The sequence below is a fragment of the Urbifossiella limnaea genome (assembly GCF_007747215.1).
Taxonomy (GTDB): domain Bacteria; phylum Planctomycetota; class Planctomycetia; order Gemmatales; family Gemmataceae; genus Urbifossiella; species Urbifossiella limnaea.
This window is the reverse complement of record NZ_CP036273.1, coordinates 687,589-1,610,334: the sequence shown is the minus strand read 5'-3', so window position 1 is coordinate 1,610,334 and position 922,746 is coordinate 687,589. Positions and strand designations below refer to the sequence as shown.

Below are 922,746 nucleotides of genomic sequence, written 5' to 3'. Positions count from 1 at the left end.
GCGGATGTCGTCGGCGACGGCGTCGGAGTCGGCCAGCGGCAGAAAGCCGAGCAGCGCCGCGGCGGCGCCGGCGGGCTTGAGCTTGGCCACGCCGCGGACGGCGGCGGCGGACACCTTCGCGTGATCGACCGTTTGCAACTTCTTGAGGACGAGCCCGGCGCGGTAGGCGATCTCGGGGTCGCCGGCCTTGTCGTCGGCGGCCTTGCGGAGGGGGCTGATGGCGAGGGGGCCGAGCTTCTCGGCGGCGGCGGCGGCGGCGAGCCGGTCCTCGAATTTGTCGGCGGCGAACCGGCGGATGATCTCGTCGATCTTCCCCTGGTCGGCCTGCGAGACGGTGCGGAGCTTGAGGTAGCCGAGCAGGCCGGGGCCGTCGGCCGGGTCGAGGCCGACCGCCTTGAGCACGTCGGCGTCGGTGGCGGCGCCGTCGGCCGGGTCGTCCGGCGGCTGGGCGACGCCGGCGGCGGCCAGGACGAGGAGGACGGCGGCGACGGGGAACCGCGGCATGACGGCCTCCGGGACGTGCTCCGACCCGGGCGCTCACCCGGGACCACGGGCCGAACGGACGGTTACTTGCGGTGCCGAATCTTGGCCCGCATGCGCCGCTTCTTCCGCCCCACCTTGCGCCGTCCGCTGCCGCGCCGCGCCCCCATGTGCCGCTCCTACTGGGTGTCCCGAGTTCGGTCCGAAGGAAGGGGCATTCTAGCCCCCCGCCCCGGCCGGGCAAGCCCCGCGGCAGCGCGTCAACCTTCGCCCTTGGCCGCCCGCCTGCCGAACAGCGAGAACTTCGCCCGCCCCTGCTCGGCCTCGCGGAACAGCACCGCCTCGCGGCGGAACTGCACCACCGCCGCCCACAGCGCCAGCCCGATGCACGCGCTCATCGACACCACGACGGCCGGGACGTGCTGCCACGGGAACGGGTCCGGCCGCACCGACAGCAGCCGCTGCTGCACGAGCAAGGCGTTGGTCACCGGCACCCAGCTCATCTGGGCGTCGAGTTCGATCCCGGGGGCCATGCTCCAGTACGCCAGCGGCAGGACCAGGAAGAACATCGGCACCATGTAGTAGTTCCCCTCCTTGGTGCTGCGGGCGAACACGCCGAGGGTGATGCACCCGGCCGCGAGTAGCAGCGCCACCGGCAGCGCCGCCACAACGCACCCCGCGAGGCCGGCCATGGACAGCAGCGGGTACGGGAACAGCACCTGCGCCACGCCGACGGCGAGGACCATCAGCATCACGTTCCAGACGGCCGTGCCGAACGCCAGCGCCGACACCGCGAGGAACTTCCCGGCCACGATCTCGGTGCGCTCCGCCGGGCTGATGAGGAGCGTCTCCATGGTGCCGCGCTCCTTCTCGCCGGCGGTCATGTCGATGGCCGGGTAGATGGCGCCGGTGAGCACCCACATCGTCAGCAGCAGCGGGATCACCTTCACGAGCACGTCGCGGAGCTCGTCGGCGAGCTTCTTGTCGACCGGCTTGTCGGACTGCGGGTCGCGCAGGTCCACGGGGGTGTCGAAGTCGGCGGGCAGGCCGGCGCGGGCGAACCGCGCCGTCTTCACGCCGGCGGCCCACTTCCGCAGCACGCCCATGACGCGGCGGACGGCGAGCTTCGAGTTCTCCTCGCCCTCGCGGCCCATGACCCGCACCACCGGCCGCTCGCCGCGCTCGAGCCGCTCGGCGAGCCCGGGTTCGACCACGACCACGACGTCGACCTCACGCGACGACAGCAGTTCGTTGAGCGCCGCGTCCGGCGCCGGGTCGAGGCGGGTGACGGTGAGGCGGCCGGCGGCGGCCTCGGGGTCGTCGGGCAGGTCGGGGGTGGCGTAGGCGTCGACGAACCGGTCGCCGGCGAACAGCGGCGGGAACGGGTGCGGCCCGGGCCGGCCGGGCTGCGGCAGGTGCTCCGCGCCGACGACGCCGACGACGAGCTGCTTCCCCTTCAGCATCGACACGAACACGATGCCGACGCCGACGAACAGGGGGTACATGAGGACGGGGAGGCCGAGGATCAGGAACATGGTGCGGCGGTCGCGGAGCTGGTCGCGGGCTTCGCGGACGGCGATGAGGCGGACGATGGCCCGGCGCATGGACGGTCTCGGGGGGGGCGACCTTCCGGGGGAGTGTACGGCGGCCGGCGCAATCGCCCACGCGCGGCCGGTTCCCCTCCGGCCCGCGACCGGGTACAGTCGGGGCATGTCCGCCGTCACCCGCCTCCTTGATGCGGCCGCGGGCGGAGACCCGGCCGCCGCCGCCGACCTGTTGCCGCTCGTCTACGACGAGCTGCGCCGGCTCGCCGCCGCCCGGCTGGCGCACGAATCGCCCGGCCAGACGCTCCAGGCCACGGCGCTGGTCCACGAGGCGTACCTGCGGCTCGTCGGCGCCGCCGACCCGGGGTGGACCGGCCGCGGCCACTTCTTCGCCGCCGCCGCCGAGGCCATGCGCCGCATTCTCGTCGATGCCGCGCGGGCGAAGCGCGCCGCCAAGCGCGGCGGCGCCTGCGTTCGTGTCACCCTCGCCGACGCGGCCGTCGCCGCGGAACTGCCGCCGGACGACCTCCTCGACCTCGACGCCGCGCTGGACGCGCTCGCGGCGGAAGACGCCGAGAAGGCGGCGCTGGTGCGGCTGCGGTTCTTCGCGGGGCTGCCCGAGGCCGAGGCAGCGGCGTGCCTGGGGCTGTCGCGGGCGACGGCGAGCCGACACTGGGCCTACGCCCGCGCCTGGCTCCACGACCGGCTCGGCGCGAACCCGTGAGGCGCGCCGCGGCCGCTTTCCGCACTGGGGGTACACCCGCCCCCGGAGGCCCGCCATGCCCGCCGACCCGAAGCTCGTCGAGTCCCTGTTCCACGCCGCCCGCGCCGACCCGTCCGCCCTCGCCGCCGCCGACCCGGCCGTGCGGGCGCGCGTCGAACAGCTCCTCGCCGCCCACGCCGAGCTCGGCAGCATCCCCGGCGCCACCGCCGGGTACTCCGCCGCCCCCGCCGACGGCCCGGCCGTCGGCACCGTCGTCGGCGGGCGGTACAGGCTGCTCGAAGTCATCGGCGAGGGCGGCATGGGGACGGTGTACATGGCCGAGCAGACCGAGCCGGTCCGCCGCCTCGTCGCGCTGAAGCTCGTGAAGGCCGGCATGGACTCGAAAGCCGTGCTGGCGCGGTTCGAGGCCGAGCGGCAGGCGCTGGCGCTCATGGACCACCCCAACATCGCCCGCGTCCTCGACGCCGGCGCCAGCGACGACGGCCGGCCGTTCTTCGTCATGGAGCTGGTGAAGGGCACGCCGATCACCGCCTTCTGCGACGAGCGGAAGCTCACCACCCGCGAGCGGCTCGAGCTGTTCGTGCCCGTCTGCCTGGCGATTCAGCACGCGCACCAGAAGGGCGTTATCCACCGCGACATCAAGCCGAGTAACGTCCTCGTCGCACTGTACGACGACCGCCCGGTGCCGAAGGTGATCGACTTCGGGGTGGCGAAGGCGGCCGGGTCGCTGCTGACGGAGGCGACGCTGCACACCGGCTTCGGCTCGGTCGTGGGCACGCCCGAGTACATGAGCCCGGAGCAGGCGAGCTTCAACAACCTGGACGTGGACACGCGGTCGGACGTGTACGCGCTCGGCGTGCTGCTGTACGAGTTGCTGACCGGCACGACCCCGGTGGACGCGGCCCGGTTCAAACAGGCGGCGTTGCTGGAGGTGCTGCGCGTCGTGCGCGAGGAGGAGCCGCCGCGGCCGAGCATGAAGTTGAGCACGGCCGAGGCCCGCGCCGCCGTCGCCGCCGCCCGCGGGACCGAACCGGGGCGGCTGGCGAAGCTGCTGCGCGGCGAACTCGACTGGGTGGTGATGCGGGCGCTGGAGAAGGACCGCGACCGCCGCTACGACTCGGCCGCGGGGCTGGCGAAGGACGTGCAGCGGCACCTCGCCGGGGAGATGGTCGAGGCCCGCGCCCCGACGCTCGGCTACCGGCTGTGGAAGTTCGCCCGCCGCCGCTGGCGGGAGCGCGCCGCGGTGGCGCTGGCGGCGGCCGTGATCGGGCCGGGGATGTACCTGGCGTACCGGACGTGGTCCGACTCGGTGGCGCGGCGGGACGCGGCCGAGTTGCACGCCTTCGAGATGGTCCGCTACGGCAACGACCACCGGGCCGAGGAGGCGCTGAAGGAGGCCGAGGCGGCCGGGGTCACGGACGCCCAAGTGCGACATTTGCGCGAAGAGTTGCGCCAGCGGCGCGACCGGCACGGCCGGCCCGAGGAGCACCTCGAGCACTGGCTGTACCCCGGCGCCGGCGTCGTGTCCACCTCGTCCGGCGGGTTCCACCTCGGCGTCTACGTGACCCCGGACCCGGCGGAGAAGGTCGCGGCCTGGTACGAGGAGCGGATCGGCACCCGGATCGCGCTGGACGGAAACTTCCACGGCGGCGGCGGCGGCCCGGACGTGTTCACCGCGACGACCAGCGACTCGTTCCGCCGGGTGACGGGGCGGGCGGGCGAGCCGGTGCGGCGTCCCGTCCGGGTGGGGATCGCCACCCGCCGCAGCGACGCGAGCGTGCTGACGCTCGTCATCAACCGGGCCGACGGCGAGGACGCGACGCACATCGTCCTGAGCTTCAGCCGGTAGGCCGGTCCGCCGCCAGCGCGCCGCCTCGCGGTGCGCCGACCACGCCGCCGCGACCGCGTCCAGCGACTCGGCCCGGTCGTGCCGTGCTTGGCGGGGCCGAGGTAGAGAACCCCGGTGCCCGGCTCGTTCAACTCGACGCCCCCCGGGCGGGGCTGCTTGACCTGTACAGGATGAGGGAGATTTGCGGCCGTCAAATTCCACCCCGTACCTCGAACGGTACGGGGGGCAGCTTCGCGGGGTTGCTCGAACCGCCGGGGCGGAAACATCCCACCGCGGGCGAACAGCCACCAGCCGAGCTCACGGCTGCGGCGGCTGCGCGGGAACAGCCCGGAGCACCGGCCGCGCCAGCTGTGCGGGGGCGACCAGCGGCGCCACGCGGAGGATCGCCGGCTTCACTTCGACGGCCGGCGCCGGGGCGGGAGTGGCGGGCGCGGCGCCGGCGGCGCTCAGGTTCTCGGACGACACCAGCACGAGCAGGTCACCGCGGAACGGTTGGAGGTGGGCGGGGTCGGGGAACCGGCCGGGGGCGACCAGCACCAGGCCGCCGGCGCGGAGGCGGCGCACGGCCTCGTCGCGGGCCACGATCCGACCGGTCAGGTCGTACGCGTCGAAGCCGACCTCGTTGAGCGGCCGCACCTGCTGGGCACCGCCGCCGTTGGGCATCGCGTACCCGACGTCGTCGAGCATCAACGGCGCCCCGTTCATGATGACCATCCGGCCGCTGGTGTAGTAGCGGACGCCGCCCGGCTGAGTGCTCACCCGCACCGTGCCGTCGGGGCCGGTCGTCAGGAGCGTGAGCCGCGGCGCCGGCGTGTTGGCGACGCCGCGCGTGCTGTTGATCGGCTGCGGCGCGGCGGCCGCCCCGGCGAGTGCCTTCGCGGCCACGACGACCGTGTTCGACCCGACCGCCTTCAGCCAGGCCCGGTCGACAGCCTTGCCGTCGGCCGAGATCAGCACCGTGACGCCGTCCTTGGCCCGGCGGAGGAGTTCCGCGGACCCGACCGGCGAGCCGTCGGCGGCCGCGACCGTGCCGCTGAGGTCGGCCAGCGACACCTGCGTGTGCTGGACCGTCTGCACGTCCACGACCTGCTGCTCGACCACCTGCTTGCCGTTGACCTGCTTGACCATCTGCCGCGTCTGCTTGACGGTGGCCGGCGTCTGGACGAGGAGGCGGAGTTGGTTGGCGTCGTCGGACTTGAGGTGGACGACCCACGGGGCGGGGCCGGCCGGGGCGGCGTGGGCGTCGGCCGGGATCGGGGCGGCGGGGGCGGTCGCGGCGGCGACCAGGAGCGTGGCGAACATCGCGAGCCTCCGGCGGGCGGGAGCAGATGTGTATCCTAGCCGACGCTCGGGGCGGCGTCAAAGGGCGGTCAGAGTTTTCACCCCGGCACGACCGGCTCCGTCCAGTTGCCCGATTTCCACGAGTGATCTTTGACCGGCGCCAGTACAGCTGCCACGTCCGCGAGCAGGGCCGCGTCGATCGGCTCCGCGAGCGCCCGCAGGTTCGCCGCGAGCTCGGCGGCCTTCGCGGTGCCGGTGATCGTGCTGGGAATGCGGCCCTCCGCGTAGCAGAATTGCATCCCCAGCTCGGCCAGGTCGGCCCCGCGGCCGCGGCACAACTCCGCGGCCGCGGCGCACGCCGCCTTCACCTCCGGCGGCGCCGGGTTCCACGCCTGCGGCCCGCCGTGCGTCAGCAGCCCCAGCGCCAGCGGCGACGCGTTCAGCACCCCGACCCCGCGCGCCTCCGCGGCCGGCAGGAAGTCGGACACCAGACGGGTGTTTTGCAACGTGTAATGGGCGTAGCTGACGACCACGTCCAGCTCGCACCGCTCGACCGCCCGCCGCAGCAGGCCAAGCGGGTAGCACGACATGCCGACGAAGCGGCACTTCCCCTCGCGCTTCAGCGCGTGGAGCACGTTCGCGGTCTCGTCGAAGACGCGCTCGAAGTCGTCGGCGAACTCGATGTCGTGCGCCAGCAGCACCTCGACGCGGTCGGTCCGGAGGCGCTTCAGCGACGCCTCGAAGCAGCGGCGCATGCCGGCGGCGGTGAAGTCGAAGACGGCGCGGTCGAGGCGGCCGGCCTTCGTGCAGATCATCATGTGGTCGCGGAGGCCGTCCGCGAGGGCGGCGCCGATCAGCTCCTCGGACAGGCCTTTGCCGTAGTACGCGGCGGTGTCGATGAGGTTGACGCCGGCGTCGACCGCGGCGCGGATCACGTCGGTGACCTCGCCGGCGGACACGGGGCCGTACTGCTGGCCGATGGCGGCGCCGCCGAGCGAGAGGTGTGAGACGTGAAGGCCGGTGCGGCCGAGCGGTCGAAGTTCCACGGGGTAGGGTTCCTGGGCCGGGTCGGTACGGGTCGTCGCGGCAGCGTCACGGGCGGCCCGGCAGCACGCCGACCTGCTCCGCCGTGGCCAGGGCGCCGGCGGCGCGGCTGCGGACGCCGTCCGGGAGCGCCGGGTCGGCGGCCGACGGGGCGATCACCCGGACGGCCCCGGACAGGATCAGCCGTTCCATCCGCCCAGGGGCAGGCGGCCCGGAGAACCAGCCGACCGCGTCGCAGGCCAGGTGAAGGCGGGTGTGCTCGGGTACGCCCGGCCGGTACGCCTCGGCCGCCAGCTCCCAGTGGCGGGCAGCGGCGTCCCGGTCGCCGGCGGCCTCGGCCATCGCGGCCTCGACGAGGCACGCCTTCGCCCGGTCCTGCGGCCCCAGTGGGGCGGTCACTTCTAGTAGTAGGGTGTGCATCCGCTCCCGGTAATCGCCGTCGGCGCCGGGCGCGACCCGACCGGCGTCGATCCCCCGCGCCACCGCGTCGCACACGACCGTGAGCAGTTCCCGCGACCGCCGCTCGCGTGCGGCGGCGATCTCCGCCCGGTTCCCGCCGAGGTCGGCGCCGGAGACGAGGTACGCCCCCACCAACAGCACCGCCCCGAGGGCCACCCCACCGCCGCCGAACAGGGCCGCCCGCCGGGTGGCGCGGCGGGCGACGCGCTCGGCCCGGTCGGCGGCGTCCGCCGCGTCCGCGAGTTCGGCCTGCCGCCGCACCTGCTCGGCCTTGGCGAAGGCGTCGTGGACGGCGGCCGCGACCTCGCCGGCGTGGGCGAAGCGGTCCGCCGGGTCGGGGGCCAGGCACTTCTTCGCCAGCCAGGGGAACCGCCCGGCCCCGGCAACGTCGTCGAGGCGCGCGGCCGCGTCGTCCAGCTCGGCCGCCGCCGCCTTCCCGAGTACCTCGTGCCCGCTGCCCCCCTGGTACGGGGCGGCGCCGGTCAGGATCGCGCACAGGACGCCGCCGAGGGCGAACACGTCGGCCCGCTCGTCGACGCGGTCGTTCTCCCCGCGGGCCTGTTCCGGCGGCATGTACGCCGGGGTGCCCACCACGTCGCCGACGCGGGTCCGGTCCTCGGGGCCGTCGCCCGGCTCGGCCGCGCCGGCGTCGGGGCGCGAGCCGGCCGGGGCCGTCAGTTCCTTGGCGATCCCCCAGTCCATGACCTGCACCTCGCCGAACGCCCCGACCATGACGTTCTGCGGCTTCAGGTCGCGGTGGACGACCCGCCGGGAGTGGGCGAAGGCGACCGCCAGGCAGACCTGCTCGAACGCGCGGAGGAGGCGGTCGCGGTGATCCACGGCGTCGCGGTCGCGGTCGTCGTCGAGCCCGGCCGGGCCGACCTCCGCCCGGCCGGACGGCCGCCGGGCGGCGGCGATCTCGTCGGCCAGGGTGTGGCCGCGGATCAGCTTCATGACCAGGTACGGGTTGCCGTCTATCAGCACGCCGACCTCGTGAACCGGCGGTATGCTCGGGTGTTGGAGCCGGCCGGTGATGCGGGCCTCGTCGAGGAACCGGTCGGCGGCCGGGGTGCCCGCCAGCCGGGGGGCCAGCAACTTGATCGCCACCTCGCGGTCGAACGCCCGGTCCGCGGCCCGGTGGACGACCCCCATCCCGCCGCGGGCGAGTTCCGGCCCGAGTTCGTACCGGCCGGAGACGAGCACCGGGGCCGCCGCGACGGCGGCGTCGGGAGCCGGGACGTAGGCGCCGGTGGCGTTGGTGCCTGGGGTGGCGAACCGGGCCGCGTAGTCCGCCTTCTCGGTCGCGTCGACGGCGGCCCGCGGCGTGTCCACCTCGGCGAGCGGGATCGCCGGGGGGTCTTCTCGGTCCGGGGGCGCCGGCGGTCGGGCGAGGAGCCGGCGGGAGCCGCGGCCGCCGCGTTCCACCTCGACGCGGATGACGCCGGCGCAGTGGTAGCAGCGGGTGGCCCGGGCGGACATCGGCTCGCCGCAGTCGGGACACTCCCGCGCGGGTCCGTCCGCGACCGACCGCCGCCGCCGGGAGGGAACGCGGCGCGCGCCGAAGCCGATGGCGAGCATCAACCCGCCGACGACGACGCTGGCCGCGGCGGAGGCGTAGCCGACGGTAGGATCGTGGGTCGGCCGGCGGGCGCGGCCGTCGTAGACGACGGCCCACTGCTCTCGCTCCTGCTCCGTCTCGTGCACGATCCGGAAGATGTACCCCATGCCGAGGCCGCCCACGACCGCGGCCAGGCCGGCGACGATCAGGAGCCAGCCGACGACCGGGCGTGCCATCCCAATTCCCTCCCGGCCCGCGCCGGTTCTTGGATCGAGTCGCCGTCCCCGGCTCACCCCGAGACCAGCACGACGCGGAACCCGATCGACTCGGAGCGCGTGTCCGGCGTGTACGCCCGGCGCGCCGCCGAGCGGCAGTCCGGCGAGGGCATGTTCCACGCCCCGCCGCGCGCCACCTTTGTCATCCCCCGCGGCGGGCCGATCGGGTCGTCCGGCGGGCTCTCGGTGTAGAAGTACTCGTCGTACCAGTCCATCACCCACTCCTGCACGTTCCCGTGCATGTCGCACAGCCCCCAGGCGTTCGCCGGCTTGCCGCCGACCGCCGCCGGGTGCTTCGGGGCGTCGCGCGCGCCCGTGTTGAACACCGCGTCTGCCGCCGTCAGCGTCGCCCCGCAGGCGAACGGCGTGGTGCTCCCCGCGCGGCACGCGTACTCCCACTCGGCCTCCGTCGGCAGCCGGTACGACCGGTGGTGGCCCGCCTCCTCGGCGCGGCTCGACAGCTTCGCGCAGAACTGCTCGGCGTCGTGCCACGACACGCTCTCGACCGGCTGGAATTCTCCCCCCTTCGGGTGCTTCGACGGGTTCTTCCCCATCACCGCGTGGTACTCGTTCTGCGTCACAGGGAAGACGGACAGGTAAATCCGCCGGCTGACCTGCACCTCGTGCGGCGGCGCCTCGTGCTCGCGGTGCCCGTGCTCGTCCGGCTCGGAGCCCATCCGGAAGCTGCCGGGGGCGATGCGGACGAAGTTCATGCCGACGGAGTTCTTCACCATCCGCAGCCCGCCGGTGTTCGACTTCGGCCCGGCCGCGCCGACCACCGAGCCGCCCAGCGACGCCAGCAGGGCCGACGCCTGAACGGCGGTCGCGTCGGGGTCGAAGGGCCGGCCCCCGGCGGTCGTCACGACCGTCGTCGCGGGCTTGCTCGTCGGCGCCCGCGCCGCCGGCGTCGCCAGCAGCCGCGAGCCGTCGGTGCCGTGGTCGGCGGCGACGGTGCCCATCGTGACCCGGGAGAGCAACTCGGCCAACTCGACGGCGTTCTTCGGCCGCTTGTCCGGCCGGGTGGCGAGGCACGACTGCAACACCTTCGCCTGGCTGTCGGAGAAGCCGTGCGGCCGCAGCTCCTCGATCCACTCGTTGCCGACCGGCGCGGCCTCGGCCGGGTCGCGCTTCAGCAGTTGGTACCAGATGACGCCGACGGCGTGGATGTCGTCGGTGGGCGCCGGCGGCTCGCGCTTCATCTGCTGCGGCGAGGCGTAAATCTCGGTGGCGGCGCCGCGGCGGGCGAGGCGCACCTGTTCGCCGCGCGGCCCGGCCTTGGCCAGTTCCAGCGACCGCACCGCCTCGATCTCGCCCCACCCGAAGTCGGTCACCCACATGGTGAACTTGCCGCCCTCGGTCGGGTGCATGAGCACGTTCGAGGGCTTCAGGTCGCGGTGGGTAACGCCCTGCGCGTGGGCCGCGGCGAGGATGCCGGCGAGGCGGCGGACCAGCTTCAGCGCCGCCTCCGGCTTCGGGCCGGCGTAGCGGTGCCGCCACTCGAGCATGACGCCGGCCAGGTCGTAGCCGAACACGAACGGGGCGTCGAGGCACGGCGGGTCGGACTCGAGGTAGACCGATCGCAGCGGCAGGACGCCGGGGATGTCGTTGAGGGCGAACACCTTCTGAAACAGGGCGGTGCCGCCGGTGACGCGGGTGCGCGTCTCGGGGTCGATGGCGAACTTCAGCGCCGCCGGCGAGTCGTCCGGCCGGTCGGGGTCTTCGGCCCGCCACACCTCGGAGCACTCGCCGAGGCCGCGGAGCTCGGTGAGCGTCCAGTTGTCGAGGTGCGGCGGCCGCTCGCCGGGGCGGAACCGCGGCGGCCGCGGCGGCAGGAACCGCAGCAGGTCTTCGGCCTTGTGCAGGAGCATCCCGTCCGGGGCGGTGGTGCCGGCCGGGTCGGTGGGGCGCCGGAACGTCTGGCGGACGGTGGGCGGGAAGCCGCGGAGGTAGTCGGCCAGCGCCTCTTTGGGGACGTGGTGCGTCTCGGCGAGCTCGGTGATGATTTCGCCGACGCGGCGGTCGAACTCGTGGTCGGGGCAGGCGGCGCAGTCGGCGAGCGCGCCGACGAGGTCGGGGCCGGGGAGCTTGCGGTGGGCGAGGTCGAACGCGACCTTGGCGGTGTCGAGGATGATGTCGGCGTAGGGCCACTGGCCGCGGAGGGCCTTGCGGCCCTTCTCGCAGAGCGCTTGACCGACGCATTCGAGGAGGGCGTGCAGACGTGGCACGGGCGGGCCTCCGGGGAGGAGGGTGGGGAGAGTGAGTAAACAATCCGTGACGCGAGTCGTGGTGGAGTGTAAACCCGGCGGCGGTCCGACTCAAGGGCGCGGGTACGGTTGTTACCCGGAGCCGCGAACCCGCCCGGGGCTGGTGCCGTCGGTACAACACCCCCGGAGGCCGGCCGTGACCAAGACCCTCATCGCGGGCCGCGACGACGTGTTCACCGTCCGCGGCGTCCTGAGCCCCGCCGAGTGCGCCGAGTACGTCGGCCGCAGCGAGGCGGCCGGGTACGGCGACGCGCCGGTCAACATGTACGACGGCCCCGTCGTGAACAAGCGGATGCGCAGCAACGAGCGCGTCATGGTGGACGACCCCGCCACCGCCGCCGTGCTGTGGGAGAAGTTGCGGCCGCTGGTGCCGGAGCGGTTCGGCAGCTGGCACGCGGTCGGGCTGAACGAGCGGTTCCGCTACTACCGCTACGACCCCGGGCAGCTGTTCGACTGGCACTTCGACGGCCACTACGAGCGGACCCCCGACGAGCACAGCAACCTGACGGTGCTGCTGTACCTCAGCGGCGGCTTCACCGGCGGCGCGACGGAGTTCAACTTCCTCACCTTCGGCCGCTTGCAGGACGACGACCCGGTCGTGTCGGTGGTGCCGGAGCCGGGGATGGCGCTGGTGTTCGCGCACCGCATCCTCCACCGGGGGGCGCCGGTCGAGAGCGGCCGGAAGTACGTGCTGCGGACGGACGTGATGTACCGGTGGCAGGGGGCAAAATGACCAATTTCCAATGACCCACCAATGACCAAGGAAAACCCCGGCTGTCTTCCTTGGTCATTGGTGGGTCATTGGAAATTGGTCATTCCCGACCCGGTGGGGCTCTCGGTATCTCTATCCGCACTCACCCCTCGGACGCCACACCATGCGCCTCCCCCTCGCACTCCTGCCACTCTTCGCCATCGTCGTCGGCACCGGGGCCGTCGCTTCCGGCCTCACCCGCGCCGCGCCGCCGCCCGTCGCCCCCGCCCCGAAGGCGGTGCCGCCCCGCGTCAAGCTCGCCGTGCTGGTCATGTTCGACCAGCTCCGCGGCGACTACCTCGACAAGTGGCGGCCGCTGTTCGGCCCCGACGGGTTCGCCCGCCTGCAAACCGACGGCGCCTGGTTCGCCCGCTGCCACTACCCCTACGCCACCACCACCACCGGCCCCGGGCACGCCTCCGTGTCCACCGGCGCCACCCCGGCCCGGCACGGCATCGTCAACAACAACTGGCACGAGAAGGGGAGGGACACGTACTGCGCCGCCAGCGACCGCTACACGTTCGTGCCGCCGCCGCCGCGCGAGGTGGACGCCAAGACCGGCAAGGAGATCAAGCCGCCCGACGCCGGCAACCCGGAGCGCCTCCGCGCCTTCACCCTGGCCGACGCCATCCGCCGCGCCTTCGGCGAGCAGTCCAAAGTGTTCGGCCTGTCGCTCAAGGACCGCTCTGCCATCCTCCCCACCGGGATGCGCCCGAACGGGGCGTTCTGGTTCAACCGGCGGTTCGTCACGTCCACCTACTACACCGACCGGCTGGAGCGGCCGGTGCCGGCGTGGGTGACGGCGTTCAACGACGAGAAGGTCGCCGACCGCTGGTTCGGCCGCGACTGGACGCGGTTCGCCCCCGGGCTCGACTACCCCGCCCACAGCGGCGACGACGACGCGACCGGCGAGGGCGGCGGCAGCAAACAGGGGCGGACATTCCCGCACGCCACCACCGGCGGCCTCAAGACCCCCGGCAAGGCGTACTACGAGGCACTGGCCAACTCGCCGTTCGGCAACGAGATGCTCCTCGAACTCGCCAAGCGGTGCGTCGTCGCCGAGAAGCTCGGGGCCGACGACGTGCCCGACCTGTTGACGGTGAGCTTCAGTTCGAACGACCTGATCGGCCACACCTGGGGGCCGGACTCGCAGGAAGTGCTCGACGTGACGCTCCGCTCGGACGCGCTGATGGCCGAGTTCCTCCGCTTCCTCGACCGGCAGGTCGGCCGCGACAACTACGCCGTGGCGCTGACCGCGGACCACGGCGTCTGCCCGCTCCCCGAGTCGCCGACCGGCCGGGCGCGCGGGGCGAAGCGGGTCGACCTGTCGGAGTTGCAGAAGGGGATGGAAAAGCACCTGGCGGCGGCGTTCGGCGGCCCCGACCCGAAGGAGAAGAAGACCGCGTGGATCGAGGCCGTGAGCGCCCCGTGGGTGTACCTCAACGACCGGGTCATCGCCGCGAAGAAGACGACGAAGACGGAGGTAGCCCGCAGCCTGGCGGCGTACCTGGGCACGCACCCGGACGTGGCGCGGGCGTTCACCCGCGAGGAGTTGGGGCGAGCGGGGCCGGCGGACGCGCTGACGGAGCAGGTGCGGCGGTCGTACTACGCGGAGCGGTGCGGCGACGTGTACCTGCTCATGAAGCCGTTCGACCTGCCGGGGAAGGCCGGCAACACCGGCACGACGCACGGCACGCCGTACCCCTACGACACGTGGGTGCCGCTGCTGGCGTACGGGCCGGGGGTGAGCGGCGGGCGCCGCGAGGAACTGGTGACGCCCCAGGCGGCGGCGGCGATTCTGGCGCGGTTCGTGGGGCTACCGCCGCCCGACGACGCCGAGTACGGGGTGCCCGAGACGCTCGGGCGATAGTGTTTTCACCGCTCGCGGCGTAGCGCCCTCGGGCGCTACGCCGCGAGCGGCAACACTACTTCCCGCTGAACATCCCCACCATCCGCGCCCAGAAGCTCTTCTTCTTCGCCGCCGGCACCGCGGCCGCCCGCCGCGGCGGGGGCGTCTGCACAACCATCGACGGCAGCCCGAGCGCCGCCCACTCGCCCATCGGCAGCCACGCCTGGAACGCCGCCGCCACCTCGGCCGCCGTCTGGAACCGCGCGTGCGGGTCCTTCGCCCCCATCTTCTCGACCAGTGCGTCGAGCTCGCGCGGCACCCCCGCCCGCACCAGCGACGGCTTCGGCACCCCGTGCAGCTGCCGCTCCGTCATCATCTCGTTGGCCGACCCCGGGAACGGGAACTCGCCCGTCATCAGGTAGTACGCGGTGCTGCCGAGGCTGTAGATGTCGGAGCGGGCGTCCAGCTCGCTGCCCCACGCCTGCTCCGGGGCGATGAACGCGATCTCCTCCGCGTACTCCTTCAGGTTGATCCGCTTCGTCACCTTGGCCCACGGGTTGTCGAGCATGTGGGTGAGGCCGAGGTCGAGCAACTTCACGCGGCGGTCGGGGAACACGGCGATGTTCGCCGGCTTCAGGTCGCGGTGCAGCAGGCCCTTGCCGTGGGCGTGCATCAGCGCGACGGCCGCCTGCGCGATCACCTGCCCCGCGAGGTGCGGGCTCAGCGGCCCCTTCTCGGCGACCACCTTGTCGAGCGTCGGCGCCGGGACGTACTCGCAGGCCACGTAGTGCGTGCCGTTCCACATGCCGACGTCGAGCACCCGCGCCACCGTCGCGTGAACGACCTTCGACGCCGCCCGCGCCTCCGTGAGGAACGGGCGGTAGATCGTGTCGTCGTTCACCCGGTCGGTGGGGAGTACCTTCACGACGACGGTGGCCTTGGTGTCGGTGTCCTCGGCCAGGAACACCATCCCGACGCGGTCCTGGCGCAGCCCCTGAGTGATCTTGTACTGGCCGAGCACGAACCCGTGCGTCCGGCCGCTGAGGAGCTGCATCGCCTGGAACTTCGTCAGCAGCTTCTTCCGGACGAGGAAGGTAGCGAGCTGGAGCGGCTCGGCGGCGGCGATCTGGTCCGGGTCGTAGACGGAGAGAACGCCGACGAGGTCGTCGGCGGCGAGGAGGCCGCTCTTGAGCACGGCCTGGAGGAACGGCGACCGGAGCTGGAGCCGGGTGCTGGTACTCAAGGGGCGCCCCGAGGGTTGGGTGATACAGCGAGTGCGTAAACCTAGGACACATCGACTGACGAATCCGGTCGGCTTGATACCTCCGACGACATTTCCGACGGGTTGCGCCGGATAATCCGACGGTGCCGGTTATTGCACCGGGGGCCGAATTATTCGTCGGCGCCTCATCCCGATCCGGGTGAATGTTCCCGTGACGCGGCGGGGGGTCGGCGGGAGAATGATTGGGGGTCGAGGAGGCGGTGCATGGCTGCCGTGACCGAGGTGCTGGCGGCCGCCGCCCGGGGCGACGCGGGGGCGGCGGCCGAGTTGCTGCCGCTGGTGTACGCCGAGCTGCGCCGGCTGGCGGCGGCGCGCCTCGCCGCGGAACGGCCGGGCCACACCCTCGACCCGACGGGCCTGGTTCACGAGGCGTACCTGCGGCTGGTGGGGAACCAGACGTTCGACGGCCGCGGCCACTTCTTCGCCGCCGCGGCCGAGGCGATGCGCCGCATCCTGGTCGAGGCCGCCCGCCGCCGCGACGCCCTGAAGCGCGGCGGCGCGATGACCCGCGTGGACGTGACGGAGTTGGAGGTGGCGGCACCGTCGGGTCCGCCGGCGGAGGAGCTGCTGGCCCTGGACGCGGCGCTGGACCGATTTGCGGCCGAGCACCCGGAGAAGGCGGAGATGGTGAAGCTGCGCTACTTCGCCGGCCTGACGCTCGACGAGGCCGCGGCGGCGATGGGCGTGTCGGCGGCGACGGCGAAGCGCCACTGGGCCTACGCGCGGGCGTGGCTGTTCCGCGCGGTGGGGGGTAACGTTTGACCTGCAACCGAAAACACAACCCGTGACAGCGGAGGCACGAACCTGAACGCCCACCTCCGCGTCGCCCGGCCGACCAACGACCTGGACGCGCTCGTCGCCTTCTACCGCGACGGCCTCGGGTTCGACGTGCTGGCGTCGTTCCGCGACCACGACGGGTTCGACGGCGTCATGCTCGGCCGGGCGGGTGCGGGCTACCATCTGGAGTTCACGCGCCGCCCCGGCCACCGGGCCGGCGGCGCCCCGAGCGGCGAGCACCTGCTCGTCTTCTACCTGCCGGACGCGGAGGCGTGGCAGGCCGCGGTCGCGCGGCTGGAAGGGCTCGGGCACCGGCCGGTGCCGGCGGAGAACCCGTACTGGGACCGCCTCGGCCGCACCTTCACGGACCCCGACGGCTACCGCGTCGTGCTGCAGAATGCGGCCTGGCCGGCTTGAGGCGGCTACAGGTCGCCGCAGTCGTCGCACCCGAGGACCGGCCACGACCGCGGGCCGAGCGGCGAGAGCCAGCCCGGCAGCTTGAACCAGTGGTGCGGCGGACACGTCGTCCCGCACGGCGAGCCGCACCCCCCGTGGCCGTGCGCCGCCGGCAGCACCAGCGTGTCGCCCGGCTGAACCAGGATGTTCTCGCGCGGGTCGCGCAGCGCCTCTGCCAGGTCCACCCGGATCGGCAGCGTCCGGTCGCAGCCCAGCTTCCGCACCACCGTCACCCACCCGCACGCCGGCGCCGGGCAGCCCGCCCGCGACAGCGCCTCCACTACCCGCAGGTCCGCGTCCCGCGGCAACGGGTGCGAGCCGCAGCCCGTCCCGCCCACCACCGTGTAGCCATCGTCCGCGTCCCGCGCCAACACGTGCAGCGTGTCGCCCTCGCCGAGGGTGATGTCCGCCTCCGTCAGCGCGATCGGCAGCCCGTGCGGCACCCGCAGCGGTACGCGCACCGTCAACTGGTCCTGGTCGCTCACGTTCGGCCCGCGGCGGATCAGCACCTCCGGCTTGCCGTTCGGCCCCGGCAGACCGCCGGTCCGCGTCAGCGCTTCGAGTACGTCGGACCGGTCGGCGTCGAGCAGCAGCGAGGCACCGCCGGCGCCGGGGTTCAGGTCGTCGCGCACCACCAGCACCCGGACGCGGCGCTTCTGCAGCAGGTCGACCGAGACGCGTTCCTTGCCCGGGATGATGAGCTTCCTGTCGACCGTGATTGCCTTCGCGACGGCGTCGCGGACCTCGGGCAGCGTCTTCCCCTTCACCGGGATTGGCGGCACCTCGGGGATGCTCAGCGTGCCGTCGTCGGCGACCGTGACCGGGTAGCCTTGCGCGGCGGGGGTGGGGGCCGTCGGGTTGGGGTTCGGCTGAACGGGAATCTGGTTCCGCACGCCGAGTACGTCCTCGGCGAAGACCGTGAGCACGTCGCCCCTGTCGACGCGGTACGCCGGCTCCGCCTGCCTGCGGAGGAGCGGCAGCGGCACGGGTTCGAGGCCGCTCTTGGGCCGGCCGAGCACCTCGGCGGGGAGGCGGCGCACGGGGATGCCGTCGGCGACCGGCTGCGGCCCGCCGGCGCAGCCGCCCGCGAGCGCGACGGCCAGAACGGCGAGGGCGGCGGCGGGGCGGGTCATGGGTCGCATCCGTCGAGGACGAAGTCCGGTTAGCGCGTCGGGTCCGGGTGGACGACCGGCATCGGCATCGGCGCGTCGTGGTCCGGGCGGAACAGCGGCAGGTCGTCGGTCACCGGCGGCGTCGGCACGTGGGCGGGCAGCGTCGGCACCGCGGCCGGCGGCTCGGGCAGGCGCGGCACCGGCAGGCTCACCGGCAGCGCGGCCGGGGCCACCGACTCCGGGAACTTCGACAGCGACGGCCCCGGCGGGGCGGCTGGTTGGTCACTCTTGGGCACGGCGTTCGGCGGCGGCAACGGCTGAGGCAGCGGCGCCGCCCGGTCCGACGGCGGCGTCGGCGGCGCGGCCGGCGTCACGACGTCGGCAAGCGCCGCGGAGCCGCCGTCGGGCACGAGCACCGGCACCGTCAGGAACTGGCGCTGGCCGGTCGCAACCGCCACGTCGGCGCCGTACTTGAAGCCGAGGAAATAGTCCTTCAGCAGGACGTGCCCCTCGGGCGTGAAGTAGCGGGCGTGGCGGGTGTAGCGCAGGGGCGGCGTCGGCGGCGGGGTGCCGTCGCCGCCGCGGTCCAGGTGGTCGGCGTAGCCGTCGAGAAAGCCGTCGTGGAACTCGGCCGTGAAGCAGCGGCGCGGGTACTCGGCGCGCACCGCCTTCCACGCCTCGCGGGCGTCGGCGCGGATGCGGTGCTCGATCGCCGCCTGGGTGTGGGCGACGAGCCCGCCGGACGGCAACTCGGGCACGCCCGGCGCGCCGGGGGTGTGGCACCCGCCGAGCGCCGGGGCCAGCCAGCCCGCCCAGACCACCCGCTTCCACCTCATAACCGCCCTCCCGGTCGTCCTTTCTCATCGGCCGTCGGCCGCACCCGAGTTGACCGGTTGTGTCGGCCCCGCCGGGTTTGACGGTCACTCCGGCGGTAACCCGCGGGACGGCGGCAACCGGCGCAATTTCCGTTGGCCGACGCCCGGGCCGCGGACGATGGTCCGGTAACGACCGTTCCGGTTCCGGCGGTCGGGCCGATCGCACGTCCTTTCTCAGGAGATTTCTCGATGGCGACTGCGAAGAAGCCGGCGGCCAAGAAGCCCGCCGCCAAGAAGCCCGCCGCGAAGGCGGCCCCGGCGGCGAAGAAGGTGACCAAGAAGCCGGCCGCCAAGAAGGCCCCGGCCAAGAAGGTGCCGGCCAAGAAGGCCCCCGCGAAGGCGGCCCCGGCCGTGGCGCAGGTGAAGAAGAAGCCGGTCGCCAGGAAGCGCGTCGTGGCCAAGACGCCGGCCGCCAGCCCGGCCCCGGTGCCCGCCGCGGAGCCGATCGCGGCCCCGGCCCCGGCTCCCGCGCCGGAACCCACCCCGGAGCCGGCTCCGGTGGTCTGATCAGCAGATTACTGCCGCTCGTGGCGGTGCCGCGCCCCACAGCACTCCCGCGAGCGGCGGCGACCCCGACTGTATCATTTCGCAGCACCCTCGCCCGAGCCCGCAGCACCTCCGCGACTCTCGCCCTCCCATCACGCCGGCTTCACACGCGGCAACCCCTTCCGAAATCAGGCAGTTACGGCAACCTTGCGCCGAATCGGGAACGCGGCACCGCGGTTGCCTATCAGATAGTTGTCGCACGCGGTGTACCCGCGAGCTACGGTTGGAAGAGCGAACTCCCACCCCCTGCCCCGTGCGGCGGGTCGGCCTGGAACACCGACCCGATCCGTTCGGCGGCCCCTCCCGCGCGGCCCGTCCGCGCACCCGACCCACTCGGGCGGCCCCGGGAACCCTCCCGGAAGCTTCACCCGACGGCCATCGGCCCACAACAGCCGCCGGCTAAACTGCCCCGGCACCCGCCCGTCGGCCCGCACCGCCGGTTGGGGGGCGCTGTTCTCCTGGTATTTGGAGACTCTCCGCGTGATGATCCGCCTGCGTGTCCGCTACATGCTTCTGACTGCGGTCTTTGCCGCCGTCGTGGTCCTGCACCCCGGCCTGGCCCGCGCCGCCGGCGTGGACTTCTGGAACCTCACCGACGCCCGCGCCGAGTTGGCCACCGAGGTGCAGCACTCCGAGACCCTCACCGACCGCGACGACGCCATCCTGCGGCGAATCATCGTCAAGGAAGATCTCATCGGTCAGCTCCTGGCCGGACAGACGGACCTGGCCGCCGTCACCCACCAGTTCCTGGAACTGTCTGCCGACGAGCCGTCGTACCTGTCGGTGCTTCGCACGTCCGCTCCCGAAGACTCGGACCTGGAGTTGGCGGCCCGGAACGTGATCGACTACGCCACCGCGCGGGCGTCCGCCGCCGAGCGGGCCGCCGTACTCGACCGGCTGGAGGCCGAGCTGTCGCGGATGCAGGACGCGGACCTCCCCGCCGCGCGGTAACTTCTCCCGCGCCGCCCCCTCTCGGCGGCGCATCTCCCCCCTCTCCACTCCTTAACCGACCCGGCCGCGAGGCCGGGGCGTGACCCGTTTTGCTGCCGAGGAGCTCGTTATGACCGCCCTACACCGCCGCCCCGGGATCGCGTCCGCCGCCACGCTGGCCGGCATCGTGCTGACCCTGGGGGTGGCCCACGCGGTGGCCCCCGAGTGGTCGCGGGCCGCCGGCCTGGACGTGTGGAACGCCGGCGACGCGCGGGCCGACTTGGCCGTGACGCTGGCCCGCGGTGACGACCTGGCCGTGGAGCACGAGTCGATCATGAGCCAGATCCGCGGCTCGCTCGGCGTGGTGACGCGGCTGGCCGACGGCCGGCTGACGCTCGACAGGGCGGTCGACGAGCTGATCGTGCTGAACCAGGGTCGTACGGCCTGGCAGGACGGCCTGGAGTACGCCCACCCGACCGCCCCGACGCATCGCCGCCGGGTGGCGCGGTACGCGATCGACAAGCTGGCCAACGAGTACCTGGACAACCCGGCCGCGTGGGCGGAACTGTCGGCCCGGCTGGAGGCGGAGTACCGGGCGCTGCCGGACTGACGCGGGGCCGGAAATTGGATTTGACCCGGGCCGCGCGTCGGCGGACACTGAAGAACAGCCTTCCCCCGCCGCCCCTCCGCCGGGTCGTCCCATGTTCGAGGTCGGCAGCTTCCCCTCCGCCCTGCACGGCGGCGTCTCCCGCCGGGCGTTCCTCGCCGCGTCCGCGGCCGTCCCCTTCGCCGGCACCGCCGCCGCCACCCCGGGGCGAGCGCGGTCGGTCATCGTGCTGTGGCTGTGGGGCGCCCCCAGCCACATCGACACGTTCGACCCGAAGCCGAATGCCCCCGCCGAGGTCCGCGGGCCGTTCGGCACCATCCCCACCCGCACCGCCGGCGTCCGCGTCACCGAGCTGTTCCCGAAGACCGCCGCGCGGTCGGACCGGTTCGCCCTCGTCCGCTCGAACGTCAACTTCGACGGCGACCACCTCAAGGCCGGGTCGATCGGCCTGACCGGCGTGCTCGAAGGGAAGGACGGTGCGGCGCCGAACTTCGGCTCGGTCGTGGCGCGGCACCGCGGCGGCGGCGACCTGCCCGCGTTCGTGGCCCTCGGCCGCGGCAACCCGCGCGACGTGGTCGGCCCCATGAAGGGCTTCGGCGGCGGCACCTGGGGCCGCAACTACGACCCCTTCCTCGTCGGCTGCACCCCGGCCGGCGAGACCGACATCCCCGCACTGCGCCTGCTCGACGGCCTGTCCCCCGCCGCGCTCGACGACCGCCGTCGGCTGCTCGCCGAGCTCGACCGCGTCGCCCGCACCGGGGACGCCGCCGCGCCCGGCAGGTGGGACGCGGCCACCCGCCGCGCCTACGCCCTGCTCACCACGCCCGACGCCCGCGCGGCCCTCGACCTGAGCCGCGAACGTGGCTCGACCCGCGACGCCTACGGGCACACGTCGTTCGGCCAGAGCTGCCTCCTGGCGCGTCGCCTCGCCGAGGCCGGCGTGCCGTACATCCAGGTGAACTGGAGCCAGTACGTCGAGGCGATGACGCCCAACTGCGACTTCGGCTGGGACACCCACGTCTTCAACTTCGACCTGCTGCCGGACCGCCACGGCCCCGTGTTCGACCGCGCGTACGCGGCGCTGCTCGACGACCTGCGCGACCGGGGGATGCTGGACAGCACGCTGGTGCTGGCGATGGGGGAGTTCGGCCGCACGCCGCGGGTGAACGGCCAGGCGAGCCGCGACCACTGGCCGCAGTGCTACTTCTCGCTGTGGGCCGGGTGCGGCGTCCGCGGGGGCACCGTCGTCGGCGACAGCGACCGCACCGGCGCCGCGCCGCTCACGGAACCAATCACGCCGGGCATGGTCGGGGCGACGGTGCTGGAGTTGGCCGGCGTCGATTCGCAGGCGCGGGCCGAGCTGCGGGTGCTGCCGGGGGCGAGGGCCATCCATGAACTCTTCTGACCCCGTGCGCCTCACCACCGACGGCGCCGCGAAGTTCGACCCGGTCGTGCTGCCGACCGGCGACATTGTCTACACCGTGCTCGAAAGCGCCGTGCAACTGCGGCTCGTGCGGCTGCGCGGGTCCGCGGCGACGCCGCTCCACCCGGAGGCGACCACGAACGAGTTCGAGGCGACGTTCACGGCCGACGGTGCTGCGTACGCCTTCGTGCAGAGCCGCGGCAACCTGAACATGAAGCTGGTGATCCGCGACGCCGGCGGCCGCGAGTCGGTGTTCGACCCCGGCGGCGGCTTCGCGGCGGTGCGGCGGCCGAGCTTCCACCCGCGCGGCGACGGCGTCTGCTTCGCCATCCCGGCTACCACCGGGCAGGAGATCGCGCTCGTGGGGGCCGACGGCAAGAACCGCCGCACCTTGACTACGGGCGGCATCAACAACTGGCCCGCGTACTCGCCGGACGGCAGCCGCATCGCCTTCTGTTCGAGCCGCGACGGCACCTTCGACCTGTACGTGATGTCGGCCGACGGCACGGGCGTGCGGCGGGTGGCGGCCCTGGACGGGATGCAGGCGCGGCCGGCGTGGTCGCCGGACGGCCGGCGGCTGGCGTTCACGTGGAACCGCGGCGGCGTGTACGAGATTCACGCCGTGAACGCGGACGGCACGGGGCTGGTGAAGTTGGCCGGCGCCGCCGAGCGGAGCGACTACCCGACGTGGACGCTGGACGGCCGGGCGGTGGTGTTCGTCGGCGAGCGCGGCGGCCGGTTCGACCTGTACCGCGTCGGGGTCCGAGCCTCTTCCTGATCATCCCGCCGGCGCGGCGAGCCGGGGGTCATCCCCCGATTCTGCCGCGCGGCTCCACAGCCCCGGCCGGCCGAGCGAGCGCCACGTTCAAGCCTGACCGGTTGACGCGCCCCGAGCGGCCGCGTACTTTCCGGGCATCCCACCGGTCCGGAGCCCCTCCCATGCTGACCCGCCGCGACGCCCTCGCCCTCTGGTTCGCCGGTATCGGAACCGCCGCCCTCGGCCAGGACGCCGACCCCACCCGCCTCCCCGCCGACGCCCGCGGGCCAGTCGACCCGCGCCGCGGCGCCCCCAAGACGCTCAACGGCGACTTCCCGTTCGTCGTGCCGAAGACGCGCGAGGAGTGGGCCGCGCGCCGGCAGGCCGTCCGCGAGCAGGTGCTCGTCGCCAACGGGCTGTGGCCGCTGCCCGAGAAGACGCCGCTGAACCCCGTCGTTCACGGGAAGATCGAGCGCGACGGGTACACCATCGAGAAGGTGTTCTTCGCCAGCACGCCGGGTCACTACGTCAGCGGCAACCTGTACCGGCCCGCGGGTAAGGGCGGGACGAAGTCGCCGGCCGTGCTGTTCGCCCACGGCCACTGGGCCAACGGCCGGCTGCACGTCGCCACCGACTCGGCAGCGGCCGCCAGCGTGAAGGAGAAGGGCGAGCCCGACCTGGAGCGCGCCCGCTACTTCATGCAGGCCATCCCCGCGACCCTCGCCCGCCTCGGGTTCGTCGTCTTCCAGTACGACATGGTCGGCGTCGCCGACAGCACCGCGATCCCCCACGGCGGCGGCTTCACCGACGCGGCCGCCGAGTTGCGGCTCCAGTCGGCGATGGGGTTGCAGACGTGGAACAGCGTCCGCGCCCTCGACTTCGTGTGCGGCCTCCCGGACGTCGACGCGGCGAAGGTCGGCATGACCGGCGCGAGCGGCGGCGGCACGCAGACGTTCATCCTCGCCGCGATCGACGACCGCCTCGCGGCGGCGTTCCCGGCGGTGATGGTGAGCACCGCGATGCAGGGCGGCTGCCAGTGCGAGAACTGCTCGTACCTCCGCGTCGGCACCGGCAACGTCGAGGTGGCGGCCGTGTTCGCGCCGAAGCCGCTGGCGCTGAGCGCGGCCAACGACTGGACGAAGGACATCGACACGAAGGGCGCCCCGGAGTTGAAGGCGCTCTACACGCTGCTCGGCTCCCCCGACAACTTCGCCGCGCGGGCGTGGCTCGAGTACGGGCACCAGTACAACGTCCACGCCCGGCAGATGATGTACGCCTGGTTCCGCCGCCACCTCCAGGGCGTGCCCGAGGCGCAAGCCGCGCACGCCGAGCCGCCGTACACGCCGGTGCCGCCCGCCGAACTCCGCGTGTACGACGCCGCCCACCCGCGCCCGGCCGACGAGCTGGACGCGCCGCGCCTGCGGGCGGCGCTCTCGGCCGCGTCCGAGGCGCAGCTGGCGAAGTTGGCCCTCACCCGCGACGAGTGGCGCCGCGTGGTCGGCACGGCGTTCCGGGTGATGCTCGGCGGCGGGCTGCCGGGCCAGGCCGCCGTTCGGTTCGGACCGCAGGAGACGAAGATCGACGGGGCCGTGCTCCACCGCGCCGTGATCGGCCGCGTCGGCGGCGCGGACGCGGTGCCGACGGTGGGGATGCTGAGCCCGACGTTCCGCGGCGAGACGGTCGTCGTGTGGGTGCACCCGGACGGCAAGAGCAGCCTCGTCGCGGCGAACCGGCCGGCCGCGGCGGCGCTCCCGATCCTCGCTGCGGGCGCCGCCGTACTCGCCCCGGACGTGCTGGGCGTGGGTGAGGCGACGCCGGCGAAGCCGGTGCCGGTGGACGCGAAGTTCGCCGGCTACACGTTCGGCTACAACCTGCCGCGGCTCGCCGAGCAGGTGCGCGACGTCCTCACGACGGTCGCCTTCGCCCGCACCGTGCTGAAGGCCCGGCGCGTGCTGCTGGTGGGGTGGGGGGCGATGGGGCCGGCCGTGGCGCTGGCCCGCGGCGTGGCCGGCGACGCGGTGGCGCGCACGGCCGCCGACCTGAACCGCTTCCGCTTCGACGGCATCACCACCACGTCGGACCCGATGCTGCTGCCGGGGGCGGTGAAGTACGGCGGCCTCGGCGCGGCGCTGGCGCTGGCGGCGCCGGCGGACGTGTACGTTCACAACCACGCGGGCACGGGCATCGGCCGGCTCGCGGAGGGCGCCTACGACGCGGCCGGGGCGAAGGACAAGCTGGTGCGGCACGCCGAGAAGCAGGACGACGCCGCGGTCGTCCGCTGGCTGTTGTCCTGAGCGGGTCGGCCGGCCCGGCGGTTCGCCCTTCCGCCGCTGGGCCGGCTGTCATAGCATGTCCCAACCCGCGGCCGGTCGTGCCGCCCTCCCCGCCGGTCGGAGACACCCCCATGCCGATCACCCTGGGTTGCCCGTCGTGCGGGAAGCGGTTCCGCGCCCGCGACGAGTCGGCCGGGAAGCGGGTCAAGTGCCCGTTCTGCCAGGCCGCCGTCCCCGTCCCCACGGCCGAAGAGTCGGCCGCCGCCGGCGCCCCCACCGAGTCGCTGTCGGCGTCCGCCCCGCCCCCGCCGATCCGCAAGCCGGCGCCGTCGTCCCCCGACTTCGCGCTGCCACCGGTAGACCCGCCGACGCCGCCGCCCGTGCCGAAGCCGAAGCCCGTCCCCGTGGCCCCGGCCCAGGCCGCCGACTGGGGCGCCGACCGGACCGCCTCGCAGCCGCTGCTGTTGGAGGTGGAGGCGAGCCCGCCGGCGAAGGACCGCGAGCGCCCCTGGCCGCACCGCCCGGCGGTCACCGACGAGCCGACGTACACCCCGCCGGACCGCACCGAGAAGAAGGGCGGCAAGAAGCCGCGCCCGGCCGACGCCGAGAGCGTGCCCGGCTGGCGGGCCGCCTACCGCGGGCTGCGCTGGGTCACGTTCGGGCTGTGCTTCCTGGCCCTGATCGGCATGGTGCCGTTCGGCAAGCTGGTGTACGAGCGGGCCGTCGGCGAGTTGCCCAACGGCCCCGGCTGGTTGAAGATCGACGGCTACTTGAACACCGAGGGTGTGGACGTGATCCACACCACCCAGCGCGAAGACATCGACGTGCTGGCCTACGGCCTTCCGGTGCTACTGGGCGGCTTCCTGATGGTGTTCGGCCGGTTGATCGCCGGCGGCGCCCCGGGCGGCAGTGGGGCGAAGGGGCTGTTCTTCTTCTCGGGCCTGTTCACGTTGATGGCGCTCGTGGGGGCGCTGTCGATCCCGGTGTGCGAGAAGGTCCATTTCTACGACGCCGGCAGGTACGCCACCACGGCGCTGGTGGTCGGCGGCGCGCTCGCCGAGTTTTGGTTCCTGATGGCCCTCGGCAACGCCGCCGGCGCGGTCCGGAAGCCGGCCGCGGCGCGCGCCGTCGGCCGCTTCGCGCTACTCGTCGGGCTGGCGTACCTGGTAGCGACGGTGGGCTGGGAGCAGTACGTGAAGCACGGCTCCGACCTCGGCCGCCCCAAGCCGCTGGACGCCGACTGGAAGTTCATGGAAGAGGCGGCGAAAATGCTCGGCTGGCTGCTGGTGTTCGGCTGCTACGCGCGGGCGGTCGGCGCCGTCCGCGGCGGCATCCGCACTCACATCGAGGACGTGGAGGACAGCAAGCCGGTGCGGTGACGGTCAGCGCGTTCGCGTCTCGACGCGGCCGTCCTCGTGCTGCACGATCACCCGCTCCGCCATGCCGAGAAACAGGCCCGTGTCCACGACGCCGGGCACGGCGTGCAGCGCCCGGTCGAGCGCCCCGGGGTCGGCGAGCGGGCCGACCCTCGCGTGCAAGATCGGGTTGCCGTTGTCGCTCAGGAACACGTCACCGCCGGGCGTCCGCAGCGGGTCGGCCGGGTAGCCGAGCCTCGCCAGCCGGTCGGCCACCAGCGGCAGCGCGAATGCCACCACCTCCACCGGCAGCTTGCCGCGCGAGCCGAGCGCCGGCACCAGCTTCTCCGCCGACCGCTCCGGGCCGACCAGGATCACCAGCCGGCCGGACGCCGCGGCCACAACCTTCTCGCGGACGAGGGCGTTGCCGTACCCCTTCAGCAGATTCAACTGCGGGTCCACCTCGTCGGCGCCGTCGAAGGTGATGTCGAGGGGCAGACCGTCGGCCAGTTCGACGAGCGGCACGCCGACGCGCGCCGCCAGCTCGGCCGACCCGCGCGACGTGGGGACGCCGCGGACGCGGAGGCCGGCGCGGACCCGGTCGCCGAGCGCGGCGATGAACTTCTCGGACGCCTTCCCGGAGCCGAGGCCGAGGGTCATGCCGTCGGCTACCAGGGCGAGCGCGGCTTCGACGTTGGTCACGGGCGGACTCCCGGTGAACTGTGCGGTGGCCCCTCATACTACATCCGGGTCGCCGTCGCCGCCCGGGAGAAATCGTGCCCGCCCTCCCCCGCCCGTTCCTCGTCACGATCCTGGCGGTCGGGTTCGCCGCCGCCCACACCCAGGCGCCGCTGTTCTACTCGAACCAAAACCAGTACCTCCTCCACGGCCTCGCGACCGCCGGCTACGGCCAACTGTCCGCCGACTGGCTCTCGACCACCGCCGACCCGACGCCGCTGTTCTCGGCCGGCGTCGCCGCCGCGTACCGCGCCGCCGGACTGTGGCCGCTCCAGGCTGCGTACTTCGCGCTGCTGATGGGCTACTTCGCCGCCGCCGCCTGGCTCGCCGGGCGCGTCGCCGACCTGACCGCGACGCCGCGGCTGTTGGCGTGGGCGGCGCTGTTCACCGCGGCGCACGCGGCCGTGTTCCGCGTGCTGTCGGTGTGGCTGACCGGTGTCGATTACCCGTGGATCTTCCAGGCGGGCGTCGCGGGACAGTACCTCCTCGGCCCGGGGATCCAGCCGTCGGCGTTCGGCGGGCTGCTGCTGGTGTCGGTGGCCGCGTTCGCCGCCGGGCGGGCGGTGCTGGCCGGGGCGCTCGCCGGGGCCGCGGGGCTGATGCACGCCACCTACCTGCTGCCGGGCGGGCTCCTCGTGTGCGGCTATCTTGTAGCGATGCTGCGCGAAAGGCGCCCCGGCGCGGCTGCGAGTGTCGGTGCGGTGTCACTGCTGGTCGTACTGCCGACGCTGACCTACGCCGGCGTGACGTTCGCCCCGGACGACCGCGCCGCGTTCGCGGAGGCGCAGCGCATCCTGGCCGAGGTGCGCATCCCGCACCACGCCGTCGTGTCGCGCTGGTTCGACGCCGTCGCCGCGGCACAGCTCGTGTGGGTAGCGCTCGGCCTGCTCACGCTCCGCCGCACGCGGGTGTTCCTGCCGCTGACCGTCGCCGCCACCGGCGCGCTGGTGCTGACGCTGGTGGTGACGGCGGTTCCAAACCCCTCGCTGATGCTGCTGTTCCCGTGGCGGTTGTCGGCGGTGCTGGTGCCGGTGGCGACGCTCGCCGTCGCCGCCCGCGCCGCGGCGCACCTGCCGGCCGGCGTGTCGGCGGTCGCGCTGGCGGCGATGGCCGCGGCCGGGGTGTGGGTGATGGCGGCGCGCGTCGGCTACGCCACGAACACGGCCGAGGAGCCGCTACTGGAATTCGTCCGCACGCACGCGGGTGCCGGGGACGTGGTGTTGATCCCGACGAGGTTCCCGGCGGTGGGGACCGGCCGCGGTTCCGTCTCGACGAGCTTCACGCCCCCGCCGCGACCGCGGCCGGGCTCGAACCTCATTCCCGTGGACCTACAGCGGTTCCGGCTGGCAACCGGCGTACCGATCTACGTCGACTTCAAGTCGGTGCCGTATGCCGACGACGAGGTGTTGGAGTGGCACCGCCGGGTGGCGTGGGCCGAGGCGTGGTACGCGGCGGCTCCCGACGCGGCCGCGCTGCGGCGGGCGGGGATCACACTCGTGGTGTCGCCGCGGGACAAGCCGCTGCCGGCGCTCGGCGAGCCGGTGTTCGCGGACGAGGCGTACCACCTGTACCGGGTGAGATGAGCATGGCCGCATTCGACACGCTGCTCGGGCAACTGGTGGCGGTACTATTCGCGTGGGCGCTGCTGTGGCTCGCAGCGCTGACGGCAGCGACGGTCCGGCCGCCGGGCGAGTGGGGGCGGGCGTTCCTGGTCATGAACGGCCTGTGGGCCGTCATCGACGGCGGCATCGCGTGGTACGGCCTGGTGGCGCCGCCGCCGGCCGACCTTGCAACGCTGTTGAAGGTAAGCGCGGGTCTCGACGTGCTCTACGTGCTGGCCGGCGTCGCGCTCCTGACGCGCCGGCCGGCGCGGCTGAAGGGGTTCGGCGCGGCGGTGGTCGTGCAGGGGGCGTTCCTGCTGGTGGTGGACGTGACGTTCTGGCTCCGGACCGGTTGACCCTGCGGCCGGTTTCCAACCGGCCGTGCCTGACCCGGCCAGTTGGAAACCGGCCCCACGTCAAGCAGCCGGCCGCGTACTGCGCTCGTAGGTCGCAGTGACCTCGCGGAGGAAGTCCAGCCAGTCGGGCGCGGCCAGGGCCGCGGCAGGGGCGCGCCACGTCCAGTTGCCGATCGTCGTTCCGGGCGTGTTCATCCGTGCCTCGCTGCCGAGGCCGAGCAGGTCTTGCAGCGGGCACACCGCCAGTTCCGCCACCGACGCCCACGCCAGCCGGAGCAGCGCCCGCACCGGGTCCTCCGCCCCCGCCGCGTAGCGGGCGAAATCGGCTCGCTCGGCGGAGGTCAGCCTCGCGTACCAGCCCGCGGTCGTGTCGTTGTCGTGGGTGCCGGTGTAGGCCACCGCATCCGGCGTGAACCGGTGTGGCCGGAAGCGCGGCTCCACGGCGCCGCCGAACGCGAACTGCAGAATACGCATCCCCGGCAGGCCGAAGCCCGTCCGCAGCGCGTGCACCTCCGGCGTGATGAAGCCCAGGTCTTCCGCGATGATCGGCAACGTGCCAAGCTGCGCCTTCAGCGCCGCGAGCAACTCCTGGCCGGGCGCGAGTTGCCAGGTGCCGTGCTCGGCGGTCGGGTCGCCGAACGGCACGGCCCAGTATGCTTCGAGCCCGCGGAAGTGGTCGAGGCGGATCAGGTCGACGTGCTTCAGGATGCCGCGGACGCGCTTCGCCCACCACGCGAAGCCGTCGGCCCGGTGGCGGTCCCAGGCGTACAGCGGGTTGCCCCACAACTGGCCGGTCGCGGCGAAGTAGTCGGGCGGCACCCCGGCCACGTGCGTCGGCGTATGGGTGGCGTCGAGTCGGAACAGCTGCGGGTTCGCCCACACGTCGGCCGAGTCGTGGGCGACGTAGATGGGCAGGTCGCCGATGAGCTTGACGCCGAGCCCGGCCGCGTGCCGGCGCAGTGCCGACCACTGGCGCGCGAACAAGAACTGCCCAAACCGGTGCACGGCGACGCCATCCGCGGTGTAATCGTTGCTCCGCCACTCCCACCACGGGGCGCCGCCGTGGGCGTCCTTGATCGCCGCGAATACGGCGTAGTCGTCGAGCCAGTCGGCCTCGGCCGCTGTGAAGGCGTCGAACGCCGCGTGCAACGCGGGCCGCCCGTCGCCGGCCTCGAACCGCTCCCACGCGGCGCGCACCAGCTGTCGCTTCCGGGGGATCACGTCCGCGAACACCACCGGGCCGTCGGCCGGAAGTTCGCACGCGCACACATCGGCAGCGGACGCCAGCCCGTCGGCGGCGAGCGCCTCGGGGCTCAGGAGGTTGAGGTTCCCGGCGAACGTGGACGGCGACTGGTACGGCGAGTCGGCGTAGCCGGTGGGCCCGACCGGCAGCACCTGCCACCACGCCAGCCCGGCGCGGGCCAGCAGTTCGACCCACCGGTGCGCGGCCGGGCCTAGGTCGCCGACGCCGAACGGGCCGGGGAGGCTCGTCGGGTGGAGCAGGACGCCGGCGGATCGGGTGGTGACGGACATGGGTGAGAGCCGAGTGCAACCGGCGGGCCAACGGTGTGGTTCCGTTGCCGCTTGCGGCTTCGCGCGGGGGAACGCAAAGCCCTAAGCGGCAACTCGACTCGACCGTCGTCAGTGGTGGTGGTCGTGCCCCGCGCCGAACAGCCGGTGCCGGGCGTCGCCCGCGGCGCGCACGTACGCCAGCAGGTCCAGCACCTCGTCGCGGCTCAGGCGGTCGAGCAGGCCCCGCGGCATCATCGACGTGGCCGCCTTCGTCCGGCTGGCGACGTCGGCCAGCTTCAGCTCCTTCGCCGTCGCGGCGGCCAGCGGGTTCTCGATCACCTTCACCACGCCGTCCTTCTCGGTCAGAATCATCCCGGTGACGACCGTGTCGTCCGTCTTCACGAAGCGGAACGTGGCGAACTTGTCTTCGATCCGCAGCGACGGGTCGAGGACGTGGCGCAGCAGTTCGGTGCTGTTCGGGAACACCTTGGCGTCGAGTTTCGCCAGGTCGGGGCCGAACTCGTTTCCCTGCCCGCCGAGCTTGTGGCACGCGGCGCACGTCGCCACGGTGAACATCTGCCGGCCGTTGGCGAAGCTGCGACCGCCGGCCTTGTCCATCTCGCCGACGGCTCCCGCCAGGTCGTCGAACTTCCACTCGGTGCGCGGGCGGATGTGCTTCAGCAGGTCGTCCTGCGCCTCGGTCGGGTTCCTGGCGAGGTACGCCTCCGGGTTCTCCAGGTAGGCGTCGAGGTCGGCCACGACGTAGAGCGCGCCGTGCATCCGCCGCCAGTGGCCGGGGTACGTGCAGACGTAGGGGTACACGCCCGGCGCGGCCGGCGCCTGGAAGCGGAGCTGCTGCGCCTGTTGCGGCGCGAGGAGGTTGCTGGCGAGGAGAATACTGCCGGGCGGCGCCGGCGGTACGTAGTGGTTCTCGGCCGCGCCGGGCTGCGTGGCGAAGGCCTCGGCGAGGTTGCCGACCTCGGCCAGGGCCCCGGGCCGGGTGATCACGAAGTTGTGCGGCATGATGTCCGTGTTCTCGAACACGAACTCCACCGGCCGGCCCGCCTGCACCACGAGGCGATCCGTGCTGTAGAGCATCTGGTCGGTGAGCGTGCCGACGCGCACGACGCGGACGCCGATGTCACTCAACTCGCGGCGGGCGCGGCGGGCTTCTTCGGGCGGCAGCAGGCCGGCCAGTGCCTCGCCGAACTGCATCGCGTCGAGCGCCGCGGGCGTCGTCTTCTGATCCGCCGGGAGGGCGCGGATACTCGCCATCACCACGTCGAGTAGCGGCTTCGCGCGGTCCTTCGGCCACTCCTTCGCGGGGATGCGCAGCAGCGCCGACACGGCCGCGGGCCGCTCGTCGGCGTCGGCCACGAATTTGGAGACGGCGGTGAAGGCGTCCGCCTCCTTGCCGCGGACGCTCGCCAGCGCCAGCATCGCCGAGCGGCGCACGACGCGCTCCGGGTTGGCGGCGCCGACGGCGACGTCGGCCTTCCCCTTCGGCGCGGGGTTCTTCAGTTGCTGGAACGCGACGCCGCGGTCGGCGTCGAGCACCTTCAGCGTGAAGTTGTTGAGCCGGCTGCCGAGGTTGCCGTCGGTGCGGTTGAACACGCGGACCAGCTCGATCGGGTACTCCCGGCCCAGATCGACTTCCCACCACGCCTCGTCGGTGCCTTCCTGGGTGTGTGTCGAGGTGCCGGCACTGTACTCGCCGGTGGCGTTCCCATCGACCGCCCGCCCGGCCGCGCCGCCGTAGCCGGTGTTCACCTGCTTCGCGGCCTTCCGCAGCGCCACGTTCTTCCCGTCGGACAGCACCTCGACCTCGGCCAGCGTCAGCGTCCGCTGCTTGCCGGGTAGTTCGACCCGCACGAAGCGACCGCGGACGGTCTTGCCGGCGTCAGCCGTCTTGAGCTTTGCGGGCAGCCCCGTCAGGAGCGATTCCACCTTCGGGTACAGCTCCGCCCGCTGTCCGGGGTCGCGGACCAGCGGCATCGCCGCGACGAGGTCTTGCAGCGTCCTGACGGTCTGCATCCCGGCGTTCCACGCCGGCTCCACGCCGTCGCGGGTGACCATCGTGGCGAACGCCAGCTGCCGGGTGAGGGCGTGCTTGCCGGTCGCGGCGAGCCGACCGACGGCGGCATGGAGGTCCGGCGCCTCGGCCGGGGACGTGGGCAGGAGGCGGAACAGGTCGAAGGTCACGCCGTCGGCAGCGTTCTCGCGGGCGTCGTGGTCGCGGATGGCCTCGATCAGCACCGACGCGAGCGGCCGGCCGGTGCGGGCGGCCAGGTCGGTGGCCGCCGTACGGCGGGCCTCGTCGCGCACGCCGGGGCGGGCGAGGAGTTCGGCGCTCACGGCCGCGGTCTTCTCCATCCGCAGAAGCTGGTCGGTGTCCACGGCGCGGAGGAAGTAGCGAGCGCCGGCCGGCGTGGTGAACGCGATCGGCCGCTTCGCCGCGACCGCGGCCCGCACCAGTGGCTCGAGCGCCTTCATGGTCTCGCCCATGAGGAACGTCAGGTACTGGTCGGTCGGCTTCTCCTGGGCGATGAACACCACCTCGGCCGCCTCCGCGGTCGTGAAGTAACTGGCGCCCCACACGGCCATCAGCCGTACCCGCGGGTGCTCGTCCGCGGCGGCGGTCTTGAGGCGGTCCAGCGCGTCGGGGATGCGCTCGCGCTGGTACGTCAGGATGCGCACGGCCGCGGCGCGGGCGCGGAAGTCGGGCGAGCGCAGCACGCGCTCGAGTGCCGTCGGATCGACGACGTTGTGCGCCTGCCGCAGCCACGCCGCTTCGAGCAGCGCGTGTTCCAGTTCCTCGCCCTGAAGCGGCACGGCGCCGGACGTGATCATCCGCACCCAGTCCTTCAGTGCCAGCATGACGGCGTCGGTGTCGCGCGCCCCCAACTCGGCGCGCACGCGGCTCCGCACGCGGTCCTCCGGGTGCGTCAGCAGCGGCAGCAGGTCGGAAATCATCCGGCCGGCGACGGCAGGCGACTTCGACGGCTCGCGCCCCTCGGCGGTCACCTTGTAGACGCGGCCGTGGGTGCGGTTCCGGCTCGGGTCGCGGAGGTTGTGCTGCATGTGGCCGATGATCGGGTTGTGCCAGTCGGTGAAGTACACCGCCCCGTCCGGCCCGACCCGCAGGTCGCTCGGGCGGAAGTTCGGGTCGGTGCTGCTCACGAGCGGCGTCTGCTCCTCCGCCCCGAGGCTGCTGCCGCTGTCGGTCAGCTTGTACCGCAGGATGCCCTGGAAGCCGATCACGTTGGTGACCAGCAGGTTGCCGTCGTACTCCGGCGGGAAGTGCCGGCTCGACAGCACCTCCATACCGGCGCAGGGCCGCGTCTTCTGCTGGTAGACGTGCGGCGGGCTGCCGTGCTTGATCGGGAACGGCAGGTGACCGCTGAACAGCGGCGCGTGAAACGGCACCGCCCCGGTGCCGTCGATCACGATGTCCTGGCCCCAGCGGTCGAAAACGTGGCCGTGCGGGTTGGCGAAGCCGAACGTGACGTACACGTCGAACCGCTGTGTGCGCGGCTCGTAGCGGAACACGGCGCCGTTGGCGACGCGCTTCGGCGGGCCGTAGGGGTCTTCGACCTGCGAGTGGTGGAACGTCCCTTCCTGGAAGTAGATGGCTCCGCCCGGGTCGGTGACGAAGCTGTTGGCCGTGTGGTGGGTGTCGGCCGTGTCGAGACCGTGGACCACGCGCTGCCGCACGTCGGCCTTGCCGTCGCCGTCGGTGTCCTTCAGAAACCACAGGTCCGGGGCGCCGGCCAGCAGCACGCCGCCGTTGGCGAACTCGAACCCGGTCGGGTTGTGGAGGCCGTCGGCGAACACGGTCATCTTGTCGGCCTTGCCGTCGCCGTTCGTGTCCTCCAGGACGAGTAGCTTGTCGTTCATCGGCTGCCCCGGCGTCCAGTGCGGGTACGTCGGCCACACGGCGACGTACAGCTTGCCGTCGGGGCTGAACGCCATCTGCACCGGGTTGATCAACTCCGGGAACGTCTGCTCGTCGGCGAACAGCGTGACCTTCAGCCCCTTGGCCACGGTCATGCTCTTGATCGACTCCTCGCCGGTGAGGAACAGGTGGGTGCCGCCCGGCCCCTTCCCCGGCTTGTTGGTGACGACCGGAATCAGCGGCGGGAGGTTGGAGTCGTCGGCCTTCACGACACGCCCGCGGGCGGCGGCCCACACCACCTTGTCGCGGTTGCGGACCATCTGGTCGATGACTTCGAGCTCGCGCTGGGCGACCTCGTAGTTCGTCTGCCCGTTCACGAACTTCAGCCACGCCCGGCCGCCGAACACGCTGTACCCGTCGGTGGCGCGGTAGCGCTGGAAGAACAGTGCGTTCTTCTCCACCACCGCGGGGCGGATGCGGTTCAGCACGTCGTCGGGCGGCGGGAGGTACTTGCCGTCGGTGGGGAAGAGGTATCCGTCGATGAGGGCGGCGAGGACGCGGTTCCCGTCCTCAGTGAAGTGGACGCCGTTGATCGTCAGCCGCTCCATTGCCTCGGCGAACCGGGCGAGCGTGGGCGTGTACAGGTCCACGACCGGCACGCGGGCGTTCGCGGCAACCTCCTTCACGGCGGCGGCGTACAGGGCGAGCTGCTTGTTGCGGTCGTCGCCGCGCGGCAGGTTTGGGCTCTTGTGGTTCTCGACCGCGGTCGGGGTGAACAGCACCACCTGCGGGGCGGTCTTGCCGTTGTAGCGCTGGGCGCGGACGTGCTCGACGAACTCGCCGAGTTGCTGCTTGAACTTCGGCAGCCCCGCCTCCCCGGCCCAGCTCTCGTTGCCGCCGAAGAAGGCGAAAATCACGTCCGCGTTGGTGCCGACGTTCTCGAACCGGTTGAGCTTCACGGCGCTCTTGTCGCCAACGGCGCCGGGGTTCGGCACCGGCGCCGCGCCGGCGAGCCACTGGTCGGCACTGCCGAAGTCCTGCGACCGGAGCCGCTTGTTGAAGTCGGGTTGCGCCGTGTACCCGCCGACCTCGTCGCCGCTGAACCCGAGGTTGCGCACCGTCAGGTCGTGCTCGGGGTGGCGGGCGTGGAGGTACGTTTCGACCCAGCCGTCGTGCTGCATCCGCTCGGCGAGGGTGTTGCCGACGAAGCAGACGTGGTCGCCGCGCTCCAGGCGGAAGGCGGCAGGCTGCGCCGCGGCGGGCTCGGGGCGCTGCCACGCGGCGACGGCCACGGCAAGCGGGAGGGCGACAAGCAGGGCACGACCGCCGGGCATGGGAGGGCTCCGGGGAGGGGGCGGGGTGGGGGCCGTTGTACGCCGCCGCGGCCGGGGGTGCAACCGGGTGGGGGCGTGGTACGATAGCCGAAACGTTACCCCGCGAGTGCGCCATGCCGGACCCGTTCGCCGCCGCGCGCCAGGCGATGCGCGACGAGTTCTTCGCCAAGCTGTTCCTCCTCGGCGGCTGGATCGGCGGCACCGACACGTACAAGCGCACCATGTGGGCCGCCGTGCCCGACGTGGCCTTGCAACCGGCCGCGTACCACCTCACGTTCCGCAAGCCGCTCGCCGAGCCCGGCGCCGGCAACCGCCTCGTCATGGCCGGGCACGAGGCCATGCTCGCGCAGTGGTTCCACCGGCCGCTGCGGCGCGCCGACGTGGAGCTGGCCCGCCGCTGGTACGCCGAGCACTCCGCGGTGCAGGCGTTCCCGCACGAGGTGTGGGACGCCGTGCTCGCCGCGACTCCCGGCGACGACCTGACGCTGCCGCTCGACGTGTGGGGCTTCCCCGGCGGGCAGACGTTCCTGGCTGGCGTGCCGTGCCTGTCGTTCGAGGGGCCGGGCGGGCTCGTCTCGTACCTCGAGCCGGCGATGTGCCGCTACTTCGCCCCGGTCATTCAGGCGACCAAGGCGCGGCTCATGGCCGAGGCCACGCCGCGGGACGCCGAGTTCGGCCTCCGCAGCGCCCCGGCCGAGGTGAACAACCTCGTGCTGCTGCTGGCCCGGTACGTCGGCGGCGGCGGCCAGCTCACCAGCAACGACACGGCCGAGTTCCTGTGGCCCGAGCTGTTCCGCAGCGTCGGCACGATCGGCCACGAGATGATGTGCGCCGCCCAGAGTTTCGACCGCACCCTGGCCGACGCCGAGTACGAGATGATGGACCGCTACGTGAGTCGCATGGGCACCGCGTCGCTGCTGTGCGACCTGGTGGACGCCGAAACGGTGGGACTCGAAAACGCGCTGAGGGTGATCCGCGCCCACCCCGAGACGAACCGCGTCGGCATCCGCGTGGACAGCGGCGACATCGCGGCGCAGTGCGTCCTGTACTTCGAGCGCATCGCCGCGCTGGGCGTGCCGCCGCGGACGATCGTGTTCGAGGACGAGGTGACGCCCGAGCAGGTCCGCCGCGTCTACGACGTGTTCCGCCAGCGCACCGGCACCGAGCCGACGATGCTGTTCCCCGGCGCGGGCGGCTACTGGTGGCGGCTCGTCCACCGCGACAGCGTCAGTGCCGCGTTCAAGCGGGCGTCCACGGCGGGGGTGCCCAACATCAAGTTCTCGAACTCGCCGGGGAAGGAGAGCCTGCCGGGCACGGTGCGGGTGTACGCCCGCGGCGACGTGCTGGTCGCGGCCGACGCCGGCGAGGACGTGGACGGCGAGCCGCTGTTCGTGAAGTTGGTGGATCAGGGCCGCGTCGTGTACGGCGAGGACTTCGCGGCGCAGCGCGACCGGGCGGAGCGGACGTGGGGCCGATTCGCGCGCTGGGAGCCGTCGCAGCGCGTGGCGGGTTGGCTGGAGCGGTTCCGGGCGATGCGCGCGGCCGAGGTCGCCGCGGCGCGCGGCCGGTTGGCGGGGGGCGGCTAGAATGCCCCGGTTCCCCGGGGGCCGTGTATGCGTCGGTTCGCGCTCGTAGTTGGCGTCGGGCTGCTGGGCGTGCTGCCGGGCCGCGCCGTGCTGTACTCCCCCGACGACCCGATGGTCGCCCCCGTCCGCCCGGACGGCACAGCCGAGGCGCTGCCGTTCGACGTACTCCGCCTCCGCCTCGCGCAGCTCGGGAACGTCGCCAACCCGCAGCCGGGGCCGAACGGGCAGCCGAACGCGGACCGGGCCAAGGTGCTGAAGCGCGTCAAGGACCGCCCGCCGGCAAAGGCGCCCGACGACGCCGCGGCCGCTGCCGCCGACCTGATCCGCCTCGGCAACGGCGGTCAGGTGGCCTACGCCGACCAGGCGCTGAAGCTCCTCTACCCGTTCCGCGGCGGCCGGCAGCCGAACTACTTCGTGTTCACCACGCTCGCCGTCGTGTACGCGGCCCGCGGGGAGTGGCGCATGGCCGAGGAGGCCCACGCCGCCGCGCTGTTCGACGCCGAAATGCCCGCGGCCGTGAAGGGGTGGAGCGGCGCCCAGCGCGACTGGCTCCGCAAGTTTGACGACACCTACCTGCCGCACTACTACCGCATCCAGCGCACGGAGTCGGAGGCGAAACCGCGGCCTGCGCCCGAAGCCGAGCTGCCGACGCCGCTGTTCCCGCTGCCGGACAGGGACGGCAAGGCAACCCCGGTGCGGTTCGTGAACGACGCGGGCGTGTACGAGCCGGGGGCGCTGGCGGCCGCGGAGAAGGCGAAGCTGCCGCCGGACGCGCTGGCGGTGACGCAGCAGTTACTGATGCTCTTCCCCGGCGACACGCGGCTGTACTGGCTGCTGGCCGAGTTGTACGCCGCGGACAACAAGCTGGACGAGGCGGTCATCATCCTCGACGAGTGCGCCTGGTCGCGCCAGTACGGCAACCGCATGGCGTTCATGGAGCACCGCGCCGCGATCCACGCCGCGATCGAGGCCCGGCCGAAGCCCGTCGAGCCGACCCCGCCGATAAGCCTGCCGATGATCTTCGTCTACTTCGGGGTCGTGGTGGTGGTGGGCGTGGTGGCACTGGTGCGGGCGCTGCGGAAGGGCGGCCCGCGGGCCGGCTGTGGGCTGTTCGGCTGCGGCTGACCGGATCAGTTCAGCGTCACCAGCGGCCGGCCGGTGCTCCAGCGGCGCTCGGCCGGCTGCGTCCGCACCACCTCGTGGTACAGCGTGTCGCGTTCCACCGGCACCCGGCCCGCCTCCTCGATCAGCCGCCGCAGGTCGGCCACGCTCAGTTGCTGCGGCGAGTCGCTGCCGGCGGCGTGGTAGATCGTCTCGTGCACCACCGTGCCGTCGATGTCGTCGGCGCCGTAGCTCTGGGCCACCTGCGCCGTCTTGATGCCGAGCATCTGCCAGTAGGCCTTCACGTGCGGGAAGTTGTCCAGCATCAGCCGCGAAATCGCCATCGTCTTCAGGTCCATCAGACCGCTCGGCTTCGGGATGTCCTTCCCGAGCGGGTTGTTCGTCGGGTGGAAGGCCAGCGGGATGAACGTCTGGAAGCCGCCCGTCTCGTCCTGGAGGCCGCGCAGCCGCAGCAGGTGGTCGATGCGGTGCTCGGGCTTCTCGATGTGGCCGTACAGCATCGTGGCGTTGGACTTGCCGCCCAGCTCGTGCCACTCGCGGTGGACGCGGAGCCACTGGTCGGCGTCGGCCTTGTAGTCGCAGATGACCGTGCGCACGTCGGGGTGGAAGATTTCGGCCCCGCCGCCGGGCAGGCTGCCGAGGCCGACCGCCTTCATCTCGGCGAGGAGGTCTTTCGTCGGCCGCTTGGTGAGCCGCTCGAACCAGTCCCACTCGACGGCCGTCCACGCCTTGAGGTGGAGGGCGGGGAACTCGCGGTGGATCACCTTGATGATGCCGAGGTACCACTCGTAGGGGAGCTGGTGGTGGAGCCCGCCGACGACGTGGAGCTCGGTCGCGCCCTGCTCGGTGGCCTCCCGGGCGCGGGCGAGGATTTGCTCGCCGTTCATCACGAACGCGGTCGGCCCCTTCAGGTCGGAGCGGAACGAGCAGAAGGTGCAGCGGTAGACGCAGACGTTCGTCGGGTTCAGGTGCTGGTTCACGTTGTAGTACGTGACGTTGCCGTTCTTCTGCTCGCGGACGTGGTTGGCCAGTTCGCCGAGGGTGAACAGGTCGGTGCTGGCTTCGAGGGCGAGGCCGTCGTCGAACGTGAGGCGGGTGCCGGCGAGAACCTTGTCGCGGATCGCGGCGAGGGCGGGGTCGGTGGGGGTCATGGCGGTCCCGGAGTGCGGTGCGGGGTGTTTTAGCCCTGCACCCGCGTAACCGCAAATCCGCGGGCGGGGCAACCCCGGGCTCCCCGCGCCGCCCCAGTTTACCGCGCCGACGATTTCCCTCACGCCGCCGGCCGCGGGGGTCGATACCAGACGTGGTGCGTGGCCAGGAGGGCCGGCGGATGCCGCGTTGGGTGTGGGTTGCCGGGACGGTGCTGGCGGCGCTCGCGGCGTCGGCCCCGGCTGTCGCGCAGCCGCTTCCCCCCGCCGACCCCACACCCGTCCGCCGGACCGCCAGCGCCGAACCGTCGATCCTCGGGGCACCCGTTGCCGTCGCCGGCTTCCCCGTCCGCAGCACACCCGAACCGACTGCCGCTCCGCCCGCACCACCCGCCGAGCCCCCGCGCCCCGCGCGGGTGGCGCTCGGGGCGCCGTCGGTGGTGGGCGGCGAGCCGGTCGGAGCCGTCGTTCCGGCCGGGGCCGCGGAGACGGTCCGCACCGCCCGGCCTGACGCGGTGCCCGCCGACCCGGTGAACGACTTCCTGGCCCGCCGCGCCGGCCCCCCGGAAAAGGACAAGGCTGCCGACCCCGGCCGCCGCACGTCGGGGAAGTTCGGCGACCGCATCCACGACATCATCGGCGACCACGACGGCTGGTTTTGCAGCGACCACGCGTTCGACGGGTTCATCTCGCCGGTGACGAACCCGTTCCTGTTCGAGGACCCGCGCTCGGTCACCGAGGCCCGACTGATCTACTTCTACCAGCGCATCCCGGGCGGCCAGCCGGACACCGGCGGCGGCAGCGTCAGCTACCTGGGCTTGCAGGGGCGGGTGGCGATCACCAACCGTCTGTCGTTCACCATCAGCAAGTTCGGCGGCACGTGGTTCAGCCCGTCGAGCGACGTCGTGGTGCCCGACAGCGTGGGCTTCTCGGAAATCTGGCTCGGGCCGAAGTTCACGTTCATCCGCAACGAGGAGACCGGCAGCCTGCTGGCCGGCGGGTTGCAGTTCCAGATTCCGATCGGCAGCGGCAGCGTGTACCAGAACACCGGCTCGCTGTCGATCGTGCCGTACGCCACCTACGCGCAGAACTTCTTCTGCAACGCCCCGCTCGGCGGCATGAACGCGATGGCGAACGTGGCCTACGCCTTCAGCACGACCGACGCCCGCAGCGACTACCTGTCGCTGAGCGGCCACCTCGACTGGGACGTGATGAACTGGCACCGGTTCTACCCGCTGCTGGAACTGAACTACACGCTCGTGACGACCAACGGCACCGCCCGCCCGCTGGTCGGCAGCGAGGGCCGCGACGCCTTCAACCTCGGCGGCGCGGCGCAGGGGCACGGCCTGCTGTCCGGCGCGATCGGGGCGCGGTACAAGTTCACGGAGAGCGCCCAGATTGGTGCCGCGTACGAGATCCCGCTCGCCGGCCCGCGCGACTTCTTCAACTCGCGGTTCACCCTCGACTTCATCCTGCGGTACTAACGCGGCGTGGTCCGTAAACTGGACCTCATGCCGGCCCCCGAATCGCTCGCCAACATCCCCAACCTCCTGTCGTTCGCGCGCATCCCGCTCGCGGTCGTGCTGTTCGTCTGCGTCGTGCAGCGGTGGTGGCTCGCCGGCCTGCTGCTGTTCCTCGTCGCGGCGTTCACCGACTGGCTCGACGGCTGGTGGGCGCGGCGGTTCGGCCCGCTGACGCTGGTCGGCCGCAACCTCGACACGGTGACGGACAAGGTGCTGGTGTGCGGCACGTTCGTGTACCTGGCCCCGGTACCGGAGGCCGGCATCCCGACGTGGGCCGCGGTGCTGGTGCTGAGCCGCGAGTTGATCGTCACGGCCGTGCGCGGGGTGATCGAGGCGACGGGCCAGAAGTTCGGCGCCGACTGGTTCGGCAAGCTGAAGATGGGGTTTCAGTGCGCCGTGCTGATCGGCGTGTTCCTGATCCAGTGGTGGCGAACGGAAGGCTTCTCGGCGGACGTGCTGGCGCTGCTGGAACCGGTGCAGCTGGTGCTGTTCTGGTTGATGGTGGCGGCGACGGTCGGGAGCGGCGTGCAGTACCTGGTGAAGGGCCACCGGATGCTGCACACCGCCCCCGACCGAACGGGCTAACGTCGGCGCGAGCAGAGGGACAAGGATTCGAACCCTGTGGGGCGGCTTTGGAGGCCGCGTGCTCTCCCAGGAGCATCCCTCTGTGTCAGGCGGCAGTGAGGGGAGTCGAACCCCGCTCCTCGGCGTTCACAGCGCCGCGTGCAAGCCGTTACACCACACGCCGCATGTGCCCCGGTCGGGGCAGTGATCCCGGGTGGACTCGAACCACCGCTCTCCTCCGCGTCAGGGAGGCGTCGTCGCCGCTGGACCACGGGACCATCTGGGGAGGGATGAGGGATGAGGGAAGACACCGATTCTCATCCCTCATCCCTCCCGCAGTACCCCGGCCAGGAGTCGAACCTGGATCCCCACCTTCGGAGGGTGGTGTCGTGATCCGTTGGACCACCAGGGTATGCACCGTCAGCGGAAGGAGAGGGAGTCGAACCCTCACGCCCTTGCGGGCCCCGACTTAGCAGGCCGGCGCGTTACCAGTTCCGCGCACCCTTCCGTGTCAGGAGTCAGGGAGCAGGGGACGGGAGACAGGAAACGCAGTACTGGCGGTCGTTTCCTGTCTCCCGTCCCCTGGCTCCTGTCCCCCGCAGTGGAGCCGCGGGGAGTTGAACCCACGCGTCCGTGTTTGCAAGACACAGCCCCCGCCCGCGGGCGGCCCCGTTGTGCGGCTGTAGCCGCAGTGACCCCGGTGGGAGTCGAACCCACACGCCTCTCGGCACCGGCTCTCAACCGGACCTGTATACCAGTTCCAGCACGAGGTCAGTCAGTTGCGGACCCGGGAGTCGAACCCGGCCTTCAGGCTTATGAGACCCGACCGGGCGCCCGCCCGTCCGCAATTCACTTCCAGTGGTGACGGTGGGATTCGAACCCACACTGTCCACGTTCTGAGCGTGGCGACTCCTGCCGTTGGTCTACATCACCGGTTCGTATTGATGATTGGTGATCGAGGACCGAAGATTTCCGGAAGCCAGGCCGTGCTTCAATCATCAATCCTCGATCATCAGTCATCAACACCAGTGACCCGTGGGGGAATCGAACCCCCGTTTTCTGGTTGAGAACCAGGCGTCCTGTCCGCTGGACGAACGGGCCATACCCCATCAGCGGCTCGTCGGGGAATTGAACCCCGGTCTCCAGGTTGACACTCTGGAATCATTTCCACTAGACCAACGAGCCGTTACACTGACAGTGCCCCGGGTGGGAATCGAACCCACATTGCCCCACGGGGCGGCCGCTTTACAGGCGGCCCGGCGGACCACCGCACGTCCGAAGGCAGACCCACTGTGACACGGGTGGGAGTCGAACCCACAAGCCCCGGGGCTTAAGGCCGGTCGCTATACCAGTTCGCGTACCGTGTCGGAATTCGTCATTCGTCATTCGTCATTCGTCATTTTCTAAGAGCCCCCGGTGGGAATCGAACCCACGCTTCCGCCATACCAAGACGGCAGGCTCCCGTTACAACACGGGGGCGGTTCCCGACCAGAGCCTCCGGTGGGAATCGAACCCACGCTTCCGCGTTACGAGAGCGGCTGGCTCCCACTACAACACAGAGGCATTACCGACAGAGCGCCTGGCGGGGGTCGAACCCGCACCGCCGACTTGGCACGCCGACGTGCTCCCATTAACACCACAGGCGCGTTGCTCGTCATTCGTCATTCGTCATTCGTCATTCGTCATTCCCCAGAGCACCCGGCGGGGCTCGAACCCGCGTCACCGTCGTGGGAGGGCGGTATGTTTCCGCTACACCACGGATGCATACTCAACAGTGGGACCAGGAGGACTTGAACCTCCACCCGTGGGATTAAGAGTCCCCGATGCTGCCGCTAGCACCTTGGTCCCGTGTGTGACCTACAAACGCCGACCGGCCGGGGGACAACCCCCGGCCGGTACGCTGGTCGCGTTCCGACGTGGGGGATTATCCGCTCTCACCCGCCAGCCACAACCCGAGCGCCCGGCTGCCGGCGGCAGCCGCGTCGAGCGTCAGGGTATAACCGTCGTGGCGGGTCATGGTATTCGTGTGACGTTCGAGCCCGGTCGTTGGTTCACCACTTTTTCGCGTCGGTCGTCGCCGCGGTGGTGATGGTAGATGGACGTGCTACCCGGGGAATGGTTCGCGCTCCGGCGCGGAATCTTTCAGGATTCCTCGTCCGGCTCCGACTCCGGGGCGGGGGGCGCGTCCATGGCGTAGGCCGCAAGTGCGAACAGCACATGGAGGTTCGGCACCTCCGCGGCCGGCTTGATCGTGGCCCACGGCAGCCACTTCTTCTTCTGCGAGATGCCGACCTGGCCCTGGGCGACGGTCAGTTTGCCGACCTCGTGCCACGGCAGGAGTTGCCCCTTGTGGTGGATGCCCAACAGGTTCACGTCGAGTTTGCCGAACGCGAGCGTGCGGCCGTCGCGGAAGCGGCGGAAGGCGTCGCGCCACAGCGGCGGGAAGGTGCGGCGCTGCACCTCCTCGGCCAGTTGGGCGTACCCGGTGAGCGCGGGGCTGAACTCGGCCTTCGCCCCGTCGGCCCGCACGACCGTCAGCCCGGCCGTCCACACCTGTACGTCGGGCACCTCGGCCGGCAGCCAGCACTCCGCCGGCTCGCCGTCCGGGCCGCGGACCAGCACCGCCGTGTCCACCCGCTTCGTCTTCAGCCGGACCTCGGCGACCTCGTCCCAGGGGAACGACTCGACCTCGCCGCGCCGCAGCCGCAGCAGCCCGGTCGGGTAGATGAGGACGTGCAGCCCGCGCTGCCGGTACAGGTTCAGGACGAGGCCGCCGCCGGCCAGCAGCGGCCAGATGATGAAGTGGAAGAGGTGCTGCAACAGCTTGAACCCGAACACCACGGCCAGCCCGACCGCGGCGACGCCGACGCCGACGAGGGCGAGGCCGACGAGCAGCTTGGTACGGAACCAGGCCGGGTTCACCTGGTAGATCGCCTCCGGGTCGCCGAGCTCCTCCCGGGCGCGGGTCAGGTCGTCCGGCTCGGTCATGCGGCCCCCGCTGCGGGTCGAATCACCCTCGTATAGTACCAGCCCGGAGTTGGGTGACAGGAGACCGGTCCGATGCTCGTCGTCATGCAGTCGCACGCCACCGCCCCGCAGATCGACCGGGTGGTCGCGGTCATCACCGCGCAGGGGCTCACCCCGCACGTCCTGCCGGGGGCCACGCGCACCGCGATCGGCATGACCGGCAACACCGCCGCCGTCGACCCGGGTCTGTTCGAGGGGCTCGACGGCGTCGAGCAGGCCATCCGCGTCACCAAGCCGTTCAAGCTCGCCAGCCGGGAGATGAAGAAGGACGACACCCGCATGACGATCGCCGGGGTGAACGTCGGCCCGACCACGTTCACCGTCGTCGCCGGGCCGTGCTCGTGCGAGAGCGAAGCGCTCGTGATGCGCACAGCCGAGTTCCTCGTATCGAAGGGCGTGAAGCTGCTCCGCGCCGGGGCGTTCAAGCCGCGGACGAGCCCCTACGCCTTCCAGGGGATGGGCCTGGAAGGGCTGAAGCTGCTGGCAAAGGTGCGCGAGAAGACCGGCGTCGGCATCGTGACCGAATTGATGGACACGGAGTACGCGTCGGCCGTAGAGGAGGCGGCAGACGTGATCCAGATCGGCGCCCGCAACATGCAGAACTTCTCGCTGCTGAAGCGGGTCGGCAAGTGCCGCAAGCCGGTGCTGCTGAAGCGCGGCATGAGCGCGACGCTGGACGAGTGGCTGATGGCGGCCGAGTACATCCTCGCCGGCGGGAATTACGACGTGATCCTGTGCGAGCGCGGCGTGCGGACGTTCGCCGACCACAGCCGGAACACGCTCGACCTGTCGGTGGTGCCGCCGGCGAAGGCGCTGTCGCACCTGCCGGTGTTCGTGGACCCGAGCCACGGCACCGGCAAGTGGGCCTACGTGCCGGCGATGAGCCTGGCGGCGCTGGCGAGCGGGGCCGACGGCCTGCTGGTGGAGGCGCACCCGGAGCCGGACAAGGCGCTGTCCGACGGCCCGCAGACGATCGACTTCCCGACGCTGGAGAAGCTGCTCGCGCAGCTCCGCCAGGTCGCGCCGATCCTGGGGCGGACGGTGTGATAGGATGACGCTGGGCGAATGCCCCGAGGGTCGACGATGTTCAACGGGAACGCGATGCTTGCGTTGCTCGACGCCCGGCCGTTTACCCCGTTCCGGTTCCACCTGAGCGACGGCGGGACGGTCGATGTGCCGAGCCGGGAGATGGTGATGCCTGGGAAGACGTTCGCGGTAGTCGGATTGCCCGACAAGGGCCGTAACGAGCGGTTCCTGAGCTGGTGGACAACCGTCTGGTACATGCACGTAACGCGGGTCGAGATGCTCGCCCCCGGCGCCCCGCCGTTCACCGCCCCGCCGCCGGCCGGAACCGACGTGCCGAGCCCGGTGGCCGGGTAGCGCCGATGCTCTTCTCCTGGCTCCGCACCCGCCGCCGACGGAAGCTCCTCGCCGAGCCGTTCCCCCTCCGCTGGGAGCGGTTCCTCGCGGAGAACGTCGCCCACTTCCCGCGGCTCGCGCCCGCCGAACAAGCCCGGCTCCGCGACGCCGTCCGCGTCCTCGTCGCCGAGAAGCAGTGGGAAGGCGGCCCGGGGCTGTTCGTCACCGAGGAGATGAAGGTCACCATCGCCGCGCAGGCCGCGTTGCTCCTGCTCGGCGACGACCACGACTACTTCGCCCAGGTCGATTCCGTCGTCGTGTTCCCGACGGCGTTCCGCAACCCCGTCCGCGAGGACGACTGGGACGACGAACTACTGGCCGAGGGCGAGCGCGACGGCGAGACGGGCCACCGCGGGCCGGTCATCCTGTCGTGGGACAACGTGCTCGCCGAGGCCCGCGACCCCGGCTGCGGGTACAACCTCGTGCTACACGAGTTCGCCCACCAGCTCGACCTCCTCGACGGCGAGCTGAACGGCACCCCGGACCTGCCCGACCGCGAGACGCAGACCCGCTGGAAGTACGTGATGACGGTGGCGTTCCGCGACCACCGGCGGGCGGTGGACCGGTTCGAGAAGGGGGGCGAGGAGCCGTTCTTCTCCGACCAGGCGGCGGAGACGGAGGACGAGTTCTTCGCCGACGCCACCGAGGCGTTCTACTGCCAGCCGCACGGCTTCCGGGCGGAGTTCCCCGCGGTCTACGAGCTGTTCGCGGCGTATTACAAGGTGGACCCCGCCCGCTGGTTCCCGGAGCCGTCATGAAGTACGCCGCATCCATCGAGTACATCGCCGACGCCGACAAGGTGAACGCCCACCGGCCGGCACACCGGGCGTACCTGACGAGTCTGGTCGAGAAGGACCAGCTGTTCGCGTCCGGCCCGTTCGACGACGCGCCGGGGGCGCTGATCGTGTACGAGGCGGAGTCGGCGGCGGCGGCCGAGGCGCTGCTGCGGGCCGACCCGTTCCACGCGGCGGGGGTGTTCGTCCGCTGGACGATCCGGCCGTGGAAGGTGATCTTCGGCAACCCCCGGCTGCTGCCGTCGGTGTAGCCGCGATCCTTGTTTCCGGCCGGGGGGGGGTCGGGTCGCGGAAACATGTCACGCGGCCAGAATGACCGGCGACATCGGATCGGGTTTCGACGGTACCCATTCGCGGATCGCGCGCTCCGGCCGGATGGGTGTGTTCCGAGCGTTCGGCGTTGACGCCGCGAGCCGTCCAGCCGGGTCGCGTCATATTCCCGTCGCAAAACCCGCCCCGGCGGGTTAGAATACCTAACCACTCGGGGCCGCGCGTGCGGCGTACCGGGCCCATCGTTCCCCGTTCGGAGGCTCTATGTCGCAGAAGGTCAAGGAGGAGGCGATCGAGGTCGAGGGCCGCGTCAAGCAGGCGCTGCCGAACACCACCTTCCGGGTGGAGCTGGACATCGGCGGCGAGATCACCGCCCACATCGGCGGCAAGATGCGGAAACACTACATCCGCATCATCCCGGGCGACCGGGTAAAGGTCGAGATCTCGCCATACGACCTGACGAAGGGTCGCATCACGTTCCGCATCCGCGGGTAGCCTGCCCCAACGGGCGCCCGCCCGTCATTTTTTCGGAATCGTCTGGATTTCCGATTTGCACCGGGTATCGTGTGGGTACGGTGGGCCGACGTCCGGCCCGCCCCGACGACGAACCCGCAGCGTCACTCGTGCCCTTCTTGGTGTCGGTGCTCCGAGATCACCTCCCGAAGCCGCCCCCCAGGATCGACCGACCGATGTTGCCGCCCGGCGAGAGGGGCCGTTCCCCGCGCCCGGTTCGCTCGCCGCCCCCGGCCGACCGTCGGCGCGGGGGCCGTATCCGTAGCCGCGGCCGGGCAGCCGGTCGCAGAAGGTGACTCGTGAAGAAGTTGTACGTCGGAAACCTGTCGTTCGGGACCACCAACGAGGACCTCACCCAGCTGTTCAGCCAGTTCGGGGAGGTCGCCAGCGCGTCGGTGGTGACCGACCGCGAAACCGGCCGGAGCCGGGGGTTCGGGTTCGTCGAGATGTCGAGCGGCGCCGAAGAGGCGATCGCCGGGACCAACGGGGCGGACTTCCAGGGCCGCACCCTGACGGTCAACGAGGCCAAGCCGCGTGAGGACCGCGGCGGCGGCGGTGGCGGCCGTGGTGGCTACGGCGGCGGCGGCGGCGGCCGTGGCGGCTACGGCGGCGGCGGCGGTGGCGGCGGCTACGGTGGCGGCGGCGGCGGCGGCCGTGGCGGCTACGGCGGCGGCGGCGGCGGCTACGGCGGCGGCGGCGGCGGCCGGTACTGAGTCGCCCGCGGACACCGAACAAACACCGACGCCCGCCCGGGGATGTACCCCCGGCGGGCGTCGCCCGTTTCGGGCCACCGGCGCGGGGCTTCCGTAGGTCGGGTCGAGGCTTTGCGAGGTCCGACCTACGGAAGCGGCGGTCTCGGCCGCGGCGGCAGCAGCGCCAGATCCCGCTCCGTCGGCGCCGCCCCCGGCGTCGCCGGCCACACGCCCGTCCACTGCGACCACGTCAGCGGCCGCCGGCCGAACGCCACCCGGTCCGCATCCAGGAACTCGCCCGACGCCGCCCGCCGCCGGGCCGTCAGCGGCCGCAGTTTCGTCCCCGGGTCGCCCAGGTCGTAGATCACCGGCTCGCCCTCGCGCGCCCCGTACCACACCAGCAAGCCCGCCGGCCCCACGTCGAAGTGGGCCGCGTCCTTCGGCAGCGCCGCCCGCACCTCCTCGCGCACCACGTCCACGCCGGCCCGCTTGAACAGGTAGCCGAGCGCGTTCGCCAGCGCCCCCGCCTGGTCGTCGGGCAGCCCCGTCAGGAAGCCCGGGTTCGCCCACCCGGCCACGAGCCAGCCGCTGCGGTCCTCCCACTCCAGCCACGCCGGCGTGCCGTCCTGTGGCACCACCTCCAGCCGGATGCGGTTCGTGCCCAGGTTCACCTCGCCGACCGACAGCACGGGCCCGGTCCACCCCGACTGCGGGTTGTTCAGCACCGCCAGGAAGTCCCGCGCCACGAACCGCCGTACCGCCTCCTCCACGTCGCGCAGCGAGGCGCGGTGCTGGCGGACCTCCTGCCACACGTCGGTCCGCGCCGCCTCCCGCTCGGCGGCCCGCAGCCTCGCGAACAGCCGCGGCACCGTGCCCGAGTGGAAGCCGATGTGCAGCAACCCCTTCACCGTCTCGCCGCCCGGCCCCACCGACACCGGCCGCAACCCCGTCGGCCGGTTGGCGCGGTACAGCCGCCAGTTCTCGCGCATCTCCCAGAACAGGAACGTGAACGCGTCCGGCAACAGGTAGAAGGTGCCGACCACCAGCAGCCAGGCCACCGGGTACGGCACCGCCGGCGTCAGCTTCTCGACCAGCGGCGAGCCGAGCGGGGAGAGCGTGAACAGCCCGAGGATGGCCAGCAGCGGGTACACGAACTTGGCGAACAGGATCGAGAGCGGCAGCTTCAGCGGGTTGATCATCGGCTCGATCAGCACGACCGTGTAGAAGCGGATCAGGAACTCGACCGGCATCCACAGCACGCCGGCGACGGCGCGCACGGCCACCGCCACGCGGCCGCCGTCGCCGCGGAGGCGCAGCCAGTCCTCGACGCGGGCCAGCACCCATTCGAGGAAGTCGACGAAATCGCGGAAGAAGTCGTTGATCCAGTGGAGCAGGGCGGGGAGCGAGCGGGCGACGTCGATGAGGCGGCGCGCGGCCTCGAGCAGCAGTTCCCCCGCGACCCGGCCGGGGCGCGTGTTCACGACGAGGACCGACGCCAGGAACGTGAGCGCCTGCGGCGCCCCGCCGGCGTCCCACAGGTAGGGCTGGAACGCGGCGACGAGCACGCCCGTCAGCGCCGCCGGCTTCACCACGAAATTCCAGAGGAACTGCACCGGGACGCTGTCGATGAGGCGCTGCACCCACGGGCTCGCCCACAGGCGGTACGGCACCTCCCAGAACACGAACCGCGCCGCCCGGTACAGCTTCCGGCCGACGGCGTGCAGCACCCGCCGCACCGCCGCCGACCGCACCACCAGCAGGAAGAAGACCCCGAGCCCGAGCCAGCTCAGGTGGAACCACGTCTGCTGGTTCCAGCCGCCGAGGAAGGTGCCGGCCTGCTCGCCCTCCGGGCCGCTCGGGTGCGGGCCGTACTCGAACACCATCAGCCAGACGAACTGCGCCACCAGGAACGCGGCGCCGAACGGCAGGAACACGTTCCGCGTCAGCCGCCGGCCGGTCTCGGTGCCGAACCCGATGGCGGTGAGCTGCTCCAGCCCGCGGGTGTAGAGTTCGGCCCGGCGGTAGACGCCGTCCAGCTCGGCCGCGAGCCGGCTGTCGAGCCGCAGGAGGGGGTCGCCGCGGACGTACTCGTTGGCGCCGCCGAGGTCGGGCAGCTTCATCTGCCCGCGGGCGATGGCGTCGCGCACGTCGGCGAACCCGAGGAACCCGGTGGCGGAGACGCGGTCGAGCAGTTCCTCGACCGTCTTGGCGAGCGCCGCCTGTTCGGGGACCGTGCTCGGCTGGAGCCCCGCGTCCTTCAGCGCGGTGGCGAGGATGGGGCGGAACTGCTCGCGGAGGCGCGTCTCGGCCCGGGCGACGGCGCCCTGGATGAGCGACCCGAGCGCCTGCCGGTCGGCGTCGGTGAGGCGCGCCGCGGCGAGGCGGCGCGCGGCCAGCCGCAGGTGCGCCGGCACGCGCACGTACGGCTGGCCCTTCAGCTCGCGGCGGAGCTTCGTGCGGCCGGCGGAGAGCGCGTACTCGACCGCGTCCAGCGCGTAGGTCGGCAGCTCGTGCTCGCGGCAGGCGCGCTGCAGGTCGTGCAGGAGGGCCGCCTCGACGGTGCGGTTCCCCTGGTCGGCCTTGTCGAGGAGCCGCGGCAGCACGGCCTTCCACCCCACGGCCTCGTCGTCGGTCACGCCCAGCGCCAGCTCCATCCGGCGGACGAGTGCGTAGATGTCGTTGCGGGCGGAGTCCTGGGCCGAGGCGGTGAGGTTGCCGGGGGCGACGCGGGCCGCGCGGGTGTGTGAGATGGCCGCGGCCACGGTGTCGCCGAGGGCGGCGGCGCGGGTGGCCTGGCGGCGGAGGCGGTAGTAGAAGTCGTAGGACTCGTCGGCCTGGTCGTCGGACTTCGGGGCCGGGGTCGGGGCGCCGGCCGGGCGCGTGGCCGCGAACAGCCGCGGCGCGTCGACGTCGGCGGCGAGCACGCCCTCGACGGCGGCCGCCGGCGGCAGGCTCGGGAAGTTCACCGCCACCAGCGCCGGGTTGAACAGCCGCATCTCCAGGAACACCGCGGCGAACTCGGCGTAGGCGGCCTTGTCGTCGGCCTTCGGGGCGAGGAGGTTGTCCTGCACCAGCACGTTCCGCGCCTCCTCGAACGCGGCCGGGCCGACGCGCTCGACCCGCTCGCGGAGCGCGGCCGGGCCGACGCCGGCGAGGGTGCGGTTGAGTTCGCGGTGGGCGGCGGCGTGGAACAGGAGCCGCCAGTACCGGCTGAGCAGGTCGCCGGGCGGCCCTTCGAGCTCGGCGTTGCTCGGCCGGGCCAGCAGTAGCACGGCTTCGGGGAGGGCGTAGTCCGGCGGCAGGAGGAGTTCGTCGCGCGCGACGTGCCGGAAGAGGGCCTGCCGGTCTACCACCCAGCAGTGGTCGTGCGGGACGGCCCAAAAGGCCCAGCCGATGCCGGCCTCGGCCTGGGCGACGCGGGCGAGGACCGGCGGGTCCACGAGGACGGCGGCCGGGTCGGTGTCCCGGAGGATGCGACCGAGTTCGTCGAGCCTCATAGTCCGGGCGGTGAGGGGGTCCGGGGGCGGCCGGGGCCGGGGAGAATTGGGTTTATCATACCACCCCGCGCCGGGGAAGCGACAGACCCGGCGAGCGGCCGTCGTGAGCGGGCCGATCGCCCGGCTCGCGTCACAACATGCTGTACGGGTCGATGTCCACCTGGAACTCGACGCCGCTCGGCGGGCGGGCCGTCGCCAGCGCGGCGCGGAGCACGTCGTGCAGCGCGGCGCTGCTGTCGGCCTGCACCTGGAAGTGGAACCGGTAGAAGTTCTTCAGCCGGAACACCGGGCACTCCGCCGGGCCGAGCAGCCGCACCGGCGGCGGCTTGCCGGCGGAGTCCCGCGCGTGCGTTGCCAGCGCGCTCTGGAAGGCGCCCGCCAGCGTGTCGGCGAAGGCGCCGGCCGCCTCCTCCTTCTCGCTGCGGACGATGAGCCGGGCCATCCGCTCGTACGGCGGGTACTTGTGCTGCTTGCGGTGGACCAGCTCCTGGGCCGCGAACGTGGCGTAGTCGTGGCCCGCCGCCAGCGTGATGCACGGGTGCTCGGGCGTGTACGTCTGCACCAGCACCCGCCCGCCCTTCTCGCCGCGGCCGGCGCGGCCCGCCACCTGCGCCAGCAGCTGAAACGTCCGCTCGGCGCTGCGGAAGTCGGGGAGGTGCAGCCCCACGTCGGCGTTCACCACGCCCACCAGCGTGACGTTCGGGAAGTCCAGCCCCTTCGCAATCATCTGCGTGCCGACCAGGATGTGAACGAGCCCGTCGCGGAAGGCGTCGAGCACGCGCTGGTGGCTGCCGGGCTTGCTCATCGTGTCCGAGTCCATCCGCTGGCACACGCTGCCAGGGAACTTCTCCTCGATCTCGACATGCAGCTTCTCGGTGCCCAGCCCCTGGTAGCGGATCGCCGCCTGGCCACAGCCGGGGCACTTGGCGTAGGGGGCGGTCTCCCAGCCGCAGTAGTGGCACACCAGCGCCGCCTTCGTGCGGTGGAACGTCAGCGCCAGGTCGCAGTGGGCGCACTGCGCGACGTGGCCGCACCCCGGGCAGTGGACGTGCGTGCTGAACCCGCGGCGGTTCAGCATCAGGATGACTTGCCCCTTCGCCTTCAGTGTGGAGCGCATCGCGGCTTCGAGGGTCGGGCTGATCGCGCCCGGCCGCCCGTGTTGCGGCTTCGGCTCGTGTCGCAGGTCGATCACCTGCACCGGCGGCATCGGCCGGTCCTCCACGCGCTTCGGCAGTTCCAGCAGCGTGTACGCCCCGCGGGCGGCGTTGGCCCAGCTTTCGAGGCTCGGCGTGGCGGAGCCCATGACGATGGGGATGTCTTCGAGCCGGGCGCGCATCACGGCCACGTCGCGGGCGTGGTAGCGCGGCGTCGCCTCCTGCTTGAACGTCGTCTCGTGCTCCTCGTCGATGACGATGAGGCCGAGCTTGCGGGTGGGGGCGAACACGGCGCTGCGGGCGCCGACGACGACCTGCACGTGCCCGGTGGCGACGCGCCGCCAGTACGCCCCGCGCTCGGCGTCGGTGAGGTGGCTGTGGAGGACGGCGACGTTCCCGCAGCGGCCGCGGAACCGCTCCAGCGTCTGCGGCGTCAGCGAGATTTCGGGGACGAGGACGATCGCCTCCTTCCCCTGCTTCACGACCTCCTCGATGGCGCGGAGGTAAATCTCCGTCTTGCCGCTGCCGGTGACGCCGTGCAGCAGGAACGCATGAAACCCGCCCGCGTGCAGGATCGGGTTGAGCTTGTCCCAGACGGCGGTCTGGTCGGCGTTCAGCTGGATGTCGGGCGGCGGTGACACCGGGCTGTCATCGGCTTCCGCGGCGCGCTCGTGCTGGCCCCCCGCCTCGCTCTCGACGCGCTCGGTGAACTTCTTCAGCAGCCGCTTCTTGACGAGCGACGCGACGACGCCGGGGCCGCACTTCGCCAGCCGGGCGAGCTGGCCGAGCTCCAGCGGGCGGTTCTCCTTCTTGAGGCAGTCGAGCGCCGCCTTCTGCACTGCGGTGATCGTCGGCAGCGGGTTCGGCAGCTCGGCCTTCGCCACCGGCTCGACGAACGTCGCCTGCCGGGTGCCGGCGTTGTCGCGGACCCCGGCCGGGACGACGGCGTGGAGCACCTGGCCCCAGCCGCACAGGTAGTAGTCGGCCATCCAGCGGGTGAGTTTCATCAGGTGCTCGTCGACGAGGGCGTCGTCGTCGAGGACGCGGGCGATGTCCTTGACCTCGCCGCGGGCCGGCGGGTTGTGGCCGACGCGGACGCAGAACCCGGACGTGGTCCGCCCGCCGCGGCCGAACGGCGCTTCGACGCGCTTACCGGTGCCGACCTTGCCCGCGAGCGCGGCGGGGACGGCGTAGGTGTACGGGTGGTCGAGCGGGCGGTCGAAGACGATGTCGGCGTAGATGCCGACGGGGGTGTCGAGCGGGGTGATCGAGGTTGGGTTAAGCTCGAGGGTTTCCATGCCCCCACGCTACCCCGGAGCGGGGGTGCGGGGCAATGACGGTTGGCCCGTCACAACCCCACCCGGCGCCCGAGCCGCGACCGCAGTTCGGTCCCCACCGCCTCCGACGCGCCGCAGCCGTGGATGTCGAGTTCCAGCAGCGGCGACAGGTACGGGCTCTCGGCTAGCGGCCGGAGGGCGTCGCCGCGCAGGTCGCGGTTGCCGCTCAGGTCGAGGAACGACAGCCGCGCCAGTCGCGGCGACCGGGCCAGCACCCGCACCGCCTCCGCCGTCAGCTCGCAACGACCGAGGCCCAACCCGGCCAGCCGCCAGAACGGGCCATTCAGCAGCGCATCGACGCCCGCCGCGGACAGGCTGACACCGGTGAGCGTCAGCACGCGCAGCGCCGCCAGCCCGGGGCTCGACGCCAGCGCCACCGCGCCGCGGTCCGTCACGCGGCCGTCGAAGTCGTTGTCTTCCAGCCAGCGCGGGTGGTTGTAGCTGAGGTGGAGCGTCCGCAGGTGGCGGAAGCGGCCGGACGCGGCGATGCGCTCGGCGGCGGTGTCCGTCAGATAGTTCCGGCCGAGGCCGAGCCACGTCAGGGAGCCGGACCAGTTCGCGTTGCACAGGTCGGCGACGCCGGCGTCGTAAAGGAAGTTGTTCGACAGGTCGAGGGTTCGGAGCGCGGCCGGGCCGTCGGCGGCGAACAGCGGCTCGACGAGCCGCGTGGGGGCGGTGGCGTCGGCGAGGCGGAGGGTTTCGGCCTGCGACCAGAAGGGCGACCCGAGCAGCGCCCGCACCACGGCCGCGGCCGACCCGCAGCGGTTGGCGCTCAGCTCGCGCAGCCCGGCGAGCGCGGGGGCGTTCAGCAGCGGTTCGAGTGCGAACGCGGCGAGCGGGGTGCTGGACACGTCGAGGGCGGTAAGCGCGGGCGCGGGGCGGGCGAAGGCCCGGTGGGCGTCCGGTGCGAGGCTGCTGTCAGAAAGGTCGAGTCGGGTCAGCGGCCGGCAGGCCGCGGCGGCGAGGAGCCACTCCAGCCCGGGAGCGGTCGCGCGGCAGCCCTGGATGCCGAGGTCGGCGAGCCCCGCCGGCTCGATGAACCGGGCCACCGGACCGAGTCGGTACTCTCCCGTGGGTCCGCTCGCGTGGAACGCTCGGAGCTGGGCGCGGAATCGCATCCCTGAGGCCGGATCGGCCTGCCACCGGGTGTCGGCAAACCCGCCCAGTGTGACGTCCGCGAGCCGGGACCAGTCGTGGTCGGCCAGCCACTGCACCGTTGCGCCGGTCGATAGAGGGGCGACCCGGAGGTCGAGCGCCTCGATGCGGTCGCCCCAAGCGTGGGCAACCTGGGCGCAGCAATCGGACCGGTGCCCGACCACCCGCCAGCGGCGGGCCGGGTGGCCGGCGAACAGGGCCGACCCGTGCTCGGCCAGGGCGTCGGGGCCGCATGCCACCTCGTTCACAAAGCCGCGCTCCCACTCCCACTCGGTGAGCGCGTCGCCCGGCACGCCGAGCCACGCGGGCTCGTGCGCCGCCAGCAACTCGTGCTCGCGGTCCTCCAGTTCGGGGCGGGCGGGGTCGTGGTCGGGGAGGCGGGCCAGCTGCACCTGCACGCGCACGAACTCGGCGCGGGCGGCGTCGCCGGCGTCGTCGAGCCAGTCGGCGTAGGCCAGGCGCGGGGTGTCGTCGTCGGGGCGGTCGCGGATCGCGGCCAGAAGTGCCGGGGCGGCGGACATGCCCGAAGTGTATACACGCCGCTCGCGGCGTAGCGTCGCGACGCTACGCCGCAAGCGGCGAATGGGGACCTTACTTCTTCTTCCCGGTCGGGGCCGATTCCTTCTTGTTCGCCTTCGCCCGCGGCGAACCCGGGCCGACCTTGTTCGTCGGCCGCACCATCACCACCGCGTTCGGGTGGCCCGGCACGCCGCCGCGCACCAGGATCAGGTTGTTTTCCGCGTCCACCTTCACCACCGTCAGGTTGCGGATCGTCACCCGCTCGTTGCCGTACCGGCCGGCCCGCTTCATGCCCTTCTTCGGGCGGCCGCTACCGCGGTTGCTCGCCAGCGACGAGGTCGACCCGGCCTGCCGGTGGACCTTCTTCGCACCGTGCGCCGCCGGCAAGCCCGCGAAGTTGTGCCGCTTCATGACGCCCTGCGTGCCGCGGCCCTTCGTGGTGCCGATCACGTCCACCGCCACCACGTCCTTGAACACGTCCGCCACGGTCAGCTTCTGGCCCACCGTCAGCGTCACGTCCTCCTGGTAGCCCTCGTGCGGCTTCAGGATGTTGCCGGTGCTCTTGACGCGCTCCACGGTCACCGTGGCGGACTCGGCGTCGGCCGACTTCACGCCGAGGGTAAACGCCCCCACGCGGTCGAGGCGGAACTCGCGGATGTGGCGCTGCGGCTCCACGTCGGCCTTCGGCGGGAGCTTGACGCCGGCCTTCTGGCGGGCCTCCTTCCGCTTCGACTTCAGGTTCGCGGCCACGTGCCCCTGCTCGGGGCGGGTGGCGTTCTTGCGCGGCTTGTCGTCGAACCCGATCTGCACGGCGGTGTAGCCGTCCTTCACGACCTTGCGGTTGCCGTCCGTGGTGCCCTCGTACTTGATTTGCAGCACGGGGCACGGCCCGACGCGGAGAACCGTGACCGGCTCCACCGCCCCGCTGGCGGTGAAGAACTGCGTCATGCCGACCTTGTACCCGATTAGACCCAGCGACATGGGAACGCTCCCGCCGTGGAACGGCGGCTCTGGTGGTGGCCCCGGCCGACCTGCGATCCGGCGCGGGGAGCGCCGTGCATCAGTCGGTTGGTGAACCCGGGGGCGAAAGCGTATAGGATACGACCGCGGCGGTGAACGGCCAGACGCGCGTGACGCTTCCGGCGCTCCGCCGTAGGCCGCCCGGGGTTGCCACCCCGGGCTCAGCACGAACGCCCCTCCGGGGCTCAAGCCCCGAGCCGGATTAAGCCCCGGAGGGGCGGCCGTCGTTAGCCCGGGGTGGCAACCCCGGGCGGCGTTCGCGCTGTCTCATCCGCATTCTCGGAACATCCCCATGCGCCCCCTCTCCCTCGCGCTCGCGCTCCTCGCCGCCCTCCCCACCGCCGCACAACTCCCGCCCCCGGTCTCGCCCGTCGCCGACGGGGCGGTGCCCGAGAAGCTCGCCGGCGGGTTCGCGTTCACCGAGGGCCCGGCCCCCGACGCCGCCGGCAACGTCTACTTCACCGACCAGCCCAACGACCGCATCCACAAGTGGTCCGCCGACGGCAAGCTCACCACCTTCATGGAGCCCTGCGGCCGGTCGAACGGCCTCTGCTTCGACGCAGCCGGCACCCTCTGGGCCTGCGCCGACGCCCAGAACGAGCTGTGGAAGATCGACGTGGCCACGAAGAAGGTGACGGTGGTGGTGAAGGACCACGCCGGCAAGCTGCTGAACGGCCCGAACGACATCTGGGTGCGGCCCGACGGCGGGGCGTACTTCACCGACCCGCTGTACAAGCGGCCGTACTGGAAGCGCGGCCCCCAGGAGCAGCCGCAGGCGGTGTACTTCCTGTCGAAGGAGGGGACGCTGTCGAAGGCGGACGCGGACGTGAAGCAGCCGAACGGCATCATCGGCACGCCGGACGGGAAGACGCTGTACGTGGCCGACTTCGGGGTGAACAAGACGCACGCCTACGACATCGCGGCGGACGGCACGCTGAAGAACCGCCGCGTGTTCGCCAACCAGGCGTCCGACGGCATGACCGTGGACGACGCCGGCAACGTGTACTTCACGACGCGCGGCGTGCAGGTCTACGACAAGGCGGGCAAGAAGATCGCGCAGATCGACACGCCGGACGGCGGCTGCACCAACGTGTGCTTCGGCGGCGCCGACATGCGGACGCTGTTCATCACCACCGGCAAGAGCCTGTACGCGGTGAAGATGAAGACCAAGGGCGCCGCCCGGCAGTAGGGCAGCGCCGGCCCCCACACCCCGGAGACTTGCGATGTACCGTGCCTACGGCCTGCTCCCGCCGGACTGCCCGTTCACGCTGGACGACGCCGCCGCCCGCCTTCGCGCCCGCTTCCCGGACGCGGCGGTGTCGCAGGCCGGCGCCCAGGTCACCGTGCAGAAGGGCGACTGGGAGATTGAACTGATCCTGAACGCCGGACCCGCCGCGCTGGCCGAGTCGGTCGAGATGGCCGAGAGGATCGCCGGCCTGGAAGACGGCCAGGGGCTCGCCCGGTGCGACCGCCGGGTCGAGGTGTGGAGCGACACGCCGGACCCGTTCGTCGAGCACCTCGCCGACTTCCACACGGTCGTCGAGGTGCTGCGGTCGTTCCCCGGGGTGGTCGCCGTGGACCCCGACGGGCCGGCGCTGATGTGACGACGACTCCGCCGCTCCGTCTCACGGGCAAGGTGCTTTGAAGGAGTGTGCAGTGCCCATCGACAAACAAGAAGACTCAAATGGAGAGGGGAACTCCGGTAGCCACTTGCCGGACCTACCCAAAGACCTGTCGAACCTGACTGGATGGTGGAAGGTCAGCGAGATAGTCAGCTACGTACTTATGTTCCTGTCCCCTGTGGCAGTCGGTTTTGCGCAATGGCTTCCAGGTTGGCTTCCTGGTATCCTATCGGATCGGTATGTCTCGCTTTTGCTTGGGTTCCTTGCACTGCTCGCAGCGTTTTTCATCCGTTGGCTGGGGACGCCGTCGGCACGTACAGCAGAGGCGGCTAAAGAAATCCGTCGGGCCAGCAGACCTTTCAGCAAGGCGGAGCGAGATGGTCTTGCCAGCTACCTTGAATCGTTAGACCGCCGACATCGCTGCTGGGTGTTTGCCGCAGGTGCCACCTTTGTCGGCTTGGTCGCGTCGATAGGGCTGGCGCCCCTCTTGCACCATGTCCGCACGGACATTCCGGCGGAAATTACTTTTCATGAGGCCCGGTACTTTGATCCTACTCAGGACAAAGTAGTGATCGAAAAGGCCCCGTTTCTCAATGCGATCCGCACCTCTCTTGCCGCGGAAGGTAATGGAGAAGGGCAGCGCTACAAGATCGTCTTGTTCGAGACGCACCCGTTCCCGCATCCCACGAAGCCATTCCAGCTAACTTTACAGTCTGTCGAACCTGGGTGGTTCGAAGTCACCGGGTACGTGTTTAGGGTGCGCGATGGTCGGGAAGTGCGTGCCTACGAACCTGTCCCCGCTGACCAATCGGTCGATGACATTCTTACGCTGTCAATTCCAGCTTCAGAACCCGGCGACCGCGTTTTCGGCATCCTCCGGGTTACGCTGAAGGATCACCGACCATTTCCGACGAAGCTGAACCAGCAGATCAAGGCTACTACGCCCCGCACAACCAGTACAGGAGCGAAGTGATGGTCCAGAGCATCCGATTACTCCGCCCATGTTCCGTTCTCATCGCTCTCGTTGGCCTACCTGCCATAGCACACGGCCAGAAGGTCAAAGGTGTTGTGGTCGACTCCACGAAGCAACCCATCCAGGGGGTAAGCGTTGAGCTCCACCCTACTGGCAAGAACGACTCGGTTCACAGTGTGATAACCAACAAAGACGGCGTCTACGAATTCAACGGTCTTAAGTACGACGCTGCATATGACATTATTTACAGTCACTCGAATATGGATACGGTCGTTATTAGTCGCTTGGCTGAGAGCAAAGCACAAGAGATAAATAACGTGATGTACCGGAAGGGCCAGCCACGACCCGGACTCGCCCTTCTCGAAACCTTGCAGTCTGCAGAGCGTCTGCTGCTCCTCGCTGCGTCGAAAGAGAAGGCTGAGGAAAAGCAACGGCTGCTAGCACGATTCGATGATGAGACCCAGCGTTACTTGTTTGGGAACACCAACCTGTTCTTGCCCGGCGAGGACAATACGGTGGCCGTTTATGTCACGGATCGAAGAAGATCGGTCACGGCCCTGTTCAAGCCAGTAGTGAAATAGCACCCGCAGTCGTGCTCGAATTCGTGAAAGATCGCATGATCAGCCTGCTGTGTAGTGGGTTGACGAGACGTGTGGGAAGGTGTGGGTCACCAGCGATCGACGGTAGTCGCACAGCCGGAAGATTCAGTTGGAGAAAGGGTTCCGGCCGACGCACGGGCGGCCGATCGCGTCAACGAACTTTTTTATGAGTCGGTGACATGTTTCCGGGGATCGACCCCCCTCGGCCGGAAACAAGAATCGCGGCTAGACCGACGGCAGCAGCCGGGGGTTGCCGAAGATCACCTTCCACGGCCGGATCGTCCAGCGGACGAACACCCCCGCGGCGGGCACGGCCCGTCCGACGGAGCGTACCGCGGGGTGGCGAGTGGTCGCAAGAATATTCCCGGAACGGAAGCTTCTCGTCCCGCGTCCGCGGGCTGTTCCCGGGCGCACCAGACGCGCTCGGGAACAGCCCGCGGACTCGGGACGCTCGCCGCGCTTACTTCTTCCCGGTCAGCTCCGCGACCAGCGCGTCGGCGTCGTACACCTTCCGCAGCGCCTCCACGATCGCCCGGCTGTCCACGCTCACCGCGCGGGCCTCGGACTCGTCGTAGATGAAGTCCAGCACCAGGCTCTGGATGTTGCCGTCGAAGATCAGCCCGACCACCTCGCCGGCCTTGTTCACCACCGGGCTGCCGCTGTTCCCGCCGATGATGTCCGCCGTGCACACGAAGTTGAACGGCGTCTTCAGGTCGAGCTTGTCCTTGCGGTCGACCCACCGCTTCGGCAGCTCGAACGGCCCGGTGTTCCCCAGCTCCTTGCTCCGGGCGTACAGGCCGTCCATCGTCGAGAACGGGGGCACCGCCTTGCCGGCCTCGGTGTACCCCTTCACGGTGCCGAACGCCAGCCGCAGCGTGAACGTGGCGTCCGGGTACACCTGGTCGCCGTCCATCGCGTACCGGGCCTTCGCCAGCGCCGAGTGCGCCTGCCGCTTCGGCTCCTCGACCTCCGTCTCAAACCGCCGCCGGGCCGCCCGCGACGCCGGGTCCACCAGCCGCGCCAGCTCGATCATCGGGTCGGCGGCCGCGTCCACCGCGGCCTTACCGCCCTCGAACATCTTCTTGCGGAACTCGGGGTCGCGGACCTTCGTCTTGCTCACCACCTCGTAGGCCCGGTCGCGCGGCGACTTGCCGGCGAGCACCTTCTTCACCAGCTCGTGGTCCGGCCCCAGGCTCGTGGCCAGGAACGTCAGGCCGTCGGTGAGCTTCACCGTCTCGATGTCCTCGTGGATCGGCTCGTCCGAGAAGAGCTGGAACTTCAGCGACGGGATGCGGGCGTCGCCGAACTCGCGGAGCCGCTCGGCGGGCGCCTTCGGCAGCTCGTCGGCGGCGCGGGCCAGGGTGCGGGCGATGCCGAACGACGCGCTGTTGAACCCGGCCGCGTTCTCCAGCAGCGTCAGGTCGCGGATCAGCTCGGCCCGCACCTTCTCGGCCTTCTCGACGGCGGCGAACGCCCCCTCGGCGGCCTTCACGTCGGTGTTCATGCTCTTGCCGATGAACTCGCGGAGCCGCTGCTCGTCGGCCACCTTGCGGCCGAACAGCTTCGGGTCGAGCAGCCCGGCGAGGCCGCCGAGCCGGGCCTTGCGGCTGTTCTGGATGCTGAACAGGTCGTCCTCGGCGCGGCGCATGTTCTCGGCCGTGCGGCCGCCCCAGGCGCTCAGCAGCACTTCCAGCCGCACGAGCCGCTGGAGGAGGTAGGGGTAGCCGGTGTCGCGGAGGTACTGCAGCTCGGCGACGGTGTTCTGCCGGTTGGTGCGGCCGGGGTGACCCGAGACGAACACCAGCTCGTTCTCCTTGGCCCCGGCGGCGCTCCACTTCAGGTAGTGCTGCGTCTTCAGCGGGGCGCCGCCGTTGTAGACGCGGAAGAAGCACACGTCGAGGTCGTAGCGCGGGTACTCGAAGTTGTCCGGGTCGCCGCCGAAGAACGCGATGCCCTTCTCGGGGGCGAACACGAGGCGGATGTCGGTGTACTTGCGGAACGTGTACAGGTGGTACTGCCCGCCGGCGTACAGGCTCACCACGTCGGCGCGGACGCTGGCCTTCTCGTCGGCGTTGGCCTTCTCGATCTCGGCGATGCGGGCCTGCCGGGCCTTGAACGCGTCGGCCGGGGCCATGCCCGGGTTCACCGCGGCGTTCACGTCGTTGGTCACGTCCTTGATGGCGAGCAGGACGTTGAGTTCGAGCCCCTTGCACTTGATCTCGGCGTCGCGGGTCTTGGCGTGGAACCCGTCGCGGAGGTAGTTGTTCTTCTCGTCCGACAGCTTGGCCAGGTCGTCGGCGCCGACGTGGTGGTTGGTCATGACGAGGCCGTCGGCGCTGACGAAGCTGCCGGACCCGCCGGAGTTGAACCGGACGGACGAGAGCCGCAGGTGGTCGAGCCAGTCGGGGGTGGGCTCGAACTGGTATTTCGCCTTGAGCTGGGCGGCGGGCGGGTTGTTGAACAGCCACATCCCTTCGTCGGCGAAGGTGGGGGTGGCGGCCATGAGGAGCACTCCGAGTGCGGCGGTCAGTCTGCGAGTCATCGGTCGCTCTCCGTGAGGGACGCGGGGAGGGGGCGCCGGCGGGTGATGGTTTAGACGCGGCGGGCGCGAACGCCCACCGGGCAGGGTATACTGGCCGCCGGACGCGGGTGGCTCGATGTGATCAGTCGGAGACGCCCGCGGCTTTGGTCCGGAGCTCCGAAGGGGCGGCAGCCAATAGCCCGGGGCGCAAGCCCTGGGTGCGTCTCCGCCGTAGGCCTCCCAGTGCTTACGCCCCGGGCTATTGGCTGCCGCCCCTTCGGGGCTCTGACCGCCTCGCCGCTTGCGGCGCCCCCGCCCCGCGGGTACGCTCAACCCATGACCCCGCACACCCCCCGCAGCCGCCGCGACTTCCTCTACGCCGCCGGCGGCGGCCTCGGCGGCATTGCCCTCCACGCGCTACTGAACGAGGCCCACGCCCAGCCCCGCTCGCCGCTCGCCGCCAAGCGGCCGCACTTCGAGCCGAAGGCCAAGCGCGTCATCTTCATCTTCGCCGTCGGCGGGCCGAGCCAGATGGACCTGTTCGACCGCAAGCCCGAACTCGAACGGCAGGCCGGCAAGCCGCTGCCCGAGGCGGCCGGCCGCGCCCGCAGCCAGTTCACCACCGGCAACGAGGTCATCCTGCCGAGCACGCGCCGCTGGCAGCGCTACGGCAAGAGCGGCATCGAGCTGTCCGACCTGATGCCGCGCACCGCCGCGTGTGCGGACGACATCTGCTTCCTGCGGGCGTGCTGGTGTACGTCCACGGTCCACGCCCCGGCCATGTACGAGCTGCACAGCGGCCGCACGCTCATGGGCTTCCCGAGCCTCGGCAGCTGGGTGACGTACGGCCTCGGCACCGAGAACCAGAACCTCCCGGCGTACTGCGTGCTGCCGCAGCCCGAAGGCGTGCCCGAGGGCGGGGCGCCGTGCTGGGGGAGCGCCTTTCTCCCCGCCGTGTACCAGGGGACGCTGCTGCGCCGCGGGGCGAGCCCGATCCTCAACCTGCGGCCGCCGCCCGGCACCGGGCCGGAGCAGAACCGCCGCTCGTTCGACCTGGTGCGGCGGCTCAACGAGCTGCACGCCCCGCCCGGCGACCCCGACCTCGACGCCCGCACCGCCAGCTACGAACTCGCCTTCCGGATGCAGCAGCACGCGCCGGAGGCCGTGGACCTGAGCCGCGAGACGGCCGAGACGAAGGCGCTGTACGGCACCGACGACGCGAAGACGGCCGACTTCGGCACGCGGCTGCTGCTGGCCCGCCGGCTCGTCGAGCGCGGGGTGCGGTTCGTCACGGTGTACAGCGGCGGCGGGCCGCTGATCACGCAGTGGGACGCGCACGACGACATCAACGGCAACCACGAGACGATGTGCGGCCACGCCGACCGGCCGGTGGCGGCGCTGCTGACGGACCTGAAGCGGCGCGGGCTGCTGAAGGACACGCTGGTGGTGTGGTGCAGCGAGTTCGGGCGGACGCCCAACAGCCAGGGCGGGCGCGGCCGCGACCACAACCCGCTCGGCTACACCATGTGGCTGGCCGGCGGCGGATCGAAGGGCGGCACCGTCGTCGGCGCCACCGACGAGTTCGGCCTGCACGGCATCGAGGACCGCGTGAGCGTGAACGACTTCCACGCCACGATCCTGCACCTGCTCGGCTTCGACCACGAGCGGCTGACGTACCCGCACGACGGCCGCGACGAGCGGCTGACGGACGTGGCGGGGCGCGTGGTCGAAAAGGCGCTGGCTTAGCGGGGACGGGAGGCCGGAGGCCGATTAACCACAGAGTCACAGAGAGCACAGAGGGAAGACCGAAAGCAAGGAAGAATGAAGACCTTGTTTTCGAATAGGATTTCCGCTCGGCTTTCGGTCTTCCCTCTGTGCTCTCTGTGACTCTGTGGTTAATCTGCTTTCTGTATCCCGTCCACAGTCTCTCCCGGAGCCCCGCCCCATGTTGCGCGTGTTCGCCGCGCCGGCCGCCCTCGCCGCCGCCGCCCTCGTCGCCCTCGCCCCCGCGCCGTCCGCGGCGCAGCCCGGCGAGAAGAAGGCCACCATCGGTAGCATCGAGCGCAAGAACGCCAAGATCGACGAACTCCTCCCCAAGGGCGCCGTCATCGAGGTGCTCGCCGGCGGGTTCAAGTGGACCGAGGGGCCGGTCTGGGACAAGAAGGCCAAGCGGGTGCTGTTCACCGACATCCCCAACAACCGCGTCATGAGCTGGTCGCCGGCCGACGGGCTCAAGGAGTTCCTGAAGCCGAGCGGCTACACCGGCAAGGAGCCGTTCACCGGCTACGAGCCCGGGGCCAACGGCCTCGCGTTCGACAAGGACGGCGCCCTCGTGCTGTGCCAGCACGGCGACCGGCGGATTTCCCGCCTCACCGCCGACGGCAAGTTCCAGACGGTCGCGGACAAGTACAACGGGAAGCGGTTCAACAGCCCGAACGACCTGGTGTACCACCCGAACGGCGACCTGTACTTCACCGACCCGCCGTACGGCCTGCCGAAGCAGATGGACGACCCGGCGAAGGAGCTGCAGTTCCAGGGCGTCTACCGGCTGAAGCCGAACGGCGAGCTGACGCTGCTGACGAAGGAGATGAGCCGGCCGAACGGCATCGCGCTGTCGCCGGACAACAAGACGCTGTACGTGGCCAACTCCGACCCCGCGCGGGCGATCTGGATGGCCTTCCCGCTCGGCGCCGACGGCGCCATCAGCGGCGCCGGCCGGGTCATCTTCGACGCCACGCCCGAGGTGGTGGCGAAGAAGCCGGGCCTGCCGGACGGCATGAAGGTGGACGCGAAGGGGAACATCTTCGCCACCGGCCCCGACGGCGTGTACGTGTTCGCCCCGGACTTCACCTACCTGGGCAAGATCGTCATCGGCGACAAGAACGCCAACTGCGGGTTCGGCGACGACGGGGCGACGCTGTACATCTGCGCCAACGACAAGCTCGTCCGCGTCCGCACCACGACGCGCGGGCTGGGGTTCTGAGCAAGAGAGCGATTCAACCACGGAGTCACAGAGAGCACAGAGGAAAGACAGAAGACGGAGCGAAGCAGAGTTTGAGACCAGATTCTTGTCTTCCCTCTGCTTTCGGTCTTCCCTCTGTGCTCTCTGTGACTCTGTAGTTAATCCGGTTTTCGGAGCGACACCATGCCCGCCCCCACCCGCCGCGACGCGCTCCGGGCCGCCGCACTGCTGCCGCTCGCCGGCGCCGCGTCCGCCCGTCAGCCGGAGCCGTTCCGCGGCATGATCGTGCGCATGCACGAGCCGCGGAACCTGGAGATGCCGCCGTCCGGCTTCGCCCACGCGGTCACGCCCACCGAGCAGTTCTTCGTCCGCAGCCACTTCGCGGCGCCGGTCGTCGATCCCAACACATTCAAACTCGTCGTCGAGGGGCACGTCGAGAACCGCCTCGAACTGACGCTCGCCGAGGTGGCCCAGCTGGCCAAGGCCGAGCAGACGCTGACCGTGGAGTGCGCCGGCAACGGCCGCGTCTTCCTGGTCCCGCAGGCCCGCGGCCTTCAGTGGGCGACGGGGGGCGTCGGTACCGCGGCGTGGGCCGGCACGCCGCTCGGCGCCGTCCTCGACCGCGCCCGCCCGAAGGCCGGCGCCGCGGACGTGGTGCTGTTCGGCGCCGACCGCGGGGCCGTCACCGCCGACCCGGCCAGCCCCGGGCCGATCCATTACGGCCGTGGTCTGCCGCTGGCGAAGGCCCGCAAGGACGAGGTGCTGCTCGCCTCCACCATGAACGGCGAGCCGCTGACGCGCAGCCACGGGGCGCCGCTGCGGGCCGTCGTCGGCGGGTGGTTCGGCTGCGCCGCGGTGAAGTGGCTGACCCGCATCGTCGTCACCGACCGCCCCTACGGCGGGTTCTGGCAGACGATGGACTATTCGCTGTACGCCCGCGGGGCCGGCGGCGAGCCCGAGACGGTGCCGCTCACGACGATGCTCCCGAAGGCGGTGATCGCCAACCTCGGGCCGCAGGAGGTGATCCCCGCCGGCCGGCCGTTCACCGTCCGCGGCGCGGCGTGGGCCGGCGAGTCGCCGGTGGCCAAGATCGAACTCAGCACCGACGGCGGGGCGACGTGGACGGCGGCGAAGCTGGACGGCGACGCGAAACCGCACCGGTGGGTGTTCTGGTCGTTCGACTGGACGCCGGCCCGCGGCCCGGCGCGGGTGGTGGCCCGCTGCACCGACGCCGCCGGCGCCACCCAGCCGCCGACCCGCGACCCGGACCGGCGCTCGTACCTCATCAACCACCTCGTGCCGGTCGAAGTGACGGCGCGCTAGCCGCCCCCGACAGCCACTCGCGCACGGCTTCCACCCCGACCCGCGGCGCGCACCGCGTCGCGGCAGACGTACACCGTCGGCGCGCCGCCAATTGCCGGGCGGTCGGCGAGCAGCGGGAACACGTCCGCCGGCACCGGCGCCGCGGGGTCGTGGACTGCCACCACCGGTTGGGGCATGGGAATGCTCCGGGGCGAGCGCGCCGGCCGTTGTAGGTCGGGTCGAGTCCTCGAGACCTGACGGCGGCACGGACCACATTTGACGTGAACCCGGATCGCACCGAACCGGCGAGGTTTTACGGGTTCTTGGAGGGCGTAGCCGTCCGGTCTCGAGGACTCGACCCGACCTACATCAGCCCGCCTACTGTACGCGCCGCAGCTTCTCCTTCTTCCCCTTCGCGTCCTCGGTGTGGAGCTCGTCCGCGGTCAGCCGCGTCACCACCACCTCCTCGGTGATCGTCTTCTCGCCGACCTTCAGCGCGATCTTCAGCTTCTGCCCGGCCACCGCATACGTCCCCTCGTACGTCTCCGTCTTGCCGCCGGCGCCGAGCTGGAACGTCACCTTGTTCCCCGTCTTGAACTCCACCACCGACACCTCGTCCTTCTTCTTCTCAACCGGCGTCCAGCGGCCGATCAGCTTCGCCGGGTCGAACGGCGCGTCCTTCTCCTGCCCGGCCGCGGCGCCGGTCAGCGCCAGCAGCACCGCCAGGCCCATCCCGCACGCGATCCGCGTCATGGCTCGTCCTCCGGAACGTGGGCGCCCTCGGCCGGCGGTGGAACTGGCGGGCCGCCGAGCCCGAGCCGGCGCACCACCCACGGCAGCGTCAGCCCCTGCCCCACCAGCGTGGCGAAGATCACCCAGAACGTCAGGAACTGGATCAGGTCGCGGCCTTGGAACGGCTTGCCGTCGGCCGTGACGGTCGGCAGGGCCAGCGCCGCGGCCAGCGACACCACGCCGCGCATCCCCGTCCACCCGACCACGAAGACGGCCCGCGGTGGCGGGTACGGCGTCGTCGGCAGGCCGAGCCGGCGGTCCAGCCAGCGCGGCACGTAGGCGCCCGGGAACACCCACACGAACCGCGACAGGATCACGGCCGCGCTCACCGCCGCGGAGTACCCCAGCAGGTCGAGCGGGTCGTAGTTGTCGCTCAGTTGGTCGAGCACCGGGCGGAGGGCGAAGCCGATCAGGATGAAGATCAGCGCGTTCAGCACGAACTCGACCCACTCCCACACGGCCCGCGCCTCCTCGTACAGGGCCGGGCTGAACACCTGCTCGCACCGGCTGCCGACCCACAACCCCGCCGTCACCGCGGCCAGCACGCCGCTCACGTGCAGGTGCTCGGCCGGCAGGTACACCGCGAACGGCGTCAGCAGCGTGACCGTGATCAACAGCTTGGCGTCGGCCCGCTCCTCGCGGTCGAGCCAGGCGTGTAGCTTCACCGCGAGCCACCCGCCGGCCAGGCCGAGGGCGACGCCGCCGGCGGCGACGACGAGGAACTGCACGCCGGCGTCGGCTACCGAGAAAGACCCCGCGCTCACCGCCACGACCGCCACCCGGAGCACGACCAGGGCGGTGGCGTCGTTCACCAGGCTCTCGCCCTCGAGCAGCGTGATGATGACCGGCGGCACGCCGATGCGCCGCGTGACGGCCACGGCCGCGACGGCGTCCGGCGGCGACACGATCGCGCCGAGCACGAACGCGCACGGCCACGGCAGGCCGACGACGGCGTGGGCGACCACGGCGACGACGGCGGTGGTGAACAGCACGAGCCCGACGGCCAGGAGCACAATGGGGCGGAGGTTCAGCCGGAAGTCGGCCCACTCGGTCTGGAACGCGGCGGCGTACAGGAGCGGCGGCAGGAACAGGAGGAACACGACCTGCGGGTCGAGGGCGACGCTCGGCGCCCACGGCTGGAGGCCGAGCAACAGCCCGCCGACGACCAGCAGGATGGGGTACGGCACGCGCATCCGCCGGGCCACGACGCCGAGCCCGACGGCGACCGCGACGAGGGCCAGGACGAGCTCGACCGGGTGGAACACGCGCGCGCCTCGGGAGTCGGGACCGAACTATCGTTAGAGGGCGGCCGGGAGGAAGCCCACCCGTGACGACGGGCGCGTGTGGCGGCGGTGGCAACCCGGGCAAGCTGCGTCGCCCTTCCGGCCTCGCCGCGCGCCGAAAACCGTCGCCGGCCGCGGCGGGAAATTGATGCCCCGGGCGGCGCGGGGTACAGTAGTCCGTACACCCCGCCCCCCCGAGCCCGCGGATGCCAGCCCTGCCCGACGACAATCCCACGGTCGCCCGCCCGCCGGTCGCCGCGCCACCGGACGACGAGGACGGCCGCACCCGCACCTCCGGCGGCTGGCGCGACTTCGTCCACGCCACGCTCACCTGCCCGCCCGCCGGCCCGGGCCCGTCCGGGCCGCCGTCCGGCCTCGCCATCCGCGAACTCGACCGCTGGGTCGATCAGAACCGCAGCAGCATCGACGTCGGCGAGTACAAGCTCCTCCGCTCCATCGGCACCGGCGCGTTCGGGTCCGTGTGGGAGGGGCAGAACTTCGACACCGGCGAGCACGTCGCCATCAAGTTCCTGTCGGCCGGCGACGACCGCTGGGAGGCGATGCTCGGCGAGGTCAAGCTGCTGCAGGCGCTCGAGGGCACCGGCGGCATCGTCACCGTGAAGCAGGTCCGCAAGGGCACCGACGCGCAGCCGCCGTTCTACGTCATGCCGCTGGCCAACGGCGGCTCCCTCGCCGACGTGGTGAGCGCCGCGAAGAAGGCGGCCCGTGCCGGCGAGCCGGTCGTGCCGGTGGCGGAGGCCGTGCGGGTGTTCACGCGGGTGGCCGAGGCGCTGGCCGCCGTCCACCGCCGCGGCATCCACCACTGCGACCTGAAGCCGCGGAACGTGCTGCTCCACACCGCCGACCCCGGCCACCCGGCGCAGCCGCTCCTCGCCGACTTCGGGCAGGCGCACCTGGCCACCGACGACACGCCGGCCCTCGGCACGTTCTTCTACATGCCGCCGGACCAGGCCGACGCCGCGCTCAAGAAGGCCCGGTCCGACAGCTCGTGGGACGTGTACGCGCTCGGCGCCCTGATGTACGAGTTGCTCGTCGGCGAGCCGCCGCGCCGCGACGAGGCGCTGCGGAAGGCCATCAAGCAGACCGAGCACCTCGACACCAAGCTGCGAGCCTACCGCGACGGCGTCACCGCCGCGCCGAACCCGACCGCCCACCGCCGGCTCGTGGACCCGCTGCTGGCCGACGTCGTCGACCGCTGCCTGGCGACCGACCCGGCGGCCCGCCCGCGCGACGCCGGCGAGGTGGTCGACCTGCTGAAGAAGCGGGCGTGGTGGCGGCACGTCCGCACCCCGCTGGCGGTCGGCGCCGCGGCCACGTTCGTGTTCGTCGCGCTCGTGGCCGGGGGGAGCGCGTTCGCCGCCGACCGCGTGTACCAGCGCACCACGGCGGACGTGAGCCGCGAGATCGACGGCAGCCTCACGCGGACGGCGTGGTACGGCAAGGGGGCGGTCGAGCGGGCGCTGCAGGACCACGTCGCGTTCGCCGAGCAACACGCCCGGGTGACGCCCGAGCTGCGCGACCGCCTCACCGCCGCCGCGGCGACGGCCGCGCTGGCGGAAGGCGACGCCACCCGCGCCCACGACCTGCTCACCGACCGCGCCGCGTTCGACGCCTTCGTCGCCCACGTCCACGAGGACGCGCAGAAGCGGTGGCCGGCGGTCGAGGGCCGCACCGTGGCGCTGCTCGTGGTCGCCGGCGACACCCCGACCGGCGGCCCGGCGCGCGGGTTCACGCTGGCCCGCGAGAAGGCCGGCGTCCCCGCCGCGGCCGACCGGGCCGACCCGCAGCAGGCGTCGAACTACCGCACCGAGTGGTCGTTCCGCGACTACTTCACCGCCGACGGCAACCGGTTCGCCGAGCAGGGCCGGCCGCACCCCGTGGTCCGCCGCACGCACGTCTCGCAGACGTACCAGTCGCGCCGCGACGGCAGCTGGCGGCTCGACGTCATCACCCCGGTGTGGGCGGCCGACGGCCGGGTCGTCGGGCTGCTGTCCGTCGGGCTCGACGTGAGCCGCCACCTCCGCCACCTGATCGACATGCCGGACGCGATGCTGGCCGACCGGCAGGAGATCGCGCGGGCGCTGAGCGCGTTCGTGGTCAACGACCGCGGGGCGTGGGTGTGGCACGAGACCGGCATGGCCGGGCTCAGGGCCGACGCCGCCCGCGACGTCCACCGCGACCCCGAGAACCTGACGCGGCTCGCCCGGGAGCTGGCCCCGAAGCACGGCATCCGCCCGGACGACCTGGTGCCGTGGAAGTCGATCGACCGCGGCATCGAAGACGGCCCCGACCGGTACGTCGACCCGGTGGCACTGGACACCCCGGCCGGCGGGGAGCAACTGCTGGCGCACACGCTGACGTTCCGCCCGCTGGCGCACAGCCGGTACGAGGAGAACCGCGGCCGGGTGTGGGGCTTCGTGGCGCAGATGCCGGAGGCGGTCGCCCTGGCCCCGGTGGACCGGCTGAAGCGCCAGCTGACGTGGGCCGGGTCGGTCCTCGTGGCGGCCCTGGCGGCGCTGGCGGTCGTGCTGTGGGTGTGGCTGTTCCGCCTGCTCCGCGGGTGGGAGTTCGCGGGACACGGGTGACGCCCCCGGCCCGCCGGCCGTAGGATGACGGGGTAGCGGTTCCGCAGCCGCGGGTGGGAGTTCGCGGGTTATGGCTGAGCTGGAAGCGATCACCGACATCCGGCCGACGAAGGACAAGCCGCACGTCCCCGCGGCGCAGTTCAGCCGCCGGTTCGCCCTCGCCCCCGGCAAGCAGTTCCGCCTCGGCCGCGACGAGACCAAGATGGACTTCGCCGTCCCCGAGGACGACCAGGTCTCGCGGTACTACGCCAACGTGTCGTTCGAGGCCAACAAGGTCCGCGTCGACCGCCGGCCGCCCGTCCCGCCCGACTACCCGGACGCGCCGGTCAACAAGATCGTCGTCCGCGACCCGAAGGCCCGCGACCGGTTCCTCGACGTCACCGGCTGGGACGTGGGGCCGGGCGAGTCGTTCTGGATCGGCCAGACCCAGTTCACGCTCCGCGGCGACGGCGACACCGGCCCCGAGTCGCCGATCGACGCCACGGTCGCCGCCCGGCAGGAGGAGCGGACCCGGGCGCAGCTGGAGGAGATCGCCTTCACCAACCCGGCGACGGTGCTGAAGGCGATGGAGCAGCTGCCGAACACCATCCGCGCCGCGGTGAACGAGCAGGGCCTGTTCCGCCAGATGCTCCGGGTCATCATGGAGGCGCTGCCGCGGGCCGACGCCGCCGGCATCGTCCGCATCCCGCCCGACAACCCCGCCGGCGAGCGGCGGCTGGCGGTCGTGGAGTCGAACGTCCGGCCGACGGCTGCGCTCGGCGGCGGGTTCGCCCCGAGCCGCCGGCTGGCGCACAAGGCCATCCAGGAGCGCCGCCGCAGCTGCCTCCACTGCTGGTCCACCGACCCGACCGACTCCGGCAGCGCCCAGGAGATGACGCTCGCCGCCCCGCAGGGGATGCAGAACCAGACCCCGTGGGCCATCTGCACGCCGTTCCAGGACAACTCGAAGTTCGCCCTCTACGTCTCCGGCCGCGTCTCCGGCCAGTGGGGCGCCCTCGGCAAGCCCGGCCAGGACAAGGTCGTCAACGACCTGACGCAGTACCAGAAGACGGTCGAGCTGATCGTCGGGCTGATCGAGACGACGCTGCGGATGAACCGGCTGGCGAAGCAGAACAGCGTCATCAAGCAGGCGTGGCACCGCGAGCTGTGGCCGTTCATGGACCGCCCCGAGGAGCTGGAGCGCGTCCTCGAGCCGGGGGTGAAGGAGGTCACCATCCTGTTCTGCGACCTCCGCGGGTACTCCAGCGACGTGTGGAAGACGAAGGACGACCTGACCGGGGCGTGGCGGAACATCTCGCTGGCCCTCGACACCATGAGCAGCACCGTGACCGACCACGGCGGCGTGGTGAGCGGGTTCCGCGGCGACGCCGTGCTGGCCTTCTGGGGCTGGCCCGAGCCGAAGGACCGGCAGGTCGAATCGACGTGCCAGGCGGCGTTCCGCATCTGGGACAAGCTGACGCAGAAGGGGATGAAGTGCGGCCTCGGCGTGACGCACGGCGCGACACTGGCCGGCCGGCTGGGGGCGCACGACCTCGCGGTGGTGGACCTGTACGGCCCGGTGGTGAACCTGGCGTTCCGGCTCGAATCGATGACGAAGGCGTTCGGCGTGGGGGCGATTTGCAGCGGGCCGGTTGCCGAGAAACTGACCGCGTCGAGCGGCGGCCGGCAGCTGCGGACGCGGAAGCTCGGGAACGTCATCGCCAAGGGGTTCCCCGACCCCGTGCCGGCGTTCCAGCTGTACTCGCTGGACAACCCGCCGATCCACGAGTTCCAGGACTTCGACTGGGCGTCGGCGGTGGACCAGTTCACCGACGGCGACTGGGCCGGGGCGTACAAGCAGCTGGAGGAACTGTTCCCGGACGACCCGGCGAGCCAGTGCCTGCGGCGGGTGATGAACAAGCTCGGCACCGGCGACGACGAGCTAAAGCCACCCGCGGACTGGGACAAGCACCGGTCCTACGTGCCGGTCGAACCTTAGTCGGGTGTAGGGGTGTAGGGGTGAGGGGGTGAAGGGGTGACGGAAGGGGTGAACCTGTCACCCCTTCACCCCCTCACCCCCTCACCCCTTCACGGGGTGCCGAGAGCGTAAGGAGCGAGCGAGATGGCCGAGCCGCGCCGGAAGTGGTTCCAGACGACCGCGATCGACTACCCGAACAGCCGGCCGCACATCGGCACGGCGTTCGAGAAGGTCGGCGCGGACGTGCAGGCCCGCTACCGGCGGATGGAAGGGTACGACGTGTTCTTCCTGATGGGGAACGACGAGAACACGCTGAAGGTTGCCGACCGCGCCAAGGAACTGGGGTCGGAGCCGCAGGCGTACTGCGACGACATGGCCCGCCAGTTCCGCGAGGTGTGGGACGCGCTGGACATCTCCTACGACGTGTTCGTGCAGACGAGCAGCGAGCGGCACAAGGCCTGCGCCCGCAAGTTCGCGCAGCAGGTGTACGACAACGGCCACATCTACAAGGGCGACTTCGAGGGGTGGTACTGCGCCGGCTGCGAGGAGTTCAAGAGCGACAAGGTCCACGCCGCGAACGACGGCCTGTGCCCGAACCACAAGCGGCCACTCGTGCGGCGCACCGAGCCGTGCTGGTACTTCCGGCTGTCGTCGTTCAAGGACCGGCTGCTGGCGTACCTGAAGGACAACCCGGGGTTCGTGCAGCCGGACAGCCGGCGGAACGAGATGATCGGCTTCATCGAGGCCGAGGGGCTGGACGACCTGAACATCTCGCGGCACGGCGAGGAGTGGGGCGTGCGGCTGCCGTTCGACCCCGAGTTCACCATCTACGTGTGGTTCGACGCGCTGCTGACGTACATCACCGGCATCGGGTACGCCGACGACCCCGAGCTGTTCGCGCGGCTGTGGCCGTGCGACACGCACTTCATCGGCAAGGACATCACGCGGTTTCACGCCCACATCTGGCCGGCGATGCTGTGGGCGGCCGGGCTGGAGGCACCGCGGCTGGTGTTCAGCCACGGGTTCGTGAACAACAACGGCGAGAAGATGGGGAAGACGCTCGGCAACATCGTGGACCCGGTGGAGCTGATCGCGAAGTCGAGCTCCGATGCCTACCGCTACTTCTTCATGCGCGAGTGCCCGTACCCGAGCGACGGCGACTACAGCGGCCAGCGGTACGAGGAGGTGTACAACTCGGAGTTGGCGAACAACCTCGGCAACATGCTCAGCCGGGCGCTCACGCTCGTGACGAAGAATTACAGCAGCGTGTTCCCGAACACGGCCGGCAAGGCGCCCGAGCCGGTCGTGCCGGGGCTCGACCTGGCGGCGTTCGTCGAGACGGTGCGCGGGCACGTCGAGGGGTGCCGGTACAACCTGGCGTTGCAGGCGGTCGTGCAGGACTTCCTGACGCCGACGAACCAGTACCTCGAAACGAACGCCCCGTGGAAGCTGGTGAAGACGGACAAGGACGCGGCCGCGCGGGTGCTGTTCAACGCGGTGCAGTCGCTGCGGGTGGCGAGCATCCTGCTGAAGCCGTTCATCCCGCGGGCGGCGGAGGCCATCTACACGAGCTTCAACTTCCCGAAGTCGTGGGCCGAGGTGACGTACGCCGACGCGGCCGTGCTGTCGGCGCAGCCGGACGACCTGCGGGTGACGGCGGAGGTCGTGGACGGCAAGCCGAAGCCGCTGTTCCCGCGCATCGCGTGAGACGATCCTCCGTTCGAGCCGGCCCCGTCAGGGGTCGGAGCGTTCCGCACGCCGGGCGCTCCGACCCCTGACGGGGCCGGCTCGGATGATCCCGCTACAATCACGTCGCCCTCCCCGCCCCGCCCGAGCCGAGCCATGCCCACCCGCCTCGCCGTCCTCGCGGCGCTCGTCGTCGCGTCCGCGGTCGCCGCCCAGCCCGCCGCCCGGCCCGGCCTCCGCTTCACCGTCAGCATCGACCCGGCGCTGCCGGCGCAACCCGGCCGGCTGCTCGTCGGCGTCGGGCCGAAGAACGGCGCCCCCGACTTCACCGAGTACAAGCCGCCCGTGCTGCCCGTCCTCGGCGCCGACCTCGCCGCCGGCCGCACCGCTACGCTGGACGCGGCGTCCGACGTGTTTCCGATCGCGCCGGCGATGAACGACCTGCCGGCCGGCGAGTACACGGTGCAGGCCATCCTCGCCACCAACCGCGATGTGAACCTCCCGGACGCCCCCGGCAACCTGTACTCGGCCCCCGTCCGCGTGAAGCTCGACGCCGCGGCCGGCACCACGGTGAACCTCACGCTCGACAAGACGTTCACCGAGCGGAAGCCGAAGGACACCGCGACGCACAAGTACCTGGCGCTGCCGTCGAAGCGGCTGAGCGAATTCCACGGCCGGCCGATGACCTACCGCGTCGGCGTCGTCCTGCCGCCGGGCTTCGACACCGATACTGACAAGCACTACGGCCTGATCCTCGACGTGGGCGGCTTCGGCACCCGCTACACCGACGCGCGGCGGACGCAGCCGGACAAGCGGTTCGTGCAGGTGGTGCCGGACGGCGCCGGGCCGTTCGGCGACCCGTACCAGGTGAACTCGGCCAACAACGGCCCCTACGGCGACGCCCTGATTCAGGAGGTGATCCCGTTCCTGGAGAAGACGTACCGCTGCGGCGGCGCCGGCAAGCGGTTCACCTGCGGGGCCAGCACCGGCGGCTGGGTGTCGCTGGCGCTGCAGCTGTACTACCCGGACACGTTCAACGGCTGCTGGAGCCAGTGCCCCGACTCGCTGACGTTCGAGCGGTTCGAGCTGATCGACCTGTACGCCGAGAAGAACGCCTTCGTGAACCGCTTCGGCTTCGAACGGCCGAGCACCCGCACCCTCGACGGCGACGTGGTCTCGACCGTCCGCCACGAGGCGCAGCTGGACCGCGTGCTGGGCAAGGGTGGTCGGTGGGAGCTGGGCGGCCGCGACTGGGCGAGCTGGAACGCGGTGTACGGCCCGCGCGGGGCCGACGGCCTGCCGGTGCCGGTGTGGGACGGCAAGACGGGGGCGATCGACAAGACCGTGCTGGAGCACTGGAAGAAGTACGACTTGACCCGCTACATCGTCGCCAACTGGAAGGACCTCGGCCCGAAGCTCGCCGGCGGGAAGGTGAACATCTGGGTGGGCGACGCCGACGACTACTACCTGAACGCGGCGGTGCACCGGTTCAACGCCGCGGTGGGGCTGCTGCGCGAACCGGCGTTCGACGGGCGGGTGCTGATCGAGCTGCGCGGCACGCACCGGAGCGGCGGGTGGACGCGCCGCGAGCGGCTCGACGCGATGGCCGCCCGCGGCGGGCTGTGAGCGCGGCGCCGCTTGCGGCTTAGCGGCGTGTACGCCGCTAAGCCGCAAGCGGCATCGCATTTCACGTCTACAATTCCGTCATGGCTCGCACCCTCCGCCTGCTGCCGTTCGCCACCGCCGACGGGGCCACCAACATGGCCGCCGACGAGGCGCTGCTCGTGTCCGCTGCCGCCGGCATCGCCTCGCTCCGCTTCTACACCTGGACCGAGCCGACGCTGTCGCTCGGCTACTTCCAGCCGGCCGAGGCCCGCGCCGCCACGCCGGGCGTGCCGTGGGTCCGCCGCTCCACCGGCGGCGCGGCCATCCTGCACCACCACGAGCTGACCTACGCACTGGCCCTGCCGCCGGCCGCCGAGTGGCACACCGGCGAGCCGTGGGTCTGCCGGATGCACCACCTGCTGCGCGACGAGCTGGCCGACGCCGGGCTGACGGCGAAGGCCGTTCTGTGCGGCGAGGAGCAGAAGCTCGGCGAGGTGCTGTGCTTCCTCGACCAGACGGCCGGCGACCTGCTCGTGGAGGGGTCGAAGGTGGCCGGCAGCGCCCAGCGGAAGTGGAAGGGGGCGCTGCTGCAGCACGGCAGCATCCTGCTGTGGCGCAGCCCGCACGCCCCGCACTTGGCCGGCATCAACGACTTCGCCGGCCGCGAGCTCGTGGCGGCGCCGCAACTGGCCGCCCGGCTGGCCGGCCGGGTGGCGGTCGCCGCCGGGTGCGCCGTGGAGACCGACGACTGGACGCCGCTGGAGCGCGCCCGCACGGCGAAGATTCGGGCCGAGAAGTACGCCGACCCCACCTGGAACGGCAAGCGCTGACGCCGCCCGGCCCGGGCACGTCCGAGCCCGGCTTTCTCGTTCCCTGAGCTCGCCCCACGTCCCGCAACCCGGCGCGGCCGGCCGGTTTGCGTCCGGGCCGAAGGTGTTCTACCGTTGCGACAGGAATTCCGCCCCCGCCCGAATTCATCCGGGCGGCCTCGGGACGCGCCCCCTCAGCCCGCCACGGTGCCCGCATGTCCGTCCCCAACTCGGTCGAAGAACTCGTGCAGCTCATTCGCAAGAGCGGCATGGTGGACGAGGTGGTGCTGTCGAACTACCTCGAGCGCCGCGAGTTCGCCCGGGGACTCCCCACCGACCCCCGCGAGTTCGCCGAGGACATGGTCCGCGACGGCGTCCTCACCAACTTCCAGGCGGAGCAGTTCCTGCTCGGGAAGTGGCGCGGGTTCACCATCGGCAAGTACAAGCTGCTCGAGCGGGTCGGCGTCGGCGGGATGGGGCAGGTGTTCCTGTGCGAACACCTGTTCATGAAGAAGCGCGTCGCCGTGAAGGTGCTGCCGCCGGCCAAGGCCGACCAGCCGGCGGCCCTCGGCCGGTTCTACCGCGAGGCCCGCGCCGCCGGCAGCCTCCAGCACCCGAACATCGTCCGCACCCACGACATCGACCAGGACGGCAACCTCCACTTCCTCGTCATGGACTACGTGGACGGCACCAACCTCCTGGACGTGGTCAAGAAGTTCGGCCCGATGGACCTCGGCCGCGCCGCCAGCTACGTCCGCCAGGTGGCGCTCGCGCTCGACAGCTCGTTCCGCGCCGGCATCATCCACCGCGACATCAAGCCGGGCAACATCCTGATCGACCGCCGCGGCACGGCCAAGCTGCTGGACATGGGGCTGGCCCGGTTCTTCCGCGACCACACCGACCAACTGACGATCAAGTACGACGACAAGATCGTCCTCGGCACGGCCGACTACGTCGCGCCCGAGCAGGTGGCCAACAGCCACGCCGTGGACATCCGCGCGGACATTTACGGCCTCGGGGCGACGTACTACTTCCTCCTCGCCGGCCACCCGCCGTTCCCGACCGGCACGGTGTCGCAGAAGCTGCTGTGGCACCGCACGAAGGAGCCGACGCCGATCAAGGAGATCCGCCCGGACGTGCCCGACGACGTGGCGGCGCTCGTCGCCCGGATGATGGCGAAGGAACCGAAGGCCCGCTACCAGACGCCGGCCCAGGTGGCCGCGGAACTGGAGGGCATCGTGCCGAAGGTGGTGCCGCTGCCGGCGGCCGAGGAGATGCCGGTGCTGAGCCCCGCGGCGTCGGAAGGGGCGCAGCCGGAGGAGGATGCGCCGGAACCGGTCGGCGTGGCGACGGACCAGGAACCGGCGGCCCGGACCGCGGTCGCGGCGGCGCGCTCGCCGTTCGGCCCGGCGCCTGCACCGTTCGCCCCGGCGCCCGCGGCGGGGAACCCGTGGGGGGCTCCAGCGACGCCGGCAAGGCGTTCGGGGTCGGGCGTACGGCCCGGACTCCCGCCGCGGCTGCCGACGGCCCACCCGTCGGCCGAGACCGCGGCGGCGCGGGTGGAGCAGACGCCGGCGGGGATGCGGCCGGCGGGGGCGTCGCATCCGTTCCGGGCCGACGTGACCGAACCGGCGCGGGCGAAGGCGCCGTGGCGGATGATCCTGGCCGCGGTCGGCGGAGCCGCCCTGGCCGGCGCCGGGATGGCCCTGATGAAGCTGCTGGGCTAACGGACCCGCCCGCCGGGCCGGCGCCGGCCCGCGTCTTATCCCACCAACTCCGGGATCGGCCGGCCCTGGTCCAGCAGGTACGTCGGCCGGCCGCTGAGGTCGGGCAGCGACGCCGTCACCGGGTCGATGCCGAGGGCGTGATAAATCGTCCCCACCACGTTCTGGAACGTCATCGTCCCGCTCACCGACCGCTCCGCCCGCGCGTCCGTCCGGCCGATCACCTGCCCGACCTTCATCCCGCCGCCGAACACGATCGCGCTGCCGGCGTCCGCCCAGTGCTCGCGGCCGGGGCCGGGGTACGTCACCTTCGGCGTCCGCCCGAACTCGCCGAGCACCACCACCAGCGTGTCGTCGAGCAGGCCGCGGTCCTCCAGGTCGGTCACCAGCGCCCACACGCTCCGGTCGAGCGCCGGCAGGCACATGCGGTAGGACAGGAAGATGTCCGACTCCGCGCCGCTGTGGTGGTCCCAGCTGCCGACCTGCACCGTCACCACCCGCACCCCCGCCTCCACCAGCCGGCGCGCCAGGACGAACGGCTTCGCGTCCCAGTCGTAGACGAGCGACTTCACCGTCTGGTGGGTGAACTTGCCGCGGCCGTAGCGGTCGACGTTCTTCCGCGGCTCCTTGGACAGATCGAACGCCTCGCGGGCCTGCGGCGACGTGACCAGTTCCAGCGCCCGCGCCTGGAAACGGTCGAGCGCCGCGGCCTGGCCGGTGGCGTCGAGTTCGCGGCGCATCCGGTCGAGGCCGGCGAGCACGGCCCGGCGGTCGGCCAACGCGTCCAGTGAGCGGACCGGCCGGAGGTCGTCGAGGGCGTCGCCGAACGGGCGGAACGGCGCGTGTTGGGATCCCGCGTAGTACGGCCGCTCGTAGTCGAACCGGTCGTTCGCCTCGACGCGGTGGAGGCTGACGTAGGCCGGCAGCCGGGCCGTCGTGCCGAGCAGCCGGCTGGCGACCGACCCGAACGCCGGCCGATTCCCCGCACCCCGCGGCAGGCCGGTGTACACCTCGCTCAGGTAGTGGTCGTTCTCGACGGACCGCACGCCGTTCAGGACCGCGGCCTTGTCGAGGATGCTCGCCTGCAGCGGGAACAGCTCGCACAGCCGGACGCCGGGGAGTCGCGTCGGGATGGTGCCGAACGGGCCGCGGAACTCGGCGGGGGCGTCGGGCTTCGGGTCCCAGGTGTCGATGTGGCACGGGCCGCCCTACAGGACGACGTAGATCACCGACTTCGGGCGGCCCGTGGTGTCGGCGCGGAGCAGCGCGGGGAGCGTGACGCCGGCGACGCCGAGCCCGCCGGCGCGGAGGAACTGGCGGCGGGTGGGCGGGCCGCTGGAGATGGTGAGCACGGGCGGGTCTCGGACGGGCGGGGCCGGCGGGTACGATTAGGTATGCCCGACCGGCGGGTGGCGGTCAAGGCTCGACTCGGGAGGGCACGCCCCTTCCCCGCGCCCGCCGCGTGGGGTACGCTACCCCCACCCGCCCCCGAACTCCCTCCCACCCCCCGCAGCCCATGCGCCACCTGCTCGCCGCCGCCGCCCTCGCGCTGGCCGCGTCCCCCGCCGCCGCCGCCGACCGCTGGCCCGCCTTCCGCGGCCCCACCGGCGACGGCGTCGCCGACGCCAAGAACCCGCCGACCACCTGGTCCGAAAAGCAGAACGTGCTGTGGAAGGCGCCCGTCCACGGCAAGGGCTGGGCGTCGCCGGTCGTCGCCGACAGCCGGGTGTGGGTGACGACCGCCGACGAGGTGCGCGGCAACGAGAAGGTGAAGGTGCCGACCACCGGCGGGCCGAACAAGGGGGCGGTCAAGCACGTCACCTTCTTCGCCGTCTGCCACGACCTCGCCACCGGCAAGGTGCTCCACGACGTCAAGCTCGGCGAGGAAGCCGACCCGGCCTTCTGCCACGACTTCAACAGCTACGCCTCGCCGACGCCGGCGCTCGACGGCGGCAAGGTCTACGCCCACTTCGGCAGCCACGGCACGTGGTGCCTCGACGCGGCCAGCGGCAAGGTGATCTGGGAGCGCCGCGACCTGAAGTGCGACCACTTCCGCGGCCCGGGGTCGTCGCCGCTCGTTTACGAAGGCTGGGTGTTCCTCATCTTCGACGGGTTCGACCAGCAGTACGTCGTCGCCCTGGACAAGCACACCGGCTCGACCGTGTGGCGGCAGGACCGCCGCATCCGCTACTCCACCGACAACGGCGACCTCAAGAAGGCCTACGCCACGCCGCGCGTGTTGACCGTGAACGGCAAGGCGCAGCTGGTGTGCCCCAGCGCCGAGGCCACGATCGCCTACGACCCGAGGAGCGGTGCCGAACTGTGGCGGTTCCACCACCTCAAGAAGGGGACCATGAACGTGGCCGCGCCGCCGGTCGCGGGCTTCGGGCTGACGTTCCTCGTGACCGGCTACCCGGGGCAGTTGATGGCGCTGAAGTCGGACGTGACCGGCACGCCGGGCAAGGACGCGGTGGCGTGGGACACGGACAAGAACATCCCCACGCGGCCGAGCCTGCTGCTGGTGAACGACCTGCTGTTCCTGGTGAGCGACGGCGGCGTGGCGACGTGCCTCGACGCCAAGACCGGCAAGCAGCGGTGGACTGAGCGTCTGAACGGCCAGTACACGGCGTCGCCGGTGACCGCGGCCGGGCTCGTGTACCTGTTCAACGAGTCGGGCAAGGCGACGGTGATCCGCGCGGCCGGCGACTACGAGGTGGTGGCGACGAACGACCTCGACGCCGGCTGCATGGCGTCGCCGGCGCTGGTCGGCGACACGCTGATCGTGCGGACGAAGACGCACCTGTACGCCATCGGGAAGAAGTGACGCCGGCGGGCCGGGTTTCTGATTGCGTTCGCCCGTCCCGGCCGCTACGCTTCCAAGATTCGATGTTGCGCCCCCTGCTGCAATCGGTCCGCGGCTGGGCGGCGGCCGTGCTGGCCGCCGCCGCCGTCGCCTCCACCCCGGCCGCCGCGGCGGCCGGGTGCGGCGACTACGTCGTCGTCCGCGACGGCACCGAAGCCACCGACCACCCGGCCGCGCCGGAGCCGTGCCACGGGCCGGGGTGTCACGGCGCCCCCACCCGTGCCCCGATCGCCCCGGTCGCCCCGCCGACGATCGGCAGCCCGAAAGACGCCGTGACCCTCGGCGCCCTCGACCCGCCGGCTGCGGCCGGGTCGCCCTTCCCGCCCCCCACCTCCGACGCCTGCCCCGACGGCCCTTCCGTCGGCGTGTTCCACCCGCCGCGCGCCGGCTGACCGCGCTCCCGCGCCGTCGGCCCGCGCCCCTCCGCGGGGTGCCCCGAACTCATTCCATCGGTCCCACCCCGACGCGCGGGGTGCGGGCCGTCCACCGCCGTCCGTCGCTCCGTCGGAGGGGACCATGTCCCGCCGCGCCTTCACGCTCATCGAACTGCTGGTCGTCATCGCCATCATCGCCATCCTGATCGGCCTGCTCCTCCCGGCCGTGCAGAAGGTCCGCGAGGCCGCCGCCCGCGCCAAGTGCCAGAACAACCTGAAGCAGATCGGCCTCGCCGTCCACAGCTTCCACGACGCCAACAACCGCTTCCCGAACGGCGGGCTGCCCATCGCCCCGAACCCATCCGGGGTGTTCTCGGTGCTCACGCAAATCCTGCCGCAGATGGAGCAGGACAACGTCTACCGGCTCATCAACTTCAACCTGCCGATCAACGACCCGGCCAACGACGCCGCGCGGAACACCGTGCTCCCCGGGTTCCGCTGCCCGTCCGACCGCGAGAACCCGATGCCGGCGCTCGGCGGGGCCACGAACTACCTGGCCAACACCGGCTCGATGACGCCGTTCGTCATCCCCCAGCCGCAGCTGGCGAACGGGCCGTTCTACGTGAACTACTTCTCCCGCTTCGCCGACGTGATCGACGGCACCAGCAACACCGCCTTCTTCAGCGAGCGGCTGCTGGCCGACGGCAGCAACGCCATCATCAGCCCGGTGGAGGACGTGTTCTTCAACCCGTCCGACCCGGCCGACGCGGTCGCCGCTTACAACACGTGCCAGGGCGTGGACACGAGCAACCTGGCGAACCAGTTCCCGCTGTTCATGGGCGCCCCGTGGATGAGCCACCAGCACCGCTACCAGCACATCTCGCCGCCGAACGGCCGGTCGTGCGGGTTCTTCGTCGTCGGCAAGTCCACCATGCCGCCGAGCAGCCGGCACACCGGCGGGGTGAACGTGCTGTACGGCGACGGCACCGTGCGGTTCGCCAGGAACGCGATCGACCTGACGACGTGGCGGGCGCTCGGCAGCCGCAACGGCGGGGAGGTGGCGAGTGACAACTAACCGCCTCGCGGCCCTCGCCGCGCTGCTCCTCGCCGGCTGCTCCGTCGGGCCGCCGGTGGCCGCGCCGGTGGTGCCGGACACGGCCCGCGCCGCGCTCCGCACGGCGCTCGACGCCTGGAAGGCCGGCCGGCCGATCGGCTCGCTGGCCGAGGCCAGCCCGCCGATCGTGGCCCAGGACTTCGACTGGATGGCCGGCGCGAAGCTGGACGACTACGCCGTCCTCGACGACGGCAAGGCGGAGGACGCGAACCTGCGCGTGAAGGTGCAGTTGACCGTCCGCCCGCCGCAGGGCTCGCCGGTGAAGAAGACGGTGAGCTACGTCGTCGGCACCGACCCGAAGCTGACCGTCTTCCGCGCGATGGAGTAGCCGATGCCGCACGTCAGCCTGCCCGGCGGCCAGCCGGGGATCATCGGCCTCCTCGCCGCCTTCCGGGCGTCCGAGCGGCCGCTGAACGACCTGGCCAACGCCGTCATGCACGGCCCCTCGACGCTCACCGCCGCCGAGCGCGAACTCATCGCCGCGTTCGTGTCGCGCGGCAACGAGTGCGAGTTCTGCTGCAACTCGCACGCGGCCGCCGCCCGCCACCTGTACGGCCCCCGCGCCGCCCTCGTGGACGCCGTCCTCGCCGACCCCGCCGCGGCCGACCTGGACGACGAGATGCGGGCGCTGCTGGCCATCGCCGCGAAGGTGCGGCGCGACGGCCGGCTCGTCACCGCCGACGACGTGCGGCGCGCCCGCGACGCCGGCGCCGACGACCGGGCGATCCACGACACGGTGCTGATCGCCGCCATGTTCTCGATGTTCAACCGCTACGTCGACGGCCTCGCCACCGTCGCCCCCGCCGACCCCGCCGTGTACGACGAGATCGGCGCCCGCATCGCCACGAAGGGCTACGGCAGCCAGTTCCGCACCCCCGCCCCCGGAGGCACGCCATGAGAGCGACCCTGACCCTGCTCCTGTTGGCCGGCGTCGCCGGTGCCGCCGACCCGCCGGTGGTGCTGCCGAAGCTCGACCCCGCCAAGTACGCCGACGCGAAGGCCGCCGCCGCGACCGCCGCGGAGATCGAGAAGGAGTACGACGACAAGCGCAAGCCCGAGGCGGTGAAGATGCTCCTGGCGATCCTCAAGGGGTCGCAGATGGGGCCGGGCGAGGGCTGGTTCGGCCCCGCCAGGAGCCGCTACACCTGGAAGTGGCTCGCCGCGAAGCACGACCTGCCGCCGGACGCCCAGGCGCTGCCGCGTGCCAGGTTCGCCGGCCCGCCCGAGCTGTTCGCCCGCCTCGACCGCGACGGCGACGGCGCGGTCACGCCGTTCGACCTCGACTGGTCCGACCGCAACCCCTACGTCCAGCAGACGGGCATGGTCAACCGCCTGTTCCGCCGCATGGACGCGGACGGCGACTCCAAGCTGTCCCGCGAGGATTTTGACGCCTTCCTCAAGCGCGCGACCGGCGGCAAGGACGCCTTCACGCCCGACGACTTCCGCGCGGCGCTGCTGTCGGCCGGCCCCGGCGGCGCGTTCATGCCCGGCGACGGGCCGAGCATCCCGATGCTCGTGAAGGGGCTGTACGGCAGCGAAGTCGGCTCGCTCCAGGAAGGCCCGGCGGTCGGCGACGCGGCCCCCGACTTCACCCTGAAGACGGCCGACGGCGCCGACACGGTAACGCTGTCGAAGCTGGTGGGGCCGAAGCCGGTGGTGCTGGTGTTCGGCAACTTCACGTGCGGCCCGTTCCGCGCCATCTTCCCCGAGGCGGACGCGCTGCGCGAGCGCTACAAGGACAAGGCCACGTTCGTGATGGTGTACGTCCGCGAGGCGCACCCGCTCGACGGCTGGAAGATGGAGTCGAACACCCGCGTCGGCGTCGCCGTCAAGCAGCCGACCACGACCGCGGAGCGCGGCCGGGTGTGCGAGCAGTTCCAGGCGAAGCTGAAGCCGGGGATGAAGGTGCTGGTGGACGACATCGCCGACACCGCGGGGAACCTCTACAGCGGCATGCCGGCGCGGTTCTACGTCATCGACACCAAGGGGAAGGTGGGCTTCCAGAGCGGCCGCGGGCCGTTCGGGTTCAAGGCCGGCGAGATGGAGCAGGCGCTGTGCATGGCGCTGCTCGAGGCGGCGCCGCCGAAGGACGTGCGCGGCGCGCTGGACCACCTCCCGCTCCCGGGCTGGGCCGCGCAGCTGGCCGGGCCGATGCCGAAGACCACGGCGAAGATGCTGGAGCTGGACTACCTCCACCGGGCCGACAACCCGCTGGGGAACGTCCTCGCCGCGCGGGTGCGCCTGGCCTGCGCCGCCGCCCTCGGCAGCAAGTACGGCGTCGCCACCGCGACGGGCGACCTGGCGCGCATGGGCGTGACCGCCGAGCCCGGCGCGGACGCGCCGGCGGTGGCGTTCGCCCGCAAGCTGTCGCTCGAAGGGCACGCCATCACCGACGCCGAGTTCGCCGCGGTGCTGAAGCAGTACGGCCCGGAGCGGACGACGGCGCTGGTCCACACCGTCGCCTACTGCAACTTCCACAACCGCATCGTGTGCGGCCTCGGCACCGAGCCGCGGGCCGACCCGCCGCTGCCGGTGGCCGTCGACCCGGCACTGCTGGCCGCGCCGAGTTCGCCCGCGCGGCCGCCGTGGGACGACGTGAAGGCCGCGGCGCACGCCGGCCCGCGGATCAGCCCGGCGTGGTCGAAGGGCGGCGCCGACGCGCTCGGCTCGGCCCTGGCGGCGCAGAAGGCGCGCACCCTGCGCATCCCGCTGCCGGGGAAGGAGCGGTTCGAAGGGCTCACCGGCCGCGAGAAGATGCAGGCGGAAACGATCCTGTGGAACACGGTGAGCAGCGGCTACCAGCCGGGGATGACGCGGGCGTGGTTCGCCTGCCTGGGGGCGTTCTACGAGGAGTCGAAGGTGGACCGCGTCTTCACCAACACGATGTTCTGGGTGGTGACGCGGACCAACGACTGCTTCTACTGAATGGGCCACAGCGAAATGCTGCTCGCGGTCGCGGGCTTGAAGCAGGACGAGGTGGCCGCCCGGGTGCGGCGGCTGGCGACGGGCGACTGGTCGGACTTCCCGCCGGCCGAGCGCGCGGCGCTGGGGCTGGCCTACAAGCTGAGCCGCGAGCCGGCGGCGTTTAGCGCTGCCGACCGGGCGGAGCTGGTGCGGGTGTTCGGCGCCGCGCGGGCCGCCGACCTGACGTGGTACGTGTGCTGGTGCAACTACATGACGCGGGTGGCCGACGCCTTCCAGCTGCCGCTGGAGCGCGACAACGTGTTCACCCCGGCGCCGAAGAAGTAAACTCCCCGCGCCCCGCGGCGGGGCAGTCGCCGCGCCCCCGGAGCCCTGACGTATGACCACACCCCAGCCCGCCGCGGGGCGCACCGTCGCCGTCGTCGGCGACGTGTACCGGTTCCTGGCGACCGGGGCCGACACCGGCGGCCGCTACGCCCTGTGGGAGGCGTGGGTGTCGCCCGGCGGGGGGCCGCCGCCCCACGTCCACTCCCGCGAGGCAGAGGGGTTCTACATCCTGGAGGGCGAGGTCACGTTCACCGTGGCCGGGGAGCGGACGGTCGCCGGGCCGGGGGCGTTTATCAACGCCCTGCCCGGGACTCCGCACGCCTTCAAGAACGAGGGCGACCGGCCGGCGCGGATGCTCATCTCGGTGGCACCCGCGGGAGTGGAAGACATGTTCTTCGAGGTCGGCGTGCCACTGCCGGACGGGGCCACGACCGCACCGCCCCCGGCACCGGACGAGATCGCCCGGCTACTGGCGGCCGCCCCGCGCTACGGGCTGACGATCCTTGTGCCGGGCCACGGCTGACCGCGGTCCGGAAACGAAGAACGCCCGGGGGATCGCCCCGGGCGTTGTCGTTTCTCAGGCTCGCGGCGGGTCAGATCCCGTACTCGCCGCCGAAGCCGATCTTGCCGCCGCCGCCGCCGAAGCCACCGATCTGGCCGCCGAAACCGCCGATCTGGCCGCCGCCGCCGAAGCCACCGATCTGGCCGCCGAAACCGCCGATCTGGCCGCCGCCGCCGAAACCGCCGATCTGGCCGCCGAAACCGCCGATCTGGCCGCCGCCGCCGAAACCGCCGATCTGGCCGCCGAAACCGCCGATCTGGCCGCCGCCGAAACCGCCGATCTGGCCGCCGAAACCGCCGCCGCCGAAGCCACCGATCTGGCCGCCGCCGAAACCACCGCCCCCGAAGCCGCCGCCTCCACCACCGCCGAGGCCGCCGCCGTTGCCGAGGTAGCCGCCGGAGATGGTCGGGAACTGACGAATGCCGCCGCCGGCGAGGCCGAGCCCGCCGCCACCGGCGATCTGGCCGCCGCCGCCGAAACCGCCGCCGCCGAACCCGCCGATCTGCCCGCCACCGCCGAAGCCGCCGATCTGACCACCACCACCGAACCCGCCGATCTGGCCACCGCCGCCGCCGAACCCGCCGATCTGGCCACCGCCGCCGCCGAACCCGCCGATCTGGCCGCCGCCGCCGCCGAACCCGCCCTGGTTCTGGCCGCCGCCCTGGTTCTGGCCGCCGCCCTGGTTGCCGAGGAAGTTTTGTTGGCTGTTGCCGTTCGGCCGCAGCGCGCCGGGCGCCTGGTATCCCAGGAACGAACCGCGGAAGTTGCCGTTGTTCTGGGCGCGGGCCGCCGACGGGCTGACGAGCCCGGTCAGCGGCAGGACCGACGCCAACCCGAGCCCGAGGGCCAGGTAGCCGAACGGCCGGTGGAGAGAGCGAAACATGGGTGACCTCGTTACGGAGCGAGGGGGATGTTGTCCGAACGAGCGGACCGATCCGTAATTTCAAGGTTAACCAATTTTTGGGCGGGTGCAACAGAGTATTTGGCGGCAGTGATGTCGGCCGGGCGAGGTTTCGTCCCCGGGAGACGGTGAGAGGGGTTGCGCCGGCCAAGGGGTCACAACCGACGGCGGCATCTCACCCGGCGTCACCGGGGGTGCTGACCAACGAACTGACCGCAGTGGTCCGGCTCACCGGCCTGCGGTTGGAGGCGCGAGCCGACGTGGGAATGCAAACGCCCGGGGGTTCACCCCGGGCGTTCGCGTTCCCGCGTCACAGTTGGTCAGATCCCGTACTCGCCGCCGAAGCCGATCTTGCCGCCGCCGCCGCCGAAGCCGCCGATCTGGCCGCCGCCGCCGAAACCGCCGATCTGGCCGCCGCCGCCGAAACCGCCGATCTGACCGCCGCCGAAACCGCCGATCTGACCGCCGCCGCCGAAGCCGCCGATCTGACCGCCGCCGCCGAAACCGCCGATCTGGCCGCCGCCGCCGAAACCGCCGATCTGGCCGCCGCCGCCGAAACCGCCGATCTGGCCGCCGCCGCCGAAACCGCCGATCTGGCCGCCGCCGCCGAAACCGCCGCCGCCGAACCCGCCGCCGCCACCACCGCCGAGGCCGCCGCCGTTGCCGAGGTAGCCGCCGGAGATGGTCGGGAACTGACGAATGCCGCCGCCGGCGAGGCCGAGCCCGCCGCCGCCGGCGATCTGGCCGCCGCCGCCGAACCCGCCGCCGCCGCCGCCGCCGCCGCCGAACCCGCCGATCTGCCCGCCGCCGCCGCCGAACCCGCCGATCTGACCGCCACCGCCGCCGCCGAACCCGCCGATCTGACCGCCACCGCCGCCGCCGAACCCGCCGATCTGACCGCCGCCGCCGCCCTGGATCTGACCGCCGCCCTGGTTCTGACCGCCGCCCTGGTTGCCGAGGATGTTTTGTTGGCTGTTGCCGTTCGGCCGCAGCGCGCCGGGCGCCTGGTATCCCAGGAACGAACCGCGGAAGTTGCCGTTGTTCTGGGCGCGGGCCGCCGACGGGCTGACGAGCCCGGTCAGCGGCAGGACCGACGCCAACCCGAGCCCGAGGGCCAGGTAGCCGAACGGCCGGTGGAGCGAACGGAACATGGGAGTCCTTGGCGGTGCGCGGTGCGCGGTACGGAGCCGGCCCGGCGGGCGGGGCAGTCCGTATTATCCAGGGTACCCACTCCACGGGCGGATACAACCGCGGAGCCGCCGGCCGACCCGGTAATAGCGACGGGTTCCGGCCCCGGGGGCCGGGGGTAGTGATTGCACCGACCGGTGAAACGTCACCCCGGGCCGGGCGTCATCCGTACAACGCCCCGGGGCGGCCGGGGTTGGCGCCGCCGCCGAAATTCTCGTCCGCCCCCGGCGAATCCCCGTCCGTCGCCCGCCCCCGAGGGGTCCCCATGCCGCGCACCGCCGTCCGGCTCGCCCTCCCCGCCGCGGCCCTCGCCGCCGGGTTTCTGCTGCTCCCCGCCGCCGCGCAGCCGCTGCCGGCCGGCTCGCCGCTGCGGTACGTCCCCGCCGACGCCGCCGTCTTCGTCCACGCCGACGGGGCCGCCCTGTGGGCCGGCCCCGTCGGCGAGGCCGCCCGCAAGGCCGCCCCGAAGGAGGCCGGCGAGCTGACCGCGAAGGCCAAGGCACTCTTCGGCGTCGCCCCCGACCAGCTCAAGACGGTGACGGTGTTCTGGCCGAAGGTCACCGGCCCCGCCGACCTGATGTCCGCCGGCGTCGTCCTCACCTTCAAGGCGCCCTACGACAAGGCCGCGCTCCAGAACGGCCTCGCCAAGAACCTGCCGCCCGACGCGCCCGTCCGCCTCGTGCCGAAGGACGCCACCACGGCGATCTTTCTGACCGGCGGGCTGGACGAGAGCTATTCCGCCCCGCGCCCCGTCGCCGAGACCGGCCCGCTGACGCCCTACCTGCGCGAGGCCGCGACCGGCACCCACCTCGTGGCCGCCGGCCTGACGCAGGCCAACCTGCCGCCCGAGATCCGCGGCACCGACCTGCCGCCGGACGTGCAGGCGTTCCGCCCGCTGTTCCACGCCGACGCCGCGGCCGCGTTCCTCGGCATGGGCAAGGAGCTGTCGCTGGAGGTGCGGGTGAAGAGCAAGACGGCGGCGAAGGCGGCCGACGCCGAGAAGGCGCTCGGCGTGCTGCTCGGCCTGGCCCGCGAGGGGCTGAACCAGATGCCCGCCCGGGAGCTCGCCGACCCGGCGATGAAGAACACGACCGCCATCGTCAACGCCATCAAGGGCGGGCTGAAGGACGCGAAGGTCACCACCACCGCGACCGAGACCCGCGCCCGCGTGGCCGTCCCCGCTGACCTGCCGGTCGCGCAGGCGGCGGCCGAGGCGACGGTGAAGTTGCGCGAGGCCGCCGCCCGCGCCGAGTCGTTCAACAACCTCAAGCAGATCGGCCTGGCCATGCACAACTACCACGACACGCTGGGGAGCCTGCCCCCCGCGGCCGTGGTGGACCGCGCCGGCCGCCCGCTGCTCAGCTGGCGCGTGCTCATCCTCCCGTACATCGAGCACCAGCAGTTGTACAACCAGTTCAAGCTCGACGAGGCGTGGGACGGCCCGACCAACAAGAAGCTGCTGGACAAGATGCCGCGCGTCTTCGCCCTGCCGCAGCAGTTCGCCACCAAGGCCAAGGCCACGGAGACGCACTACCAGGCGTTCGTCGGCAAGGGCGCGGCGTTCGACGTGCTCAAGGGGCCGCGGCTGATCGACTTCACCGACGGCACCTCGAACACGCTCCTGGTCGCCACCGCGGCCACGCCCGTGCCGTGGACCAAGCCCGACGACATGGCCTTCGACCCGGCCGCCGACATGACCGCGAAGCTCGGCTACTTCCCCGACGTGGCGCACGCCGTGATCGGCGACGGGTCGGTGCGGGCGCTGCGGAAGACGATCGACCGACGCACGCTGGCGGCGCTCATCACCCGCTCCGGCGGCGAAGTCATCAACGACAACGACTTCTGACGGAGGCGCCCCACGAGTTGTCTTCGGCTCCCCTTCGACGGTTGTTCGGTTGTTAGGCCGGGGCGCGAGCTCCGGTGCTGCCTCGACCCTACGGGGGCTCGCGCCCCGGCCTAACGTTCTGGAGACTCCCCCATGACACTCCCCCGCCTGGCCCGGCGCACCGCGGCCGTGGCCGCCGTACTCGCCGCCGCGGCGTGCGCCCTCAGCCCCACGCCCGAGGCGGCGGCGCAGCCGGCCGGCGCCGCCCCGGAGCTGGCCCTCGTCCCGGCCGACGCCGCCGGGTTCGTCCACGTCCGCGCCGCGGACGTCTGGAAGAGCGACGTGTTCGCCGAGCTCCGCAAGACGTTCGAGCGGGCCGGGGCGAAGGCCATCGCCGACCTGGACAAGCAGTTCGTCCCCGCCCCGACCAGCCTCGCCCGCGCCACCGGGTTCGTGTTCATGAGCGCCGAGAAGGGGCCGCAGCCGGTCGGCATCGTCAGCTTCTCGGCGCCGTTCAACCCGGCCGACGTGGCCAAGACGTACCTGCCGAACGGCCGCGCCCGCAAGTCCGGCGGCAAGACGATCTACACGTCGCCCGGCGGCGACAACGTGGCCCTGTACATGCCCGACAACCAGACCGTCGTGATCGCCGAGAAGGAGGCGATGACCGAGTACCTGTCGCGGCCGGTGGCGAAGGCGGGGGCGCTGGCCCCGGCCCTGAAGCTCGCCGCGTCCGGCAAGGCGGTCGTGGCCGCGGCGAACGTGGCCGCGCTCCCCATCCCCCCGGGCGCGTTCGGCGACCTGCCGCCGGGCGTCGAGCCGATCCTCAAGGCCGAGACCGTCGTCGTCACCCTCGACCTGGGGAAGGACGCCGTGATCAGCGTGAAGGCCGGGTACAAGGACGCCGCCGCCGCCGACGCCGCCCAGACCGCGGTGAAGGACCTGGTGAAGCTCGGCCGCTCCGAGCTGGCGAAGGCCAAGGTCGAGATGGAGAAGAAGCTAAACGACCCCGACGCCGAGCTGCCCCGCAAGGCCGAGGAGCTGCCCGAGGTGATCGGCGCCACGTTCGCGCTCGGCGCCATCGGCCGGGCCGACGACTTCCTCGCCGACCCGAAGCTCGTCACCCGCACCGGCAACGACCTGGCCGTGACGGTGACGGTGCCGAAGGAGTTCACCGGAATTGGCGCCGCGAGCGCGATCGGCCTGGGGTTCGCGCTGCCGGCGGTGCAGAAGGTGCGCGAGGCGGCCGGCCGGGCGAGCAGCTCGAACAACCTGAAGCAGATCGGCCTGGCGATCCACAACTACCACGACGCGAACGGCAAGTTCCCGGCCGACATCAAGGACAAGACGGGCAAGGCGATCCTGAGCTGGCGCGTCGAGCTGTTGCCGTACCTGGAGCAGCAGGCGGTGTACAACCAGGTGAAGCGCGACGAGGCGTGGGACTCGCCGGCGAACAAGCAGCTGGCGATGACGCAGATGAAGGTGTTCATGAGCCCGAACGCCACGAACGTGCAGGTGGAGGGCGGCTACGGGGTGAGCCACTACCGCGGCGTGAAGGGTAAGGGGATGGCGTTCGACCCGGCGGTGAAGTCGCTGAACTTCGCGGGGTTCACGGACGGGCTGTCGAACACGATCATGGTGGTGGAGAGCGGCGACCCGGTGGCGTGGATGAAGCCGGACGACCTGCTGATCCCCGAGAAGGGCGCGATCCCGCGGTTCGACACGCCGGGCCGGCCGGGCCAGTTCAGCGCGCTGTTCGGCGACGGGTCGGTGCGGTGGATCAACCGGGCGGGGCTGAGCGACGCCGACCTGCGGGCGTACTTCACCCGCAACGGCGGTGAGGTGATCCGGCCGTAGGCTGAGGCGGGAAGCGCGAAGCCCGGGGGCGACCGCCCCCGGGCTTATTGCGTTTTCGGGGCGGCTGTATCGCGGATGTCGGCGGCCAGCTCGACGACGGTGCGGCCGGCGAACTGATCGACTCGTTCGGCCGTGTAGTCGCCGGAGCCGTCGGTGAACTGGCCCATGAACCGGGCCGCGGCGGCCGGCCCGAGTTCCCGGTAAAGGAGGGCGATCGCCCGGCGGGTGACCTCGGCCAGCGGCAGGTGTGGGGGTGTCATGGGTAAAATTCCGAAGTCATCCGCCTTCCGAGAGCATGCTTCCACCCGACGAGCCGGGAGCGTGAGCGATCGGAGACGTACCCCGAACTCGCGCCTTCGCGTCCCAGACGGATCACGCACTCCGGTCGCTCACGCTCCCGGCTCGCCGGGTGATAGGCGGTTTTCGGAAGGCGTGTCACATCCCACAACGCTCCGGGCCGACTTCACGCCAGGCTCAGCATGAGCGGGGCGATGTCCTCGACCCGCGGGCACAGCGCCCGGCGGCCGCGCAGCCGCAGTTCCGGTGAGTCGAGCCGCGGGCGCTTCCGCTTCCGGCGCCGGGTGACGCCGCCGATGGCGATAGTGTCTCCACCGGCGGGTTAACGCCGCGCCGCTCGCCAAGACGTGACTGGGTCAGGGTTTCGGTTCGGCCCGCGCCTTACGGCTCGTCCGAACCGACTTTTTTATGAGTCGGTGACATGGTTCCGGGAATCGACCCACCCCGGCCGGAAACAAGAATCGCGGTCCGAATCAGTACTGCAGCACCACCTCGGCGAAGGCGCTGAGCAGCGGGTCCACGCGGTCGTTCTGCTTGTTGTACAGCTGGCGGAAGCCGCCCCCCGGCAGGAACATCGACAGCCCGCCCAGCACGATCGCGTTGTTGTTCAGCCGCGGCCGCCACTCGAACCCACTCGACAGGTCGAACCCGATGTCGCGGTCGATCTCGCTCTGGAACGTGAACGTCTCCAGCGTCGCCGTCTTGTCGTACAGCATGTAGTTGGCGTTGTTCACCAGCCGGAACCGCGGCGTGATGTCGAAGTCCACGCCGGTGTTCAAGAGCCACAGGCCGGGGTTCACGAAGTTGCTCTGCCCCTGAAGCCGGCTCGACCGCAGGTTCGTGTACAGGCTCTGGTCGTTGGTCAGGCCGACGCCGAACAGCGGGATGCGGTTGCGGCGGAAGAAGCTGAACTCGCCGCCGAAGTTCGTCTGGTCGATGATGCCGTCGAAGCCGGTGGCCCGGCCGTTGTTCGGGTTGCCGTCGCCGCTGGCGTAGAAGCCGCTGACGCGGAACCGCGCCCAGTCGCGGTCGTAGCTCAGCTCGATCGCCCCCATCGCCGCCGAGATGCTCTGCGGGGCGCCGGCGAGCGGGTTCCTGCTGTCGCGGCCGACCACCCAGTACGCGGCGTGCGAGATGTTGTAGCGCCCGACGTGACCGTCGCCGGCGAGGCCCATGTAGTACGCCTCGACGCGGTGCGGCTGGAACACGCCGACGGGGTCGGGGCGCACCAGGAACCGGTTGCGGTCGAACTGCACGTCGGGGCCGTCGTTGTTGTAATGGAAGCTGGCCTGCGCCGTGTACCCGGGGAACAGGAAGTCCTGCCGGTAGACGTTGGCGATGGCGATGTTCTGGTTGCGGTCCTCGAACGTGTTGAGGCCGCTGTTCGTGTCCTTCTCCTGCTGCCGGAAGTACGCCAGGTTGTACTGCGTGCGGTTGCCGTCGTAGTTCCCGAACACGCGGACGCCGCGGTTCGTGTCGCTGAAGATGAAGCCGCGGAAGTCGGACACGAACGGCTGCGACCCGGCCCGGACGCTGACGAAGTCGTACTGCTCGCTCAGGTCGGCGATCTTGTACTCGGCGAACCACTCCTGCAAGGCGCCCCACGTGCGGTTGCGGATGGTGCCGTCGCGCACGTCCGGCGAGATCACCGCCAGCTCCTGCACGCTGACCACGTTCACGTTGAACGCCGGGGTCAGCTTGACGCGCCAGTCCACCGGCTTGAAGGCGGCGTCGCCGCGGAACAGGTCGAAGGAGAGGGTGTACAGCTCGTTGTGGATGAACTGCCCGGGGCGGCCGAAGAAGTCGCGCGTCCCCTCGCGGGCGGTGCTCTCGAACGGCGTGGTCGCGGTCGGCAGCGAGCGGCCTTCGAACAGGTGGACGGCGGTGCCGGTCATGTTCAGGAAGACGTGCTGCCCGAGGATCGGGTAGTCGCCCTTCAGCACGTTCTGGTTGTACGGGTCGAACCAGCGGCCGGGCCGGTACGGGTAGTCGAACACCTGGGGGTAGCCGAGGCCGTACCGGTCCCACTCGGGGAACCCGATGCGCCACCGGTCCTCCATCGTCTCGTACTCTTCGTTCCACCCCGACCGCGGGACGATGCCGCTCGGGCCGGCGAAGCCGATCGTCGGCAGCGCGGGCGCCTTCTCGGTCACCGGCGGCGGCGGCTCGGTGGCGGCCGCGGGCGTGGGGCGGCTCGGTTCGAGGAGGCGGTCGATCGGGTCGCGCGGCGGCGCCGGCGGCGGGTCGGTCTGCGCCAGCGCCGGGTCGGCGGCGAGTAGCAGCAGGCCGACCCCGGCGGCATGGCGGACGCGGCGGATCATCGCACCCCCGGCAATCGACTGGCCCGACCCCGTGGCGGGTCGTCTCTGATAAGATCGGCTGCCGGATGCGCCGGGGATGAGGAAAACGCCGGTCGTGCGGGCGGGATCGGTTGGCGAAGCGGGGCAAGCTGCGCCGCCACGACCTGAACGGGTGTGCGGCTTCTCCGGGCGGGCCCGCTTACAATGGGCTTGCCCACCCCGCCGGAACCGCCGCCATGGACGAGCCAGCCGCCGCGCCGACGCCCGCCGAAAAGGTCCGCACCTTCCCCGCCGCCCCCGGCGTGTACCTGATGAAGGACGCCGCCGGCACCGTCATCTACGTCGGCAAGGCGAAGAATCTGCGCAGCCGGGCCGGGTCGTACTTCCTCGCGCAGGCCAAGACCGACCCGCGGGTGAAGGACTGGGTCGGCCTCGTCGCCGACGTGGACTACATCACGACCGAGGACGAGATCGCCGCGCTGCTGACCGAGGCGCGGATGGTGAAGGACTTGAAGCCGCGGTTCAACAAGGACCTGCGGGACGACAAGACGTTTCCGTACCTGCAAATCCGCACCCGCGAGGAGTACCCGCGCGTCGAGATCACCCGCACCCCGCGGCGGAAGGGCGTGCGGCTGTACGGCCCGTTCACGAGCGCCGGCGCCCTGCGGCAGGCGGTGCAGGTGCTCCAGCGCGTGTTCCAGTTCCGAACCTGCACGCTGAACATCAAGAGCGGCGACGACCGCTGGCGCTGGTTCCGCCCGTGCCTGCTCCACAGCATCCGCCAGTGTACGGCCCCCTGCAACTTCCGCGTCAGCCGCGACGAGTACCGGCGGCAAGTGAAGAAGCTGATCCTCGTGCTGGAGGGGAAGAAGGGCCGGCTGGTCCGCCGCATGACGAAGGAGATGGAGGGCGCCGCCGCGGACTTCAACTTCGAGAAGGCGAAGCGGCTGCGCGACGAGATCGCGTCGCTTCAGAAGCTGGAGTTGCGCGGCGACGTGGACAAGGACGTGCAGCCCGAGGTGTTCCCGATCGACCCCAAGAAGGGGCTCGTCGGCCTGCGCAAGGTGCTGGGTCTGGCGAAGACGCCGCGGACGATCGAGGGGATGGACATCGCCCACATCAGCGGCACCGACACGGTCGCGTCACTCGTGAGCTTCCTGGACGGGCTGCCGTTCAAGGCCGGGTATCGCCGCTTCAAGATCAAGAGCGTCGAGGGCGTGGACGACTTCGCCTCCATGCGCGAGGTGGTGACGCGCCGCTTCCGCCGCCTCAGCGACGAGGACGAATCGTTCCCCGACATCCTCCTCATCGACGGCGGCAAGGGGCAGCTCAACGCCGCGGTCGCGTCGTTCCAGGCGCTGGGGGTGGAGCCGCCGTGCGTGATCTCGCTGGCGAAGCAGGAGGAGGAAATCTTCCGGCCGGGGGAGGCGGAGTCGATCAAGCTGAGCCGGCACTCGGCGGCGCTGCGGCTGCTACAGTACGTGCGGGACGAGGCGCACCGGTTCGCGCAGCACTACCACCACATGCTGCGCCGCAAGCGGCTGACGGGGGAGTGAGCCGGCTCACCACCCCTCGTCCACGAGTACGGCGGCCGCCGGCCGCTCGCGCCCCTCGCCCGATCGGAGTTCCCGGGCGTACCGATTCACCACGAACCAGTAGCGCCCCCACACCACCAGCGCCACCGGGTACGTGAGGAACGCCGGGTAGAACAGGCACCCCGTCGCCAGCAGCGTCAGCAGCGTGAGCCCGGAGGTCCGGCCGTAGTCCGCGTCGGGGGCGTCGAGGCCCCGGGCGCGGTACTCGTTCCGCAGCGACTCGGCGACCAGCACCACGGTCACCGGCGCCCACACGACGTTGAACACCGGGATGAAGTTGAGCCACACCTGCCCCGGCTCCATCCGCCGGAGGTCGGGGTGGACGCGGCGCAGCGCCCGCTGCAGCGCCGAGAGGAAGCGGAACAGCAGCACCAGGCCGACGGCGAAGCCGACGACGAACACGAAGAAGAACAGGAACAGCAGGTCGTCGCCGTCCACGGGAGCCCCCGCGTCACCAGCCCTCGTCGACCACGACCGGCTCGCGCGGCCCCTCGCGCATCCGCTTGGCGTAGCCGTTCAGCTGCACCCAGTACACGATCCCGTACAGGAACGCGAACGGGAAGGTGACGATCGCCGCCGGGGCGAGCACGAAGAACACGCCGAGCAGCACCAGCGCGATGATGCCGGACGTCTTGCCGAAGGCGTCCTTCTTCCGAACCAGCCCGCGGGACGCCAGCTCGGCGCGGATCGACTCGCCGACGCGCTCCACGGTCACGACCGGCCACACCAGGTTGACCACGGGGATGAGGTTCACCCACACCTCGCCCGGCTCCATCCGCCGGTTCTCGGGGCTGACCTTGCCGAGCACCCGGGTGATCGTCGCCAGCAGGCCGACCCACAGGATGAACCCGACCACCAGGAGTAGACAGGCGAACCCGTCCATGTCCATGCGGTCGAGGTCACGGGCGAACCGGTCGAAGTACATCAGCATGGCAGGCACCTGGGCGACGCCCGGGTTTGGTGGGACCGGCGTCCCGCCGGGCCGGGCGCGCCGACCGGCAGGACGCCGGTCCCACCAGACCGGGGGGGACTCTACCGCGTCGCCAGCAGCTGCCGCAGCACGTACGGCAGGATGCCGCCGTGCAGGTAGTACAGCACCTCCTGCGGCGTGTCGATCCGGCACACGGCGTAGAACTCGACCCGCGTCCCGTCCGCCCGCACGGCGTGGACCGCCAGCTCCTTCGCGGCGCCGGCGAAGTTCACCTTCAGGCCGTCCACCAGCCCCTTGATGTCGTAAATCTCCTCGCCCGTCAGCCCCAGCGACGCCGCGCTCTCGCCCGTCCGGAACTGCAGCGGCAGCACCCCCATGCCGACGAGGTTGCTGCGGTGGATGCGTTCGTAACTCTCGGCCAGCACCGCCTTCACGCCCAAGAGGTTCGTCCCCTTCGCCGCCCAGTCGCGGCTCGACCCCGAGCCGTACTCCTTGCCGCCGATCACCAGCAGCGGCACGCCCGCGGCCTGGTACGCCGTCGACGCCTCGAAGATCGTCGTATGCTCGCCGTCCGGCAGGTGCCGGGTGAAGCCGCCCTCGACGCCGGGCACGAGCTGGTTCTTGAGCCGCACGTTGGCGAACGTGCCGCGGACCATCACGTCGTGGTGGCCGCGGCGGGCGCCGTACTGGTTGAAGTCCTTCGGCGTCACCCCGCGCTCGATCAGGTACTTCCCCGCCGGCGAGTCCTTCTTGATGCTCCCGGCCGGCGAGATGTGGTCGGTCGTGATGCTATCGCCGAGCAGCGCCAGCACCCGCGCCCCGGTGATCTCGTTCACGGGCGGCGGCGTCGCCGTCATGCCGACGAAGTACGGCGGGTTGGCGATGTACGTGCTGGCCGCGTCCCACTGGAACATGTTGCCGCTCGGCACGCTCAGCGCCTTCCAGTTCGCGTCGCCTTCGAAGACGGAGCCGTAGATGCGGCTGAACGAGTCCTGGTGGATGGCCCCGGCGATGGCCGTCTGCACTTCCTCGTGCGTCGGCCAGATGTCGCGGAGGAACACCGGCAGGCCGTCGGACCCGGTGCCGACCGGCTCCGTGTCCCAGTCGATGTCGATGCGGCCGGCGAGGGCGTAGGCTACGACCAGCGGCGGCGAGGCGAGGTAGTTGGCCCGCACCTCGGGGTGGACGCGCCCCTCGAAGTTGCGGTTGCCGCTGAGCACCGCCGACACCACCAGTTGCTCGACGCGGATCTCCTCGCTCACCGTGTCGGGCAGCGGGCCGCTGTTGCCGATGCACGTGGTGCAGCCGTAGCCGACGACGTGGAACCGCAGCTTCTCCAGGTCCGGCAGCACGCCGGCGTTCGTGAGGTAGTCGGTGACGACCTTCGAGCCGGGGGCGAGGCTCGTCTTCACCCACGGCTGGCTGACGAGCCCGCGGGCGACCGCCTTCTTCGCCAGCACGCCGGCCGCCATCATCACCGACGGGTTCGACGTGTTCGTGCAACTGGTGATGGCGGCGATGACGACCGAGCCGTCCTTGAGTACGCCGCCGGGCACGTCCACTGGGTCAGACACGGCGGGCCCGGTCATCGGCAGCGCGGGGATCGGCTTCTTCACGGCCTTGAGCTTCGGCAGCGCCTCGGCGAACGACTTCTTCACGTCCTTGAGCGCCACCCGGTCCTGCGGCCGCGTCGGCCCCGCGAGGCTCGGCTCGACCGTGCCCAGGTCGAGTTCGAGCGTGTCGGTGTAGTCCGCCTCGGGGGTCGCGGCGTCGTGGAACATCCCCTGGTCGCGGTAGTACGCCTCGGCGAGCACCACCAGTTCCTCGGGCCGGCCGGTGGCGCGGAGAAACTTCAGCGTCTCGGCGTCCACGGGGAAGATGCCGCAGGTGGCGCCGTACTCGGGGGCCATGTTGGCGATGGTGGCGCGGTCGGCGAGCGGCAGCAGCGCCAGCCCGGGGCCGTAGAACTCGACGAACTTCCCCACGACGCCCTTCTTGCGAAGCATCTGCGTGACGGTGAGCACCAGGTCGGTGGCGGTCGCCCCTTCCTTCAGGTGGCCGTGCAGCTTGAAGCCGATCACCTGCGGGATCAACATGCTCACCGGCTGGCCGAGCATCGCCGCCTCGGCCTCGATGCCGCCGACGCCCCAGCCGAGGACGCCGAGGCCGTTGATCATCGTGGTGTGGCTGTCGGTGCCGACGAGGGTGTCGGGGTAGGCGGCTCCGTGCTCGTCCACGAACACACAGCGGGCCAGGTATTCGAGGTTGACCTGGTGCACGATGCCGGTCTCGGGCGGCACCACCTTGAAGTTCCGGAAGGCGTTCTGGCCCCAGCGGAGGAACTGGTAGCGTTCCTGGTTCCGCTCGTACTCCAGGTGCGTGTTGTTGGCGAACGCCTGCGGGTTGCCGCTGTCGTCCACCTGTACCGAGTGGTCGATGACGAGTTCGACCGGCACCAGCGGGTTGATGCGGGCCGGGTCGCCGCCGAGGGCCTTCATCGCGTCGCGCATAGCGGCAAGGTCGACGACGCAGGGCACGCCGGTGAAGTCCTGCATCAGCACGTGGGCGGGGGTGTACGCGATTTCCGTGGTCGGCTCCGCCTTCGGCTGCCACAGCGCGAGGGCTTCGATGTCGGCCTTGCGGACGGACAGGCCGTTCTCGTTGCGGAGGAGGTTTTCGAGGAGCACCTTGAGGGAGAACGGCAGCTTCTTGGCTTGCGGGTGAACCTGCTCCAGGACGGCGAGGCGGTGGACGGAGTACGCCTTCCCGCCCACCGGGAGGGTGGACAGGGTTCCGAAGCTGTTCGGCATGGGTCACCTGGGGGTCTGATGGGGGTATTGTTGAAGGGCGCGGCGGGTGCGGCAACCGGCCGCCGAATGACGAATGACGAATGACGAACCGCTGCTGTCGTCATTCGTCATTCGTCATTCGTCATTCGCGCAGCAAGTACACTTTCCCCATGCACCCGCGCTTCCTCGCGTTCGCCCAGCTCCTGCGCCTGCCGAACGTCTTCACCGCGTTCGCCGACACCGCCCTCGCCGGGTGCGTCGGCGCCGCCGTGTACGCCGGCTGGGAATCCAGCGCCTACCTCACCACGCTCGCGTTGCTGGCGCTGGCGTCGGGGTGCCTGTACCTCGCGGGGATGGTCTGGAACGACGTGTTCGACCTCGCCGAAGACCGCCGCGACCGGCCGTTCCGGCCGCTGCCGTCGGGCCGCATCACCGTTCGCACCGCAGGCGTGCTCGCCGGTGTGCTGACCCTGGTGGGGGTTGGCCTCACGTTCGTCGCGGGGTCGCCGCTGCTCGGCGTCGGGCTCGGCGCCGCGGTGCTGCTGTACGACGCCTGGCTGAAGCGCACCCCGCTCGGCCCGGTGGCGATGGCCGCGTGTCGCTTCCTGAACGTGCTCCTCGGCCTGTCCGCCATCCCGGCCGACGCCTTCCCCCTGCCGCTGCGGCTCCACACCGCCGGCGTCGTCGGCGTGTACATCGTCGGCGTGACGTGGTTCGCCCGCACGGAAGCCACCGAGAGCAGCCGCCGGCACCTGACCGCGGCCGCGTGTGTCATCGGGCTGTCACTGGTGCTAGCGTTGGTGCTGCGGGCGCGGGTGTCGGTCGAGCCGGGGCCGAGCGCGATCCTGTTCCCGTACCTGCTGGTGGCGTTCGGGTTCGTGGTCGGGGTGCCGATCCGCCGGGCGATCCGCAGCCCCGGGCCGAAGGAGGTGCAGGCGGCGATCAAGCGCTGCGTCCTCGGCCTGGTCGGGCTCGACGCCGTGCTGGCGGTCGCGTTCGTCGGGCTGCCGGGGCTGGGCATCCTTTTGTTGTTGCCCCCGGCGCTGCTGCTCGGAAAATGGGTCTACTCGACGTAGTGGACCGTGGGCAGTGGCCAGTAGACAGTGAATCCCGGGCGAGTGCCCGCCCTTATTGCGGAGAGCTGTTATGGGTCCCGACCGCCGTTCCTTCCTACTCGCTGGAGGCGCCGCCGTGGCCGGAGCCGTCACCCCCGATGCCGCCCTCGCCGCCCCCGACGACGACGCCAAGAAGTTCATCGCCGACCACGAGGCCCGCATCAAGCCGCTGGAGATCGCCGCGGGCCACGCGTGGTGGCGCGCCAACATCTCCGGCCGCGACGACGACTTCAAGAAGAAGGAAGAGGCGCAGAACGCCATCGACGCCGCCCTCGCCGACCGCGCCACCTTCGGCCGGCTGCGGGCGCTGAAGACGGCCAAGGACGCCAACCAGATTCAAGACCCCATCCTCGCCCGGCAGGTCGAGCTGCTGTACCTCGCGTACCTGGAGAAGCAGGTCGCCCCGGACCTGCTCCGCCGCATCACCGGCAAGGCGAACGCCGTCGAGCAGCAGTTCAACGTCTTCCGCGCGCGGGTGGACGGCCGCGAGTTGTCGGACAGCGACGTGCGGAACGTCCTGAAGAACTCCAACGACTCGGCCCAGCGGCAGGCCGTGTGGGAGGCCAGCAAGCGCGTCGGGGCCGTCGTCGAGAACGACCTCAAGGAGCTGGTCGGGCTGCGGAACGAGGCCGCGAAGGCGCTCGGGTTCGCCAACTACCACGCGCTGCAACTGAAGCTCAGCGAGCAGGACGGCGCCGAGCTGATCAAGCTGTTCGACGACCTGGACGCGCTCACGAAGGGGCCGTTCGAGGCGGCCAAGGCCGAGATCGACGAGCGGCTCGCCAAGCGGTACGGCGTCGCGGCCAACGCCCTCCAGGCGTGGCACTACCACGACCCGTTCTTCCAGGAAGCGCCGACCGTGTTCGAGGCCAACCTCGACGCGCCGTTCGTGCGGGCGGACATTCCCAAGCTCTGCTCCGACTTCTACCGCGGCATCGGGCTGCCGATCGACGACGTACTCGTCCGGAGCGACCTTCAGGAGAAGCCCGGCAAGAGCCCGCACGCCTTCTGCACGGACATCGACCGCGAGGGCGACGTGCGGGTGCTCGCCAACATCCAGCCGAACGAGTACTGGGCGGGCACGATGCTCCACGAGCTCGGGCACGCGGTGTACAGCAGCAAGAACATCCCGAACAAGCTGCCGTACGTGCTGCGGGCGGAGGCGCACATCCTCAGCACCGAGGGCGTGGCGATGCAGTTCGAGCGGTTCAGCAAGTCGCGGGCGTGGATCGAGAAGATGGGCCTGCCGCTGGCCACGCCGGTCGCGTTCGAGGAGGCCGCGAGCCGGACGCGGCGGAACCAGCTGCTGATCTTCAGCCGGTGGTGCCAGGTGATGCTGCGGTTCGAGAAGGGGATGTACGAGAACCCGGCGCAGGACCTGAACAAGCTGTGGTGGGACCTGGTGGAGCGGTACCAGGGGGTGAAGAAGCCGGCGAACCGTAACGCCCCCGACTTCGCGAGCAAGATTCACGTCTGCTCGGCGCCGGTGTACTACCACAACTACATGATGGGCCAGCTGTTCGCCTCGCAGGTCCACCACGCCATCGCGCGGGACGTGTACAAAGAGCCGGACCCGCGGAAGGTGATCTACGTGGGTGACGCGCGCGTCGGGCGGTTCATGAAGGACAAGGTGTTCGCCCCCGGCCGCACCCTCGACTGGAAGGGGCTGACGCGCCACGCCACCGGCGCGGAGTTGACCCCGGCGGCGTTCGCGCGGGACTTCGAGGGGCGGTAAGGCCTCCGGGCGGGACGGGTATTCTCTCTCGCTCGCCCACGCGGGGACGACCCCGCGCTCGTCAACAACTCGGTGGGGACGACCCCGCCCGCACGCGGAGGCGTGTCATGGCGTGGGTCGTTCTCCTGCTCGCCGGTCTGTTCGAGATCGGCTGGGCCGTCGGGCTGAAGTACACGAACGGGTTCACCCGCCTGTGGCCGACGGTCGCCACGGCGGCGTCGATGGCCGTGAGTCTCGGGCTGCTCGGGGTGGCGTTGCGGACGCTACCTCTGGGCACGGCCTACGCCGTGTGGACGGGCGTCGGGGCGGTCGGCACGGTGGTGCTGGGGATCGCGCTTTTCGATGAGCCCGCGACCGCCGGGCGGCTGGCGTGCGCGGGGCTGATCGTCGGGGGGATCGTCGGGCTGAAGGTGCTGGCGCCGGGGTGAGGGTTGTCGGCGGCGTGGCGCGAAACCGCTCGCGGCTTCGCGCCACGCCGCTACTGTGCTACCCCTCGCCCGCGCGACCGGTATAGACTCACTCCCCATGACCGACCACGCCGCCCTGCTCGCCGCCGTGTGCGACCGCCCCGACGACGACACCCCGCGCCTCGTCTTCGCCGACTTCCTCGACGACGCCGGCGACCCGCACCGCGCCGCCTTCGTCCGCACCCAGGTCGAACTCGCCCGCGTCCCCGACTACCACCCGCTCTGGGCCAAGTGCCGCCACCTCGACCCCGACGTGTTCCGCGGCTGGGGCATGGCCCACACCCTCCCCAAGCCCCTCCCCGACGGCCTCACCTGGCGCACCCACCAGTTCCGCCGCGGCTTCCCCTGGCTCGTGGGTGCCCTGTCCGCCGAGGCCGTCGCCGCCGGCGGTGACAGACTGCTGTCATTCGCCCCCGTGCAGGCCGTCGCGTTCGACGACCGTGCCCGGCCCGACCTGCTCGAACTCGCCGGCGCCCCGGTCCTCGCCCGCCTCCGCCGGCTCGAATTCACCACCTTCCCGCTCGACGCCGACGACCTGCGGCCGCTCGTCCGCTCGCCGCACGCCGTGGGCCTCGAAGAGCTGGCGTTCGAGCACCAGGGGATCGGCCCCGGCGGGCTGGCGCACCTGGCCGCGTCCGACCTGTTCCCCCGGCTGCGGGCGCTGACGCTGCACAACAACGCCCTGCCGCCGGCGCTGCTCGTCGACGCGCTCGCCGCGGCCGACCGGCCGGGGCAGCTGCGGCACCTCAACCTGTCGCTCGCCGACCTCCCCGCGGCCGACGCGGCACACCTGTTCGCGCTGCCACTGATGGCCACCGTCGAGCACCTCGACCTGAGCGAGAACAAGGGACTGAAGACCGACGGCGTGGCGGCACTGGTCGAGAGCGGCGCCGTGAAGCGGCTCGAGGTGCTGGAGCTGGCGGGGACGCTGCCGGGCGTGCCGGGGGTGAAGGCGCTGACCTCGACGGGCGGGTTCGCGGGCGTCCGGCGGCTCGACCTGTCGGACAACCGGCTGGGGCCGAGCGCGGTGCGGGTGCTGGCCGAGAGCCGGAACGCCCGCGGCCTGCGCGTGCTGGACCTGTCGGGGAACCCGGTGGAGGACCGCGGCGCCGAGGCGCTGGCGGGGAGTCGTCACCTCGCGGGGTTGGTGGAGCTGAACTTGAAGGACTGCGGCCTCACCGACGCGGGGGCGCTCGCGCTGGCGGAGTCGCCGCACCTCGGCGAGCTGGTGCGGCTGGAGCTGCGCGACCGGGGCGCGGCGGCGCGGCCGCTGGGTGCGGCGGCGCGGCGGGCGCTGGCGGAGCGGTTCGGTCGGGCGGTGTCGTACAACGAGTGAGACTGTGGGGGCGAAGGACTGTGGGAACCTGACGCCCCCTCCCCCGCCCGGTCCCACAGTCCCACAGTCCCACAGTCCCGAAAAATGCCCGAGCCCTACCGCAACATCTACTCCTGGGTGTGGCCGGCCGCGGTTCTGCGCCGGCTTCAGCGCATCCTCGTCGTCACCACCGCGTACACCGCCGCCGTCTACTTCCTGTACCCCTCCAACCCCGACATGCAGGGCGGGTGGCTGGCGGCCACCAGCCTCATCAACAGCCTCGTACTCGGCGCCCTCGTCGGGTTCCGCACGAAGGCCGCCTACGACCGCTGGTGGGAAGGGCGCTGCCTGTGGGGCGAGCTGACGAACCACAGCCGCAACCTGTGTCTGAAAGCCATCCGTCTCGCCGACCCGCCCGCCGCCGACCGGCGCGAGCTGTTCGACCTCGTCGCCGGCTTCCCGTTCGCGCTCATGCGGCACCTGCGGGAGGGGGTGAAGCTCCAGGAGGTGCCCGGGTTCGGGACGGACGCCGCGACGCCGGCGCACGTGCCCGCGGAACTGGCCGGGCGCGTCCTGGCATTGATCCGCCGGTGGAAGGCCGAGGGGCGGATCGACGGGTTCGGCCAGCTGGCGCTCGACCCGCACGCGACCGCCTACATGAACGTGTGCGGGGCGTGCGAGAAGGTGCGGAACACGCCGCTGCCGGGGACGTTCCTGGCGCTCCTGCGGCACGGGCTGCTGTTCAGCTTCTTGCTGCTGCCGTGGCACCTCGTGCACGTCCTCGGAGTGTGGGCGTTGCTGGTGCAGGCGGTGATCGTGTACTTCCTGCTAGGGATCGAGCTGACCGCGGAGGAGGTGGAGCAGCCGTTCGCGTACGACCCGGACGACCTGCCGCTGGAGCAGTTCTGCGCCACCGTGCGGACGAACGCCGCCGAGTTGCTGGGGGTGGGCGATCCGGGTGCCGGGTAGCGCCCGGGTGGGGGTGATACCGATCACCCTGACTTGCCCGCGGCGCGAGGCGCCCGCAGCGCCTCCAGCGGTGGGGGCAGTCGCACCCCGTTGGCCGCGTCGCGGGTCAGCGCTTCCGCCACCGCGTGAGCCAGGTCCGGGTGCCGGTACAAGAAGCCCTGCGCCCAAACCACTGCCGGCGGCGGGCTCCCCTTGTCCGCCTTCGCCTTCGCCACGCCGGCCGGGATCGGCAGCGCCAGCGCGGCCTGGAACGCGGCCGTCGATTCTTTCGCCGCGTCCGGGTGCTTCGGGTCGCCGTCGCGGTACGCCAGCACCACGCCGCGGCCGAGCTTACCCGCCAGCTTCGCCTCGGCCGTCGCCACCGGCAGCACGAACGGCGCCTTCTCCAGTTGCTCGAACCGCGCGTCGGCGTCGTCCAGCCGGCCTTCGCGGAGGTACAGGAGCGCCAGTTCGATCGCGGCCGCGTTCCACTCGTCCGGCGGCGTCTTGCGGCGGTCCAGCGCCGCGACCAGCTCGCGCTCCCGGGCCGTGGTGATCCGCTCTGGCGGCCGCACGTCGGGCAGCCCCACGAGCGGCGGGGGCGCGGGCCGGGTCGGCGGCGCCGGCGGCGGGTGAAGGGCCGCGTACCCTGCCGCCCCGCCGGCCGCCGCGACCACCGCCAGGAGCCCGGCCGCCACCCACCGGCCCCACCGCACCGGCGGCGCGACCGGCACCACCCCGGAGAAGCCGAGCGTCGCCGCCGACCCGCTCACCGTGCCCGACAGCGTCAACGCCGTCGGCTGCGGGCCGGACGGCGTCGGCGGCAGCGGCGCGCCCGGCGGCCGCGGCGGCAGGCCGAGCGTCAGCCCCTCCTTCACCTTCGCCAGGTCGCGCAGCACCTCGCGGGCCGACTGGTAGCGGTCGCCCGGTTCCTTCGCCATCAGCTTGTGGACGAGTCCGCACAGGTCCGCCGGCAGGTCCGGGCGCAGCCCGGCGAGCGGCGGCGGCCGGTCGGTGACGTGCTTCAGCGCCACCTCGACGGCCGTGCTGCCGCGGAACGGCGGCTCGCCGGCGAGCAGGTGGTACGCGGTGACGCCGAACGAGTACAGGTCGCTGCGGTGGTCGACGGCCTTCCCCTGGGCCTGTTCCGGCGACAGGTACAGCGGCGTGCCGAGGGTGACGCCCGACTGCGTGAGGTTGAGCGCCTCGCCGGGGGCGAAGAACCGCGACAGGCCGAAGTCGGTGACCTTCACCTCGACGCGCTTGGTGACGAGGATGTTCTCCGGCTTGATGTCGCGGTGGACGAGCCCCTGCTCGTGGGCGCGGGTCAGGGCCGTGGCGATCTGCCGCATCATGCTGAGGGCGACGGCCAGCTCGGGCGGCCCCTTGCGGGCGAGGTACTCGCGGAGGTTGCGCCCCTCGACGTATTCCAGCGCCATGTAGCGGAGGCCGTCGTGCTCGCCGAACTCGTAGACCTGGACGATGTTGGGGTGGTTCAGCTTGGCGACGGCGTGCGCCTCGGCCTCGAATCGCTTGAGCGCGGTGGGGTTCTTGGTGAGGTCGGCCTTCAGGAGCTTGAGCGCGACGGGCCGCTTGAGCGACAGCTGGCGGGCGAGGTAGACCTGCCCCATGCCGCCGGCGCCGATCTTGCGGACGAGCTGGAAGCCGCCGAGGGTGCGACCGGACAGGTCGGCGAGGTCGCCGGCGCCGGCGGACGGCAGGGTGTGGTCGGACGGGGCATCCGGCATCGGTTCCGGCTCCGGCGGCCGGGTCATCTTACGGCGCGCGGCGCGCCGTTGAAGTTGACCGCCCCGGCGGTTGCGGGTATACGCCCGCACAGACCGCGGAACCGGGAGGGCGTCAAAGATGCGCACGATCGCGTACTGGGTGACGACGGTGCTGCTCGGCCTGGGTTACCTGGCCGGCGGGTTCGGCGACCTGGTGCAACCGGCGGGCTTCGACGAGGAGACGGCAAAGCTCGGCTACCCGTCGTCTTTCTTCCGCATCCTGGGTTTCTGGAAGCTAGCAGGGGCGGTGGTGGTGCTGCTGCCGGGCCTGCCGCGGGCGAAGGAGTGGGCGTACGCGGGCTTCGTGATCAACCTGACGGGCGCGGTAGCGGCGCACCTGTCGATTAACGACCCGCCGACGGACCTGATCCCGCCGGCGGTGATGCTGGCGCTCGCGGTGGCGTCGTGGGCGCTGCGGCCGGCGTCGCGCCGGCTCGCGGGGCCGTGCGTGTAACGGAAAAGCTCCCGAGCGGGGTCAGAACGCCGCCCGGTACACGGCCTCGATCTCCGCCGCCGACTGCGGCGTCCGCGGGTTCACGCGCATCAGTCGCTTGATCGCGAACGCCTTCTCCGCGAAGCCCGGCAGCATCGCCTCCGTCACCCCGATGTCGCGCAGCCGCGTCGGGATGCCGATGTCCTCCCGCAGCTTCGCCACCATCGCCACCGCCCGCACGGCCGCGTCCTCGTCCGGTTCGTCCGCGTCCGGCGCGCCCAGCAGCGCCGGCAGCTTCGCCAGTGTCCGCACCGCCGCGGGGCGGTTGAACTCCATCACGAACGGCAGCAGCAGGCCGTTGCCGGCCCCGTGCGACACGTGGACGGCGCCGCCCACCGGGTACTCCATCGCGTGGACCAGCGCCACCCCCGCGTTCGAGAACGCCAGCCCGCCCAGCGTGCCGGCCAGCGCCATGCCGTCGCGGGCCTCCAGGTCGTCGCCGTTCGCCACCGCCCGCCGCAGGTACTTGCCGACCAGCGTGATCGCCTCCTTCGCCATCACGTCGGCCATGGGGTTCTTCCCCTGGTACACCGTCTTCTCGCCGCTCGGCAGCGGGAACAGGTCGTTGTCGATCGCGGTGAACGCCTCGATCGCGTGCGTCAGTGCGTCGATGCCGCTGTCGGCCGTCACCTTCGGCGGGCACGACGCGCTCAGCAGGGGGTCCACGACCGCCGCGTCGGGCCGCAGGAACGGGCTGAGGCAGCTCACCTTGATCTGCCGCGCCGAGTCGCCGAACACGGCCGCGGCCGACACCTCGGAGCCGGTGCCGGCGGTGGTCGGCACGCCGATCGTCGGCAGGATCGGGCCGGGGACGCGGCAGTCGCCGGTGTAGTCGAGCGGGTCGCCGCCGTGCGCCAGCACCAGCGACACCAGCTTCGCGACGTCCATGTTCGACCCGCCGCCGAGGCCGAGGATCACGGCCGGCGCGGCCGCCCGCGCCTTCGCCGCCGCGGCCCGCACGACCTCCACCGCCGGCTCCGGCTTCTCGACCAGGAACGTCTCGACCATCATCCCCGCGGCGAGGATCGGCTTGACCACCGCGTCGAGGGTGCCGACCTTCTGGAGGGTGGGGTCGGCGACGACGAAGACGCGGCCGGCGCCGAGGCCGCGGGCGACGTCGGGGAGGTGCCCGGCCGCGCCGCGGCCGAAGAGGAGGCTGCCGGCCGACTGGAAGGACCAGGTACGCATGGGTCTGGGAGGATTCAGGATTCGGGATTCGGGATTCGGGGCAGACGGACGTTCGCCACCCCTCCCGGGCGGTTAGTATACCCAGGGGTCGCGCCGGGTTCGGCTCGACCGCGAATCCCGAATCCCGACTCCCGAATGCCCATGCCCCCCAAGATCGGCATCCTCACCGTCTCCGACCGGGCCAGCCGCGGCGAGTACGAGGACCGCGGCGGCCCCGCCGTCTTCGACGCTCTCACCGAGATGCTGACCGGCGCGTGGGAGCCGGTCCGGCGCGTCGTGCCGGACGAGCTGCACACCATCGAGCTGAACCTGACGGAGCTGTGCGACCAGGAGGGCTGCGCGCTGGTGGTGACGACCGGCGGCACCGGCCCGGCCCCGCGCGACGTGACGCCCGAGGCTACCGAGGCGGTCTGCGAGAAGCTGCTGCCCGGCTTCGGCGAGTTAATGCGGGCGGTGTCGCTGCGGAGTGTGCCGACGGCGATCCTGTCGCGGCAGACGGCGGGGGTTCGCGGCAAGACGCTGATCGTGAACCTGCCGGGGAAGCCGGCGGCGATCCGCGAGTGCCTGCTGGCGGTGATGCCGGCGGTGCCGTACTGCGTGGACCTGATCGGCGGGCCGCGCCTGACGACGAACGAGGCGGTGGTGACGGCCTTCCGCCCGAAGGGGGCGTGAGGCGGCCGGCGATTCGACCCCGCCGCGTCGGGCCCGCCCGCCCCGGCCGCCCCAGGTGACACCCGATGACCGCCCCGAGCGCCGCGCCGACCGTGACCGCGGCGGCCCTGCCGGCCGCCACCGCCCCCTGGGCCGCCGGGCCGACCGCCGGCCCGGGGTTCGACGACGAAGTCCGCGTCCTCCTCCGGTCGCGGCTGATCCTCGTCCACCTCCTCGCGCTGCTGTGCGTCGGCCTCCTCCAGGTTCTCAGCTGGTCCACCCCGAACAACAACCCGCTGTTCCGCCCGGACCAGGGGAACCCGTGGCTCCTGGCCCCGCCGTTTGCCGAGTGCCTGGGCGGGGCGGTGGTGCTGTGGCTGCGGCCCGGGCTCACCCTCCGCGCCCTCCGCGGGTGGGAGTTCGTCCACTTCGCCACCCTCGTCGCCTTCTTCGGGTGGCTCCGGTACGTGATGCTGGCGCATACCGCCTGGCTCACCCCCGACCCGCAGATCACCGTCGGGTTCTACGGGCTGGCCACCCTGCCCTTGTTCACCACCACCATTGTCGCCTACGGGGTGCTCGTCCCGAACACCCGGCGGCGGAGCCTGAGCGCGGTGGCGGCCATCGCCGCGGTGCCGTTCCTGGCGGCGGCCGCGGCCGCGTGGACCACCCCCGGGCTCCGCGACGACCTCGTCCCGCTGCTCGTCCAGGCGGCGGCGCTCCTGGCGTTCCCGGCGGCCATCGCGGTGTTCGCGGCCGCGCGGGTGTCGGCCCTCCAGCGGCGGGCGTTCGAGGCCGAGCGGCGGGCCGAGCGGGTCGGCCAGTACGCCCTCAAGCGGAAGCTCGGCGAGGGCGGCATGGGCGAGGTGTGGCTGGCCGAGCACGCGCTGCTCAAGCGGCCGTGCGCCGTCAAGTTCGTCCGCCCCGAGGCCGCCGCCCACCCGGCCGCCGCCGCCCGGTTCGAGCGGGAGGTCCGGGCCGTCACCGGGCTGTCGCACGCCAACACGGTCCGCGTCTACGACTACGGCCGGGCCGACGACGGCAGCTTCTACCTCGTCATGGAGTACCTCGACGGCCCGACCCTGGAGGCGCTCGTCCGCGACGCCGGCCCCCTCCCCCCGGGGCGGGCCGTGTACCTCCTGCGGCAGCTGTGCGGGGCACTGGCCGAGGCGCACGCGGCCGGGCTCGTCCACCGCGACCTCAAGCCCGGGAACGTCATCGTCGCCGCCCTCGGCGGGGAGCGAGACGTGGCGAAGTTGCTCGACTTCGGGCTGGTGCAGGACCTCTCGGCCGACCCGGACGCCCGGCTCACGCGGGCGGGCACGGTCATGGGGACGCCGGCGTACATGAGTCCGGAACAGGCGGCCGGCGAGGCCGACGTGGACGCCCGCAGCGACGTGTACAGCCTGGGGGCGGTGGCGTTCTTCGCGCTCGCCGGGCGGCCGCCCTTCCAGGCGAAGGGGCTCGGCCAGCTCCTGGCCGCGCACCGCGCGGAGCCCGCGCCGCCCCTGGCGGACGTGCGCGCGGACGTGCCAGCCGACCTCGCCGCGGTGGTGGCCCGGTGCCTGGCGAAGCCCCCGGCCGAGCGGCACGGGTCGGCCGCCGAGTTGGGTCAGGCGCTGGCCGCGTGCGCGTGCGCCGGTTGGTCACCCGACCGCGCCGCCGGGGCCGGGTGACCGGGACGGTCACCCCAGCTTGTACGGCGCCCGGTACTCGTAGCCCAGCAGCCGGTTGCTGTCGGCGTCGTTCGTGATCCGCTCGGCCTTCGCGTCCCACTGCAGCGTCTTCCCCTGCATGAGCGCCACCCGGGCCAGGAGCGTCGCCGTCGTCGAGCGGTGGCCGACCTCCGCCGGGCACGTCGTCGCCGAGCCGGTCTTCACGCCGTCGAGGAAGCTGCGGGCGTGGAGCGGCGTCGGGTCGCCGGCAGCCCTGCGGACGTCCGGCATCCGCGCCTGACGCACGGCCCGGCCCTGCTTCGCGTTCGCCTCGCGCTCCAGCGGGCTCAGCGCCGGCAACTCCTCCACGCGGACGTTCTCGGGGAGGATCTCCAGCACCGTCGCCGCGTCGTTGAGGACGAGCGTGCCCTGGGTGCCGCGGAACTCGATCGTGCCCGACTTCACGTTCCCCGCCGCGGCGTTGCAGTTGAACTGGCTGAACGTCACCAGGCAGCCGTCGTACTGCCACACCGCCTCGAGCGTGTCGGGGATCTGGCGGTTGTCCTCCGTCCCGAACCGGCCGCCCAGGCACGCCACCGCCTTCGGCGCCTCCTGGTTGAGCGCCCACTGGATGACGTCGAGGTAGTGCGTTCCGAAGTTCGTGAGCTGGCCGCCGCTGTAGTCCCAGAACCAGCGGAACTTGTACAGCACCTTGTTCCGGTTGAACGGCACCTTCGGCGCCGGCCCGAGCCACAGCTCGTAGTCGAGGCCGGCGGGCGGCTCCCCGTCGGCGGGGGCGCCGATGCCCATCGGCGTCTCGTTCCGGTGGTGGTAGCACTTTGCCACCGTCACCTTGCCGATGGCGCCGTCGCGGATGAGCTTCACCGCCTCGGCGACGAGCGGCGAGCTACGTCGGTGCAGGCCGACCTGCGTGACGCGGCGCGTCTGCCGGGCCACGTCGGCCATGCGGCGGCCTTCCGAGATCGTGAGGCTCAGCGGCTTCTCGCAGTAGACGTGCTTGCCGGCGTGGCAGGCGTCCACGAACTGCAGCGCGTGCCAGTGGTCGGGCGTGGCGATCACAACCGCGTCCACGTCGCGGCGGTCGAGGACGCGGCGGTACTCCTTCACCGTGTCGGGGCTGGAGCCGCTCGCCTTCGCCACCTTCGCGGCCGCGGCGGGGAGGTACGGCGCGTTCACGTCGGCGACGGCGACGACCTGCTGGTCCGCGTGGGTGAGGAAGGCGTCGAGGAGCTGGTCGCCGCGGTTGCCGACGCCGATGCAGCCGAGCCGCACGCGGTCGTTGGCGCCGGGGATTTGCGCGTAGCTGGCGGCGGGGAGCGCGGCTGCGCTCGCGGCGAACGCGCGGCGGGAAACGCGGGGCATGGGGGTACTCCGGAAGAGGATTGGCCGCAAAAAGGCACAAAAGACACAAAACGGAAGACCGATCAAAACCAGAGTTCTGTCCCGGCTCGGTCTTCCCTTTTGTGTCTTTTGTGCCTTTTTGCGGCCATTCAGTCTTGGTTTATCTCGCGGCACGCACCTCGGTCCCGCTCAACAGCGTGAAGTATGCCCCGTGCGGATTGTCGCCGTTGGCCACCTTCAGCAGCACGGTGTTCTTCCCCTTCGTCAGCCGCACCGCTACCGTGTGCTGGCCCGGCGCCGCGGCACGCATGTCCGCGTGGCGGAACACCTCGCGGCCGTTCAGCCACAGGACCGCGCTGTCGTCGATGCCCAGCAGCACCTGCGCGTTCTGCTCGTCGGGCGAGTCGATCTCGGCGACCAGGTAGCTCGCCGACTGCTTCCCCGCGATGCCGTGCAGCCCCGCGAGATCGACGTAGCCCTTCGTGTCGGGCCGGATCGTGCGCCACGCCACGGCGCCGAACTTCGCCGCCGGGTCGAACGCCGCCTTCTCGGGGCCGTGTTCCTTCGCCAGCGCCTCGGTCATCGTCGCGGCCGGGAACGGCCCCGCGACGCGGAACGCCTCCGGCGTGTACGCCGCGGTCTGGAGCGTCTGCATGTAGGTGACGAGGTCCACCAGCTCGTCGGCGCTCAGCGCCGCCACCACGTCCTGCGGCATCAGCGACACCTTCGACTTCCGCACCTCGCCGTCGATGTCCGCCTTCGGGATCGACGTGTCCTTGCCGTTGGCGTCGCGGAGGGTGACCGCCTGCGGGGTGTCGTTCACCAGCAGCCCGGTCACGGTCAGCCCGGCCGCGGTGGTGAGGGTGTACGACGTGTGCTGGTCGGCGATGGCCTTCGACGGGTCGAGGATCGAGTCGAACAGGTTCTCGCGGCTCGCCTTCTTGCCGATCATCGACAGGTCCGGCCCGACCTGCCCGCCGACGCCGCGGACGGTGTGGCACTTGGCGCACTGCGCCGCGCCAGTGAGCGAGGCGTCCCACACCGCCTTGCCGCGGGCGGCGTCGCCGGTGCGGGCAACAAGCGTGGCCATCGGCGGCAGGTTCTTCAGGTCGAGCCGACCGGGGGCGGGGAACAGCACCATCGCGCGGTTCCGCTCGCCCTGGAACGGGCTGTTGCGGAGCAGCTGCCCGGCCTCAGCCACGAGAGGCGCCGGCAGCTTCTTCGCGGCGTGCTGGTCGAGCAGCCAGACGGTGCCGGCGCGAGTGCCGGCGAGCGCCCCGAGCGCCGCCCGCTGGGCGTCCTTGCTCTCGACCAGCCCTTGCAGCGCCGTCAGCGCCTTGGTGGCGGTGTCGTCGAGCTTGGGGCTCGTGCCGACGAGCCCGCCGAGGGCGTTCACGGCTTCGGTGCCGACCGGCGGGCCGGCCTTCGCCAGCGCCGCCAGCGCGTCCACGGACGCGGCCGACTTCAGCTTGCCGAGCGTGCGTACGGCCTCGGTGCGGACCTCCGCGGCGGCGGCCTTGTCGTCGGCAATCGCGGTCACGACCGGGGCGCGGCTGGTGTTGCCCGCGGCGGCGATCAGCTGGAGGCCGGTGAGCCGCGTGGCGGGGGTGTTCAGCAACCCGTCGATGGCGGCGGTGAGGTCGGGGCTGGTGCGGAGGCCGTTCCACTTCGTCGGCAGGAACAGCCGGAGTTGGTCGAGCGCCCGCGCCTTCACCTCGGGGGCGGCGTCGCCCCGGAGGACGGACAGCATGGCGGCGCCAGCCTTCGGGTCGTCGCTGACGGCGAGGATGTCCACGACGCGCGCCTTCTGGGCGGCGGTGAGCTTGGCGTCGGTGAGGAGCGCCGGCAGCCGCGGCAGGACCGACTTCGGCCGCAGCTCCCATACCAGGTCGGCGACCTTGTCGTCCCACGTCGGGAAGTGCTTGTCGAAGTCGGCGAGGATGGCGTCGCGCCGGGCCGGGTCGGTGCCGCAGGCGATGTTCAGCGCGGCCCGGTAGAAGTGATCCTGGCCGTCGTACCTCTTGGCAGCGAGCGGCACATACTTCTTCGCGTATTGGGTCGGAACCAACCGCAGTGTGACCAGGAATTCCCGGACCATAGCGGGGTCACGTGTTTCGACCCACTTCGTCCAATCTTGCTCCTCGCCGGACCCGAAGCCGAGGGGATACTTGTCCATGGCTTGGGTGCGGGCCATGGCCGTTCCGAATTGGCGGTCTTCTGCCTTAAATCGGAGAAAGTCTACCAGCTTGGCCTCTGCCCCGGCTGGCAGATTGGCTTGCTGGCCGTCTCGTCGGCGAGCGGTTAGTTGATCCAATGTAAAGAACGCCCGGGCCTGAGAGATCGTTGACGAGCGTGTTAGTCCATCCACTACCTGTCCAACCGCGGCAGCGGGTGGCATGGATTCTAGCTTCGTAAGCACCGCTGTGCGCGTTGCCTGGTTGGGCGAGCCGAGCGCCGCCAGCACGCCCTCCTTCGTGTCGAGCTTCACCTCCGGCACCTTGTAGCCGTCGTGGCCGGACGGGTAGATGCGGAAGACGCGGCCCATCTTCCAGTCGCCCATGCCGTGGCCGCCGACGCCGGGGTCGTACCAGTCGCACACGAACACGCTGCCGTCCGGCGCCACCCGCACGCCGCTCGGGCGGAACCAGGTGTCGGAACTGGTCAGGATCACCTCCTTGTCCAGCTCGTAGCCGGTGCCCTTCGGCTTGCGGAAGAACGCCCGCACCTCGCGCGGCCCGGCGTCGCAGTGGAGCAGGTGGCCGCGGTACTTCTCCGGCAGCAGCGAGCCCTCGTAGAACGTGATCCCGGTCGGGCTGCCGAACCCCGTCCGCATCGCCTTGTGGACGATCCCCGGCTGCTCCTCGTGCCAGTGCGTCTGGCCGGGGCCGCGCGGGTTGTAGCCGTAGTTGCCGCCGGGCATCACGTAGCAGATGCGCGTCTGCTGGTTGCCGTCGTCGTCGTTGTCGCTCAGCCACACCTCGCCGAACGAGTCGACGCAGGCCTCGTAGTTGTTGCGGAAGTTGTGGGCCACGAGTTCGAGGTTGGTGCCGTCCTGGTCGCACCGCCACACGGTACCGGCGCGGCAGTCGGTGGTGTTCGACTCCCACTTGCGCCCCTTGCCGTCCTTCGACTGCAACCCGCCCACGCCGCTGTCGCCGACGGTGAAGTACAGCTTGCCGTCCGGGCCGACGGTGAGGCCGTGGACGCCGTGGTCGTGGTCGAAGCCGCGGAAGCCGGTGAGGAACTTCGTCGGCGGGCCGTCGGCCTTCAGGTCGCCGTCCTTGTCCCAGAATTCGAGGATGTCCGGCGACTGGCAGACGAGCACCCGCAACACCTTGCCGTCGGCCTGCGGGATGACCGTGACGCTGAGCGGCCCGTACAGTTCCTGCCCCTGGTAGAACGTGACGGCTTTCGTGGCCTTGCCGGCGCCCGTCTCGTCGATGAGCACCTGGATGCGGTCGCCCTCGTTGCGGAGCATCGGGCGGCCGAACCCCTTGCGGCGGTAGTTCACGGCCTCGGCGACCCAGACGCGGCCCTTGTGGTCCACGTCGAGGTTGGTCGGGTTGATGACCATCGGTTCGTGGGCGAACAGCTCGACCTGGAGGCCGTCGGCAACCTTCATGGAGGCGAGGGTTTTGTCGGGCGGCAGCTGCGCGGCGGCGGGGCCGGCGGCGATCAGCAGGAGGGCGGCGGCGAGCCAACGGGTCATGGGGAGGTTTCCCGGGAGGCGCGGGGGGTGGGCGGGTAGTGTACCCGATCCGTGGGCGGGTGGAAATCGGGGCCGTTACCGCACCGGCCATAGCACGCGGCCCGGCGTCGTGGTGCGGGTCGAGTACAACACGCCGCCACCGGTCACGTACAGCGTCCGCCGGTCGGCGCCGCCGAAGGCGCAGTTCGTCACCTCGTCCGTCGGCACCGGAAGGAACGCCAGCTTCTTCCCGTCGGCGGGGTCGATGACGTAGATGCCGCCCTTCACGTCGGCGGCGGGCTCGGCGGGCGGGTTCGGCTTGTTCAGCCCGCCGGCGACGTACAGCCGACCCTTCGCGTCTTGCTTCACGCCGTCCGGGCCGCGGCCGGTGCCCCAGTCGTACAGCAGCTTCTTGTCGCCGACCGTGCCGTCCGGCTTCAGGTCGAACCGCCACAGCTTGCGGGCGCCGCCGACGCCGTTGTTGTTGTCCGCCACGAACAGGAACTTGTCGTCCGCCGACACGAGCACGCCGTTGGCGCGTTCGACTTCGCGGCCGATCACGCGGTGAACGCGGCCGTCCGGGTCGATGCGGTAGACGCCCTCGATGGTGTTGCCGGCGGCATCGCGCTGTTGCATGTCGTCGCGCGGGCCGTAGCGCGGGTCGGAGAAGTAGACGCGGCCCTTCGAGTCCACGGTCAGGTCGTTCGGCTGGTTGTACTTCTTGCCGCCGAACGAGTCGGTGAGCACGGTCACCTTGCCGTCGCGGTCGGTGCGGGTGACGCGGCGCGCCACCGGCTCGCAGGCGATGAGCCGGCCCTGGCGGTCGAACAGGAGGCCGTTGGTGCCGGCCTTCTCGCGCCAGACCGACGAGGTGCCGTCGGGCGAGAAGCGGTGTACGCCGGCGTGTCCGCTGGTGAGGACGCCGAGTTCGGGGTCCCACGCCGGGCCTTCGCCGGCCGAGTCCTTCGCGGCGAGGACGGTGAGCTTCGCGCCGGGTTCGAAGATCGGGTCGGCGTCTTGCGCGAACGCGGCGGGGAGGACGAGCAGCGAGAGGACGAGCGGGCGCATGCGGCGGGCCTCCGGGAGGTGAGCGAAGTGTATCCGCTCGGGCCGCGGTGTGGTATCGTGTCCCCTTCTCCCAGGAGTACGCGATGGGACAGCCGGGGCGGGTGCCGGGCCGGGCGTGGGTGGTCACCGGGGCCGGCGTGGCGGTGAACCTGTGCCTCGGCATCCTCTACGCGTGGAGCGTCTGGAAGGGCGCGCTCCTCGCCCCGAAGGGAAGCTCGCCCGGCGACCCGATGACCGGCGCGAACGCCGGCTGGCACTACCTGTCGGACGCCGAGGCGACGTGGGCCTACGCCATCTGCGGGTTCACGTTCGCCCTGTTCATGATCCCCGGCGGACGGCTCCAGGACCGCTACGGCCCGCGCGCCGGCGCCACCCTCGCCGGGCTCTGCCTCGGCCTCGGGTGCGTCGTCGCCGGCGTGATGAAGAGCTACCTCGGCCTGGTCGTCGGATTCGGGCTGTTGGGGGGCATCGGCATGGGGCTCGGGTACGCGGCGGCAACGCCGGCGGCCGTGCGCTGGTTCGGGCCGCACCGTCGCGGGCTGATCGTCGGGCTCGTCGTCGGCGGCTACGGCGGGGCCGCGGTGTACATCGCCCCGCTGGCAAAGCAGTTAATCGCCGAAGGCGGGCTGACCACCAGCTTCGTCGCCCTCGGCGTCCTGTTCGCCACCGTCATCGTTCTCGCCGCGCAGTTCCTGAAGATGCCGCCGAGTGACTACGTGCCGCCGGGCGCGGCCGTCGGCAGCGCGGCCGCTGCGAAGCCCGCGATCGCGGACGTGCCGGCGTCGCAGGTGGTGCGGACGTGGCAGTTCCCGGCGCTGGTCGCCCTGTTCGTCGGGTCGGCGCAGGCGGGGCTGTTGGTGATCGCCAACGCGGCCCCGATCCTGAACAAGACGGCGAGCGGCATCGCCTTCTTCGCCGCGAACGCCTGGCTGCTGGCGGCCTACGGCGGCATCGTGAACGCGAGCGGCCGGGTTGGCACCGGCACCTACTCGGACCGCGTCGGTCGGGTGAACGCCTTCGGCCTGAACGGCCTGGCTGCCGCGGGGTGCCTTTTCGCGCTGCCGGCCGTGATCGCCGCCGAGAACGTGTGGTTGCTGTTCCTCATGGTCGGCGTGGTGTACTGGCAGTACGGCGGGACGCTGGCCCTGATGCCGGCGTGGACGGCCGACTTCTTCGGCGCGAAGAACCTGGGCCTGAACTACGGGCTGGTGTTCCTCGGCTGGGGGATCGCGTTCTTCGTCCCGCAGATCGCCGGGTTCATCAAGGACGCCACCGGCACGCTCGACGGCGCGTTCTATCTGTCGGGCGGGCTGCTCGTCGCGGCGGTGGTGGGGAGTCGGTTTGTCGTGAAGCCGAGTTGAGCGGGGTCGCTTGAGCGCCCCCCCGTGCCGACGCGATTCGATCACGTCAAACGTGGTTCACAGCGCCGTCGCACGGGGCGCTGACGCGGCCCCGCTCGGCCAGCATGAGATACCCATACGCGCCCCGCGCCGGCGCGCCGTCCACGCCAACCGCCGCCACCTCGACCACCCGAAAGCCCGCCGCTTCCAGCAGTCGCACGGCGCCGCGGCGGGTGAAGTGGTGGAGCGTCAGCGGCGCCCCGCCGTAGGCCTGCGGCATCGTCACGTCGCCGGCGTCGGCGCGGCCCAGCAGCGTGCGCCAGCGCTGCCGCCACACGACACCGCTACCCAGCCCGCGGAAGTAGCGGTTGTGGACGTGCAGCACGAACTGCCCGCCCGGCTTCAGCAGCCGAAAGGCGTTGGCGACCACCTTTGCGCGGTTCTCCGCGCCGCGGACCATGCCGAGTGTGCTGAACAGACACGCCGCGTAGTCGAACGACCCACCGGACAGCTCGCCGAGCTCGACGAGATTCGCGGCCTTCCACTCGACGCTCACCCCGGCCGCCGCGGCATTCGCACGGGCCTGCGCCAGCATCGGCTCCGACAGGTCGACGCCGACGCAGGCGTACCCCTTCGCCGCGAAGTGGACGCACAGCCGGCCGGTGCCGCAGCCCAGGTCGATGAGCCGGCCGGGCGTCGGGAAGGCTCGTTCGCAGAACGCGACATCCGCGCGGGCAAGCGGCGACGCGGCCATTTGGGCGTCGTACCCGGCGACCATGTCGGCGGCGCGGAGGTAGTCCCACAAACCGCGATCGACGCCGGCGGGAAGCTGCCAGTCGGGAAGCATGTAGAGTGGGATACAGAACCAAAGCCAAGCAGTATCGCCACAAAGAGGCACGAAAAGACACAAAAAGGGATCAAGGCAAAGAACAGTCCGGTTCTTGGCTCGGTCTTCCTTTTTGTGTCTTTTCGTGCCTTTATGTGGCCAACCTCCGGTCCCGCCGTCACTCCACCGTCACGCTCTTGGCCAGGTTCCGCGGCTTGTCCACGTCGCAGCCGCACAGCAGCGCGATCTCGTAGGCCAGCAACTGCAGCGGGATCGCCGTCACGATCGGCTGCAAGTACTCGGGCACGTCCGGGACGGGAATCACGTCGTCGGCGACGGCGGCCACCTCGCGGTCGCCGTGGCTCGCCACCGCGATCACCGGGCCGCCGCGGGCCTTGATCTCCTGCATGTTCGACATCACCTTGTCGAACACCGCCCCCCGCGGCACCAGGAACACGCTCGGCGTCTGCTCGTCCACCAGCGCGATCGGCCCGTGCTTCATCTCCGCCGCCGGGTAACCCTCGGCGTGGATGTAGCTGATCTCCTTCAGCTTCAGCGCCCCTTCGAGGGCGCCCGGGTACAGGTACTGCCGGCCGAGGTACAGCACGTTCCGCGCGTCGGCGTACTTCGCGGCGATGGCCTTCACCCGGTCGTGGCACCGCAGCGTCTCGCGCAGCACGTCGGGAAGCGCTTGCAGGTCCGCGATGATCTTCTCGCCCTGCGCCGCCGACAGGTGCCGGCTGCGGCCGAGGTACAGGGCCAGCATCGCCAGCACGGCGCACTGCGTGGTGAACGCCTTCGTGCTCGCCACGCCCACCTCGGGGCCGGCGTGCAGGTACACGCCGCCGTCCGCCTCGCGGGCGATGCTGCTGCCGACCACGTTGCAGATGGCCAGCGTGGTGTGCCCCATCCGCTTGCTCTCGCGGAGCGCGGCCAGGGTGTCGGCCGTCTCGCCGCTCTGGGTGATGGCGAAGATCAGCGTGTTCCGGTCGATCGGCGGGTTGCGGTAGCGGAACTCGCTGGCGTACTCCACCTCGGCCGGCACCCGCGCGAGCTCCTCGAACAGGTACTCGCCGACCATTCCCGCGTGGTAGCTCGTGCCGCAGGCGGTGAAGATGACGCGGTCGATCTGCCGCAGCTGCTGCGCCGACAGGTTCAGGCCGCCGAAGTGGGCCGTCGCGTCGCCCACGTCGAGCCGGCCGCGCATGGCGTTCTCCAGCGCCTCCGGCTGCTCGTAAATCTCCTTCAGCATGTAGTGCGGGAAGTCGCCCAGCTCGGCGTCGCCGTCGCCGAGGAAGCCGGCGATGTCGAGCGCCGGCATGTCCACCGCGTCGAAGTCGCGGGTGCGGACGACGTACCCCGTCTCGTCGAGCTGCACGACCTGCCGGTCGCCGAGGTGAACCACTTTTTCTGCGAAGCCCGCCAGCGCCGACGCGTCCGAGGCGAGGTAGTGGCCGTCGGCGCCGATGCCGACGACGAGCGGGCTGCCGAGCCGGGCGCCGACGATGACGCCGGGTTCGGCGCGGCTCATCACCGCGAGGCCGTACGTGCCCTTCACCATCGCCGTCGCTTGCAGCACGGCCTGGAGCAGGTCGCCGTCGTAGCAGCGGGCGATGAGGTGGGCCAGCACTTCGGTGTCGGTGTCGCTGCGGAACGCGACGCCGTCGGCGACGAGCTGCTGCTTGAGGGCGGCGTAGTTCTCGATGACGCCGTTGTGGACGACGGCGATGTCGTGGTCGGTACTGAGGTGCGGGTGGGCGTTGCGGTCGGTCGCGCCGCCGTGCGTGGCCCAGCGGGTGTGGCTGATGCCGTAGCACCCGGGCGCCGGCCGGGCGATCACTTCGCGGGCCAACTCGGCGAGCCGGCCGGCCTTCTTCCGCAGGTGGAAGTCGGCCCCGGTGCCGGTGACGAGGCCGGCGCTGTCGTAGCCGCGGTACTCGAGGCGGCGCAACCCTTCCAGCAGCACCGGCGACGCCTCCCGCGTGCCGGTGAACCCGACGATCCCGCACATGACGTGGCTCCATCCGCGTGTGGGCGCGGCGGAGTCTAACCCGGTGCAGTTCCGCGGCGAAAGATCAACCCACCACGCGCGGCAGGAACGGCTCGAACCCCGGTACGGGCTCCGGCCGCGTGAACAGGCCGTACTTCTTCATCTTCTTGTAGAGCGTGACGCGGCTCACCCCGAGCAGCTGGGCGGCGCGCGTGCGGCTCTGCCCGGCCTTCTCCAGCGCCCGCAGGATGTTCACCCGCTCCGTCGACTCGCGGCTCTGCTTCAGCGTGCCGCCGTAGTTCGCCGTCGCGCCCGGCGGCGGCGTCGTGACGTCGCTGCGGGTGTGGACCAGCGGCGACAGGTGGTGCAGCTTCAACTCGTTGCCGCTGCTCGTCAGCACCGCCTGCTGGAGGACGTTTTCGAGCTGCCGAATGTTCCCCGGCCAGGGGTAGCTCTCCAGCGCCCGCATCGCCTCGGGGCACACGCCGAACAGCCGCTTGCCGAACTTCGTGCCGTACCGGGCCACCATGCCGCGGACCAGCGGCCCGACGTCCTCCGGCCGGTGCCGCAGCGGCGGCAGGTGAAAGCTCAGCACCTGGAGGCGGTAGTACAGGTCGCGGCGGAAGCTACCGCGCTCCACGGCGTCGGACAGGTTCCAGTTCGTCGCCGCGATCACGCGCGCCCGGCTGATCTGCGTCTCGTTGCTGCCGACCGGCTCGAACTCGCCGGTCTCGATGACCCGCAGGAGGTTCGCCTGGTGGTCGAGGCCGAGCGTGTCGATCTCGTCCAGCAGCAGCGAGCCGTCGCCGGCCGCGGCGAACTTGCCGACCTTCGCGCCGTCGGCGCCGGTGAACGAGCCGCGGGCGTGGCCGAAGAACTCGCTGGCGATCAGGTGGCCGCTCAGGGTGCCGCACGCCACCACGAGGAACCGGCTGCCGCGCCGCGGCGAGCCGTCGTGAATGAGCCGCGCCAGGAACGTCTTGCCGGTGCCGGTCTCGCCCTCGATCAGGACCGTCACGTCGTGCTCCGCGGCGATGCAGAGCTGGTCCACGAGCGCGGTCAGCGACGGCGTGTGGTTGACGAGCTTGCGGCGGATCGCCTCGGCGGTCGTTTCGGTAGCCGGGTCGGCGAACGGGACGCCGCCGGGCGCCTGCGCCTGCCGCGCCCACGTGGTCACCTCGCGGACGTGGTGCGGCCAGCCCCACCTGCCGGCGAGGTACGGGGCGAGGTGGTCGAACGCCCGCCGCCCCGCAACCGCCTCCGACTCGAGGATGCCGAGGCCGGCCGGCGACTGCTGCACCTTCGCCTCGCGGACGACGGTCTCGATCGGGCCGGCGTCGGCGGGGTCGGACGCGACGAGGAGCAGGTCGCCGTCGGTGTCCGGCGCGAGCAGGTGCGGCACGTCCACGAAGCGGACGACCGGTACCGCCAGGGCGAGGGTGCGGCCGAGGTGGGCCTGCACCGTCTGGGCGAGGCGCGGGTCGCTGGCGGCGAGGACGAGCCGGCGGGTGGGGGTCATGGGGCGTGGTCCGTTGCCGGCCGGTGTTGCCGTGCCCGAACGCCGTGCGTCCAGGCCGACCGGCCGTTAACCAAACGAAGTTTACAATCCGCGCCGGTGCAACCGGTCGGGCCGAAGATGCCGAGAATTCCGACGGCGCGAGTTGAACGTTCGCGCGGGGACGGAACCGGCGGGGGGAATTGTGCCACGGGCCGAAACGCGGCCGGCGGGTGCTGCCGCGACCTACAATCCGGGGGTCCGGCCCACCAGGGATTCGCACCATGCGCCGTGCTCTGCCGCCGCTCGCCGTGCTGCTTTTTGCTACCACCGGCTCCGCGCAACCCCCGGCCACGCCCGGCGAACAGGCGGCGCTGAAGTCCGCGATGCTGGCGAAGGCTTCGGCCGGACTCGACCCCACGCTCCCGGTCGGCTCGCGGGTGTCGGTCAAGTTCCTCGCCGCCGGCGACGGCGCGTTGATCACACTGGCGAAGCACAAGGAGGTCGGCGAGATTCAGATTCTCGACGCCACCGCGTGTACCTCGAAGGGCTTCGCCGCGCTGAAGGCGCTGCCGAACCTGCGGCGGCTGAAGCTGAACCGGTCCGGCGTGACCGACAAGGAGCTGGTCGAGATCGCCACGCTGTCGCAGCTGCGGGTGCTGATCATGCCGGAGGCGCAGATCACCGACAAGGGCGCCGCCGAGTTGGAGAAGTTGACGCGGTTGGAGACGCTCGACCTGTCGGACAACCCGCGGCTGACGGACAAGGCGATGGCCCACGTGCGGACGCTGGTGCGGCTGGAAAACCTGTACCTGACGAAGACCGGCCTGACGGACGCGGGGCTGATGGAGTTGAAGACGCTGGAGGGCCTCCGCGACATGACCGCGGCCGGCACGCGGGTGACGGCGAAGGCCGCGGAGGCGTTCGCCGACGAGATGCCGAACCTCCGCCAGGTGCGGCGGTAGAACTTGCGGAAAGCAGGATGGCCACAAAAAGGCACGAAAAGACACAAAAGTAAGACAGCAGACGTCTTGAATTCTGTCTTTGATCGGTGTTCCTTTTTGTGTCGTTTCGTGCCTTTTTGTGGCCATCCTGCTTCTGTTCTGAGGAGTGTTCCCGATGCCCGACGCGCTTCCCGACCGGCTCGACGTGCTGGCCGTCGCCCCGCACCCCGACGACCTCGAAATCCTCTGCGGCGGCACCATCGCCAAGCTGGTGAAGCAGGGCTACAAGGTCGGCATGGCCGACCTGACCAGCGGCGAACCCACCCCGCGCGGCAGCCTCGACACGCGCAAGAAGGAAGCGGAGGCGGCCCGCGTCGCGCTCGGGAGCCCGTTGCGGATCAACGTCGAACTGCCGAACCGCGTGCTGATGGACTCGCCGGAGAACCGCTTCAAGCTGGCGACGGTGTTCCGCACGTACCGGCCCGGCATCCTCATCGTCGGGGCCGGCCGCACCCCGGCCGCGTCGCCGGACCACCACCAGGGCCACCTCCTCGGCGAGGCGGCGCGGTTCTACTCGCAGCTCACGAAGTGGGACGAGCGGTTCGACGGCACGAAGCCGTACCGGGTGCCGCACCTGGTGTACTGCCCGTTCCCGTTCGACGCCGAGCAGCGGAGCTGGCACAGCACGTTCGTCGTGGACATCTCGGACACGTTCGACGCGAAGTTGGAGTCGATCCGCGCGTACGAGTCGCAGTTCGACGCGGAGCGGTTCGAGCGGGTGAAGCACATGATCGGCTCGGCCAACGGCTACCACGGGGCGCGGTGCGGATTCCGCTACGGCGAGTTGTTCGCGCTGCCGCACCCGGTCGGGGCGCCGGACCTGGTCACGCTCGTCCACGGCAGCAAGCCGACGGCGCCGCCGGACGTGCCGGTGGGGCAGGGCCACCTGCCGATGGGGTGATGGGTTTTGCCGCTTGCGGCTTAGCGCTGCCCCGCGCTAAGCCGCAAGCGGCTCGGCAGTTAGAAGCGCACTTCCCCCGGACTTCGCGCACAGGTTACAGTCCGCGGCCCCCGCAAGGACGCGCCCCATGCCCCTGTTCGCGCTCCGCCCCCCGACCGCCCCCGCCGCCCGGCTCCGGCTCGCGTTCGTCGCCGCGCTGGCGCTGCTGGTCGTCGGCATGAGCCTGAAGTACGCCGCGAAAGCCGCCAGGCCCGCCGACAACGGCCAGCAGACGCGCAGCGCCTTCCTCCGCTGGCGGGCGATGATCCACGAGGTGTTCGCCGGCGGCAACGTGTACGTCGGCGTCCACGAGTACCCGAACCCGCCGGTGATGGCGGTCGTGCTCAAGCCGTTCGCCGACCTGCCGCCGCTCGCCGGGGCGCTCGCGTGGTTCTACACCAAGGTGGCGATGGCGGTACTGGCCGCGGTGTGGGTCTTTCGGTTGGTTCAACCCCCGGGAACGACCGCCCCGGGCCTTTCCGCCGCACACGCGCTCGCGGTTGTCCTCGCGCTGCCGCCGCTGCTCGGCGACCTGTCGCACAACAACGTCAACATCTTCATCCTGTTCCTCGTCGCCGCGACGCTGGAACTGCACCGCCGCGGCCGCGACGTGGGCGCCGGCGTGGTGCTGGCGCTGGCCATCGCCTGCAAAGTGACGCCGCTCATCTTCGTGGCGTACTTCGGCTGGAAGCGTCGCTGGCGCGCCCTCGCCGCGACCGCCGCCGGGCTCGTGCTGTGGCTGGCGATCGTGCCCGGCGCCGTGTTCGGCTTCGAGCGCAACGCCGAACTGCTGGCCGACTGGTACAAGCTGATGGTGCGGCCGGCGCTGGTCGAGAACCGCGTCACGAGCGAGCACCCGAACCAGTCGATCCCCGGCGTCGTGTACCGGCTGCTGACGCACAGCCCGTCGTTCGTCGAGTACCCGGACAACATCCCGACCGGGGTCGCGTTCCACAACGTCGCCGACATCGGCACCCCCGTCGCGCGCCGCGTCGTGCAGGGCTGCGTGGTCGCGTTCGGCGTCGTGGTGGTGCTACTGTGCCGCGCCCCGCGGGCGGCCCGCGGCGGGCCGTGGGTCGCGGCCGAGTGCGCGCTGATGGTGATCGGCATGCTGTTGTTCAGCGAGCGCACCTGGAAGCACCACGCGGTCACGCTGCTGCTGCCGTTCGCGGTGCTGACGGCCTGGCTGTTCGCGCCGGACACGTCGGCCGGCGTGCGCCGGTGGCTGACCGGCGTGCTGGCGGCGGTGGCGCTGCTGACGACGGTGCCCGGGATGCTGACCGAGGACGCGGCCGACCTGGCGCTGGTGTACGGCACGCACACGGCCGCGTTCCTGCTGCTGACCGCCGCCGTTTGCGCCCGCCTGGTCGCTGCCCGCCGCGTCTGGGTAGCACGCCCGGAAGGCAACCCGTGACCGACGCCCTGACCATCGCGCTGGCGAAGGGGCTGAAGCTACCCGGGTGATTCGGGGAGTGGCGCGGCGTCAGCCCGCCGGTGCAACCCCAAGTGCTTTTGGGGCCGCACCGGCGGGCTGACGCCGCGCCACTCGTCGGCTGAAAACTACGCGAGCTTGAACCCCGACGTGCCGGCGGTGGCGAAGTCGTACACCTCGCGGGCCGTCGACTTCATCGGCCCCTTCTCGCCGGCCCAGCACAGCAGGTTCTTCATCACGTCGAGCTTGGCGTCGTCGGGGACGACCACCTGGATTTCCTTGAGCACCGCGTCGTAAATCTTGCCGTTGGCGGTGTACGTGTGCTTCTGCGACGCCGCGTACGGCACCAGCGACACCGCCACCGGGGCGTCCTTCACCGGGAACGTCCGGTGGTACATCGTAATCTTCATGGCTCTCCCGCCCACGGGCGGGCGACGGCAGTGTCGCCCGACGGGTCGCTCCGCCATTGTACGCACAACCCCCCCGCCGGACGACGCCGAACCGCCCCGCGGCCCGCCGCGACTGTCACCGCTTTGTCACAACTTCTATCAGCACCCGTTAACGAACCCCGCGTTACAGTGTCTTTCAGGTAGCCGCCGCGTGCTGCCCGGAGGAGTATCTCATGCGTTCCGTACTCGCCTTCGTTTGCCCCCCCGCCGCCGTCCTCGTCGCCGGCGCCCGCTCCGAGCTCGTCGCCAACCTCGCCCTCACCTGCCTGTTCTTCCTGCCCGGCGTCGTCCACGCCCTCGGCGTCGTGGACCGCACCACAACGGCCCGGCAGTACAGCTCGGTGATGCGTGCGATGGAGCAAGCTGGCGTCTGAGCCTTGCCGCAACCACCCGCCCCGCCGCACCTTCCGCATTGTTACCCGCCCCGCCATCGATCAATCACTAATTCGTGTCTTTGACTCAATGCGTGCCTCGACCCCCCCGGGGGGAGCCGTGCACACAATGCGCCCGATGCGAATGTCGTCCCGATTCTCCCTCCCGCGGCCGGCCGCGGCGTGCGACAATCGCGGCTCCCTTTCCCCGGAGCCGACCATGATCCGCCCGTTCGCCGCGGCCGCCGCCGCCGCCCTCGCAGTCGCCGTCGTCCCGCAGGTGCCTGCCGCCCAGCCCGCCGACGGCTGGGTGTCTCTGTTCAACTGCAAGGACCTGACCGGCTGGGGCTACAAGGCCGGCGACAAGTTCGAGTCGTTCGACGGCAAGACCGCGGCCTCCGACGGCCGGTATACGGCGAAGGACGGCGTTCTGACGGTGAACCCCGGCAAGGGCCTGAAGCAGCTGTGGACGAAGCAGGCGTTCGGCACCGACTTCGAGCTCAGGGTCGAGTTCCGCGCCGCGGTGAACGCGGACAGCGGGCTGTTCGTGCGCGGGCCGCAACTCCAGGTGCGCGACTACCCCGTGGCGGGGCCGTACAAGAGCCTGACGAAGTACAAGGCCCAGGACTGGAACGAAGTCGTCGTGGTGGTGAAGGGCCCGAGCGCGCACTGCACCTGCAACGGCGAGGTGCTGGAGGCGGCGCTGAAGCTGCCGCCGACCGGGCCGATCGGGCTGGAGGCCGACCGCGGGCAGATGGACTACCGCAACATCCGCATCAAGCCGGCCGCGGGGAAGTGACGCCCGCGGCTGCTAGCAGCGGGTGCCGACTCGTTGCAGCGAAATGACGAACGCCCGGGGTACTCCCGGGCGTTCGCGTTCACACCGTTCGCGTCCGGGTTACCCCACAAACACCCCGCCGGTGTAGCCCGGGAGCAGGTCGATGCTCTGGAGCAGGCCGAACCCGTCGCCGCTGTACGCCTCCGCCCGCGACCCGCCGCCCTCGCCGGCACCGATCAGGAGGTCGGTGAGCCGGTCGTTGTTCAGGTTCTTGGCCGCCACCCGGACGCCGCCGCGGTTGTTAATGTCACCCAGGAAGCCGTTGAACAGCGGCGCGGACAGCGCCGCCTCCGGGCCGCGCTGGAGCATCGTCACCGAGTCGAGGATGAGCACCCGCGGGCCGCCGCCGGGGCCGGCCCCGCCGATCAGGTCGGCGAACCCGTCCCCGTTCACGTCGCCGACGGCCACGTACGCCCCGTTCCGCAGCGCCTCTTCGAACAGGAAGAAGTCGCCGATCACGTTCAGCCGCGTGCCCTGGGCCAGAGCCGCCCCGTCGTAGATCGAGATGCGCGGCCCGCCGCCGAACCCGGCGCTCACCACCAGCTCGGCGAACCCGTCGCCGTTGACGTCGCCCATCGCCGCGCGGGCGCCGCCGCGGAAGTTCGCGTCGTCGATGCCGAAGAAGTTCGCCACCTGGGTGAACGTCTTGCCCGCGATGATCGTCACCCGCGGGCCGCCGCCCTGGTCCGGGGTGATGACAATGTCGGCGATGCCGTCGCCGGTCAGGTCACCGGTGCTGACGAACACGCCGCCCTTGAAGTCGGCGAACGGCCTCAGCGTCAGGATCGTGCGGTTCGTCGCCCCGTCGATCACCTGCACGGTCGCGGTGATCGTGGGGCCGGAGCCGACCACGTAGTCCGCGATCCCGTCGCCGGTCACGTCGGCGACCGACACGCGGATGCCGCCGGTGAACCCGGGGCTGCCGGCGTCCACCTCCGAGGCGTACCCGGGCGGGAACGGTAGCAGCGTGGTCAGCAGGGACCCGTTGGCCTGGTACACCTGGACGAACGGGGTGCCGTCCACCCCGGTGGCCGCGGCGAACACCCCGGTCAGTTGGTCGGTGGGGGTCGGCGGCAGTGGGGCGGGCCCCACCACCAGGTTGAACGGCTGCGACACCGCCCCGAACTGGGCCGCCAGCGAGTACGTCCCGGAGGTCGGGATCGTCAACTGGAACGACGCGACCCCGTTCACGAGGGCCGGCGGGTTCGGGGAGACGACCGACCCGGCCGGGATTCCGGTCAGGGTGACCGGCCCGTTCGCGTTGGTCGCCGCGTTCCCGTTGGCGTCGAACGCCTGGAGGGTCACCGTGGCCGGGAGGCCGGCGGTCGCCGGGGACGGACTGACGCTGACCATCAGTGAGGCCACTGCGCCGGGGACGACGTTGATGGTCGCCTGCCCCGGGGTGGTGGTCACGCCCGCGTCCGCGGTCACCACCAACTGGCCGGTCTGCGTGGGAAACACCGTGAACGTGGCGGACGACGGCACCTGTGGGTCGACGACCACCGCGCCCGGGCTGCCCGGCCCCACATTCCCCTGGTACAGGATCGAGACGGCCCCGGCGAAGGTGGTGGCGTTGCCGAACTGGTCTTCGAACCCGATCGTCAGTGCCACCCCGGTACCGGCCGCCGCGTTGGGCGTCACCGCGGGGGAGAGGGTGACCTGGCTGGCCGTGCCTGCGATAACGGCGACCGAGAACGAGGTCTGACCGGCCGTCACATTGGTCCCAGACGAGACGGTGAACGAGTACGGCCCGGCCGTTGTCGCGGACACGGTGAAGCTCGCCACCCCGTTGACTACGTTCACCGTGTTCCCAGACACGGGGCTTCCGTTCTGGGTCAGCGTGACCGGGCCTGGGCCGACCCAGGTAACGGTCAGGGTGCCGTTCAGCCCGGTGATCACGCCACCGGTGGACGGGTCGCGGACCTCGACGCTCACGCTCCCCGCGGTCCCGGCCACGACCTGCTGGGAGATCGGTGAGACGTACAGTGTTTGGTTCACCCCCGCCGGGGCGTTCAGGGTGAGGACGGTGACGAACTGGTCGACGAACGCCTCCCCGCTGGTCGCGTCCGCGTCCTGGTTCATCGGCACCCCGTCGAGCCCGGTGATGGTGGGTACCCCGCTGGACGGGGAGTTGTACCCGACCGTGAACCGGAACAGGGTGTTCGGGATACTGACGTTCTGGAACGTCACCGTGTACCGGTCAGGCACCCCCGGGACCGGGGCGACCGACTGGATCGGGATGGCGCTCCCGGTCGGGGCCCCCAGCGCGTCGACCGGCAGCAACTGGTAGTTGTTCACATCCAGGGCGGTGGTCTCGAGGACCGGCCCGTTGAACTGCACCACGAGCTGGTTGGAGGTCGGCCCGTTGGGGGTCGGGTTAATGATGAAGGACACGGCCGGGCCGCCGACGTCGGCGAGCCGGGTCGGGACGTCGTTGTTCAGCCGGATGGCCCAGCTGCCGCGGCCGTAGGTGGACGCCAGAAGCAGGTTCAGCCCGCCGCTCTCGTACCGCCCGTTGACCGGGTTCAGGTTTCCGATCGACAGGTCGAGGTCGGTCACCTCGACCATCGGCAGGTTCCCGCCCTCGGCAACCGCCCCGTCCTGGGAGATCTCCGGGTACAGACGCCAGGTCGTTCCGTTGTCCTCCGACTTGAACACCCCGCCGACCCCGCCGACGTACAGCTGCGGGGGGGCCTGCGGGTCGACCGTCGGGTCGGCATACCGCCAGTCGACCGCCAGGGTGTTGAGAACCCGGGTCAAGCCTAGCGGGCCGTTCGGGTCCGGCAGGATGAACGCCTGGTCGGTCGAGTTGCCGAAGACCGCCCGGGTGAGACCGAACAGGTTCCCGGTGATGTCCGTCCACGCCCCGGGCACGGTGACGTCCTGCTTGTAGTACACCCCCTCGTTGGTGACGACGTACACCTCCCGGCTGCCCGGGGCCGGGTTCGGGACGATCCGCCGGATCGGGCTGCCGTCCAGCGCCGCGGTGGTCGTCCAGTTCGAGCCGCCGTCGAGGCTGAAGTAGACCACCCCGCCGGCCTGCCCGGTCCCGGCCGACCCGATGTAGATGAAGGTGTTCGCCTGGGCCGGGTTGTTCGGGTCGTCGGCCCCGAACGCCAGCGCCCCCGGCCCGGTCGCGTCGAGGACCGACCCGCCGGTGTTGATGCCGTTGACGACGATGGTGCTGAAGTTCCAGCTGGCCCCGCCGTCGGTCGACCGGAACACCCGGCCGTCGGTCGACATGATCACCAGCCCCTGCGGGTTGACCGGGTTGATCGCGAACGGCACCCCATACCCGAACGGGACGTTCCCGGCGGCCGACCCCGGGAGCCACTGCCCGCCGTTGATGCCGACCGTCCCGGCCGGCGGGAAGTCGCCAGCCTGGATCAGGCCGAAGGTGGACGGGCTGCCGCCGCCGAACGCCGGCTCCCCGGTGGTGGCCACCAGCTGCGGGTTGAACAGTCGGAGGAACTCCTGAGGGAGCCCGCGGAGCGGGTTGCTCCGGGAGTACAGGTCGAGCCCGAAGTTGAGCGGGGACCGGTACTGGATCGACAGGCCCGACCCGGTCGGATCGACCTCCACCCACGCCCCGTCCCCGGCCGGACCCCGCCAGTTGGTGTTCCCGTTCTCCAGGATCCGCGGGTCGGACACCAGGAACCCGTTGTCCTGGGCCATGGCGTAGAACAGGGCCCCGGCCACGTCGGCGGCCAGCTGGCTCGGCTGGACTGCCCCGCTCACCACCTGGGTGAGCTGGAGGTTGCCGTTACGGGTGCCGGCCACCTGCCGGTCGAACCCGAGGCGGTACGTCAGCAGGCCGTCGCCCCGGTCCACCCCGGTGAACACGCCCTGGTCCCCGGCGTAGATGAGCCGGGTCTGCCCGCTCACCGGGTCCACGAACGGGAAGATGGCGTGGATGTTCGACAGGCCGTTCCGCTCGGTCAGGGTGGTTCCCGGGTCCCGGACGGTGCCGACGGCGAGGATCTCGGTGAACGGCCGCCACCTGGCGTCGGTCCCGTTGTTCACCAGGGCGTTGATCTGCGACACCAGCAGGGTCGAGCTGGTCGTGAACGGGTTGTTCGGGTCCCGGCGGACGTTCAAGTAGTCGCTATCGAGCGGGGTCCCGCTGGGGTCGTTGCCGGGCACGATCTTGCCGGAGTCCAGCCCGGTGGTGACGATCCCGCCGTTGGCGGCGCTCTGGAAATTGCTGTTCCCGAACGTCCCGCCGTTGGGGTCCGAGTTGTTGTTGTTGATGAGGGCCTGGGTGTCCTTGATCCCGGTCAGGTCGATCCGGATCGTCCCGCCCACGATCGACCCGTCGCCGACGAAGTTCGGCAGGGCCTTCGTCCCGTTCGGCAGGAGCCGCCCGCCCGTCCCGATCCCGACCCCGCCCAGGTACAGGACGTTCGGGTTCTGCGGGTCCACCGCCAGGCTCACGTCGTAGAAGCCATTGGAGGACTGGGTGAAGTTCGGCGCCGGCTCGCTGTTGTAGGGGCTGGCGAACAGGTCGTAGTCCAGCTGGTTCTCGTTGTTCGTCCCGAACACCCCGCGGATCGGCATCACCACCCGGGTCCAGTTCAGCCCGGCGTCCTTGGTCACGTACAGCCCGCCGAGGCTCCCGTTCGGGGTGACCACCAGGGCGTACGTCCAGTCCCGGTAGTTGAAGTTCTGGAACGTCGACCCGGTCAGGGCCGGGGTCGCGATGACGACCCGGCCGATGTTCGTCGGGGCGGGGTTGTTCTGGACGGTGACCGGAGTCCCGCCCGTCCCGCCGGTCACGTTCCGGAGGTCCGGCAGTTGGCCGGCGCCGTTACCGGCCATCAGGGTCAGCGACCCTGCCGTGGGGGCGGAGTTCGTGGTGTACACCCCAGCCGCCACGTCCCCAGGGTTACCCGGGCCGAACGCGGCGTACAGCCGCTGCAGGTTGCCGACCGCCGGGGCGGTCACCGAGCCGGTGACCACCCCGCTGCCGGAGGCGAGCGCCACGTCGGTCGCCTGGCCCTGCTGGATCCGGGTCCAGGTGAGGCCGCCGTCGAGGCTCCGCCACACCCCGGCCTGTTGCGCGTTCCCCTGTACGGCCATGTACACGATCACCCCGCCTGTCGGCGACAGGGTGGGATCGACCACCAGCTTGAACCCGCTGGCCCCAGCGAACAGGTGGTTCCGGTTCGAGTCGCTGAAATTGCCGACCGACCCGGGCGGGAGGGTCAGGTCGCTGGACCGGTTGTTGGTGCTGTCCAGCAGCACCCAGGTCCGGCCGCCGTCGGTGGACCGCAGGAGCCCGACCCCGGCCGCCGCCCGGCCCCGGTCGGTCGCCTCGGTGATGTCCGACAGGTTCCGGCTGTTACCGTCCCCGGTGAGGGCGAAGACGATCGTCTGGTTCGGGTCGCCGTTCCGGGGGAACAGGGCCATGGACTGGATGTTGACCCCCGAGGTCACACCGAAGTCGGTCAGCGGCACCCACTGGGGGCCGTCGATGTCGCTGGTCAGGAAGTTGGTGGTCTTCCACACCCCGCCGCTGGCCCCGCCCACGTACACCGTGTTTCCGCTCGGGTCGGACGGGTCGGCCACGACCGCGTTGGCCCGGCCGGCGTTCGCCCCCTCGTTGGCCGACGCCGGCCCGACCGGGGTCCAGGCGTCCCGGGTCAGGTCGTTGGTGGGGTCGGTCGTCAGCACCCGGAACCCGGCCTGGAACCGGTCCGCCGTCTGCTCCCCGAGCCCGCTCGCCGGGACCGCCCGTGGCAGGACCAGCGACCAGTTGGTGATCTGCCCGGCCTGGGCGGTGCTGAAGTTCGTCACCCGCAGCCGCCACGTCCCCAGGGCTCCGGTCGGGGTTGTCGGGTCGGCCAGCACGCCGAGTGGGTTCTGCGGGGTGAAGCCGCTCCCGGTGGTCGGGGTGAACGGGGCCGCCGCGAGCAACACCGACGGGAGGCCGATCCGGTCGGTCAGCAGGGTGTTGGTGAAGTTCGCCCCGGCCCCACCGCCCTGCGCGACCCGGTCCGCCCCGCTGAACAACAGGACCGACGGGACCGGGCTGCCGGTCGGCGGCATGAGCTCGACGCGCAGCTGAGTCACATCCGGGAAGGAGATGTTCATCCCCAGCCGGATCTGGTTCAGCAGGTTCTGCTGGATGGTGAAGTCGTCACTGATCACCAGCGGGAGCTCGGACACCGACGGGCCGGCCGCCGTCGCGGCGGAAATCGGCACCGCCGGAGCCTGCCCCTGGGTCTGGTAGGACACCGGCTGAAGCGACCCGCCGGCTACCGTCCGCCCGGTCAGCAGGTCGAGCCCGGCGTTCAGGTTGTTGTCCACCGCCCACACCCGGCCGGGGCTCGAGGCCACTCGGACGCCCGCGGTGAAGTCGACGACGTACTGCCCGGGCTGCAGGAGGCCGGCGAACGTCAGTTGATACGTGCTCCCGCCGATCGGGGTGACCCCGATGACCGCCGGGATCGTCGCGGTCGGCCCGTACACCCGGACGACGTTAGCGGGGCCGGTCAGCGCCCCGGCCGACAGGGTGACGGTCAGCGTGGTCGTGGCGGCCGCCAGCTCGGTGACCAGCTGCGGCCGGTCGGCGGCCCGGATTGGGGCGGTGTCCGGGTTCGCCGCGGTCGGGAGGTTCCCGAACTCGATCATGTACGGCCCGGACACGCGGACCCCGGTCCCGGCCACCGCCGCCCCGCGGAGGGCCGCCGGCGTGAGCTCGATGGTGTACGTGTCCTGGTCCAGCGGGTTGGGGAACGTCAGGGTGTAGCTGGTCAGCGAGTTCGCCTGGAGGGTGACGCCGCTCAGGCTCATCGCCCCGTCCGGCCGGGACACGCGGAAGATCGACCCGATGGTCAGCGGCTGGCCGCTCAGCGGTGGCTGGTCGAGGGTGAACGACAGCTGCTGGGTCTGGGTGGTGACGGTCCGGGTTACCCGGTTCGGGGTCGGGGTGATGTTGACCGTGTACTGGCCGGCCGGGTAAGCAGCGCTCGCGTACGCCCCGGCGGTGGCGGCCGGGACCGTCAGCGTGTACACGTGCTGCGGGCTGGTCGCGGTCCGGGTCAGGGTGGCCCCGGTCAGATCCACCTTCCCCTTCGGCCCGGTCACCAGCAGGTCGGCCAGGGCGAGCGGCCCGACCGACGGGGCGGACGACAGGGTGAGGGTGACGGTCAGGGCGGCCACCGGGGCCGCCTGGGCGAACACCAGCTGCGGCTGGTCGAACGTCACCCGGAACAGCCGGGCCGCCACCGTCCCGGCCGGGAGCGCGCTGCGGTCCTCGGCCACCGGGGTGACCGACACCACGGCCAGCGGGACCGCCCCGGTCGGGCCGGTCATCCGGAGCACGTTCCCGGGGCGGAACGAGGCCGGGTCGATGTCCCGGTCGAACCGCACGTACACGTCGTTCACCGTCCCGTTGAGGACGGTGTTGTCGGCCACGTACACCGAGTTGCCGAGGAGGACGCTGTACTGGCCGGCGGCGGCGAAGGCGTTCGTCAGGGTGATGGTGAACGTCCGGGTGCCGAAGTTCACGACGTTGGTCGGGGTGATGGTCGCCCCGGTCAGGGGCACCGACCCGGTCGGCCCGAGGACGGTCAGCCCGGCGACGGTGAGGGTGTCCGGGTCGATCTCCCGGTCCAGGGTCACCGTCAGCTGGCTGGCGCTGTCCCGGGTCACGGTGACGGCGGTCGCGAACTGCCCGCCCGGGTACACGTCGGTGACGTGCGCCCCGGGCTGGATGAGCGGCCGGGTGGTCGAGTCGTACGGCCCGGCGAACGGGACGTCGTTGACCGTCCCGGGGGCGGTGTACGTGTCGTTCTCGGCCCCGAGGTTGTTCCCGGCCCCGGCCGGCCCCCGCTCGCGCTGGGTGCCGTCGGCGTCCTGGTCCATCCAGTTCCCCAGCCGGACGACCTGGGCCACCTCCCCGGCGGCGTCCACGAAGTCGAGCTGGAAGTGCACCAGCATCGGAACGGTCGCGGACACCGGCCCGCTTTGGGTGTCGGTCAGACGCAGGGTCCACTGCCCGGTCAGCGGGGTGCCGGTGGCGACCGCGGTGAGCGGCAGGGTAAACACCCCGTTGCTCAGGATCCCGAAGAGTGGGTCCACGATTGGATTGAGAGCGATCACCTGCCCGGTCGGGGTGATTAGCTCGCCCAGCAGATCGGTCGGCCGGGGGTGGTCAAAACCAAGCGTCAGCCGGACCCGGTCGGTCGTGGGGCTTCCGGCCAGCTGGGGGACGACGATCTGCGAGACGGCCGGGCTGTTGATCGTGTCCGGGATGGTGAGCGGGGTGTCGGCGGCGGCGAACGACGCCCCGACCTGGGAGCGGACTCGCTCGGTCAGGGTCGGCTTGACCGCGTAGCTGTACGTGCCGACGGCCGACTGCGGGGTCTGGAACTGGACGAAGTAGGCGGTCGCGAAGAACGACCCGTCGGCCAGCGTGTACCCGCCGATCGGCACGATCCGGGCGATCGGGATGAGCGCGCCCTGGGTGGTCGGGATGCCGCCGAACGGGCTCCGGTACCGGACCTCGATGTCGGTCGGGTCGAACGCCTCGGGATCCGCGACACCCAAACCGGTGAAGTAGACCGGCCGGTCGAATACCACCCGGAACCCGTCGATCAGCCGGGTCCCGTCCGCGCCGAAGCGGTCGTTGTACTGGGTCCGGGGGGCGTTAGTGCCCAGCTCAGGGATGGTGTACGGCGCCGCGGAGAGCGGGGGGGTGGTGCTGTTATTCTCGTCGCGGACGCGGATGGCGCCGACCTGGAGTTGCCCGCCGGAGGCGGTGAGATCGACGCTGATCCCGCTGACCGCGCCCATGTCGCTGTCGACCACCCGCGGGCCGGCCGCACTCAGCACCTTGGCGGTGAAGATGCCCGACTCGCCCAACGCGTTGGTGTTCCGGTTCCCGGACCAGAACGGCTGGATGACCCCGCCGTAGGCGAGCAGCGACTGCCGGATGCCCACCCCGCCGTACTGGAACAGCCCGGTCCCGTAGACCGGTTGCCCGTTGACGTTGGTCGGCACCTGCTCCAGCACCACGGTCCGCCCGGTCACGGCGTCGATCGCCGTCTTCTCCTCGTTCACCGACTGGTTGAGGCTGAACGTCTCGCCGCCGTCGATGCTGGTGGCGATGTAGGTCTGCACCCGGCTGTTGCTGGCGTCGTTCCGGGCGTCGAACCACATCACCACGACCATCCCGTTGGTCGGGTCGACGGTCACCGTCGGCTGGTACTGGGTCCGCACCCCCTCGGTGAAGCTGTCGCTCGCCCGGTCGTCGTTCACCTGGACCGGGGCGGTCCAGCTGGCCCCGTTGTCGTCGGACGAGGTGAGGAAGATGTTGGTGTTCGTCCCGCCGCCGCCGGTGAACACGGCGTATAGCCGGCCGCCGAACCGGCTGTAACTCCCGAAGCTGCTGTCGTACGCGACCGACAGCCCCGACCCGACCCCGAACACGCCGGCCGCGGACCCGGCCGCGGTGCCCGCCGGCCCGGCGTTGGTCGGGTAAACCTGGTCGCCCGCCACGTCATTGATCCCGGCCTTCGGCGGAACGAGTGTGGCGATGTCCGCGATGCCGCCGATCCGGGCGAAGGTGTCTGCCCCGTACCGCCCGTCGTACCCCTTGCTGTCCGATGCGAGGTTGCGGTTGTCGGCGGCCGACACGAAGTCGAGCGACCAGTACCGGAGCATCTGGATCGGGGCGTCCGGGATGGTGACGTTGCCGAAGGTGGCGGTGAGCCCGTCGGACCGGGCGTCGGTGATCTCCAGCGTCCACGTGCCGGACAACGCGGCGGCGTTCAGGCCGTACAGGGTGCTCAGGGTGCCGCCCTGGGGACGGTAACTCCCGCCGTACCCGCTGCCGTTGTTGACCGGGTCGTGAATCTGACGGGCCGCCTCCTGGCTGAAGTCGGTGCCGGTCACGCCCCCAAGTCGCGCCGTCCCGTTCTGCTGGGAGGCCGAACCCTGCACGCCCCGGAATACGCCCATGTCGACGCCGGTCATCCCCCGCGGGACCCCGGTGCCGAAGATGTTGGTCCCGCCGGACGTGTTGATCCGATTGTCCACCAACGTGATGGCCGTGCCGTCGGGAGCCCGCAGCACGATTTGCAGGTGGGCCAGGTTCGGACTCGAGATGCCGAGCCCGACGTCCAGGTCGTCCAGACTGGTAAACGTCCCTGCGAACTGAGTCAGATCGACAGTCAACTGGTAGCTGGTTGTGACCGCGATGTCGGGACCGGACGCAGGCCGGATCGCGTCGCGGATGAGAGGGGTGCCGTCGTAGAAGTTGGGAGTAACGCCGACCGGGGGGGAGGAGAATGAAGTCGCGGTCGGGTTGTTCGTGCTCCGGAACTCGTAGGCGGCAGACGCCAGCGACCCGTCCAGGTCCACGGTGCTGGTGATGAACCGGTTTCCGACGGTGCTCCAGACGATCGACATCTGCCCGGGGGTCGTGACGATCTGCTGGGAACCCGGGGTGGTCGGGTCGGTGTCGTACCCGGAAACGACCCGGGGTGGGGTGAACACGATCTGCGGGGCGATGCCACCGGTGTTGTCCTGGGCCTGGGTGTTGCCAGCCCCCAGGAAGTGCCCGCCGGCGGGCACCGACGCGCCACCGTCGCCCAGGAAGATCGCGTCGTTCACCGGCAGCGGGGTCGTGAACTGGAACGGCTCCAACCCTGCGGCCGCCGCAAGTGGGTCGTCCCGGCCGATGGCCAGCATCACGGCGTTCGGGGTGTAACCGAGGTTCTGAGAACCCCCGTCCTGCACGGTCGGGGTGCTGGACACCATGTTCCACGCCACGAACACGGTCTCGGTGTTAATCGCGCCGTTGGTGGGGTCGTTCGTGAACGGGTTGGTCGACGTCAGGCCGGTGACCGGGTCGGTGACGGTGGGCAGGTTGGTGTCGACGGCCAGGTAGATGTTGGCCGGGCGGTTGACCGTGCCTCCGTTGTCCTGCCAGCGGTACAGGACCGCGGCTTGGTTGTCGCTCCCGTTCGACCGGAGGTTGTACGTCTGGGGGTTGGTCCCGGTGCTGACGGCGGTCTCGAGGTCGTCCTGGGTCGTGGCCTGGGCCGCCCGGTCCACGGTGAACCGTTCGACCACCAACGACCCACTGGTTTTGAGGGCGTTGTGCTCGAGGTACGAGACGTAGATCTTGCCCGACCGGGTGAACGCAATGGTCGGGGAGGAGACGTTGGTGTACCAGTTGTTGGACTGGTCCAGGGGGAGGTCCGGGTCGCGGAGCTTGCCGCCGGACGTGGTGTTGTTCCGGAACGGATCCGTGGTGTTCCGGAACTCGGTCCAGGTCGTCCCGCCGTCGAAACTAATCTGGGCCTGGATCCCGGTCGGCTCGGCGGCGATCAGCGCCAGGGTGTTCGGGTTGGTCGGGTCGGCGACCACCTGCGGGGCGTACGCCCCGTCCCCGTCGGTCACGGACACGACCGGGACGGTCGGGTAGGTGGTGAACGACACCGGCGGCGTGGTAGCCGGAACCACCCGCTCCTCGTACTGCTCCACCCGCAACTTGGCCGTCGGCCGGGGCGCCGACACGCGGCTGCCGCGGGCGACCCACTTGCGGAGGAGTTGGGCGAGCGACTTCTTGGACTTATTCGACATGGTGCGCGTCCTGTACCTGGGCCAGCTGTGGCGAACCGCGTCCGAGGCGGCCCGGGGTGTAAACGGCCGGCGGGCGGCCCGGGGGCCGCCGCTCATACTTCTCGACGGGGCGGAACCCCGCAAAGTTTTCCCGTGGTTGGGCCGGAACCGGCCAGACCCCCCACGCGCGGGTCGGGTTGCACCTCCGGCGCAACCCGACCCGCCCGACACGCCTGAGGCGCAACCCGTCCGTGGGGGTACGTGTCGGGAACACTACCCGCGCCGCCCCGCCGTGCAACGCCCGCCTGTACGGAACCGCCGCGTTCCCGCCCCTCCGCGTGGACGTGGCGCCGGTCCTTCGGGTCATTCCCGGTCCGGACCCTGTGGCTGTACGACGGGTTGTGACGCCAGCGATTTTCGTCCCGAGTGGTTTTCACCGACTTCTGCTCAACCGCCGGCCTGCACGGGTGGTCCGTCTGTCGTTGAACTGCCGCCCCGGGCCGCGGGATTCCGGTACGGCGGGCTTTTTGCTTCCAACCCGTCCCGCCGGCGCCTACGATCAGCCGTGCGAACCGTCGCCCTCCCCACGCCACCGAGAACCCACCGATGCTGACCCGTCGCGACCTGTTTAAGAGCGCCACCGCCGGCGCCGCCGGCCTGGCCTTCCCCGGCCTCGCCGCCGCCCAGCCGAAGGGCCCCTTCGTGCTCGCGCCGCTGCCGTACCCGGCGACCGACCTGGAGCCGGTCATCGACGCGGAGACGATGACCATTCACCACGACCGCCACCACCAGGCGTACGTGACGAACCTCAACGCCGCTCTGGCCGGCGCCCCCGACTGGGCCGCGCGACCGATCGAAGACATCGTCCGCAACATCGCCACCGTGCCGGAAGCGGTCCGCACCGCCGTCCGCAACAACGGCGGCGGCCACCTCAACCACACGTGGTTCTGGCGGATGATGGCCAAGCCCGGCACCGGCGGCGCGCCGTCGGCCGAGCTCAGCGCCGCCATCGACGCCAGCTTCGGCAGCATGGACGGCTTCAAGAAGGCGTTCACCGCCCGCGCCCTGGGTCAGTTCGGCAGCGGCTGGGCCTGGCTCGTCGTCGGCGGGGCCGACGGCAAGCCGCTCGGCGTGAGCAGCACGCCGAACCAGGACAGCCCGCTGATGGAGGGGAAGCACACGCTGCTCGGCGTCGACGTGTGGGAGCACGCGTACTACCTGAAGTACCGCAATGTTCGCGCGAAGTACGTCGAGGCGTGGTTCCAGGTGGTAAATTGGAACCACGTGAACGAGCAGTACACCCGGCGGCCGAAGGCGTGACGCCCACGAAGCCTCCACCCGCCGCGGCGGGTGAGGGTCGCCCCCGCGACCAGTCCCACGAACCGCCCGACACCAGACACAAAAACGCAAACAGTGAATTGACACCGGCAGTCCGCCCGGTGACAATGCCGGCGGGGAGGGATCGGCGCGACACCTCCGCCCCCCAATCGCCGGTTTGTGCTATACCCAAACTACCGGCCGGTTCGCCCCGGCCGGCGCCCCCGCCGCAAGGACCCGGCTCATGCGCAGCGTCACCTTTCTCGTACTCGAGGGCGTCGACAAGGGGCGTGTCTACAAGGACCTGCCGATCCCGGTCACGATCGGCCGCGAGGAGGGGAACGGCCTGCGTCTCAACGACGAGCGCGTCAGCCGCTACCACGCCAAGATTCAGATCGAGGACCAGGACATCATCCTGACCGACCTCGACAGCACCAACGGCACACGGGTCAACGGCGCCGCGGTGCAGATTCGCCGGCTGCGGCCGGGTGATCAGGTGTCGATCGGCCGCAGCATGTTGCTGTTCGGCACGATGGAGGAGATCGCCGCCCGCCGGGCCACGTCGGTGCCGGCCAACGGCGGCGCCCACGCCCAGACGATTCGCGCCGACGAGCTGGCCGCCGCCGCGGGCCGGGTGCCGGCCGCCGCCCCGCTCGACCCGGAGGCGACGCCGAAGCAGTGGTCGGCGTTCGACGACGACCTACCGCCGCTGCCGAACAAGCTGACCCCGGCCCAATCCGCCCGGCTGAGCGAGATCTTCGACTACCTCCACCGCGGGTTGACGAACGCCGTCGAGAACATCGACGCCAACGAGGACGGGACGGAGGTCAAGCTCGGGTTCAACGAGTGGCAGACGGTTCAGGCGGTGCAGATGCTGCTGGCCCGGTACGGCCGCACCATCAGCGAGCCGGAGCCGATGCGCTAGACCCGGCGAAGCCCACCCGCCGCGGCGGGTGGGCGTTCGACCATCCATCAGGCACGACCCGTCACCCTTGCCCAGCTTCCCACGCCACTTCCCCAGTCCGCCCCAACCGCCTGAACTAGTGCGACCCGCGCCGTCGATTCGTCCCTCCGGGGAGGACGACGGATGCGCCGGCTGCTGCTCGTCGGTTTGCTCGCGTCCGCCGGGTGTCAGACGCTCCTCGGCCCGCCGCCGCCGGAGCTGACCACACCCGCCGACGACGACTCGCTGACGCTCGCCGCCGAGTGCCTCCAGCGTGGCGAACAAGCCGCCGCGGCGACGCACCTCGAGGCGCACGTGAGCCGGTACCCGGACCAGCCGATGTTCCGGGCGCACCTCGCCGAGCTGTTGTGGAAGCTCGACCGCGCTGCGGAGGCGCGGGGCCACTTCGAGCGGTTCGTCGCCGCGGCGCAGGACGGGACCGGCCCGGTTCGCGGACACCTCGTCCACTGTCACACCCGGCTGATGGAGATCGCCCGCGACGACGGCGACCGCGCGGCCGAGGCGTTCCACCGCGGCGCGGGGTTGTTGCGCCTCGCGGATCAGCCGGGGGCCGACGAGGTGGAGTCGCGCGAGGAGGTGCTGTGTCAGGCGGTGAAGGCGCTGGCCGAGGCCCGAGACCTGCGCCCCGGCGACGCCCGGCCGCTGGCGTACCTGGCACTGGCGCACGAGCGGGCGGGGAACCCTCGTGCGGCGGCCGCGGCGCGGGCCGCGGCGCGGACCGCGTCGCCGGCGGGGCTGACTGCCGCGGAGCGGCGGCAGTTAGCCCTCACGCTTCGGGACTGACCGCCGTGCGACCGCGACCCCGCCGGCCGCGAGGACCATCGCACCCACGGCCGCGTAGAGCGTGACCTCCTCACCGCTCACCTCCCCCGGGCCGGGCCGGCGGCCGAATCGCTCGAACGGCAGCTTCGGCTCGTCCGGCGGGACGATGACGACCAAGGAGCCGCCCCAGTAGAGGAGCGCGACGACCAGGAAGGTGCCGAGCACGGCCGTCGCGGCCACGCGATTGGAGCCCCGGGACCGGACGAACCACGCGATCCCTGTCACGACCGCCCCGACCGCCGCGCCGCGGACCACCTGCGACGCCAACCTTGCTCGCGCGTAGCCGGGGTCGCCCGGGTAATAGAGCACCGCCACGTTTGCGGCCGCGACCGTCGGCCACGCCAGCAACACGACCCCCGCCCACGCAGCCGCACGCATGACACCTCCGGGGAACGACACCGGCCCCGGCGGGGTCGCCGCCGGGGCCGGTCAGGATGCGCGTCAGGTCGGACTTGGGATCAATGCCGGAACAGGAACTCGCGGGTGTTCACCAGCGCCCAGAGCACGTCCTCCCACGCCTTCCGCTTGTCGGCCCCGCGCTCGACGTGCGCCAGCGCCAGCCGCCGCTCCTCGCTCGACGGCCCCCGCGACAGCGCCGCGAAGTACAGCTCCGTCAGCACCTCGTCGTTCGACTTCTTCGCGTCCAGCAGCTTGCCGAGGCGGTTGCCGGGGTTGCGAATCTTGTCGTTCACCGTCGGGCCGTTGATCAGCTGCAGCGCCTGCGCCAGGTTGCCGTCGCTCTCCCGCTCGCACTCGCACGCCAGCTCCCGCGCCGGCTGGCCGAACGTCTTCAGGAAGGCGTTGTTCACCTCGCCGTCCGGCAGCTGGATCGCCCGCGTCCCCGCCGGCAGGCCCGGGAACTTCTCGGGCAGCCCCGTCACGTCGCACAGCGCGTCCAGCAGCTGCTCCGCGGTCAGCAGCTTCGTCACGGCGTGCGAGAAGTACTTCGTATCGTCGCGGTTGCTGTCGGTCGGCTGGGCCGACAGCTGGTACGTCCGCGACTTCATGATCGTCTTCACCAGCGCCTTGTGGTCGAACTTCGACTTCACGAAGTCCTTGGCCAGGGCGTCGAGCAGCTCGTCGTTCGCGGCCGGGTTCGACTCGCGGAAGTCGTCGACCGGGTCCACGATCCCCTTCCCCATCAGGTGGAACCACACGCGGTTGGCCACCGACTTGGCGAAGAACGGGTTCTCGGCGCCGGTCAGCCAGTCGGCCAGCTTCTCGCGGCGGTCCACGCCGGCCGGCACGTCCGCGTCGCCGACGCCGATGTACCGCGGCCGCATCGTCTTGCCGGTCCGCGGTTGCGTCACCTCGCCGTCGCGGCTCACGAACACGACCTCGGCGGCGCCGGCCGGCGCGGCGGGGCGGGTGCCGATGACGCCCGCGGGCCGCTGCTTCACCCGCGCGAACCACGCCGCCATGCCGTAGTAGTCGTCCTGCGTCCACCGCTCGAACGGGTGGTTGTGGCACTTCGCGCACTGCATCCGCACCCCGAGGAACAGCTGGGCCGTCGTCTCGGCCAGGCTCTGCGGGTCCTTGGCGATGCGGTAGTAGTTGGCCGGCGGGTTGGCGTAGGTGTCGCCGGTGGACGTGATGATCTCGCGCACCACGGTGTCGAACGGCGTGTTGCGGGCGAAGTGGCCGCGGAGCCACGCCTGCATCCCGTAGCTCCCCTTGATCTGGATCGTCTTGCGGCTGCTGCGGAGCACGTCCGCCCACTTCAGCGCCCAGAAGTCGGCGAACTCCGGCATCTCGACCAGCCGGTCGATCAGCTTCTCGCGCTTCTTCGCGTCCTGGTCCGTGAGGAACGCCCGGCTCTCGTCCGGCGTGGGGATGCGGCCGACGGCGTCGAGGTAGGCGCGGCGGACGAACTCGTCGTCGGCGCACAGCTCCGACGGGGCGATGCTCATCATCCGCAGCTTGTTGAACGTGTGCGTGTCGACGTAATTCGTGGCCGGCGGGTTGGGCCAGGTGAAGCCCTCGCGCGGCTCCAGGTACGTCACCCGCACCGCGACCATCTCTTCGAGGTAGCGGCACAGGATGGCGACCTCGCCGGGCCGCTTGAACTCCACCAGCCCGCTCGGCGTCACGTCGGCGACCGACGGGTCGGAGCTGCTGAAGTTGGTGAGCCGGGTCACGTCGCGGCTCTTGTTGTCGGCGAAGGTGGCGACCACGGCCAGCTGCTGCCAGCGGGCCGGCGTCTTCAGCACGCGACCGCCGCCGGCGACTTCCACCTTCTTCACGCCGGGCACCGTCGGGGCGTCGTCCTTCAGCCCTTCGGCGATCCACGCCAGCACCATCTCGCCGGGCACGCTCGCCATGCCGAAGCGCTGGCCGCCCTCGTGCGGCACGGCGCCGACGCCCTTGAGCAGCAGCAGGCTCTGGGCCGGGCTGTGCTTGTCGGTGCGGCGGCCGAACTGCTCGCGGGTCAGCATCAGGTAGTCGGCCGCAGGGTCGAACCCGCGCAGCGACAGTTTGAAGCCGTTCTTGCCGCTCGGGGTGCCGTGGCAGGCGCCCATGTTGCACCCGCCCACGTTCATCGCCGCGATGACGTGGTTGCGGAAGCTCACCGGCGACGGCTGATCCATCGCGGCGACCGCGACCGGCACTTGCACCGTCTTGCCGCCGACGGCCAGCGTCAGCGTCGCGGCGCCGTTGGCCTTCGGCCGCAGGTACAGGCCGTCCTGCACGTCCACGATCGCGGCGTTGTTCACCGTCGCGGTGGTGAGCGTCGTCAGGTCGCGGACCGTGCCGTCGGCGTACCGGCCGGTGACGACCAACTGCCGGGCGTCGCGGACGCCGTCGAGGGTGACGCTGGCCGGCGTCACTTCCACGGCGGTTGGGGTGCCGGCGACCTCGGCGCGGCTTGCGGGGTCGGACGGCGGGGCGGCGGCGGCGGGCGACGCAAGTGCGAGCAGGACGGCGACGGCCGGAACGAGGCGGGTCATGGAGCCCTCGCGGGAGGCGAGCCGGGGCGAACCCCGGTGGGTGGGAAAGCGAAGCTGGCGGGTGCGATTCAATCGTTAGCCTAACCGATCCTCGGCCGGGGGGCGAGAGAATTTCGTATCCTGCCGGGGGTCCAACTTCTTTTCGGGGTCACGCGATGGGCAGGCGGCTGATCAGCACGGGCTCGCCGTTCGAGGCGGAAATCGGCTACTCGCGGGCGGTCGTGGACGGCGAGTGGGTGTTCGTCTCCGGCACCACCGGGTTCGACTACGCCACCATGACCATTTCCGACGACGTGGCCGAGCAGGCCGACCAGTGCCTGAAGAACATCGCCGCCGCGCTCGCCCAGGCCGGGGCTTCCCTCGCCGACGTGGTACGCGTCACCTACATCCTGCCGACGGCCTCGGACTTCAAGCCGTGCTGGCCGGTGCTGAAGAAGTACTTCGGTGAGAGTCGCCCCGCCGCGACCATGTTCGCCGCCGGCCTTACCGACCCGCGGATGAAGATCGAAATCGAGGTGACCGCCCGCTTGCGGACGGCTTCGTAGCACGGCATCGATACTGGACAAGTGTTAGCTAGATTTCGGGATCGTCCAGTGATTTTTTCCGTTCGTCCGAACTCATTCACGGGGAAGCGGTTTCGCCCGACTCTGAGCTCGCCCGAATGCATCGATTACGCCGGACGTAATGGCGAAGATCGGATGAATCTGCGGGCTGCGCCCCCTCGTGCGGGTCGCGCCGGTCCGGAGAGTGCGGTAGAATGGGGGTATGACGACCTCCCCGCGGCTCGCCGGACCCGGCCGCCCGGTCCGGATCGCCGTTACCGCCGACCTCCACTTCGGCCCGCGCCACCCGGGCGGGGCCGCCGCAACCCACGCCCTCGCGGACGACCTGTTCCGCGACCCGCCCGACCTGTTCGTCATCGCCGGCGACGTCGGCGCGGGCGACGAGTTCGGCCGGTGCCTCGACCTGTTCGCCGAGTTGCCGTGCCACAAGGCGCTGGTGCCCGGCAACCACGACATCTGGGTCCGCTCCGACGACCCCCGCGGCGACTCCCTCGACGTGTACCGGCACCACCTGCCGGCCGAGGCCGCGGCCCGCGGTTTCCACTACCTCGACCACGGCCCGCTGGTGCTGCCCGAGGCCCGGTTCGCGGTGGTGGGCTCGATTAACTGGTACGACTACTCGTGGGGCGTGGACCGCCTCCGCGAGTTCACCCCGGAGTGGGCCGACCGCCTCCGCACGAAGCGGTTCACCCGCGGCCGGCACAACGACGCCAACTTCGTCCGCTGGCACTTCGACGACGCCGGGTTCGCGCAGGAGGCGGTGGAAACGCTGAACGACCACCTCGCTGAGGCGCTGAGCCAGGTGCCGGCGGCGCTGGTCGTGACGCACCACCCGCCGTTCCGCCGGTTGAACTACCCGAAGCCGGACCCGCCGGACCTGGACGCGCTCATGTGGGAGGCGTTCAGCGGCAACGCCGACCTGGAGGACGTGCTGGCGAAGTACGCCGGCCGGATTCCGCTGGCGTTCTGCGGGCACACCCACTTCGCCCGCGAGGCGAGCTTCGGCCCGACGCGCGGGTACAACGTCGGCGGCGACTACGGCTTCAAGCGGCTGTTGCGGGTGGACTGGCCGGCAGGCGAGGTGACCGCGGTCGAGTACAGCGGGGCCGGCGAGATGGCGGGGCGGTAGTTTGCCCGCCGCTCGCGGCGTAGCGCTACGCCGCGAGCAACTACAACGGGTTCCGCGCGAACACCCAATCTTCGACCGGCCGCCCGCCGACCAGGTGCTCCTCGACGAACCGCGGCACGCGGTCGGCAGTCATGCCGGCGTACCACGTCCCTTCCGGGTACACGACCATCACCGGGCCGCCCTTGCACACGCGCAGGCAGCCCACCTTCGTGCGGTAGCACGCGGCGGGGCCGGCCGCCAGCGACAGGTTGCGGTCCTTCAACTCGCGCTTCAGTGCGTCCCAGGCGGCCTCGCCGGCTTCGGACGCACAGCACGTCGGGCCGAGGCACAGGAAGACGTGCCGGTGGAAGTGGCCGATCAGCAACTTGTCGGCGATGGCGGCGAGCTCTCGGCGTTCTTCCGGGGTCATGGCCACACCAGGGACAAATAACGCGCTACAGCCCGGAATGACCAATTACCAATGACCCACCAATGACCACGGGAGAAAAGCGGTGGCTTCCGTGGTCATTGGTGGGTCATTGGTAATTGGTCAGTTCCCGCGGAGCCGTCGCGCGACCTCCGCGAACGCCAGCACGCTCGCCGTGCTCGCCGCGATCACGAGCCAGTCGATCACGCCCAGCGGCTCCACGTTGAACACCGCCCCGCCGACGGTCACGATGAGCACCTGCCCGACCACCGTCAGCGACGCGATCAGCAGGAACTGCGGGTTGGCGAACAGCTTGTAGAAGCCGCTCTCGCGCGGGTCGAGCGACCGGCAGTTGATCTGGTTCCACACCTGGAAGAACACGTACACGCAGAAGAAGATCGTCGCCTGCCGCAGCGTCAGCTCGGGGAACTCGCCCGACTTCTCGCCGGCCCCCGCGAACCAGCCCCAGTGCTGCATCCCCATCAGCAGCGCGATCATCACCACCACGAAGAACGCCGCGGTGATGAGGATGTTCCCCGCCATCGCCCGGGTGACGATGCTGTCGTCGCGCCGCTTCGGCTTCGCCCGCATGAGCCCCGGCCGCGGCGGCTCGCTGCACAGCGCGATGGCCGCGAACGTGTCCATGATGACGTTGATCCACAGCAGTTGCAGCACGGTGAACGGCGGCTTGAGCCCCAGGAACGGCCCCAGGAACGCGATCGTCAGCGCGCTCACGTTGATGGTCAGCTGGAACTGCACGAACCGCTGGATGTTCTCGTACAGCGACCGGCCCCAGCTCACGGCCTTCACGATGGTGCCGAACGAGTCGTCGAGCAGCACGATCTTGCTCGCCTCCTTCGCCACCTCGGTGCCGGCGATGCCCATCGCCAGGCCCACGTCGGCCTTCTTCAGGCTCGGCGCGTCGTTGGTGCCGTCGCCGGTCATGGCCACGACGTGCTGCTGCTCCTGGAGCAGCTTCACCATGCGGTACTTGTCCAGCGGCCGGGCGCGGGCCAGCACGCGCAGGTGCGGCAGCTTCGCCTTCAGCTCGTCGTCGGACAGCTGGTTGAACTCGTCGGAGGTCATCGCCAGCGCGTCGGGGCTGTCGAGCAGGCCGCACTCGCGGGCGATGGCGCGGGCCGTCTCGATGTTGTCGCCGGTGATCATCTTCACCTCGATCCCGGCGCCGCGGCACTGGGCCACGGCCGGCGGCACCTCGGGGCGGATCGGGTCGCGGATGGCGACGAACCCGGTGAAGACGAGCCCCTTCTCGATCTCGTCGCGCCGCTCGTGGATGGCGTCTTCGTCCTGCGGGAAGCCGGGCGGCAGCACGGCGTGCGCGAACGCCAGCGTCCGCATCGCGTCCCCGGCGGCGCCCCGGAGGCCCATCATGAACCGCTCGCGCACGTCGGCGAGGGGCCGCACGGAGCCGTCGGCCGCGAGGTAGCGGTCGCAGTGCTCCAGGATCATCTCCGGCGCGCCCTTCACCAGTGACACCAGCTTGTCGCCGTCGCGGGTGACGGTGGTCATCCGCTTGCGGTCGGACGAGAAGTGGAGCTGGTACAGCACCGGGTGGTCGGCCCGCAGGGTGGCGTAGTCGAGGGCCGGCCCGCCGGGCACCCACGCCCCGCCGCGGAGCCACGTCAGCAGCGCGCCCTCGGTCGTGTTGCCGACGGTGAGCGTCTTACCGTCCTTCTCCTCGAGGCTGGCCGTGGAGTTGACGGCGCTGTTGAGCACGAGCCACCCGAGCGGCGTGCCCGGGTCGGCGCTGCTGCCGGCGACGGTGTCGTGAACGTCGCCGCCGATGCCGACGCGGCTGACGGTCATCTTGTTCTGCGTCAGCGTGCCGGTCTTGTCGGAGCAGATGACGGTGGCGGAGCCGATCGTTTCGGTGGCGACGAGCTGGCGGACGAGGGCGTTGGCGCGGGTCATCTTCCGCATGGCCAGCGCCAGCGACACGGTCACGCTCATCGGCAGCCCCTCGGGGACCGCGACGACGACGATGATGACCATGTACACGAAGTACGACAGCAGCGCCCGCACGCTGCCGAGCAGCACCGGGCCGGCGGCCTCGTCGGCGCCGGGCCAGCGCACCTCACCGACGTACAGCCCGCGGGCCAGCAGCGCCACGAAGATGGCGACCGCGGCGATGTAGCCCACCTTGCTGATCAGGTCGGCCAGGACCGTCAACTTCTCCTGGAGCGGCGTCGCGGCCTTCGAGATGGTCAGCTTCTGCTGCACGCGGCCTTCGGCCGTCTCGGCGGCGGCCTCGTCGCCCTCGGGCTCGCCGGACAGGCGGCGGGCGATCTGGCCGATCATCGTGTCGTCGCCGACGTTGCCGACGACCATCAGGCCGACGCCGTCCACGACCTGGGTGCCGCGGTAGACGCAGCCGGGCTGCTCGGGGCCGTCGGCCGCGTCGTCGTCGCGCGCCGCCGTCTTCTTCACCGGCTCGCTCTCGCCGGTCATCAGCGACTGGTCGAGCATCAACTCGTTGGCCCGCAGGACGCGGCCGTCGGCGGGGATTTCGTCGCCCATCTCCAGCACGACCAGGTCGCCGACGACCACGTCTTCGAGCCCGACGGCGTGGACCGTGCCGCCGCGCGTGACCTTGACGTGAACGTCGTCCTTGGTGGCGTTCAGCTTATCGAACTCGTTGTCGGAGCGGTACTCGGCGTAGAACGCGACCCCGGTCGCCAGCGCGACCGCGATCATCACCGCGAGCCCTTCATACGACGGGTGGCCGACCAGCACGCTGACGCCGACGAGGACCGCGGCAAGGCCGAACAGAATGGAGGGCACCCAGTCGCCGAGCCCCTTCACGACCGCGGCGGCGACGACGACGGCCAGCACGGCGGCGAGGCCGAGGCCGCCCCACACCGGGGAAGCGTCAAACAGGTCGACGACGATCTTCAGCAGCGACGCGGCGAGGAGGATCTTGATGATCGGTTCGTCGAACTTCTCGAGGAACTTCTTCCAGACCGGCTCTTTGGGGAGCGGCGTGAGGCGGTTGGCGCCGAACCGGCCGCGGCTGGCGGTCACCTCGTCCGGGGTGAGGCCGGCGTCGCGGGCCTTGGGGAACAGGTCGGCAACGTCGCGGAGGGAGCGCATGGGGGGGTTCAACGTGGGGAAGGATTGGGGGCTTCGCCGCTCGCGGCTTCGCGCTGCCCAGCGCTAAGCCGCGAGCGGCGAAGCCCCGAGCCGGCGGGCACGGACCGCCCCGGGTTACTGTTCCATCACTTCCTTCTCCTTCTTCGACCCGAGGTCGTCGATCTTGCCCTCGTAGAGCTTGAGCAGGTCTTGAACCTTCGCCTTCCCCTTGTCGCGGTCGTCCTCGGTCATCGTCTTCGCCTTCTCGGCGTCGTCGAAGTGCTTGTTCCCGTCGCGGCGGATGTTCCGGCAGCTGACCTTCGCCGCCTCCGCCTGCTTCTTGATCTGCGCCACCAGCTTCTTCCGCTGGTCGCCGCTCATCGCCGGCAGCGACAGGCGGATCGTCTTCCCGTCGCTATTCGGGGCCAGGCCCAGGTCGGACGAGCGGATCGCCTTCTCGATGTCCTTCAGCACCTCGGCCTGGTACGGCTTGATGACGATCGTCGCCGCGTCCGGGCAGGACACCGACGCCATCTGTTCCAGCGGCGTGGGGCTGCCGTAGTAGTCCACCCGCAGCGGGTTGACGAGGGCCGGGGAGGCGCGGCCGGTCCGCAGGCCTTTCAGGTCGTTGCGGAAGACGTCGAGCGCCTTCTCCATCCGGTCCTCGGCGTCCTTGAGGATTTGCGCGCTGCTCATCGGGGCACCTGCGGTGCGGGATTCGGAACCGTTCAGAGGTGTCAGTCTATTTGGCGGGCCGGCGGCGTCAGCCGGCCACGATCGTCCCGATCGGCTCCCCGGCCACGGCCCGCTCGATGGCCCGGTCGCGCTTGTAATTGAACACCAGGATCGGCAGCTTGGCGGTGCGGCACATGTCGAACGCGCCCATGTCCATCACCCGCAGGCCGTCGCGCATCACCTTGTCGTACGTCAGCCGGTCGTACTTCTCGGCGAACTCGTTCACCTCCGGGTCGGCGTTGTACACGCCGTCCACGCGGGTCGCCTTCAGCACGACCTCGACGCCGAGCTCGGTGCCGCGCAGCGCGGCGGCGGTGTCGGTGGTGACGAACGGGTTGCCGGTGCCGCCGGCCAGGATGACGACGCGGCCCTTTTCGAGGTGCCGCAGCGCCCGGCGGCGGATGTACGGCTCGGCGACCGTCTCCATTCGCACGGCGCTCTGCAACCGCGTCTCGACCCCCATCGCCTCCAGCGTGTCCTGAAGGGCGAGGCCGTTCATGACGGTGGCGAGCATTCCCATGTAGTCGGCGGTGGCCGGCTTGATGGTCTCGCCGCCGGCGGAGAACTGCGCCCCCCGGAGGATGTTGCCCCCGCCGACGACCACGGCCAGTTGCACGCCGCGGGCGACGACGCGCTTCAACTGCTCGCCGATGGCGGCGGCCTCATCCAGGCTGATGCCGCTCTTGCCGCCGTGGCCGAGCGCCTCGCCGCTGAGCTTCAGCAGCACGCGCTTGTACTTCGGGGTCCAGTCGGTGTCGGGCATGGGGTATCCGTCTCACTTCGGTATCCGGATGGAATAGGAACTCTGCCGCACCGCTTGAAGGGGTGATGGGGTGAAGGGGTGAGAACGCCTCCCCAGGCCACCCCTCACCCCTTCACCCCCGGCACGCCGCCGCCGCCGCACCCGCCGCCGACGCCGAATACGAGGAAGATGATGAGCATCTGCGCCCCCAGCACCACAGTGCCGAGGATGCGGCGCACCGTCGTCTGCCCGGGCATCATGTAGCCGAGGCTGCCGGCCATCAGGAACAGGAACCCGAACATCATCCCGTACATCTCGAACCACCGGGCCCGCTTCGTGCTCACCCGCTCGTAGGCCGCGGCCTCCTCCACGCGCAGGCGGTCGTGGTCCTTGTCGAACTTCTCGCGGGCGGCGTCGATGTCGGGCTGGGATTTGCCGTCCTTCCGGAGCTTCCGCTCCTGGGCGCTCCACTCGAGGTCCATCCGCTCGCGCGTCCCCTCGGCCCGGCTCACGGCGGCGTTCCCGATGATCGGCTGAAAGAGGAACACGATCACCAGGAACGCCCCGAACCCGAACAGCAGCGACGCCACCCCGCCGAAGTCGTTGAACACCTTCAACGGGTCGAACGCCATCCCGCCGCGCGCCGGCGGGCGGCGCGGCCGGTCGTCGAGGTCGTCCATCTCCTCGACCGGGCGGGGCGGGGGCGGCGGCCGGGGGCCCGAGGCCGTCGGCGGGGGCGGCTCGTCGAGCGCCAGCCCGGCGTCGGTCACGGTCAGGCCGGTCTGGCACTTCTTGCAGCGGATGCGGCGGCCGATGTCCTTGGCGGCGACGTTGTAGACGGCCCCGCAGGTCGGGCAGGTGTTGTTCACGAGCGGGCGTCCGGGAAGATCAGGGTTCGGGCAGCGGGATTGTAAGACCCGCCGGACGGCGACGCAACAAACCACTCGTGGGCCGGGCCGCCGGCGGCTATACTCGTCGTGTCCCACCTGCCGGCCATCCCGGGCCGACACCTGTTCCCGACAAGGAACCCTCTCATGCTCCTCCGCCGCCTGTTCGTCGCCGTCCTCGCCGTCGGTTTCGTCGTGGCCGTCGGCCGCGCCCCGGCCGCCGGCCAGGACAAGAAGGAAGAGAAGAAGGAAGAGGCCCGCAAGGGCACGGTCACCGGCGAGGTGACCGGCAAGGGTGAGGCCTGGATCGAGGTGAAGGCCGACGGCGAGGAGAAGGCCCGGAAGTACGTGCCGCACTGGCGCGGCGGCGCCCCGGCCGCCGGCGGCGGCCCGGACAAGGCGATGGTCGCCCGGCTCAAGGAAATTCCGCTGAAGAGCCGGGTCCGGCTGGAGTGGACGTTCGAGGAGCGGCCGCGCGTCGAGAAGATCGAGGTGCTGAAGTCGGGCGCCCCGCCGAAGAAGTAACCCACCCAAGTCCGCCGGAGCCCAGCTATGCGATCCGCCCTCGCCGCCGTCGCGGCGGCCGTGCTCCTGCCGGCCGCCGCGGCCGCCCAGAACGTCGACCCGAAGCAGCACGGGTGGCACACCGACTACGCCGCCGCCAAGGCCGAGGCGCGGCGGACCGGCAAGCCGATGATGCTCGTGTTCCGCTGCAACCCCTGACTCGACTGCGCCGAAGTCGACGGGCAGGTTGTCCGTCTCCACAAGGACATTTCCGACATCGCCGACCGGTTCGTCCGGGTCCGGCTCGTGCAAATCGCCGGCATGGACCTCCGCGTCTTCGACTTCGACTACGACGTGACGTGGTACGTGTTCTTCCTGAACGCGGACGAGACGGTCTACGGCCGGTACGGCGGCCGCGACGCGCGCGGCGACCAGAGCCGCATCAGCCTGAAGGGGCTTCGGTACGCCATGGGCCGGGCGCTGGAGGCGCACCAGGCCGCGCCCCCGCCGGCGAAGCGGGCCGACCCGCCGCTGCGCCCCGAGGACATCCCCGCCGCCAAGCGGCACAAGGGGTGTATCCACTGCCACAACGTCAACGAGTTCCGCCGGGCGGACGCGAAGGCCATTGGGAACTGGGACCGCGCCAGCGTGTGGGCCTACCCGCCGCCGGACAACGTGGGCGTCGTCGTCGATCTCGACGCCGGCGACCGGGTGAAGGCCGTCGCCGCGTGCTCGCCGGCGGACAAGGTCGGCATCAAGCCGGGCGACGTGCTGCGGCGCCTGAACGGCGTGCCGGTGGCGTCGTTCGCGGACGCCTCCTACGCGCTGCACAAGGCGCCCGCGAAGGGGACGATCCCCGTCGTGTGGTCGCAGGCGGGGAAGGAACGGACCGGGGCGCTGGAACTCGCCGACGGGTGGCGGAAGACGAACATCACGTGGCGGCCGTCGCTGCTCGACATCCTGCCGTCGGCCCCGTTCGCCGGCGACGACCTCACGGCCGACGACCGCCGGAGGCTCGGGCTGACCGCCGCGCGGGCGGCGTTCCAGATCGGCGACAACCTCCACCCGTCGCTGGCGAAGGCCGGGTTCCGCACCGGCGACGTGGTGGTGGGGTTCAACGGCGTCCCCCTCGACGGCACGACCGGCGATTTGTTGGGGTACCTGCGCCGCAACTTCCTGGTCGGCGACACCGTGACCGTGGACGTGATCCGCGCCGGCCGCAGGGCCGAGGTGAAACTGATGCTGTCGAACTGACGGCCCGCCCCGCCGTACCGGGTCATAGGATGGACCCGGTACGGCGGGCCGACCCCGCCTTCCGCCCGCGGGGACCAGCATGACCACGCCGCTCACCGTCGTCATTTTCGGGGCGTCCGGCGACCTCGCCGCCCGCAAACTCATCCCGGCCCTGTACAACCTCGCCCGCAAAAACCGCCTCCCGGCCGAGGCCAAGATCGTCGGCGTGGCCCGCTCCGCGTTCACCGACGACGCCTTCCGCGCCAGGATGAAGGAGGCCGTGGCCGCGCACAAGGAGCAGTGGGACGAGGGGGTCTGGGACCGCTTCGCCAAACAACTCTACTACGTCGCCGCGGACATCACCGGCGACGGCGGCCCGGGGCCGCTCAAGGCCTGGTTCGACGCCAACGAGGGCCCGGCGGGCGGGCGCCGGTTGTACTACTTCTCGGTCAAGCCGGAGCTCTATCCCGACCTCAGCGCCGCGCTCGGCGACGCCGGGTTCAGCCAGGAGCACGGCGGCTTCCGCCGCGTCATCGTGGAGAAGCCGTTCGGGCACGACCTCGAAACCGGCAAGGCCCTGAACGCCGCCCTCCACAGGCACTGGAAGGAAGAGCAGCTCTACCGCATCGACCACTACCTCGGCAAGGAAACCGTCCAGAACATCCTGGTGTTCCGGTTCGCCAACACGCTGTTCGAGCCGCTGTGGAACTACCAGTACATCGACCACGTGCAGATCACCGTGGCCGAGACGGTGACCGTGGGCGAGCGGCTGGCGTACTACGACACGTCCGGCGTCATCCGCGACATGATCCAGAGCCACTTGTTGCAGGTGATGACGCTGGTGGCGATGGAGAGCCCGGTGCGGTACACCGCCGACACGCTCCGCAACGAGAAGATGAAGGTGCTCGACAGCATCCCGGTGCCGACCGTCGAGGAGGCGGAACACCTCGTGTCCGTGGGCCAGTACGCGGGCTACCGGCAAGAGCTGGCGAAGCTGAAGGCCAAGCTCACGGCCGCGGGGAAGCACGACGAGGCGGCCGCGATCAACCCGGAGTCGAAGACGCCGACGTACGCCGCGGTGCGGCTGACGGTGGAGAACGGGCGGTGGAAGAACGTGCCGTTCTACATCCGCTCCGGGAAGGGGATGACGAAGCGGTACAGCGAGATCATGATCCAGTTCCGCTGCCCGCCGCACCTGATGTTCCCGCTCCCGAAGGGCGAGGTGCTGCAGTGCAACCGGATGACGCTGGTGCTGCAGCCGAACGAGGGGATCACGCTGAACTTCCAGACGAAGGTGCCCGACACGGACGGCACGAAGCTGAGCCCGCGCGACCTGTCGTTCGACTACCGCGACGGGTACGGCGACAAGCCGCTGCCGGAGGCGTACGAGCGGATGCTGCTGGACGCGATCCAGGGGGACGCGAGCCTGTTCCTGCGGAGCGACGAGATCGAGCGGGCGTGGGAGATCATGGACCCGATCATCGCGGCGTGCGAGCGGGCGGCGGCGGCGGACCCGGAGGAGTACGCGATCGGCAGCCACGGCCCGGCGGGGGCGGACCAGTTCCTCCTGAGCGAAGGGCGGAAGTGGCAGCCGATCGGGTGACCGATCGCACATTGGCTCGGGTTTTGCCGCTTGCGGCATCGCGCGGACCCGCGCGATGCCGCAAGCGGCCCCTCTTCTCGCCGGAGCCCCCGATGCGCTCAGTGGTTGCCGCGCTCGCCCTTCTCGCCGCCCCGCCCCTCGCCACCGCGGCCGACGGCGACACGCCGTTCGCCAAGCACGGCAAGCTCCGCGTCGCCAAGGCCGGCACTCACCTGGAGCACGCCGACGGCACGCCGTTCTTCGTCCTGGCCGACACCTGCTGGACGGGCCCCGCCCTCAGCACCGCCGCCGACTGGGACTTCTACCTGAAGGACCGCAAGGCCAAGGGCTTCACCGCGATCCAGTTCAACTGCGTCTCCCCGTGGCGCACCGCCCCCACCGACGCCGCCGGCCGCACCGCCTACGACCTCAAGGACGGGAAGCTCGTCCCGAACGCCGCCTTCTTCGAGCAGCTCGACGCGCGCCTCAAGGCGGTCAACGACCACGGCCTGCTCGCCGTACCGGTGCTGGTGTGGGCGCACAAGAAGGGCGACGCCGGCGTCGAGCTGACCGAGCCGCAGGTGACCGACCTCGTGAAGTTCGAGGTGGACCGGCTCAAGGGGGCTCACTGCCTGTTCGTGCTGGCCGGCGACGCCCGCTACACCCCGGCCGAGACGGCGAAGTGGAAGGCCGTCGGCCGGGCCGTGTTCGGCAACATCGGCGGCCCGCTCGTCACCACGCACCCGACCGGCATGAACTGGCCGTGGAGGGACTGGGCCGACGAGAAGTGGCTGACCGTGCTCGGCTACCAGAGCGGCCACGGCGACGACGCCAACACCGCGAAGTGGATTCACTCCGGCCCCGTGGCCGCGTACGTGAAGAAGGAAGACCCCACGCGGCCGGTGGTGCGGCCGGACGTGCCGGTGCGGCCGATCATCAACCTTGAGCCGCCTTACGAGGACCACTTCGGCTACCAAAGCCGCCGGCCACACTCGGCGTACAGCGTCCGCCGGGCCGTCTACTGGAGCCTTCTCAGCACGCCGGTCGCCGGGTTCACCTACGGCGGGCACGGCGTGTGGAGCTGGCACACGAAGCCCGGCGAGGAGCCGACCGACCACAAGGGGACCGGCCCGGCCAAGACTTGGAGGGAGGCGCTGAGCCTGCCCGGGGCGGCGCAGATGGGCCACGTCCGGAAGCTGTTCGAGTCGCTACCGTGGACGCAGCTCAAGCCCGCCCCGGAGCTCGTGACGCAGGACGCGAAGGGCGACCCGTTCACGTTCGTCGGCTGCGCCGCGACGCCGGACCGGAAGGTGACGGTGCTGTACTTCCCGGCCGGCTCGAAGGGGCTCGTGGCGCCGCCGGTGGCCGCAGGCGCGGAGCTGACGTGGTTCGACCCGCGCACCGGCGAGAGCCGCCGGGCCGTGCTCACGCCGCCGCCGGACGCCGAGGACTGGGTGCTGGTGGTGCGGCGCCGGTGATTCGAGGCGCGGCCCGCCGTGCCCTCTGGACTTCTCCCCCCCTTCTGGGAACAATCGGGTGTTCCGCCGTCGTCCGCCCGGAGGACCCCCGATGCCGCCGCCCCCGAGCCGGTTCGCCCCCGGCGACCGCGTCCTGGCCCCGTGGGAGCCGCAGTGGCTCTACCCGGCCACCGTCACCGACACCGACGAGTACGAAGAACTCGCCGCCGTGGCGTTCGACGACGGGGACGCCGGCCGGGCGTCGTTCGTGCTGCTGCGGCCGATCGCGCTGGCCCCCGGCGAGTTCGTCGCCGCCCGCCGCGACCGCGACAAGAACAAGTACGACCCGGCCACCGTCGTGGACGTGGACGGCGAGACGGTCCGCGTCGAGTACGAGGACGGCCGCAAGGACCAGATGGCCGTGGTGTACCTGCGGGTGCCGGTGGCCGGGCCGCTGGCGCAGGGCGCGCGGGTGTTCGCCCCCCGGGAGCGCGGCTGGCTGTACCCGGCAACGGTCGGCGACATCGTCGGCATGGTGGCCGACGTGGAGTACGAGGACGGCACCGCGGCCGAGGTGATGGTGCCCGACCTGCGGCTGCTGCAACTGATCCCGGGGCAGCTGGTGTGGGCGCGGCGGGAGCGGCTGGGCGAGAAGTACGAGCGGGCGGCGGTGGTCCGCGCGGCCGGCGGCAAGGCGACGGTGGAGTACGACGACGGCCAGGAGGCCGAGTTGCCGCTCGCCCGCGTCCGCCTGCCGGTGGCCGAGGCGTGACCGGCGGAACGTCCGTTGCACGCGGCCCAGTGTGACAGTACGCTGTCATTACCCCACGAGGCCGCACCCATGACCCGCTTCCGCCCGTCGCTGTGCGCGCTGGAGGCGCGCGAGAACCCCGCGTCGTTCTTCGTCGCGTCCGGGGCCATCGCCGGCGGGCTGCCGCTGGTCGAAGTCGTGAACCCCGGCGGCATCGTCATCAGCACCTTCCAGGCGTTCGAGAGCACGTTCACCGGCGGCGTCCGCGCCGACACCGGCGAGCTCGACGGCAACCCCGCCACGGTCGAGGTGGCCGTCGCGCCGGGGCCGGGCGGCGGGCCGCGGGTGCAGGTCTACGCCGTCCGCATCGACACCGGCGCCACCACCAAGATCGGCGACTTCTTCGCCTACGAAGACAGCTTCCGCGACGGCGTCCGGATCGCCGTCGGCGACATCGACGGCGTCGCCGGCGGGCTGGACCAGATCGTGGTGGGCACCGATCAGAACGGCGGGCCGCGGGTGCGGGCGTTCCGCTTCGACGGGTTCACCCCGACGCCGCTGACGACGCCGCTCGGCAACTTCTTCGCGTTCGAGCCGGAGTTCCGCGGCGGGGTGCGCGTCGCGGCCGGCGAGCTGGACGGGAATCTTTCCAACGGCGACGAACTGGTCGTGGCGGCCGGCCCCGGCGGCGGCCCGCGGGTGCGCGTGCTCCGCGGCGACGGCACCGTGGTCAACGACTTCTACGCCTTCGCCCCGACCACGACCGCCGGCGTGAACCTTCAGTACGACGTGGTGACCGGGCTGGTCCGCTACGACCTGGCGGCGGACGACTTCTCGCAACGGAGCGCCCGGCTGAACGCCCCGATCCTCGCCGCACTGGCGGCCGCCGCGTCGGGCTTCAACCAAACCGGGACGACGGGCTTCAACACGGTTGCGACGGGATTCACAATCAGCCAGGACAGCGGGAGCACTACGACGACGAGCGGCTCGTTCGGGCCGGGCGGCCCGACGACGGGGGCCGCCACTGGCACCGGCAACGGCCTGACGTTCTGAGCCGCGGCCGCGTCACACGACGCCGCCGTAGCCCACGTCCGGGATGTAGTTCTCGTACCGCATGTACTCCTTGAGGTACGTGAGCGTCACCTCGCCGGTCGGGCCGTTGCGCTGCTTGGCGATGATGATCTCCAGCACCCGCTCCAGCTCCGGCTGGCTCTTGTCGTACAGCGCCGGCCGGTGCAGCATCAGCACCGTGTCGGCGTCCTGCTCGATGCTCCCGGACTCGCGCAGGTCCGACAGCCGCGGCTTGTGGTCCTGCCGGTCCTCGGAGCCGCGGTTCACCTGGGCCAGCGCCACCACCGGGATCAGCAGCTCGCGGGCGAGAATCTTGAGCCGCCGGCTGATCTGCGCCACCTGCTCCTGCCGCGGGTCGCGGCGGCTCTCGGGTTCGATCAGCTGCAAGTAATCCACCACGACCGCCCGCAGACCGCCGTTCTTCTCCTCCTTCTTCATCAGCCGCCGGGCCGTGGCGCCGATCTGGAGCATGGTGCGGTTCGGCGTGTCGTCGATGTACAGCCGGCCCTTGCGGAGCACGTCGCCGGCGTCCATCAGCTTCTGGATGTCGTCGGCCCCGAGGTGCCCCTTGCGAATCTTGTGGGCGTCCACCCGCGACTGACACGCCAGGAGGCGCTCCGCCAGCTCCACCCGCGCCATTTCGAGGCTGACGAACAGGACCGGCGCCTGCTCCTCCGTGATCATGTGCCGCACGACGTTCAGCGCGAACGCCGTCTTCCCGACGGCCGGCCGCGCCGCGATGATGGTGAGCTCCGACTTCTGGAACCCGGCCGTGAGGTTGTCCAGGTCCACATACCCTGACCCCAGGCCGCTGACCGCCAGGTTCTCCTTCCCCACCCGCGCGTCGATCCGGTCGAACGCCTCGCGGACCGTCTCGCTCAGCGTCTTCGTCTCGCCGATCATGCCGGCGCGGGCGATCTCCATCACCTTCCGCTCGGCCGTCGCCACCAGCTCGTCGGCGCTCTGGGTGCGGTCGTACGAGTCGCGGAGGATCTCGTTGCCGGCGTGGATCAGGCTGCGGATCATCGCGCTGTCGCGGACGATCTTGGCGTGGTAGTCGGCGTTGGCCCCGGTCGGCACGCGCTCCCACAGGTCGGCCAGGAACTTCGGCCCGCCCACGTCGTCCAGCTGCTTGTTCTTCCGGAGCCGGTCGTGGATCAGTACCAGGTCGACCGGTTGGTTGTCGTTGTAAAGGTCGACGACCGCCTGGAAGACCTTCTGGTGGGCGTCGAAGTAGAAGTTCTCGGCCTTGATGATCTGCAGGACCGTGGACAGCACGTCGGGGTCGCGCAGGACGCCGCCGATGACGCCCTCCTCGGCGTCACGGCTGTGCGGCGGCAGGCGGTCGGTCATGGGGTCGGGCATCGGCGGCTCGCGGGGCAGACCTGACAGGGCGTACACCGGTCACCCGTCGGGTATACCCCGCCGCGGCGCTCGCGGGAAGGCCGGTCCGGCCGGCATTGCCCGCCGCGGCAGCCGACGCTATCCCCGCGGCTATGTACGCACTCGTCGCGCTGCTCGCGGCGGCGCAGCCCGCGCCGGCCCTCCACACCCCGACGCCCGTCGCCGCCCGCGGCGACGTCAAGGCCGGCCCGCCGCTGGTGCAGGCGTTCGACCTGACGCACCGCGGCGCGGCCGGGAAACTCACGATTCTCAAGGTCGAAGCCGGCTGCGGCTGCGTCCGCCGCGGCCTGAGCGCCGAGGCACTCCAGCCCGGCGAGACGGCCCGGCTCGCGGTCGAGATCAACACCCTGACGCAGCCCGACGGCCCGAACCGCTGGCAGGTCGCCGTCGGCTATCAGGTGGACACGCCGGGCGGCCCGCAGCCCGGCGAGCTCGTGCTGACGCTGACCGCGAATCTTTCCCGCGAGGTGGTGGTGAGCCCCCCGCAGGTGGCGTTCTCGACCGCCGGCGGGGCCACGCAGGCGCTCACGATCACCGACAGCCGGCCGACCCCGCTCACGGTGCTGCGGGCCGCTTCGAGCAGCCCGCACCTGACAGCCACGGCGGCGCCACCCGCGGTGGGGGCGGACGGCGTGCGGCGGCAGACGGTGACGCTGACGCTGACCGCGGACGCCCCGGCCGGCGAGCGCGAGGAGACGGTGGTGCTCCAGACCGGCGACGCGGCGTATCCCGAGTTCCGCGTGCCGGTGCGGGTGCGGAAGCGGGCGGCCGCCGGCGTCGTGGCGTCGCCGGAGGCGGTGGCCGTGCGGCTGACCGCAGCGACGCCGGAGGTGTCGGCGCTGGTTCAGCTGCGGAGCCCCGACGGCACGCCGATTCGCGTGCTGGGGGTGGTGAGCGATTCGCCCGAGGTGACGGCCCGCTGGCCGGACGCAGCCGCGCCGGTGACGGCGGTTCGCGTCACGGTGGCGGCGACGCGCCCGGGGGCGGCCCGGCTGCGCATGCGGCTCGCCGACCGGCCGCCGGGTGAGGAGTTGGTCATCCCGGTGACGTGGACCGTCACCGGGCGCAGCCCCTGACGACGAGCGGTTCAGCCCCGCGACTCAAACGCCGCCTTCACCGCCGGGTTGACCACCCAGTCGGCCGGCCACACCCCCGTGATCAGCCGCGCGATCGCCTCGCCGGCGGCGCGCGCCATGTCGTCGCGGCTGAGAAGGTCCACGCCCGCGGTGTGCGCCGTCATCACCACGTTGTCCAGCGTCAGGAGCGGGTTCGCGCCCGGGGGCTCGTTCTCGAACACGTCCAGCCCGGCGCCGGCGATGCGGTTGTTCTTCAGCGCGTCGAACAGGTCCGGCTCGCACACCACGCCGCCGCGCGCGGTGTTGATCAGGAACGCCGTCGGCTTCATCAGCCCGAGCGTCCGCGCGTTCACGCACTGCCTCGACTCCGGCAGCATCGGCATGTGCAGGCTCACCCAGTCGGCCCGGCGGAACACGTCGTCCATCGGCAGCAGTTCGATGCCGTTGGCGGCGCAGTACGCGGAGTCGGCGTAGGGGTCGTGCCCGATGACCGTCATGCCGAAGTTGCGGCCGACGCGGGCCACCGCCTTGCCGATGCGACCCAGGCCGAGCACGCCGAGGACGGTGCCGCGGATCGGCCGGTTCGTCTGCCGCGGCCAGCCGCCGGCGGCGATGCCGTTGTGCTGGCGGATCAGGTGCCGGGCCAGCGCCAGGATCAGCGTGAACGTGTGCTCGGCCACCGACTCCTGGTTCGTGCCGGGGGCGAACGTCACGGCCACGCCGTGCTCCGTCGCGGCCGCCAGGTCGACCGCGTCGTACCCGACGCCGGCGCGGGCGATCACCTTCAACCCCTTCGCCGCCGCGGCCGCGATCACGGCGCGGGTGTACGGCTCGGACCCGGCCAGCGTCGCGACGCACCCGGGGAGCACCTCCAGCAGCTCGGCCTCGGACAGTTGGTGCGGCTTGCCCGGGAACACCAGCTCGGCGCCGGCGGCGGTGATCGCCGGGCCGTAGACGTGCTCAATGTCCTGGAGCGGGGCGGGGGCGATGAGGACGCGGGGCTTCATGGGCAGGTTTCTGGGAAAGGCGTGGGCGGCGGAGCGGGCCGGGTGTACACCAGTTGTTCACCCCTGTCCGGGCGCGACGCCGGTAGAATACGGACGTGGGGCGAGACGAACCCGGTCCTAGCGGCCGGTGTCCGATCGCCAACCCCACACCGGGCCGGGCGGGGCGAGAACCCGTGCCGGCCCGGTCCGGTTGTAGCGGACGGGCGGCGTATTCCGCCCCCAACCTGAAGCGCCCGACTTCCCGACGCAGGAAACGCGACGTGCTTCTTGATTATTGACTGAACCGGGGCGACGATTGAGTAGCGGGCGCGGACCTGGCCGTGCCCCCACCCGTCGGCCTGGTTTGTCCCCCCGGAGGCGACCCACGAGCAACAGGCACCTTACACCTGTTCCCCCGCGGCACCCGCTTCCGGAGGCACCCCTGCCATAAGGAGCCTCCTTGAACGCCGCCGCCGCCACGCTGACCGCGGACCCCGCGGTGTCTACCCCCGTCGCCCTCCCCCCCGCCCTGTCGCGGGCCTGTTTGGCCGCCCGCACCGCCGCCGACAACAAGGGCCAGGACGTACTCGTCCTGGACATGCGCGGCCTCACCCCGCTGTTCGACTTCTTCGTGATCGCCACCGGCACGAGCCGCCGGCAGATTCACACGGTGGCCGAGGAGATCGACGAGGTTCTCCGGGGCGTGGGCGACACGCGGCAGGGGATCGAGGGGTACGACGCGAGCAAGTGGGTGGTGCAGGACTACGGCGACGTGGTGGTTCACGTCTTCGACCCCGACACGCGCGACTACTACAAGCTGGAAGAGCTGTGGGCCGACGCGCCGAAGGTGGACTGGGCGGACGAGGAATAGGCCCGGCGAGCCGGGGGCCGGAGCCCCCGGCTTCCCTCGCGCCGCCGTGGGGTTCGGGTTCGTGAACCAGGGGTCTGACCGAGCACCATGAGCGACACCGAGAAGCCCACCAAGCCGACGCCGGCCGAGCGGCAGACGCTGACGTACCTCCGCCGCCTGTTCGACGCCTTCGGCCTGGAGGCGAAGAGCAAGCTCGGCCAGAACTTCCTCATCGACCTGAACCTCCTCGACCTCATCGTCCGGGCCGCCGAACTCGACCGCACCGACGCGGTGCTCGAGGTCGGCACCGGGACCGGCTCCCTCACCGCCCGCCTCGCCGACCACGCCGGCGTCGTCACCACCGTCGAGGTGGACCGGTCGCTGCAGCCGGTCGCCAAGCAGATCGTCGGCGCCCGCAAGAACGTCCACTTCGTGCTCGGCGACGCGCTGGCCGGCAAGAACGTGCTGAACCCCGACATGCTCGCCGCGTGGGACGCGTCCGCGGCGGCGTTCGGCTGCGCCCGCCGGAAGTTGGTGGCGAACCTGCCGTACGTCATCGCCACGCCGCTGGTCAGCAACCTGCTCATCGCGGGGCTGCCGATCGAGCGGATGGTGGTGATGGTGCAGTGGGAGATTGCCGAGCGGATGCGCGCGGTGGCCGGCACCAAGGACTACAACGCCCTGTCGGTGCTGGTGCAGGCGGTGGCCGACGTGGAGGTGGTGCGGAAGGTGCTGCCGGGCAACTTCCACCCGCGGCCGAAGGTGGACTCGGCGATCGTGAAGATCGTGCCGAGCGCCGAGAAGCGGGCGAAGGTCGGCGACGTGGCCCGGTTCCGGGTGTTCCTCCGCGACCTGTACGTCCACCGGCGGAAGAACCTGCGGCAGGCGCTGACCGGCTGGCCGAGCGGCCGCAAGGACAAGGACGAGGTGGACGCGAAGCTCAAGGAGCTTGGCATCGACGGCACCATCCGCTCGGAGGCGCTCGACGTGGAGCAGCACCTGCGGCTGTGCGCCGCGTTCATGCCCGCGCCGCCCGCAGCGTGAGGTGGACGATTTCCGCCGGCGCACGGACCCGCAGCGGGAACCAGTTCCCCACACCGTTCGACACCACCAGCGCGGTGTCGCCGGGCTTTCGGTACAGGCCCGACCAGTAGCGGAACATCAGCGGCCCGAACCCCACCGACTCGCCCGCCATCAGCTGCCCGCCGTGCGTGTGGCCGGACACGGTCAGGGGCAGTCCCGCCTCGGCGGCCGCGTCGAACGCGTGCGGGTGGTGCGCCAGCAGGATCGGGAACGCCCCCGCGGCCACCGTACCGGCCAACTCACGCACCACCTCCGCCGACCGCCGCTCGTCCCGGTTCCACGGCAGCCCGAGCAGTTGCACCGGCACGCCGCGGACCGTAACCGTCCGCGACTCGCCGACCAGCAGCGGCACCCGGGCGCGGGTGCGGCGGACGAATTCGACGCCGTCCTCAATCAAGTCGTGGTTGCCGACGCACAGGTACGCCCCGTGCCGCGACTGCATGTTGCTCACGGCGTCGAGCGCGGCCCCCAGGTCGGCGAGGGCGTTGTCGATCAGGTCGCCGGGGAGCAGGATCAGGTCGGCGTCGAGCCGGCTCGTTCCCTCGACGACGCGCCGCACCGTCTCGCCGGTGGTGAAGCTGCCGACGTGGAGGTCGGACACGACGGCGACGCGGACGCCGTCGAGTTCCGGCGGCAGCGTCGGCAGCGGCACGCTCATCTCGCGGACGCGGAAGCCCTGCACCTGACTCCGCGACACGACCGCCCCACTCCCGGCGAGCAGCGCCGGTGCGGCGGTGGCGACCAGGCCGTGGAACTGCCGGCGCGTCGGCGCCCCGGCGTCGGCGGGCGGCGCCGGGCGCGGCACGGCGCGGGCGATCAACCGAGCCGCGGCCGCGGCGGTAGCGACGACGGCGATGGTCGGCAGGATCAGGAGGTGCCAGAGGAAGGCGACGGCGGCGAGGAACTGCGGCGGCCGGCCGACCCCAACGGTCGGCTCGACGCGCCCGCCGATCACCCAGAACACGAGCGTCATCTGCCCGCCGACGAACAGGGCGACGAGCCCGCGCCACGCGGCGGCGCGGGGCCACAAGCGGGCGCGGCGGTCGGCGCGCCACCAGCAAACGGCGTCGGCCGTGAGGACGGCGAGGAGGACGAGCAGAACCAGCGGCGGCATCGGCGGCGGCCCTCGGGGCGGGACCGGGTTACGGTAGCGACCCCGCCCACCGGGCGGCAGGGCGCGGCCGACCCGGCGTGCCCGGCGACGCCGGTGCCGGGCACGCCGGCGCGGGCGGCGCCGCCGGGGCTAACCTTCCGGGGGGTCCGTGTCCGTCTTCGGCGCGCGGAGCCCCTGCACCAACTTGGCCAGCCCGTAGCCCGCGGCCAGCGCCGCCACCACGCCGACGCCGCCGGCCGTCAGCATCAGCATGTCGCGGCGGTTCAGGTCCAACAGTGAGCGGTCGTCCGGCAGCTTCACGTACACCGGCGGCGGCGGCAGCGCGGGCGGCGGCGGCGCGGCCGTCACCAGCTCCACGTCCACCAAATCGTCGTCGTCGCCGGGTGGGGGGGGCAGGGCCGGCGCCCGCGCCGCCGGCTGCCACGACGGCACGGCCGACGCCGTCCCGGTACCGGGCTTCAACGCCGGCGCCGGCCGCGTACCTGGTTTCGGCAGCGGCGGCGCGGGCAGGTCACCGTCAGCCCGCGATTCGGTGTCCAGCCACTTCTGGTACGCCGGGTTCACGCCCGACTTGGCCGGCGCCGCGCCGCCCGCCTGGAACGGCTTCAGCGCCTTCGACGCCTCCTCCGGCGTCTGGAAGCGGTCGTCGGGGTTCTTCGCCAGGAAGCGGTCGAGCACCGCCTGCAAGCCCGGCGGGGCGTCGGGCGGGAGCGGCGGCGGGGCGTCGGTCGCGTGCCGCAGCAGCTGCGCCGTGACCGACGACTCCGTGAACACCGGCCGGCCCGACACCAGGTGGAAGAGCACGCACCCGAGGCTGTACAGGTCGGAGCGGATGTCACTGGTGCGGGCGTCTTTCGCCTGCTCCGGGCTCATGTAGTCCGGCGTGCCGACCACCGCACCCTCCACCGTCAGTTGCGTCGCCGTCTGGTCGTCGGGGCCGAGCGCCTCCGCGAACAGCTCGCGGCCGAGGCCCACGTCGAGGATCTTGAGCGTGGCGTCGAGCGTGGTGTCCGGGCCGTGCTTCGGCGGCGGCGGCGTCACCATCAGGTTGCTCGGCTTGATGTCCCGATGAACCGTCCGCCGCTCGTGCAGGTGGCCGAGGCCGTCGAGCGCCTGCCGCACCAGCCGCACGGCTTCCGGCACCGGCAGCTTCTTGCGGCGGTCGAGCACCTCGTCGAGCGTCTCGCCGTCGAGGAACTCCATGGCGATGAAGTGCCGGCCGCCGCTGTCGCCGACCTGGTAGGCGCGGACCACGTTCGGGTGGTCGAGTTGCGTCAGCAGCCGGGCCTCGCGCTGGAACCGGGCCAGCAGCCGCGCGTCCCTCGCGCGGCTGGCCGGCAAAATCTTCAGCGCCACCACCTGCCCCAGCGCGTGGGCGGCCTTGTACACGCCGCCCATCTGCCCCTTGCCGAGTTGCTCCAGAATCTTGTACCCCTCGACGAAGAACCCGTCGGCCCGGCCGCGGCTCAGGAGCGCCGCCTGCCAGTGGGTGATGACGCCCTTGCGGCCGGAGATCGACTTCACGAACCCGTCCACGTCGCCGTCGGCGTCGGGGTGGTCGGCCTCCCAGCGGCGGCGGACGGCGTCCACCTCGTCGGGCGTCAGGAGCTTGCTCTTGGTCAGCAGTGCGCAGAAGTCGCGGACCGACAAGACCGGGGTCGCCATGAGGGGGTCCGCGCGAGTAGGTGTCGGGGGTACTCTACAGCATCCTGGGGGGGCATGAAGGGGTGAACGGGTGAAGGGGTGAAGGGGTGTGAAAACACGAAAGCCCACCCGTCGCAACGGGTGGGCCGTGCCGCTTCAACTCACCCCTTCACCCCTTCACCCGTTCACCCCTTCGTCCCCCCGAAAGTAGTGCTGCAGCTTCCGCACCGCCTTGTACTTCTCGTCGCTGACGCGCTCGGCCGTCGTCCCCAACTCGCCGGCGATCTCGGGGACCGCCCACCCGGCGGCGGTCAGCTCCAGGATGCGCCGCTGCCGCGGCCCCAGCACCTGCCGCGCCGCCTGCGCCACCGCCTCGCGGTCGTCGCGCACCGTGTTCGACCCGCGCCGGTCGGCCACCTCCGGGCTCAGCGGCGACACCTTCCGCGCCCGCTGCACCCGCTTCTTCACCGCGTCGATGGCCCGCAGGAACTCGCGCCGTTCCAGCGTCTCGTCGTCCTTCAGCACGGTCTGCCACTTCTCCGACTCCACGCGCTCCAGCAGCCGCGTGAACACCTCCTGGGTGCAGTCGCCCCAGCGGTCGGCGGGCAGCCGGGCGTTCCGCCAGCAGGCCTGGCAGTAGCGGCTGATGTCCTGCACGGCGCGGGCGTCCGGGGCGGCCGACGCCTCGCCGGCCGTCAGCGCCGTGCCCAGCACCACCGCCACCATCATCGCCCGCGACCGCCCCGCCGCCGTCGGCACGAACCGCTTCATGACTGCTCCGCCTCCAGGTGCAGGTTCCCATTCTACCGGACAACGACCCGCCCGCCCCTCGCCAACCCCGCCGAAATTACCCGGCCCCGGTGTCACGTTCCAGTCCGGTTCATTGTTTCTCTGCCACCGCCCCAGGGGCTCGCGCGAAGCAATGAGTCAATGATAAGAAAGACCATCCAAGTTACGCCTCGTCGCACACGCTGCTCCGGAAACGGGTTACGCCGATTCAGTCGCAGCGCGAATCGGCCCGGCGCGAACCGGTTCGCGCCACAACCGAAACACTGACCGACGGTTGCGGCACACAGCCGGTGTCCTACAGTTGTGCGTGGCTTTCCCTTCCCGGACGGGCCGCGGCGACCGATGACGACCCAGACCGACGACCCGCTCCCCGATCTCCTCCGCCGGCTCCGCGCCGCGGTACCGATCGACCGCGCCCGTGCCGCCCGCGACCTCGGCCGCCTCGGCTGGCTCGCCCGCGATGCCATCCCGGCGCTGGTCCGCGCCGCCGACGACGCCGACGGCAAGGTCCGCGAGGCGGCGACGCAGGCGCTCGGGCAGATGGGGCCGGAAGCGCTGCCGCCGCTGAAGCTGATGCTGCGGCACGACGACAAGTACGTCCGCCGGCAGGCCGTTTGGGCGCTGGGCCGGCTCGGCCCGCTGGCCCGGCCGGCACTGGCGGCAGTGTGCGAGGCCCTGCGCGACGCCGACCCGCGGACGGCCAGCGGGGCGGCCCAGGCGCTGGGGAACATGGGCGCCGACGGGGCCGACGCGGTGCCGGCGCTGGCGGAGGCGATGCGGGGGACCAACATCGTGCTGTGCCGGCTGGCGGCGAAGGCGCTCAGCCAGATCGGCTTCCCCGCGCTGGCGACGCTGATCACCCACCTGCAGCACACCGACCCGTTCGTGCGGGGGGAGTCGGCGCTGGCGCTGGGGTGGATGGGGGCGGCGGCGCGGCCGGCGGTGCCGTACCTGGCGAAGCTGGTGCGGGGCTCGTCCGGCCGGGGGCTGGCGGACACGCCGCCGCCGGGGAGTTCCCTGTCGGGGTTCGGAGCCGGGAGCGGCGCGGTGACGCCGACGGCCCCGGCGGCCGCGACGGAGGCGACGGCGGACGACACGTGTCGGGTGTACGCGGCGCAGGCGCTGGGGAAGATGGGCGCGGCGGCCGCGGCGGCGCTGCCGGAGCTGACCGCCGCGTCGCGGCACGGCCCCGACCCGCTCCGCGACGCCGCCCGCCAGGCGGCGCGGCTGGTGGAGGGGGCGTGAGGCCCGGCTGACTTCCAACAGGCCGGCTAACGCAACGACCGGTCGGAAGCCGGCTACGCTTTCACTCCTTCCGCGGCCGCAGTTCCGGGGGTACGTCGCCGGCCTCCCAGCCGGCCGGCACCTCCACCTCGAACAGCTTCGCGTCCAGCGGCGCGTCCCACTCGTACCGGTCGTCCGTCAGGGTGTACGGCGCCGGCGTGTCCTTCCCCGTGCCGTCCGGCATCTGCACTGTCCCCGTCGCCTCCAGCTTCACCGGCCAGCCGGTCCGCGGGTCCACCCACAGCCGCACGTCCTGCGGGTCGTCCTTGCGGTCCACCTTCAGCCGGTAGCGGTCGGCCTTCACGCCGCGGACGTCGTCGGTGCCGTCCTTCGCCCCGCGGCTCGCCACGAACCGCTCGTACTGCGCGAGCGGCGGCTCCATCTTCGCCACGTTCTTGAGCCGCCAGGCGTACTTCACGGCCGGGTACAGGAACACGCCGCAGTTCGCCGCGTAGTCCGCCACGCGGACGTGGTCGCCCTGCTCGAACCGCACCTTCGCGCCCTGCCAGTACACGGTCGTCGTCTGCGGCGTCATCTCCGGGTGCTTCACGTGCAGCACGCTGACGAACTTCACCGACCGGGCGTTCCTCGCCTTGTCGAGCGCGGCCTCGAGCGCGGACGCCGGCGAGCCGCTACCCAACACGACGACCAGGGTGACGGCGGCGGCCAGGGCGGCGGTGGCCCCGACGGTGCGAAGCAGCTTCATTCGGCGTCTCCGGGTGGCGAGTGTACCTTCGGCCGCCGCCAGCGCCGCGACGGTCGCGGCGGCAAGGTCCGACGGGACGGGGGGCACGGGCGTGTCGCGGACTTCGGCGGCGGCGCGGTCGAGCGGGTCGGTCATGGCGGTTCTCCCGCGGGGTCGAAGGCGCGGAGCCGGGTGCGGAGCGTGGCCCGGGTGCGGTGCAAGAGCACCCCGGCGTGGTTGGCGGTGATGCCGAGCGCGGCCGCGGCCTCGGCGTTGGTCAGGCCGTCGAGTGCGACGAGGCAGAACAGTTCGGCCGGCAGCGGGTCGAGGGCGGCGAGCGCGGCGCGGAGGTGCGCCGCGAGCTCGCCGGCGGCGAGGTCGCCGAGCGGGTCGGCGGGCCGCGGGTCGGGGGCGTCGGTGAACTCCGCGGCGCGCGCCCGGTGGCGCGCCCGCAGCAGGTCGAGGGCGCGGGCGGTGGCGAGCCGGCGGAGGGCGCCGCCCCAGTGGCGGACCGGGCCGGCGGCGGCGAGCCGGACGGCGGCGAGGAACGCCTGCTGGTAGCAGTCGGCGGCGTCGGCGGGGTTGCCGGTGAGGCGGTACGCGGTCCGCCACACGAGCGGGCCGTACTCGCCGACGACGGCGGGCCAGTCGGTCATGGTGCCCGTCAGTCGCCGGCGGCGGGGAAGGGATTACACGAATTCGGGAAGCGAGGCGAGCGGCCCGCGTCAGCGGGCTGTTTCCTGGGGCCTCTCGGCGCCACAGTTAACAGCCCGCTGACGCGGGCCGCTCGCCGGGTGAAACGACGCTCACTCACACGATGTCGCTAACCAACTCGCCGGGGAAGACCTCCGGGTCGTCGAGCGACACCAGGAAGCCCTCGCCGATCGTCAACTGCTGGCGGAAGCGCTTCAGCGACCCCGTCTCGTCCGACTCGGCCGTCACGAGGAAGTAGCCGAGCTGCGCGTCCTTCACGGCCCGCACGTCGGCGCCGCCACGGTCGTCCTCGGCGCCGGCCAGCACCCGCTGCAACTCCGCGCCGGTCGGCCCCGCGAAGACGGCGATCACCGGGCCGCCGCCGACGCCCGCGCCGGTCAGCACCTCGGCCGTGCCGTCGCCGTCCAGGTCGGCGGCCGCCACCGTCACCCCGCCGCGGGCCGACTCCTCGTACGCCATGAACTCGTACCGCATCGACCCGCCGACGCCGTCGAACACCCGCACCCGCGGGCCGCCGCCCTCGCCCGAGCCGACGATCAGCTCGTCCAGGCCGTCGCCGTCCAGGTCGCCGACGGCGACGTTGACGCCGCCCCGGAACTCCTCCTCGTAGGCGAACAGGTTGGACAGCTCGGCCCCGGTGGCGCCGTCGAGCACCCGCACCCGCGGGCCGCCGCCCTTCCCGGCCGCGAGCGCCGCGTCGAGCACGCCGTCGCCGTTCACGTCGCCGACCGCGACCGACACTTCGCCGTCGAACCCGGCGAAGGCGACGGTCGAGCGGAGCACCTTGCCGTAGGTGTCGCGCCACTCCAGCGTGGACTGGTTGACGCCCGGCGTGACGCTGTACCCGGCCGGCTTCGTGGCCGCCCCGCCCGGCATCGTGACCGGCGGCGGGGGCGGCGACGCCGGCGGGGGCGGCGACGCCGGCGGGCTCGTCGGGTCGGTGGTCGGCGGCGGCAGCGGCGTGTCCGACAGGCTCGCCAGGTCCACCGTCCAGGAGTTGTTCGTCTCGTCCGCCTCGGGCACGGTGCCGGCGGCGTCGAGGCGGACGCTCAGCTGCGTCGCCCACGTCGGGGCCGTCAGGCCGCGGGCGCTCACCACGAGCTGGCCGGTGTTCCAGTACAGCGGCACGTCCAGGTCGGCGGCCTGGGTGCGGCCGGCGCCGTCGCTCCACACCGCCGTCACCCGCGCGGCCGCGGCCGTGTGCGACGCCGCGCTCATCACCTTCCCGGTGACGCCGACGGTGAAGTCGGCGCCGACCGAGCCGTCGGCCGCCCGCGCCGCCGCGGACGACACGAACGCCAGGTCCGTGGCGGCGGGGTTGGCGTCGGTGAGGACGACGGACAGGTCGGCGGTGCTGCCCGCGGCGCCGGTGAACGTGGCGCCGAGCGACAGGTCGGACACGTCGAACGAGCCGGCGCCGTCGAGCGGGCCGATCGGGCGGTTGCCGCTGCCGCTGCTGGGGGTGAAGTACGCGGCCCCGCCGGTGAGCGGGCTGGTGACGTCGATCACGCCGCCGGCGTCCTCGAACCCGAGCTGGGCCTGAATGATCTGCGCGAAGCTGACGCTGGTGTCGTTCGGCGTGGAGCCGCCGGGGGCGGTGACGACCAGCCCGTCGCCGCTGCCGCTGCCGGCCACGACCACGGTGCCGATGGTGCCGGCGGTGTTGCTGGTGTAGTCGATGTGGCCCGTGAGGGTGACCTTGTTGTCGGTGGTGGTGGGCGTGCCGCCGTCGACGGGGTCGGTGGTGGTGAGCGTGCCGACGGCGGCGAAGTCGAGCGGGCGGGCGGTGGTGGTACTGGTGACCGTGCTGGGGACGACTCGTTCGTCGAGCCGGTCGAGGGCGAGCCGGGCGCGGGCGGCGGGTGTGGACATGGCGACCTCACGGGCGGTACGCCGCGCGCGGCGCGGCAATCGGTGCCGGTCGTATCGGTCGTGCGGGGCGGCGGAATAAACGGAAAAGTCGGCGGCGCTGCCGCCGCCGGGGCGGGCGAAGTTGCCCAGCCCCCGCGGACCGCCGCGCCGCCCGGACTGTGCCGCGGACGGGTGAAAACGGGCGAGGTGGGTGCGGCTACCCCACGAAGACGCCGCCGGCAAGCGCCCCGCCGCCGAACAGCGACAGGTCCTGGAACGCGGCCGGCTCAACCGACGACGTGACGTTCTTGCCGAGGTACGCCCGGACCTTTGCCGGACTCCCCTCGCCGCTACCGGCCACCACGTCCGCCTTGCTGTCGCCGTCCAGGTCGGCGACGGCCACTCGCACCCCGCCGCGGTCGGTGGCGTTGTTCGCCACGAAGAAGTTGGCGACCGGCGCCGCCTGCGCCCCGGCCACGTTCCCGCTGGCGATCAGTTGCCCGCTCAGGATGAACACGCGCGGGGCGCCGCCGGGGCCGCCGCCGAACACGAGGTCGGCGAACCCGTCGCCGGTCACGTCGCCCGCGGCCACGAACGCGCCGTTGCGCAGGTTCACGGCGTCGTCGCCGGGGAAGGCGAAGAAGTCGTTCACGAACCGCGTCGGCGTGGCGAGAATCGTTCGGCCGGCGAACACGGCCACGCGCGGGCCGCCGCCGAAGCCGGCCGCCACCGCCAGGTCCGGCCGGCCGTCGCCGTCCACGTCGGCGACCGCGGCGCGGGCGCCGCCGCGGAAGTTGGCGTCGTCGATGCCCAGGAAGCTGGCCTTCACCACCGTCGCGCCGGCGGTCGTGCGGCCGTACAGAACCACGCGCGGGCCGCCGCCCTGGTCCGGCGTCAGCACCAGTTCCGCCTTGCCGTCGAGGTCGAAGTCGCCGGCCGCGACGAACCCGCCGCCGCTGAATTCCTCCGTGTACGGGGCGAACGGCGCGGCCAACAGCGTCGTGTCGTCCTTGCCGCTCACCACCGCGACGCGGATCGGCACGCCCGGCCCGGTCACCAGCATCGTGTCGTCGGTGCCGTCGCCGTCGTAGTCGCCGACCGCGGTGCGGACGTTGGCCGTCGTGGTGCCGAACGCCGCCAGGGTTGCCGTCGCAGTGTTCGGCAAGGCGCCGGCCGCGTCCGGCGCGTACACCGCGGCGGCGCCGGTGGTCGGGCCGCCCACGCCGACGCGCTCGCCCTTCTCGACCGACCCGATGAGCCGGGCGACGGCGATGTTGCCGTCCACCGACGTGCTGCCGGCGACGACGACGCGGCCGTTCGCGTCCAGCACCACGCCGGTGGCGCCGTCGTCGCCGCCGACCTCGACCTCGACGTGACCGGCCGTGCCGAACGACGGGTCGAGTGCGGACCCGTCGGCGAGCACGCGGGCGACGCCGAAGTTCCCCGGGCCGGCGAGCGTTGCCGCGGTGCGGCCGACGACGACGACCCGCCCGCGGGAATCGAGGGCGACGCCGGTCGCCGGGTTGGCGCTGTTCGCGGTGCTGAAGACGAACTCCAACCGCCCGGAGGTGCCGAACGTGGCGTCGGCCGCACCGGCGGCCGTCAGTTGGGCCACACCGGCGTCCGTCGCCCCGCCGCCGACCACGGCCCCGGCCAGCACCACCCGGCCGTCGGCCCGCACCGCCACCGCGGCCGCAGAGTCGTCCCCTCCGAAGTCCACCGTTGCCCGGCCGTCGCCGTCGAACGCGGCGTCGAGCGCGCCCGCGGCCCTGGACAGTCGCGCGACGGCGAAGTCGTGGACGTTCGCGGCCACCTCCGCGTACCCGCCGACGACGATGCTCCCGTCGCCGGCCACGGCCACACCCGTGGCGCGGTCGTCGTTGTCGCCGCCGAGGTTGAACGCCACCGTGCGGCGGCCGTCGCCGTCGAACGCGGCGTCCGGCGTGCCGTCGGCGCCGAGCCGGACGACGCCGAAGTCGAAGTCGGTCGCGCTCACCTGCACGGAGCCGACGACCACGATCTTGCCGTCGGATTGAAGCGCGACGCCGGTGGCCCGGTCGGCGTTCGCCCCGCCGAGGTCGAACGGGATGCCGAGCTTCCCGTCGCCGCTGAACGTGGCGTCGAGGCCGGTGCCGTCGGCCAGGACGCGGATCACGGCGAAGTCGATCGACCCGCCCACGTCGGTGGAGCCGACGACGACGATCTTGCCGTCCGGCTGCACGGCGACGGCCGTCGCCGTGTCGACGCCGCCGGGGATGCCGGGGCCGCCGGACGAGAAGCGGGCTCTGCCGGTACCGGCGAACGTGGTGTCGGGCGTGCCGTCGGGGTTGAACCGGGCCACGGCAAAGTCGTTGTTCACCGACGTGGTGCCGACGACGACCACCTTGCCGTCCGGCTGCACGGCGACGGCGGCGGCGGTGTCGGTGCCGCCGAACGAGGCGGTGGCGACGCCGGCGGTGCCGAACGACGGGTCGAGGCCGCCGACGAGGGCGGGCACCTCCCGGGCTTCGAGCAGTTCGGGGCGGAGGACGGAAAAAGTCATGCGACGGTCCTGTCGGTCGAGGAGGCGCGACGGCCCCGCGGTTCGGCAGGCTATTTTACGGATTGAAGATGGTGGAACAGCAGGCTCCGGGGAAGGGGAGCCGGATGGGAACTCTGGGAAAACTGGGAAGAGCGATCCGGCCGCGCCGGCGGGTCTCAGCGAGGCCAGGTTTCCAGCCAGCGCGCCCACCAGCTCGGGTCCGCCTGCCGCGGCACGCGGACTTCCAGCGTCGAGTCGCCCGTCTCGTCCACAGCCGGCGCGGGAGTCGTCTCCGCCAGCGGCCGCGGCCGCACGATCCGCCGTGTCGGCGGCGGCGGCGTGATCGACGGCTCCGCCCCCGACTCGGTCGGCGGACCGGCGCCGTCCCCGGCGGTCGGCGGCGGGCGGAACAGCCGGGCCGGGAAGCGTGGCCCCGGGTCGGCCCACGGGGCCAGCGCCGCCGCCGCCGCCGCCGGCGTGGGGTAGCGGTCGACCGGCCGCCGCGCCATCAGCCTCGACACCACCACGGACAGCCCTTCGGGCACGTCCGGCCGCAGCGACGTCAGCCGCGGCGCGTCGGCGTCGGCCTTCAGCGCCAGCTTCCGCCCCAGGTCCGCCTCCGGGTACGGCGGGTGCCCGGCGAGCAGGAAGTATAGCGTCGCCCCGAGGCCGTACTGGTCCGCCGCCGGGCCGACCGCCGAACTGTCCTCGGCCTGCTCCGGGGCCAGGTAGTCGACGGTTCCCACCACCACGGCGGACTCGAGCCGGCGGGAGACCGGGTCGGTCTCGAACCGGGCCACGCCCAGGTCCAGTACCTTTACGCCACCCGTCCGCGTCACCAGCACGTTCGCCGGCTTGATGTCGCGGTGGACGAGCCCGACCGCCGCGGCCGGCGTCAGTGCCGCGGCGACGGCGACGCCGACGGCGGCCGCTTCCGGGGCCGCGAACGTGCCGTGGCGGGAGACGGCCGCCTGGAGGCTGACGCCGTCCACGAATTCCATCACCAGGTGCGGCGGGTCGTGGTCCGGTTCGGCGGCGAGGACGCGGACGACGTTGGGGTGGCGGATCGCGGCCCCGGCGCGGGCTTCCTGCCGCAGCCGGGCGCGGGCCACGGGGTCGTCGCGCAGCCCGGCGGCCAACACCTTCACGGCCACGAGCTCGCCGTCCGGGGCGGCGGCGAGGAAGACGCGGCCCATGCCGCCGCGGCCGAGCTCGTCCAGGACGCGGTACGGGCCGACCCACAGGTACGGCCGGCCGGCACCGATCTCGTGCGACTGGAACCGGGTGAGGAGCCCCTCCTCGACCATCAGGTCGAGGACGCCGGACGGCGACAAGCGGGCGTCGGCGGGGCCGCCGCCCAGGCCTGTTCGCGCGAACAGGTCGAGGAACCGCCGCAGGTCGTCGGGGTCCACCAGCCCGCTGCTGCGGACCAGGGCGACGGCGTCGTCGAGAGTGTCCGGCCGGCGCATCGCGGTGCGGCAGGTGAGCGGCCGCCGACGGCGGCCTGTGGGAAAAACCTAGTACAGGCTGGTACTCCGGCGGCCGCCGCGGGCGGATTCCCCGCGGTTCGCGCCGCGGCCGAATCCGGGAGCTCGTCGGCGGCCCGACCTGGGTTTTCGGCCGCCGGCGGTTGCACGGGGGGTGGGCTGTTCTACGGTTGTTCCGGGGACGGTTCGCCCGCCCCGCCCGCCGAGGGAGTTCCGATGCGCCTCCGTCCGATCAGCCTCCGCCGCCGCACCGCCAGCCCCGTCGTCCGGGCCGGGGTCGCCGCCGTCGAGATGGGCTGGACGTTCGCCGTCTTCATCGTCCCCCTGATGATCGGCATCTGGGAGGTCGGGCGGATGGTACAGGTCCAGCAGATCGTCAGCAACGCCGCCCGCGAGGGCGCCCGGCTGGCGGCCCAGGGCACCACCATCCGGTCGGACGGCACGATCATCCAGATCCGCACCAGCACCGGCAACCCGAACGTGCGCGACGTGGTGTACCAGTACCTGCTGGCGGCCGGGCTGAGCAACCTGCAGTTGTCGGACATCACGGTCACGTTCGCGTTCACCACCGGCGGCGGGACGGAGCCCTACGAGGGGATCAAGAACCAGCCGTTCGAGGTGACCGTGAGCGTGAACTGGGACAAGGTGCGGTGGGTGAACCTGGGGTTCATCCGGCCGCAACAGCTGACGTTCAAGGTGGCCTGGCGGATGCTCGTGGACGACCCGTTCAGCGTGAACGAGACCCTGCCGTCGTTCTGACAGGGGGCAGGGACCAGGAGACAGGAGTCAGTCCGAACTGGTGTGCCCTGCCTCCCGTCTCGTGCCTCCCGTCTCGTGTCTCCCGACTCCCGAGGCTCCCATGCGTCTCACGACCCGCCCGACCCGCCGCCGCGGCTCCACCCTGGTCGAGTCGGCGCTGGTGATCGGCGTGTTCCTCCTGGTGCTGTTCGGCATCTTCGAGTACTGCCGGTTCCTGATGGTGCTCCACGTCACCAACAACGCGGCCCGCGACGGCGCCCGGTACGCCGCGGTGAACGTGCACTGCCCGTCGGACCAGGTCGCGGCGAAGCAGGCGGCCATCGTGGCGTACACGAAGGCCCGCCTCGGCGGCATCGACAAGCACGTCCAGGGGTGCCAGATCGCCGTGTACTCGTGCGACTCGTCGGGGTTCGCCAGCAGCCCGCCGAAGGTGGTGCCCAAGTCCAACCCGTCCGGGTCGACGGTGGACCCGTTCAAGACGTACTCCGCCGGGAACCCGGTGGCCGACTGGAACGCGGCGACGTTCACCGACCGGATCGCGGTGACGGTGAAGGGGACGTACCGGCCGGTCATCCCGCTGAACATCGACATCGGCCGGCTGAAGCTCAGCATCATCCCCGACTACATCCCGGTCGAGGTCACCGCGGTGATGGGGAGCGAGGGGTAACCGTTTCGAGTTGAGCCGTTTCGAGTTTCGAGTTCTGACGATGCGGGAAGGCCCGGGGCAGTCCGATGGCCTTCTACCTGCTTCCGAACTCGAAACTCGACAGTTTAGACCATCAACGGGTCCCGCCCCACCCGCGCCCGCATGCGGTTCACCGCCGCCAGGACCGGGCGCCGCGCCACGAGCCACCAGGCGAAGCGGTCCTTGCCCGGCAGGTCGATCAGCATCACCCCCATCAGGACCGTCAGCACGCCCTGCCCCGGCACGCCGGGCAGCGACAACACCACGCCCAGCACGAGCAGTAAGTAGCCGAGCAGGTTGCGGCCGACGACCAGCAGCACGTGCGTGACCGGGTGGCGCTTCACGTACCCGGCGCGGGCCGCGGGGTTGACGAAGTAGTCGGCCGGCAGCCGGGCCAGCACCGCCCCCACGGCGAACACGCTGACCACCGCCGACGCCACGCTGACGACCGTGGCCGCGACCGCCACCTCCCACCCCGTCCAGCCGGCCGGCAGGAGCTCGTGCAACCACGCGGGCATTGGCAGTCCCTCTTCCTGGGCGGCATTCTACGCCGCATGAACGACGGGTGAGAAACCGCACCCCTGCGGCCCGCGGGGCGTAAGACAGAGGCGTCACTCCGACCGGAAGCCGACCGATGACGCAACTCGCGTTTCACTTCGACCACGTCCTCGGCACGTCGCTCGACCTGTGGCTCACGGCCGCCGACCCGGACCGCGCCGCGGCCGCGGTACTCGGCGAGGTCGATGCCGTCGGCCGCGTGTTCAGCCCCCGCAACGCCGACAGCGAGTTGGAGCAACTGAACCGGGGGCCGGTGCCGGGTTCCACCGCGCTTCGGGCCGTGCTCGACGGGTACGACCGCGTCGCCCCGCGGACCGGCGGCGCGCTCAACCCGCTCGTCGCGGCGCTGGGCCGGGTTTGGACGGACGCCGAAGCGACGGGCCGCGAACCGACCGCCGACGCGCTGGCCCGGCTGACCGCGGAGCTCCAGTGCCGGGGCTGGGTGGCGACGGCCGACGCCGTGACCCGCACCACGCCGCACCCGCTCGACCTGAACGCCGGCGCGAAGGGGTTCGCCCTCGACCGCGCGAAATGCGCCGCCCTCGCCGCCGGCGCCGCGGCCGGGCTCGTGAACCTCGGCGGCGACCTGATCGGCTGGGGCGGTGCGGCCCACGTCGTCGGCGTGCAGAACCCGTTCGCCCCGGCCGAGACCGCCCGCCCGCTCGGCGCCGTCCGGCTGCGGAACGCCTCCGTCGCCACCAGCGGCGGCTACCAGCGCGGCTACGCCGTCGGTGACGCCCGGCTGTCGCACCTCATCGACCCGCGCACCGGCCGTCCTGCCGACCGCGTCGCCTCCGCGACCGTGATCGCCGCCGACAGCCTGACGGCGAACCTACTGGCGACCGCACTGGCCGTGCTCGACCCGGCCGCCGGCCTGCGGCTCGTCGCCGAATTCCCCGGCGCCGCGGCCTTCATCGTGGACGCCGACGGCCGGCGGTTCCGCAGCCCCGGCTTCGCGCTCGAAGCCGTCGTGCGGGCGCGGCCGGGCTACCGCAAGGCCGTCGCCGCCGGCGCCCTCACGGCGGCGTTGTTCGGCGCCGGCGGCGCCCCGGACACGCCGCTCGGCCCGGCCGTCGCCGTCGCCCAGGACGCGAAGGGTGAGCCGTGGCCGGGCGGGTACGGCGTCACGGTCGCGCTGGAACTGCCGAAGATCGAGAACGCCCGCAAGTACCGCCGGCCCTACGTCGCCGTGTACGTCGAGGACGCCGGCGGGAAGGCGGTCAAGACCATCGGCGTGTGGGGCAACGAGGGCCGCTGGCTGAAGGACTTGAGCGACTGGTGGAAGATCGGCAAGCTCGACGGCGGGTTGGTGAAGACGGTGACCCGCGCCACCCGCGGCCCCGGCAAGTACGAGCTCGGCTGGGACGGCAAGGACGAGAAGGGCGTGCCGGTGCCGCGCGGCGAGTACACGGTCCGCGTCGAGGTCCACCGCGAGCACGGCAAGCACGTCCGGCAGGCCGGCAAGATCGCGCTGAGGGGCGAGCCGGCGACGCTGAAGCTGCCCGCCAACGAGGAGACCGGCGAGACGGTCGTGACGTACGGCCCGGGGAAGAAGTAACCGATGTCGCCCGCCTACCGCCGGCTGCTGAAGGTCGCCCGCGCCGCGCACCTGTACCTCACGCTGGCCGGGCTGGCGCTGATCCTGTTCTTCTCCGTCACCGGGTTCATGCTGAACCACGAGGCGTGGTTCCTCCCCGACGAGCCGACGACCCGCACGGCCGAGGGAACCGTTCCCGAGGCGACGAACCCGTCGGCCGACCGGCTGGACGTGAGCGAGGGCGTGCGCCGGGCGTTCGGCGCCCGCGGCGAGGTGAAGTCGTACCGGGCCGACGAGGAGACGGTGGAGGTGGAGTACCTCCGCCCCGGCGAGCGGACGCTGGCCGAGGTCCGCCGCAGCGACGGCCGCGCGACGGTGACGGTGGAGTCGCGCGGCTGGGCGGCGGTGGCGGTGGACCTGCACAAGGGGAAGTACAGCGGCCGGCCGTGGATGCTGCTGATCGACGTGGTGTGCGTGCTGATGCTGGTGATCTCGGCGACGGGCCTGGTGCTGTGGTGGTCGCTGAAGTCGCGCGGGAAGTGGGGCGCGCTGCTGCTGCTGCTCGGCGGCGCGGCGGGGGTCGCGGTGTACGCGTGGCTGGTGCCGTGAGCAGCGTCAGAGGGCGTCGGCCGTGAGCCGGTCCTGGGCGGCGTGGCGGATGTGGTGGATGTTCACGGTGTTGCCGTCGATGGTGAACAGGATGCGGAACACGTGCGGCCGGCGGCCGTGCAAGAGTTGCCGCAGGGCGAGCCCCAGGTCAGACGCCTCGTCGGCCTCCGGGCAGCGATCGGGGTTCGTCGCCAACCCGGCGAGCGCGGCCACAATCCCGTCGTTCCAGCGGTCCGCCGAACGAGACGAGTAGTTCCGGCGCAGCCAGTTCGCGTTGCGAAGAACGGCCGACTCGGCCGGCGGGTGAACCACGACGGTGTGGGTCACGACCCCTCCGGTCGCTCGGACGGCGTACCGAACTCGCGCTTCAACTCGGCGGCGAACTCGGCCAACGGCTTCCCCTTCGCTCCGGCCCGCACGTCGGCGACCGACTGGCGCAGACTCGCCAAGAACTCCTCGCGCGTCTCCGTCTCGGGCGGCGCCGGGACGCGGGCCAGCTCGTCCCACAAGTCGGCATCGTCCGCCGACTCGACTCGGACCCGCGTTCCCTCCGGAAACGGCGGCGGGTTGTCGAACACGATCGTTCCGTTCACCACGGTCCCTTCGCACGTCATCGCTCGCACTCCCAGCTAAATGAATCCTACGCGAACACCTCGGCGATCGGCTTGCCGCGGGCGATCGGCAGCGGGCGGTTCAGCTTGTCGCGCACCTCCGCCTCCGGGTCCAGACCCAGCGCCGCGAACATCGTCGCCGCCAGGTCTTCCGGCCGCGCCTGGCCGAGCGTCGGGTACGCCCCCAGTCGGTCGCTGGCGCCGTATACGAAGCCGCGCTTCGCCCCGCCGCCGGCGATCAGCGCCGAGTAGCACTGCGGCCAGTGGTCGCGGCCGCCGTTCGAGCTGATCCGCGGGGTCCGCCCGAACTCGCCCACCCACACCACCATCACGTCGTTCAGCATCCCGCGCTCCTCCAGGTCCGTCAGCAGCGCCGGCAGCGTCTGGTCGGCAATCGGGAGGAGTTCGTTCAGCCGGCCAACGGTGTCCTCGCCGCGGAAGCCGTGGTAGTCCCACCCCTGGCCGAACCCGCCGATCGAGCGGGCGTAGTACACGTTCACGAACTTCGCCCCCGCCTCGACCGCCCGCCGCGCCAGCAGGCAACTCTGGCCGTAGGTCGTGCGGCCGTACCGGTCGCGGACGGCCTGCGGCTCCTTCGAGAGGTCGAACGCCTGCTTGAAGCGGGGGGAGGTGAGCATCGCCACGGCCTTCTGGTACGTCTCGTCCAGGCCGCGGGCCACGAGCGACGTTTCGAGCAGATCCGACTGCTCGTCGATGAGGCGGAGAATGTCGCGGCGGTTCTCCAGCCGCTCGACGGGGAGCGTGTCCGGCAGCGTGAGTTCCGGCAGGCGGAAGTCGGCGCGGTTGGGGTCCTGGTTCACGAACAGCGGGTTGTGGGCCTTGCCGAGGAAGCTGGCGTGCTGGCCCGGCGTGACGGAGCCGTCGGCGATGACGTGCGGGAAGGACACGAACGTGGCCACGCCGCGCGGCGCCGGGGCGAGGCGGTCCACGATGCTGCCGTAGGCGGGGAACAGTTCCAGCGTGTCGCGGAGGCGCTGGTCGTCGGTCGGCGGGGCGACGCCGGTGAGCGAGTAGTAGCCGGCCGAGTTGTGGTTCTTCATGCCGTGCTGGAGGCAGCGCACGACGGTGAACTTGTCCGCGAGCGCGGCGATGCGCGGGATGCGCTCGCCGAAGATGACGCCGGGGAGGCGCGTCTGCGTGGCGCCGAACCAGCCGCGGACGTTGTCGGGGGCCGTCGGCTTGGGGTCGAACGTCTCGTGCTGCCCGGGGCCGCCCCACTGGTGAAGGAAGATGACCGCCTTCGCCGTGGCACGCCGGGCGGCCGACGGCGACGCGGCGGCCTCGTGCAACTGCGGGTAGCCGAGGCCGAGCAGGCCGGCGCCGCCGACGCGGAGGACGGCCCGGCGGCTGGGGTGCGTGGTCACGAGCGGCCTCCACGACGGGTGTGCAGTATTCTCCCCCATTTCCGCCGCCGGGGGTAGGGGCCGGGCCGCGATTCCGCCGGGAGCGGCGCGCGTTTCGCCTTTAAACTCCCCGGCGGCGGCGGTATCTCCCGGTGGGGGGATTCCCGCACCAATCCGGCCGGGGCTTCCTCGAATAACGTAGAGGGGCGGCCGGGGCGAACCCGCCGCCCGGAATCCGGGTCCGTGCGACACCCTGTCGGGCGGAACCCGACCTAGAATGACAATACGGGGGCCGTGACACGTCCCCATCGAACCGGGAGCCCACATGAGCAACACCCCGAACCGCGCCGGCAACTCGGCGGGGAAGCCCCGCCGGACCCGGGACGAGGCCACCCTCGACCTGCCGACCGCCCGCCTCATGCTGCCCCTGGTGCGGAGCATCGTGACGGACATCGTGAGCTCTCGCACCGCCCTCTCCCGCCTCGTCCCCGAGCAGGAGCGCCTCGACCGCCACCGCCGCGACCTCGTGTGGCAGGAGCGGCAGCGGCGGTACCAACTGTCGGAAGAGATCCGCACGGCCGAGACGGCCCTGACGAACGCCTCGGCCGAGTTGTCCGCCCTGGGCGTCGGGCTGGTGGACGCCGACGCCGGGGAGGTGGACTTCCCGACCCGCATCAACGGCCGGCCGGCCGCGTTCAGCTGGAAGCACGGCGAGGACGGCCTGGCCCACTGGCACTACGCCGGCGAGCAGCAGCGGCGGCCGGTGCAGGCCGACGGTGACGCGCCCGCGGCGACGCCCGTTCGGTTCCGCAGCAGCCCGTGACCGCGGCGCGAACCCGACACAATAACGGCCGGCACCCTCGACCGCGAGGGCGCCGGCCGTGAGTTTTTCCGGGAAGTTTTTGCCGCGGCCCGGCGGTGACGGGGATGCTGTGCGGGTGCGCGAGCGCGGGTGGGTTTTCCCGCTTTTTTCGCCCCGCCGGTTTGCGTGCGACCGCTTCGTGGGCTACGAATTGGGTGTCCGCGGGGGTACGAGCGAAACGCAGTCCTCCCGGCGGCACCGGCCCGCAGTTTTTGTGCGGTCCGGCCTCACCGGCGGTCCGGCAGCCCCGGCCCGCCGAGCGTCGGCTTTTTCCGTTCCGAGGGGGGAACGGTTAAGGCAGCCAGGCTTACCGAAGGGATGGACGGGACCCGTACGTTCGACTGGCACCCGGGGGGTGGGAACACCCCCCGGTTTTTTTTGCGCGCCGGTCACTTCTTCTTCAGAATCATTTCCAGGTGCGCGTTCCCGACGTCCCACATGTAGTGCCCGATCTTGTACCGCTCGACCGCGGCCTCCAGGTGCTCCTTCGTCTTGGCGGCGTTCCCCTCGCTCTCGAAGTACAGCGCGACGTACAGGTTCGCGTAGAACCGCGCCTCCTTCTGGTCCTCGGCGTCGAGCTTCGCCGCCTCGGCCGCGCCGAGCACCTCGGCGGGGCTCACCTTGCCGGCGAACAGCTGCAGCACCTCCTTCATCGGCACCCGGGTGTCCTTCGTGACCGGGATCAGGTCGGCCCGCGCCTGCTTCGGGCTGCTCGCCTTGGCGTTGCACAGGTAGTGCCACACCGAGTTCTCCACGTCCTCGGGGTTGACGGAGCGGTGGTGCTCGAACTGCTTGCGGCCGTCGTCGAACCGGCCGACGTAGTAGAGGGCGATGCCGCGCCGCCAGTGGTCGGCGGAGTCCTTCGGGCTCGCCGCGAGGTACACGTCGAAGTCGGCGACGGCCTCCTTGAACAGGCCGAGCTTGAGGTACGAGTCGCCCCGGCGGTCGTGGGCCTCGGCCAGCTTCGGGTTGCGCTCGAGGGCCGTGGTGTACGCCTTCACGGCGGCGAGGTTGTCGCGGAGCTGGCCGTAGGCGGTGCCGGCGACGAAGGGGGCGTGGAAGCTCTTGGGGTCGGCGGCGGCGGCCTTCTCGGCGAGCGCGGCGGCCTCCTTGAACTGCCCGGCCTTGTACACCGCGCGGGCCTGCTCGAGCAGCGCCGGCGCGTCCTGCCCGGCGGCGGTGAGGGTGACGCCGAGGCTGACGAGCGCGGCGAGAACGGGTCCGCGGGCGGGCATGTCCGAATCCTCCGGTGGGTGGGCCGAATCCTACCCGCCCGGCGGGGGAGCGGCAACGCCGGCCGCCGGGCGCATACAATCCCGAAGTCCCCACCCTCCCCGGCGCCCCGCCATGCGGACCTGGCTGTCGAACGTGTTCCGCGCCGCCGCCACGCTCGGCGCCGGGATGCACGTCACCCTGCGGACGTTCGTGCAGAGCTACCGCCGGCGGGCGTTCACGGAACACTTCGAGTACCCCGAGCGGCCGGTGCCGGTGCGGCCGCGGTACCGCGGGTTCCACCGGTACGACCTGACCACCTGCATCGGGTGCGACAAGTGCGCCCGCGCCTGCCCGGTGGACTGCATCTACATCGGCAAGGAGAAGGCCGCCCCGCCGCTGAAGGGGTTCGTCGTCACCGGGTTCGCCATCGACTACACGAAGTGCATGTTCTGCGCCCTGTGCGTGGACCCGTGCCCGGTGGACTGCATCTTCATGGGCTCGAACCACGACATCAGCACCTACACCCGCGACGGCTGCGTCGTGGACTACGCCAAGCTGCCGCTGGAGGTGGCGTGGGGCCAGGCGACGCTGAACCCGACCGCCGTGCACGAGTCGAAGCGCGTGGCGCTGCCGGTGTGGACGAAAGCCGGCGAACCGAGCAAGACCTGAGATTGGCCGCAAAAAGGCACAAAAGACACAAAAAAGAACGCCGGAATTTGAATTTTATTTTTGTGTCTTTTGTGCCTTTTTGCGGCCAATCGTCCTCGATTTGCTGAGCGCCTCATGACCGACCTCGTGCTGCTCGTCGTGATCTTCGTCACCGCCGGGGCGGCGCTGCTGCTCGGGCCGCTGGTGATGGGCCGGCTCGTGCGCCCCGACCGGCCGAGCCCGGAGAAGGCCGAGGTGTACGAGTGCGGCGAGCCGGCCGTCGGCTCGGCGTGGGTGCAGTTCGACTTGCGGTTCTACGTCGTGGCGCTGCTGTTCGTCATCTTCGACGTGGAACTGGCGTTCTTCTTCCCGTGGGCCGTCGTGTTCGGCACCGCCAGCCGCGCCGCCGACCCGACGCTCGCCGCGGATCAGCGCGTCGCCGCGGTGGCGCAGCTCGACCCGTCGGCGGTCGCGGCCCCGGACCCGGCGGTGATGCACAGCCTGGCGTGGCTGGCGTTCGCGGACATCCTGGTGTTCTTCGGCGTGCTGCTGGTCGGGTTCGCGTACCTGTGGCGCCGCGGCGACCTGGAGTGGGTCCGTAGCACCGCTGGACAGCAAGCGGTAGAATGACTTCGGCCCCGTGAGGTTCTCGCGATGTCAGTCACCATTCCCGACCCGACAAGCGCCGCGATTCTCGCCCGGACGACCGGAGTCGAAGTCGAGCTCCGCGACGCGGACGGGCAACTGCTCGGTCGGTTCACCCCGGCCCCAAGGCCCGGGATGATGTTTCCGGAACTCGGGGTGACCGACGAAGAGATGGACCGGCGGCTGAACGACCCGAATGCCAAGTGGGTCACGGGAGAAGAGGTGATGGCCCGCCTCCGCGCGCTGCGGGAGGCGTAATGTTCGAGTACGAGTGGCTCGAACCGATCCTCGACAAGCTCACACGTATCTACGTCTCGCTCGACGTGCCGTCGCGCGACCGGATGGCCGGCGCGGTCGAGGGGTTCAACGCCCGGCTAGCCTCCGAGCCGCTCGACGTCGGCGAGTCACGGGTCGGAGGGTATCGGGTCGCGTTCGTGTCGGTGCTGATGATTACGTTCCACGTCAACCTCACGACCCGTCGGGTCCGGGTCACCGACGTGATTCGGTTCGGCCGCTGACCTCCCGGGAGCCGTGATGGGCCTTTTCGAGAACCGGTTCGAGGACGGGTTCGTGGTCACCAGCCTGGAGCAGGCGGTGAACTGGGCGCGCGAGTCGTCGCTGTGGCCGATGACGTTCGGCCTCGCCTGCTGCGCCATCGAGATGATGGCCACCGGCGCCCCCCGCTACGACATCGACCGGTTCGGCGCCGGCGCCTTCCGCGCCAGCCCGCGCCAGGCCGACCTCATGATCGTCGCCGGCACCGTCAACCTGAAGATGGCCGACCGCGTGCGGCGGCTCTACAACCAGATGCCCGACCCGAAGTTCGTCATCGCCATGGGCGCCTGCACCTGCGGCGGCGGGCCGTACTACAAGTACGGCTACAACGTCGCCAAGGGCGTCGACCTGGTCGTTCCGGTGGACGTGTACGTCCCCGGCTGCCCGCCCCGGCCGGAGGCGCTGCTCGAAGGCCTGATGCGCATCCAGGACAAGGTGCGGCGGATGAAAGATTATCACAAGGGTCAACCGGTCGAGGTGCCGGTCCCGGCGCGGACCGGGGCGGTGATGCTGCCCGACGAGCTGGCGACGCCGGAGCTGGCGACGGCGTTCGCGGCGGAGAACAAGGAACGGGCGAAGCCGGCGAAATAGGCAGTCTCCGGGAGTCGGTGGGAGTCTCCGGGAGTGGAGGAGTTCAGACCCGTCGAGGCTTTACTCCTCCACTCCCGGAGACTCCCACCGACTCCCGGAGACTCCCACTCGGGGGCAGAGCGCACTCACGGCGCACTCCTCACACCGCGGCTTCCGCGCGTGACACACCGCCCGGCCGTGCAGGATCAGCTGGTGGCTCGCCAGCGTCCACCGCTCCCGCGGCCACAGCTTCATCAGCACCCGCTCCACCTTCACCGGGTCGGTGTGCCGCGTCCACCCGAGCCGCCGCGACAGCCGGCCGACGTGCGTGTCCACGGTGATGCCGGGCGTGTCGAAGGCGTTTCCGAGTACCACGTTCGCCGTCTTCCGGCCGACCCCCGGCAACTCCACCAGTTCCTCCAGCGTGCCCGGCACCTCGCCGCCGTGCCGGTCCACGATCAGCCGGCAGCACGCCCGGATGTTCTTCGCTTTGCTGCGGAAGAAGCCGGTCGTCTTGACGTACTCCTCCAACTCCGCCGGCTCGGCGTCGGCGTAGTCGGCGGCGGTGTGGTAGCGGGCGAACAGTGCCGGCGTGACGAGGTTCACCCGCTTGTCGGTACACTGCGCCGACAGGATGGTGGCGACCAGGAGTTGCAGCGGGTTCTGGTGGTCGAGAGCGGTTTCGGGCGCGGGGTAGAGCGCGTCGAGGAGCGCGAGCACGGCCGCGACGCGCTCGGCGCGGGGGGGCAGCTTGGGGTCGGTCATGCCGGTATGGTAGCGGGCCGGCGGGTACGGACGGCGACCGGCCGCGGCGCTGGAAGGACGGTCGGGCCGCGCCCGAACGCGGTCAGCCACTCGGCCAGTGTGGCGACGGCGTCGGGGTCAGTGTCGGCGTGCGGGAGGAGCGTCCGGGGCGCAAGGCAGACGCCGACCGTGCGACGGTTGCGGGCGAAGCCCACCCGTTGCGCCGGGTAGGCGTGTGGGCTCACGACGGCGACCACGCACCGCCGCCCGACCGCCGGCAGCTCCCCGTCGGTGAACACCAGGTCGGCCCGGCCGAAGCCGTCGGCCGTCACCCGCGCGCGGGCCTGCTCGGCCTCCAACGGCGTCACGAACCCGCGGGCCAGCGCCGCCGCGATCGCCGTGTCCACTGCGCTCCGGTCGGGCGCCACCACACGCCCGCCGCGCAGTGCCGCCTCCGCCGCGAACCGCGCCGCCTCGGCGACGCCGGTCAGCAACCCGACCACGGCCGGTAGCGGCGGCAGCGGGTTGAGCATCGGCCGCGGCACCGCCGGCACCACGACCACCGGTTCCGCCGCCGCGAAGACACGCCGCTCGTCCGCCAGCCCCGTCTGTTCCACGCGCCGCCGTGGGCGCCACCCGCGGCGCTCGAGCGTGTCCAGAAACGTCCGCAACTCGATCTTCCCGCGCCGCTCGCAGAAGGCGTGATCGACCAGCCCCAGCCGCACCGCCTCGCGGCCGGACAGCGTTCGGCCCGTCGTCAGCAACTCGTCCGCGGCGCGGCGGCCGACGAGCCGCCGCACCCGGGCCGCGCCGCCGAGGCACGTGGGGCCACGGAACCCGAGGTGCGTGGTGACGCGCGACAGCACGAGGCGGTGGTCGCACGCCAACGCCAGTTCGAGGCCGGCGCCGAGGACGGGGCCGTCGAGAAAGGCCACGGTGGTCTGCGGCAGGCTCGCCACGCGCTCGGCGACGCGCTGGCCGAAGGCGGCGAACGCGGCCCGGTCGGTCGGGTGCGCCAGGCCGAGGTTCGCGCCGAGCCCGGCGCAGAAGCCGGCGGCGCGGGCCGAGCGGAGGACCACGATGTCGGTGCGCGGGTTCGCGGCGACGCCGGCGAGGGCGGCGTCGAGGTCGGCGAGGCGGGCGCGGTCGAGGGCGTTGACCGGCTCGCCGGGGAAGTCCAGCCAGACGGTGGCGGTGCCGTACTCGGTCGTAACCCGGACGTGCCCCATGCCCCCTCCGTGGTGCGCGTCGGGCAATCGTCCCGCATCCGGCCCCGCGGGTCAACCCGGATCGGCCGACCCTACAATGCCCGCACCCCCGGCCCCGGTCTTGAAATGTTCTGGCGCCTGTTCGCCACCTACCTGCTGCTCGTCCTCACCGCCGTCGGGCTGGTCGGCGTCCTCATCTTCCGCCGGCACGGCACCCTCCTCTTCGAGATGGCCGACGACGTGGCCGTCACCGGCGCCCTCGTCGTGCTCCTCGCCGCGGTGCCGGCGTGGGTCATGGCCCGGCGGTTCGCCCGGCCGCTCGGCGAACTCACGGCCGGCGCCCGCCGGCTGGCCGAGGGCGACCTCGGCCACGTCATCCGCGTGTCCGGCGGCCGCGAGCACGCCGGCGTGGCCGCCGCCCTCAACACCATGAGCGGCCGCGTCGCCGACACGTTCGACCAGCTCGCCCACGACCGCGAGCAGCTCCGCGCCATCCTGTCCGGCATGGTCGAGGGCGTCGTCGCCATCGACCCCGACCAGCGCGTCGGGTTCGCGAACGAGCGGGCCGGCGTGTTACTCGAGTTCGACCCCGCCGCCGCGGTCGGCCGCCGGCTGTGGGAGGTGGTGCGGCAGCGCGGCTTTCAGGAGATCGTGGACCAGGGGTTGGCCGCGGCCGACGAGCACCGGGCCGAGCTCGACTGGAAGGGGCCGGTCGGCCGCAGCCTCACCGTGTACGTGTCGCGCCTCCCCGCCCCGGCCGCGGCCGGGGCCGTCGTCGTCGTCCACGACACCACCGAGCTGCGCCGCCTCGAGCGCCTCCGGCAGGAGTTCGTGGCCAACGTGTCGCACGAACTCAAGACGCCACTGGCCGTCATCGGCTCGACCGTCGAGGCGCTGCAGGACGGCGCCGCCGACGACGCCGAGACGCGCGACGTGTTCCTGGCCCGCGTCGCCGACGAGGCGGCCCGGCTGATGGCGCTCATCACCGACCTGCTGAGCCTGGCGCGGATCGAGTCGGCGGGGCAGGTGCTGGCGGCGGTGCCGGTGCGGCTCGACCGGGCCATCGCCGAGTGCCTGGAGCGACTGTCGGCGCGGGCGGAGGAGAAGTCGCTGACGCTGGTGGAGAAGCCGCCGGCCGACGGCCCGGCCGGGGTGGAGGCGCTGGCCGACGCCGGGGCGCTGCGGCAGGTGCTGGACAACCTGGTGGACAACGCCATCAAGTACACGCCGGACGGCGGGCGGATCACGGTGCGGTGGTCGGCGGCGGGCGGGCAGGCGTGGTTCGAGGTGGAGGACACGGGCATCGGCATCGGCCCGGCGGACCTGCCGCGGGTGTTCGAGCGGTTCTACCGGGCGGACAAGGCCCGCAGCCGCGACGCCGGCGGCACCGGGCTGGGGCTGGCGATCGTGAAGCACCTGGTGCAGGCGATGCGCGGCACGGTGCGGGCGGCGAGCCGGCCGGGGAAAGGGACCACGTTCCGCGTGGCGCTGCCGCGGCCGGGGTGAAACGCTTCTCCCGCCGCACCCCCCACAGGTAAACGGGGTGGCCACCCCTTGCGCTGTTCGTGCCCTCGTAGTCGTGGCCCTTCTTGCTCCCGACGATCAGGTAGGGGGTTTCGCCGCCGACTATGTCCAGCACCATTTCGCCGTCACGGACGACGACCGACCCGCGAAGGTCGCAGTCTGTGAAACCGAAGTGGATGTTGTCATGTCTCGGTGTTGGCTTCGGCTTCGCTGGCTTCTTGGGTCGTCCAGCCTAGTCCTACAGCCGTAGTTGCTACAACAGCCCTCGCCAGGACTTGTGGCGAGGGTGGGCGATGTCAGGACGACCGACGGCGGCCCAGGTGCGGGCCTGGGCGGACGAGGTGACGGCGGTCGGCGACCGGATCGGCCGGCACTTCGCCCGGTCCGAGCCCCGCGCCCGGGCCGTCGGGTACATCCGCGGGCTGCTGGGCGACGCCGACCGGAAGAACGGGTGGCAACTCGCCGAGGCGCTCGGCGACCCGACCCCGGACGGGGTCCAGCACCTGCTCGCCCGGGCCGACTGGGACGCCGACGCCGTCCGCGACGACCTCATGGGGTACGTCCACGAGCACCTCGGCGACCCGGCCGCGGTTCTGGTCGTGGACGAGACCGGGTTCCTGAAGAAGGGGACCAAGTCGTGCGGGGTGGCCCGCCAGTACACCGGCACCGCCGGGCGGATCGAGAACGCCCAGGTCGGGGTCTTCCTGGCGTACGCGGGGCCGAAGGGGCACGCCCTGATCGACCGGGCGTTGTACCTGCCGAAGGAGTGGACGGACGACCGGCCGCGGTGTGACGCGGCCGGGGTGCCGGCGGCCGTCGGGTTCGCCACCAAGCCGCGGCTGGCCGAGCGGATGCTGGCGCGGGCGTGGGCGCGGGGGGTGACGGCCGGGTGGGTGACGGGGGACACGGTGTACGGGCACGACGGGGCGTTCCGCCGGTTCCTGGAGGGGCACCGGCAGGCGTACCTGCTGGCGGTCCCGGCCAACCAGCCGCTGTTCGACGGGGAGCAGCGCTCGACCGTGAAGGCCGTCGCCGAGGGGTTCCCGGTTGCCGCGTGGGAGCGGGCCAGTGCGGGGGACGGGTCGAAGGGGCCGCGGGAGTACGACTGGGCGGTCCGGGCGTTCGGCCCGGTGGACGAGCGGGGGTGGCAGTTGTGGCTGGTGGTCCGGCGGCACCGGGACCGGCCGGACGAGCGGGCCTACTACTTCGCCCGCGGGCCGGCGGCGACGGCCCCGGCCGAGCTCGTCCGCGTGGCGGGGAGCCGGTGGCGGGTGGAGGAGTGCCTGGAACTGGCGAAGGGCGACTGCGGCCTCGACGAGTACGAGGTGCGGTCGTGGGTCGGGTGGCACCGACACGTCACCCTGAGCCTGCTCGCCCTGGCGGTGGTGGCGGCGATCCGGGTGGCGGCCGGGCCGTCGGGTCGGCCGAAAAAGGGGGCGCGGGGCTGGTCCGGGTGAGCGTCCCGGAGGTGCGGAGGCTGCTGCTCCGACTCGTGTGGGCGGTGGTGCCGGACGCCGAGAAGGTGTTGGCCTGGTCAGCGTGGCGGCGGGCGCACCAGCACCGCGCCCGCTGCTACCACTACCGGAAGCGGGGGGCCAAGCCGCCCGACTGACCAACTACGGCTGTAGGACTAGAGGAGACCCGCCCCCGCCGTAAGCCCGTCGGTGTCCCACCTCCGGAATCGCTCTCACCCTCTATTGTGGCATGGACTCAATGCGTGCCTCGACCCCCCGGGGGGGTCGGTGACACACAATGACCGCGCGGCGAACGTCGCGGCCGGTTGGTCGGCGGCGGCGGCCGGGCGTAGAATCGCCTTGCCCCGCGCCCCCGGCCGAACCGTATGACCCTGAACCAGTTGCAGCAGCGCATCCGCGACCTGTACGGCTCCAAGGACGGCGCCCGCGGCACCGACGGCACCTTCATGTGGTTCATGGAGGAAGTCGGCGAGCTGGCCGCGGCGCTGCGCGGCGGGTCGCACGCCGAGCGGGTGCTGGAATTCGCCGACGTTCTCGCCTGGCTGGCGACCCTCGCCAACATCGCCGGCGTAGACCTGGAAGAGGCGATGGCCAAGAAGTACGGCGGCGGCTGCCCCGGCTGCGGCCGCACCCCCTGCGCCTGCGGCACCGCCGAGAAGCCGTAGCCGACCCACCCCCGAGCCCCCGACATGCCGGCGGCCCCCCGCTTGCTCCTCGCCGCCGCCCTCCTCGCCGCCCTCGCCGGCCCGGCTCGCGCCGACCAGCCGACGGTCGCCGCCGTGCGCGTCGGCCTGCCGGCGGCAGCGGACGACGCCCCGCCCGTCGCCAAGTTCGCCACGTGGGCACCCGTATTCGTGGAACTGACCGGTGCGGCCGCCGGGGACGAACTTGTCGTCGAGTCGCCGGACGCCGACGGCGTGACGGCGGCGCTGTCGGTGCCAATCGACCCGGCGGCGCGGCGGCACCTCACCTACGTCCGCCCCGCCGCCGGCGCCGCGGACACGGTCGTGTTCGTGCGGCGGAGCGGCGTGGCGGTGTCGGCCCCGTTCCGCGTCACCGGCCTGCGGCCGCGCGACCCGCTGACGTACGTGGTGCTCGGCCTCGGCAGCCGCCTCCCTGGCTTCGACCTGCCGCGGCCGACCGCCGACGACGAGGCGCCGCCGACCGGCCCGCTCCGCGGCGGGCGAGTGGACGTGGCCGCGATCACCGAGCTGGCGCTGCTCCCCGACCACTGGGTCGGCTACGACGCCGCCGACCTCGTGGTGCTGACGACCGCGACCGGGGACCTGTTCGAGCAACTGCTGTCGCCGGCCGGCGAGCGAAAGCGGGCGGCGCTGCTGGAGTGGGTGCGCCGCGGCGGCCGGATCGTCGTCAGCGCCGGGGAGAAGGCCCGGCTGCTGGCCGGCCTCCGCGAACTGCTGCCGGCGGTGGCGAAGGCCGCGGAGCCGACGCGGAATACGAACCGACTGGCGCTGTACTGGTCGGCGCGCGAGTCGAGCCAGACGAGCACGATGGCCGGCAACCTGAACGCCCGCGGCGCCGGCTTCCCGGTGGCGAATCTGGAACTCACCCGCCCCGGCCGCGTCCTCATCCCGCCGCCGGCCCGGCAGGCCGACGACAAGGACATCATCGCGGCGCAGGGCGGCTTCGGCCTCGGCCGCGTCACGCTGATCGGCTTCGACCTGGACCGCGCGCCGTACACCGAGTTCGCGTCGCGGGCCGAGTTCTGGGACTGGGTGCTCCGCGAGGCCGGCGCCGCGCGGGCGTCGGTCGGCTCCGAGGGGAAGCCGCGGCCGCCGAGCACCGGCCCCACCGACGACGAGGACGAGCTCGGCGTCGCGCTGCGGACGCACGTGGACACGTTCGACGGCGTGCCGGTGGTGTCGTTCGGCTGGGTGGCGGTACTCATCGTCTTCTACCTGCTGCTCGTCGGGCCGGTCGAGTTCTACCTGCTCCGCCGCGTGATCGGCCGGGCCGAACTGACCTGGGTCACCTTCCCCGCCATCGTGCTGACGGTGTGCGTGCTGGCGTACCTGACGGCGGACGCCATCAAGGGCCGCGAGCTGCGGGTGAACGCCGTCGAGGTGATCGACGTGGTGCCCGAGTCGGGCCGGGTGTACGGCACCGGCTGGTACGGCGTGTTCAGCCCGCGGATCGACACGTACTCGGTCGCGGTGTCGCCGGCGGAGAAGTGGGCCGCCCCCGGCACGGACGGCGACCCCGTTCTAAGCTGGGTCGGCGGCCCGCGCGGCGGCCGGGCGAGTTTGCTACGCCGCCGCTACGAGGTGCGCACCGGACCGGGTGAAATCGCGGAGTCGCTGGCGGGCGTGCCGATCCCGGTGTGGTCGTCGCGGGCGTTCGCCGGGAACTGGTCGGCCCCGCTGGACGCGCCCGCACCCGTGGCCGAGTCGCGGCTCGAACACCCGCCGGGCGACCCGTCGAAGGCGGTGGGGACGTTCGTGACGCGGATGCCGCTGCCGGAGCTGATGGACGCGGTAGCGTTCTACGCCGGGCAGGCGTTCCCGCTCGGCACGCTCGTGCCCGACCAGGAAGTGCGGCTGGTGCTGGACCGCGGCCAGCCGGCGACGCAGTACCTCCAGGAGCGGGCGACGCTGCCGGAGATCCTGGCGCGGGTGCCCGGCGCCGACCGCGGCGCGAAGGCGCCGCCCCCGCCGGCGCCGGGGCAGGCGCTGCCGCTGTGGGGCGTGCTGTTCCACGAGGCGGCGCTGCGGAACGACGAGGGCGTGATCCCGCGGAACGCGTCGCTGCGGCGGCTGGACCAGTCGTGGCGGCTGAGCGCCGAGAACCGTCACGAGGTGATCGTGGTGGCGCGGGCGCCGCTGATCGCGGGGCCGGGCGCAGACCTGACCGGCGGCCCGTGGTCGGCCGCTCGACTGTGGCTGAAGGCGCCGCCCGGCGGGACGCGGCCGGCGGTGCCCGGCGTCGGGCGGACCGAGACCTACGTGCGGCTGTACCTGCCGGTGAAGTGACCCACCCCGGCTGGCCGGGCGATTGAGGTTCCCATGATCGAAACCAGCGACCTGACCAAGAAGTACGGCGACCTGTACGCCCTCGAGCGGCTCACGATCAAGCTCGGCCGGGGCGACGTGTACGGGTTCATCGGCCCGAACGGCGCCGGCAAGACGACCACCATGCGCATCCTCGCCACGCTCCTGAACCCCAGCTGGGGCGAGGCCAGCGTGTGCGGGTACAGCATCTACACCGGCTCGAAGGACATCCGCCGGGCCATCGGCTACATGCCCGACTTCTTCGGCGTGTACGACGACATGAAGGTGACCGAGTACCTGGAGTTCTTCGCCGCCGCGTACCGCATCCAGGGCCCGGCCCGCCGCAAGAAGGTGGAGCAGGTGCTCGACTACGTGGACCTCGGCTACAAGCGCGACGCGCTGGTGACGAGCCTGAGCCGCGGCATGACGCAGCGCCTCGGCCTGGCCCGGGTGCTGCTGCACGACCCGCAGGTGCTGCTGCTGGACGAGCCGGCGAGCGGCCTCGACCCGCGGGCGCGGATCGAGATGCGGGAGCTCATCAAGCGGCTGCGGCAGGAGGCGAAGACGATCATGGTGTCGTCGCACATCCTCCCGGAGCTGGCCGACATCTGCAACAAGATCGGCATCATCGAGCGCGGCAAGCTGATCTTCAACGGGTCGGTGGACGACGCCATCCGGCAGGTGCGCGGCAACGCGACGTTCACCGTGAGCGTGGGCGACCGCAACGCCGACGCCGCGGTGAAGCTCCAGACCTACCCCGAGGTGCTGCTGGTCAAGGCGGACGCGAAGACGGGGATGCTGGACGTGCGGCTGAAGGACGGCCACGAGGACGGCAGCTTCCTCCCCGAGCGGCTGATCCGCGACGGCTACCGGCTGAAGGCGTTCAAGGAGAAGGAAGTGAACCTGGAAAACGTGTTCATGGAGATCACGAAGGGGATCACGAACTGACGCCCCCGGCGGTACGGGTGGCGTGCAGGTACACGTCCGCACCGCTCGGCGCCGCCGTCATCTCCCCGAGCCGCAGCGCCGCCACCAACTTCTCGACCCCACGCCCGCCCGTCGCCCCCGGCGCCGCGGCGCCGCCGATCAGCAGCGGCGCCACGAACACGTGCAACTCGTCCGCCGCGCCGGCGTCGAGGAACGCGCCGTGGACCGCCGCCCCACCTTCGACCAGCACGTGCGTCATCCGCCGCCGCCCGAGCTCGGCCAGCACCGCGTCCACGGACAGCCCGCCCTCACCCGCCGGCAGCGCCACGACCTCGGCCCCCTCCTCGGCCCACCCGGCGATCCGACCCTCATTTCCCGCGGCGGTGAAGACCAGCACCGGCACCGCCCGCGCCGTGTCGCGCAGCCGACAGCGGTCCGGAAGCCGTCCGGCGGCCGTGAGTACCACCCGCGTCGGCGCCCGCGGTCCGGGCGGTCGCGCCGTCAGGGCCGGGTCGTCGGCCTCCACGGTGCCGCGGCCCACGACGATCGCGTCGACCACGCCGCGCAACTCGTGGACGCGCTGCCGCGACTCGGGGCCGCTGATCCACTGCGAGTCGCCGGCGCGGGTGGCGGTCTTGCCGTCGAGCGACATCGCCCACTTGAGATGCACCCACGGCCGGCCCGTGGCGAGGAGTTTGAGGTACGCCGCGTTCAGCCGCCGCGCCTCGGCCTCGGACACCCCGACCTCGACGACGACGCCCGCGTCCCGCAAGCGCGCCAGTCCGCCGCCGGCGACGCGCGGGAACGGGTCGGCCATCGCCGCGACGACGCGCGCCACGCCGGCCGCGAGCACGGCGTCGGTGCAGGGCGGCGTTTTCCCTTGGTGGCAGCACGGTTCGAGGGTGACGACGAGGGTGCCGCCGCGGGCGCGCTCCCCGGCCGCGGCGAGCGCATGCACCTCGGCGTGCGGCCCGCCGAAGCGCTGGTGCCACCCTTCCCCGACGACCGCGCCCGCGGCGTCGAGCACGACGGCGCCGACCATGGGATTCGGCTCGACGGCGCCGCGCCCCCGCGCCGCGAGGGCGAGGGCGTGGCGCATGTGGGGTTCGAGGGGGTGCGGCGTCACGGGCGCGAACCGGGTTCGGCGGGCGGTGTCACTGGCACTGTACGACCCGTTCGTCTACCGGACCGAGGACGCCGGTTTTTCACACCGGAGGACGGGGTTCGACTCCCCGACGGGTTATTCGCGGAAGGCGGTTGAAAGTGTCCGGCCGGCCGCTAGAATTCCGGTGGCAGACACGGCCGCACCCATAGCTCAACTGGATAGAGCATCGGTCTACGGAACCGAAGGTTGAAGGTTCGAATCCTTCTGGGTGTACTCAAGGAAAACCGCAGAAAAGCCAGGATTCACAAGCACTTCGGACTACCCCCGGGTTCGGGAACGAACGACACCAAAACACACCCAAACGGAACGGCTCCGATGCAAATCGGATGCCTCTCCGCCGCGGACGCCCGCCCGGAGTCCCTCCCGCGCGTGGCAACACCTCCCCGACCCCGTCAAGCTCGCGGTCCTCGTGTTGACTGAGCCCTACCGCCACCTCGGCGGCGGGGCCGGCTGAACCGGTAGGGGTTTCGATGTACGCCGGCCCCGTCCTATTCATCCGCAGCATCGGCGGCACCACTGTGGTCGAGGTCGGCGACCGCGCTACGGGCGACCCCTACTCAGACACCGCTGGCCCGGCCGGGCTGTTCGAGGGGGGCGGCCGGCGGGTCGTGCTGTTACTGGATGCGGACGACCGGGCGACGCTCTCCGTCCGCCGCTACCTGTTCGAGATTCTGCTGGCCGCCCGCCGCACCGGGGGCTCACTCAGGGTGTGCTGCCCGCCGGGGCCGTTCTGGGATGTCATGGCGGTGACCAAGCTCGACCGGATCATCCCGTTGCTCCCAACCCTGGCCGATGCACTTCGGGGCGGCTGAAACCTCCACCGGACGCACGCGAAGGTGAGGCCATCGTCCACGGCAAGACGGGTGCCGCGCGGGCGATGACTCTCCCGGGCCGCCGGGGGGTGCTCGCGAGACGCCACGCCCTGTCGGGGCCGTGAAGCGCCCCGACACCAGACGCTTGGACCTGCAACGGCAGGAATAAACGGTTTGTCACGGTTGTTGCTAGCCGGGCGCGGTATCCTATCGGGAGTCAAGTCGATGTGGTCGATCACGTTAACCTCAAATGAACCCGGTATTGTGCCAGGTTCACAACTCTGAGGGGGTCGGTACAGCTGGAGGAGCGACCATGAGAGTCCTGAGGATCATCCTGGGAGTGTCCGTGCTGGGCCTACTCGTGATGACGGACACCGCCCTGAGCCAGCGCGGCGGGGCTGTCCGGAGCGGCGCGCGAGGCGCCGTGGTCGGCAACATGGTGGGCGGGAGCGAAGGCGCGGCGACGGGGGCCAAGATCGGCGTGGTCACGGGTGCGACGCGCAGCGCCATCGACCGGGAAAACGCGGCGCGGACCCAGTATCAGACGACCGCGGAATACCAGAGTGCCCCGCGGTCGAATTTCGCCGAAACGCCGCCGGACGTCCTCGGCGTCACCCCGGCCGGGCAGGATGTCAAGGCCGGCGAGGAGGTGGTCATTCGCGTGCTCAAGAGCCCGGTGGTCGGGGTCACGTTCCCCACCTCATGGAAGCAGCGGAAGGGCGACAACTACGCCGCGGCCGTCAGTCAAGACGGGCAAGCCTTCGCGATGTTCGCCCTGATCGAGGCCGCCGACAAGCAGGCCGGGGCCAAGCTGGTCAAGGAACGGCTCGGGAAGTCCCTGAGCGATGTCAAATTCGACGAGCCGGCCGAGACGAAGGGTGGCGCCCTGGTGGTCACGGGCACGGGGAAGGGAAAGAAGGGCGTCGACGTGGTGTTCGCGGCGGGCGTCTTCGAAGGGGCGAAGGGGCGACTCGTCGGAGCGGCATTCGTCGTCGATTCGAAGGTCGATGAGCACTACAAGGAGACCGTGAGCGGCATCTGCCAGACCATTCGCCGCGCCGAGGATTTCCCGAAGGAATAGCAACCGCAACGACGCCTGGACCTCGAACCGGCGTCACTTACTCAGCGACTTCAGGCATCACCGGGGAGCAGAAGCGGAGACGGCCGTCTCCGCTTCTGCTCCCCGGTGGCATTCTCGGGCGAGTTCGGCCGAACCGCTCTCATGTTCTACCGACATGACTGTGAACGTGAACCCTGGGTCGGTCGCAACCGCCCCCGTCCCGACTCCCCTGGATCATCCTGTCGGGCTGCGGGTTACGTCTCGACAGCGGCCGCTGCGGATTCCCCGCGGGGGGGGTCTGCCGGGCAGACCCGGTCGTTCCTTGCTAGATCGAGTCGACTGACGACGAATCGGACGAGGGTCACGCGGCAAAACATCGATGGCGTCGTGCTGGCCCGTGGCCGGGCCGACGCCATCGTGATGTAGTGTGGCTAACCCGTCTTCACGGTTCGACGGCCCGGACCACCCGCGCGACGGTGCGCGTCACCCGGGCCTCCACGTCGCCCGCCCAGCGGAACGCGGGCCGGCCGTACTCGAACAGGTTCGGGCCGCCCTCGTAGCCGCCCTCGTCCCAGACGCGGCGGGACGGGATGTAGGCGAGCATGTCGTCGGCGTAGCCGCACACCCAGGTGTCGGACCCGTACGCGGCCTTGAACTGGAGCGCGTAGTCCACCACCGTCTCGGCCCCCGTCCCGATCATCAGCGTGTCGCGGCCGAGCCGCCAGGCGTGGACCGGGTACGGGTACGCGGCCGGGAACGTCGCCCCGGCGTCAAGTTGCTTCAGCAGCCGTTCAGCCCACCGCCTCTTGATCGGGTTCGCGTCGGCGGCCGCCGCCTTCAGGTCCTCGCGGGTCACGACCCGCTCGTACGGCAGGTCCACGTACTCGAACGCCGTCTTCAGGCCCGGGGCGACCGGCTTGAGCGGCGTCTTGAGTACGTCCTCGACGGCGGCGGCGAGCATGTGGCCGTACTTCTCGCAGAGCTCCACCGACCGGCGCGGGAGCGGGTTCTGGTCGCCGCCGCAGGTGTTGACGAACATCGCCGTGGCGCCGGGGTGGGCCTTCTCGACGGCCAGCTGCGCGAAGCCGGGGTAGTCGCCGCACCACTTGTTGAAGCTGAGCGTCGTCGGGTGGCAGGCGTAGCCGAAGAGGACGGCGGCGAGCTTCCCGTCCGCCCCGGTCACGGTCAGCACCGGGACGGCGTGGTCGACCGGCCCCTTCAGCGGCTCCCCCTTCGCCAGCAGTGCGGGCACGTCGGCCTCGCGGTTGTTGCGGCGGTTCACGGCGAAGGTCGCGGTCCCGCGGCCGGTCGCCAGCGCCGCCGGGGCGAGCCGCCCGAGTGCCTCGCCGACCATCGCCACGAGCCGGGCCTCCATCAATGTCGTGTACTCGGCGACGAGCTTCTCCTGCTCGGCCTCGACCGGGTAGTAGTCCACCAGGTCGCTGCCGAGCCGCGGCCCGCAGTGGTTGTGCGAGAAGGTGAACATCACCTGGCGGCGTTCGAGCTTGTACTTCACGCGGAGTTGCTCGAACACGCGGTCGCTCATCTCCTTCGGCACGCCCTGGAAGTCGCTGGTGATCAGGACGGCGCGGTCGCCCGTGTGGTCCTCCAGGGCGAGAGCCTTCATCCACAGGTCGTGGAGCTTCCCGTCGGGGGGCCGCTTGGTCCCGTAGCCCGCGAGCCAGACGTCCGTGTTTGGGGTGATGACGGCCCGCGCCACTCCGGCCTTCCAGGCCGCCTCCTGCCCGCGCACCGGCGCCGCCAGGCCGGCGAGGGCGAGGCACACCAACAATCGCGCGCGGGTCATGCTCGGCTCCTGGGGCGGTGGCGGCTGACTCTACCCGATTTCGTGGGCGGAAAACAGGGTCGGCCCGCGGGCGGAAACGGTTTGCGGGCGGGCCGTGGCCGCGATAGCCTGTCCGGCTGGACCCGACGTCCACCCCGGAACCCCGCCATGACGCACCCCACCCGGATGCTGCCGGCCGCTCTGGTCGCACTGACTGCGTCTCTTGTGGCCGCCCAGGTTCCTGGGGCGGGCGCCGACGCGGAGGCGCGGGCGAAGCTGGCGAAGGCGCTCACCCTGCACGCGTCCTTCGACAAGGGGCTCAACGCCGACTTCTCCCGCGCCGACAAGGCGTGTTACGTCCAGCGCGGCACGGAGCTGGTGAAGGCCGCGCCGAACGACGACGTGAAGCTCGCGGCCGGCGCGGGGCGGTTCGGCGGGGCGTTGCACTTCCCGAAGAAGGGGGCCACCCGCCCGGCGTTCAAGGACGGCGGCGTGCTCGGCTACAACGCGAAGAGCTGGAGCACGACCGTGTCGGCGTGGCTGCGGCTCGACCCGGACAAGGATTTGGAGCCGGGCTACTGCGACCCGGTCCAGATCACCGGGGACGACAACAAGAAGGGGTACATCTTCCTGGAGTGGTCGAAGGACGAGACGCCGCGGTACTTCCGGTACGCGATCCGCCCGCTGTACCCCATCTGGAACCCGACCGGCGCGGCGTGGCACGAGATCCCGTTCGAGAAGCGGCCGATGGTGCAGGTGGCCCGCGCCCCGTTCTCGCGGGAGCGGTGGACCCACGTCGCGTTCACCGTGGAGAACGTAAACGACAAGACCCGCCCGCAGGCCGGGCGGCTGTACATCGACGGCCGGCTGCAAGGGTCGATCGAGAGGTGGAACCTGACCTTCGACTGGGACCCGGCCCGCGTGCTGCTGGTGCTCGGCGCCGCCTACGTCGGCCACATCGACGACCTGGCGGTGTTCGACCGCCCGCTCACGCCGGCCGAAGTCGAGTTGTTGTTCGGCCTCCGGACCGGCGCGCGGGAGCTCTACCCGTAGGTGCGATCCGCGCGTCCCGCCCGTGCTACACCCACGCCTCACCCGGAACCGGATCACCATGCGACCTCTCCTGCGGCGTTCCGTTCACCCCGTCGCCTGTCTTCTGGCCCTGGCGGCCGCGGCCCCACTCGCGGCGGCCGACCCCGCGGCGCTGGTCGTGGTGTCGCCGAAGCCCCACCAGGTGGTCCAGCGCACCGGGTTCGACCCCGCCGCCGCCGCGACGGAACAGCCCGGCCACCCCGCGTTCGGCTTCGCCGACGTGCCCGTCCGCTGCGCCGGCGCCCCGGACCGCGGCCGGTGGGAGTACCGCGTGGTGCGGCTCGCCGGGGGCGCGGGCGGCGAGGTGGGGTGGACAAAGCTCGACGCGCGCACCGAGAAGTCCGGGCTGGTCGCCTCGGCCCGCGTGCCGGCCGGCGGGTGGTACCGGCTCGAACTCCGCTGCCGGCAGGGGGACGGCGTGACGCACGCGGGCGCCGTCGAGCCGGTCGGGGTCGGCGAGGTGTTCGTGGTCGCCGGCCAGTCCTACGCCACCAACTGCAACGACGCGAAACTCGCCGTCGCCGACCCGGCGAAGCGCGTCGTCGCCTTCGACGCCGCGAAGGGGACGTGGGGCGTGGCGAACGACCCGCAGCCGGTCCCGGACGGCAGCACGGACGGCTCGATCTGGCCGCCGGTCGGCGACGCGATCGTGAAGGAGTTCCGCGTCCCGGTCGGGTTCGCCAACGTCGCCGTCGGGGCGACTGCCACGTCGCAGTGGGCGCCGGGGGGCGCGTTCCACAAACGGCTGGTGGCGGCCGGCGCGGAGCTGGGCGGCTTCCGCTCGGTCCTCTGGCAGCAGGGCGAGTCCGACGTGATCGCAAAGACTTCGACGGAGAAGTACGTCGCCAACGTGCGAGCGATCCGGCACGCGGCGGCGACTGCGTGGGGCACCCAGCCGCCGTGGCTGCTCGCCAAATCGACCCACCACCCGACCGTCTACAACGACCCCGCCGGCGAGGGCCGCATCCGCGCGGCGATCGACGAACTCGCCGCCCGCCCCGGCTTCCAGGCCGGCCCGGACACGGACACCCTCAAGGGCGAGAACCGCGGCGGCGCCAACTCGCGGCGCCACTTCAGCGCGGCAGGCCAGGCGAAAGCGGCCGAGATGTGGGCCGCGGTGTTGGCGAAGCACCTCACCGCCCCGCCGCGCGTCGAGGAGTCGCTCGCGGACCTCCGCCTGCTGACGCCCGCGTGGGCCGCGCCGGTCGTCCACCGCGAGAGTAGCGTGCTGCTCACGGACAACGGACCGGCCACGGCCCGGCTCGCGTTCCCCGCGGCCGAGGTGCTGGAAGTCGCCACCGCCGACCGCCGTCACCGCTTCGACCGCGACACCTTCACCCTCTCGAAGGACGGGCTGACGCTCACCTTCCCGGCACCCGGCCCCGTCCCGCCGATCGCACTTGCGAGCGTGTTCGTCCCGAAGGGGTCGCCGCAGAGCTACGCGGCCCGCGTCGGCCACCCGGACCAGTCACTCCTCTACCGGCCCGGCCGCTGGTTCCACGACCGCAACGTGGAGGTCACCTACCGCCGCCGCGACGACAAGTTCGCCAATGTGGAGGTCGTCGGCACACTGCCGCGGACGCGGGCGCGGCTGAAGGCCGGCGAGGCGTTCACCCTCGGCGTCAGCGGGGACAGCATCTCGACCGGGCTCGACGCCTCGGCGCTGGTGAAGGCCGCCCCGAACCAGCCCGGCTACCCGGACCTCGTGGCGGCGCAGCTCCAGGCGACGTTCGACTGCCGCGTCGCGCTCAAGAACCGCGCGGTCGCCGGGTGGAGCGTCGCCAACGGGGTGAAGGACCTCGACAAGCTGTTGGCGGAGAAGCCGAACCTCGTGATCGTCGCCTACGGGATGAACGACGTGGGGCGCCGCGACCCGAAGTGGTTCGGCGACCAGACGCGCACCATCCTTGACCGCATCAAGGCCCACGACAAGGACACCGAGGTGATCCTGGTCGCGCCGATGCTGGGGAACGGCGCGTGGACCGCGACGCCGCGCGACATGTTCCCCCGCTACCGCGACGAGCTGCGGCGGCTGGCCGGCCCGGGCGTCGCGCTCGCGGACGTGACCGCCGTGTGGGAGCTACTGCTGCGGCACAAGCACGACCTGGACCTGACCGGCAACGGGCTGAACCACCCGAACGACTTCGGACACCGCCTGTACGCCCAGGCCGTCCTCGCGGCGCTGACCGCCGGGACGGAGTAGCCCGCCGACCCGGGTCCGTTCGGTACACCGCCCGCGGCGGCGCGGGGGCGGGCCGCCATCTCCCCTCGCGCTCCTCCGCGCCAAACCGAAGTCGCCTACCGTCGCGTGGATCGACTTCGACCGCCGACCCGGCGACCGCCACCGTCACGCCGCCACCGCTCCCGCGGACGGGACCTCCGCGGGCGTCCGCCGCGCCCGCCGCCGCAGGAACGCCTTCGCGGAGTCGGCCATGGTGACCAGGGCGGCCCCGGCCATGATCGCGTCCTTGACCACCAGCCGGCCCGCCCCGGACAGGAGCGGGAACCCGTGCTCCGGCCCGCCCCGGTCCGGCACCCAGCACTCCGGCGTCGTCACCAGGAACGACAGCGTCACCACCGACATCACCGCCACGAGGAAGCTGCCGACCGTCGCGGCCTGCGGGAGGACCGGGTGCAGCGCGATGAGGAGGCCGTACAGCACGATTACCGATCCCAGCCCGAGGGCGAACGGGTACGTCCGGTTCATCTCGTGCCACGCCCGGTTCGCCGGCACCACGGCCCCCTCCGGGTTCATGTGCGCCTTGTAGTTCGCGGGGTCGGCGTAGAAGAAGCTCATCACCGGGCTGTTGGCGACGAACGGGGCGATGCCGTCGGCCTCGTAGTGGTACACCTTCAGCCCGCCGATCCACACCAGCACCACGACCAGGCCGATCCGGGTGACCGCGAGCCCCAGCCGGTCCGCCCCCGCCGCCAGCTCGAACAGCCGTGTGACCGCGCCCATGACCGCCTCCGCAGGGTGTTCCCCGCGGTCACGCCCCCGGTTCCGGGGGGTCGCTCGCGGGTCTGTCGGCATTCTGCCCCGTGGGCGGGGGCGGTGGAATGGACGGGCGGGCCGAAGGCATGGACAGATTGCTCCCGCCCCGGACGTCGGTCTCGAACGCCCGGAACCCGGTCGGCGACATCCCGGTCGCCTTGCGGAACAGCCGGCTGAAGTACAGTTCGTCGTCGAACCCGACCTCCCGGGCCACCTCCTTCACCGGCTTGAGGGTGTGCAGCAGTTCCCACTTCGCGTGGTTCAGCACCCGCTCCCGAATCAGTTCGGTCAGCGTCTTGCCCAGGTGCTGCTTGACCAGCCGGCCGAGCGCCTTCGGCGTGGCGTGCAGCAGGTCGGCGTAGTCGGCCGGGGCGTGGAGCCGGCGGTAGTGCCGCTCCACCAGTTCGCGCAGCTCCGGCAGCGGCGGCGGCAGCCGCACGCCACCGCCAGCCGTGCCCTGCTGGCCGCGCTTCAGCCGGGTCGCCCGGACGAGCAGGATCTTGAGGTACGACAGGAGCAGTTCGGCCTGCGCCAGCCCGGCGGTGTCCAACTCGGCGCGCATCCGGGCGACGAGGTCGGCCACCTCCCGCTCGGTCGATTCGTCAAGGGTGACGGCGGGGGGGCCGTACGGGTCGTTGAACAGGACGCCGTTGCACCCGACCTCGTGGTGGTGGGTCTCGACGCACAGGAAGTTGGCGTGGAACCGGACGGCCGTGACGTGCAGGTGGTCGTCGGGGTCGAGGCGGGCGGCCTGGTAGGGGGTGAGGAACAACAGACACGGGGCGGCGAACGGGTGGCGGGTGCCGTCGGCGTGGAACGTCCCGCGCCCCGCGCGGACCCAGTAGGCGGTGAAGTAGTTCGTCCGGTGCGGGCGGGCCAGCTCGGCGGCGGGCGCGTCGACGACCTCCAGGGCGAGACGGCCGTCCCGCCGGTCGTACAGGGCCTGCGCGACGCCCGCCGGCGGCGGGTCGGGCTCGGTCATCGGCACCTCCGGCGCGCGGTCGCGGCAGTCACCCCGGCCTACGCTTTCTGCAGGATACCGAGCCGGGCGTACACCGGCCGGGCCGGCTACACTGGCGGCGGTCGCCCGACCTCCGAGCGCGAGCGCCCGATGCCCCTCCCCGTCCACCTCGAACCCGAGGCGAAGGCGTTCGCCGACGCCGCCCGGGCGACCGGGCGCCCTCGACGGGTGGTGCTACAAGACGCTCAGCCTCGACCCGACCGGCCGGGCGCACGGAAGGTGCCTGCTACTTTCACCCGCCCTCTTCTGGTATCATCCGCCCGTGGCGTTCCCTCCCTCCCCGCTCCCGGACGCACCCATGCGAAGTCTCGCACTGCTCCTCTCCGCCCTCCTCGTCGCCTCGCTCGGCGCGCAGGACAAAAAGGACGCCCCGGTCGTCAAGCCCCGCGAGGGCAAGACCGAGACCGTCAAGCTCTTCGACGGGAAGTCGCTCGACGGCTGGACCGGGTACGCCGACCTGTGGTCCGTCAAGGACGGCGTGATCGTGGCCAAGAACACGACCCCGCTGAAGTACAGCACGTACCTGAACACGAAGGCCAAGTACACCGACTTCCGCCTCACGTTCGCGGCGAAGCTCGTCGAGTCCGAGATGCACTCGGGCGTGGCGTTCTGGGGCGAGGTGTGGCCGAAGGCCGACGGCAAGGTCGCCGACCCGAAGGCGGACCGGTCCGAGCACACGTACAAGGGCCACCTCGTCATGTTCCCGTCCGGGTGGGGCATGTACGACCTGTTCGGCCGCAACGGGCTGCCGGTCAGCGGCGCGCCGGCGAAGAAGGTCGGGAAGCAGCACGACTGGAACGACATCGAGGTGCTGGCGCAGGGGAACCGCGTCCGCGTGGCGGTCAACGGCACGGCCGTCGTGGACTGGCGCGACCCCGAGCCGGCCCGCATCAAGGAAGGCCCGATCGGCCTGCAACTCCACTCGAACAACGTCCCGCAGGAAATCCACTTCAAGGGGCTGGTGCTGGAGACGTTCCCGCGGGAGGACCGGCTCGTCACCGTGAAGTGAGTCCGAACCCCCCGCCCCGCACCGGGGCGGGCCTTGCGCCCGCTTCCGGCAGCCGTATCAAACCCCTTGACCAACACGGTGCGTGATGCGAATCGCGATCCTGGCCGGTCTACTGGCGCTCCTGCCGGCGCCGACGGCCGCCGTCCGGGCCGACGAGACCGACTTCCGCCTGACGCTGCGGTCGCGGGTCGAGACGGCCGGCGAGTACGCGGTCACGACGCGGGCGGAAGCGTGGCCGGCCGGGAAGACGGCGGTCATCGTCTGCGACATGTGGGACGCCCACCACTGCCTCAACGCCGTCCGCCGGGAGAACGAACTCGTCCCGCGCATGGAGGCGTTCCTCAAGGCGGCCCGCGCGCGGGGCGCGCTCATCATCCACGCGCCGTCGAGTTGCATGGCGGCGTACCAGGACCACCCGGCCCGCAAGCGGGCGCAGGCCGCGCCGGCGGCGAAGACGCTTCCCAACGGCATCGACCAGTGGTGCACGAAGATTCCCGCGGAGGACAAGGGGAAGTACCCGATCGACCAGAGCGACGGCGGCGAGGACGACGACCCGAAGGAGCACGCCGAGTGGCACGCGAAACTCGCCGCGATGGGCCGCAACCCGAAGGCGCCCTGGAAGAGCCAACACGCCGGCCTCACGATCCGCGACGAGGACGCGGTCAGCGACTCCGGCGTCGAAATCTGGAACCTGCTGGAGGCCCGCGGCATCGACCGGGTGATGCTGGTCGGCGTCCACACCAACATGTGCGTGCTGGGCCGCCCGTTCGGCCTGCGGCAGCTCGCCAAGAACGGCAAGAACGTGGTGCTCGTCCGCGACCTCACGGACACGATGTACAACCCGAAGATGCCGCCGATGGTCAGCCACTTCGAGGGGACGCGGCTGATCGTGGCCCACGTCGAGAAGTTCGTCTGCCCGACGATCACGTCGGACCAGCTCCTCGGCGGCCGCGAGTTCCGCTTCAAAGGCGACGAGTGACCACTGCGGCGACCCACCACCACTGATGAGGCGGCCGATGAAACCGCTCGCCCTGGCCCTGGCCCTCGCGCTGACCACCGCGGCCGTCCTGCCGGCGCAACCGCCGGCCGCCGCCGTCCGCGTCGCCACCTTCGACGTGGACGCGACACCGCCCCTCGGCTCGGCGATGGCGTACGACCCCGTCCGCCGGCTCGACGAGCTGACGCTCCGCTGCCGGGGCGTCGTGATCACCGGGAGCGGGCGGCCGGTCGTCCTGTGCGCGGTGGACTGGATCGGCATCGCCAACGAGGGGCACGACCTGTTCCGCGAGCGGCTGGCCCGCGCCGCCGGTACGACCCCCGACCGGGTCGCCGTCCACGCCCTGCACCAGCACGACGCCCCGGGGTGCGACCTCACGGCCGAGCGGCTCATCCGCGACCTCGGGCTCAAGGACTTCGGCCGGTTCGAGAGCGGCTTCCACCGCGACGTGATGGGCCGCGCCGCCGCCGCGGTCGAGGCGGCGCTCAAGACGGCGCAACCGGTCACGCACGCCGGCTTCGGCACCGCCGAGGTGAAGGAGGTGGCGTCGAACCGCCGCATCCTCGGGCCGGACGGCAAGGTCCGCGCCGTCCGCTACACCGCCACCAAGGACCCTGCCCTCCGCGCCGAGCCGGAGGGGGTCATCGACCCCGAGGTGGCGGTGCTGTCGTTCTGGAACGGGGAGCGGCCGGTCGCGGTGCTCAGCTACTACGCCTGCCACCCGCAGAGCTACTACCGCACGGGCGTCCCCAGCCCCGACTTCCCCGGCATCGCCCGCTTCATCCGCGGCCAGGCCCTGCCCGAGGCGCTGCACGTCCACTTCAACGGCGCCGGCGGGAACGTCGGCGCGGGCAAGTACAACGACGGCGACAAGGAGAACCGCCTGCTGCTCGCGCAGCGGCTCGCCGACGGCATGAAGCGCGCCCTGACGGCGGCGAAGAAACAGCCGCTGGCCGCCGCGGACGTCGGCTGGGAGACGGTCCCGGTCGAACTCCCCGTCGCCCCGCACCTGAAGGAAGAGGAGCTGATTAAGGACCTGAAGACGGAGCCGGCGCGGGGGTACGTCTCGAAGGCGGATCAACTCGCGTGGGTCGTCCGCCGCAAGGCGGGGCACGCGATCGACGTCGCCTGCCTGCGGGTGGGGACGGCGCGGGTGCTGCACATGCCGGGCGAGCTGTTCGTCGAGTACCAGCTGGCGGCGAAGAAGATGCGCCCCGACCTGGGGGTGGCGATGGCGGCCTACGGCGACTACGGACCGGCCTACATCGGCACGACGGCCGCCTACGCCGAGGGGGGGTACGAGACGAGCGCGCGGGCCAGCAACGTGGCGCCGGAGGTCGAGCCCGTGCTGACGGACGCGATGCGGCGCCTCCTGGGAGCCGGGCGTTGATGCCGCCCGATTCCGCGCCGCCGTCCCGCGCCCGGTTCGTCCTGGCCGGGTGGCTGTGTACCCTCTCCGCCGTCCTGTTCCTCGACCGCGTCTGCATCGGGCAGGCGGCCCAGGACATCCAGGCCGATCTCGGGCTGTCGAACCGCGAGCTCGGCTTCGTGTTCATGGCGTTCACGATCGCCTACGGGCTCTTCGAGGTGCCGACCGGGCGGCTCGGGGACCGCATCGGGGCACGGGCCGTCCTCGCCCGGGTGGTCGTGTGGTGGTCGGCGTTCACCGCCCTCACCGGCGCGGCCACCGGGCTGGGGTCGCTACTCGTCGTCCGGTTCCTGTTCGGGGCCGGCGAGGCCGGGGCGTACCCGAACACCGCCCGCGTCCTGTCGCGGTGGTTCCCGGCGGCCGAGCGCGGCCGCGTGACCGGGCTGATGCTCACCTGCGCCCAGCTCGGCGGGGCCGCCGCCCCGGCCCTCACCGCCGCCCTCGTCTGGCTCGTCGGGTGGCGGCTGGCGTTCGTCGCGTTCGGGCTGGTCGGGGTCGCGTGGGCGGTCGGGTTCTGGCTGTGGTTCCGCGACGACCCGGCCGACCACCCCCGGGTGAACGCCGCCGAACTCGCCCTCATCCGGGCCGGCACGACCGCCGGCCGGCCGCACGGGTCGATCCCGTGGCGGGCCGCGTCCCGGGCGCCCGGGGTGTGGCTGCTCGCGGCGATCATCATGTGCAGCTCGTTCAACTCGTACCTGTACTTCTCGTGGTTCTCGAAGTACCTCCAGGACGGCCGCGGGGTGGCGAAGGGGGAGGCCGGGCTGCTCACGTCGCTGGTGCTGCTCGGCGGCGCGGCCGGGATGATGGCCGGCGGGGTGCTCGCCGACCGGGTGTCCCGGGCGACCGACCGGGTCCGCGCCCGCCGGCGGTTCGGGGCCGCCGCGTACCTCCTGTCAGCCGCCGCCCTCACGACCGCGACGACGGCCGACTCGCCCCTGCTGCTCGCAGCCCTTATCGCGGTCGGGTACCTGGCGCTGCAATCGACCCTGCCGACGTGGTGGGCGGCGGCGATCGAGCAGAGCGGGCGGAACGTGGGGGCGGTGTTCGGGATGCTGAACACCTGCGGCATCCTCGCCGGGGTGGCCTCGCAGGGGTTCGTCGGGTGGTTCACGCAGTACCAGGCCGACGCCGGGGTGACCGGCCGCGGGCAGTGGGACCCGATCCTGTGGGTGTACGTCGGGGTGCTGCTGGCCGGCGCCGCCGGCTGGGGGCTGTACCGGTACCGGCCGCTCGACGATGACGAAGACCCGCCACACTGATACGTCGGATGTCGTTAGCCAGTCCGATCGTGATCCAGGCCGGCGGTCAGTCGGTCCATCCACTGCTGAACCTGGAGTGCGTCGCCGTAAGTCGCGCCGACGGGAACGGCTTGCTCCCCGCGCACCACGCGGCAAAAGCAGCGGAGTTCCTCGGCCATCATCCCCGTCGCCCCGACGGCGTCGGCGCGGACCTCCAGGGCCATCGGCCACTGTGCCCGCTCGTCCCAGACTTCGATCGGCCGGGGGTTCGGGGTGATCCGCGCCGACCAGCCGGCGCCGAACACCTCCATCCGGTCGAACCCCCGCGGCGGCATCCCGGCGGGCGTCAGGTACGACGCGGCGAACGACGCCACGAGCCCGTCGGCCCACTGGAGTTGGGCCACCGCCAGGTCCACGGCCCCCGCGGGCGTGCGGTGGAACCGGGCGCCGAAGTCCACCGGGTCGGCGCGGTTCACGAGCGCCTGGGTGGCGTACAGGTCGTGGACCATCGTCGCGTGCAGCGGGTTCTCCCCGGGGAACGCGGCGACGGTGCTCGCCGGCCGGTGGCGGACGCAGTCGATGTACGCGAGCGGGCCGCGCCGCCGCGCCTCGGCGCAGAGCTGTTGGAACTCGCTGTTGAACAGGACGATGTGCCCGAGCATGAGGTTGCCGGAGTCGGGCCGCACCAGCGGCGCCAGGCTCCGGGCGTCCGCCAGGTTGTCGGCGACGGGCTTCTCCAGCAGCACCGTCTTGCCGGCCGCCAACAGCGCACGGGTGACGGGCACGTGCGCGGCCGTCGTGCAGGCGACGACCCAGGCTTCGGCCCTCGATTCCGTGATCGCCTGTTCGAGGCTCGTCCATCCCGGCACGCCGGGGAGTTCGGGGGCCACGGCGTCCAGGCTGGCCTGTCGGCGCGCCACCAGGCCCACCAACTCGGCCTCCGCGAGGCGGGCCAGGGTCAGTGCGTGAAGGCGCCCGAATCGGCCCAGCCCGACCACGCCGACCTTCACGGGTGACAGACTCCTCGCGGTCATCGACGCCCTCGTTTCACCCGGTACCCGTCAGGCGCCGCCGCGGCTCCGCCGGCGCGTCGTCACAGGACCGATTCGGGCGGCGCGGCGCGGCGGTCGAACCGTTCGTGGACCTCAGGCCGGTTGAGGAGGCGCAGCGTCCAGACCCCGACGGGTATCCCGAGGAGGCAGCACCCCGTCACGACCGGCAGCATCCCGACGACGGCGGCGGCCTTGACCCAGCCGATGCGCTCGAAGCGGGTCAGGTTGTGTGCGCCGACCACCATCACCGTGCCCGTGACGACCCCGCACAGCCCCTGAGCCAGTTGCATCCCGGCCACGAGGAGCACTTCCCCCCGCGTGGCCTTCTCCGCCTTGTGGAATTCCGGGTCGTCCGCGAAGAGCACGGCGAACAGGACGCCCACCGTGCCCAGAAGGATGCCGCAACCGAGGGTGAACCACCCGTGGACCTTCAGCGCCGTGGCCGGGGCTTCCACCTCGAACCGGACGGCATCGGACCGAGGCCGTTGTTCACGCGGCACCCGCCGGTCCGACTCACGACGTCGAAGCTCCTCGACCTGCGCGGGCGACAGCCCGGGCTCGTTGGCGATGAATCTCGCCCCGCAGTTCGGGCACCACGCCCGGTGGGTCTTCTCCTCGTCGTCGAGGTCGAGTACGCACTGGCATCGCGGGCAGGGCATCGCGAATGACATCGGTCCTGTTCCGCCGTGCGACGGGCGCAGCCGCCCGGGTAGCAGACCAGAATCGGACGACGCGAGCCAGTGAAAAGCGCGGGCGGAATCCGCCCGCGCCGGATTCCATGTTGCCCAACAGTCCGGAAGGGGTGATACTATGTCGTAGCTACACCCCGCCAGAGCCCCCTCGTCCGACAGTTTGCCCCCGGCGGACTCGGACTGCCCGATGCCGTGCCCTCCCCACGGGCCTGATATGCCATCCGACCCGAGCCAGCCCCGGCGCTTGTCCGTTCCTCTACCCTGGTGCGCCTGCGCGGCCGTGGTGATGACGTTCGCGTGCCCCGCGAGCGCAGCCGACGGTCGCGTCAGTTTCGTGAACGACGTGGTCCCCGTGCTGACCCGGGCCGGGTGCAACGCGGGGTCGTGCCACGCCAAGGCCGGCGGCGGGCAGAAGGGGTTCCAGCTGTCCCTGTTCGGGTTCGAGCCCGCGGAGGATTTCGAGCACCTCGTCCTCGAAGGCCGCGGCCGGCGGCTCCACTTCGGCAGCCCCGAGAACAGTCTGCTGCTCCTCAAGGCGTCCGGTCAGGTGCCGCACGCCGGCGGGCCGCGGCTGCCGAAGTCGTCGCCGGGGTACGGCGTCGTGCGCGACTGGATCGCCCAGGGTGCTCGGGCGGACGAGGCGACCACCCCCAAGCTCGTCGCGCTGGAGGTCGAGCCGAAGCACGGCGTGCTGCAGCGGCAGGCGAAGCTGCAACTGAAGGCGGTGGCCCGCTACTCCGACGGCAGCACCCGCGACGTGACCGGCACGGCCCTGTTCGAGTCGAACGACAAGGCGCTGGCCGAGGTGACCGAGGGCGGGCTCGTCGCGGCCTTCGACCTGCCCGGCAGGGCGTCCGTGATGGTGCGCCACCAGGGGCGCGTCGCCGTGTTCAACGCCGCCGTGCCGCTCGGCGCGCCGGTCGGCGAGCTGCCGCCGGTACGGAACTTCATCGACGCCGCCGTCTTCGCCAACCTGAAAGATCTCGGCATCCCGCCGTCGCCGGTGTGCGACGACGCCACGTTCCTCCGCCGCGTCACGCTCGACGTGGCCGGCCGGCTGCCGACCGACGCCGAGGCGAAGGCCTTCCTCGCCGACACCGGTGCCGACAAGCGCGACCGCTGGATCGACGATCTGCTGCGGAGCCCGGACTACGCCGACTACTTCGCCGCCAAGTGGACGGCGCTGCTGAAGAACCGCCGCGACGACGCCAGCGACACGGTGTCGAACTTCGCCTTCCACGCCTGGGTGCGCGACTCGCTGCTGTCGAACAAGCCGTACGACCAGTTCGTGCGCGAGCTGCTGGCCGCGACGGGCACGATCATCGGCAACCCGCCGGTGGCCTGGTACAAGCGGGTGAAGGAGCCAAAGGACCAGATCGAGGACGTGGCGCAGCTGTTCCTCGGCGTGCGCATCCAGTGCGCCCAGTGCCACCACCACCCGTTCGAGCGCTGGAGCCAGGACGACTACTACTCGCTCGCGGCGTTCTTCGGGCAGGTCGGGCGCCGGCCGTCCGACACCCGCGGCGAGGACCTGATCTTCCACAAGCGCGGCGTGGCGACGGCGACGAACATCCGCACCAAGGCGGCGCTGCGGCCGGCGGCGCTCGGCGACGCGGTGCCGCCGATCGCGCCCGACGAGGACCCGCGGCTGCGGCTCGCCGACTGGATGCGGTCGTCGGCGAACCCGTTCTTCGCCAAGGCGCTTGTGAACCGCTACTGGAAGCACTTCTTCCAGCGCGGGCTCATCGAGCCCGAGGACGACATCCGCGACACGAACCCGCCGTCGAACCCGGAGCTGCTCGCGGCGCTGGAGAAGCACTTCGTGAGCAGCGGGTACGACCTGAAGGCGCTGGTGCGCGTCATCGTGCGGTCGAGCGCGTATCAGCTGAGCGCGACGCCGAACGCCCACAACGCCGGCGACCGCCAGAACTACTCGCGCTACTACCCGCGCCGCCTGTCGGCCGAGGTGCTGCTCGACGCGATCGACCAACTGAGCGGCACGCAGACCGACTTCCCGAACCTGCCGCCGGGCACCCGCGCGGTGGCGCTGCCGGACAACAGCTACAACCGCTCGTCAGCGTTCCTGCGGGTGTTCGGCCGGCCGGAGGGCGAGAGTGTGTGCGAGTGCGAGCGGGTGCAGTCGTCGAACCTGGCGCAGAGCCTCCACCTGCTCAACTCGTCGGACGTGCGCGGCAAGCTGGCCCACCCCACCGGCCGCGCGGAGAAGCTGGCGAAGGACGCCCGGCCCGCCGAGGAGCGGGTGAAGGAGCTGTACCGGGTGGCGTTCGCGCGCGATCCGCGGCCCGACGAGCTGCGGGCGGCGCTCGGCTACCTGGCCGAGCCGCGGACGGCCGCGACGGGCCAACCGGTGGATGCACAGCGCGCTGCGCGGGAGGGGTATCAAGATTTGCTCTGGGCGCTGATGACGAGCAAGGAGTTTCTGTTCAACCACTGACGGGGAGAAGCCCCCGGCTCGGGTCCGGAGCCCCGAAGGGGCGGCCGTGCGGAGCCCCGGGCGGAGGCCCGGGGCGGCCCGGGGCGGAGTTCGAATCGCATTGCCCGACGTGACACCGCTGACGCCCGCCCGGGGTTCCCACCCCGGGCTCAGCACGGCCGCCCCTCCGGGGCTCAAGCAACGGAACGGTCCCATGCCGAACCTCGCACACCACCTCCGCCGCGCCGCCGCCTGGGTGATCCTCCTCGGCAGCGCCACCGCCGCGCCCGCGCAGTCGGTCGGCCTCCCGGCCCCGCGGCTGCTCACCACCATGCCGATGGGCGGCAAGGCGGGCACGACGGTCGAGGTCGCCGTCACCGGCGAGCACCTCGACGACGCCGGCGACCTGACCTTCTCCGACCCGCGCATCACCGCGAAGCGGAAGCCCGACGCCGGTGACCGCTACACCGTGACCATCGCCCCGGACTGCCCGGTCGGGCTGTACGAGGCCCGCGTCACGACGCGGCTCGGCGTCTCGTCGGCGCGCGTCTTCGCGGTGGGGTCGCTCGCCGAGGTGACGGTGACGACGCCGAACCGGACGCTCGCCACGGCGCTCGAGCTGCCGCTGAACTCCGTGTGCAACGGCGCCGTCGCGGACCGGGCCATCGACTACTTCACGTTCCAGGCCCGGAAGGGGCAGCGGGTGGTGATCGATTGCGCCGCCCGCGGCATCGACTCGAAGCTGAACGCGACGGTCATCGTCGGCGACGCCGCGGGCCGCGACCTGCTCGTCGAGCGGCGCGGCGGCGCGATCGACTTCGCGGTGCCGGCCGACGGCAAGTACACGATCAAGCTCCACGAGCTGACCTACAAGGGCGGCCCCGCGTTCTACTACCGCCTCGGCGTGTGGGAGCAGCCCGCCGGCACGTCGGTCGTGCGCCAGCCTTCGACACAGGCGGTGAACGCCTTCTCGTGGCCGCCCGTCGGCCTGCCGGTACAGGCGGCCACGGCGGAGGTCGAGCCCAACGACGGCGGCCGCCCGCAGCGCGTCACGCTGCCGTGCGACGTGGCCGGCGGCTTCTTCCCCGCCGCGGACGTGGACGTGTACGAGTTCGAGGCGAAGAAGGGCGAGACGTGGTGGGTCGAGGTCGCGTCCGAGCGGTTCGGCCTGCCGACCGACCCGGCGGTCCTCGTGCAGCGCGTCGTGAAGGGCGAGAAGGGCGCACCCGACACGCTGGCCGACGTACTGGAACTGAGCGACATCCCGAGCCCGGTGCGGGTGTCGAGCAACGGCTACGCCTACGACGGGCCGCCGTACAACGCCGGCACGGCCGACGTACTCGGCAAGCTGGTCGTACCGGCCGACGGCCTGTACCGGCTGCAACTCACCGACCTGTTCGGCGGCACGCGGAGTGTGCCCGGCCACACCTACCGGCTGGTGATCCGCCGCGCCGCGCCCGACTTCGCGCTGGTGGCGTGGCCGCTCCACATGGAGCTGCGCAACGGCGACCGCAACGCGCTGTCGAAGCCCCTCTCGCTGCGCGGCGGGGCGACGATGGCGCTCGAGGTCGTGGCGCTGCGGCGCGACGGGTTCGACGCGCCCATCGAGTTGGCGATGGACAACCTGCCGCCGGGCGTGACGGCGCACGGGCTGACGATTCCCGCCGGGAAGTCGCACGGCATGATGCTCGTCACGGCCCGCGCGGACGCGCCCCGCGGGTTCACGAACGCCACGTTCGTCGGGCGCGGCACCGTCGCGGGTCAGGCGGTCACGCGGCCGTGTCGGCTGGCGACGGTGGCGTGGCCGATCCCCGACTCATGGGGCGAGATTCCCAGCCCGCGGCTCCTGGCCGACGTGCCCGTATCCGTCAGCGGCATCGACCTGGCCCCGCTCACCATCACGGCGAAGGCGCCGGTGCTGGAGGCGACCGCGGGCACGAAGCTCACGGTGCCGCTGGTCCACCGGCGGACGAGCGAGTTCTCCGGCGACAAGATCCCGATGAAGGCGGTCGGCGCGGGCTTCGAGAAGGCGCCGGCCTTCGAGCTACCGATCCAGGCCGACAAGTCCGAGGTAGTCTTCGACCTGAAGGCGCTGAACGTGCCGCCGGGCGAGTACCGCGTCTCGTTCCTCGGCGGCGGCGTGGTCAAGTACCGCCACCAGCCGGAAGCGGTGGCCAGGGTCGAGGCCGCGTCCCAGAAGATGCTCCTGGAAGTGAAGGCGCTGGAGGCCGAGGTGAAGCGCGTGGCCGACGACGCCCAGCGCGCCCCGCCCGAGAAGAAGGAGCAGATGGCGCGCACCCTCACGGCGACGACCGCCCGCATGAAGGCCGCCACCGCCGCCCTCACCGCCACCCAGCAGCAGCTCACCCGGGCGAAGAGCGCGGCCCAGCCGCGCGACATCGCCGACATCATCGTGTGCGAACCGTTCACCATCCGGGTCCGGCCCGCGGAGAAGAAATGAGCACTCCCGATCGCGCGTGCCGCGGGCCGGTTCGATTCGGCGCCACGGGCCGGCGTGCCTTCCTACAAACCGGCCTGGCGGGGTTCGCCTCGCTGAGCCTCCCCGGCATTCTGAAACTGCGGGCGCAGACCGCGACGCTGCCGTCCGAGCGGAAGGCAGTCATCATGGTGTGGCAGCCGGGCGGGCTGTCGCACCTCGACTCCTACGACCCGAAGCCCGACTCCGGCAGCGAGTACCGCGGCCCGTTCAACCTCATCCCGACCAAGGTGCCCGGCCTCCAGTTCACCGAGCTGATGCCGCGGCAGGCGGCCATCGCCGACAAGCTCGTCGTGCTGCGCTCCATGCGGCAGACGGCGGGCGGCCACCCGGCCGGGTCGATGCAGCTCCTCTCCGGCGACCCGGACACGCGCGACAAGCCGAAGCCCAAATACCCCGACTGGATGACGGTCTCGAACTACCTCCTCGCACAGCGCGGCCCGCGGCGGAACCCGCTGCCGGCCTACGTCGGCATCAACCCGCCGCTGGAGTACAACGGGCCGGCGTACCTCGGCGACACGTACTCGCCGTTCGTCGTCTCCGGCGACCCGAACGCGCCGTCGTTCTCGGTGCCGAACATCGGCCTGACCGACGCCGACGAGGTGCATCGCCTCGGCCGCCGCACGACGCTGCGCCAGCGGCTCGACACGCTCGACCGCAGCTTCGACCAGGCCCGCGACCTGGCGGCGCTCGACGAATTCGAGGCCCAGGCGCTGACGCTGCTGACGAACCCGCAGACGAAGACGGCGTTCGACCTGACCCGCGAGGACGCCCGCACCCGCGACCGCTACGGCCGCAACGCCTGGGGCCAGCAGTTGCTCCTGGCGCGGCGGCTCGTGGAGGCCGGCGTGGACGTGCTGACGACGAGCCTGAGCGGCCCGCTGTGCGGCCGGGTGCAGAACTGGGACGACCACGCGGTGAACATGCACGTGTTCGACGCCATGCGGTTCCGGTCCGGGGCGTACGACCAGGCGGTGTCGGCGCTGATCGAGGACGTGTACCAGCGCGGGCTCGACAAGCGCGTGCTGGTGGTGGTGACCGGCGAGTTCGGGCGGACGCCGAAGATCAGCTACGCGGCGAGCACCGGGGCCGGCGACGCGAGCGCCCCCGCGGGCACCACGCAGCCCGGCCGCGACCACTGGCCGCGCGGCTTCTCGAACATCTGGGCCGGCGGCGGCATTCCGACCGGCCGGTTCGTCGGCGCCACCGACAAGCGCGGCGAGGACGCGATCGACCGCGTGTCCGGCCCCGGCGACTTCCTGGCGACGATCTACCACCACCTGGGGATCGACTACGCCCGGACGTTCATCAAGGACTTCAACGGCCGCCCGACGGCGATCGTGGACCACGGCCGGGCGATCCCCGAACTGATCTCGTAACCCCTTGGTGCCCTCAACGGCCTCGCTACCGAGTCAGGGCAGCAGCCATCGTTCGTCGAAGTAGCCGGCGCGGATCACCTCCTCCGCCGGCGCATCGCCAGGTCGGGCGGGGGTGCTCGCCCCCACCTTCACGACCGCCCAGTCGCCCAGTCGTGGGAACAGCAGATAGTTGAACGACGCCAACTCCTTCTCGCGGAACGTGTGGCCGCTGTTGAGTACCACGTACCGCCCGGGGGCGAGCGGGTTCGGATGGATCAGGACCGGGGCATGGTTGGCCGCCGCGAACGCCTCCCCGCCGAGCTTCATTTCCTTCTCCGTCCACGCCACCGGGAGGCCCGGCAGCACGCGGGAAATGAGCGAGTTGCTCCCGGGATCGCCGAAGAGGATCAAGTTGCACCGCCTGAGATCCTCTGCGGTGACGGCGGAATCGTCCTTCACGGGAAGGTCGCCCCGGAAGTAGCGGTGCCACTCGGCGGCGAACCGCGTCAGGCTCGCGTCGGCCCATGCCTGGACGGCCGGGTTCCACGCCTTGCCGGTGCCGCGGACGCACAGGAACGGCGTGGTGAACGCGTCGTCGATCGGCCCCTGAAGGCCGGGCCGCTTGCCGTCGAGCGCGACCGTGCCGAGCTCGCCCAGGTAGACCCACTTCCCGTCGCGCCGGCTGATCACCGGGCGGGCGGGGGCGGCGTTTGGGGCTCGTGCCGGAAGGGCGACCGGCGTCCCCCCGACGCGCAACGTCGGGTTCGCCTCCTGCAGCACGGGCGGAAGGAGCGCGAAGCGTGTCACGTTCGTCGGCTCTTTCAGGTCCACCGTCCCGTCGTCCGCGACGGCGGCGTCGAGTTCGGCGCGGGCGTAGTGCTCGCCGAGGCCGAGGACGCGCAGCCAGTGGCACTCGCCGTATTTGAGCGACCGCGTGACGAACCGAAGCCGCCGTGGCGCGCGGTCCACGCCGCGGTCGGCGAACGCCGCGATCCGCCGCATCTGCTCGGCGTGCGTCGCCGGGTCGATGACGTGCCCGGTGCCCGGCGAGATCAGGTTGACGAGCTTCAGCCCCTCCCGCTCCATGGCCCGGCCCATCAGGACGTGCGCCTGGAAGAACACGTCCTTCTCGCCCATGCACGCGACCGCCGGGACGACGCCCGCGTTCGCGGCGTAGCCGACGGAGTCGAGCAGGTGGAGGCCGCGCTCCTGGTGGGCCGGCAGCGGCCCGACCTTGACGAAGTTCGGGAGTGGGGTGTGCGAGAACTCGTGCGTGTCCACGTACCCACAGTACGGGCCGAGCGCGACGAACCGGTCCGGGTGCTTCAGGCCCAGGTGCCACGTCCCCGACGCGCCCATCGACATCCCGCGGAGGACGACGCGGTCGCGGTCGACGACGTACCGCCGGCACACGGCCTCGATCGCCTCGAACACGTCCGTCTCGCCGGCCCAGCGGTAACAGTTCTCGACCCGGCCGAGCGGGTGGAGTTCGAGGTAGTTCGCCGCCGTCCCTGCCGCGGCCGGGGCGTCGCCCTCGTCGAGCCGGGCCATGAACCGCAGTTCGCTGAGGCCGACCGGCTTCGTGCTCCCGTGCAGCACCACGTCCAGCCGAGCCGGCTTCGCGGGGTCGTACCCCGCGGGGACGACGAGCCCGAACGGCTGGACCGAGCCGTCCACGGCGGACACGTAGCCGCGGACGAGCTTCCCCTTCCGGGTCGCCCACGGCGCGCCACCGGCCGCCAACGCGGTGACCCGCTCGACGCCGCGGGCGAGCCCCTTCAGAACGAGCGCCACGTCGGCCGGTTCGAGCTTCGTCTCGTACCGGAGCGCCCAGACGACGGCCTTACGGTACACCTCGACGTCGGCGACGAGGTCATCCCGCCCCGTCGCGGGGCCACGCCTCTCAGCCTTGAGGGCGTCGAGCCGGCTCGTGAGGAGCGCGAGCGCGCGGTCGATTCTCTCCGCGTCGTCGGCCGGGAGGCCGGCGGGCGGGTCGAACGCGCGGGCGGTGAACTTCTGGACGCGCTTGTTGGTGACCTCGGCAACGTACAGGTCCCCGCGGGAATCGACGCAGAGCATGTGCGGCAGCTGGAACTGGCCGGCCGCGGTCCCCTTCTCCCCGAACCGGCCGAGCGGCCGGCCGTCCGGGCCGAGCACCCGCACGCAGTTCGCACGCCCGTCGGCCACGAACAGCCGGTCGCCGGCGCGGAACAGTCCGTACGGGGCGCCGCTCTCCCGCCATTGCGCGGCGAACCGGCCGGCGGCGTCGAACACCTGCACCCGGTTGTTCTCGCGGTCGCCGACGTACACCCGCCCCGTCGCGTCGAGGCAGACGGCGTGCGGCAGGTTGAACTCCCCCTCCCCCTTCCCCTTCGTCCCCCACTCCTTCAGCAGCTTCCCGGCCGCGTCGTACTTCTGCACCCGGGCGTTCCCGTACCCGTCGGTCACGTAGAACTCGCCGCCGGGCGCGACGGCCACGTCGGTCGGGCGGTCGAACTGCCCCGCCCCGGCGCCGGCCCGGCCCTTCTGTCCCAGCGTCAGAAGGAGCTTGCCGGCGGGGTCGAACTTCATCACCAGGTGGTGGCCGATGTCGGTCACCCACACGTTCCCCGCGGGGTCGACGCGCAGCCCGTGCGGGGTGTGGAGGTGGTCGTCGCCCCACGAGCGGAGGAACGTGCCGTCGCGGGCGAACACGAGGACCGGCCGCGGGCCGCGGTGGGCGACGTACACCCGGTCCGCGGCGTCGGTCGCCACCGCCGACACGGGTCCGAGCACGAGCCCGGGCGGAAGTTGCGGCCAGCCCGCAACCGGCCGGTAGTCGGGAAACGGGTCCGGGGGCCGACCGGCCGCGGCGGGTACCAGCAGTGGGAAGGCGAGGACGAGCAGGAGGGTGCGGGGCATGGGTCCGCCGTGCGCCAGGGCAAACCTGTGGGTGGGCAACGACTCGTTCGGCGATCTGGGCGACCACCAGTCTACGGGACCGACGGTCGAAGCGTCGCAACCTTCCGCGTGGACTTCTCGAAGCCTCGCACGCCCGGCAGCGACGCCTCGCGTCAGTACCACCAGGCCATTCACGGTGTGAGACTCACGGATTCCGGCTGACTTTCGCCTGACGGGTCTTCTTCCCCTCGTCGAGCAACCGGGCCGTGGAAACATGTGGGCTCTTGTCCTTGATCCGTCGGGTCGCCGTCCTCGTCGGCTTCCGGGGCGGCGCTTTCTTGATCCTCCCAAGGTCGACCTTGCCCGCCCACTCGCGGAGGTGGCCGGCCAACTCCGGGCTGGGCATCGGACCGAACGCCTCCCATTCCGACGCGGGCAGGGCGATCATCATCCCCGCGTACACCATCGCCCACTCCAGCGCCAGGTAATACCCCGACACCTCCTCCTGCACCTTCTTCTCACCATGCACCGCCCGCAGGGCCGCCTTCAGTACGGCCAGCACGTTGTACGCGGCCACCGCCACGCAGAACCCGAACAGCGCGGCCCTGGGGTACCCCAGGGTGTTCACCTCACAGTTCAAGGCGACTGTCAACTCGTGGAAGGCCCCCTCGATCTTCCACCGCTTGAGGTAGATCTCGGCCACCTTCTTGGCCGGCACCTTCGCCGGCAGGTTGGTCAGGATCTCCACCTCCGCGTCCCCGTCCGCGGTCGGCGCCCGCAGCCGCACCCGCACCTGCCGCAGGCGCACCAACCGCGCCCCACCCCAGCAGACCCAGACCCGCCGCTCGCCCACCCAGCCCCGGTCCGTCGCGACCTCGGCCCCGTACCCGGCTTCGGCCTCGACGCTCAGGTTCCCGTGGCGTCGGATGACGACGTAGGCCCGCCGGGCGGCCACCTCACACAGGAACTCCGCCGTGCAGAAGTTGCGGTCCGCGACCCACACGTCCCGCTCCCGCACCAGCGGCACAATCTGGTCGATCAGCGCCCGCTCCTGGGTGTGGGCGTCCTCGCACGGGACGATGTCGGTGACCAGCATCAGGGCCGGGTCGAGCACGACCAAACTCTGCCCGGGCAAGGGGCCGGCGGTGTGCCCCCGGGTGACGCCCAGCCGCCGCTGGGTGGCGGCCAGGTGGTTGCCGTCGAGGACCCGCACCCGGTAGCCCGGCAGCAGGCTCTTGCACCCCCCGCCCAGCGCGGTGATCAGCCCCTCGCACCGGCCCGACACGTGCGCGACCAGCCCCGCGGACACGCCCGTCTCGATGTTCCGGAGCTTGTCGTAGACGCACTTGAGGGTGACCGGGACGCGGTCCCGCAGGTGCCGGTAGGCGGCCTGGACGTGGAGGGCCTTGCCGCCGACCACCAGGGTCATCAGATCGACCGTCGTGGAGAACAGCAACTCCCGGGTGTACCCGCGCTCGGCGGTCCGGTCGAACAGCGCGTCGAGGGCCGAGGCCGAGAGGGCGTGCTCGATGGTCGCCCGGGACATCACGCTGAGCGGGCTCTCCTCTAGGAACCGCTCGAAGACCCCACCGAACAGCATGGGCGCGCCCTCTCCCTGGCTTGGCCAAGTCCCTGCCAGCGGACGGCTTACGACCGGGATGCGTCACCGTGAATGGCCTGGTCAGTACCACTCGTCCTTGTCCACCACGTTCCGCAGCGGCTCGCCGCGCACGAACCGGCCGACGTTGTCGAGCAGCACGTCGAGGTGGCGGCCGGCGACGAGCGGCGAGTAGCCGGCGACGTGCGGCGTGAGGATGGCGCGGCCCGGCATCCGCCACAGCGGGTGCTCGGGCGGCAGCGGCTCCGTCTCGAACACGTCCAGCGCCGCGCCGGCCAGCTCGCCCGCGTCCAGCGCCGCCACCAGGTCGTCGAGCACGACCAGCGCCCCGCGGCCGACGTTGATGAGGATTGCGTCGCGCCGCATCTGCCGGAACTGTTCGCGGCCGAACATGCCCGCCGAGCGCGGCGTGTGCGGCGCCGCCACCACGACGTACTCGCTCTCGGCGAGTAGTCGCGGCAGTTCGCCCACCGGCCACACGGCCGCGACCTCCGCCGGCACGTCGGCCGGCCGCGGGTCCACGGCGACGACGCGCATCCCGAACGCCGCCGCCCGCCGCGCCACCTCGCGGCCGATGGCGCCGAGCCCGACGACGCCCAGCGTCGCGCCGCCGAGGTGACGGTGGGCGCGGTCGATGGCGTTGACGACGCCCGGCCCCGACGCAAAAGCCACCCGCGCCGCCTCGCCGCCGACCGGCCCCCACTTCGCAGCCGCGGACTGTAGCACGTAGACGTGGAGGTTGCGGGCGAAGCACAGGACGTAGCCCATCACCTGGTCGGCGATCACGTCCGAGAAGAGGCCGCGCATGTTGGTGAGGGCGCACGGGTGGGCGGCGAGCGCGGGGAACAGGTAGTGTTCGAGGCTGGCCGTCGGCGCCTGCACCCAGCGGAGCCGCGGCGCGGCCGCGAGCAGCAGCGGCGTCAGCTTGCCGAAGAAGGCGTCGGCGTCGGGGACGTGTCGGAGCGCCTCGGCCCCGTCGGCGGCGTTCACCACCGCCATTGGGGCAGCGGCTGCGGCGAGGCGGGCGAGGCGATCTGGCTCGACGGGCGGGTGGATGACGAGCTTCACCGCACGACCTCGGTGACCACGCGGCCGGACACGTCCGTCAGGCGGAAGTCGCGGCCGGCATGGCGGTACGTCAGCTTCTCGTGGTCGAAGCCCATCAGGTGCAGGATCGTCGCGTGCAGGTCGTGGACGTGGACCTTGTCCTGCACCGCCTTGAAGCCGAAGTCGTCGGTCGCGCCGTACGCCGTGCCGCCCTTCGTGCCGCCGCCGGCCAGCCAGCACGTGAACCCGTGGTGGTTGTGGTCGCGGCCGTCGCCGCCCTCGGTGGTCGGGGTGCGGCCGAACTCGCCGCCCCACAGCACCAGCGTGTCGTCGAGCAGGCCGCGGTTCTTCAGGTCGGTCAGGAGCGCGCCCGAGGCGCGGTCCATGTCGGCGGCGAGCGTGCGCGTGGCGGCGTTGTGGTTGCCGTGCGTGTCCCACGGCTGGCCGTTGCCGTAGTAGACCTGCGTGACGCGGACGCCGCGCTCGGCCAGCCGGCGGGCCAGCAGGCAGGCGTTGCCGAAGTGCGTGCGGCCGTACTGGTCGCGCACCTTGTCCGGCTCGCGGCTCAGGTCGAAGGCGTCGGACGCCGTGGTCTGCATCCGGAACGCCGTCTCCATCGTGCGGATGCGCGCCTCCAGCACCGGGTCGCCGCCGCGGGCCGCGGCGTGGTCGTGGTTCAGTTCGGCGAGCAGGTCGAGCTGGCGGCGCTGGTCGGCGGTCGTGGTGGATGCGTTGTGCAGGTGCGGCACCATCTTCCGCGGGTCGAGGTTCGTGTGGTTGAGGTACGTGCCCTGGAACTCGGACGGCAGGAACGAGCTGGCCCACAACTCGGCGAAGCGAACCGGCCGGCCGGGGCACAGGACGACGTACCCGGGCAGGTCGGCGTTCTCGGTGCCGAGGCCGTAGGTGAGCCACGCCCCGAGGCTCGGCCGGTTCGGCGTGAGGGTGCCGCTGTTCATCAGGAACAGCGCCGGGCCGTGGTTCGGGTTGTCGCCGTGGACGGCGCGCAGCACGCACAGGTCGTCGGCGTGCGCCGACAGGCGCGGCAGGAGGTCGCTCATCTCCAGGCCGCTGCGACCGTGTTTGCGGTACGCGAACGGCACGCCGAGCAGGCCGGACGTGGGCCGCTCGGTGCGGAGATCGACCTCGGCGGGGCGCTGGCCGGCGAAGCGGTTGATGGCCGGCTTCGGGTCGAGGAAGTCGGGGCCGAACGGGCCGCCGTTCATGAACAGGTGGATGAGCCGCTTGGCCCGCGGCCGGTGGTGCGGCGCGCCCGCTGTGACCTGCGGCGCGAGGAGCGCGGCGAGTCCGACCGCGCCGACGCCGCGGAACAGGTCGCGGCGGGAAAGGGCAGGGATCATGATCGGCCCCACGAATCAGTCCACGAACAGGAACTCGTTGCTGCCGAGCAGCACGTGGGCGTAGCGCGCCCAGGCGTCGGCGTCGGGCGTACTTCCCAGGAAGCCGAGCGCCAGCGCCGCCTCTCGCTCGGTGGGGGCGCGGTGGAACAGCAGCGAGTACGCCCGCCGCACCCGGGCCGCGCCGCCGGCGGGTTCGTCGGCCGCGAGCCGGCGTGCCAGCGCCGCCGCCTCCTGCCGCAGCAGCGGGCCGTTCAGCGCGTACAACTGCTGCAGCGCGGTCGTCGTGGGGATGCGCGCCGCGGTGTGCGTCAGCGGGTCGGGGAAGTCGTGCAGTCGCAGCAGGTCCGTCAGGTCGCGGCGGCGGACGAGGCCGTACAGCGTGCGGCGGCGGTTGGAAGCGTCGGTCAGTTCCAGCGGCGCGCCGCCGAGGTCGCGGCGGAGCGTGCCGTTCACGGTGAGCATCGCGTCGCGCCACGCTTCCACGTCGAGCCGGCGCCGGCTCATGCGCCACAGCAGCCGGTTGTCCGGGTCGATGGTCATCTTCGCGGCGTCGGTGGCGCCACCCTGTCGGTACGCGGCCGACAGTACGATCTCGCGGTGGAGCCACTTCAGCGACCACCCGGCGGCGACGAAGCGGGCGGCCAGGTCGTCCAGCAACTCGGGGTGGCTCGGTCGCTCGCCCTGCCGGCCGAAGTCGCTCGGCGTCTCCACCAGCCCGCGGCCGAAGTGGAGCTTCCACACGCGGTTCACGACCACCCGCGCGGCCAGCGGCGCCCCGTCGGTGGTGATCGCCCGTGCCAGTTCGAGCCGACCGCTCCCCTGGCTGAAGCGCTTCGGCTCGCCGGCGGAAAGCACCGACAGAAACCGCCGCGGCTCGACCGCGCCGGGCCGCGACGGGTTGCCGCGGGTGTGCATGGCGATGTCGCGGCCGACGCCGTCCTCGAACTCCAGCCGCGTCGCGTTCGGCCCACGCGACACCACCGAGATGTGTCCGTCCGCCACGCCGCGCACGGGGACGACCTTGTAGCCCGGCGTCTCCTCCAGTCGCTTCGCCTCGGACGCGAGCACGTCCAGCTGCGCCTTCAGGTCGGCCGGCGCCGGCCGCTTCGCCTTGATCGCCTTCCCCATCTCGTCGAGCGCCTGCACGCCCGCTTCCGCCCGCCGCACGGCGGCGCCCTCGGCCGGCGGCAGCAGCGGCAGCGTCACCTGCCGCGTCCCCGCGATGACGCCGGCGAGGGCGTAGTACTCGCGCGTGCTAATCGGGTCGAACTTGTGGTCGTGGCAGCGGGCGCACGCCACCGTCAGGCCGAGGAACGTGCTGCTGACCGCGTCGATCCGCTCCTCCCACTCGTCGGCGACGATCGACTTGATGACCTCCACGTCGAGCTGGAGTTCCTTCCAGTAGTCGGGGCTCATGCCGAGGAAGCCGAGCGCCGCCAGGTCGGCGGGCGTGGCGCCCGGCGCCAGGTCGGCGGCGAGTTGCAGTTGCACGAAGCGGTCGTACGGCAGGTCGGCGTTGAGCGCGCGGACCACCCAGTCGCGGTACGGCCACGCCTGCCCGCGGCCGGTCACCCAGCTCTCGGGCACGTCGGCGTAGCGGGCCAGGTCGAGCCAGTAGCGCGCCCAGCGCTCGCCGTAGTGCGGCGACGCCAGCAGCCGCTCGATCAGCCGGTCGTAAGCGTCGGGCGCGGTGTCGGTCTCGAACGCGGCCACCTCCTCGGGCGTCGGCGGGAGGCCGGTCAGGTCGAAGGAGGCGCGGCGGATCAGGGTGCGGCGGTCGGCCGCGGCGGACGGCGCCAGCCCGCGCGCCTCCATTGCCGCGAGCAGGAACGAGTCGATCGGCCGCCGCGTCCACGCAACGTCCTTCACGGCCGGCGCGGGGTGGCGGCGGAGCGGCAGGAATGACCAGAACTGCCGGGCCTCGGCCGACTGCGGGCTCGGCGGCGCGGCCGCGACGGTGCCGCCGGGGTAGACGGCGCCGTCCTTCACCCACTTCTCGAATACGGCGACCTGCGCCGGCCGCAACCTCCCCTTCGGCGGCATCTGCAGTTCGGCGCGGGTGCCGTGGACGGCGGTCACCAACAGGCTCTTCTCCGGCTGACCGGGCACGACGGCGGGGCCGGATTCGCCGCCCTTCAGAAGCGCGTCGCGGCTGTCGAGTGTGAGGCCGCCGCGGGCCTTGTTCGCCTTCGCGGAGTGGCAACTGTGGCAGTGCTCGGCCAGGAGCGGCCGCACCTGCTTCTCGAAGAAGGTGACGGCGGTTGCGTCCTGGCCGTCGGCGCGAACGGCGGCGAAGAGCAGAACCGCGAGTGCGATCGGGCCACGCATTCGCACCACCGGGAGGAGTTGCGGGACGGCAGGATTGTGATTCTACCCGACGCGGGGCGGGCGAGTAAACACTTCACGCGGTGGCGTGCATCAGGCCGCGGATGTAGCCGAACGCGAACAGCCGGCCGAGCATCGTGTACCCCGGCTCGCCGTCGTCCTCGCCGACCAGTTGCGGCACGTGGTCCGGCCGCATCGGGCCGGCGAACCCCGCCTCGCGGTACGCCCGCATCGCCGCGGCCATGTCGGTGGGGCCGTTGTCGTGGAACGTCTCGGCGAAGGATTCGGCGGTGCCGCGCACGTCGCGGAAGTGGACGTACTTGATGTGCGGCCCCAGGCGGCGGATGGCTGCGGGGATGTCCACGCCCATCGCCGCGAACGAGCCCTGGCAGAAGCACACCGCGTTGGCCGGGGTCGGTGCCAGCCGCACCAGCCGCTCGAACGCCTCGACCGTGTGCATGATGCGCGGCTTGCCCAGCAGCGCCGGCAGCGGCGGGTCGTCGGGGTGCATCGCCAGTGTGACGCCGCACGACTCCGCGACGGGTAGGAGCTCATTGAGGAGCCGTTCGAGGTGGTCCCACAGCTTCGCGGGGGAGAGCTGGCGGGCGAGCTCGTCGGCGCGGACGTCGGCGGGCGTGTAGCCGAGGCGCACGGCCGCGTCAGCCGCGGTCAGGTCGAAGGCTGTGACCTTCGCCCCGCCGCGCTCGGGGGCGTCGAGCCGGGTGCGGACCCAGTCGGTGCCGGCCATGAAGTTGTAACACAGCAGCCGCACGTCGAGCTCGGCCATGTCGCGGACCAGCGTCTTCAGCAGCCGCAGTTCGCGCCCGTCGTCGGCGCCGAGCTTGATGGCCTCGATCGGCAGGTAGCCCTCGACGACGGACAGCGTCATGCCGAAGGACGCGATGCGTTGCCTGGACGCGCGCAAGGTTGCGGCGTCGGCGTAGCGGTGGACGATGTCCGTGACGCCGCACTGGGCGGCCAGCTGGAGGTTCTCGTCGGACATCGGCGTGAGCACCGTCGCCAGCCGCATGGGCGTCGCTCCTCGGGTTGGCGTCCATGATAGGGCGTAGAACAATGCCGCCCCGTCCCCGAACCCCGGAGCTCTCCGTGCTCACCCGCCTCGTCGCCGTGTTCCTGGTCGCCGCCGCCGGGACCGTTCTCGCGCAAGACGCCCCGATCGCCGGCGTCGGGCCGGCCGGCCCGATCAAGAAGCTCGACGGCAAATACGCCTTCACCGAAGGCCCCGCCCCCGACGCCGCCGGCAACGTGTACTTCAGCGACATCCCGAACAAGACCATTCACAAGATCGACGCCGCCGGCAAGGTGAGCGTGTTCCGCCCCGAGTCGAAGTCGGCGAACGGCCTGATGGTGAACGCGAAGGGCGAGGTCGTGGCGTGCGAGATGGAAGGGGCGGTCGTCGCCCTGTCGGCGGACGGCACGGCCCGCCGCGTCGTCGCTGGCGAGTACGACGGCAAGCGGTTCAACGCGCCGAACGACCTCGTCCTCGACAAGGCTGACGGCGTGTACTTCACCGACCCGATGTTCCGCTCCCCGACGCCGCTGCCGCAGGGCAAAACGTGCGTCTACTACGCCGACGCCGCCGGCAAGGTGACGCGCCTGATCGACGACCTGCCCAACCCGAACGGCGTACTCCTGTCGCCGGACGAGAAGACGCTGTACGTCCTGCCGAGCGGCCAGAAGCAGATGATGGCCTACGCGGTGGAGGCGCCCGGGAAGCTCGGCAAGGGCCGCGTGTTCTGCGAGTTGGAGCAGGCGAAGGCGGGCGGGAACGGCGGCGGCGACGGCGGCACGGTCGACACGAAGGGGAACGTCTACATCACGTCCGCGACCGGGTTGCAAGTGTTCGACCCGACCGGCAAGGCGCTCGGCACGATCAAGTTCCCGGAGCAGCCGTCGAACGCGACGTTCGGCGGGACGGACCTGAAGACGCTGTACGTGACGGCGCGGACGTCGGTGTATGCCTGCCCGATGGCGGTCGCCGGGCACCGCTACCCGGCGAAGTGACGGGCGTCACACCAGCGCCAGCGGCCGCAGCGGCGAGCCGGTGGCGCCGGTGAACTTCAGCGGCACGGCCACGAACGCGAACTCGTACCGGCGGTCGGCGGCCAGCGCCTCCAGCGTCAGGTTCTCGACGATGTACACGCCGCGCTGCGGCAGCAGGTACACGTGCGCGAAGAGCGTCGCGCCGGTCTCGGGGTCGCGCACGCCGGGCACGTCCCACGCCATGTTGTCGGCCCCGACCGCGACCACGCCGCGGTCGGCCGCCCACAGCGTGCCGCTCTTGGCCACGCCGGCCGCGTCCAAATACGCCGCCTCGTCGCCCCACAGCGTGGCGAACCCGGTCCGCACCAGCAGCGTGTCGCCGGGTCGCACCTCGACGCCCTGCGCCGCCGCGCACGCCCGCAGTTCGTCGGCGCTGATCTCGTACAGCGGCGGCAGCCGCGAGACGCCCTTCCACCCGGCCACGTCGAGCAGCACGCCGCGGGTCAGCAGCGGCGGTATGGTCTCCACGCCGAGCGCGGTGAACCCGGCGGGCGTCTCGGTGCCGGCGACCGGCACGCCGCCGTACATGGTGAGGTCGCACGCCTGGTGGCAGAGGGCGTCGATGTGGGTGCCGCTGTGCTCCATCATGGTGAGCGTGCCGGACGCCCCGGACCGCGACCCCTCCTCGGCCGGGCGGTGGGTGTCGGCGTGGCGGCGGTGCAGCGCGTAGAAGTACCCGGGCCGGTGGCTCGGGTGGATCGGCATGCCGGCGAACCGCGGCTGCTCCAGGTCGTACACCCGGGCGCCGGCGAGGCGGGCGATCAGGTCGGCGGTCATCGGGCCTCCGCGGGTCGGACGCGGCCAGTGTGACGGACCGCCGGTCGCGGGTCGAGAAAAACCCACGGCCGGCGGCGGATTTCCTGGCACGACCCGACCTCACCCGACGAACACGCCGCCGGTCAGGACGAGGCCGCCGAACAGGCTCACGTCCTGGAACGTCGCCGGCTCGGCACTGCCGCTCACGTTCGCCCCCAGGTACGCCCGCAGCACCGCGGGGCGGTTCTCGCCGCTGCCGGCGAGCACGTCGGCCCGGTGGTCGCCGTCCAGGTCGGACACCGCGACGCGCACCCCGCCGCGGTCGGCGTCGTTGCCGGCGACGAAGAAGTTCAGCAGCGGCGCCGCCTGCGCCCCACCCACGTTCCCGGCCGCGAGCAGCGCCCCGCCGAGCGCCAGCACCCGCGGGGCGCCACCGGGGCCGCCGCCGAACACCAGGTCGGCAAAGCCGTCGCCGTCCACGTCGCCGGCCGCCACGAACGCCCCGTTGCGGAGGTTCGCCGCGTCCGACCCGCCGAACGCGAAGAAGTCGTTCACGAGCCGCGTGGGCGTGCCACCCAGCACCGTCGCGCCGTCGAACAGCGCCGCCCGCGGGCCGCCGCCGAACCCGGCCGTCACCGTCAGGTCGGGGACGCCGTCGCCGTCCACGTCGCCGACCGCGGTGCGGGCGCCGCCGCGGAATGCCGCGTCGTCGATGCCGAAGAAGTTGGCGCGGACGGCCGGCGTGCCGTCGGCAGCACGGGCGAACACGGTCACCCGCGGGCCGCCGCTCACGTCCGGCGTCACGACGAACTCGGCCCGGCCGTCGAGGTCGAAGTCGCCGGCCGACACGAACCCGCCGCCGGCGAAGTCCTCGCTGCCGGCGAACGGGGCGAACGGCGCGACCAGCAGCGTGGTGTCGTCCGCACCGCTCACCACCGCCACCCGCAGCGGCACGCCGGGGCCGGTCGCCAGGATGGTGTCGTCGAACCCGTCGCCGTTCACGTCGGCGACGGCGGTGCGGGCGTTCGCCGTGCTCGCGCCGAACGCCGCGACCGCGGCCGACGCGGCCGGCAGCGCGCCGGCGGCGTCGGGCTCGAACAGCGCCGCCGTCGCGCCCGCGGCGCCGCCGGCCGCGACCGCCTCTCCCTTTTCGACGCTGCCGATCAGCCGGGCGACGGCGAAGTTGTTCAGGACGCTGGTGCGACCCGCGACGACGACGCGGCCGTTGCGGTCGACGGCCACGCCGGCCGCCTCGTCGTCGCCGCCCGCGTCCACGAAGACGCGGCCGTCGGCGCTGAAGCTCGTGTCGGGGTCGCCGGCCGCGGTCAGCCGCAGAACTGCGAAGTCGTCGGGCGCCGCGCCGGCGGTCGTGGTGCCGACGACGACGATGCGGCCGTCGGGCAGCACCGCGACGCCGCGGGCCGTGTCCACGCCGCCGAGGTTGAACACGGCCTCGCCGTCGCCGCTGAACGACGTGTCGGGTGAGCCGTCGGCGTTCCGCCGCGTGAGGACGAAGTTCGACCCCGCGCCGACCACCGTGCCGGCGACGACGATGCGGTCGTTGCTGTCGATCGCCACGCCGGCGGCCTCGTCGTTGCCGCCGCCGATGTCCACGACCAGCCGGCCGTCGCCGTCGAAGCCGGTATCGAGGGTGACGCCGTCCGCCTGCAGCCGGACGACGCCGAGGTTGCCGGGGATGATCCCGCCGCCCGCGTCGGTGTGGCCGACCACGACGATGCGGCCGGCGGCGTCGATAACCACGGCACGGCCCTCCTCGTCGCCGCCGAGCGTCACGTCCTGCGAGCTTGCGACGGCGCCCGCGTCGGTGAAGCGGACGACGCCGATGTTCGTGCCCAGCAGGGAGCCCGTCTGGTCGGTCGTCCCCACGACGACGATCGTGCGGCCGGGGCCGCTGCCCTGGATCGCCACGCCGTAGGCCAGGTCGTTGTCGGTGCCGCCGCCGGCGAAGTCGAAGCGGGCGCGGCCGTCGACGGAGAACGACGGGTCGAGCGTGCCGTCGGCCGTGAGCCGGGCGACGACGAAGTCCTGGTCGCCGGCGAACGTCGCGGTGCCGACGACGACGATCTTGCCGTCGTCCTGTACGGCCAGGGCGGTGGCCTGCTCGTCGTCGGCGGCGAAGCCGAAATCGACGGTCGCGGTGCCGTCACCGGCGAAGGTAGTGTCGAGACTACCGTCCGGGTTGTAGCGGGCGACGGCGAAGTCGTTGCCGACACTCGTCGAGCCGGCGACGACGATCTTGCCGTCCGCCTGGACGGCGACGGCGGCCGCGGCGTCCACGCCGCCGAAGGTGGTGGTGACGATGCCGGCGGTGCCGAACGACGGGTCGAGGGCGCCGACGGCGGCGGGGACTTCGCGGGCCTCCAGGCCTTCGAGGCGGAGCGTGCGACGGGTCATGTCAGGTGTCCTCGGGCGAGGGGTTCGCGGAACTACCCACGGCTCGCCGCCGGACGTGCGGGTGCGACAAGAATTCCGGAAACGCTCGAAGCCGGGGGGCACACGCCCCCCGGCTTCGGTTGTGAACGGTCGCAGTCACAGCACGGTGACGCGGTCGCCCGGGTCGAGCAGGTACACGCCGTCGGCCGGCCCCTGAAGGAGCCAGTCGTTCCCGGCCCCGCCGACGAGCGCGTTCGCCGCGGCCCCGTCGTCGTAGACGGCCAGGTCGCCGGGCGCCAGCCACACGCCGCGGAGCCCGCCGAGCGCCGCGTCGTCGTGGTCGAAGTTGGTCCGGCCGCCGACGAGCACGTCATCGCCGTCGCCACCGAGCAGGCGGTCGGTGCCGAGCCCGCCGATGAGCAGGTCGCGGCCGTCGAACCCGTCGAGGGTGTCGTTCCCGTCGCCGCCGACGAGCACGTCGTTCCCCTCGCGGCCGTACAGGTAGTCGTCGCCGGCGCCACCGCGGATCACGTCGTCGCCGGGGCCACCCCACACGCGGTCGCAGCCGTCGCCGCCGTCGAGCGTGTCGCCGGCCGCGCCGCCGACGAGCAGGTCGTGCCCGCCGCCGCCGTGGGCGACGAGGCCGGCGTACAGGTCGGTACCGAACACCTGGTCGTTACCGGCGCCGCCGAACGCCTTGACGTGCCCGCCGGCCGGCAGCACGAACGGGCCGTGGCTGGTGCCGTTCACCCAGGCGTACACCCGGTTCGCGGTGCCGCTGCTCCACAGATACACGGTGTCCGCCGCGGGCGTACCGGTAACGACGAGGTTGCCGCCGACCATCCGCGCCCCCGCCGGCAGCGACGCGAGCACCTCCTCGGCCAGCGTCGTGCCGAAGAGCGCCGCCGACTCCGGGTTCTCGGCGGTGATGATGCGGCCGTCCACGATCACGTCGTCGGCCGTGCCGGGGTTGCCGTGGGCGCCGCTGTAGGCGGTGGCGCGGCCGCCGTTGGCCACGACCTGATCGCGCTGGCCGCTGTGGTACCCCCCGCCGTGCCACTCGCTGGCGTAGAACTGCGCGGGCGCACCCTCCAGATGCGGCACCGCGACCTGCTTGCCGGCCAGCGGGCTGGCGCCGTCCACCCGCGCCCACGCCAGCACCGTGACGCCGTGGCAGATGCCCGCCACCGGCTTGTCGGACTCCAGGAAGTCGTTAATGAGGTCGTTGACCGCGACTTTCGCCGCGGCCGCGCCGTTGTACAGCGAGTTGGCGTAGAAGTTGTCGACGCGCCCGTCGCCGTTCGGGTCGGAGTAGGCGTACTGGTACATCGACGCGCCCCACCCGCCAACGAACGCGATTGCCGAGTAGTCGGCCGCGTCCACGGTGCCGAGCGCCACGTCGGGGACGACGGTGCCGGGCGCGCCCGCGGGCTGGCCGGTGTTCGCGTGCGGCGTGCTCGGGTTCGTGGTGGACGCGGCGACGACCACGTTCACGCCCTGGGCCTCGACGGCGGCGCGGGTGTCGGCGTACTCGCGGTAGTAGAAGTCCTGCTGGTCGGCGATGACGAGCAGCACGGGGAGCGGCGAAGCCGACAGCAAATCGCGGCCTTCGAGCGGTTCGAGCGACAGACTGTTCCGACGGGGCATGAGCGTGTCCTCGGGAGACGGCGCCGGGCACGCCGCCCGGCTCGGACACGGCTCGCCGGGCGGCCGGCGGGTGCGACAAAAATTCCGCGGCGGGCTAAAATCCCGCCATGTCCGCCGACGGCAGCATCACCCGCTGGATCGCCGACCTGCGCCGCGGCGACGACGCGGCGGCCGGCGAGCTGTGGGCCGCGTACTTCGCCCGCATGGTCGCCGTCGCCGGCCGCAAGCTCGCCGCCGCCGGCCGCACCGCCGACGACGAGGACGCCGCCCTCAGCGCGTTCAAGAGCTTTTGCCTCGGGGCGAAGGCCGGCCGCTTCCCGCAGCTCACCGACCGCGACAACCTGTGGCCGCTGCTGCTCGCCCTCACCGCCCACAAGTGCGTCGATCAGGTCCGCCACGCCACCCGCCTGAAGCGCGGCGGCCCCGCGGGCCACGTCGCCGCCGACCTCGAAGTCGTCACCTCGCGCGAGCCGACGCCCGAGTTGCTGGCCGAGGTGAACGAACAGCTCGTGGCGCTGCTCGACCGCCTCGACCGCACCGGCGACCCGGCCCTGCGGCGGATCGCGCTGTGGAAACTGGAGGGCGAATCGACCGACGACATCGCCGAGCGCCTCGGCTGCTCGCGGCGCACGGTCGAGCGCAAGCTGGCGGTCGTGGAGATGGTGTGGGACCGCGACGAGGGGGGCGACCCGTGAGCGCGGACTCCGGGTTCGCCGGCCTGCCGCTCGACGCAGTCCTGCGCGTGAACGCCCGCTGCGACGCCTTCGAGGCGGCCCTGCGGTCCGGCGGCCGGCCCCGGCCCGACGAGTTCCTCGGCGACGCGACCGGCGCCGAGCGCGACACGCTGCTCGTCCACCTCGCCGCGGTCGCCGTCGACTACTACGAGCCGACGCCCGACGAGTTCGTCCGCCGACTCGCCGCCGAGGGGCTGACCCCCGATCCCTTCGACGCCGCCGGCACGACCGCCGAACTCGCCGAACGGCTGACCGCGACCGGCGCGCTGACGGCGTACCAGGCTGGCGTACTGAGGTCGGCGCGGCCGCACCCGCTGGCGCTGAACGACTACGTCATCCTCGACCGCGTCGCGGCCGGCGGCATGGGCACCGTCTACCGCGCCGTCCACCGGCGGATGCGGCGCGAGGTGGCGCTGAAGGTGGTGGCCGACGGGGGGTGGTTCCGCCGCGAGGCCGAGGCCGCCGGCCGCCTCGCTCACCCCAACATCGTCACCGCCTACGACGCCGGCGAGGCGCGCGGCGTGTCCTACCTGGCGTCCGAATTCGTCGCCGGCACCGACCTGCGCCGCCGGGTGTTGGAGCACGGCCCGCTGTCCGTGCCCGACGCCGTGCGGGCGATCCGCGACGCCGCCGCGGGACTGGCCTACGCCCACGGCTGTGGCGTGATCCACCGCGACGTGAAGCCGGCGAACCTGATCTGCACGCCGGCCGGCGACGTGCGCGTGCTCGACGTGGGGCTGGCCCGCGTCGCCCACCGCGCCGGCTCGGCCGACGACCTGTCGCTGGTCGTCGGCACGCCCGGCTACATGGCCCCCGAGCAGACCGCTGATCCCGCCGCGGTCGACGCCCGCGCCGACGTGTACGCCCTCGGCCGCACCCTCGCATTCCTGCTGACCGGCCGCACCCCGACGGGCGATGACACCCCGCTGTCGCCGGACGCGCCGCCGGCGCTGGCCGCGCTGTGTCGCCGGATGACGGCGCCGGACCCGGCCGACCGCCCCGCGGCGATGGCGGACGTGCTCGGCGCGCTGGACGCCTTCGGCCGGCGACGCCGCGGGTGGCAAGTGACGGTCGGCCTCCTCGTCGTCGCCGGCGGGCTCGGGCTCGTGTTCCGGCCGAGCGACCCGCCGCCGCCGATCCCGCCGCGGCCGCTACCCACCTTGCGCGAAGTGCCGTTCGACGCCGCCGCGTATCAGGCCGAGTGGGCCGCCGCGCTCGGCGAGCCCGTCGAGATCGAGCCGCTCCCCGGCCTGAAGGCGCGGCTGATTCCGCCCGGCCGCTTCCTCATGGGGACGCCCGCCGACCCGCTCGACGCCTGGATCGCGGCCGAGCCGAACGTGACTGTCCGCGAGCGCCTCCGCGGCGAAGTCGCGCGGCCGGCCGGGGTCGCCGAGCCCTTCTACCTCGCCTCGACCGAGACGACGGTCGCCCTGTTCCGCCGCTTCGTGACGGCCCAGAACCCGCCGTACCGGACGACCGCCGAGCGCGACGGCGGCGTCGGCTACCGGCTGAAGCCGGACGGCAACTGGACGGTGGAGCCCGGCCCGACATGGAGGCAGGCCGGCGAACAACCGCTGACCGACGCGCACCCGGTCGGCAACCTCGGCCGCGACGACTGCGCCGACTTCTGCCGGTGGCTGACGCGCGAACTCGGCGGCCGCTACGAGTGCCGGCTGCCGACGGAGGTGGAGTGGGAGTACGGCTGCCGGGCGGGCGAGCCGGGCCTGTGGGCGTGCGGGTCGGACGCGGCCGGGCTCGGCCCGCTGGCGTGGTTCACCGGCACCGTTGACGCCGCCGACGGCCGCTTCCGCCCGGTCGGACGGAAGGCGCCGAACCGGTTCGGCCTGTTCGACGTTCACGGGAACCTGGAGGAGTGGTGCGGCGACGGCGGCGGCGTGCTGCGCGGCGGTCACGTTCGCAGCGGCGCCGGCGGGGTGCGCAGCGCCGCCCGCTCGCCGGCGAAGCCGACCGAGCCCCGCGGCGGGTTCCGCGTCGCGCTCGTGGTGTCGGGTCGGTAGCGGGTCGACGCCACGCGACGGCCGTTCCGCCGCCCGGCCGGGCGCGGTACACTCGGACATCAACCCGAGTCGGGGGCGACGATGACGGGTAAGGTCTGGGCGGCGGTCGGCGTTCTGACGGCGCTCGCCGCCGGGGCGTGGTGGTACACCCACCCGCGCCCCGCCCTTCCCGACCCGCCCGCGCCACCCGCCGACACGCCGCACGTCGCCGCCGTTTCGACCGACTGCGCGGACTGCCACCGCCGCGAGTACGACACCTGGTTCCGCACGTACCACCGCACCATGACCCGCGACGCCGCCCCCGACACGGTCAAGGGCGACTTCGCCGGCGCCGCCTACGAGTACGCTGGCGTCGTCACCCGCGCCACCCGCCGGGGCGACGAGTTCTACCTGGAGACGGCCGACCCGGGCCGCGCGGCCCGCACCACCGAGTACCGCGTCGACCGGGTGGTGGGGTCGCACTGGATTCAGGAGTACCTGCACCGGGCTCCGACCGGGCAGTACGTGCGGCTGCCGGTGCTGTACCACCTCGGCGAGCGGCGCTGGGTCCACAGCCACGGCGGGTTCCTCGCCCCGGAGTCGGCCGACTTCTGGGAGCACAGCCGCGGGGCCGTGTGGAACGCCAGCTGCCTGTACTGCCACAACACCGGCCCGCGGAAGAACCCGGTCCGCGACGCGCTCGGCCGCCCCGCCGGGTTCCGCACCGAGGTGGCCGAACTGGGGATCTCGTGCGAGGCGTGCCACGGCCCGGGCGACGCGCACCTGCGGAAGCAGCGCGGCGACACGATCCACCCGGCGGACGACGTGGTGCACCCGGGCCGGCTGCCGGTGGCGCGGCGCGACGAGGTGTGCGGGCGGTGCCACGGGGCGCTGGTGCCGAAGCCGGAGGCGTGGGACCGGGTGACGCACCGCGACCCGTTCGTGCCGGGCCGGCCGCTCGAGGTGTTCAACCACGTCTTCCGCTCCGAGGGCGAGCAGGCGGCGCTGGCCGCCGGCCGGCCGAAGGCGAAGGAGCGGCCGACGCCCGACCCGACCGACGGCCGCTTCTGGGGCGACGGCACGCCGCTGACCACGGCGCTGGAGTTCAACGGGCTGCAACTGTCGGCGTGCTACGAGAACGGCACCGGCCGGCTGAGCTGCATGACGTGCCACGCCATGCACGGCGACGAGCCGAACATGCTGGTCCGCCCCGCGGCCCGCGGCAACGACGCGTGCCTGTCTTGCCACCCGGCGTACCGCGAGAAGCTGACCGAGCACACCCGCCACGCGGCCGACGGGGCGGGGAGCCTGTGCTACTCGTGCCACATGCCGCACCAGGTGTACTCGCTGATGACGACGCACCGGTCGCACCGCATCCAGACGCCGGAGCTGGCCGACAGCGTCGGCACGGGGAAGCCGCACGCCTGCAACCTGTGCCATCTCGACAAGTCGCTCGGGTGGACGAAGGCGGAGCTGGCGAAGTGGCCCGGCCCGGCCGGCAAGCGAGCCGCGGCGGTGAAGCTGGACGTCGACGACGAGGCGAACTCGGCGGCGGTGCTGGCGCTGCTGCGCGGCGACGCGCGGACGCGGGCGGTGGTGGCGGGGGCGTTCTCGCACGAGGCGGCGAAGCGGGCCGGCGGCGCCGACTGGCACGGCGCGGTGCTGACGCGGCTACTCGAAGAGGAGCGCTACCCGGTGGTGCGCTACCTGATGGGGCGGGCGCTGCCGGACCCGTTCGACGCGCTGGCGGCGCCCGCGGTGAGGCGGGCGCGGCTGCTGGAGTTGCGGGGGCGGTACGGCCCGCCGGTGAAGCCGACGGCGGCCGACTGGGCTCGCCTGCGGGCGGGGAGGAACGACCCGGACGTGACCGTGAACGAGTAGTTCGGTTGCCGCGTGCGGCTTCGCGCTACCCAACGCAAAGCCGCGAGCGGCGAAACCGCTTATTCCTTCCACCGCACGAACGCTTCCATCGCGTAGTACTCGGGGAGGCCGAGCGCGTCGTAGGTCTTCGCGGTGGCGATGTTGCGGTCCTCGGCGCGCTGCCAGAACTCGCGGCGGTCGGTGCCGCCGGGGAACATCGCCCGGTCCTTCTGGCTCTGGTGGCGGAAGATCGCCTGCTTCTTCTGCTCCAGCACGTCCGGGCTCAGCGGCACCGCCATCTCGATCTCGTGCGGCTCCCACTCCTCCCACGCCCCGCGGTACAGCCACACCTCGCTCGTCAGCCCCTTCGGCCGGGCCTGCCGCACCGCCGCGAAGATCGCCTCGGCGCACAGCCGGTGCGTCCCGTGCGGGTCCGACATCTCGCCCGCCACGTACACCTGCGCCGGCTGCAGCCGCAGCATCAGCTTCTCCAGGTCGCTCACGTCGTCCTGGTGGACCGGGTCCTTCGTCACGCGGCCGGTCTGGTAGAAGCGGAGGTTCATAAACTCGAGCTGCTCCGGCGGTATGCCGCAGGCCAGCGCCGCGGCGCGGGCCTCGGTGGCGCGGATCAGCCCCTTCACCTTCAACAGCTCCGGCGCGTCCGGCTGGCCGGCCTTCTTCGTCGCCAGGAACGTCTCGACGCGCTGCTTCACCGTGCCGGCCGTGGAGTGCTCGCCGACCGACCCGAACGCCGCCAGGAACTCCTCGACGAAGTCGATGAACCGCCGGGCGTCGTGGTCGAAGACGGCGATGTTGCCGCTGGTCATGTACGCGACGTGGACGGTGTGCCCCTGCTGCACCAGCCGGATGATCGTGCCGCCCATCGAGATCACGTCGTCGTCCGGGTGCGGGGAGAACACCAGGATGGTCTTCGGATTCCCCTTCGCGGGGCCGGCGGGGAACGGCGTGATCGTCGTCATGCGGTCGTGGAACACGGCCTCGCCGATCCGCGTCGCCGGGCCTTGCTCGCGCAGCAGCTCGTACAGGTGGTGGTCGCGGAAGTCCTCGTCGCCGAGCATCTGCAAGCCCTTGCCCACCGACAGCGACAGGTGCACGACGGCGCGCCGCACCAGTTCCGGCGTCCACTCGGCCGGCCCGACCTCCCACGACCGCTTGATGGCGGTGAGTTCGGCCGCGGCCGCGTCGTCGAGCACGACCGTGGCGTCCGGGTGCTCTTGCAGGAAGCTCGCGGAGACGGCTTCCGTGGGCGGCTGCTCGAGCGCCTTGAACACAACGCCGGCCTTGTGCTCGCCGTACGCCATGAGGAACAGCCGGCGGGCGTCGAGGATGCTGGCGACGCCCATCGTGATGGCCTGCGCCGGTACGTTCTCCTCGCCGAAGAAGCCGGGGGCGGCGTCGCGGCGGGTGATGCCGTCGAGCGTCACCATGCGGGTGCGGCTGTTCCGCGGGCTGCCGGGCTCGTTGAACCCGATGTGCCCGGTGCGGCCGATGCCGAGGATCTGAATGTCGATGCCGCCGGCGGCGCGGATCCGCTTCTCGTAGTCGGCGCAGAAGCGGTCCACGTCCTCGGCGGCGAGGGTGCCGTCGGGGACGTGGATGTTCCCCCACGGGATGTTGACGTGGTTGAAGAACGTCTCGTGCATCCACCGGAAGTACGAGTGCGCGTCCTCCTTCGGCATCGGCAGGTATTCGTCGAGGTTGAACGTCACGACCCGCGACAGGTCGAGCCCTTCCTCCTTGTGGAGGCGGATGAGTTCGCGGTACAGGCCGACGGGCGTGGACCCGGTGGCGAGGCCCAGGACCGTGGGCTTGCCGGCCGCGTTGCGGGCGCGGACGAGCTTGTCGATCTCGCGGGCGACGTACTTCGACCCGTCGGCGGCGGTGGGGAACCGCAGGGCGGGGACGCGGGTGTGCGGGAGCGGGTGTGGGGTGGCCATGCGGGTGTTGTAGCGGCGCGCGGGAGCGCGGCGAGCGCCCGGCGCCTCTCGTACCCGTGTTGCCGCTTGCGGCTTCGCGTTCCGCAGCGCGAAGCCGCAAGCGGCAACACGGGTGCCGGTCGCGCCGGTTACGCCACCTCTTCCCCATCCCGCCCCGCTTCGCGCCGCGGGTTTCGCTCCAGCGGCACGCTCGCACGGCCGATACCGGGAGGGTGTCGCGGTCCGTTCCGGCCCGCGACCGCCGCCGGGGGACGAGGGTGCCACGCGAGCTCAACGTCCTGGCCCTGTTCAAGGGCGACGAGAAGTTCCTGTTCGTCTACGACGACGACAGCCGCGACGCCCTCGTCGACGACATTCGCCACCAGGCCGCCGACCCCGCCGTCGCCATCAGCTGGTTCGACGCCGCGGTCCTCACCGAGCGGGTGCGGAACCCCACGGTCGCCGCCGAGTTGTAGACGACCCCTCACGCCGCACGGACGCGACACCCTCGCCCGGGGCGGATCATTTGACGCTGGAAGTCGCCCTCGCCGAGTTCCTCACCCACCTCGGCCTGGAGCGGAACGCCTCCGACAAGACGGTCAAGTCCTACCGCGAGGACCTGACCCAGGCGCTCGGGTTCGCCCGCGAGCGGCTCAAGCAGGGCTCCGTCGCCCCCGCCGACTGGACCACGCGGCTGCTCCGCGCGTTCGTGGCGTGGCTGCACGAGCAGAGCTACGCCAAGTCCACCATCGCCCGCCGGCTGGCGGCGGTGCGGTCGTTCGGGAAGTACCTGTGCCGGCAGGGGGTACTGCAGCAGAACCCCGCGCTGGCGCTGCGCGGCCCGCGGCTGGAGAAGAAGCTGCCGCACTTCCTGACCGTGGCGGACGTGCAGAAGTTGCTCGCGGCGCCCGACGCGAGCGCGTGGGCCGGTTCCCGCGATCGCGCCCTTCTTGAGACGCTGTACTCCGCGGGCCTGCGCGTCAGCGAACTGGTTGGCCTCGACCTCGCCGACGCCGACCTCAATGATGGTGTGGTCGTCGTCCGCGGTAAGGGGAAGAAGGAACGGCTCGCCCTGCTCGGGCCGGCGGCGGTGTCGGCGATTCAGGCCTGGCTCCCGGAGCGGGCGGCGTTGTTACAACGGGCCGGGGCGGACTCCCCGGCGGTCTTCCTGAACAAGGACGGGGGGCGGCTCACGGCGCGGAGCGTCGGGCGGCTGCTCACCGGGTACCTGCGGCTGGCCGGGCTCGACCCCCGCACCAGCCCGCACACCCTCCGGCACAGCTTCGCCACGCATCTGCTCGATGCGGGGGCGGACATCCGGGGGGTGCAGGAGCTGCTGGGTCACAAGAGCCTGAACACCACGCAGGTGTACACGCACGTGACGACCCAGCGGCTCCAGGACAGCTACCGGAAGGCGCACCCGCGGTCGTAACGCACCACGTCTGACTTCGGGGATCGACCATGCGCTTCCGTCCCGTCGCGGCCGCGGCCGCCCTGCTGCTGCTCGTCACCGTGGCCCCGCGGGCCGCCCACGCGCAGCCCGCCGCCGGCGTGGCCTGGCGCACCGACTACAACACGGCCCGCAAGGAGGCCGCCGACCGCGGCCTGCCGCTGCTCATCGTCGTCGGCACCGACGACTGCTTCTACTGCCGTAAGCTCGACGCCACCACCTTCAAGAGCCCCGCCGTCACGCAGTTGACGGCGAACGGCTTCGTCCCGCTGAAGGTGAACGCCAGCCACGACGCGAACTTGTCCAAGGCGCTGCGGGTGAACGTGTACCCGACCACGGTGCTGGCCGGCGCCGACGGTAAAATCCACGCCTTCATCGAGGGCTACCTCGAACCCGACCGCTACGCCGAGCACATGCGCCGGGCCGTCACGCTGTCCGCGACCGCGGACTGGATGGCCCGCGACTTCCACGAGGCGGGCAAGGCCGCGGGCGCCGGCGATTACCCGCGGGCCGTGTCGCTGCTCCGCGCCGTGGTGAAGGACGCCGGCGAGCGGCCGGTCGGCGTGAAGGCCCGCGAGGTGCTCGCCGGCATCGAGCAGCAAGCCGCCGGCCGGCTGGCGAAGGCCCGCGAGCTGGAGACGCGCGGCGCCACCCCCGAGGCGATGGACGAACTCGCCGGCCTGATGCGGACGTTCTCCGGCACCCAGGCCGCGGCCGACGCCGCCGGGATGCTGGCGGGGCTGGCCGACCGTCCCGAGACGCGCGAGAACCAGCGCTCGCGCCTGAGCCGCGACCTGCTGGCGACGGCGCGCGACGACTTCCGCGCCGGCCGCTACCAGGACTGCCTCCAGCGCTGCGACCAGCTGACCGTGGCGTTCGCCGACCGGCCCGAAGCACGCGACGCGTCGGCGCTGGCGGCGGACGTGCGGGACAACCCGGAGCGGCTGGCGACGGCGTGCGAGCAAATGAACGAGAAGACGGCGGCGATGTACCTGACGCTGGCCGAAAGCTGGCAGCGCCGCGGCAACGCCCGCGAGGCGACGGCGTGCCTGGAGCGCGTCACCCGGCTGGTGCCGGGCACCCGCCAGGCCGAGCAGGCGCAGACGCGGCTGGCCGCGCTGCAGGGCCGCGAGCCGGCGAGCGCCGCGAGCTTCCAGCGGCCGTGATTCTCGCCGCTCGCGGCGTAGCGGCGTCTACCCCGCTACGCCGCGAGCGGCGGAACTACACTGCCCCCATGTCTCACCCCCTCGACGGCGTTACCGCGGCCATTCTCGCCGGCGGCCTCGGCACCCGCCTCCGCTCCGTCGTCGCCGACCGGCCGAAGGTGCTCGCCCCCGTCGCCGGCCGGCCGTACCTGGCGCACCTCCTCGACCCCCTCGCCGCGGCCGGCGTCCGCGAGACGGTGCTGCTCACCGGCTACGGCGCCGATCAGGTACGCGCCGCGTTCGGCGACGAACACCACGGCATGACGCTCCGCTACTCCGTGGAGCCGGAGCCGCTCGGCACCGGCGGCGCCGTCCGCCACGCGACCGAACTTCTGACCGGCCGCGCCGTCTTGCTGCTGAACGGTGATTCGTTTTGTGCTCTCGACCTGCCAGCGTTCGTCGACGCCGTCCCCGTCGGACTCGTCGGCATGGCGCTGGCCCGCGTCCCCGACGTGTCCCGCTACGGCGCCGTGACGCTCGACGCGACGCACCGCGTGACGGCGTTCGTCGAGAAGGGCGGCGCGACGGGAGAGGGGTGGATCAACGCCGGGGTCTACCTCATCCCGCGGGAGCGGCTAACGGACATTCCCGCGGGCCGGTCCGTGTCGCTGGAGCGCGAGGTGCTGCCGGCGTGGGTGGCGGCGCCGGGCGTGGTCGGCGTGCCGGGCGGGCGGTTCATCGACATCGGCACGCCGGAGTCGTTCGCGGCGGCGGCGGCGTTCTTCGCAGGCGAGCGGCCCGCGTGAGCGGGCTGTTCCTGAGCACATCTGGCGCGCTCAGGAACAGCCCGCTCACGCGGGCCGCTCGCCTACAGCTCGTGCACCCACCCCGTCGGCGCCAGCGGCCGCCGCCCGCCGCCCTCGTTCAGCCACAGCCCCGCGGCCACGCACTCGCCGATCTTCACCAGCCCCGCGACCGGCGGCTCGCGCAACAGCCGCTCGCCGTCGGCCGCGCTCACGGTGAACACCAGCTCGAAGTCCTCGCCGTCGCCCAGCGCGTGCGCCAGCGGCGGCTTCCCTGTCGCCTTCGCCAACTCGACCGCGTCCGCGTGAACCGGCACCGCCGCGGCGTCGATCACCGCCCCGCAGCAGCTCTCCTCCAGGATGTGATTCAGGTCGGCGGCCAGCCCGTCGCTGATGTCGATCATTGCGTGCAGATCTACGGCGTTGTGCAGCCGCAGTGCCTCGCGCACCCGCGGCGTCGGCGTCAGGTGACGGCCGCGGATGCTGCCGCCGACGGGGCCGGTCACGAACAGCCAGTCGCCCGGCTTCGCCCCGGAACGGAGAACCGGCCCGCGCGCCGTCGCCTCCCCGAGCAGCGTGACCGCTACGACCAGCGCCCCGGCCCAGCTGTTCGTGTCGCCGCCGACCACCGCCACGCCGAATTCGTCCGCCACGTCGCGGATTCCGTCGTAGATTTCCTCGCCGACGGAACGCCCACCCGCCGGCAGCGCCACCGCCACGACGGCCGCGGTCGGCACCCCGGCCATCGCCGCGATGTCCGAGAGGTTCACCGCCATCGCCTTCCGCCCCGCGGCACGAGCTCCGACCTCCGACAAGATGAAGTCGGTGCCGTCGGTGAGCAGGTCGGTGGTGACGAGCAGCGGCCGCCCGGACGGCGCCAGTACGGCGCAGTCGTCGCCCGGCCCGACCGGCACCCGCGGGTCGGCCGGCGTCCGGGAGCGGAGCCAGGCGATGTAGTCGAATTCGGGCATTTGTTGGCCAGAGGTTGGAATTGGCAGGGCGGGATCGACCGGTTGACGCGACCCGTCCAACCTCTACTCCCAACCCCCAAACTACAACCTCTCCAGTCCGACCGCCGTCGGTAACGATCGCGCCCATCTTTTCAGCTGTGCCAAGAATTCCTGTTAGGCAGAATTTCCCTCCCCGCCCGCCGGAATTTCTCGCGCCGCGCGAAAACCTGTTCTAGACTGCGGTACGCCCCCCGTCCCGCATCCGCACCGGCCTGAAAGGTTTGCGAGATGTCCACCCCCTCCCCAGCCGCCCCGACCGACGACGCCGCCAAGCCTTCGCCGCTCGTCGGCCGCGTATACGGCGAACCCCGCTTCCACGCCGACGGTGACGTGGCCGCGGTCGCGTTCGCCCCGGACGGGTCCGTGCGGTCGGTCGACGAATCGGGCGTCCTCCACCACTGGGCCGCCGACGGCCGGCAACTCGCCCGGCACTACCTCAGCGACCTCGAAACCCTCTGGGCGTTCTCGCCCGACGCGGGGCTGCTGGCCAGCGGCAACGACGACCTCATCCTGTGGGACGCCGCCGCCGGGCAACTCGTCCGCCGCTTCGCCCAGGACTCGTGGGTCACCGCCGTCGCCTTCAGCGCCGACGGCCGCACCGTCGCCAGCGGGCACGACGACGGGACGGTCCGCCTGTGGGACGTGGCGAGCCAGAAGCCGCTCGGCAAGTTTCTGGCGCACCCCAAGCCGATCAGCGCCGTCGCCTTCTCGCCGACGGGCGACCACCTGGCCACGGCCGGGGAAGACCGGTTGGTCCGGGTGTGGGACAACTTCTCGCACAAGCTCGTCGGCGACCTGCGGAGCCACACCGACCGCATCCCGGCGCTGGCCTGGAGCCCCGACGGAGCCCTGCTCGTGTCCGCCGGCTGGGACACGTCCGCCCGCGTGTGGAAAGTCGGCACCCCCGACCCCCTCATGCTGCTGAACAGCCACGCCGATCAGGTCACACAACTGGCGTGGAGCCCCGACGGCAAGCGACTGGCGTGCGCCGACTCGGACTTCGACATCTACCTCTGGTCGGACGCCGCAGCGGGTACGGTCGCCCACGTCCTCCGCGGCCACGCCGACGACGTGCGGACGCTGGCGTTCAGCCCGGACGGCACCCGACTGGCCAGCGCCGGCCTCGACCGCGTCGTTCACGTCTGGGACACGCAGACCGGCAAGCTCGTGGCGGGGCCGAACCCGACCGGCCGGCACGCCATCGCGGTCGTGCCCGGCCCGGCGCCGAAGCTCGCCAGCACGGCCGGTCCGAGCGTGCGGGTGTGGGACGCGACCACGGGCGCCGAGGTCGCATCCACCGGCGTGTGCGGCGCGGCCAGTGTCGCGGCCAGCCCGGACGGCAAGTGGCTCGCGGTCGGCGGCGTCGATCACCGGACGCGCCTGTGCGACGCCCCGACCGGCGCCGTGGCCCGTACCCTCGAAGCCACCAAGCCGCCGGTCGGGGCGGTGGCGTTCTCCCCGGACTCGAAGCGGCTGGCTCACACGAGCCCGGCCGACGGGCTCGTTTGGGTGTGGCAGACCGAGGGCACCGGCGACGCCGAGCTGATCCTGATCGAGGCGGCCGACGGCTGCACGCTCGAAGGGCTGGCCTTCCACCCGGACGGTAACCGCCTGGCGTGCGGCGGCATCGACTACCTCTCGACCGGCGAGCGCGACGGGGCCGTGTGCCTGTGGGATTTGACGACGAAGGAGCGGGCTTTCACCCTGGACGTGGGCGTGCGGGCCGTCGCCTTCGACCCGGCCGGGAAGTACCTGGCCGCGGCCGGCGTGACGGACACGGTGTTCGTGTGGGACGTGGACACGCAGGAGGCGGTGTTCGAGCTGGCCGGCCACCAGGAGACGGTCCACGCGGTGGCCTTCGACCCGAGCGGCAGCTACCTCGTCAGCGGCGGCGACGACATGACGGTGCGCGTGTGGGACGTGCTGAGCGGCCGGCTGCTGGTGTCGCGGGAGTTCGACTCGCCGGTGCAGGCGCTGGCGTTCAGCGCGGACGGCTCGCAGCTGTTCCTCGGCAACGGCAACACGACGTGCTACCAGGTCGAGTTCAAGAAGCTGCTGGACGACTGAGCGTGCCGGCCGCCCGCGGCTTCGCGGCTCGCGCCGCGCCGCCGCAAGCGGCCGGGTTGTGTCAGTCGAAGTCGAACAGCCGGCGGAGGAAGCCGTCCTTCTTGCGGGCCTGCGGCGGGCGGCGGTCCTCGTCGTCGTCCGGCCGCCACACCGGCTCGCGGGTCATCAACTTCTCCAGCTCGCCGCGGTCGAGCCACACCCCCCGGCACCCCGGGCAGTACTCGATTTCGGTGTCGTACCGGACCATCGTCACGAGCGGGGCGGCGCACTTCGGGCAGTCGAGGTTCACGACCCACCCCCATTTCGGCGGACCGCGGCCGTCAGCCGCTTCAGCGCGGCCAGGAGCCGCAGCCGCCGGCCGCGGTCGACCCGGTCCAGCGCCCGGGCCACCGCCTGCCCGACCCGCTCGGCCGCCCCGCCGACGGCCGCCCGCAGCCCGGCCGCGCGGTGCCGCACGAACACCGGCGGGCCGTTGTCCAGGTTCACCGCCACCCGGCACGTCGTGTCGTCGCCGCCCTTCGGGCCGTTCTCGTCGGCGACGTACACATTCACCGACCGGACGTGCCCGGCGGCCCGGCCGAGGGCCGAGCTCAGCCGCTGTTCCGCGAACTCCCGCCCCACCGCCGTCAGGGCCACCGCGTTGGCCCGGATCGTGACTCGCATGGCTCGCTCCGCTCCAGGTTGGTCGGACTTCTCACCTCGATAAAATCCTATGCCCGGCGCCGCGTCATAGACAAATAGAATGGGCGAGAAGTTGGTATCGGTCTGCTCAATACCCCCGCCGCCGAGGCCCGGCCGTGAACTACCACCACCTCCACTACTTTTGGACCGTGGCCCGCGAAGGCGGCGTCAGCCGCGCCGCCGAGGTGCTCGGGGTGGCCCAGCCGACGGTCAGCGCCCAGCTCGCGGCGCTCGAGCGCGCCGTGAAGCAGCCGCTGTTCGTCCGCGGCGGCCGCGGGCTCACCCTCACCGAGGCCGGCAAGTTGGCCTACGACTACGCCGACGAAATCTTCCGCCTCGGCGGCGAGTTGCAGGCCGCGTTCGCCGAGGGGCGGGCGACCACACCGCGGTTGGTGGTCGGCGTCGCCGACGTGCTGCCGAAGCTGGTCGTCCACCGGCTGCTGGAGCCGGTGCTGGCGGGCGAGGAGCGGCTGGTGGTGGTGGAGGACAAGCCGGAGCGGCTGGTGGCCGAGCTGGCGCTGCACAACCTCGACGTGGTGCTGACCGACGGCCCGGCCCCGCCCGGCGTGAAGGTGCGGGCGTTCAACCACCTGCTGGGCGAGACGGGCACCACCTTCTGCGCGGCGCCGTCCGTGAAACTGGCCGGCCGGTTCCCGCGCAGCCTGGACGGGGCGCCGGTGCTGCTGCCGCTCGACTCGACGACGCTGCGGCGGGCGCTGGACCAATGGTTCGCCGAGGAAGGCGTGCGGCCGGTGGTGCGGGGCGAGTTCGCCGACACGGCGCTGATGAAGGTGTTCGGCGCCGCCGGGGCCGGCGTGTACCCGGTGCCGACGGCCGTGGAGGGCGACGCGCTGGAGCAGTACGGGGCGGTGGTGGTGGGCCGGGCGGAGCGGGTGCGGAACCGGGTGTACGCGGTGACGGTGCAGCGGAAGCTGCGCCACCCGGCGGTGGCCAAGGTGTGCGAGACGGCGCGGACGGACCTGTTCGGGTGACGCCTTCCGGTCACAGGAGTTTAGACGGGATAACAGGATGAACGGGATACCGAACCAAGACTGATGCCTTGGTTCGGTATCCCGTTCATCCTGTTATCCCGTCTAACTTCTTCTTCCGATCCTACCCCGGCTGGTGGTCCGCGAATTCCTCCAGCCGGGCGCTCCGCACCGGCTGACGCAGCTTCAGCAGCCCCCGCGCCTCGATCTGGCGGATTCGCTCCCGCGTGATGCCGTACAGGCGGGCCACCTCGTCCAGCGTCTTCGGCGTGCCGTCCTTCAGGCCGAACCGCAGTTCGATCACCTCGCGCTCCCGCGGGGCCAGCGAGCGCAACACCTCGCCGATGCGGTCGCGCAGCAGCCGCTGGTCCACGTGCTCGCCGGGCGTCGGCGTCTGGTGGTCGCTGAGGAAGTCCTCCAGCGCCCGCTCGCCCTCGCCGCCGACCGGCTCGTGCAGGCTCACCGGGTGACGGCCGACCACCCGCAGGCTGCGCGTCTCCTCGGTCTTCACGCCGAGGGCGAGCGCCAGTTCCTCGTTGGTGGGGTCGCGGCCGGTCGCGGCCGACATCTCGCTCCGCTTCCGCTCGATCTTCGCCATCATGCTGATCTGGTGGCACGGCACCCGCACCGTGCGGGCGTGGTCGTGCAGCGCCCGCGTGATCCCCTGCCGGATCCACCACGTGGCGTAGGTGCCGAACTTGAACTTCAGCCGCCACTCGTACTTGTCCACCGCCCGCATCAGGCCGCGGTTCCCCTCCTGGATCAGGTCGGCGAACGGCAGCCCGCGGTTGCGGTAGTTCTTGGCGATGCTCACCACGAGCCGGAGGTTCGCCTCCGCGAGTTCGCGCCGCACCCGCTGGTAGGCCAGCCGCCGCTTCCGGAGCACCCGCACCAGCCCGTCGAGTTCGTCGGGCATCAGCCCGGCCCGCAGGATGGCGTCGCGGAGCACCTTCTCGGCCTTGATCCGCTCGTTGCCGACGCTCAGCTTCTGGGCGCGGATGAGGTGCTTCAGCTCGTCCGCCATGTCGGTGAGCTCGTCGGTCCAGCGCTCCAGCAGTTCGGTGCGCGGCGAGAGTTCGGTGGCCAGCTTCCGACACTTCAGCACCCGCAACAGCCGGGCGTTCTTCCACACGGTGCGGTCGCCGGGGAACTCGTCGCGGACGCCGGCGGCGAATTCCTCCGCCTCCTGAGCCAGGAGCGTGCGCAGGGTGCCGAGGTTCTTCTCGAGGCGGTTGAGAATCTGCGGCCGCGACAGCGCCAGGTCCGGCGACGAGTACACGTCCACGTGCGGGTCGATGGGGACGCCGCCGCCGGCGATCTGCTCGAACTTGTCGGCGACGCGGGCCAGCACCCGGCCGCACAGCAGGGCGGCGGCGCGGAACCGGTCGCGGTGGTGTTCGAGCTTCTGCGCCAGCGCCGTCTCGCGCTCCTTGTTCAGGAGCGGGATGGCGCCCATCTGGCGGAGGTAGAGGCCGAGCGCGTCGTCGGGGCCGCCGGCGTACTCTTCCTCGGCCGGGGCGTCGCCCTCGGCGGCCGGCGCCTCGGCGGCCTCGCCCTCGTCGGCGTCGTCGTCATCCTCGTCGACCAGTTCGGGGTCGTCGTCGTCGAGGAGGTCGGCGGCCCGGGTGTCGGGGTCGTCGGTGGCGGCGGTCGGCTCGTGGTGGAACATCCGGGTCATATCGCGTCCGTTCCCCGGCCGGCGTGGCCCCGGCCGGCAATGGCGAGTTCGCTGCAGACGGTCGGCCGGCGGCACTCCGGCCGCGCCGACGGGTGGTGGTGCGAGTGTGGGCACGCCTGTTCCCTCGGCGCGACCCGTACAACTGATTCAGACGGCCTGGCGAGCCGCAGGGTTCGCCGGCGGCGGGAAAAGCTTCAAACCCACTATCATTATACCCGACGCTTTTCGCGGGTGTCGGGAAACGGCCCGCAAACTTTCCCCCGACCCCCCGGTCGGGCCGACCGGACGGGTCGGTCCGGCTTCGCCAGTCGCGCCAGTGTTACGCCGCCCGACGGCGGCACGGAGACGTGTGTTACCGCTTGCGGCGTAGCGGCGTCGACGCCGCTACGCCGCGAGCGGCGAAATCCTACCCCTTCCCGAGGCGGCGCAGCGCGTCCTTGGCGTCCCAGAAGCGCGGGTGCCCCTCGAACGCCGTCACCGCGTCGTACTCGCGGATCGCGTTCGCCGTGTCCTGCGCCGCCTCGTAGGCGCGGCCCAGCTGGTAGTGCGTGTCGGCGCCGGCCTTCAGGTAGCCCTTGTAGTCCTTGAGTGCCGCGATCGCCAGATCGGGCCGGTCCAGCTCGTCCAGGTACAGCTCGCCGAGAATCTTCGTCGCCGCGTACCACGCGTCCTCGTCGTCGCGGCTCCCCTTCGGGCTCTCGCGGATGTCCTCCAACAGCGAGATGCCCGCGTCGCGGTTCCCCTGCCGCAGCAGGCACCGCGCCCGGATCAGCCGCACGCCGTTCGCCTGCGGTTGCATCACCGTCGCCAGCGCCGCCAGGTGCGACGCCCACTCCAGCAGCTCCGGGTCGTCCGACTTGCCGTTCAGGATGCCCGACGCCTTCTTGACACAGTACGCCACGTCGAAGAAGCCGCTGACGCGCTCCCGCTTCGCCCGCAGCTGCTCCTCCGTGACCGAGAAGTAGTAACTGTCCTTCTTCTTCAGCAGGTCCGCGTCCGAGCTGCTGTAGGTGAGGCCGGTTTCGACCTGCACCAGCGCGTTCATCGGGTCCGAGGCCTTGGCGTACAGCTCGGCGCGGCGGCGGAAGATGTCCAGCTCGTTGCGGCCGCCGGCTTCCAGGTACAGGCCCAAACTGCCGATCGCCGCCTCGGGGTCGCCGCGGGCGTCGTCCAGGTCGGCGAGCTGCTTCAGCGCGGCGAGGTAAATCTCGCGCTGCGCCGCCGCCAGCCGCTTCGCCTTGAACAGGTCGAGGCCGGTGCGCTTCACCTGGTCGAGGTAGCCGCGGGCGGCCTCGGCGTCGGCGGCGGTGTCGGCGAGCTTGCGGAAGATGCTCGGGCCGCGCTCGGGCAGGCCGCGGCCGGCGATGCGGAGGTACGCCGCCCCGCGCTCGCGGCGCTCCGGGTCGGCGTCGTCGATCAGCGCCAGCCCCAACTGCTCGACGTACTCGTAGTTGAACTCCGCCGGCGGCCCGCCGGCCGACGCCGCGACGAACTCGGCCTCGGTGAGCTGGCTGTACAGCACCGCCTTGAACTCCTGCCCGTCGGCGCCGGCGCGCTCGGCCGCGGCGATGGCCTCGATGCGCCGGCCGGGCTTGTCGAGCTCGGCCCAGCCGAGGCGCTCCTGTAGCGCCGCCGGGCCGTGCTTCAGCGCCAGCTCCCACGCGGGGAACAACACCGACCGCCGCACTCCGGCGTGGTAGCCGGGCGTCTCGGGGTCGAGCAGCGTCGCCAGCGCGGTCGCCGCCGCGGGATAATCCTTCGCGTGCGTCAGGCTCACGGCGCGGAGGTAATCGACGCGCGCCTGGTACGCCGGCTTCTTCCGCGCCACCAGGTCGAGGAAGCGGTCGGCTTCCTCGCGCTCGGCGGGCGTGGGCGTGCGGCCGGCGAGCAGGAAGCGCTCGGCGCGGTCGAGGCACAGGCCGAAGTCGAGAATCTCGAGGAGCTCGGGCTCGCGGTCGAGCTTGGCGAGCGTCAGGTTCTCGTGCAGCCCGCGCATCCCGGCGGCGGCGAACGTGCTCTTGGGGTCGAGCTCCGTTGCGCGGCGGAAGAAGTACAGCGCCTCGCGGAGGCGGCCCAGGTTCTGGTAGCTGTACCCACGCAGGACGTGCTTGAACACGCGCAGCCCCGGCAGCACGCGGGTGGCGTACACGAAGTAGATCGTCACCGGCAGGAGCAGCGGCACCGCGGCGAAGTTCACCGCCGCGCCGCCGATGTTCATCAGGTGCAGGGCCGTGCCCATCGCGGCGCACAGCGCCATGATCTCGACCTCGCTCTCCTCCGCCTCCGCGCAGAAGGTGAGGAGGTAGAAGAACGGCAGGCCAATGAGGATGTACACGCCGAGGTTGAACCGCGCGGCGGCGTCCAGGCCGGGGAGCTTGTTGGCGTACTCGCCGCCGAGGTAGACGAACCCCGCGCCGAGCGCCAGCCCCACGCCGAACCGCCACCACGGGTCGGCGATCTGCCGGAGCCGGTACAGCCCGAACCCGAGCAGCGCCCCGCCGACGGCGCAGTACCCGAGCCAGTCGCCGGGCTTCGAGTTGTCGTCGGAGCGGACGTGCTTGATGTCGTCGAACGTGAGGCCGAACAGGTGGGCGATCGGTGCCGCCCACGGCTCCGCGAACTCGCGGCCGCTGAGCACCCCGGCGGCGAGGCCGAACACGACGCCGCCGTACACGAACGTCGGGCTTTCGAGCAGCACCAGCAGCGGGAAGGCGGTCCAGTTCTGCCACGGGCGGACGCCGCGCTTCAGCTGGAGAGCGGTGCCGCCGATCAGGCCGAGCACCAGCCCGGCGGTCATCCAGCCGAGCACCCACCACAAATCCACACGCACGGCGGACGGGTCGACGGCGACCTGGAGGGCGGCGAAGGCCCACAGGCCGAGGAACACGCCCTTGAGGATGTACTCGTTGCGGTGCCAGGCGGTCATTGCGCTTCCGGGGAGGTGCGGGCGGGCCGCCGGGCCGCCGGAAGGTCGGGGCGGGGCCGGGGATGCGGTCGTTCCCCCCGCGCGGGCCGCCGGAAGGTCGGGGCCGGGAGCGGGGCCGGTTCACCGGTGAGAATACGAGGTCGGCGCCGGGGCAGGAAGGGCGGCATGTCCTTGACGGCACCCACGGGGCGGCTTAGGATTGGCCTCGCCTCGTTCGACCGGAAGGCGCGAATGCCGCTCGCCCGCGGGTTTTCCCGGACCGCCGTGCTCGTCGCCCTGGTCGGGCAACTGACCACGGCGGTGGGCGTGCCCGTGTTCGCGGCGGTCGCCCCGGCCCGCGGCGGGTGCCGCGCCGGCAACTGCTCCTGCTCGATCCTCCGCCAGCACGCCGGCGGGTGCTGCTGCACCACCCCGGCGCCAACCCCGGCCCCCGCACCTCCGCCCGCCGGCGGCTGCCCTCACTGCAAGGCCGAAGCCCCGCCTGCGCCCGCCCCGGAGCCCGCGGCCGCCACGCTCGACCCCGGCCGCTGTCGGTGCGACCCGCCGGCGCCGGTCGCGGTCGATCCGGCGGTGCCGCCCGCGCCGCCCGTGGCGGCGGCCGGCGACCCGGCCTCGACACCGGCCGACCCCGTCGACCGACCCGTCGCCGTGCCGCGCCCGCAGACCCCGGCCGATCCCCCACCCCGATCCTGACCCGACCCCGTTCCGGATGTCGCGCGCCCGTCGGATGAATACCCGACTCCCGGCCCGCGTCTCAACCGGCGAGAGGTCGGCGCTACAACGATTGTCGTCACGGCGGCCGCGCGCGACGGAGACTCTTCGGATGGGTTCCTTCGTCGGTGACCGGCAACGGTTCGTTCGTCCGCCGTTCCGAGAGTCCAGCCGGCCGCGGGTTCGATTCCCGCCCGGGTCATTCCCTCCGCCGGGTGCGGGGGGTGTTCTTCCATCGGCCACCGGCACCGCCGGGGTCGAAAGCCCCGGCCGGAGGTCGGCCGGTGGTGTCGGTTTCGTTCCGCTGCTTACCTTGAGAGGGATCGCGCGATGACCAACACGTTCGTTCGGGTGGGGTTCACGGCCGCGGTCGCGGCCGCGCTGTTCGTGGCCGTCGGCACGCCGACCGTCGCCCAGGAGAAGGGGCTGACGATCAAGGACATCATGAAGGCCGGGCACGGCGGCACCGACCCGCTGCTGAAGCAGGTCATCTTCGCCGCCAAGGACGGCAAGTGGGACGCGGCCGTGGCCGCCGCCAAGAGCCTCGACTCGAACGCCGCCCTGCTGCACAAGGCGACCCCGAGCAAGGGCGGGGCGGACTCGTGGGAGAAGCTCGGCGGGGCGTACCACAAGAACACGTCGGCCCTGCTCGCGGCCGCCGAGAAGAAGAACGCCGACGGCGTGAAGACGTCGGCCGGCGCGATTCAGGGCTCGTGCAAGGCGTGCCACACGGCGCACAAGGGGAAGTAGTCCGACAGGCGAGCGGCCCGCGTGAGCGGGCTGTTCCTGAGCGCACGTGATGTGCTCGGGAACAGCCCGCTCACGCGGGCCGCTCGCCGCGCTCGTCTTCACTTCGTCAGCAAGTCCTCGGTGTACGTGCTCTGGTACGCGTACCGCGTCCCCTCGCCGAGGTGGTTCGGCAGCTCCGCCTTCGCGCTCAGCCGGGAGGCGTGGTAGCGGCCGGCGGCCGGGTCGAAGTACACGTCGCCGGCCCACAGCATCGGCACCAGCGGCACCTGCTCGCCGGCCGTCTTCGGCGGCGCCTTCAGCGCCGTGCCCACGCCCACCACCAGCAGCCCGTCCTGCACGCCCTTCGACGTGTACGTCTGCGTGAACTCGTGCGTCTCGCCGGCGCCGAGCGGCGGGTCGAGCTTCAGGCTGAACGCGCGGTTCCACGTCTGCCCGGCGGCCGGCGCGGCGTCCGGCAGCACCACGCGGAACGGCAACTCGGCGTGCAGCCGGGCCGCGCTGCCGCCCTTCGCCTCCTTCACCTCCACGAGCCGGCCCTGCGCGTCCACCGCGACCGTCACCACCGGCCGGTTCAGGTACTCGGCCATCCCCTTGGCGTCGTCGGCGTTCGCCGAGTCGAGCGTGGTGGTCATGCCGTCCGGCTGGCGGATGTCGCGCTTCAGCGCGGTGATGGACATTTCGAGCGTGGCGACGCCGGCGGGGCTTACGCCTTTCACGACCCACCGGCGTGTGAGCGCCAGGCTGGTGCGGGTGTCGGACGTGACCGTCTTGTCGGCCTTGTCGTCGAGGGTGGTCTCCTGCACGGCCGTCTGCTGGGCCACCTTGTAGGTGAACGTCTGGCCGGGCTGCCACTTGAACCGCGGGGCGGCGTCCGGTTGCGCGACGGCGAGGCCGGCCGCGGTGGCGGCGCCGAGAACGAGTGCGAGTTTGAGCCGGGTCACGGACGCCCCTCCGGTGGAGGCGGGGGTATAGCGGGGCCGGGGGGACGGGGGAAGGCGAAGTGCGTGTCCGAAGCGGACACCGCGGGCGCCGCCCGGGGTTTCCACTGGCTCGGGGCTTCAGCCCCCGGATGGGGGCGTTCGTTCCTAGCGCGGGGCGGAAGCCCCGGGCGGCCTTCGGCGCCCGACCACCACGCCCACCAGAATCGCCGCCCAGCACGCCCCCGGCAGCCAGTCCCCGAGCCGCGCGTACAGCGACTCGCGCCCGTCGATCGGCACCGCCGCGCTCACCACGCCTTCCACCTGCTTCGGCAGCGCCGTCACCACCCGGCCGTCCGGGTCGATCACCGCGCTGATCCCCATGTTCACGGCGCGCACCACGCTGCGGCGGCACTCCACGGCGCGGAACCGGCAGACGGCCAGGTGCAGCTCGTGCTCCTCGGTGCCGTCGAACCAGCCGTCGTTGGACAGGTTCACCAGGAAGTTCACCGCCGGCTCGTCGCCCGCCGGCAAGGCGTAGCGGCGGGCCAGCGACGGGTCCGAGTCCTCGTAGCAGATGAGGCACCCGAACGTGAACCGCCGGCCGTCGGCGCCCGTCACCGGGAAGCGCGTCCACCGCTGGCCGGGCCGGCACGAGTAGTCGCCCTCGTACGGCGTGAACGCTTGCAGCCACGGGAACGTGCCGCGGAACGGCACGTACTCGCCGAACGGCACGAGGTGAATCTTGTCGTACCGGCCCACCTCCTGCCCGGCCGCGGTCAGCAGCAGCGCCGAGTTGTACTTCCACAGATCGCCGGCGTCGTACTCCGTACAGCCGAGGCCGAGCAGCACCGGCACCCGCCACTGTTCCCGCGCGAAGTACGCCCGGCAGGCGGCGATTTGCGCCGCGAAGTCGGCCGGCGGCGGGCCGGTGGCGGCGAGCCACTCGGCGGGGAAGCACGTCTCCGGCCACAGGATCAGGTCGGGGGTCGGGTTCGCCAGCGCGGCGCGGAGGTGGAGCGCCGCGTACACCTGGCCGAGCGAGCGGCCGTCGGTGTTCTTCTGGAACTGCGGCACGCTCCCCTGGACGGCCGCGACGACCGGGCCGTTCTCGAACGCCGGGTGGTTCAGCCGCACGAGCCCGTAGCCGACCGCGGCCGCGAACACGACCGCGGTGCCGAGCGTGGACGCGATCAGCTTCCGCAGGCCGGTCGGCTCGTTGGGCCGGGGCGCCAGCCCCGTCAGTGCTTCGGGCCCGACGGGGCTGGCGCCCCGGCCTAACGGGAGTCGGCCGCTCATCAGCCACTCGGCGGCCACGCCGTTCACCGCGGCGACGACCGCGGACACGGCGTAGACGCCGCCGAGGTCGGCGAGCTGGATCAGCGGCAGGAAGTCGTGCTGCGAGTAGCCGAGGAAGTACCAGCCGACGCCGACCTTCTGGTGGACCGCGGCCGGGAGGAAGTCGAAGCCCGTGGGGGCGTGCGCCCGCACATACTCCAGCGCCACCCACACGACCGGGAACGAAGCGGCCAGCGGCACCCCGGGCACGCGGTCGAGCCGGCGCAGCAGCGCGAAGCCGACGACCCAGTACATCGGGCACATGATCAGGGCGAGGCCGAGCCACGAGGCGTACATCGCCGGGTGCGCGACCCTCATCCACTGCACGGCCGGCAGGAAGAACGCGACGCTGCCGAGGTACGCGGCGAAGTACCGCCGGCGGCGCGACACGGGGGCGCGGACGAGCGTCAGCCACGGGGCGAGGGCGACGAACGCGACGGGGCCGAGGTTCAGCGGGAAGAACGCAACCCAGAGCAGTAGCCCGGACGCGACCGCGGGGAGGAATACACGGGGCGGCTTCACGCGGACACTCTCCTGGCGGTTGGCGGCGGCGGAAGAAGAGGATTAACCACAGAGTCACAGAGAGCACAGAGAGCTCAGAGAGCAGACAGGAGACCGAGACAGACCGATGTTTGAAGTTAAAATCTTCTCTTCTCTCGGCTTCCTGTCTTCCCTCTGTGCTCTCTGTGACTCTGTGGTTAGTCTTGCTTCCCGATCAACACGACTCGTACCGGCGTCCCCGCGTCGTAGCGGGCGTCGCCGGCCGGCAGCGCCAGCAGCGCGTCGGCGGGGGCCATGCCGCGCAGGTCGGGCGCGGTGCCGCCGTCCAGCGGCCGCACCGCCCAGCCGACGGCCGCGGGTTCGAGCTTTGCCGGCCGGTACGTCGGCCGGTCGTTCGACTCCACCACCGCCGCCGCGAGCGGAAGATTCACCACGCGCGGCCCGGGGTCGGCGTGGCCGGCCATCTTCCGCAGCGCCGGCCGGACGAACAGCTCGAAGCACACCAGCGCGCTGACGGGGTTGCCCGGCAGGCCGAACACGAGGGTGTCGCCGCGGGTGCCGAACAGGAGCGGCTTCCCCGGCTTCATCCGCACCTGGTGGAAGTGCGCCGTGACTCCCAGCTCGGCGAGCACGCCGGGCACGAGGTCGAACTTCCCCGCCGAGACGCCGCCGGCGATCAGGACGACGTTGTTGTTGTCGAGGGCCGGGCCGATCACGGCACGAAGGCTCTCGCGTGTGTCGCGGGCGATGCCGTTGTCGCAGCCGTGGGTTCCGGCCTGACACGCCAGGGCGGTGAGCATGGGGCCGTTCGTGTTGCGAATCTGCCCCGGACCGGGCGCCTCGGACGCACCCACGAGCTCGTCACCGGTGGCGACCACGCCGACGTCGAGGAAGCGGTGCGTCTCGATGCGCGCTCGCCCGACTCCGACTAGTACGCCGATCGCCGCCGGGGTGAGGATGGTTCCCGCCGCGACGACGACCTCGCCGGTTCGCATCTCGGCCCCGCGACGGAAGACCCACGCGCCGGGCCGCGGTGCCGCGTTGATCCTGACGCGGTCGCCGGCCGCGGTCGTGTCCTCCTGCATCACCACGGCGTCGGCGCCGGCCGGGATCGGGGCGCCGGTGTAGATGCGGGCGCACTCGCCGGGGCCGATCGCTTTCCGCGGCACGACGCCGGCCGGGATCTCCTCCACGACACACAGCTCGGCGTCGAACCGATCGGTCGAGCGGACGGCGTACCCGTCGCGCAGGGACTTGTCGAACGGCGGCGCGTCGCGGTCGGCGGTCACGTCCTCCGCCAGTACGCCACCGACGTTCCCCGGTTCGAGCGGCATCAGCTGCGGCGAACGCGGTCGGGCGCGGGCGAGGACTTCGGCGAGGGCGTCGGCCACCTCCAGCATCGCGGGCACCTCCGGGGGTAGCGATTCTACCGGCGGCACGGCCGCGGTCGCCACCCGAACCCCGCCCATCGATCTGACATTAATTCGTGTCTCCGACTCAATGCGTGCCTCGACCCCCGGGGGGGGTCGACGGCACACAATGCCATCGGCCCGAGCGTCGGAGGTGTCTGGCCGCACAGATTGCCGGGCTTTCCTTTTTACAAAGCAAGCGCCCGCCCCGCCCAAAGCCCCCAAATCGTGCGCAGACTGGCGAAGCAGAGCGGGATGCGCCGACCTTGCCGGCTGTGACGCGCCCGGTCCGGTTTTCCGGGTTGTGGCGGCGCCCGAATCCGGTTGGCGCAGCGTTGGCACGGATTAGGCTTAACCCGTAGTCGTGACGGACCCCGCACGGAGATCACCACATGAGACTTCACCTGCCCGCTCTCGCCGTCGCCGCGGCCGGTCTGCTGGGGTCTGCGACCCCGGCCCAGGCCGCCTGGAACAACGTCTTCCAGGTCTGCTGCAACGACTGCAACCGCCCCCGCGCGGCGTACTACGCCCCCGCCCCCGCGCCGGCCGCCTGCCCGGCCCCGTGCCCGCAGCCGGAGGTGCGCGTCAGCTACGTGCAACGCTGCTACTACCAGCCGGTGACGGAGTACGTCCGCCGCAGCTACTACGAGCCGGTGACGAAGAACGTGACCAGCTACTACTACGAGCCGGTCACGGAGTACAAGTACACGACCTACTACGACCCCTGCACCGGCTGCCCGCAGAAAGTCTGCCAGCCGTGTACGTCGTACCGGCTGCGGTCGAAGTGCAACGCGGTGACGAGCTACGTCGAGCGGTGCGCGATGGTGCCGGTCACCACGCTGCGGCCGGTGACGGTGCAGCAGCCGGTGGTGTCGTACTACTACCCGCCGACGCCGGCGTGCGACGCCTGCCCGCCGGGCGCCGGCATCGCCCCGCCGCAGGGGCCGTCGGTGAACGAACTGCGGAGCCCGCCGGCCGTGGTGCCGAACGCCGGTGAGAACCTGCCGGCCCAGCAGCTGCCGACCGGCCCGAACACGTCGTTCCCGAAGGCCGGCCCGGTGGTTAGCCCGACCACGCCGCGGCTCCGCCCCGACCGCACGACCTCGCTCAGCCGCGCGGTGACGGTCCGCGGGGAAGTCGTGGAGCGCGACCAGACGACGCCCCGCGGCGCCGCCCGGCTGGTGTTCGTCAACGCCGCCGACCCGACGAAGCGTGAGTACGCCACGGCCAACGGCTTCGGCGAGTTCGACCTGCGGCTGCCGGCCGGCAACTGGTACGTGTACCTCGGCGGCACCGACGGCCGGGCCACCTTCCACAAGCAGGTGACCGTTGGCGACCGCGAGACGGTGGACTACCGCGTCGTGAGCCGGTAACAGTAGCCGTACCGCTCGCCGCGAAGCCCGGGGACGGCGTCCCCGGGCTTCGCCCGTTTTGGAGCCCGCATGTCCCGCCTCGCCCTCGCCCCGCTGCTCCTCCTCGCCGGCGTCGCCGCGGCCGAAGACTGGCCCGCCTGGCGCGGCCCCCGCGGCGACGGCACCGTCTCCGACACCGGCTACCCTCTCACCTGGACCGCCGCGCAGAACATCAAGTGGAAGTTCCCGATCAACGGCTCGGGGCACTCGTCGCCAGTCGTCAGCAACGGGAAGGTGTACTTCGCGTCGTGCGTCGAGAGCGAGAAGCAGCGCATGCTCCACTGCGTGGACCGCACCACCGGCAAGGAACTGTGGCAGCGGGTCGCCGTGACCGCGGAGCTGGAGCGGAAGCACGGCGAGAACAGCTGGGCCAGTTCGACCCCCGCCGCGGACGGCGAGCGCGTGTACGTCACGTTCCTCGACCGGCCGAAGCTGCGCGTCTTCTGCTACGACACCGCCGGCACGCTACTGTGGGAGACGACGCCCGGCGAGTTCCACTCGCAGCACGGCTTCAGCAGCCCGCCGGTTCTCTACAAGGACATGGTGATCGTGAACGGCGACCAGGACGCGCCGAAGGGTCAGACCGCGTACATCGTGGCGCTCGACCGCCTCACCGGCGCCGAGCGCTGGCGGGCCGACCGGCCGAACAAGCTGCGCTCCTACTGCCCGCCGACGGTCGTGGACGCGGCCGGCCGCAAGCAGCTGGTGCTGACCGGCAGCAAGTGCGTCGCCGGCTACGACCCGGACACCGGCAAGCAGCTGTGGCTCGTGGACGGCCCGACGGAGCAGTTCGTCTCCAGCATGGTGCTGCACGACGGCGTGCTGCTGCTGACGGCCGGCTTCCCCAAGCACTGGGTCATGGCGATCGACCCGGCCGGCAGCGGCAACGTGACAAAGAGCCACGTCCTGTGGTCGAAGCCGAACGAGGGCGGCTACGTGCCGAGCCCGGTGGCCCACGGCGGCAACCTGTTCCTGGTGGACGACCGCGGCGTCGCCAGCTGCTGGGACGTGAAGACCGGTACGCAGCGGTGGAAGGAGCGGCTCGGCGGCGTCGGGCACCACGCCTCGGCGGTCGCGGCCGACGGGCGCGTCTACTTCACCGCCGACGACGGCGTGACGACGGTGGTGCGGGCGTCGGCCGAGTTCGAGGTGCTGGCGCGGAACCCGCTCGGCGAGAAGGTGTTCGCGTCGCCGGCGTTCAGCGACCGCGAAGTCTTCGTCCGCGGCGAGAAGCACCTGTTCTGCATCGCGGCGCGCTGACGCCGAATTTTCCATCACGACCGGAGGCACGGCGATGGTGCGTATCGGGATCGTCGGCGTCGGGTTCATGGGCCGCATCCATTACCTCGCGGCGCAGCGGCTCACCGGCGCGAAGGTCGCCGCGGTGTGCAGCCGCGACCCGGCCAAGCTCGCCGGCGACTGGACGAACACCCGCGGCAACTTCGGCCCCGAGCCCGGCCGCGTGGATCTGAGCGGCGTCAAGACGTACTCCGCCTTCGCCGACATGCTCGCCGACCCCGACATCGACCTCATCGACATCTGCACCGTCACCGACCAGCACGCCCCGCTCGCGCTGCAGGCGCTCGCCGCCGGCAAACACGTCCTCGTCGAGAAGGCCATCGCCCTTTCCCCCGCCGACGCCGACGCCATGGTCGCCGCGGCGAAGACGGCCGGCAAGCTGCTGATGGTGGCGCACGTGCTGCCGTTCTTCCCCGAGTTCAAGTTCGCGGCCGAGGCCGTGCGCGGCGGGCAGTACGGCAAGCTGCTCGGGGCGCACTTCAAGCGGGTGATCGCGGTGCCCGACTGGTCGGCCGACATCGCCGACGCGGCCAAGACCGGCGGCCCGGCCGTGGACCTGCACATCCACGACACGCACTTCATCGGCCTCGTCTGCGGTGTGCCGAAGGAGGTGTTCGCCGTCGGCACCGTGGCGAACGGCGCGGTGACGTACCTGACCACGTCGTACCTGTACGGCCCCGGCGGGCCGGCGGTGACGTGCTCCAGCGGCGCCGTGTGCATGGGCGGCCGGCCGTTCACGCACGGGTTCGAGATTTACCTGGAGAAGGCGAGCCTGCTGTACGACGCCGGCGGCCAGCCACTGACGCTGCTCACCGCCGACGGGAAGGCGACGCAGCCCGCGCTGGCCGGCGGCGGCGACCCGCTGGCGGCGTTCGCCGACGAGTTGCAGGCCGCGGCCGACGGCGTGCGGACGGGGGCGGAGCCGGACCTGCTGAGCGGGCAGCTGGCCCGCGACGCGCTGGTGCTGTGCCACCGCGAGATCGAGTCGGTGAAGACGGGCCGGGCCGTCGCGGTGTAGCGACGAAACACGTCTTGACACCCCGGCCGCGCCGCGGCATACGGACGCGATCCATCGCTGCGTTCGGGGGACATCGGATGCGACGCCTGCTGGCGGCCGCGGCGCTCGGCGTCGCGGCCGGGACGGCTTCGGCCCAGACCGGCACCGCCACCGGCACCACCACGACCTCGCGCCCCGGCGGCGGGTCGGCGATGCCGGGGCAGGTCGTCGGCTCGAGCTACAACCTGGCCGGGTCGGCGCCGCAGCCGGTCGGCTCACCGGTGGGCTCGCCGGTGGGCACGCCGCTGCCCCCGGCCGGCACGCCCATTACCCGCCCCTACGACCCGAGGCGGCCCAACGACGTGTTCCGCGGCACCGGCCTGAGCCCGAATCAGGTGATCGCCCCGATCTCGGCGTTTCCGCCGCTGCCGGGGCAGGAGAAGAACCTGATCGACCGGATGTACGACAAGCTCGATTCGTTCTGGAGCATCAACATCTTCGCCCGCCAGGCCGAGCCGCTGGAGCGGCCGCCGACGGTGACGCCCGGCATCTTCCGCCGCAACCGCGAGCGGCACGACGACCGCATGTGGCGGCGCGACTGACTTGCGAAATGACGAATGACGAATGACCCACCAATGACGAAGGAAGACAATCGTCGTCTTCCTTCGTCATTGGTGGGTCATTCGTCATTCGTCATTCACGAGCCCGCGGGGCGAAGTACCGAGACAGCCCCTCGAACGTGTCGAGCGGCACGTCGGCGCCGTCCGCGTGGCAACTGAGGCAGCGCGTCTCGACCAGCAATTTCACCTTCAGCCGCTTCCCGTCCTTGTCCAGGAACTCGGGCGTCGCCTTGCCCACGAGCGCCTCCGGCAGCGGGAAGGCGTCGTCGTCGTAGCCCTTCTTGCGCGCCTCCGGGGCGGCCTTCACCCAGGCCAGGAAGGCGTCGCGCTCGCCCTCGCGCTGCGGGGTCAGCTTCGCCAGCAGTTCGGGGTCGGACTTCAGCGCGTCCTTGAAATCCGATTCCTTGTCGAAGAACGCCCGCACCATGCCGCCGTCCGGCACCTTGCCGTCGGCCACCCACTTGGCGTCCTTCCACGGCCCGGTCAGCACGCGCTCGAGCCCCGACGGGCCGCCGTTCTGTACGGGCACGCCCTTGCCCTCGTCCTTCGGGGCGACCTTCTGCTTGTCCTTGTCGCGGGCCTCCTTCTCGGCGGCGGCCTTCTGCTCGACCTTGGCCTTCTCGGCCTTCAGGAACGGGTCGATGACGCCGGTCCACGCCGCCGCGCCGCCGCCGGCCGCGCCGGCGAACAGCAGCACCAGCAGCGTCTTCCCCTTCGGCCCGTACATGCCGAACAGGCCGCACACGATGTGCAGCATCAGCCCGACGCCGACCACGGCCCCCGTCCCCATGATGGCCTTGGCGAACCCGGGGCCGTACGGCTCCGGCAGCCGCGCCAGCCACCAGCAGGCGATGTCGGCCACCTGGGCGATCAGCACGATCGGGCCAACCGTGCCGCGGATGATGCCGGGCAGCCCGGTGAAGGCGAAGACGAGGCCGGTGCAGGTGAACAGCACGGCGAAGCTGAGCAGGTGGGCGTGAGTGCTCTGTGTCAGCTTTTCGAGGCCGATCTGCCGGCCGGAATCGACGTACCCGCCGCCCTCCGGGATGGCTGCCGCCGTCGGCATCAGTGCGGCCACTTCCTCGTAGGTCGTCAGTGGGATGTCGCCCTTCTCGCCGCCGGGCTTGTGGCAGCGGACACACCGGTCCTCGAGGAGTTGCCTCACCAGCACTGTGCCGGGGTTCGACTTGTCGGTGTAGGCCACGGTCAGGACCAGCTTTTCGAGCTCCTTCGGCAGCTTGAACCGGTTGTCCTTGTACGCCTGCGCCCGCGTCTCGGGGGCGGCCTTGGCCCACGCCACGAGCGCCTTCCGCTCGCCGTCGCGCTCCTGGTCGAGCTTCTCCTTGCGGCCCGGCTGCTTCGCCTGCTTGGCGTAGTCGGCCTCGTCGTGGGCGAAGAACGCCGGGGCCATGTTCGACCCGCTGATGCTGCCGGTCGGGTTGCCCATGACCACGGTTTCGAGCTTGCTCGGCGAGTCGACAACCTCGCCGGGGTTCTTCCACACCTTGCCGGCGAACACGGCGACGACGTTCTCCATCGTCGGCAGCGGCTTGCCGTCGCGGTCGCCGTGCTGCATGTGCAGCTGCACCATCGCCGACGTGTAGCCGACGCCCACGGCCAGGAGGAACGTCGAGAGGACGAGCTTGGCCGCGAACGGCAGGTGCCGCAGCGTGAACCGCGGGGCGGGCTCGTCCGGCGCGGCCGGGTGGCTCGGGACGTGGTGGGAGGGGTTGGCCATGGGGGACTCCTGTGCGGAGTGACGCTCGGGGACAAGAGCCGGGCCGCGAGGCCCGGCCGAACCGGCAGGCTCCGTCGTGTTCTCAGCCGGCGGCCAGTGCTTCGTCCACGGCCGCCAAAACTTCCTCGCGCACCTGCGGCAGCGGCTTTTCCACCCGGGCGCCGCTGGCGAGCTTGTGGCCGCCGCCGCCGAACCGCTCGGCCAGCTTCGACACGTCCAGCGCCCGCGCCCGGAAGCTGATCTTCGTGCCGCCGCCCGGCTGCTCGATGAACAGCAGCGCCACCTCGACGTTCTCCACGCTCCGCGGGTAGTTGATCAGGTCTTCGGTGTCGCCCGGCACGGCCCCGGTCGCGGGGTAGTCGGCCATCACGATTTCGGTCCACGCCACCCGCCCGCCGGCCCGCGTCTTCAGCCGGTCGATGGCGACGCCGGTCAGCTTCAGCCGCTCCAGCGGGGCGGCCTCGTACAGCTGCTCGTACAGCCCCGTCGGGTTCGCCCCGAGGGACACGAGCTCGGCGGCGAGGGCGAACGTCTCGGCGGTCGCGTTCGGGTGGCGGAACCAGCCCGTGTCGGTGGCCACGGCCATGAACAGGTGGTTCGCGGCTTCGGCGGTCGGCGTCAGGCCGAGGGCGCGGGTGATCTCGTAGGCTAGCCGGCCGGTGGACTCGGCGGTAATGTCCACGAAGCGGAGGCCGCCGAGGTCGTCCTGGGTGCGGTGGTGGTCCACCACGGCGCGGGGCACGTCGCGCTTCTTCAGGTAGTCGCCGAAGTCGCCGAGCTGGTTGTACGTGCCGGTGTCCAGCACCACGACGGCGTCGCAGTCGGCGAAGTTCTCCCCGGCCCCGCGGAAGTCCTCGACCACCTCGCGCTTCGGGTCGAGGAAGGCGTACCGCGGCGGCAGCTTGCTGGCGATGGCCACGCGCGGCCGCTTGCCGACCCGCAGCAGCGCGTCGCGGAGGGCGAGTTGCGCCCCGAGTCCGTCGGCGTCCGGCCGCACGTGCGTCATGAGGAGCGGGCGGTCGTAACGGGCCAGGAAGGCGGTTAGCGGGGACCAGTCCAGCGGCATCGGGGTGGGGTGTCCTTCAGGCGGGTGAATCCATTCTAACCCACGTCCGGCCGGAGGGAAGGGATTCGCCGCTTGCGGCGCCGCGCGGCCGCCCCGATACTGGCGGCTCTCCCGGAGCCCCGCCATGACCTTCCGGCTCGTCGTCCTCCTCGCCGGCGCCGGCACCGCGGCCGCGGCCGACTGGCCCGGCTGGCGCGGCCCCGCCGGCATGGGCCACACCGCCGAGCGTGCCCTCCCCCTCACCTGGGGCGGCAAGGACGGCGCGAACGTCGCCTGGAAGGTGGACCTCCCCGGCGTCGCGGCGAAGGCCGGGCAGGACCAGAACCAGTCGAGCCCGGTCGTGGTCGGCGGCAAGGTGTTCGTCACCGCCAGTTACTGGCCCGGCGGCAAGGCCGACCCCAAGGCATTCCCCGAACACCACGTCGCTTGCTACGCCGCGGCCGACGGCAAGCTCCTGTGGGACACGAAGGTTCCGCCCGGCCCGTGGCTCCTCTCCGACCTCCGCGGCGGCTACACCGCCCCCACCCCGGCCGCCGACGCCGAGCGCGTGTACGTCGTGTTCGGCTCCGCCGTCGTCGCGGCGCTCGACCACGCCGGCCGGCCCGTGTGGCGCCGCGAGCTCACGCCCCACAAGTTCGACGTGGCCCTCGCCGCGAGCCCCGTTCTGTTCGACGAAACGCTGATCCTCCAGCTCGATCAGCTCGGCAACGAGTCGCGGCTGCTGGCGCTCGACCGCAAGACCGGCGAGCCGCGCTGGGAGGAGAAGCGGCCCAAAATCGGCTTCGCGCACAGCACGCCGGTCGTGGCGACGGTCGGCGGCAAGCAACAACTCCTGGTGTCGGCGTCGAACGCGGTGCAGGGCGTGGACCCGGCCACGGGCAAAGTGCTGTGGACGTGCGACGCCCGCGGCGACACCGTGACGCCGGTACTCGCCGGCGGCCTCGTCTACGCCGACAGCGGACGCGGCGGCCCGGGCCTGGCCGTCGATCCGACCGGCACCGGCGACGTGACCAAGACGCACGTGAAATGGAAGCTCCCGCAGGTGCCCGAGGGCTACTCGTCGCCGGTGGCGGTGGGTGAGTTCCTGTACCGACTCCACAGCCCGGAGGTGCTGCGGTGCGTGCGTGCGGCGACGGGCGAAGTGGTGTTCACGGAGCGGCTGCCAGGCGTGCAGACGGCGTGCAGCCCGGTCGCCGACGCGGCCGGCCGGGTGTACTGCGCCAGCGCCGGCAAGAGTTACGTACTGAAGGCCGGGCCGACGCCCGAGGTGCTGGCCGTGAACGACCTCGGCGACGCCGGGCCGGCGTCGCCGGCGGTCGCCGACGGGGCGCTGTTCCTGAAGGGCCGCCGCTGGCTGGTCTGCGTGCGGGCGAAGGACTGACGCCGGACCGGGGTGAAGGGTCGGCGGGCGTCCGGGGCGGAATTGACACGGGTGGCGTGTAACGGCCCGGTCACGACCCGCGCGGGCGCGGTTGCCCGCGGCGGGGTGGGCGGGGTAGGCTGACCATCACTCTGTTCCGTCCGGGAGTTCGTGATGCGACCGACGCTGCACCTCGCCGCCCTGACCGCCGCGGTTGCCGCCGCGGTTCAAGCCGCCCCCATCCCGGAGCAGCGGCCGCCGGTCGGCTGCACCATCACCGCGCCGCCGACGGTCGAGCAGGGGCAGGTTCCGCGCATCACCGTCGCGCTGACGAACCAGACCGCGGCCGACATGTACCTGGTCGGCAGCCTCGACGCCTCCGACTGCAAGTGGCGGCTGCCGTACTGCACCTTCGACATCACCGGCCCGGACGGCAAGTCGCCCGTGAAGGGGGTTTCCCGGTGCGGGAACATGAACGTGCTGCGGGAGAAGGACTTCGTCAAGGTCGCCCCCGGCAAGTCGTTCGACCCGTACCAGCGGGTCGATGACGGCGGCTTCTTCAGCAGCCACCAGCTCCAGGCGGAGCACTTCGCCGCTCCCGGCGAGTACCGCGTCCGGTTCCACTACGCGACGACCGCCGAGAAGGAGCCGCGCGGGAACTGGTTCGGCGACGGCTTCCGCAAGGGCCAGGAGGCGGAGGAGGCCCGCGTGAAGGCGCTGCTCGCGCAGGTGCCGCGGGTGACGGTGGCGAGCAACACGATCACCGTCCGCGTGGTCCCGGCCGCGAAGTAGGGGTCAGCGCGCCGGGTCGCCGGCCAGCGCGCGGTACAGGTGGTGGACGAACGCGGCGTTGTCGCACTGGGCGTAGTGCATCGCCCCGCCCATCCGCGAGTAGCTCTTGCAGAACCGCAGATAATACGCCGGGTTCGTCTTCGGCGGCTCGCCCTTCGTCCAGTCCCAGCCGCCGCCGTCCTGCAAGTCCACGACGAAGATCGTGTGCCCGCTCACGACGCCGCGGCCGGCCTGGAGCCGAAGGTTGTTCACGCAACTGAGGCTCTTCTCGAACACCTGCGGCCCCATGATCGCCGAGCCGACCGACAGCACGACGCCGCCGTCGAGCGCGTCCACCGAGCCGCCGAACAGCTTGAAGTCCCACTCGCCGCCGCGGCCCAGCGCCGCGCCGCTGAACACCGGGTGGTTCGAGACGATGTCGTAGCCGATGCCGGGGTGGACCGTCACCGGCACGCCGTGCCGGTACGCCTCCGCGAGGATGGAAGCGTGCTTCCACCGGTGCTCGACGCGCACCCGGCCGGCGGGCCAGTTCTGCTCGTGCATCGCCCGCAGCAGGTCGGCGCGCGCGGCCGTCAGCGGGTGGAGCGGGTCGGCGCGGATGAGGCCGGCCAACTCGGCGGGGTCGGGTAGGGTGGCGCCGTCGTCGTGGATGAAGCGGCCGAGGGCGCGGCCGTAGCCGAGGCCGTCGAGGGCGCCGGCCATGACCGCGAGGTGGATGTTCGTCGCCGTCTCGTGCCAGGTGCCGAAATGGCCGCCGGCGACGCCCATCTCGACGCTCTCGGTGCTGGCCCCGAACCAGGCGTACTCCCAGTCGTGGATGGTGCCGGCGCCGTTCGTGGCCAGGTGCGTCAGCCACCCGTTCGCCATCATGCGTTCGAGGACGCGCGCGGCCCCGTTGCGGAGGAGGTGGGCACCGTAGACGAGCATCACGCTGGCGCCGCGCTCGCGGGCGGCGCGGATGTTCGCGGCGCACTCGGCGATGAGCGCGGTGTTCGGCGCGGAGCAGGGTTTGGGCGGGCCGTCGGGGTCGAGGAGGATGTCGGCGGCGCGGGTGAGGCTGTGCCGCTCGGCGAGCGGCAGCACCTTCAGGCGGGACAGGTCGATCGGCTGGACGGCCACGGGTGAGGCTCGGGGGTTGCGGGTGTTTGGCGCATGCCCGGTGGGTGCACGAGGTGCGTGCGGGGTTGCCGAACTAACCCCGTGCGTGGTTCGCCCCCTCACCCCGCGTGCTTCGCCGCGACCCTCTCCCCCGAGGGGAGAGGGTGGGAGCGGCACGCGCCACGCACGGGTGGGCAACCACGCGCCGACGCAGGACGAACCACCAGCCCGCGGCCGCGGATCCATGCCCGCCCGTGATGGGAACCGGCAAGGCCCACCCTCTCCCCTCGGGGGAGAGGGTCGCGGCGAAGCACGCGGGGTGAGGGGGCGGACCACGTTCGATGGAACCCGGCTACCCCGTGCGCGCGGCGGCAACCGACGGGTCAGCCCGCCGGCTTCCGCAGCAGGTGCTTCGGCAGGTCGGCGACGCGGTGGCAGCACAGCTGCTCCAGCACCTGCGTCAGCTGCAGCTTCAGCATCGCCATCGCGTGCTGGCCGCCCTCGCGGCCCAGCGCCGCGACGGAGTACATGAACGTGCGCCCGAGGAACGCGAACTCGGCCCCGCACGCGATCGCCCGCGCCACGTCCGGCCCCGAGCGCACCCCGCTGTCGAGCATGACCCGCAGCTTTCCCTTGAACTTCTCGGCGATCGGCAGCAGCGACCGCACCGCCGACTCGCCCGCGTCCACCTGCCGGCCGCCGTGGTTCGACACGATCACGCCGTCGAGCCCGAGCCGCACCGCCGTCTCCGTGTCCTCCTCGGTGGCCACGCCCTTGAGGACGAGGTTTCCCTTCCAGCGGTCGCGGATGGGGGCGATCTTCTCCTCGCTCAGCCGGCCCGAAAAGGTGGCGTTCATGTACGCGCCGAGCTGCTTCATGTTCAGCCCCTTCGGCATGTACTTCGTCATCGTGGCGAACTGCGGCGCGCCGTGGAGCAGCGTCCGCGCCGCCCACGTCGGCCGGCCGAAGATCTGCAGGATGTTGCGGACCGTCATCCGCGGCGGCATCGCCAGCCCGTTGCGGATGTCGCGCGGGCGGAACCCGAACGTCGGCACGTCGCACAGCAGCACCAGCGTCTTGCAGCCCGCGGCGTCGAGGCGGTCGAACAGGTCGTCGCGGATGGCGTTGTCGGCCGGGTGGTACAGTTGGAACCAGAACCGGCCGCCGGTGATCTCACCGATCCGCTCGATGCTCGCCGTGCTGACGGTGCTGAGGATGTACGGGACGTTGTGCTCGGCGGCGGCGGCGGCGAGGATTTCGGGGGCGCCGGGCCAGATGAGCCCCTGGAGGCCGATCGGGGCGACGCCGAACGGGGCGTCGTACTCGTGGCCGAACAGCTCGGTCTTGAGGCTCGACGGCTGGTAGTGGGTCAGGTACAGCGGCTTGAGCTCCACCTGCCGGAGGTCGTCGGTGTTCTTGCGGAGGTTCACGTCCTCGTTGCAGCCGCCGTCGAGGTACTCGAACGCGAACCGCGGGATGCGCCGCCGGGCGCCCTCGCGCAGGTCATCGATGGCGGGGTAGCTGGTGTGGTAGTGGAGCTTCATGAGTTCGATTCGAGGCCAGTCGGTTCCTGGGTTTTCAGGCCGAAGGCCTGACAGCCCTCAGCCCAGGGCAAGAGAGCGCAGCGACCGCCGCCCTGGGTAGGCGGTGCGATTCACCGTGCAGGCTGAAGGCCTGCGCGCCGTGTACCCAGGGCGTTGCCCTGGGCTGAGGGCTGCCAGGCCTTCGGCCTGAAAACCCGGGGTCACGCCGGCCGCCGCAGCCATTCCACGGTCGCCGCCACGCCGGCCTCCAGCGCCGTCGGCGGGGCGTCGTACCCGGCGGCACGGAGCTTCGACACGTCGGCGCGGGTGTAGCTCTGGTACTGCGCCGCCAGCGCCGCCGGCATGTCGACGAACCGGACGGCCGGCTCGCGGCCCAGTGCCGCGAACACGGCCCGGGTCAGGTCGAGGAACGTCCGCGCGTGTCCGGTCCCGCTGTTGTAGATACCCGACGCCGCGGGGTGAGCCCACAGCCACAGCATGTGGTCGATGCAGTCGCCGACGAACACGAAGTCGCGCCGCTGCTCGCCGTCGGCGACGCCGGCCACGGTGGAGCGGAACAGCCGCACCTCGCCGGTGTCCTTCACCTGGCGGTAGGCGTGCCACACGACGCTGGCCATGCCGCCCTTGTGGTCCTCGCGCGGGCCGTACACGTTGAAGAACTTCATCCCCGCCCACCCCGGCGGCGTCGGGCGGCCGGCGCGGAGCTCGTCCTGCACCCAGGCGTCGAAGTCGTTCTTGCTCTTGCCGTACAGGTTGAGCGGCAGCAACTCCGCGGCGGGCGTGCGGTCGTCGAACCCGCGGGTGCCGTCGCCATACGTGGCGGCGCTGGAGGCGTACACGAGCGGGCAGCGGTTCGCGGTACACCACTCCCACACGGTGCGGGTGTAGCGGACGTTGTTGCGGTCGAGGTAGGCCCAGTCCGTCTCGGTGGTGCGGCTGCACGCGCCGAGGTGGAATACGCCGGACAGCTGTGGGCGGTCGCGTTCCAGGAGGGTGAGGAATTGTTCGTGGTCGAGGACGCGGAACCGCGCGAGGTCCGCGAGGTTGGCGGCCTTCGCGGGGGTGAGCGGGTGATCGACCAGGATCAGGTCGTGCCCCGCGGCGGCGAGGCGGAGCGCGAGGTTCGAGCCGATGAACCCGGCAGCCCCCGTGACGGCGATCATCGCCCGCCTCCTGCGGCGTGTGGACCGGTGACGCGGTTATCCTATCGGCGCGGCGAGTGCCTGGTTCCGAGCCCCGGCGTCGCTCCAACATACTTTTGTGGCATGGACTCAATTCGTGCCTCGACCCCCCGGGGGGGTCGGGTACACACAATGGATTCGGCCCGACCTTTGATCGTCGGCTACGGCCGCACCGCCCCCGGCAGCACCGCCCCCGCCCGTGGCACCGCCGCCCGGTAGTCGAACCCCAGCGCCGCGGCAACCGTCGCCGCCACCTGGGCTTGCGTCGTCGGCGTGTCGCGGATTTCGCCGCCCGCGGGCGTGTCCGGGCCGAGGACCGCCGCCCACCAGAACTCGGCGCCGGCCTCCTTCGCCCCGTGGTTCTTCCATCCGACCGGCGCGTCGCCGCGGCCGTGGTCGGTGGTGACGACGAGGGTCGTCTTGCCGCGATACTCGGGCATGGCCTGCGCCGCGTCCCACAGCTCGCGGACGAACCGGTCGTTCTTCTGCGCCGCCGCCAGCAGCCGGTCGTAGCGGCCGCCGTGCCCGTGGGCGTCGGTCTCGTCGTAGCTGACAAACAGCACCCGCGGCTTCTTGGCGGCGAGCACCATCAGCGCCGCCCGGTGCGTGAGTGCGTCGAGGCGCGTCTCCTCGCCGTCGGGGCCGGTCTCGGTCATCAGCTTGTTGAGGAGGCGCAGGTCGGGCGTGTCGGGGAGGCCGGTCAGCGGCGTGAACCCGGAGTTGACCGCGATGCCGCTCCGCTTGTCGTTGATGATGTAGGGGAACACGTCCCACGACGTGACGGCGGCGATGCGGTCCTTGAAGCCGGGCTTGCCGTGGAGCCACTCCAGCACGGTGGCGTTCGGGTTGTACAACTTCGTGTTGCCGGTGATGAGCGGGTTCGGGAAGCCGCACAGGATTTCGTTGTAGCCGGGGTACGAGACGTTAAACATGTTCGTGACGCGGCCGGGGCTGCCGACGAGCTTGTTGCCGTAGACGCGGCCGCCCTTCGCCACGGTGCCCCACAGGAAGGGGAGCAGCACCTCGCGGCGGGCCTCCGGGGTGTCGCGCCAGAAGCGGGCCTTGCAGTTGGCCACGTCCTTGACGCCGCCGCGGTCCTTGTTCAGCAGTTCCTCGTCGGCGCCGGTGAACACCTCCTGCCAGCGGAGGCCGTCGAGCATGACCCAGAGGACGTTCTCGGTCTGCGGCGCGGCCGCGGCCGGCGCGGCGGACAGGGCGACGGCGAAAACACAGGCGAATAGTCGGAACATGCGTGGTCCCGTGGGTGGGTGGTCATCGTATCCGCTCACCGAACCTTGACCGGATCTTCGCGCCGCGCCGCCGAACGGCTTCGTACCACATCCCCATCACCCGAGGGTTCTACCGTGCTTCACCCCGCCGACCTGCGCGCCGCCGTCCGCTCCGAGGGCGGCGTGTCGCGCCGCCTGTTCCTGGCCGCCGGCGCCGCCCTGGCCGCGCTGCCCGTCGTCGGCGCCCGCGCCGTCGGCCGCGTGATCCAGCGGCCCGGTTTTGCCGCCGACCCGTTCAGCCTCGGCGTCGCGTCCGGCGACCCGGCGCCGACGGGCGTGGTGCTGTGGACGCGCCTCGCCCCCGAGCCGCTGGCCCCCGCCGGCGGGATGCGGCCGGAGAACGTCGTCGTCCGCTGGGAACTGGCCGACGACGAAGCGATGAAGTCGGTCGTGGCCAGCGGCGACGCGGTGGCGACGCCGCAGCTCGGGCACTCGGTCCACGTCGAGGTGGAGGGGCTGCGGCCGGACCGGTGGTACTTCTACCGCTTCCGCGCCGGCGACGCGACGAGCCCCGTCGGCCGCACCCGCACGGCGCCGGCCCCGACCGCGAGCCCGGAGCGGCTGCGGTTCGCGTTCGCCTCGTGCCAGCACTTCGAGCAGGGGCTGTTCACCGCGTACCAGCACATGGCGAAGGACGACCTCGACCTGGTGGTTCACCTCGGCGACTACATCTACGAGTACCCCGGGGCCGAGAAGCGCGTCCGCAAGCACGTCGGCCCCGAGAAGACGAAGATCGTCACGCTCGAGGACTACCGCAACCGCCACGCCCAGTACCGGGGCGACGAGCACCTGAAGGAGGTTCACCGCCGCTTCCCCTGGGTGGTGACCTGGGACGACCACGAGTTCGACAACAACTACGCCAACGACATCTCGGAGAAGAACGAGAAGGCCGAGACGGCGGTGGACCCGGCGGCCTTTCTCGTCCAGCGCGCGGCGGCGTACCAGGCGTACTACGAGAACATGCCGCTGCGGCGGACGTGCGTCCCGCGCGGCCCGCACCTCACGCTGTACCGCACCGTCGGGTTCGGCCGGCTGGCGGCGTTCCAGGTGCTCGACACCCGCCAGTACCGCACCGACCAGCCGAACGGCGACCGCGCCGCCGACCTCAACGACGCGGCCCTCGACCCGCACGGCTCGCTCCTCGGCGCCCGCCAGGCCGACTGGCTGAAGGCCGCGCTGCTCCGCTCCGACGCGACGTGGAACGTGCTCGCGCAGCAGGTGATGATGGGCCTCGTGGACTTGGCCGCCGGCGCCGACCGTAAGTACTCGATGGACCAGTGGCCGGGCGCGGCGCACGAGCGGATCGGGCTGATGCGCTGGGTCGCCGACCGCCGCGTGCCGAACCCCGTGGTACTGACCGGCGACATTCACTCGAACTGGGTGAACGACCTCCGCGTGGACGACCGCCGGCCCGAGACGCCGGTGGTGGCGACGGAGTTCGTGGGGACGAGCATTTCGAGCGGCGGCAACGGCGTGGCCGAGCCGAAGGGCGTGGACGTGCTGCTGCGCGAGAACCCGTTCGTGAAGTACCACAACCGGCAGCGCGGGTACGTCCGCTGCGCGGTGACGCCGAAGGAGTGGAAGGCCGACTACCAGATCGTGCCGGAGGTGCTGAAGCCGGGCGGCCCGGTGCAGACGGGGGCGTCGTTCGCGGTCGAGGCGGGTCGGCCGGGCGCGCAGCGGGCGTAGGCCGGCGAGCCGTCAGGCGGCTCGCCGCGCCCTACCCTGTACCCCATGCACGCCCGCCGCGCCGCCCTGCTACTCGCCCTCGTCGCCTCGTCGGCCCGCGCCGACGACGCCGACTCGGTCATGTACCACGACCCGGAACTACCGCTACCACGGGTCGTCCACCAACTCCCCGCCCGGCTCCCCGGCCTGTGGGTCGAGGCGCTCGGCCGCCCCGAGGCCGACCTGAAGGCGCAGGCCGCTCAGGCCGTCGCCCGGGCCCACGAGCGCGGCATCGCCGGGATGCACGTCGCCGTGCCGGCGCTGACCCGCGAACTCGACCGGCCCGACGCCCACCCCACGGTCCGACTCGCCGCGGCGCGGGCGCTGGTCGTGCTCGACGCGAAGGACGCCGCCGCGGTCCTGGCCCGCGCCGCCGCGGCCGACGCCGACCTGCACGAGTTCGCCGACCCCGCCCTCTCCCGTTGGGACTACAAGCCCGCCCGCGCCACGTGGCTCGACCGCATCGCCCAGCCGCCGTCGCGCCGCGGGTTCGTCCACGCCGTCCGCGCCCTCGGCGGCGTCCGCGAACCCGCCGCGGCGCCCCGGCTGCGCGACCTCGCGCTCGACCGCACCGCCCCCGCCGCCGTCCGCCTCGAAGCCGCCCGCGCCCTCGCGGAGATTCGCACGACCGGCTCCGAGGCCGACGCCCGCCCCCTCGCGGCTGGCACCATTACCGATCGGCTCGTCGCCGCAGCGCTGCTGCGACGGCACGGCTCCGACGCGGTGAAGGAACTTCAGGCGCTCGGCCGCGACGCCGAACCCGCCGTCGCCGCCGTCGCGCTGGCCCGGCTCGTCGAGCTCGACCCCGGCCACGTCCTTCCACTGCTCGACACCGTACTCGCCAGCCCCGACTCGGCCGTGCGCGGGATCGGCGTCGAGGTGTTGCACCGCCGGCCGAGTGTGCCGCACGTCCGCCTCCTGGCCGAGCGCCTGAACGACCCGCACCCGGCAGTCCGCCGCCGCGCCCGCCTGGGGCTCCACGACCTGTCCAAAGACTGGAAGGCGGCGGTGATCGGCGACGCCGAGCGCGTCCTGGCCGGCACGGACTGGCGCGGCCTGGAACAGGCGACGCTGCTCCTCGCCGACCTGGAGCACCGCCCGGCGGCCCCCCGCATCGTGGCACTGTTGCGGCACGACCGGCCCGAGGTACTCACGACCGCAGCCTGGGCGCTGCGCCGGCTCGCGGAGCCGGACACCCTCGCGCCGGCGCTCCGCTACTTCGAGCAGCGCTACCGCGCGCTCGCCACCCCGAGTCCGACTGACGCGGCGGCCGACGTGCAATTGTCGCACCTCGCGCAGTTCTTCGGCCGGGCGAAGTACCAGCCCGCGGACGCGGTGCTGCGGAAGCTGGCGCCGAAGGCATCGCCGACGGGGAACCCGGCCGGCGCCGAGGCGCGGGCGGCAGCGGCGTGGGCGCTCGGGCTGATCCACGAGGGGAAGGGGCCGCCCGCGGTCGTGGCCGTGCTCGAGGGCCGGCTGAGTGCCGTGAACCCGGGCGACCTGGAGGACGACCGGGTGCGGCGGATGGCGGCCGTATCGCTGGGCCGGCTGTCGGCGGGGGAGGCGGTGTTGCGGCGGTTCTACACCGACAAGCGGCCGGGCCTGAACTCCGTGAACAACGCCTGCGGGTGGGCGCTGGAGCGCGTCACCGGCGAGCGCTACCCCGCCCCGGGCACGGTCACGGTGACCGCCCGCGACTGGTTCCTCACGCCGCTCGACTGACGCTCACGGGTCGCCGGCGGCGTCGCCGCTCGCGGCCGCGGCGACGGCGGGGCACTCCGGGCCGGTCAGCGCCCGCCACGCCCGCGCCTGCGTCGCTGTCAGCACCGCGGTCATCCGCTCGCGGGCGGAGGTGCGGGCGTCGGCGATCGCCTTCTGGCGTAGTTCCATCCACCCGGCCGTGCCCGGGAGTCCGTTCACTTGAGCCACCCGGGCGCGGAAGTCGGCCGCGATCTCGGCCAGCGTCGCCTTCTGCTCGACGGTGAGCGCCAGCTTCGCGGCCACCTCCGGCCTGGCGAACGTCGTCGTCAGGCTGCCGTGCGCCGCGACCTGGAGCACGAGTTGCCCCAGCCGGTCGCGCTGGGCCGCGGTCAATACCGTGTTGACCGCCTTTTCGCACGCCTTCACCGTGTCCTCGACGGCCTCCGGCTGCGGCGGCTCGACGTACCCGCCGAGTTCGCCCGTGCGGCCGGTCGTGGGCGGCCGGAGCTCGGCGGCGTGCTCCTCGATCGTCTCGGCGATCAGGAACGCCTGCTCGGCGTTCAGCCCCAGGTCGGCGTGCGCCGCGCCGGCGTGCAGCAGCAGCAGCCGGGCGCTGGGCGGCGTCGGTCGGCTCCGCCCGCCGCCGCCGAAGTTGAACCCGCCGGCGATGGGCACGCCGGTCATTCGCTTCAGCTGCGACTGCTGTTCCGCGGTCAGCACAGCATCCTCGTCGCCGGTCTCGCGGATGCGCTTCCGCTGCTCGGCGGTCAGCTTCAGCTCGTCGGCCACGCCGGGGACGCCGGTGGCGGGGTACATGCCGCCGGTGCCGAGCTGCTGGGCGTTCAGCGCTTGCCGGGCTTGAATGCACAGCTCGCGGAACCGCTTCTTCTGGTCGGCGGTGAAGACGTCGTCGAACACCTTCTGCATGGCCTTGGACTGCTCGCCCATCTTCTTGGCGAGTTCGGCCTCGGGCGCTTCGTAGTCGACGCCGCCGTTCCGTTGTTGCTGGTAGTAGTCGCGCTCGGCCGCGGTGAACGCCGCCTTCTGCTCCTCGCTCAGCCGCAGGTCCTCGGCGGTGCCGCCGAACCGGTTCACGATCATCAGCTCGAACTGGTACATGCCGTAGCTGGCGCTGCGAATGCGGCGGAAGATATCGTTGTCGTTGCGGGCGGGGCCGCCGCGGTAGTCGGCGCCGAACAGCTCGCCGAGCTTCGAGCGTTGCGCGTCACTCAGGAGCTTATCCACCGCCACGTCGGTATCGGCGCGGGCCGCGGCGAGTTCCACCTTCAGGTCGGCCGCCGACTTGGCGGCCTTCAGCGCCGCCGCGGCCCTGGCGCGGTGCGCGGCGGACACGGCCTTCAGGTCGGTCTTCTGCCTGGAGTCGAGCCCCACCTCGGTGGTGACGCCGGGGAGGTCGAACTTGGCGGTGGCGTCGCCGCCGGGCGGGAGTTGCTGCCAGCGCTCGATCTGCTTGAGCCGCGTCATCTGCTCGGGGTTCAGCGCCTTGGCCAGTTCCTTCTCGGTGTCGGCCGGGCTGAGCGGCTGCGGCGGCGGGTTCGGGGCCGAGCCGTCGGCGTTGAACCGGACGACGCCGCGGGCGCGGTTCGACAGGTCGTTCAAGGTCGTGACCTGCTTCTCGTTCAGCTTCAGTTCGCCGCGGTTGTTCACCGCCGTCATCACCCGCTGCCACGGCGGGCCGTTGCCGGCGAACGTCGGCCGCATGGCGGTGACGGTGGCGTCAGTCGGGCCGGGGGCGACGCCGAACGGCGCGGTGCGGAGCGGGCCGACGAACCGGGTGAGGGCCGCCGTTTGCTCCGGGGTCAGCAGGATGTGGGCGCCGCCGGGGAGGCCGCCGTAGCTCATTTCCGCGGGCTGCGGGCCGCCGAAGTTCGGGTTCGGCTGCGCCGGGCCGCCGGCGGCCCGGCGCTTCTGCTCGCGGGTGAGGTTGGCGGCCTCGACGAGTTCGGGGTAGCGGCGGAGGGTGGCGGCGGGGACGGTGACGAGGGCCGAGGGCGTGACGACGGCACCACGGCCGGTGCGGAGCGCGTCCTGTGCCATCAGTTGCACGGCGCGGGCGTACTGCTCGGCCGACAACACTTCCTTCACTTTCGCCGCGATCGCGGACTCGCCGCCGGGCGACTTGGCCGCGGCATTGCGGAGCGCCTTCACCTGCTCGTCGGAGAGTTTCAACTCGTCGACGAGTGCCTTGTCGCCGAGGTGAGCCGCGAGCCGACTGACGACCGGGGCGCCGGCGGGCGGCGCGGGCCGGCGGGTCTGCGCGACGGCCGCGGCGGCGACGAGCGCGACCACGACGGCGGCTGTGGTGCGGGTCATGGCGGGGTCTCTGGGGCGCGTGTGCGGCACCGTCGAAGGTGCGGGCGCGGCGGCGGCACGTCAAGCGAAATCGACCGCGGCGCGGCCGCCGGTCCGTACCCGTTCCACGCCGGCGGGGCGGTCCGATTTCGCGCCACCGCCGTCACCGGTCGTCGTTGTCGAACCGCGGGGCCGGGCTGAACGCCACCTCCGCCGTCGCCACCCGCACGCCGGCCCGCGCCGTCAGGGCGCGGTTCACCGTCAGCACCACGGCCACACCCAGGCCGTTGCCGATCGGGAAATTCGCGCCCGGGGCCGCGGACGCCAGGAACCGCTCGACCCGGAACTCGCCCGCAGCCCCGAACGCCGGTCGGAACTCGGCCGCCGCCAACTCGTCCACCGCGCGCACGTCCTTCTTCGCGTCCCGGAAGCGGAACAGCACCAACCGACACGTGGTGTGCGCCAGAAAGCCGCGCTCGTATTCCTCCGCGGTCGCCGCGCCGCCGGCCGCACGAACGGTAAACGTGTAGCGCCCGCCGCGGGCGTTGCGGATTTCCTGCGCCAGCACCGCCCGCGTGCCCGCGGGCACTTCGCCGGCGCAGCCGAGAAACACGCCGCCGGCCTCCTTCCGCACCAGCAACGGCCCCGCGGTGGGGTCCGCGCGCCAGCCCTTGTCGCGTGTCGGCGGCGATGCCGCGATCAGCGGCCCACGCGCCGCGAACGTCGGGTCGAGGATCGGCGCCGGGTCGTAGGGCGGTACGAACGCCGGGTCGCCGCCTGCGGCCTGACGCGCGGGCGCGGACGACCCCAGGGCCGACGCGACGGGCTCGCCCTTGGTGATCGGGTGCGGGCGGGTCGTGCGGTCGTGGAACATCCCGCCGGGGTCCACGCCGAGGAGGTGGAAGATTGTCGCCGTCAGGTCGCCGCCGCGAACGGGGTCCGTCGTCGGGTACGCGCCGTTCTTGTCGCTGGCGCCGACCACGCTCCCGCCGCGGACGCCCGCCCCGGCCAGTGCCATGCTGAAGACGTGCCCCCAGTGGTCGCGGCCGCCCTGGGCGTTGATCCGCGGCGTGCGGCCGAACTCGCCCACCACCACCACCAGCGTCTCGCCCAACAAGCCGCGCTCGGCCAGGTCGTCGAGGAGCGCCGCGAACGACACGTCGAACATCGGGCAGAGCGAGTCCTGGAGCCGGTCCGCGTTCTGGGCGTGGGTGTCCCACAACGGGTTGTCCACGGCGGAGTCGCCGGGGTCGCGCGGCCAGTTGACGTGGACGAGCCGCACCCCCGCCTCGACCAGCCGCCGTGCCAGCAGGCAACTCTGGCCCCACGTGTGGCGGCCGTACCGGTCGCGGAGCGACGCCGGCTCCTTGCCCAGGTCGAACGCCGCCCGCGCCGCCCCGGACGTGACCAAATCGAGCGCGTGGTGCGAGAGCCGGTCCCACGCCTCGACGGGCTCGTTCCGCCCGCGCAGGTCGAAGCCGCGGTCGAATCCGGCGAGCAAGTCCCGCCGCCCGGCGGCCCGCGCGGCGAGGTCGGCTTGCAGGGTCAGGCCGTCGATGTGGTAGTCGGCCGCGGCCGGGTCGCCGACGAACCGCGCCGGCTCCCACACCTTGCCGAGGAACCCCGCCGTCTGGCCCGCCGGCGTGACGTTGTCGTTCAGCCGCATGAGGTCCGGCAACCAGACCGAAGTGAGCGCCGGCAACCGCTCGCTCGGCTTCAGCATCCGCAGCACGGAACCGAAGTACGGCCAGTCGCTCGGCTTGATCTGCCGGGCGCTGCCGGGGCCGTAGGGGTAGCCGGTGAGGAGCCAATAGCCGCTCACGTCGTGGTTGTCGTCGCGGGTGGACAGCGAGCGGATGACGGCGAGCCGGTGCGCCTGAGCGGCGGTGCGCGGCAGCAGTTCCGAGAAGCGGACGCCGGGCACGCTCGTGGCGACGGGGCGGAACGGGCCGCGGATGTCGACGGGGGCGTCGGGCTTGGGGTCGAACGTCTCGTGCTGCGGCGGGCCGCCCTGGAGCCACAGGAAGATGCAATTCTTGGCCCGGCCGAACGTGCTACCCAGTTCCGACGCCAGCGGCGGGGCCGGCGTGGGTGCGGGCTGCGCGGCGAGCAGGTGCGGGAGCGACAGCCCGACGGCGCCGAGGCCGCCGACGCGGAGCCACTCGCGACGTGCGACGCGGTCGGCGGAGCGGACGGCGGGGTTGGTGAGCGAGATCATGGCGCCTCGACTGTCGCACAGACCGGGGGGCGGGTCAAGCACCGCGGCGGCGCCGGTTTCCGGCGCACGCCGGCCGCCGGTGTACTAGGCTGGTACGACGGTCCCCACCCCAGGACACCGCGCATGTCGTCTCCGCGCCCGTCCGCCTCGCTCCTCCGCCCGCCGCCGCGCCCGACCGGCGTCGGCCAAACTCTCAGCGGGTACGAGGTCGTCAAGACCCGCCTCCTCATCAAGCTCGACGAGCGGCTCGCCGCGCTGAAGGCCCGGCGGATGCCGCCGTCGCTGTTCGCCGAGGCCGCCCGCCAACTGGCCGACACGCTGATCGAGAGCGAGGCCACGCGCCTCAACCCGGCCGACCGCGCCAAACTCGCCCGCGAGGTCGCCGAGGAGGCGTTCGGCTTCGGCCCGCTCGAAGAATTGTTCACCGACCCGACCGTCGCCGAGATCACGGTCCTCGGCTTCCAGGCGGTGTTGGCCCGCCGCGGCACGGTCTGGCTGCCGTCGAACGTCCGCTTCCGCGACGAGGAGCACCTGGACGAGGTGCTGGCTAAAGTCCGCGGACAGGGCGAGGCGCTGGCACCCGGCCTGCCCGAATCAGTGTTCGACGTGCGGCTCGGCAACGGCTTCCGGGCCGTCGCCGTCATCCCGCCGGCCGCGTCCGGGGCGTCGCCACTGGCCGCGTTCGTCCGCGCCGAGGTACCGGTGGCTGAAGCGCCGTCGACGCCGTCGCCACCGGTCAGTGGGTCTGGCGTGTTCTCGGCCATCGGTTCTGCCGGCGGCGGCACGCAGCCGCGAGCGGTTGCCGGCAGCGGCGCCTACGCTGCCGCCCGGCCGGCCGATGGTACGCCGCGGCCGGCGGGCTCCGTCACCGACCGGCACCGGCAGCGGATCACGGAGCGGTTCATCGCCAAGCTCGCGGCCCTCGGCGTGTTCGACCTGTCCGGCATCGAGAAGGGCGAACTGCGGAAGGTGATCGAGGCCTACGTCGAGGAGTACTGCAAGGGCGAGCGGATATACCTGTCCGACACCGAGAAGGGCCGCGTGACGCTGGAAATCCTCACCGGAATGGGCCGTTAGCGCGTATCCGCCCCGGCGATCGCGGCGACCGCACGGCGGCTGCGGGCCGCGTCGGCGGTCGGTGGCGGGCCGCGCCACCCGCCGCGGATCAGGAGCACGCGCTGCCGCGGGCCGCTGTCCGCCTCGGCGGTGAACGCCGCCTCGCCGAGCGTCCCCGCAGCCGCCGCCGGGGAGCCGATGATGAGATGATCGTCCGGCCCGAGGGTCACCTCGAAGCCGAGGCCCGGGTACCGCTCGGTCGGCACCTCGCCGGCCACCGTCAGACCAGTGCCGTCGCCGTTCGGGCGGAACACGTCGGCCCGCTCACCGTGTTGCAGTTGCGGCTCGCAGTACACTTTCAGCCGACCGTCGCCGGCCCACGCCGGGCGGACCAGGATGCCGCAGCGGGCGCCCTTCAGCGTCACGTCGCGACGCGTCCCCGCAAGGTCGGCCAGTACGCGGAACGAGCACGGGTCCGGCGGCGTCGCCGTCGGCACCACCACGTCCGGCCGCGCGCCGAACGTGAAGCCGTGCGGGTCGACGCCGTCGGTTTCGAGGAGGCGGCGGAAGGACGAGGGGAGGTTGCCGCTGACGACGCGGACGCGGAGGCCGTTCTCCGTCAGGATCACGTCCGTCTCGGCCGGCATCGGCGGCTTGGCGGTGGTCCAGAGTTCGCGGTCGAGCACGTCGTCGCCGACCGGCCGCTCGACGAGCACGGACTCGACGTAGGCGCCGTCCGGGGCGGCGTCGGGGAGGGCGGCGCGGGCGGGTCCGGGGCGGTCCGCGCGGGGCCACCACTGGCACCCGACCACGGCCGCACACGCGACGACGAGCAACGCCCCGGCAACCCGGCGCATCCGGTCCCGACCTTCCTGGGATGACTTGTGATGCGACGGGGCATACCGGCGGGCGGGGCGGCGGTCAAGGCGGCTTGCGGGCGGGTCGGCTGGCGCGGCCGCGTCACGCCGACGGGCGGGGCTCCGGCGGCGGGAACTCGACCCGGGCGTACACGTCGGCGAGCGGCACCGCGACGGGCACCGACTTCAGCTCCAGCGTCGCGTCGAGGCCGACGAACTGCACGAGCGACCACGCCCCGTCCGGCTGTCGGACGTACCGCTCGCACCACGCCCGGTCCGGGGCGACCAGCACGTACTCCTGCACCGACGGCAGCCGTTGGTAGTGCAGGAACTTCGTGGTGCGGTCGTACCGCTCGGTGGACGGCGACAGCACCTCGAACACGACCCGCGGGTTGGTCAGGGTGTCTTTATCTTCCTCGGCGAACTCGGGCTCGTCGCACACGATTACCAGGTCCGGGTAGCAGTACAGCCCAGTCCGCTGGATGCGTACCCGCAGGTCGCGAGAGAATGACTGGCACGGCCCACCCTTGAGCCGGGCGTGCAACTCGCCGCTCAGGTTCTCGCTCACCCGGTTGTGTTCCCTGCTGGCGCCGGCCATGGCGAACATCTCGCCGGCGTAGAACTCGCTCTTGAACTCCGCCTGTTTCTCAATGGCGAGGTACTCGGCGACGGTCAGTTTCGTCTTCGGCACGGCACCCATGACGGCGGCCTCCGCGGGGGGACGAGCCCATCCTATCACAGCAGCCGGCGGTCATAGCGTGTCGTAGTCGATGAGCAGTTCCTCGCCGGCGGCTATGTCCCGCCGCGCGAAGTAGACGTAGTCGGCGTCGTGGGCCAAGTTCGGGTCGCGGCTGTCGTTCAGGAACCAGCCGACGCTGATGCGGTTCAGGTCGCGCGGCAGGTATGCCCCGTCGTCGTAGCGGACGGCGAAGTTCTCGCGGACTTCGGCCGGGCCGGGCAGCACGGCGAAGTCGGCCCACGGCACGAACCGCACGTCGTCGTCGGCAAACAGTTCGGTCAGCACGGTGCCGGCCGGGATGTCGACGGTGGCGAACACGCCGACGCCGGCCCCGGGGATGGTGGAGGGCTTGAGCCGGAACAGGTGCATCAGTGGCCAGCCAGGATGTGCATGATGTCGGCGTCCTTCACCACGTAGGTCTTGCCTTCCGTGCGCATCAGGCCGCGGGCCTTCGCCTCCTTCTCGCTCAGGCCACACGCGATGAAGTCGGCGTAGCCGATCACGTTCGCCCGCACGAACTTGTCCGACAGGTCGCGGTGGATGCACCCCGCCGCCTCGACCGCGTCGCACCCCTTCGGGATCGACCACGTCCGACACTCGTCCTCGCCCACCGTGAAGAACACCTCGCGGCCGACGCCGTAGAACATCGCCCGGATCGTCTCGCCGCGTTTGAACGCCGTGATGCCGTAGTCGCCCATGAACGCCGTGCGGTCGGCCTCGTCCATCGCCAGGAGTTCGATTTCGAGCTTCGCCGGCGCCTGCACCGCGCCCGGGGCCAGCGCCAGCAGGTCGGCCGGGAGCGGGTCGTTGAAGCCGCTGTCGCCGCGGTTCACGAACACGATCTCGGGCTTGAGCGTCAACAGCTGGAAGCTCCGCAGCGCCTTGTCCTCGTCGGCCGTGAGCCCGAACTGCGACGCCGGCTTGCCCGACTCCAGCCCCGCTACGACGCGGCGGAGCAGGGCCAGCTCGGCCTCGTCGGCCTCACGCTCCTTCTGCGGCTTGGCCTTCTTCAGGCCGGCCTCCACCTTCGGGACGCGGTTCGACACGACCTCCAGGTCGGCGAACAGGAGTTCGTCGCGGAAGTGGGTCAGCTGCGCGGCAAAGTCGGTGCGGGTGAAGCCGTCGAGGACGACGACCAGGCCGTTCGCCTCGCGGAGGATGCCGAGGCGGCGGGCGTTGTCCTTCTTCTCGTCGAGCATGAGGCCGGGGGTGTCGAGGACGGCGACCTGGGTGTACGTCGTCTTCTTCGGCTTCATCTCGGCGGCGATGCCGGCGAGGCGGTCGTCGGGCACGTCGGCCATGGCGGTCTGGCCCTGTTGCACTTTCGACGGGTCCGGCTTGCCGCCGGTGAGCCACTCGAAGACGGTGCTCTTGCCCGACCCGGCGTAGCCGACGAGGCCCATTTTCATGGGAGAAACCCGCGCGAAGAGGAGGGACCGGCCGCCGCGGTTAGCATACGGAGGGGCGGGATTTTCGCCGCGGTGCGGTCATTTCCGAGGCCGGCGTGCGACTGACGAGGGGGAGGGTGTGTGGGGACGTGGGACGACATCCTGGCGGCGCACGGGCCGGCCGCGTACCGGTCACACTTCACCCCTCACCCGTGCTCACAGCTCCGGCATCTTCCCTGCGAGCACATCCTTCTCGTAGGCCTCTTGCAGCGGCCACGACTGGGCGCAGGTGCCGAAGTCGGCCATGTACTGGTAGCCGGTCAGCCGGTCGATCGCGGCCTTCAGAATCTTCGCGTCCTTGCGGAACACCGGGCCGTGGCTCGGCAGCAGGTACTCGGCGTCGTCGGCGAGGATGCGGTTGAGCGACTTCAGGTACTCGGGGATGCTCGACCCGTGGTGCGCGTCGATGACGCCGACGCAGGCGTCCTTGTAGATGTTGTCGCCGCTGAACAGCAGGTTCCCCATCTTGAAGCTGAGCTGGCCGGGCGTGTGGCCGGGCGTGCTCCACACCGTCAGCTTCACCTTGCCGACCTTGATCTCGTCGCCGTCGTTGAGCAGCACGTCGATCTTGCACGGCGGCATGGGGATGTCGAAGCCCTGCGCCGGGATGCTGGCGTAGGTCTGCACGGTGTCGCCGGACTCGAGCGCCGCCGCGGCCTTCGGGTGGGCGGCGGCCTTCGTCTTGAAGCGCACCCGGGCCGCGGCCAGTGCCTGGACGTGGTCGGCGTCGGCGTGGGTGGCGATGATGAGCTTGCACTTCGACAGCGGGAAGTCCATGCCGCGGACGAGGTCGATGACCTCGCCGAGCGTGTCGTCCTGGCCGATGTCGATGAGGGCGTACTCGGTGCCGCCGTCGATGAGATAAATGTTCACCCCGAGCGGCCGGGCCGCCTGGAGGTTCAGCTCGATCACCCCGGGGAACAGGTACTTCCGGGTTAGCATTCGCGTCTCCTGGTTGCGGGGCATTTTAGGCCCGGAATGACCAATTCCCAACGACCCCCCAATGACCAAGGAAACCCAGCGGTTCCGTCCTTGGTCATTGGGGGGTCGTTGGGAATTGGTCATTCCCCCAGTCCTCCCAGCTGCCGGGGTTGCGTGCCACACCTGCCCACGCTATGAGCGCGGCATGACCCGGCGCGCCACCCCCATCGCCGTGCTGTTCGCCGCCCTCGCAGGGGGCTGCTTCAACTCGCACAACCCCAGCTACTTCCCGTACTACTTCCCGGGCGGCCGCGTCCTGGAGAACCACGGGAAGCCGTCGTTCGGCTACTTCAGCGACTTCGACCCCAAGGCCGCCCGCATCGAAGTCACCCCCGCCGACGCCACCGCGCCGCTGGGGGCGCAGGTCGTGGTCGTCGCCTCCGTGCTCGACAAGGACGGGCAGCCGCGCCGCAGCCGCCGCGTCGAGTGGATGCTCGAAGGGCCGGGCAGCATCGTCGAGGTGGACGAGTCGGGCTTCTACGCCGGCCGCGGCTACAAGCACGACAACAAGTACGCGATCAGCCACACCTGCTACACCGCCCACACCATCACCCGCGGCAACGACGACCCCAAGGACGACGTCGAAATTTGCGCCGGGCAGACGTTCTGTGTGGTCAGCTGCCCCGTGCCGGGCGAGACCATCCTCACGGCCTACGCCCCCGGCGTGTTCAACTGGGAGAAGGGGCGCGTCGCCGCGAAGATCGTGTGGGGCGAAGGGCGGTTCGTGTTCCCGCCGCCGGCGACCGTCCGCATCGGCACCGAGCACGCCCTCACGACCACGGTCGCGCGCTTCGAGCAGGACGGGCCGAACCCGCCGACCTACCGCGTTCGCTACCGGCTCGTCGACTCCGAAGAATCGTCGGTCGTGTTGGCGAGCCGCAGCGGCGGCGCGGCCCGCGAGGCCGAGGCGACCACGGACGCCGACGGCAAGGCGACCGTGCGGCTCATTCAGACGAACCCGCAGGCCGGCAGCGACCGCCGCAAGACGCGCGTCGCCGTCGAGGTGCTGAAGGCGGCCGACAACGGCCAGGGGCCGGGCACCGTCGTGAGCCGCCGCGAGACGCTCATCGAGTGGGCGGCGCCCGAGCTGAAGCTCGACGTGACCGCGCCGCCGGTCGCCGGGCCGACGGCGGCGTTCCCCGCCACCGTGACGCTCGCCAACACCAGCCCCGTGGACGGCAAGGAGGCCCGCGTGCGGGTCACGCTGTCCGACGGCGCCACGCTCGAACGCTCGGAGCCGCCGCCGACCCGACAGGACGGCGGAGCCCTCGTGTTCGACCTGCCCGGCTCGCGGGCGGGGCAGGCCCAGACCATCGCCATGCAGGTGCGGCCGGCCCGCGTCGGCACCGTCGTCGTCGCCGCGCAGGCGGACACGGCCGACGCCCTCAGCGCCCGCCGGGATGCGACGGTGCGTGTGGACGCCGGCAAGCTCAGTGTCCTGGTCGAGCCGCCGGCCGCGGCCACCGTCGGCGACGCCAACCCGTTCCGCGTCGCGGTCACCAACAGCGGCCCGACGCCGGCCCGGAACGTCACCGTGTTCGCGTCCTTCGACGAGGCCGTGAAGCACGCCTCGGGTAAGAACCCCGTCGAGCTGCCGGCCGGCACGCTGGCCCCCGGCGAGACGCGGACGTTCGACCTCCCGCTGTCCGCGAAGCTGACCGGCCGATACTCGCTGCAAGCCACCGCCACCGGCGACGGCAACCTCAGCGCGTCGTCGGGCCGCGTCGCGTTCGACGTGCGGCGGGCCGAACTGCGGGCGGCGGTCACGGGGCCGAAGCTCGTCTACGTGAACCAGGAGTTCACCTGGAACGTGTCGGTGGCCAACGCCGGCGACGTGGCCGCGAAGAACGTCACCGTGCGGGCCGCGCTGCCGCCGGAGGTTCGCGCCAAGGACGCCGGCGACGGCGTCATCAGCGCGGGGACGGTGGAGTGGAAGGCGGGTACGCTCGCCCCCGGCGAGACGCGCACGTTCAAGCTCGGCGTTGATGCGGTGCGGCTCACGGGCGCGGCGACGCTCGCGGTGGCGACGCTGGCCGACGGCGACGCCGCATCGCTTCAAGCGAAGGCGGAGGGGACGATTGCTATCGTCGGCACGCCGGCGGTGGTGCTGGAGCTGGCGACGCCGCCGGGCACGGTCGAGGTCGGCCGGCGGGCGACGTTCCAGATTCGGTTGCGGAACCAGGGGACCGTGTCGGCCCGGCAGTTGGACGTGGCGGCGGTCGTGCCACCGGAACTGCGGCTCGTGAAGGGGAGCGGCCCCGACCGCGCCGAGGGGCGGCCTGGTGCCGACGGGCGGGTCACGTTCCCGGTGCTCGACGAGCTCCGGCCCGGGCAGGCTGTCACGTACACCGTCGAGGTGGACGCGGCCCAGCCCGGCGACGCCCGCTTCCGCGCCGAGGTGAAGGCGGCCCACCTGCGCAACCCGCTTCGGGAGGAGCAACCGCTCCGCGTCACGGCGGGGCGGTAGTCCTCGAAAATGATTCTTCCGCTACCCCCCCACCCGGGTCGCGGAAACATGTCACGCAGTCCTACAGACGAACATTTAAATGAGTCCAGTCGTGCCGGCCGGGGCAACTTTGCGGCCGCGGACCAATCCGGAAACATTAAGATCCGATGAGCCGGACGCCGCAGCGTCGCGGGTGTGTGACCAATCTGATAGTTTCAGAAGGGTTTCTGGCCGATTCCCGGCGCCGGCGGCCGCGGCGCTGCGCCCGCGGCCGCCGGGTCCGTCGTCGTTATAGGATAGCTCCGCGCGCCGGGTCCCCCTCGCCCCGACTCGCACCGCGGGAGTTCACCCGTGCCCACGCCCGTGACCAGTTGGTTGCGCCCGGCCCCGCGCCGCCCTCGCCGGCCTGGAACGGCTTGAGGCCCGCGAGAACCCCAACGCCACCCCGTGGAGCACCGACGTGGTCTACCTCTCGAGCATCTACACGAAGTCGGGCGACGCCGGCGACACCGGCCTCGGCGACGGCACGCGGGTGCCGAAGGACCACCCGCGCGTCGCGGCCTACGGCGACGTGGACGAGATGAACGCCGTCCTCGGGCTCGCCGTGCTCCACGCGCCGGGTGATGCCGAGCTGCTGCGGTCGGTTCAGAACGACCTGTTCGACGTGGGCGCCGACCTGTGCGTGCCCGGCACCGACCCGGCCGCGCTGCGCGTGACCGCGGGCCAGGCCGAGCGGCTGGAGCGCGCCATCGACGCCGTCAACGAGCGGCTGCAACCGCTGCGGAGCTTTGTGCTGCCGGGCGGCAGCGCCGCGGCGGCGTGGCTCCACCTGGCGCGGACGGTATGCCGCCGCGCCGAGCGGGCCGTGGTGGCGCTGGCCCACGCCGAGCCGGTGAACCCGCAGGCGGTGATCTACCTCAACCGGCTGTCGGACCTGCTGTTCGTACTCGCGCGGGCGGCGAACGCCGACGGCACCGCCGACGTGCTGTGGGTGCCGGGGGCGAACCGGGCCTGACCGCGCCGCCGGTCACTTCAGCGCCTTCAGCCACGCCTCGAACGCCGGGTACTGCTTGTCCACGACCGCCTTCGGGCCGCTCAGCCGGACGTGCGTCGCCTCGTCCGCCTCGGCGACCACCGCCCACACGACGCGGTAGTCCGGCCGCTCCTCGGTCTTCGAGGTCTTGTCGAACGGCCGCTCCTTGTAGCGCCACGTCCCGGTCACGTCCAGCAGCCGCACCGCCGCCCCCTTCACCTCCAGCTTCGACTCCTTCACCACCGGCTCGCCGTCGAACGACGCCTTCCACCCGGGGAACACCTTCTCGGCCTTCGGGTTGCTGTCCGGCATCACGATGACCTCGCCGGGCGGGCTCTCCTTCTCGCCGGGGAGCTGGAACTGGTAGGAGCGCAGTGTGTACTTCGGCTTCTCGCTCACCCACCCGGCCGGGGCCGGCGCCGACAGCTTGTTCAGCTTGATCGTCACCGCCTTCGGCTGGCCGACGGCGGCGGGGTCGGCGGCGAGCAGCGCGCCGACGGTGAGGGCGAACAGCACGAGCGCGGGGCGCATGGCGGGGCTCCGGGGTTGCTACAACGACGGCACCGTTCCGACGCATCTTGCCGACCCGGGGTTCCGATGGAAAGCCTCTGCCGCCGGGAATTCGCCGCGGCTGCGGCCCCGTCCACCACTTCCTCGGCTACCACGACAAGCCCCCGTGGGACGCCACCGGCTGCTACCTCCTCGTGAACCGCGTCGGGGCCGCCGACCGCCAGCCGACCGCCGCCGACGCGATCGTCGTCGGCATGGTGGATACGCAGGAGCGCGACGAGTACCTCCAGTTCGGGCCGACGCGGGTGTGGGGCTGGCAGCAGGGGACGATGCTCCAGTGGCCCGGCACGCCCGGCGGCCGGCAGGTCATCGACAACTCCGTGACCGACGGCCGGCCGACCGCCGACGTCATCGACACCCGGAATCGGACGCTCGTGACAAAGCCGACGGACAGCACGACTCTCACGGCGACGCCTCCGGGCGGGGTGGTGCCGCAACCGTGACAGGCCGCGGGGCGGGTGACAATCGTCGGCGGCACATTTTCGGCCAGACCCGCAGGCGCTTCATCCCGGGCACGAACCAGCCCGCCACGGTCGGTTGCCACCGCCGATGTCCGGTGTATCATGCTGCTCACGCGACTGGTTCCCGTCGCGCGCCACCCGGCGCCGGGGCGGGACGAAGAGGGAAGCCGGTGAGAATCCGGCGCGGGGCCGCCGCTGTGATCGGCGAGGCCTGACCCAGCAACCACTGGCGCCGCGAGGCGTCGGGAAGGTGGGTCCGGCCGTCGGAGCCGAGAGCCAGAAGACCTGCCCGTCGTGTCCATCGCCGTGATGCCCCGGCACCGGGCGTCCGCGCGGGCACGGCTTTCTTACGCACCCGTCGGGTGCGCCGCCCCGCACGCACGCCCACCCGAAGGCCACGGCCACTGCCCGACCCGGCAGGAGGTTCCCCGTGTCCGTCCGTCGTCCCGCGTTCACGCTCATCGAGTTGCTGGTGGTGATCGCCATCATCGCCATCCTCATCGGTCTGCTGCTCCCCGCGGTGCAGAAGGTCCGCGAGGCCGCCGCCCGCGCCAAGGGGCAGAACAACCTGAAGCAGCTCAGCCTCGCCGCCCACAGCTACGAGTCGGCGTTCCAGAGGCTGCCGGCGTACAGCGAGGCCGTCACCAGCTGGGCGCCGCCCGCCCCGTACGTCACGAAGTACTGGTTCGGCCTGGAGACGATGAACACCAGCACGTTCACCAGCACCTACGACCCCACCCAGGGCGTGCTCACGAACTACTACGAGAACGCCACCGCGGTGAACGTCTGCCCGAAGTTCGACGCCTACCCCGTCACGAAGGTCTACACCGGGCTGACCTCGGGCTACGCCTACAACCGCCACGTCTGCAACGAGCCGGCGTGGCCGAACCCGGTGACCGGGCGCCGGATCACCGACTTCCAGTCCACGTCGGCGACGTTCTTCTTCGCGGAGGTGGTGCAGTTGCAGAGCAGCGGCAAGTTGCAGGAGCCGTTCGGCGGCTACTTCGGCTCGCCGTTCGAGCCGGGCAAGGCGATCAGCTCGGCGGCGGTGACGGCGAGCCAGTTCCGCTTCTCGGGCGTGTGCAACGTGTCGTTCGTGGACGGGCACGTCGAGACGCGGCGGCCGGTGGACGTGGCGAGCGTGTCGCCGTTCCCGCAGGCGGCGTGGGACGCGAACAAGACGACGTTCGCGCTCGGGTTCCTGGCGGACACGACGACGCCGTACACGGGGCGGTAGCAATTCCTGGCCGGCCGGTCGCAGTTTCCCGGATTAGCAGATACGGGCGGGTCGCCGACCCGCCCGTATCTGCTAATCCGAGGAGCCTGAGATGACCCGCTTTCGCCCGTTCGTCGAATCCCTGGACTCCCGCACCCTCCCGTCGGCGGTGTTCGCCACGTCCGACGAGCCAGTTGGGGTCGTGGTGGTCGCCCGCGAGACCACCCCCGCCAAGCCGCCGGCGAAGCCGCCCACCACCCCGTACATTCCCGTCGTGTTGACCGACGTCCTGGTCTCGAGCTACCAGTAAACCCGGTCACCGGTGTCACCTCGTCCTGGAAACGCAAACGCGGGCGGCTTTCGCCGCCCGCGTCGCACGTCAGGTTCCTGTCACCCGACTACTCCAGCAGCAGGTTCGGCTCCCAGCCGACGCGCTCGGCGCTCGACCGCAGCTTCTCCAGCGCCCGGTTCTGGATCTGGCGGACACGCTCCTTGCTGATCCGGAGCAGGTGGCCGATCTGGCGGAGGCTGTGCGTGCCGTTGCCGGTCAGGCCGAACCGCAGGTCCAGCACCTTCCGCTCGCGGGGCCGCAGGTTCTCCATCAGGAAGCCCAGAGCCTCCTGCCGCTCGTTGTTCTCCTGCATCACCAGGGTGCCCGTGTCCGGCATCGCCTCCGTCAGCTTGAAATCGCTGTCGTCGTCGAGGACGGCGTTGAGGCTGACCGGGGTGCGGGTGGCGGTCTGGAGGTGCGTGAGGTGCTCGAGCGAGCTGCCGGTGCGGCTGGCCAGCTCCTGCGGGCTCGGGAGGTGCTTGCCGCCGTGGGCCAGCGCCTCGCTCTCCTGCTGCAGCAGGCCGAGCTCCTGGAGGTGGTGCGGGCTCAGGCTCACCAGGTGGCTCTGACGGGCCACGGCGATCTGGAGCGTCTGGCGGATCCACCACGTGGCGTAGGTGGCGAGCCGGGTGCCGTGGCTGACGTCGAACCGGTCGATGGCCTGCATCAGCCCGCAGACGGCCTCCTGGAGGAGGTCACTGTACGCGAGGCTGTGGTGGCGGAACCGCTTGGCGACGTGGGCGGCGAGGCGGATGTTGGCGCTGGCGAGGCGGTGCTTGAAGTGGACGTACCGGTCGCGGAGGCGCTTCACGGCGACCACGTCTTCGCAGCGGGCGTCGGTGCAGTGCTCGCGGATGAACTGGGCCATCGGCCACGGCTCCAGCGGCGGGCGGCTGGCCCGCAGCTCGGCCGGGAAGTGGCGGACCAGGACGCGGACCAGCTCGCTCTTGCAGTCCCAGAAGCTGGTCAGCAGCTCGCGCTCTTCTTCGGGCGTCAGCAGGTCGGAGGAGAAGGTCGTAACGCTGGTGTCGGGGGCCTTGGCCGATTGTCCGGAACGGGTACGCCTGGTGGCGGCAGTCTTCATGGCGGCCTCTGGCCTTCCTGCGGTATGAGGTTCGTGGGCTGTCTCGGGTGCCACCGAACACACCGTATCGGCACTCGGCCGGGTGCGGCTTCAGGGAGGCTCGGCTTGCCCCGGGTCCGCCCAGCATAAGGGGCCGTGACCACGCGGGCAAAAAAAATCGGCGGCTCGACCGAGAGTCGTCGACCGTTCGGCGGGCGCGGGCGAAAGTCGCGCGATCCGTCGGGCGGGACAGCTCCAGCCGAGCCGTCGGGCCGGCTCGTCCGCTGCGCTCGCAATTGGGGTGGCAACCCCACGTAGCACGGGATTCTAGCCGTCGAGTCTTGACGGTTCAAGAAAACTGTTCCCTAAATCGACACTTTTTCCGGAACTGACCTTTTTCCCGCCCCGGGCGCGAATCATTCCCGGCCGTAACTCGAAAATCCGGCAAGGTTTTTGTCCGGTTTGCCGGGGCTGCCCCGTTCCCGCAGGGTAGGCAAACTTCTCCGCCGACCGGCCCCCCGCCCCGCCCGGAGTGTTATACCTTGAGTTTTGACGGCGTTTTCCGACCGCTTCCGGCGGAGACCGACTGGGGCGGACACGCGGTTATGAACGTAACCCGGTACAAGTGTTCCGTCCTTGCCGTGGACGACGACCCCGGCGTCCTCGGCGTCCTGGCCGGTCAGCTCGCCCAGGACTTCGAGGTGCTGACCGCCTGCACCGTCGAGCAGGCCCGCGGCGTCATGGGGCAGCGCGCCGTCGACATCCTCCTGAGCGACCTTAACCTGCCGGACGAGAGCGGCCTCGCCCTCCTGGACTGGGCGCGGCGGAACAGCCCGCGCACGTCGCGGGTACTGCTCAGCGGCACGGCCCGGCTCGAGGACGCCGCCGACGCCATCAACCACTCGCAGGTCCACCGCCTCGTCCTCAAGCCGTGGCGGCCGGAAGACCTGCTGCAAACCCTCCGCTCGGCGGCGCGGGCGCTGCTGCTGGAACGGAGCCACGAGCAGCTCCTCGAAGACCTGCGGAAGCTGAACCTCGACCTGGAGCGCCGCGTCGCCGACCGCACCCGTGAGCTCGAGGCGGCGCTGGCGCAGCTCCAGCAGAAGAACCGCATCCTGGAGCAGATGGCGCTGACGGACACGCTCACCGGCGTGGCCAACCGGCGGGCCGTCGACCTGATCGCCCGCAAGGAGCTGATCCGCCGGACGCGCAGCCCGTCGCCGCTGACCCTGGCGCTGATCGACGCCGACCACTTCAAGGACGTCAACACCCACCACCTGCAGACGGGCGGCGACCACGTGCTGGCGTGGCTGGCGCGGGTGCTGTCGGACGCGCTCCGCGGCTCCGACTCGCTCGGCCGCGTGGGCGGCGAGGAGTTCATGGTGGTGGCCCCCGAGACGGACGAGGCCGGGGCGGCGGTGCTGGGGGAGCGGCTGCGCGGGCGGGTGGCGGCGGCGACGACCGAGTACGGCGGCCGGCCGATCCGCATGACGGTGAGCGTGGGGCTGGCGGTGGCCGGGGTGGGGGTGCCGGTCGGCTTCGACCAGTTGTACCGGGCGGCGGCGGCGGCGCTGCGCGAGGCGAAGGACGGCGGGCGGAACCGCTGCGTGATCCGGACGGTGGGGTAGCCGGTCACGTCAGCGACAGCACGTGCCCGCTCAGCTGCTCGCACCCCGTCGCCGTCACCAGATAGTCGTGCTCCAACCGGACGCCGCCGACGCCGTCCACGTACAGCCCCGGCTCCAGCGTCACAACGTCGCCGGCGACCAGCGTCTCGGTCGAGTGCCGCACGAGGAACGGCGCCTCGGGGTGCTGGATGCCCAGCCCGTGACCGGCGTGGTGAACCAGCTTCCCGCCGAGCACCGCGTCTACCGCGTCGAACACCGCCTGACACATCGCCCCGGCCCGCAGCACGGCCGCCCCTGCCTCGATGGCCATCGCGCACAGCCCGAAGATGTTCTGCTGCTCGGCCGTGGGCTGGCCGCCGACCACGAGCGTGTTCGTGAAGTCGCTGCGGTAGCCCTGCACGACCACGGAGAAGTCGAGGATCAGCGTCTCGCCGGCGGCCAACACGTGCGGCGTCGGCGGGCCGCCACGCTTCTTGCTGCCGGTCGAGACGGTGAAGTCGCCGTACACCACGGCCCAGTGCCCGAGGTTCGCGTACACCGCCCCGCAGATGCCGGCGTACACGTCGAGCTCGGTCATGCCGGGCTTCACGTTCGCCCGCGCCCAGGCGTGCCCGGCGTCGCCCGCCGCCATGCACACCTTCAGCAGCGACACCTCGTCGGCGTCCTTGGCGCGGCGCATCTCGGACGTGATGGCGTACACGTCGGCGCAGCCGGGGTCCGCGAGCGAGTCGTGGATTCGGCCGCCGTTCTGCTGCACGACCGGCTGAAGGATCATGCGGCGCGAGCCGACGCCGGGCGACTGGCCGTCGTACCACGGGACCGGCTTCCGCTCGTCGGCGTGGGCCAGCTCGGCGGTCTTCGGCACGCGGGCGTCGTGGAACAGCGTGGCGTGCCCGTCCGGCCGCAGCAGGAGGAAGCCGCCGAAGTCCGCCCCGAGGCTCTGGGCCTCGACGTGGAAGTTGGCGAAGTAGCGGAGGTGGAGCGGGTCGCCGAGCAGTACCGGGCCGGCGGGGCGGAGCCGGTCCAGGAACCGCTGGCGGCGGGCGCGGCAGCCGTCGGCCGTGAGCATGGGTGTCTCGGGTGTGGTGAGATACCGAATCGGGCTGATTCGTAGCCGTTGGTCACAACTGTCGGTGGGTCCGGGGTTTAACGTCGCGGCTGACCGGGCGGCGTCGGTCCAACACTATTTCTTCCAGACGACTCAGTGCTTCCACGGACGGGGTGTCTCCGTCCCTGGAACCAATGAGAACCGCCCGAGCCAGCCGGCGGACGGGTACCCGTCCGCCGGACGCGGTATTACTCGTCCCCGCCGCCGAGGCTCACGCCGCCGCGGTTCTCTTCCTTGTAGATCGTGTCGATCGCCAGCGCCGCGGCCAGGATCAGCATCTTCGCGATCGGCTCGTCCGACAGGTCGGGGCTGACCTGCACCGCGTAGGTGTCCGCCGACGTGAACAGGTCCTTCACCAGCGACCCGAGGCTCAGCTTCTTCGACACCCGGCCCATCTCGACCTTCCCGTCCGGCGACAGGAAGCGGTAGTCGAAGCCGGTCCACTTCCCCTTGATCTCGGCGAAGTGGTTGCCGTCCTTGTCGTAGATGTGGAACCCGCCGCCGATGGTGAAGAACTTGCTCTGGTAGTACCCGATCACGGCCCCGTTCGCGTCCAGCACCTCGACCTTGCTGCGGAACACGTACAGGCCGCGGCGGATGCTGAAGACCAGCTGGTCGTCCGGCTTCTCCCGCACCTCGACGACCGTGGCCATCAGCTGCTTCGGCATCACGAACCGGAGGAGCTGCTTGACGATGCCGATCTTCTCCTGCGCCGTGCCGAGTTGCTCGCCGCTCTCGGCGTCGAGGATGTCGTAGGTGTTGGAGTTGCTGATGAACTTGACGTGCTCCTTCACCACGAACGTGTTCTTTTCGAGCACGGCGCCGCTCCCGGTGGGTTGTGCCGGCGGCCGGCCGGCGGTTAGGGTTATAAACCGACCCCGCCGGGGCGTCCACCACCGAATACCGGGCCTGCCGTGTCGTCACCCGTTCTCGACAAGAGCGAGGCCCGCGTCCGCCGGATGTTCGGCCAGATCGCGGGTTCCTACGACTTTCTCAACCACGCCCTCAGCCTGAACATCGACAAGCGCTGGCGCACGATCACGGCGCGCCTGGTGCCACCGAACACCGCCGACCCCGCGCCGATTCTCGACCTCTGCACCGGCACCGGCGACCTGGCGCTGACCTATCACCGGGCCACGAGCGGCGCCGTGCCCGTGGTCGGGGCCGACTTCTGCCACGAGATGCTGGTGCGGGCCGCCGCGAAGGCGAAGGGCACCGGCGCCGCCATCCCGTTCGTGGAGGCCGACGCTCAGGCGCTGCCGTTCCCGGACGACACGTTCCAGCTAGTGACGGTGGCGTTCGGTCTGCGGAACGTGACGGACACCGACCAGGGGCTGCGGGAGATGGTGCGGGTGGCGAAGCCGGGCGGGCGGGTCGCGGTGCTGGAGTTCTCGCGGCCGCGGAACCGGCTAATCGGCTGGGGCTACGGGCTGTACTTCCGGCGGGTGCTGCCGCTGATCGGGCAGGTGGTGTCGCGGAGCCGGGAGAACGCGTACAACTACCTTCCCCGGAGCGTGCTCGCGTTCCCGGACTACGACGCGCTCGCCGACAAGATGCGCGCCGCCGGCCTGGCCGACGTGTGGTTCCGGCCGCTGACGTTCGGGGTGGCGACGCTGTACGTGGGGACGAAACCTGGGACGGAGGGACTGAGGGACTCAGGGACTGAGGGACTCAGAGAGACAAACCCTGCCGTGTCACTCCGTCCCTGAGTCCCTCAGTCCCTGAGTCTCCCAATGTCCGACCATTTGCTCGTCCGTGCCGCCCGGGGTGAAGCCGTGGAGCGGCCGCCGGTGTGGGCCATGCGGCAGGCCGGGCGGTGGGACCCCGAATTCCGCCGCATCCGCGCCGGGCAAGATTTCTACGCCTTCAACGAGGACGTGGAGCGAGCCGCACAGGCGACGCTCTGCCCGCGCCGGTTCGGCGTGGACGCCATCATCCTCTTCTACGACATCACCACGCTCCCCTTCGCGATGGGGCTGCCGTTCGCGCTCAAGACCGGCGCCGGCCCCACGCCCGACCGCCCGATCCGCACGTTGGACGATCTGAAGCGCCTCAACCCCGACCCGCACCCCGACAGCTACGGCTACATCCGGGCGCTGCTGAAGCGGGTGAAGGCCGAACTCGGCGGGGTATTGCCGGTGATCGCCTTCGCCGGGGCGCCGTTTACCGTTGCCACGTACTGCATCGGCACCGGCAAGGACGTGGCGGCGACGCGCCGCTTCGCCGCCGAGCAGCCCGCCGTGTGGGAGGGGCTGCTCGAACGGTTGTCGGTGGCGACGGTCGGCTTCTTGCGGACACTGATCGCCGACGGGGCGGACGTGTACCAGCTGTTCGACTCGTGGGCGGGGATGCTGACCCCGACCGAGTACAACTCCTGGGCGCAGGCGCACCACACCCGCATCTTGGCCGGGGCGACGGGGGTGCCGCGCATCCTGTTCGTGAAGGAAGGCCCCTACCTCGACAAGATGGCGACCGCCGGCGCGGAGGTGGTGAGCCTCGGCAGCCGTCACGACCTCGCGGCGGCGCGGCGGGAGTATCCCGACCTGGTGTTCCAGGGGAACGTCGCCGAGGAGGTGCTGCGGACCGGCTCGCCGGCGGACGTGGAGGCCGCGGTGAGGGCGTGCGTGGCCGCGGGCGGCGGTACTCGGCACATCGTCAACCTGAACCACGGCGTGGACAAGTCCACGCCGGTGGCGAACTTCGAGGCCTACGTGCGTGCGGCGAAGGGGGCGTAGGCGAGCCGCCCGCCGCTCGTGGGTCGCGCCCCCGACCGAACGGCACCCATGCGCCTGCTACTTCTGCTCCTCGCCGCACCCGCCGCGTGGCACCAACTCCCCGCCGTCCCGGACCGCGAGGGGGTCGCCGGGTCGTTCGCGGGCGTCAGCGGGGGCGCGCTCCTGGTCGCCGGCGGGGCCAACTTCCCCGGCAGGAAGCCCTGGGAGGGCGGCACCAAAGCCTGGACCGACGCCGCGTACATACTCGACACGCCGGACGGCTCCTGGAAACCTGCCGGCACGCTCCTCCGGCCGCTCGGTTACGGCGTGAGCGCCACCCACCGCGGCGCTGTCGTCTGCGCCGGCGGCAGCGACCACACGCGCCATCACGCCGACGCCTTCACCCTGGAGTGGAAAGCCGGAAAGCTGCGCACGACCGCCCTCCCCCCGCTGCCGCGGCCGGTGGCGAACGGCTGCGGGGCGCTTGTTGGCGACACGCTGTACGTCGTCGGCGGGCAGGAGGCGCCGGACGCTCTGGCGTCGAAGGCGGTGTTCGCGCTCGACCTGTCGGCCGCGGAGCCGCGCTGGGTCGTCGGGCCTGAGCTACCTTCGCCGCGTATCCTCGCCACGGCCGCGGTGTGTGACGGCAGCCTGTACGTCGTGGGCGGGTGCGAACTGGTCCGCGACGGCCAGCGCGTCTCGCGCCGCTACCTGCGTGACGGCTATCGCCTCGACCCGCGCGCCGGCTGGAAGCGAATCGCCGACTTGCCGCAGCCGTCCGCCGCGCCCCCCTCCCCTGCCCCGTCCGACACCGCCGGCTTCTTCCTCCTCGGCGGCGACGACGGGTCGCAAGTCCAGACCGCGCCCGAGCGGCACCCCGGCTTCCCGCGCGGCATCCTCCGCTACGACGCGGCCGCCGACCGCTGGACCGCCGCGGGCGAGCAGCCGGCGCCGCGCGTCACCACGCCGTGCGTCCGCTGGGCCGACCGGTGGGTGATCCCGTCCGGCGAGATGCGGCCGGGCGTGCGGTCGCCGCAGGTGTGGGCGTTCCGCTAGAGTAACTCGGTACACCCCCCCGGAGGAGAACGGATGCGCGCCGCCGTCGTCGCCCTCGGCCTGGCCGCCGCCGGGCTGGTCGCCAGCCCCCCGGCCGCCGGCCAGCCGAAAGTCGTCGAGCCCGAGGAGGTGCCGCCGCGGTACGGCCAGACGTTCCGGCCGAAGGCGTACCCGCAGGGCACCGCCCGCGAGGTCGTGGCGTCGGCCATCGCGGCCGCCGAGAAGGGCGACTACGCCTACCTCGCCGCCCACCTCCTCGACCCGGCGTTCGTCGACGGCCGCGTCGACGCCATGAGCGCCGGCCCGTCCAACCCGTACCGCAAGGCCGCCGAGGCCGAGTTGCTCCGGCTCCGCGACATCCAGCGGAAGACGCCCGACGCCATCTCGGCCGCCCGCCGCGTGCCTGACGACGCCAGGGGGTTCGACGACCGCCTCGCCGCCGACACCAAGGCGCTGGCGTTCGGCCAACTGACGCGGCTGATGCGGGACAAGTTCACCGACGACCCCGAGGTTCTGAAGGACCTGCGGAAGTTCGCCCGCGCCGGCACCTTCCCCGACCCCGGCGCCCCCGGCGACGCGGCGAAGGTGGAGCTGCCGGACGTGAAGGACCGGGCCGTGTTCCTGAAGCGGGCCGCCGGCCGGTGGTACGTCGAGAACCGCCAGGCCGACGAGAAGGCGGCGCCAGCCCCGGCGGCGGAACCGAAGAAGGAGCCGGAGCCGAAGACGAATTAGAACCACGACGGTTGGCCACAAAAAGGCACGAAAAGTCACAAAAAGAAGTCTGAGCAAAACCCGAATTCGGTCTCGGCTCGGGTCTTCCTATTTGTGTCGTTTCGTGCCTTTTTGTGGCCATTCATCCCGAGCCCACACGCATGATCGACCTGCGAAGCGACACCCTGACGAAGCCCACGGCCGGGATGCTCGCGGCAATGATGGCCGCGGCCGTCGGCGACGACGTGTACGGCGAAGACCCCACGGTCAACGAGCTGGAGGCGCGCGTCGCCGACCGCTTCGGCAAGGAGGCGGCGCTGTTCTGCCCCACCGGCACGATGGCGAACCAGATCGCGGTCCGCATCCACTGCCGGCCGCAGGACGAGGTGCTGCTCGAGGCGTCGAACCACATCTACCTGTGGGAGGCCGGCGGCCCCGCGGCGCTCAGCGGCGTGACGCTCCGCACCATCCCCGGCCGGTTCGGCGTCCTGTCCGTCGCCGACCTCGAGCCGCACCTGCACCCCGACGACATGCACTCGGTGCGGTCGCGACTCGTGTGTTTGGAGAACACCCACAACCGCGGCGGCGGCGGCGTCTACCCGCTGGCCACGATCGCCGACGTGAGCGCGTGGGCGAGGGCGAACGGGCTCGCCACGCACCTCGACGGCGCCCGCCTGTGGAACGCCGAGGTGGCGAGCGGCGTCGGCCCGCGCGAGTGGGCGCGGCACTTCGACACGCTGATGGTCAGCTTCAGCAAGGGGCTCGGCGCCCCGGCGGGCTCGGCGCTGGCGGGGCCGAAAGACCTGATCGCCCACGCCCGCCGGGTCCGCAAGCTGTTCGGCGGGGCGATGCGGCAGGTCGGCTTCCTCGCGGCGGCGTGCCTGTACGGCATGGACCGGCACGTCGCGCGCCTCGCCGACGACCACGCCAACGCGAAGCTCCTGGGCGACGCCGTGCGCGACGTGCCCGGCCTGACGCTGACGCCGGGCGAGGTCGAAACGAATCTCGTGTGGGCGGAGGTGGCGCCGGCGCTGGGGACGGCCCGCGACGTGGCCAACCGGCTGAAGGCGGCCGGCGTGCAGGCGTCGGCGCTGGGCTCGAACGTCGTCCGGTTCGTGACGCACCTCGACGTGTCGCGGGCCGACTGCGAGCGCGCCGCGGCAGCGATTCGCGCCCTGAGCGGGGCTCGCGCATGACCGACGACCGCACCCGCCCCTCGGCCGCGCCGACCGCCACGGACGCGACGGCCGTGGCCGCGCCGGGTTCCACGCCCGGGGCCGACGGCACCATCCCCGGCGGCGCGGTCGCGGTCCGCACGTTCGCCGACTACCCCGTCGTGCCGGGCTACACCGTCACCGGCGAACTCGGCCGCGGCGGGATGGGCTGGGTGCTGACCGCGACCGACCTCCGCTTCGGCCGCGACGTGGCGGTGAAGCTGCCGCTGCCGGGCCTGGCCACCGACCACGCCTGTAAACTGTTCGTTCACGAGGCCGTGATCACCGGCCGGCTCGCGCACCCCGGCATCCCGCCGGCCCACCACCTCGGCGAGCTCCCCGACGGCACCCCGTTCCTGGCGATGAAGCTGGTCCGCGGCCGCACCCTCGCGGCGCTGCTGGCCGAGCGGCCCGACCCGACGCACGACCTGGCGCGATTCGTCGGCGTGTTCGAGCAGGTGTGCCAGGCCGTCGGCTACGCCCACGACCAGGGCGTGCTCCACCGCGACCTGAAGCCCGGCAACGTGATGGTCGGGGCGTTCGGCGAGGTGCAGGTGATGGACTGGGGGCTCGCCGTCCAGCGGGCCGACGGCGAGGCGGAGCCGGGACAGGGCCGCCACCCGGCCGGCGGCGCGGATGCCACCGAGATCGTCGGCACCCCCGCGTACATGGCCCCGGAGCAGGCCCGCGGCGAGCGCGTCGACGCCCGCGCCGACGTGTTCGCCCTCGGCGGCGTGCTCGCCTCGGTACTCGTCGGCCGCGCCCCGTTCTGGGCTGACGCCCCCAGTTCGACGCTCGCGCAGGCCGCCGCCGGCGACACCACCGGCGTCCTCGCCGTGCTGACGAGTTCCGGGGCGGACTCGGAGTTGGTCGAGATCGCCGTGAAGTGCCTCGCCCCCGACCGCGCCGGCCGGCCGGCCGACGGCACGGCCGTCGCGCGGCTCGTGGCGGCGCACCGGGCCGGCGTCGAGGAGCGGCTGCGCACCGCCGAGCGCGACCGGGCCGCGGCCGAGACGCGGGCCGTCGAGCAGCGGAAGCGGCGCGGCGTGGAACTGGTGCTGGCGGCGGCGATGGTCGTCCTCGTCGCCGGGGCGGGGGCCGTCGGCATCTGGCGCGCCCGCGAGGTGGCCGCGGACGACCGCCGCACCGCCGCCGCGATCGCCGAACAGGCGCGGCTCGACGCCGAGGCCGAGCGCCGCCTCCTGGCCGAGCGCGAGCGGACGGCCCGCGCCGCGACGGCCGTCGCCGACCTGCTCGATCAGGCGGAAGCGGCGCTGAAGGCGGGGGCCGCCGACCGCGCCCGGTCGTATCACGCACAAGCCGCGCGCCGCGCCGCCGACGACGCCCTGACCGAACCGGCGCCGCGGCTCGCGGCCGTCGCCGGCGCCGTCGCCCTGCTCCGCGATCTGGACGCCGTCGACGACTACCGCTGGACGCCGCTCGGCTCGCGCTACCCGTCGTCGGACCTGGTCGCGAAGAGGTGGGCGGCCGCGCTCGCGGCCCACGGCGTCGTGCCGTCCTCGTCCCCGACGGCCGTGGACGCGGCCCGGGTCGCCGGGTCGCCCGTGCGGACGGCGATTCTGGCCGCTCTCGACGGGTGGATGGGACGGGTGCCGACCGAGCCGGTGCGGGCGTTGCTGGCCGCCGCCGACCCGGACCCGTTCCGCACCGAGGTGCGACGGCTGATGGCGGCCCAAGACGCGGCGGGGCTGGCGGCGGTGGCCGAGCGGCCCGAATGGACGGCTCAGCCGGCGGGACTGGTCGAGGCCTTCGCGGCGGAAGCCGGCGTGCCGGTCGAGGTGCGGCGGGCGCTGCTGGTGCGCGTCGCGGCGGCCCGGCCCGACGACTACAGCGTGCTGATGGAGCTGGGCGCGACGTACCCGCTGGACGCGGCCGCGGCGGAGCGGGCGCGGTGGTTCCAGGCGGCGGCCGCGGTCCGCCCCGGCAGCGCGCCGGCCCGGCTGAGCCTCGGGTCGGCGTTGCGCGTGGCCGGCGACGCCGACGGGGCCGTGGCCGCGTGCCGCGAGGCCGTGCGGCTCGACCCGAAGTCGGCGGCGGCGCGGAACAACCTCGGCACGGCGCTGGCCGCGCGGGGCGAGTTCGCCCCGGCGGTCGCCGAACTGCGGGAGGCGGTCCGGCTCGACCCGACGATCCCGCAGCCGCACCAGAACCTCGGCAACGCCCTGATGGCCGTGAGGAACCCGGCCGCCGCAGCCGCCGCGTACCGCGACTCGCTGCGGCTCGACCCGTCGAGCCTGACCGCCCGCCTCGGCCTCGGCGCCGCCCTGACCGAGAGCGGCGACGCCCCGGGCGCCCTGGCCGCGTTTGACGAGGTACTCCGCGCCGACCCGAACAACGCGGCGGCGCACAACGGCCGCGGCAACGTCTTCGGCCTGGCCCGCCAGTGGGACCGGGCCGAGGCGGCGTACCGCGAGGCGCTGCGGCTCGACCCCGGTGAAGCGCAGGTGTACGGCGGCCTCGGCCGGGTGCTGCGGGCGAAGGGCGAGTTGGCGGCGGCCGCGGCCGTGTTCCGCGAGGCGATCCGGCTGGCGCCGCGGGCCGCGGCACACCACAACGGGCTGGGGCTGGTGCTGGAGGCCGGGTACGACTTCGCGGGGGCCGAGCGGGCGTTCCGGGAGGCGGCGCGGCTCGACCCGCGCTCGCCGCTCGGGTCGGCGAACCTCGGCCAGGTGCTGCGGAAGCAGGGGCGCACGGCCGAGGCGGTCGAGGCGTTCCGGGCGGCCCTGGCGGTGCAGCCCGAGAACCGGTTCGCGCGGGCGGGGTTGGAGTTCTGCCTGCGGGTGCAGCGCGGCGAGGTGCCGACCGCGCCGCCGCCGCGCTGATCGACCACTGGTCGCGGCGGGGCAAGACCGGCTCAGCGCTTCGGGTTAGGGCGGGTCGCGTCGCCGGCCACGGTGTCGAGTTCGACCACCAGCGCCCGCACCCGCTCGATCACCCGGGCGTCGCCGCGGACGATCAGGCTGTTCGTCCGCTCGTCGGCGGTAAACTCGACCGCGTCCCGGCCGAACACCTCGCGCAGGACCGTGGCCAGTTCCGAGGCGCGGGCGTTTTTCGCCCGCAGCACCAGTGTGTCCTCACCCGCCGGGGCGCCCCGCCCGCCGGCGCCGCCGCCCTCGCCCAGCGGCGCCTGCCGACCCAAGGGGTTCGCCCCGCCGCCCGGCGCACCCTTGCCCGGCGCGGCTCCGCCCCGCGTACCGGACCGCCGTTGCTACCCTCGCCGCCGCCTGTCGGCGGGCCGGACGAACTCGCGGGACCGTTCCGCGGCACGACCGGCCCGCTGCCCATTCCGGGCATCGTCCCGCCCGGCCCTGTGCCGGTGACCCAGCCGGCCGCGGGGCGCTTGAACACGAGCAGGTCCGTCGAGGGGGCGCCCGGCACCGACACGACTTCGAGGTGGTCACAGTACTCCCACCCGGCCGCGCCCAGGTCGGACAGCGTCTTCTTGAACTGCGCCACTTCGCGGCGCTGCTCGACGTACTTGTACTCCCAGCCGCTGCGCGGCGGGCCCATCGACCCCATGCCGCTCGTCCCGCCGGGGGCGATCACCCCCTGGCCGCCCGGCGCGCCCGGCCCGAGCCCGCCGCCGGCCGGTGTGGCGCCCGGCTGCTGGGCGCGAGCCATCGGGAACAGCACCACGCCCAGGCCGCCGGCCACCACGACCGCCGCCGCCAGCCGCTTCGCCCACCAGTTCATCGCCATCGGCGTGACCTCCCGGACCAGTTCCGACATCGCCGACGGGACCACCCCGCCGGCGCGGACCAAGGTCTCGACCCGCCCCACCAGTTCCGCCGGGGCCGCGGCCGTCGCCGTCGCCACCCCGAGCCCGACCGCCCCAGCCACGGCCGGCGCCAGCCCGCGGCCGGTCAGTCGGTCGAGCAACTGCCGGCGCGCCCGCGCCAGCCGGCCGGTCAGCGTGCCGGGCTTCCAGCCGAGCCGCGCCGCCGCGTCCGGCTGGCGGACGCCCTCCAGGTCACACAGCACGAACGCCGTCCGCAGCGGCCCCGGCAGGCGGCCGACTTCTTCGTGAACCGCCGCCAGCAGCGCGTCCCAAGTGCCTTCCGGAACCGACCGGTCGGCCTCGCCGGCGGCCGTGCGGTGCTCGCGTGACCGGCGGCGGGCGGCGTCGCGCCGCAGCCGCAGCGCGGCCCGAACGGCGACGCCGTGGAGCCAGCCGCCGACCGCGCCGGCGTCGCGGACGAAGCGCGCCGAGCGGGCGAACGCCAGGAACGTGACCTGAAAGGCGTCTTCGGCGTCGGCCGGGTTCGGCAGCAGGTGCCGGCACGCGGCCCACACCACCGCGGCGTGCCGGCACACGAGCGCCGCGAACGCGGCCTCGTCGCCGCCGGCGAAGCGGCGGATGAGGTCGCCGTCGGGTTCGTCCGCGTCTGCGGCGAGCGCCCCGGCGTGGCGGAGGACGAGGTTCAGCGTCGGGTGCGCCATCACGGGTAGGTTCCCACGGCGGGGCGATTCCTACAATCCGGTGGGCTCATTCGGACGGGGACAATTGGTTCCAGGGAGCGGGAGACCCCGTCCCAGAAGCACTGACTCAACTGGAAGAATTAGCGTTGGAGCGACACCTCCGGGTCGCCGCGACGCCAGTGCAGGCAAGGACACGACTTGCGTCCGAACGGTCCTCGGCTCGGGTCCACCGCCCGCAGGCCGACGTTGAAGCTGACGCACACCCGGTCCGCGGCCGACCGGTTCGGCTCGACGCCGTGTTTCAGTAACGACGGGAACAGCATCACACGGCCCGGCCGCGCGGGTAGGGGACCTTCTCGAACGTCCACAGGTTGGGGGCCGTGAGCGGTGGGGGCATCACAACCGCCGCCGGCCGCGGGTCGAGAAAGAACGGCGCCCCCGCGTCCGGCTCCGCCGCGACGTGGTACACCCCACTGAGGAAGCAGTGTGGGTGGGTGTGGACCACGTTGGACGCCCCCGGCGGATTCTCCACCCCCCGGCGCGAGGACCGCCGGGACGAGGGCGGGTGGGATGTCGAGGGTGACCTGAGGGGGCGAGAAAACGATAGCCCCGGCCGGGGCTCGGGCGGGCAGGAGCCCGTCACTTCAGGTCGATGAGGATCTCACTCGAATCCCCGGGCTTGACCTCGACCAGGATGTCGGTGGTGCTCGGGTTGGCGTACTTGGCCGGGATCGGCGACTTGAACCCGCCCTCCGGCTCCGGAGCGAGCACCCCCGGCTCGATCTCCTTGGCCGCGCTGACGGCCACGACCACCTTGTACTTCCCGGCCGGGAGACCGTCGGCTTGACCGTAGGTCGACAGGGTGAAGCTGCCGACCCCGTCGGTCTTCCCGTTCGCGGCGACCTTACCGTCGAGCGACTGGAAGCTGACGGACGCATCCTTGACAGGGGCGCCCTTGTACTTGACGAACCCGCGCGCCGGCTGGGTCGGGAGTTTCTCCACCTCGCCGGGTTGCTTGCCGCACCCGGCCACCACCACCAGGGCGGCGACCGCGGCGATTCTCGAACCGAGCCTCACGATCGACCTCCGGGAGAGTGAACGGCGACCGGCCCGCCCGGGGGGGCGGGCCGGGGGTGGGGGTCAGTTGTCGTTGACGCTTTCGCCGCCGGCCCGGGTGCCCAGCGCCCCGATCACCCCGAACGGACTCGGGCCAGTCAGCGCGGTGCCGGCCGCAGCCGGGTTGCCGGCGGCGATGCTGTCGCGGATGAACCGGAGCGACCCGTCGCCCATCAGGGCGTTCGCCCCGCCGGTGTGGTTGCTCGTGGCCGGGTACATGCCCGGCTGGGCGTCGTGCGAGTTGTAGGCGCACGACGGGCGGTTCGGCCCGACGCTCGTGGTTAACCCGCTGAACCCCATCCCGCCGTCCGGCCACCGCCGCCCGGCCCAGTTGGTGGCCACCGTGCCCGACGTGTACCGGCGGGTGGTGGTGTCGAACGTGGCCAGGCACTGATTCGGGGTGGTGAACCAGGCACCGCCGTTGTGGGCGGTGGCGGTGATGTCGTTCTGCCCGGAGGCGATCCGCCGCTCGGACGCGGCCATGGTGTTACTCAGCCCGTCGGTCACGTCGGCGAACTTCAGCCCGCCCGTGTTGGGGAGTCCGGTGTTCCGGCCGAACATGCCGCGGGTCGAGCCGGGGCCGTTGGTGTTCGTGTGCAGGTCGATCGAGTCGCCGCTGCACAGCATGTAGTTGCTGAACTTGACCGTGGCCGTCGGGGGGGTGCCGTCGGACGGGCAGCCCAGGTACGGGATCACGGCCTGCCACGGGACGTAGCTGCCGTTCCACGGCTCGGGCGGGGCGGCCGCCTCGATCTGGGCCCGGAGCGCCGTCTGCTCCAGGAACGGCAGCAGGGTGATCATCCCGCTCATCCGCCCGCCGTACCCGACGGCGAACCGCCCCTCCCGCCAGGGGAGGGTGTTCGTCGTGTCGTGGTGGCCGTGGATGGCGAGGCCGACCTGCTTCAGGTTGTTCGAGCACTTCGACCGGGCGGCGGCCTCGCGGACCTTTTGCACGGCCGGCAGGAGGAGCCCGATCAGGATGGCGATGATGGCGATGACCACCAGCAGTTCGATCAGCGTGAACGCGCGACGGTGCCGCACCCCGGAGGTGGGTCCGAACATGGGAGAGTCTCCGAAATAAAGAAGGCGGGGATGGCGAGTTCATCCCCGCCTCATATTTGGAGCGGTCCCGCGGTGTGTGTCAAGGAGAAAGGCGGGCGGGTGGAAAAAGAAGTGGAACCGGTCCGGCTCGGCGGTGTTGGGCACCCACCTCAGCGGTCGAGTCGGTGGTTTGCCGGGCGGCGAGGTCGGCCCAGGTCAAAGACGACCCGACGGGCGGCGGCCGCCGCCAACCGGAACGGCATTCTGCCCCCGTCCCCGCCCCCTGTCATCCGCGTTGCACCCGCGGCGCCGCGCCCCTACAGTGAATCGATCTGCCGGCCGCCGCCGGCCGCCACCGAAAGGTCCGTTTGATGGGCAAGACCCTCGACCGCCGCTCCCCCGACACGTCCGACATCAATCCGAGCTGGAAGCTGCACGACGCCTTCGAGACGTACGGTGTCAAGAACTGGGGCAAGGGCTACTTCGGCATCAACCGCCTCGGCCACCTCACCGTCCACCCCGAGAAGGACCCCGACCGGTCCATCGACCTGAAGGACCTTATCGACCAGCTCCGCGGCCGCGGCATCCAGCCGCCCATCCTCCTGCGCTTCTCCGACCTGCTGAAGCACCGCATCGGCGAGATCGCCGGCGCGTTCGAGAAGGCCCGCAAGGACGCCGGGTACGACGGCGGCTACGCCTGCGTCTACCCCATCAAGGTGAACCAGCAGCGGCACGTCGTCGAGGAGGTGCTGGACTACGGCAAGGAGCACGGGTTCGGGCTGGAGGCTGGCAGCAAGCCCGAGCTGCTGGCCGTGCTCGCGCTCACCAACGGCACCGTCGAGACGCCGATCATCTGCAACGGGTTCAAGGACGACGAGTTCATCAAGATGGTGGTGATGGGCCGCAAGATCGGCAAGCACATCATCCCGGTCGTGGAGAAGTTCACCGAACTCGAGCTGCTGGTGAAGTACATGGAGGAGCTGGGCGTGCGGCAGCCGCTCGGCGTCCGCGTGAAGCTCGCCAGCCGCGGCTCCGGCCGGTGGAAGGGGAGCGCCGGCTACCGCTCGAAGTTCGGCCTGACGCTGACCGAGGTGCTGGAGGCCTACGAGTACCTGAAGGCCCGCGGGCTGGAAGACTGCCTCCAGCTGACGCACTTCCACATGGGCTCGCAGGTGTCCAACATCCGCAAGGTGAAGGACGCGCTCACGGAAGCCGCGCGGGTGTACACGGAGCTGTACCGCCTCGGCGCCGGGCTGAAGTACATCGACGTCGGCGGCGGCCTCGGCGTGGACTACGACGGCAGCCAGACGGACTTCGAGAGCAGCACGAACTACACGCTGCAGGAGTACGCCAACGACGTGGTGTTCCGCATCAAGGCCGTGTGCGACGAGGCCGGGGTGCCGCACCCGACGATCATCTCGGAGAGCGGCCGGGCGCTGGTGGCGTACCACTCGGTGCTCGTGTTCGACGTGCTCGGCACGTCCGACTTCGACAAGTGCGTCGCCCCCGACGCGCTGCCCGAGGACGCGCCGCAGCCGCTGGTGGACCTGTTCACGACGCACAAGGAGCTGAACAAGAAGAACTACCTGGAGGGCTACCACGACGCGGTGCAGTCGATGGAGGAGACGCTGAACCTGTTCAACCTCGGCTACCTGAGCGTGGAGCTGCGGGCGATGGCGGAGCGGCTGTACTGGGCGCTGTGCCGCAAGGTGATGCGCATCACCCGCGACCTGGACTACGTGCCGGACGAGTTGAACGGCCTGGAGAACATGCTGAGCGACACGTACTTCTGCAACTTCAGCGTGTTCCAGAGCATGCCGGACTCGTGGGCCATCGACCAGCTGTTCCCGATCATGCCGATCCACCGGCTGACCGAAGCCCCGACGCGCCGCGGCGTGCTCGGCGACATCACCTGCGACTCGGACGGCAAGGTAGACCAGTTCATCGACCTGCGCGACGTGCGGAGCACGCTGGAGCTGCACCCGTACACCGGCGACGAGCCGTACTACCTCGGCGGCTTCTTGCTCGGGGCGTACCAGGAGATTCTCGGCGACCTGCACAACCTGTTCGGCGACACGAACGCGGTGCACGTGAGCCTGGAGGCCGACGGCACGCCGAACGTGGAGACGGTGGTGAAGGGCGACACGGTGACGGAGGTATTGAACTACGTGCAGTACAGTGCGGAGAAGCTGACGGATCGGGTGCGGAAGGACGTGGAGCGGGCAGTGCGGCAGGGGAAGCTGACGGTGGCCGAGAGCCGGCAGTTCCTGCGGTTCTACGAGAGTGGGCTGGAGGGGTATACGTACCTGGAGGAGCCGAGCGCGTAGGGCGGGGTGACGCGGGGCTGGTCGGAATCCAGCCCCTGCGGATTGCCCCGAGGCCTCACCCCGGCGATACTCACGGCACCCCCCGGAGGGCCGGCCGTGACGCGCTCCCTGCTCCTGCTCCCGCTCGCGTTCCTCCCGTTCGGCCCCGCCGGCGGACAGCCGCCCACGGCCACTCCCGCCACACCCGCGGGGTTCCAGCAGGTTCAACTCAACGGCCACACGTTCACCCTGCCGGTCGGGTTCACCATCGAACTCGCCGCCGGCGCCGACGTGGTGCCGCGGCCCATCGCCGCTGCGTTCGACGAGCGCGGCCGCCTGTACGTCACCGACTCGTCAGGCTCCAACGAGAAGGTGCAGGACCAGCTCGCCAAGAAGCCGCACCGCGTGCTTCGCCTCACCGACTCGGACGGCGACGGCAAGTACGAGTCGAGCACCGTATTCGTGCCGAACGTGATGCTGCCGCAGGGTGCGATGTGGCTGACCGGCTCGCTGTACGTCGCAGCGCCGCCGCACATCCTGAAGTTCACCGACACGAACGACGACGGCCGCGCCGACAAGGAGGAGGTCTGGTTCGACGGCAAGACGCTCACCGGCTGCGCGAACGACCTGCACGGCCCGTGCCTGGGGCCGGACGGCTGGGTCTACTGGTGCAAGGGGGCGTTCGCCAAGCAGGAGTACACCCTCCGCGTGGGCGACGAGAAGCGGCCGTTCGTCACCCGCGCCAGCCACGTCTTCCGCGCCCGCCCGGACGGCACCGACATCCAGCCAGTCATGACCGGCGGCATGGACAATCCCGTCGATCTCGTCTTCACCCCGACCGGCGACCGCGTCTTCAGCTGTACGTTCCTCCAGCACCCGCGCGACGGCAAGCGCGACGGGCTGATCCACGCCGTGCCCGGGGCGCTGTACGGGAAGCCGCACGACGTGCTCGACGGCCACGTCCGCACGCACCCCGAGCTGATGCCGCCGATGACGCACCTCGGCCCGGCGGCGCCGTGCGGCCTCCACCGCTACGAGAGCGACCAGTTCGGCCCGGCGTACGCGAACAACCTGTTCTGCTGCCAGTTCAACCTCCGCAAGGTGAGCCGCCACATCCTCGTACCCGCCGGCTCGACGTACACCACCACCGACAGCGACTTCCTCGCCTCCGACAACCACGACTTCCACCCGACGGACGTGATCGAGGACGCCGACGGGTCGCTGCTGGTCATCGACACCGGCGGCTGGTACAAGCTCTGCTGCCCGACCTCGCAGCTGGTGAAGCCGGACGTGACCGGCGCGATCTACCGCGTCCGCAAGTCCGGCGCGCACCAGGTCGACGACCCTCGCGGCCTCAAGATCGACTGGGCGAAGCGGGACGCCGCGGCGCTCGGGCAACTGCTCCACGACCCGCGGCCGGCGGTGGCCGGGCGCGTGGTCGTGGAGGCGGAGCGGCGGGGGCGCGAGGTTGGCGTGGCCGCAGCCGCCCTCACCACCGACGGCACCCGGGCCGGGCGGCTGCGGGCGGCCTGGCTCGCCGCCCGCGAGGGGCGCTCCGGGGCGCAGCGGTTCATCGCCGGACTCGCCGACAGCCCCGACGAGGACGTGCGGCTCATCGCCCTCCACATGATCGGCACCGACCACGTCGAGGGCGGGTACGGCCAGGGCGTCGCGGCCGAGCGGCTGGCCGACCCGTCGCCGCGAGTCCGCCGTGTCGCGGCCGAGTGCCTGACGTTCCACGGCAGGCACTCGGCCGAGGCCGAACGGGTCTTCGCCGCGCTCGCCGTCGAGACAAACGACCGCCCGCTCGACCACGCCCTCACGCTCCTCCTGATCGAGGGCGTCGAGCGCGACCACGTGGCGAAGGGGCTCGTGCACCCGTCGCCACGCGTCCGCCGGGCTGTGCTCACGGCGCTCGACCAGCGGCCCGACGGCAAGCTCGACCCGGCCGCGGTGCTGCGCGAGCTCGACGGCACGGACGCGGCGCTGGTCGAAACCGCGTGGTGGATCGCCGGCCGGCACCCCGAGTGGGGTGACCGCCTCGCCGGCCACTTCCGCGAGCGCCTCGGCAGCATCGAGAAGCTGACGCCGCCCGAGCAGGACTCACTCGTGAACCGCGCCGTGCCGTTCCTCAAGGGCGAACCGGTCCGCCGGGTGCTCGGCGACGCGCTGGCGAAGGCGGCCGCGCCGGCCGTGCAGCGGCCGCTCCTGCGCGGCATGGCGCGGGCGGGGCTGAAAACGTTCCCGCCGGAGTGGCGCGAGGGCGTGCAGCTGGCCCTGTTCTCCGCCGACACCGAGGTCGTCCGCGACGCGGCCGCGGTGCTGCGGGCGGCGCCGCCCACGGCCGAAGTCGACGCGCTGCTGACCGAGGAGGTGTGGCGCTACCGCCTCCGCAACAAGGTGCCGACGCCGCCGGAGATCGACATGGTCATCCGCGCTGCCACGCCGCTCGGCGCGCGGCTCACCGCTGACCAGGCGCTCGCCGCCATCGACCAACTGCACCGCGACCGGTTCGGCCCCGCCCGCGCCGCCGCCGCGGACCTGCTCTCGCGCGCGCCGCTGCCAACCGAGTCGCTCGTCCTCCTCGCTGGCGCGCTCAAGACGATGCCGCCCGCCGAGGTCGGCCGCGTGCTCCCCGCGTTCGACCGCTCGACCGACGCGAAGGTCGGCCTGGCGTTCGTCGCCGCGCTGTCCGAGCCTGCGGTTCGCCCCGTGATTCGCGCCGAGCAGGTGAAGCCGACGCTCGACAAGTACCCGCCGCCGGTGCGGGCCGCGGCCGACCGCCTGTACGCGCTGCTCGCCGAGGCACGGGGCGACGAGGTGGCCCGCCTGGAGGCGCTGCTGAAGGAACTGCCGGAGGGCGACGTGCGGCGCGGGCAGGCGGTGTTCAACGGGGCGAAGGGGCAGTGCGCCGCGTGCCACAAGATCGGCTACGTCGGCGGGCTGGTCGGCCCCGACCTGACACGCGTCGGCGGCACCCGCACCCCGCGCGACCTGCTGGAGGCGATCGTCTTCCCGAGCGCCAGCTTCGTCCGCAGCTACGAGCCGGTGCGGGTGACGACGACGGACGGCCGCGTGCTCAACGGCCTGCTGGCGGCCGACACGGCCGACGAGGTGGCGGTGGCGGTGGCGGCCGATCGCACCGAGCGGGTGCCGCGGGCGGACGTCGAGGCGGTCGCCCCGGGGACGGTGTCGGTGATGCCGGCGGGCCTCGACCAGCAGTTGACACGCCAGGAGCTGGCCGACCTGGTGGCCTTCCTGCGGGCTTGCCGGTAAAGGAGTTCCGACCAACCCCCGAACGATCACCCCGGTGATTGCGGAAGCGGACGGCCAAAAAATGAGAATATTCTTGACGACAATAAGAGCCACGGGTACGGTCGTTGGGTAGGGGAACGACTCGCGTCATCCCCGCCGGCCCGCGCCGAGCCTGCCCACGTCTTTCTCCGTCCGGGGGTGGTTCGATGTCTCACTCTCCCTCCGCACTCCGTCGGCGTGCGTTCACGCTGATCGAGTTGCTGGTCGTCATCGCCATCATCGCCATCCTGATCGGGCTCCTGCTGCCGGCCGTTCAGAAGGTCCGTGAGGCCGCCGCCCGGAGCAGCTGCACGAACAACCTCAAGCAGCTGGCGCTGGGCACCGCCCACTGCGCGGACACGAACGGCGGCCGGCTGCCGCCGTCGATCGGGCTGTACTCCAGCAAAGGCGACCCGACCCCGCTGAACTCCAACGGCGGCATCTTCCTCCACATCCTGCCGTACCTGGAGCAGAAGGGCCTGTACGACTCCAGCCGGGTCCAGCCCGACCCGGACGGCCGCAACGGGAACAATCCGACGTACTCGCAGTGGACCGCGGGGGTGCAGAACGCCGCGCTGCGGGTGTTGGCGTGCCCGTCCGACCACACGCTGTCCGCGAACAACGACGGCCGGGGCCGCACCAGCTACGGGGTGAACGGGCAGGTCTTCCGCCACAACTACCAGTGGGGCGGCATCGGCACCACGCCGTTCCCGTCCGGCATCCAGGACGGCCTCTCGAACACCATCTTCTACACCGAGAAGCTGTCGCGGACGTTCAACTGCACCGGGTGCTGCAACAACTACAACGACAACTTCTGGCCGGACTGGGGGCCGATCATCTCCAGCGGCGACTGCGGCCAGCCGACCGGGAACGCGGCCATGTTCCAGGTGAACGCGGGGGGCCAGTACCCGTCGCCGGCCGACGGCAACCGGGCCAGTTCCGACCACGTCGGCTCGATCCTGGCCGCCCTCGGCGATGGCAGCGTCCGCACCGTGTCGGCGAGCGTCGCCCCGAGCGCGTGGTGGGCCGCCATGACGCCGTCCGCCGGCGACCAACTGAACTGGTAACCCGGTCCGCCCGCCAGGGACTCACAGAAGGCTCTCCCATGTCTCACCGCTCCGCCGCCCCCGTTCGGGGGGCGGCCCTCCTGTTCGCCGCGGCACTCGCCGTCGCCGGGTGCGGCCGGCCCGTCGGCAGCGTCTCCGGTACGGTCACGTACGACAGCAAGGCGCTGAAGGGCGGCGGCGTCGCCTTCGTCAGCACCGAGGGCGGCGAGAGCTTCGCCGCCACCATCACGCCCGAGGGCACGTACAAGGTGCCGAACATCCGCGGCGGCACCTACAAGGTGACCGTCGACAACTCCTCGCTTAGGTCCCCGGACCGCGGGGCCGGCGCCAAGGTGACGCCCACGGTAGTCGTGCCGCCGGGGGCCAAGTTCACCCCGCCGCCGGGGGCCAACATCCCCGAGGGCTACACGCCGAGCAACCCGAACGCGATGAAGGACCTGGCCAGCGGCAAGAACTACGTCGAACTGCCGAAGAAGTACCAGTCCGCCGACACCACCGACCTGACGTACACGTTCAAGGGCGGCGACGATACGTTCCCCATCAACCTGAAATGACCGCCGTTCCCGAGCCGGCGCGGCCGTCCGGCCGGGTTCTGTCCCGCCTCACCGCCCCGCTGCGGTTCGCCCGCCGGCGGCCGCTGCTGCTGGCCGGCGGCGTGTTCGCGGTCGTCGCTCTGACCGCCGGCGGTACCTGGGGCTGGTTCGAGTACCACCTCCGCGCCGCCCGCCGCGAGGTCGAGCGCGGCCACAACGGCACCGCCCGCCGCCACCTCGACGCCTGTCATTCGCTGGCCGTCCCGCACCGCGAGTTGCTGATCCTGTCGGCCCGCGTCGCCCGCCGCACCGGCGCCTGGGACGACGCCGAGGCCGCGCTGAACCGCCACACCGAGCGCTTCGGCGAGGACGACTCGCTGGTGCTGGAGCGCCTGCTGCTCCGCGCCACCCGCGGCGACATCGAGGCGGCCGCCGTACCGCTGCTGGCGCGGGTCGTGGCCGGCGGCGCCGAGGCGCGGCTGGCGCGGGAGGCGCTCGTCGCCGGGCTCGTCTACCGCTTCCGCTGGGCCGAGGCCGACGCCGTACTGGCCGGCTGGCTGGCCGCCGACGCCGACGACCCCATCGCCGTGCTGCTGCGCGGGAAGTTGGAGGAACAGCGGCAGAACCCCGAGGCCGCGGCGCGGGCGTACCGCCGCGTCGTCGAGCTCGACCCCGAGCACGACGAGGCCCGGCTGCGGCTGACGACGCTCCTGCTGACGAACCGCTTCGGGGCGGAGGCGCTGGCCCACCTGGAGGTGCTGCGCGGCCGGCTGCCGGACCACCCCGAGGTCGGCGTGCAGTGGGCGCGGGCGCTGGCGCTGGAGGGCCGCACCGCCGAGAGCCGGGCGGCGATCGCCGCGTGCCTGGCGGCCCACCCGGACTACCCGCCGGCGCTGGCCGAGCGCGGCGGCTTCGCCCTGCTCGACGGCGACGAGGCCGCGGCCGCCCGCGACCTGGAGCGGGCGGTGGAGCTGAGCCCCGGCGACCTGGCGGCGCGGGCGCAGCTGGCGCTGGTCCTGGCGCGGGCGGGCCGGCGGGAGGACGCGGCCCGGCGGCAGGCCGAGGTCGACCAGATGCGGGCCGACGGCGAGCGGGTGACGGCGCTGATCGAGGGGCCCTTGCAGGCGCGGCCCGACGACCCGGCGGTGCCGCACGAGATCGCGCAGATCGCCCTGCGGGCCGGTCAGGTCGGCGAGGCGCTGCGGTGGTTCGAGGCGGCACTGCGGGCCGACCCCGACCACGCCCCGACGCACCGCGTGCTGGCGGCGCTGCACCACGAGCTGGGCAACCCGGCCCTGTCGGCGCGGCACCGGGCACTGGCCCAGCGGGCGGCGCGGCCGAAGTCGTGAGTTGAGTCACCCGAGGCGCGTCATGCCCCGCCGGTTCGTCACCCGCCGCCGCGTGCTCGCCGCAGTCGCCGTGATCGCGCTCGCGGTCGGCGCCCCGCAGCTGTGGGCGTGGCACCAACTGCGCACCGCCCGGGCCGCACTCGGCGCGTACCACCCGGACGAGGCCCGCACCGCGCTCGCCGCCTGCGCCCGCGTCTGGTGGCGCAGCCCCGAGGTACATCTGCTCTCTGCACGCGCCGCCCGCCAGGCCGGCGACGCCGACGCCGCCGGGCGTTCGCTCCGCGACTGCCAGCGCCTCACCGGCGCGACCGACGACACCGCCTTCGAGTGGGCACTCGGCCAGGCCGCGGCCGGCAACGTCCGCGAGGTCGAGCCGTACTTGCAAAAGCGGGCCGACGCCGCCGCCTCGGCCGGGCCGCTGGTGTGGGAGGCGCTCACGCAGGGCTACCTCCGCGTGTACCGCACCCTCGACGCGATGGCGGTCGCGAACCACTGGCTGCAGCGCGACCCCGACAACGTCCGGGCGCTCGAGCTGCGCGGGCAGGTGTACGTCACCGGCAAGGGCGTCGTCCGCGGCACCGAGGACTACCGCCGCGCTCTGGAGCTCGACCCGACCCGCCGCGACACCCGCTGGCGGCTGGCCGGTTCGCTCATCGACCTGGGCGGCTACGACGAGGCCGCGGGGCACCTGGAGGCGTACGCGAAGGGTGCCCCGGGTGACCCCGATGTCGCGGCCCGGCTGGCGCGCTGCTACGTGATGACGAAGCGCGGCGCCGACGCCCGCCGACTGCTGGACGCCGCCCTGGCCGCGCACCCCGACCACGCCCTGTGCCTGCGGGCGCGCGGGCAGGTGGCGCTGACCGGCGAGCCGCCCGACCTGGCCGGCGCGGAGGAGTTTCTGCGCCGCGCCGCGGCCGCCGCCCCGGACGACTATCAGGCGGCGTGGTCGTACTCGGAGGCGCTGCGGCAGCGCGGCAAGACCGCCGAGGCGAAAGTCGAGTTGGCCCGCGCCGAGGGCGTGCGCGACCGGCTGGAGCGGCTCGGCGAGCTGCGCAGCCGGAAGCTCGCCGAACAGCCGCTCGACCCGGCGCTGCACTACGAGATGGGCGTGCTGCTGACCGCGAGCCACCCGGACGTGGCGGCGCAGTGGCTGGCGAGCGCCGTGCAGTTGGACCCCGGCCACCGCCCGGCGCACGCGGCGCTCGCGGAGCTGTACGCCCGCAAGGGCGACGCCGCCCGCGCCGCCGAGCACCGCCGCGCCGCGGGCGAGGGGCGTTAGAAGTCGCCGCCGAAATCACCGCCCCCGCCGAAGTCCCCACCGCCGCCGTCGAACCCGCCCGCGTCGGCCGAGCCGCCGCCCCAGTCGCCGGCGCCCGTGTCGCCGCCGGCGTCGGCCCCGCCGCCCGCGTCCCCGGCGTACGCGTCCGACCCGCCGCCGAACATGCCCCCGCCGCCGCCGAAGAAGTGGCTGTACATCCACATCCCCGCGGCCGCGCCGAACAGGCCGCCGAGCAAGCTCGGGAAGAAGCCCCCGCCGCCGCCACCCATCCCGCCGCCGCCACCGCCGCTGAACGCCCGCACCAGAGCGATCATCAGCCACACGCCCGCCAGCGCGCACACCCCCAGGCACACGTAGCCCATGACCGGCGACCGCGGCGGGGCGTTCGATTGCGCCGGGCCGCGCTCGTGCCGCTCCTCTCCGCCGGCGTCAGCAACACGGGTGTCCTTCAGGTCTGCGGCGACGTATTCGACAGCCTTCAGTAGCGCCGCCGAGCGGATCGCCTGCTTCTTCGTCTCGTCCGGCTCGCCGTTCGCCTCCTTGAACGCGGCCGCGAAAATCTCGCGCACCTTGCGGTCGTCGTCGGCGCTGAACCCGCGGCGGGTCGTCTGCGCGTCGGCGAGCACGGCGATGCCGCCGACCGGCTGGAGGGTTACAAGCACGTAAACGCCTTTCGCCCGGTCGGCCTTGGCGGTGTCGCGCGCCCACGCGGTCATGAAGGCCCTCCACTTCGCCGCGTCGCGGTGCGCCGCCTCGGCCTCGACCCGCTTGCCGGTCGGCGGCGCCGTCACGGTGTCCACCGTCACGGCGAGGCCGTGGTGATACTCGGTCTTGCGGAACGCCTCCTTGGCTTTGTCGATCCCCGCCGGCGAGAACAGCTTCGCCTCGTCGAACACGTCGAGCTGACCGGGCTGCGTGGCCGGCGGTTGTGCACCGGCGCGACCGGCGGTCGCCCCGACGACGAGGGCGGCGAGCAGGGCCAGGGTGCGCGGCATAACTGGTGTCTCCGTGGGCGTCCGTATTTTACGCAGCAACCGTGCCGCGGGGGTATCATACCCGTGTTCGCCGCCGCCCCAGGAACCTTGCCCGTGCCCCGCATCCGCGCCACCACGATTCTCGCAGTCCGCACCGCCGCCGGGGCCGCCATCGGCGGCGACGGGCAGGTCACGCTCGGCAACATCGTGATGAAGAACGACGCCAAGAAGATTCGCCGCCTTTACGACGGCAAGGTGCTGGCCGGGTTCGCCGGCGCCGCGGCGGATGCGTTCAGCCTGCTGGAGCGGTTCGAGGCGAAGCTCCGCGACCACCAGGGGTCGGTGCCGCGCGCCGCCGCCGAGCTGGCGAAGGAGTGGCGGACCGACCGCGTGCTGCGCCGCCTCGAAGCGATGTTGATCGTGCTGGACCGCGAGCACCTGCTGCTGCTGAGCGGCAACGGCGACGTCATCCAGCCGACGGACGACGTGCTGGCGATCGGCAGCGGCGGCCCCTACGCCCTGGCCGCGGCTCGGGCACTCTTGGCTCACACGACGATGAAGCCGGCCGAGATCGTCCGTCACGGGCTGGAGATCGCCGGCGACATCTGCATCTACACCAACCGCAGCATCGACGTGGTTGAGATTTAAAGACGAAGCCGACGGCCACAAAAAGGCACGAAAAGACACAAAAAGTAAGACCGAGCCAAGCTTCGATCCGTTCTCTGTCTTGCTTTCTTTTTGTGTCCTTTCGCGCCTTTTTGTGGCCATTCCTGCTTGAGAGACCCCTCGTGGCCGACATGACCCCGCGGCAGATCGTCGCCGAGCTCGACAAGTACATCGTCGGCCAGGCCGCCGCCAAGAAGGCCGTCGCCGTCGCCATCCGCAACCGGTGGCGCCGCCAACAACTGCCGGCCGACCTGCGGGCCAGCGTCACCCCGAAGAACATAATCCTCATCGGCCCCACCGGCGTCGGCAAGACCGAGATCGCCCGCCGGCTGGCCAAGCTCGTCGGCGCGCCGTTCGTAAAGGTCGAGGCGACGAAGTTCACCGAGGTCGGCTACGTCGGCCGCGACGTGGAGAGCATCGTCCGCGACCTGACGGAGGCGGGCATCGGGCTCGTCAAGCAGGAGATGCGCGCCGAGGTGGTCGAGAAGGCGCGGGAGCGCGTCGCGGAGCGACTGCTGGACCTGCTGGTGCCGCCGCCGAAGGCCGGCGGACCGTGGGAGCCGGACCAGGAGCGCGAGGACGAGGAGAAGCGCGGCCGCACCCGCGAGAAGTTCCGCGCCAAGCTCGCCGCCGGCGAGCTGGAGGACCGCACCGTCGAGCTGACCGTCGAGCAGAAGCACGTCCCGGTGCAAATCCTGTCCGGCCTCGGCATGGAGAACATGGACGTGGACTTCCAGGGGATGTTCGACCGCATCATCCCCAAGACCCCGACGCCGCGGACGCTGACGATCCGCGAGGCCCGCAAGGTGCTGACCGAGCTCGAGACCGAGGCGCTGATCGACCGCGCGGCCGTGACCGAGCGGGCCATCGACCGCGTCGAGAACCACGGCATCGTGTTCCTGGACGAGCTCGACAAGGTGTGCGGCCCGCAGAGCGGCCACGGGCCGGACGTGTCGCGGCAGGGCGTGCAGCGCGACCTGCTGCCGGTCGTCGAGGGCACCACGGTGAACACCAAGCACGGCCCGGTGCGGACGGACCACGTCCTGTTCATCGCTGCCGGCGCGTTCCACGTGTCGAAGCCGGCGGACCTGATGCCGGAGCTGCAGGGCCGCTTCCCGATCCGCGTCGAGCTGACCGACCTGACCCGCGCCGACTTCCTTCGCATCCTGACCGAGCCGAAGCACGCGCTGACGAAGCAATACGCCGAACTGCTCCGCACGGAGGGCGTGGAGCTGACGTTCACGCCGGACGGCGTGGAGGCGCTGGCGGACACGGCGTTCGAGGTGAACCGGTCGGCGCAGAACATCGGCGCCCGGCGGCTGCACACCATCCTGGAGAAGGTGGTCGAGGACGTGAGCTTCGCCGGCCCCGACCTGCCGGACAAGCGCGTAGTCGTGGACGCCAAGTACGTGAAGGAGCGGCTCGGCCCCATCGTGCAGAGCGAAGACCTGAGCAAGTTCATCCTGTGACACCCGACCTACGACGCGCCGTGTTGGACGTGTACGCCGCCGCGGACGCCGCCGTCCGCGCCGCGGGGCCGCGCTGCGACGCCTCCGGCCGCTGCTGCCGGTTCACGGAGTACGGCCACACCCTGTTCCTGTCACACTTCGAGGCCGAACTGCTGCTGGAAGGGGCGCCGCCCTACGACACGCCTGTGACGCGCGACGGCTGCCCGTTCCAGGTGAACAACCTGTGTACGGCCCGCGACGCGCGGCCGATCGGCTGCCGCGTCTACTTCTGCGACCCGGGGTATCAGGAAGAAGGGAACCGCATCACGGAGGAGGCCGTCGCGGCGTTGAAGGCACTGTCCGACACCCACGGCACCGGATGGAACTACGCCCCTCTGCACGTCTTTCTGAACCAGGCCGAGCGCCCCGCCGGGCCGCGGCGGGCGCTGCCCCTCTTGTGACACGAGCCGCCGGCGTCACACGCCCGGCGTCAGCGCCTTCTCGATCACCCCGCGCACGTCGGCCACCTTCACCCGCTCCTGCTTCAGCGTGTCGCGGTCGCGGATGGTCACCGTATCGTCCTCGGCGGTCTGCCCGTCGATGGTGATGCAGAACGGCGTGCCGGCCTCGTCCTGCCGGCGGTAGCGGCGGCCGACGGCGCCCTTGTCGTCGTAGAAGACGTTGAAGTGCGGCTTCAGCGCCCGGTACAGCGCCGTCGCCCGCTCCGGCATGCCGTCCTTGTTAACCAGCGGGAAGATCGCCGCCTTGATCGGCGCCAGCCGCGGGTGGAACTTCATCACCACGCGCGTCTCCTCGTTCCCCTTGGCGTCCGGCACCTTGTCCTCGGTGTACGCCTCGCACAGCACCGCCAGCGTGAACCGGTCGGCCCCGGCGCTCGGCTCGATGACGTGCGGCGTGAACTGGTACTTCTCCACGTCCGCGGCCGGCGGGTTGGTCTTCATCCACTCCTTGAACGAGTTGGTGGTGCGGCCGGCGCTATCGGCGTTCCACCGCTCCTCGTCGAAGTACATGAACTTCTCGGCCATCCCGCTGTGTTTGGCGTGCTGGCCCAGGTCGTAGGCGCCGCGGTGGGCGACGCCCTCCAGCTCCTGCGGGTCGTCGCTGAACGGGAACAGGTACTCGATGTCGGTGGTGCCGATCGAGTAGAACGCGACCTCGTCCGCCCCCTGCTCCCGCGGCTTGAGGTTGTCGCTCTGGATCCCGAGCGTGCTGTACCACTTCTTCCGCAGGTCGCGCCAGTACTCGTACCACTGCTGCGACTCGGCCGGGTGGCAGAAGAACTCGATTTCCATCTGCTCGAACTCGCGGCTGCGGAAGGTGAAGTTCCGCGGCGTGACCTCGTTGCGGAACGCCTTGCCGACCTGGGCGATCCCGAACGGCAACTTGAGCCGGGTGCTGTCAAGGACGTTGCGGTAGTTGGCGAAGATGCCCTGCGCCGTCTCGGGGCGGAGGTACACCTTCGACTCCTCGGTCTTGTCGAGCCCGGCGTGCGACTCGAACATCAGCGACACCTGCTTGGCCTCGCCGAGCGGCGCGCCGCACGCCGGGCACGGCTCCTGGAGGCCGGTCGCTTCGAGTTGCTCGGTGGCGACGTACCGGGTGAACTCTTGAAGGCTCGGCGGCGCTTCGGGCTGACCGTTCACGCGCGTCGCCAAGAACGAGAGAGTGACTTCGGGGTTCTTCACGAGCGCGAGGTTCGGGGCGAGCTTCTGGCCCTTCCCCTTCGCCCACTTCATCAGCCGCGGCGAGTCGTATTTCCCGGTAACCGGGTCGAACTCCTGAAGTAAGGAGTTCATCCAGTCAGACTCGGCGAGAATCGCCCACAGTTGGTCAGCGCGGGTGAACTTGCCGCACCCGGGGCACTTGCGAGTGGGGTCGGCGAAGGTGGCGACATGGCCGCTGGCGACCCAGACCTTGGGGTTCATGATGATCGAGCAGTCGAGCCCGACCATGCGGATCTCCTGACCCGACGGGCCGGGCGGCGGGTTGCGGACCATGTCCTGCCACCACGCCTCCTTGATGTTCCGCTTCAGCTCGACGCCGAGGGGGCCGTAGTCCCAGAAGCCGTTGATGCCGCCGTAGATCTCGGACGACTGGTAGACGAAGCCCATGTCCTTGCAGAACTTGGCGAACTTCGCCATGTCGATGCGGGTCGGCACGTCGGCGCCTCCGGCGGAACCCTTGGCCTGGGCACCGCGGGTGAAAGAGAGCAGCCGGGGCGAAACACCCCGGCCGGTACGCGGGTCATGATACGGGACGCGATACGGGATGGCGGGGTTCGGGACGGCCCGGCGAGCCGAGGGCCGTCAGGCCCCGGGTGGTACGCACATCAGGTCACATCCGACGTGATTCGACGTGCGTACCACCCGGGGCCTGACGGCCCTCGGCTCGCCGGGGTGTTCGACCCTACTTCCGCGCCTCCAGCTTCATGTGGCAGTTCTTGTACTTCTTGCCGCTGCCGCACGGGCAGGCGTCGTTGCGGCCCACCTTCGCGCCGATGTTCCGGATCGGCTCCGCCTTCTTCCCCTCGCCGCCGGTGCTCGTGCTCTGGCCCTGCGCGTCGGCCTCCGCCGCCCGCGACTGCGCCGCCGAGATGGCCGCCGACTGCGTCGCGCGGGCGCCGGCCCACAACGCCATCTGCGCCTCCTCGTCGCCCATCTCCTCCATGCGGAACACCGACTCCGTCACCCGGTCGCGCACGCCCGCCCACATCGTGTCGAACTCGCGCATGCCCTCGCGCTTGTACACGATCTTCGGGTCTTCCTGGGCGTACCCGCGCAGGCCCACGCCGCTCCGCAGGCTGTCCATCGTCAGCAGGTGGCTCTTCCACGCGCTGTCCAGCTGCTCCAGCACCAGGCCGCGCTCCACCGAGTGCATCTCGGGGCGGTACTTCGCGTCGTAGGCGTTCAGCAGCGTCTGCCGGGCCGCGTCACGGGTCTGGCCCGTCACCGCTGCCGGGTCCACCACCAGGCCCAACTCTGTCCGCGCCCAGTCGGCCAGCTCCTTCGCGTCGTCGGCCTCGGCCACCTTCGCGCCGCTGAAGGCGTCGTCGAGGCGGGCGTCGATCTCGGGCAGGTCGGCGGCCGGCATCGCCTTCGCGGCCATCGCCAGCAGCTTCTCGCGCAGCTTGCTGCGGGGCTCGGTGCGGGCGAACTCCTCGGTGAAGCCCTCGGCCTCGATCGCGGCGCGGGCCACGGCGAAGAAGCCGGCGTCGCCCTGGGAGATGTCGGTCTTGCCGTCCATCGACGCCAGCGCCACGCCGAGCCGGCCGTGCGCCCAGTTGAACAGCCCGTCGCGGTCGTACTTCTGGCCGCCGGCGTGCGGCTTGTCGGCCATGTGGTGCTGCATCGCCACCTGCACCGGGAACTCGCGGTCCTTCTTGCGGTACGCCTCGCGCACGGCCGCCGCCAGGAACGGCACCAGCTCGGGCTCGCTCTTCGCGGCGATGTCCTCGACGGACAGCTTGACGGCGAACTTCTGCCGCGCCCAGTCCGACAGCGACTCGGCGCCGTACGCCCGCGTCAGGAACCGGCCCCCCTCGGACAGGTCGATGGCGCGGACCATCGCCTGCCCCTGGCCGACGAACTTCTCGGTCATCTCGTCGGGCGGAATCTTCTTCAGGTCCTTCTCCGACGTCTTGATGCCGAACCGCGCCCCGAGCGCCCGCACCATCTCGTTCCACTTCCAGTCTTTCGCTTCCTCGTCGGGGTTGAAGTTTTCCTCCATCAGCTCCTGGACGATCGTCGGCACCGCGGCGAGCGCCTTGTCCAGCGCCACCGTCTTGGCGTCCTCGAAGCTGGCGCCGCGGAAGTCGCGGGCCTCGAACTCCACGGCCAGGCGGTTCGACGCGAACTCGGCGAAGCTGGCGGCCCCGTAGTCGTCGGCGAGGAACCGCGTCACCGCGGCCTTCACCTGCTCGTCGATCATTTCCAGGATCAGCGCGCGGGGGTTCTTGCCGTCGAGGATTTCCTGCCGGCCTCCGTACACGCGCTTCCGCTGGTAGTCCATCACCTCGTCGTACTCGAGGAGGTTCTTCCGCTGGTCGAAGTGGTACTCCTCGACTTTCTTCTGCGCCTTCTCGATGCGGCGGGTGACCATGCCGCTCTCGATCGCCTCGCCCTCCTGCATGCCGAGGCGCGTCAGCACGCTGCTCACCCACTCGCCGGCGAACATCCGCATCAGGTCGTCTTGCAGCGACAGGTAGAACCGGCTCGACCCCGGGTCGCCCTGCCGGCCGGCGCGGCCGCGGAGCTGGTTGTCGATGCGGCGGCTCTCGTGCCGCTCGGTGCCGACGATGTGCAGCCCGCCCATCTCGGCGACCTTGCGGCCCTCCTCCTTCATCTTCTCCTTCGCCTCGATCTCCGCGACGGTCGCCGTCCACACGTCGTTGGGGATTTCGAGCCGCGTGGGGTACTTGGGCCGGCCGTCCTCGTTCTTCAGCTGCTTCAGCCGCGCCCACGCCAGCGTCTCGGGGTTGCCGCCGAGGATGATGTCGGTGCCGCGGCCGGCCATGTTCGTGCTGATGGTGACGCCGCCGAGCCGGCCGGCCTGGGCCACGATCTCGGCCTCGCGGGCCACGTTCTCGGGCTTGGCGTTCAGCAGCTCGTGCTTGATGCCGCGCCGCTTCAGCATGGCGGACAGCTTCTCGCTCTTGGCCACGTCGGTGGTGCCGATGAGGATCGGCCGCTTGCTCTTGTGGACCTCCTCGATCTCGGCGACGACGGCGTTCCACTTCTCGCCGTCGGTGCGGTACACCATGTCCTTCGAGTTGATGCGCCGCAGCGGCTTGTTGGTCGGCACGGCGACCACGTCGAGCTTGTAGATCTTCCAGAACTCGTTGGCCTCGGTCATGGCCGTGCCGGTCATGCCGCCGAGCTTCTTGTACAGGCGGAAGTAGTTCTGCAGGGTGACGGTGGCGAGCGTCTGCGTCTCCTGCTTGATCTGCACGCCGTCCTTCTGGTGCTTCGCCTCCACCGCCTGGTGGAGCCCGTCGCTCCACTGCCGGCCGAACATGGCCCGGCCGGTGTTCTGGTCGATGATGATGATGCCGAGCTGGTTGTCCTCGCGGGGGTCGGGCGCGATCATGTAGTCGCGGTCGAGCTTGTACAGGTGGTGCGCCTTCAGCGCGTTGTCCATCATGTGCGGCCAGTCCATGTTGCCGGCCGTGTAGAAGCTCTCGACGCCCGCCAGCCGCTCCGCCTCGCGGACGCCGGCGTCGGTCAGGTGGCAGGTCTTCTCCTTCTCCTTGATCTCGAAGTACACGCCCTTCGGCGGCGGGTTCGCCGGGTCCACCTTCGCCGGGTCCACCGGCGACAGCAGCGGCAGGCCGTCGCCCTCGGTGCCGGTCACGGCGACGGTGCCGGCGTCCTTCAGCTCGGCGCGGGCCTTCCGCTCCAGCTCGGTGAGGGCGCGGGCGACCTTGTCGGCCTCGGCGAACCGCTTGGCGTCGGAGAAGGCCGGGCCGCTGATGATGAGCGGCGTGCGGGCCTCGTCGATGAGGATGTTGTCCACCTCGTCGATGACGGCGTAGTTGAGCGGCGTCCGCTGCACCTGGCGGTAGTGCGGGTGGAAGCCCGGGTCGTCGTGGCGGGCCAGCTTCATGTTGTCGCGGAGGTAGTCGAACCCGAACTCGGACGCGGTGCCGTAGGTGATGTCGCACTCGTAGGCGTGGCGGCGCGGCTCCGGGTCCATGTCCGACTGGATGTACGCGGCGCTCACGCCGAGGGCGTTGTAGATGGGCAGCATCCACTCGCAGTCGCGGCGGGCCAGGTAGTCGTTGACGGTGATGACGTGGACGCCCTTCGCCTCCAGCGCGTTCAGGTACACCGCCAGGGTGGCGACGAGGGTCTTGCCCTCGCCGGTGATCATCTCGGCGATGGCGCCGAGGCCGGTCTTGTACCCGTGGAGGACGGCCCCGCCGACGATCTGCACGTCGTAGTGGCGCATCCCCTTCGTACGGCGGGCGGACTCGCGGCAGGCGGCGAACGCCTCGGGCAGCAGGTCGTCGAGCGTGGCCCCGTCCTTGAGCCGCTGGCGGTACTTGTCGGACAGCCCGCGGAGCTCGTCGTCCGAGAGCGCCTTCATCTCGTCTTCGAGGGCGTTGGTGCGGGCGAGCACCGACCCGGCGGTGACGGTGTGCGACTCGGCGTGCTTGGGGCGGTAGTAGCCGAGCGACTTGGTGACGCGCTCGCTGGACGACCCGCCGATGAGGCGGGTGATGGCGCCGACGACGCCTTCCGTCAGGCTGGTGAACTTCTCCCCGATCTTTTCGAGGAAGCTCGTTTCCAGGGTCGCGGGCTGCGTCGCCATCGGGGCTTCCTTCGTGCCGGTGCCGCGCGGCGGCGCGGGAATCAAGTGTTCACTGTAAGTAGGGGCAAAATGGGGGTCAATCCCGACCGCTACGACCGGCACGACCGCCCCGCGTACCCCTGTCTACCAGAAGTGGGACGGCCGGGCCGCGGATTCTCGCCGCGGGGAAAGCGGATGCGCGAGTCCGATTTAATGTGGACATTTCGATCCAGTTGTTCATAATCGAGGCGTTCGGCTGCAATTCCCCGCGGAGGGTCTGCGATGGAAGCGGTTACGGCGGTGGGGTTCGCGCTGGTGATGGGCGCGGTGGTGTACCTGCTCGGCGGGATGCTGCTGCGGCGGCCGGGGTAAACGCCGGAAGCCCACCCGGCGCGCCGGGTGGGCTTCGGAGGTGCGACGCTCCGGGGTCGTCCCCGGAGTTCGGAGCGACATTTCTTACGCCTTCGCGGCGGCAGCCTGCGGCTTCGGCAGCTTCTCGCGGGCGATGTTCACCAGCTGGTCGAACGTGGCCGGGTCGTGGATGGCGATCTCGGACAGCGACTTGCGGTCGAGCGCCACCATCGCCAGCTGCAGGCCGTGGATGAACTCGCTGTAGCGGAGCCCGCGCATCCGGCAGGCGGCGTTGATGCGGATGATCCACAGCCGGCGGAAGTCGCGCTTCTTGACCTTGCGGTCGCGGTACGAGAACGCGCGGGCGCGGATCAGGGTGACGATCGCCTGCCGGTACAGGTTGTGGCGGGCGAGGCGGAAGCCCTTCGTGAGTTTCCGGGTGCGCTTCTTGCGGCGCGCGGTGGGGGCTTTACTGCGGGCGCGGACCATGGCGTCTCCTCGAAACGGGGGGCCTGGTTATCCCCCGGTGGTGTGTGGGGTGTGGGGGTTAGCTGATCCCGAGGGCCAGCTTGTACTTCTTCAGCACGCTCGGGCGGCCCTGGATGATCCCGGCCTTGCGGAGCCCGCGCTTCCGCTTGGTCGTCATGTGGGCGTTCAAGTGCCGCCGGCCGACCTTGGCGTACTTCAGCTTCCCGCCACCCGTCACCTTGATCCGTTTCTTGACGCTACGGTTCGTCTTGTTCTTCGTGGCCATTGTGGCGCTCCGGTCCGTGCGGGGGGGCGGGGCCGGAGTCGGTGGGAGTCTTCGGGAGTCGATGGGAGTGGAGGAGTTAGAACCCGGTTCTACTCCATACTCCCATCGACTCCCGAAGACTCCCACCGACTCCGGCCCCGACTTATGGGCCGCCCCGTCACCTTGTGTGTCCCCCGTCGCCGGGGGTGGAACGCGAAACGCCCGGAACCCGGGCGGGTGGCCCGGGTTCCGAGCGGCGTTCGGTCGTGAAGGCAGTTCTAGGGCGCCGGCCCGCGGGCGGCTACGCCTTCGGCTTCTCGGCGACTGCCGCCGTGGGGGTCGCGGCCGGCTTCGCAGGAGCGGCGGCCACGGCGGGCGCTGCCGGTGCACCGTCTGCGGGTGGGGCTGGCGCGGGGAGCGGCGCACCGTCCGCACCCGTTGCCGGGGCGGCGGCGGGCTTGGGCACGACGACCTTGGGCACCACGGGCTTGGGCTTCGCCGGGGTGGACCCCGGGGGCTTCGGCTTGCCGGACTTGCTCAGGATCGGCTTCGGCGCCAGCAGGGCCACCATCCGCTTCCCCTCCATCCGGGCCGGGGACTCGACCTTGCAGATGTCCACGAGGGCGGTGAGCACCTCGTTCATCACCCGCTGCCCCTCCTCGATGTGCTGCATCTCGCGGCCGCGGAACAGCACGTTCACCTGCACCTTGTCGTTCTCCTCCAGGAACTGCCGGGCCTGGACCACCTTGGTGTGGATGTCGTGCTCGCCGGTCTTCGGGCGGACGCGGATCTCCTTCAGCTTCTGCTGGTGCGTCTTCTGGTGGCTCTTCTTGGACTGGTCGTACTTGAACTTCCCGTAGTCCATGATCTTGCAGACCGGCGGGCGTTCCTTGTCCGCCACCTCGACGAGGTCCATGCCGAGCTCGCGGGCCATCTCCTGGGCCTGCTGGGTCGGGACGATGCCGTGCTGCTCGCCTTCGGCGCCGATGAGGCGGATGGGGCTGATGCGGATCTGGTCGTTCATCCGAGGGCCGGCCGGGCCCCGGGGGGGTGCGTTGCGGTCGAACGGTGGGATGGCCGTGTCTCCTTGCGGGTCGGGGTGCGGACGCCGGCAACGCCGGAATCCGGGAAGGAATCCTTAACTTCTTATGGTTACCTCTCCGTCGTCGGCTCGTCAACAGGTTTTCAGTGGGGTTGACACCGGAATCTCGCCCGGGGTACGGGGCCGGGTGCCTCAGACCCGGAGCGAACGTTGCCGCCGCAGCCCCCGTCCCGCCGAGCGACCGCCGTGCGGCTCGGGGTTTACGCGGCGCTCCTGTACGTCAGCTGGAACCACAACCTCCTCGGCCTCCCCGACCGCATCGGCTGGTCGCGCGACGGGGTCCGCGCCGGCGCCCTCGGGTCGGAGGCGAACCTCGTCGCCGCCCGCGTCGCGCGGCCGGACTTGCCGGCGCTTCACCCCCTCATTCTGGTCGGCCCCGGCGACCACTGGCAGCCGTACACGTCGCAGGTCGGCCTGACCGGAATCGTCGTTGCCGCGGTGCCGCTGCCGCCCGAGTGGGTCGTGCCCGCGGCGGCGGCGGCGATGGCGCTGGCCGCGGCGGCGGTCGTGGCGGCGGTCCTCGTCGGCGGGCAGCGGTGGCTCGGGCCGCCCGCCGGCGACATCGGGTGCGCCCTCGCGGCGGCGTCGCCGGCATTCCTCCCGGTCGCCCCGTCGCTGTACTGGGCACTGGGGCTGATGCTCCTGCCGTTCGCGCTCGTCTGGTGCCTCGCGCCGCGGGCCGCGGGCCGCGGCCGGTGCGCCCTCCTCGCCGCGGCCGTCGCGCTGGCCGTGCTGGCGAAGTGCCTGTGCGGGTACGAGTACGTCACGACCGTCGTCCTCGCCCCCGTCGCGGCCGCGTGGTTCCACCTCCACCGGGCGGCGGCGCCGCTCGGCCGGCGGGTCGCGACGGCGGTCGTCGTGACGGTCGCGGGGCTGGCCGGCTTCGCCGGGGCGCTCGGGCTCCACGTCGCCCAGCACCAGTTCGTAATGGGGACCGACGGCGTGGCGGCGATCCGCGACCGGGCGACGGCCCGCACCGTCGCCGACCCGACGGCGGAGGCGGGGGCGAGCGGCTCGCGGGTCCGCGTCGCGGCCCGCTGCTTCTGGGGCTTCTTCGAGCAGCCGGCGGTGAGCGTGGCCGGCGGGTTCGGCCGGGTGCGGGCCGACGTACCGCTGAAGTGGGTCGCGGGGGCGGCGCTGGCCCTGGCCGCGGCCGCGGGGCTGGCCCGCGCCCGGCTCCCGCGGGCCGCGGTGGGGCTGGCGGGGGCCGTGGTGCTCGGGCTCGCGGCGGGCGTGTCGTGGCAGGTGCTCGCGGTCAACCACATGTGCGTTCACGACCACCTGAACCGCGTCGTGTTCGTGGTCCCGTTCCTCCCGCTGGCGTTCCTGGCGGTCGGCACCGCGGTCGGGCTCTTGGCCCGGTGGGCGGGCCCGGCGGCGCTCGTGCTGGTCGGGGTGACGATGGCGGTGAACCTGGCGACGGCTCCCGGCCGGGCCGCCGACGACGACGCCGACCAGCGGGCCGCCGAGGCCGCGGTCGCCGACGTGCTGAAGGCGCCGCGGCCGGCCGACGCGCGGGTCAGCGGGGTCGTCGACTCCGCTCTCCCGGCGGGGGCGGTGCCGACGAGCAACCTCGCCGACTTCGGGTGGCTCGACCTGCGCACCGGCGCCGCCGCGGACCCGGGGGCGCTGGTCGTCCAGGGGTGGGTCGCCGGCGGGCCGCTGCGGGCGACGCGGCCGGCGACGCGGGTGGTGGCCGTCGTCGGCGACCGGGTGGTGCCGTGCGATCAGTTGCGATTCCGCCGCCGGGACGTGGAGGCGGCGCTCGGCCGGCCGGTCCCCGGGGCGGGTTACGTCGTGCGGGTGCCGGCGGCCGCGCTGGCGACCGGCGGCGCGCTCCGCCTGTTCGGCGTGGGGCCGGACGGGGCGGTGACCGAACTCACGGCGGCGGCCGGCGCCCCCGCAACTCCGCCAGCCGCGCCTTGAGCTGCGCCTCGAAGCCGCGGTCGGTCGGTCGGTAGTATTGCGCCGCAGTCGGCACGTACTCCTGCTCCACCCAGCCGCCGGCGTGGTCGTGCGGGTACTGGTAGCCTTCGCCGCGGTTCGCCTCGCCGCCGGACAACGACCGCTTGTCGCGCAGGTGCGTCGGCACCGGGAGCGTCCGCCCCTCGCGCACGTCCTTCAGCGCCTCCTCGACGGCGACGTAGCTGGCGTTCGACTTCGGGGCGCACGCCAGGTAGCACACCGCCTGCGACAGGTTGATGCGGCACTCGGGCAGGCCGACGCGCTCGACCGCGTCCCACGCGGCGGTGGCGACCAGCACCCCGCGCGGGTCGGCGTTGCCCACGTCCTCGGCGGCGAAGATGACGAGCCGGCGGGCGACGAACCGCGGGTCCTCGCCGCCCTCCAGCATCCGCGCCAGCCAGTAGACCGCGGCGTCGGGGTCGGACCCGCGCAGGCTCTTGATGAACGCGCTGGCCACGTCGTAGTGCGTGTCGCCGGTGGGGTCGAAGTCGATCACCTTCCGCTGGATCGAGTCCGTCGCCAGCGCCAGGTCGAAGACGATGGGTGCGCCGCGGCCGCCGCCGTTCTCGGGCGCCTGTGCCGAGCGCACGCCGATGTCGAGCGCCGTCAGCGCCCGCCGGGCGTCGCCGTCGGAGGCCTCGGCCAGGAACGCCAGCGCGTCGTCGGTCACGGTCACGTTCAGGCCGCCGAGGCCGCGCTCGGCGTCGGCCACCGCGCGGCGGACGACGGTCTTGATGTGCTCGCGGGTGAGCGGCTCGAAGCTGAAGACCTGGCTGCGGCTCAGCAGCGGCGTGTTGACCGCGAAGAACGGGTTCTGCGTCGTCGCGCCCACGAGAATGACCGTCCCGTCCTCCACGTCCGGCAGCAGCACGTCCTGTTGGGTGCGGTTGAAGCGGTGGATTTCGTCCAGGAACAGGATCGTGCGCTCGCCCGCGTCTTCGAGGTGGCTGCGGGCCTCGGTCAGCACCTCGCGCACCTCCTTCGTGCCGGCGGAGGCGGCGTTCAGCGGCCGGAAGCGGCTCTTCGTGTGGTTGGCGATGACGTGCGCGAGCGCCGTTTTGCCCGACCCCGGGGGGCCGTAGAAGAGGACGGACGACAGCCGGTCGGCGAGCAGCGCCCGGCGGAGGAGCTTGCCGGGGCCGAGGACGTGTTCCTGGCCGACGAACTCGTCGAGGGTGCGCGGCCGCATCCGGGCGGCGAGCGGCCGGGCCTTCGCCCGGTTGGCCTCGCGGAGGTCGGAGAACAGGTCCATGCAGCACCGGGGGTGGGGCTGCGAGAATTGTAGCGGCTCGGGGCTTCCGCCGCTTGCGGCGTAGCGGCGCGGGCTGGCGGCCCCCTACCGCGGCGCCGCCAGCTCCACCACCTCGACCGTGCGGAAGTACAGCGTGTTCCCCTCGCCGACGGCGGTGTTGTCGATCGTCAGCCGCAGCGGCAGGTCGCCGCGCTCGACCGCCACCGCCGCCGTCCGCCACCCGCCACCCGCCGCCAGGTGCGTCACGCCGACGGTCTTGTACTCCGTCGTCTGCACCACCACCGAGCCGGCCGCGTCGTTCTTCAGCTGGTAGCTCACCTTGACGCGGTACGCCTTGCCCGGCTGGAACGTCAGGCCCATGTCGCGCTCCAGCTCGAACGAGAACTGGCCGCTCTTCAGGTCGCTGAGGTTCGTCACCCCGAGCGCGGCCGAGCCGTCGATCTCGTCGCGGCGGAACTCGCCGGTCGCCTCCTTCTTCCAGCACGAGCCCGAGATGCCGCGCGGGAACGGCGGCGCCTCGCCGGCGGTGACGGCGCGACCCTCCAGCGAGGCCCGGTAGGCCGGGATGCTGGCGGCGTCGAACCGGTACAGGACGGCCCCCTCGGTCCAGCCGACGAACGCCGGTTGCGGCGCCGGCTGCGGCGCCGGGGCCGACAGGCGGAGCGGCGTCGGGGTCGTGCCCGGCGGCGGCTCCGTCACCACCACGGACCGCACCCGCAGGGTGCCGTTCGGGTCGGTGTCGTTGTTGTGGAACTCGAACAGGCCGGCCGTCGCGCCCTTGAGGTCGAGCACGAACTCGGCCGACTTCCAGACGCCCGCCGGCGTCGACGCCAGCTTGGTGGCGTCCCACGCGCCGCGCTCGTCGGCCGGCTTGAACCGCACGTGCGCCGCCCCGCTCTTGACCGGCGCCGAGTAGTCCACCCGGAGGCGGCACAGCCCGCTCGGGGTGTTGACCTTCGGACTGAACAGCATCGCCGAGCCCGGCCCGCGGAGGGTGCGGATGCCGATCGCCGGCGTGGCGTCGGCGAAGAACTCCATCTCCGAGTCCTTGTTCCACGCCCGGCCCGACCACCCGGCCGGCGGCGTGCCGGGACCGGTCCGCCCCAGCTCGCGGCTGTCCTTGCTGCCGTTCGCCTTCACCTCCACGACGGACCGGATCGTGAACGGCTTCACGGCGCTCATGTCGAACGCGGCCAGCAGCTTCTCCGGTAGCGGGGGCGTGACCTTCGCCGGCGCCTCAATCTTCGGCGTTGGCGGCGGGTCGGCTGGCGGCGACGGCGACGGCGGTACGACCGGCACCGGGGGCGGTGCCTTGGTCACCTCGCGGGCCGGCTCCCGGTCGAACACGCCGAGCGCGAACGCGATCCCCGCCAGCGACGCGGCCACGGCCACCGCCCCGGCGACGATCGGGAACATCTTCCGCCTCGAGCCGCCGACCTCGACGCGGCGCGGCGACGAGCGGGCCGTCTTGGCGGACGCCACGGCGCCCGTCTCGGCGGCCGGGTCGGACGGGTCCACGACGCCGGAGTCGCTCAGCGCGTCCTCGCTCCGCCGCAGCCGGGCGTGGAGGTCCACCCCGGCGCCGAGGTTCGTCCGCGACAGCCCGGCCAGCACGCGGGAGCTGTTCCCGAGCCACGGGGCCAGCGCGGCGATCACCTCGCCCGGCGTCTGGAACCGATCCGCCGGCTTCTTCGCCAACATCTTCGCGGCGACGCCCGCCAGCCCCTTCGGCAGCGTGGCGTCGATCGCGGACATGCTCGGCGGCGCCGCCATCTGGTGCTGGAGCAGCTTCTGCGTCGTGTTCCCCGCGAACGGCGGCTTCCCCGTGACCAGCGCGTAGAACGCCGCCCCGAGACTGTAGATGTCGGCCCGGATGTCCACGTTCGGGCTGTTGAGCGCCTGCTCGGGGGCGATGAAGTCGGCGGTGCCCACCACGGCCCCGGCGTCGAGGCGCTCGGTCAGCTTGTCGTCGGAGTTGCTCGCCGAGCGGGCCAGGCCCATGTCGAGAATCTTGACCACGCCGGTCTTGTCGCGCATCAGGTTGCCGGGCTTGATGTCGCGGTGGACGAAGCCCTTCTCGTGCGCGTGCTGGAGGCCGGCCGCGGCCTGGGCCACGGCGTCGGACGCGGACGCGTACGGCAGCGCCCCCTCGCGGTCGAGCACCTGCTGGAGCGACTCGCCCTCCACGTACTCCATCACGAGGTACGGCGTGTCGCCGTGGCGGCACACGTCGAAGATGCGGACGATGTTCGGGTGGTCGAGCGCCGCCGCGGCGCGGGCCTCGCGGTAGAACCGCTCGGCGGCGAGCTTGGCGTCGTCGTCCTTACCAACGACCAGCACCTTGACGGCGACCTTGCGGCGGAGCTCCAGGTGCTCGGCGAGGTAGACGACACCCATGCCGCCGCGGCCGAGCTGTTCCAGCACGACGTACGCGCCGAGGCGGAAGCCCTTGTGCCGGCCCAGGAGCAGCTGCTGGGCCTGGAACTTCGTGATGACGCCCTGCTTGACGAGGGCGGCGGCGGCCTTCTGCGGCTCGGCGGGGAGGTCGCCCGGGGCGGGGACGCTGGCGGCCACGCCGCTCTTGCGGAGGAGGTCGAGGAGGTCCGTGGTCGAGGCGGGCGCGGCGGGCATGGCCGTTCTCGTAACTGCGACGGGTCGGTGGCGAGACCGGGGCGATGTGAACCCACCTAAACGTAGTTCACAATCCGACAACGGGCGCGATCAGACCAGTCGGCCCGGGGCGGAATTCGGGCGCGGCCGTAATTGAGACGGCAGAAACGGCCCACCACCGGCCCGGCTTCAAGCCCCGAGCCGCCCGACGGCAGCCGGCACGCCTCAGCGTTCGCCCCACCGCTCCGTCAGTCGCTGGTCGACCCCGAGTTGGTCGCACACCCGCCCGACCACGAAGTCGACCAAGTCCTGCACCCGCTGCGGCTTCGCGTAGAACCCCGGCATCGCCGGCAACACGACCGCCCCCGCCTCCGCGACCGCCACCATGTTCCGCAGCTGCACCAGCCCCAGCGGCGTCTCGCGCGGCACCAGCACGAGCTTGCGGCGCTCCTTCAGGTGAACGTCGGCGGCGCGCTGGATCAGGTTCTCGGACGCCCCGCGGGCCACGGCCGACAGCGTCCCCATGCTGCACGGGCAGACGGCCATACCGCCGGTGAGGAACGACCCGCTGGCGACGCCGGCGCGGAAGTCGCGGAAGTGGTGGTAGCGGAGCCGGCCGAGCTCCAATCCCTTCGCCGCGGGGCCGAGCAGCGCCAGCGGGTCGAACTTCGCCGCGTCGAGCTCGACGGCTCGCCCGAGTTCCGTGGCGATCACCTCGGCGCCGGCCGGGCTGACGATCAGGTGTACGGTGCGGCCCGCCCGCAGTAGCACCTCGACGAGGCGGACGCCGTACCCGGCCCCGCTCGCCCCCGTGACCGCCACCACCAGGTCGTTCGCCGGCATGGTCGCCCCCTGCCATCATGGTAGTCGGGAAGGCGCTGGCGTTTCCCCCCGCGACCGGGTACGTTGTGTTGTGTCCGTCCTGCCTGCCTCCCCGGGGTTCCCACCATGCCCCGTCTCCTCGCCCTCGTCGCGCTGCTGCTCGCCGCGCCCGCGTTCGCCGCCGACCGCAGCACCATCGACGCCGAGCTCCGCGCCGCGTGGGCCACGCAGTCCGTCACGCCCGCCCCGCGCTCGGCCGACGGCGAGTTCCTCCGCCGCGTGTTCCTCGACCTCGTCGGCACCATCCCCACCCACGACGAGGCCGTCGCCTTCCTGGCCGACGCCGACCCGAAGAAGCGCGAGAAGCTGATCGACAAGCTCCTCGCCGACCCGCGCTACGGCCCCGCCCAGGCCACGGTGTGGGACCTGGTGCTCTTCGGCCGCAACCCCGGGAACATCGACGCCACCCGCAAGCGCGACGGCTTCAAAGCCTGGCTCGCGGCGCAGTTCCAGGAGAACGCCCCGTACACGCGGATCGTCGGCGACCTGCTCACCGGCGAGAAGGCCGGGTCGGAGCTGTACCACGTCCAGTTCCGAAACGCGCCCGAAGAAGCCGCGGTGCAGGTGTCGCGGGTGTTCCTCGGCACGCAGCTCCAGTGCGCCCGCTGCCACGACCACCCCTACGACCGCTGGACGCAGAAGGACTTCTACGGCATGGCCGGGTTCTTCGTGCGGCTCGTCGTGCAGGAGAGCGGCAGCGGCGCGAACCGCACCTTCACCATCGGCGAGAAGGCGAGCGGCGACGTGCTGTTCAGCGGCAACGCGAAAGACCAGGCACCCGGCCGGAAGGGCGAGCCGGTGCGGCCGCGCGTCCTCGGCGGCGTCGATCTGGACGAGCCGCCGGCGCCGAAGACAAAGGAGCCGACGCCCAAGGCGAACGAGAAGCTGCCGCGGCCCGCGTTCTCCCGCAAGGAGAAGTTCGTCGCGTGGCTGACGGCGAAGGACAACCCGTACCTGGCCCGCGCGGCGGTGAACCGCGTGTGGGCGCAGTACATGGGCCGCGGGCTGGTTCACCCGGTGGACGACTTCCACGCCGACAACGAGCCGTCGCACCCCGCGCTGTTGACGGCGCTCACCGACGGGTTCGTTGCCCACAACTTCGATCTGAAGTGGCTGACCCGCGAGATCGTGAACTCGGACGGCTACCAGCTCGCGCTCGCGGGGCCGACGAAGGCCGCGCTGCCGAAGTGGTTCGAGCGCGCCCGGGTGCGGCCGCTGACCGCCGAGGAGATGCTGACGGCGATGCGGCAAGCCACGCTGTTCGACGCCGGCCGCAAGGCGGGCGAGAAGGCACCGGACGTGGGGGCCGACTACTTCCTGCGGGCGTTCGGCGAGCCGACGAACGGCCTCGGCGACTTCCAGGGCGGCCTCGGCGAGCACCTGTTCCTGAACAACTCGGAGCACGTCCGCCGCCTCATCACGCGCCGGCCGGGGAGCCTCGCGGACGCGATTTTGAAGTCGGGCGAGCCGGCCGAGCGGAAGGCGGAGCGGCTGTACATGACGGTGCTGAGCCGCCGCCCGACGCCGACCGAGGCGGCGACCGTGGCGGCGTATTTGGGCCAGCCGGAAAAGGCCGAGGCGCTGGTCGAGGATGTCATTTGGGTGCTCCTGAACGGGAGCGAGTTCCGGTTCAATCACTGAAGACAGGTTGGCCACAAAAAGGCACGAAAAGACACAAAAAGGAACGAAGACAACGACCGCTTTCAATCTTGGCTCGGTCTTACTTTTTGTGTCTTTTCGTGCCTTTTTGTGGCCAACGTTCCGATTCCGAGGCGCGTGATGTTCTCTCACCTGAGCCGCCGGGCGTTCCTGAAGGGCGCCGCCGTCACCGGGTCTGGTCTGATCCTGCCGAACTGGGGCGCGCTGGCCTACGCCCGTAGCGCCGCCGACGCCGCGGTCCGCGCCAAGAAGCGCTGCATCCTCCTGTGGATGAACGGCGGCGCCAGCCAGATCGACACGTTCGACATGAAGCCCGGCCGCCCCACCGCGGGGCCGTTCCGCCCGGTGCAGTCGAAGGTAACCGGCCTCCAGGTGTGCGAGTACCTGCCGCGGATGGGGCAGGTCGCCGACAAGCTGGCGGTGGTGCGGAGCATGCGGACGCAGTCGCCGGACCACCCGGACGGCATTTATCACATGCACACCTGCTACAAGATGAACGAGCGGACGCCGCACCCCGAGATCGGTGCCGTCATCGCCCGGTTCAACGGCGACCCCGCGTCGGACCTGCCGACGTTCGTGCGCATGGGGTCGTGCGGCAACGGCGGCGCCGGCTACCTCGGGCCGGCGCACGAGCCGTTCTCCGTCAGCGGCAACGGTCGGCTCCCGTCCTTTACGAGCGCCTACCACCCCGAGCCGGCCGAGCGCCGCCGCGCCGAGTTGTTCCGGCAGCTGGACGGCGAGTTCACGTCGGGCCGGCCGGCGGAGCCGTTCGACAGCCACCGCACCGGCAAGGAACGCGCCTGGCGGCTGATGCGGGCGAAGGGCGTGTTCGACACCGCCGCCGAGTGGCCGCGGGCGAAGGAGCGGTACGGCGACACCGAGTTCGGCCGCGGCTGCCTGATGGCCCGCAAGCTGGTCGAGGCCGGCGTGCCGTTCGTGGAGGTCGGCCAGGAGAACTATGACAGCCACGCCGACAACTTCGTCTGCCACAAGGCAAACATGCAGGTGCTCGACCCGGCGTGGAGCGGCCTGCTGCTCGACCTAGAGGAACGCGGCCTGCTGCGTGACACGCTCGTGATCTGGATGGGCGAGGTGGGCCGCACGCCGCAGATCAACAACCGCGCCGGCCGCGACCACTTCATCCGGGCGTGGACGGTCGTACTCGCCGGTGGCGGCATCAAGGGCGGGCAGGTGTACGGCCGCACCGACGCCGACGGCAAGGAAGTGACCGACAACCCGGTGAGCGAGGGCGACCTGTTCGCGACGATCTATCACACGCTGGGGATCAACCCGCGGGCCAAACACTTCCACGGCGTGCGGCCGGTGTGGCTGACGCCCGAAGGCTCGGCGCCGATCGCTCCGCTGGTTTAGAACCAAAGACAGATTGGCCGCAAAAAGGCACAAAAAGCACGAAAAGGAAGACAGAACCAAGACGCTATTCAGAGTTTGATTTGTCTTCCTTTTCGTGCTTTTTGTGCCTTTTTGCGGCTATTCTCTGCCGGGATTTCCCTCATGCCCGACCTGACGAAGCCGGCGCTCGCCTGGACGCTGCCGTGGGACGCCGACTGGGTCACCTCGGTGGCCTGGGTCGGCCGCTCGCGCCGGCTCGCGGCTGCGAACAACCTCGGCGGCGTCCTCCTGTGGGACATCCCCGACCGCCCCGGCGGCGACGCGCCCAAACCGATTCGCCGCCTCGACGGCCACACCAACTGCGTTAGCAAGCTCCTCAGCACGCCCGACGGCTCGCTGCTGTTGTCGGCAAGCTACGACCACACCGTCCGCCTGTGGAACCCGACCGCCGAGCCGACCGGTGCTGCCGAGACGCTAATTCTGAATGCCCGCGCCATCGCCGACGCCGAGCGCCGCAAGAGCAACGGCGCCCGCGTGCCGCCGCCGATCCCGGCCGAGGTCCGCCTCGTGCGCGAGAGCCGCGCCTTCAGCGGCCACCGTGAATGGGTCGTGAACCTGTCGCTCACCCGCGACGGCCGCACGGCCGTGTCCGGCGACGACGGCGGCCACGTCCTCGTGTGGGACACGACCACCGCGACCGTCCGCACCCGCTGGCAGGTGAAGGGCTGGGCCTACGGCGTGGGCGTGTCGCCGGACGGCCGGCAGGCGTGCGTCGGCGAGCGGCTACCGCTCGTGTTCGACAGCGGTCGCCACGCCGCGCTGAAGCTGTGGGACGCCACCACCGGCGCCGTCGTCCGCGACCTGTCGGCCGACTTCCGCGGCCAGCATTTCGCCGCCGCCGCGTACTCGAACGACGGCAGCGTCTTGGCCGTCGGCCGCGGCGGCGAGTCGGACGGTAACGGGCCGAACGTGACGCTGCTGGACCCGACGGGGGCGAAGAAGCCGCGGCCGCTGACGCCGGGGCACCTGAACGGCGTCACGGACCTGGCGTTCCACCCGGACGGCAAGCACCTCGCGTCGTGCGGGCGGGACACGGTGGTCCGCGTGTGGGACGTGGAGGCGGGCCGGCTGGTGAGCGAGGTCGGCCGGCCGCGCGGCGGGCAGTTCAAGGACTGGATTCACGCCGTGTCGTGGTCGGCCGACGGCGCCTGGCTCGCGGCCGCCGACATGGCCGGGGCGGTGCAGGTGTGGCACTTCCCGGGTTGAGAGGTCAAACACAGTTAACCACAGAGTCACAGAGGGCACAGAGAGGAAACCGAACACCGAGGGAAGAGGAGGAATCTGGTTTCAACACGGTTCGGCCCCTGCCTTCTCTCTTCTCTCTGTGCCCTCTGTGACTCTGTGGTTATTCCTGGATTTCCAACATGCACCGCTGCTACGCCTTGGCGTTGTCGCTCCTCGTCGCCGGCACCGCCGCCGCGCAGGACGCGCCACTCCTCCCCGCCGGCCCCACGCCGCCGAAGCAACTCCTGCACGAACTCCTGCTCGCCGAGTGCCGCGCGAAGTTCGCCGCCCGCGCCACCGAGGTCGAGGCGCTGAGGACGCCCGCGGACATCGCAGCGCGCCAGGACCGGCTGCGGAAGCAGTTCGTCGCCGCACTCGGCGGCTTCCCCGACAAGACGCCGCTGAACGCCCGCACCGTCGGCACCCTGAAGCGCGACGGCTACCGCATCGAAAAGGTGATCTTCGAGAGCCGGCCGGAGCACCACGTCACCGCGAACCTGTACCTGCCGGACGGCCCCGGCCCGTTCCCGGCGGTGCTGATGCCGATCGGCCACAGCCAGACCGGCAAGGCCGCCGACTACGTGCAGCGCGGCTGCGTCCTGCTCGTGAAGAACGGCTTCGCGGCACTCGCCTACGACCCCATCGGTCAGGGCGAGCGCGTGCAGTTACTCGACAAGCTCGGCCAGCCCGCAATCAAGGGGAGCACCAGCGAGCACACCATGACGATGGTCGGCGCCCTGCCGACGGGGCACTGCACCGCCAGCTACCGCGTCTGGGACGGCATCCGCTCGCTGGACTATCTGTGTTCACGCCCCGAGGTGGACGAAAAGCGGCTCGGCTGCACCGGCTGCTCCGGCGGCGGCACGCTCACGTCGTACCTCATGGCGCTCGACGACCGCATCGCCGCGGCGGCGCCGTCGTGCTACCTCACGAGCCTCGACCGGCTGTTCAGTACGATCGGCCCGCAGGACGGCGAGCAGAACATCCCCGGCCAGGTGGCGGTCGGAATGGATCACGCCGACTACGTCACCATGCGGGCGCCGAAGCCGACGCTCGTGATCGCGGCGTCGAAGGACTTCTTCGACATCAAGGGGACGTGGGACACGTTTCGCGAGGCGAGCCGGGTGTACGCCAAGCTCGGCTTCCCGGAACGGCTGTCGCTCGTGGAGACGGACACGTCGCACGGCTACCCGAAAAGCCACCGCGAGGCGGCGGTGCGGTTCTTCAACCGCTGGCTCCGCGGCGTCGATACCCCGGTGACGGAGGGCGACTTCCCGATCGAGAAGGACGCCGACCTGCGCTGCACCCGCACCGGCAACGTGATCGAAGACCTGAAGGGCCGCTCCGTGTTCGACCTGAACGCCGTCGCGGCGGATGAGGCGCGGAAGCAGCGGAAGGCCCTGGACCCGGCGGCGCTGCGGGCCGCGGTGGCCAAGCAGCTGGGCCTGACCGCGTCCCCGCAGACGACGGTCGAGAAGGTCGGCGCCGAGGGCCGTGAGGGTTACACGCTGCTGAAGCTGATCTACCGCACCGACGGCGGGCTGCCGCTGCCGGCGGTGGCGTTCGTGCCCGCGAAGGAGCGGCGCGACGGGGCACGGGTGGTGCTCGTCCACGACGGCGGCAAGGCGGCCGCCACGGCCGACGCCGAGGCGCTGGCGAAGGCCGGGCGGTACGTCCTGGCGCTCGACCTGAGCGGCTTCGGCGAGACGGCCCCCGGCGTGGCTGCGCCCGGCCGGCCGAACTACTTCGGCGTCGAGTCGCGCGAGACGTTTCTGTCGCTGCACCTGAGCCGGCCCCTGCTCGGCCGGCGGGTGCAAGACTTGATGGCGGTCGTGAAGCATCTCCGCAGCCCCGCCGACAAGGAGATCGAGCTCATCGGCCACGGCGCCGCGGCGTCGGTGGTGCTGCACACCGCTGCGCTACTGCCGAACGACGTGGCGGCGGTGCAGTTGGTCGGCGGCGGCGTGTCGTGGGACGAGGTGGCGCGGACGACGGTGAGCGTGAACCAGTTCGCTGGAGTCGTGCCCGGGGCGCTGGCGGTGTACGACCTGCCCGACCTCGCCGCGAGTCTGTCGCCGCGCCCGCTGGTGATTCGCGCGCCGAAGGACGCCGCGGGGAACGCGGCGCCGGCGGCGCTGGTGGAGCGGACGTTCGCGCCGGTGCGGGCGGCCTACGCGAAGGACGGCGCCGACGGGCGGTTCACGACGACGCGGTAACACCCGTTTCGCCGCTTGCGGCTACGCGCTGCCCCGCGCAAAGCCGCAAGCGGACTCACCCCGAACGTTCCACACACGTCATGCGCACCCTTCTCGCCGTCGCCGCCCTGGCCCTCGTCGCGGCCGACCTGCCGGACGTGGACCCCGCCGTCTTCCCGCCCGACGACCCGCGCGCCAAGGCCCTGTCGAAGATGGTCTGGGCCGACGCCCGCAAGCGCCTCGCCGACGCCGGCGAGCGCGAGGCGAACGCCTTCGCCGCGGTGCGGTCCCGCGCCGACTGGGAAGCCTTCCGCAACCCGCGCCTGGTGGCGCTCAAGGCGTCGCTCGGCCACTGGCCCGAGCCGCCGGCGCGCGTCCGCGTCGAGGTGCTGAAGTCGATCCCCGGCGACGGCTTTGTGATCGACAACCTCGTCTACGAGTCGCGGCCCGGCCTGTGGGTCACGGCCAACCGCTACCGCCCCGCGACACCCGCGGCGAAGATGCCGGGCTTCCTCCTGTCGCACAGTCACCACACCGGCCGCACGCAGGGCGAGCTTCAGGACATGGGGATGACGTGGGCGCGCGCCGGCGGCGTCGTGCTCGTCCCCGACCACCTCGGCCACGGCGAGCGGCGCCAGCACCCGTTCCGCACCGAGAAGGACTTCCCGCAACAGTTCAAGGCCGGCCGACAGGACTACTACCACCGCTACGTCACGAACCTGCAGCTGTCGGCGGTCGGCGACTCGCTCATGGGCTGGATGGCGTGGGACCTGATGCGCGGTGTCGATGTGCTCCTGCAACACTCGGGCGCCGACCCGGAGCGCATCATCATCCTCGGCGCCGTCGCCGGTGGCGGCGACCCGGCGGGCGTGACCGCGGCGCTCGACCGGCGTATCTCGTGCGTCGTGCCGTTCAACTTCGGCGGCTGGCAGCCGGAGTCGAGCGTCACGGCGAACCCAGACCGCGAGTTCGCGTGGTTCGGCGACGGGTACTGGGAGAGCACCCGCGGCCTCCGCAACGGCGCCCGCGACGGCTTCGCCCACTGGGTGATCGTGGGGTGCGTTGCCCCGCGGCCGGTGGTGTACGCCCACGAGTTCGCGTGGAACCCGGCGACCGACCCGGCGTGGCCGCGGCTGCAGAAGGTGTTCGGCTTCTACGCCGCCGTCGACAAGCTTGGCTTCGCCCACGGCGGCGGCAGCGTGAAGGGCCAGCCGCCTGAGAGCACCCACTGCACGCACATCGGCGCGGTTCATCGGAAGATGGTGTACCCGTACCTGGCGAAGTGGTTCGGCATGCCGTCGCCCGCGGAGTACAGCAAGCGGCTCCCGTCCGACCAACTCGCGTGTTGGACCGACCCCGCGGAGGCGCTGTGGCTCCGCCCGCGGGAACTGGGGCTCGTCCTCCAGGAAATCGGCGTGGAACAACAGGCCGCGGTGCGCCTGCGGTTGGACGCGGTGCGGCCGGCGGAGCGGCCAGCGGTGTTGCGCAAGGAGTGGGCAGCCCGACTCGGCGACGTCGACCCGCGGCCGGCCCCGGCCGTGTTCGCGGGTCGTTCCGAACCCATCCCCGGGGGCACGCTGGCCCGCTTCGCCCTGGAGACGGAACCCGGGATCACCGTGCCGCTGCTGCTGCTGAAGCCCACCGTGCCGGGCCCGCGGCCGGTGGTGGTGATGGTGTCGCAGCCGGGGCGGGCGGGGTTCCTCAAGCAGCGCGGCGAGGCGATCGACGCCTTCCTGAAGGCGGGTGTCGCGGTCTGCCTCCCGGACGTGCGCGGCACTGGCGAAACGCAGCCCGGCACGTCCCCGGAGCGGAGCGGCAGCCGCACCTCGCTGTCGCAGACGGAGCAAATCCTGGGGCGAACCGTCCTCGGGAACCAGCTGCGCGACCTGCGAACGGTGCTGGGTTGGCTCCACAAGCAGCCCGGGGGCGACGCCGGCCGGGTGGTCGTCTGGGGCGAGTCGTTCGTGGAACCCTTCGTGAATGTCGGCCCGCCCCGCGTCCCGCTCGACCTCACGCAGCCGCGCCACGCCGAGCCCGGTGCCCCCACCCTGGCGCTGCTCGCGGGGCTGTTCGAGGAGTCGGTGGCCGGCGTCGTGGCCCGGCGCGGGTTGCAGGGGTACATGGAGCTGGACAAGCCGTACGTCCTGCTGCCGCACGACGCCGTCGTGCCCGGGGGTGTCGCGGCCGGCGACCTCGGGCTACTGGCCGGGCCGCGGGTGGTGGCGTCCGAGCCGGTGAACGGGACGAACGAGGTGAGCCGCTTCCGCCCACGGCGGCCGGTCGCGGACGACGTGGCCGCCGCGCTCGTCTGGGTCGAGGGGCGGTGACGGACCGCCGCTTGCGGCGTAGCGGCGTAGACGCCGCTACGCCGCGAGCGGCGGAAATCATACCTCCCACCCCGCGCGGTACGTCCGCCGCACCAGCGCCTGCGCTTCGGGGAGGTCGGCGGTCAATTTCTCCACGTCCCAGGTGATCTTCTTCCCCGCGCCGACGTTGCTCGCCAGCACGCCCGTCAGCACGAACTCGGTGAACGGCCCCGCGTAGTCGAAGCTGCTCGACGGCGCCGGGCCGCCCTTCAGGGCCGCGATCAGGTCGCCCTTCACCCCGCCGCGCGACCGCGGGATGGTTTGCGGCGGCGGGGCGAAGGTGTCGTGCGCCCGCTTGGGCACGATGCGCGGGTTGCCGCCATAAGTGTCGGTCGCCATGATGCCGCGGGTGCCGACGTAGACCGTGCCGCCGCCGAACTTCTCGCCGTGCTCCTTCTCCAGCTCGCGGATGCGCTGCGGCCAGGTGTTGTCGTAACTGTTCACGGTCACGGCCGGCATCGGGCCGCGGGCGCCGAACGTCCAGCGGAGGTGGTTCTCCCGCGCGAACCGCTCGGCGCTCCCCGGCTGCTGGCTGACGCACTCGATCGTGAACGTCTTCGCCTCGCCGAGCTTCAGCGCCCAGAACGTGCCGTCGAGGACGTGGCAGCCCATGTCGCCGAGGGTGCCGGTGCCGAACTCCTTCCACTCGCGCCAGCCGAACTGGTGCAGCCCGCCGTGGTAGTCGCGCGCCCGCGCCGGCCCGAGCCACTCGTCCCAGTGGAGCCCCGCCGGCACGGGCTCGCTCTTGGGCCGGCCGCCGGTGCCGCCGAAGTTGCGCGTCATCAGGCTGTGCGTCTCGGTCACGTCGCCGATCGCCCCCGCCCAGATGTACTCGCACAGCCGGCGGTAGCCGTCGCCGGCGTGGCCCTGGTTCCCCATCGACGTGTGAACCTTCATCCGCTTCGCCTCGGCGGCGAGGGTGCGGGCCTCGTGGAGCGTGTACGTCAGCGGCTTCTCGCAGAACACGCCCTTGCCGAGCCGGATGGCGCGGACCGCGGCGGGGGCGTGGTGGTGGTCCGGCGTGGCGATGAACACGGCGTCCAGGTCGCGGGCGTGGGCGTCGTACATGCGGCGGTAGTCGTGGAACACGGGCGGGTTGTTGGCCTTCGCGCCGAGGTTCTTGATGGCCTCGGCGATCTTGCGGTCGTCCACGTCCACGAGGGCGACGAGCCGCTCGTTGGCGGCGAGGCCGTTGTTGCCGCTCCCCTGCCCGCCGACGCCGATGACGGCGATGCCGAGTTTTGAGTTGGCGTTGCGGTCCTGGGCGAACATCGGGGCCGCGAACGTCGGGCTGGCGAGCGCGGCCTTGAGGAACTTACGGCGGGAGGGGCGGGGCATGGGGCACCATTGGGGAGAAGGATCGGCTAAGGATAACCGGTGAGGGGGTGAGGTGCTACACCCCACAATGGCCAAGGACCAATGACCCACCAATGACCATAGAAGACACTGGGTTCTGTCCTTGGTCATTGGTGGGTCATTGGTCCTTGGCCATTCCGCGCCGGTCGGGTAGCCTGTCCGTCATCCTGCGAACCAAAAGGGGTTCTCATGCGACTCGCGCTCCTCGCCGCGCTCGCGTTCCCGCAGTTGGCGCACGCCGGCCTTACCGCCGGCGCCGCCGTGTCGGACATCACACCGCCGCGCGGCTGCCCGATGGCCGGGTACTACTCCGCCCGGGGCGCCGAAGGCACCCGCGACCCGCTCCACGCCAAGGCGCTCGTCCTCGAACAGGACGGCACCCGCGTCGCGCTCGTCGCCCTTGACCTCATCGGCACGCCGCGCGAAATCGTGGAGGCGACGCGGGCCGCGGTCGAGAAGGCGACCGGCATCCCCGCCGCGAACGTCATGATCTCCGCGACGCACTCCCACACCGGCCCCGTGCTGTCCGCCCGCAGCGCGTTCGCGGAAGGCGTCCCCGGCGGGCAGCAAATCCTGCGCGACTACCTGGCGGAACTCCCCGCCCGCATCGCCGCCGCGGTGAAGGCCGCGGACGAGAAGCGCCGGCCGGCGCGCGTCACGACGGCGACCGGCCGCGAGGAGCGGCTGGCGTTCAACCGCCGCTTCTTCATGCTCGACGGCACCGTCGGCTGGAACCCCGGCAAGCTCAACCCCCGGATCGTCCGACCCGCCGGCCCGACCGACCCCGCAGTGCCGGTCGTGTGCGTGGACGGCCTCGACGGCAAGCCGATCGCCACGTACGTGAACTTCGCCATGCACCTCGACACGGTCGGCGGCATGTACTACTCCGCCGACTACCCGTACCAGCTCGCCCGCTGCCTCGCCGCCGTCCGCGGCGAGGACATGGTCACGATCTTCACCACGGGCTGTTGCGGCGACATCAACCACATCAACGTGTCGAGCGCCGCCCCGCAGAAGGGCGACGGCGAGGCCGCCCGCATCGGCACGCGCCTCGCCGCCGAGGTGCTGCGGACGTACGACCGCCTCGAACCGCTCGCCGTCGGCCCGCTGCGGGTCAGCACCGCGATGGTCGAACTGGAGCTGCCCGCGGTGACGGCCGAGGACGTGGCCAAGGGGAAGGCGGTGATCGCGGCGTTGCAGGCCGGGGCGAAGCCGGCGCCGGCGTTCCTGGAGCAGGTGAAGGCGTTCCAGGCGACCGACGTGGCGGGCCGGCTCGGCAAGGCGTTCGCGGTCGAGGTGCAGGTCATCTCGCTCGGCGACGACCTGGCGTGGGTCAGCCTGCCGGGCGAGATCTTCGTCGAGCTCGGGCTCACCATCAAGGCCGGGTCGCCGTTCAAGCAGACGATCTGCGCCGAGCTGGCGAACGGGAGCATCGGCTACATCCCGAACCGCGTCGCGTACCCGCAGGGGAATTACGAGGTGGTTTCTGCACGGGTCGCGGCGGGGAGCGGCGAGAAGTTGGTGGACGAGGCGCTGCGGCAGCTGCGGGCGCAGTGGCGGAAGTAGCCCGGCCCGCGCCGACCTGATACCGTGACCCCGCCTCTCCACCCGAGGCCCGCCGATGACCCGACTCGCTCTCATCCTGACCGTCCCGCTCCTGGCCGCGGCCGACTGGCCGCAGTGGCGCGGCCCCGCCCGCGACGGCCACGCCCCCGGCTACAAGCTCCCCGCGGCGTGGCCGAAGGAAGCCCCCGCCCCGCGCTGGAAGGTGCCCGCCGGCGACGGCTACGCCGGCCTGTGCGTCGCCGCGGGGAAGGTGTTCGTCCACGACCGCGTCGGCGACAAGGAGCGCGTCCGCGCCCTCGACGCCAAGACGGGCAAAGAGCTGTGGGCGATCGACTACGCGGAGGCGTTCGCGCCGCCCGACCCGACGGCCGGCAAGGGGCCGGGAGCCACCCCGGCGTTCGACCGCGACCGCGTCTACACGTTCGGCCTCGGCGGCGTCCTGCTGGCGCTCGACGCCGCCACCGGCAACCAACTCTGGCGGCACGACTGCCAGGCCGAGTTCTGGGGCCAGAAGAAGGGGCCGCTCGGCGACGACATGGCGTTCCCGCCGTGCGGCGTCTGCGCCTCGCCACTGGTTGACGGCGACACCGTGGTCGTGAACGTCGGCGGGCCGAAGGCCGGCACGTTCGTCGCCTTCGACCGCGCCACCGGCAAGGTCGTGTGGAAGGCGCTGGAGGACCGCAGCAGCTACGCCTCGCCGCAGATCGCCTCCCCCGCCGGCGTCAAGCAGCTGGTCTGCTTCACCGGCACGCGGATGGTCGGGGTGAAGTACGAGGACAAGTCGCTGCTGTGGGGCGTGCCGTTCAAGGCGCTCTACGACCAGACCATCATCACCCCGGTGGTGTGGAAGGACCGCGTCGTCATCGCCGGGGAGGGGCGGCCGACGTTCGCGGTGAGCGTCCCCACGCCGCCGGGCGCGGAGCCGAAGACCGAGTGGAAGACCGACGAGCTGAAGAGCTACATGACGACGCCGGTGGTGTTCGGCGACCACCTCGTCGGCTTCGACCACCGCACAGTACGGCTCGTGTGCCTGAGCCTGGACAAGGGCGAGACGGCGTGGACGTCGCCGCGCGTCCCGGGGAAGTATCACTCGCTCGCGGCGGCCGGCGGGGCGGGCTTCTGCCTCACGTCGGAGGGGGAGCTGGTGGTGTTCCGCCTCCACGCCGCCGAGTGGACCGAGCTCGGCCGGTGGATGGTGTGCGGCCGTGGGAGCTGGTCGCACCTGGCGATCGCCGACGGCCGGCTGTACGTCAAGGACGCGGGGTTCGTGTACTGTTTGGATCTGCCGACGTGAGGGCGGGTTGTTAGGCCGGGGCGCAAGCCCCGGTGGGTCCAGAAGGCACCCCGGGGCCTGCGCCCCGGCCTAACGGGTTACACGCCGCCCCCGCGTGAAACCCACCCGCGCCGGCGGCGTCTTCCCGTTACCCACCCCCCGAGGCGCGACGCGGATGCCCCGCTGGCTCAAGAAGACCCTCGTCGGCGGCGCCGTCACCGTCGTCGTCCTCGTTCTGGTCGTGGTCATCGCGCGGGCGTCGCTCCGCCGCATGGGCACGCGCGAACTCGAGCGCGTCACCGCCCGCATCGACGCCGACGACGCCGGGTGGCGGCTCGACGCCATACTCGCCGCCCGCGCCAGGGCCGCCCCGCCGCCCAAGCGCAACCCCGCCGAGGCGGCCCGCCGCGTCCGCGAGGGCTTCACGCCCGAGTGGCAGCACGTCCGCACCCTCCGCGACTTCGGCGGCGGGTACGTCACCAACGAGTGGCCCGGCCTGTGGGCCACGGCGTGGTTCCTGCAAGCGCGGCCCGTTACCGCGGAGGCCCGCACGGCGGCCCGCGCCGCGTTCCTCCGCCCCGACCTCGCGGACCACGGCTACGTCGCCCTCACGGTCCCCGACAACCCGTACATGACGCTGCTGCCACACGCCCAGAACACCCGCGAGGTGTTCGAGATTCTGGAAGTGGACGCGAAGCTCGCCGCGTTCGAAGGGAAGCCCGACCGCGGCGTCGGGTCCGCCCGCGCCGGGCTGGTCGCGTGCCGGGCGCTGGGCGACGAGCCGTTCCTCATCTCGCAGCTGGTCCGCATCGCCGGGGCCAGCATCGCCGCGACCGCCGGGATGCAGGTGCTGGCGTGGGGCGAGCCGAGGGACGACAAGGAGCTGGCCGCGTTCCAGGCCGCGCTGCGGGCCGAGGCCGACGTGCCGTACCTGTTGAACGGCCTGCGCGGCGAGCGGGCCACGCTCGACCGCGTCTTCGAGGGGCTGGAGAACGGCACCATCGCCCCCGGCGACTTCGTCGGCATGGCGGGCGGGAGCGACGGCAAGAACCCGCTCGTGGCCCCCGGCTTCGCCCTGTACAAGGGGCTGCTTCCCGGCGACCGGGCGATGGCGCTGAAGCTCTACACCGAGATGATCGACGCGGCCAAGAAGCCGCCGCACGAGCAGCGCAAGGCGCTGGCCGCGGTCAAGCTGCCGGACGGCGACCCGTACCGCATCCAGTACGTCGTCACCAAGCTGACGCTCCCCGCGGTGAGCAAGGTCGGCGACGCCTCGATCCGCGCGCGGGCCACGCTGCTGACGGCGAGCGCGGCCGTGGCGTGCGAGCGATTCCGCCTCAGCCGCGGCCGGTGGCCCGAGTCGCTGGCCGAGATCCCCGCCGACGTGCTGCCGCCGCTCCCGCCCGACCCGTACACCGGCGGCGCGATCCAGTACCAGAAGACGGACGACGGCGGCGTCCTGGTGTACGCCGCGGCCGACGACCAGAACCAAGGGATTCGGGTGAACGGGCCGGCGGACGACGACCCGTTACGGGGCGTCGGCCGCGGCTGGAAGCTGTGGCCGCCGGCGGCCCGCGGGGCGACCCGGCCGGCGCCGGAACTACCGTTCGACGACACGCCCGACGCGTCGGGCGGGGTCGATCCGTGACGCGCCGCACGGTCGTCCTCGTCGAGCGCCGCACCCGGGCCGTCCGCCTCCGCCCGGCCGACGCTGCGTTCCTGCGCGACCAGTTCGCCGGCGTCGTCGAGGTGAACCCCGGCGGCACCGCCGACCGCGTCCGCCTAACCGCCCGCGGCGTCGTCGGCACCATCGACGCGCCGCACGTCCGCCTCACGATCCGGCCCAAACTTCCCTGGCCGAACCTGCGGCTCCTCCTCGGCCTCGAACACTTCGCCGCTTGTGGCGCCGCGCCCCCCGACGCGGAGCTGTTCGCTGTACTGGCGACCGAGTTCGCGGAGCGGCTGCGCGCCGTCGCCGCGGCCGGGCTCGTCCGCGGCTACCACGACGCGGACCACGCCGCGCCGTACCTCCGCGGCCGGCTCCGCACCGCCGACCAGCTCCGCGACGCCGCCGCCCGCGCCTTCCCGACGACGTTCCACGTCACCGAGTCGGCGTTCGACCTGGACGCTCCGTGGAACCAGATTCCGAAGTCCGTCGCCGACGCAGTGGCGACCCACCCGGCGCTCCCGGCACCCGTCCGCGCCGAGGTGCGGGCCGCGGCCGCGCCGCTGGAGGGCGTGACCGCCGTGATGCCGACCGACAGCGTGTTCGACGCCGCCGCGCGGGAACCGCGGGCGGGTGCGTATACTTCTTTGCTCGCGCTGTGCCGCACCCTCGGCGACGGGCTCGCCGCGGCCGACGGAACGCCCGGCGGCGGGGCGTTCCTGATCGACCTCGGCCGGGCGTTCGAGCGCCACCTGGCGACCGGCCTCGCGGACCGACTCGCCGCGGGCTGGTCGGTCGAGGCGCACGCCGGGTTTGCCGTCGGCGACACGGTGCTGCGGCCGGACGTGCTGGTGCAGCGGCGCGGCGAGCCGCGCTGGGTGCTGGACGCGAAGTGGAAGCGGCCCGGCCCCGACGCCGCCGACCTGCACCAGGTGTTGGCCTACGCCGCGGTGACGGGCGCGCCGCGGGCGGCACTGGTGTACCCGGGGCGACGCTTCGCGCGGAAGGTTTTGCAAGCCGGAGCGCGGACGGTGGCGCTGGTGCGGCTGCCGGTGGTGGGCACCTCGGACGCGGTGGCCGCGGGGCTCGCACGGCTGGCACGGCTGTTGGCTCGTTAAGCCCTCGTGAAGGCACGGCGATTCCGCCCCGGCGGCCCCTTCCGCCACCGATCCCGACCGGTTATGATGGCGCCGAGGTCGAACCTCTCCGCCCGGCCGCGCCTCGTATCCCACACCCCCCGCCGGAGTGCCCGGCGGCGGGCCACCACATAGAAGGGGGCCGCCCGCCATGAATCCGCTCGCCGCCGCACCCGGGATACCCACCGCGCTGGACGCCAGCGTGCTCGTCCTGAACAAGACGTTCATGGCCGTCCACGTCATCAGCGTCCGGCGCGCGTTCTGCCTGCTCTGCAAGGACCTGGCCGAGGTGGTGAGCCTGGAGGAGGGCGCGTTCGCCACCTACACGTTCCAGAGCTGGGCCGAGCTGAGCGAGCTGCGGTCGAAGCTGAACGTGCAGAGCGACGACGACTGGGTGCGGACGCCCACCGCCGCCCTCCAGGCGCCGCGGGTGATCCGGCTGCTGGGCTACGACCGGATGCCGAAGCAGACGGTGAAGTTCAACCGCCGCAACATCTTCGCCCGCGACCACAACCAGTGCCAGTACTGCGGGAAGAAGTTCCCGACCAGCGAGCTGAGCCTGGACCACGTGTCGCCGCGGAGCCAGGGCGGCGGCACCACGTGGGACAACATCGTGTGCGCGTGCGTGGACTGCAACGTCCGCAAGGGCGGCCGCACCCCGCGGCAGGCGAACATGACGCTGATCCGCAAGCCGGAGAAGCCGAAGCGGAGCCCGCTGCTGAACCTGAAGCTGACCCAGAAGAAGTACCAGTCGTGGGCGTCGTTCGTGGACGCGGCGTACTGGTCGGTCGAGCTGAAGGGGTAAGGTGAAAGCGGCGAGCGGCCCGCGTGAGCGGGCTGTTCCTGAGCGCCAGTGTTGGGCTCAGGAACAGCCCGCTCACGCGGGCCGCTCGCGATTACACTTCGACACCATCGGCTTCCCGCGCCGGCACCAGCACCGGCCGCACGTCCGCCCGCACCGTCTGCTCGAACAGCGGCTCGCCCGGGTCGATGCGGTACACCCGCTCGTACAGCCCCTCGACCACGCCCCACAACCGCTCCGCGGTGAAGGTCGCCGCCGGCCGGTCCACGGGCTTCACGAACAGCTGGAGCGCCACCGGCCCCGCTTCGCCGGCGAAGTTCGGCGTCTGGAACTCGACGCCCTTCACCCACAGCCCGCCGACCTTGTCGAACAGCCGCACCCGCGCCGCCCACAGGTCGGGCTCCGCGGCCGGGCGGTGGCTCTCCCACACCACGAACGGCAGCGGCTCGCCCGTCGCCGCGGCGTCGGCCGCGACCCGCTCGAAGAACGCCGCGAACAATTTCGTGCCGACCCCCGCCCCGCGGCAGGCTTCGTCCACGCCGAGATAGCAGAGGTAGCCGCCGTAGCCGGGGATGAACGCGCCGTAGGCGTAGCCCGCGAGCGCGTCGCCGACCTCGGCGAGGATCAGGTGGCGCTTCCACCCGGCGGTGCGGCCGGTCGGGTTGCCGATGCCACGCTCGATCCACTCCCACGGGATGCGCTCGTCCGGGTCGAGCGTGCGCTCGTACAGCCGTCCCGCGGCCCGCACGCGCGGGTCGCTCACGTCCGTCACTTCCCAACAGGACTCGTCCTGAAAACGCACAAAGCACCTCTCCTCGTGTGGGTCGTCGCCCCATTCTAGCCGCCCCCCGCGCGGATTCCGTGGTTGGCACCGGCGCCGCGGGCGGGTAAGTTCCTCAAGGCACGGCCGAAGCGTCGGCCCCAAGTCGTTGGCCGGTCGGAGGGCTGCGGGTGGCCGCGAAACGCGCCAAGAAGTTCGCTTACGACTACCCCCGCCCGGCCTTGACCGTGGACCTGGTGGTGGCCACCCGGGAGGCGCGGCCGCGGGTGCTGCTGATCCGCCGCAAGAGCGACCCGCACGCCGGCCGGTGGGCGCTCCCGGGCGGGTTCGTGAACGAGAACGAGCCGCTGGCCGCCGCCGCACAGCGGGAGACGCTCGAAGAAACGGGCGTCGAAGTGAGCGACCTGGAGCAGCTATACACCGCCGGCGACCCCGGCCGCGACCCGCGCGGGTGGACCGTCACCGTCGCGTACCTGGTGCGCGTGAACGCCGACGAGTTGAAGCCGGTCGCCGCCGACGACGCCGAGGCCGTCGGCTGGTTCCGGCTGGACAAGCTGCCCGAGATGGCCTTCGACCACGCCATGATCCTGGCCCGCGCCCGCGCCCGCATCGCCGACCGGGCGGCGTAGCGACACCGGCCGGGGTTGCATCCGCGCCTCGTTCGGGATAGGTGCCGCCGGATGGGGAGAGCCGCTCCCCTGCACCGGAGGCCGCAGAGGTGGACGCCCGCCGCCGGCTCGACGCCCTCACCGGACTCCGCTTCCTCGCCGCGGCCGCGGTCGCGGTCGTCCACATCCCGGGGTTCGCTCACGACCCGTCGCTCCCGCCCACGGCCCGTCGGTTCATGGCCGAGGGGTTCGCCGGGGTGCCGTTCTTCTTCGTCCTGTCCGGGTTCGTGCTGGCGTACTCGTACCACCAGCGGCTCGCGCGCCCCGCCCGCGGCGACCTCGGCCGCTTCCTCCTCGCCCGGTTCGCCCGCATCTGGCCGGTGTACCTCCTCACGCTCGCCGTCCTCGCGGTCCTGCCGCTGGTGCCGCCGCCGACCACGGGGTGGGGGGTGGGCGCGAACCTGCTGCTCGTGCAGGTCTGGACGCCCGCCCCGAGCCCGTACCCGCCGGGGATGAACCCGACCGCCTGGTCGCTCTCGGACGAGGTGTTCTTCTACCTCTGCCTCCCCGCGTTCGTGTGGACCGCGGCGAAGCTGCCGGGCCTGCGGCGGCGCCGGCTGTGGGCGCTCGCCGGGGCGGCGTGGGCGGCGGAGTTCGGCCTGATGTACTGGCAGTGCTCGAACGTGAACCCGTGGACGCAGTACCTGATGGTCTGCCCGCTCGTGCGGCTGGCCGAATTCATCGTCGGCGTGGCGCTCGGTCTGGACTACGTCCGCAGCGGGGGCGACGCGCCGGCCGCGGGCCGGTGGCGGTGGACGGGGCTGGAACTGGCGGCGCTGGTGGCGGTCGGCGTGGCGGTGGGCTACTCGAACCGGCTGCCGCTACTGGTCCGGCTGGTCGGGTACTACACGCCGGCGTTCGCGCTGGTCGTAGCCGTGTTCGCCCGGCAGCGCGGCCACCTGTCGCGGCTCCTGGCCGGCCGGGTGCCGGTGTTCCTCGGCGAGTCGAGCTACAGCTTCTACCTCACGCACACGATCGTGTTCACGCAGCTCGACTCGTGGCTGCCGCTCGCCGAAGTCGGCGTGTTCGCGCAGGCCGGCGGCTTCCTGGCCGCGGCGCTCGTGGTGTCGATGGCCGTGTACCGACTGGTGGAAGTGCCGGCGCGGAACTGGCTCGTCGGCCTCGGCCGGCGGGCCGGGAAGCGGAATCTCCGCCCCCACCGTCCGGGCCGGGTGGTTCCGGCTGCGAAGCCAGTCGAAGTCTGACCGGCGGCTACTTCGCCGCCTTCCGCGGCCGGGCGACGTGCGTGGCGGCGCCGTAGGCCAGCTCGGCGCTCTCCATCACCGTCTCGCTCAGAGTCGGGTGCGGGTGGATGCTCTCCAGCACGTCCCGCGCGACGGCCCCCATCTCGACCGCCAGCACGCCCTCGGCGATCATCTCCCCCGCGCCCGCGCCGACGATGCCGACGCCGAGCACCCGCTTCCCCTCGGGATCCACCAGCATCTTGGTCAGCCCCTCGGTGCGGCCGATGCTCACGGCCCGACCGCTCGCCGCCCACGGGAACTTCAGCACCTCGTGCGGCACGCCCTGCGCCTCGGCGTCCTTCTGCGTCAGGCCAGCCCAGGCGATTTCCGGGTCGGTGAAGATCACCGCCGGGATGGCCCGCGGCCCCCACTCGGCCGGCTCCCCGAGCAGCACCTCGACCGCGACCCGCGCCTCGGCCGTGGCCTTGTGCGCCAGGCCGGGTTCGCCGGCGATGTCGCCGATGGCCTGGATGTTCGGCACGTTCGTCCGGCGCTGCTTATCGACCACGACGAACCCGCGCTCGTCCTGCTTCACGCCGGCCTTGTCGAGCCCGAGGTCGGCGAAGTTCGGCCGCCGGCCCACCGACACCAGCACGCGGTCGTAGGTGATCGAACCCGGCACGTCCTTCCCTTCGAGCGTGACGACGATGCCTTCGGGCTTCGCCTCCAGCTTCGCCACCTTCGTGTTGACGTAGATCGCCGCGAACTCGCCGCGCAGCTTCTTCTCCAGCGGCGCCACCAGGTCGCGGTCGGCGAGCGGCAGCAGCCCGTCGAGCGCCTCCACGACGGTGATCTTGGAGCCGAGCGCGGCGTAGACGCTGCCGATCTCCAGGCCGATGTAGCCGCCGCCGATGACGAGCATCGTCTTGGGCACGTCGGGCACGAGCAGCGCCGCGGTGCTGTCCATCACGCGCGGGTCGCCGAGCTGCCACGGCTTCGGCACCGTCGGCACCGACCCGGTGGCGATGATGCAGTTCTGGAACTTGATGGTCTGCGGCTGGTCGCCGGTCACCTGCACGGTGTTGGCGTCGATGAACGTGGCGTGCCCCCTCACGACCTCGACACCGCGGCCCTTGGTGAGCTGGCCGATGCCGCCGGTCAGCCTGCCGACGACCTTCTGCTGCACGAACTCCCGCAGCTTGTCGAGATCGACTTTCGGCTCGCCGAAGGTGAGGCCGCACTCGGCGACGTGCCGGGCCTCGCGGATGACCTTGGCGACGTGGAGCAGCGCCTTGGACGGGATGCAGCCGCGGTTCAGGCAGACGCCGCCGAGCCGCGGGTCTTCGTCCACGAGGACCACTTTCATCCCGTGGTCGGCGGCGTGGAGGGCGGCCGGGTAGCCGCCGGGGCCGCCGCCGATGACGAGGAGCTGGGCGTCGCGGGCGTCGGCCATCGGGTACTCTCCGGGTGGTGGGTCGCGCCCATTGTAGGCCCGGCCGGTTGACGCGGCCGGCGCGGGCGGGTATCGGTGATACGGCGGTGAACACGCCCCGTACCACGACCGAAATCACGACCCACCCGCCGGCCGGCGCCGAGTGGGTCGTGGAGGCGTTCGGCTGCGACCCCGACCGCCTCCGCACCACCGCCCTGCTCCGCCGCGTCTGCGAATCGCTGCTCGGCGAGCTGAAACTCACCCGCGTCGGCGAGCCGCTGTGGCACCAGTTCCCCGGGCCGGGCGGCGTCACCGGGCTGTACCTGCTGGCCGAGTCGCACCTGGCCTGCCACACGTTCCCCGAGCACGGGCTGGCCACGTTCAACCTGTACTGCTGCCGGCCGCGGCCGCGGTGGCCGTGGGAGGCACGCCTCGCCGACGCGCTGGGCGCCGCCCGGGTGCAGGTGCGCGAGGTACAGCGGGGCGTTCCCGACACGGAGGCCGGCCGATGAGCGTCCGGGTGCAGTGCCCGTCGTGCGGCGGGCCGGTCGTGTTCGCCGTCGGCGGCTCGATGGTCGCCGTGTGCCCGTACTGCCGCTCCGCCGTGGCCCGCGGCGACCGGGCCGTCGAAGACCTGGGTAAGGTCGCGGCGCTGGTGGACACCGGGGCCGTGCTCCGCGTCGGCATCGAGGGGAAGTACGACGGCCGCAAGTTCCAGCTCACCGGCCGGACGCAGCTGGCCCACCCCGCGGGCGGCGTCTGGGACGAGTGGTACGCCGCGTTCGCCGACGGCCGCTGGGGCTGGCTCTCCGAGGCGCAGGGCCGCTACTACCTGCTGTTCGAGCAACCCCCGTCCGCCGACCGACCGGTGCTTCAGGAGCTGGAAGCCGGCGCCGCCGTCGAGTTGCCCGAAGCGCAGGAACGGTTCGTCGTCGCGGAGACGGGCACGGCGACGGTGAACGGCGCGGAGGGCGAGCTGCCGTTCCGCCTGACGCCCGGCGAGTCGTACCGCTACGCCGACCTGTCGGCGGACGGCGGCGGGTTCGCCACGCTCGCCGGCCCGGCCGAGCCGCCGGCGCTGTTCCTCGGCCGGCAGGTGACGCTCGACGACCTCGGCGTGCGCGACTCCGCGCGGGCCACGCACGAGCTGCGCGAGGTGGCGGCCCGGCGGGCGAGCTGCCCGAACTGCGGCGGCGCGCTCGAACTCCGCGCCCCGGACAAGACCGAGCGCGTCGGCTGCCCGTACTGCGGCTCGCTGCTCGACGCCAGCGCCGGCGACCTGGCCGTCCTCAACGCTCTGAAGGAGCCGCCGTTCGCGCTGCGGATTCCGCTGGGGGCGACCGGCACACTGGGCGGGAAGGAGCGGACCGTGATCGGCGCATTCCGCCGCAGCGTCACGGTCGAGGGGAAGGACTACTTCTGGACCGAGTACCTGCTGTACCACCCGCGCGACGGCTTCGAGTGGCTCATCAACGGCGAAGGTCACTGGACGCACTCGGCGCCGCTGCCGCCGGGGGCGGTGACCGAGGGGAGTCACTCCGCGTCGGTAGACGGCCGGTGGTTCCGCAAGTTCCAGGCGGGGCAGGCGTCGGTCCGCGGCGTGATCGGCGAGTGCTACTGGAAGGTGACGGTCGGCGAAACCGCGACCACGGCCGACTTCATCCGCCCGCCGCAACTGCTGAGCCTGGAGCGCAACACCTACTGGAAGTCGGAGGAGATCAACTGGTCGCTGGGGACGTACCTCACGCCCGCGGAGGTGCAGGCGGCGTTCAAGCTGGAGAAGCCGCTGCCGGTACCCACGGGCGTGGCGCCGAACCAGCCGTTCGGGTACACGGCGGTGTACAAGTCCGCCGCGCTGCTGTTCGTCGCGCTGTGCGTGCTCGGGATCGTGGTCATCCTCAGCGTGCCGTCGCGGAAGGTCCTCGAGCAGACGTTCCAGCTCCGCGGCCCGGCCGCGCAGCCGCTGGCCCCGGACTCGCCGCCCGTGCCGGCGACGCCAAAGGTGCAGGAGTTCTTCACCGACCTGTTCGAGCTGAAGGCCCGCCGCAACGTCCGCGTGACGGTGGCGGCGCCGAGCATGACCGGCTGGCTGGTCGTCGAGGGCGACCTGGTCGAGCAGGCCACCGGGCAGGTGCAGCCGTTCCTGGTGCCGCTGGAGTTCTACACCGGCGTCGAGGACGGCGAGACGTGGACGGAGGGCGACAAGCGCGGCGCCGCGTACGTGACGGCGCAGCCGGGCGGCCAGTATTCATTGCGGCTTGAGGTGGACCGCGAGACGCTGCGCGACGAGCCGCTGACGGTGACGGTGGAGCAGGGCGCGTCGAACGGCGGGGTGTGGCTGCTGACGCTGCTGGGGATTCTGGTGGTGCCGCTGGTGACGGGGGTGTGTCACCTGGTGTTCGTGAACCGGCGGTGGCAGAACAGCGACTTCTCGATGATGAACGCCGCCGCCGTGGGCGAGCACGCCGCGACGACGCGGGTGACGAAGGAGCGGAAGCGGAAGAAAGGGAATCGGCGCGAGGTGTGAGAGTTTCGCCGCTTGCGGCGTTGCCCCGCGGTGCAACGCCGCGAGCGGCGAACACCTTATTGCTTCGGCGGCGCGACAGCCCCCGGCGGCCCCCGCAGCAGGTCGAACAGCGGGTGCCGCGTCGACAGCAGCAGCACGTCGCGGGTGTCGGCGACCATCACCTGAAACGCCTGGAGCTTGTCGAGGAACTGGCCGAACTCGCGGTCCTGGGCGTAGGCCGCGCCGCGGACCCGCGCCGCCTCGGCCTTCGCCTCGCCCTCGATCCGCGTCTTCTGCGCCGCCGCGTCGTCCTCGGTCGTCTTGGCCGTGGCGTAGGCGTCGGTCGTGATCTTCGCGGCCCGCTGCCGCCCCTCGCTCTCGTAGTCGGCCGCCTTCTTCGCCCGCTCGCTGCGGATGCGGTCGGCAATGCTGGCGCGAACTGCCTCCGGGTAGCTGAACCGCCGCACCCGCACGTCGATCACCTCGACGCCGTACTCGGCCAGCGCCCGCTCGCGGAAGCCGTCGCCGAGCAGCTGCGCCCGCACCTTCTCGGCGCGGGCGTCGATGGTCGCGGCGTCGGCGACGCTGATGAGGTCGTCGAGCGGCATGGTGCTGACGAGCGCCGCGAGCCGGCCGCTGACCTGCGGGCCGAGCGTCTTGCGCGCCTGCTCCGGCGTGCGGATCGCCTTCACGAACTGCTCCGCGGCCTCGGCGCTGGGGATGCGCCACGTCACGAAGGCGTCCACGGCGAGCGTCTTGTCCACGGTCTTGGTGACGGGGTCGCGGGTGAGCGATTCCACCGCCGGCAGGTCGAACGACTGCACGCGGCGGTCGATCCGCACGACCGAGTGAACGGGCCACGGCGCCTTCACCTTCAAGCCCGCGGCCGTCTCCCCGTCGTGTACGGCGACGCGCTCGCCGAACTGCGTGACGTAGGCGAACTCGGCGTAGTCCACGGCGTAGAACGCCGTCCGCAGCCAGAGGACGACGGCGACCGCGGCGGCGATTTGCAGGACTCGCTTCATCCTGGGGAGTATACCGAGACACCGCCCAGGCCGCCCAGGGCTGAAGCCCTGGGCGGGCGTCGGCGGTGGCCCTTTCACCACGGCGCTACCAGTACAGCTTGTCGAGCGACACGTTCCCGCCGCACAGCACCACGCCCACCTTGCGGACGCCGGCCAGCGCGCGGAACTCGTCCGACAGCACGGCCGCGACGCCGACCCCGGCGCTCGGCTCGATGACGAGCTTCATCCGCTCCCACACCAGCCGCATCGCCTGCCGGATCTGCTCCTCCGTCACCACGACGACGCGCTCGACCTGGTCGCGGACGAACGGCCACGTCAGCGTGCCGAGGCTCGTCAGCAGCCCGTCGGCGATGCTGTTCGGGGCCGTCTGCGGCTGCCACTCGCCCGCCGCCTTCGACCGCGCCGCGTCGTCGGCCCCGAGGGGCTCGGCGGCGAACACGCGGCACGCGGGGTTCAGCCCCTTCGCGGCGGCGCAGAAGCCCGACACCAGCCCGCCGCCGCCGACCGGGGCCACGACCGCGTCCAGGTCGGGCACGTCTTCGAGCAGCTCGAGCGCCGCGGTGCCCTGGCCGGCGATCACGTCCGGGTGGTCGAACGGCGGGATCAGCACCGCCCCGGTCCGCGCCGCGATCTCGTTCGCAGTCCGCTCGCGGTCGGCGAGGGTGGGTTCGCACACGGTGACGATGCCGCCGTAACCTTCGACCGCGGCCTTCTTCACGGCGGGGGCCGTCCGCGGCATCACGATGTACGCGGGAATGCCGCGGACGCGCGCGGCGAGCGCGAGCGCCTGGGCGTGGTTGCCGCTGGAGTGCGTGACGACGCCGCGGGCGGCTTCGGCGTCGGTGAGCTTGCGGACGGCGTTGGTGGCCCCGCGGTACTTGAACGCGCCGGTCTTCTGGAGGTTCTCGCACTTGAAGAACACGGCGCGGCCGGCGAGGCGGTCGATCGTCTCGGAGGTGAGGACCGGCGTGCGGTGGACGACGCCGCGGACGCGCTCCGCGGCGGCCCGGACGGCGGCGAGGTCGGCAGCGTAGGTGGGCATAAGATACCAGGACGGGGCTTAGACGCGCCCCTGCCAGATCGACGGGTCGCGGCTGGTATGGAACACCGACAGCACCTCGATCCGGTCCGGGTGCGGGCGGAAGTAGACACAGTACGGGTAACGGCGGACCACCGCCTTGCGGACGTCCGCAAGGGCGACGGCGTGCATCCGCGGTTGGGCGGTGATGCCGTCGAACACGGCCTGAATCGCGGCGGCGAACATCCGACTTAGGCCGGTGCCGCGGCCGTCGTAGAAGTCGAAGGCCTCGTCGAACTCGGCCTCCGCCTCGGCGCGCAGGACGACGGGGAGGCTCACCCGCGCGCCCTCGCCAGCGCCCGGGCCTTGACCTCCTCCCACGGCGTCACGGCGTCCGGCCGGGCGATGCTGTCCGCGAGCCGCCGCTCCAGTTCCGCCCGTTGGGCCGGCGACAACGGGGCTTCCGCCACGTCGCGCTGGACGCTGTCCCACAGCGCTTCGGCCAGCGCCAACCGCTCCTCGGGCGGCATACTGTCGAAATCAGCGGGCAATACGGTTGCTGGCATCGTCGACACCTCTGCGGTCCTGTGCCCCATCGTAACGGCGGCCGTCATCCGTCGCCACCCACCCGCTCGCGCTTCTTCCCCAGCAGCTTCGTCGGCTCGTAGTCGTTCACGCGATCGGCGCGGCCGCCGAGGTAGTCGGTCAGCAGCGGGCGGACGTGGTGGTCCCACACGGCCGCGAACGTGTCCGCCGTCAGGCCCGGCACCATGAAGAACGAATGGCCCACCTGCTTGTCCGCGCCGAGGTCGCGCGACAGGCGGCGGTTCAGCTCCTCGAACACCCGCACCACCCGCGGGCCGAGCGTGCCGTCGGCGTCGGCCGGGGGGTGGCGGTCCAGCCACGTCGCCAGCAGGGCGGCGTCCGGCGGCATGTCCACGAACGAGAAGCGGCGCCGTAGCGCCTGGTCCAGCGCCGCGGCGGAGCGGTCGGCGGCGTTCATCGTCGCCAGCACGAACAGGTTCTCCGGCAGCCGGAACTCACGCTTCGAGTACGGCAGCGTCACCGCCTGGTCGCGGTACTCCAGCAGGTACAGCAGCTCGCCGAACACCCGCGGCAGGTTGCCGCGGTTGATCTCGTCGATCAGCAGCACGTGCGGCTCCGCCGGCCGCGCCGCGGCCCGCGCCGCGAACGCCGCCAACACCCCGTCCTCCACCGGGTACGTCACCTCGGTGCGGCCGTCCGTCTCGACGCTGCGGACGCGCACGCCCTCCACGAACTCCTCGTAGCTGTACCCGGGGTGGAACTGCACCAGCCGCACGGCCTCGGCGTTGTCGCGGGCCAGCAGTCGCGCCAGACAGCGGGCCACGTGTGTCTTCCCGGTGCCGGGCACGCCCTGAAGAATCAGCTGCTTCTTGAGTTGCAGCAGGTGGAGCACGCGGTCGAGCCACGTTTCGGACAGCAGCGTCTGCTCGCCGAAACTCGCGGAATCGTAGCTCGGCAGCCGCGCCGGGTCGCCGCTGCGGCGGGCCAGAATCGGCCGCGGGTCGGCCTCGGCAGCGCACGCGAACGCCGGCACCAGCCGGTCGAACGTCAGCAGGATTTCGCCGACCAGGTCGTCGGACCGCAGCTCGGGCGCGTCCGCGGGGAGCCAGCGGCCGGCGGCGAGCGTCTTCTGCGCGGCCCACGTCCGCAGGTCGGCAGCGGTGCGGATCGGCACGTCGGCCGACAAGTCCTCGCCGGCGCGGAAGCGGCAGGTCTCGAAGACACCGCCGGCGGCCAGCGCCGCGTACAGCGCCTCGGCGTCGGTCTGCACCGCGGCGCGGAACTGCCGCCCGGCCTCGCGCGCCGAGCGGCCCAGATGGAAGCCGAAGGCCACGCCGTCCGGCGCCACGCGCACGAAGAACTGGGCGTCGGCCCGGCGGGTGCCGCGGTCGCGGCGGTAGAACGTCACCCACTGCACCGCCTGGTACGGCCCGCCGCGGCCGAAGTCGTTCTTGCAGATGCTTGTGATGGCCCGCCCCGGGCGGGCGTCGGCTTCGAGCTCCCAGCCGTACTCGCCGTGCAGCACCGGGCGGACGTAGCGCGCCGCGAGGGCGTCGCACAGTTCGACGAGCGGGTCGCGCAGCACGAACTGGTAGCGGTCGCGGCGGTCGTCCATCCACGGCTTCGAGCGGCCGTCGGCGAGTTCGCCGAGGAAGCGGAACGTGTCGGCGCAGAAGCCGCCGAACGCGGCCGGGGCACTCGGCTCGTCGCGCTCGGCGACGGCGGCCACGACATCAGCCAGTTCCAGCGGGTGAACGCGGAACAGCTCGCGGAGTGACAGCGCGGTGTCAGCCCACAAGCGGCCGCGGTCGGCGGCGGGGAGCGACGGGGCGAAGGCGTCGTCGAGGCGGGCGAGGGCGTGTTCCCAGCCCGGGTCGGGGGCGAGAGAGCGGAACGCGGCCCACGCCGCGGCGCCGTCGCCGTCGCGGCCGGCGGCGTGGAACTCGGCCAGCGCCGCGGTGTCGTCGGCGCTCGCCTCGCGCAGCCGCTTCCGCAGCGGCCTGCGGGTGCGCACGGCCCGGAGCGCGGCGCGGACCGCTTCGGGGTCCGGCCCCCACGTCAGTGCCGCGGCGGGTGTCGGACCGGTCGGCAGCTCGCGCCCCGTCATGCGCCCGACGCGGGCGAGGAAGTCGTCGAGCCGCGGCGCCGTCAGGTCGGGGTGCGCGGCCAGCAGCGAGCCGTAGGCGACGAGCACCTGCGCGAACCGCGCCGCGGCCTCGACCGGGTCGGCCTTGAACAGCCCGAGCCGCGTCAGCCCCGCCTCGACGGCCGGGCACCAGCGCGGGTGGCGCTCCGGGTCAAGCGCCTGGGCCAGCGCCGCCCACAGCGTCGGGCCGAGGCCGGGGACGTGGTACATGCCGCCGGGGCTGACGCAGCGGCCGAGCCGCACCGGCAGCGGGTCGTGGCCGCGGGCGAGGTGGTTCAGGGCGTAGCGCACGAGGCGCACGCGGAACGTCAGGGCGGCGCGGTGGAACGACAGCGGCAGTACGGCGTCGGCGAAGCGGGTGAGGTTCTCGGCGAGAAGTGCGTCGGGTGCGGAATCCAGGAAGCCGGCGTGAAGCCAGCCGGCCGCGGCGCGGACAGCTACTTCGGCGGGCGTCGGCTCGCCGGGCGCGGCGGCGCGAAACTGCTCCAGGAGCGGGCCGGACGGGACGCGGACGGCGGAACGACGAAGACGGGTCACACGACCGATCGTAGCAGATGCAGGGGATTTACGGCCAGCGGATTGGGTTGAGAAAGTGCCGGCCGTCAATAAAAAGATCCCGCCGGGGGCTGCTGCGGCGTCGCCCATTCACCGCAGTCGCATCCCCGGCGGGACACTCACATCTTAACGCTCACCCCCGGGCATGCAAGCGGGCCGTCCGTTTTTCTATGTCCGGATTTCCGACAGCGCCAGGTTTTCTGACAAGTCGCCGCCGACTGACCATCTCGGAACCTTCACGCGCCCGTCACACCAAACCCGTTCGCCGGGCGTAACCTTGTCCTCGCCAGGGGTACGCCAGCTCCCGACCGCCACGCACGGAGGTTGCTGATGCTCGACGCGGTCGTCATCTCGGACATCCACCTGGGCAGCGCCAACAGCCAGGCCAAGGCGCTGGGTCATTTCCTGGAGGACGTCCGCCACGGGCGGCTGCGGACGCGCCGGCTCGTCCTCAACGGCGACGTGTTCGACTCCATCGACTTCCGCCGCCTCAAGAAGCACCACTGGAACGTGCTGTCCGAGCTGCGCAAGCTGTCCGACGAGGTGGAGATCACCTGGATCGTCGGCAACCACGACGGCGCGGCGGACGACATCTCGCACCTGCTCGGCGTCGAGGTGCTGCAAGACCTGGTGGTGGAGAGCGGCGGCAAGCGGGTGCTGTTCCTGCACGGCCACCGGTTCGACGAGTTCATCAGCCGCTACCCGGTGTGCACGTGGCTCGCCGACCGGGTGTACAACGCGCTGCAGTGGGTCGACCCGTCGCACCGGTTCGCCAAGTTCGCCAAGCGGCGGAGCAAGACGTTCCTGCGCAACGCCGAGAAGATCTTCGCCGGGGCGGTCCGGCTGGCGGAGAAGTACGGGTGCGACGCCGTGTGCTGCGGCCACACGCACCACGCCGGCGTGCGCGAGGCCGGGGCCGTCACGTACTACAACAGCGGCTGCTGGACCGAGAAGCCGTGCCACTACCTGACGCTCCGCGACGGCGTCGTCGCGGTCCACGCCTACGCCCCCCACAAGGCGCCGGACGCCTTGGCGGACTCGACGGTCGTCGAGGAGCCGGCCGCGGCCCCGGCGATGGCCGTGGCGTGACGCTCAGGCCCGCTCCTCGGCCACGTCGATCGGCTTCGTGGGGTCGATGAACACCCACGACACCACCCCGAGCGCGTACACGGCGGCGAACAGCGTGAAGCACACCACGTAGCCCGTCGACTCGACGACCAGTTTCTCCTTCCCGTCGATCAACTTCGGGGCGGTGTACGCCGCCAGGATCAGCCCGCTGACGAAGTTCCCCAGCGCCGCCCCCAGGTTGCCGACCATGTTCATCGCCCCGGACACGGTCGCCGAGTAGCGGCGGCCGATGTCCTGGGCGCACGCCCACGACGGCGCCATGATCAGGTCGTTCGTGAACCCCACCAGGATCAGGCAGCCGGCGAACACCCACAGGTTTTCGGTGAAGAACGCGGCCGTCAGGTAGCACACCGCCGCCAGGCCGTAGCCGAGCATCCCGAACAGCCGGCGCCCCCACACCCGGTCGCCGGTCCGGCGGATGTAGCGGTCGGACAGCACGCCGCCGAGGAAGCACCCGCCCATGCCGACGAGCAGCGGCGCCCCGCCAAGCAGGGCCAGCAGCAGGATGCCGGTGTTCCCCGACACCTGGTCCCGGAACTGGTCCCTCAGCGCCCCGGGGAGGTAGTACATGAGGAAGTACCAGTTGAAGTTGGTCACCGTGTACATCAGACACAGCGCCCACACGTTGCGGCTGCGGAAGATGTTCCGCCACGGCACCCGCGGCTGGTCGGTGTGGGCCGCCTTCCCGGCGTTGATGAGGGCGGCCTCCTCGGCGTTGGCCGCGGGATGCTGCTCGGGGTGGTCGCGGAACCACCACACGAACGCCACGCACCACAGGGCCGCGACCCCGGCGAACACCCACAGCGCCTGCCGCCACGACAGGCCGCCGATCGTCACCATCAGCGCCCACACGAACGGCGTCAGCCCGCCCATCAGCCGGGCCGCCATCCAGATCACCCCCTTCGCCGACCCGCGCTTGTCCTCGGGGAACCAGTTGTAGATCGACTTGGCGATGTTCGGGAACGCCCCCGCCTCGCCCATCCCGAACAGGAACTGCATCCCCACCAGCACCACGAACCCGATCACCACCACCTCGCCGCCCGGCAGCGCCATCCCGGCGAACCCGGTGAGCCCGACGAACAGCGACCACCACACGACGATCCGCAACAGCGTCTTGCGCGGGCCGAAGGTGTCGCCCATCCACCCGGCGGGGATCTCGAACAGGGCGTAGGCCAGCTGGAAGAACGTGAGTACCCAGAAGAACTGGCTGACCGGCTGGCCGACGGCAGCCATCATGTCGCCTTTGGCGCTGCCGTACATGGCGCGGTCGAGGTACGTGATCATCGCCAGCAGGCAGAGCAGGCCGAGGATCGAGAACCGGACGCGGGTGGGGGCGCCGCTCGCCGGGGCGTGGCCGTTCAGGGACATGGTGAGGAGCCGGGGGGTGGGAGGGTGGAACCCCCACACTCTAGCCGCCCGCGGTGGCGACCGGCAACGACCGAATCGGCACCGGCTCGCCGCGGCGTCGCTCCAACGCTAATTTGTGGCATGGACTCAATGCGTGCCTCGACCCCCCGGGGGGGAGCCGTGCACACACTGAACGCGGCCCGAGCGTCGAACGCACCTCGTGGCCTAACGACCGGCCGGCGTGACAGTTACGCCGCGGCCCGCGGACGCGATCGAGAACGCCTGCGGGTCCGTTCGCAACGCCAGCTGCCCGCAATAAAGCGATCGGTCCTGCTCCCGCCCCTCGAACACCTCGACCTGCACCGCCGCGGCGGCGTGGTACTCGCGGACGTGTTCGCCGGGCAGCAACCGCACGGGGCGGCCGCGGCGCGGCTGGTTGTTCGACGTAACCGTCGTTTGCACAACGACTACGCGCCCGGTGTCGTTCTGGATGGTGACCCAGCCGGCGTCCGCGGCCGGGGCCGATCCGAGCACCGTCAGAACGACGGCGGCGGCAAGGAGGCAGGGGCGGCGCAGCGCGGCGAACATCGGGAGTCCAGCCGGGGGTCGGGCTGACACCCGAACGCCGGGGCGGACGTGACTTGCGCGCTACCGCCCGTCGCGGCTGTCGAGGAACGCGAACACGATGCGGATGGTGTCGTAGGGCACTTCCTCGTTCAGCGCCAGGAACGCCGGCTTGAGCCGGGCCGTGCCGCACTGCTCGGCCGCCGCCGCGACCCGCTCGCACACCTCCTCCGGCACCCACGGGAAGATGCTCGCCGGCTTCTCGGCGCGGATGAACTCCGTGAGATAATCCACCGCCGTCGCCCGGTTCACGTCGATCTTCGCGGCGACGGCGTCGACGTTCGCCTCGCCGCGGAACAGCTCGAACACCTTGTCCCGTCGCGCCGACGGCTTCCGCTCCGGCTTCGCCGGCACGAGCCCGCGCTGCACCGGCGCGTCCACGTCCAGCGCCAGGCCGGCCTGGCCGCAGTGGGCACGAATCGCATCCAGGAACGTCTCGCCGAAGTCGGCGAGCTTGCGGTCGCCGACGCCGCTGACCTGCCGCATCCGGGCCGCCGTGCTCGGCCGGCCGCGGGCGAACTCGGCCAGCACCGAGTCGGGGAAGACGAGGTACGGCTGCACCCCGAGCCCCGCCGCGACCTGCCGCCGCACCTGCCGCAGCCGCTCGAACAACTCCGGGTCGGCGCCGGCCGGCAGCGTGCCGGGCTGCTGCCGCTCCCGGGTCGTGACGGGGGCGTCGTCGCGGTCCCGCTTCGAGCGCCGCTTCTGCTGCGCCAGCCGGATTAGCCGCACCGACTGCTCGCCCTTCATGACCGACCACGACGCCGGCGTCAGCTTCAGCAGCGGGTACTCGCCCTCGCTCACGGCCAGCGCCCCCTGGCCGACGAGCTGGTAAATCCAGTCGCGCAGGTCGTTCTTCGGCACGTCTTCGAGCAGGCCGTACGTGGTCAGCTTGTCGTGCCCGCGGCTGCGGACGCCCTCGGTGTTCGCGCCCTTCAAGATGTCGAGGACGTGCGTGACGCCGAACGACTCCTTCACCCGGGCGACGCACGACAGAATCTTCTGCGCCACCACCTTCGCCTCGGGCACCTCGTCGGTGTCGCCGAGGCAGATGTCGCACGCGCCGCAGTTGTGGGTTTCGAGCTGCTGGCCGAAGTACTCGACGAGTGCCCGGTGGCGGCACACGGCGCCGCGGGCGTACTTCGCCATGTCGTCGAGGTGCTTGATGGTAGACGCGACGTACTCCTGGGTCGCCCCCGCCTCCTGCGCCGACTTCAGGGTGATGTTCTTGAGGGTGATGAAGTCGGCCCCGCTGAACAGCAGCACGCACTCGCTCGGCAGCCCGTCGCGGCCGGCGCGGCCGGTCTCCTGCTGGTAATGCTCGATCGACTTCGGCATCGCCGCGTGGACGACGAACCGCACGTTCGACCGGTCGATCCCCATGCCGAACGCGACTGTGGCGACGACGATGTCGGTTTCCTCGGAGGCGAACGACTCCTGGGCCTTGCGGCGCTGGTCGGGGCTCATCCCGGCGTGGTAGCCGACGGCCTTGTACTTCGCGGCCTTCAGCTGGGCCGTCATGTCGTCCACGTCGGCGCGGCGGAGGCAGTACACGATGCCGGCGTCGCCGGGGTGGCGGTCGAGCACCTCGCGCACCTGGGCGATGGGGCTGACGCGCGGCAGGACGCGGAACGTGAGGTTCGGCCGGTCGAAGTTGCCGACGAGGACGGAGGCGTCGTCGATGCCGAGCTGCTGGACGATGTCGGCGCGGACCCGCTCGGTGGCGGTGGCCGTGTACGCCTGGACGGCGGCTCCCGGGAACCACTCCTTGAGGCGGGCCATCTGCCGGTACTCGGGCCGGAAGTCGTGCCCCCAGTGGCTGATGCAGTGGGCCTCGTCGATGGCCACGGCGTTCGCCCCGCTGTCGCGGAGGAACTGCGCCACGCCGGTGTTGACGAGTCGTTCCGGCGACGTGAACACGAGTCGCGCTTCGCCGCTGCGGATGAGCTGGGTGGCGTCGGCCTTCTCGTCGGGCGTCATGGAGCTGTCGAGGCGGACGGCCGGGACGCCGACGCGGGTGAGGCCGTCCACCTGATCTTTCATCAGCGCGATGAGCGGCGACACGACCACGGTGAGCCCGCCGCGCACGACGGCCGGCGCCTGGTAGCACAGCGACTTGCCGCCGCCGGTGGGCATGACGACGAGGGCGTCGCGGCCGGCGAGGGCCAGCCGCATGGCGTCTTCCTGGAGCGGGCGGAGGGTGGTGAAGCCCCAGAACCGCCGGACGGCGGCGGGGAGCGCGGGCGGTAGTGGTGGAAGGTTCGCGGGCGGCATGGAAGGGCCATTCTACCCGACATCGCCCGCGGCGGAACGCCGGTTGCCCGCCCTAAGCAGCCGGCCGTAGTTGTTTCCCAGGTTCTGGGCGGAGCTTTTGGGCATAGGAGTTGAAGCCCTGCTCGACGGCCGCCCGCAGATCGGACCGGGTGGCGTAACTGCGGGTCGGGATCTCGTGGTGCTTGACCTGCTTGAACACGGCCTCGATCCGGTTCAACTCGGGGCTGTACGCCGGCAGGTAGTACAGGTAGACCCCCGACTTCGCCAGCTCGGGCCGGGCGGCCTTGACCACCTTGCTGGTGTGGATCGGGGCGTTGTCCAGAACCACCACCCGGGGTCGCCCGACCGCGGGCCTCCCCCGCAGGTAGGCCACGAGGTCGTCCGACGTGAGCGTCCGCTCGAACGGCACGGCATCCAAGCGGGGGGCCGGGCCGAGCGGCTCGTAGGTGGCCAGGACGTTGACCCGCCGACCCTGGGGGTACTCGTACCGGACCCGCTTCCGCTGGCCCGGCAGGCACCACGAGTACCCACCGGGCAGCGACGGGGCGAACCCGCACTGGTCGAGATAGTCCAGGACCAGCCGGCCCTCCCGGGCCTTCCGCTGCAGGCCGCCCAGGACGGCCGCCGCCCGGGCGACCTTGGGCCGGTTCTGCTTGTGCTCCAGGGTCGAGGCCGTCCGCCGGTACCCGGCCCGCAGTCGGGCGAGGTACCGACGGACCTGACGGGCACGGAGCCGGATCCCGTTGGGGCGGAGGGCGTCGGCCAGTTGGGCCGCCGTCCACGTCCGGTCCTGGCCGAGCCGGTCGGTCAGCCGGGCGGCCACCTGATCCCGGCGGGCGTAGTTGGGGGCCGGCCCGGGCTTGCCGGGGTAGAGGGCCGGCACCCCCCGGGCGTTGAACCCGTGGATCACGGCCCGGGCGGTCTGCGGGTCACACCCGAGGTGCCGGGCGATCCGGGGCGGGGACCACCCGGCGTCGGACAGCAGGACCATCTCCAGCCGATCCCGTACCCGGGGCGGGAGGGGGTCCCGCCGGAGAGCCTGCAACTCGGACTGCGTCGCAACGGTGAGGTGAACGCGGATCATGAAACATGGTACGCAATCGGGGCCAACTGCTTAGTGCCGGACGAACTGGTCGACCCGCCAGTGGTTCGGGCCGTCGCCGCGGACGAGCGCGAAGTCCACGAACACCATGGCCTCCGCGCCGACGCCGAACTGAATCTTGTACGCGGCGACCGACGCCGACGAGCGGAAGTACCACTCCGCCTTGCCGGCCGCGACCGCGTCCAGTTTCGCCGCCAGGGCGCCGCGCTGGTAGTCGTACCCGGCAGCGTCCTCCGGCTGGCTCACCTCCCAGCCGGCCATTACGGCCGGGGTGAACAGCGCGGCGCCGAGCGGCGCGCGGTCGTCGGCCGTCATCGGACCGGCGGCCAGCACGTCGCCCAGTGACAGAACGGCGAAGTCGACGAACGGGTCGATCGGGGTCGTCGGCACCCGCGCCTCGGCGGCCGAGACCTGGAACCAGTCCAGCTTCCACGCCCCGCCGTCCTCGACGAGCCGGATCAGGTAGCGGCCCTTGGGCACGGCGCCGCTCTCGAAGCTGCCGACGAACACCGCCGACCCCTCACGGGCGGCGCCGGCCGCCGGGCTGACGCGCGCGTCGCTCCCCATCGCCGCGGCCACGCGCTTGAGCCACTGACCCGCCGCGGCTCCGCTGAACTTCTTGGCTTGGTCCTCCGGCGACGTGCCGAGCGGCTTGCCGATGACCTTCAGGAACCGGGCCGACACGCGGTTGGGGTCAGTCGCGGCGGAACCCCGCAGGTCGGTGACGAACTGCTGGGCCGCGGCGTGGGCCGGCGAACCCGAGTCGGCCGGTGCCGTCGCCGCAAACGGCTGGCCGTCCGGGCCGACGGACGGCGCGGGCGGCTGAGCCGTCGGCTGATCCTTGCCGGCGTCCCGGCACCCGGCGACGACGAGGGAATACGCGACGCAGAGGACGGCGGCGGGCTTCGACCAGCGCATGGGTGCGGCGCCTTCGGGAGAGTCGGGCGGCTCGCGGAGTTGTTCGGCCGCGCGGTATGGTAGGCGGCCCGAAGGAGCGATTTCCACCCGGGCGGGTTCACCGGCCGCGGGCCGCGAACCGGCCGATCGGGTGCGGCGTGCGGCCCGTGAGCGCCAGGTCGGCCAGCACCTCGCCGACGACGGGGGCGAACTTGAACCCGTGCCCCGAGAACCCGCACGCCACCGACACCTGCGGGTAGTGCAGGTGCGTGTCGATGACGAAGTGCCGGTCCGGCGTCAGCGTGTACAGGCACGCCTCGGCGCGGCTCGGCTCGAACGGCGGCAGCGTGCTGTACGCCCGCAGGAAGCCGTCGACCGGCTCGAAGTCGGCGGGGGTCGTCTGCCAGTTCATCTCGGTCGGGTCGCGTAGCTCGGGGGCGCCGTAGTGGCGGGCGACCTTTACGCCGTCGGCGTCGATCGCCGGCAGGCCGTAGAACGCGCCGCCGGGCACGTCGGCGAGGAAGATGGGGAAGCGGTCGCGCCGCACTGCCGCCGAGTCGGTACGGAACCACGTCATCACTTGGCGCATCACCGTCAGCGGCACGCCGAGGTCGGCCAGCAACTGCGTCGCCCACGCGCCGGCGGTCACGACCAACCGGGCGGCGTGGTACGTGTCGCGGTCGGTTACCACCTCGACGCCGTCGCCGCGGGCCGCCCACGACCGCACGGCTTCTTCCGCCCGCAGGTCGGCACCGAAGTGCCGCGCCGCGTCGGCGTGCGCCCGCACGCAGTCCTCGACGGCCAGGAAGCCGGCCGCGTGTTCGAGCACGCCGGCGTAGTCGTCGGGGAAGCGGAAGGGGAAGCGGCGGTTCACCTCGGCCGCGGTCAGGCTCTCGACCGCAAGATCATGCTCGCGCGCCGCCGCGCGCACGCCGGTCACCACCTCGCCGGACTCGGGGCCGACCATCAAACACGGGCACCCGGTGAGCAGGTGCCGGCCGGTGAGTTGTTCGAGTTCGTACCACCGCTCCCAGGCGCGGCGGAGCAGCGGCACGTAGTCGGGGTGCTCGTAGTACGCGGTGCGGATGATGCGGGTGCGGCCGTGGGAGCTGCCGCGGCTGTGCGCGAGCGGGAACTGTTCGAGGCCGACAACACCCGCGCCGCGGCGGGACAGCTCGAAGCACGCCGCCGAGCCCATGCCGCCGACGCCGATCACGATCACGTCGCAGGTCGTCGCCATGTGGGCAGTTTAGGCGGCGCGGCGGAGCGGGGCGGGGCCGGCGTCCAGGTTGCGGCGCTCGCGGACGGTGTAGTGCCGCTTCCCCTGACTCTCGAAGTACACCCGCGTCAGCACCTCGCCGACCAGCCCCAGCGACAGGAATTGCACGCCCGTCAGCGCCGCCACCGCGCCGATGAGGAACAGCGGGTTCGCCGTCATGCCGGGGCCGGTCGTGTACTTCATCACCACCGACGTGACCGCCGACAGGAAGCCGAGCGCGATGCAGCCGAGGCCGAGGCTGCCGAACACGTGCATCGGCCGCGTCTGGTAACTGCCGAGGAACTTGACCGTCATCAGGTCGAGCACGACGCGCACGGTCCGCGTCAGGTTGTACTTCGACTGCCCGGCCGTGCGCGGGTGATGCGTCACCGGTACCTGCGTGACGCGGGCGCCCTGTTGGAGGATGAGCGCGGTGATGAATCGGTGCATCTCGCCGTACAGCTCCAGGCCATCAGCCACGTCGCGGCGCATGACGCGGAGGGCACAGCCGAAGTCCTTGAACGGGATGCCCAGCACCCGGCGGATGACGCGGTTGGCGACCAGGCTCGGCACCTTCCGCACGAGCAGTTTGTCCTGCCGCTTCTCGCGCAGGCCGAGGACGGCGTCGAAGCCCTCGTCGAGCTTTGCCATCATGCGCGGGATGTCGGCGGGGTCGTTCTGCAGGTCGCCGTCGAGGGTGGCGACCACGTCGCCGGTGGCGGCGTCGAGCCCGGCCTGGGTGGCGGCGCTCTGGCCGAAGTTCCGCCGCAGCCGCACCACCTTGATGCGGGAATCTACCGCCGCGACGGATTCCAGCGCCGCGAACGTGCCGTCGGTGCTGCCGTCGTCCACGAACACGAGTTCCCACGGGCCGGCGTCGCGCAGCGCCTCCCGCACCCGGTCGGCCACCGGGCGGACGTTGTCGCGCTCGTCCTTCACCGGGATCACGACGGACAGCATTCCTGGCCTCACTTCACGGTCACGTCGGCGACCAGCGGCTCAGAGCCGTACTGGACGAAGTCGGCGTCGTGCAGGTCGATCACCTGCGTGTCCACGAGGTCGGCGTGGAACACGTACCGGCCCGGCTCCCGCAGCGGCGGCAGGCCGGCAACCAGCGTGATGCTCTCGCCGGGGGCAACAGTCGCGGCCAGGCGGCCGGCGTGGCCGACGTACAGCTTCGTGCCCGTCGGCGTGTACACGGAGTAGCGCAGCTGCACGCCGCCGGCCGAGCCGGGGCGGAACACCCACGGCTCGATCGCCGTGTTCTCGCAGCGGACGTGCAATGGAACGCCGCGAGCGGCGGGGTAGGCGGGGGCAGGGTCGATCAGCGTCAGCCGGGCGCGGTACGGGCCGGGGCAGTACTCGGCCGTCGCCCACTGGCGAAATCGCTCGCGCGAATGCGGCTCGTTCCGCGCCGCGAGCCACGCCTCGTAGAAGTCGAAGAAGCGGTCGATGGCGGCGGTGCGGCCGGCGTTGACGTGCCCGTAGCGCGGCCACAGCTGCCGGCGGGCTTGGCCCAGAGTCGCGTCGGAATGGAGCAAGAGCACCGCGGCCGCCGCGAGGCCGGTGCGGTCGGCGCCCTGCTGGCAGTGGAGCAGAATCGGGTACTCGGTGCGGTCCAGGATTTCGACCAGCCGGCGAATCTCGGACGGCGACGGAAGCCGCTTCGCCGACAGCGACACGTCTTCGAGGTTCACGTCCGTAGCGACGGTAGCGCGGGCTTCGGCCAGGTACCACGGCACGTCCGGGCAGGTGCCGCGGAGGTTCACTACGGTGCGGATGCCGTGCTCGGCGATCTCGTCGGTCAGGCCCGCCGGCGATAGCTGCGCCGACCGGTAGACGCGGCCGGGCACGACGGCGTGGCGGTTGGTCCAGACGACGACGCGGCCGGCCTCGGCGGCGAGCGCGAGACCTGCGGCGGCCCCGGCGAGGCGGAGCAGGCGGCGGCGGGGGAACCGGGGCGCGTCCATGCGGCCGGGAGTGTGACAGATCGCGTCACGGAGGGGAAGTGCAACCGGCGTCGGTCACCACAGCTGCCGGTCCTCGCGGGTCTGGGCCATCAGCGCGGGGAAGTCCACGTTCTCGCGGCGCTCGGTGCCGTGGACCGAGTAGACCCGGTGCACGTCGTAGTTCCGCTCCCGCGGGAACTTCATCATCCGCTCGCACGACTCCACCCGCGTCTCCACCGGCACCCGCCACAACGGGTTCCAGTCGTGGACCGTGCGGCGCGTGCCCAGCTCCCAGTCGCCGGTGCAGACGGCGCCGCGGAAGATCACCAGCGTGTCGGTGCGGCTGTGCTTCGGGGCGTGCATCAGGAACAGCGGCTCGCCGCCCAGGTCGAGCACCTCGGCGCGGTCGAAGAAGCGCACCCCCAACGGGTCGTCCACGACGCCGCGGAAGCCCGCTTGCAGCACCGCCTCGGCGTCGGGGAACGTGGCGCGCATGCGGCGCAGCGTCGGCCGGCTGAAGTGGTCGAGGTGGGCGTGGGTGCAGAGCAGATATTTGACGTTCAACCCCTTCTCGGCCGCGGCCTGCGCCGCCAGCCGCACGGGGTCCGGGCCGCCCCACACCGACGGCGGCAACTCCAGCACCGCGGCCTCGTCGCCGTTGGCCAGCAGCCAGCAGCCGGTGCCGACCCAGGCCACCCGGCCGAGTAGTGCGATCCCTTCGAACCAGGTCTCCACGGCCTCCCCCTTCACTGCCCGTACCACGCCGTCAGCCGCGGGAGGTCGTCCCGGGCCGCCAGCAACCGCAGCGCGAACTTCTGCCGGCCCATCCCCAGCAGCCGGTTGAAGCCGAAGTTGTCGTCCGTCACCCGCACCGCCCGGAGCACCGCGGCCGGCTTCGCCTCCCCGCCGGCCGCGAACACCCGGGCCAGCCACATCGCCACCGGGAACGTCAGCGCCAGCGAGCGCAGCCCCTCCCAGAATGGTACGCCGAAGTTGGTCGGTCCGCAAAACTGAAGCGACTGGACCTTCAGGCGGAAATACCGGGTTAACAGTGCGGCGCTTTCGTCGGGAAGCGGGCCGAACGGTTCCTCGCCCGCCGCGAAGGGCACCGTTGGAAGTGCGGCGTGAAGTTTCGGCACCACGCCCGAACCGCGGGCGAAGCGGACCGCCGCCGCGACGCGGCCGAGGGCCGAGCGTTGGGCCGTACCGCGCTCGGCGCCGTGGTCCTTGCGGGCGTACACCGCCAGCACCTGCCGGAACACCAAACGCCCGGCCCGACCCGGCCGCGACACCTGATCCGCCGGCGGTGTCTCGTCCGCGGCCGTCTCCGACAGCACGTGAAACAGCTCGCTCAGGCGGCCGCCCGTCACCGGCTTCTTGCCGTCGAACTTGAGTCCGTCGGCGAGCGCCGCCAGCGTCAGGACGTTCCGCCAGCGGCGCTCCATCGGCACGTCGGCTTCGCCGAGCATTTTGGCCACCACGCCGGCGATGCGGAGCACGTCGTCCCACGGCACGACGGTGCCGGCGCGGAGCGGCGGCGGGGGCTGCGTCCTCGCGGCGGGCTCGTTCTCCTCCAGCTGCGCGGCGTACTCGCGGACTTCGGCGAGGTGCTGGTCGAGCGGCCGGCCGTCGTTCGCGGCGGCGCTCGGGCAGGCGTAGCGGAGGCCGACGCGCCAGTGGTCGCCGGCGGGGACGAGCAGGAACGGGTACACGCGGCACGCCAGCGGCTTCGCGGCGGCGCCGAACTTCGCGTGGATGCGGCAGCGGTCGTCGTCGCCGAGGAAAACGCAGGCGCCGTCGGGGCGGTGGTTCAGTGTGGTGCCGCGGGCATCGAACAGTGAGGTGCCGAGGTCCCAGTTCTGGGCCTCGATCCGCTTCCGCTCGTCGGCGCTCACGGGGATACTGTACGACCGGCAGCAGGCGGCGCAGCCGCGGCAGTCCCAGTTCTGAGCGACGGGGAGTGACCGGACGAGGAGCGCCATGCGGACATTCTACGCCGCCCGGCGCAGCGGCAGCGTCCCCGGCTCCTCCGCCACCCGCCCCGCGGCCGCCGCGTACGCCGCCCGCAGTTCCGCCGTCAGTTCCTTGCCGCGCCGCTTCATCGCCCGCTCGGCCGCGGCGAACAGGCCGTCCACGTCCATCGCCACGGTGCCGTCCGGGCCGGTGCGGGCGAACCCCGGAATGCACCGCGGGGCCAGCCGTCCCGACGGCAGCACCGCCGCGAACGGGCCGACCACGGTGCCGGCGTCGAGCAGCACACCCAGGCCGGTGCGGGCGTGGTCGCCGAAGATGCTCCCGACCTTCAGCCGGCCCGTGTCGATCACCTCGCCGTTCAGCTTCACCGTCACCGGCCGGTAGTCGCAGCGCAGGTCGGCGGTGCCGGTCGCGGCGGCGAGGTTCACCCACTCGCCGACGTAACTGTGGCCCAGGAAGCCGTCGTGGTACTTGTTCGCGTAGCCGAGCACGATGCTCGACTCGACCTCGCCGCCGACGCGGCAGTGCGGCCCGAGCGTCGTGCCGGCCTTCAGCTTCGCGCCGAACAGCTGCGAGTGCGCCCCCACCACGCACGGCCCTTCCAGCCGTGTGAACGCCGTCACCAGCGCCCCCGGGCCGATCCACACCGGGCCGCCGGTGGTGTCGGCCACGACCATCGGGTCGATGCGGGCGGTGGGGTGCAGGAACAGCCGGTCGGCGGGGCCGACCAGGGCGAAGCCGGCGGGGTGGAAGCCGGTCGCGGACGGCTCGCACGCGGCGAAGTCGGCGGCGATCTGGGCCGCGTTCAGGTCCACGAGTTCCCACGGCCGCCGAACGACGTGACCGCCGACTTCCACGCCGGGCAGTGCCTGGCTCCAGTCGGCGACGCAGTCGTCGATGGTGGCGGGGCTGGCGGCTTGCAGCGGCTGCGTGCCCACGGACGCGAACGCCACTTCGGCGCCGCAAATGCCGACGACGGTGCCGCCACTGAACAGGTCGCGGTAGACGGGGCCGGGGAACGGCGGCGGCGGCGCCACCCAGCGCGAGTTCACCAGTACCGTCGGCGCGGCGCGCAGCCAGCCCGGGTCGTTGACCGGCGTGTTCGGGTCGCGGGCCTTCAGCAGCGGGGCCAGTTCGGGGCGGACGAGGTAGCCGACGCTCTCGGCGCGGAAGTACCGGGTTTGCTTGTCGGCGAGCGTGGTCAGGCCGCACAAGAGGTCCGACGCCGGCCGGGTGGCGGTGAGCGGGCCGAGGTCGGCGGCGCGTCGGTCGTCGTAGATACAGATGCGCATCCGGGCTCCTCCCGCGGGCCGGCAGTGTAGCGCCGCCGGGGCGCCCGGGGGAAGCCGAGTTTCCGCCGCGCCCCCCGACGCTCGGACCGGACTCATTGTGTGCACGGCTCCCCCCCGGGGGGTCGAGGCACGCATTGAGTCAAATACACAAATAATATTCAGACCGACCGCCGGCGGGTCGTTCCGGGCCGCTGTCGGAGTTGGTCTTGTTTGCCCCGTGCGCGGCGGGGTAGAGTCCGCCGCACCTCGGCACGACGCCGGCCCGGCCGCGGAAGGAAGCCATGGCGACCGCCCCCAGCGCGAACGACCTCACCCGCCAACAACTCGACGAGCTCGACGACCTCCTCCAGCGGATGCTCAACCTGCCGCTGACCGGCACCGAGCCGCCGGCGGCGCAGAGCACCCCCGCCGGCCCCACCTGGCGCTACGACGCCCCGTCCGCCCCGCCGATTCCCTCGCCGCACCTCGTCGCCCCGCCGGAACCGCCGCGGGCGCCCGTCCTCGTCGCGCCGCCGGCCCCCGCGCCGCCGGTCGTGGTGCGGCCCGAACCGGTCACCGCGCCGGTGCCGCTGATCCCGCCGCCGGAGCCGACCACGCCGATCATCGAGCGGAAGCCGACGCCGCCGTCGGCGCGCCGGGCGCCGAAGCCGGCCCCGGTCGTGAGCGCGCCGCCGCCGGAGCCTGCGCCGCAGGTGGTGTACGAACCGCAGCCGCCGTTGCCGGTGCTGCTGTGGCCGCTGGCGGGGTTGAACTGGGTGTTCGACCGCGCCGCCGGCCTCCTCGGGCCGCCCGGGTGGCTCCTCCGCAGTGGGTTCGGCAAGAACGTGCTCGGCCTCGCGGGGATCGGCCTGCTGCTGTACACCGCGGCGCACCTCGCCACCGACGCGGGCTGGGTGACGCTGCCGTTCCCGGTGCCGTGGCCGCGGTAGAACAGTCTTCGGGAGTCGGTGGGAGCCTGCGGGAATCGAGGAGTCGAACCCCGGTTTACTCCCTCAGGCTCCCACCGACTCCCGAACACTCCCCCACTCTGTATAATCCCCCGATCGACAATCCGGCCCGGCCGGCGGCGAATACCGTCTGCCGGGCCGCCGGCGTTCCTCCCGGTCGAGTTCACCCGAATGGCTTCCGCCCCGACCGACCCCCCCGCCGCGCCCGCCGACACCGGCGCGGCCGCGCTCCCGGTCGTGGCCCCGCCGCCGCCCGTCGTCAGCCCCGCCCCCGAACCGGTCCGCCTCGACTTCCTCGCCGCCGGGCTGAGCTACCTCATTCCCGGCCTCGGGCAGGTGTATCAGGGCCGGCTCGGCAAGGGGCTGCTGTTCTTCGGCGGGCTGTACGTCCTGTTCTTCTACGGCATGGCGATGGGGCAGTGGAAGAACGTCTGGCTGCCGGACGTCACCAACGCCCCGCCGCTCGTGTTGGCCGGAATGCAGCTGAAGGGCACGGCCAGCGCGGTGTGGTACCGGCCGCAGTTCGCCGCCCAGTTCTGGATCGGCGCCGCGGCGTGGCCGGCCGTCGTGCAGTACGCCGCGTACGACCCGGAGAAGAAGGAAGGCCCGCTGTTCGGCACCTTCCAGCGGGCGCCGACCGAGGACGAACTGAACGACCTCCAGCGGAACGGCAACAAGCGGTGGGACCTGGGCTGGGTGTACACCGTGATCGCCGGCGTGCTGAACCTGCTGGTGATCTACGACGCGCTCGCCGGCCCGATGTTCCGCGACCCGCCTGGGAAGGATGAGGAGGTGAAGGGGTGAGGGGCTGAGGGGGTGACGAGCGGGTGACACACTCACCCCTTCACCCCCTCACCCCTTCACCCCCTCATCCGAAGTGGGGTAAGTCGTGAGCATTTACTGGGACCTGCCTGTCCTGCTGCTGATCGTCAGCCTGGTCTACGCCGCGACGCGGCACGACCGGTGGGACCGCATTTTGCGCGAGGCGCTCGGTTGGGGCACGCGCATCGCCGTGTTCCTCACCGCCATCGGGCTCGGGCTCTACCTGCTCAGCACCTATTTGTGACGGCTCGGGGTTTCGCCGGTCGCGACGAAACCCCGGCCCCTCATCTCTTCGGCTGAATAGAATCCGCTCATCGTCGCATGTTCCCCGGAGGCTGTGATGCCCGCCCCCCGGCTCTCTCCCCTCCTGGGTCTGGCCCTCGCCGCGGTCGTCGGCTGCGCGAAGCCGCCCGAACTCCAGCCGCCCGAGCCGCCGACGGTCACCGTCGTGCATCCCGCCGAGCGCGACGCCGCCCCGTACAAGGAGTTCACCGGCCGGATCGAGCCGAAGGACCCCGTCCGCGTCGTGCCGCAGGTCACCGGCGTGCTGCTGAGCCGCGACTTCACCGAGGGGAAGGCGGTCGAGAAGAACAAGACCGTGATGTACCGGATCGACCCGGTGCTGTTCCAGGCCGACCTCGACACGGCCGTCGCCAGCCTGGCCAAGGCCGAGGCCGACATCATCAAGGCCAAGGCCGACGCGGCCCTGGCGAAAGTGCAGTACGACCGCGAGCTCGACGTCTTCAGCAAGGGCGGCGGCAGCGCCTCCTCCAAGGACGAGAAGGAGGCCATGTACGCGGTCACCAGGGCCCAGTTGAAGGTCGCCGAGTCCAGCAAGCAGTCGGCCCTGGCGGCGCAGGCGAAGGCGCAGAAGAACCTCGACTACTGCACCATCCTCGCCCCCGCGTCCGGCGTCGCCCGGCTGTCCAAGGTGCAGAAGGGCGACGCCGTCGCGGCGTACCAGTCGCTCATGGTCGAGATCGTGCCGACCCACCCGGTGTACGCCACCTGGGAGGTCGACGAGAGCACGTCGCTGTGGTACCGGGAACAAATCCTCGACAAGAAGGCGATTCCCGACCCGAGGGAGACGCCGCTCGAGGTGACGATCGCGCAGAAGGACGAAACCGTGTTCAAGCGGTCGGGCGCGCTCACGTACGTGGACGCCGAGCTCGTCCGCGGCACCGGCACGCGGACGTTGCGGGCCGAGTTCGCCAACGCCGACAAGCGCCTCACCCCCGGCGACTCGGTGCGGGTGCGGATGATGGCCGGGGCCGCCGGCAAGGCGCTGATGATCCCGGAGAACACGGTGGTGGCGCAGGACCGGCAGCGGGTGGTGTACGTGCTGACCGACCAGGACGAGGTGGCGATTCGGCCGGTCGACCTGGGGCAGGCCGACGCCGGCTGGGTGGTGGTGCGCGGCGGGGTGACGGCGGCCGACCGCGTGGTCACGTCGAACATCCTGCGGCTGCGGCCGGGGGTGAAGGTGAAGGTGCAGCAGTAGGGCCGGCCCTGCGAACGCTTCCCAGGGCTGACGCCCTGGGCTATTGGCTGCCGCCCCGTCGGGGCTCCGATCGAAGACGAATCGGCGACGCCACACGAGAACACCCGACCATGTCCGCTCCGACCCACACGTCCGCCCCCACGCCGCACAGCGCCTTCCACTTCTTCATCGACCGCCCCGTCTTCGGCATCGTGCTTTCCGTGCTCACCACGCTCGTCGGCGTGCTCGCGCTCGCCGCCCTGCCGGTGGCGCAGTACCCGGACGTGGTGCCGCCCCAGATCGTCGTCACCACCCAGTACCCCGGGGCGAGCGCCCGGACCGTCGCCGAGACGGTCGCCGCCCCCATCGAGCAGCAGATCAACGGCGTCGAGGGGATGCTGTACCTCGAGTCGCAGTGCACCGACGACGGGAACATGCGCCTCACCGTCACCTTCCGCGTCGGCACCGACCCGGACATGGCGCAGGTGCTGGTGCAGAACCGCGTGGCCATCGCCACCGCCACCCTGCCGGCCGAGGTGAAGCAGATCGGCGTGACGACGAAGAAGCAGTCCACCAGCATCCTGATGGTCGTGAACGTCTACAGCCCGAAGGGGAAGGACGGGAAGCCGGCGAAGGACAGCATCGAGGTCAGCGCGTTCGTCAACACCCAGGTGCTCGACGACCTGGCGCGCGTGACCGGCGTCGGCGACGCCAGCGTCCGCGGCTCCCGCGACTACGCCATGCGGGTGTGGCTCGACCCCAACAAGATGGCCGACCTGCAGCTCACCGCGGGCGACGTGGTGAGCGCCGTCCAGTCGCAGAACGCGCAGGTGGCCGCCGGGCAGATCGGCCGGCCGCCGGTGCCGGCCGGGCAGACGACCCAGCTCGTCATCAGCACGCAGGGCCGGCTCAAGTCCGAGGAGGAGTTCCGCAACATCGTCGTGAAGGCCGGCCGCGTCACCGCCGGCGGCGAGCCCGAGGGGCTGGTCCGGCTCGGCGAGATCGCCCGCGTCGAACTCGGGGCGAAGGCGTACGACACGTCCTCGTTCCTCGACCGCGACCCGGCCGTGGCCGTCGTGCTGTACACCCTCCCCGGCGCCAACGCCCTCAACACCGCCGAGCGCGTCAAGACGCGGATGGAGGAGTTGAAGAAGGAACGCTTCCCGGAGGGGATCGAGTACACCATCGGGTTCGACACCACCGGGTTCGTCGAGGAGTCGATCGAGTCGGTGATCCACACGCTGACCGAGGCGTTCGTGCTGGTGTTCATCGTGGTCATCGTCTTCCTCCAGAACTGGCGGGCGGCGCTGATCCCGATGCTGGCCGTGCCCGTCGCCCTCGTCGGCACCCTGGCCGTCATGCTCGCCGTCGGCTTCTCGATCAACATGCTCACGCTGTTCGGCATGGTGCTGGCCATCGGCATCGTCGTGGACGACGCCATTGTCGTGGTCGAGGCGGTGGAGGCGAACCTGGCGAAGGGGATGGAGCCGCGGGAGGCGACGCGGGCGGCGATGTCCGAGGTCGGCACCGCGATCCTCGGCATCTCGATGGTGCTGGCGGCGGTGTTCATCCCGAGCGCGTTCATCCCCGGCATCACGGGTCAGTTCTTCCAGCAGTTCGCCATCACGATCGCGGCCAGCACGCTCCTGAGCGCGTTCAACTCGCTGACGCTCACGCCGGCCCTCTGCCCGCTGCTCCTCAAGAGCCACCACGCCCCGAAGGGGCTGTTGGACCGGGCCATCAACTTCGTCCTCGGCTGGTTCTTCAAGCTGTTCAACACCGGGTTCGACTACACCACCCGCGGCTACGCCTGGGTGGTGCGGCGGTCGCTGCGGCTGGCGGCGCTGGTGCTGCTGGCGTACGTCGGGCTGCTGGTCGCCACCGGGGCGGCGTTCACCGCCGTGCCGCCGGGGTTCATCCCCGACCAGGACCAGGGCTACCTGATGGTGAACATCCAGCTCCCCGACGGCGCCTCGCTCGAGCGCACGGAGGCCGTGGCGGCGCGGGTGACCGAGATCGCCCTGAAGACGGACGGCGTGGCGCGGGTGGTGAACCTGCCGGGGTACTCGCTGCTGGCGTCGGCGAACATCTCGAACACCGGGGGGATGTTCCTGCCGCTGAAGCCGTTCGCCGAGCGGCCCGGCCGGCGGGCGCCGGTCATCGCCGGCGAGCTGAACAAGCAGTTCGCGGCCATCGGCGAGGGGGTGGTGGTGTCGTTCGGCCCGCCGCCGATCCTCGGCCTCGGCACCGGCGGCGGCTTCAAGCTGCAGATCCTCGACCGCGGCGGCCTCGGCTACCCGGCGCTCCAGGGCATCGCGAACAACCTCGGCGTGGCGGCGACGAAGGAGCCCGGCATCGTCGGCGCGACGAGCACGTTCCGCTCGTCGGCCCCGCAACTGTGGGTGCGGGTGGACCGCGACCGCGCCGCGCGGATGGGCGTGCCGGTGTCGGACATCAACCAGGCGCTGCAGGTGTACATGGGGTCGCTGTACGTGAACGACATCACCCTGCGCGACCGCAACTGGCAGGTGCAGGTTCAGGCCGACGGCCCGTTCCGCGTGACCGAGGAGGACCTGCGGAAGATCAAGGTGCGCGGCCCGAACGGCGAGATGATCCCGCTCGCCGGGCTGATCGTGATCGACAACGCCGCGGGGCCGCCGAAGGTGGCGCGGTTCCAGATGGCCCCGGCCGCGGACCTGAGCGGGTTCACGAACCCGCGGGCGATCAGCTCCGGCCGGGCGATGGCGACGATGGAGGCGCTGGCCGCCCGCGAGCTGCCGCCGGGGATGGGGTTCGAGTGGACCGAAATGTCGTACCAGGAGAAGCTCGCCGCCAACACCCCGGTGCGCATCCCCGGCCTGTTCACGTACACCGGCGACACGACGCTGCTGGTGTTCGGGCTGAGCGTGCTCGTCGCCTTCCTGGTGATGGCGGCGCTGTACGAGAGCTGGCTCCTGCCGCTGGCGATCGTGATGGTGGTGCCGATGTGCCTGCTGTGCGCCGTCGCCGGGCTGCTGCTCACCGGGCTGGACCTGAACGTGTTCTGCCAGATCGGGCTGGTCGTGCTGGTCGGGCTGGCGACGAAGAACGCCATCCTGATCGTGGAATTCGCCAAGCAGAAGCGCGAGGCCGGCGCGACCCGGCACGAGGCGGCGGTGGAGGCGGCCCGGTCGCGGCTGCGGCCGATCCTGATGACGAGTTTCGCGTTCATCCTGGGGGTGGTGCCGCTGCTGCTGCGGAGCGGGGCCGGCGCCGAGATGCAGGTGGCGCTCGGCACCGCGGTGTTCAGCGGCATGCTCGGCGTGACGGTGTTCGGCGTGTTCCTGACGCCGGTCTTCTACAGCGTGATCGAGCGGCTGCGCGGCCCCGACGCGCCGCCCGCTACCGAGCAAAAAGCGTGACCCGGCCGTAGCCCGGGAGGATGCCGAAGCCGATGCCGTCGGCCCGGCAGCGGCGGATGAGCGGGTCCCACCCGTCGGCCGGGTCGAACTGCGGATCCAGCTGCTCGGTCAGCGGCTTCATGAAGTTGTCCCAGTGGATCGGCACGACGAGCTTCGGCCGCACCTTGCCGACAGTCTCGGTGTAGAACGCGGCCTGGAACGCCGCCGGCTGCGCCGACAGCACCGCCGTCGTGAGGAACACCACGTCCGCCTTGAGCCCGTCGCGCGCCCCTTCGATGTAGCTGCCGCCGGCGTTCACGAGCACGGCGTTCGGGCCGTGGCTGATGAGGAAGTCGAAGGCGCCGCCCTCCTTGTAGTCCTTGAAGCTCGCCGGCTGCTTCAGCGGCCGCTCGACGCGCTGGCCCAGGTCGTCGTTCAGGAAGCGGATGGTCGGCGAGTGCCTCGACTTCAGGACGGTGACGCTGAACTTGCCGAAGCGGTACGACTGGCCGTGGTCGAACTCGACCATCTGCTTCTCGGGCACGTCGCCGCCGCGGCCGACGTTGAGGGTCGAGGACGACCCGTGCAGCACGGCGCCGGTCTTGCGAGCGACGTAGGCACAGTCGAGGGCGTGGTCGTAGTGCGTGTGCGCGACGAACAGCGCGGCCAGCTTCGTGACGCCCGCCTTGGCGAGGGCGGCGTCCACGACCTTGGGTTCCGTCTCGATGGTGGCGAGCACCTTGCGGAGCGACGGGCGGGTGAGGAAGCCGTCGGTCATGAGCTGCGTCTCGCCGTCGTCGAACAGGAGGGTCGCGGTGCCGAGCCAGGTGACGCGGACGCTGCCGTTCTTGGGCTCCGGGGCCGGGGCGGTGAGGAGGTAGTTGCGGTAGCGCTCGATCTCGGGCGGCTGTTTTGCGGGCTGGGCGGCGGCCGTGGCGGCGAGTGCGAGCAGGACGAGGACGAGCGGTAACCTCACGGATCGACTCCGGGGTGCGGCGGCGGGTTGCTATAGTTGTAGGTCGGGTCGAGTCCTCGAGACCCGACGCGGGCGTCGAACGGCAATCGGAGGAATGTTAGCAGGGAGGACGCTGCGGATTCCGTCGTTCGTAACTCGTGCCCCACGTCGGGTCTCGAGGCCCCGACCCGACCTACGACGCCGAACCGTCCGCCGCGTAGAAGCTCACCACCGCCCGCACCGCCTTCTGCCACGCCGCCCGGCGTGCGGCACGCTCGCCCGCCGGAAGCGTCGGGTCGAACCGCGTGCCCGCGGCGGACCGCGCCCGCAGCGCGGCCTCGTCCGTCAGGCCGGCGCCGACCGCGGCCAGCATCGCGGCCCCCAGTGCCGTCGATTCCGCCTCCGCGGCCCGCACCACGGGCCGACCCAGGAAGTCGGCCTGCGTGCGGAGGAAGCGGTCGTTGCGGGCCATGCCGCCGTCCACCTTCAGCGGCGCGGCGCCCGCCGCCCCCAGGTCGTGGTCGGCGGCGTCGATCAGGTCGGCCACCTGGAACGCCACGCCCTCCAGCGCCGCCCGCGCCAGGTCGGCGGCCGTCGTGGCGCGGGTGAGGCCGAACATCACGCCGCGGGCCTCGGGCACCCAGTGCGGGGCGCCGAGGCCCACCAGTCCCGGCACGAACAGCACCGGCTCGGCCGGGTTCGACTTCTCCGCCAGCGCCTCCGACTCGGCCGCGGTGCGGAACAGGTGCAGCCCGTCGCGCAGCCACTGGACCGCGGCGCCGGCCACGAACACGGCCCCTTCGAGCGCGTACTTCGGTTTCCCGTCGGTGCTCGCGGCGGCGGTCGTGAGCAGGCGGTGCCGCGATGCCACCGGGGTGTCACCGGTGTGGAGGAGCAGGAAGGCGCCGGTGCCGTAGGTACACTTCGCCTCGCCGGGGCCGAAGCACGCCTGCCCGAACAGCGCCGCCTGCTGGTCGCCGGCCACGCCGCGGACCGGCACGCCGTCCGGCAAGAAGTCCAGACCCTTCGTCACCCCGAAGTCGCCGGCGCTCGGCTTCACGGTCGGCAGTAGCGCCCGCGGCACGCCGAAGTAGGTCAGCAGCTCATCGTCCCACGCCATGCGGTGGATGTCGAACAGGAGCGTGCGGCTGGCGTTCGTCGCGTCGGTGACGTGGTTGCCGGTCAGCCGCCACATCAAGAACGTGTCGATGGTGCCGGCGGCCAGCTCGCCACGCTCGGCGGCGGCACGCAGGTTCGGCTGCTGTTCCAGGAGCCAGCGAAGTTTCGTGCCGCTGAAGTACGGGTCGAGAACGAGGCCGGTCTTGGCGGTGAGCCACGGGCCGTCGGCGGCGCGGGCGCGGCAGAAGTCGGTGGTGCGGCGGTCCTGCCAGACGATGGCGCGGTGGACGGGGCGGCCGGTGGTGCGGTCCCAGACCACGACCGTCTCGCGCTGGTTGGTGATGCCGACGGCGGCCACGTCCTTCGGGGCGCGGCCCGCGGCGGCGAGCGCCTCGCGGCAGGTCCGGGCGACCGAGTACCAGATGTCTTCCGGCTCGTGCTCGACCCAGCCGTCGCGCGGGTAGTGCTGCTCGATTTCCTGCTGGGCGACGCCGAGCGGCGCGAACGTCGTCGGGTCGTAGACGACGGCACGGGAACTGGTGGTGCCCTGGTCGATGGCGAGGACGACGGGTGGCATGGGGGAGAGGGGGTTGGAGGGGGAACGATTCGCCGCTCGCGGCGTAGCGGCGTCGACGCCGCTACGCCGCGAGCGGCGAGGTCACCCTACTCCGCCGCCGGCGGGATGGCCGGCATCGGCGCCGCCGGGGCCGTCCGCGGCATCGGCGCCACCGCCGGCGGCACCGTCGCCGGCGCGGTGCCCGTCGGCGTGCCGCGCGCCCGCTTCCACGCCACCACGTCGTCCGTCAGCACGCTCACCGCCCGCGTCAGCTGCGTGTCCACGCCGCGGAAGAAGTCGCTCGGCTCGATCTCCACCGCCACGTCCGGGATCACGCCCTCCTTCTCCATGTTCACCCCCTTCACGGTGAACACCCCCGTCCGCGGCAGGCGCAGCGTCGAGCCGTCGATCAGGCGCGTGCTGGTGGTGCCGATCACGAACCCGCCCGTCGCCTGGCCCACCACCTTGCCCAGGCCCAGCGTGCGGAAGGCGTGCGGGAAGATTTCGGCGTCGGAGTAGGAGCGGTTGTTCGTCATCACCGCGACCGGCCGGGTGAACTTGCGGTCGTAGTTCCGGAGCACCAGCCCCTGGCCGCCGTCGCGCTGCTTGAAGAACGTGTGCTCCTTGCCGCTCAGGTAGTTCAGCACCTGGTCGTGGGTGAAGCCGCCGCCGTTGAACCGCACGTCCACGATGAGGCCGTCCTTGTCGAGGTTGTCGGAGTAGAGCGCCCGCATGAACCGCTCCAGGCCCGGCTCGTCCATCCCGGGGATGTGGATGTAGCCGAGCTTGCCGCCGCTCTGCTTCGCCACCGCCGCCGCGTTCGCGTCGACCCAGCGGTCGTACATCAGGTCGCTGGCCTTGTCGCGGGCGATCGGGAACAGCTCCACGCGGCGCCGCGTCTTCTTGTCGGCCGGGTCGGACGCCACGTCGATGAGCAGCCCCTCGCCGGCCTTGTTGTTCAGCAGCTGGCTTACGTTCACCTTCGGCGTCAGCTCGACGCGGTCGATGGCGACCACCACGTCGCCGGGCTTGACGCCGAGGCCGCGCTTGTCGGCGGGGCCGCGCTTCAGCACCTCGGTCACCTTCAGGCCGGGGCCGCGGTAGCTCGGGTCGAACAACAGCCCCAGGTCGGCCGTCGGCTCCTGCGCCGTCGGCAGCACGCCGCTGATGCCGAGGTGCGAGGCGTTCAGCTCGCCGAGCATGACGCTGACCAGCGCGTACAGGTCCTCCTTCATGGCGACGTGCGGCACGAGCGCCTGGTACTTCGCCCGCACGGCGAACCAGTCGGCCCCGTGGAAGCCGCTGTCGTAGAAGTGGTCCGACAGGCCGCGCCAGCTCTGGGCGAACATCTCGGCGAACTCCTCGTCGCGCTTCACGGTCAGGCGCGCCTGGAAGTTCACCCGCGGCGGGTCGGCGCTGTTCGTGGCCGCGCCGGGGAACGGCGAGCCGTGGCGGACGCTCCGCAGCTCGCCGGTGCCGGTCAGGAAGTAGATCAGGCCGCTACTCTTCTTCGCCCAGCGGATCTGCCGCGGGGCGAGGTTGCCGGTGGTCACGCGGGTCTGGCTGCTGCCGTTGGCCGCGGCCACCCACAGGTCGTCGCCGTTGCCGGCGCCGCTGTGCCGGAACGCCACCTGAAGCCCCGTCGGCGAGATGCTCACGCTGTCGGCCGCGATGCCGGCCGCCTTCTCGCCGCGGAGGTGGATGTCGTCCCAGTCGATCTCGCCGGGGGCGCTCTTGGGGGCGCCAGGGGCGGCGGGCCTTTGCAGGCTCAGGACGTGCGGCAAGTAGGTACCGCGGCGCTGGCCGACGAAGGCGATCTTACCCCCGGCCGGGCTCCAGCTCACGTCGCCGTTGTAGGTGGCGTAGCGGGTCACGTTCCGGGCTTCGCCGCCGTCCGTCGGGGCGACGAACACCTCGCTGGCGAACGACCCGTCCATGCGGGCGAACACGACGTGCTTGCCGTCCGGGCTGAACTCGAAGTCGAACACCTGCGGCGTGTCGATCATCACCTTCTGGTCGGTGCCGTCGGGCTTCATCGTCCACAGCTTGCCGCCGCGGATGAAGCCGACGCGGTCGCCCTTCGGGGTGAAGCGGGCGCCGCTCTCGGCCTCGGGCGTCTTCGTCAGCTGCGTCACCTTGAAAGTGTGCGCCTTGTGCAGCTCGGGGTGCTCCGCGTCGTCCGGCTCGAGCAGGAACAGGTCTTCGGCGCCGCTGCGGTCGGACGCGAACAGGATGCTTTTGCCGTCCGGGCTGAAGGTGGCGCCGTGGTCGTAGGCCGGGTGGTCGGTGAGCCGCGTGACCTTGTTGCCGTCGGGGATGCGCGTCAGGAACAATTCGCCGTGGACGACCACGACCGCGTGCTCCTCGTCCGGCGACAGCGCGAACTCGGTGGCGTCGCGGGTGTACGTGACGGCCCGCTCGGTGTTCGCCTTGTCGTCGGCGTTCACCTCAATCGCCAGCTTGCGGGGCGCGCCGCCGCGGGTGGGCACGACGCACAGGTCGGCACCGAGCTCGTAGACGATCCACTCGCCGTTGCCGGACACGCGGGCGCGGCGGACCGTGTCGTCGGCGTGGGTGGTGAGCCGCTGCGGGGTGCCGCTGGTAGCGTCGGCCGGGCGCGACACCACGTTCGCGCAGCCGCGGGTGCTGCCTTCCTCGCTGACGTAGTACAGCGTCTTGCCGTCCGGGCTCCACATCGGCGAGCCGTCCTGGCCGTCGAACGTGGTGAATCGCCGCGGGCCGCTCCCGTCGGCGCCGGCGACCCACAGCTCGTCGTTGCTGGAGCCGCGGTAGCCGCGGCGGTACCACAGCCCCGGGCCGCGGACGAACGCCACCCGGTCGCCGGCCGGCGACAGGTGCGCCTCCTTCCCCTCGAACAGCGTCAGCTTCCGCTCCGCGCCGCCGTCGAACGGCACGACGTAGCACTCGGCCTGGAACGGGTACGCCGTCCCGCGGGTGGACGTGAACACGACGCCCTTCCCGTCCGGCGTCCAGCCGGTGACGGTGTCGTGGCCGCTGTCGAAGGTGAGCCGCCGCGGCCGACCGCCGACCGCGGGCGACACGAACACGTCGTAGCTGCCGTGGCGGTTGGAGCTGAACGCGAGGTACTTGCCGTCGGGGCTGAAGACGGGGTTCAGGTCGTGGGCCTCGTGCATCGTCACCGGGCGGGCCACGCCGCCGACCGAGGGCACCGTCCAGATGTCGCCGAGGTAGCTGAAGGCGACGGTCTTGCCGTCGGGCGAGATGTCCGGGGTGCGGGCGAAGCGGATGGGTTCCTGGGCGGCCGCGGCGGGGGCGAGGAGCGCGGCGGCACACAGGGCGACGAGGTGACGCACGGGAGTTTCTCCGGAGGTGCGGTCGCGGCGGGCAGAATACTCCACTTTACCGGACCGGCGAATGTGAAGCAAAGCGGAAGGCCGACGCAGAGCTCGCAGCTCCCCGGCGCGGGTCGCACAACCGCTGCCGCCGCTTGCGGCGGTGCGAGCCGTCGCGGTTCTGAAACTCCTATGAGACTCGCGCCAATTCGTCGTGACGCGGCGGGGGATGGAGTTTAGGATCGTGAGTAGGGGCTGTGCGCCCCGGAGGGTCGGCCATGTGCGCGCGCGTCAGCGGGGCGTTTTTCGTCCTCGGAATGCTGTTGTTCACCATGGGTCCGATCGCCGGCCAGCCCGGCGGCGGTAAGGGCGGCAAGGGTGGCTTCGGTGGCTTCCCGCAGGGCGGAGGCGGCTTCCCCCAGGGCGGCGGTGGCTTCCCGCAAGGTGGGGGCGGCTTCCCCCAAGGCGGAGGCGGCTTCCGGATGCAGATTCAACCCGGCGGCGGCGTCCCCCAAGGCGGAGGCGGCTTCCCCCAAGGCGGCGGCTTCCAACAGCCCGGCGGCGGCTTTCCCCAGGGTGGGGGCGGCTTTCCCCAGGGCGGCGGCGGTGGTGGCCGGCGCGGCGGCTTCGACCCCGAGAGCCAGTGGACCACACTGCTCCAGCAAACCGGCGGCACCGATTATGTCGACTTCAGCCGCATCTCCCCCGACACCCGGGCGATGAGCAAGATGATCTCGGACCGGATGGGGACGCAGCCGTACCCCGAGTCCGGGGTGATGACCAAGGACCAGTTCCTCCAGTTCGCCACCCGCAACCAGGAGTTGGCCCGCGCCAAGATGAGCGGCGGGCAGCCCGGCGGGCAGCAGGGCTTCGGTCAGCCCGGCGGGCAGCCCGGCTTCGGCCAGCCCGGCTTCGGCCAGCAGGGTGGCTTCCCGATGCAGCAGGGCGGGTTCGGCGGGCAGGGCTTCGGCGGGAAGGGCGGCTCGTCCGAGGAGGAGATCGAGCGGCGGTTCAAGATGGGCGACCGCGACGGCGACGGGAAGCTATCCCCGGACGAGGCCTCCGAGCGGACCCGGGGCATGTGGAACGACTACGACACCAACCGCGACGGGTTCGTCAGCCTGGACGAGTACAAGTCGCTGCAACTCCGCCTCGCCGGCGGCGGCGGCACCGGCCAGCCGCAGTTCGGGAACGACTTCCGCGGCACCGGTGAGGGCGGCGGGTTCGGCGGCCCCGGCGGGTTCGGCGGCCGCCGCGAGGAGAAGAAGGACGACTTCTCGAACGTCGGCATCCGCTACGGCAAGCTCCCGCCCGGCCTGCCGGACTGGTTCGCCGAGTACGACCAGGACAAGGACGGGCAGATCAACATGTACGAGTGGCGGTCCGTCGGCGGGAAGACGGTCGCGGAGTTCCGCGAACTCGACGCCAACGAGGACGGCTTCATCGCCCCGCTGGAGCTGATCCGCGTGACCGCCACGAAGGCCGAAGTGGACCGGCTGATCGCCATCCAGAACGGCGAGACGCCGGAGGCCGGCAGCGGGCGCAGCAAGGGCGGGTCGATGGCCGGTGGCGGCGGCGGCAAGGGCGGCTTCCCCGGCTTCGGCGGCACCGGCGGCGGCCCGGGGATGACGGGCAAGGGCGGCGGGCCGGACGCCCGGCCGGCCCGCGAGGAGAGGACCGCCGAGAAGGCCGACCGCAGCAAGGCCGGCCCGTGGGGCAACGGCGGCGGCAAGAAGTAACCGCCCCGCACGCGAAGCCCACCCGCCCCGGGTGGGCTTTGTCGTCTTCCGGTGTATCCTGTCGGCACCCCTTTCCCGCGGTGCCGTATGGCCCCCTCCCGCCGCCGTTTCCTCGCCGCGCTCCCGGGCCTCGCCGCCGCCGTCACCGCGGCCGCGCAGGAGCGCCGAACCCCCCGCGTCCTCCTCCGCTCGGCGTGGCAGACGGTCAACATCGGCGACATCGGCCACACCCCCGGCATGGTCGCGCTCCTCACCGAACTCATTCCGGGTGTCGAACTCACGCTGTGGCCCGGGAACCTCGGCGACGGGGTGAAGCCGATGCTGCAGAAGCACTTCCCCGCGCTGCGGTTCGCGGACACGGCCGAGGCGCGCCGCGCGGCCTTCGACCGCTGCGACTTCCTGCTGCACGGGTCGGGCCCGTCGCTGGTCGGCGGGCGGCAGGTGGCCGAGTGGCGCGACGCGACGAAGAAGCCCTACGGCGTCCTCGGCATCACCCTCGGCGCGGCCGACGCCGCCACCCGCGCCACCCTCGACGGCGCCCGCTTCCTGTACCTCCGCGACTCGGGCTCGGTCGAGTGGGCGCGGCAGGCGAAGCTGGCCTGCCCGGTCATCGACTTCGCCCCGGACGCGGCCTTCAGCACGACGATCCGCGACGACGCCGGCGCGGAGGCGTACCTGCGTGCGGCCGGGCTGTGGGGCGAGTCGTTCGTGTGCTTCATCCCGCGGCTGCGGTTCACGCCGTACTGGCTGATCCGCAACACGCCGATGACCGACGCCGACCGCGAGAAGGACCGCACGAACCAGCGGCTGAAGGAGGCCGACCACGCGAAGGTTCGTGCCGCGCTGGTGGCGCTGGTCCGCGACGCGGGGTTAAAGGTGCTGGTGTGCCCGGAGGACAAGAGCCACATGGCGGTGGGCAAGGAGTTGCTGGTGGACCCGCTGCCGGCCGACGTGCGGGCGAAGGTGGTGTGGCGCGAGCACTACTGGCTGACGGACCTGGCGGTGGCCGTGTACGCGCGGTCGGCCGGGCTGGTGAGCATGGACATGCACTCGCCGATCATGGCGGTCGGCAACGGCGTCCCCGCGATCCACTGCCGGTTCGCCGAGCAGACGAGCAAGGGCCGGATGTGGCGCGACGTCGGCCTCGGCGACTGGCTGTTCGACCTGGACGAGGAGCGCGACGGCGCCCGCATCACCGCCGCGGCGCTGGCGATGGTCCGCGACCGCGACGCCACGCGCGCCCGGGTGGCGAAGGCGCGGGCGTTCGTGACCGCGAAGCAGCGCGCGGCGGTGACCACGCTCACTCAATCGCTCCCGGCGAGCCGCCCGCCGTCCGGCGGCGGGTGAGGAGGACCGACCGATGACCGCATCCGACCGCTACCGCGGCGCCCTGCTCGGCCTCGCCGCCGGCGACGCCCTCGGCACCACGCTGGAGTTCCGCGCCCGCGGCTCCTTCGCCCCGCTGACCGACATGGTCGGCGGCGGCCCGTTCCAGATGAAGCCCGGCGAGTGGACCGACGACACGAGCATGGCCCTGTGCCTGGCCGAGAGCCTCGTGCTGAAGCAGGGCTTCGACCCCATCGACCAGTTGACGCGCTACCTGAGTTGGTGGAAGGACGGCAAGTTCAGCGTGAAGGGCTACTGCTTCGACATCGGCATCACGACGGCCGGGGCGCTGCGGCGGTTCGAGGTACACGGCCGCGCCGACAGCGGCTCGACCGACCCCGGCGCGGCGGGCAACGGCAGCCTGATGCGGCTGGCGCCGGCGCCGCTGGCGTTCGCGGCCGACCCGGCGCTTGCGGTCAAACGCGCCGGCGACAGCTCCCGCACCACGCACGGCGCCGCCGAGTGCGTGGACGCCTGCCGCTACTACGGCGGCCTGCTGGTGGGGGCGATTCAGGGCCGGTCGAAGGATGAGCTTCTGGCGCCGAACTTCGAACCGGTCCCGGGGCTGTGGGCGGCGGAGCCGCTGGCTCCGAAGGTGGCGGCGGTGGCGGCCGGGTCGTTCCGCACGAAGGCCGAGTCGGCGGTGAGCGGCAGCGGCTACGTGGTTCACACGCTGGAGGCGGCGCTGTGGGCGTTCGCGGCGACGGACACGTTCCGCGACGGCGCCCTGAAGGTGGTGAACCTCGGCGACGACGCCGACACGACGGGCGCGGTGTACGGCCAGCTGGCGGGCGCGTACTACGGCGCGGACGCGATCCCGGCCGAGTGGCGCGAGAAGCTGGCGATGCGAGCCGAGATCGAGGCGCTGGCCGACGGTGTGCAGCGGCTGGCAGGAGTGGCGTAGGTCGCAAAGCTGGCAACTCGGCAGGAAGGGGATTCGATGGGTGACGCACTCGCGCTCCTGCCCGCGGCAGCGGCGGCGGTCGGCGGGCTGATCGGCGTGGCGGTGATCGCGGCCACGGCGCGCCGCACAGCCGAGGTCCGCGGCGGCACCAGCCTGTTGGAGTACGGCCGGCCTGTGAAAGTCTCGGCCGGTGCGTTCTGGGTGCTGTGGGTCGTGGTGGTGGTGCTCTCGGTCACCCAACCGACCGATGACCCGCTCGAAGGCGCCGGAATCGTTCTCCTGTTCTCCGCCCTCGTCCTGTCCTATTACCTGGAGGTGTTCGGGGTCCGGCTCGAGTTCGACGAGTCCGGCATTCGGACCCGGTCGCCGTGGCGGGCCGGGCGCCGCATCGGGTGGGTAGAGGTCACCCGAGTGTGGTACAACCCGATCCTCCAGTGGCACGTCGTCGAGACGACCAACCAGGGCCGCGTGCGGCTTCACGACTTTCTCAGTGGAGTCGGTTCCCTCCTCACCGAGTTGGACCGGCGGGGAGTCCCCGGGGCCAAACACACAGTTTCGTAGGTCGAGCCTCGGAGACTCGGCCCGACCTACGATTCGGAGTCGATCCCCGTCGAGTAGCGGGAAGAAGCGGGCGATGCGGGCCGAGATCGAGGCGCTGGCCGACGGCGAGTGTCGACTTTCGACTCTGGCGTAGTCCTGGCTGGTGGGAATTGAGGTCGAGCACCCGTGGAACCGCCCCCGACCGAGACCGCCCCCGGGCCGCGCCGCAGTCTCCGCGGCCGGGTCGGCCGCGCCCTTCTCCGCGGCGGCAAGCTGTTCGTGGCGGCGGTGGCCCTCTACCTCCTCGCCGCGCTTATCGGCCTGATCCCGGTCAACAACGACTTCGCGCCCACGGCCGACGGCGTGGAGGTCACGGTCACCTCGACCGAGATCCACGCCGACCTCGTGCTGCCGCTCCGCAACGCGACGATGGACTGGCGCCCGCTCCTGCCCGCGGCCGACTTCGCCGGCGACACCGGCCGCGCCACCCGCGTCGCGTTCGGCTGGGGCAACAAGGAGTTCTACGTCGACACCCGGACCTACGCCGACCTGAAGGCGGGGACCGTGTTCCGCGCGATGTTCTGGCCGTCCCCGACGTGCGTGCACGTCGAGATGTGGGACGACGACTCCCGCCCCGCTGGTGCAAGGACGGTCCGGCTGTCGCACGACCAGTACCGCCGCCTCGTGGATCACGTCCTGGGCACGTTCCGCCGTGACGCGGGCGGCCGCTTCGAGCGCATCCACCCGGGGGCGTACGGCCCGACCGACGCCTTCTACCACGCGCACGGCTCGTACCACGCCTTCAACACGTGCAACTGCTGGGTCGGCCGCGGGCTCCAGGCCGCCGGCGTCCGGGCCGGCTGGTTCACGCCGCTGCCGCGAACGGTATCGCTGTACATGCCCGCCCCCCGGGCGGACTGAATTCGTGTCGTATCTGGTGCGGTGCAGCGTCCTGTTAGGCCGGGGCGCAAGCCCCGTCGGGTGTCTGATCTCCGACGGGGCTTGCGCCCCGGCCTAACAGGACGATACCCCCCGGCGAACCAGCGTGATCGCGGGCAAAGAAGGGAGCGGCGCAGGACCATGAGCGTCGTGATCGTCCTGGCGGCACTGGCGTTCCTGACGGTGGTGGCCTACCGCGGCCACAGCGTCGTCCTGTTCGCCCCCGTCGCCGCGCTCGGGGCCGTGCTGCTCACCGACCCGCGCCTCGTGCCGCCGGCGTTCACGGGCGTGTACATGGAGCGGCTCGCCGGGTTCCTCCAGCTGTACCTGCCGGTGTTCGTGCTCGGCGCCGTCTTCGGGAAGGTCGTCGAGTTGGCGGGCTTCTCCGAGGCGATCGTCGCCGCGGTGCTCGCGCTGGTCGGCCCGCGGCGGGCGACGCTCGCCGTGGTCCTCGTCTGCGCCGTGCTGACGTACGGCGGCGTGTCGCTGTTCGTGGTGGTGTTCGCGGTGTACCCGTTCGCCGCCGAGCTGTACCGCCGGGCCGACATCCCGAAGCGGCAACTCCCGGCGGCGGTCGCGCTCGGGGCGTTCTCGTTCACGATGGACGCGCTGCCGGGCACGCCGCAGATCCAGAACCTCATCCCGACCGCGTTCTTCGGCACGACCGCCTACGCCGCCCCGTGGCTCGGCGTCGTCGGCGCGGCTTTCATCCTCGTCGCCGGCCTCGGCTACCTCGACTGGCGCCGCCGCCGGGCGCGGGCCGCGGGCGAGGGCTACGGCGCCGCCCCGCTCAACGAGCCCGCGCCGTTCGACCGCGGCCCGCTGCCGCACCCGATGCTAGCCGTGCTGCCGCTCGTGCTCGTCGGCGTGCTGAACCGCGTCCTCACCGCCGCCATCCCGGCGGGGTACGGCCCGGCGGCGGCGTTCGGTCCGGCGACGCAGGACGTGTCGAAACTTGCCGCCATCTGGGCCGTGGAGGGGGCGCTGCTGGTCGGCATCGGGAGCGTGTTCGTGCTGGCGTGGCGGCCGGTCACGGGCCGGATCGCGGAGGGCTCGCGGGCGGCCGTCGGCGGGGCACTATTGGCGGCGCTGAACACGGCGTCCGAGTACGGCTTCGGCGCGGTCGTGGCGGCGCTGCCGGGCTTCCGTGTGATTGCGGGCGCGCTGGCGTCGGTGCCGGGGCCGCTCGTCAACGAGGCGGTCACGGTTACGACGCTGGCGGGGATCACCGGCTCGGCGTCGGGCGGGCTGAGCATCGCGCTCGCGGCCCTGTCGGACACGTTCGTAGCGAACGCCCACGCGGCGGGGATTCCGCTGGAAGTCTGCCACCGGGTGGCGGCGATGGCCAGCGGCGGCATGGACACGCTGCCGCACAACGGGGCCGTCATCACCCTGCTGACCGTCACCGGGCTGACGCACCGGCAGGCCTACGCCGACATCTTCGCGATCACGCTCATCAAGACGGCGGCGGTGGGCGTGGTCATCGCCGTGTTCCACCTCACCGGCGTCGTTTAAGCATCGCAGCGGCGCCAAGCCGTTCGCGCCGCGGGAAAAACTTCGGAATATTCTGTACGCCGCAGCCGGGCGGCGGGCACATCCTGGCGGGCACCACGGGGAGGGGCGATGGCCACCGACCGCACGACCGCGGCACAGCTCCTGTGGGGCCGGCTCGCCCCCGGCGCCGCCGACGGCCCCACCGACGGCGAACTCCTCGCCGCGTTCGCCGCCACGCACGGCGAAGCCGACTTCGCCCAGCTGCTGGCCCGGCACGGGCGGATGGTCCTCGGCGTGTGCCGGCGGCTGCTCGGCAACGCGGCCGACGCCGACGACGCCTTCCAGGCCGTGTTCCTGGTCCTGTCGCGCCGGGCGGCCGCGCTGCGCGGGGTGCGGTCCGTCGCCGGGTGGCTCCACGGCACCGCCGTGCGGGTGGCGCTGAAGGCCCGGACCCGCGAGGCCCGCCGGCGCGCCCGCGAGAGAAAGGCCGCCCTGATGCGACCCACCGACACCCCTGCCGCCGACGACTGGGACGACATCGCCGCCGTGCTCGACGGCGAACTCGACCGCCTCGGGGCGCGCTACCGCGACCCCGTCGTGCTGTGCTGCGTCGAGGGCCGCTCCCGCGAGGAGGCCGCCCGGCTGCTCGGCTGGCCGGAAGGCACGGTGAACGGCCGGCTGGCGCGGGCGAAGGCGCTACTACGCGACCGCCTGGCCCGCCGCGGCGTCGGCTGCTCCGTCGCGGGGCTGACCACGCTCCTGAGCGCCCGCGCCGCGGTCGCGGTGCCGGCCGAGTTGGCGCGCGTCACGCTCGCGGCCGTCGGCGGGACGGTGACGCCGGCGGTAGCAACGCTCGCAGTGGAACCGCGGCTCGGCTGGGGCTGGCCGCTCGCCGCGGTCGTCGGGCTGGCCGTGGTCGGCGGCGTGCTCGCGCTCGACCGGCAACCACCGCCGCCGGACGCGCCTCGCGCGCCGGCCGTGGTCGCGGAGCCGGTGCGGCTGGCGCACGGCTCCGCGGTGCTGGCCGTCGCGGCGTCCGCCGGGTCGTTAGCCACGGTCGGCCCGGGGGCGGAGGTGCGCGTCTGGAAGGCGGACGGGACCGCAGTGGCGAAGTGCGCCTTCCCCGGCGGCGGCTCGGCGGTCGTGTTCGCCCCCGGCGGCAAGCTGCTCGCCGCGGCCGGCTACGACGGCGACGTGCGCGTCTGGGACGCCGCAACCGGCGCCCTGCGGCACACGCTCGCCGGGCACGGCGGCGCGGCGCGGGCGGCCGCCTTCTCGCCGGACGGTACGCTCGTGGCGACCGGCGGCGAGGACGGCCGCGTCCGCCTCTGGGACGCGAAGACGGGCCGCGCCGTCCGCACCCTCGACGGGCACAGCCGGTCCGTGTGGGGGCTGTCGTTCGCGCCCGACGGCCGCGAGCTGGCGTCGGCCGGCGGCGACCAGTCGGTGCGCGTCTGGAACGTGACGACGGGTGCCGCCCGCGTGTTCGGCGGCCTGCGCGGCGGGGCGTACGCCGTCGAGTACCACGCGACTGGCCGCACGCTCGCCGTCGCCGCCGACAACACCGTACTGCTGCTCGACGCCGGCTCCGGCCGCGAGGTGGCCCGCGTCGCCACGGCGCGGACCGCGGTGTCGTGGTTCGCGCTCGCCCCCGACGGCCGCACCCTCGCTTACCGCGACGGGAAGGCCGTCCGCCTGTGGGACGTGGCGGCGGCGGCCGACCGCTTCTCGCTCGACCTGCCCGCGGAGCCGGCGGCGGTGGCCTTCACCGCCGACAGCCGCTCGCTGGTGGTCGCGTCCGGCGACGGCGCCGCGGTCTGGGAGCTGCGCCGCCACGCCCGCCCGCTCTCGCCCGCCGACTCGAACGACCACTGGGCGCGGCTCGACGCGCGGCCCTGACTCACCACCCCGGAGGGTTCCCGATGAGCGTGTACCTGCTCGCCCGCGGCTGCCGGGCCGCCCTGCCCGGGGTCGCGTTCGCGGCCGCGGTCGCGGTCGAGGCGGCGTTCGTGCTCGCCGTCGTCGCCCTGTTGCGGCCGGCGAGCGTCGTCGGCCAGCCCCCGCCGAAGGCCGACGGTGCCGCGTGGACGTTCGACGAGGCCCGCGACCGCCTCGCGCTGTCGCCGCGCGACACGTACCTCCAGTACGTCGTCCTCCAGCTCGGCCGCCGCGACGGCCGGTTGCAGGAGGCGCAGAACGCCGTCGACCCGCCGAACCGCCTCCGCGACCTCTTCGGCGACGGCGGCCGGCGGGCGCGGGCCGACCTGTTCTCCACCTTCACCGGCGCCCTCGCCGTCCAGGAGACCCTGCAACTCGACACCATGCGCGGCGAGCCCGACCCCAACCGGCCGCGCCGACCGGGCACCCCGGAGCCGAAGGAGCCGGCGAAGGGCAAGGTGGCCGTCAGCACGCTGGCCGGGCCGACGCAGCCGAGCCACCCGTGGGAGAAGTTGCTCGGCGGCAAGACGCCCGACGTGGGGCCGCTCGCCGGGCTCGTGCCGGAAGAGTACTACCTCGCCGAGTGCCGCTCCGCCGTCCGCCTGCACGAGGTGCTCGGCGCCGGGGAGCTGTGGTCCGGCCACATCCTCACGCAGGCGCTCGGCGGCGCCCGCTCGCAGCAGACGGCCGACCGCATCCGCAAGCAGCTCGGCCTCGGCGCCTTCACCCCCGAGGCCATCGACAAGCTCGGCGTCGACGCCATCGCCGTCACCGGCAGCGACCCGTTCCTGCTCGAAGGGAGCGACGTGACGGTCCTCGTCCACGGCCGGAATCTCGGCACCCTCGCGGGGCTGCTCGGCGGCGGCGAGGCGAAGGGCGAGCACGTCGGCGTGGCGTTCAGCCACCGCACCACGCCCGACGGCGCGGTGAACGTGTACTCCGCCAGCCCGCGGCCCGACCTGCACGTCCGCGGCAACTCGCTGCCGGCGTTCAGGCGCGTCCTCGAAACGATCGCCGGCAAGACCGCCGACGGCCGCCCCGCCCGCCGGCTCGGCGACACGGCCGAGTTCAAGTACGTCCGCACCCGCATGGCCCGCGGCGCCGACGAGGACGGCTTCGTCTACCTGTCCGACGCCTTCATCCGCCGGCTGACCGGCCCGCAGCTGAAGCTGACCGAGCGGCGGCGGGTGATGGCGTACAACCACCTCCGCATGATCGGCCACGCGGCGCTGTTGTTCCGCACCGAGCACGGCCGGGCGCCGCGGTCGCTGGAGGAACTCGCGGAGACGAACTGCGCCCCCGGCGTGTTCGGCCGCGGCGAACTCGCCCACCCGGACGGCGGCACGTACTCGCTGTCGCCCGACGGCATGTCCGGCGTCTGCTCGCGGTTCGGCCGGGTGGAGGCGATGACCCCGTGCGTCGAGCGGCTGGTGACCGAGGTGACCGCCGCCGAGGCCGACGAGTACCGCGGGTTCGTGGCCGACTACAGCCAGTACTGGCGGACGTTCTTCGACCCGATCGCGGTGCGGCTGACGCTGACGCCGAAGCAGTACCGGCTCGAAACGCTGGTGCTGCCGCTGATCGACAACTCGATTTACACCGAGCTGGCGCGCGGCGCCGGCCCGCCGGCGCCGATGGACCTGCTGCCGACGCCGCGCCGCGAGCTCGGCGGCGTGTGGGTCCACCTGCCGAAGCGGCAGATGCTCGACATCCTGGGGCCGGACCAGCCGGCGAAAAACCCGGCGCCCGGCGCCCCGGCCGCGCGGCCGGTGGGCATCCGCGGGGCGGCCGAGCGGACGCAGGCGACGAACGATTTCAAGCAGATCGGCCTCGCGTTCCACGTCTACCTCGACGCCTTCCAGAAGCTGCCGGACGACATCCGCGACAAGGACGGCAAGGCGCTGCTGAGCTGGCGGGTGGCCATCCTGCCGTACGTCGAGCAGGAGGCGCTGTACCGCCAGTTCAAGCTCGACGAGTCGTGGGACTCGCCGAACAACAAGCCGCTGCTCGACAAGATGCCGCGGGTGTTCGCCGGCCGGCCGCCGGTCGCCGCCGGGAAGACGCCCTACGTCCGCCCCGCCGGCAAGGGGACGGCGTTCCCGCCGGGCGGCCGGGCGCTGAAGCTCACCGACTTCACCGACGGCACGTCGAACACGGTGCTGGCGGTGGAGGCGACCGGCGCCGCCGTGGAGTGGAGCCGGCCGGCCGACCTGACGGTCGATTCCAAGCAGCCGCTCCGCGGGCTGACGCGGCCGGACGGCAACGGGTTCATCGCCCTCCTCGCCGACGGCAGCGTCCGCGTGGTGCCGCCGAAAGTCGATCCGGGCGAGCTGCTCCGCGCGTTCGACCCGGGCGACGGCCGGCCGGGCACCCTGGACGACACGCCGCAGCAGCCGCAGCCCGCCGGGCCGAAGCCGCCGTTCGAGGTCCACAACGACCTGCGGCAGATTGGCCTCGCCGTGCTGAACTACGAGAGTGCCAACGCGAAGTTCCCCACGACGAACGTCCGCGGCCCCGGCGGCAAGGCACTGCTGAGCTGGCGCGTGGCCATCCTGCCGTACATCGAGCAGGACGCGCTGTACCGGCAGTTCAAGCTCGACGAGCCGTGGGACTCGCCGGACAACAAGAAGCTCATCGACAAGATGCCGCGCCTGTACCACCCGAACGACCCGGCGCTCGTCGCCGCCGGCAAGACCACGTTCGTCGTGCCGGCGGGGAAGAACACGCTGTCGCCGCCGGGCCGCGCCAAGGTCACGCTCGCCGACATTACCGACGGCACCGCGAACACCGTGCTGGCGGTGGCCGCCGACCCGGCGCGGGCAGTGGTGTGGACGAAGCCCGACGACCTGCCGTTCGACCCGGCCGACCCGCTCAAGGGCGTGGTCGTGCCCGGCGCCGAGGCGATCGACGTGGTCATGGCCGACGGGTCGACGAAGCGGCTGTCGCCGCGGCTCGACCCGAAGACGTTCGCGGCGCTGGTCTCGCCGGCCGGCGACGAGGAGGTGACCCTCGGGCCGGGCGACGAGCTGGCACAGCCGCAGGGGCCGTGGCTGCCGGGCCTGCTGCGCGAGTTCCGCCTCGCGCCGCACGACTTGCAGGAACTGGAGGCGGCGGGCGTCGACCTGAACAAGCTCCGCCGCTTCCTCCGCGACGGCATCGGCGACCACGTCGGCTTCCACATGCACGACGCCCCGCGGCTGCTCGACACGGACCTGTCGGGCCTGTTCGGCGGTGGCCAGGGGGCGGGCCTCACGTCGCTCGGCCTCGGCGTGCGGTTCGTGTTCGGGGCGTCGTCGATCTCCGTCCCGGTGCGCGACGCGAAGGTGGTGGACGAGTACCTCGGCGAGCTCGACAAGTTGTTCCTGACCGCGCGGTCGCAGCTGACCGGCACCGGGCTGGAGTGGCGGCGCGACGTCGACTTCTACCGCGTGCCCTTCCCCGCCCCGCACACGATCCGCTGCGCCGTGGTGTCGTTCGCGGGGCTGAAGCTGCGCGTCTACTGGGGCCGCATCGGCGACGGGCTGTACGTCACGACGCGGCCGTTCATCCTGGAGGACATCGCGGCGGCGCACGCGGCGGGCAACCGGCCGCCGCGGACGGAGCCGGCGCACGCGGTGCTGCGCCTCCGGCCGGAGAACTGGAACGCGGTGCTGCCGGGCTACAACCTCGGCTGGGCCGAGGGAAGCCGGGCCGCGTGCCACGCCAACCTCGACATGCTCGCCAACGTGAACCGCGGGTGGAACGACCGTCGGCCCGCAGTCGGGGCGCCGCCGGCCGAGCTACTGGGCCGTGTCGGCCGCGTGTACGGCGAGCGGCCGTTCTGCCCGGACGGCGGCGCCTACGAGCTGGCGGCCGACGGCCGGGCGTGCCGGTGTTCGGTCCACGGCGGGCACGACGACCCGCGCCAGCCGACCGGCCCGACCGCGGCGAGCAGCACCGGCCGGCTGCTGAAGTCGTTCGGCGGGCTGACCGGCGTCATCCGCTTCGAGGAGGACGGGCTGCGGGTGATCGTCACCGTGGACCGGAAAGAGTGACGAGGACGGGGCAGAGGCGAGGGGGCGCGCGAACGGGGAGAGCCATTCCCGATCGCCCGGCCCGCCTCGCCGCCGCCGGCCGCCGGGCGTACATTATCCCGTTAGCCCGCCGACCGGCGCCGCGAAGGATTCCCGATGTCCGCGACCCCCGCCGCCCCCGCCAACCTCGACGACCCGTCGTTGTACCTCAACCGCGAGCTGAGCTGGCTCCAGTTCAACCGCCGCGTCCTCGAAGAAGCCCAGGACCCGACCGTCCCGCTGCTCGAGCGCTTGAAGTTCCTCGCCATCTTCAGCGCCAACCTGGACGAGTTCTTCATGGTCCGCGTCGGCGGGCTCCAGCAGAAGGTCGCGGCCGGCGTCCCGCAGGGAAGTGGCGCCGACCGTACGCCGCCGGTCGTGCAGGCCGAGAAGATCGCCGCCGCCGTCCGCGACATGACCGCCGCCCTGTACCGCGTCCTCAAGGACGAGGTGCTGCCGGCGCTGGAGGCGAAGGGCGTCGTCATCCGCTGGGCCGAGCCGCTCACCGGCGACGACCTGAAGCACGCCCGCGAACTGTTCCGCCGCGAAATCTTCCCGGTGCTCACGCCGCTGGCCACCGACCCCGCTCACCCGTTCCCGCACCTGCTGAACAAGTCGCTGAACCTCGCCGTCACCGTCCGCCGGCCGGGCGACGCCGACCCGCTGTACGCCGTGGTGCAGGTGCCGGCCGTGCTGCCGCGGTTCGTGCCGCTGCCCAGCGGCAACCCCGCCCGCAACGGCACCAGCGGCCCGCTCCACGTCCTCGCGCCGCTCGAAGCCGTCATCAAGGCCCAGCTGTCGGACCTGTTCCCCGGCATGGAACTCGGCGAGGCCGTGTGCTTCCGCGTCACCCGCGACAGCGAGTACGAGATCGACGACGAAGGCGTGGACGACCTGCTGCAGGCGATCGAGGCCCAGGTGAAGGCCCGCCGCCGCGGGCACGCGGTGCGGCTCGAAATCGAAGCCGGCGCCCCCCCCGACCTGGAACAGTTCCTCACCAGCGCGCTCGACCTCGACCCCGAGGACGTGTACCCGGTCCGCGGCCTGCTCGACCTCACCGGCCTGTTCCAGGTGTACGGCCTGCCGGGCTTCCCCGACCTGCGCGACCCGCCGTTCGTGCCGGCCCAGGTGGCCGCGTTCGCGCAGGCGCTCAGCCCGTGGGCGGCGGTGCGCGGCCGCGACATCCTCGTCCACCACCCGTACGAGTCGTTCGCGCACGTCGTGGACTTCATCGAGGCCGCGGCCGCAGACGACCGCGTCCTCGCCATCAAGCAGACGCTCTACCGCACCAGTTCCGACTCGCCGGTCGTGCGGGCGCTGCAGCGGGCCGCCGACCGCGGCAAGCAGGTCACCGCGGTCATCGAGCTGAAGGCCCGGCTGGACGAGGAGCGGAACATCCTGTGGGCGAAGGAGCTGGAGAAGAGCGGCGTGCACGTGGTGTTCGGGTTCGTCGGGCTGAAGACGCACTGCAAGGTGGCGCTGGTGGTGCGGCGCGAGGAGGACAACACCATCCGCCGCTACGTCCACCTGGCCACCGGCAACTACAACCCGACGACCGCCCGCATCTACACCGACCTGGGCTTCTTCACCGCCAACCCCGACTTCGCGGACGACGTGTCGGCCTTGTTCAACTACCTGACCGGGTACGCCGAGCTGCCGCAGTGGCGGAAGCTGATCGTGGCCCCGAGCCGGTTGCAGGCGTCGATGATCGAGAAGATCGAGCGCGAGGCGGCGAACGCCGCGGCCGGGAAGCCGGCGCGCATCCTCGCCAAGCTCAACGGCCTGCTCGAACCGGCGGTCGTGAAGGCGCTGTACAAGGCGAGCCAGGCCGGGGTGCCGATTCACCTCGTGTGCCGCGGCATCTGTGCGCTGCGGCCGGGCCTGCCGGGCGTGAGCGAGACGATCCGCGTCACGTCGGTGGTGGACCGGTTCCTGGAGCACAGCCGCATCTTCTACTTCGAGAACGACGGCAGCCCGGAGGTGTTCACCGGCAGCGCCGACTGGATGGACCGCAACCTGAGCCGCCGCGTGGAGGTGGTGTTCCCGATCGAGCAGCCGGACCTGAAGGCGCGGGTGATCGACGAGATTCTGAAGACGACGCTGGCGGACAACGTGAAGGCCCGCGAGCTGCTGCCGGACGGCACCTACCGGCGGGTGAAGCCGGCCGAGGGCGAGGCGCCGCTGCGGAGCCAGGTGCGCTACCTGGAGCTGGCGGAGCAGGCGGGACGCCCGGCGCTGGGGCCCGCGGACCCGGCTGCGCCGGCCCCAGCGCCGGCGCCGCGGCCCGCGAAGCGGCCGAAGGGACGAACACGATGAGCGCCGCGAAGAACAGCCCGGCGTGCGGACCGGTCACGGCGTCGGGCCGCGACCGATGAATCGCTCCAGCCAGCCGAACACCTCGCGGTGCCACACCAGCGCGTTCTGCGGCTTCAGCACCCAGTGGTTCTCGTCCGGGAAGTACACCAGCCGCGTCGGCACCCCCTTCTGGCGCAGCGTGTTGTAGTACTCGAACCCCTGCGTCACCGGCACCCGGTAGTCCTTCTCCCCGTGCAGCACCAGCGTCGGCGTCTTGAAGTTGGCCGCGAACCGCTGCGCGCTTTGGCGGTCGATCTTCTCCATGTCCAGCCACGGGAACGCCCCCAGCGCCCGCTGCCGGCCCGACACCACGTCCGACGCCATCTGGCTGTGGTAGCTGTACACCCCCGCGTGACACACGTGCGCCTTGAACCGGTCCGTGTGGCCGTTCAGCCACGCCATCATGTAGCCGCCGTAGCTCCCGCCCGCCGCCGCCATCCGGTTCTTGTCGATCCACGGCTTGGCCTCGAACCAGTCGGTCGCCCTCATCACGTCGGCCAGCGGCTTCGTGCCGTAGTCGCCGGTGATCGAGTCGGTGAACGCCTGCCCGAACCCGCTGGAGCCGTGGAAGTTCACCACCCCCACGACGTACCCCCGCGCCGCCCACACCTGCGGGTTCCAGCGGAAACTGAACTCGCTCATGATGCCGTTGTGCGGCCCGCCGTGGACCATCTGCACCAGCGGCCACTTCTTCGCCGGGTCGAAGTCCGGCGGGTAGAAGACCCACATCTGCACCGCCGCGTCGTCGGCCCCCTTGATCGCCACGCTCTCCACCTTCCCGAGCTTCCACGACTTCACCAGCTCGTCGTTGAAGTGCGACAGCTGCCGCGGCTCCTTCATGCCGGGGCCGTGCGCGAACACCGTCGGCGGCTCGTCGAAGCTGTTGCGGAGGTACACGCCCATCCGTACGTCGCGGGCGAAGTCGATCGACCGCTCCGACACCTTCGTGGCGTCGGCGAAGCGCTTGCCGTCGAGCCCCACGAACGCGATGCGGACGTAGCCGGCGTCCTCCACTTCCACCGCGATCCGCTTGCCGTCGGGCAGCCAGCGCGGGCTCGAACAGCTGCGGTCGAGGTCGGCGGTCAGCTCGCGCGCCTTCTCGCCGTCGTGGAGCATGAGCCGGCGGCGGTCGGCGTAGAAGAACTTCGTCGTCTGCCGCAAGAACGCGATCGACTTGCCGTCGGGGCTGTACACCGGGCTCGTGTCGGACGCCGCGTTGTCCGCCGTCAGGTTCCGCGGCTCGCCCTTGCGGCCGATCGGCAGCGCGAACAGGTCGGCGTTCGGGTCGAGGCCGGGGTCTTTGGACGCGTCGCCGACGAAGCAGAGTTCCTTGCCGTCGGGCGACACGTCGTAGTCGTCGGCGCCCGGCTCGTAGGGCGGCAGGTGGAGCTTGCACCCCGCCATGAGGTTGGTGTGCTTCCCGCCCGCCACGTCGATGCCGAACACGACCGGCCGCTTGCCGTCGGTCAGCCACCGGTCCCAGTAGCGGTACACGGTGGCGTCGATGACCACGGCCTTGGCCTTCTTCTCCTTCTCGGCCCTGTCGCGGGCGCGGTAGCCGGCGTCGTCCGGGGTGTCGGGCCACGTCCAGGCGACGGCGTAGAGCGTCTTCGAGTCGGCGCCCCACTTCAGGCCGGACGGTGACATCGGCATGTCACTCACGCGGCGGGCCTCGCCGCCGGCCGGGGCGATGACGTACACCTGGGCGCCGTCGTCGCCGGCGCGCTTGCTGGTGAAGGCGATGAGTGAGCCGTCCGGCGACCACTTCGGGCCGGCGTTCTTGCCGGGGGTGTGCGTCAGCTGCACCTGCTTGCTGCCGTCGGTGGCGAGGAGCCACAGTTGCGAACTGCCCTCGTCCTTCGGCACGTCCCAGGTGGTCACCTCGACGGCGGCCCACTTCCCGTCGGGCGACACGCTCGGTGCCCCGACGCGCTTCACGGCCCACAAGTCTTCGGGGGTCATCGGCCGCGGCTGGGCGGCGGCGGGGGAACACGCCAGAAGCAAGACGACCACGGGCATCACGCGGCGCATACGCACGCTCCGGAATCGAGACGGGTTACTACTCTCTGGCCGCGAATCGTACCATGTGTGGCGACCGGCCGCACCATCTACCCCGGAGCGCACCGATGCCCGCCAGTCTCGCCCTCGCGCTCGCGCTGGCCGCGCCGGTGCCGCGGGCGCACGCCCACAACGACTACGAGCACCCGCGGCCGCTGCACGACGCCCTCGCCCACGGCTTCCGCAGCGTCGAGGCCGACGTGTGGCTGACGCGCGAGGGACTGCTCGTGGCACACACGCCGTTCGGGCTGAAGGCCGGCCGCACGCTCCAGGCGCTCTACCTCGACCCACTCCGCGCCCGCGCCCGCGCCAACGGCGGATCGGTTCATCGCAACGGCCCGCCGTTCTACCTCCTCGTGGACGTGAAGACCGACGCGGCTTCGACCGGCGCCGCGCTGGCGAAGGTGCTCGCCGACTACGCCGACGTCCTCACCACGACGCGCGACGGAAAGACCGAGCGGAAGGCGGTGACGGTGGTGGTCAGCGGCAACGCCGACCGCGCGGCGCTGACGAAGGCCGCGGTGCGGCACGCGGCGATCGACGGCCGCCCGGCCGATCTGGACGGCGACGCGCCGGCCGAGTTGGTTCCCTGGGTGAGCGCGAGTTGGGGGTCGCAGTTCCGCTGGGACGGGGCGGGGCCGATGCCGACGGCCGAGCGCGACCGGCTGCGCGAGTTCGTCCGAAAGGCGCACGCGAAGGGCCGCATGGTGCGATTCTGGGCGGCACCCGAGACGCCGGCCGTGTGGCGCGAACTGGTCGCCGCCAACGCGGACCTGATCAACACCGATCGGCTCGCCGACCTGCGGGCGTTCCTCCGCACGGAGGACCGACCGCGGACGAGTCCGTGAGTGGCCGACACCCCGTTTCTGGCGCTCGCCGGCTCAGCGCACGTCGAACGGCACCGCCGGCAGCGCCATCATGACGTCCTTCCCGGCGACGACCGCCACCAGCGTGCAGAACCGGCCGACCTTTCCGTCCTTGAAGCCCACCTTCTCGTGCCAAAAGACGAGGCGGTAATTGCCGGCCGGGGCGTCGCCGTCCAGGTCGGCCGGGCGTCCGCCGCCGCGACCGCGAAGAGCAGCACGAGCAGAGACCATCCGCGGCGCATGCGTTACTCCCGTCAGGGTGCCGGCGGTCCAGCGACTTCCTGGGGTGGCGGCTGCGGAACCGATCCCATCGGCGTGATCGTCAAGAGTTCCACCCGCCGCGCCCGGCCGTCGGCGCCGGACACGACGCGGGTCGCGGCCGCGCCTCCAGTTCGACCCGGTCGCGCGGCGCCACCGCGTTCCGCGGCAGCCGTGGGCGGCCGCACCCCGCGAGCAGCACCACGACGGCCCACACGGTCACGCGCGCCCGGGTCATGTCGGCTCCTCGGTCGGACGTCGAAGCTACTCGCGACCCGGTCGCGGTCGGAAGGAGATTCCCCCGGCCGACCGCGCCAGCCGATCCAACCCGCACCGCCGGCCGCCGCCGCCCGGGCGCGCCCCGCGGCACGACCGCCCCCACGCCACCGCCGGGCGCACAATCCGTTGGCGGCGCGGCGCGAAACGGCGAGCGCCGCGGGCCGCGGCCGCCGAACGGGGAGGTGAGCCGCCACGGAAGCGGCATCGCCCCGACAAGGAAAGGTGAACGTCATGCGTCTTCGGATTTGGGGCCGGCTCGCCGCCGCGGTCGTCGGCGCCGCCGCGCTCGCCGGCTCGGCTTCGGCCCAGACCCCGGCCCCGGTCGTCGTCCCGCAGCAGGTCGTGGCTCAGCCGGCCCCGGGGCCGACCGCCCCGACCGTGGCCGCCCCCGGCTCCCTGCCGCCGGCCGCCGCGGCGAGCACGCCCGTGGCCCCGGCCCCGGGCACGACCGTCGTGACCGGCACCGGCGGCTGCACGAACTGCGGCCCCGGCGGCACCGCCCACCGCGGCTTCGTGATGAACGCGACCGGCGGCTACCTCGGCACCAAGTGCGGGTACGGCCAGCCGTGCAACAACGGCTGCGGCTCGCTGCGGTCGGACCTGGGCGTGGTGTTCGGCTCGTGCCGGTCGTTCTTCGCCCCGTGCGGCCCGAAGGCTCTCGGCCACGGCAACTGCAACCACCCGGTGATCGGCTCCGGCGCCACCGCCCCGTTCAACCCCTGTAACTACGACAGCTACCTGAACCACTAAAACCCGCGTGCGGGTAGGTCGCCACCGGCGACCTACCCGCACCGCACCAACTCCCGCCCACCCCGTCCACCCCGTCCAGCCCGTCCAGCCCGCCCAAGTCCACCTTGCCCCCGGCGGAAATACGCGAGTATCTTCGCCCCCGGTCCGGGGGTTGCTGCGTTTCGTGCCACATCCTGAGCAACGAACCGCAACCCCCAACGGAGACCCCGACATGACCCGCCTCCTCCTCGCCGCAGTCGTTCTGTCCGGGGCCGCGTGCGTCACCGCGCAGCCGCCGCGCGAGCGGCTCCGCGACCGCCTCGCGCCGCCGCCGACCGAGACGCTCACAGCCGCCACGACCGTGCTCGCAGAACTCTCCCGGATCCCGGACAAGAGCATCCCGCCGACGCTGCTCGCCGACGCGAAGGGCGTCGTCGTGATCCCGCGCGTCGTGAAGGCCGGGTTCATCGTCGCCGGCAGCGGCGGGCACGGCGTCGCGCTCGCCCGCACCGCCGACGGTTGGGCCGACCCGGTGTTCGTGAACTTCGGCGGCGGCTCGGTCGGCTTCCAGGCCGGCGTCGAGGCCACCGACGTGGTGCTCGTCTTCCGCGACCAGAAGAGCCTCGACCGCGTCCTGGAAGGAAAGGCCAAGCTGACGCTCGGCGCCGACGCCGGCGTGGCCGCGGGGCCGGTCGGCCGGCAGGCGATGGCGGCGACGGACCTGCCGCTGCGGGCCGAGGTGCTGTCGTACTCGCGCAGCCGCGGGCTGTTCGCCGGCGTCGCCCTCGACGGATCGGTCATCCGCCCCGACCCGGCCACGAACACCGAATACCGCGCCGACCGCCGGCCGGAGACGGCCACGAACGTGACGGCGCTCAAGACGGCGCTCAACGCCATGAGCCGGCCCGCGGAGTGAGCCGCGGCCGCGCAACGGGCAGAATCCGCTCAAGTCGCACGACCGTGCCTGACGAAAAATTCGTCAAGCCGTTCGACTCAGACGCGGGGTAGCCATGCGCGGATTCCGCTTCCTCCTGGGGGCCATGGTCCTGGCTGCCGGGGCCGGGTGTACCGCCCGGCAGCTCGCCCGCGACACCGACCAGTTCCGCGTCGCCGTGTGCGACCTGTACACGGAGCAGGCGATCGACAACCTGATCCGCGCCCGCACGTACCAGGTGTACGTCCATCTCGGCTACCGCGACATCCTCGCCCAAACGACCGACGACGTGGCCGGCACCCTCGGCGCGTCCACCGGGCTGAGCCGCGACACCGGCCCGGTCGAGGGGATCATGCGGACCGTCACCAGCGGGTTCGTCGCCGGCGGGAGTTCGGGCCGGCAGCGGCAGCTGAGCTTCCACGCCGACCCGGTCGTGGACCGGCCGGACGTGTACGAGCTGTACGCGGCATTCGCCCACGACCCCGGCCTGTTCGTCGAGTCCTACGACCCGCCGCGGTGCCCCGTGCACGTCCACCGGAAGCGCGACCACAAGCACTACTGGGTGCCGTGCGAGGCCGGGCCGGCGTTCCAGGCGCTGGTCATGCGCACGGCCTTCCAGCCCGCCCCGGCCGCGGCCCAGTCGCCGGCCTACGACGTGAAGGTCGAACAGGTGGTCGAGGTCCGGGTGGTCGGGCCGGACGACAAGAGCGGCCGGGCCGGGCTGGCGACCGTCGTCCTGAAGGTGAGCCCGCCCGTGCCGAACGGGGACGGCACGCTCCTGCTCGACATTCCCGGCGGCACCACGCTCCGGGCCGAGGTCCTTCCCCTGACCCCCGGCCTCCCGGGCGCCGGGGAACTGGGCAAGGCCGTCGGCGTGTCCACCGAGTACGTACTCGTGCAGTACCGGCCGGCGGTGGCGGGCATCGAGCCGGGCCGGCTCGCCGGTTTGGGCGGACGGGTCTTCTCCTTCCAGTGGCCGAAGGTGACCGCCCCCGGCGGGCCGACGGCGTCCGAGAAGTTGCAGAGCGACGTGGAGCGGATCCGCGCCGGGTCGGGCGCCCGCCCGGGTCTCCGCCGCTGACCCCGACCGTAGGCGACGACGTGCGAGTCCGAAGACGGTGACGTTCCACGCCCTCGGGAAGGTGTGGCCGTCGTTCGCGTTCCGCTTCGAGGCGGCTGGCGAGAGGATCACCAAGTTCCTTCAACCCGGGGGGCGGCGCGGCCGTACAACAGCCGCAATGCACCGCGAGATCTCCGGCGCCGACGAGCCGTTCCGGCCGCAGTCCCCCGTCGGGCTGTACGCCCTCACCGCGCTCGTCGGCGCGCTCCTCGCCGCCGACCTCGGGCCGCCGCTCGTCGGCTGGCTCGCCGGGTTCGGCATCGAGGTGCCGACCTGGAGCCGCGAGCCGTTCGGCTACCGCTACGCACTTCTCGCCGCGGTCGTGGGCGGCGCCCGCGTCCTGTACAACTCGCTCGAATCGCTCTTCGACGGCCGCATTGGCTCCGACCTGGCGCTGGCCGTGGCGTGCCTCGCGGCCATCCTGCTGCGCGAGGAACTCGTCGCCGCCGAGGTCGTGTTCATCGGCCTGGCCGGCGAGTGCCTCGAAGCCGTCACCTTCGCCCGCACCCAGCGCGCGCTCGGGTCGCTGGCCGAGCTGTTCCCGCGCCGCTGCTGGGTGCTCCGCGACGGCGAGGAAGTCCGCACCTTCACCGCCGACCTGCTCCCGGGCGACCGCGTCGTCGTCAAGCCCGGCGGCCGCGTCCCCGCCGACGGCGTCGTGACCGACGGCCGCGCCGCCGTCGACGCCTCCGCGCTGACCGGCGAGAGCCTGCCCGCGGACAAGGCGCCCGGCGACGCGGTGATGGCCGGTAGCATCGTGATGGGCGGGAGCCTGACCGTCGAGGCGAAGAAGCTGGCGAAAGAAACGGTGGCCGGGCAGGTGATCGATCTGACGGCCGCGGCTCTGAAGGACAAGGCGCCGCTAGAGCGGCACGCCGACCGACTGGCCCGCTACTTCCTGCCGGCGGTGCTGGTGCTGGCGCTGGTCACGTTCGTCGCCAACATCGGCTTCCAGCTCGCCGCGACGCCGGCCGAAGGCGTGCCTCGGCCGACTGTGTCCGCAGCCGCACGGGTGGCGGCGTATCCGGCGCTCGGGGTGCTGGTGGTGGCGTGCCCGTGCGCCCTCATCCTGGCAACGCCCGCGGCCGTGATCGCCGCGCTGGGTCGGCTCGCGGGTACGGGTGTGTTCATCAAGGGCGGCTCCGCGCTGGAGCGGCTCGCCGGCGTGACCGCGTTCGCGTTCGACAAGACCGGCACGCTCACGGAAGGGAAACTCGAACTCGGCGACGTGCTGCCCCTGAACGGTGCCACGGCCGACGACGTGCTGGCGCTCGCGGCCGCCGCCGAGGCACGAAGTGAGCACCCACTGGCGCGGGTGGTGCTGGCCGCAGCCGCCGCGCGCGGCCTGACGCCGCCGGCGGTCGAGAACTTTGAGGCGTTCCCCGGCGGCGGCGTGAGCGCGACGGCCGGCGGGGCGTCGATCCTGGTCGGCACGCGGCGGTTGCTGGCGGAGAAGGGCGTCGCCATACCCGAAGAAGCGGACGCGGCCCTGAGCCAACTCGACGAGTCGGGTCAGAGTTCGCTTCTCGTGTCGAAGGACGGCGCAATTGTCGGCGCGGTCGGGGCTCGGGACCGGGTGCGCCCCGAGGCGGCGGGGGTGATCGCCGAGCTGCGGGCGCTCGGCATCGCGCCGGTGGCGCTACTGACGGGCGACCGCTCCGCCGCGGCGCGGGCCGTGGCCGCGCAGGTGGCTGTGACGGACGTTCACGCCGAGCTGCTGCCGGGACAAAAGGCCGAACTCGTCGCCGCCGCTTCCCCCACCCTGACCTGCTTCGTCGGCGACGGAGTGAACGACGCCCCCGCGCTGGCCCGCGCCGCGGTTGGTATTGCCGTCGGCGGCACGGACGTAGCCGCCGAGGCCGGCGACATCGTGCTGATGGGCGAGCCGCTCCGGCCGCTGCCGCTGCTCGTGCGGCTGTCCCGCGAAACGGTCAAGATCATCCGCCAGAACATTCTGGGCTTCGGGTTCGGCGTCAACCTCGTGGGCATCGTCCTCACCGGCTGGCTGTGGCCGCTGCTGGCGACCGGCCCGGGGTGGTACGAGAAGGCGCCGCTGGTCGGCGTCCTGTACCACCAGCTCGGCTCGCTCCTGGTGCTGCTGAACTCGATGCGCCTGCTCGCGTTCGACCGCACCGCCGACAGTCCCGGCTTGTCGCGCCTCCGCACCGCGGCCCGCGGCTTCGACCGCTGGGTGAACACGGTTCACGTCGACGACCTGCTGCACGAAATCGGTCACCGGTGGAAGTGGGTCGGCGGCGCGGCCGCGGCGGCGCTGCTGGTCGGCTGGGGGCTGACGTGCTTCACGCAGATCGAACCCGGCGAGGTCGGCGTGGTGCAGCGCTTCGGCGCCGTCGCCGCCGACCTGCCGCCCGGGCTCCACGTCCGCTGGCCGTGGCCGGTCGAGACGGTGACGCGCGTCCGCACCGCCGAGGTGCGCACGGTGGCTGTCGGCTTCCGCGAGGTGCTCGCCGAAGTGCGGGCGGCCGCGCCGCAACCGGACCGCCTGCGTCGCCCCGGCGGCGAGCTGACGTGGGCCAGCAGCCACGGCGACGGCGCCCGCCCCGTCACCGACGAGGAGGTGATGATCACCGGCGACGGCGACCTGGTGGTGGCTCAAGGCACGGTGCGCTACCACGTCGCCGACGCGCGGCAGTTCCTGTTCGGCCCCGCCGACCCCGACGGGCTGGTGCGCTCCGCGGCCGAGGCGGTCGTGCGCGAGCTGGTGGCCGGCGGCCGGTTCGGCGAGTTGCTCACCGTCGGCCGGGCCGGCCTTGAAGCGGAGGTGACGGCGCGGCTGCGACGGCGCCTCGACGCGGCCGCTCCCACCGGTCACGGCATCGCGCTGGACGGCTTCACCCTGCACGACCTGCACCCGCCGCGCGAGGTCGTGGAGTCGTACCACTCGGTGGCGAAGGCGATCCAGGAGCGCGACCGCGTGCTCAACGACGCCGAGGCCGACGCCCTGCGGACGGTGCGGCGGGCGACGGAGGAGGCGGAGCGGACGGTGAGCCGGGCGCGGACGGAGGCGAACCGGCAGGTGAAGGACGCGGAGGCGCAGGCGACGGCGTTCGGCGCGTGGGTGCGGGCGCGCTCGGCGGTGTCGGCCGAGGAGGGGGCCGCCCTCGCGGCGGAGCGGGCCAAACGGGTGGCGGCCGGCGAGGCCGCGGCTGCGGTGGACGCCGACCTGGCGACGCGGCGGCTTCGACTGCTGGCCGACCGGCGGGCGGCGATCGACTCGCGGCTGGCGGCGCGGGCGGTAGCGGAGGCATTCCGCGGCCGCGACAAGGTGTGGGTGGACGCGGCCGACGTGGCGGGCCGGCGGCAGCTGTTCCTGCTGGACCCGGAGCTTCTGCGGCCGCTGGCGGCGCCGCGGGCGGGTGAGCCGTGAGGCCGTCGGAGCGCAAGCCCACTTGACTTGAGCGTTTCTCGTGCGGGGATTCCCCCCGCAGGAGACTCACCATGAAGCTCAGCATTCTCGCCGCGGCCGTCGCGGCTGTTGGCATCGGGGCCGGGTCCGCAGCGGCCCAGCCGGCCGTGCTGGTCCCGCACCGCAACCACTACCACGTCGTACCGGCGTACCCCAGCTACCCGGCCTACGGCTACCGCAGCTACTCGCCGGGCCTGTCGTTCAACCTGAACTTCGGCTCGCCGCGCGTCTACTCGCCGGGCTTCGGCTACGGCGGCTACCAGTCCGGCTACCGCTACGGCGGCTTCACCCCCGGCTGGGGCGGCGGCCACTACCACAACGGCCACTACCACCGCTGAGCCGCGCTACCGCCCGAGTGGTTCACCCGCCGGCCACGCCTCCACCTCGGCGACGGCGCGGTGAACCAGCGGGTCGATCAGCCCCGACAGCACGCGGCCGTTCGAGCTGCGGTCGGTGTTGAACAGCACCGCCCAGCAGAACCCGTCGGCGCGCCGCACGAGCAGCGTCGAGGTGCCGCTGATGAGCCCGGAGTGCCAGGCGTTGACACCGCCGTTGACCGGCCGCACGTCCCAGCCCAGGCCGTAGAACGCCGGCTTCGGCTTCCCCTCCGCGTCGTTGCCGGCGCGCCCCGCCGGCCGCTCCCACATCGCCCGCGCGGTCGCCGCCGACAGCAGCGGCGACCGCGCCGGGTCGTCGAACGCCGACGCGAACCGCACCAGGTCTACGGCCGACGCCACCCAGCCGCCGTGGGCCTCGTAGCCTTCGAGGTTGCCGGCGCCGTCGGGGAACGGCACGCGCTCGCCGGCCCGCGGCGGGTACAGGCACACGCCGGTGTTCCGCTTCGAGTCGTAGTAGCGGACCTCGTCCGCCGGCCGGTTCTCCGGCAGGGCGCGACCCAGCCGCGCCGTCGTCACGCCGACCGGGGCCAGCACGCGCTCCTTGACGTAGCGCTCGTAGGGGAGCCCGCTCGCGGCTTCGACGACGCGGCCGAGCAGCAGGTAGCCGACGTTCGAGTACGCGTACCGCTCGCCGGGGGCGGAGTCGAGGCGGAGACCGAGCGTGTAGCGGGTCACGTCGGTCGCCGACACCGGCGGCGTACCGCCGAGTGCCGCGGCGACGCGGGCGGGGATGCCGATGGGGTCGCCGGAGCGGTCGCGGTCCCAGCCGCCGGTGTGGTTCAGGCAGTGGCGGACGGTCACGTCCTTCAGCCGGGCGTCGGGCTCGGCGCCGGCCGCGAGGTGCGGGCGGAGCGTGACGTGCCGCAGCACCGGGTCGTCGAGTCGCACCTTGCCGGCGTCGACGAGTTGCAGCACGGCTACGGCTGTGAGCGGCTTCGAGACGCTGGCGATGCGGAACAGGCTGCGGGGGCCGACGGGCGTCTTGCGGTCGAGGTCGGCGAGGCCGAAGCCGCGCGAGTAGACGAGCCGGCCGCGACGGGCGACGGCGAGGGCACCGCCGGGCACGGCGTGGTCGGCGAGGAAGGCGGTCATCAGCCGGTCGAGCGGCGCAAGGTCCGGCTGTGCGCGAGCGGGGCCGGCGAGGGACGCGGCGGCGGCGGCGAGGAAGGCGCGGCGTGTGGGCATGGCGGAAGTGTATTCATCCGGCGAGCCGACCGCCGTCGGCCGCCGGGGGTCCGTGTCACACACTCGGCCCGGAAACCGAATCGGCACGCGTGACAACTCCCGACCGGCGGGAACGGTTGACGGTCAGCCGGAACAAACCCGCCACCCCGACCAGCGCCAGCGCGGCCACGCTCACCCACCAACCGATCCGGTACGACCGCGGCTCGAAGGTGAAGACGGCTTCCTTCGCCCCCGGGGGCAACTGCACGGCGCGGAAGGCGTGGTCGGCTCGCTCGACCGGCACTTCCGAGCCGTCCACGCGGCACACCCAGCCGGGGTACCACACGTCGGCCAGCACGAGGAAGCCGCCGCCGTCGCCGGCCAGTTTCACGCGCACGCGGTTGGGTCGGTACTCGGCGATTCGCGCGGCCGGCGTCGATGCGGCGGGCGGCGGCAGGTGTCGCTCGGTGGCGAGCAGCGCGACGCGGCCGAGGTCGGTGTTCACGAGCGCCTCGTACGCGCCGGCGGGTGGCATCGGCCGGGCCTCGGGCACGACCCACGCCCGCGGGAACGCCGACGGCCGTTCGTACAGAACGTGCGGCGACAACTGCGGGGGCGGGTCCGGCGGGAGCGGGGGGATCAGCGGCGGGGCCGGGTCGGCGGTCACCGCCGACCAACCCGGTCCGGGCTGGTGCGCCTCCGGGGCCGACAGGTAGCGGGTGTTCAGCAGGTCGAACAGCCGCGGGTGACCGACCTCGAAGTTCGGCAGCACCGGCTGAGCGACCGGACTCATGCCGACCACCGGCGACGGGTCGCCGACCACGAACCCGATGAACTCCCGGTAGTGCTTCACGTCCAGCGGGTTGTACCCGCGCGGCGTCTCGACCCCGCGGGCCAGCGGCAGCGGCGACCCGCCGCCGAACACCGCCAGCCGGTCGCCGGGACCGCTGCCGCTGTCCCAGTCCATCACCCGCCCTGCCCCGGGTTCGAGCCGCGTCGCGGCGTACTCCAGCGTCGGCGTCGGCGGGTAGATCGTGGCCTGCGGCAGGACGACCACGTTGGGCAGGAGCAGGAACGACTCGCCGATGAGCACCGCGAGCCAGCGGAACGTACGCTGCGACGGCGTGTCGGCGAACCACCCGAGGGCCGGCAGCAGCAGCCCCGCGGCGACGAGCCAGTAACTCCCGTCGCGCCCCCACGACCGCGGGCCGGGTCGGAGGCCGGGGAAGTCCCACAGCAGGGCCGGCAGCGCGACCACCACCACCACCAGCCACACCCGTCGGCGGACGACGCCCAAAACGGCCTCCGACCACTGCGCGCGGACCAGGGCGTCGGTCGCGGTGCCGGCGAGGACGGCGACCGGGAAGCCGGCGATCAAGAGCATTCGTGTCGGCACGCGGAACCGGTTGAAGCCGGGGAGCCAGTCCACCAGCGCCGCGCCGCCGAGGCCGAACACGGCGAGCCCGGCCAGCACCCACGCGCGGTAGCGCGTCCGCGGCCCGCCGAGGGTCGGGGCCACGAGCGCCGCGGCGAGCAGGTACAGGCCGACGAGCCCGCGGGCCTCCCACGACGCCGGCGGGTCGTAGGCCGCGCCCGGCCCGGCCAGCGCGGTGAGCGTCTGAAGGCCGACGCGCAGCGCCTCCGTCGACGTGAGCCCGGCCTGTCGCGCCGACAACCCCGCGGCTTCAATCGTCGGCAGCAGTTGCACCGCGGTCAGCCCCAGCGCCACGACCACAGCACCCACCCCGGTCAGGAGCCAGCGGCGCAGCGCGGCGCGGTCGAGCGGGAGGGTCCAGAAGGCGGCGAACACGCCGGCGTAGAACGTCCACTGCGGGTGCGTGCCGAGGATCATCAGCGCCAGCGCCGCGCCCGTCCCCAGCACCGGGCCGACGCCACCCGTGCGAGTGCCTCGTTCGAGGCCGACCAGCACCAACGGCAACCACGCCAGTCCGATCGTGATGGTGTGCCCGGCCAGAAGCAGGTGCGTGATCCACTTCCCGGCGAACATCCACCCCACCGCCGCGACCAGGCTCCCCGCTTCACCCAGGCCGTTACTGCGGGCGTAGAAGAACGTGAACCCGCCGGCCGCGAGGACGTGCAGCGCGACCACCCAACTCATGACGGCGCCGGCGGCCGACTCGGGGAACAGCAGCGTGACGGCGTACGGCGGGTAGAACGCGCCGACCTGGATGTCGTGGACGAACGGCGAGCCGCAGAAGTGGTACGGGTTCCACAGCGGCAACTCCCCCGTCGCGCGCCACTCGCGGACGAGGAACACCCGCGCGGGCAGGTGCTCGGCGAGGAGGTCGGAGTACGGGGCGAACAGCGTCTGCGTGGGGTGGAGGAGCAGCGGGTGGAAGTAGAGCGCCCACAGGAGCGCGAGCAGCAGGTAGGGCTTCACGGGTCGGCGCTTCTCAACCCGCGTGGGGTCAGTGCATGGTTTTCAGGCCGAAGGCCTGACAGCCCTCAGCCCAGGGCAAGGTGCGAAGCACCGCCGCCCTGGGTACGGGGATCGAAATGCCGTGCAGGCTGAAGGCCTGCGAGCCGGCTCGCAGGCCTTCAGCCTGCGGGGTGGTTCGCGCCGCGTACCCAGGGCGTTGCCCTGGGCTGAGGGCTGTCAGGCCTTCGGCCTGAAAACCCGGGGATCATCCCCGTGGCTGCTCGTGCGGCTACTTCCGGCCCGCGGTCAGCGGCGTCGCCCGGCCGGCCCACGCGCCCGGTAGATGGCCCGCGGGGCCGCTCATCGCCGGCGGCTTCAGCACGCTCACCGCCAGCAGCACCACCACGGCCAGCGTCCCGAAGCTCAGCACGTACCGCGTCGCGGCCGTCAGCCCCGGCGGCGCCAGGAGCTGCCACAGGCACACGCCAATGAGCAGGGCGCACGCCATCGGCAGGAAGTACTGCAGGCACGTCGTCATGACCTGGTCGATCCGCAGCCGCGGCAGCGACCAGCGCAGCCACATCATCACCAGCACGCCGACCCAGCACTTCGCCGTGAACACGGACAGGTTCAGCAGGTTCCCCCACCAGAAGCCCCATTCCGCGGCCGGCTCGAACGGGAGGAGGCCGGTGTGCCAGCCGCCCAGGAACAGGAGCGCCGCCAGGCCGCTCACCGCGAACATGCTGCCGTACTCGGCCAGGAAGAAGATCGACCAGCGGAACCCGCTGTACTCCGTCAGGAAGCCGGCCACCAGCTCGCTCTCGGCCTCCGCCAGGTCGAACGGGGCCCGCTTGCAGCTGGCCGTCGCGGTGATGAAGAACACCACCAGCGCCAGGAACGTGAACGGGTCGTGGAACGCCGTCCAGTTCCAGAACCAGCCGACCTGCAGGTTGCCCATCGTGGTCAGGTTGAGGGTGCCGACCACGCACACCGGCACGACCACGCACAGCGCCCGCGGCACCTCGTAGCTCACCACCTGCGCCGCCTCGCGGACGCCGCCGAACAGCGACCACTTGTTCGCGGAGGCGTACCCGGCCAGCACCACGCCGAACACCTCGCTGCTGAGCACCGCCAGCACGAAGAACGCCCCCACGCTCAGCTCGTGGGCGACGAGCCCGGCCCCGAACGGCAGCGCGATGTACCCGCAGAACGCGGCGCAGAACGCCAGGTACGGGGCGAGCCGGAACAGGACGCGGTCGGCGCCCGCCGGGGCGTGGTCCTCCTTCGAGATGAGCTTGATGCCGTCGGCGAGGGACTGCAGCAGCCCGAACGGGCCGACGCGGGTGGGGCCGAGGCGGTCCTGCATCCGGGCGCTGACCTTGCGCTCGGCCCAGATGGCGAGGAACGCCGACCCGCTGATGAACGCGAACACCGCGGCCGCGGCCGTGACGCCGAAGGCGACGAGGTTCCAGGGCTCGCGCAGGTATTCGGACCAGAACGGGGGCACGGCGACCTGCCTTCCACGACGGCAGCGGGGCGGGTACTTTACCGCCCGGATGTCGGAAGTGTACCGAACGCCCCACAGCGCCGCCATGCGTCTGTCCGCACCGTCCTTCGCGTCCGCCGCCCGCCGGCCGTTCTCGGCCCGGCCCGGCAACGCCGTGCGCCCCGCCTCCCTCCGCTTCCGCGCCGCACCGACTGAGGCGCCGCCCGACGACCCGCTGGCCCGCGACGCCAAGCTGGCGCGCGTCGAGGCGGTGCTGCTGGTCGCCGACGAGCCGCTCAGCCCCCGCCGCCTCGCCGACGCCGCCGGCCTCGCCGACACGGCGGAGGGGCGCGCCCTCGCCGAGAAGCTGAAGGGCTTCCTCGACGCCGGCGGCAGCGCGTTCGAGGTCGCGGAGATCGCCGGCGGCTACCAGTTGCTGTCGCGGCCAACGATGGCCCCGTGGCTGGCGCGCCTGCGGCGCACCGGCCACGACCTGCGGCTGACGCCGGCGGCGCTGGAGACGCTCGCGGTGATCGCGTACCGGCAGCCGGTGATGCGGGCGGAGGTGGAGCAGGTGCGCGGCGTGTCGTGCGGCGAGGTGGTGCGGCAGCTGATGGAGAAGGGGCTGGTGCGCGTGTCCGGCCGGCACGACTCGCTCGGCCGGCCGCAGCTGTACGGCACCACCAAGAAGTTCCTCCAGGCGTTCGGGCTCAACACGCTGAAGGACTTGCCCGAGGTGTTCGAGCGGAAATGAGGCGAGCCGGGGGCGTCGGCCCCCGGCTCGCCCCCCGCGTGGCCGGCTCGCCACACGCCGCGTCACCGGCCCAGCGAGCTGAAGTCCACTTCCGTGTGTTCGCCGGCCCGGAACGCCACCTTCTGCGACAGCTGCTCCGGCTGGCCGTTCCGCGTCACCTCCACCCGCAACAGGTAGGCGAACTCCCGGCCCGCCGGCAGCGGCGGCGTCGTGAACCGCCGCGTCGACTCGGTCGAGGGGTTGCGGTTGTTGTCCACGAACAGCGCGGCGCCCGGCGGCAGCTTCACCGTGATCGTGGCCCGGGCGTCGCCGCCGGTCGGAGCAGTCGGGGCAACCGGGGCCGTCGGGGCAACCGGGGCCGTCGGACCGGGGTTCGACACCGGCACGGCCGGGGCCGCCACCGCCGGGTTGGCCGCCGGCGTGGCGGGGGCGCCGGTCGTCGGGCGGGCCGCGGTCAGGTCGGCGAACTCGACCGTTTCCGTCGCCCCGGCCCGCACCGGCACCCGCTTCGTGACCGACACCACCTCGCCGTTGCGGTCGTACTCCGCGGTCATGCGGTAGGTGAACTCCATGCCGCCGGGCAGTTCGGGGGTCGTGAAGCGGCGCTCGGCGCCGGTCAGCCGCAGCGGCACGCCGTCGGCGTACAGGCGGGCGTCGGCCGGGAGGCGGACCACGATGGCCGCCCGGCTGCCGTTGGACACCGTCGCCGTCGGCGGGCCGAACGCGACCGCCGGGCGGAAGCCGGTGCGGTCCGGGGCCGGGGCCGACTGCGGGTCGGCGTAGGGGATGGTCGCCGGCGGGGCCGCGTACGGCTGGGCCGGCCCGAACACCGGCGGCGGCGCGGACGGCACCGGGCCGCCGTAACACGACAGGCCGCCGTTGAGGACCGGCGTGTACGACACGGCCGGCCCGCCGAAGCAGCTGTACGCCGCGGTGCCGCCGCAGCACCCGGTGCAGCCGGCCAGGGCGGTCGTGCCGCCGCAGCACCCGGTGCAGCCGGCCAGGGCGGTCGTGCCGCCGCAACAGCCGTTGGCGTTCCACCAGCTGCGGACGCGGTCGCGGACGCCGAAGATGGCGTGCCCGCCGCCGCAGCACTCGGTGCCGCCGCAGCACCCGCCGCCGTAGCAGCTGTAGCGGGCGGCCCCGCCGCCGCACCCGTTGCAGCTGCCGCCGTTGAACAGGTCGCGGAAGTAGCCGTTGAACTGCGGGGCGTCGGCGCCCCCGGCCATGGCGGTCATCAGGACCAGGCTGTACATCGCGGCCACCCGGTGCGGGGGAATCTGGGGAATCTGCGGCCCCTGTACAACGAGGATAAACGGCTCCGGGTGGGCGGACAAATCGGGCTTGAGTGAAAACGTCCTCAAGTACCCAGGGCGGCGCGCCCGTTCCCTTCCGACCGGGCGCACGGCTATAATCGATACGTTCAGCTCACCGGCGTCGCATGACGGGGTGACGGGGTGAGGGGTGAAGGGTGACGACGGGGTATTCTTCTCACCCCGTCACCCCGTCACCCCGTCACCCCGTCACCAAGACCAGTACCCCTCGGGCGCAACAACATGTCGCTGCGGAATCTCGTCTGGCTCCTGGCCGTGCCCGCGTTCGTGGCCATCGGCCTGGCCATCGGGTACAGCGCCCCGGCGCCCGACAAGGACTACAAGCTCGTCCGCCAGGTCGTCGACGTGCTCGCCGAGGTGGACGCCAGTTACGTCCGCGAGCTGTCCGACGCCGACCGCCAGAAGCTCGTCGAGGACATGATCGACGGCGGCCTCCACCAGCTCGACCCGCACTCCGAGTACTTCAACGCCGCCCGGCTGGCCGAGTTCGAGTCCACCACCGAAGGGAGCTTCGGCGGCGTCGGCATCTCGCTCGGCATCGACGCCAAGTCGAAGCTGCTGAAGGTCGATCACCCGATGCCCGGCACGCCCGCGTACAACGCCGGCGTCGTGGCCGGGGACATCATCGTGAAGGTGGAGAACGACAGCACCGAGGGCTGGTCGATCGAACAGGCCAAGAAGCGGATCACCGGGCCGATCAACTCGAACGTGACGCTGACGATGCGGCGCGACGGCAAGGGCGAGTTCCCGGTCACGCTGACGCGCGGCCGGATCGAGATGCACCCGGTGATGGGCGTGGCCCGGAGCAAGACCGACCCGCTGAAGTGGGAGTGGTTCGTCGACCCGCAGGCGAAGATCGCCGTGATCCGCATCGCCACGTTCAGCGAGCTGACGACGAAGGAGTTGCGGGCGGCCGTGACCGAGATCGAGGCCGCCGGCGCCCGCGGCCTCATCCTCGACCTGCGCGACAACCCCGGCGGCCTGCTGAACCAGGCCATCGACGTGGCCGACGCCTTCCTGCCGGACGTGCGGATCGTGTCCACGAAGGACCGCCGCGGCAGCGAGCGGGTGTTCGGCGGCAAGAAGGAGGGCACGCTGTTCCAGCCCACGCCGGACAACCCGCGGCCGATCGCCGTGCTGGTGAACCGTAACAGCGCCAGCGCCAGCGAGATCGTGGCGGCGGCGCTGCAGGACCACGGCCGGGCGGTGGTGGTGGGCGAGCGGACCTACGGCAAGGGGAGCGTGCAGAAGCTGCTGCGGCTGCCGCACAACGACCCGCCGGCGGCGGTGAAGCTGACGACCGAGACGTACTGGCGGCCGAACGGCAAGAACATCCACCGCTACCCGGACGCGAAGGAGGCCGACGACTGGGGCGTGCGGCCGAGCCCGAGGATGGAGGTACCGACGGCGGAGGAGGAGCGGCTGCGGTACGCGGTCGAGATGCGGCGGCTCGACTACGTGGCAGGTCGGCCGGACGTGGTCGGGCCGAACCCGGCGGCGGCGCCGATGCCGAAGGGCGCCGACGGCCGGGCGCTGGTGGACGAGAGCAAGCCGTTCGAGGACCGGGTGCTGGCGAAGGCGATCGAGGTGCTGCGGGCGCCGCGGTAGGGTTATGGCTCGGGGTTTCGCCGCTTGCGGCTTAGCGCGGGGCAGCGCTAAGCCGCAAGCGGCGGAACCCGATCACCACGGCTTCCCGACCGCGCGCCCCGCCAGGTCGTAGCCGTCGGCCGCGGTCACCTTCACCTTCACGAAGTCGCCGGCCCGCAGCCCCTTCCCCTTCACCCGCACGGCGCAGTCGATGTCCGGCGAGTCGGCGTAGGTGCGGCCGCGGAAGTGGCTGGCGAACTCCGGGTCCGGGCCGTCGATCACTACCGGGTGGTCGCGCCCCACCTGCGCCTCGGCCCAGCGGAAGGCCACCGCCTGCTGCGCCTCCATCACGCCAGCCACGCGCGCCGCCTTCACGTCGTCGGGGAGGTGGCCGTCGAGCTTGGCCGCGGGCGTGTCCGGCTCCGGCGAGTACGGGAACACGCCGAGCCGCTCGAACCCGAAGTCGGCGACGAACCGCCGCAGCTCCTCGTACTCGGCGTCCGTCTCGCCCGGGAAGCCGACGATGAACGTCGTCCGCAGCGCCAGGTCCGGCAGGTTCTTGCGCAGCCGCCCCAGCAGCGCCTCGGTGGCGGCGCGGTCCACGCGGCGGACCATGCGCCGCAGCACGCGGTCGTTGATGTGTTGCAGCGGCATGTCGAGGTACGGGATCACCTTGTCCGTCGTCGCCAGCGCCTCCACGACCTCGTCGGTGAAGTGCTCGGGGTAGGCGTACAGCACGCGGACCCACTCGATGCCGTCCACCTTCCCCAACTCGCGGATCAGGTCGGCGAGGCGGGTGCGGCCGTACAGGTCCATGCCGTAGTACGTCGTGTCCTGGGCCACGACGATGAGCTCGCGGACGCCGTCGGCGGCGAGCTCGCGGGCCTCCTTCAGCACTTCTTCGATCGGCTTGGTGGCGTGCTTGCCGCGCATCTTCGGGATGGCGCAGTAGGTGCAGAGGCGGTCGCACCCCTCGCTGATCTTCAGGTACGCGAAGTGCCGCGGCGTGATCCGCAGGCGCGCCGTGTCCTCCAGCGCCCGCACCGGCGCGGGCGGGAACAGGTCGAGCGCCGACAGGTCGGCGTCGCCGCCGCGGCGGCGGGCCTGCACCGCGTCCACGACGGTGGCAATCTCCTCGCGGCCGAACACGCCGAGAATTTGATCTACGCCCGGCACCTGCTCCAGCAGCACCTCGCGCTGCCGCTCGGCCATGCACCCGGCGACGACGACGGCGCCGAGCTTGCCGGCGTCCTTCAGCGCCAACATCTCGCGGATGACGCCGAGCGACTCCTGCCGCGCCGACTCGATGAACCCGCACGTGTTCACGACGACGACATCGGCGCCGCTGGCGTCGGGGCGGAGGGCGTAGCCCTCGGTGGCGAGCTTGCCGAGCATCCGCTCGGAGTCGACGGTGTTCTTGGGGCAGCCCAACGAGACGAACGCGAAGGTGCCTTTCCCCGAGCCGGGGGCATCAGCCCCCGGAGTGCGAAGCGGCGCGGACAGCGGCAGGCTCTTGACGGACATGCGGTGGGGGGGTCGGGGGGTGCGGAGGACGAACCGCCATTCTACGCCGCGGGGCGCGATAAACTACGGGTTTGCTCCGCCGCGAGCGGCGAAGCCCGGAGCCGCCCCGTGACCCTGGTTCCGCTCGGCGACGCGGCCGTGCTCGCCACCCTGCCCGACGAGGCCGCCGCGGTGCGGTTCGCCGCCGCCGTCCGCGCCGCTGCCCCGGACTGGCTGCACGACGTGGTGCCGGCATACGCCACCGTCGGCGTCTTCTTCGACGCGGACGTGATCGGAACACCCGCGGTCACGGTGTGGCTCGCGGACCGGGAGCGGGCGGCTCCTGTCTCCTGTCTCCTGTCTCCTGTCTCCCGGTCGCACACCATCCCGGTCTGCTACGAGATGGCCCCGGACCTGCCGCGCGTCTGCGAGCACACCGGCCTCCGCGCCGACGACGTGATCCGCCTCCACGCCGGCGGCGCGTACACCGTCTACGCGGTCGGGTTCGTGCCGGGCTTCCCGTACCTCGGCTACCTGCCGCCGGAGCTGTGCGGGGTGCCGCGGCTGGCGTCGCCGCGGCTGCGCGTGGAAGCGGGCAGCGTCGGCCTGACGGGCCGGCAGACGGGGCTGTACCCGCTGCCGCGGCCGGGCGGGTGGAACCTGATCGGCCGGACGCCGCTGGTCGTGGTGGACGTGGCCGACGGGTTCTTCCCGCTCCGCGTCGGCGACGCGGTGCGGTTCGAGCGGATCGACGAAAAACGCTTCGGCGAGCTGGGGGGGGAACGGTTACCTGGCGAGCGGCCGGCGTGAGCCGGCTGTTCCCACGCGCATCAGATGCGCGTGGGAACAGCCGGCTCACGCCGGCCGCTCGCCCTAGTAGTCCCGCCCCGCGAACCGCCAGCAGCCGAGCCCGAGTACGACGGCGATGAACCCGACCGACACGCCGAGGATCTCGGCCCACGACGCCCGCGGCGGCTTGTCGAGCTTCTGCGCCTTCAGCTGGTTCGGCGTCAGCACGCCCTCGGCGATCACCCGGCCGAGCCGCTCGTCCAGCTGGTACGTCCGCGGCGTCACGTAGTGGACCGCCTTCACGAACGGCCACGACCCCGGCCCGAAGACGAACCACACCCGCCCGTCCGGGTCCGGCGGGCCGGCCCGCGGGTTCAGCGGCGCGGCCTCCGCCTCCTTCAGCGCCGCCTGCCGGTCCTCGACCGCGGTGTTCAGCTTGCCGACGCCCCACATCAGCCCCCACGCCACGGCCGTCACCAGGATGGCCACGATCGTACTCCGGGTCAGCACCGCGGCCAGCGTGCTGACGGCGTACAGGACGGCGAAGAAGAACGTCAGCAGCGGGATGACCATGAGGAAGTTCGGCGACCACAGCCCGGACCGCAGCCCGATCACCAGCCACACGCCGAGCACCGTGTACGCCGTCAGCAGGAAGATGAACATCAGCCCGCCGAGGTACTTGTACACCAGCAGCCGGGTCCGCCCGATCGGCTTCGACACGATCAGGTCGAGGCTCCCCTTGGCGAGCATGGTGGGGATGAACCCGGCCGTGATGACCACCGACACCAGCAGCAGGACCCAGGCGCCGATGCCGTTGACGAGGTAGTCCTCGGTCAGGTACACGCCGTCCCGCAGCGACGGGGTGATGCCCGGCGGGTCAAAGGCGAACAGGACCGTCACCTGGTGCGGCCACGCCAGCTCGTCGTCCACCTTGCTGCCGCGCACGACCACGTGGTACCGCGCCTCCGGCGGCGGCGGCGGGCCGTCGTCCTTCTTCTTGTCGGCCTTCCCCTCGGCCTCCTCGTCCGGCCCCTTCCCCTTCTCCTTCTCCTTCGGCTCCAGCTCCGGCGGCCCGCCGGTCACCTCGACCGTCTCGTACTGGCCGGCCAGGTCGTCGCGGAACTGCGAGCGGATCCGCTCCCGGCCGAGCGGGATGCCCTGCCGCTGGAGCTTGCGGAGGTCGGCCCCCTCCTTGTTCACCTTCACCACGTAGTCGAACGTGTAGTCGGCCCGCCACGGCTGAGGCGCGTTGGTGCTGGTGAAGTTCTCGACGCCGAACTCGGGCCGGCCGAGTTCCTCGAACGCCTGCGGGTTGTGGCTCATCGCCCAGCGCATGATCTTGAACTCGGCGTCGAGCCGGTCCTGCAGCGTGATCGGGCGGTAGCCGATGCTCGCCACCAGGACGATCAACAGCGTGGCCAGCACCAGCATGATCTGGAGCATCCAGCCGTTGCGGGCCTCGCGGTAGCTGTCCTTCAGGAACGCCAGGAATTGCACGGTCAGCTCCTCCGCCGGGGGCCGCCGACCGGGCGGACGCCCTTGCCGGGGCGGCCGTCCGTCCCGGGCTCGGCCGCGTCCACGATCGACACGAACAGGTCTTCCAGGCTCTGCTTCTTCTCCACCAGGTGCCGCAGCCGCAGCCCCTTCTCGGACAGCAGCGCCAGCACCGGGTCGATGCCCTTCCCCTCGGGGAGCTCGACCTCGTACCGCCCGGCCGCCGGCGTCACCTTGTAGCCGAGGCGGATCACGTCGTCGGCCGGGAACTGCTGCCCGTCGGCGACGCCGATCACGAACAGCCCGACCTGCTTGGTCAGGTCGGCGACCGTGCCCTCGCGGACGAGTTCGCCGCGCTGCAGGATGGCGACGCGGTCGCAGATGAGTTCCACCTCGCCGAGCAGGTGGGAGTTGAGGAAGATCGTCTTGCCGTCCTCCTTGAGCCGCTGCATCAGGTCGCGGATCTCGCGGCGGCCGACGGGGTCCACGCCGTCGGTCGGCTCGTCGAGGAAGATGACCTGCGGGTCGTGGAACATGGCCTGGGCGATGCCGAGCCGCTGCTTCATGCCCTTGGAATACGTGCGAATCTTCGAGTGCATGCGGCCGGCGATGCCGACCTGCTCGAGCATCTCGGGGATCTTCTTGCGGCGGTCGTCGGCGCTGACGCCGTACAGCTGGCCGTAGAAGTCCATGAGCGAGTAGCCGCTGTGGTACACCGGGAAGGCGTGGTCTTCGGGCAGGTAGCCGACGCGCCGGCGGGTGGCGGCGTCGCCGGCGGCGTGGTCGAGCAGGGTGGCGTCGCCGGCGGTCTTCTGGACGATGCCGAGGAGGATTTTGATGAGTGTGGTCTTGCCGGCGCCGTTCTGGCCGAGGAGACCGTACACCTGGCCGGGCTCGACTCGCAGCGACACGCCCTTGAGGGCTTCGATCTTGCCGTAGGTCTTGCGCAGCTCCCGCGTCTCGATCACCGCCACAGCGGCCTCCGGGGGTCGGGATGGGGAACGTAACGGAGAGGGATTCGCGGTCCCAGCGAACATATTGGCGCGCGACGGGGGCGGCGAGGCTCGGGGCTTCGCCGCTCGCGGCGTGGCGGGGGTACGCCGCGCTACGCCGCGAGCGGCGGAAGAATACAACACCCCCATGCCCGACCTCACCGTCGCCCTCAACCGCCTCCGCCTGCGCAACCCCGTGCTGGTCGCGTCCGGCACGTTCGGGTACGCCCGCGAGATGGCCCCCTACGTGGACTTCGCCAAGCTCGGCGGCGTCGTCCCCAAAACGGTCACCGCCGCGCCCCGCGCCGGCAATCCGCCGCCGCGCACCGTCGAGACCGCCAGCGGGATGCTCAACGCCATCGGCCTCGACAACGACGGCCTCGACCACTTCCTCGACCACCACCTGCCGTACCTCCGCACCCTCCCCACGGCCGTGATCGGCAACGTCGCCGGCAAGACGGAGGACGAGTTCGTCGAGATGGCGGCGAAGGTTCACGCCCGCGGCACCGGGCTGGCGGCGCTGGAGCTGAACCTCAGCTGCCCGAACGTGTCCGGCGGCACCGACTTCGCCGTGGACGCCGAACTGACACGTCGCATCGTCCGCCGCTGCCGCGACGCCTGCCCCGACCTGCCGCTGCTGGCCAAGTTGACGCCGAACGTCACCGACATCACCGTGATTGCGAAGGCGGCCGCGGACGGCGGCGCCGACGCCGTCACGGCGGTGAACACGTTCGTGGGGATGGCCGTGGACTGGCGGCGGCGCAAGCCGATCCTGGCGAACGTGACCGGCGGCCTGAGCGGCCCGGCGATCAAGCCGCTGGCGCTGCGGGCGGTGTGGCGGATCGCCAAGCTGGGGGCGATCCCCGTGGTCGCGGTCGGCGGCATCGCCACCGTGGACGACGTGATGGAATTCCTGGTGGCCGGGGCGAGTGCGGTGCAGGTGGGCACGGCGAACTTCTACGACCCGTCGGCCAGCGCCCGCGTCGCCGACGCGCTGCCGGCGGCGCTGGCGGAGGCGGGCGCCGGCCGCGTCGCGGACGTGGTCGGCACCCTGCGGGCGTGACCTACTTCCGCTTGAACTCCTCGGTCTTGTTGTCGTCGCCGAGGAGGTGGAGTTCCGTCGCCGTCAGCTTCTTGATTTCCGCCGACTGCTCGAACGACGCGTCGCCGAACTTCAGCTTCACCGTCAGCTTGGTCTTGGCCACCGCGTACGTCCCGGTGCCGACCTCGTCCTTCTCGCCCTTCACCTTCACGGTGAACTTGCCGTCCTTGGCGAACTCGATGGTGCTCCCCAGCGGCAGGTCGCCGGCCTTGGTCACCTCCCACACGCCGACGATCTTCGTCGGTTCGTCCTGGGCGCGGGTGCGGGCCGTCCCGCCGAGCACCAGCACCACCGCCAGCCCCACCCCGAACGCGGACAGCCGCATCATCTGAGTCCCTCCAGTTGGTCGGGCCGACCCGCCGGCCCCCAGGTCGGGTGATGTTACGCCAGGGTCCGCGAAGCCGCAAGCGAGGCGCTTTTCCCGCGCCCCCGGTTGACATCCGCGGCCGCGGCGGGTACAGTTTGCTGAGACGCAATCTCAACAAGGTTCGCGTTCCCGCCACGACCGGGTTTGGAACCCGCCGATGACGCTCCCGCAGCTGGACGACCGCCTCTGCCCCGACCCGTGCGCCGGCCCCTGCGGCGGGTGCGAGGACCGTATCGTCTGCCGCTGCCTCAAGGTTACCGAGGGGCGGATCGTCGAGGCCGTCACGACGCTGGGCTTGCGCACCGTCAAGGACGTGCGCAACGCCACCGGCGCGGGCGACGGCTGCACCTGCTGTCACAAGCAGATTCGTGCCCTCATCGAAGTCCACGTCACGATCGACGCCCCGCTCGCCGCTGCCGGGTAGTCCCCCCAACCTGCGCCCCTTCCGCGGTCGATCTTGCATTCCGACTGTGGTTTCGGAATAGTGCGGGTCGCCCGAATCGTTTCCCGCGATGATTCGCGCCCCGGAGACTCGCTACACCGGCAGGGACGCCGATGGGGCTGTCGCGCCAGCTCGTGGTCATCGCCGACGACTTCGGTATCGGCCCGGACACCGACCGGGGCATCCTCGAACTCGCCGCGGCCGGGCTCGTGACGGGCACGACGCTGCTGGTGAACTCGCCGCACGCCCCGGCCGCCGTAACGGCCTGGAACCGCGCCGGCCGCCCGCTCGACCTCGGCTGGCACCCGAACCTCACCCTCGATCAGCCGATCCTGCCCGCCGCGCGGGTGCCGTCGCTGGTGCGGTCGGACGGCACGTTCTGGCCGCTCGGGGCGTTCATGCGGCGGTCGCTGCTCGGGCGGATGAACCCGGCCGAGGTGGCCGCCGAGCTGGCGGCGCAGCACCGGCGGTTCGTGGAGTTGGCCGGCGCCCCGCCGCGGCTCGTGAACTCGCACCAGCACGCGTCGCTGTTCCGGCCGATGTTGCGGGTGCTGTTCGACTTCCTGGCGGCCCGGCCGGAGCGGCCGTTCGTGCGGCGGGTGCGCGAGCCGTGGCGGCTGCTCGCCCGGGTGCCGGGGGCGCGGGTGAAGCGCGTCGTGCTGAACGCCCTGGGCCGGCGGCAGGCGCGCGACCTGGACCGCGCCGGCTTCCCCGGCTGCGACTGGCTCGCCGGCGTCACCGACCCGCCGTTCGTGACCGACGCGCGGTTCCACGCCCGCTGGCTGGAGCACACCCCGGGGCGGGCGGTCGAGCTGATGTGCCACCCGGGCTACCACGACCTCACGCTCGTCGGCCGCGACGCGGTCGCCGACGACGAGTACGTGCACCGGCGGGTGAGCGAGCTGGTACTCTTCCGCCGGCCGGAGTTGCCGGACCTGATCCGTGCCGCGGGGTTCGCACTGACGCGGCCGAGCGAGCTGTGCGCGACCCGACCGGCGAGCCGGGCGGCCTGAGCCGCCGGCCGACACGACCGACCCCGAAGGCCGTCTCCATGCCCGCGCGCCCGCGCCTCAGCGTCGTCTGCCCGGCCTACGAGGAGGAGGACGTCCTCCCCAGGTTCCACGCCGCGCTCGTGCCGGCCGTCGAGCCGCTGGCCGCCGACTACGACCTCGAACTCCTCTACGTGGACGACGGCTCCCGCGACCGCACGCTGGACGTCATCCGCGACCTCGCCGCCGCCGACCCGCGCGTCCGCTACGTGTCGCTGAGCCGCAACTTCGGCCACCAGGCCGCCCTCACCGCCGGCCTCGACCACGCCACCGGCGACGCCGTCGTCTCGCTCGACTCCGACCTGCAACACCCGCCGGCGCTCATCCCGGTGCTGGTGGCGAAGTGGCGCGACGGGTTCGACGTGGTGCTCACCATCCGCGGCGACGACCGCCGGCTGGGGTGGTTCAAGCGGCTGTCGTCGCGGGCCTTCTACCAGGTTCTGGGCCGGATGAGCAGCGTGGAGGTGCGGCCGGCGGCGGCCGACTTCCGGCTGCTGTCGCGGCGGGCGGTGGACGAGCTCGGCCGGCTGCGCGAGGCCCACCGGTACGTGCGCGGCATGGTGCAGTGGCTGGGCTTTCGCGTGGCCGAGGTGCCGTTCGAGCCGGCGGCGCGGCAGGGCGGCGTGTCGAAGTACACGCTGCGGCGGATGCTGCGGTTCGCCACCGACGGCCTACTGTCGTTCTCGCCCGCCCCGGCTCGACTCGCGGCCGGCGCCGGCGTGGCGATTACGGCGGCGAGTTGGCTGCTGTGCGTGTGCGCGGTGGCGCTGCTGGTGCCGCTGTCGGAGCCGGTGGCGCGGGTGGGGCTGGTGCTGCTGACGGCGCTGCACCTGTTGGCGGCGTGCGGGCTGGGCGTGGCGGCGGTGCTCGGTGAGTACGCGGCGCGGGTGTACGACCAGGCGAAGGGCCGCCCCGTGTACGTGGTGAAGGAGGCGACCGCCGGCGCAGGCCACGGCGTGGCGCGGGTACGGCGGGCGGCGCAAACCAAATCGCTTCGCGCTGTGGGAACGTAACCGTTCACGCCCTGTCGAGTCGGGCGTGATCGGGCCGGGCGACTCCGGCCATCCTCCGGCATTGCCCGGCCGCCTCGACCCCCGCCGACCTGTGGGACGCCATCCCACCCGACCTCCGGCCGGCCATCGCCGACGCGTACACGGCCGTCGGCCGGGAACTGGGCGCGACGGTCGTGCCGGCCGGCCTGGCAGTCGTTCCTCCGCGAGCACGAGCGGCCCGTCCTGCACGACCGGGACCAGAGTCACCCCACGCCGGCCGGGTCGTACCTGGCCCCGTGTGCCTTCCTCGCGGTGCTCGTGGGGGAGAACCCCGTGGGGGTCGGCAGTGACGTCGCGGGCCTGGACGAGTCGGAGCGGACCGCGCGGCAAGAGGCCGCGTGGCAGGTGTGCCGCCCCGCGGCGTGACGGCACGCGGGCGGCGAGCGTGTTGCATCCCCTCCCGTTCCCGATTACCTACCACCCGTCACCCCCGCCCTGCCCCTCCCTCCCGCCGGGCCCGCCTGCAAATGCTCGACCCCACCCGCTCGTCCAGAACCCGTTTCCATCCCTTCCACGATCTCGGGTCCGTCGCCCGGCACCACGGCCTGGTCGGTCGGAGGGTCGCGGGTGTGGGCGGGAGGCCGGCGGACGTCAACCCTGGCGCCGGCGGTCGAACTCCTCGGCCCGCTTCCGGACGCCGTCGGCGTTCCGCTTCTGCCGGGCCGACACGTCACCGCCCGCGCTGGCCGGGACTCTCCGCCGGTCGTACGCCGCGGACCGCGGCGTGTGACAGGTACGTCGAGAAGTTGGAAACACGCCCGACCCGACCGCCCCGGTAGAGGTCCACACGCCCCTGGGCCGTGACCCGAACCCGTCCGCCTCCTATCTCCATCCAACTGGAGACCCGACACGCACCGGACGGGGCACGGGATGAGCGCATTGACGGCACCGACCGCGGGACGGGGCGGCGCGGGCTGGCGGTTCGAGAACACCTACGCGCGGCTCCCGGACGCCCTCTTTACTCCGGCCGAACCGGCCGTGGTACGGGAGCCGCGCGTCTCGGTCCTGAACCACCCACTGGCGACCGACCTCGGCCTCGACCTCCGGGCGCTGGACCCGGCGGCCGCCGCGGCCGTGTTCGCGGGGCAGTGCCTCCCGGAGGGGAGCCGGCCGATCGCGCAGGCCTACGCCGGGCACCAGTACGGCGGGTTCACCACCCTCGGGGACGGCCGGGCCGTCCTGCTGGGCGAGCACCGCACGCCCGACGGCCGGCTCGTCGACGTTCAGCTCAAGGGGTCGGGGCGAACGCCGTACTCCCGCGGCGGGGACGGCCGGGCGGTGCTCGGGCCGATGCTCCGCGAGTACGTCGTCAGCGAGGCGATGGCCGCCCTCGGCATCCCGACGACCCGGAGCCTGGCCGTCGTCACCACCGGGGAGTCCGTCTACCGCGGGGCGGCCAGGAAGGGGTCGATCCTCACCCGGGTGGCCGCCAGCCACATCCGGGTGGGCACGTTCGAGTACGCGGCCCGCCGGGGCGAGGGCGTGCTGCGGGCGCTGGCCGACTACGCAATCGCGCGGCACGATCCCGGGCTGGTCGAAGCCCCCGACAAGTACCTGGCGTTTCTCCGCGCGGTCGCGGACCGCCAGGCGTCGCTCGTCGCCCGGTGGCAACTCGTCGGGTTCGTCCACGGGGTGATGAACACGGACAACGTGGCCGTCTCGGGCGAGACGATCGACTACGGGCCGTGCGCCTTCATGAACGCCTACGACCCGGCCACGGTGTTCAGCTCGATCGACCACGGCGGCCGGTACGCCTACGGCAACCAGCCGCACGTCGCCCAGTGGAATCTCGCCCGGTTCGCCGAGACGCTCCTGCCGCTGATCGCCGCCGACCCGGCGGAGGCGGTCGCGGCCGCCACGGGCGTGCTCGACGAGTTCCCGGCCCGGTTCGGGGGGTACTGGCTCGCCGGGATGCGGCAGAAGCTCGGGCTGCGGGGGGAGGAGGACGGCGACGCGGACCTGATCGGCCGGTTGCTCGCGTGGATGCGGACCACCCGGGCGGACTTCACCAACACGTTCCGCGACCTGTCGTCGGGCGTGCCGCCGGCCGGCGACCGGTATCAGGCCGCCGAGTTCCGGGCGTGGGCCGCCGAGTGGCACGAGCGACTCACGCGGGACGGGCAGCCTGAGGCTGCGGCCTACGAGCGGATGCGGGCGGTCAACCCGGCGGTCGTCCCGCGGAACCACCGGGTCGAGGAAGCGCTGGCCGCCGCTGAGGAGCGCGACGACCTGTCCGCGCTCCGGCGGTTGCTGGACGCGCTGGCGGCGCCGTACGCGGACCGGCCCGAGCTGGCGGAGTACCGAGACCCGCCCGCCGACGAAAGCGGCTACCGGACGTTCTGCGGTACGTAATCCCTGCCCCCACCCACGTGGTGGGCCGGGGTCGGCCGTACCGGGCGGATTCGCCAACGCGATCCCGGCACGCCCGGCGGCGACATCGACCGGCTTACGCCGCCCGCCACCCGGCCGAAACCGGCACCGGGTCGTGGGCCGTCATCGGGATCGGCTCGCCGACCGGGGTGGGGGCGGGCTCCGGTCGCGGCGCCACGCGCCCGCCCGCCCGCCCGTCGCACCACGCCACGACCGCGTCCAGCCCGGCGATCACCCCGCCCATTCCTTCCGCACGATCGTCGCGGTCGGCCGGGGCGACACCGAGCCGGGCCGCGATGCGGTCGGCCAGTCGGTACGCCTTCTCGGCCACCTGCGCCGGGGCGTCGGCCTGGGGGCCGGCCTGCCGGCACACCGCCCGGACGACCCGGCACCACCCAGCCACCCGCTCCGGCGTGCTGAGGTTGAGTTCGGGCAGGTCGACCGCCCGGTGGCGGGCCGAGTACCCGGCGAGGGCGGCCCGGTACGCCTCGTACCGCCGCTGCCGCTCCCGCAGCCCGGGGCCGTGGGCGTCCCCCGCCGCGGCGTCGTGCCGGTGGTTCTCCCAGCCGGCCTGGAGGTCCAGCACCCGGGCGAGGGCGGCGGCTTGCTCCGGGGATAGTTCGGCGGCGGCGTGCGGGGTCAGCGGGGCCACGGCAGTCCTGCCTTGAGAGGAGTGGGGCGGGTGACGGTGTGGTATCGGCCGGGCCGGTCGGGAGGGTTGACGGCGGCAGGCGGGAACGGCGGGCCGCGACGCCCGGCAGGCGGCACATCCGGCCCCGCGGGTCGAACCGGGCGTGCCGGCCGGGCGGCTCGTGCGGCCGGTCACGCCGGCGGCTCGTCGGCGGCCGGCCCGAGGAGCGACAGGATTCCCGCCCGGCCCAGGGCCCGGAGGGTCGCGGTGTTCCGCCCGGGGATCGCGGCCAGCGCGTCCGCGTCGCCCGCCACCTCGGTGATGCTCTCCTCCCGGAGGAGGTGGAGCATCGGGTGCGGGGACCGGTTGGTGTAGTTCTCGGGGGCGTCGGGGGCCGCGCCGGCGAACTGAAAGCCCGGGTGGAACCCGACCACCTGAACGACCCCGGCCAGCCCGAGGCGGCGGACCAGCCGGTCGGCCTCGTGCAGGAAGTCGTTGAAGTCCGCGAAGGCCGGGAACGCGCGGGGGTGGATCAGCAGCGTCGTCTCGACCGCCTCCCGCGGGGCCGCCACCAGCCCCGCCAGCTCCGCGCCGAGGGCCGCGAGTAGCCCCTCCTCGTCCCCGGCGTCCGTGACCGCGTACCGGAGCCGCCCGGCGTCGGTCACGCGGCGGGCGAACGGGCACAGGTTCAGCCCGACCACCATCGTGGCCACCCACCGCCGGGTCGCGGCGATCACGGCCGGCCCGTCCGAATCGCTCACGGCACTCCCCCCGGTTCAGTGTCCTCGCAGTATAGGTGCCGGCGCCTGTGGGTCGGGCGTCGGGCCGTCCGGCTCAATAGACTCATAGACTCGTCTGAAGGGCCGAGACATCGGCACCCGCAGGCGGAAAGGACGTGACGTGCTGGTCCGCGAACTCGTCGGCGGCGACCCGCCGTACGCGTGCAAGGTGATCTTCCTCGACCAGCCCGCCGGCTTCGGCCACCGGGTCACGGACGCGGGCCGCGTGGTGGAGCACGTCCTCACGCGCCACGCCGAGTTCGAGGCGGCGGTGGCGGAGAAGCTGGCCGAGGGGTTCGCCGAGACGGACCGCTCGCTGACCCGGCGGGTGTTCGTGGCCGACGGGATGTTCTGGGTCGTCGCGCTCGACGGGGCCGCCGTCCGCACCCGGTTCGGCAAGGTCCGGGCGGACTGGCGGGAGGCGTCGGGGGAGGGCGGGGAGCGGGAGTACCGGGACCGCGACCGGGCCGTCGCCGCGTACCACCGGGCCGTCGCCGCGAAGGAGGCCGAGGGCTACCAGGAGTTGCACCCCCGGCCGGTCGTGATCCCCGACAGCCCGATGCCCCCGAAGCGGTCGGGGAAACGGAAGTCGCGTTAGGGATTCGCCCGGTTGGCTGGTCCCCGGCGAGCGGTGCCCCGACCGTTAACCCGGTCCGCCGACCGCCGTGAGTGTGTGGGCCGGGTCGCGCTTCACGTCGACCGCCCGCACGGCCACCGACCCGCCGCCCGGCAGCACGAGCACGACCGGGTCCGCGAGGCCGGGCCGGTTCCACGCCGCCAGCCTGGCCAGGTCGTCCGCCCAGTCGGTCGGCACGTCCCCCCGGCCGGCGGCGACGACGACCAGCACCGACGCCGACCGCTTCCACCCGAGTTGTAGCAGCCGGGCGGCGGCCGCTTCCGTCCGCGCCCGCCACTCCTCGACCCGGCCGTCGCCGTCGAGCAACAGCACGACCTCGGCGAACAGCCAGCAGTGGTCGCCCGGCTCGCCGGACCCGCCGACCCGCAGGCCGCCGCAGGCCGCCGACGGCCGGCCGTCGGCCCCCGCCACCCCCTCGCTGCCGTACGTCGGCCGGGCCGCCACCTCGCACCACCCGTGCTCGGCTTGCCGGCGGCGGCACGCCAGGAACGCCTCCCCCTCCAGCCACCCGCCGAACGGGGCGTCGGCCGCGACGAGGAGGTGCAGGTCGGCGGCCTTGTCGGCGAGTCCGGCGCAGACAGCGCGGAAGACGTCGGCCGCGAAGGTGTGCGGGTCGCCCACTGGTGTGCCCCGGGTCGGTGTGGTACAGGTAGCGGGTGATTGTAGCCCGGGGCGGTACGTGTCCCTGCGGCGATCCACGAGGCGGACGCAGGTAGAACCATGCAGGCCGACGAGATCGTGGCGACGCTGGAGCCGTGGCGGGCGAGGAACCGGCGGCCGGCCTGGACGCCGGTCGTCGAGGCCGGCGACGGCCCGGCGACGGCCTCCAAATTCTGCGGCACGCCCTGGACCGGACCGGACGCCCCGTGGCCCGACTGCGGGCTGTGCCGCCGCCCGCTCCAGCCGTTCCTCCAGCTCGACCTGGACGACCTGCCCGACGAACTCGGCCGGCCGTTCGGCACCGGGCTGCTGCAACTCTTCTACTGCACGCGCGAGGAGTGCCAGGGGGCCGGCGGGTGGGCGCCGTTCGCCGACGACCTGAGCCGGGTCCGGGTCGTGCATCCGGGCGGCGGCGGCCCGGCGACGCCGGCGCCCGAAGCCCCCGCGTTCCCGGCGAAGCGGATCGTCGGCTGGACCCGGCTCGACGACCTGCCCGGCCCGCAGGACCACGACGACAACGGCCTGACGTACACCTACGACTTCAAGGCGGGCACGCTCCGGTTCGAGTGCCCCGAGGTGGGGCTCGACCACACCGGCCCGATCAACGCGTGCCCGGCGGAGCAGATCGCCACCGCCGCCCCCGGGGACAAGCTCGGCGGGTGGCCGTACTGGGTGCAGGGGGCGGAGTACCCGGCCTGCCCCCGGTGCGCGCGGCGGATGGCGCTCGTCTTCCAGCTCGACTCGGAGGGCCACGTGCCGTTCATGTTCGGGGACGCGGGGTGTGGGCACGTCACCCAGTGCCCCGAACACAAGGACGTCGTCGCCTTCGGCTGGGCCTGCGGCTGAGCGGGACTTGCCGCCGCCGGCCTTCCCGTTGCCCCGTTCGACGGCAGCGTCCGAACCCTTGCGGCCGGGATCGCCGCGGACGTGTTCCGGGCACTCGTCGCCCCGCGGGGCGGCGGGGTCGTCGGTGATGGCCGAGCCCGCGTCACCCGTCGTGGCCGGCGGCCCGCCTCATCTCCCAGCTCCCCAGCCCGCCGGCGACGCGGCGGCGGCCCACGAGCGCGAACCCCAGCCGCTCGTAGGCCGGCACGTTCGCCGCGTCCTGCGTCTCCAGGTAGCACGGCAGGCCGGCGCGGTCGGCGGCGGCGAGGCCCGGCCCGACCGCGGCGCGGGCCAGGCCTTGCCGGCGGGCGTGCGGGGCGACGCCGAGCAACAGCAGGTACCAGTGCGGCCCCGGGACGTGACTTCGCCGCGCCCGGTCGAACTGCCGGTCGAGCCGCAGCAGCCGCACGCCGCCGGCCGGCCCGAGGTGCCATGCCAGCGGGAGCACGCCGGCGCGAAGGAGGCCGCGCGCGGTCAGCGTCGGGTGATCCGGCGGCAGCCAGCACGCCACCGCGGCGCCGTCGGCCGTGGCGAAGGCGGTGCCGAGCGCGGCCGTGTAGCGGACGAGCATCCCGCAGAAGGCTTCGACCGCGGGGGAGTTGTGCGGCGCGACCGCCCGCAGGAGGGGGTAACCGGCGAACGCCGCCGCCAGCGTGCGCGCGGCGGCGGGGGCGTCGGCCGGGGTCAGCTGCGCGGCCGTCACCGGGCGGGCCGGACGTACCCTGGAATCCCCCCGTCGCCGGGGATCGGGCTGCGCGTCCGCGGGATGTCGTCGGCCAGCAGCGGGTCCACGGCCGGGTCGACGGCGGGCGGGGGCGGGGGCGGGGCCGGGGCCGCGGTGAACCCTGGCAGCGCCGCCGCGGCCGAGGCCGTGCCCGCCGGCGCCTTCGACTTCGACGCCTTCACCAGCAGCCCGAGCAGGTCGCCCTTCGCCTCCGCCGCGTACCCGAAGCCGAGCGGCGTCGGCGTCGTCTGGCCGCCCTTCAGCAGCGCGTCGGTCAGCTCGGCCAGGGCAGCCCAGGCAGCGTCGGGGGTGTCGCCGGGGCCGGGGGCAAAGCGGTCGGCCAGCCGCTCCATCATGTCGCGCCGGCCCAGCTGCACGTGCTTCGCCTGGAACTGCGTCGGCGCCAGCGCCACGAAGCGCACCCGCGTGGTCGGGCCGACGTCGATGCCGGCGGCGAGGTGGTCGGCGGCGCGAAACAGCCGGCTCCCCGGCCCCGGCAGCTCCGGCCCCCACGCCGCCGGCTGGTGGCACACCCACTGCTTGTCGCGGTTGCTCACCGCCGCCGCGACCGCCGCCGTGTCCACGCGGTCCCAGCCCGGCGGGGGCGGCGTCGGCCGGCGCTCGGCCAGCCGCTCGATCAGCGCCTTGATGGTCGGCTCGTCGTCGGCGACGAGCGTGCGGCCGTCGGGCGCGGGGAACAGCACGGCCTCGGTGCCGTCGGTCGGCAGGCCCGGGACCATGCCGCCGAAGTTGAGGCGGATGACGCGGTAGCCGTACCCGCGGTGGACGCGCACTTCGGACGCCGGGAACCAGGTGCGCACGGCCGCGGCCCAGTCGATCGGCCGGGCGGCGCGGGCGACGAACGAGTTGAAGGCGAAGTAGAACATCGCCGTCTTGCCGTCGCCGGCGTCGGGCTTGGGGGCGATCGTGGCGTTGCCGACGACGAGGAGCTGGTCGAGGCCGTCGAGCCCGGGGCCGGCGGAGGCGCCGCCGCCCATGCGGACGAGGAGGGCGCCGACGTTGTCGAGCCACGCCCCGCCGCCGGCGAGGTCCGGGTGCGCCAGCAGAATGTTCGGCCGCAGCGCGAGCAGCGCCTGCACGTCGGCGGCGGGGCGCGGCAGGTACGTGAGGTCGAACGGCTCGTGCGGGCCGGCGAGGCGGTCGAGGGTGGCGCGGCGCGCCTTCATCTGCTTCAGCGTGTCGCGGAGCGCGTCCGGCGGGGCCGGGGCGACGGGGGCGAACGCGGGCTCGGCCGCCGGGGCGGCCGCGGCGGCGAGGAGGAGCACGAGGAGGGCGCGGGGCATGGGCTACTCCCGGGGACCGCCGGGAGATAGCGAAGCCCGGGGGGCGGGTCAAGCCGGGGTCAGCCGTGGATGCCCCTGCGGAAGTCAGCCAAGCTGTTAGGCCGGGGCGCAAGCCCCGTCGTGGGTTCAAACTCCCGACGGGGCTTGCGCCCCGGCCTAACGCGCGTCAGGCCTCAATCCGTAGGCACACCCCGCCGCAAGCGGCCTCAGCCGTCCTTCAGAATCTCGCGCGCCGCGTTGAGCCCGCACGCGCCCATGACGCCACCGCCGGGGTGCGTCGCCGCGCCGCACATGTACAGCCCGCGCACCGGCGTCCGGTAGTTGGCGTACCCCGCCACCGGCCGGAAGCTCGCCATGCTCGACAGGCTCATCGCCCCCTGCATGATGTTCCCGCCGGTGATGCCCCACGCCTTCTCCATGTCCGGCGGCGCGTACACCACCCGGTCGATCACGCTCGCCTTGAAGTTCGGCGCGTACTCGTTCAGCACGTCGAAGCAGCGGTCGGCGAACTTGTCCCGCTCCTGGTCCCACGTCGTGCCCTTGAGGTGGTACGGGGCGTACTGCACGAACATGCTCAGGATGTGCTTCCCCGGCGGGGCCAGCGTGTCGTCGAGCGCCGTCGCCATCGTGCACTCGAGCATCGGGTCGCGGGCCGGGCGGCCGTACTTGGCGTCGTCGTAGGCGCGCTCGATGTAGTCCTGGTCGGGGCACACGTGCATCGTGCCGTGGTGCTGCGGGCCGACGCCCTTCCCCGGCAGCGCCGTGAACTGCGGCGGCTCCGACAGCGCCACGTTGATCTTCACCGTCGCCGAGGAGTAGTCGATCGCCTTCACCCGCGCCAGGAACTCGGCCGGCAGGTCGGAGGCGTCCATCAGCTTCACGAACGTCACGTTGGCGTCGGCGCAGCTGATGACTCGCGGGGCGCGGAACTCGGTGCCGTCCTTGAGGGCGACGCCGACCGCCTTGCCGCCCTTCACCAGAATCTTGCCGACCTCGCTGTTCTTGCGGATCGTCGCGCCCTTCGCCTGGGCCGCCTGCGCGATGCTGTTGGAGATGGTGCCCATGCCGCCCTTGACGTAGCCCCACACGCCGCGGACGCCGTTGCACTCGCCCATGACGTGGTGGAACAGCACGTACGCCGTGCCCGGGTGGCTCGGCGGCGCGAAGGCGCCGATGACGGCGTCGGTGGCGATCGTGGCCTTCAGCTGCTCCGACTCGAACCAGCGGTCGAGGATCGGGCGGGCGGCGCCGGTGAGGATTTCGACGGCGTCGGTGGCCACGTCGCGGCCGAGGCCGCGGAAGCCGAAGCCGGTCTTGGCGACGCTCCACAGGTCGCCGAGGCGGTTGCTGAACGGGTCGGGCGCCGTCTGTTCGAGGAGCGGTTCGAGGAAGTCGGCCACCTTCTCCAGCATGGCCTCGTACTTGGGGTACGCCTCGGCGTCCTTGGTGCTGAACTTGGCGATCTCGCGGCGGGTCATGTCCTTGTCCGGCCCCATCATCAGGTAGCGGCCGTCGGGGAACGGGGTGAACGAGGACGGGCTGCGCGGCAGCATCTCGAACCCGTACTTCTTCAGCTCCAGGTCGCGGATGATCTGGGGCCGCAGCAGGCTGTTGACGTACGCCGCGGTGGACACCTTGTACCCGGGCCAGATTTCTTCCGTGATGCAGCAGCCGCCGAGGATGTCGCGGCGCTCGAGGACGAGCACCTTGTAGCCGGCGCGGGCGAGGTACGCGGCGGTGGTGAGGCCGTTGTGCCCGGCGCCGATGATGATCGCGTCGTACTCGGTCGGCATGTCGGTTCCGTTCCGTGGGAAGGCGTGGGTGGCTTATTCTAGGCGCCGTGAACGACGAAAGCCCGGGGTCGCCCCCGGGCTTTCGCGGTGACAGCCCGCTGTCACTTGATCGTCCACAGGTACACGGTGTGCTGCCGGTCGGCCTCCACCTGCATGGTCTTCTCGGGCATCCAGTCGTCGCCCATGTCGAAGTCGTGGCTGACCACCCGGGCGCCCTTCTTCAGCCCGGCCTTGAGCACCGGCTTCAGCTCCCGGTTGACCGACGGCAGCAGGTACAGCGTCACCACGTCCACGCCCTTGAAGTCGTCGGCCTTCATCTGCAGCACGTCGCCCTTCTTGAACGTCATCGCCTTCTTCTGGTCGTCCGTCAGCTTGGCGTCGGCCATGCTCTTCTCGCAGTCCTTCAGCCGCTCCGGGTTGAAGTCGATGCCGAGCCCCTTCTTCGCCTTGAAGTCCTTCACCGCGGCGATGACGATCCGGCCGTCGCCGCAGCCCAGGTCGTACACCGTCTCGCCCTCCTTCACCGCGGCCGTCTTCAGCATCGCCTCCACCACCTTCGGGTGCGTCGGCACGTACGGCACGATGATCTTCGGCTGGGCGTCGGCCTTGTCGCCCTGGGCGGCGACCGAGCTGGTGAGCGCGGCGGCGGCGGCGGCGAGGCCGAGGGCGGCGAACAGCTTCCTCATGGCGGGAACTCCGTGGGTGGGGGGCCGGGGGCAGAGGCGATTATGCGCCGCCCGCCGCGGGCCGGGGAGGGCGGAGCGGGAAAATCGTTACAACCGGCCCAGCTCGTCCAGCACCAGCTGCGACCACGTCTCGAAGCCGCCGCGGTCGGCCGCGAGGTCCGCCAGCGGCGCGAACCCGGCGTCGGCCAGCGCCGCCTCGCGCGGCCGGGCGGTGGGCGCGTCCAGCTCGAACACGTGGACCACGCCCAGGTGGACGGCCCCGACCGGCGTCGTGGGGTCGAAGATGAACCCGAGCGGCCGCTCGGCGTGGCCGCAGCCGATGGCCACTTCCTCGGTCAGTTCGCGGAGCATCCCGGTGCGGTAGGGGTCGTCGCCGCCGGCGGCGTCGGCCTCGGAAATGTGCCCGCCGACGCCGACCGAGCGGAGCGCCGCCAGGCGCGTCTCGGTGCCGGCGGCGCCGCGGCGGTAGTGGAACACGCGGTCGCCGCAGCGGAGGACGACGTACGGGATGAGTTGCAGGACCGACGGGTCGGTTTCGACCTGCGAGCGCGGGCGGAACGCGAACGCGGCGGGGCTCAGCAGCGCGGCGCCGAAGGCGGCGTCGGCGGGGCGGAAGCCGGTGAACGCGCCCGCGGCGCGGAGGTGCGCCGCGGGGATCACCAGGACGCGCTCGTCGGTGGGCATCGAGAATCGCCGGTAGTGGGTAGCTCGTAGCTGGTGGCGGACCCCGGCTTGGTTTTCACCCCGAAGGGGTGAGAGCCCTCAGCCCAGGGCAAGGCCCGAAGGGCCGCCGCCCTGGGTTCGCACGCACGGTGATCTGCCCCCCTACCCAGGGCGGCGGTCGCTGACGCTCCCTTGCCCTGGGCTGAGGGCTGTCAGGCCTTCGGCCTGAAACCCCGCGCCGGCCCGGCTCCAGGCTTCAAGCTACGACCTTTCCGCTATCCCAGGACCTTGAAAGCCACCGCCGCGAGCAGCGCCGCGGCGATGATCGTCAGCCCGATGCGGAGGGTGTCGTCGCCGGTGCGGCGGGCCAGCAGCGCCGCCAGCTCGCGGTCGTCGCCCGCTTCCACGGCGGCCTGCAACCGCGACTCGTAGTTCCCCTGCGGGTACCCCTTCAGCCCGTCTTCGGTGAGCCGCACGCCGGCCTCGCCCGGCCACAGCATCGGCCGCACGGCCGCGTCGAAGTGCAGCCCGGGGCCGAACACGAACGACGCCGGCCACAGCCCGGCGCGGGCCTTGTGCGGCAGCAACTTCCACAGCGCGCGCAGGAACCGCTCCGCCGGCTCGGGCCGCAGCAGCTGCACGCGGCCGCCGTCCACCAGCACCTGCGTGCTCCCCAGCAGCAGGGCCATTTCCTCGGTCGCGGGGTCGCACGCCTTCAGCACGTCTTGCAACTCAGTGGTGGTGCGCGGCGGCAGCGGCTCGGGCGGCCACTCCAGCACCGGCAGCGGGCCGCGGACCGACCAGTCCGGCGGGAAGCGGTCGGCGACGGCGAACGGGTCGCCGAGGTGCCGGTACAGGTCGGCGGACAGCACCAGAAAGCGGAACGTCCACTCCGGCGTGCCGGGCGGGTCGGTGACCTGCACGACGGCAACGTGCCGGCGGCCGAACGGCTGCGCGAAGTGCGCCAGCGGAAACGCGACGCCCGACGGCGGGATGCCGAACAGCACCGCGATCCGCTCGGCCTCGGCGGCGTCGAGGTCGTCCGACTGAGCCGCGACGCGCACCTCGCGGGGGCTGACCACGAGCAGCGCTTGCGCGATCCGTAAATCGGGGAGGGGCACCCTTACTCCTCCTCGGTCGGCTCGTCGTCGGCGTCGTCCACACGCGCCTTCATCACCTCACGGAGCAGCACCGTGGCGTAGCTCCCGGCCGGGAGCGTGAACGACAGCCGCAGCCCGTCCGGCTCCCACGCCGCGGTCAGGTCGTCGAGGTAGACGAGGTTGTGGCGGCGCGTGCCCATCAAGAGCTTACCGAACCCCGCGAACGCCGCCGGGCCGAGGTTGTGCGCCCGCAGCACGGCCGCCTCGCGCTCGGCGGCGAGGCCGGCCGCGGGGAACGTCTTCTTCCCGAACATCGGCCCCGCGGTCACGGTTTCGCGGGCGTCAAAACGCACCTGCTCGGCGGCCGCGTCGGTGGCGACGAATAGCCCGCCGGCCGGCCACTTCGCCAGGGCGTCGCCGTCGAGGACGGTGCGGTACAGGCCGTCCGTCATGCGGCGGGCGAGCACGTCGTTGAACAGCAGCGACTGCACCGCGGACAGGGCGAAGCGGTACAGGAACGGCCGCAGCCGCCGCGGGGCAGTGCCGTTGAGGCACTTCCACCCGAGCTCGACGGTGCTGCCGCCGCGGCCGAAGCGCTGCGGGCCGTAGTAGTTCGGCAGCCCCAGCGTGCGGACGCGGTCCAGCACCCCCTCGACGTTCGCGCCGCGGTCGGCGTCGCGGATCAGGATGCGGAAGCGGTTGCCGCGGAGGTGGCCGGGCTTGAGCTTGTTCGTGTGCCGGCCGGTCTTCAGGACGCGGATGCCGTCGCCGTCGAGCTGCGCGACGCGCGCCTCGCACGCCGCCGGAACGGACACCCACTGCCGGGTGACGGCGTGCCGGTCTTTCAGCCCCGCGGTGCCCACGTCGCCGGGCCGCGCCCCGAGCCGCTGCGCGATCGTGCGGGCGAAGTATTCCGGCGCCATGCCGCGCTTTTCGACCCACAGGTAGAGGTGGTCGCCGCTACCGGACGGCTCGTAGGAGGGGACTTCCTCGACCTCGAAGTCGTCGTCGGTGGCGCGGATGCGGCCGCCGCACCCGGGCAGGTCCGGGGTGAGGAGCGGCGGGTCCGTCGCGGGGTGCGGCATCACGGGCTCCGGGGGCGCGGAGCGGGTATTGTAGAAGTGACGACGGCTCGCCCCGCCGCGACACGGAGAACGGACTCATGCCGCGCGACACGACCTCGACGCGGGCGGTGTACGGCCGGCACGAGGACCGTTATCTGGACCTGGTCCGCCAGTTCCCGCTGCGCCCGCTCCGCACCGACGCCGACCTCGACGCGGCCGTCGCGGTGCTCGACGCGCTCACCGACCGCGACGAGCTGGCGCCGCCGGAGCAGGACTACCTCGACGTGCTCACCGACCTCGTGGAAGCCTACGAGGACGCGACCGTTCCCATGACGCCGGTCGGCGACGCGGAACTGCTCCGCGCCCTGATCGAGGGGAAGGGCGCGACCCAGGCCCAGGTCGCCGCCGGGGCGGGGCTGGCCGTCTCGACGGTGTCGGAGTTGTTGTCGGGCAAGCGGAAGTTGAATCGTGGACAGATCGGCAAACTTGCCCACTACTTCAAAGTGAACCCGGGCGTGTTCGCGTTCCCGCGGTAAGCCGCAACCCCTCTCGGAGCTGCGGCTTACTGCGGACGGTTGCACCGCTGCTGGTCCGAACCAACTTTTTTATGAGTCGGTGACATGGTTCCGCGGATCGACCCCCACCGGCCGGAAACAAGAATTCCGGTCCGAGGGTGGGGTCAGAACCGCAGCTCCAGCCCCGCGCTGACGCCTTGCAGCCAGAAGTCGGTGGTGCGGTCCGGGAAGGCGGACGCGGCCGGGTCGATCTGGTCGCCGGCGCGGGCGACGCTGCTCAGGTAGATGAAGTTGTACGCGCCGTACACCCGCGCCGCGCCCGTCACCTGGAAGCCGACCCGCGCGCCGAACTCGGGGACCACCGCGAACGCCGTCGTGCGGTACGTGCCGATGTTCGCCGGCCGCGCCAGCAGGCCGCCCGACTGCGCCACGCCGCCGATTACCGTGCTGCCGTCGATGGTCGTGGTCTGCACCACGCCGCCGAGCGCCACCGACGCCCGGCCGCCGTAGAAGAACGCCCCCTTCCGCCGCTCGCCGGTGAGGCCGATCACGCCGCCGTAGAAGTCGTTCGACGTGGCGAACCGGTCGTTGACCGAGTACGCCGTCCCCGCCGGCACCCGGGCGCCGTCGCCGGTGGCGGTCACGTTCTCGGTCGCGCTCACCGTGTCACCGACGTGCAGGTAGCGGACGCCGAGCAGCAGGTCCACCCGGCCGCACGGGTCGCAGCACAGGTTGTGCAGCCGGCTGATGCCGCCGCCGATGACGCGGCTGGTGGCCTCGGCCGCCACCGAGCCGGCGACCTCGCCGGGGTACGACACCAGCTCAGCGGCCGGGGCGGCGGCGGCGGCGTCGAAGTACGGGCGGGCCAACACGACGGAGCCGTCGGACGACGCGGCGGCGGCCTCGCGGCTGCGCGACAGGAAGAAGAAGTCGGCCTCGACGCCGCGGGTGCGGTCGCCGTTGCTCCACCAGCCGCCGGTGAAGCGGAAGCCGTCGCGGAAGTCGTTGTTGCGGCGGTTGCCGCCGAACTGCGTGATCGTGGTCGGCTGGCCGAGGACGCCGGCGGCGGCTCGGGGCGTGCCCGGCGGCGACACGGTGACGAGCGGCGGCGTCCCCTGCCCGGAGCCGGCCCAGTACAGCCACTCGAACCGGCCCCAGGCGCACTCGTCCGGCCCGCACGGCGCGGGACAGTCCTCGACGCGCACCGTGATCGTGGGGAGCGGCGGCGTCTCGACCACGACGGGCGCCGGCTTGGCCGGCACCTCCACCGGGGCCGCGGCGGGCACCACCTTCGGCGCCGCCTTCGGGGCCGGCAGCGGCTGCGGGGCCGGCGCCGGTTGTGCGTCGGGCGGCGGGAGCCCCGGCAGGATTCGCGGCGCCTGCGGCGGATCGGTGCGGACCACGGCCGACGCCGGGGTCACGCCGGGGGCGGGCGTCCGCTCGACGGTGAGGACAGGCGGCGGGGTCGGCGACCCGGCGCGGTTCCCCTGTACCTGGCTGTACTGGGCGGGCGGTTGCTGAGCGAGCGCCACCGCCGGCAGCGCCGCCCACAGGGCGGCCGCGGCCGCCGAACGGATGGTCATGGCAAGCCTCCTGGAGAGGGGCGGACCCCACGGCCGCGCATCCTGCGCACCCGTCTTATCGCCCCCCGTCGGCCCGCCCGTGACGCCCCGCACCACCCGCGCGGCAGGTTCCGCCCTGCTGGGCCGGAGCGACCCCTACAGGCGGACTGGCCGGCATTCTCGGTGTGACACCCACCCGGCCCCACCGTTTCGCCGTCTGACTTCGCCTCACCCCCACTCGACCGTGTCGAGTTGTTCCCAAAACCCCCACGTCTCGCAGCCTACCACGCGCCCACCCAGTTCGGCGACTCGGCGAGCATCCTCGACTCCAGCGCGGGCGAGTTGAGACGCGTCTTCGCGGGCGCGTTGACCTGCTTGCTCGCGTGTGGCCTCGTGGTCGAGTTGGTTTCGGTAGTTCTTGAACGTGGTTACAGCGATATTCCAGGCGAACTCACCCCCGGGAACCATCCCGATCAGACGGATGATAAGCCAGCGTCCGCCCGTCCGCCACCGCCCGCGTGTCAATCAGCGGGACCAACCTCGCCGGCCTTCCGCGTCGGTTCGCACACCCGCGCGCGGGGGCGTTAGGTCACGGGGAGCGCCGCCGGCACCGGCAGCGTGGCTGCGTCATCGGTGCGCGCGCCGGCGAAGCCCGCGGCCACCGGCACGCCCGTCGCCGACAACTTCTGGAATCGCAGCCCGACGATCGAACCAACCGCCGGGGGGTGATCAGCGAGCCCGGAGGAAACGCCGACCGCTTGCCCGTCGCCGAGGCGGCATAGCAGGCCGATCAGCCTGCCGCCGGCGAACTGGTAGGCAGTGACGATGGCGTCGGCTTCGACCGGTGCGGGAAGCGTGTGCGCCGCGGCGGGGTTCGGAAGCGTGACTGGTGGCGGGGCGGGGGAAGGCTTGCCGCCCTTGGCGCTCGGCTTCGGCGGCGCGGCACGGAGGCCGACGCGGGCGTCCTCGGCGGCGTCGCCGCGGAGGCGGCGGAGGTGCTTGCACGTGCGCCGGTCCACCGCCGCCGACTGCGTGCGCCACGCCATGCAGGTGCAGGCATAGACGCCGCCGACGTTCTTGATGGTGTAGACGGCGCCGTTGGAGCCGGGCACGTCGAGCGATTCGCCGTCGCGCAGGTCCGGCATGGCGGGCCCCCCGGGGGTGGGGTGAAGGGTACCCAGGCGGGGAGTGGGGAGCAAGCAGGGTAGGTGCCCGGGTTCCGCCGCCCTCGGTGCAACGCCGCGGGCGGCGGAGCCACGGGTCAGAAAACTCGGGTGGAAAATGGCCCCAACGCGGGTAGAATCCCGTTGACCCGCCGGGGAGACCGGCGTACACTCTGGGTAGGTTGGCAGCCCGCACTTTCTCGCGCCGCCCGCTGAAACGCAGCACCGCGGCGCCTCCTGACTCCCCCCCGAGTGACCCTGTCGAGCGCGAGACCGGACGGCCGGCGACCACGAGACAGATCGAACCCGGGCGGAGTCCTGCGGACCCAGACCGAGCCTGACCGCGGGCGGAAACGGTTTCCCCCGCGTACCTATCCGGGGCGGTAGTACCGCCCCGCAGTCCCCTAGACCGACCGGCGGCGCCGTCGCCCCGCGTCCCGTCCTGACCCCGTTCCGAGGATTCGTTATGCCCGACGCCAAGGGCGTCGATGGGGCGCCGCTCCCGCGGCCCTCCTCCCTGCGTGCGGCCGCCGCCCGGCGGCCCGTCGCCCGGAAGCCCGGCGAGGCGGCCCCCGCGGCCGCCCCCACATCCGCCGCCGCGGCCCCCCCGTCCTTCACGCCCCCGGCCCCGGTCGAGCGGCCGACCCCGGCCGAGCGGCCGGCGCTGCCGGACCGGCCGATCGCCCCGCCCCGCCCCGGCGTCGGCTCCCGCCTCGAAGACCTGTACCGGATGCCGATGCCGCAGCTGTTCAAGCTCGCGGAGAAGGAGGGCATCCACGAGCACAACGGCATGAGCCGCGGCCAGCTCATCCTCGGCGTCGTCCGCAAGCAGATCGAGCGCGGCGACAAGGTCATCGGCTCCGGCACCCTCGAAGTGCTCCCCGACGGCTACGGCTTCCTCCGCAGCCAGGCCCACAACTACCTGGCCAGCCCGGAAGACATCTACGTGTCGCCGTCGCAGATCCGCCGCATGAGCCTGCGGACCGGCCTGGTGGTCGAGGGGCCGATCCGGCTGCCGATCGAGAACCAGGACAACTTCGCGATCATGCAGATCGAGGTGGTGAACGGCCGGCCGTCGGACGAGGCCACGTCGGTCACCAACTTCGAGGACCTGACGCCGCTCCACCCGAACGCCCGACTGCACCTCGAAGGCGCCCCGGACGACCTGAGCATGCGGATCGTCGACATCGTCACGCCGATCGGCAAGGGCCAGCGCGGGCTCATCGTCGCCCCGCCGCGGACCGGCAAGACGGTGCTGCTGTCGAAGATGGCCAACGCCATCATGAAGAACCACCCCGAGGCCTACGTCTTCGTGCTGCTCGTGGACGAGCGGCCCGAGGAGGTGACGGAAATGCAGCGGCTGGTGCAGGGCACCAACGCGGAGGTGGTGGCGAGCACGTTCGACGAGCCGCCGGAGGAGCACATCCACGTCAGCGAGATCGTGCTCGAGAAGGCCAAGCGGATGGTCGAGCTGAAGCGCGACGTGGTGATCCTGCTGGACAGCATCACCCGGCTGGCGCGGGCGCACAACACCGAGGCGCCGGGCGGCGGCAAGCTGCTGTCGGGCGGGTTGGACTCGAACGCCATGCAGAAGCCGAAGCGGTTCTTCGGCGCCGCCCGCAACGTCGAGGAGGGCGGCAGCCTGACGATCCTCGCCACGGCGCTGGTGGACACCGGCAGCCGGATGGACGAGGTGATCTTCGAGGAGTTCAAGGGCACCGGCAACAGCGAGCTGCACCTGGACCGCCGCCTGGTGGAGAAGCGCGTCTACCCGGCGATCGACGTGAACCGCAGCGGTACCCGCAAGGAAGAGCTGCTGATGCACCCGGAGGAGCACGACCGCGTCCGCATCCTGCGGCGGGTGCTGGCCGACATGCACCCGGTGGAGGCGATGGAGCTGATCGTGAACCGGGCGAAGAAGAGCAAGAGCAACGCCGAGTTCCTGCTGTCGATGAACCTCGGCTGACCGCCCACCGAGCCCGACCCACACGCACCCCCGTTCGCGGCCCGCCGCGGGCGGGGGTTGTTCGTTCCCGGGGGGGCATCCGTGTCCGAGATGTACAAGAAGATGTGGCGGGAGGGCCAGCACACCGACCGGATGCTGTCGCTGGTTCGGAACCTGAAGAAGCGCGACCTCCGCAAGGTCAGGCTGTTCGCCGTCGCCTGCTGCCGGCGGGTGTGGGACCACTACCCGACCGACGCGCAGCGCGAACTCGTGGTCGCACTCGAAGACTCCATCGAGACGCGCGTCCCTTGGGAGGTCGTACGGGCGAAGCGGGAGCTGGCAGTGGCGTGGGCTGAAGAGGCCTTCCGGCGTGAACTTCTGTCGCGTGCGGCTCGTGATCCCCACGCGCCGGGTGAGGTCGAGCGGCCGCTAACGCCATTGACGTACGCCCGGTGCCCGATCCATGCGACCGAGGAGGACATCGGGGGCATCAAGCGTGTCGCGCGAGATAGTATGACGAACCGGCTCTGGGCCGCCGGCGACCACGACCCGGAGCAGTGCGACTGGCTCCGATGCATCTTCGGGAATCCCTACGAGCCCGTCGCGTTCGACCCGAGCTGGCGGACGGAGGCAGTCGTGGGCCTGGCGCGCGGCATGTACGAGTCGTGCGACTTCGGCCCGATGCCGGTCCTGGCCGACGCGCTCGAAGACGCCGGCTGCGCGTCCGCCGACATCCTCGCACACTGCCGCGGCGCGGGGCCGCACGTCCGCGGCTGCTGGGTCGTCGATCTGGTGCTCGGGAAGGCGTGAGCCGCCGGCCCGGCCTCACACCGGCATCGGGTCGGCGTGGTAGACGAAGTGCGGGCGGCCCTCCGCGTCCGGCCAGTGCGCCGCCTTCGGGATGCCCAGCGCGTCGTAGATCGTCGCCGCGAAGTTCTCCGGCGACTGCGGCGCGTCGATGGGGTAGCCCCCGTTCTTGTCGCTCGCCCCCACCACGCGCCCGCCCCGCACGCCGCCGCCGGCCAGGAACACGCTCTGCACCGCCCCCCAGTGGTCGCGGCCCGGCCCCTTGTAGTGCTGCGTCAGCGTGCTGACCCGCGGCGTCCGCCCGAACTCGCCCGCCATCACCACCAGCGTGCTGTCCAGCAGCCCGCGGCCGTCCAGGTCGTCGAGCAGCGCCGCGACCGCCCGGTCGGTCGGCGGCAGGAGCTTATCCTTCAGGTGCGGGAAGGCGTTGCCGTGGGTGTCCCACGTCTCGTTGTTGCCGAGGTTCACCTGCACCAGGCTCACCCCCGCCTCCACGAGCCGCGCCGCCGTCAGCAGCGACCAGCCGAAGGCATTGCGGCCGTACCGATCCAGGTCGCGCGGGTCGGCGTGGTCCAGGTCGAACGCCTTCCGCACGCGGGCGTCGGTCAGCAGCGACACCGCGTCCTGCCGCCGCTTGTCGAACCCGGCCGCGGCGATGTCCAGCGTCGTGCGCTGGCGGTCGATCTCGGCGAGCAGGCTGCGGCGGCCGCCGAAGCGGGCGGGGTCGATGCCGTCGGGGAGGCTCAGGTCGGGGATGGTGAAGCGCTGCCGCTTCGCCGTGAACGGCCGCTGCTGGTGGTCGAACTCGTGAGTGGGGTAGGCGCCGTACGCCTTCGGCTCGAACGCGGACGCTTCGAGGAACCACGGGTCGCGCGGGCGGCCCATGCGGCCGGCGAACTGGCCGGGGAGGGTGCGGCCGGTGTTGTGGACGATCTTGTCGGGCAGCACGACGGCCGGCGGCAGGTTGTTCCGCGGCGGCAGCACGGCCCCGGCCACGGCCGCGAGCGCCGGGTGGTCGGTCGGGGTGGGGGCGCTGGGGTTGAAACCCGGCGGCGCGTCGCTGCGGCCGGTGAGCATGATGTGGTGGCCGAGCGAGTGGTCGTTGGAGCGGTGCGTGAGCGAGCGGACGAGCGCCCACTTGCTCGACCGCGCCGCGAGGAGCGGCAGGTGTTCGGTGATGCGGACGCCGGGGGTGCGGGTGGCGGTGGTGCCGAACTCGCCGCGGATGGCGTCGGGAGCGTCGGGCTTGGGGTCGAAGCTCTCGTGCTGGGCGAGCCCGCCGGAGAGGAAAACGTAGATGACGGCGCGGGCGGGGTGCGCACTGCTGCCGGCGGCGCGGAGGAGTTGCAACTCGGCGGCGCCGAGCCCGAGGAGGCCGACGGCGCCGGCCTGGAGGGCGCCGCGGCGGCTAGGCGCGGGGTGGGAGAAGCGGGGCGTCATGCCCCGAGTATGCCGGGTCGCGGTGGCGGCCGCAAGCCGCGGCGGGAACTTTCGCCGCGGCGCGCCCGACAGACGACGGCTGAGCATGCGATGTTGATCGTGCATTTGCCAGTTTTCAAACGTGTGAGTTGCGTTATGCACGACTGATAAGGCGTTTTATACTAATTAATGCACCGGTTATGCGGAGAAAATTGTGGCGGGCGATTGATACCGTACGGAGTTGATTCCCTACGATGTCCTGGCAACTCGTTGTTGCGGGAGGGAATCCCATGCGACGCCTGCCGTTCGCCCGGCACCTGCCGGTCGGCAACCTCCGGCACCGGTACGTGTCCTGCCGGCACCCGGTCGAGAAGCGGCGGTGGCACGCCCTCTGGCTGCTCGCCCGGACGGACGTGCCCCGTACCCCGGCCGCGGTGGCCGACGTGGTCGGGCTGTCGGCCGTCACCGTCCGCCACGTCCTCCACCGGTGGGACGACCGCGGCCCGGACGGGGTGGCCGACCGGCGGAGGGGCAACGGGGCCGAGCCCAAGCTGACCGCCCGGCGGCGGGCCGCCCTGTACGCGGCGTTGCAGAAGCGGCCGCCGGACGGCGGGGTGTGGACCGGCCCGAAGGTCGCCCGGTACGTCCACGACCGGTGGCAGGTGGGGGTCTGCCCCGAGACCGGGTGGCGGTGGCTGGTGGCCCTCGGGTTCAGCCTCCAGGTGCCCCGCCCGGCCCACCCGAAGGCGGCCGACGCCCCGACCCGCCGGCGGTGGGAAAAAACGTGCGACGGCGGGTGAGGCGGTTGAGGGCCGCCCACCCCGGCCGGGCGGTCGAGGTGTGGGCCGAGGACGAGGCCCGGCTCGGGCTCAAGCCCATCACCCGGCGGGTGTGGTGGCTCCGGGGGCACCGGCCCCGGTCGGGCGGGCGAACGAAGTACGAGTGGCTGTACGTGTACGGGTTCGCCCGGCCGGCCACCGGGGAGTCGTTCACCGTCATCCTGCCCCGGGTCCAGGTGGAGCGGATGGCCGACGCCCTCGCCGCTTTCGCCGCCCACGCCGACCCGAAGGGGGAGAAGGTGCTGGTCGTGGTGGTGGACAACGCCGGGTGGCACCGGGCCAGGCGGCTCCCCATCCCGGCCAACGTCCGGCTCCACTTCCTCCCGCCGTGCACGCCGGAACTGCAACCGGTCGAGCCGTTCTGGGCGCTGGTCCGGGAGGCGGTGGCGAACGAGACGTACGACCGCCTGGCCGACCTCCGGCGCGTCGTCCGGCGTCGATGCCGGCGGTTGGCTGAGGACCGGGCGACCGTCCTGGGGGCGATCGGGTTCCACTGGGCGGTCCGGGTGGAACGGTAAAGGTTTAACGCAAGACGGTATCACTTCCTGTTCGCGTACCGGTTCTGCCGGGTGCGGCGGCCGAACGAGAAGGGGCACGTCGAGGCGATGGTCGGGTTCGCCCGCCGCAACTTCCTCGTCCCCGTCCCGGCGGCCGACTCGTGGGAGGCACTCAACGCCGAGCTGGTCCGGCGGTGTACGGACGACCTGGTCCGACAACTTCGTGGCAAGGACCGGCCGAAGGGGGAGTTGTTGGCCGCCGAGCGGTCGTCACTGCGGCCGCTGCCGGGGAACCGGTTCGAGTCGCGGCGGGTGGGGATGGCGGACGCGAACTCGCTGTCGCTGGTCCGGTTCGACGGGAACGACTACTCGGTCCCGACGGCGTATGCCCACCACCCGATCACCATCGTCGGCGGCCTGGACGAGGCGCGGCTGGTGTGTCGGGATCACCTGGTGGCCCGGCCCCGTCGGCACTGGCGAGGAGCACCTGGGAGCGGCGGACGGTGAACCCGTCGGCCGCCTTGAGCCCTCGGCGGAGGGCGTGACGCTCGGCGCCGGTCAACTCGCGGACCCGCATGGTCGGTGTCATGAGCTCAGCTTACGCCGACCGGCCGCTTGGCAAAGACGGCGACCTGATCCTGCACTAGGGGATAACTGCCGATGAGCCTTCATGTGTTCGCCAGCATCGTCACCCCCTTCGGCACCGCGGCCAACAACCGCGGTGACAACGAAGGGACCAACATCATGCCCCTTCAGAAATTCATCTGGATGGGCGAAACGCACAGCACCGTGTCGGCGGAGGCGATCAGGTTCGCCATCCGCCGCCGGTTGGCGGTCGCGGAGTCAAGGGGCAGGCGACGGAGGTGGTCGCCGGCCGCGTCGAACTGGTCGGCGACGCCCCTGCCGAGACCTACGCCCTGCAGAAGAAAGGGCACACGTTCGAGTTCCTCCGCGACATCGCCCACCTCCGCCCGCGGACCAACACGTTCGGCGCCGTCGCCCGGCTGCGCCACCGCGTCTCGAAGACCGTCCACGACTTCTTCGACGAACACGGCTTCCTGTACGTCCACACCCCGATCATCACGGCGAGCGACTGCGAAGGGGCCGGGGCGCTCTTTCGCGTCACGACCATCGACCCGGACGACGTGCCGAAGGCCGCGGGCAAGGCGGACTACACGAAGGACTTCTTCCACAAGCCGGCGTACCTGACCGTGAGCGGCCAGCTCCAGGTCGAGACGTTCGCCTGCGCGATGGGCAAGGTGTACACGTTCGGGCCGACCTTCCGCGCCGAGAACTCGAACACCCCGCGGCACCTCGCCGAGTTCTGGATGATCGAGCCGGAGATGGCCTTCTACGACCTGGGCGACAACATGACGCTGGCGGAGGCGTTCCTCAAGCGGATCGTCCGGGACGCGCTCGCGCACTGCGCCGAGGAAATGAAGTTCTTCCAGGAGAGGGTCGACAAGGACCTGCTGAACCGGCTCGAAAGCGTGCTCACCAACCCGTTCAAGAGTCTCCCGTACACCGAGGCGGTGGAGATCTTGGTAAAGTCGGGCAAGGCGTGGGAATTCCACGTGGCGTGGGGCACCGACCTGCAGGGCGAACACGAGCGGTATCTCGCCGAGGAGTACTTCAAGGGGCCGGTTATCCTCTACGACTACCCGCGGGGGCTGAAGCCCTTCTACATGCGGGTCAACGACGACGGGAAGACGGTGCGGGCAATGGACGTGCTGGTGCCCGGTGTGGGGGAGATCATCGGCGGCAGCCAGCGGGAGGAACGGCTCGACGTCCTCGAAGGGCGGATGCGTGAGCAGGGGCTCGACCCGCACGTGTACCAGTGGTACCTCGACCTCCGCCGGTACGGTACGGTGCCGCACGCCGGGCTCGGGCTCGGCCTCGAGCGGGTCATGTTGTTCCTCAGCGGCATGGCGAATATCCGCGACGTGATCCCCTTCCCGCGTACCCCGGGGAGTGCGGAGTACTAACCCCGTCGGGCGGGCCGACGATCGACCCCGTTCGCGCGACCCGCTATTTCGGCTTCAGCACCGTCAACGTCCGGCGGTAAATCGTCGTCCCGTGTGCGATGTAGAGCACGCTGTGATTCGGGCCAGCGAGAACGCATGAGGTCAACGGCTGGTCGTTGTCCACTTTCGGCAGCACGCCGCAGGGGCGGCCGGTCGGGTCGAAGATTTGCACCCCCACCGCACTCGTGACGTAGAACCGCCCGGCCTTGTCGACGGCCATGCCGTCCCCCAGCGAGGTCTGGCCGTAAGGCGGCGGCTCGTTGAACTTGAACTCGCCCTTGGGGTCGATCGACAGGCGCATCGGCATCGTCGGCATCCTGGCGTCGAGGGTGCCGCCCGTGTTCACCCGGAACGTCCAGGTGTGCGTCCCGCCGTAATCCGACACGGCCAGCGTGCCGCCGTCGTTCGACAGCGCGATGCCGTTCGGCCTGGTGATGCCCGTGTCCACGACCTTGACTACACCGGTTTTCGGGTCGATCCGCGTCACCTGCTTCGCCGCGGTCTCCGTGATCAGGATGAACCCGTCTTTCGTGACCGCGAGGTCGTTGGGCGTCACGCCCTCCGCGACGACTCTCACCTCGCCGCTGCCGGGGCTGATCGCGACGACGCGTTTCTTGGCTCCCTGGCAGCCGTACAGGACGGATTCGTCCGGGCTGAACTTCAGGCCGCTCACGGACTCCTTGCAGATCTCCCGGCGTGTGCCGTCCGTGCCGATGCGAACGACCGAGGGGGCCTTCATGTCACAGAAGTACACGTTGCCGGCCTTGTCGGCGCACAGCGCGTCCGCGAAGCCGAGGCCCTTCGCGGCGACCTCCCACGACTTGTCGCGGACCAACAGGTTGAGGAGCGTCAGGTCGCCGCCGAGGTCGCCCCGGGTGTCGAGCACCGGGGTGGGCTTGTCCTTGCGCCAGAGCCACCTCATGGCGTCGGGGAACTTCGAGCCGCCGAACTCGGCGTTGTGGGCGTAGCCCTCTGCCCAGTCGAAGCGGACGTCGTAGCCCATGTACTTCAACGCGGACGCCATCTGCTGGTTCGCCCACGGCCAGCTGCCGAAGGCGTTGTCGACGTCCCCGCTGGTGTCGGCCATGTAGACGCGGATCGGCTTCGGCTCCGTCTTGCGGACCAGTGACGGGTAGACGTTCCCGCCTCGCAGGTTCGTGAAACTGCCCACGCTCGAATAGACCTTGCGGAAGACGTCGGGGCGCTCCCAGGCGGCGGTGAACGCGCAGATCGCGCCGGAGCTGGAGCCGCCGATCGCGTGCATGTCGGGGTCGTCCGAGATCGCGTACCGCTTCCGGACCTCGGGGATGATCTCTTCGGTCAGGAACCGGGAATAGCGGTCGCCGAGGCTGTCGTACTCGAAGCCGCGGTTGGAGTGCTTCCCCTGCACCCGCGCCTTGTCCTTCTCGTGCCCGGGGTTGATGAACACGGCGATCGTCGGCGGCATCTCCCCCTTCGCGATCAGGTTGTCGAAGACGGTCGGCACCCGCCAGCGGCCCTTTTCGCTCCTCATACCCTCGCCGTCCTGGAACACCATCAGCGCGGCGGGCGTGTCGGCCTTGTACTGGGCCGGCACGTAGACCGACCAGTCGCGGGTCGTGTTCGGAAAGACCTTCGACTCGAACGCCGGCATCGGGACGACCGTCCCCTTCGGCACGCCGTCCTTCGCCACCGCGTCTGGGTGCGGCTTCCATTCCGGCTTCGTCTCGACGTGCGGGAGCTTGGTGCTCTCGGCCTGGTCGTCCCAGAGCCACCGGAGCGCGTCCGGCAGCAACTCGCCGCCCCACTTGCCGCTGTGGCCGCCGTCGGTCATCTCCAGCTTGTACTTGTACCCGGCGAACTGCAGGGCCGTCGCGAGGTCCTGGTTGGCGAGCGGCCAGTTGCCGTGCAGGTTGTTGAGGTCGTCCTTGCCGTCCTGCAGGTACACCTTGATGGCCTTCGGGTTGGTCTTGGTCTTTCGCACGAGGCCCGGGTACGCCCAGCCCCCGCGGATGTTGGTGAAGCTGCCGATGTGGCTCATCACCAGCCCGAACTGCTCCGGCTTCTCCCACGCGACCGTGAACGCGCAGATGGCGCCCGACGAGATGCCGCACACGGCCCGCCTCGCGGGGGCCTTGGTAACGTTCAGCCCTTTAAGCGCCACCGGCAGGAACTCGTCGGCGAGGAAGGTGGCGTAGCGGTCGCCGAGCGAGTCGTACTCGAACGACCGGTTGCTGCGGTCCGCCGCCCCCGGCATCGTGGCCGGCACAGTCCCGGGGTTGACGAACACGGCGATCGTGGGGGGCATCGCCTTCTTGTGGATGAGGTTGTCGAACACGACCGGCACGCGGAACCCGCCCTTGGGGTTCGCGTACCCGCTGCCGTCCATGAAGACCATGAGCGCGGCCGGCTCGTCGGGCTTGTACTGGGCCGGCACGTAGACGCTGAAGTCGCGCGTCGCCCCCGGGTAGACCTTGCTCTCGGCGAACTTCCCCGCGGTGACCTTCCCCTGCGGCACGCCAGGTTGAACGACCCGGTCGGGGTGCTCCTGGGCCTGGGCCCAGCCCGGTGAGACCGCCAGCGCGAGGGCGGAACAGACCCAGCCGTGCAGGAGAGGCTTCATCGACGGACCCCCGGATCGTCTTGGGAACCAGCCGGGGCTCGCGCCCCGGGCGAACAGGCCGACACACCGCGCCCGAACCGACACTACTTCGCTCCCCGGGTCGCCGCCAACAGGGCCGCCAGCTCGGCCACCCGCTCCGGGTGGCGGGCGGCCAGGTTCGTCGCCTCGGCGATGTCGTCCACCAGGTTGTACAGCTCCGGGCCGCCCTTCTTCTTGCCGTCGTTCGGGATCAGCTTCCACGGCCCCTTGCGGACGGCCAGCAGCCCGCCACCGGACTGGTGGACCAGCGACTCGCGGCACGCCCGGGCCGGTCGGTCGGAGCGCAACGCGGGGAGGACGCTCACGCTGTCCGGCCCGGCCCCCGCCGGCAGCGGGCGGCCGAGGAGCGCGGCCACGGTGGCGAGGGTGTCCACGTGGCAGACCAACTCGTCCGACGTCCGCCCGGCCGGGACCGTGCCGGGCCACCGGGCCAGGAACGGAACGCGGTGGCCGCCCTCGTACAGCCCGCCCTTGAACCCCCGAAGCCGGCCGTTGCAGCGGTGGCCGCTGGCGTCGTCCCCGGTGCCGTCCACGTACCCGTCGTCCATCACCCCGCCGTTGTCGCTGGTGAAGACCACGAGCGTGTTCCCGGCCAGCCCGTGCCGGTCGAGCGCGGCGAGCAGCTGGCCGACACACCAGTCGAGCTCGACGATGGCGTCCCCGCGGAGGCCGTGGCCGCTCTTGCCCCGGAACCGCGGGTGCGGGCAGCGCGGCACGTGGGCGTCGTGGGTCGGGAAGTAGAGGAAGAATGGCCGGTCCTTGCTCCGGTCGATGAAGGACACGGCCCGCTTGGTGATGTCGTCGGCCATGTCCTCGTCCTTCCACCGGGCCGCCTGCCCGCCGGTCATCCAGCCGATCCGGCTGATGCCGTTGACGATGGTCATGTCGTGCCCGTGGCTCGGCCGCTGGTTGGTCAGCAGGTCCGGGTTCTCGCGGCCGGTGGGCTCGGCGCCGACCTTCGCGGCGTAGCTGACGCGGATCGGGTCGGCCGGGTCGGAGTTCACGACGCGGCCGTCCTCGATGTACACGCACGGGGTGCGGTCGCCGGTGGCCGGGACGATGAACGAGTAGTCGAACCCGACCTCGCGGGGGCCGGGGGTGATGGGGCGGTTGTAGTCCGTCTCGCCGGCCCCGAGCCCGAGGTGCCACTTCCCCACGACCGCGGTGGCGTACCCGGCCGCGCGGAGGAACGACGCCACGGTCACGCGGTCGGTCGGGATCGACAGCGGTGCGACCCCGCTGAGGATGCGCGAGCCGGGGGCGTGCCGCCAGGCGTACTGGCCGGTGAGCAGGGCGTACCGGGTCGGGGTGCAGACGGCGGCCGGGGCGTGGGCGTCGGTGAACCGCAGGCCTTCCTTCGCCAGCCGGTCGAGGTTCGGGGTCGGGATGCGAGTCGAGCCGTAGCTGCCGAGGTCGCCGTACCCCACGTCGTCGGCGAGGATGTAGACGACGTTCGGCGGCCGGGTCGCTGCGGGCTGCGCGGCCGCTGGGCCGGCCGAGGCGGCGAGGAGAGCGGCGGCGACGAGTCGGCGCATCAGTGATCCTCCGGAGGTAGGGACGAGCCTACGCGCTAGCGGCCCCGGCCGCAACCGGCCGGCGGCGGTATACTGGCACCGACCCGCCGCCTCCGGGGACCGACCCATGCCCCGTCTGCTCCTGAGCCTCGCCGCAACCGCGCTCCTATCCGGCCCCGCCACCGCGGCCGACCCGCCCGCCCGCAAGCCGAACGTCGTCCTGATCTTCGCCGACGACCTCGGCTGGCGGGACGTCGCCTACCAGGGGAGCGACTTCTACGAGACCCCGCACATCGACGCCCTGGCCCGCCGCGGGATGGCCTTCCCGCACGCCTACGCCGGGGCCGGGAATTGCGCCCCGAGCCGGGCCTGCCTGCTGTCCGGCCAGTACACCCCGCGGCACGGCGTCTACGCCGTCGGCGGCACGAACCGCGGGCCGGCGAACCTGATGCGGCTGGTCCCGGTCCCCAACCGGAGCGGGCTCCCGGCGGCGCAAGTCACCCTCGCCGATGCCCTCCGGGCGGCCGGGTACGCGACCGCCATCTTCGGCAAGTGGCACCTCGGCGGGAAGGACGGGGCGCCGCCCGGACAGCAGGGGTTCGACGTGGTCCACGAGACGCCGGCCGGCGGGCAGAAGGGCGGCAACGACGACCCGAAGGGGGTGTTCGCGCTCACCGACCGGGCGGGCGCGTTCATCGAGCGAAACAAGGACCGGCCGTTCTTCTGCTACCTCGCCCACCACGGCATACACACCCCGCTCCAGGCCCGGCCGGCGACGCTGGCGAAGTTCCGGGCGAAGCGGCCGGGGGCGCAGCACGCGAACCCGCTGTACGCCGCCTGCCTGTTCGACCTCGACGAGTCCGTCGGCCGGCTGCTGGCCCGGCTGCGGGAGCTGGGGCTGGAGCGGGACACGCTCGTCGTGTTCACGTCGGACAACGGCGGCACCCAGCAGTCGTCACAGGAGCCGCTGCGGGGGAACAAGGGCTGCTACTACGAGGGCGGCATCCGGGTGCCGTTCGTCGCCGCGTGGCCCGGCACAATCGCCCCCGCAACCTGCGACGTGCCGGTCCACAACGTGGACCTGTTCCCGACGTTCCTGGCCGCAGTGGGCGCCACGACCACGGCGGCGCTCGACGGCGAGAGCCTGCTGCCGCTGTTCCGCGGGGCGCGGGGGGTGACGCGGCCGGCGATCTTCTGGCACTTCCCCGGGTACCTCGACGACCCGGTGACCCGCGGCCGCGACGCGGTGTTCCGCACCCGGCCGGTGAGTGCGGTCCGCAAGGGCGACCGGAAGCTGCTGCTGTACCACGAGGAGTGGGTCCTCGACGGCGGCCGCGCACGCCTCGCCACGAACAACGCCGTCGAGTTGTACGACCTGCGGGCCGACCCCGGCGAGCGGACGAACCTGGCGATCACCAACCCGGCCGCCCGGGACGAGTTGCTCGGCGACCTGCTCCGCTGGCTCGACGCCACCCGCGCGCCACTCCCCTCACGGCCTAACCCGGCCGTCCCGGCGCCCGCCGCGCGGTCCGCCCCGACCGCCCGATACGTCGTGGACGTCGGCGCTGGCGACTTCGGGTGACGTCAGGCCGCAGGGAGTTTGCGCGCTCCGGGCCGACACCCCAGCTTGGCTTGGCCGGGCGTGGTATCCGAAGGCACCACGGGGACCGTTTAGGCAGGCCAGCCTGAATGCTGTAGAATCACTTCAGCTTCCGCGAGTCCCTGATCCATACAGGGCCGCCCGACCTGATCGGCGGGTGCGAAGGGGTGATCCCGGCGGACCCGCCGAAGTAGGCGATCGAGTCCCGCCGGAAGCGTGCCAACCAAGCGGCCCGTGGCGTCCACGGCAACACCCCTGCCAGCCCGGCAGAGGGGGAGAAACCGGGCGAACGCGGAGTGGGGCCGGTGCGCTCGGCAGGTGCGCTCGGCCGGAGCGGAAGACGCAACGGCGGCGGCAGAGGGAAAAGCTGGTGATTCGGTCCTTGCGGACCGATCGGGGCATTCCAGGCCCGGCTCCTTTTAGACGGCGAGAGAGGTAGGCTTCGTATGGGACGAATCTTCGAGAAGCGCAAGTATTCCATCTTCAAGACCGCGGCGCAGAACTCAAAGCTCTACTCCAAATACAGCAAACAACTGTACATGGCGGCCAAGAACGGCGTGCCCGACCCGAGCGCCAATCCGGTCCTGCGCAACATCGTCGAACGAGCCAAGAAGGAAAATGTCCCGAGCCACGTGATTGACAAGGCGATTCAGAAAGCCGCGGGTGCGGGCGGCGAGAACTACCAACCGGCGAGGTACGAGGGAGTCGGCCCCGGCGGCTCGCTCGTCATCGTCGACTGCCTGACGGACAACAACACACGCACGATTTCCGATGTCCGCAACTGCTTCACCAAGACCGGGGCCAAGATGTCGGCCAACGGGTCGGTGGCGATGCTGTTCGATCACCTGGCGGTGATTTCGTTCAGCGGGGATAGCGAGGAGAAGGTGCTGGAGGCCGTGTTCGCGGCCGACGTCGCCGTGGATGAGGTCGAAAGCAAGGACGGCACGATCACCGTCTTCGCGCCCCCTGCTGAGTTCTACAAAGCTAAGACGGCGTTGCGCGAGGCATTCCCCGGCCTCGAATTCGATGTTCAGGAGATCACGTTCCTTCCGAAGGAGGCAAAAGTCCTCGGCGGGGAGGAACGGGCCATGTTCGAGAAACTGCTTGGGATGCTGAACGAGTGTGATGACGTGCAGGAAGTCTACCACAACGTCACCCTTCCGTGAGCGTCTTGTGAATTACGGGAGTGACGCGTTCCAGACTTGCCGGCCATGCTGCGCTTGGTCCTGAACGTCAGGCTCATGCGCTCCGGTCCGACATCCCACCTTCAATTTCGAGAGGGGCGACCTCGGCACCCCGACCCGCAGATCGTTCGGGCGGCCCGACCGCCGGAGCCGATCCCGAAGAGCGGCATCGGCAGCGGATTGCTGGCCCACGTCGTCTCGTCGAAGTTCATCGACCACCTGCCGCTGCACCGCCAGGAGGCGATCCTGGCCCGCCACGGGTGGGACGTCAGACGCTCCACCCTCTGCGACCACCTCCGGAGGTACGGGCGGCTCCTGCAGGCGCTCAACAACCTGACGCACTGGCGGCTGTTGCGGTCGTTCGCGATCCACGCCGACGACACCCCGCTGGTGCTGCTGCGGCCCCGCCGCACCGCCTACGCCTGGGCGTACCTGGGCGACGCCGCGAACCCGTACACCCTCTTCGACCTGACCGCCGGCCGCCGCCAGGAGTTACCGCAGGCGTTCCTCGCCGGGTACACGGGGTTCGCCTACCCAAACAGGTCGGGTTGGGACAGCCGGGTCCACCAGCACTCGTCATGGAACCCGACCACCCAGTCGGGGGTGGAAACGGCATGGGCGATCAGCCGGTCGCGGAGCTTGTTTCTTGGCGTAGTCGGGGTCCCGTCAGGCGAGAAGCTCACACTCGTGACAACTTTCTCTTCAGACACCGACAGGTCGAGCAGGTGCTTCCCGGTGCGAACGTCCCAGACCTTCGCTCTACGACCCCCGGCGGCGGGCCGCCAGGCCACCTAATCGGGGGGTGTTCGATGAGACGGACCGTCCGTCTGCTCGCGGCGTTGATCGCGGTGCCCGTCCGGGCCGTAGGCAGGTCGAACCTTCTGTTAGTTCGTGCTGTTATTCCCTCGGCCGCTGCACAACCTGCCGGGCGGTAGCGAACTCCGTACATCCTCTGGGCGGGAACAACTCTCCCTACGGTTCGACGAGGGGCGTGGTTGGCATTGTCATCGACCATGTCCCCCGCGCGGCGTTCGTCACGGGCTTGGTGGGGCTTGGTGGGGTGGGTGCGGCGGTCGAGAAGAGGGACGGACCATGAGGCGGTTCTCCACGGTGATGGCTTTCTGGCTTGCGGTCGCCGGCGCGGCCCCCGCGGCCGACGACCGAACCGGCCGCGGCAAGGTGTTGGCCGATGCCGAGGCGCGGCTGAAAACCATCTACGAGAACCGGGACTTCGCACCAGCCACGTTCCCGGGCAGGTGGCTCGCGGACAGTTCCGGCTACCTGATGCTGGAACCCGCCAAGCCGGGTGCGGAGCCGGAAGTCGTCAGGTACGACGTCAAGACCGGGAAGCGATCCGGACTTATCGGCGCGGATCAACTCGTCGTGCCCGGCTCGAAGCAGCGGCTGTTCGTTCAGCGGTGCTTCCAGACGCCCGTCGAACACAAGTTCTGTCTGGAAACGCGAGCCGGCATCTGGCTGTTCGACTCGAAATCGGCCAAGCTCCACAAGCTACCCGCCGAGGTGCCGGCCGGCCTGTCCTCGGACTCGTTTTCTCCTCGGGTCGATCGCGTTCTCGTCCGGCGTGGCCGGAATCTCGCCGTGGTCGACGCCGCGACGGGGCGCGTCACGCCGTTGACCACGGACGACGACCGGGGCCAGCTGGACAATTACACCCCGAGTTGGAGCCCCGACGGCCGTCGGGTCGCGTACGTCCAGTCGGACTCCACGAAGGTTCGCACCCGACCGGTGCTCCGGCCCACGGACCCGACGTATCCCGAAGTGGCACACGTCCCCTTCGCTCGCGTCGGTACCCCGATCCCGACCCTTCGCGTGGGTGTCGTCGAACGCGAGGGCGGGGCCACACGCTGGGTGAACCTCCCTGCCGAGCCGGGTACGTGTTACATCAACGACGTCAGTTGGGCCGGCAACTCGACGGAACTCCTGATCGAGCTACTCAGCCGATCCCGCGACAACCGCAAGTTCCTGCTCGCCAACGTCGAGACCGGAGAGGTCGCGACGGCGTACGAGGAAACCGATCCCGCGTGGGTCGACGCGAGCTATTCCGCCAACGCGGGGCTCGAGTGGGTTCGCGACGGCAAGGAGTTTGTCCTGCTCAGCGAGCGAGAGGGCTGGCGGCAGGCCTACGTGATTTCCCGAGACGGCAAACAACGGACGCGTCTGACGAAAGACACGTCCGACGTCATCGCCCGCGGGCCGGTCGATGAACCCGGCGGCTGGTTCTACTACCTCGCCTCGCCGAAGAACGCGACCCAGCGCTACCTGTACCGGATCCGCCTCGACGGGACGGGCGATCCCGAGCGGGTGACACCGGCGGACCAGCCCGGAACCCACAGCTACGACTTCTCGCCGGATCGGAAGTGGGCGGTCCACACCTATTCCACCTTCGACAAGCCACCGGTCATCGACCTGGTCCGACTCTCCGACCATCACTCGGAACGGGTCCTGGAGGCGAACGAAGGGGTTCGGACACGCGCCGGCCCGCTGATCACCCGGCCGACGGAGTTCTTGAAGCTCGACATCGGGAACGGCGTGGTGATGGACGCGTGGATGATCAAGCCGCGCGACTTCGACGAGAAAAAGAAGTACCCGGTCTTCGTCTTCGTGTACGGCGAGCCGCACGGCCAGACGGTCCTCGACGACTGGGCCGGCGGCCAGAATCACTCGATGTTCCACCGCATGATCGCGGACCTCGGCTACCTCGTCGTGTCGATGGACGGCCGCGGCACGCCGGCACCCAAGGGGGCCGCCTGGCGGCGAGCCGTGTTCGGAAGCCTCGGCCCGCTTTCGACCGAGGAACAGGCGGCGGGGGTGCGGGAGCTGGGCCGCACGCGGTCGTACGTCGACCTGTCGCGGGTGGGCATCTGGGGCTGGAGCGGCGGCGGCTCGAACACCTTGAACGCGATGTTCCGCAAGCCGGACGTGTACCACGTCGGCATCGCGGTGGCACCGAAGCCGCGCCCGGAATTGTACAACGCCTGGTTTCAGGAAATCTTCATGCGGACCCCCGACGTGAACCCGGACGGGTACCGCAGGGCCGCGGCCATCAACTTCGCGGACGGCCTGCGTGGGGACCTGTTGATCGTTCACGGGACCGGCGAAACCAACACCCACCTTCAAATCACCGAGAGCCTCGTGGATCGACTCGTCGAACTCGGCAAGCGATTCGACTACATGGCCTATCCCAACCGCGACCACGGCTTGCGCGAGGGTAAGGGCACCGCGGTCCACCTCCGGATGCTGATCACGCGATACCTGATCGACCATCTGCCCGCGGGCCCGCGGTGAGGGCCGAGCCACCGCCGCGCCCCCGCCGGCCGCCTTGCGGTAGGCGAGGGCTCATTTTTCGCCCGGTTCGTACACGAAGGCGCGGTCGTCCGCCGGGAGCACCCAGACGTTGCGGAACTTCACCGGGTTGCCGTGGTCCTGCAGAAACACCGGGCCGGTCGCCGTCTTCGTCTGTCGGTCCCGGATCTTGTCCAGGTACGGGGTGTTGCCGAACCGGAACGGGTGGAACGTCGATTTGGGCTCGCCGAACCCGGTGTCGTCCTGCACCTTCTTCCCGTTGAACCAGACCGTAACGGTCCCCTTCTCGGTAATCTTGCCGGCGTCGTCCCGTCGCGGGGCGCGGTACCGGATGTCCAACACCTGCCACTCGCCCGGCTTGCGGCACGCGTTTTCCGCGGGCGCCGCGAACCCGTAGAGGGAGCCGGCGTCCTCCTGGGTGACCTTCGCCTTGCCGAACGAGTTCAGGATCTGGACCTCGTAGTGCCCGTGGATGTACACGCCGCTGTTCCCCGGCCCCTTCTCCGGCAGCAGGAACTCGACGTGGATGTCGGCGTCCCGGAAGTGCAACTTGGAGACGAGGTGGTTCTGGTTCCTCTTGTTGGACGTCGAGGTGGCCACGCCGTCCTCCACCGGCCAATCGATCTTCCCGCCCGCCATGCTCAGGAACGAGTGCTTCCCCGTGCCGTCGAGGAGCACGGTCGCGCCCTTGGGCGCCGGAACCGGGAGCGTACGCTGGTCCGGTTTGAAGTCCGGCGCTGCGAGTGCCAGCGCGAGTAGAAGGGGAGTTTTCATACAGTCGGCTCCGTCGGTGCGGTCCATGGAGACGTTAGTTGCCGCGTTCGTCCCGGCTCACGTCCACGTCGTTCTTCTGCTTCGGCCTCGGGGTGCGGTCCAGGCATCGCGTGCGATCGGCGAAGGACCCGGGCGCCACCGGCATGACGCCGCCGGCGCCCCCGGCACCGAGTGCAGTCTACTTGTAAATGCTCGGCGGCCGTGGCACGACGTTGAGTTTCGCGTAGTTGAACCCACTCCCCGGCGGCTGGTACTCGCCGACCAGATCGACCTTCGAGGCCGGGTCGATTTTCTCTTCCAGCCCGAGGCACCAGTAGGCGGCGTTGACCGTCAACCGCCGCAGGCCGGGGTTGCGGTAGTCTTCCGCGCTCCCCATCGTGGTGTGGAACACCCGGGCCGTCTTCCTCGTGTTGCCGGTCCAGGTCTTGACCCAGGCCACGGGCAGCGCGATCAGGTCGGGGTTGGGCGCGTCGTCGGGGTTCCGGCCCTTGAGCGGCTGGCCGTCGAGCAGCGGCGTGCAGCCGGCCGGGAGTGCGCCGCCCACCTTGTACGTGCGGTACACGTCCGTCAGCCCCCAGACGTCGCGCACGCCCTTCAGGACCGGGTGGTTCTTATTCTGTTCGACGATCACGCCGCGCGTCGAGTCCGCCTGCCAGCGGCCGTGGTGGCTGCGGAACGACCCGCCGAGCACGTCCTCGCCGAAGTCGACCCGCTTGCCGTCCATCTTGTACTCGAAGCCCAGGAAGCCGTGGTTCGCGGTCCGGATGCCGATGACCGGCTTGCCCGAATCGAGGTACCTGTAGACGTGCGCGAGTTGCCGGTCGGGGAGCGACAGGAGTCGGGTGAAGAAGACGACCAGGTCCGCCTTGTCGAGGTGTTCCAGACCCGGGACGTTGTGCGTGACGGTCTTGTCTTCCCAGCGAATCTTCATCGTCGGGTCGACCTCGCCCTTGTCGTTCACGCCGAACAGCACGGTGCAGTGGAAGCCGTGGTGCTTGGCGAGTAGCCGGGCGAGCATCGGCAGGGCGTACTCGCTCCGGTACTCCTGGTCGGCGGCGACGAAGACGACGTGCTTCCCCTTCCCGGGGCCGTCGCCGCCCGGGTAGGTGAGCCACAACGGGCTCTCGGGCACCGGGTGGGCGGCCGCGGGCGAGGGGCGACCCGGGGCTGCCACGAGCGCGAGCGCCGCGACCGTCAGGCCGACGTAGCGGGGTGCGTGGGGAAGACGGCGGACGACGGCTGACAGCATGACGGGTGCCGCGTAGGAGGATGGCTACTTCGCCGCCGGGATCTCGTTGAGCGTGTAGTACGCGTGCCGGTGCAGGAGGGTTTCGTTGTCCCGCGCGCGGAGGGCCCCGAGGTCGAACTCGTGGACGTGCCCGCGGGCCAGGGTGCTCAGCACCAGACTCGCCGACAGCCCGTCGGGGGCGAGGGTCACCCGCTCGACCGTCGGGGTCGTCCGCTCGATCTCCGGCCCGCCGTACCCCCGGTGGTACGGGTGGGTGAAGGTGGACACCCGGTACGCCTTCGGGTCGCCGCCGGTTGCCGCGTCCACCGCCTTCGTGAACGCGACCTTGAAGCCCGTCGACTCGGCGGTGACGCGCTGGATCTCGAACGGCACCTTCCCGCTCCAGTCGAGCCGTTCGAGGGCGAACGGCTTGATCCCGCGGACCGGCCAGCCGCGGTTCGTGCCGCCGCAGATCAGGCTCCCGCCCTTGGTAAACTCGACGTTCAGGATGCCGGTCGAGAGCCCCTCGCGGAACGGGTAGCAGGCGCCCTGCCACACGCCGTTCACCTGCTCGGTGGTGGCCCGCATGATCACCGACAGGGTGTAGTCGCCGAGGAACATCTGGCCGTCGAACGGCCCGAACTTGCCGGCCGTGCCGTTCACCGAGAACCCGGTGATCGACCGGCCCATGCGGACGTACGGGAAGATGACTGCTGGCGGGGAGAGTTGCTTCACCCGGTCCCGCTCGACGACGACCCGCGAGCCGGACCTGGGCATTTCAGGGACCGGGCCGAGCTCCGGTGCGAACTTGTACCAGTTGAAGCTCGCCGGGTGCCCCTGGAAGCTGCCCGGGGCGACCGGCTTCAGGCTGCACGAGCAGTTCCACGGCCCCTGGCTCTCGGCGTAGAAGAGCGCCCCGTGCTCGTTGTACCCGATCCCGCCCGGGCTCCGCAGCCCGCTGGCCAGCGCCCGCGTCTTGCCGTCGGGGCTGATCTGCAGCACGAACCCGCGGAACAGCGCGTACGAGTCGTAGGAGTTCGACAGCCCGAGCGCCACGTGCAGGTTCCCGGCCTTGTCGAACTTCGAGCCGAAGGCGTACTCGTGGTAGTTCGCGTAGCCCCAGGCGTCGGACACCGTCTCGAACCGGTCGGCCTTGCCGTCGCCGTTCGTGTCGGTCACGCGCGTGAGTTCGCAGCTCTGCGTGACGTAGAACGCGCCGTCCTTGTAGGCGAGCCCGAAGACCTCGTCGAGCCCGGTGGCGAAGAGGTGGTACGCCGGGTCCGGCCGCTTCTCGTCGACCCCGCTCAGGATGTGGATCTCGCCGTGCCGCGTGCCGACCGCGATGCGGCCGTCCGGGAGCGGGCAGAACGCGCCGGCCTCGACCACCAGCCCCTTGGGGATGGGGACGTTCACGACCGGGTAGTACTCCCGCTCGCGCTCCTCGGTGCCCCACCGGCCGCCCACGTCCTCGGCCCCGGCCGGGACCGGGGCGAGGGCGCAGGCCGCGGCGAGAACCAGCACCCGGCCGAACCGGCTATGGGAGGATGTCATAGGTCAGTGTCCGGGTGGATCGGCCTGCGGGAATGTCGAGCCTGAGCAGCAGTTCCTTCGCCCGCGGGTCGGCGGCGGTCGGGCGGAGGACGAACGGCACCGGCGGGACACCGACCCGCAGGTCGGGGGTCTTGAACACGACCTTCGATTCGGCCTCGACCTTCCCCGTGAGCGCCCGGAACCACACGGTCCGGGCCGCGGGCGAGTCGAACGACAGCTGGCGGACCAGACGGGGTTTCTCGTCGGGGTTTTCTGCCGCCGACCGGTCCCCGACCTCGACGTCGCCGGTGCGGTACAGGAAGGTCGGGACCGCGGCGGCGTCGAGCTGATACCCCTTGAACTGGTAGCCGCCGTTCTTCGCGTACAGCGGGTCGGGGTTGGCCGGCACGTCCTTGTTCGTCACTGGCCGGAGCGGCCAGGCGGCCCGCTCGTCGGCGAGGGCGTAGAAGGAGAGGTCCTGGGCGAGTTGAACGGCCTTGGCGGCGGGGTTGAACCCGCCCGACCCCTGCCCCCCTCGGTTGACGCGCACGAAGTCGCCCCGCCAGAGCGCCGACAGCGTGCCCGTCTCGGCGTTGAAGGCGTAGTTCAACTTGTCCGGGAACCCGACCGCGATCCCGCGGTAGCCGGCCACACTGCTGCGACCGCGGTACGTGCGGGCGGCGTCGGTGACGGTCAGGAGCGTGTCGGCGGAGCGCATCCCGGACGGGTCGGCGGCCGACGTGCCGAGCGACAGATAGTACCAGATCGACTCGATCTGCCGGTCGGTGTCGCCGTCCAGAATCTTCGTGTGGACGGCCTTCCCGCCGGGCCACGAGGTTGGCATGACGGTCCGCGGCCGGAAGGCGCTCGGGTCGCGGAGGAACTGGTAGAACCAGGCCGGCTGGAGCCGCTGGGTGCTCGTCAGCAGTTCGATCCCCTCGCGGTTCGGCGCCTTGCCGTTGAAGCTGTGGCAGGCGATGCAGTTCAACCCCTGGTCGCCGACGAGGTCGCGGCCGGCGGCCCGCATCACGCGCTCCCGGTCCCGCTCCTGCTGGTCCCCGCCCTCGGCCCGGGGGAGGCGGAACTCGACCCCCTTGACGGTGTCGAGCGCGGCGAACAGGTCCGGCAGGTGGCGCAGGTTCGGCTCCCCGAACTGGGGCATGCGGGTCGTCATGTACGGCCGCACGCCGTCGCCGTCGAACAGGACCTTCTGCATCGCCACCCGCTGGAGCTTGGCCCCGACGAGCGTCAGCGGGGGCGGGATGCGGCCCTCGTCGCCCAGCTCCTTCTCGCTCGCCCGGAAGAACTCGTCGAGCCCCTCGGACACCCCGCCGTAGTTGTCCCGCTTGTGGCAGCCGACGCAGTTGAACGCGACGAGCGTCGTCGCCAGCCGGTCCTTGTCGGACGCCGGCGCGGCCGGGGCCGCGAGCGCCGCGCGGACCGCCTTCGCTTGCGCCGCACTCAGGCCGAAGCGCGGCGCCTTGCCCGGCTGATCGGACAGACACCCGCGGGCCGCGTCCGCCCCGTCGAGCGGGCGGACCGGGGGGGCCGGCGGAACACCGCCGAGCGTATGGCAGGCCGCGCAGTTCAGCCGCCGGAAGTGCTCTTTGCCGAGGGCGACGAGGTCGGCCCGCGGCTCCAGCGCCGCGACCTTCGTGGCCGTCGCTCCCACCAAGTAGGCGGCGACCGCGTCGGCCTCGGCGGGCGTCAGCTTCATGTCCGGCATCCGGCCCGACGGCCGGACGCGGGTGGGTTCGCGGAGGAAGCCTCTCAGCGACGGGTGGCTGTACTTCTCGGGCACGTGCCCCAGCCCGACGACCGCTTCGGCGGCGACCTCCTTACCGGCGTCGTCGCGGGGGGAATGACAGACGACGCAGCCGACCGAGTGGAACAGCGCCTTCCCGGCGGTCGGGTCGCGGTCGGCGAACGGCTGGCGGGTGAATTTCCCCGGCGACTGGGCGACGAGGAAGTGCGTGAGGGCCTCGGCAATTCTCTCCCGCTGCCCGGCCGGTTCGGCCGCGAGCAGGTCGGGCATGGGCGTGCCGGGGTGCGCCGCCGCCGGCGCGGCCAGGAACCGCCGCAGGTAGTCCGGCGCGACCCGGGCGCCGACGTCCGATAGGTCCGGGGCGGATCGATCGATCGCCGGAGCGGTGTCCTTCCCGCCGTGGCAGGCCGCGCACCGCAACTCGCTCATCAAGAGCCGACCGACCTGCGGTTCGGTCAGCGGGTGCGTGTTGGAAAGGCCCGGGACGACGGGCGCGGCGGCCGCCGGGGAAGCGGCGACAGCGACGGCCGCCACCGCGAGCAGGGCAGACCCGAACGGCTTCACGCGAGTTCCTCACACCGACCGGAATGCGGGGCGGGGCGGCGGGTCACACGATCCCGGGGATCGGGGCGCCGAGGTGGCCGAAGTACACCGGCCGGTTGCTCGCCGTGTACACCGGCTTCGCGCGGTCGATGCCGAGCTTCTCGTAGATCGTGCTGGCGTAGTCCTCGGGCGTGTACGCCGCGTCGACGACGTACCCCCCGTCGCGGTCGGTGCGGCCGATCACCTGCCCGCCGCGGACGCCCGCCCCGGCGAACACGATCGAGTACGCGTGCGTCCAGTGGTCGCGGCCCCGCGCCTTGTTGATCTTGGGGGTGCGGCCGAACTCCGACACGAAGCAGACCAGCGTCTCGGCCAGGAGCCCGCGCTGGTCGAGGTCGCGGACGAGCGCCGCGAACGCCCGGTCCACGCTCCCCATCATCACCCAGTGGCCGATCCCGTACCGCCCCGCCCCGGCCCCGGTCGCGCCCGGCAGCTCGCACGTGCCGGTGGCGTAGATGTGGTCGTGGTGGTCCCAGTTCAGGTTGCCGCCGCGCGGGGTGTCGGCGAGTTGCGGCCAGCGGGTGTCCACGGTGACGAACCGCACCCCGGCCTCGATCAGCTTCCGGCCCACGAGGTAGCACGCGCCGCGGTGGCCCGGGCCGTACGCGTCGCGCACCCGCGGCGGTTCCTTCTTGAGGTCGAAGGCGTCGGACACCTTCGGGCTGGTGAGCATGTCGAACGCCTGGTCGTAAAACCGGTCCATCCCCTGGACGTCCGTCAGCGATGCGCCTGAGCCGAGCGGCTGGCGGTCGAGCGCGTCCCGCAGCCCGTGCCGGCCGCCGAGCCGGTCGCTCTGGTTTTCGCGGACCGGGACGAGGCCGTCGAGTTTCCACGCCGGGTCGGCGAGGTTCCGGCCGCCGGTCTTGAACACCTTCGTCCCGGCCGGCAGGAACCCGGTCCGCGCCTCGGCCGCCTGCTCGTGGTTCCCCGGGACCATGACGTACGGCGGGAGGTACTTGCACTCCGACCCGATCACGTGGGACACGACCGAGCCGATGTCCGGCATCGTGAGCGGGGACGCGGCGGGGTGGGCGCCGGAGAGGGCGTACTGGGTGCCGTTCGGGTGGGCGTCGGCCCCGCCGCGGGAGTGGTGCATCCCCCGTACCACGGCGAGCTTGTCGGCGACGTCGGCGGTGTGCGGTAGGAGGTCCGTGAACCGGACGCCGGGCACCCGCGTGGCGATCGGCCGGAACGGGCTGCGGTGATCGACGAACGCCTCCGGCTTCGGGTCCCACGTGTCCATGTGGGACAGCCCGCCCTGCTCGTAGAGCACGAGCACGTTCTTCGCGGCCGGTTTCGCGCCCGCGCCGGCCGCCGCCAGGCACTCCGGGAGCGACAGCCCCAGAACGGACGCGGCGCCGAGTTTCAGCGCCGAGCGGCGTGAGACGCCGGCGCCGGCGCGGCGGGCGAACCAGTCGGGCAGCGGCATCGGGACTCCGGGCGGGACCGCGGCGGGGACCGGGTGCGGGCGGGTGGCTGCTACTCTAGGATGCCCGACAGGCGCGGCAAATGGAAGCGGATACCGGGGGAGTCGGTCCCGGTCCGCGGCGGACGGTCACGCCGGGAGGCGACCCGCCGCTCGGGCAGCCGGAGCCTCTGCGGGGCCGCGACCCGACCTGGCGGGCGGACGCCCGGGCCGGGTCGCCTCCGCGCCCAGGTCGGCAGTCATCCCGGCCGCGTACCCGCGGAGGCGCTGCACCACGTCGGGGTTCGCGGGCGCCACTCGGTGGATTCGCCCACGTCCGCCTCCGCGTCGTACACCGCGCCGGTGGCGAGGAACAGCTTCCACTTGCCCGCCCGGACGGCGTCGATCGCCGCGGCCGACTTTTTCCTGTAGAAGTCGCGCTCGACGAGCGGCGCGACGAGGCAGGCGAACTCGGCGTAGCCGGCGGCGGGGAAGTGGCAGCCGCCGGGCGGGTCGATCCCGAGCGTGGACATCACGCTAAGGTTCGAGAACGCCGTCGGCAGCGTCCGCTGCACCTCGCGGAGGCGGTTGTCCGAGCCGTTGATGCCGATCGAACACGACCTCAGCCAGATCCGGCGGCGGGAGGCACAGAGATTGGGTTGAGATGGGGTAGGGAGCAGGTCGTCATACAACTCTGGCACTGCCAGAGTTGCCGTAGAAAGCCGTGAAAAAGGCTCAACTATGTAGGAAGTCTGGAAGCGATTACAACCGCTCGGATTCGACGGTGGTGTCCTACTGTCCTTGCACAGCCGGGAATGCCAACCATTCGGCCAACGACCACACGTGGTCGGTCAATCCGGCCGCCATCGCCGGGGTTCTCGATCGCCACCGGCCGTCGGCATCGCGCTCCCGGAGCGTCTCCACCGGCCAGCAGAAGTTGTAGCTGAAGTAACTGAACGTCGTCGCCGCCCGGTGGACCTTCCAGTCCTTCGAGAAGGCGTAGCTCTTCCGAACCTTCCGGCTACACCGGTTCCGGTCGGTCCCGTTGTGCCGCTCCACGAAGCACGTGTTCACCGCCGTGCTGACAGCCCACGCCACCAACGCCAGGGCCACGGCCTCGACCGTCCCGAACACCACCCGTGACCCTCCCCAAGTTTCGTGGAGTCGAAGTTAACGGTGTATGCTCCGAGGAGGAGTACACCGATGGCCCGACTGCGTGCGACGTACACCGCCGAGTTCAAGCTCCGCGCGGTAAAGATGATCACCGACCAGAAGCTCTCCGTCGCCGAGGCCGCACGCCGCCTCGGGGTCAACGAGAACGTCCTCCACGAGTGGCGGAAGGCCCACCGGGGTCGCGGCGACGCCGCCTTCCCGGGGCACGGCAACCCGTCCCCGGCCGACGAGGAGCTCCGCCAACTCCGCGCCGAGAACGCACGACTTCGTGCCGAGCGGGACTTGTTAAAAAAAGCCGCCGCGTACTTCGCCAACCCGCCGACCTGACGTTCCGGTTCGTCGCCGACCACGCCGCCGAGTGGCCGGTCGGGTGGATGTGCGACGCCCTGGAGGTGTCGGCCAGCGGGTACTACGCCTGGGCGTCACGGGCCGACAGCGCGGCCGAGCAGCGGCGGCGGGAGCTGGTCGCGGCGATCCGGGAGGTCCACGCCGAGGTGAGGGAGCGGTACGGCAGCCCGCGCATGACCGCCGAGTTGAACGCCCGGGGTCAGGCGTGCTCGGAGAACGCCGTGGCCAAGCTCATGACGGCCCACGAAATCCGGGCGAGAACGCCGCGTCGGTTCGTGCGGACGACGGACTCGGGGCACGCCCACCCGGTCGCCGACAACCGACTCGACCGGGACTTCACGCCGGCCCGCCCGAACGCCGCCTGGTCGGCCGACATCACCTACGTCCCGACCCGCGAGGGGTGGGTGTACCTGGCCGTCGTCGAGGACCTGTTCAGCCGGATGATCGTGGGGTGGAGCATGGCGGCGACGATGGAGAGCCGGCTGGTCGTGGACGCCCTGGAGTTGGCGTTGGCCCGCCGCCGTCCCGGGGTCGGGCTGCTCGCGCACTCGGACCGCGGGAGCCAGTACGCGAGCGAGCACTACCAACGCGTCCTCACCGGGGCCGGGATCGTGTGCAGCATGAGCGGGGTGGGGCAGTGTTGGGATAACGCCCCGGTCGAGAGCTTCTTCGGCCGGCTGAAGTGCGAGGTCGGGATCGCGCCGGGCACGATGTTCGCCGCCCGGGAGGACGCCCAGGCCGTGATCTTCGAGTACCTGGAAGTGTTCTACAACCGCGTCCGCCGCCACTCCTCCCTGGGGTTCGTGTCCCCCGAGGAGTTCGAGCGGACGTACCACCAGACCCACCGTTCACTTCGACTCCATTTTTCTTCGGGAAGATCAGTGGTCGGGAACAGGTCGTCCCGGTACCGGTACGCCGCGAACGCCCCCGGCTTGCGTGCGGTCTTGGGATCCATCCCGGACCGGAGGGCGGCGACGGCGCGGGGCGTGCCCCGCGCGTCCAGTCGCCGCAACGTGCGAACCTGTTGATCCGTGACACGCATGCCGAACCCTCGAACCCCTGGGGTCGGTCCGCGTAGCCACACCGGCGATCGGGAGGTCACGCGGCGGGAAATGGAATTGTCGTTGAAGGGGAAACCCGGCTGTCGCCAATCACCCGGCTGACCTCACACAGCGAGGCGTCCGGCCGGCCGGGGCTGACCCGGTTGATGGAGCGGTGTACGGCGACCGGCAGGCGAGTCTTTCCCGGGAAGCTCGTGGCCTGCGAGGTCTCCGGCGGGCGAATCCTGCCCGGGGAGGCGGGCGTGTGTACGGTCACCGGCAGGCGGGTGCGGCGGTCCCGCCTGGTGGCGTGCGACAAGACCGGGAACCTCGCCCTGGACACCGAGGTCGCCGGGTCGGACCTGTCAGGGCGGGTCGTCCTGCGGTCGCTTCTGGTCCGCTCGGACCTACCCCACAACGGGCCGGGCTCGCGGAGGAGACGGTGCGGTGCGAGGTCACCAGCCGGCGGCTGCTGCGGGACGAGGTCGGACTGTCGGCCGTGTCAGGCCGGCGGGCCGGGCGGGATCTGCTGGCGGGGTCGGCCGCGTCGGGCGGCCTGGCCTTGGCCGACGAGCTCGTAACCTGCGAGGAGTCGGGGGCCAAACTGCTCCCGGCCGAGGCCGCCCGCTGCTCCGAAACCGGGGCTCAGGTCGCTCCCCCCAGTGAGGTGTGTGCCGATGAGACGCACGTTCAGGCCCGGGATGCTCCGGGGTGCCGCCATCGTCGCCGTGTTCCTGGCCGCGGCCGGCGCGCTCCGGTCGGCGGACGACGTGCCCTTTGTCGCCCGCCTGGACAAGACCGAGCAGCGGTACGTCGTGGTACGGCCGAAGGGGTTCGACGCGGCGCTGGCCAACACCGCCGTTGTCGCCCTCCACGGCCACGGCTCCGACCGCTGGCAGTTCGTGACGCAGGACCGCGGCGAGTGCAAGGGGACGCGGGATGTGGCCGCGGCGCACGGCTTTCTCCTCGTCTGCCTCGACTACCGGGCGAAGACCTCGTGGATGGGGCCGGCGGCCGAGGCCGACGTGCTGCAGATCCTGGACGAGCTGAGGGCGAAGTACGGGGTGCGGCGGGTGGTCGTGGCCGGCGGGTCGATGGGCGGGACGGCCGCCCTCGCGTTCGCCGCCCTCCTCCCCGACCAGGTGGCCGGGTGCGCGTCGCTGAACGGCTCCGCGAACGTGGTCGAGTACGAGGGCTCCTTCGCCCGGCGGATGTCGTCCACGTAGTACGAGTTCCCGCCGTCGATCACCACGTCGTCCGGGGCCAGGAGGGGGACGAGGTCGGCCGGGGTGGCGTCCACCACCCCGGCCGGGAACATCAGCCATATGGCCCGCGGCCGGGTCAGCTTCTGCACGAACTCGGCGAGGGTGGCGGCCCCGGTCGCCCCGCCGGCGGCGACCCGCGCGACCGCTTCGGCCGACCGGTCGTGGGCGACGCAGGTGTGCCCGCCGCGGAGCAGCCGCTCGACGATGAACCCGCCCATCCGGCCCAGCCCGATCATCCCGAGTTGGATCACGACCTCGCTTTTCAGAGACGCCCGGGAGCACGGGCCGGCGACCCGCGTGCGCGTCGATCGACTGCCGCTTCCCGGGTGAGTTACGAGCACGAGCGGCGGGGTACAACCCATTCGGCCCGTCGGCGGCCGCCCGGCGGGTGTGACGATGCCCCGGCGTACCCGCCCGGCGCGCCGGGGCCGATGTCGCTTCCGGCCGCTCACCCGGACAACAAGAACCAGCACCCGGACGCGTCTACGCTCTCCCCGGATCGGAAGACGGTGCCCGCGCTAGTCTGGCTTCGGCACTCCAATACTCAGCACCAGCCACTGGCCGATCGAGTGAACGGTCCTTTCCTCCGTCAAGGCGGCGAGTTCGGGCAGGGTCGCTTCGAGGTAGCGCTGGACGAGTTGCTTGGCGAGAGGTCGCCGGGTCAGCTGCTCCAGAGATTGTGCCTCCTTCGTCGTCGTTCGCAGCCAGAGCTCCAGCCGGGTCTCCGCGGGGCGTCCCGGGTTATCGGGCAACACGGGCGCCGCACTGCCGCGCGGGCCGTAGGCCGCCTGGATGTACTGGGGATGGGTGGACAGTTGAAATCCCCAGTCCTTGGTTTCCGGAAACAGCCGGGCGAGCGACCGCTCCACGGCGGTTCTTTGGTTTAGCCGGGCGGAGATCTTTCCACCGAGTTCGTTCGCGTAGTTGGCGAGCAAGTAGTTGGCGATCGGCGTGGCTTCCCGCTCCGCGCGCGGCACCAGTCGCCGACCCACGGGCATGGCCAACCGACCGGCGATGCGTCCGATCGGCCCCCCGCGTCGCCCTTCCACGCGGTCGAGGTGTCCGTGCACCTCGGACCACGGAGTGGTTTCCACCACGGAAAAGTTCCGGCCGTCGAACCGCACCAGCGTCCGCGAGGTAAACGGCCCCCACGCCGTACCCGTGGCGACGACTGGTCCGCGGACCCCCCGGACGAACGTCTGGGCCGAGCCCTGGGCGTTGACGATGAAGACCCCGTCACCCTCCACGGCCGACATGTCCACGGACAGCTTCCCCGTCCCGTCGATCACCCCTTGGGTCGAGAAGCCCAGAACCTTCGCGCGGTACGGAACGGCCGCTTCGACCTCCTTATGGGCCACCACGTCGTCGATCAGTTGCCTGGAGATCCGGATGACGGCCTTGATCTCGACTGGCGGCGCACGCGACTCGTCCTTGGTGCCGACAGTCGGGTCGGTATCCGGGCCGCGAACGGGATCGAGCGACCCGACCTGCACGAGCTGTGCGGGGTCATCGAGACCCGCTCCCTGAGGCGGCTTGTCCTTCTCTTGCTTGATCTCCGTCACGACGGGCGTGTCGATTGTTCCCGTGATTCGGAATCGGACGGGAGGCAGTGCCTTGGGGGCGGGCGCGTCCTTCTTCTTCAGGACGAGCCGCGGCACTTCCAGCTCGAGGTCGAGCGAGCTGTCGAAGCCGACGGACCCGCGCGAGAGCGCAATCAAGTCCGGAGAAATGTCGGGAAAGCCGAACCGCATTCCCTCGTGATGCACGCGGCCCTCGCGGACCTGGAAGCGGACTTCTGCGTTCTTCACAATTCGCACCACGTCGGACGGCTGCTTGCCGTACATGTCGGCCAGCAGCTTGACCGTGGTCTGAACGAGTGGAGTCTTCGTGGAGACGGTGATCTGATGCAAGTGAAGCTTCCCGGCCAGCTCGACGCGCTTGACGGCCTCGGCCTTCGGCACCCCCAGGGGCACGCGGAACGTGTCGAACGACAGCGAGAGCTCGCCCTGCACCCCGGACAGATCGGACAGGGTCGGTGCGATCAGCTTGAGCAGTTGATCGCCGACTTCGGGCGTCACCTTTCGCTTCTCGAGAACGGTGACCGGCGCCAGCGTCAGCACCCGCCCGGCCTTGGACGTCTCGACGCCGAACACCAGGTTGACGTTTTCGACCGTGAGAGCGGCCTTGCCGGTCTCGGTCAACTGGACGACCAGCGAGGCATCCGGCACGGCGATTTTCGGATCGCTGAGGGTTCCGGTCACGTGGCACTTGACCGGTCCCCCGTCTCGCTTGTCCTTGCGCAGCCGCGGCAACTCCACGTGCAGGTCCAGTGTTTCATCCGTGCCGATCGAGCCGCGTGAGGTGACGACGAGATCCGGGTCGATGCCCGGGAAGCCGATGCGGAGCCCCTCGTGGTGCAGCCGCCCGTCCTTCACCCGGAAGCGGATCTCGGCCCCGTCGGCGAGGCGGACCACGTTCGACGGCGGCTTGCCGCTCATGTCGGCCAGCAGCTTGGTCACCGCCTGCCACATCGGCTTCTTGACCTCGGTGGTCACGTCGTGCAGCGTCAGCGTGCCCTCCGCCTCCAGCCCCTTGCCCAGCTGGTCGGGGCCGCCGCCGAGCGGGATGCGGACGCGGCTCAGGGCCAGCGAGACCTCGCCGGTCACCTGCCGCTCGACCTCGACGTCCGGGACGATGAGCGACACCAGCCCGTTGGGCGCCACCACGTTCAGCTTGGCGCGCTTGAACACCTCGACCGGGTCGACGGCGAGCACGGCCCCGGCGGGGGTGGTCTCGACCTGCATGGTCAGGGTCATGCCGTCCGCCGCGATGATCGGCACCGCGCGGTCGTGCTGGCGGAGGACGAGCGACGCGTCCTCGACGGCGATCTTCGGGTTGTCGATGGTCCCGGTGATGTGGCACCGGGCCGGTCCCTTCGCCGCCCGCTGGGCCTTGTCCAGGCGCGGCAACTCCACGTGCAGGTCCAGTGTTTCATCCGTGCCGATCGAGCCGCGTGAGGTGACGACGAGATCCGGGTCGATGCCCGGGAAGCCGATGCGGAGCCCCTCATGGTGCAGCCGCCCGTCCTTCACCCGGAAGCGGATCTCGGCCCCGTCGGCGAGGCGGACCACGTTCGACGGCGGCTTGCCGCTCATGTCGGCCAGCAGCTTGGTCACCGCCTGCCACATCGGCTTCTTGACCTCGGTGGTCACGTCGTGCAGCGTCAGCGTGCCCTCCGCCTCCAGCCCCTTGCCCAGCTGGTCGGGGCCGCCGCCGAGCGGGATGCGGACGCGGCTCAGGGCCAGCGAGACCTCGCCGGTCACCTGCCGCTCGACCTCGACGTCCGGGACGATGAGCGACACCAGCCCGTTGGGCGCCACCACGTTCAGCTTGGCGCGCTTGAACACCTCGACCGGGTCGACGGCGAGCACGGCCCCGGCGGGGGTGGTCTCGACCTGCATGGTCAGGGTCATGCCGTCCGCCGCGATGATCGGCACCGTGCGGTCGTGCTGGCGAAGGACGAGCGAGGCGTCGGCGACGGCGATCTTCGGGCTGTCGACAGTCCCGGTGATGCGGCACCGGGCCGGCCCCTTCGCCGCCCGCTGCGCCTTGTCCAGGCGCGGCAACTCCACGTGCAGGTCGAGCGACTTGTCCAGCCCGACGGAGCCGTGTGAGGTGACGACGAGATCCGGGTCGATGTCCGGGAAGCCGAGGCGGAGCCCCTCGTGGTGCAGCCGCCCGTCCTTCACCCGGAAGCGGATCTCGGCGTCCTGTGCCAGCCGCACGACCTCGGTGGGCTGTTTGCCATTCAAGGCGGCAACCAGGTGGACCACCGCTTGACGCGTCGGGTTCCGAAAGTCTGATGCGACCCGGTGGAGAGTGACCTTGCCCTCCACCTCCATGCGCTTGATCGCGTCTTCCTTCGGGACGCCGAGTGGTACGCGCAGTTTGTCCAGGGAAAGAGAAACCTCCCCGGTGACGTCGGGAGTGTTGGCGAGCGTCGGGTCGAACAGGTAGACCAGAGTCTTCGCCAGCTTGGGCGTGAGCTTCCGCCGGTCGAAGACGACGAGTGGGTCCAGACTGAGGACGCGCCCGTCCTCCGTGTTCTCCACCCGAGCGGTCAGGTCGATCCCATCGACTTCGAGTACGGGTTCGTCTTGCCCGACGAGGTACACCGTCAGGGCCGCGTCGGTCGCGACCGCCGTGAAGGTCGGCTCGAGGCGGTGGCGGGCCCCCTGGATGTCGACGTCGAGCGGCAACACCAGCCGGACGTGAGGCTTACTGACCCGGATCGTGCCGAGGTCGGGCGCCGTGGACAGGAGCCGCAGTGGGGAGCGGTCCGAGCCCATGTCTTCGAGGCGGATGTCGACCCGCTTGTTCGAACTGGTCAGAGCGAGACCGCGAACCGAGAGGGGAGTAAACCAGCCGAGCGACGCCGCCTCGCTGGAAGCCGTGACACTCGGGCTCGCCAGGATCGTGTTGATCGCGCGGTCGCGAAGTCCGGTACTCGCCACGACTAACGGCGCCGCCAGGATCAGCCCGGCCAGCAGCGCGAGTATACCGAAGAGTCGGCGTCGTCGTTTTCCCTTCTTCGGAGCCGGAGGATCAGGAGGAGCCGGTGAACTTGTTGAGAGGTGTTCGAGCATGGCTGGGTGCGTCCACTACGAGTTGGAACCGGTTGTCACGCCGTGGGCATCGACCGCGTTTGGACCAGAAGGCACGCGCTCGGAGAATGCGACTCACCGCTGTCACCGAAGTTCGTCGCCAGCACGTCCCTCACGCCACAGACAGATTGGTTAGATAGATAATAGCTCTACTGAGTCCGTACGATCTATCAGTACGTGTGCTAAAACGCCTGAATCCGTTTTGGAACTGCTTGATGTGGGAGTTCGTCACCTCCGGTACTTGAGGTACCCGCCAAGTCCGAGCGAAAGGAAATCAACCGTACGGAATAATGTGTGATCTGAGCTTACCACTCCCTCGGTGCCGGCACAAGGTCCCGCGTCGTTCGGTAGTGGTACACTTTGCGTCGTTCGGGTCGGCAGTTAGCCGACCCCGTCGGGGGTGTTCCGGGTGAAGCTGAACTCGGTCGTGTCGTTGCTCTGTTGAAACCACCTACCGACGAGCCGCGAGGAGCATGAGGGTTGAAGTTCCCCACGATTTGCGGACACCAAGTTAAGGGGTACTCTTCCCTCACAGGGTAACGGTTCACGCCCCGCGCAGTTGATCTGGTCCGGGCGGGCGGTTTCGGCGACGTTGGCGGCATGACGCGACCCGTCGGCCGCGGGATCCCGCCCGAACTCGCCGCCCAGATGACGCCCGCCGTGCGGGCGTTCGTCCTCGCCCTGTTCGCCGAGATCGACCAACTCCGGGCCGAGGTCCGCGACCTCAACGGCCGACTCGCCGACCGGCACCCGACGCCCCAGAACTCGTCTCTCCCGCCCAGCACCCAGCACCCGCACGCCAGGCCGACCCCGACCCGCCCCCGATCCCGCAAGAAGCGGGGCGGACAACCCGGTCACCCCAAGCACGCCCGACCGCTCCTCCCGACCGACGACTGCGACCGGGTCGTGCCACTCGCGCCGACGACGTGCCGGCGGTGCCACCAGCCCCTCGCCGGGACCGACCCGTCCCCGCTCCGGCATCAGGTCTGGGAACTCCCCGAGATCAAGCCGATCGTCACCGAGTACCGGCGCGACCGGCTCACCTGCCGGTGCGGGGCGACGACCTGCGCCGACCTCCCGGCCGGCGTCCCCGTCGGCCAGTCCGGCCCGCGGCTGGTCGCCTTCACCGGCCTGCTCATGGCCTACTTCCGCCAGAGCAAGCGGCGGACCGCGCTGTTCCTCGGCTCGCTCCTCGGCCAGCCGTGCTGTGCGGCGCTGGCGGTGAAGATGCAGCACCAGGTGACCGCCGCCCTCCGCCCGACGTACGACGCGCTCGCGGCCCGGGTGCCGACCCAGCCGCACCTCGGCATCGACAAGTCGCCGACCCGGCAGGCGGCGGCGAAGGCCTGGCTGTGGACGTGCGTGGCGCGGTGGTTCACCGTGTTCGCCATCCGCCCGACCCGGGAGGCGACCCTCCTCGACGACCTGCTGACCGACCGGTTCGCCGGCGTGGTCGTGTGCGACCGGGCCAAGATGTACTGGCAGGTGGGCCGGCTCCAGTGGTGCTGGGCGCACCTGAAGCGGGACATCCAGGCGCTGATCGAAGGCGACGACCCGCAGGGGACGCGGGTCGGCCGCGACCTGATGCGGCCGACCCGGGAGGTGTTCCGGCAGTGGTCGCGGTGCCGGGACGGGACGATCACCCGGGCGGACCTGAAGCGGGTGTCTGAGCCGGCCCGCCGCGCGGTCGAGGGGTTGCTGCTGCGCGGGGTGTTCAGCGGGAACCCGCGGGTGGTCGGCATGTGTCGGGAACTGCACGAGCACCGGGACTGGTTGTGGGCGTTCCTGGACCACGACGGGGTGGAGCCGACGAACAACGCGAGCAAGCGGGCGCTGGGGCACGTGGTGATCTGGCGGAAGCTGTCGTTCGGGACGCAGAGCGAGCGGGGGAGCCGGTTCGTGGAGACGATGCTGAGCGTGATCGAGACCTGCCGGCAGCAGAAGCGGGACGTGTTCCGGTGCGTGACGGCGGCCGTCGAAGCTCACTTCGCCCGACGACCCGCGCCCCTGCTACTCGCCGGGGTGTGACCGATTACGCCGAACGGTGTACCGTTGCCTGCATCTCCTGTCACTTGGTGTCGGTTCGGTAGCGCTCTAGCGCGGGCTCCTCGCCCCGGTTACAGTGGCTCGACCACGACCCGGGCGAGCGGCATGCGGCCGTACTCGATGGACCTACGGGTCCGCGTCCTGGCCGCCATCGACGCCGGCGACCCGACCGCCGAGGTCGCCGAGGCGTTCACCGTCAGCCCGGCCTGGGTCCGGCGGCTCGTCCAGCGCCGCCGAAGGACCGGGGAGGTCGAGCCCCGGACGGCCAAGGACACCCGGGTGCCGAAGCTCGCCGCCCACCTCCCCCGCATCCGGGAACTCCTCACCGCCACCCCGGACATGACCCCGGCCGAACTCCGGGTCGAGTTGCGGGTGGCCGTCGCCCTTTCGACCCTGTGGGCCGCCGTCCGGTCCCTCGGGTACACGTTCAAAGAAAGTCACCCAGGCGGCCGAGCGGGACCGGCCGGACGTGCAGGCCGCCCGCGACGCCTGGCAGCGGGAGGTCGCCCCGGCCCTCGACCCGACCCGGGTGGTGTTCGTGGATGAGACGGCCGCCAACACCACGATGGACCGGCGGTACGGGTACGCCCCGCGCGGCGACCCGCCGGCGTGGGAGGGTTTCAGGGAATCGTTCCCGTTTTTCCGCCACTCGTTTTCGCCGGCGGTTACACTTGAGAAAGATTGGCGGCGCGGATCACGCCGATGGGTCGCAGTGCGGCGAGGGTGTCGGACGTGTCTCATCCGGTGCGGTCGAACGCCGCGGTCCTCGGTGTGATCGTGCTGTTCGCGACCCAGGGGTGGGCGCCCGCCCAGCCGCCGAAGGCGGTAGCCGTGCCGGCCGAGGTCCGGGGGGTCCTGGCGGACCGGTGCTTCGCCTGTCACGGCCCGACGAAGCGGAGCGGCGGGGTCCGGCTCGACACGCTCGACACGCTCGACACGCTCGACCCCGCGGCCGCGCGCGACCTCCTCGGCGACGTGCAGGAGCAGGTGTACTTCCGCGGGATGCCGCCCGCCGGGGCCAAGGAGCTGACGCCCGGCCAGCGGAAGGCGCTCGCGGACTGGAGTGGCGCCGAAACGCATCGCCTCGGCGGCGCCGACCTGAGCGACAAGTTGCGCTACCCGAACTTCGGGAACGCGATCGACCACGACCAGCTGTTCAGCGGGGAAATCCGGGAAAAGCCGTTCACCCCGGCCCGCCGCTGGCTCGTCAGCCCGCAGATCTTCCACGAGCGGGTGATGGCCGTCTTCAAGCTCGACGGCAAGGAGCGCGAGAACTTCTCGGTCCGCACCTTCGACGGCGTCACCAACCCGTTCCTGCTCCCGGAACACTCCGGCGTGCGGTACTACGACATCGGCGTGCTCGACGGCGGCCACCTCCTCGCGATGCAGACCAACGCCCAGTGGATCTCCGAGAAGCAGATCTACGCCGCCCGGGTCAAGAAGGGCGAGGCGAGCGCGAAGGAATTCCCGAACCCGCGCGACCGCTGGTTCCCGAAGACGACCCCCGCGGCGCTGGAGGCGGTCGTCCTCAAGGCCGGCCCGCCGACCGACGCCGAACTCGCCGCCGCCGTCCGGGCGCAGTTCGACTGCGTGCTACAGCGGCCGCCAACGGCCGACGAACTGGCGAAGCACCTCGCGCTGACCCGCTCGGCGATCGGCCTGGCGGGCAACACCGAGGGGCTGCGGCAGATGCTCGTGGCCGTGCTCCTCCACTCGGAGTTCCTATACCGCCTCGAGTTCGGCGCCGGCCCGGCCGACGAGCACGGCCGCCGGAAGCTCTCGCCGCGCGAGGCGAGCTACGCGCTGGCCTACGCGATCGGCGACCGCGGCCCGGACGCGGCGCTCGCGCGGGCCGCCGCCGACGGGCGACTCGCCACCAAGGACGACTTCCGCCGCGAGGCGCAGCGGCTGCTCGCCGACGACAAGCAGTTCCACGGGACGATCGACCCCGTCCTGTTCCGCCCGTACGTCAACCACACCGCCACGCACCCGAAGCTGGTCCGGTTCTTCCGCGAGTTCTTCGGCTACCCGGCCGCCCTGAAGATCTTCAAGGACATCAACCGCAGCGACGGCTTCTACCGGAACGCCGACCGCGGCAGCACCCAGACGCCGGGCGAACTGGTCGCCGAGGCCGACATGCTCGTGGACTGGCACCTCCGCCGGGACCGCGGCGTGTTCGAGGGGCTGCTCACCGGCGACAAGTTCTTCGTCGCCCCGGTGCCGAACGCCGCGGCTCAGATGGACAAGCTGAACGAGCTGTACGAGCGCTACAAGGGGACCAACTGGTTCATCCCCGAGAAGGACAGGCGGACGCCGCCGAAGCTGTCGGCCGACGACGCGGCGTTCGTGCGCGGCCGGCTCCACTACAACAGCGACGCCTGGCACCTCAGCCAGGCCATGACCCACGTCGAACACTTCAAGAAGCAGGGGCTCGACCCGCACCCGGTGTGGACGTACCCGTTCGGCGTACACATGCTGACGCCGCACGCGAACGCCTACAACATCGCGCCGCCGGCGTGGAACTACCCGCGCGAGCAGCCGTTCGCGCTCCCGCACCGCAAGGGGATGCTCACGCACCCCGCCTGGCTGATCGCCCACGCCGCCAACACCGCCACCGACCCGGTCCGCCGCGGCAAGTGGGTCCGCGAGAAGCTCCTCGCCGGCCGCGTGCCCGACGTGCCGATCACCGTCGACGCCCGGGTTCCGGAAGACCCGCACAAGAGCCTCCGCGACCGGCTCCACCTCGCCACCGGCAAGGCCGAGTGCTGGAAGTGCCACCAGCACATGAACCCGCTCGGCCTGCCGTTCGAGTGCTTCGACGACTTCGGCCGGTACCGCACGCGGGAGAGCCTTGAACACCCGGACAACGTGATCGCTCGGACCAAGACCAAGTACGGGGCGGACACGTACAAGACGGTCCCGGTCGTGACCACCGGCCGGCTCGACGGCACCGGCGACCCCCGCCTCGACGGCGAGGTGAAAGACCCGTTCGACCTGATCGACCGGCTCGCCCGCTCCGCCCGGGCGCGGCAGTCGATCGTACGGCACGCGTTCCGCTTCTTCCTGGGGCGGAACGAGACCCTCGCCGACTCGCAGACCCTCATCGACGCCGACCGCGCCTACGTCGAGAGCGGCGGCAGTTTCCGGGCGGTGGTGGTGTCGGTGCTGTCGTCCGACTCGTTCGTGTACCGGAAATAGGGAGAGCCCGTGACCTCGCGCCGCGCATTCCTGCAGACGAGCGCCGCCGCCGGCGCGTCCGCCCTGCTGAATTTTCGGCTCTCGGCCCTCGACGCGCCGCCGTCGGCCCGGCTGCCGATGCGGTTCGTGTTCATGCACCGCGGCAACGGGCTGTTCCCGCACGTCATGGTCCCGCGCGGGCTGAGCCGCCAGGAGCAGGAGCAGGAGCAGCGGAAGGAGGCGTTCGCGGCGGACCTCGGGCGGCTCGACCTGCCCGACTGGATGATCCCGCTCGCGGCCCACAAGAACGACCTCGCCGTCGTCCAGGGGCTGTCGGGCAAGATGTGTACGACGGGCCACCACTCGTGGTGCTCGGCGCTGGGCGTGATGCGGGCGAACGAGCGGCCGTCGTCGATCAAGTGGGCGACGGCCGATTTCGAACTGGCCCGGATGTTCCCGTCGCCGGTCGAGCACGTCGAACTCGCCGTCTTCCCGCTCGACGGCGGCAACCCGCGCGGCAACCTCGACGGGATCGCCCAGGGCTTCTCGGCCCGCGGCCGGGAACAGCCGAACTACGCCTTCGGCTCGCCGCGGGTGGCGGTCCGCGAGCTGTTCCGCTCCGTCGCCGAGTCGCGGGACGAGCAGGTGCGGTACCGGCTCGAACGCCAGTTGCTCGAATTCACCGGCGGCCGCGAGGGGGCCGCCGGCGCCGGCCTCACCCCACTCGAGGCGCGCAAGGTCCAGGGCTACGCCGAGTCAATCGACGCGGTCCGCGAGCGCAACCGCCGGGTCGAGGCGATGGCCGACCGCCTGCGCCGGCACGTCCCCCGGCTCGACGCCAAGTTCCTGGCCCAAGACATGACCACGCTCGACCGCCAGACCGGGCACACCGAGGTGCTGCTCGCCGCGCTCGTCTCGGGCCTGACCAACGTCGTCGCGTTCACCGTGGACGAGCTCGGCCACCACTACACCGGCATCCCCGGGATCGAGGGCGAGCGGGTCAACATGCACAGCGTCGGCCACAACCAGGCCTTCGGCGGCGTCGAGGCGACCGAGATCCGCGCGCGCACCGAGCGCCACCACATGTCGCTCATCAACACCATCGTCACCCGGCTCAAGGGCGTACCCGAGGGCGACGGCACGATGTTCGACAACACGACGATCTTCTACTTCCCGGACGGCGGGGAGACGCACCACGCGGTCGGCACCGAGTTCCCGTTCCTGGTGGTGTCGGGCCGCAACGCCCGGCTGAAGCTCGGCAACCGCTACGTCCGTCTGCCGTTCTGGGGTCGCCCCGGCCACAAGACGCTCGGCAACTGGTGGACCACGCTGCTCAACGCCTACGGCAACCCAGTCGCCCACTACGGCGAGCTCGACGCCGGCCTCGCCCGTTTCGTCCCCGACCAACGCGGCCCCATCCGCGAGTTCCTGGCGTAGTGCCGGCCGGGCTTACGGTCGTGCCGACGCGACCCGCCCGCCGCCCCGTCGCCCGCCGCCGCACCCCGTGGTCGTACCGGAATCGGCGACCCGGGCCGGCCGCCGGCCTCGCCCGGGTCACCAATTCCGGTGCCTCCGTGCTCGTCGCCGTGGGGCTCGACGGGCGGCACCGGAGTTGACCGTCGGCCGCCACCCGGGTGTTCCGGTGATCGATTGTACGGAGGCTCCACACGCAGCTACTCGCCCTACCTGGGGGGTGTCGGCCTGATGGGCGATGGCCCGTCGCCATTCGGCACCCCGGGGGGCCGAGGCTGGGCAGCGATTCGATGGGGGTGTCATTTCCCACCAGCCTGCCACCACAGCTTCGTGAACACCGGCTGCGGTCCCGCCCAGCCCTTGCTGCCGAGCAGCTTGTCGCCCCGCTCGTGGTACGCCCGGAACGAGAGCAGATCGACGTTTTGCCAGGATGACAACGCCTCGCCATCGTTGGCCCGGAAGTCCTTCGGCCCCAGCGGGACAGCCTGCGTATCCCTCCCGACGAGTTTCAGGAGGGCCGCGAACTCCTTCTGCTTGCCCCGATACGACCGGAAGACGTTCTCCGTCAGCACGACGACGAGTTCGTTCGGCTTCTCGGCCCGGACCTCGACCGTGAGCCGCTGGCCGGCTTGCCCCCGCCACTTCGGGTCGGCCAGCTTCCGGGTGGAGAACTCCCAATGGTGGGGGTTGTCGGCGGACAACGTGTACCAGTCCCCCCACCCGTGCGTGAAGTCGTCAATCACCGGGTCGGCCCTGTCGGTGCCCTCGCGCCGCTGGCGGCGATCTCCTTGGGGCTGGCGGTGTGCAGCCTCGAACTCAAGGCGATCGTGCTTGGATTCGTCGCGGCTCACACCGAGCGGCTGAGGGGGGAAAACCCGCGGGTGCCGCAGAAGCAGGTGAGCCGGGCGTTAAACGTGAGGTGCGCCGGTCTGTTCCGCCGGCGGCGCGGCGTCGGGGTGATCCGGCACACGAGCGAGGTGCTCTTGTACCATCAGCGGCGGAACGCCCAGGCCGCCAAGTCGCATAAGAAGCGGCGGAACGCCTGTGTGACCTGAACCAGCGCTGTAGTGTTAGATGCTCCCGGCAGAACTGGTCGGTCAGTCCGACGATGACTTTCGAAACGTCAGCCGCCTCCGTTTTCGGCGGTTGAGCCTTCGGGCGGGGCGTGGCCTTCGGGGTGATCGCCGCCGGCGCCACCGGCTCGCCCGACATCGGGAGCGACGTGACGATCCCGTGCCGCAGCTTGGCCCCCTTGAAATCCTCGGTCAGATTCCGCCGGATGCCGGGGCCGAACGAGATGCGGTAGCTGGTCATCAGACCGTCGTACACGATCCTGCCCTTGAAGGGCAGCAGGACCGTCTGCGTCAGGACCGGCAGGTAGGGGCCGATCAAGTCCTCGAACGGCTGCGACAGGGCCAGGACGCCGTAGGCGACGGGTTGCCGCTCGGTCGAGAGGAGCACCGTGTACTTCGCCAGTTCCCGGAAGACGTAGAACTTGCCCGCCACGAGATGCCGCCAGGAGCGGACGATGGCGAGGTCGTCCTCCGGCAACCGGGCCGGGTTCTCGGCGGCGAAGGACTCGATCAGGCCGACGTCGGCGAGGAAGGCGTCACGGACCTTGAGCCGGACTTCCGGGGACACGGCGGCGAATTGTTCCGGGGGTGTCGAGCGTGTCGGGGATCACCCGGAGGCGCTGGTTCACGAAGAACATCAGCGTCCGGTGCAGCCGGAAGAACAGTTCGACATCCTGGGGTTCGAGGAGCATGGCGTTCACCAATCCGCAAGCGATGTGATCTCGGTCACGTCACCTTCCTCATCTCCCTCGTCGCCTTCTTGGGGTCGAAGGCTTTGGGGTCGAACGGCCCCGCCATTCCAGCATCTCCTCGTGCTGCTCGTGCCTGGGGTCACCGAGGCGGGGGGGAACCCGCATGTTGGTCGGGATGAAGAACCCGTCCTCCTGCGCCGCCGGGTTCGGGATCACCTTCACCGCCCGCAGTTCGCCCGGCTGCGGGTCGTCGAGAATCATGCCTGGCGTTGCCATCCGCCGCTTCACGTCCTTCTTGTGGGCCAGCGTCGCCTCCAGGTACAGCACCGGCGTCGGCAGGCGGCGGGTGCAGGCGAACAGCGTGGCCTGGTAGCTGGCGGCGGGGAACCCCCGCTCGATGACCCCCTCGACCGTGCCGAAGGTCAGTAGCCGGTTGCCGCCGGTGGCCTGCACGAACGCCGGGGCCAGAAGGGCCGGATGAACTGGGAGCGGTTCCGCCCGCGGATTGCCTTCTTCGTTCCGCGGCCCAAGATCCAGCATCCCTATCCGAACGTGCGGTTCGACGCCGAGCACCCGAGGTAAGAGCCGGATGCGGTAATTCCGCTCGTCCGCATCTGTGCGGGGGGCAGCCCGAAAGGGCCGTCCCTACCGCGACCTGTTCAGCGCCATCACGGCCATCGTCGTGTTGTAGGCCCGGCCCGCGGCCGAGTCGGGGCCGACGGTGCCGGCCACGTTGACGAACGAGCCGTCGTCGCGCTGGCGGCTGAGGAGGAACTCGCGCGTCTTGGCCTCGTCGGGGAGCTTCCAGCCGAACGTCCTGTGGAGCACGACGGCGTAGGCGACCGGGGCGAGGTCGCTGAACGCGCTGTCGGACATGCCCTCGTAGGCGGGTTCGGTGCCGGGGCGGAACGAGCCGTCGGGGCGGGCGGTTTTGGCGAAGAAGCCGCGGAGGTCGGCGAGGGTGTCGGCGGGCTCGGCGGCCGGGGCCGGGATCGTGGCGACGAGTGTGGCGAGAAGGACGGCGGTGCGCATGGCCCCACGCCACACCGGGGGCCGCGCGGGGGCAACAGGCGAGTCGGGGGCTTGACGTGGGGCTGGTTTCCAACCGGCCTTGCCCAGGCAGGCCGGTTGGAAACCGGCCCCACGCCGAACGCTTGCCCCCGCCGCCCCGCTGTGCGATAATCCCACTGCCTACCCCCGGGGACACTCCCCTTGCCCCGCCTCCTGGTCGCGTCCGCCGTGCTCGCCCTCGTCGCCGCCCAGCCGGTCGACGACGCGCGCACGCTCAAGGGCCACACCGGCTGGGTCGCGGGCGTCGCCTTCTCGCCGGACGGCAAGCACCTCGCCACCGCCAGCGCCGACAAGACCGTCAAGCTGTGGGACGCCGACACCTGTCGCGAGATGGCGACGCTGAAGGGCCACACCGATAACGCCTCAGCCGTGGCGGGGACCCCCGACGGCAAGACGCTCGCCACCGCCAGCTTCGACCACACCGCGAGGCTGTGGGACGCCGCGACCGGCGAGATGCGCCACACCCTCACCGGCCACACGGGCGTCGTCATGACGGTAGCCGTGTCGCCCGACGGGAAGACCGTCGCCACCGGGGGCATCGACGCCACCATCCGCCTGTGGAACGCCGCGACCGCGAAGGAAACGGCGAAGCTGGACGGCCATAGGTCGTGGGTGAACGCCGTCTCCTTCGCCCCGGACGGGTCGCGGCTGCTCTCCGCCGGCTCGGACGACACCGTCCGCTTCTGGAACCTGACAGACCTGGCGCACGACACCCGGGCGACGAACCTCCGGGCCGCCGAGGTGCGGTCGCTGGCCGTGTCGCCGGACGGGAAATGACTCGCGGCCGGCACCCGGTACGGCGTCGTGCGGGTGCCCAACGCCCGCACGACCGAGGACGTCGCCTGCCTCAAGGGCCACGCCGGCGACGTGTGGGCGGTGGGCTTCTCGGCCGACGGCCGCACCCTCGCCAGCGGCGACGGCGACTGGCACCGCCCCGGCGACGTCCGCCTCTGGAACACCGCCGACTGGACCGAGCGTGCCGCCCTCCGCCACACCGGCGAGGTGCTGGCTCTGGCCTTCGACCCGACCCGCCCCCGCCTCGCCGCCGGCAGTTGGGACAAGCCCGTGAAAGTGTGGACCCTCCCCCGATGACACGCCTCGCCGCGCTCGCCCTGCTCGCCCTGCTCCTCGTCCCCGCCGCGGCGCGGGCTGACGACGCGCCGTCCTACGACCGGCACGTCGCGGCGCTGTTCAGCCGGCTGGGGTGCAACGGCGGCGCCTGCCACGGCGCCGTCCGCGGGCAGAACGGGTTCAAGCTGTCGCTGTTCGGCGCCGACCCCGCCGGCGACCGCGAGCGGCTGCTGCGCGAGTTCGGCGGCCGCCGGGTGAACTTCGCCGACCCCGCGGCCAGCCTCTTGCTTCGCAAGGCGACCGGCGAGGCCGAGCACGGGGGCGGTGTGCGGTTGCGGCCGGGCGGCGCCGAGTACGAGGTGCTGCGCCGCTGGATCGCCGCCGGCGCCCCCGCGGACGCGCCGTCGCGGGTGACCGCGCTGCGGGTCACGCCGGTGGAACACGTCGCGAAGCCCGGCGACGATTACGCCCTGAAGGTGCAGGCGACATTCGCCCACGGCCGCACCGAAGACGTGACGGCGTTCTGCTCCTTCGAGTCGCAGGACCGGGCCGCCGCGACCGTGGACGCCGCCGGCCGCGTGACCGCGAAGACGGCCGGCGAGGCGGCGCTGGTCGTGCGATACCGCGCCGAACCGACGCTGGCGCGGGTGCTGATCCCACGCCCAGCGGTGGGTGCGTTCCCCGACGTGACCGCGAACAACTTCGTGGACGCGCACGTCCTCGCCCGGCTGCGGCAGCTGAACCTGCCGCCCGCTGACCTCGCGGACGACGCCACGTTCCTCCGCCGCGCGCACCTCGACGTGACCGGCGAGCTGCCGACGCCCGACGAGGTGCGCGCCTTTCTCGCCGACACCGCCGCCGACAAGCGCGTCAAGAAGATCGACGAGCTGTTGCGCCGCCCCGGCCACGCCGCGCTGTGGACGCTCCGCTTCTGCGACCTGCTGAAGGCCGCCGACTTCGGCGTCTACGCCGACGCCCTGACGCTGGAAGCCGACGCCCCGCGCTTCCAGGCGTGGGTGCGGGCGCGGCTGGAGGAGAACACGCCCTACGACGTGTTCGTCGAACGCATCCTGACGGCGACGAGCCGCGACGGGCGCACGGCCGCGGAGTACGCCGCGGAGGTGGAGGCACTGTTCGAGGGGTATCGCCCCGGCCGGCCGGACCTGGACCTGTACCGCAACCGCCGCACGCTCGACCTGTACTGGCAGCGCCGCGGGGCCGACGGCGTCGGCGGGGCGATGCAGGTGGCGCACAGCTTCCTCGGCCTACGGCTGGAGTGCGCCCAGTGCCACCGCCACCCGCACGACGTGTGGCAGCAGGACGACCTGCTCCAGTTCGCCAACTTCTTCACCCGCGTCCGCAAGGTCGGCTTCCAGGGCGACAACGAGAAGCGCTTCCCCGACGCGGCCGAGCAGCAGAAGCGCTACGACGCCGAGGGGAAGCGCCTCGAAGCCGTCGTGAAGCAGCGGAAGGAGGGCGACGGTAAGCGGCTCGACGAGCTGGCGAAGGCCGCGAAGGCCGACCTCGACAAGCTCGGCAAGCGGCCGGCGGCCGAGCTGGCGAACCACAAGGCCGTGATGGCGATGGCCGACGACTTCCGCCGCGAGACGCAGCAGCTGGAGAAGAAGTCGAAGCTCATGCCCGAGGTCGCCCGCCGCGTGATGCACGCCGAGATTCGCCTCCTGCCGACGGCGAAGGCCGCGTCGGTGACGAGCCCGCTCGGCACCCGCGAGGCGGCCGGGTTGCGTCTGCCGGGGGCGGCGGAGGTGCTGGAACTGCCTCCCGACGTGGACCCGCGCGCGGCGGTGGTGGCGTGGATGCGGCGGCCGGACAACCCGTACTTCGCGCGGGCGATCGTGAACCGCGTCTGGGCGCACTACTTTGGCCGCGGCCTGATCGACCCGCCGGACAACCTGTCGGCGTTCAACCCCGCCACCCACCCGGCGCTGCTGAAGGAGTTGCGCGACGGGTTCATCGCCAACAAGTACGACCTGCGCTGGCTCCACCGCACGATCCTACTCAGCCGCACGTATCAGCAATCGAGTACGCCGCGGCCGGAAGCCTCGACCGACCGGGCGAACTACGCCGCGTTCCCGCTGCGGCGGCTGCCGGCCGAGGTGTTCCTCGACGCGCTGAGCACCGCGACCGGCGTGGCCGAGAAGATGGACATGCAGTACCACCACTGGCCGGCCGACGTGAAGGCGGTGGAGGTGCCGTTCGCGCCGCGGAACCCGTTCGTGGTGTTCGTGCTGGAGCAGTACGGCCGGCCGACGCGGAACGCGGCGGTGCAGTGCGACTGCGAGCGCGACGGCGGGGCGTCGGTGCTGCAGGTGTTGACGCTGGCGAACCACCCGCAGGTGTGGCTCAAGATCCGTGACCCGAACGGCCGCGTGGCGAAGCTGTCGAAGGCGGCCGGCGCCGACAAGGTGGAGGAGCTGTTCCTGGCGGCGCTGGGCCGGTTGCCGTCGGCCGCGGAGCGGGCGGCGTGCGCCGAGTACGTGCGGACGGCCCCGACGCCCGAGGCCGGGTTGCACGGCGTCCTATGGGGGCTACTGAACACGCGGGAGTTCGTGCTGCAGCACTGAGCGGGTATCATGAAGCGACGGCGGGTTCGATGAAATCGCCCCTCGACCCGACACCCTCCCCGGCCGACCCGCGTACCCGCCCCGTGGCGGCCGGCCTCGCAGACGGGGGAGACGTGTACGTCCGGGACGCGAACGGAACGGTTCACGTCCTACCGGACGGCCCGCACCTTCACCCGAAGGTGCTGGGCGGGGCGCAGCCGGCGATGTACGCCGGGGACATGACGGTCCGGCGCGGGCGGGTCGTGGACCTGACGAACCTGTCCGGTACGTTCAAGTTCGACGACGAGGACGGGCTCCGGGACGTGGCGGACGAGTTGCGGCGGGCGGGATTGACGGTCGAACGTGGTGCCGTCCGATTCTTCCCGGCGGACGGGTCGCGGCCAGTGGTTCTGGCGTGAGGGCTCCGCGGTGGCCATGAAGATCGTGATCGTCGAAGACAACGCCGACCGGCAGGCGGTCATGCGCCGCCTGTTGGCCGACCGGTTCTACACCTTCGACCTCCGATTCTTCGATAACGCCCCGGACGCGATTGCGTTCCTCGCGGTTCACCTCCCGGACACGATCCTCGTGGCCCTCGACAACGACCTGGACCTGAAGCCCGGCCCCGACGGCCGTGGGATCGATCAGGGCGAGGGGCGGCAGGTGGCCGAGTTCCTCGCCGCCCGGCCGCCGGCCTGCCCGGTTGTCATACACACGACGAATTCACCGGCCGCCGGGGCGATGGAAGAAGCTCTCCGCTGCGCCGGGTGGAAGACCCGCCGCGTTATCCCGTTCGATGACATGGCCTGGATCGAATCTGACTGGTTCCCCGCCGTGCGGCGGGCGATCGTCGGCCCCGTCCGCAAGGCCCGCCAGCCGAGGAGTCAGCCGTGACCTCGCCCCGTTCCTCCCGCCGCGACTTCCTGCGGGCCGGCGGGCTCGGCCTGTGCGGCGTCGGCGCCCTCGACGTGCTTCGCGCCCACGCCGCCCCCGGCGCCGCCCCCCGCGCCCGGCAGATGATCGTCTGCTGGCTCGGCGGCGGCCCCCCGCACACCGACATGTTCGACATGAAGCCCGACTCGCCCGAAGAATACCGCGGCCAGTGGCGGCCCATCCCGTCGAACGTCGTCGGCCTCCAGGTCGGCGAGCTGCTGCCGCGGCTCGCGCAGCGGGCCGACCGCTACACGGTAATCCGGTCCGTCAGCACGCTGAACAAGCCCGGCGACCACAGCCAGGCGCCGCTCTACTGGCTCACCGGGAACCCGCGCCTCACCACGGGCTCCGACGAGTACCCGATGTACGGCAGTGTCGTACAGCGCCTCCGCCCCGGCCCCGCCGACCTACCGACGCACGCCGTTCTGGGCGAAGTCGACGTCCACACCCACAACGCGCTGGCCCGCTCGTTCCTCGGCCCGGCGCACGCCCCGCTCGTGTTCGACCCGATGAAGGACAAGGACTCCGTCACCCGGATGCTCACCCCCGAACTCGAGGTGCCGGCGCTCGACCGCAACACCGACCTGCTGCGGACGCTCGACACCCGCCTCCGCCAGCACGACCGCGCCGACGAACTCATCGCCGGCCTCGACCAGTACCAGCAGACGGCGTTCAACCTGCTGCGGTCGCCGAAGCTGCGGCAGGCGCTCGACCTGTCGAGGGAACCGGCGCGGTCGATCGACCGCTACCGGGTGAAGCCGAAGCAGACGCGCTACCCGGCCGGCGACCCGCTCCACTTCCTGCTGGCGCGGCGGCTCATCGAGGCCGGCGTGCCGGTCGTCCACTTCAACCTCGGCTACTGGGACTGGCACGGCGACAACTTCACGGCCGGCCGGCAGCAGATGCCGATGTTCGACGCCGGCCTGTCGGCGCTGCTCGACGACCTGGAGGTGCGCGGGCTGCTGGACAGCACGATCGTGCTGGCGCTCGGCGAGATGGGGCGGAAGCCGAAGATCGACAACCCGAAGGCGGCAGGCGCCGGCCGCGACCACTGGGACTACGCGCAGTTCGTGCTGGCGGCCGGCGGCGGGTTCAAGGGCGGGTGCGTGGTCGGCGCCACCGACCGCCTCGGCGAGCGCGTGACCGACAAGTTCTACAAGGTGGAGAGCTTCGGCCGGACGCTGTACCACCTGCTCGGCATCGACCCCGAGACGATCGTGACGACGCCGGCCAACCGGCCGGTGAAGTTGGTTGTGGAGGATGCGCCGCTGATCCGCGAGGCGATCGTGTGAGGGGCTCGGGGCATCGCCGCTTGCGGCGCTGCAGCGCTGCAGCGCTGCAACGCCGCAAGCGGCGGAATCCTGCTCACTACTATAGTGGACCCCGAAAACTGGACCGCCGGTTAAGCTACACCGGCGAGCCAGGAAAGGGGAACCGATGGCGGGCAAGCGGAAGAGCCACTCGGCGGCGTTCAAGGCTCAGGTCGCCCTGGCGGCGGTCAAGGGTGACAAGACCATCAACGAACTGGCGTCCCACTACGGCGTCCACCCGACGTTGATCCACGGGTGGAAGAAGCAACTCCTGGCCGGGGTCGAGGCCGTGTTCGCCTCGGGAGCCAAGACCACCGGACCCCCGGAGGACAAGACGGCCGAGCTGTTCGAGCAGATCGGGCGACTCAAGGTCGAACTCGACTGGGTGAAAAAAAAATCTGCCCCCCTCGGCTGACGCCCGGCGGGCGTTGATCGACGAGGATCACCCCGAGCTGAGCATCCGCCGGCAGTGCGAGTTGGTCGGTCTGAACCGCTCGACCCGGTACTACGAGCCGACCCCGGAGACGCCCGAGAACCTGGAGTTGATGCGGCTCATCGACCAGGAGTACACGGCCCACCCGTTCTTCGGGAGCCGAAAGATCACGCAGTGGCTCATCGGCCGGGGCCACGAGGTGAACCGCAAGCGGGTGCGGCGGCTGATGCGGGTGATGGGGCTGGAGGCCATCTACCCAGGCCATTCACGGTGACGCATCCCGGTCGTAAGCCGTCCGCTGGCAGGGACTTGGCCAAGCCAGGGAGAGGGCGCGCCCATGCTGTTCGGTGGGGTCTTCGAGCGGTTCCTAGAGGAGAGCCCGCTCAGCGTGATGTCCCGGGCGACCATCGAGCACGCCCTCTCGGCCTCGGCCCTCGACGCGCTGTTCGACCGGACCGCCGAGCGCGGGTACACCCGGGAGTTGCTGTTCTCCACGACGGTCGATCTGATGACCCTGGTGGTCGGCGGCAAGGCCCTCCACGTCCAGGCCGCCTACCGGCACCTGCGGGACCGCGTCCCGGTCACCCTCAAGTGCGTCTACGACAAGCTCCGGAACATCGAGACGGGCGTGTCCGCGGGGCTGGTCGCGCACGTGTCGGGCCGGTGCGAGGGGCTGATCACCGCGCTGGGCGGGGGGTGCAAGAGCCTGCTGCCGGGCTACCGGGTGCGGGTCCTCGACGGCAACCACCTGGCCGCCACCCAGCGGCGGCTGGGCGTCACCCGGGGGCACACCGCCGGCCCCTTGCCCGGGCAGAGTTTGGTCGTGCTCGACCCGGCCCTGATGCTGGTCACCGACATCGTCCCGTGCGAGGACGCCCACACCCAGGAGCGGGCGCTGATCGACCAGATTGTGCCGCTGGTGCGGGAGCGGGACGTGTGGGTCGCGGACCGCAACTTCTGCACGGCGGAGTTCCTGTGTGAGGTGGCCGCCCGGCGGGCCTACGTCGTCATCCGACGCCACGGGAACCTGAGCGTCGAGGCCGAAGCCGGGTACGGGGCCGAGGTCGCGACGGACCGGGGCTGGGTGGGCGAGCGGCGGGTCTGGGTCTGCTGGGGTGGGGCGCGGTTGGTGCGCCTGCGGCAGGTGCGGGTGCGGCTGCGGGCGCCGACCGCGGACGGGGACGCGGAGGTGGAGATCCTGACCAACCTGCCGGCGAAGGTGCCGGCCAAGAAGGTGGCCGAGATCTACCTCAAGCGGTGGAAGATCGAGGGGGCCTTCCACGAGTTGACAGTCGCCTTGAACTGTGAGGTGAACACCCTGGGGTACCCCAGGGCCGCGCTGTTCGGGTTCTGCGTGGCGGTGGCCGCGTACAACGTGCTGGCCGTACTGAAGGCGGCCCTGCGGGCGGTGCATGGTGAGAAGAAGGTGCAGGAGGAGGTGTCGGGGTATTACCTGGCGCTGGAGTGGGCGATGGTGTACGCGGGGATGATGATCGCCCTGCCCGCGTCGGAATGGGAGGCGTTCGGTCCGATGCCCAGCCCGGAGTTGGCCGGCCACCTCCGCGAGTGGGCGGGCAAGGTCGACCTTGGGAGGATCAAGAAAGCGCCGCCCCGGAAGCCGACGAGGACGGCGACCCGACGGATCAAGGACAAGAGCCCACATGTTTCCACGGCCCGGTTGCTCGACGAGGGGAAGAAGACCCGTCAGGCGAAAGTCAGCCGGAATCCGTGAGTCTCACACCGTGAATGGCCTGGGCCATCTACCCCAAGCCGAAACTGTCGCTGGCAGGCCGTGGGCACAAGGTCTACCCGTACCTGCTGAGGGGCGTGGCGGTCGAGCGGGTCAACCAGGTGTGGAGTGCCGACATCACCTACGTGCCGCTGCCGGGTGGGTTCATGTACCTGGCGGCGACGATCGACTGGTTCAGCCGGTACGTGGTCGCCTGGCGGCTGTCCAACACGCTCGACGGGGCGTTCTGCCAGGAGATGCTGGAGGAGGCGTTGGGCCGGGGCAGACCGGAGGTGTTCAACACGGACCAGGGGGTGCAGTTCACGGCCGGTGCGTGGACCGGGCGGCTGGAGCGGGCCGGGGTGGCGGTGAGCATGGACGGTCGGGGGCGGTGCCTGGACAACGTGCTCGTCGAGCGGCTGTGGCGGAGCGTGAAGTACGAGGACGTGTACCTGAAGGGGTACGAGCGGGTGCCGGAGTTGGAGGGCGGGCTGCGGGCGTACTTCGGGTTCTACAACACCGAGCGGCGGCACCAGTCCCTGGACTACCGCACCCCGGCCGAGGTGTACGGCGTCGGGGCCAAGACGGCCTGACGAAACAGTAGCGAAGGATCGCCACTTTTTGGTCTAGACAATGGGGTCCACTGTAGAGGTCAATCTGCCATCGGCCCGATTCAGTACAGGGTAGGGTGGAAGAGCTGGCCATCAAGGCTCCAATAAGGCGGCGCCTTGATGGCGCCTACAGCTCGACCGACCCTCACCGCAGTTCGTCCGTTGACCTACTACCCGATCTCGGCCGCTACCCTCACCGCCAGGGTCAGGTTCCGCTCGGCGTACACCTGGGTCACGTCCGCCCGCTCGTGGCCGAGGGCGACCTGGGCCGCCTCCAACCCGAAGCGGTGGCGGACCGCGGTCCCGTGGGCGTGCCGGAGTTGGTTCGGGTGCCAGTGCGGCACCGCATCGAAGTTCCCCGCCCCGGCCAGCCGCTCCCGCCGCCGGTTCGCCCGCTCGACCGCGCGGGCGACCGCGTGCCCGTAGCTGCTGACCGTGTACCGGTCCGCCGGCTCTCGCTTCGGAGTCGCCACCCTCACGGCTGTGTTCCGCGCCATGTGCGAGGCGTACCGCGGGGTTTTGCGGCCGGCCGACCGCGCCGCGCGGAACTCCGCGACCGTCCGCCGCGGGTCGAAGTAGTGCGCCGTCGGCTCGGCCGGCGTCAGGGCCTCCAGGACCGCCCGCGCCCGCGGCCCGATGGCCACGGCGCGGGCCTTGCCCCGGTGCCGGGTCTTGAACTGCCGGGGGCGGAACACCCACACGTCCGTGGCCGTGTCGATGTCGCACGGCCGGAGCTGGCACACCTCGCCCGGCCGCATCCCGGTCAACAACTGCACCTCGACCATCCCCCGCACCACCTGCCCCAGGAACGGCAGCGTCGCCCGGACGGCCTCGTCGTCCACGGGGAGGACGGGGTCGGGCTCCCGCGCGTCCGTCCGTCCCGCCTGGAGCCCGGACACGGTCTTGAGCGCCTGGTGGACGGCGACCGGGACGAGTTCGTTCTCGACGGCCCACCGGAACGCCCGGCGGACGCGGCCGACCCGCTGGTTGACGAGCTTCCGGTTCCACCCCGTGTCGATCATCTTCTGCCGGACCGCCTTCAGCGCGAGCGGGCCGAACTCCCGGGCCGGGGTGTGGCCGTACAACTCGCGGACGAGGCGGAACGTCTGGCGGAACTGGGGGAGCTCGTTCGTCGGGGTGCCGTCCGCCCGGCGGTAGTGGCGGTCGGCGTAGGCCCAGAACCCGAGGAGCAACTCGTTGACGCTCACCTGGTGACGGCCCGGCGTGAGGGGCGTGGGGTCCGCGGGCGTCGGGTGGACGGCCAGTTCGGCGACGACGCGGGCGTACTCGGCCCGGCTCTCGGGCGAGTCGTAGACGCCGAGGTAAACGTCGCGGCCGTTGATGCGGACGCGGGCCTGACCGGTCGGTTTGTGGAGGAGGTACGAGGGGACGGTCTGCTTGCCACGGGCCATGTGTCGCGGCTCCGGAAGGGAATCGTGGTAGTACTACCACGAAACCAAGGGCTTCCGGCCGCGCCCGGGACCGTCCCGGGGTAAGCGTAAGTGCTTCAGCCGAGGTGCTTTACCGACAGTGGGCAGTCCCAGGGTTGAACTGGGGACCTAGCGATTTTCAGTCGGGAAGTCTCCCGGCTGCGTAACCCACAAACTCCTAGGAAATGCCGTATTTTCCAGCGGTGCGGACCTCGCCTCCGAGGCCGTGACGTGGTGTATTTTAGCGCGATTGTGTACCGAGTGTTAGGGATTCTGTACCGGAATGGCCGATTCCGTACCACCGGCGGGTGCCCCGGTTTCTGGTAGAATGCCCGTCACCTCGACGCCCCTGCGGGGATGAACGGCATGCCCATCCTGACAGAGATCTACGTCCACGAAGAGGTGACCTCCCGCACCCAACTCGGCTATCAGTCCACCCCGAAGCATCACGGAGCGGACCCCAGGGCTTCCCAGTGGCTCCCCGAGTTGGATCTTCACGAAGAGTTCGACGTGTTCGACTTGGCCGACGACAAGTCACTCGCGGACAGCGACGGCAACCTCTACGGGGTGCCTGGCGCGGTTGCCTGAGGCATTCCTCCGCCCGAGACCGCCGTGAGATGATGGGTCACGACTAGGCGGACGATCTCGCACGCGACGAGCGTGAGGTACACGAACTTACCGCGGAAGACCGCCCCCCCCGAACCAGCTCCCGGTGTGCCGGCCGGTCACGGTCACGCGGTCGCCGGGCCGGATGGCGAGTGCCTCGGCCTGGCGGTCCGGGTCGAAGTCGGCCAGTACCTGGTGCCCGCCGGGGAGCGTGGTGTAGACGGTTGCTTCCCGCGCCGCCCGTTCGAGGTCTGGCGATCGCTCGGCCTCGTCGTCGTTGAACAGCCGCGACATGATGTCGATGGTCCGGTGCGACCAGTTCACCGTTCCGGACGCGGTGAACCGAACGTCGCGGTACGCCTCCCGGGCCGCGTCCTCGTCGGCGAGGTAGGCGGCGACGAGGTGCCGCACGTTGCCGGGCCGCGGGGCGAGCGGGACGGCGTGCGCGACCAGCACGGCGACGACCGTCAGGATCGCGGCGAGGTGCGCGGCGGCGTGCCGCTTTCCGCGGTCGGCCGGCATGACGCGGCCCCCGGGGTCAACTCAGGATCGGCTTCACGACCTCGCCGTGGACGTCCGTCAACCGGTAGTAGCGGCCCTGGTGGCGGAACGTCAGCCGCTCGTGGTCGATGCCGAGCAGGTGGAACACCGTCGCCTGCAGGTCGTGGACGCTGACCGGGTGCTCGGCCACGTTGTACCCGAAGTCGTCGGTCGCCCCGAACGTCGTGCCGGCCTTCACCCCGGCGCCGGCGAGCCAGACGGTGAAGCAGCGCGGGTGGTGGTCGCGGCCGTAGTCGGTCGCCGTCAGCTTGCCCTGGCTGTAGTTCGTCCGCCCGAACTCGCCGCCCCACACCACCAGCGTGTCGTTCAACATGCCGCGCCGCTTCAGGTCGGTGAGCAGCCCGTAGCACGCCCGGTCCACGTCGGCGGACTGGCGGCGGATACCGGCGGGCAAGCCGCCGTGGTGGTCCCACCCGGGGTGGTACAGCTGCACGAACCGCACGTCGCGTTCGGCGAGACGGCGGGCGAGCAGGCAGTTCGCCGCGAACGTGCCCGGCGTCTTCACCTCGGGGCCGTACAGGTCCAGCGTCTCGGCGGTTTCGCGCGTTACGTCGGCGACCTCGGGCACGCTCGTCTGCATCCGGAACGCCATCTCGTACTGGGCGGTGCGGGCGTTGACCTCGGGGTCGCCCAGGTCGGCGGCCTGGAGGCGGTGCAGCTCGGCGAGGCCGTTCAACGCCTGCCGGCGGGCATCGGCGGTGAGGCCGGGCGGGTTGTCGAGGTACAGCACGGGCGCGCCGCCGGCGCGGAACTGCACCCCCTGGTGGGCGCTCGGCAGGAAGCCGTTGCCCCACAGGCGGGCGTACAGCGGCTGATCGATGCGGTCCTTCGACACGAGCACCAGGAACGCGGGCAGGTTGCGGTTCGCCCCGCCGAGGCCGTAGCTGAGCCAGCTGCCCATGCTCGGGCGGCCGGCGAGGTGGTGGCCGGTCTGGCAGAAGGTGATGGCCGGGTCGTGGTTGATGTGCTCGGTGTGGACCGACTTCACGAAGCACAGGTCGTCGGCGACGCGGGCGGTCCACGGCAGCAACTCGCTGACGGTAGCGCGGCTCTGGCCGTGGCGGTCGAACTTGAAGACGGAGCCGGCCATCGGCAGCGTCGCCTGGTTCGCCGTCATGCCGGTGACGCGCTGGCCCATCCGCACGGCGTCGGGCAGGTCTTCGCCGTTGCGCCGGTTGAGGAGCGGCTTGTGGTCGAACAGGTCGAGCTGGCTCGGCCCGCCGGCCATGAACAGCGAGATGATCCGCTTCGCTTTCGGGGCGTGGTGCGGGCGGTCGAGGACGCCGGCGAACGGGTTCCGCTCCTGCGCGTCGGCGCGGAGCAGATCCGTGAGCGCGGCGCCGGCGAGGCCCAGCCCGAACCGGGCGAACAGCGCCCGGCGGTTCACGGCGACATCGACGTTGCGGCAGAACACGGCAGCTCCAAGGAATCAAGGCATTTTTTGACAGGATGAACAGGACGGACAGGATTCAAAAATCAACCATACTCGAACTGGAATTCATCGCACGGCCAGCAAATCACTTCACCTGACTCGTCTCGAAAGCCGACCAATTCACGCCTCAGGAAGAGATCTGCTGGCAGTTTCTTCCGCATGTGTTTGCCCTTCGGAAGATACGGGCTGAAGCAGATCTTCTTGCAGTAGGTGCAGCGCGCGAACAGCTCGTCTACGCCCCACAGGGACAACACGGCCTCGGTCTTTGCGATGACCTCGGCCGAGAACTTCAGCTCTTCGAGTCGTTTACGATCCCGGGAGTCCACGTCTGCACCCGCCGGCACAGGCGTTTCAGTTTTGGGCTTGGCTGCATCCTGTCTGTCCTGTTCATCCTGTCAAAAAATCGGCTTCATCGGCGCGTCACGGCCTCGTCGTGACTCATCAGCGCGTTGGCGACCGAGGCGGCGGCGGCGAGGTCGGTCGGTGACAACGCACTGTCAGCGGGCTTCTCGCCGACCGCCAACAACCGGCGGGCGGCGGCCGGGTCGCGGTCGAACGCCGCCTTCTGCTCGGCGTACATCCGCGCCAGCACCGCCCGCTCGGCGTCGGTCGGGCGGCGGCCGGTCAGCAGGCGGAACCCCCACGCCGCCCGCTCGGCCGGCGTCGCCCCGCCCTCGCGCAACATTCGTTCCCCAACGTGTCGCGCCGCTTCGACGAACTGCACGTCGTTGAGCAGCACGAGCGCTTGCAGCGGGGTGCTAGTCGCCTGCCGCTTCACCGAGCAGTTGCTGCGGTCGGCGGCGTCGAGCGTCATCATCGCCGGCGGCGGGACGGTCCGCTTCCAGAACGTGTACAGGCTGCGGCGGTACAGGTCGTCGCCCTTCCCCTGGTCGTAGCGTGGGCGGCCCATCGCCAGCTGCTCCCACAGCCCGGCCGGCTGGTACGGCCGAACGCTCGGGCCGCCCAGCTTCTCGACCAGCAGGCCGCCGGACGCGAGCGCCTGGTCGCGGAGCATCTCGGCGCTCAGCCGCTGGGCCGGGCCGCGGGCGAGGAGTTCGTTGTGCGGGTCGCGGGCGAGCAGGTCGGGCGTTGCCCGCGAACTCTGTCGGTACGTCGCCGACATGGCGATGGTGCGGAGTAGCTGTTTGTGGTCCCACCCGGACGCGACGAAGTCGCGGGCGAGCCAGTCGAGCAGGTCGGCGTGCGTCGGGCGGGAACCTTGCGTGCCGAAGTTGTCGGCCGTCTCGACGAGCCCGCGGCCGAACATCATCTGCCACGCCCGGTTGACCGTGACGCGGGCGAGCAGCGGGTGGTCGGGGTCGGTGAGCCAGCGGGCGAGGCCGAGGCGGTTCCGCGGGGCGCCGGCCGGGAACGGTGGTAGCACCTTCGGCGTGTCGGCAGTCACGCGGTCGCCGCGGGCGTCGTAAGCGCCGCGGCTCAGGAGGAACGCCGGCTTCGGCTCGGGCAGCTCGTCCATCACCATGATCTCGGGGATCGGCGTGACGAACGCGGTCAGCGCCTTGCGGGCGGCGCGGAGGGCGTCCGTGGCGCCGCGCGTCGGCTCGTGTTGCGTCGCGGCGTAGTACTCGTACATCACCTCGTCCGAAACCGCGAGGCCGAACCCGGACGCGACTTCGGCGCGCGTCAGGGCGCGGTCGTAGACGCGGAACTCGTCCACTGCCCCGCCCTTGAAGCCGTTGTCGCGGAAGCGGTAGCCGATGGTCAGCGGCGGTTCGCCACCGCCGTACAGGATGTCCCGGGTGAGCTTGTCGCGGACGACTTCGGCTTCGACCGGTCGGCCGTCGAGGTAGACCCGCACGCCCCGGGCCTGGCCAGACCCGTCGTAGGTCACAGCCACCTGCGTCCACGCGCCGACGGGCACGGCGGTCTTCGTTCGCACCTTCAGCGAGTTGCCCGGCCACATGTGGTGCAGCCCGACGGCGACGCGGCCGTTCTCCAGCAGCAGTTCCCAGCCGCGGCTGCCGGCGTCGATCGGGGCGCGGCTCTGGTGGGCGACGACGGCACGCGGGGCGTGGTCGGCGGGCTTCACGAACAGGCTGAGCGAAAACGGGTCGTCGCGCGAGAACCCGCCGACGCCGGGGAACGTGAACCCGTTCTCGCCGTCGAGCAGCGCCGCTTGCCCCGACCTGCCGGCGACGAGCTTCGGTTTCTCGTGGGCACTCCCGGGCTTCGTCGCGTCGGCGGCGTTCGTCAACTTGTTGCCCGTGAGCTCGTCGAACGAGTACGCCGCAACGAGCCCCGGCACGTCGAGCTTTGCCGGCCGCTTCCACGCCGCGAAATCCGCTTTCGGGGCTTCGGCCAGCGCCGCGAGCGCCGTTTCCTTTTCGGCGACCGTGGCCCGCAGCGCGGCGTGCTGCTTGTCCTGCGCGTCGGTCGTGAGGAGCAGCGCCGGGACCGGCGTCGCGGCGGTGAAGTAGCTCGTCTGCCCGCTCTCGTCGATGTTCTGGAAGAACGCGAACAGCGAGTAGAAGTCGCGCATCGAGATCGGGTCGTACTTGTGGTCGTGGCACCGGCAGCACTCGAACGTCAGCCCGAGGAAGGCGGTGCCGAACGTGTTCACCCGGTCCACCACGTAGGCTACGCGGAACTCCTCCTCGACGACCCCGCCCTCCTCGTTCTGCATGTGGAGCCGGTTGAACGCGGTGGCGAGACGCTGTTCCCGCGTCGCGGTTGGGAGCAAGTCGCCGGCGAGTTGCCACGTCACGAACTGGTCGAACCGGAGGTTCCGGTTGAACGCGGCGATGACCCAATCGCGGTACGGCCAGACGGCCCGGTAGCGGTCCATCTGGTAGCCGTGGGTGTCGGCGAACCGGGCCACGTCGAGCCACTCCGCCGCCATCCGCTCGCCGTACCGCGGCGACGCGAGCAGCCGGTCGAGCACCTTCTCGTAGGCGTCGGGGGCGGCGTCCGCGAGGAACGAATCCATCTCGCCCGGCGTCGGCGGCAGGCCGGTGATGTCGAACGTAACGCGGCGGAGGAGCCGTTCCTTGTCGGCGGGCGGCGCCGGCTTCAGCCCGTCGCGGTCGAGTCGGGCGCGGATGAAGGCGTCGATCGGCTGCCCCCCACCGGGCGGGGCGGCGGCCTTCGGCCGCTCGAACGCCCAGTGCGTGCCCCACTTGGCGCCCTGGTTTACCCAGCGGGTGAGCGTGTCGATCTGCCGCGCGGTGAGCGGCCGCTTGACGCTCGGAGGCGGCATGACGTGTTCGGGATCGGGGTCGGTGAGGCGGGCAATCAGGTCGCTCTCGGCGGCCTTCCCGGGCACGATCACGCCGCGGGCGAACGGGCTGTCCTTGTCGTCGAGCCGGAGCCGGGACTTGCGGGCCGTCGGGTCCGGCCCGTGGCACGCGAAGCAAGCGTCCGACAGAATTGGCAGCACGTCGCGGCCGAAATCGACCGGGGTCGGCTGCGCCACACCCTGCGTCGGAATCGCCAGCAACAACAAGAGGGCGGCGGACCGACGCATGGAACGCCTCAAGGCGTGCGGAGTGTGTTCCGTCATTCTACCTCATCCCCCTCCGATGAGAGGCTGACGTCGCCAACCGCCCCGAGAACTGGGTACGGTCAGATCCGTCACCGTGTCCTCAGTGCGTCCCGACTCTCGCTTTTGGCGACACCCCTGTCCGCCCGCCGGCGACCGCCCGGCCGATGGAGTCGCCCCGTTCCGTCAGCCGCCGCTCGACCACCGTCGCCTGGTCGAGGACGTTCCGCAGCTCCTTCAGCCCGTCCCGCTCGTCGACCGTCATCCCGGCCCGCAGGGCGATCTCGTCGAGCAGCCCGCCCCAGCTCCGGAGCCCGGCGGCCATGCTCACCCCGGCCCCGAGAAACAGGGCCAGCTCGCCGCGCAGGGCGCCCCGTCGGCGTACCAGGACACCGGCCGGCCGTGACTGCCGATCCGCCCGAGCCACGGCCGGGGGCGGCCCGGGGCGGGGTCGAGGAGCGGCTTGACCCGCGGCCCGCCGTCGGCGAACGGCTCACCCTGCCGGGGGCCGTCGTACCCGGGCAGGAACCACTCGCTCCCGGGCCGGGCGCGGCCGCTGGTCGGGATGAGCCAGGCGTCGCAGGCGAGTTTGCGGAGGTCGCCGCGGACGATGAACACGTGACCGCGCATACCTACCTCCGGCTGGTCAGTTCTTCGACGGTGACAATCAGGGCGGTCAGGGCGGTCAGCCACCCTTCGCAGTAGAAGTCCGTCGGCTTGAGGGGCGAATCGGCTTCGCTCGACCGCCGAATCAGACCCGAGGCGAGGTCGAGGATCGCGTTGAGTTGGTGGGCGTTCATCGGCAGTTCAGCCCTCAGGAGACGGCCCGACTGATTCTCAGATGCGGGTGCCCGGTGGCCGGGTCGCACTCGACGGCGGCCTTGTCGGGGCTGCCGGCGGTCAGGGCGGTGATGAGGTGGGCAACTTCGGCCCAATTCTCGCTGCGGGTCACACCGAAGACGAAATTCTTCCCCGCGACGGTGATGTCGATCGTGTCCGGTAGAACTCGGCAGCGATACCAGGTCACGGGCCAGCTTTCACCCGCAGGCAACGTGTTGGGCCACGGTTCGGGCGGATTGGGAACCGGCAACCGCGACTCGAAGATGAACCGGATCGGCTCGCCGCCCACGCGGTAATACGTGACCTTATGGCTGCCGCTCGCACCGAGTGCGATCTCCAGGCAGAGGCCCAGGCCCAGGGCATCGACGTTCGGGCGAACGGGGGTGGCGTCGCCGGTCACGGTGAAGGCACGGAGCACCCGCCTCCCGTTGCTCTCTCGGAGTGCCGTGAACGTGCAGATTTCGTTGAAGTCGGTGGCCCCCGGCTCGAACGCGAGTGGACCAGACGAGGGGGAGAGGGGAATGGTGCTCACGGGTGCTCTCCATCACACAGGGCAGGTTTGATCACTCTTGGGTCGATTGTTTGCGGCGGGTGCGTTTGCCCGTGCCGTTCATGCTCGCCTCGGCCTGGCTGGTGCGGAGGCGTTCCAGCAGCAAAGTGGCCGGCTCGTCGTCCGGGTCTTGCGGCACCAACTCCCCGCGGAACGCCTTGGCCAGGATGGATTGATCGAGTTGGCCGAGTCCCGTACTGATTTCCCGTAATATGAGATCGGTAGCTTTGGTAACATTCAATTCGTGAGAAATGCGTTCGATTATCAGGGCTTGCTCAACTTGTGGTGCAACTGGAACTGCAACTAGCCTTAGATCACCCAGATTGAAAAGTGGTTGGTTACCTCCGGTAGTACATTCGCTGATTTGCTTTCTGCCATTCGGGGATCGCAAATAGTATTTGATCCAGTCACATGAAGCATGACTCAATACCGCGATCAGGCCCAAATTCCGGTGAATATTGAAGCCGCGGCAGGAGTTCGGAACACTGGCAACCACTCCAATAGTCCCTACGAGGGATACCAGTAACTCGCCGCCACACAGCAATGTTCGAGAGTACTGATCTGAGAGTTCCTGAGAAACTCGATGGACACGCTCGTCATTAATTTCTCCTGAGACCATATCGGTGATTCGCAACATGGCGATTCCGTTTGATTCGTAGTCTCCGGGTTTCAAGATGCCGTACGAGATCGGGCGGCAAGGATCGTTAAGTTCTTCGATTGTCGCCCAGCACCAGCCCTCCGGTAGCTCCGGCAGGTCGGCGTCATCAACCGGGTCGGGTTCGACGTACTTCTTCTTCGGGTATTTGGCTTCCCATTGTTTGCGGCGTTCGGTGCGGATGCGGGCCAGGAATTCGGAGGCGGGTTCGGTGTGTGGGTGCTTGGCCCGCCAGTCGGTGGTGAGGTCGCCGCGGAACGCGGACGCCAGCACACTCTGTCGGAACTGCTCCAACAGCGTCGGCACCTCGACCAGTGCCACCCGTGCCGCCCGACTCCGGGCCGTCAACTCCTCGACCTTCGCCACGATCCGCCGTTGCTCCGCGAGCGGAGGAATCATGGCCTCCAGTTCTCGGACGCCCTCTGGACGTGCCCGCATGAGTGAACCACCGACCCCCGATACGTTCTCAAGCAACCGCTCACGGAATGAGCATTCGCGGAGTTGGTGAACGAGGAACCTGCTATCGAGATGCTGGGTGCGAATCACCATCCATTCGGTTGATGCGATCTGAGGGTTCCCTCGGTAGGGGCCGACAATCCAGACACGGTTGATTCGCGGGTTGATTTTGCAAAGCAACACGTCTCCAGGCTGGACCCGTTGTTTGCCTGACTCGATTTCACGGCCGTACCGGGCTTCTGGCTCTCCAGAGGCGAACGAAGGCACGCTCCAGAGTTCAAACAGAACCTCTGGTTCCTTCGCGGGGTCGATTGGCTGTGACTTCCCGAAGCCGATCTCGCCGAGCGTCGCCACCGCCCAGCCGTCGGGCAAGTCTTCCGCGTCGGTCATGCCTCACCCCCGACCGCGGCGGTGAGCTTGTCCATCTCCTGCAACGCCGTCTTCAGCCTTGCGGTGATGCGGGCGGCGATCTCGTCCGGCGGGGGCAGGTCGGCGGCATTGGTGGCGTTCTCGTCCCGCAGCCAGGTGATGTCGAGGTTGTCGGAGCGGGCAGCGATCTGCTCGCGGGTGAACTTGCGGAACCGCCCCTCCTCGCCCTGGTCCTTCCGCCTGCTCTGGCCGTGCGGGTCGGTGCCGAATGCGTGCTCGAAGTCCTTGAATGTGGCCGGCGTCAGCGGCGTCCGCTTGCCGAACTGCGGCATGTTGGTCCGCAGGTCGAACACCCACACGGCCTTCGTGTTGCCCGTGTCCTTCGTCTCGCCCTTGCGGAAGAACAGGACGTTCGTTTTCACCCCCTGGGCGTAGAAGATGCCGGTCGGCAGCCGCAGGACGGTGTGCAGGTCGCACTTGTTCATGAGATCGCGGCGGACCTCGACGCCGGTGCCGTCCTCGAACAGCACGTTATCCGGCAGCACCACCGCGGCCCGCCCGCCGGGCTTCAGGTTGCGGTAGATGTGCTGGAGGAAGGCGAGCTGCTTGTTGCTGGTGGCGTAGGTGAGGTCGGGCCGCGTGGGCAGCCCGCCGCCCTTCTTGGTGCCAAACGGCGGGTTGGTCAGGATGACATCGGCCCGGGGGAGCTTGGCCCCGGCGTCGCCGAGGGCGTCGCCGAGCGTGATCGGGCTCTCGATGCCGTGCAGCATCGCGTTCATCAGCAGCAGGCGGTGCGTCTCCTGCACCAGTTCGAGGCCGACGTAGGCTTGCTTGCGCTGGAAGTTCGCCTGCTTCTCGCTCAGGTCGAAGAGGTCGCCGGTGTGCTTCTTGACGTACTCGTGGGCGGCGATGAGGAACCCGCCGGTGCCCGCGGCCGGGTCTTGGACCACCTCGCCCGCCTTCGGCTTCACCAACTCAACGATACACTGGATGAGCGGCCGGGGCGTGAAATACTGCCCGGCTCCGCTCTTCTTCTCGGCGGCGTTCTTCTCCAGCAGTCCCTCGTACAGCTTGCCGAGCCCGTCCGGGTCGGACTTCGCGTCGTACCAGTCGAGGCCGTCGAGGTCGGTGACGAGCTTGGCGAGATCCTTCGGCTGCCGCAGGTGCGTGGACGAGTTGGCGAACACCTCCTGCACCCGCCCGCGGCCCTCGTTGCCGAGGTGGACCAGGAGCGAGCGGTAGAAGTTGAACTGCTCGATGCCGTCCTTGCCCTTGAGGTCGTCCCAGCGGTAGCCGGCCGGCAGGAGCGACTCCTGCCCCGTCTCCTTGAGCATCTTCAGGAAGAGCAAGTACGTTAATTCGGTGACGTAGTGGGAGTAGTGGACCCCGTCATCCCGGAGGATGTTGCACAGGTTCCACAGCTTGGCGACGATGTCTTGAGTGGTCATGTCGCTTCGTCGATCTCGTCAAACAGAGACACATCCTTCTTGGCGGACGGTTTGGCTTCTCTCGGTGGCCAAAAAACACCCAGCACAAGCCAAGTGTTGTAGGGGAAGAAAGTGCCCATGAAGAATCGGGTGTCCTTCGCTGGGGAGCAAAGTTCGCCAAGGAACTTTTTCTTCACACTCTCGGCGGCGGCTTCCTCGGACCCGAGCCGGGCCACTTCATTGAGGAAGAGCACTCCGAGTTCCCAGTCTTCGCACATCGCGTAATGCGGCTTAGTATCGTCGTCACACTCGAACTTGTAGTGGAACGTGTACGGCAATTTGCGAAGCGGCTTCTGAGGGGGGCCGAACAGCGTTAGCTGTGAGAATAGCTGCTGCCATTCCGGCTTCCAATCGCGGTCGGCTGGACGGATTTCGAGATCGTGGATTTTCGTCGGTCGAAGAATACCGAGCGAAGTCTTGTCGGAGTCGAAACGCGCCGCGAGTTGTTTGTGCGTGTGATGGGGCATAGCGTCAATGATGGCGCGACGGGCCGCCCAACCGTTGGCGGTCGGTAACGGTTCGCTCACGACGGCAATGGAATCGAGTTCCGGGCGTCGGCTTTCTTTCCGGTTGTCGTTCCCTTCACCGTTAGGCCAGAGGTCGACGTCGATCCACTGGTACTTGCGAAAGCGCTGATTCACTGAACGGTAGCGATAATCGATCGGGTACAAACGAACCCATTCCCCTGCTTCCGTGATCCCGGCCGTGCAGACCAGTTCCTGGTACTTCAGGGAAGGGTGCGGGTAGGTCATCACGGTGACGAGCACGCGCGTTCTTACCGGGCCAGGAGGCACCTTGATGTTCATCGTGTGCCCCGCAGGTGCTTGATGGGCAGTTTCGTGCGGCGTGACACCTCGGCTCCTAGACGGCTTCGGTGACAACGGCATGCTTCTGCTTCCATGCAAACCAACACGCTTGCAGTTCCGGTCATCAGTTCGCCGACACGCTCCACTGCCAGGCGTTGAGTCGTCAAAATCGTTCGCTCGTAGACATCGAATAGCTGATCAAACTCGGACATCGTGTTAAGATTTCTCCGCTCCTCGGAGACGATTCCTAGCTCGGGGATGTGGACGTACTCGATGCCCAGATGGCCACAGAGTCGGTCCAGCGTCGACTTATGGAACCCAAAGCGCCGCGCCACCGGATTGTTGCGTACGTCGATGAGGCGGCGAATACCCGACTGAACGAGGAGATCCAAGAACCCGTCGATCTGCAATCCTTCATAGCCGGCGGTGTATACCGCGGGTACGGCGACTTTTCGCTCGGCGAGTCTTTCACGCTTGCTGTTCACGGTGTAGGCAGGGTACGTGCGGTAGACGTAGTCGATGACTTCGCCGGACGACCAGTTCTGAAACCGACCAACGATGTAGCGGATGTCGTTTTTGATGGCTTGTGGCAAGTCGGTGCGGTGTCGTTGATCTTCGCACGCCCAGGTCTTTTCGGTCGCAGCGATTACGCCTTCAGCAACGAGTGTGTCGAGCTCCCGCTGGAGCGAAAACGAGTAAGGGCCAAAGTGATAGGGCAGAAATTCGTAAAACGAGGCCCCCCCGCGGGCGGGAGTTTCCCGAGACAGTACGAACGCCCATTTCACGAGTTCCAGCTTCGTCACGGGGCGACCGGCTTGACGGAGCATCTCGACGATCATCTTCTGTCGATTCAGCATAAGAGTCCATTACTTGAGCTACGCCGCCACTGGCCAGATGGCTTCGACGATCTCCCCGAGGATCGACTCCAGTTCGCCGTTGAACACCTTGTTGAGCCGGTTGAACCCGCCCTCAGCCTGGAACTGGCCGTGGTCGAACGCCTGGCGGTCCACGACCGTTTCGGTTTCGAGCTGCTTGCCGATCCGCTCCAGCCACTTCCGCTGCGGCGGGGTCCACGGGCGGGCGGCGAGGACCGTCTTCATCGCGGCGGCAACCCGCTCTTTGTACGGGCGAAGTGCTTCCCCAGTCATCACGTGCCGAACGTAGCCGATGATGGTCGCGGCGATGTCCTCGTTCCGCGTCTCCCGCCAGGCGGTTTGGAGGTGGGTCTCGGTGAACCCGGCCTCCTGCAACGCGACCTTCAGTTCCTTAAGGGCCTGTCGCGTCAGGTCGCGGGGCCGCTGGGTCACCAGCTTCAGCGTGGCGATGGCGTCGCGGTTGGCGGCCACGAACGTGCGGAAGGATTCGAGGTAGTCGCCCGGCTTCTGGCCGCCGGCCCCGTACCCGTGCTCGACCCGCACCACCTCGTCGGCGTGGGACGAGATGAAGACGCGGTCGGCCTCGAGCCGGGCGAGGTCGAGGAACTCCGGCACCTTGGGGTGCGCCTGGAACCAGTCGCGGGTCTCCTCCGGTGTGAGCGTCGCCATGTGCGTGACGAAGTCGCACGGGGCCATCCCGGTGAGCTTCTGGCACCCCTCGAAGTTGACCTCGTTCGACTCCAGCACCCGCCGCTTCGCCCGCAGCTTGGCCAGGAACTGGTCGTGAACCTCGGCACGGGCGTCGGCGTCGGTCAACGCGTGCAACTCGGCGGCGAGCTGGACGAAGGGCAGCTTCGGCCGCGTGACGACGGGCCGCATCTCGGAGTGCGGGAGCAACGCGGCGTACAGGTTGACCGCGTCGTACACGCGGAACGACGACTTGTCTTCCTTGGGGCCGAACAGGTTCTCGCAGAGCCGCGTGCCGCGGCCGAGCATCTGCTCGTACAGGATGCGGCTCCGCACCCGGCGCAGGAACACGAGGTTCGTCACGGCCGGCACGTCGGTGCCGGTGGTGATCAGGTCCACGGTGACGGCCACGTTCGGCAGCCGCTCGTTCTGGAACCGCTTGATCAGCTTCATCGGCTTGTCGGCCTTGCCGGTGAGCTTCATTACCGCGTCGTCCTCAACCTCCCCGTACTGGGCCTCGAACGCCTTCTTCAGGAGCGTGACGACCAGGTCGGCGTGGGCGTCGTTGACGCAGAAGACGATCGTCTTGCCCGGCAGCGACGGGTCGATGTGGGCGGCGAGGACCGCACAGACGACCCGGTTGTAGTTCTCGGTGATGACCTTCCGGTGGAAGTCGTCGATCTCGATGTTGACTGCGTCGGGGGCGGCCTCCTTGAGAATCTCGGCCGGGTCGCGGCGGGGGACGATGTACTCGACGACCTCGCCGGTGGCCCAGTTGATCCCGTCGCGGCCGAGCTTCGTGACGATCTGGAGCGGCGGCTCGTGGTCCACCAACCAGCCGTCGATTACGGCCTGCCGGTAGCTGTACTGGGCGACCGGCGGGCCGAAGATCTCTTCCGTGTGCTGGGCCGGGGTGGCGGTCAGCCCGATCTTCACGGCGTCGAAGTGGTCGAGCACCCGGCGGTACTTCGAGACGTAGTCGGCCTCGTCGCGGAACGTGAGTTCCGAGTCCGACAGCTCGCGGTCGATCGTGTACCCGCGGTGGCACTCGTCCACGACGACGCAGTCGTACGCGTCGACCGGAGGCACCTCGGCCGGGTCGGCGGCGTACAGGATGCGCTTCACCATCCCCTGCACGGTGCCGAAGTGGAGCCGGGTGTTCGGGTCCGGCACGAGGTCGCCGAGCCGCTTCACGTCGTAGATCTCGGTGATCGGCCGCAGCCCTTCGAGCTTGATCGCCTCGAACTTCTCGAACGCCTGCGTTTCGAGCGAGGTGCGGTCCACCAGGAACAGCACCCGGCGGAACCGGCCCGCCTTCAGCAGGCGGTAGATCATGCCGAGGCAGGTGACCGTCTTGCCGGTCCCGGTCGCCATCGCCACCAGCATCGACCGCCGGCCCGCGGCGAGCGCGTCCTCCACCGACCGCACGGCGGCCAACTGGTAGTCGCGGAGCGGCAGGTAGTCGGTCGGCTCGGCCGCGAGCTTGCCCTGCGCCGCCCCGGCGTCCGACGCGAGGAGGGCGTCGAGCCCGGCGGGCGTGTACCACCCCTCCAACGCCCGCGACAGGTTGGTCGGCTTGCGCACGTCGCAGAACCAAATGCCCGACTTGGTTTCGAGCTGGCGCAAGTAGGGGCGGCCGTTGGTTGAGAAGCAGAACGGCAGGTTGTGCCCGTCCCACGGGCCGCCGGGGGCGGTCAGTGTTGTATCGACCTGGAGGCCGCGGCTGTACCGCTTGGCCTGGCCGACCTTGCCGGCGACATCCACGTTCACCTTCTTCGCCTCGACCGCCGCCACCGGCTTCAGCCCGACGAACAGGACGTAATCCGCCGGGCCTTCGGCCGTTGGCCACTCGGCGATGGCGAGGTTCTTGTTTTTCTGGGGGCGAACGCCGAGTGAGTGCCGGATCGTCTCGGTATCGGCCTCCCACCCGGCCTCGCGGAGTTGCTGGTCGATCTTCCGCCTGGTGGCCACCTCGTCCAGCTCGACCAACGCAGCAGCCTTGCGCGTGCGTTCGAGGACCGCTTCCACCTCGGCCGACGGCCTCACGGCGACGGCGGCCTGCACCGCGGCCAGCTGCTGGTCGAACGCCTTGCGCTCGGCCTCCAGGAGCGACGAGCTTTCTCCCGCGAGTTCCAGGGCCACCTGCAACTCGGAGTACGCGGTTGCGGCGGCGGCCTCGGCGTCCCGCCTGCGCTCCGCCTCCCCGGCCGCGGTGAGCTTGAGCTTCTCGACCGCCTCGGTTTGCGCGAGGGCTTCGGTGCGGAGCCGGTCGAGTTCGGCGACCAGGGCGGCGGTGGCGGCGGCCGGGTTCGGGGGCGGGACGAACGGGCCGTACGGCTGCTTCGAGTTCCCGAACGAGCGGTCGAACCAGATCGCCAGCTGCCGGGCCATCCGCAGGTGGTGGAGGGCGTCGGACTGCGTCCCCGCGCCCTCGTGTACCGCGGCGTTCCCGGTCTTCCGCAGGGCGTGGAACAGGTCGAGGGTGTCGGCCGCCGCGACCCGGCGGTCGCGCAGCAGGTTCAGCACCGCGACCTGGTCGTCGGCCGGCAAGGTGGCGATCCCGACGTGGGCGCAGGCTTGCCGGGCGAGGAGTTCGGCGAACTGCCGCAGCTTGAAGAGGGCGGTGCTGGGGTCGTCGAACAGGTATCGCTCGGCCAGGGCCGCGAAGTGCACCAACAGCGTGTGGTGATCCGTCAGGAATTGGAAGTTGGGGGACTTCAGATGATCTTTTCCGGCAGTGTTACTGGGTGTAGCGGGCGGCGTCGTACCCACGGCGAATCACCTGCGTGTCGATTTCCGTCATCCCGGAGTCCGGGCTCTGGATCTGTGACGTAGACCGGGAGGTTGAAGCGGAGGCGGTGTGTTACTGTAGCAAGCAGGCCGGATGCTGCATAGGTTGGCAGGATGTTCATTTGGGCGTGATCTGGCTGTATCGGTTCCGGCTCGATGACGAGTGAGGGCTGATGAGCGCGTCCGTTTCACTGCCCGTGCTCTCCAAATTGCAGCCCCTGCGCCTGACCCCGACGGACGTGACCCAGTTCGTCCGGCTGGAGCAATGCGAGCGGTATCTCCGCTTCCGCCTCGCGGACCGGGCCGGGCAGGAGTTCATGGAGCCGTACGGGGTTGCCCCCCAGCGGATCACCCCGCTCCTGTCCCTCTCCGGCAAGTCCTTCGAGGACGCGGTCGCGGCCGACCTCGCGGCCCGGTTCCGGGCGGTCGACTACGCGGCCCTGGCCGGCGGCTCCCACGCCCGCCCGCCGAACAACGCGCAGGTCGCCGCCGAGGCCCGCACGCTCGCACCCGGGCAGACGGTGCTCCTGTTCCAGGTCCGCCTGGACGTCGAGCTGCACGGGTGGCGGCTCCGCGGCGACGTCGACCTGCTCAAGCTGGAGCGGGCGGCCGACGGCACCCTCTACCCCCTTATTGCCGATATGAAGGCGACCGCCGCGGCCAAGGTCGAGCACCGCCTCCAGGTCACCTTCTACCGCCTCATGCTGGAAGCCCTCCTCGCCACCGAGGGGGTGGCCCACGCCGCGACCCGGACCGGCATCCTGTTCCGCACACCGGTCGACCCGACGCCGGAGGAAGAGGCCGCCGCGGCCCCGCTCCGGGACGCCGCGAAGACCGAGTTCGGGCTCGGCGACTACCTGCTGGAACTGGTCGCCGACTCCGAGGCGTACGCCCAGTCGGCCCGCGACCTCGTCCTCGGCCCCACCTCGGCCGCCCGCCGGGTCGCCGGCACCCCGTTCGACGACCTGCCGTACTCGCTGTCGTTCAAGTGCGACGGGTGCCTGTACACCGAGTTCTGCATGAAGTGGAGCGCGGAGCGGGAAGACCTGTCCCTCCTGCCGTACCTGAGCGGCACCGAGAAGGACGCCCTCCGGCGGGCCGGGGTGACGACGGTCCGCGAGCTGGCGGGGCTCAAGGAGTTCGCCCCGGTCGGGGCAGGTGAAACGACCACTGATCTGGTCCCCTCCCCGGGCCGCGAAGCACTGGTCAAGAAGCTGGCCGCCACCTGGCCGGTCGGCCCGCGGCTCGACGAGCTGGTCCACCGGGCCAAACAGTTCCGCCGCTCCACGAAGAAGGACGGCACAGTGGCCCTGCCGTTCATCCCGGACAAGGGGAACAGTTCGCTGCCGGTGGCCCGCCCGGACCTGAACCCGAACCTCGTGTGGGTGTACGTCGACGCCCAGTTCGACTACCTCGAAGGCCGGGTGTACCTGCTCGGTGCGCGGGTCGTGGCGTGCGAGAACGGCGCCCCGGTTCGCCGCCGCACGGTGGTCAGGATGACCGCCGGCCCGCCCGATTCGGCCGCCGCCGAGCGCGACCTGTTCGTCGGCTGGACCCGCGGGCTCCTCGACGCGGTGGTCGAGCTGGCCGCCCCGTCCGACCCGGCGGCCGAGAAGAAGGCCGCCCCGGTCCACGTCGTCTTCTTCGACCGGCACGAGCAGCGGCTGCTCCTGGACGGGCTGGCCCGCAACTTCCCCGCGATCCTCGGGACCACGCCGCCGCTGTACGACTTCCTGACCCAGCTCGCGGCCTTCGACTCCCCGATCGCCAGCTACCTGGCCGACGAGGTCCGGGCGTTCAAGAACTTCCCGATGACCTGCCAGTCCCTCCAGTCCCTGGCCGCCTACCTGAAGTTCGACTGGAACACGCCCCACCCCTTCCGGGACCGCTTCAAGGCCCGGCTGTTCGACTACCTGGGCAAGGTCGACGTGGACGGGCAGGCCGAGTGGTACACCCGCCGGTCCCGGTTCGCCAGCTCGGTCCCGCTGGAGTACGCCTACGCCGCCTGGGGGCAGCTCCCGCAGCCGGCCGCCGGCCGGGGGGACGAGTTCGCCGACTTCCGCGGGGCCACGGTGGATCTTGTGACCGCGTTCCAGGCACAGCGGCTGGAGGCGATCGCGCACGTCGCCGGGTCGGTCGCCGGGAACCCGAACACGGCCAAGACGCCGTTCGTCCTGCCGGACGTGGCGGCCTACGAGGACAAGGCCCGCGACCTGGCCCACGCCCTGGACGAGTTCGTCACCATCGAGCGGCTGGTCGCGCTCGCCGACTGGAAGGCGACCCGGCACGCCCAGCCGGAGCGGCGGGTGCTCATGGGCGAGTGCCTCCTGGTCCGGTACGTCGAGGCCGACCAGGAGCCCGGCGTCGCCGAGCGGAACCGGGAGAACGAGCGGCGGCGGCTCAAGCGGGAGGGGTATGCGGCGGCGTTCAAGGCCGCCAACCCCGGCAAACAATTCCGGCTCAACAAGGAGCAGTCGGCCGAGTGCAAGTGGTCGGCCGACGGGCTCCGGGTCCGGCTCCGGGTGGAGGCCGCCGGGGTCGACTGCGACCTCCCCGAGGCCCTCCTCCTGTCCACCCTGCGGGACGGTGAGCGGGTCGTCGTCTACCCGCGGTGGACGGTCGACGAGCGGCTCCCGGCGGACCAACAGACCGAGTTCACCCCGACCCCGAAGCAGATGCTCTACGGCACCCGGGCGGTGTTCCGGCGGGTGGTGGTGACCCGGGCCGACGCCGCCGGCCGGGCCGAGGAGGCCGTCGCCGAGGTCGAGCTGACCGACGGGTTCGGCAACGACAGCATGAAGCCGTTCGTCTTCTCGGCGATCAGCCGGCCCCTCGTCCCCGGGGCAGCGTACACCCTCGACCCGTGCCCGAACGACATCTCCGGGTACTGGCACGCGAAGGTGGTGGAGGGGCTGTGTGCGGGGCAGCCGAACGCCCTGTATGACCGGCTGGCGAGCCCGCCGGCGGCCGGGGACGGGGCCGGGTCGCCGGGCCAGGCGGCGTTCCTGGCCGGGCTCGACGCGTTCCGGGACGCGGGCCTGCTGCACGACTTCGAGCCGGGCAAGCGGGCGTTCATCGGCGGCCACGCCGCCACCCCGGTCCTGCTCGTCCAGGGGCCGCCGGGAACGGGCAAGTCGTACGCCACCGCGTTCGCGGTGCTGGCCCGCCTCCAGGGGGCGATGCGGGCCGGCCGGCCGTGCCGGGCGTTCCTCACCTGCCACACCCACGCCGCCATCGACGTGCTGGTGGCCAACGTCCTGGCCGTGCGGGAGAAGCTGCGGGAGCTGCGGGCGGCCGACCCGAAGTTGTTCGACCGGCACTTCGACGCCCGGCTGCTGGACGTGCCGCTGTACCGGGTGGCCCCGAACGACCCGCCCCCGGACGGGGTAATCCCGCTGGCCAAGGACGCCGAGAAGACGACGGAGGAGCAGTACAACGCGGACGTCATCCAGGGGCACGAGTGGGCGGTGATCGGGGTGACCGCCGGCGGCACCTACCAGCTGCTCAAGCAGAAGTGGTCGAAGGGGGTGTTCGGCCACGAGCTGTGCGACCTCCTGGTGCTCGACGAGGCGAGCCAGCTGAGCCTGCCCGCGGCCCTCATGGCCGCCCTCCCGCTGAAAGCCGACGCCCCGGTGGTGGTGGTCGGGGACCACCGGCAGATGCCGCCGATTGTCAAGCACGACTGGGACGCCGAGGCCCGGCGGACGTTCGCCCAGTACCAGGTGTACCAGAGCCTGTTCGACACGCTGCTGGCGCAGGCCCCGCCCCCGCCGGTGATCCGGTTCGCCGAGAGCTTCCGGCTGCACGCGGCGATGGCCGAGTTTCTGCGCCAGGAGGTCTACCGACACGACGGGATCGCCTACCACTCGAAGAAGACCGACCTGCTCCCGGCCTGGCCGCACGCGGACCCCTTCACGGCGGCGGTGCTGGACCCGGCGTACCCGCTGGTCGTAGTCGTCCACGACGAGTGCGGGAGCCAGGTCCGCAACCCGTTCGAGCAGGCCCTGGTCGGCCCGGTGCTGACGGCCCTGGTCGACCCGGCCGGGCACGGGCTGGACCCGGTCGACGGGCTGGGGGTGGTGGTCCCGCACCGGGCGCAGCGGGCGGCGTTGCAGCAGGCGTTCCCGGAGCTGAGCGTGGTCGACCCGGCGACCGGGCTGCCGGCCCGGTCGGCGGTGGACACGGTCGAGCGGTTCCAGGGCGGGGAGCGGACGGTCGTCGTGGTGAGCGCGACCGAGAGCGACCGCGGCTACCTGCTGGCGGCGGCCGGGTTCCTGCTCGACCCGCGGCGGCTGACGGTGGCGGTCAGCCGGGCGAAGCGGAAGATGGTGCTGGTGGCGGCGCGGAGCGTGTTCGAGCTGTTCAGCCCGGACGAGGAGACGTTTGCCAACGCCCTGCTGTGGAAGAACCTCCTCCTGCGGACCTGCACCACCCTCCTCTGGGAGGGCGACCGGGACAGTACGCCAGTCCGGGTCTGGGGCGGTGGTGCGCCGTCGCCGCCTCCCGTGCGGACCGTGGCGGATTCCGAGCCGTCCCGACCGACCGGGCGGCGGCAGTAACGCGTCCGGTCGGCGCAGCCCCCCACGCTTTCCGAGCCCGTCGAATGCCCAGTCCAGCCCGCCTCCCGCGGATCAGCCGGGTGAGCTTCTTCCTCAGTACCGGCGGCGATCTCGCCGCCGCGCTCGGTGACGCCTTCGCGGCCGCGGCCAGCCGACGTCCGTCAACGAGGCTCGGCCCGACCCAGCGGGCCGTGGCCGCGTGGGGGCGGATGCAGGCCGACGTGCCCAACGGCGGGTTCACCCAGTTCTTCTACAACCACCGCGGCGAGGACGGGCTGACCCCGCTGGCCGACCTGCTGGCCGACCTCGGCGACCCGAAGGCCGCGGCGGCGGTGCGGGACGCGGCCGCCGTCTACCGCCGGCACCGCAAGGCGTTCGACGTGGCGAACCCGTGGGACGGGCTGTTCGGCAGCATCACCGAGTTCGACGGTCTCGACCGGGCCTTCAAGGGAGTGGTCTCCCGGGTCAACCGGGCGGTCGAGGATTGGGTCCGCTCCCACATCGGCGAGCTGGCGGCGGACGAGACCGGGGAACCCATCGACCCCCACTTCACCGGAGCGGTCGAGATCCGCGGGACGGACGGGGGCGTGCGGGAGTACCTGGAGGTGAAGGCCGGCCGGCCGCACGGGGCGTACCGCGAGTTCTTCGAGGACGGGACCGTCCGCCAGGCCCGATTCTACAAGTCCGGCAAGGTCAGCGGCGACTTCTGGCCGTCCGGCCAGCCCATGCGGAAGCAGGCCAAGCGGGGCGGGCTGACCGTCGTCGAGTGGTTCTACCCGAGCGGCCGGCTCCACAAGCGGTACGTGAGGGACAAAGACGGTTACGTCGTCGAGCCGGTGCGGCTGTACCACGAGAACGGGCATCTGGCCGAGGAGTTGGCGGTCGCCGGGACCGAGCCGCGGGGGCCGTGGTTGAAGTTCTTCGACGACGGGGCACCGCGGCTGGAGGCCGACCACGACGCGGCCGGGCTGCCGGTCGTCCGCAACGCCTGGGACGACGGCCGCCGGCAGGTCGTGAAGAACGGGACGGGCACGTTCCGGGAGGACGGCCGGAGCATCAACTGGGGGTACGACGTCTACATCGAGCACAGCTTCACCACCGAGGCGGAGCTGAAGGGCGGGCGGAAGCACGGCCGGGTGACCACCTTCCACAACGGCCGGCTCTGGGGCGTGTCGGCCTACCGGAACGGGGTCCAGGACGGGGAGGCGACGACGTACTGGGACAACGGCCGGGTCCGGTCGGTGACGGTCCACGCCCGTGGAAAGCCGGGCGAGCCCCGGTCGTACCCGAAGTTCGACCGGCCGGTCCCGGCCGTAGTACTCGACACGCGGGCGGACGCGGAACTGTACGCCGCCTGGGGGCACATCCCCGTCGACGAGCACCCCCGACCGCCCAACCTGGACGCCGTCCGCGCGGACCTGCGCGTGCCCGGGTTCCTGCGGGAGGTGTACGAGCGGAACCTCGCGGGCGCGACGAGGAGTGACTACGAGGACTGGAACACGTTCAAGGACGGCATCGCGTACTTCCTGATGGTGGACGAGGCGGGGGCGGTGACCTCGGCCGTGGCCAACGGGAGCGGGGTCTACTCGGGCGGGGAGTGGGGCACCTACCCGCCGCTGCTCGCGCGGCTCCGGTTCGCTCCGGGACGCATCCGCGGCCGGGCCGTCCGGTGCCGGGTGTTGGCGACCGTGGACCACACCTTCGTCGAGGGCAGCGGGGCGGCGGAATGAGTCGAGTACCCCCCGAGCACGACGAACACGCGAACATGCTGGCCTGGATCGGGGGCCGGTTCGACCCGGACGAGTTCGATCCAAAGATGGCGACGAAGGCGATGAGGAAGGTGACGTGATGCCACACCACCCGCGCAAGATGTCCGAGATCATGAAGGAGATGGCGGAACGCCTGCTCCTGAATCCCGACGCCGATCACTCGACGGAGGCGATGCACGTCGCCCTGTTCTTCGCCAACGTCGCCTGGAACTAGTCCTTAAACAAGCGAGACCTGGGCCGTCTGTTGCGGAGTCGATCGCGCTTCGATGAAGCGACACCCTCACCGTGCGGAGCCCTCTTGGTTCCGCCTCGCCACGCGATTCTCACGTCATCCGCCCGCTTCTCCTTCCTGCGTGTCGCTCTCGGCGTGCGCACGGATCGGGACATCCGGATCCCGACTTCGATGACGAACCTTCACTGACGCAGCCGTGTCACCAGGCGGAAGAACGTCATCAGGTACGGGTTCCAGCCCAGCAGTCGCAACACCACGCGACGGCTGGTCTGGAGCACCTGACACGGGATCGTCACGAAGGCGTTCACGAACGTCCTGAACTCCATCCGCAGCACGCGCATCTTCTCCGCCCGGTGGTGCTCCTGCCACCGGCCCGGCGACTCCGGCAGCAGCAACGCCCACCACGCCTTCAACGTCCACGCCAGGGCCGTCATCACCATCCACGCCCCGTTGCTGACCAGGGCGTCCACCGGCGCGGCGAGGGCGTGCGTGCCGCCGTGCAACTGGGCCAGCAGGTTCTCCTGGTCGCACCGGGCGTTGGCCTCGAACACCACCTCCGCGGCGGTGAGGTCCCGGTCGTTGGTGAGGTAGAAGAAGTACCGCACCTCGGGGAACAGCACCTGCTCCCCCTTCTCACGCGAGATGTGCTTGCGGACCACGACCATGCGGAAGGTGTTGGCACACGCGGTCGGCTGGTAGTCGAACTCGGCGACCTCCTCGGACTTGAGCCGTAAGACCTCGAAGCCACGCTCGCGGACGATGCGATCCTTCACGGCCTCGGGCCGTGTGCGGGGCCGCGTCTTCACGTCGTAGCACGGCGGGCGACGCAACGGCTTCCACTGGGAAGCCGGCACGTCCTCGGCTTCCGCACGGAGGTTGGGCCGGGCGTCGTAGCCGAAGACGAAGCGGACCCACGGGAGGGCGTGCCAGCGGTCGAGGTGCTCGGTCTGCGAGAAGTCGGTGTCGCCGCGGAGGACGATGCGGCGGAAGCCGGCCCGCAGGCAGAGCAGAATGGCTCGATCGACCTGGCCGGCGGCCCCCTCGTGCGAGGGCCGGTTGCCGGGCCGGTTCACCAGCCGCAGCACCTCGCCGGTCTCGGCCAGGGTCACGACGAGGGGGTGGTAGCCCCACGTGCCGTCGTAGGCGATGTCCATGCCGGCCTTGCAGGCCCCGGTGGTCGCGACGAGCGTGCCGTCCATGTCGAGCGTGGCCCGGTCGAAGAACGACGCGGGCTGCTCGGCCCAGACGTTCCGTCGGGCTACGTCGATGGCGTCCTGGAGCGTGTCGAGGTCCGCGGCCGTGAAGCGTCGGCAGAAGTCGCCGGCGGTGGTCGGGTCCGGGATGCGTCGCGCCCCGAGGGCGTCGAGGAAGGCGTCGTCGTTGCGCCGCAGGTCGATGTCCTGGAGGCAGGTCCCGTGGCACAGCGCGTTGTAGGCGATGTTGAGGACGTGGTCGGACTCGTGGTAGGGGAGGTGCACCTTGAGCAGGTGCAGGCGGTCGTCGATGGCCCGGGGTAGCCCGACCTCCCGGGCGAGGGTGTGGATGAGCCCGATGCCGCCGTGGGCGATGGCCCGGTCGCGGCGCGACACGTCGTAGTCGAGGGGGCGAGCCGAGAGCACGGGGCGGTGGGTGGCGGTGTCGCGTGTCGTGTCGAGTCGGCGCTCGATCCGGGACTTGCGGGAGCGGAACCACGAGCGGAAGATGGGCTTCACTTGAACTCCTCGGTGGATTCCGGGCGAAGGGGAAGCAGCTACTCCCACAAACCCTGGAAACGGCCGAGGATTTCAAGCATTTTGAGAAGCAGACCAATCAACGCGGCTGAGATCACGCTTCGTTAAGGACTAGTGCGTGGGCCTCGAGGGTGCCCGGGAGGGCTACCGCAAGGCGTGGGAGGTGATCGAGGCCGAGAACCCCGACCTGTGGGCCGAGTTCGCGTCCGACGACGTTCACGGCATGATCGACGGCCTCGTCCGGTACAAGCAGACGCACTACCCCGACGACCGCCGACGGATTCTCACCTGCGGCATCCCGGACGGCAAGGTCCGGGTGGAGTGGTTGAACGCCGCCGCCCCCGGCGTCGAATCCAGGTGGGAGATGCGGCTGTACGGGCTGGTGCGGACGGGCAGGAAGGAGGAGGCGATCCGCTTCCTGGGAGAGACGCGGCGTATGACCCGCCCGGCTGCGGTGCGGAAGGTGGCCGCCGTCGCCGCCGAGTTGGGCGTCCGGTAGCGGCATCAGCGCTTTTCGGGTCGAGACTGGAGTCAGCGATGGCGAAACGACCCCCCGGCGGCGGGAGCGCCGACGACGTGCGACCCGCCGTCGAGGAGATCGCCGGTCTGGTCGACGCCTTTCGCCGGGGGCATCGGACCGACGAGTACGCGGAGCTCTGCCGCACGTTGACCGAGAAGCCGGCCCGCAAGCGGCCGTCCGCGAGTGCGGTGTGACCCCCGCACCTGCTTGTGGAGCCCACCGAGCCGGTCTGGAGACGCGTCGGAGGAGGCCACGGTCGTCGTTTCCGATGCGCGTCGGGCGCGAGCTTAATCCCGGTCACGTTCGTGTCATTCTTGGTTGAACCCCACGTAGCCGTCACGGCTCGGGGTTTCGCTCGGTGCTGCCGCGGGCGGGCCGCAGCCCCCCGTCGGCCGCCCGGGCGCGGCCCGGGTATCCCACGACACGTCAACGGAGGTCGTCGCATGAAGCTGGTCCGCCCGCCGTCCCGCACCCCGGTGCGAGACAAGTTCCTCGCCGCCCGCGCCGGGCTGGCCGCCGCGCTCATCGAGCGGGACGACGAGGTCGACCTCGTCCTCACCGCCCTCGTCGCCCGCGAGCACGTGCTCCTCGTCGGCCCCCCCGGGACCGCCAAGAGCCTGCTCCTCGACGCCGTCGCCCGGTGGCTGGACGGGCGCCGGTTCACCGCCCTGCTGACCAAGTTCACCCAGCCGGACGAGCTATTCGGCCCGGTGTCGCTCGCCGGCCTGAAGGAGGACCGGTTCGTCCGCGTGACCACCGGCCGCCTCCCCGAGGCCGACGTGTGCTTCCTCGACGAGATCTTCAGTGCGACTCGTTCGTCGGAAACGGCTGCGTGAGCAGTCGGGGTTCGACGGCGTGACCAAGCGGTCACGACAACTTCGTTCCGGTGCGGGTGAGACTCCCGCCCCTCAGATGCGAGAGGTGAAGCACAGGCCCCAGGGTAGCGACTGACCATCAATCCCTGAAGCGGGCCTGAACGGTGGTAACCCGGAATCCGACCGGGAATCCCATCAAGCTCGGCTGGACATGGGTAGGAACACGAACTTGCGTCCGAATCGCCGTCATCGTCAACAAGCCTACTCGGGTTATCGGCTTGGCCCAAAAGGGCATGGGGAACAGGTGGCCCGCTTGAATACGGAGCCACACCGCCGGACGGGTTCCTTACCGATCCGGTTCGCATCCTCAAGTACCCCGGCGAATAGCAAGGCCCGTCGTCCAGCGCAACACCGGAATGAGGAACGAGGTAACCCGACCGCAACTCTCCGGCGCGTGCCGGAGCAGGTGTCAACCGCATGTCGCGGCCGGGTGGGATTGCCCAAGAAGCGAACGCCCCGGGGAAAGCCCGGGGACATGCTGACGTGGGCACGGTTCCTTGGGAGGTAGGGCTGTGAGTACGAGTTCAGACACCATGACCACGGACGAGAGTCCGATGGATGGGTGGGAGACGCTCCCCTGGTCCCAGATCGAGCGGGACGTCTTCAAGCTCCAAAAGCGGATCTACCGAGCCTCGACCCGAGGCGACACGAGTTCTGTTCGCAAGCTCCAAAAGCTCTTGCTGGCCAACCGAGCGGCCAAGCTGTTGGCGGTCCGAAGGGTGACGCAGGACAACGGCGGGAAGAACACCGCCGGCGTCGATGGGGTCAAGTCACTTCACCCCCGCGCGCGTCTTGCGGTGGCGGCTTCGCTACGCCTGTCCGACGAAGCCGACCCGGTGCGACGGGTTCACATCCCCAAGCCGGGGACCGACGAACTCCGCCCGCTGGGCATCCCGACGATCCACGACCGGGCGTTGCAGACCCTGGTCCGGTTCGCGCTGGAACCCGAATGGGAAGCCAGGTTCGAGCCCAACAGCTACGGGTTCCGCCCCGGTCGGTCCTGCTGGGACGCGATCATGGCGATCTACATCGCGGTCGGCCGGAAGGACAAGTACGTCCTCGACGCCGACATCGCGAAGTGCTTCGACCGGATCGACCACGAGGCCCTGCTGCGGAAGGTGAACACCTTCCCGGCCCTCGCCCGCCAACTCCGAGCGTGGCTCAAGGCGGGCGTACTGGACGGCGACACCCTTTTCCCAACCGAAGAGGGGACGCCGCAGGGCGGCGCGATCTCGCCGCTGCTGGCGAACATCGCGCTCCACGGTCTGGAGACCCTGCTCCGGGAACGATTCCCCCGGCGACACATCCCCGGCACCCGGTCCAACACCGCGGTGCCGGACGTGATCCGCTACGCCGACGACTTCGTGGTCCTTCACAAGGACCGGGCGGTCGTCGAGCAGTGCCAACAGATCGTGACCGAGTGGTTGCGCGAGATGGGGCTGGAGTTGAAGCCGAGCAAGACCCGGATCGGCCACACCCTCCGCGAGGAGGGCGGCCGTGCCGGGTTCGACTTCCTGGGGTTCACCGTCCGACAGTTCCCCGCGGGGGCGTCGCGATCCGGGTGTAGCACCAACGGGAAGAAGCTCGGGTTCAAGACCCTCATCCGGCCCAGCAAGGAGTCGTTGAAGCGGCACTACGCCCGCCTGCGGGAGGTGATCGAACGGTATCAGGACGCGCATCAGGTCACCCTGATCGGGTCGCTGAACCCGCTGATCCGGGGGTGGAGCAACTACTTCTCCATCGCCAACAGCAAGCGGTCCTTCTCGAAGATCGGCACGGTGCTGTTCCGGCGGCTCCTGCGCTGGTGCTATCGCCGTCACCCCGGCAAGGGCAAGAAGTGGGCGGCGGAGCGGTACTGGCGGATCGTCCCCGGTCAGGGATGGCGGTTCGAGAACCAGACGTTCCGGTTGCGCCTGGTGCGGCACGAGCAGACCAAGATCGTGCGGCACGCGAAGGTGCAAGGTGCCCGCAGCCCGTTCGACGGGGACTGGCTGTATTGGAGCGGTCGGCTTGGACACTACCCCGGCGTGATGCCGTGGGTCGCCCGGCTGCTGAAGCGGCAGCGGGGCATGTGCCCCCGATGCGGACTGTACTTCGAGCACGGTGACGCGACGGAGGTGGACCATCTGCGGGCCCGCTCGCAGGGCGGGACGAACAGCGTGAGCAACCTCCAGCTACTTCACCGTCACTGTCACCACGGGAAAACGTCGGAAGACAAGCGAGGTGTACGTGACAAGTACCAAGGAACTGAGGAGCCGGATGCGGGGAAACTCGCACGTCCGGTTCTGGAGCCGAGTCTGGGTAGCGATACCCCGGCTTAGGCAACAGGCGTCGAGCGCCATCCTCAACACCCTCCTCCGCGTCCTCAACGAGCGGACGTTCGACGACGGCGGCGGGGTCGCCCGCCCGGTCCCGCTCCGGCTGTGCGTGGCCGCGTCGAACGAGTGGCCGAGCGCGTTCGAGGGCGGCAAGGAGCTGGCCGCCGTGTTCGACCGGTTCGCGCTGCGCAAGGCCGTCCGCCCGGTGATGAGCGGGGACGGGCGGAAGCGGCTCCTGTGGGCCGACGACCTGACCCCGGCCCTCGCCGCGACCGTCACCCCGGCCGAGGTCGACCAGGCCGGCCGGGAGGCGGCCGCCCTCCCGTGGGCGGACGACGCGAAGGACGCGATGGAGACGGTCCTCCGGGAGCTGGCCAAGGAGGGGGTGCGGCCGGGCGACCGGCGGCAGCGGAAGGCGGTCGGGGTCGCCCGGGCGTTCGCCTGGCTGGGCGGAGCCGACCGGGTCGAGCCCGAGCACCTGGAGGTGCTGGCCAGCGTCCTGTGGGACGACCCGGAGGAGCAGCCGGCGGCCTGCGCCCGGGTGATCGCGAAGGTCGCCAACCCGGCCGGGATGCGAGTGACGGCCCTCCTGGTCGAGGCCGAGCAGGTGCTCGCCGCGACCGACGCCCGCAACCTCACGAGCGCCGCCACGGCCGCGGCCAAGCTGGCCGAGATCGAGCGGCAGCTGGCGGCGGTGACCGGGAACGGCCGGGTCGAGCGGGCCCGGGCGTACGTCAAGGACCAGCTCAAGAAGCTCAAGCTCGCCTCCATCGAGGCGATCTGACCCCGACCCGTCTCCCCCGCCCGGTCCCGCCCGTCCCGACTCATCCCTCAACCCCACACCCACGACGAAGGAGGTCACCTGTGACCGCCCGCGAGTCCCCCCGCGCCCGGCCGGCCGGCCGGCAACCCCGGGGGGCGCCATGACCCCCGACGACCTGCTCCGGCTCCTCGACCTCGGGGGCGAGGACGCCCCGCCCGCCGGCCCGGACGCCCCGCTCCTCTCCCCGGCGGACAGCCCGCCCGGGGTACCCGCCGGCCCGACCGCCCTGGAGCTCGACGCCTGGGCCCTCCGCCGCGGGCGGGACCTCCTGGCCGACAGCGACCGGCTCCGGCGGCTCGACCCCGGGGAGCCGGCCGCGGCCGACTTCCTGGCCGCCGCCTTCGACCCCGACCCGCGGCTCGCCCCGGCCTGCGCCGACCCGCTCCGCCGCGAGTTCCTGGCCCAGCTGTTCGACACCCCGGACTACCGGGCGCTGCACGCCGCCACCGCCCTGTGCGACCCGGCCGCGGCCGTCGCCGCGGTCGCCTTCGCCGAGCAGTTCGCGGCGCTGGCGGGCGAGCAGGCCGCCCGCCCCGACCCCGACCCGGCCGGGCGGGAGATGGCTGCTCTTCGGGCCGCCGCCCGGGCCGCGGCCGAGGCCGGGAAGGAGGTCGGCGAGGTGTTCGACGCGGCCGCCGCGCTCGGGCTCGGCCTCGGGGCGGGCGGTCCCGGCTCGGTCGACCCGGGGGCCGTGGCCGCGCTGTTCCGGCGGGTGCGCTCGGACCCGGGCCTGCGGCGGGTGTGCGACCTGGCCGGGCGGTTCCGCCGGGTCGCCCAGTCCCGGCAGCGGATGAAGGCCGCCCACGGGGTCGACGACGTCGTCGGGGTCACCACCGGCGGCGACGTCGGCCGGCTGCTGACGAGCGAGCTGGCGCGGCTCGTGGTCCCGGAGCTGGAGCTGGAAACCCTGCGGCGGGTCGCCGAGCACCAGGCGTTGTGTCGCGAGCACCATGCCGTCGAGCCGGCGGGAAAGGGGCCGGTCATCGCCGTCGTGGACGAGAGCGGCAGCATGCAGGGGGCCAAGGCCGAGACGGCCAAGGCCCTGGCCCTGGCCCTGGCGTGGGTCGCCCGCCGGCAGCGGCGGTGGTGCGGCCTCGTCGCCTACGCCGGGGACACCGGCGAGCGGCTCCTCACCCTCCCGCCCGGCCGGTGGGACGAGGCGGCGCTGTGCGACTGGGTGGCCGCCTTCCTCGGCCGCGGGTCGTCGCTCGACCTGCCGATCCGGGAGTTGCCCGACTACTACCGCCGGCTCGGCGCCCCGCCGGGGGTGACCGACGTCCTGTTCGTCACCGACGCCCTCTGCCAGATCCCGGCCGACCTGGCCGCCCGGTTCAACGCCTGGCGGCGGGCGGTCAAGGCCCGGGTGGTGTCGCTCGTCGTCGGGAGCGAGCCGGGCGACCTGGCCCGCGTCAGCGACGAGTGCCACCGCGTCGCCGCCCTCTCGCCAGACGACCCGGCCGTCGGCCGCGCCCTGTCCGTCTGACCCCACGTCGTTTCCCGCCGCCTGCGACGCGCCGCCGGCCCGCCCGGGGCGGGTCCGCGGGCGGTGACGTTCCCGGTTCCCTCCCGAACACGAAAGGACTCCGCCATGACCTCGACCCGCCCGGCCCCGCCCGCGCTGCCCGCCGGCACCCGCCTCCTCGGGGAGGTGATCGCCTGGACGTGCGCCGGCGTCGCCGTCACCCACCCGGCGCTGCTCACCGCCCTCCGCGACGCCGGCCTCGACGAGGGCGTCGCCCGCGAGCTGGCCCCCCGCCACGCCTTCACCCGCGCCTGCAAGAAGCTGTGCGACCGCCGCATCATCCGCCAGGTCGGCGAGGACGACGCCACCGTCACCTTCCAGTTCACGGCCGAGTCCCGCGACGGCGACCGGTTCGAGTACGAGCTGGAGACGATGCTCACCCTCGACAAGAAGACCGGCACGGTGAGGTGCGACCTCCCGGGGCTGGCGACGCTGGCCCAGGAGGAGCTCGACCGGGCGATCGACGCCCGCAGCGGGGCGGATGTCACCAGAGTGATCCAGAAGCTGTTCGACCGCCACGCCGACCTGTTCCCGGTGCGGCCCCAGGGGGGCGTCTACTTCGTCCCGGCGCGGCACGCCGCCTTCGTGGACAAGGTCCAGGCGATGCTCGGCCGGCTCAACGGCCAGACCCTTCGCTTCCCGGTCCCGGCCGGCACCCCCGAGGGCGACCGGTCCGTGAAGGAGGCGGTGGCCGACGGGCTGTCCGGGCTGATCGCCGACTACCGCCGGGCGGTGGCCGGGTTCGACGCCGACACCCGCCCGGGGACGGTCGAGCGGGCGGCCGAGAAGATCCGCGCGGCGCGGTTCAAGGTGGAGGCGTACGCCGAGTACCTGGCCGACGAGCGGGGGCGGCTGGAGCGGGAGCTGGCCGCCGCCCAGCGGGAGCTCCGCGCCAAGGTCGAGGCCCTGGCCCCGGCTCCCGTCGGTGCCTGAACCGCACACGCACGAGGATCGCCATGTCCGTTCCGTCCGCACCCGGGCCGGTGTCCGTCGCCCGGCACCGGCTGCTCGTCGCTACGCCGGCCCTGTGGCCGGCGTGGCCGTTCCTCCCCCTCGTCCGGCGGGCCCGCGGGGCCGCCGAGCTGGGGGTGCTGTTCGACGCCCGGGGGGCTGTCGGCCTGACCGGGTACTCCGCCACCGTGTTCCTCACGAACCTCTACGCGCTGCCGCCGACGCTCCCGGCCCTCCTCGCCTCGCCGCGGGAGGCGTTCGACTCGGGGGACGAGCTGGTGGCTGCCGGCTGGGAGGTCGACTGATGATCGCTCGAACCCCGGCGGGAGTGAGCGCCGTGGTCGTGATCACCCGCGACCTGGCCCGGCGGTTCCGGGCGGTCGCCGCGACGTGTGCCGCCGGCCGCCGGCGCGGCCCGGCCCCGCCGGTCGTCGCCCGGGCGTCCGGCGACACGGTCACCCTGACCGCCCGGTTCGACGGCGTGACCCTGGGCGTGACCACCCCGGCCCCGCCGGGACCCGCGGGGGTCCTGGTCGCCCCGATGGCTGTGCTGGAGGCGGTCGAAGGGGCCGGGGCCGGGCCCGTCGAGTTGCGGGTTTCGGGCGGGCATTCGGGGGAGGCCCGGTGGGTCGACGCGGGCACGCCCCGGTCGCTCCCGTTCGAGGCGCCATCCCCCGGTCGCCCGGACGACCCGCCGCCGGACCCGGCCGAGTGGCACCCCGTGCCGCCCCGACTGCTGGCCGCCCTGCACGAGTGCGGGCGGACGGCGGCCCGCGACCCCGGCCGGTACGCCCTCCACCGCGTCCAGGTCCGGGGCGGGGCCGGCGCGGTGGTCGGCACCGACGGCCGGACCGCGCTGGTCGCCGGCGGGTTCGAGTTCCCGTTCGGGGAGGACCTCCTCGTCCCGGCCGTCCCGGCGTTCGGGTGCCGCGAGCTGGCCGGGACGGCCGCCGTCCACGTCGGCCGCGCCGGCGGACACCTGGCCGTCCGGGCCGGGCCGTGGACCGTGTGGCTCCCGGCCGACGCCGGCGGGCGGTACCCGGACCTCGACGGGGTCGTGCCGCGGGCGGGCGCCGGGGCCGTCGCCGGGCTCGACGCCGCCGACGCCGCGGCGGTCCTCGCCGCCCTCCCCGGGCTGCCGGGGGCGGACGGGGAGGGCCGGCCCGTCACCCTCGACCTCGACGGCGGCGTGGCCGTCCGGGCGCGGGGGCCGGACGGGGTGGCCGAACTCCGCCTGAGCCGGTCCCCGGCCGCCGGTCCGCCGGCCCGCGTGGCCGTCGACCGGGCGGCACTCCGCCGCGCGCTGCGGCTCGGGTGCCACACCGTCCGGACGGCCGGGGGCGGCCGCCCGGTGGCGTTCGAGGGGGCCGGGCTGACGCTCGTCACCGTCGCCCTCGACCCGGACGCGGCCGTCGCCCCCGACCCCGCCGCCCGCGTCACCCACACCGACCCGGCTGCCCACGGGCCGGTACACCCCCGACCCGAACGGAGGACCACGATGCCACCGCCCGACACGACCGGGGTGCCCGGCCCGGGCCGGGCCGACCCGCCGCCGGCCGAGGCCCCCGACCCGCTGGCCGAGGCCGAGGCCCTGCGCGCCGCGCTGGCCGAGGCGGCCGCCCGCGCCGGGCGGCTGGTGGCCGCCCTGAAGCACCGCCGGCGGGAGCAGAAGGCCCTGACCCAGGCGTGGTCGAGCCTCCGGGCCCTGAACCTGACACCCGACCGCCCGTGACCGAGGAGACGCGCATGCACGACGTACTGACCGACCCCCTCCGCCGGCTGGCGGGGGCGCTGACCGACCTCCGCGGGCGGGCCCGCGTCGCCCTGGCCGGAGAGGTCGCCCGGGCGGTCGGGGCGGCCGCCCGCGAGGCGGCCGCCCTCGCGCTCACCGTGCCGCCCCCGCTCGCCGCGCCCCGCCCGATACCCCGGGCGGCCGCGGGCCGCGCCGCGGCCCGGAGCGACGAGGGGTGGTGGGACGACGACCCGGCCGACGGGTTCGACGGGTCCGCCCCGCCGGGCGCCCCGGGCCGGGACCGGCCGCCCGACCCGGGCGCGGACGAGCCGTCCGCCGACGCCCCGGCCGCGGCGGCCGCCGCCGGGTGGGCCGCCGCCCGGTGGTGGGTCGGCCGGGGCGGGTCGGTCCCCGCGGCCGCCGCCGTCGGGGCGGCCGTCGCCCTGGGCGTGGCCGCCAGCGGCCCGGCCGGCCGGGCCGGGGCGGCGGTGCTGGCCGCGGCCGTCGACCTGGCGGCCGCCGCCGCGGCCCTGGGCCGCCCCGCCCGCGACTGATTCCCCCGCGGCGGCCCGACCGGGCCGCCGCCCGTCTCCCCGCCCGAACCCTCAACCGTTCGAGGAGGACGCGACATGACCGCGACGACGACGAACGGCCGGCCCCGCCGGCAGCTGGCCGACCAGCTCGACCGGCTCGACGGCCTGATCGACCTGCTGGCCGTGAACCTGAACGAGGCGGTGGCCGACGCCTGCCGGGACGGCGCCCGCGCGGCCGTCCGCGAGGCGGTCATCGAGGTGCTCACCAGCCCCGACCTGCGGGCGCGGCTGGCCGCCCCGAGAACTGTGGACGCGCCTCCACAATCGGCACCGCCCCCGCCGGCGGCGTGGGTGCGGCTGAAGGCCCGGCTGGCCGCCCTCCGCGACCGGGTCCGGCCGGCGGTGGCCGCCCGGTATCGGGACGTCGCCCCGGCCGTCGCGGCCGCGGGCCGGACCGCCCGGCTCGGGTGGCGGCTGCGGACGCCGCTGCTGGTCGCGGCCGCGGCCGGCGTACTCGTCGGGGCCGCGGTGTACCTGGCCCCGCCGGCGGTGGCCGCCTCGGTCGCCGGGGTCGGCGGGTCGGGGCTGGCCCTGGCCGTCCAGGGCGGGCTGTGGGCCCGGGCCGCCGCCCGCCGGTACGGCCTCCTCTGACCCGCCCGCCGGACCCGGCGACTTCGACGGCCGGTCCGCGCGCCCCCGCCGGGGCGTGCAAGCCCGCGCGCCGTGAGAACCGGTTCCTCCCGGTCGTGTCGTCCCCGCCCGCCGGCCGGCGGGCGGGGACGGCCTTCCTTTAGCCCTTGCACCACCCGGGCGGTGGACGCGCCCAAGAATGGCGGCGCCTCCACACTACGTCCGCAGACCGGGCTGGAGCCTGGGCGACCGACTACCGCACCGGCGCCAACTCGCGGCCGGTCCGTCGGTCGCCGGTGGCTCGCGGGTGAAGGCCCCTCGACGCCGGCCCCCGGGTGCCGGGTCGGCGACGGCGGGGATGACGGGTGCCCGCCCGCCGACGCCCCGTGCGCGGGCGCACCCGGCGGCGGGGGGCGGGCCCGCATCCACTTCGTGCGTGACACCACCTGGTCGCACCCCTTCGCCGGCCGGGTGAGCCGGGGACGACCGGATCACTCGTTCCGTCCTGCGGGGGAGCCGCCCTCCGGGGAACGGCGAGTGCGGCCCGGCGACCACCAGTACCGCGGGGATGGAGGCCGTAGACCCGGCGGCGGGCCGAATCCCGGGGCGGTCATTGTGCGGCGGGGCCGAGGTGATTCTAATGGGTCTGTTCGGGTGACCCGTACCCCCGCGAGGACGGGGGCGGGCCGGCCGCCCCCGGGTGTGACCGATGACACGCTGGTCCCTCGCCACCCTCGCCTGCCTGACCGTGTGTCGCGGCGGCGCCGCCGCGCCGGTGGATTACGCCCGCGAGGTCAAGCCGCTCCTCCGGGAGCGGTGCTACGCCTGCCACGGGGCGCTCAAGCAGAAGGGGAAGCTGCGGCTCGACACCGTCGCCCTGATGACGACCGGGGGACGGTCCGGGCCGGCGGTGAAGGCCGGCGACCCGACCGGCAGCCCGCTCGTCGCCCGTCTCTGCGACCCGGACGAGGCCGCGCGGATGCCGCCGGAAGGGAAGCGACTCACGACCGAGCAGATCACGACGCTGCGGACGTGGATCGCGGAAGGCGCGAAGGGGCCGGCGGACGAGCGGCCCGAGGAAGACCCGGCGAAGCACTGGGCGTTCCAGCCGGTGAAGCGGCCCGCGGCGCCCGGACCCGGCAACCCGATCGACTCCTTCCTCGCGGCCGAGCGCGGGAAGCGCGGGCTCGACCCGCTCCCCGAGGCCGACCGGGCCACACTCCTCCGCCGCGTCCACTTCGACCTCGTCGGGCTGCCGCCGAGCCCGGAGGAGGTCCGGGCCTTCCTCGCCGACCCGGCGCCGGACGCCTACGAGCGGGTGGTCGATCGGCTGCTCGCGTCGCCGCAGTACGGCGAGCGCTGGGGCCGGCGCTGGCTCGACGTGTGGCGGTACTCCGACTGGTACGGGCGGCGGTCCGTGCCGGACGTGCTCAACAGCTACGGCCAGGTGTGGCGGTGGCGCGACTGGACCGTGCGGTCGCTCAACGCCGACCGCGGGTACGACGAGATGGTCCGCCTGATGCTCGCGGCCGACGAGCTGGCCCCGGGCGACGACGCCGAGGCCGTGGCCACCGGGTTCCTGGTGCGGAACTTCTTCCGGTGGAATTACAACAACTGGATGCGGGACAACGTGGAGCACACGGCGAAGGCTTTCTTGGGCCTCACGCTCAACTGCTGCCACTGCCACGACCACAAGTACGACCCGGTCACGCAGGCGGAGTACTTCCGCTTCCGCGCCGTCTTCGAGCCGCTGGAAATCCGCCACGACCGCTGGCCGGGCGAGGCCGACCCGGGGGTGTACCCGAAGTACAGCTACGGGGCGGCGTACAAGCCGATCACGTCCGGGATGGTGCGGGTGGCCGAGGATCGGCCCGAGGCGAAGACGCACTTCTACACCGGCGGCGACGAGCGGAACGTGGTGAAGGACCGCGAGCCGGTGGCGCCGGGAGTGCCGGCGGCGCTCGGCGGCGTGTTCAAGGTCGAGCCGGTTTCGCTGCCCGCGGCGGCGTGGTACTCCGGGGCGAAGGCGTTCGTCCGCCGGGAGGAGCGCGAGAAGCGCGAACTCGCGCTCGTGGCCGCGGGCGCGGCGCTGGCGACCGGGGGCGACCTCCGCACCGGCGAGGCCGCGTGGACCGCCGCCGGCTCGGACCTCGCGGCGCTCACCGCCCGGATCGCCGCGGACGACGTGATTCACCTCGGGGCGGAGGGCGACCCGAAGGCCGCGACCGAAGCCGCCGGCCGGGCCGAGCGGCGGCACGCGGCGAACGCGGCCCGGCTGGCGCTCCTGCGTGCGGATGAGAAGGGCGCCCCAGCCGCGCGGGCGAAACTCGACGCTGCGGTGAAGGCGCTCGACGCGCCCGTGACCGGCTACACCCCGCTGACCCACGTCTACCCCGCGAGGACGAGCAGCGGCCGCCGCACGGCCCTCGCCCGGTGGATCACCGGCCGCGACAACCCGCTGACGGCCCGCGTGGCGGCGAACCACATCTGGGCCGGGCACTTCGGCCGGCCGCTGGTCGAAACGACCAACAACTTCGGCCGCAGCGGCTCGCCGCCGAGCCACCCCGAGCTCCTCGACTGGCTCGCCGCCGAGCTGGCGGACAACGGCTGGAAGATGAAGCCCCTGCACCGGCTGATCGTGACCAGCCGGGCCTACCGGATGTCGTCCGCGGGCGCCGGGGCGCCGGCCGCGGCGGCCGACCCGGACAACGTCTTCCTGTGGAAGTTCCCCACGCTCCGCCTTGAAGCCGAGGCCGTCCGCGACGGCCTCCTCGCGGCCGCCGGGGAACTCGACCTCACGGCCGGCGGCCCGGAGATCCCCCAGGACCAGGGGCTGACCTCGCGGCGGCGGAGCCTCTACCTCGCGCACCACGGCGAGGCGCGTACCGAGTTCCTCGACCTGTTCGACGCCGCCAACCCGTGCGACGCGTACCGCCGCACCACGTCGGTGCTGCCGCAGCAGGCGCTCGCGCTGACGAACAGCGAGCTGGCCCTGCGGACGAGCCGCGCGCTGGCCGTGAAACTCCCCGCGGCCGACGAGGGGTTCGTGCGGGCCGCGTTCGAGCGCGTGCTCGGCCGGCCGCCGCACGCCGACGAGTCCGCCGCCTCGGCGGCGTTCCTCGCGCGGCAGCGGGCGCTGCCGGCGGCCCGCGCCAACCTCGTGCTGGCGCTGTTCAACCACACCGACTTCGTCACCGTCCGCTGAGGACCGCCGATGCGCCGCCGCACGTTCCTCGCCGACGCCGGGCTCGGGTTCGGCAGCCTCGCCCTCGGGGCGATGCTCCGCCGCGACGCCCACGCCGCCCCGACCCACCACGCGCCGAAGGCGAAGTCGGTGATCTGGGTGTTCCTGTCCGGCGGGGTCAGCCACGTGGAGAGCTTCGACCCCAAGCCCGCGCTCACGCGCTACGCCGGGAAGACGTTCGCGGAGACGCCGTACCCCGACCCGCTCCGGTCGCCGCTGTTCGCGAAGCACTCGCGCGACGTGGTCGGCGGCACCCGGCCGTACCCCAAAATCTTCCCGCTCCAGGTCGGCTTCCAGCGGCACGGCAGCCTCGGCATCGACGTCGCCGACTGGTTCCCGAACGTCGCCGGGGTGGCCGACGAGCTGGCGTTCGTGCGGTCGATGTACACGACCGACAACGACCACGGGGCCGAGTTCCAGATGCACACCGGCCGGCACCAGCTCGACGAGCAGCAGCCGACCATCGGGGCGTGGGCCAGCCACGGCCTCGGCAGCCTGAACGACGACCTGCCGTCGTTCGTGTTCCTCGGGCAGTACAAGGACGTGCGGGTGAAGAAGGATTTTGCCGCCGACTACCTCGGCCCGCGCCACGCCGGGGTCGAACTGTCGCTGGACCCGGCCCGGCCGCTGCCGTTCGCCGCCCGCGGGCCGGGCGTGTCGGCCGAGGAGCAGGCGCAGGTGTTCGACCTGGCCGGCGAGTTCAACCGCCTCGCCGCCGCCCGCCACCCGGACGACGAGCAGACCCGCGCCCGCGTCCGCGCCTACGAGCTGGCGTTCCGCATGCAGCGGGCGGTGCCGGGCGTCCTCGACCTGAACCGCGAGCCGGCGAAGGTGCAGGCGCTGTACGGCATCGACAACCCGACCACCGCCGTGTACGGCCGTCGGCTCCTGGCCGCGCGCCGGCTGGCGGAGAGCGGCGTGCGGTTCACGCTGGTGTACCTCAGCGACTACGGCGAGTGGGACTCGCACAACGACCTGCGGAACCTGCACGCCCGCAGCGCCGCCCGCGTGGACAGGCCGCTCGCCGGGCTCGTGAAGGACCTGAAGCGGAAGGGGCTGGACGAGGACGTGCTGGTCGTGTGCTGCACCGAGTTCGGCCGGACGCCGGGTCTGGAGACGCGGGACGCGTACAAGATGCCGACCGGCCGCGACCACCACCCGCACGGGTTCACGGTGTGGTTCTACGGGGCCGGCATCAAGCGCGGCGTGATCCACGGGGCGACGGACGAACTCGGGTTCCACGCGGTCGAGCACCCGCACTACGTGACGGACATCCACGCCACCGTGCTCGACCGCCTCGGCCTCGACCCGGCCCGCCTCGACGTGCCCGGCCGCAAGCGCCTCGACGCCGACCACGGCGAGGTCATCCGCGCCATCTGCACCTGACTACCCCTTCCCCGCGCGGGCGGCGAAGCGGTCGAGGCCGACCAGCGCCGCCCGCGGCCCCGCGTCCCGCACCAGCCCGCAGATCAGCTTCACCGCCTCGAACGTCGGGTCCTCCACCACCAGGCACGACGGGTGCGCCAGGAAGTCGAAGCAGCCCCCGGTGCGGACCGCCTCCTCGACGGCCAGCCGGACGGCCTTCAGGAACCACTCCAGCTTCCAGTAGTGGGTGCGGAACGCGGTCACGTCGCTGACCGGGCTCATCGGCACCTCGACCAGCCCCGACGGGTACGCGAACGGCTGGGCCGCCGCCTGCGCGCGGACGATCGCGGCGTACACGTCCGCGCCGGGTTCGACCTTCGGCGTGCCGCACGGGTGCGGCGGGTAGAGCGAGCTGACCCAGGTGAAGCCCTGCCGCAGCAGCATCCGCTGCAGGTCGGCGCGGTCGCGCAGGCCGGTCGCGAACCCGCCCGGCGTGCGGAACCCGTTCGGCGTGATGCCGCACCGCTCCTTCAGCGCGGCCGTGGCCGCCTCGACGTTCTGCTCGATCACCTCGGCGACCGTCTTCCCGCGGACGAGCCACGGCGCGCGGCGGAAGCGGAACTGAACGTCGTCCAGTGTCCGCGCCAGCAGGTTGACGTGGTCGTAGGTGTGGTTGCCGACCGGGTGTCCGGCCGCGGCAAGGTCCTTCAGCCAGCCCGCATCCTCCTGTTCCAGCGTCTGCCCGAGCGCGAAGAAGTGGACGAGCCCGCCGAGCCCCTTCGCCTCCTCCGCGGCGCGGACCGCGTACCGCTTCGTGTCGGCGTCGAGGTCGCCCTTGCGGTAATTCCACTCGGTCATGCCGCGGCGCGGGTACTCGGCCGACATCTCCAGGTCGAGCGTGATCGCCACGAGCGCGGGCCGCGGCCGCGGCTGGGCGACCGACAGCCCGGCGGCGGACGCGACGCCGCCGGCGGTGACGGCCGAGAGGAACCGGCGGCGCGAGACGGGCACGGGTCACCTCCCCGGCTGCTGGAGGTAGCGGAACAGGTCGCGGCGCTCCTGCGGCGTGAGCGCGTCGAGGAGCTTCTCGGGCATCAGCGACGCCGACAGGTCGCGCACGGACTCGATCCGCTCGCGCGGGACGCGCGTCCGCTCGGCCTTCGCGTCCACGAGGGTCAGGCTCGCGCCGTCCTGCTCGGCGACGATTCCCGTGCGGACCACGCCGTCGTCGGTGCGCACGGCCACCGGCACGTACGGGGCGCGGACGACGGCGCCCGGATCGACGACGCTCGCCAGCAGCCAGGCGGTGTCGGCGCGGCTGGTGGTCGTGAGGTCCGGCCCGACCGTGCCGCCCTCGCCGAACAGCTTGTGGCACGCCCCGCAGTGCTGGGCGAACAGCGCCTTGCCGCGGGCGGCGTCGCCGGGGCCGGCGCGCAGGTCGTTGCGGAAGCGGCGCACCTCCGCCAGCTTCTCCTCCGGCGTCCCGGGCGACACGCGGCCCCAGTGCTTGCGCACGGCCGCGTCGATCGGCGCATCCCCGAGCAGCGCGAGCAGGCGCACCTGTTCGACCGGCACGTCGGCGGCCGCGACCGTGCGGGCGTCGATCAGCGCGAGGAACCCCTTCGCCCAGTCCGCGCGGCCGAACAGGACCGCCCGCGCCCGCGGCTTCAGCGCCGCCGGCAGCGCCGGGTACGCCCGCACGACGGCGGTCCCGGCCTCGGCGCCGCCGACACGGGCGACCACCGAGAGCGCCGCCGCCTGCACGTCCGCGTCGCGCGAGGCGAGGTGTGGAAGTACGGCGGGCAAGCACGCCGTGTCGCCGAGTTCTTCCAGGACGGCGAGCCGGGCGAGCCGCGCCGGCCGCGTCGTGTTCGGACCCGAAACGTCGGCGTGGACGCGCTCCCGCGCGTCGGCGACGCCGGCGCGGAGCGCCAGCCGGGTGCGGACCGCGTCGCCCGGTGCGGCCGCCCAGGCGGCGCGGATGACGTCGGCGAGGTCGCTCGCGAGCGGGTCGTACTTCCGCGGCGGGAGCTCGCGGCCCGGGGCGGCGAGCGCGTCGAACAGCCCGCCCTGGCCCACGGCCGGCCGGCCGACAGCTCGCTCGGCGAGCCCGCGGTCGAGGTCGGGGAGGAGCGTCACCTTCTCGGCCGCGAGCAGGGTGTGGGCGGCGCGGTAGCCGGCCGCGGTGCCGTCGGCGGCGTAGCGTCGCACCAGCCGGCCGAGGTTCGCGCGCACGGCAGGGCGGTCGCGATTCTCCGCCTCGGCGAAGAACGCGGTCACGCGGCCGGCGGCCGCCATCGCCTGCGACTCGACCGCCCACCACAGCAGCCAGGCCAACACCGGGTCGCCCACGTCCGCGCCGCGGCGCAGCGCCTGCTCGACGACCGGAAGCGCCTGACCGGAAGGGAGCCGCCGGGCTGTGCAGAGGAGCTGCGCCCGCACCACGATGCTCGGGTCCGACTTCGCCAACTCCGCGAACCGCTCCGCCAGGCGCGGCGAGACGGCCTTCCTGTCGCCGAGCAGGCGCACGGCCCACGCGCGGACGTGTTCCGACGGGTTCGCCAGTAGCTCCTCCGCGAACTTCTGGTCGAGCCCGCCGGTGGCGTGCAGCGCCCACAGCCCGCGCAGCGCCAGCCGCGGCTCCTTGTCCCGGGCGAGTTCGCGGAGTGCCGCCCACGACTCGCGCCCGGCCCTGCCCGCGAGCAGCACCCGCGCCCGGTCGGCGGTCCAGCCGTTCGGATGGCGCAGCAGCGCGACCAACTCCTCCGTCCGGAGTGCGCCGAGGTCGATCTTCGGCGCCGCCTTCGCGCCGAGGGCCTGCACGCGGTAAACGCGGCCGTTCGAGCGGTCCCAGTCGGCGTCCGGGTCGGGGTGGGCGGTGCGCCTGTCGTAGAAGTCGCCGACGTACACCGCGCCGTCCGGCCCGACGCACAGGTCGGTCGCACCGAACCACGGGTCGCGGCTGTCGAGGAGGAGTTCGCGGAACGACGCCGTCACCGTCGCGCCGCTCGGCTTCAGCTCCCAGCTCGACGCCGTGTGGCGGAGGAAGTCGCCGGCGAGGAAGCGGCCGCGGAACCGCGGCGGGAAGCTGTCGCCGCGGTAGACCGTGCCGCCGGTGGTGGGGCCGCCGGTCGGGGCGTCGTGGGCGACGTGCGACAGGTGGCCGTAGGCGTAGGGGTTGTGCAGCGGGCCGTGCTTGCCCACGTTCTTCAGGTAGTAGCCGCCCTGGAAGGCGTGCCAGAACAGGCCGAGGTTCGACGAGTAGAACAGGTTGCCGGCGTCGTCGAAGGTGAGGCCGAAGACGTTCCCGCCGCCCTCACAGAACAGCTCGAACTCCCGCGTGCCGGGGTGGTACCGCCACACGCCCTGCTGGAACTCGACGCCGCGGACGCGGCACGTCGTGGTGCTGCCGTTGAGGCCGTACAGCCAGCCGTCCGGCCCCCAGGTCAGGTGGTTCGCCAGCGACTGCGCGTCCTCCATGCCGAACCCGGACAGCAGCACCTCGGGGTCGGCGTCGGGCACGTCGTCGCGGTCGCGGTCGGGGTAGTGGAGGAGGTACGGCGCCTGGAGCACGTACACGCCGTGGTGGCCAAACTCGACCCCGGTGCAGAGGTTCAACCCGGCCACGAAGTCCTTGAACGTGTCGGCCGTGCCGTCGCCGTCGGTGTCCTCGCAGATGGTGATGCGGTCGGCGCCGCGCGGCCCCTGCGGCGGCGGCTCGGGGACGCGGTCGTAGACGGTGCGCGACCAGCGGTCCACCGCCACCCGCTTGAGGCCGGCCGGGTTCGGGTACTGCAGGTACTGGATCGTCCACACCCGGCCGCGGTCGTCGCACCGCACGAAGATCGGCTGCCGCACGTCCGGCTCGGCCGCGAACACGCGCACCGCCAGCCCGTCGGCGGGGGCCATCCGCCGCGCCGCCTCGGCCGGCGGGACGCCGCCGGGCCCGGCCGCGGGGGCCGACGGCACCGCCGCGGCGACGGCGGCGAGCAGGAGGGTGGCGGTGCGGTCGCGCATCGGGCATAGTATACCGCACCCCGCCGCCCGCCGCGACCACCCGCGGAGCCCATCCAGGACGATTGCAAAGTCCAGAATTCCGGTTAACGTGTTGACGGGTTGCGAGTTACTCACCTCGGGATGGAGCCCCGATGTCACCCACTTCCGACTCACTGGTCGCCGCGTTCCGCCAACTCACGGACCCTCGCCACCGCCGTGGTGTCCGCCACCCGTTCGCGGGGTTACTGTCCGTCGTCTTCCTGGGGCTGCTGAGCCGGCACCCCGACTTCGCCTCCCTCGCCCGGTGGGCCAAGCGGCACTGGCCGGCCCTCCGGGAGGCGTTCGGGCTGACCCGCCCGTACGCCCCGCACGCGACGACCTACAGCCGCGCGGCCGCCGCCTTCTCGATCGACGAGTTCCGCGGCGCCCTGGCCGGGTGGCTCGCCCGGGTGATGGCCGACGCCCCGACCGCGGCCGCGGTGGACGGGAAGACGAGCAAGCAGGCCCACGACGCCGACGGCGACCCGATCCACGTCCTCAACGTGTTCGCCCACGACGCCCGGGTGTGCCTGGCCGACTGGCCGATCGGGGACGGGAAGGAGACCGAGCCCGAGGTCCTCAAGGCCCACCTGGACGAGTTGTTCGCCGCCTGGCCGTCGCTCCGGGTGCTGACCGGGGACGCCCTGTTCTGCCAGCGCCCGCTGGCCCGGGCGATCGTCGAGGCCGGGCGGGACTACGTGCTGGCGGTCAAGGACAACCAGCCCGACCTGCACGAGACGATCCGGGCCGCGTTCGCCGACGCCACCCCGGCGTCGGCGAGCGCGACGGCGCGGGGAAAAAACGCGGGGCGGTCGAGACCCGGCGGGTCTGGTGCGACGCGGCGACGGCGGACTACGCCCGCGAGGCGCTGAACGTCCCCGGCCTGCGGGCGGTCGTGCGGGTGGACCGGGAGACCCGAGGGGCGGACGGCGCCCGGACGTGCGAGACGCGGTACTTCGCCACCAGTCTCGACCCGGCCGTGGTGACCGCCGCCGCGTTGCTCCGGCTCGTTCGCGGGCACTGGTCGGTGGAGAACAGCCTGCACTTCGAGAAGGACCGGTGGTGGGACGAGGACCGGCACGTGTGCCGCCGGCCGGGGTTGGCCGAGCGCTTCACGACCCTGCTGAGCGCGGCCGTGAGCGTGTTGCGGGTACTCAACCCCGGGGGTAAGGGCGAGCCGCTCAAGGCGCAAGCCGACGCCCTCAACTGGGACATCGAACGCGCCATCAACCTCATGACCCGCTGATACCTGCGACTTTGCAATCGTCCTGGGAGCCCATCGTGAACCGCTCACTCGTCCTCGGCTTCGCCCTCGGCTCGCTCGCCACCGCGGCCGTGTTCCCGCGCGGCCTCCCCGACACGCCGGCTCTCGGCGCGCAGGAGCCCCCGGCCACGCGCGTCTATGAGAACACGCTCACGCCGATCGCGAACCCGCGGCCGCTGCTCGCCGACTACCCTCAGTACGTCGAGCCGGTCGTCGCCGCGCGGCGGTTCGAGGCGCCGCGGCTCGTGGACGACCCCGACGGCGACCTCGACGTGCGGGCGTGGCGGTGGTCGTACAACGCCCGCGGGATCGTCGAGGTGCCCAACCGGCTGCGGGCGAAGGACACGGCCGTGATCATGGTCCACCCGTGGGCGGTGGACGACAGCTGGGGCTGGAAGACGCCCGAGCCGAACGGCGTGGTGGACTTCTGCACGCCCGAGAAGAACGCGCTCGCCGGCCGGCACACGAAGGAGGTAATCGACCCGTTCCTGACCCGCCTCCGCGACCGCGTCGCGTTCGTGATGTACAGCCTCCCCGGCCCGGCCGACCCCGTCCGCACGAAGGTCTACCGCTCGTTCGCGAAGACGCCAACGCCCGCCGAGCGCGCCGCCGGCGAGAAGGAACTGCGGGCGGCGCTCGCCGCGTACCGGTACACGGGCGACCCGCTGCCGGCGAAGCTGACGCTCCGCACCGACCGGCCAGCGATCGACTACTTCAATCAGTTCCCCGGCCTCGACGCCGGCCCGCGGTACAACGGCGACGGGTTCTGGAAGCTGCCGATCCCGGTGAGCACGGCGGTCACCGTCTACCCGTCCGACGTGGTGATTTACGACGCCGAGGGGTACGCCCCGCTGCGCGACTTCCTGCGGCGGAACGGCGTGCGGCACGTCCTCCTGACCGGGTACGCGACCGACATGTGCTTCTGCCGTACGACCGCCGGGTACGAGAACCTGTCGCGCGACTTCGACGTGTTCCTCGTCGGCGACGCGACGCTGGCCACGTTTCCGGCGAACGACACCCCGCGGTTCGCCACCAACGCGCACGTCTCGTTCGCGTCCCTCAACCAGTTCATCACCCAGGTGAGCTGGGTGGTGCCGGCGGGTGCCCGGCGCTGACCCGGGTCGCGGTCGCCGGGCCCGACCTGAAGCCCGGACGACGGACCCGGTGGCCGTCGAAGGGCGTGACCTTCCACCGGGCTGAGATCGGTGCGCTTGCGCGAGGCCCGCGTGGCGGCTCTCGGGCGTCCGGGTTGACCCGGCTCAAGGCCCGGCTGGCCGCCCGCCGTCGCCGGGTCCGGCCCGCGGCGACGGCGGCCGTCGCCGGGGCCGGCGGGTCGGGCCTGGCCCTGGCCGTACCGGCGGGCTGTGGGCCCGCGCCGCCGCCCGCCGGTACGGCCTGCTCTGACACGCCCCAGGGCGGGGCGAGGCTGCCGACGGCCGATATGCCTGCCCACCGGGGCGGGCCAGCCCGAGCGCCGGGTGAATCGACCCCATCCGATCGTGTCGCCCGTGCCCGCCGGCTGGCGGGCACCGGTGGCCTTTCTTTAGCCCTTGCCCGGCCCGAGCCGGAACGCGCCAAACAGTAGAGGCGCCGCCACAATCTGTCCGCAGACCCGGCCGCGTGCTGGGTGATCGCCCGCCACGCCGGCACGGGCTCACGCCCCTTCCGCCGGACTTCAGGGGGACATGTGTGAAGGCCCCTCGACGCGGTCAATCGGACGCCGCCGGCCTGTGGGTCGGGCGGTGGGCCGGTCCGCTTGACGTCGGCGTCGGGGTCGTAGTACCAAGCGACCGGCGGGATGGTCATGCCGTCACGCGAACAGGAAGTCGGACGCCGGCGGGTTCGTGCTCACGTTCTTCAGCCGCAGGGTAATGACGGCGCCGGACGCCAGCCGGATGCGGACCAGCCGGTCGGCCCCGGCCGCCACGAACATCAGGTCCGAGAACTGCACGCCGAGCGCCCGCAGGTCGAGCCGGTCGGTGCCGGTGCGGAAGTCGCCGAGGACGTGCTCCGTCCCGGCCGCGGCCGCGGCCACGGCGAACGTGTCGCCGCCGCTCCCGCCGACGTACCGCATCCCGGTCGTGAGGGCCGACGCGGTAATGGCGTCGGCCCCGCCGCGGCCGTCCACGTACAGGAGGTTCGTGAGCCGCGTCGCGGCGAAGTTCAGCACGTCGGCCCCGGACGTGCCCGCGACGTGCTGGTTCGACCCACACGCCGCGCCCACGACCTCCTCGACCGACTCGGCGGCGCCGAACGCGGTCAGCGCCAGCCCGCCGTCCTCGCCCGGGTTCACGATGCGGTCGGTGCCGGCGCCGCCGCGGAGGGTGTCGCCCACGAACACGCCACCCCAGCCGAGGAACACGTCGTCCCCGTCGCCGGCGTCGAGCACGTCCTCGCCGGCCCCGCCGACCAGGGTGTCGTTCCCGGCCCCGCCGGCGATGGAGTCGGCGCCGCCCTCGCCGTCCAGGTAGTCGTCGCCGGCCCCGCCGCGGACGGTGTCGGCGCCGCCGCCGGCGGACACGGTGTCGTTGCCGTCCTCGCCGTCGAGCGTGTCGGAGCCGCTGCCGCCGGACAGCACGTCGCCGCCCGGGCCGCCGTACAGCACGTCGCCGCCGCTGCCGGCGCGGAGCGTGTCGCTCCCGGCGCCGCCGACCAGCAGGTCGCGGCCGCTGCCGGCGACGAGGCGGTCGTCCCCGGCGCCGCCGTCGAGGGCGTCGTCCCCGCGGGTGGCCCGCACCTCGTCGTCGCCGCCCTGCCCGAGCAGGGTGTCGTCGCCCGCACCGCCCTGGAGGTAGTCGTCGCCGTCGCCGCCTTCGAGGCGGGCGTTTTGCGTGACGTGGTGGCCGACGACGATCCGGTCGTTGCCGGTCATGCCGCGGGCCAGAATGTCCGTGACGCTCGTGAAGGTGCCGACCGTCACCCCGTTGATCCGCACCACCAGGGTGGCCGCGGAACCGTGCCACCGGCGGACGGTGATTACGTCGTCGCCGTCGGACCCGGTGACGACCAGCGTCGTCCCGCTCATCACGGCCGTCCCGCTCCCGCCCGGGGTGCCGCCGACGGACAGGACCGCGACCGCCTCCTCGCTCGCCCCGCCGTCCTTGTCGGTCGCGGTGACGGTCACCTGCTGCGGGCCGGCCCCGGCGAACGTGTGGGCGACCAGCGTGCCCGACGGGCCGGTCACGGTCTGATCGACGAGCCCGTCGCCGTCCCAGTCGATCTCGAACGTGAAGCCCGCGGCCTGGTCGGCCGGGGACGGGTCGGCCGCGGTCAGGGTGAAGGTCACGGGCTGGCCGAGGGTGGCGGTCGCCGGGCCCGTGACGGCCGCGGTCGGGGCGACGTTGCCCACGGTGACCGTGAAGGTCCGGGTGGCGCTGAGTGCGGGGCTGCCGTCGTCGGTCACGCGAACCGCGATCGTGGTCGAACCCGGGCCGTCGGTCGGGGCCCAGGTGAAGACCCCGGTCACCGGGTCGATCGCGGCCCCGGCCGGTCCGCCGGCGAGACTGAACGTCAGCGTGTTGCCGGGCAGGTCGGCGTCGGCGGCGAGTGCCGTGACGGTGAGCAAACTCCCCTCGTCGATGCTCCGGTCGCCGACGGGGGCGAGGACCGGGGCCTGGTTGGCCTCGCGAGCGGTGATCGTGACGGTCTTCGTGTCGGCCAGGCTCGGACTGCCGTTGTCGGCCACGCGGAACGTGACGGCGTAGGTGCCGTCTTGGGCCTCGGTCGGGGTCCAGGAGAACGCGCCGGTGACCGGGTCCAGCGTCATCCCCGGTTGCGCGCCGCTGAGGACGGCGTAGGTGAACGTGTTGGGCGAGCCGGCGACCCGATCGACGTCGGACGCGCCGAGGGTGAAGTTTAGCGGTGTCAGTTCGTCGACCGTCTGGTCGCCGGGGCTGGTCAGCACCGGGGCCGCGTTGACTTCGCGAACCGTGACACGGACCGTCCGGGTGACGGTGGCGGTGCCGTCGCTCACATGCACGTCGAACGCGAAGGCGTCGTCCTGAAGCTCGGTCGGCGTCCAGGTGAACACGCCGGTCGCGGGAACGAACGTCGCGCCAGCGGGCAACCCGGTGGCGCTGAGCGTGAGCGTATTAGCCGGCAGATCGCCGTCGTGGGCCGTTACCGTGAAGGTGAGAGAATTCCCCTCGTCGACGGTCTGGTCCGGGATCGGGTCCAGCACGGGCGGGGTGTTGACCTCACCCACCGTGACGGTGATCGCCTCCTCGTCGAACAGGGCCGGGGTGCCGTTGTCGGTGACGCGGACGGTGAACGTGAACGTGGCCGGCCCCTGGGCCTCGGTCGGCGTCCAGGTGAAGACGCCCGTGGTCGGGTCGATGCTCGCGCCCGCGGGCGCGCCGGTCAGAGTGAACGTGAGGGCGTTCGCCGGCAGATCGGGGTCAGCGGCCGTCGCCGGGATGGTGACCAGTTCGCCCTCGTTGACGGTGCGGTCGCCGACCGCGGCGAGGACCGGGGCGAGGTTCACCTCGCCGACGGTGACGGTGATCGTCTCGAAGGCGGTCGCGGCCGGGTTGGCGTCGTCGGTCACGCGGACGGTGACCGCGTACACGCCCGGCCCGTCGGCCTCGGTCGTCGCCCAGGTGAACACGCCGGTGGTGGGGTCGATGCCGGCCCCGGCCGGGGCACCCGCGTCGAGGGTGAACCGCAGGGTCTGCCCCGCGTCCGGGTCGGTGGCCGTGGCGGTGAACGTGAAGGTGTTGCCCTCGTTGACGGTGCGGTTGCCGATCGGGGCGAGGACCGGCGGCGTGTTCACCACGGTGACGACGGCGTCGGCAGTGGCGGGGGCGGCTTCGGTGTGGCCGACGAGGTCGCGGGCGACGGAGTAGAAGCCGTAGGCGTGGCCGGGGACGACCGAGAACGTCGTACTCGTCGCGGTGGCGCCGAACACGACCCGGAACCACGCCCCGCCGTCCACGGACGCGAACACGTCGTATCCCGCGACCCCGGACCCGCCCGGGTCGTCCTCGCCCGCCCACGTCAGGGTGAGGGTGTCGCCGGTGATCGTCGCGGTCGGCGTGGTGACGCGGCTGGTGGGGCCGGCGGCGTCGAGGGTGTTGCGGACGGCCGGGGTGTCGATCGGGTCGTTCTGGTCGAAGGTGATGCGGGCGCGGTTCTCGATCACGGTGCCGGTCGGCAGGCCGGCGAGGGGGCGGATGCGGTAGCTGAACGACCCCTGGCCGCGGCCGGTGCCGTCCTCGGGGTAGAGGAGGCCGAGGAGTGGGTTTTCGGGTGTCCAGCCGGTGGCCAGGTCGGTGGCCCGCAGGGACAGGGTGAGGGTGCGGGTGGCCCGGTCGAGATCGACCGCCACCTCGACGCGGAGGGTGACGCCGTTGGCGACGAACGGCAGGGCGGCGGCGTAGTGGTCGCGGCCGGCGGGGACGGCGAGGCGGACGCCGGCGAAGGCGACCTCGGTCAGCTCGAACGTGTCGAGGTCGAGGGTCGGGTCGAGGATGTCAGTAACGAGGACATCGTGGGCCGGGGCGGTGGCGTCGGCCTGGTTCTCGAACCGGACGGTGTATGCGAGCGAGCTGTCCGGCAGGACGAACGCCGCACCGCCGAAGCCCGCCGGGGCAAGCTTATCATTCGGATCACGAGAGCGAGCGAGTGCCGAGCTGAATAGCTGCGCGAGAAAGACTGGCCAATCTAGTGGCAGGACAAGGACAGGTAGTTGTGATAAACGTCCAAGCAAGTCACGCAACGCGGTGCGATTACGGTAGATGTCTACCGCCGCGGGATAGATATTTGCAATGTCGGGTCCATTGAACCAGTAATCTGCAATGTGACCGGCTTCGATCACTGCCGGATCATCTGACACTGCATCGGCGAAGTCTTGCCAGACGCCACCACTGAAAACAGGGTCTAGGCCCCAGAGAAGACGACTTCCGAGGTTACCTAGCCCGGTCCCGAGTTGGTAGGCGGAGGCAATACCTCCCGCAGCTACGAACGGTGTGGCGACCCCAGCGGAGATGAACGATGCATATGCGGCGTACCCAACGCCGATAGCACCGCCTACGACAGAGGCTGCGTCGTCTACCCATGACAACCCAACAGGGTCCAGACGAGAAACCGGTCCATTATCTGTATAGGAGTAACCGTTGAGTCCACCCGCAATTCCAAGCGGATCGTACTGAATGAATTGTCCATCAGTTGGGTGGTAGTGCCTCGCTCGCATGAACTCCAGCCCGTTCCCCTCGTTCATCACGCCGTACTCGCCGACGTACTCGAACGGGTTGGCCACCGCCTCGGACTTGCCGAGCGACACGCCGAACGGGTCGTACCGGTAGCTGTTGAGCACCTGCCCGCCGGCCCCGGTCAGCTCGCTCGTGTGGCCGATGGCCTCGAACGTGTAGAACGCCGCCCCCGCCCCGTCCGCCCGCGACACCAGCCCGTACCCGTGGTCGTACCGGGCCACCAGCGCCCCGCCTGCCCCGTACTCAGCGGCCACGTTCCCCAGCCCGGTCGGGTCGATCACGTACGTCGTCGCCACCCCGTTCGCCGTCGCCCCGACGCGGTTGCCGAGGGCGTCGTACCGGTACGTCCACGCCCCGTCCGGGCCGGTCACCCCGGTCAGCCGGTTCTCGGCGTCGAAGGCATAGGTCGTCGTCACCCCGTTCTCGGTCTTGCTCTTCAGGTTCCCGTCGGCGTCGAACGTGTACGTCACGCCGCCGACCTGCGTGTACTGGTTCAGGTCGTTGGCCGTGTAGTCCGTCTCCACCCCGTCGTCGGTCACCCGCCGCCGGTTCCCGGCCGCGTCGTAGTCGTACACCACCACCCGCCCGTCCGGGTGCTCCACCCGCACGAGCTGGCCAAGCGCGTCGTACCCGTACGTGAACGTCCCCGCCAGCGTCGTCATCGACGTCCGCCGGCCGGACGCGTCGTACCCGTAGTCGAACCGGGACAGCACCGCCCCGCCCGGCAGGTAGTTGACCAGGTGTTCGACGTTCCCGGCCGCGTCGTAGGCGTACGTCGTGTACACCCCGTTCCCGAGCGTCTTCGTCGCCAGCCGCCCGGCGGCGTCGTAGTCGTAGTCGGCCAGCACCCCCTCGCCGTCGGCCGACAGGGTGTCGAGCCGGCCGAGGGCGTCGTACCCGTAGCGGAGCACTCGCCCGGTCTCGTCGGTGCGGGTCGCGCGGCGGCCGGCGGCGTCGTAGGTGAAGGCGAACCAATGCCCGCCCGGGTAGTCGATGCGGGTGAGGCGGTCGGTGACCGGGTCGTAGGTCAGGGTGGTGGTCCCGCCGGCGTCGGTCGCCGTCCGCAGGTTGTCCCGGCTGTCGTAGGTGTAGACGAAGTCCTTCACCGGCCCCGGGGTGGTGCTGTAGTCCTTGGTCAGCACCTGCCCGGCGGCGTTGTACGTGTACGTCGTCACCTGCGCCCGGCGGTTGGTGGCCGTCAGCACATTCCCGACCGCGTCGTAGGTGAACGTCTCCCGCGACCCGTCCTCGTACACGATCGCCTTCAGATTCCCCTTCGTGTCGTACTCGTAGCCGAGCCCGTTGCCGCGGGCGTCGGTGAACGACGCCAGGTTCTGGTGAGCCGCCTCGTAGGTGAAAGTGGTCTCCAGGTTGAGCGCATCGCGGACCCCGGTCAGGTTGCCGGCGGCGTCGTGGGCGTACCGGTAGCGCTCGCCCCCGGGGCCGGTGAGGTCGGAGAACTGTGCCTTCGTGTCGTACCCGAACGACACAACCCGGCCGTCGCCGTCGCGGACCTGGACGAGCTGCCCGCCGAGGCCGAAGTTGAGCGTCGTCACCCGCCCGGAGGCGTCGGTGACCCGGACGCGGCCGGGGTTCGTGCCGAAATCGACGGCGTCGTGGCCGAAGGTGACGGCCTCGGTGCCCCCGTCCTTCGACGTGTCGACGAGCCGGCCGGCGGCGTCGTAGTTGAAGTAGTCGTGCGTGCCGTCCGCGTACGTCACGGCCTGCAGCGCGTAGCTCTTCGGTCCCGAGAACAGCCGCGGCGGGTTCGTGTCACCGCGCGGGCCGGTCGGCTTCCAGGTCACGAGGTCGAGCGGGGCGTAGTCGTAGCTCGTGACCCGGTTGCCGGGGGCGGTGACGCGAACGAGTTGTTCGCGGTTCGCGTCGTACTCGTAGGTGGTGACGCGGTCGTCGGACGCGCCCGCGCCCGCCGTGTCGGTCACGGATGCCAGCAGTTTCCGCTGCCCGACGGCCCCCGAGTAGGCGAGCACGAGTTGCCGGCCGTTCGAGTGCGTGACGCTCGACAGCAGGCCGTCCGCGTAGGCGAGCGAGATGCGGTTGCCGTTCGTGTCCTGAACGAATTCGAGGCGGCGGTCGGTGTTGAACTGCCACAGCGTCTTGTCGGTCTCGACCAGGTTGAACACGCCGCCGGTCAGGGTGAGCGTCCCGTAGTCGCCGGGGCTGGCCGTGTAGGTGCCGTTGTTGCGCTTGGTAAAGAAACGGGCCACCCCGCCGGGGCCGTGAAGGGTCACGTCCCCGGTCAGTTCGTCCACCCGCGCCGAAACGTCCCAGCTGTGCGTCCAACCCCGGCCCATCACGCCGAGCGTGAACCGCGACGGGATGTCCTGGCCGTAGACGCGGCTGAACGTGAGCGGCAGTCCGGGCGCGGGCACGGACGCGTCGACCGCCCCGGCGAGGTAGCGGATCGGGCTGAGCGCGGCGGAAGCCTGGGCCACCTCGAACGCCCACAGGGCTCCGACGTCGCTCGTCGTCTGACCGACCGACGCGAGGTAATTTGCGTTCTGGGCCATCTCGTTGACGTAGTCGGCCCACAGGTCGCCGTAGTTCGCCCGCAGGTTGACGAGAACGGCTTGCCAGGCATCGGCCGGGACGGACGCCGGGCGTTGTGCCTCAACGGCGGGCCAGTCGATGGCCAGGTATTCCTCGCGGGTGTTCGCGGCCCCGCCGGCCCGGGGGCTGACGTAGTTCGAGGGCGACAGCACGCCGAGGAGTGTGCCGTTCCCCAGCTTGTCCACCAGTGGCGGATTCGAGGGCAGGTTTACGTTGATGTTGCGGGCACCCGTTCCCGGCCGCTCGTACACGATCAGTTCGTCCGGGTTGAGGAGGTACGCCACTTTCTCGGTCGTGTCCAGCGCCGTGAGGCTGCCGAGCGTGAAGCTGACGTTGTTCCCGCCGGGATCTTTCGGGAAGCCGACGAAGTAGACGGGGATACGGGCGGATTCGCCGGGCTGGAGGGTGCCGGGGGTGGCCGTGGAGCCGATGCCGAGGACCTGGACGGTGCCCCCCAGGCCGACCGGCCGGGTGCGCGTCTCCATGATCTGGTTGGCGACCGACTCGCTGGTGGTGAGGAACCCGTCCCCCCCGACCGACACCGACAGAAGCGGGGCGGGCATCGCGACGGTGCCGGAGTTGCGGTACTCGACCCAGACCGTTTGCTTGGCCGGGAACCCGGGGCTGACGTTGCCCGGCACGACCAGATTCGTTTCGAGCGTCGCGGTCCCGCCGGCGACGACTTCGAACGCGTTCGGGAGCGTGATCGCCTCGTCGGCCTTCAGGACCCGGACGCCGTACCGCTCGGGCCGGAAGTGGGTCAGGTCGAGAGTGACGAGCAGCGTGGTCGGGGACACGAACTGTGTCGGGTACGGCACGACCGGCCCGGCCGGGTCGAGGAGCGACACGCGGGTAGATTCGTCGAACCCGACGCCGGTCACCACCATCACCGCGTCGGCGGCGGTGCCGTGGCGAGTCGGGGTGACGCCGGTGACGAAGAATTCGGCCTTCTCGGCTTTGAGCGTGTACGCGGCCCCGCCGCCGACCTGGTCGCCGTACACCATGACGTAGTAGGTGCCGCCGCCGGCGATGCCGGTGAGCGTGACCTCCTGGTGCGGGCCCGGACTCGCGGACCGGGCGTCGAACGCGACCCGCGTCGGGATGGCGGCGTAGCTGACGGCGAGTTCGACCCGCGTGCCGGCCGCGGAGTCGAGTTTCAGGGTGAGACTCTCTCGCTTGCCGAGGGTGATTGCGTAAAAGTCCAGCCGGTCCGCGGGGCTGAGGGTTCCGGTGACCGGTGCCCCGGTCGTCGCGAGCGGGCGGACACCGAGCGACAGCACCACGCTCGCGATCTGGTTATCCGCCTCGTTCGTTTCGCGTTCCTGGTTGGCGACGTCGGAGCGCACGACGATGCGGTAGTTGCCCGGCAACTTGCCCGGAACGTTGACCGTCGCCGCACCCGTGTAGGTCGCACCAGCGGCCAACCCGCCGGTGTGCGGGACGGTGGCAAGCACGGTGTCGTTGATGTCCCAGACGCCGTCCTTGGACAGGTAGACGCCGTCGATCCAGTTCCCGACGAGCGGGGCACCGGTGCGGTTGACCCCGGACCACGACACGGTCACCGGCTCTCCGGCCACGAGCGCCGCCGACCCGACGACCACATTGGTAAGTCCCAGATCGACCTGCACAATGTTGAACGCGGCGACGTACACGTCCTCGACGGGTTCGCCGAAGTTCCCGTCGCGGTCCTGGTCGAGTCTGTTGCCCGCGCGGTCGCGGACGTCCGGCCCGACCTTCACCTGGTAGCTGCCGACCAGCGTCTGGGCGGGGAAGGAGACGCGGAATCGGTTCAGGCCGATTTCGGTAATGGCCGTGGCCGAAACGGTCTGCCCGTCCGGCCGCGTGACGACGACATCACCGGTCGTGAGCGAGGTCTTGTTCATCGCCTCGCTGAACAACACATCCACCGAACTGACGGTCCCGGCGACGTCGCCCGCGGGAGTGTGCGCCACGATGCGCGGCGGGGTCGAATCGACGGTCAGGTCGAAGACGTAGTCGTCCTGGAGTGTCTCGCCGGGAATGCCGTCCGCATCCTGATCGAGCCGGAAGCCCTCGACATCCTTGACGGTCGATACCAGACGGAAGTGGTACGTCCCGTTCTCGGTCAACGGGAACGGCAGGTCGATGCGGTACGTCCGGTCGCCGACGAGGGTGATCGACGTGGGGGTGATCCGTCCCATCTGGCCGGTGATCTCGAACGCGGAAGGTGGGAACGTGGAGAGGTCGAGGGGCTTGTTTGTGGTCAACATCAGATAAGTGACTTCCGGGACATAACCGTCGCCTTTGCCAACGAAGCCCACTTCGTTGCCCGCAGGTGAATGGGTGCGGACGTGGGTACGCGGGAATCCATTCACGAGGTAGACGGTCCCGGCGCTGAAGCCGCCGGCGGTGACGCGGGCCGGGTCGAACCCGGCGAGGGCGCGGTAGTAGACGGCGACCCGGCCGCCGCCCCCGCCCCCGTTGGTGAACCCGTACAGGCCGCCGCCGCCCCAGGCCCCGATGGCCCCGGCCCCGGCCAGGGTGTCGGCCGACACGTAGACGCTGCCGCCGGCCCCCGCCCCGTAGCTGCCGCCGCTGCCGCCGGCCGCCAGCACCCCGTCGAGCTGCAAGGTGCCGGCGGTGATCCGCACCACCCCGCCGCCGCTGAAGTTGGCCCCACCCGCGCCCCAGTCGGCCGGGTCGGCGTAGTCCCCGTACGCGGCGTTCGTCGGCCCGGGGGTGACCGCCCCCAGCCCGCCGTGGCTGCCCCCGGCGTTCACGGCCCCGCCGGCCGCCGTGTTCCCCGTCGTCCGCCCCGCCACGTACCCCTTCCCCGTCACGTCGATCCGACTCGACGAATCGACGGCGATGGTGCCGGCGACATTCACCTCCAGCTTGTGCATCTGGGCGGCGGTCGAGGACAGGCTGGTCAGCAACCCCGCGTTGACCACCGACAGGGCGGGCGCGGACACCTGTCCCGCCGCCACCGTCGCCCCGCTGACCGTGACGGCGGCCTGGGCCGTGAGCGCCCCGGACACCTCCAGGAACCCGCCGCCGGTGACCAGGAGCGATCCGGCCGGGGCGACCGCCAACTGCTCGACCCCCTCCAACCGCCCGCCGGTGACGGTGAGGGCGTTCCGGAACTCGAGGGTCATGCCGGTGTGATCGGGCTGCGCCTTGGTCCGGCCGCCGCGGATGACGACGGCGTCGCCGAACGCGGCGGTGGCCTGGCCGGGTAATCCGAGCGGCGTGACCCCGGTGCCGCTGATACCGGCCGCGTCGTTGTCGATCACCAGGGTGCCGGTGGCCTCGTCGGCGTCCCGCAGGTAGACGGTGCCGGCGCTGAAGCCGCCGGCGGTGACGCGGGCCGGGTCGAACCCGGCGAGGGCGCGGTAGTAGACGGCGACCCGGCCGCCGCCCCCGCCCCCGTTGATGTAGTTCCCGTTTCCGCCGCCGCCGCCCCAGGCCCCGATGGCCCCGGCCCCGGCCAGGGTGTCGGCCGACACGTAGACGCTGCCGCCGGCCCCCGCCCCGTAGCTGCCGCCGCTGCCGCCGGCCGCCAGCACCCCGTCGAGCTGCAAGGTGCCGGCGGTGATCCGCACCAGCCCACCGCCTGGGCTGTTAACTCCGCCGGCCCCCCAGTCGGCCGGGTCGGCGTAGTCCCCGTACACCGCGTTCGTCACTACCCCTGTGCCGGCCAAGGCCCCCTTCCCGCCGTGGCTACCGCCGCTGCCCCCGGTCGCCGCTTCCGCCGTCGTGTTCCCCGTCGTCCGCCCCGCCACGTACCCCTTCCCCGTCACGTCGATCCGACTCGACGAATCGACGGCGATGGTGCCGGCGACATTCACCTCCAGCTTGTGCATCTGGGCGGCGGTCGAGGACAGACTGGTGAGCACGCTCGCGTTGAGTACCGACAACGACGGCGCGGACACGGACTCGGTGGCCAGGGTTCCCCCGTCGATGGTGACTGCGGTCTGGGACACCAGCGACCCGGCTACTTGCAGTGTTCCGCCTCCGCTCACCAAGAGTGACCCGGTGAGTGTGACCTGCAACAGATTCACCCCCTGGAGGGTTGCGCCGGTGACGGTGAGGGCGTTCCGGAACTCGAGGGTCATGCCGGTGTGATCGGGCTGCGCCTTGGTCCGGCCGCCGCGGATGACGACGGCGTCGCCGAACGCGGCGGTGGCCTGGCCGGGTAATCCGAGCGGCGTGACCCCGGTGCCGCTGATACCGGCCGCGTCGTTGTCGATCACCAGGGTGCCGGTGGCCTCGTCGGCGTCCCGCAGGTAGACGGTGCCGGCGCTGAAGCCGCCGGCGGTGACGCGGGCCGGGTCGAACCCGGCGAGGGCGCGGTAGCAGACGGCGACCCGGCCGCCGCCCCCGCCCCCGTTGGTGAACCCGTACAGGCCGCCGCCGCCCCAGGCCCCGATGGCCCCGGCCCCGGCCAGGGTGTCGGCCGACACGTAGACGCTGCCGCCGGCCCCCGCCCCGTAGCTGCCGCCGCTGCCGCCGGCCGCCAGCACCCCGTCGAGCTGCAAGGTGCCGGCGGTGATCCGCACCACCCCGCCGCCGCAGAAGTTGGCCCCACCCGCGCCCCAGTCGGCCGGGTCGGCGTAGTCCCCGTACGCGGCGTTCGTCGGCCCGGGGGTGACCGCCCCCAGCCCGCCGTGGCTGCCCCCGGCGTTCACGGCCCCGCCGGCCGCCGTGTTCCCCGTCGTCCGCCCCGCCACGTACCCCTTCCCCGTCACGTCGATCCGCGAGGTCGCATAGACAATCACCTGCTCCGCCACGGTCAGGTCGAGTTTGTGGGTTGTCGTTGTGGTGTTCGCGGTGTGCGTCAGTACCCCGCCGTTGATGATGTGGACCGAGTTGAAACTATGCGGACCGTCGACCGCCACGGTTCCGCCGTCGATCAACAGATCCTGCCCGTCGTAGGTCAGGTTGGTCTCGCCGATCGTGGTGTTGGTGGCGAAGATCACGTTCGCGCTGACGTACACCAGAGACGTGACCGATCTGTCCGTCGCTTCCCCCGCGGTGTTGTTGCCGTTCTGGTCCATCTGGTTCCCGAGCGTGTCGCGCACGTCCGGGCCGATGGTGAGGGTGTAGCCCCCGCGGACCGTGATCGGGATAAAGTCGATCCGCGCCGACGCCCCCCCGGTCATCGCCACGCGACTGACCGCCACGGCGCCGCCGATACCGCCCAGGGTCACGTCGGACGCGGTGAAACTGCCCGGGTCGATGTCGCGACTGAACGTCACATCGACGTGGTCGAAGTTCGCGTTCCGCACCTCCAACGGGGTGACCGCCGTCACCCGCGGCCCCGCATCCGGGACGACACGGTCTTCGAGTGGTTCACACCAGAGCCGATACCGGTTCCCCCACCGCAGTGGGCTGGACCGGGACGCTTTCCCACCGCGGTTCTGGCACCACGACAGGAAGCGGCGAACGGCGGGCATGGGCGCGGGTCCGGGAGGGGTACATAACGCGAGGCGTGAAGGACCTCGAGATACAGGAAGGTTCTCAGGGCCACTGTGGGGGAATTCTTTTCACTTTCTCCGCATTTTCCGACCAGACCCGCGTCAGGTTGCCGGATAACCGCGACCGGAAGGGCTTGTTCCGCAACAGCTTCCGGTTGGTTGCTGGTGCGCAGGAGCCGGGCGGCTTTTCATGCCGGCCGCCCCCTGTTCACTTCAGGTCAGGTCAGCGGAACGTCTCTCGGTCGAACGCGTTGACCAGTCGGAACAGGGGCTCCCGTTCCGCAACGAGGATCAACCCGCTCGCGTCCGACCAGACCAGCCACCTGCGGTCAGGCGATCGAAAGTACCAGGCGGTCCGGTCTTCGGGCACGAACGTTCCACCGGTCAGGCCCATCAGCGGTTCCCAGTCGCGCGGGAGGTCGCCGCTCCGGGCGCGGGCAGCCCAGTTCTGGAGGAGTCCCGGTTCCGCGTCGTCACCGACCGCGGGTTCTTCCCGTACCCGTCCGTCCGCACCGACCGAGTAGCTGACCTGAAAGTCCGTCGAGATCAGCCTGGCGATGCCCTGTCCCGACGGATCGACACGGAGTGCGGGATCGGACGGGATCGGTTGGGGCAGCGCGCGCGAGTGGATCGTCCGCCGCCCCTCGAGGTCCACGATCTCCACCCGCGTCCGCTCACGAGGCAGGCGCGGACCGACCCAGGCGTAGTACCGACCGCCGGGGGTGAGCAACCCTTCGAAGTGGCGGCGCACGTCCGACGCGTGCGCCGGACGCACCACGGCGAGCCGCTCGGGACCGTGGGTCGGGTTCAGGTCGTACAGGACGCTCTGCAACACCTCCGACTGGCCGACGAACTCCTCGCGGACCAGTCGGAACCGGTCCCCGCCGAGGGCCGCCAGGTGGTCGAACCCGCCCGGCAGTTCCCAGCGGCCCGCTTCGCGGCCGCGGGTCAGGTCCCGGACCACGACCGCGGACCTCTCCCGACCCCCGCTGGCGAATGCAAGCCACCGGCCGTCCGAACTCAGCGCCAACCCGCAGTTCGCGGTGTAGAACCCACCGATTGGCAGCGGGTACGAGGCGACGGCTCCGCCCGATTCGAGGTCCCACACCCACCCCTCGAAACTCGCGTCCACCGACGCCAGCCGCTTCCCGTCAGCCGAGTAGGCCAGTTTCCCCACGGCCGTCTGGTGACCGCGCAGCGTCCGGATGGCGGCCGGCTCCACCCACCGGGCGACCCCCGCCCCCTGCGAGTCGCTGATCGTGACGGTACGCCCGGCTCGACCGAACTCCACCACGGAGAACGGTGCCGCCAGAATCACCCGCCCCGCCGGGTCCCAGAACAGGCTCTCCGACGTGGCGCGCGACGCGCAGAGGACGCTCCCGTCCGGCGCGTACTCCAGGGAACCGACCCCGTTCGGGAACCGGCCCGACATGGCCCGCTCCGGCTTGCCCTCTTCCCAAACGACGACCCGCCCTTCCTTGAACCCGGCCGCGAGCGTGCGCCCGTCCGCGGTCCAGGCCAACGACTCGACCTGCGTGCGCGCCGCGCTGGCGAATCGGTCCGGTTCCGGCTGCCCGGCGGACGTGAAGACGCGGACCCGGCCGGCGACGGACCCGACGGCGACCCGGTCCCCCGCGGGCGCGAATCGTGCCGCCGCCGGCACCCCGAACTCACGCGGCAACGTCCAACTCCCGCGGGGCGCCCATCCGTCCGCCCGCCAGGCACGCACCCTCCCGTCGGCGAAGCACGCCCGCAGGTCGCAGCCGTCGCTCGCAAAACTCAGGGCGATTGGCGGGCCACCCGGGGCCGGCTCCGGTTCGGCGAGCGGCCGCGACTGGCGCAACTCCCCGTCCCAGATTTGCAGCCCGCCGGTGGCCGGAGCGAAGGCCAGGAAGCGGCCATCCGGGCTGAACGCCAGCCGCGGGCTTGGTTCACCGAGTTCGGGAGGGGTGATATCCGGGGGCGGCTTCGATCCCGGATTCAGCCGGATCGGCTTGGTTCGTGAACCCGCCGCCAGCCATGCTCCGCCCGGGTGCGCCGCCACGCTCCACAACGACAACGGTAACATCGGCAACGGAATTGTCGCGTCCGGTTCACGGTCGATGTCGTGTGCCGCCAGCGACATTGCGAACAGTGTTCGGGCTTCGAACCGCGCCGCCCCGCGATGGCCTTCGGGAAGTACCTCCCACGCTCGCCCGACGGCCGCCAGCGATTCCCGCACTTCGCGCAGGCGCCCGACCCGGCCCTCCTGAAGAGATCGCCACCCGCGCGCGAGTGCCATCTGAACCTCGGCGCGAGCGCGGGCTTGCCCTTCCTGCGCTTCCTTCTCGCGGGCCAACTCGGCGGCCCGGCGCTCGAGTTCGGCACCGCGCCGGTCGGCCCGGGCCTGTTGGTTGAGGGTCCAGGCCGTCCATCCCAATCCGGCGCACGCGACCGCCAGGGTGCCCGCCACCTGGATCGCGCGTCGCGCCCACAACTTCTGCCGCCGCCACCACCGCCGCACCCGCCCGGCGCGAGACGGGTGCCAGACGCGCTGCGACCGACCCTCGCTCCAGTGCCGGAGTTCCGTGGCCAGTCCCTCCGCGGATTGGAAGCGGTCGCCCGGTTCCTTTTCCAGGCACCGCAGACAGACGGCTTCGAGCGTGCGGGGGACCCCCGGTCGGACGTGACGGGGCCGGGGCGGCGCGTCCTCGGCGATCTGCCGCGCGAGTCCCACGGGCCCGGTCGGTGAGAACGGCGGACGGCCCGTGAGCAGTTCGTAAAACACGGCGCCCAGTGCGTAGACGTCCGTTCGGGCGTCGGCGTCCCGGGCGTTTCCCCCGACCTGCTCGGGGGCCATGTACAGCGGGGTTCCGAGAACCTCGCCCGCCCGGGTGACACCCGGGTTCGTCAGGTCGCGGGCCAGGCCGAAGTCGATCAACTGGGGCTCGCCCGCCGCATCGATCAGGATGTTTCCCGGCTTGATGTCTCGGTGGATGACACCCTGTTCGTGGGCGTACTGAACGGCATGTGCCAGTTTCCGGATCAGCCCCACGACTTCCGCGGGGTGGTACCGGACCCCGGACGCGACGCGCGTCGCGAGCGACCCCCCGTCGACGAGTTCCATCGCCAGGTAGGGCTGGTCGTCGGTTACCCCCGAATCGAGGAACCGGACGATGTTGGGATGCTTGAGCCGGAGTAAGAGCCGAGCGTCCCGCTCGAGCCGGTCCGGCAGGCAGGCGGGACGAAACACTTTCAGCGCGACGGTCTGGTGTGTCGAGGTGTCGATGGCGCGGTAGACGACCGCGGACCCGCCCGCCCCGAGTTGAGCCGCCAACCGATACCGCCCCAGTCGCGGGAAGGTTTGGATCTCCTGGTAGAACCGCAGCGCGGTCTGGAGTTGTTGTTCCAGTTCGGCAGCGTGCTGCGGGTGTTCCAGAATAATCGCGTCGGGGTCGAGAGTGTCCCCCGCCCACAGCCGACGAATGAAGTCGTCGACGACCGAAGGGATATCCGGTTCCGTCGCGGGCGGGGGCATCACTCGTCCCCCAGTGCCCGACGCAGAGTTGCCAAAATCTCCTTCCGCCATCCGCCCACGACCGTGTGGTCGGCGAGCCCGAGTTCGGTGGCGATCTGACGGCAACTGACTCCTTCGTAGAGGCTCCGGCGGATGATCAGTTGCTCGTCGGGTCCGAGGGCGGCAATGGCGCCCTCCAGTCGCGTGCGCCACTCGGCCCGGGCCGCCTGTGTACTGGGCGTGGGGTCACTCGCGGCCGGAGCGGCGGTCCCGAACGCGTGCGGTTCCAGTGGGTGAGTCGGTGGAGCGGACGGCCGGCGCGTGCGATCACGGGCCACATTTCGGACCACTGTCCGGAGCCACGCGCGCAGGCACGCGGCGGTGTCGGCGGGGGTATCGGCCCCCCGGAACGTACTGAATCCCGCACGAAGTTTCATCCAGCTCTCCTGGACGATGTCCGAACTGCTCGTGTCGGCCCAGCCGCTCCCCACTGCCTGTGCGGCGCAAGCGGTCAGGAAGGGGTACACCAGAGCGGAGAGGTCGTCCCAGCACTCGGGGTCGCGGTCCCGCAAGCGGGTGAGCAGGGCGTGGACGTCGTCCCAGGTCATGCCCGCAAGATAATGACGCGAACACCGTTACGCTGGAGGAAAAATGGAAAGAACCTTGCCCGGCCCGGCGCCCTGCGCTGGCCCGGCGCGTCAGCAAGACCCGAAGTGGCACCGATTGTGACACCAGTTTCGCGGTCGCGCCCCACGGTTCGAGACGGATTCGTGTTGGGTATCATCCCGGAGCCGAGGTCGGTGCGGGCGCGTAACGCGGTGCGTCCCCCGGCGTCGGGGATCGGCAGGCTCGATGTGAGCTGATGCGTGGTGGCCTACCCGGCCACCGCCGCCGGGATGGGTGATCGCGAGTACGATTCAGCAGCCAGCGGTCGGGGAGCCAGTTCGACGGGTCCTCGGCGGTCGGCTTGTCGCCCAGGGCGAACAGCCCGGGCAGCGCCTCCGGCAGGTACGCGAACGGGTCGATCCCCAGGTGCTTGCACGTCCCGACGATCGAGTACAGCACCGCCGCCGTCTGGCCGGCCACCTCGCTCCCGATCACGCCGCAGTTGTTCCGACCCGACGCGATCGCCCGCAGCGTGCGTTCGCTCAGGTTGTTGCCGATCGCCAGGTACCCCTGCTCCAGGTAGCGCTTCAACGCCGCCCAGTTGTTGACCGTGTACCCGATGGCGCCGCCGAGCGGCGACTTCGGCAACGCCAGCGGGCGCGTCTGCTCCAGCCACTTTTCCAGGTCGTCCCACACCGGCCCGGCGTCGCGGTGCCGTACCGCCCGACGCTCCTCCTCCCGCTGCCGACGCTGCTCCTGGTGCACCGGATCGTCCGACGGCGGCAGCAGCGGTGGCAACGCCCGCTCGACGGCGTACAGCCGGCCGATCATCTCGACCGCCCGCGCCGCTCGCGTGTCGCCGGCCTCACCGGCGGCCGCGAACTTGCGGCGGGGGTGAGCCACGCAGCAGACGTGCGTCACCCGGTCGTCGCCGTAGAGACCCTCGTACTGGGCCAGGGCGTCCGCCTGCAAGTAGCCCTTGCAACCCGCGAGGAAGCGGGTCGGCCCGTCGGCCGTGTGGTCGGTCGTGAAGTCAAACACCACGTACGGGTAGTCGGCGTCGCCGGCGCACGCCCACAGGTAGGCCTTCTTCGTCCGGGGGCACCCCGGCACCCGCAACTTCACCCCGGTGTCGTCGCCGTGGGTCACCCGCGACCGCAGCACCCGCGCGTGCATCAGGTCGTACAGCGGGGTCAGCAATTCCGACGCGCCGAAGAGCCAGTCGCCCAGGGTCGCGGACGCGATCGTCACACCCGACCGGGCCAGCTGGCCGGCCAGTCGATGCACGGGCGTGTGGTCGGCGAACTTGGCGATGACGACGTGGGCCAGCAGGCCAGGACCGCACAACCCCCTGGCGATCGGACCGACGTGCGTCGGGCCGGCGGTCGCCAGCCGCTGCTCCGCCGGCACGGCCGCGGGGTCGCAGTGCGGCAGGCGTAGCTCTTCTCGAAGGTGCGGCGGACGAAGAACGTGGCCGGGTCCAGGTCGAGTTGCTCGGCCGTCTGCTCCCCGATGCACGCCCGCGGCCGGCCGCAACACGGGCACATCCGCTCGGCCGCGGTCAGGTCGTGGTCGACCTCGCGGCGTTCGAGGTGTGCGGGCAGCGGCGAGCGGCCGTGCTCGTCACGCCGACGCTTCGGCTTGTCGGCGGCGGGCGGCGGCCGAACCGGTGTTTCAGGGCCGCGTCGAGCCTGGCCGACAGTTCGGCCACCCTCGAGCCACTCGACGTGGGCGAACTTTGTCGCGGTCAGAACGTCCGCTGGCGGCAACGCGTCCTCGATCCGGTCACCACCATCTACGTCTTCCTGTTGCAGATCCTACACGGCAACACCGCCTGCGCCCACCTGCCACGCGTGACCGGCCGCCCGTTCACGGCTTCGGCATACTGCCAGGCCCGTGGCCGTCTGCCGTTGGCCGTCCTGCGGTCGGTCACGGCGGCCCTCCGGCCGGCCGTCGATGCCGAGGGCCTCTGGCGGGGGCACCGGACGTGCTTCGTCGACGGCACCGGCGTGAGCCTACCCGACACGCCAAGGTTGCAACGCGCCTTCGGCCAGCCGACCAATCAAGCGGCCGGCTGCGGGTTCCCGGTCGCCCGCGTCCTCGCCCTCTTCCACGCCGGCACGGGCTTCCTTCAGTCGTTCCTCACAGCCCCGCTGCGGTCGCAGAGATGGCGAACGTGACCCGGTTGCACCCGGAACTACGCGCCGGTGACGTCCTCGTCGGGGACCGGGCCTTCGGGACGTACGCGTACCGGTATTTCCTCGTCGATCACGGCTTGCACGGGGTGTTCCGCATGAGCCAGCGACGGGTCGTAGACTTCACCCCCGGTCGCTCCCCGCCGCCCCGGTGGAACACGGGCAAGCTCACCGGCAAGACCCGCTCCCGGTGGGTCCGCAACTTGGGGCCGACGGACCAGGTCGTGGAATGGTACAAGCCGTACCAACGGCAGTCATGGATGACCGCCGAGGCGTACGCGGCACTGCCGGTCACGCTGGCCGTCCGGGAAACCCAATATGCCGTGAACCGACCCGGCTTTCGGGTGGGGACCGTCACTCTGGTCAGCACGTTGCCGGACGAGACGGCGTACGCGTACCCGGCGGGCGCGCTGGCCGAACTCTACCGCCAGCGGTGGCAGGTGGAAACCGATCTGGCCACCTGAAGACGACCCTCGGCATGGACGCGCTCAAGTGCGAGACGGAGACAGGCGTGATGAGGGAGTTGGTCGCGTTCGCCATGGTCCACAACTTGGTCCGGGTGGTCATGCTTGAAGCCGGTCGGCGGCAGAAGGTCCCGGCGGCGCGGATCAGCTTCGTGGATGCGTTGCGGTGGCTGGCATCGTCCCCGCCGGGGACGCCGTTGCCGGACTCGGTCGTGAATCCGGACCGGAAGGACCGCGTCGAGCCGCAATGTCAGAAGCGGCGGGCCAAGAAGTACCCGTACATGATTCGGCCCCGCGCGGAGCTCCGACAAAAGCCTGTGGCGCAAAGGGTTCCGGCTCAAGTTAATGGCATTCCGGGAGAGCCAGGATTCCGTGCCAATCACCACCCGCACCACCGGGTCCGGGGACGTCTGGGCCGGGGACGCGTTCCGGACCACGAGGACCATCCCCTTGCCGACCGGCGACGCCCAGAACGACGCCGCGACCGAGAGCTTCGGCCGCGAGGGACGGTGCGAATGAATTGTGGTGGCGCCGCCACACAACAACCGTCCACCCGCCGTGCGGGGGCTGCCAGGTCGGCCGCGGCCGGCGCGGCGGGGGCCGAGCCCGCCGCCCGGGCGGTCAGGGGACGGCCACTTCCAGCGTCTCGTAGTCGGCGTGGGCGACGGCGATCGTGTCCCCCGACCGGTACGGCCACCCCTCCGCCCACCCGTGCTCGGTCACCCCGCGCGGGGCGAGGACCACGGCCGTCGAGCGGGACGCGCCGGTCGTCGGGTTCCGCACGGTCACTGCGACGGACAGGGTCCGGGCGCTCTCGTTCCGGTACTGCGCGACCAGGCTCCCCCCGCCGGCCGACCGGCGGAGGGTGACGCGGACCGGGAGGTCGGGGCGCACCGGCTCGAACGGGATCACACGCAGGGTGGCCATCTGCTCGTCGCACAGGTGGACGTCCACCGGCGACCCGCGGAAGCAGTCCCGGGACACCGCCTCCCCAATGGCCCGCCAGGCCCGGGGGTGGATGGACGACTCGGCCCCGGCCCGGACGACCACTCGGACCTCGTACCGGCGGTTCAGGTACCGCACCTGGGCAGTCACCGGCCGATCCCCGAACAGCTTCTCCTTCTTCAATACGGCCGCAACCGCCCCAGCGTCCGCTGGTTCGACGTCCGCGGTGAAGTACAGTTCCGAGACCCCTACCGGCAGGCGGTTGCCGAGGGGGTGCGCTTGCGGCGACCGGTTGCACCCCGGGGCCAGCAGCAGCAGGGCGAGGAGAAGGGCAGCGGGGCGACGGGCGCGTGTCATCGGGCGTCCCGGACTGCGGGCCGGCCGTTGGTCGGCCGGGTGTTGACCGCATTGTGATTTGACACGCAAATCGTGTCAAGGGCCGGCGGTCGTACCCTCGCCGCGATGGCGACGAAGGCCCAGCACGGGGACGACTACGCCCGGCTCCCGCCCTTCCTGCGGGGGCTCCGGGAGGCGGCCGGGCTGACCCAGCGGGACCTCGGCGCGGCGCTCGGCCGGCCGCAGAGCTGGGTGTACAACTGCGAGACGGCCAACCGGCGGGTGGACGTGACCGAGTTCGCCGCGTGGGCGGAGGCGTGCGGGTTCGATCCGGTGGCGGCCCTGACCACTTTTCTGGCCGGCTCCGACCCCGCGCCGGGGGCGAGATGACCCCCGGCACGGGGTCGGAGCCGGCCCCCCGGCCGCGCCCGGGGCCGGTATGACCATTCATCGGTTCCGGCGACGCCGTGACCCGGAGCCCGTCATCCGACGGCCCGGATGTTCCACACCCGCGACGCCGGTCACGCCGACCGGTCGTTCGGCCGGGGTGTCGACGACCGGCCGGGGGGACGGTTGGCGCGGCCGCCGGCCGGGGGTAGGCTACCGGCGACGTCCCCACCCGCCCTCCCGGTCGCCCTATGTCTACCACAGCGGACGAGTACCGCACCGCCCTGCGCCCGGAGCTCCTGGCGAAGTTCAGGCAGCTGGCGAAGCTCCTCCGCCGGCCGGGCAGGGGGCTCGGAGACTACCACGCCGCCGGCCTGCTGGTCCGCGCCCTCGTACCGCTGGAGACGACTTACGGGACGGGGTCGGTGGACAACCTCGCCGCCGCACTGGCCGACCCCGACAAGGAAGCCGCCGGCCTCCGGTCCCTGCTGTACCGGCTGCTCAAGCTCGCGAAGTACTACCCCGACGGGCTCCCGGCCGGGGCCGCCGGGAGGCTCTCCTGGGAGGCGATGAAGCCGGTGCTCGCCGTCCCGGACGAGGCCCAGCGGGAGGCCCTCCTGGCGGGGATACTCGCCAGTGAGAGTGTCCCGTCGCTCCGGGAGGTGCAGGCCCTGGCCCGCCGGCGGAAACCCGCCCGCCCGCCCGCCGAACCGACGGAGAAGAAGCCGACGCCGGCGCCCCACCCGAACGACGCCCTCCGGGATCTGCAACTGCTCCTCCGGCGGTGGTCGAAGGTGTACGCCGACTGGGGGCGGGGAAGCAGGGCGACCGCCGCCCGGGTCGGCAGACTGCGGGCGGAGCAGCGCCAGGCCTTCCGGGCCGGGCTGGAGGAGGCCGTAGACGGCCTGGCCGGCCTGTCACGGCAGGCCCGGAGCCTGGCCCGGGAACTCAGGCCACTGACGAAACCGGACGAGGAGTAGGCCCCGGCCGGGGGACCGGCGGCCGGGCGGAATCGGGCCGGCCGGCCGCCGCCGGGCTGCGCCGCCGGCCAGTCCGCCGGCGACTGAAAGTTATCGCTGGATTCCTCGCCGGCCTGCCCGGAGGACCGCATGGCGAAACGCGCACGCGGGAGAGCCCCGCTGAAGGTCCTCTTCATCGGCAACAGCTTCACCGCCCGCAACGACCTCCCCGGCCTGGTCGCCCGGCTCGCGGCGGCACGGGGGAGGACGCTCCAGCACCGCCTGATCAGCGCCGGCGGCGCGTCGTTGCGCGCCCACTGGAACGCCGGGGAGGCGCCGGCGGCGGTCCGGGAGGGCGGGTACGACGCCGTCGTCCTCCAGGAGCAGAGCACGCTGCCGGTCAAGAACGCCGGGCGGATGCACGAGAACGTCCGGCTGTTCGACGGCGCGATCACGGCCGCGGGCGCGCGGACCGTCCTCTACATGACGTGGGCGCGGCGGGACGCGCCGGAGGCCCAGCCGGCCATCGCCGACGCGTACACGGCCGTCGGCCGGGAGCTGGGCGCGACCGTCGTGCCGGTCGGCCTGGCCTGGCAGACCTTCCTCCGCGGGCACGAGCGGCCCGTCCTGCACGACCGGGACGGGAGTCACCCCACGCCGGCCGGGTCGTACCTGGCCGCGTGCGCCTTCCTCGCTGTCCTCTTCGGTGAGAACCCCGTGGGGATCGGCGGCGAGGTAGCGGGCCTGGACGAGTCGGAGCGGACCGCGCTGCAAGAGGCCGCGTGGCGGGTGTGCCGACCCGCGGCGGGACGGCACGCGGGCGGCGGGCGTGTTGCGTCCCCTCCCGTTCCCGATTACAGTCCACCCGTCACCCCCGCCTTGCCCCTCCCTCCCGCCGGGGCCGCCTCATGATCACCCTCCTCGGCTCGCCCCGCCGCTGCTGCGACGGGCTCACCCGCCGCGAGACGCTGACCGCCGGCGCCCTCACGCTCCTCGGCGGCGGGTTCACCCTCCCGGACCTCCTCGCCGCCGAGTCGCGTCGGCCCGCGGCCGCCCGCCCGGGCCGCGCCAAGAGCGTGATCCTCCTCTACCTCCTCGGCGGGGCCGCGACCCAGGACATGTGGGACCTCAAGCCGGCGGCCCCGGCCGAGATCCGCGGCGAGTTCCGCCCGATCGACACGAGCGTGCCCGGCGTCCGGATCGGCGAGCACCTGCCGCGGACGGCGACCTGGATGCACCGGGCCGCGGTCGTCCGCAGCGTCAACCACAAGGCCGGCTGCCACAACTGCCTCCCGAGCTACACCGGGCTCGAAACCCCGATGCCCGACCAGCACCCCCGCGACACCGACCCGCCGAGCGTGGGGTCGGTGTGCGAGTTCCTGCGGCAGGATCGGGGCGACCTGCCGGACTACGTGTACATGCCGTGCTGGCTCGGCTGGGGGCAGGCGTTCCGCCGGGCCGGCCCGTACGCCGGCTTCCTCGGCCGCCGGTACGACGCGCTGACCACCGAGTGCCGGCCGTTCGCCGACCCCGGGGTGACGCCGACCCCCGGCAAGCCGGCGACCGTCCGCGGGACGCCGCTGCTGCCGAGCACCGCGTTCGAGCCCGACCTCAGCCGCGACCGGTTCCGCACCCGCCGGGACCTCCTCGGCCGGCTCGACGGCCGCCTGCGCGAGGCGGAGGTGGGGTACGACCGCGTCCGGCAGCGGGCGTTCGACCTCCTCACGTCGTCCCGGCTGCGGACGGCGTTCGACCTGACCCGCGAGGACCCGCGGCGGCTCGACCGCTACGGCCGGACGCTGTTAGGCCACAGCACGCTGATCGCCCGGAAGCTGGTCGAGGAGGGCGTGCGGTTCGTAAACGTGACGTGGGACCTGTTCTGGGACCGGGCGAAGGTGGACTATGACGCCTGGGACACGCACACCCGGAACTTCGAGATCCTGAGGACGAACGAGCTGCCGCACTTCGACCAGACGTTCACGGCCCTGATGGAGGACCTGAGTGCGAGCGGGCTGCTGGACGAGACGCTGGTGGTGGTGATGAGCGAGATGGGCCGGACCCCGCGGGTGAACGCGAACGCCGGCCGCGACCACTGGACGTTCTGCTACTCGGTGGTGTTCGCCGGCGGCGGGGTCCGCGGCGGGACGGTGTACGGGGCGAGCGACGCCCACGCGGCCTACGTGAAGGACCGGCCGGTGACCCCGGCCGACGTCTGCGCGACCATCTACCAGGCGCTCGGGATCGACCCCGACTCGACGGTCCCGGACCGCGGCGGCCGCCCGGTGTCCGTCGGCCAGAACGGCAGGCCGATCGCCGACATCCTGGCGTAGGCGGGAAGCACGTGCCGCGACTCAGAGGTAGTCGGCCGCGACCCGGTCGGGGTCGAACGGGGTGAGCCCGCGGTCGGCGGCGAACACCGCGTCGGCCCGGTCGGGGCTCTCCACCCACGCCCCGCGGGCGCGCACGTGCAACCCGAACAGCGCGTGCAGGTCGGGCTTCCGCAGCCGGGTGACCGCACGGAGCATGAGCGACACCCCGCTCAGGTTGTCGCGGACGTTGTTGGCGAATCGCGGGTGCTTGCTGAGGGCGACGTCGGCCCAGACCACCGATACCCCGCCGGCGGCGGGCGAGCTGACCGCCCGCTCCGCCCCGACCCCGCCGCCCAGCGCGTGTGGTACTTGTCGGAGGCCGACCGTGACGCCTGACGACATCCCGATCCCGTGCGAGGAGCGGCCCCTCCGCGACCCGGCCGCGCCGGACAACGCGGCCTCCCTCGTCCACAAGGCGCTCGGCAAGGCCGGTCACGGCTACCACGCCCAGCTCGACTGGATCCTCGGGGCCGTGGCGCAGGCCCGGTTCCACGTCGCGCGAGCCGGGACGGAGCTGGACGCCGGCACTCCCGTCGCGGCCGCCGAGATGGTGCGGCGGATCGGCGTCGACCTTGATGAGCTGCTCGCCGGCTTCGGCGTCAGCGCCGACGACCCGGCCGGCCGTGAGTGGACCGCCGAGACGCGCGCCGCCGCGGACGTCCGCGGGTTCCAGGTCCGCGACGACCTGCCGCCGCCGCGCGTCGCGTACACCGAGTGCCCCGCGATCTACCGGAAGGAGCGGCTGCTGGCCGAGACGGCCGTCAGCATCGGAGGCTCCCGCCGGCGTTGACCGAACCCCCTCTCCCGAGTGCACGCCCGTGGAACGCGTCGTCGTCGGCATCGACCTGGGAACTACCCACAGCGTCGTCGCGGTCCCCGGCAGCTTCCCCGACAAGGGAAAAGTGTTCGGCCCCGTCACCGTCCTCGGCGACGACCTCGGTCGCTTGACCCACGCCTCGGCGGTCTGCCGGGTGGACGGCGAGCTAAAGGTCGGCGACGAAGCCGAGTCGCTGGCGGCGGAAGGGGTCACTCCGGTCCGGTTCGTCAAGAAGTACATGGGAACGCAGCACCTGTCCCGCGTCGGGGACGAGGAGTGGCTGCCCGAGCGGGTGTCGGCCGAGGTGCTCCGCCACATGGTCAAGATCGCCGAGGACGCCCTCGGGGTGAAGGTGACCGACGCGGTGGTGACGCACCCGGCGTACTTCGACGGGCTGGCCGTCGAGCGGACGCAGGCGGCCGGCCGACTCGCCGGGCTGAACGTCGAGGGGCGGTTGCTGATGGAGCCGGTCGCCGCCGCCATGGCCTTCACCCACGGTAAGCCGAACCCGCGCCTCCGGGTGCTCGTGTACGACCTCGGCGGCGGCACGTTCGACATCACCCTGGTCGAGCGCGCGGCCGGCGCGTTCCGGCCGGTCGGGTTCGGCGGGGACCGGGAACTCGGCGGGTACAACCTCGACAAAAAGGTCGCCACCCGCATGCTCAAGGAGCTGCGCGACATGGGGTACGTCCTGCGCATCGACCCCGAGCAGCCCGAGCGGGACGCCCGCTGGGCGACTCTCATGCGGCACGCCGAGGACGTGAAGATGCGGCTGTCGAAGGCCCTCAGGGCCGACGTCCGCGCCCCCGGCGTGTTCAAGGACGACTCCACCCCGCCGAAGTCGGTCCAGCTCGCGTTCACGCTGACGCGGAAGGACTTCCTCGAAATGATCGAGCCGGACCTGGCCCGCACGATGCGGCAGACGCTCGACGTGCTGGTGGCCGCCGAGCTCGTCCCCGCGGGGAGCACCCTCCCGCTCCCCGAGCCGCTGCGGGCCAAACTGCGCGAGGCGATCGACAGCCTGGTGCTCGTCGGCGGGTCGTGTCGGGTGCCGGCGGTGCGCGAGCGGCTGGCGTCCGACTTCGGCCTTGAACCGGAGGAGATCGACGAGGACGTGCTCGACCTGAGTGTGGCCGTCGGGGCGGCGATGGTGGCGGTGATCGCCGGTACGACCGAGGGCGGGGTGTCGCTGACGTACATCCCCGAGACGACCGACGACCCGCTGTTGCAGGTGACCGGGCAGGTGCAGCCTGGTGAGGGCCGCACCGCCGTCGCCGGCTACCGCGTATCCGTCACCGGCGGGGCGGCCGGCGGCGGGCGCGGGCTGACCGGGCCGGACGGCAAGTTCCTCGTCGAGGTGGAGTTGATCGAGGGCGAGGACAACGAGCTGACCCTGGTGGTGGCGGCGCCGGACGGGTCGGAGGTGCTCCGCAAGACGGTCCGGGTGCGTCACCCCGCCGCCGCCGCCGCCCCGCCGCCGCCGCCGCCGAAGGCCATCCTCCCCAAGCCGATCGCCGTGGGCACGGCGTCGGGCCTGGTCGTCATCGCCGCCGAGGGGGTGCCGCTGCCGTTCAAGGGGAAGGCGCCGCCGTTCAAGACCCTGGTGGAGATGCGCGAGATCACGATCGACCTGTACCAGGAGGACGTGCTGCTGAGCACCTTCAAGCTGGACGGGTTCAGCGCCCCGCTACCGGCCAACAGCAAGGTCGAACTGGAGCTGGAGATCGGGGCCGACTACGCGATGCGGGTGACCGCCGCGGTGCTGAACACGCCGATCCGCAAGTCCCAGCAGGTTCGGTTTACCGCGCCGTCGGTGCGGACGCCGGAGGAGCTGAAGGCGGAGTTCGCCCGGGAGCGATTGCGGTTCGAGAGCCGGATGGCGTACGTGCCGGACGGGCCGCAGAAGGCGCGCATCGCCGCCGAGTGCGAGCGGGTCATAGCGGAGATCGAGGACCTGTTCCGGCCCGAGTTCCCGGAGAAGGTCCAGATCGAGATGCTCTTCAAGAAGCTGATCGTGCTGACGAAGTCGCTGCCGGCGAGCGGCAGTCTCGTGCCGCCGAAGGCCGAGGTGGACGCGCTGTTCGACGAGGCCCGCAGCCTGCTGCCGAAGGCCGAGGCAAAGAAGCCGGCGCTGAAGGACCAGAAGGTCGGGGCGACGCTCGACGCGACGAAGGCGGAGGCCGACCGGGCGTACAAGCAGACGGACCAGCCGGCGTGGGGCCGGGTGGCCGAGAAGGTCGCCGACCTCGTCCGCCAGCTGGAAGACGTGATCAGCGGCGGGAAGACGGGGGGCCGGGAGCGGCCGCCGGCGCCGATGCTGAAGCTGGCGCTCGACCAGATGATCCAGGAGTGCCGCGGCCAACTCGGCGGCCTCCCAGCAGACCGCCAGGTCCGGTTCCGCGGCGAGCTGGACGAGGCGAGCCGCAGGCTGTCGCGCGTGGATCTGTCCAACGACGACGACGCGTTCCAGGAGATGGCGGCGGTGAGCCAGCAGCACATCCAGCCGGTGCAGGAGGCGATCACGAAGGGCGGGCGCGGCGGCAGCTCGCGGGACTGTTCGGAGGCCGTCCCGGGCCACCAGGTGGATCACGTCCACTTCTCCGTCACCGCGCCGCCGGCCGTCCCGCCGGGGGCGGTTTTCGTGGTAGACGTGTGGGCGCACCTGGAGGAGCAGCGGGAGCGGGTCGTCGCCCGCGCCCGGGAGCAGGCCGGCGGGGAACCGATCCAGGTCCGCACGCAGGGGCCGGTCGCGGTCGCACGCGGGGTCAGCCTGACCGTCACCCTTCGGATCAGCGGCCTGACGGTCGCGGACCCGGAAGGCACGGTCCTCTGGACCGGCAGCGTCGGGAGCGTGAGTTTCGTGGTCGAGGTGCCCGCCGACGCCGCCCCGGGCGGGCGGGCGGGCGTCGCGTCGGTTCGAGTCGACGGGCTGGAGGTCGCGCGGGTCTCGTTCGTGCTGCGGGTCGGGCCGGCCGCCGGCGCGGCGGCTCTGGTGGCGACCGAGGAGCGGCGGTACCGGCGTGCGTTCGTGTCGTACGCCAGCCCGGACCGGGACACGGTCCTCGCCGCCGTGCAGGGCATCCAGAAGGCGGCCCCCGGGCTCGACGTGTTCCTGGACGTGCTGTCCCTCCGGTCGGGCCGGGACTGGGCGGCGGACCTTCGACGGGAGATCCCCCGGAGCGACGTGTTCTACCTGTTCTGGTCGACGCACGCCCGGGCGTCGTACTGGGTCGAGCAGGAGTGGCGGTGCGCCCTGGACACCCGCGGGCGGGACTTCATCGACCCGGTCCCGCTCGCCCCGCCGGACCAGGTCGCGCCGCCCCCCGAACTGGCGGGCATGCACTTCAACGACTGGACGCTGGCGTTTCGCCGTCGGCCCGCTCAGTGACCTGAACGCCCGGCGTACCGGCGACCGGTGTCACCCGGGCGGCGTCGGGCGGCCGCGCGTGTACGCCAGGACCCAGTCGTTGAAGTGGAGGTGGGCGGCCAACTCCGGCGGCGGCGCGACCTGGTCCGGCGGGGCGAGCGGGACCGGGTCGATGTACTCGACGCCGCGTGCCGCGAGGGCCGTCTGCCACTCCCGGCGGACCCAGTCCGATGCCCGGGCGTGCGCCGACCAGAACAGGTAGAACACGTCCCGCCCGACGACCTCCTTCTCAAGCCGCTCCGCCCACCGGTCGCCGGACCGCAGCGCGGCCACGTCCACGAACACGTCGAGATCCGGGAGCACTTTCTGGATGCCTTGCACCCGGGCGAGCACGGCGTCCCGGTCCGGGCTGGCGTACGACGCGAACGCCGTCCGGTGCCGCCGCTCCCGCGCCGCGACCGGCGCCGGCGGCGCCTCCGCCGCGCCGACCTCCAGCTCGAAGTGGAGCTTGGCGACTTCCAGCCCGCTGGCGAACACCCGCAGCGTGCCCGGTTGTGCCCCCGCCGGCGTGTTCGCCGGAACCCGGACGGGGAACGTCGCGTTGCCGATCTCCCCGGTCCAAAGGATCGTGTCCTCGGGGTCGTCGATCACGAGTGTCGGCACCCGCAGGTGTACGGCGACAGTGGTGCCGCGGGCGACCTCCATACCACCCTTGGTGCGCGACGCGATCGGCCCGCCACGCTGCGCCTCGCGGGCCCGCTCGAGTACCTCCTGCCGCTGCGCCGCGAGGTGGGCCCAGGCGTCGATCACGTAGGCCCGGCCGGGCTGCATGACCGCCGGGGCGGTGACCGAGAAGTGAACCTGGTCGGTGGCCGGCTTCGGGACCTCGGCGCGTCCGCCGCGGCCGGTCAGCCGCGCCCACCACCCGCCGGTCGGCTTCGCCGCGCCGGCGGCCGGCGTCCTCCACCCGCCGGTCGGCTTCGCCGGGCGGGCATCGGCCTCGTCGTCGCGGGCCGACCGTCGCGGTCGGCTCATGGACGCGCGGGGCGAGTCTTCGTCCTCGTCGTCGGCCAGGAGTGCCTCCCCGCTCGCGGACGAGTCGTCCTCGCCCGCCCCGTCCTCGTCGTCGAACACGATGTCCTCGGACGACTCCTCCGAGTCCGCGTCCGACTCCCGCGCCACGGCCTCGCAGCCGGACTCGTCCGACACGTTGGGAATCTCGAAATCGGTCTCGAAGTTGTCCCATTTCCCCTCGTCGTCGAGCGCCGCCGACTCCAGGTTGCCCAGGCTCCCCGCGTCGGCCGAGTCGTCGAGGGTGAGCTCGAACTCGCTGTCCGAGTCGGACGAGACCGGCAGCTTCGGGGTCGGTCTCGGCTTCGCCGATACCGGCCCGGCCTCGCTCGAATCGGCCTCCAGCGACAGCTCAAGGTCGCCGCCGTCGTCCGCCCCCGGGGACCGGCCGAGGGCAACTCCGCTGTCCGCCGGCCGGGCGAGTTCGACCCCGTTCTCGCCAGCCCGCGGCGAGCCCGACAGGTCGATCTCGTCGTCGCTCGCGGGGGCGGGGAGCAGGGCGCACAGCCGGTCCATGCGGGTCTGGTACGCGTCCTTGCCGCGGCCCCAGCGGAGCGACTCGCGGGCGGCGGCGGCCGCGCCGTGCAGGTCGCCCGCCCGCTCCAGGGCTTCCGCGAGCGTGTCCCAGAACGCCGCGGTCGCGGGGGCCAGCTCCACCGCCCGGCGGGCCGCGCGGACGGCCTCGCCCACGCCCGCCGACGTCGGGGTTCCGGTGGTGCAGAGCGTCCAGGCGAGGCGGTTGAACGTGAACGGGTCGGTGCTGCCGAGGCGGACGGCCTCGCGGGAGTGCGCCACCGCCCCGGCCGGGTCGCCGGTCGCGGCGGCGCACCGGGCGAGTCCGTCGGCCGCGGCGGCCGACGGCTCGGCCTTGCGGGCGGCCGCGTAGCACGCCCGCGCTCGGCCGTAGTTCTTCTGCGCGAACTCGGCGTCGCCGGCCGCGACCTCCCGGAGCGCGCGGGCGGCCTCGAACGCATCCGCGTCGAGCGCCGCGGCGACGGTCGGCCACTGGTGCGGGGCGGCGTAGACGCACGCCCGCAGCCCCTTCGGGTCGAACCCGCTCTTGTCGGCGAGCGCGTCGAACCAGGCCCGCGCCTTCCGGGCCGACGGCGGGCCGCCCTGTTTCCACCCGGCCTCGGCGCGGACGAAGGCGTCCCGCACCTTCTGGTGGTCGGCCACATGGGTACGGAGTTCGGGGTAGAGGGTCGGGGGGAGGAGCCCGGCGACCAGCTCGGCGGCCGGGAGGGTGCGGGACAGGCCCGCGTCCTCGTCGAGCAGCCGGAAGGCCTCCCGGCCGGTCCACACGAGCGCGTCCGCACAGCGGGCCGCGAGCCCCGGCTCGCGGCCGAGCAATTCGGCCGCGGCCCGGACCGCCGGGCCGAGTACCCCCAGCGCGCGGGCGCGAATCGTCGTCCGGACCGCCTGGAGTTGCAGGAGGAGGAGCGTTTCCCCGGCGTGCTCGGGAACCTCGCCGCCGCACCGCGGGCAGAACCCACCCCCGTCGGGAACGGCGGACTCGCAGAACGAGCAGGTCGGGCGCGTCATGGTAGCCTCGGTCGCGACTTCGACTTCTCCGCCGCCCGTGACGGCCCCCGGGAATACCGCTCGACCCTCGTCCGCTCGGTGGGGCAGACACGGAACCAATCCACCCGGGCCACGCCCGCCAGGCTATGTGGGATGATGTACCGGTGACGGCCGAAGTTCAATGACGTTTCAAGGCGCCCTCGCCGGCCCGGGTGTGGGTCACCGACCCCGTTGAGACCGAGGTCCCTCCCGGGATGCGATACTTCGTTCCCAAGGCGAAGCACGACATCGGGCGCGACACCCCGAATTGGCTTGAGCCCGCCCGCGGTAAGTTGTCCGACGGGCAGGAACACTCGGCCCGCCAGGCCACGCACGGTTTCGCGTGCGGCCCGGCCGGGTTCCAGTAGTATGGACACGATCGCCACCGCCGCCGGGGAGCGATGCCTACCGCGGGGCGAGGCGCGGGAGAGGTACTCGTGCCCCAGATCTTCATTTCTTACCGGCGGAACGACACCCCCTACGTCCCCCACCTGCTCCGCGACCGGCTGGTGGAGCACTTCGGCCCCGGGACGGTGTTCATGGACATCGACACCATCCCCCCCGGCGCCGACTTCGTCGAGCACCTCGACTTCCACATCCGGTCCTGCGGCGTCCTCCTGGCCGTCATCGGGGACGGCTGGCTGGGGGCGACGTTCGAGGACGGACCCCGCGCCGGGGCCCGGCGGCTCGACGACCCGACCGACTTCGTCCGCCTCGAGGTCGGCGTCGCCCTGAGGCGGGGCATCCCGGTCGTCCCGGTCCTGACCGGCCGCGCCACGATGCCGGCCGCGGCCGACCTGCCGGCCGACCTTCAGCCACTCGCCCGGCGGAATGCGATCGAGGTGCGGGCCGGCCGCGACTTCCCCGCCCACGTGGACCGGGTCGTGCAGGGGGTCGAGGCGGCGCTCGCGCTCGTCCCCGGCGCCCCCGCCGGCCGCGGGCCCGAGGCGCCCCTGCCGGGCGCCGGCTCCGCCCCGGCGGAGGCGCGGGAGCGCCAGCTCCGGTGGGCGAGCTTCCACCAGCTCCCGGCCGAGGTGGTCACCGCGACCGGGATGCGCTTCGTGTGGATTCCGCCCGGCCACTACCGGATGGGGAGCCCGCCGGACGAGCCCGGGCGGCGGGACACCGAGGGCCCACACCCGGTCACGATCGCGGCCGGCTTCTACATGGCGACGACGCCCGTGACGCAGGCCCAGTGGCGTGCGGTCATGGGCGCCGACGGGAGTCGTTTCCGCGGCGACCTGCACCCGGCGGAGTCGCTCTCCTGGGACGCCGCGGCCGAGTTCTGCGCCCGGCTGCGGCGGTCCGACGGCCGGCCGTACCGGCTCCCGACCGAGGCCGAATGGGAGTACGCGTGTCGGGCCGGGGCGGCGACCGCGTACCACACCGGGGAGGGGGAACCGGCGCTGGCGGCCGCGGGCTGGTACGCGGGGAACAGCCAGGGCCACACCCACCCCGTGGGCCGGCTCGCGCCGAACGCCTGGGGGCTGTTCGACACGCACGGCAACGTGTGGGAGTGGTGCCAGGACTGGTACGCCGGGCCGCTCAAGGGCGGGGTGAACCCCACCGGGCCGGCCCACGGGTCGTCCCGGACCCTGCGCGGCGGGAGCTGGAAGGACGCGGCGCGGCACTGCCGCGCGGCCCGCCGGCTGAGTTACGCCCCGGGCTACCAGGACGAGACGATCGGCTGCCGGGTGTGCTTCGGCGCGGCCGAGGCGACGGGCGACACCGGCGGCGGCCCCGCGGCGGGTTAGCGGTCGCGGGCCGCCCGGTACGCGACCCAGAGCGCGCCCGCCCCCCACGCGGCCAGGGCGACGGCCCCGGGGCGGACCCCGTCGGCCGGCTCCCAGAGTCGCACGACGGCGTCCGCGCGGACGTGCCAGGCGATCAGGAGCGCCGCCGGCGGGAGACACGACACGAGCAGGGCGTCGAACAACATCGCGGACTTGACCGCCGCGGCGTACCCGAGGGTCGCCCGCCGGGCCCGGATGAGCGACGCGAGCCGGTCGAGGATCTGGTCAAGTTGACCCCCGGAGTTCCGCTGCAACTGGATGGCGACGGTGAACAGGCGCAGCTCGGGCGAGCCGACCCGTCTCAGCATCGCGGTCAGGGCCTCGTCCAGCGGGACGCCCAGCAGCTGCTCCTCGTAGACCCGGCCGAACTCGGCCGCGCTGGGGGGCGCCATCTCCTCCGCGACGACGGTCAATCCCGCGGCGAGGCTGTGTCCGGCTTGCAGCGCGCTCGCGACGAGCGCCAGCGCGTCGGGGAGTTGGGCCTCGAACCGCCGCCGCCACGCCCGGTACCGGAGTTCGAGCCAGACCCAGGGAAGGGGGAACGCGATCGCGGCGTCGAGGAGGGCCAACCCGACCCGGTCGGTCAGGAGCCAGATCGCCGCGCCACACAGCGACCCCGCGAGCAGGCCCACGACGCACATCCCGGCCGGCGACAGGGGGCTATTCCGCCGCTCGCACCAGTCCGCCAGGGCACGAAGCCACGCCCAGCGGGGCGGCGGTCGGGTGATTGGGTCGTCGGTCACGGACGTCCCCCCGCGGCAGCGTGCCGGCCGAATGTGGGGCCGGCTTCCAGCCGGCCAGGCTCTGGCCGGCAGCGTGCCGGCCCCACACCGACCCGCGCAGCGTGCCGGCCAACAGAACGTTCGCCTCCGCACCCGCCGACGCCGTCACCGCGGCTGGGGCGGGAACGGGAACGGCTGCGGCGCCCGTTCCATCGGGCGCGGGTTCGGCGGCGGCGGATTCGCCCCCGGCCCCGGCTGGCCGAACGGCCCGAACCCGGGCCCCATCTCGAGGAACCCCGGCCCGCCGAGGGGGCCGCCGAACCCGCCCTTCGCGGGCGGCGGCGGCGCGGCCCGCTTCACGACGGCGGCCACCGGGTGCGGCCCGGCCGGGTCGAGCCGCCACACCTCGACTGCGGCCGGCGAGCCCGTCGCCAGCCGGGCCTCGTCTGGGCTGAACGCGAGGAAGTCGTCCCCCTCGACCGCCCACCGGCCGACCAGCTTGCCCGAGTCGGTCTCCCAGAGGCTGACGTACTGCCCGCCGGCGGCGGCGAGGAGCCGACCGCCCGGGCCGAACGCGAACGCCCTCACGGCCCCCGCCTCGTGGACGAACGTCCGCTCCGCCAGGCCGGTGCGGCGCCACAGGACCAGGTTGGCCCCGTCGCGGGTGAGCAGAAGGCGGTCGTCGGGGGTGAACCCGGCCACCGGCGGGGACGCGAACCCGGCCGTCCCCTTCCCGGTCGCGACCTCGTAGACCGCGGTCGAATCGGGGTGGACGGCGAGCTCGCCGCTGCGGTGCGAGAACGCGGCCGGCGTGGGCCGCCCGTACAGGCCGCCGACCGCCGCCCCCGGCACGCGCGCCCCGGTCGTCAGGTCCCACACCACCTGCCGGTCGAGGAACGGGACCACGGCGTACTTCAGGTCCGGGCTCGGCGTCAGGCCCGGCCCGGTCGCGGCCGGCTTCACGGCGGGGAGGGCGAGGCGGGCGGCGCGGGTCGTGGTGTCCACCACGGTCGGCCCGGCCTTGTGCATCGTCGAGAGGAACGCGGACCCGTCGGCGGCGAAGAAGCCGACCGGGTTCTCGGCCAGCACCCGGGCGGGCGCCTCGTTGAACCCGCGCGACCGGATCGCCGGCCGGTACGGGAGCACGTCGGCCCAGGTGGCGAGCGCGGCGCCGCGGTCGGCGTCCCAGAGGGCGACGGCGGCGCCCGCCTGGTCGGCCGTCGCCGCCAGGAGCAGCCCGTCGGGCCGGAACGCGACCGCCTCGACCGCCTTGCCGGCGGGCGCGGCGAACCGGTGGGCGCGGGTGCCGGGGGGGGCGGCCGCGTAGCGGCGGGCGGCCTCGGGGTGCGCCGCCGCGAAGGCGGCGGCCTTCGCGGCGAGCGTCTCGCGCACGCCGGTGCGGCCGGCCGCGAGCGCGTCCTCCCGCGCCTGGTCCTTCACCGCCCGGGCCTGTTCCAGCTCGGCGAGCCGGCGCTCGAACACCTCGCCGGCGGCCGCCTCCTGTCGGGCCGCGGCCTCGCGGAGGCGGCGCGCCGAGTCCGCGTCCACGGCCCCCGCGGTGAGGAGCGGGAACCCGGTGCCGGTCCCGCCGAGTACCACCTGCTGCGGGGTCGGGGCCAGCTCGCCGGGCTTGGGGAACGCGGCCCACACTCCCGGGGCGTGGTCGCGGGCGAAGCGGAGCCAGGCGGCGGCGTCCACCGGGCCGCTCCGCGCCACCCGCGCGTCGCCGAGGTAGTCGTTCTTCTGCGGGTCGAGCGACTTGAGGAGCGTGTAGGTGAGGACGCCGTGTTCGAGCTCCTTCGCACCGTTCGCGGCCCCGGCCGCCGACGCCGCGGCGAGCGTGAGCACCCCCTGCGACCGCGCCGACCGTTCGACCGCCCCGCGGAACGCGAACGCGCTCGCCGGCCCGCCGCCGAGCCCGACCGCCGAGCCGGACTGGCAGGTGTCGAAGATCAGCACCCGGTTCAGCGCCGGCACGCGGGCCGCGGCCTCGGCGAGGTCGTCCACCGACAGGCCGTCGCGGCGGATGTCGGCGTCCCGGTCGGCGGACGCGGTGTAGTCGTGCGGGAGGAGGTAGTAGCGCTGGCCGAGTGTGGCGCCGTGGCCGGCGGCGAAGAAGACGAACACGTCTTGCGGCCGTGCGATCTTTGCCACCTCGTACAGCGCGCCGACGATCCCGCTCCGGGTGGCCTTCGCGTCGGTCAGCTCGCGGACCTCGCCGGGGTCGTAGGCCGCGGCGGGGCGGAGGCGGAGGAGCTCGGCCATCGCCCGGGCGTCGGGGGCGCAGAACTCGAGCGACCGCAGCTCCCCGCCCCGTGGGTACTGGTTGATCCCCACGACCACCGCGTGCAGCCGCGGCCGGGCGGCCGGGCCGGCGGCCTGGACGGTCAGCCCCGCCGGCTCGCCCTCAACCGCCCCGTCGGCCGTCGCCGCCCGCACCTCGAAGTGGTTCAGCCCGGGGGCCGGCGCCAGCTCGAACCGGCAGCGCAACACGCCGCCCTCGCGCAGGACGTTCGCCGGGGTGCCGGCGGCGACCCGGTTATGCAGCAGCGTCGGCTCGCGAGCGCCGCCGCTGCGGTCGGTGACGGTCACGTCCAGGGCCACGAGCCCGGCGGGCGGGTCGGCGGCGAGCGCGACCGCGACCGTCGGCGCCGCCTGAGCCGGCGCGGGCGCCGCCCCCGGGAGGTCGCCGCGGGCGAGTTCGGCGAGCAAGCCAGGGCGGTACAGGTCGCGGAAGCGGTCGAGCGGGACGGTCCCGCTCGGCCCGCCGAGGAGTCGCCGGCGGCCGCCGGCCGAGCCGTCGAACAAGTCGTTGGCGGCGACCACGGCCCAGTCGAGGCCCCCGCCGTCGGCCACCAGCCGGGCCAGCTCCCGGCCGGCGTCGGCGTCCCACAGCCGGACCGTTCCGTCGAGCGCGGCGGTGACGACCAGCCGGCCGTTCGGGTGGACGGCCGCGGCGTGGACAGGCTTGGTGTGGCCGGCGAGCGCGGCCGTCTTCTTCCCGCCCGCCACGTCCCACACGGCGACGGCGTTGTCCTCCGCGGCGGTGACGAGCCGACGGCCGTCCGGCGAGAAGGCGACCGCGGTGACGAGCTTCGTGTGGCCGGCGAAGTCCGGCCGCGCCTGTCGGCGGACCACGTCCCACACCTTGACCTTGCCGCCCAGCCCCGCGGCGACGGCCCAGCGCCCGTCCGCACTGAGGGCGGCGACGTTCACCCACGGCCGACCACCCGGGTCGCCCGGGTCGAGCACCGCGACCGTCGCCCCAGCCGGTGTGCGGAGCAGGACCTGCCCCTCGGCGTAGGCGGTGAACAGCGTCTTTCCCTCCGGGGTGACGCCCACGGCCCCCAGGGTGTCGGCCAGCCCACCTGCCGGCGGGACGCGGGAGAACGCGCCCGTCGCCACGTCCCAGCCGTACAGCTCCTCGTAGAATTGCGAGCCGGTGTACACCCGCTTCCCGTCGGGGGAGAACGCGCCGGTCGTGACCCCGGCGAGCGGGCCGGCGTACGACGTCTTGGCCCGCGTCTTGAGGCGCGGGTTCTCGGGTAGGTGCGTGGTCTTCCCCGTGAGGCGTCGCACCGGCTGCCCGGTGCGCACGTCCCAGAGCACGGCGGTGTGGTCGAGGGAGCCGGTCAGCACGGTCTTCCCGTCCGGGGCGAAGGCCACGACCGGGACGGCGGCGGTGTGCCCGCGGAAGACGTGCGCCAGCCGGCCGTCGGCGAGCGACCACAGGTTCGCGGCGAACCGGTCGCCCGACCCGGTGACGAGGTGGGTGCCGTCCGGGCTGAACGCCACCGCCTGCACCACGTCCCCCATCCCGGCGTCGGCGTCGGGGGCCGGGCGGTCGGGGAGCGCGTGGGCGAACACCTTCCCGCCGCGGGTGCCGAACGCGAGCCGGGAGCCGTCGGCGGCGACGGCCACGCAGTCCACCGGCGACCCGTCCCCGCGGAAGACCGCCAGACGCCGCCCGGTGTGGACCTCCCACGCCGCCGCGGTGCCGTCCCACGACCCGGTCACCAGCACGCGCCCGTCGGGGCCGAAGGCGAGCGCGGCGACCAGGTGGTCGTGGCCGACGAACCCGCGCACCCGCTCGCCGGTCGTCAGGTCCCACAGGGTCGCCGTACCGTGCTGCTTTCCGTACCGCGACTCCTTTCGGCCGGCCGGCGTCTCGGCCGTCGGCTGCTCGACCGACCCGGTCGCGGCGAGGAGGCCGTCGGGGCTGACGGCGACGCCGGCGACCCGGTTCGCGTGCCCGCCCAGGGTGACCGCCGGCTTCCCCTCGGCCACGTCCCACAGGACGGCGGTGCGGTCGATCCCGCCGGTCAGGAGCCGGCGCCCGTCGGGGGTGAAGGTGGTCGCGAGGACCGGGCCGCGGTGCCCGACGAGGTCGCGGACCGGCCGTCCGGTGTGGGCGTTCCACAACACCACCTTGCCGTCCCCGGCGGCGGTGGCGAACCGCTTGCCGTCGGCCGCGTACGCGGCGGCCAGCACGCCGGCGTCGTGCCCTACGACGCGCCGCAACTGCTTGCCGGTGGCGTGCTCGGACAGGATGGCGGAGAAGTCCCCCCTGCCGTCGCCGCGGAGCATGTCGGACAGCCCGACCGACGGTCCGGGGTTGCGGATCATCACGCCGCGCTCGGTCTCGACGTGCTCCAGCGCGTCGTCCTCGCCCACGTCCTTGAGAATCTCCTCGGGCGTCAGGTCGGCCTTCACCCGGTCCCCGGCGGCCGTCAGGACGGTTTCCCCCTTCGGACTGTAGGCCACGGCCGTCGCCTGCCCCGCGTGTTTCGACAGCACCCGCCCGCGGCCGCCGGTCGCGAGGTTCCAGGCGACCGCTTCCCCGGTCGTGGTGGACACGGCGAGTTCGGTCGGCTGCGTCGGGTGGAAGGCGACGGCGGTGACCCGCGCGCCGACCGTCAGCATGCGGGGCGGGGCCGCAGGGCGCGGAGCCGCCCCGGGCACGTTTGCCGGTGTCGAGGCCTGGCCGACGAGCTCGATGGTCATCGGCCGGCGGGCCGGCGCGGGGTCGGGTCGCGCGGCGGGTGCGACCACCGCGACCGGCGCGGGTTCGGGCGCGGGCGCGTCGCCGGGCCCACCGATGGGGCGGAGGGCGAGGTACAGCCCTCCGGCAGCGGCGACGAGGACCACCGCCGCGGTCACCAGAACGGCCCTGGGCATGACGAGCCTCCCGTTGTTCCGCCGAGCCGCCTACTCGTCCACCGCGTAGCGGACGTGCAGCGACGCCCGCCGCCGGCCGACCTGCATCTCACGCACCTGCGCGACTACGGCCGTCGCCTCCCCGCGGCCGATCCCGTAGGTGGGCACGCTCCGGGCCTCGGTGCCGCGCTCGTCGGCCGGCGGGGCGCCCTCCCAGGCCGCGTGGAAGTAGGCCGAGACGACCCCAACCCCTTCCGTCTGCTTGCGCTCGCCCGCGACCGACCGCTCGAACTCGGTGACGACGAACGCCTTGTTCGTCCCGGCCCCACCGTCGCCGTGGGTGTACCACCCCTCCACGTCCCGCTCCCCGCCGGCCGGCACCCGCACGCACCGGAGTTTGGGGTCACTGCCGTCGACCACGTTCTCGCCGTCCACGGTGACCTCGACCGCAGCGTCGTATGCGGCGCGGTTCGTGAGGCGGATGGCGAACTCGTCCCCCTTAGCCATCGTGGCCCACGCCCGGCCGTCCGTCAGCCGGAGCGGGAACGGGGTGGCGCTGCCGCGGCGGACGAGGGCGAGGGCGAACGGGCTCGCGCCCCCGGCGCGGGCGCCGCCGAGGTCGAGCACCGGGGTGGCGGCCTTCTCGACCTGGGCCTGCCGGGCGTAGAGCGACGACCCGGCCCCGACGTCGCCCACTACCGTCCCGCGGAACCGGGCGGCGGCCAGCGGCTCGGGCACCCCGACGGCCACCCGGAACGACGGCGCGTCCGCGCCGGCGGGGTACACCGACGCCTGGATGATGGGCCCCAAGAACTTCTTCCCCTTCAGCGTCGGGCTGTCGATCGCGGCGACGGTGTAGGCGCCGGCGAGGACCGGACCGCGGTCAGCGTCGCGGACGCGGACCCCGCGTGCCAGGAGGCGGGGTGTGAGTTGGAACTCGATGCCGGGCCCCTGGTGCGACCGCTCACCGGTGAAGTCGGCGAATCCATCGCAGCGGAGTCCGTCGGCCCCGGTCGCGGCGAGGTGCCCGGCGACGAGTTCGGCGAGCCGGTCGTACGCGGCCGACTCCGACGCCACCGCCTCAGGCGCCAGCCCGGGGTCGTACCGGTCGCGCACCGGCGGCCGCGCGGCAGCGACGGCGCCGGCCGGCGCCCGCCAGGGTGCCCACGCCACCAGCCCGACGACGACGGCGACGGCGAGCACGCCGGCCGCCGCGACCGCCCTGCGACCGCGCGACCGCGGCGGCGGGAATTCGAGCAGGGCGACGTGCTGCGCCAGTTCGGCGCGGTCGGAGAACGTCGCGGTGTCCTGGTTCAGCCGCTCCAGCTCGGCCCGGTGGCGGCGCTGAAGGTCGCGGGCGCCCTGCGACTCCTTCGGCCTCTCGTCGAACTCCGTGTTCGCGGCGGCGAGGAGGATGTACACCGGCTTCCGGTGCGCCCGGGCGAAGTGGTACTCCCACTGGGTGAACGACCGGCGCGGCTGCCCCGACGGGGGCGGCGACGGCTCCGCGCCGTAGGCGATCCCGACCAGGCAGACGACCGCGTCGCACGCCGCGACCTTCGCCTCCAGCTTCTCCAGGATCGTCTGGCTGGTGAGGGCGAAGTGGTCCTGCTCGACCGGATGGCAGCCGCGCTGCAGCAGCACGCGGACGACCTCGGCCCGGTACGACCCGAGGTCGGCGGACGTGCCGCTCACGAAGACCGCCCTGGCGCCCATCACTCGTCTCCCGATCTGCGTCCCACCCTACCCGCCAGCCGGCCCGCCCGCAACGCGCCCGGCCGCGGGGGCCACCCGGAACAGCGGCAGCGGGCCGCCGCCCTTCGGCAGCTGCTCGACGCCGACGAAGTCGCAGTCGAACCGGCCCGGGGCGTGGACCGCCAGCTGGGCCGCGCACTGCTCGCTCGCGTACGCACACCCCGGCGTGGTCACCGGCTCGATCCGGGCGGCGCGGTTGACGTGCCGGCCGAACACGTTCCGGCCCTTCAACACCGGGTCGTCCGCCCGCTCGAACACCGGCCCGACGTGCAGCCCGACCCGCAGCGGGTTCGGGTCCGGGAAGCCGACCGCCTGCCAGTCGGCCGCCGCCGCCTCGAACCGGGCGAGGAGGCCGGTCGCGAACTCCGCCGCCTCCACCGCCCCCGGGAACACGGCGAAGAACCCGTCGCCCCACGTGTTGGCCATCAGCGCCGCCGGGCCGGCGGTCGCCAGCGCGCCGGCCAGCAGGTCCGAGAACCGGGTGAAGAACGCCGGCGCGAACTCCTCGCGCATCCGGCTGAAGGCGGCCACGTCGGCGAACAGCATCGCCCGGATCGGTCGGGGCAGCGTGGCCGCCGGCGGCTCCCACCCGCCGGCCGACCAGCCCGGGTGCGCCGCCGCCGCCGCGTACCCGCGGACCGCCGCCAGGTCGATCGTCCGGCACGGCCGCCCGGCCGCCGTCCACTGCTCGCGGAAGTGCCGCGCCCCGCCGGGCGCCGCCGGCGCGGCCGGGTCGAGGAGCACGACCGCCTCGGGCGGGAACCCGAACTGCGCCGCCCGGACGACGGCCATCCCCTGAATCACCTCGTTCGTGTACGCGAACAGCTGGTCGGACCCGAGGTACGGCTCCTCCGTCGCGTGGTGGACCTGGTCCGGCCGCAGCCGGCCGAGGACCGCGGCCGCGCGGTCGGCCCAGTGCCGCAGCTCGGGCCGCCCGTAGTCCACGCTCGTGCGGCGGAAGTCGTCGGCGGCGCACGGCAGCACGACCTGCAGGTCGGCCCCGCGGGCGAGGAGTTCTTCCGCGAACAGCACGTCGGCCCCGCCGGCGAGCGACCCGAACGCGAACCGCGCGTTCGCCGCGTCGAGCGCCGCGCGGACCGCCGCACGGACGCGCTCGACGAGCGCGGGGTCGTCCGGGAAGCGGGCCGGGGCGCCGGGCGGGTCAATGCGGTGGCCGGAGTAGACGACGACGTTGCCGAGCCGGGCGTGAACCCAGGCGAGGTCGCCGCCGACGCCGGCCGCCGCGAGCAGCCGCAGGTTGCCGATCAGCGCCGCCAGCGAGCCGTAGTCCTCGGCGGCGAGCATCCGGCCGACGGCGGTCTCGAAGTGCGACGCAGCCGGCTCCGGGCGGCCGGCAACCAGTTCCGCCTCGCCGGCCGTCGCGTGCGCCCAGTAGTCGTCGGCGGCGGGGCGGACGGCGGCCAGCACGGCGTCGGCGTGGCGGCGCGCCCCGGCGGCGTCGCCGGCGAGGAGGCGCATGGTCGCGGCGTTCACCAGCGGGTAGGTCGCGTCGGGGGCGTGGGCGGCGGCGGTCTCATACCAGTCGGCGCTACCGGCCGCCAGCGCCGCGCGCGCCGCCGCGTCGGGTTCGCGGCGGAAGCGGTCCTTCAGGAGCCGGCCGCGAAGGGCGATCACGTCGGCGGTCAGGCGGTCGAGGCCGGTCGGGCCGGCGAGGCGCTCGCGCAGCAGCGGCCCGAGGGCGTGCTCGGCCGACCCGGCATTCCCGCCGCGAGCGAACCCGAGGGCGACGAGGTAGCGGAGCTCGGCGTCACCGGGGTAGGCCGCGACCCCGCGGCGGGCCAGGCTGAGCCCCTGGGCGGGGTGGCCACGGGCGATGAGCCGCGCCGCGAACGCCCGGTACAGCCGCGGCCCGTGCGGGTCGGCGTCCCACGCGGCCGGGTGGCGGTCCGGGTGGGCGGCGGCGAACTGATCGAGGACCGGCCCTGGGCCGGGCGCCAGGTCGTCGGGGGTGGGCACGGGTCGCCTCCGGTGCGGCTCACGGCTCGCGGTACGCCTTCCCGTCTTCGTACAAGGCGAGGCGATCGGCGCCCGCTTTGCCGGCAGCGGCGGCGTACTCCCGGTCGGCGAGCGCCTGCCGCTGGGCGCGGACGGCGGCGGGGAAGTCGGCGGCCTCGGCGTGCGCCGCGGCGAGGACGGCGAGGTCGCCCGGCCGCTTGCCGGCGCCGACGAGTTTGAGGGCGGCGGCGACGGCGGCCTTGCCGTCGCGGACGGCGGGGTCGGGGCAGGTGGCGAGGAGCCAGGCCTTGTCGCGGAGGGCGGGGGCGAGGTCCGGGGCGATGCGGAGGGCGGCGGACAGGTCGGCGGCGGCGAGGCCGAAGTCGCGGCGGCCGCGGTGGAGGGCGGACCGGCGGTAGAAGGTGTCGGCATGACCGGCGTCGAGGCGGATGGCTTCGGAGTAGTTGGCGACCGCGTCGGCGGCCAACCCGCGGGCGGCGTTGACCCGCCCGAGGGACCGCCAGGCGTTGACGAACCCGGGGTCGAGGCGGACGGCTTCGGCGAGGTCCGCGGCCGCGGCCGGCAGGTCGCCGAGTTGCTCCCGGGCGAGGCCGCGGTTGTTGACGACGTGCGGCAACCGCCGGCCGAGCCGGATGGCTTCGGTGTAGTCGGCGGCGGCCTTCGGGTAGTCGCGCAGCTCGAGGTAGCAGAGGCCTCGGAAGTCGTGGTTGGCGGCGTCGGTCGGGGCGAGGCGGATGGCGGCGGTGTAGTCCTCGGCCGCGGGGGCGAACCGCCTGAGCCGCCGCCGCAGGTCGCCGCGGTTGCCGTAGGCGCCGGCGTTGTTCGGGTCGAGCTCGATCACCCCGCCGTAGTCGTCGATGGCGGCCTCGGGTTCGCCGCGGAGGTCGCGGGCGACGGCCCGGCCGAACCGGGCGGGCGCGGACTTCGGGTCGGCGGCGAGGCGGTCGGTGAAGTACCCGACGGCGTGTTCGAGGGGCACGGCGTCGTCCTTGTCGAACCACACGTCGCGGCCGCCGTCGCGGACCTTCAGCCGGCCGCCGTCGTCGGCGAGAACGGTGTACGAGCCGTCTCGAAGCGGCTCGGCGGCCTTCCCGGGAATCGGGGGCCGCGGCCGGGCGAGGACGTCGAAGCGGGTCGGGATGACGGTCTTCCCCGCCCACGGCAGGTCGGCCCCGGGCGGCGGGGTGCGGGTGATCGTGACCGCGTCCAGCGCCTCGACGACGAGCCGGCGGACCCGCGGGTCGAAGTGCTGCACGCGGCCGGTCACGATCAGAGTCTTCCCGCGGTACGTCGTGATCCGGTTGAGCAGGGTGAATCCTTCGTTCCGCCCGGGTGCGGTCACGCGGAATTCGTACTCGCTCCAATCGCGGCTGCCGGCGGTGAAGGTGCGACTGCCGACGACCCGGAGTTCCAGCGCGGGACCCGTGACCCCGACCGCGGCTCGGAGGAGTTCGCGCTGGATTCGCTCCTGTTCTGCGACCACGCCCGGCAGGTCGGCGTGATCGAACTCGCCTTCGATGACCTCCGTACCGAGCGCGCCGAATGAACTGTCTCGCAGGAGGAAATGATGGTCGAGGGCATGGACCTGCACCTTGGCGTCGCCGGCCGCCCGGCGGACGTTCTGCTCCACCGCCGCGGGAATGGGCTCGGCCCGCCACACGCCGGGTAGGGTGAGGGTGTACCCCATCGCCTTGCCGTCGTACTTGGCCGGCCGGCCGGCGTTGGCGGCGGCGAGCACCTCGGCCACCGGGTCGGACGCGACGGGCGTGGGCGGCGGCGGGTTTACGACAAGCTTCGGCTCCCACGCCGGCGGATTCCCGATCGGGGTTGGCGGCAGGGTGGGTGGCGGGATGACGACCGGGGTTGGAGCCGGGCCGGTCACCCGTAGGGTCGAGAAGAACCGGTCGGCGAACGTCTTGTACGTCCCGCCGGACGGTACGGCGACTTCAGCGAACAGGGTGGCGTGCGGGGTCCGCCAAGCCCGCACGTGGTTGTACCCCGTCCCCCCACCGCCCGTGATGGTGAACTCGACTGCGAGCCATACCGCCCCATTCTCCCGTACCGTGATCGGGTCCGTGTGCGTCACGACTGCGTTCATTCCAGGGCGCTGCCGCCGCGCGGTCTCCTCGACCACCGTCCGGTAGTAGCTCACCACCGCCGCGTCGTTGGGGAACGGTGTCTCGACTACGTTGATGGCGATTTCGGCCAGACCGTCCCAGTAGCTGAACAGGTACTCGACGGCGTTCGTACCGGCGGAGGTCGTCTTCGGAACCCAGGCGGGGCCGAGGCGGAACTCGTACGGCATTCGCGTCCCTGTGTACGCACGGGCCGCCGGCCCGGTCGGGTCGTCTTCGGGCACCACCCGCGCGAGCGGTGTCCCGCTGACGCCGGCGCTTGCGTACCGCCAGGCCATGTCGGCGTAGACCGTGTTGGCGTTCAGGACGGCGAGCGGGAAAAGGGCCATCACGGTCGTGACGACGAGGGAAGCGGCCGTGTGCCCGGGGTACGCGCGCGGCCGGGCCGGGGGGGGCCGGTCGCCCCCGGCCAAGCCCTGGATGTAGCTGCCGAACGTCCGCCGCGTATCGACCGCGTTCCCGGTCAGCGGCCACAGCACCGGCGACTTCAGGCATAACGCCTGTACCCGGGGCGTGCCGTCCGGCTCGAAGTAGACGAACCCGTGCCGATCCCAGACTGGGATGATTTCCGGCAGGCGGACGCCGCGGCCGGCGACCCGGGCGCGGAACTGCTCGTAGCCGTTCGGGTCGCCCCGGAATTCGCGCATGTCCAGCAGCACCCGGTGCCGCGGCACCCGGGCGAACACCTGGTCGATCTCCCACTGCACGCCGGGGCTATTCGACGGCATCAGGATGACCGCCTGGCTGCGGCCGAGGTAGTCGAGAACCACCTGCTGCCACTTCTCGTCCGGGACGTACATCTGGTCCGGCCCGGGGGTGGCCAGGGCGTCGCCGGGGCGCCCGATCGCCACAAGCGGGCCGAGCCGCCGGAACCCGATGGCGAACACTTCCGCCACGGTGTCGGCCCCGGCGTTCAGCAGCATCCGCAGAAGCCGGAGGGGATGGAGGTAGCCCGACTGGGTGAGGTCCTTCACCAGTTCGGTCATGTCTCGATTCCACCACCCCTTGCGGTTCTCCTTGTGCCGCCACACCGGCTTCACCCCGTGGACCCGGGCGAGAAAGGTTTCCGGCTGGAGCGTCCGCCGGCCGTCGGTGTCGAACCCGCGCAGGTAGAGGATCGGGGGCCGGTCGTCGGGGTGCTTGCCCGGGTCGAACGTGCGGGCGCCGAGTTGATACCCTCGGTAGATGAGGACTGCCCCGACCCCGTATGCGAAGGGGGGGAGGAAGAAGCACAGGAACTTGCTGCTCGCCCAGAGCCGGTCCCACGCATCACTCATCACGAAGGCGAACATCCCGCCGAGGACGCACAGCCCTATGAGTTTCAGCACCGCCCCGAGCACCCGGGACCGGTAGGGCTTCCGCCCGGCCCGCCCCCGTCGGGGCGGCTTCGGCGGGGCCGGCTGTTCGTCGGGCGGGACCACCGTCGAGCGGGACCGGTCGGGCAGCTTCCCGGCCAGGGCGAGGAGGACGTTACGGCACTGGGCGACCGGGACGGTCGAGTCGTGTTCCTGCGCCCCTCGGCGGAACCGGACGCGGGCCTGGCCCGAGGCCTCGGGCGTGACCTCGGCGGCGGCGATCTCGTCCCACCCCGCGCGGAAGGTGACGGTCGGCCGCCGACCGGCCGGGTCGTCGTCCGGCTCGGCCGGCGGGGCCTCGGCCGCGGTGAGGGTCACCCCGTCGGCGTCGAGCCGCAGCGCGCGATACCGGCCGCCGATCTCCCGGACCCGGATGATGGGGAACATCGCCTCGGCTGGCACCCCGGTGTCGGCCTCCGGCTCCGGTTCCGCCTCCGGGGCGGGGCGCGGGGGACTCGGCACCTCGCCTTCCAGCAGCAGGGCGGCGGCGCGGTCCTCGTCCGACAGCGCCGGCTCGGGCGGGAGATCGTCGGCCGGCAGGAGGGCGTCGTCGGGCGCGGGTGAGTCGGGCACGGGTTCACTCCCGGGAGTGCGGGGAGAGACGCACGCCACTGATCGTACACGACCCGCCGGCCGGCTGACGCGAGTTTCCGCCTCGTTGCCTGACACGCTGCGATACGTCAACCAACGGGCACCGTCAGTCCGGCCCCGCCGCGCCCCCCAGTGCCGCCCGGAAGGCGTCGATGAGTTCCGCCCGCTCGCCGGCGTCCGCCAGCCGCACGACGTACACCCGGTTCGACGGCCGCAGGTCGGCCGCCAACGCCCTCACCCTCACCCTCACCCCGAGCCCGGCTGCGACCGACCGGGGGAGGAGCCCGACGCCGAAGCCCGCGGCGACGTACCCGGCCAGGACGCGCCACCCGCCGGCCTCCACCGCCACACGAGGCGCCGCCGTCGGGACGCGGCGGCGGACGAGTTCGTCCCAACGGCGGCGCACGGCCGAGTCGCCCTCAGGAAGCACGAGCGTCCAGCCGACCGCTTCGACGGCGGTGACGGGTCGCGCGGCGTCGGCGAAAGCGGCGGCCCAGTCGGAGCGGATCGCGCACGCGGCGACGAGTTCGTCTTCCGCCAGCGCCTCGACCAATACCGGCCGGCGGGCGACCTCGCGCACGGCGGCGGGGGTGTCGGTCACGAGCGCCAGGTCGAACCGGCCCACGGCCACGCCCTCGACCCGGGCGCGGCCGCGCGCGACGACCACGCGCACTGCAGCCGCCGGGTGTTCGCGGCGGAACCGGGCGGCGGCGGCGAGCACGATCCCGCCCGCCGCCTCGTGGCCGCACGCGACGGTCACCGCCGGCTCGCGGTCGGCGGCGGCGAGGGCCGCAAACCGGTCCCACCCGGCGGCGGCCTCGGTCGCGGCGGTGAGCATCCGCCGCCCCTCGTCGGTCGTCACGAACCGCTTGCCGCGTTTCGCCAGCCACGGCCGCGGCACCGCGGGTGGGCAGCCGCGGGCCAGCGGGCGCAGACGCTTCGACACGCTCGCCTCGTTCAACCCGAGCTCCCGCGCCGCGGCCGTGACCGACCCTTCGTGACGGACTAGGGCCACGAACGTGCGGCACAGCTCGGGGCTGAGCACATTCTTCGTCGCCGCCACGGGCCGACTCCGGTTCTTGCCCGACAGTTGGGATTACGCTGCCGGCGGGGCAATCATCGTGTTTTCAGCTTCGATCGGCCAGCGGCGCGGGTATCATCGACCGAGACCGACACCAACCCGTTGGAGGTGCCCCGTGGCCGAGCCGTTCCCGGTCGTAGACGTCGCCGTCGTCCTCATCGCTGACCCCCGCGGGGAGCGGCTGCTAGCCGACTTCAATCCAGACTGGGGGAGCTTTACCCTGCCGATGAGCAAGGTCGCCGTCCTCCCGCCGGCGTCGCCAGGGGCGGCCCCGACCGCCGAGAGCCCGGCGCGGGCCGCGGCGCGGGCGGCCGCCGAGGTGTTCGGCCGGCCGGTCGACGCGGCGGCGCTGGTGAAGCTCCACGCGGAGGTGCCGCCGTACCAGCAGAGCGGCCGCGACGGTGAGTGGAAACGCTACCGCTATCACCTGTTCGCCAGCCGCGTCGGGGCCGAGCCGCGGCCGCTCCCGGGGCACGTCGCGGTGTGGCTCACGCCCGCCGAGTTCACCGACCACGAGCCCGTCTCGGAGACGGCCCGCCACGTCCTCGCGGTGATGTCGCTGGCTGACGTCCGCCGCGCCGTCGGCATGTGAACGAGGGCGCACGTGCGAACTTCTGTTGCCGGCCTCGCCCTCATCCGCCGCGGCCGACCTGCCGAGTACCTGGCGCAGTGGAGCGACACCTGGCAGCGACTGGCGCTCGTCGGCGGGCACGTCGAGGGCGGCGAATCGATCCGCGAATGTTGCGTCCGCGAGGTCGAGGAGGAACTCGGCCTCGCCGCCGGAACCGACTTCCGCGTCGCCGCCGCGCCGGTGGCCCCGACCTGCGAGTACCGGGCGCAGTCCGGCTCGGCCGGGGTCGAGACACTCTACCGCGTCGAGCTGTACGACACCGAGTTGCTAACCACGCGGGCCGCGGCGGCGGTCGCCGCCGACCCGGCGAACCGGTGGCTGACGCTGCCGGAAATCCTCCGCGGGGCGGCGGCCGATGGCCGGCCCGTCTCGGCCCAGGTGGAAACCGTCTTCCGGCTCGCCGGGGTCATCCCCGACCGGCCCCGCGACTTCCGAGGTTCGACCGTGCCGACTGTCGTGTGGACCCACCGCGCCGAGCGCCGGCTTCAGGACCACCTGATCCGCGCCGAGGGCTCAGCCGCCGGCCTCGCCCACACCCTCGCCGACTACGACGGCCGCATCGCCGCCGCCTTCCCGAATGCGACGGCCGTGCTGGCGCTCGACGTGTACGCCGGGTTCCGCCCGCGGCCCGGCGAGGTCATCCTCCGGGTGGACGTGCGCGACGACCGCGAGCCGGGCACCTACATCGTGAAGCTCGCCGCGCACGATCGGCTGGCCCAGGAACTCGGGGCGTGGGCGGCGTGCCGGCCGGTCGGGTTCCGTGCCGACGCCGTGTTCATGGCGCTCGAACCCCGCTTCCACGCGAACACGCCGACGCAGCTCGCCGCGCTCGCGTACCAGGACGCGGGGCCGCACATCGGCGTGGACGAAGTCATCACGCTGGAGGTCGCCGTGCTGCGGGCGGTGCGGCTCGGCTCGCCCGACCTGCGCTCAGTCCTCCAGTCGCTCGACCAGTTATTCGCGCAGCTCGGCCGGGTGCTCTATACGGCGACGCGACCGGCCGACCCGGACGCCGCCGGCGTGGCGCTGAACCCGCTCCGAGGCGGCCCGCGGCGGCGGCTCAGCGACGCACTCGCCCGGTGGGAGTCGGCGGCCGACGCGGTTGAGGTTCGACAGCAGGTCGGGGCCGCGTTCCCGCCCGAATGCGATCGGTACCTCGACCCGGTTGATTACGCCAAGTTCCTGGAGGCCGAGGTCGCCGACGGAGAGTCGCCGGACCAGATTCTGCCGCGCACCCTCCGAGGCCGCGCCCACGGCGACCTGCACGGGCGGAACGTGCTCGTCGGCGTGGAAGACAACCAGGCCGGCTCGCCCGCGCTGTTCGACTACGAACACGCGTCGTGCGACAACCTCGTCGGGTGGGACTTCGTCAAGCTGGAGACCGAGCTGAAGGTCCGTGCCGCCGCCGCGCTCCACCCGACCGGCACCCTCGCCGAGTTCGCCGCCGTCGTCGAGGCCTTCGAGACCCGGCTGGCCGCCGCCACCCGCGACGCGCACGAGTCCGGCGTGTGGATCGACGCGGTCTCGTCGGACGCGACGCGGATCGGGTGGGACCGGCTGGCGGCCGTCGTCCTGGCCATCCGCCGCCACGCCGCGACGCACCTCGGCCTGCGCCCGAACCGCGTCCACGAGTGGCTGAAGGAGTATGACTACCTCCTGACGTGCTACGGGCTGACGACCGTCGGGTTCGAAAACCAGACACCGCGGGAGCGGGCCGCGGCGTTGGTGTCGGCCGGGGTGGCGGCCGTCCAGTACGAGCGGACGCGGCCGGGAGGCGTCGCATGACCGACCGCGTCGTCGAGCTGCTGGGGCGGCGGTACCCGAGCCACCATCACCTCCTCAGGGTGGCCCGGCAGTGGAACCGGGGCTCCGACCCCGCCGACCTCGACGCGGCCGGGGATCTGCTGGCCGCGATCACCGCCCCCGACCGCTACCCGACGGCGCTGCACCTGTGGTTCGAGCGGGCTTTCAACCTCATCCGCCGCGGCCGACCCGCCGACGCCGAGGACCTACTGGCGGACGTGGACCGGCGGTTCGGCGGCCGGCTCGACGAAGACACGTACTGCCTGTGGGCCCGGCTGCCGAAGGACCGCGGGCACATTCACCTGGACGACGGGCTGTCGCGGCCGGCCGGCGACCCGGGCCGCAACCTCGCGTTCGAGCTGGCCGACGAGCAGTACGCGACGGCCGCCGGCCGGTACCGCCGGGCGTGCGAGCCACCCGGGTCGGGGTACCCGGCGGTGAACGTCGCGTTCCTGGTGTTCGTCCGCGCCGCCCTGGCGCTGGCGCGGGGGCGGCTCCCCGCGTCGGAGGCGCTCGCGGCCGAGGCCCGGCAGCGCGCCGAGGCGCTCCTCGCCCCGGACCTGGCGCGGGCGCGGCGGCAGGCCGACGACCACATCTGGCACCTGGCGACGCGCGGCGAGGCGGCGGCGATCCTCGGCCGGTGGGACGACGCTGTCGCCCACTACCACGTCGCCGCCAGCCACCCGGACGCCCAGCCGCACCACCCGCAGAGCATGGGCGGCCAGCTCCGCCGCGTTACCCAGGCGCACGGGCTCCTCGGCCAGCCGGTCCCCGCCGACTTGCACGGCCGGTTGCCCCCGCTCAGTCCGTTCCTCCGACCCACGGCCGGCGATTGACGTACACCCCGCGGCCACTCGACACCTCGGCCGTCGAGTTGACGCCGGACGTGCTGGCGCTGTCGGAGCGGCCAGCCGAGCACGCGCACGACATGTGGGCGCTTAGCTCGACTGGTGCCGATTCTGCGCGGCCGCCCGCGGCGAGTTACCATGAGGGTTGCTGAAGCTCTCCTGGCCCTCGCCCGCGGACGGCCGCCATGATTCTACCACCCGAAGCGCACTCCCTCGTCCAGGCTCTCGCCCTCCAGTTCACCAGCCCGACGTACCAGCGGTTCTCGACCTTCCTGGTCGGGGCGGTGCTCACGACCGGCCGCCGCACCGTCGCCAACCCTCTCCGCACGCTCTGGCAACTGGGACCCGGGCACCCCACCGACTACCGCAGCGTCCTGTCCCGCGCCCCGTGGTTCGGGCTCCGTCTCGAATGCGCCCTTGCCCGGTTGTCGCGGACGTGGTTGGCGAACCGCGGGTGCTTGCTCAGGGCGATGTCGGCCCAGATGACCTCCCGCCCGACCAGGTCGAACACCGCCGCCAGGCAAATGCGGGTGTCCGCCGCCACGTCCACCCTGTCCACCACCGTCTTCGGCTCGAACACCTCGCCGGAGGCCGGCTCCGCCCGGCCCATCCACCCGGCAAAGCACTCGGGCAGGTCGCGGTACGGCTGCTCCGTAAAGCTGTTGAGCACCTGGACTCCCGTGGGCGGGACTTCACCGACCCGGTCCCGCTCGCCCCGCCGGACCCGGTCCCGCCGCCCCCCGAACTGGCGGGCATGCACCTCAACGACTGGACGCTGGCGTTTCGCCGGCGGCCCGCTCAGTGACCCGGATCGGTCGCCCCCTCCCGCGCCGGGTCATCCCGCCACCCGCCCGGCTTCCTGCCGGCCGGCCGCGACGCCCCGCGGCAGCGGGTCGGCCGCGATGATCTCCCCGGTCGACTCCTTCGCCCCCTAGTCGGCTGACGCTTTCGAGTTGCGGACAGCCCCCCGATCAGCTCCACTGGGGCGATCGGGAGGACTCCGGCGTGAAGAAGTATGTCGTGACGCTGACCGCCGACGAGCGGGTCGAGCTGACCGGGTTGCTGGCGGCCGGGCGGACGGCGGCCCAGAAGGTGGCCCACGCCCGCATCCTGCTCAAGGCCGACACCGCCGACGGCCGGCCGGGGTGGACGGACGACCGGATCGCCGAGGCCGTGGAGGTCAGCACCGACACCGTCGGGCGGGTCCGCCAGCGGTTCGTCGAGTCGGGGGTGGCCGCCGCCCTGACCCGGAAGGCCCAGGCCAAGCCGAGTCGGGAGCGGGTGCTGGACGGGGCGGCCGAGGCCCGACTCATCACCCTCGCCTGCTCCCCGCCCCCGGACGAGCGCACCCGGTGGACCCTGCGGATGCTGGCCGACAAGTTGGTCGAGCTGGAGGTCGTTCCCGCCGTCTCGGCCGAGACGGTCCGGCGGGTGATGAAAAAACGTGGTGAAGCCGCACCTGAAGGAGCAGTGGTGCCTGCCGGACGGCCCGAGCGGGGAGTTCGTGGCCCGGATGGAGGACGTGATCGAGGTGTACCACCGGCCGGCGGACCCGAAGCGGCCGCTGGTCTGCATCGACGAGTCGTCCAAGCAGTTGGTGAGTGAGGTCCGTGAGCCCCTGCCGACCGCCCCGGGCGCCCCGGCCCGGTACGACTACGAGTACAAGCGGGAGGGGACGGCGAACCTGTTCATGATCTCCGAGCCGCTGGCGGGTTGGCGGCAGGTGACGGTGACGGACCGGCGGACGGCGAAGGACTTCGCCGAGGTGCTGCGGTGGCTGGTCGAGGAGCGGCACCCCGGGGCCGACAAGCTGGTCCTGGTGACGGACAACCTGAACACCCACGACCCGGGGTGCCTGTACGAGGCGTTCGAGCCGGACCGGGCGCGGCGGATCGCCGCGAAGCTGGAGTGGCATTACACCCCGAAGCACGGGTCGTGGCTGAACGTGGCCGAGTGCGAGTTGGCCGCCCTGTCGGGTCAGTGCCTGGACCGCCGGATCGGGTCGGCGGCGCGGCTGAGGCAGGTGGTGACGGCGTGGGTGAAGGAGCGGAACGAGCGGAAGGTCGGAGTGAACTGGCGCTTCACGACGGCCGACGCCCGGGTCAAACTCCGCCGGCTCTACCCCGCACCTCAAAAGTGCTGACCGACTAGCAGCAGAAGGGCGCGGCCCCCTTCACCCGAGCGTGGGCCGCGGCGGGCAGCAGGCCGAGGGCTTCGATCCCCCGAAGGGAGCGGACCAGAGGCAGGGCGTCAGGCGCGCGCTCGGCCGGTGCGGCGGCGTCGGGATCACGGCCGGCATCGCCAGGACGACGGGGAGGGCGGGGGCGCGGCCACCCCCCTCCGGCCCCTCCGCGTCCGACTCCACTCACCCCATCTTTCCTAGCTTCACGCGCGGCGCCCAATCGGCCATGACCACGTACGCCCTCGACGCCCGCCAGGAACGCCCCGGCGACAGTTGCCCCCTTAAGGGGGTGTGGCAGCCCCTCCCAGGGGGGCTTACCCCTCCTCTGTGCGGCCAGACGGGCGGCGGAGCCGCCCCCCGCCCCCCATCGTGTCTCGACCGCCCGGCCCGCCCTGGAGCAGTTGCTGCGACCCTCCCCGAGCCGCCGGGCGGGCGGTGGTCCTGGTGCGGGGGGCTGCGGCTGTGCCCCGGCCCCGGAAAGGGCGGTGACTCGTGCTGCCGAGCCGGGACGACCGCGCGGGGTGCGGCCGACGCCCGGCAGTCGGGAGTGGTGGATCAGGGACGAGGCGGACGGCGGCAGCGGCCCTCCTCAGCGCGGCGGCGGTGGGGGGCCACAGCCGTCCGCCCCGTCCGGTCCCGCCGGGCGGCGGTCGCGGCGGTCGCGGCGCCGCGACCGGCGACGCACGGGCCGGACCCCGGGCTAGCAAGGCGGCCGAAGGGCCGGGCCGCGGCCGCCGCTTCGGGGATCAACGACCGCGACACCGGTCGGGCGGGCGGGGGTGCGGAGCACAAGCCGCCGGTCGTCCGGCCCCTCGCGGAGGGAGGAGTTGCGACCGTAGAGCCAGAGACACCGCACATGAAAGTGGAGGCGCCATCACGATTATGGAATCCGCCCGCCGCCGCCGGCTGCCCGGAGAAATTCGCACGAGTGTCAACGGTAGCAGAGGGCCGGCCCGGGTACCGTACCAGCTGGGTCAGGATGCTGTCCACCGCCCTCGGCCGGGCTGTGGCCCTGGCCTCCTGCGGGCTCGCGTACCGGCTGCTCGACTCTACACGCTGTTCCCGGCTCGGGTGGGCAACCCGGGGCCTGCGGCTCGACGGCAAGGTGTCGCGAGAGGTGATGACGCGCGCCCTCTCCATCGAGAAGGAGGACGAGCCGGAGGCAGTCACCCGGCGGGCCGCGAGTGAGGGCCTGTGGAGCCGGGCGTTAACGGCCTTCATCCGGGAGCCGACCGGGCACAGGGAGCCGACAGCGCGGGCGTCGAGGTGGCCAGCCGTGTCCGTGGCCTGGGCCGGCACCGGACGCAACACCCTCACGCGTGCCGCCCGCCCCAGTCCGCGAAGATCGCCCACGGCTTCCTGACCGACCTGGGGTCGGTAGTCCCACCGGCCGAGGCGACGGCGCAGACCGCAGGGCACCTGACGGCGGCCATCGCGTTCTCCTTCGCGTCGGGGTGAGAACGGATCGCCGCCGTGCCGCACGGTCGCCTTGCGGCGGGCGGCGTCCACCAGGATGCGGCGCATGGCCTCGGCGGCGGCGGCGAAGAAGTGCCCCCGGCCGTCGAACTGCTGGTCCCCGACCAGCCGCAGGTACGCCTCGTGGACGAGGGCGGTGGCGCCGAGGGTGTGGCCGGGGGCTTCGGATGACATGCGGGCGGCGGCGAGGTTCCGCAACTCGTCGTACACGAGCGGGAGCAGGGCGGCGGCGGCCTGGCGGTCGCCGGCCGCAGCGGCATCCAGAAGGCTGGTCACGTCGGACATGAAGACCGAGCATATCGCCGGTTGGGGGCGGGATCACCCGAAAACAGGCCCGGGTGAGCGGTCCGGCACCCGCACCGCCGGCCGGTGAGCGGCATGAAACGGGCTCCGAGAGCGTCATTTCACCGGACGGCTAGTGCGCCGGTTAAACCGGCGAGGAGTCGCGAATGGAAGAGTCGCACGGGGAAGGCCCAGCCAGCCACCCCGACCCCGAGTCATGCGTGGACGGCCGCAAGGCCGTCGGCGAAGCGTTGACAGGGGCACACGCGGGTCAGCCATCGAGCTGCGAAATCAGGTCCTCCGGGGTGCCGACGCCGTTAGCTGAGGCGGAAGGCCACACCGACGGCGACGTCACAGGCGAGCCGCTGTCGGACCCCGCGCAGTCGGAGACCCTGTACACGCGTGGAAACTCCTCGCACGGGAACCGGGAGATCCCAGCCCCACCCGCATCGGGCATCGCGGGTCGGCCAGAAAAGGCCACAAGCCGCACCTCTGGCGCGCACGGGGTTGGGAAGTCGGAGGGCGGCGTAGTACCGAAGAACTCGTCGAACAAGGGTGGGCTGGTGCCACCCGCGGAGACGGGGGAGGGAAGGCCACCCGCCGAGGGGAACACGACCAGTGAAACTGCGAGCCGGACGCAGAGCCGGGGTCTCGCATCGACGGATCTGGGACGTGTGCGTGAAGTCGCGCGCAAGGATAAGAAGGCGAGGTTCACTGCCTTACTGCACCACATCACCATCCCGCTGCTGTTCGAGAGTTTCTTCGCGCTCAAGCGCGGGGCGGCTCCGGGTATCGACGGGGTGACGTGGGAGCGGTACGAAGCCGACCTCGAAGATCGTGTCGTGGACCTGCACCGGCGGGTCCACGCGGGAACCTATCGGGCGTTGCCGTCCCGGCGTGTCTTCATCCCGAAGGCCGACGGGCGGATGCGACCGCTGGGCGTCGCGGCGTTGGAGGACAAGGTGGTCCAACAGGCCGTGGCGAAAGTTCTCGGGGCGATCTGGGAGGTTGACTTCCTGGGCCTGTCGTATGGGTTCCGCCCCGGGCGCGGCCCGCATGACGCGCTGGACGCGCTCTGGGTGGGGCTGATGCGGAAGAAGGTGAACTGGGTGATCGACGCAGACATTCAAGGGTTCTTCGATGCCGTGAGCCATGAATGGCTGTGGAAGTTCGTCGAGCACCGGGTCGCCGATCGTCGGATGCTCCGCCTGATCCGGAAATGGCTGAGGGTGGGTGTGTCCGAGGACGGTCAGTGGTCCAAGACGGAGGTCGGAACGCCGCAGGGTTCGGTGATTTCACCATTCCTCGCGAACGTGTACCTGCACTACGTTCTGGACCTGTGGGTCAACCAGTGGCGGAAGAGGAACGCGAAGGGCGATGTCCTCATCGTCCGATACGCGGACGATTTCGTCCTGGGCTTTCAGCATCGTCACGAGGCCGAACAGTTCCTGGGCGAACTCCGGGAACGGTTGGAGACGTTCGGCCTTCGCCTGCACCCCGAGAAGACGCGGCTCATCGAGTTCAGCCGGCTCGCGGCTTGGCGGCGATGGGAGCGGGGGGAAGGGCGGCGGGAATCGTTCGACTTCCTGGGTTTCACGCACCGCTGGGTGCGGAAGCACGGGAAGGAGGGGTTCATCGTGCGACGGACGACGGCGAAGAAGCGACTCCGAGCCAAGCTGACGGAGGTCGGCGAGACGTTGCGGAAGCACCGCCACGCTCCCCTCGGTCGGCAAGGCCAGTGGTTGGGCCGGGTGGTGCGGGGGTACTTCGCCTACCATGCCGTCCCGGGCAACATGGCGAGTCTGGCCGCGTTCCGGGAGCAGGCGGTCCGACACTGGCTTCAGGCGTTACGACGCCGGGGCCAGAAGGGCCGGATGAACTGGGAGCGGTTCCGCCCGCTGATTGCCTTCTTCGTTCCGCGACCCAAGATCCAGCATCCCTATCCGAACGTGCGGTTCGACGCCAAGCACCCGAGGTAAGAGCCGGATGCGGTAATTCCGCTCGTCCGGATCTGTGCGGGGGGCGGCCCGAAAGGGCCGTCCCTACCGCGACCAGAGCAGGCGGCTTTCCGTTGCCGTGCCCCCGTTTCCCGCCGCCATGCCCATCGCTGGGTTCGGGACCCAGAAGATGCGGCGCGGTGAGACGGGAGGGCCGACAGGAGTCGGGTGGGCGGACATGGAGCCTTGCGGAGTGCGGGACGGCGTCGCCGGCGGGGCCCACCGAAGTTGCTTTCGGTCAGCTCTCGGCCGGTCCGTCGTCCTCGGCGCGTCCGTCACCGCCGCGACCGATGGCGGAGTTGCGGCTGAACGCGCCGAACGCCCGGTACATCCGGAACGGCCCGCGAGCGTCGAGCACCTCGGCAGTCCGCCCCGGGTCGGCGGTCATCATGCCGAGCGGGTACCGGGCGAACTTCGCCACCGCCGCGGCCACCGTCCGGCGGGTCGGGCGGGCGACCTCGACCGACCCCGGGGTGCTCTCGTACCCAGCCGGGGCGAGAACAAGGGACCGGATCGACCACGACCACCCTCCAGAGGGCCGTGGCTGGACGGTGACCAAGAGGTACCCGCCGACCAGCAGGCCGCGCCGGGTGCGGACCGTCTTGTCAATCCGGTAGCTAGCCGCCGCCATCGCCTCGCCCGGAAGCCGGGCCGACGAGACCCCGGTGACCACCCGCACGAGCAGCCGGTTCGGCCGCTCGGCCGGAACCTCGCCCGCGCGCGCGTCGCCAGTCGCCAACAGCACCTCCCAGACCCGGTCGAACGTGGCCAGGACTCGGTCCCGCGACCAGCACCAGGGGCAGACGCCGGTGAGTCCGCAGGGCCGGACCGAACTGCGTTCGCCGTCGGCCGGGCGCGCGACTACGCCCGCCGGGGGGCAATTCCGGGCGTACTGGAACTTCAACCCCTGGATCGGCCCCCACCCCGCCTCGCGCAGTTGAGCGAGGCGGGTCCTCCACCTTCTGAGTACGGCCTTGGCAGCCGCCTCGACCGCGGCGTCGATTTGGAACTCGCGCTTGCCTGACACCCGGCAGAGAACGGCCTGGCGCTCCGCCATCGCGGCCGCGGACCGCGGCACGGACGCTACCACGAACCTCACGTCTGCCATCGGATCACCCTCGCGTCACTGGTGCATCCAGGGGGACTTTTCGGGCTCGGAGAGAGGCACCTCAGCGGCCAAGGCAGGTCAGTCATCAGTTGAACCGTCGAAGCCGCCGATGATTGGCAGCCAGCAACTTCCGAAACCGAACCCTCATCCTAGAGGATAGATGTCTCCCTGTTATCACAGGAACACACATCAAGGGCCGTCACTGGCGGTCGGCCCTTTCTGTGCTCTGTATTAACTTTCTCGGCCGACGCTCCCACGGCGGCCCGGCGGGTGAGTACGGCGCCGGCCCGCCGACCGTGCACACGCCGCCACCCTCGACGCTGAGCGACCCAGTGGAGTCACCATGGCAATCAGAGCCTGACGTCCTCCCGGTCAGGCGTCGCGCCCGGCGCGGTCGAGGGGCTTCACCCTATTAGGCTGGAAATCCGTCGGTTGGTCGACGCTCCGCTCAGCGCGCACCAGCAGGAGGGCCGGCCCGGCACCCGTACACCAGGTGCATCTAACAGGTGCGCCCGGCGGGAACGAAGTACCGGACGTTGGTCAGTCGACACATCGCGCGCTGCACGAGGCCCGAGAACGGTTCGATCGGAATGATGGGGTAGAGCGCCGCGCTCCCGCCCGCGGTCGAGGCCCAGGACACCTGCGACTGATACCCGTTAGCCGCCGGCGATGTCCGTCGTCATCGCCACTCGCGCGGCCGGATCAGTCGGTACCCGATTCACAGTCATCAGCCGCGGTCGACTCACGCGACCTGGCCCCGCGCTGCCGTCAGGCCGGCGGCGCTCTCGAGCGCCCCGTCGCCTTCGACGTAGTCTTACTTGACAACGACATCGGTGAACCGTCCGACGAACCCGGCACGGCCCGGGGCGCGGTGACGCGGTCTACACCAAAGATGCCGATAAAGTGGAGGCGCCTCCAACGATCGAGCAGCCCGGATTACTCGGGCTGACGCAGGCGCAAGCAAGGCGGCTAGCCCGGATATTTCACCGGCATGGAGTCCATTCGAGTAGCGCGGTGGCTGAAGGTTTGGTAGGGGAAGGAGTTACCACACCACTTTCCCTCCCTCGCCCCCAGCCACCGCCGTGACACACCGTACCACAGCACCCGTCTCCTTTACCAGCGTCCACGGCCGCAAACTCGTCGCCGAGTTCTCCGCCGGGCACCTCACCTCCGACGCCGGGCTCGTGCTCCTCCGCGAAGCCGACCGCCAGCTCGGGCTGGTGGCCGCGCTCGACGCCGCCATCGACGACCCCCGCGCACCCGAACGCATCGAACACCCCCAGGCCACCCTCCTCGCCCAGCGGCTGTTCGGACTCGCCGCCGGCTACGAAGACCTCAACGACCACCAGCACCTCCGACACGACCCCCTCTGGCAGGCCGCCGCCGATCACCCCGACGTCGAGGGCTCCGCCGACCTCGCCTCGCCACCCACCCTGTGCCGGCTCGAGAACCGCATCACCCGCCGCGACCTCGTCCGCCTCGCCGCCGTCCTCGTCGACCAGTTCGTCGCCTCGTTCGACGCCCCGCCCGCCGAACTCACCCTCGACATCGACGCCACCGACGACCCCATCCACGGCCGGCAGGAGCAGCACTTCTTCCACGGCTACTACGACGCCTACTGCTTCCTGCCCCTGTACGTCACCTGCGGCTCGCGGCTGCTGGTGGCCTACCTGAGGCCGGCCAACATCGGGGCCGACCACCACGCCCGCGCCATCCTCAAGCTGCTGGTGACGCGGCTGCGGCAGGCGTGGCCGGGCGTGAAGGTCCTCATCCGCGGCGACAGCGGGTTCGGCCGCTGGCGGCTGATGCGGTGGTGCGATTCGCACGACGTCCGCTACCTGTTCGGCCTGGCCCGCAACGCCGTGCTGGAACGGGAATCGCAGGAATGGCTGGGCTGGGTGGCCGAGGCCCATCGCCTGGACGGCCGGAGCCACCGCTTCTTCGGCACCCTCAGCTATGCCGCCGGAACCTGGGACCGACCCCGCCGCGTCATCGTCAAGGCCGAGCATTTACGCGGCAGCGACGCGGGCAAGTCGAACCCACGGTACGTGGTCACCAACCTGGCCGGCGACGCCCGGACGCTGTACGAGGAGGTCTACTGCGCCCGCGGTGACATGGAGAACCGCATCAAGGAACAGCAACTCGGGCTGTTCGCCGACCGCACGAGTTGCCACGCGTTCCTGGCGAACACGTTCCGGGTGCTGATGGCGGCCGCGGCCTACGTGCTGGTCGAGCACATCCGCCGCACCGCGCTGGTCGGCACCGAACTGGAGAAGGCCGAGGTCGGGACCATTCGGCTGCGGCTGTTCCGCGTCGCCGCGCTGGTGGTGACGAGCGTGCGACGGCTCGTGGTCCGGTTCGCCCGGAGTTACGTGTGGCAAGCGCTCTTCGTCCGGGTGGCGAGGCAACTGCAATCCCGTCGGCGGGCCGACGACAGCACGTAGCCGGGTGACAACTCGAGAGGCGTCGCCCCTCCACCGCGGTGGGGGTCAGGGGGAACGTCGTCTTCGAGCGCCTCCGCGCGGCCGACGCCGGACAAACGCCGCACGCCGGCTCACAACAGACCGAGCAACCACGACTGGTGAAATATCCGGGCTAGGCTTCGTCAGGGTCGCCGCATCCACGCCGGCCGGGGGAGAGTCACCCGGACGGACTCTGGGGACAGGCGGAGGATGTACGGGCCCTGGTGGGGGCTTGGCCCCCGCTCGCCGCGGATGATCTCCCGGATCTCCTTCGGGCCCACGCCCGCAACCGGCGGCTCCCGGCCCACGAGTAAGGCGAGTTGCCGCCGGAGGCGCGACATGATCTCCTCCAGCCGGTTCTCAGGCGTCTGAATCCGGCCCTCCGACCGTATCACCGCCCGAGGCACCGGCCGACCCGCGCTCTCCGCGAGCACCCAGAGGGCGGCGGCCTGGGTGCGGGGGATGTCGGACAGGCGAAACTCCCGGCCGTGGAAAACGAGCCGTTCGGCGTCCAGGGCCAGCACGGGGAGAGGCGCCGTCACGCCCCGTAGGGCCGACAAAACTGCCACGTCGGCACTGGCAATAGCGAGGTGGAGGTGATGCACGTAGCGAGCTTCTTCGAGCGGGTGCGGCCCCCGGTCGTGCTCCGGTGGCGCGAGCGCAAGCAGCGGCTGAAGTACCGCTCTGGTCGAGGCGTTTGCCAAACGCCCGACCGCCCCTCTCACCTCGTCGAGTACCTCCCCGCCCGACCCGTCGGGCAGCACGCCACCCGCCGCGGCGTTACGGCAGGCTCTTCGGCAGCGGCCGACCGCGGCCCCGAGCACGATCCAGCCGAGCGACCCCGCGTGCGGGGCGAGCAGTCCCGCACCCAATTCGCCGAGAACCTCGGCCCACCTGAAGCCGCGGGCGTAGGCCCGCCGGACGGTGTAGAGGTCGGCCGCCCGCCACGCCCGGAGCAGTCGGCGCGCGTACCGGCGGACTGCGTCGATCGCCCGGTGGACCTCGACGAGGACGGCGGCCTCGACGACCTTGGCGACAGCCAACCGCCGGAGGGCCAAGTCCATCTCCGCGAAGCCGGGGCAACCAGCCGGGCGACCGCGGGCCGGTGGAAGGCCCAGCGTGGCCTCCTCCCAGGCGGAATCCATCCAGGCCCCGAACACCGAGCCGTGGTGGCCTGCGACGTACGCTTCCCAGGCCAACGGGAAATGCTGGACCATGTTCGGTCTCCGCGACCACGGTCGGACGACCGCAGGTGCCGCGCGCCCTCGTCGCAACGGGATCATCGCACCTGCAATCTTTCCTGCAACCTTATTTCGAGGACTCAACGTTACTCTGGAACTCGCGTCGGCTCCTCCCTTCGGGTGTCCGGATGTGCCGGAACAGGAGGCGGAGTCCGGCGCACGTTCCTCACACTCCAGGGGGAAGCCGCGAATGCCCCTCCCGTCGACCCACGGGGTGGGTTCCGACTCGGTTCCGTGGCCGCACACTCACCAGCAAGCAACCTGGGAACCATTGAAGTGTGGAAGCGCGACGAGGCGGACCTCACTTGTCTCCTGCGACCATCGCCGACTCCCCGTCGTACTGGATCGTGATCCGGCCTTCTGTGTCCACGGCTACTATCCGCCTGCACCCCCTGAACCCACGCCCGGCACGTTCGGGCAAGCCACTCGCGAGCATCGGAGACCGGGTGCCGCGGTACTGGTTGCCATCCGCCTGCCCTCGGCAGGGGGACGCACGTGCTGAGCGTCAAGGATTGTGCGAAGCGTGCGGGTGTGTGCGAGTCGGTCGTCCGTGGCTGGATCAAGACGGGCCAACTCGCCCACTACCGCCTCGGGCTGAGGCGTGGAAAGATCGTAGTCGATCTCGCCGACTTGGACGCGCTACTGGCGACGTTCCGGGTCGAGCGAAAGGGGCTTGAGCCCAGACAGACTCCAGCTCCGCCAAAATCGGTGTATCGGCACCTCCGCCTCAGCTGACCGCCTGCCGCAGGTGGTCCCCATCCCGCGACAGCTCCTCGTAATGCTTACACAGCATCGACCCGTCCTTGTGGCCGAGCAGCGCAGCCACGGTGATCGGGTCGTGCCCCTCCTTCAGCTTCCGCGTGGCGAAGCAGTGGCGGATGTCGTACATGGCGAACCGGGTGTCCCCCTCCCGCGCCAGCTTCGCCCGCTTCCTCCGCAGCGCCACGACCTTCGCCTGGTGGTCCTTCCGCGCCTGGGCGAGTTCCAGCGGGTCCTTGTACCGCCGCCGGTCGAATCTGGGCAGCGGGGGCAGTGCTTCCACCGCCCCGGCGAGCTTGACGAGCAGCCGCTGGAACCGGCAGACGACGGCCTGGGCCTTCCACGGGTTGCCGTCCACGTTGAGGAACAGGGGCCCCTCCGGGCGTTCGGCCGCGAGCCGGGCGACGATCTCGGCCGCCTTGGCGGACAAGTAGATGACCCGCCACCGGCGCTTCCCCTTCGCCTCCGGCGGGGGGATTTCGACCCGATACCGGTCGAGTTGCAGGTGTCGGGCCTCGATCTTCCGGGCTTCCTGGGGACGGCAGCCCGCCTCATAGGCGAAGGTGAGCAGGTCGCGGAACGGCTGGTCCTTCACGAACCCGACGAGCCGCTCGAAGTCGCCGGGCGTCATCCGGCTGTCCCGCTTCTCGGCTTGGGGCTTCTCGATCCCCCGCACGGGGCTGGTCTCGATGTAGCCGAGCTTGGACGCCCAGTTGAACGGCCGGGTCAGGGCGACGATGGCCCCGCGCTTCTGGTTCGGCCCCCAGGTCTTCTTGGAATCGACGAACTCGACGACTTGGAACGGCCGGAGGTCGCGGGCGGGCAGGGTCGAGGCGGTGCGGAGGTGGTCGCAGAACCCCTGGATGTGGCCTCGCGCCCACTCGTAGGTGCGGGGGGCGCGGTGCTGCTGGCACCAGTCGAGGTACTTTTCGAAGACCTGGCCGACAGTGAGCCGCGCGGCCGACTCGGGCGGAGGGGGAACGGGAGCCTCGTCGGCCGCCATCAACTCGTGGAAGCGGCGGAGGGCGTCCTTCTTGTCGGGGCCGAGGTTGTGCCGGGTGCCGCGGATCGTGACGAAGTAAGCCTGCCGGTCCTCGCGATACCAGGGCTTCGGGGTGCGGGCCATGAAAAAGCCTCCGGGTTGGTGACGGTTGTAACCCGTCACGGCCTCGGAGGCATCATTCCGTACCGCGATTCTGTACCGGCGGGTGTTCTCGGGAAACCGGAGTCTCTCGAAACCCTTGCTTTCCCAGAGTGGGCAGTCCCAGGGTTGAACTGGGGACCTAGCGATTTTCAGTCGCTCGCTCTACCAACTGAGCTAACTGCCCCGCACTCCTGTTATACCGCCCCGCAGGCCGTCGTCAACCCGCCGGCGGGGCACGCACCACCCTACTGTGGCGACCGCGGCAGCGGTGGCGGGGCGGGCGGCGTCGGCGGCGTCGGCGGGCCCGCCAAAGCGCGGGCCACCGCCGTCCAACCGGCCGCCCGGTCGGCCGCCGTCGGCAGCACCGCCAGCGACAGCCGACGCTCGACCTCCGTCGGCAGGCGGCCCGCCGCCGCCAGCGACAGCGACTCCAGCATCTGCTCGTCCGTCTTCCCCGCTGCGATCAGCTCGCCCACCAGCCGACCCCACTTGTCCGACACAACCCGGGTTGATGTCGCCCGGACCGCCGGGGCGGCCGGCGCCGGCGGCGCCACCTTCGGCAGCGCCGCCTTTGGCGGGGCCGGCACCCCGACCTTCGGCGGGGCGGGCGGGGCGGGCGGGGCGGGCGGCGTTACCACCTTCGGCTTCACCACGTCCGCCTTCGGCGTCACCAACAGGTCGCGCACCTCGATCCTGGGTTGGGGCACGTTCCCCTTCTCGTCCAGCAGCAGGTCGCGCACGACCGCCTTCGGCTGCGTGTACAGGAACGGCTGCACGTCCCCCTTCGGCAGCGGCACCACCTCAAACTTCGGCGGCGCCACCGGGCTCGGGGCGACGTAGGGCACCACCAGCTTTCCCTGCGGCGTGTACGGCACCACCTCGATCTTCGGCTGCACCGTCAGGTCGGAGCCGCGGTAGATCTCGAGCACCTTCTCCTTCGGGGTGGCCGGCGCCGTCAGCGGCTGCGGCGTGAGCATCCGTCGCTTCCACCCGTCGCCGACGCGGCGGAGCGCGGCCGGGTCGGCCAGCAGCGCGTCCAGCAACTTCTCGCGCTTCCGCGGGTCGGGGTCGGCCGCGAAGTATCGCTCCTCCAGCGCCGTCGGCGGGGTGCCGCGGGCCTCGGTCACCGCCCGCCGCAGGAACGCCGCGTCCGGCTCGGCCCCGTCCTTCGACGTGGCCCATGTCATCGTGAACCGCTTCTCCTCGCCCTTGCCCGGCGGCTGGGCCGCCCACAGCCGGACCGTCTGGTCCGGCGACTGTAGCCCGGCGGGCTTGGAGCCGTCGCCGACCCACCGGAGGAGCGCCTGCGGGGGGCCGGCCTTGCCCGGCGGCGTGACCACCTCCACCTTGTAGCCCTGCACCGTCGTCGCCTTCGGCTCGGCCGCCTTCGACGGCACCGCCAGCCGCTCCTCCACCGTGTACTTCACCCCGCCCTTCCCGTCGTCGGTCGCCACCACCACCTTCACCCGCACCGGCTCGCCCGGGGCCGCGGGCTTGGCGTCCTTGTCACCCGGCACGACGACCTCGACGCGGCGCTCCTCGCGGGCGCCCTTCTGCACGTCGATGAACCGGGCCAGGTCGGCCCACTGCACCACGGGGTGGGCCTGCACCCCGGCCGGCTTCGCCGTGTCCGCGTCCCACACCACCACCCGGTCGAACGCGTCGGTGAAGAACGGCTGTGCCCCGTCGGCGCCGAGCGTGACCGTCCGCGCGGCGGTCGCTGGGGCGGTCGGGCCGTCGATCAGCCAGCGGGCCACCTTCTTCCGCTTGTCGGCGTCCTTGTCCGCGGCGAAGTAGCCGTGCTCCACGGCCGTCGCCTTCGAGTTGCGGAACATCAGGCACACCTGGTCCAGGTACGCCGCGTCGTCGTCCGCCAGCAGCGCGGTCGCGGTCGCGGTCGCGGTCGCGGCCGGCGCCTCGCCGGCGGTCGCGGGCTTCAAGCCCGGCCCGACCGCGCCGGCGACCGCCAGCAGCACCGCCGCGGTCGCGGCCGCGGCCTTGAGTTTCGTGAGGAAGATCATCCGCATCACCCCGTCGCAGAGTTGGAGGGCGTTCGCGGACACGAGCCCGGCGGCGGCCCCGCCGGCGGCGACGGCCTCGGCCGCACGCACCACCCCGGCGGCCAGCTGCGGGTTCACCACCCCGGCACTCGCCTTCTCGGCCAGGAGCGCACCCAGCGCCGTCGCCGACAGCGTGACGCCGCGGCGGGTGAGCCGCGCGGCCAGCGCCTTCCGCGCGTCGGCGAGGCGGCCGGCGAGGGTGGCGGGGGCGATGCCGAGCTGCCCGGCGACGGCCCGCTGCGGGCGGCCCTCCAGGTCGCACAGCACGACCGGGACGCGGAGCCGGTCCGGCAGCCGGGCCAGCTCCTCGTCCAGGACCGGCTTCAACTCGTCCCACCCGTCGGCGGCCGGCGGCGCGGCCGGCTCGGGCATGGCGTCCACCTGACTCTCCCGGGTGCGGCGGCGGGCGCGGGCGGCCCGCGCCTTCAGGGCGGTCCGGTAGGCCACGCCGTACAGCCACGCCCCCACCCGGTTCCGCGGCCGCACGTCGGCGGCGCGGCGGGCCAGCACCAGGAAGACGGCCTGGAAGGCGTCGTCCGCGGCGTCGTAGTCGCGCACCACGCGGCGGCAGACGCCCAGGACCATCGGCCCGTGCCGGCGGACGAGGGCGGCGAACGCCTCGGGGTCGCGGTCGGCGACGAACGCGGTGAGGAGGTCGTCGTCGCCGCGCTCGGCGGCGCGGCCGGCGATCACCCGCCGCAGCGCGGGCATCAGGCTAACGGGAGCGGTCGGCATGGGCCGGCCTCCGGGCTCGGTGTCCGCCAGTGTATTGCCCGCCGCCGGGCGGGCGCTCGGGGGGAATTCCGGCCGCCCGTTAGGCCGGGACGCGAGCCCCGGCGGGCGTCAGAACCCCGACGGGGCTCGCGCCCCGGCCTAACGGCTTGCACACCGGTTGCGGCCCCCGCGCCCATCGGCTACGCTTTTCCCATGAACCCGCACGCCCGGCTGCACACCGACGCCACCAGCGCCCCGTCCGCGCCCAGCGCCGTCGACGAGACCATCGCCGTCGGCGCATCCACGACCGGCGCCGCCGCGGGCTTCGGCCCGCCCGCGGCCGCCGGCGAGGTCGGCACCCTCGGGCCGTACCGCGTCGTGAAGGAGCTCGGCAAGGGCGGCATGGGCGCCGTCTACGCCGCGATCGACACCCGCCTCGACCGCCGGCTGGCGCTCAAGGTGATGCTCCCGCAGTTCGCCGCCGACCCCGCCGCGCGGGAGCGCTTCCTCCGCGAGGCCCGCGCCGCCGCGCGGGTGAAGCACGACAACGTCGTCACCGTGTACGAGGCCGACGAGCGCGACGGCGTGCCGTACATCGCCATGGAGTACCTCGAAGGGTACCCGCTCGACGAGTACCTGAAGAAGAAGGGGAACCCCACCCCCGCCCAGGTACTGAAGATGGCCGCGGAGGCGGCCGCCGGGCTGGCCGCGGCGCACCGGCAGGGGCTCGTTCACCGCGACGTGAAGCCCGGCAACCTGTGGCTGGAGGCGCCGGCCGGGCGGGTCAAAGTGCTCGACTTCGGCCTCGCCCGCCCGGTGGACGCGGAGGTCGAGCTGACCAAGAGCGGCGCGATCGTGGGCACGCCGGCGTACATGAGCCCGGAGCAGGCCCGCGGCGAGAAGGTGGACCACCGCACCGACCTGTTCAGCCTCGGCGCCGTGCTGTACCGACTCGTGACCGGCCGGCTGCCGTTCCAGGGGCCGAACACGATGGCGGTGCTGATCGCCCTGGGGACGCAGGAGCCGACGCCGGTGCGCGACCTGAACCCGGCCGTGCCCGAACCGCTCGCCGAGTTGATCCACCAGTTGCTCGCCAAGTCGGTCGGAGCCCGGCCGGCGTCGGCCGACGAGGTGGTCAAGCGGATTCGGGCGATGGGCGCGGCGCGGACTTCTTCTGCGGCGGCTGCGCCCGCGGTGTCGCAGGTGGTGTACGTGCCGATCCAGGTGACGGCGGTGCCCGACGCCAACCCGTTCGCCGACCTGGACGCGTCCGCGACGGAGCTGGAACCCGCCGCGGTGCCCGTGGCGGCGCCGGTGGGGCGGAAGCCCGCCGGGCGGTGGCTGTGGGCCGCGGCCGGGTTCGCCGGCATGGTGCTGCTGGCGCTCGGCGGCGTCGTCATCGTCATCCGCAACAAGGACGGGACCGAGACCTGGATCGAGGTGCCCGACGGCGCCACCGTGACGGTGAAGGACAAGGCCGGCAAGACGCTCGCGCAGGTCGGCCCCACCGTCAAAGCGCCGGCCGCCGCCGGCGACCCGGATCGCGCGGCCGCCGAGTACGTCGTGTCGGTCGGCGGCGTCGTGTGGATCGACGGTCACAACCGCGACTTCCTGGCCGCGGCCGACCTGCCGAAAGAGCGATTCACCCTGACCCTGATCAACCTGGGCGGCCCGAAGGTGACGGACGCGGGGCTGGCGAACTTCAAGGGCTGCAAGGGGCTGACGTGGATCGACCTGGGGAACTCGCCGGTGACGGCCGCGGGGCTGGCCTACTTCAAGGACTGCAAGGGGCTCACACACCTCGGCCTGGGGGGCAACGCGCAACTCACGGACGCGGGTTTGGCTCACTTCAAGGACTGCAAGGGGCTCACGAAACTCAGCCTCCTGAACACGCCAGTGACGGACGCGGGGCTGGCGCACTTCAAGGACTGCAAAGGGCTCACGGCCCTCGACCTATTCGGCACCCGGGCGACGGACGCGGGGGTGGCGCACTTCAAGGACTGCAAGGGGCTCACGGTCTTGAGCCTGGGCGAGACGGGGGTGACGGAGCAGGGCCTGGCCGTCTTCAAGGAGTGCAAGGGGCTGACGGCCCTCAACCTGATTAGCACGAAGGTGACGGACAACGGGCTGGCGCAATTCAGCGACTGCAAAGGCCTGACCGTCCTCCGCCTGGACGCCACGAAGGTGACGGACGCGGGGCTGGCTCACTTCAAGGACTGCAAAGGCCTGACGGACCTGTGGCTGAACGGCACGGGGGTGACGGACGCGGGGCTGGCCCACGTCAAGGACTGCAAGGGGCTGCAGAGCCTCTGCCTGAACGGCACCGGGGTGACGGACGCGGGGCTGGCCCACTTCAAGGACTGCAAAGGCCTGACAACCCTCTGGCTGGACGCCACGAAGGTGACGGACGCGGGGCTGGCCCCGTTCACGGACTGCAAGGCCCTGCAGCACCTCGTCGTGAAAGGAGCAAAGGTGACGGCGGCGGGCCTTGCCGCATTCCACGCCGCCGTGCCCGGGTGCCGCATCGAGCACGACGGCGGCGTCATCGAGCCGCGGAAGTAGATCGGCCCGGCGAGCCGGGTGGCGACAGCCGCCGGGTACGGACCCGGTTCGACTCACGTCCGAAGTGGTTCGATGCGCGGACGCACCCGAAGCCTGACGCCCTCGGCTCGCCTCAGTCCTGCTCCACCGCCTGCTCGTACAGGTGTCGGGCGGCGCGGCCGCTGATGACGCCGTGAACCAGAAGCTCCGCGGCGATCCGCTCGACGGCGCGCCAGTGGCCGTCGTCCGCCAGCAGGTTCTCGACCTTCGCCAGCAACCGCTTCTCCAGCCGGGCCGCTGTTCGCTCGGTCGTCTGCGCCAGCAGTTTGCGGACGTGGCGCAGGTCGCGCTCGGCCTCGGCCCAGCCGTAGGTGCCGGTGTGCCGCGCCTCCGCGGCCAGGCCGCCGAGCGAGATCATCACCTCGCGCTCCACCCAGTCCTCCGACGGCCGGAACACGCCCTTCCCGAACTCGCACTGGCCCAGGCGGTCGCGGTTCGGCAGCACGCTGACGCGGTGAACGGGCCGGCCCAGCGCCAGGGCCACGACGGCGTGCCCGGCCTCGTGGTACGCCGTCTCCGGGTCGTATTCCGCCTTCTCGTCCATGCCGCGATTATACCCTGACGGGGTGGCACCGGACTTCGAGTTCGTCGTCGTCGGCCAGGGGCTCGCCGGCACCGCCGTGGCGTGGCAGCTGCGGCGGCGCGGGCGGCGCGTCCTCGTGCTCGACCGCGGCGACCCGCACGCCGCGTCGCGCGTCGCCGCCGGCCTCATCACCCCGTACACCGGCCGCCGCGTCGCCCGCACCTGGAACCTCGACCACTGCTTCAACATCGCGGTGGGCTACTACCGCAGTTCGCAGGCCGAGACGGGCGCGACGGTCTTCCACCACGCCCCGGCGCTGCGGCTGTTCGCGGGCGCCGCCGAGCGCGACGTGGCCCGCGGCAAGATCGACGCCACGCGGTTCGACCGCGGCATCGACCCGGCGTGGTTCGCGGCCCCGCACGGCGGCTTCGACCTCACCCCCGCCGCGCGGCTGGACGTGCCGCGCTTCCTCGACGCCTACCGCGCGCTGTTCCAGGAACACCACGCGTACCGCGCGTTCGACCTCGACCCCGCGGCCGACGTGGAGCCGACCGACGCCGGCGTGCGGCTGCCGCGGCTGGGCGTCACCGCGGGGTGGGTGGTCTTCTGTGAAGGGGCCGCCGGCGCGGGGAACCCGTGGTTCCCGGCGGTGCCGTACAACCTGGCGAAGGGCGAGATCCTGACGCTGCGCGTGCCCGGCCTCGGCGAGCCGCGGCCGGTGCACCGGGGCGTGTGGCTCGCCCCGCAGGGCGGCGACGTGTTCCTCGCCGGCAGTACCTACGACCGCGATGACCACACCCCGACGCCGACCGCGGCCGGCCGCGCCGCGATCGAGGCGGGGCTGCGCGAGTTCTCGAAGCTGCCGTTCGAGGTGATCGGCCATCGCGCCGGCGTGCGGCCGGTGCTGACGACGACGCGGCCGATGCTCGGCGTCCACCCGCGGCACCGGCTGGCGGTGCTGACCGGCCTCGGGTCGAAGGGGGCGCTGTACGCGCCGACCTACGGCGCCATGCTGGTGGACCACCTGACCGACGGCCGGCCGATCGACGCGGCGGTGAGGCTCGTACAGTCTCAGTAGGCGTGTTAGGCCGGGGCGCAAGCCCCGTCGGTGGGTTCGCGGCCGATCGCCCGACGGGGCTTGCGCCCCGGCCTAACGAGTGGAAGGACGCGGTCATGGCGATCGCCTACTTTTCGACGTGGACGACCTACGGCACCTGGCTGCACGGCGACCCCCGTGGCTCGTTCCTCCGAGGCGGCGGGAGCCACGCGCCGGATCCCGTGGCGCACCGCGAATCTCTCGCGGAACTGGCCGAAGCACCACTGGTTCTCGACGCGGACCAGCGCCGGCTCGTCGAGCAGACGATCGCCGACCACTGCGCCGTCCGGAAGTGGCAACTGCACGCGGTGAACTGCCGGAGCAACCACGTTCACGTCGTGGTCACCGCGCGGGGCCGGCCGATCGAGCAGCCGCGCGAGCAGTTCAAGTCCTGGTGTACGCGCCGGTTGAAGGCCGCCTCCGAGGTCGTCCGCGAGAGGTGGTGGACCGAGCGCGGCTGGGACGAGTACATCGACGACGACCGGGCACTGGCTGAGGTGATCGCGTACGTGCTCGACGGACAGGACACCCGTTAGGCCGGGGCGCAAGCCCCGTCGGCGGGTTCGCGCCCGATCACCCGCCGGGGCTTGCGCCCCGGCCTAACAACGAACCGGACCTCGGAGCCTCCGATGCTGACGCCCGAATCCCGCCGCCGCGACTTCCCCTCGCTGGAGGGGCGCGCCTACCTCAACACCGCCGCCGAGGGCATCCCGCCGCCCGCCGTCGCCGCCGCGCTCGCGCAATACGCCGCCGACAAGGAACTCGGCATGGACGGCCGCGTCCGGCACGCCGCGGAGTGGGACGCCGTCCGCCGCCTCACCGCCGAGTTCTACGGCCTCACCGCCGACGAGATCGGCGTCTGCTCGTGCTCGTCGGAGGCGTACAACCTCGCGGCGCTGGCCCTGCGGGCGAAGCCCGGCGACGAGGTGGTCGTGAACGACCTCGACTTCCCCGCCGGGGCGACGCCGTGGCTGCAGCCCGACTCGCCGGCCGCCGCGAAGGTGTGGCGCAACCGCGGCGGCGCGCTGCGGGTCGAAGACCTGGTGCCGCTGCTCGGCCCGCGGACGCGGCTCGTCACCGTGTCGCTGGTGAGCTTCTTCAACGGGTTCGCGGTGCGGCTCCCCGAGGTGGTCGCGGCCGTGCGGAAGCACTCGCCGGCGCTCCTGGCCGTGGACGTGACGCAGGCGCTCGGCCGCGTCCCGCTCGACCTGACGGGCGCGGACCTGATCGTCAGCAGCACGCACAAGTGGATTCTGGCGTCGCACGGCGGCGGGCTCGTCGGCGTGCCGGCGGCGCGGGCCGCGGACTGGACGGTGCCGGCCGGCGGGTGGTTCCACCTGGAGGACGCGTTCGGCCCGAACCGCTTCGAGGCCGCAGTGAGCAAGCCGGGGGCGGCGTCGTTCGCGGTCGGGATGCCGAACTACCCCGCGGTGTACGCGGTGCGGGCGGCACTGGAGTACCTCCGCGGCGTCGGCGTGGAGGCGATCGACCGCCACGCCCGGCCGCTGACGCTGCACTGCCTGGAGGAGGTGCGGAAGCTGCCGGTCGAGCTGCTGACGCCGGCGGAGCCGGAGCACGTGGCGGGCATCCTGGCGTTCAAGCACCCCCGCGCCGCGGAGCTGCACGCGACGCTGCACGCGGCGGGGGTCCACGTCATGAGCCACGCCGGCCGGCTGCGGGTTGCGGTCCACGGGTACAACACGGCCGACGACTTGGAGCGGTTCCTGCGCGAGCTGCGGGCGGCGCTGTAACCCACGCAAGTCGAAGGGGAATCGGATCTTCCGCCGGCCACGCGTCGACCCAACGATCTTTTGTGTACTCGACTCAATTCGTGCCTCGACCCCCCGGGGGGGTCGGCGACACACAATGCCCCCGGCTTGAGTGTCCGCGTGCGGTTCGCCTTCCCCCCACCCCAAGGTCGCGGTATAGCCCCCGGTTGCGTCCGCCTCGCGGACCGGAGGAGCCCCGCATGACCGTCCGCGTGACGGCCTTCGCCGCCGCCCCGCTCGCCGCCCTGCTGCTGGGGCTGGCGCTGCTCACGGCCCAGACCGACGGCATCCACCGTCACTCGTTCGCCGGCCGCGACCCCGTCCTCGTCCGCGGCGACGCCAACGTCAAAGCGGAAGTGAAGACCCACGCCGTCTCGGACCAGCACTTCAAGAGCCGCCCCACCAGCGAGCACCTGCAACTGACGCTCGACGCCGCCACCGGCGACGCCGCGTTCGTCCACTACAGCTACGACACGCCCCCGGCCCCGGTGTCGCCGGCGCTCTCCGCGAGCGTGTGGGTGAAGGCCACGCGGCCCGGCGTGCAGCTGCGGGCGCGGGTGGTGCTGCCGAAGGAACGCGACCCGGCCCGGCCCGAAGCGCTGCTCACGTTCCTTGTCGTCGGCAAGAGCTACGAGAAGGCCCGCAGCTGGGACAAGCTGACGATCGAGAACGTGCCCGAGCTGCTCGGCAAGCACCTCCCCGCGGTGCGGGCGAAGGTCGGCCGCGAGGTGAACACCGAAGGCGCGTACGTCGACCGCCTCGTGCTGAACGTTTACACCGGCCCCGGCCCCGTGGACGTGTGGATCGACGACCTGGAGATCGGCCCCGTCCGCGCCGCGCCGGCCCCGGCGGCGACCGCGCCCGGCGTCACCACGGCGAACCCGAAGGCGCAGGCGCTGCCGGCGCCGACGCCCGCGGGTCGGTTGCGGCAGGTCGAGCAGCGCGGCGGGCAGCTGCTGGTGGACGGCAAGGAACACTTCTTCCGCGCCATCCGCCACAGCGGCACGCCGCTGCACGTGCTCCGCGCCGCCGGGTTCGACGCCGTGTGGCTCCCCGCCGACGCCCCGCAGGCGCTCGTCGATGAAGCCGGCCGCGAGGGCTGGCTCGTCATCCCGTCGGCCCCGCCGGTGGAACTCGCGCAGGTGAAGGCCGGCGCCGCCGACGGCCTGTTCGACGCCTTCCGCCGCAAGTTCGTCACGTCCGACGTGCTGTTCTGGGACCTGGGCGGCGGCCTGACCGACGACCAGGACTGGAAGGTGGCCTTGGGGGCGAAGGAGGTGCGCGGGGTGGACCGCCGGCGGCCGCTCGGCGGCGACCTGTGGGACGGGTTCCAGAACTACTCGCAGACGCTCGACGTGGTCGGCGCCCACCGCTGGCCGCTGTTCACGAGCCTCGAACTGACCCGCTACGGCGACTGGCTGGCCCAGCGCCGGCAGCTGGCCGGGCCGCGGCCGGTGTTCTGGACGTGGGTGCAGAACCACATCCCGGACGGGAACCCCGCCGCCGACGCCGGCGCCGGCCCGCACGCCGAGCAGGTGCGGCTGCTGGCCTACCTCGCCATCGCCAGCGGGGCCCGCGGCCTCGGCTTCTGGTCCGACCGCGCCCTCGCCGACGCCAAGGAGGGGAGCGAGCGCCTGCACGGCGTCGCGCTGCTGAACACCGAGCTCGACCTGCTCGACCGCGTCCTCACGTCGTCGGGCACGACCGGCGGCAAGGCGGCGTGGCTGAACACGAGCCACCCGCACGTCAAGGCCGCCGTGATCCCCGGGCAGAAGGGGCTGCTCGTCATCCCGATGTGGCTCGGGCCGGGCGACCAGTACGTGCCGGGGCAGGGCGCCGTCGCCGGGCTGACGCTGACCGTGCCGGGCGTGTCGGACGGGCACGACCCGTGGCTCGTCACCCCGGCCGGCGTGCAGAACCTCGCCAACCGCACGAAGCGCACCACGTCCGGCACCGAGGTGAAGATCGACGAGTTCGACATGGTCGCGCCGATCGTGTTCACCGACGACCTGGGGCCGCGCGGCCTCGTGGTCGAGTGGCAGGACCACGCCCGCCGGTACGGCCGGCACAGCGCCCGGTGGGCGATCGACCAGGCGCGGGTGGCCTACGAGCGCACCCGCGCCGTCCACCTCCAGCTGGCCGGCATGGGCGTGACGGTGACGGACGGCGACAAGCTCCTGGCGAAGACGCACGAGTACTACGGCGAGGCGCAGAAGCACTATGCCAACGAGCTGTACGACCGCGCCTACCAGGACGCGACCCGCGCCCTGCGGCCGCTGCGGGTGCTGATGCGGGCGCACTGGCAGCTGGCCGTCGGCACCCTCGACGTGCCGACGGCCAGCCCGCACGCGGTGAGCTTCTACACGCTGCCGAAGCACTGGGAGCTGGCGAAGCAGGTGCAGGCCGGCCGGCCCGCCGCGAACCGCCTGCCGAACGGCGACTTCGAGCTCGGCGCCGCGGTGCCGCCGGCCGGCGTCCCCGTGGCGAGCCTCCCCGGCTGGGCGGCGCGCACCGGCAGCCTGGAAGCGGACCGCGTCCAGGTGGCCGCCGGCATCGTGCCGGCGGACAAGCTCGAAGACCGCGTCCTCGACCGGGTGTTGCCGAAGGAGCAGAAGGGGATCTTCGCCCCGAGCCGGGCGATCCCGCTGCCCGACGAGGCGCACCGGCCGACGCCCGAGCTCGGCAAGGCGGTGCTGAAGCTGGAGGTTCGCCAGCCGGCGCGGACGGACGCGAGCGGGAAGCCGTTCCAGTACCAGATGCCGCTGGAGCGGACGTTCCTGGCAGTGGACAGCCCGCCGGTGCAGCTGCCGCCGGGGACGCTGGTCCGCGTCAGCGGGTGGATCAAGGTGGCGGGCGGCATCGGCGGCACCGCCGACGGGGCGCTCCTGTACGACGACGCCGGCGGCGAGCCGCTGGGCGTGCGGGTGCTGACGACGCAGGGGAAGTGGCAGCGCTTCCAGCTGTACCGGACGGTGCCGGCGTCGGGCCAGATCGGGCTGACCGCGGCGCTAACGGGCGCGGGCGTGGCGTACTTCGACGACCTGCGGGTGGAGCCGATCCTGGCCGGCGGCAACGCCGCCGTGCAGCCCGCCGGCTACCGCGGGCGGTGATTCGGAATCCGTAGACTGGACGGGTAAACCGGTAGCCGAACAGGAAGCTTTGCAGCCGCCCGGGATCGTACCACGACCAAACGGCGCGAGCACGCTACGAATCGCCAATGAGCTGGCGGTCTGCTGCAGCGACGGGTTCCACCCCGGGCAGGGGACCTGCCCCCGCACGCCAGGAACTTGGGGCTGGCTCCGCTGACCTCGCCGACTATGTTACCCGCGGCGCCCGGCGCAAAGCCCGTCCGGTTTCTGGTGCGGCGAGTGACCTCTGCTCGGCCCGTGGGTTCGATTGGGACGGGGAGCGCTTTCGGCCAAACACTTGGTGACGACCGCCTACCCACACCACCGGCGGTCGATCCCGTTGGGACGGCTGACTACACCGTGCCGACTCCCCCGCCGGTCGCCACTCGCCCTGGCCATAGTTCGCCAGGTGCATAACCCCTTCGCGGCCCGCCCCGGCGGCCCCGTCCGCGGTACGCGCCGATCCCGTGTTCATGCACTCTCCTCGCCCGACCGGCAACCTCACCGGCGGCGCCGTGATCCGACTCGCACGACATAACCGGCGGGGGGCGTTCGACTTGGCGGCCGCGGCCCGCCCTACGAGCGCCCCTCGTCAAGAGAAGTTCCTGGGGCGGCCGGAGCAGGGTGTCTCGCACCTCTCACGGCCGTCGTGTGATGTCGAACCCGACCGGCGGCAGCGCCTGCGTTCCGTCCAGGCCGGCTGCGACCACCACCGGCACGCCTGACCTGCCGTCCTTCCCGTCGCGGTATCCGACGATCGGGTGCCAGTAAACGAGCCGGTACTTCCCGGCCGGGGCGTCGCGAATCGTGTACCGCCCGGCCGCGTCCGTGACCGCATGGTACGGGTGGTCGAACACCCGCAGGTGCCCTTCCATCCACGGGTGGATGGAACATTTGAAGGGGAACACGGTCGCGTCCGCGGGCACGGGTCGCCGCCACTCGCCCTTCTCTGGTATGGGTAGTTGTGTGCGGCCGAAGTTATCGGCGGGGAAGATCAGGCTGTGGGCGCAGGGGTCGGTGAACCGGAATACCAGGGTGTCGCCGGTTCGTGCGGTGGCGACGTGTGGCACAAACTGGCAGCCCTTCAGTTCGATCACAACGTCCGCCGGCTTCCGCTTCGCGTCGGCCGGGGGCAGGTCGGCGGGGCCGAGATTGCTCTTCGGGTCGGGGTCGTCGGGCCGCAGCCACACAACCACGTCCCGCACCCCGCGGGTCTTCGCGTCCACCACCACCGACTCGTCCGGCACGGCGTTGCCACAGTGCTCGCGGTCGTAGGTGGTCTTGATGCTCTTGGCCTCGGGGACGGGTACGCTGGCCGGCAGGACCACACGGCCGGTAACTGTCGCCCGAGGGACTGGGGGCTGAGCGCCGAGGGTGGCGACCGTGGCAACGAGGAGCAAGAGGGCGACTCGCATGCGGACCCCTGCGGAGCAATCCTTCGAGGCCGAACCAGTAATTAGATTGCGGCTTTGCAATCTATCACGGCGCGGGGTCGACACCGCCGCGCCGGGTGTAACTGACAACAGTACCGGGCGTTGCGGCCGGCGGTCCAGCAAAAACGCCTGCAACCTACCCCACTAACGCACCCCGCGAAGCCGCCGCCGAACCGAGCGGAGGTTCGGCATCCTGTTCGTCCGGTCCATTTTCCGGAGACCACGACAACGCGTACTCGCACGAGCGGGTGGCGTCGGGTAGCATCGCGGCACCCCCGAGGGCTCCGCCATGACCCGCCTCCTTCCCGCCGGCCTCGCCGCGCTGCTCCTCGCCACCCCCGCCACGGCGCAGCAACCGAACCCGGACCACGCCCGCAACCGCAAGCAGCTCGACGCCTACTTCCGCGCCCACGTCAAACAGATCAACGACGCCTGCCTCGCCGACCTCAGTACGAAAGACGCCTGGGAGAAGAAGCGCCCCGAGCTGCGCCGCCAGTTCCTCGACATGATGGGCCTCGACCCGCTGCCGCCGCGGACGCCGCTCAACGCCGTCGTCACGGGCACCACCGACGGCGGCACGTTCACCGTCGAGCGGCTCCACTTCCAGTCGATGCCCGGCCTGTACGTCACCGCCAACCTGTACCTGCCGAAGCGCCGCGAGGGCCGCCTGCCCACGATCCTGTACGTGTGCGGTCACGGCAACGTCGTCATCGACGGCGTGTCGTACGGCAGCAAGGTGCATTACCAGTACCACCCGAGCTGGTTCGCCGCGAACGGCTACGCCTGCCTGATCCTCGACACCGTCGAGCTGGCCGAGATCCGCGGCGACCACCACGGCACCCACGGCGCCAAGATGTGGTGGTGGCAGAGCCGCGGCTACACCCCGGCGGGCGTCGAGCTGTGGAACGCGATGCGCGCCCTCGACTACCTCGAAACCCGCCCCGAGGTGGACGCCACGCGGTTCGGCCTCACCGGCCGCTCGGGCGGCGGCGCGACGAGCTGGTGGGTCGCCGCCGCGGACGAGCGGGTGAAGGCGGTCGTGCCCGTGGCCGGCATCGCCGACCTGCACGCGCACCTGGTCGAGGCGCCGGCGCCGCGCCTGGCCGACGGCGTGATCGCGGGGCACTGCGACTGCATGTACCAGGTGAACACGTACCGATGGGACTACGCGCAGGTGGCGGCGCTGATCGCCCCGCGGCCGCTGCTGCTGGGCAACTCCGACAAGGACGACATCTTCCCCGTCGAGGGTTACCGCCGCCTCGCGGACAAGGCCCGCAAGGTGTACGACCTGTACGGCGCGGGCGAGAAGTTCCAGCTTCTCGAAACGACGGGGCCGCACAGCGACACGCCGGAGTTGCACCGCGGCATCAACGCCTGGATGGCCCGCTGGCTCAAGAACGACACCGCGGAGCAGCCGGCGCCGGACCTGACGAAGCGCTTCGAGCCGAAGCAGCTCAAAGTGTTCGACAAGCTCCCCGAGCCGCGGCGGAACGAGACGATCCACGAGACGTTCGTGCCCGCCGCGAAGTTCAACCCGCCGGCGGACGTGGACGAGCTGAAGGCGTGGTGGCCGGGGCGCCGCGCGGACGTCTGGCGGGCGTTGCACACGAAAGTTCTCGGGGCCGAGTACCGGGTGCCACACCTGCAGACCGCGAAGGTCGCCGAGGTCGTGACCCACGAGGGCGTGCGGCTGAGGGCAATCGACTTCGACCCCCAGCCGAACGTGTCGCTGCGGATGTGGGTGGCGACGGCGGCCGGCGTCGAGGAGCCGTCGGAAGTGATCCTCAGCGTTCTCGACGAGGCCGGGTACAAGGACTGGTGCGAGTCGTTCGGCCCGAACTTCGCCGGGGCACTCCAGTACCCCGGACCGCTCGCCCGCAACGACGCGATGTTCGCGCAGAACCGGGCGGTGATGAGACGCGACAAGGTGTGCTTCGCGGCAGTCGCGCCGCGCGGCATCGGGCCGACGCGGTGGGCCGCGCCCGGCAGCAAGGAGGACACGCACGTCCGCCGCCGCTTCCCGCTGATCGGCCAGACGCTCGACGGCCAGCGGGCGTTCGACGTGTGGCAGGCCACGCAGGCGTGGAAGGAGGTTTTCCCGCCGGGCGACGGGGAGCCGATGAAGCTGACGCTCCACGGGCGGGGGGATTCCGCCGCGCTGGCGCTCCACGCGGTGGCGGGCCTGCCGCCGGACAGCCGGGAGTACGCGCGGCTCGACCTGTGGAACCTGCCGACGATTTACCGATCAGGCCCGCCGTTGCTGAACGCCCATCGGTACTCGGACGTGCCGGAAGTGCTGGCGTCCGTCGCCACGATACACCCGGTGACGCTCCACGTCGCGGCCGAGGCCGACCGGGCGGCGTGGGCCGAGGCCGTGCGGGTGGCCGGCGCCACCGGCGGGCGGCTGACGGTGAAGGTGGGCGGGGAGTGACCCGGCGAACGTCACTGTAACGATCGGCACTATGGCCGATGCACTTGTTTCCGGACATGGACCCTCACCCGGCGGAAACAAGAATTCCGGTCCGAGCGACGAAGCGGCTCCGCCCGAGCTTGCTTTTTCGCCGGGCGTATGGGCGGGCGCTCGCCCCGTCGTTACACTGACTCCGGCCGACTTCCCGGCCAACCCGCTGTTACCCCACCACTCCCGAACACGAGGACGCTCCGATGGCCGAAGAAACCCCCGCCCCCGCCCCCGCCCCCGCCGCGCCGGGCCAGGCTCAGCAGATCCAGGTCTCGATCAACGACGCCGAGATGGCGTCGGTGTACGTCAACTTCTTCCGGGTGACCGGCAACCCCGACGAGGTGTTGCTGGACCTCGGCATGTACTCCCAGGTGATGGGGGCCGCCGGCCCGGAGCCGATCGAGCTGAGCCACCGGCTCGTCATGAACTTCGTCACGGCCAAGAAGCTGGCCGAGGTGCTGCGGGTGGTCGTGGCCCGGCACGAGCAGGCGTTCGGCGTGGTCGAGCTCGACCCGAACCGCCGCCTCCGCGTCCAGCCGCCGGCCAACCGCTAAGCCAGCGGGTTTCGGAGCAACGACAGGCGAGCCCCCCGCCGAAGGGGTAACGGCGGGCGGGCGGGCCGAACCGGCACGGGGCCGGGGTTCTTTAACGAACCCCGGCCCCGGCCATTTCCGGAGGGGGAATCATGGGAGCGTTCGCCGACCGTCTCGCCGCCGCCGTCCGCCGCCACGGGCCGCTGTGCGTCGGCATCGACCCGCGCTGGGAGTCGTTGCCGGCGGCGGTCCGCGCGTCGGTGGCGCACCTGCCGCCGCCCGAGCAGCCCGGCGCGGCCTTCGAGGCGTTCGGCCGCCGCGTGCTGGAACTGGTGCGGCCGCACGCCGGCGTGGTGAAGCCGCAGGCCGCGTTCTTCGAGCAGGCCGGACCCGCGGGCCTCGCCGCGCTGCAACGCCTGATGACCGCCGCAAAGGAACTCGGGTTCGTCACCATCCTCGACGCCAAGCGCGGCGACATCGCCAGCACCGCGGCCGCTTACGCCGACGCCGCGTTCGGCCCGGTGTGGGACGCCGACTCGCTGACGATCAACCCGTACCTCGGCCGTGACGCCGTGGAGCCGTTCCTGACCGCGGCGCAGGCGGCCGGCCGCGGCGTGTTTGTGCTGGTGCGCACGAGCAACCCCGGGGCGGGGCTGTTCCAGGATTTGGTCTGTGACGGCCAGCCGGTCTACCGACACGTTGCGGCGGCGGTGGCGGAGTGGAACGCAGCGACGCTCGGCGGCTGTGGTCTGGGCGACGTGGGGGCGGTGGTCGGCGCGACGCACCCGGCCGAGCTGCGCGAGCTGCGGGCGGCGCTGCCGGACGTGTGGCTGCTGATCCCCGGCTACGGCGCGCAGGGCGGCACCGCCGCGGACGTGAAGGCCGGCTACCGCGCCGACGGCCTCGGCGCGGTGGTGAACAGCTCCCGCGGGGTGACGTTCCCGTTCAAGCCGGACGACGCTTCGTGGGAAAGTGCTGTGGTTGCGGCAGCTGCACGGGCAGCTTCTGAGCTGCGCGAATGACGAAGGACGAAGGACGAATGACGAACCGGCCTGGTTCTGTCATTCGTCCTTCGTCCTTCGTCATTCCGCGACCCGTTCCCACGACCCCGTCCGGCTACTCCGCAATACGGCCTCACACACCACCACCTCGCGGTGGCCGTCGGCGAACGTCGGGTACGGCCCCGCGTCGCCGTCGATGGCCGCGTAGGCGGCGCGAAACAGCTGCTTGTGCGAGTCGGGGAAGCCCTCCGCGTGGCCCCCGGGGTAGTCGCTGAACCGCCGCGCCGCGGCCGCCAGCTGCCCCGGGTCGCGGCCCACGCACTCGTTCGACTTGCCGCGGTGCCCGACGTGCAGCACGTTCGGCTCCTCGCTGTCCCACGCCAGTGACACCTTGGTCCTGGCCAGGTCGAAGCGCAGACAGTTCTTCCGCCCCGCCGTCACCTGCGACACCGTCACGCAGCCGCGGGCGCCGCCCTTGAAGCGGAGCAGTATAGACCCGTAGTCCTCGGTCGTCACAGCCACCGACTCGCCCCCCTGCCCCGCGGAGCCGGTGAACGTCTCGCTGCCGCCGAGCGGCTTCTGCCGCACGGGGTACACGGTCCGCAGGTCGGCGCACACGGCCTCGATTTCGAGCCCGGTGATGAAGCAAACCAAATCCAGCCAGTGGGTGCCGATGTCGGCGACGGCCCGCAGGTCGCCGCCGTCCGCGGCCAGGACGCGCCAGTTGAAGTCGGTCGGGTACAGCAGCCAGTCCTGGAGGTACGAGCCGGTGACGTGCAGCACGTCGCCGATCTCGCCGGCGCGGACCCGTTCGCGGGCGTCGAGGCACAGCGGGTAGAAGCGGACGTTGTAGTTCACCGCCGCCACCTGCCCGGGCCGCGCCGCCGCCAGCCGCACGAGCTCCGCCGTCTCGGCGCCGGTCATCGCCAGCGGCTTCTCGACGACGACGTGCTTGCCCGCTTCGAGAACCGCCTGCGCCTGCGCGAAGTGGGCGCGGTTCGGCGTCGCCAGATGAACCACCTCGACGGCCGGGTCGGCGAGCAGCGCGGCCAGCGAATCGTAGGCGACCGGCACGCCGAGGGCGTCGGCCGCGGCGCGGCCCTTCGCCGGCGTGGAGCCGAGCACACCGACGACACGGTGCCCGAGCCGCCGCACCGCCTCGACGTGGACCGGGCCGATGAACCCGGTGCCCGCCACCGCCACGCCGCGAGGTCTCATCGATTTCTCCCGCCGGGCGGACTGGATTCCCGGACCGGCAGCGTCGATACTGTCGGAAGAAGCGCGCCGGTGTGGGTGAGGATACGAACGGGGGGGCTCCGATGCGGAACCTGCGACGGCTGGCGTGGGCGGTGGTACTGGCGGCGACCGCGAGCCCGGCGGCGGCCCAGATGGGCGGCAACACCGGCAACACCGGCGGGAATCTCGGCACCTTCCAGACCCCCACCACCACCGGCACCCAAGCCACGACCGGCACCACCGGCGGCAGCACCGGGGGCGCCTCGACCGCGCAGACCGAGCTGGCGACGGTCGAGAAGGCGCCCACGATCTCGGCCCCGTCGAAGTACGGGACCAACTCCGGCGGCGTGATCCAGTCGTCGAACTTCCTCGGGCCAACGTTCGCCAACCCGTTGTACTCGGGCGCCCTCGACAAGGTTCGAGCCGGGACGAACCCCGGCGGGTTCGGCGCCGTGTCGTACGGTACGACCACCGGCGCTCGTGCTGGCGCGACGACGACGACGGGCGGCCGCGCCGGCTCCGGCGGCACGTTCTCCACCGACCCGGGCGGCCAGCTCGTGCAGCTGCCGCGGCAGATCGCGTACACCGCACAGCTGAAGTTCGCCGTGCCACAAGTCCCCGCCCCGCGCCTCCAGGCCGACCTGCGCGGCATGATCGACCGCGCCGGCCTCGCCCTGCCCGCCGGCAGCGTGCAGGTGCAGGTGGACGGCAACGCCGTCGTCCTCCGCGGCACGGTCCGCGACGGCGACGAGGCCCGGGTGGTGGAAGGGATGGTCCGCCTGACGCCCGGCGTCGGCCGCGTCACGAACGAGTTGAGTTTCCCGCGCTAGTTCGGACCCGGGCACCGCGACGCCGGCCGGGCACGTCTAAATTTCCGCCCGGCCAGCCGCTCCTCGACCTTCCGCACCGCGTGGGCGAACCGCGGGTCGGCGCGGAGCGGGTCGAAGTCGGGGTCCGTTCTCAGCCCCACGATGTCGAGCCAGTCCCAGTCGGTGACCGCGCGATCGAGGCCGACGAACGCCTCGTCGAGGTACTGGTCGTACACGGCCCGCTCATACCGCGGCAGGTCCGCGAGCGGACGGCCGGCGCGGAGGCGTCGGCGGCCAGGCCGTACACCACCGCCTGCTGGCTGGCCACGGCCAGCGTCCCGGCGTGGCGGTGGCGGACCGGCTCGAACGCGGCGACGAACCGCCCACGGTCGTCGGCCGCGTCGCGGCGGGCCTTCAGCAGCACGTCGAGCGTGTCGCCCTTTACGTGGCGGGCGGGGGAGGTCGGCCATCGGGCACCTGCGGAACGGCGGACAGCCTGAGGCACTCACGCCGCCGCGGCCCCGCCTACGACCCGGCGTAGCGGCGGAACGACTCGATCGTCTGCTTCGCCGCGGCGTGCGAGTCGGGAAGCGGCAACACCTCCGCCGACAGGTAGCCGGCATAGCCCACGTCCTTCAGCGCCGCGACGATCGGCCCGAAGTCGGTGTGCCCCGCGCCCGCGGCCCGGCGGTTGGAGTCGGCGAAGTGGACGTGCCCGACGTGCGGCCCGGCCGCGCGCAGCGCCGCCGGCAGGTCTGCCTCCTCGATGTTCATGTGGTACAAGTCGGCCAGCAGCTTCACGTTCGCCGACGCCAGCCCGCCCACCAGCCGTACGCCGTCGTCGAGGCGGTTCACGAGGTTCGTCTCGTACCGGTTCAGCGGCTCGTATAGCACCGGCAGCCCGTACTGGTTGGCGTGCAGGCCGAGGTTCAGCAGCGCCTCCGCGAGGTAGCCCATCGTCGTGGCGTGGCCCGCCGGGTCGGCGGCGCGGCCCTGCATCGACCCGATGATGACCGGGGCGTCGAACACGGCGGCGAAGTCGATCATCCGCTCGACGAACTTCATCGCCCTGGCGTGGGCCTCCTGGTCGGCGGTGGTGAGCGTCAGCTTGTGCTTCACCCACCCCGCCCCGGTGCCGACGGCGGCCAGTGACAGCCCGGTGTCGTCGAGCAGCGCCTTCAGGTCGGCGGTGTCCACGGCGTCGGAGCCGGGCGGGAACAATTCGATGGCGTCGAACCCCAGCGCTCGCGCCGACCGGCAGGCGGCGGGCAGGTCGTCCCAGAACACGAACGGCCCGCCGCGGGCCTCGGGCACCAGGCTAACCGTGATGGCCGACTTCATGAGCGTACCCCGGATTAGGCGCGAACGAGGGCCGCGTAGTCCGCCTGCAACTGCGTGCTGATCGGGCCGACCGGGTACTCCCGCTCGTCGATCGACCCCACCGGCTGCACCTCGACGGCGGTGCCGGTCAGGAACACCTCGGACGCCCGCGCCAGCTCCTCGGGGTAGATCTCGCGCTCGACCACAGTGATGCCGCGCTTGCGGGCCAGCTCCATCACCGTCTGGCGGGTGATGCCGTTGAGGATCGTCTCGGTCGTCGGCGTGTGCAGCTCGCCGTCGAAGACGAGGAACAGGTTGGCGCCGGTCGCCTCGCTGAGGCGGCCCTTGTAGTCGTGCATCAGGGCGTCCTGGTAGCCGGCGGCGGCGGCCTCGTCGCGGGCCAGGGTGCAGATGACGTACAGGCCGGCGGCCTTGCTCCCGGCCGGGCTGCTCTCCGGGCTCGGCCGCTTCCACCGGCTGGTGCAGATGCGGATGGCGGCCTGCGAGAAGTACTTGCCCCACGGAAACGCCGCGATCATGACGTGGATCTTCGTTCCCGCCGCGCTGACGCCGATGACCTCCGGCCCGCGCCACGCCAGCGGCCGGACGTAGCCGGACTCCAGCTTGTTCTCGGCGACGACGAGCTTCGTGGCGGCGTCGAGCTCCGCGACGGAGTACGGCAGGTCGTAGGCGAGCATCTTGGCCGAGCGGATGAGCCGGGCCGAGTGCTCGGACAGCTTGAAGACTTTGCCGTTGTAGACGCGGTCGCCCTCGAACACGGCATTGCCGTAGTGGAGGGAGTGGGTGAGGACGTGGACCTTGGCGTCCCGCCACGGGACGAGCTTGCCGTTGAGCCAGATGACGCCGTCGCGGTCGTCGAGTGGGGGCGCGTTCACGGTCGGGTTCCTGCGGGGAGGGCGTCCGGTACGGGTATGTTACCGGGCACGAGGAACACGGCGAGCCGTGGGTCGACTCACCCCGCGGGCACCGCCAACTCGTCCACCACCTCGGCCACGCCGACCGTGTTCTCGGCCAGGCTCACCGCCCGCCGCCGCGCCGCCGCGTCCGGCACCACCCCGCGCAGGGTCACCTTCTCGCCCTCGGCCGACACCGTGAACGGCACCCCTGCCAGCCGGCGGTCCGTCTCGAGCCGCGCCTTCACCCGGCCGGCGGGGTCGTCCGGCAACCCCCGGCGGAACGCCCCCACCGGACCGGCCAGGGCCGCGTCCGTCGGCAGGGCGTCGCGCAGCTTCGCCGCCGTCAGCCGCGACACCGCCGCCAGTTTGTCGCCGTCCGCCGGGCTGAACCGGCTCCCGACCAGCACCACGAACAGGGCCAGCAGGATCAGCGCCGCCGCCATCTGCCGCATGACCGGACTCCGCGCCGCGTGTTTGGGCGCGTTCACTCTGCCACACGGATTCAGCCGTCGGCGAAAAATCGAGCAGCGGTCGCCGACCGGAAGGACGCATCAGGCAGGCCAGGGTGCCGCCGGGCCAGGGACGACCGAGCCCGGGCACCGCGGCGGCGATACAACTGATACCGAGTCCGGCGGGTCGCTACCCGCCCGTCGGGCCTCACCTCGGGGTGGTCCGTTGCGGTCTGGCCGCCGGCTCGTTCGGGCGCTTCTCATTGGTTCCAGAGACGGAGACACCCCGTCCGTGGAAGCACTGAGTCGTCTGGAAGCATTTGTGTTGGAACGACGCCGCCGAGGCGGCGCGGCGCCTGAACCACCGGCAGGGTCACGAGATGCGACTGGCGCTCATCGCCGCGCTCGGCAGGAACCACGTCATCGGCACCGAAACCGGCCTGCCGTGGCACCTGCCGCGCGACCTGAAGCACTTCCGCGCCCTCACGCTCGGCAAACCGATCATCCTCGGCCGCACCACATTCGAGCAGATCGGCCGACCGCTCCCCGACCGCCCGAACCTCGTCCTCACGCGCCGACCGGACTTCGCCCCGGCCGGCGTGCACGTCGTGCGCTCGGCGGCCGACGCGCTGGAACTGGCGGCCTCGTTCGGCGCCGAGGAGGCGGTGGTGATCGGCGGCGGCGAGGTGTACCGCGAGTTCCTGCCGCTGGCCGACCGGCTCTACCTCACTGTGGTGGACGGCGAGTTCGCAGGAACGACGCGCTTCCCGGTGGACCTGCTCGACCGGCTGGCGTTCGCGGTGACGAACGTGCAGCGGCACCCGGCCGACGAGCGGAACGCCCACGCGGTGACGTTCTGGCAGCTCGACCGCGCCGCGGGCGGTGCGGCGCCGTCGGCAGTGCTGGGGTTAGCGTAGTTGCCGCCAGGGCGTGGCTCGGGGTTCCGGCGACCCGGCTCGGTCCCCCACCGCGGCCGGTGTGGGCGGCGCCCCCGGCTACTTGTTCGCGGCGGGCTGGGCCACGGCCGTCAGCAGCACCGCCCCGTCTTTACCGGCGTCGGCATAAATGACTGCGACGGCCTGCCCGGGGGCGAGGTCCGCGGCCGCCGCCTCGCGCTGGGTGAGGACCACCTTCCCGTCGCGCACCTGCGGGGCGAGCACGGTCACCCGGCTGGTCCCGGTCACCTTCAGGGCCACGGCCTTCTGGAACTTGCCGTCGGCGGCCCGGGGCTTCACCGTCAGGGTGTCCTTGTCGGCCTTCTCGACCGACCCGTGGGCGGTCAGGAGCGGCGGGGCGTCCTGGGCGGCGGCGAGGGCGGCGGTCAGCCCGAAGGCGGCTGCGAGGACGAGCGAGCGCATGGGGGTCTCCGTGAGGGGGGCGGGCGAGACCGAGGACGCCGTCGTCCTACTCGCCGTCGGCCGCGGCGGCGAACGCGGCGTAGGCGTCTGTCGGGGCGGGCGGGGCGGGCGGGGCGGGCGGAGCCGCCGCGGGGGCCGCCGCGGTGGCCGGCTCGGTTGCGGTCCAGAACGAGTCGTACCCGGAACGGTCGTCGTGCTTCGGGCTCATGTCGGTCGTCCGGAAAGGTGGCGGGCGGGGAGAGGGGTCGGGCCGGCCCCACGGGTAAATCCTGCCACGGCGGGGGGCGGCGTGCAAACGCCACCACCGACAGAACCGCTCCGGCCGCGCCGCGCGGCGGGCCGGCGGTGGCGGTCGCGGGGCGGGGGCAGGACGAGGCGCGGCGGCAGGCTGGGCCGGCCGTGCCGCCGGGCGCCCCGCTCCATACCATCACCCTTAATCCCTCTCCTACCACCGACCGACGCCGATGCGTGCCGTCCTCCAGCGCGTCCGCCGGGCGGCCGTCGTCGTGACCGGCGAGACCGTCGGCGCCGTCGAGGCCGGCTGGCTCGTGCTGCTCGGCGTCGCGCCGGCCGACACGCCCGCCGAGGCCGTGTGGCTCGCGGACAAGGTGGCGCACCTGCGGGCCTTCGAGGACGACGCCGGAAAGATGAACCGCTCGGTGCTGGACGTGGGCGGCGGCGTGCTGGTGGTGAGCCAGTTCACGCTGTACGGCGACACCCGCAAGGGCCGCCGGCCGAGCTTCACCGGGGCGGCGCCGCCGGCGGTGGCGGAGCCGCTGTACGAGCGGTTCGCGGCCGAACTGCGGGCCGTCGGGCTGCCGGTGGCGACCGGCCGGTTCGGCGCCGACATGCAGGTGGAGTTGGTGAACGACGGCCCGGTGACGTTCGTACTTGAAAGTGGGCAGTGAGCAGTGGGCAGTGGGCAGTTAGCACCCGGCTCTGGTCTTAACTGCCCACTGCCCACTGCCCACTGCCCACTACCTCTCAATATCGTTGACGGGGCCGCGGCGCCGGCCTACCATCGGGCCGCCCGCACGCCACCAGGGGGACACGCCGTGGATCGTCGTCGCTTTCTCGCCGCCGCCACCGGGTTGGCGGCCGGGTCGATGGCCGGGTGCGGCGGGTGCGGCGGGTCGAAGGACACCCGGCCCGTCCTCAAGATCCTCTCCAGCTTCCCGCGCACCGGCTCCGCACAGGGGCAGACGGACACGATCGTTAACGGCATCAAGATGGCGATCGAGGACTTCGGCGGCGAAGTCGCCGGGCACCGGATCGACTACGTGGACGCCGACGACGCCACCGCGTCGTCCGGCAAGTGGGAGGCGGCCGCCGAGGCGAAGAACGCCCGCGACGCCGTCGCCGACGACGACGTGATGGTCTTCATCGGGCCGTACAACTCCGGCGCCGCGAAGGTGTCGATGCCGATCCTCAACGAGGGCGGCGTGCTGCAAATCTCCCCCGCCGCGACGTGGCCGGGGCTCACCAAGAAGCAGCCCGGCGACACCACCGGCGAGCCCGAGGTGTACCGCCCCGCGAAGCGCGTCACGTTCTGCCGCGTCTGCCCGACCGACGACGTGCAGGGGCCGCTGTCGGCCGACTTCGTCAAGGAGACGCTGACCGCCAAGAAGGTGTACATCCTCCACGACAACGAACTGTACGGCGACGGCATCGCCGGCCTGTTCGAGGCCCGCTGCCGGGCCATCGGGCTCGAGATCCTCGGCGGCGGCCGCCGGCCGATCGTCCACACTCAGACGTCGTTCCGCGAGATCACCGAGCAGGTGCGGGCGCTGAACCCCGACATGGTGTACTTCGGCGGCACCACCCAGACGGCCGCCGGCAAGCTCGTCAAGGACTTGCGGGCCTCCCGGGTGACGTGCCCGGTGATGGTGCCGGACGGGTGCTACGAGCAGGCCTTCCTCGACTCGGCGTCGGCCCAGGACCTGGCCAACGTGTACGCCACCATCGGCGGCACCGACCCGTCGATGCTCAAGGGGAAGGGGAAGGAGTTCGTCGAGAAGTACAAGGCGAAGTACACGAAGGAGCCCGAGGCGTACGCCGTGTACGGGTACGAGGCCGCCGCGGTGTTCCTCGCGGCGGCGAAGAAGGTCGGCCGGAAGGACCGCGAGGCGATCCTGAAGGCGTGCCTGGAGACGAAGGACTTCGAGGGCGGCGTGGTCGGCAAGTGGAGCTTCGACGCCGACGGCGACACCACCCTCCAGCAGCTGACCATCAGCAAGGTCGAGGGCGGGAAGTTCGTCCCGCAGAAGACCGTAGACAAGAAGTGACGGCCGAAAGCCCGGGGGCGGCCGTCCCCGGGCTTTCTTGTTTCCCCCGCCCGGGAGCCCGATGACGCCGCTTTTCGCCGCCGACCCCGCCGCCGCGTTCGGCCAGTTCGTCCTCATCGGGCTCGTGTCCGGGCTCCTCTACGCCCTGATCGCGCTCGGGTACACGATGGTGTACGGCATCGTCGAGCTGATCAACTTCGCCCACGGCGACCTGTTCATGCTCGGCTGCTTCCTGTCGCTGGAGGTGTGCCTGCTGGTCGGCGCCCGCACCCAGTCGGAGGCCGGCACCCCCGCCGGGCTCGCCGCCGTCGCCCTCATGCTCGTCGCCGCGCCGCTGTTCTGCGCGGCGCTGAACGTCGCCGTGGACCGGGCCGTCTACAAGCCGCTCCGCACCGCCCCGAAGCTGGCGCCGCTGGTGTCCGCCATCGGCGTCAGCTTCGTGTTCATGGGCGTCGGCCTGTTCTGGAAGGGCGCCACCGACGTGACCTTCCCCGACCTACTCGGCCCGCGCGTGACCGACCCCGCCGCCGCGCCGCCGGAGCCCGCCAACCTCCTCGACGGCACCGGCCTGCGGTTCACGTTCAAGGACCTCATGGTGGTGCTGGTGACGCTGCCGACGATGGCGGCGCTGACGCTGTTCGTGCGGTACACCACGCTCGGCAAGGCGATGCGGGCCACCGCCCAGAACCCGACCGCGGCGCAGCTGATGGGGATCAACGTGGACCGCGTCATCGCGGCGACGTTCGCCCTCGGCGGGGCGCTGGCGGGCGTCGGGTCGGTGGTGTACAGCCTGTACTTCAACACCGTCAACTACCAGATGGGCTTCCAGAACGGCGTGTACGCCTTCACCGCGGCCGTGCTCGGCGGCATCGGCAACATCCCCGGGGCGGTGCTCGGCGGCATCATGATCGGCCTGGTGAAGACGCTCGGCGGGGCGTACATCGGGTCCGAGTGGAGCGAGGCGCTGATCTTCGCCATCCTCGTCGTCGTGCTGATCTTCCGCCCGAACGGCCTGCTCGGCGCCCGCACCCGGGAGAAGGTATGAGCCCGCGCGCGGTCCTGTCCGCGGCGTGGCTGCCGGTGCTGTTCCTGGCCCTGGCCGCCCTGCCGTTCGTCCCCGACAAGCAGGTCGGGCTGTACGCCCAGCAGCTCACGCCGATCTTCATCCTGGCGCTCCTGGCGCTCGGGCTGAACGTCGTCGTCGGGTACACTGGGCTGCTGCACCTCGGCATCGCGGCGTTCTTCGGCATCGGCGCCTACACCGTCGGCATCCTGACGGTGCAGACGTTCCCGTTCCAGCTGGCGTTCCCCGTGGCCGTGCTCGTGGGCGTGCTGGCGTCGGCGGCGCTCGGCGTGGCCACGACCGCGCCGACGCTGCGCCTCCGCGGCGACTACCTGGCGCTCGTCACGATGGGGTTCGGGCTCATCATCGTGTTCGTGATCCGCAACCTCGACGCCATCACGGAAGGCACGCGCGGGCTGAACCCGGTGACGCCGAAGCTGCTGCCGGGCGTGGACGACCCGGACCTGCGGCCGATCCGCCCCGCGAACCTGGGCTGGGGCCGCTACTGGTACGACTACCCGTACTTCTACCTGCTGTGCCTCGGGCTGCTGGCGCTGACGAACGTGCTGCTGCGGAACCTGGAGCGGAGCCGACTCGGGCGGGCGTGGGTGGCGCTGCGCGAGGACGAGCTCGCCGCGTCGTGCATGGGCCTGAACCCGGCCCGGCTGAAGTTGACGGCGATCGCGCTGGGCGCGGCCATCGCCGGGCTCGCCGGCGGGCTGTATGCGGTGGCGCAGCAGACGACCGGCGGGCCGGAGGCGTACGACTTCAACCGCTCGATGATTACCCTGTGCTGCGTCATCCTCGGCGGCCTGGGCAACCGCCCGGGGGTGCTGTTGGGGGTGTTCCTGCTGGTCGGGTACGACATGGTGTTGACGCCGGTGCTGGACACGTACGTGCAGAAGCGCGAGTTCCAGGAGCTGTTCCCGGCGTGGATGCAGGGGAAGCAGTACCTGAAGGTGAGCGGGTGGCGGCTGTTCATCTTCGGGGCGGCGCTGATCGTGATGATGCGGTTCCGCCCCTCGGGCCTGTTGCCCGCGGCGCGGACGAAGCACGAGCTGGGTTGACCGCCGCGAGGTGCCGATGGCGCTGCTGCAGATCGAAAAGCTCACCATGCGGTTCGGCGGCATCACCGCCGTGAACGGCGTTGACCTGACGGTCGAGCCCGGCCGCATCTTCTCCGTCATCGGCCCGAACGGCGCCGGCAAGACGACCGTGTTCAACGCCGTCACCGGCATCTACGAGCCGACCGAGGGGCGCGTCCTGTTCCGCGGCCGGCCGATCGAGCGCGCCTTCACCTGGAAGCCGGTCGCCGGGGCCGTCGCCGTCGGGCTGCTGACCGGGCTGGTGTGCCTGCTCCTGGCGGTGAACGTCAACGCGCTGTGGAAGGCGGCCATCCGCCAGAACTACACCGACGCCCGCGCCACCTTCCCGTGGGGCAAGGCGCTGTCGGACGCCACCGCGCACGTCTCGGCGCGCGGCACCGCGGCCGGCGGCGGGTTCGCGTTCGGGTTCGTCGTCGGCGCCGCCGGCATGCTGCTGACGTGGTGGCGCAGCCGCCGCACGCCGGACGTGATCTCGCAGGGCGGCATCGCCCGCACGTTTCAGAACATCCGCCTGTTCCACGCGATGACGGTGCTGGAGAACGTGCAGGTCGGCATGAGCCGGGCCATCAAGGGGCACCCTCTGGCGGCGCTGCTCCACCTGCCGGCGCACCGCCGCGAAGAAGCCGAGTTCCGCGCCAGGGCCGGCGAGTGGCTGGCGTTCGTCGGGCTGGCCGGCAAGCACAACGAGTTGGCGTGCAACCTCGCGTACGGCGACCAGCGGCGGCTCGAAATCGCGCGGGCCCTGGCGACGAGCCCCGAACTGCTGCTGCTCGACGAGCCGGCCGCGGGGATGAACCCGAGCGAGACGGCGAACCTGATGGGCCTGATCCGCCAGATCCGCGACCGCGGCGTGACGGTGCTGCTGATCGAGCACCACATGAGCCTGGTGATGGGGATTTCGGACCGCGTCGCGGTGCTGGACTACGGCGTGAAGATCGCCGAGGGGCCGCCCGCCGAGGTGAGCCGCGACCCGAAGGTGATCGAGGCGTACCTGGGCAAGGAGGAGGTGAGCTGATGCCTCCTCTGCTTTCGGTCGACAAACTCGAAGCCGGCTACGGCCCCATCAACGTCCTCCACGGCATCTCGCTCACGGTGGAGCCGGGCGAGATCGTCGCCATGATCGGCGCCAACGGCGCCGGCAAGACGACCACGCTGATGAGCCTGTCCGGCGTCGTGAAGGCCCGCGGCGGCCGCGTCGTGTTCGACGGCCGCGACCTCACCGCCGCGAAGGTGCCGGCGCACCAGGTGGTGCGGTTCGGGCTGGCGCAGTCGCCGGAGGGGCGCAAAATCTTCCCGCGGCTGACGGTGCTCGAAAACCTCCAGATGGGCGCCTTCACCCGCACCGACGCCGACGGGGTGAAGGCAGACATCGAGAAGGCGTTCGGGATGTTCCCGATCCTGCGGGAGCGACAGCACCAGGCCGGCGGGCTGCTCTCCGGCGGGCAGCAGCAGATGCTCGCCATCGCCCGGGCGCTGATGAGCCGGCCGAAGCTGCTGCTGCTGGACGAGCCGTCGCTGGGGCTGGCGCCGCAGATCGTGGTGCAGATCTTCGAGGTGATCCGCGAGCTGAACCGGCAGGGGATGTCGGTGCTGCTGGTGGAGCAGAACGCCCGGATGGCGCTGAAGGTGGCCCACCGCGGCTACGTGCTGGAGACCGGCCGGGTGACCATGAGCGACCGGGCCGACGTGCTGCTGAACGACCCGCGCATCCGGGCGGCGTATCTGGGCGAGTAGGTCGCGCCGTCTTCAGGCCGAAGGCCTGACAGCTCTCAGCCCAGGGCACGGGAGCGCAGCGACCGCCGCCCTGGGTGCGGGGCAACAAACCACCCCCCAGCCTGAAGGGCTGGGAGCCGGCTCGCAGGCCTTCAGCCTGCACGGCCATTCGCACCCCTGACCCAGGGCGTTGCCCTGGGCTGAGGGCTGTCAGGCCGTCGGCCTGAAAACCGGTCGGGGCGGTCGCAACGCGGACTCGTCGGACAGGAGTGGTGCCGTATGGATCCGACCGTACCACCGCGAGACTTCCCGGACTGGCGGACCGGACAATTCGACCGCCCGGAGGATGCCGCCCACACCTTCGGTTACTTCCTCATCAAGCACTGCCGCGACGAGGCGCTCGCGACGGTTGCGGCAGACGCTTCGCCCGAAGCTCGCTCCGCGGTCGAGAAGGCGGTAGACACCGCCCTCCACAACGTCTGCGACTTGTTGGAGGGGTACTGGCCGCTGGAATCGGGCGCCGCCCACCGCGTGTCCTTAGTTCTGGGTGTTCAAGTGCGTGACAGCCAGAACCAAATCATCGAGACGCAGGACATCTCACCCGCCCAACTCGACCTGCCGATCGGCTACTGGATTTGGGCGCGGGAACGTACCTTCCGTTCCGGGCGGCCGGCATAGAACACGCTCACTGTCTCATTCCTTGCCAACGACGCCCCACCACCGCATGCACCTCGTCTCTCTCTCCGCCGACCACCTCCGCGTCCCGCTCGCACGGCCGGGGCGTGTGTCGCTCACCGACCCCGCCCCCGCCGGCCCCACCGCCGTCGACGTGATCCTCGTCCGTGCCGAAACCGACGCCGGCCTCACGGGGCTCGGCTACGCCGTCGTCGTCGGCCCCGGCGCCGCCACCGTTCGCGCCCTGATCGACGCCGACGTTTCGCCCCTGGTGGTGGGCGCCGACCCGCGCCAGCCCGAGAAGCGGTTCGCGGCCGCGGAGGCGTACTTCCGCGGCGTCGGCTTCGCCGGCCTCGCCGCGCGCGCGTACTCGGCCGTGGACGTTGCACTGTGGGACATCAAGGCCAAGGCAGCCGGCGTGCCGCTGTGGGAGCTGCTCGGCGCGGCGCGGCCGGCGGCACCCTTCTTCGTCTCGGACGTGGCGGCCGGCCGGTCCGCGGCGGACGTGGTGAAGGCCGCGAAGCCGCTGCTGAAGCAAGGGGCAACCGCCGTGCGCATCGAGGTCGGAGGCGGCGACGTGCGGGCCGACGCCGACCGCGTCCGCGAGATCAACGACGGCCTCGGGGACGACTGGGCCGTGTGCGTCGCGGCCGACGGCCGGTTCGACCTGGGCACCGCCGAGGCACTGACGCACTTCTTCGAGGACGTCGGCGTCGAGTGGTTCGAGGACCCACTGCCGGCGACCGACACCATCGGCTACGCCAAGCTCGCGGGGATGGCGGAAATCCCCATCGCCGTCGGCTCGTCGTTCGCCACCCGCGACCGCTTCTTCCAGACGATCCGCGACGGCGTCATCCGCGTGGTTCGGCCGGACGTGGGCCGGCTCGGCGGCATCACCCCGGTGCTGAAGGTGGCGGCGGTGGCGGAGGCGTTCGGCGTGTCGGTGTCGCCGGTGCGGTTGCCCGAAGTGGGGGTGCAGTTGGCGTGCGGCCTACCGGCGGTGACGCGCGTGGACCGCGTGGACTGGCTGGCGGACGTGTTTCCTGGCACGGTCCGTGCATCGGAGGGGAAGTTAATACCGCCCGCGGGGCCGGGGTTGGGCCTGGAGCTCGCACCGGACGCCGAACGGTTCCGTGTTTAAATCGGGCAGCTTGGGGAAATTCTGCGAAGTTCTCGGAATCTTGTCGCGGCCTGGGTCTGTCCAATACTATAGTGTGGGTGGTGATGTTCCGGCTGCGCCGCTGGCGAGCCACAAGTCTTGGACGGAATTGGTCGATCGGGATTGACTGCCCGTTGACCTTGACGAATCTTACGGGTATGACGCTGAATTACGCCGGCCCCTGATATGGGGCCACCGCCCGGAGGCGGCATGTCGGACCCCCGCTTACAGAGCTTGCACCTGGAGGGCCACGCCCGGCGGGACCAGTTCCGCGCCGCGCGCCAGGCCATCCACGCGGCCTGCGGGAACCACACCCTCGTCTCCGACCCCGCCCGCGCCCCCGTCCCCGACGACCGCCTCGACGCCCCCACCGTGGCCCCGCCGGCCGAGGCCGCGGTCCTCGCCGGTCGGTTCACCTTCTACCTGAAGGACGGCCCCGACGTCTACCCGCTGCACATGGGGATGAACAGCGTCGGCCGGCTGCCGGACAACGACGTGGTGATCCGCGACGAGTGTGTGTCACGCCGGCACTGCGCGGTGGTGGTTCACACGAACCTGTGCTGCGAGGTCTACGACGTGGCCTCGAAGAACGGCACGCTGGTGAACGGCAAGCGGATCGGCGGGCCGACCAAGTTGCAGTCGGGCGACCAACTGTTGCTGTGCAACCACAAGCTCACGTTCCACATGACCGACGTGCTCCCCGAGCCGGCGGCCGTCGCGGGCTGACCCCGCCCTCACGTCCTACCCTCCCGGCACAACCGTTGCACCCGGCCCGGCGGCGTCGCCGGCACGGTCCGTCGTATCTGGATGACCGGCACGCGATTCGGTAGTTGTGGATTATCCCCTCTCCGCAGCCGGGACCGCACCCATGACCCGCCCCGCCTCGCCGAAGCCCAAGTACCTCCCGTTCGGCAGCGAGGCGGGGAACGGCCAGCCGCGCCAGCCCGCGGCCCCGCCCGAACCCCCCGGCGGACCCGGCCCCGCGCTCACGCCGCAAGACCTGTACCTGTTCAACGAGGGGAGCCACGTCCGGCTGTACGAGAAGCTCGGCAGCCACCCCGCCACCCGCGACGGCCAGGCCGGCTACCAGTTCGCCGTGTGGGCGCCGAACGCCGACTACGTCGCGGTCGTCGGCGACTTCAACGGCTGGGACAAGGGCGCCAACCGCCTCGCCCCCGTCGGCAGCAGCGGCGTCTGGGCCGGGTTCGTGCCGGGGGTGACCAACGGCACGATGTACAAGTACCACGTCGCGGCGCCGGGCGGGTTCACCGCCGAGAAGACCGACCCGTTCGCGTTCCACTGCGAAATCCCGCCCAAGCACGCCGCCGTGACCTGGGACATGGGCTACGAGTGGCACGACGACGAGTGGATGGCCGGCCGCGGCAAGAAGATCGCCCAGGACGCGCCCGTCAGCATCTACGAGGTCCACCTCGGGTCGTGGATGCGCGAGGCCGACCCGCCGTACCACTCGCTCAGCTACCGCGACGTGGCCCCGAAGCTGGCCGCGTACTGCCGGGACATGGGGTTCACCCACGTCGAGTTCCTGCCGATCACCGAGTACCCGTTCTTCGGGTCGTGGGGCTACCAGACCACCGGCTACTTCGCCGCCACCAGCCGGTTCGGCACCCCGCAAGACCTGATGTACCTCATCGACACGCTCCACCAGGCCGGCGTCGGCGTCATCCTCGACTGGGTGCCGAGCCACTTCGCGACGGACGCCTGGGCGCTGGCGAAGTTCGACGGCACCGCCTGCTACGAGCACGCCGACCCGCAGCAGGGCTTCCACCCGGACTGGGGCAGCTTCATCTTCAACTACGGCCGACACGAGGTCCGCAGCTTCCTGCTCTCCAGCGCCCTGTTCTGGCTCGACAAGTACCACATCGACGGCATCCGCGTGGATGCGGTGGCGTCGATGCTGTACCTGAACTACTCCCGCAAGGAGGGCGAGTGGACGCCCAACCGCTACGGCGGGCAGGAGAACATCGAGGCCATCGAGTTCCTGCGGCGGTTCAACCAGGAAGTGTACCAGCACTACCCGGACGTGCAGACGATCGCGGAGGAGAGCACGAGCTGGGGCATGGTGAGCCGCCCCACCTACGCCGGCGGGCTGGGCTTCGGCTACAAGTGGGACATGGGCTGGATGCACGACACGCTGCGGTACATCGCCGAGGACCCGATCCACCGCAAGTACCACCAGAACGACCTGACGTTCCGGATGCTCTACGCCTACCACGAGAACTTCGTGCTCCCCCTGAGCCACGACGAGGTGGTGCACGGCAAGGGGCCGCTGTGGGACAAGTGCGCCGGCGACGAGTGGCAGAAGTACGCCGGCCTGCGGCTCTTGTTCGGGTACATGTGGGGCATGACGGGGAAGAAGTTGCTGTTCCAGGGCGGCGAGATCGCCCAGCGGCGGGAGTGGCGGTCGGAGGAGAGCGTGGACTGGCACCTGCTGCAGCACGCGCCGCACGAGGGCGTGCAGAGGTGGGTGCGCGACCTGAACCACGCCTACGCCGCCGAGCCGGCGCTGCACGAGCTCGACAACCAGCCGGGCGGGTTCGACTGGATCGACTGCGCCGACGCCAACGCCAGCGTGCTGAGCTTCGTCCGCCGCGGCAAGACGGGCGAGGAACTGATCGTGTGCGTGCTGAACTTCACGCCGGTGCCGCGGCCGGGCTACCGGGTAGGGGTGCCGAGCGCCGGGTTCTGGAAAGAGATTTTGAACAGCGACGCGGGACTGTACTGGGGCAGCAACCTGGGGAACAGCGGCGGCGTGTTCGCGGAACCCACGGCAATGCACGGGCAGCCGTTCTCGGTGACGATCACGCTGCCGCCGCTGGCCGCGGTGTTCTTCAAGGGCCGCGGCTGATTTCGCCGCCTGCGGCGTACCGCCGTGGGGCTACGCCGTGGGCGGCGTCACTTCTTTTTCGGCTTCGCCGTCACCGCCGGCGGCGTCGCCCCCTTGCGGACGCGCACCTTGAACCCGTCCAGGTCGAGCACCGCGAGGGCGTCGCCGTCGCCGGGGCGGGCCACGTCCGGGTGGAGGCGGTAGACGACTCGCCGGCCTTCCTTCTCGTCTTCGAGCAGCCCGGCCTGGCGCATCACGCCGAGGTGGTGGGACAGGTTCACCATCGGCACGTCCAGCAGCTCGGCGAGCGCGCCCACGTGCAGCGGCCCGTGGGCCAGGCGGTCGATGACCCGGACGCGGGTCGGCTCGGCCAGCGCGGCCAGACGTGCCGCCACCTTGCGGGCGGCCTGGTAGTCGATCACGGGCACTCTCCGGGCGTACGGCGAACGTTCACGGACGAAGGTTATACCCCGGAGCGGCCCGACGTGCGACGGAATTCCCGATCGCCGCTCTGATTTAACATTCAGCGAGTCGCGCGGGCGAACAGGTCGTCCAGGGCGGCGACCAACACGCCCTCAACGGCGCTCAGCTCCGACTTCCCGGGGTCGCGGCCGAGGTGCGGGGCCAGGTGGAGGGTGCCGTCGGGGTCGAACCCGACCTCGACGTTCTCCAGCACCACGCCCTCGGGCCGGTGCGCCGCGTACGACCAGACCGCCCGCCGCACCGCCGCCGCCCGCGCCGGCGAGGTCGCCGCCCCCACCGCCGCCTCGTGCCGCACCACGCCGGCCAGCGCGTCGGCGGCCGCGGCGTGGCCGTCCCCGAAGCGGCGGCACGCGTACTTCACCAGGTCGTCGAGCACCGGCCGGCGGCGCGGGTGCGGGTCGGCCTTGGCGCGCTCCAGCCCCGCGGCCACGGCAGCGGCGGCCGTCTCGGGGGCGGCGCGCTCCAGGTCGGCGAACGGGTCGTCGGTGCGGTTCAGCAGCCGGTGCGCCTCGGCCTTCAGCGCCGCGGCCAGCGGCCCGAGCGGGTCGCGGTGGGCGATCAGCGACGGCGCGGCGGCGTCGAGCAGGCGCGCGGCGTCGGCGGGGAAGTCGGTGCGGAGGAAGTGCTCGGCCAGCGGCACGGTCGCGGCCGCGGCGCCGGCCGTGCCCGCCCCGTACACCTCGCGGGCCTTCAGGACGCACTGGCGGAGCACTTTCTCGGCGTCGGCGGTGCGGCCGAGGTCGGCCAGGCAGCCGGCGTAGCCGAACAGGAAGGCCAGGCGGTCCTTCTTCGCGGCCGGGTCGGCGGGGGCCGGGTACTTCACCGCGTGCTGGAACTCGGTGGCGGCGCGCTTCACCTCGCCGGCGGCGTGGTGGAAGCGGGCCATGTCGGCGTAGGCCAGCGCCAGCGGGTGCGACCCGGAGCCGTGGTCGCGCTTGGCGTCGCGGGCGGCCTTCACCACGACGGTCTCGGCCGGCTCCGCCATGCCGGTGCGGAGCAGGTGCAGCGCGGCGGCGAGGGCCGGCGACGGCGGCGGCTGGGCGGGCAGCGGCATGGCGGGAACCGGAGGCGGGAACGGGTACGTTCGATTATCCCGGACGGCGGCGCGGGAATCCAGGGGGGACGCCCGCCCGCCGTTCCGGTACGCTGAACCCGAGCATGATCGTCACCATCGACGGCCCCGCCGGGTCCGGCAAGAGCACCGCCGCCCGCGGCCTCGCCGCCCGCCTCGGGTTCGACTACCTCGACACCGGCGCCATGTTCCGCGCCGTCGGCCTCGCCCTCCGCGACGCCGCCGACGCGGACGCCGTACTCGCCGCCGTTCGCCTCGAAATGCCGCCCGGTCGCGTGCTGCTCGACGGCCGCGACGTGACCGCCGACATCCGCACGCCGGCGGCGGCGCAGGCGGCCAGCCGCGTCGCCACGGTGCCGGCGGTAAGGCAGTTTCTCGCCGCCGAGCAGCGCCGCATCGCCGCCGGCCGCGACATGGTGTGCGAGGGGCGCGACCAGGGCACGGCCGTGTTCCCCGACGCGGCGTGCAAGTTCTACCTCGTCGCCGACCCGCTCGCCCGCGCCGAGCGCCGGCACCGCGAACTCGTGGCAAAGGGCGAGGCCGTGGTGCTGGCCGACGTGCTCGCCCAGCAGCAGGAGCGCGACGCCCGCGACGCCGGCCGCGCCGCCGCCCCCATGCGGCCGGCCGCCGACGCCGTCGTGATCGACACCACCGGCCTTTCCCCCGACGACGTGCTGGCCCGGCTGGAGGAGGTGGTGCGCCGATGCTCGCCCGCCCGCACCTGACCGGCCGGGTCTGGTACGACACCGTCTACTGGTCCGCGTTCTCGTTCTTCACGTTCGGGTTCAGCCTCCGCCACACCGGCTGGGCGAACATGCCGCGGCGCGGCCCCGTGCTGGTCGTCGCCAACCACCAGTCGATGTTCGACCCGGTGCTCGTCGGCCTCGCCAGCCGCCGCTACCTGTCGTTCCTGGCGCGGAAGTCGCTGTTCCACCGGCCGGGGTTCGGCCGGCTCATCCACAGCCTCGGGGCCGTGCCCATCGACCGCAACATGGGCAAGGACGGCATCCAGAACGTCCTCGACTCCCTCACCGCCGGGCGGGCCGTGCTGATGTTCCCGGAGGGCGAGCGCACCTACACCGGGGTCGTGCAGCCGCTCAAGGCCGGCGTGTCGCTGCTCATCAGGCGGGTGACGTGCCCGATCGTGCCGGTCGGCATCGCCGGCGCGTTCGAGGCGTGGAACCGGTTCCACCGCTGGCCGCGGTTCGCGCCGCTACTGAGTGAGCCGCAGCCGGGCGCGATCGCGCTCAGCGTCGGCGAGCCGATCGACCCCACCCGCTACGCCGGCAAGCCGCGGGAGTGGGTGGTGGACGACCTGCACCGGGTGTTGGTGGCGCAGCACGCCGCGGCCGAGCGCCTGCGCCGGAAGTGACCCCCGCACGCCCGTCGCATCGACCGCGCACAGTGTGTGCACGGAACCCCCCGGGGGGTCAGGGCACGCATTGAGTCAATGACACAAAAGTACATCAGACCAATTCCCGCCTCCGCTCCGCGTCATCCGCTTCCGCCGCAACGACTTCCGCCGTTCTCGACGCCCGCGGTCGGGCTTGTGTGATTCAAGCCGAGTCGCTACCGTCGGCCGGACACGGGGGCCGAGCTCGGTCATGCGGTTTAACAACATTCAGGTTCTTCGCCTGGTCGCGGCCGTCGCCGTCGTCGTGTACCACCTCGGTCACTACGCGCAGCACACGTTCGGCACCACCGCCTTCCCCGCGGAGCTTCTCTGCGCCGGGAACTGGATGAGCTTTCCGGTGCCGCTGTTCTTCGCCGTGAGCGGCTTCGTCCTGACGCAGGCCGCGGCCGGCGGGTCGGCGGGGCGGTTCCTGTGGGGCCGGGCGCTGCGGCTGTACCCGGGCTACTGGGTCGCGGTGCTGCTCGTCATGGGGCTCATGTGGTTCACCGTGTGGCCGCCCGAATACCGCCGCTACGTCCGGCCCGAGAACCTGTCCTGGTTCCTCCTGCCGAGCGAGCCGGGCACCGAAATCTACCCCCTCGGCGTCGAGTGGACGCTGGTCTACGAGACGGCCCTGTACCTGTGGGTAGCCGCGACGGTGGCCCTGTTCGGGGCGCGGCGCGGTTTGCCCGTCTGCGCCGCGGTGTGGGCCGTGCTGCTGCTGGCGAAGGCGGCGGTGTGGCCGGACTACGCGGCGGTGCAGCTGCCGCGCTGGAGCGAGGTGCCGTTCTCGGTCGTGAACCTGTCGTTCGTGCTGGGCGTGCTCGTGTACCAGGTGCGCGACCGCGGCCGCCGATGGCGGTGGCCGGTGCTCCTGGCGACGGCGGCGTGGCTGGCCACGGTGCCACCGCGGACGAACTCGCTCGAGGGCCAGTGGCTGGCGTTCGCCCCCGCGGCGGCGGCGCTGGTGTGGCTCGCGGTGCAGTTGCCGCAGTTGGCCTCGACCAACCGGCTGGTGCGGTGGGGCGAGTACAGCTACGGCGTGTACCTGCTGCACGCCCCGGCGATGATGGGGACGTTCTTCTTGCTCATGTGGGGGGGCTGGCTGGCGGACAGCAGCGCGGCGGTACTGCTGGCGGGAGTCGTGGCGCTGGCGGCGGGCTTCGGCTACGGCCGGCTGGAGTGCGCGCTGTACGCCCGGGTGCGGCCGCTGGCGAAGGTGAACCCGGCGGCGGTGCTCCGGCGGGCGCGGTTGGCGCTGAAGCCGAAGGGTGCGAGCCGCGTCCCGTAGTCGCAGCACCCCCGCCGTCACAACCGGCGCCCGCGGACGCGCGGGATCACTTTAACGAATCCCGACCAAATCCGCGAACCGCCCCCCGGTCGGACCCTTGAGGCCGGTTGTTCCGGCTGGTAGGCTACAGTCCGATCCTGTGGGGTGGCCGGCCCGGCTGCCTCCGCGGGAACCCGGAGTGCAGGCCATGCGCGCCGCCGCGGCCGTTGCCGCCATCCTCGGACTCGTCGCCGTCGTCGTCGCCCAGCCGCAGCCCGCGCCCCCGGCCGCGCCGCCCGCCGGCCCGCCCGCGGTGAAGAAGGCCGTCGAACCCGCTCCCGCGGCCAAGGCGCCGGAACTGCCGGCCAACCCCGCCGTGGCCGCGCACATCCGCAACCTCGGGGCCGACGACTACAAGCTCCGCGAGAAGGCCGGCCGCGACCTGGAGGCGCTCGGCGACAAGGCACTGCCGCAGCTCAAGAAGGCGCTCGCCGAGACGACCAGCCCCGAGGTCTCGCGCCGGCTGTCGGTGCTGGTCCGCAAGATCGACCACGAGCGGCTCGTCAGCCCGCGGCGCGTCACGATGCCGACGAAGGACCGCACCGTGAAGGAGGCGCTCGACGAGATCGCCCGGCAGACCGGCTACAACGTCCAGTTCCAGGGCGACCCCGGGGCCGGCGGCGCCCGCCACAAGATCGGCTTCACCAACGCCCCGTTCTGGCAGGCCGTCGACGCCGTCGTCGACCTCGTCGGCGGGAGCGTGAACAGCAACGGCTACGACGACGACACCGTGTACGTGAACACCTTCAGCGGCGGGCAGCGGATGCCGTTCGTGGCCTACGCCGGGCCGTTCAAGGTCGGCGCCACCAACATCCAGCTCAACCGCAGCATGCAACTCACGGCCACCGACCCGCGCGGGGCCATGTTCATCCGCCCCTCGGAGTCGGTGAGCCTCACCTTCAGCCTGTTCTCGGAGCCGAAGAACCCGATGCTCGGGATGGGGCTCGCGCCGGTCGTGGTGACGGCGGAGGACGACCAGGGCCAGTCGATGGTCCCGCCGCCGGCCGGGCCGAACCAGCCGTTCGGCATCCGCCAGGCGTACTACGGCGGCGGCGGCTACCGCTCCTACCAGCAGTCCGGCAGCCTGAGCCTGGTCCGCGGCGGCCGCGAGGCGCGGACCATCCGCACGCTGAAGGGGAAGGTGGGCGTCAACCTGCTGTCGGCGGTGGTGCCGGAGGTGACGGTGCCGGAGCCGCTGAAGGCGAAGAACCTGAAGGTGTCGGGCCGCACGGTGGAGGTGGACGTGGACTCGGTGGTGGCGGCGAACAACGGGTACTCGGTGGCGCTGACGATCCGCCGGCTCGGCAGCTTCGACCCGAACCACCCGGACACGTACAGCTGGTCGAACAACATCAACCAGAAGGTGGAGCTGCTGGACGCCCAGGGGAACAAGTACCGCAACTACGGCGCGTCGAGCATGAACCAGAACCAGGGGTCGGTGACGATGACGCTGCCGTTCCAGCCGAACGACCGGCGCGGCGTGGTGCAGAAGCTCGGCCCGCCGGCCCGGCTGGTGGTGAACGAGTGGGTCCAGGCGACGCACGAGGTGACGTTCGAGTTCCGCGACGTGCCGCTGCCGTAGCGGTCCGTCGATCGATCGGGGCCGGTGCTTGTTAGGCCGGGGCGCAAGCCCCGTCGGGGTTCGGACGCCCGACGGGGCTTGCGCCCCAGCCTAACAGTTCGCCGGCCCGACCGCGGCCGAAGCCCGACATCGAGCGACACACGGACCAGTAGCCAGAGCCTATCCCGCGCCGCCGTACAGCCACCGGGCGAACGCCCGGGTGGCGAGCGGCATCACCAGATACGTCATCGCCGGGACCATCAGCGCCGCGACCGCGAGCGGGCGGGCCAGCACCGGCCAGTCGGTCAGCGCCGGGGTGACGACGAGTTGCGTGAGCAGCAGCAGCGGGTACACCGCCACCGCCGTCACCACGACCTGCTTGTGCCGCGGCGGCTGGGCCCGGCCCGGCGGCGGCGTGAACCACACCTCCAGCCCCGTGTGCCGCTCGCGCACCCAGGGGTGCGACAGCAGCGGCGACGCCCGCTCCAGCCACTCCCGGCGGGCGTCCGACCGCTCCCACGCCTCCAGGTCCGGTAGCGTGTCGAACCGGATCAACACCAGGTATTCGGGCTGCTTCGGGTCGGTCGGCCGGCGGACCTGGAAGCCCGGGTGCCCGCCGAACCCCTGCATCGCACGGGTGATGCCCCGGAGCCAGTCCTCGAACGCCGCCTCGTGCCCCGGCCGCACCCGCTGGTGGACGACGAGCGTGACCGGTCCGTCCCCGTGCATACACCCCCCTCGGCGGCCGCGCGACGGGAGAGGTGTGGATGTATTACGACGGCGCTCACCCCTTCGCCGCGGGGTAGCGGTGCGTCGGCACCGGGCGGCCCGGCCGCAGGCTCTGGCTCGTGCGGAACTCCGCCGCCACCCCGCCCTGCCCCGCCACCTCGGCCACGACGCGGCGCACCTCGGCCTCCAGCACCGCCGGGTCGATCGCCACCCGGGCGTTCACGATCAGGTCGGCCGCCACCGGCCGCACCCCGCTCGGCAGGCTCAGCGCCGCGGCGGTGTCGCTGCTCACCACGTTGCCGACGGCGAACGCCCCGGCGTCGTCGGTGCCGATGAGCTTCAGGTGCGCCACCTCGCCGCCGAGCCGGCCGCACGCCTCCGCCAGCCGGCGCAGGATCGCCGTCAGCAGCGCGTCCAGGTCGAACGGCGCGGCCGCCGTCAGCCGCGCCGAGGCGTTCAGCCAGCCGAGCTCGGCCTCGCCCTCGGCGTACGTGTCGTAGTCGATGTCGAGAATCTTGCGGCCGAACCCGCCGGTCTGGTCGAGGAACGCCAGCAGGGCGTCGAACCCGGCGCCGGTCTTCGCCGAGACGCGGAGCACCGGGGTGTCCGGGAACTGCTCGCCGACGAGGCGGGCCAGCTCGTCCAGTTCCGCGGGCGGGAGCTCGTCGGCGCGGTTGAGGACGATCGCGTCCGCTTCTTCGAGCTGCTTCTTGAAGATGTACGCGGCCTTGGGGCTGAACCCGCCGGCGGGCTGGTCGCGGAGAATCTTCGCCCCGTGGCTCGGCTTGAAGAGCACGGCGTACGGCGCCACCTCGAACCGGCCGCGGTACAAATCCCGCAGCGGCTGGATCACGGTCGCCACGAGGTCCGTACAACTCCCGACCGGCTCGGCTAGAATGACGTCCGGCCGCTCCCCGGCCGACAGCGCCCCGACCTTGGCGACGAGGTCGTCGAACCGGCAGCAGAAGCAGGCCCCGGGCACCTCCTCGGTGGCGAGCCCCTGGGCGCGGAACGTGTTGGTGTCCACGAGGTCGTGGGCCTGGTCGTTGGTGACGACGCCGACGCGGCTGCCGCGGGCCTGGTACAGGCGGGCGAGGCGGGCGAGCGTGGTGGTCTTCCCGGCCCCGAGGAAGCCCCCGACCATGACAAAGCGGACGGACATGCGCGGCCCCCGTGCGGTGCGGACGCCACTGTTATAGGGCGAACAGGAACCGACCCCCGGCATGGACACGTCCCGCCCCATCCGCCTGGTCACCGTCGCCCCCGGGCACTTCCACGCGGCGCTCGTCCAGAAGCACGCCGCCCCCGGCGTCCACCGCCGAGTCCACGTCTACGCCCCGCTCGACGCCGACCTCGTCGCCCACGTCGCCCGGGTCGCGGCGTTCAACGGCCGCGCCGAGAACCCGACCGCGTGGGAACTCGACGTCCGCGCCGGGGCCGACTGGCGGGAGCGGTTCCTCCGCGAGCAGCCGGGGAACACGGTCGTGCTGTCCGGCCGCAACCGCCCCAAGGTCGGGCTCATCCGCGCGGCCGTGGCGCTGAACCTCCACGTCATCGCCGACAAGCCGTGGGTGATCGACGCCGCCGACCTGCCGGAACTCGACGCGGCGCTGGCCGAGGCCGACGACCGCGAGGTGCTCGTCTGGGACGTGATGACCGAGCGGCACGAGGTGGCCAACCGGCTGCTGCGGGCCCTGACGCGCGAACCGGCGGTGTTCGGCGACTGGCTCGGCGGCTCGGCCATGCACCCGGCGCTGACGCTGACCAGCACCCACTACCTGAACAAGACCGTGGACGGCCGCCCGCTCCGCCGGCCGTGGTGGTGGTTCGACCCGACCATCGCCGGCGAGGGGCTCGCCGACGTGGGGACGCACCTGGCCGACCTGGCGCTGTGGCTCGTCGCCCCGGACGAGCCCGTCGCGCCCGGCGCGGACGCCGAGGTGTACGCCGCCGACCGCTGGCCGCTGGTGCTGACGCGCGAGCAGTTCGCCGAAGTCACCGGCCTGCCCGAGGTGCCGCCGGAATTCGCCCCGCGGCTGGCCGGCGACCTGCTCTACTACGCCGGCAACCACACGGCCTGGCTCGGCGTGCGCGGCATTCACGTGCGGCTGACGACGAAGTGGGAGTACGACTCGCCCGGCGGCGACACGCACGTGGCCGTGGCGCGCGGGACCGACGCCGTGGCGGAGGTGCGGCAGCAGCCGGGGTCGCCGCCGGACGTGTTCGTGCGGGCGTCCGAGGCGTCGCACGCGGACCTACTGGCGCACCTGACCGCCGCGGTGGGCCGGTGGCAGGCGGAGTTTCCCGGGCTGGCGGTCGTGGACGGCGGGTCGGAGGTGAAGTTGGCGATCCCGGCGGCGCTGCGGACGGGGCACGAGGAGCACTTCGCGGCGGTGATGGCGGAGTACGGGCGGGCGTTCGCGGCCCCGCGGTCGGTGCCGGCGTGGGAGCGGGTGAACGCCCGCACGAAGTACCACCTCACCACCCGGGCCGTCGAGCTGGCTCGGGCGCGGCGGCCGTTCTGACGCCGCTTGCGGCGATGCATCGCCGCAAGCGGGGAAAAGTCAATCCACCTTGCCCGGCGCGATGAGGTCGCCGATGACGGTGCCGGCCATCTTCGCGGTGATGACCACGTTGCGGTCCTTCACCTCGCTCTTGAGCGACTTCGCCGGCTCCACCAGCGGCTTCAGCTTCGGCTCGTTGGCGGCCAGGAAGGGTAGCGCCCCGCGCACCGTCTGGAGCAGCTCGCCGACCGTCTTGCCGGTCTCCGCGGCCGCGTCGTCGTCCTTCATCCCCAGGGTGATGTTGAGGTTCACGTCCTTCTCGACGCGGATCACCGTGCTGAGGCTCTGGAGGTTGGCGAGCTGAGACTGGATGCCGGGGTTGGCGCCCGGCCCCTTCAGCTTCACCTTGTCCAGCCGGCCGTTCGTCAGCGCCACCGCCCACACCGTGGCCTTGTCGTCCATCCCCTTCACCAGGGTGTTCATCTCGCGGCCCAGGTCGGCCTTCCCCTTGTTCGGCGTCGCCAGCGCGGTGCTGATCCCCTTCTTGTCGCCGGCCAGGACGATGGTCTTGTCGTCGACGACGGTGCCGTAGGTGGGGTTGCCGTTGTCCGGAGTGTACTTGAACATCACGTCCTTGCCGTCCTTCACCAGCGCGAAGTGGTCGGCGTCCTGGCGGCTCTGCGCCTCGGCGGCCTTGTACAGCTTCTCGGGGTCGAACGTGCCGGTGACGATGACCAGGTACTTGAGGTCGGTCTCGTCCTTGCCCGACGCGCCGACGACGACGCGGTCGAGGTCCTTGAGCGGGTCGAGGCCGAGGTCGCGGAGGAGCTTCTGGGCGTCGTTCTCCTTGAGCTGCGCCTTGAGGGCGTCGAGCGCGTACTTCTTGACGATGTCCGACTCCAGCGTCTGCCGGAGGTTCACGGACATGACGACGTCGGCGTCGGTCGGCAGGAGCGGGTGCGGGTCGGCGGCCCGGGTGGGGCCGGCGGAGAGGACGGCGGCAACGGCGAGCCCCAGGGCGGGGCGGACCAGGCGGGTCATGGCGGCGGGTATCCTTTCGCGGCGGGAACGGGCCGCCGGGCGGCGGCGGTCGGGACATTGTACCCGGCGCGGGAGGGGCGAGTTTCGAGTCGTCGGGAGTCGTATCTTTGCACACCGAACCCATCCTGCCGATTATCCCGCTCGTCCTGCCCATAATATCCCGGCCGATCCGCGCGTAGGCGCCGCCGGACGAACTCCCACTCGCGGTTCCCGAACGGGGTGGCGACTCTGCCAGCACCGTCGCACTTCCGGCATCGGTGTCCCGGGGTGTTTCCGCCCAGTACTCCAGCCCCGTCCCGTCGCACTGGTGACGCGGGGCCTCGAGGGACGGCAGGCCGTCAGACGAGTTCATGGTCAATCCGCGTGGTTAGCGATCCAGTCATCCACGGCTGATATCAGACGCACAGAACTGCGGATTACCGGATCGATCAAGGCGATGGCCTTGCTCTCGTCGCGAGGGAAGGGCTTGTCGATTTCCAAGCCGGCGAATTCGGGCACGCTCCGCGTGCGTCGTGCGAACATTTCGTCCACGATCCCAGCCTTGTGGACGATGAGGTTGCGAACCAAGAAGAGTTTGTCGATGGCGTCGTCGTTGATTGCCGCGTCTACGTCCCGGTAGTCGTCGTAAAACGCCCTCCGGTACGCATCTCGGACGCGGACCAATGAATCGAAACTTAGCTTCGCGCGGAGGATGGTCCCCATGTGTGCCGCGAGGTTGAATTTGTACTTCTGAATCAACTTCAGAGGCACCGTTTTCCCCTCGTCATCGTCCGCTCCCACGCCCAGCCCGTCTAAGGAATTCGAGTCGTCGTTTCCCTTTACCGTGCCCCTCTTCTTACCCTTCAGTTCCGAGAGGCCATTCGGATGGCAGTTGATGGCGTCCGCCCAGAGGTCTCCGGCCAAGACCTCGAAAGCCGTCCAAGTGCCGGTGAGCCTCGCGTCCAAAATGGCGTCGGCGGCCGTCTGCGCGGCGGGGTTCAACTTGGTTGTAGTATCCGCAGACACCCAAGCCATAAGCTGAGCAAACTTTAGTTCGTCGGGGTTGTCAGCTCTGCGCTTATCCAACTCCGCTTGGATTTCCAGCGCCGCCGCAGATTGCTTGTCGAAAAAGTCGGCCGGCAATTCACTGTTAAGGTCGGGACGCGGATGACCGGCGACCCGTATATTCGCCTGTTGGAATACGTGGTTAGCGTCTGACCAGTGCCGTACTAATTCGATGCCGTACATATCCATGCACCACACCCGATGCATGTTGCTGGCAAAAGCCGTTGCAGCTGCAACAAGTCCCGGTGTTTTCAAGGTCGCGGCGCAGCCCTGATAGGACTGGTCGATCTCGACAAACTTATTCCTGTCCGTGACCTTCATTGCGAACCAGCGCCCCCGATCCCGCGTCCGTTGGCTAAAGAAATTGCGGCCAGAATTGGCCTGCAAAATCGGGAGTCGGTGGGAGTCTGCGGGAGTCGAGGAGTAAGACCCCGTCCGCACTCCTCCACTCCCGCAGACTCCCAACGACTCCCGCAGACTGTTCACACCCGCGCCGCCAGCGCCCGCACGAACTCGCGGCAGAACCGTGGCAGGTCGTCGGCCCCGCGCGCCGTGATCAGGTTGCCGTCGCGCACCACGGCCTCGTCGCGGTACACGGCCCCGGCGGCGCGCACGTCGTCCCGGATGCCGGGGTCGCACGTCACCACCCGGCCGTCGAGGACGCCGCCGCTGATGAGCAACTGCGGCCCGTGACCGATCGCCGCCACCCGGCTCGACCCGTCGGACACGAACGTGCGGATCACGTCCACGGCGGCCTCGCGCTGCCGCAGCTTCTCGACGCACGGCCCGTCGGGGATGACGACCGCGTCGTACTCGGCGGGGTTGACCTCGTGGATGCGCTCGTCCGGCTCGACGCGGTAGCCGTGGAGGCCGGTGAGGCCGTGCATGAAGGGGGACGCCAGGCGGACCGTGAACCCCTCCTCGCGGAGGCGGTACCACGGCAGGAACAGCGTCAAATCCTCGAACCCGTCGGTAACCAGAATCAGCGCTTTCATGGCGGCGGTGGGGGCGTGGGGGCGTTGGGTGGGGAGGGGATTCTAGCACGCGAATGCGGAACGCGGAAAGACGGAACCAGACACCGGCTCCCGTTCTGTGACGTTCACCCACCTCCCCGTTCTGTGCTGCCAGGAATCCCCGTCAGACCCGGAGGCCCGAGCCGCGCTCCGCACTCCGCACTTCACCTAGACTCGCGCCGCGGCCGCCGGTATACCCGCACCCCCTCCGCCCCGACGGGCGGGGACGGGCCACCGGGGCGGGTATGCGGGCTGCCGTGCGGAGCGGGCTGATTCGCGGGCTCATCCTGGCCGCCGTCGCGGCCATGGGCGGCGCCGCCTGGTTCGCCAGCACCTGGGTCAGCCCCGAGCGCGTCCGCGAACAAGTCCTCGCCGCCCTCCACGAGCAACTCGACGGCGTCGACGCGTCCGTCGGCTCCGCCCGGATGCGCATCCTCGGCGGCATCGCCGTCCGCGACCTCGCCCTGGTCCGCCGCGGCGACCCGCCCGACCAGCCGCTCCTCGTCGTCCCCAGTGCCGTGCTGTTCCACGACAAGGAGCAGTTGAACCGCGGCCGGCTCGTCATCCGCAAGATCGAGCTGGAGAACCCCACCCTCCGCCTCGAGCGCGGCCCCGACGGCAAGTGGAACGTCGCCGACCTGGTGCGCCCCGGCCCCGCCGACCGGCCGGTGCCGTCGTTCGTGGCCAAGGGCGCGACCGTGACGGTGACGGACCGGTCGCCCGAGGCGCTGCCGGCGGTGCGGCTGAGCGGGGCGCAGCTGTTCCTCCAGAACGAGCACGTGTCGATCCTGACGCTGCACGCCCAGGGCGACGCCGACCTGTTCGGCCCGGTCGAGGTGAAGGCCCGGCTCAACCGCATCAACCGCGAGGTGAAGGTCGACCTCGACCTGAAGGCGCTGCCGCTCGGCGACCTGGCCGCGGCCGTGGCCGAGCGCGTCGCCCCGGTCGTGGCGCCGCACCTCCAGAAGCTCACCGCCACCGCCGCCGTCAAGGGCGAGCTGCGGTACACCCCCGGCGCCACGCCGGCGTGGCACCACGACGTGGAAGTGTCCATCAAGGACGGCCGGCTCGAGCACCCCGACGTGCCGTGGCCGGTCGAGAAAATCGGCGTGAAGGTGCGGAGCGTCGACGGCCGGGTGAAGGTCGAGGACGCGACCGCGAAGGTCGGCCCGGCCCACGTCCGCGTCGCGCTGGAGACCCGCGAGGGGGGCGCGACCCCGGTGGCGGCGGACGACCCACTCGCGGCGTTCGAGGAGCACGTGCAGCGGGCCGACGTGACCGTCGCCGGCGTGCCGCTGACCGACGACCTGTTCGCCCGGCTCGGCGAGGCCGGGGCGAAGACGAAGAAGATGTTCGCCCCCGCCGGCACCGTGGACATCGGCTACAAGTTCGTCCGCGAGGCCGGCCCCGGCTGGAAGCGCGAGTACGAGGTGCGGCCGCGCGGCGTCACCGCCCGGTACGAGAAGTTCCCCTACCCGATCGCCGGCGTCGAGGGGAGCATCAAGAAGAGCATCACCCCCGGCGGCGAGCCGACCCTGGCGGTGGACGTGCGCGGCAAGGCGGCCAACGACGCGGCGGTCACCGTGAAAGGCCAGGTGTACGGCCGCGGCCCCGACCCGGCGGTCACCCTCCGCGTCGCCGGCACGAACGTCCCCATCGACGACCGCATCATCGGCGCGTTCCCCGACGAGTACCCCGACCTGCTCCGTCAGTTCCGCCCCGCCGGCCGGGCCACCTTCACCGCCGACATCACCCAGAAGCCGGGCGTGAACCTCGCCGAGACGGAGATCCGCGTCGAGGTGGCCGACGGCACCATCCACTACACCCGCTTCCCGTACCGGTTCGAGAAGGTGAAGGGGAAGGTGGTGGCGCGGGTGGCCGCGGTCGAGCCGCGGCCCGGGGCCGCGCCGCCGCCGGACCGCGGCGAGCTGGTGTTCGACGGGTTCACGGCCACGCACGGCGGCGGCAACGTGTGGATGCACGGCTCGCGCCGCACCGTGCCCGGCACCGCCGACCGCCGGCTCGAACTCCACCTCGGCGGCAACGGGTGCCCGCTCGACGACGACCTGCGGGGCGCCCTCGACGCCCTGAAGCTGGGCGACATCTGGAAGAGCCTCAGCCCGCGCGGCGCGCTGGCGTTCTCGGCCGACGTGGAGGTGCTGGACCGCGCCCGGCCGCCCGGCGCGCCGCGGCCGAAGGCCGACGAGCCGACGTTCAACCCGGCCAGCGACCTGAACCTGACGTTCAACTTCTACGGCCCCACCGTCACGCCGGCGTTCTTCCCCTACGAGCTGACCGACCTGTCGGGGTGGCTCCAGTACCGCGGCGGCCGGGTGGACCTGGCCCACCTCGCGGCCCGGCACAGCGAGACGCGCTTGAAGCTCGAAGCCGGCGAGGTCCGCTTCTACCCGCAGGGCGTGGTGTGGGCGAACCTCGGCAAGCTGGAGGCCAAGAACGTCGTCGCCGACGAGGCGCTGCTGAAGGCGCTGCCGGGGTCGCTGCGCGACGGCGTGGAGGGCCTGAAGCTGCGCGGCCGGGCCGACCTGGAGGTCAAGCACCTCGTCGTGCTGACGCCGCCCGACGAGCCGACGCCGGTGTCCGCCGCGCGCGGCCAGGCGCCGCCGGTCGCGGCGTCGCCGCTGACCCCGCCGCCGGCGCCCGACCCGGTCGTGTACTGGGACGCCGAGCTCCGCCTCACCGGGGCCGCGTTCGACACGGGCGTCGGCTGGGACGAGGTGTACGGCGCGGTGGCCTGCCGCGGCCGCTACGAGGGCACGCACGTCGGCCTCGTCCGCGGCAACATTTACCTCGACCGCGCCGTGGTGGCGCGGCAGCCGCTGACCGCGGTGCAGGGGCGCGTCAGCGTGCCGCCGCAGCAGCCGGACCCGGCCCGGCCCGGGCACTTCCTGCCGCCGACGGCCGAGTTCCAGAACCTGACCGGCGGCCTGTTCCACGGCACCGTCGGCGGCGAGGCCCGCGTGGTGATGACCGACCCGGTCCGCTACGACCTGTGGCTGACGGCCACCGACGTGCAGCTCGAAGAGGTCGCCCGCCACTACCGTCTCGGCTCCGACGCCGACCTGAAGGGGCTGGCGCAGGCGCAGGTGCGCGTGTTCAACCGCTACGACCCGCGGACCGGCCGGTGGAGCCAGGAGGGGAGCGGCCGGCTCGACGTGCCGACGGGCCGGATGTACAACCTGCCGGTCCTGCTGGACCTGATGAAGGTGTTGAAGCTGCAGACGCCGGACCGCACCGCGTTCGAGGAGGGGCACGCCGCGTTCCGCCTCAAGGACGACAAGGTGTACGTGGACCAGCTCGACCTGATCGGCAAGGCGCTGTGCGTCGGCGGGTCCGGCGAGCTGGACCTGACCGGCGACAACGTGAAGTTCGAGTTCTACACGCTGGGCTCGCAGATCCTCGCCCGGCTGGTGAACACGCCGGTCGGCGACCTGTCGGCGTTCCTGAGCCGGAATCTGTTCGTGATCCGGATGACGAAGGAGAACGGCGGCGAGTTCCGCTACCGCCCCGAGCCGGTGCCGGTGGTGACGGAGCCGGCGCGGCTGATCGTGGAGCGGCTGCGGCGGCTGCGCGAGGCGCGGCCGGGTAGCCCGTAGCCCGGCGAACGGCCGGCGTCAGCCGGCGGGTCGTTGCGCCGACCGGTTAGGGGATGACCCCACAGGCGACCGTGTCGCCACCAGCCGGCTGACGCCGGCCGTTCGCCAATACCCGAGGCGCCATGTTCGGCTCGACCCTGAACCGTACGATCTTCGCCGAGCTGGTGCGGGTGTTCCTGCTCGCGCTCGGCGGCCTCACCGGCCTGTTCCTCCTCGCCGGCCTCGTCCAGCAGGCCGCCCAGCTCGGCCTCGGGCCGGCGCAGATCGTCGCCATCATCCCGCTGTTCGTCCCCAGCACGCTGCCGTACACGATCCCCGCCACCACCCTGTTCGCCGCCTGCGTGGTGTACGGCCGGCTCGCCCACGACAACGAGGTCGTCGCCCTCAAGGCCGCCGGCGTCCACCTGTCCACCATCCTTAAACCGGCGCTGACCCTGGGGGTCATCACGGCGGCGACGACGGGGGCGCTGTACTACGCGGTCATCCCGCAGACGCAGCAGCGGCTCCAGGAGGAGGCGCTGCGCGACCCCGAGGAGGTGGTGTACAACACCCTCCGCCGCGACCGCTGCCTGCGGCACCCGACGTTCCCGTACGTGCTGTTCGTGCGCGACGTGCAGGGCCGCCGGCTCATCGACGTGGTGCTGAAGCGGCGCGTCAAGGTGACCGACGGCAAGGGCGTCGAGACCTACGGCGGGTACGACCTGGTGGTGCGGGCGCGCGAGGCCCAGCTCCGCGTCGACGTGGAGAACAACCTCCTGTACATCGACCCGGACCGCTTCGTTTACAACAACCCGAGCATCCAGGGGACCAACACCTCGACGACGCCGTACGCCCTGCAGTTGCCGGACTTCCTCAACCCGGCCGACGCCCGCACCCGGCCCGGGGCGCTGACGTGGGAGGAGCTCGGCCCGCGCGTCGCCGAGCTGGAGCGGCTGCGCGAGGAGAAGCTGGCGGCCGTCGCCGCGGCCGGGCGGGCGCCGGTGCCGGCCGACGGGGCCGCCGCCCAGCTGGCCGTGCAGCACCGGCTGAACCTGATGTCGCAGGCCGACGGGATCAAGCGGCAGGCGCGGAACGTGGAGGCCGAGTACTACATGCGGCCGGCGCTGGCCGTGGGCTGCCTGGTGTTCGCGCTGATCGGCTGCCCGGTGGGGTTGTGGGCGAACCGGGCCGACTACCTGAGCACGTTCGTGATCTGCTTCCTGCCGACGATCCTGGTGTACTACCCGCTGCTGCTGGCCGGCTCGAACATGGGCAAGGACGGCAAGCTGCCGCTGTGGCTCGGCTGCTGGCTGGCGAACATCACGGTCGGAACCTGCGGCGCGTTCCTGGCGTGGAGGCTGCTCAGGCGGTGACACCCCCAACGACCAATTCCCAATGCCCTCCAATGACCAAGGAAGAAGCCGCTGTACTTCCTTGGTCATTGGTGGGGCATTGGGAATTGGTCATTTCGGGGGAGAGTACCCCGGCGGCGCGACGACCACCTCGAAGTCCGACCCCTTCACCCGCCGCAGCTCGTCGTGCATCACCGGCACGCGGTCGTCGGCGGTGCTGCTCATGCCCCACTCGATGCCGTTGTCGGCCATGAACATCCCGTAGCGCTTCAGCGCCTCCAACACCGTCCGCACGTTCCGCGAGAACCCCGACGTGTCGAAGTCCTGCCGCAGCCGGAACCGCTCGCCCATCCGCGGCAGGTCGGCGTCCGTGAGCCGGCTGGCGAAGTGCGTCGCCGGGTAGACGTACGCCCGCTTCGAGCGCCGCACCGTGACCCGCAGCGCGTGGTCGATCACGCCGCGCTCGAGTTCGTCGTGCCGGATGATGGCGGGGAAGATCGGCAGCCCCGCGGCGTCGGCGCTGGTCCACGTGTCGGGGCGGAGCTTGTTCGAGCGCAGGTCGAAGACCGACGCCTGCGCCGCCTTCCACCCCGCGGCGGAGCGCTCCGCGATGTAGAACTCGTACAGCTTGCGGTTGACCGGGTCCACGACGATCGCGTGCCGGTCGCCCTCCTCCTTCAGCTTGTTCTCCTGCACGTCGCGGAGCGTAACGTTCAGGTTGCGGTCGCGGGTGTAGCCCGCCGGCCAGCCCTCGAGCGGCATGTTGTCCGGGATCGGGTACGGGCCGGGGTCGCTCTCGTCCTTGTACTCCAGCGACAGGAGCGGCACCTTCTTCTGGTTCGGCGGCACGATCACGAACGCCATGTCCGGGTTCGCCCGCAGCGGCTTCTCGGCGCCGACGGTGGCGATGATCTGCTTCGATCGCGGGTGGACCGGCCAGTCGGTGACGAGGGTGTTCCACGGATTGTCCGGCGGGAACACCTCGAGAGCCGCGCAGACGGCGTCGGCCTCGGGCGTGTTGTAAAGGATCGGCTGGGTGACCTTCGGCATGGGCGACTTCTTGATGCGCTCGAGCCGGGCGGGGTCGGACTTGGGCGTGTAGCGCGGCTGCGCCGGGGCGAGCGCGGCGAGCAGCGCGACGGGGACGAGGGCGAGGAGGCGCACGGGGAGGCTCCGGTAGGGGTTTCGGAACAACACAGACACCGCGCGGGCGACCCGGCCGTTACAACTGCGTCTCGGCGACTTCCAGCGCCCGCAGCAGGCTCATCGCCTTGTTCACCGTCTCCTGGTACTCCGCGGCCGGCACGCTGTCCGCGACCACGCCGGCGCCCGCCTGCACGTCGCACGTGGTGCCGCGGATCACCATCGTCCGCAGCGCGATGCACGTGTCCATGTTGCCGCTGAAATCGACGTAGCCGACGGCGCCGCCGTAGGGGCCGCGGCGGTGCGGCTCCAGCTCGTCGATCACCTCCATCGCCCGCACCTTCGGCGCCCCGCTCAGCGTCCCCGCGGGGAGGCTCGCCCGTAGCGCGTCGAACGCCGTCAGCCCGTCGCGCAGCTTCCCCGTCACGGTGCTGGAGAGGTGCATGACGTGGCTGTACCGCTCGACCGTCAGCAGGTCGGAAATCTTGACGCTGCCGATCGTCGCTACGCGCCCCACATCATTTCGCGCAAGGTCCACGAGCATGATGTGCTCGGCGCGCTCCTTCGGGTCGGCGAGGAGCTCGTCGGCCAGCTGCTTGTCCTCGTCGGGGGTGGCGCCGCGGGCGCGGGTGCCGGCGAGCGGGCGGTTGGTGATCTCGCCGCCGTCCACCCGGCACATGATTTCGGGCGACGCCCCGACCAGCGTGCAGCCGCCGGCGCGGACGAAGAACATGAACGGCGACGGGTTCACCACCCGCAGCGCCCGGTAGATGTCGAACGGGTCGGCCGTCGTCTCGGCCCGGAACCGCTGGCTGAGCACCACCTGGAAGATGTCGCCGGCGTTGATGTACTCCCGCGCCTTCGAGACGACCCCCTCGAAGGCGGCGCGGGTGAAGTTGCTTTCGACACGGTCCGCCACCGCGCGCGGGCGGTCGGCCTTCTTCGTGGGGTTGATGTCCGTCAGCGACGGTTCCTTGCCCGGCCGCGACAGCTGCTCCACGAGCTTGTCCACGGCCGCGCACGCCGCGTCGTAGGCGGCGCGGCTGTCGCCGCGGGCGTGGGCCACGACCAGAATCGTCTTGGCGACGTGGTCGAAGATGACCATGCGGTCGAAGAACGCGAACGACAGGTCGGGCAGGCCGCGGTCGTCGGGCGGGGCGTTCGGCAGCCGCTCGACGTAGCGGACGGTGTCGTACCCGGCGTACCCGACGGCGCCGCCGCAGAACCGCGGCAGGCCCAGCAGGTGCGGGGCGCGGAACGCCGCGATCTGCTCCTCCAGCACCGCCAGCGGGTCGGCGGCGTCGGCCTCGGTCCACGCCCCCGCTTCGTCGCGGGTGCGGGTCTTCGTCCCCGCCGCCTCGAACACTCGGAACGGGCCGGCGCCGAGGAAGCTGTACCGGCCGATCCGCTCGCCGCCGACGACGCTCTCGAACAGGAACGCCCGGTCGCCGTCGTCGATGCGGCGGAACGCCGACACCGGGGTGAGGGCGTCGGCCGTGAGGCGGCGGTAGACGGGCACGACGGTGTGCCCGCGGGCGAAGTCGGCGAAGGCGTCGAACGGCGGCAGGTGGGGCATCTTGGACTCAAGGATGAAGGATGAAGGATGAAGGATGAATCAAGACGCCGGCGGCCGCCGACTCGGATTCATCCTTCATCCTTCATCCTTCATCCTTTCTTATTGCTCCCAGTGGCTCTCGGTCCAGCTCAGCTGCTGGAGGAGCTGGTAGCTCTGGTGCGCCAGCACGCCGAACAGCACGAGCGTCCACAGGCCGCCGACCGGTACCCACCACGGGGCGTCGGCCAACACCGCCATCAGCGGCGCAAACGCGGTCAGACACAGCAGGCTGTACACGGCCACCGCGCCGGCCGTTCCGACCGACAGTTGTAGCGCCACCCGAATGCCGCGGCGGCCGAGCAGGCCCACGCACACCTCCTGCGACACCCGGCCGCCGTCGAGCGGGAACACCGGCAGCAGGTTCACCACGCCCCACACGATGTTGATCCACAGCAGCTGCGTGTACAGGAACGCCGTGAACAGGCTGGCCCCGGCCCACGGCGTCGCCTGGTTCGACGCCCACACCAGCCCCGCCAGCACGAAGCCCGCCCCCGGGCCGGCCAGCGACACGGCGACGCGCTTGCCCCGGCCATTCACGTGGTCCCACGGCACGGCCAGCCCGCCGAGGGCGTACAGCACCACGTGCGATCCGACGCCGCACGCGCGGAAGGCGACGGCGTGGCCGAGCTCGTGGACGAGGAAGGACACGAACGCGACCGCCATCCAGCCGAGGAGGAACTCGGGCCGGTCGGGGTTCCACGCGCTCTCGCCGAAGATGAGGGTGCACAGCCAGAAGAACGGGTGGACGCGGACCGGGAACCCGAACAGGCGGAAGTTCAGGTCGTAGCCGGTGCGGTCGGGCTCGCAGAACACGATGACACCTCGGCCGCGGCGGGGTACGCTGCGATTGTACGTCACGGGAGGGGATGATGGACCGGGCCGCGTTCCGCTCGCACTTCCCGGTCACCGGGCACTGGGCGTTCCTCGACCACGCCGCCGTCGCGCCGCTGCCGGACGTGGCGGTCGCGGCGCTGCACGAGTATGGCGCCAGCCTCGCCGCGAACGGCATCGCTGCCGTCCGCGACTGGACGCACCGCGTCCGCGAGGTGCGCGAGCTCGCCCGCCGGCTTGTCAACGCCCCGAGCGCCGACGACGTGTTCTTCGTCCCCAGCACCACGCACGGCATCGGCGTGATCGCGGAAGGCTTCCCGTGGCGGAGCGGCGACAACGTCGTCTTCCCGGCCGACGAGTACCCGGCGAACCAGTACCCGTGGCTGAACCTCGCCGGCCGCGGCGTCGAGGCCCGCCGCGTGCCCACGCGCGCCGGTCGGGTGCTGCCCGACGACCTGCGCGCGGCGGTGGACGGCCGGACGCGCCTGTTGGCGGTGTCGGCGGTGCAGTTCGCCACCGGCTTCCGCGCCGACCTGGACGCGCTCGGCGAGCTGTGCCGCGAGCGCGGCGTGTTCTTTTTCGTGGACGCCATCCAGGCGCTCGGCGCGTTCCCCATCGACGTGCAGCGCTCGCCCATTGACGCGCTCGCGGCCGACGGCCACAAGTGGATGCTCGGCCCCGAGGGCGCCGGCTTCGGCTACGTGCGGCGCGAGTGGGTGGACCGGCTCCACCCGATCGGCGTGGGGGCGTTCAGCGTGGCGCGGCCGCTGGAGTTCAGCACGATCGACTTCACGCTGAAGCCGCACGCCGGCCGGTGGGAGGGCGGGGCGCTGAACGTCCCCGGCATCACCGCCTTCGGCGCCAGCCTGGAGCTGTTGCTGAACGCGGGCGTCCCGGCCCTTCAGGCGCGAGTGCTGGAGCTGACCGACTACCTAAGCGAGAAGGCGACTGCGGCGGGATGGGACGTGTATTCGAGCCGGCGGCCGGGGGAGGCGTCGGGGATCGTGTCGCTGACGGTGCCGGGCGTGCCGGCGGAAGCGGTTGTAGCGGCGTGCCGGGCGGCCGGCGTGATCGTGAACGCCCGAGCCGGCCGCGTGCGGGTCAGCCCGCACGGTTACAACAATGAAGGCGAGATCGATCGGTTCGTCGCCGCGGTCCGCGGAATGACCAAGGACCAATGACCCACCAATGACCAAAGAAGACAGTGAGTTCTGTCCTTGGTCATTGGTGGGTCCTTGGAAATTGGTCATTCCGCCACGGGGGAAGCGATGTCAAACCCGTTAAGCTCAAGGGTCGCGGTCTACACGGGCACGTTCGACCCCGTTCACCTCGGCCACCTCGACATCATCGCGCGCGGCAGCCGGCTGTACGACCGGCTCGTCGTCGGCGTCGGCATCAACCCTGAGAAGACGACGCTGTTCTCGATCGAGGAGCGGGTGCGGCTGCTGGAGGAGGTGGCGGCGCCGTTCGGGAACGTGGAGGTGAAGGCGTTCACCGGGCTGGCCGTGCAGTTCGTCCGCGGGCTCGGGGCCGGGGTGATGATCCGCGGCCTGCGCACCCTGTCCGACATGGAGTACGAGTTCACGATGTCGCTGATGAACCTGAACCTCGACCCCGGCGTGGAGACGGTGTTCCTGATGGCCAAGGAGGAGTTCAGCCACGTCAGCAGCTCGCTGCTGCGGCAGATCGCGGCGCTCGGCGGCGACCTGTCCAAATTCCTCCCGGACCCGGTCAAGGGGCCGCTCGTGCGGCGGGCGAGAGGCAGTTGAGGAGTCGTTGGGAGTCTGCGGGAGTGGAGGAGTGAAATCGGGGTTCGAACTCCTCCACTCCCGCAGACTCCCAACGACTCCCCTACTTCTTCAGGTTCCCCCACAGAATCCCCAGCGCCTTCTTTCCGCCTTCGAGCACCTGGGCGCCGACGCGCTTCCACTGGTCGGCTTCCGCCTCGGCGTGGAACGCCCGCAGCACGGCGGCGCCGCGGGCGTCGTCCAGCTGTGCCGCCACCGCCGGCACCAGCCCCTCCTTGATGCCGAAGGCGTCGCCGCCGCGGGCGCAGACCGGCACCACGGCGATCACCCGGCTCCCCAACTGCTCCCGCACCGCGGCCACGCAGTCGCGGATCGTCACTTCCTTCGGCCGGGTGCCGGTCGGCCAGTTGTACGGCGGCGCCCACTCGGCCTTCGGGCTCAGCAGGTCGATCTGGTTCACCACCGCGATCACCGGCGGCAGCTTCAACTGCGGCCGCTCCGCAAACCACGCCTTCAGCCGGTCCAGTAGGTCCACGTCGGCGCGGCGGCCGGGGTTCGTCGCCGGCGTCACGAACAGGATCAGGTCGGCCTCGGTGCTCGCCTTCGTGGCCGCGGCGAACTCGGCCTCGTTCGCGCCGTCCTGGCCGTAGCCGGCCGTGTCGAGAATGGTGACGGGCGAGGTGCCGTTCAGCGACAGGTTGTAGCGCACGCCGACGTGCGGCACGGGGAGCGTGTCCACCGTCGCGGCCTGCTGGCCGAGCAGCGCGTTCACGAGGCTCGACTTCCCCGCCTTCACCGGTCCCAACACGGCGATGCCGGTGCGCGTGGCGGCCGGGGGCGTCGTCGTCGGTGCGGGTTGTTCCGGGGCGTCGGGCGGGGCGAGGTCGGCCTGCATCGGCGGCGCCAGGTGCGCGGCGATGAGTTCGCGGTAGCGCTTCACGCCGACCTTGAGGCGGCCGCTGTTCATCTCGACGAGGTAGTGCCCGAGCTGGTGGACGAACGCGGTGTGGACCCACAGCAGCACGTTCCCCTGGAGGCGGTCCACGAGGTTGCCGAGGCCGTAGCGGGTGGCGAGCCAGCGGAGGCCGCCCTCGACCGGGTTGAGGAGCGTCGAGCCGGCCCAGTAGACGTTCTGCCCGGTGCGGTACCAGTCGGCGGCCTGGCGGGCGCGCTGGTAGTCGCGGACGCGGAGCATGTGGCTGCCGGGCAGGTACTTCCGCACCAGTTCGTCGAGGTCGGCCGCGGCCAGCTCGACGCACGCGAGGATTTCGGGAATCGTGAGGTGGTCGATCGGCGTGGCGCTGCCGGGGGCGTAGATCGCGGACACCTTCTCCGACAGGTCGAGCGCGATCTCGGTGTAGTGCCGCGGGTCGCCGAGCTGGTCGGCGCTGACGGCGGCGTACGCCCTGGCCTTGGCCTGGACCAGCTCCCAGGCGGCCTTGTCGCGGTCGGTCCAGTAGTTCGGCGGCGGCTGGTCGGTGTCGGGCAGCAGACCGCGGCCGCGGGTCCAGCGGTAGGCGAGGAAGTACGCCAGCCCGAAGCTGAGGCACATGGGCCACCACGCCCAGAACCACCAGCCGCGGTCCCACAGGTGGTAGCCGCCGACGCCGACAAGGAACAGCCAGGGGGCGAAGAACAACGCGGCGAGTGTGGCCAGGCGCACTTTCGTCACGGGCACCCTCCGATTGCACCGGGAGCGCCGCGAAGGGGTGAAGGGGTGAAGGGGTGAAGGGGTGACGACCGAGCGGCTTTCGTCACCCCTTCACCCCTTCACCCCTTCACCCCTTCACGGGGTTCGTTTCACCTGGTCCGAGCGCCACGTCCCTTCCGCGGCGCTGTACTGCTCGTGGTACACCCGCCGCAGCGTCTGCGTGTCGGGGACGTGCCCCTCGCACACCGCCTGGTAGTAGTAGCAGAAGGCCCGCCCCAGGGCGTACGTGCTGGCCCACGCCACCGCCGCGCCGGCCACCGACCCCACGTACGGGATCAGCTTCGTGATCTCGCGCACCGCCTGCCGGGCCACCAGCCCCGCCCCCAGTGACGCGGCCACCTCCTTGTACCGCTCCGGCGTCATTGGCTGGCCGTACATGGCCGCCAGGTGCGTCACCATCCGGCTCTGGATGCCCGGGATGATGAGCAGGTCGAGGAACGGCACCGGCACCGCCCCGGCGCTGGCCGCCATCGAGGCGTAGCCCAGGATAACCGGCACCGCGTGGCGGAGGTGAACGTCCTTCAGCGCGTCCGTCGCTTCCTTCAACTGTACCAGCGTCTGCCGGTACGCCCCCGGCAGCGACGCGAGCAGCGCCGCCTTCAGTGCCTCGCCGCCGTAGTTCGGCTCGGGGAAGCCGTCGTCGGGCCGGGTCAGGTCGATCGGCACGCACACGTCGAACAGCCCGGCGAACGCCCGCGTGTGCTCCTCGATGGCCCGCCGCAGCGGCTCGTACTCCTCCCACTTCCCGTACGGCGGGTGCGGCTGCCGCGGGATCGCCTCGTTCAGGCACGTCACGCACAGGATCACGGGCCGCGACGGGTTCGCCCGGCGGATCGGCTCCAGCCCCGCGCGGACGTTCCCCTGCGCGAAGTCGGTGGCCTTCGCGGTGACGACGACGACGTGGGCCACGGGGTCGAACGCGGCGACGTCCTCGGCCGGGTCGTAGCCGGGTTCGTCGACGCCGCGGGTGTCGAGGAACTCCATCAGCGGGGCGTCGGGCGTGGGGAACTGGAACTTGCGCGAGGTCTTGGTGCACGGGCGGTAGCCGCTGCCGATGACGGCGTCGTCGGCGCCGGTGAGGAAGCGGGTGATGCTGGTCTTGCCGGACTGGGTTTTGCCCAGGAGCCAGAAGACGGGGGCGGGGGTGCGGGCGCGGAGTTGCGTGAGGGTGGCGTCGAGGTCCGGCGGCGGGGAGTTGTCGCCGGTGGCGATGCGGCGGACCACGTCCCAGATGCGGCCCATTCGCTCCTCCCCACGCACCGGTGCGTGGCGCGATTGTAGCGAACGGTGTGCCGGCGGGCGCCGCCGCGGGCGGCGGAACGGTCAGTCGTCCACCCCCGTCCACGCCGTCACGTCGAGCCGGCTGTGGAGGCTGCACTGGTTCGACTCGGGCAGGTTCTGGTACGCCGTCGAACCCGCCGGCCCCAGGTGCGGCACCGCCGACAGCGGCACCGCGGGGTACTCGCGGTAGATGGTCACGTCGTCGCGGCTGTCGGCCGTCGGCAGCCCCGCGACGGGGATCGCCCGCGCCGCCAGCTCCCGCACCGGGGCGCCGGCCACGCCGTCCGGCACCGCCAGCACCGTGACTTCCGTGCCGGTCCACGGGCCGCCGCCGACCCACTCCGGTTCCGCCTCCGCGAAGGCGTGGCCGACCGCGGCCTCGGCGCTCTGCCGGCTGCGGAACCGCTCCGCGAACATCGCCCCCATGTCGACGTCGCCGAGCCGCGCGTCGAGGTACGACCGCGCCTCCTCGCGCACCGCCGCGACCACGCCCTCGGGGCCGGCCGACGACGAGAAGCACGCCTGGAACAGGCCGCCGTGCTCCGGCTCCAGCAGCGCCTGCACCCGGGCGTCGATGGCCGCCTGGTCGGCGTCGGTCAGCACGCCCTCGAACCGGGCCACCGCGTCGTCGACGCCGAGGCACCCGGGCGGCATCAGCCGGCGCGGGCCGGGGATGAAGTCCGCCGCCGCCGGCCCGACCGGCCCCGCCACTTCGGCCAGCCGTTCGCGGCAGCCGGAGACGTCGGCCAGCTGCGCCTCCAGCGGGTCGCGCACCGTCTGGTACAGCCGGGCCAGCGTGCGGTGCAGCACGCCCTGGTAGCGGGCGCGGGGGAACAGCCGCAGCGCGTCCGCGATCTCGGCCGCGGCCGGCTTGCGCATCCCCTTCTGAAAGTGCGTGTACTGCACGAGGCACTCGTAGGCGGCGGTCGCCTTCAGGTCGGCGGCGGCGGCCTCGGCGTAATACTTCTCGGCGAGGCGGTCCGTCGTCGCCAGGAACTGTCGGGTCGCCTCCTCGGCCCCGGCCAGGCGGAACTGGGGGTCTTCGACCAGGCCCGCGACGACCGTCCGCAGGTGGAGCGCCGCCTCGTTGGCGACCGCCAGCGCGGCCTCGGCCACGGCCCCCTCGGCGGCCGTCGGCACGCGGTGCGCCGGCCCCGACGGCGGGCCGAACAACTTCACCAGCCCGTCCACCGCGACGGCGACGCGCTCGGGCTCCGGCAGCCGGGCCAGCCAGCCCTTCGGGACCAGCGGCTCGGTCGCGGCGGCGATCAGGTCTTCGGTGCGCGCCCCCGTCGCGGATTCAGCCGCGGCCTGGAGCCGCGCCAGCACCGCGTCCGGGTCGAGTTCCATCCGCGTCCACTGGGCGGCGGCCCACGTCGGGATCACCTCGCGGGCACGCTTCACGTTCGGCAGGAGCCACGCCGTCAGGACCTTCCGCGACACCGTCTCCGCCGTCCGGACCACGACCTCGGCACGCGGCCAATCGAACGCCGCGACGCCGAACGCGCCCACGGTGACGCCTGGCGGCAGGCCGGCCAGCTTCGCCTCGCGCTGGGCGTCGGCGGTCCGACCGACCGGGGTAAACAGGTCGAGGCGGATCAGCTCGGCGACCTGGGTGACGGCCTTGAATGCGGTCCCGGCCGGTTCCGGCGTCTGCCCGAACCCCGGCACCGGGACGACGCGCGACCCGGGTGTGCCGGTGGCCCCGGAGCCGGGCTTGCGCGCCCCGGGGACGGCGATGCCCGGCGGCGTCATTCGCGTGCCGACGCCCGCCGGCGCCGGGCGGGTGAGGGCCCCGCGGCCGACGACGCCGGTGGCCGGCGGCGTGGAACGGGTGCCGTTGAACACCGCCCCCGCCGGGCCGGGCACGAGCAGCACCCGGGTGAACGGCGCGTCCTTCTCCTTGACCGCCCCGCTGCGGTCGTCGTAGTGGGCGGTGAACGTCGTGTCCGGCCGGGTGTAGTGGTTCAGCTCGGTGAGCGTGGCGTAGGCGTTGCCGAGCGCCTGCGGCGGGGCCAGCGAGGCGTCGGCCGGCGGCAGGAATAGCACGCCGACGAGCTCCGGGCTCTCGTACCCCATCCGCTTCAGCCGCGCGCGGACGGCGTAGGCCACGTCGAGCAGCATCCCGCCGCCGGTGCCGCCGCCGGCCCCGGCCACGACGTACACCCGCGGCCGGTTCGTCCGCCGGCGGAGCCCCGTGCGCTGCTCCGTCAGGTGCAGGCTGTCCGGGGCCAGCGCGGCTTCCAGCTCGGCGCCGAGCTTCGCCATGACGGTGCGGTAGTGGTCCATGAATGCGAGCCGGCCGAACAGGCGGAGGCCCATCGTCTGGGGCGTCCGCGGAATGCGGTACAGCAGCTGCGGGTCGAACCAGCCGTCGGTGAGGTTGCGGCCGTTGAGCCGCGGCTTGAGGTAGTGGCTGGCCCGGTTCAGCTTCGCCGGAATGATGCAGTCCGCCGGCAGCGCCGCCAGCCGGTCCTGTGGCCGCGGCCGCTCGGCGTCGTCGAGCGTGTCCGGGTCGGTGTCGATGGCGAGGGTGCGGACCAGTGGCGTGAACTCGGCCGGGCCGTACCGCTCGGCCAGCTCGAATCGCAGCCGCTGCGCCACCCGCAGGCCGGCCTGCCCGATGCCGATGACGACGGCGGGCCGCAGCGGGCCGTCGCCGGTGACCTCGGGCGGGGCGGGCGTGATGAGGGCGGCGTGGTTGTCGGTGTCGAGCAGGCCGCGCGGGGAAGGCGTCTCCAACTCCAGGCCGTGGATGCCGGAGCCGGGCTTCGGGCCGAGGTCGTTGGCCGAGTCGGCCGTCGGCGCGGCGCGGCCGACGGCACCGCTGCCGCCGCCGCCGTCCTGGATGGCGCGTACGAACGCGGACACGGTCGGCCAGCGGTCATCGGGCCGCTTCGCCAGCGCCCGCAGGAGCGCCGGCCGGTCGGCGGGTGGGCTCGGGGCCAGGTCCGGCGGCAGCTGCAGGTGCTGCATCAGCAGCTGGCTCATGCTGGTGCCGTCGAACGGCCGCTGCCCCGTCAGCAGTTCCTGGTACACGCACGCCAGGCTGTACTGGTCGCAGTACCGCGACACGAGGCCGTCGAACGTCTCGGGGGCCGCGTACACCGGGGTGATGCCGCCGGTGACGCTGGCCATGACCCCTTGCAAGTCCTTGACCTGCCCGAAGTCGGCGACCTTCACGTGGTTGTACAGCAGGAACAGGTTCTGCGGCTTGATGTCGAGGTGCTGTAACCCGAACTGGTCGTTCATCAGGTCGAGCACTTCGGCGGCCTCGCGCATGTAGCCGAGGAGCTCGTCGCGCGGGATGCCCGGGTGGCCCTTCTCGCGGCACTCGCGAAACCGGTCCCACAGGTTGCAGTCGGCCAACTCCATCACGATCATCAGCTTGCCGTCGACGATGTCGTACCGGTCGAGGGCGAGCAGGTACGGGTGGCGGACTTGCTTGACGCGCTTGAGCGCCTTGAGCTCCTGCTCGGCGTAGCGGACGAGGTCGTTGTCCTGGCTGCGGAGGTCGCCGAAGATGACCTTGACGGCCTTGTTGATGCCGCCGGGCGCCTCGCACCGCCACACCTCGCCGAACCCGCCCGACCCGAGGCGGTCGAGCAGCTTGTAGCCCGGGATGGGCTCGGCGTGGCTCTCGATACGGACGGACATCGGCGGCCCCGGTGGCGGCGCGGAGGGGGTGGACCGTTCGAACCCTAGCACAGGAATTTCCGGCCGGGGCGGAAGAACCGGCCCGGAGTGTTAACCAGGGTTAACATCCGGGCGGGAGCTCAGGACGGCGAACGGCCGGCGTGAGCCGGCTGGTCGCCCGGTTATCGCGCCCGCTTCTCGGCCACGCGGTACACCCCCACCACGCCCGCCGAGGTGCCGCGCGCCAAATACCGCCCGTCGGCCGTCAGCGCCGCCGCGGTGCCGGACCCGCCGGGCACTTCCCACACCGCCCGCACCGCCCCGGTCCGCGCGTCCCACGTCGTCACCGCCGCACCCTCGGCCGTGCCCACGATCGCGTCCCCCGTCACCGCCAGCACCCGCACGGACGCCGCGAACTCGGCCCGGACCGCCGGCTTCAGCGCCGTCAAATCCCACACCCGGACGCGGCCGTCGGCGCACGCCGTCACCAGGCTCTTGCCGTCGGGCAGGTAGGCCACGGCCTGCACCGCGGCGGGGTGCGGCAGTGTCGCCCGCGGCCCCGGCCGGATGCGGCCGAGCGTCCACGTGCGGGCGGTGCCGTCGAGCGAGCCGGTCGCCGCCGTCTGACCGTCCGGGGCGACCGCGGCCGCGGCGATCGGCTTCGTGTGACCGGTCAGCATGGCGCGGGCGTCGCCGCGGAACCCGGGGCCGGGTTCCCACAGGCGGAGGGTGCCGTCCTCGCCGCCGCCGGCGATCAGCTTGCCGTCGGCCGAGTAGGCCACCGCCAGCACCGCCCCGCGGGCGCCGCGGAGGGTGACGTTCGGGGCCGGCGATTTGTCCGTGATGTCGAACAACCGCACCAGCCCGCCGGTGGCGTCGGCGGCGAGTGCGACCAGCCGGCTGCTCGGCGCGCAGGACAGGGTGCGGACGGGGTCGCCGGTGCGCGGCACGTCGCCGCGGGGGCCGGGCTTGGCGCCGCCCAAATCCCAGACGCGGGTGGTGCCGTCGCGGTCGGCGGAGACGAGGAGCGACCGGTCCGGCGTGAACGCGACGGCGGCGACGGACGAGGAATGGCCCGCGAACTCGGCGACGGCCTTGGCGCTGGCGGGGGCGGGCGGTGGGGTGAGCAGATTCATGCAGCGACCCGGGTGCGAGCAGGGGACGTGTTCCACAGCCTAGCTCACGCCCGGCGGGAAAGTTTTGCCCAATGGCAGGATGCGGCGACGGGTCAGCCCACTTCCGCCCGCGCCGTCACCCGCTCCCGACCGAGCTGCGCCAGCAGTTCGTCCGCCTCGCCGCGCGTCAGCCCGTCGGCGGCCACGAACGGCGGCGCCGCCAGCACCGCGTCCGCCTCGTCCTGCGAGCACCGCCGCGCCGCCCGCACCAGCGGCAGGAGCGCCTCCCGAGCCGTCTTCGGAAAGCCGTCCACCACCACCCGCCGGTCCTTCGCCACGGGCGCCCGCCGCAGCAGCCGCTCCAGGTCCGGCAACTCCGCCACCGCGGTCACGCGGTCGCCCGGCTTCAGCCGCCGGTCCGGCATCGTCGCCGGGTTCTGGCCGTTCAGCGACAGCGGCAGGAAGCGGTAGTCGACCGCCGCCGCCCGCAGCGACTTCCCGGCCAGGCCGCACCCGTCGGGCTGCGGCGAGAACTCGACGACGACCAGCGTGCGGCCGATCGCCCGCACCAGCGTCTGGACGCGGTCGCCGAACAGCGCCGCGGCGAACGCCGGGGCCGCCAGCGCCGGCTCGGACACCGCGTGCCGCACCCCCGCCGACTCGCGCAGCGCCCCGGCAAAGAGCGGGTCCGACAGCCGCACCACGAGCCGGGCCTTCGGCGCGAACTCCTTCACCAGCAGTGCGATCTCCAGGTTCGCCAGCTCGGAGTCGGTCGCGGCGATGACGGCCTTCGCGGTGTCGGCGCGGGCCTGCCTCAACACCTCGGCCACGGTCGCGTCGCCGACGAACGCCGGCACCCCCTTCCGCCGGCAGGTGGCGATGAACGGGTTGTCGTTGGTCCGGTCGATGGCCACCACCCGCTCGCCGATCGCGGTCAGCGCCTCGACGCACCGGTAGCCCAGGTTGCCGAGGCCGCACACCACGACGTGCCCGCCGTCGGGCACGCGCCGCACCTCCAGCGCGCCGCCGAGGCGGGCGCGGATCAGGTAGTTCGTCAGGATGGCGGTGAACCCGGCGAGCAGCGCCGCGCCGACCAGCTTGAGCACGCTCAGGAACACCTTCGCCCACTCGGGCCGGGCGTCGCCGCGGAGCTCGGCCCCGGTCGCCATCACGCTCACCGACTGGTACACGCCGTCGGCCCAGCTCGACTCGAGGCCGTACCGGAACGTCAGCGTGCTGGCGAGGAGCGCGACGAACAGCACCGGCGTGATGACCTTCACCGCCAGGTCCACCTCGCCGAGCGTGGTGACGGCGGTGCGCAGCCAGCGGCGCACGGCCCCGGCCCAGCGGACGCCCGGCAGCAGGTCGCCGCGGACCGTCTCCAGCAGCGGCCGCACCGCCGCCGGCGCGCCGGCGACGACGAGCCGGTCGCCGACCGACAACCGGGTGTCGCCGCGCACGTCGAGCAAGAAGCGCGGCTCGGCGCCGTCCGCGCCGACGGCCAGCGGCACGACGCCGTACTGCCCCGCCACGTCGGCGAGCGGCCGGCCGGCGAGGTCGGTCCCGTCGGCGACGACGAGCTCGGCGATCTGCTGGGGGCCGCTGTCGAGCTTGAACGCGCCGAGCGCCTCGCCGGTGGCGGCGGTCAGCGCCAGCAGCGGCGCGACGAGGCCGGAGACGCTCAGGGCGGTGGTGTTCTTGACGGCCGCGCCGAGCCGGTCGAGGAGGTTCTGGTTGAACATCCGCAGGACGACGCGGACGTCGGCGTTGAGCTGCCGCACGATCAGCGCCGCGGACACGTTCACCAGGTCGTCGCCGGTGACAATGAGGACCGCGGCCGCGCCGCCGACGCCCGCCCTTTCCAACACTTCGGGCTTGCGGCAGTCGCCGACGACGACCGTGAGGCCGGCGAGACGCGGGTCGTCGAGCGGCGGGTGCGTGTCGACGACGGCGACGGGCTGGCCGGCGGCGCGGAGCGACTCCAGCACCCGCCACCCGACCCGCCCGAGCCCGCACAGCACGACCGATCGGTCCACTTGGGCTCCTCCACGGTTCGAGGTGTTAGACGGAGGCCGTTCTACCCTGGCGCCGCGGAATGACCAAATCCCAATGACCCACCAATGACCAAGGCCGGACGTGGTGTGAGTCGGTCGCCGCCCGCACCGCCTACCGTGGGGTTCGGTTCCTTCCCTTGGTCATTGGCGGGTCATTGGGAATTGGTCATTCCGGGGGCCGGCCTACAACACGGGAATGGAATCGAACACGTATGACGAGGTCCCCTACGACAGCCACCCGTACGCCCAGACGCACCCGTCGCGGCTCGCGGTCGTGGCCCGGCTGTTCGGTCTGAACCCGCCGCCGGTCCAGACGGCGCGCGTCCTCGAACTCGGCGCCGCGGCCGGCGGCAACCTCGTCCCCGTCGCCGAACGCTTCCCGCAGTCCCACTGCGTCGGCGTGGACCTGTCCGCGCGCCAGGTCGCCGACGGCGTCGCGTTCGTGACGCGGCTCGGGTTGAAGAACATCGAGCTGCGCCACGCGAGCATCACCGACGTGGACGAGTCCTACGGCACGTTCGACTACGTGGTCTGCCACGGCGTCTTCTCGTGGGTGCCGACCACCGTCCGCGACGCGATCCTCGACGTGTGCGCCCGCCGGCTGGCGCCGAACGGCGTCGCCTACGTCAGCTACAACACGTACCCCGGGTGGCACATGCGCGGCATGATCCGCGACATGATGCGCTACCACGCCATGCGCTTCCCGGACGCGAAGCAGCGCGTCGGCCAGGCGCGGGCGCTGCTCGACTTCCTCGCCGCGTCCAACCGCCAGGAGGGCGCCTACACCGCGCTGCTGAAGGCCGAGTTGGAGAGCGTCCGCAAGCAGGCCGACCACTACCTCTTCCACGAACACCTGGAGGAGAACAACGACCCGCTGTACTTCCACCAGTTCGTGGCGATGGCGGAGGCGCACGGCCTCCGCTACATGGGCGAGGCACGTGTCGGCACGATGGTCACCGGCAACTTCGGGCCGGACGTGCAGAAGACGCTCCGCACCCTCGCCGCGGACCAGGTGCAGACCGAGCAGTACATGGACTTCCTGCGCAACCGCACGTTCCGCGAAACGCTCCTCGTCCCCGCCGCGGCCACGCCGAACTGGACGATCGACCCCGCCGCCGTGCGCACGATGCACGTCGCGTCCGCCGGCAAGCCGGCGACCAAGAACCCGCCCGACATCAACACCGAGGCGCCGGCCCAGTACCAGACGCGCAGCGGCATGACGCTCTCGACCAACCGCCCGCTGCTGAAGGCGGCCATGCAGGTGCTCGGCGAGCGCTGGCCGGGTACGACGCCGTTCGACGAGTTGCTGACCGAGTCGCGCCTCCTCCTCGGCCGCCCCGCGGACACGCTCGACGACGACGGCAAGACGCTGGCGCTGGGGCTGGTGAACACGTACATCTCGTCCGACCTGCTGGAGTTGCACGCGGCGCCGATCGCGGTGTCGCGGGTACCGGGGGAGAAGCCGGAAGTGGTGAAGTCGGCGCGGCTGCAGGCCGGGGCGGGCGCGGCGATGGTCACGAACCGCCGGCACGAGCTGGTGAAGCTGACCGACCTGGACAAGCGGCTGGTGCCGCTGCTCGACGGCACCCGCACGCGGCCGGAGCTGGTGGAAGCGCTGACCGCGGACGCGGTGGCGGGGCAGCTACAGGTGGCGCGGAACGGCAAGCCGGTGACGGGGGACGCGGCCGTGCGCGAGGCGCTGACGGCAGTCCTCGACCCGGCGCTGACGGTGCTCACCGGGCACGCGCTGCTGGTGAGCTGAAGTGGGGTCAGACCGCTCGGCCGCGCCGGCGAGGCCGGCGGCGACGCAGGCCGGGGCCGACGCCCGTGTTCACAGCCCCACCAGCCGCGTGTCGGCGTCGCCGAAGCGGTCGAGGCGCACGTCCATGCGGTCGAGGATCGACAGGTACAGGCTGCACAGCTTGCGGTTGGCGTCGCCGCGGGTCAGGTAGTCGAGCGCCCGGCCGCCCTGGAGCGTGCCGCCGAGCCCGCCCACCAGCACCACCGGCAGCTTGTTCGAGTTGTGGCTGCTGCCGGCCCACATGTTCGACACGAACATCAGGCACGAGTTGTCCAGCACCGACCGCTCGCCCTCCTTCATCGCGTCCAGGCGCGTGGCGAGGTACGCCAGCTGGCTGACGTAGAAGGTAGTGATCTTCTCGTACTCGTCGGACAGGTCGCTGTGCGACGCCGGGTGGTGGGCGCCGCGGACGCCGAGGAACGGGTACGTCAGGCCGGACAGGTCGCGGGCCATCAGCAGCGTCGCCACGCGGGTGCGGTCGGTCTGGAAGCCGAGGGCGATCACGTCGCACATCAGGCGGAGGTGGTCGCGGAGGTCTTCGGGGAGGCCGTTCGCGGGCCGCGGCATCGTGGGGGTCGCGCCGCGGTCGATCGCGGCATCCCGCTCCGCCCGTGCCGGGGCGACGCGCTTCTCGACCTCGCGCACGCTTGTCAGGTACTCGTCGAGCCGGGCGCGGTCGGCGCCGCTCACGCGGTTGCTCAGGGACGCCGCGTCGCCGTGCACGGCGTCCAGTACGCTGCGGGTGCGGCGGTCGCCGCGGCCGCCGAACAGGGCGTCGAACGCCAGCGACGGGTACACCTCCATCGGCACCGGCGACGTGGCGTTCTGCCACGAGATGTGCGAGCTGTACGCCAGCGAGAAGTTCGTCTCGTGGTAGCCCGTGGTCGGCTGCTCGCACCCGAGCACCAGGCTCGGCTGCGGCGTGTGCTGGCCGACGTGTTGGGCGAGCACCTGGTCGATGCTGACGCCGCCACGCAACTCGGCGCCCTTCTGGAGGGCGGCCCCCGACAGCACGTTGCCGGTCTGGCCGGGGTGGATGCCGACGCCGGTGGCCGACTTGTTGAACAGGCCGTTCAGCACGTTCACCCGCGACTTCACGGGGTTCAGCGGCTGGAGGCTCTTGCCGAGTTCGAGGGTGGCGCCCTCGCCCTTGCCCCACCAGTGGTTGCCGTTGATGCCGTTGCCCATGAACAGGGCGGCGAACCGCTTCGGCGGCGCGGCCGGGTCGGCGCCCCACACCGGGACAGATTCGAGCCACGGCAGGGCGACCGCGACGCCGGCCCCGCGGAGGAACGTCCGCCGGGCGATCGGGGGCTTCGGGCTCATCGGGGGCTCCTCAGGTATTGCACCGCCGCGAGCGGCGGTCATTGCGCTCGCTTGTTCAAAAACTGCGGGCTCGTCGCCACCACCTCGGCCAGCCCGGCGAAGCGGCCGCCGTCGCGCGCCAGCCGGGCCTTCATCGCCGCAACCGTCGGCTCGTCCGTCAGCAGCAACGTCCGGCCCAGGCCGTAGCTCAGCAGCTTGCGGCACAGCGTGTCCACGAACGCCGCCTGCCGCCGGTCCTTCAGGTAGTCGCGCAGCCCGCCGACGCCGTCTGCCTCGACACTCCCCGGGAACGACACCCGGGTGTCAACGGCGTTGCCGGCCAGGTCCTTCGACCGCTTCTCGCCGACGGGGCCGAAGCCCTCGAAGGCCAGGCCGAAGGAGTCGAAGCGGGCGTGGCAGCCGGCGCAGCTCGGGTGCTCGCGGTGCTTCGCCAGCGCCTCGCGGACGGTCAGCGTGCCGAGCTTCCCCTCGTCGGCCGGCAGTTCGGGCACGTCCGGCGGTGGCGGCGGGATGCGCTCGCCGAGCAGCTTCGTCACCACCCAGTAGCCGCGCTTCACGGGGCTGGTGCGGAGGCCCGGGGCGTTCTTCGTCAGGAACACGCCCATCGGCAGCACGCCGCCGCGGCCGTACTTGTCGGCGTCGTCGACCCGCGCCCAGCCCTGCGCCGGCATCGGCATCCCGTAGTGCTTCGCCAGCGCGGCGTTCACGAACGTGTGCTTCCCGCTCAGCACGTCGGTCACGGGGCGGTCGGTCTGCATCACGTCGAGCAGGAACCGCACGGGCTCCTCGGCCATCGCGGCGCGGAGGTCATTGGTGAACTGCGGGAAGCGGCCGCGGTCCACGGCGTTGTGCTCGTCGAACCGGCGGAAATCGAGCCAGCTGCCGCCGAAGTTCGCCGCCAGCCCGCGGGCGCGGTCGTCCTTCAGCATGCGGCGGACCTGTGCGGTCAGCACGTCGGGCGTGTGCAACGACCCCTTCGCGGCGTGGTCCAGCAGCTCGGCGTCGGGCATGCTCGACCACAGGAAGTAACTCAGTCGGCTGGCCAGCGCTTCGTCGGTGAGCGCGGTCTTGCCCTGCGCCGGCAAATCGACGCGGAAGCAGAAGTGCGGCGACGCCAGCACGCGCACCACGGTGTCGCGCACGGCTTCCTCGTGCGTCGCGTCCGCGCCGCGGAGAGCGCGGTAGAACGCCGCCACGCCGTCCTTCTCGGCCGCGGTCAGCTTGCGGCGGTAGGCCTTCTCCGCGAACGCCTGCAGCGCGGCGACGTGCTTCGGCTCGGCCGCAGCGCGGGCCGCTTCCACGCGGCGGATGTTCGCCTCGCTGATCTTGAAGTGGTCCTTCACCGCCTGCGTCGCGGTGGCGTCGCGGCTCTGCTTCAGCGTGTGCTTCACGTACTCGTCGCGGAACCGGCCGAACTTCGCCGGCGACACAACGTCCTTGTCCTCGGCGCGGGCGAAGTCGAACTGCTTACCCTCGAGGTACGGCGACTCCGACCGCTCGAACCACACCAGCCCCGAGTGCATCCGCGCCGGTATGTCACACGCGAAGTCGAACTCGTCCCACAACCGGTCCAGGTCGCGCTTACCCTTCGCGTCGAGGACCAGCTCGCACAGCGGCTGGTCGTCGCGGAAGTAGCCCATCTGGTTGTGGAAGCCGGCGCTCAGCAGCCGGCCGGCGTTCCCCTGCTCGCCGTTCGGGCCGAGGAACACCCGCGCCCGCTCCTTCACGTAGAAGGCGTCGGGGAACACGTCGCAGAAGCGATTGAAGCCGTCCTCGTAGGCCTTCTTCGCGTCGTCGTCCGGCGGCGTCAGCTTCGCCTTCGCGGCGGCGGGGAGGTCGTCGGTCCGTAGCGTCAGCGCCCCGCCGCCGTAGGTGCGGCGGTTGCTCGCCATCTCGCGGTCCTTCCACAGCACGAGCGCCTGCGCCCCGGCGTTCATCCCCGGCACGCTCAGGTTCCGCACCTTCACCTGCGTGCGGCTCCGTACCTTCTGCACCACGTCGCGCAACTGCTCGCAGCCGCGGCGGGCGGCGGGCTCGTCCTTCGGCAGCGCCTGGAACAGCGCCTGCACCGCGGCCACGGGGCCGCGCTCGGCCGTCTTTTCCGTCAGCAGCGCCGTCACCGTCGCCTGGTACTTCGGGCTCAGCTTCGGGTCGGCCTTCCCCTGCCACGCGGCGAAGAAGTACGGCGCCAGGTCGGTCGGCTGGGCGAGGTAGAAGTCCACGATGCGGCGGACGTGGTACTTGTCGCGGTCCGTCTCGGCGATCACCGGGTACGGCGCGAACGTGAACCCGTCCGGGTTCAGCACCAGGTGCTCGGCCACGAACTTCGCCGCTTGCAGGTACTTGGCCAGCAGCGCCGGCGACATCGTCAGCGACTCGCCGGTGTTGTCGAACCCGGCGGCGTTGGCGGGGTCCACGGGGAAGTCGCGGGCCGGGCGGATGTCCACGCCGGTCAGGTCGCGGATGGTGGCGTCGTACTCGGCGACGCTGAGCCGCCGCGGCAGCACGACGCCGGGGTCGCCGGCGTTGCGTTCCGCCTCGCGGGCGCGGAACGCCTCCAGCCACGCCACCACCGCCTGCCGCTGTGCCGCGGTCGGCTGCGCCTTCGCCGTCCGCGGCGGCATCTCGCCGCTCTTGAGCTGCGACAGCACCTCTTCCCACTGCGCGAACTCGGCGGCGATGCTGGCGGGCGTCGTGAAGCGCTGCAGGTTCAGGTCGGCTTTCGGCCGCTCGGCGCCGTGGCAGCCGCCGCAGTGCGTGTCCAGAAATGGCCGGACGGTCGTGCGGAAGTCGGCGTCCAGGTCCTTCGCCGGCTGCGCCTCGGCGCCGGGGCGCGGCGTCAGCAGCGCGACGGCCAGCGCCAGGGCGGCGAACACTCCCCGAACGGGCATGAAAACGGTCCTGCGGGCGCGAAAAGCGGTGGGGCGGGTTCCTCTTTTATACCCCGCCCGGCGGCCGAAAGGGAGGACAATCCCGGACCCTCGGCCCGGCGCCATTGTGTGTACGACTCCCCCCCGGGGGGTCGAGGCACGAATTGAGTCGATGCCACAAATTAGTGTTGGAGCGTGTCCCGCGGCCACAGCCATCCCGCCGCCGCGGCCAGGAGCGGCACGCAGCCGATCACCACGAACAGCGTCGCGTACTTCCCCGGGCCGGCGAGGCCGAACTCGCCGATCGTCTTCGTCACGCCGCTGATGACCAGCCACGACATGCAGCCGCACACACCCAGGATCGTGGCGGTGTGACGCGGGATTACGTCCTGCGCGAGCGAGAAGAAGATGGCGAACCCGCCCATCGCCGCCGCCGCGACCACGAAGAACATCCCCACCTTCAGCCCGAACAAGGCGCCGGCCGGCAGCAGCGCCGCCGGCACCGTCGCGGCCAGCAGCACGACCGCCACGCCGGTCATCACCAGCTGCCGCGAGCGTTCGACAGTGTGGCCGGCGCGGACGAGCCGGCGCGTGGTCCAGCCGCTGACCAGGCTGCCGAGGTCGGCGGCGACGTAGAACCCGGCGAGGATGTACAGCTCCGTGTCCGCCGCGACGCGGAGGTCTTCGGTGAGGTAGCGCGGGAACCACTGGTTGTAGAAGTGCCAGCACAGGTTCACGCACACGCCCGTCGCCAGGCACACCCAGAACGCCCGCATCCCGAACGCGGCGGTGAACGGGGTCGAGCTCCCGGGGACCGCGGGGTCGGCCGGCTCGACGTGGTCGATGACGGCGGCGCGGTCGCCGCGGGTCGTCGCCATCCACAGCGCCGCCCACACGGCCCCGACGGCGCCGACCACCACGAACAGGCCGCGCCAGCCTTCACCCGTCTCCCGGTTCACGGCCAGCAGCACGAGGAACGGCGTGGCCACGGCGCCGATGCTGGCGCCGCTGTGGAAGATGCCGTTGGCCAGGCCGCGGCTCTCGCGCGGGATCACCCGGCGGACGCACGCCACGGCGCACGGCCAGTTGAACGCCTCGCCGACGCCGAGCATCACCCGGCAGGCGATCAGCGCCCCCACCGCGCCGGCGGGGACCATCCCGGTGAGCACCCCGGCGCCGCTCCACACGACGATGGCGCCGAGGTACAGCCAGCGGAGGCTGAACCGGTCGATGAGGAGGCCGGCGACGATCTGGAACAGGGCGAACGAGACGCCGAACGCGAACTGGATGTCGGCGTAGACGGCGTTGCGGCGGGCGGGGTCGGGCTCGAACTCGGCGAGGAGGTGGCGCTGGGTGTTGTTCAGCGCCTGCCGGTCCATGTAGTTCAGCATGGTGGCGAGGAACAGCAGCCAGACGACGGACCACCGCCAGGTGGCGACGGGGGAGGGGGCGGGCATGGGGAGGGGCTCCGGGGCGGGAACCCTCCCGGTGTACGCGCCGGCGGCGGCGGCGGCGAGCCGTCACCGCACGGCACGCGGACGGCTACGGCACCAGCGCCGTGGCGTTCCCCGCCCGCACCTTCGCCGCGTCCTCGTCGCGCAGCGCCGCCTCGCGCAGCTTCAGCGCCGCCGACTCCCACACGAACACCGGCGCGTGCGACCCGAACAGCACCCGCCCCGCCCCCACCCGCTCCACCAGCCGCGCCGTCCGGCCCAGCCCCTCGATCATGGCGATGTCGAAGAACAGGTTCGGCACCCGCGCGTACACCCCGAAGCCGTCCGACGACGGGTCCAGCCGCCAGTTCGCCATCACCACCTTCAGGTCCGGCAGGGCGGCCAGCACCCCCGGCAGCGGCGCGAACGCCGCCGGCGTGACGTGGAACACCGGGTGTTGCACCCGCTCCTCCTCCATCCGGCCGACGATCACCACCACCAGCTTCTTCGCGCTCGCCGCCTCCAGCAGCGGCGGCAGCGCCGGGTCGGCGAGGGTGTAGTTGTGGTAGTCCGGGTGCAGCCGCAGGCCGGGCATCTTGTGCACGTCGGCGCAGCGCTTCAGGTCGTCCTCCCAGCCCGGCTGCTTCGGGTTCACCGTGCCGAACGGCACGAGGATGCCGCCGCCGTGGGCCTGGCACGTCGCCGCGAGGCGGTCGTTCACGCCGCGCACGTCGCGGTGCAACAGCGCGTCGGTGCTGCCGGCCCAGGCGCGGGTCACGCCCTTTTCCTTGAGGAACTTCGCCATCGCGGCGGGTTCGGCGAGCGGCAGGTGGCGGAACGGGTACGGGCCGACCGCGAGGTTCGTGTCCACGATCACGGCTTCATCCCCTTGTCGGCGAGGATCGGGCGGAGCAGGGCGCGCAGGTTCTCGCCGAGAATCTTCCGCTTGGCGTCGGCCGGGATGTCGGCGGCCTGCACCTTCGCCAGCTGCGAGCCGAAGCTGCGCCCGCCCACGTCGCTGCCGTACAGCATCCGGTCGGCGCCCAGGTCGCGCACGCCCATCTCGACGCACCCGGCCGACGGGTCGAACCCGCCGACCTCGGCGGCGATCGACGGCGTGCCGCGGATGGCCGCGAAGCCGCGCTCCCAGTCGCCGCCGGAGTGGCCGCAGATCAGCTTCGCGGTCGGGTGCCGGCGGGCGAGTTCGACCAGGTCGCTCGGCGTGGACTCGCCGGGGTGGTTGCCGGTGGCCTTGAACCACGTGTGTTGCAGGATGGGCGCCTTCAGCGCGGTGGCGGCGGTGATGATGGCGTCGAGCCGGCGGTCGCGGGCCAGCTGCGCGACCCACAGCTTGACGCCGACCATGGGGCCGTTCTTGACGCACCGCTCGATCTCACGGACGCTCTCGGTCGGGTGCTTGCCGCTGCAGTAGACGAACCCGAACGCCCGGTCGTGGTGGTGGGCGATGGCCCGCATGGCGTAGTCGTTCTGGGCCTTGAGTTGTTCGGGCGACGGGTCCATGACGTGCGGGAAGCCCATGGAGATGCAGACGCGGTCGACGCCCATGCGGTCCATGAAGCGGACGATGTTGGCCATCCGCTCCTCGGGCGTGCGGCCCTCCACGCCGTGCAGGTGGGCGTGAACGTCCCAGATCATGGGAACCCTCACCAAAGGAGGAAGAAGAGTTTTGACAGGATAACAGGATGAAGCAGGATGGAAAACAAAGGCAAAAATCGAATTGAATTCTGTCTTTGTTTTCCGTCCTGCTTCATCCTGTTATCCTGTCGATAATTCCTGGCCTGCTACCTCTTCTCCAGCCGCTTCACCCGGATGTCGCGGAACGCCACCGGGTCGTTGTGCCCGCAGAAGCCGAAGTGCCCCGTCAGCCGGTCCTTCCCGGGGTGCGGCTGGTTGTCCTTGAACGTCGTCACCGTGCTCAGGTCGGCGTCGAGGATGCGGGTGCCGTTCAGCTCCACGCGCAGCCGGTGGCCCACGGCCGTCACCTCGACGAAGTTCCACTCGCCGGCCGGGCGGCCGTAGCCGCGGTGCGCCGCGACCATGCCGTAGGCCGAGCCGTTGAACTGGCGCGGGTCGAGCTTCGCGTAGCTCGGGTGGTCGTCGTCCAGGATTTGCAGCTCGCACATCGCCTCGGTCGCGGCGTGCTTGCCGGCGCCGGGGTAGCGGATGGCCAGGCCGTTGTTGCCGCGCGGCGGCACCTTGTACTCCAGCCGGGCGGCGAAGTCGCCGTACTCGGCCGCGGTGTAGATGTTGCCGCCCTTCTTCGGCCGGCACACGATCGCCCGGTCGATCACCTCGTAGTTCTCGGTCGGCCCCTGCCAGCCGGCGAAGTCGGTGCCGTTGAACACCGCCTCGAACCCGGCCGCGCCGTGCTTCGCCAGGACGGCGTTGGCCTCGGCCGCGGGAATCTCGCGGACGGCGAGGTTCTTCCAGCGGATCTCGCCGCCGTGGGTTTGCAGCAGAATCTTGCCGCGCTTGCGGAGCGGGTCGGCGCGCTTCCAGTAGTTCTCCATGCGGGCGTGATCGACGACGAGCTTGTCGTTCAGCCACACGGACGTGCGCTCGCCGACCTGCACGACGCGGAAGCGGTTCCACTCGCCGAACGGCCGGTCGGCGCGGACGAGCGGGTCGCGGCCGGGGGCGTCCGGCGTGTTGTTGAACAGGCCGCCGGAGCCGAGGTGCGGCCGCCGCGTCGGGTTCTTCGGGTCGAACACCTGGTTCCAGTCCCAGATTTGCACCTGCGGGGTCGAGCGGAGGTAGACGCCGCTGTCGGCCTTCGGCACGGTCTTGTAGTCGAGCACGAGCTCGACGTCGCCGTACTCCTTGTCGGTGGCGAGGTACGCGCCGTGCCCGTCGTTCACGAGCTCGCCGTTGTCGACGGACCAGTGCTTCTTCGCGTCCGCGGTCCAGCCGGCGATCGCCTGTTCCTTCTCGGCGGCGCTCAGCTTGTCGAACGCGGCGGGGTCCGCGCCTTTGGCGTGGATGTTCCAGCCGTGCCAGCCGCCGAGATCGCGGCCGTTGAACAGCGGGGTGAAGCCGGGCTCTGCGGCCGGTGCGCGGCCGACGGCAACGGCGGCGAGGACGGCGAGGGGGAGGAGGTGTTTCATGGTGGGGAAATGATACCCCGCCGCGGGGCCGGTCCGCCAGCAGTAAGCGGGTGCGGATGACGGGGTGATGGGGTGAGGGGGTAAAGGGGCGACCAGAGGTATCTGCGTCTCACCCGTCCGCCACTTCACCCCCTCACCCCTTCACCCCTTAACCCCTTCACGGGGTTCAAAGCCCTTCAGGAGTACCACGAGCAGCGCACACGCCACCAAAATGCACCCGAGCGCCATGCCCTCGAATACCGCCGCCACCCCCACCGCGTCGGCCAGCTGACCGGCGAGCAGGTGGCCGGCCGGGGCGCTGGCGCTGAGCGTCATCGCCCACACGGCCATCACCCGGCCGCGCACGTCGTCCGGCACCGCCAGCTGCACCGCCGACTGGCCCGTCGAAAGGAACAGGATCAGTCCGCCGCCGACGCACCCGGCCCAGCCGACGGCGACGGTCAAACTCGTCGCCGCCGCCAGCCCGATCAGCCCGGCCGCGGCCGCGGCGGCGCCGCACACCAGGAACGCGCCGCGCCGCGCCGGCGTGCCGTAGGTGGCGCACGCCAGCGCCCCCAGCAGCGCCCCGCCGCCGAGCGCGCTCACGAGGAAGCTGTACGACTCCTCGGCGAGCCCGAGTTGCGTGCGGGTGTAGCCGGGGAACAGCGTGAGCACCGGCCACGCGAACGCGCACAGCACGAACGTCAGCACCACCAGCCCGCCGAGCCGCCGCCGCCCGGCCAGGTAGCGGACGCCGTCCCACATCGACCCCGGCGGCGGCCGCACGTGGTCCGCCGGCAGGCCGGGAATCTCGATCCGCCGCAGCGCCAGCAGCACCGCGAGGAAGCTGACCGCGTTCAGCGCGAAGCAGCCGACGGCGCCGAGTTCGACGGCACTCAGCCGGCCGACGTGCGGCGCCACTTCCGCGGCGAGGAGGAACAGCAGCCCCGTGGCCGCGGGGCCGACCGCCCGGCCGGAGTTGAACAGCATCGCGTTCAGGCCGACGGCGTTGATCAGGTCTTCCCGCGGGACCAGGTCCGGCACGAACGCCAGCCGGGTCGGCAGGTCCACGGCCTGGATGACGCCGTTGAGGAGTTGCAGCGCCAGCACCAGCAGCGGCGCCGCCCACCCGCCGGCGACCAGCACCGCGAGCACGACGGCGTTCACGAGGAACGCGGCCTGCGTGCGGACGATGAGGTCGCGCTTCGGCCAGCGGTCGGCGAGGTGGCCGGCCCAGGTGCCGAGGAGCAGCGTCGGGCCGACCTGCGCCACGAGGAGGTAGGAGGGCCAGCGCACGTCGCCGGTGCGGTCGTAGAGGAGCCACATGAGCGCGGCGCTCTGCATCCACGACCCGGTGAACGAGACGATCTGCCCGAGGAAGTAGCGGCGGTAGTTGGGGTGCCGGAGGGAGCGGAAGGGGGACGGCATGTCGGGTCATCATACGCCACCGGCTCCGTCGTCATTCGTCATTCGTCATTCGTCACTCGGCAGAGCCCGTCGCCGATCACGAACCGCCCCGTGAGCCGCTCGCCGCGCAACTCCACCACGGCGCACGCCGCCTCCACAATCCAGTCGAACGTCCCCGCGTCCCAGCGCGTCACGCTGCCGCGGCCGCCGGACACCGGGCCTTCGTAGTCGAGGTAGAGCGTGCGGTGGTCGGCGTTCGGCTCGGCCGGCACCGCCGCCGCGCCCGGCTCGCCGCGCAGCCGCCACGCCCGCAGCACCGGCCCCGCTTCGAGCAGCAGGTCGAAGTGCGGCTCCGGCCAGTCGTGCGAAAGGACCACGAAGCGGGGCACGGCGGTTGCTCTATCGGCCCGGGAACCCAGTCCGTAAGATACGGCACATGGCGAAGTCGAAGGACCCCGAAGGCCAGACGACCGTCTGCCGCAACCGCCGCGCCACGCACGACTACGCCGTCACCGACACGATCGAGTGCGGCCTCGTGCTCGTGGGCACCGAGGTGAAGAGCCTCCGCGACGGGCACGCCACCATCGACGAGGCCTACGCCCGCATCGACGGCCGCGAGGTGTGGCTGATCGGCGCCGAGATTCCGGAGTACCTGTACGGCAACCGCCAGAACCACAAGCCGAAGCGGCCGCGGAAGTTGCTGCTGCACCGCCGCGAGATCGCCAAGTTCGCCGAGAAGGCGGACATCAAGGGGTTCACGCTGGTGCCGCTGCGGCTGTACTTCCGGGACGGCCGCGCCAAGCTGGAGCTGGGCGTCGGCAAGGGGAAGCAGAGCCACGACAAGCGCGAGTCGCTGAAGACGGCCGACGCCCGGCGCGAGATCGACCGGGCGATGTCCGCGTCGCGGCGACGCAAATGACGAATGACGAATGACGAATGACGAATGACGAATGACGAATGACGAACCGGACCAGGGAGGGTCGCGGTGCAACTGGTCGCGCTGGTCGAGGACGAGCACCACGTCTGCTGCCGGTACCGGCTCGCGGCCCTGCGCCCGCCGCTCGCCGCCGCCGGGCACGCCCTCCACTTCCGCACCCTTCCCCGCGGCTGGGCCGGCCGCCTCGCCCTCGGCCGCGACCTCGGCGACGCCGACGCCGTGATCCTTCAGCGGAAGCTGCTGCCGCGGGTGGCGCTGGCGCTGCTCCGGCGCCGCGTGAAGCGCCTCATCTTCGACTTCGACGACGCCGTGTGGCTGCGCGACTCGTACTCCGCGAAGGGGTTCGACGACCCGCGCCGGCTCCGCGGCTTTCGCGCCGTCTGCGCCGCGGCCGATTTGGTGGTCGCGGGGAACCCGTACCTCGCCGCCGAGGCGCGGCGGTGGGCGCCGGCCGGGCGCGTGGTCGTGGTGCCGACCGTCGTGGACGTGGCGAAGTACCCGCCGCCGGCGCCGCCGGGCGCGGGCCTGCGGCTGGTGTGGGTGGGCTCGTCGAGCACTCTCCGAGGGCTGGAGCGGTTCACCCCCACGCTGTCGGCAATCGGCCGCGCCGTTCCTGGCGTGCGGCTGAAGCTCGTGTGCGACCGGTTCATCTCGATTCCCGACCTGCCGGTCGAGGAGTGCGTCTGGAACGAGGCGACGGAGCCGGCCGAGCTGGCGGCCGCGGACGTGGGCATCGGCTGGGTGCCGGACGACCCGTGGAGCCGCGGCAAGTGCGGGCTGAAGGTGCTCCAGTACCAGGCCGCGGGGCTGCCCGTCGTCGCCAACCCGGTGGGCGTGCAGGCCGATTTCGTCACCCCCGACACCGGGTTCACCGCGACGACGACCGACGAGTGGGTGACCGCCGTGCGCCGGCTCGCGGACGATGCCGCGCTGCGGGCGCGGCTCGGCGCCACGGGCCGGCGGCAGGTCGAAGCCCGCTACAGCGTGCCGGCGGCGGGTGCCCTCTGGAACGCGGCGCTGGACCGACTCGCACCGGCGCGGGCGGCGTGACCATGTTCAGCCACTTCCTCCGCCGGGTCGGCGCCGTCCGGTGGGACATCCCCGCCGCGGCGGTGGTCCGCGCCGCGGGAATGAAGTGGCGCCTCGCGCCCGGCGCCGACCTCGGCGGCGCCCCGGACCTGTCCGCGTGGGTCGCCGACGGGTCGGCCGTCGTCGTGAAGTCGAACCCGTACCGCACCATTTACCGCGTCGCGCTCCCGGGCGGCGCCGTGTACGTGAAGCACCTCCGGCCGCGCGGCCTGCGGGCGTGGCTGCGCGAAGTCGTGCGGCCGCCGAAGGCCCGCCTGGAGTTCGAGAACGCGCTGCTGCTCGCGGCCCGGGGCGTGCCCACCGTCGAGCCGCTGGCGTGGGGCGGGCCCGACTCGGCGTGGCCCGGCGAGAGCCTCCTCGTCACCCGCGCCCGCGACTCGGCCGTGCCCTTCACCGACCTGCTGGAAGCGCTGCCGGCGAGGCCGCCCGCCGAGCGCCGCCGGGTGGCCGTGGCGCTCGGCCGCTTCCTCGCGCAACTCCACGACGCCGGCGTGACGCACCCCGACCCGCACCCCGGCAACCTGCTCGTCGAGGGCGACCGGTTCGACCTGCTGGACCTGCACGCCGTCCGCGTCTCGGCCCCGCTGACGTGGGCGGAGGCGCGGGCGAACCTGGTGCTGTTCAACCGCTGGTTCCAGCTCCGCGCCGGCCGCGCCGACCGGTGCCGCTTCTGGGCCGCGTACCGGGCCGCGCGCCGCGTCCCGATCGAACGCACGGCGTGCCGGCAGATCGAACGGGCGACCGCGGCGTCGAACCTCCGCTTCTGGGCGGCGCGGGTGCGCGACTGCCTCGGCCGCACGCGGCACTACCCGCGGGTCCGCGGCGGGTACGCCGTGCGCGACCTCCCCGCGGACGTACTCACGACGCTCGACGAACTGGCCGCCGCCGGCCGCGTGCTGAAGGACTCGCGGACCTCGACGGTCACCGCGTTCGCGCTGCCCGGCGGCCGACGCGTCGTGCTCAAGCGCGTGAACGTCCGCCGCTGGTTCGAGCCGCTGAAGAACCTGTTCCGCCCGTCGGCCGTGCTGCGGTCGTGGGTCGCCGGCCACGCCCTGCGCGACCGCTGGCTGCCGACGCCTCGGCCCCTCGCCGTGCTCCACCGCCGCCGCTTCGGACTACCCGCGGAAGGCTTCCTGCTCGTGGAAGAGGTTCCCGGGGCGGTCGGCCTCGCGGAAGCGGTTGCCGCGGGCGCCCCGCTCGGCGATCTTGTCCCACGACTGGCGCGAACCCTCCGACTGATGCACGACCGGCACGTCTCGCACCGCGACCTGAAGGCGGCGAACCTGCTGCTGGGGAACGGCACCGACCCGGTGTTCGTCGATCTGGTCGGCGTCCGCGTCGGTCGGCCGGTGTCGGCGGCGCAGCGGGCGAAGGAACTGGCCCGGCTGAACGCCAGTTTTCTGGCGTCGCCGCGAGTCCGCCGCGCCGACCGGCTCCGTTTCCTGCGCGCGTACCTCGCCGCCGGCCCGGCGCTCGGCGGGGGTTGGAGAAGCTGGTGGGCTGCGGTCAGTCGGGCGACCGACGCGAAGGTGGCGAAGAACCGCAAGTCGGGGCGCGAGTTGAAGTGAACACCCGCCCGCGGCGGCGGGTGGGCCTCGCTTCCTCGAACACAATTGATTCAACCCGGCTTCCTTTCCCCTTCCCCTGAAGCCGCCCCGGCCGCACGACCGAACTTATCCGCGTCAACTGGTCTGGCGGCGACCGCCGGGGGTCGGGTATTGTCCCCACCCCTCCGGGCGCCCGCGCTTCCACGGAAGCCGCGGGGCCGGGGTCGGTCCGCCGCCGCGGGGCAAGCCGACATGCCGTGTTCCCCGGTCCGCCGCCGAGCCGCCGCCCGCCTCCTCGGCTGGGCCGGCGCCCTCCTCACGGCCGCCGGCTGCGAGACGCTCCTGCCGCGCCCCCAGCCCCCCGAACCGGTCGCCGAGACCAAGTCCGACGTGGTGCCCGCCCGCGGCACCGAGCCCGGCCCGCCGCCGGCCACGCCGCCCGGCAAGGAGAGCACCCGCCGCGGCCCCTACGTCTTCTACCACGACTTCACGGTCGACCGCGCCGACCCGCTGTTCGCCGAACTCGAAGCGCTGCCGGACCAGGTGTGCGGCGAGCTCGGCCTGCCGCCGTACACCGGCATCGTGCAGGTGTTCCTGTTCGACACCCAGGACCGGTACGAGCGGTACATGCGCTCCCGCTACCGGCACCTGCCGACGCGGCGGGCGTACTTCATCGCCGAGCCGCGCGTCGGCGGCGGGGCCGACGACCTGAAGGTCTTCACCTGGACCGGCGACCACCTCCGCACCGACTTGCGGCACGAACTCACGCACGCCCTGCTGCACGGCGTGCTGAAGGACGTGCCGCTGTGGCTGGACGAAGGCCTGGCCGGCTACTTCGAGCTGCCGCCGGAGCAGCGCGGGGTGAACCCGCAGCACCTGGAGATGCTCCGCCGCGGGCCGTTCCAGCCGGACCTCGGCCGCCTCGAACGGCTCGACCAGGTGCGGCAGATGGAGAAGCCGGAGTACCGCGAGGCGTGGGCGTGGGTCCACCTGATGCTGCGCGGCCCGGCCCCGGGGAAGGCGGCGCTGGCGGAGTACCTTCAGCAGCTGCGCGGCACCGACCGCCCCGGCCCGCTGATGCCGCGGCTACGCGAGGCGATCGGCGACCCGGACGCGGCCCTGGCCGACCACCTCGCCCGGCTGGCCGTCCCCCGGACCCGCGCCGCCGCCCCGCGCTGACCGGCGCGCGCCCGGCGTCACTTCGCCTCCCACACGACGCGGCCGCCGACCACCGTCAGCAGGACGCGCGTGTCCTTCACCGCGTCCACCGGGCACGTCAAGTAGTCGCGGTCGATCACGATCAGGTCGGCGAGTTTGCCCGCCTCCAGCGAGCCCTTCAGGCGCTCCTCGTGGTGCAGGTACGCGTTGTTGATCGTGTACAGCCGCAGCGCCTGCTCGCGGGTCAGCGCCTCCGTCGGTTCGAGCACGCCGCCCCGCTCCAGGTTGCGCGTCAGCGCCACCCAGATGCCGAGCCACGGGTGCCACGGGTTCGTCGCGTCCAGCGGGTCGAAGCGGAGCATGTGGTCGCTGCCGCCGCCGACCGTCGTGTAGTCGAGCCAGCTCTTGTACGGCTGGAACCACCGCATCCGCGCCGGGCCGAGCACGTTCAGCAGCGTGTGGCCGTCCTTCCACAGCCACGCCGGCTGCACGTCGGCGCAGACGCCGAGCCGCTTGCAGCGCTCGAGGTTGTTCCGGCTCGGGAAGTTGGCGTGCGTGATGCAGAAGCGCAGGTCCTTGATCGGCGTCATGCGGTCGGCGAACTCGTAGGCGTCGAGCAGCACGTCCATCGCGCCCTCGCCGGCGGTGTGGGCCGTCAGCTGCCACTTGCGGCGGGCGGCCTCCTCGGCCAGCACCTTCAGCTGCTCCGGCGGGATGAACAGCAGGCCGCGGTAGGCGTCGTCCGTCACCTGGTACGTCGGCCCCTTCGGCCACGGCTCGCGCATGTAGGCCGAGCCGTTCAACATGCCGCCGTCGAGGAACACCTTGATGGGGCCGATCTTCACCCACTCGTCGCCGGCGCCGGTGGGGCCGCCGCGGCCGTCGGCGCCGGGGAGGTCGTCGAACCGGCGGGCCAGCTCGTCGCGGGTGCCGATCGGGTTGAAGCCGCGCGCCACGTTGACGCGGAGTGTCAACGCGTTGTCACGCTGGAGGGCGAGGTAGGCGTCGAGGTCGCCGCGGCCGGCGTTGCGGTCGGCGATGCTGGTGAGGCCGAGCTGGTTGTACCGGGCGAACAGCTTCAGGAGCGCCGCCCGCTTCTGCCCCGCGGTCAGGTTCTCGCCGCCGCCGGGCACGCCCTTCAGCACGCCGTAGGCGTTGCGGAGCATCCCCGTCGGCTCGCCGGTGACGGGGTCTTTCACGACCTGCCCGGCGCGCGGGTTCGGCGTGTCCTTCGTGACGCCGGACGCCTTCAGCCCCGCGGTGTTGACGACGCCCGCGGGGCCGGCGTGGTACAGGACGGGGTGGTCCGGCGCGGCGGCGTCGAGCTCGGCCCGCGTGGGGAAGCGCGCCTCCGCGAGCCGCGTCGGGAAGGCGTAGCGGATGACGATCCACTTCCCGGCCGGCGTGGTCTTCGCCCTGTCGCGGACGAACGCCTGCACCTCCGGGATGGATTTCAGCAGCGGCAGCGGCTCGCCGGCCTCGCTGGCGGCGGCCCCGGTGGGGTGGGTGTGGCTGTCGTACAGGCCGGGCATCACCGTCTTGCCCGCGGCGTCGATGACGCGCGTGGCCGGCCCCTTCCGCTTCAGCACGTCGGCGTTCGAGCCGACGGCGACGATCTTCCCGCCGCTCACGGCCACGGCCTCGGCGACGGTGAACCTGGCGTCCACGGTCAGCACCTTCGCCCGGTGCACGATCAGGTCGGCGGGCGAGCCGGGGGGGTCGGCCCCTGGTTCCTGTGCGGCGACGGGGACCGCGAGAAGGGCGGCGAGCGCGGCGAGGGGGAGTTTCACGGGCGGGGCTCCGGGGTGAGCCTCCGGAATACCACACTGCGGCGGCGGGCTCAAGTCGCGCCCGCCGCACAGCCGATACACCCGTTACAGGCCGCCCCGCAGACGGCCGCCGCACCAACCGCAGGACGCCGCATGGACCCGCGCCTGTTCCGCCCCGCCGTCGACGGGCTGGAATCCCGCCTCGTCCCGGCCTCGCTCGAGGCCGACGTCGTCGCCGCGTACACCCGCACCGTCACGAACACCGAAGACCTGTTCCACCTCGGCACCACCCTGCACCGCGGCCGCACCGCGAACACGATCAGCATCCTCGCCACACAGCTGCCGCAGACCGGCCTCCAGAGCCGCACCGACGCCGGCACGCTGACCACGTACCGCACCAGCCTCCAGCAGTCGCTGGCGCTCAACCCCGCCGCGAGCACTCCGGCCGTACAAGAATTCCTGATGCAGGTCGCCGGCGCGGAAGCTCAGGCCATCCTGAACGGGGTGTACGCGGACCTTTACGCCCGCGGGTTCGGGGGTACGCCGATCCCGCCGCCGGTGCCGCCGTCGCCCCCGCCGGGCGGCGGGACCGTGTTCGGCCCGGACCTGTCCCCGCCGACCAGCACGCTGCCGTTCTCGCTGACGGACCCGAACTTCCGCACGCTGCCCGACGGCGTGAGGGTGTGGGACGTGACGACCGGCAGCGGCGCCACCCTGACGGCGAACGGCTCGAACTTCACGGCCTCGTACACCGGCTACCTGACGAACGGCACCGTCTTCGACAGCGGCACCCTGACCGGGCGGAACCTGAGCACGTCGAACTACATCGCCGGGTTCGTCAGCGGCCTGGCCGGGATGCAGGTCGGCGGCACGCGGCGGATCGTCATCCCGGCGGCGCTGGGGTACGGCAGCACGGCCCGGCCCGGCATCCCGGCCAACTCGGACCTGGTGTTCGAGGTGACCCTCACGTCGATCCCGTAGCGAATCCGGGGGTCAAGCATGACGCGCGTCGCCACGGTCCCGCCGGTCGCGGAGGAGTCCGCGACCGGGCTCGTCGCCGAGGTCTACGCCGACATCCGCCGCACCAAGGGGATCGACCGCGTCCCCAACCTGTGGCGCGTGCTGGCCACGAACCCGGCGCACCTCGAACTCGTGTGGTCGCGCCTCAAGGCGGTCATGCACCCCGAGGGCGGCCGGCTGACGCCGCGCGAGCGCGAACTGATCGCGCTCGCGGTGTCGGCCACGAACGGCTGCGCGTACTGCGTGAACTCGCACACCGCCGCCCTGCGAAAGCTCGGCGTTGACGTCGAAACGCTGGGCGAGGCGCTGGCCGTGGTCGGGATGTTCAACACGACCAACGCCCTGGCCGACGGCTACCAGATCGAGCCCGACATCCTCCCGCCGCTGGAGTAGCACATGTTCGCCGCCGTCGTCGCCGCCGGGGTCGTGAGTGTGGCGCAGCCGTGCTGCCCCGTCTACACGCTCGACCAGCTCGTGCGCATGAACCGCGAGCAGCTCGAAACGCTATACCGCTCGGCCGAGATGGGGCAGACGCCTTACGGCGTCACGAACGGCCGCGCGATCCGCAACCCCGGCAGCCGGCTGACGGTACCCTCGTCGCGGGTGATCCACGTGCTGTGGCAGGGGAAGGTGTTCAAGGACGACGGGATGATGGTGAACCGCGTGCTGGGGCTGCGCGCGGTCCACGCCCGGGTGTACGTCGGCGAGAGCTGGCTGGACGGGCGGCCGTCGGTGATCATGGACTACGCCGGCGCGTCGCGGCTGTTCCCGGACGTGCGCGACGAGGTGCGCGAGGTGAGCCCCGGCGTGTGGCTCGGGGTGATGTACACCCGTAAGCCCGGCGGCCCGGAGCAGACCATGTTCTTCGCGCTCGCCGCCCGGCGCTGACGAAAACCAGGAGTTTAGACAGGATAACAGGATGAACAGGATACCGAACCAAGGCCGTGCCTTCGGTTCGGTATCCTGTTCATCCTGTTATCCTGTCTAAACTCTTCTTCGACACTCAGCCCACGTACACGCCGTCGATCGTGGCCGGGTTACCGAACGGGTTCGTCAGCTTCGTCGTCGGCGTGTTCATCTCGCTGAACGGGATCACCCGCACCATCGCACTGTTCGTGTTGCCGCTGCCGACGATCAGCTCGGCCCGGCCGTCGCCGTCCACGTCCTTCGCGGCCACGCGGATGCCGGCCCGGTCGTTCTGGTCCCAGGTGAAGAAGTCGGCCAGCGCCGGCAGCGCCGCCATGTCCGCCCCCGGGTTGGCCACCAGCACCGCCCCGCTGACGATGCGGACCCGCGGGCCGCCGGTGTTGCCGGTGCTGTAGATCACGTCGGCACTGCCGTCGCCGTCCACGTCCGCGGCCGCCACGTACACGCCGCTGCGGAGTGACGAGTCCAGCGCGAAGAAGTCGGGCACCAGCCGGTCGGCCTTGCCCGCGGCCAGCGCCGCGCCGTCGTACACCGCCACCCGCGGGCCGCCGCCGAGGCCGGCCCCGACCACCAGGTCGGCGGCGCCGTCGCGGTTGACGTCGGCCATCGCCACCCGGCTGCCGCCGCGGAAGCTGGCGTCGCCGAACGCCAGGAAGTCGGCGGCCACCGTCAGCCGGCCGCCGTAGACGCGGAACAGCACGACGCGGGTGCCGCCGCCGGCGTCGGCCGACAAGGCCAGCTCGTCGCGGCCGTCGCGGTCCACGTCGCCGGCCGCCAGGAACAGCCCGCCGGCGAAGCCGTCGAGGACCGTCGTGCGGCCCACCAGGTCGGCCCCGGTCTTGCCGTCGTAGACGCGGACGGTGCCGGCCGTGCCCGCGCCGGTGGCGAAGGCGTAGTCCTTCGTGCCGTCGCCGTTGAAGTCGCCGACCACCGAGCGGATGACGCCCGTCCACCCGCCGAACGGCGTGGACGGGGCCCCGGCCGCGACCAGCGTGTCGTCCGAGTTTAGGGTGTAAATCTGCGCCGTGCCGTCGGTCGCCCCCGTCAGCACGACCGGGGTGCCGCCGCCGCCCACGGACACCGGCGGGGTGAACGACGACGCCGCGCCCGGCACCCCGGCCACGTCGGAGACCGTCCAGCCGAGGTCTTTGAGGCCGGCGAAGTCGAGCGCGGACAGTTCCACCCGCCGGCCGAGGCTGGCGTAGGGGTCCATCGAGACGACGTCGCCGCGGACGGTGATCCCCTCGGCCCAGTGGTCGCCGTCGGCGCTCAGCGGCACCGGGCCGCCGAGGACGGCCGTGGCCGTGGGGCCGACGAACGCGCCGCCCGCGGTGAGGCTGTTCCACTGCGGGCTGGTGCCGATGCCGAGGACGTGCGTCAGCTCGTGGACGGCCGTGCTGTAGAAGTCCAGCTGGTTGGCGCCGATGCCGCTGATGCCGCCGCCGAAGTACCAGTTGGTGCCGACCGTGTCGAAGGACAGCGCGCCGCCCCAGAGGCCGAAGCCGGCGCGGCCGCGGATGCTGTCGAACCACGCCTGCGAGCCGCCGGCCGAGTACCCGCCGTAGCCGCCCTCGCCGGCCTCGGCACCTTCGAGGTTGCGGCCGCCGGCGTAGATGACGATCGTGTTCGCGCCGACGGCCAGGTTCGGGATTTGAACTTCGCCGCCGGTCGCGGGGTTGAAGAAGCGGGCGGCCCAGGTGTTGCCGCCGCCGGGGACGAGGGCGGGGAGGTTGGCGTCGAGGTGGGCGCCGATGGCGTCGGCGGCCGACTGGAGAACGGCCCGGCGGCCCGGGTCGTTGAAGAACCCGTTGGTGTCGAACGAGTAGTCGATCTGGAAGACGACGGCCGGGCACTCGCGGGCTTCGAGGCCTTCCAGCTTCAGCGTCGTGGCGTTGCTCATGGGGGAGCCCGGCCCTCGGCGCGCACCCCGGACGGGGCCGGCGCGGGGCCGGCCGTCGGGTGCGGCGGGTCGTGTGTCGAGGAAGCAGGCCGACGACGGGGTTGGTCGGCGCCGGTGTGCCGGGCTCGCGGCCCGGGGCGGTCGGCCGCCCGCTCGGGAGCAGGTGGGGGCGACCGCGACACCAGAGATGTAGGACAGGGAGCGGGGCGGTCGGCCGGCCGAGGGGGCGGAAAAAGGATTGGAAATGCCGGGGGTTTACGCGCTGTAAACACCTGGAACGGCGCCTCAGCGGGCGGCGGAAAATGGCCCCCGAATTCGGCCAGCGGCGGAAGTGTGGCGTGGGGTGAAAGTATGCGCCGGGCGTAACCCGGCGCCCGCGCGCACGGCGCAACCGGCACCACCGCACCCGCCCCAGGGGCGACCACACCGGCCCGCGGACTCGGTTGTTGCGACCGGTGCGGCTACAGGTTTAGAGTGGGTCCGTCGGCCGGGCCTTCTCCCCGGTGCGCCCGGCCGACCAGCTCGCAGCGGCTCCCACCCCGAGGGCAGCCATGTCGTTCCCCCGCTACAAGGTCTTCCTCCACCGCCCCGCCGACCGCGGCCTCATGGCCGTCGTGCGGGCCGTCGTGGACCTCACGCGGTTCGCCGCCGCCGAGGCCGAGTTCCGCATGTGGGAGGCGTTCCACCGCGGCCGGGCCGTCGTGCTCGTCACGCACCTGGAGCGGGCCGAGCTGTACGTCGAGCAGTTCGCCGCCCGCGGCCTGCCGGCGAGCATCGAGCCGGCGTGACGGGATACAATCACGGGCGGGCCAACACCGGCCCGCCCCGAGGTTCCCCGTCATGCCCGCCCCGGAGACGCCGGCCGCCGAGCCGGAACCCCCAAGTACCGACGCGGCCCCGGCGCCACTCCGCCGCAGCCGCTTCCGCACCGCCTGGCCCTGGGTTCTCTGCGTCGTCGCCCTCGACTACCTCTCCAGCCTCGCGTACCAGCCGTCGGTCGCGTTCGCCTCGGCCGGCCGCCTCGCCCCCGTCGCCACGCTCGGCGTCGTTCTCGTCACGCTGTTCGGCGCCCTGCCGCTGTACTGCTACCTCGCCGGCCGCTCGCCGCACGGGTCCGGCTCCGTCGGCCTGCTCGAACGCCTCGTCCCCGGCTGGCACGGCAAGTTGCTGGTGCTGGTCGTGCTCGGGTTCGCGGCGACGGACCTGATCTTCACCCGCACGTTCTCCGCGGCCGACGCCGCCGAGCACCTGCTGCACAACCCCATCCCGCAGTGGCAGGCCGGCGTGCGTGTCGTGGGCGAGGCCTGCGGGGCGCTCGCCGGGGCGCTGCCGGACCAGGTGAGCGAACACGCCCGCGGGCTGAAGAACCCGCGCGTCGTCATCACGCTGCTGATCCTCGTCCTCGGCTTCGGCGCGGCCCGCGTTTTCCGCCGCGGCGTCACCCGCGGGCTCGTCCGCATGGCGGTCGCCGGCGTCGTCGCGTACCTGACGGTGACCGGCATCGTGGTCGGCTACGGCGTCGCGTATCTGGTGAATCACCCGGAGCTGGTCGAAGCGTGGTGGGCCGCCGTGGAAGGCGGCGCGTGGAAGCCCGGCGACGCGGCCGGCCCCGCGGTCGGGTGGCTGCCGCTGGTGCTGGCGTCGGCGGCGCTGTTCCCGCGGCTGGCGCTCGGCCTCAGCGGGTACGAGCTGGCGCTCACGTCGATGCCGCTCGTCCGCGGCGGCGGCACCGACACCACCGAGAACCCGCGCGGCCGCGTCCGCAACACGCGCGTCCTGCTGGCCGTCGCCGCGATCGTGATGTCCGCCCTGCTGTTGGCCTCGACGCTCGTCACGACGGTACTCGTCCCCGCCGACGCGCTCTTCACCGACGGCCGCGCCGCGAACCGGGCGCTGGCGTACCTGGCGCACGGCCAGCCGCTCGCCGCCGGCCTCTCGCCGACGGCCGTGATCCCGTTCGCCGGCCCGTGGCTCGGCGCCGCCTACGACCTGGCCGCGGTCGCGGTGCTGACGCTCGCCGGCATCGTGGTGATGGTCGGCATGCGGCACCTCATCCCGCCGTACCTGTACCGCCTCGGCATGGACTGGAAGTGGTCGCAGCGGTGGGGCGTGCTCGCGGTCCTGTTCGGGCTGGTGAAGGTCGGCGTCACCTTCGCCTACGACGCCGACCCGGAGGCGCAGCGCGGCGCGTACCTCACCGGCGTGCTGAGCGTGTTCACGGCCGCGAGCGTCGCCGCCGTCCTCGACGTGTGGAAGAAGCGGGCCGGGCGGTTCGTGCTGTTCCGCGTTTCGCCGGTGTTCCTGACCGGGCTCGCGGCGTTCGCCGGCAGCCTCGCGGTGGTGGTGTGGCAGCAGCCGGGCGGGCTGAAGATGTCGCTGTGGTTCGTCGGGCTGACGCTGCTGGTGTCGGTCGTCACGCGGTTCTTCCGCACGACCGAGCTGCGGTTTCGCGGGTTCGAGTTCGCCGACGCCGAGTCGCAGCGGCTGTGGCAGGACGTGGTGGCGCACGACTTCCCGGTGATCGTGCCGGTGCGGTCGATGGACATGGGCGGCGACGTGGCCGGGAAGGAGGCCGAGATCCGCCGCTTCCACCGGCTGCCGCCCGGGATGCCGATCCTGTTCCTGCAGGCCGAACTGGCCGACCCGAGCGACTTCTACCACGAGCCGCGGATGCGGGTGACGCGCGAGAACGGCCGGGTGGTGGCGCAGGTGAGCCGGTGCGCGTCGATCCCGCACGTGATCGCCGCGGCGGCGCTGGACGCGGCGAAGTGCGGGGTGGTGCCGGAGCTGCACTTCGGGTGGTCGGCGGAGAACCCGCTGACGGCGAACCTGCACTTCGTGCTGTTCGGGCACGGGAACGTGCCGTGGATGGTGTACGAGCTGATCCGCGCCGCCGACTTCCCCGCCGACCGCAAGCCGCGCGTGCTCGTGGGGTAGGACAGCCCGTCAGGCCGGGGCGCAACCCCCGTCGGGTATGAAGAGCCCGACGGGGCTCGCGCCCCGGCCTAACGATCCGGTCACTTCTTCCGCAGCACGCCGCCGTCTTCCAGCACCGACCACAGCTGCTCCCACACCGCCTCCGGCGGCACCGTCGCGCCGTCGGCCCACGCCCGCGCCGCCGAGCGGAGCACCTCCAGCGCGTCGGCCCGCACGCGGTCGTCGGCCACCGCCTTCGCCGGCGCCTTCGGGCTCGCCGGGGCCGCGCCCGCCTTCTTCTTGCCGTCGAGCGCCTCGTTGTAGAGTGCGTCGGCGCGCTTGTTCTGCTCGCGCCGCACGTGCGTGATCCGCACTTCCGCGAACCCCTTCCGCAGCTCGCTCGCCTTCTTGTGCAGCGGCTGCAGGTCCGGGTGCTTCACGCGGTACTCGCTGGCCATCTGCTTCACCAGCAGCTCGCTGTCGCTGAAGATGTCGAGCGTCTTCAAGCCGAGTTCGGTGGCGAGGTGGAGGGCGCTCACGAGCGCCGTGTACTCGGCGACGTTGTTCGTGGCGGTGCCGAGGGTGCCGCTCTCCTCGACGGCCGGCTGGCCCGGCCGTTCCAGCACGACGGCGTACGCCGCCGGGCCGGGGTTGCCGCGGGCGCCGCCGTCGATGTGAATGGTCGCGTCCATGCCGGCTCGCCGCGGGGGTGGGGTCGTGCGAGAATGAACCCGAATTGTAACCCGCGGGGCGGAAATGGGCGAGCACTGGCTGGTGATCGACACCGCCTCCCGGACCGGCCGGCTCGGGCTGGTGCGCGACGGCACCGTGGTCGGCGCCGCGGCGCTGGACGCCGCCCGCCGCCACGCCCGCGACCTGACGCCGGCGGCTGCGGCGCTGCTCGACGCGGCCGGGGTGAAACCCGCGGGCCTGACCGGGGTAGTGGTGAGTGTCGGCCCCGGCAGCTTCACCGGGCTGCGCGTCGGCATCATGGCCGCGAAGGCGTTGAGCTACGCCACCGGCTGCGCCCTCGTCGCGGTGCCCACGTTTGCCGCGATCGCCAACCGCGCCCCGGCTGAAGCCGCGAACCTGTGGGTGATCGCCGACGCGCTCCAGGGGCAGGCGTACTTGCAGCGCTACCGCGGGGGCGAAGCCGTGGAGCCGCTGCGGATCGTAACCGCGGCCGAGGTGCTGCCGGCGGCGCCGGCGGACGTGTGGTTCAGCGGACCCGGCGTCGCCACGTTCGAGCCCCTGCTCGCCGACCGGTCTGCGGCGGCCGAGCGCGAGCCGAGCGTGGAGTCGCTGTATGCCGCGAGTCGCGGGATCGCCCCGCTGACCCGAGCCGAGATGTTCGAGCTGGAGCCGCTGTACCTCCGCGGCAGCTCGGCCGAGGAGGCGGCGAAGAAGCAGGCCCACGAAGGAGGCTCGCCGTGACCCGCCCCCTGTTCGCGCTCGCGCTGCTGGCCGTCGGCTTCGCCAACGCCCCCGCGCAGGTGCCCGTGGCCGGCACCACCCGCGTCGAGTGGACCGTCGGCGGGGTGAAGCGGGAGGCGCTCGTCGCCGCGCCGGCGGCCGCGAAGGCGAGCCCGAGCCCGCTGGTGTTCGCGTTCCACGGCCACGGCGGCAGCATGACGAACGTCGCCCGCGCCCACGCCTTCCACAAGCACTGGCCCGAGGCGGTGTGCGTCTACCCGCAGGGGCTGCCGACGCCGAGCAAGCTGGTGGACCCCGACGGCAAGAAGGCCGGCTGGCAGCACACCGCCGGCGAGCAGGCCGGCCGCGACCTCGCCTTCTTCGACGCCATGCTCAAGACCATCAAGGCCGACTACAAGATCGACGAGAAGCGCGTCTTCGTGACGGGCCACTCGAACGGCGGCCGGTTCACGCACCTGCTGATGGCCGAGCGCGGCGACGGGTTCGCGGCGTTCGCGCCGTCGGCCAGCATCGCCGCGGGGCTGGTGAAGGGGTACAAGGCGAAGCCGTACTTGCACGTCGCCGGCGAGACGGACCAGCTGGTGCCGTTCGCGGCGCAGCAGCGGACGATCGCCGCGGTGAAGGCGCTGAACGGATGTGCGGCCGAGGGGAAGGACTGGGCGAAGGCCGGGGTGGTGACGGGGGTGCGCTACGAGTCGAAGGGCGGCACCCCGGTGGTGACGCTGACGTACCCCGGCGACCACGCCTTCCCGGCCGCCGACGCGGTGCCGCTGGTCGTGCGGTTCTTCCAGGAGAACCCGGGGAAGTGACCCCGGTGGGTCACCCCGCGGCCTTCAGCCGCTTCATGACGCTGCGGCCGTAGGTGTGCCGCGCCACCACGTCGGTGACGAACTTGTTCAGCAGGCTCGGCAGCAGCGGCATCGGGCGGCGCACGTCCACGATCAGTACCACCCGTGTGCCGGGGCTGTGGTTCACCACCTCGTGCGTGTGCGAGTCGTCGAACAGCACCGCCTCGCCCTCGCGCCACACGTGGTCCTGCCCGGCCACCACCAGCTTCGGCGGGCTCTCGGCCGGCACCTTGAGGGCCAGGTGGTAGCGGAGGTAGCCGTAGTACGGCCCCTCGTGCGCCGGCACCGACTTGCCCGGGTCGAGCACCGAGAAGAACGCCTGGATCAGCCCCGGCACCTGGTCCAGCAGCGCGCACGTCTGCGGGCACAGCGAGCGGTTCCCCTCGGGCTTGTGGCCGAGGAGGTACAGCATGAACACCTTCCACGTCTTGGCGGTGTCGGTGCCGGTGATCTTCGCCTCGCCGGGGTCCACGTCCTGGTAGCGGCGGAACCGCGGCGTCTCGCGCAGCGCCGCGTCCAGCTCCGCCTTGATGACCGGGAAGCCCTTCGTGAGCGTGTCGAGCTGCGGGACGGTCTTGGCGATGTCGAAGTAGGCGGGGCGCTCCTTGCCGCCGGTGTACAGGGACAGGTAGCCGTTCACCGCTCCCTTGAAGATGTGGTAGTCGAGCTTCAGCTTCTTCACGGGCGGTCCCCGGCGGAGGGAGGGCGGCACGGTCGTTAACCGTCTATCGGCCGGGGCGGAAGTTGGGCTTGACACGATCTCACCGGGCCGCAGCTCGCCGGTTCGCGCTTCCCGGCGTGCGCGGCGTGGGGTAGGATCAGGGTGCCTACCCCCCGCGCTGCCGCGCCCGCCCGGACGCCCCTCATGCCCCCGCCCGACTGGTTCCGCACCCGCGCCGCCGGGCGGCCGGCGACCCGCCGCGACGCCCTCCGCCTTGCCGCCGCCGGCGCCCTCGGCCTGTCGCTGCCGGCGTGCCTGGCCCGCGCCCACGCCGCCGGCCGCGCCGCGGCGAAGAACGTGCTCGTCATTCTGGAGCAGGGCGGGCTGTCCCACATGGACACCTGGGACCCGAAGCCCGACGCCGTGGCCGAGCACCGCAGCCCGCACCGGCCGATCGCCACAGCCGTACCCGGGGTGCAGTTCACCGACCTGCTGCCGCGCACCGCCGCCGTCGCCGACAAGCTCGCGGTGGTGCGGTCGTTCCACCACGCGAAGGGCGGCGCCGACGCGCACCCGAACGGCACGCAGTACGTCCTCTCGGGCTCGCACCCGAGCGGGGCCGCGCTCGAGATGCCCGACCTCGGGGCCGTCGCGGCGCACGCCCTCGGCGGCGTCGACCGGGCGCTGCCGCCGTACGTGATGGTGCCGGGGAACCACGAGCAGGCGAACGAGACGCGGACCGGGTTCCTCCCCGCGGCCACCCGGGTGTTCAAGACCGGCGGCCGCGACCTGTCCGACCCGGCGTGGACGATCCAGGGGATCGCCGCCCGCGCCGACGCCGCCGGCCCGCGGCTGGCCGACCGCCACGCCCTCCGCGGCGCCCTCGACGGCGCCCCGCGCACGTCAATCGACCCGCGCGGCATGGACCGGTTCTACGACCAGGCGTTCGACATGCTCACCAGCCCGCGGGTGGCGGCGGCGTTCGACCTGAAGACCGAGCCCGCGGCCGTCCGCGAGGCGTACGGGGCCGGGCACCGCGGGGCGTGCTACCTGATGGGCCGCAAGCTGGTCGAGGCCGGCGTCCGGTTCGCCACCGTCGACGTGCGCTGGCCGCTGACCCCGGCCGTGCCGGGCGGGTTCAACCTGAACTGGGACCACCACGACGCCATCTACGCGCCCGGCAGCTGCGGCACCGTGCGCGACAAGGCCGGCGGCGAGGGCCGCTACGGCATCGGCCACTGGGTGATGATGGGGAGCGTGGACCGGGCGTTCGCGGCGCTCGTGCGGGACATGGACCAGCGCGGGCTGCTGGCCGAGACGCTCGTGTGCTTCGTGACGGAGTTCGGGCGGACGCCGCGGCTGAACAAGTTCCAGGGCCGCGACCACTGGGTGAAGGCGTACTCGATGGTGTTCGCCGGGGCTGGCGTCCGCGGCGGGCAGGTGGTGGGCCGGACCGACCGCGACGGCGGGTACGTGACCGACGCCGCGGTCACGCCCGAGGACTACGCCGCGACGGTGTACGAGAAGCTCGGCATCGACCGGTCGGCGCCGCTGTACACGAGCAGCAACCGGCCGGTGTACATCGGCCACGCCGGCAGCCCGATCGCGGCCCTGATGTGAGGCTTCCCAGGGCTTGCGCCCTGGGCTGTTGGCTGCCGCCCCTCCGGGGTTCCGGACCTACGGCAATCTGGGTTCTCGCTTTCCCGCCGCCGGCCCGCGGGGTAGGATTCCTGTCCCACCCCGCGCCCCTCCCCGGAGCCGCATCCGTGACCCGATTCGTTGGCACCGCTCTCGTCCTCGCCGCGGCGCTGCTCGCCGCCGGCGTCGGGCCGACCGACACCGCCGAGGCGCAACAGCCCAAGAAGAAAGCCCCCCCCAAGAAGCGCGACGTGCCGCAGCCCGACGAGCTGTACGTCGCCCCCGGCTTCAAGGTCGAGCTGCTGTACGTCGCCGAGCCCGACACCGAGGGCTCGTGGATCAACATGTGCGCCGAGAAGCCCGGCCGGCTGATCGTCGGCGGGCAGGGCGGGCAGCCCGTCCTCCGGTTCACGATCAAGGACGGCAAGGTGGCCGGCGTCGAGAAGCTGCCGCTGCCGATCGGCGAGACGATGGGCCTGCTGTACGCCTTCGACCACCTGTACGTCACCGGCGCCGGCCCGAAGGGGTACGGCCTCTACAAGTGCAAGGAAGGCGCGGACGGCAAGTTCGACGTGCAGGTGATGAAGATCTTCGGCGCCGGCGGCGAGCACGGGGCGCACGCCGTCGTGCTCGGCAAGGACGGCAAGCTGTACGTCATGAACGGCAACCACACCAACGTCCCCGAGGGGCTGGCGCCGACGAGCGCCCTGCGGAACTACGCGGAAGACCACCTCCTCGGCCGCGCCCCGGACGGCAACGGCCACGCCACCGGCCGCATGGCCCCCGGCGGCTACGTCCTCCGCACCGACCCCGACGGCAAGACGTGGGAGATGGTGCTCGGCGGCTTCCGCAACGCCTACGACATGGCCTTCAACCCCGACGGCGAACTGTTCACGTTCGACAGCGACATGGAGTGGGACTGGGGCATGCCGTGGTACCGGCCGACGCGCATCAACCACTGCGTCAGCGGCGCCGACTTCGGCTGGCGGTACGGCTCCGGCGTGTGGCCCGACTACTACCCGGACAGCCTCCCCACCACGCTCGACATCGGCCTCGGCTCGCCGACCGGCGTCACCAACGGCGTCGGCGCCGCGTTCCCGGCGCGCTACCAGCGCGCGATCTTCATCTGCGACTGGACGTACGGCCGGCTCATGGCCGTGCATCCGACGCCGAAGGGGTCGACGTACTCGGCCACGTTCGAGAACTTCGTCGCCCCGCTCGGGCTGGTGAAGGCGGGCGCCCCGAAGAAGGCGCTGAACCTGACCGACGCCGTGATCGGCTCCGACGGCGCGATGTACTTCACCATCGGCGGCCGCAACACGCAGGGGGCGCTGTACCGCGTGACGTACGACGCCAACCTGAAGATCGACAGCGGCGGCGACACGGTCGTGAACACCGCCGGCGCGAAGGAGCGCGAGCTACGCCACGGCCTCGAAGCGTTCCACGGCAAGGTGGATCCGAAAGCGCTCGACGCCGCGTGGCCGCACCTCGGCAGCCCGGACCGGTTCGTCCGCAACGCCGCGCGGGTGGCCGTCGAGTTCCAGCCCGTGGACACCTGGAAGGCGAAGGCGCTCGCGGAGAGCGACCCGCAGGCCGCGCTGAACGCCCTCGTGGCCCTGGCCCGCTACGGCACCGCGAAGGACCAGCCGGCCATCCTCGCGGCGTTGGAGAAGCTGCCGTTCGCCAAGCTCACCCGCGAGCAGAAGCTGGAGAAATTCCGCGCCCTGCAGCTGACGTTCATCCGCCAGGGGCCGCCGGCCGGCGGCGTGAAGAAGCTCATCGCCGAGGTCGAGGCCGGCTTCCCCGGCCCCGACGAGGAACTGAACCGCGAGCAGTTCCAGATGCTCGTGTACCTCAACGCCCCCGGCGTGGTCACGAAGGGGCTCGCCCGCATGGCCGCGGCGAAGGACCAGCAGACGCTGTTCCACGACCTGTTCCACCTGCGGAACGTCGGCGTCGGCAACTGGACCCCGGAGCAGCGCAAGACGTACCTCGGCTACTGGACGAAGCGGCCCGACTTCAAGCAGCCGGCGGACCTCACGAAGTGGTTCGACGAGGCCGGCCGGCCGTACGCGAACGGCAACAGCTTCGCCAACTTCCTCAAGAACTTCCTGCGGGAGAACGTCGCGGCCATGTCGCCGGCCGAGCAGAAGGCGCTGGCCCCGACGATCACCGCGATCAACAAGGACATCACCCCGCAGTACGACGTGAAGCCGCGGCCGGTGGTGAAGCAGTGGACGATGGCCGAGATCACGCCGCTGCTGGCCGACGGGTTCGAGAAGGGTCGCAGCTACGAGAAGGGGAAGGACGCGTACCTGGCGGCGCAGTGCGCGAAGTGCCACCGCGTCGGCGACACCGGCGGCGCGGTCGGCCCGGACCTGACCGCGATCAGCAGCCGGTTCGGCCGGGCTCAGGTGCTGGAGTCGATCCTGGAGCCGTCGAAGACGCTGAGCGACCAGTACCAGAACGAGACGTTCACCACCGGCTCCGGCAAGAGCGTGACCGGCCGGGTGGTGGACGAGACGAAGGACACGATCTCGGTGCAGCCGGACCCGCTGGACCCGGCGCGGGTGCTGATCCGCAAGGACGACCTGGAGAGCCGGGTGGCGTCGCGGCTGTCGCCGATGCCGGCGAACCTGGCCGACGTGCTCACCCGCGACGAGGTGCTGGACCTGCTGGCGTACCTGGAGGCGGGTGGGCGGCGCAACCACCCGGTGTTCGGGAAGAAGTAGCGCGCCCCGGCGAGCGGCCCGCGTGAGCGGGCTGTTGAACCTCGAAAGCCAGTTGGACAGGATACACAGGATGAACAGGATGCCGAACCGAGCGAGGGTTCGGTGATCCTGTTCATCCTGTTATCCTGTCCATGATTCTTGACGTGTGAACAGCCCGCTCACGCGGGCTGCTCGCTCGTCTCTTTGGCCCCGCGCATGACCGCCCTCGTTCTCGCCGCCGCGCTGCAGCCGGTGCCGCTGCCGGCGTGCGCCTGGGTCCGCGCCGAGGGCGAGACCGCCGGCGCCGGCTTCGTCGTCGATTCACAGAAGCGCTGGCTCGTCACCGCCCGCCACGTCGTCGCCGACCACACGGCCGTGGACGTGTTCTTCCCGTGGGTCGAGAACGGAACGCTCGTCACCGACCGCGCCGCGTACCTCCGCGCCCGCGGCCGGCTCCGCGAGCGCGGCCTGCTCGTCACCGGCACCGTCGTCCGCACCCACGACGCCGCCGACCTGGCTCTCGTCGAGCTGCCGTCGTTCCCGGCGGGAACGCCGGCCGTGACGCTGGCGGCGGCGCGGGTCGGCGAGCCGCTGCGCGTCGTCGGCCACCGGCTCGACCTGGACACGCTGTGGAACCGCACCAGCGGCCCGGCCCGGCAGGTCGGCGTGCTCGCTGCGGGCTACACCTGGCGCGGCCGCACCCTCGCCGCCGGCGCGGGCGTCGTGCTGGGGCAGCTGCCTATCGAGGAAGGCGACAGCGGCGGCCCGGCGTTCGATTCCCGTGGGAACTGCGTCGGCATGGCGGCGGCGCTGCGGCGGCAGGCGCCCGACGCCGCGGTCGTGATCTCGGCCGACGAAATCCGCCGGTTCCTGTCTGCCGCAGCGGACGCGCCACCGGCCGAACGGTCGAACGCAGCCGAGTCGTTGCAACGGGCGGCGGTGTGGGTACGGCCGACGGCCACCGAGCGGTTCGCGGGCGGCGTGCTGATCGACCGCGACCGCGGACTCGTCCTCTCCTCGGCGAAGGGGCTGGCCGTCGGCGACCGGGTGGGGTTGGCCTTCGCCCTGCCGCGCGGCGCGGGTGTGGTCGGCGAACGGGCGCCGTACCGCGACCCGGTCGGGCTCCAGCTGAAGGGCGCGTGGCGCGCCGCCGCGGTGCTGGCGCGCGACACCGACCGCGACCTGGCGCTGTTGCGGGTCGATTCGGTCCCCGCTTCGGCACAGGGCGTGAACCTCGCCGCGAATCCACCCGCGGCCGGCGACGCGGTCCACGCCGTCAGTCATCCCGGCGGCGTCGAGTTCGCGTTCGTGTACGCCGCGGGCGTGGTCCGGCAGCGCGGCCGGGTCGCGCTCGGCGACGGGGAGAAGGCCCCGCGCGTCGGCGCGCTCGTACTGCAACTGCCGACGCAGGCCGGGTCGCCCGGCGGGCCGGTGGCCAACGCCCGCGGCGAACTCGTCGGCGTCCTCGCGGCGCGGGACGGCGCGCAGAGCGTCGGCTACGCCGCCGATCCCGCCGAGGTCGGCGCGTTCCTCGACGCCAACGATGTCACACGGCTGCCGCGAACGCTGCCGGGGCTGGCGGCGCGGCTGAATGCGGTGCCGGGGCGCGTCGCGGCGCAGGTCGCCGTCGCGTTGGCGAGGCACGGAAAGCTGACCGACGCCCTGGCGTTCGACCCGGCGTGCCCCGAGGCGCATCTGGCGCAGGCTACGCAGCTGTTCGAGCGCGGCTTCGCGCCGCGGGAGGCGCGCGACTTCCTCGACCCCGCGCTGAGTGGCGGCCGCTTCCACGCCCCGGCGTTGCGCCTGCGGGCCGACCTGAGCGTGCGGGCCACCGACTGGCGCGCCGCCCGCGGCGACCTGGAGCGCCTCCTCGACGCCGACCCGGCCGACACCGCGAGCCGCCGCAAACTCGTGCGCGTCCTCCTGGAACTGGGCAAGGACGCCGACGCGGCCTCGGCCGTGGGCGACGCCGTCCGGGCGGACGCCGGCTCGCTCACGAACCTGGTCACTGACCTGAACGAACAGGCGGACGCGCTGGAGAAGAAATTCCCCGGCGCGCCGGGGGTGCCGGCCGGGTGGCTGGAGCGCGGGCTGACCGCGGCCCGCGACGCCCTCCCGGCCGGCCCGGGGCGCGAGGGCCTGACCGCGGCGCTCCGCCGCGCGGCGGGGGCGACCGACGCCGAGCGGCTGCGGTTGCTCCGCGGTGCGGGGCGGTAGTGGTTGCGACGGCCGGCGTTCGCCCGCACGTCCGGTTGGTTGTTGACGAGCCGCCGGGCCGGGGTTAGGCTCGCGGGGTACGACTCCAATGACCCCCGCTACACGCATCCGTACCGCGGCGGTCTCGCCCCGTGTAGGAGGTTCGCGGATGAAACTGGCTTCCGGAAAGCGGCTCGTCCTGCTCGGCGTCGCCGCGACGGCACTGGTCGGGTTCGGCGACCGGGCCGTGTCGCAGGACGTGTCCCTCGCCCCGACGTTCGGCTCGGCCCGCCTCAAGGGCGGCTTCGAGCCCGACCCGTTCGTGGTGCCCGACATCGTCACCGGCGGCAACGTCCAGACCGACAAGGGCGGCGTCACCGCCTGGATCTCGAAGGCTCCGGACTACCGCCTGAACTACACCACCGGCGAGTTCAAGCTGACCATCAAGTTCGCCAGCAAGGGCGACACCACGCTGCTCATCAACACGCCCGACGGCAAGTGGGTGGCCGACGACGACAGCGACGGCGACGACAACCCGCGGATCACGTTCAACAACCCGAAGACCGGCCAGTACGACATCTGGGTCGGCAGCTTCGAGAAGAAGAACGAGAAGGGCACGCTCATCATCACCGAGAAGAAGCAGAAGTAAATGACGACTGACGAATGACGAACCGCGTCATTCGTCAGTCGTCATTCGTCATTCGTCATTCAGCCGGCCGCCGGCGCCTGACCGCCGCAGAACGCCGCGAACGCCGCCTCCGCCGCGGCCTTCTGCTCCGCGGTCAGCGGGTGGCTGAACGACCAGTCGTGGCCGAACGGGTCCGTCACCTTCCCGTACCGGTCGCCCCAGAACATGTCGTCGGCCGGCATCGTCACCGTCGCGCCGGCGGCGGCCGCCTGGGCGATGGCGGCGTCGGCGTTCGCCACGCACAGGTGGATCGTCACCGGGCTCGGCCCCTGCGGCGCGCGGCTGACGCCGCCGCAGTACTCGGGGAAGTCGTCGGCCAGGAACAGGTCGGCGCCGGCCACCTTGAGGTGGGCGTGCATCAGCCGGCCGCTCCCGCCCGGGTCGGGCATCACCATCACCTCCTCCGCCCCCAGCGCCGCCTTGTAGAAGTCCACCGCCTTGGCCGCGCCCTTCACCACCAGGTGCGGCACCAGCACGCTCGTCGTCACGTCGGCCTCCGTCGTTGAAAGTATCCGGGTGTTCACCACCACCCCACGCATCGGCCGGCGGTGATGTTGGACGTGAACGAATCCGGCCGGCGGGTCGTAGAATGCCCGGGCTTCCCTTCCGCACGGGCGCGTGTAATGGCCGCCGCCGGCCGCCGGTATTCCCTGTAGGACCGCCCGCATGGCCGAACCCCCCGCCACCCGGGTGACCCTGCTCGCCCGCATCCGCGACGGCCGCGACGCCGCCGCGTGGGGGGAGTTCGTCCGGTTGTACGGGCCGGTCGTGTACGGGTTCGCCCGGAACCGCGGGTTGCAGGACGCCGACGCCGCCGACCTGATGCAGGACGTGATGCGGAGCGTGGCCCGGAACGCCGCGAAGCTGGAGTACGACCCGAAGCGCGGCACCTTCCGCGGGTGGCTGTACACCATCACGCGGAACAAGATTTACAACTTCCTGTCGGCGCAGCGGCACCGCCCGCGGGCCAGCGGCGACCCGGACGCGAAGGAGCAGCTGGACGCCGCCCCGGCCCGCGAGGAGGCCGGCCCCGACGCCGACTGGGAGAAGGAGTACCAGCGGAAGCTGACCGACCGGGCGATGGAGGTCGTGAAGGCCGAATTCCAGCCGGCGACGTGGCAGGCGTTCTGGGGCACGGCCGTGGACGGCAAGCCGGCCGCGGAGGTCGGGGCCGGGCTGGGGATGTCGCCGGGGGCGGTGTACGTGGCCAAGAGCCGCGTGATCGCCCGCCTGCGGGACGAAGTGCGAACGATGATGGACGACGAGGACGGCGAGTAGCGGGGCGAGCCACCCGCCGCCTGACGGACCGCCGGCGACACTCGACACCGAACACGAAACGATCATGCCTCCCGACACCCCCCACCCGCACGACTGCCCCGCGACCGGCGAGTTGGACCGGCTCATCGTCGGCCGGCTCGGCGAGGCGCGCGCCAAGGCCGTCACCGCGCACCTCGACCGCTGCCCCGAGTGCCAGCTCCGCATGGAGTCGCTGGCGGCCGGCGGCGACCCGCTCCTCACCACCACCGTCCGCCAGTGCGTCGCCGACCGGCCGCCGCCCGACTCGGCGTTCTGGCCGGCCCTCTCCGCCGCCGCCGCCGAGGTGTCGGCCACGGCCCTGATGCCGCCGCCGTCGGCCGCCACGCCGCGGTCCGGCAACCGCACCGGCGAGTACAAGCTGTCGTTCCTCCGGCCCACCACCACACGCGGCCGGATCGGCATGCTCGGCACGTTCGACGTGATCGCCGAGATCGGCCGCGGCGGCATGGGCGTGGTGCTCCGCGCCCACGACCCGTGCCTGGAGCGCGAGGTCGCGGTGAAGGTGCTCGACCCGCAGCTGGCCGACAACGAGGTGGCCCGGCAGCGGTTCTGCCGCGAGGCCCGCGCCGCCGCCAAGCTCACGCACGAGAACCTCGTCGCCGTCCACACCGTGGACGAGGACGCCGAGAGCGGCCTGCCGTACTTCGTGATGCAGCTCGTCACCGGCGAGTCGCTGGAGCAGCGCATCCGCCGCGCCGGGAAGATGAGCGCCGCCGAGGTGGCGCGGCTCGGCCAGCAGGCCGCGGCGGGGCTGGCGGCGGCGCACAAGGAAGGGCTCATCCACCGCGACATCAAGCCCGGCAACATCCTCCTGGAGGCCGGCACCGACCGGGTGAAGCTGACCGACTTCGGGCTGGCCCGCGCCGCCGAGGACGTGAAGCTGACGCGGACCGGGTTCGTCGCCGGCACCCCGCTGTACATGGCCCCCGAGCAGGCCCGCGGCGACACCGTGGACGCCCGCTCCGACCTGTTCAGCCTCGGCAGCGTGCTGTACGAGGCGGCCACCGGCGTCGCCCCGTTCGACGGCAAGACGCCACTGGTGGTGCTCAACCGCGTCACCGACGACACCCAGCCGCCGCTGCGGGCGGTGACGCCGGACGTGCCGCACTGGCTGTCCGACGTGGTGGACCGGCTGCTGGAGAAGCGGCCCGCCGACCGCTTCCAGACGGCCCAGGAGGTGGCCGACATCTTCACCACCGAACTGTCGCGCCTCCAGGCCGGGCAGCCGTCGGAGCAGTCCGGGGTGTGCGGCGGCTCGGTGTACGCCCGCCGCCGGCACATCTGCATGAAGTCCGTCGGCCGGGTCGTGCTGCCGTGGGTCGGCGGCGCGGTCGCCGGCGTGCTCGCCGCCGCGCTGCTGGTCCCGCCGCGGACCGTCGAGGTGGCCGTGCCCACCCCGACGCCCCCCGCCACCGCGGCCGAGCCCGACCCGGGGCCGGAGCCGAAGCACACCATCGCCGGGAAGGCCGGGCCGGTGTGGAGCGTGTCGTACACGCCGGACGGTAGCGCCATCGTGGTCGGCTCCGAGAACGGCATGGTGCGGTTCATCGACACGGCGAAGTGGACGTTCAACCGCAACTTCTCCCGCGGCAGCGGCACCGTCTGGGCCGTGGACGCCGCCGGGGACGGCAAGTCGGTGGCGGTCGTCACCGACGACGCCATGGTGCGCGTGTACGACCTGGCGACGGGCGAGTTCCGCGTCTTCCCGCACCCCACGTCGGCGCGGACGGCGGCGTTCAACGCCGACGGGTCGAAGCTGGCCACCGGCGACCGCAACTCGACGCTGCGGGTGTGGGACACGCAGACGCAGGTGCCGATCGAGTTGGTCGGGCACACGGGCACGATCCACGGCGTGGCGTTCAGCCCCGACGGCGGCAAACTGGTGAGTAGCGGCAGCGACGGCGCCGTGAAGCTGTGGACGCTGGCCAAGTACCGCGTCGGCGGCCCGAACGCGGAGCTGCCGGTGAAGCTGGACCTGCACGAGGGGCCGGTGTACGCGGTGGCGTACAGCCCCGACGCTTCCGTGCCGCGGGTGGCGAGCGGCGGCTGGGACCAGACGGTCCGCGTCTGGAACGCGACGAGCGGCGGGCAGGAGCAGGTGCTGCGGCACGCCGGCGACGTGTGGTCGCTGAACTTCAGCCGCGACGGCAAGCTGCTGGCGTCGGCGAGCCAGGACGGCACGGTGAAGGTGTGGGACGTGGCGACGGGCGCCGAGCGGCAGTCGTTCCGCGCCGGCGGCCGGCCGCTGCACTCGGTGCGGTTCGCCCCGGACGGCCGCACCCTGGCCGCCGCCGGCCGCGACGGCACCGTGCGGGTGTGGGAAGTGAAGTGACGGGATTTTATGATTGATGATCGGTGATGGATGAAGGGGAGATACGAGCAGATTTGCAGCTCTGCACTCCTCCATTCATCCATCACCGATCATCAATCATCAAGCCCGAAGCCGCTCGCTCCTCCAAAATGTCGATCAACCCCGCGTGCCCGCCGAGCGGCGCCGCGAGCACGAACCGCACGCCGTGGAACGCCGCCGTCAGCCGGTCGCGCGCCGCCGTCAGGTCTTCGACGACGTGCTTCCCCGGCGACAGGAAGTACGGCAGCATCACCACCACCGTCGCGCCGCGGCCGGCGCACAGCGCCCCGCCGCCGTCGATCGACGGCTCGGCCAGCTCCAGGAACGACGGCTGCACGTCCGGGTGGCCGCGGGCGCGGAGTTGCGCCGCGACAAACTCCAGGTCGGCGTTCGCCTCGGCCCGGCGGCTCCCGTGCGCGATCAGCAGCAGCGATGTCATGAGGTGAGTGTACGCCGCCCGCCGCCCGCCGTATCCTTTCCCGATGAGCAACCAACTGAAGCTGGGTCTCCCCGCCGGCTCCCTCCAGGACGCCACCGCCGAGCTGTTCCGCAAGGCCGGCTACAAGGTCACGTTCGCCAGCCGTAGCTACTACCCCACGATCGACGACCCGGACATCCACTGCACCCTCATCCGCGCCCAGGAGATGGCCCGGTACGTCCGCGACGGGTCGCTCGACTGCGGCCTCACCGGGCACGACTGGGTCGTCGAGAACGACGCCGAGAAGGACGTGGTCGAGCTGGCAGAGCTGGTGTTCAGCAAGGTCAGCCGGCGGCCGGTGCGCTGGGTGCTGGCCGTGCCGAACGACTCGCCGATCCAGACGCCGAAGGACCTGCAGGGGAAGCGGATCGCCACCGAGGTGGTGAACATCACCCGCAAGTGGCTCGCCTCGCACGGCGTGACGGCGAGCGTGGAGTTCAGCTGGGGCGCCACCGAGGTGAAGCCGCCGAAGCTGGCCGACGCCATCGTCGAGGTGACGGAGACGGGCAGCAGCCTGAAGGCGAACAACCTCCGCATCGTGGCCGACCTGCTGACGAGCACGACGCGGTTCATCGCCAACCCGGCCGCCGCCGCCGACCCGTGGAAGCGGCAGAAGATGGACGACCTGGTGCTGATGCTGAAGGGGGCGATGGCGGCGGAGGGGAAGGTCGGGCTGATGATGAACGTGCCGCGCGAGAAGCAGGCCGCCGTGGTGGCGCTGCTGCCGGGGCACAAGCCGACGCTCTCGGCGCTGTCCGACCCCGAGTGGGTGGACGTGCTCGTCATTCTGACCGAGAACGAGGTGCGCCAACTGATCCCCTCCTTGAAGCGCGCCGGGGCGTGCGGCATCGTCGAGTTCCCGCTCAACAAGGTCATCGACTGAGCGAGTCGTTACAGCTTGTGACACACGCGCGGCCCGCAATGTGGTTCAATGGCAGCGTCCCCCGGAGCCGTGCCATGCGCCTTGCCGTCGCCGTCGTGTTGTTCGCGTCCGCCGCCCGCGCCGACGAGCCGTCCCGCCTGTCCGTCGTGACGGCGAAGTCGCAGCCGGCGATCGAGTCGGTCAGCGTCTATCGGGCCGTCGCGCAGGCGCGCGAGGCGCGGGCGAAGGCAATCGTCACGGCCACGAAGCTCGACCAGCCCATCACCCTGCCCGACCGCGGGCCGTTCACGTTCTTCGTGACGCCGAAGGGCGGCAAGCAGGTGGTCGTCGGGCAGGTCGTGACCGTCGAGCCCGGCAAGACGCACACGATCAAGCTCGTCGAGAAGCTCGGCGTCGTCGACGTGTTCCGGCGCGACGACTCGCCGCGCGTGGGGAGGATCGTGGTCACCGACCCGTTCGACGCCGGCCCCGACGAGAAGGGGCACGTCGCGGTGCAGTCGGCCAACGACTTCCGCGTCGAGATGCTGGTGCCAGAGGGCGACTACGCCGTGTGGGTGGTGCCGGAGAACGGCGCCCGGGCGGTCCGCGTCGCGGACCGGATTCGCGTGCTGGCGGGGCGAATCGTGCGCGTGGACTAGCGGGCGCTGGACACGCGGCGGGCGGGCGGATACCTTCGCCCCATCGCTCTCCCCCGAGGTTCCCGCATGACCCGCCGCGTCAGCCGCCGCCGCGCCCTCGCCGCCGCCGGCTACCTCCTCACCGGCCCCGCCTTCTCCGTCACCCGCGCCGCCGGGGCCAACGACCGCCTCCGCGTCGCCGGCATCGGCATCGGCGGCAAGGGTTCGTCCGACATCGACCAGGCCGGCCGCGAGATGGAGGTCGTCGCCCTCTGCGACATCGACGACCAGCGGCTCGACCAGAAGGCCGCCACCTTCCCGCGGGCCGCGAAGTTCTTCGACTACCGCACCCTGTTCGAGCGCGCCGCCGGCACCTTCGACGCCGTCGTCGTGTCCACCGCCGACCACCACCACGCCCCGGCCGCGATGCTGGCCATGCGGCAGCGCAAGCACGTCTACTGCCAGAAGCCGCTGACCCACACCGTCGAGGAGGCGCGCCTCCTGCGCGAGGCCGCGGCGCGCTACAAGGTGTGCACCCAGATGGGGAACCAGGGCTCGGCGCTGAACGGCCTCCGCCGCGCCGTCGAGCTGGTCCGCGGCGGCATCATCGGTACCGTGGCCGAGGCGCACGTCTGGACGAACCGCCCGGCGCAGTACTGGAAGCAGTCGCCGGACATCACGGCGCGGCCGACGGAGGCGCCGGTGCCGAAGCACGTCCACTGGGAGGAGTGGATCGGGCCGGCGCCGATGCGGCCGTACGCGGTGGCGTTCGCCCCGCGGCCGGCGTACCACCCGCACGACTGGCGCGGGTTCTGGGACTTCGGCACCGGCGCCCTCGGCGACATGGCCTGCCACACGGCGAACATGCCGTTCCGCGCCCTGAACCTGGACGCCCCCGAGTCGGTGGTCGCGCAGGCCGGCGAGATCAACGCCGAGACGTTCCCCGCGTGGGGCCACATCCAGTACAAGTTCCCAGCCCGCAACTCGCAGCCGGCGGTGACGCTCCACTGGTACGAGGGGAAGCGCGGCACGAACAAGGTGCTGCCGCCGGCCGAGCTGGTGTCGAAGGTGCTGCGGCCCGGCGAGCAGCTGACCGACAGCGGCTCGCTCCTGGTCGGCGACAAGGGCATCCTGTTCAGCCCGAGCGACTACGGCAACCGCTGGCGGATCGTGCCCGACGCGCTGGCGATGGGCCGACAGCTGGAGCGCCCCGAGACGATTCCCGCGGGCGCGACGACCGACCAGGGCGGCGCCCACGACGCCTACCAGAAGAAGGAGTGGGCCGACGCCATCCGGGCGGGCCGTCCCGAGATGGCGTTCAGCAACTTCGACTACGCCGGCCGGCTGACGGAGGCGATGCTGCTGGGGAACATCGCGGTGCGGTTCGCCGGCACCGAGATCCGCTGGGACGCGGCGAAGGCGGCGATCAGCAACAACGAGGCGGCGAACCGGCTGGTACGGAAGGAGTACCGCCGCGGCTGGGACGTGGTACGGGGCCAATGACTCGGGAATGACGAAGGACGAATGACGAAGGACGAGAACCGGTGTCGTCATTCGTCATTCGTCCTTCGTCATGTGCCGCGTCACCAGTGGCTGATGGGGCCGGCCGGCACCGCGACGTGCGCCTGCTGCGCGTCGTACTCGCTCCACCCCGGCGGCGGCTCTGCCGCGAACGGCGCCACCAGCTCCTCGAACTGCGCCAGGTTCTCCAGCATCACCAGCGCCGCCTGCGTGCGCTTCGGCATCCGCAGCGCCTTCGTGTACCACGTCGCCACCTTGCGGAACTGCACGCACCCGTACTTCTCGCCGCCGCGCCAGTCGATCAGCCGGCGCAGGTGGAGCCGCATGAAGTCGAGCCGCTCGTGGTACGTCGCCCGGGGGCCGGGGTCGCCGGTCCGCACCCAGCGGTCGAACTGGCGGAACACCCACGGGTTCGCCAGCGCCCCGCGGCCCAGCGCGATGCCGTGACACCCCGTCTCGTCGATCATCCGCGCCGCGTCGGCCACGCTCCGCACGTCGCCGTTGCCGTACACCGGGATGCGCTGCACCGCCTCCACCACGCGCCGGATGCCGTCGTGGTTGACGCCGCCGCTAAACCCCTGCTCGCGCGTCCGGCCGTGGATGGTGAGCGCTGCCACGCCGGCCTGCTCGAACTCGCGGGCAAAGAACGGCGCCGTGAGTTGGTCGTCGTCCCAGCCGAGCCGCATCTTCACCGTCACCGGCACCGTCACCGCCTCCACGACGCGGCGCACCAGCGCGACGGTGGCGCCGGAGGTGTCGCACAACATGCTGGATCCGCCGCCGGTCTTCACGACCTTGCGGACCGGGCAGCCCATGTTGATGTCGACGCCGTCGGCCTTTTCGTGGGCCACGAGCCACGCCGCGGCGCGGCCCATCTCGTCGGCGTTGCTGCCGAAGATTTGCACGAACAGCGGCCGCTCCGCGGGCGCGGTGGCGAGCAGTTCCTGAGTCTTCTTCAGGCCTTCGAGGATGGCGCGGGCGTTGACGAGGTCGCTGGTGCAGAGGCCGACGCCGCCGATCTCGCGGACGGACAGGCGGAACGGCAGGTTGGTGTACCCGGCGAGCGGGGCGAGGTTGAACCGCGACGCCATCGGGATGCCGCCGATGGCGACGGGCTCGCGGTACCAGGCCGGCGGCGGCGGGAGGTCGGGCTGCGTCATGGGTGTAGTTTACGGCCCTGCGAGCCGACCGCCCTCAGGCGGCTGGTGGGTCGGACGCACCGGAGTTTAGACAGGATAACAGGATGAACGGGATGCCGCACCGAGATCATCAGCCCGGTTCGGCATCCCGTTCATCCTGTTATCCTGACTAAACTGCTTTTTCCTTCGCGTCACGCGAACTCCGACGCCCCCGTCGGCCAGCTCTCGCGCGGCTGCCACCCGAGCAGGCGCCCGGCGTCGCTCAGGTCGTACCGCGGGGCGTGGAGGTGCCGGCTGGTCGCATGGACGACCGCGTAGTCCGGCAGGTTCGCGGCCTCGACTGCCGCGGCGAAGAAGCGGCCGGCGTCGCCGGGGCTGAAGAACACGTCCTGGAACAGCTCCGACGCGGCGATCTCGGCGACCTGCCCCGGGTCGCGCGGGCACCACCCCAGCCGCACGGCCAGCACCTGCATGCCGTGCTCCTTCGCGTACACCTGGCCGAGCGCTTCGAGGAACACCTTCGTCGCCGCGTACAGGTAGCGCGGCTTGTACGGGTGCGCCGCCGTGACCGGCGTGGTCCCCTCGATCAGGTGCCCGCCGATGACCTGCCCCGTGCTGGCGAGCACGACGCGCGGGATGTTCAGAACGCGGCACGTCTCCATGATCTGATAGGGGGCGATCACGTTGTTCGGCACGAGCTCCGACAGGAAGTTATCGCCGTCGTCTGGGGCTGCGCCGCGGGGGTAGCGGGCGTCGTCGGGCGTGGCGGCGAGGTGGATGATGCAATCGACGCCGGCCGCGGCCTTCCGCAGCGCCTCGACCTCGCCGAGCGGCCCGACGACGGACTGCGCCGCAGGAATGCCGGGGGTCGGGCGGAGGTCGAAGCCGACGACGTGGTGCCCGCGGGCGGCCAGCTCGCGGACGGCGGCCCGGCCGACGCGCCCGGCGGAGCCGGTGACGAGAACGCGCTTGGTGATCATCGCGTCAGTTTATGGCGGGTCCGCGGCGGCGGTGCTACAATCGCCCGCACCTCACCCCGGGGACTCGTATGAACCGCCGCGACTTCCTGGCCGCCTCCGCGGCCGCCACCGCCTCCCCCGTCCTCGCCCAGCCGGAGCGCCAACCCGTGACCCCCGCACCCGCCTTCCCGATCGTCGACACCCACCAGCACCTGTGGGACTTGCAGCGGTTCAAGCTCGCGTGGTTCAACCCCGCCACGCCCGAGGGGAAGATTCTCGGCCACAACTTCCTGTCGCCGCAGTACGCCGAGGCCACCCGCGGCGTCGGCGTCGTGAAGGCGGTGTACATGGAGGTGGACGTGGTGCCCGAGCAGCAGCAGCAGGAGGCCGACTTCATCGTCGCGCTGTGCGAGGCCCGCAACACGCCGACGTGCGCCGCGGTCGTCAGCGGCCGGCCGAACGCCGACGGGTTCGCCGCCTACGCCCGCCAGTTCCGCGGCCACCGCTACGTGAAGGGGATCCGCCAGGTGCTGCACGTCGCCGGCGTGAACGCGGCGTACTTCCTCGACGAGAAGTTCGTGGCCGGCATCAAGCTGCTGGGCGAGCTGGGGCTGAGCTTCGACCTGTGCGTGCGGCCGGAGGAGTTGCCCGACCACATCAAGCTGGTGGACCAGTGCCCGAACACGCGGTTCATCCTGGACCACTGCGGCAACGGCAAGCTGACGCACACGATGGCCGAGCGCGACCGGTGGCGGCGCGACATGGCCGAGATGGGGAAGCGGAAGAACGTGGTGGGGAAGGTGAGCGGGTTCATCGCGTCGGCCCCGGCCCGCGGGAAGTGGACGCTGGACGACCTGGCGCCGATCGTGAACCACACGCTCGAAGTGTTCGGCCCCGACCGGGTGATGTTCGGCGGCGACTGGCCGGTGTGCCTGCTCGGCGTCGAGAAGTATTCCGACTGGGCGGGGGCGCTGAAGGCGATCGTCGCGGACCGGCTGGCGGACCAGCAGCGGAAGCTGTTCCACGACAACGCCGTGCGGGTCTACGGCATCTGACCGGGGGCGCCGACCGTGACCGAAGCCGAGTGGCTGGCGAGTGACGACCTCGGCCGGATGCTTTACTTCCTGCGCGGACAGCTCAGCAGTCGGAAAGGCCGGCTGTTGGCCTGTGCGTGCTACCGGCGGAAATGGAAGTACGTCACCGACGAGAGGTGTCGCACGGCGGGCGACGTCGCTGAAGCGTTCGCCGATGACGAGGACCGGATTGGCGATCTTGACCTTGTTTGCGAGACTGCTTGGTCAGCCAGGAATGAGTGGCTGTCTAAGCAGGGTAGTCAGGGCAGAATGGTTCGGATCGCTACTGCCGCGCATTGGTTGACCCGGTCAGAGCCTGCGTGTCTGACTGTCGCGTCCGAACTGGCCAGGATTCCTGTCGATAGCGCCCGAGCACGAAGCACCGAAACCGCTGAGCAGGTTCGCCTTCTCCGCGACATCTTCGGCAACCCATTTCACCCCGTCGCGCTCGACCCCGCGTGGCGGACCGAGGCCGTCGTCGGCCTCGCCCGCGGCGCCTACGAGGACCGCGCCTTCGACCGCCTGCCGGTGCTGGCCGACGCGCTGGAGGACGCCGGCTGCGCCGACGGCGCCGTGCTCGCCCACTGCCGCGGGCCGGGGCCGCACGTCCGCGGGTGCTGGGTCGTCGATCTCGTTCTGGGGAAAACGTGAGCGCGGGCTGTCGGCTCGGGGGCGGGAGCGCGCGCTGACATCCGCGTGAGCGATTCGGGTCACGGGCCGAGCGCCCGCACCGCCCGGGTGCGGACCGCCTCGTCCGGGTGCCGCCGCAACGCTTCCTTCTGCGCCACCGTGAGCCACGCCGCCGGCACCGACCCCGCCTCCACGCCCGACAGCAGCGCGGCCGCGCGGTCGGTCGTCCGCAGCAGCGCGGCCACCGCGAGGGCGCGGTTCCCGGCGGTCAGGTCCGGGAGCGCCTTCACCAGCAGCGGACCAACGTCGGCGTGGTTCACGTCCGCGAGGCCGCTCACCGCGCCCATCTGCAACTCGGCGTGCGCCGCCTTCGCCAAATACTTCGTGAGGCGCGGGCGGGCGGCGTCCCAGCCGTCGAGGGCGACGAGGCGGAGGGCGTCGTAGCGGGTGCCGGGCGGCAACTTCTCGTCGTCGGCCATCGCGTGCGCCCGCGGCAGCACCGCCTTCCAGCGGGCCGCGAGCGCGGCGTCGTCCTTCGTCAGCTCGGCGACGCGCGCCGCGGGCCACACGCCCACCTGACTCAGGCCGTTCACCACACCACCGCCGAGCGCGACCGCCTGCCAGTCGCGGAGCGGGTCGCCCACCTTCGGCAGCGCCGCGTCGAGGAGGGCGCGCAGGGTTGCGGCGTCGTTCGCCTTGCCGGCGGCGAGCGTCACGGTGAAGACGCGCGGGATGCGGCGGTACTCCTCGGCCGCGTCGCCGGCCTTCAGGTCGGCGGTGAGCGCCCGCAGCTCGTCCGCGGGGGAAGCGGCCTTCCCCGCGACCGGGGTTTGCCCCGGCGGCACGAGGTAGACCGTCCGCAGGTCGAGCAGCGCGCCGCGGACGGGGCCGTCGGGGCGGACGGTGACGCGGGCGGCGCCGGCCGGAAGGTTCAGCGTGCCGAGCTTCACCGTGCGGTAGCGGGCCCACCCGCCGGTGGACGCGACCTTGCCGCGGAGCACCGCGTCGCCGGCGTCGAGCACAAGGGCGTTGCCGGCGGAGTCGGGCGCGCAGGCGTAGTCGAGGTACACGTCGAACGCGGACGCGGCGGGGTTGCGGACGTGCCACACGGCGTGGTCGGCCTCGCCGTGCCAGTAGCCGAGGTTGCCGAACTCCGCCTCGAACGTGATCGCCCCGCCGTACACGAACGCCGCACTCGTCCGCAGCGCCGCCGACCCGTCGCGGACCGTCACCTCCGCCGGAGTGTTGCCGGCAAGCCGCTTCGGCGGCGCGTCGGTGGTCGTGAGGTAGGCGAGCAGGTCGGCGAGGTCGCGCGGCGGCAGGTCCTTTTCGAGCCCCTCGGGCATCAGCGACTTGGCCGTGCCGCGGAGCGCGACGAGGTCGGCACGCAGGATCGTGTCGTCCTTCCCCTGCTGGCCGCGGAGCGTGACCGCCGCCGCCGTCTCGGCCGCGAGGAGCCCCGCGACGGTTCGACCGTCGGCCGTCTCGGCGCGGTACTCCACGAACCGCGAATCGACGTTCCGGTTGGGGTCGAGAATTTCGGTCAGGAGGTAGAGCGGGCTCTTGTTCGCCAGCGCGGCGAGGTCCGGGCCGACGGCGCTGCCGACGCCGCCGAGCGCGTGACAGGCGGCGCAGGCGCGGGCGAACACGGCCTTGCCGCGGTCGCGGTCGCCGGCCAGCGCGAGCGCCGGGCGCGCGGCCTCGACCACCTTCGCCCGGTCCGGGTCGGACGCGCCCGCGAACCGCTTCGCCGCGCGCTCCCGCACCGCCGCGTCGGGGTGGCCGGCGAGCCGCTGGCGGCGGCCGGCGTCGATCAGGCCGGCGGGAATCGTTCCCTTCTCGACGGCGTCGAGGAGCGCCGGCGCCCACGCCGGGCGGCCGAGGAGCGTGTCGAGAAGGCGGCCGCGGAGGGTGGGCGTCGCCCCGGGCCAGGCGGCGACGAGGGCGGCGGGAACGGCGTCGTCCGTCTGGCGGGCGAGGGCGGCGAGCGCGGCCTGCTGTACGGCGGCGGGGCGTGTCGCGGCCAGCTGCGCCGCGAGGCGGGCGAGGTCGTCGCGGCGCGCCGCCGGGTCGCGGCCGAGGAGCGGGGCGGCGGCGAGAAGCTCGGCCTCCGTTGAAGCGGGCGCGTCGATCGTGACACGGGCCGACGCGACCAGCGGGGCGAGCGCCGCCCGCGTCGGCTCCGGCAGCTTCTCCCACGACCGACCGCGGCGGGCGAGGGCGTCGAGCGCGCCGGTCGCTGCGGTGAGCTGCCACGTCCGGTACGTCCCGTCGGCGGACTTCGTCGCGGCGTCGAGCAGGCCCGGCAGCGCGGCCCCGTCGCCGGCAGCGGCGGCGGTGGCGAACAGGTCGCGGACGAGCGGCGGGGGCGGCCCGTCTGGCCCGGCGGCAGCGAACAGCGCGGCGGCAAACGACGGCAAGTTATCGGCCGTCAGACTGCTCACCGCCGCGGCCGTCAGGTACGGGTCGCCCTTCGCGTCGAGCGCGAGCCGCGCCAGCACCGCGCCGGCCTTCGCGTCGCGCCATACGCCGAGGGAATACGCCGCCTGCACCCGCACCGGCACGTCGGGGTCGGCAGCCAGATTCGCCACGGCCGCGGCGATCGCGGGGTCGGCCAGGCGCGACTCGGCCGCGCGGGCCGCGTGGCGGCGGACTGTCGGGTCGGCGTCGGCGAGTGCCCCCGCGAGCGCGGCGGGTGAGAGCTTCCCGAGCGCGTCGAGGGTGCAGAGCGCGTGCAATCGAGCGAGCGGGCGCGATCCCGTCGCCAGCAGCGCTTCGAGCGGCGCGACCGCCGCCGGGTCGGCGTTCCAGATCAGCTCCATCATTGCGCCGTCGCGCTGGACGCCGTTCGGGCTGTCGAGCGCCGCCACGAGAGCCGGCGTGGCCAGCTCGCGGACGCGCACCCACGGGCCGAGCGGGCCGGCTTCGGGCCGCACGCGGTAGAGGCGGCCGAGCCCGGCCCCGGCGCGCGGGTCGACCTTCGCGCGCTCCGCGTCGGGCAGGAACTTCGGGTGCTCGATCAGGAACCGGTACATGTCGGCGACCCACAGCGCGCCGTCGGGGCCGGTCGTGGCGTGGACCGGGCGGAACCACGGGTCGGACGACGCCAGGAACTCGCCGGCCGCGTCCTCGGGGGCCCGCGCCGCCGTGAAGTTGGCGCCGGCCGGCGTCAGCACGCGGCGGTGGACGAGGAGGTTCACCGGCTCGCAGGTGAAGGCGTTGCCGGTGAAATTGCCGCCGAGCAGGTCGTCGCGGTAGACGCCGAGCCCGCACGCGGCGGTGACCGAGTTCGGCGGGCCGGACAGGGCGTAGCGCGTGCCGGCGGCGAGCGGGAACAGCCGGTCGCCGCCGACCAGCACCGCGGTGCCGCTCGGGTACGCCACAGCCGGGTTCCGCGCCAACTCGTGGTCGGCGAGGGTGTAGTGCTTCAGGAGCGTGCTGTTGTCGCAGCCGAACCAGTTGCCGGCGTCGTCGCGGACGCGGCCCTGCTGCGTCCGGCCGGTCGCCGGCTCCAGCTCGCCGGTGTCGGGCTTGATGCGGAAGTCGCGGTCGCCGAGGGCGTGGGTCTTCCCCGTCTTGTGGCTCACGATCGCGCCGCCGAACAGGCCGCACGAGCCGTGGACCCAGCCGTCGAGGCCGTACTGCAAGCTGTTCACCCGGGCCTGGTAGTTCTGCGTGCCGAAGCCCGAGTACAGCTTCGTCACCACGTCCGCCTTGCCGTCGCCGGTCGTGTCCGCGGCGAAGAGGATGTCCGGGGCGGCGCACACCAGCACGCCGCCGCGCCACGGCAGCAGCCCGGTCGGGAAGGGGAGGTTGTCGAGGAACACGGTCGAGGTGTCGAGCACGCCGTCGCGGTCGCGGTCTTCCAGAACGACGACGCGGCCGCCGGGGTCGAACTTGCCGTCGGTGCGGCCGGTCGGGTAGTCGGCCATCTCGGCCACCCACACCTTCCCGTCCGGCCCGAAGGCCACGGCCACCGGGTCGGCGACGAGCGGCTCGGCGGCGGCGAGTTCGACCTTCAGCCCGGCCGCGGCGTGGATGCGGGCGAGCGACTGGTGCGGCGACAGCGGCCGCGACCCGCCGTTCTTCGCGGGATCGACCTTCGCCGCGAACGCCTTCAGCTGCTCCGTCACGGCGCCGACGATGCGGTCTTCGAGGCCCGGCCGGAACGGCACCGGCTGGTCGTAGTAGATCATCGCCCCGCCGCCCTCGTAGCCGCCCTCCTTCAGCACGCGCTCGCTCGGGATGTAGCACGGGGCGTGGTTCGCGTAGGCGGTCACCCACAGGCGGCGGCCGTCGAGTTCGCCCTTGAGCCTGCGCGAATAGTCGACCACCACCTCGCCCGGGAGGTGAACCATCGCCAGCCCATCGGCGAAGGCCCACGTCTGGACCGGGTACGGGACGGAAGTCGGCAGTTTCTCCCCGCGGTCGAGGCGGGCCAGGTTCACGCGAGCGTGGTGGCCGACGGCGTCGGCGCGCTTCGCCTTCTCCTCCCACTCCGCGCGGGTAGGGAGCGCGGCGAGCGGCAGGTCGAGCGTCGCCACGCGCGCGGTGATCGGGCCGCTCACGCGCGTCAGCGGCGCGGTGAGGAGGCGGCGGACCTCGGCGGCGATCTCGCGGCCCTGCACGCGCGCCGCTTCGAGGTTCTCGCCGGTCACGCCGGAGGTCGGGTTCTGGTCGGCCCCGCAGCCGACGGCGACGAGCGCGACGGCGCCGGGGTGGTCGTCCTCGACCGCCGCCGCGGCGTACCCCGGCCAGTCGCCGCCGAGGCGGTTGTGCGACAGGGTGACGGCGTGGCAGGCGTAGCCGAGGTAAACGGCGCGCACGGCCCCGGCCGCGTCGCGGACAACGAGCACCGGAAGGTCGTGGTCGGTCGGCCCGCCGCGGGTGCGACGGTTCATCGCGAACGTCGCCGAGCCGACGCCCCACTCCAGGCGGCCGGGCTTCAGGTCGGCCAGCGCCGCGAGCGCGGCTTCTTCGAGCTTGTCGAGGAACACAGGCGTGTACTTGTCGATGTTCGCCTGGTGCGCGTTCGGGATGGGGACGCCGAACAGCGTGGGGTTCGCGCCGGTGAGCATCGGCCCGGTGTGCGTGTGGGTGGCGGTGACGGACAGCCGCTCCTTCGGCAGCCCGGCCTTCTTCGCCAGCCGGCGGGCGAGTTCGTCGTGGACGTCGGCGGGGATGCCGAGCACGTCCACGGTAAGGAGGACGACCGGCGCCGTGCCGTCGTGGACGGCGAGCCCCCGCGCCCACAGCTTCTGGTACACGCCGTCCGACTCGGCGCGCCGGCTGCCGAACCCGTTCAGGCGGATCGGGTGCGCCGGGGTGATGTCCGCCTTGGCGACGCCGACCTTGAGCGCGGGCGGCTGCGCGGCGGCCGCGGCGGGGACGAGGGCGGCGGCGAGGGCGAGGAGAACGGGCCGACGCATGGGGGCTCCTCCGAGTCGGTCGTGGTGTTCCCGGTCGTGTCCGGCCCCGCCGCGTCAGGGTGAGGCGGGGCGGGGTCGGCGGGGCGTCACGTCGTCCAGCGTGGTCGCCTCGGTCACGTGGTCGATCACGATCGTCTCGGGCACGGCGCTCGTCTCGCGGAGTAAGCCGAGTTGGAGGAAGGCCGCGTTTTCGTCGCGGAGCGTCGCCGTCTTCGTGCGTGGCACGACCTGCTCCCCGTCGAACCACACCTCGACGAACCCCTTCCCGGGGTCGCGCGACCACAGGACGTGGACGGCGAAGTCGTGCCACCGGCCCGCCGTCATTTTTCCCCTGCCGGACCAGTGGCGGGCGTACGGCACGCGGGTCGTGAACAGGACGTCCTCGCCCTTCACCTCGAACGCCATCAGCTGGCTCCAGGTGTTCCGCGTCTCGAAGTACGCGAGCGAGTGGGTGGCGTCGGTGAGCCGTTTCGGCAGGTACACGCTCCAGCCGAAGTACCGCTCCGCCCCCTCGGCCGTGCCGGGCGGCGCGGGCTGGTGCTGGAACTCGATGCGGTCGAGCTTCCCCTTCCGCGCCGCGTCGGTCCCGTCGATCCGCACCGCGTACTTCCCCTCGCGCACGGGGTCGCGGACGACCGTGACGCCGGCCTTGGGGGCGGCCTTCCACTGCGACGTGTCGCCCGTCTCGAAGTCGCCGCGCCAGATCACCTCCGCGGAGGAGGAGGCCGCCGACAGCGCGAGCAGCGGGAGCAGGGCGGCGAACCGACGGCTCATGGCGTCCCCCGTTTCAGCCGACCGGGTCGAGGCCGGTGAGCGTGCTCGTGCCGGAGCTGAACCGGTCCGTTTCGACCCCCAGCCGCTGCAACATGCTGACGAACAGGTTGCACAGCGGCGGCGGGTTCTCGGGGTTGAACCGCAGGTGCTTGCCGTGCCGGAACCCGCCGCCGGCGAGGAGGACCGGCAGGTTCCGCACCGAGTGGCTGCTGCCGTCGCCCAGGTTGCTGCCGAGGAAGACCGTCGTGCGGTCGAGGAGCGTCGCCCCGTCCTCCCGCGTCTGCTTGAGCTTGGCGAGCAGGTCGCGGACGACCTTCATCGTCTCGCTCTCCACTGTCTTGAGCTGCTCTAACTTCCCCGGGTCGCGGCCGTGGTGGGACAGGTCGTGGTGGCCGAGCGTCACCCCCGGGATCGGCGGGACGTAGGTCGAGCCGCCCAGCATGATCGTGACCAGCCGCGTCGAGTCGGTCTGGAGCGCCAGGTGGGTGAGGTCGAACAGCAGCCGCGTGCGGCCGAGCAGGTCCGCGGCGTTGGGGATGTCCCGCGGCGGCTCGGCGCTCACCTTCGGCTTGGGCGTCCGGGCCCACGTCTCGTCGCGCGCCAGCCGCCGCTCCAGGTCGCGGACGCTGGTCATGTACTCGTCGAGCCGGTCGCGGTCGCCGGCGCCGAGGCCCGACCGCAGCGCCGCGGCCTGCCCGCCCACGTCGTCGAGGATGCTGCGGCCGTCCGCGAGGCGGGCGACCTGCGCGCGAACCTCCTCGGGCCGGCCGTCGAGGAACAGCCGGGCGAACACCCGCGCCGGCGACGTGGCCGCGGGCACCAGCGCGCCGGTGCGCGTCCACGACAGGCCGGCGCCTTCGCCCGACAGGGCCAGGCTCGGGAACCGCGTCCGCCCGCCGATGTGCTCGGCGGCGTACTGGTCGAGCGAGATCGAGTTCCGGAACCCGGGGCGCCCGGCGTTCTGCGCGCCGGTCAGGAAGCTGGCGGAAGCCTGGTGGGCGAACCCCGGGCTCTGCCCCGCGTGCGCCAGCCCGGACACCACGGTGATGTCGCGGCGGAAATCCTTGAGCACGTCGAGGTAGGGGGTCAGCTCGTAGTCCGCGCCGTCCTTCTCCGGGAAGAAGTACGGCGGGTGGAGCCCGAGCGGCGTGCAGACGCAGACCATGCGGCGCCGCGGCTGCGCGGCCCGGTCGTCGCCGCGCGCGAGGGCGTCGAGGCACGGGAGCGCCAGCGACACGCCGGCGGCGCGGAGGAGCGTGCGACGGTGGAGGGTCACGGGAGTACCTCGGTCGTCAGGACTCACTTACTCTGGAACAGCCGGCTCTGCACCACCTCGTGGACGAGCGCCCGGAAGCTGTAGTTCTTCTCGCGGACCCGGGCGACGATCCCCTCGACCTCCGGCCGGTCGGCCGACGTGGGCGCGCCGCCGGTGGCGTAGGTCAGCAGCCGTTGGGTCATCGCGCGGGCGAGCTGGTCACGGTCGCGCAGCAGGAGTTGCCGGAACTCGTCCACGTCCTTGAACCGCGCCCCGTCCGGCAGCGCGTCGGCCGGGTTCACGTCTGGACCCTTCTTGTACCGCATGGTGCGGCCGTCCACGACCGCCGGGCCGCCGGCTCCGACGCTCCGGTAGTAGTCGCGCCAGCCGCCGATCACGTCGAAGCTCTCCAGCGCGAACCCCGGCGGGTCGATCTTCGCGTGACAGCCGGCGCACTCGGCCCGCGCCCGGTGCTTCGCCAGCTGCTCGCGGATCGTCGTCGCGCCGCGAATGTCCGGCTCGACGGCCTCCACGTCCACCGTCGGCTTCGGCGGCGGCGTGCCGAGGATGCGATCGAGTACCCACGACCCGCGCTGGACCGGCGACGTGGTGGTGCCGTTGGCCGTCACCTTCATCACGGCCGCCATCGTGAGGACGCCGCCGCGGTGGCTCCCCGGCGGCAGCGCCACGCGCCGGAACTCCTGGCCGGTCACGCCGGGGATGCGGTAGTGCCGCGCCAGCCGGCCGTTGAGCAGCGTGAAGTCGGAGGCCACGAACGTCGTCAGGGGCAGGTCGTTCTTGAGCACCTCGTCGAAGAACAGCTGCGCCTCCTTCACCATCGCCGTCTTGAGGATGTCGTCGTACTCCGGGTAGAGCGCCGGGTCGGGGGCGGTGTCGTCGATCTTGCGGAGGTCGAGCCACTGGCCGGCGAAGTTCTCGGTGAACGCGGCCGCCTTCCGGTCCCTCAGCATCCGCTCGACCTGAGTGCGCAGCGTGCCGGCGTCGGTCAGCTTCCCGGCCGCGGCGAGGGTGAGGAGTTCCTCGTCGGGCATGGAACTCCACAGGAAGTACGACAGCCGGCTGGCAAGGGCGAAGTCGTCCAGCCGGCCGGGCTTCTCGCGCAGGAACAGGAAGTGCGGCGAGACGAGCGCGGCCTTGTACCCGACGCGCATCGCCTGCTCGAACGAGAAGCCCGCGTCCAGCTTGGCCTTCACGCGGGCCAGGAACGGCTTCACCTCGTCGTCGGTCACCGGCCGGCGGAAGGCCCGCGGGAGGAAGCCGCGGAGGAGGCGCTCGGCGTCGGCCAGCGGTTGCGTCGACGCGACCTCCAGGCGGTTCTTGTCCTCCGGCGTCGGGGCCGGCGCCTGCTTCAGGTCGCCGAACAGCCGGCGGTGACTCGCGGGCGGCCAGGTGTCGTGCAGCGGCCCCTCGACTTCCACCCACTGCACGGCCAGGCCCGGCCCGGTGTACTTGTCCGCCCCCACCTTCTCGATCACCGGCGGCGTCACGCCGAGCCCGTCCACGACGAGCCGCATGCAGTTCTTCGCCTCCAGCTTCTCGACGAACTCGATCACCGTCGGCCGGCCGGGCGGCACGTCGTGGTAGCCGACGATCCGCTCCTCGGTCACGGCCGTGAGTGTGCCGGCGGTCACGTGGAAGGTGACGGGCTTGTCCGTCTGGAAGGCGTAGGCCGAGATGCGGACGCGGTAGTTGCCGCGGAAGTGCGTGCGGAAGTTCCACAGGGTGACCTGGATGTTCGCTGACACCCACGAGCCGAAGATGGCGACCGAGTCCTCCAGGTGTCGGTAGACGCTGCCGGTGGGCCGCACCGACTTCTCGTCCTTGATGTCGTAGCGCTTCTTCAGCAGCCACGGCCGCGGCCCGTTGGCCACCGCGGCGTCGAGCACCTTGTCGGCGGCTTCGAGGTACTGCTCCATCAGGAACGACGAGACGTGCAGCGCCTCGGCGGCGTTGTCGAACCCGTTCGCGGCCGCGTCCGGGGGGAGCAGGTCGGTCAGGTCGAGGTCCACGCCGAGCAGGTCGCGGACGGTGTTCTGGTACTCGGCGCGATTGAGCCGGCGCAGCGGGACGCGCCCCTGCACCGCCTGCGCCGCCGAGGCCCGCCCGTTGACCCACCCGACCAGCGCGGCGACATCCTTCTCCGCCGGGCGGGCCTTCCCTTTCGGCGGCATGGCCCCGGACTCGACCTGCTCCAGTACCGCGGCCCAGCGCTCGCGGTTGGCCTTGTCGCTGAAGTCCGACGTGAGGCTGTCGAGGCGGAACTGGCCCTTCGCCTTGTCGCCGGTGTGGCACGCCTGGCAGTGTTGTGCGAAGAGGGGCGCGGCCGGGCCGACCTTGGAGGCGGGGTCGGCCGGCCCGCTCGCCCCCTGGCCTTGCAACCCGAGCCCCGCGACCAGCGCGAGCATCAACGGGTATCGTCCGCCGCGGCCGCGGCGGTTGGTCCGACACGGTGGCGACAGTGTCGCGGGCATGGGCCGATCCCCCGACTCGGGCTTTCGACAGCCGGACGACCGAAGTGCGGTGCGGCGGGCCGGTGGTGGGTCGTTCCGGGTGGCTCCCGAGACGGTGTAGTGGGGAAGAACACCCGGGGACAGGCGCCGGCGGGGTTTCCGCCCGCTGACCGCGTCCCGCGCGACGGTCGCCGGCCGTACAGTGACTCCGACCGCCGGCGGCGGTCACCAGCGAGGCGGGGGCGTCGGATGCGGCTGCTGTTCTGCGTCCCGCACTACTTTGCGCCCGAGCCCGGCGGGCGGTACGGGTCCACGCGCCCGGACGCCGCCGCCCGCGCCCGGGCGCTCGCCGACCTGCTCGCCGGCGTCCGCACCTTCGCCCGCCCGCAGTGCGTGCTCGACATCGCCCGGCGCACCACCACGCCCGCCAACCACCTCACCGCCGGCACCGCCGACGTGCTCGTCTGCACCACCGGCGGCCGGCACGTCCTCGACCGGCTCCCGGCCGGCCTCGGGTTCGCGCACCTGCCCACCGCCGCCGAGCCCCGGCTGCTCGGGTACGAGTGCCACGCCGCGCTCCGCGACCGGCTCGCCGCCGGGTACGACTACTACTGCTACCTCGAAGACGACCTCGTGCTCCGCGACCCGCTGTTCTTCGTGAAGCTCCGCTGGTTCGCGGCGGCGTTCGGCGAGGGGGCGCTGCTGCAACCGAACCGCTACGAGGCGGCCGCCGGGAAGGCCGCGAACAAGGCGTACCTCGACGGCCCGCTCCGGCCCGACGTGACCGCCCGCTTCCAGGACGTGACCGACACGCCGGAGTTGCGCGCCGACGCGCTCGGCCTGCCGCTCGTGTTCCGCCGGCCGCTGAACCCGCACGCCGGCTGCTTCTTCCTCACCGCCGGGCAGATGGCGGCGTGGGCGGTGCGGCCGGACTTCCTCGACCGCTCGGCCGCGTTCGTCGGCCCGCTGGAGAGCGCGGCCACGCTCGGCGTCATGCGCGCGTTCCGGGTGTACAAGCCGGCCGACGGGTGTGCCGCGTTCCTCGAAGTGGAGCACGCCGGCGACGCCTTCCTGTCGCTCATCCGGCCGGCGCCAGCAGCCCGTACTTGAGCAGCCACGCCACCGTGGCCCGCGCCGCCTCCGCGGGAACGCCACGACTTTCCAGCGAGCGCGCGAGGTCGCCGAGGGTCGCCGGTGCGGCGGCGAGCAGCGCCGCGAGCGCGGCCGGGTCGGCGCAGCGGCTCGCGGCGGCGAGGTTGGTGAGCGGCATCGTGAGCAGCGCCGCCAGCCGCGGGGCCGCGTCCGGCGCCGCGGCGAGCGCGTCGGCGTCGGTCAGCCACGCCGTCGGGTAGCCGGCGAACGACACCTCGGGCGGCGGGTAGCGTACCGGGCCGTGTGCCCGCGGCGGGCGCGCGGCGAACTCCCGCGCCTGGTCGGCCCACAACGCCTCGTAGGCGGCGATGACGTGCCCCCACGCGAACCGCTCGACGGCCCGCGCCCGCCCGGCCGCGCCGAGCCGCGCCCGCAGCGCCGCGTCGGCCACGAACCGGGTCAGCGCGTCCGCCGCCGCCGCGGCATCGACCGCCGCCGCCTGGCTGCACTCGGCGAGGAAGTGGTCGTAGTTCGTGAGGCCGCCGAGGAGCCGGCCCGTCGCCCCCGTGGTCGCCCCGGCCACGAGCCGCGTCGGCACCAGGAGGCCGGTTTCGCCGTCGGCGACGAGGTCGCGGTAGCCGTCCCAGTCGGCGGCGACGACCGGCAGCCCGCTGGCCATCGCTTCGGCCACGACCAGGCCGAACGTCTCCTGCACGTTGTCCGGCAGGGACGCGAACACGTCCGCGGCCGGCCACGCGGCGGCGCGCACGGCCGGGTGCTGGCCGTCGGCGAACGTCACCCGCGCGGCCGGCGCGAACACGCGCGCCCCGCCCTCGAACGCCGCCGCGACCGCCGGGTTCGCCGCCCACCCGGCCATCAGCAGCCGCACCCGCGCGCCGGTCCGCCGGGCCGCCTCGCTCGCCGCGTGGAACAGCGGGTACGGGTGCGCCTTGGCGTGGTGCGACAGGCGGCCGACGCACAGCACCACCACCTCGTCGTCGGTGATGCCGAACCGCGCCCGGGCGGCCGCGCGGGCGGCCGCGTCGGGCGGGCGGAACGCGGCCGGGTCCACCCCGAGCGGGATGATTTCGAGCCGCGGCCGCAGCGGCGGTGCGGCGCCGCAGCGGTCGGCGAGGTACGCCCGGTAGCTGTCGGTGACGGCGCGGACCATCGCGGCGACGGCGCGGGACGTACACACGAGCGCGTCGCACGGCTCGAACGGGGCGGCGACGAGGTCGCACAGCGCGGCGGCGGCGGCGGGCGTGGCCAGGGTGTGGGTGACGCCGCACAGTGCGGCGCCGGAGCCGCCGGCGTGGCGGGCCCACGCGAACCGCGGGTCGGGCGGGTTCGGGAAGTGGAGGACGGCGGGCGGGTCGGCGGCCGGCGGGAACTCGCGCTCGGTGAGCACCCGCAGCCGCCGGCCGCGGGCCGCGGGGTGCGCCCGGCCGGCGGCGGCGAGCGGCGCCGCCCGCCGCCGGTCGCGGACCACGGCCGTGAGCGTGTCCCAGGTGCCGTGGGCGAGGTAGGCGTCGAGGAAGGTTCGCCCGGCGACCTGCCGCCCCATGAGCCCGCGCGCCGCCCCCGCCGGGCCGGGGGCGGTCCGCTCGACGTACCCGTCGGGGTCGTAGTACAGGGCGACGGCGGGCGCGGTCATGTGAACAAGAAGTCGGACGCCGGCGGGTCGCCGCTGAAGTTCTTCAGCCGCAGCGTGATGACTCCGCCGTTCGCCAGCTGGATGCGGACGAGCCGGTCGGCCCCGGCGGCGATGAACGTCAGGTTCGCCGCGGTCACGCCGAGCGCCCGCAGGTCGAGCTTGTCGGTACCGCTCTTGAAGTTGTCGATCACGGCCTCCGTCCCGGCGGCGGCGGCGGTCACGGCGAACAGGTCGCCCCCGCCGCCGCCGACGTAGCGCATCCCGGAGGTGAGCGCCGACGCGGTGACGGCGTCGTTCCCGCCGCGGCCGTCCACGTACAGCAGGTTCGTCAGCAGGGTCTGGCTGAAGTTCAAGACGTTCGCCCCGGACGTGCCGGCGACGTGCTGGTCGCCCGCCCCGGCGGCGCCGGCGATCTCCTCGACGCCGAGGTCGGGGCCGAAGTAGGCGAGCGACAGGCCGCCGCTCTCGCCGGGGTTCACGACCCGGTCGTACCCGCCGCCGCCGGCGAGCACGTCGTCCACGAACACCCCGCCCCAGCCGAGGAACACGTCGCCGCCGGCGCCGCCGTCGAGCACGTCGGCACCGGCGCCGCCGAGGATGGTGTCGTTCCCGGTGCCGCCGACCAGCGAGTCGTCGCCGCCGCCGCCGTCGAGCCGGTCGTTCCCGGCGCCGCCGAGGATCGTGTCCGCGCCGCCGCCGCCGGCCAGCGAGTCGTCGCCGGCCCCGCCGTCGAGCGAGTCGGCGCCGCTGCCGCCGACCAGCGAGTCGTTGCCGGCCCCGCCGACGAGCACGTCGCCGCCGGCCGCGGCCCGGAGGGTGTCGTCGCCGTCGCGGCCGAGGAGGAGGTCGCCGCCGCTGCCGCCGACCAGCGAGTCGTTGCCGGCCCCGCCGTCGAGCGTGTCGTCGCCACTCGCCCCGATCAGCACGTCGTTCCCGGCGTCGCCGAAGACGCGGTCGTTGCCGGCGCCGGCCCGGAGGGTGTCGTTCCCGTCGCCGCCCCACAGCACGTCGTCGCCGGTTACGGCGCGGAGCGAGTCGTCGCCGGTGCCGCCGCGGACGGTGTCGGCCCCGCCGCCGCCGGCGAGGGTGTCGTTCCCGCTGCCGCCGTCGAGGTCGGCGGGGAGCGGGAGGGTGCCGGCGACGGTGACCACGTCGTTCCCGGCCTGGGCGAAGACGGCGACAAGGGTGAACCCACCGGCCGGTGCCGCGTACGTGGTGACGACGCCGTTGACCGTGACCGCCAGCGACCCGACGTCCGCCCCGGCGGCGACGGAGATCAGGTCGTCGTCCGGGGTGCCGCCGACCACAAGGACGCCGCCCTGCACCTCCGCGGCCGCGACGGCCGTCGCCGCCGTGCGGTACACCGTGCCGGCGCCGTCCGACAACTCGACGGCGAAGGTGCCCGCCGCGGCGTAGGACCGCGTCGCGGTGAACGTGCCCGCGGCGTGGTCGATCGTGGCGGCGGTGGCGGTGCCGTCGCCCCAGTTGATGACGAGCGCGGTGCCGGCCGTGCCGCCCGTGAACGTGCCGGACAGCGTGACCGGCTGCCCGCGGACGGCGGTGAACCCGCCGAACCCGGCCGCGGCGGTGTCCGTGACGACGCCGGCGACCGGCCCGCGGAACGCGGTGACGGCGACGCCGCCGGTCGTAGCCGGCGTCAGCGTGATGGTGAACGACTGCGTCGTGCTGGTGTCGATGCCGCCGTCCGCGGTGCCGCCGCTGTCGGTGAGTCGCACCGTGACGGTGGCCGTGCCGCTGGCGTTCGCCACGGGCGTGAAGCTCAGCACGCCCGTCGGGCTGATCGCGGGGGCGACCGCGAACAGCCCGGCGTTCGTCGTCGTCACCACGAACGCGACCGCCTGTCCCGACTCGTTCGCCGGACCGGCCGACACCGCCGCCGCCCACCCGGCCGAGTACGCACCGGCCCCCGGCGGCGGGGCGACGTTCCCGCCGGCCGTGTAGCTCGGTGCGTCGTTCACCGCCGCGACGGTGAGCGTGAACGTTTGGCTGGCGCTTGTATCGATGCCGCCGTTCGCGGTGCCGGCGCCGTCGCGGAGCACGACGTTCATGGTGGCAGTGCCGAAGGCGTCGGCCGCCGGGGTGAACGTGAGCACGCCCGTCGGGCTGATCGCCGGCGCGACGGCGAACAGCGCCGGGTTCGTGCTGCTGACGACGAACGTGAATGTCTGCCCGGTCTCGTCGGCCGGCCCGGCGGAGAGGTTCGTCGCCCACGCCGCCGAGTACGCGGCCGCGTCTTCGAGGACGGACACGTCCCCGCTGCCGGCGAAGCTCGGGGCGTCGTTGACGGCGGTGACCACCACCGACACGGTGACCGGGCCGGTGGTCAGGGCCGGGGAGGCGCCGTCGCCGGTGTCGGCGACGGAGTAAGTGAACGAGCCGCTGCCGGTGGCGTTCGCCGCCGGCGTGAACCGGGCCGTGTGCCCGTCCGCGAGTAGCGCGACCGTGCCGTTCACCGCCCCGCCGACGGTGAACGTCAGCTGTGCCGTCGGCGTCTCCACGTCGCCGACGAGCGCGGCGAGGTCCACGTCGACGGCCGTGTCTTCGAGCGTGGTGCGGCTCGCGGCCGCGGCCGTGGGGGCGTCGTTGACAGCGGTCAGGGTGATGGTGAACGTCAGCGCCGCGCTGGTGTCGCTGCCGCCGTCCGCGGTCCCGCCGTCGTCGGTGACCCGCACCGTGACCGTGGCCGTGCCGCTGGCGTTCGCCGCCGGCGTGAAGCTCAGCACGCCCGTCGGGCTGATCGCGGGGGCGACCGCGAACAGCGCCGCGTTCGTCGTCGTCACCACGAACGCGACCGCCTGCCCCGACTCGTTCGCCGGACCGGCCGACACCGCCGCCGCCCACCCGGCCGAGTACGCCGCGGCGTCTTCCGGCACGTTCACGGCGCCGCCGGCGGCGAAGCTCGGGGCGTCGTTCACCGGCGACACCGTCACACCCACGGTCGCCGTGCTCGTGCCGCCGTGCCCGTCGGACACCGTGTACGTGAACGAGTCGGCCCCGAAGTAGTCGGCCGCCGGCGTGTACGTCACCACACCCGCCGACAGCGTCACCGCACCGTACACCGGCTGCGTCACCGCCGTCACGGTCAGGGTGTCGCCGTCCGGGTCGGTGTCGTTCCCGCGCACGGCCACCACCACCGCCGCGTCCTCGCGTGTCGTCACCGCGTCGTCGGCGGCCGTCGGCGCGTCGTTCACCGCGGCGACGGTGACCGTCACGGTGGCGACGGTGCTCCACAGCGCGCCGTCGCTGGCGCGGAAGGTGAAGGAGTCGGCGCCGGTGGCGTTCGTGTTCGGCGTGTACGTGTACGCCCCCGTCGCGGCGTTCACCGTCACCGCGCCGCGGGTCGGCGCCGTCACGATCTCGTAGGTCAACGTCCCGCTGTCGATGTCGGCGGCGGTCAACTGGCCCGTCGCGGCCGTGTCCTCGGTGACGGCCAGCGTGCCGGCGGCCGCCGTGGGGGCGTCGTTGACAGCGGTCACGGTGACGGTGAACGACTGCGGCGTGCTGGTGTCGATGCCGCCGTCCGCCGTCCCGCCGGTGTCCGTCAGGCGTACCGTGACGGTGGCCGTGCCGCTGGCGTTCGCCGCGGGCGTGAACGTCAGCTCGCCACCCGAGCTAATCGCGGGGGCGACGGCGAACAGCGCTGCGTTGCTACTCGTCACCACGAACGCGAGAGCCTGCCCCGACTCGTTCGCTGGACCGGCCGACACCGCCGCCGCCCACCCGGCCGAGTACGCCGCGGCGTCCTCCAGCACGGTCACGTTCCCCCCGGCGGTGAACGTCGGGGCGTCGTTCACCGCGGTGACGGTGACGGCCACCGTGCCGGTGCTGCTGAACACACCGTCGGACACGGTGTACGTGAACGCCGTGGTGCCGAAGAAGTCGGCCGGCGGCGTGTACGTCACCACGCCGCCTGACAGCGTCACCACGCCCGCGCCCGGCTGCGTGACGGCGGTGACGATGAGCAAACTGCCGTCGGCGTCGGTGTCGTTGGCGAGCACGGGCACGGCGGTCGCGGCGGCGTCCTCCGACACCGTCACGGCGTCGGCCGCGGCGACCGGGGCGGTGTCGTTCGTGTTCGTAACGGCCACGGCCAGCGCCTGGTCGGCGGTGTGGGCGCCGTCCGACACGCGGACCGTGACGAGGTACACGTTCGACCCGGCGGCGCTCGCGGGCGCCTCGAAGTCCGGGGCAGCCGCGAACGACAGCGCGCCGGACGGGGCGTCGATGGTGAACTTCGCCGCGTCGGCGCCGCCGGCGATCGAGAACGTCAGCGGGGTCAGCGGGCCGTCGGGGTCGGCGGCGGTCACGGTCGTCACGGCGGTCGTGTTCTCGGCCACGCTCGCGGCCGCGGCCGCCCCGCCGCCGTTGCTCGTCACCGCCGGGGCGGTGTCGTTCGCGTTCGTCACCGTCACCAGCACCGGCCGCGAGGTCGTGGCGGTGCCGTCGGCGGCGGTCACGGTCACGGCGTACACGTTGTCGCCGTCGGCGTCGGCGGGCGCCTCGTAGTCGGGGGCCGCCTTGAACCGCAGCTCGTACGTGCTCGCCCCGGCCGCCACCAGCTCGAACCGCGCCGCGTCGGCGCCGGCGAGGCCGAACGTCAGGGTCGAGCCGGCGTCCGCGTCGGCGGCGGCGTAGGTGGCGACGGCGACGGTGTTCTCGGCCGCGCTCACCGCGGCCGGGCCGGCGAGCGTCGGGGCGTCGTTCGTGCCGGTCACGGTGACGGTCACGGTGCTGGTCGTCGTCGCGTTGTGCCGGTCCGTCGCGGTATAGGTGAAGGTGACGACGCGGGTGGCGCCGGCGGCGAGGCTCTGGAACGCGGCCCCCGGGTCGAACCGGAACACCCCGCCGCCCACGCTCGTGGCCGTGCCCTCGGCCGGCTGCGTGACCGCGTACGTCAGGCTCGCCGCGTCGTCGTCGGTGTCCGCGTCGTCCGTCAGAGCGGCCGTCGTCACCGCGGCGCCGTCCTCGGTCGCGCTCAGGCTCGCGGCGGCGGCGGCCGGGGCGTCGTTCGCCGACGTGGCGACTACGGACGCGGCCGCGGTCGCGCCGGCGGCGCCGTCGGTGACGGTAAGGGTGAACGCGGTCGTTTCGGTGAGGCCGGGGGCGACGCGGTTCGCGGCTGGGGTGAACACCAGATCGCGGAGCGCCGCCGTGACCGCCGCCGGCGATCCGGTGAGGGTGTACGGACCGGTGCCGCTCAGGCCCGTGCCGGTCAGCGCGCCGCGGGCGTAGTCGTCGAGCGCGACCGTCAGCGTGAGCACATCGCCGTCGACGTCGCCGACGGTGACCGCGGCGAACGGGCGGAGCGTCGTCTGGTCCGTCACCGGCTGGTCGGCGGCGGTGCCGGCGATCGTCGGGGCGTCGTTCACCGCGGCCACGGTGATGGTGAACGTCTGCGCCGCGCTCGTGTCGCTGCCGCCGTCCGCGGTCCCGCCGTCGTCGGTGACCCGCACCGTGACCGTGGCCGTGCCGCTGGCGTTCGCCGCCGGCGTGAAGCTCAGCACGCCCGTCGGGCTGATCGCCGGCGCGACCGCGAACAGCGCCGCGTTCGTCGTCGTCACCACGAACGCGACCGCCTGCCCCGACTCGTTCGCCGGACCGGCCGACACCGCCGCCGCCCACCCGGCCGAGTACGCGCCCGAGTCCTCGGCGACGGTCACGTCCCCGCCGGCGGCGAAGCCCGGGGCGTCGTTCACCGGCGACACGGTCACCCCCACGGTCGCCGTGCTCGTGCCGCCGCTCCCGTCGGACACCGTGTACGTTAACGCGTCCGACCCGAAGTAGTCCGCCGCCGGCGTGTACGTCACCACCCCCGCCGACAGCGTCACCGACCCGTGCGCCGGCTGCGTCACCGCCGTCACGGTCAGGGCGTCGCCGTCCGGGTCGGTGTCGTTCCCGTGCACGGCCACCACCACCGCCGTGTCCTCGCGCGTCGTCACCGCATCGTCGGCGGCCGTCGGCGCGTCGTTCACCGGCGTCACGGTGACGGTGACGGTGGCGACGTTGCCGTCGAGCTGGCCGTCGTTCAGCCGGTAGGTGAACGTGTCGGTGCCGAAGTAGTTCGCGGCCGGGGCGTAGGTGAAGCTCCCGTCGGCGGCGAAGGTGAGCAGGCCGTGCGCCGGGCCGGTCACGACCGCGGCGGTGAAGCTCGGGCTGTCCACGTCGAAGTCGTTCCCGGTCACCGAGCCGGTCAGCGTTGCGTCCTCGGCCACGGTGAAGGCGTCGTCCCGCGCCGTCGGGGCGTCGTTCACCGCGGCCACGGTGATGGTGAACGTCTGCGGCGGGGTGCTGTCGACGCCGCCGTTCGCCGTCCCGCCGGTGTCCGTCAGGCGCACCGTGACAGTGGCCGTGCCGCTGGCGTTCGCCGCGGGCGTGAACGTCAGCACGCCGGCCGGGTTCACCACGGGCTGAACTGCGAACAGCGCGCCGTTGTTGTTCGAGATCACGAACGCGAGCGTCTGCCCCGACTCGTCCGCCGGGCCGGCCGAGAGTGCGGTCGCCCACGCGGCCGAGTACGGCCCCGCGTTCTCCGACACCGTCACGTTCCCGCCGGCGGTGAAGATCGGGGCGTCGTTCACGGGCGTGATCAGCACCGTGACGGTGACCGGGCCAGTCGTCAGGGCCGGGGAGGCGCCGTCGCCGGTGTCGGTGACGGAGTACGTGAACGATCCGCTGCCGGTGGCGTTCGCCGCCGGCGTGAACCGGGCGGTGCGGCCGTCGGCGAGTAGCGCGACCGTGCCGTTCACCGCCCCGCCGACGGTGAACGCCAGCTGTGCCGTCGGCGTCTCCACGTCTCCGACGAGCGCGGCGAGGTCCACGTCCGCGGCCGTGTCTTCGAGCGTGCTCTGGTTCGCGGTCACCGCCGTGGGGGCGTCGTTCACCGCCGTCACGGCGATGGTGAAGGCCTGCGGCGCGCTCGTGTCGGTGCCGCCGTTCGCCGTCCCGCCTGTGTCCGTCAGGCGCACCGTGACGGCGGCCGTGCCGCTGGCGTTCGCCGCCGGCGTGAAGGTGAGCACGCCCGTCGGGCTGACCGCCGGCTGCACCGCGAACAGCGCCGCGTTGTCACTCGTCACCACGAACGCGAGCGTCTGCGCCGACTCGTTCGCCGGCCCGGCCGACGGCGCGGTCGCCCACGGGGCCGAGTACGGCGCGGCGTCTTCCGGCACCGTCACGCTCCCGCCGGCCGTGAAGCTCGGGGCGTCGTTGACCGGCGACACGGTCAGGGTGAAGGTGCGCACGGTGCTGTTGACGCCGCCGGTCGCGGTGCCGCCGCCGTCCGTCAGCGTCACGGTCACGGTGGCGGTGCCGAAGGCGTTCGCGGCCGGGGTGAACGTGAGGACGCCGCCCGCGCTCACCTGAGGCGCCGCGGCGAACAGCGCGGCGTTCGTGTTGCTGGTCGTGAACGTCAACGACTGGCCGGACTCGTCGGCGGGGCCGGCGCCGACGCCGGTCGCCCACGCGGCCGAGTACGCGCCCGTGTCCTCGTTCACCGTCACGTCGCCGCCGCCGCCGAACGTCGGGGCGTCGTTTACCGCCGTCACCGTGACCGTCACGGTCGCCGGCGCGCTCGCCAGCAGCCCGTCGGACGCGGCGAACTGGAAGGAGGCGGTACCGTTAAAGTTCGCCGCCGGCGTGAACGTGAACGTGCCGTTCGGGTTCACCACCGCCGTGCCGTTCGCCGCCGACCCGGCGACCAGCGCGAACGTCAGCGGCTGTGCCGGCAGGTCGGGGTCGGTGGCGGCGAGCTGGCCGGCGAGCGTGCCGTCCTCCGGCACCGTCCCCGAGTGGGCGGCGGCCGTCGGCGCGTCGTTCACCGCGGCTACGCTGATGGTGCCGGTCGCGGTCGTGCTGTCGAGGGTGCCGTCGTTCACCCGGTAGCTGAACGTCACCGGCCCGGTGTAGTTCGCGGCCGGGGTGTAGGTGTACGTGCCGGTGGCGACGTTCAGCACGAGCGTGCCGGCGGTCGTGGTCAGTGTGGACGTGCCGTTCGCCGGCGCCGAGCCGCCGACGAGCGTGTAGGTGAACGCGCCGCTGTCGGCGTCGGCCACGGCGACCTGCCCGACGAGGGGCGTGTCCTCCGTCGCGGTCAGGGTCGCCGGCTGGGCGACGGGGGCGTCGTTGACCGCGGCCAGCGTGACGGCGATCGTCGTCGCGGCCGTCAGGGGCTTCGTCGCGTCGGCGTCGGCCACGGTCAGGGTGACGGTATCGCTGCCGGTCGCGTTCGCGGCGCCGGTGTACGTCAGCCCGCCGGCCGCGGCGAGGGCGGCGTTGATGGCCGCGGGCGAGCCGGTCACGGTCACGGTGCCGGTCCCGTTCCCGGTCACGGTGCCGCCGCTCACGGCGCCGATGCTGACGGTGCCGCGGGCCGCGGTCAGCGTGACGGTGACGACCGCCGAGTCGAGGTCGCCGACGGTCACGCCGGCGAGTGCCACCGGGGCGTCCTCGACCGCCGCGACGGCGGCCGGGGCGGTGGTCGTGGGGGCGTCGTTCGTGGCGGCCACGGTCACGCTCACCGTCGCGGGGGCGCTCGTGCCGGCGGCGGTGGTGGCGGTGTAGCTGAACGTGTCGGTGCCGGTGTAGTTGGCGTCCGGCGTGTACACCACGAGCAGCAGCACCGGGTCGAACACCAGCGTGCCGTACTGCGGCGCCTGCGTCAGCGTGATGCCGGTGACCGGCGCCCCGCCCGGGGAGGTGATGGCCAGGATGCGGGCGGTCGCGGTGTCCTCGGTCACGGTGACGGTCTGGTTGTTCGTGGCCGTCGGCGCGGCGGCGCCGACCAGCACGGCGGCCACCGCCGGCTCGCCGGTGCCGGTCGCGTTCTGCGGCGTCACCATCACCACCACCACCTGCCCGGCGGTCAGCGCCTGGCCGGGGGCGGCGGGGTCGTACTGGTCCGCGAGCGCGGCGCCGGTGATCGTGCGGCGGACGACGCCGTCCACGCTCCACACGAACGTGAGGCTGGCGTTCACGCTGTCCGGCAGCGGCGCGGCCGTCGCCGTAAGCACCGCCTCCGGGGCCGGCAGTGCCGGCGTGAGGGCGACCGTCACGGCCGCGGCCGGGTCGAGCGTCGCCGCCAGCACGTCGGCCGGCGTGGCGCCGATGATGGTGTCCTCGTTCACGAACCCGACGAGCCGGTCCACGCCCGTGCTGCCGACCAGCACGTCGGCCCCGGCGCCGCCGACGACGCTGTCGCCGGGGCCGACGCCGAGCAGCTGGTTCGGCCCGGGCGCGCCCGGGGCCGGGTACGAGTACAGCAGCAGCTCGTACCCGCCGGTGTCGGTGTCCGGCACGCCGGGGCCGGCGTACGTGTCCACCACCACGTAGTAGGTGCCGTCGGCCGGCAGCCGCACGTCCTGGAGCAGCGGGTCGGAGTTGTCGAACCCGTCGTCGCTCTCGGCGGGGCGGCCGTAGTAGTTCAGCAGGTTCCCCGCCGCGTCGTACACCCGCACGACGCCGTCGATGGTGTTGCCGATGCGCGCCCGCAGCGTGACCGACAGCACCTCCACCGTCAGCAGGTCGCCGGCCGCCCCCTGCACGGCGTACACGTCGTTCTCGCTGACCCGGCTGACCGTGTTCAGCCCGATCGACCCGACCACGCCGGCGGCGCGGACGTTCATCAGCCGGCCGGCGTTCGTCGTGCCGGCGGGGAGGAGGTTCGGCACCGCCAGCAGCGGCACCGGGCCGAGGTCGCGGACGAGCCCGCCGGCGCCGAGCTGCGCCGCGACCCCCGCCGGCAGCGGCGTGCCGCCGGCGCGCACGGGGAGCGTCGCCTCGGCGCGCGTGGTGCTGGCGTCGGCGAAGGCCAGCTTGAGGAGTTCGCGCTCGCCCAGGTACGTCGCCCCCAGCGCGTCGGCGACCGTGCTGCCGACCGACGCCGGCGACGCGGTGATGTGCCGGGCCGTCTCGCCGGCGTCGGCCGGGCCGTCGTACACCGGGCGGAACGGGCTGTACTGGTACGACGCGATCAGCTTCGAGCTGGTCGGCGGCGTCGCCCAGTTCACGGTGACGATGCCGTTGGCGGCGTCGAGCGTTGCGCCGGTGACGCGGGGCGTTGCGACGAGGTGCGTCAGCTGCACGACACCGGCGGTGGTCACGGTGAACCGCGCGACGGGCGTCGTGCCCTCGTAAATCACGCCGAGCGGCGAGTAGAACGGCACGACCGTCGCGCCGGCCTGCGGCCGCGGGGCGATGCTGACGAGGCCGTGCTTGAGCGGGTACGCGACCTGGCCGGCGCCGACCGGCACGCCGCCGGCCGTCTCGTTCGGCGACACGGCGGCCAGGAACAGCCCCGCGGACACGCCGTACGGCAGCCCGGTGGCCGGGTTCGTGCCGATCGGGCCGAACGAGTCGGAGTGCCGCAGCCCGAACAGGTGGGCCAGCTCGTGCGCGGCCACGGCGGCTGTGAACGCCACGTAGTTCTCGGACGTGGCCGCCGCCTGCCCGGCGCGGCCGAGGAACCCGGTCGCGTTCACCCGCCCGCCGGCCGCCAGGTCGGTGTTGCGGAAGTCGAGCGCGTCCACGTCGCCGCCGAGCACCAGTTCGTTCTCGGCGTAGTCGCCGCCGTTCACCACCAGCGTCGAGTACCGGCCGGTGCCGGGCACGCCCTGCGTGAACGTGACGCTGAACGGGGCCGGGTACACGGCCTCCAGCCGGGCCTGGATCAGGTTCCGCTCCTCGACCGTGTAGGCGTGCTCGCCCGGGCCGGTGGCGGTGTCGAAGTCCAGGTACACGATCTGCGGGAAGCTCCCCTGCAGGGTGTCTTCGCCGGCGCCCCCGTCGATCACGTCGAGCCCGCCGCCGCCGGCCAGGATGTTCCGGTCGGCCGTACCCTTGAGCGTGTCGGCGAACGTGGTGCCGGTCGCGTTCTCGACGAACGTGCCCGCGGCGAACACGACCGCGGCGCCCGCCGCGTCGGTGATCAGCCCGGCGGGGAGGTCGGCCCGCACGGCCCGCGGGGCGGTACTGAGGTCGATGCTGTCGATGCCGGACACGTCGGTCAGCGTCACGGCCCCGCCCATGGGGACGAGGTACAGGTCGTTGTCGGCGCCGCCGTCGGCGCTCTTCGTGCCGCCGCCGAGGTCGAGGGTGTCGGCCCCGGCCCCGCCGACGAGCGAGTCGCTGCCGGCGCCGGCGACGAGCGTGTCGCCGTAGGCGGTGCCGACGAGCGTGTCGTTGCCCGCGCCGCCGGTGAGGGACACCGGGCCGCCGAACCCGCCGGCGTCGATCAGGTTGTCCCCGGCGCCGCCGGCCAGCGCCGCCCGCTCCACGTCGTAGAAGCGCTCGACCACGCCGGCGATCGTCACCGTGGTCGCGGCCAGCGTCACGGTCGCGTCGGCGGCGTCGGCGAGGGTGTCGAGCCCGCTGCCGCCCTCGAACAGGTCGGCGCCGGCGCCGCCGGTGAGTACGTCGTCGCCGTCGCCGCCGAAGATGCCGTCGTTCCCCGCACCCCCGTCTACCGTGTCGTTCCCGGCGGCGCCGACCAGCGAGTCGTTGTCGGAGTAGGTGAGGCCGAGCGGGTCGAGGGTGAAGGCGAGGCGGTCGCCGCCGAAGATGCCGTCGTTCCCCGCCCCCCCGTCCACCGTGTCGTTGCCGACGCCGCCCACGAGGCTGTCGTCGTCGGACACACTCGGGGGCGCGTCGAAGCCGACGGTGAAGGCGAGGCGGTCGCCGCCGAAGATGCCGTCGTTCCCCGCACCCCCGTCCACCGTGTCGTTGCCGAGCCCGCCCACCAGGCTGTCGTCGTCGGTCAGCCCCAGGCCGGCGAGGTCGAAGGTGAAGGCGAGGCGGTCGCCGCCGAAGATGCCGTCGTTCCCCGCACCCCCGTCCACCGTGTCGTTGCCGACGCCGCCGGTCAGGCTGTCGTCGTCCGGGAGGCCGAGGGCGGCGGGGTCGGAGGAGAGCGCCAGCCGGTCGCCGCCGAAGATGCCGTCGTTCCCCGCCCCCCCGTCCACCGTGTCGTTCCCGTACCCGCCGACGAGTGAGTCGTTGTCCGGGAGGCTGATCCCGAACGGGTCGAACGTGAACGCGAGGCGGTCGCCGCCGAAGATGCCGTCGTTCCCCGCCCCCCCGTCCACCGTGTCGTTGCCCCACCCGCCGGCCAGCGAGTCGTTGTCGGCGAGGCCGGCGGCCGCGACCGGGTCCAGCGTGAAGGCGAGGCGGTCGCCGCCGAAGATGCCGTCGTTCCCCGCCCCCCCGTCCACCGTGTCGTTCCCCAGCCCGCCCACGAGGCTGTCGTCGTCGCCGACGAAGTAGTAAGGGGCGTAGAGCGCGAGGCGGTCGCCGCCGAAGATGCCGTCGTTCCCCGCCCCGCCGTCCACCGTGTCGTTGCCCCACCCGCCGACGAGACTGTCGTTGTCGGGGACGCCGGCGAGGGTGGTGTCGAGCCCGAAGGCGAGGCGGTCGCCGCCGAAGATGCCGTCGTTCCCCGCCCCCCCGTCCACCGTGTCGTTGCCGGCGCCGCCGGCCAGGCTGTCGTCGTCGCTGCCGGCGTAGGGGAAGAGCAGGTTGAGGCGGTCGCCGCCGAAGATGCCGTCGTTCCCCGCCCCCCCGTCCACCGTGTCGTTCCCCAGCCCGCCCACGAGGCTGTCGTCGTCGGTCTGCCCGGCGTCGAAGGTGAAGGCGAGGCGGTCGCCGCCGAAGATGCCGTCGTTCCCCGCCCCCCCGTCCACCGTGTCGTTGCCGACGCCGCCCTCGAGCGTGTCGGTGCCGTCGGCCACGAACAGGGCGAAGAGGTTCAGCCGGTCGCCGCCGAAAATCTGGTCGTTCCCCGCCCCGCCGGCGACGGCGTTGTCGAGGCTGTTGCCGGAGAGCACGTCGCCGTAGCCGCTGCCGGTGAGGTTCTCGAACGCCCCGAGGATCTGCACCGTGTGCTGCTCGGCGAACGGGGCGTCCGGGTTCACCACCTGCTTGAGCCACAGCGGGTCGAGGCTGAAGGTGATTCCGAAGTACGCCGGCGAGTAGTCCACGCGGTCGACGCCGGTCGTGCCGCTCTCGGTCAGCAGGTCGTCGCTGCCGGGCACCTCGAGGTACCAGTCGTCGTCGTTGCCGCCGGCGAGGGTGTCGTCGCCGAGCCCGCCGTCGAGGGTGTCGTTCCCGGCGGCGCCGCTGAGGCTGTCGGCGGCGTGGTCGTCGGTGGCGGTGGCGGGCGAGGTGCCGTAGCCGCCGGGGCTGTCGGCCGTGAGTACGTCCGCGCGGCTGCCGCCGAGGAGCGTGTCCGCCCCCGCCCCGCCGACCAGCTCGACCGGGAAGGTGGTGACCCCCGAGGCGGTGATCGTGTCGTCCCCGTCGAGCCCGAAAACGATCACGCGGCCGACACTGCCGAGGCTCACGGCTGAAGCGCCGCCGACCGTCGAAGTGGTGTTCGTGATCGTGATCGTCTCGCTGTCGGCGGTCCCGAACACCACCCGGGTCGCCGTCGTCAGCGCGCCGCCGTCGTCGTCCGTCACCGTGAGGCTGACCGTGACCGCGCCGGTCGGGGTGAAGCCGAACGAGCTGCCGGTGGTGCCGCCGACGATCGTCGCGGTGCCGGCGGTGACCGACCACGAGTACGTGAACGTGTCGCGGGCACCCACGTCGGCCACGACCGCGGACAGCGTGTACGTCCCGCCGGCGACCGCGGCCGCGCGGACGGCCACGGCCGGCGCGGTGTTCGTCACCGTCAGGTTCGTCGCGGCCACGTCCTGGGTGGCGAGCGGGATGACGTAGCCGCCGGCGGTCAGGCCGAGGCCGGCGAACGGCGCCAGTTCCTGGCCGGTGGTCAGGTCGAACCGGCGGACGGCCGGCGCGGCCGGGTTGCCGGACGAGTAGTACAGCACGTTCCCGGCGCCGATCGCGATGTGGTCGGGGAACGACCCGGCACCGGCGGACAGCGGGAAGGTGCGGAGCAGCGTGCCGGTGGCCGGGTCGATCTGGGCGACGAGCCGGTCGGCGGCGCCGGGGGCGGACGCGCTCAGGACGTACACCGTGCCGTCGGCGGCGAAGCGGATGCTGTTCACCTCGCTGGGCTGGAACCCGGTCGCGCTGCCCGCCACGACGCCGAGCGACAGGCCGGTGACGGCGGAGTACTTCTCGATGACGCCGGCGGTGGCGGTGGAGCGGGCGACGTACAGGTTGCCGTCCGGCCCGACGGCGAACGCCCGCTGCCCGGCCGGCGCGGCGAACGTGCTGCTGAAGATGCTGTCGGTGCCGGTGGCCGGGGTGACGGTGCCGCCGGCCGGGCCGGCGACGCGCGTCAGGTACAGCCCGCCGCTGCCGGGCGCGAACTGGTACAGGGTGCCGTCGCGGCCGAACGCCAGGTTGCCGGTCCGCTGGTCGAAGTACGACGACCCCGCGGCGACGAACGTGTCGACCAGCTGCCCGGTGGCGGGGTCGAACCGCACGATCGGGTTCGTGCCGCCGGCGTAGGCCACGTACAGCAGCCCGTCCGGCCCGACCTGGAAGCCGGCCACCTCGGGCGCGCCGGCCACCGCCCCCGCGGCGATCAGCGTGGACGCGCCCGCGCCCGTCGCCGCGTCGGCCCGCACGAACCGGTCGGCGGCGGCCGGCGCCAGGTCGGCCACGAGGACGTCGCCGGTCTGGTCGAGCACGCGCACCCGGACCGGGTACACGTCGCTGGGCGTGCCCGTCGGGTTGTCGTCGGGGTAGGCGTGCGACGCGGTGAACGTGTACACGCCGGCCGCTAGCGACAGCCGCGTCGTGGCCTCGCCGGCGCCCCAGTCGACGAGGACGGTGTGGCCGTCCGCCAGGCCGGGGTCGGTGAACGAGCCGGTCACGGTGACCGTGCCGCCCTCGCCGAGCGTGGTCGTGGCGAACGCGGCGACCGTGCCGGCGAACCGGTACAGCCCGCCGGCGTCGGTCGCCGCGGCGTCGTCCCCGCTCGCGCCGACGAGCACGTCGTCGCCGGCGAACCCGACGGCGGCGCCGAACCGGTCGCCGCCGGCGCCGCCGGTCTTGGTCAGCGACGCGATCACGGTCTGGAGCCCGGCGGCGGTCGGCTCGGTGTCGAGCAGCACGGCCGCGCCGGCGCCCGGGCTGGTCGCGTTCTCGGCGGTGGCGCCGACGAGGAGGCGGTTCCCGGTCAGCGCCACCGACCGGCCGAACCAGCCGGCCCCGGCCGTCGGGTTGTTGAAGGCGCGGACGCTGCCGCCGAACTTGGCCGACGCCGGGTCGAGGTCGAACAGGTACACGCGGCCGGCGTTCGCGGTGCCGCCGTACGTCTCGGTCGGCGCGCCGACCACGGCCCGCAGCCCGGACGCGGCGAGGCTGGCGCCGAACCGGCTGGCGAACACGCCCGTCGTCGGCGTGGCGACCGGGTTCGGGTTGAGGAGCGCGGCGACGACGCGGGCGGTGCCGGGGTCGAACAGGTAGGCGGCGCCGGCGTTCGGCCCGGCCGTGTCGTCGCCCGGGGCGCCGACCAGCAGGTTCGCCCCGACCGCGGCCACGGCGGTGCCGAACTCGTCGTCCTGCGCCGGCGTCGGGTTGCGGAGTACGCGCAGCCGCAGCCCGGTGAGCGGGTCGAACACGTACGCCTCGCCGACGGCGCTGCCGGCGACCGTGCCACGCCCCGGGGCGCCGACGGCGACCAGCCCGCCGAGCGCGCCGACGGCTGCGCCGAACCGGTCGCCGGCGACGGGGCTCGGGCCGGTGAGCGTCTGCACCAGGACGCCGGTAGCGAGGTCGAACACGTAGGCCGCGCCGGCGCCGGCCCCGGGCGCGCCGACGACCGCGAAGGTGCCGACGACGGCGACGGCGGCGCCGAACCCGGCGTTCGGCGCGGGCGCCGGGTTGTCCAGCGTCCACACGAGGGCGCCGGCGGCGTCGAACACGCGGACGGCGCCGGCGCCGGCGAACCCGCCGACGGCCCGCCCCGGCGCCCCGACGAGCCGGTACCCGCCGCCCACGGCGAGGCTCGACCCGAGGGCGTCGCCGGCGGCGACGGGCGGCGTGGCCGTCGCCAGCGAGGTGAGGGCGCCGGCCGCGAACGCCGTCGGGTTCAGCGCCGCGGCGGCGTCGACGACGGTGACGGTGGTGGTGCGGGTGTCGGCGTTCCCCGATTCGTCGGTGACGGTGAGGCTGACGACGTAGACGCCCTGGTCGGCGAGCCGGGCGGTGAACGCCGGGCCGGTGCCGGTGACTTCCGGGTCGGCCCCGCGGCGGACGCTCCAGGCGTAGGTGAAGTACGCCGAGTCGGCGTCGGCGACGCTCACCCCGAGGCCGAGCGTGGTGCCCTCGGCGACCGGCCCGGCCGGGACGCCGAGGATGACGGCGGCGGGCGCGCCCTTCTGGCGGATCAGCGAGACGTACCCGGCCTCCGCACTCGTTCCGCCGGCGGTGAACGTCCGGGAGGCGGTGCCGGCGGTCGGGTCGAGGTCGACCGTCCCGGCGAACGCCCCGACCGAGGCGACCCGGCCCTCCGGGCCGACGGCGACGGCGTACCCGATGGACGTGGCCGCCGCGCCGCCGCCGAGCGCGAACGCCCACCCGAACTCGCCGCCGGAGGTGAAGCGGGCGACGAACGCCTGGCCGGCGCTGCCGCCGGCGGACAGCAGGTAGCCGGCGGTCGACGGGTCGAAGTCCACCGTGTCGGCGAACACCCCGGTCAGGTAGATCGCGCCTTGGGCGTCGGTCGACACCCCGGTCACGGAGTCGTCCCGGTACCCGCCGACCCGCCGCGCCCACTGGAACGCGCCGTCGGCGGCCAGCTTGAGGACGAACCCGTCCGCGTCGCCGTCGCTCACCAGGGTGAACGCCCGGTCCGGGGCGGGGTCGAAGTCCACGGCGTACTCGAACAGCGACCCGAGCACGACGTTCCCCGCCGGGTCCACCGCCACGGAGGGCGGCGTGAACCCGTTCCCGCCGTCGCCGCCGACCCCGCCGTAGGCCCGCGCGACGGTCGGGGCGAAGGTGGCGGCGGCGAACTTGATCAGGAACACGTCCGTGGTGCCGGCCGGGCCGGTGTTGGCGAGCACGGCGGCGCCGGTGGTGGCGGCGGCGGTGAACGTGCCGGTGAACCACACGTCGCCGGCGGCCGACACGGCCACGTCCGACCCGAAGTTGGTGAACGCCCCGGCCGACGAGATGCGGTCGGCCCGGACGAACCCGAACGCCGGGGTGTACTCGGCGACAAGGGCGTTACTGGTGCCGAACGGGCCGAACGTGGCGGTGCCCGCCCCGGGGTCGAGGTCCGCCGTCGTGCCGGTAGTGCCGGCGACGACGACGTTCCCGCCGGGCCCGACCGCGACGCCGTCCAGGAACGCCCCGCCCCCGGCGACCGCGTTCACCGCCCCGAACCCGACCGCGGCGCCGGCCGAGTCGGTCCGCAGGAGCAGGCCGGACTGCACGGCGGTACCCGCCACCGGCCCGGCGCCGGGGTACGTCGCCGAGCCGGTGAACGCCCCGACCACGTACACCCGGTCGTCGGCCGGGTCGGCGTTGCCGCGGGTGTCCACCGCCACGCCCTGGGCCGTCGCCTCGGTCGTGCCGTCGATCGCGCGCACCCACAGCAGCGTCCCGTCGGCCGCGTACTTCGCCAGGAACCCGTCCCGGTTCGCGCCCGTCGAGGTCAGGGTGTCCCCGGCCGCGGCCGTCTCGCGGTCGAAGTCGACCGTGCCCTGGAACCACCCGACGACGTAGCTGTTCCCGGCGGCGTCGAGGGCCACGTCCCGGGCCACGAACGTGTTGCCGGTCGCGGCCGCGGTCGGGGCGGCCGTGGTGCCGTATCCGAACTCGACCGGGGGCAGCTGCTGCGTCTGGATCAGGAGGCCCGGCTGGCTCGACGGGAGGAGCGGCGGGGCGGGGTCGTACACCGACTTCAGCGCCCGCCCGGCGCCGCCGGGGGCCGGGTACTCGTGCGCCGCGAACTGGCCGACCCGCGCCGCCGCGGTCAGCACCTGGTAGTTGTCGCCGAGCGCCGGCTGGAACCCGTCCAGCAGGTTCACCCGCACGATGCCGTCGAGGTACGCGACGCCGGTGACGCGGAGGCGGTCGTACTCCGGCACGTTCGGGTTCCGCCCGGCGATCTCCAGTTCGAGCGTGCCGGCGGCGGTCTGGGTGTAGTCCCCGGTGACGTTCAGGAACCCGGGCGAGTTCCCCGGCGCGACGGTGCCGGCGTTCGTCAGGCTCCCCTGCACCGTGCCGACGCCCTTGAAGGTGGCGCCGGCGGCGACGCCCGCCCCGCCGGGGACGAGGAGGGTGCCGTTTATCGTCGTGGTGCCGCCGGTCTGCGTGAACGACAGCGGGGCGACGGTCTCGTAGGTGTGGATCGTCGCGAGTTCGGCCGCGGAGAGGGCGCGGTTGAAGATGCGCACCTCGTCCAGCTTCACGTTCGACGGGTAGCTGAGCGCCCCGGCCGTCTGGTCGGCCCCGAGCATCAGGGGCTGGGCGTCGTACGCGATCGACCGGGTGGTGGTGGCGGACGTGACGAGCGCCCCGTTCACGTACAGGGCCATGGCGTTGGCGGCGTCGTCGAACGCGAATGCCACGTGGTACCACTGGCCCACCGCCGGCGCCCAGGTGTAGGCCAGCGCCGGGGACCCGGCGGCGTTGTTGCTCACGTAGGCCCGCAGCGCCCCCGTCTGGTACCAGACGGCGAACGAGTCCTCGTCCCCGGAGCCGACCGGCTTGGCGGCCAGCGAGTACACCGCCGTGCCGGTCGGGACGGCGTTGAAGTTCACCCAGAAGTCGAGCGTCAGGTTCGTCGGGCGGAGGGCGGCGGAGTCCGGGACGCGGACGTGCTGGTTGATGCCGTCCAGGTTGAACGCCTGCCCGCGGATGCCGGCGGCGTACGACACTCCGTTCGGGGTGGTGCCGGGGTTCGCGGCGGTCTCGTCCGCGGTGGTCCCCTCGGCCGCGTAGTGGCTCACGAGACCGCTCGTGGTCGGCGTCGCCGGCGGCGGGGCGCCGAACGTGCCGCCGGCGCCGACCGTCAGGTTCCCGGCGCTCGTGAAGGTGCCCGACGGGGAGAACGACCGCCCGGCGCCGAGCGTCAGCTTCCCGCCGGCGTCGATCGCGGCCAGGGGGGCGAAGGCGTCGGTGGCTGCGTTCTGCGCCCCGCCGAACAACCCCGACCCGTCCAGCGTCACGTCCGCGTTCAGGCGGGTGTACTGGTACACCCCGTTGGTGTTGAAGTACGTCCGGATCGCGCTGCCGTTCCCGACCACCCACCGCCCGCCGGTCAGCGGGCCGGTGTACGTGTTGCCGGACTGCGTGTAGGTGGTGAAGTTTCCGAACGTCGTCTGCGGGTTGATCCGCACGATCCCGCCGTTCGTCGCCGACACGGTGCCCAGGTTCGTGAACGTCCCCAGCCCGATCTCAAACCCGGTCGTCGGGCCGGCCGCGTCCGCCGCGAGCGTCCCGAGGTTGGTGAGCGGCATGTTCGCCCCGGCCACCAGCAGCGCGTTCCCGCGAAGGGTCAACGCCCGGTCGATGGTGAGCGGGTTGAACACGTTGAGACGGCTCACCCCGCCGCCGCCGGCCGCCGCGCGGAACACGAACTCGCCCGTACCCGTCCACGTCTGGGCGTCGGCGACGTTGAACGTCGTGGAGACGTTGACCCCGTCCCCGACGACAACGGACGTGTTCAGCGTCAGCCCGCCGGTGACGGTGATCGTGCCGCCGGTCCGCGACAGGTCGAGGGCACCGTTGATCGCGTACCGGGTGAGGCCGAAGTTGAAGCCACTCCCGCCGGCCAGGGCGGCGGCCCCGGACGTGGACAACACCCCGTCCCGGAGCGTGCCGGTGGTGATCTTCCAAGGGCCGGACACGTCGTCCAGCGCCAGGTCGCCGCTCAGCGTGCCAGTCAGGTTGACGACGCCGCGGGTGCGGGTGAAGTTCCCGAGTGCGGCCTGGGTGAACGCGCCGCCGAGGTTCACCACCGAGTCCGTGGCGGCGAGCGTGCCGAGGTTGGTGAACGCGTTCGACCCACTGTTCGTCGTGAGCGTCGCGCTCGTCGCCGTGATGGTGCCGCCGGGGGCGTTCGTCCACCCCGGGCCGTCGAGGGTCAGGTTCGACCCCGGGTTCGCCCGGACGGTCCCGAAGTTCGCCCCGCCGGTGCCGAGGTACACGGTCGCCGGCACGCCCAGCCCGGACTCGATCGTCCCCTGGTTGACGACGGTGATCGTGAGCGACGACCGCCCGACCCGCCCGCCCTTCGCCTCCACGGTGACGTTCGGGGCGATCGTGAGGGCGGAGTTGTTCGTGCTCAGGTCGAGGAAGTTGGACGCCGACGGCCCGAGCACGAACCGGCCGTACCCGGTGCCGGGGCCCACGCCGGGGACGTACGTGGTCGAGACGGTGAGCGAGGTGTCGGCCCACACCCCGGCGGTGACGGCCCCGCTGGCCGACCCGATCGGCATGGTGGTGTTCAGCACCAGCGACCCGCTCAGCCGGACCACCGCCCCGGTGTTCTGCGTCAGATCGACGGGGGTGTTGAGCGTGACGCCGACGAGGTTCGACGAGGTGCTGGTGGCGATCAGCCGCGCGGTGCTCCCCGCGGCGCGGTCGACGGTGCCGCCCGAAATCGTGGCCCCACTCAGCGTCATGTCGCCGACCGTGTCGCGGAGCGTGAGCCCGCCGGTCACGGTGCCGGTGATCGTGACCGCCCCGCCGATGCGGGCAAACCGCCCGGGGTCGCCCAGCGAGCTGCCGGGGAACGTGCCGCCGAGGTTGAGCGTGCCGCCGTTCACGTCGAGCAGGCCGGTGTTCGACCAGTTCGGGGCGCTGATGGTCAGCGTCGAGCCGGCGATGGTGCCGATCGTGCCCGAGTTCTGGACCGTCGTCGCGTTCGCGCCGAAGGCGAACCCGCCGCCGCTCACGTCCGGGCGGATGGTGGCGGCGGTGACCCAGTTGGTCACCCCGCCGCCGGTCGAGGAGCCGCCGAACGTCCCGGTCTTCCCGGCGAAGCGGAGTGGGGCGAGGAGGGTGATGGTGGAGTTCGTGGCCACCCCGGCGACGTGGGCGGTGAGGGCGTTCGACCCGTGCCCCCCGAACACGACGGTCCCGGTCCCGCCGATCGTCTGGGACTCCGGGAAGTTCAGTGTGCCCGCGTTGGTCCCGGCGGCGTTCCCGACGAGGACGGTGCCGTTGATCGTCAACCCGCCCACGACATCCACGATCGCACCGTTCACCGATCCGATGTCGAGGACGCTCCCGGCGGCCAGGATCACGCCGTTGAGTACCGGCCGATTATTCGTCCCCGTGACCGTAAGCGCCAGCCCGGGGTTGGTCTGGACGGTGCCCCCGACGATGCTCCCCCCCGCCGGGAAGTTCCACCCTCCGCGGACGGCGTCGAGCGCCAGCGTCGCCCCGGTGTTGGTCAGCGTCCCGGTCAGGTTGACGGTCCCACCGGCCCGGGCGAACCGGCCCCCGGCGACCGAGGCGGTGGCGAACCCGCCGCCGAGGTTGAGCGTGCCGCCGCCCACGTCGAGCAGGCCGGTGTTCGACCAGTTCGGGGCGCTGATGGTCAGCGTCGAGCCGGCGATGGTGCCGATCGTGCCCGAGTTCTGGACCGTCGTCGCGTTCGCGCCGAAGGCGAACCCGCCGCCGCTCACGTCCGGGCGGATGGTGGCGGCGGTGACCCAGTTGGTCACCCCGCCGCCGGTCGAGGAGCCGCCGAACGTCCCGGTCTTCCCGGCGAACCGGAGTGGGGCGGCAAGCGTGAGGGTGAAGTTCGTGGCCACCCCGGCGACGTGGGCGGTGAGGGCGTTCGAGCCGTGCCCGCCGAAGACGACGCTGCCGGACCCGCCGATCGTCTGCGTCTGCGGGAAGTTGAGGACGCCGGACCCGGCCCCGGCGGCGTCGCCGACCTGGAGGGTGCCGTCGACCGTCAGCCCGCCGAGCACCTGAACGGTGGTGCCGCTGGCCGTGGCAGCCGTCGCTCCGGCCCCGATCGTCGCGCCGCTGAGGGTGCCGCCGGCGAGGACGAGGGACGCCCCGCCACTCGTCAGGAGCGTCCCCCCGGAGACGGTGCCGGTACTCGTCAGGGTGAACGGGCCGGTGTTCGCACTGAGGGTCAGCCCGCCGGTCACGGTGCCGGTCAGGTTCACCGTGCCGCCGGTGCGGGAGAAGCGGCCGGGGTCGCTCACCGAACTGCCGGCGAAGCTGCCACCGAGGTTCAAGGTGCCGCCGGTGACGTTGAAGGAGCCAGTACTCGACCAGGTCGTGGTGGGTGTGTTGAACGTCGCACCGGCCGGCACAGTGATGGTCGCGGAGTTGGTCCAGTTGCTGGCAGCGATCGTCACCGACGCACCGCTGATGCCGCCGATCGTGCCTGTCGTCACCAGGTCGCCGTACTGGCCGAGGGTTGCGACGCGGTTGGCCATCGCCACGGTCGGGATCACGGCCGAGTGGATGACCACCGTGTTCCCTGTGGGGCCCGTGCCGGTCGCCGCGCGGACGGTCGGCGACCGCCCGGTGAGCGTCAGTCCCGGCCCCAGGGTGAGGGTGTTCCCGCTCCCGCCGGCGCTGATCCGGTTGTCGAAGTTGCCGCTGCCGAACTGAATCGTGCCGGTCCCGCCGATGGTCATCGTCCCGACAGTGTGAACGGCGCCGCCCGCCGAACCGCTGGCCGGCCCGACCTGGAAGGTGCCGTTGACCGTCAGCCCGTTCTGGACCGTGATGAACGCGCTCCCGGTGGTGGACGCCACGACCGTCGAGCCGGCGGCGATGGTGACGTTGTCGAAGATGAAGTTGCCGTTCTCGACGAAGGACGCGGCCGGATCGACCGTGATCGTCGAGTTGGTCAGCGATGCCCCGGTGCCGCCGAACCTCCAAGTTCCGGCCGCGGCACCGAGGGTGAGGTCGCCCGTCACGTCACCGGTCAGGTTGACCGTGCCGCCCGTGTTGGTGAGGTTCGCCACGTCGGCCCCGGTGAACGAGCCACCGAGGTTGAGCGTGCCGCCGGTGACGCTGATCGCGCCCGTGTTCGTCCAGGACCCGCCGACGGCGCCGATGGTCAGGGTTCCACCGCTAACGACGGACAAGTCGCCCGCGTTCGTCCACGTCCCGGCTGGCCGAGAGCCCCCGGTGTTCCCGATGCCCCCCCCGCCGGACAGGGCGGTCACCGAGATCCCGGCACCGATGGAAACCGTGTGAGCGGTCCCCAACTGGCTGAGGTCCCCGCCGAGTACCAGTTCGATCGTCCCGCCGCCGCTCGTGGTGACATGCTGAACGGTCGCCGACGAACTCGCGTCGAAGTCGAGGTAGGAGTTCGAGACACGAAACGTCGCACCGCCGTTGATGGCCAGGTCGCCGGCCAACCGCACAGAAACACCGGCTCCGGTCGTCACGTTCTCCCAGATCGTGAGGCTCTGTAGCCACTGCGTGCTTGTGGCCGCGTTGGTGATCGAGACGTTCGCGCCGGGCGCCCCAAGGTCGGGGACGACAACATCATCACCGGCGAGTGGCTGCCGGCCGAGGTCCCAGTTCGCGGCCGTGTTCCACGCCCCACCCGCGGCGTTGATCCAGGTGATCGTCGCCGGGGTGATGCGGTCCTCGACCTCCTCCAGGCCGAGCCCGACGCGCGGCCGCGGGCGGCGGATGGGGGCCGTCGGCGACGGGCGGCGGAGCCAACGGCGGAACAGCTGACGGAGCCAGGAACGAGACACGGGCGATCTCCGGCACGGGGCGAGCGACGGCCGGGAGCGGCACGGCGCCTACCGGTATCAGCGAGCACGAGTCGAAAATCGGACACGGCCGGAAAATTCGCGCGACCGGCGCATCCGGACCAACGGAATACGTGCGATTCTCCCAAAAATCGGCGTACGATCAAGCCCGTGTCGGCGACAATTCTGAGAATTCTGTGACCGTGAACAAATCGAAACGTGCGCGACGGATGGGTCGCGGGAATGGGCCTGGCCCAGCCGTAACCACAATTTGGCTATCGACTTTGATCGCGCACGGTGTCGGGGCAGGCGTCGGTTTGAGCGACGCACTTGTTTCCGCGACCCGGGTGGGGTGCGGCGGAAACAAGAATTTGCACCATTCCGACGCCGGTCAGCGTTTCGGGGCGGGCACCTTGGCGCGGACGGCTGCGAACCGCGGGTCGGCACGCACGGCGGCGAGGTCGGGGTCGGTGTCGAGGGCGTGGCCGTCCCTCCAGCCGGCGGCGGCGAGCCTGTCCAGGGCGTCGAGCGTCTTGTCGCGGAGCCGGGCGGCGTCGGCGCCGGTAGTGCCGCCGGCCGCGACCGACAGCCCGCAAGCGACCTGGAACAGCACCCGCGGGTCGCGCGGGGCCAGCGCCTTCAGACGGTCGGCCAGCTTCTCCGCGTCCGCCGCCCGGCCCACCCGGCCGAGCGCCGTCAGCAGCTCGAACTGCGCCTGGGTGTCCTTCGGGTCGATCTTGCCGAGCACCTCCCGCACCTTGAGCGCGTCGGCGAAGTGCGCCTTGGCCTCCGTCGGGTCGGTCGCGGTGCCCCCGAGGCGGTAGTGCGTGTGCCCGAGGCCGCGGCGGACCGGCAGGCTGTCCGGGTCGAGCTTGTTCAGTGCGGCGAACTCGCGGTGCGCCGCGGCGTACTCCGCGGCCGCGGCGCCGCGCTGGTTGCGGACGGTGAGGAAGAAGTCGCCGAGCGTCATCCGCGACAGCGCGGCGTCGGCGCGGGCCACGGGCCCGGCCACGGGGTGGTTCGTGACGCGGGCCAGCTCCTCGCGCTCGGCGAGGGCGGCGCGGTAGCACGCCTCCGCGGCGGCCGGGTCGCCGGTCTTCACGCGCGCGTCGCCGAGCCAGTCCTGTACGGCGGCGCGCTCGCGGCGGACGCGCAGCAGCCGGCGGCGCTCCTCCGGCAGCGCGGCGAACGCGGCCTCGGCGGCGAGGTACCCCTCGACCGCGGCCGCGGGGTCGCCGAGGAGCACGTCCACGTCGGCGATGAGGCGGAACGAGGTGGCCACGTCCTCGGCGGCGAGGAGGCGCACGTTCTCGGCCGTGTCCTGTTGCTTCTTGTCCGCCGCGATCGACCGCGCGGTGAGGATCTTGAGCCGCTCCTGCCGCAGCTTCAGCGACTCGGCGCGCAGCGCCCGGGCCGCGGCGGCGTCGCCGAGGCGGAGCTTGACGTCCGAGTTCATGTTGGCCAGCGCCGCGACGTTCCGCAGCGTGTGCGGCTCGTCCGGCACGGCGGCCAGCTCGACGCGGTAGACCTTCAGCGCCTCGGCCAGCCACGGCCCGGCCTCGTCCACCTTGCCGGCCTTGAGGTACGTCTCGCCGATGCGGCTCTTGCCGACGGCCTCGTTCTGGTTGGCCATCCGCCCCGGCGGCAGCACGCGGCCGTCCTCCGTCTGGAACGGGTCGCGGGCCGCGATCACCTTCACCTCGTTCAGCTCCTTGAGCATCGCGTCGAGGACCTTCAGCCGCACCGGGGCCAGGCTCGCCTTGTCGCGCATCATGTCGTCGACCGACAGGAGCACGGTGCGGATCGTCTTGAGGGCGTGGTTCTGCTGGTTGTACGCGGCGGTCGCGTTCCGCACCGCCTCCACCTTCGCCACCTCCTCGGCGGCGCGGGCCTTCTCCTTGGCGTCGCGGTCCTGCTCGGCCTGGGTACGGGCGGTGCGCTCGCTGCCGGCGAGCTGGTACATCTGCCACGCCACGACCGGCCCGCCGAAGAACACGACCGCCGCCAGCGCCGCGGCCAGCGCCCCGACCGGGTTCCGCCGCGCCCACCGCCACGCCTTCTCCGCCGCCGACACCGGCCGGGCCACGATCGGCTCGCCGGCGCGGAACCGCCTCAGGTCGTCGGCCACGGCCGCGGCCGAGGCGTAGCGGCGCGCGGGGTCCTTCTGGAGGCACTTGAGGCAGACCGTCTCCAGGTCGCGCGGCACGCCGGCGGCCAGCTGCCGCGGCGGCACCGGCTCGCGGGTGCGGACCTGGCTGATGGTGTCGATGGCGCTGGCCCCGACGAACGGCGGCCGGCCGGTGAGCAGGTCGTACAGGATCGCGCCGAGCGCGTACACGTCGGCCGGCGGCCCCACGTCGTCGCGGCCCTCGGCCTGCTCGGGGGCCATGTAGCTCGGGGTGCCGAGGATCTGGCCGGTCTGCGTCTGCCCGCTGTCGTCGTCGTACTTGGCGAGGCCGAAGTCGGTGACCTTCGCGGTGCCGTCCGGGGCGAGGAGCACGTTCGCCGGCTTCAGGTCGCGGTGGACCACCCCCTGCGCGTGGGCGTAGGCGACGGCGCGGGCCAGCTCCTCGGCCACGGCGGCGGCGTAGGCCGGCGGCGTGGGGGCGCGGCCGATCTGCTTCGCGAGCGTCGGCCCGTCCACGAACTCGAGCGCGAAGTACGGCAGCCCCGCGGCCTCGCCGACGTCGAAGATCTGCACCACGTTCGGGTGCTGGAACCGCGCGACGGCGCGGGCCTCGGACAGGAACCGGGCCACCGCCGCGGGCGCGGCGTGCGGGCCGGCCAGGATCATCTTCAGCGCGACGACGCGGTTCAGCCCCGTCTGCCGGGCCTTGTACACCACGCCCATGCCGCCCTTGCCGAGCTCGCCGAGGATGACGTACCCCGGCACCGCCGGCGCGCCGGGCACGCCGGGCGAGGCCGGGTCGGTGTCGCGGTACGCGCCGGTGGCGAGCGGGTCGGTGTCGCCGGACGGGACGTGGGCGCCGGTGCCGAGCGGGTCGTCGGCCGGCGCCGGGTCGCGCGGGGTGTCGGCGGCGCGCGGCGTGTCCGGCGCCGCGGGGAGGTCGGTGGTACGGTCGGGGTCGTCGGCGGGGTTGGGCTGCGGGTCGAGGGGCGGGTTCATCGCGGCGTCCCCGGGGCGGCGGAGCGGTGGCGGTCAGAATGACACGCCGGACGGCTCGCGTCCACCCCCCTGTTCAGCCGGGGCCGGGAATCCCCCGCACCTCCGCGCACAGCCGCAGGAACTCGGGCACGCACACGTCCACGGCGTACTTCTCGCGGACCAGCGCGGCGCCGGCGGCGCCCAGGTGCCGGTACTTCGCCGGGTCGTCGAGCACGGCGCAGATGGAATCCGCGAACGCGCCGGGGTCGAAGAACGGCGCCACGAGGCCGGTCCGGCCCGGCTCGATCACCTCGCGGACCGGGGCGGTGTCGGAGGCGAGCACGACCGCGCCGCACGCCAGGGCGTTGAACACCGACCACGACAGCACGAACGGCACCGTGAGGTACACGTGCAGGTCCGTCGCCGCGAAGAGCGCCGCCAGCTCCGGCTCGGGGAGCAGGCCGGGGAAGACGAAGCGGTCGGGGTCGTAGCGGTCCTGGGCCAGCACCCACTCCTTGAACGTCTTCCCGCCGGTGAACCGCTCGTCGCCGCCGTAGCACACGCGGTCCTGCCCCACGACCGCGAACAGCACGTCGGCGCGGCGGTCGCACACGATCTTGGCGGCACGCATGAACACGTCGAACCCGCGCATCGACTCGAACCCGCGCGACACGTAGCTCACGAGCTTCACCCCCGGCGGCACGGCCCGCCCGCCGACGCGCCGCGGCGCCGCCGGGTCGGGCCTCCACACGGTCGTGTCGACGCCGTCGAACAGGGTGCGGAGCTTGGGGCGGTAGGCGGCGGGGAAGCGGCCGAGCTGCCACGCCGTGGGGCAGTACCCGCGGTTGCAGTTCTCCAGGTCGAGGAGGATCATGGCGTTGCGGGCGCGGGCGCGGAGGCGGTCGGCGGGGCGTGGCGGGAAGTCGGGGCGGAAGTCGAGGTCGGAGTCGGAAGCGTGGTAGAAGTACTCGAACAGGTTGACGACCGGCACGCCGGGGTACAGGTCGCGGAGGAACAGCGTGGACCCGAACCCGCTGTGCCCGACGACGAGGTCCGGCCGCACGTCCGGGGCGGCGGCCAGCGCCTCGTAGACGGCGGTGGCGTGCCAGGTGGCGTTCTCGAAGGTGCGGCTGCAGTAGTGCGTCTTCTCGGTGGCGCCGCCGCGGGGGGCGTACTTGAGGCAGCGCACGCCGCGGAACACGCCCTCCCGCTTCTGCGACACGAACGTACAGCGCACTCCCGGCGTGGCGGCGAGGCGGAACGCGACCGGGCCGAACTGAGCGGGGAAATTCGGGTGGACGAACAGGACGTGCATCACCCGCCCCCGCCGGCCGCGGCGCCCGCCGCCCCGCATCGCCGCCGGGTCATGGTATTCGGCGGGCGGCCCGGGCGGCGGGGCGATGGCGCATGGGAAGTGCTCCGGGGGCGGGTGGCCTGGGCGAAGGACACACGGCGCGTCGGCGGCGGAGAAGGGGGGTGTCAGGCGCGGCCTTGCCACGCGGCCGGGTCGCGACTGCCGTGGAGCACGGCCAGCACCTCGACCCGGTCGGCGAACGGCCGGTAGTAGACGACGTACGGGAAGCGGGCGACCGTCGCGGCCCGCACCCCGGGGCCGACCTCGCCGTACAGTTCGGGCACGTCGCTGAGCCGGTCGATCACCGCGGCCAGCCGGGCCGCGAACCTCGCACCCAGCCCGGCCCCCTGCTCGTCGTACCAGGCGCGGGCCGCGACGATGTCGTCGTCGGCCTCGGGGCGGACGACGACCGGCAGGCTCACGGCCCACCCAACAGACGGACGCGGACCTCCGCCCACGGCCGAGCCGCGCCGGGGTCCGCGTCCGCGGCCGCAATCCGCCGGTCAAGTTCGCGACGGTGCCAGTCGGGGATCGGCGTCGGCACCCCGCCCGCCGTCACGCTGTCCCAGATCAACCCGAGCAGTTCGAGCCGCTGATCGACGGTCAGCCGGTCGATCCCGAATTCCTCCATCGTCACCGCCATGCCGCCCTCCCGGGTGCGACCAGTTGTCGCACCCATCTTACTCCATCTCCCCGACTACGGGGGCAGGATCAGACTCACATTCCCACCTTGCTTCGTAGTTCGGGCCGAGTCAGCGAGGCCCGACGCGGGGCGCGGATCACGGCGGCCAACCGCTGTCAAATGCCGCGACAATCAGCGGGTCATCGACGCGCGTCGGGAGCCACCCGGCCGGCGGCGAGAGAGCCGTCAGCGCCGCCCACACGGCGTCGGCCTTCGCTCTCAGGGCCACCTGCACATCTTCCACTCGAATCGCCCAGCAGACGTACACGCCGCCGAGGCCGAAATGCCCTACCGGATCATCGGGCCAGCCGCCGGGAATGTGCTGGGTTGCTTCCCGAACCAACGAATCCATTGCCGCCGCGCGAACTGTGCCCGAGCGCCGGGCTTCTGCGAACTGCGCGAGTTCTAACTGGATCGGAGCCACGTCGTCGCCGAGTCGGTCTGACGCTGCTTTATAGGTCTCGGCCGGGATGCTCTCCAGGAATGCCGCCACTGACGGATAGCCGAGCGCCCGGACGCGGACAATAACCCGGTTACGCCAGTCGCCTGACCACGTCCGAGTTGCGCGGTCGGATGCGTCGTTCACACCATCCCCCAGTACCGGCGCAGACCCCACTCGACGCCCAGGAGCGTCACGAACAGCACCAGCCACGCCGGAAGAAAACCCTTCGAGTGGTTCCGCCGCCAGTCCGGCAGGTAGCGCGGCTTCGGCTTCAGCACCTCGAGCGGCTGACCCTTCAGCTCCCGCAGGAACGCCGACAGGTCCTCCAACCGCAGCGCCTTGCCGCCGCTCGCGGTCGCCAGGCGCTCCAGGAAGCGGTGGTCGGCGGCCACGTTCAGCATCTCGTCGCTCACCTCCGGGTACGCCAGGAACCGAGCCGTGCCGCGCAGCCGCTGACCCGGCACCACGTTGCCGTCCTTGTCCTTCAGCGGCGCGGTGACGACCACCGTGTACTCGCCCGGCGACGGCGGGCGGAACAGCACCTTCGACCCCTTCGCGTCGCGCAGCAGCGTCTGCCGCGCCGCCTTCGCCTCGTCCGTCGAGCCCGGCGGCAGCACCTTCACTTCGATGTCCGGGTTCGCCTCCTCGCCGCCGAGCGCCGACTTCACGCCGACGCGGATGGTCTGGTCGCCGGCCACGGCCAGCCGGCGGAACTCGGGCCGCGCGAATACCTGGCCCTCTTCCTCCTCCTGGTGCGCGAGCCACAGCACGCACTGCCGCCAGAACCGGTGGTGCAGCTCGGTCCCCTGTCGGGCTTTCGGCTGGCCGAGCCGCTCCCACAGGTACGAGTCGTACCCGCCGAACGCCAGCACCCGGCCCTTCGCCCCCTCGCCGATCTGGTGGCCCACCAGCAACGCGTCGCCCTTCTCCTTCCCCTTCTCGACGTGGATGCTCCCCGCGGGAACGGTGACGTCGTCGTTCGTGGCCCAGGCGTAGAGCGTCGCCCCGGGCTTGCGCGACATGCGAACCAGGCCGCTGATCCGCGGCCGCGGCGGGCGGCCGCCGGCGTTCAGCTGGTCCCACAGCTCGCGCGACTTCGCCGGGTCGCGGTCGAGTGTCAGCACGCTGTCGTCGAGCCCCTTTGCGGTCGGCACCGTCTGGTAGGTCTTCAGCGGCCGGCCGTCCTTCGTCGCCGTCTCGATGATGTCGCCGGGCGACGGCACCACCGGGAGCAGGTCGCCGACCGTCCACGGCCGCGCCCCGGGCGGCGCCGCCGGCGCGGCCGGGAAGCCGGTGAACGCCGCCTCGCCGCCGAGGAACAGCAGGCCCATCCCCTTCTTGGTCACGCGCTCGACCAGCTGCTCGGGCAGCTTCGAGTCGGCGCTCGCCAGCAGCTCGTAGGACACGTTGCCGACCACCACCACGTCGTAGTTCTGCGCCTCCAGGTCGAGCAGCGCGCGGTCCTCGGGCGACGCGGGGAACGCCGCCTGGCGCCACACCGCCACCACGTCGAACCGCTTCTCGGAGCGCAGCGCGTCGAGCAGCCGGGCGTTCTCGGGCCGGTACTGGTCGATCACGAGAACGCGGACGCCCTCCTTCGTCACGGTCAGGTACGTCTCCGACTGGTTGTTCAGCCCCGACACCTCGCCGGGCAGCGGCTCGATCTTGCCGTCCACGTCGCGGCCCACTTCCACCCGCACCTTCACCTCGCCGGGCTTCTCCGGCGCCTTCACGACGAGCTTCACCTCGTTGTCGCGGTCCTTCGGCAGCGGCACGTCCTCGGCGGCGACTTCCTTGTCGTCGAACAGCACGCGGGCGCGGACGCGGGTGCCGGCGTAGCCGTAGGCGTGGACGCGGGCGTTGACCGTCACTTCTGTCTTCACCGGCGCCGGCGACGGGTCGAGGCTGAGCGCGGCGACGGACAGGTCGCGGGCGGTGCCCGTGGTGCTCTCGGAGCCGACGGTGAAGGTGGTGACGGGGACGTTGCGGCGGCCCCACCGCGCGGCCTCGGCGGCGGCGGCGAAGGCGGTGCCGTTGTCGGCCCCGTCGCCGATCAGCAGGTGGCCGCGGACGAAGCGCTCGGCCTGCGTGTGGTCGTAGGTCTTGTTGAGGTAGCTGCCGTAGTCGGAGCGCTTGCCGAGGCTTGGCGTGTCGGCCTCGTAGCGGCTCGTGCCCGGCGAGAAGTCGGGCGTGCTGAAGGCGAACAGTTCCACCTTCACGTTCTGCTCGGCGGCCAGCTCGTCGAGCAGCGGTTTGGCGCGGTCGAGCGCCCGCCGCACGGCCTCGGCCCGCGGCTGGTTGTTCACCTCGTCCTTCACCGTCATGCTCTCCGACGTGTCCACGCCGATCAGCAGCAGCGAGGGAACCTTGGGTTCTTCCTGGAAGCCGACGCTGGGGCGGAGCGCCGTGAGCAGCGTGACGGCGAGCGCGGCGAGGCGCAGCCCCATGACGACGAGCACGCGCCGGCGGGTGGCGTTGGCGTGGCCGAGGTACGTCCACAGGGTGAGGAGCACGAGCAGCAGCGCGACGGCGCCGAGGGCGGGGAGCCCGAGCGGGTCGGCGGACCACGGGTACGCCGGCCGCGTGGACAGGAACAGACTCGTGTCGGACATGCGGGTATTATCCGCGACCCGGCGGCGAAGTGCCACGGGGGACGGCGAGCCGGGGGCGTCAGCGCCCGAATTCCGTGCCCCGGGGCGCGGCACCGTGGATGCCGTCGACCAAATACTAATTTGTGACTTTGACTCAATGCGTGCCACGACCCCCCGGGGGGGTACGTGTCACACATTCAGCGGCGGACGCCGCCCGCCCGCGCCGCCGCGGCCGAACTCGCACTAAGCTAAGGCTTTCGGACCGCACCCGCTCCCGAAGCCCCGGACGCCATGCGCCTGCTGTTCGTGAAGGATTCGCTCGCCTGGCCGCGGTCGAGCGGGCACGACGTTCACACGTACCACATGATGCGCGCCCTGGCGGCCCTCGGGCACCGCCTCGGCCTCCTCACCGCCAGCCCGCCGCCGCCCGAAGCCGTCGCCGGCCTGCCGCTCGACTGGACGGGCACGTTCCCGCCGCCGGGCGAGCCGCCGCGCGGCCCAGCGTCGCAGTTGGGTCACCTCCAGGAGAAGTTCCGCGACTACTGGGGCGTCGACCCCAACCGGGTGGCCGCGGTCGGCGCCGCGGCCGACGAGTGGGACGCCGACGCGGTGGTGGTGGTAGGCCTGAACGTGCTGCCGTACCTGGGGGCGGTCCGCGGCCGGGCGCGGGTGTGGTACGCGGCCGACGAGTGGTTCTGGCACCACGCCAGCCAAGTGAAGTTGCTCGACCGCCGCACCTGGGGCGAGGCCAAGCAGGCGCTTGTGAAGGGGCTGTACGAGCGGGCGTACCGGTCGCTGCTGGACCGCGTGTGGGTGGTGACCGAGCCCGACCGCCGGGCCATGCGCTGGGTCGCCGGCGTGACGGGGATTGATGTCGTTCCCAACGGCGTGGACGGCGACTACTACACGCCGCTGGCCGCGGAGCAGGACGAGCGGACGTGTACGTTCTGGGGCCGGCTGGACTTCGGGCCGAACGTGCAGGCGCTCGAATGGTTCTGCGGCGCGGTGTGGCCGCGGGTGCGGGCGGCGCACCCGGACGCGCGGCTCCGCGTGTTCGGCTTCAACCCGACGGCGCCGGTGTTGGCGCTGGTCGGCCACGACGGCGTGGAGCTGGCCGCGGACCTGCCGGACCTGCGGGCGGAGGTCGCGCGCCAGCAGGTGGTGGTGCTGCCGTTCGTGAGCGGCGGCGGCATCAAGAACAAGCTGCTGGAGGCGGCGGCGATGGGCAAACCCGTGGTGTGTTCGCCGACCGCGCTGAACGGCCTGCGGCGGCCGGAGGAGGCGGGGTTCGTGCTGCCGCGGACGCCGGCGGAGTGGGCGGAGGGCTTGGCCGGGTTGTGGGCCGACGCGGCAAAGCGGGCGTCGGCCGGCGCCGCGGCGCGGGCGTGGGTGGTGGCGCACCACAGCTGGGAGACGGCGGCGCGGACGGCGGAGGCGGGGCTGAAGGAGGCGGTGCGGCGTTAGACATCGAGCGTTCGACGGATCACTAACTCGACCAGCGGAGGCGGCATGGGCGTTCTCGACCGGTTCCGGCTCACCGGCAAGCGGCTGCTCGTCACCGGCGGCAGCCGCGGGCTCGGCCGTGCCATGGCCCTCGCCTGCGCCGACGCCGGCGCCGACATCGCCCTCGTCGGCCGCGACCCGGACGCCCTCGACCGCGCCGCCGCGGAGGTCCGCGCCCTCGGCCGCGAAGCCTTCGCCATCGCCGCCGACGTGGGCGACCCCGCCGCGTGCGAGGCCGCGTGCCGGCGGGCGCTCGACGAGTTCGGCCCGATCGACGTCCTCATCAACAACGCCGGCGGTCGCCGTGTGCCCACCCCGACCGCGGAGATGCCGCTGGAGACGTGGCGCCAGCTGATCGACCTGAACCTGACGAGCGTGTTTGTCTGCACCAAGCTGGTCGGCGGGGCGATGGTCGAGCGCGGCCGCGGCGGGCGGGTCATCAACGTCGCGTCGGTGAACGCGCTGGTCGCCGGCCGCGGCATCGGCGGCCGGCACTACGAGGCGGCGAAGGCGGCGGTCGTCGGCTTCACCCGCGCGACCGCGGCCGACTGGGCGGCGGCCGGGGTGACGGTCAACGCGATTCTGCCCGGCGGCTTCTTGACCGACCCGAACCGGAAGTGGCAGCAGACGCACCCGGCGGTGATCGCCGAGTTCGAGCGGAACATCCCGATGGGCCGGCTCGGCGAGCCGGACGAGATCGGCCCGCTGGCGGTGTACCTGGCCAGCGACGCCAGCCGGTACATGACCGGCGCCGCGCTGGTGATCGACGGCGGGTACACGCTGTGGTGAGGCTACAGCACTGAGAGCGTGCCGCGGGTGACGCCGAGCTGGTTCAGCGCCCGCAGCTGCCGCCACACCTGCCGGCCGTCGTCGGCACCGCTCACCACGGCGGCGTAGCGGTCCAGCAGCGGCGCCACGTCGGCCGCGGACTCGCGCAGCAGATCGATGCGGAAGCGAGTCAGGCCGAGGCCGCGCATCCGGCCGACGTACTCGGCGGCGCTCTGCGGCACGCTGTTGAACACCGTGTTGCGGCAGCCCGTGTCCGGCAGCACGGGGAAGGCCGCGCCGACGCGGTCGCGCAGCTCCACCTTGTGGTCCTCGCACGGCCGGCCGCAGTCGCGGTGGTCCTTGCCGGTGCTCAGGAACGCGGCGAACAGGCAGAACTCGTTGTGGAACATCGGCATGTGCTGGTGCACGACCGGCTCGAACCGTGCGGGGTCGAACGCCCGCACCATCGCCGCCAGCTGATCCCAGTTCAGGTCGTAGCTCGGCACCAGCCGCTCCAGCCCGGCGCCGACCAGCACGTCGGCCGTCAACTCGTTCGCCACGTTCAGGCTGAAGTCGCCGACGAGCCGGGCCTGCGGCAGCGCGGCGCGGAAGAACTCGATCGACCCAAGGTTCCGCACCAGCACGAGGTCCGGGTCGGCGCGGACGACAAGCGACTGGAATCCGTCCTCGCCGGGTTTCAGGACGCGGAGCGGCGCGACGCCGACGGGGATGCCCGCGGCGCGGGCGCGGGGCACGGCGTCGGCGTAGCGGCGGAGGTCTTCGAAGTCGCAGTACACGGCCGCGGGCCGCGGGAAGCCGGCGGGCGGCTGCCACGCCAGCACGGCGTCGAGCTGGTCGAGCGTGCGGACGAGTACGGTGAGCGCCGCCGTTCCGCCGGTTGCACCGCCGCGAGCGGCGGAGCGGAGCGCGTCCAGCGCCCCCGGCTCCGCGATCGGGTGCGCCCGCAGGCGCCGCTCGGCGAGCGCCGCGGCGGCGCGGCGGCGGAGGTCGTTCAGCACGCTGCGCGGAACCATGACCGCGTCAGGCAACTCGGCCGCCAGCGCCCCCAGCTCGAACGGCGTGTCGCCGAGGCGGCCGAGCTGGTCGCGCAGCTCGTCGGCCGTGGCCGGCCGCTTCGCCGCCGCTTCGAGCGGGCCGGGCCACACGGCTTCGCCCGCGGCGCCATCGGGGTCGGTGAGCGTCAGCACGAGCGGACCGCCGAGCACACCCGCGAGGCGCGCGGCGAGCGCGACACGGCGGGCCGGCTTGTCCTGCCCGTAGCTCTGTTCGAGCCGCTTCCGCAGGGCCGGGTCGTCCGTCTTGTACACGTCGCAGCCGACCGGCACCGCCGCAAGGTCGACGGCGTTCGGCTCGAACTGCAACTCCAGCAGCCGACCCGCCGGCGCCACGGCCCACACGCGGCCGCCCGGCTCCTTCTCCTCCGGCCGGCCGAGGTCGAAGACGACGCCGTCGCCGGCCTTCACCAGCTCCGGCACCGCCTCCGCCGGCTCGATCCGCACGCCGCGGCGCGTCACGCCGGCAACGCGGCCGATGCGCACGCCGCGGCTCTTGGGGAAGCGGCCGCGCACGAGCACCTGGTGGTTCACGCCGTCGAGGAAGCCGGTGGTGAGGCCGCGGCTGAACGTCTGCGCCAGGTCGAGCTCGGCGCGGCGGCTCATGCGGAAGCTCGTGCCGCCGGTCGCCGCGTCGATCGCCTGGCGGTACGTCTGCGTGGTCGCGGCGACGTACGGGCCGCCCTTCAGCCGCCCCTCGATCTTGAACGACACCACGCCGGCCTGCACCAGCGGCGCGATGCGGTCGTAGGCGGCGAGGTCTTGCGGGCTGAGGAGGTAGGCGCGGTCGCCGAGGTCGCGGGCGGCGCCGTCCACGACCAGCTCGTACGGCAGCCGGCACGCCTGGGCGCACTGGCCGCGGTTGGCGCTGCGGCCGCCGAGGGCTTCGCTCGTGAGGCACTGGCCGCTGTACGCCACGCACAGCGCCCCGTGAACGAACACTTCGACCGGCACGTCCGTCGCCGCGGTCACCTTCTCGATGTCGGCGAGCGACAGCTCGCGGGCCAGCACCACACGACCGACGCCGAGCTGCTTGGCGAAGGCGATGCCGCGCGGCTCGGTGAGCGTCATCTGCGTGCTGGCATGGACCGGCAGCGACGGCGCCAGCCGGCGGGCGAGCCGCACGAGGCCGAGGTCTTGCACGATGACCGCATCAACCCCCGCCGCGGCGCAGGCGGAAAGCAACTCGGCGGCGGCGGGGAGTTCGTCGGAGAAGACGAGGGTGTTGAGGGCGACGAACCCGCGGACGTTGCGGCCGTGGAGGAACCGCATCAGCTCGGGGAGTTCCGCCGGGGTGAAGTTGGCGGCGCGGGCGCGGGCGTTGAACCCAGTGAGGCCGAAGTAGACGGCGTCGGCCCCGTTGGCGACGGCGGCGCGGAGCGCCTCGCGGTCGCCGGCGGGAGCCAGGAGTTCGGGGGTGGCAGGTGCGGAAGCCATCGGGGCATTGTAGCGGGTCGCGCGGCCACGGGTCGCCCGCGCGGCCGTCACGGCGCCGCCACCTCGGTCCAGCCGGTGTGCGCCGTCACGTCCACGTCGCCCCAGACGCGCACCCGGCCCGACTGCTCGGCCGTCGCCAGCACCTTGCCGTCCGGCGAGAAGCTCACCCCCACCACCGGGCTGCCGAAGTTCTTCAGCTTCACCGACGGGCCGCGGCCCATGAACAGGTGCCAGATCAGCACCGTGCCGTCGGCGTTCGCCGCCGCCACCAGGTTCGCGTCCTTCGGGCTCATCGCCAGGTCGGTCGCGATCGGGTTCCCGCCCGCCGCGTCGCGCTGGCCGAACGGCTCGCGCGGGTTGCCGCTCCAGATGCCGACCCGGCCGGTCGCGGTCAGGCCGACCAGCCGGTACCCGAACGGCGGGTCGGACCCGAACACCACCCGCTTGAACCCGCCCGCGCTCGACAGCTTGCCGTCGAGCGGGTCGGCCGGGCCGACGAGCGCCGGGAAGTCCCACAGCCGCATCCCGCGCTCCCGCAGGCCGGCCACCAGCTTCTTGCCGTCGGCCGTCACGCCGAGGTCGAACACGGTGCCGGCCACGGTCGTCGCGTCGTGGTCGCTCGTCCACTTCGGCGACACCGCCCACGACCGCACCGCCCCGCCGCCGGCCGACACCAACTTCTGGCCGTCGGGGCTGAACGCCAGCGCCGTCACGCCGCCGGGGTGCGGCTTCTCCCCGCCGGCGACCCGCAGCGGGTAGCCGACGGTCGGGATCACCGGATTCCACACCGTCACCGACCCGCCGTCGCCGCCGGCGGCCACCCACGTCCCGGTCGGGCTCACCGCCACCGCCGTCGGCTGCTCGCCGAGGCCGACCAGTTCCACCGCCGCGGCGCCCGCGGCCAGCGGCACCACGCACGGCGACGCCCGGGGGCCGAACCGCGCGGCCGCGGCCAGCATCCCGACCCCGCCGGGGAACATCACCGGGCGGAAGTCGCGGATCGTGGTGTCGAGCCGCAGCTGTTCCTTCCCGTCGAGGCCGACGACCGTGACCGTACCGGCGGCGTCGGCGATCATGAACGCGGTGCCGTCGGGCGTGTGGCGGAAGACCTTCGCGGCGCCGGCCGGGGCGTAGGTGAAGTCGCGGAAGTAGCGGAGCGGCCCGGCCTCGCCCCGCGGCCGGCCCGGGACGCCGGGCGTCGGGATGGTGCCGGGCACGGTTGCTTCGACCGGCGGGGGTGGGGGCAGGGTCTGGCCGCGGCCGCGGATCAGCACCACCATCACGACGACGACCAGCGCCGCCCCCACCGCCGCGCCGGCGATCCACAGCGGCGTCGTGCTGCTCCGCGGTTGCCGCTCCGGCTCCTCCTCGCGCTCGCGGCGGCGCGGGCGGTCCGGTTCGCGGCGGCGGAGCGTCGCCACCGGCAGCAGCGGTGGCGGCGGCGGCGGCGCGACTTCCGCCTGCACCACTGACAGCTTCGGCGGCGCGGCCGTGGCCGACGGGTCGAACACGGTGCCGCAGCGGGCGCAGCGGAGCGTCGTCGCCCCGGCCCGGAACCGCAGCGACACCGCGCACGTCGGGCACGCCACGATCGTCGGCCCCGCCGGCGGCGCCGGTGCGGCGCGGTCCAGCGCCGCCAGTCGGTCGGCCAGCGCGGCGGCGTCCTTGGGCCGGTGGTCGGGGTCGTGGGCGGCGCAGTCGCCGAGCAGCTCGATCACCGGCTCCGGCACGTTCAGCCGCTTCAAGGTGCGGGCGAAGTCGGCCCCCGGCGCCGCGTCCAGCTTCCCCGTCAGCATCTGGTAACCGATCACGCCCAGCGCGTGAACGTCGTCGCGCGGGTCGGGCTTCTCGCCGCGCTGCTGCTGCGGGCTGGCGTACAGCGGCGTGTGCGAGCCCCACAACTGCGACGCCAAATAGCCGCTCGACCGCCGCGTGGCTTCCGCCGCGAGGGCCGCGTCCGCGGCGACGCCGCCGATGCCGAAGTCGGCGACGAGCAGCTGCGGGTTCGCCGCGGTGCCGCGGACGAGGATGTTCGCCGGCTTCAGGTCGCGGTGGACCAGCGGCGGCCGGAGCTGGTGGAAGTGCCCGACGGCGGCGGCGAGCGTGCGCAGCGCGGCGACCGCTTTCGCGGCGCGCTCGGCGACCGGCCACGCGCCGATGAGCGTGCCCAGCTCGCCGCCGCCGACGTACTCGTACATCAGCCACGGCGTCGCGCCTTCGAGGTAGGCGTCGAGCAGCGGCACGATGTTGGGGTGGCGGCCCTCCTCCATCACCCGGCTGACCAGACCGCCCTCGTGGCGCAGCAGCCGCTCGCGGGCCTGCGGGTCGGTGCCGAACTTGACGGCCCCCTTGAGCGCCGCCAGCGACGGGTTGCGCGCCAGCCACACCTCGCCGAAGCCGCCGCTACCGAGCAGCTCGCCGAGCTCCCACCCGGGGCGGCCGGGCAGCGGATCGCCGGGGCGGAAGTGCGGCAGCCGCGACGGCAGGCGGCGGGCCAGGTCGGCGCCGTCGTTTAGCGCGAACTGGTCGGGCACGGACCGGCCGGACGGGTCGTCGGCGCGGCGGAACGAGGCGCGGACGGCGCCGGGGACTTGCGTCAGGTACAACTCCAGCGCCGCCCGGTCGGCGGGGGCGGCGTCCTTCGCCACCTCGCGCACCACCTCGGCGGCCACGCGGCGCACCTCGTCCACGCCCGCGGCGGCGACGGCGACCACCTCCTCGCGGATTTGGTCGGTCCGCCTGCGGTCGCGGAGGCGGCGGTGGGCCTCGTTGGCCACGTCGTAGAGGAAGCCGCCGCCGGGCACCATCTCGGCCAGGCCGCGGACGCCCTTCGCCACCACCGCCTCGGCGACGCACTGCATCAGGACGTACATCGGGCCGGCTCCGCGGGGGAGAGGCGTCCGGGGTGATTCGCCGCCCGCCGGGCGAGATTGTACCCCTTCCGCGCACGGGGGGCACGTTCGGGCCGGGGTCATTGTGTGTACGGCTCCCCCCCGGGGGGTCGAGGCACGCATTGAGTCCGTGACACAAAAGTTCGTGAGAGCCGAGCGTTGATGAGAGTGACGGCCGGCCGGATGCCGGCCCCACGAAACGACGCGACCCCGCGCCGGAAGGCCGGCGCGGGGTCGCGTGATGCGCACCTCAGAGCGTCACGAGCTGCTGCGGACCGGCCGCGGGGCCGGGGCCGTCGGCAGCGACACCGGCGCGGCCGGCGGCGGGAACTTGCCCGCCCGCAGGTCGGCGAGCAGCGGCCGCACCACCTCGCCCGGCAGCACGTACGTCTCGACGCGGCCCGCGCGGGAGATGCACACGCCGATCACCCGGCCGTCCAGGTCCACCACGGCGCCGCCGCAGTTCTTCGGGTCCACCACCATGTCCGTCTGCAAAATCTGCTCGAACCCGCCGCGGCGGTTCGACAGGGCCCCGCCCATCGTGTTCTGGATGTCGCTCCGCTGGTTCTTCATGTCCGCCGGCGGGCCGGCCAGCGTCGCCGACAGCTCCAGGGCCTCGCCCTTGCGGTTCACGCTCAGGTTCACCTTCTGGCCGGGGCGGAAGTCGTTCAGCATCTCGCGCAGGCTGTCCGAGTCGGCGATCTTCTTGTCGTTCACCCGGCGGATGATGTCGCCCCTTTTCAGCCCGGCCTTCTCCGCCGAGCCGCCCTTGCTCACCGCCTCGACCTCGGCCCCGCCGTCGGCCGGCTGGGTCTGCGACATGGTGATGCCGAGGAACCCGCGGTTGGCGTTCAACTTGTCGAACTCGTTCTGCTCCCGCAGCGACAGCTTCCGCGTCACCACGCTGACGATGCCGACGCCGGCCGGGTCGCTGCCGACGCCGGCGGCCGCCAGCCAGTTGCCGAGCGCGGCCACCTTGCTGTCGGCGAACGCCAGCGCGGTCAGCCCCTTCTTCTCGATCCGGAGGAGCGCCAGGTCGGTCTTCTTCTCGACGCCCACCAGCTTGGCCGGGACGTTCGAGCCGTCGTGGAACTTGACGGCCAGCTCGCCGCGCAGGTCGCTGGCCTTCGTGAGGACGTAGCCGTCGGCGAACACGACGGTGCCGAGGGCCGCTTCCTTGCCGTCGGCCAGGACGCGGACGGTGGACTCGTTCACCTTCGCCACGACCGGCTGGAACGGGGCGACGAGGCGGGCCGAGATCACGTCGGGGCTGGAGCCGCGGTCCTTGCGCTTGCCGCCGTCGGGCGGCTGGGCCGCGGCCGGCCCCGCCAGGGTGAGCGACAGGGCCGCGGCTACGAGCAGGCGGGTGCGCATCTCGGAAGGCTCCGGCGGGGGGTTGGATGAGTCGTGGTCGGAGATTCGGGCTCGGGTTACGGCCGGCGGCGGCCCAGGGTCACGGTCAGCGTCACGGTGCGGGTGCCGCGGGCCACCACCACCTCCACCTCGTCGCCGGGCTGGCGGCGGGTGATCAGCTTGCGGACGTCGTCGGCGGTCTTCACCTCCGTGCCGTCGAACGAGGTGATCTCGTCGTCCACGCGGACGCCGCCCTCGGCGGCCGGGCCCTCCTCGGCCACGAACGTCACCTTCACGCCCCTGGCGCCCTTCACCTCTTTGCCGTCGACGTCCTCGAACGACGCGCCGAAGTACACCGCCGGCGGCGCCTTCGCCTTGCCGACCTGCACGCTCGCCAGGAGCTGGTCCCAGTCGGTCTTGAACCCGTCCACCGGGACGTGGATGTTGTGCGCCAGCGTGAAGCCGATGCGGCTGTGGATGCCGATGAGCTTGCCGTCCAGGTCGAACAGCGGGCCGCCGCTGTCGCCGCCGACCAGCGTGCAGTTGGTCTGGATCAGGTCCTTCTGGTTGGTGAGCACCTGGCCGAGCCGCGCCACCGGCGGCCGGCCGGTGCGCCACCCGCCGTGGTGCCCGAGCGACACCACCCACTGCCCCTTCTTCAGGTCGGTGGACTTGCCCGTCTCCACCACCGGCCACTTGCCGTTCGGCGCCTTGGCCTTGTCCGTGATCTGGATCATGCCGCTGTCGAGCTTGGCGTTCGTGCCGAGCGACTTGCCGGCCACCTTGGTGCCGTCCGGCAGCACGACCGTGCACTTGGTGCCGGGCTCGCCGGACACGTGGGCGGCGGTCAGCACCAGGCCGTCCTCGGTGACGATGACGCCGCTGCCGGCACCCATCCCGACGAACAGCCCGACGGTGGCCGGCGTGCACTTGTCCACGACGCGCTTGGTGGCGAGCTCCAGCGCCTTCAGGTCTTCGATGCTGCCCGGGGTGGTGGTGCGGGCCACGTCCCAGGTGGGAATCTTCGCGGCGACCTTCGTGGGCGGCGGGTCGTCGGCCGCGGAGGGGGCGGCGAAACCGGCCAGGAGGGCGGCGGCGAGCGGGAGGGTGAACAGGAGCCGACGGCGCGTCATTGGCAGGAACTCCGGCTGCATCGTCCGCGGTCCGGGGGCGGCCTGCGGGATTCGATGTCGGTCGCGGTCAATGGGTTCGACCCGCCCTACCCCGTTTCTACACTTTGTCTCAACCGCCCGGCCGACGCAAGCGCCGAGTTTGTGGGTTCGTGCCGGGGCGGACGGGCGTGCCGGGTGCGGGGGGGAACGGGTTTGGGGCGCGTGTCAGACCCGGTCGGGAGGGGCGTCGCCGTCGGCGCGGGGGCCGGGTCTGGTAGATGGATTATAGCAGCGCCGTCGCCGCAGGAATGGGGAATCTGCGACGACCCGGAAAGGGTCTCACGCGGCTCTCAGGATGCCGGCTCGGGGTTCGTGGTAATCCGTCGGCCGATCCCCGTCGGACTTCGCCCTCAGGAGCCTCGGCCGAGCCGTTAGGCCGGGGCGCAAGCCCCGTCGCGGTCCGGACACGCCCGACGGGGCTTGCGCCCCGGCCTAACGGCTCGCTGCCCCGCCAACGGGCGAAGCCCGACGGGAATCGGTCGACGGTTGAATCACCCCGGCGGCACGGGCAGCTCCGGCACCGCCGGCGGCCTGATCGGCGGCACCGTCGGGATCGTCCCGCCCGCCGGCGGGATCGTCGACGGCGCCTCCGGCAGCGCCGGCGTCATCGGCGGGTCCGCCTTCGGCTGGGGCCGCGGTTGCGGCTCAGGCTGCGGCTGCGGCATCGGCCGCGGCGTCACCGGCGCCGCCTCGCCCGTGCCGCGCACCCCGGTGATCGACGCCGCCGGCGTCTCCAGGTCCACCACCACCGCGTCCTTGTACACGTGCGTGGTGCTGTTCCCCGCCTTATCGACGCACTGCGCCCGGACGTAGAACTTCCACAGCTTCTCGTCCGGCACCTCCCACGTGAACTGGCCGACGTGCCGCTGCGTCCCCTGGGCGTCCTGCCGCGGCGAGCCCGGCGGCAGCCGGTAGCGGATCTCGGTCCACTGCGTGGCGTCCTTCGCCAGCGCGTACGACAGGCTGACCGGGTCCGGCAGCAGGTTCTGGTCGAACGTCTCCCACATGACCTCGACCAGCGGCCCCTTCGCCCCGCCGGCCCCGACGCGGACGCCGGTGATCTGCAGGTACGGCGCCGTCTTGTCGTAGGTGACGTAGACCATCGGCGGGGCGCTCGCGCCGGGCGGCGGGGCCGTCTTGCCGGCGCCGCTCTCCGGGGCCACGTAGAACCCGTACATCCCCTCGTCGTTCTCCGGCGCCGTGTACTTCAGCTTCAGGTTGTCGCCGGTGTACGCGGTCTTCGGCAGCGGGTAGCGCTCGGTCTTCTGCCACTGGGTGCTGCGCGGCTTCTGCACGTACAGCTCGGCCGCCTCGATGCCCGACCGGCCGGCCTTGTCGATGCGGTAGTCGATGTCGAAGTTCGGCGACTTCACGTAGTCGATGCGCGGCTGCGGCAGGCCCGAGCCGGCGCCGGGGATCGGCGCGTCGCTGCCGCCGGTCGTGGGCCGCGGGAAGGCGGTGTTGAAGGCGCCGCTGCCCGGCACCTGCACCGGCGCGGAGTAGCTCTCGTTGCCGGCGCGGTCGCGGGCCAGGACGCGCACGTCGAGCACCTGCCCCGGCTGGAGTTTCCAGGCGTACTGGTCCTGGGCGCGGAACTGGCGGCCGTCGATCGTCTTCCACTCCGGCCAGTTCGGGAACTTGGCCTGGAGGCGGGTGCCGTCGGGGTCCAGGTTGTCGTCGGCGGCGGACCACTCGACGCCGTTGCCGATCACGTTCACGCGGACGGCCGGGAGCGTGCTGTCGATGACGACGCGGAGCTGCGTGGCGAGCTCGTCCGCCTTCGCGGGCGCGCTGCTGCCGTCGGCGTAGTGGTTCTGGACGCTGAACTCGAACTCGCCGTCGCGGTCGGCGGTGAAGTCGAAGCCCTTCTTGCCGTCCACCGAGTTGGTGTCGAGGCCGTTGAGCGGCCGCTTGGGGCCGGCCTGCCACGGGCCCTTGGCGAGCGAGTAGTAGAGCTGGACGGCGGCGGGCACGGGCGTGCCCTTGTCCTTGGCGGCCCGCTCGACGTTGGCCGGGTCGATGGGGATGAAGAACTTGCGGTGCGGCCAGTGGTAGGCGCGGGCGGTGCGGTCGTCCTGGGCGCGGGTGGCCGCGGCCGCCAGGACGGCGAGCGCGACGGCCAACGCGATTCCGGCCCACCGCAATCGCACGCTGCGCCTCCCTTCGCGGCCGGAGTATCTCCTGGGGAAAGAATCGGTTGAACCGGATGCGGGGCTTGAGCCGAACCGCCGGCCGACTGGCGTCGCCGGGGCGGAGGTGGTAGGCTATCATCCTGCCCGCCTTCCCCCGCCAGGCTCCCTTTCCCATGCCCCGTGGCCCACTCGCCGGCCTGCTGCTGCTCCTCGCGTCCGCCCCCGCCGCGGCCGACGAACCGCTGACGTTCGAGCAGCACGTCCGCCCCATCCTCCGCGCCTACTGCCTGGACTGCCACGGCGGCGCCGAGAAGCACGCGGGCGGCCTCGACCTGCGCCTGAAGCGCTTCGCCGTCGCCGGCGGCAAGGGCGGCAGCGCGGTCGTGCCCGGCGAGCCCGGTAAGAGCGCGATTGTGGAGCGGCTGCGGTCCGGCGAGATGCCGCCGGGCGAGAAGAAGGTGCCGGCCGACCAGATCGCCGTGATCGAGAAGTGGATCGCCGACGGCGCCCGCACGAAGCGCGACGAGCCCGCCACGCTCCCGCCCGGCCTCGGCATCACCGCCGACGAGCGCGCCTACTGGTTCTACCAGCCGCTCACCCGCCCCACACCGCCGGCCGTCGCCTCCGAGCGCGTGCGCACCCCGATCGACGCGTTCGTGCTGGCGAAGCTGAACGAGAAGGGGCTGACCTTCAACCCGGACGCCGACCGCGCCACCCTGCTCCGCCGCGCCACCTTCGACCTCACCGGCCTGCCGCCGACGCAGGCCGAACTCGACGCCTTGGTCGCCGACCCGGCCGCGGACGCGTACGAGAAGGCGCTCGACCGGCTGCTCGCGTCGCCGGCCTACGGCGAGCGGTGGGGCCGCCACTGGCTCGACGCCGCCGGCTACGCCGACAGCGACGGCGACATCCCGGCCGACACGGTGCGGCCGCACGCCTGGCGGTATCGCGACTACGTCATCCGGGCGCTCAACGCCGACGTGCCGCTCGACCGCTTCATCGTGGAGCAACTGGCCGGCGACGAGCTGGTGCCGAAGCCGTGGGCGAACCTGACGCCGCCGCAGGTCGATCTGCTCGCCGCGACCGGCTTCCTCCGCACCGCCCCGGACGCGACCGCCGCCGGCGCCGGCGACGCCGAACAGGTGATGACCGACGTGCTGAAGGTGGTGTCGAGCACGCTCCTCGGCACGTCCGTCGGGTGTGCCCAGTGCCACGACCACCGCTACGACCCGGTACCGCAGGCCGACTACTTCCGCCTCCGCGCCGTGTTCGAGCCGGCGCTCGACCCCGGGCAGTGGCGGCGGCCGGCGGCGCGGCTCGTGTCGCTGTACACCGACGCCGACCGGGCGAAGGCGGCGGCGGTCGAGGCCGAGGCGGCGAAGCTGCAAGCGGAGCTGACTTCGAAGCAGACCGCCGCCGTGGCCGCGGCGTTCGAGAAGGAACTGACGAAGTTCCCCGAAGAGAAGCGCGCCGCGCTGAAGGCCGCGTTCGAGGCGCCCGAGGCGAAGCGCACGCCCGAGCAAAAGGCGCTGACGGACGCGAACCCGAAGCTGAAGATCACTCCCGGAGTGCTGTACCAGTACAACCAGAAGGCTGCGGACGAGTTGAAGGCACTTCAGGCGAAGGTGACGGCCAAGCGCGGGGAGCGGCCGGCGGAGGGGTTCGTCGCGGTGACGACCGAGGCGCCCGGCCGCGTGCCGACGACGAAGCTCCACTACCGCGGCGACGCCCGCCAGCCGAAGGGCCCGGACCTGGCGCCCGCCGACCTGACGGTCGCGGCACCGGAGGGGCAGCGGTTCGAGTTGCCGGCTTCCGCGACCGGCCGCCGGCTGGCGTGGGCGAAGCACCTCACGAACGGGACGCACCCGCTGTTCGGCCGGGCGACGGCGAACCGGCTGTGGCTCGGCCACTTCGGCCGCGGCATCGTGGACACGCCCGGCGAGTTCGGCAAGCTCGGGCAGGCGCCGTCGCACCCCGAGTTGCTGGACTGGCTCGCCACCGAGCTGCCGCGGCTCGGCTGGAGTCAGAAGCGGTTCCACAAGCTGCTGATGCTCTCGACCGTGTACCGCCAGTCGTCGGCGCGCAGCGCCGCGCCCGACGCGCTGTACGGCCGCTTCCCCGTGCGGCGGCTCGAAGCCGAAGCGGTGCGCGACCGGATGCTCGTCGTCGCGGGCCGGCTCGACCGCACGCCGTTCGGCCCGGCGGTGGCTGTGGTCGAGGACGCGGCCGGGCAGGTCGGCGCGCCGGACGAGAAGCCGCGGCGGAGCGTGTACCTCCAGGTGCGGCGGTCGAAACCGGTGGCGTTCCTGGCCGCGTTCGACGCACCGGGGAGCGGGCTGAACTGCGACCGCCGGCTGGTGACGACGACGGCGCCGCAGTCGCTGATGCTGCTGAACAGCGACTTCGTCCGCAAGCAAGCCGGTCACCTGGCGGCGCGGGTGAAGGCCGAGGCCGGCACCGGCGCGACGCCGGAGAAGCTGACGGAGACGGCGTGGCGGCTGGCGTACCTGCGGGCGCCCGCGGCCGACGAGTTGCGGCTCGGTGTGGCGTTCCTGGCGTCGCAGCCGGCCGCCGCGGGGCTGACGAACCTGTGCCAGCAGCTGCTGGCGTCGAACGAGTTCCTCTATGTCGATTGACCTCACCCCCACCCGCCGCGCGCTCCTTTCCCGCACCGCCGCGGGCGTCGGCCTGTTCGCGCTCGCCGACCTGCTGGCGCGCGACGGCCTCCTCGCCGCCGACGGGCCGCCGAAGCCGGGCGAGAACCCGCACCCGTCGCTCGCCCCGAAGGCGCCACACTTCGCCCCCAAGGCGAAGGCCATGATCTCGCTGTTCATGCACGGCGGGCCGAGCCACGTCGACCTGTTCGACCCGAAGCCCGAACTCACGCGGATGAGCGGCAAGGACTACGGCGGGAACGTCCACTACAGCTTCGTCAACCGCGCCAGCAAGACGCTGTTCGGCAGCCCGTGGCGGTTCGCCCCGCGCGGCAAGTGCGGCACCCAGGTGTCCGAGCTGCTGCCGCACACGGCCGGCATCGTGGACGACATCTGCGTCGTCCGCTCGATGCACACCGGGTTCAACGGGCACGAGGTGTCGATCCGCTACTTCCACGGCGGCATCGCCGGCGTCACCGGCCGGCCGACGCTCGGCAGCTGGATGGTGTACGGCCTCGGCTCCGAGGCCCGCAACCTGCCCGCGTACATGGTGCTGTCCGACCCGGGCGGCGCCCCCGTGGACGCGGCCAATAACTGGGACTGCGGCTTCCTTCCGCCGCTGTACCAGGGGACGGTGCTGCGGCCGCAGGAGCCGCGCATCCTGAACCTGAACCCGCCGCCGGACGCCGCCGGGGCGGTGCAGCGGCAGAACCTCGACCTGCTCGCATCGCTCAACCGCCGGCACCTCGCCGCGCGCCCGGGGGAGGCTGACCTGGAGGCACGCATCGCCAGCTACGAGCTCGCCGCGGCGATGCAGACGGCCGCGTCCGAGGCGCTGGACGTGAGCCGCGAGCCGGAGCGGGTGAAGGCGCTGTACGGCATCGACCGCCCCGAGACGCGCGAGTACGGCACCCGCTGCCTGATCGCGCGCCGCCTCGTGGAGCGCGGCGTGCGCTTCGTGCAGCTGTTCCTCGGCGGCCAGCCGTGGGACAACCACAACACCATCCGCACCGGCCTGCCGGCGATCTGCAAGCGGACCGACCAGCCGGCCGCGGCGCTGGTGACGGACCTGAAGCAGCGCGGCCTACTGGACACGACGCTGGTCCACTGGGGCGGCGAGATCGGCCGCCTGCCGGTGTGCGAGGGTGAGCTGAACGCCGCGGCGGGCCGCGACCACAACGGCCAGGGCTTCACCAACTGGCTGGCCGGCGGCGGCGTGAAGGCCGGCATGACCTACGGCGCGACGGACGAGGTCGGCCACAAGGCGGCCGAGAACGTGGTGACGCCGAACGACTTCCAGGCGACGGTGTTGCACCTGCTGGGGATCGACCACGAGCGGCTGGTGTACCACCACGGCGGCCGCGCCCAGCGGCTGACCGACGGCCGGCCGGCGCGGGTCGTCCGCGACATCCTGGCGTAATCAAGCCCCGGGCCGAATCCCAGCCCGGCCCCAGCCCCCGCCGCATTCCCAAATTGACACCCGCCCGCGGCGTGGGCTATACTTTTCTCACCCGATCCTCGCGCCACCCGGCGCGTTCCCACCCGCGGGCCGGATACCCGCCGCCGATCCTCGGCACGACGCCGTCGCGGCCGCCACCCCTTCGGCGGCAACTGGGAAACAACCCGCAGGCTGCCCGGCGTCGCCCGGCCCCTGCCCCCGTGGGACACCGGATGCCGCCCCCGACGCCCGACTCGACCGGCCGACACCCCCCGCCCCCCGCGGCCGGGTCGTCGGCCCGCCCGCCGGAGCCGTCGCTGTCCGACCTGCTCCGCGGCTCGTCGTCGGCCCGCCGTCATTCCCCCGCCCAGGACGTGGCGGCCCACCTCACCGCCGCGCCGCACGAAGCCAACGACGACGACGCCCCCACCGTCATCACCAACGCCCACGGCCACCCGCCGCCGCCGCCGCCGCCCTACGTCGTCGGCGACACGCCGAACCTGGCCGGCCGCAAGCTCGGCCACTTCGAGCTGATCGAGGCCGTCGGCGCCGGCGGCATGGCCGCCGTGCTGAAGGCCCGCGACCTGGAACTCGGCCGCGTCGTCGCCCTGAAGATCCTCCCGCCCGAGTCGGCGAAGGACGCCGAGACGGTGACGCGGTTCAAGCAGGAGGCCCGCGCCGCGGCGCGGCTCGACCACGAGAACGTGGCCCGCGTCTACTTCTGCGGCGAAGACCAGGGCCTGCACTTCATCGCCTTCGAGTTCGTCGAGGGGATCACGCTGCGGCAGATGATCGACCGCCGCGGCCGGCTCCCGGCCGGCGAGTGCGTCCGCTACATGATCCAGGTCGCGGCCGGGCTGCACCACGCCGCCGAGCGCGGCGTCGTGCACCGCGACATCAAGCCGAGCAACCTCATCATCACGCCGGACGGCCGCGCCAAGATCGTGGACATGGGGCTGGCCCGCAGCCTCGACGGGCAGTCGGTGAACGGCGGCGTCACGCAGTCGGGTGTGACGCTCGGCACGTTCGACTACATCTCGCCGGAGCAGGCGCTCGACCCCCGCCGGGCCGACGTGCGGAGCGACATTTATTCGCTCGGCTGCGCCTTCTACCACGCGCTGACGGGCCGGCCGCCGGTCCCCGAGGGCACGGCGGCGAAGAAGCTGTACGCGCACCAGCACGTGGACCCGCTCGACCCGCGCGAGCTGAACCCGGCGGTGCCGGACGACCTGGCCGCGGTGCTGTCCGGGATGATGGCGAAGGACCCGGAGCGCCGCTACCAGACGCCGGTGGAACTGATCGCGCACCTGAAGACGATCGCGGAGCGGCTGAACGTCGGCCTCGAGTCGGCGGTGAAGGACTCGACGATCCGCGCGGTCGCGGCCGAGCGGCTGCCGACGGGGCCGCGGGTGCGCACGAGTTGGGTCGCCGCCGCGGCCGCGGTGGTCGTGGCCGTCGTGCTGCTGGCGACGACGGGCAACGGCAACCGCCCGACGGCGGTGGCACCGCCGTGGGCCAAGACGACCGTGGCGCCGCCGGTGGAGCCGGTGCCGGGGGCCGGCCCCGCGGTTCCGCTCCCGCCGCCGGCCGCCGACGGCTGGGTGCGGGTGAAGACCGCCGCCGAGCTGGTCGAGGCACTGACGAAGCCGGCCGGCGGCGACCTCAAGGTGAAGCTCGCGCCCGGCGACTACGACCTGACCGGAGTCGATCAGCGCGTCGAGTTCCGCGGCACGAGCCTGGTGCTGGCGGGCGACGGGCCGGTCGGCAGCGCTCGGGTCAAGCTCGCGCAGGGCGGGCCGGGGAGCCTCACGGCCAACGCCCGCACGGTCGCCGTCTACAAGCTCCGCGTCGCGTTCGACGCCGAGGACGGCGGGGCGACCGACGACGGGTTGGTGCTCACCGACACGAGCGACGTGAAACTCGAAGACGTGGTGTTCACCCACGACCCGGGCGCCCGCGCCGCCGGCCGTACCGCGGTCACGGTCAACGCCCCGGGCGGCCCGTCGCGGGTGCGGCTCGACCGCTGCCTGGTCGGCCCCGGCGGGTACGGCGTGCGGGTGGCGCACGGCGCCACGGTCGAGGTGAACGACTCGGCCTTCGCCCCCCTCACCGCCGTGGTGTTGGTCGGCGACCCGGATGCCCCCCCCGCCGTCGACGAAGCCCCGGCGACCACGGTGGCGCTGCTCCGCTCGTCGTTCATGCCGGACGGCGGCGGGGCGGTGGTGGCGACCGACGGCGGCGGGAACGTTCGCGTGACCGCCGGCTATTGCGTCGTCGCGCCGCCCGCCGGGCCGGGTGCCGAAGCGCGCCGCGGGGCGGTCGTGCGGACCCCGGGCGAGGGCGAGGGCGGCGTCCGCTTCGCCGGCATTCCGGGCAAGGCCAACGCCTACTACCAGACCGACCCGCTGGCGACCGCCGCCCGCACGGTCACGTTCGACGACGCGAAGAAGGACGGCCTCCCCGCCGACGACGCCGGCAAGGTGCTCCTCAAGCAGCTGCCGTGGGCCGCGGCCGAGGGCGGCGTTCTCGCGCCGCTCGCCGGCCCCGACCCGCACCGCACCTTCCGCCTCCGCGTCGCCGGGCCGGACGCCGACCGCGACCTGTTCGCCGCCCGCGGCAACCCCGACGTGAAGGTGCTCGGGGCGCAGTTCACCCGCGACCCGCTCGCCCTCCCCGGCCTCGTCTACGGCGGCGAGCCGAGTGTGGCGTGGCCGCCGGCGAACCCCGCGCTCAGCCCCGCCGGCCCGCGCGAACTCGTGTGGTGGCCCGAGGCGCCCGCCGACCAGCCGCTACCGGCGAACACGTCCACCGACCTCGTGAAGCTGCTCCGCGACGCCCGCTCCGGCGACACCGTCCGCGTCCGCCACACCGGGCCGCTCGCCGTCGAGCAACTCACCATCGACCCGCCGCGCCCCGCCGGCGCCGCCGAGCGCGCCGACTTCCACCTGACGATCGCGCCGTTCGCGGGGAGTGCCCCCGTCCTCACCCCGGCCGCGGACGAAAAGCTCAGCTTCTCGCTGTTCAAGCTGTGGGAGGGCCGGCTGACGCTGACCGGGCTCGAATTCCAGCTGCGGCCCGGGGCCAAGAACGACGCCGTCGCCGCGGTGACGGTGGTGGCCGGCCGCGGCGTCGAGTTCAAGGACTGCGTGTTCACCCTCGACGAGCCGGACGGCAAGACGGCGGCGGTGGTGGCGGTGAGCGACCCGGGCCGCGAGATGATGATGGCCGCGGCGAACCGGCCGACGCCAAAGGTCGAGTTCGACGGGTGCCTCGTCCGCGGCCGCGGGCGGCTGCTGTCGGTGCCGGTGAGCCGGCCGTTCGACCTCGACCTCGACCAGTGCGTGACGGCCGTGGCCGGGCCGCTGGTGTGGGCGAAGGCCGGCGGCCGGGCGGCCGACGCCGGCCAGGTGTCGCGGGTGCGGTTCCACCGGGTGACGGCGTTCCTCGGCGGCCCGGTCGTGGAACTGCACGGCGGCAAGGTCGGCGAGATGCGCGCCAGCGGGCTGGTGCCGACGGAGGTGACGGCGGAGGCGTCCTTGTTCGTGGGGGTGCCGGGGGCGGGCCGGGCGCTGGCCGAGGTGGACGGCGCCGAGCTGGCCCGCGACGACCCGAACCGGGTGCTGAAGTGGGAGCCGGGCCGCGGCGGCGCCAACCGCTACGCCAACTTCGACGCCGGGGCGATCACGGTGCTGGTGCGGCCGGGCGACGCACCGGTGCAGGAGTGGGACTGGGACAAGTGGCTGGCGTTCGCGCGGGAGCTGGGCCGGCCGCTGGGCACCGCGACGTTCGCCGACGCCCCCGACGGCCTGGGCGCGCTTTCCGGCATGACCCCGGCCGACGCGGCGGTGCAGTCCGTGGCGTTCCCCGACCTGACGGACCCGCGCCCCGCCGACGCCGGCGCCGACCCCGCGAAGGTGGCCCGCCCCGCGGGGCGGTAACCCACGCCGCGAGCGGCAACGTCACTTCAGCGCCCGCCCGGCGGGGCGTAGCGCGCCAGCCAGCCGAACACCTCGCGGTGCCAGTACGCGCCGTTCTTCGGCTTCAGCACCCAGTGCCCCTCGTCGGGGAAGTTCACGAACCGCGACGGCACGCCCTGCCGCTGCAACGCGCTGAACAGCTCGTGCCCCTGCCCGATCGGGCAGCGGAAGTCGAGGTCGTTGTGGACCACCAGCATCGGCGTCTTGTTCTTCGCCAGCTCGCCGGCCCTGATGTGCGGGCTGAACTCGCGGTACTTCCCCGGCACCTGCCACGGCAGCCCGCCGTGCTCGTGCTCGTCGAACCACAGCTCGTCCGTCGTCCCCCACATGCTCTCGAAGTTCCACACGGAGCAGTGCGTGACGAGGCACTTGAACCGCTTGCTGATGTCGTTCACCGCGAACCAGTTCATCATGTACCCGCCGAAGCTCGCGCCGGCCGACGCCATCCGCTCCTTGTCGGCCCACGGCTGCTTCTCGACGTAGTCGAGCCCGGCGACGAGGTCGCGGTAGCACTTGCCGCCCCAGTCGCCGCTGATCTCGTCCACGAACTTCTGGCCGAACCCGGTGCTGCCGCGCGGGTTCGGCAGGACCACGACGTACCCCTGCGCCGCCCACAGCGACGGGTTCCAGCGGAAGCTCCAGCTGTCCTCCCACGCCCCCTGCGGCCCGCCGTGGACGAGGTACGCCACCGGCCACTTCTTCGCGGCGTCGAAGCCCGGCGGCTTGAGCACCCACATCTGCATCTTGCCGCCCTCGATCGGCACCTCCACCGATTCCGGGCGCGGCCGGTCGAGCTTGGCGAGCAGGTCGTCGTTCGCCTTGCTGACGTTGACCATCGGCCCACGCGCCGGCCAGGCCATCACCTCCGGCGGGGCGTCCATCGACGCCCGGGTCCCGGTCACCACACCGCCGCCGGCGCTGAGTGAGGCAAACCCGCCCGGCGCCCCGAGCCGCTCGACTTGGTCGCCCTCCAGTAAGAACAGCCCGGTGGACCCGCGGACGTCGGCGGTGAACATCGCACGCGACTCGCCCACGAAGGCGAACTCGTTGACCGACACGTCGCCCGCATCGCCGAGTCGCACGACCGGGCTCGCTAGCGTGCCGTCCGGGTTGGCAGAGGCAACGGCGATCTCCCACCGGTCGGCCTCCGACCCCGGCTTCTTCTGCGCCCGCCACGCCAGTTTCTTGCCGTCCGGGCTGAACTTCGGGCCGCCGTCCGCGGCCGGGTTGGGCGTCAGCGTCTCCCACTCGGTCTTCGTGTTCGTGATCCCGACGCGGCACAGGTCGTAGTTCGTGCTCCACGCCTCGTCCTTCGCCGGCACCGCGGTGAAGACCAGGTGCTTCCCGTCGGGCGTGAACGTGAAGTCGTCGCCGCTGCTGAACGTGCTGCTGGTCGGGTTGGCGTCGCGGTCGCCGGGCGTCACGTCGCGCGGGGCGGCGACGGTTCCCGGGCGGGCGCCGGGGGCGTCGATCACGAACAGGTGCTGCCGCTTGTCGCCGACGTACTCGTCCCAGTGGCGGTAGAAGAGTTTGGTGAACACCTTGGCCTTCACCGGGTTCTTCTCCGCCGCCTCGTCCTTCGCCTTGTTCTTCGCGTCGCTCTCGCCGAACGGCAGCGTGCTGAACTCCGGGAACACGCTCGACACGAACGCCACGTGCGTGCCGTCCGGCGACCAGATGCCCGTCGCGGCGCCGGTGCTGATGCTCGTGACCTGCTTCGGCTCGCCGCCGGCCGCGGGGACGGTCCACAGCTGCGAGCTGCCGGAGCGCGTGGACTCGAACAGGATGGTCTTGCCGTCCGGGCTCCAGCGCGGGGCGGCGTCGCGCTTCCCCTTCGGGTCGGTCAGCTGCTTCGGCGGCGTCTTGCCGTCCGTCGTGGCGACCCAGAGCGCCGTCGTGCTCTTGTTCGCCTCCAGGCTGACGGTGCCGACCTGGTACGCGACGTGTTTGCCGTCGGGGCTGATCTGCGGGGCGGCGACGCGCTTGAACGCGTACAGGTCTTCGACCGTCATCGGCCGCTTGTTCTGGGCGGCCGCGGGGCCGGCGGCGAGCAGCAGCACGGCCGCGACGTGGAAGGCACGCATGAGGCGCTCCGGGTGGCGGAGAGGGGTTCGGACAGGATACGCGGCCGTCACTCCGCCGTCGCCCGCCCGTTGTCCAGGCGTAGCGTGCGCGTCACGGTGCGCGGCAGCTCCGGCGGGTGGTGGCTCACGAACAGCAGTGTCTGGTCCGGGCTCAGGTTCGCGTCCAGCCAGTCGCGGCAGCGCGCCACCGTGTCCGCGTCGAAGCTCTGGAACGGCTCGTCGAGGATGACGAGCCGCGGCCGCTTGACGAGCGCCCGGGCCAGCAGCACCAGCTTCTGCTCGCCGGTGGACAGCTGCCGGAACGGCCGCGCCGCCAGCGCGCCGAGCCCGAAGTCGGCGAACAGGCCGGCCACCATCGCGTCCTGTTCGGGCGTGGTGGCGTGGTCGGTGACGCCGTCGAAGAAGCCGGTGGCGGCGGCGCGCGCGGCGGTGAGCGGGCCGGTGAAGTACAGGTGGAACTCGGGCGACGTGAGGCCGACGGGGCGCTTCACGTCCCAGATCCGCTCGCCGGTGCCACGGCGGCGGCCGAACAGCCGCACGTCGTTGGAGAACGCCTGCGGGTGGTCCCCGCACAGGAGGCTGAGGAGGGTCGTCTTGCCGCTGCCGTTCGGCCCCATCACCGCCCACCGCTCGCCGGCGCGGACGGTCCACGTCACGTCGTCGAGGAGGACGCGGCCGCCGTGGCGGACGGTCACGTCGCGGAGCTCGATGATGGGACTGAGGGACTGAGGGACTGAGGGACTGAGGGACTGAGGGACTGACGCGGGCGCGATGTCTTTCTGTCCCTGTGTCCCTGCGTCCCTGCGTCCCAAAGTCAGCTTGTTGGAAACCCACCCCGGCACCGCGTCCGCGGCGCAGACCAGCACCAGCCGCAGCCCCTCGCCCACCAGCCGGCCGAGGAACGCCGCCACGTCCGCGCGCCCGGCGGCGTCGAGGCCGAGGAACGGGTCGTCGAGCACCAGTAGTTCCGGGTGCCCCAGCAGCGCGCGGGCGATGCGCGCCCGCCGCGTCTGGCCGTTCGACAGCGTGATGAACGGCTGCCCCAGCCGGTCCGCGAGGCCGAGCCGGGCGGCGACGGCGGCGACCTCGTCGGCCGGCGCGGGGCTGCCGCTGCGGAGGAATGTGCCGAGCGACAGCGGCTCGTCGGCGTCGGCGAACTCGAACCGCTGCTGGTAGTAGTGACCCGCGTAGCTGAACAGCCGGCTGTTCTCCTGGAACGGCACGTGCCGGGCCACGTCCGAGACGTACTTCACGTCGCGGCCGGCGGCGCGGAGGCGGTCGAGGAGCGGCCACGTCAGGTCGCCGGCGCGGAGGTGGATGCGGCCGAGGAGGGCGTCGGCGAGGGTGGACTTGCCGCAGCCGACGGGGCCGGTGACGGCCCACGTCTCGCCCTCGCGGACGGTCCACGAGAAGTCGGTGAGGACGGCGGCGCCGCCGGGCCGGGCGACGGTCGCGCGGTCGAGCGCGAAGACGGGTTCGGTCACGCCAGCAGCTCCGCGGCGCCCTCGGCGAGCAGCATCGCGGCCAGCTCTTGGCCCGTCGCCAGCGGCGCGTCGGCCGGGCCGACGTGCGTCGCTGACACCTTCCGCCGCCCGTCCGGCGACAGCACCATGCCGCGGATCGTGAGCGTCCCGCCGTCGATCTTCGACGTGGTGCCGATCGGCACGAGGCAGCCGCCGCCTAGCGCCGCGAGCATCGCGCGCTCGGCCGTCACCCGCGCGAACGTGTCTGCGTCGGTCAGCGCCAGCACGGCGTCGATGGTGTCGGCGTCGTCGCTGCGGCACTCCAGGCCGATGGCGCCCTGCCCCACGGCCGGCAGCATCCACGTCGCGTCCAGCACCTCGGTGATGCGGTCGGCCAGGCCGAGCCGCACCAGCCCGGCCTCGGCCAGGATGATGGCGTCGAGGTCGTTCTCCTCCAGCTTCCGCAGCCGCGTCTCGACGTTGCCGCGCAGGTCGATCAGCGTCAGGTCGGGCCGCCGGTTCGCCAGCATCGCCCGGCGCCGCAGGCTGCTCGTGCCAACGACGCCGCCCTGTGGAAGCGCGTCGAAGCGGCGGTGCTTCAGCGACACGAAGGCGTCGCCGGTCGGCCCGCGCGGCGGCACCGCGACGAGTTCCAGGCCGGGCTCGGGGATCGTGGGTAGGTCCTTCAGGCTGTGGACGGCGGCGTCGGCGCGGTTGTCGCGGAGGGCCGTCTGGATGGCCTTCGTGAACACGCCGAACCCGCCCATCGCGGCCAGCGGCGTGGCGCGGTCGCGGTCGCCGTGCGTCTCGATGAGCACCAGCTCGACCGGCCGCGGCGCGGCGACGGGGCGGAGGCGGTCGGCGATGAAGTGCGCCTGCCACAGGGCGAGCGGGCTGCCGCGGGTGCCGAGTCGAAGCGGGGTGTCGTTCATGCCGACGCTGTGTTCCGGGCGCGGAGGTGGTTCTGTAGCCGGGCGACGGCCTCGGAACGGGGGACGGGGCCGACTTCGAGCCGGGCCTTCGCCGCGGGGTCGCGGTCGGCGGCGTCCAGCGCGAACCACACGGCCCGCAGCCGGTCGGGGTCGTCGGCGGTGCGCGGGAACAGGTGCCAGTGCAGGTGCGGCACCTGGTTGCCGAGCAGCTCGTAGTTCAGCTTGTGCGGGCGGAAGCACGACTCGATCGCCTCCGCGAGCGTCGCCATCTCGTCGAGGAAGGCGGCGCGGCGCGGGCCGAGCTGGCTGAGTTCCGAAGCGTGGTCGCGGCTCACGAGGACGCAGTAGCCGGGGTAGCTCTGCCACGGGCCGAGCACGGCGACGGAGTTCGGGAAGCGCCACACCACGTCCGCGGCCGGCCACCCGTCGGGGGCGGCGAGCTTGGCGCAGAACGGGCAGTCGGACGCGGCGGCCATGGGGAAAGGATAAGGAGCCGAAGCAGGATTAACCACAGAGTCACAGAGAGAAGACAGAGAGCGGAGGAAAGACAGAATTTGAATTCAAATCCTGCTCGGCCTCGGCCTTCTGTCTTCCCTCTGTGCTCTCTGTGACTCTGTGGCTAATCTCCGTTCTTCACTTCACGGCCTCGGCGCGGAGCTGCTGAACGGTCCGCATCACGCCGTCGAGGGTGGCCTGGTCGGGGGCGCCGTTCACCTTGCCGCGCGGGCGGCCGGCGGCGTCGATGACGACGAGGTTCGGCTCGCCGGCGGTCAGGCCGAAGTGCGTCTTCATGGCGTCGGTGAAGTCGAGCCACACCGGCACATCGGGGGCGCCGCGGGCGATCTGCGTGCGGATGACGCCGCGGATCGGGCCGGGCACCTTGCCGCAACACGCCACGGGGATCACCTTCACGTCGGGCGCCGCCTTCCCGGGTGCGAGGCCGTCCAGGCCGACCACCGGCGCCGCCTTCGCCTTCGCCGCCGGCTGCCCCTTCGCGGTCGGGTGCCAGCACACATGCAGTTGCTCGCCGAGCGCCTTGCAGGCGTCGGTGCCGCGGCGGTCGCCGTAGACGAGGATCACGACCGACCCGCGGTACGCGGCGGGGTCGGCCTTGCGGTCGAACTGGTCCTCGAGCGCCAGGTCGGGCAGCGCTGCCGGCGGCTGCGCGACGCCGACGCCGGCGAGAACGACTAGTGCGGCGGCGGTGAGACCGGTCGTGCGCGTCATGGATGGTTCCTTGATGTGAGTGGGTTCTGCGTATTTGCCGCTTGCGGCGTAGCGGCGCGTGCGCCGCTACGCCGCAAGCGGCAATGGATCAAGCCCCGAGCCCGGCGGCGCGGCGGCGCTCGTCGGCGGTCAGGCGCCACGCCGCCAGCGCCAGGAACGCCGACGCGAACGCGGTCACGGCGGCCACGTACGGCAGCGCCTCGGCCAGCCCGCGGCCCTGCCACGTCACGCGGTCGAGGCCGCGCATCGCCCACGTCGTCGGCAGCGCCAGGGCGGCGTCGCGCACCCACTCCGGCAGCAGGAACGCCGGCACCCACAGGCCGCCCAGCATGCTCACGCCGAGGATCACCAGGATGCTCACGCTCCGCGCCCGCGCTTCCGTGCCGCCGACGGCCGCGACCAACAGGCCCGTCGCCGCGGCGAGCCCGCACCCGGCCAGCGCCAACAGCGCGAACCCGAGCCACGACCCCGCCGCCGTCACGCCGAACGCCACCCGGCCGACGCCGAACGTGACGCCGATCATCAGCAGCGCGATCCCCGCGGTGGCGAGCGCCTTGCCGGCGAGCACCGCGGCCAGCGACACCGGCGCGGCGCGGACGCGGACCCACGCCCCGCGGCGCCGCTCGCGCAGGAACAGCAGGCCGCTCTCCATGCCCCAGAACAGCAGGTATTGCAGCGTCATCCCGCAGAAGCTGTGGGTGTACGAGTCGAACCCGCCGGCCGCCCCGGCCACGCTCGTGGCTTCGGCGCGGAACGGCGGCGCCAGCGCGGCCGTGTCGCCGAAGCGGTCGCGGGCCAGCTTCCGCATCACGGTTTCCGTCAGCACGCCCTCGGCCCACTGGCGCTCGGCCGCGGTCGTGGGGTGGTGCAGCAGTTCGACCACCGGCCGCTCCCCGGCCCACGCCGCGGCACGCTCGAAGCCGGACGGCAGCACGATCGCCACGCCGGGCCGGCGGTCGGCGACCGCGGCCTCGGCGGCGGCGCGGGTCATCTCCACGGCGGCGAATCGTGGCGACGCCAGCAGCTCGTCGGCGACCGCACGCGCGAACGCGCTGTGGTCCTCGACCACGACGGCGACGGGGAGTTGGGGGGCGCCGCGGTCGGCGGTGGGGCGCGCGAAGACGAGGCCGAACGCGGACGCGAGGACGACGGGAACGACGAACGCGAGCGCGGCGGCCCGCCGGTCGGCCCAGAACAGGCGCCAGTCTTTCCCGGCCACGGCGAGGATGTGCTTCGCGCTCACCGCACCACCTTCTCGCTGCTCGCGGCCCGGGCCCCCGCCCCCCCCGGGCTGCGGTAGCCGTCCAGGTCCAGGCCTTCGGCCAGCACGCGGGCCAGCGCCCGGCCGAGGTTCTCGGGGGTGTCGGCCGACAGCCGCAGGCGGTTGCCGGTCACCTCCAGTTCGGCGAGGGGGGCCAGCTCGCGGCGGAGGCCCTTCTCCAGGAAGCGCGGCACCGGCATCCGTAGGCGGGCGTACAGCACCTCGCGGCCGCGCGGCCGCAGCACGTCGCCGGGCCGGCCGCACGCCACCAGCCGGCCGGCGCCCAGCACCGCGACGCGGTCGGCGGCCAGTTCGGTCTCGTCGGTGTGGTGCGTGGTGAACAGGATGGCGTGGCCGTCGTCGCGGAGGCGCGTCAGGCCGGCGAGGAAGGCGTCGCGGCTGGCGGGGTCGAGGGCCGCGGTCGGCTCGTCGAGCAACAGGATCGGCGGGTCGTGGAGCAGCGCGGCGGCGAGGTTGACGCGCTGCCGCAGGCCGCCGGACAGCGTGCCGACGCGGTCGTGGGCACGCTCCGACAGGCCGACGCGCGACAGGCCGCGGGCGACGCGGCGGCGCAGCTCGCGGCCGCCGAGGCCGTACAGGCGGCCGAAGAAGGCGAGGTTCTGCGCCGCGGTCAGTTCGTCGTAGGTGGCGCCGTCCTGCGGCACCAGCCCGACCTTCGCGGCGTAGCCGTGCGGGTCGGCGGCGCGGTCGATGCCGCACGCGGTGACGGTGCCGCTCGCGGGGGTCATCACGCCGGCGGCGAGGGCGAGTGTCGTGCTCTTGCCGGAGCCGTTGGGGCCGATGAGGGCCACGACTTCACCCGCCGCCACGTCCAGCGTCAGGCCGGCGACGGCAACGCGGTCGCCGTAGCGGGCGCGGACGGCCTGGAGGCGCAGGGCCGCGGTCATGCGGGCTCCGGGGAAGGATCGGGGGCGGGGGTATACCCGCGGCGCGGGGGGCGGGCAAGACCGTCCCCCGCGGCGGGCTTCACCCGCGCGCTCCGGGCGTTGCGCGCGATCTGGCCACATGACGGGGACGTTCGCGGGCTCGATCGCCGGTACGGGCGAGGTGGCGAGCGGGGTGACGGCGTGGGCGAAAGGCGGGGGCGAAACGTCGCCGTAAAGTGTCACCGGAACAGGAATTGACGCGACGCATCAGCGACAGACGATTCTGCCGCGACCCGGCGGGGGCCCTGCGGCAGAATCATTTCGTCAGTCCAGGTCGACGTCCCAGACGACGAGTTCGCCGCGCTCGTTGCCGGCGGCGGCGAGCGTGCCGTCGGGCGACACGGCCACCGTCCGCAGCGGGCCGACGCCCCAGTCGAAGCGGACGCGACAGCCCCACCCGGCGGCGTCAAACACGTGGACGGTGCCGTCGGAGCGGGCAGCGAACAGGTGGCGGCTGAGCGGGTCGAAGGCGCCGGCATAAAACGGATTGCGGGAGGCGTCGCGGACCAGCGCGGGGTCGCCGCGGTCGCCGGCCGCCCACACCACGACCGTCATGCCGTGGAGGCCGACGACGTGCCGCCCGTCCGGTGCCACGACCAGCGGGCCGGTCACCTTCCACGGGTACGGGGCGCTGGAGAGCACCCGCCCGCTCGCGGCCGACCGTAGCTCCAGAACGAAGTGCTTGTCCACCCACTTGGGGCCGGTCGTGGGGCGGGTGAGGACGGCGAGCTGGTCGCCGGCCGGCGAGACGGTGAGCTGCTCGACGTTCAGGTGGCGGGTGGTGACCTCCCAGTCGCGCTCCCAGCCGGCGGGGGTGGCGCGCCAGCCGACGAGGGCGTGCTGCGGGAAGGTGTGTTGCGTGTAGACGCGGTCGCCGGCGGGGCCGGGTAGGAGGCGGAAGATCTGGCCGGGGCCGGACAGTCGCACCCGGGACAGGCGGCGGGCGTCGCGGTCGTAGACGTTCCAGCCGTCGTAGTCGAGCCAGCCGACGCCGCGGCCGTCCGGGGTGAAGTAGACGCCCTCGGCCCGGTCGGACGCGCGCGGGCTGATGCACACGGGCGGGCCGGCGGCGTCGAGGTTCCAGAGGAACACGCCCTGCCCGCGGACGTAGGCGGCGAGTGCGCGGGCGTCGGGGCTGAACTGCAGCCCGAGCACCCAGCCGGCTCCCGTCCGCAGCACCCGCATGGACTTGTCTCCGGCCCGGAACGTTCACGCCATACTAGTGTCGGGCCGGCCAAGATTCAGGAAATCTTCCCGCGAAGCCCCGCCCGCCGCCCGGCGGGGGCGTCGAGCGGGGCGGATGTGCCGTGCGCACGGGCGCCGTCACACCCCGCGGGCGGTGGTGGAGGTCGGCGGGGGTCGGAGGCATGGCCGCTCATACCGGGAGGCTTTGAATGGGTTTCCCCTGCCGGGACCACGAACGCCGCCGAAACCGTCGAATGGCGTGCCTCCGTCACGGCACCAGCCGGGCGGCGTACTGCTGCCACAGGAAGGCCACCAGCGGCGGGGCCACCGTCGCCAGCGCCTTCAGGAAGAACCCCACGCCCAGCGGCCACACCGGCAGCGACGCCCACTGCGCCCGCAGCCGGTCCGCCGTGTCGAGCGCCCGGCCGAGCTCCGCGTCCGCCAGCTCCGCCACTCCGCCCCGCTCCACCAGCGGCGCCGCCCGGCCGTTGATCCGGTCGAACGCCACCGCCAGCAGGCCGAGCATCTGCACCTTCTTCCGGGCCAGGGCGCGGTGCAGCAGGTACACCGGCCCGACCGCGCTCGCCGCGGCGCACAGCGCGTACAGGCCCAGGCCGACGTAGTTCCCCAGGTGCAGCGGCCGGTGCCAGATCACCAGCCGCAGCATCGGCGCCAGGAAGAACAGGCCCGCCACCAGCACCAGCGAGCTGACCCACGCCGACGCCGACTTCAGCCGGGCCAGGCCGCCGAAGCCGTCCGCCGCGTACGGCGCAATGCGGAGCCAGCCGCGCCCGCTCATCGTCCGCGTGATCCGCACCAGCGCCGACAACTGCGCCCACACCTCCGTCGCCCACACGGGCACCGCGTAGCCCCACACGAACAGCACCCACAGCCGGGCCGCGGCGTAGCTCACCGGGAACCGCACCGAGTCCCACTTCGGGGACCGGTGGTAGAAGGTGTCGGGGAAGAAGTTGGTGACGGCGTTGTACGCGAACAGCGCCAGGCCGATCGCCGTGAAGACGAGGCGCGGCCGCGTGAGTTGCTCGCGGCTGAAGGCGCCGCGGGCGACCGCCAGCAGTTCGGCGTGAGCTCCGGGCGGGGCCGTCGGCTCCAGCAGATCCGGGAGGCGGTTGAGGAAGCCGCGGAGCGGCACGCGGCTGTAGTGGAGGAGGAGGAAGCAGCCGGGGAGGAGGGCGTACCAGCCGAGGGCGGTGGTGTCCTCGACGAGGCTCGTCCCGCCGGGCACCTGGTCGGGGGTGAGGGCCTTCTCCCACGCGGCGAGGGCAACGAAGAAGCCGAGCTGCACCCCGGCCCAGAGGAGGCAGACGACGGGGACGGTCAGCGTCCGCCCCGCCGGCCCGTACAGGAAGCGTAGTAGGTAGGAGCGGCCGTGGAGGTCGGACGCGGTGATGTCCGCGTGGGGCGTCACGTCGGGCACGGGTGCGCTCGGGAAGATGTGACGCCGGTTGCGGCGTAGCGAGCGCTCGCTACGCCGCAACCGGCGAAGACACTACACCCCCGCGGCCTTGCGGAGGGCGTCGGCCTTGTCGGTCTTCTCCCACGTGAACTGCGGCAACTCGCGGCCGAAGTGCCCGTGCCGCGCCGTCTCGCGGTAGATCGGCCGGCGCAGGTCCAGCGTGCCGATGATCCCCTTCGGCGTCAGCTCGAAGTGCTGGCGGATCAGGTCCACCAGCTTCGCCTCCGCCACCTTCCCCGTGCCCCGCGTGTTCACCCAGATGTTCAGCGGGTCGGGGTAGCCGATGGCGTAGCTCAGCTGCACCTCGCACTCCCGCGCCAGCTTCGCCGCCACGATGTTCTTGGCGATGTACCGGCAGATGTACGCGGCGCTGCGGTCCACCTTCGTCGGGTCCTTGCCGCTGAACGCCCCGCCGCCGTGCCGGCCGCGGCCGCCGTACGTGTCCACGATGATCTTGCGGCCGGTCAGCCCGCTGTCGCCGTGCGGGCCCCCGCACAGGAAGCAGCCCGTCGGGTTCACGTGGACGGCGATGTCGTCGGCGCCGAGCTTCAGCCCCTTGGCGCCGGGCACCACCATCACCAGCTTCCCCTTCACCAGGTCGGCGCGGTCGGCCATCAGCACCGGCTTGACGATCTGGTCGATGACCTGCTGGCGGGCGTCGTCGGTGAAGTAGTCGCCGCCGTCCTTGGTGGTCATCACCTCGCGGGTGTGCTGGGTGCTGAGCACGACGGTGTGGATGCGGGCCGGGGTGCCGTCGGCATTGTACTCGACCGTGACCTGGCTCTTGGCGTCGGGCCGCAGCCACTTCAGCTTGCCGCTCTTGCGCAGCTCGGCGTGGTGCGCCACCAGCTTGTGCGACAGGTCGATCGGCAGCGGCATCAGGGTGGCGGTTTCGTCGCAGGCGAAGCCGAACATCATCCCCTGGTCGCCGGCACCGCCGGTGTCCACGCCCTGGCTGATGTGCGGGCTCTGGGCGTGGACGCGGCAGTCCACCTGGCAGTTGTCGGCGGTGAAGCCGATCTCGTCGCGCTCGGCCTGGTCCTTGGCGACGTAGCCGATCTCGGTGATGACCTCGCGGACGAGGGCGTCCACGGCCTGGCGGGTGAGGTTCGCCTTCGTCGTGATCTCGCCGGCGACGACGGCCAGGTCGGTGGTGACAAGCGTCTCGCAGGCGACGCGGCTCATCGGGTCGGACTTCAGGCAGAAGTCGAGAACCGCGTCGGAAATCTGGTCGGACACCTTATCCGGGTGCCCCATCGAGACGGATTCGCTGGTGAACAGGTAGCGGTCGGCGGACACGAGGAATCCTCTCCGGGGGTGGGCCTTCCTGCGCGGGGAAGGGAGTGACGGGTGTTATACCCACGGGGGCGGGGGCGGGGAAGAGAGGGATGAGGGAGGAGGGATGAGGGATGAAACGAAGACAAGGATGCCGCCCGCCGTCTTCATCCCTCATCCCTCCTCCCTCATCCCTCATCCCTTCTCGAAGCGTAACGCCCCGGTAACGACGCCCGCGTGGGGGCTTACGCCGCCGCGCAATCGGGGTATGATCGTCTCTGTTGCCCCGTTCCTCCCCCGAGGGTCTGCCATGTTGCGACGGAAGCTGCTGTGGAGCGTGCCGCTGGCCGGGGCCATCGGCTCCGGCGTCGTCGCCGACCGCTGGCTCGCCGCCGAGGCGCTCGCGGACGGGAAGCAAGACCTGAAGCCCGCCGTCACGCTGCCGATCAGCCGCGTCGTCATGTTCAACAGCGGCGTCAGCTACCTGAGCCGCAGCGGCGAGGTGGACGGCGACGCCCGCGTCGACCTGACGTTCCAGGAAGCGGACATCAACGACCTGATCAAGTCGATGGTCCTGGAAGACTTCGGCGGCGGCCGCGTCGCCGCGGTGAGCTACGACAGCCGCGAGCCGATCGCCCGCACGCTGGCCAGCTTCTCGATCAACCTGAACGGCGAGACCACGTTCGCCGGCATCCTGCACCAGGCCCGCGGCGAGCGGATCGAAGTCACGACCACGCCGACGGCCCAGAATCAGCCCGGCAAGTTGACCGGTTCCATCGTCGGCATCGAGCCGCAGGTGGTGGCCGGCGGGCCGAACCAGCCGGCGGTGCCGGTCGCGGTACTGAACATGTGGTGCGCCGAGGGGATGCGGGCGGTGAAGCTCACCGAGGTGCAGCAGCTGCGGTTCCTGAACCCGGTTATCGAGTCGGAGTTCCGCCGAGCGCTGGAGGTGCTGGCGCTGAACCACGACGCCGCGAAGAAGGCCGTGAGCCTGCACTTCGCCGGCGACGGCAAGCGGCGCGTGCAGGTCGGGTACGTGGTGGAAGCGCCGGTGTGGAAGACCAGCTACCGGCTCATGCTGGACGCGGAAGGGAAGGGGGCGAAGCCGTACCTGCAGGGCTGGGCGGTGGTGGAGAACCCGACGGACGAGGATTGGAGCGGCGTGCGGATGGCGCTCATCAGCGGCCGCCCGATCTCGTTCAAGATGGACCTGTACAACCCGCTGTACGTGCCGCGGCCGACGGTCGAGCCGGAGCTGTTCGCGTCGCTGCGGCCGCCGACCTACGACGGCGGGTTCGGCAAGGCGCGGGACGTGAACGGCGTCGCCCTCAACCTCGCGGACGCGGACCGGGCCGAGGCCGGTGCGGCGGCCCCCGGGCGGGCCGGGGCGGCGAAGGGCGCCGGGCGGCCCGGCGGCGGGCCGGCCGGGTTCGGCGCCGCGCCCCAACCGAAGATGGACGCCGCCTTCCGCCAGTCGGTGCGGGCCAACGACGGCCAGGCCGGAGAAGCCCGCCAGCTCGAGCGCGATCTCGTGAGCCAGCTCGGCCGCACCGCCGTCGGCAGCGCCGCCACCGCGGGCAAGCTCGGCGACTTCTTCCAGTACGCCATCGACCACCCCGTCTCGCTCGCGCGGCAGAAGAGCGCCCTGCTGCCAATCGTCGGCAAGGAAGTGGAAGGCACCCGCGTCAGCATCTACAACCCGGCTGTGCAGCCGAAGCACCCGCTCCTCGGGTTGCGGTTCAAGAACACCTCCGGCGTCCACCTGTCGCAAGGCCCGATCACCGTTTTCGAGGGGAGCACCTACGCTGGCGACACGCGCATCCTGGACGTGCAGCCGGGCGAGGAGCGGCTCGTGTCCTACGCCATCGACCTGGGCACCGAAGTCGACCCGCAGAACGGCCCCGGCACGAGCCGCATCACGAACGTGCGGGCGGTCAAGGGGATCGTCACCACCACGACGAAGATTCGGGAGGAGAAGAAGTACCGGATCGCCAACCGCAGCCAGACCGACCGCACGCTCGTCATCGAGCACCCGAACCGGACGAACCAGCAGGTGAAGCTGGTGGAGACGGCCGCGCCGGTGGAGGACACCAAGGAGGTGTACCGGTTCCAGGTGGCGGTGAAGGCCGGCGAGGAGAAGACGTTCCCGGTGACCGAGGAGCGCGACGTGTCCACGCAGGTGGCGCTGTCGAACAACCCGGACCAGCAGATACGCTTCTTCCTGAGCCTGAACGAGGCGACGCCGGCGCTGAAGCAGAAGCTGGCCGAGGCAATGAAGCTGAAGGCCGCGTGGGACGGCCAGCTGCGCGACCTGACGCAGGTGAAGGCCGACCTGGCGCGGGTGGGGACCGACCAGGACCGCATCCGCAAGAACCTGGCGGCGACGCCGCGGGAGGCGGAGGTGTACCAGACGTACCTGACGCGGCTGGCGACGCAGGAGCGCGAGATCGACGGCCTGACGGCCCGCGAGAAGACGCTGATGGCGAGCGAGTTCCAGTCGCGCAAGACGTTCGAGGACTTCCTGGCGAACCTGACGGATTGATCGGTTCTGCCGCCGCTTGCGGATTAGCGAGGCATACCCCGCTACGCCGCCAGCGGCGGTCTTTCAGTTCACCGCCCATAGTGTCACCGGCACGTCGCTCGTCGCCACCGCGAGCGTCCGGCCGTCCGGGGCGAAGGCCAGCCCCGTTACCGGTCCGGCGTGCCGCAGCACCGCCCGAGCCGCCCCGTCCGCCGACCACACCCGCACCTCAGCGCCCGACACCGCGGCCAGCCGCGACCCGTCCGGGCTCAGCGCCACCGGCCCGAACCCCGTCACCCGGGCCAGTTCCTTTCGGCCGGCCGCGTCCCACAGTACCACCCGGCCGCCGCCCGCCACCGCCACCCGCGACCCGTCCGCCGACGCCGCCGCATGGGTCGCCGGCGCGTCGAGCGCGAACTGTGCCGTCTTCTTGCCCGTGGTCAGGCTCCACACCCGCACGCCGTCGGCCGCGGCCGTCACCAACACCTGTGCGTCGCGTGAGACGGCCTGGGCCGTCGGCGGCGCCGCGTGCCCGGCCAGCATCAGCCGCTCGTCGCCGGTGGCCGCGTCCCACACCCGCAGCGAGCCGTCGGGGGCCGCGCCGAGCAGGTGGCCGTCGGGCGTGTAGTCGAGCCACGCCACCCGGTACTTCACGCCCGCCAGGAAAACTGTCGGGCGGTTCATCATCGCGTCGCTCAGCACGAGGCGGACGCCGCCGTGCGGGTCGTTCCGGTCGCGGAGCCAGCTCGATTCCGTCTGCTCGGCAATGACCCGGCCGTCCGGCGACAGCGGGACGCGCTTCCACCCCATGCTCGTCAGCCGCGACTGCTTGCCGCTCGCCACGTCCCACGCGAACCAGTCGCCGGCCCAGCCGCGGAGCGTCTTGCCGTCCGGCGTGAACGACAGCAGTTCCGGCGCCCCCGCGGGCTCCGGCGACGCCGTCGTCGGCTTCCCCGCGTTCTCCGTCACGCCGTAGATCACGACCGCGCCGCCGGCGGTGCCGAACGCCACGCGGTCGTCGCCGTGGTAGTGCGGGGCGGTGTGGAGCGCGACGCACGTCCCCTGCACCATGCCGTCGAAGAACGTGCCGAGCACGCCGCACGTGTTCGGCAGCCGGCCGTCGTCGGGGTCGATGGTGGACGCGTGGACGCCGACGGCGGCGCGGAACAGGAGCTTGCCGTCGCGGGAGAAGCGGAGGCCGCCGTCGCCGCGGGCGCCGGTGCCCCACTTCCAGTCGCCGGTGGCGCGGTCCCAGGCCGTGACGCCCGTCTTGCCGAACGCCGCGACCACGGTGCGGGCGGACGGCGACATCGCGACCGCGGTCACCGGGGTGATCGGGCCGTAGATGGTCTTCGGGCTCCCGCCGGTGGCGGCGTCCAGCGTCGTCACCGCGCCGCCGCGTGTGCCGACGAGCAGGAGCTGGTTGTCGCGCGAGAAGGCAACGGCCGTGGGGGTGTCGCCGCGCGGCAGCTCGAAGGCCCACCGCGACTCGCCGGTGGCGGCGTCGGCGACCGCGACGGTGCGGTCGCCCGGCGTGTGGACGGCGAGCAGCTTACCGTCGTCGCTGAACTGCGCGTCGAACGGGCCGCCGCCGGCGGCCGGGAGCGGCACCTTCTTCGTGACCGCGCCGGTGGCCGGGTGGATGTGCCACACCTCGCCGCCCTTGCCGGGGGCGTTGAGGGCGACGGCCCGTAGTTCCTTCCCGTCGGCGGTGTAGCGGACGCGCTGGATGGTGCCGCCGGGGTGCGTCACGGCGAACACGGCCGCGCCGCTGTCGGCGGTCCACACGCGGACGGCGTCGGGGCCGACGGACGCGAGGCGGGCGCCGTCCGGGGCGAAGGCCACGTCGGCGACGGGGCCGGCGTGCCGCATCCCGGGTGCGCCGAACCGCGCCACCACCTTCGCCGCCGCCGGCGGATCGACAGTCGGCGCCGGAGCGGCGGGCGGCGGGGGCGCTGGCGGCGGCTCGGACGCGGACAGGCCGAAGCCGACAGCACTGGCCGCGAGCACGAGCCCGGCCGCGACCACAAGCCGGAGGTTCCCCGGCCCGCCGGCCGCCCGCGCCGCCAGCGCCCGCACGGTCGCCGAGGGCGGCCGTAGCAGCGCGGCGCGGACGGTTGCCGGCAGCACGGCGACCGCCGGCGCCACGCCGCCGGCCGCGAGGCGGGCGCGGAGCCGCTGGCGGGCGCGCGTCAGCCGCGACTCGACGGTGCCGACCGGGCAGCCGAGCGCGGCCGCGGCGTCGGCGTTCGACCGGCCTTCGAGCTCGCAGAGCACGAACGCCGTGCGCAGCTTCTCCGGCAGGGCGTTGACCGCGGCGTCGATGGCGGCGGCGTCCTCCCGGCCGGCCGCGACGCGCTCCGGGCCGGGGTGCGGGTCGGGGAGGGCGGCCGGGAGTTCACGTCGGCCGCGACCGGCGGCGCGGAGGTCGATCGCGGCACGGACGGCGACGCGGTGCAGCCACGGGCCGACGGCGCGGACGCGGCCGGCGTGCCGCGCCAGCGCCGCGAAGGCGGCCTGCGAGGCGTCCTCGGCCGCGGCCGTGTCGGCGCCGAGGACGCGGCGGCACGCGGCCCACACCATCGCGCCGTGCCGCCACACCAGCAGCTCGAACGCGGCCGGGTCGGCGGCGCGGGCGTAGCGGAGCAGCAACTCGGCGTCGGGGACGGCGGCGTCGGCGGCGAACTGCCGGGCCAGCGCGGGGAGCATCGGTCGGCCTCCGGAGGTCCGACAGTAAGACGGCCGGCGGGCGGAAACCCTCCGCGGATTCCGCAGGGCGTATCGTACCGCAGCCGCCGCGCTTTTTCCTTGCCCCGCCGCCCCGCGCGCGGCACAGTCAGGGCTCCCCCCGCCGGAGGCTCTCCCGTGCCCCGCACGTTTCGCGTCGGCGTCATCGGCCACACCGGCCGCGGCGACTACGGCCACGCCGTCGACGTCGCCTGCCGCCGCGCCCCGAACGTCGAGATCGTCGCCGTCGCCGACCCCGTCGAGGCCGGCCGCCGGCAGGCGCAGCAGCGCACCGGCGCCCGCAACGCCTACGCCGCGTACCGCGACATGCTGGCGAAGGAGAAGCTCGACATCGTGGCGATCTGCCCGCGCCACATCGACCAGCACCACGACATGCTCCTCGCCGCGGCCGAGGCCGGGTGCCACGTCTACATGGAGAAGCCGTTCTGCCGCACGCCCGCCGAGGCCGACGCCGTCGTCCGGGCGTTCGAGATGCGCCACCTCAAGCTCGGCATCGCCCACATCAGCCAGTACTCGCCCGTGCTCGCCGCCGTGAAGGCCGCCGTCGCCGACGGCGCCATCGGCGACCTGCTGGAGATCCGCGGCCGCGGCAAGGAGGACGCCCGCGGCGGCGGCGAAGACCTGTGGGTGCTCGGGTCGCACGTCTTCGGCCTGATGCGCAGTATCGCCGGCGGGAACGCCGCCAGCTGCTACGCCACCGTGACGCAGGGCGGCGAGCCGGTGGCGAAGCGGCACGTCCGCGACGGCGCCGAGGGGATCGGCCCGCTGGCCGGCGATCACGTGCAGGCGCAGTACAGCTTCCCGCGCGGCGTCACCGGCTACTTCGCCAGCCGCAAGGGCATGGCCGGTCAGCCGACGCGGTTCGCGGTGCAGGTGTTCGGCTCGAAGGGCGTCATCGAGTTGGAGAGCGGCTACGGCGTGAAGGCGGACCTGCTGCGCGACAGCAGCTGGTCGCCGGGCCGCAGCAAGAAGACGTGGGAGGTCATCACCTCGGCGGGGATCGGCCGGCCGGAACCGCGTACCGACGGTAACTACGAGGGCGGCCACGTCGCGGCGATAACCGACCTGCTCGACGCGATCGAGAAGGACCGCGACACGAAGTGCGGCTGCCGCGACGCGGCGGCGATCATCGAGATGATTGCGGCGGCGTTCGAGTCGCACCGGCTCGGCCGCCCCGCCGAACTGCCACTGCGGAGCCGGGCCAACCCGCTGACGCTGCTGACGTGATTCTTCCGCCGCTTGCGGCGTAGCGACGTGGACGCCGCTACGCCGCAAGCGGCGGAAACACAGGAGCCCCCGATGAGCGGCAAGGCGCTGAAGGACAAACTCACCCGCGGCGAGCGGGTGTTCGGCACCTTCTTCCAGCACGCCGTCTGCCCGGCCGTCGTGGACTTCCTCCCGCCGGGGGCGCTCGACTTCGTCGTCGTTACCGCTGAGCACAACGCCCTCGACGTTGCCGACTTCCTGCCGGTGAAGTACGCCCTGAACTCGAAGGGCATCGCCTGCCTCGCCCGCACCCACAGCCGCGACCCGGACGACGTGTCGAAGGTGTGCGACTCGTTCGACGGCGTCGTGGTGCCTTATGTTGAGGAAGTGGCGCACGCGAAGGCGCTCGCGGCCGCGGCCGTGTACCGGCCGCTGAAGGGCCGCGCGCTGAAGCGCGTCCTCGACCGCGACGAGTGGCCGAGCGAGGCGACGAAGCAGTACGTCACGACCGTGCGCTGCGCCGACACGGTGTTCATCCCGATGATCGAGTCGCCGGCCGGAATCGAGAACCTGGACGCGATCTGCTCCATCCCCGGCGTGCACGCCGTGTTCGTGGGGCCGAACGACCTGACCACGGCGATGGGCATCCCCAACCAGTACGACCACCCGGAGCTGGTGGCGCTGCTGAAGAAGGTGATCGACACCGCCGACCGCCGGCACGTCGCGGCCGGGTGCTGGTTCGGGCGGACGGACCAGATGCTGCGGACGATCCGCCAGGGGGCGCGGCTGGTGGTGTACTCGAACGATAGCAGCATGATGCGCGACGCGATGGCGGCCGCGTTCGCGGACCTGCGGCGGGGCTGACTCACTCCACCGCCGCCACCTCGCCCCCCGCCCGCGTCGCCAGGTCCGCCGGCACGCGCGGCTCGACCGTGTCGCGGACGAAGCGGGCCGAGCCGTCGCCGAGCAGCACGCCGACGCCGCCGGGGTGCGGGCTACACGCCGCCCACTTGTCCGGCCCGTTCAGCCGGAACGGCCCCTCGTCCACGGCCCAGAACGCGCCGCTGATCCACAGGCCGTAGCCGTCCTTCCGCGTCGCCCCGGCCCACACGCCGCCCCAGCGCGGCTCGGTCAAACACACCTCGGTGACGAACAGCGTGCCGGAAAGGCCGTCGGCCACGTCGGCGACGCGCACCTTGCTGTTGCGGAACAGCACGCCGGTGGGGTCGGCCAGGTCGGTGATCATGAGCCCCTTCGGGCCCGGCGCCGTCTTCGGCCGGCCCCAGCCGACGCCGCGGTAGTTCGCGGTGGCGTGGCCGTCGTAGTTCGCGTTCGTCGCCGGCCCCGGGTCCGACGGGCAGCGGTAGACCGGTAGCGCCGTTAGCGTGTCCGGCGTCGGCGCGGGCGTGTCGGAGCCGCCGCCGGGGAGCGTGTTGTGCGGGTCGAGGCGGGCGTGCAGCGCGGGCTGCTCGACGAACGGCAGGAGGAACACGGCCCAGCCCCAGCCCGGCCCCGGTGCGCTGTCGGGCCGGGTGTCGCGGTAGCCGGGCGGGAAGCGGCCGTGCGCCGACTCGTAGCCGTGCAGGCCGAGGCCGATCTGCTTCAGGTTGTTCTGACACTTCAGCCGCGCCGCCGCCTCGCGCACCTTCTGCACGGCGGGGAGCAACAGGCCGATCAACACCGCGACGATGGCGATGACGACGAGCAGCTCGATGAGCGTGAACGCGCGCCGGGACATGGCCGACCTCGGGGCGGGCGCCGGTGTGCACACAACACGGGCCCGGGGAGTGCGTTGGCGCGGCCCGCGGCTTGAGCCCCCGGAGGGACGAAGGCCGCGGGCCGAAATCGGTCCTCAGTCCCCCCGCGTCACCGCCACCGGCCGCGTCTCGAGCGGGCTCGGCACCCAGCCCAGCCGCTCGTGTTCGACCTTCCCCTGGAGTTCGTTGTACACGTGCTTCACGCTGTCCTTGTTCATCTGCGGGCCGGCCACGTCCACGCCGGTCCACTCCTTGTACCACGGGAAGTGCAGCCCCGCGGTGATGTCCTCCAGGCTCTTCTTCGCGTCGATGCCGGCCTGCACGCCCGCCCGCAGCTCCGTGAAGTAGCGCACCTCCGTCTTCAACAGGTCCTTCCGCGCCAGCTTGCCGTGGCCGGGGCAGATCACGTCCACGTCGAGCTTGTGCATCTCGTTCAGGCAGCGGATCCAGCTCGCCGAGTTGCTGTGGCCCATGAAGTTGTACGCCCCGTTCACGCACGCATCGCCGGTGCACAGGATCTTGTGCTTCGGCAGGTACGCCACCGCGTCGCCGATCGTGTGGCAGTGGCCGAAGTGGAGGAACTCCACCCGCTGGGTGCCGTCGTCGAGCACGTACCGGTCGTCGAACGGGATGTCCACCTGCTTCAGCGTCGTCGTCTTGAGGTCGTCGCGGGCGTCCTTCCCGGTGGCCTTGCTCGCCTCCTCCCACTGCTTCGGGCCGTTCACCGCCAGCAGCCGGGCCGCGTTCTTGTGCGCCACGATCTTCGCCCCCTCCTTCGCCCACACGCTGTTCCCGTAGGCGTGGTCGCCGTGGTGGTGCGTGTCCAGCACGTAGCGGATCGGCTTGTCCGTCGTCTTCTTGATCGCCGCCACCACGTCGGCCGCCTCCTTCGGGAAGTTGGCGTCGATCACCACCACGTAGTCCTTGAACACGACCCACGTGTGGTTCGACCCGCCGAACGGGATTTTCGGGTCGGCGGCGCTGATGGACGACAGCCGGAAGAAGACGCCGGGGGCGATCTCCTTCACGTCGTTGAACTGCATCTCGGGGATGGGGAGCGGCCCCTGCGCGGCGGGGGCGGGGCGGTCGCCGTGTAAGTACAGCACGGCGGCGAGGATCGCCGGGACGAGGGCCAGCGGCAGGACGCGCTTCATGTCGGCTTCCGGGAGGGAACGAAGTGTTAAAGCGTACCCCGCCGCGGGGCCGGCGGGCAAGCGCGAACCCCGTCACTCGACGGGGGCGTCCCAGTCGCCGCCGCCGCCCACGGGGTCGTCCAGGTCGGTGCCGCAGTACGGGCAGAAGCGCACCCTCGGGTCCGTCCGCCACACGCCCTTCTGCGTCAGCAGCGCCCCCAGGTTGCCGCGGCACCACGGGCAGCGGAACAGGAACTTCTGGCCGGCAACGACCGTGGCCACGAACACCACCACGCCAGGCACCACCACGGCCGAGACCGCCGGCGTGTCCAGCCCCGCCCCGACCAGCAGCGGCAGCCCCACCAGGCCGCCCACGAGCAGCACGATCCCGACGGCGACGCCGCCGAAGACCCAGCGCTTCCGCCGGTTCAGGTACTCGCGTCCGGTCATGGCCTCAACCTACCGGCCGTCCGCCGGCCCCGCAACGACCAGATCGGGGGGCAGGGTCACGGCCGCGCCGTCGCCGACGACGGTGGCCCAGGCGCGGACGCGCCACGCGGTGACGAGGCCGTTGCGGACGTAGGGGTCGGCGCGGGCGAAGGCCTCGGCGGCGGCCGGCGAGTCGCCGCGAAAGAGGAGCACGGCCCCATCGGCGGGGTCGGCGAGGGCGCCACCGAGGACGAGTTCGCCGCGGGCGTGCGCCGCCCGCGCCAGGGCCAGGTGCTCGGCCCGCAGCGGGGCGCGGCGCTCCACGTAGTCCGCGACCACGTCGTAGAAGAGGAGGTAGTGCACAGCCGCCTCCCGTGCGGGTCAGCCGGTCAGTTCGGCCCGGCCGAGGACGGCGTACTCGGGGCCGCCGCGGCGCAGCTCGCTGCTGTACACGCACACCTCATCCACCGTGGTGCGGCCGCCGTCCCACGCCAGCAGCTTCGGCAGCTCCGACGCGAGCGTGAACCCGTCGGCCTCGCCCTTCACGCGGCCCAGCGTCAGGTGCGGGGTGTAGTCGCGCTCCTCCTTGACGTACAGGCCCAAATCCAGGAGCTTCGCCTCGATCGCGGTGTAGAGGCGGCGGAGCGGCTCGGCCCCGTCGGTGACGCCGCCCCACAGCACCTTCGGCCGGCGGGTCGTCGGGAAGGCGCCGACGCCCGACACGCGCAGGGGGAACGGCGGCTCGGTCGCGGCCGCGGCCTTGACGGCGCGGCACACCGGCAGGATGTCGCGGTCGTCGAGTTCCCCGAGGAACAGCAGCGTGACGTGCATGCCGTCCTCGGCGGCCCACTTCACGCCGGCGCCGGTGCGGGCGAGTTGCTGTTGCAGCGCGACCGCCTTGCGGCGCACCTCGGCCCCGACCCCGACGCCGATGAAGGAGCGGACGCGACCCATGAGCGGGGTTCCAGAAGAAAGACGATGGCCACAAAAAGGCACGAAAAGACACAAAAAGAAGAACTAAGACCAGGACCAAGACCTTATTCTTGATTTGTGTCTTACTTTTTGTGTCTTTTCGTGCCTTTTTGTGGCCAATCTCGGAGTCCTACTTTAGCCCCTCGGCCCAGCCGTCCTTCGCCCCGTGGTGGAGGCGGGCGCCGATCTGCGTGATCACCTTCATCGCCAGCAGGTTCGCCGCCCGCGCCGCCTTCTCGGGCGCGACGCCGTGCGTGACGCCGTACAGGAACGCCCCCGCGAACATGTCGCCGGCGCCGGTCAGGTCCTTCGGCTCGCACGGGAACGCCGGCACGTGGTGCTCCGCGCCGCCGAACCGCACGAACGCGCCGTTCGGGCCGTCCGTCACGACGCAGTTCGGCACCAGTCCCTTTAGTGCCGCGAAGGCGTCGGCCGCGGTCGCGGCGCCGGTCACGGCCGTCGCCTCGACCGCGTTGCAGAACAGCAGGTCGGACTGGGCCAGCGCCTCGCGGAAGGCGTCGCCGAAGGCGTGCGGCACGAACGCCTCCGAGCACGTCAGCGCGACCTTCACGCGGTTCGCCTTGGCGGCCTTCAGCGCCTCGCGGATGGCGTGCTGGCCGGTGCTCGGGTTGGCGAACACGTAGCCTTCCACGAACAGCCACTCGCTCGCCGCGATCCGCTCGGCGGGGACGTGCCGCGCCGCCAGGTGGCTGGACACGGCCAGGCTCGTCCGCATCGTCCGCTCGGCGTCCGGGGTGATGATGCTGACGCACGTCCCGGTCGTCTCGCCGACCAGCGGGTCGTTCACGAAGTCGATGCCGAGCTGCTCGAACTCCTCGACGTAGTGGAGCCCGTACCGGTCGTCGCCGACGCAGCCGATGAAGGCGCCGCGGCCGCCGAGCTGGCTGCACGCGATGACGGAGTTGGCGACGCTGCCGCCGCTGACGAGCCGCGGCTCGTGGTCGCGGAACGCGCTCAGGAGCTGCTTCTGCTCGCCGGGCTCGACGAGGCGCATCGTCCCCTTCTCGAACGCGAGCGGGCCGAACTCCTCGGCGGTGAGTTCCAGCAGGATGTCGACCAGGGAGTTCCCCAGGCCGCACACGTCGAATTCCTTGGGCATCGCGTTAGCTCACTTGCTTCAGACCCAGATCGACCCGCCGCAGCGCCTCGGCCTTGCCGAGGATCGCCAGCGTCTCGTACAGCCCGAACCCGACCGTCACGCCGGTGACGGCCACCCGCGTCGCGGCGACGAGCGCCTTGTGCTTGTCCTTCTCCGGCGCCACCGCCTGCAACGCCGCGGCCGTGGTGACGGCGTCGAACGGCTCCGCGGCGGCGAGCGCGTCGCGGTACGCCCGCAGCAACTCGGCGTTCGGCTTCATCGCCTTCTCGACCGCGGCGGGGTCGTACACCGGGTCCGTCCGCAGCAGCGGGCCGGCGAACTGCACCATGTCGGAGAACAGCTTTACCCGGTCGCCCGCGGCCTCGGCCACTTGCGTCAGCCGCGCCCGCACGGCGTCCGGGACCGTCTCGCCGACCAGCCCGGCGCGGCGGAGGTACGGCAGGCAGCGCTCCACCTTGTCGGCGACCGGCACGAGCTTCATGTACTCGCCCTGCAGCCAGTACAGCTTCTTCGTGTCGAAGTTCGCCGCCGCCTTCGTGATCCGGTCCAGGTCGAAGTTCTTGAGGATGGTGTCGAGCGGGATGAACTCGCTCGTCGCGTCCAGCGACCAGCCGAGCCGGACGAGGTAGTTGATGACTGCTTCGGGCAGGTAGCCCAGCTCGCGGTAGTAGGCGACGGTGGCGATGTTCAGGTCGTCGCGGCCCTTCAGCGCTTCGTCGGTCCACCCGCACGCCTTGAGCGCGGCCGTCTCCTGCGCCGACAGCGGCGGCAGGTCGCGCTTGCTCATCTTCTTGTTGTTGTAATTCACGAGCGGGATGTGCGCGAACTCCGGCGGCGTCGCACCCAGCGCCTCGAAGATGAGCAGCTGCGTCGGCGTGTTGGTGAGGTGCTCCTCGGCCCGCACGACGTGCGTGATGCCGAACGCCACCTCGTCCACGACGGTGGCGAACGAGTACAGCGCCCGGCACACGCCGGCGGCGTCCGGGGCGCGGAGCAGCGCCGGGTCGCGGATCGTGCTCGTCTCGACCTTCACCTCGCCGCGGACGTGGTCCTTGAACACGACCGCCCGCCCCTCCGGCACCTTCAGCAGCACCGCCGCCGGCTTCTCGCGGTACAACCGCAGGTTCTCGGCCGGGTCCACGTCGCGGTTGCTGCCGCGGTGGACGTAGGCGCGCTTGGCCTTCTCCGCGGCCTTGCGGCGGGCGTCCTGCTCGTCGGGCGTGGTGTAGTCGGGGTAGGCGTGGCCGGTCTCGATCAGTTGTAGCGCCGCGGCGACGTACCGGTCGTTCCGCTGGCTCTGGAAGTACGGCGCGTGCGGGCCGACGCTGTTACCGCTGGCGTCCTTGGTCGGGCCTTCGTCCCAGTCGAGGCCGAGCCAGTCGAACCCGTCGAGGATCGGCTTCACGGCCTCGGCGCGGTTGCGGGCGGCGTCGGTGTCGTCGATGCGGAGGACGAACTGGCCGCCGTGCCGGCGGGCGTACAGCCAGTTGAACAGCGCCGTGCGGACGCCGCCGATGTGGAGGTAGCCGGTCGGGCTCGGGGCGAAGCGGGTACGAATGGTCATGGTTGGCGGAGTCAGGAAGAGAGTTCACCACAGAGTCACAGAGGGCACAGGGAGAAGACAAAAGACCGAGTGCAAACCAATCGTGGCTTCGAACTCGGTTTCGTCTCGGCTTTGCGTCTTCGCTCTGTGGCCTCTGTGACTCTGTGGTTAATCCGGTTTTCGCCTTAGCTCAGTCGGTGCCGTTGGCGCTCGGCTCGCCCACGGCCACGGGGTCGCCCACGCGCACCAGCGGCCGGCACTCCAGCAGCGTCACCACCTCGCCCTCCTGCACGGTCTTGCCGTCCTGGTTGACGATGCCGCGGTACCACACCACCTCGCCGCGCTTGCCGCGGCCCTTCACCGTCTTCTCCACCACCCGGGTGTGGCAGCGGATCGTGTCGCCGGCGAACACCGGCAGCAGGAAGTTCCAGAACCGCACCCGCAGCAGCGCGATCGTCCGCACCGGCGGCGTCATCACGCCCAGGCCGCTGGCGATGCTGAACACGCCGAACCCGTGCGCGATCGGCCGGCGGAACGGGGTGCCGCGGGCGAACTCGTGGTCGATGTGGATCGGGTTGAAGTCGCCGCTGAACCCCGCGAAGTTGACGATGTCCGTCTCCGTCACCGTCCGCCCGATCGAGTCCCACTCCTGGCCGACCTCCAGGTCGTCGAAGTACAGGTGGTGGGACGAAAAGCTCATGTCGGACTCGCGGAGGCGCGGCGGGCGAAGCAATCGTTTTACGGCGCCGCGGGGGCGAATACCATACCCCCACCGCGCCCCGGAGCCGCCATGTCCGCCCTGCTCGACCGCTTCCTCCGCTACGCTCGGATCGACACCCAGGCCGACGACCGCACCACCGCCTACCCCAGCTCGCCGGGGCAGCTGGTGCTCGGCGCGATGCTCCGCGACGAACTCCGCGCCCTCGGCCTCGACGCCCGCCAGGACGAGCACGGCCTCGTCTTCGCCACCGTGCCGGGGAACGTACCCGGCGCCCCCACCATCGCGTTCAACGCCCACGTGGACACCAACCCCGAGAACTCGGGTAAGGACGTGAACCCGCAGGTAATCCGCGCCTACGCCGGCGGCGACATCACGCTCCCGAAGGACCCGTCGAAGGTGATCCGCGTCGCCGACAACCCCGAGCTGACGGCGCTCGTCGGCAAGACGATCATCACCACCGACGGCACCACGTTGCTGGGCGCCGACGACAAGGCGGGGCTGGCCGTCATCATGGAGGCGGTGCGGACGCTCGTCGAGAACCCGGGCCTGCCGCACGGCCCGGTGGCGGTCGTCTTCACCTGCGACGAGGAAATCGGCCGCGGCGTGCTCCACCTGGAGCCCGCCATGCTCGGCGGCGCCGTCGCCGCGTACACGCTCGACGGCGCCGGCACCGCCGAGATCGAGGACGAGACGTTCAGCGCGGACGCGGCGACGGTCACCATCACCGGCGTGAACATCCACCCGTCGATCGCGAAGGGCCGGATGACGAACGCCATCCGCCTCGCGGGGATGTTCCTGGACCGCCTGCCGAAGCGCCGCCTCAGCCCCGAGACGACCGCCGGCCGCGACGGCTTCCTCCACCCGCTCACCATCGACGGCGGCGTCGGCGAGGTGAAGATCGGCTTCCTCCTGCGCGACTTCGACACGCCACAGCTCGCCGTGCAGGCGGAGCTGCTGCGCGAGATCGGCCGGCAGGTGGAGCGCGAGTACCCCGAGGCGAAGGTGACGGTCGAGGTGCGGAAGCAGTACCGCAACATGCGCGACGGCATCGCCAAGGAGCCGCGGGCGATCGCCTACGCGGCGGAGGCCGTGAAGCGCGCCGGCATGGAGCCGAAGTTCAAGATCATCCGCGGCGGCACCGACGGCGCGATGCTGACGGAGAAGGGGCTGCCGACGCCGAACCTCTCGACCGGCGAGCACAACCCGCACTCGCCGCTGGAGTGGACGTGTCTCGAAGAGATGGAGGCGGCCGTGCGCGTGGTCGTCGAGCTGTGCGGCGTGTGGGCGGGGCGGTAGCCGGAAATGATTCTGCCGCGTGGGAGGGGTCGGGTCGCGGCAACATGTCACGCCGTCAGATCGACCATGGGGCGGGCGATTCTTCCGGCGTGAACTCCAGTGCCAGGAAGGCGTTACGCGATCACCTCGCGCACGACGCGGCCGTGAACGTCAGTCAATCGGAAGTTCCGGCCGCTGTAGCGGAACGTCAGCTTCTCGTGGTCGAGGCCCAGCTGGTGCAGGATGGTCGCGTGCAGGTCGTGCATGTGGACCTTGTTCTCGACGGCCTGACTGCCGTACTCGTCCGTCGCGCCGAACGCCACGCCCTTCTTGAGGCCGCCGCCCGCCATCCACACTGTGAACCCCGCCGGGTTGTGGTCGCGGCCGGTGCCGTTGTCCTGGGCGAACGGCGTCCGCCCGAACTCGCCGCCCCACCACACGATCGTGTCTTCCAGCAGCCCGCGCCGCTTCAGGTCGGCCAGCAGCCCGGCGATCGGCTTGTCGCACGCCTTCGCGTGGTCGGCGTGCTTCGGCATGTTCGAGTGCTGGTCCCACGCCGGGTTGGCGCTGTTGTCGCCGTAGGTCACTTGCACGTAGCGGACGCCCGCCTCGCACAGCCGGCGCGCCATCAGGCACTGCCGGCCGAACGTGTCGGTGGCGCGGTCGTTGACGCCGTACAGCGCCAGCGTCTCGGCCGTCTCCTTCGACAGGTCCAGCACGTCGGGGGCGTTCTGCTGCATCCGGTGGGCCAGCTCGTACGACGCGGCGACGGCTTCGAGCTCGGCGTCGCCGGGGCTGCGGCGCAGTTGCTCGGCGTGGAGGTCGCGCAACAGCTCAAACGGCGGCCGCTGCCCGGCGGGGCTCGTGAGGTTGCGGATGGTCGCCTCCGCGGCGGTGCCGCCGGCGCGGCCGAGCGCCGTTCCCTGGAAGATGGCCGGGAGGAAGGCGGTGCCGTAGTTGCGCGGCCCGCCGTTGCCGGCCGACGGCGCGATGCTCATGAACCCGGGCAGGTTGGCGTTCTCACTGCCGAGGCCGTACAGCACCCAGCTCCCCATGCTGGGGCGGACGAAGTTGGTGCTGCCGCAGTGGAGGAAGAGCGTGGCCGGGCCGTGGGCGACGCCCTCGGTGTGGAGCGAGCGCACGACGCACAGCTCGTCCATGTGCTGGGCGACGTGCGGGAACAGCTCGGACGCCCACAGGCCGCTCTGGCCGCGCTGCTTGAACTCCCACAGCGGCTTCATGACGCGGCGGTTGGTGCCGCGGGCGCCGGTGTTGGCGATGGCGCGGGCGTCGTCGAAGGGCATCTGCCGGCCGTCGTCGGCGACGAGGCGCGGCTTGTAGTCGTAGGAATCGACGTGGCTGACGCCGCCCTGCATGAACAGGAAGATGACGCGCTTGGCCTTCGCCGGGTGGTGCGGCGGGCGCGGCGCGAGGGGGTTCGGCGCCTGGGCGTGCGCCAGGTCGGCGAGGGCGAGGGCGCCGAACCCGCAGGCGGTGCGGGACAGCCACTCGCGGCGGGTGACGGGGGTGAGCATACCGGCGCCTCGGGTTGGGTCATCGGTTAACGAACTTCGCCGTAGGCCGCCCGGGGTTTCCACCCCGGGCGGCGGCGGCGGTATCACGGTCAGCCGCCCGCGTCACGAACATCGGAGTTCGCCCGGTCGCGGTACGCCTGGAAGCCGTCCCACTGCGGTGCGGCGGCGGCGGTCAGGTCCACGAACGAGCCGTCGGCGTCGGACGCCACCGACCAGTTCCGGCCGGCACATACACGGGCGAGCAAGGGAACCGGGTTCCCGGTCCCGCGTACCTCGGCGTGCAGGTATCCGATCGGTTCCTGCTCGAACCCGTACAGCAGGAGGTACAGGTCGTCGGTGTCGTAGCGCGCGTTCAGTTTCTGTTTCGACAGTATCGCCGCGACTTCCGGCGAGAACTTCGCCAGGATCTCGGGCGGGAAGCCGCCGACCATGCCCCATTGAAACTCCGGCACCGCCTGCCGGATCGCCGCGATCACGTCGTCGCGGGCGCCGAGTGGCTGCGGGTCGGGACGGCCCGGGGCGTGGTACGACGCGGGCGGGCTGCCGGCGTAGTTCACGATCGCGACCTCCCACGGCATCGCGGCGTCACTCCACGTACCGGAAGTCGGCCGACGCGAACAGCGCCTGGAACACCGCCGCCCACGCGGCCGGCGGGCTCCCCGACTGGTTCGCCAGGTAGCGCCGCATCGCCGCCCGCTCGCCGTCGGTCGGCAGCCGGCCCAGCGCCAGCCGGTACGCGCGGTCGAGCCGCGCACCATCCGTGGGCAGGTTCTCGGCCAGCACCCGCGCCGCGGCGGCCTTCGCCTGCTCGGCCGGGAACGAGTTGTTCATCATGAACAGCGCCTGCGGCGCCACCGTGCTCGTGCTCCGCTTCCCGACCACCATGCTGGGGTCGGCGAAGTCGAACGCCTCGAACACCTCGGGCAGCGCGTTGCGGAACACCGGCAGGTACACGCTCCGCGCCGCCGACGTGTGCCGGTAGCCGTAGTCGGCTGCGACGTTGTCCTTGAAGTTCGGCCCGCCGGCGAACGCCTCCAGCTTGCCGCTGACGGTCAGCATCGTGTCGCGGATCGCCTCCGCTTCGAGCCGCCGGCGGTTGGCGTGGCCGAACAGGCGGTTCTCGGGGTCGGCCGCGATCGTGCGCGCGTCCGCCCGGCTGCTCTGCCGGTAGGTGCGGCTCAGCACGATCGCCCGCACCAGCTTCTTCACGCTCCAGCCGTCCTGCACGAGGCGCGTCGCCAGGTGGTCGAGCAACTCGGGGTTCGAGGGCGCCTCCCCCGTGGTGCCGAAGTTGTCGGCGGTGCGAACGAGGCCGCTGCCGAACAGCCAGTGCCACGCCCGGTTGGCGTACACCCGGGCCGTCAGCGGGTTGTCCTTCGACGCCACCCAGTCGGCCAGCTGCACCCGGCCGCTCTGGTTCGCGGGCATCGGCGGGACCGGGCCGGCGGTCGCCACCTTGAGGAAGCCGCGCGGCGCCACCGCCCCTTGATTGTGGACGATGCCGCGGACGTTGATCTTGGCGTCCTCGATCTTCGCCTCCTCGACCACGCTCATGGCCATCGGCCGCTTCGGCGCCGCGGCTTGCAGCTTCTTCAGCTCGGCCTCCAGCGCCGCCGCCTGGTCGGCCGCGGCGACCTTTCCGGCGGGCGCCGCCTTGTCCTTCGGCACCTGATCCACGGGGATGAACGCCACCGCGTCGGCGGTGACGTGCCCCTTCGCGCCCTCGTTCGAGATGAGGACGAAGCTCTGGCCGTCCTTCTCGAAGCGGTACTGCCCGAGCGACACGAACCGACCGCGGATCGGCGGGTTCGGCGTCAGGTCGAGGTGGAGCGTCTTCTCGCCGTCGGCGCTGAACACCGTCACCGGCACGTCCTTCGCCCGGCTGCCGCCCGGCGAGTACGCGAACCACACCTCGTACCGGCCGGTGGCCGGCAGGTCGGGGTCGAACGTGATCGTCTTCTCGCCGGCCCCCTTGGCGTCGTCGTGGGTGTAGCCGGCGCCGATGTACGTGCCGGAGAACGTCGAGTCCTTCCAGGTGCCCACCTTCTTCGCGGCCGCGTCGTCCACCACGACGCCGGGCACGTCCTTGACGGCGAGCACGCCCTTGACCGTGCGCTCGGCCGCCGCGTCCTTCGGCGCCTTGGCCTTCGCCACCTTGATGCGGCTTTGCAGGTCGGCGACGGCGGCCTCGTGCTGCTTCACCGCGGCTTCCACCTCGGGTGCTGCGGGCAGCGGCACCTCGACCCAGTTGGACACGTTCGCGTCCTTCAGCGCCTTCACGTTCCGCAAGATGCCGGCGAGGGCGTAGTAGTCGGCGGTCGGGATCGGGTCGAACTTGTGGTCGTGGCAGCGGGCGCAGCTGATGGTCTGCCCCAGCAGCCCCTTGCCGATCACGTCGAGCTGCTCGTCCACCACGTCCATGCGGAGCTGGCGCTTGTCCTGTTCTTCGAGGTTGGTGTTGCCGAGCTGCAGGTACGTGGTGGCGATGATGAGGCGGGCGCGCTCCTCGGGCGTGGCCGCGGCCAGCAGGTCGCCGGCGAGTTGTTCGCGGATGAACTGGTCGAGCGGCACGTCCCGGTTGAAGGCGTCGATGACGTAGTCGCGGTACCGCCACGCCTCCTTGAACACGAGCCCGCGCAGCGTCACCGACTCGGCGAAGCGGGCGGTGTCGAGCCAGTGCCGGCCCCACCGCTCGCCGAACCGCGGCGACGCGAGCAGCGTGTCCACCAGCTTCTCGAACGCCTTCGGGTCGGCGTCGCGGACGAAGGCGTCGATCTCCTCCGGCGTCGGCGGCAGGCCGTGCAGGTCGAAGTAGACGCGGCGCGCCAGCGTGGCGCGGTCGGCGTCCGCGGCGGGGTTCAGCCCCTTCGCTTCGAGCGCGGCGAGGACGTAGCGGTCGATGTCGGTCGCGGGCCAGGCGGCGTTCTTCACGGCCGGCGCGGCCGGCGCCGCCACCGGCCGGTACGACCAGAATTTCCGCCCTTCGTCGATCGACAGCCCGACCTGCTGCTTGACGCCGGTCGCGGCGGTGCGCGGGTCCGGGGCGCCCATCTTCACCCACTTCTCGAAGTCGGCGACGACGGCCGGCGGCAGCTTCCCCTTCGGCGGCATCCGCAGGTCGCCGGTGTAGCGGAGCGATTCGACGATCAGGCTCTTGGCCGGGTCACCGGCGACGAGCGCGGGGCCGCTGTCGCCGCCGGCGCGGACGGCGTCGCGGGTGTCGAGGGCGAGGCCGCCCTTGAGCTTGTTCTTCGCGGCGGCGTCGGCCGAGTGGCAGCTGTAGCAGTGCTCGGCGAGCGCGGGGCGGATCTTCTTCTCGAAGAAGTCGACGCCCGAGCCGGCGGCGTCAGCCGTCGGAGTCTGGGCCGCGGCGGGGGCGGCGGCGAGCACGGCGGCGAGGGCGAGGAGGGCACGCGGCATCGGCAGGAACCCGCGGGAGGGCGACGGGCCGAACGTGGTAGTATTATGCCACACCGGCCGGGGATACAACACCGCGCGGGGGCGTGGGTTCCGCCGCCCGCGGCGTAGCGCCGCGGCGCTACGCCGCGGGCGGCGGAATCCGAATATCCTGACACCACCCCCCAACCCCCCGGGCGCCTCATGCACCCCGCCTACGCCCTCGCCGATGCGGCCGACGTGTTCACCCCGGCGCTCGTGCTGTACCCGGAACTCATCCGCGCCAACATCGCCCGCGTCGTCGAGCTGGCCGGCGGCCCCGGCCGGCTGCGGCCGCACGTCAAGACGCACAAGACGCGCGAGATCGCCCGGATGCTGCTGGACGCCGGCGTGACGAAGCACAAGTGCGCCACCATCGCCGAGGCCGAGATGCTGGCGTCGGCCGGCGCCCCGGACGTGCTCATCGCCTACCCGCTGGTCGGCCCGAACATCAAGCGCCTTGCGGCGCTCATGACCGCATTCCCCGGCACCACCTTCTCCGTGCTCATCGACCACCCGGATAGCGCCAAGGCGCTGTCGGCCGGGATGGCGGCCGCGGGCCACACCGTCGGCGTCGTACTCGATTTGGACGTGGGCCAACACCGCACCGGCATCGCGGTCGGTGACGGGGCGTTGTCACTCTACCTCGCCGCCGCGAAGCTGCCGGGCCTGCGGCCGGACGGGTTCCAGGCCTACGACGGCCACAACCACCAGCCCGACCGGGCCGACCGCGAGGCGGCCGTGCGGGGGTTCCTGGCGCCGGTGCTGGAACTGCGCGCCGCCGCGGAGAAGGCCGGCGTTCCGGTGCCGCGGCTGGTGTGCGGCGGCACGCCGACGTTCCCCATCTTCGCCGGCATGACGGACGTGCCCGGCGTGGAGTGTTCGCCCGGCACGTTCGTGCTGCACGACGCCGGCTACGGCGGGAAGTTCGCCGACCTGGCCGGCATCACCCCGGCCGCGGTGCTGGTGACGCGCGTGATCAGCCGGCCGACGGCGGACCGGGTGACGTTCGACCTCGGCAACAAGGCGGTGGCCGCGGACCCGCCGATGGAGCGGCGGGTTCACCTGCTGGACTTCCCCGAGTACCGCACGGTGGGGCACAACGAGGAGCACCTGATCGTGGAGACGGCGGGGGCGGCGAAGTACGCCCCGGGCGACGTGGTGTACGCGCTGCCGGGGCACGTCTGCCCGACGGTGGCGCTGCACCGCGAGGTGCTGGTGGCCGAGGGGAACCGCGTCGTGGGCCGGTGGGCGGTGGCGGCGCGCGACCGGGTGCTGACGGTGTGACCCGCTACCGCGCTGCCGGCGTCGCCGTCGCGAGCGCCTCCTGGAACGTCACGCAGGCGGCGTGCGGGTACTTGGCGAAGCGCACGACGCGTTCGCCGTCGCGGACCAGAACCGCTCCGCCCGGCTCGCGCGTCAGCGGCAGCAGCACCAGCGCCTCCGCCAGCGTGACCTCCCGCACGCCGATCCCCTTCACGGCCTGGTGCGGCGTCGGGAAGCGGACGTGGACGTGGGGCAGCCGACGCCCCGCGTCCCACGCCGCCGGGGTGCTGGTATCGCTGAACGTGGCCGCCTCGATCAGCCCGCGGGCGGCGGCGGCGACCTTCGGCCGGTCGGCGTCGGGGAACGTCACCTCGACGGCGAGGAGGCCGGTCACGTCGGCGCCGTTGCGGCGGGCGGCGAACGCGAACGCTTCCTGCGCGGTGCGGTTCTCCGCCGCGGACTTGTCGGACAGCCGGCGGGACTGGGTCACGCCGATGCGGGCGAGGTCTTCGTTGGCGCGCGTGGCGTCGCGGTCGGCGGCCGAGAGCGCCCCCTGCGCGAACAGCGCGTCGGCCCGCTCCCGATCCGTGGCGGCGCGCCTCAGCACCGCCTCGGCCTGTTGGAGTTGGGCGAGGTCTTGAGCCGCGCGGGCGGCCGAAATCCGGGCCTGCTGATCGAAGTCGCGCCCGGCCCCCTTCTTCGCCGGCGGCTCGTCCGCGGACCCGAACCTGCCGCCGAACGCGAGGGCGGCAGCCACAGCGAACAGCGACATCATCCGGGGCATGGCGGACTCCGTGGGATCCCGTCCGGGACGCGGCGTGGTTCCCCCATCATGTCGCGGCGCGGGGCGGCGCGTGCAACGAAAAAGCCCGGGGCTGTCGTCCCCGGGCTTTCACGCACACCCACACCAACACTCACACCCCGGCGCGGAGCATCAGCCCGCGGCCGGCGGTTACGCCGCCCATCACCCACCGGTTCACGTCGCGCAGCATGTGGGCGTGGAGCTTCTGCGTCGTCGGGTAGCCGGTCAGCCGCACGTCCGCGCCGGCCGCGTACAGCAGCCGGAAGTCGCGCTCGGCGGTCGAGTACGGCACCACCGGGTTGGCGACGCCGTGGCCGATGAACACCGGCAGGCCGCGCACCGTCCGGAGGTCGAACAGCGGCTTCCCCGCCGGCTTCGGCATCAGCCCGTTCAGCGCGACGACGCCCGCCACCCGGTCGGCCAGTTGCAGCCCGGCCCGGTACGCGGCCGTGGCCCCGTCGCCGACGCCGAGCAGGAACACACGCTCCGAGTGGACGTGGTACGTGCGGCGCGTCTGCTCCACGGCGGCGAGCAGGTAGTCGGTGACGTCGTCGGTGCTGGCGTCGGCCCAGCCGAAGCCGCGGCCGTCGGGGTGGAGACCGCGGAGGGTCAGGCCGATGTAGTTGCGGCGGCTGACCCGCGGCAGCAGCTTCGACCCGCTCTCTTCCGTCCCGCCGGCGGCGTGGAAGGTGACGACGAGCGGGTACGGGTAGCGCGGCTGGTAGTCGGTCGGCAGGAACGTGCGGACGGGGCGGTCCGGGCGGGCCGGCAGCTCGGAGGCGTACATGCCTTCGGCCGGCCGGTCGAGCCGCCAGTGGGTTTGCGAGGTGGCGTCCGTCATGAGCAACCCGTGTGGTCCGGTTGGTGCGGCGGCCCGGGGTCGGGCGGGGGGTCGGGGATCGACGGCGAGCGGGTCGAATCCGCGACAACTCTACGTTCGTGGGCGGGGCCTTTCAAGCCGGCCGCGCCCGCGACTTGAGCCGAACCAGCGAGATTCCGGGCTCCGGTGTCCGGTTGCTCCGCCTGGGTACTGTCACTGGACTGGATAACTTGGGGAGGGTCAACAAGGCGGGCGGAATGCGGAGCGAATTCCGCGCCGCCGCGGCCGGACGCTCGGAGCAGCGGGCAGAACCGGGACAGCCCCTACAACCGGACGAGCGGGTCGACGGGCCGGAATCCGGCAGCGCCTCCGGCTCCACTTTCCGCCGCGCCCGGCCGGGTTGCCGCGGGTTCGGCGGCGCCGCCCACGCCTCGACACGGCGTGGGCATCGCCCCCACGCACGTTCACCAGCATCCCCCCCGGCTGCCCGATGTGAAATTCCGGTTGCCGAGATTGTCGCCTCCCGGTGCCCGTGGTTATACTCGCCGCAGTTCGAGGTTCACGGTCCGGGGGTCGCCCCGAACGTGCCCCCCGCCTCGACAATGTCGGCCCCCGCTACCGACGAGAACCGCCCATGCGTCGCCAGCCGCCTCCCCCGGCTCGTCGTCCGCTCCCCCGGTTGCGCCGCCCGCACCTCGGTCTCGAATTCCTCGAAGGCCGCGACGTCCCCGCCACCCTGACGCTGGCGCTGGACACCGCGGCGCTCGTCGAGAACGGCCCCGCCGCCACCGGCACCGTCACCCGCACCGGCGACCTGTCGCAGGCGCTGGCCGTCGCCGTCGCCAACAGCGACGCCACCGAGGCCAGCGCCCCCGCCGCCGTGACCATCGCCGCGGGGCAGGCCAGTGCCACGTTCGCCGTCAGCCCGGTGGACGACACGATCGTGGACGGCACGCAGGGCGTCACGCTGACCGCCACGGCCCAGACCGGCTCGCTGGTGGTGCGGCCGGACCCGACGTTCGGCGCAGGCGGGTTCGCCGACACGCCGGCCCTCCGCGGCGGCAGTTCGCTCAACCCCGGGGGCGTGCTCGTGCGGCCCGACGGCAGCATCGTCGCTGCCGCGTCCGTGGCCGACGGCGGCCAGGGCTGGGCCGTCCAGTTCCAGAACGCCGACGGCAGCGGCGCCCTCACCAGCTACGTGTTCTTCCCCGGCTACGCCGATCCGGGCACGGCCTACGCCGTCGTGCCCCAGGGGAACAAAATCCTCGTCGCCGGCGACGCCCGCAACAACGGCGTCACCGACTGGGCCGTGGCCCGGCTGAACGCCAACGGCACCCTCGACTTCACGTTCGGCAACAACGGCACGCTCGTCATCCCGCACCTCGGCTACGACAGCATCTACGACCTGGAGGTCGCCGCCGACGGCACCCTCCTCGTCGGCGGCTACTGGGCCGACTCGCCCGACTTCCGCGTCACCCGGCTCACCGCCGACGGCGCCGTGATCGGCTCGGCGAGCGTGCCCGTGCGCGCCGCCCAGGTCGACGAGCGCGCCTACGGCTCCGTGGCCGACATGGCCCTGGACGCGAGCGGCCGGCTGATCCTCGCCGGCACCGCGACGGTGTACACCGCCAGCACCGGGGCCGAGAAGGAGCGGCTCAGCGCCGTCGTGCGGCTGGACGCGAACCTGACGCCGGACGCGACGTTCGGCCCCGGCGGCGTCCGCACCCTCACCGGCAGCAGCTTCGGCACCTTCGACCGCGCCGACGTGGTGGCCGTGGAGGCGGTCGGCACCAACGTCGTGGTCGGCGGCACGGCGTGGGGAGCGAACCAGACCAACGGCCGGTTCGCCGTCGCCCGCTTCACCGCCGACGGCACGCTGGACACGTCGTTCGCCGGCGACGGCACCACGACGCTGAGCCTGGGTGCCGCCGGCGACCTCGACAACGCCGAGGCGTTCGACCTGGCGGTGCAGGCCGACGGCAAGCTCGTGGTGGCCGGCTACTCGTGGCGGACGGGCAACGGCACGAACCAGGCGCTGGCCCGCTTCGCCGCCGACGGCACGCCGGACGCGAACTTCAACGGCACCGGCTTCTACGTCGCCGCCGACTACCCGCAGCAGGCCTCGTTCGAGCAGCTGAACGCCGTCGCGCTCCAGGCCGACGGCCGGCTCGTGGCCCAGGCCGGCGGGTCGGTCTCGGTCACGAACGGGAACGTCACCACGTCCGTGTACAAGCAGTGGCTCGGCCGCTTCGACATGGCCACCGGCGAGGCGCTGACCGCCACCGCGAGTCTCACCGTGGCCGACGACGACCCGTCGCTGACGCTGACGATTTCGCCGGCGACGTTCGGCGAGAACGGCGGCTCGGCGACGGCGACGGTGACGCGGTCGAACCTGGACATGGACTCGGAGCTGGTGGTGACGCTGACGAGCAGCGACGCCACGGAAGCGGACGTGCCGGTGACGATTTCGCTCGCGGCGGGGCAGGCGTCGGCGACGTTCCTGGTGACCGGCGTGGACGACGCCGAGCCGGACGGCACGCGGGCGGTGACGATTACCGCCGCGGCCGGCGGGCTGACCGCGACGGCCGGCGTGACCGTGACCGACGACGAGCCCGCCGGCCCGTCGCTGGTGGTGACGATCTCGCCGGCCGGTGTGCTGGAGCAGACCGGCGCCGCCGCCGCGACCGGCACCGTGACGCGCTACGGCTTCCCGCTGGACCAGCCGCTAGTCGTCACGCTCACGAGCAGCGACACGACGGAGGCCACGGTGCCCGGCACGGTGACGATTCCGGCCGGCGCGACCTCGGCGACGTTCGCCGTCGTCACAGTCGACGACGCGCTCACGGACGGCACGCAGGCGGTGACGATCACGGCCACGGCGACGGCCGCGGGGCTGTCGGGGGCGATCAGCTACGACACGTCGTGGGGGAGTGGCGGCTGGGTGTCGGGGTACGTGCGCGGCCGCGTGGCGGTGGGGGCGGACGGCAAGCTGGTCGTGGCCGGCACCGCGGGTACGGTCGGGTCGAACGCAGACTTCAGCGTCCGCCGGTTCAACCCCAACGGCACGACGGACACGACGTTCGGCTCGTCCGGGTACGTGCAACTGAACCCGGTCGGCGCGTCCGACCAGGTGGAGGCGGTGCTGGTTCAGCCGGACGGCATGGTGGTCGTCGCCGGCTCGGGCGTCACGACCGGGACCACGACCGGCGAGATGGTGGTGGTGCGGCTGCGCGCGAACGGCACGCTCGACGCCACCGGCTTCGGCACCGGCGGCGTGGTGCGGCTGACGTTCGGCTCCGGCGTCGCCGCGGGCGTCCTCGACGCCGCGCTGCAGGCCGACGGGAAGGTCGTCTTGTCCGGGTTCATCGGCACCGACTTCGCCGTCGTCCGGCTCAACGCGGACGGCAGCCCCGACGCCACGTTCGGCACCGGCGGCGTGGTGCGGACGGCCGCGCTGAGCGCGGCCGGCGCCAAGGCCCACGGCGTGGCGGTCGCGCCGGACGGGAAGATCGTCGCCGTCGGGGTGGACGGCGAGGGAACCGCCTCGTCGGTGCTCGTCGTCGCCCGGTACAGCGCGGCCGGCGTGCCCGACGGCTCGTTCGGCAACAGCGGCGTCTCGACCGTGGCGTCCAGCGGCTACGACCAGCGCGGCACCGACGTGGCCGTGCGCGCGGACGGGAAGGTCCTCGTCGGCGTGCGGCTGCGGAACACCTCGAACGGCACCTACGACTACGCCGTTATGCGTTTCAACGCCGACGGCTCGCCGGACAACGGCTTCGGCACCGGCGGCGCGTACGTCGAGCCGACCGCGAGCGCCGTCGGCGGCCCGGCGCGGCTCGTACACCAGGCGGACGGCCGCGTCCTCCTCGCGGGCACGGCCGGCTCCTTCTACGTCCGCTTCGTGCGGCTCACCGCGGACGGCGGCGTCGAGAACACCGCCAACGGCGCCTGGAGCGCGTCCAGCACCGAGGGGCTGGCCCAGGACGCCGCGGGGAACATTTACCTGGCCTACAACTACGGCTCGGGCGGCACCAGCGGGTACGTAGATCGGTACAAGTCGGCCGGCGTGGCGGTGTCCGGCGCGGCCGGGCTGAGCGTGTTGGACAACGAGCCGTTCGCCGCCGCCCCCGACAGCTTCACAACCGCCGAGGAGACGCCGCTGACCGTGGGCGGCTCGGGCGTCCGGGGCAACGACACCGTCGCGGCGCCGCTGAGCGCCACGAGCGTGACGGCGGAGGTGGTGACCGGCCCCACCCGCGGCACACTGGCGTTCAACGCCGACGGCAGCTTCACCTACACGCCGCAGGCCGACTTCGCCGGCACCGACACGTTCACTTACCGCCTCCGCGACGGCGCCGGCGTCAGCAACGTCGCCACCGTCACGCTCACCGTCACGAACGTGAACGACGCCCCGGTCGCGGCCACCGACGCCTACACGGTCGCCGAGGACACCGTCCTCACGGTGGCGGGCACGACCGGCACCACGTCGCTGACCATGGTCAGCGACGCCGGCGACTGGATCGGCCAGGGGCGGACGTACAACCTGTCGCCGAGCACGGGGAACTTCAGCGTCAGCGGCAGCGCCAGCTACCTGACGGTGAACTACCAGAACCCGAACAACGGCTCCGACTACTGGACGCTACAGTTCCGCTCGCGGTTCGACACCGAGCCGCTGGCCGTGGGGCAGTACCTCGGCGCCACCCGCGCCGCGTTCCGCACGCCGGGCACCCCCGGCATGGACATCACCGGCCAGCACCGCGGCTCGAACACGCTCACCGGCTTCTTCACCGTCCTGCAGATCGAGGTGAGCCCGACCGGGCAGGTGACGCGGTTCTCGGCCGACTTCGAGCAGCACTCCGAGGGTGGCACCCCGGCCTTGCGCGGTTCGGTCCGGTTCAACTACTCGCCGGCCGCGATCGGGGTGCTGTTCAACGACACCGACCCCGACGCCGACGTGCTCACGGCCGCGGTCGTGACCGGCCCCGCGCACGGGCAGCTGGCCCTGAACCCGAACGGCACCTTCACCTACACCCCGGACGCGAACTACAGCGGCGCCGACAGCTTCACCTACGTCGCCTCCGACGGCCAGCTGACGAGCAACGTCGCCACCGTGAACCTGACGGTGACGGCGGTGAACGACGCACCCGTCGGCGCGGCCGACTCCGCCACCACGGCCGAAGACACGGCCGTCGTCATCGACGTGCTGGCCAACGACACCGACATCGAGAACAACGCACTGACCATCGGCGCCCTGACGCAGCCGCAGTTCGGCTCGGTGGCGGTGCAGAACGGCCGGGTGCTGTACACGCCGCCGGCGAACTGGAACGGCACCACGTCGTTCACGTACCGCCCGAGCGACGTGGTCGGCGCCGGGCCGAACGGCAACGTCACCACCGTGACCGTGACCGTGACGCCGGCGCCCGACGCGCCCGTCGCCGGCGCCAACAGCTACACCACCGACCAGGGCGTTACGCTGTCCGTGAGTGCCCCCGGCGTCCTCGGCAACGACGCCGACGCGGACGGCGACGCGCTCGCGGCGGCCGTCGTGACCGGCCCGGCGAACGGCGTGCTGACGCTGAACGCCGACGGCAGCTTCACCTACGCCCCGGACCCGGCGTTCTACGGCACCGACTCGTTCACCTACGCCGCGGCCGACGGCACCGGCCTGAGCGCGACCGCGACGGTCACCCTGACCGTGCTGCGGACCAACGACCCCCCGGTGGCGCAGGACGACGGCGCGACGACGACCGAGGACGTGCAGGTCGGCATCGCCGTCATCGCCAACGACTCCGACCCGAACGGCGACGCCATCGTGGCCGTGATGTACACGCAGCCGGCGAACGGCACCGCGGCGTACAGCCCGAACGACGGCCGCATCTACTACCTGCCGCGGGCCAACTGGTCGGGCACCGACACGTTCACGTACCGCGCCTACGACGGCCGGGCGTACAGCGACCCGGCCACGGTCACGGTCACGGTGCTGCCGGTGAACGACGCCCCCGTGGCGTTCAACGACTTCTTCCAGGTGACCGAGGACACGCCGCGCACGGTCACGCTCGTAGAGCCGAACCGGCCGCTCGGGGTACTGTGGAACGACACCGACGTGGAGGGGACCGCGCTCACCGCGACGGTCGTGGCCGGGCCGACGAGCGGGACGTTGACGCTGAACGCCGACGGCAGCTTCACCTACACGCCGGCCCCGAACTTCAGCGGGACCGACCAGTTCTACTACCGCGCCTCCGACGGCCAGGCGCAGGGCAACGTGGCGCTGGTGACCCTGTCCGTGACGCCGGTGAACGACGTGCCGGTCGGCAACCCCGACTTCCTGACGACGACCGAGGACACGCCGCTCGCCATCCCGTACGGCGCGGCGGCCGGCGCGGTGACCGCCAACGACACCGACGCCGATGACGCCAGCAGCCTACTCACCATCGGCGCGTACACGCAGCCGGCGAACGGCACCCTGGAGCCGGGCGTGACGTTCGGCGGGCTGATCTACCGGCCGCGGGCCAACTGGTCGGGCACCGACACGTTCCAGTACCGGCCGATGGACCGCGGCCAGCTGCTGGGGAACTGGACAACGGTGACCATCACGGTGAACCCGGTCAACGACGCGCCGACCGGCCGGCCCGACAGCTACACCGTCGCCGAGGACGGCGTCCTGTCCGTCCCCGCGGCCGGCGTGCTGGCCAACGACACCGACGTGGAGGGAAGCCCGTTCACGGCGCAGCTCGTGACAGGGCCGGCAAACGGCTCGCTGAGCCTCGCCGCCGACGGCAGCTTCACCTACACGCCGAACGCCAACTTCGTCGGCACCGACGCGTTCACCTACCGCCCCGTCGAGGGCACGCTGCAGGGCGCGATCACCACCGTGACGCTGACCGTGACGGCGGTGAACGACCCCCCGACGGCCAACCCCGACGCCTACACCGTGGCCGAGGACGGCGTGCTGACGGTGTCCGGCACGGCGGTGGCGCTGGACCAGCAGAGCCTCCTGACCGGCCAGTTCTACAACGCCGGCCTCAGCGGCACGAACTGGCAGCAGTCGGTGGTCGCCGGCCGCGCCGGCACGCTGGCGTCGTTCGACCTGTTCATCTACTCGGCCAGCACCGTCGGCGCGGCGTTCGACGCGGTCGTCTACCGCGGCGCCCCGTGGCAGACGAGTACGCCGCTGTACACCTTCCGCCTCACGGTCACCGCCGCGATGCTGAACCAGTGGGTGACGTTCGACACGACCGCCGCCGGCATCGCGCTGGCGGCCGGCGAGACGTTCACCATCGGCACCCGCAACGGCTCCGGCCCGACGGTCGGCATCCTCGGCTCGTTCTCGGCCAACGGCGAGTCCTACGCCCCGGGGCGGCTGTGGTACAACGGCTCGGCCCTCGGCACCGGCAGCGCGTACAACCAAGACCTGGCGTTCCGCACCCGCCTCGCCGGCGTCGGCGGCGTCCTCGGGAACGACACCGACCCCGAGAACAACCCGCTGGCCGCGGTGCTCGTGACCGGCCCGGCGCACGGCACCCTGAGCCTCGGCGCCGACGGCGGCTTCACCTACACCCCGGCCGCCAACTACTTCGGCCCGGACAGCTTCACCTACAAGGCGAGCGACGGCGCCCTCGACAGCAACACCACCACGGTGAGCCTCACCGTGACGCCGGTGAACGACGCGCCGACGATCGCGGACGTCCCCACGCTGACGATCCCCGAGGACGCCGGCCCGGTGACGGTGACGCTGACCGGCATCGGCGCCGGCCCCGGCGAGTCGCAGCCGCTGACGGTGCAGGTCGCGTCGAGCAACCCGGCACTGATCCCGACGCCGACGCTCGGCTACACGAGCCCGGGCGGCACGGGCACGGTCACGTTCGCGCCCGCGGCCAACGCCGGCGGCACCGCGAACATCACGGTCATCGTGAACGACGGGGCGCTGAGCCGGTCGGTGTCGTTCGAGGTGATCGTGTCGCCGGTGAACGACGCCCCGGCCGGCCTCCCCGACTCGGTCACGACGAACGAGGACACCGCCGCGACCGGCAACGTCCTCGGCAACGACGGCGACATCGACGGCGACCCGGTGACGGCCCAGCTGGCGAGCAACCCGACGAACGGCACGCTGGCGCTGAACCCGAACGGCACCTTCACCTACACGCCGAACGCCGACTGGAACGGCACCGACACCTTCACCTACCGCCCGTTCGACGGCCAGCTCGCCGGCGACCCGGTGACGGTGACGATCGACGTGCGGCCGGTGAACGACGCGCCCGCGGCCGCCGCCGACAACGGCACCGTGACCGAGGACGGCGTCATCACCGTGGCCGTGCTGGCGAACGACACCGACGCGGACGGCGACGCCCTGACCGTGACCGGGGCCACGAACGGGGCGAACGGCACGGTGACGGTCACCCCGACCGGCGTGACGTACACCCCCGCCGCGGACTTCTTCGGCACCGACTCGTTCACCTACACCGCGTCCGACGGCAACGGCGGCACCGCGACCGGCACGGTGAGCGTGACCGTGAGCCCGGTGGACGACGCGCCGACGCTCGACACGATCGCCGCCGTCACCGTCGCCGAGGACGCCGGCCCGCAGACGGTGAGCCTGGGCGGCATCGGCGCCGGCGGCGGCGAGTCGCAGCCGCTGACCGTCACGGCCACGTCCAGCAACCCGGCGCTGCTCCCGACGCCGACGATCAGCTACGCGAGTCCGAACGCCACCGGCACGCTGACGTTCACGCCCGCCGCCGACGCCTTCGGCTCGGCGACGATCACCGTCGTCGTCGGCGACGGGTCGCTGACGACGACGCGGACGTTCACCGTCACCGTCACCCCGGTCAACGACGCGCCGACGCTCAACGCCCTGGGCAACGTGTCGATCCTGGAGGACGCGGCGCAGCAGGCGGTGAGCCTGAGCGGCATCGGCGCCGGGCCGAACGAGTCGCAGGCGCTGACGGTCACGGCCACGTCCAGCAACCCGGCGCTGATCCCGACGCCGGCGGTGACGTACACGAGCCCGGGCGCGACGGGCACCCTGCGGTTCACCCCCGCGGCCAACGCCAGCGGCACAGCCACCATCACGGTGACGGTCGGCGACGGGGCGCTGACGGTGTCGCGGCAGTTCACCGTGACCGTGACGCCGGTGAACGACGCCCCGAACTTCACCGCGGGGGCGAGCCAGTCCGTCGCCGCCGGGAGCGGCCCGCGGACGGTCAGCGGCTGGGCGACCGGCATCTCGCGCGGCCCGGCCGACGAGGCGGGTCAGGGGCTGGCGTTCACCGTCACTACCACGAACGCGGCGCTGTTCGTGGCGGCGCCGACCATCGACGCGGCCGGGGCGCTGAGCTTCGTCCCCGAGGCGAACGCGACCGGCACCGCGACCGTGACGGTGGTGCTGAAGGACACCGGCGGCACCGCCGACGGCGGCGCCGACACGTCGGCGACGCGGACGTTCACGATCACGCTCACGTCGAACGGCCTGCCGACGACGCCCGGCGTGCGGCTGGTCGGCACCGGGCTGGTCATCACCGGCGCGAACACGAACGACAGCATCACCGTGTCGCCGCAGTCGAATAACCGGGTGCGGGTGCAGGGGTCGCTGAACGGGTCGAGCGTGAACCAGACGTTCACCGGCGTGACCGCGGTCCGGGTGGACGCCGAGGGCGGCAACGACAGCATCAACCTGTCGGCGCTCGCGCTGCCGACGTGGGTCGACGCCGGCGCCGGCAACGACACCGTGACCGGCGGCAGCGGGGCCGACCAGATTTACCTGGGCGACGGCAACGACACGGCCGACGGCGGCGGCGGCAACGACCTGGTCGCCGGCGGCACGGGCGAAGACCTGATCCAGGGCGGGGCCGGCGACGACGACCTCTACGGCGGCGACGGCGACGACTTCGTCATCGGCGGCCCCGGCGTCGACGACCTGTACGGCGGCCTCGGCAACGACATCCTCGTCGGCGGCACCGCGGCCGTGCGGTCGGGGTCCGATTCGCTCCGCAAGGTCCTCACCGACTGGAACCCCGCAGCCACCGGCACCGGCGGGTACGCCAACATCCGCAGCCGGCTGCGGATCACCGACGACGGCGCGGCCGACCGGCTGCGGGGCGACGCCGGCACCGACTGGTTCTGGGTCGGCGGCGCCGACCTGGAACTGGACACGCCGGAGCAGCGGAACTGACGCCAACCTGAATGAGGACTCACCCCGTGACCCGCCCCGCGCTCGCGCTCCTGGCTGCCGCCCTGCTGGCGCCCGCCGCCCCCGCCCAGCAGCCGCCCTACGACGCCTTCCCGCCCGCCGACCCGCCGTACTACCGCGTCCGCTACGCCGCCCCCGCCGAGCCCGGGGGCCTGGCCTTCGCCGTCAACTACACCGTGTGGCTCCCGCCCGGCGTAAAGACGCTGCGCGGCGTCGTCGTCCACCAGCACGGGTGCGGCGAGGGCTCGTGCCGGTCGGGCCTCACCGGCGCCTACGACCTGCACTGGCAGGCGCTCGCCAAGAAGCACGGCTGCGCGCTGCTGAGCCCCGCCTACGAGCAGCCCGAGAAGGCCGACTGCCAGCTGTGGTGCGACCCGCGCAACGGCTCCGACGCCGCCTTCCGCAAGGCGCTGGCCGACCTCGGCGTCAAGGCCGGGCACCCGGAGCTGGCGGCGGTGCCGTGGGCGCTGTGGGGCCACAGCGGCGGCGGCCACTGGGCCGGCGGCATGGTGATGCTCCACCCGGAGCGCGTCGCCGCGGCGTGGCTCCGCTCCGGCGTGCCGGTGCTGGCCGCCGACCCGGCGCGCGCCGGCATCAAGGCGCACACCCTTCCCGCCGCGGCGCTGGCCGTGCCGCTGATGTGCAACCTCGGCACGAAGGAGGGCGTGACCGTGAAGGGCGACCGGTTCGCGGGCGTGTGGGTGGCGAACGAGGCGTTCTTCACCACGGTCCGCGGCCGCGGCGGGCTCGTCGGCGTGTCGGTGGACCCGCTCACGAGTCACGAGTGCGGCAACCAGCGGTACCTGGCGATTCCGTGGCTCGACGCCTGCCTGACGGCGCGCCTCCCCGCGAAGGCCGGCGACCCGCTGCGGCCGATGCCCGCGGACAAGGCCTGGCTCGCGCCGCCGACCGGCACCACGGCTTCAGCGGCCGCCGGCTTCAGCGGCGACGCGCTCAAGGCGGGCTGGCTGCCGGACGAGGCGACGGCGAAGCTCTGGGAGCGCTACGTTGGCGACACGAAGGTGCCCGACACGACCGCCCCGCCGGCGCCGACGAACGTGCGGCTGACGGGCAACCGACTGACGTGGGACGCCGAGGCGGACGTGGAGAGCGGGCTGGCGAAGTTCGTGATCGAGCGCGACGGCAAGGCGCTGGCCGAGGTGGCGGGGAAGAACCCGTTCGGCCGGCCGCTGTTCCAGGGGTTGCAGTACAGCGACACGCCGCCGCAGCCGCTGGGCGTGATGCAGTTCACCGACGCGACCGCAGAGCCCGGCCGGCGGCACGTGTACCGGGTGATTGCGGTGAACACGGCGAGCCTGTCGTCGCCGCCGAGCGCGGAGGCGGCGCGCTGACCGGTTCGGCTTGACCGCGCGGCCGCCGGTCCGCCACAATCCGCGGCCATGAACCTCCGACCCGCCGTCTTCCTCGACCGCGACGGCGTCCTCATCGAGGACGCCCACTACGTCGGCTGCACGTCCCGCGTGCGGCTGATCCCCGGCGCCGCCGAGGCCGTCGCGGCGCTGAACCGCGCCGGCCGGGCGGTCGTGGTCGTCACCAACCAGGCCGGCGTGGCGAAGGGGATGTTCACCGAGGCCGCGGTCGAGGCCGTCCACGCCTTCCTCGCCGAGCAGATCGCCGGCTACGGCGCCCGCATCGACGCCTTCTACTACTGCCCGCACCACCCCGACGGCGAAGTGGCCGCGTACCGCACCCGGTGCGAGTGTCGCAAGCCGGGGGCGGGGATGCTCCGCGCCGCGGCCGCCGACCTGGGCCTCGACCCCACGCAATCCTGGATGGTCGGCGACCGCGAGACGGACCTGGCGGCCGGCGCCGCGGTCGGCTGTCGCACGGTGCTGGTGCGCACCGGCTATGGGGCCGGCGTGGACGCCACCGCCCTCGACCGCGACGGGCTGAACCTGGAGCTCGTGGCGACCGACCTGGCCGACGCGGTGGCCAAGCTCGGCCTCGGCGCTGCGGCCCGCCGCGCGGCGTAGGAAGCAGACCAAGACCGGATTGCCACAAAAAGGGCACGAAAAGACACAAAAGGAAGACAGAGCCGAGATCAAACTCTGTCTTGGATTTGGTTTCTTTTTGTGTCTTTTCGTGCCTTTTTGTGGCAATCCGGTCTTCATTCTTCGGAGCGATTCGCGTGGAACGGACGGACGTACTCGTGGTCGGCGGCGGCATCGTCGGGCTCGCCACCGGGATGGCGCTGGCCGAGGAGGCCGGGCTCGCCGTCACCGTGGTCGAGACCGAGGCCGAGGTCGCGCGCCACCAGACAGGGCACAACAGCGGCGTCATCCACAGCGGCCTGTACTACAAGCCCGGCTCGGCGAAGGCCCGCAACTGCGCCGACGGCCGCGAGCGGATGTACCGCTTCTGCGCCGACAACGGCGTCCCCCACGACCGCTGCGGCAAGCTCGTCGTCGCCACCAGCGAATCGGAGCTGCCGGCGCTCGCGGAGTTGGAGCGGCGCGGCACCGCGAACGGGCTCGTCGGGCTGAAGCGGCTGAGCGTCGCCGAGATGCGCGAGGTCGAGCCGCACGTCGCCGGGGTCGCCGGGCTGCGCGTCAGCGAGACGGGCATCGTCAACTACACCGCGGTGTCGAAGGTGTACGCCGCGAAGATCGCCGCCGCAGGCGGCACGGTCCGCACCGGCACGAAGTTCCTGGGCTGCAAGCGCGAATCGGACGGCCTCGTGGTCGAGACGACGGCCGGCACGATCGGCGCGAAGCTGCTGGTGAACTGCGGCGGGCTCCACTCGGACCGCGTGGCGAAGGCGTGCGGCGTGGACCCCGGCGTGCGGATCATCCCGTTCCGCGGCGAGTACTACGAGCTGACGCCGCAAGCCGCCGGGCTGTGCAAGCACCTCATCTACCCGGTGCCGGACGCGCGGCTGCCGTTCCTCGGCGTCCACTACACGCGGATGATCGGCGGCGGCGTCGAGTGCGGGCCGAACGCCGTGCTGGCGTTCAAGCGCGAGGGGTACCGGCTGCGCGACGTGAGCGTGCGCGACCTGCTGGAGTACGCCCGCGACCCGGCGTTCTGGAAGATGGCGAAGGCGTTCTGGTGGACGGGCCTCGGCGAGATGTACCGCTCGGCGAGCAGGCGGGCGTTCTGGCACGCGCTGCGGAAGCTGATCCCCGCGGTGAAGTTCGGCGACCTGGTGCCGGCGGGCGCCGGCGTGCGGGCGCAGGCGGTGCGGCCGGACGGGAAGCTGGAGGACGACTTCTTCATCCGCCGGGCGGAGCGGATGGTTCATGTGCTGAACGCGCCTTCACCCGCGGCGACGGCGTCGATCAGCATCGGCCGGTCGGTGGCGAACCTGGCGCTGGCGGAGTTGGGCCGCGCGCCGCTGCGGGAGGCGCCGCCGCCGTCTTTTTTCGGCGCGACCCGGGCGGCGTGACCGACCCGGGCCGTCGCGGATAATGCGTGCCGATCACAGCCGCGGCGCGGACAACGAACGGCGCGAAACCCGAAGCGTCACCAGATCGTAGTGACACCGCGAACGCCGCCCGGGGTTCCCACCCCGGGCTAAGCACGGCCGCCCCTCCGGGGCTCAAGCCCCGAGCCAACAGCCCACTGACGTGGGCCGCTCGGCGCCCCCGAGTCCGATTCTGCGGCCCGCCCGACCCGCAAATCCGCCCCCACCCGCGCCAGCGCCCTTGTCGCGCACCGCCTCCCGCGGCACGCTGGACTCCGCACCCCCGGAGCCCGCCGATGTGCCGCGCGCTGCTCGTCGTCCTCCTCGCCGCCGCGCCCGCCGCGGCCCAGCCCGACAAGCTCACCCTCGACCGCGTCTTCGCGTCCGACGACTTCCGCGGCGACGCCCCGCCGTCGATCCACTGGCTCGACGGCGGCGCCTACACCACCACCCGCCCCGCCAAGACCCACAAGGGCGCCCGCGACATCGTGCGCGTGGACGCCGCCGGCGCCGAAGAAGTCCTCGTCCCCGCCGCGAAGCTCATCCCGCCCGGGAAGACGGAGCCGCTGGCGATCCACGGCTACGAGTTCGCCCCCGGCCTCGACCTCGTCGTCGTCTACACGAACTCCGCCCGCGTGTGGCGGCGCAACACCCGCGGCGACTACTGGACGTACCGCCGCTCCACGGGCCAACTCGCCAAGCTCGGCGGCGACGCCGCGCCGGCCACGCTGATGTTCGCCAAGCCGTCGCCCGACGGCACGCGCGTCGGCTACGTCCGCGGCAACGACCTGTACGTCGAACCCGCCGCCGGCGGCGCCGCGGTGCGGCTCACCGCCGGCGGCTCCGAGCACGTCATCAACGGCACCTTCGACTGGGTGTACGAGGAGGAGTTCGCCTGCCGCGACGGCTGGCGCTGGAGCCCGGACGGCAAGGCGGTCGCGTTCTGGCAGCTCGACACCCGCGGCATGAAGACCTTCACCATCCCCGACGGCACCGACGGCACGTACCCGAAGCTCAAGACGTTCGCCTACCCGCGGACCGGCGAGCGGAACGCGCTCTGCCGCGTCGGCGTGGTCCCCGCGGTCGGCGGCCCGCCGCGCTGGCTCGACATCCCCGGCGACACCCGCACCGACTACTACGTGCCGCGGGTGGAGTGGGCCGGCAACTCCACGGAACTCGTGGTGCAGCGCGTCAACCGCCTTCAGAACGCCGTCGACGTGATGCTCGCCGACGCCGCCACGGGGAAGGTGCGGACGGTGCTGACGGAGCGCGACGGGGCGTGGCTCGACGTGCAAGACGAGCCGATCGAGTGGATCGGCAAGGGGGCCGCGTTCACGTGGATTAGCGAGCGCGACGGCTGGCGGCACCTGTACGTTGCGGCGCGCGACGGCTCGTTCTTCCGCCGCGTCACCGGCGGGAACTTCGACGTGATCCGCGTCGTTCACGTGGACGAGGCCGCCGGCACCGTGGACTTCCTGGCGTCGCCCGAGAACGCGACGCAGCAGTACCTCTACCGCACGGCGATCGACGGCAGCGGCACCCCGAAGCGGCTCACGCCGGACCGCCCCGGCTGGCACGACTACGACATCGCCCCCGGCGGCAAGGTCGCGGTTCACACGCACTCGGCGTTCGGCCTGCCGCCGCGCACGGAGCTGGTGTCGCTCCCCGACCACAAGACCGTCCGCGTGCTCGCCGCGAACGACAAGCTGCGCGAGACCGTGGCGAAGCTGGCGCGGGCGCCGGCCGAGTTCGTCCGCGCCGACGTCGGCGGCGGGGTGCGGCTCGACGGCTGGCTGATGCCGCCGGCGGGGTTCGACCCGGCGAAGAAGTACCCGGTCGTGTTCCACGTCTACGGCGAGCCGGCGGGCCAGTCGGCGACCGACCGGTGGGGTGGCCGCAACTACCTGTGGCACCTCATGCTCACCCAGCAGGGCTACGCGGTGGCGTGCTTCGACAACCGCGGCACGCCGTGCCCGCGCGGCCGCGACTGGCGGAAGGCGGCGTACCGCAAGGTCGGCACGCTGGCGTCCGCCGACCAGGCCGCGGCCGCGCGCGACCTGCTGAAGCAGCGGCCGTACCTGGACGCGAGTCGCGTGGGCGTGTGGGGCTGGAGTGGCGGCGGGTCGATGACGCTGAACCAGCTGTTCCGCCACCCGGACGTGTACCACACCGGCATGGCCGTGGCCCCGGTGCCGGACATGCGGCTGTACGACACCATCTACCAGGAGCGGTACATGGGCCTGCCGGCGGACAACGCCGCCGACTACAAGCACGGCTCGCCGATCACGCACGCCGCGGGGCTGAAGGGGAACCTGCTGCTCGTCCACGGCACGGGGGACGACAACTGCCACTACCAGGGGGTGGAACTGCTGGCGGACCGACTGATCGAGCTGAACAAGCCGTTCACGCTGATGCCGTACCCGGGGCGGAGTCACTCGATCAACGAGGGGGCGAACACGTCGCGCCACCTGTACGCGCTGCTGACGCGCTACCTGACGGCGCACCTGCCGGCGGGGCCGCGGTAAACACGGTAGGCCGGGGCTCGCGCCCCGGCCTACCGTGTTTACCGCACCGCCTTACGCGGTCGGCGGGGCCGGCTCCAGCTCGCGCGACAGCGTCGTCAGCCTCTGGCAGCCGTCGCGGGTGATCAGGAAGTCGTCCTCGATCCGCACGCCGCCCCAGCCGGGGATGTACACGCCCGGCTCCAGCGTCACCACCATGCCGGCTTCCAGCACGTCGTCCGAGTTGGACCGGATGCGCGGCGCCTCGTGAATCTCCAGGCCGATGCCGTGGCCGAGGCCGTGCGTGAAGTAGTCGCCGTACCCGGCGGCGGCCAGCACCTTGCGGGCGGCCGCGTCCACGGCCTTCGCCGCGGCGCCGTGCCGCAGCTGCGCGATCGCCGCGTCCTGCGCGGCCAGCACCGTCATATACACCTTGTCCAGGTTGTGCGCCGTCCGCTCGGCCTTGTTGCGGCGCGTCAGGAGCGTGCCGTAGGGGTTGCGAATCACCCGCGTGATGTCGGCCTTGTACGTCAGGTCGGCGCCCCAGTCCACGAGCAGCTTGCTCCCCTCCGACAGCGGGCGGGCCGTCGGCACGGCGTGCGGCAGCGCCCCGCGCTCGCCCACGGCCACGATCGGCGGGAACGACGAGCACCTGGCCCCGCACCGGCGGACGTAGTGCTCGAGCGCGTCCACCATCTCCTTCTCGGTGTCCGTCTCGGCGATCGTGGCCACGAACATCTTGAACGCCCGCTCGGCGACCCGGATGGCGTCCTTGATCTTCTCCACCTCGCCGGGGTCCTTCGACGCGCGGAGCGCCTCGATGGCGCCGTTGACCGGCACGAACTCGGCCTTCGGGGCCAGGGCGCGGAAGGCGTCCAGTTCGGCGATCGTCATCCGGGCGGCCTCGACGGCCACGGCCTTCGCCCCCGCCTTCGTCAGAACCGCGGCGGCGGCCTGCGGGGTGCTGGCGTCGTGCCCGCGGACGTGGAGGTCGAGCCCGCCGTCCTTGCCGAGTTCGGGGCACTCGTCCTTGACCTGCTCCTCGGTGCGGGTGTCGGTGACGACGACGGCGTGCTTGGCGCCGAGCACGAGGTAGGCGCCGTCGCCGGTGTACCCGGTGAGGTACGTCACGTTCGCCGGGTGGGTGACGAGGACCGAGTCGGCCGGCTGGCCGCCGGTCTTTAACGCGCGGAGCAAGGCCTGACGGCGGAGGGCAAGGTAGTTCATGACGTGCCCCTTTGGGGGTGGGTGATAGAACGAGACAGTCGGGTTCGTGCGGCCGTTAAACGCTTTGTAGGTTACGCGCCGGTCGGTGGCCGGCCGACCCGGGCGAATTTTGGTCCGCCGCGATTCGGGTTCGCGCCCGGTGAAGAGTATCGGACCGGCGAGGAATCACCGGGAGGCGTCATGCGGCCGGGGCGGAATCTCGAGGACCGGGCGTGGCGCGGCTACCACCCCCGAGCCGCCGTGCCCGCGCTGGCCGCGGCCGTCGTCGCCAGTGCCGCGCTGGTGATCGGCCGCGTCCTGCTCGCCGGCCACCATCCCGACCAGCCGACGCCGCTGGCCTTCTACGGGTCCGTCCTGGCCGTGTGGCCGCTCGCCCTCGGCCGGGCGGCTTATCGGGTAGTAGTACGGACGTACCGGCTCACGGACAGGGCGATTCTCGTTGATTGGGGTCCGTTCGTCTGTCCGGAGTCGCCGGTGTGGCTGTCGAACCTCCGCGCCGTCCGCTCCGGCGCGGGCTGGCTGGGGCGTCGGCTCGGCGTCGGCTGGGTGGAACTGAGCGAGACCTCGGGCCGCGTGCTGCGGCTGACCGGCGTCCGCGACCCGGCCGGGTTCGCCGCTGCAATTCAGGCGCTGGTCACGGCCGGACCTGCGCCTCCGCCGCCGTGACCCAGCTGCGGGCCGGCCCGATCAGGTCGGCGGCCGGCGCCTCGGCGGCGAACTTGGCCCGGTCGCACGCCGCGAGAATGTCGGCGAGGGCGGCCACGACGTCGGCCGGGAAGTGCTCGGGCCACGGGGCGGCGGCGAGTTCGGCGGTGGTCAGGTGCAACGCCGGCACGCCGAACCGCCGGGCCGCGTACTCGCGCAGCGCCGCCGCGACGCGCTCGGCGGCCGGGCCGGGCGGCGCGGCGGCGGCGCGGTCGAGTTCGGCCCACGCCCGCACGACCGGCGGCGGGGCCGGCGGCTTCGCCCGCCACTTCCGCACCAGCCCCGCGACGATTCCCGCCGCGAACACCGCCCCGAGCACGCCCGCCAGCACCCACCCGACCGGCCCGGGCGGCGGCGGCGTGACCGGCGGCAAGTCCTCGATGCCGCGCACCTCGACGCCCTCGAGCGTCGGCGGCGTGCCGCTGGCCTTCACCACGACGGCAACGGTCGGGAAGGTGGTGTCGAAGGCGGCGCCGCCGGCGCGGACCTTCACCGGGTCGAAGCCGACCGGCACGGAGTCGCCGGGGACGAACGGCGACAGGCGGTACGTGCGCGACCAGCGCTCGCGGCCGCCGTCGAGGGGGGTGACGGCGGGCGGGCCGGGCTGGTCGATCTTCCAGACGCGGCGGCTGGCGTCGTCGAGCAACTCGTCGGCCTTCTCGGGCAGCTCGACGCGGAGCGGGGCCGGCCCCTCGACGGTGACGGTGAGGCGGGCGGTGTCGGCGAGCCAGAGGGCGTCGGGGGCGACGGCCGCCTGCGGCACGACGCCGGCCGGCTGCGCCGCGAGGAGGAGCGGGAGGAGCAGGAGGGGCAGGCCGGCGGGCCGCGGCATCACGTCAGTGCCCCCCGCGGCGGCGGCGGTCGCGGGCGCGGAAGAAGCCCAGGAGCGCGTCGAAGTGCCGGCCGTCGGTGCCGGCCTCGATCACGTCGGCCCCGGCCCCGCGGGCGAGCTTCAGGAACGCCGCGTCCCGCGCCGCCGCCCGCGCCGCGAACCCCTCCCGGAACCGCCGGCTGCCCGTGTCGATCACCAGTTGCTCGCGCGTCTCGGCGTCTTCGAGCCGCACCAGCCCCGCCGCCGGCCAGGTGCGTTCGCGCGGGTCGGACGTGCGCACCGCCACGAGGTCGTGCTTGCGGGCGGTGCGGCGGAAGGCGCGCTCGTACCCGCCGCCGAGGAAGTCGCTCAGCAGGAACACCACCGCCCGCCGCCGCTGCACCTTGTTGAGGAAGTCGAGCGCCGCGGCCAGGTCGGTCCCCTTGTGCTCGGGCTCGAACGCCAGGATGTCGCGGAGCAGCCGGAGGACGTGCCGCGGCCCCTTGTCCGGCCGCACGAACCGCTCGACCTGCGTGCTGAAGGCGACGAGCCCGACGCGGTCGTTGTTCCCGGCCGCGGCCAGCGACAGCAGCGCCGCCAGCTCGGCGGCGGCGGCGCGCTTGGTGGTCGGCCCGGTGCCGAACCGCTGGCTCCCCGACACGTCCACGACCAGCAGCAGCGTCAGCTCGCGCTCCTCGACGAACCGCTTGATGAACGGCTGGCCGGTGCGGGCGGTGACGTTCCAGTCGATGGCACGGACGTCGTCGCCGGGCTGATACGCCCGCACCTCCTCGAACGACAGGCCGGCGCCCTTGAACGCGGAGCGGTACTCGCCGCCGAGGACGGTCTGGACGGCGCGCCGCGCCCGCAGGTGGAGTCGTCGGACCTGTCGGAGCACGTCGGCCGGGAGCATGTCGCACCGGGTTCGGACCGCGGGGCCGGTGCGACTATGGTAGCGGGCCGGGCGGCGGGGGCCGCGTCAGCCGGCCGGCGGGAACAGCTGGGGGTCGAGGCGGGTCAGCAGCTGGCGGATCCGCGGCACCTGTTCGAGCGCGGCGGCCTCGCCGATCGCGGCCATCTCCGTCGCCCGGGTGAACGCCGTCAGCTCGAACCCGGTCACGTCCGGCTCAATCACCACGTCGGCCGGCTGCACCCCGATAGCGTTCAGGCTGTGGTTCTGGACCAGCAGGCTGCGGAGGATCGTCTTCACGGCCGACGGCTTCCGCGCCGCAGCGGCCGGGCGGTCCGGGGTGATGTCGCCGAACGCCTTTTCCATCTTGGCCGTCACGCTCACCGCGATCACGAGGTTGCACCCGGCCGCGACCAGCACGTCGGCGGGGATGTTGTTCACCAGCCCGCCGTCGATGAGGGCCTGGCCGTTCCGCAGGATCGGGACCGACAGGACGGGCAGGTTGATACTCTCCAGGATCGCGTGGACGGCGTCCCCGTGGTCGCGGACGACCGAGTTCCCGCCCACCAGGTCCACCGTCACCGACAGGCACGGCACGGCCAGCTGCTCCAGCGTCCAGTCGTGGAGGTAGGGGCGGAGCATCGGGTCGAAGTGCCCGCGGCGGTACTTGTAGAGGAGGTACCACTGGTCGCCGGCGGGGAGCCGGCGGAACAGCCACGACGGCCGCAGGTCGGCGGCGAAGCTGGCGGCGTTGTGGTCCGGGTCGATGCCGGAGGCGTACATGATGCCGGTCATCGCCCCGGCGCTGGTGCCGGCGATCATGTCCACCACGATGCCGCTCTGTTCCAGCGCCTTGAGCACCCCGAGGTGGGTCATGCCGCGGGCCGCCCCGCCGCCGAGGGCCACCCCGATGCGGACCCCGCGGAGGTCGTGGACGAGCCGCTCCAGCCCGCCCGCCGCGGCCCGCCCCCAGGGGAGTTGAAGGGCCGGGCCGACGAGGGTGAAGGTGCGCCGCACCACCTCGGCGAGCCCGGGCACGGCCGGGGCCACCGGCGGGGCGGCGTCCAGCAGCCACGCGATGCACACCTTGTCCCGCCACCCGCGGGCCGGCACCCCCAGCGCTCGGAGCCGGGCGACCGCCGCCGCGCCGGCGGCCGCCGGGACGAAGTACACCAGCCGGTCCGCCATCTCGAACAGCCGCGTCACACGCTCCGACGGCTGGTCCAGCCGGAGGTCGAACACGATCCGGTTGACGTCCTTCCACTCGACCGTCTGCCGGCGGATCTCCTCCGGCTCCAGCATCCGGCCGTCTTCGACCATCGACCGGAACCGAATCCCCGCCACCCCCCGCCACTCGTCCGAGTCGCTGAACACCCCGAGCGTCTCGCCGATCCCCCGGAGGCGGTCCACCAGCCGGCGGGCGGCCGCCGCGGTCGCCGGGGAGTCGTGGACGAGCCCGAGCATCATCGGGGCCTTCGAGCGGGTGCTCCCGAAGAGTTGGTTGCGTAGGGTCCCGGCGTACGTCTTCAGCCACAACTGGCGCAGGTCCGGGTGGCGAAGGGTGAGTTCCATCGCCGTTTCGTAGTCCACCTCCAGTACCGTGGCCGGCTCGAGCGCGAACACCCGGACCGGGACCGGCTCGGCCAGCACCCCGAGCATCATCCCGTACTGCTCGCCGCGGTTGAACACCCGCAACAGCGACTCCCGCCCCGCCGCGTCCACCTTCACCGACTTGAGCCGGCCCCGCAGGATGAACCCGACCGTCACCAACGGGTCGTCCGGCTGGTGGACCACGTCGCCGGCCGCGAACGTCCGCACCCGGGCGGCGGCGAGCACGTCGGCCATCGCCTCCTCGGAGATCCCGCGGAAGTACTCGTGGATCCTCACCAGGGCGAGGATGTCAGTGTCCATGACGGCGCCTTTCGAGCTCGCGGCGGAGGTGGTCCCCGAACCCGGCCTCGGGGGTGACGTTGGTGACGTCGGTGAGGTACGCGGCCCGGCGGAGGTCGGCGAACGGCACGCCGCGGTCGAGCCGCCCGTCCGCGTACAGGGCCTCGTCCAGCCGGCCGTTGGCGATCACCCGCCAGTCGAGCCGCCACCGGCTGTTCGGGAGCCGGTAGTACGTGGTGGTGCAGTTCGCGCACACCCCATGATACCACCGCGGCCGGGCGTGGATGCGGTTGACCATCCCGACGTAGTCCAGGAACGCCGTCCGCACCTCGTCGGGGGTGGTGGTGAGCCGGTACAGGTGGGCCGCCTGCCGCGGCTCGAACTTCGTCCGGCGCAGGATCACGTCCCGCTCGTCCGCGGCGACGACGATCATCTCCTGTTGCCGAAACAGGCTGCGGACGACCGAGTAGTCCTGCCCCCGCCGGTACCGCACCTCGATCGAGAAGCACAGCCGGCCGTCCGGGCCGCAGTCGAACACCATGACCGGGTGGCTCATCCACGGCGAGCCCCAGTTGAAGAACACGATGTCCACGCCTCGCAGGTTGGCGAGGCGGTACGTGCGCGTCTCGTACCGGGCGTCGAAGTCGGTCGGCGAGCGGTACTCGAAGTTGCGGACGTGCTCGACCGTGACCGTGTCGCCGTCGCGCACCGCCCGCGGCAGCACGGCCACGGCCGGGTCCCAGTCGCGGTCGTGCCGCGGCCGCTGCCCGAACCACCACACCAGGAACACCGCGACCACCCCGAGCAGGGCGGCGACCGGCTGCCAGAGCGGCTGCCACACGAGGACCGCGACGACGACCGCGACGACCCATGCGGCCGCGACCGCGCGGCCCCACCGCGCCCCGCCGCACACGTCGTAGTAGACCGCCCCGGCCGTCCAGAGGGTGACCCCGGCGGCGGCCGCGAGCATGAGGGCGGAACCGACCCACTCCGGGAAGAGGCCCATCGCACGACTCCCAGGCGGCGATCTGGTCGGCCGGTCGTGCCGGTCATCCTCATTATCATCAACCTCGAACCCCCGGTAGCGGGAGGCCACCCGGCCGGTGCCGGGCGAAAGCCCGGCCGGGGCGGCAGCGCCCCCGGCACATTTCCGCTCATCCGAACAACTCGCCCAATCCGATTACTGACGACAACCGACCCCTCCCGCCCCGAACGCGGCGCGGGGTTGCCGGTCCCACGGGGTCCGCATGCCGCCGCGAGCGCCCGTCCCGGTCCTCCTCGCGGCCGCGCTCCTCGCCGGGGGCGGCGGGTGCAAGCACATCGGCCCGCGGACGGTCGTCGCCGACCGGGCGGCGTACAACGAGGCGGTCGCCGTGTCGTGGAAGGAGCAGACGCTCCTGAACGTGGTCAAGCTGCGGTACGCCGACACCCCGTTCTTCCTGGACGTCCCGCAGATCACCAGCGGGTACACCCTCCAGGGCCAGGCCGTGGCCACCGGGGCGATCAGCCCGCCGACCAACCCGGCGGCCACGTTCGCCCAGCAGCTCGGGGCGGGGCTGAACTTCCAGGGCGCCTACCAGGACCGCCCGACGATCTCCTACCAGCCCCAGACCGGCTCGCAGTTCATCCGGAACATCACGTCCCCAATCAACCCGGGGTCGGTCCTGTTCCTGCTCCAGTCGGGGTACCCGGCCGACCTGGTGTTCGACCTGACGGTGGAGTCGATCAACGGGGTCCGCAACCGGTCCGTGTCCGGCGGCCAGCTCCGGCCGGCCGACCCCGCGTTCACCCAGATGACGCGGGCGATGCGCAAGGCCCAGATCTCGGGGCACGCCGGCATCCGGGTCGAGCAAGACAAGGACAAGAAGGACGCCGTCAGCTTCTTCTTCCGGGACGAGAACATCGACCCCGAACTCGCCGCCGAGCTGACCGACGTGCGCCGGTCGCTCCGGTTGGACCCCGGGCGGAAGGACTTCCGGGTGACGTTCGGGGCGACGGCGGAGCGGCCGAACGAGATCGCCATCCTGTCCCGGTCCGTCCTCCGCATCCTGTCGGAGCTGGGCACGTGCGTGGACGTGCCGGTCGAGCACCAGGCGGCCGGGATCGCCCCCGCGGTCGGCGACCCGGGCGGCGACCGCGGCACCCCGCGGTTCCACGTCCGCAGCAGCCGGACGCGGCCGTGCGACCCGTTCGTCGCCGTGTGCTACGAGGGGTACTGGTTCTGGGTCGAGAAGACCGACTTCGAGTCGAAGCGGACCCTGGCCTACCTGCTGGTCCTGCTGGCGCTGTCGGACACCGGGGCGCGGGAGAGCCTGCCGGTCATCACCATTCAGGCGAACTGACCGGCCCGGGCCGCGCCGGCCGGTCAGCGGAGCTTCCACTCGATCCGCCGCTCGCCGGTCTGGTTGTTGACGTAGATCACCTCGCCGGCGGCGACCGACACCACCCGGTAGGACATGACCTGCCCGACCTGCGCCCGCTCCGGGGCGGCCGTGGTCGTCATCACCACGACCCCGTCGCGCACCTGCCACGTCCCGCTCGTGCGCTCCTCGCTGTCGAAGAGTTTTTTGAAGCCCTTCTTCCAGGTCAGGAGGGTGGCGAACGACCCGTCCGAGTTGAGCGTCAGGCGGACGATCCGGTCGTCGGACTGGTGGCCCCAGGTGCCGACGAGGGCGGCCCGGATGTCCGCGTCGGTCGTCTTCGCGGGGGCCGGCGGCGCGGGCTGCGGCGGGCCGAGGACGGCCGGGGCGGCGGCCTTGCGAAACGTCATCAGCACGTCACCGCGGCCGGTGGGGGACGCGAACGTGGTCGGCCGGGGGTCGGTGTCCGCGCCGGGCACGCAGATCAGCAGATTGTCGCCGTCACGCTGGTAAATGCCCTTCCCGCCGACCGCCGTCGCCCCGGCCAGGTCGATCGTCCGCGGGCTGGCCTTCGGGTCGGTCACGAACGCCACCACCCGGGCCGCCCCGTTGGGGCGCGTGAACTGCATCACGTTGCCGCTGAACGTCACCCGGCCGTCCTTGATGGTCGTCTGCTTCACCGTGTCAACCGACATCAGCTTGCCGCCCTCGATCACGCTCACCAGTTCCCAGGTGCCGTCGAGGTTGTCGGGGGCGGCCGGCTGGCGGCTGTGACCGGGGACGGCGCCGGCGAGCAGGAGCGAACCGACGGCGAGCGCGGAGCGGAGCATGCGTGTGTCACCCGTGAGATTGGGAAGGTGGGCGGATTTTGGTCTGAATCCGCCCACCGACGCAACCCCGACTGGTGGCCCCGGCCGGGGCCGCGTCACTTCATCAGCACGCCGGGCGGGGCGGGGATCGCAAGCGGGCCGGGGGCGAGCACGCCGGGCGGCCCCGGCACCGTCGGCACCGACCCGCCAAGCGGCGGCAGGGCGGTCAGGGCGGTGCCGGACCGGGTGAGCGGCGACTCCCGCGGGCCGAGCCCCGGCGGGGCGAGCCGCCACGCCTCGCCGGTCCGCGCCAGCCGGTAGCCCTCGTCGAACATCCGCGTCATCGGCCCGCGCTCGAACTCGGCCGACGACTTCGGGGCGTCGAAGTCCTCCGGGATGGCGGTCAGCCGGTAGTTCATCCCGGTGAGGGTGCAGAGGGTGAAGATGCGCTGGAGGTCGCCGCGGGTCTGGGCGTAGATGACGGCCCCGACGCTGCCCCCGGCGATCGCCAGCGCCCGCGGCTTGATCGGCTCCGGGTCGGCGTACAGCTTCCCGGCCACCACGCACCACACGGTCGTGCCGGCCAGCGGCGCGGCCGCGGCCGGGCCGGCGTCCGGGAGCGGCGGGCGGAAGAAGATGGCCTGCGACACCCCGCCGTCGCCGTGCTTCTCGACGAACGGCCGGCCGTCCACCGTCACCGCGATCTTGCTCGGCGGAAAGAATCCGGGGATGGCCGACGACCCGAGGAGGATGCGCTTGATCAGGTCCGTGGCCCCGTGGTCGGCGCGGCAGGCGATCGCCCCGATGTCCCACACCACGAACCGCTTCCCCTCGAGCTCGGTGGTGCCGACGTACAGCCGCCGCCCCTTGCGGTGCTCCTCCGCGATCTCGGCGACGAGGCCCGGCGTGATCACCTCGTCCAGCTTCTTGGCGAGCGGGCGGGTGTCCGCCAGCGACTCGCTCAGCAGCCCGCGGACGACCCGGGTGACGTAGATGTCGCGGGTGCGGATGTCGGTGTAGAACCGCCGCACGTCGGCGTCGTACTTCGGGCCGAGGAAGGCGAGCGGGGCGATCAGCGACCCGGTGCTGATCCCGGTCACCACGTCGAACTCGGGCCGCGTACCGGCGTCGGTCCACCCGCACAGGACGCCGGCGGAGTACGCCCCGAACGACCCGCCGCCGGACAGGCAGAGGACGTGCCGCGGCGGCCGGCCGGGGTCGGCCGTCGCGGCGAGCCGCGTCCGAACGTCCGCGGCCACGCGGGTCAGGTCGCCCGACTGGAGGGCCGCGTCGGCCTCGGCCTGGGCCGGCGGGTCGATCACGTCGCGGGCGTTGAGCCCGGCCCGGGTCGGGGTGGGCGGGCCGAGCCGGTCGCGCACGGTCCCGCACCCGACCGCCGACAGGACAAGGAGCAGGAGGGCGAGACGTGGCATGTCCGGTTCCGGCACTCTGGGCGCCCCGCGGCGATTCGGTACGTCCGGTATCATCGGCACAACCGGGGGGGCGGGGTGAACGGCATTCGGGCGGGCGGGGCCCGTACAATCCCACGAACCGCCACCCCGCATCGGGAAGCCCCATGCCCCGCCCCGCCGGTCTCGTCCGGTCGCCGGCCGACCAGCGGCCCGCGGCGCTGCTCGCCGTCGCCCAGGCGGTCGCCGCCCACGCCGACCTGCTCCACCTCCTCCGCGACCTCGCCGCCGCCCTCGGCGGGCACCTCCCCCGCGGGTACGTCAGCTTCGCCCTCGCCGACCCCGACACCCGCGCCGGCCGCCTCCAGTTCCTCGAACCGGTCGGCGGCGCCCCGCCCCCCGCCGCCGCCGACACGCCCACCGAACTCCCCGCCGGCGAGTCGCCCACCGCCGTCGTGTGGGACTCGCAGGAACCCCTCTGGCTCGACGCGTCGACGCTCGACGGCCGGTTCCCCGTGCTCCGCGCCGCGTTCGCCCGGCAGGGGGTGAAGGCGGCGTGCTTCGTCCCGCTCACCACGCCGCGGCGGCGCCTCGGGGCGATGGGCTTCGCCAGCTTCGAGCCCGTCGCCGCCGCCCCCGGCGACGCGGACTTCCCGGTCCAGGTCGGCCGGCTCGTCGCGCTCGCCGTCGAGGGGGCGCTGACGCGGCAAGAGTTGCAGCGCGCCAACGCCCGCCTCGCGGCCGAGAAGCGCTACCTCGAAGAGGAAATCCGCACCGAGCGCCGCACCGACGAGATCGTCGGCGGCGGCGCGGCGATGAAGCACGTCATGGAGCAGGTGGGGGTCGTGGCGCCGACCGATTCCACGGTGCTCGTCACCGGCGAGACGGGGACCGGCAAGGAACTCATCGCCCGCGCCGTGCACCGGCTCAGCGGCCGCCGCGACCGCACGTTCGTGAAGGTGAACTGCGCCGCCATCCCCACCGGGCTGCTGGAGAGCGAGCTGTTCGGCCACGAGAAGGGCGCCTTCACCGGGGCCGTCGAGCGGCGCGTCGGGCGGTTCGAGCTGGCCGACGGCGGCACGCTCTTCCTCGACGAGGTGGGCGACATCCCGCCGGAGTTGCAGCCGAAGCTGCTGCGGGTGCTGCAGGAGCGCGAGTTCGAGCGGCTCGGGAGCGGCAAGACGATCCGCGTGAACGTGCGGCTCGTGGCGGCGACGCACCGCAACCTGTCGAAGCTGGTCGGCGAGGGGAAGTTCCGCGCCGACCTGTTCTACCGGCTCCACGTGTTCCCGGTTCACCTGCCGCCGCTGCGCGACCGGCCCGGCGACATCGCGGAGCTGGTGCGGCACTTCGTGGGGGTGTTCGCCCGCCGCCTCGGCCGCAGCTACGACCCGCTCCCCGACGCCGCGCTGGCGGCGCTGCAGGCGTACCCGTGGCCGGGGAACGTGCGCGAGTTGCAGCACCTCATCGAGCGGGCCGTCATTCTGTCGGCCGGGCCGGAGCTGCGGGTGCCGCTCGGGGAGCTGGCGGTGGAACCAACCGCCGCGCCGGCCGCGGCGCCGGCGCCGCCACGGTCGCCGACGCTGCGCGAGGCCGAGCGGGCGCTGATCGAGCGAACGTTGGCCGAATGCGGCGGTGTCGTCGGCGGGCCGAAGGGCGCGGCGGCGCGGCTCGGCATGAAGCGGACGACGCTCATCTCGCGGATGCGGAAACTCGGGGTCGGTGTCGATCCGCCGACGCCGCCGTGACACCCGTGTCGAATCAGTGACACCCCGTTGACACTGCCCGGACGCGGCTCGCGGCGTTGCGGCCCGTGTGCCGCAGTCTCACTCATCGCGATCTCACTTTGGTACGCGTTGTGCGTCGGCACCCCGCACGCGTTCTCGTCCTTCCTCATTCCGGCGAGGTGCCCCGTGTCGCGCCGACGTGCCGCCGCCCGGTCCGCGTTCACGCTGATCGAGCTGCTGGTGGTGATCGCGATCATCGCCATCCTGATCGGGCTGCTGCTCCCCGCGGTCCAGAAGGTCCGCGAGGCCGCCGCCCGGGCCAAGTGCAGCAACAACCTGAAGCAGTTCGGGCTGGCCGCGCACAACTACGAGAGTACCAACGGCACGCTGCCGCCGACCCAGCACACGACGGTGATCGGCGGCAACACGCGGTCGAGCGGGGCGCCGCTCCAGGCGCTGCTGCTGCCGTACTTCGAGCAGGCGAGCAAGTACAACCAGTTCGACATGAACTACAACGTGAACAGCGACGCCCCGATCGACGCGTCGATCCCGGCCAAGACCGGTGCGAACGCCGCCGCCCGCACGGGCGACGTGCCGGTGTTCCTGTGCCCGTCGGACCCGTCGAGCCAGACGTACAACGGGGCCGGGCGGCAGAACTACTTCGGCTCGCTCGGCGCGTACGCCCACTACCGCGGCGGAAGCGGCACCCGCGACGGCATCTTCTCGGTCCCGTACCCGGCCAACGGCCAGACCATGCGCGGGTTCTCGGTGCTGTCGATCGCCGACGGGTCGAGCAACACGGTGATGTTCGCCGAGGTGATGCGGTCGCGCGACACCAACTCGACTACCGGGTCGGGCCTCCGGGACAACATCACCGTCATCATCAACAGCGGGAACACCGGGTACAACGAGACCGACGGCACGACGATTTCGATGTGCGTCGACGGGAGCAACTGGAGCAGCTCGATCAAGTACGTCGGGCACCAGTACTACCGGAACCTGCCGTCGAACTTCGTGTTCACCCACACCCTCCCCGTGAACTGGAACCGGCTCGTGCCGGGCGGCACCCAGCACTACAGCTGCGGGAACTCGGCGTTCACGTCGATGCACATCGCCGCCAGCAGCTACCACACCGGCGGGGTGAACGCCTGCCTCGGCGACGGGAGCGTCCGGTTCGTCCGCGACTCGATCCCCATCCAGACGTGGCGGGCGATGGGCACCCGAGCCGGCGGCGAGCCGCTCTCGGAGAACTGACCCCCGCCCCGCCCCGCTCCGCCACCCGCCCGACCCCGCCGCCGGCCCCCTGCCGGCGGCGGGGTCGGCCGTTTCCCCCCGACCCACACCCGGAGCTTCCCGTGACCCGTACCCGCTTCGCACCCTGGTTCGTTGCGCTCGCCGTCGGCCTCGCCGGCTGCACCTCCGACAACCGACCCGCGGGCGACGGCAACCCGACCCGCGCCGACGAACTCCGCGAGGTCGGCGGGATCGCCGCCGCCCACGCCGCGAAGGGGAAGAAGGCCGCCCCGACCGCCGCCGAACTGGCCGCGTACGAGGCGACGTTCCCGGTCGGGGTGCGGGCGCTGAAGGCCGGCGACGTGACCGCCGTGTGGGGCGTGAAGCCCGCCGAGGAGGGCGCCGTCGCCGCCGGGCAGGCGGCCGGCGGGGTGCTGGCGTACGAGAAGAAGGCCGAGACCGAGGGCGGGAGCGTCCTGCTCCAGGACGGGACGGTAAAGACGATGACGGCCGACGAGTTCCGCGCCGCGCCGAAGGCGAAGTAACCCCCCGCCCTACCGCCGCGGCGCCTCGACCGCCGGGCTCAGCCGCCCGGCCTGGTCTTGAACGCTGACGAGCACCCGCCCCACCCGTCGCGGCAGCGTGGCACCCGGGCCGCCGGCTGTGACCGTCGTCGTCCAACCGCCGGCCGTCTCCTGCCGCACGATCACGAACCGCGCCGGCGGGTCGGACGTCACCGTCATGTTCCCCCCGGCCACGACCACCCGCGGCGCCGCCAGCGGCTCCTTCGGCGCGGCCCACGGCGTCTCCGGCACCAGCGCCGGCTCGGCGTACACGCGCTTCAGCTCGTCCGCGACGCCGCCGGTGTTCTTCATCAGCGCCTTCATGCTGAAGTGGACGGCGCCGTTCGCGCCGGTCTTCCGCGTCAGCCCGATCTGCTCGGCGACCTCGGTCGCCGGCCAGCCCTTGTCGGCGCCCGTCACGCGGCTGGTGTACAGCCCCGGCCACAGGTGCCGCTTCTTCGTGTTCTCGGCCGCCCACCAGTCGAGCAGCCTGGGGAAGCTCTGCTTCTGCTGGGCGATCGGCCAGTACAGCTGCGGCGTCCAGTAGTCCACCCAGCCCTCGTTGAGCCACAGCCTGGCGTCGGCGTACAGCTCGGCGTACTGGTCGAGCCCGGCAATGCCGGCGGGGTGGCCCGGCCGCCAGATGCCGAACGGGCTGATGCCGACCTGCACCGTCGGCTTCGCCGTCTTGACGCCGTCGTACATGCGGCGCACGAACGCGTTCACCGCGTCGCGCCGCCAGTCGTCGCGGGCCAGCTTGCCGCCGGCCTTCTGGTACGCGGCCCAGGTGTCGTCGTCCGGAAAGGGGATGACCTTCCCCGCGGCGTCCTTCTCCTTGTACGGGTAGAAGTAGTCGTCGATGTGGACGCCATCGACGTCGTAGCGCTTCACCACGTCGAGGATGACGTCGAGCGAGCGCTTCTGCACCTCGGGGTTTGTCGGGTTCATCCAGTGGTGCTTGCCGTAGGCGGGCGCCAGGTCGGGTCGGGCCTTCGTCACGTGTGTCGGCGGGGCGACGGATTTGGCGGTCGGGTGACGCGCCCGGTACGGGTTGAACCAGGCGTGGAGTTCGAGCCCGCGGGCGTGCGCCTCCTGCACCGCGAGCGCGAGCGGGTCGTAGCCGGGATCGGTGCCGAGTTGGCCGGTCAGGTACTCGGACCACGGCTCCAGCTCCGAACGGTACAGGCTGTCGGCCATCGGCCGGACCTGGAAGATCACCGCGTTCAGCTTCAGCTCGGCGGCCTTGTCGAGAATGGCAATCAGTTCCGCCTTCTGCTGCGCGGCGGGGAGGCCGGGTTTGGTCGGCCAGTCGATGTTGCCGACGGTGGCGACCCAGACACCGCGGAACTCGCGCTTCAGCGGCGGCGGCAGCGGCGCGTTCTGAGTCGCGGCTGCGGGTAGCGCGAGCAACACGGCAACCGCTGCCGCGGAGACGAGGCGTGGCATGTGTGAGCTCGGTGTGCAACGCCGCAAGCGGCGTGGGAAGTTAAGCGGTCGCTCGGAGCGCCAGCGCGAGTCGAACGGCACCTTCGGCCGGTTCGCGCACCACGGCGACCGGCGCCGGCGTTACGCCCTGTTCCGCGAGGGCCGCCAGGAAGCGCTCGCGGTAGTCGGCGCGCGACTCGAACAACCCGCCGGCCAGCGCGACCGGGAACGCCGCGCCGTAGCCCAGCTGTCGGGCCGCCGCCACCGCCGCCGCCGCCAGTTCGGCCACGGCCGCGGTCGCGAGCTCCGCCGCAACGGGGCAACGTTCGGCGGCGTCGAGCACGAGCGGCGCCAGGGCCGCGAGCGCCGGCCGGTCGCAGCCGCGGTACACGACGCCGACCAGCTCCTCGGGCCGCGTCAGCCCGAACGCCGACAGGAGCTTGTCGGTCAGCACCGTGCGTGGGCCGCGGCCGTCGGCGGCGCGGGCGGCGGCCCGTAACCCCGCGAGCGCCAGGGCGTAGCCGCTCCCCTCGTCGCCGAGGAGGTAGCCCCACCCGCCGGCGCGGGCGGTGCGGCCGTCGGCGGCGCGGGCGTAGGCCATCGAGCCGGTGCCCGCCACCACCGCCACGCCCCAGCCGTCGGGCGTGCCCGCGGCGAGCAGCAGAGCCGCGTCCTCGATCACGTCCACGGCGGGCGCCAGGTGAACCTTCGCGGCCCACTCGCGGATGACCTCGCGGTCCTCGGCGCGGCCGGCGCCGGCGAGGCCCAGCACCGCGGCGCGCACGGCCTTCCGCGGCCGACCGGCGGACGCGAACGCGGCGTCGGCGGCCGCGTCCAGCGCCGCGAGCGCCGCGGGGGTGCCGACCGCCTGCCGGTTGCTCGGGCCGGCCTCGCCGCGGCCCAGGAGCTTCCAGCCACTGCCGTTTCGGCTCGCGAGCAGGGCCACGGTGCGGGTGCCGCCGCCGTCGAAGCCGAGCACCAGTTCCTCGGTGCCGTTCGCGTGTACGCCGTTCTTGCCATTCACGGCGACGGCCGCGCGCACCCACCCGCCGACGGCGGAGAGGCGGGCGCGGGCTCCGTCCGGCGACAGCCCCGCGAGCTGGGCCACGAGGGCCGTCTTGAGCTCGCCGTCGCAGCGCGTCAGCAGTGCGGCGGCGGCGTCCGGGTCGAGGCCGGTCGCCTCGCGGACGATGCGGTTGGTGCGGTAGCGGAGCTTGGCGTTGGTCGCCCGCAGGTCCACCATCAGGTTGCCGAACGTCTTGCCGAGCCGCACCATCACCCCGGTGCTGAGCATGTTCAGCACCAGCTTCGTCGCCGTGCCGGCCTTCAGCCGCGTGCTGCCGCTGAGCACCTCCGGCCCGACCACCGGCGTGATCGCCAGATCGACCCTCGGGATTAGCTCCGAGTCCGGGTTGCACGACAGGCCGACGGTGAACGCCCCGAGCTTGCGGGCGTACTCGACCGCGCCCAGCACGTACGGCGTGCGGCCGCTGGTGGCGATGCCGACGAGCACGTCGGCGGCGGAGAGCTGCACCGCGGTCAGGTCCGTCGCGGCGGCCTCGGGATGATCCTCGGCGCCTTCCACGGCGCGGGTCAGCGCCGTGTGGCCGCCGGCGATGACGCCGACGACGAGGCCCGGCGGGGCGTTGAACGTGGGCGGGCACTCGCTGGCGTCCAGCACGCCGAGCCGGCCCGACGTGCCGGCGCCGACGTACACCAGCCGCCCGCCGGCCTTCATCCGCTCGGCCACGACCTCGACGGCGCGGGCGATGGCGGCGGCCTGCGACTCCACGGCCGCAACGGCTTTCGCGTCCTCGGCGGCCATGAGGCGCACGAACTGGTAGGCCGAGAGCTCGTCGAGCCCGGCCGACGCGGGGTTGCGGGCTTCGGTCTGGAGGTGGTCCATAGGCGGAGAGCAACCGGGGGCGTCGGTTCCCGGCATGGTAGCGTGTTGGTCCGAATGCCGCCACGGGGAAGCAACCGACGTGCCGCCTCGGGGAAGGATGCAGGATGGAGGATGAAGGGCGGATGAATCCCGGGGCGAGGCCGTCACGGGTTCGTCATTCCGCCGTCACCCATTCCAACCCGAGCGCCACGAGCACCGTCGTCCCCGCGCCGAGCGGCGCGAACCACGGCCACGCCAGCACCGGCGGCCCCCACACCGACGGCAGCCACGCGGCCAGCACTGCGGCGAACCCGCACAGCATCCCGACCAGCGCCGCACCCGACCGCGGCGGCTTCTTCAGGCTCCCCAACAGGAACAGCCCCAGCAGCAGCCCCGTCGTGAAGCCCGCCACCGCCAGCACCCGCTCGACGACGCTCTTGTCCTCGTTCAGCCGGTACGCCGCGAACGCCACAGCCATTTGGGCCACGCCCCACACCGCCGTCAGCAGCCGCGACAGAAGCACGTTCTCGCGCTCCGACCGGTTCGGCCGCAGCGGCCGCACGAAGTCCGTCACCACCGCGTTCGCCGAGCTGTTCAGCGACGACGACAGCGTGCTCATCGCCGCCGCTAGAACCGCCGCCACCAGCACCCCGGCCACGCCCGTCGGCAGCCGCGTCACGATGAACAGGCCGAACACCTCGTCCGGCCGCCGCCCCACCGCCTCCGGGAACAGGTCGGCCCGCATCAGGACGAACAGCCCGACGCCGACCAACAGGAAGAGGAGGAACTGCACCAGCACGGTGAAGCCGCTCAGCACCAGCGCCAGCCGGGCCTGGCCCAGCGAGCGGGCGCACAGGTAGCGCTGCACCATCAGCTGGTCGGCGCCGTGGCTCGCCATCGAAAACACGGCCCCGCCGATGACGCCGGCCCAGATGTTGAAGGCCACCGTGCGGTCGAACGCGGGCTCGATCAGCTTGAACTTGCCCGCCGCGGCGCCGGCGCTCACGAACTCGTCCCACCCGCCCGGCAGCAGCTTCAGCACGAAGACGCCGGCCAGCGCCGCCCCGGCCACCTTCACCACGAATTGAATCAGGTCGGTCCAGATCACCGCCTTCATGCCGCCGAGGTACGTGTACACCACCGTCACCACGCCGACCGTCACGATCGCCGGCCCCACGCCCCATTCCACGCCGATGAACCGGCCCAGATCGACGTATTGCAGCAGCAGCGCCGTGAGGTACAGGCGCAGGCCGTCGGCGACGGTGCGGGTGACGAGGAACAGGCCGCTCGCCACGCGCTGCACGCCGGGGCCGAAGCGCTGCTTGAGTACCTCGTAGGCGCTGAACAGGTCGCCGCTCATGTACTGCGGCAGCAGTAGCCACGCCACCAGCACCCGGCCGACGACGTAGCCGAACGCCAGTTGCAGGAACGTCAGGTCGCCGCCGTCCGGCTTGAACGCCAGCCCCGGCACGCTCAGAAAGGTGACGGCGCTCGTCTCCGTCGCCACGATCGACACCAGCACGAGCACCCAGCCCACGTCGCGGTCGCCGACGAAGTAGGTGCGCAGGTCTTTCTGCGCCGTCGTGAACCAGACGCCGAAGAGCGTCATGCCGACGAGGTACGCGGCGACGACGGCGAGGTCGGGAGGGGCGAGGGTCATGGGTGACGGGCCGAAGGCAAATTGCGGGCCAGGCTCGTTCTACGACCCGGCCCCTTCACCTCTGCACCCCCGCACCTAAAACACTCCCTCTCACCCCCGGCCCTCCGGGGGGTCGCCTGACGAGGGTCCGCTGTGGCCGACGACAAACGGGACGCCCCCCGGCCGTTCGACGTGAAGACCGTCGAATACTTGCTCAAGCTGATGTCGGAACACGAGCTCAGCGAGATCGACCTGAAGGAAGCCGACCAGCGCATCCGCCTCCGCAAGGGCGGCGACGCGCCGGTGATGGTCGCGGCGCCGGTCCACGCCGCCCACGCGCCGGCCCCCGCCCCGGCGGCTCACGCCCCCGCGAGCCCGCCGCCGCACGCCGCCCCCGCCGCCAAGAAGGGGCTGGAGATCAAGTCGGAGCTGATCGGCACGTTCTACACCCGCCCGGCGCCGGACAAGCCGGAGTTCGTGAAGGTCGGCAGCCGGGTCACCCCGGACACCACCGTCTGCATCGTCATGGCCATGAAGGTGAACAACGAGATCAAGGCCGGCGTCAGCGGCACCGTCACCGAGGTCGTCGCCAAGAACGAGGACTTCGTGGACTTCAACACCGTCCTGTTCCGGGTGGACCCGGGGTGAGGGCGGCGAGCGGCCCGCGTGAGCGGGCTGTTCCTCCCCGCCACCATGCGCCTCCGCAACAGCCCGCTCACGCGGGCCGCTCGCCGGCCCCCCGAGGACGCCCCCTTCATGTTCCGCAAAGTGCTCGTCGCCAACCGGGGTGAGATCGCCCTCCGCGTGATCCGCGCCTGCCGCGACCTCGGGGTCGAGGTCGCCGTCGTCTACTCCGAGGCCGACAAGGACGCCCCCTACCTCAAGCTCGCCGACCAGGCGGTGTGCATCGGCCCGGCCGTCGCCACCGAGAGCTACCTGAAGATGCCGCGCATCATCGCCGCGGCCGAGGGCGTGGACGCCGACGCCATCCACCCCGGGTTCGGCTTCCTCAGCGAGAACAGCCGGTTCGCGCAGATGTGCCGCGAGAACGGCTTCGAGTTCATCGGCCCGTCCGCCGAGGCCATGAACAAGCTCGGCGACAAGGCCCGCTCGAAGGAAGTGGCCAAGGCCGCGAACGTGCCGACGGTGCCCGGCAGCGACGGGCTCGTCGAGTCCGAGAAGGAGGCGCTCGACTTCGCCCGCAAGGTCGGCTACCCGGTCCTCATCAAGGCGTCGGCCGGCGGCGGCGGCAAGGGGATGCGGCAGGCGTGGGACGACGACGGCCTCGTGAAGGGGCTGTCGGCCGCCCGCACCGAGGCCGAGGCGGCGTTCAAGGACGGCAGCGTCTTCCTGGAGAAGTACCTGGACCGCCCGCGGCACGTCGAGGTGCAGTTGCTCGGCGACAAGCACGGCAACGTCGTCCACCTGTTCGAGCGCGACTGCACGCTGCAGCGCCGCCACCAGAAGCTGGTCGAGGAGTCGCCGGCGCCGAACCTGCCGGACAAGGTCCGCATCGCCATGTGCGAGTCGGCGGTGCGGCTGGCGAAGGCCGCCGGGTACTACTCGGCCGGCACCTGCGAGTTCCTCGTGGACCGCGACCACAAGTTCTACTTCATCGAGGTGAACGCCCGCATCCAGGTCGAGCACCCGGTCACGGAGCTCGTCACCGGCGTGGACCTGATCCGCGAGCAGATCCGCGTCGCGGCCGGCGAGAAGCTGCCGTTCGAGCAGAAGGACATCGTGCACCGCGGGGCGGCGATCGAGGTGCGGGTGAACGCCGAGAACGTGGACAAGGACTTCCAGCCGAGCCCCGGCGTGGTGACGACGTGGCGGCCGCCGGGCGGCCCCGGCGTGCGGCTCGACACGCACGTGGTGACCGGCTACCGGGTGCCGCCGAACTACGACTCGATGGTGGCGAAGCTGCTGGTGTACCAGCCGACGCGGGCCGAGGCGTTCGCGGTGATGCGGCGGGCGCTGCGGGAGTTCGTGGTGGAGGGGATCCACACGACGCTGCCGATCCACCGCCGCATCTTCGAGTGCCCCGAGTTCATCGCCGGCGAGGTGGACACGACGTTCATCGAGCGCGAGTTCCTGAAGCGCGGCAAGTAGCGGGGTTGACCGGCCGCGCGCCGCGGTGATACGCTCCCGGGCCGCCCGCCGCACCCGGAGCCGCCGCACATGCGACCCACCGAGGCCGTACCCGCCCCGTCGTCCGTCCACAACCGCCTCGACCCCGTCCGCGCCCCGGTCGTCGTCACCGTTCCCGCACCCGTCCGCCGCACGAACTGGACCGGCCCCGCCGCGGTCGCGGCCGTGCTCCTCGTCGGCGTGGGCTTGCGCGCCGCGGCCCTCGGCGGCGGCCGCGACCTGTGGATCGACGAGTCGATGCTGGCGCTCAACCTCGTCGAGCGCGACGCCGCCGGGCTGCTGAAGCCGCTCGACTGGAACCAGGGCGCCCCCGTCGGCTTCCTGCTGGCGATGAAGGCCGTCATCGCGCAACTCGGCGCGAGCGAGTGGGCGCTGCGGCTGTTGCCGTTCGTCGCGTCGCTGCTCGGGCTGGCGGGGCTGGCGTGGGTGGCGCCGCGGCTCCTGCCGCGGCCGGCGGCGCTGCTGGCGGTCGCGCTGCTGGCGCTGTCGCCGGTGATGGTCAGCTACTCGGCCGAGTGCAAGCAGTACGCCACCGACGCGGCGCTGACCGTCGGCCTGTTCGCCGCCGCCGCCGGCCTGCTGACCGGGCACGGCGGCGCGCGCCGGTGGGCCGTGCTGGCGGCGTCCGGCGCCGCCGCCGTGTGGTGCTCGCACCCGGCCGCGTTCGTCCTCGGCGGCATCGGCGTCGCGCTGATGGCCGACGCCGCGGTGAAGCGCGACCGGCGTCGCTTCCTCGCCGCGGCGGTCACGTCCGCGGTGTGGCTCGTCAGCTTCGCGGCGTGCTACGTGCTGTTCACCCGGCACCTGCGCGGGAACGACTACCTGATGGGCTACTGGGCCGGCCACTTCCTGCCGCTGCCGCCGCGGAACGCGGGCGACCTGGCGTGGCTGGCCGAGCACTACTTCGGCCCGTTCTCGATGCCCGGCGGGCTGGCGGGAAGTGAGGTCCGCGCCGGCGGGCTGGCGGCGGTGTTCTTCGCCGTCGGCCTGTGGAACCTGGCGCGCGACCGCTGGCCGGTGGCCGTGGCGGTGGCGCTGCCGGGCCTGTTGGCGCTGCTGGCGTCCGGGCTGCACGCCTACCCGTTCGCCGGCCGGCTGCTGCTGTTCCTGGTGCCGTTGATGGTTCTGGGCGTGGGGTACGGTGCCCACGCGGTCGCGGCGGCGCTGCGACCGAAACAGGCGTTCGCGGCGGCGGCGCTGCTCGGCGTACTGGTCGCGGCCCCGGCGCTGGAGGCGTACCAGGGGACGAAGCGGCCGATGCGCGAGGAGCAGTTGCGACCCGTGCTCGACGCCGTGCGGGCGGAACTGCGGCCGGGCGACAAGGTGTACGTCTACTACGGCGCGGTGCCGGCGTTCCTCCACTACACCCGCGACAACCCGTTCCCCGCCGAGGCCGTGACTCTCGGCACCGAGGCCCGGGCGAACCGCCTGGAGTACCGCACGCAGTTGGCGGAGCTGAAGGGGGCCGCGCGGGTGTGGCTGGTGTTCAGCCACCGGCACCAGGCCATTCACGGTGACGCATCCCGGTCGTAAGCCGTCCGCTGGCAGGGACTTGGCCAAGCCAGGGAGAGGGCGCGCCCATGCTGTTCGGTGGGGTCTTCGAGCGGTTCCTAGAGGAGAGCCCGCTCAGCGTGATGTCCCGGGCGACCATCGAGCACGCCCTCTCGGCCTCGGCCCTCGACGCGCTGTTCGACCGGACCGCCGAGCGCGGGTACACCCGGGAGTTGCTGTTCTCCACGACGGTCGATCTGATGACCCTGGTGGTCGGCGGCAAGGCCCTCCACGTCCAGGCCGCCTACCGGCACCTGCGGGACCGCGTCCCGGTCACCCTCAAGTGCGTCTACGACAAGCTCCGGAACATCGAGACGGGCGTGTCCGCGGGGCTGGTCGCGCACGTGTCGGGCCGGTGCGAGGGGCTGATCACCGCGCTGGGCGGGGGGTGCAAGAGCCTGCTGCCGGGCTACCGGGTGCGGGTCCTCGACGGCAACCACCTGGCCGCCACCCAGCGGCGGCTGGGCGTCACCCGGGGGCACACCGCCGGCCCCTTGCCCGGGCAGAGTTTGGTCGTGCTCGACCCGGCCCTGATGCTGGTCACCGACATCGTCCCGTGCGAGGACGCCCACACCCAGGAGCGGGCGCTGATCGACCAGATTGTGCCGCTGGTGCGGGAGCGGGACGTGTGGGTCGCGGACCGCAACTTCTGCACGGCGGAGTTCCTGTGTGAGGTGGCCGCCCGGCGGGCCTACGTCGTCATCCGACGCCACGGGAACCTGAGCGTCGAGGCCGAAGCCGGGTACGGGGCCGAGGTCGCGACGGACCGGGGCTGGGTGGGCGAGCGGCGGGTCTGGGTCTGCTGGGGTGGGGCGCGGTTGGTGCGCCTGCGGCAGGTGCGGGTGCGGCTGCGGGCGCCGACCGCGGACGGGGACGCGGAGGTGGAGATCCTGACCAACCTGCCGGCGAAGGTGCCGGCCAAGAAGGTGGCCGAGATCTACCTCAAGCGGTGGAAGATCGAGGGGGCCTTCCACGAGTTGACAGTCGCCTTGAACTGTGAGGTGAACACCCTGGGGTACCCCAGGGCCGCGCTGTTCGGGTTCTGCGTGGCGGTGGCCGCGTACAACGTGCTGGCCGTACTGAAGGCGGCCCTGCGGGCGGTGCATGGTGAGAAGAAGGTGCAGGAGGAGGTGTCGGGGTATTACCTGGCGCTGGAGTGGGCGATGGTGTACGCGGGGATGATGATCGCCCTGCCCGCGTCGGAATGGGAGGCGTTCGGTCCGATGCCCAGCCCGGAGTTGGCCGGCCACCTCCGCGAGTGGGCGGGCAAGGTCGACCTTGGGAGGATCAAGAAAGCGCCGCCCCGGAAGCCGACGAGGACGGCGACCCGACGGATCAAGGACAAGAGCCCACATGTTTCCACGGCCCGGTTGCTCGACGAGGGGAAGAAGACCCGTCAGGCGAAAGTCAGCCGGAATCCGTGAGTCTCACACCGTGAATGGCCTGGCCACCGGCACCAGAACGAGGAGTCGGTGGTGACGGCCTACGCCGAGGGGCTGGGCCGCGGCGGGCGGGTGGCCGAGGCGCCGGGCGCGGCGGCGTACCGCTACAACTTCGCCGCGGGGCCGTGACGCGAGTGGTTACGTTGCCGCTCGCGGCTTGGCGCTAGGCAGCGCGAAGCCGCGAGCGGCGAAGCCCCGAGCCGCGGTCACTTCTCGTACGTCCGCCAGTCGGTCTCGTGGTAGCGCACGAGCACCTGGTTGTCGAGCCGGTTCACCTCCACAGGCAGCGGCCCCAGGTCCGGCGGCAGCTCGAACAGCCCCGGCAGCACCGCCGGCGTCAGGAAGCGCAGCCCGCCGGGCGCCGTCGTCGGCACCGCGAAGGGCTCGCGGCGGCACAGCGCGAAGCCCCACACCCCGAACGACGGCACCGCCGCGTGGTACGGCCGCACCGCGTACCCCGCGGCTTCGAGCGTCCGCACCACGCACCAGTACGAGGTCCGTGCGAACAGCGGCGACGTACACTGCACCGACACCGCCGCCCCCGGCGCCAGCCGGGCCGTCAGCTTGCGGTAGAACAGCGTCGTGTACAGCTTCCCCACCGAGTAGTTCGACGGGTCCGGGAAGTCCACCACCGCCGCGTCGTAGGGCTCGTCGCGCTCGTCCACCCACAGGAAGGCGTCGCGGTTCACCACCGTCACCCGCGGGTCGGCGAAGGCGTTGCCGTTCAGCCGCGCCAGCGGCGGGTACGCGTCGGACAGGCCCGTCATCGCGGGGTCGAGATCGACCAGTGTCACCGCGGTGACACTCGGCCAGCGCAGCACCTCGCGGAGCGCCAGCCCGTCGCCGCCGCCGAGGATGAGGACGCGCCGCGGGGCGCCGTGGAGCGCCAGCGGCGGGTGGACGAGCGCCTCGTGATAGCGGTACTCGTCGGCGGACGCGAACTGGAGGTGGCCGTTCAGGTACAGGTTGAACCCGGCCCGGCCGTTGGTCACGACGATGCGCTGGTACGGGCTCGTCTTCGCGTACACCACCTCGTCCGTGTACAGCTGCGCCTCGGCGAACGTGGAGAGGGCGTCGGCCTTCACCAGCGCGATGGTGAGGAGCGCGATGACGAGAACGCCGCGGGCGCGGAGGCCGAACACGCCGCGCGGCAGCAGCGGCAGCAGCAGCCACGTCGCCCACAGGCCGACGACGGCGTTCAGGATGCCGAACACCAGCGACGTGCGGACCAACCCGAGCTTCGGCACCAGCAGGATGGGGAACAGCACCGACGCGAACAGCGCCCCGAGGTAGTCGAACGCCAGCACCCGCGCCACCAGCTCCTTGAACTCGAGTTCGTCCTTCACGATCCGCATCAGCAGCGGCAGTTCGAGGCCGACCAGCACGCCGATGAGGAACACGGTGCCGTACAGGAACAGCTGAAAGGCGCCGATCTGCCCGTAGGCGACGAACAGCAGCGGCCCGCTGGCCCCGCCGATCAGCGCGACGCCGAGCTCGACCTCGACGAAGACGCGGGCGGTGTTGTCGCCGACGAACCCGCTGAGCCAGGCGCCGACGCCCAGCGCCGACAGGTAGATGCCGATGACGAGTGAGAACTGCGTGACGGAGTCGCCGAGGAGGTAGCTGGCGAGGGTGCCGGCGAGGAGCTCGTAGACGAGCCCGCAGGTGGCGACCACCAGCACGTTCAGGAACAGGACCGGGGTGCGGTTCATCCGCTTTGCAATTGGTAATTTGTCAGTTGCAATTTGGTCGGCACCCGCCGGGTTCGCCTGACCCGTTCACCATTCACGTTATCAGGTCGGGAAGCCACCCAAATTACAACTGACAAATTACCAATTACACCCGTCACATCACCAGCCGCCGCCGCGCCGCGCGGGCCTGGTCGCAGGCGGCGCAGGTGCCGCGGATCACCAGGCTGTGCGCCGTCGCCCGGAACTGGTTCGCGGCCGCGGCCTCCTTCAGCACCTCGTCCAGCCGCGGGTGCGCGAACTCGATCATCGTGCCGCACGCCTCGCACACGAAGTGGTCGTGCGCCGGGTAGCCGTAGTCGTGGTCGAACACGGTGCGGTTGCCGACCTCGATCCGCTTCAGCAGGCCCGCGTCCACGAACAGGGTGAGGGTGCGGTACACGGTCGCCCGGCTGACCTCGCTGCCGGCGGCCTTCAGGTCGTCGAGGAGTTCGTTGGCGTCGAAGTGCTTGTGCCGCGCGAAGATGTGGTCGAGCAGCTCGCGGTGCTGGGTGGTGAACCGCTTCGGCTCCGGCCGGCTGGCGAGGTACTCGCGGAACCGCGCCTCCGGGCTCTGCGACACCGACACCGACTGCAGCGACACGGCTCGGCCTCCGGGACCGCGGGGCAACCCGGGGCATTATAACCGCCGCGGCCGAATGACGAATGACGAATGACGAATGACGAAAGCCTCGTCATTCGTCATTCGTCATTCGTCATTTCGCCGAAGCGCGGCGCATCAGCGCCTCTTCGGCGACGAGCCAGCGCTCGTCGGTGTCGTAGGTGCCGGCGGCGATCTCGGCCCGGACGCGGGCTACGAGGTCGTGGCGGATGCCGTCGGCGGGCAACGTCGCGGTCATGGTGGTCGTCCGGCGGGCGAACCGGGGGGCGGGCGACGGGGTGGCCGGTCCCTCAACCGGTGCCACCCGCCACCGCCGCCAGTTACACTGGGGTGCGTCTCGCATGGGTCTCTCGTCTGGGGCCGCGGCCCGGTTGCGGGGGTCGCGGCCGTCGTTCGGCGTGTCGGGCAGGGGCCGTTCTCCCCCGGTCCGGCACGGGCGGCTTACCTCAGCGGCTCCGCCGCCCGGGATACGGTTCACCCGTTCAGTGACCCGCGGCCCATTCTACGCCCCTCTCATCGTCGGAGTCGCCACGAACTCGACACCGATTTCCGCCACCCGTGTGACGTTCCTTTTCGCGGACGCGTCCGACGGGCGAGTCGCCCCGAAGGCGCGCGGCGGGCGAATCGCGCGGTCGCCGGAACCCGTTTTCCGCCCCGGGGTTCACACGATCCGCTCAAGCCCGCGCGGCTTGAAGGAAACCGTGTGCCGAATCCCGCTTCGCACTTCCCCGACGCGCCACCGGGCACCCTTGCGCCGGACGCGACACCCGGTTTCGGCACGCGGGTTCGGCTTCCCGTGCGCCCGCCGACTCCGCCGGACCGGCAAGCTTTCCCCGGTTCGCCTCAAGCCCGGCGCTTCACCTACCGGCACCACCCGCACCTCGTCGACGAGGTGCTGAGCAGGCCCGTGCCGTCCACCTTAATCATGTGTGGCAATGTCCGTAATTGGGAGAACGCTTCCAAGAACGCCGAGATTTCGCGGACCGACGGCAGGCTCGGCACAGGCGGGAAGGTCACTCCCGCCGGCGCCGTCGCCGGTCGCCACAACTCCGTCGCTTGCGGCTTCGCGCCGGGCGACGCGAAGCCGCAAGCGGCGACCGAATCACTTCCCGTCCTTTTTCGCGCCCTTCTTGCCGCCCTTGGCCGACTTCAGCGCCGAGTCGAACACCCGCACCGCGGCCCAGTCGGCCTTGTTCTCCTCGATGAACTTCACGTGGTCGGGGTGGTCCTGGTAGCGGTCGTGGGCGGCCTTGTCGGCGAACACCAGGTGCAGCGCCACGTCCCAGTCCGTCACGTTCACGTCCCGCTTGAACTCCGCCGCGATCGGGCCGGCCGAGTAGAACACCACGCCGTCGTGCGCCGCCAGGTACTTGTCGCAGGCGTCCACCAACTTCTGCCGCCCGGCCGCCGACCCGTCCTTCAGCTTGAAGTACACCATGTGGCCGATCAGCGGGCCGCCCTTCGCCTTGGCCGGCGGGTCCTGCGCCCCGGCGGTGGCGACGACGGCGGCGACCAGGGCGGCGGCGGCGAGCGGACGGAGCATCGGGAACCCTCTGGGGATTGCGGGGCGACGGCGTCCGTTATACTAGTGGGGAGCCCACCCCCCCTCCGGCCGCCGGAGCCGTCCGCATGACCCGTCTGACCGTCGTCGTCTCCCAGGCACCCGGGAAGCACCCGGCCAAGCGCGCGCTCGAGGAGAGTGTCGTCGCCGCGCTCTTGATGGAACCCGGGCTCGAAGTGTCGGTCGTGCCGAACCTGTACGACCTCGGCCCGGACCACACCGGCCGGCTGTTCCTCGGCGCCGTCCGCGGCGACCTCGTCGTGCTGAGCTGGCTGTACCCCCGCGCCGCGTTCTGGCTCCTCGACCGCGACGGCATCCAGGGCCACTTCGGCGAGACGCAGCTGAAGCCGCCCGCGGACGACGACGAGGACGACACCCCCGCCGAGCCCGCGGCCGAGAAGCCGGCGGCGATCGGCGCCGCGGGGACGCTCCCGGACCGGCACATCTACACCCTCGACCTGCGCGACGCCAACCGGGCCGAGCCGTTCGTGGCGGAGGTGCGCCGCATCGCCGCCGAGTGCCGCGACCGCCGCGACGCGAAGACCCGGGAGAAGGCCGCCAACAGCCCCGCGATCCTGCAACTGGGGCTGGCGGTGTCGAACCCGGCGCCCGAGGTGCCGCCCGCGTTCGCCGCATTCACCCCCGAGGCGCTGCTGGCGCCGGCGAACCGCCGCTGGTACCCGGTGATCGACTACAGCCGCTGCACGAACTGCCTGGAGTGCCTGGATTTCTGCCTGTTCGGCGTGTACGGGGTGGACAGCCTGGAACGGATCGTGACGGAGAACCAGGACCAGTGCAAGAAGGGCTGCCCGGCGTGCAGCCGGGTGTGCCCGCAGCAGGCGATCATCTTCCCCGAGTACAAGTCGGCGGCGATCGCGGGGGCCGAGACGGGCGCCGTCGGCGGGCTGAAGATCGACCTGAGCCGGCTGTTCGGCGGCGACGCCGGCGACGCGGTGAACACGGCCGTGGCCGAGCGCGACCGCGAGCTGCTGAACGACGGTCGGAGCGCGGTGGGGGCGGCGGTGGGGCTGGCGAAGCGCCAGGCCGACCGCCCCGCGGCCCCGAAGGACGACCTGGACAAGCTCGTAGATGACCTGGACGCTCTCGGGTTATAGTGGGGTGAGGAGGACCGCATGAGCACCGCGAAGGCCGCCGCCCTGGCGCTGATCCAGAAGCTTCCCGACGACGCGACGTGGGAGAAGATCGCCTATCTCGTCGGCCTCCGGCTCCGGCTCGCACAGGCGGCTGCCGATTCGGCCGCCGGCCGGGTGTACACGAACGATCAGGTGATGAAGGAGTTGGACGAATGGCTCGAGTCACCTGGACCGACCGGGCCAACTCCGACCTCCGCCGGGTCGTAACCCGCCTCCGCCGGGTAGCCTCGCCCGCTACCGCCCGGAAGTGGGCCGCCCGCATCCGTGCGGCCGTCGGCCGAATCGAATCCACCCCCGAGCTCGGCGCCCCCGTCGAGGATGGCGGGAATGACGGGCTGCGGGAGTGGATCGTCGGGCCGTTCCGGGTCATCTACGTGTTCGACGGAACGACCTCCGAGATCCAGGTGATCGTACGGGCGGAGCGCAACCTCGGCCCAGCGCTCGACGACGACGCATGACCGACCCCGCCCGCCTCCGCGCCGCCTACGCCGCCGCCCGCGACGCCCTCCTCGCTGAGCGCGTCCCCGCCGGGCACTGGGTCGGCGAGCTGTCCACGTCCGCCCTCTCGACTGCCACCGCGGTGATGGCGCTGCACCTCGCCGACGCGCCCGCCCACCGCGCCCTCGTCGCCGGCGGCGTCCGCTGGCTCGCCGACCACCAGAACCCCGACGGCGGCTGGGGCGACACCACCAAGTCGTTCTCGAACATCTCCACGACGATGCTCTGCCGCGCCGCCCTGGCGCTGGTCGCGGCCGACCTCCCCGACACCCTCCGCCGCGTCGAGGCGTACCTGACGGCGCACGCCGGCACCACCCCGGCGGAGCGCGCCGAGGCGATCCGCCGGCGGTACGGGACGGACCGCACGTTCTCGGTGCCGATCCTGATGGCGTGCGCGCTGGCGGGGCTGGTGCCGTGGGCGGAGGTGCCGCGGCTGCCGTTCGAGCTGGCGTGCCTGCCGCAGAGCTGGTACCGGTTCGCCCGGCTGCCGGTGGTCAGCTACGCGCTGCCGGCGCTGGTCGCCATCGGCCAGTGCGTCCACGCCAACCGCCGGTCGTGGAACCCGCTGCGGAACGTGGTTCGTTGGCTGGCGCGCGGCCGCAGCCTCGCGGTGCTGCGCCGCATCCAGCCGTCGAGCGGCGGCTACCTCGAAGCGACGCCACTGACGAGCTTCGTGGTGATGGCGCTGATGGGCACGGCGAGCGGCCGGCGTCAGCCGGCTGTTTCTTCCGTCGTCACGGAGGGCGTCCGCTTCCTGGTATCCTCCGTTCGCCCTGACGGCAGCTGGCCGATCGACACCAACCTGGCGACGTGGGTGACGACGCTGAGCGTGAACGCCCTGGCCGCGGCCGACGACCTGGACGCGCTCGACTCGCGCGACGCGATTTACAATTGGCTGCTGAATCAGCAGTACACGGAGCGTCACCCGTACACCGGCGCCGACCCCGGCGGCTGGGCCTGGACCGATCTCCCGGGCGGCGTCCCTGACTGCGACGACACCCCGGGCGCGGTGCTTGCAGTGAAACACCTTACGGGTCAGGTGACCGCTGAGATGCGCTCCGGGGTCCGCTGGATGCTCGGTGTGTGGAACTCTGACTGGGGGTTTCCGACGTTCTGCCGGGGCTGGGGAAAGCTCCCGTTCGACCGCAGCGGGTCCGACCTCACCGCACACGCCATCCGGGCCATCGCCGCGATCCGGCCCCCATCCCCGCCGTACGAGAAGCGGGAGTGTATGGCGCTGGCGTGCGGGGTTCATTATCTGTCCGACCACCAGGGGACGGACGGCAGCTGGCTGCCGCTGTGGTTCGGCAACCAGCACGCGCCGGACGACATCAACCCCGTCTACGGCACCGCCCGCGTCCTCGCCGCATACCGCGACCTCGGCCGCGCCGACGCCCCCGAGTGTCAACGCGGTGTCACTTACCTGCGGAGCGTTCAGAACGCCGACGGCGGCTGGGGCGGCGCGGCCGGGTGTCCGTCGAGCGTCGAGGAGACGGCGGTGGCGGTCGAGGTGCTGGTCGATCTGGAGCCGGACGCGGAAGCCGTCGGGCGCGGGCTGGCGTGGCTGGTGGACGCCGTGGAGACGGGCCGGTTCCGCGAGGCGAGCCCGATCGGGTTCTACTTCGCCAAGCTGTGGTACTTCGAGAAGCTGTACCCGCTCATCTTCACCGTCGCGGCGCTGGGCCTTGCGGCGCGACGGCTTTCAAGCCGTTAGGCCGGGGCGCAAGCCCCGTCGGGATCAGACCCCGACGGGGCTTGCGCCCCGGCCTAACAACACGCTCACGGCATCGGCAGCGCGCCCTGCGGGAAGCCGTTCATCGGGTCCGTGGTCGCGGCGGCCTTCGCCTTCGCCTTGTCCGTCGCCGCCGGGTGGCGGGCGGTCGCGTTCTGCAGCACGTCCGCCGGAGCGCCCGGCTTCGCGCCGCCGGCCGGGCCGCCGCCGCCGCCGCCCGACAGTAGCCAACACCCGGCGGCCAGCAAAGCCACCGACGCGGCCAGCGTCAGTCGCGCCCGGCGGCCGGGGTCGCGGCGCGTCGGTACCGTCGCCAGCGCCGGGGCGGCCGGCCACGGCTTCGGCATCTCGCTGCGGAAGAAGTCGGACAGCGCCGCGTCGAGGCCGTCCGTCGGGGGTGGGGTTCGCGTCATGTGTGCGTCCCGCTCGCGGGGGTGTAGCCGTCCAGGGGGCCGAGCTTGTCGGCGAGCCGCTGCCGCGCCCGGCTCAGGCGCATGTGAACCGCCGTCACCGCCACGCCCAGCAACTCGGCGATCTTCGTCGCGTCGTAGTCGAGGGCGTAGCGGAGCGTCAGGATGTCGCGGTCGGCCGGGGGCAAGCCTTCAAGCTCGGCGCGAATCCTCGCGAACAGTTCCTCACGCTCCAGCGCCTCGGCGGGGGTAGGCTGCGCCGACCGCACGCCGTTGAGGAGTTCCGGCGGCTGGGTGCCGTTGCGGCGGAACGCGCTCTTGGCGTGGTCCTCGGCCAGGTTGCGCGCCACGCGCAGCAGCCAGGCCCGCGGGTTCTCGATCGTCTCGCCGGCCTCCCACTGCTTCCACAGCCGGAGGAACGCCTCCTGGGTCACGTCGAGGGCCAGGTCGGGGTCGGTCCAGCGGGCGTAGGCGATGGCCCAGACCTCACGGCCGAGCCGCGCGTGCAGCGCCTCGAACTCCGCCCGCCGGGCGGCGCCCGGGTCCGGGGCACGGCTCGCTCGTCCGGTCGGCATCACCACGGCCTGCCGGGGGCGCGGCGGGGGTCGCCGGGAAGACGACCCGGCGGCGGAATCGTAACAGGGGGGCGCATGAAGATCATGTTACGCCGCTCGCGGCGGTGCACCGCCGCGAGCGGCGGAAACCCTACTTCTTCTTGTCGTGGTCGTGCGGCTCCTCCTTGAAGTCCTCGTTGTACTGCTTGCCGTCGAGCGTCACCGTCAGGGTGCCGGCGAACTCCTGCTCCTTGCCGAAGTTGTCGTGGACGGCCACGAACCGCGACGCCTTCCCGGCCGGGTCGCCGGCCTCGGGGCTGGCCTTCGCGTCCACCTGGAACGCCGGGCTCTTCACGCTGATCGTCAGCGCCGCCGCCGCGATCGGCTCGGCCTTCTTCGCCTTCTTGCCGTCCAGGATGTACACCGTCGCCGACTTCGCCTTGTGGTCCACGGTGAACTCGGCGTGGACGCCCGCGATGTCGATGATGGTGCCGCCGTGCGGCCCCTCGCCGTGCTCGTGGGGGTCGTCGTCGCCGCCCTTCTTCTCGGGCGCCGCCTTCGACGGCGCCGCCGGCTGCCCGCAGCCGACCACCAGGGCGCAGCCGAGCAGCGCGACCGCCAGGGGTTTCCAGTTGAACATCGTTGCCTCCGTTGGGGTTGCACCGCCGCGCGGCGGTCACTTCAGTCGCCCGGCGTCCTTGCCGGTGAACGTCCAGAACAGCCCGGGGTGGATCAGGAACTCGCAGAACGTCGAGGTCACCAGCCCGCCCAGGATCACCGTCGAAACGGGGTACAGGATCTCCAGCCCCGGCTTCTTCCCGCCCACCACCAGCGGCACCAGCGCGATGCCGGCCGTGAGCGCCGTCATCAGCACCGGCGCCAGCCGCTCCAGGCTGCCGCGCACCACCGTCTCCGGGGCGAACGGCATGCCCTCGTGGGTCATCAGGTGCACGTAGTGCGTCACCAGCAGGACGCCGTTTCGCACCGCGATGCCGCCGAGCGACACAAACCCGACCAGGCTCGCCACCGTCAGCGTCTGGTTCGTGACGACCAGGGCCAGCACGCCGCCGATGAAGGCGGTCGGCACCGCGTTCAGGATTTGCAGGCACACCCGCCACGACGGGTACAGCGACAGCAGCACCACGAACACGCCGGCGACCGACAGCACGGCCAGCAGCGCGATGCGGCGCGTGGCCGACTTCTGTGCCTCGAACTGGCCGCCGAGTTCGAGGAAGTACCCCTCCGGCAGCGGCACCCGCGCCCGGACGCGCCGCTCGGCCTCGGCCGCGATGCCGGCCAGGTCGCCGCCGGTCGTGTTGCAGCGGACCACGGCACGGCGGCGCACGTTCTCGCGGTTGATCTGGTTCGGCCCGCCCGCCGCGGCCGGCAGGTCGGCCACGTCCTTCAGCCGCACCTGGCCCTTGCCGTCCGGCAGGTCGATCCGCAACTCGCCGAGCCGGGGGTAGTCCGTGCGGTACGCGGCGTCCAGCTTCACCACCAGGTCGAACCGCCGCGCCCCCTCGAACACCTGGGACACCACCTCGCCGCGCATCGCCGCCTCGACGTACTCGGCGACGTACTCGCGGCTCAGGCCGTACCGCGAGAGGTCGTCGGGCCGGAGCACGACGTGTAGCTCGTCCACGGTCTCCTGCGGGTCGATCACCGGCGGCGTCAGGCCGGGCAGCTCGGCCAGCACCGCCTTCACCTGGAGGGCGAGCGCCTGGAGCTGGTCCAGGTCGTCGCCGTGAATCTTGACCGCGAGCTGGGCGTTGACGCCGGACAGCATGTGCGAGATGAGGTGCGACAGCGGCTGGTCGGCCTCGAACTCGACGCCCGGCACCTCGTCGCGGAGTTCCTTCAGCACGCGGGCCAGGAACTCGTCGCGGCCGGCCTGTGCCGCCGGGTTCATCGACAGGATGTACTCGCTGCGGCTGACCGGCTCGGCGTGCTCGTCGAGCTCGGCGCGGCCGGTGCGGCGCACGAAGTGGCGCACCGGGCCGTCCGGGTTCGTCGGCGTCTGCCGTAGCGAGGTCAGCTTCGCGTCGATCATCCGGGCCGCGTCGTTGGACGCCTTCAGCGACGACCCGGCGGGGAGGACGACGTTGATCTGCACCGAGCCCTCGTCGAACTTCGGCAGGAAGTCGGCGCCGATCGTGGTCAGCCGCCAGCCGCAGTACCCGACGGCGACCCACGTGAGCAGCAGCAGCAGGCGCGCGTGCCGCAGGCTGAAGCGGACCACGTACCCGGCGCCCCACTTGAGCAGGCGCAGGAGAAGCCCGTCGCGGTGGCCGCCGCCGGCGCCGACGTTCTTCAACAGGTAGTAACTCAGGACCGGCGTGACGGTGAGCGAGACGAGCAGCGACGCGAGGATCGACACGATGTAGGCGACGCCGAGCGGCACGAACAGCCGGCCCTCCACGCCGCTGAGCGCGAACAGCGGCAGGAACGCCAGCACCACCACGGCCGTGCCGTAGACGACGGCCCCGCGCACCTCGCGGCTGGCGTCGTAGACCACGTCGAAGACGGGGCGGCGGAATGACGACTGACGACTGACGAACGACGAATCCGCGGAATCGACGGCCCCCGGTAGCGGGAGCGCCGCGTTCTCCCGCAGCCGGCGGAAGATGTTCTCCACGTCCACGATGGCGTCGTCCACCAGCTCGCCCATCGCCACCGCGATGCCGCCCAGCGTCATCACGTTCACCGACAGCTCGGTGCCGGTGAGGGCGCCGACGAGGCGGAACACCAGCGTCGTCACCACCAGCGACAGCGGGATGGCGGTGAGGGTGATGAACGTGGTGCGGACGTTCAGCAGGAACAGGAACAGCACGATTACGACGAGGCCGGCCCCGAGCGCCAGCGCCTCGCCGACGTAGTACACGCCGCGGTCGATGAAGTCCTTCATGCGGAACAGGTCGGTCGTCGCCACGTAGTCGGCGGTCAGCGACGCCTCGACCTCGCCCACGGCCGCGGTCACGCGGTCGGTCACGTCGCGGGTGTCGGAGTGGGGCTGGCGCACGACGGTCACCACGACCGCGTCGCGGCCGTCCACGCCGCCGTCGCCGCGCTTCGGGGCCGCGCCCTCGGCGACCGTCGCCACCTGTCCGAGCCGGACGGGGCGGTCGCCGCCCTTCACGGGGATCAGCCGCAGGTCGGCGAGCACCTTCGCGGGCTCGGGGCCGAGCCGCCCCAGCACGCGGACGGGCCGCTCGGTCTGGCCCTCCTCGGTGACACCGCCGCTGGCGTTGAGGTTGTTGGCCTTGATGGCCCGGTCCACGTCCGGCACGGCGACGCCGTACTCGAGGAGCTTCTCGGGGTTCATCAGCACCTGGTACTGCTTCCGGTCGCCGCCGAGGACGATCACCTCGGCGACGCCGCGCTCCTTCAGCAGCCGCGGCCGCACGACCCAGTCGGCCGTGGTGCGCAGGTCCATCCGCAACTGCTCGGGGGTGCGGAAGGCGACGGCGGCCTCGCCGAACGACGAATGGCGAATGACGAACGACGCGTCCCCGGCCCGCGTGACGGTCGCCTTCGGCAGTTGCGCCCACGTCCGCGGGTCGTGGCGGTCCACGACCTTCCACACGGTCACGGCGTCGTCCTTGCCGCGCTCGGCGAGCAGGCCGGTCTTCCCGACCGGGGCGAGTTCGCCGCCGCGGGGGCCGGGCTGCCGCGACAGGCCGACGTGGATGATCTGCCCCATGATCGAGGTCGGCGGCGTCATCAGCGGGCGGACGCCGGGCGGCAGAGCGCCGGCGAGCGCCGTCAGCCGTTCCTGCACCACCTGCCGGGCCACCCGCACCTCCGTCTCCCAGCCGAACTCGACGGTGGTGACGACCAGCCCCTGACTCGCCTGGCTGCGCACCGCCTCGACGCCGGGGGCGCCGAGGATGGCCGTCTCGACCGGCTGCCCCACGAGCGCCTCGACCTCCTCCGGCGACAGGCCGGGGCACTCGGTCAGGAGCACGACGCGCGGCCGGTCCAGGTCGGGGAAGATGTCGATGCGCAGCCCGGCGGCGAGGGCGCCGCCGGCGGCCAGGACGGCGGCCGCGGCGAGGAGCACGAGGCCGCGGCGGCTCAGCGATGTTCGGATGATCGCGTCGAACACAGTGTTCTCCCGCCGCTCGCGGCGTAGTGCCGCGGCGCTACGCCGCGAGCGGCGAAACCCAATCAGTGGTTCGCGTGGACACTGCCGTCGGCGTGGACGTGGTAGCCGGGCGGGGCGGCGCCGGTGCCGGCCTTCGCCATCCGGTTCAGCTGCGCCGCGCCCGACTGCGCCACCTGCGCCCCCGGCGACACGCTGCCGTCGTTGGCGAGCACCGCGTGCCGGCGGTCCTGGTACACCACGTGGACCGGCTTGCGGTCGAAGCTGTCGCCGTTGCGGCGGAACACGTACGCCTCGGCGCCCTCCCGGACCACGGCGTCCGCAGGCAGCGCGAACACGTCGTCCAGCTTCTCGACGCGCACCAGCACCCGCACCCGCTGCCCGGGGCGGAACCGCCACTCGTCCTTGCCGTCGCCGCGGGCCTGGTTGTCCAGCGGGAAGCGGAAGCGGAACGTACGACTCTCGGGGTCGATGGTGGCAGCCACGTACTCGACGCGGAACGTCTGGCCGTGCGACGGCCAGCCCTCGTCGCCGAAGTCCACCTCCACCGGCCACCCGCCCCGCGCCGCCCGGTCGATCAGCGGCGCCTCGTCGGGGAACGCCCGCCCCTCGACGGCGAGCAGCCGGTGGTCGGACAGCAGGCACAGCGTCTCGCCGCTCTGCACGAGCCGGCCGAGCTCGCCACGAATCTCCTGCACCTCCAGCTCGACGCCGGTCGCGTCGTGGGCCCGGCTCGGGGCCGTCACGCGCATCTCGGTGGCGAACGTACCGGCCGCGGCGGCGTCGATCTGCTCGGGCGTGAGGCCGCGGTTGAGCAGGTCGGCGCGGTACGCCCGCGCGGCGGCGGCGAGGCGCGTCAGCTGGTTGTCGATCTCGGTGAGCCGGGCCGGCGGCGCCACGCCGGACGAGGCGAGCGTGGCCCGCTGCGCCTTCGCCAGCTCGGCGTCCTGGGCGGCCTTGAACAGTTCCGTCTGCGTCAGGTGGATCGACTCGCTGAGCAGCTTCAGCGTGAACAGCACCTCGCCGGGCCGCACCGCCTCGCCGGCCGCCTTGTGGACCTTCGCCACCACGCCGGTCGCCGGCGCGATCACGCCGCGGTCGGTAACGCCGGGCCGGTCCACGACCATGCCGGGGAGCGTGGCCGTCTTCCAGAACGTGGTCGGCGTCAGCGGCGCGGTCGTGAGGCCGAGGTTCTTCTGCGCCTGCTCGGACAGCACGACGCGCCCCGTCGCCGCGGCCGGCGCGGCGGCGTGGTCGTCGGCGGGCGCGGCGGCGACGGGGAACAGGAGGGGCTGCCACCGCTCGCGGGTGTGTACGGCGGCCGCCGCGGCCCCGCCCAGAACTACGGCGGCGACGAGCGCGCGGGCGACGCCGCGGAACGAGAGTGCGGACACGGGTACGTGCTCCTACGCGGCCCGGGGGTTAACCAGCGGGGGGCCGGGAGCCGTTAGCAGACGAGCGCGCAGTGCGACAGGTAGAGCGGTGGCGCGGACGGCCACGCGGCCGAGGTTCGCGGCAGCGTCCCCACCACGACGGGCGCCGCGGCCGCGGCCGCGGCGACGACGGGTACGGACAGGGTGACGGGGTCGGGCGCCGAATCCGGGGCGCGGGGCGTCGCCGCGTCGGCGGTGGCGCCGGGGCAGTGGGGGCAGTCGCCGTCGTCGTGGTGGTCGTGGTGGTCGGCGTCCGGCGCGGGGAGGACGGCCGCCCACGCCCGGCAGGCGCACACGCCCGGCGGGTGGAGCAGGGGCACGCACCCCAGCAGCAGCAGGACTCGCACCACGGCCGCGAACACGGCATTCCCCGGAAGGCGGTGGACGTGGGGCAGTGTACCCGGTTCGCGGGTGGGGGTCAACGTGGCCGGCGCTACCCGCCCAGCAGCCGGGCCAGCGGCCGCGTCGTGTCGAAGTGCCCCATCACGATCACCGCCACCACTGTGAGCGGCACCGCCAGGAACATCCCCGGCACGCCCCACAGCAGCCCCCAGAACGCCAGCGAACCGAGGATCACCAGCGGGCTGAGGCCGACCGCCCGGCCGAGCAGCATCGGCTCCACCAGCATCGCGCTCGCCAAGTGGCACCCGAGCACCAGCACGGCCACGGCCACGGGCTGCCACCCGAGCGGCAGCCGCAGGAACGCGAACCCCACCGGCAGCAGGTACGCCACCACACTGCCGATGTAGGGGATGAAGTTGCACAGGAAGGTCAGCACCGCCCACAGCGGCGCGAACGGCACGCCGAACGCGGCCAGGATCAGCCCCACCGGCGCGGCGATGGCCAGGCTCGAAATCACCTTCGCCTTCAGGTAGCTGACGATCGCCGCGTTCACGTCGCCGGCCACCTTCAGGATGGAGTCGGCGCGCTCGGGCGGGTACGAGGCCCGCACCCGCTCCGGCAGTTGGGCCGCCTCGCCGAGCAGGAACAGCAGGTACAGCCCGATCACGACCGCATCCCCGACGATGCCCGCGGCCGCGGCCAGCATGGGGGCCACGACCCCGGCCACCTGCGCGGCGAGTTGCTCCTCGATCTGCTTGCCCCCTTCGGCCCGGTGGAGCCACGGCAGCCGGTCCTTCACCCAGTCGTCGCCGCCGTGGAGCAGGGCGACGGCCTGCTTCTGGAGCGCCGGCAGCTCCTCGGCGAGGCTGAGGGCGCTGGCGTACACGACCACCGCGATCCCGGCGACGACGAGGACGGCCGCCCCGCCGAGCAGCGCCAGCGACGCGGCGGCCGACATCTTGTGTCGGAGGCGGCTGTGGTACGGCAGGATGACGTAGGCGAGGATGACGGCGAACAGCAGCGGCCGGACGACGGGCCCGAGTTCGCGGAGGAGGAACCACCCGGCGGCGGCGGCGATGACGGCGGCGGCGGCGGTGCGCACGGCGGACGGGTCGCGCCACGGCGGCAGTTCGGTCACGGCGGCGGCTCCGGGGTCGGCCGCATCCTACCGCCGCGGGGCACGCGGGGCCAGAGGCGGGGTCAGCGATCCGTCCGCCGGCGGCGCCGGTACGCCACAAGCCCGACCACCCCGGCCCCGGCCACCACCACCGCGCCGGCGGCGACCGACCTCCACGGCCACGCCGGCGATTCAGTCCCCGACCGCACCCCGACCAGCTTCTTGTCGTCCGGCCCGGCCGGGGTGGTGAGGCCGTACCGGGCCTCCAGCCGGAAGTCGTCCGCGGTCGGGGCGTAGTCCTCGTAGCGGGTGAACTCCACTTCGTACTCCACCAGCGGCTCCCCCCCTTCGGGCCGGACGTGGCGGGCGAACCGCCGCGGCACCGGCCGGCCGTCGTGGCGCGGCTCGTACTCCAGCACGCACGTCTGCCGGTGCGGCCACGGCCGGGCCTCGGTGCCCGGGTGCTCGGCCTCCGACCCCAGGAACACGTGGGCGTGGGCCGGGTCGAAGTAGCTCGTCTGCCGGATCACGCCGTCGCCCCACTTCGGGTCCACGCCCCTCAGCGGGGTCAGCGTCGACGGGACGGCGAGCACCTCCCGGCCGAACTTCGCCTCCAACGTCGGCGGGCCGAGGGTCACGGCGTACGCGTAGTTGCTGCCGTCCGCCAGCAGGAATGTCAGGAGCTCGACGCTGCGGTGCCCGTCGAACGACGACGGCAGCAGGCCGGGGCCGTGGGTGGCGTGCGTGAGGTAGCGCTGGACGGAACTGGCCCGGCTGTTCAACTCGTCGATGGTGAACCGGTCCTGGTCCGGAACCACCCGGAAGTAGAAGTCCGGCGCCGAGTACGACCCGACGTTCACCTTCCGCGACGGGAGGCGGGATGCGGTGGTCGTGGCCCGCCGGCGCCCCGCGGCGTCGAGGACTTCTTCGGCGTCGAAGTCCGCCCCGAGCGTGGACGTGACCCGGCCGTCCTTCAGTTCCAGCGCGTAGATTCGTGCGGTGAAGGTGATCCGCTTGTTGTCGTGGTACAGCTGCTTCCGCGCGCCGGCGCTCGCCAGCACGGCGTCGAACGACACGGCGGGGTCGTCCCGGGCGCGAACCGGAGCGGGGAGGGTGAGTGTCGTCAGCACGAGGGCGGAGAGGCGGAGCGACATGGGCAGCCTCGGGCGGCGCGGGTCCGCAGGGGAATTCGCCGCGAACCTGCCGCGATTGACTTGACACACCCCGAATCGGAACTTAGGGTACGGATGTACACAAATTTTTCCCGCCCTCGTTGCCGGGCGGTATCCCCCTTGTCGGCGGGCCGGGGGTGGTACTAAGATGGGTGGCACGGGGCGGTAGCTCAGTTGGGAGAGCGCTGCAATCGCACTGCAGAGGTCGGGGGTTCAACTCCCCCTCGCTCCACTCGTGAACGCCGGGCCGCAAGGCCCGGCGTTTCGCGTTTCACGCCTCCGCCGGAGGCACCACCGCAGCAGCCTTCACCAGCTCATCCAGGTTGGTCGCGTACAGCTCGGTGAACCCGCACGCCCCGCACACGCACGCCCACAGCTCGCCGGTCACCCGGCCCTTGAACACCCAGGCGTCCGGCTTCGCGTCCACCGCCACCGACAGGTCGTGGGTCCGGTTCCCGTGCCCGTGGTCGAGCACCCGCACGCCCTGGATCACGACCGTACAGCCGCACTTCGGGCAGACGCCGTTCTTCATGCCGCACTCCCTGCCAGTGAGCCGGACCGGCGGCCATGCTACCGGAGCCGGCGCCGGCCCGCAAACGCTTTGACCCCGCCCGCGCGGCGGGGTACGCTCACACCAACTTCCGGAGCTCTCCCATGCGCCGCGTCGCCGTGCCCGCCGTGTTCCTCCTCGCCGCCACCGCAGCCGCCCAGGACTGGCCCGCGTTCCGCGGCGCCGACGGCTCCGGCACCAGCCCCACGGCCGCGCCGCTCACGTGGGGCGCCACCAAGAACGTCGTGTGGAAGACCGACCTGCCCGGCGCCGGCACGGCCACGCCGGTCGTCGTCGGCGACCGCGTCTTCGTCACCTGCTACTCCGGGTACGACGGCCGCGGCCCGAACCAGAGCGGGCTGAAGCTCCACGTCGTCGCGCTGGACCGCGGCACCGGCAAGCTGCTGTGGACCCGCGACGTGGCCCCGAAGCTGCCGGAGCAGGAGAACATCCGCGACGGCCACGGCTACGCCTCCGCCACGCCCGCCGCCGACGCCACCCGGCTGTACACGTTCTTCGGCAAGTCCGGCGTCGTCGCCTTCGACCACGGCGGCAAGGAATTGTGGCGCGCCGACGTGGGCTCGGGCCTGAACGGCTGGGGCTCGGCGGCGTCGGTCGTGCTCGCGGCCGGGAAGGTGGTCGTGAACGCCAGCGTCGAGAGTGACAGCCTGGTGTCACTGGACCCGGCTACCGGGAAGGAGGCGTGGCGGGTGCGGAACGTGAAGGAGTCGTGGAACACGCCGGTGCTGACGACGCACGCCGGCCGGCCGGAACTAGTGATGGCGTCGTTCGGCAAGCTGTTCGCGGTGGACCCGGCGAGCGGCCGGGAGTTGTGGAGCAGCGCCACCGACATCCCGTGGTACATGGTGCCGTCGGTGGTGGTGGGCGACGGCGTGGCGTACGCGCTGGGCGGCCGACCCGGCGGCGGGCTGGCGGTGAAGCTCGGCGGCACCGGCGACGTGACCCGGACGCACCGCCTGTGGACGAGCAAGAAGGGGACGAACGTGCCGAGCCCGGTGCTGCACGAGGGGCACCTGTACTGGATGCACGACAACCAGGGGATGGCCTTCTGCGCCGACGCGAAGACGGGCCGGGTGGTGTACGAGGAGCGGGTCGGCCGCGGCGACGGGGTGTACGGCTCGCCGGTGCTGGCGGGCGGGCGGATTTACTACCCCGGCCGCAGCGGCACGATGTACGTGGTGGCGGCGAAGCCGGCGTTCGAGCTGCTGGCCTCGAACACGTTCGGCGAGCGGGGGGACTTCCTCTCCAGCCCCGCGGTAGCCGGCGGTCGGCTGTACCTGCGGACGAACCGCTACGTGTGCTGCGTCGGGGAGAAGTGAGGTCAGACGTCCACGTCCCACACGACGACGCGGCCGCGGTCGGACCCCGCGGCTGCGAGGAGCCCGTCGGCGCTGACCGCCACGGAGCGCAGCCGGCCGACCTCCCACGCGAACCGCTTCACCCGCACCCACTCGTCGGTGTCCCACACGGTGACGGTGGCGTCGTTGCTGGTGGTGAACAGGTAGCGGCCCGACGGGTGGAACGCCGCCGCGGTGAAGTGCTGCCGCGTGTCGTTCTTCACCCGCGCCGGCTTCCCCAGGACGCGGGCGTCCCACACCACCAACACGCCGGCGTGAGGCACGACGATCTGCCGCCCCCCCGGCTGGTAGCACGGACCGTGTAGCTCCGCAAACGGGTACGTGCCTGCCCCGACCGGCTCGCCGGAGTCGGCGTCGAACACGAGCAACTGTTGCGCGGCCCCGGCGCCGAGGGTTTCGGCGGCGAAGAAGGCGACGCGGTCGCCGGCCGGGGACACCGCCGGGGGGCAGTAGGCGGGGCGGTCGTCCACGAACCACCTCCGTTCCCAACCATCGTCGGCTGCGTCCCAACAGATCAGCCGCGACCGCGGGCTCCAGAACTGAACGGTCGCCAGCCGGGTGCCCGCGGCCGACGAGTCAAAGAAAGGCACGGGGCGCGGGCCGTCCGGGTCGAACGGCCCGACCCCGAGGCGGCCCCCGGTCGCCGGGTCGAACCGGGTCCGGCCGTCGGTCGTCGTCGCGACGACCGCCCCGCCGGGCTCGAAGCCGATACGGAGCGCCCACCGGAACCCGTCCGGCCCGACGCGGGCGGCGCCGCCGCCGGCGAGGTCGTGGACGACGAACCCCTGGCGGTTCGTCCCGGCGGCGAGGTACCGGCCATCAGGCGAGAACGCTAGCGCCTGCACGTCTTTCACGTCGGTTGTGTCGAGTACCCGCATGCCGCCGTCGTAGCACGCCGGGGTTGCGGGTTCAACGTCGGACCCGCCCAGCGCCCAAACCCCGGCGCTTGCCCGGTCGATCGGACCGAACCTCGTATTCCGACCCGTTTGTCATTTTTTCCGACTTTGTTCTCGGAATCGTCCCGCGCGTCGTGTAATTTGGCGCTGTTGAAGCGCGGCCCCCCACCCGGTATCCCCTCTCCCACCGGGCGGGTTGCTCGCAGCCGCCGGTCCCGTCGCCCCGCACGGCTCCCGGAATCGTTTCGAGTTTCGAGTTCAAAGCTTCGTGTGGTCGGAGCACCCTCCGAGGTTCTGCCGCGCGGGTTGGTGCGTACCAACTCGAAGCTCGAAACCCCGCCGGAGCCGCCCTTCTGCCCCTTCTGGAGGTTGACCATGGCCCAGGCCGAACGCGACTCGCTGAAGGTGGACGTGCCCGTGGGATTCCTGCTCGCCGAGACGCAGGAACTGCTCGTGTCCGTGGACCGGCGGGACGCCGAACCGCTGGCCATCCGGCTCCGGCTCATCCCGGCCGCCGACCGACCCGACTTCGGCGCCGAGCCGGCCCGCTCCGCCAACGACACCCCCGCCCCGACCCGTAGGCTCCACCGCCTCCGTGCCGTCGTCGACGACCACGACCTCGGCGGGAGCGACTGAGCGGCACGCCGGATGCTCGGGGGTGGGGTGGTCGCCCGCAACCCGAGAGTGCTCGAATAATGACCCGTAACCTGTTCCGCACGCTGGCCGCCACCCTCGCCGCGGCCGGTGTCGCCACCGCCCAGCAGCCCGCCCCCGCCGTCCAGCCGGTACCCGTGCCGGTGCAGCCGGGCACGGCGGTGCAGCCCGCGCAGCCGGTGCAGCCCGCCGCGAACCTCGCGGCCTACCGGGCCAAGGACATCATCGGCACGAAGGTGGCCATCCAGAGCAACACGGCCGTCGGCACCGTGGACGACATCGTGTTCAGCGCCGGCGGCGACGTGGAGTACCTGATCGTCGCCGCCGCCGACGGCAAGCTGACGACCGTGCCGTGGGCCGCGGCCACGTTCAACCCGGCGCAGCGGACGGCCGTCGTGGACATCCCGGTGCAGCGGTGGCAGATGATGCCCACCTACACCGTCCAGGCGTACCCGCAGTTCTTCACCCCGACGTACCGGACCGAGGTGTACCGGGCCTACGGGCTGACCCCGGGCGAGTTCCGCCGCATCGAGCGCCGCATCGAGCGCCGGTAAGGCGGTACCCCGGCCGCGTGCGGCGGCGTGCCACGGTGCGAGGCCGCCAGCGGGTCGGACGGGTGGAAAAGTCGGACCGTTCGGCTAGGATACTCTCATCGCGGGGCGGCTCCCACCGGGGCCGCCCTGTGCCGTTCCGCCGGCCACCTCTCCCGCCGGCGGCGTGAGGGGTCCGCATGTCCAACCGCCGCACCGCCCTGTACGACCGCCACGTCGCGCTGAAGGCCCGCGTCGTCCCGTTCGCCGGCTGGGACATGCCCGTCCAGTACGCCGGCATCGCCGCCGAGCACAAGGCGGTCCGCACCGCCGCCGGCCTGTTCGACGTTTCCCACATGGCCCGCCTCAGCTTCGGCGGCCCGGACGCGCTGGCCCTGCTCGAGAAGGTGTTCACCAACTCCGTCGCCACGATGAAGGACGGCCAGGTCCGCTACGGCCTCGTGTGCAACGAGGCCGGTGGCATTCTCGACGACATCCTCGTCTACCGCTGGCCCTACGGCTTCGCCGCGGTCGTGAACGCCTCCAACCGCGCGAAGATTTGCGCGTGGCTGGAAGCGCACCGCGCGGGGCTGAGCGTCGAGATTCAGGACCAGACCGACGGCACGACAATGATCGCGTTGCAAGGCCCGCGGTCGGTCGAGATCGTGGCCGGGCTGTTCGACGCCGACGTGTCGGCGCTGAAGTATTACTTCGCCACCCCGACGCGCTACCAGGGGAAGGGCTGCGTCGTCAGCCGCACCGGCTACACCGGCGAGGACGGCTTCGAGGTGATGCTGCCGAACGCCCTCGGCCCGACGCTGTGGGACGAACTATTGGCCCGCGGCGCCGCCCCTTGCGGCCTCGGGGCGCGCGACACGCTGCGGCTCGAAGCCGCGATGCCGCTCTACGGCCACGAGTTGAACGAGCAGACCGACCCCATCCGCGCCGGCCTCGGCTGGGCGGTGAAGTTCGACAAGGGCGACTTCATCGGCCGCGACGCCTTGAAGCAGGTGTCCGGCCCGGTGCGCGTCGGGCTCGAACTCGAAGGCACCCGCGCCGCCCGCGAAGGCTGCCCGATTCTCGCGCCCGACGCGGCGCCGGTCGGCACCGTGACGAGCGGCAGCTTCGCCCCGTGGCTCGGCAAGTCGATCGCCATGGGGTACGTACCGCGCGAGCTGGCCGCCCCCGGCACCCGATTGCTGGTGGACGCCCGCGGCACGCATCTGCCGGCCGCCGTCGTCCCGCTCCCGTTCTACCGCCGCCCGAAGGAGACCGCATGAGCGCCGCGAACCCGACCGACCGCCGGTACACGACGAGCCACGAGTGGGCCAAGCCCGACGGCGACTTCGTGGTTGTGGGCATCACCGCGTTCGCGGTCGAGCAACTGACCGAGCCGACGTTCCTGGAGCTGCCGGCAGTGGGCAAGGAGCTGACGGGCGGCGCCGCGTTCGGCGTGATCGAGTCGGTGAAGAGCACGTCGGACGTGAACGCCCCCGTGGCCGGTGTGGTGGTGGAGCGGAACGAGGTGCTGCTCGACGACAAGGCGACGGGCCGCAAGGCCGACCTGAGCCCGGTGAACGACGACCCGTTTGGCCGCGGCTGGATGCTCAAGCTGCGCCCGGCCGCGGGCGGGAGCCTGGACCACCTGCTGACGGCCGAGCAGTACGACGCCCAGCTCGCGGCCGAAGGCCACTAACTGGAGGGCGAGCCGAGCGGCGTCAGCCGCCGGGTGCGTCCGCGCCGCCGATGAAGGTCGCAGACGGCGACCGAATCTCGTTCCCGCATCCCGGAGACCGTTCGTGCCGTACTTGCTGAACACCGACGCCGACCGCGCCGCCATGCTGGCGAAGATCGGGGCGACGTCGGTGGACGACCTGTTCGCCCCGATCCCGGCCGAGTTGCGCCTCACCCGCCCGCTCGACATCCCCGCCGCGCTCTGCGAGCAGGACCTCACCGCGCACATGCAGCGCCTCGCGGCGAAGAACCGGCCCGCCGGCGAGCTCGTGTGCTTCCTCGGCGGCGGCGCCTACGACCACTTCGTGCCGGCCGTCGTGGACGCGGTCGCCGGCCGCAGCGAGTTCTACACCGCGTACACGCCGTACCAGGCCGAGGCCAGCCAGGGCACGCTGCAGGCCGTGTTCGAGTACCAGACGCTGATGTGCCAGCTCACCGGGCTGGAGGTCGCCAACGCGTCGCTGTACGAGGCCGGGTCGGCCGTCGCCGAAGCCGTGCTGATGGCGCTCGGCGTCACCGGCCGCACCGGCGAGGTGCTCGTCGCCGGAAGCGTCCACCCACAGTACGTGCAGACGCTGCGGACGCTCACCGAGAACCTCCCGTGCCGCGTCCGCGTGCTCCCCACGCCGCACGGCTTCCTCGACCCCGACGACGTGGCGAAGGCCGTCACCGACAGCACGGTGTGCGTCATCCTCCAGAGCCCGAACGTGTTCGGCTGCCTCGAAGAGAGCGCGGCCGTGGGCGCCGCCGCGAAGAAGGGCGGGGCGGTGTTCGTCTCCGTGTTCGACCCGGTGTCCGTCGGTTTGCTCCGGCGGCCGGGCGACGACGGCGCCGACATCGCGGTGGCCGAAGGCCAGGGGCTCGGCGTGCCGCTCGGGTTCGGCGGGCCGTACCTCGGCATCCTCGCGTGCCGCGGCGACACCGAGTACCTGCGGAAGATTCCCGGCCGGCTCGTCGGCCAGACGACCGACCGCAACGGCAAGCGCTGCTGGGTGCTGACGCTGCAGACGCGCGAGCAGCACATCCGGCGCGAGAAGGCCACGAGCAACATCTGCACGAACCAGGGGCTGCTGGCGCTCCGCGCCGCGGTCCACCTGACGGCGCTGGGTCCGACGGGGTTGCGGGAAACGGCCGAGCTGTGCCTGCGGAAGGCGCACTACGCCGCGGCGGAGCTGGCGAAGGTGGGCGGGGTGCGGCTGGCGTTCGACCGGCCGTTCGTGAAGGAGTTCACGGTGCGGCTGGCGGCCGACGTGCCGGCGGTGCTGGCGGGCCTGCGCGAGTCCGGGTTCCTGGCCGGGCTGCCGCTCGGCGACTGGTACCCGGACCTACCCGACGCCGTGGCCGTGGCCGTGACCGAGAAGCGGACGAAGGCCGAGATCGACGCCCTGGCCGCGGCGCTGCGCGAGCAGCTGGCGAAGACCGCCTGACCCGGAGGGGAGGAGAAGCGATGCCGTCCCCGTTCCCCGGCATGGACCCGTGGCTGGAACGCCCGGCCGTCTACCCCGGGTTCCATGAAGCGTTCGTGGTCTACCTGCGGTCCGCCCTCGCCGCCGTGCTCCCGCCGGAGTTCGCCGTCAACGGCCAGTCGCGGGTGTACGTCGACGAGGAACAGCGGCGGGTGCGGGCACCCGACCTCGGGGTACTCGGGCCGCCGGTCCAGGGGGGCGGAGTCGCCTCCGCCGCGCTGTCACGGGTCGGCATGCTCGCCGCGGGCGGTGGAACGCACCCCGGACCCGATCACCGAGGCGTACCTGGAAGTCCTCACCACCGAGGACGAGCAGTTGGTGACCGCCGTCGAGGTGCTGAGCCCGTCGAACAAGGTGCCGGGCGCGGGTCGGAGGGAGTACCTGAAGAAGCGGAAGGAGTGCCGGACTGGCGGCGTGCATCTGGTAGAGATCGACCTCGTCCGGGGCGGGCGGCACACTACCGCGGTACCCGAGGGCCGCCTCCGCCGGCTCGCCCCGGGAGGGTTCGACTACCACGCCTGCGTCACCCTTGAAGCGGACGAGCGGCAGTACTTTGTGGCCCCGTTCCCGCTCGCCGCCCGGCTGCCGACCATCGGCGTGCCGCTGACGCTCGACCGGGAGCCGGTGGCGGTGGAGTTGCAGCCGGTGTTCGACCGCTGCTACGACGAGGGCGGATTCGCCCGGCTGGTGAAGTACGGGCACCGCGCCCCGACCCGCCGCTGACGGCCGAGCAGAAGGCGTGGGCGGACGCGATCCTGAAGGAGAAGGGGCTGCTGCCGTAACCGGGCGATTGCCTGAACAGGAACCCATGAACAACACCCAGTCCACCGAGCTCGTGTTCGAGCTGTCCCGGCCCGGACGCCGCGGGCACCGCGTCCCCCCGTGCGACGTGCCCGCTGACACCCCGCTGTCATCGCTCGTCCCCGACCGGTTCCTCGCCGCGGAGCCGCCGCCGCTGCCCGAAGTCGCCGAGATCGACCTGATCCGCCACTTCACCAACCTGTCCACGCGGAACATGTGCATCGACACCCAGTTCTACCCGCTGGGCTCGTGCACCATGAAGTACAACCCGAAGCGGCACGAGCGGCTCGCGGCGCTGCCGGGGTTCGCCGACCTCCACCCCCTCCAGCCCGACGACACCGTTCAGGGGATGCTCGAACTCCTCTACGAGATGCAGCAGTTCCTCGCCGAGATCAGCGGCCTGCCGGCCGTGTCGCTCCAGCCCGCGGCCGGGGCGCAGGGCGAACTCACGGCGCTGCTCGTCGCCGCCGCGTACTTCCGCGACAAGGGGCAGACGCACCGCCGCAAGGTGCTCGTCCCCGACTCGGCGCACGGCACCAACCCGGCGTCGGCGCAACTCGCCGGGTTCGACACCGTCACCGTCAAGAGCAACGCCAAGGGGCTGGTGGACCTGGAGGAATTGAAGGCGAAGCTCGGCGCCGACACCGCGGTGTTCATGATCACGAACCCGAACACGCTCGGGCTGTTCGAGGTGCAGATTCGCCAGATCACGGACCTGGTCCACGCGGCCGGCGGGCTGGTGTACCTCGACGGCGCGAACATGAACGCCATCCTCGGCATCACCCGGCCGGGCGACTTCGGCGCCGACATGCAGCACTACAACGTGCACAAGACGTTCACCGGCCCGCACGGCGGCGGCGGCCCCGGCAGCGGCCCCATCGCCGTCCGCGACTTCCTCGCCCCGTACCTCCCGGCGCCCGTCGTGGTGAGGGACGGCGACACGTTCCGCCTGAGCGACACGCGCGACAAGACCATCGGCCGGGTGCGGTCGTTCTTCGGGAACGTCGGCATCCTGTTCCGCGGGTACTGCTACATCCGCACGCTCGGCCCGGACGGGCTGAAGGCGTGCAGCGAGACGGCGGTGCTGAACGCCAACTACCTGCGGGCGCGAGTCAGCGAGGCGTTCGACGTGCCGCACCCGGGGCCGTGCATGCACGAGTTCGTGGCCAGCGGCCGGTCGCTCCTGCGCGAGCGGAAGGTGCGGGCGATGGACGTGTGCAAGCGGCTGCTCGACTACGGGTTCCACGCCCCGACGGTGTACTTCCCGCTCGTCGTGCCCGAGGCGCTGATGATGGAGCCGACGGAGACCGAGAGCAAGGAGACGCTCGACGCGTTCGCCGACGTGCTGCTGACGATCAAGGGCGAGGACGCGGAGTTGCTGAAGACGGCGCCGCACACGCACGTGGTGAGCCGGCCGGACGAGGTGAAGGCGGCGAAGGAGCCGGTGCTGCGGTGGCGCGCGCCGGTGTGAACGAGCGAAGCCCGGGGACGGCCGTCCCCGGGCTTCGCTCAACTCACGACTTCGGCATCGGCATCGGCAGCGTGCCGGGGGCCGACTTGGTCGGGCTGTTCGCCGGCGGGATGCTCGGCGGGGTCGTGGTCGGCATCCCGGGGGCCGGGGCCGTCGGGTACGGCGGGGTCGGGCCGGTGATCACGGCGTCGCCCGGGTGGGCGCCGCAGTCGCACTTCCCGCCCACGTGCTTGCAGCCGAACCCGGCGGCCAGCACCCCCACGACGGCGGTCATCAGTACTCGGCGGGTCATGACGGGTCCATCCGTGGTTCGGGCTACCAATACCCGGCCCGCCGGCGCGACCGGGGCCGCGAAGCCCCCGCGCCGGCGGGCCGGCGCCGGCCGGGGCTCGGCTCCTGCCACGCCCCGCCCGACGCCGGTTGTATCGGCCGCCGAGGTCGCCACGGTTCACCCGAACCCGCCGCCCCCGCCGATTTCCCCCGATACACTGCCCGGAGCGGATTCACGGGTTACGAGGGCCGAATGGACGCGATCATCCTGGCCGCCGGCAAAGGCACCCGCCTCCGCCCGCACACCAACGACGTGCCCAAGCCGCTGCTGCCGGTGCAGGGCCGCCCCATCCTCGACTGGATCATCGCCGCGCTGCCGCCGGTCGACCGGCTCGTCGTGGTCGTGAACTACCTCGCGGAGCAGCTCGAGGAGTACCTGAAGGGGCAGCCGCACGTCCGCGACTGGGTGACGGTGCGGCAGGCGGTGCCGCGCGGCACCGGCGACGCGCTGATGAGTTGCCGCGGGGCGGTGCGCTCCGACCGGGTGATGGTGCTCAACGGCGACGACCTGATGGGCCGCGCCGACCTGGCGCGGCTGGCGGCGGTGCCGATGGGCATCCTGGCCCGGCCGGTGGACACGCCGAAGGACTACGGCATCATCTTCCGCCACGCGGACGGCTCCCTGAAGGAGCTGATCGAGAAGCCGGACCTGCCGGGGCCGCAACTGGCGAACATCGGGGCGTACCTGTTCCCGCGCTCGGTGTTCGACCTGACGCTGACCGAATCCGTGCGCGGCGAGTACGAGATCACCGAGGCGGTGTCGCTGCTGGCGGCACGCGGCCGGTTCGAGGTCGTCGAGGCGGGCTACTGGCTGCCGATCGGCAACGTGCCGCAGTGGGAGGCGGCGCAGACCGCGGACCTGGGGCCGGCCCGCGGCTAAACGCGTTCGCCCACCAGCCGCTGTCGTCGCGTCAGCTGACCGAGACGAGCTTGATCTCGAACACGAGGTCGGCGTCCGCGGGGATGCTGCTCGAGCCGCCCGACCCGTACCCGAGCGCGGCCGGGATGTAGAGCCGGCGGATGCCGCCCTCCTGCATCCCGACCAGCCCCTCCTGCCAGCCCGCGATCAGGTTGCTCAGCGCGAACGACGCCGCCGAGGCGGCGGTCCGGTTCGAGTCGAACTCGGTGCCGTCGCTTGCGAGCCAGCCCGTGTAGTACACCTCGACGGTCGAGCCCGCCGCGACCGCGTCATCTGTCCCGACCTGCGCGTCCCAGATTTTCAGTCCGTCGGCCTGCGTCTGCCACTCCGCCGCGTTCACGTCCGGCATGGTCTCCACCAGGCCCGAGGCGTCGGTGGAGGTGTACGCGTACGTGCGGCTGACGGCGGCGGCGGCCGCGTTGACGTTCCCGGCGGCGTCCGTCGCCACGCCCGCGGCCAAGCCCACCGTCACGAGGCCGGCGGCGCCCGGGTAGATGGAGAAGGTGTAGGTGCTGGCGCTCACCGCCGTGAAGTTGAACACGATCCCGTTCGTGGCCGTCAGGTCGTACTCGTCGAACCCGGTCACGCCCTCGTCGAACGTCACGGAGAACGGGATCGACGTGCTGCTGGTCGGGTCACTCGCGCTGGAACTGACGAGCGGCGACGGGCCGGTGGTGTCATAGACGGCGCTGCCCAGGGCGTCGGCGGCGGTCGGGTTTCCGGCGGCGTCCGCGGCGCTCCCGGCCAGGACCGTCAGGGTCACGGTGCCGTCCGCGGCAGAGGTGACCGTTGCCGTGAAAGATCGCCCGTCCCCCGGCGTCAGGGCGTCGAGCGTGCCGTTGGTGACGGCGACGCCGGACGCGTCGAAGCCGGTCACGCCCTCGCTGAACGTGATCGTGAAGGTGAGCGAGCCGGTGTTCGTCGGCCCGGCCGCGGTCGGCGCGGTACGGTCGGACGTGACCGCGACCGGCTGCGCCGCTGCCGTCGGCCCGCCGCCCGCGTCGGTCGCGGCGCCGGCGGCGACCGTGACGCTCACCACGCCGTCCGCGGTCGGGGTGATGTCGGCGGTGTACGTCCGGCCGTCGAGCGCCGTGAAGTTCGTGACCGTGCCGTTCGTAACCGTCACGTCGGAGGCATCGAACCCGGTCACGTCGCCGCTGAACGTGACCGTGACCGGGACGGTCGCGGCGTTCGTCGGGCTGACGGCGGTGGTGGCGACCGGGACGGCCGTGACCGGGCCGGAGAAGGTTCGCATCAGGGCGCCTGAGGTCAGACTGGTGTACCCGGCGGCGTCCGCGGCCGCGCCGCCGTTGACCAGCACGCTCACGGTCCCGCCGCCGTCGGGGACGAGGTCGAACGTGTACGTCTGCGCGTCCACCGCCGTGAAGTTGATGGCCGCGGCGTTCGTGAGCACGAGGTCGCCGGCCTCGAACCCGGTGACAGGCTTGCTGAAGGTCACCGTCACCGGGATCGGGTTCGTCGTCGCCGGGTCGGGCGCGGTCGTGGTCACGGTCGCCGTCGGGGCGGTCGCGTCGATCACCAGGCCGCCGGCGGCGGTCGCCGACGACGTGTTCCCGGCCGCGTCCGTCGCGGTGGCGGTGACGTCGTAAGCAGCCGGCCGTAGTTGTTTCCCAGGTTCTGGGCGGAGCTTTTGGGCATATGAGTTGAAGCCCTGCTCGACGGCCGCCCGCAGATCGGACCGGGTGGCGTAACTGCGGGTCGGGATCTCGTGGTGCTTGACCTGCTTGAACACGGCCTCGATCCGGTTCAACTCGGGGCTGTACGCCGGCAGGTAGTACAGGTAGACCCCCGACTTCGCCAGCTCGGGCCGGGCGGCCTTGACCACCTTGCTGGTGTGGATCGGGGCGTTGTCCAGAACCACCACCCGGGGTCGCCCGACCGCGGGCCTCCCCCGCAGGTAGGCCACGAGGTCGTCCGACGTGAGCGTCCGCTCGAACGGCACGGCATCCAAGCGGGGGGCCGGGCCGAGCGGCTCGTAGGTGGCCAGGACGTTGACCCGCCGACCTTGGGGGTACTCGTACCGGACCCGCTTCCGCTGGCCCGGCAGGCACCACGAGTACCCACCGGGCAGCGACGGGGCGAACCCGCACTGGTCGAGATAGTCCAGGACCAGCCGGCCCTCCCGGGCCTTCCGTTGCAGGCCGCCCAGGACGGCCGCCGCCCGGGCGACCTTGGGCCGGTTCTGCTTGTGCTCCAGGGTCGAGGCCGTCCGCCGGTACCCGGCCCGCAGTCGGGCGAGGTACCGACGGACCTGACGGGCACGGAGCCGGATCCCGTTGGGGCGGAGGGCGTCGGCCAGTTGGGCCGCCGTCCACGTCCGGTCCTGGCCGAGCAGGTCGGTCAGCCGGGCGGCCACCTGATCCCGGCGGGCGTAGTTGGGGGCCGGCCCGGGCTTGCCGGGGTAGAGGGCCGGCACCCCCCGGGCGTTGAACCCGTGGATCACGGCCCGGGCGGTCTGCGGGTCACACCCGAGGTGCCGGGCGATCCGGGGCGGGGACCACCCGGCGTCGGACAGCAGGACCATCTCCAGCCGATCCCGTACCCGGGGCGGGAGGGGGTCCCGCCGGAGAGCCTGCAACTCGGACTGCGTCGCAACGGTGAGGTGAACGCGGATCATGAAACATGGTACGCAATCGGGGCCAACTGCTTAGGTGCCGTCGGCCAGCGCCGTCGTGAGGGCGGCGGTCCAGGTCGTGCCGGAGACGGTCGCCGTCACCGTCTGGCCGCCGGCGGTAACGCTCACGGTCGCCGTCGAGTCGTCCACCGTTCCGGTGAGCGTCGGCAGGCTGGTCTTGGCGACGAGCGACGAGACGGTGACGACCGGCGCCGTCGCGTCATACGTGACCGACACCGCCGCCGAGGCGACGTTCGCATACCGGCACCGGGTGATGTGGGTGTACTTCAACGTGCCCGAGATCCGGTACTACGAGTACCGGTCCAGTGCGAGCCCCATCGAGGCCCGGTAGATCGAGCTCGTGCTGGCCAACGGGCGCAAGTTCCCGCACCCGACCCAGCTCCTCACGATCACCGGCAAGTCCGACCCGCAGGCCGAGAACATCCCGTTCCGCGCCGACTTCCCGAACCCGGACGGGCTCATCCGCCACGGTCTGACCGGCACTGTGCAGGTCCACCGCCGCCTCGCCGGCGCCGTCGTCATCCCCCAGCGGGCGACGACGAGATCCTCGACAAGCGGTACGTCTACGTGGTGGACGCCGAGGGCGTGGTGCACCAGCGCATGATCCGCGTCCCGCACGAGTTGGAGGACGTGTACGTGGTCGGGCCGGGCCTCGGGCCGGACGATCGGATCGTGGTCGAGGGCGTCCGCGAGGTCCACGACGGCGAGAAGGTGAATGTCGAGTTCAAGCCGGCCGACCTGGTCCTCGGGACGCAGAAGTTCCACGCCGAGTAGCCGAGTGAGTGACGACTGAGGAATCTTCGTCATTCGTCCGTCCCCCCCCCACCCGCACGGGACTCCACCGGACTTCATGTTCACGAACATCCTCCACCGGCCGGCCCTGGACATGGTGATCTCCATCCTCCTGTTTTTTCCTGGGGGTGCTGGGGTACGTCACGCTGCCGCGGTCGCTGTTCCCGTCCGTCGCCCCGCCGACGGTCGAGGTGGCCGTCGAGCCCGGGGCGCTGCCGCAGCCGCAGCCGGTGCCGCCCGCGCCGGGAGCCGCACCGCCTCCGCGTCGGCGAGACCGAGCCGGACGCCGCCGACGTCGGTCTTGTGAACGAGTTGCCGGGAGGCGAGCTTCACCGCGACCGGGAACCCGAACCGCGCCGCCGCCTCGGCCGCCTCGTCGGCGGTGCGCGCCACGTGGCCCGGCACGAGCGGCAGCCGGACCGCCGACAGCACGGTCCGGGTGTCGTCGGCCGAGAGCCAGCCCGCGCCGTGGGCGGCCAGGGCGCGGCGGCAGGCGTCGCGGGCGGCCGCGCAATCGAGGTCGTCGAAGTCGGGGAGCACGCCTTCCGGCGCGGCACGCCAGGCGGCGTAGGCGGCCGCCTTCCCGAGCACACGGCCCGCGGTCTCGGGGAACGGGAAGCACGGGATGCGGCCGCCGGGGCCGTCCAGGTGGGTGCGGTGCTCGGCCCCGCCCAGCAGGCAAGCGACCACCGGAACCTCGGCGCCGTTCGCCCGCGTGACCTCGGCCGCCACGGCCGGACCGACCTCGCCGGGATCGACCAGCCCGACGGGCGTGAAGATCGCGACCAGCGCGTCTACCTCGCCCGAGTCGAGCAGCAGCCGGACGGCCCGGCGGAACGATTCGGCCCCGGCGCTCGCGAGTAGATCGACCGGGTTTGCGACGCTCGCCGCGGCCGGGCAGGCCTCCGCGAGCGCGGCCCGCAGGCCCGGAGAGAGTTCGGGCACGGTCAGCCCGGCGGCCTCGCAGGCGTCGGCGCACAGGACGCCGGGGCCGCCGGCGTTCGTCACGATCCCGACCCGCCGGCCGCGCGGGAGCGGCTGGCCGTCGAGCACGAGCGCCAGGTCGAACAGTTCCTCCAGCGCGTCGGCACGAACCAGGCCGGCCTGGCGGAACAGGGCGTCGGCGGTGGCGGCGGTTGTGGCCAGGGCCGCCGTGTGCGACCGGGCGGCGCGCCCGCCGGCGCGACTGAGCCCGCTGTGGAGCACCACCACCGGCTTCCGCCGCCCCACCCGGCGGGCGATGCGGGCGAACCGCCGCGGGTTGCCGAGCGACTCCAGGTACAGCAGAATCACGCCGGTCGCCGGGTCGTCCTCCCAGTACTGGAGCAGGTCGTTGCCGGAGACGTCGGCCTTGTTCCCCACGCTCACGAAGGTCGAGAACCCCAACCCGTACCGGCCGGCGGCGGCCAGGGCCGCGAGCCCGACCGCCCCGCTCTGCTACAACATGGCGACCCGCCCGGGCGGCGGAAACACCGGCGAGAAGGAGGCGTTCAGGCGCACCGCCGGGTCGGCGTTGAGGACGCCCAGGCAGTTCGGCCCGACCACCCGCATCCCGTACCCGCGGGCCTGCTCGACCAGCGCCCGCTGGCGGGCGGCGCCGTCCGGGCCGGCGTCGGCGAACCCCGCCGAGAGGACGACCAGAGCCCGCACCCCGCGGGCGGCGCAGTCGTCCACGACACCCCGGACGGCGGCGGCCGGCACGGCGATCACGGCCAGCTCGACCGGGCCGGGCAGGTCGCGCACCGACGGGTACGCCCGGACGCCGCCGACCTCGGTCGCCCGCGGGTTCACCGGGCAGACCGGCCCGCCGAACCCGGCCGCGAGTAGCTCGTCGAAGACGCGCCGGCCGACGGCCGCCGGGTCGCGCGACGCGCCGACCACGGCGACGGCGGTCGGGCGGAAGAACGGCCGCAGCGAGGCGACCGTGGCCACCCGGTCGCGCGCCTCCAGCCGCCCGACGCTCGCCGCGGTGGGGACGACACCCAACTCCACCTCGACCTCGCCGCGCCCCGGCCGCTCCCGCACCTCGAACCCGGACGCGCGGAACACGTCGAGCATGGGCCGGTTGTCGCCCGACGTGACGGCCCAGAAGCGGGTGAACCCGTTCCGCGCGGCCAGGAGGGCCAGCCGCTCCAGCAGCAGCGTCCCGAGCCCGTGTCCCCGCAGGGCGTCTCCCACGGTGAGGGCGACCTCCGCCTCCCCCGGACCGCGCGCCAGGTACGAGCCCGTCGCGACGACCCGCGTCGCGCCGTCCTGCACCCGGGTCACGACCAGGGTGAGCGCGGTCCGGGGGTCGTCGCCGTCGGACAGGCGGCCGATCAGGTCCGGCCCCGGCGGTGCGACCGACAAGAACCGCCGGTACCGGGACTCCGCGGAGAGGTGGCGGAAGAAGGTGTCGAGCGCGGGGCCGTCGTCCGGCCGGGCGAGGCGGACGTGGGCCGTCGTGCCGTCGCGGAGGACCAGCCGCCCGGACTCGGCCGCGTCCTGGTACGGGGGCGGCAGGAAGCGTGGACGGACTGTACCGGGCATCGTCGCTCCCGTGGCTGGTGAGACGCCGCGTTGGCCAGGTGCTGCCGACCGGGAAAGCAGCCGTCATGCCAACGCCTGTAGACTAGAGGGCGTCGTCGAACCAGACGCAACCCGTTCCCACCGGTGTCAGACCGCTCCGCAGCGGTGCTCCAGGAGGGCGCGGCCAGGCTCACGGTGTGTCGGGATGGCACACCCCGATCACGAGGCGGGCAGACCGGCGCCGCGGACGCCGCGACGGCGGTCTCGCCCCGGCTGCGGCATCACGTTTGCGAACCGCCTGCGCATCCCGTCCTGGTGGCTCTCGATGCAACCCACCCCGTACCGAGTGACGCGAACCGACCCCGTCGTCGAGGCGGCCGTGGCGCGGCACGGGGCGTCGCCGTTGGCGACGCTACCCGTCCTCCGCGATATCCAGGGCAACACGGGCCGGCCGTTGGACCGGGCCACCCTCGGGGCGGCGGCCGACGCCCTGGGGGTGAGCGACGCCCAGGTCTACGGCGCAGTCTCGTTCTACTCGCTACTCGCGGTCGCGCCGCACGCGGTTCGCGTCTGCGACGGCCCGGTCTGCATGGCGCGGGGCGGCGCGGCGACGCATGCGGCGGTGCAGTCGGCGGCGGCGGGCGGCGAGCGGGCCGTCGAGCGGTGCAGCTGCCTCGGGCTGTGCGACCGCGCGCCGGCCGCGCTCGTCGGACTCGAACCCTGCGGGCCGGTCGCGGCGGAGAACGCCGCGGCCGCGCTCGCCGGGCCGACCGGCCCGATGCCGGATTACTCGGTCCCGCGGCCCGGCGAGGTGCGGGTTGCGATGGAGCGTGTCGGCCGCATCGACCCCGACTCGATCGACGACGCGCTCGCGGCAGGGGCGTACCAGGCCCTCGCACAGGCACTCGACGGCACGCCGGAACAGGTGCTCGATGCCGTGGACCGGGCGGGGCTGCGCGGGTGCGGGGGGGCCGGCTTCCCCGCCGGCCGCAAGTGGCGGATGGTCGCCGCCGCGCCCGGCCCGCGGAAGTGTGTCGTGTGTAGCGCCGACGAGTCCGAGCCGGCCACGTTCAAGGACCGCGTCCTGATGGACGCCGACCCGCACCGGCTCCTCGAAGGGATGGCGCTCGCCGCCTACGCGGTCGGCGCCGACGAGGGTATCGTGTACGTCCGCGGCGAGTACGAGTGGGTCGCCCGGCGGCTCGAGCGCGCGGTCGCCCAGGCCGCCGCGCGCGGCTGGCTGGGGGACGACATCGGCCGCCGCGGGTTCACGTTCCGCGTGCGTGTCCACCGCGGCGCGGGGGCGTACGTGTGCGGCGAGGAGACGGCGCTGCTCGAATCCCTGGAGGGGAAGCGCGGCGAGCCGCGGTCGCGCCCGCCGTACCCGACCACCCACGGCTACCTCGGCCGGCCGACGCTGGTCAACAACGTCGAGACGCTGTGCCACGTCCCGGCGATTCTCGCGCACGGCCTGGAGCGGTTCCGGTCGGTCGGCACGCCGCACAGCCCGGGTACCAAGGTCTTCTGCCTCACCGGCTGCGTGAACCGACCGGGCGTGGTCGAGGCGCCGCTCGGGGTCACGCTCCGGCAACTCGTCGAGTAGTTCGGCGGCGGGGTGCGGGACGGCACCCGACTGAAGGGCGTGCTCGCCGGCGGCGCCGCCGGCACCGTCGTCCCGCCGGCGCTGCTCGACGTGCCGCTCGACTTCGACTCGGCCCGCCACGGCGTCGCGCTCGGGTCCGGCGGTATGTTCGCGTTCGACGACTCGCTCCCGGTGCCGACGCTGCTGACGTGGCTCCTGCGGTTCTTCGAGGCCGAGTCGTGCGGGAAGTGTACGCCGTGCCGCGAGGGCACCCGCGAGGCCCGCGCCGCGGCGGACCGGCTCGGCGCGGCGGCCACGCCCGACGACGCGGCCCGGCTGCTGTGGCTGACCCGCCAGATGAACCTCACTTCGCTCTGTGGCCTGGGGCAGTCGGTGGCGCTGCCGGTCGAGAGCGCCCTGCGGCACTTCGGCGACGAGTTCGCCGCCGGCCGGTCGGAGGGGTCGTGATGCCGACGCTGACCATCGACGGCCGACCGGTGGAGGCGCGCGACGGGGAGACCATCCTGGACGCGGCCCGCGGGGCGCGGATCACCATCCCGACGCTCTGCCACCACCGCGACCTGTCCCCCGACGGGTCGTGCCGCCTCTGCGTCGTGGAGGTCGAGGGCGTCCACGGCCACCCGGCCGCCTGCACCACGCCGGCCCGCGGCGGCATGGTGGTGCGCACCGAGACGCCGGAACTGGCCGAGTCGCGGCGGTTCGTGCTGGACATGCTCCTCGCCAACTACCACGACGCCGAGTACGGCACGGGCGAGCGCGCGGAGACGGAGTTCGAGCACTGGGTCCGGCACTACGGGGCCCGGCCGCCCGCCGACACGCCGCCGCCGCGGTACCCCGTCGACGCCGACCCGAACCCGTTCCTGCGGGTGGACCTGAACAAGTGCGTCCGCTGCACCCGGTGCGTCCGGGCCTGCGCCGACGTGCAGGGGCGGTTCGTGTGGGGCATGGGCTACCGCGGCGACGACGTGCGCCCCGTGGCCGGGCTCGACACCACCCTCCTCGACGCCCGCTGCGAGTCGTGCGGGGCGTGCGCCGCCTACTGCCCGACCGGCGCCCTCGACGACCGCATGTCCGTCGGCCGCGGCCGGCCGGACCGGGTCGTCACCACGACGTGCCCGTTCTGCGGCGTCGGGTGCAACTTCGACCTGCACGTGAAGGACGACCGCGTCGTCCGGGTCGCGTCCAACCCGGCGGCGCCGGTGAACGGGATGAGCCTGTGCGTGAAGGGGCGCTACGGGTTCGACTTCGTCCACCACCCGGACCGCCTGACCCGCCCCCGCGTCCGCCGCTACCTCTTGGCCGGCGTCGAGAAGCGTTCCGCCACTCTCGCGGAGCGCGAGTGGGTCGAGACGGACTGGGACACGGCGCTGAACCTCGTCGCGGCGAAACTCGTGGCGGTGAGGCGTGCGGCGGGGCCGGACGCGGTCGGCTTCATCGGCTCGGCCCTGTGTACGAACGAGGAGAACTACCTCGTCCAGAAGCTGGCGCGGCAGGTGATCGGCACGCACAACGTCGAGAACTGCGCCCGCCTCTGCCACGCCCCGACCGTCGCCGGGCTGTCGATGGCCTTCGGCTCCGGGGCGATGAGCAACTCGATGGACGACGTGGCGGAACAGGCCCAGGCCTTCCTCGTGATCGGCGAGAACGTTACCGAGTGCCACCCGGTGTTCGGCACCCGCCTCCGCCAGGCCGTGCTCCGCCGCGGGGTGCCGCTCGTCGTCGCCGACCCGCGCACGACCGACATCACCGAGTTCGCCGCCGTCCACCTCCGGCACCGGCCCGGGACCGACGTGGCCCTGCTGAACGGGCTCATGCACGTCGTCCTCGAACACGGCTGGCACGACCGCCGCTACATCGAGGAGCGCTGCGAGGGGTTCGAGGAGTTCCGGGCCGCCGTCGAGCGGTACACCCCCGAGGCGGTGGGGGTGCTCACCGGCGTCCCGGCGGCGGACCTGCGCCGGGCCGCGGAACTGCTGGCGCGGAACCGGCCGATGGCGGCCGTGTGGGGCGTGGGGGTCACCCAGCACACGACCGGCGTGTTGAACGTCCTCGCGCTGGCGAACCTGCAAATGCTGCTGGGGAACATGGGCGTGCCCGGCGGCGGGGCGAACGCGCTCCGCGGCCAGAACAGCGTGCAAGGTGCCTGCGACATGGGGGCGCTGTTCAACCTGTTCCCGGGCTACCAGCCGGTGACGAGCCCAGCCGCGCTCGCCAAATTCGACGCGGCGTGGGCGCTCGACCCGCCGGCACCCCGCGCGGGCGGAACGCCGTCCCTCGGCCTGTCGGACCGGCCGGGGCGGACGCTGACGGAGATCGTGGACGCCTTCGGCCCCGGCGACCTGCGCGCCCTCTTCGTGATGGGCGAGAACCTGGCGCTCACGAACCCGGACCTGAACCACACCCGCGGGTGCCTGGCGGCGGGCGAGTTCCTCGTGCTCCAGGAAATCTTCCCGACGGCGACCGCCGAGTTCGCCGACGTGCTGCTCCCCGGGGCGGCGTTCGCGGAGAAGGCGGGGACGTTCACGAACACCGAGCGGCGGGTGCAGCTGATCCGCCCCGCCGTGCCGCCGCCGGGCGAGGCGAGGCCGGACTGGGCGGTGCTGGCGGACCTGGCGCGGCGGACGCTCGCGGCCGACGGCCGCGCCCCGGTCGGGCCGCACGCCGGCTGGGCGTACCGCGACCCGGCTCAGATCATGGACGAGGTCGCGGCCGTCGCGCCGCTGTTTGCCGGGATCAGCCACGCCCGGCTGGAACGGGGCGACCGCCTCCAGTGGCCGGTGCCGTCGCCCGACCACCCGGGGACGCCGATCCTGCACGTCGGCGGCTTCGCCCGCGGGAAGGGGAAGTTCCACGCGGTCGAGCACGCCCCCGCGGCGGAACTGCCGGACGCCGAGTTCCCGTTCGTGCTCACCACCGGCCGCGTGCTCCAGCACTACGGCAGCGAAATGACCCGCCGTGCGGAGGCGCTGACGGCCGCGTGCCCGGAGCCGGTCGTCGAGGTGAGCCCGGACGACGCGGCGCGGCTCGGGCTGACCGACGGGTCGGCCGTCCGCCTCCGCTCCCGGCGCGGCGCGGTCGTGTCCCGGGCGGCGGTCACCGACCGGGTGGCGCCGGGGTGCGTGTTCGGGAACTTCCACTTCCCCGCCGCGGGGAACGTGAACAACGTCACGACCGGGGTTCTCGACCCGACCTCGAAGACGCCCGAGTTCAAGGCCTGCGCGGTCGCGGTGGAACCGGTCACGACGAACGGCGACGGGTGACGGGACGGCGGCGCCGGTGTGTCACACGGACACACCGGCGCCCCGAGACGTGCCGCAACCGCACACCCCGAGCGTCGGCGTGGGCCGCGAAATCCGCGGGTTTCGCCGCGGGCGCGGCCGGTGGAGCCGACGGTACACCCCTTGCTCTGACACACCCGGAGCCGAACCAAACGACCCTACCCCCGAGGCCGCCGTGCAACTGACCCTGACCGATCAAGAGGCCCGTACCCTCCGCGACGTGCTCCGCGACGCCCTCTCCGCCCTGCCCCGGGCGAGCCTCAGCGTCTGCGAACACTCCCGCCGGGAAGCACTGTGCGAGCGGCTCCTGGCGGAACTCGGACCGGGCGCGGCGGCCGGCCCCGAGGCCGGTGCGGGGTGCGCGGAGAAGGTGTGCCGGTCGGGCCACGGGCCGAGCGCGGCCGACCTCGCGACGTACCGGCAGCGCCTGACGGAGGCCGCCGCCCGCCTGGGCGGTCAGGTCACGGCGCTGGAGGTCGAGGCCCGACAGCCGACCGGTACCGCCCTGGGGACGGCCGAGGAGGCCACCGCCCTCGAGTTGCTTCACGCCGAGGAGGGCACGCTCGCCGAGGTGACCGCTGCCCTCGACCGGATCGACCGCGGCGCCTTCGGACGGTGCGAGGCGTGCGGGAAGCCCGTGTCGAAGGCCCGGCTCGAGGCCCTCCCGCACGCCCGCTACTGCATCGCGTGCGCCCGGGCCGCCGGCTGACCGCGGCCCGATCCGCCCCGGGCGAGCCTCAGTGCGACGACTCGCGCCCCGGGTGGTGCAGCCGGTACGTCGCGAAGCCCCCGCCCACGTTCGCGGCCCGGAACCCCGCCTGGAGGAGCACCCGGGTGGCCAGATAGCCCCGCTGGCCGACCTGGCAGTACGCCGCGACCGGCCGGTCCCGCGGGAGTTCCGCGAGCCGGCCCCGCAACTCGTCCACCGGCACGTTCACCGCGCCGGGGATGTGCCCGGCGGCGAACTCCGCGGGCGTCCGCACGTCCAGCAAGAAGTACCCACCCAGAGCCGCCTCTGCGTCCACCTGCGGGTGGTCCCCGCGGAGCAGCCCGGCGGCGACGAACCCGGCCATGTTCACCGGGTCCTTCGCCGACCCGAACTGCGGCGCGTAGGCCAGTTCCGCCTCCTCCAGGTCGAACACCGTCAACCCGGCCTGGATCGCCACCGCCAGCACGTCGATCCGCTTGTCCACCCCCGCCCCGCCGACCGCCTGGGCGCCGAGCAGCTTACCGCCGGCCGGGTCGAACAGGAGTTTCAGGGTCATCCCCTCGGCGCCGGGGTAGTAGCCGGCGTGGTGGGCCGGGTGGACGTACACCTTCCGGTACGCCCGGCCCGCCCGCCGCAGCACCTTCTCCGACGCCCCGGTGATGGCCGCCACCGTGTCGAACACGCGGACGATGGCCGTCCCCTGCGTCCCCCGGTACCGGGCGGCGGGCCGCCCGAGGGCGTGGTCGGCGGCGATCCGCCCCTGGCGGTTGGCCGGGCCGGCGAGCGGCACCTGCGCCGGCTCGCCCGTCACGAAGTCGGTGACCTCGACCGCGTCCCCGACGGCGTAGACGTCCGGGTCGGAGGTCTGCATGTGCTCGTTGACCCGCACGCCGCCCCGCGGCCCGACCGCCAGCCCGGCCCCGACCGCCAGCGCGTTCTCCGGCCGCACCCCGACGCCGAATACGACCAGCCGGGCCGGGAGCGACAGCCCCGACTTCAACCGGACGCACAGCCCGTCAGCCGCCGACTCGACGGCCTCGGCCGTATCGCCCAGCCGGAGGGTCACCCCGTTCGCGGCGAGGGCCGCGACGACCGGCGTGGTCATCTCCGGGTCGAACGGCGTGAGCGGCTGGTCGTTCTTCTCCACCACCGTTGTGGCGACGCCGCGGCGGGCCAGGTTCTCGGCCAGTTCCAGGCTGATGAACCCGCCACCGAGGAGGACCGCCCGCGCCACCCCGGCGTCGAGCCGGGCCTTGATCCGGTCCACGTCCTGAAGGGTGCGCAGGGTGAACACGCCGGGCAGGTCGATCCCCGGCAGCGGCGGGCGGACCGGCGCCGCGCCGGGGGCCAGGATGAGTTTGTCGTACCCCTCCTCGTACTCCCGCCCGGTCGCCAGGTCGCGCACCCGGACCACCTTCCGCGCCCGGTCGATCGCCTCCACCGACGAGCGGGTCCGCACGTCGAGTCGGAAGCGCTCGCGGAGCCGGTCCGGGGTGACGACGAGGAGCTTGTCGCGGGTCGCGATCTCCCCGCCGACGTAGTACGGCAGGCCGCAGTTGGCGAACGACACGTCCGGCCCGCGCTCGAACACCACGACCTCGGCGTCTTCCGACAGGCGGCGGGCGCGGGCGGCCGCGGACGCCCCGCCGGCCACGCCACCGACGATCACCAGCTTCATGGACGAGCCTCCGTGGGCGACCCCGGTAGGGTCAGCGGACGCCGCCGGTCGCGGCGGGGTCGGTCACGCGGTTCCAGGGCATCCGGGCGAGGAGCAGCCCCATCCCGCAGGCGCCGGTGACGCCGGCGAACACCAGCCCGGCCCCGACGAACGCGGACAGGCCGACGAACCCCGGGTGGACGAGCCAGCCGAGGGCGGCCCCGAGCAGGACGAGCAGTCCCGCCGCGACGCGGACCTGCTGTTCCAGGGAGACGGCCTTCTTCCCGCGGACGACCGGCAGCCCGGCGTCCGCCCACGCTTGGGTTCCGCCCTCGACGTTGCACACGACGAGCCCCGCGGCAAGGAGCTTTTCGCACGCCTGCCGGCCCCGGCCGCCCGAGCGGCAGATGACGTACAGCGGCTCCTTAGGCTGCGCGGCGCGGCCGGCCCGAACCGCCGCCGGGTCGAGTCGGTCGAGCGGGACGTTGCGGGCGAACGGGACGTGGACCTCGCGGAACTCGACCGGGGTCCGCACGTCGATCAGGTCGACCGGCCGGTCCGCCGAGCGGAGGTCGGCCAGCTGCCGGGGGGTGACGGTGGGGACGGTCATGACCCTCTCCTGGTCGCGGTGATCGATCAAATACGTCGGAACATTTCGATCTATTTGGGAGGCAAAAACGGCTACCCGGCGGCGCTCCCGAACCGGGCCTCGACGCACGCCATGATGTCCTTCAGGTGTGGCTCGGTCACCCGGTAGTAGGCGTTCCGCCCCTCCTTGTCGCAGGCGAGGAACCCGCACCGCTGCATCAGTCGCAGGTGCTCGGACGCCATCGGGCTGGCGATGCCGCAGGCCGCGGCCACCTCGCCGACCGTGTACCGCCCCCGCAGGAGCATCTGCACGATCCGCAACCGGTGCGGGTGGGCCAGCGCCTTCAGGCACTCGGCGGCCTGCCCGAGGGCCGTCAGGTCGGTCAGCGGCGGTGTCTTCGGCCGGGTGCCCATCACGCCCTCCTCGTGCAAATATATCGTGAGTTTACGACACGTCAAGCCGTCCCACCCGCGGGCTGCCGCCGGCGGGGTCTACCGCCAGTCCCGTACAACAGCCGCGAACGGGTCTGTTGCTTTCGGCCGGGGTGGAAAGGGTGCAACGTGGTCCGCGGCACCGTCGTCTATCTGTACGCCTTCGACGTCGGCAGCGAGGTCGTGACCGCGGCGGCCGGCGGCGGCTCCACGGACGGGGAGGTCCGTCGCAAGCCCGTCTCGCCCCGGGACATCCCGGCCGCGCGGCCGCAGAAGGTGGAGCTGCCCCCGACGGCGGCCGTCGTGGCCGGCGTGCCGGCCGAGACGGGTGTCCGGGCGTACGAAGTCGGCGTGGTGACGGTGACCGTTCGGCTGTCCGGCGTGGCGGGCGAGCTGGCCGGCTGGCGGCGGTTCCACCGGCCGACCACCGCGGACGGTCGCCCGCTCGCCGAGACGGCCCGCGACCTGTGCCGGCAAGCCTGCGACCGGCTCGGGGCGGCTCTCCGGGATCCCGCCGGCGTCGGTGACCCGGAAGCGTACACGGCCTTCTGCCTGTCCGACCTGGGGGGCGACCCGGACGCCGCGCGGTGGCTCGGGGCGAACCGGCGGGCGGTGGCCGGGCTGCTCAACGACGCCGACCCCGACCGGCTGAGCGACGACCAGGTCGCCGAGTCGTTCCGGCACCAGCGGTCGTTCGCGGCCGGCGACGCGGTGGTGCCCGACTGGGACGCCGCCCTGGTGGTGGATCTGACGGGGGAGTTCGACGACGTGCTCCTCGTACTCGAGCTGGCGAACCTCCAGCTGGAGGAACTGCGGACGCTGGACGCGGCGCTCGACCGCCACCTCGACCGGGCGTACGACCACCTCGGCCGGCGGCCGGGGCTGTGGCCCGGGCGGTGGGCGGCAGTCCTGCGGGAGCTCCGGCGGCTGCGGGTGGACGCGAGCAAGCTGGCCGACGCTGTGACGAACGTGACCAAGTTCGTCGGCGACTGGTACCTGGCGCGGGTGTACCTGGCGGCCCGGGAGCGGTTCCACCTGGACGACTGGCGGGCCAGCGTGGACCAGCGGGTCGCCCAGCTCGACCGGGTGTACGAGCTGATCCGCGGGGAGGTGGCGGAGCAGCGGATGTTCGTCCTGGAGTTGCTGGTCGCCGCCCTGATCGCCCTCGAAATCCTCCTCGCGCTCGTCCTCCGCGGGTAGCACCGGGTCACGGCGCCGCGGCCAGCCCCGCGACGCGGTCCAGCGCCTCGCGCGTGCCGAAGGCCACCAGGACCGCCCCCGGCTCGATGACGGTGTCGCCGGTCGGGGCGTTCACCGCGTCCCCGTTCGGGCGGAGGACGCCGACCACGGTCACCTCGTAGTCGGGCGCGAGGCGGGACTGGTGCAGGGTGACGCCGGCGAGCCGGCTGCCGGCCGCGACCCGCAGCTCGACCGCCTGCAGGTCGCTGAACGCCCCGCGGGCGGCGGCGTCGAGCACCTGGAGGACGGTCGGCTTGAGGACCGCCTGCACGGCCCGGTGGCCGCCGGTCAGGTACGGGGACACGACCCGGTTCACGCCCACCCGCTTCAGCTTCGCCTCCGCCCCCTCGTCCTCGGCCCGGGCGACCAGCACCAGCGTCGGGTTCAGCAGCCGGGCGCTGAGGGCGATGTACAGGTTCTCGGCGTCCGACCCGACGACCGTGATGAGCGCCCGGGCGTGCTCGATCCCGGCCCGCCGCAGCACCTCGTCGTCGGTCGCGTTGCCCTGGAGCCGGAGCCCGTGCCGGTACGCCTCCTCGGCCGGCGGGGTGCCGGTGTCGACCACGACGAACGCCTGCCCGAGCCGCTCCAGCTCGTCGCACACGATCCGCCCCATCCGGCCGTACCCGCAGACGATCAGGTGCCCCCGGAGGTGCTTCAGCCGGTCGCTCATTCGCTCCCTCCCGAGGAGTTCGCGGAGCTCGCCGGTGAGCATGCTCCGGATGACGTCGGTGGCGATGTAAAAGAGGACGAAGATGCCGCCCAGGGCGAGGGCCATCGTGAACACCCGGCCGCCGCGGGACAGCGGGGTGGGGATTTCCCCGTACCCGACCGTGGTGAGCGTGATGACGGTCATGTACAGGCCGTCGAACAGGGTCCACGGCGGCCCCTCGATGACCGGGTAGGCGACGGTCCCGGTGGCGGCGATGGCCAGCGGCAGCAGGACGAGCCGACGGAGCCGTCGCGGCAGGAGCCGCCGGTACAGCCGATTCGGCAGTCTCAGCAGGTGGCGGAGGCCGCGCGGCGGCACGGAACCCTCGGTCGGGTCACGCCGCCGGCGGGTCGGCCGGCGGAGGCGGTACAGGTGGGTGGAGCGAGCGTGTCGAGGTGTTGTAGCAGATAGCGGCCGCGCACGGGCATTTCCGCCGACGCGGCGACGGAGCCGCCGTCCCGCTCCCCCTCCGAAGGGGCGGGCGGGGCTGACCAGCGGCTCCTTCGACCGAGCTGTGAATCAAACCGCGGTCGCCAGCTCGCCGCGCCTGGACGCCGCCGCGGCGACGCCGGCCCGGTCGTGCCCCGCGGCGGGCGCCGGGGGCCGTGCGACGGCCGGCTGGTCGGGCTGCGACCGGCGCCACCCTTCCGCACACACCGCCGCGCAGAACACGACGATCGGGAAGGCGATCAGGTAGGTAGCGATCCCGCAGGCAATCAGGATCTGCATCTCGTCCGGGGTGCCCGGAGTGAACTTGAGCATAGCCATCTCCTTTGGGGCGGGGGTTTTGGAGGAGCCGCCGGAGCCACGCACCGACGACCCCGACGGCAGCCTCACCGGCTACACGTCGCGGAGGCGGGCTTCGCGGGCGCCGGGTGGCCGGCCGCACGGACCGTGAGCACGGGGCAGGGAGCCTGACGCAGGACCGTCTCCGCGACGCTCCCGAGAGCCAGGCGCGCCAACCCGCCGCGCCCGTGCGTCCCCATCACGATCAGGTCGACGGCGGACTCGCCGGCCGCCTTGATGATCTCGGCCGACGGCTCACCCCGGAGAGCCCGTCGGGTGATCCGGAGCGTGGGGTCGTCGGCCCCGACGCACTCCAGCCGGGCGAGCTCGGCGTCGAAGCTCCCCTGCGGCAGGTCGAGGGCGACCCCCTCGATGACCGCGGCGGCCGGCCACGGCTCGACGTAGCAGACCAGCAGTTCCGCGTCGTAGTCGTGGGCGAGGGCGGAAGCGACCTCGAAGGCGGACTGCGACGCCTCGGAGAAGTCGGTCGGGTGGAGGATGTTGCGGAGCGCGAACATGGCTGCCTCCGCGGCTGGGCCGCTCGGGGGGTGCGGGTGAATCCGGTGACTCGGCACGACCCAAGGCAAACCTGGTGCCGCGCCGGCGTCCACCCCGAACCACCGCGATTTCCGCCCGGCCGCACCGGGGGATACGCGTTTCCGGCGCGCCCGCGCACGCCGGGTTCGTCAGGGATCGCGGTGTGTCGGGCCGGCACACGGCACAGCGCGGCGCGCCGGAGTGGCACACGCCGGACCCGTGAAGTGGGCCGATTGATGCGTTTCGCGTCACGGCACCGGGCTTGCGATGGCGACACCGGCCGGACTCATTCCACGGAGGTTCCCATGCGACGCACTGTCCGTCCTGTGCTCTGGTCCGCTGTCGCCCTCGTCACGGTCGGCGTCGGCTCGGCCCAGGAGCGGCCGGCCCAGCCGAAGCAGAAGCAACTGCCGGTCATGGTCCGAAAGCTCACCCACGCCCAGAAGGTGCTCGAGGCCCTCGCCCGGGAGGACTACACCCTGCTGGCCACCCACGCCGACGGCCTGGCCGCGTGCGTGAAGGACGTCACCTGGCGGATCAACGACACGGAGCGGTACCTGATGTTCAGCAACGACTTCGGCCGCGAGGTCGCCAGCCTCCAGAAGGCCGCCAAGGACAAGCGGGGTGACGCCGCGACGCTGGCGTTCATCGACATGACGATGACGTGCGTGAAGTGCCACCGCTACCTGCGGGACGAGGGTATCTCCCGGGTTCCGGACCTCGGCCCGCTCGCCCCGCGGACCCGGCCGGCGGAGTAGCCCCACGCCGGGCTCGCGCCGCCCTTGACACCACCCCCATCGGCCGGACAATCCATGGGTACTGTCCACGCCCCGACCGGTCGTCGCGACGAGGTGGGCCGCCGGGGAGCCTCCCGGCGGCCCTCAGGTGCCGCCGTGCTCGCACGCATCCCCGCCGACCAACTGGCCGGCCTACTCGACATCTCCGGGGACGGCATCGTCACCGTGGACGCCCGGCAGGTCGTCGTCGCGTTCAACCGCGGCGCGGCGAATCTCTTCGGCTACGACCCGGCGGAAATCCTCGGCCGGCCGCTCGACCTCCTCATCCCCGCCCGCTTCCTGGCGGCCCACGCGGGCCAGGTCGCCGGGTTCGGCCGCGCCCCGGAACCGGCCCGCCACATGGGCGAGCGGCAGGAGGTGTTCGGCGTGCGGAAGGACGGGACCGAGTTCCCCGCCGAAGTGTCGATCTCGAAGTTCGGGGCGGGCGACAGGGCGCTGTTCACGGCGATCGTCCGCGACGTGACCGAGCGGAAGCGGTACGAGGCCGCCGCCCGCGAGCTGGACGACCTGCGCACCCGCACCCGCGTCGCCGACGCGGAGGCCGCGGCCCGGCACTCCGAGGCGTTGTTCCGCCGGATCGTCGAGACGGCGCACGAGGGGATCTGGCAGCTCGACCCCGACGCCCGCGTGGTGTTCGTCAACGACCGCATGGCCGACCTTCTCGGCTACCGCCCCGACGAGGTCCGCGGCCGGCAAAAGTGGGACTTCCTGTTCGACGAGGACCGGGCGGCCGGCCGCGCCCTCTTCGAGCGCCGCCGGGCCGGGGTGAGCGAGCAGGCCGACGTGCGGTTCCGCCGCCGCGACGGGGGCGAGGTGTGGACCCTCATGTCGGCCCGCCCGCTGACCGACGCCGCCGGGCGGTTCGACGGCGCGCTGGACATGTTCACCGACCTGACCGAGCGGCGGCGGGCGGAGGACGCGCTGCGCGCCCGGACGGAGGAGCTGCGGGCGACCACCCAACAGTTGTGGCAGGCGGCCAAGCTGGCGGGCGTCGGCGAGCTGGCCGCGAGCATCGCCCACGAGCTGAACAACCCGCTCGCCACGGTCAGCCTGCGGGTCGAGCGGCTCCTCGCCAGGACGCCGGCCGACGACCCGCGGCGCCGCCAGCTGGAGGTGATCGAGCAGGAGATCGAGCGGATGGCCGGGCTGGTGGGGAACCTCCTTCAGTTCAGTCGGGCGGGGCGCGACCAGGTCTCCACCGTGGACGTGCCCGACGAGGTGGTGAAGACGGTCGATCTGGTGGGCCACCACCTGCGGAAGCGGCAGATCCGCGTCGAGCCGGAGTTCGCCGCCGGCGTGCCGCACATCCACGCCGACCGCCAGCAGCTCCGGCAGGTGTTCCTGAACCTGTTCACGAACGCCGCCGACGCCATGCCCGCCGGCGGCCGGCTCGCGCCGCGGGTCCGCCCGGGCCGGCTCCCCCCCGACCGGCCGGCGGTCGTGGTCGAGGTCATGGACACCGGGACCGGCATCCCGCCCGAGCTCCTCGGCCGGGTGTGCGAGCCGTTCTTCACCACCAAGGACGAGGGGAAGGGGACCGGGCTCGGGCTCGCCATCTGTCGCCGGATCGTGCAGCAGCACCACGGCACGCTGGAGGTCGAGAGCCGGCCCGGCCAGGGGACGACCGTCCGGCTCACCCTGCCGGTCCGCCCGGACACCAACGTCGCCGGCCTCCACGCGGAGTGACCCGGCCGCACCGACGAGGACGGATCACCATGACTGCGCCCGCCCGCTCCGTGCGGCTGCTCGTCGTCGACGACGAGGTCGAGCTGATGACCGCCCTGTGCGAGTCCCTCCGCGACGAGGGGTACGACGCGGTCGGCTTCTCGGACCCCGCCGCGGGCCTCGCCGCGCTGCGGGACGGCGAGTTCGACGTGCTGCTGAGCGACCTGATGATGCCCGGCACCGACGGCATCCAGCTCCTCCGCCAGGGGCTTCAGACCGACCCCGACCTGGTCGGGATCATCATGACCGGGCAGGGGTCGATCCAGACCGCGGTCGAGGCGATGAAGGCCGGGGCGTTCGACTACGTCCTCAAGCCGTTCCGCCTGCAACAGGTGCTGCCGGTCCTCGACCGCGCGACGGAGGTGCGCCGGCTGCGGCGGGAGAACTCGCGGCTGCGGCGGGTGGTGCAAACGCTCACGTTCGAGTCCCCGCGGTACCACATGGTCGGCGCGAGCCCGGCGCTGCGGAAGGTGCTCGGGCTGATCGAGAAGGTGGCCCCGAGCGACGCCACCGTGCTGGTCCGCGGGCCGAGCGGCACGGGAAAGGAACTCGTCGCCCGGGCGATCCACGGGAACAGCCCGCGGCGTGAGAAGCCGCTGGTCACGGTGAACTGCGCGACGCTGCAGGAGAGCCTGCTGGAGAGCGAGCTGTTCGGTCACGAGCGCGGCTCGTTCACCGGCGCCGACCGGGTGAAGCCGGGGCTGTTCGAGGTGGCCGAGGGCGGGACGCTGTTCGTGGACGAGGTGGCCGAGATGTCGCCGGGCCTCCAGGCCAAGCTGCTGCGGGTGCTGGAGGACGGGCACTACCGGCGCGTGGGGAGCACGCAGGAGCGGCGCGCGGACGTGCGGGTGGTGGCGGCGACGAACAAGCCGCTGGAGGACGAGCAGAAGGCCGGCCGGTTCCGGGAGGACCTGTTCTTCCGGCTGAACGTCATCGCCGTCACGCTGCCGGCGCTCCGCGAGCGGGCGGAGGACATCCCGCTGCTGGTCACGCACTTCCTGACCACGCGTGCGGTCAGGGGAGCGCCCATGAACATCGAGCCCGAGGCGATGACGGTCCTCACCCGGTACGCCTGGCCGGGGAACGTCCGGGAACTCGCCAACGTCATCGAGCGGGCGCAGATTCTGGCCGAGGGGGACACGATCACGGTCGACGACCTGCCGGAAACCGTGGTCCGGGCCGCCTCGTCCGCGAGCCCCGTGACCCCCCAAGACCCGGACAGCCTGGACGCCGTCGAGTGTCGTCACGTCGTCGAGGTGCTGCGGCGGGCGGGCGGGAACAAGGTCCGGGCGGCGAAGGCGCTGGGGGTCAGTCGGCGGACCCTGTACCGGATGCTCGAGCGGTACGGCCTGGCCGGCGCCGCGCCCCCGGACGGGGCGGGCGCGCCGCCGGCGTAGGCGCCCGCGAGCGGCTACCCGCCCCACGCACGCCAGGCGTAGGCCGCCGCCGCGACCGCGGACACATGCAGCACAACCGTCGCCCAGAAGACCACGCGGAAGCGCGTCTTCTGCGTCTTGTGGCGGAACTGCCGCTGCGCCAGCAGCGCCCCCGGCCAGCCGCCGACGAGCGCGAACAGGTGTAGGGTGCGCTCCGGGATGCGACGGGCGCCGGCGGTGCCCGCGCGGCGCTTGTCGAACCCGTAGGCGGCGAACGCGGCGGCGCTCGCGACGGCGACCAGCAGCAGGTACGCGACGACGACGGTGGGCACGGGCGACACTCCTGGTCAGCACTCGACGCGGTTCACGGCCAGGCCGCCGAGCGACGTCTCCTTGTACTCGGCCTGCATGTCGGCGCCGGTGCGGCGCATCGTCTCGATGACGTGGTCCAGCGAGATGCGGTGCGTGCCGTCGCCGTGCAGCACCGCCAGCCGGGCCGCGTTGATCGCCTTCACCGCGCCCATCGTGTTCCGCTCGATGCACGGCACCTGCACCAGCCCGCCCACCGGGTCGCACGTCAGCCCGAGGTTGTGCTCCATGCCGATCTCGGCGGCGTTCTCCACCTGCGCGTTCGTGCCGCCCATCACCGCCGCCAGCCCGGCCGCGGCCATGCTGCACGCCACCCCCACCTCGCCCTGACACCCCACCTCCGCCGCCGACAGCGACGCGTTCCGCTTGTACAGCATCCCCACCGCCGCCGCCGTCAGCAGGAACCGCCGCCCGCCCTCGGCGCTCGCCCCCGGCACGAACCGGTGGTAGTACGCCAGCACCGCCGGGATGACGCCGGCGGCGCCGTTCGTCGGCGCCGTCACGACGCGGCCGCCGGCGGCGTTCTCCTCGTTCACCGCCAGCGCGAACAGGCTCACCCAGTCGAACACGGCCAGCGGGTCGGCGGCGCCGGTGGTGGTGGTGAGGTGGCGGTGCAACTCCGGGGCGCGGCGCTTCACCTCCAGCCCGCCGGGGAGTACGCCGCCGGTCGCCATGCCGCGCTCCATGCAGCGGGACATGACGCTCCAGATGCGGTCGAGGCCGGCGTCGGTCTCGGCCGCCGGGCGCCACGCGGTCTCGTTCTCGGCCACCACGTCGGCGATGCTCCGGCCCGTCCGCGCGCCGACGGCCAGCAACTCGGCGGCGGACGCGAACGGGTGCGGCACCTGCCGCTCGTCCGTCGCGCCGGCCTCGCCCTCCTTCAGCACGAAGCCGCCGCCGACAGAGTAGTACGTTTCCGCTGACAGCACGGCGCCGGCTGCTTCCGTGGCGGTGAACCGCATCCCGTTCGGGTGGAACGGCAGCGTCTCGGTCTCGTGGAAGCGCAGGTCGGCGGGCTCGCGGAAGGGGACGGCGTGGGTGCCGCCGAGGCGGACCTTGCCGGTGCCGCGGACCGTCTCGACCAGGGCGTCGGCGGTGTCGGGGTCGGTGGTCTCGGGCCGCTCGCCGGCGAGGCCGAGGATGACGGCCTTGTCGGTTGCGTGACCGCGGCCGGTGAGCGCCAGCGAGCCGTACAGCTCGGCGACAATGCGGCCGACGGCGGGGAGGTGCCCCGCGGCGCGGAGCGATTCGACGAACCGCCCCGCGGCGACCATCGGGCCGACGGTGTGCGAGCTGGACGGGCCAATGCCGACCTTGAACAGGTCGAAGACGCTGAGGTTCACGCCGCTTCCCGGGGTGTGCGCGGAGAGGCCGTCTTCGTGGTGATACGACCTGCCGCGGCCCGAAGAACCCCCCTGCCCCGGCTTCGGCGCAAGCGGGCGGGCCGGGAATCGCTCCAGAGTCGGGCACACCACTTGCGATACCTGCCGAACACCCGCGGAGGTTGTGATGCGCCGGATGCTGGTCGCACTGGTTGTCGCGGTTGTTCCGACCGTGTCGGCCCACGCCGACGACTACTACGTGGCGGTGTTCTCTGCCGAAGCCGTGCCGTACAAGCCGGAACTGACGCACTCGTTCGCCGCCGCCGTACGCGTGCCGGCGGCCGGCGACGCGGAGGTGGTCGGCATCAGCTGGCTGCCGGCGTCGTTGAACCCGCGCGGGCTGACGCTGGCTCCGGAGGCCGGCGTGAACCTCGGCATTCCGGACACGGTGGCGTGGGCGCAGCGGCTCGGGATGCGCGTGTCGGTGTGGGGGCCGTACCGCATCGACGGCGAGCTATTCTGTCGGCTGCGCGGGCAGGCCGAGCGGCTCGGCGGCGGCCGGGTGCGGTACAAACCGACGGACACAGCATTCCCGGCGGCGCTGGTGCAGAACTGCTACCACGCGCTGTGGATGCCGGTGGCCCCGCTGCGGGCGCGCGGCGCGTCGGGGGCGTTCTCGGCCGGCGACGCGGCGAGCGGGGTAACGGTCGGCCTGTACGCCCCGTGGGTGGTCGAGCCGTGCCGGACTCACGACGCGGTGCTGGGCCTGCTCGGCGTCGCCGACTGCGGCCTGACGCGCCGCGCGTTCGACGACCGCCCGACCCGCCGCGATGCCATCCGCTCGTGGCTCGACGATTAGGCCGACGCACCGTCGTGTAACGGCCGGCAGACGCGGCCGCCCGACCGGGGTACAGTGGCGGCACGGCGCCAACCGGCGCCGCCACCCCCCGGGGAACAACCATGCTCCGTCGGACGCTGTTGTGGGGCCTGCCGCTGGCCGGCGCCGTTGGGGCCGCCGCCGTCGCCGACCGCTGGCTCGCCGCCGCCGCCCTCGCGGACGCCAGGCAAGACCTCCGGCCCGCCGTCACCCTGCCGATCAGCCGGGTCGTGCTGTTCAACAGCGTCGTCAGCTACCTGAGCCGCAGCGGCGAGGTGGACGGCGACGCCCGCGTCGACCTCACCTTCCAGGAAGCGGACATCAACGACTTGATCAAGTCGATGGTCCTGGAAGACTTCGGCGGCGGCCGCGTCGCCGCGGTGAGCTACGACAGCCGCGAGCCGATCGCCCGGACGCTGGCCAGCTTCTCGATCAACCTGAACGGCGACACCACTTTCGCCGGCATCCTCCGGCAGGCCCGCGGCGAGCGGGTCGAGGTGACGACCACGCCGACGGCGCAGAACCAGCCGGGCAAGGTGACGGGGTCGATTGTCGGCGTCGAACCACAGGCCGGGCCGAATGGCGTGCCGGTGTCGGTGCTGAACCTCTGGTGCGCCGAAGGGCTGCGCGCCATCAAGCTGACCGAGGTGCAGCAGCTGCGATTCCTCAACCCGGTCATCGAGTCCGAGTTCCGCCGCGCCCTGGAGGTGCTGGCGCTCAACCACGACGCCGCGAAGAAGGCGGTGAGCCTCCACTTCGCCGGCGACGGGAAGCGGCGCGTGCAGGTGGGGTACGTCGTCGAGGCGCCGATCTGGAAGACGAGCTACCGGCTCGTGCTGGATGCCGAGGGCAAGGGCGGGAAACCGTACCTGCAAGGGTGGGCGGTCGTGGAGAACCCGACGGACGAGGACTGGAGCGGCGTGCGGATGGCGCTTATCAGCGGCCGGCCGATCAGCTTCAAGATGGACTTGTACAACCCGCTGTACGTGCCGCGGCCGACGGTCGAGCCGGAGCTGTTCGCATCGCTGCGCCCGCCGACCTACGACGGCGGCTTCGCCCGCCGCGACCGGGTGACCGACCTGACGATCAAGGACATCGGATTCGATCCGCACCAAGCCGCGCCTCCCGACATCGAGCGGGAGGCGGAGAAGTCCTTCGCCGGCGTGGTCGTCGAGAGCGCAAAACGGGCGAAGGCCGACCCCGGTCGGCCGGGCGAGTCGAAGGCGGCGGAGGTGTTGCGGAAGTCGGTCACGGCGGCGACCGCCGGCGACGGGTCGCGGCAACTCGGCCGCGAGCTGGCGACGCGGCTCGGCACCGCGGCCGTCGGCAGCGCCGCCACGGCCGGCAAGCTCGGCGACTTCTTCCAGTACGCCATCGACCACCCGGTGTCGCTCGCCCGCCAGAAGAGCGCCCTGCTGCCGATCGTCGGTAAGGAGGTCGAGGGCACCCGCGTCAGCATCTACAACCCGGCCGTGCAGCCGAAGCACCCGCTGCTCGGGCTCCGCTTCAAGAACACCTCGGGCATGCACCTGTCGCAAGGACCGATCACGGTGTTCGAGGGGAGCACGTACGCCGGCGACACCCGCGTCCTGGACGTGCAGCCGGGCGAGGAGCGGCTCGTCAGCTACGCCATCGACCTGGGCACCGAAGTCGATCCGCAGTCCGGGCCGGGCTCGGCGCGCATCACGAGCGTGAAGGCGGTGAAGGGAATCGTCACCACGGTGACGAAGGTACGCGAGGAGAAGAAGTACCGCGTCGCCAACCGCAGCCAGACCGACCGCACGCTCGTCATCGAGCACGCGAACCGCACCAACCAGCAGTTCAAGCTCGTCGAGACCGCTGCGCCGGTCGAGGACACCAAGGAGGTGTACCGGTTCCAGGTGGCGGTGAAGGCCGGCGAGGAGAAGACGTTCCCGGTGACGGAGGAGCGCGACGTGTCCACGCAGGTGGCGCTGTCGAACAACCCGGACGGGCAGATCCGCTTCTTCCTGAGCCTGAACGAGGCGACGCCGGCGCTGAAGCAGAAGCTGGCCGAGGCGATGAAGCTGAAGGCCGCGTGGGACGGGCAGCTGCGCGACCTGACGCAGGTGAAGGCCGACCTGGCGCGGGTGGGGACCGACCAGGACCGCATCCGCAAGAACCTGGCGGCGACGCCGCGGGAGGCGGAGGTGTACCAGACGTACCTGACGCGGCTGGCGACGCAGGAGCGCGAGATCGACGGCCTGACGGCCCGCGAGAAGACGCTGATGGCCGCGGAGTTCACGTCGCGCAAGACGTTCGAGGACTTCCTGGCGAACCTGACGGACTGAGGGTGTGGGGGTTCCCGCGGCCGACCCTTGACCGCGGGCCGCCGACCGGCGACGATCACTCTTTCCCCCCACCCCGGGTGCCGCGATGACTCCCCTCCGAGCCCTGCTCCTGGCCGTGCCGCTGTTCGCCGCGCTCGCCCCCGCCGCCGCCCAGCCCGACCCCGGCTTCACCCGCACCGAAGACGTGATTTACGGCCGGAAGTTCGGCACGGCGCTGACGATGGA

Annotated in this window: 692 protein-coding genes, 19 tRNA genes, 12 pseudogenes and 1 riboswitch (2 of these 724 cut by a window edge); of the genes and pseudogenes, 367 read left to right on the top strand and 356 right to left on the bottom strand. The window is 72.2% G+C overall.

The window, feature by feature from the left end; genetic code table 11:
• Both ETAA1_RS06490 and ETAA1_RS06485 read right to left on the bottom strand, forming a co-directional pair.
• Positions 1 to 504, bottom strand: partial view of a HEAT repeat domain-containing protein gene (locus ETAA1_RS06490; protein WP_145235365.1) — the start only. 1,257 nt of this gene lie to the left of the window's left edge; the window shows 504 of its 1,761 coding nt (coding positions 1-504); it begins with the start codon at positions 502 to 504; its stop codon lies beyond the left edge, outside the window.
• A gap of 236 nt (positions 505 to 740) precedes the next feature.
• Positions 741 to 2,084, bottom strand: a complete 1,344-nt coding sequence (locus ETAA1_RS06485) for an ABC transporter permease subunit (protein WP_202920699.1) — start codon at positions 2,082 to 2,084, stop codon at positions 741 to 743.
• A gap of 106 nt (positions 2,085 to 2,190) precedes the next feature.
• Here ETAA1_RS06485 and ETAA1_RS06480 point away from each other — a divergent pair, with 106 nt between their 5' ends.
• The gene (locus ETAA1_RS06480) at positions 2,191 to 2,748 is read left to right on the top strand and encodes an ECF-type sigma factor (RefSeq protein WP_145235362.1); all 558 of its coding nucleotides are present in this window, start codon (positions 2,191 to 2,193) and stop codon (positions 2,746 to 2,748) included.
• Between the two features lie 55 nt (positions 2,749 to 2,803).
• Positions 2,804 to 4,597 carry a serine/threonine-protein kinase gene (locus ETAA1_RS31565; protein WP_202920698.1) on the top strand — a complete coding sequence of 598 codons (1,794 nt, stop codon included), beginning with the start codon at positions 2,804 to 2,806 and terminating at the stop codon, positions 4,595 to 4,597.
• A gap of 297 nt (positions 4,598 to 4,894) precedes the next feature.
• On the opposite strand, the gene ETAA1_RS06470 is transcribed toward ETAA1_RS31565, so the two are convergent.
• From ETAA1_RS06470 to ETAA1_RS06455, 4 genes are all read right to left on the bottom strand, one after another.
• Positions 4,895 to 5,899 carry a hypothetical protein gene (locus ETAA1_RS06470; RefSeq protein ID WP_145235360.1) on the bottom strand — a complete coding sequence of 335 codons (1,005 nt, stop codon included), beginning with the start codon at positions 5,897 to 5,899 and terminating at the stop codon, positions 4,895 to 4,897.
• A gap of 77 nt (positions 5,900 to 5,976) precedes the next feature.
• Positions 5,977 to 6,924, bottom strand: coding sequence for an aldo/keto reductase (locus tag ETAA1_RS06465; protein ID WP_145235358.1), 948 nt, complete (start codon positions 6,922 to 6,924; stop codon positions 5,977 to 5,979).
• A 46-nt stretch (positions 6,925 to 6,970) separates the two neighbouring features.
• A complete protein-coding gene (locus tag ETAA1_RS06460; protein ID WP_145235356.1) occupies positions 6,971 to 9,175 on the bottom strand; it encodes a serine/threonine-protein kinase in 2,205 nt (734 codons plus the stop codon).
• A 53-nt stretch (positions 9,176 to 9,228) separates the two neighbouring features.
• Positions 9,229 to 11,439, bottom strand: a complete 2,211-nt coding sequence (locus tag ETAA1_RS06455) for an SUMF1/EgtB/PvdO family nonheme iron enzyme (RefSeq protein WP_145235354.1) — start codon at positions 11,437 to 11,439, stop codon at positions 9,229 to 9,231.
• Between the two features lie 175 nt (positions 11,440 to 11,614).
• Between ETAA1_RS06455 and ETAA1_RS06450 the strand changes: the two genes are divergently transcribed.
• Positions 11,615 to 12,211: a 2OG-Fe(II) oxygenase gene (locus ETAA1_RS06450; protein ID WP_202920697.1), complete on the top strand. Its 597-nt coding sequence runs from the start codon at positions 11,615 to 11,617 to the stop codon at positions 12,209 to 12,211.
• A 142-nt stretch (positions 12,212 to 12,353) separates the two neighbouring features.
• On the top strand, positions 12,354 to 14,099 hold the full coding sequence (locus ETAA1_RS06445) for an alkaline phosphatase family protein (protein ID WP_145235353.1): 1,746 nt from the start codon (positions 12,354 to 12,356) through the stop codon (positions 14,097 to 14,099).
• Positions 14,100 to 14,154: 55 nt separating this feature from the next.
• Here ETAA1_RS06445 and ETAA1_RS06440 read toward each other — a convergent pair whose 3' ends face one another.
• Positions 14,155 to 15,321, bottom strand: coding sequence for a serine/threonine-protein kinase (locus tag ETAA1_RS06440; protein WP_145235352.1), 1,167 nt, complete (start codon positions 15,319 to 15,321; stop codon positions 14,155 to 14,157).
• 243 nt (positions 15,322 to 15,564) lie between these two features.
• Here ETAA1_RS06440 and ETAA1_RS06435 point away from each other — a divergent pair, with 243 nt between their 5' ends.
• Positions 15,565 to 16,122 (top strand): ECF-type sigma factor, encoded by a 558-nt coding sequence (locus tag ETAA1_RS06435; protein WP_145235351.1) that lies wholly within the window; start codon positions 15,565 to 15,567, stop codon positions 16,120 to 16,122.
• 42 nt (positions 16,123 to 16,164) lie between these two features.
• Positions 16,165 to 16,554 (top strand): VOC family protein, encoded by a 390-nt coding sequence (locus tag ETAA1_RS06430; protein ID WP_145235349.1) that lies wholly within the window; start codon positions 16,165 to 16,167, stop codon positions 16,552 to 16,554.
• Between the two features lie 5 nt (positions 16,555 to 16,559).
• On the opposite strand, the gene ETAA1_RS33365 is transcribed toward ETAA1_RS06430, so the two are convergent.
• On the bottom strand, positions 16,560 to 17,726 hold the full coding sequence (locus ETAA1_RS33365; RefSeq protein ID WP_202920696.1) for a polysaccharide biosynthesis/export family protein: 1,167 nt from the start codon (positions 17,724 to 17,726) through the stop codon (positions 16,560 to 16,562).
• A gap of 29 nt (positions 17,727 to 17,755) precedes the next feature.
• Positions 17,756 to 18,541, bottom strand: coding sequence for a hypothetical protein (locus ETAA1_RS06420; protein WP_145235345.1), 786 nt, complete (start codon positions 18,539 to 18,541; stop codon positions 17,756 to 17,758).
• 228 nt (positions 18,542 to 18,769) lie between these two features.
• Here ETAA1_RS06420 and ETAA1_RS31560 point away from each other — a divergent pair, with 228 nt between their 5' ends.
• The 7 genes from ETAA1_RS31560 to ETAA1_RS06380 all read left to right on the top strand — a co-directional run bounded on the left by ETAA1_RS31560 (position 18,770) and on the right by ETAA1_RS06380 (position 26,495).
• Positions 18,770 to 19,087, top strand: a complete 318-nt coding sequence (locus ETAA1_RS31560) for a hypothetical protein (protein WP_202920695.1) — start codon at positions 18,770 to 18,772, stop codon at positions 19,085 to 19,087.
• 522 nt (positions 19,088 to 19,609) lie between these two features.
• Positions 19,610 to 20,077 carry a hypothetical protein gene (locus tag ETAA1_RS06405; protein ID WP_145235343.1) on the top strand — a complete coding sequence of 156 codons (468 nt, stop codon included), beginning with the start codon at positions 19,610 to 19,612 and terminating at the stop codon, positions 20,075 to 20,077.
• A gap of 109 nt (positions 20,078 to 20,186) precedes the next feature.
• On the top strand, positions 20,187 to 20,666 hold the full coding sequence (locus ETAA1_RS06400; RefSeq protein WP_145235341.1) for a hypothetical protein: 480 nt from the start codon (positions 20,187 to 20,189) through the stop codon (positions 20,664 to 20,666).
• A gap of 91 nt (positions 20,667 to 20,757) precedes the next feature.
• Positions 20,758 to 22,068, top strand: a complete 1,311-nt coding sequence (locus ETAA1_RS06395; RefSeq protein WP_145235339.1) for a DUF1501 domain-containing protein — start codon at positions 20,758 to 20,760, stop codon at positions 22,066 to 22,068.
• Complete coding sequence (locus ETAA1_RS06390) at positions 22,055 to 22,864, top strand: TolB family protein (protein ID WP_145235337.1); 810 nt, start codon at positions 22,055 to 22,057, stop codon at positions 22,862 to 22,864. Before ETAA1_RS06395 ends, ETAA1_RS06390 begins: the two co-directional genes overlap by 14 nt.
• A gap of 161 nt (positions 22,865 to 23,025) precedes the next feature.
• On the top strand, positions 23,026 to 25,137 hold the full coding sequence (locus ETAA1_RS06385) for an alpha/beta hydrolase family protein (protein WP_145235335.1): 2,112 nt from the start codon (positions 23,026 to 23,028) through the stop codon (positions 25,135 to 25,137).
• Positions 25,138 to 25,247: 110 nt separating this feature from the next.
• Entirely contained in the window at positions 25,248 to 26,495 is a 1,248-nt protein-coding gene (locus ETAA1_RS06380; RefSeq protein WP_145235334.1) for a zinc ribbon domain-containing protein, read from the top strand.
• 3 nt (positions 26,496 to 26,498) lie between these two features.
• On the opposite strand, the gene rpiA is transcribed toward ETAA1_RS06380, so the two are convergent.
• Complete coding sequence (rpiA, locus tag ETAA1_RS06375) at positions 26,499 to 27,173, bottom strand: ribose-5-phosphate isomerase RpiA (RefSeq protein ID WP_238389385.1); 675 nt, start codon at positions 27,171 to 27,173, stop codon at positions 26,499 to 26,501.
• A 74-nt stretch (positions 27,174 to 27,247) separates the two neighbouring features.
• Here rpiA and ETAA1_RS06370 point away from each other — a divergent pair, with 74 nt between their 5' ends.
• Both ETAA1_RS06370 and ETAA1_RS06365 read left to right on the top strand, forming a co-directional pair.
• The gene (locus ETAA1_RS06370; RefSeq protein ID WP_145235332.1) at positions 27,248 to 28,792 is read left to right on the top strand and encodes a DUF6798 domain-containing protein; all 1,545 of its coding nucleotides are present in this window, start codon (positions 27,248 to 27,250) and stop codon (positions 28,790 to 28,792) included.
• 2 nt (positions 28,793 to 28,794) lie between these two features.
• Complete coding sequence (locus tag ETAA1_RS06365) at positions 28,795 to 29,166, top strand: DUF6992 family protein (RefSeq protein ID WP_145235330.1); 372 nt, start codon at positions 28,795 to 28,797, stop codon at positions 29,164 to 29,166.
• 60 nt (positions 29,167 to 29,226) lie between these two features.
• On the opposite strand, the gene malQ is transcribed toward ETAA1_RS06365, so the two are convergent.
• Together malQ and ETAA1_RS06355 are read right to left on the bottom strand one after the other, a co-directional pair.
• On the bottom strand, positions 29,227 to 30,699 hold the full coding sequence (gene malQ / locus ETAA1_RS06360; RefSeq protein ID WP_145235328.1) for a 4-alpha-glucanotransferase: 1,473 nt from the start codon (positions 30,697 to 30,699) through the stop codon (positions 29,227 to 29,229).
• 108 nt (positions 30,700 to 30,807) lie between these two features.
• A complete protein-coding gene (locus ETAA1_RS06355; RefSeq protein WP_145235326.1) occupies positions 30,808 to 35,907 on the bottom strand; it encodes a PVC-type heme-binding CxxCH protein in 5,100 nt (1,699 codons plus the stop codon).
• A gap of 113 nt (positions 35,908 to 36,020) precedes the next feature.
• On the opposite strand from ETAA1_RS06355, the gene ETAA1_RS06350 reads away from it, so the two are divergent.
• Positions 36,021 to 37,493, top strand: coding sequence for a hypothetical protein (locus ETAA1_RS06350; protein WP_145235324.1), 1,473 nt, complete (start codon positions 36,021 to 36,023; stop codon positions 37,491 to 37,493).
• Positions 37,494 to 37,520: 27 nt separating this feature from the next.
• Positions 37,521 to 38,618 carry a hypothetical protein gene (locus ETAA1_RS06345; RefSeq protein ID WP_145235322.1) on the top strand — a complete coding sequence of 366 codons (1,098 nt, stop codon included), beginning with the start codon at positions 37,521 to 37,523 and terminating at the stop codon, positions 38,616 to 38,618.
• Between the two features lie 5 nt (positions 38,619 to 38,623).
• Here the strand turns inward: ETAA1_RS06345 and mqnE are convergent, their stop codons facing one another.
• The gene (gene mqnE, locus ETAA1_RS06340; RefSeq protein WP_145235320.1) at positions 38,624 to 39,766 is read right to left on the bottom strand and encodes an aminofutalosine synthase MqnE; all 1,143 of its coding nucleotides are present in this window, start codon (positions 39,764 to 39,766) and stop codon (positions 38,624 to 38,626) included.
• A gap of 179 nt (positions 39,767 to 39,945) precedes the next feature.
• On the opposite strand from mqnE, the gene ETAA1_RS06335 reads away from it, so the two are divergent.
• The gene (locus ETAA1_RS06335) at positions 39,946 to 41,247 is read left to right on the top strand and encodes a hypothetical protein (protein WP_145235318.1); all 1,302 of its coding nucleotides are present in this window, start codon (positions 39,946 to 39,948) and stop codon (positions 41,245 to 41,247) included.
• Between the two features lie 6 nt (positions 41,248 to 41,253).
• On the top strand, positions 41,254 to 41,871 hold the full coding sequence (locus tag ETAA1_RS06330; RefSeq protein WP_238389384.1) for a CDP-alcohol phosphatidyltransferase family protein: 618 nt from the start codon (positions 41,254 to 41,256) through the stop codon (positions 41,869 to 41,871).
• Positions 41,872 to 41,883: 12 nt separating this feature from the next.
• On the opposite strand, the gene ETAA1_RS31555 is transcribed toward ETAA1_RS06330, so the two are convergent.
• The 16 genes from ETAA1_RS31555 to ETAA1_RS06260 form a co-directional block, all read right to left on the bottom strand.
• Positions 41,884 to 41,953 (bottom strand) — tRNA-Trp (locus tag ETAA1_RS31555).
• Between the two features lie 6 nt (positions 41,954 to 41,959).
• Positions 41,960 to 42,035, bottom strand: a tRNA-His gene (locus ETAA1_RS06325).
• A 20-nt stretch (positions 42,036 to 42,055) separates the two neighbouring features.
• Positions 42,056 to 42,128 (bottom strand) — tRNA-Val (locus ETAA1_RS06320).
• A gap of 61 nt (positions 42,129 to 42,189) precedes the next feature.
• Positions 42,190 to 42,262, bottom strand: a tRNA-Arg gene (locus ETAA1_RS06315).
• A 12-nt stretch (positions 42,263 to 42,274) separates the two neighbouring features.
• Positions 42,275 to 42,358 (bottom strand) — tRNA-Ser (locus ETAA1_RS06310).
• Positions 42,359 to 42,542: 184 nt separating this feature from the next.
• Positions 42,543 to 42,623 (bottom strand) — tRNA-Leu (locus ETAA1_RS31550).
• An 86-nt stretch (positions 42,624 to 42,709) separates the two neighbouring features.
• A tRNA-Leu gene (locus ETAA1_RS06305) sits at positions 42,710 to 42,783 on the bottom strand.
• 96 nt (positions 42,784 to 42,879) lie between these two features.
• Positions 42,880 to 42,951 (bottom strand) — tRNA-Glu (locus tag ETAA1_RS06300).
• 12 nt (positions 42,952 to 42,963) lie between these two features.
• Positions 42,964 to 43,035: transfer RNA gene (locus tag ETAA1_RS06295), tRNA-Asp, on the bottom strand.
• A gap of 108 nt (positions 43,036 to 43,143) precedes the next feature.
• Positions 43,144 to 43,217 (bottom strand) — tRNA-Leu (locus tag ETAA1_RS06290).
• 41 nt (positions 43,218 to 43,258) lie between these two features.
• Positions 43,259 to 43,329: transfer RNA gene (locus tag ETAA1_RS06285), tRNA-Thr, on the bottom strand.
• 13 nt (positions 43,330 to 43,342) lie between these two features.
• Positions 43,343 to 43,413 (bottom strand) — tRNA-Thr (locus tag ETAA1_RS06280).
• A gap of 11 nt (positions 43,414 to 43,424) precedes the next feature.
• Positions 43,425 to 43,496 (bottom strand) — tRNA-Gly (locus ETAA1_RS06275).
• 47 nt (positions 43,497 to 43,543) lie between these two features.
• Positions 43,544 to 43,614, bottom strand: a tRNA-Gly gene (locus ETAA1_RS06270).
• A gap of 11 nt (positions 43,615 to 43,625) precedes the next feature.
• A tRNA-Lys gene (locus ETAA1_RS06265) sits at positions 43,626 to 43,698 on the bottom strand.
• Positions 43,699 to 43,992: 294 nt separating this feature from the next.
• The gene (locus tag ETAA1_RS06260) at positions 43,993 to 44,838 is read right to left on the bottom strand and encodes a DUF6585 family protein (RefSeq protein WP_145235316.1); all 846 of its coding nucleotides are present in this window, start codon (positions 44,836 to 44,838) and stop codon (positions 43,993 to 43,995) included.
• 72 nt (positions 44,839 to 44,910) lie between these two features.
• Here ETAA1_RS06260 and aroF point away from each other — a divergent pair, with 72 nt between their 5' ends.
• The 6 genes from aroF (at position 44,911) to ETAA1_RS06230 (ending at position 48,586) form a co-directional block, all read left to right on the top strand.
• Positions 44,911 to 45,924 carry a 3-deoxy-7-phosphoheptulonate synthase gene (gene aroF / locus ETAA1_RS06255; protein WP_145235314.1) on the top strand — a complete coding sequence of 338 codons (1,014 nt, stop codon included), beginning with the start codon at positions 44,911 to 44,913 and terminating at the stop codon, positions 45,922 to 45,924.
• Positions 45,925 to 45,960: 36 nt separating this feature from the next.
• The gene (locus ETAA1_RS06250) at positions 45,961 to 46,257 is read left to right on the top strand and encodes a hypothetical protein (protein WP_145235312.1); all 297 of its coding nucleotides are present in this window, start codon (positions 45,961 to 45,963) and stop codon (positions 46,255 to 46,257) included.
• 5 nt (positions 46,258 to 46,262) lie between these two features.
• A complete protein-coding gene (locus tag ETAA1_RS06245) occupies positions 46,263 to 47,054 on the top strand; it encodes a M90 family metallopeptidase (RefSeq protein WP_145235310.1) in 792 nt (263 codons plus the stop codon).
• A complete protein-coding gene (locus ETAA1_RS06240) occupies positions 47,051 to 47,341 on the top strand; it encodes a YciI family protein (protein ID WP_145235308.1) in 291 nt (96 codons plus the stop codon). Before ETAA1_RS06245 ends, ETAA1_RS06240 begins: the two co-directional genes overlap by 4 nt.
• 283 nt (positions 47,342 to 47,624) lie before the next feature.
• Positions 47,625 to 47,855 carry a translation initiation factor IF-1 gene (infA, locus tag ETAA1_RS06235; protein ID WP_145235306.1) on the top strand — a complete coding sequence of 77 codons (231 nt, stop codon included), beginning with the start codon at positions 47,625 to 47,627 and terminating at the stop codon, positions 47,853 to 47,855.
• Between the two features lie 317 nt (positions 47,856 to 48,172).
• Entirely contained in the window at positions 48,173 to 48,586 is a 414-nt protein-coding gene (locus ETAA1_RS06230; RefSeq protein WP_145235304.1) for an RNA recognition motif domain-containing protein, read from the top strand.
• 125 nt (positions 48,587 to 48,711) lie between these two features.
• Here ETAA1_RS06230 and ETAA1_RS06225 read toward each other — a convergent pair whose 3' ends face one another.
• The 4 genes from ETAA1_RS06225 to ETAA1_RS06210 all read right to left on the bottom strand — a co-directional run bounded on the left by ETAA1_RS06225 (position 48,712) and on the right by ETAA1_RS06210 (position 57,208).
• A complete protein-coding gene (locus ETAA1_RS06225) occupies positions 48,712 to 52,062 on the bottom strand; it encodes a hypothetical protein (protein ID WP_145235302.1) in 3,351 nt (1,116 codons plus the stop codon).
• Positions 52,063 to 52,192: 130 nt separating this feature from the next.
• On the bottom strand, positions 52,193 to 54,514 hold the full coding sequence (priA, locus tag ETAA1_RS06220) for a replication restart helicase PriA (protein WP_145235300.1): 2,322 nt from the start codon (positions 54,512 to 54,514) through the stop codon (positions 52,193 to 52,195).
• A 50-nt stretch (positions 54,515 to 54,564) separates the two neighbouring features.
• On the bottom strand, positions 54,565 to 56,229 hold the full coding sequence (locus tag ETAA1_RS06215) for a TIGR02996 domain-containing protein (protein WP_145235298.1): 1,665 nt from the start codon (positions 56,227 to 56,229) through the stop codon (positions 54,565 to 54,567).
• Positions 56,230 to 56,299: 70 nt separating this feature from the next.
• Positions 56,300 to 57,208 (bottom strand): large ribosomal subunit protein uL3, encoded by a 909-nt coding sequence (locus ETAA1_RS06210; RefSeq protein ID WP_145235296.1) that lies wholly within the window; start codon positions 57,206 to 57,208, stop codon positions 56,300 to 56,302.
• A 331-nt stretch (positions 57,209 to 57,539) separates the two neighbouring features.
• Here ETAA1_RS06210 and ETAA1_RS06205 point away from each other — a divergent pair, with 331 nt between their 5' ends.
• The 4 genes from ETAA1_RS06205 to ETAA1_RS06190 are packed head-to-tail and all read left to right on the top strand — an operon-like array spanning position 57,540 to position 60,423.
• Positions 57,540 to 58,436, top strand: a complete 897-nt coding sequence (locus ETAA1_RS06205) for an SMP-30/gluconolactonase/LRE family protein (protein WP_145235294.1) — start codon at positions 57,540 to 57,542, stop codon at positions 58,434 to 58,436.
• 34 nt (positions 58,437 to 58,470) lie between these two features.
• Positions 58,471 to 58,851: a hypothetical protein gene (locus ETAA1_RS06200; RefSeq protein ID WP_145235292.1), complete on the top strand. Its 381-nt coding sequence runs from the start codon at positions 58,471 to 58,473 to the stop codon at positions 58,849 to 58,851.
• A 52-nt stretch (positions 58,852 to 58,903) separates the two neighbouring features.
• Positions 58,904 to 59,842 (top strand): hypothetical protein, encoded by a 939-nt coding sequence (locus tag ETAA1_RS06195; RefSeq protein WP_145235290.1) that lies wholly within the window; start codon positions 58,904 to 58,906, stop codon positions 59,840 to 59,842.
• Positions 59,842 to 60,423 carry a carboxypeptidase-like regulatory domain-containing protein gene (locus ETAA1_RS06190; RefSeq protein WP_145235288.1) on the top strand — a complete coding sequence of 194 codons (582 nt, stop codon included), beginning with the start codon at positions 59,842 to 59,844 and terminating at the stop codon, positions 60,421 to 60,423. Before ETAA1_RS06195 ends, ETAA1_RS06190 begins: the two co-directional genes overlap by 1 nt.
• 478 nt (positions 60,424 to 60,901) lie before the next feature.
• Here the strand turns inward: ETAA1_RS06190 and ETAA1_RS06185 are convergent, their stop codons facing one another.
• Positions 60,902 to 62,983, bottom strand: coding sequence for a S46 family peptidase (locus ETAA1_RS06185; RefSeq protein ID WP_145235286.1), 2,082 nt, complete (start codon positions 62,981 to 62,983; stop codon positions 60,902 to 60,904).
• A gap of 315 nt (positions 62,984 to 63,298) precedes the next feature.
• Between ETAA1_RS06185 and ETAA1_RS06180 the strand changes: the two genes are divergently transcribed.
• From ETAA1_RS06180 to ETAA1_RS06170, 3 genes are all read left to right on the top strand, one after another.
• On the top strand, positions 63,299 to 64,708 hold the full coding sequence (locus ETAA1_RS06180; protein WP_145235285.1) for a DUF1501 domain-containing protein: 1,410 nt from the start codon (positions 63,299 to 63,301) through the stop codon (positions 64,706 to 64,708).
• A 199-nt stretch (positions 64,709 to 64,907) separates the two neighbouring features.
• A complete protein-coding gene (locus ETAA1_RS06175; protein WP_238389383.1) occupies positions 64,908 to 65,945 on the top strand; it encodes an SMP-30/gluconolactonase/LRE family protein in 1,038 nt (345 codons plus the stop codon).
• 162 nt (positions 65,946 to 66,107) lie between these two features.
• Positions 66,108 to 67,247: a sulfite oxidase gene (locus tag ETAA1_RS06170; RefSeq protein WP_145235283.1), complete on the top strand. Its 1,140-nt coding sequence runs from the start codon at positions 66,108 to 66,110 to the stop codon at positions 67,245 to 67,247.
• Here the strand turns inward: ETAA1_RS06170 and ETAA1_RS06165 are convergent.
• From ETAA1_RS06165 to ETAA1_RS06155, 3 genes are all read right to left on the bottom strand, one after another.
• Positions 67,244 to 67,423, bottom strand: a complete 180-nt coding sequence (locus ETAA1_RS06165) for a hypothetical protein (RefSeq protein WP_145235281.1) — start codon at positions 67,421 to 67,423, stop codon at positions 67,244 to 67,246. The two genes, ETAA1_RS06170 and ETAA1_RS06165, sit on opposite strands and share 4 nt — an antisense overlap.
• Positions 67,424 to 67,604: 181 nt before the next feature.
• Complete coding sequence (locus tag ETAA1_RS06160) at positions 67,605 to 67,979, bottom strand: glycoside hydrolase family 43 C-terminal domain-containing protein (RefSeq protein WP_145235279.1); 375 nt, start codon at positions 67,977 to 67,979, stop codon at positions 67,605 to 67,607.
• A complete protein-coding gene (locus ETAA1_RS06155) occupies positions 67,976 to 69,283 on the bottom strand; it encodes a Na+/H+ antiporter (protein ID WP_145235277.1) in 1,308 nt (435 codons plus the stop codon). Before ETAA1_RS06155 ends, ETAA1_RS06160 begins: the two co-directional genes overlap by 4 nt.
• A gap of 224 nt (positions 69,284 to 69,507) precedes the next feature.
• Between ETAA1_RS06155 and ETAA1_RS06150 the strand changes: the two genes are divergently transcribed.
• The 6 genes from ETAA1_RS06150 to ETAA1_RS06125 all read left to right on the top strand — a co-directional run bounded on the left by ETAA1_RS06150 (position 69,508) and on the right by ETAA1_RS06125 (position 79,691).
• Positions 69,508 to 71,907, top strand: coding sequence for a protein kinase domain-containing protein (locus ETAA1_RS06150; protein WP_145235275.1), 2,400 nt, complete (start codon positions 69,508 to 69,510; stop codon positions 71,905 to 71,907).
• A 70-nt stretch (positions 71,908 to 71,977) separates the two neighbouring features.
• A complete protein-coding gene (locus ETAA1_RS06145; protein ID WP_145235273.1) occupies positions 71,978 to 73,885 on the top strand; it encodes an adenylate/guanylate cyclase domain-containing protein in 1,908 nt (635 codons plus the stop codon).
• A gap of 123 nt (positions 73,886 to 74,008) precedes the next feature.
• Positions 74,009 to 75,571 (top strand): methionine--tRNA ligase, encoded by a 1,563-nt coding sequence (gene metG / locus ETAA1_RS06140; RefSeq protein WP_145235271.1) that lies wholly within the window; start codon positions 74,009 to 74,011, stop codon positions 75,569 to 75,571.
• Positions 75,572 to 75,706: 135 nt separating this feature from the next.
• A complete protein-coding gene (locus ETAA1_RS06135; RefSeq protein ID WP_145235269.1) occupies positions 75,707 to 77,176 on the top strand; it encodes an alpha/beta hydrolase-fold protein in 1,470 nt (489 codons plus the stop codon).
• An 80-nt stretch (positions 77,177 to 77,256) separates the two neighbouring features.
• Positions 77,257 to 77,985, top strand: a complete 729-nt coding sequence (locus ETAA1_RS06130; protein WP_145235267.1) for a lipoate--protein ligase family protein — start codon at positions 77,257 to 77,259, stop codon at positions 77,983 to 77,985.
• Between the two features lie 194 nt (positions 77,986 to 78,179).
• Positions 78,180 to 79,691 (top strand): serine/threonine-protein kinase, encoded by a 1,512-nt coding sequence (locus ETAA1_RS06125; protein ID WP_145235265.1) that lies wholly within the window; start codon positions 78,180 to 78,182, stop codon positions 79,689 to 79,691.
• Between the two features lie 35 nt (positions 79,692 to 79,726).
• Here ETAA1_RS06125 and ETAA1_RS06120 read toward each other — a convergent pair.
• Both ETAA1_RS06120 and ETAA1_RS06115 read right to left on the bottom strand, forming a co-directional pair.
• A pseudogene (locus ETAA1_RS06120) lies at positions 79,727 to 80,884 on the bottom strand (DUF1501 domain-containing protein); the annotation flags it as partial.
• Between the two features lie 12 nt (positions 80,885 to 80,896).
• The gene (locus ETAA1_RS06115; RefSeq protein WP_145235261.1) at positions 80,897 to 81,040 is read right to left on the bottom strand and encodes a twin-arginine translocation signal domain-containing protein; all 144 of its coding nucleotides are present in this window, start codon (positions 81,038 to 81,040) and stop codon (positions 80,897 to 80,899) included.
• 164 nt (positions 81,041 to 81,204) lie between these two features.
• Here ETAA1_RS06115 and ETAA1_RS06110 point away from each other — a divergent pair, with 164 nt between their 5' ends.
• The 9 genes and pseudogenes from ETAA1_RS06110 (at position 81,205) to ETAA1_RS31545 (ending at position 88,739) form a co-directional block, all read left to right on the top strand.
• Positions 81,205 to 82,512: an outer membrane protein assembly factor BamB family protein gene (locus ETAA1_RS06110; protein WP_145235260.1), complete on the top strand. Its 1,308-nt coding sequence runs from the start codon at positions 81,205 to 81,207 to the stop codon at positions 82,510 to 82,512.
• Positions 82,513 to 82,574: 62 nt separating this feature from the next.
• Positions 82,575 to 82,943 carry a hypothetical protein gene (locus ETAA1_RS06105; RefSeq protein ID WP_145235258.1) on the top strand — a complete coding sequence of 123 codons (369 nt, stop codon included), beginning with the start codon at positions 82,575 to 82,577 and terminating at the stop codon, positions 82,941 to 82,943.
• A gap of 124 nt (positions 82,944 to 83,067) precedes the next feature.
• Positions 83,068 to 84,000, top strand: a complete 933-nt coding sequence (locus ETAA1_RS06100; RefSeq protein ID WP_145235256.1) for a DUF1559 domain-containing protein — start codon at positions 83,068 to 83,070, stop codon at positions 83,998 to 84,000.
• Positions 83,990 to 84,367, top strand: a complete 378-nt coding sequence (locus ETAA1_RS06095) for a hypothetical protein (RefSeq protein ID WP_145235254.1) — start codon at positions 83,990 to 83,992, stop codon at positions 84,365 to 84,367. Before ETAA1_RS06100 ends, ETAA1_RS06095 begins: the two co-directional genes overlap by 11 nt.
• 3 nt (positions 84,368 to 84,370) lie before the next feature.
• A complete protein-coding gene (locus ETAA1_RS06090) occupies positions 84,371 to 84,937 on the top strand; it encodes a carboxymuconolactone decarboxylase family protein (protein WP_145235252.1) in 567 nt (188 codons plus the stop codon).
• A pseudogene (locus tag ETAA1_RS32765) lies at positions 84,934 to 86,136 on the top strand (deiodinase family protein); the annotation flags it as partial. The gene ETAA1_RS06090 and the pseudogene ETAA1_RS32765, both read left to right, overlap by 4 nt.
• A gap of 828 nt (positions 86,137 to 86,964) precedes the next feature.
• The gene (locus ETAA1_RS06080; protein WP_145235249.1) at positions 86,965 to 87,288 is read left to right on the top strand and encodes a carboxymuconolactone decarboxylase family protein; all 324 of its coding nucleotides are present in this window, start codon (positions 86,965 to 86,967) and stop codon (positions 87,286 to 87,288) included.
• Positions 87,289 to 87,340: 52 nt separating this feature from the next.
• Positions 87,341 to 87,811, top strand: a complete 471-nt coding sequence (locus ETAA1_RS06075; RefSeq protein ID WP_145235247.1) for a cupin domain-containing protein — start codon at positions 87,341 to 87,343, stop codon at positions 87,809 to 87,811.
• Entirely contained in the window at positions 87,792 to 88,739 is a 948-nt protein-coding gene (locus tag ETAA1_RS31545) for a hypothetical protein (protein ID WP_202920694.1), read from the top strand. Before ETAA1_RS06075 ends, ETAA1_RS31545 begins: the two co-directional genes overlap by 20 nt.
• Before the next feature lie 332 nt (positions 88,740 to 89,071).
• On the opposite strand, the gene ETAA1_RS31540 is transcribed toward ETAA1_RS31545, so the two are convergent.
• On the bottom strand, positions 89,072 to 89,902 hold the full coding sequence (locus tag ETAA1_RS31540) for a hypothetical protein (RefSeq protein ID WP_202920693.1): 831 nt from the start codon (positions 89,900 to 89,902) through the stop codon (positions 89,072 to 89,074).
• Positions 89,903 to 90,204: 302 nt separating this feature from the next.
• Between ETAA1_RS31540 and ETAA1_RS06065 the strand changes: the two genes are divergently transcribed.
• Positions 90,205 to 91,785, top strand: coding sequence for a DUF1559 family PulG-like putative transporter (locus ETAA1_RS06065; RefSeq protein WP_145235245.1), 1,581 nt, complete (start codon positions 90,205 to 90,207; stop codon positions 91,783 to 91,785).
• Between the two features lie 132 nt (positions 91,786 to 91,917).
• Positions 91,918 to 93,621, top strand: coding sequence for a DUF1559 family PulG-like putative transporter (locus ETAA1_RS32760; protein ID WP_145235243.1), 1,704 nt, complete (start codon positions 91,918 to 91,920; stop codon positions 93,619 to 93,621).
• 44 nt (positions 93,622 to 93,665) lie between these two features.
• Here ETAA1_RS32760 and ETAA1_RS06055 read toward each other — a convergent pair whose 3' ends face one another.
• Both ETAA1_RS06055 and ETAA1_RS06050 read right to left on the bottom strand, forming a co-directional pair.
• On the bottom strand, positions 93,666 to 93,881 hold the full coding sequence (locus ETAA1_RS06055) for a hypothetical protein (protein ID WP_202920692.1): 216 nt from the start codon (positions 93,879 to 93,881) through the stop codon (positions 93,666 to 93,668).
• Between the two features lie 510 nt (positions 93,882 to 94,391).
• On the bottom strand, positions 94,392 to 96,239 hold the full coding sequence (locus ETAA1_RS06050; protein WP_145235241.1) for a hypothetical protein: 1,848 nt from the start codon (positions 96,237 to 96,239) through the stop codon (positions 94,392 to 94,394).
• A 215-nt stretch (positions 96,240 to 96,454) separates the two neighbouring features.
• Between ETAA1_RS06050 and ETAA1_RS06045 the strand changes: the two genes are divergently transcribed.
• Positions 96,455 to 97,774 carry an excinuclease ABC subunit UvrC gene (locus ETAA1_RS06045; RefSeq protein ID WP_145235239.1) on the top strand — a complete coding sequence of 440 codons (1,320 nt, stop codon included), beginning with the start codon at positions 96,455 to 96,457 and terminating at the stop codon, positions 97,772 to 97,774.
• A gap of 6 nt (positions 97,775 to 97,780) precedes the next feature.
• Here ETAA1_RS06045 and ETAA1_RS06040 read toward each other — a convergent pair whose 3' ends face one another.
• The 3 genes from ETAA1_RS06040 to acnA all read right to left on the bottom strand — a co-directional run bounded on the left by ETAA1_RS06040 (position 97,781) and on the right by acnA (position 101,554).
• Positions 97,781 to 98,251, bottom strand: a complete 471-nt coding sequence (locus ETAA1_RS06040; protein WP_145235237.1) for a hypothetical protein — start codon at positions 98,249 to 98,251, stop codon at positions 97,781 to 97,783.
• A gap of 13 nt (positions 98,252 to 98,264) precedes the next feature.
• Positions 98,265 to 98,744 carry a hypothetical protein gene (locus tag ETAA1_RS06035; RefSeq protein WP_145235235.1) on the bottom strand — a complete coding sequence of 160 codons (480 nt, stop codon included), beginning with the start codon at positions 98,742 to 98,744 and terminating at the stop codon, positions 98,265 to 98,267.
• Between the two features lie 101 nt (positions 98,745 to 98,845).
• Positions 98,846 to 101,554, bottom strand: a complete 2,709-nt coding sequence (gene acnA / locus ETAA1_RS06030) for an aconitate hydratase AcnA (protein WP_145235233.1) — start codon at positions 101,552 to 101,554, stop codon at positions 98,846 to 98,848.
• A 149-nt stretch (positions 101,555 to 101,703) separates the two neighbouring features.
• Between acnA and ETAA1_RS06025 the strand changes: the two genes are divergently transcribed.
• The 5 genes from ETAA1_RS06025 (at position 101,704) to ETAA1_RS06005 (ending at position 107,134) form a co-directional block, all read left to right on the top strand.
• Entirely contained in the window at positions 101,704 to 102,609 is a 906-nt protein-coding gene (locus ETAA1_RS06025) for a UbiA family prenyltransferase (RefSeq protein WP_145235232.1), read from the top strand.
• A gap of 115 nt (positions 102,610 to 102,724) precedes the next feature.
• Positions 102,725 to 104,383, top strand: coding sequence for a M2 family metallopeptidase (locus ETAA1_RS06020; protein WP_238389382.1), 1,659 nt, complete (start codon positions 102,725 to 102,727; stop codon positions 104,381 to 104,383).
• Positions 104,384 to 104,490: 107 nt separating this feature from the next.
• The gene (sugE, locus tag ETAA1_RS06015; RefSeq protein WP_145235228.1) at positions 104,491 to 104,811 is read left to right on the top strand and encodes a quaternary ammonium compound efflux SMR transporter SugE; all 321 of its coding nucleotides are present in this window, start codon (positions 104,491 to 104,493) and stop codon (positions 104,809 to 104,811) included.
• Positions 104,812 to 104,908: 97 nt separating this feature from the next.
• Positions 104,909 to 106,186 (top strand): TIGR02996 domain-containing protein, encoded by a 1,278-nt coding sequence (locus tag ETAA1_RS06010; protein WP_145235226.1) that lies wholly within the window; start codon positions 104,909 to 104,911, stop codon positions 106,184 to 106,186.
• Positions 106,187 to 106,270: 84 nt separating this feature from the next.
• Positions 106,271 to 107,134 (top strand): bestrophin family protein, encoded by an 864-nt coding sequence (locus tag ETAA1_RS06005; RefSeq protein ID WP_145235225.1) that lies wholly within the window; start codon positions 106,271 to 106,273, stop codon positions 107,132 to 107,134.
• Positions 107,135 to 107,157: 23 nt separating this feature from the next.
• Here ETAA1_RS06005 and ETAA1_RS31530 read toward each other — a convergent pair whose 3' ends face one another.
• The gene (locus ETAA1_RS31530) at positions 107,158 to 108,861 is read right to left on the bottom strand and encodes a serine/threonine-protein kinase (protein WP_202920691.1); all 1,704 of its coding nucleotides are present in this window, start codon (positions 108,859 to 108,861) and stop codon (positions 107,158 to 107,160) included.
• A gap of 118 nt (positions 108,862 to 108,979) precedes the next feature.
• On the opposite strand from ETAA1_RS31530, the gene ETAA1_RS05995 reads away from it, so the two are divergent.
• Entirely contained in the window at positions 108,980 to 109,354 is a 375-nt protein-coding gene (locus ETAA1_RS05995; protein WP_145235223.1) for a DoxX family protein, read from the top strand.
• Between the two features lie 21 nt (positions 109,355 to 109,375).
• On the opposite strand, the gene ETAA1_RS05990 is transcribed toward ETAA1_RS05995, so the two are convergent.
• Positions 109,376 to 110,581 (bottom strand): iron-containing alcohol dehydrogenase, encoded by a 1,206-nt coding sequence (locus ETAA1_RS05990; RefSeq protein ID WP_145235221.1) that lies wholly within the window; start codon positions 110,579 to 110,581, stop codon positions 109,376 to 109,378.
• Between the two features lie 135 nt (positions 110,582 to 110,716).
• Between ETAA1_RS05990 and mog the strand changes: the two genes are divergently transcribed.
• Both mog and ETAA1_RS33360 read left to right on the top strand, forming a co-directional pair.
• On the top strand, positions 110,717 to 111,253 hold the full coding sequence (mog, locus tag ETAA1_RS05985; protein WP_145235219.1) for a molybdopterin adenylyltransferase: 537 nt from the start codon (positions 110,717 to 110,719) through the stop codon (positions 111,251 to 111,253).
• A gap of 65 nt (positions 111,254 to 111,318) precedes the next feature.
• Entirely contained in the window at positions 111,319 to 112,908 is a 1,590-nt protein-coding gene (locus tag ETAA1_RS33360) for a serine/threonine-protein kinase (protein WP_145235217.1), read from the top strand.
• A 9-nt stretch (positions 112,909 to 112,917) separates the two neighbouring features.
• On the opposite strand, the gene ETAA1_RS05975 is transcribed toward ETAA1_RS33360, so the two are convergent.
• From ETAA1_RS05975 to ETAA1_RS05965, 3 genes are all read right to left on the bottom strand, one after another.
• The gene (locus tag ETAA1_RS05975) at positions 112,918 to 114,270 is read right to left on the bottom strand and encodes a Gfo/Idh/MocA family protein (protein WP_145235215.1); all 1,353 of its coding nucleotides are present in this window, start codon (positions 114,268 to 114,270) and stop codon (positions 112,918 to 112,920) included.
• Positions 114,271 to 114,409: 139 nt separating this feature from the next.
• Positions 114,410 to 117,958 (bottom strand): PVC-type heme-binding CxxCH protein, encoded by a 3,549-nt coding sequence (locus tag ETAA1_RS05970; RefSeq protein ID WP_145235213.1) that lies wholly within the window; start codon positions 117,956 to 117,958, stop codon positions 114,410 to 114,412.
• Between the two features lie 75 nt (positions 117,959 to 118,033).
• Complete coding sequence (locus ETAA1_RS05965; protein ID WP_145235211.1) at positions 118,034 to 119,005, bottom strand: SMP-30/gluconolactonase/LRE family protein; 972 nt, start codon at positions 119,003 to 119,005, stop codon at positions 118,034 to 118,036.
• A gap of 83 nt (positions 119,006 to 119,088) precedes the next feature.
• Between ETAA1_RS05965 and ETAA1_RS05960 the strand changes: the two genes are divergently transcribed.
• Positions 119,089 to 120,366 (top strand): L-lactate MFS transporter, encoded by a 1,278-nt coding sequence (locus ETAA1_RS05960; RefSeq protein ID WP_145235209.1) that lies wholly within the window; start codon positions 119,089 to 119,091, stop codon positions 120,364 to 120,366.
• Positions 120,367 to 120,412: 46 nt separating this feature from the next.
• On the opposite strand, the gene ETAA1_RS05955 is transcribed toward ETAA1_RS05960, so the two are convergent.
• The 3 genes from ETAA1_RS05955 to ETAA1_RS05945 all read right to left on the bottom strand — a co-directional run bounded on the left by ETAA1_RS05955 (position 120,413) and on the right by ETAA1_RS05945 (position 124,680).
• Entirely contained in the window at positions 120,413 to 121,192 is a 780-nt protein-coding gene (locus ETAA1_RS05955; protein WP_145235207.1) for a class I SAM-dependent methyltransferase, read from the bottom strand.
• A 157-nt stretch (positions 121,193 to 121,349) separates the two neighbouring features.
• On the bottom strand, positions 121,350 to 123,182 hold the full coding sequence (gene glmS, locus ETAA1_RS05950; protein WP_145235206.1) for a glutamine--fructose-6-phosphate transaminase (isomerizing): 1,833 nt from the start codon (positions 123,180 to 123,182) through the stop codon (positions 121,350 to 121,352).
• 64 nt (positions 123,183 to 123,246) lie between these two features.
• Positions 123,247 to 124,680, bottom strand: a complete 1,434-nt coding sequence (locus ETAA1_RS05945; RefSeq protein WP_145235204.1) for a sigma-54 interaction domain-containing protein — start codon at positions 124,678 to 124,680, stop codon at positions 123,247 to 123,249.
• Between the two features lie 260 nt (positions 124,681 to 124,940).
• Here ETAA1_RS05945 and ETAA1_RS05940 point away from each other — a divergent pair, with 260 nt between their 5' ends.
• The 3 genes from ETAA1_RS05940 (at position 124,941) to ETAA1_RS05930 (ending at position 128,014) form a co-directional block, all read left to right on the top strand.
• The gene (locus ETAA1_RS05940) at positions 124,941 to 125,621 is read left to right on the top strand and encodes a leucine-rich repeat domain-containing protein (protein WP_145235202.1); all 681 of its coding nucleotides are present in this window, start codon (positions 124,941 to 124,943) and stop codon (positions 125,619 to 125,621) included.
• Positions 125,622 to 125,775: 154 nt separating this feature from the next.
• Positions 125,776 to 126,561, top strand: coding sequence for a PIG-L family deacetylase (locus ETAA1_RS05935; protein WP_145235201.1), 786 nt, complete (start codon positions 125,776 to 125,778; stop codon positions 126,559 to 126,561).
• A gap of 127 nt (positions 126,562 to 126,688) precedes the next feature.
• Complete coding sequence (locus ETAA1_RS05930; protein WP_145235199.1) at positions 126,689 to 128,014, top strand: glycosyltransferase family 87 protein; 1,326 nt, start codon at positions 126,689 to 126,691, stop codon at positions 128,012 to 128,014.
• A gap of 146 nt (positions 128,015 to 128,160) precedes the next feature.
• Here ETAA1_RS05930 and ETAA1_RS05925 read toward each other — a convergent pair whose 3' ends face one another.
• Positions 128,161 to 128,442, bottom strand: a complete 282-nt coding sequence (locus tag ETAA1_RS05925; protein ID WP_145235197.1) for a hypothetical protein — start codon at positions 128,440 to 128,442, stop codon at positions 128,161 to 128,163.
• A 212-nt stretch (positions 128,443 to 128,654) separates the two neighbouring features.
• On the opposite strand from ETAA1_RS05925, the gene ETAA1_RS05920 reads away from it, so the two are divergent.
• Both ETAA1_RS05920 and ETAA1_RS05915 read left to right on the top strand, forming a co-directional pair.
• Positions 128,655 to 128,855 (top strand): YqaE/Pmp3 family membrane protein, encoded by a 201-nt coding sequence (locus ETAA1_RS05920; protein WP_145235196.1) that lies wholly within the window; start codon positions 128,655 to 128,657, stop codon positions 128,853 to 128,855.
• A gap of 217 nt (positions 128,856 to 129,072) precedes the next feature.
• Positions 129,073 to 129,651 carry a 3-keto-disaccharide hydrolase gene (locus tag ETAA1_RS05915; RefSeq protein WP_145235194.1) on the top strand — a complete coding sequence of 193 codons (579 nt, stop codon included), beginning with the start codon at positions 129,073 to 129,075 and terminating at the stop codon, positions 129,649 to 129,651.
• 99 nt (positions 129,652 to 129,750) lie between these two features.
• Here the strand turns inward: ETAA1_RS05915 and ETAA1_RS05910 are convergent, their stop codons facing one another.
• Positions 129,751 to 141,285, bottom strand: coding sequence for an FG-GAP-like repeat-containing protein (locus ETAA1_RS05910; RefSeq protein WP_145235192.1), 11,535 nt, complete (start codon positions 141,283 to 141,285; stop codon positions 129,751 to 129,753).
• A gap of 585 nt (positions 141,286 to 141,870) precedes the next feature.
• Between ETAA1_RS05910 and ETAA1_RS05905 the strand changes: the two genes are divergently transcribed.
• The 3 genes from ETAA1_RS05905 to ETAA1_RS05895 all read left to right on the top strand — a co-directional run bounded on the left by ETAA1_RS05905 (position 141,871) and on the right by ETAA1_RS05895 (position 144,328).
• On the top strand, positions 141,871 to 142,584 hold the full coding sequence (locus tag ETAA1_RS05905; RefSeq protein ID WP_145235190.1) for a superoxide dismutase: 714 nt from the start codon (positions 141,871 to 141,873) through the stop codon (positions 142,582 to 142,584).
• Positions 142,585 to 142,825: 241 nt separating this feature from the next.
• Positions 142,826 to 143,506 (top strand): FHA domain-containing protein, encoded by a 681-nt coding sequence (locus ETAA1_RS05900; protein WP_145235188.1) that lies wholly within the window; start codon positions 142,826 to 142,828, stop codon positions 143,504 to 143,506.
• A 162-nt stretch (positions 143,507 to 143,668) separates the two neighbouring features.
• Positions 143,669 to 144,328 carry a hypothetical protein gene (locus ETAA1_RS05895; protein ID WP_145235186.1) on the top strand — a complete coding sequence of 220 codons (660 nt, stop codon included), beginning with the start codon at positions 143,669 to 143,671 and terminating at the stop codon, positions 144,326 to 144,328.
• Here the strand turns inward: ETAA1_RS05895 and ETAA1_RS05890 are convergent.
• Together ETAA1_RS05890 and ETAA1_RS05885 are read right to left on the bottom strand one after the other, a co-directional pair.
• On the bottom strand, positions 144,305 to 144,745 hold the full coding sequence (locus tag ETAA1_RS05890; RefSeq protein WP_145235184.1) for a hypothetical protein: 441 nt from the start codon (positions 144,743 to 144,745) through the stop codon (positions 144,305 to 144,307). The genes ETAA1_RS05895 and ETAA1_RS05890 overlap by 24 nt on opposite strands.
• 80 nt (positions 144,746 to 144,825) lie before the next feature.
• Complete coding sequence (locus ETAA1_RS05885; RefSeq protein ID WP_145235182.1) at positions 144,826 to 147,315, bottom strand: DUF1549 and DUF1553 domain-containing protein; 2,490 nt, start codon at positions 147,313 to 147,315, stop codon at positions 144,826 to 144,828.
• Between the two features lie 155 nt (positions 147,316 to 147,470).
• Here ETAA1_RS05885 and ETAA1_RS05880 point away from each other — a divergent pair, with 155 nt between their 5' ends.
• Positions 147,471 to 147,860 (top strand): RidA family protein, encoded by a 390-nt coding sequence (locus tag ETAA1_RS05880; RefSeq protein WP_145235180.1) that lies wholly within the window; start codon positions 147,471 to 147,473, stop codon positions 147,858 to 147,860.
• A 220-nt stretch (positions 147,861 to 148,080) separates the two neighbouring features.
• Positions 148,081 to 149,007 (top strand): metallophosphoesterase family protein, encoded by a 927-nt coding sequence (locus ETAA1_RS05875; RefSeq protein ID WP_145235178.1) that lies wholly within the window; start codon positions 148,081 to 148,083, stop codon positions 149,005 to 149,007.
• Between the two features lie 40 nt (positions 149,008 to 149,047).
• On the opposite strand, the gene ETAA1_RS05870 is transcribed toward ETAA1_RS05875, so the two are convergent.
• From ETAA1_RS05870 to ETAA1_RS05850, 5 genes are all read right to left on the bottom strand, one after another.
• Positions 149,048 to 149,416, bottom strand: a complete 369-nt coding sequence (locus tag ETAA1_RS05870; protein ID WP_145235176.1) for a (2Fe-2S) ferredoxin domain-containing protein — start codon at positions 149,414 to 149,416, stop codon at positions 149,048 to 149,050.
• Between the two features lie 120 nt (positions 149,417 to 149,536).
• Positions 149,537 to 152,524, bottom strand: a complete 2,988-nt coding sequence (locus tag ETAA1_RS05865) for a calcium-translocating P-type ATPase, PMCA-type (protein ID WP_145235174.1) — start codon at positions 152,522 to 152,524, stop codon at positions 149,537 to 149,539.
• 114 nt (positions 152,525 to 152,638) lie between these two features.
• Positions 152,639 to 153,199, bottom strand: a complete 561-nt coding sequence (gene frr, locus ETAA1_RS05860) for a ribosome recycling factor (RefSeq protein ID WP_145235172.1) — start codon at positions 153,197 to 153,199, stop codon at positions 152,639 to 152,641.
• Between the two features lie 67 nt (positions 153,200 to 153,266).
• On the bottom strand, positions 153,267 to 154,001 hold the full coding sequence (pyrH, locus tag ETAA1_RS05855; protein ID WP_145235171.1) for a UMP kinase: 735 nt from the start codon (positions 153,999 to 154,001) through the stop codon (positions 153,267 to 153,269).
• Between the two features lie 104 nt (positions 154,002 to 154,105).
• Positions 154,106 to 154,849: an MJ0042-type zinc finger domain-containing protein gene (locus ETAA1_RS05850; protein ID WP_145235169.1), complete on the bottom strand. Its 744-nt coding sequence runs from the start codon at positions 154,847 to 154,849 to the stop codon at positions 154,106 to 154,108.
• 165 nt (positions 154,850 to 155,014) lie between these two features.
• Here ETAA1_RS05850 and ETAA1_RS05845 point away from each other — a divergent pair, with 165 nt between their 5' ends.
• From ETAA1_RS05845 to ETAA1_RS05820, 6 genes are all read left to right on the top strand, one after another.
• Positions 155,015 to 155,392 (top strand): hypothetical protein, encoded by a 378-nt coding sequence (locus tag ETAA1_RS05845; RefSeq protein ID WP_145235167.1) that lies wholly within the window; start codon positions 155,015 to 155,017, stop codon positions 155,390 to 155,392.
• Between the two features lie 27 nt (positions 155,393 to 155,419).
• A complete protein-coding gene (locus ETAA1_RS05840) occupies positions 155,420 to 156,625 on the top strand; it encodes a Trx7/PDZ domain-containing (seleno)protein (RefSeq protein WP_315851292.1) in 1,206 nt (401 codons plus the stop codon).
• Positions 156,626 to 156,704: 79 nt separating this feature from the next.
• On the top strand, positions 156,705 to 158,207 hold the full coding sequence (zwf, locus tag ETAA1_RS05835; RefSeq protein ID WP_145235162.1) for a glucose-6-phosphate dehydrogenase: 1,503 nt from the start codon (positions 156,705 to 156,707) through the stop codon (positions 158,205 to 158,207).
• A 92-nt stretch (positions 158,208 to 158,299) separates the two neighbouring features.
• The gene (locus ETAA1_RS05830) at positions 158,300 to 159,664 is read left to right on the top strand and encodes an apiosidase-like domain-containing protein (protein WP_145235160.1); all 1,365 of its coding nucleotides are present in this window, start codon (positions 158,300 to 158,302) and stop codon (positions 159,662 to 159,664) included.
• A 91-nt stretch (positions 159,665 to 159,755) separates the two neighbouring features.
• Complete coding sequence (locus ETAA1_RS33355) at positions 159,756 to 160,415, top strand: tudor domain-containing protein (RefSeq protein ID WP_145235159.1); 660 nt, start codon at positions 159,756 to 159,758, stop codon at positions 160,413 to 160,415.
• Positions 160,416 to 160,484: 69 nt separating this feature from the next.
• Complete coding sequence (locus ETAA1_RS05820) at positions 160,485 to 161,447, top strand: hypothetical protein (RefSeq protein WP_145235157.1); 963 nt, start codon at positions 160,485 to 160,487, stop codon at positions 161,445 to 161,447.
• 12 nt (positions 161,448 to 161,459) lie between these two features.
• Here ETAA1_RS05820 and dnaB read toward each other — a convergent pair whose 3' ends face one another.
• Positions 161,460 to 162,830 carry a replicative DNA helicase gene (gene dnaB, locus ETAA1_RS05815; protein ID WP_145235155.1) on the bottom strand — a complete coding sequence of 457 codons (1,371 nt, stop codon included), beginning with the start codon at positions 162,828 to 162,830 and terminating at the stop codon, positions 161,460 to 161,462.
• Between the two features lie 131 nt (positions 162,831 to 162,961).
• Here dnaB and ETAA1_RS05810 point away from each other — a divergent pair, with 131 nt between their 5' ends.
• Entirely contained in the window at positions 162,962 to 163,945 is a 984-nt protein-coding gene (locus ETAA1_RS05810) for a DUF1573 domain-containing protein (protein ID WP_145235152.1), read from the top strand.
• Positions 163,946 to 163,956: 11 nt separating this feature from the next.
• On the opposite strand, the gene ETAA1_RS05805 is transcribed toward ETAA1_RS05810, so the two are convergent.
• Complete coding sequence (locus ETAA1_RS05805; protein ID WP_202920689.1) at positions 163,957 to 164,952, bottom strand: phosphoglycerate dehydrogenase; 996 nt, start codon at positions 164,950 to 164,952, stop codon at positions 163,957 to 163,959.
• A gap of 439 nt (positions 164,953 to 165,391) precedes the next feature.
• On the opposite strand from ETAA1_RS05805, the gene rsfS reads away from it, so the two are divergent.
• Together rsfS and rsmA are read left to right on the top strand one after the other, a co-directional pair.
• Entirely contained in the window at positions 165,392 to 165,802 is a 411-nt protein-coding gene (gene rsfS / locus ETAA1_RS05800) for a ribosome silencing factor (protein WP_238389380.1), read from the top strand.
• 87 nt (positions 165,803 to 165,889) lie between these two features.
• Positions 165,890 to 166,825, top strand: a complete 936-nt coding sequence (rsmA, locus tag ETAA1_RS05795) for a 16S rRNA (adenine(1518)-N(6)/adenine(1519)-N(6))-dimethyltransferase RsmA (RefSeq protein WP_145235149.1) — start codon at positions 165,890 to 165,892, stop codon at positions 166,823 to 166,825.
• On the opposite strand, the gene ETAA1_RS05790 is transcribed toward rsmA, so the two are convergent.
• The 3 genes from ETAA1_RS05790 to ETAA1_RS05780 all read right to left on the bottom strand — a co-directional run bounded on the left by ETAA1_RS05790 (position 166,800) and on the right by ETAA1_RS05780 (position 170,393).
• On the bottom strand, positions 166,800 to 167,978 hold the full coding sequence (locus ETAA1_RS05790) for a metallophosphoesterase (protein ID WP_145235147.1): 1,179 nt from the start codon (positions 167,976 to 167,978) through the stop codon (positions 166,800 to 166,802). The two genes, rsmA and ETAA1_RS05790, sit on opposite strands and share 26 nt — an antisense overlap.
• 129 nt (positions 167,979 to 168,107) lie before the next feature.
• On the bottom strand, positions 168,108 to 169,643 hold the full coding sequence (locus ETAA1_RS05785) for a serine/threonine-protein kinase (protein WP_145235146.1): 1,536 nt from the start codon (positions 169,641 to 169,643) through the stop codon (positions 168,108 to 168,110).
• Between the two features lie 156 nt (positions 169,644 to 169,799).
• Positions 169,800 to 170,393 carry a sigma-70 RNA polymerase sigma factor region 4 domain-containing protein gene (locus ETAA1_RS05780; protein ID WP_145235144.1) on the bottom strand — a complete coding sequence of 198 codons (594 nt, stop codon included), beginning with the start codon at positions 170,391 to 170,393 and terminating at the stop codon, positions 169,800 to 169,802.
• A 360-nt stretch (positions 170,394 to 170,753) separates the two neighbouring features.
• Here ETAA1_RS05780 and ETAA1_RS05775 point away from each other — a divergent pair, with 360 nt between their 5' ends.
• A complete protein-coding gene (locus ETAA1_RS05775; RefSeq protein ID WP_145235142.1) occupies positions 170,754 to 171,656 on the top strand; it encodes a HEAT repeat domain-containing protein in 903 nt (300 codons plus the stop codon).
• A gap of 61 nt (positions 171,657 to 171,717) precedes the next feature.
• On the opposite strand, the gene ETAA1_RS05770 is transcribed toward ETAA1_RS05775, so the two are convergent.
• The 5 genes from ETAA1_RS05770 to ETAA1_RS05750 form a co-directional block, all read right to left on the bottom strand.
• On the bottom strand, positions 171,718 to 172,536 hold the full coding sequence (locus ETAA1_RS05770; RefSeq protein WP_145235141.1) for a hypothetical protein: 819 nt from the start codon (positions 172,534 to 172,536) through the stop codon (positions 171,718 to 171,720).
• On the bottom strand, positions 172,533 to 173,036 hold the full coding sequence (locus tag ETAA1_RS05765) for an RNA polymerase sigma factor (RefSeq protein WP_145235139.1): 504 nt from the start codon (positions 173,034 to 173,036) through the stop codon (positions 172,533 to 172,535). Before ETAA1_RS05765 ends, ETAA1_RS05770 begins: the two co-directional genes overlap by 4 nt.
• Positions 173,037 to 173,190: 154 nt before the next feature.
• A complete protein-coding gene (locus ETAA1_RS05760) occupies positions 173,191 to 174,966 on the bottom strand; it encodes an FG-GAP repeat domain-containing protein (protein WP_145235137.1) in 1,776 nt (591 codons plus the stop codon).
• 196 nt (positions 174,967 to 175,162) lie between these two features.
• A complete protein-coding gene (locus tag ETAA1_RS05755; RefSeq protein ID WP_145235135.1) occupies positions 175,163 to 177,487 on the bottom strand; it encodes an FG-GAP-like repeat-containing protein in 2,325 nt (774 codons plus the stop codon).
• Positions 177,488 to 177,642: 155 nt separating this feature from the next.
• Entirely contained in the window at positions 177,643 to 178,935 is a 1,293-nt protein-coding gene (locus ETAA1_RS05750) for a serine/threonine-protein kinase (protein ID WP_145235134.1), read from the bottom strand.
• Between the two features lie 234 nt (positions 178,936 to 179,169).
• On the opposite strand from ETAA1_RS05750, the gene ETAA1_RS05745 reads away from it, so the two are divergent.
• Both ETAA1_RS05745 and ETAA1_RS05740 read left to right on the top strand, forming a co-directional pair.
• Positions 179,170 to 179,712 (top strand): TadE/TadG family type IV pilus assembly protein, encoded by a 543-nt coding sequence (locus ETAA1_RS05745; protein ID WP_145235132.1) that lies wholly within the window; start codon positions 179,170 to 179,172, stop codon positions 179,710 to 179,712.
• A gap of 100 nt (positions 179,713 to 179,812) precedes the next feature.
• On the top strand, positions 179,813 to 180,379 hold the full coding sequence (locus ETAA1_RS05740) for a TadE family protein (protein WP_145235130.1): 567 nt from the start codon (positions 179,813 to 179,815) through the stop codon (positions 180,377 to 180,379).
• Between the two features lie 104 nt (positions 180,380 to 180,483).
• Here ETAA1_RS05740 and ETAA1_RS05735 read toward each other — a convergent pair whose 3' ends face one another.
• Entirely contained in the window at positions 180,484 to 180,915 is a 432-nt protein-coding gene (locus tag ETAA1_RS05735) for a hypothetical protein (protein WP_145235129.1), read from the bottom strand.
• Positions 180,916 to 181,031: 116 nt separating this feature from the next.
• Here ETAA1_RS05735 and ETAA1_RS05730 point away from each other — a divergent pair, with 116 nt between their 5' ends.
• Both ETAA1_RS05730 and ETAA1_RS05725 read left to right on the top strand, forming a co-directional pair.
• On the top strand, positions 181,032 to 182,513 hold the full coding sequence (locus tag ETAA1_RS05730; protein ID WP_145235127.1) for a DUF2271 domain-containing protein: 1,482 nt from the start codon (positions 181,032 to 181,034) through the stop codon (positions 182,511 to 182,513).
• Positions 182,514 to 182,516: 3 nt separating this feature from the next.
• Complete coding sequence (locus tag ETAA1_RS05725; protein ID WP_145235125.1) at positions 182,517 to 183,101, top strand: PepSY-associated TM helix domain-containing protein; 585 nt, start codon at positions 182,517 to 182,519, stop codon at positions 183,099 to 183,101.
• A gap of 6 nt (positions 183,102 to 183,107) precedes the next feature.
• Here the strand turns inward: ETAA1_RS05725 and ETAA1_RS31520 are convergent, their stop codons facing one another.
• Genes ETAA1_RS31520 through ETAA1_RS05715 form a run of 3 tightly spaced genes read right to left on the bottom strand, consistent with a single transcriptional unit; the run spans position 183,108 to position 185,097 of the window.
• Entirely contained in the window at positions 183,108 to 183,428 is a 321-nt protein-coding gene (locus tag ETAA1_RS31520) for a type II toxin-antitoxin system RelE/ParE family toxin (RefSeq protein ID WP_202920688.1), read from the bottom strand.
• Positions 183,425 to 183,715 carry a hypothetical protein gene (locus tag ETAA1_RS31515; RefSeq protein WP_202920687.1) on the bottom strand — a complete coding sequence of 97 codons (291 nt, stop codon included), beginning with the start codon at positions 183,713 to 183,715 and terminating at the stop codon, positions 183,425 to 183,427. Before ETAA1_RS31515 ends, ETAA1_RS31520 begins: the two co-directional genes overlap by 4 nt.
• Positions 183,716 to 183,741: 26 nt before the next feature.
• Positions 183,742 to 185,097, bottom strand: coding sequence for a DUF1501 domain-containing protein (locus tag ETAA1_RS05715; RefSeq protein ID WP_238389379.1), 1,356 nt, complete (start codon positions 185,095 to 185,097; stop codon positions 183,742 to 183,744).
• 304 nt (positions 185,098 to 185,401) lie between these two features.
• Between ETAA1_RS05715 and ETAA1_RS05710 the strand changes: the two genes are divergently transcribed.
• Complete coding sequence (locus ETAA1_RS05710) at positions 185,402 to 185,899, top strand: DUF2203 domain-containing protein (RefSeq protein WP_145235119.1); 498 nt, start codon at positions 185,402 to 185,404, stop codon at positions 185,897 to 185,899.
• A gap of 428 nt (positions 185,900 to 186,327) precedes the next feature.
• Here ETAA1_RS05710 and ETAA1_RS05705 read toward each other — a convergent pair whose 3' ends face one another.
• Positions 186,328 to 187,173, bottom strand: a complete 846-nt coding sequence (locus ETAA1_RS05705; protein WP_145235117.1) for a tetratricopeptide repeat protein — start codon at positions 187,171 to 187,173, stop codon at positions 186,328 to 186,330.
• Between the two features lie 112 nt (positions 187,174 to 187,285).
• Between ETAA1_RS05705 and ETAA1_RS05700 the strand changes: the two genes are divergently transcribed.
• The 5 genes from ETAA1_RS05700 to ETAA1_RS05680 all read left to right on the top strand — a co-directional run bounded on the left by ETAA1_RS05700 (position 187,286) and on the right by ETAA1_RS05680 (position 189,592).
• Positions 187,286 to 187,822: a 4Fe-4S binding protein gene (locus ETAA1_RS05700; protein ID WP_145235115.1), complete on the top strand. Its 537-nt coding sequence runs from the start codon at positions 187,286 to 187,288 to the stop codon at positions 187,820 to 187,822.
• Between the two features lie 114 nt (positions 187,823 to 187,936).
• Complete coding sequence (locus tag ETAA1_RS05695; RefSeq protein ID WP_145235113.1) at positions 187,937 to 188,431, top strand: NADH-quinone oxidoreductase subunit A; 495 nt, start codon at positions 187,937 to 187,939, stop codon at positions 188,429 to 188,431.
• Positions 188,432 to 188,455: 24 nt separating this feature from the next.
• Positions 188,456 to 188,704 carry a hypothetical protein gene (locus tag ETAA1_RS05690; protein ID WP_145235111.1) on the top strand — a complete coding sequence of 83 codons (249 nt, stop codon included), beginning with the start codon at positions 188,456 to 188,458 and terminating at the stop codon, positions 188,702 to 188,704.
• Entirely contained in the window at positions 188,704 to 188,964 is a 261-nt protein-coding gene (locus ETAA1_RS05685; RefSeq protein ID WP_145235109.1) for a hypothetical protein, read from the top strand. Before ETAA1_RS05690 ends, ETAA1_RS05685 begins: the two co-directional genes overlap by 1 nt.
• 16 nt (positions 188,965 to 188,980) lie before the next feature.
• Positions 188,981 to 189,592: an NADH-quinone oxidoreductase subunit B gene (locus ETAA1_RS05680; protein WP_145235107.1), complete on the top strand. Its 612-nt coding sequence runs from the start codon at positions 188,981 to 188,983 to the stop codon at positions 189,590 to 189,592.
• Positions 189,593 to 189,652: 60 nt separating this feature from the next.
• On the opposite strand, the gene nth is transcribed toward ETAA1_RS05680, so the two are convergent.
• Both nth and ETAA1_RS05670 read right to left on the bottom strand, forming a co-directional pair.
• Complete coding sequence (nth, locus tag ETAA1_RS05675; protein ID WP_145235105.1) at positions 189,653 to 190,336, bottom strand: endonuclease III; 684 nt, start codon at positions 190,334 to 190,336, stop codon at positions 189,653 to 189,655.
• The gene (locus ETAA1_RS05670; protein WP_145235102.1) at positions 190,333 to 191,544 is read right to left on the bottom strand and encodes an enoyl-CoA hydratase/isomerase family protein; all 1,212 of its coding nucleotides are present in this window, start codon (positions 191,542 to 191,544) and stop codon (positions 190,333 to 190,335) included. The genes nth and ETAA1_RS05670 overlap by 4 nt, the downstream gene beginning before the upstream one ends.
• 105 nt (positions 191,545 to 191,649) lie before the next feature.
• Here ETAA1_RS05670 and ETAA1_RS33350 point away from each other — a divergent pair, with 105 nt between their 5' ends.
• The 6 genes from ETAA1_RS33350 (at position 191,650) to ETAA1_RS05645 (ending at position 198,478) form a co-directional block, all read left to right on the top strand.
• The gene (locus ETAA1_RS33350; RefSeq protein ID WP_145235100.1) at positions 191,650 to 193,029 is read left to right on the top strand and encodes a sensor histidine kinase; all 1,380 of its coding nucleotides are present in this window, start codon (positions 191,650 to 191,652) and stop codon (positions 193,027 to 193,029) included.
• Between the two features lie 311 nt (positions 193,030 to 193,340).
• Positions 193,341 to 194,504, top strand: a complete 1,164-nt coding sequence (locus ETAA1_RS05660) for an IS701 family transposase (protein WP_145235098.1) — start codon at positions 193,341 to 193,343, stop codon at positions 194,502 to 194,504.
• Positions 194,501 to 194,659, top strand: coding sequence for a hypothetical protein (locus ETAA1_RS31510; protein WP_202920440.1), 159 nt, complete (start codon positions 194,501 to 194,503; stop codon positions 194,657 to 194,659). Before ETAA1_RS05660 ends, ETAA1_RS31510 begins: the two co-directional genes overlap by 4 nt.
• 228 nt (positions 194,660 to 194,887) lie before the next feature.
• Entirely contained in the window at positions 194,888 to 195,187 is a 300-nt protein-coding gene (locus ETAA1_RS05655) for a MazG nucleotide pyrophosphohydrolase domain-containing protein (protein WP_145235096.1), read from the top strand.
• Between the two features lie 24 nt (positions 195,188 to 195,211).
• Complete coding sequence (locus ETAA1_RS05650) at positions 195,212 to 197,512, top strand: hypothetical protein (protein WP_145235094.1); 2,301 nt, start codon at positions 195,212 to 195,214, stop codon at positions 197,510 to 197,512.
• A gap of 33 nt (positions 197,513 to 197,545) precedes the next feature.
• Positions 197,546 to 198,478 (top strand): ABC transporter ATP-binding protein, encoded by a 933-nt coding sequence (locus ETAA1_RS05645; protein WP_145235092.1) that lies wholly within the window; start codon positions 197,546 to 197,548, stop codon positions 198,476 to 198,478.
• Here ETAA1_RS05645 and ribD read toward each other — a convergent pair.
• Positions 198,468 to 199,556, bottom strand: coding sequence for a bifunctional diaminohydroxyphosphoribosylaminopyrimidine deaminase/5-amino-6-(5-phosphoribosylamino)uracil reductase RibD (gene ribD / locus ETAA1_RS05640; protein ID WP_145235090.1), 1,089 nt, complete (start codon positions 199,554 to 199,556; stop codon positions 198,468 to 198,470). The genes ETAA1_RS05645 and ribD overlap by 11 nt on opposite strands.
• Positions 199,557 to 199,626: 70 nt before the next feature.
• Here ribD and ETAA1_RS31505 point away from each other — a divergent pair.
• The 4 genes from ETAA1_RS31505 (at position 199,627) to ETAA1_RS05625 (ending at position 201,515) form a co-directional block, all read left to right on the top strand.
• Positions 199,627 to 199,700 (top strand) — tRNA-Glu (locus tag ETAA1_RS31505).
• A 61-nt stretch (positions 199,701 to 199,761) separates the two neighbouring features.
• A tRNA-Arg gene (locus tag ETAA1_RS05635) sits at positions 199,762 to 199,835 on the top strand.
• A 257-nt stretch (positions 199,836 to 200,092) separates the two neighbouring features.
• Positions 200,093 to 200,434 (top strand): STAS domain-containing protein, encoded by a 342-nt coding sequence (locus ETAA1_RS05630; RefSeq protein WP_145235088.1) that lies wholly within the window; start codon positions 200,093 to 200,095, stop codon positions 200,432 to 200,434.
• A gap of 313 nt (positions 200,435 to 200,747) precedes the next feature.
• A complete protein-coding gene (locus tag ETAA1_RS05625; RefSeq protein WP_145235086.1) occupies positions 200,748 to 201,515 on the top strand; it encodes a hypothetical protein in 768 nt (255 codons plus the stop codon).
• A 421-nt stretch (positions 201,516 to 201,936) separates the two neighbouring features.
• On the opposite strand, the gene ETAA1_RS05620 is transcribed toward ETAA1_RS05625, so the two are convergent.
• A complete protein-coding gene (locus ETAA1_RS05620) occupies positions 201,937 to 203,301 on the bottom strand; it encodes a neutral/alkaline non-lysosomal ceramidase N-terminal domain-containing protein (protein WP_145235084.1) in 1,365 nt (454 codons plus the stop codon).
• A gap of 147 nt (positions 203,302 to 203,448) precedes the next feature.
• On the opposite strand from ETAA1_RS05620, the gene ETAA1_RS05615 reads away from it, so the two are divergent.
• Both ETAA1_RS05615 and ETAA1_RS05610 read left to right on the top strand, forming a co-directional pair.
• Positions 203,449 to 204,333, top strand: a complete 885-nt coding sequence (locus tag ETAA1_RS05615; RefSeq protein WP_145235082.1) for a LamG domain-containing protein — start codon at positions 203,449 to 203,451, stop codon at positions 204,331 to 204,333.
• A 58-nt stretch (positions 204,334 to 204,391) separates the two neighbouring features.
• Positions 204,392 to 206,575, top strand: coding sequence for a GDSL-type esterase/lipase family protein (locus ETAA1_RS05610; protein WP_145235081.1), 2,184 nt, complete (start codon positions 204,392 to 204,394; stop codon positions 206,573 to 206,575).
• Between the two features lie 144 nt (positions 206,576 to 206,719).
• Here ETAA1_RS05610 and ETAA1_RS05605 read toward each other — a convergent pair whose 3' ends face one another.
• Both ETAA1_RS05605 and ETAA1_RS05600 read right to left on the bottom strand, forming a co-directional pair.
• The gene (locus tag ETAA1_RS05605) at positions 206,720 to 207,334 is read right to left on the bottom strand and encodes a DUF417 family protein (RefSeq protein WP_145235079.1); all 615 of its coding nucleotides are present in this window, start codon (positions 207,332 to 207,334) and stop codon (positions 206,720 to 206,722) included.
• A gap of 28 nt (positions 207,335 to 207,362) precedes the next feature.
• Entirely contained in the window at positions 207,363 to 208,349 is a 987-nt protein-coding gene (locus ETAA1_RS05600; RefSeq protein ID WP_145235077.1) for a helix-turn-helix transcriptional regulator, read from the bottom strand.
• 337 nt (positions 208,350 to 208,686) lie between these two features.
• Between ETAA1_RS05600 and ETAA1_RS05595 the strand changes: the two genes are divergently transcribed.
• The 4 genes from ETAA1_RS05595 to ETAA1_RS05580 all read left to right on the top strand — a co-directional run bounded on the left by ETAA1_RS05595 (position 208,687) and on the right by ETAA1_RS05580 (position 213,085).
• The gene (locus tag ETAA1_RS05595) at positions 208,687 to 209,397 is read left to right on the top strand and encodes a 3-keto-disaccharide hydrolase (RefSeq protein ID WP_145235075.1); all 711 of its coding nucleotides are present in this window, start codon (positions 208,687 to 208,689) and stop codon (positions 209,395 to 209,397) included.
• Between the two features lie 85 nt (positions 209,398 to 209,482).
• Positions 209,483 to 210,376, top strand: a complete 894-nt coding sequence (locus tag ETAA1_RS05590; protein ID WP_145235073.1) for an isochorismatase family protein — start codon at positions 209,483 to 209,485, stop codon at positions 210,374 to 210,376.
• A 37-nt stretch (positions 210,377 to 210,413) separates the two neighbouring features.
• On the top strand, positions 210,414 to 211,784 hold the full coding sequence (locus ETAA1_RS05585; protein ID WP_202920686.1) for a hypothetical protein: 1,371 nt from the start codon (positions 210,414 to 210,416) through the stop codon (positions 211,782 to 211,784).
• Positions 211,784 to 213,085, top strand: a complete 1,302-nt coding sequence (locus ETAA1_RS05580; RefSeq protein WP_145235071.1) for an MFS transporter — start codon at positions 211,784 to 211,786, stop codon at positions 213,083 to 213,085. Before ETAA1_RS05585 ends, ETAA1_RS05580 begins: the two co-directional genes overlap by 1 nt.
• A gap of 14 nt (positions 213,086 to 213,099) precedes the next feature.
• Here the strand turns inward: ETAA1_RS05580 and ETAA1_RS05575 are convergent, their stop codons facing one another.
• Both ETAA1_RS05575 and ETAA1_RS05570 read right to left on the bottom strand, forming a co-directional pair.
• Positions 213,100 to 214,098, bottom strand: a complete 999-nt coding sequence (locus tag ETAA1_RS05575; protein ID WP_145235069.1) for a Gfo/Idh/MocA family protein — start codon at positions 214,096 to 214,098, stop codon at positions 213,100 to 213,102.
• 59 nt (positions 214,099 to 214,157) lie between these two features.
• The gene (locus ETAA1_RS05570) at positions 214,158 to 214,775 is read right to left on the bottom strand and encodes a hypothetical protein (protein WP_145235067.1); all 618 of its coding nucleotides are present in this window, start codon (positions 214,773 to 214,775) and stop codon (positions 214,158 to 214,160) included.
• Positions 214,776 to 215,094: 319 nt separating this feature from the next.
• On the opposite strand from ETAA1_RS05570, the gene ETAA1_RS05565 reads away from it, so the two are divergent.
• The 3 genes from ETAA1_RS05565 (at position 215,095) to ETAA1_RS05555 (ending at position 221,118) form a co-directional block, all read left to right on the top strand.
• On the top strand, positions 215,095 to 217,263 hold the full coding sequence (locus ETAA1_RS05565) for a DUF1549 and DUF1553 domain-containing protein (RefSeq protein ID WP_202920685.1): 2,169 nt from the start codon (positions 215,095 to 215,097) through the stop codon (positions 217,261 to 217,263).
• A 193-nt stretch (positions 217,264 to 217,456) separates the two neighbouring features.
• Positions 217,457 to 219,703, top strand: coding sequence for a hypothetical protein (locus tag ETAA1_RS05560; protein WP_202920684.1), 2,247 nt, complete (start codon positions 217,457 to 217,459; stop codon positions 219,701 to 219,703).
• On the top strand, positions 219,700 to 221,118 hold the full coding sequence (locus tag ETAA1_RS05555; protein ID WP_145235064.1) for a DUF1501 domain-containing protein: 1,419 nt from the start codon (positions 219,700 to 219,702) through the stop codon (positions 221,116 to 221,118). Before ETAA1_RS05560 ends, ETAA1_RS05555 begins: the two co-directional genes overlap by 4 nt.
• A gap of 33 nt (positions 221,119 to 221,151) precedes the next feature.
• Here ETAA1_RS05555 and ETAA1_RS05550 read toward each other — a convergent pair whose 3' ends face one another.
• The 6 genes from ETAA1_RS05550 to ETAA1_RS05525 form a co-directional block, all read right to left on the bottom strand.
• Entirely contained in the window at positions 221,152 to 223,998 is a 2,847-nt protein-coding gene (locus ETAA1_RS05550; protein WP_238389378.1) for a prolyl oligopeptidase family serine peptidase, read from the bottom strand.
• A gap of 184 nt (positions 223,999 to 224,182) precedes the next feature.
• Positions 224,183 to 225,577: a transposase gene (locus tag ETAA1_RS05545; protein WP_145233609.1), complete on the bottom strand. Its 1,395-nt coding sequence runs from the start codon at positions 225,575 to 225,577 to the stop codon at positions 224,183 to 224,185.
• Between the two features lie 81 nt (positions 225,578 to 225,658).
• A complete protein-coding gene (locus tag ETAA1_RS05540) occupies positions 225,659 to 226,663 on the bottom strand; it encodes a D-2-hydroxyacid dehydrogenase (protein ID WP_202920683.1) in 1,005 nt (334 codons plus the stop codon).
• Entirely contained in the window at positions 226,660 to 228,003 is a 1,344-nt protein-coding gene (locus tag ETAA1_RS05535; protein ID WP_145235062.1) for a DUF1501 domain-containing protein, read from the bottom strand. Before ETAA1_RS05535 ends, ETAA1_RS05540 begins: the two co-directional genes overlap by 4 nt.
• Before the next feature lie 15 nt (positions 228,004 to 228,018).
• Positions 228,019 to 230,331, bottom strand: a complete 2,313-nt coding sequence (locus ETAA1_RS05530; protein WP_145235060.1) for a PSD1 and planctomycete cytochrome C domain-containing protein — start codon at positions 230,329 to 230,331, stop codon at positions 228,019 to 228,021.
• 73 nt (positions 230,332 to 230,404) lie between these two features.
• On the bottom strand, positions 230,405 to 231,358 hold the full coding sequence (locus ETAA1_RS05525; protein ID WP_145235058.1) for a mannonate dehydratase: 954 nt from the start codon (positions 231,356 to 231,358) through the stop codon (positions 230,405 to 230,407).
• 77 nt (positions 231,359 to 231,435) lie between these two features.
• Between ETAA1_RS05525 and ETAA1_RS05520 the strand changes: the two genes are divergently transcribed.
• Positions 231,436 to 232,353 (top strand): SMP-30/gluconolactonase/LRE family protein, encoded by a 918-nt coding sequence (locus tag ETAA1_RS05520; protein ID WP_238389377.1) that lies wholly within the window; start codon positions 231,436 to 231,438, stop codon positions 232,351 to 232,353.
• A gap of 6 nt (positions 232,354 to 232,359) precedes the next feature.
• Here ETAA1_RS05520 and ETAA1_RS05515 read toward each other — a convergent pair whose 3' ends face one another.
• From ETAA1_RS05515 to ETAA1_RS05505, 3 genes are all read right to left on the bottom strand, one after another.
• Positions 232,360 to 233,169, bottom strand: a complete 810-nt coding sequence (locus tag ETAA1_RS05515) for a cyclase family protein (RefSeq protein WP_145235055.1) — start codon at positions 233,167 to 233,169, stop codon at positions 232,360 to 232,362.
• Between the two features lie 99 nt (positions 233,170 to 233,268).
• Positions 233,269 to 235,563 (bottom strand): NHL repeat-containing protein, encoded by a 2,295-nt coding sequence (locus tag ETAA1_RS05510; protein WP_145235053.1) that lies wholly within the window; start codon positions 235,561 to 235,563, stop codon positions 233,269 to 233,271.
• Positions 235,564 to 235,698: 135 nt separating this feature from the next.
• Positions 235,699 to 237,189, bottom strand: a complete 1,491-nt coding sequence (locus ETAA1_RS05505; protein WP_145235051.1) for a DJ-1/PfpI family protein — start codon at positions 237,187 to 237,189, stop codon at positions 235,699 to 235,701.
• A 107-nt stretch (positions 237,190 to 237,296) separates the two neighbouring features.
• On the opposite strand from ETAA1_RS05505, the gene ETAA1_RS05500 reads away from it, so the two are divergent.
• From ETAA1_RS05500 to ETAA1_RS05490, 3 genes are all read left to right on the top strand, one after another.
• Complete coding sequence (locus ETAA1_RS05500) at positions 237,297 to 237,884, top strand: ECF-type sigma factor (protein ID WP_145235049.1); 588 nt, start codon at positions 237,297 to 237,299, stop codon at positions 237,882 to 237,884.
• The gene (locus ETAA1_RS05495) at positions 237,881 to 239,941 is read left to right on the top strand and encodes a bifunctional serine/threonine-protein kinase/formylglycine-generating enzyme family protein (protein WP_145235047.1); all 2,061 of its coding nucleotides are present in this window, start codon (positions 237,881 to 237,883) and stop codon (positions 239,939 to 239,941) included. Before ETAA1_RS05500 ends, ETAA1_RS05495 begins: the two co-directional genes overlap by 4 nt.
• An 81-nt stretch (positions 239,942 to 240,022) precedes the next feature.
• Positions 240,023 to 241,801: a cytochrome c3 family protein gene (locus ETAA1_RS05490; RefSeq protein ID WP_145235045.1), complete on the top strand. Its 1,779-nt coding sequence runs from the start codon at positions 240,023 to 240,025 to the stop codon at positions 241,799 to 241,801.
• Between the two features lie 59 nt (positions 241,802 to 241,860).
• Here the strand turns inward: ETAA1_RS05490 and nagB are convergent, their stop codons facing one another.
• Positions 241,861 to 243,738 (bottom strand): glucosamine-6-phosphate deaminase, encoded by a 1,878-nt coding sequence (nagB, locus tag ETAA1_RS05485; RefSeq protein WP_145235044.1) that lies wholly within the window; start codon positions 243,736 to 243,738, stop codon positions 241,861 to 241,863.
• Between the two features lie 257 nt (positions 243,739 to 243,995).
• Here nagB and ETAA1_RS05480 point away from each other — a divergent pair, with 257 nt between their 5' ends.
• The 4 genes from ETAA1_RS05480 to ETAA1_RS05465 all read left to right on the top strand — a co-directional run bounded on the left by ETAA1_RS05480 (position 243,996) and on the right by ETAA1_RS05465 (position 247,118).
• The gene (locus ETAA1_RS05480; protein ID WP_145235042.1) at positions 243,996 to 244,193 is read left to right on the top strand and encodes a hypothetical protein; all 198 of its coding nucleotides are present in this window, start codon (positions 243,996 to 243,998) and stop codon (positions 244,191 to 244,193) included.
• Positions 244,194 to 244,249: 56 nt separating this feature from the next.
• Positions 244,250 to 245,149 (top strand): tyrosine recombinase XerC, encoded by a 900-nt coding sequence (gene xerC / locus ETAA1_RS05475; protein WP_145244577.1) that lies wholly within the window; start codon positions 244,250 to 244,252, stop codon positions 245,147 to 245,149.
• 29 nt (positions 245,150 to 245,178) lie between these two features.
• A complete protein-coding gene (locus ETAA1_RS05470) occupies positions 245,179 to 246,333 on the top strand; it encodes a thioredoxin family protein (protein ID WP_145235040.1) in 1,155 nt (384 codons plus the stop codon).
• Between the two features lie 68 nt (positions 246,334 to 246,401).
• On the top strand, positions 246,402 to 247,118 hold the full coding sequence (locus tag ETAA1_RS05465; protein WP_145235039.1) for a nucleotidyltransferase family protein: 717 nt from the start codon (positions 246,402 to 246,404) through the stop codon (positions 247,116 to 247,118).
• Between the two features lie 62 nt (positions 247,119 to 247,180).
• Here ETAA1_RS05465 and ETAA1_RS05460 read toward each other — a convergent pair whose 3' ends face one another.
• Entirely contained in the window at positions 247,181 to 248,086 is a 906-nt protein-coding gene (locus ETAA1_RS05460; protein WP_145235037.1) for a thiamine-phosphate kinase, read from the bottom strand.
• A gap of 267 nt (positions 248,087 to 248,353) precedes the next feature.
• Here ETAA1_RS05460 and ETAA1_RS05455 point away from each other — a divergent pair, with 267 nt between their 5' ends.
• Entirely contained in the window at positions 248,354 to 250,192 is a 1,839-nt protein-coding gene (locus ETAA1_RS05455; RefSeq protein ID WP_145235035.1) for a WD40 repeat domain-containing protein, read from the top strand.
• A gap of 61 nt (positions 250,193 to 250,253) precedes the next feature.
• Here the strand turns inward: ETAA1_RS05455 and ETAA1_RS05450 are convergent, their stop codons facing one another.
• Together ETAA1_RS05450 and ETAA1_RS05445 are read right to left on the bottom strand one after the other, a co-directional pair.
• Positions 250,254 to 250,481 (bottom strand): TFIIB-type zinc ribbon-containing protein, encoded by a 228-nt coding sequence (locus ETAA1_RS05450; RefSeq protein ID WP_202920681.1) that lies wholly within the window; start codon positions 250,479 to 250,481, stop codon positions 250,254 to 250,256.
• On the bottom strand, positions 250,478 to 250,855 hold the full coding sequence (locus ETAA1_RS05445; protein ID WP_145235033.1) for an HPF/RaiA family ribosome-associated protein: 378 nt from the start codon (positions 250,853 to 250,855) through the stop codon (positions 250,478 to 250,480). Before ETAA1_RS05445 ends, ETAA1_RS05450 begins: the two co-directional genes overlap by 4 nt.
• 134 nt (positions 250,856 to 250,989) lie before the next feature.
• Between ETAA1_RS05445 and ETAA1_RS05440 the strand changes: the two genes are divergently transcribed.
• Complete coding sequence (locus ETAA1_RS05440) at positions 250,990 to 251,865, top strand: LysR family transcriptional regulator (protein ID WP_145235031.1); 876 nt, start codon at positions 250,990 to 250,992, stop codon at positions 251,863 to 251,865.
• A 121-nt stretch (positions 251,866 to 251,986) separates the two neighbouring features.
• Here ETAA1_RS05440 and ETAA1_RS05435 read toward each other — a convergent pair whose 3' ends face one another.
• Together ETAA1_RS05435 and ETAA1_RS05430 are read right to left on the bottom strand one after the other, a co-directional pair.
• Positions 251,987 to 253,540, bottom strand: coding sequence for an RNA polymerase sigma factor RpoD/SigA (locus ETAA1_RS05435; protein ID WP_145235029.1), 1,554 nt, complete (start codon positions 253,538 to 253,540; stop codon positions 251,987 to 251,989).
• A gap of 406 nt (positions 253,541 to 253,946) precedes the next feature.
• Complete coding sequence (locus ETAA1_RS05430; RefSeq protein ID WP_145235028.1) at positions 253,947 to 256,466, bottom strand: tetratricopeptide repeat protein; 2,520 nt, start codon at positions 256,464 to 256,466, stop codon at positions 253,947 to 253,949.
• A gap of 231 nt (positions 256,467 to 256,697) precedes the next feature.
• Between ETAA1_RS05430 and ETAA1_RS05425 the strand changes: the two genes are divergently transcribed.
• Entirely contained in the window at positions 256,698 to 257,159 is a 462-nt protein-coding gene (locus ETAA1_RS05425; protein WP_145235027.1) for a hypothetical protein, read from the top strand.
• A 348-nt stretch (positions 257,160 to 257,507) separates the two neighbouring features.
• Complete coding sequence (locus tag ETAA1_RS05420) at positions 257,508 to 257,927, top strand: cytochrome c (RefSeq protein WP_145235025.1); 420 nt, start codon at positions 257,508 to 257,510, stop codon at positions 257,925 to 257,927.
• A 98-nt stretch (positions 257,928 to 258,025) separates the two neighbouring features.
• On the opposite strand, the gene ETAA1_RS05415 is transcribed toward ETAA1_RS05420, so the two are convergent.
• From ETAA1_RS05415 to ETAA1_RS05405, 3 genes are all read right to left on the bottom strand, one after another.
• Positions 258,026 to 258,868, bottom strand: coding sequence for a hypothetical protein (locus ETAA1_RS05415; RefSeq protein WP_145235023.1), 843 nt, complete (start codon positions 258,866 to 258,868; stop codon positions 258,026 to 258,028).
• 144 nt (positions 258,869 to 259,012) lie between these two features.
• Positions 259,013 to 260,704: an apolipoprotein N-acyltransferase gene (gene lnt, locus ETAA1_RS05410; RefSeq protein WP_145235021.1), complete on the bottom strand. Its 1,692-nt coding sequence runs from the start codon at positions 260,702 to 260,704 to the stop codon at positions 259,013 to 259,015.
• Positions 260,705 to 260,880: 176 nt separating this feature from the next.
• Positions 260,881 to 262,137: a molybdopterin molybdotransferase MoeA gene (locus tag ETAA1_RS05405; protein ID WP_202920680.1), complete on the bottom strand. Its 1,257-nt coding sequence runs from the start codon at positions 262,135 to 262,137 to the stop codon at positions 260,881 to 260,883.
• Positions 262,138 to 262,484: 347 nt separating this feature from the next.
• On the opposite strand from ETAA1_RS05405, the gene ETAA1_RS05400 reads away from it, so the two are divergent.
• From ETAA1_RS05400 to ETAA1_RS05385, 4 genes are all read left to right on the top strand, one after another.
• Complete coding sequence (locus tag ETAA1_RS05400) at positions 262,485 to 263,465, top strand: hypothetical protein (protein WP_145235016.1); 981 nt, start codon at positions 262,485 to 262,487, stop codon at positions 263,463 to 263,465.
• A 69-nt stretch (positions 263,466 to 263,534) separates the two neighbouring features.
• Positions 263,535 to 264,764: a PQQ-like beta-propeller repeat protein gene (locus ETAA1_RS05395; RefSeq protein ID WP_145235014.1), complete on the top strand. Its 1,230-nt coding sequence runs from the start codon at positions 263,535 to 263,537 to the stop codon at positions 264,762 to 264,764.
• Between the two features lie 34 nt (positions 264,765 to 264,798).
• Entirely contained in the window at positions 264,799 to 265,821 is a 1,023-nt protein-coding gene (locus ETAA1_RS05390) for a Gfo/Idh/MocA family protein (protein ID WP_145235012.1), read from the top strand.
• Between the two features lie 77 nt (positions 265,822 to 265,898).
• Complete coding sequence (locus ETAA1_RS05385; protein WP_145235010.1) at positions 265,899 to 266,402, top strand: hypothetical protein; 504 nt, start codon at positions 265,899 to 265,901, stop codon at positions 266,400 to 266,402.
• 91 nt (positions 266,403 to 266,493) lie between these two features.
• Here the strand turns inward: ETAA1_RS05385 and ETAA1_RS05380 are convergent, their stop codons facing one another.
• Positions 266,494 to 268,158 (bottom strand): hypothetical protein, encoded by a 1,665-nt coding sequence (locus tag ETAA1_RS05380; protein WP_145235008.1) that lies wholly within the window; start codon positions 268,156 to 268,158, stop codon positions 266,494 to 266,496.
• 82 nt (positions 268,159 to 268,240) lie between these two features.
• Entirely contained in the window at positions 268,241 to 269,224 is a 984-nt protein-coding gene (locus ETAA1_RS05375) for a DHH family phosphoesterase (RefSeq protein WP_145235006.1), read from the bottom strand.
• A gap of 124 nt (positions 269,225 to 269,348) precedes the next feature.
• Here ETAA1_RS05375 and ETAA1_RS05370 point away from each other — a divergent pair, with 124 nt between their 5' ends.
• Positions 269,349 to 270,605, top strand: coding sequence for a PQQ-binding-like beta-propeller repeat protein (locus tag ETAA1_RS05370; protein WP_145235004.1), 1,257 nt, complete (start codon positions 269,349 to 269,351; stop codon positions 270,603 to 270,605).
• Positions 270,606 to 270,758: 153 nt separating this feature from the next.
• The gene (locus tag ETAA1_RS05365) at positions 270,759 to 271,376 is read left to right on the top strand and encodes a hypothetical protein (protein ID WP_145235003.1); all 618 of its coding nucleotides are present in this window, start codon (positions 270,759 to 270,761) and stop codon (positions 271,374 to 271,376) included.
• A gap of 3 nt (positions 271,377 to 271,379) precedes the next feature.
• Here the strand turns inward: ETAA1_RS05365 and ETAA1_RS05360 are convergent, their stop codons facing one another.
• The 4 genes from ETAA1_RS05360 to ETAA1_RS05345 all read right to left on the bottom strand — a co-directional run bounded on the left by ETAA1_RS05360 (position 271,380) and on the right by ETAA1_RS05345 (position 276,449).
• Positions 271,380 to 272,495 (bottom strand): hypothetical protein, encoded by a 1,116-nt coding sequence (locus ETAA1_RS05360; RefSeq protein ID WP_145235001.1) that lies wholly within the window; start codon positions 272,493 to 272,495, stop codon positions 271,380 to 271,382.
• 362 nt (positions 272,496 to 272,857) lie between these two features.
• Entirely contained in the window at positions 272,858 to 274,018 is a 1,161-nt protein-coding gene (locus tag ETAA1_RS05355; RefSeq protein WP_145234999.1) for an alpha-hydroxy acid oxidase, read from the bottom strand.
• A gap of 200 nt (positions 274,019 to 274,218) precedes the next feature.
• Positions 274,219 to 275,181 (bottom strand): ADP-glyceromanno-heptose 6-epimerase, encoded by a 963-nt coding sequence (gene rfaD / locus ETAA1_RS05350; RefSeq protein ID WP_145234998.1) that lies wholly within the window; start codon positions 275,179 to 275,181, stop codon positions 274,219 to 274,221.
• Between the two features lie 179 nt (positions 275,182 to 275,360).
• Complete coding sequence (locus ETAA1_RS05345) at positions 275,361 to 276,449, bottom strand: alkaline phosphatase family protein (protein ID WP_145234996.1); 1,089 nt, start codon at positions 276,447 to 276,449, stop codon at positions 275,361 to 275,363.
• 114 nt (positions 276,450 to 276,563) lie between these two features.
• Here ETAA1_RS05345 and ETAA1_RS05340 point away from each other — a divergent pair, with 114 nt between their 5' ends.
• Together ETAA1_RS05340 and ETAA1_RS05335 are read left to right on the top strand one after the other, a co-directional pair.
• Positions 276,564 to 278,177, top strand: coding sequence for an alkaline phosphatase D family protein (locus ETAA1_RS05340; protein WP_145234994.1), 1,614 nt, complete (start codon positions 276,564 to 276,566; stop codon positions 278,175 to 278,177).
• 45 nt (positions 278,178 to 278,222) lie between these two features.
• Positions 278,223 to 279,938 carry a hypothetical protein gene (locus ETAA1_RS05335; RefSeq protein ID WP_145234992.1) on the top strand — a complete coding sequence of 572 codons (1,716 nt, stop codon included), beginning with the start codon at positions 278,223 to 278,225 and terminating at the stop codon, positions 279,936 to 279,938.
• A 3-nt stretch (positions 279,939 to 279,941) separates the two neighbouring features.
• Here the strand turns inward: ETAA1_RS05335 and ETAA1_RS05330 are convergent, their stop codons facing one another.
• Both ETAA1_RS05330 and ETAA1_RS05325 read right to left on the bottom strand, forming a co-directional pair.
• The gene (locus ETAA1_RS05330) at positions 279,942 to 282,251 is read right to left on the bottom strand and encodes a hypothetical protein (RefSeq protein WP_145234990.1); all 2,310 of its coding nucleotides are present in this window, start codon (positions 282,249 to 282,251) and stop codon (positions 279,942 to 279,944) included.
• Between the two features lie 142 nt (positions 282,252 to 282,393).
• Positions 282,394 to 284,448 carry a DUF1501 domain-containing protein gene (locus tag ETAA1_RS05325; protein WP_145234988.1) on the bottom strand — a complete coding sequence of 685 codons (2,055 nt, stop codon included), beginning with the start codon at positions 284,446 to 284,448 and terminating at the stop codon, positions 282,394 to 282,396.
• 123 nt (positions 284,449 to 284,571) lie between these two features.
• On the opposite strand from ETAA1_RS05325, the gene ETAA1_RS05320 reads away from it, so the two are divergent.
• A complete protein-coding gene (locus ETAA1_RS05320) occupies positions 284,572 to 285,525 on the top strand; it encodes a hypothetical protein (protein ID WP_145234986.1) in 954 nt (317 codons plus the stop codon).
• On the opposite strand, the gene ETAA1_RS05315 is transcribed toward ETAA1_RS05320, so the two are convergent.
• The 5 genes from ETAA1_RS05315 to ETAA1_RS05295 all read right to left on the bottom strand — a co-directional run bounded on the left by ETAA1_RS05315 (position 285,522) and on the right by ETAA1_RS05295 (position 289,490).
• Entirely contained in the window at positions 285,522 to 286,361 is an 840-nt protein-coding gene (locus ETAA1_RS05315) for a hypothetical protein (protein ID WP_145234984.1), read from the bottom strand. The genes ETAA1_RS05320 and ETAA1_RS05315 overlap by 4 nt on opposite strands.
• A 103-nt stretch (positions 286,362 to 286,464) precedes the next feature.
• A complete protein-coding gene (locus tag ETAA1_RS05310) occupies positions 286,465 to 287,061 on the bottom strand; it encodes a Uma2 family endonuclease (protein ID WP_145234982.1) in 597 nt (198 codons plus the stop codon).
• A gap of 51 nt (positions 287,062 to 287,112) precedes the next feature.
• Positions 287,113 to 287,469, bottom strand: coding sequence for an SET domain-containing protein (locus ETAA1_RS05305; RefSeq protein WP_145234980.1), 357 nt, complete (start codon positions 287,467 to 287,469; stop codon positions 287,113 to 287,115).
• The gene (locus ETAA1_RS05300; RefSeq protein WP_145234978.1) at positions 287,469 to 288,509 is read right to left on the bottom strand and encodes a DUF933 domain-containing protein; all 1,041 of its coding nucleotides are present in this window, start codon (positions 288,507 to 288,509) and stop codon (positions 287,469 to 287,471) included. Before ETAA1_RS05300 ends, ETAA1_RS05305 begins: the two co-directional genes overlap by 1 nt.
• 195 nt (positions 288,510 to 288,704) lie before the next feature.
• The gene (locus tag ETAA1_RS05295) at positions 288,705 to 289,490 is read right to left on the bottom strand and encodes an MBL fold metallo-hydrolase (protein WP_145234976.1); all 786 of its coding nucleotides are present in this window, start codon (positions 289,488 to 289,490) and stop codon (positions 288,705 to 288,707) included.
• Positions 289,491 to 289,674: 184 nt separating this feature from the next.
• Between ETAA1_RS05295 and ETAA1_RS05290 the strand changes: the two genes are divergently transcribed.
• Both ETAA1_RS05290 and ETAA1_RS05285 read left to right on the top strand, forming a co-directional pair.
• Positions 289,675 to 291,996, top strand: coding sequence for a COG1361 family protein (locus ETAA1_RS05290; protein ID WP_202920679.1), 2,322 nt, complete (start codon positions 289,675 to 289,677; stop codon positions 291,994 to 291,996).
• A gap of 439 nt (positions 291,997 to 292,435) precedes the next feature.
• A complete protein-coding gene (locus tag ETAA1_RS05285) occupies positions 292,436 to 292,990 on the top strand; it encodes a cob(I)yrinic acid a,c-diamide adenosyltransferase (RefSeq protein WP_145234972.1) in 555 nt (184 codons plus the stop codon).
• A gap of 12 nt (positions 292,991 to 293,002) precedes the next feature.
• Here the strand turns inward: ETAA1_RS05285 and ETAA1_RS05280 are convergent, their stop codons facing one another.
• The gene (locus ETAA1_RS05280; RefSeq protein ID WP_145234970.1) at positions 293,003 to 293,539 is read right to left on the bottom strand and encodes a hypothetical protein; all 537 of its coding nucleotides are present in this window, start codon (positions 293,537 to 293,539) and stop codon (positions 293,003 to 293,005) included.
• Positions 293,540 to 293,586: 47 nt separating this feature from the next.
• Between ETAA1_RS05280 and ETAA1_RS05275 the strand changes: the two genes are divergently transcribed.
• From ETAA1_RS05275 to ETAA1_RS05265, 3 genes are all read left to right on the top strand, one after another.
• A complete protein-coding gene (locus ETAA1_RS05275) occupies positions 293,587 to 294,021 on the top strand; it encodes a hypothetical protein (protein WP_145234969.1) in 435 nt (144 codons plus the stop codon).
• Positions 294,022 to 294,140: 119 nt separating this feature from the next.
• A riboswitch (cobalamin riboswitch) is annotated at positions 294,141 to 294,346 on the top strand.
• 123 nt (positions 294,347 to 294,469) lie between these two features.
• Positions 294,470 to 295,276: a DUF1559 family PulG-like putative transporter gene (locus ETAA1_RS05270; protein WP_145234967.1), complete on the top strand. Its 807-nt coding sequence runs from the start codon at positions 294,470 to 294,472 to the stop codon at positions 295,274 to 295,276.
• 91 nt (positions 295,277 to 295,367) lie between these two features.
• Entirely contained in the window at positions 295,368 to 295,565 is a 198-nt protein-coding gene (locus tag ETAA1_RS05265) for a hypothetical protein (RefSeq protein WP_145234965.1), read from the top strand.
• Positions 295,566 to 295,653: 88 nt separating this feature from the next.
• On the opposite strand, the gene ETAA1_RS05260 is transcribed toward ETAA1_RS05265, so the two are convergent.
• On the bottom strand, positions 295,654 to 296,670 hold the full coding sequence (locus tag ETAA1_RS05260; RefSeq protein WP_145234963.1) for a sigma-70 family RNA polymerase sigma factor: 1,017 nt from the start codon (positions 296,668 to 296,670) through the stop codon (positions 295,654 to 295,656).
• 584 nt (positions 296,671 to 297,254) lie between these two features.
• Here ETAA1_RS05260 and ETAA1_RS05255 point away from each other — a divergent pair.
• Complete coding sequence (locus tag ETAA1_RS05255) at positions 297,255 to 298,277, top strand: GGDEF domain-containing response regulator (protein ID WP_145234961.1); 1,023 nt, start codon at positions 297,255 to 297,257, stop codon at positions 298,275 to 298,277.
• Positions 298,278 to 298,281: 4 nt separating this feature from the next.
• On the opposite strand, the gene ETAA1_RS05250 is transcribed toward ETAA1_RS05255, so the two are convergent.
• The gene (locus tag ETAA1_RS05250; RefSeq protein WP_145234959.1) at positions 298,282 to 299,346 is read right to left on the bottom strand and encodes a M24 family metallopeptidase; all 1,065 of its coding nucleotides are present in this window, start codon (positions 299,344 to 299,346) and stop codon (positions 298,282 to 298,284) included.
• 227 nt (positions 299,347 to 299,573) lie between these two features.
• Entirely contained in the window at positions 299,574 to 300,203 is a 630-nt protein-coding gene (locus ETAA1_RS05245) for a phospholipid scramblase-related protein (protein ID WP_202920678.1), read from the bottom strand.
• A gap of 96 nt (positions 300,204 to 300,299) precedes the next feature.
• On the opposite strand from ETAA1_RS05245, the gene ubiE reads away from it, so the two are divergent.
• From ubiE to ETAA1_RS05215, 6 genes are all read left to right on the top strand, one after another.
• Entirely contained in the window at positions 300,300 to 301,094 is a 795-nt protein-coding gene (gene ubiE, locus ETAA1_RS05240) for a bifunctional demethylmenaquinone methyltransferase/2-methoxy-6-polyprenyl-1,4-benzoquinol methylase UbiE (RefSeq protein ID WP_145234956.1), read from the top strand.
• A 24-nt stretch (positions 301,095 to 301,118) separates the two neighbouring features.
• Positions 301,119 to 302,120 (top strand): uroporphyrinogen decarboxylase family protein, encoded by a 1,002-nt coding sequence (locus ETAA1_RS05235; RefSeq protein ID WP_145234955.1) that lies wholly within the window; start codon positions 301,119 to 301,121, stop codon positions 302,118 to 302,120.
• A gap of 48 nt (positions 302,121 to 302,168) precedes the next feature.
• The gene (locus ETAA1_RS05230) at positions 302,169 to 303,155 is read left to right on the top strand and encodes a galactose oxidase (RefSeq protein ID WP_145234953.1); all 987 of its coding nucleotides are present in this window, start codon (positions 302,169 to 302,171) and stop codon (positions 303,153 to 303,155) included.
• Between the two features lie 33 nt (positions 303,156 to 303,188).
• Positions 303,189 to 303,887, top strand: a complete 699-nt coding sequence (locus ETAA1_RS05225) for a hypothetical protein (protein WP_145234951.1) — start codon at positions 303,189 to 303,191, stop codon at positions 303,885 to 303,887.
• 140 nt (positions 303,888 to 304,027) lie between these two features.
• A complete protein-coding gene (locus tag ETAA1_RS05220) occupies positions 304,028 to 305,062 on the top strand; it encodes a threonine aldolase family protein (protein WP_145234949.1) in 1,035 nt (344 codons plus the stop codon).
• A complete protein-coding gene (locus tag ETAA1_RS05215; RefSeq protein ID WP_145234947.1) occupies positions 305,059 to 307,923 on the top strand; it encodes a serine/threonine-protein kinase in 2,865 nt (954 codons plus the stop codon). Before ETAA1_RS05220 ends, ETAA1_RS05215 begins: the two co-directional genes overlap by 4 nt.
• 32 nt (positions 307,924 to 307,955) lie before the next feature.
• On the opposite strand, the gene ETAA1_RS31500 is transcribed toward ETAA1_RS05215, so the two are convergent.
• From ETAA1_RS31500 to ETAA1_RS05185, 6 genes are all read right to left on the bottom strand, one after another.
• The gene (locus ETAA1_RS31500; protein ID WP_202920995.1) at positions 307,956 to 308,111 is read right to left on the bottom strand and encodes a secretin N-terminal domain-containing protein; all 156 of its coding nucleotides are present in this window, start codon (positions 308,109 to 308,111) and stop codon (positions 307,956 to 307,958) included.
• A complete protein-coding gene (locus ETAA1_RS05205; RefSeq protein ID WP_145234943.1) occupies positions 308,057 to 309,541 on the bottom strand; it encodes a sigma-70 family RNA polymerase sigma factor in 1,485 nt (494 codons plus the stop codon). Before ETAA1_RS05205 ends, ETAA1_RS31500 begins: the two co-directional genes overlap by 55 nt.
• A gap of 119 nt (positions 309,542 to 309,660) precedes the next feature.
• The gene (locus ETAA1_RS33780; RefSeq protein WP_145234941.1) at positions 309,661 to 309,843 is read right to left on the bottom strand and encodes a putative 2OG-Fe(II) oxygenase; all 183 of its coding nucleotides are present in this window, start codon (positions 309,841 to 309,843) and stop codon (positions 309,661 to 309,663) included.
• On the bottom strand, positions 309,843 to 310,025 hold the full coding sequence (locus tag ETAA1_RS05195) for a 2OG-Fe(II) oxygenase family protein (protein WP_145234939.1): 183 nt from the start codon (positions 310,023 to 310,025) through the stop codon (positions 309,843 to 309,845). The genes ETAA1_RS33780 and ETAA1_RS05195 overlap by 1 nt, the downstream gene beginning before the upstream one ends.
• A gap of 134 nt (positions 310,026 to 310,159) precedes the next feature.
• Positions 310,160 to 310,597, bottom strand: a complete 438-nt coding sequence (locus ETAA1_RS05190) for a carboxypeptidase-like regulatory domain-containing protein (RefSeq protein ID WP_145234937.1) — start codon at positions 310,595 to 310,597, stop codon at positions 310,160 to 310,162.
• 63 nt (positions 310,598 to 310,660) lie between these two features.
• A complete protein-coding gene (locus ETAA1_RS05185) occupies positions 310,661 to 311,698 on the bottom strand; it encodes a DUF1559 domain-containing protein (RefSeq protein ID WP_145234936.1) in 1,038 nt (345 codons plus the stop codon).
• A gap of 350 nt (positions 311,699 to 312,048) precedes the next feature.
• Between ETAA1_RS05185 and speA the strand changes: the two genes are divergently transcribed.
• The 6 genes from speA to ETAA1_RS05155 all read left to right on the top strand — a co-directional run bounded on the left by speA (position 312,049) and on the right by ETAA1_RS05155 (position 321,505).
• Positions 312,049 to 314,004 (top strand): biosynthetic arginine decarboxylase, encoded by a 1,956-nt coding sequence (gene speA, locus ETAA1_RS05180; RefSeq protein ID WP_145234934.1) that lies wholly within the window; start codon positions 312,049 to 312,051, stop codon positions 314,002 to 314,004.
• A gap of 96 nt (positions 314,005 to 314,100) precedes the next feature.
• Positions 314,101 to 317,259 carry a PVC-type heme-binding CxxCH protein gene (locus ETAA1_RS05175; RefSeq protein ID WP_202920677.1) on the top strand — a complete coding sequence of 1,053 codons (3,159 nt, stop codon included), beginning with the start codon at positions 314,101 to 314,103 and terminating at the stop codon, positions 317,257 to 317,259.
• A 185-nt stretch (positions 317,260 to 317,444) separates the two neighbouring features.
• Positions 317,445 to 318,344, top strand: a complete 900-nt coding sequence (locus tag ETAA1_RS05170; RefSeq protein ID WP_145234930.1) for a DUF1559 family PulG-like putative transporter — start codon at positions 317,445 to 317,447, stop codon at positions 318,342 to 318,344.
• 38 nt (positions 318,345 to 318,382) lie between these two features.
• Entirely contained in the window at positions 318,383 to 318,898 is a 516-nt protein-coding gene (locus tag ETAA1_RS05165) for a carboxypeptidase-like regulatory domain-containing protein (protein ID WP_145234928.1), read from the top strand.
• The gene (locus ETAA1_RS05160; protein ID WP_145234926.1) at positions 318,895 to 320,226 is read left to right on the top strand and encodes a tetratricopeptide repeat protein; all 1,332 of its coding nucleotides are present in this window, start codon (positions 318,895 to 318,897) and stop codon (positions 320,224 to 320,226) included. Before ETAA1_RS05165 ends, ETAA1_RS05160 begins: the two co-directional genes overlap by 4 nt.
• A 22-nt stretch (positions 320,227 to 320,248) precedes the next feature.
• Positions 320,249 to 321,505, top strand: a complete 1,257-nt coding sequence (locus tag ETAA1_RS05155; protein ID WP_145234924.1) for a tetratricopeptide repeat protein — start codon at positions 320,249 to 320,251, stop codon at positions 321,503 to 321,505.
• Here the strand turns inward: ETAA1_RS05155 and ETAA1_RS05150 are convergent.
• On the bottom strand, positions 321,502 to 322,500 hold the full coding sequence (locus tag ETAA1_RS05150; RefSeq protein ID WP_145234923.1) for a hypothetical protein: 999 nt from the start codon (positions 322,498 to 322,500) through the stop codon (positions 321,502 to 321,504). The genes ETAA1_RS05155 and ETAA1_RS05150 overlap by 4 nt on opposite strands.
• An 87-nt stretch (positions 322,501 to 322,587) precedes the next feature.
• On the opposite strand from ETAA1_RS05150, the gene hslV reads away from it, so the two are divergent.
• The 3 genes from hslV (at position 322,588) to ETAA1_RS05135 (ending at position 325,054) form a co-directional block, all read left to right on the top strand.
• Entirely contained in the window at positions 322,588 to 323,127 is a 540-nt protein-coding gene (gene hslV / locus ETAA1_RS05145; protein ID WP_390621232.1) for an ATP-dependent protease subunit HslV, read from the top strand.
• A 149-nt stretch (positions 323,128 to 323,276) separates the two neighbouring features.
• A complete protein-coding gene (hslU, locus tag ETAA1_RS05140; protein ID WP_202920941.1) occupies positions 323,277 to 324,614 on the top strand; it encodes an ATP-dependent protease ATPase subunit HslU in 1,338 nt (445 codons plus the stop codon).
• Between the two features lie 20 nt (positions 324,615 to 324,634).
• Entirely contained in the window at positions 324,635 to 325,054 is a 420-nt protein-coding gene (locus ETAA1_RS05135) for a hypothetical protein (RefSeq protein WP_238389376.1), read from the top strand.
• A gap of 15 nt (positions 325,055 to 325,069) precedes the next feature.
• Here the strand turns inward: ETAA1_RS05135 and ETAA1_RS05130 are convergent, their stop codons facing one another.
• From ETAA1_RS05130 to infC, 5 genes are all read right to left on the bottom strand, one after another.
• Positions 325,070 to 326,755, bottom strand: a complete 1,686-nt coding sequence (locus ETAA1_RS05130; RefSeq protein ID WP_145244575.1) for a glycine--tRNA ligase — start codon at positions 326,753 to 326,755, stop codon at positions 325,070 to 325,072.
• A 265-nt stretch (positions 326,756 to 327,020) separates the two neighbouring features.
• Positions 327,021 to 330,923, bottom strand: coding sequence for a preprotein translocase subunit SecA (gene secA, locus ETAA1_RS05125; protein WP_145234915.1), 3,903 nt, complete (start codon positions 330,921 to 330,923; stop codon positions 327,021 to 327,023).
• A 435-nt stretch (positions 330,924 to 331,358) separates the two neighbouring features.
• On the bottom strand, positions 331,359 to 331,742 hold the full coding sequence (rplT, locus tag ETAA1_RS05120) for a 50S ribosomal protein L20 (protein ID WP_145234913.1): 384 nt from the start codon (positions 331,740 to 331,742) through the stop codon (positions 331,359 to 331,361).
• A 58-nt stretch (positions 331,743 to 331,800) separates the two neighbouring features.
• A complete protein-coding gene (rpmI, locus tag ETAA1_RS05115; protein WP_145234911.1) occupies positions 331,801 to 332,007 on the bottom strand; it encodes a 50S ribosomal protein L35 in 207 nt (68 codons plus the stop codon).
• A 280-nt stretch (positions 332,008 to 332,287) separates the two neighbouring features.
• Positions 332,288 to 333,010 (bottom strand): translation initiation factor IF-3, encoded by a 723-nt coding sequence (infC, locus tag ETAA1_RS05110; RefSeq protein WP_145234909.1) that lies wholly within the window; start codon positions 333,008 to 333,010, stop codon positions 332,288 to 332,290.
• Positions 333,011 to 333,274: 264 nt separating this feature from the next.
• On the opposite strand from infC, the gene ETAA1_RS05105 reads away from it, so the two are divergent.
• Positions 333,275 to 335,014 carry a hypothetical protein gene (locus ETAA1_RS05105; protein ID WP_145234907.1) on the top strand — a complete coding sequence of 580 codons (1,740 nt, stop codon included), beginning with the start codon at positions 333,275 to 333,277 and terminating at the stop codon, positions 335,012 to 335,014.
• Here the strand turns inward: ETAA1_RS05105 and ETAA1_RS05100 are convergent.
• From ETAA1_RS05100 to ETAA1_RS05090, 3 genes are all read right to left on the bottom strand, one after another.
• Positions 334,968 to 336,305 (bottom strand): replication-associated recombination protein A, encoded by a 1,338-nt coding sequence (locus tag ETAA1_RS05100; protein ID WP_145234894.1) that lies wholly within the window; start codon positions 336,303 to 336,305, stop codon positions 334,968 to 334,970. The two genes, ETAA1_RS05105 and ETAA1_RS05100, sit on opposite strands and share 47 nt — an antisense overlap.
• 84 nt (positions 336,306 to 336,389) lie before the next feature.
• Complete coding sequence (locus ETAA1_RS05095; protein WP_145234893.1) at positions 336,390 to 338,936, bottom strand: serine/threonine-protein kinase; 2,547 nt, start codon at positions 338,934 to 338,936, stop codon at positions 336,390 to 336,392.
• Between the two features lie 204 nt (positions 338,937 to 339,140).
• The gene (locus ETAA1_RS05090) at positions 339,141 to 339,758 is read right to left on the bottom strand and encodes a UbiX family flavin prenyltransferase (RefSeq protein WP_145234891.1); all 618 of its coding nucleotides are present in this window, start codon (positions 339,756 to 339,758) and stop codon (positions 339,141 to 339,143) included.
• Between the two features lie 105 nt (positions 339,759 to 339,863).
• Between ETAA1_RS05090 and ETAA1_RS05085 the strand changes: the two genes are divergently transcribed.
• The 5 genes from ETAA1_RS05085 to ETAA1_RS05065 all read left to right on the top strand — a co-directional run bounded on the left by ETAA1_RS05085 (position 339,864) and on the right by ETAA1_RS05065 (position 348,612).
• Positions 339,864 to 341,438 carry a DUF1549 and DUF1553 domain-containing protein gene (locus tag ETAA1_RS05085; RefSeq protein WP_145234889.1) on the top strand — a complete coding sequence of 525 codons (1,575 nt, stop codon included), beginning with the start codon at positions 339,864 to 339,866 and terminating at the stop codon, positions 341,436 to 341,438.
• A gap of 138 nt (positions 341,439 to 341,576) precedes the next feature.
• Positions 341,577 to 342,827 (top strand): DUF1501 domain-containing protein, encoded by a 1,251-nt coding sequence (locus ETAA1_RS05080; RefSeq protein ID WP_145234887.1) that lies wholly within the window; start codon positions 341,577 to 341,579, stop codon positions 342,825 to 342,827.
• 141 nt (positions 342,828 to 342,968) lie between these two features.
• The gene (locus ETAA1_RS05075) at positions 342,969 to 344,072 is read left to right on the top strand and encodes a WD40 repeat domain-containing protein (protein ID WP_145234885.1); all 1,104 of its coding nucleotides are present in this window, start codon (positions 342,969 to 342,971) and stop codon (positions 344,070 to 344,072) included.
• Positions 344,073 to 344,230: 158 nt separating this feature from the next.
• The gene (locus ETAA1_RS05070) at positions 344,231 to 346,306 is read left to right on the top strand and encodes an acetylxylan esterase (RefSeq protein ID WP_145234883.1); all 2,076 of its coding nucleotides are present in this window, start codon (positions 344,231 to 344,233) and stop codon (positions 346,304 to 346,306) included.
• An 80-nt stretch (positions 346,307 to 346,386) separates the two neighbouring features.
• Positions 346,387 to 348,612, top strand: a complete 2,226-nt coding sequence (locus ETAA1_RS05065; RefSeq protein ID WP_145234881.1) for an alpha/beta hydrolase — start codon at positions 346,387 to 346,389, stop codon at positions 348,610 to 348,612.
• Between the two features lie 57 nt (positions 348,613 to 348,669).
• Here ETAA1_RS05065 and ETAA1_RS05060 read toward each other — a convergent pair whose 3' ends face one another.
• Positions 348,670 to 349,989, bottom strand: a complete 1,320-nt coding sequence (locus ETAA1_RS05060; RefSeq protein ID WP_202920676.1) for a Gfo/Idh/MocA family protein — start codon at positions 349,987 to 349,989, stop codon at positions 348,670 to 348,672.
• A 207-nt stretch (positions 349,990 to 350,196) separates the two neighbouring features.
• Between ETAA1_RS05060 and ETAA1_RS05055 the strand changes: the two genes are divergently transcribed.
• From ETAA1_RS05055 to ETAA1_RS05035, 5 genes are all read left to right on the top strand, one after another.
• Positions 350,197 to 351,573, top strand: coding sequence for a neutral/alkaline non-lysosomal ceramidase N-terminal domain-containing protein (locus ETAA1_RS05055; protein WP_145234877.1), 1,377 nt, complete (start codon positions 350,197 to 350,199; stop codon positions 351,571 to 351,573).
• A gap of 55 nt (positions 351,574 to 351,628) precedes the next feature.
• On the top strand, positions 351,629 to 352,867 hold the full coding sequence (locus ETAA1_RS05050; RefSeq protein ID WP_145234875.1) for a PQQ-binding-like beta-propeller repeat protein: 1,239 nt from the start codon (positions 351,629 to 351,631) through the stop codon (positions 352,865 to 352,867).
• A gap of 154 nt (positions 352,868 to 353,021) precedes the next feature.
• Positions 353,022 to 354,494 (top strand): hypothetical protein, encoded by a 1,473-nt coding sequence (locus ETAA1_RS05045; protein ID WP_145234874.1) that lies wholly within the window; start codon positions 353,022 to 353,024, stop codon positions 354,492 to 354,494.
• On the top strand, positions 354,491 to 355,630 hold the full coding sequence (locus ETAA1_RS05040) for an McrC family protein (RefSeq protein WP_145234872.1): 1,140 nt from the start codon (positions 354,491 to 354,493) through the stop codon (positions 355,628 to 355,630). The genes ETAA1_RS05045 and ETAA1_RS05040 overlap by 4 nt, the downstream gene beginning before the upstream one ends.
• A gap of 169 nt (positions 355,631 to 355,799) precedes the next feature.
• A complete protein-coding gene (locus ETAA1_RS05035) occupies positions 355,800 to 356,453 on the top strand; it encodes an HNH endonuclease (RefSeq protein ID WP_145234870.1) in 654 nt (217 codons plus the stop codon).
• A gap of 91 nt (positions 356,454 to 356,544) precedes the next feature.
• On the opposite strand, the gene ETAA1_RS05030 is transcribed toward ETAA1_RS05035, so the two are convergent.
• Entirely contained in the window at positions 356,545 to 357,252 is a 708-nt protein-coding gene (locus ETAA1_RS05030; RefSeq protein ID WP_202920675.1) for a GNAT family N-acetyltransferase, read from the bottom strand.
• 149 nt (positions 357,253 to 357,401) lie between these two features.
• Between ETAA1_RS05030 and ETAA1_RS05025 the strand changes: the two genes are divergently transcribed.
• Positions 357,402 to 357,860 carry an NUDIX domain-containing protein gene (locus tag ETAA1_RS05025; protein ID WP_145234867.1) on the top strand — a complete coding sequence of 153 codons (459 nt, stop codon included), beginning with the start codon at positions 357,402 to 357,404 and terminating at the stop codon, positions 357,858 to 357,860.
• A gap of 89 nt (positions 357,861 to 357,949) precedes the next feature.
• On the top strand, positions 357,950 to 359,104 hold the full coding sequence (locus ETAA1_RS05020) for an acyltransferase family protein (protein WP_202920674.1): 1,155 nt from the start codon (positions 357,950 to 357,952) through the stop codon (positions 359,102 to 359,104).
• A gap of 7 nt (positions 359,105 to 359,111) precedes the next feature.
• Here the strand turns inward: ETAA1_RS05020 and lpdA are convergent, their stop codons facing one another.
• Entirely contained in the window at positions 359,112 to 360,536 is a 1,425-nt protein-coding gene (gene lpdA, locus ETAA1_RS05015) for a dihydrolipoyl dehydrogenase (RefSeq protein ID WP_145234863.1), read from the bottom strand.
• Positions 360,537 to 360,622: 86 nt separating this feature from the next.
• Between lpdA and speD the strand changes: the two genes are divergently transcribed.
• Both speD and ETAA1_RS05005 read left to right on the top strand, forming a co-directional pair.
• Positions 360,623 to 361,027: an S-adenosylmethionine decarboxylase gene (speD, locus tag ETAA1_RS05010; RefSeq protein WP_202920673.1), complete on the top strand. Its 405-nt coding sequence runs from the start codon at positions 360,623 to 360,625 to the stop codon at positions 361,025 to 361,027.
• Positions 361,024 to 363,042 carry a DUF4178 domain-containing protein gene (locus tag ETAA1_RS05005; protein WP_145234862.1) on the top strand — a complete coding sequence of 673 codons (2,019 nt, stop codon included), beginning with the start codon at positions 361,024 to 361,026 and terminating at the stop codon, positions 363,040 to 363,042. The genes speD and ETAA1_RS05005 overlap by 4 nt, the downstream gene beginning before the upstream one ends.
• Before the next feature lie 56 nt (positions 363,043 to 363,098).
• Here the strand turns inward: ETAA1_RS05005 and ETAA1_RS05000 are convergent, their stop codons facing one another.
• The 5 genes from ETAA1_RS05000 to ETAA1_RS04980 form a co-directional block, all read right to left on the bottom strand.
• Positions 363,099 to 364,046, bottom strand: a complete 948-nt coding sequence (locus ETAA1_RS05000; protein WP_145234860.1) for an SPFH domain-containing protein — start codon at positions 364,044 to 364,046, stop codon at positions 363,099 to 363,101.
• Positions 364,047 to 364,131: 85 nt separating this feature from the next.
• Positions 364,132 to 365,088, bottom strand: a complete 957-nt coding sequence (locus tag ETAA1_RS04995) for a pyridoxal-phosphate dependent enzyme (protein ID WP_145234859.1) — start codon at positions 365,086 to 365,088, stop codon at positions 364,132 to 364,134.
• 18 nt (positions 365,089 to 365,106) lie between these two features.
• Complete coding sequence (locus tag ETAA1_RS04990; RefSeq protein ID WP_202920672.1) at positions 365,107 to 365,403, bottom strand: type II toxin-antitoxin system RelE/ParE family toxin; 297 nt, start codon at positions 365,401 to 365,403, stop codon at positions 365,107 to 365,109.
• On the bottom strand, positions 365,400 to 365,630 hold the full coding sequence (locus tag ETAA1_RS04985; protein ID WP_202920671.1) for an addiction module protein: 231 nt from the start codon (positions 365,628 to 365,630) through the stop codon (positions 365,400 to 365,402). The genes ETAA1_RS04990 and ETAA1_RS04985 overlap by 4 nt, the downstream gene beginning before the upstream one ends.
• A gap of 44 nt (positions 365,631 to 365,674) precedes the next feature.
• A complete protein-coding gene (locus ETAA1_RS04980; protein WP_145234855.1) occupies positions 365,675 to 368,293 on the bottom strand; it encodes an AAA family ATPase in 2,619 nt (872 codons plus the stop codon).
• Positions 368,294 to 368,641: 348 nt separating this feature from the next.
• Between ETAA1_RS04980 and ETAA1_RS04975 the strand changes: the two genes are divergently transcribed.
• Complete coding sequence (locus tag ETAA1_RS04975) at positions 368,642 to 369,400, top strand: UDP-2,3-diacylglucosamine diphosphatase (RefSeq protein WP_145234853.1); 759 nt, start codon at positions 368,642 to 368,644, stop codon at positions 369,398 to 369,400.
• Positions 369,401 to 369,403: 3 nt separating this feature from the next.
• Here the strand turns inward: ETAA1_RS04975 and ETAA1_RS04970 are convergent, their stop codons facing one another.
• From ETAA1_RS04970 to ETAA1_RS04920, 11 genes are all read right to left on the bottom strand, one after another.
• Positions 369,404 to 370,807: an MFS transporter gene (locus ETAA1_RS04970; protein ID WP_238389375.1), complete on the bottom strand. Its 1,404-nt coding sequence runs from the start codon at positions 370,805 to 370,807 to the stop codon at positions 369,404 to 369,406.
• Between the two features lie 204 nt (positions 370,808 to 371,011).
• Positions 371,012 to 371,374 (bottom strand): hypothetical protein, encoded by a 363-nt coding sequence (locus tag ETAA1_RS04965; RefSeq protein ID WP_145234851.1) that lies wholly within the window; start codon positions 371,372 to 371,374, stop codon positions 371,012 to 371,014.
• Positions 371,375 to 371,434: 60 nt separating this feature from the next.
• Positions 371,435 to 373,684 (bottom strand): DNA helicase RecQ, encoded by a 2,250-nt coding sequence (gene recQ, locus ETAA1_RS04960; protein ID WP_145234850.1) that lies wholly within the window; start codon positions 373,682 to 373,684, stop codon positions 371,435 to 371,437.
• Positions 373,685 to 373,736: 52 nt separating this feature from the next.
• Positions 373,737 to 374,768: an IS630 family transposase gene (locus ETAA1_RS04955; RefSeq protein WP_145234848.1), complete on the bottom strand. Its 1,032-nt coding sequence runs from the start codon at positions 374,766 to 374,768 to the stop codon at positions 373,737 to 373,739.
• A 30-nt stretch (positions 374,769 to 374,798) separates the two neighbouring features.
• Complete coding sequence (locus tag ETAA1_RS04950) at positions 374,799 to 375,704, bottom strand: hypothetical protein (protein ID WP_145234846.1); 906 nt, start codon at positions 375,702 to 375,704, stop codon at positions 374,799 to 374,801.
• Positions 375,705 to 375,801: 97 nt separating this feature from the next.
• Positions 375,802 to 376,923 (bottom strand): N-methyl-L-tryptophan oxidase, encoded by a 1,122-nt coding sequence (gene solA / locus ETAA1_RS04945; RefSeq protein ID WP_145234844.1) that lies wholly within the window; start codon positions 376,921 to 376,923, stop codon positions 375,802 to 375,804.
• 9 nt (positions 376,924 to 376,932) lie between these two features.
• The gene (locus ETAA1_RS04940; RefSeq protein ID WP_145234843.1) at positions 376,933 to 377,901 is read right to left on the bottom strand and encodes a glycosyltransferase family 2 protein; all 969 of its coding nucleotides are present in this window, start codon (positions 377,899 to 377,901) and stop codon (positions 376,933 to 376,935) included.
• 8 nt (positions 377,902 to 377,909) lie between these two features.
• Positions 377,910 to 378,911, bottom strand: a complete 1,002-nt coding sequence (locus tag ETAA1_RS04935) for a tyrosine-protein phosphatase (RefSeq protein ID WP_145234842.1) — start codon at positions 378,909 to 378,911, stop codon at positions 377,910 to 377,912.
• 54 nt (positions 378,912 to 378,965) lie between these two features.
• On the bottom strand, positions 378,966 to 379,625 hold the full coding sequence (locus tag ETAA1_RS04930) for an MBL fold metallo-hydrolase (protein WP_145234840.1): 660 nt from the start codon (positions 379,623 to 379,625) through the stop codon (positions 378,966 to 378,968).
• 11 nt (positions 379,626 to 379,636) lie between these two features.
• Positions 379,637 to 380,872 (bottom strand): YkgJ family cysteine cluster protein, encoded by a 1,236-nt coding sequence (locus ETAA1_RS04925; protein WP_145234839.1) that lies wholly within the window; start codon positions 380,870 to 380,872, stop codon positions 379,637 to 379,639.
• Positions 380,873 to 380,881: 9 nt separating this feature from the next.
• The gene (locus tag ETAA1_RS04920) at positions 380,882 to 382,156 is read right to left on the bottom strand and encodes a putative sugar nucleotidyl transferase (RefSeq protein WP_202920669.1); all 1,275 of its coding nucleotides are present in this window, start codon (positions 382,154 to 382,156) and stop codon (positions 380,882 to 380,884) included.
• 281 nt (positions 382,157 to 382,437) lie between these two features.
• Here ETAA1_RS04920 and ETAA1_RS04915 point away from each other — a divergent pair, with 281 nt between their 5' ends.
• The 5 genes from ETAA1_RS04915 (at position 382,438) to ETAA1_RS04900 (ending at position 388,806) form a co-directional block, all read left to right on the top strand.
• On the top strand, positions 382,438 to 383,085 hold the full coding sequence (locus tag ETAA1_RS04915) for a hypothetical protein (protein ID WP_145234835.1): 648 nt from the start codon (positions 382,438 to 382,440) through the stop codon (positions 383,083 to 383,085).
• 189 nt (positions 383,086 to 383,274) lie between these two features.
• The gene (locus ETAA1_RS04910; protein WP_145234833.1) at positions 383,275 to 383,907 is read left to right on the top strand and encodes a DUF6677 family protein; all 633 of its coding nucleotides are present in this window, start codon (positions 383,275 to 383,277) and stop codon (positions 383,905 to 383,907) included.
• 85 nt (positions 383,908 to 383,992) lie between these two features.
• The gene (locus tag ETAA1_RS31495) at positions 383,993 to 384,169 is read left to right on the top strand and encodes a hypothetical protein (RefSeq protein ID WP_202920668.1); all 177 of its coding nucleotides are present in this window, start codon (positions 383,993 to 383,995) and stop codon (positions 384,167 to 384,169) included.
• 96 nt (positions 384,170 to 384,265) lie between these two features.
• Complete coding sequence (locus ETAA1_RS04905) at positions 384,266 to 385,426, top strand: efflux RND transporter periplasmic adaptor subunit (RefSeq protein ID WP_145234831.1); 1,161 nt, start codon at positions 384,266 to 384,268, stop codon at positions 385,424 to 385,426.
• 110 nt (positions 385,427 to 385,536) lie between these two features.
• Positions 385,537 to 388,806, top strand: a complete 3,270-nt coding sequence (locus ETAA1_RS04900; RefSeq protein ID WP_145234830.1) for an efflux RND transporter permease subunit — start codon at positions 385,537 to 385,539, stop codon at positions 388,804 to 388,806.
• On the opposite strand, the gene ETAA1_RS04895 is transcribed toward ETAA1_RS04900, so the two are convergent.
• The 3 genes from ETAA1_RS04895 to ETAA1_RS04885 all read right to left on the bottom strand — a co-directional run bounded on the left by ETAA1_RS04895 (position 388,787) and on the right by ETAA1_RS04885 (position 394,750).
• Positions 388,787 to 389,761 (bottom strand): MBL fold metallo-hydrolase, encoded by a 975-nt coding sequence (locus ETAA1_RS04895; protein ID WP_145234828.1) that lies wholly within the window; start codon positions 389,759 to 389,761, stop codon positions 388,787 to 388,789. The genes ETAA1_RS04900 and ETAA1_RS04895 overlap by 20 nt on opposite strands.
• A gap of 172 nt (positions 389,762 to 389,933) precedes the next feature.
• Complete coding sequence (glpK, locus tag ETAA1_RS04890; protein ID WP_145234826.1) at positions 389,934 to 391,436, bottom strand: glycerol kinase GlpK; 1,503 nt, start codon at positions 391,434 to 391,436, stop codon at positions 389,934 to 389,936.
• Positions 391,437 to 391,522: 86 nt separating this feature from the next.
• On the bottom strand, positions 391,523 to 394,750 hold the full coding sequence (locus ETAA1_RS04885; protein ID WP_145234824.1) for a S41 family peptidase: 3,228 nt from the start codon (positions 394,748 to 394,750) through the stop codon (positions 391,523 to 391,525).
• A 257-nt stretch (positions 394,751 to 395,007) separates the two neighbouring features.
• On the opposite strand from ETAA1_RS04885, the gene ETAA1_RS04875 reads away from it, so the two are divergent.
• From ETAA1_RS04875 to ppk1, 9 genes are all read left to right on the top strand, one after another.
• Positions 395,008 to 396,468 carry an EF-hand domain-containing protein gene (locus ETAA1_RS04875; protein ID WP_202920667.1) on the top strand — a complete coding sequence of 487 codons (1,461 nt, stop codon included), beginning with the start codon at positions 395,008 to 395,010 and terminating at the stop codon, positions 396,466 to 396,468.
• 87 nt (positions 396,469 to 396,555) lie between these two features.
• A complete protein-coding gene (locus ETAA1_RS04870; protein WP_145234821.1) occupies positions 396,556 to 397,815 on the top strand; it encodes a polysaccharide pyruvyl transferase family protein in 1,260 nt (419 codons plus the stop codon).
• 13 nt (positions 397,816 to 397,828) lie between these two features.
• Positions 397,829 to 398,758 (top strand): ADP-ribosylglycohydrolase family protein, encoded by a 930-nt coding sequence (locus tag ETAA1_RS04865; protein ID WP_145234819.1) that lies wholly within the window; start codon positions 397,829 to 397,831, stop codon positions 398,756 to 398,758.
• A gap of 36 nt (positions 398,759 to 398,794) precedes the next feature.
• Positions 398,795 to 399,319 carry a hypothetical protein gene (locus ETAA1_RS04860; protein ID WP_145234817.1) on the top strand — a complete coding sequence of 175 codons (525 nt, stop codon included), beginning with the start codon at positions 398,795 to 398,797 and terminating at the stop codon, positions 399,317 to 399,319.
• Between the two features lie 165 nt (positions 399,320 to 399,484).
• On the top strand, positions 399,485 to 400,219 hold the full coding sequence (locus ETAA1_RS04855; protein WP_145234815.1) for a TIGR02117 family protein: 735 nt from the start codon (positions 399,485 to 399,487) through the stop codon (positions 400,217 to 400,219).
• Between the two features lie 159 nt (positions 400,220 to 400,378).
• Complete coding sequence (locus ETAA1_RS04850) at positions 400,379 to 401,752, top strand: GntP family permease (protein ID WP_145234813.1); 1,374 nt, start codon at positions 400,379 to 400,381, stop codon at positions 401,750 to 401,752.
• A gap of 108 nt (positions 401,753 to 401,860) precedes the next feature.
• Positions 401,861 to 403,630 carry a sigma-70 family RNA polymerase sigma factor gene (locus ETAA1_RS04845; protein ID WP_145234812.1) on the top strand — a complete coding sequence of 590 codons (1,770 nt, stop codon included), beginning with the start codon at positions 401,861 to 401,863 and terminating at the stop codon, positions 403,628 to 403,630.
• Between the two features lie 23 nt (positions 403,631 to 403,653).
• Positions 403,654 to 407,703, top strand: coding sequence for a DUF1559 family PulG-like putative transporter (locus ETAA1_RS04840; RefSeq protein ID WP_145234810.1), 4,050 nt, complete (start codon positions 403,654 to 403,656; stop codon positions 407,701 to 407,703).
• A gap of 135 nt (positions 407,704 to 407,838) precedes the next feature.
• The gene (gene ppk1, locus ETAA1_RS04835) at positions 407,839 to 410,037 is read left to right on the top strand and encodes a polyphosphate kinase 1 (protein WP_145234808.1); all 2,199 of its coding nucleotides are present in this window, start codon (positions 407,839 to 407,841) and stop codon (positions 410,035 to 410,037) included.
• 33 nt (positions 410,038 to 410,070) lie between these two features.
• Here the strand turns inward: ppk1 and ETAA1_RS04830 are convergent, their stop codons facing one another.
• A complete protein-coding gene (locus ETAA1_RS04830) occupies positions 410,071 to 412,107 on the bottom strand; it encodes a S9 family peptidase (protein ID WP_145234806.1) in 2,037 nt (678 codons plus the stop codon).
• 95 nt (positions 412,108 to 412,202) lie between these two features.
• Between ETAA1_RS04830 and ETAA1_RS04825 the strand changes: the two genes are divergently transcribed.
• Positions 412,203 to 412,982 (top strand): phosphatidylinositol-specific phospholipase C/glycerophosphodiester phosphodiesterase family protein, encoded by a 780-nt coding sequence (locus ETAA1_RS04825; protein ID WP_145234804.1) that lies wholly within the window; start codon positions 412,203 to 412,205, stop codon positions 412,980 to 412,982.
• A 33-nt stretch (positions 412,983 to 413,015) separates the two neighbouring features.
• On the opposite strand, the gene ETAA1_RS04820 is transcribed toward ETAA1_RS04825, so the two are convergent.
• Together ETAA1_RS04820 and ETAA1_RS31490 are read right to left on the bottom strand one after the other, a co-directional pair.
• On the bottom strand, positions 413,016 to 413,231 hold the full coding sequence (locus ETAA1_RS04820; protein WP_145234802.1) for a hypothetical protein: 216 nt from the start codon (positions 413,229 to 413,231) through the stop codon (positions 413,016 to 413,018).
• Between the two features lie 91 nt (positions 413,232 to 413,322).
• Entirely contained in the window at positions 413,323 to 413,496 is a 174-nt protein-coding gene (locus ETAA1_RS31490; protein WP_202920666.1) for a hypothetical protein, read from the bottom strand.
• A gap of 272 nt (positions 413,497 to 413,768) precedes the next feature.
• On the opposite strand from ETAA1_RS31490, the gene ETAA1_RS04815 reads away from it, so the two are divergent.
• From ETAA1_RS04815 to ETAA1_RS04795, 5 genes are all read left to right on the top strand, one after another.
• On the top strand, positions 413,769 to 414,287 hold the full coding sequence (locus ETAA1_RS04815; RefSeq protein WP_145234800.1) for a hypothetical protein: 519 nt from the start codon (positions 413,769 to 413,771) through the stop codon (positions 414,285 to 414,287).
• 211 nt (positions 414,288 to 414,498) lie between these two features.
• Positions 414,499 to 415,182 (top strand): lipid-binding SYLF domain-containing protein, encoded by a 684-nt coding sequence (locus ETAA1_RS04810; protein ID WP_145234799.1) that lies wholly within the window; start codon positions 414,499 to 414,501, stop codon positions 415,180 to 415,182.
• 94 nt (positions 415,183 to 415,276) lie between these two features.
• Positions 415,277 to 416,281 (top strand): hypothetical protein, encoded by a 1,005-nt coding sequence (locus ETAA1_RS04805; RefSeq protein ID WP_145234797.1) that lies wholly within the window; start codon positions 415,277 to 415,279, stop codon positions 416,279 to 416,281.
• Positions 416,282 to 416,318: 37 nt separating this feature from the next.
• The gene (locus ETAA1_RS04800) at positions 416,319 to 419,708 is read left to right on the top strand and encodes a cation-translocating P-type ATPase family protein (RefSeq protein WP_145234795.1); all 3,390 of its coding nucleotides are present in this window, start codon (positions 416,319 to 416,321) and stop codon (positions 419,706 to 419,708) included.
• A gap of 71 nt (positions 419,709 to 419,779) precedes the next feature.
• Positions 419,780 to 420,085, top strand: coding sequence for a hypothetical protein (locus ETAA1_RS04795; RefSeq protein WP_145234793.1), 306 nt, complete (start codon positions 419,780 to 419,782; stop codon positions 420,083 to 420,085).
• Between the two features lie 6 nt (positions 420,086 to 420,091).
• On the opposite strand, the gene ETAA1_RS04790 is transcribed toward ETAA1_RS04795, so the two are convergent.
• From ETAA1_RS04790 to nuoH, 3 genes are all read right to left on the bottom strand, one after another.
• Positions 420,092 to 421,330 (bottom strand): serine hydrolase domain-containing protein, encoded by a 1,239-nt coding sequence (locus ETAA1_RS04790; RefSeq protein WP_145234792.1) that lies wholly within the window; start codon positions 421,328 to 421,330, stop codon positions 420,092 to 420,094.
• Positions 421,331 to 421,385: 55 nt separating this feature from the next.
• Positions 421,386 to 423,710, bottom strand: a complete 2,325-nt coding sequence (locus tag ETAA1_RS04785) for a YfhO family protein (protein WP_145234790.1) — start codon at positions 423,708 to 423,710, stop codon at positions 421,386 to 421,388.
• 268 nt (positions 423,711 to 423,978) lie between these two features.
• Complete coding sequence (nuoH, locus tag ETAA1_RS04780) at positions 423,979 to 425,196, bottom strand: NADH-quinone oxidoreductase subunit NuoH (RefSeq protein ID WP_238389374.1); 1,218 nt, start codon at positions 425,194 to 425,196, stop codon at positions 423,979 to 423,981.
• Between the two features lie 85 nt (positions 425,197 to 425,281).
• Between nuoH and scpB the strand changes: the two genes are divergently transcribed.
• Entirely contained in the window at positions 425,282 to 425,929 is a 648-nt protein-coding gene (gene scpB / locus ETAA1_RS04775; protein ID WP_145234786.1) for an SMC-Scp complex subunit ScpB, read from the top strand.
• A 62-nt stretch (positions 425,930 to 425,991) separates the two neighbouring features.
• Here the strand turns inward: scpB and ETAA1_RS04770 are convergent, their stop codons facing one another.
• Positions 425,992 to 427,185, bottom strand: a complete 1,194-nt coding sequence (locus tag ETAA1_RS04770; protein WP_145234784.1) for a TIGR03000 domain-containing protein — start codon at positions 427,183 to 427,185, stop codon at positions 425,992 to 425,994.
• 300 nt (positions 427,186 to 427,485) lie between these two features.
• On the opposite strand from ETAA1_RS04770, the gene ETAA1_RS04765 reads away from it, so the two are divergent.
• The gene (locus ETAA1_RS04765; RefSeq protein WP_145234782.1) at positions 427,486 to 428,871 is read left to right on the top strand and encodes a S41 family peptidase; all 1,386 of its coding nucleotides are present in this window, start codon (positions 427,486 to 427,488) and stop codon (positions 428,869 to 428,871) included.
• Positions 428,872 to 428,943: 72 nt separating this feature from the next.
• On the opposite strand, the gene rimO is transcribed toward ETAA1_RS04765, so the two are convergent.
• A complete protein-coding gene (rimO, locus tag ETAA1_RS04760; protein ID WP_145234780.1) occupies positions 428,944 to 430,374 on the bottom strand; it encodes a 30S ribosomal protein S12 methylthiotransferase RimO in 1,431 nt (476 codons plus the stop codon).
• A gap of 108 nt (positions 430,375 to 430,482) precedes the next feature.
• Here rimO and ETAA1_RS04755 point away from each other — a divergent pair, with 108 nt between their 5' ends.
• On the top strand, positions 430,483 to 431,163 hold the full coding sequence (locus tag ETAA1_RS04755) for a 5-oxoprolinase subunit B family protein (RefSeq protein ID WP_145234778.1): 681 nt from the start codon (positions 430,483 to 430,485) through the stop codon (positions 431,161 to 431,163).
• A gap of 63 nt (positions 431,164 to 431,226) precedes the next feature.
• Here ETAA1_RS04755 and ETAA1_RS04750 read toward each other — a convergent pair whose 3' ends face one another.
• Together ETAA1_RS04750 and ETAA1_RS04745 are read right to left on the bottom strand one after the other, a co-directional pair.
• A complete protein-coding gene (locus ETAA1_RS04750) occupies positions 431,227 to 432,639 on the bottom strand; it encodes an ABC transporter permease (RefSeq protein WP_145234776.1) in 1,413 nt (470 codons plus the stop codon).
• A gap of 2 nt (positions 432,640 to 432,641) precedes the next feature.
• Complete coding sequence (locus tag ETAA1_RS04745; protein ID WP_145234774.1) at positions 432,642 to 433,610, bottom strand: ABC transporter ATP-binding protein; 969 nt, start codon at positions 433,608 to 433,610, stop codon at positions 432,642 to 432,644.
• Positions 433,611 to 433,776: 166 nt separating this feature from the next.
• On the opposite strand from ETAA1_RS04745, the gene ETAA1_RS04740 reads away from it, so the two are divergent.
• The gene (locus ETAA1_RS04740; protein WP_145234773.1) at positions 433,777 to 434,691 is read left to right on the top strand and encodes a dihydroorotate dehydrogenase; all 915 of its coding nucleotides are present in this window, start codon (positions 433,777 to 433,779) and stop codon (positions 434,689 to 434,691) included.
• A gap of 1 nt (position 434,692) precedes the next feature.
• On the opposite strand, the gene ETAA1_RS04735 is transcribed toward ETAA1_RS04740, so the two are convergent.
• Positions 434,693 to 435,058, bottom strand: coding sequence for a lipocalin family protein (locus tag ETAA1_RS04735; RefSeq protein WP_145234771.1), 366 nt, complete (start codon positions 435,056 to 435,058; stop codon positions 434,693 to 434,695).
• A gap of 196 nt (positions 435,059 to 435,254) precedes the next feature.
• Between ETAA1_RS04735 and ETAA1_RS04730 the strand changes: the two genes are divergently transcribed.
• From ETAA1_RS04730 to ETAA1_RS04715, 4 genes are all read left to right on the top strand, one after another.
• Positions 435,255 to 435,521, top strand: a complete 267-nt coding sequence (locus ETAA1_RS04730; RefSeq protein ID WP_145234769.1) for a (2Fe-2S)-binding protein — start codon at positions 435,255 to 435,257, stop codon at positions 435,519 to 435,521.
• Positions 435,522 to 435,652: 131 nt separating this feature from the next.
• Positions 435,653 to 436,552, top strand: a complete 900-nt coding sequence (locus tag ETAA1_RS04725; RefSeq protein ID WP_145234767.1) for a carbohydrate deacetylase — start codon at positions 435,653 to 435,655, stop codon at positions 436,550 to 436,552.
• A 38-nt stretch (positions 436,553 to 436,590) separates the two neighbouring features.
• Positions 436,591 to 437,601: a glycosyltransferase family 2 protein gene (locus ETAA1_RS04720; RefSeq protein ID WP_145234765.1), complete on the top strand. Its 1,011-nt coding sequence runs from the start codon at positions 436,591 to 436,593 to the stop codon at positions 437,599 to 437,601.
• Between the two features lie 909 nt (positions 437,602 to 438,510).
• Complete coding sequence (locus ETAA1_RS04715; RefSeq protein WP_145234764.1) at positions 438,511 to 439,992, top strand: protein adenylyltransferase SelO; 1,482 nt, start codon at positions 438,511 to 438,513, stop codon at positions 439,990 to 439,992.
• A gap of 94 nt (positions 439,993 to 440,086) precedes the next feature.
• Here ETAA1_RS04715 and ETAA1_RS04710 read toward each other — a convergent pair whose 3' ends face one another.
• Together ETAA1_RS04710 and ETAA1_RS04705 are read right to left on the bottom strand one after the other, a co-directional pair.
• Positions 440,087 to 440,662, bottom strand: a complete 576-nt coding sequence (locus ETAA1_RS04710) for a hypothetical protein (protein WP_145234762.1) — start codon at positions 440,660 to 440,662, stop codon at positions 440,087 to 440,089.
• Positions 440,663 to 440,832: 170 nt separating this feature from the next.
• A complete protein-coding gene (locus ETAA1_RS04705; protein ID WP_145234760.1) occupies positions 440,833 to 441,402 on the bottom strand; it encodes a DUF1415 domain-containing protein in 570 nt (189 codons plus the stop codon).
• A 139-nt stretch (positions 441,403 to 441,541) separates the two neighbouring features.
• Between ETAA1_RS04705 and ETAA1_RS04700 the strand changes: the two genes are divergently transcribed.
• Positions 441,542 to 442,018 carry a hypothetical protein gene (locus tag ETAA1_RS04700; protein ID WP_145234758.1) on the top strand — a complete coding sequence of 159 codons (477 nt, stop codon included), beginning with the start codon at positions 441,542 to 441,544 and terminating at the stop codon, positions 442,016 to 442,018.
• A gap of 45 nt (positions 442,019 to 442,063) precedes the next feature.
• On the opposite strand, the gene ETAA1_RS04695 is transcribed toward ETAA1_RS04700, so the two are convergent.
• A complete protein-coding gene (locus tag ETAA1_RS04695) occupies positions 442,064 to 442,678 on the bottom strand; it encodes a hypothetical protein (protein ID WP_145234756.1) in 615 nt (204 codons plus the stop codon).
• A 99-nt stretch (positions 442,679 to 442,777) separates the two neighbouring features.
• On the opposite strand from ETAA1_RS04695, the gene ETAA1_RS04690 reads away from it, so the two are divergent.
• The gene (locus ETAA1_RS04690) at positions 442,778 to 443,563 is read left to right on the top strand and encodes a DUF1963 domain-containing protein (RefSeq protein WP_145234754.1); all 786 of its coding nucleotides are present in this window, start codon (positions 442,778 to 442,780) and stop codon (positions 443,561 to 443,563) included.
• Between the two features lie 142 nt (positions 443,564 to 443,705).
• Here the strand turns inward: ETAA1_RS04690 and ETAA1_RS04685 are convergent, their stop codons facing one another.
• The 7 genes from ETAA1_RS04685 to truD form a co-directional block, all read right to left on the bottom strand.
• Complete coding sequence (locus tag ETAA1_RS04685; protein WP_145234752.1) at positions 443,706 to 444,305, bottom strand: GNAT family N-acetyltransferase; 600 nt, start codon at positions 444,303 to 444,305, stop codon at positions 443,706 to 443,708.
• Positions 444,302 to 445,630, bottom strand: coding sequence for a hypothetical protein (locus ETAA1_RS04680; RefSeq protein ID WP_145234750.1), 1,329 nt, complete (start codon positions 445,628 to 445,630; stop codon positions 444,302 to 444,304). Before ETAA1_RS04680 ends, ETAA1_RS04685 begins: the two co-directional genes overlap by 4 nt.
• A gap of 206 nt (positions 445,631 to 445,836) precedes the next feature.
• Complete coding sequence (locus ETAA1_RS04675) at positions 445,837 to 447,423, bottom strand: phytoene desaturase family protein (protein WP_145234748.1); 1,587 nt, start codon at positions 447,421 to 447,423, stop codon at positions 445,837 to 445,839.
• A 101-nt stretch (positions 447,424 to 447,524) separates the two neighbouring features.
• Entirely contained in the window at positions 447,525 to 448,109 is a 585-nt protein-coding gene (locus ETAA1_RS04670) for a class I SAM-dependent methyltransferase (RefSeq protein WP_145234747.1), read from the bottom strand.
• An 87-nt stretch (positions 448,110 to 448,196) separates the two neighbouring features.
• Complete coding sequence (locus tag ETAA1_RS04665) at positions 448,197 to 448,793, bottom strand: phosphoesterase (RefSeq protein WP_145234745.1); 597 nt, start codon at positions 448,791 to 448,793, stop codon at positions 448,197 to 448,199.
• A gap of 254 nt (positions 448,794 to 449,047) precedes the next feature.
• Positions 449,048 to 449,893 carry a hypothetical protein gene (locus tag ETAA1_RS04660; RefSeq protein WP_145234743.1) on the bottom strand — a complete coding sequence of 282 codons (846 nt, stop codon included), beginning with the start codon at positions 449,891 to 449,893 and terminating at the stop codon, positions 449,048 to 449,050.
• Positions 449,894 to 449,895: 2 nt separating this feature from the next.
• On the bottom strand, positions 449,896 to 450,957 hold the full coding sequence (gene truD / locus ETAA1_RS04655) for a tRNA pseudouridine(13) synthase TruD (RefSeq protein WP_145234741.1): 1,062 nt from the start codon (positions 450,955 to 450,957) through the stop codon (positions 449,896 to 449,898).
• A gap of 77 nt (positions 450,958 to 451,034) precedes the next feature.
• Between truD and ETAA1_RS04650 the strand changes: the two genes are divergently transcribed.
• Positions 451,035 to 451,472, top strand: coding sequence for a helix-turn-helix domain-containing protein (locus tag ETAA1_RS04650; RefSeq protein WP_145234739.1), 438 nt, complete (start codon positions 451,035 to 451,037; stop codon positions 451,470 to 451,472).
• A gap of 143 nt (positions 451,473 to 451,615) precedes the next feature.
• Here the strand turns inward: ETAA1_RS04650 and ETAA1_RS04645 are convergent, their stop codons facing one another.
• Both ETAA1_RS04645 and ETAA1_RS04640 read right to left on the bottom strand, forming a co-directional pair.
• Complete coding sequence (locus ETAA1_RS04645) at positions 451,616 to 453,034, bottom strand: BBP7 family outer membrane beta-barrel protein (RefSeq protein ID WP_145234737.1); 1,419 nt, start codon at positions 453,032 to 453,034, stop codon at positions 451,616 to 451,618.
• A gap of 563 nt (positions 453,035 to 453,597) precedes the next feature.
• The gene (locus ETAA1_RS04640) at positions 453,598 to 454,158 is read right to left on the bottom strand and encodes a hypothetical protein (RefSeq protein WP_145234735.1); all 561 of its coding nucleotides are present in this window, start codon (positions 454,156 to 454,158) and stop codon (positions 453,598 to 453,600) included.
• A 484-nt stretch (positions 454,159 to 454,642) separates the two neighbouring features.
• Between ETAA1_RS04640 and rho the strand changes: the two genes are divergently transcribed.
• A complete protein-coding gene (gene rho / locus ETAA1_RS04635; protein WP_145234733.1) occupies positions 454,643 to 456,142 on the top strand; it encodes a transcription termination factor Rho in 1,500 nt (499 codons plus the stop codon).
• 90 nt (positions 456,143 to 456,232) lie between these two features.
• Positions 456,233 to 456,931, top strand: a complete 699-nt coding sequence (locus tag ETAA1_RS32730) for a hypothetical protein (RefSeq protein ID WP_238389466.1) — start codon at positions 456,233 to 456,235, stop codon at positions 456,929 to 456,931.
• 15 nt (positions 456,932 to 456,946) lie between these two features.
• Here ETAA1_RS32730 and ETAA1_RS04625 read toward each other — a convergent pair whose 3' ends face one another.
• Complete coding sequence (locus tag ETAA1_RS04625) at positions 456,947 to 458,368, bottom strand: DUF1501 domain-containing protein (RefSeq protein WP_145234731.1); 1,422 nt, start codon at positions 458,366 to 458,368, stop codon at positions 456,947 to 456,949.
• Between the two features lie 269 nt (positions 458,369 to 458,637).
• On the opposite strand from ETAA1_RS04625, the gene ETAA1_RS31485 reads away from it, so the two are divergent.
• The 4 genes and pseudogenes from ETAA1_RS31485 to asnS all read left to right on the top strand — a co-directional run.
• A complete protein-coding gene (locus tag ETAA1_RS31485) occupies positions 458,638 to 459,147 on the top strand; it encodes a winged helix-turn-helix domain-containing protein (protein WP_202920665.1) in 510 nt (169 codons plus the stop codon).
• A gap of 5 nt (positions 459,148 to 459,152) precedes the next feature.
• Positions 459,153 to 459,704: an IS630 family transposase gene (locus ETAA1_RS31480; protein WP_202920664.1), complete on the top strand. Its 552-nt coding sequence runs from the start codon at positions 459,153 to 459,155 to the stop codon at positions 459,702 to 459,704.
• Between the two features lie 51 nt (positions 459,705 to 459,755).
• Entirely contained in the window at positions 459,756 to 460,190 is a 435-nt protein-coding gene (locus ETAA1_RS04615) for a Mu transposase domain-containing protein (RefSeq protein WP_145234729.1), read from the top strand.
• 338 nt (positions 460,191 to 460,528) lie between these two features.
• A pseudogene (asnS, locus tag ETAA1_RS04605) lies at positions 460,529 to 461,668 on the top strand (asparagine--tRNA ligase); the annotation flags it as partial.
• A 43-nt stretch (positions 461,669 to 461,711) separates the two neighbouring features.
• Here the strand turns inward: asnS and ETAA1_RS04600 are convergent.
• Together ETAA1_RS04600 and ETAA1_RS04595 are read right to left on the bottom strand one after the other, a co-directional pair.
• Positions 461,712 to 464,309, bottom strand: a complete 2,598-nt coding sequence (locus tag ETAA1_RS04600; protein WP_145234725.1) for an alpha/beta hydrolase-fold protein — start codon at positions 464,307 to 464,309, stop codon at positions 461,712 to 461,714.
• An 83-nt stretch (positions 464,310 to 464,392) separates the two neighbouring features.
• A complete protein-coding gene (locus ETAA1_RS04595) occupies positions 464,393 to 465,883 on the bottom strand; it encodes a sulfatase family protein (protein WP_145234723.1) in 1,491 nt (496 codons plus the stop codon).
• 106 nt (positions 465,884 to 465,989) lie between these two features.
• On the opposite strand from ETAA1_RS04595, the gene ETAA1_RS04590 reads away from it, so the two are divergent.
• From ETAA1_RS04590 to ETAA1_RS04575, 4 genes are all read left to right on the top strand, one after another.
• Positions 465,990 to 467,444 carry a sulfatase gene (locus ETAA1_RS04590; RefSeq protein WP_145234721.1) on the top strand — a complete coding sequence of 485 codons (1,455 nt, stop codon included), beginning with the start codon at positions 465,990 to 465,992 and terminating at the stop codon, positions 467,442 to 467,444.
• A gap of 464 nt (positions 467,445 to 467,908) precedes the next feature.
• Complete coding sequence (locus ETAA1_RS04585) at positions 467,909 to 468,628, top strand: YebC/PmpR family DNA-binding transcriptional regulator (RefSeq protein WP_145234719.1); 720 nt, start codon at positions 467,909 to 467,911, stop codon at positions 468,626 to 468,628.
• Between the two features lie 45 nt (positions 468,629 to 468,673).
• Positions 468,674 to 469,441 (top strand): IS66 family transposase, encoded by a 768-nt coding sequence (locus ETAA1_RS04580; RefSeq protein WP_145234717.1) that lies wholly within the window; start codon positions 468,674 to 468,676, stop codon positions 469,439 to 469,441.
• A gap of 297 nt (positions 469,442 to 469,738) precedes the next feature.
• Positions 469,739 to 471,952, top strand: coding sequence for a S9 family peptidase (locus tag ETAA1_RS04575; RefSeq protein ID WP_202920663.1), 2,214 nt, complete (start codon positions 469,739 to 469,741; stop codon positions 471,950 to 471,952).
• Between the two features lie 51 nt (positions 471,953 to 472,003).
• On the opposite strand, the gene ETAA1_RS04570 is transcribed toward ETAA1_RS04575, so the two are convergent.
• The 7 genes from ETAA1_RS04570 to ETAA1_RS04540 all read right to left on the bottom strand — a co-directional run bounded on the left by ETAA1_RS04570 (position 472,004) and on the right by ETAA1_RS04540 (position 480,412).
• Entirely contained in the window at positions 472,004 to 472,744 is a 741-nt protein-coding gene (locus tag ETAA1_RS04570) for a 3-keto-disaccharide hydrolase (protein WP_202920662.1), read from the bottom strand.
• Positions 472,745 to 472,922: 178 nt separating this feature from the next.
• Positions 472,923 to 473,993: a ThuA domain-containing protein gene (locus ETAA1_RS04565; protein WP_145234712.1), complete on the bottom strand. Its 1,071-nt coding sequence runs from the start codon at positions 473,991 to 473,993 to the stop codon at positions 472,923 to 472,925.
• Positions 473,994 to 474,017: 24 nt separating this feature from the next.
• A complete protein-coding gene (locus ETAA1_RS04560) occupies positions 474,018 to 475,523 on the bottom strand; it encodes a DUF7133 domain-containing protein (RefSeq protein ID WP_145234711.1) in 1,506 nt (501 codons plus the stop codon).
• Positions 475,507 to 477,831: a c-type cytochrome gene (locus ETAA1_RS04555; protein ID WP_145234709.1), complete on the bottom strand. Its 2,325-nt coding sequence runs from the start codon at positions 477,829 to 477,831 to the stop codon at positions 475,507 to 475,509. The genes ETAA1_RS04560 and ETAA1_RS04555 overlap by 17 nt, the downstream gene beginning before the upstream one ends.
• A 43-nt stretch (positions 477,832 to 477,874) precedes the next feature.
• Positions 477,875 to 479,299, bottom strand: a complete 1,425-nt coding sequence (locus tag ETAA1_RS04550; protein WP_145234707.1) for a DUF1501 domain-containing protein — start codon at positions 479,297 to 479,299, stop codon at positions 477,875 to 477,877.
• A 236-nt stretch (positions 479,300 to 479,535) separates the two neighbouring features.
• Positions 479,536 to 479,808 (bottom strand): hypothetical protein, encoded by a 273-nt coding sequence (locus ETAA1_RS04545; RefSeq protein ID WP_145234705.1) that lies wholly within the window; start codon positions 479,806 to 479,808, stop codon positions 479,536 to 479,538.
• Positions 479,809 to 480,067: 259 nt separating this feature from the next.
• Entirely contained in the window at positions 480,068 to 480,412 is a 345-nt protein-coding gene (locus ETAA1_RS04540; protein ID WP_238389372.1) for a hypothetical protein, read from the bottom strand.
• 66 nt (positions 480,413 to 480,478) lie between these two features.
• On the opposite strand from ETAA1_RS04540, the pseudogene ETAA1_RS04530 reads away from it, so the two are divergent.
• A pseudogene (locus ETAA1_RS04530) lies at positions 480,479 to 481,626 on the top strand (IS3 family transposase); the annotation flags it as partial.
• Positions 481,627 to 482,513: 887 nt separating this feature from the next.
• A complete protein-coding gene (locus ETAA1_RS04525) occupies positions 482,514 to 483,062 on the top strand; it encodes an alpha/beta hydrolase family protein (protein ID WP_145234701.1) in 549 nt (182 codons plus the stop codon).
• Here the strand turns inward: ETAA1_RS04525 and ETAA1_RS33775 are convergent.
• A pseudogene (locus ETAA1_RS33775) lies at positions 483,032 to 483,349 on the bottom strand (NAD(P)-binding domain-containing protein); the annotation flags it as partial. The gene ETAA1_RS04525 and the pseudogene ETAA1_RS33775 overlap by 31 nt on opposite strands.
• Positions 483,350 to 483,619: 270 nt before the next feature.
• Positions 483,620 to 487,615 (bottom strand): hypothetical protein, encoded by a 3,996-nt coding sequence (locus tag ETAA1_RS04515; protein WP_145234699.1) that lies wholly within the window; start codon positions 487,613 to 487,615, stop codon positions 483,620 to 483,622.
• Between the two features lie 750 nt (positions 487,616 to 488,365).
• Here ETAA1_RS04515 and tnpC (ETAA1_RS04510) point away from each other — a divergent pair.
• From tnpC (ETAA1_RS04510) to ETAA1_RS04495, 4 genes are all read left to right on the top strand, one after another.
• Positions 488,366 to 489,793, top strand: a complete 1,428-nt coding sequence (gene tnpC, locus ETAA1_RS04510; RefSeq protein ID WP_145234697.1) for an IS66 family transposase — start codon at positions 488,366 to 488,368, stop codon at positions 489,791 to 489,793.
• Between the two features lie 123 nt (positions 489,794 to 489,916).
• Entirely contained in the window at positions 489,917 to 490,357 is a 441-nt protein-coding gene (locus ETAA1_RS33770; RefSeq protein WP_145234695.1) for a helix-turn-helix domain-containing protein, read from the top strand.
• A gap of 156 nt (positions 490,358 to 490,513) precedes the next feature.
• On the top strand, positions 490,514 to 493,009 hold the full coding sequence (locus ETAA1_RS04500; RefSeq protein WP_145234693.1) for a DUF1588 domain-containing protein: 2,496 nt from the start codon (positions 490,514 to 490,516) through the stop codon (positions 493,007 to 493,009).
• 9 nt (positions 493,010 to 493,018) lie between these two features.
• Positions 493,019 to 494,425, top strand: a complete 1,407-nt coding sequence (locus tag ETAA1_RS04495; RefSeq protein WP_145234691.1) for a DUF1552 domain-containing protein — start codon at positions 493,019 to 493,021, stop codon at positions 494,423 to 494,425.
• Between the two features lie 335 nt (positions 494,426 to 494,760).
• Here the strand turns inward: ETAA1_RS04495 and ETAA1_RS04490 are convergent, their stop codons facing one another.
• The 5 genes from ETAA1_RS04490 to ETAA1_RS04475 form a co-directional block, all read right to left on the bottom strand.
• Positions 494,761 to 495,204 carry a hypothetical protein gene (locus tag ETAA1_RS04490; RefSeq protein ID WP_145234689.1) on the bottom strand — a complete coding sequence of 148 codons (444 nt, stop codon included), beginning with the start codon at positions 495,202 to 495,204 and terminating at the stop codon, positions 494,761 to 494,763.
• A 73-nt stretch (positions 495,205 to 495,277) separates the two neighbouring features.
• Positions 495,278 to 496,102, bottom strand: a complete 825-nt coding sequence (locus ETAA1_RS04485; RefSeq protein WP_145234687.1) for a hypothetical protein — start codon at positions 496,100 to 496,102, stop codon at positions 495,278 to 495,280.
• On the bottom strand, positions 496,071 to 496,226 hold the full coding sequence (locus ETAA1_RS31470) for a hypothetical protein (RefSeq protein ID WP_202920661.1): 156 nt from the start codon (positions 496,224 to 496,226) through the stop codon (positions 496,071 to 496,073). The genes ETAA1_RS04485 and ETAA1_RS31470 overlap by 32 nt, the downstream gene beginning before the upstream one ends.
• A gap of 48 nt (positions 496,227 to 496,274) precedes the next feature.
• A complete protein-coding gene (locus tag ETAA1_RS04480) occupies positions 496,275 to 496,766 on the bottom strand; it encodes a plasmid pRiA4b ORF-3 family protein (RefSeq protein WP_145234685.1) in 492 nt (163 codons plus the stop codon).
• Between the two features lie 105 nt (positions 496,767 to 496,871).
• Positions 496,872 to 497,258: a prenyltransferase/squalene oxidase repeat-containing protein gene (locus tag ETAA1_RS04475; protein ID WP_145234683.1), complete on the bottom strand. Its 387-nt coding sequence runs from the start codon at positions 497,256 to 497,258 to the stop codon at positions 496,872 to 496,874.
• A 180-nt stretch (positions 497,259 to 497,438) separates the two neighbouring features.
• Here ETAA1_RS04475 and ETAA1_RS04470 point away from each other — a divergent pair, with 180 nt between their 5' ends.
• From ETAA1_RS04470 to ETAA1_RS04425, 10 genes and pseudogenes are all read left to right on the top strand, one after another.
• Positions 497,439 to 498,074 (top strand): WD40 repeat domain-containing protein, encoded by a 636-nt coding sequence (locus ETAA1_RS04470; protein WP_145234681.1) that lies wholly within the window; start codon positions 497,439 to 497,441, stop codon positions 498,072 to 498,074.
• A 33-nt stretch (positions 498,075 to 498,107) separates the two neighbouring features.
• Positions 498,108 to 498,389 carry a WD40 repeat domain-containing protein gene (locus ETAA1_RS04465; RefSeq protein ID WP_202920660.1) on the top strand — a complete coding sequence of 94 codons (282 nt, stop codon included), beginning with the start codon at positions 498,108 to 498,110 and terminating at the stop codon, positions 498,387 to 498,389.
• Positions 498,386 to 500,953 (top strand): DUF1549 domain-containing protein, encoded by a 2,568-nt coding sequence (locus ETAA1_RS04460; RefSeq protein ID WP_145234679.1) that lies wholly within the window; start codon positions 498,386 to 498,388, stop codon positions 500,951 to 500,953. Before ETAA1_RS04465 ends, ETAA1_RS04460 begins: the two co-directional genes overlap by 4 nt.
• Before the next feature lie 29 nt (positions 500,954 to 500,982).
• Positions 500,983 to 501,351 carry a hypothetical protein gene (locus tag ETAA1_RS04455; RefSeq protein WP_145234677.1) on the top strand — a complete coding sequence of 123 codons (369 nt, stop codon included), beginning with the start codon at positions 500,983 to 500,985 and terminating at the stop codon, positions 501,349 to 501,351.
• Between the two features lie 16 nt (positions 501,352 to 501,367).
• Entirely contained in the window at positions 501,368 to 501,826 is a 459-nt protein-coding gene (locus ETAA1_RS04450) for a response regulator (protein ID WP_145234675.1), read from the top strand.
• A complete protein-coding gene (locus tag ETAA1_RS04445; protein ID WP_145234673.1) occupies positions 501,823 to 503,157 on the top strand; it encodes a DUF1501 domain-containing protein in 1,335 nt (444 codons plus the stop codon). The genes ETAA1_RS04450 and ETAA1_RS04445 overlap by 4 nt, the downstream gene beginning before the upstream one ends.
• Before the next feature lie 145 nt (positions 503,158 to 503,302).
• A complete protein-coding gene (locus tag ETAA1_RS04440; protein WP_145234672.1) occupies positions 503,303 to 503,590 on the top strand; it encodes a transposase in 288 nt (95 codons plus the stop codon).
• Between the two features lie 13 nt (positions 503,591 to 503,603).
• Positions 503,604 to 503,882 carry an IS3 family transposase gene (locus ETAA1_RS04435; RefSeq protein WP_145234670.1) on the top strand — a complete coding sequence of 93 codons (279 nt, stop codon included), beginning with the start codon at positions 503,604 to 503,606 and terminating at the stop codon, positions 503,880 to 503,882.
• Between the two features lie 63 nt (positions 503,883 to 503,945).
• A complete protein-coding gene (locus ETAA1_RS04430; protein ID WP_145233609.1) occupies positions 503,946 to 505,340 on the top strand; it encodes a transposase in 1,395 nt (464 codons plus the stop codon).
• Positions 505,341 to 505,372: 32 nt separating this feature from the next.
• Positions 505,373 to 505,930 (top strand): annotated as a pseudogene (locus ETAA1_RS04425) (IS3 family transposase); the annotation flags it as partial.
• A 188-nt stretch (positions 505,931 to 506,118) separates the two neighbouring features.
• Here the strand turns inward: ETAA1_RS04425 and ETAA1_RS04420 are convergent.
• Positions 506,119 to 507,360, bottom strand: a complete 1,242-nt coding sequence (locus ETAA1_RS04420; protein ID WP_145234666.1) for a tyrosine-type recombinase/integrase — start codon at positions 507,358 to 507,360, stop codon at positions 506,119 to 506,121.
• A gap of 384 nt (positions 507,361 to 507,744) precedes the next feature.
• Here ETAA1_RS04420 and ETAA1_RS04415 point away from each other — a divergent pair, with 384 nt between their 5' ends.
• On the top strand, positions 507,745 to 507,966 hold the full coding sequence (locus ETAA1_RS04415) for a hypothetical protein (protein WP_145234664.1): 222 nt from the start codon (positions 507,745 to 507,747) through the stop codon (positions 507,964 to 507,966).
• Between the two features lie 87 nt (positions 507,967 to 508,053).
• On the opposite strand, the gene ETAA1_RS04410 is transcribed toward ETAA1_RS04415, so the two are convergent.
• The 13 genes from ETAA1_RS04410 to hsdR form a co-directional block, all read right to left on the bottom strand.
• Positions 508,054 to 508,506, bottom strand: a complete 453-nt coding sequence (locus tag ETAA1_RS04410) for an SH3 domain-containing protein (protein ID WP_145234662.1) — start codon at positions 508,504 to 508,506, stop codon at positions 508,054 to 508,056.
• 16 nt (positions 508,507 to 508,522) lie between these two features.
• Positions 508,523 to 509,959, bottom strand: coding sequence for a DUF1501 domain-containing protein (locus ETAA1_RS04405; RefSeq protein ID WP_145234660.1), 1,437 nt, complete (start codon positions 509,957 to 509,959; stop codon positions 508,523 to 508,525).
• 62 nt (positions 509,960 to 510,021) lie between these two features.
• Positions 510,022 to 510,303 carry a hypothetical protein gene (locus ETAA1_RS04400; RefSeq protein WP_145234658.1) on the bottom strand — a complete coding sequence of 94 codons (282 nt, stop codon included), beginning with the start codon at positions 510,301 to 510,303 and terminating at the stop codon, positions 510,022 to 510,024.
• 83 nt (positions 510,304 to 510,386) lie between these two features.
• The gene (locus tag ETAA1_RS04395) at positions 510,387 to 513,461 is read right to left on the bottom strand and encodes a DUF1553 domain-containing protein (RefSeq protein ID WP_202920659.1); all 3,075 of its coding nucleotides are present in this window, start codon (positions 513,459 to 513,461) and stop codon (positions 510,387 to 510,389) included.
• Positions 513,462 to 513,579: 118 nt separating this feature from the next.
• Positions 513,580 to 513,801, bottom strand: coding sequence for a hypothetical protein (locus ETAA1_RS04390; protein ID WP_202920658.1), 222 nt, complete (start codon positions 513,799 to 513,801; stop codon positions 513,580 to 513,582).
• Positions 513,802 to 513,803: 2 nt separating this feature from the next.
• Positions 513,804 to 514,106: a hypothetical protein gene (locus ETAA1_RS04385; RefSeq protein WP_145234653.1), complete on the bottom strand. Its 303-nt coding sequence runs from the start codon at positions 514,104 to 514,106 to the stop codon at positions 513,804 to 513,806.
• 2 nt (positions 514,107 to 514,108) lie between these two features.
• Positions 514,109 to 514,276 (bottom strand): hypothetical protein, encoded by a 168-nt coding sequence (locus ETAA1_RS31465; RefSeq protein WP_202920657.1) that lies wholly within the window; start codon positions 514,274 to 514,276, stop codon positions 514,109 to 514,111.
• A 14-nt stretch (positions 514,277 to 514,290) separates the two neighbouring features.
• Positions 514,291 to 514,848, bottom strand: coding sequence for a hypothetical protein (locus ETAA1_RS04380; RefSeq protein WP_145234651.1), 558 nt, complete (start codon positions 514,846 to 514,848; stop codon positions 514,291 to 514,293).
• 31 nt (positions 514,849 to 514,879) lie between these two features.
• Entirely contained in the window at positions 514,880 to 516,367 is a 1,488-nt protein-coding gene (locus ETAA1_RS04375; RefSeq protein WP_145234650.1) for a hypothetical protein, read from the bottom strand.
• On the bottom strand, positions 516,364 to 517,794 hold the full coding sequence (locus ETAA1_RS04370) for a class I SAM-dependent DNA methyltransferase (RefSeq protein WP_145234648.1): 1,431 nt from the start codon (positions 517,792 to 517,794) through the stop codon (positions 516,364 to 516,366). Before ETAA1_RS04370 ends, ETAA1_RS04375 begins: the two co-directional genes overlap by 4 nt.
• Positions 517,791 to 518,639, bottom strand: a complete 849-nt coding sequence (locus tag ETAA1_RS04365) for a hypothetical protein (protein ID WP_145234647.1) — start codon at positions 518,637 to 518,639, stop codon at positions 517,791 to 517,793. Before ETAA1_RS04365 ends, ETAA1_RS04370 begins: the two co-directional genes overlap by 4 nt.
• Positions 518,636 to 519,478: a DUF488 domain-containing protein gene (locus tag ETAA1_RS04360; RefSeq protein ID WP_202920656.1), complete on the bottom strand. Its 843-nt coding sequence runs from the start codon at positions 519,476 to 519,478 to the stop codon at positions 518,636 to 518,638. The genes ETAA1_RS04365 and ETAA1_RS04360 overlap by 4 nt, the downstream gene beginning before the upstream one ends.
• Before the next feature lie 36 nt (positions 519,479 to 519,514).
• Positions 519,515 to 522,973, bottom strand: a complete 3,459-nt coding sequence (gene hsdR, locus ETAA1_RS04355; protein ID WP_261342008.1) for a type I restriction-modification system endonuclease — start codon at positions 522,971 to 522,973, stop codon at positions 519,515 to 519,517.
• 191 nt (positions 522,974 to 523,164) lie between these two features.
• On the opposite strand from hsdR, the gene ETAA1_RS04350 reads away from it, so the two are divergent.
• The 4 genes from ETAA1_RS04350 to ETAA1_RS33345 are packed head-to-tail and all read left to right on the top strand — an operon-like array spanning position 523,165 to position 529,533.
• A complete protein-coding gene (locus ETAA1_RS04350) occupies positions 523,165 to 527,550 on the top strand; it encodes a bifunctional RecB family nuclease/DEAD/DEAH box helicase (protein WP_145234643.1) in 4,386 nt (1,461 codons plus the stop codon).
• Positions 527,551 to 527,594: 44 nt separating this feature from the next.
• The gene (locus ETAA1_RS04345) at positions 527,595 to 529,280 is read left to right on the top strand and encodes a DMP19 family protein (protein ID WP_145234641.1); all 1,686 of its coding nucleotides are present in this window, start codon (positions 527,595 to 527,597) and stop codon (positions 529,278 to 529,280) included.
• Positions 529,277 to 529,399, top strand: a complete 123-nt coding sequence (locus ETAA1_RS32715; protein WP_145234639.1) for a plasmid pRiA4b ORF-3 family protein — start codon at positions 529,277 to 529,279, stop codon at positions 529,397 to 529,399. Before ETAA1_RS04345 ends, ETAA1_RS32715 begins: the two co-directional genes overlap by 4 nt.
• The gene (locus ETAA1_RS33345; protein ID WP_261342007.1) at positions 529,399 to 529,533 is read left to right on the top strand and encodes a hypothetical protein; all 135 of its coding nucleotides are present in this window, start codon (positions 529,399 to 529,401) and stop codon (positions 529,531 to 529,533) included. The genes ETAA1_RS32715 and ETAA1_RS33345 overlap by 1 nt, the downstream gene beginning before the upstream one ends.
• Positions 529,534 to 529,733: 200 nt before the next feature.
• Here ETAA1_RS33345 and ETAA1_RS04335 read toward each other — a convergent pair whose 3' ends face one another.
• On the bottom strand, positions 529,734 to 531,263 hold the full coding sequence (locus ETAA1_RS04335; RefSeq protein ID WP_202920205.1) for an IS1380 family transposase: 1,530 nt from the start codon (positions 531,261 to 531,263) through the stop codon (positions 529,734 to 529,736).
• A 136-nt stretch (positions 531,264 to 531,399) separates the two neighbouring features.
• On the opposite strand from ETAA1_RS04335, the gene ETAA1_RS04330 reads away from it, so the two are divergent.
• The 13 genes from ETAA1_RS04330 to ETAA1_RS04275 all read left to right on the top strand — a co-directional run bounded on the left by ETAA1_RS04330 (position 531,400) and on the right by ETAA1_RS04275 (position 545,815).
• Positions 531,400 to 531,780: a hypothetical protein gene (locus tag ETAA1_RS04330; protein WP_145234636.1), complete on the top strand. Its 381-nt coding sequence runs from the start codon at positions 531,400 to 531,402 to the stop codon at positions 531,778 to 531,780.
• A gap of 38 nt (positions 531,781 to 531,818) precedes the next feature.
• On the top strand, positions 531,819 to 531,995 hold the full coding sequence (locus ETAA1_RS31460; protein ID WP_202920654.1) for a hypothetical protein: 177 nt from the start codon (positions 531,819 to 531,821) through the stop codon (positions 531,993 to 531,995).
• A 249-nt stretch (positions 531,996 to 532,244) separates the two neighbouring features.
• Entirely contained in the window at positions 532,245 to 532,637 is a 393-nt protein-coding gene (locus tag ETAA1_RS04325) for an AAA family ATPase (RefSeq protein WP_145234635.1), read from the top strand.
• Between the two features lie 572 nt (positions 532,638 to 533,209).
• Complete coding sequence (ltrA, locus tag ETAA1_RS04320; protein WP_145234633.1) at positions 533,210 to 534,997, top strand: group II intron reverse transcriptase/maturase; 1,788 nt, start codon at positions 533,210 to 533,212, stop codon at positions 534,995 to 534,997.
• The gene (locus ETAA1_RS04315) at positions 534,936 to 535,778 is read left to right on the top strand and encodes a hypothetical protein (RefSeq protein WP_145234631.1); all 843 of its coding nucleotides are present in this window, start codon (positions 534,936 to 534,938) and stop codon (positions 535,776 to 535,778) included. Before ltrA (ETAA1_RS04320) ends, ETAA1_RS04315 begins: the two co-directional genes overlap by 62 nt.
• Positions 535,779 to 535,917: 139 nt before the next feature.
• Positions 535,918 to 537,300, top strand: coding sequence for a hypothetical protein (locus ETAA1_RS04310; protein WP_145234630.1), 1,383 nt, complete (start codon positions 535,918 to 535,920; stop codon positions 537,298 to 537,300).
• 105 nt (positions 537,301 to 537,405) lie between these two features.
• Positions 537,406 to 538,272 carry a DUF6744 family protein gene (locus ETAA1_RS04305; RefSeq protein ID WP_145234628.1) on the top strand — a complete coding sequence of 289 codons (867 nt, stop codon included), beginning with the start codon at positions 537,406 to 537,408 and terminating at the stop codon, positions 538,270 to 538,272.
• Between the two features lie 23 nt (positions 538,273 to 538,295).
• The gene (locus ETAA1_RS04300; RefSeq protein ID WP_145234626.1) at positions 538,296 to 538,595 is read left to right on the top strand and encodes a hypothetical protein; all 300 of its coding nucleotides are present in this window, start codon (positions 538,296 to 538,298) and stop codon (positions 538,593 to 538,595) included.
• Positions 538,595 to 540,022, top strand: a complete 1,428-nt coding sequence (locus ETAA1_RS04295; protein WP_145234625.1) for a hypothetical protein — start codon at positions 538,595 to 538,597, stop codon at positions 540,020 to 540,022. Before ETAA1_RS04300 ends, ETAA1_RS04295 begins: the two co-directional genes overlap by 1 nt.
• Positions 540,023 to 540,036: 14 nt before the next feature.
• Positions 540,037 to 540,576, top strand: coding sequence for a hypothetical protein (locus tag ETAA1_RS04290; RefSeq protein ID WP_145234623.1), 540 nt, complete (start codon positions 540,037 to 540,039; stop codon positions 540,574 to 540,576).
• 75 nt (positions 540,577 to 540,651) lie between these two features.
• The gene (locus ETAA1_RS04285; protein ID WP_145234621.1) at positions 540,652 to 541,206 is read left to right on the top strand and encodes a hypothetical protein; all 555 of its coding nucleotides are present in this window, start codon (positions 540,652 to 540,654) and stop codon (positions 541,204 to 541,206) included.
• Between the two features lie 688 nt (positions 541,207 to 541,894).
• Positions 541,895 to 544,390: a PSD1 and planctomycete cytochrome C domain-containing protein gene (locus ETAA1_RS04280; protein ID WP_145234619.1), complete on the top strand. Its 2,496-nt coding sequence runs from the start codon at positions 541,895 to 541,897 to the stop codon at positions 544,388 to 544,390.
• Between the two features lie 9 nt (positions 544,391 to 544,399).
• Entirely contained in the window at positions 544,400 to 545,815 is a 1,416-nt protein-coding gene (locus tag ETAA1_RS04275) for a DUF1501 domain-containing protein (protein ID WP_145234618.1), read from the top strand.
• Here ETAA1_RS04275 and ETAA1_RS04270 read toward each other — a convergent pair whose 3' ends face one another.
• On the bottom strand, positions 545,816 to 546,805 hold the full coding sequence (locus ETAA1_RS04270) for a polysaccharide deacetylase family protein (RefSeq protein ID WP_145234616.1): 990 nt from the start codon (positions 546,803 to 546,805) through the stop codon (positions 545,816 to 545,818).
• A 3-nt stretch (positions 546,806 to 546,808) separates the two neighbouring features.
• Positions 546,809 to 549,811 (bottom strand): PVC-type heme-binding CxxCH protein, encoded by a 3,003-nt coding sequence (locus ETAA1_RS04265; protein ID WP_145234614.1) that lies wholly within the window; start codon positions 549,809 to 549,811, stop codon positions 546,809 to 546,811.
• 131 nt (positions 549,812 to 549,942) lie between these two features.
• Here ETAA1_RS04265 and ETAA1_RS04260 point away from each other — a divergent pair, with 131 nt between their 5' ends.
• From ETAA1_RS04260 to ETAA1_RS04250, 3 genes are read left to right on the top strand one after another with little or no spacing between them, the layout of a single operon-like run.
• On the top strand, positions 549,943 to 550,701 hold the full coding sequence (locus ETAA1_RS04260) for an ISAs1 family transposase (protein ID WP_145234612.1): 759 nt from the start codon (positions 549,943 to 549,945) through the stop codon (positions 550,699 to 550,701).
• Between the two features lie 29 nt (positions 550,702 to 550,730).
• On the top strand, positions 550,731 to 551,075 hold the full coding sequence (locus ETAA1_RS04255; protein ID WP_145234610.1) for a transposase: 345 nt from the start codon (positions 550,731 to 550,733) through the stop codon (positions 551,073 to 551,075).
• A gap of 35 nt (positions 551,076 to 551,110) precedes the next feature.
• Positions 551,111 to 552,208 carry a cysteine hydrolase family protein gene (locus ETAA1_RS04250; protein ID WP_202920653.1) on the top strand — a complete coding sequence of 366 codons (1,098 nt, stop codon included), beginning with the start codon at positions 551,111 to 551,113 and terminating at the stop codon, positions 552,206 to 552,208.
• Between the two features lie 695 nt (positions 552,209 to 552,903).
• On the opposite strand, the gene ETAA1_RS04245 is transcribed toward ETAA1_RS04250, so the two are convergent.
• The 5 genes and pseudogenes from ETAA1_RS04245 to ETAA1_RS33760 form a co-directional block, all read right to left on the bottom strand.
• Positions 552,904 to 565,164: a putative Ig domain-containing protein gene (locus ETAA1_RS04245; RefSeq protein WP_145234608.1), complete on the bottom strand. Its 12,261-nt coding sequence runs from the start codon at positions 565,162 to 565,164 to the stop codon at positions 552,904 to 552,906.
• Between the two features lie 388 nt (positions 565,165 to 565,552).
• Positions 565,553 to 568,846 (bottom strand): WD40 repeat domain-containing serine/threonine protein kinase, encoded by a 3,294-nt coding sequence (locus ETAA1_RS04240; RefSeq protein WP_390621247.1) that lies wholly within the window; start codon positions 568,844 to 568,846, stop codon positions 565,553 to 565,555.
• The gene (locus tag ETAA1_RS33765) at positions 568,846 to 569,433 is read right to left on the bottom strand and encodes an RNA polymerase sigma factor (RefSeq protein ID WP_145234604.1); all 588 of its coding nucleotides are present in this window, start codon (positions 569,431 to 569,433) and stop codon (positions 568,846 to 568,848) included. The genes ETAA1_RS04240 and ETAA1_RS33765 overlap by 1 nt, the downstream gene beginning before the upstream one ends.
• 172 nt (positions 569,434 to 569,605) lie before the next feature.
• A pseudogene (tnpC, locus tag ETAA1_RS04230) lies at positions 569,606 to 570,874 on the bottom strand (IS66 family transposase); the annotation flags it as partial.
• A pseudogene (locus ETAA1_RS33760) lies at positions 570,871 to 570,978 on the bottom strand (IS66 family transposase zinc-finger binding domain-containing protein); the annotation flags it as partial. The pseudogenes ETAA1_RS33760 and tnpC (ETAA1_RS04230), both read right to left, overlap by 4 nt.
• Before the next feature lie 21 nt (positions 570,979 to 570,999).
• Here ETAA1_RS33760 and ETAA1_RS32710 point away from each other — a divergent pair.
• Together ETAA1_RS32710 and ETAA1_RS04220 are read left to right on the top strand one after the other, a co-directional pair.
• On the top strand, positions 571,000 to 571,611 hold the full coding sequence (locus ETAA1_RS32710; protein ID WP_145234600.1) for a hypothetical protein: 612 nt from the start codon (positions 571,000 to 571,002) through the stop codon (positions 571,609 to 571,611).
• Complete coding sequence (locus ETAA1_RS04220) at positions 571,599 to 572,090, top strand: transposase (RefSeq protein WP_145234598.1); 492 nt, start codon at positions 571,599 to 571,601, stop codon at positions 572,088 to 572,090. Before ETAA1_RS32710 ends, ETAA1_RS04220 begins: the two co-directional genes overlap by 13 nt.
• Before the next feature lie 621 nt (positions 572,091 to 572,711).
• Here ETAA1_RS04220 and ETAA1_RS04210 read toward each other — a convergent pair.
• On the bottom strand, positions 572,712 to 573,392 hold the full coding sequence (locus ETAA1_RS04210) for a hypothetical protein (protein ID WP_145234596.1): 681 nt from the start codon (positions 573,390 to 573,392) through the stop codon (positions 572,712 to 572,714).
• 105 nt (positions 573,393 to 573,497) lie between these two features.
• Here ETAA1_RS04210 and ETAA1_RS04205 point away from each other — a divergent pair, with 105 nt between their 5' ends.
• From ETAA1_RS04205 to ETAA1_RS04190, 4 genes are all read left to right on the top strand, one after another.
• Entirely contained in the window at positions 573,498 to 573,761 is a 264-nt protein-coding gene (locus ETAA1_RS04205) for a helix-turn-helix domain-containing protein (RefSeq protein WP_145234594.1), read from the top strand.
• A gap of 248 nt (positions 573,762 to 574,009) precedes the next feature.
• A complete protein-coding gene (locus tag ETAA1_RS04200; RefSeq protein WP_145234592.1) occupies positions 574,010 to 574,738 on the top strand; it encodes a hypothetical protein in 729 nt (242 codons plus the stop codon).
• A 129-nt stretch (positions 574,739 to 574,867) separates the two neighbouring features.
• The gene (locus ETAA1_RS04195; RefSeq protein ID WP_145234590.1) at positions 574,868 to 575,629 is read left to right on the top strand and encodes an SGNH/GDSL hydrolase family protein; all 762 of its coding nucleotides are present in this window, start codon (positions 574,868 to 574,870) and stop codon (positions 575,627 to 575,629) included.
• A complete protein-coding gene (locus tag ETAA1_RS04190; RefSeq protein WP_145234589.1) occupies positions 575,626 to 577,047 on the top strand; it encodes a DUF1501 domain-containing protein in 1,422 nt (473 codons plus the stop codon). The genes ETAA1_RS04195 and ETAA1_RS04190 overlap by 4 nt, the downstream gene beginning before the upstream one ends.
• A gap of 21 nt (positions 577,048 to 577,068) precedes the next feature.
• Here ETAA1_RS04190 and ETAA1_RS04185 read toward each other — a convergent pair whose 3' ends face one another.
• A complete protein-coding gene (locus tag ETAA1_RS04185; RefSeq protein WP_145234587.1) occupies positions 577,069 to 577,428 on the bottom strand; it encodes a hypothetical protein in 360 nt (119 codons plus the stop codon).
• Here ETAA1_RS04185 and ETAA1_RS31455 point away from each other — a divergent pair.
• Positions 577,412 to 577,876, top strand: coding sequence for a hypothetical protein (locus ETAA1_RS31455; protein ID WP_202920651.1), 465 nt, complete (start codon positions 577,412 to 577,414; stop codon positions 577,874 to 577,876). The genes ETAA1_RS04185 and ETAA1_RS31455 overlap by 17 nt on opposite strands.
• 28 nt (positions 577,877 to 577,904) lie before the next feature.
• Positions 577,905 to 581,291: an Hsp70 family protein gene (locus tag ETAA1_RS04180; protein WP_202920650.1), complete on the top strand. Its 3,387-nt coding sequence runs from the start codon at positions 577,905 to 577,907 to the stop codon at positions 581,289 to 581,291.
• A gap of 30 nt (positions 581,292 to 581,321) precedes the next feature.
• Here ETAA1_RS04180 and ETAA1_RS04175 read toward each other — a convergent pair whose 3' ends face one another.
• Positions 581,322 to 583,883 carry a toll/interleukin-1 receptor domain-containing protein gene (locus tag ETAA1_RS04175; protein WP_145234583.1) on the bottom strand — a complete coding sequence of 854 codons (2,562 nt, stop codon included), beginning with the start codon at positions 583,881 to 583,883 and terminating at the stop codon, positions 581,322 to 581,324.
• A 455-nt stretch (positions 583,884 to 584,338) separates the two neighbouring features.
• Here ETAA1_RS04175 and ETAA1_RS04170 point away from each other — a divergent pair, with 455 nt between their 5' ends.
• Positions 584,339 to 585,655, top strand: a complete 1,317-nt coding sequence (locus ETAA1_RS04170; RefSeq protein WP_202920649.1) for an SUMF1/EgtB/PvdO family nonheme iron enzyme — start codon at positions 584,339 to 584,341, stop codon at positions 585,653 to 585,655.
• Here the strand turns inward: ETAA1_RS04170 and ETAA1_RS04165 are convergent.
• The 6 genes from ETAA1_RS04165 to ETAA1_RS04140 form a co-directional block, all read right to left on the bottom strand.
• On the bottom strand, positions 585,652 to 586,437 hold the full coding sequence (locus ETAA1_RS04165; RefSeq protein ID WP_145234579.1) for a type II secretion system F family protein: 786 nt from the start codon (positions 586,435 to 586,437) through the stop codon (positions 585,652 to 585,654). The genes ETAA1_RS04170 and ETAA1_RS04165 overlap by 4 nt on opposite strands.
• Positions 586,438 to 586,581: 144 nt before the next feature.
• Positions 586,582 to 591,594, bottom strand: coding sequence for a caspase family protein (locus ETAA1_RS33340; RefSeq protein WP_145234577.1), 5,013 nt, complete (start codon positions 591,592 to 591,594; stop codon positions 586,582 to 586,584).
• A gap of 30 nt (positions 591,595 to 591,624) precedes the next feature.
• Positions 591,625 to 593,289, bottom strand: coding sequence for a DUF4062 domain-containing protein (locus ETAA1_RS04155; protein ID WP_145234575.1), 1,665 nt, complete (start codon positions 593,287 to 593,289; stop codon positions 591,625 to 591,627).
• A gap of 27 nt (positions 593,290 to 593,316) precedes the next feature.
• Positions 593,317 to 595,305, bottom strand: a complete 1,989-nt coding sequence (locus ETAA1_RS04150; RefSeq protein ID WP_145234573.1) for an adenylate/guanylate cyclase domain-containing protein — start codon at positions 595,303 to 595,305, stop codon at positions 593,317 to 593,319.
• A 19-nt stretch (positions 595,306 to 595,324) separates the two neighbouring features.
• Entirely contained in the window at positions 595,325 to 599,368 is a 4,044-nt protein-coding gene (locus ETAA1_RS04145; protein ID WP_145234571.1) for a tetratricopeptide repeat protein, read from the bottom strand.
• A 124-nt stretch (positions 599,369 to 599,492) separates the two neighbouring features.
• The gene (locus ETAA1_RS04140; RefSeq protein WP_145234569.1) at positions 599,493 to 600,449 is read right to left on the bottom strand and encodes a LysR family transcriptional regulator; all 957 of its coding nucleotides are present in this window, start codon (positions 600,447 to 600,449) and stop codon (positions 599,493 to 599,495) included.
• 133 nt (positions 600,450 to 600,582) lie between these two features.
• Here ETAA1_RS04140 and ETAA1_RS04135 point away from each other — a divergent pair, with 133 nt between their 5' ends.
• The 4 genes from ETAA1_RS04135 to ETAA1_RS33755 are packed head-to-tail and all read left to right on the top strand — an operon-like array spanning position 600,583 to position 603,901.
• On the top strand, positions 600,583 to 601,059 hold the full coding sequence (locus tag ETAA1_RS04135) for an NUDIX domain-containing protein (protein WP_145234567.1): 477 nt from the start codon (positions 600,583 to 600,585) through the stop codon (positions 601,057 to 601,059).
• A 12-nt stretch (positions 601,060 to 601,071) separates the two neighbouring features.
• Positions 601,072 to 602,883, top strand: coding sequence for an NUDIX domain-containing protein (locus tag ETAA1_RS04130; RefSeq protein WP_145234565.1), 1,812 nt, complete (start codon positions 601,072 to 601,074; stop codon positions 602,881 to 602,883).
• On the top strand, positions 602,880 to 603,737 hold the full coding sequence (locus ETAA1_RS04125; protein ID WP_202920648.1) for a tetratricopeptide repeat-containing protein: 858 nt from the start codon (positions 602,880 to 602,882) through the stop codon (positions 603,735 to 603,737). Before ETAA1_RS04130 ends, ETAA1_RS04125 begins: the two co-directional genes overlap by 4 nt.
• Positions 603,734 to 603,901, top strand: coding sequence for a RyR domain-containing protein (locus ETAA1_RS33755; protein WP_202920647.1), 168 nt, complete (start codon positions 603,734 to 603,736; stop codon positions 603,899 to 603,901). Before ETAA1_RS04125 ends, ETAA1_RS33755 begins: the two co-directional genes overlap by 4 nt.
• A gap of 209 nt (positions 603,902 to 604,110) precedes the next feature.
• Here the strand turns inward: ETAA1_RS33755 and ETAA1_RS04120 are convergent, their stop codons facing one another.
• Positions 604,111 to 604,419, bottom strand: a complete 309-nt coding sequence (locus ETAA1_RS04120; RefSeq protein ID WP_145234563.1) for a hypothetical protein — start codon at positions 604,417 to 604,419, stop codon at positions 604,111 to 604,113.
• 335 nt (positions 604,420 to 604,754) lie between these two features.
• Between ETAA1_RS04120 and ETAA1_RS04115 the strand changes: the two genes are divergently transcribed.
• Positions 604,755 to 605,892, top strand: a protein-coding gene (locus ETAA1_RS04115) for an IS630 family transposase (RefSeq protein WP_238389368.1) whose coding sequence is annotated in 2 segments (ribosomal slippage) — positions 604,755 to 605,197 and positions 605,196 to 605,892 — 1,140 coding nt in all. Because the reading frame shifts where the segments join, the coding sequence is not laid out codon by codon here.
• A gap of 1,503 nt (positions 605,893 to 607,395) precedes the next feature.
• Here the strand turns inward: ETAA1_RS04115 and ETAA1_RS33750 are convergent.
• Positions 607,396 to 607,692: pseudogene (locus ETAA1_RS33750) on the bottom strand (ECF-type sigma factor); the annotation flags it as partial.
• Between the two features lie 218 nt (positions 607,693 to 607,910).
• Between ETAA1_RS33750 and ltrA (ETAA1_RS04105) the strand changes: the two are divergent.
• Positions 607,911 to 609,668, top strand: coding sequence for a group II intron reverse transcriptase/maturase (ltrA, locus tag ETAA1_RS04105; protein ID WP_390621231.1), 1,758 nt, complete (start codon positions 607,911 to 607,913; stop codon positions 609,666 to 609,668).
• A 256-nt stretch (positions 609,669 to 609,924) separates the two neighbouring features.
• On the opposite strand, the gene ETAA1_RS04100 is transcribed toward ltrA (ETAA1_RS04105), so the two are convergent.
• Positions 609,925 to 610,794 (bottom strand): hypothetical protein, encoded by an 870-nt coding sequence (locus tag ETAA1_RS04100; protein ID WP_145234557.1) that lies wholly within the window; start codon positions 610,792 to 610,794, stop codon positions 609,925 to 609,927.
• A 1,082-nt stretch (positions 610,795 to 611,876) separates the two neighbouring features.
• On the opposite strand from ETAA1_RS04100, the gene ETAA1_RS04095 reads away from it, so the two are divergent.
• The gene (locus tag ETAA1_RS04095) at positions 611,877 to 613,238 is read left to right on the top strand and encodes an IS1380 family transposase (protein ID WP_145234555.1); all 1,362 of its coding nucleotides are present in this window, start codon (positions 611,877 to 611,879) and stop codon (positions 613,236 to 613,238) included.
• A gap of 161 nt (positions 613,239 to 613,399) precedes the next feature.
• Here the strand turns inward: ETAA1_RS04095 and ETAA1_RS04090 are convergent, their stop codons facing one another.
• The gene (locus ETAA1_RS04090) at positions 613,400 to 614,473 is read right to left on the bottom strand and encodes a hypothetical protein (protein ID WP_145234553.1); all 1,074 of its coding nucleotides are present in this window, start codon (positions 614,471 to 614,473) and stop codon (positions 613,400 to 613,402) included.
• A gap of 519 nt (positions 614,474 to 614,992) precedes the next feature.
• Between ETAA1_RS04090 and ETAA1_RS33745 the strand changes: the two genes are divergently transcribed.
• Entirely contained in the window at positions 614,993 to 615,232 is a 240-nt protein-coding gene (locus ETAA1_RS33745; RefSeq protein ID WP_145234551.1) for a helix-turn-helix domain-containing protein, read from the top strand.
• Here the strand turns inward: ETAA1_RS33745 and ETAA1_RS04080 are convergent.
• From ETAA1_RS04080 to ETAA1_RS33335, 3 genes are all read right to left on the bottom strand, one after another.
• Positions 615,225 to 616,382, bottom strand: a complete 1,158-nt coding sequence (locus ETAA1_RS04080) for a tyrosine-type recombinase/integrase (RefSeq protein ID WP_145234549.1) — start codon at positions 616,380 to 616,382, stop codon at positions 615,225 to 615,227. The genes ETAA1_RS33745 and ETAA1_RS04080 overlap by 8 nt on opposite strands.
• Positions 616,383 to 616,511: 129 nt before the next feature.
• Positions 616,512 to 616,584, bottom strand: a tRNA-Phe gene (locus ETAA1_RS04075).
• Positions 616,585 to 616,645: 61 nt separating this feature from the next.
• Complete coding sequence (locus ETAA1_RS33335; RefSeq protein WP_145234547.1) at positions 616,646 to 619,195, bottom strand: sigma-70 family RNA polymerase sigma factor; 2,550 nt, start codon at positions 619,193 to 619,195, stop codon at positions 616,646 to 616,648.
• A gap of 192 nt (positions 619,196 to 619,387) precedes the next feature.
• On the opposite strand from ETAA1_RS33335, the gene ETAA1_RS04065 reads away from it, so the two are divergent.
• Entirely contained in the window at positions 619,388 to 621,736 is a 2,349-nt protein-coding gene (locus tag ETAA1_RS04065) for a protein kinase domain-containing protein (RefSeq protein WP_145234545.1), read from the top strand.
• Between the two features lie 112 nt (positions 621,737 to 621,848).
• Here ETAA1_RS04065 and ETAA1_RS04060 read toward each other — a convergent pair whose 3' ends face one another.
• On the bottom strand, positions 621,849 to 622,319 hold the full coding sequence (locus ETAA1_RS04060; RefSeq protein WP_145234542.1) for a cell division protein FtsH: 471 nt from the start codon (positions 622,317 to 622,319) through the stop codon (positions 621,849 to 621,851).
• A gap of 22 nt (positions 622,320 to 622,341) precedes the next feature.
• On the opposite strand from ETAA1_RS04060, the gene ETAA1_RS04055 reads away from it, so the two are divergent.
• The 4 genes from ETAA1_RS04055 (at position 622,342) to ETAA1_RS04040 (ending at position 628,273) form a co-directional block, all read left to right on the top strand.
• On the top strand, positions 622,342 to 623,376 hold the full coding sequence (locus ETAA1_RS04055; protein WP_202920645.1) for an NAD(P)/FAD-dependent oxidoreductase: 1,035 nt from the start codon (positions 622,342 to 622,344) through the stop codon (positions 623,374 to 623,376).
• A 95-nt stretch (positions 623,377 to 623,471) separates the two neighbouring features.
• On the top strand, positions 623,472 to 623,930 hold the full coding sequence (locus tag ETAA1_RS04050; RefSeq protein WP_145234537.1) for a transposase: 459 nt from the start codon (positions 623,472 to 623,474) through the stop codon (positions 623,928 to 623,930).
• Between the two features lie 93 nt (positions 623,931 to 624,023).
• The gene (locus ETAA1_RS04045; protein WP_145234535.1) at positions 624,024 to 625,145 is read left to right on the top strand and encodes an aminotransferase class V-fold PLP-dependent enzyme; all 1,122 of its coding nucleotides are present in this window, start codon (positions 624,024 to 624,026) and stop codon (positions 625,143 to 625,145) included.
• Between the two features lie 218 nt (positions 625,146 to 625,363).
• On the top strand, positions 625,364 to 628,273 hold the full coding sequence (locus ETAA1_RS04040) for a hypothetical protein (RefSeq protein ID WP_145234533.1): 2,910 nt from the start codon (positions 625,364 to 625,366) through the stop codon (positions 628,271 to 628,273).
• A 656-nt stretch (positions 628,274 to 628,929) separates the two neighbouring features.
• On the opposite strand, the gene ETAA1_RS04035 is transcribed toward ETAA1_RS04040, so the two are convergent.
• Positions 628,930 to 629,706, bottom strand: coding sequence for a hypothetical protein (locus ETAA1_RS04035; protein WP_145234531.1), 777 nt, complete (start codon positions 629,704 to 629,706; stop codon positions 628,930 to 628,932).
• A gap of 307 nt (positions 629,707 to 630,013) precedes the next feature.
• Here ETAA1_RS04035 and ETAA1_RS04030 point away from each other — a divergent pair, with 307 nt between their 5' ends.
• The 3 genes from ETAA1_RS04030 to pyrF all read left to right on the top strand — a co-directional run bounded on the left by ETAA1_RS04030 (position 630,014) and on the right by pyrF (position 633,740).
• Positions 630,014 to 632,155, top strand: coding sequence for an alpha/beta hydrolase family protein (locus ETAA1_RS04030; RefSeq protein WP_145234529.1), 2,142 nt, complete (start codon positions 630,014 to 630,016; stop codon positions 632,153 to 632,155).
• A gap of 233 nt (positions 632,156 to 632,388) precedes the next feature.
• Positions 632,389 to 632,739: a DUF3467 domain-containing protein gene (locus ETAA1_RS04025; protein WP_145234527.1), complete on the top strand. Its 351-nt coding sequence runs from the start codon at positions 632,389 to 632,391 to the stop codon at positions 632,737 to 632,739.
• Positions 632,740 to 632,870: 131 nt separating this feature from the next.
• On the top strand, positions 632,871 to 633,740 hold the full coding sequence (gene pyrF / locus ETAA1_RS04020) for an orotidine-5'-phosphate decarboxylase (protein WP_145234526.1): 870 nt from the start codon (positions 632,871 to 632,873) through the stop codon (positions 633,738 to 633,740).
• A 60-nt stretch (positions 633,741 to 633,800) separates the two neighbouring features.
• On the opposite strand, the gene ETAA1_RS04015 is transcribed toward pyrF, so the two are convergent.
• On the bottom strand, positions 633,801 to 634,937 hold the full coding sequence (locus ETAA1_RS04015; RefSeq protein WP_145234524.1) for a Gfo/Idh/MocA family protein: 1,137 nt from the start codon (positions 634,935 to 634,937) through the stop codon (positions 633,801 to 633,803).
• 101 nt (positions 634,938 to 635,038) lie between these two features.
• Between ETAA1_RS04015 and ETAA1_RS04010 the strand changes: the two genes are divergently transcribed.
• Positions 635,039 to 635,785: a BON domain-containing protein gene (locus tag ETAA1_RS04010; RefSeq protein WP_145234522.1), complete on the top strand. Its 747-nt coding sequence runs from the start codon at positions 635,039 to 635,041 to the stop codon at positions 635,783 to 635,785.
• On the opposite strand, the gene ETAA1_RS04005 is transcribed toward ETAA1_RS04010, so the two are convergent.
• From ETAA1_RS04005 to ETAA1_RS03990, 4 genes are all read right to left on the bottom strand, one after another.
• A complete protein-coding gene (locus ETAA1_RS04005; protein WP_145234521.1) occupies positions 635,782 to 636,000 on the bottom strand; it encodes a hypothetical protein in 219 nt (72 codons plus the stop codon). The two genes, ETAA1_RS04010 and ETAA1_RS04005, sit on opposite strands and share 4 nt — an antisense overlap.
• Before the next feature lie 289 nt (positions 636,001 to 636,289).
• A complete protein-coding gene (locus ETAA1_RS04000; RefSeq protein ID WP_145234519.1) occupies positions 636,290 to 637,105 on the bottom strand; it encodes a sugar phosphate isomerase/epimerase family protein in 816 nt (271 codons plus the stop codon).
• Between the two features lie 14 nt (positions 637,106 to 637,119).
• Complete coding sequence (locus ETAA1_RS03995; RefSeq protein WP_145234517.1) at positions 637,120 to 637,980, bottom strand: branched-chain amino acid aminotransferase; 861 nt, start codon at positions 637,978 to 637,980, stop codon at positions 637,120 to 637,122.
• A 77-nt stretch (positions 637,981 to 638,057) separates the two neighbouring features.
• Complete coding sequence (locus tag ETAA1_RS03990) at positions 638,058 to 638,453, bottom strand: BON domain-containing protein (protein WP_145234515.1); 396 nt, start codon at positions 638,451 to 638,453, stop codon at positions 638,058 to 638,060.
• Between the two features lie 377 nt (positions 638,454 to 638,830).
• Between ETAA1_RS03990 and ETAA1_RS03985 the strand changes: the two genes are divergently transcribed.
• Positions 638,831 to 639,367 (top strand): dihydrofolate reductase, encoded by a 537-nt coding sequence (locus ETAA1_RS03985; protein ID WP_145234513.1) that lies wholly within the window; start codon positions 638,831 to 638,833, stop codon positions 639,365 to 639,367.
• A gap of 78 nt (positions 639,368 to 639,445) precedes the next feature.
• Here the strand turns inward: ETAA1_RS03985 and ETAA1_RS03980 are convergent, their stop codons facing one another.
• Together ETAA1_RS03980 and ETAA1_RS31440 are read right to left on the bottom strand one after the other, a co-directional pair.
• A complete protein-coding gene (locus tag ETAA1_RS03980; protein WP_145234511.1) occupies positions 639,446 to 639,808 on the bottom strand; it encodes a hypothetical protein in 363 nt (120 codons plus the stop codon).
• A gap of 46 nt (positions 639,809 to 639,854) precedes the next feature.
• Positions 639,855 to 640,016: a hypothetical protein gene (locus tag ETAA1_RS31440; RefSeq protein WP_202920644.1), complete on the bottom strand. Its 162-nt coding sequence runs from the start codon at positions 640,014 to 640,016 to the stop codon at positions 639,855 to 639,857.
• Between the two features lie 256 nt (positions 640,017 to 640,272).
• Here ETAA1_RS31440 and dtd point away from each other — a divergent pair, with 256 nt between their 5' ends.
• The 10 genes from dtd (at position 640,273) to glgB (ending at position 650,675) form a co-directional block, all read left to right on the top strand.
• On the top strand, positions 640,273 to 640,716 hold the full coding sequence (dtd, locus tag ETAA1_RS03975) for a D-aminoacyl-tRNA deacylase (protein ID WP_145234509.1): 444 nt from the start codon (positions 640,273 to 640,275) through the stop codon (positions 640,714 to 640,716).
• 147 nt (positions 640,717 to 640,863) lie between these two features.
• Entirely contained in the window at positions 640,864 to 642,093 is a 1,230-nt protein-coding gene (locus ETAA1_RS03970) for a branched-chain amino acid ABC transporter substrate-binding protein (RefSeq protein ID WP_238389367.1), read from the top strand.
• A 61-nt stretch (positions 642,094 to 642,154) separates the two neighbouring features.
• Positions 642,155 to 643,138 (top strand): branched-chain amino acid ABC transporter permease, encoded by a 984-nt coding sequence (locus tag ETAA1_RS03965; protein WP_145234507.1) that lies wholly within the window; start codon positions 642,155 to 642,157, stop codon positions 643,136 to 643,138.
• Entirely contained in the window at positions 643,135 to 644,223 is a 1,089-nt protein-coding gene (locus ETAA1_RS03960; protein ID WP_145234505.1) for a branched-chain amino acid ABC transporter permease, read from the top strand. Before ETAA1_RS03965 ends, ETAA1_RS03960 begins: the two co-directional genes overlap by 4 nt.
• 16 nt (positions 644,224 to 644,239) lie before the next feature.
• The gene (locus ETAA1_RS03955) at positions 644,240 to 645,277 is read left to right on the top strand and encodes an ABC transporter ATP-binding protein (RefSeq protein ID WP_145234503.1); all 1,038 of its coding nucleotides are present in this window, start codon (positions 644,240 to 644,242) and stop codon (positions 645,275 to 645,277) included.
• Positions 645,277 to 645,996, top strand: a complete 720-nt coding sequence (locus ETAA1_RS03950) for an ABC transporter ATP-binding protein (protein ID WP_145234501.1) — start codon at positions 645,277 to 645,279, stop codon at positions 645,994 to 645,996. The genes ETAA1_RS03955 and ETAA1_RS03950 overlap by 1 nt, the downstream gene beginning before the upstream one ends.
• 258 nt (positions 645,997 to 646,254) lie before the next feature.
• Positions 646,255 to 646,653, top strand: coding sequence for a hypothetical protein (locus ETAA1_RS03945; protein WP_145234499.1), 399 nt, complete (start codon positions 646,255 to 646,257; stop codon positions 646,651 to 646,653).
• Positions 646,654 to 646,699: 46 nt separating this feature from the next.
• Complete coding sequence (locus tag ETAA1_RS03940; protein WP_145234497.1) at positions 646,700 to 647,791, top strand: mandelate racemase/muconate lactonizing enzyme family protein; 1,092 nt, start codon at positions 646,700 to 646,702, stop codon at positions 647,789 to 647,791.
• Positions 647,792 to 648,019: 228 nt separating this feature from the next.
• A complete protein-coding gene (locus tag ETAA1_RS03935; protein ID WP_145234495.1) occupies positions 648,020 to 648,535 on the top strand; it encodes an FHA domain-containing protein in 516 nt (171 codons plus the stop codon).
• Between the two features lie 142 nt (positions 648,536 to 648,677).
• The gene (gene glgB, locus ETAA1_RS03930; protein ID WP_145234492.1) at positions 648,678 to 650,675 is read left to right on the top strand and encodes a 1,4-alpha-glucan branching protein GlgB; all 1,998 of its coding nucleotides are present in this window, start codon (positions 648,678 to 648,680) and stop codon (positions 650,673 to 650,675) included.
• Between the two features lie 47 nt (positions 650,676 to 650,722).
• On the opposite strand, the gene ETAA1_RS03925 is transcribed toward glgB, so the two are convergent.
• Together ETAA1_RS03925 and ETAA1_RS03920 are read right to left on the bottom strand one after the other, a co-directional pair.
• The gene (locus ETAA1_RS03925; protein ID WP_202920643.1) at positions 650,723 to 651,076 is read right to left on the bottom strand and encodes an ArsR/SmtB family transcription factor; all 354 of its coding nucleotides are present in this window, start codon (positions 651,074 to 651,076) and stop codon (positions 650,723 to 650,725) included.
• 101 nt (positions 651,077 to 651,177) lie between these two features.
• Positions 651,178 to 652,191, bottom strand: coding sequence for a hypothetical protein (locus ETAA1_RS03920; protein WP_145234490.1), 1,014 nt, complete (start codon positions 652,189 to 652,191; stop codon positions 651,178 to 651,180).
• Between the two features lie 104 nt (positions 652,192 to 652,295).
• Between ETAA1_RS03920 and cmk the strand changes: the two genes are divergently transcribed.
• From cmk to ETAA1_RS03900, 4 genes are all read left to right on the top strand, one after another.
• Positions 652,296 to 652,934: a (d)CMP kinase gene (gene cmk / locus ETAA1_RS03915; RefSeq protein ID WP_145234488.1), complete on the top strand. Its 639-nt coding sequence runs from the start codon at positions 652,296 to 652,298 to the stop codon at positions 652,932 to 652,934.
• Positions 652,913 to 653,581 (top strand): lysophospholipid acyltransferase family protein, encoded by a 669-nt coding sequence (locus ETAA1_RS03910; protein ID WP_145234487.1) that lies wholly within the window; start codon positions 652,913 to 652,915, stop codon positions 653,579 to 653,581. Before cmk ends, ETAA1_RS03910 begins: the two co-directional genes overlap by 22 nt.
• 232 nt (positions 653,582 to 653,813) lie before the next feature.
• Positions 653,814 to 654,893, top strand: a complete 1,080-nt coding sequence (locus ETAA1_RS03905) for an acyltransferase family protein (protein ID WP_145234485.1) — start codon at positions 653,814 to 653,816, stop codon at positions 654,891 to 654,893.
• 187 nt (positions 654,894 to 655,080) lie between these two features.
• Positions 655,081 to 656,514 (top strand): hypothetical protein, encoded by a 1,434-nt coding sequence (locus tag ETAA1_RS03900; protein WP_145234483.1) that lies wholly within the window; start codon positions 655,081 to 655,083, stop codon positions 656,512 to 656,514.
• Between the two features lie 159 nt (positions 656,515 to 656,673).
• Here the strand turns inward: ETAA1_RS03900 and ETAA1_RS03895 are convergent, their stop codons facing one another.
• Together ETAA1_RS03895 and ETAA1_RS03890 are read right to left on the bottom strand one after the other, a co-directional pair.
• Entirely contained in the window at positions 656,674 to 657,222 is a 549-nt protein-coding gene (locus tag ETAA1_RS03895; protein WP_145234481.1) for an antibiotic biosynthesis monooxygenase, read from the bottom strand.
• A gap of 55 nt (positions 657,223 to 657,277) precedes the next feature.
• Positions 657,278 to 658,384: a GTP-binding protein gene (locus tag ETAA1_RS03890; RefSeq protein ID WP_145234479.1), complete on the bottom strand. Its 1,107-nt coding sequence runs from the start codon at positions 658,382 to 658,384 to the stop codon at positions 657,278 to 657,280.
• Between the two features lie 61 nt (positions 658,385 to 658,445).
• On the opposite strand from ETAA1_RS03890, the gene ETAA1_RS03885 reads away from it, so the two are divergent.
• Complete coding sequence (locus tag ETAA1_RS03885; protein WP_145234477.1) at positions 658,446 to 659,747, top strand: putative oxidoreductase C-terminal domain-containing protein; 1,302 nt, start codon at positions 658,446 to 658,448, stop codon at positions 659,745 to 659,747.
• A gap of 39 nt (positions 659,748 to 659,786) precedes the next feature.
• On the opposite strand, the gene ETAA1_RS03880 is transcribed toward ETAA1_RS03885, so the two are convergent.
• From ETAA1_RS03880 to ETAA1_RS03870, 3 genes are all read right to left on the bottom strand, one after another.
• On the bottom strand, positions 659,787 to 660,767 hold the full coding sequence (locus ETAA1_RS03880; RefSeq protein ID WP_145234475.1) for a hypothetical protein: 981 nt from the start codon (positions 660,765 to 660,767) through the stop codon (positions 659,787 to 659,789).
• A 354-nt stretch (positions 660,768 to 661,121) separates the two neighbouring features.
• Positions 661,122 to 662,132, bottom strand: coding sequence for a hypothetical protein (locus ETAA1_RS03875; protein WP_145234473.1), 1,011 nt, complete (start codon positions 662,130 to 662,132; stop codon positions 661,122 to 661,124).
• Between the two features lie 161 nt (positions 662,133 to 662,293).
• Entirely contained in the window at positions 662,294 to 662,806 is a 513-nt protein-coding gene (locus ETAA1_RS03870; protein ID WP_145234471.1) for a type 1 glutamine amidotransferase domain-containing protein, read from the bottom strand.
• A 263-nt stretch (positions 662,807 to 663,069) separates the two neighbouring features.
• On the opposite strand from ETAA1_RS03870, the gene ETAA1_RS03865 reads away from it, so the two are divergent.
• On the top strand, positions 663,070 to 666,438 hold the full coding sequence (locus tag ETAA1_RS03865; RefSeq protein WP_145234470.1) for a hypothetical protein: 3,369 nt from the start codon (positions 663,070 to 663,072) through the stop codon (positions 666,436 to 666,438).
• Positions 666,439 to 666,560: 122 nt separating this feature from the next.
• Positions 666,561 to 667,790 (top strand): LptF/LptG family permease, encoded by a 1,230-nt coding sequence (locus tag ETAA1_RS03860; protein WP_145234468.1) that lies wholly within the window; start codon positions 666,561 to 666,563, stop codon positions 667,788 to 667,790.
• A gap of 90 nt (positions 667,791 to 667,880) precedes the next feature.
• Here ETAA1_RS03860 and ETAA1_RS03855 read toward each other — a convergent pair whose 3' ends face one another.
• The 3 genes from ETAA1_RS03855 to ETAA1_RS03845 all read right to left on the bottom strand — a co-directional run bounded on the left by ETAA1_RS03855 (position 667,881) and on the right by ETAA1_RS03845 (position 671,340).
• Positions 667,881 to 668,933, bottom strand: a complete 1,053-nt coding sequence (locus tag ETAA1_RS03855; protein ID WP_145234466.1) for a hypothetical protein — start codon at positions 668,931 to 668,933, stop codon at positions 667,881 to 667,883.
• 58 nt (positions 668,934 to 668,991) lie between these two features.
• Positions 668,992 to 670,488 carry an anthranilate synthase component I gene (gene trpE / locus ETAA1_RS03850; protein ID WP_145234465.1) on the bottom strand — a complete coding sequence of 499 codons (1,497 nt, stop codon included), beginning with the start codon at positions 670,486 to 670,488 and terminating at the stop codon, positions 668,992 to 668,994.
• Positions 670,489 to 670,587: 99 nt separating this feature from the next.
• A complete protein-coding gene (locus ETAA1_RS03845; RefSeq protein WP_145234463.1) occupies positions 670,588 to 671,340 on the bottom strand; it encodes a site-2 protease family protein in 753 nt (250 codons plus the stop codon).
• Between the two features lie 56 nt (positions 671,341 to 671,396).
• Here ETAA1_RS03845 and ETAA1_RS03840 point away from each other — a divergent pair, with 56 nt between their 5' ends.
• Together ETAA1_RS03840 and coaD are read left to right on the top strand one after the other, a co-directional pair.
• Positions 671,397 to 672,539, top strand: a complete 1,143-nt coding sequence (locus ETAA1_RS03840) for an aminotransferase class V-fold PLP-dependent enzyme (RefSeq protein WP_145234462.1) — start codon at positions 671,397 to 671,399, stop codon at positions 672,537 to 672,539.
• A gap of 87 nt (positions 672,540 to 672,626) precedes the next feature.
• Entirely contained in the window at positions 672,627 to 673,127 is a 501-nt protein-coding gene (gene coaD, locus ETAA1_RS03835) for a pantetheine-phosphate adenylyltransferase (protein ID WP_145234460.1), read from the top strand.
• A gap of 82 nt (positions 673,128 to 673,209) precedes the next feature.
• Here coaD and ETAA1_RS03830 read toward each other — a convergent pair whose 3' ends face one another.
• The 5 genes from ETAA1_RS03830 to ETAA1_RS03810 form a co-directional block, all read right to left on the bottom strand.
• Complete coding sequence (locus tag ETAA1_RS03830) at positions 673,210 to 674,778, bottom strand: GTPase family protein (RefSeq protein ID WP_145234458.1); 1,569 nt, start codon at positions 674,776 to 674,778, stop codon at positions 673,210 to 673,212.
• 114 nt (positions 674,779 to 674,892) lie between these two features.
• Complete coding sequence (locus ETAA1_RS03825; RefSeq protein WP_145234456.1) at positions 674,893 to 676,059, bottom strand: YcjF family protein; 1,167 nt, start codon at positions 676,057 to 676,059, stop codon at positions 674,893 to 674,895.
• An 81-nt stretch (positions 676,060 to 676,140) separates the two neighbouring features.
• Positions 676,141 to 679,755, bottom strand: coding sequence for a tubulin-like doman-containing protein (locus ETAA1_RS03820; protein ID WP_145234455.1), 3,615 nt, complete (start codon positions 679,753 to 679,755; stop codon positions 676,141 to 676,143).
• A 161-nt stretch (positions 679,756 to 679,916) separates the two neighbouring features.
• Entirely contained in the window at positions 679,917 to 680,870 is a 954-nt protein-coding gene (locus ETAA1_RS03815) for a WD40 repeat domain-containing protein (RefSeq protein WP_145234453.1), read from the bottom strand.
• Between the two features lie 92 nt (positions 680,871 to 680,962).
• Positions 680,963 to 682,885 (bottom strand): potassium channel family protein, encoded by a 1,923-nt coding sequence (locus ETAA1_RS03810; protein ID WP_145234452.1) that lies wholly within the window; start codon positions 682,883 to 682,885, stop codon positions 680,963 to 680,965.
• A gap of 214 nt (positions 682,886 to 683,099) precedes the next feature.
• On the opposite strand from ETAA1_RS03810, the gene ETAA1_RS03805 reads away from it, so the two are divergent.
• Positions 683,100 to 684,665, top strand: coding sequence for a methyltransferase regulatory domain-containing protein (locus ETAA1_RS03805; protein WP_145234450.1), 1,566 nt, complete (start codon positions 683,100 to 683,102; stop codon positions 684,663 to 684,665).
• 69 nt (positions 684,666 to 684,734) lie between these two features.
• Here the strand turns inward: ETAA1_RS03805 and ETAA1_RS03800 are convergent, their stop codons facing one another.
• The 8 genes from ETAA1_RS03800 to ETAA1_RS03765 all read right to left on the bottom strand — a co-directional run bounded on the left by ETAA1_RS03800 (position 684,735) and on the right by ETAA1_RS03765 (position 695,233).
• The gene (locus tag ETAA1_RS03800) at positions 684,735 to 686,030 is read right to left on the bottom strand and encodes a DUF1552 domain-containing protein (RefSeq protein WP_145234448.1); all 1,296 of its coding nucleotides are present in this window, start codon (positions 686,028 to 686,030) and stop codon (positions 684,735 to 684,737) included.
• 38 nt (positions 686,031 to 686,068) lie between these two features.
• A complete protein-coding gene (locus tag ETAA1_RS03795) occupies positions 686,069 to 688,921 on the bottom strand; it encodes a DUF1592 domain-containing protein (RefSeq protein ID WP_202920642.1) in 2,853 nt (950 codons plus the stop codon).
• Between the two features lie 161 nt (positions 688,922 to 689,082).
• Positions 689,083 to 690,357 carry an MFS transporter gene (locus tag ETAA1_RS03790; RefSeq protein WP_145234445.1) on the bottom strand — a complete coding sequence of 425 codons (1,275 nt, stop codon included), beginning with the start codon at positions 690,355 to 690,357 and terminating at the stop codon, positions 689,083 to 689,085.
• 85 nt (positions 690,358 to 690,442) lie between these two features.
• Complete coding sequence (locus ETAA1_RS03785) at positions 690,443 to 691,210, bottom strand: amidohydrolase family protein (protein ID WP_145234443.1); 768 nt, start codon at positions 691,208 to 691,210, stop codon at positions 690,443 to 690,445.
• Positions 691,207 to 691,989, bottom strand: a complete 783-nt coding sequence (locus ETAA1_RS03780; protein ID WP_145234442.1) for an amidohydrolase family protein — start codon at positions 691,987 to 691,989, stop codon at positions 691,207 to 691,209. The genes ETAA1_RS03785 and ETAA1_RS03780 overlap by 4 nt, the downstream gene beginning before the upstream one ends.
• Positions 691,990 to 692,135: 146 nt before the next feature.
• Positions 692,136 to 693,458, bottom strand: coding sequence for a 3-keto-disaccharide hydrolase (locus tag ETAA1_RS03775; RefSeq protein ID WP_145234440.1), 1,323 nt, complete (start codon positions 693,456 to 693,458; stop codon positions 692,136 to 692,138).
• 141 nt (positions 693,459 to 693,599) lie between these two features.
• Positions 693,600 to 694,865, bottom strand: a complete 1,266-nt coding sequence (locus ETAA1_RS03770; protein WP_145234439.1) for an MFS transporter — start codon at positions 694,863 to 694,865, stop codon at positions 693,600 to 693,602.
• A gap of 38 nt (positions 694,866 to 694,903) precedes the next feature.
• The gene (locus ETAA1_RS03765; protein WP_202920641.1) at positions 694,904 to 695,233 is read right to left on the bottom strand and encodes a DNA polymerase ligase N-terminal domain-containing protein; all 330 of its coding nucleotides are present in this window, start codon (positions 695,231 to 695,233) and stop codon (positions 694,904 to 694,906) included.
• Positions 695,234 to 695,280: 47 nt separating this feature from the next.
• Here ETAA1_RS03765 and smpB point away from each other — a divergent pair, with 47 nt between their 5' ends.
• The 4 genes from smpB to ETAA1_RS03745 all read left to right on the top strand — a co-directional run bounded on the left by smpB (position 695,281) and on the right by ETAA1_RS03745 (position 699,596).
• Positions 695,281 to 695,763: an SsrA-binding protein SmpB gene (smpB, locus tag ETAA1_RS03760; protein WP_145234435.1), complete on the top strand. Its 483-nt coding sequence runs from the start codon at positions 695,281 to 695,283 to the stop codon at positions 695,761 to 695,763.
• A 66-nt stretch (positions 695,764 to 695,829) separates the two neighbouring features.
• Positions 695,830 to 696,831, top strand: a complete 1,002-nt coding sequence (locus ETAA1_RS03755; RefSeq protein ID WP_145234433.1) for a glycosyltransferase family protein — start codon at positions 695,830 to 695,832, stop codon at positions 696,829 to 696,831.
• A 2-nt stretch (positions 696,832 to 696,833) separates the two neighbouring features.
• On the top strand, positions 696,834 to 698,438 hold the full coding sequence (locus tag ETAA1_RS03750; RefSeq protein ID WP_238389463.1) for a lipopolysaccharide kinase InaA family protein: 1,605 nt from the start codon (positions 696,834 to 696,836) through the stop codon (positions 698,436 to 698,438).
• 231 nt (positions 698,439 to 698,669) lie between these two features.
• The gene (locus tag ETAA1_RS03745) at positions 698,670 to 699,596 is read left to right on the top strand and encodes a hypothetical protein (protein ID WP_145234429.1); all 927 of its coding nucleotides are present in this window, start codon (positions 698,670 to 698,672) and stop codon (positions 699,594 to 699,596) included.
• A 17-nt stretch (positions 699,597 to 699,613) separates the two neighbouring features.
• On the opposite strand, the gene ETAA1_RS03740 is transcribed toward ETAA1_RS03745, so the two are convergent.
• Positions 699,614 to 701,365 carry an amidohydrolase gene (locus ETAA1_RS03740; RefSeq protein WP_145234427.1) on the bottom strand — a complete coding sequence of 584 codons (1,752 nt, stop codon included), beginning with the start codon at positions 701,363 to 701,365 and terminating at the stop codon, positions 699,614 to 699,616.
• Positions 701,366 to 701,497: 132 nt separating this feature from the next.
• On the opposite strand from ETAA1_RS03740, the gene ETAA1_RS03735 reads away from it, so the two are divergent.
• The 3 genes from ETAA1_RS03735 to ETAA1_RS03725 are packed head-to-tail and all read left to right on the top strand — an operon-like array spanning position 701,498 to position 703,252.
• The gene (locus ETAA1_RS03735) at positions 701,498 to 702,325 is read left to right on the top strand and encodes an FKBP-type peptidyl-prolyl cis-trans isomerase (protein WP_145234426.1); all 828 of its coding nucleotides are present in this window, start codon (positions 701,498 to 701,500) and stop codon (positions 702,323 to 702,325) included.
• Between the two features lie 18 nt (positions 702,326 to 702,343).
• On the top strand, positions 702,344 to 702,757 hold the full coding sequence (locus ETAA1_RS03730) for a carboxymuconolactone decarboxylase family protein (protein WP_145234424.1): 414 nt from the start codon (positions 702,344 to 702,346) through the stop codon (positions 702,755 to 702,757).
• A 3-nt stretch (positions 702,758 to 702,760) separates the two neighbouring features.
• Positions 702,761 to 703,252, top strand: coding sequence for a hypothetical protein (locus ETAA1_RS03725; protein ID WP_145234422.1), 492 nt, complete (start codon positions 702,761 to 702,763; stop codon positions 703,250 to 703,252).
• A 115-nt stretch (positions 703,253 to 703,367) separates the two neighbouring features.
• Here ETAA1_RS03725 and ETAA1_RS03720 read toward each other — a convergent pair whose 3' ends face one another.
• On the bottom strand, positions 703,368 to 705,191 hold the full coding sequence (locus ETAA1_RS03720; protein ID WP_145234420.1) for a VCBS repeat-containing protein: 1,824 nt from the start codon (positions 705,189 to 705,191) through the stop codon (positions 703,368 to 703,370).
• A 551-nt stretch (positions 705,192 to 705,742) separates the two neighbouring features.
• Here ETAA1_RS03720 and ETAA1_RS03715 point away from each other — a divergent pair.
• The gene (locus tag ETAA1_RS03715; RefSeq protein ID WP_145234418.1) at positions 705,743 to 705,979 is read left to right on the top strand and encodes an ATP-dependent Clp protease adaptor ClpS; all 237 of its coding nucleotides are present in this window, start codon (positions 705,743 to 705,745) and stop codon (positions 705,977 to 705,979) included.
• Positions 705,980 to 706,031: 52 nt separating this feature from the next.
• Positions 706,032 to 708,128, top strand: a complete 2,097-nt coding sequence (locus tag ETAA1_RS03710; RefSeq protein ID WP_145234416.1) for an amino acid transporter — start codon at positions 706,032 to 706,034, stop codon at positions 708,126 to 708,128.
• An 80-nt stretch (positions 708,129 to 708,208) separates the two neighbouring features.
• Here the strand turns inward: ETAA1_RS03710 and ETAA1_RS03705 are convergent, their stop codons facing one another.
• The gene (locus ETAA1_RS03705) at positions 708,209 to 708,799 is read right to left on the bottom strand and encodes a ribonuclease HI family protein (protein ID WP_145234414.1); all 591 of its coding nucleotides are present in this window, start codon (positions 708,797 to 708,799) and stop codon (positions 708,209 to 708,211) included.
• Between the two features lie 64 nt (positions 708,800 to 708,863).
• On the opposite strand from ETAA1_RS03705, the gene tsaB reads away from it, so the two are divergent.
• Positions 708,864 to 709,541: a tRNA (adenosine(37)-N6)-threonylcarbamoyltransferase complex dimerization subunit type 1 TsaB gene (gene tsaB / locus ETAA1_RS03700; RefSeq protein WP_145234412.1), complete on the top strand. Its 678-nt coding sequence runs from the start codon at positions 708,864 to 708,866 to the stop codon at positions 709,539 to 709,541.
• On the top strand, positions 709,538 to 710,350 hold the full coding sequence (locus ETAA1_RS03695; protein ID WP_238389366.1) for an alpha/beta hydrolase family esterase: 813 nt from the start codon (positions 709,538 to 709,540) through the stop codon (positions 710,348 to 710,350). The genes tsaB and ETAA1_RS03695 overlap by 4 nt, the downstream gene beginning before the upstream one ends.
• A gap of 10 nt (positions 710,351 to 710,360) precedes the next feature.
• Here the strand turns inward: ETAA1_RS03695 and ETAA1_RS03690 are convergent, their stop codons facing one another.
• Complete coding sequence (locus tag ETAA1_RS03690) at positions 710,361 to 711,071, bottom strand: aspartyl/asparaginyl beta-hydroxylase domain-containing protein (protein WP_202920640.1); 711 nt, start codon at positions 711,069 to 711,071, stop codon at positions 710,361 to 710,363.
• 183 nt (positions 711,072 to 711,254) lie between these two features.
• Here ETAA1_RS03690 and ETAA1_RS03685 point away from each other — a divergent pair, with 183 nt between their 5' ends.
• From ETAA1_RS03685 to ETAA1_RS03670, 4 genes are all read left to right on the top strand, one after another.
• Complete coding sequence (locus ETAA1_RS03685; RefSeq protein ID WP_145234411.1) at positions 711,255 to 712,670, top strand: DUF1501 domain-containing protein; 1,416 nt, start codon at positions 711,255 to 711,257, stop codon at positions 712,668 to 712,670.
• A gap of 146 nt (positions 712,671 to 712,816) precedes the next feature.
• Positions 712,817 to 715,420 (top strand): c-type cytochrome, encoded by a 2,604-nt coding sequence (locus ETAA1_RS03680; RefSeq protein WP_145234409.1) that lies wholly within the window; start codon positions 712,817 to 712,819, stop codon positions 715,418 to 715,420.
• 195 nt (positions 715,421 to 715,615) lie between these two features.
• Positions 715,616 to 717,616 carry a S1 family peptidase gene (locus ETAA1_RS03675; RefSeq protein WP_145234407.1) on the top strand — a complete coding sequence of 667 codons (2,001 nt, stop codon included), beginning with the start codon at positions 715,616 to 715,618 and terminating at the stop codon, positions 717,614 to 717,616.
• A gap of 148 nt (positions 717,617 to 717,764) precedes the next feature.
• Positions 717,765 to 718,244: a peptidase S1 gene (locus ETAA1_RS03670; protein ID WP_145234405.1), complete on the top strand. Its 480-nt coding sequence runs from the start codon at positions 717,765 to 717,767 to the stop codon at positions 718,242 to 718,244.
• Between the two features lie 59 nt (positions 718,245 to 718,303).
• Here ETAA1_RS03670 and ETAA1_RS03665 read toward each other — a convergent pair whose 3' ends face one another.
• A complete protein-coding gene (locus ETAA1_RS03665; RefSeq protein WP_238389365.1) occupies positions 718,304 to 718,771 on the bottom strand; it encodes a VOC family protein in 468 nt (155 codons plus the stop codon).
• 178 nt (positions 718,772 to 718,949) lie between these two features.
• Between ETAA1_RS03665 and ETAA1_RS03660 the strand changes: the two genes are divergently transcribed.
• The gene (locus tag ETAA1_RS03660; protein ID WP_145234401.1) at positions 718,950 to 719,561 is read left to right on the top strand and encodes an RNA polymerase sigma factor; all 612 of its coding nucleotides are present in this window, start codon (positions 718,950 to 718,952) and stop codon (positions 719,559 to 719,561) included.
• 64 nt (positions 719,562 to 719,625) lie between these two features.
• Positions 719,626 to 721,932, top strand: coding sequence for a WD40 repeat domain-containing serine/threonine protein kinase (locus ETAA1_RS03655; protein WP_145234399.1), 2,307 nt, complete (start codon positions 719,626 to 719,628; stop codon positions 721,930 to 721,932).
• Between the two features lie 82 nt (positions 721,933 to 722,014).
• Here ETAA1_RS03655 and ETAA1_RS03650 read toward each other — a convergent pair whose 3' ends face one another.
• Positions 722,015 to 722,389, bottom strand: coding sequence for a sirohydrochlorin chelatase (locus tag ETAA1_RS03650; protein WP_145234397.1), 375 nt, complete (start codon positions 722,387 to 722,389; stop codon positions 722,015 to 722,017).
• Between the two features lie 43 nt (positions 722,390 to 722,432).
• On the opposite strand from ETAA1_RS03650, the gene hisG reads away from it, so the two are divergent.
• From hisG to ETAA1_RS03635, 3 genes are all read left to right on the top strand, one after another.
• Entirely contained in the window at positions 722,433 to 723,311 is an 879-nt protein-coding gene (gene hisG / locus ETAA1_RS03645) for an ATP phosphoribosyltransferase (RefSeq protein ID WP_145234395.1), read from the top strand.
• Positions 723,312 to 723,385: 74 nt separating this feature from the next.
• On the top strand, positions 723,386 to 723,949 hold the full coding sequence (locus tag ETAA1_RS03640; protein WP_145234393.1) for a hypothetical protein: 564 nt from the start codon (positions 723,386 to 723,388) through the stop codon (positions 723,947 to 723,949).
• 66 nt (positions 723,950 to 724,015) lie between these two features.
• Complete coding sequence (locus ETAA1_RS03635) at positions 724,016 to 725,431, top strand: Gfo/Idh/MocA family oxidoreductase (protein ID WP_145234391.1); 1,416 nt, start codon at positions 724,016 to 724,018, stop codon at positions 725,429 to 725,431.
• Positions 725,432 to 725,511: 80 nt separating this feature from the next.
• Here the strand turns inward: ETAA1_RS03635 and dusB are convergent, their stop codons facing one another.
• Together dusB and ETAA1_RS03625 are read right to left on the bottom strand one after the other, a co-directional pair.
• A complete protein-coding gene (gene dusB, locus ETAA1_RS03630; RefSeq protein ID WP_238389364.1) occupies positions 725,512 to 726,609 on the bottom strand; it encodes a tRNA dihydrouridine synthase DusB in 1,098 nt (365 codons plus the stop codon).
• Between the two features lie 170 nt (positions 726,610 to 726,779).
• Positions 726,780 to 727,568 carry an NAD-dependent epimerase/dehydratase family protein gene (locus ETAA1_RS03625; protein ID WP_145234390.1) on the bottom strand — a complete coding sequence of 263 codons (789 nt, stop codon included), beginning with the start codon at positions 727,566 to 727,568 and terminating at the stop codon, positions 726,780 to 726,782.
• A gap of 68 nt (positions 727,569 to 727,636) precedes the next feature.
• Here ETAA1_RS03625 and ETAA1_RS03620 point away from each other — a divergent pair, with 68 nt between their 5' ends.
• Entirely contained in the window at positions 727,637 to 728,602 is a 966-nt protein-coding gene (locus tag ETAA1_RS03620) for an amidohydrolase family protein (RefSeq protein ID WP_145234388.1), read from the top strand.
• Between the two features lie 15 nt (positions 728,603 to 728,617).
• Complete coding sequence (locus ETAA1_RS32685; RefSeq protein WP_238389363.1) at positions 728,618 to 729,271, top strand: hypothetical protein; 654 nt, start codon at positions 728,618 to 728,620, stop codon at positions 729,269 to 729,271.
• 59 nt (positions 729,272 to 729,330) lie between these two features.
• Here ETAA1_RS32685 and ETAA1_RS03610 read toward each other — a convergent pair whose 3' ends face one another.
• From ETAA1_RS03610 to ETAA1_RS03595, 4 genes are read right to left on the bottom strand one after another with little or no spacing between them, the layout of a single operon-like run.
• Positions 729,331 to 734,679, bottom strand: coding sequence for a neutral/alkaline non-lysosomal ceramidase N-terminal domain-containing protein (locus ETAA1_RS03610; RefSeq protein ID WP_145234386.1), 5,349 nt, complete (start codon positions 734,677 to 734,679; stop codon positions 729,331 to 729,333).
• A gap of 54 nt (positions 734,680 to 734,733) precedes the next feature.
• Entirely contained in the window at positions 734,734 to 735,453 is a 720-nt protein-coding gene (locus ETAA1_RS03605; RefSeq protein WP_145234385.1) for a polysaccharide lyase, read from the bottom strand.
• 13 nt (positions 735,454 to 735,466) lie between these two features.
• Positions 735,467 to 736,729: a DUF1552 domain-containing protein gene (locus ETAA1_RS03600; protein WP_145234384.1), complete on the bottom strand. Its 1,263-nt coding sequence runs from the start codon at positions 736,727 to 736,729 to the stop codon at positions 735,467 to 735,469.
• A gap of 23 nt (positions 736,730 to 736,752) precedes the next feature.
• A complete protein-coding gene (locus ETAA1_RS03595; RefSeq protein WP_202920639.1) occupies positions 736,753 to 739,134 on the bottom strand; it encodes a DUF1592 domain-containing protein in 2,382 nt (793 codons plus the stop codon).
• Between the two features lie 294 nt (positions 739,135 to 739,428).
• Between ETAA1_RS03595 and ETAA1_RS03590 the strand changes: the two genes are divergently transcribed.
• Positions 739,429 to 740,289, top strand: a complete 861-nt coding sequence (locus ETAA1_RS03590; RefSeq protein WP_145234380.1) for a calcium-binding protein — start codon at positions 739,429 to 739,431, stop codon at positions 740,287 to 740,289.
• Here the strand turns inward: ETAA1_RS03590 and ETAA1_RS03585 are convergent.
• The 8 genes from ETAA1_RS03585 to ETAA1_RS03550 form a co-directional block, all read right to left on the bottom strand.
• The gene (locus ETAA1_RS03585; RefSeq protein ID WP_145234379.1) at positions 740,258 to 741,925 is read right to left on the bottom strand and encodes a glycosyltransferase family 4 protein; all 1,668 of its coding nucleotides are present in this window, start codon (positions 741,923 to 741,925) and stop codon (positions 740,258 to 740,260) included. The genes ETAA1_RS03590 and ETAA1_RS03585 overlap by 32 nt on opposite strands.
• On the bottom strand, positions 741,922 to 765,546 hold the full coding sequence (locus ETAA1_RS03580) for a tandem-95 repeat protein (RefSeq protein ID WP_145234377.1): 23,625 nt from the start codon (positions 765,544 to 765,546) through the stop codon (positions 741,922 to 741,924). Before ETAA1_RS03580 ends, ETAA1_RS03585 begins: the two co-directional genes overlap by 4 nt.
• Positions 765,547 to 765,934: 388 nt before the next feature.
• Entirely contained in the window at positions 765,935 to 768,670 is a 2,736-nt protein-coding gene (locus ETAA1_RS03575) for a serine/threonine-protein kinase (protein WP_145234375.1), read from the bottom strand.
• Positions 768,671 to 768,743: 73 nt separating this feature from the next.
• Entirely contained in the window at positions 768,744 to 769,964 is a 1,221-nt protein-coding gene (locus ETAA1_RS03570; protein ID WP_145234373.1) for a glycosyltransferase, read from the bottom strand.
• Positions 769,965 to 770,128: 164 nt separating this feature from the next.
• Positions 770,129 to 770,425 (bottom strand): type II toxin-antitoxin system RelE/ParE family toxin, encoded by a 297-nt coding sequence (locus ETAA1_RS03565; RefSeq protein ID WP_202920638.1) that lies wholly within the window; start codon positions 770,423 to 770,425, stop codon positions 770,129 to 770,131.
• Positions 770,422 to 770,646: an addiction module protein gene (locus tag ETAA1_RS03560; protein WP_202920637.1), complete on the bottom strand. Its 225-nt coding sequence runs from the start codon at positions 770,644 to 770,646 to the stop codon at positions 770,422 to 770,424. The genes ETAA1_RS03565 and ETAA1_RS03560 overlap by 4 nt, the downstream gene beginning before the upstream one ends.
• Before the next feature lie 136 nt (positions 770,647 to 770,782).
• Positions 770,783 to 771,271, bottom strand: a complete 489-nt coding sequence (locus ETAA1_RS03555) for an NUDIX hydrolase (protein WP_145234368.1) — start codon at positions 771,269 to 771,271, stop codon at positions 770,783 to 770,785.
• The gene (locus tag ETAA1_RS03550) at positions 771,268 to 773,739 is read right to left on the bottom strand and encodes a vWA domain-containing protein (protein WP_145234366.1); all 2,472 of its coding nucleotides are present in this window, start codon (positions 773,737 to 773,739) and stop codon (positions 771,268 to 771,270) included. Before ETAA1_RS03550 ends, ETAA1_RS03555 begins: the two co-directional genes overlap by 4 nt.
• A gap of 270 nt (positions 773,740 to 774,009) precedes the next feature.
• On the opposite strand from ETAA1_RS03550, the gene ETAA1_RS03545 reads away from it, so the two are divergent.
• Together ETAA1_RS03545 and ETAA1_RS03540 are read left to right on the top strand one after the other, a co-directional pair.
• A complete protein-coding gene (locus ETAA1_RS03545; RefSeq protein ID WP_145234364.1) occupies positions 774,010 to 775,182 on the top strand; it encodes a glycosyltransferase family 4 protein in 1,173 nt (390 codons plus the stop codon).
• Between the two features lie 45 nt (positions 775,183 to 775,227).
• On the top strand, positions 775,228 to 776,010 hold the full coding sequence (locus ETAA1_RS03540; protein WP_145234363.1) for an SDR family NAD(P)-dependent oxidoreductase: 783 nt from the start codon (positions 775,228 to 775,230) through the stop codon (positions 776,008 to 776,010).
• A gap of 2 nt (positions 776,011 to 776,012) precedes the next feature.
• Here ETAA1_RS03540 and ETAA1_RS03535 read toward each other — a convergent pair whose 3' ends face one another.
• The 5 genes from ETAA1_RS03535 to ETAA1_RS31435 form a co-directional block, all read right to left on the bottom strand.
• Positions 776,013 to 778,499: a U32 family peptidase gene (locus ETAA1_RS03535; RefSeq protein WP_145234361.1), complete on the bottom strand. Its 2,487-nt coding sequence runs from the start codon at positions 778,497 to 778,499 to the stop codon at positions 776,013 to 776,015.
• Between the two features lie 47 nt (positions 778,500 to 778,546).
• Positions 778,547 to 781,372 carry a protein kinase domain-containing protein gene (locus ETAA1_RS03530; RefSeq protein ID WP_145234360.1) on the bottom strand — a complete coding sequence of 942 codons (2,826 nt, stop codon included), beginning with the start codon at positions 781,370 to 781,372 and terminating at the stop codon, positions 778,547 to 778,549.
• A 276-nt stretch (positions 781,373 to 781,648) separates the two neighbouring features.
• Entirely contained in the window at positions 781,649 to 782,764 is a 1,116-nt protein-coding gene (locus ETAA1_RS03525; protein ID WP_145234358.1) for a S1C family serine protease, read from the bottom strand.
• Between the two features lie 56 nt (positions 782,765 to 782,820).
• Positions 782,821 to 783,876: a S1C family serine protease gene (locus ETAA1_RS03520; RefSeq protein ID WP_202920636.1), complete on the bottom strand. Its 1,056-nt coding sequence runs from the start codon at positions 783,874 to 783,876 to the stop codon at positions 782,821 to 782,823.
• Positions 783,877 to 784,406: 530 nt separating this feature from the next.
• Positions 784,407 to 786,065: a hypothetical protein gene (locus tag ETAA1_RS31435; protein WP_202920635.1), complete on the bottom strand. Its 1,659-nt coding sequence runs from the start codon at positions 786,063 to 786,065 to the stop codon at positions 784,407 to 784,409.
• Between the two features lie 155 nt (positions 786,066 to 786,220).
• Between ETAA1_RS31435 and ETAA1_RS03515 the strand changes: the two genes are divergently transcribed.
• The 3 genes from ETAA1_RS03515 (at position 786,221) to ETAA1_RS03505 (ending at position 794,077) form a co-directional block, all read left to right on the top strand.
• Positions 786,221 to 788,683, top strand: a complete 2,463-nt coding sequence (locus ETAA1_RS03515) for a PSD1 and planctomycete cytochrome C domain-containing protein (protein WP_145234354.1) — start codon at positions 786,221 to 786,223, stop codon at positions 788,681 to 788,683.
• On the top strand, positions 788,673 to 790,121 hold the full coding sequence (locus ETAA1_RS03510; protein ID WP_145234352.1) for a DUF1501 domain-containing protein: 1,449 nt from the start codon (positions 788,673 to 788,675) through the stop codon (positions 790,119 to 790,121). Before ETAA1_RS03515 ends, ETAA1_RS03510 begins: the two co-directional genes overlap by 11 nt.
• Positions 790,122 to 790,372: 251 nt before the next feature.
• Complete coding sequence (locus tag ETAA1_RS03505; RefSeq protein WP_145234350.1) at positions 790,373 to 794,077, top strand: serine/threonine-protein kinase; 3,705 nt, start codon at positions 790,373 to 790,375, stop codon at positions 794,075 to 794,077.
• A 26-nt stretch (positions 794,078 to 794,103) separates the two neighbouring features.
• Here ETAA1_RS03505 and ETAA1_RS03500 read toward each other — a convergent pair whose 3' ends face one another.
• From ETAA1_RS03500 to ETAA1_RS03455, 10 genes are all read right to left on the bottom strand, one after another.
• Complete coding sequence (locus tag ETAA1_RS03500) at positions 794,104 to 796,200, bottom strand: S9 family peptidase (RefSeq protein WP_145234348.1); 2,097 nt, start codon at positions 796,198 to 796,200, stop codon at positions 794,104 to 794,106.
• A 47-nt stretch (positions 796,201 to 796,247) separates the two neighbouring features.
• On the bottom strand, positions 796,248 to 797,684 hold the full coding sequence (locus ETAA1_RS03495) for an ATP-binding cassette domain-containing protein (RefSeq protein WP_145234346.1): 1,437 nt from the start codon (positions 797,682 to 797,684) through the stop codon (positions 796,248 to 796,250).
• Positions 797,681 to 798,595 (bottom strand): hydroxymethylbilane synthase, encoded by a 915-nt coding sequence (gene hemC / locus ETAA1_RS03490; protein ID WP_145234344.1) that lies wholly within the window; start codon positions 798,593 to 798,595, stop codon positions 797,681 to 797,683. The genes ETAA1_RS03495 and hemC overlap by 4 nt, the downstream gene beginning before the upstream one ends.
• Positions 798,592 to 799,071, bottom strand: a complete 480-nt coding sequence (locus ETAA1_RS03485; protein ID WP_145234342.1) for an HIT family protein — start codon at positions 799,069 to 799,071, stop codon at positions 798,592 to 798,594. The genes hemC and ETAA1_RS03485 overlap by 4 nt, the downstream gene beginning before the upstream one ends.
• A gap of 157 nt (positions 799,072 to 799,228) precedes the next feature.
• Positions 799,229 to 799,822 carry a hypothetical protein gene (locus ETAA1_RS03480; RefSeq protein WP_145234340.1) on the bottom strand — a complete coding sequence of 198 codons (594 nt, stop codon included), beginning with the start codon at positions 799,820 to 799,822 and terminating at the stop codon, positions 799,229 to 799,231.
• Between the two features lie 88 nt (positions 799,823 to 799,910).
• A complete protein-coding gene (locus tag ETAA1_RS03475; RefSeq protein ID WP_202920634.1) occupies positions 799,911 to 801,065 on the bottom strand; it encodes an ABC transporter permease in 1,155 nt (384 codons plus the stop codon).
• Positions 801,062 to 801,991 (bottom strand): ABC transporter ATP-binding protein, encoded by a 930-nt coding sequence (locus tag ETAA1_RS03470; RefSeq protein ID WP_202920633.1) that lies wholly within the window; start codon positions 801,989 to 801,991, stop codon positions 801,062 to 801,064. The genes ETAA1_RS03475 and ETAA1_RS03470 overlap by 4 nt, the downstream gene beginning before the upstream one ends.
• Before the next feature lie 303 nt (positions 801,992 to 802,294).
• A complete protein-coding gene (locus ETAA1_RS03465) occupies positions 802,295 to 803,215 on the bottom strand; it encodes a WD40 repeat domain-containing protein (protein ID WP_145234334.1) in 921 nt (306 codons plus the stop codon).
• A gap of 268 nt (positions 803,216 to 803,483) precedes the next feature.
• Positions 803,484 to 804,653 carry a hypothetical protein gene (locus tag ETAA1_RS03460; RefSeq protein WP_145234332.1) on the bottom strand — a complete coding sequence of 390 codons (1,170 nt, stop codon included), beginning with the start codon at positions 804,651 to 804,653 and terminating at the stop codon, positions 803,484 to 803,486.
• 72 nt (positions 804,654 to 804,725) lie between these two features.
• Entirely contained in the window at positions 804,726 to 805,991 is a 1,266-nt protein-coding gene (locus ETAA1_RS03455) for a methionine adenosyltransferase (protein WP_145234330.1), read from the bottom strand.
• 286 nt (positions 805,992 to 806,277) lie between these two features.
• On the opposite strand from ETAA1_RS03455, the gene ETAA1_RS03450 reads away from it, so the two are divergent.
• Positions 806,278 to 808,509 carry a DUF4139 domain-containing protein gene (locus ETAA1_RS03450; RefSeq protein ID WP_145234328.1) on the top strand — a complete coding sequence of 744 codons (2,232 nt, stop codon included), beginning with the start codon at positions 806,278 to 806,280 and terminating at the stop codon, positions 808,507 to 808,509.
• Positions 808,510 to 808,572: 63 nt separating this feature from the next.
• On the opposite strand, the gene ETAA1_RS03445 is transcribed toward ETAA1_RS03450, so the two are convergent.
• Complete coding sequence (locus tag ETAA1_RS03445) at positions 808,573 to 811,197, bottom strand: sigma-70 family RNA polymerase sigma factor (protein ID WP_145234327.1); 2,625 nt, start codon at positions 811,195 to 811,197, stop codon at positions 808,573 to 808,575.
• A 156-nt stretch (positions 811,198 to 811,353) separates the two neighbouring features.
• Here ETAA1_RS03445 and ETAA1_RS03440 point away from each other — a divergent pair, with 156 nt between their 5' ends.
• Together ETAA1_RS03440 and ETAA1_RS03435 are read left to right on the top strand one after the other, a co-directional pair.
• Positions 811,354 to 812,463, top strand: a complete 1,110-nt coding sequence (locus ETAA1_RS03440) for a Gfo/Idh/MocA family protein (RefSeq protein ID WP_145234325.1) — start codon at positions 811,354 to 811,356, stop codon at positions 812,461 to 812,463.
• 72 nt (positions 812,464 to 812,535) lie between these two features.
• Positions 812,536 to 813,306 carry an HpcH/HpaI aldolase family protein gene (locus tag ETAA1_RS03435; RefSeq protein WP_145234323.1) on the top strand — a complete coding sequence of 257 codons (771 nt, stop codon included), beginning with the start codon at positions 812,536 to 812,538 and terminating at the stop codon, positions 813,304 to 813,306.
• A gap of 1 nt (position 813,307) precedes the next feature.
• On the opposite strand, the gene ETAA1_RS03430 is transcribed toward ETAA1_RS03435, so the two are convergent.
• From ETAA1_RS03430 to ETAA1_RS03395, 8 genes are all read right to left on the bottom strand, one after another.
• Entirely contained in the window at positions 813,308 to 814,180 is an 873-nt protein-coding gene (locus tag ETAA1_RS03430; protein ID WP_145244558.1) for a DUF1559 domain-containing protein, read from the bottom strand.
• Between the two features lie 114 nt (positions 814,181 to 814,294).
• Positions 814,295 to 815,353, bottom strand: a complete 1,059-nt coding sequence (locus ETAA1_RS03425; RefSeq protein WP_145234321.1) for an MBL fold metallo-hydrolase — start codon at positions 815,351 to 815,353, stop codon at positions 814,295 to 814,297.
• A 72-nt stretch (positions 815,354 to 815,425) separates the two neighbouring features.
• Positions 815,426 to 815,782, bottom strand: a complete 357-nt coding sequence (locus ETAA1_RS03420) for a hypothetical protein (RefSeq protein ID WP_145234319.1) — start codon at positions 815,780 to 815,782, stop codon at positions 815,426 to 815,428.
• A gap of 9 nt (positions 815,783 to 815,791) precedes the next feature.
• Positions 815,792 to 816,124 (bottom strand): YciI-like protein, encoded by a 333-nt coding sequence (locus ETAA1_RS03415; protein WP_145234317.1) that lies wholly within the window; start codon positions 816,122 to 816,124, stop codon positions 815,792 to 815,794.
• A gap of 18 nt (positions 816,125 to 816,142) precedes the next feature.
• Complete coding sequence (gene thpR, locus ETAA1_RS03410; RefSeq protein ID WP_145234315.1) at positions 816,143 to 816,715, bottom strand: RNA 2',3'-cyclic phosphodiesterase; 573 nt, start codon at positions 816,713 to 816,715, stop codon at positions 816,143 to 816,145.
• Positions 816,716 to 816,863: 148 nt separating this feature from the next.
• Positions 816,864 to 817,853: an adenosine kinase gene (locus tag ETAA1_RS03405; protein WP_145234313.1), complete on the bottom strand. Its 990-nt coding sequence runs from the start codon at positions 817,851 to 817,853 to the stop codon at positions 816,864 to 816,866.
• 4 nt (positions 817,854 to 817,857) lie between these two features.
• A complete protein-coding gene (locus ETAA1_RS03400; RefSeq protein WP_145234312.1) occupies positions 817,858 to 819,417 on the bottom strand; it encodes a glutamate--tRNA ligase in 1,560 nt (519 codons plus the stop codon).
• Between the two features lie 169 nt (positions 819,418 to 819,586).
• Positions 819,587 to 820,096 carry a MaoC family dehydratase gene (locus ETAA1_RS03395; RefSeq protein ID WP_145234310.1) on the bottom strand — a complete coding sequence of 170 codons (510 nt, stop codon included), beginning with the start codon at positions 820,094 to 820,096 and terminating at the stop codon, positions 819,587 to 819,589.
• Between the two features lie 90 nt (positions 820,097 to 820,186).
• Here ETAA1_RS03395 and pepT point away from each other — a divergent pair, with 90 nt between their 5' ends.
• On the top strand, positions 820,187 to 821,413 hold the full coding sequence (gene pepT / locus ETAA1_RS03390; protein WP_145234309.1) for a peptidase T: 1,227 nt from the start codon (positions 820,187 to 820,189) through the stop codon (positions 821,411 to 821,413).
• Between the two features lie 113 nt (positions 821,414 to 821,526).
• Here the strand turns inward: pepT and ETAA1_RS03385 are convergent, their stop codons facing one another.
• The 3 genes from ETAA1_RS03385 to ETAA1_RS03375 form a co-directional block, all read right to left on the bottom strand.
• Entirely contained in the window at positions 821,527 to 822,927 is a 1,401-nt protein-coding gene (locus tag ETAA1_RS03385; RefSeq protein ID WP_145234307.1) for a DUF1501 domain-containing protein, read from the bottom strand.
• Between the two features lie 89 nt (positions 822,928 to 823,016).
• A complete protein-coding gene (locus tag ETAA1_RS03380) occupies positions 823,017 to 823,505 on the bottom strand; it encodes a hypothetical protein (RefSeq protein ID WP_145234305.1) in 489 nt (162 codons plus the stop codon).
• A gap of 7 nt (positions 823,506 to 823,512) precedes the next feature.
• Positions 823,513 to 826,347 (bottom strand): DUF1553 domain-containing protein, encoded by a 2,835-nt coding sequence (locus tag ETAA1_RS03375; protein WP_145234303.1) that lies wholly within the window; start codon positions 826,345 to 826,347, stop codon positions 823,513 to 823,515.
• A gap of 180 nt (positions 826,348 to 826,527) precedes the next feature.
• Here ETAA1_RS03375 and ETAA1_RS03370 point away from each other — a divergent pair, with 180 nt between their 5' ends.
• Complete coding sequence (locus tag ETAA1_RS03370) at positions 826,528 to 827,649, top strand: D-TA family PLP-dependent enzyme (protein WP_145234301.1); 1,122 nt, start codon at positions 826,528 to 826,530, stop codon at positions 827,647 to 827,649.
• A gap of 4 nt (positions 827,650 to 827,653) precedes the next feature.
• Here ETAA1_RS03370 and ETAA1_RS03365 read toward each other — a convergent pair whose 3' ends face one another.
• Together ETAA1_RS03365 and ETAA1_RS03360 are read right to left on the bottom strand one after the other, a co-directional pair.
• Positions 827,654 to 828,412, bottom strand: a complete 759-nt coding sequence (locus ETAA1_RS03365; protein WP_145234300.1) for a hypothetical protein — start codon at positions 828,410 to 828,412, stop codon at positions 827,654 to 827,656.
• A gap of 130 nt (positions 828,413 to 828,542) precedes the next feature.
• On the bottom strand, positions 828,543 to 829,271 hold the full coding sequence (locus ETAA1_RS03360; RefSeq protein WP_145234298.1) for an alpha/beta hydrolase: 729 nt from the start codon (positions 829,269 to 829,271) through the stop codon (positions 828,543 to 828,545).
• Between the two features lie 613 nt (positions 829,272 to 829,884).
• On the opposite strand from ETAA1_RS03360, the gene ETAA1_RS03355 reads away from it, so the two are divergent.
• The 5 genes from ETAA1_RS03355 to ETAA1_RS03335 all read left to right on the top strand — a co-directional run bounded on the left by ETAA1_RS03355 (position 829,885) and on the right by ETAA1_RS03335 (position 845,385).
• Positions 829,885 to 839,418: a tandem-95 repeat protein gene (locus tag ETAA1_RS03355; protein ID WP_145234297.1), complete on the top strand. Its 9,534-nt coding sequence runs from the start codon at positions 829,885 to 829,887 to the stop codon at positions 839,416 to 839,418.
• A gap of 26 nt (positions 839,419 to 839,444) precedes the next feature.
• Positions 839,445 to 840,788, top strand: coding sequence for a hypothetical protein (locus ETAA1_RS03350; RefSeq protein WP_202920632.1), 1,344 nt, complete (start codon positions 839,445 to 839,447; stop codon positions 840,786 to 840,788).
• Between the two features lie 48 nt (positions 840,789 to 840,836).
• Positions 840,837 to 841,430 (top strand): D-glycero-alpha-D-manno-heptose-1,7-bisphosphate 7-phosphatase, encoded by a 594-nt coding sequence (locus tag ETAA1_RS03345; protein WP_145234293.1) that lies wholly within the window; start codon positions 840,837 to 840,839, stop codon positions 841,428 to 841,430.
• A gap of 155 nt (positions 841,431 to 841,585) precedes the next feature.
• Positions 841,586 to 842,842: an L-2-hydroxyglutarate oxidase gene (lhgO, locus tag ETAA1_RS03340; protein WP_145234291.1), complete on the top strand. Its 1,257-nt coding sequence runs from the start codon at positions 841,586 to 841,588 to the stop codon at positions 842,840 to 842,842.
• Between the two features lie 314 nt (positions 842,843 to 843,156).
• Positions 843,157 to 845,385: a S9 family peptidase gene (locus ETAA1_RS03335; RefSeq protein ID WP_145234290.1), complete on the top strand. Its 2,229-nt coding sequence runs from the start codon at positions 843,157 to 843,159 to the stop codon at positions 845,383 to 845,385.
• 51 nt (positions 845,386 to 845,436) lie between these two features.
• Here the strand turns inward: ETAA1_RS03335 and ETAA1_RS03330 are convergent, their stop codons facing one another.
• Entirely contained in the window at positions 845,437 to 846,588 is a 1,152-nt protein-coding gene (locus ETAA1_RS03330) for a M24 family metallopeptidase (protein WP_145234288.1), read from the bottom strand.
• 240 nt (positions 846,589 to 846,828) lie between these two features.
• On the opposite strand from ETAA1_RS03330, the gene ETAA1_RS03325 reads away from it, so the two are divergent.
• On the top strand, positions 846,829 to 847,254 hold the full coding sequence (locus ETAA1_RS03325) for a PH domain-containing protein (protein ID WP_145234286.1): 426 nt from the start codon (positions 846,829 to 846,831) through the stop codon (positions 847,252 to 847,254).
• Here the strand turns inward: ETAA1_RS03325 and ETAA1_RS03320 are convergent.
• From ETAA1_RS03320 to ETAA1_RS03305, 4 genes are all read right to left on the bottom strand, one after another.
• Positions 847,223 to 848,125, bottom strand: a complete 903-nt coding sequence (locus tag ETAA1_RS03320; protein ID WP_145234284.1) for a hypothetical protein — start codon at positions 848,123 to 848,125, stop codon at positions 847,223 to 847,225. The two genes, ETAA1_RS03325 and ETAA1_RS03320, sit on opposite strands and share 32 nt — an antisense overlap.
• A 4-nt stretch (positions 848,126 to 848,129) precedes the next feature.
• Positions 848,130 to 849,017, bottom strand: coding sequence for a DUF58 domain-containing protein (locus ETAA1_RS03315; RefSeq protein ID WP_145234282.1), 888 nt, complete (start codon positions 849,015 to 849,017; stop codon positions 848,130 to 848,132).
• 66 nt (positions 849,018 to 849,083) lie between these two features.
• Positions 849,084 to 850,925 carry a patatin-like phospholipase family protein gene (locus ETAA1_RS03310; RefSeq protein WP_145234280.1) on the bottom strand — a complete coding sequence of 614 codons (1,842 nt, stop codon included), beginning with the start codon at positions 850,923 to 850,925 and terminating at the stop codon, positions 849,084 to 849,086.
• Positions 850,915 to 851,910: a lipoprotein N-acyltransferase Lnb domain-containing protein gene (locus ETAA1_RS03305; RefSeq protein ID WP_145234278.1), complete on the bottom strand. Its 996-nt coding sequence runs from the start codon at positions 851,908 to 851,910 to the stop codon at positions 850,915 to 850,917. Before ETAA1_RS03305 ends, ETAA1_RS03310 begins: the two co-directional genes overlap by 11 nt.
• Positions 851,911 to 852,151: 241 nt before the next feature.
• Here ETAA1_RS03305 and ETAA1_RS03300 point away from each other — a divergent pair, with 241 nt between their 5' ends.
• Positions 852,152 to 853,246, top strand: coding sequence for a hypothetical protein (locus tag ETAA1_RS03300; protein ID WP_145234276.1), 1,095 nt, complete (start codon positions 852,152 to 852,154; stop codon positions 853,244 to 853,246).
• Between the two features lie 23 nt (positions 853,247 to 853,269).
• Here ETAA1_RS03300 and ETAA1_RS03295 read toward each other — a convergent pair whose 3' ends face one another.
• Complete coding sequence (locus ETAA1_RS03295; protein ID WP_145234274.1) at positions 853,270 to 854,094, bottom strand: TIGR03067 domain-containing protein; 825 nt, start codon at positions 854,092 to 854,094, stop codon at positions 853,270 to 853,272.
• A 95-nt stretch (positions 854,095 to 854,189) separates the two neighbouring features.
• Positions 854,190 to 855,506 (bottom strand): patatin-like phospholipase family protein, encoded by a 1,317-nt coding sequence (locus ETAA1_RS03290; RefSeq protein WP_202920631.1) that lies wholly within the window; start codon positions 855,504 to 855,506, stop codon positions 854,190 to 854,192.
• 143 nt (positions 855,507 to 855,649) lie between these two features.
• Between ETAA1_RS03290 and ETAA1_RS03285 the strand changes: the two genes are divergently transcribed.
• The 3 genes from ETAA1_RS03285 (at position 855,650) to ETAA1_RS03275 (ending at position 858,987) form a co-directional block, all read left to right on the top strand.
• Entirely contained in the window at positions 855,650 to 857,230 is a 1,581-nt protein-coding gene (locus ETAA1_RS03285; protein WP_238389362.1) for a sigma-54 interaction domain-containing protein, read from the top strand.
• A gap of 165 nt (positions 857,231 to 857,395) precedes the next feature.
• On the top strand, positions 857,396 to 858,463 hold the full coding sequence (locus ETAA1_RS03280; protein ID WP_145234270.1) for a DUF1559 domain-containing protein: 1,068 nt from the start codon (positions 857,396 to 857,398) through the stop codon (positions 858,461 to 858,463).
• Between the two features lie 101 nt (positions 858,464 to 858,564).
• Entirely contained in the window at positions 858,565 to 858,987 is a 423-nt protein-coding gene (locus tag ETAA1_RS03275; protein ID WP_145234269.1) for a hypothetical protein, read from the top strand.
• Positions 858,988 to 858,996: 9 nt separating this feature from the next.
• Here the strand turns inward: ETAA1_RS03275 and ETAA1_RS03270 are convergent, their stop codons facing one another.
• The 4 genes and pseudogenes from ETAA1_RS03270 to ETAA1_RS03260 all read right to left on the bottom strand — a co-directional run bounded on the left by ETAA1_RS03270 (position 858,997) and on the right by ETAA1_RS03260 (position 863,975).
• On the bottom strand, positions 858,997 to 860,451 hold the full coding sequence (locus ETAA1_RS03270) for a glycoside hydrolase family 10 protein (protein ID WP_145234268.1): 1,455 nt from the start codon (positions 860,449 to 860,451) through the stop codon (positions 858,997 to 858,999).
• 40 nt (positions 860,452 to 860,491) lie between these two features.
• Positions 860,492 to 861,409, bottom strand: a complete 918-nt coding sequence (locus ETAA1_RS33740) for an N-acetylglucosamine kinase (RefSeq protein ID WP_390621246.1) — start codon at positions 861,407 to 861,409, stop codon at positions 860,492 to 860,494.
• A 45-nt stretch (positions 861,410 to 861,454) separates the two neighbouring features.
• Positions 861,455 to 862,336, bottom strand: a pseudogene (gene murQ / locus ETAA1_RS33735) (N-acetylmuramic acid 6-phosphate etherase); the annotation flags it as partial.
• A gap of 154 nt (positions 862,337 to 862,490) precedes the next feature.
• Positions 862,491 to 863,975 (bottom strand): sodium:solute symporter family transporter, encoded by a 1,485-nt coding sequence (locus ETAA1_RS03260; protein WP_145234266.1) that lies wholly within the window; start codon positions 863,973 to 863,975, stop codon positions 862,491 to 862,493.
• 132 nt (positions 863,976 to 864,107) lie between these two features.
• On the opposite strand from ETAA1_RS03260, the gene ETAA1_RS03255 reads away from it, so the two are divergent.
• The 4 genes from ETAA1_RS03255 to ETAA1_RS03240 all read left to right on the top strand — a co-directional run bounded on the left by ETAA1_RS03255 (position 864,108) and on the right by ETAA1_RS03240 (position 869,077).
• Positions 864,108 to 864,602 carry an acetyl-CoA carboxylase biotin carboxyl carrier protein gene (locus tag ETAA1_RS03255; protein ID WP_238389361.1) on the top strand — a complete coding sequence of 165 codons (495 nt, stop codon included), beginning with the start codon at positions 864,108 to 864,110 and terminating at the stop codon, positions 864,600 to 864,602.
• Between the two features lie 108 nt (positions 864,603 to 864,710).
• Positions 864,711 to 866,063 (top strand): acetyl-CoA carboxylase biotin carboxylase subunit, encoded by a 1,353-nt coding sequence (accC, locus tag ETAA1_RS03250; RefSeq protein WP_145244555.1) that lies wholly within the window; start codon positions 864,711 to 864,713, stop codon positions 866,061 to 866,063.
• Positions 866,064 to 866,132: 69 nt separating this feature from the next.
• Positions 866,133 to 867,635 (top strand): glycosyltransferase family 39 protein, encoded by a 1,503-nt coding sequence (locus tag ETAA1_RS03245; RefSeq protein ID WP_145234265.1) that lies wholly within the window; start codon positions 866,133 to 866,135, stop codon positions 867,633 to 867,635.
• A 47-nt stretch (positions 867,636 to 867,682) separates the two neighbouring features.
• Positions 867,683 to 869,077, top strand: coding sequence for a transposase (locus tag ETAA1_RS03240; RefSeq protein WP_145233609.1), 1,395 nt, complete (start codon positions 867,683 to 867,685; stop codon positions 869,075 to 869,077).
• Between the two features lie 224 nt (positions 869,078 to 869,301).
• Here the strand turns inward: ETAA1_RS03240 and ETAA1_RS03235 are convergent, their stop codons facing one another.
• The 5 genes from ETAA1_RS03235 to ETAA1_RS03215 form a co-directional block, all read right to left on the bottom strand.
• The gene (locus ETAA1_RS03235; RefSeq protein ID WP_145234264.1) at positions 869,302 to 870,807 is read right to left on the bottom strand and encodes a polyamine aminopropyltransferase; all 1,506 of its coding nucleotides are present in this window, start codon (positions 870,805 to 870,807) and stop codon (positions 869,302 to 869,304) included.
• Between the two features lie 133 nt (positions 870,808 to 870,940).
• Positions 870,941 to 871,426, bottom strand: a complete 486-nt coding sequence (locus ETAA1_RS03230; RefSeq protein ID WP_145234262.1) for a Fur family transcriptional regulator — start codon at positions 871,424 to 871,426, stop codon at positions 870,941 to 870,943.
• Positions 871,427 to 871,538: 112 nt separating this feature from the next.
• Positions 871,539 to 871,682 carry a flagellar biosynthesis anti-sigma factor FlgM gene (locus ETAA1_RS31425; protein ID WP_202920629.1) on the bottom strand — a complete coding sequence of 48 codons (144 nt, stop codon included), beginning with the start codon at positions 871,680 to 871,682 and terminating at the stop codon, positions 871,539 to 871,541.
• A gap of 623 nt (positions 871,683 to 872,305) precedes the next feature.
• Positions 872,306 to 872,491, bottom strand: a complete 186-nt coding sequence (locus ETAA1_RS33730; RefSeq protein ID WP_145234258.1) for an endonuclease V — start codon at positions 872,489 to 872,491, stop codon at positions 872,306 to 872,308.
• A gap of 55 nt (positions 872,492 to 872,546) precedes the next feature.
• Complete coding sequence (locus ETAA1_RS03215; RefSeq protein WP_202920628.1) at positions 872,547 to 872,987, bottom strand: Dabb family protein; 441 nt, start codon at positions 872,985 to 872,987, stop codon at positions 872,547 to 872,549.
• An 86-nt stretch (positions 872,988 to 873,073) separates the two neighbouring features.
• Here ETAA1_RS03215 and ETAA1_RS03210 point away from each other — a divergent pair, with 86 nt between their 5' ends.
• The 4 genes from ETAA1_RS03210 to ETAA1_RS03195 are packed head-to-tail and all read left to right on the top strand — an operon-like array spanning position 873,074 to position 876,371.
• Entirely contained in the window at positions 873,074 to 874,120 is a 1,047-nt protein-coding gene (locus ETAA1_RS03210; protein ID WP_145234256.1) for an ATP-binding protein, read from the top strand.
• An 18-nt stretch (positions 874,121 to 874,138) separates the two neighbouring features.
• On the top strand, positions 874,139 to 874,366 hold the full coding sequence (locus ETAA1_RS03205; protein ID WP_145234254.1) for a hypothetical protein: 228 nt from the start codon (positions 874,139 to 874,141) through the stop codon (positions 874,364 to 874,366).
• Positions 874,312 to 874,617 (top strand): type II toxin-antitoxin system RelE/ParE family toxin, encoded by a 306-nt coding sequence (locus ETAA1_RS03200; protein WP_145234253.1) that lies wholly within the window; start codon positions 874,312 to 874,314, stop codon positions 874,615 to 874,617. The genes ETAA1_RS03205 and ETAA1_RS03200 overlap by 55 nt, the downstream gene beginning before the upstream one ends.
• Complete coding sequence (locus tag ETAA1_RS03195) at positions 874,614 to 876,371, top strand: prenyltransferase/squalene oxidase repeat-containing protein (RefSeq protein WP_145234251.1); 1,758 nt, start codon at positions 874,614 to 874,616, stop codon at positions 876,369 to 876,371. The genes ETAA1_RS03200 and ETAA1_RS03195 overlap by 4 nt, the downstream gene beginning before the upstream one ends.
• 65 nt (positions 876,372 to 876,436) lie before the next feature.
• Here ETAA1_RS03195 and ETAA1_RS03190 read toward each other — a convergent pair whose 3' ends face one another.
• The 8 genes from ETAA1_RS03190 to ETAA1_RS03155 form a co-directional block, all read right to left on the bottom strand.
• Positions 876,437 to 876,802 (bottom strand): hypothetical protein, encoded by a 366-nt coding sequence (locus ETAA1_RS03190; protein ID WP_145234249.1) that lies wholly within the window; start codon positions 876,800 to 876,802, stop codon positions 876,437 to 876,439.
• A complete protein-coding gene (locus tag ETAA1_RS03185; protein ID WP_145234247.1) occupies positions 876,799 to 877,374 on the bottom strand; it encodes an RNA polymerase sigma factor in 576 nt (191 codons plus the stop codon). Before ETAA1_RS03185 ends, ETAA1_RS03190 begins: the two co-directional genes overlap by 4 nt.
• Positions 877,375 to 877,504: 130 nt before the next feature.
• Positions 877,505 to 877,993, bottom strand: a complete 489-nt coding sequence (locus ETAA1_RS03180; RefSeq protein ID WP_145234245.1) for a hypothetical protein — start codon at positions 877,991 to 877,993, stop codon at positions 877,505 to 877,507.
• Positions 877,994 to 878,029: 36 nt separating this feature from the next.
• Complete coding sequence (locus ETAA1_RS03175) at positions 878,030 to 881,458, bottom strand: efflux RND transporter permease subunit (protein ID WP_145234243.1); 3,429 nt, start codon at positions 881,456 to 881,458, stop codon at positions 878,030 to 878,032.
• 62 nt (positions 881,459 to 881,520) lie between these two features.
• Positions 881,521 to 882,849 carry an efflux RND transporter periplasmic adaptor subunit gene (locus ETAA1_RS03170; RefSeq protein WP_145234242.1) on the bottom strand — a complete coding sequence of 443 codons (1,329 nt, stop codon included), beginning with the start codon at positions 882,847 to 882,849 and terminating at the stop codon, positions 881,521 to 881,523.
• Between the two features lie 53 nt (positions 882,850 to 882,902).
• Positions 882,903 to 883,250, bottom strand: a complete 348-nt coding sequence (locus ETAA1_RS03165) for a hypothetical protein (protein ID WP_145234239.1) — start codon at positions 883,248 to 883,250, stop codon at positions 882,903 to 882,905.
• A gap of 71 nt (positions 883,251 to 883,321) precedes the next feature.
• Complete coding sequence (locus tag ETAA1_RS03160) at positions 883,322 to 884,368, bottom strand: AI-2E family transporter (RefSeq protein ID WP_145234237.1); 1,047 nt, start codon at positions 884,366 to 884,368, stop codon at positions 883,322 to 883,324.
• A gap of 62 nt (positions 884,369 to 884,430) precedes the next feature.
• Entirely contained in the window at positions 884,431 to 885,501 is a 1,071-nt protein-coding gene (locus ETAA1_RS03155) for a hypothetical protein (RefSeq protein ID WP_145234235.1), read from the bottom strand.
• 177 nt (positions 885,502 to 885,678) lie between these two features.
• Between ETAA1_RS03155 and ETAA1_RS03150 the strand changes: the two genes are divergently transcribed.
• Positions 885,679 to 885,751, top strand: a tRNA-Ala gene (locus ETAA1_RS03150).
• Positions 885,752 to 885,790: 39 nt separating this feature from the next.
• Here ETAA1_RS03150 and ETAA1_RS03145 read toward each other — a convergent pair.
• The gene (locus tag ETAA1_RS03145; protein ID WP_145234233.1) at positions 885,791 to 886,051 is read right to left on the bottom strand and encodes a hypothetical protein; all 261 of its coding nucleotides are present in this window, start codon (positions 886,049 to 886,051) and stop codon (positions 885,791 to 885,793) included.
• Positions 886,052 to 886,173: 122 nt separating this feature from the next.
• On the opposite strand from ETAA1_RS03145, the gene ETAA1_RS03140 reads away from it, so the two are divergent.
• Positions 886,174 to 887,409, top strand: a complete 1,236-nt coding sequence (locus ETAA1_RS03140; RefSeq protein WP_202920627.1) for an outer membrane protein assembly factor BamB family protein — start codon at positions 886,174 to 886,176, stop codon at positions 887,407 to 887,409.
• A 2-nt stretch (positions 887,410 to 887,411) separates the two neighbouring features.
• Here the strand turns inward: ETAA1_RS03140 and ETAA1_RS03135 are convergent, their stop codons facing one another.
• On the bottom strand, positions 887,412 to 888,326 hold the full coding sequence (locus ETAA1_RS03135) for a WD40 repeat domain-containing protein (RefSeq protein WP_145244553.1): 915 nt from the start codon (positions 888,324 to 888,326) through the stop codon (positions 887,412 to 887,414).
• A 393-nt stretch (positions 888,327 to 888,719) separates the two neighbouring features.
• On the opposite strand from ETAA1_RS03135, the gene ETAA1_RS03130 reads away from it, so the two are divergent.
• The 8 genes and pseudogenes from ETAA1_RS03130 to gcvPB all read left to right on the top strand — a co-directional run bounded on the left by ETAA1_RS03130 (position 888,720) and on the right by gcvPB (position 895,000).
• Positions 888,720 to 888,980: a hypothetical protein gene (locus ETAA1_RS03130; protein WP_145234229.1), complete on the top strand. Its 261-nt coding sequence runs from the start codon at positions 888,720 to 888,722 to the stop codon at positions 888,978 to 888,980.
• 59 nt (positions 888,981 to 889,039) lie between these two features.
• Complete coding sequence (locus ETAA1_RS03125) at positions 889,040 to 889,552, top strand: PRC-barrel domain-containing protein (RefSeq protein WP_145234227.1); 513 nt, start codon at positions 889,040 to 889,042, stop codon at positions 889,550 to 889,552.
• A gap of 176 nt (positions 889,553 to 889,728) precedes the next feature.
• The gene (gene gcvT / locus ETAA1_RS03120) at positions 889,729 to 890,808 is read left to right on the top strand and encodes a glycine cleavage system aminomethyltransferase GcvT (RefSeq protein WP_145234225.1); all 1,080 of its coding nucleotides are present in this window, start codon (positions 889,729 to 889,731) and stop codon (positions 890,806 to 890,808) included.
• Positions 890,805 to 891,224 (top strand): glycine cleavage system protein H, encoded by a 420-nt coding sequence (locus tag ETAA1_RS03115; RefSeq protein ID WP_145234224.1) that lies wholly within the window; start codon positions 890,805 to 890,807, stop codon positions 891,222 to 891,224. Before gcvT ends, ETAA1_RS03115 begins: the two co-directional genes overlap by 4 nt.
• Positions 891,225 to 891,327: 103 nt before the next feature.
• On the top strand, positions 891,328 to 892,689 hold the full coding sequence (gcvPA, locus tag ETAA1_RS03110; RefSeq protein ID WP_145234222.1) for an aminomethyl-transferring glycine dehydrogenase subunit GcvPA: 1,362 nt from the start codon (positions 891,328 to 891,330) through the stop codon (positions 892,687 to 892,689).
• 20 nt (positions 892,690 to 892,709) lie between these two features.
• Positions 892,710 to 892,895: pseudogene (locus ETAA1_RS33725) on the top strand (DUF4058 family protein); the annotation flags it as partial.
• 82 nt (positions 892,896 to 892,977) lie between these two features.
• Positions 892,978 to 893,451 carry a DUF4058 family protein gene (locus ETAA1_RS03105; RefSeq protein ID WP_202920626.1) on the top strand — a complete coding sequence of 158 codons (474 nt, stop codon included), beginning with the start codon at positions 892,978 to 892,980 and terminating at the stop codon, positions 893,449 to 893,451.
• 85 nt (positions 893,452 to 893,536) lie between these two features.
• A complete protein-coding gene (gene gcvPB, locus ETAA1_RS03100) occupies positions 893,537 to 895,000 on the top strand; it encodes an aminomethyl-transferring glycine dehydrogenase subunit GcvPB (RefSeq protein WP_145234219.1) in 1,464 nt (487 codons plus the stop codon).
• A 43-nt stretch (positions 895,001 to 895,043) separates the two neighbouring features.
• On the opposite strand, the gene ETAA1_RS03095 is transcribed toward gcvPB, so the two are convergent.
• Positions 895,044 to 895,292: a hypothetical protein gene (locus ETAA1_RS03095; protein WP_145234217.1), complete on the bottom strand. Its 249-nt coding sequence runs from the start codon at positions 895,290 to 895,292 to the stop codon at positions 895,044 to 895,046.
• A 231-nt stretch (positions 895,293 to 895,523) separates the two neighbouring features.
• On the opposite strand from ETAA1_RS03095, the gene ETAA1_RS03090 reads away from it, so the two are divergent.
• Positions 895,524 to 896,210 carry a nucleotidyltransferase family protein gene (locus ETAA1_RS03090; RefSeq protein WP_145234215.1) on the top strand — a complete coding sequence of 229 codons (687 nt, stop codon included), beginning with the start codon at positions 895,524 to 895,526 and terminating at the stop codon, positions 896,208 to 896,210.
• A gap of 31 nt (positions 896,211 to 896,241) precedes the next feature.
• Here ETAA1_RS03090 and ETAA1_RS31420 read toward each other — a convergent pair whose 3' ends face one another.
• On the bottom strand, positions 896,242 to 898,887 hold the full coding sequence (locus ETAA1_RS31420; protein WP_261342006.1) for an IS630 family transposase: 2,646 nt from the start codon (positions 898,885 to 898,887) through the stop codon (positions 896,242 to 896,244).
• Positions 898,888 to 898,917: 30 nt separating this feature from the next.
• Positions 898,918 to 899,121 (bottom strand): hypothetical protein, encoded by a 204-nt coding sequence (locus ETAA1_RS03070; protein WP_145234214.1) that lies wholly within the window; start codon positions 899,119 to 899,121, stop codon positions 898,918 to 898,920.
• Between ETAA1_RS03070 and ETAA1_RS33330 the strand changes: the two genes are divergently transcribed.
• From ETAA1_RS33330 to ETAA1_RS03060, 3 genes are read left to right on the top strand one after another with little or no spacing between them, the layout of a single operon-like run.
• Positions 899,111 to 899,236 (top strand): hypothetical protein, encoded by a 126-nt coding sequence (locus tag ETAA1_RS33330; protein WP_261342005.1) that lies wholly within the window; start codon positions 899,111 to 899,113, stop codon positions 899,234 to 899,236. The two genes, ETAA1_RS03070 and ETAA1_RS33330, sit on opposite strands and share 11 nt — an antisense overlap.
• Positions 899,237 to 899,245: 9 nt before the next feature.
• A complete protein-coding gene (locus ETAA1_RS03065) occupies positions 899,246 to 899,509 on the top strand; it encodes a hypothetical protein (RefSeq protein ID WP_145234212.1) in 264 nt (87 codons plus the stop codon).
• The gene (locus tag ETAA1_RS03060) at positions 899,494 to 899,679 is read left to right on the top strand and encodes a hypothetical protein (RefSeq protein ID WP_145234210.1); all 186 of its coding nucleotides are present in this window, start codon (positions 899,494 to 899,496) and stop codon (positions 899,677 to 899,679) included. The genes ETAA1_RS03065 and ETAA1_RS03060 overlap by 16 nt, the downstream gene beginning before the upstream one ends.
• A gap of 159 nt (positions 899,680 to 899,838) precedes the next feature.
• Here ETAA1_RS03060 and ETAA1_RS33325 read toward each other — a convergent pair whose 3' ends face one another.
• From ETAA1_RS33325 to ETAA1_RS03050, 3 genes and pseudogenes are all read right to left on the bottom strand, one after another.
• A complete protein-coding gene (locus ETAA1_RS33325) occupies positions 899,839 to 900,237 on the bottom strand; it encodes an acetate--CoA ligase family protein (protein ID WP_261342022.1) in 399 nt (132 codons plus the stop codon).
• Positions 900,238 to 900,360: 123 nt separating this feature from the next.
• Positions 900,361 to 901,122: pseudogene (locus ETAA1_RS33320) on the bottom strand (GNAT family N-acetyltransferase); the annotation flags it as partial.
• A 12-nt stretch (positions 901,123 to 901,134) separates the two neighbouring features.
• Entirely contained in the window at positions 901,135 to 902,226 is a 1,092-nt protein-coding gene (locus tag ETAA1_RS03050; protein WP_145234206.1) for a GNAT family N-acetyltransferase, read from the bottom strand.
• A gap of 304 nt (positions 902,227 to 902,530) precedes the next feature.
• Between ETAA1_RS03050 and ETAA1_RS03045 the strand changes: the two genes are divergently transcribed.
• The 4 genes from ETAA1_RS03045 to ETAA1_RS03030 all read left to right on the top strand — a co-directional run bounded on the left by ETAA1_RS03045 (position 902,531) and on the right by ETAA1_RS03030 (position 907,795).
• On the top strand, positions 902,531 to 903,808 hold the full coding sequence (locus ETAA1_RS03045; RefSeq protein ID WP_202920624.1) for an NAD(P)H-dependent oxidoreductase subunit E: 1,278 nt from the start codon (positions 902,531 to 902,533) through the stop codon (positions 903,806 to 903,808).
• Between the two features lie 12 nt (positions 903,809 to 903,820).
• Positions 903,821 to 904,255, top strand: a complete 435-nt coding sequence (locus tag ETAA1_RS03040) for an NADH-ubiquinone oxidoreductase-F iron-sulfur binding region domain-containing protein (RefSeq protein ID WP_145234202.1) — start codon at positions 903,821 to 903,823, stop codon at positions 904,253 to 904,255.
• On the top strand, positions 904,255 to 907,068 hold the full coding sequence (gene fdhF, locus ETAA1_RS03035) for a formate dehydrogenase subunit alpha (RefSeq protein WP_202920623.1): 2,814 nt from the start codon (positions 904,255 to 904,257) through the stop codon (positions 907,066 to 907,068). Before ETAA1_RS03040 ends, fdhF begins: the two co-directional genes overlap by 1 nt.
• 193 nt (positions 907,069 to 907,261) lie before the next feature.
• Positions 907,262 to 907,795, top strand: coding sequence for a TraR/DksA family transcriptional regulator (locus ETAA1_RS03030; RefSeq protein WP_145234198.1), 534 nt, complete (start codon positions 907,262 to 907,264; stop codon positions 907,793 to 907,795).
• 28 nt (positions 907,796 to 907,823) lie between these two features.
• On the opposite strand, the gene ETAA1_RS03025 is transcribed toward ETAA1_RS03030, so the two are convergent.
• The 3 genes from ETAA1_RS03025 to ETAA1_RS03015 form a co-directional block, all read right to left on the bottom strand.
• Positions 907,824 to 909,473, bottom strand: coding sequence for an FAD-dependent oxidoreductase (locus ETAA1_RS03025; protein WP_145234196.1), 1,650 nt, complete (start codon positions 909,471 to 909,473; stop codon positions 907,824 to 907,826).
• Between the two features lie 31 nt (positions 909,474 to 909,504).
• Positions 909,505 to 910,062, bottom strand: coding sequence for a rhodanese-like domain-containing protein (locus tag ETAA1_RS03020; protein WP_145234194.1), 558 nt, complete (start codon positions 910,060 to 910,062; stop codon positions 909,505 to 909,507).
• Between the two features lie 71 nt (positions 910,063 to 910,133).
• Complete coding sequence (locus ETAA1_RS03015) at positions 910,134 to 910,454, bottom strand: ArsR/SmtB family transcription factor (protein ID WP_145234193.1); 321 nt, start codon at positions 910,452 to 910,454, stop codon at positions 910,134 to 910,136.
• Between the two features lie 147 nt (positions 910,455 to 910,601).
• Between ETAA1_RS03015 and ETAA1_RS03010 the strand changes: the two genes are divergently transcribed.
• Complete coding sequence (locus tag ETAA1_RS03010; RefSeq protein ID WP_145234191.1) at positions 910,602 to 911,672, top strand: hypothetical protein; 1,071 nt, start codon at positions 910,602 to 910,604, stop codon at positions 911,670 to 911,672.
• 7 nt (positions 911,673 to 911,679) lie between these two features.
• Here ETAA1_RS03010 and ETAA1_RS03005 read toward each other — a convergent pair whose 3' ends face one another.
• The 3 genes from ETAA1_RS03005 to ETAA1_RS02995 all read right to left on the bottom strand — a co-directional run bounded on the left by ETAA1_RS03005 (position 911,680) and on the right by ETAA1_RS02995 (position 913,727).
• On the bottom strand, positions 911,680 to 912,741 hold the full coding sequence (locus ETAA1_RS03005; protein ID WP_145234189.1) for a potassium channel family protein: 1,062 nt from the start codon (positions 912,739 to 912,741) through the stop codon (positions 911,680 to 911,682).
• Between the two features lie 201 nt (positions 912,742 to 912,942).
• Positions 912,943 to 913,185 carry a hypothetical protein gene (locus tag ETAA1_RS03000; RefSeq protein WP_145234187.1) on the bottom strand — a complete coding sequence of 81 codons (243 nt, stop codon included), beginning with the start codon at positions 913,183 to 913,185 and terminating at the stop codon, positions 912,943 to 912,945.
• 71 nt (positions 913,186 to 913,256) lie between these two features.
• On the bottom strand, positions 913,257 to 913,727 hold the full coding sequence (locus ETAA1_RS02995) for a universal stress protein (RefSeq protein WP_145234185.1): 471 nt from the start codon (positions 913,725 to 913,727) through the stop codon (positions 913,257 to 913,259).
• Positions 913,728 to 914,051: 324 nt separating this feature from the next.
• Here ETAA1_RS02995 and ETAA1_RS02990 point away from each other — a divergent pair, with 324 nt between their 5' ends.
• The 3 genes from ETAA1_RS02990 (at position 914,052) to ETAA1_RS02980 (ending at position 917,665) form a co-directional block, all read left to right on the top strand.
• A complete protein-coding gene (locus ETAA1_RS02990) occupies positions 914,052 to 914,504 on the top strand; it encodes a hypothetical protein (protein WP_145234183.1) in 453 nt (150 codons plus the stop codon).
• 135 nt (positions 914,505 to 914,639) lie between these two features.
• Positions 914,640 to 916,229 carry a PAS domain-containing sensor histidine kinase gene (locus ETAA1_RS02985; protein ID WP_202920622.1) on the top strand — a complete coding sequence of 530 codons (1,590 nt, stop codon included), beginning with the start codon at positions 914,640 to 914,642 and terminating at the stop codon, positions 916,227 to 916,229.
• A 29-nt stretch (positions 916,230 to 916,258) separates the two neighbouring features.
• Positions 916,259 to 917,665 (top strand): sigma-54-dependent transcriptional regulator, encoded by a 1,407-nt coding sequence (locus ETAA1_RS02980; RefSeq protein WP_145234180.1) that lies wholly within the window; start codon positions 916,259 to 916,261, stop codon positions 917,663 to 917,665.
• A 14-nt stretch (positions 917,666 to 917,679) separates the two neighbouring features.
• Here ETAA1_RS02980 and ETAA1_RS02975 read toward each other — a convergent pair whose 3' ends face one another.
• Positions 917,680 to 917,976: a DUF1294 domain-containing protein gene (locus tag ETAA1_RS02975; RefSeq protein WP_202920621.1), complete on the bottom strand. Its 297-nt coding sequence runs from the start codon at positions 917,974 to 917,976 to the stop codon at positions 917,680 to 917,682.
• Positions 917,977 to 917,991: 15 nt separating this feature from the next.
• Positions 917,992 to 919,356, bottom strand: a complete 1,365-nt coding sequence (locus ETAA1_RS02970) for an L-serine ammonia-lyase (protein ID WP_145234176.1) — start codon at positions 919,354 to 919,356, stop codon at positions 917,992 to 917,994.
• Positions 919,357 to 919,522: 166 nt separating this feature from the next.
• On the opposite strand from ETAA1_RS02970, the gene ETAA1_RS02965 reads away from it, so the two are divergent.
• The 3 genes from ETAA1_RS02965 to ETAA1_RS02955 all read left to right on the top strand — a co-directional run.
• Positions 919,523 to 920,194, top strand: coding sequence for a hypothetical protein (locus ETAA1_RS02965; protein ID WP_145234174.1), 672 nt, complete (start codon positions 919,523 to 919,525; stop codon positions 920,192 to 920,194).
• 101 nt (positions 920,195 to 920,295) lie between these two features.
• Positions 920,296 to 922,521, top strand: coding sequence for a DUF4139 domain-containing protein (locus ETAA1_RS02960; protein ID WP_145234172.1), 2,226 nt, complete (start codon positions 920,296 to 920,298; stop codon positions 922,519 to 922,521).
• A gap of 85 nt (positions 922,522 to 922,606) precedes the next feature.
• A protein-coding gene (locus ETAA1_RS02955; protein WP_145234169.1) for an alpha/beta hydrolase crosses the window boundary here: on the top strand, positions 922,607 to 922,746 show its 5' portion. Its footprint extends 784 nt past the window's final position; 140 of the gene's 924 nt are visible here — the first part of the coding sequence; it begins with the start codon at positions 922,607 to 922,609; its stop codon lies beyond the right edge, outside the window.

What these genes read in the sequence shown, in the direction of transcription:
- ETAA1_RS03450 (WP_145234328.1), top strand. Translation starts at nt 806,278, where the DNA reads ATGTTGCGACGGAAGCTGCTGTGGAGCGTGCCGCTGGCCGGGGCCATC.
- ETAA1_RS33355 (WP_145235159.1), top strand. Translation starts at nt 159,756, where the DNA reads ATGCCGCCGCCCCCGAGCCGGTTCGCCCCCGGCGACCGCGTCCTGGCC.
- ETAA1_RS05265 (WP_145234965.1), top strand. Translation starts at nt 295,368, where the DNA reads ATGACCCGCTTTCGCCCGTTCGTCGAATCCCTGGACTCCCGCACCCTC.
- ETAA1_RS03910 (WP_145234487.1), top strand. Translation starts at nt 652,913, where the DNA reads ATGCTCGCCCGCCCGCACCTGACCGGCCGGGTCTGGTACGACACCGTC.
- ETAA1_RS05460 (WP_145235037.1), bottom strand. Translation starts at nt 248,086, where the DNA reads ATGCCCGAATTCGACTACATCGCCTGGCTCCGCTCCCGGACGCCGGCC.
- ETAA1_RS06100 (WP_145235256.1), top strand. Translation starts at nt 83,068, where the DNA reads ATGTCCCGCCGCGCCTTCACGCTCATCGAACTGCTGGTCGTCATCGCC.
- ETAA1_RS05005 (WP_145234862.1), top strand. Translation starts at nt 361,024, where the DNA reads ATGAGCGTCCGGGTGCAGTGCCCGTCGTGCGGCGGGCCGGTCGTGTTC.
- ETAA1_RS05550 (WP_238389378.1), bottom strand. Translation starts at nt 223,998, where the DNA reads ATGCCCCGCACCCTCCTGCTCGTCCTCGCCTTCCCACTGCTGGTACCC.
- ETAA1_RS06145 (WP_145235273.1), top strand. Translation starts at nt 71,978, where the DNA reads ATGGCTGAGCTGGAAGCGATCACCGACATCCGGCCGACGAAGGACAAG.
- ETAA1_RS04865 (WP_145234819.1), top strand. Translation starts at nt 397,829, where the DNA reads ATGACCGCATCCGACCGCTACCGCGGCGCCCTGCTCGGCCTCGCCGCC.
- ETAA1_RS31530 (WP_202920691.1), bottom strand. Translation starts at nt 108,861, where the DNA reads ATGCCGGATGCCCCGTCCGACCACACCCTGCCGTCCGCCGGCGCCGGC.
- ETAA1_RS05055 (WP_145234877.1), top strand. Translation starts at nt 350,197, where the DNA reads ATGCGACTCGCGCTCCTCGCCGCGCTCGCGTTCCCGCAGTTGGCGCAC.
- ETAA1_RS03190 (WP_145234249.1), bottom strand. Translation starts at nt 876,802, where the DNA reads ATGACGCGAACCCCACCCCCGACGGACGGCCTCGACGCGGCGCTGTCC.
- ETAA1_RS06125 (WP_145235265.1), top strand. Translation starts at nt 78,180, where the DNA reads ATGTCCGTCCCCAACTCGGTCGAAGAACTCGTGCAGCTCATTCGCAAG.
- ETAA1_RS03345 (WP_145234293.1), top strand. Translation starts at nt 840,837, where the DNA reads ATGAACCTCCGACCCGCCGTCTTCCTCGACCGCGACGGCGTCCTCATC.
- ETAA1_RS04305 (WP_145234628.1), top strand. Translation starts at nt 537,406, where the DNA reads ATGACCTCGACCCGCCCGGCCCCGCCCGCGCTGCCCGCCGGCACCCGC.
- ETAA1_RS04735 (WP_145234771.1), bottom strand. Translation starts at nt 435,058, where the DNA reads ATGATGCGGCTGTCCGCGTTCGGGGTGGGGCTGGCGGTGGTGCTGGTG.
- ETAA1_RS03710 (WP_145234416.1), top strand. Translation starts at nt 706,032, where the DNA reads ATGCCCGCCCCGGAGACGCCGGCCGCCGAGCCGGAACCCCCAAGTACC.
- ETAA1_RS06035 (WP_145235235.1), bottom strand. Translation starts at nt 98,744, where the DNA reads ATGCTGATGTACTTCGACCGGTTCGCCCGTGACCTCGACCGCATGGAC.
- ETAA1_RS03380 (WP_145234305.1), bottom strand. Translation starts at nt 823,505, where the DNA reads ATGCCGTGGGAGGTCGCGATCGTGAACTACGCCGGCAGCCCGCCCGCG.
- mog (WP_145235219.1), top strand. Translation starts at nt 110,717, where the DNA reads ATGCCCATGCCCCCCAAGATCGGCATCCTCACCGTCTCCGACCGGGCC.
- ETAA1_RS05045 (WP_145234874.1), top strand. Translation starts at nt 353,022, where the DNA reads ATGCCCCGCTGGCTCAAGAAGACCCTCGTCGGCGGCGCCGTCACCGTC.
- ETAA1_RS31540 (WP_202920693.1), bottom strand. Translation starts at nt 89,902, where the DNA reads ATGTTCCGTTCGCTCCACCGGCCGTTCGGCTACCTGGCCCTCGGGCTC.
- ETAA1_RS03180 (WP_145234245.1), bottom strand. Translation starts at nt 877,993, where the DNA reads ATGTTCAACTGGAAACCCCTGGCGGTCGCGCTGCTCGGCTGCGCCCTG.
- ETAA1_RS03655 (WP_145234399.1), top strand. Translation starts at nt 719,626, where the DNA reads ATGCCTCCCGACACCCCCCACCCGCACGACTGCCCCGCGACCGGCGAG.
- ETAA1_RS06150 (WP_145235275.1), top strand. Translation starts at nt 69,508, where the DNA reads ATGCCAGCCCTGCCCGACGACAATCCCACGGTCGCCCGCCCGCCGGTC.
- ETAA1_RS05610 (WP_145235081.1), top strand. Translation starts at nt 204,392, where the DNA reads ATGCGACCTCTCCTGCGGCGTTCCGTTCACCCCGTCGCCTGTCTTCTG.
- ETAA1_RS06355 (WP_145235326.1), bottom strand. Translation starts at nt 35,907, where the DNA reads ATGCCCGGCGGTCGTGCCCTGCTTGTCGCCCTCCCGCTTGCCGTGGCC.
- ETAA1_RS05600 (WP_145235077.1), bottom strand. Translation starts at nt 208,349, where the DNA reads ATGACCGAGCCCGACCCGCCGCCGGCGGGCGTCGCGCAGGCCCTGTAC.
- ETAA1_RS05660 (WP_145235098.1), top strand. Translation starts at nt 193,341, where the DNA reads ATGTCAGGACGACCGACGGCGGCCCAGGTGCGGGCCTGGGCGGACGAG.
- ETAA1_RS03505 (WP_145234350.1), top strand. Translation starts at nt 790,373, where the DNA reads ATGCCGCCCCCGACGCCCGACTCGACCGGCCGACACCCCCCGCCCCCC.
- ETAA1_RS03590 (WP_145234380.1), top strand. Translation starts at nt 739,429, where the DNA reads ATGCGGCTGCTGTTCTGCGTCCCGCACTACTTTGCGCCCGAGCCCGGC.
- ETAA1_RS06240 (WP_145235308.1), top strand. Translation starts at nt 47,051, where the DNA reads ATGAAGTACGCCGCATCCATCGAGTACATCGCCGACGCCGACAAGGTG.
- ETAA1_RS04365 (WP_145234647.1), bottom strand. Translation starts at nt 518,639, where the DNA reads ATGAACATCAAGGTGCCTCCTGGCCCGGTAAGAACGCGCGTGCTCGTC.
- recQ (WP_145234850.1), bottom strand. Translation starts at nt 373,684, where the DNA reads ATGCCGCCCGCGAACCTTCCACCACTACCGCCCGCGCTCCCCGCCGCC.
- zwf (WP_145235162.1), top strand. Translation starts at nt 156,705, where the DNA reads ATGACCACGCCGCTCACCGTCGTCATTTTCGGGGCGTCCGGCGACCTC.
- ETAA1_RS03885 (WP_145234477.1), top strand. Translation starts at nt 658,446, where the DNA reads ATGGACACGTCCCGCCCCATCCGCCTGGTCACCGTCGCCCCCGGGCAC.
- dtd (WP_145234509.1), top strand. Translation starts at nt 640,273, where the DNA reads ATGCGTGCCGTCCTCCAGCGCGTCCGCCGGGCGGCCGTCGTCGTGACC.
- ETAA1_RS04915 (WP_145234835.1), top strand. Translation starts at nt 382,438, where the DNA reads ATGGCGACCGCCCCCAGCGCGAACGACCTCACCCGCCAACAACTCGAC.
- secA (WP_145234915.1), bottom strand. Translation starts at nt 330,923, where the DNA reads ATGGCGACGCAGCCCGCGACCCTGGAAACGAGCTTCCTCGAAAAGATC.
- ETAA1_RS06130 (WP_145235267.1), top strand. Translation starts at nt 77,257, where the DNA reads ATGGCTCGCACCCTCCGCCTGCTGCCGTTCGCCACCGCCGACGGGGCC.
- lpdA (WP_145234863.1), bottom strand. Translation starts at nt 360,536, where the DNA reads ATGGCCGACGCCCGCGACGCCCAGCTCCTCGTCATCGGCGGCGGCCCC.
- ETAA1_RS05820 (WP_145235157.1), top strand. Translation starts at nt 160,485, where the DNA reads ATGACCCGCTTCCGCCCGTCGCTGTGCGCGCTGGAGGCGCGCGAGAAC.
- ETAA1_RS04665 (WP_145234745.1), bottom strand. Translation starts at nt 448,793, where the DNA reads ATGCCCACCGACGAGCGCGTCCTGGTGATCCCCGCGGCGCACCTCCGC.
- glgB (WP_145234492.1), top strand. Translation starts at nt 648,678, where the DNA reads ATGACCCGCCCCGCCTCGCCGAAGCCCAAGTACCTCCCGTTCGGCAGC.
- ETAA1_RS05220 (WP_145234949.1), top strand. Translation starts at nt 304,028, where the DNA reads ATGATCGACCTGCGAAGCGACACCCTGACGAAGCCCACGGCCGGGATG.
- ETAA1_RS05090 (WP_145234891.1), bottom strand. Translation starts at nt 339,758, where the DNA reads ATGCCGGCGAACGACCTGGTGGTGGCGGTCACGGGGGCGAGCGGGGCC.
- ETAA1_RS04370 (WP_145234648.1), bottom strand. Translation starts at nt 517,794, where the DNA reads ATGACCACTCAAGACATCGTCGCCAAGCTGTGGAACCTGTGCAACATC.
- ETAA1_RS05420 (WP_145235025.1), top strand. Translation starts at nt 257,508, where the DNA reads ATGACCAACACGTTCGTTCGGGTGGGGTTCACGGCCGCGGTCGCGGCC.
- ETAA1_RS04815 (WP_145234800.1), top strand. Translation starts at nt 413,769, where the DNA reads ATGCGTCTTCGGATTTGGGGCCGGCTCGCCGCCGCGGTCGTCGGCGCC.
- truD (WP_145234741.1), bottom strand. Translation starts at nt 450,957, where the DNA reads ATGCCGCACCCCGCGACGGACCCGCCGCTCCTCACCCCGGACCTGCCC.
- ETAA1_RS31425 (WP_202920629.1), bottom strand. Translation starts at nt 871,682, where the DNA reads ATGACCGCGACGTTGCCCGCCGACGGCATCCGCCACGACCTCGTAGCC.
- ETAA1_RS04045 (WP_145234535.1), top strand. Translation starts at nt 624,024, where the DNA reads ATGCTGACGCCCGAATCCCGCCGCCGCGACTTCCCCTCGCTGGAGGGG.
- ETAA1_RS04640 (WP_145234735.1), bottom strand. Translation starts at nt 454,158, where the DNA reads ATGCCGGACCTGCGCGACGGCGAATCGCTCGACGTGCCCGGCTCCAAC.
- ETAA1_RS04205 (WP_145234594.1), top strand. Translation starts at nt 573,498, where the DNA reads ATGGCGACGAAGGCCCAGCACGGGGACGACTACGCCCGGCTCCCGCCC.
- ETAA1_RS05225 (WP_145234951.1), top strand. Translation starts at nt 303,189, where the DNA reads ATGCGCGCCGCCGTCGTCGCCCTCGGCCTGGCCGCCGCCGGGCTGGTC.
- ETAA1_RS05385 (WP_145235010.1), top strand. Translation starts at nt 265,899, where the DNA reads ATGCGACGCCTGCTGGCGGCCGCGGCGCTCGGCGTCGCGGCCGGGACG.
- rimO (WP_145234780.1), bottom strand. Translation starts at nt 430,374, where the DNA reads ATGTCCGTCAAGAGCCTGCCGCTGTCCGCGCCGCTTCGCACTCCGGGG.
- ETAA1_RS04830 (WP_145234806.1), bottom strand. Translation starts at nt 412,107, where the DNA reads ATGCGCCGCGTGATGCCCGTGGTCGTCTTGCTTCTGGCGTGTTCCCCC.
- ETAA1_RS03635 (WP_145234391.1), top strand. Translation starts at nt 724,016, where the DNA reads ATGACCCGCCGCGTCAGCCGCCGCCGCGCCCTCGCCGCCGCCGGCTAC.
- ribD (WP_145235090.1), bottom strand. Translation starts at nt 199,556, where the DNA reads ATGCGCCACGCCCTCGCCCTCGCGGCGCGGGGGCGCGGCGCCGTCGAG.
- ETAA1_RS04285 (WP_145234621.1), top strand. Translation starts at nt 540,652, where the DNA reads ATGACCGCGACGACGACGAACGGCCGGCCCCGCCGGCAGCTGGCCGAC.
- ETAA1_RS05465 (WP_145235039.1), top strand. Translation starts at nt 246,402, where the DNA reads ATGTCTCACCCCCTCGACGGCGTTACCGCGGCCATTCTCGCCGGCGGC.
- ETAA1_RS03815 (WP_145234453.1), bottom strand. Translation starts at nt 680,870, where the DNA reads ATGAATCTGCTCACCCCACCGCCCGCCCCCGCCAGCGCCAAGGCCGTC.
- ETAA1_RS05535 (WP_145235062.1), bottom strand. Translation starts at nt 228,003, where the DNA reads ATGATCCCTGCCCTTTCCCGCCGCGACCTGTTCCGCGGCGTCGGCGCG.
- ETAA1_RS03115 (WP_145234224.1), top strand. Translation starts at nt 890,805, where the DNA reads ATGAGCGCCGCGAACCCGACCGACCGCCGGTACACGACGAGCCACGAG.
- ETAA1_RS04315 (WP_145234631.1), top strand. Translation starts at nt 534,936, where the DNA reads ATGCGGGGAAACTCGCACGTCCGGTTCTGGAGCCGAGTCTGGGTAGCG.
- ETAA1_RS03465 (WP_145234334.1), bottom strand. Translation starts at nt 803,215, where the DNA reads ATGCGGGTGCTGCGGACGGGAGCCGGCTGGGTGCTCGGGCTGCAGTTC.
- ETAA1_RS33340 (WP_145234577.1), bottom strand. Translation starts at nt 591,594, where the DNA reads ATGCCCAGGGCCGTTCTGGTGACCGCGGCGGTGGTCCTCGTCGCCGCT.
- ETAA1_RS05970 (WP_145235213.1), bottom strand. Translation starts at nt 117,958, where the DNA reads ATGACCCGTTGGCTCGCCGCCGCCCTCCTGCTGATCGCCGCCGGCCCC.
- hisG (WP_145234395.1), top strand. Translation starts at nt 722,433, where the DNA reads ATGAGCAACCAACTGAAGCTGGGTCTCCCCGCCGGCTCCCTCCAGGAC.
- ETAA1_RS31470 (WP_202920661.1), bottom strand. Translation starts at nt 496,226, where the DNA reads ATGCTCCTCGAACCCCAGGATGTCGAACTGTTCTTCCGGCTGCACCGG.
- ETAA1_RS04450 (WP_145234675.1), top strand. Translation starts at nt 501,368, where the DNA reads ATGAAGATCGTGATCGTCGAAGACAACGCCGACCGGCAGGCGGTCATG.
- ETAA1_RS04190 (WP_145234589.1), top strand. Translation starts at nt 575,626, where the DNA reads ATGATCACCCTCCTCGGCTCGCCCCGCCGCTGCTGCGACGGGCTCACC.
- pepT (WP_145234309.1), top strand. Translation starts at nt 820,187, where the DNA reads ATGTCCGCCCTGCTCGACCGCTTCCTCCGCTACGCTCGGATCGACACC.
- dnaB (WP_145235155.1), bottom strand. Translation starts at nt 162,830, where the DNA reads ATGCCCGACCCCATGACCGACCGCCTGCCGCCGCACAGCCGTGACGCC.
- ETAA1_RS04690 (WP_145234754.1), top strand. Translation starts at nt 442,778, where the DNA reads ATGCAGGCCGACGAGATCGTGGCGACGCTGGAGCCGTGGCGGGCGAGG.
- ETAA1_RS31460 (WP_202920654.1), top strand. Translation starts at nt 531,819, where the DNA reads ATGGCGAAACGACCCCCCGGCGGCGGGAGCGCCGACGACGTGCGACCC.
- ETAA1_RS04345 (WP_145234641.1), top strand. Translation starts at nt 527,595, where the DNA reads ATGCCCAGTCCAGCCCGCCTCCCGCGGATCAGCCGGGTGAGCTTCTTC.
- ETAA1_RS04455 (WP_145234677.1), top strand. Translation starts at nt 500,983, where the DNA reads ATGAAATCGCCCCTCGACCCGACACCCTCCCCGGCCGACCCGCGTACC.
- ETAA1_RS04000 (WP_145234519.1), bottom strand. Translation starts at nt 637,105, where the DNA reads ATGAAGTCGGCCATCACGGTTAGCCTGGTGCCCGAGGCCCGCGGCGGG.
- ETAA1_RS03895 (WP_145234481.1), bottom strand. Translation starts at nt 657,222, where the DNA reads ATGCACGGGGACGGACCGGTCACGCTCGTCGTCCACCAGCGGGTGCGG.
- ETAA1_RS05605 (WP_145235079.1), bottom strand. Translation starts at nt 207,334, where the DNA reads ATGGGCGCGGTCACACGGCTGTTCGAGCTGGCGGCGGGGGCGGACCGG.
- ETAA1_RS04905 (WP_145234831.1), top strand. Translation starts at nt 384,266, where the DNA reads ATGCCCGCCCCCCGGCTCTCTCCCCTCCTGGGTCTGGCCCTCGCCGCG.
- ETAA1_RS05755 (WP_145235135.1), bottom strand. Translation starts at nt 177,487, where the DNA reads ATGACTTTTTCCGTCCTCCGCCCCGAACTGCTCGAAGCCCGGGAGGTG.
- ETAA1_RS04585 (WP_145234719.1), top strand. Translation starts at nt 467,909, where the DNA reads ATGGGACGAATCTTCGAGAAGCGCAAGTATTCCATCTTCAAGACCGCG.
- ETAA1_RS05295 (WP_145234976.1), bottom strand. Translation starts at nt 289,490, where the DNA reads ATGCTAACCCGGAAGTACCTGTTCCCCGGGGTGATCGAGCTGAACCTC.
- ETAA1_RS06205 (WP_145235294.1), top strand. Translation starts at nt 57,540, where the DNA reads ATGCGCCCCCTCTCCCTCGCGCTCGCGCTCCTCGCCGCCCTCCCCACC.
- frr (WP_145235172.1), bottom strand. Translation starts at nt 153,199, where the DNA reads ATGAGCAGCGCGCAAATCCTCAAGGACGCCGAGGACCGGATGGAGAAG.
- ETAA1_RS05830 (WP_145235160.1), top strand. Translation starts at nt 158,300, where the DNA reads ATGCGCTCAGTGGTTGCCGCGCTCGCCCTTCTCGCCGCCCCGCCCCTC.
- ETAA1_RS03780 (WP_145234442.1), bottom strand. Translation starts at nt 691,989, where the DNA reads ATGATCTGGGACGTTCACGCCCACCTGCACGGCGTGGAGGGCCGCACG.
- ETAA1_RS03595 (WP_202920639.1), bottom strand. Translation starts at nt 739,134, where the DNA reads ATGCTCGCGCTGGTCGCGGGGCTCGGGTTGCAAGGCCAGGGGGCGAGC.
- ETAA1_RS05895 (WP_145235186.1), top strand. Translation starts at nt 143,669, where the DNA reads ATGCGCCGGCTGCTGCTCGTCGGTTTGCTCGCGTCCGCCGGGTGTCAG.
- ETAA1_RS06260 (WP_145235316.1), bottom strand. Translation starts at nt 44,838, where the DNA reads ATGACCGAGCCGGACGACCTGACCCGCGCCCGGGAGGAGCTCGGCGAC.
- ETAA1_RS03050 (WP_145234206.1), bottom strand. Translation starts at nt 902,226, where the DNA reads ATGCCCGGTACAGTCCGTCCACGCTTCCTGCCGCCCCCGTACCAGGAC.
- ETAA1_RS04975 (WP_145234853.1), top strand. Translation starts at nt 368,642, where the DNA reads ATGCTCGACGCGGTCGTCATCTCGGACATCCACCTGGGCAGCGCCAAC.
- ETAA1_RS04995 (WP_145234859.1), bottom strand. Translation starts at nt 365,088, where the DNA reads ATGCCCACCTACGCTGCCGACCTCGCCGCCGTCCGGGCCGCCGCGGAG.
- ETAA1_RS04805 (WP_145234797.1), top strand. Translation starts at nt 415,277, where the DNA reads ATGCGCGGATTCCGCTTCCTCCTGGGGGCCATGGTCCTGGCTGCCGGG.
- ETAA1_RS06165 (WP_145235281.1), bottom strand. Translation starts at nt 67,423, where the DNA reads ATGCCCCAACCGGTGGTGGCAGTCCACGACCCCGCGGCGCCGGTGCCG.
- ETAA1_RS03025 (WP_145234196.1), bottom strand. Translation starts at nt 909,473, where the DNA reads ATGAAGCTGGTGATCGTCGGTGGCGTGGCCGGCGGGGCGTCCGCGGCC.
- ETAA1_RS32760 (WP_145235243.1), top strand. Translation starts at nt 91,918, where the DNA reads ATGACACTCCCCCGCCTGGCCCGGCGCACCGCGGCCGTGGCCGCCGTA.
- ETAA1_RS05320 (WP_145234986.1), top strand. Translation starts at nt 284,572, where the DNA reads ATGTCGTCTCCGCGCCCGTCCGCCTCGCTCCTCCGCCCGCCGCCGCGC.
- ETAA1_RS05765 (WP_145235139.1), bottom strand. Translation starts at nt 173,036, where the DNA reads ATGACCGACTGGCCCGCCGTCGTCGGCGAGTACGGCCCGCTCGTGTGG.
- glpK (WP_145234826.1), bottom strand. Translation starts at nt 391,436, where the DNA reads ATGCCACCCGTCGTCCTCGCCATCGACCAGGGCACCACCAGTTCCCGT.
- ETAA1_RS03210 (WP_145234256.1), top strand. Translation starts at nt 873,074, where the DNA reads ATGACCCGTCTGACCGTCGTCGTCTCCCAGGCACCCGGGAAGCACCCG.
- ETAA1_RS06005 (WP_145235225.1), top strand. Translation starts at nt 106,271, where the DNA reads ATGCCCGAGCCCTACCGCAACATCTACTCCTGGGTGTGGCCGGCCGCG.
- ETAA1_RS04275 (WP_145234618.1), top strand. Translation starts at nt 544,400, where the DNA reads ATGCGCCGCCGCACGTTCCTCGCCGACGCCGGGCTCGGGTTCGGCAGC.
- scpB (WP_145234786.1), top strand. Translation starts at nt 425,282, where the DNA reads ATGCGTCTGTCCGCACCGTCCTTCGCGTCCGCCGCCCGCCGGCCGTTC.
- ETAA1_RS05990 (WP_145235221.1), bottom strand. Translation starts at nt 110,581, where the DNA reads ATGCGTACCTGGTCCTTCCAGTCGGCCGGCAGCCTCCTCTTCGGCCGC.
- ETAA1_RS05845 (WP_145235167.1), top strand. Translation starts at nt 155,015, where the DNA reads ATGCTCCTCCGCCGCCTGTTCGTCGCCGTCCTCGCCGTCGGTTTCGTC.
- ETAA1_RS05930 (WP_145235199.1), top strand. Translation starts at nt 126,689, where the DNA reads ATGCCCCTGTTCGCGCTCCGCCCCCCGACCGCCCCCGCCGCCCGGCTC.
- ETAA1_RS03090 (WP_145234215.1), top strand. Translation starts at nt 895,524, where the DNA reads ATGGACGCGATCATCCTGGCCGCCGGCAAAGGCACCCGCCTCCGCCCG.
- ETAA1_RS05935 (WP_145235201.1), top strand. Translation starts at nt 125,776, where the DNA reads ATGCCCGACGCGCTTCCCGACCGGCTCGACGTGCTGGCCGTCGCCCCG.
- ppk1 (WP_145234808.1), top strand. Translation starts at nt 407,839, where the DNA reads ATGTCCGCGACCCCCGCCGCCCCCGCCAACCTCGACGACCCGTCGTTG.
- ETAA1_RS05425 (WP_145235027.1), top strand. Translation starts at nt 256,698, where the DNA reads ATGCCGCTCGCCCGCGGGTTTTCCCGGACCGCCGTGCTCGTCGCCCTG.
- ETAA1_RS04155 (WP_145234575.1), bottom strand. Translation starts at nt 593,289, where the DNA reads ATGGGCGCCAGGGCGGTCTTCGTGAGCGGCACGTCCGCCGACCTCGGG.
- ETAA1_RS03095 (WP_145234217.1), bottom strand. Translation starts at nt 895,292, where the DNA reads ATGACCCGCCGAGTACTGATGACCGCCGTCGTGGGGGTGCTGGCCGCC.
- ETAA1_RS05395 (WP_145235014.1), top strand. Translation starts at nt 263,535, where the DNA reads ATGTCCCGCCTCGCCCTCGCCCCGCTGCTCCTCCTCGCCGGCGTCGCC.
- ETAA1_RS04025 (WP_145234527.1), top strand. Translation starts at nt 632,389, where the DNA reads ATGGCCGAAGAAACCCCCGCCCCCGCCCCCGCCCCCGCCGCGCCGGGC.
- ETAA1_RS04820 (WP_145234802.1), bottom strand. Translation starts at nt 413,231, where the DNA reads ATGGTCTCTGCTCGTGCTGCTCTTCGCGGTCGCGGCGGCGGACGCCCG.
- ETAA1_RS03500 (WP_145234348.1), bottom strand. Translation starts at nt 796,200, where the DNA reads ATGCGTGCCTTCCACGTCGCGGCCGTGCTGCTGCTCGCCGCCGGCCCC.
- ETAA1_RS05515 (WP_145235055.1), bottom strand. Translation starts at nt 233,169, where the DNA reads ATGACCGCCGACCTGATCGCCCGCCTCGCCGGCGCCCGGGTGTACGAC.
- ETAA1_RS03135 (WP_145244553.1), bottom strand. Translation starts at nt 888,326, where the DNA reads ATGCGGGTACTCGACACAACCGACGTGAAAGACGTGCAGGCGCTAGCG.
- ETAA1_RS03725 (WP_145234422.1), top strand. Translation starts at nt 702,761, where the DNA reads ATGTTCGCCGCCGTCGTCGCCGCCGGGGTCGTGAGTGTGGCGCAGCCG.
- ETAA1_RS03360 (WP_145234298.1), bottom strand. Translation starts at nt 829,271, where the DNA reads ATGACGGACGCCACCTCGCAAACCCACTGGCGGCTCGACCGGCCGGCC.
- ETAA1_RS06435 (WP_145235351.1), top strand. Translation starts at nt 15,565, where the DNA reads ATGGCTGCCGTGACCGAGGTGCTGGCGGCCGCCGCCCGGGGCGACGCG.
- ETAA1_RS03560 (WP_202920637.1), bottom strand. Translation starts at nt 770,646, where the DNA reads ATGGCGGTGACGATGGAGGAATTCGGGATCGACCGGCTGACCGTCGAT.
- ETAA1_RS03905 (WP_145234485.1), top strand. Translation starts at nt 653,814, where the DNA reads ATGCGGTTTAACAACATTCAGGTTCTTCGCCTGGTCGCGGCCGTCGCC.
- ETAA1_RS31485 (WP_202920665.1), top strand. Translation starts at nt 458,638, where the DNA reads ATGCGACGCCTGCCGTTCGCCCGGCACCTGCCGGTCGGCAACCTCCGG.
- rho (WP_145234733.1), top strand. Translation starts at nt 454,643, where the DNA reads ATGCCCGACGCCAAGGGCGTCGATGGGGCGCCGCTCCCGCGGCCCTCC.
- rplT (WP_145234913.1), bottom strand. Translation starts at nt 331,742, where the DNA reads ATGGTCCGCGCCCGCAGTAAAGCCCCCACCGCGCGCCGCAAGAAGCGC.
- ETAA1_RS06175 (WP_238389383.1), top strand. Translation starts at nt 64,908, where the DNA reads ATGTTGCGCGTGTTCGCCGCGCCGGCCGCCCTCGCCGCCGCCGCCCTC.
- ETAA1_RS03020 (WP_145234194.1), bottom strand. Translation starts at nt 910,062, where the DNA reads ATGACCGTCCCCACCGTCACCCCCCGGCAGCTGGCCGACCTCCGCTCG.
- ETAA1_RS04940 (WP_145234843.1), bottom strand. Translation starts at nt 377,901, where the DNA reads ATGCTGTCCGTCGTGATCCCGGTGAAGGACGAGCGCGACAACGTCCGC.
- ETAA1_RS05865 (WP_145235174.1), bottom strand. Translation starts at nt 152,524, where the DNA reads ATGCGCTCCCTCCGCGACGTTGCCGACCTGTTCCCCAAGGCCCGCGAC.
- rpmI (WP_145234911.1), bottom strand. Translation starts at nt 332,007, where the DNA reads ATGGCCACGAAGAACAAGACGAACCGTAGCGTCAAGAAACGGATCAAG.
- ETAA1_RS02995 (WP_145234185.1), bottom strand. Translation starts at nt 913,727, where the DNA reads ATGTTCGCGCTCCGCAACATCCTCCACCCGACCGACTTCTCCGAGGCG.
- ETAA1_RS05365 (WP_145235003.1), top strand. Translation starts at nt 270,759, where the DNA reads ATGCGACCGACGCTGCACCTCGCCGCCCTGACCGCCGCGGTTGCCGCC.
- ETAA1_RS03890 (WP_145234479.1), bottom strand. Translation starts at nt 658,384, where the DNA reads ATGTCCGTCCGCTTTGTCATGGTCGGGGGCTTCCTCGGGGCCGGGAAG.
- ETAA1_RS05770 (WP_145235141.1), bottom strand. Translation starts at nt 172,536, where the DNA reads ATGACCGACCCGCTCGACCGCGCCGCCGCCGAAGTCCGCGACACGCCC.
- ETAA1_RS04295 (WP_145234625.1), top strand. Translation starts at nt 538,595, where the DNA reads ATGATCGCTCGAACCCCGGCGGGAGTGAGCGCCGTGGTCGTGATCACC.
- ETAA1_RS04860 (WP_145234817.1), top strand. Translation starts at nt 398,795, where the DNA reads ATGGGTGACGCACTCGCGCTCCTGCCCGCGGCAGCGGCGGCGGTCGGC.
- mqnE (WP_145235320.1), bottom strand. Translation starts at nt 39,766, where the DNA reads ATGACCCCCACCGACCCCGCCCTCGCCGCGATCCGCGACAAGGTTCTC.
- ETAA1_RS04840 (WP_145234810.1), top strand. Translation starts at nt 403,654, where the DNA reads ATGAGCGTGTACCTGCTCGCCCGCGGCTGCCGGGCCGCCCTGCCCGGG.
- ETAA1_RS05130 (WP_145244575.1), bottom strand. Translation starts at nt 326,755, where the DNA reads ATGGCGAAGTTCGCCAAGTTCTGCAAGGACATGGGCTTCGTCTACCAG.
- ETAA1_RS05780 (WP_145235144.1), bottom strand. Translation starts at nt 170,393, where the DNA reads ATGAAGCGGTTCGTGCCGACGGCGGCGGGGCGGTCGCGGGCGATGATG.
- ETAA1_RS03125 (WP_145234227.1), top strand. Translation starts at nt 889,040, where the DNA reads ATGACCCGTAACCTGTTCCGCACGCTGGCCGCCACCCTCGCCGCGGCC.
- ETAA1_RS04625 (WP_145234731.1), bottom strand. Translation starts at nt 458,368, where the DNA reads ATGACGCCCCGCTTCTCCCACCCCGCGCCTAGCCGCCGCGGCGCCCTC.
- ETAA1_RS04065 (WP_145234545.1), top strand. Translation starts at nt 619,388, where the DNA reads ATGAACCCGCACGCCCGGCTGCACACCGACGCCACCAGCGCCCCGTCC.
- ETAA1_RS06400 (WP_145235341.1), top strand. Translation starts at nt 20,187, where the DNA reads ATGACCGCCCTACACCGCCGCCCCGGGATCGCGTCCGCCGCCACGCTG.
- ETAA1_RS33365 (WP_202920696.1), bottom strand. Translation starts at nt 17,726, where the DNA reads ATGACCCGCCCCGCCGCCGCCCTCGCCGTTCTGGCCGTCGCGCTCGCG.
- ETAA1_RS03485 (WP_145234342.1), bottom strand. Translation starts at nt 799,071, where the DNA reads ATGGCCGCCGCGTCCGACTGCCCGTTCTGCGCCAAGCTCGCCGCCCCC.
- ETAA1_RS03240 (WP_145233609.1), top strand. Translation starts at nt 867,683, where the DNA reads ATGCTGTTCGGTGGGGTCTTCGAGCGGTTCCTAGAGGAGAGCCCGCTC.
- ETAA1_RS03530 (WP_145234360.1), bottom strand. Translation starts at nt 781,372, where the DNA reads ATGTACGTCCTGATGCAGTGCGTCGCCGAGGCGGTGGTGGCGAAGGGC.
- ETAA1_RS03185 (WP_145234247.1), bottom strand. Translation starts at nt 877,374, where the DNA reads ATGCCGACCGGACGAGCGAGCCGTGCCCCGGACCCGGGCGCCGCCCGG.
- ETAA1_RS05235 (WP_145234955.1), top strand. Translation starts at nt 301,119, where the DNA reads ATGTCCGACCATTTGCTCGTCCGTGCCGCCCGGGGTGAAGCCGTGGAG.
- ETAA1_RS06395 (WP_145235339.1), top strand. Translation starts at nt 20,758, where the DNA reads ATGTTCGAGGTCGGCAGCTTCCCCTCCGCCCTGCACGGCGGCGTCTCC.
- ETAA1_RS03675 (WP_145234407.1), top strand. Translation starts at nt 715,616, where the DNA reads ATGACCGCCCTCGTTCTCGCCGCCGCGCTGCAGCCGGTGCCGCTGCCG.
- ETAA1_RS05170 (WP_145234930.1), top strand. Translation starts at nt 317,445, where the DNA reads ATGTCTCACTCTCCCTCCGCACTCCGTCGGCGTGCGTTCACGCTGATC.
- ETAA1_RS04210 (WP_145234596.1), bottom strand. Translation starts at nt 573,392, where the DNA reads ATGACACGCGCCCGTCGCCCCGCTGCCCTTCTCCTCGCCCTGCTGCTG.
- ETAA1_RS03270 (WP_145234268.1), bottom strand. Translation starts at nt 860,451, where the DNA reads ATGCCACGCCTCGTCTCCGCGGCAGCGGTTGCCGTGTTGCTCGCGCTA.
- ETAA1_RS05945 (WP_145235204.1), bottom strand. Translation starts at nt 124,680, where the DNA reads ATGACCCCCACCCGCCGGCTCGTCCTCGCCGCCAGCGACCCGCGCCTC.
- ETAA1_RS05075 (WP_145234885.1), top strand. Translation starts at nt 342,969, where the DNA reads ATGCCCGACCTGACGAAGCCGGCGCTCGCCTGGACGCTGCCGTGGGAC.
- pyrF (WP_145234526.1), top strand. Translation starts at nt 632,871, where the DNA reads ATGGGAGCGTTCGCCGACCGTCTCGCCGCCGCCGTCCGCCGCCACGGG.
- ETAA1_RS06335 (WP_145235318.1), top strand. Translation starts at nt 39,946, where the DNA reads ATGCCGCGTTGGGTGTGGGTTGCCGGGACGGTGCTGGCGGCGCTCGCG.
- ETAA1_RS04220 (WP_145234598.1), top strand. Translation starts at nt 571,599, where the DNA reads ATGGCGAACGTGACCCGGTTGCACCCGGAACTACGCGCCGGTGACGTC.
- ETAA1_RS03400 (WP_145234312.1), bottom strand. Translation starts at nt 819,417, where the DNA reads ATGACCATTCGTACCCGCTTCGCCCCGAGCCCGACCGGCTACCTCCAC.
- ETAA1_RS05060 (WP_202920676.1), bottom strand. Translation starts at nt 349,989, where the DNA reads ATGCCCCGCCCCTCCCGCCGTAAGTTCCTCAAGGCCGCGCTCGCCAGC.
- ETAA1_RS05915 (WP_145235194.1), top strand. Translation starts at nt 129,073, where the DNA reads ATGATCCGCCCGTTCGCCGCGGCCGCCGCCGCCGCCCTCGCAGTCGCC.
- ETAA1_RS04795 (WP_145234793.1), top strand. Translation starts at nt 419,780, where the DNA reads ATGAAGCTCAGCATTCTCGCCGCGGCCGTCGCGGCTGTTGGCATCGGG.
- ETAA1_RS05710 (WP_145235119.1), top strand. Translation starts at nt 185,402, where the DNA reads ATGAGCAACACCCCGAACCGCGCCGGCAACTCGGCGGGGAAGCCCCGC.
- ltrA (WP_145234633.1), top strand. Translation starts at nt 533,210, where the DNA reads ATGACCACGGACGAGAGTCCGATGGATGGGTGGGAGACGCTCCCCTGG.
- ETAA1_RS06385 (WP_145235335.1), top strand. Translation starts at nt 23,026, where the DNA reads ATGCTGACCCGCCGCGACGCCCTCGCCCTCTGGTTCGCCGGTATCGGA.
- ETAA1_RS05065 (WP_145234881.1), top strand. Translation starts at nt 346,387, where the DNA reads ATGCGCACCCTTCTCGCCGTCGCCGCCCTGGCCCTCGTCGCGGCCGAC.
- ETAA1_RS03795 (WP_202920642.1), bottom strand. Translation starts at nt 688,921, where the DNA reads ATGCCCGTTCGGGGAGTGTTCGCCGCCCTGGCGCTGGCCGTCGCGCTG.
- ETAA1_RS05375 (WP_145235006.1), bottom strand. Translation starts at nt 269,224, where the DNA reads ATGCCGCTGGACTGGTCCCCGCTAACCGCCTTCCTGGCCCGTTACGAC.
- smpB (WP_145234435.1), top strand. Translation starts at nt 695,281, where the DNA reads ATGGCGAAGTCGAAGGACCCCGAAGGCCAGACGACCGTCTGCCGCAAC.
- ETAA1_RS03260 (WP_145234266.1), bottom strand. Translation starts at nt 863,975, where the DNA reads ATGACCCTCGCCCCTCCCGACCTCGCCGTCGTCGCCGCGTACCTCGTC.
- ETAA1_RS03820 (WP_145234455.1), bottom strand. Translation starts at nt 679,755, where the DNA reads ATGTCCGTCCGTATCGAGAGCCACGCCGAGCCCATCCCGGGCTACAAG.
- ETAA1_RS04675 (WP_145234748.1), bottom strand. Translation starts at nt 447,423, where the DNA reads ATGCCGACCGAGTACGACGCGATCATCATCGGCGCCGGGCACAACGGC.
- ETAA1_RS04825 (WP_145234804.1), top strand. Translation starts at nt 412,203, where the DNA reads ATGCCCGCCAGTCTCGCCCTCGCGCTCGCGCTGGCCGCGCCGGTGCCG.
- ETAA1_RS05345 (WP_145234996.1), bottom strand. Translation starts at nt 276,449, where the DNA reads ATGTTCCGACTATTCGCCTGTGTTTTCGCCGTCGCCCTGTCCGCCGCG.
- ETAA1_RS04595 (WP_145234723.1), bottom strand. Translation starts at nt 465,883, where the DNA reads ATGCGCCGACTCGTCGCCGCCGCTCTCCTCGCCGCCTCGGCCGGCCCA.
- ETAA1_RS04480 (WP_145234685.1), bottom strand. Translation starts at nt 496,766, where the DNA reads ATGCTGGATCTTGGGCCGCGGAACGAAGAAGGCAATCCGCGGGCGGAA.
- ETAA1_RS04580 (WP_145234717.1), top strand. Translation starts at nt 468,674, where the DNA reads ATGCTGCGCTTGGTCCTGAACGTCAGGCTCATGCGCTCCGGTCCGACA.
- ETAA1_RS06480 (WP_145235362.1), top strand. Translation starts at nt 2,191, where the DNA reads ATGTCCGCCGTCACCCGCCTCCTTGATGCGGCCGCGGGCGGAGACCCG.
- ETAA1_RS05775 (WP_145235142.1), top strand. Translation starts at nt 170,754, where the DNA reads ATGACGACCCAGACCGACGACCCGCTCCCCGATCTCCTCCGCCGGCTC.
- ETAA1_RS05530 (WP_145235060.1), bottom strand. Translation starts at nt 230,331, where the DNA reads ATGCGTGGCCCGATCGCACTCGCGGTTCTGCTCTTCGCCGCCGTTCGC.
- ETAA1_RS05165 (WP_145234928.1), top strand. Translation starts at nt 318,383, where the DNA reads ATGTCTCACCGCTCCGCCGCCCCCGTTCGGGGGGCGGCCCTCCTGTTC.
- ETAA1_RS05615 (WP_145235082.1), top strand. Translation starts at nt 203,449, where the DNA reads ATGACGCACCCCACCCGGATGCTGCCGGCCGCTCTGGTCGCACTGACT.
- ETAA1_RS03355 (WP_145234297.1), top strand. Translation starts at nt 829,885, where the DNA reads ATGCGTCGCCAGCCGCCTCCCCCGGCTCGTCGTCCGCTCCCCCGGTTG.
- ETAA1_RS04430 (WP_145233609.1), top strand. Translation starts at nt 503,946, where the DNA reads ATGCTGTTCGGTGGGGTCTTCGAGCGGTTCCTAGAGGAGAGCCCGCTC.
- ETAA1_RS06250 (WP_145235312.1), top strand. Translation starts at nt 45,961, where the DNA reads ATGTTCAACGGGAACGCGATGCTTGCGTTGCTCGACGCCCGGCCGTTT.
- ETAA1_RS06420 (WP_145235345.1), bottom strand. Translation starts at nt 18,541, where the DNA reads ATGAGGTGGAAGCGGGTGGTCTGGGCGGGCTGGCTGGCCCCGGCGCTC.
- ETAA1_RS06200 (WP_145235292.1), top strand. Translation starts at nt 58,471, where the DNA reads ATGTACCGTGCCTACGGCCTGCTCCCGCCGGACTGCCCGTTCACGCTG.
- ETAA1_RS04730 (WP_145234769.1), top strand. Translation starts at nt 435,255, where the DNA reads ATGACGCTCCCGCAGCTGGACGACCGCCTCTGCCCCGACCCGTGCGCC.
- ETAA1_RS04280 (WP_145234619.1), top strand. Translation starts at nt 541,895, where the DNA reads ATGACACGCTGGTCCCTCGCCACCCTCGCCTGCCTGACCGTGTGTCGC.
- ETAA1_RS05555 (WP_145235064.1), top strand. Translation starts at nt 219,700, where the DNA reads ATGAGCACTCCCGATCGCGCGTGCCGCGGGCCGGTTCGATTCGGCGCC.
- ETAA1_RS06055 (WP_202920692.1), bottom strand. Translation starts at nt 93,881, where the DNA reads ATGACACCCCCACACCTGCCGCTGGCCGAGGTCACCCGCCGGGCGATC.
- ETAA1_RS03405 (WP_145234313.1), bottom strand. Translation starts at nt 817,853, where the DNA reads ATGCCCAAGGAATTCGACGTGTGCGGCCTGGGGAACTCCCTGGTCGAC.
- ETAA1_RS31420 (WP_261342006.1), bottom strand. Translation starts at nt 898,887, where the DNA reads ATGATCCGCGTTCACCTCACCGTTGCGACGCAGTCCGAGTTGCAGGCT.
- dusB (WP_238389364.1), bottom strand. Translation starts at nt 726,609, where the DNA reads ATGACGCAGCCCGACCTCCCGCCGCCGCCGGCCTGGTACCGCGAGCCC.
- ETAA1_RS05700 (WP_145235115.1), top strand. Translation starts at nt 187,286, where the DNA reads ATGCGGACCTGGCTGTCGAACGTGTTCCGCGCCGCCGCCACGCTCGGC.
- ETAA1_RS03705 (WP_145234414.1), bottom strand. Translation starts at nt 708,799, where the DNA reads ATGGACGCGACCATTCACATCGACGGCGGCGCCCGCGGCAACCCCGGC.
- ETAA1_RS03770 (WP_145234439.1), bottom strand. Translation starts at nt 694,865, where the DNA reads ATGCCGTCCCCCTTCCGCTCCCTCCGGCACCCCAACTACCGCCGCTAC.
- ETAA1_RS03205 (WP_145234254.1), top strand. Translation starts at nt 874,139, where the DNA reads ATGAGCACCGCGAAGGCCGCCGCCCTGGCGCTGATCCAGAAGCTTCCC.
- ETAA1_RS04955 (WP_145234848.1), bottom strand. Translation starts at nt 374,768, where the DNA reads ATGATCCGCGTTCACCTCACCGTTGCGACGCAGTCCGAGTTGCAGGCT.
- ETAA1_RS02990 (WP_145234183.1), top strand. Translation starts at nt 914,052, where the DNA reads ATGCGACGCACTGTCCGTCCTGTGCTCTGGTCCGCTGTCGCCCTCGTC.
- ETAA1_RS03480 (WP_145234340.1), bottom strand. Translation starts at nt 799,822, where the DNA reads ATGACGCGCACGACCGGTCTCACCGCCGCCGCACTAGTCGTTCTCGCC.
- ETAA1_RS03140 (WP_202920627.1), top strand. Translation starts at nt 886,174, where the DNA reads ATGCGCCGCGTCGCCGTGCCCGCCGTGTTCCTCCTCGCCGCCACCGCA.
- ETAA1_RS05810 (WP_145235152.1), top strand. Translation starts at nt 162,962, where the DNA reads ATGTACGCACTCGTCGCGCTGCTCGCGGCGGCGCAGCCCGCGCCGGCC.
- ETAA1_RS04590 (WP_145234721.1), top strand. Translation starts at nt 465,990, where the DNA reads ATGCCCCGTCTGCTCCTGAGCCTCGCCGCAACCGCGCTCCTATCCGGC.
- ETAA1_RS03310 (WP_145234280.1), bottom strand. Translation starts at nt 850,925, where the DNA reads ATGGACACTGACATCCTCGCCCTGGTGAGGATCCACGAGTACTTCCGC.
- ETAA1_RS03290 (WP_202920631.1), bottom strand. Translation starts at nt 855,506, where the DNA reads ATGCCACGTCTCGCCCTCCTGCTCCTTGTCCTGTCGGCGGTCGGGTGC.
- sugE (WP_145235228.1), top strand. Translation starts at nt 104,491, where the DNA reads ATGGCGTGGGTCGTTCTCCTGCTCGCCGGTCTGTTCGAGATCGGCTGG.
- ETAA1_RS06135 (WP_145235269.1), top strand. Translation starts at nt 75,707, where the DNA reads ATGCCCACCCGCCTCGCCGTCCTCGCGGCGCTCGTCGTCGCGTCCGCG.
- ETAA1_RS03620 (WP_145234388.1), top strand. Translation starts at nt 727,637, where the DNA reads ATGAACCGCCGCGACTTCCTGGCCGCCTCCGCGGCCGCCACCGCCTCC.
- ETAA1_RS05790 (WP_145235147.1), bottom strand. Translation starts at nt 167,978, where the DNA reads ATGCCGCCGCTGGTTCTGCTCGTCCTCCTCGCCGTCCTCACGGCCGAC.
- ETAA1_RS05160 (WP_145234926.1), top strand. Translation starts at nt 318,895, where the DNA reads ATGACCGCCGTTCCCGAGCCGGCGCGGCCGTCCGGCCGGGTTCTGTCC.
- ETAA1_RS04965 (WP_145234851.1), bottom strand. Translation starts at nt 371,374, where the DNA reads ATGTTCGCCGCGCTGCGCCGCCCCTGCCTCCTTGCCGCCGCCGTCGTT.
- ETAA1_RS06380 (WP_145235334.1), top strand. Translation starts at nt 25,248, where the DNA reads ATGCCGATCACCCTGGGTTGCCCGTCGTGCGGGAAGCGGTTCCGCGCC.
- ETAA1_RS03860 (WP_145234468.1), top strand. Translation starts at nt 666,561, where the DNA reads ATGTTCGGCTCGACCCTGAACCGTACGATCTTCGCCGAGCTGGTGCGG.
- ETAA1_RS03535 (WP_145234361.1), bottom strand. Translation starts at nt 778,499, where the DNA reads ATGGCTTCCGCACCTGCCACCCCCGAACTCCTGGCTCCCGCCGGCGAC.
- hemC (WP_145234344.1), bottom strand. Translation starts at nt 798,595, where the DNA reads ATGAACGACACCCCGCTTCGACTCGGCACCCGCGGCAGCCCGCTCGCC.
- ETAA1_RS04985 (WP_202920671.1), bottom strand. Translation starts at nt 365,630, where the DNA reads ATGCCAGCAACCGTATTGCCCGCTGATTTCGACAGTATGCCGCCCGAG.
- ETAA1_RS04300 (WP_145234626.1), top strand. Translation starts at nt 538,296, where the DNA reads ATGTCCGTTCCGTCCGCACCCGGGCCGGTGTCCGTCGCCCGGCACCGG.
- ETAA1_RS03745 (WP_145234429.1), top strand. Translation starts at nt 698,670, where the DNA reads ATGCCGTGTTCCCCGGTCCGCCGCCGAGCCGCCGCCCGCCTCCTCGGC.
- ETAA1_RS04550 (WP_145234707.1), bottom strand. Translation starts at nt 479,299, where the DNA reads ATGCCGCTGCCCGACTGGTTCGCCCGCCGCGCCGGCGCCGGCGTCTCA.
- ETAA1_RS33770 (WP_145234695.1), top strand. Translation starts at nt 489,917, where the DNA reads ATGCGGCCGTACTCGATGGACCTACGGGTCCGCGTCCTGGCCGCCATC.
- ETAA1_RS06460 (WP_145235356.1), bottom strand. Translation starts at nt 9,175, where the DNA reads ATGGCACGCCCGGTCGTCGGCTGGCTCCTGATCGTCGCCGGCCTGGCC.
- ETAA1_RS03650 (WP_145234397.1), bottom strand. Translation starts at nt 722,389, where the DNA reads ATGACATCGCTGCTGCTGATCGCGCACGGGAGCCGCCGGGCCGAGGCG.
- ETAA1_RS04310 (WP_145234630.1), top strand. Translation starts at nt 535,918, where the DNA reads ATGACCCCCGACGACCTGCTCCGGCTCCTCGACCTCGGGGGCGAGGAC.
- ETAA1_RS05325 (WP_145234988.1), bottom strand. Translation starts at nt 284,448, where the DNA reads ATGATCTCGCTCACCAACCCCGCCGTCCGCTCCGCCGACCGCGTCGCA.
- ETAA1_RS03825 (WP_145234456.1), bottom strand. Translation starts at nt 676,059, where the DNA reads ATGGGCCGCATCTGGGACGTGGTCCGCCGCATCGCCACCGGCGACAAC.
- ETAA1_RS05050 (WP_145234875.1), top strand. Translation starts at nt 351,629, where the DNA reads ATGACCCGACTCGCTCTCATCCTGACCGTCCCGCTCCTGGCCGCGGCC.
- ETAA1_RS04560 (WP_145234711.1), bottom strand. Translation starts at nt 475,523, where the DNA reads ATGACATCCTCCCATAGCCGGTTCGGCCGGGTGCTGGTTCTCGCCGCG.
- ETAA1_RS03985 (WP_145234513.1), top strand. Translation starts at nt 638,831, where the DNA reads ATGCGACTGGCGCTCATCGCCGCGCTCGGCAGGAACCACGTCATCGGC.
- rfaD (WP_145234998.1), bottom strand. Translation starts at nt 275,181, where the DNA reads ATGATCGCCGTCACGGGGGCTGCCGGGTTCATCGGCTCGAACCTCGCG.
- gcvT (WP_145234225.1), top strand. Translation starts at nt 889,729, where the DNA reads ATGTCCAACCGCCGCACCGCCCTGTACGACCGCCACGTCGCGCTGAAG.
- ETAA1_RS05400 (WP_145235016.1), top strand. Translation starts at nt 262,485, where the DNA reads ATGAGACTTCACCTGCCCGCTCTCGCCGTCGCCGCGGCCGGTCTGCTG.
- ETAA1_RS06180 (WP_145235285.1), top strand. Translation starts at nt 63,299, where the DNA reads ATGACCCCGCACACCCCCCGCAGCCGCCGCGACTTCCTCTACGCCGCC.
- ETAA1_RS03875 (WP_145234473.1), bottom strand. Translation starts at nt 662,132, where the DNA reads ATGAAGGTCACGGACAGGAATAAGTTTGTCGAGATCGACCAGTCCTAT.
- ETAA1_RS04950 (WP_145234846.1), bottom strand. Translation starts at nt 375,704, where the DNA reads ATGCGCTGGTCGAAGCCCGCCGCCGTCCTCTGCGTCGCGTATTCCCTC.
- ETAA1_RS03245 (WP_145234265.1), top strand. Translation starts at nt 866,133, where the DNA reads ATGCGACCCACCGAGGCCGTACCCGCCCCGTCGTCCGTCCACAACCGC.
- ETAA1_RS05560 (WP_202920684.1), top strand. Translation starts at nt 217,457, where the DNA reads ATGCCGAACCTCGCACACCACCTCCGCCGCGCCGCCGCCTGGGTGATC.
- ETAA1_RS05205 (WP_145234943.1), bottom strand. Translation starts at nt 309,541, where the DNA reads ATGGCGCACCCGACGCTGAACCTCGTCCTCCGCCACGCCGGGGCGCTC.
- ETAA1_RS02980 (WP_145234180.1), top strand. Translation starts at nt 916,259, where the DNA reads ATGACTGCGCCCGCCCGCTCCGTGCGGCTGCTCGTCGTCGACGACGAG.
- ETAA1_RS03000 (WP_145234187.1), bottom strand. Translation starts at nt 913,185, where the DNA reads ATGCTCAAGTTCACTCCGGGCACCCCGGACGAGATGCAGATCCTGATT.
- ETAA1_RS04920 (WP_202920669.1), bottom strand. Translation starts at nt 382,156, where the DNA reads ATGCGCATCTGTATCTACGACGACCGACGCGCCGCCGACCTCGGCCCG.
- ETAA1_RS03950 (WP_145234501.1), top strand. Translation starts at nt 645,277, where the DNA reads ATGCCTCCTCTGCTTTCGGTCGACAAACTCGAAGCCGGCTACGGCCCC.
- ETAA1_RS03365 (WP_145234300.1), bottom strand. Translation starts at nt 828,412, where the DNA reads ATGCCCCGGATGATGTCGCTGTTCGCTGTGGCTGCCGCCCTCGCGTTC.
- ETAA1_RS03295 (WP_145234274.1), bottom strand. Translation starts at nt 854,094, where the DNA reads ATGCTCCGCTCCGCGCTCGCCGTCGGTTCGCTCCTGCTCGCCGGCGCC.
- ETAA1_RS04875 (WP_202920667.1), top strand. Translation starts at nt 395,008, where the DNA reads ATGTGCGCGCGCGTCAGCGGGGCGTTTTTCGTCCTCGGAATGCTGTTG.
- ETAA1_RS04240 (WP_390621247.1), bottom strand. Translation starts at nt 568,846, where the DNA reads ATGCCCCCGCCCGCGACGGAACCGGATATCCCTTCGGTCGTCGACGAC.
- ETAA1_RS04740 (WP_145234773.1), top strand. Translation starts at nt 433,777, where the DNA reads ATGCCCGACCTCACCGTCGCCCTCAACCGCCTCCGCCTGCGCAACCCC.
- ETAA1_RS03155 (WP_145234235.1), bottom strand. Translation starts at nt 885,501, where the DNA reads ATGTCGCTCCGCCTCTCCGCCCTCGTGCTGACGACACTCACCCTCCCC.
- ETAA1_RS04525 (WP_145234701.1), top strand. Translation starts at nt 482,514, where the DNA reads ATGAGACGCACGTTCAGGCCCGGGATGCTCCGGGGTGCCGCCATCGTC.
- ETAA1_RS04545 (WP_145234705.1), bottom strand. Translation starts at nt 479,808, where the DNA reads ATGTCCACGCTCGGGATCGACCCGCCCGGCGGCTGCCACTTCCCCGCC.
- ETAA1_RS05095 (WP_145234893.1), bottom strand. Translation starts at nt 338,936, where the DNA reads ATGCCCGCCGCGCCCGCCTCGACCACGGACCTCCTCGACCTCCTCCGC.
- ETAA1_RS05955 (WP_145235207.1), bottom strand. Translation starts at nt 121,192, where the DNA reads ATGCTTCCCGACTGGCAGCTTCCCGCCGGCGTCGATCGCGGTTTGTGG.
- ETAA1_RS33350 (WP_145235100.1), top strand. Translation starts at nt 191,650, where the DNA reads ATGTTCTGGCGCCTGTTCGCCACCTACCTGCTGCTCGTCCTCACCGCC.
- ETAA1_RS05330 (WP_145234990.1), bottom strand. Translation starts at nt 282,251, where the DNA reads ATGACCCGCACCACAGCCGCCGTCGTGGTCGCGCTCGTCGCCGCCGCG.
- ETAA1_RS06225 (WP_145235302.1), bottom strand. Translation starts at nt 52,062, where the DNA reads ATGAGGCTCGACGAACTCGGTCGCATCCTCCGGGACACCGACCCGGCC.
- ETAA1_RS03960 (WP_145234505.1), top strand. Translation starts at nt 643,135, where the DNA reads ATGAGCCCGCGCGCGGTCCTGTCCGCGGCGTGGCTGCCGGTGCTGTTC.
- ETAA1_RS04185 (WP_145234587.1), bottom strand. Translation starts at nt 577,428, where the DNA reads ATGTCGTCAGGCGTCACGGTCGGCCTCCGACAAGTACCACACGCGCTG.
- thpR (WP_145234315.1), bottom strand. Translation starts at nt 816,715, where the DNA reads ATGGGTCGCGTCCGCTCCTTCATCGGCGTCGGGGTCGGGGCCGAGGTG.
- ETAA1_RS06025 (WP_145235232.1), top strand. Translation starts at nt 101,704, where the DNA reads ATGCACCCGCGCTTCCTCGCGTTCGCCCAGCTCCTGCGCCTGCCGAAC.
- ETAA1_RS05370 (WP_145235004.1), top strand. Translation starts at nt 269,349, where the DNA reads ATGACCTTCCGGCTCGTCGTCCTCCTCGCCGGCGCCGGCACCGCGGCC.
- ETAA1_RS03900 (WP_145234483.1), top strand. Translation starts at nt 655,081, where the DNA reads ATGCGCGCCGCCGCGGCCGTTGCCGCCATCCTCGGACTCGTCGCCGTC.
- ETAA1_RS05910 (WP_145235192.1), bottom strand. Translation starts at nt 141,285, where the DNA reads ATGTCGAATAAGTCCAAGAAGTCGCTCGCCCAACTCCTCCGCAAGTGG.
- infA (WP_145235306.1), top strand. Translation starts at nt 47,625, where the DNA reads ATGTCGCAGAAGGTCAAGGAGGAGGCGATCGAGGTCGAGGGCCGCGTC.
- ETAA1_RS04670 (WP_145234747.1), bottom strand. Translation starts at nt 448,109, where the DNA reads ATGAGGAAGCTGTTCGCCGCCCTCGGCCTCGCCGCCGCCGCCGCCGCG.
- ETAA1_RS03990 (WP_145234515.1), bottom strand. Translation starts at nt 638,453, where the DNA reads ATGCGGCAGATGGCGGCGGCGCTGATCCTGCTGGCCCTGTTCGTGGTG.
- ETAA1_RS05680 (WP_145235107.1), top strand. Translation starts at nt 188,981, where the DNA reads ATGGGCCTTTTCGAGAACCGGTTCGAGGACGGGTTCGTGGTCACCAGC.
- ETAA1_RS06485 (WP_202920699.1), bottom strand. Translation starts at nt 2,084, where the DNA reads ATGCGCCGGGCCATCGTCCGCCTCATCGCCGTCCGCGAAGCCCGCGAC.
- ETAA1_RS03840 (WP_145234462.1), top strand. Translation starts at nt 671,397, where the DNA reads ATGGACCGGGCCGCGTTCCGCTCGCACTTCCCGGTCACCGGGCACTGG.
- ETAA1_RS31465 (WP_202920657.1), bottom strand. Translation starts at nt 514,276, where the DNA reads ATGAACGCCCACCAACTCAACGCGATCCTCGACCTCGCCTCGGGTCTG.
- ETAA1_RS04440 (WP_145234672.1), top strand. Translation starts at nt 503,303, where the DNA reads ATGGCGGGCAAGCGGAAGAGCCACTCGGCGGCGTTCAAGGCTCAGGTC.
- ETAA1_RS04015 (WP_145234524.1), bottom strand. Translation starts at nt 634,937, where the DNA reads ATGAGACCTCGCGGCGTGGCGGTGGCGGGCACCGGGTTCATCGGCCCG.
- trpE (WP_145234465.1), bottom strand. Translation starts at nt 670,488, where the DNA reads ATGCCCCACCTGCCGCCGTTCGACGCCTTCGCCGACTTCGCCCGCGGG.
- ETAA1_RS05630 (WP_145235088.1), top strand. Translation starts at nt 200,093, where the DNA reads ATGTACGCCGGCCCCGTCCTATTCATCCGCAGCATCGGCGGCACCACT.
- ETAA1_RS04125 (WP_202920648.1), top strand. Translation starts at nt 602,880, where the DNA reads ATGACCGACCGCGTCGTCGAGCTGCTGGGGCGGCGGTACCCGAGCCAC.
- ETAA1_RS04035 (WP_145234531.1), bottom strand. Translation starts at nt 629,706, where the DNA reads ATGCGAGTCGCCCTCTTGCTCCTCGTTGCCACGGTCGCCACCCTCGGC.
- ETAA1_RS04395 (WP_202920659.1), bottom strand. Translation starts at nt 513,461, where the DNA reads ATGCGTCGGTCCGCCGCCCTCTTGTTGTTGCTGGCGATTCCGACGCAG.
- ETAA1_RS05455 (WP_145235035.1), top strand. Translation starts at nt 248,354, where the DNA reads ATGTCCACCCCCTCCCCAGCCGCCCCGACCGACGACGCCGCCAAGCCT.
- ETAA1_RS05470 (WP_145235040.1), top strand. Translation starts at nt 245,179, where the DNA reads ATGCGCTTCCGTCCCGTCGCGGCCGCGGCCGCCCTGCTGCTGCTCGTC.
- ETAA1_RS05920 (WP_145235196.1), top strand. Translation starts at nt 128,655, where the DNA reads ATGCGTTCCGTACTCGCCTTCGTTTGCCCCCCCGCCGCCGTCCTCGTC.
- ETAA1_RS04260 (WP_145234612.1), top strand. Translation starts at nt 549,943, where the DNA reads ATGTCACCCACTTCCGACTCACTGGTCGCCGCGTTCCGCCAACTCACG.
- ETAA1_RS05880 (WP_145235180.1), top strand. Translation starts at nt 147,471, where the DNA reads ATGGGCAGGCGGCTGATCAGCACGGGCTCGCCGTTCGAGGCGGAAATC.
- nagB (WP_145235044.1), bottom strand. Translation starts at nt 243,738, where the DNA reads ATGGCCACCCCACACCCGCTCCCGCACACCCGCGTCCCCGCCCTGCGG.
- ETAA1_RS06075 (WP_145235247.1), top strand. Translation starts at nt 87,341, where the DNA reads ATGACCACACCCCAGCCCGCCGCGGGGCGCACCGTCGCCGTCGTCGGC.
- ETAA1_RS03015 (WP_145234193.1), bottom strand. Translation starts at nt 910,454, where the DNA reads ATGGGCACCCGGCCGAAGACACCGCCGCTGACCGACCTGACGGCCCTC.
- ETAA1_RS04080 (WP_145234549.1), bottom strand. Translation starts at nt 616,382, where the DNA reads ATGGCCCGCACCCCGAAGCCCTGGTATCGCGAGGACCGGCAGGCTTAC.
- ETAA1_RS04645 (WP_145234737.1), bottom strand. Translation starts at nt 453,034, where the DNA reads ATGACCATCCGTTCGGCGGCCGCGGCCGCCCTGTGGGCGGCGCTGCCG.
- ETAA1_RS06445 (WP_145235353.1), top strand. Translation starts at nt 12,354, where the DNA reads ATGCGCCTCCCCCTCGCACTCCTGCCACTCTTCGCCATCGTCGTCGGC.
- ETAA1_RS05280 (WP_145234970.1), bottom strand. Translation starts at nt 293,539, where the DNA reads ATGCGCCCCGCGCTCGTGCTGTTCGCCCTCACCGTCGGCGCGCTGCTC.
- ETAA1_RS06065 (WP_145235245.1), top strand. Translation starts at nt 90,205, where the DNA reads ATGCCGCGCACCGCCGTCCGGCTCGCCCTCCCCGCCGCGGCCCTCGCC.
- ETAA1_RS04600 (WP_145234725.1), bottom strand. Translation starts at nt 464,309, where the DNA reads ATGAAGCCTCTCCTGCACGGCTGGGTCTGTTCCGCCCTCGCGCTGGCG.
- tnpC (WP_145234697.1), top strand. Translation starts at nt 488,366, where the DNA reads ATGACGCGACCCGTCGGCCGCGGGATCCCGCCCGAACTCGCCGCCCAG.
- ETAA1_RS05975 (WP_145235215.1), bottom strand. Translation starts at nt 114,270, where the DNA reads ATGCCCCGCGTTTCCCGCCGCGCGTTCGCCGCGAGCGCAGCCGCGCTC.
- ETAA1_RS05735 (WP_145235129.1), bottom strand. Translation starts at nt 180,915, where the DNA reads ATGCCCGCGTGGTTGCACGAGCTCCTGCCGGCCGGCTGGACGGGGTGG.
- ETAA1_RS05310 (WP_145234982.1), bottom strand. Translation starts at nt 287,061, where the DNA reads ATGGGTGCCGTGCCGAAGACGAAACTGACCGTCGCCGAGTACCTCGCC.
- ETAA1_RS05645 (WP_145235092.1), top strand. Translation starts at nt 197,546, where the DNA reads ATGATCGAAACCAGCGACCTGACCAAGAAGTACGGCGACCTGTACGCC.
- ETAA1_RS03430 (WP_145244558.1), bottom strand. Translation starts at nt 814,180, where the DNA reads ATGTCCCGGCGCGCGTTCACGCTCATCGAGCTGCTCGTCGTCATCGCC.
- ETAA1_RS03965 (WP_145234507.1), top strand. Translation starts at nt 642,155, where the DNA reads ATGACGCCGCTTTTCGCCGCCGACCCCGCCGCCGCGTTCGGCCAGTTC.
- ETAA1_RS04850 (WP_145234813.1), top strand. Translation starts at nt 400,379, where the DNA reads ATGAGCGTCGTGATCGTCCTGGCGGCACTGGCGTTCCTGACGGTGGTG.
- ETAA1_RS05250 (WP_145234959.1), bottom strand. Translation starts at nt 299,346, where the DNA reads ATGCTCACGGCCGACGGCTGCCGCGCCCGCCGCCAGCGGTTCCTGGAC.
- ETAA1_RS04060 (WP_145234542.1), bottom strand. Translation starts at nt 622,319, where the DNA reads ATGGACGAGAAGGCGGAATACGACCCGGAGACGGCGTACCACGAGGCC.
- solA (WP_145234844.1), bottom strand. Translation starts at nt 376,923, where the DNA reads ATGGCGACGACCTGCGACGTGATCGTGATCGGCGTCGGCGGCATGGGC.
- ETAA1_RS04650 (WP_145234739.1), top strand. Translation starts at nt 451,035, where the DNA reads ATGCCGCGCGACACGACCTCGACGCGGGCGGTGTACGGCCGGCACGAG.
- ETAA1_RS05435 (WP_145235029.1), bottom strand. Translation starts at nt 253,540, where the DNA reads ATGACCCGGATGTTCCACCACGAGCCGACCGCCGCCACCGACGACCCC.
- ETAA1_RS05185 (WP_145234936.1), bottom strand. Translation starts at nt 311,698, where the DNA reads ATGTTCGGACCCACCTCCGGGGTGCGGCACCGTCGCGCGTTCACGCTG.
- ETAA1_RS03515 (WP_145234354.1), top strand. Translation starts at nt 786,221, where the DNA reads ATGCCCCGTGGCCCACTCGCCGGCCTGCTGCTGCTCCTCGCGTCCGCC.
- ETAA1_RS05995 (WP_145235223.1), top strand. Translation starts at nt 108,980, where the DNA reads ATGCGCACGATCGCGTACTGGGTGACGACGGTGCTGCTCGGCCTGGGT.
- ETAA1_RS05260 (WP_145234963.1), bottom strand. Translation starts at nt 296,670, where the DNA reads ATGAAGACTGCCGCCACCAGGCGTACCCGTTCCGGACAATCGGCCAAG.
- ETAA1_RS03935 (WP_145234495.1), top strand. Translation starts at nt 648,020, where the DNA reads ATGTCGGACCCCCGCTTACAGAGCTTGCACCTGGAGGGCCACGCCCGG.
- ETAA1_RS05925 (WP_145235197.1), bottom strand. Translation starts at nt 128,442, where the DNA reads ATGAAGATTACGATGTACCACCGGACGTTCCCGGTGAAGGACGCCCCG.
- ETAA1_RS05510 (WP_145235053.1), bottom strand. Translation starts at nt 235,563, where the DNA reads ATGACCCGTCGCACGCTCCGCCTCGAAGGCCTGGAGGCCCGCGAAGTC.
- gcvPB (WP_145234219.1), top strand. Translation starts at nt 893,537, where the DNA reads ATGAACAACACCCAGTCCACCGAGCTCGTGTTCGAGCTGTCCCGGCCC.
- ETAA1_RS31560 (WP_202920695.1), top strand. Translation starts at nt 18,770, where the DNA reads ATGGCGACTGCGAAGAAGCCGGCGGCCAAGAAGCCCGCCGCCAAGAAG.
- ETAA1_RS03470 (WP_202920633.1), bottom strand. Translation starts at nt 801,991, where the DNA reads ATGACCGCGGCCCTGCGCCTCCAGGCCGTCCGCGCCCGCTACGGCGAC.
- ETAA1_RS05355 (WP_145234999.1), bottom strand. Translation starts at nt 274,018, where the DNA reads ATGAAGCTCCACTACCACACCAGCTACCCCGCCATCGATGACCTGCGC.
- ETAA1_RS04720 (WP_145234765.1), top strand. Translation starts at nt 436,591, where the DNA reads ATGCCCGCGCGCCCGCGCCTCAGCGTCGTCTGCCCGGCCTACGAGGAG.
- ETAA1_RS03315 (WP_145234282.1), bottom strand. Translation starts at nt 849,017, where the DNA reads ATGCTCCCGGCCGACGTGCTCCGACAGGTCCGACGACTCCACCTGCGG.
- ETAA1_RS33765 (WP_145234604.1), bottom strand. Translation starts at nt 569,433, where the DNA reads ATGACCTGGGACGACGTCCACGCCCTGCTCACCCGCTTGCGGGACCGC.
- ETAA1_RS33780 (WP_145234941.1), bottom strand. Translation starts at nt 309,843, where the DNA reads ATGCTGTTCCCGTCGTTACTGAAACACGGCGTCGAGCCGAACCGGTCG.
- ETAA1_RS03940 (WP_145234497.1), top strand. Translation starts at nt 646,700, where the DNA reads ATGCACCTCGTCTCTCTCTCCGCCGACCACCTCCGCGTCCCGCTCGCA.
- ETAA1_RS05685 (WP_145235109.1), top strand. Translation starts at nt 188,704, where the DNA reads ATGTTCGAGTACGAGTGGCTCGAACCGATCCTCGACAAGCTCACACGT.
- ETAA1_RS03200 (WP_145234253.1), top strand. Translation starts at nt 874,312, where the DNA reads ATGGCTCGAGTCACCTGGACCGACCGGGCCAACTCCGACCTCCGCCGG.
- ETAA1_RS05625 (WP_145235086.1), top strand. Translation starts at nt 200,748, where the DNA reads ATGAGAGTCCTGAGGATCATCCTGGGAGTGTCCGTGCTGGGCCTACTC.
- ETAA1_RS31490 (WP_202920666.1), bottom strand. Translation starts at nt 413,496, where the DNA reads ATGACCCGGGCGCGCGTGACCGTGTGGGCCGTCGTGGTGCTGCTCGCG.
- ETAA1_RS05900 (WP_145235188.1), top strand. Translation starts at nt 142,826, where the DNA reads ATGCGCAGCGTCACCTTTCTCGTACTCGAGGGCGTCGACAAGGGGCGT.
- ETAA1_RS05155 (WP_145234924.1), top strand. Translation starts at nt 320,249, where the DNA reads ATGCCCCGCCGGTTCGTCACCCGCCGCCGCGTGCTCGCCGCAGTCGCC.
- ETAA1_RS05595 (WP_145235075.1), top strand. Translation starts at nt 208,687, where the DNA reads ATGCGAAGTCTCGCACTGCTCCTCTCCGCCCTCCTCGTCGCCTCGCTC.
- ETAA1_RS05215 (WP_145234947.1), top strand. Translation starts at nt 305,059, where the DNA reads ATGACCGACGACCGCACCCGCCCCTCGGCCGCGCCGACCGCCACGGAC.
- ETAA1_RS04725 (WP_145234767.1), top strand. Translation starts at nt 435,653, where the DNA reads ATGGGGCTGTCGCGCCAGCTCGTGGTCATCGCCGACGACTTCGGTATC.
- ETAA1_RS03520 (WP_202920636.1), bottom strand. Translation starts at nt 783,876, where the DNA reads ATGACGCGCCGTCGGCTCCTGTTCACCCTCCCGCTCGCCGCCGCCCTC.
- nth (WP_145235105.1), bottom strand. Translation starts at nt 190,336, where the DNA reads ATGACCGACCCCAAGCTGCCCCCCCGCGCCGAGCGCGTCGCGGCCGTG.
- ETAA1_RS05965 (WP_145235211.1), bottom strand. Translation starts at nt 119,005, where the DNA reads ATGCGCCCGCTCGTCCTCTCGCTGCTCGTCCTCCCCGCCGCGTTCGCG.
- ETAA1_RS06110 (WP_145235260.1), top strand. Translation starts at nt 81,205, where the DNA reads ATGCGCCACCTGCTCGCCGCCGCCGCCCTCGCGCTGGCCGCGTCCCCC.
- ETAA1_RS04810 (WP_145234799.1), top strand. Translation starts at nt 414,499, where the DNA reads ATGACCCGCCTCCTCCTCGCCGCAGTCGTTCTGTCCGGGGCCGCGTGC.
- ETAA1_RS32715 (WP_145234639.1), top strand. Translation starts at nt 529,277, where the DNA reads ATGAGTCGAGTACCCCCCGAGCACGACGAACACGCGAACATGCTGGCC.
- ETAA1_RS03445 (WP_145234327.1), bottom strand. Translation starts at nt 811,197, where the DNA reads ATGCTCCCCGCGCTGGCCCGGCAGTTCGCCGCCGACGCCGCCGTCCCC.
- ETAA1_RS03145 (WP_145234233.1), bottom strand. Translation starts at nt 886,051, where the DNA reads ATGAAGAACGGCGTCTGCCCGAAGTGCGGCTGTACGGTCGTGATCCAG.
- ETAA1_RS05760 (WP_145235137.1), bottom strand. Translation starts at nt 174,966, where the DNA reads ATGTCCACACCCGCCGCCCGCGCCCGGCTCGCCCTCGACCGGCTCGAC.
- ETAA1_RS05525 (WP_145235058.1), bottom strand. Translation starts at nt 231,358, where the DNA reads ATGCGGCTGGCGACGGTGCTCACGCCGATGTCCGACGAGAACCTCCAG.
- ETAA1_RS03735 (WP_145234426.1), top strand. Translation starts at nt 701,498, where the DNA reads ATGGACCCGCGCCTGTTCCGCCCCGCCGTCGACGGGCTGGAATCCCGC.
- acnA (WP_145235233.1), bottom strand. Translation starts at nt 101,554, where the DNA reads ATGCCGAACAGCTTCGGAACCCTGTCCACCCTCCCGGTGGGCGGGAAG.
- ETAA1_RS05315 (WP_145234984.1), bottom strand. Translation starts at nt 286,361, where the DNA reads ATGCGCCGGGTTGCCGGGGCGTTGCTCGTCGTCGCGTGTGCGGCCGTG.
- ETAA1_RS05255 (WP_145234961.1), top strand. Translation starts at nt 297,255, where the DNA reads ATGAACGTAACCCGGTACAAGTGTTCCGTCCTTGCCGTGGACGACGAC.
- ETAA1_RS03660 (WP_145234401.1), top strand. Translation starts at nt 718,950, where the DNA reads ATGGCCGAACCCCCCGCCACCCGGGTGACCCTGCTCGCCCGCATCCGC.
- ETAA1_RS31515 (WP_202920687.1), bottom strand. Translation starts at nt 183,715, where the DNA reads ATGACGTGCGAAGGGACCGTGGTGAACGGAACGATCGTGTTCGACAAC.
- ETAA1_RS06080 (WP_145235249.1), top strand. Translation starts at nt 86,965, where the DNA reads ATGGGCCACAGCGAAATGCTGCTCGCGGTCGCGGGCTTGAAGCAGGAC.
- ETAA1_RS06365 (WP_145235330.1), top strand. Translation starts at nt 28,795, where the DNA reads ATGGCCGCATTCGACACGCTGCTCGGGCAACTGGTGGCGGTACTATTC.
- ETAA1_RS03330 (WP_145234288.1), bottom strand. Translation starts at nt 846,588, where the DNA reads ATGAACTACCTTGCCCTCCGCCGTCAGGCCTTGCTCCGCGCGTTAAAG.
- ETAA1_RS04350 (WP_145234643.1), top strand. Translation starts at nt 523,165, where the DNA reads ATGAGCGCGTCCGTTTCACTGCCCGTGCTCTCCAAATTGCAGCCCCTG.
- ETAA1_RS04290 (WP_145234623.1), top strand. Translation starts at nt 540,037, where the DNA reads ATGCACGACGTACTGACCGACCCCCTCCGCCGGCTGGCGGGGGCGCTG.
- rsmA (WP_145235149.1), top strand. Translation starts at nt 165,890, where the DNA reads ATGAGCGACACCGAGAAGCCCACCAAGCCGACGCCGGCCGAGCGGCAG.
- ETAA1_RS03375 (WP_145234303.1), bottom strand. Translation starts at nt 826,347, where the DNA reads ATGCCGCGTGCCCTCCTCGCCCTCGCCGCCGTGCTCGCCGCCGCCCCC.
- ETAA1_RS03130 (WP_145234229.1), top strand. Translation starts at nt 888,720, where the DNA reads ATGGCCCAGGCCGAACGCGACTCGCTGAAGGTGGACGTGCCCGTGGGA.
- ETAA1_RS03670 (WP_145234405.1), top strand. Translation starts at nt 717,765, where the DNA reads ATGAAACTGGCTTCCGGAAAGCGGCTCGTCCTGCTCGGCGTCGCCGCG.
- ETAA1_RS04200 (WP_145234592.1), top strand. Translation starts at nt 574,010, where the DNA reads ATGTCTACCACAGCGGACGAGTACCGCACCGCCCTGCGCCCGGAGCTC.
- ETAA1_RS04050 (WP_145234537.1), top strand. Translation starts at nt 623,472, where the DNA reads ATGGCGATCGCCTACTTTTCGACGTGGACGACCTACGGCACCTGGCTG.
- ETAA1_RS03955 (WP_145234503.1), top strand. Translation starts at nt 644,240, where the DNA reads ATGGCGCTGCTGCAGATCGAAAAGCTCACCATGCGGTTCGGCGGCATC.
- ETAA1_RS05570 (WP_145235067.1), bottom strand. Translation starts at nt 214,775, where the DNA reads ATGCCCTGCCCGCGATGCCAGTGCGTACTCGACCTCGACGACGAGGAG.
- ETAA1_RS05430 (WP_145235028.1), bottom strand. Translation starts at nt 256,466, where the DNA reads ATGACCGCCTGGCACCGCAACGAGTACATCCTCAAGGGCGTGTTCCTC.
- ETAA1_RS03045 (WP_202920624.1), top strand. Translation starts at nt 902,531, where the DNA reads ATGCAACCCACCCCGTACCGAGTGACGCGAACCGACCCCGTCGTCGAG.
- ETAA1_RS05705 (WP_145235117.1), bottom strand. Translation starts at nt 187,173, where the DNA reads ATGCCCGCCCGCGGACCCGTTCTCGCCGCGCTCGTCAGCCTCGGCGTC.
- ETAA1_RS04845 (WP_145234812.1), top strand. Translation starts at nt 401,861, where the DNA reads ATGGCCACCGACCGCACGACCGCGGCACAGCTCCTGTGGGGCCGGCTC.
- ETAA1_RS03395 (WP_145234310.1), bottom strand. Translation starts at nt 820,096, where the DNA reads ATGAGCTTTTCGTCCCACCACCTGTACTTCGACGACCTGGAGGTCGGC.
- ETAA1_RS33335 (WP_145234547.1), bottom strand. Translation starts at nt 619,195, where the DNA reads ATGCCGACCGCTCCCGTTAGCCTGATGCCCGCGCTGCGGCGGGTGATC.
- ETAA1_RS03945 (WP_145234499.1), top strand. Translation starts at nt 646,255, where the DNA reads ATGGATCCGACCGTACCACCGCGAGACTTCCCGGACTGGCGGACCGGA.
- ETAA1_RS04765 (WP_145234782.1), top strand. Translation starts at nt 427,486, where the DNA reads ATGTCGCTGCGGAATCTCGTCTGGCTCCTGGCCGTGCCCGCGTTCGTG.
- ETAA1_RS04870 (WP_145234821.1), top strand. Translation starts at nt 396,556, where the DNA reads ATGGCCCCCTCCCGCCGCCGTTTCCTCGCCGCGCTCCCGGGCCTCGCC.
- ETAA1_RS03305 (WP_145234278.1), bottom strand. Translation starts at nt 851,910, where the DNA reads ATGGGCCTCTTCCCGGAGTGGGTCGGTTCCGCCCTCATGCTCGCGGCC.
- ETAA1_RS04475 (WP_145234683.1), bottom strand. Translation starts at nt 497,258, where the DNA reads ATGCGCACCGCCGTCCTTCTCGCCACACTCGTCGCCACGATCCCGGCC.
- ETAA1_RS06090 (WP_145235252.1), top strand. Translation starts at nt 84,371, where the DNA reads ATGCCGCACGTCAGCCTGCCCGGCGGCCAGCCGGGGATCATCGGCCTC.
- ETAA1_RS04375 (WP_145234650.1), bottom strand. Translation starts at nt 516,367, where the DNA reads ATGACCGACGCGGAAGACTTGCCCGACGGCTGGGCGGTGGCGACGCTC.
- ETAA1_RS03545 (WP_145234364.1), top strand. Translation starts at nt 774,010, where the DNA reads ATGCGCCTGCTGTTCGTGAAGGATTCGCTCGCCTGGCCGCGGTCGAGC.
- ETAA1_RS04415 (WP_145234664.1), top strand. Translation starts at nt 507,745, where the DNA reads ATGCCCATCCTGACAGAGATCTACGTCCACGAAGAGGTGACCTCCCGC.
- ETAA1_RS04565 (WP_145234712.1), bottom strand. Translation starts at nt 473,993, where the DNA reads ATGCTGTCAGCCGTCGTCCGCCGTCTTCCCCACGCACCCCGCTACGTC.
- ETAA1_RS03235 (WP_145234264.1), bottom strand. Translation starts at nt 870,807, where the DNA reads ATGAACCGCACCCCGGTCCTGTTCCTGAACGTGCTGGTGGTCGCCACC.
- ETAA1_RS05725 (WP_145235125.1), top strand. Translation starts at nt 182,517, where the DNA reads ATGTCGCCCGCCTACCGCCGGCTGCTGAAGGTCGCCCGCGCCGCGCAC.
- ETAA1_RS05305 (WP_145234980.1), bottom strand. Translation starts at nt 287,469, where the DNA reads ATGCACCTGTTCCGGCTCAAGCCCTCCACCATCCCCGGGGCCGGCGTC.
- ETAA1_RS06190 (WP_145235288.1), top strand. Translation starts at nt 59,842, where the DNA reads ATGGTCCAGAGCATCCGATTACTCCGCCCATGTTCCGTTCTCATCGCT.
- ETAA1_RS03385 (WP_145234307.1), bottom strand. Translation starts at nt 822,927, where the DNA reads ATGCTCACCCCCGTCACCCGCCGCGAGTGGCTGTCCCGCACCGCCTGC.
- ETAA1_RS03730 (WP_145234424.1), top strand. Translation starts at nt 702,344, where the DNA reads ATGACGCGCGTCGCCACGGTCCCGCCGGTCGCGGAGGAGTCCGCGACC.
- ETAA1_RS06105 (WP_145235258.1), top strand. Translation starts at nt 82,575, where the DNA reads ATGTTGCGCCCCCTGCTGCAATCGGTCCGCGGCTGGGCGGCGGCCGTG.
- ETAA1_RS31440 (WP_202920644.1), bottom strand. Translation starts at nt 640,016, where the DNA reads ATGAGCCCGAAGCACGACGACCGTTCCGGGTACGACTCGTTCTGGACC.
- ETAA1_RS04090 (WP_145234553.1), bottom strand. Translation starts at nt 614,473, where the DNA reads ATGGTCCAGCATTTCCCGTTGGCCTGGGAAGCGTACGTCGCAGGCCAC.
- fdhF (WP_202920623.1), top strand. Translation starts at nt 904,255, where the DNA reads ATGCCGACGCTGACCATCGACGGCCGACCGGTGGAGGCGCGCGACGGG.
- ETAA1_RS05940 (WP_145235202.1), top strand. Translation starts at nt 124,941, where the DNA reads ATGCGCCGTGCTCTGCCGCCGCTCGCCGTGCTGCTTTTTGCTACCACC.
- ETAA1_RS05585 (WP_202920686.1), top strand. Translation starts at nt 210,414, where the DNA reads ATGAAACCGCTCGCCCTGGCCCTGGCCCTCGCGCTGACCACCGCGGCC.
- ETAA1_RS04390 (WP_202920658.1), bottom strand. Translation starts at nt 513,801, where the DNA reads ATGGCCGCCGGGCTCCGGAGCTGGGGCGGGCTGCTCGACGAGATCGCC.
- ETAA1_RS04385 (WP_145234653.1), bottom strand. Translation starts at nt 514,106, where the DNA reads ATGCGCGGTCACGTGTTCATCGTCCGCGGCGACCTCCGCAAACTCGCC.
- ETAA1_RS03420 (WP_145234319.1), bottom strand. Translation starts at nt 815,782, where the DNA reads ATGACCGGACGCGAGTACCTGAACCGGCGGAAGCGCTGGGTCTTCGGC.
- coaD (WP_145234460.1), top strand. Translation starts at nt 672,627, where the DNA reads ATGTCAAACCCGTTAAGCTCAAGGGTCGCGGTCTACACGGGCACGTTC.
- ETAA1_RS05740 (WP_145235130.1), top strand. Translation starts at nt 179,813, where the DNA reads ATGCGTCTCACGACCCGCCCGACCCGCCGCCGCGGCTCCACCCTGGTC.
- ETAA1_RS05870 (WP_145235176.1), bottom strand. Translation starts at nt 149,416, where the DNA reads ATGACCCCGGAAGAACGCCGAGAGCTCGCCGCCATCGCCGACAAGTTG.
- ETAA1_RS04910 (WP_145234833.1), top strand. Translation starts at nt 383,275, where the DNA reads ATGGCTTCCGCCCCGACCGACCCCCCCGCCGCGCCCGCCGACACCGGC.
- ETAA1_RS04265 (WP_145234614.1), bottom strand. Translation starts at nt 549,811, where the DNA reads ATGCGCGACCGCACCGCCACCCTCCTGCTCGCCGCCGTCGCCGCGGCG.
- tsaB (WP_145234412.1), top strand. Translation starts at nt 708,864, where the DNA reads ATGGGCGAGCACTGGCTGGTGATCGACACCGCCTCCCGGACCGGCCGG.
- pyrH (WP_145235171.1), bottom strand. Translation starts at nt 154,001, where the DNA reads ATGCCCGACACCGACTGGACCCCGAAGTACAAGCGCGTGCTGCTGAAG.
- ETAA1_RS03870 (WP_145234471.1), bottom strand. Translation starts at nt 662,806, where the DNA reads ATGAAAGCGCTGATTCTGGTTACCGACGGGTTCGAGGATTTGACGCTG.
- speA (WP_145234934.1), top strand. Translation starts at nt 312,049, where the DNA reads ATGGGCAAGACCCTCGACCGCCGCTCCCCCGACACGTCCGACATCAAT.
- ETAA1_RS03685 (WP_145234411.1), top strand. Translation starts at nt 711,255, where the DNA reads ATGCCCCCGCCCGACTGGTTCCGCACCCGCGCCGCCGGGCGGCCGGCG.
- ETAA1_RS03550 (WP_145234366.1), bottom strand. Translation starts at nt 773,739, where the DNA reads ATGTCCGACACGAGTCTGTTCCTGTCCACGCGGCCGGCGTACCCGTGG.
- ETAA1_RS03300 (WP_145234276.1), top strand. Translation starts at nt 852,152, where the DNA reads ATGCCGCCGCGAGCGCCCGTCCCGGTCCTCCTCGCGGCCGCGCTCCTC.
- ETAA1_RS04935 (WP_145234842.1), bottom strand. Translation starts at nt 378,911, where the DNA reads ATGGACGCGCCCCGGTTCCCCCGCCGCCGCCTGCTCCGCCTCGCCGGG.
- metG (WP_145235271.1), top strand. Translation starts at nt 74,009, where the DNA reads ATGGCCGAGCCGCGCCGGAAGTGGTTCCAGACGACCGCGATCGACTAC.
- ETAA1_RS03540 (WP_145234363.1), top strand. Translation starts at nt 775,228, where the DNA reads ATGGGCGTTCTCGACCGGTTCCGGCTCACCGGCAAGCGGCTGCTCGTC.
- ETAA1_RS04100 (WP_145234557.1), bottom strand. Translation starts at nt 610,794, where the DNA reads ATGGCAGACGTGAGGTTCGTGGTAGCGTCCGTGCCGCGGTCCGCGGCC.
- ETAA1_RS31565 (WP_202920698.1), top strand. Translation starts at nt 2,804, where the DNA reads ATGCCCGCCGACCCGAAGCTCGTCGAGTCCCTGTTCCACGCCGCCCGC.
- ETAA1_RS03570 (WP_145234373.1), bottom strand. Translation starts at nt 769,964, where the DNA reads ATGCACGTCCTGTTCGTCCACCCGAATTTCCCCGCTCAGTTCGGCCCG.
- ETAA1_RS03525 (WP_145234358.1), bottom strand. Translation starts at nt 782,764, where the DNA reads ATGCGCACCCGCCTGCTCGTAGCCGCGGCCCTGTCGCTCACCCTGGCG.
- ETAA1_RS05490 (WP_145235045.1), top strand. Translation starts at nt 240,023, where the DNA reads ATGACGGGTAAGGTCTGGGCGGCGGTCGGCGTTCTGACGGCGCTCGCC.
- ETAA1_RS04970 (WP_238389375.1), bottom strand. Translation starts at nt 370,807, where the DNA reads ATGTCCCTGAACGGCCACGCCCCGGCGAGCGGCGCCCCCACCCGCGTC.
- ETAA1_RS04195 (WP_145234590.1), top strand. Translation starts at nt 574,868, where the DNA reads ATGGCGAAACGCGCACGCGGGAGAGCCCCGCTGAAGGTCCTCTTCATC.
- infC (WP_145234909.1), bottom strand. Translation starts at nt 333,010, where the DNA reads ATGAACGACCAGATCCGCATCAGCCCCATCCGCCTCATCGGCGCCGAA.
- ETAA1_RS05905 (WP_145235190.1), top strand. Translation starts at nt 141,871, where the DNA reads ATGCTGACCCGTCGCGACCTGTTTAAGAGCGCCACCGCCGGCGCCGCC.
- ETAA1_RS05445 (WP_145235033.1), bottom strand. Translation starts at nt 250,855, where the DNA reads ATGCGAGTCACGATCCGGGCCAACGCGGTGGCCCTGACGGCGGTGGGG.
- ETAA1_RS05575 (WP_145235069.1), bottom strand. Translation starts at nt 214,098, where the DNA reads ATGACCGCGAGGAGTCTGTCACCCGTGAAGGTCGGCGTGGTCGGGCTG.
- glmS (WP_145235206.1), bottom strand. Translation starts at nt 123,182, where the DNA reads ATGTGCGGGATCGTCGGGTTCACCGGCACGCGGGAGGCGTCGCCGGTG.
- ETAA1_RS04925 (WP_145234839.1), bottom strand. Translation starts at nt 380,872, where the DNA reads ATGGCGCTCCTCGTCCGGTCACTCCCCGTCGCTCAGAACTGGGACTGC.
- ETAA1_RS04790 (WP_145234792.1), bottom strand. Translation starts at nt 421,330, where the DNA reads ATGCCCACACGCCGCGCCTTCCTCGCCGCCGCCGCCGCGTCCCTCGCC.
- ETAA1_RS06160 (WP_145235279.1), bottom strand. Translation starts at nt 67,979, where the DNA reads ATGACGCGGATCGCGTGCGGGATGGGCCTGGCGGTGCTGCTGGCGCTG.
- ETAA1_RS05230 (WP_145234953.1), top strand. Translation starts at nt 302,169, where the DNA reads ATGCGCCTGCTACTTCTGCTCCTCGCCGCACCCGCCGCGTGGCACCAA.
- ETAA1_RS06390 (WP_145235337.1), top strand. Translation starts at nt 22,055, where the DNA reads ATGAACTCTTCTGACCCCGTGCGCCTCACCACCGACGGCGCCGCGAAG.
- ETAA1_RS05580 (WP_145235071.1), top strand. Translation starts at nt 211,784, where the DNA reads ATGCCGCCCGATTCCGCGCCGCCGTCCCGCGCCCGGTTCGTCCTGGCC.
- ETAA1_RS04900 (WP_145234830.1), top strand. Translation starts at nt 385,537, where the DNA reads ATGTCCGCTCCGACCCACACGTCCGCCCCCACGCCGCACAGCGCCTTC.
- ETAA1_RS06350 (WP_145235324.1), top strand. Translation starts at nt 36,021, where the DNA reads ATGCCGGACCCGTTCGCCGCCGCGCGCCAGGCGATGCGCGACGAGTTC.
- ETAA1_RS06405 (WP_145235343.1), top strand. Translation starts at nt 19,610, where the DNA reads ATGATCCGCCTGCGTGTCCGCTACATGCTTCTGACTGCGGTCTTTGCC.
- ETAA1_RS06045 (WP_145235239.1), top strand. Translation starts at nt 96,455, where the DNA reads ATGGACGAGCCAGCCGCCGCGCCGACGCCCGCCGAAAAGGTCCGCACC.
- ETAA1_RS03980 (WP_145234511.1), bottom strand. Translation starts at nt 639,808, where the DNA reads ATGCGCTCGCTCGTCCTCGCAGCCGCCTTCGGGCTGACCGCCGCCCTC.
- ETAA1_RS04410 (WP_145234662.1), bottom strand. Translation starts at nt 508,506, where the DNA reads ATGCCGGCCGACCGCGGAAAGCGGCACGCCGCCGCGCACCTCGCCGCG.
- ETAA1_RS03805 (WP_145234450.1), top strand. Translation starts at nt 683,100, where the DNA reads ATGGAATCGAACACGTATGACGAGGTCCCCTACGACAGCCACCCGTAC.
- ETAA1_RS03195 (WP_145234251.1), top strand. Translation starts at nt 874,614, where the DNA reads ATGACCGACCCCGCCCGCCTCCGCGCCGCCTACGCCGCCGCCCGCGAC.
- ETAA1_RS03750 (WP_238389463.1), top strand. Translation starts at nt 696,834, where the DNA reads ATGTTCAGCCACTTCCTCCGCCGGGTCGGCGCCGTCCGGTGGGACATC.
- ETAA1_RS04010 (WP_145234522.1), top strand. Translation starts at nt 635,039, where the DNA reads ATGCGGAACCTGCGACGGCTGGCGTGGGCGGTGGTACTGGCGGCGACC.
- ETAA1_RS06470 (WP_145235360.1), bottom strand. Translation starts at nt 5,899, where the DNA reads ATGTTCGCCACGCTCCTGGTCGCCGCCGCGACCGCCCCCGCCGCCCCG.
- ETAA1_RS04715 (WP_145234764.1), top strand. Translation starts at nt 438,511, where the DNA reads ATGAGCGCATTGACGGCACCGACCGCGGGACGGGGCGGCGCGGGCTGG.
- ETAA1_RS05745 (WP_145235132.1), top strand. Translation starts at nt 179,170, where the DNA reads ATGCGCCTCCGTCCGATCAGCCTCCGCCGCCGCACCGCCAGCCCCGTC.
- ETAA1_RS05070 (WP_145234883.1), top strand. Translation starts at nt 344,231, where the DNA reads ATGCACCGCTGCTACGCCTTGGCGTTGTCGCTCCTCGTCGCCGGCACC.
- ETAA1_RS05730 (WP_145235127.1), top strand. Translation starts at nt 181,032, where the DNA reads ATGACGCAACTCGCGTTTCACTTCGACCACGTCCTCGGCACGTCGCTC.
- ETAA1_RS05890 (WP_145235184.1), bottom strand. Translation starts at nt 144,745, where the DNA reads ATGCGTGCGGCTGCGTGGGCGGGGGTCGTGTTGCTGGCGTGGCCGACG.
- ETAA1_RS03285 (WP_238389362.1), top strand. Translation starts at nt 855,650, where the DNA reads ATGCCCCGCCCCGCCGGTCTCGTCCGGTCGCCGGCCGACCAGCGGCCC.
- ETAA1_RS05670 (WP_145235102.1), bottom strand. Translation starts at nt 191,544, where the DNA reads ATGGGGCACGTCCGGGTTACGACCGAGTACGGCACCGCCACCGTCTGG.
- ETAA1_RS04570 (WP_202920662.1), bottom strand. Translation starts at nt 472,744, where the DNA reads ATGAAAACTCCCCTTCTACTCGCGCTGGCACTCGCAGCGCCGGACTTC.
- ETAA1_RS03720 (WP_145234420.1), bottom strand. Translation starts at nt 705,191, where the DNA reads ATGAGCAACGCCACGACGCTGAAGCTGGAAGGCCTCGAAGCCCGCGAG.
- ETAA1_RS05505 (WP_145235051.1), bottom strand. Translation starts at nt 237,189, where the DNA reads ATGCCCCGTCGGAACAGTCTGTCGCTCGAACCGCTCGAAGGCCGCGAT.
- ETAA1_RS03790 (WP_145234445.1), bottom strand. Translation starts at nt 690,357, where the DNA reads ATGCCCGCCCCCTCCCCCGTCGCCACCTGGCGGTGGTCCGTCGTCTGG.
- ETAA1_RS05100 (WP_145234894.1), bottom strand. Translation starts at nt 336,305, where the DNA reads ATGGACCTGTTCTCCGACCTCCGCGAGGCCAACCGGGCGAAGGCCCGG.
- ETAA1_RS05875 (WP_145235178.1), top strand. Translation starts at nt 148,081, where the DNA reads ATGACGACCTCCCCGCGGCTCGCCGGACCCGGCCGCCCGGTCCGGATC.
- ETAA1_RS05000 (WP_145234860.1), bottom strand. Translation starts at nt 364,046, where the DNA reads ATGAAGCGAGTCCTGCAAATCGCCGCCGCGGTCGCCGTCGTCCTCTGG.
- ETAA1_RS03585 (WP_145234379.1), bottom strand. Translation starts at nt 741,925, where the DNA reads ATGACCGCGCCCGCCGTCGCCCTGTACTACGACCCCGACGGGTACGTC.
- ETAA1_RS05150 (WP_145234923.1), bottom strand. Translation starts at nt 322,500, where the DNA reads ATGCCGCGCACCCTGGCCCTGCTCGCCGCCCTCGTCGTCGGGGCGACC.
- ETAA1_RS05590 (WP_145235073.1), top strand. Translation starts at nt 209,483, where the DNA reads ATGCGAATCGCGATCCTGGCCGGTCTACTGGCGCTCCTGCCGGCGCCG.
- ETAA1_RS06170 (WP_145235283.1), top strand. Translation starts at nt 66,108, where the DNA reads ATGCCCGCCCCCACCCGCCGCGACGCGCTCCGGGCCGCCGCACTGCTG.
- ETAA1_RS05885 (WP_145235182.1), bottom strand. Translation starts at nt 147,315, where the DNA reads ATGACCCGCCTCGTTCCGGCCGTCGCCGTCCTGCTCGCACTTGCGTCG.
- ETAA1_RS04770 (WP_145234784.1), bottom strand. Translation starts at nt 427,185, where the DNA reads ATGTACAGCCTGGTCCTGATGACCGCCATGGCCGGGGGCGCCGACGCC.
- ETAA1_RS03715 (WP_145234418.1), top strand. Translation starts at nt 705,743, where the DNA reads ATGTCGTTCCCCCGCTACAAGGTCTTCCTCCACCGCCCCGCCGACCGC.
- ETAA1_RS05085 (WP_145234889.1), top strand. Translation starts at nt 339,864, where the DNA reads ATGCCCCGTCTCCTCGCCCTCGTCGCGCTGCTGCTCGCCGCGCCCGCG.
- ETAA1_RS02965 (WP_145234174.1), top strand. Translation starts at nt 919,523, where the DNA reads ATGCGCCGGATGCTGGTCGCACTGGTTGTCGCGGTTGTTCCGACCGTG.
- ETAA1_RS04175 (WP_145234583.1), bottom strand. Translation starts at nt 583,883, where the DNA reads ATGACGCGCCCGACCTGCTCGTTCTGCGAGTCCGCCGTTCCCGACGGG.
- ETAA1_RS05695 (WP_145235113.1), top strand. Translation starts at nt 187,937, where the DNA reads ATGACCGACCTCGTGCTGCTCGTCGTGATCTTCGTCACCGCCGGGGCG.
- ETAA1_RS04030 (WP_145234529.1), top strand. Translation starts at nt 630,014, where the DNA reads ATGACCCGCCTCCTTCCCGCCGGCCTCGCCGCGCTGCTCCTCGCCACC.
- ETAA1_RS06245 (WP_145235310.1), top strand. Translation starts at nt 46,263, where the DNA reads ATGCTCTTCTCCTGGCTCCGCACCCGCCGCCGACGGAAGCTCCTCGCC.
- ETAA1_RS05500 (WP_145235049.1), top strand. Translation starts at nt 237,297, where the DNA reads ATGTCCGCCGACGGCAGCATCACCCGCTGGATCGCCGACCTGCGCCGC.
- ETAA1_RS06345 (WP_145235322.1), top strand. Translation starts at nt 37,521, where the DNA reads ATGCGTCGGTTCGCGCTCGTAGTTGGCGTCGGGCTGCTGGGCGTGCTG.
- ETAA1_RS03605 (WP_145234385.1), bottom strand. Translation starts at nt 735,453, where the DNA reads ATGAGCCGTCGGTTCGCCGCCCTGCTCCCGCTGCTCGCGCTGTCGGCG.
- ETAA1_RS05290 (WP_202920679.1), top strand. Translation starts at nt 289,675, where the DNA reads ATGACCCGGCGCGCCACCCCCATCGCCGTGCTGTTCGCCGCCCTCGCA.
- ETAA1_RS05335 (WP_145234992.1), top strand. Translation starts at nt 278,223, where the DNA reads ATGCACGCCCGCCGCGCCGCCCTGCTACTCGCCCTCGTCGCCTCGTCG.
- ETAA1_RS04460 (WP_145234679.1), top strand. Translation starts at nt 498,386, where the DNA reads ATGACACGCCTCGCCGCGCTCGCCCTGCTCGCCCTGCTCCTCGTCCCC.
- ETAA1_RS05805 (WP_202920689.1), bottom strand. Translation starts at nt 164,952, where the DNA reads ATGAAGCCCCGCGTCCTCATCGCCCCCGCCCCGCTCCAGGACATTGAG.
- ETAA1_RS04420 (WP_145234666.1), bottom strand. Translation starts at nt 507,360, where the DNA reads ATGGCCCGTGGCAAGCAGACCGTCCCCTCGTACCTCCTCCACAAACCG.
- ETAA1_RS05390 (WP_145235012.1), top strand. Translation starts at nt 264,799, where the DNA reads ATGGTGCGTATCGGGATCGTCGGCGTCGGGTTCATGGGCCGCATCCAT.
- ETAA1_RS03880 (WP_145234475.1), bottom strand. Translation starts at nt 660,767, where the DNA reads ATGACCCGCCTGGTCCGCCCCGCCCTGGGGCTCGCCGTTGCCGCCGTC.
- accC (WP_145244555.1), top strand. Translation starts at nt 864,711, where the DNA reads ATGTTCCGCAAAGTGCTCGTCGCCAACCGGGGTGAGATCGCCCTCCGC.
- ETAA1_RS05620 (WP_145235084.1), bottom strand. Translation starts at nt 203,301, where the DNA reads ATGACCCGCGCGCGATTGTTGGTGTGCCTCGCCCTCGCCGGCCTGGCG.
- ETAA1_RS05565 (WP_202920685.1), top strand. Translation starts at nt 215,095, where the DNA reads ATGACGTTCGCGTGCCCCGCGAGCGCAGCCGACGGTCGCGTCAGTTTC.
- cmk (WP_145234488.1), top strand. Translation starts at nt 652,296, where the DNA reads ATGATCGTCACCATCGACGGCCCCGCCGGGTCCGGCAAGAGCACCGCC.
- priA (WP_145235300.1), bottom strand. Translation starts at nt 54,514, where the DNA reads ATGGAAACCCTCGAGCTTAACCCAACCTCGATCACCCCGCTCGACACC.
- ETAA1_RS05035 (WP_145234870.1), top strand. Translation starts at nt 355,800, where the DNA reads ATGAATCCGCTCGCCGCCGCACCCGGGATACCCACCGCGCTGGACGCC.
- ETAA1_RS06210 (WP_145235296.1), bottom strand. Translation starts at nt 57,208, where the DNA reads ATGTCGCTGGGTCTAATCGGGTACAAGGTCGGCATGACGCAGTTCTTC.
- ETAA1_RS03370 (WP_145234301.1), top strand. Translation starts at nt 826,528, where the DNA reads ATGCACCCCGCCTACGCCCTCGCCGATGCGGCCGACGTGTTCACCCCG.
- ETAA1_RS03335 (WP_145234290.1), top strand. Translation starts at nt 843,157, where the DNA reads ATGTGCCGCGCGCTGCTCGTCGTCCTCCTCGCCGCCGCGCCCGCCGCG.
- ETAA1_RS03610 (WP_145234386.1), bottom strand. Translation starts at nt 734,679, where the DNA reads ATGCGTCGGCCCGTTCTCCTCGCCCTCGCCGCCGCCCTCGTCCCCGCC.
- ETAA1_RS06050 (WP_145235241.1), bottom strand. Translation starts at nt 96,239, where the DNA reads ATGATCCGCCGCGTCCGCCATGCCGCCGGGGTCGGCCTGCTGCTACTC.
- ETAA1_RS05300 (WP_145234978.1), bottom strand. Translation starts at nt 288,509, where the DNA reads ATGAAAATGGGCCTCGTCGGCTACGCCGGGTCGGGCAAGAGCACCGTC.
- ETAA1_RS04575 (WP_202920663.1), top strand. Translation starts at nt 469,739, where the DNA reads ATGAGGCGGTTCTCCACGGTGATGGCTTTCTGGCTTGCGGTCGCCGGC.
- ETAA1_RS03435 (WP_145234323.1), top strand. Translation starts at nt 812,536, where the DNA reads ATGAGCGGCAAGGCGCTGAAGGACAAACTCACCCGCGGCGAGCGGGTG.
- ETAA1_RS04040 (WP_145234533.1), top strand. Translation starts at nt 625,364, where the DNA reads ATGACCGTCCGCGTGACGGCCTTCGCCGCCGCCCCGCTCGCCGCCCTG.
- ETAA1_RS05785 (WP_145235146.1), bottom strand. Translation starts at nt 169,643, where the DNA reads ATGGCGACCCCGGTCTTGTCGGTCCGCGACTTCTGCGCACTGCTGACC.
- ETAA1_RS03215 (WP_202920628.1), bottom strand. Translation starts at nt 872,987, where the DNA reads ATGCTCCGTCCGCTCGCCGCCGCCGCCCTGGTCGCCGCCGTCGTCGCC.
- ETAA1_RS03320 (WP_145234284.1), bottom strand. Translation starts at nt 848,125, where the DNA reads ATGCCGCGGCCCGCCGGCCTGCCCCTCCTGCTCCTCCCGCTCCTCCTC.
- ETAA1_RS05545 (WP_145233609.1), bottom strand. Translation starts at nt 225,577, where the DNA reads ATGCTGTTCGGTGGGGTCTTCGAGCGGTTCCTAGAGGAGAGCCCGCTC.
- ETAA1_RS03425 (WP_145234321.1), bottom strand. Translation starts at nt 815,353, where the DNA reads ATGAAGCGCGTCCTGCCGCTGGCCCTCGTCCCGGCGATCCTCGCCGCC.
- hslU (WP_202920941.1), top strand. Translation starts at nt 323,277, where the DNA reads ATGACCCCGCGGCAGATCGTCGCCGAGCTCGACAAGTACATCGTCGGC.
- ETAA1_RS03775 (WP_145234440.1), bottom strand. Translation starts at nt 693,458, where the DNA reads ATGAAACACCTCCTCCCCCTCGCCGTCCTCGCCGCCGTTGCCGTCGGC.
- ETAA1_RS04500 (WP_145234693.1), top strand. Translation starts at nt 490,514, where the DNA reads ATGGGTCGCAGTGCGGCGAGGGTGTCGGACGTGTCTCATCCGGTGCGG.
- ETAA1_RS05960 (WP_145235209.1), top strand. Translation starts at nt 119,089, where the DNA reads ATGGGACAGCCGGGGCGGGTGCCGGGCCGGGCGTGGGTGGTCACCGGG.
- aroF (WP_145235314.1), top strand. Translation starts at nt 44,911, where the DNA reads ATGCTCGTCGTCATGCAGTCGCACGCCACCGCCCCGCAGATCGACCGG.
- ETAA1_RS06185 (WP_145235286.1), bottom strand. Translation starts at nt 62,983, where the DNA reads ATGACTCGCAGACTGACCGCCGCACTCGGAGTGCTCCTCATGGCCGCC.
- ETAA1_RS06010 (WP_145235226.1), top strand. Translation starts at nt 104,909, where the DNA reads ATGACCGACCACGCCGCCCTGCTCGCCGCCGTGTGCGACCGCCCCGAC.
- ETAA1_RS05650 (WP_145235094.1), top strand. Translation starts at nt 195,212, where the DNA reads ATGCCGGCGGCCCCCCGCTTGCTCCTCGCCGCCGCCCTCCTCGCCGCC.
- ETAA1_RS02960 (WP_145234172.1), top strand. Translation starts at nt 920,296, where the DNA reads ATGCTCCGTCGGACGCTGTTGTGGGGCCTGCCGCTGGCCGGCGCCGTT.
- ETAA1_RS33360 (WP_145235217.1), top strand. Translation starts at nt 111,319, where the DNA reads ATGACCGCCCCGAGCGCCGCGCCGACCGTGACCGCGGCGGCCCTGCCG.
- ETAA1_RS03510 (WP_145234352.1), top strand. Translation starts at nt 788,673, where the DNA reads ATGTCGATTGACCTCACCCCCACCCGCCGCGCGCTCCTTTCCCGCACC.
- ETAA1_RS05655 (WP_145235096.1), top strand. Translation starts at nt 194,888, where the DNA reads ATGACCCTGAACCAGTTGCAGCAGCGCATCCGCGACCTGTACGGCTCC.
- ETAA1_RS05080 (WP_145234887.1), top strand. Translation starts at nt 341,577, where the DNA reads ATGTTCTCTCACCTGAGCCGCCGGGCGTTCCTGAAGGGCGCCGCCGTC.
- ETAA1_RS04325 (WP_145234635.1), top strand. Translation starts at nt 532,245, where the DNA reads ATGAAGCTGGTCCGCCCGCCGTCCCGCACCCCGGTGCGAGACAAGTTC.
- ETAA1_RS33345 (WP_261342007.1), top strand. Translation starts at nt 529,399, where the DNA reads ATGCCACACCACCCGCGCAAGATGTCCGAGATCATGAAGGAGATGGCG.
- ETAA1_RS04360 (WP_202920656.1), bottom strand. Translation starts at nt 519,478, where the DNA reads ATGATCGTCGAGATGCTCCGTCAAGCCGGTCGCCCCGTGACGAAGCTG.
- ETAA1_RS04680 (WP_145234750.1), bottom strand. Translation starts at nt 445,630, where the DNA reads ATGCCCCGCGCCCTCCTCGTGCTCCTCCTCGCCGCCGCGGCCGCCCCG.
- malQ (WP_145235328.1), bottom strand. Translation starts at nt 30,699, where the DNA reads ATGTCCGTCACCACCCGATCCGCCGGCGTCCTGCTCCACCCGACGAGC.
- ETAA1_RS32730 (WP_238389466.1), top strand. Translation starts at nt 456,233, where the DNA reads ATGTACAAGAAGATGTGGCGGGAGGGCCAGCACACCGACCGGATGCTG.
- ETAA1_RS03920 (WP_145234490.1), bottom strand. Translation starts at nt 652,191, where the DNA reads ATGCCGCTGCCCGCCCAGCCGCCGCCGTCGCCGGCCCTCGCCGCCGCG.
- ETAA1_RS03625 (WP_145234390.1), bottom strand. Translation starts at nt 727,568, where the DNA reads ATGATCACCAAGCGCGTTCTCGTCACCGGCTCCGCCGGGCGCGTCGGC.
- ETAA1_RS05690 (WP_145235111.1), top strand. Translation starts at nt 188,456, where the DNA reads ATGTCAGTCACCATTCCCGACCCGACAAGCGCCGCGATTCTCGCCCGG.
- ETAA1_RS06215 (WP_145235298.1), bottom strand. Translation starts at nt 56,229, where the DNA reads ATGTCCGCCGCCCCGGCACTTCTGGCCGCGATCCGCGACCGCCCCGAC.
- ETAA1_RS03865 (WP_145234470.1), top strand. Translation starts at nt 663,070, where the DNA reads ATGCGGGCTGCCGTGCGGAGCGGGCTGATTCGCGGGCTCATCCTGGCC.
- ETAA1_RS03640 (WP_145234393.1), top strand. Translation starts at nt 723,386, where the DNA reads ATGCGCCTTGCCGTCGCCGTCGTGTTGTTCGCGTCCGCCGCCCGCGCC.
- ETAA1_RS03575 (WP_145234375.1), bottom strand. Translation starts at nt 768,670, where the DNA reads ATGAACCCGCCCCTCGACCCGCAGCCCAACCCCGCCGACGACCCCGAC.
- ETAA1_RS03800 (WP_145234448.1), bottom strand. Translation starts at nt 686,030, where the DNA reads ATGAGCCCGAAGCCCCCGATCGCCCGGCGGACGTTCCTCCGCGGGGCC.
- ETAA1_RS05750 (WP_145235134.1), bottom strand. Translation starts at nt 178,935, where the DNA reads ATGCGCCGGCCGGACACTCTCGACGACGCCGTCGCCCTGGTCCGCAGC.
- ETAA1_RS05380 (WP_145235008.1), bottom strand. Translation starts at nt 268,158, where the DNA reads ATGGCCAACCCCTCCCACCACGTCCCGAGCCACCCGGCCGCGCCGGAC.